At 37.3% G+C, this 749,834-nt stretch carries 697 protein-coding genes, 16 tRNA genes, 3 rRNA genes, 2 other RNA genes, 10 pseudogenes and 2 riboswitches (1 of these 730 cut by a window edge); of the genes and pseudogenes, 560 read left to right on the top strand and 168 right to left on the bottom strand.

The window, feature by feature from the left end:
• The first annotated feature begins 409 nt into the window (after positions 1-409).
• The 5 genes from ACMCNP_RS04405 (at position 410) to ACMCNP_RS04385 (ending at position 6,173) form a co-directional block, all read left to right on the top strand.
• The gene (locus ACMCNP_RS04405; protein ID WP_419314325.1) at positions 410-2,887 is read left to right on the top strand and encodes a TonB-dependent receptor; all 2,478 of its coding nucleotides are present in this window, start codon (positions 410-412) and stop codon (positions 2,885-2,887) included.
• A 162-nt stretch (positions 2,888-3,049) separates the two neighbouring features.
• Positions 3,050-3,742 carry an energy transducer TonB gene (locus tag ACMCNP_RS04400; protein WP_419314322.1) on the top strand — a complete coding sequence of 231 codons (693 nt, stop codon included), beginning with the start codon at positions 3,050-3,052 and terminating at the stop codon, positions 3,740-3,742.
• Positions 3,743-3,807: 65 nt separating this feature from the next.
• A complete protein-coding gene (locus tag ACMCNP_RS04395; protein ID WP_419314319.1) occupies positions 3,808-4,530 on the top strand; it encodes a MotA/TolQ/ExbB proton channel family protein in 723 nt (240 codons plus the stop codon).
• Between the two features lie 61 nt (positions 4,531-4,591).
• Complete coding sequence (locus ACMCNP_RS04390; RefSeq protein WP_419314316.1) at positions 4,592-4,996, top strand: ExbD/TolR family protein; 405 nt, start codon at positions 4,592-4,594, stop codon at positions 4,994-4,996.
• A gap of 19 nt (positions 4,997-5,015) precedes the next feature.
• Entirely contained in the window at positions 5,016-6,173 is a 1,158-nt protein-coding gene (locus ACMCNP_RS04385) for a phospholipase C (protein WP_419314314.1), read from the top strand.
• A gap of 27 nt (positions 6,174-6,200) precedes the next feature.
• On the opposite strand, the gene mnmE is transcribed toward ACMCNP_RS04385, so the two are convergent.
• Genes mnmE through rpmH form a run of 5 tightly spaced genes read right to left on the bottom strand, consistent with a single transcriptional unit; the run spans position 6,201 to position 10,010 of the window.
• Positions 6,201-7,628 carry a tRNA uridine-5-carboxymethylaminomethyl(34) synthesis GTPase MnmE gene (mnmE, locus tag ACMCNP_RS04380; RefSeq protein WP_419314312.1) on the bottom strand — a complete coding sequence of 476 codons (1,428 nt, stop codon included), beginning with the start codon at positions 7,626-7,628 and terminating at the stop codon, positions 6,201-6,203.
• Positions 7,629-7,641: 13 nt separating this feature from the next.
• The gene (yidC, locus tag ACMCNP_RS04375; RefSeq protein WP_419314310.1) at positions 7,642-9,207 is read right to left on the bottom strand and encodes a membrane protein insertase YidC; all 1,566 of its coding nucleotides are present in this window, start codon (positions 9,205-9,207) and stop codon (positions 7,642-7,644) included.
• A gap of 39 nt (positions 9,208-9,246) precedes the next feature.
• Positions 9,247-9,471 (bottom strand): membrane protein insertion efficiency factor YidD, encoded by a 225-nt coding sequence (gene yidD, locus ACMCNP_RS04370; RefSeq protein ID WP_419314307.1) that lies wholly within the window; start codon positions 9,469-9,471, stop codon positions 9,247-9,249.
• Between the two features lies 1 nt (position 9,472).
• Entirely contained in the window at positions 9,473-9,808 is a 336-nt protein-coding gene (rnpA, locus tag ACMCNP_RS04365; protein ID WP_419314305.1) for a ribonuclease P protein component, read from the bottom strand.
• A gap of 52 nt (positions 9,809-9,860) precedes the next feature.
• Positions 9,861-10,010, bottom strand: a complete 150-nt coding sequence (gene rpmH / locus ACMCNP_RS04360; RefSeq protein ID WP_419314303.1) for a 50S ribosomal protein L34 — start codon at positions 10,008-10,010, stop codon at positions 9,861-9,863.
• Between the two features lie 350 nt (positions 10,011-10,360).
• Between rpmH and dnaA the strand changes: the two genes are divergently transcribed.
• The 3 genes from dnaA to gyrB all read left to right on the top strand — a co-directional run bounded on the left by dnaA (position 10,361) and on the right by gyrB (position 15,635).
• Positions 10,361-11,743 (top strand): chromosomal replication initiator protein DnaA, encoded by a 1,383-nt coding sequence (dnaA, locus tag ACMCNP_RS04355; RefSeq protein ID WP_419314300.1) that lies wholly within the window; start codon positions 10,361-10,363, stop codon positions 11,741-11,743.
• Positions 11,744-11,941: 198 nt separating this feature from the next.
• On the top strand, positions 11,942-13,159 hold the full coding sequence (dnaN, locus tag ACMCNP_RS04350) for a DNA polymerase III subunit beta (protein ID WP_419314298.1): 1,218 nt from the start codon (positions 11,942-11,944) through the stop codon (positions 13,157-13,159).
• A 25-nt stretch (positions 13,160-13,184) separates the two neighbouring features.
• Positions 13,185-15,635: a DNA topoisomerase (ATP-hydrolyzing) subunit B gene (gyrB, locus tag ACMCNP_RS04345; RefSeq protein WP_419314295.1), complete on the top strand. Its 2,451-nt coding sequence runs from the start codon at positions 13,185-13,187 to the stop codon at positions 15,633-15,635.
• Between the two features lie 13 nt (positions 15,636-15,648).
• Here the strand turns inward: gyrB and ACMCNP_RS04340 are convergent, their stop codons facing one another.
• Entirely contained in the window at positions 15,649-16,002 is a 354-nt protein-coding gene (locus tag ACMCNP_RS04340; RefSeq protein WP_419314292.1) for a Sec-independent protein translocase subunit TatA/TatB, read from the bottom strand.
• Positions 16,003-16,073: 71 nt separating this feature from the next.
• Between ACMCNP_RS04340 and ACMCNP_RS04335 the strand changes: the two genes are divergently transcribed.
• Entirely contained in the window at positions 16,074-16,706 is a 633-nt protein-coding gene (locus ACMCNP_RS04335; protein WP_419314290.1) for a 7-carboxy-7-deazaguanine synthase QueE, read from the top strand.
• Between the two features lies 1 nt (position 16,707).
• On the opposite strand, the gene ACMCNP_RS04330 is transcribed toward ACMCNP_RS04335, so the two are convergent.
• The 12 genes from ACMCNP_RS04330 to ACMCNP_RS04275 all read right to left on the bottom strand — a co-directional run bounded on the left by ACMCNP_RS04330 (position 16,708) and on the right by ACMCNP_RS04275 (position 25,872).
• Entirely contained in the window at positions 16,708-17,064 is a 357-nt protein-coding gene (locus ACMCNP_RS04330) for a cbb3-type cytochrome c oxidase subunit I (protein WP_419314395.1), read from the bottom strand.
• A 122-nt stretch (positions 17,065-17,186) separates the two neighbouring features.
• Positions 17,187-17,831, bottom strand: coding sequence for an endonuclease III (gene nth, locus ACMCNP_RS04325; RefSeq protein ID WP_419314287.1), 645 nt, complete (start codon positions 17,829-17,831; stop codon positions 17,187-17,189).
• A gap of 8 nt (positions 17,832-17,839) precedes the next feature.
• Positions 17,840-18,253 (bottom strand): nucleoside-diphosphate kinase, encoded by a 414-nt coding sequence (gene ndk, locus ACMCNP_RS04320; RefSeq protein ID WP_419314393.1) that lies wholly within the window; start codon positions 18,251-18,253, stop codon positions 17,840-17,842.
• A gap of 40 nt (positions 18,254-18,293) precedes the next feature.
• Positions 18,294-18,848, bottom strand: a complete 555-nt coding sequence (locus tag ACMCNP_RS04315) for a 2-oxoacid:acceptor oxidoreductase family protein (RefSeq protein ID WP_419314284.1) — start codon at positions 18,846-18,848, stop codon at positions 18,294-18,296.
• A 32-nt stretch (positions 18,849-18,880) separates the two neighbouring features.
• Positions 18,881-19,708 (bottom strand): 2-oxoacid:ferredoxin oxidoreductase subunit beta, encoded by an 828-nt coding sequence (locus tag ACMCNP_RS04310; protein ID WP_419314281.1) that lies wholly within the window; start codon positions 19,706-19,708, stop codon positions 18,881-18,883.
• Between the two features lie 32 nt (positions 19,709-19,740).
• The gene (locus tag ACMCNP_RS04305; RefSeq protein WP_419314280.1) at positions 19,741-20,877 is read right to left on the bottom strand and encodes a 2-oxoacid:acceptor oxidoreductase subunit alpha; all 1,137 of its coding nucleotides are present in this window, start codon (positions 20,875-20,877) and stop codon (positions 19,741-19,743) included.
• 36 nt (positions 20,878-20,913) lie between these two features.
• Positions 20,914-21,240 carry a 4Fe-4S dicluster domain-containing protein gene (locus tag ACMCNP_RS04300; protein ID WP_419314277.1) on the bottom strand — a complete coding sequence of 109 codons (327 nt, stop codon included), beginning with the start codon at positions 21,238-21,240 and terminating at the stop codon, positions 20,914-20,916.
• A gap of 27 nt (positions 21,241-21,267) precedes the next feature.
• Complete coding sequence (gene sucD / locus ACMCNP_RS04295; protein ID WP_419314274.1) at positions 21,268-22,149, bottom strand: succinate--CoA ligase subunit alpha; 882 nt, start codon at positions 22,147-22,149, stop codon at positions 21,268-21,270.
• Complete coding sequence (gene sucC / locus ACMCNP_RS04290; protein ID WP_419314272.1) at positions 22,146-23,324, bottom strand: ADP-forming succinate--CoA ligase subunit beta; 1,179 nt, start codon at positions 23,322-23,324, stop codon at positions 22,146-22,148. Before sucC ends, sucD begins: the two co-directional genes overlap by 4 nt.
• 35 nt (positions 23,325-23,359) lie before the next feature.
• The gene (locus ACMCNP_RS04285; RefSeq protein ID WP_419314270.1) at positions 23,360-23,926 is read right to left on the bottom strand and encodes a Fe-S-containing hydro-lyase; all 567 of its coding nucleotides are present in this window, start codon (positions 23,924-23,926) and stop codon (positions 23,360-23,362) included.
• Positions 23,927-23,942: 16 nt separating this feature from the next.
• Positions 23,943-24,782: a fumarate hydratase gene (locus ACMCNP_RS04280; protein WP_419314268.1), complete on the bottom strand. Its 840-nt coding sequence runs from the start codon at positions 24,780-24,782 to the stop codon at positions 23,943-23,945.
• 91 nt (positions 24,783-24,873) lie between these two features.
• Complete coding sequence (locus ACMCNP_RS04275) at positions 24,874-25,872, bottom strand: cation diffusion facilitator family transporter (RefSeq protein WP_419314265.1); 999 nt, start codon at positions 25,870-25,872, stop codon at positions 24,874-24,876.
• Between the two features lie 117 nt (positions 25,873-25,989).
• Between ACMCNP_RS04275 and ACMCNP_RS04270 the strand changes: the two genes are divergently transcribed.
• From ACMCNP_RS04270 to ACMCNP_RS04260, 3 genes are all read left to right on the top strand, one after another.
• A complete protein-coding gene (locus ACMCNP_RS04270) occupies positions 25,990-26,568 on the top strand; it encodes a Maf family protein (RefSeq protein WP_419314263.1) in 579 nt (192 codons plus the stop codon).
• 57 nt (positions 26,569-26,625) lie between these two features.
• Positions 26,626-27,486, top strand: coding sequence for a pyrroline-5-carboxylate reductase (gene proC / locus ACMCNP_RS04265; protein WP_419314260.1), 861 nt, complete (start codon positions 26,626-26,628; stop codon positions 27,484-27,486).
• Positions 27,487-27,607: 121 nt separating this feature from the next.
• Positions 27,608-28,318, top strand: a complete 711-nt coding sequence (locus ACMCNP_RS04260; RefSeq protein ID WP_419314258.1) for a YggS family pyridoxal phosphate-dependent enzyme — start codon at positions 27,608-27,610, stop codon at positions 28,316-28,318.
• Here the strand turns inward: ACMCNP_RS04260 and ACMCNP_RS04255 are convergent, their stop codons facing one another.
• Positions 28,319-29,062, bottom strand: coding sequence for a HAMP domain-containing protein (locus ACMCNP_RS04255; RefSeq protein WP_419314255.1), 744 nt, complete (start codon positions 29,060-29,062; stop codon positions 28,319-28,321).
• Here ACMCNP_RS04255 and ACMCNP_RS04250 point away from each other — a divergent pair.
• On the top strand, positions 29,047-29,181 hold the full coding sequence (locus ACMCNP_RS04250; RefSeq protein ID WP_419314253.1) for a hypothetical protein: 135 nt from the start codon (positions 29,047-29,049) through the stop codon (positions 29,179-29,181). The genes ACMCNP_RS04255 and ACMCNP_RS04250 overlap by 16 nt on opposite strands.
• 5 nt (positions 29,182-29,186) lie before the next feature.
• Here ACMCNP_RS04250 and topA read toward each other — a convergent pair whose 3' ends face one another.
• On the bottom strand, positions 29,187-31,592 hold the full coding sequence (topA, locus tag ACMCNP_RS04245; protein ID WP_419314251.1) for a type I DNA topoisomerase: 2,406 nt from the start codon (positions 31,590-31,592) through the stop codon (positions 29,187-29,189).
• 463 nt (positions 31,593-32,055) lie between these two features.
• Here topA and ACMCNP_RS04240 point away from each other — a divergent pair, with 463 nt between their 5' ends.
• Positions 32,056-33,399, top strand: coding sequence for a penicillin-binding protein activator (locus tag ACMCNP_RS04240; protein WP_419314248.1), 1,344 nt, complete (start codon positions 32,056-32,058; stop codon positions 33,397-33,399).
• Positions 33,400-33,420: 21 nt separating this feature from the next.
• Here ACMCNP_RS04240 and ACMCNP_RS04235 read toward each other — a convergent pair whose 3' ends face one another.
• Entirely contained in the window at positions 33,421-34,740 is a 1,320-nt protein-coding gene (locus ACMCNP_RS04235) for a replication-associated recombination protein A (protein WP_419314245.1), read from the bottom strand.
• 86 nt (positions 34,741-34,826) lie between these two features.
• Between ACMCNP_RS04235 and ACMCNP_RS04230 the strand changes: the two genes are divergently transcribed.
• Both ACMCNP_RS04230 and ACMCNP_RS04225 read left to right on the top strand, forming a co-directional pair.
• Complete coding sequence (locus ACMCNP_RS04230) at positions 34,827-35,684, top strand: mechanosensitive ion channel family protein (protein ID WP_419314242.1); 858 nt, start codon at positions 34,827-34,829, stop codon at positions 35,682-35,684.
• Positions 35,685-35,739: 55 nt separating this feature from the next.
• Positions 35,740-36,108 (top strand): DUF488 domain-containing protein, encoded by a 369-nt coding sequence (locus tag ACMCNP_RS04225; protein ID WP_419314239.1) that lies wholly within the window; start codon positions 35,740-35,742, stop codon positions 36,106-36,108.
• A 21-nt stretch (positions 36,109-36,129) separates the two neighbouring features.
• Here the strand turns inward: ACMCNP_RS04225 and ACMCNP_RS04220 are convergent, their stop codons facing one another.
• Positions 36,130-36,645, bottom strand: coding sequence for a HEAT repeat domain-containing protein (locus ACMCNP_RS04220; protein ID WP_419314237.1), 516 nt, complete (start codon positions 36,643-36,645; stop codon positions 36,130-36,132).
• A 135-nt stretch (positions 36,646-36,780) separates the two neighbouring features.
• Complete coding sequence (locus ACMCNP_RS04215) at positions 36,781-37,197, bottom strand: hypothetical protein (RefSeq protein WP_419314235.1); 417 nt, start codon at positions 37,195-37,197, stop codon at positions 36,781-36,783.
• Positions 37,198-37,401: 204 nt separating this feature from the next.
• On the opposite strand from ACMCNP_RS04215, the gene ACMCNP_RS04210 reads away from it, so the two are divergent.
• The 16 genes from ACMCNP_RS04210 (at position 37,402) to ACMCNP_RS04135 (ending at position 57,212) form a co-directional block, all read left to right on the top strand.
• Complete coding sequence (locus tag ACMCNP_RS04210) at positions 37,402-39,798, top strand: penicillin-binding protein 1A (protein WP_419314232.1); 2,397 nt, start codon at positions 37,402-37,404, stop codon at positions 39,796-39,798.
• Between the two features lie 17 nt (positions 39,799-39,815).
• Positions 39,816-40,817: a GTP 3',8-cyclase MoaA gene (gene moaA / locus ACMCNP_RS04205; protein ID WP_419314230.1), complete on the top strand. Its 1,002-nt coding sequence runs from the start codon at positions 39,816-39,818 to the stop codon at positions 40,815-40,817.
• 79 nt (positions 40,818-40,896) lie between these two features.
• Complete coding sequence (gene gyrA / locus ACMCNP_RS04200; protein ID WP_419314227.1) at positions 40,897-43,326, top strand: DNA gyrase subunit A; 2,430 nt, start codon at positions 40,897-40,899, stop codon at positions 43,324-43,326.
• Between the two features lie 32 nt (positions 43,327-43,358).
• Positions 43,359-44,387: an NAD(P)H-dependent glycerol-3-phosphate dehydrogenase gene (locus tag ACMCNP_RS04195; RefSeq protein WP_419314225.1), complete on the top strand. Its 1,029-nt coding sequence runs from the start codon at positions 43,359-43,361 to the stop codon at positions 44,385-44,387.
• Between the two features lie 17 nt (positions 44,388-44,404).
• The gene (locus ACMCNP_RS04190) at positions 44,405-44,827 is read left to right on the top strand and encodes an OsmC family protein (protein WP_419314221.1); all 423 of its coding nucleotides are present in this window, start codon (positions 44,405-44,407) and stop codon (positions 44,825-44,827) included.
• A 31-nt stretch (positions 44,828-44,858) separates the two neighbouring features.
• Positions 44,859-45,401 (top strand): AmmeMemoRadiSam system protein A, encoded by a 543-nt coding sequence (gene amrA, locus ACMCNP_RS04185; protein WP_419314218.1) that lies wholly within the window; start codon positions 44,859-44,861, stop codon positions 45,399-45,401.
• 6 nt (positions 45,402-45,407) lie between these two features.
• A complete protein-coding gene (locus ACMCNP_RS04180; RefSeq protein ID WP_419314216.1) occupies positions 45,408-46,052 on the top strand; it encodes a precorrin-2 dehydrogenase/sirohydrochlorin ferrochelatase family protein in 645 nt (214 codons plus the stop codon).
• Between the two features lie 5 nt (positions 46,053-46,057).
• A complete protein-coding gene (gene ccsA / locus ACMCNP_RS04175) occupies positions 46,058-46,900 on the top strand; it encodes a cytochrome c biogenesis protein CcsA (RefSeq protein WP_419314211.1) in 843 nt (280 codons plus the stop codon).
• Positions 46,901-46,928: 28 nt separating this feature from the next.
• Positions 46,929-48,311 (top strand): glutamyl-tRNA reductase, encoded by a 1,383-nt coding sequence (gene hemA, locus ACMCNP_RS04170; RefSeq protein ID WP_419314208.1) that lies wholly within the window; start codon positions 46,929-46,931, stop codon positions 48,309-48,311.
• A gap of 37 nt (positions 48,312-48,348) precedes the next feature.
• On the top strand, positions 48,349-49,317 hold the full coding sequence (gene hemC / locus ACMCNP_RS04165) for a hydroxymethylbilane synthase (RefSeq protein ID WP_419314205.1): 969 nt from the start codon (positions 48,349-48,351) through the stop codon (positions 49,315-49,317).
• A 111-nt stretch (positions 49,318-49,428) separates the two neighbouring features.
• Entirely contained in the window at positions 49,429-51,102 is a 1,674-nt protein-coding gene (gene cobA / locus ACMCNP_RS04160) for a uroporphyrinogen-III C-methyltransferase (protein WP_419314202.1), read from the top strand.
• Complete coding sequence (ahbC, locus tag ACMCNP_RS04155; protein ID WP_419314201.1) at positions 51,086-52,276, top strand: 12,18-didecarboxysiroheme deacetylase; 1,191 nt, start codon at positions 51,086-51,088, stop codon at positions 52,274-52,276. The genes cobA and ahbC overlap by 17 nt, the downstream gene beginning before the upstream one ends.
• Positions 52,266-53,381 carry a radical SAM protein gene (locus tag ACMCNP_RS04150; protein WP_419314198.1) on the top strand — a complete coding sequence of 372 codons (1,116 nt, stop codon included), beginning with the start codon at positions 52,266-52,268 and terminating at the stop codon, positions 53,379-53,381. Before ahbC ends, ACMCNP_RS04150 begins: the two co-directional genes overlap by 11 nt.
• Positions 53,382-53,448: 67 nt before the next feature.
• The gene (locus tag ACMCNP_RS04145) at positions 53,449-53,865 is read left to right on the top strand and encodes an RDD family protein (RefSeq protein ID WP_419314195.1); all 417 of its coding nucleotides are present in this window, start codon (positions 53,449-53,451) and stop codon (positions 53,863-53,865) included.
• Positions 53,866-53,868: 3 nt separating this feature from the next.
• On the top strand, positions 53,869-56,520 hold the full coding sequence (polA, locus tag ACMCNP_RS04140; RefSeq protein WP_419314193.1) for a DNA polymerase I: 2,652 nt from the start codon (positions 53,869-53,871) through the stop codon (positions 56,518-56,520).
• Between the two features lie 83 nt (positions 56,521-56,603).
• Complete coding sequence (locus tag ACMCNP_RS04135; RefSeq protein ID WP_419314190.1) at positions 56,604-57,212, top strand: hypothetical protein; 609 nt, start codon at positions 56,604-56,606, stop codon at positions 57,210-57,212.
• Positions 57,213-57,226: 14 nt separating this feature from the next.
• On the opposite strand, the gene ric is transcribed toward ACMCNP_RS04135, so the two are convergent.
• The gene (ric, locus tag ACMCNP_RS04130) at positions 57,227-58,201 is read right to left on the bottom strand and encodes an iron-sulfur cluster repair di-iron protein (protein ID WP_419314187.1); all 975 of its coding nucleotides are present in this window, start codon (positions 58,199-58,201) and stop codon (positions 57,227-57,229) included.
• A 376-nt stretch (positions 58,202-58,577) separates the two neighbouring features.
• On the opposite strand from ric, the gene ACMCNP_RS04125 reads away from it, so the two are divergent.
• From ACMCNP_RS04125 to ACMCNP_RS04085, 9 genes are all read left to right on the top strand, one after another.
• On the top strand, positions 58,578-59,537 hold the full coding sequence (locus ACMCNP_RS04125) for a respiratory chain complex I subunit 1 family protein (protein WP_419314184.1): 960 nt from the start codon (positions 58,578-58,580) through the stop codon (positions 59,535-59,537).
• A gap of 21 nt (positions 59,538-59,558) precedes the next feature.
• The gene (locus tag ACMCNP_RS04120) at positions 59,559-60,233 is read left to right on the top strand and encodes a hypothetical protein (RefSeq protein WP_419314181.1); all 675 of its coding nucleotides are present in this window, start codon (positions 59,559-59,561) and stop codon (positions 60,231-60,233) included.
• A 29-nt stretch (positions 60,234-60,262) separates the two neighbouring features.
• Entirely contained in the window at positions 60,263-61,747 is a 1,485-nt protein-coding gene (locus tag ACMCNP_RS04115) for a hydrogenase 4 subunit F (RefSeq protein ID WP_419314178.1), read from the top strand.
• A 118-nt stretch (positions 61,748-61,865) separates the two neighbouring features.
• The gene (locus ACMCNP_RS04110; RefSeq protein WP_419314175.1) at positions 61,866-63,023 is read left to right on the top strand and encodes an NADH-quinone oxidoreductase subunit D-related protein; all 1,158 of its coding nucleotides are present in this window, start codon (positions 61,866-61,868) and stop codon (positions 63,021-63,023) included.
• Between the two features lie 39 nt (positions 63,024-63,062).
• A complete protein-coding gene (locus tag ACMCNP_RS04105; RefSeq protein ID WP_419314172.1) occupies positions 63,063-63,896 on the top strand; it encodes an NADH-quinone oxidoreductase subunit B family protein in 834 nt (277 codons plus the stop codon).
• Complete coding sequence (locus ACMCNP_RS04100; RefSeq protein ID WP_419314169.1) at positions 63,893-66,037, top strand: proton-conducting transporter transmembrane domain-containing protein; 2,145 nt, start codon at positions 63,893-63,895, stop codon at positions 66,035-66,037. The genes ACMCNP_RS04105 and ACMCNP_RS04100 overlap by 4 nt, the downstream gene beginning before the upstream one ends.
• 23 nt (positions 66,038-66,060) lie before the next feature.
• Complete coding sequence (locus tag ACMCNP_RS04095; RefSeq protein ID WP_419314166.1) at positions 66,061-67,821, top strand: dynamin family protein; 1,761 nt, start codon at positions 66,061-66,063, stop codon at positions 67,819-67,821.
• Between the two features lie 192 nt (positions 67,822-68,013).
• Positions 68,014-68,607, top strand: coding sequence for a CBS domain-containing protein (locus ACMCNP_RS04090; protein WP_419314163.1), 594 nt, complete (start codon positions 68,014-68,016; stop codon positions 68,605-68,607).
• Positions 68,604-69,143: an HPP family protein gene (locus ACMCNP_RS04085; protein ID WP_419314161.1), complete on the top strand. Its 540-nt coding sequence runs from the start codon at positions 68,604-68,606 to the stop codon at positions 69,141-69,143. Before ACMCNP_RS04090 ends, ACMCNP_RS04085 begins: the two co-directional genes overlap by 4 nt.
• Before the next feature lie 275 nt (positions 69,144-69,418).
• Here ACMCNP_RS04085 and ACMCNP_RS04080 read toward each other — a convergent pair whose 3' ends face one another.
• Complete coding sequence (locus ACMCNP_RS04080; protein ID WP_419314159.1) at positions 69,419-70,558, bottom strand: homocitrate synthase/isopropylmalate synthase family protein; 1,140 nt, start codon at positions 70,556-70,558, stop codon at positions 69,419-69,421.
• A 462-nt stretch (positions 70,559-71,020) separates the two neighbouring features.
• Between ACMCNP_RS04080 and nifH the strand changes: the two genes are divergently transcribed.
• The 12 genes from nifH to ACMCNP_RS04020 are packed head-to-tail and all read left to right on the top strand — an operon-like array spanning position 71,021 to position 81,443.
• Positions 71,021-71,884 (top strand): nitrogenase iron protein, encoded by an 864-nt coding sequence (gene nifH / locus ACMCNP_RS04075; RefSeq protein WP_419314156.1) that lies wholly within the window; start codon positions 71,021-71,023, stop codon positions 71,882-71,884.
• A gap of 48 nt (positions 71,885-71,932) precedes the next feature.
• Complete coding sequence (locus tag ACMCNP_RS04070) at positions 71,933-72,862, top strand: radical SAM protein (protein WP_419314153.1); 930 nt, start codon at positions 71,933-71,935, stop codon at positions 72,860-72,862.
• Positions 72,834-73,601 (top strand): class I SAM-dependent methyltransferase, encoded by a 768-nt coding sequence (locus ACMCNP_RS04065; RefSeq protein ID WP_419314150.1) that lies wholly within the window; start codon positions 72,834-72,836, stop codon positions 73,599-73,601. Before ACMCNP_RS04070 ends, ACMCNP_RS04065 begins: the two co-directional genes overlap by 29 nt.
• A 20-nt stretch (positions 73,602-73,621) precedes the next feature.
• Positions 73,622-73,918: a 4Fe-4S dicluster domain-containing protein gene (locus ACMCNP_RS04060; protein ID WP_419314148.1), complete on the top strand. Its 297-nt coding sequence runs from the start codon at positions 73,622-73,624 to the stop codon at positions 73,916-73,918.
• A 43-nt stretch (positions 73,919-73,961) separates the two neighbouring features.
• Positions 73,962-75,398 (top strand): nitrogenase molybdenum-iron protein alpha chain, encoded by a 1,437-nt coding sequence (gene nifD / locus ACMCNP_RS04055; protein ID WP_419314146.1) that lies wholly within the window; start codon positions 73,962-73,964, stop codon positions 75,396-75,398.
• 31 nt (positions 75,399-75,429) lie between these two features.
• Positions 75,430-76,857, top strand: a complete 1,428-nt coding sequence (gene nifK, locus ACMCNP_RS04050) for a nitrogenase molybdenum-iron protein subunit beta (protein WP_419314143.1) — start codon at positions 75,430-75,432, stop codon at positions 76,855-76,857.
• A 36-nt stretch (positions 76,858-76,893) separates the two neighbouring features.
• A complete protein-coding gene (locus tag ACMCNP_RS04045) occupies positions 76,894-78,261 on the top strand; it encodes a nitrogenase component 1 (RefSeq protein WP_419314140.1) in 1,368 nt (455 codons plus the stop codon).
• Positions 78,258-79,541, top strand: a complete 1,284-nt coding sequence (gene nifN / locus ACMCNP_RS04040) for a nitrogenase iron-molybdenum cofactor biosynthesis protein NifN (protein WP_419314138.1) — start codon at positions 78,258-78,260, stop codon at positions 79,539-79,541. Before ACMCNP_RS04045 ends, nifN begins: the two co-directional genes overlap by 4 nt.
• Before the next feature lie 59 nt (positions 79,542-79,600).
• Positions 79,601-79,990, top strand: a complete 390-nt coding sequence (gene nifX, locus ACMCNP_RS04035; protein WP_419314136.1) for a nitrogen fixation protein NifX — start codon at positions 79,601-79,603, stop codon at positions 79,988-79,990.
• 42 nt (positions 79,991-80,032) lie between these two features.
• Positions 80,033-80,641: an ANTAR domain-containing response regulator gene (locus ACMCNP_RS04030; protein ID WP_419314133.1), complete on the top strand. Its 609-nt coding sequence runs from the start codon at positions 80,033-80,035 to the stop codon at positions 80,639-80,641.
• Positions 80,642-80,681: 40 nt separating this feature from the next.
• Positions 80,682-80,999, top strand: coding sequence for a P-II family nitrogen regulator (locus tag ACMCNP_RS04025; protein WP_419314132.1), 318 nt, complete (start codon positions 80,682-80,684; stop codon positions 80,997-80,999).
• Positions 81,000-81,035: 36 nt separating this feature from the next.
• Positions 81,036-81,443 (top strand): P-II family nitrogen regulator, encoded by a 408-nt coding sequence (locus ACMCNP_RS04020; RefSeq protein ID WP_419314129.1) that lies wholly within the window; start codon positions 81,036-81,038, stop codon positions 81,441-81,443.
• On the opposite strand, the gene ACMCNP_RS04015 is transcribed toward ACMCNP_RS04020, so the two are convergent.
• Both ACMCNP_RS04015 and ACMCNP_RS04010 read right to left on the bottom strand, forming a co-directional pair.
• On the bottom strand, positions 81,440-81,955 hold the full coding sequence (locus ACMCNP_RS04015; protein ID WP_419314126.1) for a methylated-DNA--[protein]-cysteine S-methyltransferase: 516 nt from the start codon (positions 81,953-81,955) through the stop codon (positions 81,440-81,442). The two genes, ACMCNP_RS04020 and ACMCNP_RS04015, sit on opposite strands and share 4 nt — an antisense overlap.
• 37 nt (positions 81,956-81,992) lie before the next feature.
• Complete coding sequence (locus ACMCNP_RS04010; RefSeq protein WP_419314124.1) at positions 81,993-82,292, bottom strand: FmdB family zinc ribbon protein; 300 nt, start codon at positions 82,290-82,292, stop codon at positions 81,993-81,995.
• 131 nt (positions 82,293-82,423) lie between these two features.
• Between ACMCNP_RS04010 and ACMCNP_RS04005 the strand changes: the two genes are divergently transcribed.
• Both ACMCNP_RS04005 and rsmD read left to right on the top strand, forming a co-directional pair.
• On the top strand, positions 82,424-83,056 hold the full coding sequence (locus tag ACMCNP_RS04005; RefSeq protein WP_419314122.1) for a Crp/Fnr family transcriptional regulator: 633 nt from the start codon (positions 82,424-82,426) through the stop codon (positions 83,054-83,056).
• 31 nt (positions 83,057-83,087) lie between these two features.
• Positions 83,088-83,642, top strand: a complete 555-nt coding sequence (rsmD, locus tag ACMCNP_RS04000; protein WP_419314119.1) for a 16S rRNA (guanine(966)-N(2))-methyltransferase RsmD — start codon at positions 83,088-83,090, stop codon at positions 83,640-83,642.
• Here rsmD and ACMCNP_RS03995 read toward each other — a convergent pair.
• The 3 genes from ACMCNP_RS03995 to ACMCNP_RS03985 all read right to left on the bottom strand — a co-directional run bounded on the left by ACMCNP_RS03995 (position 83,637) and on the right by ACMCNP_RS03985 (position 89,361).
• Positions 83,637-86,015 (bottom strand): phosphoketolase family protein, encoded by a 2,379-nt coding sequence (locus ACMCNP_RS03995; protein WP_419314116.1) that lies wholly within the window; start codon positions 86,013-86,015, stop codon positions 83,637-83,639. The two genes, rsmD and ACMCNP_RS03995, sit on opposite strands and share 6 nt — an antisense overlap.
• Before the next feature lie 16 nt (positions 86,016-86,031).
• Positions 86,032-88,863, bottom strand: coding sequence for a heavy metal translocating P-type ATPase (locus ACMCNP_RS03990; protein ID WP_419314114.1), 2,832 nt, complete (start codon positions 88,861-88,863; stop codon positions 86,032-86,034).
• 240 nt (positions 88,864-89,103) lie between these two features.
• Positions 89,104-89,361: a heavy-metal-associated domain-containing protein gene (locus ACMCNP_RS03985; protein WP_419314111.1), complete on the bottom strand. Its 258-nt coding sequence runs from the start codon at positions 89,359-89,361 to the stop codon at positions 89,104-89,106.
• 728 nt (positions 89,362-90,089) lie between these two features.
• Between ACMCNP_RS03985 and coaD the strand changes: the two genes are divergently transcribed.
• The 7 genes from coaD to rpsT all read left to right on the top strand — a co-directional run bounded on the left by coaD (position 90,090) and on the right by rpsT (position 94,916).
• Positions 90,090-90,617, top strand: a complete 528-nt coding sequence (coaD, locus tag ACMCNP_RS03980; RefSeq protein ID WP_419314390.1) for a pantetheine-phosphate adenylyltransferase — start codon at positions 90,090-90,092, stop codon at positions 90,615-90,617.
• Positions 90,601-91,797 (top strand): pyridoxal phosphate-dependent aminotransferase, encoded by a 1,197-nt coding sequence (locus tag ACMCNP_RS03975; protein WP_419314108.1) that lies wholly within the window; start codon positions 90,601-90,603, stop codon positions 91,795-91,797. The genes coaD and ACMCNP_RS03975 overlap by 17 nt, the downstream gene beginning before the upstream one ends.
• A complete protein-coding gene (locus tag ACMCNP_RS03970; RefSeq protein ID WP_419314106.1) occupies positions 91,775-92,182 on the top strand; it encodes a tetraacyldisaccharide 4'-kinase in 408 nt (135 codons plus the stop codon). The genes ACMCNP_RS03975 and ACMCNP_RS03970 overlap by 23 nt, the downstream gene beginning before the upstream one ends.
• Positions 92,183-92,205: 23 nt before the next feature.
• Positions 92,206-93,099, top strand: coding sequence for a tetraacyldisaccharide 4'-kinase (locus ACMCNP_RS03965; protein WP_419314103.1), 894 nt, complete (start codon positions 92,206-92,208; stop codon positions 93,097-93,099).
• Entirely contained in the window at positions 93,086-94,009 is a 924-nt protein-coding gene (locus ACMCNP_RS03960; protein WP_419314101.1) for a lysophospholipid acyltransferase family protein, read from the top strand. Before ACMCNP_RS03965 ends, ACMCNP_RS03960 begins: the two co-directional genes overlap by 14 nt.
• Positions 94,006-94,566: a D-glycero-alpha-D-manno-heptose-1,7-bisphosphate 7-phosphatase gene (locus ACMCNP_RS03955; protein ID WP_419314098.1), complete on the top strand. Its 561-nt coding sequence runs from the start codon at positions 94,006-94,008 to the stop codon at positions 94,564-94,566. Before ACMCNP_RS03960 ends, ACMCNP_RS03955 begins: the two co-directional genes overlap by 4 nt.
• Before the next feature lie 80 nt (positions 94,567-94,646).
• Entirely contained in the window at positions 94,647-94,916 is a 270-nt protein-coding gene (gene rpsT / locus ACMCNP_RS03950) for a 30S ribosomal protein S20 (protein WP_419314095.1), read from the top strand.
• Here the strand turns inward: rpsT and holA are convergent.
• The gene (gene holA, locus ACMCNP_RS03945) at positions 94,900-95,877 is read right to left on the bottom strand and encodes a DNA polymerase III subunit delta (RefSeq protein ID WP_419314093.1); all 978 of its coding nucleotides are present in this window, start codon (positions 95,875-95,877) and stop codon (positions 94,900-94,902) included. The genes rpsT and holA overlap by 17 nt on opposite strands.
• Positions 95,878-95,982: 105 nt before the next feature.
• On the opposite strand from holA, the gene secG reads away from it, so the two are divergent.
• On the top strand, positions 95,983-96,327 hold the full coding sequence (secG, locus tag ACMCNP_RS03940) for a preprotein translocase subunit SecG (RefSeq protein WP_419314091.1): 345 nt from the start codon (positions 95,983-95,985) through the stop codon (positions 96,325-96,327).
• 28 nt (positions 96,328-96,355) lie between these two features.
• Positions 96,356-96,441 (top strand) — tRNA-Leu (locus tag ACMCNP_RS03935).
• 25 nt (positions 96,442-96,466) lie between these two features.
• Here the strand turns inward: ACMCNP_RS03935 and ACMCNP_RS03930 are convergent.
• Positions 96,467-97,417, bottom strand: coding sequence for an HD-GYP domain-containing protein (locus ACMCNP_RS03930; RefSeq protein WP_419314088.1), 951 nt, complete (start codon positions 97,415-97,417; stop codon positions 96,467-96,469).
• A 17-nt stretch (positions 97,418-97,434) separates the two neighbouring features.
• Positions 97,435-98,100 (bottom strand): MBL fold metallo-hydrolase, encoded by a 666-nt coding sequence (locus ACMCNP_RS03925; RefSeq protein WP_419314085.1) that lies wholly within the window; start codon positions 98,098-98,100, stop codon positions 97,435-97,437.
• Between the two features lie 213 nt (positions 98,101-98,313).
• Between ACMCNP_RS03925 and gap the strand changes: the two genes are divergently transcribed.
• The 5 genes from gap to lptE are packed head-to-tail and all read left to right on the top strand — an operon-like array spanning position 98,314 to position 104,191.
• Positions 98,314-99,327: a type I glyceraldehyde-3-phosphate dehydrogenase gene (gene gap / locus ACMCNP_RS03920; protein ID WP_419314083.1), complete on the top strand. Its 1,014-nt coding sequence runs from the start codon at positions 98,314-98,316 to the stop codon at positions 99,325-99,327.
• Between the two features lie 3 nt (positions 99,328-99,330).
• A complete protein-coding gene (locus tag ACMCNP_RS03915; RefSeq protein WP_419314080.1) occupies positions 99,331-100,545 on the top strand; it encodes a phosphoglycerate kinase in 1,215 nt (404 codons plus the stop codon).
• Between the two features lie 37 nt (positions 100,546-100,582).
• Entirely contained in the window at positions 100,583-101,044 is a 462-nt protein-coding gene (gene lspA / locus ACMCNP_RS03910; RefSeq protein WP_419314077.1) for a signal peptidase II, read from the top strand.
• 18 nt (positions 101,045-101,062) lie between these two features.
• A complete protein-coding gene (gene leuS, locus ACMCNP_RS03905) occupies positions 101,063-103,594 on the top strand; it encodes a leucine--tRNA ligase (protein ID WP_419314075.1) in 2,532 nt (843 codons plus the stop codon).
• 42 nt (positions 103,595-103,636) lie between these two features.
• Positions 103,637-104,191 (top strand): LPS assembly lipoprotein LptE, encoded by a 555-nt coding sequence (gene lptE / locus ACMCNP_RS03900; protein WP_419314072.1) that lies wholly within the window; start codon positions 103,637-103,639, stop codon positions 104,189-104,191.
• Between the two features lie 11 nt (positions 104,192-104,202).
• On the opposite strand, the gene ACMCNP_RS03895 is transcribed toward lptE, so the two are convergent.
• Positions 104,203-104,697, bottom strand: a complete 495-nt coding sequence (locus ACMCNP_RS03895; protein ID WP_419314069.1) for a phosphatase PAP2 family protein — start codon at positions 104,695-104,697, stop codon at positions 104,203-104,205.
• 194 nt (positions 104,698-104,891) lie between these two features.
• Between ACMCNP_RS03895 and ACMCNP_RS03890 the strand changes: the two genes are divergently transcribed.
• The 6 genes from ACMCNP_RS03890 to ACMCNP_RS03865 all read left to right on the top strand — a co-directional run bounded on the left by ACMCNP_RS03890 (position 104,892) and on the right by ACMCNP_RS03865 (position 112,117).
• Complete coding sequence (locus ACMCNP_RS03890; RefSeq protein WP_419314065.1) at positions 104,892-107,411, top strand: sugar phosphate nucleotidyltransferase; 2,520 nt, start codon at positions 104,892-104,894, stop codon at positions 107,409-107,411.
• Positions 107,383-108,885 (top strand): phosphohexomutase domain-containing protein, encoded by a 1,503-nt coding sequence (locus ACMCNP_RS03885; RefSeq protein ID WP_419314062.1) that lies wholly within the window; start codon positions 107,383-107,385, stop codon positions 108,883-108,885. Before ACMCNP_RS03890 ends, ACMCNP_RS03885 begins: the two co-directional genes overlap by 29 nt.
• Before the next feature lie 22 nt (positions 108,886-108,907).
• Positions 108,908-109,537, top strand: a complete 630-nt coding sequence (locus ACMCNP_RS03880) for an MBL fold metallo-hydrolase (RefSeq protein ID WP_419314059.1) — start codon at positions 108,908-108,910, stop codon at positions 109,535-109,537.
• Positions 109,538-109,555: 18 nt separating this feature from the next.
• On the top strand, positions 109,556-110,734 hold the full coding sequence (gene coaBC / locus ACMCNP_RS03875; protein ID WP_419314056.1) for a bifunctional phosphopantothenoylcysteine decarboxylase/phosphopantothenate--cysteine ligase CoaBC: 1,179 nt from the start codon (positions 109,556-109,558) through the stop codon (positions 110,732-110,734).
• Between the two features lie 246 nt (positions 110,735-110,980).
• A complete protein-coding gene (locus ACMCNP_RS03870) occupies positions 110,981-111,430 on the top strand; it encodes a hypothetical protein (RefSeq protein ID WP_419314053.1) in 450 nt (149 codons plus the stop codon).
• Positions 111,431-111,796: 366 nt separating this feature from the next.
• Positions 111,797-112,117 (top strand): hypothetical protein, encoded by a 321-nt coding sequence (locus tag ACMCNP_RS03865; protein WP_419314050.1) that lies wholly within the window; start codon positions 111,797-111,799, stop codon positions 112,115-112,117.
• Here ACMCNP_RS03865 and ACMCNP_RS03860 read toward each other — a convergent pair.
• The 7 genes and pseudogenes from ACMCNP_RS03860 to thrC all read right to left on the bottom strand — a co-directional run bounded on the left by ACMCNP_RS03860 (position 112,114) and on the right by thrC (position 116,466).
• On the bottom strand, positions 112,114-112,539 hold the full coding sequence (locus tag ACMCNP_RS03860; protein WP_419314047.1) for a M67 family metallopeptidase: 426 nt from the start codon (positions 112,537-112,539) through the stop codon (positions 112,114-112,116). The genes ACMCNP_RS03865 and ACMCNP_RS03860 overlap by 4 nt on opposite strands.
• 21 nt (positions 112,540-112,560) lie before the next feature.
• On the bottom strand, positions 112,561-113,493 hold the full coding sequence (locus ACMCNP_RS03855) for a PLP-dependent cysteine synthase family protein (RefSeq protein WP_419314045.1): 933 nt from the start codon (positions 113,491-113,493) through the stop codon (positions 112,561-112,563).
• Complete coding sequence (locus ACMCNP_RS03850; protein ID WP_419314042.1) at positions 113,480-113,728, bottom strand: sulfurtransferase TusA family protein; 249 nt, start codon at positions 113,726-113,728, stop codon at positions 113,480-113,482. Before ACMCNP_RS03850 ends, ACMCNP_RS03855 begins: the two co-directional genes overlap by 14 nt.
• Positions 113,729-113,792: 64 nt before the next feature.
• Positions 113,793-114,599, bottom strand: coding sequence for a molybdopterin-synthase adenylyltransferase MoeB (gene moeB / locus ACMCNP_RS03845; RefSeq protein ID WP_419314387.1), 807 nt, complete (start codon positions 114,597-114,599; stop codon positions 113,793-113,795).
• Between the two features lie 73 nt (positions 114,600-114,672).
• A complete protein-coding gene (locus ACMCNP_RS03840; protein ID WP_419314385.1) occupies positions 114,673-114,927 on the bottom strand; it encodes an NIL domain-containing protein in 255 nt (84 codons plus the stop codon).
• Positions 114,916-115,188, bottom strand: a pseudogene (locus tag ACMCNP_RS03835) (MoaD/ThiS family protein); the annotation flags it as partial. The gene ACMCNP_RS03840 and the pseudogene ACMCNP_RS03835, both read right to left, overlap by 12 nt.
• Before the next feature lie 33 nt (positions 115,189-115,221).
• Entirely contained in the window at positions 115,222-116,466 is a 1,245-nt protein-coding gene (thrC, locus tag ACMCNP_RS03830) for a threonine synthase (RefSeq protein WP_419314039.1), read from the bottom strand.
• A gap of 97 nt (positions 116,467-116,563) precedes the next feature.
• Positions 116,564-116,662, bottom strand: a riboswitch (SAM riboswitch).
• 154 nt (positions 116,663-116,816) lie between these two features.
• Between thrC and ACMCNP_RS03825 the strand changes: the two genes are divergently transcribed.
• The 35 genes and pseudogenes from ACMCNP_RS03825 to ACMCNP_RS03655 all read left to right on the top strand — a co-directional run bounded on the left by ACMCNP_RS03825 (position 116,817) and on the right by ACMCNP_RS03655 (position 149,803).
• Entirely contained in the window at positions 116,817-117,572 is a 756-nt protein-coding gene (locus ACMCNP_RS03825) for a septal ring lytic transglycosylase RlpA family protein (RefSeq protein ID WP_419314037.1), read from the top strand.
• Between the two features lie 29 nt (positions 117,573-117,601).
• On the top strand, positions 117,602-118,354 hold the full coding sequence (kdsB, locus tag ACMCNP_RS03820; RefSeq protein ID WP_419314034.1) for a 3-deoxy-manno-octulosonate cytidylyltransferase: 753 nt from the start codon (positions 117,602-117,604) through the stop codon (positions 118,352-118,354).
• 44 nt (positions 118,355-118,398) lie between these two features.
• On the top strand, positions 118,399-118,614 hold the full coding sequence (gene rpmE, locus ACMCNP_RS03815) for a 50S ribosomal protein L31 (protein WP_419314032.1): 216 nt from the start codon (positions 118,399-118,401) through the stop codon (positions 118,612-118,614).
• Positions 118,615-118,659: 45 nt separating this feature from the next.
• Complete coding sequence (gene thyX, locus ACMCNP_RS03810; RefSeq protein WP_419314029.1) at positions 118,660-119,364, top strand: FAD-dependent thymidylate synthase; 705 nt, start codon at positions 118,660-118,662, stop codon at positions 119,362-119,364.
• Between the two features lie 80 nt (positions 119,365-119,444).
• Positions 119,445-120,524 (top strand): peptide chain release factor 1, encoded by a 1,080-nt coding sequence (gene prfA, locus ACMCNP_RS03805; RefSeq protein WP_419314027.1) that lies wholly within the window; start codon positions 119,445-119,447, stop codon positions 120,522-120,524.
• On the top strand, positions 120,517-121,446 hold the full coding sequence (gene prmC / locus ACMCNP_RS03800; protein ID WP_419314025.1) for a peptide chain release factor N(5)-glutamine methyltransferase: 930 nt from the start codon (positions 120,517-120,519) through the stop codon (positions 121,444-121,446). Before prfA ends, prmC begins: the two co-directional genes overlap by 8 nt.
• Positions 121,439-122,701 (top strand): annotated as a pseudogene (murA, locus tag ACMCNP_RS03795) (UDP-N-acetylglucosamine 1-carboxyvinyltransferase); the annotation flags it as partial. The gene prmC and the pseudogene murA, both read left to right, overlap by 8 nt.
• A gap of 91 nt (positions 122,702-122,792) precedes the next feature.
• Positions 122,793-123,575: an ATP phosphoribosyltransferase gene (gene hisG, locus ACMCNP_RS03790; RefSeq protein WP_419314023.1), complete on the top strand. Its 783-nt coding sequence runs from the start codon at positions 122,793-122,795 to the stop codon at positions 123,573-123,575.
• Entirely contained in the window at positions 123,556-124,857 is a 1,302-nt protein-coding gene (hisD, locus tag ACMCNP_RS03785; RefSeq protein WP_419314020.1) for a histidinol dehydrogenase, read from the top strand. The genes hisG and hisD overlap by 20 nt, the downstream gene beginning before the upstream one ends.
• A 12-nt stretch (positions 124,858-124,869) precedes the next feature.
• Positions 124,870-125,967, top strand: a complete 1,098-nt coding sequence (locus tag ACMCNP_RS03780; protein WP_419314017.1) for a pyridoxal phosphate-dependent aminotransferase — start codon at positions 124,870-124,872, stop codon at positions 125,965-125,967.
• A gap of 104 nt (positions 125,968-126,071) precedes the next feature.
• Positions 126,072-126,791: an imidazoleglycerol-phosphate dehydratase gene (locus ACMCNP_RS03775; RefSeq protein WP_419314013.1), complete on the top strand. Its 720-nt coding sequence runs from the start codon at positions 126,072-126,074 to the stop codon at positions 126,789-126,791.
• Positions 126,792-126,812: 21 nt separating this feature from the next.
• Positions 126,813-127,850 carry an N-acetylmuramoyl-L-alanine amidase family protein gene (locus ACMCNP_RS03770; protein WP_419314011.1) on the top strand — a complete coding sequence of 346 codons (1,038 nt, stop codon included), beginning with the start codon at positions 126,813-126,815 and terminating at the stop codon, positions 127,848-127,850.
• Positions 127,847-128,464, top strand: a complete 618-nt coding sequence (hisH, locus tag ACMCNP_RS03765; protein ID WP_419314008.1) for an imidazole glycerol phosphate synthase subunit HisH — start codon at positions 127,847-127,849, stop codon at positions 128,462-128,464. Before ACMCNP_RS03770 ends, hisH begins: the two co-directional genes overlap by 4 nt.
• Positions 128,465-128,525: 61 nt before the next feature.
• Positions 128,526-129,254, top strand: coding sequence for a 1-(5-phosphoribosyl)-5-[(5-phosphoribosylamino)methylideneamino]imidazole-4-carboxamide isomerase (hisA, locus tag ACMCNP_RS03760; protein WP_419314005.1), 729 nt, complete (start codon positions 128,526-128,528; stop codon positions 129,252-129,254).
• 5 nt (positions 129,255-129,259) lie between these two features.
• Complete coding sequence (hisF, locus tag ACMCNP_RS03755; protein ID WP_419314002.1) at positions 129,260-130,015, top strand: imidazole glycerol phosphate synthase subunit HisF; 756 nt, start codon at positions 129,260-129,262, stop codon at positions 130,013-130,015.
• A gap of 35 nt (positions 130,016-130,050) precedes the next feature.
• Positions 130,051-130,764 carry a bifunctional phosphoribosyl-AMP cyclohydrolase/phosphoribosyl-ATP diphosphatase HisIE gene (gene hisIE, locus ACMCNP_RS03750; protein WP_419313999.1) on the top strand — a complete coding sequence of 238 codons (714 nt, stop codon included), beginning with the start codon at positions 130,051-130,053 and terminating at the stop codon, positions 130,762-130,764.
• Between the two features lie 97 nt (positions 130,765-130,861).
• Positions 130,862-131,056, top strand: coding sequence for a 30S ribosomal protein S21 (rpsU, locus tag ACMCNP_RS03745; protein ID WP_419313997.1), 195 nt, complete (start codon positions 130,862-130,864; stop codon positions 131,054-131,056).
• 10 nt (positions 131,057-131,066) lie between these two features.
• Positions 131,067-131,420 (top strand): CvpA family protein, encoded by a 354-nt coding sequence (locus tag ACMCNP_RS03740; RefSeq protein WP_419313994.1) that lies wholly within the window; start codon positions 131,067-131,069, stop codon positions 131,418-131,420.
• A 136-nt stretch (positions 131,421-131,556) separates the two neighbouring features.
• Positions 131,557-133,434 carry a DNA primase gene (gene dnaG, locus ACMCNP_RS03735; RefSeq protein ID WP_419313991.1) on the top strand — a complete coding sequence of 626 codons (1,878 nt, stop codon included), beginning with the start codon at positions 131,557-131,559 and terminating at the stop codon, positions 133,432-133,434.
• Between the two features lie 165 nt (positions 133,435-133,599).
• Positions 133,600-135,372, top strand: a pseudogene (rpoD, locus tag ACMCNP_RS03730) (RNA polymerase sigma factor RpoD); the annotation flags it as partial.
• 7 nt (positions 135,373-135,379) lie between these two features.
• A tRNA-Ile gene (locus tag ACMCNP_RS03725) sits at positions 135,380-135,455 on the top strand.
• Between the two features lie 7 nt (positions 135,456-135,462).
• Positions 135,463-136,575 (top strand): Nif3-like dinuclear metal center hexameric protein, encoded by a 1,113-nt coding sequence (locus tag ACMCNP_RS03720; protein ID WP_419313988.1) that lies wholly within the window; start codon positions 135,463-135,465, stop codon positions 136,573-136,575.
• A 15-nt stretch (positions 136,576-136,590) separates the two neighbouring features.
• Positions 136,591-137,325 carry a zinc ribbon domain-containing protein gene (locus ACMCNP_RS03715; RefSeq protein WP_419313985.1) on the top strand — a complete coding sequence of 245 codons (735 nt, stop codon included), beginning with the start codon at positions 136,591-136,593 and terminating at the stop codon, positions 137,323-137,325.
• Positions 137,326-137,350: 25 nt separating this feature from the next.
• The gene (locus ACMCNP_RS03710; RefSeq protein WP_419313982.1) at positions 137,351-137,803 is read left to right on the top strand and encodes a ribonuclease HI family protein; all 453 of its coding nucleotides are present in this window, start codon (positions 137,351-137,353) and stop codon (positions 137,801-137,803) included.
• Positions 137,804-137,847: 44 nt separating this feature from the next.
• Positions 137,848-138,174, top strand: an RNA gene (gene rnpB, locus ACMCNP_RS03705) — RNase P RNA component class A.
• A 35-nt stretch (positions 138,175-138,209) separates the two neighbouring features.
• Positions 138,210-140,015 carry a translation elongation factor 4 gene (lepA, locus tag ACMCNP_RS03700; RefSeq protein WP_419313979.1) on the top strand — a complete coding sequence of 602 codons (1,806 nt, stop codon included), beginning with the start codon at positions 138,210-138,212 and terminating at the stop codon, positions 140,013-140,015.
• A gap of 111 nt (positions 140,016-140,126) precedes the next feature.
• The gene (gene lepB, locus ACMCNP_RS03695) at positions 140,127-140,768 is read left to right on the top strand and encodes a signal peptidase I (protein WP_419313976.1); all 642 of its coding nucleotides are present in this window, start codon (positions 140,127-140,129) and stop codon (positions 140,766-140,768) included.
• 20 nt (positions 140,769-140,788) lie between these two features.
• Positions 140,789-141,316, top strand: coding sequence for a bifunctional pyr operon transcriptional regulator/uracil phosphoribosyltransferase PyrR (gene pyrR, locus ACMCNP_RS03690; RefSeq protein ID WP_419313974.1), 528 nt, complete (start codon positions 140,789-140,791; stop codon positions 141,314-141,316).
• A gap of 15 nt (positions 141,317-141,331) precedes the next feature.
• Positions 141,332-142,258 carry an aspartate carbamoyltransferase catalytic subunit gene (locus ACMCNP_RS03685; RefSeq protein WP_419314383.1) on the top strand — a complete coding sequence of 309 codons (927 nt, stop codon included), beginning with the start codon at positions 141,332-141,334 and terminating at the stop codon, positions 142,256-142,258.
• A gap of 37 nt (positions 142,259-142,295) precedes the next feature.
• On the top strand, positions 142,296-143,594 hold the full coding sequence (locus tag ACMCNP_RS03680) for a dihydroorotase (RefSeq protein WP_419313971.1): 1,299 nt from the start codon (positions 142,296-142,298) through the stop codon (positions 143,592-143,594).
• 17 nt (positions 143,595-143,611) lie between these two features.
• The gene (gene carA / locus ACMCNP_RS03675; protein WP_419313969.1) at positions 143,612-144,724 is read left to right on the top strand and encodes a glutamine-hydrolyzing carbamoyl-phosphate synthase small subunit; all 1,113 of its coding nucleotides are present in this window, start codon (positions 143,612-143,614) and stop codon (positions 144,722-144,724) included.
• Between the two features lies 1 nt (position 144,725).
• Positions 144,726-145,658 (top strand): radical SAM protein, encoded by a 933-nt coding sequence (locus tag ACMCNP_RS03670; protein WP_419313966.1) that lies wholly within the window; start codon positions 144,726-144,728, stop codon positions 145,656-145,658.
• A 12-nt stretch (positions 145,659-145,670) separates the two neighbouring features.
• Positions 145,671-149,006: a carbamoyl-phosphate synthase large subunit gene (gene carB / locus ACMCNP_RS03665; RefSeq protein WP_419313964.1), complete on the top strand. Its 3,336-nt coding sequence runs from the start codon at positions 145,671-145,673 to the stop codon at positions 149,004-149,006.
• A 25-nt stretch (positions 149,007-149,031) separates the two neighbouring features.
• A complete protein-coding gene (gene greA / locus ACMCNP_RS03660) occupies positions 149,032-149,517 on the top strand; it encodes a transcription elongation factor GreA (RefSeq protein WP_419313961.1) in 486 nt (161 codons plus the stop codon).
• Between the two features lie 55 nt (positions 149,518-149,572).
• On the top strand, positions 149,573-149,803 hold the full coding sequence (locus ACMCNP_RS03655) for a NifU family protein (protein ID WP_419313958.1): 231 nt from the start codon (positions 149,573-149,575) through the stop codon (positions 149,801-149,803).
• Here ACMCNP_RS03655 and alr read toward each other — a convergent pair.
• Positions 149,800-150,933 (bottom strand): alanine racemase, encoded by a 1,134-nt coding sequence (gene alr, locus ACMCNP_RS03650; RefSeq protein ID WP_419313955.1) that lies wholly within the window; start codon positions 150,931-150,933, stop codon positions 149,800-149,802. The two genes, ACMCNP_RS03655 and alr, sit on opposite strands and share 4 nt — an antisense overlap.
• 128 nt (positions 150,934-151,061) lie before the next feature.
• Here alr and ACMCNP_RS03645 point away from each other — a divergent pair, with 128 nt between their 5' ends.
• The 15 genes from ACMCNP_RS03645 to hypF all read left to right on the top strand — a co-directional run bounded on the left by ACMCNP_RS03645 (position 151,062) and on the right by hypF (position 164,847).
• A complete protein-coding gene (locus tag ACMCNP_RS03645; protein WP_419313952.1) occupies positions 151,062-152,471 on the top strand; it encodes a TldD/PmbA family protein in 1,410 nt (469 codons plus the stop codon).
• 12 nt (positions 152,472-152,483) lie between these two features.
• Entirely contained in the window at positions 152,484-152,801 is a 318-nt protein-coding gene (locus ACMCNP_RS03640) for a hypothetical protein (RefSeq protein ID WP_419313950.1), read from the top strand.
• Between the two features lie 99 nt (positions 152,802-152,900).
• Positions 152,901-153,320: a hypothetical protein gene (locus ACMCNP_RS03635; RefSeq protein WP_419313948.1), complete on the top strand. Its 420-nt coding sequence runs from the start codon at positions 152,901-152,903 to the stop codon at positions 153,318-153,320.
• 139 nt (positions 153,321-153,459) lie between these two features.
• On the top strand, positions 153,460-153,615 hold the full coding sequence (locus ACMCNP_RS03630; protein WP_419313945.1) for a hypothetical protein: 156 nt from the start codon (positions 153,460-153,462) through the stop codon (positions 153,613-153,615).
• Between the two features lie 334 nt (positions 153,616-153,949).
• Positions 153,950-154,801: a phosphocholine cytidylyltransferase family protein gene (locus tag ACMCNP_RS03625; RefSeq protein WP_419313942.1), complete on the top strand. Its 852-nt coding sequence runs from the start codon at positions 153,950-153,952 to the stop codon at positions 154,799-154,801.
• Positions 154,802-155,908, top strand: a complete 1,107-nt coding sequence (locus ACMCNP_RS03620) for a pyridoxal phosphate-dependent aminotransferase (protein ID WP_419313940.1) — start codon at positions 154,802-154,804, stop codon at positions 155,906-155,908.
• A 5-nt stretch (positions 155,909-155,913) separates the two neighbouring features.
• Positions 155,914-156,576: a CDP-alcohol phosphatidyltransferase family protein gene (locus ACMCNP_RS03615; protein ID WP_419313938.1), complete on the top strand. Its 663-nt coding sequence runs from the start codon at positions 155,914-155,916 to the stop codon at positions 156,574-156,576.
• 229 nt (positions 156,577-156,805) lie between these two features.
• A complete protein-coding gene (locus tag ACMCNP_RS03610) occupies positions 156,806-157,300 on the top strand; it encodes a hypothetical protein (RefSeq protein WP_419313935.1) in 495 nt (164 codons plus the stop codon).
• 160 nt (positions 157,301-157,460) lie between these two features.
• Positions 157,461-157,928 (top strand): hypothetical protein, encoded by a 468-nt coding sequence (locus ACMCNP_RS03605; RefSeq protein ID WP_419313933.1) that lies wholly within the window; start codon positions 157,461-157,463, stop codon positions 157,926-157,928.
• Between the two features lie 110 nt (positions 157,929-158,038).
• Positions 158,039-158,238, top strand: a riboswitch (cobalamin riboswitch).
• Between the two features lie 24 nt (positions 158,239-158,262).
• A complete protein-coding gene (locus ACMCNP_RS03600) occupies positions 158,263-159,312 on the top strand; it encodes a HoxN/HupN/NixA family nickel/cobalt transporter (protein WP_419313930.1) in 1,050 nt (349 codons plus the stop codon).
• Between the two features lie 2 nt (positions 159,313-159,314).
• Positions 159,315-159,701 carry a sirohydrochlorin chelatase gene (locus ACMCNP_RS03595; RefSeq protein ID WP_419313928.1) on the top strand — a complete coding sequence of 129 codons (387 nt, stop codon included), beginning with the start codon at positions 159,315-159,317 and terminating at the stop codon, positions 159,699-159,701.
• 156 nt (positions 159,702-159,857) lie between these two features.
• Positions 159,858-160,091: a HypC/HybG/HupF family hydrogenase formation chaperone gene (locus ACMCNP_RS03590; protein ID WP_419313925.1), complete on the top strand. Its 234-nt coding sequence runs from the start codon at positions 159,858-159,860 to the stop codon at positions 160,089-160,091.
• A gap of 22 nt (positions 160,092-160,113) precedes the next feature.
• Positions 160,114-161,226 (top strand): hydrogenase formation protein HypD, encoded by a 1,113-nt coding sequence (gene hypD / locus ACMCNP_RS03585; RefSeq protein WP_419313922.1) that lies wholly within the window; start codon positions 160,114-160,116, stop codon positions 161,224-161,226.
• 4 nt (positions 161,227-161,230) lie between these two features.
• Positions 161,231-162,307, top strand: coding sequence for a hydrogenase expression/formation protein HypE (hypE, locus tag ACMCNP_RS03580; protein ID WP_419313919.1), 1,077 nt, complete (start codon positions 161,231-161,233; stop codon positions 162,305-162,307).
• A gap of 29 nt (positions 162,308-162,336) precedes the next feature.
• Positions 162,337-164,847, top strand: a complete 2,511-nt coding sequence (gene hypF / locus ACMCNP_RS03575; RefSeq protein WP_419313916.1) for a carbamoyltransferase HypF — start codon at positions 162,337-162,339, stop codon at positions 164,845-164,847.
• Positions 164,848-164,859: 12 nt separating this feature from the next.
• On the opposite strand, the gene ACMCNP_RS03570 is transcribed toward hypF, so the two are convergent.
• The 4 genes from ACMCNP_RS03570 to ACMCNP_RS03555 all read right to left on the bottom strand — a co-directional run bounded on the left by ACMCNP_RS03570 (position 164,860) and on the right by ACMCNP_RS03555 (position 169,277).
• Positions 164,860-165,366 (bottom strand): HyaD/HybD family hydrogenase maturation endopeptidase, encoded by a 507-nt coding sequence (locus ACMCNP_RS03570; protein WP_419313913.1) that lies wholly within the window; start codon positions 165,364-165,366, stop codon positions 164,860-164,862.
• A gap of 23 nt (positions 165,367-165,389) precedes the next feature.
• Complete coding sequence (locus ACMCNP_RS03565) at positions 165,390-166,154, bottom strand: cytochrome b/b6 domain-containing protein (protein ID WP_419313910.1); 765 nt, start codon at positions 166,152-166,154, stop codon at positions 165,390-165,392.
• A 36-nt stretch (positions 166,155-166,190) separates the two neighbouring features.
• Positions 166,191-167,882: a nickel-dependent hydrogenase large subunit gene (locus ACMCNP_RS03560; RefSeq protein WP_419313907.1), complete on the bottom strand. Its 1,692-nt coding sequence runs from the start codon at positions 167,880-167,882 to the stop codon at positions 166,191-166,193.
• Between the two features lie 66 nt (positions 167,883-167,948).
• Positions 167,949-169,277, bottom strand: coding sequence for a hydrogenase small subunit (locus ACMCNP_RS03555; RefSeq protein WP_419313904.1), 1,329 nt, complete (start codon positions 169,275-169,277; stop codon positions 167,949-167,951).
• A gap of 167 nt (positions 169,278-169,444) precedes the next feature.
• Here ACMCNP_RS03555 and ACMCNP_RS03550 point away from each other — a divergent pair, with 167 nt between their 5' ends.
• The 6 genes from ACMCNP_RS03550 to ACMCNP_RS03525 all read left to right on the top strand — a co-directional run bounded on the left by ACMCNP_RS03550 (position 169,445) and on the right by ACMCNP_RS03525 (position 174,378).
• A complete protein-coding gene (locus ACMCNP_RS03550; protein WP_419313901.1) occupies positions 169,445-169,684 on the top strand; it encodes a hydrogenase/urease maturation nickel metallochaperone HypA in 240 nt (79 codons plus the stop codon).
• Between the two features lie 80 nt (positions 169,685-169,764).
• On the top strand, positions 169,765-170,475 hold the full coding sequence (gene hypB, locus ACMCNP_RS03545) for a hydrogenase nickel incorporation protein HypB (RefSeq protein WP_419313898.1): 711 nt from the start codon (positions 169,765-169,767) through the stop codon (positions 170,473-170,475).
• An 89-nt stretch (positions 170,476-170,564) separates the two neighbouring features.
• Positions 170,565-171,596: a HoxN/HupN/NixA family nickel/cobalt transporter gene (locus ACMCNP_RS03540; protein WP_419313895.1), complete on the top strand. Its 1,032-nt coding sequence runs from the start codon at positions 170,565-170,567 to the stop codon at positions 171,594-171,596.
• Positions 171,597-171,774: 178 nt separating this feature from the next.
• The gene (purM, locus tag ACMCNP_RS03535; RefSeq protein WP_419313893.1) at positions 171,775-172,830 is read left to right on the top strand and encodes a phosphoribosylformylglycinamidine cyclo-ligase; all 1,056 of its coding nucleotides are present in this window, start codon (positions 171,775-171,777) and stop codon (positions 172,828-172,830) included.
• Positions 172,831-172,862: 32 nt separating this feature from the next.
• Positions 172,863-173,465: a phosphoribosylglycinamide formyltransferase gene (gene purN, locus ACMCNP_RS03530; protein WP_419313889.1), complete on the top strand. Its 603-nt coding sequence runs from the start codon at positions 172,863-172,865 to the stop codon at positions 173,463-173,465.
• Positions 173,466-173,502: 37 nt separating this feature from the next.
• Positions 173,503-174,378, top strand: a complete 876-nt coding sequence (locus ACMCNP_RS03525; protein WP_419313885.1) for a cation diffusion facilitator family transporter — start codon at positions 173,503-173,505, stop codon at positions 174,376-174,378.
• Positions 174,379-174,433: 55 nt separating this feature from the next.
• Here the strand turns inward: ACMCNP_RS03525 and ACMCNP_RS03520 are convergent, their stop codons facing one another.
• From ACMCNP_RS03520 to ACMCNP_RS03510, 3 genes are read right to left on the bottom strand one after another with little or no spacing between them, the layout of a single operon-like run.
• The gene (locus ACMCNP_RS03520; protein WP_419313882.1) at positions 174,434-175,900 is read right to left on the bottom strand and encodes a sigma 54-interacting transcriptional regulator; all 1,467 of its coding nucleotides are present in this window, start codon (positions 175,898-175,900) and stop codon (positions 174,434-174,436) included.
• Positions 175,901-175,918: 18 nt separating this feature from the next.
• On the bottom strand, positions 175,919-177,121 hold the full coding sequence (locus ACMCNP_RS03515) for a molybdopterin molybdotransferase MoeA (protein WP_419313880.1): 1,203 nt from the start codon (positions 177,119-177,121) through the stop codon (positions 175,919-175,921).
• 6 nt (positions 177,122-177,127) lie between these two features.
• Positions 177,128-178,879 carry a LysM peptidoglycan-binding domain-containing protein gene (locus ACMCNP_RS03510; RefSeq protein ID WP_419313877.1) on the bottom strand — a complete coding sequence of 584 codons (1,752 nt, stop codon included), beginning with the start codon at positions 178,877-178,879 and terminating at the stop codon, positions 177,128-177,130.
• A 245-nt stretch (positions 178,880-179,124) separates the two neighbouring features.
• Here ACMCNP_RS03510 and ACMCNP_RS03505 point away from each other — a divergent pair, with 245 nt between their 5' ends.
• The 10 genes from ACMCNP_RS03505 to ACMCNP_RS03460 all read left to right on the top strand — a co-directional run bounded on the left by ACMCNP_RS03505 (position 179,125) and on the right by ACMCNP_RS03460 (position 190,456).
• On the top strand, positions 179,125-180,267 hold the full coding sequence (locus tag ACMCNP_RS03505; RefSeq protein WP_419313874.1) for a pyridoxal-phosphate-dependent aminotransferase family protein: 1,143 nt from the start codon (positions 179,125-179,127) through the stop codon (positions 180,265-180,267).
• 33 nt (positions 180,268-180,300) lie between these two features.
• Positions 180,301-181,878 carry a phosphoglycerate dehydrogenase gene (gene serA / locus ACMCNP_RS03500; RefSeq protein ID WP_419313872.1) on the top strand — a complete coding sequence of 526 codons (1,578 nt, stop codon included), beginning with the start codon at positions 180,301-180,303 and terminating at the stop codon, positions 181,876-181,878.
• Positions 181,878-183,140, top strand: coding sequence for an ATP phosphoribosyltransferase regulatory subunit (gene hisZ / locus ACMCNP_RS03495; RefSeq protein WP_419313869.1), 1,263 nt, complete (start codon positions 181,878-181,880; stop codon positions 183,138-183,140). Before serA ends, hisZ begins: the two co-directional genes overlap by 1 nt.
• Positions 183,141-183,162: 22 nt before the next feature.
• Entirely contained in the window at positions 183,163-184,455 is a 1,293-nt protein-coding gene (locus ACMCNP_RS03490) for an adenylosuccinate synthase (protein ID WP_419313866.1), read from the top strand.
• A 72-nt stretch (positions 184,456-184,527) separates the two neighbouring features.
• Positions 184,528-185,304 carry a class I SAM-dependent methyltransferase gene (locus ACMCNP_RS03485; protein WP_419313864.1) on the top strand — a complete coding sequence of 259 codons (777 nt, stop codon included), beginning with the start codon at positions 184,528-184,530 and terminating at the stop codon, positions 185,302-185,304.
• Positions 185,305-185,308: 4 nt separating this feature from the next.
• Positions 185,309-186,082 carry an ABC transporter permease gene (locus ACMCNP_RS03480; RefSeq protein ID WP_419313861.1) on the top strand — a complete coding sequence of 258 codons (774 nt, stop codon included), beginning with the start codon at positions 185,309-185,311 and terminating at the stop codon, positions 186,080-186,082.
• Positions 186,083-186,103: 21 nt separating this feature from the next.
• A complete protein-coding gene (locus ACMCNP_RS03475) occupies positions 186,104-187,792 on the top strand; it encodes an alkaline phosphatase family protein (protein WP_419313858.1) in 1,689 nt (562 codons plus the stop codon).
• 47 nt (positions 187,793-187,839) lie between these two features.
• Positions 187,840-188,928 carry a galactose-1-phosphate uridylyltransferase gene (locus ACMCNP_RS03470; protein WP_419313856.1) on the top strand — a complete coding sequence of 363 codons (1,089 nt, stop codon included), beginning with the start codon at positions 187,840-187,842 and terminating at the stop codon, positions 188,926-188,928.
• Positions 188,925-189,581, top strand: a complete 657-nt coding sequence (locus tag ACMCNP_RS03465; RefSeq protein ID WP_419313853.1) for an HAD family hydrolase — start codon at positions 188,925-188,927, stop codon at positions 189,579-189,581. The genes ACMCNP_RS03470 and ACMCNP_RS03465 overlap by 4 nt, the downstream gene beginning before the upstream one ends.
• Complete coding sequence (locus ACMCNP_RS03460; RefSeq protein ID WP_419313850.1) at positions 189,578-190,456, top strand: menaquinone biosynthetic enzyme MqnA/MqnD family protein; 879 nt, start codon at positions 189,578-189,580, stop codon at positions 190,454-190,456. Before ACMCNP_RS03465 ends, ACMCNP_RS03460 begins: the two co-directional genes overlap by 4 nt.
• 5 nt (positions 190,457-190,461) lie before the next feature.
• Here ACMCNP_RS03460 and ACMCNP_RS03455 read toward each other — a convergent pair whose 3' ends face one another.
• Positions 190,462-191,724 (bottom strand): sensor histidine kinase, encoded by a 1,263-nt coding sequence (locus ACMCNP_RS03455; RefSeq protein WP_419313847.1) that lies wholly within the window; start codon positions 191,722-191,724, stop codon positions 190,462-190,464.
• A 223-nt stretch (positions 191,725-191,947) separates the two neighbouring features.
• On the opposite strand from ACMCNP_RS03455, the gene queD reads away from it, so the two are divergent.
• The 10 genes and pseudogenes from queD (at position 191,948) to ACMCNP_RS03405 (ending at position 200,617) form a co-directional block, all read left to right on the top strand.
• Positions 191,948-192,328, top strand: a complete 381-nt coding sequence (queD, locus tag ACMCNP_RS03450; protein WP_419313845.1) for a 6-carboxytetrahydropterin synthase QueD — start codon at positions 191,948-191,950, stop codon at positions 192,326-192,328.
• A 66-nt stretch (positions 192,329-192,394) separates the two neighbouring features.
• The gene (locus ACMCNP_RS03445; protein WP_419313843.1) at positions 192,395-193,465 is read left to right on the top strand and encodes a tetratricopeptide repeat protein; all 1,071 of its coding nucleotides are present in this window, start codon (positions 192,395-192,397) and stop codon (positions 193,463-193,465) included.
• Positions 193,466-193,518: 53 nt separating this feature from the next.
• Positions 193,519-194,613: a hypothetical protein gene (locus ACMCNP_RS03440; RefSeq protein ID WP_419313840.1), complete on the top strand. Its 1,095-nt coding sequence runs from the start codon at positions 193,519-193,521 to the stop codon at positions 194,611-194,613.
• An 86-nt stretch (positions 194,614-194,699) separates the two neighbouring features.
• Positions 194,700-194,774 (top strand) — tRNA-Cys (locus ACMCNP_RS03435).
• 27 nt (positions 194,775-194,801) lie between these two features.
• Positions 194,802-195,644 (top strand): sulfide/dihydroorotate dehydrogenase-like FAD/NAD-binding protein, encoded by an 843-nt coding sequence (locus tag ACMCNP_RS03430; protein WP_419313837.1) that lies wholly within the window; start codon positions 194,802-194,804, stop codon positions 195,642-195,644.
• Positions 195,644-197,083, top strand: a complete 1,440-nt coding sequence (gltA, locus tag ACMCNP_RS03425; RefSeq protein ID WP_419313834.1) for an NADPH-dependent glutamate synthase — start codon at positions 195,644-195,646, stop codon at positions 197,081-197,083. Before ACMCNP_RS03430 ends, gltA begins: the two co-directional genes overlap by 1 nt.
• 51 nt (positions 197,084-197,134) lie before the next feature.
• A tRNA-Leu gene (locus ACMCNP_RS03420) sits at positions 197,135-197,222 on the top strand.
• Between the two features lie 388 nt (positions 197,223-197,610).
• Positions 197,611-197,967 (top strand): AAA family ATPase, encoded by a 357-nt coding sequence (locus tag ACMCNP_RS03415; protein WP_419314380.1) that lies wholly within the window; start codon positions 197,611-197,613, stop codon positions 197,965-197,967.
• Positions 197,968-198,537: 570 nt separating this feature from the next.
• Positions 198,538-198,969 (top strand): annotated as a pseudogene (locus ACMCNP_RS03410) (N-6 DNA methylase); the annotation flags it as partial.
• 47 nt (positions 198,970-199,016) lie between these two features.
• Positions 199,017-200,617: pseudogene (locus ACMCNP_RS03405) on the top strand (IS1634 family transposase).
• Between the two features lie 29 nt (positions 200,618-200,646).
• On the opposite strand, the pseudogene ACMCNP_RS03400 reads toward ACMCNP_RS03405, so the two are convergent.
• From ACMCNP_RS03400 to ACMCNP_RS03370, 7 genes and pseudogenes are all read right to left on the bottom strand, one after another.
• Positions 200,647-200,796: pseudogene (locus ACMCNP_RS03400) on the bottom strand (cell filamentation protein Fic); the annotation flags it as partial.
• Positions 200,797-201,034: 238 nt separating this feature from the next.
• The gene (locus ACMCNP_RS03395; protein ID WP_419313831.1) at positions 201,035-204,205 is read right to left on the bottom strand and encodes a DEAD/DEAH box helicase; all 3,171 of its coding nucleotides are present in this window, start codon (positions 204,203-204,205) and stop codon (positions 201,035-201,037) included.
• A complete protein-coding gene (locus ACMCNP_RS03390) occupies positions 204,202-205,002 on the bottom strand; it encodes a hypothetical protein (protein ID WP_419313828.1) in 801 nt (266 codons plus the stop codon). Before ACMCNP_RS03390 ends, ACMCNP_RS03395 begins: the two co-directional genes overlap by 4 nt.
• A gap of 105 nt (positions 205,003-205,107) precedes the next feature.
• The gene (locus ACMCNP_RS03385) at positions 205,108-206,058 is read right to left on the bottom strand and encodes a type IA DNA topoisomerase (RefSeq protein ID WP_419313826.1); all 951 of its coding nucleotides are present in this window, start codon (positions 206,056-206,058) and stop codon (positions 205,108-205,110) included.
• Positions 205,941-206,654: pseudogene (locus ACMCNP_RS03380) on the bottom strand (DNA topoisomerase); the annotation flags it as partial. The gene ACMCNP_RS03385 and the pseudogene ACMCNP_RS03380, both read right to left, overlap by 118 nt.
• A gap of 135 nt (positions 206,655-206,789) precedes the next feature.
• A pseudogene (locus ACMCNP_RS03375) lies at positions 206,790-207,805 on the bottom strand (IS256 family transposase).
• Between the two features lie 404 nt (positions 207,806-208,209).
• Positions 208,210-208,416, bottom strand: a complete 207-nt coding sequence (locus ACMCNP_RS03370) for a hypothetical protein (RefSeq protein ID WP_419313824.1) — start codon at positions 208,414-208,416, stop codon at positions 208,210-208,212.
• A 499-nt stretch (positions 208,417-208,915) separates the two neighbouring features.
• Here ACMCNP_RS03370 and ACMCNP_RS03365 point away from each other — a divergent pair, with 499 nt between their 5' ends.
• From ACMCNP_RS03365 to ACMCNP_RS03315, 11 genes and pseudogenes are all read left to right on the top strand, one after another.
• Entirely contained in the window at positions 208,916-209,278 is a 363-nt protein-coding gene (locus ACMCNP_RS03365) for a tyrosine-type recombinase/integrase (RefSeq protein ID WP_419313821.1), read from the top strand.
• Positions 209,279-209,338: 60 nt separating this feature from the next.
• Positions 209,339-209,722 carry a tyrosine-type recombinase/integrase gene (locus ACMCNP_RS03360; protein ID WP_419314377.1) on the top strand — a complete coding sequence of 128 codons (384 nt, stop codon included), beginning with the start codon at positions 209,339-209,341 and terminating at the stop codon, positions 209,720-209,722.
• A 132-nt stretch (positions 209,723-209,854) separates the two neighbouring features.
• A complete protein-coding gene (locus tag ACMCNP_RS03355) occupies positions 209,855-210,844 on the top strand; it encodes a DUF3644 domain-containing protein (protein WP_419313819.1) in 990 nt (329 codons plus the stop codon).
• 177 nt (positions 210,845-211,021) lie between these two features.
• Positions 211,022-211,384: pseudogene (locus ACMCNP_RS03350) on the top strand (hypothetical protein); the annotation flags it as partial.
• A 174-nt stretch (positions 211,385-211,558) separates the two neighbouring features.
• On the top strand, positions 211,559-213,526 hold the full coding sequence (locus ACMCNP_RS03345; protein ID WP_419313816.1) for a DUF2075 domain-containing protein: 1,968 nt from the start codon (positions 211,559-211,561) through the stop codon (positions 213,524-213,526).
• A gap of 227 nt (positions 213,527-213,753) precedes the next feature.
• The gene (locus tag ACMCNP_RS03340; protein WP_419313814.1) at positions 213,754-214,479 is read left to right on the top strand and encodes a TaqI-like C-terminal specificity domain-containing protein; all 726 of its coding nucleotides are present in this window, start codon (positions 213,754-213,756) and stop codon (positions 214,477-214,479) included.
• 137 nt (positions 214,480-214,616) lie between these two features.
• Entirely contained in the window at positions 214,617-215,339 is a 723-nt protein-coding gene (locus tag ACMCNP_RS03335; RefSeq protein ID WP_419313811.1) for a DUF6577 family protein, read from the top strand.
• Positions 215,340-215,353: 14 nt separating this feature from the next.
• A complete protein-coding gene (locus tag ACMCNP_RS03330; protein WP_419313808.1) occupies positions 215,354-216,439 on the top strand; it encodes a nucleotidyl transferase AbiEii/AbiGii toxin family protein in 1,086 nt (361 codons plus the stop codon).
• 55 nt (positions 216,440-216,494) lie between these two features.
• Complete coding sequence (locus ACMCNP_RS03325; protein WP_419313805.1) at positions 216,495-217,616, top strand: virulence RhuM family protein; 1,122 nt, start codon at positions 216,495-216,497, stop codon at positions 217,614-217,616.
• Between the two features lie 750 nt (positions 217,617-218,366).
• The gene (locus tag ACMCNP_RS03320) at positions 218,367-218,765 is read left to right on the top strand and encodes a MerR family transcriptional regulator (RefSeq protein ID WP_419313803.1); all 399 of its coding nucleotides are present in this window, start codon (positions 218,367-218,369) and stop codon (positions 218,763-218,765) included.
• Between the two features lie 56 nt (positions 218,766-218,821).
• Positions 218,822-219,865: a phenylalanine--tRNA ligase subunit alpha gene (locus tag ACMCNP_RS03315; RefSeq protein WP_419313799.1), complete on the top strand. Its 1,044-nt coding sequence runs from the start codon at positions 218,822-218,824 to the stop codon at positions 219,863-219,865.
• A 9-nt stretch (positions 219,866-219,874) separates the two neighbouring features.
• Here ACMCNP_RS03315 and ACMCNP_RS03310 read toward each other — a convergent pair whose 3' ends face one another.
• A complete protein-coding gene (locus tag ACMCNP_RS03310; protein WP_419313796.1) occupies positions 219,875-221,947 on the bottom strand; it encodes a UvrD-helicase domain-containing protein in 2,073 nt (690 codons plus the stop codon).
• Between the two features lie 44 nt (positions 221,948-221,991).
• Here ACMCNP_RS03310 and ACMCNP_RS03305 point away from each other — a divergent pair, with 44 nt between their 5' ends.
• The 34 genes from ACMCNP_RS03305 (at position 221,992) to ACMCNP_RS03140 (ending at position 262,366) form a co-directional block, all read left to right on the top strand.
• Positions 221,992-222,588 (top strand): ComF family protein, encoded by a 597-nt coding sequence (locus ACMCNP_RS03305; protein ID WP_419313794.1) that lies wholly within the window; start codon positions 221,992-221,994, stop codon positions 222,586-222,588.
• Positions 222,588-223,583 carry a DNA-processing protein DprA gene (locus ACMCNP_RS03300; protein WP_419313791.1) on the top strand — a complete coding sequence of 332 codons (996 nt, stop codon included), beginning with the start codon at positions 222,588-222,590 and terminating at the stop codon, positions 223,581-223,583. Before ACMCNP_RS03305 ends, ACMCNP_RS03300 begins: the two co-directional genes overlap by 1 nt.
• Positions 223,584-223,616: 33 nt before the next feature.
• On the top strand, positions 223,617-226,064 hold the full coding sequence (gene pheT, locus ACMCNP_RS03295; protein ID WP_419313788.1) for a phenylalanine--tRNA ligase subunit beta: 2,448 nt from the start codon (positions 223,617-223,619) through the stop codon (positions 226,062-226,064).
• Between the two features lie 82 nt (positions 226,065-226,146).
• Positions 226,147-227,229, top strand: coding sequence for an RIP metalloprotease RseP (gene rseP / locus ACMCNP_RS03290; protein WP_419313785.1), 1,083 nt, complete (start codon positions 226,147-226,149; stop codon positions 227,227-227,229).
• Positions 227,230-227,232: 3 nt separating this feature from the next.
• Positions 227,233-227,922, top strand: coding sequence for a tRNA (adenosine(37)-N6)-threonylcarbamoyltransferase complex dimerization subunit type 1 TsaB (tsaB, locus tag ACMCNP_RS03285; protein ID WP_419313783.1), 690 nt, complete (start codon positions 227,233-227,235; stop codon positions 227,920-227,922).
• A 47-nt stretch (positions 227,923-227,969) separates the two neighbouring features.
• Entirely contained in the window at positions 227,970-228,203 is a 234-nt protein-coding gene (locus ACMCNP_RS03280; protein WP_419313780.1) for a DUF465 domain-containing protein, read from the top strand.
• A 41-nt stretch (positions 228,204-228,244) separates the two neighbouring features.
• Positions 228,245-229,915: a dihydroxy-acid dehydratase gene (ilvD, locus tag ACMCNP_RS03275; protein ID WP_419313776.1), complete on the top strand. Its 1,671-nt coding sequence runs from the start codon at positions 228,245-228,247 to the stop codon at positions 229,913-229,915.
• Positions 229,912-231,630 (top strand): biosynthetic-type acetolactate synthase large subunit, encoded by a 1,719-nt coding sequence (ilvB, locus tag ACMCNP_RS03270; protein WP_419313774.1) that lies wholly within the window; start codon positions 229,912-229,914, stop codon positions 231,628-231,630. The genes ilvD and ilvB overlap by 4 nt, the downstream gene beginning before the upstream one ends.
• A gap of 25 nt (positions 231,631-231,655) precedes the next feature.
• Positions 231,656-232,147: an acetolactate synthase small subunit gene (gene ilvN / locus ACMCNP_RS03265; protein WP_419313771.1), complete on the top strand. Its 492-nt coding sequence runs from the start codon at positions 231,656-231,658 to the stop codon at positions 232,145-232,147.
• Between the two features lie 11 nt (positions 232,148-232,158).
• Positions 232,159-233,190 carry a ketol-acid reductoisomerase gene (gene ilvC, locus ACMCNP_RS03260; protein ID WP_475393016.1) on the top strand — a complete coding sequence of 344 codons (1,032 nt, stop codon included), beginning with the start codon at positions 232,159-232,161 and terminating at the stop codon, positions 233,188-233,190.
• Between the two features lie 100 nt (positions 233,191-233,290).
• Positions 233,291-234,844, top strand: a complete 1,554-nt coding sequence (locus ACMCNP_RS03255; RefSeq protein WP_419313768.1) for a 2-isopropylmalate synthase — start codon at positions 233,291-233,293, stop codon at positions 234,842-234,844.
• A 59-nt stretch (positions 234,845-234,903) separates the two neighbouring features.
• Positions 234,904-236,178: a 3-isopropylmalate dehydratase large subunit gene (gene leuC, locus ACMCNP_RS03250; protein ID WP_419313765.1), complete on the top strand. Its 1,275-nt coding sequence runs from the start codon at positions 234,904-234,906 to the stop codon at positions 236,176-236,178.
• Between the two features lie 41 nt (positions 236,179-236,219).
• Positions 236,220-236,717, top strand: coding sequence for a 3-isopropylmalate dehydratase small subunit (locus ACMCNP_RS03245; protein ID WP_419313762.1), 498 nt, complete (start codon positions 236,220-236,222; stop codon positions 236,715-236,717).
• Entirely contained in the window at positions 236,714-237,805 is a 1,092-nt protein-coding gene (gene leuB, locus ACMCNP_RS03240) for a 3-isopropylmalate dehydrogenase (protein WP_419313759.1), read from the top strand. The genes ACMCNP_RS03245 and leuB overlap by 4 nt, the downstream gene beginning before the upstream one ends.
• Positions 237,806-237,808: 3 nt before the next feature.
• Complete coding sequence (locus ACMCNP_RS03235; RefSeq protein WP_419313756.1) at positions 237,809-238,852, top strand: aspartate-semialdehyde dehydrogenase; 1,044 nt, start codon at positions 237,809-237,811, stop codon at positions 238,850-238,852.
• Positions 238,853-240,394 carry a murein biosynthesis integral membrane protein MurJ gene (gene murJ / locus ACMCNP_RS03230; protein ID WP_419313753.1) on the top strand — a complete coding sequence of 514 codons (1,542 nt, stop codon included), beginning with the start codon at positions 238,853-238,855 and terminating at the stop codon, positions 240,392-240,394.
• Between the two features lie 106 nt (positions 240,395-240,500).
• Positions 240,501-241,526, top strand: a complete 1,026-nt coding sequence (locus tag ACMCNP_RS03225; protein ID WP_419313750.1) for a PhoH family protein — start codon at positions 240,501-240,503, stop codon at positions 241,524-241,526.
• Positions 241,489-243,810 carry an HD family phosphohydrolase gene (locus tag ACMCNP_RS03220; RefSeq protein ID WP_419313747.1) on the top strand — a complete coding sequence of 774 codons (2,322 nt, stop codon included), beginning with the start codon at positions 241,489-241,491 and terminating at the stop codon, positions 243,808-243,810. Before ACMCNP_RS03225 ends, ACMCNP_RS03220 begins: the two co-directional genes overlap by 38 nt.
• Entirely contained in the window at positions 243,722-244,273 is a 552-nt protein-coding gene (ybeY, locus tag ACMCNP_RS03215) for an rRNA maturation RNase YbeY (RefSeq protein WP_419314371.1), read from the top strand. Before ACMCNP_RS03220 ends, ybeY begins: the two co-directional genes overlap by 89 nt.
• Before the next feature lie 243 nt (positions 244,274-244,516).
• Positions 244,517-245,380: a nucleoside triphosphate pyrophosphohydrolase gene (gene mazG, locus ACMCNP_RS03210; RefSeq protein WP_419313744.1), complete on the top strand. Its 864-nt coding sequence runs from the start codon at positions 244,517-244,519 to the stop codon at positions 245,378-245,380.
• Complete coding sequence (gene lnt / locus ACMCNP_RS03205; RefSeq protein ID WP_419313741.1) at positions 245,380-246,951, top strand: apolipoprotein N-acyltransferase; 1,572 nt, start codon at positions 245,380-245,382, stop codon at positions 246,949-246,951. Before mazG ends, lnt begins: the two co-directional genes overlap by 1 nt.
• A gap of 14 nt (positions 246,952-246,965) precedes the next feature.
• A protein-coding gene (gene prfB, locus ACMCNP_RS03200; RefSeq protein ID WP_419313738.1) for a peptide chain release factor 2 occupies positions 246,966-248,100 on the top strand; the annotation gives its coding sequence in 2 pieces (ribosomal slippage) (positions 246,966-247,055 and positions 247,057-248,100; 1,134 coding nt in all).
• A 31-nt stretch (positions 248,101-248,131) separates the two neighbouring features.
• Positions 248,132-249,619: a lysine--tRNA ligase gene (lysS, locus tag ACMCNP_RS03195; RefSeq protein ID WP_419313735.1), complete on the top strand. Its 1,488-nt coding sequence runs from the start codon at positions 248,132-248,134 to the stop codon at positions 249,617-249,619.
• Positions 249,620-249,634: 15 nt separating this feature from the next.
• The gene (locus ACMCNP_RS03190; RefSeq protein WP_419313732.1) at positions 249,635-250,876 is read left to right on the top strand and encodes a lipoprotein-releasing ABC transporter permease subunit; all 1,242 of its coding nucleotides are present in this window, start codon (positions 249,635-249,637) and stop codon (positions 250,874-250,876) included.
• The gene (locus tag ACMCNP_RS03185) at positions 250,869-251,564 is read left to right on the top strand and encodes an ABC transporter ATP-binding protein (RefSeq protein WP_419313729.1); all 696 of its coding nucleotides are present in this window, start codon (positions 250,869-250,871) and stop codon (positions 251,562-251,564) included. Before ACMCNP_RS03190 ends, ACMCNP_RS03185 begins: the two co-directional genes overlap by 8 nt.
• A 31-nt stretch (positions 251,565-251,595) precedes the next feature.
• Positions 251,596-254,343: an outer membrane protein assembly factor BamA gene (gene bamA / locus ACMCNP_RS03180; RefSeq protein WP_419313727.1), complete on the top strand. Its 2,748-nt coding sequence runs from the start codon at positions 251,596-251,598 to the stop codon at positions 254,341-254,343.
• A gap of 35 nt (positions 254,344-254,378) precedes the next feature.
• On the top strand, positions 254,379-254,906 hold the full coding sequence (locus ACMCNP_RS03175) for an OmpH/Skp family outer membrane protein (RefSeq protein ID WP_419313723.1): 528 nt from the start codon (positions 254,379-254,381) through the stop codon (positions 254,904-254,906).
• The gene (gene lpxD / locus ACMCNP_RS03170) at positions 254,906-255,931 is read left to right on the top strand and encodes a UDP-3-O-(3-hydroxymyristoyl)glucosamine N-acyltransferase (RefSeq protein ID WP_419313720.1); all 1,026 of its coding nucleotides are present in this window, start codon (positions 254,906-254,908) and stop codon (positions 255,929-255,931) included. The genes ACMCNP_RS03175 and lpxD overlap by 1 nt, the downstream gene beginning before the upstream one ends.
• Before the next feature lie 39 nt (positions 255,932-255,970).
• The gene (gene fabZ, locus ACMCNP_RS03165) at positions 255,971-256,420 is read left to right on the top strand and encodes a 3-hydroxyacyl-ACP dehydratase FabZ (protein ID WP_419314369.1); all 450 of its coding nucleotides are present in this window, start codon (positions 255,971-255,973) and stop codon (positions 256,418-256,420) included.
• Between the two features lie 39 nt (positions 256,421-256,459).
• The gene (gene lpxA / locus ACMCNP_RS03160) at positions 256,460-257,230 is read left to right on the top strand and encodes an acyl-ACP--UDP-N-acetylglucosamine O-acyltransferase (protein WP_419313717.1); all 771 of its coding nucleotides are present in this window, start codon (positions 256,460-256,462) and stop codon (positions 257,228-257,230) included.
• A gap of 24 nt (positions 257,231-257,254) precedes the next feature.
• The gene (locus ACMCNP_RS03155) at positions 257,255-258,058 is read left to right on the top strand and encodes an LpxI family protein (protein ID WP_419313715.1); all 804 of its coding nucleotides are present in this window, start codon (positions 257,255-257,257) and stop codon (positions 258,056-258,058) included.
• Positions 258,059-258,081: 23 nt separating this feature from the next.
• Positions 258,082-259,230 (top strand): lipid-A-disaccharide synthase, encoded by a 1,149-nt coding sequence (lpxB, locus tag ACMCNP_RS03150; protein WP_419313712.1) that lies wholly within the window; start codon positions 258,082-258,084, stop codon positions 259,228-259,230.
• Between the two features lie 11 nt (positions 259,231-259,241).
• On the top strand, positions 259,242-261,005 hold the full coding sequence (locus tag ACMCNP_RS03145; protein ID WP_419313709.1) for an ABC transporter ATP-binding protein: 1,764 nt from the start codon (positions 259,242-259,244) through the stop codon (positions 261,003-261,005).
• An 11-nt stretch (positions 261,006-261,016) separates the two neighbouring features.
• On the top strand, positions 261,017-262,366 hold the full coding sequence (locus tag ACMCNP_RS03140) for a 3-deoxy-D-manno-octulosonic acid transferase (protein WP_419313706.1): 1,350 nt from the start codon (positions 261,017-261,019) through the stop codon (positions 262,364-262,366).
• A gap of 48 nt (positions 262,367-262,414) precedes the next feature.
• Here the strand turns inward: ACMCNP_RS03140 and rho are convergent, their stop codons facing one another.
• From rho to rplU, 14 genes are all read right to left on the bottom strand, one after another.
• Complete coding sequence (gene rho, locus ACMCNP_RS03135) at positions 262,415-263,680, bottom strand: transcription termination factor Rho (RefSeq protein ID WP_419313703.1); 1,266 nt, start codon at positions 263,678-263,680, stop codon at positions 262,415-262,417.
• 57 nt (positions 263,681-263,737) lie between these two features.
• Entirely contained in the window at positions 263,738-264,742 is a 1,005-nt protein-coding gene (locus ACMCNP_RS03130) for a GGDEF domain-containing protein (RefSeq protein ID WP_419313700.1), read from the bottom strand.
• 34 nt (positions 264,743-264,776) lie between these two features.
• Positions 264,777-265,364 (bottom strand): dephospho-CoA kinase, encoded by a 588-nt coding sequence (coaE, locus tag ACMCNP_RS03125; protein WP_419313697.1) that lies wholly within the window; start codon positions 265,362-265,364, stop codon positions 264,777-264,779.
• A 22-nt stretch (positions 265,365-265,386) separates the two neighbouring features.
• A complete protein-coding gene (gene pgeF, locus ACMCNP_RS03120) occupies positions 265,387-266,109 on the bottom strand; it encodes a peptidoglycan editing factor PgeF (RefSeq protein WP_419313694.1) in 723 nt (240 codons plus the stop codon).
• Entirely contained in the window at positions 266,106-267,041 is a 936-nt protein-coding gene (locus ACMCNP_RS03115; RefSeq protein ID WP_419313691.1) for an RluA family pseudouridine synthase, read from the bottom strand. The genes pgeF and ACMCNP_RS03115 overlap by 4 nt, the downstream gene beginning before the upstream one ends.
• A complete protein-coding gene (gpmI, locus tag ACMCNP_RS03110) occupies positions 267,032-268,576 on the bottom strand; it encodes a 2,3-bisphosphoglycerate-independent phosphoglycerate mutase (protein WP_419313688.1) in 1,545 nt (514 codons plus the stop codon). The genes ACMCNP_RS03115 and gpmI overlap by 10 nt, the downstream gene beginning before the upstream one ends.
• 37 nt (positions 268,577-268,613) lie before the next feature.
• Positions 268,614-269,990, bottom strand: coding sequence for a tetratricopeptide repeat protein (locus tag ACMCNP_RS03105; RefSeq protein WP_419313685.1), 1,377 nt, complete (start codon positions 269,988-269,990; stop codon positions 268,614-268,616).
• Positions 269,991-270,030: 40 nt separating this feature from the next.
• Positions 270,031-270,363: a ribosome silencing factor gene (gene rsfS / locus ACMCNP_RS03100; RefSeq protein ID WP_419314365.1), complete on the bottom strand. Its 333-nt coding sequence runs from the start codon at positions 270,361-270,363 to the stop codon at positions 270,031-270,033.
• Positions 270,364-270,455: 92 nt separating this feature from the next.
• Positions 270,456-271,109 carry a nicotinate-nucleotide adenylyltransferase gene (gene nadD, locus ACMCNP_RS03095; protein ID WP_419313682.1) on the bottom strand — a complete coding sequence of 218 codons (654 nt, stop codon included), beginning with the start codon at positions 271,107-271,109 and terminating at the stop codon, positions 270,456-270,458.
• Complete coding sequence (locus tag ACMCNP_RS03090) at positions 271,106-272,431, bottom strand: glutamate-5-semialdehyde dehydrogenase (RefSeq protein ID WP_419314363.1); 1,326 nt, start codon at positions 272,429-272,431, stop codon at positions 271,106-271,108. The genes nadD and ACMCNP_RS03090 overlap by 4 nt, the downstream gene beginning before the upstream one ends.
• A gap of 2 nt (positions 272,432-272,433) precedes the next feature.
• Entirely contained in the window at positions 272,434-273,282 is an 849-nt protein-coding gene (gene proB, locus ACMCNP_RS03085) for a glutamate 5-kinase (protein WP_419313678.1), read from the bottom strand.
• A gap of 35 nt (positions 273,283-273,317) precedes the next feature.
• Positions 273,318-274,352 (bottom strand): GTPase ObgE, encoded by a 1,035-nt coding sequence (gene obgE, locus ACMCNP_RS03080; RefSeq protein ID WP_419313675.1) that lies wholly within the window; start codon positions 274,350-274,352, stop codon positions 273,318-273,320.
• 96 nt (positions 274,353-274,448) lie between these two features.
• On the bottom strand, positions 274,449-274,709 hold the full coding sequence (gene rpmA, locus ACMCNP_RS03075; protein ID WP_419313672.1) for a 50S ribosomal protein L27: 261 nt from the start codon (positions 274,707-274,709) through the stop codon (positions 274,449-274,451).
• Between the two features lie 31 nt (positions 274,710-274,740).
• Positions 274,741-275,052, bottom strand: coding sequence for a 50S ribosomal protein L21 (gene rplU, locus ACMCNP_RS03070; RefSeq protein WP_419313670.1), 312 nt, complete (start codon positions 275,050-275,052; stop codon positions 274,741-274,743).
• A 459-nt stretch (positions 275,053-275,511) separates the two neighbouring features.
• Between rplU and ACMCNP_RS03065 the strand changes: the two genes are divergently transcribed.
• The 28 genes from ACMCNP_RS03065 to ACMCNP_RS02930 all read left to right on the top strand — a co-directional run bounded on the left by ACMCNP_RS03065 (position 275,512) and on the right by ACMCNP_RS02930 (position 304,391).
• The gene (locus ACMCNP_RS03065; protein WP_419313667.1) at positions 275,512-277,299 is read left to right on the top strand and encodes a methyl-accepting chemotaxis protein; all 1,788 of its coding nucleotides are present in this window, start codon (positions 275,512-275,514) and stop codon (positions 277,297-277,299) included.
• A 31-nt stretch (positions 277,300-277,330) separates the two neighbouring features.
• Positions 277,331-279,244: an acetate--CoA ligase gene (gene acs / locus ACMCNP_RS03060; RefSeq protein ID WP_419313665.1), complete on the top strand. Its 1,914-nt coding sequence runs from the start codon at positions 277,331-277,333 to the stop codon at positions 279,242-279,244.
• A 67-nt stretch (positions 279,245-279,311) separates the two neighbouring features.
• Positions 279,312-280,862 (top strand): leucyl aminopeptidase, encoded by a 1,551-nt coding sequence (locus ACMCNP_RS03055; RefSeq protein WP_419313662.1) that lies wholly within the window; start codon positions 279,312-279,314, stop codon positions 280,860-280,862.
• Positions 280,863-280,973: 111 nt separating this feature from the next.
• A complete protein-coding gene (locus ACMCNP_RS03050) occupies positions 280,974-281,300 on the top strand; it encodes an NADH-quinone oxidoreductase subunit A (RefSeq protein WP_419314360.1) in 327 nt (108 codons plus the stop codon).
• Entirely contained in the window at positions 281,291-281,785 is a 495-nt protein-coding gene (locus ACMCNP_RS03045) for a NuoB/complex I 20 kDa subunit family protein (RefSeq protein ID WP_419313660.1), read from the top strand. The genes ACMCNP_RS03050 and ACMCNP_RS03045 overlap by 10 nt, the downstream gene beginning before the upstream one ends.
• Positions 281,786-281,862: 77 nt before the next feature.
• A complete protein-coding gene (locus tag ACMCNP_RS03040) occupies positions 281,863-282,369 on the top strand; it encodes an NADH-quinone oxidoreductase subunit C (protein ID WP_419313657.1) in 507 nt (168 codons plus the stop codon).
• 46 nt (positions 282,370-282,415) lie between these two features.
• Positions 282,416-283,615, top strand: a complete 1,200-nt coding sequence (nuoD, locus tag ACMCNP_RS03035) for an NADH dehydrogenase (quinone) subunit D (RefSeq protein ID WP_419313654.1) — start codon at positions 282,416-282,418, stop codon at positions 283,613-283,615.
• 12 nt (positions 283,616-283,627) lie between these two features.
• The gene (locus tag ACMCNP_RS03030) at positions 283,628-285,544 is read left to right on the top strand and encodes an FAD-dependent oxidoreductase (RefSeq protein ID WP_419313651.1); all 1,917 of its coding nucleotides are present in this window, start codon (positions 283,628-283,630) and stop codon (positions 285,542-285,544) included.
• Positions 285,545-285,597: 53 nt separating this feature from the next.
• Entirely contained in the window at positions 285,598-287,703 is a 2,106-nt protein-coding gene (locus tag ACMCNP_RS03025; RefSeq protein WP_419313648.1) for a 2Fe-2S iron-sulfur cluster-binding protein, read from the top strand.
• Positions 287,704-287,746: 43 nt separating this feature from the next.
• Complete coding sequence (gene nuoH / locus ACMCNP_RS03020; protein ID WP_419313646.1) at positions 287,747-288,733, top strand: NADH-quinone oxidoreductase subunit NuoH; 987 nt, start codon at positions 287,747-287,749, stop codon at positions 288,731-288,733.
• An 11-nt stretch (positions 288,734-288,744) separates the two neighbouring features.
• Positions 288,745-289,260 (top strand): NuoI/complex I 23 kDa subunit family protein, encoded by a 516-nt coding sequence (locus ACMCNP_RS03015; protein ID WP_419313643.1) that lies wholly within the window; start codon positions 288,745-288,747, stop codon positions 289,258-289,260.
• Positions 289,261-289,301: 41 nt separating this feature from the next.
• Positions 289,302-289,805, top strand: coding sequence for an NADH-quinone oxidoreductase subunit J family protein (locus ACMCNP_RS03010; protein ID WP_419313640.1), 504 nt, complete (start codon positions 289,302-289,304; stop codon positions 289,803-289,805).
• Positions 289,806-289,822: 17 nt separating this feature from the next.
• Positions 289,823-290,116 carry an NADH-quinone oxidoreductase subunit NuoK gene (gene nuoK / locus ACMCNP_RS03005; RefSeq protein WP_419313637.1) on the top strand — a complete coding sequence of 98 codons (294 nt, stop codon included), beginning with the start codon at positions 289,823-289,825 and terminating at the stop codon, positions 290,114-290,116.
• A gap of 20 nt (positions 290,117-290,136) precedes the next feature.
• Positions 290,137-292,020, top strand: coding sequence for an NADH-quinone oxidoreductase subunit L (nuoL, locus tag ACMCNP_RS03000; protein ID WP_419313635.1), 1,884 nt, complete (start codon positions 290,137-290,139; stop codon positions 292,018-292,020).
• A 26-nt stretch (positions 292,021-292,046) separates the two neighbouring features.
• Positions 292,047-293,588, top strand: a complete 1,542-nt coding sequence (locus ACMCNP_RS02995) for a complex I subunit 4 family protein (RefSeq protein WP_419313632.1) — start codon at positions 292,047-292,049, stop codon at positions 293,586-293,588.
• The gene (locus ACMCNP_RS02990) at positions 293,581-295,119 is read left to right on the top strand and encodes an NADH-quinone oxidoreductase subunit N (protein WP_419313629.1); all 1,539 of its coding nucleotides are present in this window, start codon (positions 293,581-293,583) and stop codon (positions 295,117-295,119) included. The genes ACMCNP_RS02995 and ACMCNP_RS02990 overlap by 8 nt, the downstream gene beginning before the upstream one ends.
• On the top strand, positions 295,107-296,015 hold the full coding sequence (ispE, locus tag ACMCNP_RS02985; RefSeq protein ID WP_419313626.1) for a 4-(cytidine 5'-diphospho)-2-C-methyl-D-erythritol kinase: 909 nt from the start codon (positions 295,107-295,109) through the stop codon (positions 296,013-296,015). Before ACMCNP_RS02990 ends, ispE begins: the two co-directional genes overlap by 13 nt.
• 34 nt (positions 296,016-296,049) lie before the next feature.
• Positions 296,050-296,313 carry a septation regulator SpoVG gene (gene spoVG / locus ACMCNP_RS02980; protein ID WP_419313623.1) on the top strand — a complete coding sequence of 88 codons (264 nt, stop codon included), beginning with the start codon at positions 296,050-296,052 and terminating at the stop codon, positions 296,311-296,313.
• A 28-nt stretch (positions 296,314-296,341) separates the two neighbouring features.
• Positions 296,342-296,416 (top strand) — tRNA-Gln (locus ACMCNP_RS02975).
• A 79-nt stretch (positions 296,417-296,495) separates the two neighbouring features.
• Positions 296,496-297,443 carry a ribose-phosphate diphosphokinase gene (locus ACMCNP_RS02970; protein WP_419313620.1) on the top strand — a complete coding sequence of 316 codons (948 nt, stop codon included), beginning with the start codon at positions 296,496-296,498 and terminating at the stop codon, positions 297,441-297,443.
• Between the two features lie 42 nt (positions 297,444-297,485).
• Entirely contained in the window at positions 297,486-298,103 is a 618-nt protein-coding gene (locus ACMCNP_RS02965) for a 50S ribosomal protein L25 (protein WP_419313617.1), read from the top strand.
• Positions 298,104-298,200: 97 nt separating this feature from the next.
• Complete coding sequence (gene pth, locus ACMCNP_RS02960; protein ID WP_419313614.1) at positions 298,201-298,803, top strand: aminoacyl-tRNA hydrolase; 603 nt, start codon at positions 298,201-298,203, stop codon at positions 298,801-298,803.
• 47 nt (positions 298,804-298,850) lie between these two features.
• The gene (ychF, locus tag ACMCNP_RS02955; RefSeq protein ID WP_419313611.1) at positions 298,851-299,951 is read left to right on the top strand and encodes a redox-regulated ATPase YchF; all 1,101 of its coding nucleotides are present in this window, start codon (positions 298,851-298,853) and stop codon (positions 299,949-299,951) included.
• A gap of 28 nt (positions 299,952-299,979) precedes the next feature.
• Positions 299,980-301,125, top strand: a complete 1,146-nt coding sequence (locus tag ACMCNP_RS02950; protein ID WP_419313608.1) for a glycosyltransferase family 4 protein — start codon at positions 299,980-299,982, stop codon at positions 301,123-301,125.
• A gap of 75 nt (positions 301,126-301,200) precedes the next feature.
• On the top strand, positions 301,201-301,911 hold the full coding sequence (locus tag ACMCNP_RS02945; protein ID WP_419313606.1) for a tetratricopeptide repeat protein: 711 nt from the start codon (positions 301,201-301,203) through the stop codon (positions 301,909-301,911).
• Positions 301,908-302,708 (top strand): ABC transporter ATP-binding protein, encoded by an 801-nt coding sequence (locus ACMCNP_RS02940; RefSeq protein WP_419313604.1) that lies wholly within the window; start codon positions 301,908-301,910, stop codon positions 302,706-302,708. Before ACMCNP_RS02945 ends, ACMCNP_RS02940 begins: the two co-directional genes overlap by 4 nt.
• A 43-nt stretch (positions 302,709-302,751) precedes the next feature.
• Complete coding sequence (locus tag ACMCNP_RS02935; protein WP_419313601.1) at positions 302,752-303,642, top strand: ABC transporter permease subunit; 891 nt, start codon at positions 302,752-302,754, stop codon at positions 303,640-303,642.
• 374 nt (positions 303,643-304,016) lie between these two features.
• Positions 304,017-304,391, top strand: a complete 375-nt coding sequence (locus ACMCNP_RS02930; protein ID WP_419313598.1) for a SpoIIAA family protein — start codon at positions 304,017-304,019, stop codon at positions 304,389-304,391.
• A 114-nt stretch (positions 304,392-304,505) separates the two neighbouring features.
• On the opposite strand, the gene ACMCNP_RS02925 is transcribed toward ACMCNP_RS02930, so the two are convergent.
• Both ACMCNP_RS02925 and hemW read right to left on the bottom strand, forming a co-directional pair.
• Positions 304,506-304,592 (bottom strand) — tRNA-Ser (locus ACMCNP_RS02925).
• 61 nt (positions 304,593-304,653) lie between these two features.
• Positions 304,654-305,820, bottom strand: coding sequence for a radical SAM family heme chaperone HemW (gene hemW, locus ACMCNP_RS02920; RefSeq protein ID WP_419313595.1), 1,167 nt, complete (start codon positions 305,818-305,820; stop codon positions 304,654-304,656).
• 141 nt (positions 305,821-305,961) lie between these two features.
• On the opposite strand from hemW, the gene ACMCNP_RS02915 reads away from it, so the two are divergent.
• The 8 genes from ACMCNP_RS02915 (at position 305,962) to ACMCNP_RS02880 (ending at position 313,399) form a co-directional block, all read left to right on the top strand.
• Positions 305,962-307,182 (top strand): FprA family A-type flavoprotein, encoded by a 1,221-nt coding sequence (locus ACMCNP_RS02915; RefSeq protein ID WP_419313593.1) that lies wholly within the window; start codon positions 305,962-305,964, stop codon positions 307,180-307,182.
• Between the two features lie 36 nt (positions 307,183-307,218).
• A complete protein-coding gene (locus tag ACMCNP_RS02910; RefSeq protein WP_419313590.1) occupies positions 307,219-308,313 on the top strand; it encodes a TIGR02757 family protein in 1,095 nt (364 codons plus the stop codon).
• A gap of 38 nt (positions 308,314-308,351) precedes the next feature.
• Complete coding sequence (locus tag ACMCNP_RS02905) at positions 308,352-310,328, top strand: DUF3857 domain-containing protein (protein ID WP_419313587.1); 1,977 nt, start codon at positions 308,352-308,354, stop codon at positions 310,326-310,328.
• Between the two features lie 135 nt (positions 310,329-310,463).
• Entirely contained in the window at positions 310,464-310,766 is a 303-nt protein-coding gene (locus ACMCNP_RS02900; RefSeq protein ID WP_419313584.1) for a hypothetical protein, read from the top strand.
• Positions 310,767-310,782: 16 nt separating this feature from the next.
• Positions 310,783-311,739, top strand: a complete 957-nt coding sequence (locus tag ACMCNP_RS02895) for a bifunctional enoyl-CoA hydratase/phosphate acetyltransferase (protein WP_419313581.1) — start codon at positions 310,783-310,785, stop codon at positions 311,737-311,739.
• A 26-nt stretch (positions 311,740-311,765) separates the two neighbouring features.
• A complete protein-coding gene (gene panB / locus ACMCNP_RS02890) occupies positions 311,766-312,563 on the top strand; it encodes a 3-methyl-2-oxobutanoate hydroxymethyltransferase (RefSeq protein WP_419313578.1) in 798 nt (265 codons plus the stop codon).
• 58 nt (positions 312,564-312,621) lie between these two features.
• A complete protein-coding gene (locus ACMCNP_RS02885) occupies positions 312,622-313,284 on the top strand; it encodes a nitroreductase (RefSeq protein ID WP_419313575.1) in 663 nt (220 codons plus the stop codon).
• Positions 313,277-313,399 (top strand): hypothetical protein, encoded by a 123-nt coding sequence (locus ACMCNP_RS02880; protein ID WP_419313573.1) that lies wholly within the window; start codon positions 313,277-313,279, stop codon positions 313,397-313,399. The genes ACMCNP_RS02885 and ACMCNP_RS02880 overlap by 8 nt, the downstream gene beginning before the upstream one ends.
• A gap of 76 nt (positions 313,400-313,475) precedes the next feature.
• Here ACMCNP_RS02880 and ACMCNP_RS02875 read toward each other — a convergent pair.
• Positions 313,476-313,552 (bottom strand) — tRNA-Arg (locus ACMCNP_RS02875).
• 157 nt (positions 313,553-313,709) lie between these two features.
• On the opposite strand from ACMCNP_RS02875, the gene ACMCNP_RS02870 reads away from it, so the two are divergent.
• Positions 313,710-313,786, top strand: a tRNA-Arg gene (locus ACMCNP_RS02870).
• A 29-nt stretch (positions 313,787-313,815) separates the two neighbouring features.
• Here the strand turns inward: ACMCNP_RS02870 and ACMCNP_RS02865 are convergent.
• Complete coding sequence (locus tag ACMCNP_RS02865) at positions 313,816-314,970, bottom strand: iron-containing alcohol dehydrogenase (protein ID WP_419313570.1); 1,155 nt, start codon at positions 314,968-314,970, stop codon at positions 313,816-313,818.
• 309 nt (positions 314,971-315,279) lie between these two features.
• Between ACMCNP_RS02865 and pstS the strand changes: the two genes are divergently transcribed.
• The 5 genes from pstS (at position 315,280) to phoU (ending at position 319,984) form a co-directional block, all read left to right on the top strand.
• Positions 315,280-316,353, top strand: a complete 1,074-nt coding sequence (gene pstS, locus ACMCNP_RS02860) for a phosphate ABC transporter substrate-binding protein PstS (protein ID WP_419313567.1) — start codon at positions 315,280-315,282, stop codon at positions 316,351-316,353.
• 141 nt (positions 316,354-316,494) lie between these two features.
• A complete protein-coding gene (gene pstC, locus ACMCNP_RS02855; RefSeq protein WP_419313565.1) occupies positions 316,495-317,439 on the top strand; it encodes a phosphate ABC transporter permease subunit PstC in 945 nt (314 codons plus the stop codon).
• A 68-nt stretch (positions 317,440-317,507) separates the two neighbouring features.
• Positions 317,508-318,440: a PstA family ABC transporter permease gene (locus tag ACMCNP_RS02850; protein ID WP_419313562.1), complete on the top strand. Its 933-nt coding sequence runs from the start codon at positions 317,508-317,510 to the stop codon at positions 318,438-318,440.
• A gap of 46 nt (positions 318,441-318,486) precedes the next feature.
• Positions 318,487-319,242, top strand: a complete 756-nt coding sequence (pstB, locus tag ACMCNP_RS02845) for a phosphate ABC transporter ATP-binding protein PstB (RefSeq protein WP_419314357.1) — start codon at positions 318,487-318,489, stop codon at positions 319,240-319,242.
• 58 nt (positions 319,243-319,300) lie between these two features.
• Positions 319,301-319,984, top strand: a complete 684-nt coding sequence (gene phoU / locus ACMCNP_RS02840) for a phosphate signaling complex protein PhoU (RefSeq protein WP_419313559.1) — start codon at positions 319,301-319,303, stop codon at positions 319,982-319,984.
• Between the two features lie 22 nt (positions 319,985-320,006).
• Here the strand turns inward: phoU and ACMCNP_RS02835 are convergent, their stop codons facing one another.
• Positions 320,007-320,843, bottom strand: a complete 837-nt coding sequence (locus ACMCNP_RS02835) for an ABC transporter permease (RefSeq protein WP_419313557.1) — start codon at positions 320,841-320,843, stop codon at positions 320,007-320,009.
• A gap of 96 nt (positions 320,844-320,939) precedes the next feature.
• On the opposite strand from ACMCNP_RS02835, the gene ACMCNP_RS02830 reads away from it, so the two are divergent.
• The 16 genes from ACMCNP_RS02830 to ACMCNP_RS02755 all read left to right on the top strand — a co-directional run bounded on the left by ACMCNP_RS02830 (position 320,940) and on the right by ACMCNP_RS02755 (position 342,451).
• On the top strand, positions 320,940-321,911 hold the full coding sequence (locus ACMCNP_RS02830; protein WP_419313554.1) for an ABC transporter permease: 972 nt from the start codon (positions 320,940-320,942) through the stop codon (positions 321,909-321,911).
• A gap of 76 nt (positions 321,912-321,987) precedes the next feature.
• Entirely contained in the window at positions 321,988-322,398 is a 411-nt protein-coding gene (locus ACMCNP_RS02825) for a hypothetical protein (RefSeq protein WP_419313552.1), read from the top strand.
• Between the two features lie 29 nt (positions 322,399-322,427).
• Complete coding sequence (dapF, locus tag ACMCNP_RS02820; RefSeq protein WP_419313550.1) at positions 322,428-323,327, top strand: diaminopimelate epimerase; 900 nt, start codon at positions 322,428-322,430, stop codon at positions 323,325-323,327.
• 67 nt (positions 323,328-323,394) lie between these two features.
• On the top strand, positions 323,395-325,509 hold the full coding sequence (locus tag ACMCNP_RS02815; RefSeq protein WP_419313548.1) for a lytic transglycosylase domain-containing protein: 2,115 nt from the start codon (positions 323,395-323,397) through the stop codon (positions 325,507-325,509).
• Between the two features lie 69 nt (positions 325,510-325,578).
• Entirely contained in the window at positions 325,579-327,591 is a 2,013-nt protein-coding gene (gene ligA / locus ACMCNP_RS02810; RefSeq protein WP_419313546.1) for an NAD-dependent DNA ligase LigA, read from the top strand.
• Between the two features lie 20 nt (positions 327,592-327,611).
• Positions 327,612-329,036, top strand: coding sequence for a beta-propeller fold lactonase family protein (locus ACMCNP_RS02805; RefSeq protein WP_419313544.1), 1,425 nt, complete (start codon positions 327,612-327,614; stop codon positions 329,034-329,036).
• Complete coding sequence (locus ACMCNP_RS02800) at positions 329,033-330,682, top strand: ABC1 kinase family protein (protein ID WP_419313542.1); 1,650 nt, start codon at positions 329,033-329,035, stop codon at positions 330,680-330,682. The genes ACMCNP_RS02805 and ACMCNP_RS02800 overlap by 4 nt, the downstream gene beginning before the upstream one ends.
• 52 nt (positions 330,683-330,734) lie before the next feature.
• Positions 330,735-332,261 (top strand): bifunctional UDP-N-acetylglucosamine diphosphorylase/glucosamine-1-phosphate N-acetyltransferase GlmU, encoded by a 1,527-nt coding sequence (glmU, locus tag ACMCNP_RS02795; protein WP_419313539.1) that lies wholly within the window; start codon positions 330,735-330,737, stop codon positions 332,259-332,261.
• A 4-nt stretch (positions 332,262-332,265) separates the two neighbouring features.
• Complete coding sequence (glmS, locus tag ACMCNP_RS02790) at positions 332,266-334,188, top strand: glutamine--fructose-6-phosphate transaminase (isomerizing) (RefSeq protein WP_419313537.1); 1,923 nt, start codon at positions 332,266-332,268, stop codon at positions 334,186-334,188.
• 10 nt (positions 334,189-334,198) lie between these two features.
• Positions 334,199-336,274: an ATP-dependent helicase gene (locus tag ACMCNP_RS02785; RefSeq protein WP_419313535.1), complete on the top strand. Its 2,076-nt coding sequence runs from the start codon at positions 334,199-334,201 to the stop codon at positions 336,272-336,274.
• A gap of 64 nt (positions 336,275-336,338) precedes the next feature.
• Positions 336,339-336,737, top strand: coding sequence for an Asp-tRNA(Asn)/Glu-tRNA(Gln) amidotransferase subunit GatC (locus ACMCNP_RS02780; protein ID WP_419313532.1), 399 nt, complete (start codon positions 336,339-336,341; stop codon positions 336,735-336,737).
• 23 nt (positions 336,738-336,760) lie between these two features.
• Positions 336,761-338,296 carry an Asp-tRNA(Asn)/Glu-tRNA(Gln) amidotransferase subunit GatA gene (gatA, locus tag ACMCNP_RS02775; protein ID WP_419313530.1) on the top strand — a complete coding sequence of 512 codons (1,536 nt, stop codon included), beginning with the start codon at positions 336,761-336,763 and terminating at the stop codon, positions 338,294-338,296.
• Entirely contained in the window at positions 338,280-339,776 is a 1,497-nt protein-coding gene (gatB, locus tag ACMCNP_RS02770) for an Asp-tRNA(Asn)/Glu-tRNA(Gln) amidotransferase subunit GatB (protein ID WP_419313528.1), read from the top strand. Before gatA ends, gatB begins: the two co-directional genes overlap by 17 nt.
• A 23-nt stretch (positions 339,777-339,799) precedes the next feature.
• Positions 339,800-340,864 carry an S-methyl-5-thioribose-1-phosphate isomerase gene (gene mtnA, locus ACMCNP_RS02765; protein WP_419313525.1) on the top strand — a complete coding sequence of 355 codons (1,065 nt, stop codon included), beginning with the start codon at positions 339,800-339,802 and terminating at the stop codon, positions 340,862-340,864.
• 107 nt (positions 340,865-340,971) lie between these two features.
• Complete coding sequence (locus ACMCNP_RS02760; protein ID WP_419313523.1) at positions 340,972-341,925, top strand: branched-chain amino acid transaminase; 954 nt, start codon at positions 340,972-340,974, stop codon at positions 341,923-341,925.
• 46 nt (positions 341,926-341,971) lie between these two features.
• The gene (locus tag ACMCNP_RS02755; protein WP_419313521.1) at positions 341,972-342,451 is read left to right on the top strand and encodes a c-type cytochrome; all 480 of its coding nucleotides are present in this window, start codon (positions 341,972-341,974) and stop codon (positions 342,449-342,451) included.
• A 36-nt stretch (positions 342,452-342,487) separates the two neighbouring features.
• On the opposite strand, the gene ACMCNP_RS02750 is transcribed toward ACMCNP_RS02755, so the two are convergent.
• Positions 342,488-343,126 carry a DNA-3-methyladenine glycosylase gene (locus ACMCNP_RS02750; protein ID WP_419313519.1) on the bottom strand — a complete coding sequence of 213 codons (639 nt, stop codon included), beginning with the start codon at positions 343,124-343,126 and terminating at the stop codon, positions 342,488-342,490.
• 23 nt (positions 343,127-343,149) lie between these two features.
• Entirely contained in the window at positions 343,150-343,905 is a 756-nt protein-coding gene (locus ACMCNP_RS02745) for a dolichyl-phosphate beta-glucosyltransferase (protein ID WP_419313517.1), read from the bottom strand.
• A gap of 113 nt (positions 343,906-344,018) precedes the next feature.
• Between ACMCNP_RS02745 and ACMCNP_RS02740 the strand changes: the two genes are divergently transcribed.
• The 12 genes from ACMCNP_RS02740 (at position 344,019) to rpmB (ending at position 355,039) form a co-directional block, all read left to right on the top strand.
• Entirely contained in the window at positions 344,019-344,786 is a 768-nt protein-coding gene (locus tag ACMCNP_RS02740; RefSeq protein WP_419313514.1) for a polysaccharide deacetylase family protein, read from the top strand.
• An 18-nt stretch (positions 344,787-344,804) separates the two neighbouring features.
• Entirely contained in the window at positions 344,805-345,926 is a 1,122-nt protein-coding gene (locus ACMCNP_RS02735; protein ID WP_419313511.1) for a glycosyltransferase family 9 protein, read from the top strand.
• Complete coding sequence (locus ACMCNP_RS02730; protein WP_419313508.1) at positions 345,923-347,062, top strand: GNAT family N-acetyltransferase; 1,140 nt, start codon at positions 345,923-345,925, stop codon at positions 347,060-347,062. The genes ACMCNP_RS02735 and ACMCNP_RS02730 overlap by 4 nt, the downstream gene beginning before the upstream one ends.
• Positions 347,059-348,129 (top strand): glycosyltransferase family 9 protein, encoded by a 1,071-nt coding sequence (locus ACMCNP_RS02725; RefSeq protein WP_419313504.1) that lies wholly within the window; start codon positions 347,059-347,061, stop codon positions 348,127-348,129. The genes ACMCNP_RS02730 and ACMCNP_RS02725 overlap by 4 nt, the downstream gene beginning before the upstream one ends.
• Positions 348,126-349,100, top strand: a complete 975-nt coding sequence (locus tag ACMCNP_RS02720; RefSeq protein ID WP_419313501.1) for a glycosyltransferase family protein — start codon at positions 348,126-348,128, stop codon at positions 349,098-349,100. Before ACMCNP_RS02725 ends, ACMCNP_RS02720 begins: the two co-directional genes overlap by 4 nt.
• Before the next feature lie 25 nt (positions 349,101-349,125).
• Positions 349,126-350,256 (top strand): glycosyltransferase family 4 protein, encoded by a 1,131-nt coding sequence (locus ACMCNP_RS02715; RefSeq protein WP_419313498.1) that lies wholly within the window; start codon positions 349,126-349,128, stop codon positions 350,254-350,256.
• A gap of 30 nt (positions 350,257-350,286) precedes the next feature.
• The gene (rfaE1, locus tag ACMCNP_RS02710) at positions 350,287-351,288 is read left to right on the top strand and encodes a D-glycero-beta-D-manno-heptose-7-phosphate kinase (RefSeq protein ID WP_419313495.1); all 1,002 of its coding nucleotides are present in this window, start codon (positions 350,287-350,289) and stop codon (positions 351,286-351,288) included.
• A 24-nt stretch (positions 351,289-351,312) separates the two neighbouring features.
• Complete coding sequence (locus ACMCNP_RS02705) at positions 351,313-351,573, top strand: extracellular matrix/biofilm biosynthesis regulator RemA family protein (RefSeq protein WP_419313492.1); 261 nt, start codon at positions 351,313-351,315, stop codon at positions 351,571-351,573.
• Positions 351,574-351,600: 27 nt separating this feature from the next.
• Positions 351,601-352,227, top strand: coding sequence for a guanylate kinase (gene gmk / locus ACMCNP_RS02700; protein ID WP_419313489.1), 627 nt, complete (start codon positions 351,601-351,603; stop codon positions 352,225-352,227).
• A gap of 26 nt (positions 352,228-352,253) precedes the next feature.
• Complete coding sequence (rpoZ, locus tag ACMCNP_RS02695) at positions 352,254-352,448, top strand: DNA-directed RNA polymerase subunit omega (protein WP_419313486.1); 195 nt, start codon at positions 352,254-352,256, stop codon at positions 352,446-352,448.
• A 2-nt stretch (positions 352,449-352,450) separates the two neighbouring features.
• Positions 352,451-354,736: a RelA/SpoT family protein gene (locus ACMCNP_RS02690; RefSeq protein ID WP_419313483.1), complete on the top strand. Its 2,286-nt coding sequence runs from the start codon at positions 352,451-352,453 to the stop codon at positions 354,734-354,736.
• A 108-nt stretch (positions 354,737-354,844) separates the two neighbouring features.
• The gene (rpmB, locus tag ACMCNP_RS02685) at positions 354,845-355,039 is read left to right on the top strand and encodes a 50S ribosomal protein L28 (protein ID WP_419313480.1); all 195 of its coding nucleotides are present in this window, start codon (positions 354,845-354,847) and stop codon (positions 355,037-355,039) included.
• 12 nt (positions 355,040-355,051) lie between these two features.
• Here the strand turns inward: rpmB and rlmD are convergent, their stop codons facing one another.
• Positions 355,052-356,338 carry a 23S rRNA (uracil(1939)-C(5))-methyltransferase RlmD gene (rlmD, locus tag ACMCNP_RS02680; RefSeq protein ID WP_419313477.1) on the bottom strand — a complete coding sequence of 429 codons (1,287 nt, stop codon included), beginning with the start codon at positions 356,336-356,338 and terminating at the stop codon, positions 355,052-355,054.
• A 71-nt stretch (positions 356,339-356,409) separates the two neighbouring features.
• Here rlmD and rfbA point away from each other — a divergent pair, with 71 nt between their 5' ends.
• The 6 genes from rfbA to ACMCNP_RS02650 all read left to right on the top strand — a co-directional run bounded on the left by rfbA (position 356,410) and on the right by ACMCNP_RS02650 (position 361,710).
• Complete coding sequence (gene rfbA, locus ACMCNP_RS02675) at positions 356,410-357,297, top strand: glucose-1-phosphate thymidylyltransferase RfbA (protein WP_419313474.1); 888 nt, start codon at positions 356,410-356,412, stop codon at positions 357,295-357,297.
• 20 nt (positions 357,298-357,317) lie between these two features.
• Entirely contained in the window at positions 357,318-357,560 is a 243-nt protein-coding gene (locus ACMCNP_RS02670; RefSeq protein WP_419313472.1) for a hypothetical protein, read from the top strand.
• Positions 357,561-357,620: 60 nt separating this feature from the next.
• Positions 357,621-357,695: transfer RNA gene (locus tag ACMCNP_RS02665), tRNA-Glu, on the top strand.
• A 92-nt stretch (positions 357,696-357,787) separates the two neighbouring features.
• Positions 357,788-359,626: a chloride channel protein gene (locus ACMCNP_RS02660; RefSeq protein WP_419313470.1), complete on the top strand. Its 1,839-nt coding sequence runs from the start codon at positions 357,788-357,790 to the stop codon at positions 359,624-359,626.
• 1 nt (position 359,627) lies between these two features.
• On the top strand, positions 359,628-360,635 hold the full coding sequence (locus ACMCNP_RS02655) for an NAD-dependent epimerase/dehydratase family protein (RefSeq protein ID WP_419313467.1): 1,008 nt from the start codon (positions 359,628-359,630) through the stop codon (positions 360,633-360,635).
• A 28-nt stretch (positions 360,636-360,663) separates the two neighbouring features.
• On the top strand, positions 360,664-361,710 hold the full coding sequence (locus tag ACMCNP_RS02650; protein ID WP_419313463.1) for an alcohol dehydrogenase catalytic domain-containing protein: 1,047 nt from the start codon (positions 360,664-360,666) through the stop codon (positions 361,708-361,710).
• 3 nt (positions 361,711-361,713) lie between these two features.
• Here ACMCNP_RS02650 and glgP read toward each other — a convergent pair whose 3' ends face one another.
• Positions 361,714-363,408: an alpha-glucan family phosphorylase gene (gene glgP, locus ACMCNP_RS02645; RefSeq protein WP_419313460.1), complete on the bottom strand. Its 1,695-nt coding sequence runs from the start codon at positions 363,406-363,408 to the stop codon at positions 361,714-361,716.
• A 74-nt stretch (positions 363,409-363,482) separates the two neighbouring features.
• Positions 363,483-365,063 carry a DHA2 family efflux MFS transporter permease subunit gene (locus ACMCNP_RS02640; RefSeq protein WP_419313457.1) on the bottom strand — a complete coding sequence of 527 codons (1,581 nt, stop codon included), beginning with the start codon at positions 365,061-365,063 and terminating at the stop codon, positions 363,483-363,485.
• Positions 365,064-365,213: 150 nt separating this feature from the next.
• Between ACMCNP_RS02640 and ACMCNP_RS02635 the strand changes: the two genes are divergently transcribed.
• The 29 genes from ACMCNP_RS02635 to ahcY all read left to right on the top strand — a co-directional run bounded on the left by ACMCNP_RS02635 (position 365,214) and on the right by ahcY (position 394,845).
• On the top strand, positions 365,214-366,059 hold the full coding sequence (locus tag ACMCNP_RS02635; RefSeq protein WP_419313454.1) for an undecaprenyl-diphosphate phosphatase: 846 nt from the start codon (positions 365,214-365,216) through the stop codon (positions 366,057-366,059).
• 90 nt (positions 366,060-366,149) lie between these two features.
• Positions 366,150-367,166 carry a tyrosine-type recombinase/integrase gene (locus ACMCNP_RS02630; RefSeq protein ID WP_419313451.1) on the top strand — a complete coding sequence of 339 codons (1,017 nt, stop codon included), beginning with the start codon at positions 366,150-366,152 and terminating at the stop codon, positions 367,164-367,166.
• 93 nt (positions 367,167-367,259) lie between these two features.
• Positions 367,260-367,814: an ATP-dependent protease subunit HslV gene (gene hslV / locus ACMCNP_RS02625; RefSeq protein WP_419313448.1), complete on the top strand. Its 555-nt coding sequence runs from the start codon at positions 367,260-367,262 to the stop codon at positions 367,812-367,814.
• Positions 367,815-367,833: 19 nt separating this feature from the next.
• Positions 367,834-369,216, top strand: coding sequence for an ATP-dependent protease ATPase subunit HslU (hslU, locus tag ACMCNP_RS02620; protein WP_419314354.1), 1,383 nt, complete (start codon positions 367,834-367,836; stop codon positions 369,214-369,216).
• Between the two features lie 93 nt (positions 369,217-369,309).
• On the top strand, positions 369,310-370,158 hold the full coding sequence (argB, locus tag ACMCNP_RS02615) for an acetylglutamate kinase (RefSeq protein ID WP_419313445.1): 849 nt from the start codon (positions 369,310-369,312) through the stop codon (positions 370,156-370,158).
• A gap of 9 nt (positions 370,159-370,167) precedes the next feature.
• Positions 370,168-371,361 (top strand): aspartate aminotransferase family protein, encoded by a 1,194-nt coding sequence (locus ACMCNP_RS02610; RefSeq protein ID WP_419313443.1) that lies wholly within the window; start codon positions 370,168-370,170, stop codon positions 371,359-371,361.
• A gap of 27 nt (positions 371,362-371,388) precedes the next feature.
• Positions 371,389-372,336 (top strand): ornithine carbamoyltransferase, encoded by a 948-nt coding sequence (gene argF, locus ACMCNP_RS02605; protein ID WP_419313440.1) that lies wholly within the window; start codon positions 371,389-371,391, stop codon positions 372,334-372,336.
• Between the two features lie 14 nt (positions 372,337-372,350).
• Positions 372,351-373,559: an argininosuccinate synthase gene (locus ACMCNP_RS02600; RefSeq protein ID WP_419313437.1), complete on the top strand. Its 1,209-nt coding sequence runs from the start codon at positions 372,351-372,353 to the stop codon at positions 373,557-373,559.
• A 16-nt stretch (positions 373,560-373,575) separates the two neighbouring features.
• The gene (gene argH / locus ACMCNP_RS02595) at positions 373,576-374,991 is read left to right on the top strand and encodes an argininosuccinate lyase (protein WP_419313434.1); all 1,416 of its coding nucleotides are present in this window, start codon (positions 373,576-373,578) and stop codon (positions 374,989-374,991) included.
• Positions 374,945-375,457, top strand: a complete 513-nt coding sequence (locus tag ACMCNP_RS02590) for a hypothetical protein (RefSeq protein ID WP_419313431.1) — start codon at positions 374,945-374,947, stop codon at positions 375,455-375,457. The genes argH and ACMCNP_RS02590 overlap by 47 nt, the downstream gene beginning before the upstream one ends.
• Positions 375,458-375,507: 50 nt before the next feature.
• Complete coding sequence (locus tag ACMCNP_RS02585) at positions 375,508-376,587, top strand: NHL repeat-containing protein (protein WP_419313429.1); 1,080 nt, start codon at positions 375,508-375,510, stop codon at positions 376,585-376,587.
• Positions 376,588-376,600: 13 nt separating this feature from the next.
• Positions 376,601-377,665 (top strand): FAD-dependent monooxygenase, encoded by a 1,065-nt coding sequence (locus tag ACMCNP_RS02580; RefSeq protein WP_419313426.1) that lies wholly within the window; start codon positions 376,601-376,603, stop codon positions 377,663-377,665.
• A 167-nt stretch (positions 377,666-377,832) separates the two neighbouring features.
• Complete coding sequence (gene radA, locus ACMCNP_RS02575; RefSeq protein WP_419313423.1) at positions 377,833-379,191, top strand: DNA repair protein RadA; 1,359 nt, start codon at positions 377,833-377,835, stop codon at positions 379,189-379,191.
• 72 nt (positions 379,192-379,263) lie between these two features.
• Positions 379,264-380,232 (top strand): polyprenyl synthetase family protein, encoded by a 969-nt coding sequence (locus ACMCNP_RS02570; protein ID WP_419313421.1) that lies wholly within the window; start codon positions 379,264-379,266, stop codon positions 380,230-380,232.
• A 3-nt stretch (positions 380,233-380,235) separates the two neighbouring features.
• Positions 380,236-381,489 carry a diaminopimelate decarboxylase gene (gene lysA, locus ACMCNP_RS02565; RefSeq protein ID WP_419313418.1) on the top strand — a complete coding sequence of 418 codons (1,254 nt, stop codon included), beginning with the start codon at positions 380,236-380,238 and terminating at the stop codon, positions 381,487-381,489.
• A 60-nt stretch (positions 381,490-381,549) separates the two neighbouring features.
• Positions 381,550-382,422, top strand: a complete 873-nt coding sequence (gene dapA, locus ACMCNP_RS02560; RefSeq protein ID WP_419313415.1) for a 4-hydroxy-tetrahydrodipicolinate synthase — start codon at positions 381,550-381,552, stop codon at positions 382,420-382,422.
• Positions 382,423-382,458: 36 nt separating this feature from the next.
• Positions 382,459-383,256, top strand: coding sequence for a 4-hydroxy-tetrahydrodipicolinate reductase (gene dapB / locus ACMCNP_RS02555; RefSeq protein WP_419313412.1), 798 nt, complete (start codon positions 382,459-382,461; stop codon positions 383,254-383,256).
• Positions 383,249-384,985, top strand: a complete 1,737-nt coding sequence (locus ACMCNP_RS02550; RefSeq protein ID WP_419313409.1) for a CTP synthase — start codon at positions 383,249-383,251, stop codon at positions 384,983-384,985. Before dapB ends, ACMCNP_RS02550 begins: the two co-directional genes overlap by 8 nt.
• Entirely contained in the window at positions 384,951-385,835 is an 885-nt protein-coding gene (gene kdsA / locus ACMCNP_RS02545) for a 3-deoxy-8-phosphooctulonate synthase (RefSeq protein ID WP_419313406.1), read from the top strand. The genes ACMCNP_RS02550 and kdsA overlap by 35 nt, the downstream gene beginning before the upstream one ends.
• On the top strand, positions 385,828-386,799 hold the full coding sequence (locus tag ACMCNP_RS02540) for a KpsF/GutQ family sugar-phosphate isomerase (protein WP_419313404.1): 972 nt from the start codon (positions 385,828-385,830) through the stop codon (positions 386,797-386,799). The genes kdsA and ACMCNP_RS02540 overlap by 8 nt, the downstream gene beginning before the upstream one ends.
• A 66-nt stretch (positions 386,800-386,865) precedes the next feature.
• Complete coding sequence (locus tag ACMCNP_RS02535) at positions 386,866-387,387, top strand: KdsC family phosphatase (RefSeq protein ID WP_419313401.1); 522 nt, start codon at positions 386,866-386,868, stop codon at positions 387,385-387,387.
• Positions 387,388-387,416: 29 nt separating this feature from the next.
• A complete protein-coding gene (gene lptC / locus ACMCNP_RS02530; protein WP_419313398.1) occupies positions 387,417-387,992 on the top strand; it encodes an LPS export ABC transporter periplasmic protein LptC in 576 nt (191 codons plus the stop codon).
• Positions 387,989-388,510 (top strand): LptA/OstA family protein, encoded by a 522-nt coding sequence (locus ACMCNP_RS02525; protein ID WP_419313395.1) that lies wholly within the window; start codon positions 387,989-387,991, stop codon positions 388,508-388,510. Before lptC ends, ACMCNP_RS02525 begins: the two co-directional genes overlap by 4 nt.
• A 4-nt stretch (positions 388,511-388,514) precedes the next feature.
• Complete coding sequence (gene lptB, locus ACMCNP_RS02520; protein ID WP_419313392.1) at positions 388,515-389,237, top strand: LPS export ABC transporter ATP-binding protein; 723 nt, start codon at positions 388,515-388,517, stop codon at positions 389,235-389,237.
• A gap of 76 nt (positions 389,238-389,313) precedes the next feature.
• Entirely contained in the window at positions 389,314-390,768 is a 1,455-nt protein-coding gene (rpoN, locus tag ACMCNP_RS02515) for an RNA polymerase factor sigma-54 (RefSeq protein ID WP_419313390.1), read from the top strand.
• 22 nt (positions 390,769-390,790) lie between these two features.
• Positions 390,791-391,309, top strand: coding sequence for a ribosome hibernation-promoting factor, HPF/YfiA family (hpf, locus tag ACMCNP_RS02510; protein WP_419313387.1), 519 nt, complete (start codon positions 390,791-390,793; stop codon positions 391,307-391,309).
• 32 nt (positions 391,310-391,341) lie between these two features.
• Positions 391,342-392,217 carry an RNase adapter RapZ gene (gene rapZ, locus ACMCNP_RS02505; protein ID WP_419313384.1) on the top strand — a complete coding sequence of 292 codons (876 nt, stop codon included), beginning with the start codon at positions 391,342-391,344 and terminating at the stop codon, positions 392,215-392,217.
• A gap of 113 nt (positions 392,218-392,330) precedes the next feature.
• Positions 392,331-393,524: a methionine adenosyltransferase gene (gene metK / locus ACMCNP_RS02500; protein WP_419313381.1), complete on the top strand. Its 1,194-nt coding sequence runs from the start codon at positions 392,331-392,333 to the stop codon at positions 393,522-393,524.
• Between the two features lie 70 nt (positions 393,525-393,594).
• On the top strand, positions 393,595-394,845 hold the full coding sequence (gene ahcY / locus ACMCNP_RS02495; protein ID WP_419313378.1) for an adenosylhomocysteinase: 1,251 nt from the start codon (positions 393,595-393,597) through the stop codon (positions 394,843-394,845).
• Positions 394,846-394,852: 7 nt separating this feature from the next.
• Here the strand turns inward: ahcY and ACMCNP_RS02490 are convergent, their stop codons facing one another.
• The 4 genes from ACMCNP_RS02490 to ACMCNP_RS02475 all read right to left on the bottom strand — a co-directional run bounded on the left by ACMCNP_RS02490 (position 394,853) and on the right by ACMCNP_RS02475 (position 398,568).
• Entirely contained in the window at positions 394,853-395,638 is a 786-nt protein-coding gene (locus ACMCNP_RS02490; RefSeq protein ID WP_419313376.1) for a type III pantothenate kinase, read from the bottom strand.
• 3 nt (positions 395,639-395,641) lie between these two features.
• Positions 395,642-396,454, bottom strand: coding sequence for a biotin--[acetyl-CoA-carboxylase] ligase (locus tag ACMCNP_RS02485; RefSeq protein ID WP_419313373.1), 813 nt, complete (start codon positions 396,452-396,454; stop codon positions 395,642-395,644).
• Between the two features lie 82 nt (positions 396,455-396,536).
• Positions 396,537-397,388 carry a carboxylating nicotinate-nucleotide diphosphorylase gene (nadC, locus tag ACMCNP_RS02480; RefSeq protein ID WP_419313370.1) on the bottom strand — a complete coding sequence of 284 codons (852 nt, stop codon included), beginning with the start codon at positions 397,386-397,388 and terminating at the stop codon, positions 396,537-396,539.
• 10 nt (positions 397,389-397,398) lie between these two features.
• Positions 397,399-398,568 (bottom strand): PleD family two-component system response regulator, encoded by a 1,170-nt coding sequence (locus ACMCNP_RS02475; RefSeq protein WP_419313367.1) that lies wholly within the window; start codon positions 398,566-398,568, stop codon positions 397,399-397,401.
• 186 nt (positions 398,569-398,754) lie between these two features.
• On the opposite strand from ACMCNP_RS02475, the gene ACMCNP_RS02470 reads away from it, so the two are divergent.
• Positions 398,755-399,846, top strand: a complete 1,092-nt coding sequence (locus ACMCNP_RS02470; RefSeq protein WP_419313364.1) for an LptF/LptG family permease — start codon at positions 398,755-398,757, stop codon at positions 399,844-399,846.
• 49 nt (positions 399,847-399,895) lie between these two features.
• Positions 399,896-401,005, top strand: a complete 1,110-nt coding sequence (locus ACMCNP_RS02465) for an LptF/LptG family permease (protein ID WP_419313361.1) — start codon at positions 399,896-399,898, stop codon at positions 401,003-401,005.
• 24 nt (positions 401,006-401,029) lie between these two features.
• Here the strand turns inward: ACMCNP_RS02465 and ACMCNP_RS02460 are convergent, their stop codons facing one another.
• Positions 401,030-401,797: an MBL fold metallo-hydrolase gene (locus ACMCNP_RS02460; RefSeq protein WP_419313358.1), complete on the bottom strand. Its 768-nt coding sequence runs from the start codon at positions 401,795-401,797 to the stop codon at positions 401,030-401,032.
• 71 nt (positions 401,798-401,868) lie between these two features.
• Here ACMCNP_RS02460 and ACMCNP_RS02455 point away from each other — a divergent pair, with 71 nt between their 5' ends.
• The 5 genes from ACMCNP_RS02455 to ACMCNP_RS02435 all read left to right on the top strand — a co-directional run bounded on the left by ACMCNP_RS02455 (position 401,869) and on the right by ACMCNP_RS02435 (position 408,641).
• A complete protein-coding gene (locus ACMCNP_RS02455; RefSeq protein WP_419313355.1) occupies positions 401,869-403,830 on the top strand; it encodes an ATP-binding protein in 1,962 nt (653 codons plus the stop codon).
• Positions 403,831-403,846: 16 nt separating this feature from the next.
• The gene (locus ACMCNP_RS02450) at positions 403,847-405,217 is read left to right on the top strand and encodes a sigma-54-dependent transcriptional regulator (protein WP_419313352.1); all 1,371 of its coding nucleotides are present in this window, start codon (positions 403,847-403,849) and stop codon (positions 405,215-405,217) included.
• Between the two features lie 282 nt (positions 405,218-405,499).
• Complete coding sequence (locus tag ACMCNP_RS02445; protein WP_419313349.1) at positions 405,500-406,894, top strand: outer membrane beta-barrel protein; 1,395 nt, start codon at positions 405,500-405,502, stop codon at positions 406,892-406,894.
• 16 nt (positions 406,895-406,910) lie between these two features.
• The gene (locus ACMCNP_RS02440) at positions 406,911-407,249 is read left to right on the top strand and encodes a P-II family nitrogen regulator (protein WP_419313346.1); all 339 of its coding nucleotides are present in this window, start codon (positions 406,911-406,913) and stop codon (positions 407,247-407,249) included.
• A gap of 48 nt (positions 407,250-407,297) precedes the next feature.
• Positions 407,298-408,641, top strand: a complete 1,344-nt coding sequence (locus ACMCNP_RS02435; RefSeq protein ID WP_419313343.1) for an ammonium transporter — start codon at positions 407,298-407,300, stop codon at positions 408,639-408,641.
• A 76-nt stretch (positions 408,642-408,717) separates the two neighbouring features.
• On the opposite strand, the gene ACMCNP_RS02430 is transcribed toward ACMCNP_RS02435, so the two are convergent.
• The 3 genes from ACMCNP_RS02430 to ACMCNP_RS02420 are packed head-to-tail and all read right to left on the bottom strand — an operon-like array spanning position 408,718 to position 412,313.
• Entirely contained in the window at positions 408,718-410,013 is a 1,296-nt protein-coding gene (locus ACMCNP_RS02430) for a DUF1015 domain-containing protein (protein WP_419313340.1), read from the bottom strand.
• Positions 410,014-410,046: 33 nt separating this feature from the next.
• The gene (gene ccsB, locus ACMCNP_RS02425; RefSeq protein ID WP_419313338.1) at positions 410,047-410,943 is read right to left on the bottom strand and encodes a c-type cytochrome biogenesis protein CcsB; all 897 of its coding nucleotides are present in this window, start codon (positions 410,941-410,943) and stop codon (positions 410,047-410,049) included.
• Between the two features lie 20 nt (positions 410,944-410,963).
• Positions 410,964-412,313, bottom strand: coding sequence for a cytochrome c biogenesis ResB family protein (locus tag ACMCNP_RS02420; protein ID WP_419313335.1), 1,350 nt, complete (start codon positions 412,311-412,313; stop codon positions 410,964-410,966).
• A 161-nt stretch (positions 412,314-412,474) separates the two neighbouring features.
• Here ACMCNP_RS02420 and hrcA point away from each other — a divergent pair, with 161 nt between their 5' ends.
• From hrcA to dnaJ, 4 genes are all read left to right on the top strand, one after another.
• Positions 412,475-413,527, top strand: coding sequence for a heat-inducible transcriptional repressor HrcA (gene hrcA, locus ACMCNP_RS02415; protein WP_419313332.1), 1,053 nt, complete (start codon positions 412,475-412,477; stop codon positions 413,525-413,527).
• A gap of 37 nt (positions 413,528-413,564) precedes the next feature.
• Positions 413,565-414,233 (top strand): nucleotide exchange factor GrpE, encoded by a 669-nt coding sequence (locus tag ACMCNP_RS02410; RefSeq protein ID WP_419313329.1) that lies wholly within the window; start codon positions 413,565-413,567, stop codon positions 414,231-414,233.
• A gap of 89 nt (positions 414,234-414,322) precedes the next feature.
• Positions 414,323-416,257, top strand: coding sequence for a molecular chaperone DnaK (gene dnaK / locus ACMCNP_RS02405; protein ID WP_419313326.1), 1,935 nt, complete (start codon positions 414,323-414,325; stop codon positions 416,255-416,257).
• Positions 416,258-416,307: 50 nt separating this feature from the next.
• Positions 416,308-417,393 (top strand): molecular chaperone DnaJ, encoded by a 1,086-nt coding sequence (gene dnaJ / locus ACMCNP_RS02400; RefSeq protein WP_419313323.1) that lies wholly within the window; start codon positions 416,308-416,310, stop codon positions 417,391-417,393.
• Positions 417,394-417,407: 14 nt separating this feature from the next.
• On the opposite strand, the gene ACMCNP_RS02395 is transcribed toward dnaJ, so the two are convergent.
• Positions 417,408-417,728 (bottom strand): DciA family protein, encoded by a 321-nt coding sequence (locus tag ACMCNP_RS02395; protein ID WP_419313321.1) that lies wholly within the window; start codon positions 417,726-417,728, stop codon positions 417,408-417,410.
• Positions 417,729-417,928: 200 nt separating this feature from the next.
• Between ACMCNP_RS02395 and ACMCNP_RS02390 the strand changes: the two genes are divergently transcribed.
• A complete protein-coding gene (locus ACMCNP_RS02390) occupies positions 417,929-418,342 on the top strand; it encodes a zinc-ribbon domain-containing protein (protein WP_419313318.1) in 414 nt (137 codons plus the stop codon).
• Positions 418,343-418,361: 19 nt separating this feature from the next.
• Here ACMCNP_RS02390 and ACMCNP_RS02385 read toward each other — a convergent pair whose 3' ends face one another.
• Complete coding sequence (locus ACMCNP_RS02385; protein ID WP_419313315.1) at positions 418,362-419,417, bottom strand: two-component system sensor histidine kinase NtrB; 1,056 nt, start codon at positions 419,415-419,417, stop codon at positions 418,362-418,364.
• Positions 419,418-419,555: 138 nt separating this feature from the next.
• Here ACMCNP_RS02385 and ACMCNP_RS02380 point away from each other — a divergent pair, with 138 nt between their 5' ends.
• The 9 genes from ACMCNP_RS02380 to ACMCNP_RS02340 all read left to right on the top strand — a co-directional run bounded on the left by ACMCNP_RS02380 (position 419,556) and on the right by ACMCNP_RS02340 (position 426,178).
• Positions 419,556-419,909, top strand: coding sequence for an HIT domain-containing protein (locus ACMCNP_RS02380; RefSeq protein WP_419313312.1), 354 nt, complete (start codon positions 419,556-419,558; stop codon positions 419,907-419,909).
• A 54-nt stretch (positions 419,910-419,963) separates the two neighbouring features.
• Positions 419,964-420,824 carry a polyamine aminopropyltransferase gene (gene speE / locus ACMCNP_RS02375; protein ID WP_419313309.1) on the top strand — a complete coding sequence of 287 codons (861 nt, stop codon included), beginning with the start codon at positions 419,964-419,966 and terminating at the stop codon, positions 420,822-420,824.
• Between the two features lie 4 nt (positions 420,825-420,828).
• Positions 420,829-421,713, top strand: a complete 885-nt coding sequence (gene speB / locus ACMCNP_RS02370) for an agmatinase (RefSeq protein WP_419313307.1) — start codon at positions 420,829-420,831, stop codon at positions 421,711-421,713.
• A gap of 44 nt (positions 421,714-421,757) precedes the next feature.
• Positions 421,758-422,231, top strand: a complete 474-nt coding sequence (locus ACMCNP_RS02365; protein WP_419313304.1) for a pyruvoyl-dependent arginine decarboxylase — start codon at positions 421,758-421,760, stop codon at positions 422,229-422,231.
• 216 nt (positions 422,232-422,447) lie between these two features.
• Complete coding sequence (locus ACMCNP_RS02360) at positions 422,448-423,521, top strand: lysylphosphatidylglycerol synthase transmembrane domain-containing protein (RefSeq protein ID WP_419313301.1); 1,074 nt, start codon at positions 422,448-422,450, stop codon at positions 423,519-423,521.
• Positions 423,518-424,588, top strand: coding sequence for a glycosyltransferase family protein (locus ACMCNP_RS02355; protein WP_419313298.1), 1,071 nt, complete (start codon positions 423,518-423,520; stop codon positions 424,586-424,588). Before ACMCNP_RS02360 ends, ACMCNP_RS02355 begins: the two co-directional genes overlap by 4 nt.
• Positions 424,589-424,607: 19 nt before the next feature.
• The gene (locus tag ACMCNP_RS02350; RefSeq protein ID WP_419313295.1) at positions 424,608-425,324 is read left to right on the top strand and encodes a glycosyltransferase; all 717 of its coding nucleotides are present in this window, start codon (positions 424,608-424,610) and stop codon (positions 425,322-425,324) included.
• Between the two features lie 160 nt (positions 425,325-425,484).
• Positions 425,485-425,736: a hypothetical protein gene (locus ACMCNP_RS02345; protein ID WP_419313292.1), complete on the top strand. Its 252-nt coding sequence runs from the start codon at positions 425,485-425,487 to the stop codon at positions 425,734-425,736.
• 58 nt (positions 425,737-425,794) lie between these two features.
• Positions 425,795-426,178: a YccF domain-containing protein gene (locus ACMCNP_RS02340; RefSeq protein WP_419314351.1), complete on the top strand. Its 384-nt coding sequence runs from the start codon at positions 425,795-425,797 to the stop codon at positions 426,176-426,178.
• 23 nt (positions 426,179-426,201) lie between these two features.
• Here ACMCNP_RS02340 and ACMCNP_RS02335 read toward each other — a convergent pair whose 3' ends face one another.
• Together ACMCNP_RS02335 and ACMCNP_RS02330 are read right to left on the bottom strand one after the other, a co-directional pair.
• Entirely contained in the window at positions 426,202-426,420 is a 219-nt protein-coding gene (locus tag ACMCNP_RS02335) for a YgaP family membrane protein (protein ID WP_419313289.1), read from the bottom strand.
• A gap of 107 nt (positions 426,421-426,527) precedes the next feature.
• Positions 426,528-427,166 (bottom strand): prepilin-type N-terminal cleavage/methylation domain-containing protein, encoded by a 639-nt coding sequence (locus tag ACMCNP_RS02330; RefSeq protein ID WP_419313287.1) that lies wholly within the window; start codon positions 427,164-427,166, stop codon positions 426,528-426,530.
• 507 nt (positions 427,167-427,673) lie between these two features.
• Between ACMCNP_RS02330 and ACMCNP_RS02325 the strand changes: the two genes are divergently transcribed.
• From ACMCNP_RS02325 to ACMCNP_RS02225, 21 genes are all read left to right on the top strand, one after another.
• The gene (locus tag ACMCNP_RS02325; protein WP_419313284.1) at positions 427,674-428,042 is read left to right on the top strand and encodes a rhodanese-like domain-containing protein; all 369 of its coding nucleotides are present in this window, start codon (positions 427,674-427,676) and stop codon (positions 428,040-428,042) included.
• 16 nt (positions 428,043-428,058) lie between these two features.
• Positions 428,059-428,883: a pyruvate, water dikinase regulatory protein gene (locus tag ACMCNP_RS02320; RefSeq protein WP_419313282.1), complete on the top strand. Its 825-nt coding sequence runs from the start codon at positions 428,059-428,061 to the stop codon at positions 428,881-428,883.
• A 32-nt stretch (positions 428,884-428,915) separates the two neighbouring features.
• Entirely contained in the window at positions 428,916-430,268 is a 1,353-nt protein-coding gene (locus tag ACMCNP_RS02315) for a TldD/PmbA family protein (protein ID WP_419313279.1), read from the top strand.
• Positions 430,269-430,335: 67 nt separating this feature from the next.
• Positions 430,336-433,014: a preprotein translocase subunit SecA gene (gene secA / locus ACMCNP_RS02310; protein ID WP_419313278.1), complete on the top strand. Its 2,679-nt coding sequence runs from the start codon at positions 430,336-430,338 to the stop codon at positions 433,012-433,014.
• Positions 433,001-434,203 (top strand): bifunctional glutamate N-acetyltransferase/amino-acid acetyltransferase ArgJ, encoded by a 1,203-nt coding sequence (gene argJ, locus ACMCNP_RS02305; protein WP_419313276.1) that lies wholly within the window; start codon positions 433,001-433,003, stop codon positions 434,201-434,203. Before secA ends, argJ begins: the two co-directional genes overlap by 14 nt.
• A 17-nt stretch (positions 434,204-434,220) precedes the next feature.
• Positions 434,221-434,928: a polysaccharide deacetylase family protein gene (locus ACMCNP_RS02300; protein WP_419313274.1), complete on the top strand. Its 708-nt coding sequence runs from the start codon at positions 434,221-434,223 to the stop codon at positions 434,926-434,928.
• 131 nt (positions 434,929-435,059) lie between these two features.
• On the top strand, positions 435,060-435,896 hold the full coding sequence (gene rpsB, locus ACMCNP_RS02295; protein ID WP_419313271.1) for a 30S ribosomal protein S2: 837 nt from the start codon (positions 435,060-435,062) through the stop codon (positions 435,894-435,896).
• A gap of 76 nt (positions 435,897-435,972) precedes the next feature.
• Positions 435,973-436,578, top strand: coding sequence for a translation elongation factor Ts (tsf, locus tag ACMCNP_RS02290; RefSeq protein ID WP_419313268.1), 606 nt, complete (start codon positions 435,973-435,975; stop codon positions 436,576-436,578).
• Between the two features lies 1 nt (position 436,579).
• Positions 436,580-437,299, top strand: a complete 720-nt coding sequence (gene pyrH / locus ACMCNP_RS02285) for a UMP kinase (protein WP_419313266.1) — start codon at positions 436,580-436,582, stop codon at positions 437,297-437,299.
• A gap of 36 nt (positions 437,300-437,335) precedes the next feature.
• On the top strand, positions 437,336-437,896 hold the full coding sequence (frr, locus tag ACMCNP_RS02280; protein WP_419313264.1) for a ribosome recycling factor: 561 nt from the start codon (positions 437,336-437,338) through the stop codon (positions 437,894-437,896).
• A 6-nt stretch (positions 437,897-437,902) separates the two neighbouring features.
• Entirely contained in the window at positions 437,903-438,616 is a 714-nt protein-coding gene (locus tag ACMCNP_RS02275; protein WP_419313262.1) for an isoprenyl transferase, read from the top strand.
• Positions 438,597-439,412, top strand: coding sequence for a phosphatidate cytidylyltransferase (locus ACMCNP_RS02270; RefSeq protein WP_419313259.1), 816 nt, complete (start codon positions 438,597-438,599; stop codon positions 439,410-439,412). The genes ACMCNP_RS02275 and ACMCNP_RS02270 overlap by 20 nt, the downstream gene beginning before the upstream one ends.
• Positions 439,413-439,431: 19 nt before the next feature.
• Entirely contained in the window at positions 439,432-440,583 is a 1,152-nt protein-coding gene (gene dxr / locus ACMCNP_RS02265) for a 1-deoxy-D-xylulose-5-phosphate reductoisomerase (protein WP_419313257.1), read from the top strand.
• 80 nt (positions 440,584-440,663) lie between these two features.
• Positions 440,664-441,176 (top strand): gamma carbonic anhydrase family protein, encoded by a 513-nt coding sequence (locus ACMCNP_RS02260; RefSeq protein ID WP_419313255.1) that lies wholly within the window; start codon positions 440,664-440,666, stop codon positions 441,174-441,176.
• A 13-nt stretch (positions 441,177-441,189) separates the two neighbouring features.
• A complete protein-coding gene (locus ACMCNP_RS02255) occupies positions 441,190-442,119 on the top strand; it encodes a Ppx/GppA phosphatase family protein (protein WP_419313252.1) in 930 nt (309 codons plus the stop codon).
• Between the two features lie 37 nt (positions 442,120-442,156).
• Positions 442,157-443,614: an IMP dehydrogenase gene (guaB, locus tag ACMCNP_RS02250; RefSeq protein WP_419313249.1), complete on the top strand. Its 1,458-nt coding sequence runs from the start codon at positions 442,157-442,159 to the stop codon at positions 443,612-443,614.
• Positions 443,615-443,620: 6 nt separating this feature from the next.
• A complete protein-coding gene (gene guaA, locus ACMCNP_RS02245) occupies positions 443,621-445,165 on the top strand; it encodes a glutamine-hydrolyzing GMP synthase (protein ID WP_419313246.1) in 1,545 nt (514 codons plus the stop codon).
• Between the two features lie 2 nt (positions 445,166-445,167).
• The gene (gene dnaE, locus ACMCNP_RS02240) at positions 445,168-448,866 is read left to right on the top strand and encodes a DNA polymerase III subunit alpha (RefSeq protein ID WP_419313243.1); all 3,699 of its coding nucleotides are present in this window, start codon (positions 445,168-445,170) and stop codon (positions 448,864-448,866) included.
• Between the two features lie 78 nt (positions 448,867-448,944).
• Positions 448,945-449,916 (top strand): acetyl-CoA carboxylase carboxyltransferase subunit alpha, encoded by a 972-nt coding sequence (locus ACMCNP_RS02235; RefSeq protein ID WP_419313240.1) that lies wholly within the window; start codon positions 448,945-448,947, stop codon positions 449,914-449,916.
• Positions 449,917-450,084: 168 nt separating this feature from the next.
• Positions 450,085-451,875, top strand: coding sequence for an HD domain-containing phosphohydrolase (locus ACMCNP_RS02230; protein ID WP_419313237.1), 1,791 nt, complete (start codon positions 450,085-450,087; stop codon positions 451,873-451,875).
• Entirely contained in the window at positions 451,862-453,406 is a 1,545-nt protein-coding gene (locus ACMCNP_RS02225) for a cobyric acid synthase (protein WP_419313234.1), read from the top strand. The genes ACMCNP_RS02230 and ACMCNP_RS02225 overlap by 14 nt, the downstream gene beginning before the upstream one ends.
• 28 nt (positions 453,407-453,434) lie before the next feature.
• Here ACMCNP_RS02225 and ACMCNP_RS02220 read toward each other — a convergent pair whose 3' ends face one another.
• The 3 genes from ACMCNP_RS02220 to thiE form a co-directional block, all read right to left on the bottom strand.
• Complete coding sequence (locus ACMCNP_RS02220) at positions 453,435-454,136, bottom strand: cell division protein FtsX (protein WP_419313231.1); 702 nt, start codon at positions 454,134-454,136, stop codon at positions 453,435-453,437.
• A 169-nt stretch (positions 454,137-454,305) separates the two neighbouring features.
• Complete coding sequence (gene ftsE, locus ACMCNP_RS02215; RefSeq protein WP_419313228.1) at positions 454,306-454,950, bottom strand: cell division ATP-binding protein FtsE; 645 nt, start codon at positions 454,948-454,950, stop codon at positions 454,306-454,308.
• Positions 454,941-455,606, bottom strand: coding sequence for a thiamine phosphate synthase (thiE, locus tag ACMCNP_RS02210; protein WP_419313225.1), 666 nt, complete (start codon positions 455,604-455,606; stop codon positions 454,941-454,943). Before thiE ends, ftsE begins: the two co-directional genes overlap by 10 nt.
• 109 nt (positions 455,607-455,715) lie before the next feature.
• On the opposite strand from thiE, the gene ACMCNP_RS02205 reads away from it, so the two are divergent.
• The 12 genes from ACMCNP_RS02205 to ACMCNP_RS02150 all read left to right on the top strand — a co-directional run bounded on the left by ACMCNP_RS02205 (position 455,716) and on the right by ACMCNP_RS02150 (position 468,165).
• Positions 455,716-455,967, top strand: coding sequence for a hypothetical protein (locus tag ACMCNP_RS02205; RefSeq protein ID WP_419313222.1), 252 nt, complete (start codon positions 455,716-455,718; stop codon positions 455,965-455,967).
• Between the two features lie 87 nt (positions 455,968-456,054).
• Positions 456,055-456,723 (top strand): hypothetical protein, encoded by a 669-nt coding sequence (locus ACMCNP_RS02200; RefSeq protein WP_419313219.1) that lies wholly within the window; start codon positions 456,055-456,057, stop codon positions 456,721-456,723.
• 3 nt (positions 456,724-456,726) lie between these two features.
• Positions 456,727-458,067: a S41 family peptidase gene (locus tag ACMCNP_RS02195; protein WP_419313216.1), complete on the top strand. Its 1,341-nt coding sequence runs from the start codon at positions 456,727-456,729 to the stop codon at positions 458,065-458,067.
• 2 nt (positions 458,068-458,069) lie between these two features.
• Entirely contained in the window at positions 458,070-459,323 is a 1,254-nt protein-coding gene (locus ACMCNP_RS02190) for a divergent polysaccharide deacetylase family protein (protein ID WP_419313214.1), read from the top strand.
• A 6-nt stretch (positions 459,324-459,329) separates the two neighbouring features.
• Complete coding sequence (gene pyrF, locus ACMCNP_RS02185) at positions 459,330-460,124, top strand: orotidine-5'-phosphate decarboxylase (protein ID WP_419313211.1); 795 nt, start codon at positions 459,330-459,332, stop codon at positions 460,122-460,124.
• An 83-nt stretch (positions 460,125-460,207) separates the two neighbouring features.
• Positions 460,208-460,966, top strand: coding sequence for a 23S rRNA (guanosine(2251)-2'-O)-methyltransferase RlmB (gene rlmB / locus ACMCNP_RS02180; protein ID WP_419313208.1), 759 nt, complete (start codon positions 460,208-460,210; stop codon positions 460,964-460,966).
• A gap of 138 nt (positions 460,967-461,104) precedes the next feature.
• A complete protein-coding gene (locus ACMCNP_RS02175) occupies positions 461,105-461,308 on the top strand; it encodes a cold shock domain-containing protein (protein WP_419313205.1) in 204 nt (67 codons plus the stop codon).
• A 238-nt stretch (positions 461,309-461,546) separates the two neighbouring features.
• Positions 461,547-463,388, top strand: a complete 1,842-nt coding sequence (typA, locus tag ACMCNP_RS02170; protein ID WP_419313203.1) for a translational GTPase TypA — start codon at positions 461,547-461,549, stop codon at positions 463,386-463,388.
• A gap of 52 nt (positions 463,389-463,440) precedes the next feature.
• Entirely contained in the window at positions 463,441-464,268 is an 828-nt protein-coding gene (locus ACMCNP_RS02165) for a nitrilase-related carbon-nitrogen hydrolase (RefSeq protein WP_419313200.1), read from the top strand.
• 28 nt (positions 464,269-464,296) lie between these two features.
• Positions 464,297-464,881, top strand: coding sequence for a ribosomal protein S18-alanine N-acetyltransferase (gene rimI / locus ACMCNP_RS02160; RefSeq protein ID WP_419313197.1), 585 nt, complete (start codon positions 464,297-464,299; stop codon positions 464,879-464,881).
• The gene (locus tag ACMCNP_RS02155; protein ID WP_419313194.1) at positions 464,860-466,665 is read left to right on the top strand and encodes a dihydroorotate dehydrogenase; all 1,806 of its coding nucleotides are present in this window, start codon (positions 464,860-464,862) and stop codon (positions 466,663-466,665) included. Before rimI ends, ACMCNP_RS02155 begins: the two co-directional genes overlap by 22 nt.
• Before the next feature lie 21 nt (positions 466,666-466,686).
• The gene (locus ACMCNP_RS02150; protein WP_419313191.1) at positions 466,687-468,165 is read left to right on the top strand and encodes a DNA recombination protein RmuC; all 1,479 of its coding nucleotides are present in this window, start codon (positions 466,687-466,689) and stop codon (positions 468,163-468,165) included.
• Here ACMCNP_RS02150 and purE read toward each other — a convergent pair.
• From purE to purH, 6 genes are read right to left on the bottom strand one after another with little or no spacing between them, the layout of a single operon-like run.
• Positions 468,150-468,650: a 5-(carboxyamino)imidazole ribonucleotide mutase gene (purE, locus tag ACMCNP_RS02145; protein ID WP_419313188.1), complete on the bottom strand. Its 501-nt coding sequence runs from the start codon at positions 468,648-468,650 to the stop codon at positions 468,150-468,152. The two genes, ACMCNP_RS02150 and purE, sit on opposite strands and share 16 nt — an antisense overlap.
• A gap of 37 nt (positions 468,651-468,687) precedes the next feature.
• Positions 468,688-469,596: an S-methyl-5'-thioadenosine phosphorylase gene (gene mtnP, locus ACMCNP_RS02140; protein WP_419313186.1), complete on the bottom strand. Its 909-nt coding sequence runs from the start codon at positions 469,594-469,596 to the stop codon at positions 468,688-468,690.
• Positions 469,568-470,242 (bottom strand): L-threonylcarbamoyladenylate synthase, encoded by a 675-nt coding sequence (locus ACMCNP_RS02135; RefSeq protein WP_419313183.1) that lies wholly within the window; start codon positions 470,240-470,242, stop codon positions 469,568-469,570. The genes mtnP and ACMCNP_RS02135 overlap by 29 nt, the downstream gene beginning before the upstream one ends.
• A gap of 13 nt (positions 470,243-470,255) precedes the next feature.
• Positions 470,256-470,678 carry an SMR family transporter gene (locus tag ACMCNP_RS02130; RefSeq protein ID WP_419313180.1) on the bottom strand — a complete coding sequence of 141 codons (423 nt, stop codon included), beginning with the start codon at positions 470,676-470,678 and terminating at the stop codon, positions 470,256-470,258.
• Entirely contained in the window at positions 470,665-471,945 is a 1,281-nt protein-coding gene (purD, locus tag ACMCNP_RS02125; protein WP_419313177.1) for a phosphoribosylamine--glycine ligase, read from the bottom strand. The genes ACMCNP_RS02130 and purD overlap by 14 nt, the downstream gene beginning before the upstream one ends.
• Before the next feature lie 44 nt (positions 471,946-471,989).
• Positions 471,990-473,561 carry a bifunctional phosphoribosylaminoimidazolecarboxamide formyltransferase/IMP cyclohydrolase gene (purH, locus tag ACMCNP_RS02120; protein ID WP_419313174.1) on the bottom strand — a complete coding sequence of 524 codons (1,572 nt, stop codon included), beginning with the start codon at positions 473,559-473,561 and terminating at the stop codon, positions 471,990-471,992.
• 128 nt (positions 473,562-473,689) lie between these two features.
• Between purH and ACMCNP_RS02115 the strand changes: the two genes are divergently transcribed.
• The 4 genes from ACMCNP_RS02115 to ACMCNP_RS02100 are packed head-to-tail and all read left to right on the top strand — an operon-like array spanning position 473,690 to position 476,422.
• Entirely contained in the window at positions 473,690-473,854 is a 165-nt protein-coding gene (locus ACMCNP_RS02115) for a hypothetical protein (RefSeq protein WP_419313171.1), read from the top strand.
• A 32-nt stretch (positions 473,855-473,886) separates the two neighbouring features.
• On the top strand, positions 473,887-474,810 hold the full coding sequence (locus tag ACMCNP_RS02110; protein ID WP_419313168.1) for a PfkB family carbohydrate kinase: 924 nt from the start codon (positions 473,887-473,889) through the stop codon (positions 474,808-474,810).
• A 41-nt stretch (positions 474,811-474,851) separates the two neighbouring features.
• The gene (locus ACMCNP_RS02105) at positions 474,852-475,658 is read left to right on the top strand and encodes a tetratricopeptide repeat protein (RefSeq protein WP_419313165.1); all 807 of its coding nucleotides are present in this window, start codon (positions 474,852-474,854) and stop codon (positions 475,656-475,658) included.
• 8 nt (positions 475,659-475,666) lie between these two features.
• Positions 475,667-476,422 carry a helix-turn-helix domain-containing protein gene (locus ACMCNP_RS02100; protein ID WP_419313162.1) on the top strand — a complete coding sequence of 252 codons (756 nt, stop codon included), beginning with the start codon at positions 475,667-475,669 and terminating at the stop codon, positions 476,420-476,422.
• Here ACMCNP_RS02100 and ACMCNP_RS02095 read toward each other — a convergent pair.
• Positions 476,419-477,162, bottom strand: coding sequence for a hypothetical protein (locus ACMCNP_RS02095; RefSeq protein ID WP_419313159.1), 744 nt, complete (start codon positions 477,160-477,162; stop codon positions 476,419-476,421). The two genes, ACMCNP_RS02100 and ACMCNP_RS02095, sit on opposite strands and share 4 nt — an antisense overlap.
• 140 nt (positions 477,163-477,302) lie before the next feature.
• On the opposite strand from ACMCNP_RS02095, the gene ACMCNP_RS02090 reads away from it, so the two are divergent.
• The 4 genes from ACMCNP_RS02090 (at position 477,303) to tatC (ending at position 480,232) form a co-directional block, all read left to right on the top strand.
• Entirely contained in the window at positions 477,303-477,536 is a 234-nt protein-coding gene (locus tag ACMCNP_RS02090; protein ID WP_419313156.1) for a sulfurtransferase TusA family protein, read from the top strand.
• Between the two features lie 115 nt (positions 477,537-477,651).
• A complete protein-coding gene (locus ACMCNP_RS02085; RefSeq protein ID WP_419313153.1) occupies positions 477,652-478,011 on the top strand; it encodes a hypothetical protein in 360 nt (119 codons plus the stop codon).
• Positions 478,012-478,018: 7 nt separating this feature from the next.
• Positions 478,019-479,335: a type II secretion system protein GspD gene (locus ACMCNP_RS02080; protein ID WP_419313150.1), complete on the top strand. Its 1,317-nt coding sequence runs from the start codon at positions 478,019-478,021 to the stop codon at positions 479,333-479,335.
• Entirely contained in the window at positions 479,336-480,232 is an 897-nt protein-coding gene (gene tatC / locus ACMCNP_RS02075) for a twin-arginine translocase subunit TatC (protein WP_419313147.1), read from the top strand. It abuts the gene before it with no gap.
• Positions 480,233-480,234: 2 nt separating this feature from the next.
• On the opposite strand, the gene pilO is transcribed toward tatC, so the two are convergent.
• From pilO to queA, 9 genes are all read right to left on the bottom strand, one after another.
• On the bottom strand, positions 480,235-480,828 hold the full coding sequence (gene pilO, locus ACMCNP_RS02070) for a type 4a pilus biogenesis protein PilO (protein ID WP_419313144.1): 594 nt from the start codon (positions 480,826-480,828) through the stop codon (positions 480,235-480,237).
• Between the two features lie 4 nt (positions 480,829-480,832).
• Positions 480,833-481,423 carry a PilN domain-containing protein gene (locus tag ACMCNP_RS02065; RefSeq protein WP_419313142.1) on the bottom strand — a complete coding sequence of 197 codons (591 nt, stop codon included), beginning with the start codon at positions 481,421-481,423 and terminating at the stop codon, positions 480,833-480,835.
• Positions 481,424-481,429: 6 nt separating this feature from the next.
• On the bottom strand, positions 481,430-482,386 hold the full coding sequence (gene pilM, locus ACMCNP_RS02060) for a type IV pilus biogenesis protein PilM (protein WP_419313140.1): 957 nt from the start codon (positions 482,384-482,386) through the stop codon (positions 481,430-481,432).
• 11 nt (positions 482,387-482,397) lie between these two features.
• Complete coding sequence (gene recJ / locus ACMCNP_RS02055) at positions 482,398-484,341, bottom strand: single-stranded-DNA-specific exonuclease RecJ (RefSeq protein ID WP_419313137.1); 1,944 nt, start codon at positions 484,339-484,341, stop codon at positions 482,398-482,400.
• A gap of 43 nt (positions 484,342-484,384) precedes the next feature.
• Positions 484,385-485,299 (bottom strand): protein translocase subunit SecF, encoded by a 915-nt coding sequence (gene secF / locus ACMCNP_RS02050; RefSeq protein ID WP_419313134.1) that lies wholly within the window; start codon positions 485,297-485,299, stop codon positions 484,385-484,387.
• 41 nt (positions 485,300-485,340) lie between these two features.
• The gene (secD, locus tag ACMCNP_RS02045; protein ID WP_419313132.1) at positions 485,341-486,918 is read right to left on the bottom strand and encodes a protein translocase subunit SecD; all 1,578 of its coding nucleotides are present in this window, start codon (positions 486,916-486,918) and stop codon (positions 485,341-485,343) included.
• Between the two features lie 67 nt (positions 486,919-486,985).
• Positions 486,986-487,342 carry a preprotein translocase subunit YajC gene (gene yajC, locus ACMCNP_RS02040; protein WP_419313129.1) on the bottom strand — a complete coding sequence of 119 codons (357 nt, stop codon included), beginning with the start codon at positions 487,340-487,342 and terminating at the stop codon, positions 486,986-486,988.
• A gap of 83 nt (positions 487,343-487,425) precedes the next feature.
• Entirely contained in the window at positions 487,426-488,517 is a 1,092-nt protein-coding gene (tgt, locus tag ACMCNP_RS02035; protein WP_419313127.1) for a tRNA guanosine(34) transglycosylase Tgt, read from the bottom strand.
• Between the two features lie 3 nt (positions 488,518-488,520).
• Entirely contained in the window at positions 488,521-489,612 is a 1,092-nt protein-coding gene (queA, locus tag ACMCNP_RS02030; protein WP_419313124.1) for a tRNA preQ1(34) S-adenosylmethionine ribosyltransferase-isomerase QueA, read from the bottom strand.
• 148 nt (positions 489,613-489,760) lie between these two features.
• Between queA and tmk the strand changes: the two genes are divergently transcribed.
• The 4 genes from tmk to ACMCNP_RS02010 are packed head-to-tail and all read left to right on the top strand — an operon-like array spanning position 489,761 to position 495,303.
• Complete coding sequence (tmk, locus tag ACMCNP_RS02025; protein ID WP_419313121.1) at positions 489,761-490,453, top strand: dTMP kinase; 693 nt, start codon at positions 489,761-489,763, stop codon at positions 490,451-490,453.
• 8 nt (positions 490,454-490,461) lie between these two features.
• On the top strand, positions 490,462-491,592 hold the full coding sequence (locus tag ACMCNP_RS02020; protein ID WP_419313119.1) for a DNA polymerase III subunit: 1,131 nt from the start codon (positions 490,462-490,464) through the stop codon (positions 491,590-491,592).
• A gap of 8 nt (positions 491,593-491,600) precedes the next feature.
• A complete protein-coding gene (gene metG / locus ACMCNP_RS02015) occupies positions 491,601-493,850 on the top strand; it encodes a methionine--tRNA ligase (RefSeq protein WP_419313116.1) in 2,250 nt (749 codons plus the stop codon).
• A 1-nt stretch (position 493,851) separates the two neighbouring features.
• Positions 493,852-495,303, top strand: a complete 1,452-nt coding sequence (locus ACMCNP_RS02010; protein ID WP_419313112.1) for a YchF/TatD family DNA exonuclease — start codon at positions 493,852-493,854, stop codon at positions 495,301-495,303.
• A gap of 55 nt (positions 495,304-495,358) precedes the next feature.
• Here ACMCNP_RS02010 and ACMCNP_RS02005 read toward each other — a convergent pair whose 3' ends face one another.
• Complete coding sequence (locus ACMCNP_RS02005; protein WP_419313109.1) at positions 495,359-496,471, bottom strand: 3'-5' exoribonuclease YhaM family protein; 1,113 nt, start codon at positions 496,469-496,471, stop codon at positions 495,359-495,361.
• Between the two features lie 218 nt (positions 496,472-496,689).
• Here ACMCNP_RS02005 and ACMCNP_RS02000 point away from each other — a divergent pair, with 218 nt between their 5' ends.
• The 43 genes from ACMCNP_RS02000 to ACMCNP_RS01790 all read left to right on the top strand — a co-directional run bounded on the left by ACMCNP_RS02000 (position 496,690) and on the right by ACMCNP_RS01790 (position 539,067).
• Entirely contained in the window at positions 496,690-497,727 is a 1,038-nt protein-coding gene (locus tag ACMCNP_RS02000) for a rod shape-determining protein (protein ID WP_419313107.1), read from the top strand.
• A 15-nt stretch (positions 497,728-497,742) separates the two neighbouring features.
• Complete coding sequence (gene mreC, locus ACMCNP_RS01995; protein WP_419313104.1) at positions 497,743-498,555, top strand: rod shape-determining protein MreC; 813 nt, start codon at positions 497,743-497,745, stop codon at positions 498,553-498,555.
• Positions 498,556-498,721: 166 nt separating this feature from the next.
• A complete protein-coding gene (locus tag ACMCNP_RS01990) occupies positions 498,722-499,078 on the top strand; it encodes a hypothetical protein (protein WP_419313101.1) in 357 nt (118 codons plus the stop codon).
• Between the two features lie 99 nt (positions 499,079-499,177).
• Complete coding sequence (locus ACMCNP_RS01985) at positions 499,178-500,224, top strand: SurA N-terminal domain-containing protein (RefSeq protein ID WP_419313099.1); 1,047 nt, start codon at positions 499,178-499,180, stop codon at positions 500,222-500,224.
• A 12-nt stretch (positions 500,225-500,236) separates the two neighbouring features.
• Complete coding sequence (gene larE / locus ACMCNP_RS01980) at positions 500,237-501,016, top strand: ATP-dependent sacrificial sulfur transferase LarE (RefSeq protein WP_419313096.1); 780 nt, start codon at positions 500,237-500,239, stop codon at positions 501,014-501,016.
• Positions 501,017-501,078: 62 nt separating this feature from the next.
• Complete coding sequence (locus ACMCNP_RS01975; protein WP_419313093.1) at positions 501,079-501,894, top strand: inositol monophosphatase family protein; 816 nt, start codon at positions 501,079-501,081, stop codon at positions 501,892-501,894.
• A complete protein-coding gene (gene mrdA, locus ACMCNP_RS01970) occupies positions 501,894-503,801 on the top strand; it encodes a penicillin-binding protein 2 (protein WP_419314348.1) in 1,908 nt (635 codons plus the stop codon). Before ACMCNP_RS01975 ends, mrdA begins: the two co-directional genes overlap by 1 nt.
• Positions 503,802-503,832: 31 nt before the next feature.
• Positions 503,833-504,945, top strand: a complete 1,113-nt coding sequence (gene rodA / locus ACMCNP_RS01965) for a rod shape-determining protein RodA (protein WP_419313091.1) — start codon at positions 503,833-503,835, stop codon at positions 504,943-504,945.
• 74 nt (positions 504,946-505,019) lie between these two features.
• Positions 505,020-505,505 (top strand): phosphatidylglycerophosphatase A family protein, encoded by a 486-nt coding sequence (locus ACMCNP_RS01960; RefSeq protein WP_419313088.1) that lies wholly within the window; start codon positions 505,020-505,022, stop codon positions 505,503-505,505.
• A gap of 22 nt (positions 505,506-505,527) precedes the next feature.
• Positions 505,528-506,763: a nicotinamide-nucleotide amidohydrolase family protein gene (locus ACMCNP_RS01955; RefSeq protein ID WP_419313085.1), complete on the top strand. Its 1,236-nt coding sequence runs from the start codon at positions 505,528-505,530 to the stop codon at positions 506,761-506,763.
• Positions 506,764-506,904: 141 nt separating this feature from the next.
• Positions 506,905-507,957, top strand: a complete 1,053-nt coding sequence (recA, locus tag ACMCNP_RS01950; protein ID WP_419313082.1) for a recombinase RecA — start codon at positions 506,905-506,907, stop codon at positions 507,955-507,957.
• A 57-nt stretch (positions 507,958-508,014) separates the two neighbouring features.
• The gene (locus ACMCNP_RS01945; protein ID WP_419313079.1) at positions 508,015-509,235 is read left to right on the top strand and encodes a type IV pilus twitching motility protein PilT; all 1,221 of its coding nucleotides are present in this window, start codon (positions 508,015-508,017) and stop codon (positions 509,233-509,235) included.
• Positions 509,195-509,734 (top strand): regulatory protein RecX, encoded by a 540-nt coding sequence (locus ACMCNP_RS01940; RefSeq protein ID WP_419313076.1) that lies wholly within the window; start codon positions 509,195-509,197, stop codon positions 509,732-509,734. The genes ACMCNP_RS01945 and ACMCNP_RS01940 overlap by 41 nt, the downstream gene beginning before the upstream one ends.
• Positions 509,735-509,752: 18 nt before the next feature.
• Positions 509,753-512,395 (top strand): alanine--tRNA ligase, encoded by a 2,643-nt coding sequence (gene alaS / locus ACMCNP_RS01935; RefSeq protein ID WP_419313073.1) that lies wholly within the window; start codon positions 509,753-509,755, stop codon positions 512,393-512,395.
• The gene (locus ACMCNP_RS01930; protein ID WP_419313070.1) at positions 512,382-513,152 is read left to right on the top strand and encodes a hypothetical protein; all 771 of its coding nucleotides are present in this window, start codon (positions 512,382-512,384) and stop codon (positions 513,150-513,152) included. Before alaS ends, ACMCNP_RS01930 begins: the two co-directional genes overlap by 14 nt.
• A 29-nt stretch (positions 513,153-513,181) precedes the next feature.
• Positions 513,182-513,919, top strand: coding sequence for an outer membrane protein assembly factor BamD (gene bamD / locus ACMCNP_RS01925; RefSeq protein WP_419313067.1), 738 nt, complete (start codon positions 513,182-513,184; stop codon positions 513,917-513,919).
• An 81-nt stretch (positions 513,920-514,000) separates the two neighbouring features.
• A complete protein-coding gene (gene infC, locus ACMCNP_RS01920; protein ID WP_419314346.1) occupies positions 514,001-514,585 on the top strand; it encodes a translation initiation factor IF-3 in 585 nt (194 codons plus the stop codon).
• 55 nt (positions 514,586-514,640) lie between these two features.
• On the top strand, positions 514,641-514,844 hold the full coding sequence (gene rpmI / locus ACMCNP_RS01915) for a 50S ribosomal protein L35 (RefSeq protein ID WP_419313065.1): 204 nt from the start codon (positions 514,641-514,643) through the stop codon (positions 514,842-514,844).
• A gap of 55 nt (positions 514,845-514,899) precedes the next feature.
• Positions 514,900-515,283, top strand: coding sequence for a 50S ribosomal protein L20 (gene rplT / locus ACMCNP_RS01910; protein WP_419313062.1), 384 nt, complete (start codon positions 514,900-514,902; stop codon positions 515,281-515,283).
• A 5-nt stretch (positions 515,284-515,288) separates the two neighbouring features.
• On the top strand, positions 515,289-515,588 hold the full coding sequence (locus ACMCNP_RS01905; protein WP_419314343.1) for an HU family DNA-binding protein: 300 nt from the start codon (positions 515,289-515,291) through the stop codon (positions 515,586-515,588).
• Positions 515,572-515,916 (top strand): MerR family transcriptional regulator, encoded by a 345-nt coding sequence (locus tag ACMCNP_RS01900; RefSeq protein WP_419313059.1) that lies wholly within the window; start codon positions 515,572-515,574, stop codon positions 515,914-515,916. Before ACMCNP_RS01905 ends, ACMCNP_RS01900 begins: the two co-directional genes overlap by 17 nt.
• Positions 515,913-516,728 carry a 5'/3'-nucleotidase SurE gene (surE, locus tag ACMCNP_RS01895; protein ID WP_419313056.1) on the top strand — a complete coding sequence of 272 codons (816 nt, stop codon included), beginning with the start codon at positions 515,913-515,915 and terminating at the stop codon, positions 516,726-516,728. Before ACMCNP_RS01900 ends, surE begins: the two co-directional genes overlap by 4 nt.
• The gene (locus tag ACMCNP_RS01890) at positions 516,709-517,350 is read left to right on the top strand and encodes a protein-L-isoaspartate(D-aspartate) O-methyltransferase (protein WP_419313053.1); all 642 of its coding nucleotides are present in this window, start codon (positions 516,709-516,711) and stop codon (positions 517,348-517,350) included. Before surE ends, ACMCNP_RS01890 begins: the two co-directional genes overlap by 20 nt.
• A complete protein-coding gene (locus tag ACMCNP_RS01885) occupies positions 517,331-518,263 on the top strand; it encodes a sigma-70 family RNA polymerase sigma factor (RefSeq protein WP_419313050.1) in 933 nt (310 codons plus the stop codon). The genes ACMCNP_RS01890 and ACMCNP_RS01885 overlap by 20 nt, the downstream gene beginning before the upstream one ends.
• 4 nt (positions 518,264-518,267) lie before the next feature.
• A complete protein-coding gene (locus ACMCNP_RS01880) occupies positions 518,268-519,938 on the top strand; it encodes a bifunctional aminoglycoside phosphotransferase/ATP-binding protein (RefSeq protein WP_419313047.1) in 1,671 nt (556 codons plus the stop codon).
• The gene (locus ACMCNP_RS01875) at positions 519,919-521,655 is read left to right on the top strand and encodes a glycosyltransferase family 39 protein (RefSeq protein WP_419313044.1); all 1,737 of its coding nucleotides are present in this window, start codon (positions 519,919-519,921) and stop codon (positions 521,653-521,655) included. The genes ACMCNP_RS01880 and ACMCNP_RS01875 overlap by 20 nt, the downstream gene beginning before the upstream one ends.
• Positions 521,655-522,437 carry a polyprenol monophosphomannose synthase gene (locus ACMCNP_RS01870; protein WP_419313041.1) on the top strand — a complete coding sequence of 261 codons (783 nt, stop codon included), beginning with the start codon at positions 521,655-521,657 and terminating at the stop codon, positions 522,435-522,437. The genes ACMCNP_RS01875 and ACMCNP_RS01870 overlap by 1 nt, the downstream gene beginning before the upstream one ends.
• A gap of 100 nt (positions 522,438-522,537) precedes the next feature.
• On the top strand, positions 522,538-523,059 hold the full coding sequence (locus ACMCNP_RS01865) for an adenine phosphoribosyltransferase (protein ID WP_419314341.1): 522 nt from the start codon (positions 522,538-522,540) through the stop codon (positions 523,057-523,059).
• A 97-nt stretch (positions 523,060-523,156) separates the two neighbouring features.
• Positions 523,157-523,546 carry a c-type cytochrome gene (locus ACMCNP_RS01860; RefSeq protein ID WP_419313038.1) on the top strand — a complete coding sequence of 130 codons (390 nt, stop codon included), beginning with the start codon at positions 523,157-523,159 and terminating at the stop codon, positions 523,544-523,546.
• Between the two features lie 261 nt (positions 523,547-523,807).
• Positions 523,808-524,986: a cysteine desulfurase family protein gene (locus ACMCNP_RS01855; protein WP_419313035.1), complete on the top strand. Its 1,179-nt coding sequence runs from the start codon at positions 523,808-523,810 to the stop codon at positions 524,984-524,986.
• A gap of 22 nt (positions 524,987-525,008) precedes the next feature.
• Entirely contained in the window at positions 525,009-525,455 is a 447-nt protein-coding gene (gene nifU, locus ACMCNP_RS01850) for a Fe-S cluster assembly scaffold protein NifU (RefSeq protein WP_419313033.1), read from the top strand.
• 55 nt (positions 525,456-525,510) lie between these two features.
• Positions 525,511-525,744, top strand: coding sequence for a sulfurtransferase TusA family protein (locus ACMCNP_RS01845; protein ID WP_419313031.1), 234 nt, complete (start codon positions 525,511-525,513; stop codon positions 525,742-525,744).
• Positions 525,745-526,334: 590 nt separating this feature from the next.
• Positions 526,335-527,732, top strand: coding sequence for a hypothetical protein (locus tag ACMCNP_RS01840; RefSeq protein WP_419313028.1), 1,398 nt, complete (start codon positions 526,335-526,337; stop codon positions 527,730-527,732).
• 566 nt (positions 527,733-528,298) lie between these two features.
• Entirely contained in the window at positions 528,299-529,726 is a 1,428-nt protein-coding gene (locus tag ACMCNP_RS01835; protein WP_419313026.1) for a hypothetical protein, read from the top strand.
• Positions 529,727-529,848: 122 nt separating this feature from the next.
• Positions 529,849-530,049 carry a hypothetical protein gene (locus tag ACMCNP_RS01830; RefSeq protein ID WP_419313023.1) on the top strand — a complete coding sequence of 67 codons (201 nt, stop codon included), beginning with the start codon at positions 529,849-529,851 and terminating at the stop codon, positions 530,047-530,049.
• Positions 530,050-530,255: 206 nt separating this feature from the next.
• A tRNA-Val gene (locus ACMCNP_RS01825) sits at positions 530,256-530,331 on the top strand.
• A 354-nt stretch (positions 530,332-530,685) separates the two neighbouring features.
• Positions 530,686-533,229 (top strand): EAL domain-containing protein, encoded by a 2,544-nt coding sequence (locus ACMCNP_RS01820; protein WP_419313020.1) that lies wholly within the window; start codon positions 530,686-530,688, stop codon positions 533,227-533,229.
• A 39-nt stretch (positions 533,230-533,268) separates the two neighbouring features.
• Positions 533,269-533,973: a bifunctional adenosylcobinamide kinase/adenosylcobinamide-phosphate guanylyltransferase gene (locus tag ACMCNP_RS01815; protein ID WP_419313017.1), complete on the top strand. Its 705-nt coding sequence runs from the start codon at positions 533,269-533,271 to the stop codon at positions 533,971-533,973.
• Positions 533,974-534,055: 82 nt separating this feature from the next.
• Positions 534,056-535,153, top strand: coding sequence for a nicotinate-nucleotide--dimethylbenzimidazole phosphoribosyltransferase (gene cobT, locus ACMCNP_RS01810; protein WP_419313014.1), 1,098 nt, complete (start codon positions 534,056-534,058; stop codon positions 535,151-535,153).
• Positions 535,154-535,159: 6 nt separating this feature from the next.
• On the top strand, positions 535,160-535,945 hold the full coding sequence (gene cobS / locus ACMCNP_RS01805; RefSeq protein WP_419313012.1) for an adenosylcobinamide-GDP ribazoletransferase: 786 nt from the start codon (positions 535,160-535,162) through the stop codon (positions 535,943-535,945).
• A gap of 40 nt (positions 535,946-535,985) precedes the next feature.
• Complete coding sequence (locus ACMCNP_RS01800) at positions 535,986-537,419, top strand: cobyrinic acid a,c-diamide synthase CobB (RefSeq protein ID WP_419313010.1); 1,434 nt, start codon at positions 535,986-535,988, stop codon at positions 537,417-537,419.
• A 39-nt stretch (positions 537,420-537,458) separates the two neighbouring features.
• Complete coding sequence (gene thiC, locus ACMCNP_RS01795; protein ID WP_419313007.1) at positions 537,459-538,757, top strand: phosphomethylpyrimidine synthase ThiC; 1,299 nt, start codon at positions 537,459-537,461, stop codon at positions 538,755-538,757.
• A 10-nt stretch (positions 538,758-538,767) separates the two neighbouring features.
• Positions 538,768-539,067 (top strand): FtsB family cell division protein, encoded by a 300-nt coding sequence (locus ACMCNP_RS01790; RefSeq protein ID WP_419313005.1) that lies wholly within the window; start codon positions 538,768-538,770, stop codon positions 539,065-539,067.
• 28 nt (positions 539,068-539,095) lie between these two features.
• On the opposite strand, the gene ACMCNP_RS01785 is transcribed toward ACMCNP_RS01790, so the two are convergent.
• Positions 539,096-540,652, bottom strand: coding sequence for an Rne/Rng family ribonuclease (locus tag ACMCNP_RS01785; protein WP_419313002.1), 1,557 nt, complete (start codon positions 540,650-540,652; stop codon positions 539,096-539,098).
• A 211-nt stretch (positions 540,653-540,863) separates the two neighbouring features.
• On the opposite strand from ACMCNP_RS01785, the gene ACMCNP_RS01780 reads away from it, so the two are divergent.
• Positions 540,864-541,049, top strand: a complete 186-nt coding sequence (locus ACMCNP_RS01780) for a hypothetical protein (RefSeq protein ID WP_419313000.1) — start codon at positions 540,864-540,866, stop codon at positions 541,047-541,049.
• A gap of 1 nt (position 541,050) precedes the next feature.
• Positions 541,051-541,707 (top strand): SPOR domain-containing protein, encoded by a 657-nt coding sequence (locus ACMCNP_RS01775; protein WP_419312997.1) that lies wholly within the window; start codon positions 541,051-541,053, stop codon positions 541,705-541,707.
• Between the two features lie 9 nt (positions 541,708-541,716).
• Here ACMCNP_RS01775 and ACMCNP_RS01770 read toward each other — a convergent pair whose 3' ends face one another.
• Complete coding sequence (locus ACMCNP_RS01770) at positions 541,717-542,577, bottom strand: energy transducer TonB (protein WP_419312995.1); 861 nt, start codon at positions 542,575-542,577, stop codon at positions 541,717-541,719.
• A 151-nt stretch (positions 542,578-542,728) separates the two neighbouring features.
• Between ACMCNP_RS01770 and purC the strand changes: the two genes are divergently transcribed.
• Complete coding sequence (gene purC / locus ACMCNP_RS01765) at positions 542,729-543,445, top strand: phosphoribosylaminoimidazolesuccinocarboxamide synthase (protein WP_419312991.1); 717 nt, start codon at positions 542,729-542,731, stop codon at positions 543,443-543,445.
• Positions 543,446-543,492: 47 nt separating this feature from the next.
• On the opposite strand, the gene ACMCNP_RS01760 is transcribed toward purC, so the two are convergent.
• Entirely contained in the window at positions 543,493-544,113 is a 621-nt protein-coding gene (locus ACMCNP_RS01760; RefSeq protein WP_419312988.1) for a peroxiredoxin, read from the bottom strand.
• Positions 544,114-544,362: 249 nt separating this feature from the next.
• On the opposite strand from ACMCNP_RS01760, the gene ACMCNP_RS01755 reads away from it, so the two are divergent.
• Both ACMCNP_RS01755 and ACMCNP_RS01750 read left to right on the top strand, forming a co-directional pair.
• Complete coding sequence (locus ACMCNP_RS01755; RefSeq protein ID WP_419312985.1) at positions 544,363-545,679, top strand: UDP-glucose dehydrogenase family protein; 1,317 nt, start codon at positions 544,363-544,365, stop codon at positions 545,677-545,679.
• Positions 545,680-545,694: 15 nt separating this feature from the next.
• Positions 545,695-547,101, top strand: coding sequence for a mannose-1-phosphate guanylyltransferase/mannose-6-phosphate isomerase (locus ACMCNP_RS01750; protein ID WP_419312982.1), 1,407 nt, complete (start codon positions 545,695-545,697; stop codon positions 547,099-547,101).
• Between the two features lie 4 nt (positions 547,102-547,105).
• On the opposite strand, the gene ACMCNP_RS01745 is transcribed toward ACMCNP_RS01750, so the two are convergent.
• Together ACMCNP_RS01745 and ACMCNP_RS01740 are read right to left on the bottom strand one after the other, a co-directional pair.
• Positions 547,106-547,969 (bottom strand): sensor domain-containing diguanylate cyclase, encoded by an 864-nt coding sequence (locus tag ACMCNP_RS01745; RefSeq protein WP_419312979.1) that lies wholly within the window; start codon positions 547,967-547,969, stop codon positions 547,106-547,108.
• Positions 547,962-549,428, bottom strand: a complete 1,467-nt coding sequence (locus ACMCNP_RS01740) for a PAS domain-containing protein (protein WP_419312976.1) — start codon at positions 549,426-549,428, stop codon at positions 547,962-547,964. Before ACMCNP_RS01740 ends, ACMCNP_RS01745 begins: the two co-directional genes overlap by 8 nt.
• Positions 549,429-549,640: 212 nt before the next feature.
• On the opposite strand from ACMCNP_RS01740, the gene ACMCNP_RS01735 reads away from it, so the two are divergent.
• A tRNA-Val gene (locus ACMCNP_RS01735) sits at positions 549,641-549,716 on the top strand.
• A 207-nt stretch (positions 549,717-549,923) separates the two neighbouring features.
• On the opposite strand, the gene ACMCNP_RS01730 is transcribed toward ACMCNP_RS01735, so the two are convergent.
• The 4 genes from ACMCNP_RS01730 to ACMCNP_RS01715 all read right to left on the bottom strand — a co-directional run bounded on the left by ACMCNP_RS01730 (position 549,924) and on the right by ACMCNP_RS01715 (position 552,818).
• Complete coding sequence (locus ACMCNP_RS01730; RefSeq protein WP_419312973.1) at positions 549,924-550,781, bottom strand: helical membrane plugin domain-containing protein; 858 nt, start codon at positions 550,779-550,781, stop codon at positions 549,924-549,926.
• Between the two features lie 26 nt (positions 550,782-550,807).
• On the bottom strand, positions 550,808-551,947 hold the full coding sequence (locus ACMCNP_RS01725) for an NAD(P)/FAD-dependent oxidoreductase (protein ID WP_419312970.1): 1,140 nt from the start codon (positions 551,945-551,947) through the stop codon (positions 550,808-550,810).
• A 95-nt stretch (positions 551,948-552,042) separates the two neighbouring features.
• On the bottom strand, positions 552,043-552,303 hold the full coding sequence (locus ACMCNP_RS01720; protein WP_419312968.1) for a sulfurtransferase TusA family protein: 261 nt from the start codon (positions 552,301-552,303) through the stop codon (positions 552,043-552,045).
• A 116-nt stretch (positions 552,304-552,419) separates the two neighbouring features.
• Complete coding sequence (locus tag ACMCNP_RS01715; RefSeq protein WP_419312965.1) at positions 552,420-552,818, bottom strand: DsrE/DsrF/DrsH-like family protein; 399 nt, start codon at positions 552,816-552,818, stop codon at positions 552,420-552,422.
• A gap of 542 nt (positions 552,819-553,360) precedes the next feature.
• Between ACMCNP_RS01715 and ACMCNP_RS01710 the strand changes: the two genes are divergently transcribed.
• From ACMCNP_RS01710 to lgt, 6 genes are all read left to right on the top strand, one after another.
• Entirely contained in the window at positions 553,361-553,639 is a 279-nt protein-coding gene (locus tag ACMCNP_RS01710; protein ID WP_419312962.1) for a hypothetical protein, read from the top strand.
• 28 nt (positions 553,640-553,667) lie between these two features.
• A complete protein-coding gene (locus tag ACMCNP_RS01705) occupies positions 553,668-553,850 on the top strand; it encodes a hypothetical protein (RefSeq protein WP_419312959.1) in 183 nt (60 codons plus the stop codon).
• Positions 553,851-553,893: 43 nt separating this feature from the next.
• Positions 553,894-554,670: a 3-hydroxy-5-phosphonooxypentane-2,4-dione thiolase gene (gene lsrF / locus ACMCNP_RS01700; RefSeq protein WP_419314339.1), complete on the top strand. Its 777-nt coding sequence runs from the start codon at positions 553,894-553,896 to the stop codon at positions 554,668-554,670.
• A gap of 58 nt (positions 554,671-554,728) precedes the next feature.
• Entirely contained in the window at positions 554,729-556,900 is a 2,172-nt protein-coding gene (locus tag ACMCNP_RS01695; protein WP_419312956.1) for a thioredoxin domain-containing protein, read from the top strand.
• 146 nt (positions 556,901-557,046) lie between these two features.
• Positions 557,047-558,240 carry a C40 family peptidase gene (locus ACMCNP_RS01690; RefSeq protein ID WP_419312953.1) on the top strand — a complete coding sequence of 398 codons (1,194 nt, stop codon included), beginning with the start codon at positions 557,047-557,049 and terminating at the stop codon, positions 558,238-558,240.
• A gap of 28 nt (positions 558,241-558,268) precedes the next feature.
• Positions 558,269-559,126: a prolipoprotein diacylglyceryl transferase gene (lgt, locus tag ACMCNP_RS01685; protein WP_419312951.1), complete on the top strand. Its 858-nt coding sequence runs from the start codon at positions 558,269-558,271 to the stop codon at positions 559,124-559,126.
• Positions 559,127-559,131: 5 nt separating this feature from the next.
• On the opposite strand, the gene ACMCNP_RS01680 is transcribed toward lgt, so the two are convergent.
• Together ACMCNP_RS01680 and ACMCNP_RS01675 are read right to left on the bottom strand one after the other, a co-directional pair.
• Positions 559,132-560,997, bottom strand: a complete 1,866-nt coding sequence (locus ACMCNP_RS01680) for a KUP/HAK/KT family potassium transporter (RefSeq protein WP_419312948.1) — start codon at positions 560,995-560,997, stop codon at positions 559,132-559,134.
• Positions 560,998-561,211: 214 nt separating this feature from the next.
• Entirely contained in the window at positions 561,212-561,604 is a 393-nt protein-coding gene (locus tag ACMCNP_RS01675) for a DUF302 domain-containing protein (RefSeq protein ID WP_419312945.1), read from the bottom strand.
• Between the two features lie 342 nt (positions 561,605-561,946).
• On the opposite strand from ACMCNP_RS01675, the gene ACMCNP_RS01670 reads away from it, so the two are divergent.
• From ACMCNP_RS01670 to ACMCNP_RS01660, 3 genes are all read left to right on the top strand, one after another.
• On the top strand, positions 561,947-563,455 hold the full coding sequence (locus ACMCNP_RS01670; RefSeq protein ID WP_419312943.1) for a hypothetical protein: 1,509 nt from the start codon (positions 561,947-561,949) through the stop codon (positions 563,453-563,455).
• 384 nt (positions 563,456-563,839) lie between these two features.
• The gene (locus ACMCNP_RS01665; protein ID WP_419312940.1) at positions 563,840-564,727 is read left to right on the top strand and encodes a sulfite exporter TauE/SafE family protein; all 888 of its coding nucleotides are present in this window, start codon (positions 563,840-563,842) and stop codon (positions 564,725-564,727) included.
• An 88-nt stretch (positions 564,728-564,815) separates the two neighbouring features.
• The gene (locus ACMCNP_RS01660) at positions 564,816-565,883 is read left to right on the top strand and encodes an NADH:flavin oxidoreductase/NADH oxidase (protein WP_419312938.1); all 1,068 of its coding nucleotides are present in this window, start codon (positions 564,816-564,818) and stop codon (positions 565,881-565,883) included.
• Here ACMCNP_RS01660 and ACMCNP_RS01655 read toward each other — a convergent pair.
• Positions 565,878-567,059 carry a glycosyltransferase family 4 protein gene (locus ACMCNP_RS01655; protein ID WP_419312935.1) on the bottom strand — a complete coding sequence of 394 codons (1,182 nt, stop codon included), beginning with the start codon at positions 567,057-567,059 and terminating at the stop codon, positions 565,878-565,880. The genes ACMCNP_RS01660 and ACMCNP_RS01655 overlap by 6 nt on opposite strands.
• Positions 567,060-567,126: 67 nt before the next feature.
• Positions 567,127-567,213: transfer RNA gene (locus ACMCNP_RS01650), tRNA-Leu, on the bottom strand.
• A 151-nt stretch (positions 567,214-567,364) separates the two neighbouring features.
• Between ACMCNP_RS01650 and ACMCNP_RS01645 the strand changes: the two genes are divergently transcribed.
• A complete protein-coding gene (locus ACMCNP_RS01645) occupies positions 567,365-567,934 on the top strand; it encodes a hypothetical protein (RefSeq protein ID WP_419312932.1) in 570 nt (189 codons plus the stop codon).
• 48 nt (positions 567,935-567,982) lie between these two features.
• Here the strand turns inward: ACMCNP_RS01645 and ACMCNP_RS01640 are convergent, their stop codons facing one another.
• From ACMCNP_RS01640 to ACMCNP_RS01630, 3 genes are all read right to left on the bottom strand, one after another.
• Positions 567,983-568,915, bottom strand: coding sequence for an L-lactate dehydrogenase (locus ACMCNP_RS01640; protein WP_419312929.1), 933 nt, complete (start codon positions 568,913-568,915; stop codon positions 567,983-567,985).
• A 130-nt stretch (positions 568,916-569,045) separates the two neighbouring features.
• Positions 569,046-571,001: a DUF3857 domain-containing transglutaminase family protein gene (locus tag ACMCNP_RS01635; RefSeq protein ID WP_419312926.1), complete on the bottom strand. Its 1,956-nt coding sequence runs from the start codon at positions 570,999-571,001 to the stop codon at positions 569,046-569,048.
• Between the two features lie 45 nt (positions 571,002-571,046).
• Positions 571,047-571,133: transfer RNA gene (locus ACMCNP_RS01630), tRNA-Leu, on the bottom strand.
• Between the two features lie 121 nt (positions 571,134-571,254).
• On the opposite strand from ACMCNP_RS01630, the gene ACMCNP_RS01625 reads away from it, so the two are divergent.
• From ACMCNP_RS01625 to ACMCNP_RS01605, 5 genes are all read left to right on the top strand, one after another.
• Positions 571,255-573,636, top strand: coding sequence for a ribonuclease R family protein (locus tag ACMCNP_RS01625; RefSeq protein ID WP_419312923.1), 2,382 nt, complete (start codon positions 571,255-571,257; stop codon positions 573,634-573,636).
• A gap of 53 nt (positions 573,637-573,689) precedes the next feature.
• Complete coding sequence (locus ACMCNP_RS01620) at positions 573,690-575,375, top strand: ABC1 kinase family protein (RefSeq protein WP_419312921.1); 1,686 nt, start codon at positions 573,690-573,692, stop codon at positions 575,373-575,375.
• Positions 575,376-575,407: 32 nt separating this feature from the next.
• A complete protein-coding gene (locus ACMCNP_RS01615) occupies positions 575,408-576,364 on the top strand; it encodes a bifunctional riboflavin kinase/FAD synthetase (protein WP_419312918.1) in 957 nt (318 codons plus the stop codon).
• A 31-nt stretch (positions 576,365-576,395) separates the two neighbouring features.
• Entirely contained in the window at positions 576,396-577,415 is a 1,020-nt protein-coding gene (locus tag ACMCNP_RS01610) for a sensor histidine kinase (RefSeq protein WP_419312915.1), read from the top strand.
• A gap of 100 nt (positions 577,416-577,515) precedes the next feature.
• Positions 577,516-578,964, top strand: a complete 1,449-nt coding sequence (locus ACMCNP_RS01605) for a sigma-54-dependent transcriptional regulator (RefSeq protein ID WP_419312912.1) — start codon at positions 577,516-577,518, stop codon at positions 578,962-578,964.
• A gap of 1 nt (position 578,965) precedes the next feature.
• Here ACMCNP_RS01605 and ACMCNP_RS01600 read toward each other — a convergent pair whose 3' ends face one another.
• From ACMCNP_RS01600 to xseB, 5 genes are all read right to left on the bottom strand, one after another.
• Positions 578,966-580,666 (bottom strand): tetratricopeptide repeat protein, encoded by a 1,701-nt coding sequence (locus ACMCNP_RS01600; RefSeq protein WP_419312909.1) that lies wholly within the window; start codon positions 580,664-580,666, stop codon positions 578,966-578,968.
• The gene (locus ACMCNP_RS01595; protein WP_419312906.1) at positions 580,606-581,346 is read right to left on the bottom strand and encodes a TlyA family RNA methyltransferase; all 741 of its coding nucleotides are present in this window, start codon (positions 581,344-581,346) and stop codon (positions 580,606-580,608) included. Before ACMCNP_RS01595 ends, ACMCNP_RS01600 begins: the two co-directional genes overlap by 61 nt.
• Positions 581,312-583,246, bottom strand: coding sequence for a 1-deoxy-D-xylulose-5-phosphate synthase (gene dxs, locus ACMCNP_RS01590; protein WP_419312904.1), 1,935 nt, complete (start codon positions 583,244-583,246; stop codon positions 581,312-581,314). The genes ACMCNP_RS01595 and dxs overlap by 35 nt, the downstream gene beginning before the upstream one ends.
• Before the next feature lie 77 nt (positions 583,247-583,323).
• Positions 583,324-584,241: a polyprenyl synthetase family protein gene (locus ACMCNP_RS01585; protein WP_419312901.1), complete on the bottom strand. Its 918-nt coding sequence runs from the start codon at positions 584,239-584,241 to the stop codon at positions 583,324-583,326.
• Positions 584,238-584,504, bottom strand: a complete 267-nt coding sequence (gene xseB / locus ACMCNP_RS01580; RefSeq protein ID WP_419312899.1) for an exodeoxyribonuclease VII small subunit — start codon at positions 584,502-584,504, stop codon at positions 584,238-584,240. Before xseB ends, ACMCNP_RS01585 begins: the two co-directional genes overlap by 4 nt.
• Before the next feature lie 169 nt (positions 584,505-584,673).
• Between xseB and ACMCNP_RS01575 the strand changes: the two genes are divergently transcribed.
• The 24 genes from ACMCNP_RS01575 to xseA all read left to right on the top strand — a co-directional run bounded on the left by ACMCNP_RS01575 (position 584,674) and on the right by xseA (position 614,333).
• Positions 584,674-585,009: a hypothetical protein gene (locus tag ACMCNP_RS01575; RefSeq protein ID WP_419312896.1), complete on the top strand. Its 336-nt coding sequence runs from the start codon at positions 584,674-584,676 to the stop codon at positions 585,007-585,009.
• Between the two features lie 76 nt (positions 585,010-585,085).
• Positions 585,086-586,036, top strand: a complete 951-nt coding sequence (locus ACMCNP_RS01570; RefSeq protein ID WP_419312894.1) for a DUF4388 domain-containing protein — start codon at positions 585,086-585,088, stop codon at positions 586,034-586,036.
• A gap of 1 nt (position 586,037) precedes the next feature.
• Positions 586,038-586,910, top strand: coding sequence for a shikimate dehydrogenase family protein (locus ACMCNP_RS01565; RefSeq protein WP_419312891.1), 873 nt, complete (start codon positions 586,038-586,040; stop codon positions 586,908-586,910).
• Between the two features lie 104 nt (positions 586,911-587,014).
• Positions 587,015-588,865 (top strand): type IV-A pilus assembly ATPase PilB, encoded by a 1,851-nt coding sequence (gene pilB / locus ACMCNP_RS01560; RefSeq protein ID WP_419312888.1) that lies wholly within the window; start codon positions 587,015-587,017, stop codon positions 588,863-588,865.
• Positions 588,866-588,949: 84 nt separating this feature from the next.
• Positions 588,950-590,158: a type IV pilus twitching motility protein PilT gene (locus tag ACMCNP_RS01555; protein ID WP_419312886.1), complete on the top strand. Its 1,209-nt coding sequence runs from the start codon at positions 588,950-588,952 to the stop codon at positions 590,156-590,158.
• Positions 590,159-590,180: 22 nt separating this feature from the next.
• Positions 590,181-591,407: a type II secretion system F family protein gene (locus ACMCNP_RS01550; protein ID WP_419312883.1), complete on the top strand. Its 1,227-nt coding sequence runs from the start codon at positions 590,181-590,183 to the stop codon at positions 591,405-591,407.
• Positions 591,407-593,179 carry an ATP-binding protein gene (locus tag ACMCNP_RS01545; RefSeq protein WP_419312880.1) on the top strand — a complete coding sequence of 591 codons (1,773 nt, stop codon included), beginning with the start codon at positions 591,407-591,409 and terminating at the stop codon, positions 593,177-593,179. Before ACMCNP_RS01550 ends, ACMCNP_RS01545 begins: the two co-directional genes overlap by 1 nt.
• A gap of 24 nt (positions 593,180-593,203) precedes the next feature.
• Positions 593,204-594,712 carry a sigma-54-dependent transcriptional regulator gene (locus ACMCNP_RS01540; RefSeq protein ID WP_419312878.1) on the top strand — a complete coding sequence of 503 codons (1,509 nt, stop codon included), beginning with the start codon at positions 593,204-593,206 and terminating at the stop codon, positions 594,710-594,712.
• 22 nt (positions 594,713-594,734) lie between these two features.
• Positions 594,735-595,505 (top strand): tRNA pseudouridine(38-40) synthase TruA, encoded by a 771-nt coding sequence (gene truA / locus ACMCNP_RS01535; RefSeq protein ID WP_419312875.1) that lies wholly within the window; start codon positions 594,735-594,737, stop codon positions 595,503-595,505.
• 107 nt (positions 595,506-595,612) lie between these two features.
• Complete coding sequence (locus tag ACMCNP_RS01530) at positions 595,613-596,101, top strand: ribosome maturation factor RimP (protein ID WP_419312873.1); 489 nt, start codon at positions 595,613-595,615, stop codon at positions 596,099-596,101.
• A 32-nt stretch (positions 596,102-596,133) separates the two neighbouring features.
• Positions 596,134-597,435, top strand: coding sequence for a transcription termination factor NusA (gene nusA / locus ACMCNP_RS01525; protein ID WP_419312870.1), 1,302 nt, complete (start codon positions 596,134-596,136; stop codon positions 597,433-597,435).
• Between the two features lie 13 nt (positions 597,436-597,448).
• On the top strand, positions 597,449-599,767 hold the full coding sequence (gene infB, locus ACMCNP_RS01520) for a translation initiation factor IF-2 (protein ID WP_419312867.1): 2,319 nt from the start codon (positions 597,449-597,451) through the stop codon (positions 599,765-599,767).
• A 44-nt stretch (positions 599,768-599,811) separates the two neighbouring features.
• Entirely contained in the window at positions 599,812-600,156 is a 345-nt protein-coding gene (rbfA, locus tag ACMCNP_RS01515) for a 30S ribosome-binding factor RbfA (protein WP_419312864.1), read from the top strand.
• A 45-nt stretch (positions 600,157-600,201) separates the two neighbouring features.
• The gene (locus ACMCNP_RS01510; RefSeq protein WP_419312861.1) at positions 600,202-601,326 is read left to right on the top strand and encodes a DHH family phosphoesterase; all 1,125 of its coding nucleotides are present in this window, start codon (positions 600,202-600,204) and stop codon (positions 601,324-601,326) included.
• Between the two features lie 8 nt (positions 601,327-601,334).
• Positions 601,335-602,066, top strand: coding sequence for a tRNA pseudouridine(55) synthase TruB (gene truB, locus ACMCNP_RS01505; RefSeq protein WP_419312858.1), 732 nt, complete (start codon positions 601,335-601,337; stop codon positions 602,064-602,066).
• Between the two features lie 43 nt (positions 602,067-602,109).
• Positions 602,110-602,379, top strand: a complete 270-nt coding sequence (gene rpsO, locus ACMCNP_RS01500; protein ID WP_419312855.1) for a 30S ribosomal protein S15 — start codon at positions 602,110-602,112, stop codon at positions 602,377-602,379.
• A 104-nt stretch (positions 602,380-602,483) separates the two neighbouring features.
• A complete protein-coding gene (gene pnp, locus ACMCNP_RS01495; protein ID WP_419312852.1) occupies positions 602,484-604,553 on the top strand; it encodes a polyribonucleotide nucleotidyltransferase in 2,070 nt (689 codons plus the stop codon).
• Positions 604,550-605,791, top strand: a complete 1,242-nt coding sequence (locus ACMCNP_RS01490; protein WP_419312849.1) for a M16 family metallopeptidase — start codon at positions 604,550-604,552, stop codon at positions 605,789-605,791. The genes pnp and ACMCNP_RS01490 overlap by 4 nt, the downstream gene beginning before the upstream one ends.
• Before the next feature lie 86 nt (positions 605,792-605,877).
• Entirely contained in the window at positions 605,878-606,423 is a 546-nt protein-coding gene (locus tag ACMCNP_RS01485; RefSeq protein ID WP_419312846.1) for a hypothetical protein, read from the top strand.
• Between the two features lie 58 nt (positions 606,424-606,481).
• On the top strand, positions 606,482-607,093 hold the full coding sequence (locus ACMCNP_RS01480; RefSeq protein ID WP_419312843.1) for a TetR/AcrR family transcriptional regulator: 612 nt from the start codon (positions 606,482-606,484) through the stop codon (positions 607,091-607,093).
• A gap of 39 nt (positions 607,094-607,132) precedes the next feature.
• A complete protein-coding gene (locus ACMCNP_RS01475; RefSeq protein WP_419312840.1) occupies positions 607,133-608,242 on the top strand; it encodes an efflux RND transporter periplasmic adaptor subunit in 1,110 nt (369 codons plus the stop codon).
• A gap of 1 nt (position 608,243) precedes the next feature.
• Entirely contained in the window at positions 608,244-611,315 is a 3,072-nt protein-coding gene (locus ACMCNP_RS01470; protein WP_419312837.1) for an efflux RND transporter permease subunit, read from the top strand.
• 43 nt (positions 611,316-611,358) lie between these two features.
• A complete protein-coding gene (locus ACMCNP_RS01465; RefSeq protein ID WP_419312834.1) occupies positions 611,359-612,918 on the top strand; it encodes a DHA2 family efflux MFS transporter permease subunit in 1,560 nt (519 codons plus the stop codon).
• Positions 612,919-612,962: 44 nt separating this feature from the next.
• Complete coding sequence (gene xseA, locus ACMCNP_RS01460) at positions 612,963-614,333, top strand: exodeoxyribonuclease VII large subunit (protein WP_419312831.1); 1,371 nt, start codon at positions 612,963-612,965, stop codon at positions 614,331-614,333.
• Positions 614,334-614,345: 12 nt separating this feature from the next.
• On the opposite strand, the gene ACMCNP_RS01455 is transcribed toward xseA, so the two are convergent.
• The 4 genes from ACMCNP_RS01455 to ACMCNP_RS01440 form a co-directional block, all read right to left on the bottom strand.
• Positions 614,346-615,482 (bottom strand): ABC transporter ATP-binding protein, encoded by a 1,137-nt coding sequence (locus ACMCNP_RS01455; protein ID WP_419312828.1) that lies wholly within the window; start codon positions 615,480-615,482, stop codon positions 614,346-614,348.
• Positions 615,479-616,279 (bottom strand): molybdate ABC transporter permease subunit, encoded by an 801-nt coding sequence (locus ACMCNP_RS01450; protein ID WP_419312825.1) that lies wholly within the window; start codon positions 616,277-616,279, stop codon positions 615,479-615,481. Before ACMCNP_RS01450 ends, ACMCNP_RS01455 begins: the two co-directional genes overlap by 4 nt.
• Positions 616,280-616,358: 79 nt before the next feature.
• Positions 616,359-617,219 carry a molybdate ABC transporter substrate-binding protein gene (modA, locus tag ACMCNP_RS01445; RefSeq protein WP_419312822.1) on the bottom strand — a complete coding sequence of 287 codons (861 nt, stop codon included), beginning with the start codon at positions 617,217-617,219 and terminating at the stop codon, positions 616,359-616,361.
• Between the two features lie 48 nt (positions 617,220-617,267).
• A complete protein-coding gene (locus tag ACMCNP_RS01440) occupies positions 617,268-617,867 on the bottom strand; it encodes a complement resistance protein TraT (protein ID WP_419312819.1) in 600 nt (199 codons plus the stop codon).
• On the opposite strand from ACMCNP_RS01440, the gene ACMCNP_RS01435 reads away from it, so the two are divergent.
• On the top strand, positions 617,854-618,033 hold the full coding sequence (locus tag ACMCNP_RS01435) for a hypothetical protein (protein ID WP_419312817.1): 180 nt from the start codon (positions 617,854-617,856) through the stop codon (positions 618,031-618,033). The genes ACMCNP_RS01440 and ACMCNP_RS01435 overlap by 14 nt on opposite strands.
• Positions 618,034-618,240: 207 nt before the next feature.
• Here ACMCNP_RS01435 and mltG read toward each other — a convergent pair whose 3' ends face one another.
• From mltG to ACMCNP_RS01400, 7 genes are all read right to left on the bottom strand, one after another.
• Positions 618,241-619,284, bottom strand: coding sequence for an endolytic transglycosylase MltG (gene mltG, locus ACMCNP_RS01430; protein ID WP_419312815.1), 1,044 nt, complete (start codon positions 619,282-619,284; stop codon positions 618,241-618,243).
• A 96-nt stretch (positions 619,285-619,380) separates the two neighbouring features.
• On the bottom strand, positions 619,381-619,833 hold the full coding sequence (gene ruvX / locus ACMCNP_RS01425; protein ID WP_419312812.1) for a Holliday junction resolvase RuvX: 453 nt from the start codon (positions 619,831-619,833) through the stop codon (positions 619,381-619,383).
• The gene (gene bioB, locus ACMCNP_RS01420) at positions 619,823-620,821 is read right to left on the bottom strand and encodes a biotin synthase BioB (RefSeq protein WP_419312809.1); all 999 of its coding nucleotides are present in this window, start codon (positions 620,819-620,821) and stop codon (positions 619,823-619,825) included. Before bioB ends, ruvX begins: the two co-directional genes overlap by 11 nt.
• A 46-nt stretch (positions 620,822-620,867) precedes the next feature.
• On the bottom strand, positions 620,868-621,230 hold the full coding sequence (locus tag ACMCNP_RS01415) for a chaperone modulator CbpM (protein WP_419312807.1): 363 nt from the start codon (positions 621,228-621,230) through the stop codon (positions 620,868-620,870).
• Between the two features lie 21 nt (positions 621,231-621,251).
• Positions 621,252-622,121, bottom strand: a complete 870-nt coding sequence (locus tag ACMCNP_RS01410; protein WP_419312804.1) for a DnaJ C-terminal domain-containing protein — start codon at positions 622,119-622,121, stop codon at positions 621,252-621,254.
• 251 nt (positions 622,122-622,372) lie between these two features.
• Positions 622,373-622,636 carry a PqqD family protein gene (locus ACMCNP_RS01405; RefSeq protein WP_419312802.1) on the bottom strand — a complete coding sequence of 88 codons (264 nt, stop codon included), beginning with the start codon at positions 622,634-622,636 and terminating at the stop codon, positions 622,373-622,375.
• 60 nt (positions 622,637-622,696) lie between these two features.
• Positions 622,697-623,719 (bottom strand): radical SAM protein, encoded by a 1,023-nt coding sequence (locus ACMCNP_RS01400; RefSeq protein ID WP_419312800.1) that lies wholly within the window; start codon positions 623,717-623,719, stop codon positions 622,697-622,699.
• Between the two features lie 258 nt (positions 623,720-623,977).
• Between ACMCNP_RS01400 and ACMCNP_RS01395 the strand changes: the two genes are divergently transcribed.
• Entirely contained in the window at positions 623,978-624,541 is a 564-nt protein-coding gene (locus ACMCNP_RS01395) for an OmpA family protein (RefSeq protein WP_419312796.1), read from the top strand.
• Positions 624,542-624,609: 68 nt separating this feature from the next.
• On the opposite strand, the gene ACMCNP_RS01390 is transcribed toward ACMCNP_RS01395, so the two are convergent.
• Positions 624,610-625,449, bottom strand: a complete 840-nt coding sequence (locus ACMCNP_RS01390) for a methyltransferase domain-containing protein (RefSeq protein WP_419312794.1) — start codon at positions 625,447-625,449, stop codon at positions 624,610-624,612.
• Complete coding sequence (locus ACMCNP_RS01385; protein ID WP_419312791.1) at positions 625,433-626,662, bottom strand: aminotransferase class I/II-fold pyridoxal phosphate-dependent enzyme; 1,230 nt, start codon at positions 626,660-626,662, stop codon at positions 625,433-625,435. The genes ACMCNP_RS01390 and ACMCNP_RS01385 overlap by 17 nt, the downstream gene beginning before the upstream one ends.
• A gap of 93 nt (positions 626,663-626,755) precedes the next feature.
• Between ACMCNP_RS01385 and ACMCNP_RS01380 the strand changes: the two genes are divergently transcribed.
• A complete protein-coding gene (locus ACMCNP_RS01380) occupies positions 626,756-627,517 on the top strand; it encodes a type 1 glutamine amidotransferase (protein WP_419312788.1) in 762 nt (253 codons plus the stop codon).
• On the opposite strand, the gene queF is transcribed toward ACMCNP_RS01380, so the two are convergent.
• Positions 627,512-627,934 (bottom strand): preQ(1) synthase, encoded by a 423-nt coding sequence (queF, locus tag ACMCNP_RS01375; protein WP_419312786.1) that lies wholly within the window; start codon positions 627,932-627,934, stop codon positions 627,512-627,514. The two genes, ACMCNP_RS01380 and queF, sit on opposite strands and share 6 nt — an antisense overlap.
• A gap of 109 nt (positions 627,935-628,043) precedes the next feature.
• Here queF and murI point away from each other — a divergent pair, with 109 nt between their 5' ends.
• From murI to ACMCNP_RS01315, 12 genes are all read left to right on the top strand, one after another.
• Positions 628,044-628,910, top strand: a complete 867-nt coding sequence (gene murI / locus ACMCNP_RS01370) for a glutamate racemase (RefSeq protein WP_419312783.1) — start codon at positions 628,044-628,046, stop codon at positions 628,908-628,910.
• Positions 628,910-631,354: a homocysteine S-methyltransferase family protein gene (locus tag ACMCNP_RS01365; RefSeq protein ID WP_419312780.1), complete on the top strand. Its 2,445-nt coding sequence runs from the start codon at positions 628,910-628,912 to the stop codon at positions 631,352-631,354. The genes murI and ACMCNP_RS01365 overlap by 1 nt, the downstream gene beginning before the upstream one ends.
• A 198-nt stretch (positions 631,355-631,552) precedes the next feature.
• Positions 631,553-633,010 carry a MurT ligase domain-containing protein gene (locus ACMCNP_RS01360; protein ID WP_419312777.1) on the top strand — a complete coding sequence of 486 codons (1,458 nt, stop codon included), beginning with the start codon at positions 631,553-631,555 and terminating at the stop codon, positions 633,008-633,010.
• Between the two features lie 83 nt (positions 633,011-633,093).
• Positions 633,094-633,462 carry an EamA family transporter gene (locus ACMCNP_RS01355; RefSeq protein ID WP_419312774.1) on the top strand — a complete coding sequence of 123 codons (369 nt, stop codon included), beginning with the start codon at positions 633,094-633,096 and terminating at the stop codon, positions 633,460-633,462.
• A gap of 15 nt (positions 633,463-633,477) precedes the next feature.
• The gene (gene recO / locus ACMCNP_RS01350; protein WP_419312771.1) at positions 633,478-634,293 is read left to right on the top strand and encodes a DNA repair protein RecO; all 816 of its coding nucleotides are present in this window, start codon (positions 633,478-633,480) and stop codon (positions 634,291-634,293) included.
• Positions 634,294-634,316: 23 nt separating this feature from the next.
• The gene (gene selA / locus ACMCNP_RS01345; RefSeq protein ID WP_419312769.1) at positions 634,317-635,756 is read left to right on the top strand and encodes an L-seryl-tRNA(Sec) selenium transferase; all 1,440 of its coding nucleotides are present in this window, start codon (positions 634,317-634,319) and stop codon (positions 635,754-635,756) included.
• A 97-nt stretch (positions 635,757-635,853) separates the two neighbouring features.
• On the top strand, positions 635,854-636,450 hold the full coding sequence (locus tag ACMCNP_RS01340; RefSeq protein ID WP_419312767.1) for an HNH endonuclease: 597 nt from the start codon (positions 635,854-635,856) through the stop codon (positions 636,448-636,450).
• Between the two features lie 58 nt (positions 636,451-636,508).
• Positions 636,509-637,288: an MlaE family ABC transporter permease gene (locus ACMCNP_RS01335; protein WP_419312764.1), complete on the top strand. Its 780-nt coding sequence runs from the start codon at positions 636,509-636,511 to the stop codon at positions 637,286-637,288.
• Positions 637,289-637,303: 15 nt separating this feature from the next.
• Complete coding sequence (locus ACMCNP_RS01330) at positions 637,304-638,047, top strand: ABC transporter ATP-binding protein (RefSeq protein ID WP_419312761.1); 744 nt, start codon at positions 637,304-637,306, stop codon at positions 638,045-638,047.
• The gene (locus ACMCNP_RS01325) at positions 638,044-639,621 is read left to right on the top strand and encodes an MlaD family protein (RefSeq protein WP_419312758.1); all 1,578 of its coding nucleotides are present in this window, start codon (positions 638,044-638,046) and stop codon (positions 639,619-639,621) included. The genes ACMCNP_RS01330 and ACMCNP_RS01325 overlap by 4 nt, the downstream gene beginning before the upstream one ends.
• 93 nt (positions 639,622-639,714) lie before the next feature.
• The gene (gene selD / locus ACMCNP_RS01320) at positions 639,715-640,710 is read left to right on the top strand and encodes a selenide, water dikinase SelD (RefSeq protein WP_419314336.1); all 996 of its coding nucleotides are present in this window, start codon (positions 639,715-639,717) and stop codon (positions 640,708-640,710) included.
• A gap of 30 nt (positions 640,711-640,740) precedes the next feature.
• A complete protein-coding gene (locus tag ACMCNP_RS01315) occupies positions 640,741-641,991 on the top strand; it encodes an ASKHA domain-containing protein (RefSeq protein WP_419312755.1) in 1,251 nt (416 codons plus the stop codon).
• Here the strand turns inward: ACMCNP_RS01315 and rlmN are convergent.
• Entirely contained in the window at positions 641,963-643,021 is a 1,059-nt protein-coding gene (gene rlmN, locus ACMCNP_RS01310) for a dual-specificity RNA methyltransferase RlmN (protein ID WP_419312751.1), read from the bottom strand. The genes ACMCNP_RS01315 and rlmN overlap by 29 nt on opposite strands.
• A gap of 133 nt (positions 643,022-643,154) precedes the next feature.
• On the opposite strand from rlmN, the gene ACMCNP_RS01305 reads away from it, so the two are divergent.
• Genes ACMCNP_RS01305 through pgsA form a run of 3 tightly spaced genes read left to right on the top strand, consistent with a single transcriptional unit; the run spans position 643,155 to position 644,981 of the window.
• Complete coding sequence (locus ACMCNP_RS01305) at positions 643,155-643,835, top strand: precorrin-8X methylmutase (RefSeq protein ID WP_419312749.1); 681 nt, start codon at positions 643,155-643,157, stop codon at positions 643,833-643,835.
• A complete protein-coding gene (locus ACMCNP_RS01300; protein WP_419312746.1) occupies positions 643,832-644,434 on the top strand; it encodes a lytic transglycosylase domain-containing protein in 603 nt (200 codons plus the stop codon). The genes ACMCNP_RS01305 and ACMCNP_RS01300 overlap by 4 nt, the downstream gene beginning before the upstream one ends.
• Positions 644,424-644,981: a CDP-diacylglycerol--glycerol-3-phosphate 3-phosphatidyltransferase gene (pgsA, locus tag ACMCNP_RS01295; protein WP_419312743.1), complete on the top strand. Its 558-nt coding sequence runs from the start codon at positions 644,424-644,426 to the stop codon at positions 644,979-644,981. The genes ACMCNP_RS01300 and pgsA overlap by 11 nt, the downstream gene beginning before the upstream one ends.
• Here the strand turns inward: pgsA and ACMCNP_RS01290 are convergent, their stop codons facing one another.
• A complete protein-coding gene (locus ACMCNP_RS01290; RefSeq protein WP_419312740.1) occupies positions 644,982-645,854 on the bottom strand; it encodes a diguanylate cyclase domain-containing protein in 873 nt (290 codons plus the stop codon).
• Positions 645,855-645,961: 107 nt separating this feature from the next.
• On the opposite strand from ACMCNP_RS01290, the gene ACMCNP_RS01285 reads away from it, so the two are divergent.
• The 35 genes and pseudogenes from ACMCNP_RS01285 to ACMCNP_RS01115 all read left to right on the top strand — a co-directional run bounded on the left by ACMCNP_RS01285 (position 645,962) and on the right by ACMCNP_RS01115 (position 678,937).
• Positions 645,962-647,287, top strand: a complete 1,326-nt coding sequence (locus tag ACMCNP_RS01285; RefSeq protein WP_419312737.1) for a heterodisulfide reductase-related iron-sulfur binding cluster — start codon at positions 645,962-645,964, stop codon at positions 647,285-647,287.
• 458 nt (positions 647,288-647,745) lie between these two features.
• Positions 647,746-648,879 carry a class II glutamine amidotransferase gene (locus ACMCNP_RS01280; protein WP_419312734.1) on the top strand — a complete coding sequence of 378 codons (1,134 nt, stop codon included), beginning with the start codon at positions 647,746-647,748 and terminating at the stop codon, positions 648,877-648,879.
• Positions 648,876-650,396, top strand: a complete 1,521-nt coding sequence (locus ACMCNP_RS01275) for a glutamate synthase-related protein (RefSeq protein WP_419312731.1) — start codon at positions 648,876-648,878, stop codon at positions 650,394-650,396. The genes ACMCNP_RS01280 and ACMCNP_RS01275 overlap by 4 nt, the downstream gene beginning before the upstream one ends.
• A 68-nt stretch (positions 650,397-650,464) precedes the next feature.
• Entirely contained in the window at positions 650,465-651,208 is a 744-nt protein-coding gene (locus tag ACMCNP_RS01270) for a GltB/FmdC/FwdC-like GXGXG domain-containing protein (RefSeq protein WP_419312728.1), read from the top strand.
• Positions 651,209-651,269: 61 nt separating this feature from the next.
• Entirely contained in the window at positions 651,270-651,494 is a 225-nt protein-coding gene (locus ACMCNP_RS01265) for a hypothetical protein (RefSeq protein ID WP_419312725.1), read from the top strand.
• A complete protein-coding gene (locus ACMCNP_RS01260; RefSeq protein ID WP_419312722.1) occupies positions 651,491-651,769 on the top strand; it encodes a cell division protein ZapA in 279 nt (92 codons plus the stop codon). Before ACMCNP_RS01265 ends, ACMCNP_RS01260 begins: the two co-directional genes overlap by 4 nt.
• 24 nt (positions 651,770-651,793) lie before the next feature.
• Positions 651,794-651,977: non-coding RNA, 6S RNA (gene ssrS, locus ACMCNP_RS01255), on the top strand.
• An 85-nt stretch (positions 651,978-652,062) separates the two neighbouring features.
• Positions 652,063-652,647 carry a 5-formyltetrahydrofolate cyclo-ligase gene (locus tag ACMCNP_RS01250; RefSeq protein WP_419312719.1) on the top strand — a complete coding sequence of 195 codons (585 nt, stop codon included), beginning with the start codon at positions 652,063-652,065 and terminating at the stop codon, positions 652,645-652,647.
• A gap of 27 nt (positions 652,648-652,674) precedes the next feature.
• Positions 652,675-654,237, top strand: a complete 1,563-nt coding sequence (gene rny / locus ACMCNP_RS01245) for a ribonuclease Y (protein WP_419312716.1) — start codon at positions 652,675-652,677, stop codon at positions 654,235-654,237.
• A complete protein-coding gene (locus ACMCNP_RS01240; protein ID WP_419312713.1) occupies positions 654,227-655,027 on the top strand; it encodes a TIGR00282 family metallophosphoesterase in 801 nt (266 codons plus the stop codon). The genes rny and ACMCNP_RS01240 overlap by 11 nt, the downstream gene beginning before the upstream one ends.
• Positions 655,028-655,033: 6 nt before the next feature.
• Complete coding sequence (tyrS, locus tag ACMCNP_RS01235) at positions 655,034-656,380, top strand: tyrosine--tRNA ligase (RefSeq protein ID WP_419312711.1); 1,347 nt, start codon at positions 655,034-655,036, stop codon at positions 656,378-656,380.
• A gap of 121 nt (positions 656,381-656,501) precedes the next feature.
• A 16S ribosomal RNA gene (locus ACMCNP_RS01230) occupies positions 656,502-658,056 on the top strand.
• A 52-nt stretch (positions 658,057-658,108) separates the two neighbouring features.
• Positions 658,109-658,185: transfer RNA gene (locus ACMCNP_RS01225), tRNA-Ile, on the top strand.
• Between the two features lie 24 nt (positions 658,186-658,209).
• Positions 658,210-658,285 (top strand) — tRNA-Ala (locus ACMCNP_RS01220).
• 105 nt (positions 658,286-658,390) lie between these two features.
• Positions 658,391-661,401, top strand: a 23S ribosomal RNA gene (locus ACMCNP_RS01215).
• A 66-nt stretch (positions 661,402-661,467) separates the two neighbouring features.
• Positions 661,468-661,584, top strand: a 5S ribosomal RNA gene (rrf, locus tag ACMCNP_RS01210).
• Together the 16S, 23S and 5S rRNA genes with 2 tRNA genes alongside form the textbook arrangement of a ribosomal RNA operon.
• A 142-nt stretch (positions 661,585-661,726) precedes the next feature.
• Positions 661,727-662,560, top strand: coding sequence for a prepilin peptidase (locus ACMCNP_RS01205; protein ID WP_419312708.1), 834 nt, complete (start codon positions 661,727-661,729; stop codon positions 662,558-662,560).
• A gap of 142 nt (positions 662,561-662,702) precedes the next feature.
• Positions 662,703-664,349 (top strand): hypothetical protein, encoded by a 1,647-nt coding sequence (locus ACMCNP_RS01200; protein ID WP_419312706.1) that lies wholly within the window; start codon positions 662,703-662,705, stop codon positions 664,347-664,349.
• 41 nt (positions 664,350-664,390) lie between these two features.
• Positions 664,391-664,467 (top strand) — tRNA-Met (locus ACMCNP_RS01195).
• A gap of 124 nt (positions 664,468-664,591) precedes the next feature.
• Positions 664,592-664,999 carry an oxygen-binding di-iron domain-containing protein gene (locus ACMCNP_RS01190; protein ID WP_419312704.1) on the top strand — a complete coding sequence of 136 codons (408 nt, stop codon included), beginning with the start codon at positions 664,592-664,594 and terminating at the stop codon, positions 664,997-664,999.
• A 79-nt stretch (positions 665,000-665,078) separates the two neighbouring features.
• Positions 665,079-665,279 carry a hypothetical protein gene (locus ACMCNP_RS01185; protein ID WP_419312702.1) on the top strand — a complete coding sequence of 67 codons (201 nt, stop codon included), beginning with the start codon at positions 665,079-665,081 and terminating at the stop codon, positions 665,277-665,279.
• A complete protein-coding gene (locus tag ACMCNP_RS01180; protein WP_419314396.1) occupies positions 665,280-665,507 on the top strand; it encodes a hypothetical protein in 228 nt (75 codons plus the stop codon). It abuts the gene before it with no gap.
• Positions 665,452-665,763 (top strand): annotated as a pseudogene (gene scpB / locus ACMCNP_RS01175) (SMC-Scp complex subunit ScpB). Before ACMCNP_RS01180 ends, scpB begins: the two are co-directional and overlap by 56 nt.
• A 134-nt stretch (positions 665,764-665,897) precedes the next feature.
• Complete coding sequence (locus ACMCNP_RS01170) at positions 665,898-666,776, top strand: decaprenyl-phosphate phosphoribosyltransferase (RefSeq protein ID WP_419312699.1); 879 nt, start codon at positions 665,898-665,900, stop codon at positions 666,774-666,776.
• Positions 666,769-667,710: an NAD-dependent epimerase/dehydratase family protein gene (locus tag ACMCNP_RS01165; RefSeq protein ID WP_419312696.1), complete on the top strand. Its 942-nt coding sequence runs from the start codon at positions 666,769-666,771 to the stop codon at positions 667,708-667,710. Before ACMCNP_RS01170 ends, ACMCNP_RS01165 begins: the two co-directional genes overlap by 8 nt.
• Entirely contained in the window at positions 667,710-669,005 is a 1,296-nt protein-coding gene (locus ACMCNP_RS01160) for an NAD(P)/FAD-dependent oxidoreductase (RefSeq protein WP_419312693.1), read from the top strand. Before ACMCNP_RS01165 ends, ACMCNP_RS01160 begins: the two co-directional genes overlap by 1 nt.
• A gap of 208 nt (positions 669,006-669,213) precedes the next feature.
• Entirely contained in the window at positions 669,214-670,812 is a 1,599-nt protein-coding gene (locus ACMCNP_RS01155) for a hypothetical protein (RefSeq protein ID WP_419312690.1), read from the top strand.
• Between the two features lie 194 nt (positions 670,813-671,006).
• Positions 671,007-671,543: a hypothetical protein gene (locus ACMCNP_RS01150; protein WP_419312687.1), complete on the top strand. Its 537-nt coding sequence runs from the start codon at positions 671,007-671,009 to the stop codon at positions 671,541-671,543.
• Complete coding sequence (locus ACMCNP_RS01145) at positions 671,540-672,832, top strand: FAD-binding protein (RefSeq protein ID WP_419312684.1); 1,293 nt, start codon at positions 671,540-671,542, stop codon at positions 672,830-672,832. Before ACMCNP_RS01150 ends, ACMCNP_RS01145 begins: the two co-directional genes overlap by 4 nt.
• A 2-nt stretch (positions 672,833-672,834) precedes the next feature.
• Positions 672,835-673,566: an SDR family oxidoreductase gene (locus tag ACMCNP_RS01140; protein ID WP_419312681.1), complete on the top strand. Its 732-nt coding sequence runs from the start codon at positions 672,835-672,837 to the stop codon at positions 673,564-673,566.
• A 3-nt stretch (positions 673,567-673,569) separates the two neighbouring features.
• Positions 673,570-674,157 carry an HAD-IB family hydrolase gene (locus tag ACMCNP_RS01135; RefSeq protein ID WP_419312678.1) on the top strand — a complete coding sequence of 196 codons (588 nt, stop codon included), beginning with the start codon at positions 673,570-673,572 and terminating at the stop codon, positions 674,155-674,157.
• A gap of 339 nt (positions 674,158-674,496) precedes the next feature.
• Complete coding sequence (locus ACMCNP_RS01130) at positions 674,497-676,152, top strand: DUF4209 domain-containing protein (RefSeq protein ID WP_419312675.1); 1,656 nt, start codon at positions 674,497-674,499, stop codon at positions 676,150-676,152.
• A 29-nt stretch (positions 676,153-676,181) separates the two neighbouring features.
• Entirely contained in the window at positions 676,182-677,195 is a 1,014-nt protein-coding gene (locus ACMCNP_RS01125) for a DNA-binding protein (protein ID WP_419314334.1), read from the top strand.
• Entirely contained in the window at positions 677,195-677,632 is a 438-nt protein-coding gene (locus ACMCNP_RS01120) for a type II toxin-antitoxin system death-on-curing family toxin (RefSeq protein ID WP_419314331.1), read from the top strand. The genes ACMCNP_RS01125 and ACMCNP_RS01120 overlap by 1 nt, the downstream gene beginning before the upstream one ends.
• Positions 677,633-678,253: 621 nt before the next feature.
• Positions 678,254-678,937 carry a 3-dehydroquinate synthase family protein gene (locus tag ACMCNP_RS01115; protein ID WP_419312672.1) on the top strand — a complete coding sequence of 228 codons (684 nt, stop codon included), beginning with the start codon at positions 678,254-678,256 and terminating at the stop codon, positions 678,935-678,937.
• Between the two features lie 74 nt (positions 678,938-679,011).
• Here the strand turns inward: ACMCNP_RS01115 and ACMCNP_RS01110 are convergent, their stop codons facing one another.
• Positions 679,012-679,365: a type II secretion system protein GspG gene (locus tag ACMCNP_RS01110; RefSeq protein WP_419312669.1), complete on the bottom strand. Its 354-nt coding sequence runs from the start codon at positions 679,363-679,365 to the stop codon at positions 679,012-679,014.
• A 110-nt stretch (positions 679,366-679,475) separates the two neighbouring features.
• On the opposite strand from ACMCNP_RS01110, the gene ACMCNP_RS01105 reads away from it, so the two are divergent.
• From ACMCNP_RS01105 to ACMCNP_RS01085, 5 genes are all read left to right on the top strand, one after another.
• A complete protein-coding gene (locus ACMCNP_RS01105) occupies positions 679,476-680,231 on the top strand; it encodes a GGDEF domain-containing protein (protein WP_419312666.1) in 756 nt (251 codons plus the stop codon).
• Between the two features lie 83 nt (positions 680,232-680,314).
• Positions 680,315-681,247 (top strand): chemotaxis protein CheV, encoded by a 933-nt coding sequence (locus tag ACMCNP_RS01100; protein WP_419312663.1) that lies wholly within the window; start codon positions 680,315-680,317, stop codon positions 681,245-681,247.
• 134 nt (positions 681,248-681,381) lie between these two features.
• Complete coding sequence (gene bioD, locus ACMCNP_RS01095; RefSeq protein WP_419312661.1) at positions 681,382-682,095, top strand: dethiobiotin synthase; 714 nt, start codon at positions 681,382-681,384, stop codon at positions 682,093-682,095.
• Positions 682,096-682,204: 109 nt separating this feature from the next.
• Complete coding sequence (locus tag ACMCNP_RS01090) at positions 682,205-683,365, top strand: LL-diaminopimelate aminotransferase (RefSeq protein WP_419312658.1); 1,161 nt, start codon at positions 682,205-682,207, stop codon at positions 683,363-683,365.
• A 2-nt stretch (positions 683,366-683,367) separates the two neighbouring features.
• Positions 683,368-683,985 carry a 2-amino-4-hydroxy-6-hydroxymethyldihydropteridine diphosphokinase gene (locus ACMCNP_RS01085; RefSeq protein ID WP_419312656.1) on the top strand — a complete coding sequence of 206 codons (618 nt, stop codon included), beginning with the start codon at positions 683,368-683,370 and terminating at the stop codon, positions 683,983-683,985.
• On the opposite strand, the gene speD is transcribed toward ACMCNP_RS01085, so the two are convergent.
• Positions 683,982-684,389, bottom strand: coding sequence for an adenosylmethionine decarboxylase (speD, locus tag ACMCNP_RS01080; protein WP_419312653.1), 408 nt, complete (start codon positions 684,387-684,389; stop codon positions 683,982-683,984). The two genes, ACMCNP_RS01085 and speD, sit on opposite strands and share 4 nt — an antisense overlap.
• Positions 684,390-684,549: 160 nt before the next feature.
• On the bottom strand, positions 684,550-686,235 hold the full coding sequence (locus tag ACMCNP_RS01075) for a methyl-accepting chemotaxis protein (protein ID WP_419312650.1): 1,686 nt from the start codon (positions 686,233-686,235) through the stop codon (positions 684,550-684,552).
• 232 nt (positions 686,236-686,467) lie between these two features.
• Between ACMCNP_RS01075 and ACMCNP_RS01070 the strand changes: the two genes are divergently transcribed.
• From ACMCNP_RS01070 to nadB, 12 genes are all read left to right on the top strand, one after another.
• Positions 686,468-686,812 carry a c-type cytochrome gene (locus ACMCNP_RS01070; protein WP_419312647.1) on the top strand — a complete coding sequence of 115 codons (345 nt, stop codon included), beginning with the start codon at positions 686,468-686,470 and terminating at the stop codon, positions 686,810-686,812.
• A gap of 172 nt (positions 686,813-686,984) precedes the next feature.
• Positions 686,985-687,971 (top strand): siroheme decarboxylase subunit alpha, encoded by a 987-nt coding sequence (gene ahbA, locus ACMCNP_RS01065; protein ID WP_419312644.1) that lies wholly within the window; start codon positions 686,985-686,987, stop codon positions 687,969-687,971.
• A gap of 58 nt (positions 687,972-688,029) precedes the next feature.
• Entirely contained in the window at positions 688,030-688,566 is a 537-nt protein-coding gene (locus tag ACMCNP_RS01060) for a MotA/TolQ/ExbB proton channel family protein (RefSeq protein WP_419312642.1), read from the top strand.
• A 60-nt stretch (positions 688,567-688,626) separates the two neighbouring features.
• Complete coding sequence (locus ACMCNP_RS01055; protein ID WP_419312639.1) at positions 688,627-689,025, top strand: ExbD/TolR family protein; 399 nt, start codon at positions 688,627-688,629, stop codon at positions 689,023-689,025.
• A gap of 32 nt (positions 689,026-689,057) precedes the next feature.
• A complete protein-coding gene (gene purB / locus ACMCNP_RS01050) occupies positions 689,058-690,350 on the top strand; it encodes an adenylosuccinate lyase (RefSeq protein ID WP_419312637.1) in 1,293 nt (430 codons plus the stop codon).
• A gap of 10 nt (positions 690,351-690,360) precedes the next feature.
• Entirely contained in the window at positions 690,361-690,639 is a 279-nt protein-coding gene (gene purS, locus ACMCNP_RS01045; RefSeq protein ID WP_419312634.1) for a phosphoribosylformylglycinamidine synthase subunit PurS, read from the top strand.
• Positions 690,636-691,352 (top strand): phosphoribosylformylglycinamidine synthase I, encoded by a 717-nt coding sequence (purQ, locus tag ACMCNP_RS01040; protein ID WP_419312631.1) that lies wholly within the window; start codon positions 690,636-690,638, stop codon positions 691,350-691,352. Before purS ends, purQ begins: the two co-directional genes overlap by 4 nt.
• Positions 691,353-691,386: 34 nt before the next feature.
• A complete protein-coding gene (gene purL / locus ACMCNP_RS01035) occupies positions 691,387-693,654 on the top strand; it encodes a phosphoribosylformylglycinamidine synthase subunit PurL (protein ID WP_419312628.1) in 2,268 nt (755 codons plus the stop codon).
• Positions 693,655-693,693: 39 nt separating this feature from the next.
• Positions 693,694-695,100 carry an amidophosphoribosyltransferase gene (purF, locus tag ACMCNP_RS01030; RefSeq protein WP_419312625.1) on the top strand — a complete coding sequence of 469 codons (1,407 nt, stop codon included), beginning with the start codon at positions 693,694-693,696 and terminating at the stop codon, positions 695,098-695,100.
• Between the two features lie 72 nt (positions 695,101-695,172).
• Positions 695,173-695,745 (top strand): orotate phosphoribosyltransferase, encoded by a 573-nt coding sequence (gene pyrE / locus ACMCNP_RS01025; protein WP_419312622.1) that lies wholly within the window; start codon positions 695,173-695,175, stop codon positions 695,743-695,745.
• Positions 695,746-695,777: 32 nt separating this feature from the next.
• Positions 695,778-696,473, top strand: a complete 696-nt coding sequence (locus ACMCNP_RS01020) for a hypothetical protein (protein WP_419312619.1) — start codon at positions 695,778-695,780, stop codon at positions 696,471-696,473.
• Complete coding sequence (gene nadB, locus ACMCNP_RS01015; RefSeq protein ID WP_419312616.1) at positions 696,460-698,115, top strand: L-aspartate oxidase; 1,656 nt, start codon at positions 696,460-696,462, stop codon at positions 698,113-698,115. The genes ACMCNP_RS01020 and nadB overlap by 14 nt, the downstream gene beginning before the upstream one ends.
• Before the next feature lie 181 nt (positions 698,116-698,296).
• Here nadB and ACMCNP_RS01010 read toward each other — a convergent pair whose 3' ends face one another.
• Positions 698,297-699,058, bottom strand: coding sequence for a type II secretion system protein (locus ACMCNP_RS01010; RefSeq protein ID WP_419312613.1), 762 nt, complete (start codon positions 699,056-699,058; stop codon positions 698,297-698,299).
• A 288-nt stretch (positions 699,059-699,346) separates the two neighbouring features.
• Here ACMCNP_RS01010 and ACMCNP_RS01005 point away from each other — a divergent pair, with 288 nt between their 5' ends.
• Complete coding sequence (locus ACMCNP_RS01005; protein ID WP_419312610.1) at positions 699,347-699,718, top strand: pyridoxamine 5'-phosphate oxidase family protein; 372 nt, start codon at positions 699,347-699,349, stop codon at positions 699,716-699,718.
• Positions 699,719-699,733: 15 nt separating this feature from the next.
• Here the strand turns inward: ACMCNP_RS01005 and queC are convergent, their stop codons facing one another.
• The gene (gene queC, locus ACMCNP_RS01000; RefSeq protein ID WP_419312607.1) at positions 699,734-700,519 is read right to left on the bottom strand and encodes a 7-cyano-7-deazaguanine synthase QueC; all 786 of its coding nucleotides are present in this window, start codon (positions 700,517-700,519) and stop codon (positions 699,734-699,736) included.
• Positions 700,520-700,637: 118 nt separating this feature from the next.
• Here queC and hemB point away from each other — a divergent pair, with 118 nt between their 5' ends.
• On the top strand, positions 700,638-701,618 hold the full coding sequence (hemB, locus tag ACMCNP_RS00995) for a porphobilinogen synthase (protein ID WP_419312605.1): 981 nt from the start codon (positions 700,638-700,640) through the stop codon (positions 701,616-701,618).
• Positions 701,619-701,725: 107 nt separating this feature from the next.
• On the top strand, positions 701,726-703,144 hold the full coding sequence (locus ACMCNP_RS00990) for an aldehyde dehydrogenase family protein (RefSeq protein ID WP_419312602.1): 1,419 nt from the start codon (positions 701,726-701,728) through the stop codon (positions 703,142-703,144).
• Here the strand turns inward: ACMCNP_RS00990 and ACMCNP_RS00985 are convergent, their stop codons facing one another.
• Positions 703,145-704,230 (bottom strand): tetratricopeptide repeat protein, encoded by a 1,086-nt coding sequence (locus ACMCNP_RS00985; protein WP_419312599.1) that lies wholly within the window; start codon positions 704,228-704,230, stop codon positions 703,145-703,147.
• 61 nt (positions 704,231-704,291) lie between these two features.
• Entirely contained in the window at positions 704,292-705,623 is a 1,332-nt protein-coding gene (locus ACMCNP_RS00980) for a hypothetical protein (RefSeq protein WP_419312597.1), read from the bottom strand.
• Positions 705,624-705,843: 220 nt separating this feature from the next.
• Between ACMCNP_RS00980 and cysS the strand changes: the two genes are divergently transcribed.
• The 7 genes from cysS (at position 705,844) to ACMCNP_RS00945 (ending at position 714,044) form a co-directional block, all read left to right on the top strand.
• On the top strand, positions 705,844-707,325 hold the full coding sequence (gene cysS, locus ACMCNP_RS00975) for a cysteine--tRNA ligase (RefSeq protein WP_419312594.1): 1,482 nt from the start codon (positions 705,844-705,846) through the stop codon (positions 707,323-707,325).
• A gap of 3 nt (positions 707,326-707,328) precedes the next feature.
• On the top strand, positions 707,329-707,532 hold the full coding sequence (locus ACMCNP_RS00970) for a Trm112 family protein (protein WP_419312591.1): 204 nt from the start codon (positions 707,329-707,331) through the stop codon (positions 707,530-707,532).
• 72 nt (positions 707,533-707,604) lie between these two features.
• Complete coding sequence (locus tag ACMCNP_RS00965; RefSeq protein ID WP_419312589.1) at positions 707,605-708,900, top strand: 3-deoxy-D-manno-octulosonic acid transferase; 1,296 nt, start codon at positions 707,605-707,607, stop codon at positions 708,898-708,900.
• A 22-nt stretch (positions 708,901-708,922) separates the two neighbouring features.
• Positions 708,923-710,227 (top strand): PHP domain-containing protein, encoded by a 1,305-nt coding sequence (locus tag ACMCNP_RS00960; protein WP_419312586.1) that lies wholly within the window; start codon positions 708,923-708,925, stop codon positions 710,225-710,227.
• Positions 710,224-711,579, top strand: a complete 1,356-nt coding sequence (gene bioA, locus ACMCNP_RS00955) for an adenosylmethionine--8-amino-7-oxononanoate transaminase (protein ID WP_419312584.1) — start codon at positions 710,224-710,226, stop codon at positions 711,577-711,579. The genes ACMCNP_RS00960 and bioA overlap by 4 nt, the downstream gene beginning before the upstream one ends.
• A 31-nt stretch (positions 711,580-711,610) precedes the next feature.
• On the top strand, positions 711,611-712,240 hold the full coding sequence (locus tag ACMCNP_RS00950) for a DedA family protein (protein ID WP_419312581.1): 630 nt from the start codon (positions 711,611-711,613) through the stop codon (positions 712,238-712,240).
• Complete coding sequence (locus tag ACMCNP_RS00945) at positions 712,230-714,044, top strand: type IV secretory system conjugative DNA transfer family protein (protein ID WP_419312578.1); 1,815 nt, start codon at positions 712,230-712,232, stop codon at positions 714,042-714,044. The genes ACMCNP_RS00950 and ACMCNP_RS00945 overlap by 11 nt, the downstream gene beginning before the upstream one ends.
• A gap of 94 nt (positions 714,045-714,138) precedes the next feature.
• Here the strand turns inward: ACMCNP_RS00945 and ACMCNP_RS00940 are convergent, their stop codons facing one another.
• The 3 genes from ACMCNP_RS00940 to ACMCNP_RS00930 form a co-directional block, all read right to left on the bottom strand.
• Positions 714,139-714,531, bottom strand: coding sequence for an acetate uptake transporter family protein (locus tag ACMCNP_RS00940; RefSeq protein WP_419312575.1), 393 nt, complete (start codon positions 714,529-714,531; stop codon positions 714,139-714,141).
• Between the two features lie 576 nt (positions 714,532-715,107).
• On the bottom strand, positions 715,108-716,994 hold the full coding sequence (locus ACMCNP_RS00935; protein WP_419312573.1) for a tetratricopeptide repeat protein: 1,887 nt from the start codon (positions 716,992-716,994) through the stop codon (positions 715,108-715,110).
• Positions 716,972-718,312, bottom strand: coding sequence for a sigma-54 interaction domain-containing protein (locus ACMCNP_RS00930; RefSeq protein WP_419312571.1), 1,341 nt, complete (start codon positions 718,310-718,312; stop codon positions 716,972-716,974). Before ACMCNP_RS00930 ends, ACMCNP_RS00935 begins: the two co-directional genes overlap by 23 nt.
• Positions 718,313-718,450: 138 nt before the next feature.
• Between ACMCNP_RS00930 and ACMCNP_RS00925 the strand changes: the two genes are divergently transcribed.
• A complete protein-coding gene (locus tag ACMCNP_RS00925) occupies positions 718,451-718,990 on the top strand; it encodes an NYN domain-containing protein (RefSeq protein ID WP_419312569.1) in 540 nt (179 codons plus the stop codon).
• On the opposite strand, the gene ACMCNP_RS00920 is transcribed toward ACMCNP_RS00925, so the two are convergent.
• From ACMCNP_RS00920 to ACMCNP_RS00890, 7 genes are all read right to left on the bottom strand, one after another.
• Positions 718,991-719,719 carry a FliH/SctL family protein gene (locus ACMCNP_RS00920; RefSeq protein ID WP_419312566.1) on the bottom strand — a complete coding sequence of 243 codons (729 nt, stop codon included), beginning with the start codon at positions 719,717-719,719 and terminating at the stop codon, positions 718,991-718,993. It lies immediately after the preceding gene.
• Positions 719,720-719,741: 22 nt separating this feature from the next.
• Complete coding sequence (fliG, locus tag ACMCNP_RS00915; protein WP_419312563.1) at positions 719,742-720,743, bottom strand: flagellar motor switch protein FliG; 1,002 nt, start codon at positions 720,741-720,743, stop codon at positions 719,742-719,744.
• 3 nt (positions 720,744-720,746) lie between these two features.
• Positions 720,747-722,348, bottom strand: a complete 1,602-nt coding sequence (fliF, locus tag ACMCNP_RS00910) for a flagellar basal-body MS-ring/collar protein FliF (protein ID WP_419312561.1) — start codon at positions 722,346-722,348, stop codon at positions 720,747-720,749.
• Positions 722,349-722,352: 4 nt separating this feature from the next.
• Positions 722,353-722,667 carry a flagellar hook-basal body complex protein FliE gene (fliE, locus tag ACMCNP_RS00905; RefSeq protein WP_419312559.1) on the bottom strand — a complete coding sequence of 105 codons (315 nt, stop codon included), beginning with the start codon at positions 722,665-722,667 and terminating at the stop codon, positions 722,353-722,355.
• 150 nt (positions 722,668-722,817) lie between these two features.
• Entirely contained in the window at positions 722,818-723,210 is a 393-nt protein-coding gene (gene flgC, locus ACMCNP_RS00900) for a flagellar basal body rod protein FlgC (protein WP_419312556.1), read from the bottom strand.
• 56 nt (positions 723,211-723,266) lie between these two features.
• The gene (gene flgB, locus ACMCNP_RS00895) at positions 723,267-723,695 is read right to left on the bottom strand and encodes a flagellar basal body rod protein FlgB (RefSeq protein WP_419312554.1); all 429 of its coding nucleotides are present in this window, start codon (positions 723,693-723,695) and stop codon (positions 723,267-723,269) included.
• Positions 723,696-723,797: 102 nt separating this feature from the next.
• On the bottom strand, positions 723,798-724,967 hold the full coding sequence (locus ACMCNP_RS00890) for a sensor histidine kinase (RefSeq protein WP_419312551.1): 1,170 nt from the start codon (positions 724,965-724,967) through the stop codon (positions 723,798-723,800).
• Positions 724,968-725,030: 63 nt separating this feature from the next.
• Between ACMCNP_RS00890 and ACMCNP_RS00885 the strand changes: the two genes are divergently transcribed.
• The 24 genes from ACMCNP_RS00885 to ACMCNP_RS00770 form a co-directional block, all read left to right on the top strand.
• Positions 725,031-726,560 (top strand): sigma 54-interacting transcriptional regulator, encoded by a 1,530-nt coding sequence (locus tag ACMCNP_RS00885; protein ID WP_419312548.1) that lies wholly within the window; start codon positions 725,031-725,033, stop codon positions 726,558-726,560.
• Between the two features lie 119 nt (positions 726,561-726,679).
• A complete protein-coding gene (locus ACMCNP_RS00880) occupies positions 726,680-727,351 on the top strand; it encodes a flagellar hook assembly protein FlgD (RefSeq protein ID WP_419312545.1) in 672 nt (223 codons plus the stop codon).
• Positions 727,352-727,478: 127 nt separating this feature from the next.
• Complete coding sequence (locus tag ACMCNP_RS00875; protein ID WP_419312542.1) at positions 727,479-729,242, top strand: flagellar hook-basal body complex protein; 1,764 nt, start codon at positions 727,479-727,481, stop codon at positions 729,240-729,242.
• A 97-nt stretch (positions 729,243-729,339) separates the two neighbouring features.
• Positions 729,340-730,794: a flagellar hook-length control protein FliK gene (locus ACMCNP_RS00870; protein WP_419312540.1), complete on the top strand. Its 1,455-nt coding sequence runs from the start codon at positions 729,340-729,342 to the stop codon at positions 730,792-730,794.
• A 37-nt stretch (positions 730,795-730,831) separates the two neighbouring features.
• Positions 730,832-731,260, top strand: coding sequence for a flagellar export protein FliJ (locus ACMCNP_RS00865; RefSeq protein WP_419312537.1), 429 nt, complete (start codon positions 730,832-730,834; stop codon positions 731,258-731,260).
• A gap of 100 nt (positions 731,261-731,360) precedes the next feature.
• Positions 731,361-731,774 (top strand): MotE family protein, encoded by a 414-nt coding sequence (locus ACMCNP_RS00860; protein ID WP_419312534.1) that lies wholly within the window; start codon positions 731,361-731,363, stop codon positions 731,772-731,774.
• Positions 731,775-731,999: 225 nt separating this feature from the next.
• Positions 732,000-732,551, top strand: coding sequence for a flagellar basal body-associated FliL family protein (locus ACMCNP_RS00855; protein ID WP_419312531.1), 552 nt, complete (start codon positions 732,000-732,002; stop codon positions 732,549-732,551).
• Positions 732,552-732,617: 66 nt separating this feature from the next.
• Positions 732,618-733,607 (top strand): flagellar motor switch protein FliM, encoded by a 990-nt coding sequence (gene fliM, locus ACMCNP_RS00850; protein ID WP_419312528.1) that lies wholly within the window; start codon positions 732,618-732,620, stop codon positions 733,605-733,607.
• A complete protein-coding gene (gene fliN / locus ACMCNP_RS00845) occupies positions 733,600-734,271 on the top strand; it encodes a flagellar motor switch protein FliN (protein ID WP_419312525.1) in 672 nt (223 codons plus the stop codon). Before fliM ends, fliN begins: the two co-directional genes overlap by 8 nt.
• Entirely contained in the window at positions 734,268-735,527 is a 1,260-nt protein-coding gene (locus ACMCNP_RS00840) for a FliO/MopB family protein (protein ID WP_419312522.1), read from the top strand. Before fliN ends, ACMCNP_RS00840 begins: the two co-directional genes overlap by 4 nt.
• Positions 735,499-736,212, top strand: a complete 714-nt coding sequence (fliP, locus tag ACMCNP_RS00835; protein WP_419312520.1) for a flagellar type III secretion system pore protein FliP — start codon at positions 735,499-735,501, stop codon at positions 736,210-736,212. The genes ACMCNP_RS00840 and fliP overlap by 29 nt, the downstream gene beginning before the upstream one ends.
• A gap of 8 nt (positions 736,213-736,220) precedes the next feature.
• A complete protein-coding gene (gene fliQ / locus ACMCNP_RS00830) occupies positions 736,221-736,499 on the top strand; it encodes a flagellar biosynthesis protein FliQ (protein ID WP_419312517.1) in 279 nt (92 codons plus the stop codon).
• Positions 736,500-736,506: 7 nt separating this feature from the next.
• Positions 736,507-737,295, top strand: coding sequence for a flagellar biosynthetic protein FliR (fliR, locus tag ACMCNP_RS00825; RefSeq protein ID WP_419312515.1), 789 nt, complete (start codon positions 736,507-736,509; stop codon positions 737,293-737,295).
• Between the two features lie 15 nt (positions 737,296-737,310).
• Positions 737,311-738,396, top strand: a complete 1,086-nt coding sequence (gene flhB, locus ACMCNP_RS00820) for a flagellar biosynthesis protein FlhB (protein ID WP_419312512.1) — start codon at positions 737,311-737,313, stop codon at positions 738,394-738,396.
• Positions 738,396-740,492, top strand: coding sequence for a flagellar biosynthesis protein FlhA (gene flhA, locus ACMCNP_RS00815; RefSeq protein WP_419312509.1), 2,097 nt, complete (start codon positions 738,396-738,398; stop codon positions 740,490-740,492). Before flhB ends, flhA begins: the two co-directional genes overlap by 1 nt.
• Before the next feature lies 1 nt (position 740,493).
• Positions 740,494-741,684, top strand: coding sequence for a flagellar biosynthesis protein FlhF (locus ACMCNP_RS00810; protein WP_419312506.1), 1,191 nt, complete (start codon positions 740,494-740,496; stop codon positions 741,682-741,684).
• A gap of 14 nt (positions 741,685-741,698) precedes the next feature.
• Positions 741,699-742,547: a MinD/ParA family protein gene (locus tag ACMCNP_RS00805; RefSeq protein WP_419312503.1), complete on the top strand. Its 849-nt coding sequence runs from the start codon at positions 741,699-741,701 to the stop codon at positions 742,545-742,547.
• A gap of 11 nt (positions 742,548-742,558) precedes the next feature.
• Positions 742,559-743,278: a sigma-70 family RNA polymerase sigma factor gene (locus ACMCNP_RS00800; RefSeq protein WP_419312501.1), complete on the top strand. Its 720-nt coding sequence runs from the start codon at positions 742,559-742,561 to the stop codon at positions 743,276-743,278.
• The gene (locus ACMCNP_RS00795; protein ID WP_419312498.1) at positions 743,271-745,271 is read left to right on the top strand and encodes a HEAT repeat domain-containing protein; all 2,001 of its coding nucleotides are present in this window, start codon (positions 743,271-743,273) and stop codon (positions 745,269-745,271) included. The genes ACMCNP_RS00800 and ACMCNP_RS00795 overlap by 8 nt, the downstream gene beginning before the upstream one ends.
• A 6-nt stretch (positions 745,272-745,277) precedes the next feature.
• On the top strand, positions 745,278-746,120 hold the full coding sequence (locus tag ACMCNP_RS00790; RefSeq protein ID WP_419312495.1) for a CheR family methyltransferase: 843 nt from the start codon (positions 745,278-745,280) through the stop codon (positions 746,118-746,120).
• A 1-nt stretch (position 746,121) separates the two neighbouring features.
• Positions 746,122-746,490, top strand: a complete 369-nt coding sequence (locus tag ACMCNP_RS00785) for a response regulator (RefSeq protein ID WP_419312493.1) — start codon at positions 746,122-746,124, stop codon at positions 746,488-746,490.
• Between the two features lie 84 nt (positions 746,491-746,574).
• A complete protein-coding gene (locus ACMCNP_RS00780) occupies positions 746,575-746,958 on the top strand; it encodes a chemotaxis response regulator CheY (RefSeq protein ID WP_419312491.1) in 384 nt (127 codons plus the stop codon).
• A gap of 30 nt (positions 746,959-746,988) precedes the next feature.
• Positions 746,989-749,022, top strand: a complete 2,034-nt coding sequence (locus tag ACMCNP_RS00775; RefSeq protein ID WP_419312488.1) for a chemotaxis protein CheA — start codon at positions 746,989-746,991, stop codon at positions 749,020-749,022.
• Between the two features lie 85 nt (positions 749,023-749,107).
• A protein-coding gene (locus tag ACMCNP_RS00770; protein ID WP_419312485.1) for a protein-glutamate methylesterase/protein-glutamine glutaminase crosses the window boundary here: on the top strand, positions 749,108-749,834 show its 5' portion. 338 nt of this gene lie beyond the right edge of the window; only the first 727 of its 1,065 coding nucleotides appear in the window; the start codon lies at positions 749,108-749,110; its stop codon lies beyond the right edge, outside the window.

The following is a 749,834-nucleotide window of genomic DNA, read 5'->3' as shown; positions in this document are numbered from 1 at the left end:
AATATAACTCCCAGGAGGTTTACGACACAGGCGGAGGAGTAGATACTTATGATTATTACAAAGGGGGGTCAATGTTGCAAGCGTGGCCCGGTGCGCCCAGAACGTTCTTCATAAGCACCAGCATGAAGTTTTAAACAGGATTATAAAAAGCCGTAAGCCATAAGATTGGCCTACGGCTTTTTAATCTGAAGATTTTACCACTTTCCTTTATAAGAGATATCCTTTATGTGTCTCACCATTAAACCCACTAATATTCTTTTATTTTTACCAATAAACTTTAATACCACGAAACTGTAACGAAATGTAATAAAACTTAACATAAACGTCATTAAACTGTCATATTAGTTTGCTAAAATTACACAGGCAGTAAAAATTTCATGATTAAAACTTTAAAAATTAGGAGGAAGGAATGGAACCAAAGCCCCAATTTAATCACTTTTTTGTTCGAAGTTTTATCGCATTTTTGATTTTTGCATTATCGGTGTCGACGATGTTTATCGGCATCAGACCTTCTTACGCAGCCGCTTCAAATAGCCCTATTAACTTAGGGGAAGCATCCGCAATTTCAAGCTTGCTGTCGTACGAAAAAGCAGAGCTAAAGAAGACGGATATAAAATTTACCAAGGAAAAGATTTTTAAATCCACTCAGTCTGAATTGGTAGTTAATAAAGACGAGATTGAGACCGCTGGACCCGTAGGCGGAGCAACGCAAATCTTGTCTATAATACCAGGGGTAAGAAGTGAAACCTACGGACCGACGGGATCCACAAGGGGAAGTTTCAGCATCAACGGAATTCAACAAGGATGGGGGGGCTTAAAGGGAGAGACTGACAACGGAAGTGATGCCGTAACCTTCGACGGCGTTCCTATGGGAAACCCGGGTTCAGGTTTATGGTCAACTGCATTAATGCCGGAGAAGTCGTTGATTTCAGGTGTTAATGTTACTTACGGACCGGGAAATCCAGTAAATAGAGGGTATAACGCGCTTGGCGGAACATTAAATTTTATTCCGTTACAACCTTCTGTTAAGCCGAAAGGCTCTTTAAGTTTTACCTTCGGCAGTTTTAATGTTAAACATGTTAATTTCGATATAAAAACAGGGGTAATCAATGGTTATTCCGCAGTCCTTGCGGGAGGCATAACAAGTTCTAACAGCTATATGACCGGCTTCGGTTTTTATAATCCAAGTACAAACTATGCATATTACGGAAAAATCGTTAAGACATTTCAAAACGGAAATATCGGCTTAGGCGCTTATATCGCTCGTTCGCAAGGTTATAAACCGACTCTTATACCGGTAAATCCCGTATATGCCGGCAATGGAAATACCGGCCTTACCGTTAACGGCTATAACCTGCAAACCGGGAAAAGCATTCCGGGGCAATATTTTTCCCAGAAAACTACGGGTTATTATAGTTCCTTACCTTTTGACGTTTGGAACAAACTTGCCAAAAACCATATGTATCTAATTTATGCACCGATTAACCTTAAGGTTTCCAAGCTCGTTTCGCTTCACAACTTAGTGTGGTATAGAGAGGGAGAACGGTTGCATTATATGAATTATAACAATACTTCATTGGAAATCGGGAAATTGGAAGAGGCTAAAAAGATATTTGAATACAACGATCCACAGGATAAGGTTTACGGCGATAAGACATATTTTGACATAAATGCTCCTCATAACTTAATTAAATTCGGCGGATGGTTCCTGAAGAACCATTATATATCAAGAAATGCATTCTCGGACCCCTTTGGCGGATTTTGCAGTAATAAGAGCGTAACGAATGAAGTTACGACGAGGTCCAATCCGTGTATTTACAGATATAGCGACTTTTACCAGACATTCGGTTCTGCATTTATTCAAGATACGCTCCATTTTTTTAAAAGGTTGAGAATAACCCCTGGATTAAACTTCGTCACCTTTAGAACAAACTATATTAATAATGCGGCAGAATATTATCCTAAAGCGGTTTTAGTGAATCCGGCGGGTAACGACTCTACCATTCCGGGGCATTCCGTGAATCAGGCGCCGAACGCATCGACATATTTTGAAAAACTAGAACCTTCTATAGGGGTTAATTATAAGCTTATCAAAGATGTTTCCGTCTATGGAAATTACTCGGACGCATATCAAAACCCGCATTTAGGTGGTGGCGGCGGCCCATTTCAACAAATAGGCGCCAAGGCTTTAGAGCCTGAAAAGAATCAATACTATACGGCAGGGTTTAAGGTTTTAGTTCATCACGATGCTTTATTAAATGATTTCGTCTTGAATGTAAACTATTATCATGAGCATTTTTCGAATATACTGCTGTCTTATACTTTATCCGACGGGACATCGTTTTATGCCTCGGGGAGTTCCAATTATAACGGCGTAAATTTATACGCTGAGGATGATCCCATAAACAATCTTCATCTCTTTACGAATATGAGCTATGAAAAAGCGGTGTATGAAAGTTATGTTACGGGTAAGGTCAACTATAACGGACTCAATGTTCCGTATGTTCCAGAAGAAACATTTGATGCAGGCGCTTATTATAGACTTTTGATCGGCAATATCACTTATTCTTCCAAGATATGGGATATATATACGGGCAAACAGTATATTATGGATGACATTACTAAGGTGCCGTCAAGTCAAACAATCCCAAGCTTTAATGTTTTAAAAGCTTCAATAAGCGCTAAAATTCCGTTCAATAATAAGGAAGCCGGATTACCAAAAGAAGCGATTATCAAGCTTACGGTTTTAAACTTATTAAACCACCAATATAATAAATATGAATACATAACCAAGCGTTCATATCATAGGAAATACACTACGAGTGCAGTCTTAGCCTATCCGGGAATGCCGATAGCGTTTTATGCAACAATAACATTCAAGTTTTAACATCTTAACGTTTAAATCCTCCCGTCCCTGCTTTAAATTAACATTGGGACGGGAGGATTTATCGTAACAAAAATTTAATATAAACGTAATATTACCGTAACATTCATTTGCTATAATAAAAAGTATTAATAAATCTTAAATAGGTAGATACGGCATTGCGTCATGGAAAATATTATAAAAAATTATCCGGATAAAAACACAAGGTTAAAATATTCATTCGTAATTGCTTTAATATTAGAAATAATGTTTTTGCTTCTCATTGCCGAAATTTCCGTTATTGCAAGGAATTTCATAAAGCCTATAAAAAAAGCAAAACCGATGTTAATCTCCGTAGTCAGTATTCCACACAAGAAGAAAGTCATTATTCCGCCTAAAAAAAAGGTAGTCCCGGTTAAAAAGTTAAAGAGGATCGTTAAAAAAGTTTCGATTAAAAAATCGGCTAAACCGGCTCCGTTTAAGGTAAATCATGTTTCTATTCCCATGCCTACGCCGGCGGTCCCTATTGCCCCAATCGTTCGATACGTGCCTATTGTCAGCCATGTACGTCAAAAAATACCCATAAGCGTATTAGACAAATATTTTGGCGAGATAAAGTCAAAAATAGTAAGCAATTTAGTCTATCCCACGATTGCAAAAAAAGAAGGCATGGAGGGATATGTGACCATGTTATTTAGAATTTTAAAAAACGGGGATTTAGTGTTCGAAAAGATTAATAAAACGTCGCAGTATAATATTTTAAACAAATCAGCTATTGAAACCATAAAAATATCAGCTCCATTCATGCCATTCCCAAAAGGCATACCGAGAAATTCATTAACTTTTTTAATAAAAATACACTTTAGATTAGATCATTAACATACATACGAAAAAGTTATTCACTTAAACATTAAAATAAATTTCAAATTACAGGAGGTCTAATAATGAATGCGGTTAAGGTTTTAGGTGTGTTGATCGAAGGAGGACCGCTTATGTATGCCATGCTTGTACTGTTGCTTATCGCTATTGCCGTTATCGTCGAAAGATTTTATTTTCTTCATAGCGTCATTAAAACCGGCTCGTCTTTTTCCGAGGAGATTAAAGACATCCTAAAAAGCGATAACGGGCTTGCAAAAGCAAAGAAATATTGCGATGAACACCCGGGGATTTTTTCATCTCTTATCTCGGTTGGCTTTGATAATATTTGCTTAACGAAAGAGGAAAGAGACGGGGATTTAATGGAAGAAGCAATGAAACATACGAGGGAAATGGAAAGATATATGTGGGTTTTGGATACATTAATCACGATGGCTCCACTCTTAGGGCTTCTCGGAACGATAATAGGGATCATGTTATCTTTTAACGTAATAGGTCAAGCAGGTGGAGTATCATCAAACCCGACGGCCATCACCGGCGGAGTCGCATTAGCTCTTTTGAATACGGCGGCAGGTCTTGTAATAGCTATACTTTGCTTGGGGTTTTTCAATTACTTCCAAAATAAAATTATATCAATAAAAAAACAGATGGAATTTGTAGTCCTGCAATTCGAAAACTTTGTGAAAAGAAATGATTTAAATGACAAGAAGGGTTTTGACTTGAGCAAAAAAAAGGCATTATTTGAAAGTAAGGGCAATAGCACTCTTACCGCGGTAAAAGAACCGGCTTAAATCTTGAATAAGATTTTAAATTAAATATTATTATAATTCGGAGGGGTCAAAGCTATATTATATGAAACTTACTCAGGGACAGGAAATCAAAAAAGCAAGGATAGAATTAGTGCCTATGATAGATATCATGTTTTTTCTTCTGGTATTTTTTATATTTGTAACTCTTTCCATGGTTCATCAGAAGGGGCTAAACGTTCATCTTCCAAAGTCTTCTCAGGGTTCTGCAATAAAAATGCATAATTTCGTAGTAACGCTGAAGAAAAACGGCTCTATTTTCCTTAATAAAGAAAAAACAAATTTTAAAGGTCTTCCTGCTCTATTGAAGCAACGGGTTGTAAATAAGAAAGATCTTATTGTTATAAACGGCGATGAGGGGATTTATCTGAAACGCGTCGTAAAAACAATAAATATAATAAAAAAAGACGGATTTTTGAGGGTTTCTATTGCCGTCAACCCTACAACATAAATATAAAAAGAGGATTATTATGGATATAAAAAGAAGAGATTTTATGAAAATTGCAGCGGCCGGTTTGTTGGGAGGCATGGTATCTGGTAATTTTATTGCGAATGATGCGGTTGCCGATACAAGGTTTAAAAAACCGGAACACGTAGTTTTAATAATGCAGGAAAACAGGAGTTTCGACCATTATTTTGGCATGATGAACAATACCATAAACGGTCAGTCAAAAAGACTCTTGGAACTCGGTATTACGGACGGTATGGGCGGGAGCGTCAAACCGTACGATCTCGGGTTTCAGTATGTAACTCCAAATAATGTAGATCCTCACCATTCATGGAAAGCGCTGCACACTGATTATAATAAAGGAAAAATGAACGGCTATTTCTTAGATGGAATAAATCAACCGGTAAATAGTTACAAAGTGATAATGGGTTATTATAATACGAAAAGGGCTCTTTCTTCCTACTATTATTACGCAAATAAGTATACGCTATGTCAGAACTATTTTCATTCCATTATGGCGCCTACCCTGCCTAACAGGCTTTATCAGATTGCCGGTCAGTCCAACGGTTACATAACAGATGCGACGCCGAAAAAGCCTTATGAATTTCCTACTATCTTTGATAGATTTGAGAAGGCAAAAATATCATGGAAAATATATGTGGAGGGTTGGCCTGACCCTAAAAAATATGTTCACCATTGGGTTCCGGTTATATGGTTTGAAAGATTTATAAAAGATAAAAATATGTGGTCTAAGATAAGACCTGCCGACGAGTATTTCGAAGATGTTAAAAAAGGAACGCTCCCGCAATTTAGCTGGCTCATTCCTAGTTATGAACATTCGGAGCATCCCCCTGCAAACGTTAAAACAGGGATGGCTTACACGGTAAAAAGGATAGAGACACTAAGAAAAAGTCCGCTGTTTTCAAAGTCGGTTATATTTTTGAACTGGGACGAGGGCGGCGGTTTTTACGACCATGTAGTACCGCCCATCATAGATTATTACGGACTTGGAATACGTGTAGGGTGTATAATCATTTCCCCTTTTGTCAAAAAAAATTATGTTTCAAATGTCATGCATGAGCATACTTCCATACTCAAATACGTCGAAAATCTTTGGGGGATTGACCCTTTAACGGATAGAGACAGATATTCAAATGGATTCGAGGATGCTTTTATTTAACGATAAAGCGTAAAAAAACGAGCGAAGTTATTTTCCAATACAAAACTCTTTAAATAGCCTGTCGAGTATATCTTCGTTCGTGACGCCTCCGATCATTTCATCTAAAAAGCCGATAGCCTCTCTTAAATCTATTGATATAAGCTCTATCGGTTTTTTATTCTTGTATCCTGTAATCCCTTCTTGCAATAAACTGTAGGATTTTTCTAAAAGGGTTTTTTGCCTCAAGGTCGTAATACCGACATCGCCTTTGACACTACTTTCTATTTTTAAAATTATATCATAAAGAATATCTTTTAATGAATCTATTCCAACATTATTTTTTGTACTCATAAAAACCGTCTTCGGAGATTCTAACGTATATTTATTGCTAATCATGCGTATAAATTCATCCTTCTTAATCGTTAAATCGTCCCGGGATAACAAATCAACTTTATTTAAAGCAAAAATTACATTTTTATGCTTAAGTATTTCATGCTTAGAACTAAGATCTGCGGGATTATCCCGTACATCGCAAATATAAACCACTATATCTGCCTTTTCGATCTGTCCGTATGTTAACTTTATACCCTCGGCTTCGATCGAATCGCAAGATTCACGCAATCCAGCAGTATCAACGACTTTTATTGGTTTATTAAATAAAAATATACTATCTTCAATATAATCCCTTGTAGTTCCCGGCATATCGGAAACAATAGCCCTGTTTTTTTTCAACAATGCATTTAAGAGACTGGATTTTCCTGCGTTAGGTTTTCCGGCTATAACAACACTTAATCCCTGTCGATTTAAATTATAATTTTCATAAGACCCGATTAGTTCTTTAATTGAACAAGCAAGGTTGTCAGCTGTCTTAAGGAACCTGTTGTCTATATCTTTGAACTCTTCATCTGGAAAATCTATCAGCGCCTCTATAAGGGCTAAAATATATATGTAATCATCGCTAATCTTTCTTATCTTTTTTTCCAAAAGACCGTTTAATTCATTATTGGCAATTAGAAGCGTCTTCACCGAATCGGCTTTTATGATTTCCAAGATTGCTTCTGCCTCAATAAGATTTATCTTATTATTAAGATATGCTCTTTTGGTAAATTCCCCGTTATAAGCAAGCCTCGCTTCTAATTTAAGTATAACCTCTAGTATGTATCTCGTATTAAATATGCCCCCATGCGGATAGAGCTCGAACATGTCCTCTCCGGTATAAGAATGAGGACCTTTTATATAAACACATGCGGTTTCATCTATGAAGGAATCGATAAACGGGTCGTAAGTTCGGCCGGCATAAAAATAACGCGGTTTAAGCGGAGAAGAGTTTTTGTCAAATGGATAAAAAATCTTTTTTAAAATAGTTCTGCAATTGACACCGGAAGCCCTTATAATACTTATAGCGCCCTCGCCGGGCGGAGAAGATATCGCGCAAATCGTGTCTATTTCCCTATTAAACGGAGATTTAACGGTCATAATCGCTCAAAAACTAAGCAAATTTTCTATTAATACTATACTGCTGCGCTATAGTTAATATATTGTTGACGGTCCAGTACAAAAGAAGTCCTGCCGGAAAATGAATAAAAAGAAATGTAAAGGCTATAGGAAGAATCAACATTATTTTAGCCTGAGTAGGATCCCCCATGGTCGGGTTCATCTTTTGAGATATAAACATAGTTATACCCATTATAATCGGTAAAATATAGTAAGGGTCCTGTACGGCAAGATTATTTATCCATAACATAAACGGAGCGTTTCTAAGCTGAATAGCTATTAATAAGGTCGTATATAAGCCGTAAAAAACCGGGATCTGTAATATCATGGGTAGGCAACCGCCGAAGGGGTTGACCTTGTTTTCTTTATAGATCTCCATGATTTTTTTATTTAATTCGGTTTTGTTATTCTTATACTTCTCCCTCAGATCATTTATTTTAGGGGTTAATTTATGCATCTGCTTCATTGATTTGAAGCCTATATATGTAAGGGGGTAGAATACGATTCTTATAGCTAAAACCATCAGTATTATGGCAAAACCGTAATTGTGAACAAAACCGTAGAAAAACTCAAGTATATGCAATAAGATTATGGAAAAGAATCCGAAGAATCCGAAACCGATAGTAGAACTAAGATGATGCCCCAGGGGATCAAGCAGGGATAATTTTTTTGGTCCGCCGTAAATTTTTAAGGAAATATATGCGGTTTTCTTAGGTGACACCAATATCTCTTTGGGAATTATAAAAGAGACCGCTGGACCTATTTTTTTAACAGAAATGATGCTTCCCGGAGATATTGCCGAAAACATAAAATATTTCGAATTAAAACCCACAAAAGATATATTTCCGCTATAATGGGTCGTTCGAGTTATATCCGGTGTTACGGAACCGTTTTTAATGTAAACGATCGGCGAAAATTTTATATGATTAGATTTTTTTAAAACCGGTTTTAAGGCAGCGGAAAGAATATAATGGCCTTTAAATTCTATAGGTTTATTCGTGAGATTTTTAATGGACACTGAGTTAGTTAAAACATACTTACCCTTTAAAAAAGTATAGTCTTTTGTCAGTATCATACTGCTGCCGAGCGTATATATAAATTTAACCGAATCCTTTTTCTTTTCTACGTTTATAAGCTTAATTGCCAATTTGGAATTTTGGGGAACAAAATTGATAATCCGATTAATATGTTTCGCATTGGCTAAATTAATTTTATCCTTAAAATTCTTCTCGGTATATGAATAATTTAAGAGGTTTATCTTAGATACCGCCCCATCCGGCACATTAAATGAAACGTAAATTTTTCTTCCTTTGTAAAATACGTTTTTAACGGACTGAATGGACTTTGATACGACAATATGTTCTTCAGGCTCTGATGCGGTGTGTTTCATAACTGTCGAGCCTTTATGCGCGCCTACCGTTGAGGCGGAACTCAATATATTACGTACATGCTCTGTTTTTTTAACCGCAACACCGGCATGCTTGGTATGTGGCATAAAATAACCCCACCCCAATATTAAAATAACGGATAAAATAGCGGCAATTATAACTCTTTTTTCCAAAAAATCTCCGATTTAAATATTAATATCAGTACTTCAATTTTAGTATTTTGGGACAGGGTCATGACCACATTTAAAAAGAGGATTACATCTTATAACCCTATATACAGAAAGATACAGTGCTCTAAAAAAGCCAAAAGATTTAAAACATTCAATCGCATATTCGGAGCAGGTTGGATAAAACCTACAACTTTGCGGTAACGCGGGAGATAAAAATCTCCTGTAAAAACCTATCATGCCTATAAATACCTTATTTAAAACTTTCATTTTATCGATTTAATAAAAACCCTAATTCTCTAAACAACTGACTACTGGAAGAAGGGAGTCTTATAATCAGGATTGTGCAGTCTATTTTTTTAAGGCAGTATTGATTCAACCTTATGAATTCTTTAATCCGCCTTTTTAGGCTATTTCGTTTTACCGCATTAAAAAGCTTTCTTTTAAAGGATATCAAGAATCTAAACCTTTGAGCATCTACATAAAAAACAATAGAAACCTTTTGAATTTTTTTACTTCCGTTATTAAATATATAGTTAATACGCTTTTTATCTTTTAATTTAATGTTTTCTTTTAATGTAAATCCTGTAGTAGATGAAATAACCATTAAAATGTAACCGAGCGACAAATAAACGATTTACGTTTAGTTATATGGCAAATTATTTAGAGCTTATAACTGGAACCAATATCTTACGCCCTTTTCTTCTGCGTCTTGACAATATTAATCTGCCATTTTTAGTACTCATGCGACTTAAAAAACCGTGAGTTCTTTTTCTTTTTAATTTGCTCGGTTGATATGTACGCTTCATATTCTTGCTCCAAACTAAATTTTAAAATTACAATTAAATTTCAATTTAAGCAAATAACAATGATGATGTCAAGCCTTTTTTATTTTTACATTTAGCTCTCGACTTATGTTATTATAAAAAATTAATTGAAATATATTTTAAAATTTGATAAATTTAAATAGTCTTTAAATCGAATAATTTAAAATTACATTAAAATAATTTAAAATTATTAGATTTAACTTATTAAAATCATTATATTATTTGAGTTACCAACAGTTGTTAATAACTATGTTTAATTTTATTACTTCTATTCTTAATAAATAGCATTTAAACGTATTACAAATAAATTTTCGGTACTCCTAACTTATTTTATGAATAAAGTCGAACCGTTACTCGAAGAATTAAAAAAAGAAATAGGCGTGAGTAATTTTAATATATGGTTTATTCCTACTAACATATATTTAGAAAACAATACCATTACATTTTATGTCCCTAATAAATTTTTTAAAGATATAATTAATGAATCTTATAGGGAAATCATATTAAGCATCTGGAAAAAATTAGACAATGAAGAAGATTTAAATTTTATATATAATATTAACGATACAGGTATCGTCAACATTAATGTCGACGATAATAAAATTAACGTTCCAAGTATAAGCGATAATTATAATATATTCAATAAAAAAATCAATGCCGTAAAAAATACCGAAAATAAGAAAATATTCAAAAAAAATTATGTAAGCTTAAATTCCAGATATACCTTTGAAAATTTTATTATAGGTTCCGGAAATCAGTTTGCTCATGCCGCAAGTTTTGCCGTTGCCAACCTTCCCGGTCAAACATATAACCCTATGTTTATTTATAGCGACGTTGGACTCGGTAAAACACATCTGCTTAATGCTATTGCAAATAAAGTAATTAAGGAAAAAAAATTAAATATATGCCTTGTTTCATCGGAAAAATTTACGAATGAAATGATTACATCCATAAGGGACGACAGAATGATTGAATTTAGGAATAAGTATAGAAATGTCGATATATTATTAATTGACGATATACAATTTATTGCCGGAAAAGAAAGGACTCAGGAAGAATTTTTTTATACTTTTAATACATTATATGAAAATCAAAAGCAGATTGTAGTATCAAGCGATAAGATTCCTAAAGATATAGTTAGCCTTGAAGAGCGGATAAGATCGCGATTTGAATGGGGATTAATTGCCGATATTCAACCTCCCGATTTTGAAACTAGGGTTGCCATTCTTAAAAAAAAAGCTTTTCTTGATAATATTGATTTTCCGGATGATGTTTTAAGTCTTTTGGCTAATAAAATTAATTCTAATATAAGAGAGTTAGAAGGGGCAATGATTAGAGTATCGGCATATTCATCTTTTGCAGGAAAACCTATAACCGTCGATCTCGCAATGGAAGCAACTTCAAATTTATTAAGAGAAAATAAAAAAATTATAACTGCTGAAAATGTTATAAAATTAGTATGTAATTATTTTAATATTAAAATTGCCGATATTAAATCAAATAAAAAATTAAAAGAATTTGTGGAACCGAGACAAATAGCAATGTATTTAATAAGAAATCATACTGAACTATCGTTTCCCGAAATAGGTGATAAATTTGGTGGAAAAGACCATTCTTCTATTATATATGCCGTGAATAAAGTTAAAAAAAATTTGAAAAATAACGAAGAGTTAGAAAGGACATTAAATAACATAATTAAACTGGTTAAAAAATGATTAAAAACTGTTTAATTCTTTTCTTAAGAAAAGAATTAAACAGTTTTTTGGAAATAAGAGGAAAAAATAACACATGTTTTTCAACAAGAATATGATAGTTATCTTAATACGTTATATGCTTATAAACATTTTAAACCGTATTACTACTACTACTGTTTTTAAAATTAATAAAATATAATAATAATAGGGATAACGAATATGTTAAATTTTAAGATTAAGAAGAAGGTTTTTTTGAATTGCCTTGCGACCGTTCAAGGAGCTTCAGAAAAAAAAGGATCTTTATCTATAGTTTCTAATTTGCTGATTGAAAATATAGATAATAATTTTATAAAAATAAGTGCTACCGATTTAGAAATAAGTATTATCACATATTGTAGCGCTGAAATTATATCTAAAGGAAAAATAACGGTTAATTCTAAAAAGATTTATAGTATAATAAAAGAATTTCCTGAAAACAAAATAACCGCGTCCGATAATACTTCTGATAATTTATATATAGATTTTATAGAAAACGAAAGCGGCATGGTTACGATTAATTACAGAAAAACCATCTTTAAATTAACTACAGTTCCTGCTATCGATTATCCCACTATTATAGATTTTAAGTCGGAGGATAATTTCGATATAGACTTGAAGATTCTAAAAACACTTATCAGTAACGTTATCTTTTCTACGGCCTTAAATGAGGATACAAAAAGAAACCTTACCGGCGTGTATTTTGTTTTAGTTAATTCTAATGAAAAAGATTATTTAAGATTAGTGGCTACGGATGGACATAGATTATCGTTAACTCAATTTAAAATCGATTATATGGGTGAAAAAAACGACGGTATCTATAATTTATTAAAAACAGGAATTATAATTCCTAAAAAAATATTAACCGAAATTTTAAAATTAGATAAAGAAGGTGTAGTTAATATTTTGATAAATTTAAATAACGTCATTTTTGAATTTAAAAAACAATCGGATGAAACCAATAAAAATACTAAATTCATATCAAGACTGATAGAGGGAAAATTTCCGGATTATGAAACTATTATCCCTAAAGACGGATATAAGACTTCAATAATAAACACTAAAAAATTTTATAATTCCATTAAGATGGTATCTTTACTTGCAGAGGAAAAGAGTCATTCTATAGAATTAGGCTTTACGGAAAATAATTTATTAGTTAAAGCCGTAAATACCAACATAGGAGAAGCAAGTGATGAAATAGAAATCGACTATAAAGGAGAGCCTATGAATATTAAATTAAATTCTAGATATATTATGGATTTCATTGTGAATATCTCCGAAGATAGCGTAAGTACCAGGTTTAATACTATCTATACGCCTTTTGTTATTGAACCCCATGTAGAAAATAATGATGATAAAATAATGTATACTATAGGCGTATTTATGCCGATGAGATATTGAAAAATTTAAAATAAGGGGTTAATTGATGAGCAAGGAAAAAAATGAATATAAAAGTACGGATATTCAAGTTTTAGAAGGGTTAGAAGCCGTAAGAAAATTACCGGGAATGTATATAGGTTCGACCGGAATAGAAGGGTTGCACCATTTAGTTTATGAAGTTGTGGATAATAGTATTGATGAAGCACTGGCTGGATATTGTAAAAATATATTTATAACTATAAATATTGATGGTAGCATTACCATAGAAGATGACGGGAGAGGCATACCCACGGGTATTCATAAAGAGCAAGGCGTTTCGGCAGCACAGGTTGTTCTTACGGTTTTACATGCGGGCGGTAAGTTTGATAAGAATTCATATAAAGTATCCGGTGGTCTTCACGGGGTAGGTATTTCCGTCGTAAATGCCTTGTCAAAAAAATTAGATATGGAGATTTACAGGGATGGTTATGTTTATAGACAAAGTTACAGTAAAGGTGTCCCTCTTAATAAGCTTGAACGATGCGAAAAAACTAATAAAAGCGGAACGTCTATTTCTTTTTTACCGGATGATGAAATTATGGAATCCAATAATTTCGATTTCGACATTTTATCGAACAAGTTAAGGGAGCTCGCCTTTTTGAATGCCGGTATACATATAAATATTATAGATGAGATTAATAATAAATCGCACGATTTTAAATATGACGGTGGCATTAAATCATTCGTAGAATATATAAATCAGAATAAGAATACCATCATAAAAGAACCTATTTTTATAACGGCTAAAAAGGAAGACGTTATAATGGATATTGCGCTTCAATATAACGACGGTTATTCAGAAACACTATATTCTTACGTAAATAATATAAATACGAAAGAAGGGGGAACTCACTTGGCGGGTTTCAAGTCTGCGCTGACAAGGGTCATAAACAGCTATTACGTGTCTAATATAGGCAATTTCAAGGATAGAGGAAGTAAGCGTAGCGAACCTGTTCAAATCTCGGGAGACGATGCGAGAGAGGGCTTAATCGCAGTTATTAGTATTAAAATGCCGAGTCCGCAGTTTGAGGGACAGACTAAGACTAAACTTGGAAATAGTTTCATTAAAGGCGTCGTTGAATCTTTAATTAATGAAAAGCTATCGGAATTTTTAGATGAAAATCCGCATATTTCAAAAGTAATAATAGAGAAAGCATTAGACGCCGCAAGGGCAAGAGATGCGGCAAGAAGAGCAAAAGAACTTGTAAGAAGAAAAAACTTGTTGGATTTTTCTTCATTACCGGGTAAATTAGCCGACTGTCAAGAAAAAGACCCGTCCCGGTGTGAAATTTACATAGTCGAAGGGGATTCTGCCGGCGGCAGCGCTAAACAGGGAAGAGATAGAAAGTATCAGGCTATACTTCCTTTAAAGGGTAAAATATTAAATGTCGAAAAAGCCAGACTGGAAAAAATGTTAAATTCCGATGAAATAAAAATATTAATTACGGCGCTTGGCGGGGGCATTACATCCGGTGCTTCCAAAAAAGAAGAAAGTTTTTTTAATTTAGAAAAACTTAGATATCACAAGATAATAATCATGACAGATGCCGATATTGATGGATCGCATATTAGAGCGTTACTCCTTACATTTTTTTACAGATACATGAAAGAAGTCATTGAAAACGGTTATTTATATATTGCATTACCACCTCTTTATAGAGTCAAAAGGAGAAATAATGAAATTTATCTTAAGGACGACGAGACATTAGATGAATTTCTTATAGGCGAGTCCCTTAATTCCTTAAGTGTTTACAGAAAGCAGTCCGATTCAACGGAGCATATTTTAGATAAGAAATGGGTTAAAGAAGCCATAAATAAAATAAAAAACTATAAAAACTTAATTAATAAATTAAATAAAATACATATAAATGAAAAAATAATAGAGTATTTAGTAAGTAATGATTTTTCTTCGGAAGATATACTGATGGATCATCAATATTCCGATAGATTAACTAACTTGATTGCTTTTTGTAAAAGCAAAGATTACGATATAAGTCTTACTAAGGATGCAGATTTTGAAGATTATTATACGGCGTCGATTAAATACGATAACTTTAATCAACCCACTTATGTCAATAAGAGGTTTTTAGAATCCATTAACTATAGGACTATTTATAATTTATATAAAGAGATAAAATTGTTTGATTTCTTAAATGTAATTATCGTATCGGAATCCGAAAAACACACGGTAAAAAATATGAATGAATTTTATAATATTATTAAATCAAAAATTCCTCAAAATATGTCTGTTCAGAGGTATAAAGGGCTTGGAGAAATGAACCCTGATCAGTTGTGGCAGACAACCATGAACGAAGAGACTAGAACGTTAAGGAAGGTTAATATAAACGATATTGTAGAGGCTGACGGTATGTTTGATATCCTCATGGGAGACAGAGTAGAGCCGAGGCGTAAATTTATAGAGGATAACGCTCTTAACGTGGTAAATTTAGATGTTTAAATCTACCTTCGTCTCATAGAGACTTAGGAGATGTAGGGTGAGAATTAGATTTTTTGGAGGTTTTGTTTTTAGTAGTTCTTGCCGTTTTTTTGACGGAAACATTTAATTTTTCGGTTGATTTTTTTCTTACGGGTTTTTTGACGGAAACGTTTTTTCCTTTAGTGATGCTTTTTGGTTTTGGTTCCGATTTTGGTTCCTCAATATCGTTTAACGGATTAATCTGGTCCTTAAGATCCGACGAAGCCTTCTTGAACTCTCTTAATCCTTTGCCTATAGTTTTTCCTATTTCAGGAAGTTTTGAGGGTCCAAATACTAATAATGCGATGACCGCTATAATAATTAATTCAGGAGCTCCTACGCCAAACATTTTTACCTCGTATATTATTTTTCGCTTAATTATATAATAATTTTATAAAATATTCAAATTGATTTATATTTATGTTATATATAAATAATATTTTTTACAGCATTCAGGGCGAATCGTCTTTTGCCGGTTATTCGTGTAAGTTTATAAGGCTTGCCGGCTGTAATCTCAAATGTTCTTACTGTGATACGAAAGAGGCTTTAACAGTTAAAAATGCTAAAAAGTTAAGTATAAGCAGTATTATAAAAATTTTATGTAATATCGGCGACGAGAAAGGGCTTGTTGAAATCACCGGGGGCGAACCATTACTTCAGGAATCAGTATATGACCTTTTTAATGAATTGATTAAAGCGGGATATTTGATTTTATTAGAAACCAACGGAACGATAAGCTTAAGAAATGTTCCCGAAAAGATTATTAAAATAGTCGATATAAAATGCCCTTCTAGCGGTTTTTCAGAAGAATTCAATGATGAAAATTTGAATTACGTCAATGAATCAGATGAGATAAAATTTGTCATAGGAACTGAGGAAGACTATGATTTTGCAAAATATTTCCTAACAACCCATAAATTAAAAACAAAAAAGATAATATTTTCTGCAGTCGGAGGGATTACTCCTTCAAGAGATCTGGCATTAAAAATATTAAAAGACGGATTAAACGTCAGGTTGGGAATACAACTACATAAAATCTTACGGCTAAAATAGATTAAATTATTTCATTCTCTGCCATACCGCCCTTACCGGATAACGTCATTATATGATTAAAAACAAAAACGCAAATGCCGGCAAACTCCATAAAAGCAAAAATGCCGAGAAGCAAAACAGGGTAAAACCCGTGAACATCGTCTTTAAAAAAAATCCATGTTAACGTCATGCCTATCAAGCCGATATTTGCAAGATAAAATTGAACGGTCATAAGGGGTTCGCTATATAGTTTAAAGCCGCTAAATCTCGGCAAAACATGATAACTGACCGAGTAAATCATCATGGCGATAAAACCGAGTAAAAGAAAATGGACGTGTGCTAAAAGCAGATAACTTACAGACGCCGGATAGACCGCCATAATTAAACCTAAACCTGCCCCGACAATCAGGTAAATCAATGAAGCTACGGTAAAATATCTTATTATAGGACTCATAGTGCTTTTATTATATCAACTCAACAGTATAATCTTTATGATTATTATCACATATTACCATAATAATCGCAGTAATCTTTTACAAAACATTCAGGGCAATTTGGATTCTTGGCTTTACAATAAATTCTTCCATGGTTAATTAACCACATGTGAAATTTCATCCAGAAATTTTTCGGAATTATTTCGGTGAGTGCCTCCTCCGTTTTTTCGACAGTTTTTGCATGAGCAATCCCTATGCGGTTTGCAACCCTGAATACATGCGTATCCACGGGCATTCTCTCTTCGTTAAAATATGTACCGAGTATGACATTGGCGGATTTTCTTCCTATGCCTGGAAGACCGATAAGAATGTTAAAATCTCTCGGGACAGCATTGTTAAATTTATCCGCAAGTATCTTTGATGTTTCAATTAGGTTTTTCGCCTTATTATGAAACATTCCGCAGGTTTTAATCTCTTTCTCAAAATCCTCAAGGTTTCTTTTTGCAAGGTCGGAAGGCTTAACATAGTGTTTAAATAAATCCGTAGTTATTACGTTAACCCTTTTATCTGTACACTGGGCAGATAAAATAACGGCGATTAAAAGCTGAAAAGCATTGTTAAAGTTTAAAAACGGGGTTAAATTGCCGTAATGTTCTTCAAATAGGCTTATTATTGCTTCTATATCCAGTTTCTTAAATCCCGTCGCAGGCATTTAAATATTTATAATATTTCAAGAATATTAAAGAAAAATGAGATTTCAGACTTAGAGGATTCCGGAGAATCCGATCCATGAACGATATTTCTTTCTATGCTTTCCGCAAACATTTTCCTAATAGTGCCTTCTTTTGCATCTTTTGGGTTAGTGGCACCCATAATTTCTCTGTTTTTTGAGATTGCACTTTCGGCAGACAATACCATAGGAACAATAGCGCCCTCAGTCATGAAGCTGATTAAACTGTCAAAAAACGGTCTGTCCTTATGAACGTAATAAAATTCTTCTGCCTCTTTCTTGGTAAGCTGAACCTTTTTTATCGCCTTAATCTCAAATCCATTTTCCTCGAACATCAATATGATTTTACCGGTTAAGCCTTTTTTAACCCCATCCGGTTTTATAATGGAAAGTGTTTGTTCTATCATTTAAGTAATACCTCTTTTTATTTATTATAGTTGCTTGTTAATTATTATTTTTAAGCTCTTTTCCTAATTTAAAACCTATCTCTATTGCTTTTTTATTGTAATCTTCAAATCCACTTGGAACTCTTTTTATAAGTGCATTTTCAATAGACTCGTGAGAAACTATTTCTGATATCTCGACAAGTACGCCAAGGGCTATAATGTTTAATCCAAGAACCCTTCCGAGTTCTTCCCTCGCCGATTTTACCATATCTATCACGTAAAGCTCACCTCTTGCCTTTGAAAAATCCGTTACAAGCTCTTTATCGGCAATAACTATGCCCGTTTCTTTAACGTCATCTATATATTTATCAAAGGATTCTTGCGTCAGAGCAACCATATAATCTACTTTTGTCGCCTTAGGGTATTCGATAGGGCTATCGGATACGATCACTTCGGATTTGCTGGAACCGCCTCTTGCCTCGGGTCCGTAAGACTGAGTTTGAACTGCATTCTTACCTTCATAAATTGCGGCAGCATCCGCCAATATAATTCCGGCCAATATTAAACCCTGACCACCCGATCCGGAAAACCTGAATTCAATCCTGTCGTTCATATTCGGTGCCCTCTTTTAAATTATAAATTTTACTATTTTGTTTTTAACGTTTCAGCCATTTTACGATACTCGCTTGAAAATTCCGGCTTATCGGTGTCTTCAAGAAAAATTCCGGTTTTGAATCTTCCGACTAATTCCTCATCGGACATATTTTCGGCAGAACGGATGGGAATAGCCTTTTCTTTTTGATATTTGACCATTTCGACTGGAGATTTCATTTTATTTCTTCTTCCGAAGGAAATATGACAGTTCGTAATAACTTCTAAGACTGAAAAACCGGTATGTTTAAGCGCGCTAACCATAAACTTTTCAAGCTGAACAGCATGATAGGAAGTTGATCTGCCTACCCATGTCGCCCCTGCCGCTTGAGCCAAATTGCAGGCATCAAAAGGCTGTTCGAAACTTCCGAAAGATGTTGTCGTAGAATAGGTACCGAGCGGCTGTGTCGGAGAATACTGCCCGCCGGTCATTCCATATGTGTAATTATTAAAAATAATCATAGTTAGATCTATATTTCTTCTTGCGGCGTGTATAAAATGGTTTCCGCCTATCGCCAGGGCATCGCCATCGCCTGATATCGCAATAACCTTAAGCCTTGGCTTGAACATTTTAATTCCAGTTGCAAACGTTAATGCCCTTCCGTGCGTAGTATGAATCGTGTTGAAATCGACATAACCGGGAAGCCTTGAGGCACAGCCGATACCGGATGCTATTACGACGTCATCCTTGGGATATTCGCATTTATCAATAGCCCTTAAAAGAGCCTTGAGAATGATTCCGTCTCCGCAACCGGGGCACCATATATGCGGCAGCGTATTTTTTCGCAAATATTTATCATAATCGAATTTTGTTTTTATCATTTTAAATCTCCTGCATATATAAGTAAGATTAATTACGATTCCGCTATCTCTTTTATCTTTGCGTAAATTTGGTCGGGAGTAATCGGTTCGCCGGTAACTACGTTTAAACCGTAAACCTGACTCCCGCAAGCATTTCTTTGAACCTCTAAAATTATCTGTCCCATATTCATTTCCGGAACCAAAATCTTTTTAATTCTTTTTGAGAGATCTGAAATTTGTTTTTCCGGAAATGGCCATATTGTTATAGGTCTGAACATGCCTGCTTTTATGCCGGCGGTTCTCGCCATCATAACGGCCTGCCTCGCTGAACGTGAAGTAGAGCCGTAAGCAACTACAAGTATGTCTGCATCCTCGGTTTGAAATTCATCAAATTTTTCTATGCCTTCAATATTTTTATAAATTTTATCTATAAGCCAGTTCTGCGCGTTTTTAATAACCTCTGTTTTTTGAGAAGGGAAACCGGTTTCGCCGTGAATAAGCCCTGTAACGTGATAGCGGTATCCTTCACCCATGGGGGCTAACGGCGTTATTGCACCGCTTGTGTAGTTGTATGGATTATACTCTTCAGGAGGCACATCCGGTAATTTGACGTCTATTATATCAACATCGCTTTTATCGGGAACTACAACCTTTTCCCTCATATGTCCGATTATTTCATCGGTTAGGATGAGAACCGGTGTTCTATATTTTATAGATAAATTAAATGCCCTTATGGTTTCATAAAGAGATTCGTTAACGCTTGAAGGTACAATTGCTATGATTGCGTGGTCTCCGTGCGTTCCCCATTTTGCCTGCATAATATCGCTCTGCGCGGGAAGCGTTGGTAAACCAGTAGACGGTCCGCCTCTCATAACGTTTACAATAACGCATGGAATCTCACTCATTGATGCATAGCCTATATGTTCCTGCTTTAAAGAAATACCCGGACCGGAAGATGCGGTAATTGCTTTAGCTCCGCCTAATGCAGCGCCAAGTACCGCTCCCAAAGCGGAAATTTCATCTTCCATCTGAAGAAACACACCGCCGGTCTTTGGAAGTTTACTTGATAAAAGCTCCGCTATCTCGGAAGACGGAGTTATAGGATAGCCCGCAAAAAAATTGCATCCCGCTATAATAGCTCCCTCGGCAATTGCTTCATTTCCCTGCATCAATTTTATATTTTTAGCCATTATTGTATTATTCCCCCGTTATTAACCGTTATTATGCTATTCTACGCTAATCGAAAAATCGGGACATAAATATTCGCACATATTGCATTTGGTACATTTAGATATATCAATGACCTTGACTATCTCTTTGTCCATCTCAAGAATATGCTCGGGACAAAACGCTACGCAAAGTTCACATCCCTTGCAATAGTTGACGATTATATTAATCGTGGTATCGCCCCTTTTCCCTTTTCCAGAAGTCTTCTTCATTGTAAGTCCGTTATTTGTTTTGATTTCGATCTCTCCACCGTCACATGCGTTAAAATTTACAGGTGCAACGATAGCCGCGTCGTCGTTTAGATTTTTATTGTTTTTTTCGGGCACGTTAGCCTCCTACGAAAGTTTTATTGGTTAATGAAGTTTTAGAGCCTTCTTAAGCGTTTCGGCAATTACTGAGGGATTATCGGCAATATATACTCCATTTGTTTCCATAGTTTTAAGTTTTTCGGGGGCGGTTCCTTTGCCACCGGAGATTATTGCGCCGGCATGCCCCATTCTTCTACCCGCAGGAGCAGTTTTACCGGCAATAAATCCCACAACGGGCTTTTTCATATTGTTCTTAATGAACTCCGAAGCCTCTTCTTCAGCGGTCCCCCCTATTTCTCCAATCATGACTACCGCTTCTGTTTCTGGATCTCTTTCAAACAGCTTTAAAAAGTCAGTAAAGGAAGAACCTATTATGGGATCGCCTCCGATGCCTATACAGGTAGTTTCGCCGAACCCTGCTTTAGTAATCTGGTTCACCGCTTCATACGTGAGCGTGCCGCTCCTGGATAAAACACCTATCTTACCTTTTTTATGAATAAATCCGGGCATAATGCCGATTTTACATTCGTCTGCGGTAATAATTCCGGGACAATTCGGCCCTATCATAATAGATTTAGAGCAATTTAATGCGGCTTTGACGTTCAGCATATCCATTACCGGTATGCCCTCCGTTATGCAAACTATGAGCGGAATTTCTGCCTCTATTGCCTCTATTATGCTTGAAGCGGCAAAGCCGGCAGGAACAAAAACCATCGTTGCATCTATCTTTTTGCACTCTTTTTTTGCCTCTTCTATCGTATTATAAACAGGTATGGATTCGTTAAATAATGTTTTGCCCTTAAACGGGGTAACGCCCGCAATAATGTTTGTGCCGTATTCGATACATTTTAAAGTATGAAATGATCCTTCTTTTCCGGTAATTCCCTGAACCAATACGTTGGTATTTTTATTTATCAGTATACTCATAAATTCGTTTTTGTTTTATTAACTATATCCGAAATCTTTTTGGCTCCGTCCGCAAGGCTTTTTCCTACTATAAAGTTCATTTCGGAATTATCGATTAATTTTGCAGCAGTTTCTGCATTAGTGCCTTCCAATCTTATGACGACGGGTAATTTTAATCCGATATTTTTAGCTGCGGCGATAACCCCTTCCGCAACCATATCGCACTTGACGATCCCGCCGAATATATTAATAAATATACCCTTGACGTTTTTGTCGGACAAAAGAATGTTAAATGCCGTCTCTACCCTCTTACTATTGGCCGTTCCGCCTACATCAAGAAAATTGGCCGGCATCGCCCCAAACTCCTTAATGGTGTCCATTGTGGCCATGGCAAGTCCTGCGCCGTTCACCATACATCCAACATTTCCGTCCAATTTTATATAGTTAAGTCCAACGCTTTTTGCTTTAACCTCTAAGGGCTCCTCCTCGTCTTCGTCTATAAAGTCGCTAAAATAAGGGTGTTTTATGGATGCGTTATCATCTAATATTATTTTAGCGTCCAATGGGATAAACAGGTTTGCTTCAGTTAGAATCAACGGATTAATTTCAAGCATCGACATATCTTCTTTAACAAAAGCGTTGTATAAAAGGTTTATAAGATTAGAAAAATCATTGTAAAGATTTTTTTTAATGCCGAGGAACAAAAGCATTTTGAGTATGTGAAAGGATTTTATGCCGTGCATCGGGTCGATTGAAACGGTTAAAATCTTCTCGGGAGCATTCTCAGATACTTCTTCAATCTCCATGCCCCCCTCTGCGCTTACGACAAACACGACAGACGATATCTTTCTGTCTATCGTAACGGACAGATAATACTCTTTTACTATTGCGGCCCCCTCTTCTACGAGGACCTTTTTCACTATTTTTCCTTCTTTTCCTGTTTGTTTAGTAATTAGATTCATGCCTATCATTTTTTCGGCAATAAATTTAGCCTCGTCGGCAGATTTTACTATCTTAACGCCGCCGGCCTTTCCTCTTCCGCCTGCGTGAACTTGAGCCTTTACGGCAACGAGCGAAGACGACAATGTCTGATAAGCTTTGTATACTTCTTCAGGGTTACGACACAAGATAGACTTAAGAGTCTTAATGCCGCAGTTGTTCAAAAGTTCTTTTGCCTGATATTCGTGAATGTCCATAATAACGATAAATATGCGTTAGAGTTTAATTAATTCTATTTAGCAATATATTTGTTTTCGTATTGTTTTTTTCCGTCTTCATATAAGTCTCCGCCGTATGCATCGTTTATGACGACGACGCGGAAGTCTTCGACCAAGAGTTTACGGACGGCTTCAGATAAAAGGTCTTCATATGCAATGACCTTGGCATCTTTTATGGTTTTGGAAATTAATGCCCCCGCCCCTCCAATGGCACCGAAATACACCGCCTTATATTTTTGCATCGCTTCTCTTACTTCGATAGATCTTTTGCCCTTACCTATCATTCCCTTTAATCCGAGTTTAATTAGCGTGGGCGCATATGCATCCATTCTATAGCTTGTAGTAGGTCCAGCCGAGCCTATAACTTCGCCCGGTCTTTCCGGGGTGGGTCCAACATAGTAAATAATTTGTCCCTGAATATCAAAAGGCAGAGGCTTATTTTCCTCTATTAGCTTGACCAACCTAAAATGAGCCTGGTCTCTTGCGGTATAGATCTCTCCACTTATAGATACCTCATCGCCTGTTCTCAGACTCAATATTGTATCATCGGTAAGGGGAGTGCTTAGTTTTTTGATATTCATTTTGTTTATATATAAGTTATATAACGGTTTCGTCGTGTTTGTACGAATGACATCCGAGATTTACGGCAACGGGAAGACTTGCTATATGACACGGCTCTTTAATTATATGTACGCCGAGCGCCGTATAAATTCCTCCGAAACCCATCGGACCTGTTCCGATATTGTTAACTTTTTCAAAGATAATTCTTTCCATTTCGTCTAATTCGTCGTCGTCGTTTCTTGAGCCTAACTCTCTAAAAAGAGATTTTTTTGCAAGAATAGCGGACCTTTCAAAATTTCCGCCAATACCTATTCCTACAATATTGGGGGGACATGGATTCGGTCCCGCCGCCCGCATCGTTTCAACGACGAAATCGATAATCCCGTCTTTTCCATCCGAAGGACGCAACATTTTTATTTTACTCATATTTTCACTTCCGCCGCCCTTGGCAGAATACATTATTTTAAGCCTATCACCATCAGTAACGTCATAATGTATTATAGCCGGAGTATTGTCCCCGATATTTTTTCTTGTCAAGGGATCACACGTAGATTTTCTCAAAAATCCCTCTGAGTACCCTGCCCTTGTACCGTCGTTTATGGCATCGGTTAAATTTTTACCCTTAACGGCAACGTCGGCACCGATTTCTACAAAAAATACGGCAAGACCGGTATCCTGACACAGCGGTTTATTTTCAATTTTTGCAATGTCGGCATTCAGCAATATTTGACTTAAGACGGTCTTTCCGGATTCGGAAATTTCTTTCTCGAGGGCTGACTCTAAACTTTTACGGGTATCTTCCGGCAAATTAATGCTTGAGCTGATTATTAAATTTTTAACGGTGTTCGATATCGACTCGGATGTTATAAACCTCATGCACAAAGTATTCCATTCAGATTTAATGTTAGTAATATTTTACATATTTAAAAAATAATTTCAAGTAAAAAATAAACCGTCTATGATTGTCTTAAACATTTTGATGGATGCAAAAAGTATTTGTCATGTCGCAAATAGTCAGTTCCGGTTGTATTACTACATGGTTTATTTCGAATTTTTCCTTGAGAGTTTTTTGGATATCGTCTATAATGCAGCATATATCCGATGAATTAGATATATTTTCCCCTATGAGAATATGGGCGCTTAATAGCCTAAAAGATTTCGACATACTCCATATGTGAAGGTCGTGAACTTCTTTCACCCCCCGTGCTTTAAGAATCTCGTTTTTGACCTTCAGAAAATCAATTTCCTTAGGGACGCCTTCTAATAGTATGTTTATTGTTTCGTTTATAACGGAAAATGCCCCTATTGCAATAATAGGCGAAACAATCAAGCTCATTATCGGGTCCACATAATCAAATCCGGTAAAGTAAATAATTATTCCGGCGGCTATGATGGCTATGGAAATAAGAGAATCTCCCAGTATGTGGAAAAACGAACCCTTTAGGTTTAAATTGTTATGAATGTCTTTATGAATTTTTAGTCCTATTAAAACATTTATGAACAGGCTTACTATCGGAAATATTATCATAATCTTCGAATTAACTATTTCCGGACGGAGGAGCCTCAGATAGCTTTCGTAAATTAATACTGCGGATATTATTAAAAGCAAAAGCGAGTTTAAAAGAGCCGCTAATATCCCCATTCTATGATAGCCGTAAGTATTTTTTCCGTTAGGTATTTTTCTTATCTGTTTTTGAGCAAACCATGCAAGCAGAAGCGACGACGCATCTACCAGGATATGTCCGGAATTAGAATACAACGCCATACTCTTAGAAATAATAGCGCCGCTAAATTCCACAATGAGTATAAAAATAGTGAGAAAAAATGCTATTTTTAAGTTTTTTTCCGATCTGAAAGATTCGCCGTTTAAACCCAATGAATGGGAATGAACATGTTTCTCGCCATCGGCATGCTTGGTAAATTTAGCAGGTTTTATGTTTGCGGTGTTTTCTACAATTGACAACATACATACAGAATATTATACAATTATTCTAAAATCAAGTTAATTTATTAATTCTGTTGATAAATACACGGAAAAAACTATATAATCGTATAGTATTGAAGTATTAAAATTTGCACATATATGGAAAAAAAAATAATATTAGCTTCGTCTTCGAAAAGAAGGATTTATCTACTTGAGAAATTAGGGCTTAACTTCGTTGGTATGAAGCACAGGCTTTCGGCCGAACCGATGTTTAATGAGAAAACAATATCTATAGAATGTTTTGCTTCCGATTTGGCGCTAAAAAAAGCCGCGAGTTTACAGGATGATTATCCGGATAGCTTCATAATCGGTTCGGATACGGTTATCTACTCTAACGGAAAAGCCTTTGGCAAGCCGAAAGATTTCAACGACGCGGTTAAAACGTTAAGCCGGCTTTCCGGTAAAATTCACTACGTCTATACCGGCGCCTGTTTAATAAATAAAAATACCGGTGTTTGTAAAACGGTTTTTGATAAGACGTCGGTTGCAATAAAGCCGTTAAGCAAGGAAGATATAGTTAAATATTTAAATAAACATTCTCCCATGGATAAAGCCGGAAGTTATGGAATTCAAGATAAAGGTGAAATTATAGAGTCGTATTCCGGTTCTTTCGAAAATGTTTTGGGATTATGTGTTCAGAAACTGATTCCGATTTTAAGGGAATCTCGTCTAATTTAACCGATAGGCGATTTTAAGGATTAGATGTAGCAATAATATCAAAAATATGGAGGGTATATGCTTGCAAAAGAACGAATTGTCGGTTTTATAGGTGCCGGAAATATGGCATATGGGCTAATAAAGGGAATGAGAGACTCGGAATCGAATATAAAGATTCTTTTTTATGATCCCGACGACGAAAGAACCGAATTTGTCAAGAATAACTTGAGAGTAAATGCTTTAAGCAGTATTGGAGAAATCGTAGAAAACTGCGATACGGTTTTTATAGCCGTTAAACCATATTCCGTTGAAAGTGTTCTTGAGGTTTCGGCGCAGACATTAAATAATTTTATTAAGGGTAAAAAACCGCCGGTTTTTGTTTCTATTGCAGGCGGAATTAAGATAGATTTTATTGAAAGAATTTTCGATAAAATGCTGAAGGATCCAAAGCAAAGACCCCCCCTTAAAATATTTAGGGTTATGCCGAATATAAATTCTTTGGTAGGCAAGGGTATGAGCGTAATCTGTCACAACGTTAGCGCCTCTGAGGAGGACGCCTGTTTAATTGTCAAACTGATAGAGACATCCTCAAAGGTTGTTATGGCGGATGAGAAATACTTTGATGCGGTTACGGCCTTAAGCGGCAGTGGTCCGGCCTATATTTTTTTGATAGCAGAGGGATTAATAGAAGCAGGGGTCAAATTAGGTCTTCCAAAGGAAATTGCAAAAACGCTATCCGTGCAGACTATCTTAGGGTCTGCAGAAATTCTTAACAGCAGTGAATTTTCAAAAACATCGACGAAAGAGCTAAAAGATATGGTAACCTCTTCCGGAGGAACGACCGCATACGGACTCGCCAAACTTGAAGAGGGACGAATTAAATACGTTATCGATTCGGCAGTTGATGCCGCATATTTAAGGGCCAAGGGCTTGATTTGAAAATTTATAAGAAAACCCGATTACACTATACAGTCGGATATTTAACGCAGGCTGTATCATAAGAATGTATTATTATGTATAATTATACGATACAAACATTATAAAAACAAAGTAGAGGCATATGCATAAGAGTTCTATATCTGAAGACATAAACGCTGTTCTTATGCGGGCAAAAAGCGCCGCGGCAAGAAGCGGTCGTAATTTTTCCGACATAACGGTTCTTGCCGCATCTAAAACAAGGAATACGCGGGAGATTATAGAGGCGCTTGGCGGCGGGATAACTGTCTTTGGGGAAAATTATATTCAGGAGTTTTTGCCTAAATACGAGGCGTTAACAGGGTTCATGAGTAAGGGGCTAAGCTGGCATATTATAGGGCATGTTCAAAAAAATAAGGTCAAATACATAATAGGCAAGACCGATCTGATTCACTCCATAGACAGCCTTAAACTTGCAACGCGATTAAATGACCGCTCTGCTTCGGAAAATATTGTGGCGAATATATTAATAGAGGTGAATGTTGCGGACGAGAAAACCAAAAACGGGGTTAAAATAGACGGGGTATATGATTTGGTTAAAGATTTAAATTACTTAAGCAATTTAAATCTCAGGGGATTCATGACTATGCCTCCGTTTGGAAAGGGTAGCAGAAAGTGTTTTAAGATGCTTAGAGAAATCCTTGAGGATGTTAATGCCAAGGGCATGTACAGGGAAAAGCTTTCAACTCTGTCTATGGGAACATCCAGCGATTTTGAGGATGCGATAGAAGAGGGCGCTACGATAATAAGGCTCGGGACCGTTATTTTTGGCGAACGCCCTCTAAAAAATATTTAATTATTTTTTATTTTTGCTGTGACTTAAAAGCTCCATTGCTTTTTTTAAGCTTATTTGCATTAGATTAAAAGATTTGGCAAGCGAACCTATTTCATCGTTTCTGGGATGGGCGATTTCTTCCTCAAAGTTGCCTTTCGATATTTTGTCCGCAAGTCTTGACATTTTAGCAATAGGTTTAATTATGGCACTGTTTATAATAAAGTAAAGAAATAATATAATTGCGATGATGGAAATTATTGCAATGATTAAAGTATTTTCGGTGAAAACATTCTGAGAATTTCTAAGCTGCTTTAAGGAATATGTTAATTTTATTCCCCCCAAAATATCCCCGGGGGAGGCTTTTACATGACAGGTCATGCAGTCTATTCCTCTTGAATTTGTTTTTGCCACAAAAGGTACCCCTACCATAAGTGCGGACGGTGCACCGTTTTTATACATAATTTTTGTCTGCGTTTTGTCGAAATTTAGGATTTTATTATCAAAAGGCGAATTTGGTTCTTCTTCCTTTAGTCCCTTGCCGAATTCAGAATTAACAATACTACCCCTAATTACCTTAAACCCCTTTACTCCCCGTATTTTTTTATAAATGGAAAAAAGCTGTTTTCTATCGGTTTTTTTCATTATAGTTCCGTTTAGCATCATTGCATTAAGGCTTGAAAGAGCAGTCTTTGCAGTCACTATGGCGTCATGCTTAGTCAGAGATATTGTAAGCTCTCTCTGAAGGTTGTATGAAGTTGTATGCAATTAACGCTATAGGAATAATGACTAATAAAACGAGTGGAACGATAATTTTAGTTTTGATAGAAATATCTTTAATAAATGTAAGGATGCCGATAGACATAATACCACCTCCTTTATTTTAATTTTATTAATGTTCGCCGGTTTCTTTTTTAGTTTCTGCAGGTAATGTCCATGTTGCATAATCGCATTTGGGATAGTTAGAGCAACCGAAAAATCTCCTGCCCTTTTTTGTTCGTTTTTCCGTTAAATAGCCCCCGCAGTCGGTCGGGCAAGATATTTTAGATTTATTATGCTTAACTGGTACCGGTTTTGTGTTTTTACATTCCGGGTATCCGCTGCATGCTAAAAACTTTCCGAATCTACCCATCTTTATGACCATGGGTTTTCCGCACTTTTCGCATATTTCATCCGTTTCTTCCATCGCCGCACTGTTATCGGTATTTTCTTTTACAATCTCCTTTGTGTTTTTACATTCCGGGTATCCGCTGCATGCTAAAAACTTTCCGAATCTACCCATCTTTATGACCATGGGTTTTCCGCACTTTTCGCATATTATATCGGTGGGCTCCGAAGTTCCTTTTATATTTTTAATATTCTTTTTGGCTGCATTAAAGCTCTTCATAAATTTATCGTAAAAATCGGTAAGCAGGTCATTTTTGCTCATCAACCCCTTTTCGATATTATCTAACTTAACTTCCATGTTTGCAGTAAACTTTAAATTTATTATGTCCGAAAAGCCTGCCTTTAATATATCCGATACGATGATACCAAGCTCGGTAGGCTTAAATTTTAATGTTGAGCCGCCTTTTTTGGGGGCATTGGCAGGCGACGAGGTTGCTTTAGCCTGCTCCGTCGAGCGTCGTAGTGCCGTTTCCGTTGTCGTAGTAACGTAATCCTTGTTTTTTATGTTTGAGATTATGCTCTGATATGTAGAAGGTCTCCCGATGCCGTTTTCATCTAATGCTTTTACCAAGCTTGCTTCGGTGTATCTTGAAGGAGGAAGGGTAAAATGTTGAAATGTATCTACTTTTTTTATAACTGCGGGGTCTCCTTCGGAAAGAAACTCAAATACCTTTAATAATGCCGGCAAGGTATCACCCTCTTTTTTTTCATTCTCTGTATCTTCTGTTTTAGTCCGTATGTTTTCATTTATCACTCTCTGAAATCCGTCGAATTTCAATACGCTTTCGGTCGTTCTAAAGCTATATTCTTTGCTTTTGTCGTTCTGCGAATCCCTGCCGATGCCCTTTAATGTTATGCTATACCGGTCATATATACTTACGCTCATAAAAGATGCGGTAAAATATGTCCATATGAGGTTATAAAGCTTATATTCGTCGGGCGTTAGAAAATCTTTAATTTTTTTCGGTACCAACGATACGTTGGTAGGCCTTATCGCTTCGTGTGCGTCTTGAACCTTTTTAGCGTCTGCGCCGGCTTTACTCTTTTTTTTAACGGTACCTACCGGCAGATAATCGGAACCATAAATGCGGCCTATAAAATCTTTGACATGCCCTTCCGCTTCGGAGGATATTCGCGTAGAATCCGTTCTCATGTAGGTTATAAGACCTATAGGGCCCATAGATTTACCGCTGACGCCTTCTACCTCGCCTACCTCTATCCCTTCGTAAAGTTTCTGGGCTACCGACATAGTTTTTTTAACGGAGAACCTCAGTATTTTTGCCGCCTCTTGCTGAAGAGTGCTTGTTATAAAAGGAGAAGGCGGTTTTCTGACAACCTGTTTTTTTGCTATTTCTTCTACGGAATAATTTTTGCCTATTTCAAGCAACTCGGTTTTTAATTCGGTTGCCGCCCCTTCGTTTTCTATTTTAGGTTCTTTACCGTTTATCTTGACAAGATCCCCTTCTATGTTTAAGGCGAAGGTCGCTTGCTCTTTACCGGTTTTTTTAGTATTTTTATGTTTATTTGTTATGTCAAAAAGAGCTCTTATCGTCCAAAACTCTTCTTCAACGAATTTGTTTACCTCTCTTTCCTTTTCTGCAATCAAATACAATGCCACGGATTGCACCCTTCCCGCCGAAAGCCCCATTCTGATTTTTTCCCACAAAAACGGGCTGAGGTTATAACCGACAAGCCTGTCTAAAATCCTTCTTGCTTTCTGGGATTCATACATCGATTTATTTAGCTCCGTAGGATTTTCTATGGCTTTTATAACCTTATCTTTGGTTATTTCATGAAAAAGAACCCGTTTTATCTCAGGCTTTTTACCCTTTATTTCATCTATGAGTTCTTTTATGTTCCATGCTATCGCTTCGCCCTCTCTGTCTGGATCTGGGGCTAAATAAATAGTGTCGGCGTTTTTTGCTAATTTTTTTATCTCGCCGGTTGTTTTTTCTTTACCTTTTATAATTTCATACTTAGGTTCGAATCCGTTTTCTATATCTACACCAATAGAATTCTTAGGCAAATTTTTTATGTGTCCTACCGTGGCCTTGACTATATAATCTTTTCCCAAGTATTTATTGATGGTATGCGCTTTTGACGGAGATTCTACAAGAACAAGTTTTTTCATATTTTTTTATAATCCCTCCGGGCATCTTTCTATCTCAAGTATAGAAAATGCTTTCATGATTTCCGTATCGTTAACATTAAGTTTAATATTGCTTAGTTTTAGTAAATTGTCAATAGCAATATTGTTTTTTGTAAAGTTTCTACTATGAATTTTTGAGTGTCGTTATGTTTTTTCTCACCGATTTTTATTGGGTTATTGCCGATGAATGGGGTCAGACAAGTGCAATAAAGATTTTCATTAAACTGCTCATATCGTTTTCGTGGTACCCTAAAATACGATGACGTTTTTTTATATCCACCCCAGCTTTAACCGTTAAAAGAATTCCACAGGTATAACTGATAATCATTTATAGTTTAAGTTTTTCCTGATTATTAATATGATTTATTTCAATAATATGATAAAATCAAGCTAATTAAAATGTTTTTACACATTATAAATTTATTCGATTTATATATTTTTAAAAATGTCCGAGTATTCAATCTCGATAGGAAGGATAAAAAAACAAAAAGGCAAGCCGATTATATTTACGCTGATTTTTATAGCGACGGTTTTTCTCATACTCTCCGTTTTATTCGCGCTTTCTTCGGCTTACGGAAAAGAAAGTACTTTAAAAATAGCCGTAGTCATTCCTACAAGAGGGAGATTTGTTTATTTTAGTAAACAATTTATAAACGGTTTACTTCTCAGCCTTGACGATAAAGGCGGTTCTAAGATAAATTACGTAACGGTCAATCTTCCTGTGAATGCCGGTGCTGCCGATATCAACTATATATTTAATTCCCTGTCTAAAAAAGGTGTTAGTGCCGTAATTGGACCGCTATTTGCAACCCAATTAAAATATTTTGCGTCAAATTCCGTTAAATTTAAGATCCCCGTAATTACTCCGTCCCCGTTTGTGACTAAGAAGGATGCTTCGTCTTTTACGTTTAGCTACGGAATGACTTTAAAGCAGGAGATAAGAACGGAGATAGAGTATGCGGCTTCTAACGGTATAGATTACATTTCGGTTATTTATCCGCATAACGGATACGGACCTAAACTTATGGATTATATAAGGCATTTTTCCTCTAAAAACGGCATTGATGTCATAAATAGTACCGAGTATAACGATAAAACGGTTGATTTTTTTTATAATTTCCATTCGATCGTTAAATTTAACAAATTAAAAAAGGGTCATTTATCGAAAGCCGAAGAGGCTCAGCTCGGTGTTACTCCGTTCGACCTTATGCGCGGGATAACGAAAGTGAGGCCGCATATACCGTTTAAGGGGCTTTTTATAATCGGAAACCCGTCTAAATTAGGGTTAATTCTGACCCAACTTATGTATTATAATATTACCGGATTTCCTATATTCGGTTTAAGCCCGTTTGATTCGGAACATTTCATGGAAAAGTATGGTTTTTATATGCAAAACGCAATTTTTACCGACGGATTTTTTAAATACGATAATAATAAAGTAGTTAAAAAATTCGATTCCATATATCAAAATAATTACGGCAAAATGCCCAATATACTCAGTGCAGAGGGTTACGATATCGGAGGTATACTAATTAAAGCAGCCGAAGCATTTTCTCACCGCAAAGCGATAGTCCCAAGCGGTTCGTCAAATAATCCGCCCCCGTTTGAGGTACAATATTTAATGAAAGCAGACCGTGTATATACCTTTTACGACGCTATTCTAAGCGTTAAGTCTTTTAGTGGCGTATGCGGCATCAGTCGTTTAAGCGGCAATAAGTTTAAAAAGGGGCTTTACCTTTTTAAGTACAGAGATAATAAAATTTATGTCCTCAAAAGTCCGTTTCAGTAATTAAAATTAGCCTGATTATGCCTACCGTCGGCCATTAGTGTCCCCCCACAGCAATTTTAAGCGGGCGCTGATTTCTTTTTCTTTACCTATATTCTCGGGGCGGTAATATGTTCGAGACGAAAGCTCGGCAGGGAGGTACTCTTGTTCCGTAAAATGATTTTTATAGTCGTGAGCATATTTATAGCCCTTATGATATCCTGCATTTTTCATGAACTCTGTCGGGGCATTTCTCAAATGAAGAGGAACGGTCGCCGTCGGAAAATCCCTCACATCCCTTAATGCCTCGTCTATTGCAACGTAGCTCGCATTAGATTTAGGGCAACTTGCAAGAAATGCAACCGTTTGCGATAAGATAATTCTCGCTTCCGGCATACCTATAACGTTAACCGCGTTAAAACAACTTACGGATAGAGTCAGTGCCTCCGGTTCTGCATTACCTATATCTTCTGATGCTACAATTATTATTCTTCTTGCGATAAATTTGATATCTTCGCCTGCATCCAGCATCTTCGCAAGCCAAAAAATAGCTCCATCCGGGTCGCTTCCTCTTATGCTCTTAATAAAAGCCGATATAGTATTATAGTGTTCTTCCCCGCTTTTATCGTACTTAGGTTTTCTAAGATATGCCTCTTCTATAATTTTTGCCGTCAATATTTGTTTGTCCCCGTCGCTGCGCTTTATGAGGCTTATCGCAATTTCAAGAGCGTTTAGCAGTATACGGGCGTCTCCTCCGGAATATCGAATCAGGGTACTTTCGGCGTCTTTTTCCAGGGTTATATTCCTTTTGCTCAAAACTTCATCGCTGTTTAACGCCCGCTCCACTATTTTAATCAAATCACTTTTTGACAAAAGATTTAGCGTGAAAACCGACGTTCTTGATAGAATAGGCGGGTTTATTTCGAACGAAGGGTTTTCGGTAGTTGCTCCTATGAGCAGAAGGCTTCCTTTTTCGACGGAATGCAGAAGCAAATCCTGTTGAGATTTGTTAAAACGGTGTATTTCGTCTATAAAAACGATTATCGGATTCTTATAATGTTTAAAGCTTACATTTGCTTTATCGATTATTTCTCTTAATTCCTTAACCCCGGCGGAAACAGCCGAAATAGCATAAAATTCATAACCGGAGGTATTTGATATGATACCCGCAAGGGTAGTTTTACCGCTGCCCGGGGGGCCCCAGAGTATCATTGAGCGTATAAGTTTAGAATCCAGCATATTTCTCAGTGGTTTATTTTCGCCGAGGAGATGCATTTGACCGGTAAATTCGGATATACTTTTCGGCCTGAGCCTTTCGGCAAGCGGGGGTAAAGAATTTCCTTCGTTAGCGTTAAAAAGATCCATAAAAAGAATTAACCTCTGTAATATCTATGATATAATTATAACTTATATGTAATTATATCATTTAATTCGTTTAATATTTAATTCTTATGTTTGATTTTTTAAGAGACAAAATTATATCCATACACGGTTTTAAGATTGATCTTTTATCCGTTATTTTTGCCGTATTGGTAATAGTCGCTTTCTACCTTTTAGTTTTTATCACCAATTTATTTCTTAAAAGGGAGGTTCTTTCCAAGCTTAAGTTGGACAGAGGTATTCAGGATGCGGTTACAAAAATAAATAAGATAGTCTTATTGGCCATCGGATTTTATATAGCATTCCAAGTCTTAGGGATAAATTTATCGGCGCTTACGGTGTTTGCCGGCGTTGTAGGTTTAGGTCTAAGTTTCGGGATGCAGAACATTATAAGTAATTTTATCTCCGGCATTATCATAATATTCGAACGCCCAATAAAGATAGGCGATTATGTTGAGATTGGGGGGCTCGAAGGGATTGTCGGCGAAATAAGAACGAGAAGTACTACGATTACGACGCGCGACAATATACAGGTAATAGTTCCTAATTCCAATTTTATTACACAAAACGTAGTGAACTGGTCGCATAACAACCCCAAAATCAGGGTACGTATGCCTATCGGTATTGAATATGCCCCTTCCAAGATTGACCTTGCGATTGAAATACTAAAAGATATTGCAGGCAATAACGATAAAGTGTTAAAGAAGCCGAAGCCTATCGTATGGTTCACCTCTTTCGGAGATTTTACTTATAATTTGGAGCTTATTATATGGCTTTCGACTCCGATAAACAGGCATGTCGTATTGACGGAGATAAATATAGAAATCGCAAAGAGATTTGATAAGCATAAAATAGATATACCGTTTCCTATCCGCAACCTAATATTTAAAAATAACTTAGATATTTCTAAAACCGATCAAAAAAATTAATTCTGCGGTTTTTGATTATATTCCGAATCGGTCGGGTAGTTCACGAAGAAAAAATATGATAAGTACAAAAAGGGTCTATGAAGGACCGTCGGATAAAGATGGCATAAGAATATTGGTTGACAGGCTATGGCCGAGAGGAATAAGCAAGGAAAAAGTCGAGATAGACTTCTGGTTTAAGGATATCGCTCCCTCTGACGAATTAAGAAAATTATACCATTCGGCGGCAATAGATTTTAATGAATTTAAGAGAAGATATTTCATAGAACTTTCCGAATCTAAATCCGACAATTCATTAATGCAAATATCCGAATTTATTAAAGCGGGCGATAAAAATATAACCCTGCTGTATGGTCTAAAAGATGAAATAAACAACAATGCCGCGGTCCTGAAAGAATTTATTCTTGACAAAATTCACATGAAATAAGCAGTAATTTGTACGTATCGTTTATTTATCAAGTCTTTTCGAGACGATATTCTTAACGCTTTCGCTAACGTCGTTTTGTAACAGGGGAAGGTATTTCGCGGGAATTCTTTTTGCAACCGCTTTTCTAACCAACGCTTCGTCGTCTTTAATCATATCCTTTAAATATTCCCTGCCTATTCTTTCCGCAACCATAATTCTTACTATGGGCTCTTTGTCATCCATAAGCGAGGGTAAAAACGATTCATCGATCCTTTCGGCGGCGGCGTGTCTCACCCAAAACGATTTATCGTTAATCATTTTAGGCAACTCTTTCGCATCAATCCTTTTTGCCGCTATTAAACGGATTTCTTTGTATGGGTCGTTTATAAGAAGCGACAAATTTTCCGCGGGTATTCTTGATGTGACTTTGTATCTTATATTTCTATCTTTATCGCTTGCAGCATGAGTAAGATAAATGGGATTTATCCTACTTACGGCATCAAATCGCTCTTTAAAACTTCCCGTTTTTAAAATATTGACAAACTCGCCTTCGGTCATCTCAACCCTTAATTTATTTAAAACATTTTTATCAGTCGATATAATTTAGTTTTCATCTATTTCTAATTATACCGCATAATTTACGTGATTTTAGTATATGAAGGGTACAACGATTTTATTTTAGCTATCTGGCAATCAGCCGAATATTTTAAATATTCCCTTGTTTTTTTTCGTTTTTTCGATAGGCTTATAAGATTCCAAGTCAGCTATATCTTCAAGTTTTTCGGTGGAAATGATTATCCAGGGCAAGGGGTTGGCCATTGAGCAAAAGCCGCAGGATAAGCTTGGATGATAAACCTTTATTATGGAAGGATTTTCTTTCATATGGACATAAAACCATCCGCAAATTTCGTCTAACTTTCTTATTTCTTCCATTCTTTTTTTGATGAACTCGGCAGCTTTGTCCGAATCCAACTCTCCCCTTTCGTCGCCAAGCTGGGTATAGGCATAATTCCACAATGAGTCGGAATTTCTGACGTGGCCAACCAGGTTTTCGACCTCCTCCCATTTTAAAAGACCGGAAAAGGCAACCGTATCTACTTTATAAGGCATCTTTCCTTCCATATTTATGATTTTTTATATTATATCATATGAAGAATAGAAAAAACGATTGAATCAACCGGTTTCGTACCTTAAACTTTTAAACTTAAAATTAATATTGTATAATGATAAAAGCAGGTAAAAAATTTAAGTGATTATTTATCACTGTTTACTTTAATGATTAATTAAATTTATAAATTAGTTCAGTTTAAACTTATGCCCGTAAGTAAATCCGCTAACAAGAATGGTAAGGGTGGTAAAAATAGAAATAAGCCAAAAAAAAGAAAAAAGACACTGGCTAAAATAGTTTTAACCGTAATTTCCATTTTAATATTAGCCCCAGTAGCAATTTTAGTCATATTGTATCTTCTGCTTGCATCCTCGGTTCCTAATATTACTTCCCTTAAAGACTACCACCCTCGACAGGTTAATTACGTATATTCGGCAAGTGGAAAACTTGTAGGTTATTTGGGTTCGGTAAATAGGGAAGTGGTACCGTCTTCCGATATACCCTTGCAGGTCAAAGAGGCTTTTTTAGCGGCGGAGGATAAGAATTTTTACAATCAAGGTCCGCTTGATTATAGAGCAATCGCAAGGGCTTTCGTGGTTAATCTTGCGGCGGGACGCATCGTCGAGGGCGGTTCTACTATAACCCAGCAGGTGGCAAAAACCCTCCTTGTCCCGTATCAAAGGACGTATGCATGGAAACTCAGGGAGGCTATCTTGGCTTACCGTATAGCAAACCATTTATCGAAGGACGATATTTTAGATATTTATCTTAATCAAATATACTTAGGTGACAATGCATACGGGGTCGAAGCCGCTTCCCTCACATACTTCGGTATTCCAGTCGGGAAACTCAATCTCGCACAGGCCGCCATGCTCGGAGGGTTGCCGCAAGCCCCCTCATTCTTAGACCCGTATGTTCATTTTAAGTATGCAAAGAGAAGGCAGAAATATGTTTTGGAGCAGATGGCAAAGGACGGTTTTATAACTCCGGCTCGGGCTAAAATCGCCTATAACACAAAGATTGTTCTTTATAATTTTTTTAAATATTATGGTGTTGCCCCATACTATCTCGCATATATCAAACAGGATATTATAAATAAATACGGCAAGGCCGTCTATGAAGAAGGAGATTTTAAGATATATGCCGCTTTAAGCGCAAGAGCGCAGAAATATGCGGATGAGGCGGTAAAAAGCGGTCTCACGAAGCTCTCGCACGAATATGGTTATACCGGGCCATTGCAAAAACTAAATTATGCGGAAATGTTAAAAAAAATAGACGATGAAAAGAGTCTCGTAAAATTTTTAAGCAAAGGTAGCATTTATAAGGGTTTTGTCACCGGAATTTCCAAAAACGGTCAGGCCGTGTATGTTGCGGTCGGAAAGTTCAGGGGTATTTTGCCGGTATCCAATATGAGATGGGCGTCTCATTTTAAACGTTATGTTTATTTTGCTTACAGAACTATTAGTAGCGCATACCAGGCTCTTGAGCCCGGATATGAGATATTAGTCAAATTTGATGGTTACAATAGTAACCTTGCGCCGATTTTTTCTTTAGAAGAAAAAGACGTCATAGAAGGGGCATTGGTTTCCATTGATCCTAAAAACGGGTATGTAAGGGCAATGGTCGGGGGTTATGATTTTAGTCATACTCAGTTTAACAGGGCTATTTACGCTAAGAGGCAGACGGGTTCCGCTTTCAAACCTATTTTGTATGCCGAAGCCCTTACCCTTGGCTATACGCCGTCATCTATCATAAATAATACCCCGGTAATATATCCGACCGGCGTCAGGGGTAAATATTACAAACCCCGTAATTTTTCTCGAAAGTTTACCGGCCCTACTACCCTTTTAATAGGTCTTGCTCATTCTATAGACGTTGTTGCCGTGAAGCTTCTTAAGAAAGTCGGAGTAAATAAAGTAGCGAATTTAGCTAATAAAATGGGAATTCATCATGTAGTAAGGAATTTAACTATGGCATTGGGTTCTTCAAGCGTAAGGCTCATAGACCTGACTAACGCTTATACGGCTTTTGCCGATTCCGGAAAAGAATGTAAACCGGTTTTTATTATTAAAATACTAACACCGGGCGGTAAAATCCTTTATAATAACAAACCTGAATGTAAGCAGATTTTATCTCCACAGGTTGCTTATATCCTTACTAATATGTTAGAAAAGGTTATTACTATGGGAACGGGTGTCACGGTTTCTAAAATAAGAGATATCACGCCCTACGTTGCAGGGAAAACGGGTTCGTCAAGCCAGTACAGGGACGGAGTATTTGTCGGATATACGTCTTCTTTGGTAACCGGAGTCTGGACGGGCAGGGATGATTTTCATTCTATGGGAAGATTTATGGTCGGGGCCATTACCGCTGCTCCGATTTGGAAGTCTTACATGTCAAAAACCCTGAGTGTTTACCCTCCAGAAGCATTTGCCATACCTAAGGGAGTGGTATTTGCGGTAATTAATCCGTATACCGGTTTAATTGCCGATTCAAGTTATAAAGACCCCATGCTCATGCCTTACGTTGCGGGGACGGAGCCTACTTCCGTGAAAAGACAAAAAAAGATTAACAATCCGCATTTGTTTTTTGGGTTGTTTTAATTTGAGGATGATAGATTTTGAATGAGTTTAAGCCATTAAAAGATGCTTACGGCAGGAATATCACATATTTAAGAATTAGTGTAACCGATAGGTGTAACTTGAGGTGCGTTTATTGTATGCCGAAAAATGGTATTTCACTGTTGAGTCATAATGAAATAATTTCTTATGAAGTTATTTTAAGGTTAGTTAAGATTCTGTCGAATCATGGAGTTAGCAAGATAAGGATCACCGGCGGAGAACCTTTGGTCAGAAAAGGTTTGACGGGTTTAGTCGAAAGCATCGGCAAGACAGAAGGGGTAGACGATGTTTCCATGACTACGAACGGAACTCTTTTGGAAAAATATGCTTTGGAACTTTATACAGCCGGTCTTAAGCGGATCAACGTCAGTCTCGATTCTTTAAGGGAAGACAGGTTTCGCCGTATTACGAGAACGGGCGAGTTAAAAGATGTTTTAAGCGGTATAAATCTTGCCAAAAAAATCGGTTTTGATCCGATAAAGATAAATGTTGTTTTAATAAAAGGCATAAACGATGATGAAATAATTGATCTTATCTACTTTGCGAGGGAACTTGATCTTAATCTACGATTTATAGAATATATGCCTATAGGCGGAAATATTACAGATACCATAACGTCTAAGGAAATATTAGAGAAAATAAGGTCGGAGTTTGATGATTTTAATCCGATACCGCCTACCGCCGGAAATTCGGTTAGTAAGGAGTTTGGTTTCAAGGACGGCAGGGCGGTTATCGGATTTATAAGCCCTTTATCAGAGCATTTTTGTGGAGACTGCAGTAGATTGAGACTTACGGCGTTAGGCAATCTAAGGCTTTGCCTTTTTTACGACAGTGAATATGGCATAAGGGAAATTCTTACGGAACAGGATGACGAAGCGGCTTTTGAAAAAATTTTAGATATCGTTCAATTAAAGAAATATAAACATAATTTTAAAGAGAAGGCTAAACAACGGAAATCTTTATTGTGGGCTAATAATTTTATGAATCAAATAGGCGGGTAGCAGCATTACACTGCGTTTATCAGAGACATGCTTTATAGAATAGAACGGCGACAGTAATGGTTTAACTAAAGGAGGAGCTTTGGAACAGAAGAGGATTATTAATATTAATATCGAAGACGAGATGAGGCAGTCATACCTCGATTATGCAATGAGCGTAATTATAGGAAGGGCGCTTCCCGAGGTTAAAGACGGGTTAAAGCCCGTTCACAGAAGGATTCTTTTTGCCATGAACGAAATAGGCAATGATTTTAACAAGTCTTATAAAAAATCCGCGAGAATAGTCGGTGACGTTATAGGTAAATACCATCCGCACGGCGACGTGGCGGTATACGATTCTATTGTCAGAATGGCGCAGGATTTTTCATTGAGATATCCTCTCGTAAACGGTCAGGGAAATTTCGGTTCGATAGATGGAGATCCTCCGGCGGCTATGAGATATACCGAAATCAAGATGACAAAACTTACATCGTTTTTATTAGACGATATAGGTTATGAAACGGTAGATTTTACTCCCAATTACGACGGTTCGTTAAAAGAACCGTCTGTTTTGCCGGCCAAGTTTCCAAACCTGCTCATTAACGGTTCATCCGGTATCGCCGTAGGGATGTCTTCCAATATTCCTCCGCATAATCTTGTCGAATCAATAGACGCTACGCTTTATTTTATGGATAATCGGGACTGCGGAATAGATGAATTAAAATCTTTAATCAAGGGTCCAGATTTTCCTACCGGCGGAATAATTTACGGATATTCCGGGATTAATAATTATTTCAATACTGGAAGGGGGCTTGTCAAGGTAAGGGCTAGACATCATTTTGAAAAATCTAAAATAGTCATCACGGAGATACCTTATCAGGTAAATAAGTCAAAAATATTAGAACGGATAGCCGAACTTGTTAAAGAAAAAAAAATAGAAGGAATATCGGATCTCAGGGACGAATCCGATAGAGAAGGATTAAGAGTAGTGATAGAATTAAAAAGGGACGCGAATGAGACGGTCGTAATGAATAACCTTTTTAAGCATACCCAACTTGAAGAGACATTCGGCGTAATTTTTCTTGCTATAGTCAACAATCAGCCCAAAATATTAAATATTAAGGATATGATCTCTCTCTTTGTAGACTTTAGAAAAGAGGTAGTTATAAAGAGGACTATATTTGAATTAAAGAAGGCCGAAGCGCGCCTCCATATATTAGAGGCACTTAAAATAGTAGTACAAAATATTGATGAAGTTATAGATCTCATAAAGGCCTCTAAATCTCCGGCTGCCGCCAAAGAAGGTCTTATGGAAAGGTTTGGTTTTTCCGATATTCAGGCTCGCGCCGTTCTTGATTTAAAATTAGAGAAACTTACCAATTTAGAACGGGATCGTATCGTTAAAGAATATGAGGAAGTGCTTAAAAAAGTCGAAAAACTGAAAGAGCTTTTGGGCAGCGAAAAACTTATAAAAGATGTCATAAAAAAAGAGCTTATGCTTATCAGGGACAAATTCGGCGATAAAAGAAAGACGGAAATAGTAAAAGAGGAGAACGAAGTAACTATTACCGATCTTATCCATAACGAGGCAATGATAGTCATGTTAACGGAAAACGGCTATATAAAAAGAACAAAACTGGCTACGTTTAAGGCTCAAAATAGAGGCGGGAAGGGACAGACCGGTATAAAATCCAAAAAAGAGGATTTTGTCGCAAACTCATTCTGCGCTAATACGCTCGACGCTATTTTATTTATAACAAATTTAGGTAATGCTTATAAATTAAACGTTTACAATATACCGGAAACGCTCAAAACATCTAAAGGAAAGCCGATAATAAATCTTATAGGATTAAAGGAAAACGAGTCGGTTTCGTCGGTATTCCCCATTAGAGATTTTGATAAGAATTATTCCGTTTTTATTGCTACAAAAAAGGGACAGATTATCAAAATTTCTTTAGATAGATTTGCAAATATTAGAAAAAACGGGTTAATAGCTATAAAACTAAAAGCCGACGACGAGGTTATAAGTACTCGTATAACGGATAGCGCCGTACAAAATCAGCTTGCGGTAATAGCAACAAGAACCGGTAAGTCTCTTTGTGCGGATATTGACAGTTTTAGAACGCTCGGCAGGGGAACGATGGGTGTCAGGGGAATAAAACTTTCCGAGGACGACTTCGTCGTTTCCATGGATTTGCTTTCTTCCGAGAATGACTATCTCATTGCTATTACCGAAAAAGGTTACGGCAAAAAGACAAAGATGACGGAGTTCAGAAAGCAGAGCAGGGGTGGAAAGGGCATAATCGCCGTTAAAACCGGACAGAGAAACGGTCATGTGGTTTCCGTCCTTAAAGCATCTGGAGATAATGATATAATACTGATTACGTCTAACGGCAAGATAATTAGAATTAACGAGTCCAGGTTGAGAAGTATCGGAAGGAATACTATGGGCGTAAAATTGGTAGACCTCCATGAAGACGAAAGGGTCGTGAGCGCGATGGTATCCGTAAACGATGTAAATGACGACATGTAGGAATAATAAAACATTAATGTGATTAATATAACATGAAGGAACCAATTGGCATTATAGGCTCGGGTAGTTTTGGAACGGCGCTTTCGGTGAACTTTGCGAAATTTGCCCCGGAGATTTACTTAAAATGCAGAAGCAAAGAGTTTGCGGAAGAATTAAAAGCGAAAAGATATAACGAATATTATTTAAAGGGGGTATTTTTAGACGAAAATATCATAATAACGGACGATTATGAAGCCGTCCTTAAGAACTGTCGAATTATATTCCTCGTAGTTCCTTCAAGTGCACTCAAGAATATCCTGATAGATATTAAAAAGTATGAGAATAAATTTAATCTGAGTGATTATATATTCGTTAATACGGCAAAGGGATTGGGCGATAAATCCATGAACCTGCCGTATAAGGTATTTGAGGGCATATTGGGCACCTCTGTATTAGAAAGGTATGCCGTTTTAAGCGGTCCGAGTTTTGCGGTTGAGGTCTCTAAGAATCTTCCTACGGCTGTTTGTGTAGCTTCTTTTAATGATAAAATTTTAGATGAATTAAAATTTTTTTTTAAAAATATAATAAATTTTAGAATATATACCCTGAACGACGTCAAGGGCGTCGAACTCGGAGGCGCTGTTAAAAATATTATTGCCCTTGCAGCCGGCATCTCCGACGGACTCGGGTTGGGTAATAATGCCAGGGCTGCGCTTATAACGCGGGGAATAGTCGAAATGACAAGATTCGGCGAGGCACTTGGGGCGGATAGGCGAACATTTACCGGACTGTCAGGTCTTGGAGATTTAATGCTTACGTCAACGTCTAATTTAAGCAGAAACATGACCGTGGGAATAAGAATCGGTAAGGGTGAGAAATTATGTTCCATTCTAAGCGGAATGAAAATGGTCGCTGAGGGCGTTGCAACGGCAAAATCCGTCCATAAGATAGCCAAGGAAAGGGATATATATATGCCGATAACGGACGTTGTCTATTCCGTTCTTTTTGAAGGGCTTAAGCCTGCAGATGCAATAGTGAGATTGTTGGAAAGAGATATAAAAGACGAATTTATTGAAAAGTGAAATTAAGGAGGCCGGTTATGGGAATAAAATTAGAATATCTTGAAGATTTACGGTTCCGCGCATATTCGGACGAGAACAATGGTTATTCGATTTTACTTGATACGTCTAAGGAATCAGGCGGTAGCGGAGAGGGAATGAGACCCATGGATTTAATACTTGTAAGTCTTGCCGGGTGTAGCTCCATGGATATAATTTCCATTTTAAAGAAAAAAAGACAGAATGTAGTTGATTATAATGTTAGCGTTACCGGCGAAAAAGCAGATACACACCCCCGCGTATTCACCAAAATTACGATAATTTATACGATTAGGGGTAAGAATATCGAAGAGCAGGCGGTAAAAAGAGCCATAGAATTATCAAAGGATAAATATTGTAGCGTTTGGGCGATGTTGAAGGGCGCAATTGATATAAAATGGTCATATAGAATAGAAAACTGCTAAAATAATAAATAATGATTAGAGGGCGGTTAATATGAAAAATTTTGATTTGACTGAAAATGAAAAATCGCTTTTACTGAAGATAGCAAGAAGAGCTATTGAAGGTGGCGACTTAAAAGAGTTGACGTCTTTACTTACCGATAATCTTAAGATTAAATCGGGGGTTTTTGTTACGTTGAAAACGGGAGGCGAGCAATTAAGGGGATGTATAGGAAATTTTAATTTTAACACGCAGATATATCAAAATGTTTACGATATGGCAAAAGAAGCGGCATTTAACGACCATAGATTTATCCCGTTAAAAGATTCGGAACTTCAAAATATAAAAATAGAGATATCCGTTTTAACCCCGCTTGAAAAGATAGATAATTTTGACGATATAGAAATAGGAAGACACGGTTTATATTTTATTAAAGGACAGTATCGCGGGGTTTTGCTTCCGCAAGTTGCCGTTGAACACAATATGAATAAAAAGGGATTTTTAGAGGCAGTCTCCATGAAAGCCGGACTCCCTTCCGATGCTTATAAAACCGGGGCGGACATATTTACATTTTCCGCTCTTGTTTTTGGAGAATAAAAATTAATGAAATGTTATCCCGTAAATCTTAATATTTATAATAAAAAGGTCCTCGTAGTCGGAGGAGGCGTTATTGCGGCAAGAAAGACGGAAAGGCTTTTAGAAAGGGGCGCGAACGTAACATTAGTTGCTCCGGAAATAACGGAGAAGATAAACGGATTTATCAAAAAATCAAGGATCAAGTGGGTCCAAAGAGAGTATAAGGCAGGGGATGAGAGTGGTGCATTTGCCGTGTTTTGCGCTGTTTCTTCCGAAGAGAAGAATTTGAAGATGGAGGAAAGTTTATCCAAGAGATGCGTAAGAAAAAATATATTGATTAACGTTGCCGATAAGCCGGAACTTTGTACGTTTACCCTTCCGGCACTTGTTTCGAGGGGTGAATTTGATATAGCCATTTTTACGGGCGGATTAAGCCCGAGACTTTCTCGAAAAATAAGAGAGGATTTAGAAAAGATTTATGGCGAGGAATATACTACTTATGTCAAAATTCTTGGACTTATGAGGCGGGAAATCAAGATGAAAAAATATCCGCAGAGCAGAAACCAAAAACTTTTTGACGAATTAGTTAATTCCGATCTTTTTGAACTTGTTAAGGATAAAAAATTTTCCGACATAAGTATTTTTATAAGCAGTTTTCTTAAGAGGTCTTAGCGATAATGTCTAATGAACTATATTTAATTCCGTTTTTTATATATATATTTTCTTATGCACTTATTTTGCCGAGAAAAAAGAAGCTGCACAAGTTTTTTACCATTTTAATTTACGCAGGATTTATCCTTCAGAGTTTAATATTTTTTGTATTTTTAAGTACTAAAGGATTCAATGCCTCCGTTCACATCGGCTGGTTTGTTTTTTTTAACGCCTGGCTCTTGATGACGGTTATAGTATTGTTCAGTCTTTTCTATAGGGCGGAGTACATCCTTTTATACGTTACTCCTTTGGTTGCGGTAAATTTGCTTATAGGTTTTTTTGTCCCCCATATTAAGATAGAACCGGTTATGTTCAGTGTTGATAAAACCATACTTTTAACGCATATAATACTCATATTGATAGGTGATTCGCTTTTTGCTCTTGCTTTTATGGTTTCTTTGATATATATTTTTCAAGAAAGAAAAATTAAGATTAAAAAGAGCTTGAAATTATTCGATAAAAAGGATAATTCGCTCGACGAAGTTTTCTATTCGGGCAGCGGATATAACTTAGAGTTGTTGGATAATATTAATTATCAGTGTCTGAAGATAGGATTTCCGTTTATCACTATAGGAATCGCTCTTGGAATTTATTTGTCGAGTTCTTTGTTTAATGCCGTTATCGTTGCAAAACCTATTGAGATTATATCCCTGATTATATGGCTTATTTATGCGGTTTTATTACACGAAAGGATAGCAAAAGGGGTGAGAGGGAAAAAAGCGGCTGTTTTTAGCGTAATAGGTTTCTTGTTTATACTTTTTAGTTTAAGTTTATCTTTTTATTTATTTCCGACTTTTCACGGATTTTAAGTAAAATTTAAGGTAAGGTTGCTCGGCTATGGACATTTTAATTATAGGGTTAAGCCATAAAACGGCAAAAATAAGCGATAGAGAGGTGGTCTCCAAAAAGCTTATTACCTCCGAATTGAGATACAGCTTTTCAAAAGAATTGCTTGATTTAAAAGGCGAAAACGGTAGAAATTTGGTTAACGGAATTGTCGTACTCACCACATGCAACAGAACGGAGTTCATAATGGATTTACCTTCATGGGCGGCAGAGGGGAAGACTCACTTTATTAGGGGCTTTATTACGGAATATTTTTTCGGAGAAGGTTGTCGCGATTCTCTTCTTTATGTGTATCTCAACAATAATGCGGTAAGGCATTTATTTATGGTGGCTTCAAGTTTAGACTCTATGGTAATAGGCGAGTCTCAGATATTGGGGCAAATTAAAGAAGCATATAACGAGGCATGTGATTCTAAAACAATGGGGCAGTTTTTAAACAAGCTGTTCCATAAGACTTTTAATTGTGCAAAAACGGTTAGAACGGAGACAAAGATAGCGTCGTCTCCGGTATCGGTCAGTTATGCGGCAGTAGAGCTCTCTAAAAAAATTTTTAACAGCTTGAGCGAAAAAAAAGTTTTGCTTCTCGGGTCCGGAGAAATGGGAAAGCTGACCGTTAAGCATTTTCTAAAATGCGGAGTGCAAAACATATATATTGCAAACCGGACTAAAGAAAAGGCACATCGATTTATTGAAGATGCGTTCGGGTTGAACGAAAAAGAATGTTTAAGCGTTATTGATTTTTCCGAATATTATAAATTCTTACCGCAATCGGATATAGTTTTATGTTCGACCGGCGCCAAAGATTATGTGTTGAAGTATAATGATATAATCCCTATTATAAAGATTCGCAAGCAGAGGCCGTTATTTTTAATCGATATTTCCGTGCCGCGGAATATCGATCCGGAAATTAATAAAATATCCAATGTATATCTGTTCGATATAGATGATATAGGAAAAATGATAGAGGATAACATAGAGATAAGAAAGCGGGAGGCCGATGCCGCCCGCGAGCTTATAGAGATTAACGTTAAAGAGTTCATGGATTGGAAGGAATCCTTAAATGCCGTTCCGGTGATAATTTCACTGAGAAATAAGGTTAAAAACATATTAGAAACGGAATTATCCGAGTATATCGGAGAAAAAAAGGAAAAGGATTTAATAATAAATTCCCTTACCAATAAGATTCTTCATGAGCCTACTATGCTGATAAAAAAAGCTTACTTAAACCCCGGCGGACTAAATTTGATAGAAATGATAAAATCGCTTTTCAATCTTGACCTTGAAGACCCTAAAAGCACAAGGGGGCAGGATAACGGCGAATATCGTAATTCGGAAAAACAAGATAGCAGATCAAGAATAAAAATAATAAAATAAAATTACAACTATAAATAATTGAAAAACAGGATAAATTTTGAAGATTAAAATAGGAACACGCGGCAGTAAGCTTGCGCTATATCAAGCTAATCTCGTAAGGGACGAATTGAGCCGGGTATATCATAACCTTGCTGAAGATATAGAGATTGAGATAATAATCCTCAAAACGTCGGGAGATAAAATTTTAAATGCCTCATTAAGCAGTTTCGGCGGAAAGGGTCTATTCGTAAAAGAGATAGAGGAGGCTCTTCTTGACGGCGACGTAGATATTGCCGTACATAGTTTGAAAGACGTTCCTCAAGTGATTCCGGAGGGTTTGACGATAGGCGCGGTTTTAAAAAGAGATGACCCGAGGGATTGTATTATCTTGAAAGATAAATCTGGAGTTTCTAAAGCGGATTCGTTTGAGCATCTCTTGCCGGCGTTAAAAAATCATGCAATAATCGGAACCTCCAGCTTGAGAAGAAGGTCGTTGATTGCAAAACTTAGGGACGACGTCATATTCAAATCCTTAAGGGGCAATGTAGATACAAGGTTGGAGAAATTAAAAAGCGGGCTTTTCGATGCGATAGTCTTATCCTCAAGCGGTCTCATAAGGCTTAATTTCGCATCGCATATAGATATATATTTAGACCCGCTTAAGTTTATACCGCAGTGCGGACAGGGAGTAATCGCTATTGAATATAAAGCCGGTAGGGAAGATATTAAAGAGGCTGTTTTACACTTGAACGATGAGGATACCCTTGTTTGCGTTTTTGCGGAAAGGGCTTGTATCAAGAAGTTGAATTGCGGCTGCGCATCCCCCGTAGGCGCCTATGCTTATTTGAAAGAGGGCAATTTACGTATCAAATGTTTTGTCTCCAACACACATGGAGAATATTTGGAAGACGAACTTGAAGGAGACAAAGGGGATTATGAGAATATAGGAAATAGTCTGGCCATTAGGCTTATAGACAAAGGTGGTTTAGAAATATTAAGTAAAAATATTGTCGACGGTTTGTCTTAGCGAAGTTTCGGGGAGGGGATTTTACGAAATCGCATCGGAGATGCGAGGTTCTATAATTATTCATGCGGGCGAGAAAACGCTTTAGAGAGCATAAAAAGGGGATTGAAACAGATGAATGAAGACATAAAAGAGGGCAAAGTTTATATTGCCGGAGCGGGACCCGGAGATCCGGGACTATTGACGTTAAAGGTAAAACAGATTTTAGGCAAGGCAGACGTCATAGTATACGATAGTTTAATTTCCGAAGATATTTTATCTTATGCAAAGGACGGATGCGAGATAATTTATGCCGGCAAAAGGTCATCAAACCACACCCTTCCGCAGCATTCGATAAATGAGCTTTTAACGGAAAAAGCCGGGAAAAACAAGGTTGTTTTAAGGCTTAAAGGTGGAGATCCGTATTTATTCGGAAGAGGCGGGGAAGAAGCCGAAAAACTTTTTAAAGACAATATTCCTTTTGAGGTAATTCCCGGTATCTCTTCGTCTTTTGCGGTTCCGGCATATGCGGGTATACCCCTGACACATAGGGATTATGCCTCTACGGTTGCAATTGTTACGGGGCATGAGGGAGAGCATAAGAAGAAAAGTACGATAAACTGGAAAGGACTATCCGGAGCCGATACCATCGTGGTTTTAATGGGATATAAAAATTTAGATTCTATTACGGGAAATATAATTAATGCAGGCAAGGATAAAAATACACCCTGCGCCGTCGTCCAGGAAGGGACGACTTTAAACCAAAAGGCGGCGGTCGGAACACTAAGCACGATAGCGGACGAAGTCAAAAAAAAGGGCTTAAAAAGCCCGTTAATACTAATTGTAGGGAATGTGGTAAAATTGAGAGATACGTTGAACTGGTTCGAGGATAGGCCATTAAACGGTTTAAAAGTAATAGTTACCAGGGGAGAGGGTCAGTCCGGTACATTTTCCGAAAAGCTTAATGACCTTGGGGCATTCGCGGTAAGCTTGCCCCTTATTAATATTGTTAAAGACAGCGGAAACATTGATAAGGCTAAAATAGATGCCGCTATAAACGATATTAAAGGGTATGATTATCTCATTTTTACGAGCGCGAATGCCGTTTCGGCATTTTTTGAGCATTTTTTCTCAAAAGGGTTAGATGCCAGGTCTCTCTTCAAAAAGAAAATAATTTCCATAGGTAAAGTTTCGTCGACGGAATTAAAAAAGTATGGCATAGTTCCCGATATTACCCCTGTAGAACATTCCCAGGCAGGGATAATCGATGCCTTAAAAGATACCGAGCTTAAACGTAAAAAAATACTTTTTCCCCAGGCATCGAAAATAAATAGCGAACTTCCGGAATTTCTTGCGCATAAAGGGGCGATTGTCGATAATTTGCTCGTTTACGAAACGGTTTTGCCGGAAAAATCAAAGGAACGAATATATGAAATTTTTAGCCCGCTTATTAAGATAGACGGTGATAACAATGGACATGAACAGGGAACACATAGAAATATCGGGCTTCCGGACGATTTAGATTTAAGCTCTTTTATCGTTAGCTTTACCAGTTATTCTACTGTAGAAAATTTTGTTAATTCAATAGAAGATATTCGGAAGGGGCTTTTAAAATCGGTCACAGACTCCGGCATCAAGTTTGCAAGTATCGGAGAAAAGACTGCTAAATATGCATTGGGATTTGGCATTAAATCTGATATAATAGCCAAAGAGGTCAATATAAATTCATTGATTGACGGAATAGTAAGTTTTTATAAAAAAACAAAGATTAAAATTGAGGAACGTATTGTAAATGATAGGAATATCTAAACTTTATTGCGGCGGGGTTCATGCCTCGGATGCTCTTCGTTACGGACGCATGTCAAGCAAACTGCCTTCGCATCTTTTACAGTTTTCGAAAGACAAAAAACCGGTAATTGTCTGGAATATGATAAGGACGTGCAATTTGAATTGCATTCATTGTTATTCGCAATCCAAAAACGTAAAATACAATGACGAGCTTACGCTTGAAGAGGGAAAGGCATTTATAGACGACGCCTCTGCGTTCGGTTCTCCCGTTATGCTTTTTTCCGGCGGAGAGCCATTAATGCATCCTCATTTTTTAGACCTGTGTTTTTATGCAAAATCAAAAGGGATGAGGGCCGTCATTTCGACCAACGGAACCCTCATTACGAAAGAACTTGCCGCAGAGTTAAAAAAAGTAGGATTGTCGTATGTAGGTATAAGTCTTGACGGACTTGAGACCGTTCACGATAAATTCAGGGGTAAAAAGGGAGCGTTTAGGGATGCAATTAGCGGTATTAATAGTGCCAGAGAGGCGGGAATCAAGGTAGGATTAAGGTTTACGATAAATAAAAGAAATGCCCAAGAAATTCCGGGTATTTTTAAGCTTTTAGAAGAAGAAAATATCCCTAGAGCCTGTTTTTATCATCTTGTTTATGCCGGAAGAGGAACGAAACTTATAGACGAGGATCTATCGTTGGAAGAGACGAGGCGAACGGTCGATATGATATTAGAGCTTACTAAAGAAATCTATTCCAAAGATAATCGTAAAGAAATTCTCACTGTCGATAATCATGCCGACGGGCCATATATTTACTTAAAGCTTTTGAGAGAAGGCAAAAAAGAAGAAGCCGAAAATGTTATGAGTCTCCTTAAGATGAATGGAGGCAACAGTTCCGGCGTCGGGATAGGCTGCGTAAGTTGGGACGGAGAGGTTTATGCCGACCAGTTCTGGAGGTATTATTCTTTCGGTAATGTTAAGGAAAGAAAATTTAGCGATATATGGACGGATACCTCTAATCCGCTTATGAAACAGCTTAAAGATAAAAAGGCATACGTTAAGGGAAGATGCAGGAATTGTAAATGGCTTGATGTTTGTAACGGTAATTTTAGAGTCAGGTCAGAGGCAAAAGAAGGAGATTTATGGTTACCCGACCCTGCCTGCTATTTGACGGATGAGGAGATATACGATGCAAGGTAGTAATTTGATGCAGGGTGGAGGCATGCATATGTCGGAAAAAAACGGACTTAGATTGGTTTTCTGGGAGCTGACCGCAAGATGTAATTTGAAATGTATCCATTGCAGAGCAGAGGCGCAGTCGGAAAGGCAGGGAGATGAACTTTCGACTGAAAAATGTTTTAACGTGATAGACGAGTTGAGTAAATTCAGCCGTCCGATACTTATTTTAACCGGCGGAGAGCCGCTTTATAGGGATGATATTTTTGATATTGCCGGTTATGCTGTTCAAAAAGGTTTTCGGGTAGCTCTTGCGACAAACGGAACGTTAGTAGACAAAAATATTGCAAAGCGCATTAAAGAAAGCGGGATAAAGAGGGTTTCGGTAAGCCTTGACGGAGCTAATTCGAAGACTCACGATACGTTCAGAATGATATCAGGCTCTTTCGAAAGTGCATTTAAAGGTATTAAAAATTTACAGAATGAAGATATTGAGGTTCAGATAAATACTACTATTACGAGACATAACGAGGATGAGGTCGAAGATATATTAAGCTTAGCTTTAAGCAATGATATAAAAGCCTTGCATATATTTATGCTGGTACCCGTCGGATGCGGGGTCCAAATTGTCGATTCGCAAATGTTGGACAAACAAAAATATGAAGATATATTATCATGGTTTTATGATAAAACTATGGAATTAAGGGGTATAATAGAGTTAAAGGCTACATGCGCGCCACATTTTTTTAGGATAATGCATAAAAGGGCTAAAGACGAGGGTATAACTATCAGCCGGGAGACTCACGGCATGGCGGCGGTTACGAAGGGATGCTTAGCGGGAAGCGGAGTCATGTTTATATCAAGAAAAGGCATTGTTCAACCGTGCGGATACTTGCCTGTTCAGGCCGGAGATGTTACGAAGCAGAATGTGGGCGAGATATGGAATAGTTCGGAAATCTTTTTAAATCTGAGAAATACTGGGTTATTAAAGGGTAAATGTGGAATTTGCGAGTATAAAAAGGTATGCGAAGGGTGCAGAGCGCGGGCATATTACGAGGGGGGAGATTATATGGGAGAAGAGCCCTATTGCGTCTATGAACCTATTGTCAAAAACAAGACTATCCGATAAGTAACGAACTGACTGACGGTTGCATATTTATGCTCGTCATAATATATATTAAATATTAGTTTAATTTATGAATGATAAAGCGAATATACTTCATAGGTTTATTGCCAAAGCCATTGATTTACTGATATTTTGTTTTTTAAGCGAGATTTTTTATCCGTTCGGTTTTATAGCGGGGATCATGTATATTTTAATTTCGGACGGCTTATTTGATGGAGAGAGCCTCGGGAAAAAAGTTACCGGGCTGAAGGTCGTCATGACGTTAGGTGAAAAAAGACCTGAGTTTAGAGAATCAATCATCAGAAACTCTTTTCTAGTCATCCCGCTTTTGTTTGCGTTTATACCGTTTATAGGCTATTTTCTGCTTGTGGTAGTCGGCATTTTTATATATTCCGTCGAGATTTACTTTACCGTAAAAAGTCCGGAAGGTGAAAGATTAGGTGATAGATTTGCTTTTACTCACGTTTTAGACGTCAAAAAGCCTTGAATAATGGAAAAAGCCGTTATTAAAGCCGACCTGTTTTTGATAGATTCCAGCTCATATTTTTACCGAGCTTACTATGCAATGCCTCCCCTTACCAACTCCAAAGGCAATCCGACGGGAGCTTCGTTGGGTTATACGAGAATGCTCATGAAACTCATCAAGGAAGCGGATATAAGATATGGAGCATGCCTTTTCGATTCCCGAGAAAGCCTTAGAAAACAATCTTATGAAGCATATAAAGCCAACAGGAAAGGAATGCCGGATGACCTGCTTTCCCAAGTTAATTATTTAACGGATATTTCGTATTTGCTGGGGTTTGAAACATTCAGGCTTAACGGTTACGAGGCGGATGATTTAATTGCGTGCATAGTGGATAACTTTGCAGACGATTTTTCTATTAACATCTGCATAGTAAGCAGTGATAAAGACTTAAAGCAGTTGTTATCCGATAGGGTTTTTATATATGATGCCCTTAAAAATAAGGTTATTACAAAATCGGATTTTGAAAAGGAATACGAGATAAAGCCGGATGAATACCGTTATGTTCTTGCATTGATGGGTGATGCCTCCGATAATATTCCGGGAATTAAAGGTATAGGCAAGAAAACAGCTTTCAGCTTGATAAAAGAATATGGAAGTTTGAACGGTATTTATAACAATATAGATTCACTTAAAAAGCTTAAACTTAAGGAATTGTTGTTAAATCACAAGGAAGAAGCATATAAAAGTTTAGAGCTCGCTTCGTTCTACAAGGATATAAAATTGGTCGATGCCTATTTTACGCCGCATTTGGATAAACTTGCCGTATGGGAAGGGCGTCGAAAGAACTCATTAGACGATTTCGCATTGAGAAAAAAAGATGATGCCGGGCTCTATGAGATTTTTAAAAGGCTCGAGCTTAATTCTTTATTAAAAAATTTTAAAACAGCCTCTGAAGATAAAAAATATGAAAATGACGACGACAAAGGGGATATGGACGTTCTTTCCGTATTTGTCGATTTTAACGATAAAAAAAAAGGATTGTTCGACAATGAATTTAATTTAATATATGTATATTCCAAAGCTATCGGAGCTGTATCGTTTGATTTAAAAAATATCGCCGAAAATACCGAGATAGTGGATTTATTGCAAAATGATTCGGTCTGCAAAATAGGACACGGTCTTAATGCGGTAAGGTCGTTTTTAAGGGATAACGGAATTGAGTTGAATAACCTTTATTTTGATATAAAAATTGCATCCTATCTTTTGAATCCCATAAAACATTCGCACAGCCTTGCCGACATAGAAGATGAATTTAAGGGCGATTTGAATGCTTCAGATATTAATAATAAAGCATTTTTAATCTACGGGTTATATAGGTTTTTAAAGGCGGAAATAGGAAGAGACTCCGGTCTAAAATACCTGTTTTACAATGTAGATATGCCTCTTTCTATGGTCTTGGCGGACATGGAGCATACCGGTTTTATGGTAGATAGGAATATTCTTATGCCTTTGTCGGCGTCTTATGAATCTGATTCTAAAAAGCTTATTAGCATAATTCACAAGATTGCGGGAAGAGAATTTAACGTAAGCTCTCCAAAACAGTTAAGCAAGGTTATGTTCGACGAAATGAAGTTTAACAGGATAAAAAAGAACAGTACCGATATAGAGGTTTTACAAGCCTTAAAATCCCAGTTTGAAATGATCCTTAAGGATAACGGCGATGATACGTTAAAAGATTATCTCTTATTTATAGACAGCATTATATCATATAGAAACAAGGTGAAGCTTAAGACATCATTTGTAGATGTGCTTTTAAGAGAAATAGACAAAGACGGCAGGGTCCATACGTCATTTTCTCAAACCACCACTTCTACCGGCAGGCTTGCCAGCCAGAGACCCAATCTTCAGAATATTCCGGTTTCCGATAGCGAAGGCAGTAAAATAAGACAATCTTTTATAGCAAAATCAGGGTTTTTATTGCTGTCGGTGGACTATTCTCAAATAGATTTGAGGGTTATGGCATCTATTTCGGGAGATGGGGTTTTAATTCAAAGTTTCCTGAATAACGAGGATATTCACGCAAAAACAGCCTCGGAAATATTCAAGACGACGGTCGGCGAAGTGGACCAAACTATGAGAAGAAGGGCGAAGACGATCAACTTCGGAATAATTTACGGAATGAGTTCTTTCGGGTTGTCTAAAGCACTCGGAATATCCGCAGAGGAGGCTAAACTTTATATAGATTTATATTTTAAAAACCATTCCGCTATCAAGGATTATATGGAGCGGACGGTTGCAGAGGCTAAACGCAACGGATTTGTCAAGACGGCTTTCGGGAGAAGGTGTTACGTCGAAAGTATTAATTCTAAGGTAAAAAATATGGCGTTGTTTCCCAAAAGGGCTGCGATTAACGCCCCTATTCAGGGTACTGCCGCCGATATAATAAAAATCGCAATGGTTAATATTCATAACACCCTTAAAAACATACCCGCATTAAAAGAGGACGCTAAAATGATACTTCAGGTGCATGACGAACTGATATTTGAGGTAAGAGAATCTTTAGCGGACGACCTTAAAAATATGGTTTCCAAGATTATGACGGATAAAAATTTACTGAAAAACATTCCCCTTATCGTAAATGTCGGAATCGGTAAAAACTGGGCGGAGGCTCATTGAATAATGACGGCGCTTGACTGCCGTAAAGTTATAAAAATTATATCGATGTTGCAATAAAAGGTTTCGTTATGTATAATTACCTTATGAATGAAACAACTATAACGCATCACGAAAAACCGAAAAAAGGCCAGCAACTTACACAGAAAGAGAGGGTGCTGGAATTAGTTAAAAGCGGAAAAGCGGATAATGTTGCCGAAATAAGCGGGATCTTAAAGATTTCCAAGATGAGCGTTTATAGATATGTCCGCGCTTTGATACGAGATAATGATATTTCTAAAACGTTTAATAAACTTTATCCTTACGCTCATAACGTTCCGGATATTAAACATACCGACTCATATCCAAAATGCGGCGTTTGTCTTAAACATATTGCAGATGAAAGGCTCACTATTACGGTTATTTGGAAGAACGGTAAAAAATTTGAATTTTGCTGTACTCACTGCGCTATTATGGGAATATTACATCTTATCGGTGACTTAGATTCCGTAAGTTCCATAATGGGAAGGGATTTTATTTATGGAAATCCGTTAGATTTAAGGAATGCTTTTCTTTTGTTTAAAACGGATATAATCCCCTGCTGCTCCCCGCCTATCCTTGTTTTTGCGAAACAGGATGATGCCGAAAAGTTCCAAAAAGGATTCGGCGGAGCAATCAAATCATTCGAAGATATAATGTCCCATATGAAATTCTGATAGCAGCATTATATTTAAATTTTTTTAAATAAAATATTGTTTTCTAAATGAATATGAATCATTATGTCGTCGGCAATATCCTTCAATAGTCCGTAAAGATATTTATAAGAAGCGCACGCGTCTTCCGGGACGGCATAACCGGAACTTAAAGAGCTCATCTCTTTAAGAATACGTCCGACATATTCATGGTCGTATTCCGCATCACTTATTTCTTTCTTCATGCTGTCGCCGGTTTCCCTGTTTTTCATGTGCGGAAAAAGCTCTTCTTCTTCCTTATCTAAATGAGGGATTAACGTTTCATTCATTTTAGCGAAGAGTTCCTTTATTTTGACAAGTTCCGGATGATGTTCTCCGTGAACACGGACAACCTTTTCCGTATATTCGGATGCTTCCGGAAGATGAATCCTTAAAAACGTATGATGAATATTAACTATATAATCAATCAAAAAATCTACGTCCCATTCATTTGCCCTTTGATTTAAGGCGTAATTTTTGTTGTTTTCTGTTTTTTCGTCACGTTCCTTGGCGGTGTTTAGTTCGTTAACGATAGCCTTTTCGTCGGTACCGGATTCAGTGCATGCCTCTCCTAATGTTTTATTGCCTCCGCAGCAAAAATCTAAGCCATATTTTTTGAATACCTCAATCTTTTCAGGATTTTCCGATGCGATTTCCCCTACGCTCTTTAATAACAAACTATCTGTTTTACTGTCTCCATTTAGTCTTTTTTTAGTTATTTTGACAACCCATTTAACCGGTCCGTTTTCTAAATATTCCCAGGAGAACATGTTTTTTTTCTCAGCCGAAAGTTGATAGTGCAACGGCTTCGGGTCATGATCATTTTCTATAATAAGGCTATTTCCGTTTTCAAGTTTATCCAATAATTTAAATATTGTAGGATGTTTAAGCTTAGATTCTATGGTGGTTACGTCTAATATCGTTTCCGTAGTATTTTCATCTTTTTCTGCAGCTTTTCTTGTTTCGGTTTTCATTTTTACCCTCCGTTAAGTGTTAAATCTTGTTTTATAGGTTTTATTCTTGCTTACAGTATAATTATCATAGAATTCTTATCTTTAATATATGATTTTTATCACATAAATAAAAATAAATTAGAAGATGCAGGCAGGGTAACTCGCCTATATTTAGGTCAACAATAGGATTAAGCCATATTTTTTTCTTGACAATTTATAGATTATATGGCAAAATTTAAAAAGAGCTACCAAGCAATGGGGTCTGCTTAAGCCGTTTGTGAGCATATATACCGCCAATAACCAAACGATTATTCACGGCTAATGACTTCTACATTACAAAAACGATTTGACTATATTTAAATTTTTAATGTAATGCCGGAGAGGATATTGGTCTGTAATGAATATCTATTTAAATTCAACCATATTTCAAATTTTTCAAGTTATAGTAGTTCTTGCTTTTTCCCCGTTTATTGCAGGGTTTATCAGCAAAATGGAAGAGATTTTTGAAGGCAGGAGAGGACCTTCAGTTTTTCAGCCATATTACGACCTTCATAAACTTTTTCATAAAGAGATATTGGTACCGTCCGGAGCATCGTTTATTTTTGGGTTGACTCCGTTCGTTTCTTTTGTTGCGATGGTACTTATCACCCTTCTTCTTCCGGTTTTGACTATCTATCCGCTTCCGTTGGGATTTATGGGCGATATGCTTGCGGGGGCTTTTCTTTTCTCTCTTTCATCTTTTTTTATAAATTTAGCATCTCTTGATTTGGGTACGAGCTACGGGGGATTGGGTTCTTCACGCGCCACGCTTCTTGCCATTCTTTCCGAACCTACGCTTATACTTGTATTCGTCGGCGTTGCGTTGATAGCTAAATCTACTCTGCCGTATGTAATGTTGCATGTCATAGTATCGTCGATGCCTCTTTACTTTAGTTCCTCCCATTTTTTAATTATAGCTGCTTTTTTTATGTTATTTTTGGCGGATACGGATAGGAGACCGATTAACGCTTCCACGCATGTCGAGATGAGCATGATTGAAGAAGCAAGGATCTTAGAATACTCCGGTCCCTATTTGGCTTTTTTAAAATGGTCGGGATACATGAAGCAATTCTTACTTTTAGTTATTTTTTTGAACGTGTTGGTTTTTCCGTGGGGTTTATCCGTTAATCACAGCCCGATTGGCCTTATTATTGCCGTAGTCAGTCTTATTATAAAGATGCTAATCGTAGGGTTCATAGCAGCGGTTATAGATACGGCTATTTCAAGATTAAGGTTCTTCAGGTACCAAGAATACTTTTCCGCCGCATTCGTTTTGGGCGTTCTTGCTATAATGACGTTTCAATATAAGGGTTTTTAAACTTTTTTAGGGAGTAGGAAGATGCTGGGTTATACAATGCCTATTTATGTTTATGTCATTGAGAGTCTTTTGGTCGCATTGATTCTTTTATCGTCTTTTGCGATGCTGAGTTCAAGATGGGTCTCTTTTTATATCCATTCTTATGCTTTTCAATCATTTTTGATATTTATTTTAACATTAGTCCTGGGAATAGAATCGAAGAATATAAACCTTTATCTCGTTGCATTTTTAACGTTGTTTATCAGGACGATTATAGTGCCATATATGCTTTTAAAAATGATTAAAAAATTCAACATTAAAGAAGAGGTAAAGCTTAGCGTAAAAATTCCGCTTTCCATTATCTCGGGACTTTTATTGACGGTTTTTGCATATTTTTTGATATACAGGTTGATTTCTCCTTTTTCGCCGAAAATAGTCGTTAACGCTTCTTCCATTGCCTTAAGCCTTGTATTTATCGGTTTTTTTATGATTATTTCAAGGTTTACTACGATAACGCATATACTTGGAATACTTATTATAGAAAACGGAATATTTCTTTTATCCGTTGTTGTCGTTCCGACGCTTCCGATAATCGTGGAGTTAGTCGTATTATTCGATATCTTGGTTACCTTGGTAGCAATGTTAATTTTGTCGATGTTCATGAAGATGCAAACGGGGTCTTTTTCTACGGCTATGCTAAAAAGACTTGTTGGGTAATATAATTAATATAACAATATATAAATAATATGGATATGCAAATTTTTATTATTGCATTTTTAACAATTCCGTTGCTTGCGTCATTAGCCCCTTTTATCGTAAGAAATAAAAGGTTTGCCGAATATGCAAGCTTGGTATCGTCTTCTTTGGTTTTAATCGGTTCGTCGATTATTCTTTATCTTTCCGTAAGTCTGAAGACCATTTCTATTTTTAACAAAGCGATAGTCATAGATGAATTCGGCGCTTACATAATACTGTTAGTCGGCATAGTATATTTTTTATCGTCGATGTATGGAATTTCATATATGAGGCTTGCGATAGAAGACGAAAAAATGACGGATAAAGAGCTTGGCAGGTATTACCTTTTCTTAAATCTCTTTGCCTTAACAATGCTTATCGCTCCGATGATTAACAATATGGCAATCTATCTGATAGATATAGAGCTTACTACTATTACAAGTGCTTTTTTAGTTGTTACGGAGATCACGGAAAAGTCGATAGAAGCCGCATGGAAATATATAGTGGTTGTTTCCGTCGGGCTTTCGCTTGCCCTTTTGGGAACAATTTTGTTTTATCTTTCCGGAAATATTCCCGGAAGCGCGCACATAGTTTCCTCTTTAGATTGGACCGTCTTAAGTTCTCATGCCGCTTATCTTAACAAAGACATAGTAAGGTTTGCCTTTGTTTTGATAGTGATAGGTTTTGGTACAAAAGTAGGGTTATCTCCGATGCATACGTGGCTTCCCGATGCCCATTCCGAGGCTCCATCTCCCGTTTCGAGCATGCTTTCCGCATCCCTTTTAAACACAGCGATGTACGGCATAATGAGGTATTTTAGCATTGCGGGAAAGGATGTCGGGTTCGGCTATCCAAAGGCGATAATGATTGTCATAGGTGTTTTCACGATATTTACCGGAGTAATGGGAATTATCAATCAAAAATCAACTAAAAGACTTTTTGCATATTCGAGTATAGAACATATGGGAATAATCAGTTTAGGGTTCGGTTTGGGAGGACTGTTCGGAACTTTCGGTGCCCTTTTACAGATGCTTAGCCATAGTCTTGCAAAACCGATAATGTTTTTCGGTTCCGGAAATTTGCTGCATAAGTATAAAACTAAGGATATTAGAAAAATTAAGGGTGTTTTTTATGTTATGCCGAAGACGGCATTTCTATTTTCCATAGGAGTGCTTGCATTAATAGGAGCCCCGCCTTCCGTAACCTTTATAAGTGAGTTTTTGATTATACTTCAAAGTTTAAAAAACGGCTATTATATAGTAACAATCATACTCGTAAGCCTTTTGGTAGCGGCATTTGTGGGTCTGCTGGCAAAAGTCGGCTCAATCGTTTTCGGAAAAGCCGATGATGATCCGGATATTCAAAAGGGTGATTTTGGACCCTTGTCTATTTTGCCGATGGCTTTGCCGCTTGTAGTATTGATAATTTTAGGGTTTTATATACCGGCAAACCTACATCATTTATTAATAGGGATTACACATGTTATTAGAAAATAAAAAATGCAAACGATATATATATGTCATTTCCGTCTGTGCGAGAATTATGTGCCGCTAAAGCGTCGCTGTGTTTTTATTGGTTTCTATCGGTAATTTTGAGGAATATAAGGAGTCAAAAGTGCAAAAAAGGTTTCTCGGGGATTACGAATTTATTTGGGGTCCCGTAAGAAAGGGCGTTAGTGAATCTATCCTGTATGAATTTTTGTCATCAGGGGAAGAACTTCATGATTTAAATATAACGTTCGGATATAAAAAAAGGAATACCAAAAGCGTTCTTGCCGAAAAAAACAATTTATATGAACAAATCCAGACCGTAGAAAGAATATCGGGGCTTCACGCCTTTAGCGCATCGCTTAGTTACTGCCTCAGTGCCGAAGATTCATTGGGACTTAAGGGTGAAATACATGAAAATCTGCAACTTTTGCGTATGTTTTTTGCCGAAGCGGAGAGGATTAGAAATCATATAGAAAATTTATCCGAAATAACGGAAGCTACCTACATTCAGGTGCCTTCAGCTTTATATGCTTATTATGCCGAGATGCTGAAGCAGTTATTCTTGAAATTTTTAAATTCCCGTTATTTGATGGGTATTAATGCGATAGGCGGGTTTATGAAAAGATTATCCTTGGACGATGTAAAATTTATTTTAGGTTCCATTAAATCTATCGTGTATGACGTTAAAGAGGTTATCAGGAAAAATATAGAGACAAAATCTCATATAGATAGGCTAAAAACCACCGGAAAAATAGATATGAAAGCGGCAAAGCGGTTTTGCTCAAAGGGTGTCGTTGCGAAGAGCGCAGGAATAGACATGGATTTAAGAAAGGTAAAGCCCTATCTCTTATACGGAGATATAAAGTTAAAAAACGTCGAATTGCATGACGGAGATGGTTTTTCAAGATATATGGTAAGGATAGAGGAAATTACCCAGTCGCTTTGCATACTTGAATATTGTACGAAAATGCTTAAAGAAAATAAATTTGATAATACCTCTAATTATCGCATGAATCGGCTGGATTTGGACAAAATTATTATGGATTCTATGAAAAAGGGTAATACGAGAAAACATGGTTTCGGCTATGCGGAATCCTCCGAGGGTTCGATCTTTTGCTATGTGAAGGATTTTGACGGACATATTTTTAAAAAAATAAACTTGAGATATCCGTTTGAAAGTAATTATAAATTATTTACACACGGGGTCAAAAATACGATGATGATGGATTTTAACATTAATGAGGCAACCTATAACTTTTCGGTAGCCGCGGTAGATAAATAAATTTTAATTAAGTATAAATATTATATTTAAGGTGCGGTAATGGCTTTTTTTTGGACATATAACGGATTAAAATTCGGAATAAAATCTGTAAAATTCCCAAAGAAAAATGATTTTTACGACGGTTTTATCTCGTCTATTAACTTTGACGAAAATAAATGTCTTAATTCTAAGGGTTTGGCGAATCTATCGGAAAAAAACGGTGATTTGAAATGCATGGAGTGCGAATCGGTTTGTCCGACCGGGGCGATTAGCTTGCATGATATATATAATAATTCAGGCGGCGAAGGGAAGACGTCAAGGAAGTCGAGCGGCGCGCTTGATGCAAATAGATGTATTTTCTGCGGCTTATGCGTAGATACATGCAGTGATATTGCGAGTGCGATAAATTACGGTAAGGATCTCAATTTTTATGCATCACCCTTTCCCGGTAACGATAGAGGGAATATTTTTAAAAGATCGTTATTCGTAAAGCATATAGATACAGGGTCTTGCGGGGCATGCGAATCGGAAATTAATGCGTTAAGCAATCCTTATTATAATATACACAGGCTTGGCATTTTCATAACGCCGAGTCCTCGGTTTGCCGATGTCTTATTGGTTACCGGGGCTTACACGAAAAAGATGTCCGATATATTTTTTAATGTTTTAGAAAATATTCCGAGGCCGAGATATATAGTTTTAATGGGTTCTTGTTCTCTGTTCGGCGGGATATTTAAAAACGGCTCAAAAGACGGTAATGACGGATTACTATTCAATAATAAAATGAAAAAACTTTTCAAGGAAGACAATGTCGTCGCTTTGCCTCACTGTCCGCCCAATCCGTTTGAAATCTTAAATGTCTTATTACTAATTAAAAAAGGTGATTTTAAATGAATTTAAGTTTGTTTATAGTAAATCCTTTAAATTATTATTATCTGTTCTTAATTTTTTCTATAGCAGGTATATCTATTTCATTTTTAGGATTGCTTTCTAAAAAGATTAAAAACGGCTTCGTCTTTTCGAACATTCTTTATATGGCGGCATCCCTTTCGGTGGTTTCATTTTCTATAACCGCATTTTTTAAAGGCGGAAATTTCTTGAAGCAGACGCTTTATCTCGGCAGTTTTTTTCCTGCCGGCAAGGTAATTTTAAGGTTTGATACCCTTAGCGACTTTTTTTTAATGTTTTTATTCGGGGTATTGTTTTATATCTCTTTATATCAGATAAAATATGTTAAAAGTTTGGGGTCGGAGATAAACAGGGCATTGTTTGCATTTTTGTACGGGATAATGCTCGTAAGCGTTTATTTTGTCATTGCTTCATTTAATGGTTTTGTATTTATGATTTTTTGGGAGATAATGGCTATATCCTCATTTTTCTTAGTAATGACTAAACATTACATAAAAGGAACGACAAGGGCGGCATTCTTAATGGCGGTAATTACCGAAATAGGTGCAATGCTGATAGTGGTCGGGCTGATGATTCTATATTTGTATTCAAATAATTTTGACCTCAACGCATTGAGTAATATAGTGATACCGGGTTATTTAAAGGAAATAGTCTTCATCCTATTCCTATTTGGATTTGGAGCAAAGATGGGGATCGTTCCTCTACATATCTGGCTTCCGGAGGCTCATCCTGCATCTCCTTCCGGGGTATCAGGGGTTTTAAGCGGAGTACTTACATCATGCGGGGTTTACGGAATAATGCGATTTGGACTTTACGTTCTTCACCCGGCGGGCACTGCCTTAATGCTAGGGACTATTACCTTGATCATTGCCGCCTTTACAATGTTTTTAGGGGTGCTGTATATGTCTCAAACTCATGATATAAAAGTATTGCTCTCTTACTCTACCGTCGATAATATGGGTCTTATATTAACCGGCATAGGAGCATCTTTGTATTATAAGTATTACGGGCTATACGGACTTTCTGCCCTTGCATTGATAGCTTCCCTATATGCCCTTATAAACCATGCTTTTTTTAAAAGTTTATTATTTATGGGCGCCGGCAATATCGAACATGAGACCGGAAGTCATGATATGGACGATTTCGGCGGCATTTTGAAAAGAATGCCGATTACCGGGATACTTGTATTTATAGGAATACTTTCGGCGGCAGGAGTTCCGCCTCTTAACGGTTTTGCATCGGAATGGCTTAATCTTGAGATGATTTTTTTAGGTTTTCACATAAGCAGTATTTTACCGAGAATACTTCTTTTCGGCACAGGCTCTATTTTAGCCTTGAGTTCTGCCGTAGCAATATCTAATTATGTAAAATTATACGGATTGACTTTTATAGGTTTGCCGAGGGGCGAGAAAACAAAAAAGGCGAAAGAGGTTCCGTTATCCATGAATATAGCACTATTAATTCCCGCGCTGTTGAGTATTTCTCTTGCCGGCTTCATGTTTTTATATACGCCTATTTTTGCTAAGGTATCGGAATTGATTTATCACATAAACATCGGTAAAAATATTTTGCACAATTATATATTTATACCTTATTACAGTTCATTTTCCGCATCAAGTCCTGTATATATGTTTTTTGTGTCCATAGTGCTTTTGTTTATCCTTTATATTTTATATAGGGTTATAATAAGACCTAAAAAACGTTCCATAGGTTATGCATGGACGGGCGGCAAAAATGTAATTAATCCGCATACTCAGGTTTCAACACTTGGATTTTCTAATGCGTTGAGGATAATGTTTAATCTTGTTTACAGACAGAGACTCAGGCTTCCCCATAGAAAGATCTATCCGCTTTCTTATTATCATGGAGAAGAATATTTAAAACCGGATAAAAAAAATATATCCAACCCGTTTCCTTATTCATCCTATTATCATAATTCAAGCGGCTACGGTTCTTATATATTTCCGCTTATAGAGTATTATTTATATCTTCCGCTTATAAAATTATTTGAAAAGATAAGCACTGTGACGACTGAATTGATGCAGAACGGGTCATTAAATCTATACATCTTTTATATATTTTTTGTTTTTGGGGCATCGTTTTTTATAATTGTTCTAATTCTATAAAACCTAATTTATTTAAGTAAACTATGCTTGATGAATATTTAAAAATTAAATCCGATTTAACGCAAAGTTTAGCGAAGCTGGAAGACACAGCGTCGGCAGAACACGTTAAGGTTGCAGTACGATCACTATGCACAAAGCTGAAAGCCGATGTTTTTTCATTAGTAGTCGCGGGACAATTTAAAAGGGGTAAAACCACATTTATCAATGCTTTGCTTGGCGAGGACCTCTTGCCGACTGCAGTGATTCCGCTTACTTCTATCATAACCATACTTAGATATGGGGATAATCTTCGGATTACGGCATTTTTTCAAAACGGAACTGAAAAAGAAATTCTACGTGAGAATTTATCTCTTTATATAACGGAAAAATACAATCCGAAAAACGAGAAAGGGATGGATCGGGTTGAAATTGCTTATCCATCGCGGTACCTTAAAAACGACGTTCAAATTATCGACACGCCCGGTATCGCTTCGGTGTATGAACATAATACTCAAACCACTTACAAGTATCTGCCTACCGCCGATGCGGCTATATTTATCGTAGGGGTCGAACCGCCGCTTACGCAAGCCGAGCTTCAATTTTTGCATGACGTAAAGAATATGGTCGGCAAAATATTCTTCGTGCAGAGTAAGATTGACGCCGTAAGCGAAACCGATCGAGAAGAGTCGCTCGCATTCAGCAAAAAAATAATTGAAGAAGAGGCATGTTTCGGCGATGTAATAATTTATCCTCTTTCGGGCAAAGAGGCGTTAATCGGCAAAAAGGAAGGTGATTTAAGAAAAGTAGAAAGGAGCGGTTTGCCCGACTTTGAGCGGTCACTTGAGCAGTTCCTCGTTAACGAAAAAGGAAGGGTATTAATTGAATCTACCGCCGAAAAGGCAGACAATCTTGTCGACGAGGAAATGCTCCTTGCCGAAATTGAGGAAAAATCACTTCATTTTCCCCTTAAAAAATTAGAGAATAATATTACAACCTTTAAAAATTTTATTAAAGACAGTAATCAAGAAAAGGCAGACAGCGAAAAGCTTCTCGCCGAAGAAGTCAAGGCACTTCAAAGGGATGTGCTCAAAGAAGATATTGAAAAATTAAAACAAGAAAAGACCAAACTGCTTATGGTACGGCTTGAGGAATTTGCAACCGATCACGTATCGGACGGCAATGTAAAATTTACGGAACTTATCGGTAAATTTATAGATATTCAAATAAGAGAGATATTCAGTACATGGCGAATAAGGGAGGAAAAGATTCTAAGGGAACACCTCAAAGGGATATTAGAACGATTTATACTGCGCATGAATAAAATTATCGAACAAATTGTTAATTCCTCGACTAAGCTTTTTGGAATCTCTTATCGGCAAATTCAGATGCGAGAGGCATTGCCGCCTGAAATTGAATTCAGATTTAAGACAACGGATGACCCCGGCATGTTGAGCATTACCATTGATTTAATGAGGAAGGCATTGCCGAGAGCGTTGGCGCATAAACTAATCCTTAAAGAAGCGAAGGAAAAAGCGGCTATGCTTGTAGACATGCATTGCGGTAAGGCAAGGTATGATTTTTCCCTGCGCATGGAACGGCTTATGCAAGATTATAGCTTAGATGTGATAGAGTCCGTTGATTTAATGCAAAGTAATGTTTTGAAAGCATTGGATGCAGGAATAGCATCTAAGCAAAATACCGCCATTGAGGCGGCGTCTCTTGAAAAGCGTATCCATGATAAAATTAAGATTTTAAAAGAAATCAAAAAATCCTTAAAAGATAAAACAGGAACCCGCCAAGAATAGTTTTATATAAACCGTTTACCGGTTTAAAGGCATCCAAAATACTTCCCGCAGTTTTTAAATTAATTAATTTGTTAAAAAATTTTACGGTTAAAATCATAACGTGACTTTTATCATATTTTAAATTTTTTAAAATTAATATAATAATTACAAGCATTTTTAACTAATAATCACCTATAGGAGGGTAAAAGTTTTATGAGCGATAATCCTGAGTTTTTAGAGATATCGGATGATGACATAAAAGTCGCATTTAAAGAAATTAGGACATACATCGATATTTCACCGGAAGATTTTAAGATAATATATGTTCATGCCCTAAATCACGCAAGGGCCAGATCACTTAATGTTACGGTGGACAAAGTGATGACTAAAAATGTCATATCTATAACCAAAGAGTTGAGTATTAAAGATGCAATTCAATTATTATCCGAAAATGAGATATCTTGCTTGCCGGTTGTAGATAAAAATAATGCGGTAGCAGGCATCGTTACGCATAAAGATGTTATAGCTGCAACCGGTATCGTCAAAAATCATACTTTAAGGGATATAGTGAGGCATCTTACCGGCGTGCCTACTCCCCATCAGAATACCGTTTATGCTAAAACAGTCGAAGACATAATGTCGTCTCCCGCTATCGCCATCCTTTCCGACACTGATATAAAGGATGCGGCACATAAATTAATCGAAATGAGAATCAACAGCCTACCGGTTGTGGATAAAGATAATAAATTAGTGGGCGTTATATCGACCAAAGATATCGTTAATCATACCGGAGGAATGCAATTATGAATAAATATTTTCAAAAAATGAAAGGTGGCGGAACGCGTCCTTCAGGCACGAATGTTCCGGAGGTTTTTTGGTCGGGGGTCGGTTCTTTTTTGGGTATTTTTGCATGCGGATATCTTTCGTTGAGCTATTTTACTCTTCTTGATTTAACTTTGTTAATAGGTTCATTTGGAGCCTCTGCCGTTCTCGTATATGCGGCGATAAAAAGTCCGCTTGCGCAACCAAGGAATCTTATAGGCGGACATGTTATATCCGGGTTGGTCGGCGTAGCAGCTTATCAGCTTTTTAGTTCAAATTTGGTCTTAGCCTCGGCTGTTGCCGTGTCTTTTGCTATTATGGCAATGCTTGCAACCAAAACGTTGCATCCCCCAGGAGGCGCAACAGCACTTATTGCCGTCATAGGAGGTGTCCCCATACATCGTTTGGGATTTCTTTATGCGTTAATTCCGGCAGGTCTCGGAGCGGCGGTTTTATTAGTTGTAGCCCTTTTAGTAAATAATATGTCTGAAAATAGGAAGTATCCGGAATATTGGTTTTAGTGCCGTAAATTTTGATTAACATTTGATAAGCGGTGAACACCAAGCGTTTATTCGGCAATGAGAATGAAATCCGATTAGTATTGTTGAGACAACAACTGAATAGGCAGAATCTGTCCTGCGGAAACAGGTGTTAAGGCGCTTTAAATATGCTCGTATGATTATGGCAAATCTGAATAAGTAGTGCTCGTTAAAACTACAAATTTTCTTTAGAGAATAATGCGTTTATTTGAATCAATGTGTCCTAAAAAAGTAATAGCGCATAATATACCGCCGGATTAAGAGCTGGAGTTTATTTTATAATCGTTATAAATGGTTTTAATCTCTTTATCGGTTAAGCATCTTTTTGTCTTAACCGATAAAGCCCTAATAATAATAAGAATATTTTTAGCATCCTCGTTTGTTACTTGTAATCCCATTTTATTCAATTTATATTTAATCACATTAGAGCCGCTGTGTTTACCTATTAGGAGTTTTCTTTCGGTTCCGACATATTCCGGCGGGAATGCTTCATAATTTATGGGATTTTTCAGTATTCCGTCGGCATGAATTCCGGCTTCGTGGTAAAAAATATTTTTGCCGAAGATTGGTTTAGAATCGGGAATAGGTCTTCTCGTTATTTTTGATATAAATTTTGCTAATTCTTTTGCTTTTATAAAATCAAATTTAATTTTTTTGTTTTCTATAAAATTTAAATATGCGATTACCTCTTCTATAGCGCAATTTCCGACTCTTTCTCCAAGCCCCGAAATGCTGCCGGATAAAGATTCCGCTCCCGCCTCTATGGCCGAAACCGAATTTGCCGAAGCCATTCCGAAGTCGTTATGAGTATGGATTTCAAGTAATATATGTTTAAGCCTGCCGCAATCTTTTATCTTTTTTATATTTTCATACATCTTTATGGGATTTAATATGCCGACCGTATCGGAATATCGGTATTTATATGCCCCTTCGTCTTCGGCAATACTCATAATTTCTATTACAGATTTTATGTTCGCCCTCGAAGAGTCTTCGCCCCCCACGGAATATTTTACCCCTTCTTTGCTTAGTATCCTCAAAATATCTATGAGGCTATTCTTGACATATTCAAAATCTTTCTTTAATTTATATTTTATATGGATTTGCGAAACGGGAACGGATATATGTATAAACTTAAGTCCGATATCTAACGATGCATAGATATCTTCTCGCTTAGCCCTGTTCCAGCCTACTATTTTTGCTTTAAGCCCCTGCTCGTTTATCTTTTGAATCGCTAATTTTTCGGCTCCGCCCATTACCGGAATTCCTGCTTCTATTTCATCTGTGCCTATTTCATCTAATGACCCGGCAATCAATATCTTCTCGTCTGCCGAAAAAACAATCCCCGCCGTTTGTTCGCCGTCCCTCAAAGTTGTGTCGTTGATAATAATTTTTTTCATGTTAAATTATAAGCATATTCTATGCCGTAGACCGGACAGTCTTATCTGGTTGCAGAACGCTCTCTTTCGCTCTGCCTCATATAAATATTTTATGAATGATTTTTAAAGACTTGCATTATTGCCGTTTATTTAATCAAATATGCTTAAAAATTAAGCAAAAAATAAATTAAGCATTGCAAAAAAAAGAAGACAAAGGCCGTAACCCGATATAATTTATAAAATACCATTAAAAAAATACAATGGCATGAAAATTGCTTGTATACATGTTAAATCAAGAATGAAGCAAAAAACAGTTTATTAAACGACCTTTTTAACATTTTAGAATTAAGCGCAATTGGGCGCATATGGCAACGACGCCGTAATCAAAGGGATGTTCACATTTAAACCTCTCTTTGACTGCGGTTTTTTTAGTTATAACGGTGATTTAAATTAAATAAAATTATTTATTTTGGAGGTAAAAAAATGAGACAAGTAGCTATTTACGGTAAAGGAGGAATAGGGAAATCCACTACTACTCAAAATTCTTTGGCCGCGCTTGCAGAACTCGGCAAAAAGGTGATGCTTGTAGGATGTGATCCTAAGTCGGATTCCACGAGACTGCTTCTCGGCGGAAAATGTCAGGAAACCGTATTGAATTCCGTTAGGGAGGTCGGGCAGGAAAATGTTACGGAAGAAGATGTTTTTAGAATAGGATTCGGAGGTATTAGATGCGTTGAATCCGGCGGACCGGAACCGGGCGTAGGATGTGCGGGAAGAGGTATTATTACTTCCATTACTACGCTTGAGCAGTTAGGTTCTTATGAAAGAGAACTTGATTATGTTTTTTACGATGTTCTCGGCGATGTTGTATGCGGCGGTTTCGCAATGCCTATCAGAGAAGGATATGCAAAAGAGATATATATTGTTTGTTCAGGAGAACTTATGGCCCTGTATGCCGCCAATAACATATGCAAAGGCGTTCTTAAATTTGCAAATTCCGGCGGAGTTAGGATAGGTGGACTTATTTGTAATTCAAGAAATGTCGATAACGAAAGAGAAATGGTAGCGGAATTCGCAAAGAAGCTTGGGACACAGATGATACAGTTTATTCCAAGGGATAATATTGTTCAAAGGGCTGAAATAAAAAAACAGACCGTTATCGAGTATGATAAAGATTGTTCTCAGGCAGATGTTTACAGACAACTTGCAAAGAATATCGAAGACAATGATATGTTTATAATACCGAAGCCTATGACGATGCAGGATCTTGAAGATCATATGATGAGATTTGGCTTCATGGAAGAATATGAAAGGACGACTAGCAAGAAAAACCTTGCGACGGCGTGATATTAAAAATAAAATTCTTAATTATTGCAGGTTTATTGGGTAATATATATGAATAGAGATGGGATCGACCTGAAATTAAAATTAGATAAAAATGACGGCTGTTTGCAGATTGAAAAACATCCGTGTTTCAACAAGGAAGCGGCAGAGCTTTACGGCAGGGTTCATTTACCGGTAGCCAAAACATGCAATATTTCATGTAACTATTGCCACAGGGATTATGATTGTCCGAATGAATCTAGACCAGGGGTTACATCAAGCTTGATTACCCCGGAAGAGGCCGTGTGCAGGATATATGACGTTAAAAAAATTTTTAACGATATAAGCGTTGCGGCGGTTGCAGGTCCGGGCGATAGCTTGGCGGAGCCGTATGATACCATGAAGACCTTTGAACTTGTTAGGGCGGAGTTTCCGGAGGTTGCTTTGTGTATGAGCACAAATGGCCTTAATTTAGCCGATAATTTGAACGAACTTGAAGATAGAGGCGTAAAATTTATAACCGTAACCCTTAATGCCGTAGATATATCTATTTCTCGCAAAATTTATAGGTACGTTAACTATAAGGGTGTTGTTTATACGGACAAAGATGCTGCAGGATTATTGTTGGAACGGCAAATAGAAGGTATAGATAAGGCGGTAAAAAGGGGATTTACTATAAAAATAAATTCGGTTCTGATACCGGGCATAAATGATTTTCATATAAAGGATGTTGCCGAAAAGGCAAAAAAACTCGGTGTATATATGTTTAACGTTATGCCCATGATATCTGCCGAAAAATCATATTTTTATAAGATAGGCGTAAAAGGCGCGAACAGAAAAGATGTTATTAATATTACGAAAGGGCTCAGCGGTATCAATGTAATGGAACATTGCAGGCAATGCAGGTCAGATGCCGCCGGACCCTTGAATGAAGATTTGAGTAAAAAACTTTGTGAATCGGAGGTGGATGAGGATGCCGGAGAATGCGGTCTTAGGTTGTAATCTCTCAAAAAATCTTAGCTTTTCGCAGGACGAAGAGCTCTATATAGCGACAAGCGATACTGAAATAAAGATGAAGAACGATTATGCCCCGTTTGTCGATAAAATTTTAACCGATATTTCGTATGTTCCGAATAAGGTGTTGGATCTCGGCTGCGGTCCCGGTTATATCACGAGAAGAATCAATGAGGTTCTGCCGAACTGTTTCGCTTTAGGGGTAGATAAGTCTGCTACTATGATAAATCATGCGAATAAAGTTTTAAGGAGAAGGTTGGAAGACGATTGTGCTTTTCAATCCGGTATCGAAATTAACGGCGCAATGCATGCTAAGCTTAAAGACAAGGCGGCTTATTTAAGTTATTGCGATTTCAGGATCAAATACATAATCGCAGATAGCGCAAATCTTCCGTTCGGTAATTTTAGTTTTGATTTAATTATACTTAAGGGGACGTTTAAATGCTTAGACGATAAATTAAACTCTTTAAAAGAAATATACAGGGTATTAAGTTACGGCGGCGAAGTTTTTATATACGAGTTTAGAAAGGATATTCCGGAGGATGAATTCAATCTGCTTACAAAGGATATGAAGCCTCAAAAGGTAAATTTGCTAAAACGTAAATTAAACTGTTCCTTAGATATACCTGAATATAAAAAATACTTGTTTGAAGCAGGATTAGCCGGGTGTTCAGAAATAAAGACGGACGGATTGGATTTGAAAATAAGAATATCTAAAAATTGTTGATAAAAAAGGAGAAAGCAGCGATGAGTATTATGGAAGGGTTTAAGGGCAATATTGATGATTATATCAATGCGCCGCGCCGCTCCGGCGGTAAATGGGTTCCACACTTTTTAATAGATTTTGATAAGGATAATTGTATATCATGCTGCAGGTGTATCAAGGTTTGTCCCGGAGGAGTTTACGGGCTTGAAGACGAAGGGGATAAGATGATTATTAGGATAGAAAGCATGGATGATTGTATCGGCGATATGTCGTGCGAAAAGGTTTGTCCTAAAAATAAGACTATGCATCTGCACAAATTTGCGCCGCTTACGAAATAGTGCGTTAATTTATTGATTTAATATAAAATAAAGGAGTTTTAAGATGGCTGTTGACTTTAAAGAAAGCGAAGATTTGGTCGAAGAGGTCCTTAGCGTATATTCCGAAAAGGCAAAGAAAAACAGGAAGGTTCATTTCGGCATAAACGATAAAGAAAATTGCGGAAGTTGCGTGACAAAATCTAACATGAAATCTCTTCCTGGTGTTATGACGCCGAGAGGTTGCGCATATGCAGGGTCGAAAGGAGTGGTATGGGGACCGGTTAAAGATGTTATTAATATAAGCCACGGTCCGATTGGATGCGGAATGTATAGCTGGGGTACGAGAAGAAACCTCGCTAACGGAGAGATTGGGGTCGAAAGCTTCGTGCCGTTTCACTTCACTACGGATTTTAGGGAAAGAGATATAGTTTTCGGGGGCGATAAAAAGTTGGAACAGGCGATTAATGAGCTGCATGAGCTTTTTCCCACGGCAAAGGGTATGATCGTAGAATCGGAATGTCCGATAGGTTTGATAGGCGACGATATAGAAGCGGTTGCAAAAAAAACGTCGGATGAGTTAAATATTCCGGTTATTCCGGTAAGGTGTGAGGGTTTTAGAGGGGTAAGCCAGTCCTTGGGTCATCATATAGCAAATGATTCGATAAGGGATTTTGTCGTCGGGAAAGGCGAAGTGGACGACAGTAAAAAAACACCGTATGATGTTGCCATCTTAGGAGACTATAATATAGGCGGTGACGTTTGGGCGTCAATGAAAATTTTTGAAGAGATGGGCCTAAATGTTGTAACTCATTGGTCTGGCGATGGTTCCATAGAGGAAATGAAAATAACTCACAAGGTAAGCTATAATCTTCTGCATTGCTATAGGTCGATGAACTATATCGCGAGGCATTTTGAGGAGGCTTACGGTATTCCATGGGTTGAATACAATTTCTTCGGTCCCACTAAGATAAAAGAAAGTATAAGAAATATTGCAAAATTGTTTGATGAAAATATTCAAGAGAAGTCTGAAAAGGTTATTAAGGCATATGAGCCTAAAATGCAGGAGGTTATAGACAAATATAGACCGAGGTTAGAGGGTAAAAAGGTAATGATTTTGGTTGGTGGCTTGAGGCCTCGTCACATAGTAGGCGCATATGAAGACTTAGGAATGAAGGTCGTATCTACGGCATATGAATTTGCCCATAGCGATGACTATGAGAGAACGACTAAGGAATTAGAAGACGGAACTATCATTACGGACGATCTTAACGAGTACGAATTCGTAGAGCTTGCAAAGAAACTTAAACCGGATTTGGTCGCCTCCGGAATAAAAGAGAAATATATTTTTCAAAAAATGGGGATACCTTTTAGGCAGATGCATTCTTGGGATTATTCAGGACCTTATCATGGTTACGACGGGTTTGAAATATTCGCAAGGGATATGGATCTGGCAGTAAACAGCCCGTCATGGAAATTAGTTAAACCATTATGGAAGAAATAAGAAATATTAAAAATATATCGGAGGTTCGACTATGGAAAAAGAAGAAGTAAAGAAGATAAAAGATTGGATGAATACAGAAGAGTATAAGGAAAAGAATTTTAACAGGAAGGCTATAGTAATAAATCCTGCAAGGGCATGTCAGCCGCTTGGAGCAGTACTTTGCGCCGCTGGCTTTGAGGATACGATGCCGTTTGTTCATGGTTCGCACGGATGTGTAGCATATTATAGAAATAATTTATCCCGTCATTTCAGGGAGCCGCTTGCGGCGGTCTGTACGTCTTTGACGGAGGACGGAGCGGTTTTTGGTGGGCAAGCAAATGCATTTGATGGTTTTAAAAATGCATTGACTTTATATAAACCTAAAATGCTTGCTATATCGACTACATGCATGACCGAGGTCATTGGAGACGATTTGGGTTCGATAGTAGGCGGCGCAAGGGAAAAGGGATATTTACCCGAAGATATATTGGCTCCGTATGCGAATACGCCGAGCTTTGCCGGCTCCCACCTTGAGGGCTACGACAGCATGCTTAACGCAATAATAGAAACCCTGTGCGCAAAATCCGACGTAAATGAAAATAAGTCGGATACTATAAATATAATTCCCGGTTTTGATACGACTACCGGTAATATCAACGAGATTAAGAGGATCTTAAAAATATTTGGGGTAAGCCATCTTGTTTTGGCCGATTATTCCAATACGTTGGATTATCCGTTAAACGGCGAATATAAACTTTATCCTAAAGGGGCTACAAAACTTGAAGACGTCAAGAAATGTATGAACAACAGGGCTACAATAGTGCTTCAAAGATTCTCGGCGAAAAAGACGGCGGCAACATTATCCAAGAAATTTAATCATGAGGTTAGAGTCGTCAAGAGCCCCATAGGAATAAATTATACTGATGAATTTCTCATGGTGGTTTCCGAGCTTTCAGGAAAGGAGATCCCCGGAGAGATTGAGGATGAAAGGGGAAGAGCGATAGACTCCATGACCGATGCGCAGCAATATATACATGGAAAAAAATTTGCTATATTCGGCGATCCAGATATGCTCGTGGGCTTAACAAGCTATCTTTTAGAGATGGGCGGAATTCCCAAATATGTGTTATGTTCCAACGGCACGGAGGAATTTAAAAAAGAAATAGAGGATTTATTCGCCTCCTATTCGGAAGGAGAGGGCGAGGTTTATATAAATAAAGATTTATGGCATTTAAGGTCTTTAATCATGACGGGACCGGTAGATATGCTTATGGGACCGTCTCACGGTAAATTTGCGGCGAGGGATGCTAAAATTCCCCATATTAGAATAGGCTATCCGATATTCGATAGGGTGAATATTCATAGGTATCCCCTATACGGATATAGCGGAGTAATTAATTTAACGACATGGATCGTTAATAAATTTATGGATATTCTCGACGACGAAAGCGATGATGCCCATTTTGAGCTTATGAGGTAAAGCATAATAAAGGACGGATAAAAGGGGGTAAAGTAAATGGGCGCAATAATAGCAAAAGAAGAATATTTTGACGAACCTACTTGCGAACATAACAACGTCGCAAAGGATAAGAAGGCTTGTAAAACCGCAGTACCCGGTTCTTCCACGGGAGGGTGCGCTCTTGACGGAGCATATATAGTTTTAAGCCCTATCAAAGATGCCTTAAATGTGGTTCACGCACCGATAAACTGTCTCGGTAACAGTTATAGCCAGAGGACTTCCGTTGCGGATAAAAGCGAAGATTATTATATGTACGGTTTTACTACGGCAATAAATGAAAACGATCTTATATTCGGTTCGGAAGGTAAATTAAAGCAGGGAATAATTTATGCTTATGACAGGTTTAAGCCAAAAGGTATCTTTATTTACAATACATGCGTACCTGCCTTGACAGGTGAGGATATTGAAGGGGTTTCGAAGGAGTTAACGGCAAGACTTGAAATTCCGGTAGTTCCGGTTCTTTCGCAGGGGTTTTCCGGAAATAAAAATCTTGGAAATAAAATTGCGGGAGATGCTTTATTCACCCATATTATCGGAGAGAGCGAACCCGACGATATAGATTTGCTATCCAATTATAACGTAAATCTAATCGGCGAATATAACATAAGGGGAGAGCTTTTTTTGATAAAAAAAGCCTTAAAATCAGTCGGAGTGAATGTTCTTTCTACTATTACGGGGGATTCTACTATAGGAGAAATAATGTATTCGCATAAGGCAGGGCTCAATGTCGTAGTGTGCTCCAAGGCGTTAGTATATCTGGCAAGAAAAATGAAAGAAAAATTTGGGATTCCCTATATAGAAGGGTCCTTTTTCGGTATGTCTTCTACTAATAAATCTATTATGGATATAGTAACTTCTATTGGGGACCATGAACTGATAGCAAATGCTAAAAAATATGTAAAAGTAAGAACGAAGAATACCGAAGAAAATATTTACGAATATAAAAGATTTTTGGCGGGTAAGAAGGTTCTTCTCTATACCGGCGGCGTAAAAAGCTGGTCATTGATATCCGCATTAAACGACTTGGGATTAAGAGTAATCGCTACCGGAGTTAAAAAGAGTACAGACGAGGATAAATTAAGGATAAAAGAATTTGATGAAAACGGAAATATAATAATGCTTGATAACGGAAATCCGATAAACCTCATTAAAATAGCGAGAGAAAACGAAGCGGACATTATGCTTGCCGGCGGAAGAAATCAATATACCGCAATAAAGTCTCTTATTCCGTTTTTAGACGTAAATCAGGAAAGGTTAAATCCTTACACGTCATATGAGGGTATGGAGTTTTTGGCTAAGAGGATTTATTTTGAGATTAAAAATCCTTTATTTAAGTTATTGAGAAAAACAAATATAAAATTATGATGAATCCGATAAAAAATATTGAAATTAACCCGCTAAACGCAAGTCAGTCTCTGGGCGCCGCAATCTTCTTTTTGGGATTAAAAAATGCTGTAGTCCTTATGCATGGTGCCGTGGGCTGTGCAAGCTTTGACAAGGTAACGCTGACGAAGCATTTTCGGGAGAACATTCCCATAGTTACGACGGCGCTAAATGAATCCGGAGCGATTCTCGGTGGCGATGATTTTCTGATATCCGGAATCAATAATGTCTATGAAAAAATGAAGCCGGATTTTATAGGCGTTGCGTCATCAGGTCTCACGGAGACTAACGGCGAGGATATCGAAAGTATAATCAGCGATTTTAAAGAAAAACAGGCATCAACATTTCCAAGGGTGATTTACGCCGGTACCCCGGATTATAAGGGTGGGTTTGAAGACGGCTATGTACAGGCAATGTTGGCATTGTTGAAAGAGTTTTCGCTTAAAAAATCAAAAAAATATAAGTCTAAAAAAATAAAAAGCGTAAACGTATTTTGCCCACCGTTTTTTACCCCTCAGGATTTTTTGGAATTAAGAGAGGTATTAGACTATTTTGACTTGAAGCCCATTATGATACCGGATTTAGGTTTGTCATTGGACGGTCACCTCGATGAGGGAGGCTACCTGCAAACCACCGGTGGCGGGCTTAGTGTTGAAAATGCCGAGGATATCGGTCGTAGTGAATTTAATATAGTAATAGGTTTGAGCTTAAAAAGTATCGAGGGTATTATTGAAGAGACTACAGGCTTAAAAACATATTATTTTCCGAATATATGCGGTATTGAAAACAGCGATAAATTCTTTCGTTTTTTATCAAATTCGACAGATAAAGAAATCCCGGAAAAATACAAAGAACAGAGAAAACAGCTTATGGACGTATATTTAGATGCCCATTTTTATTTTTCCGGAAAGGATATAGCGGTGGCGCTCGGGATAGATCTTTTGGATTCTTTTTCGACGATTTATTCCGAAATAGGTGCAAATCTGAAGATAGGAATATCTACAAAGTATGACGATGACGTCAAATCGAGGTTTTCTAATTTTTACGAGGGTGATTTAGACTTATTGGGTGCTTTCGGGAAGATCAATCTCGTCGTTTCTAATACGAATGCAAAATTTTATGCCAAAAAATTAGACATACCTTTACTTAGGGCAGGTCTTCCAATAATAGATGAAATAGGGCATAATCTTAAGCATTATATACTTTATAGGGGAGCCATCAATCTTGTTGTCGAAAGTGCAAATTTGCTTAATGAAGAATGATTCATATTTTAGCGATATAAATCCATCAATTTAAACTGTTTTAAGGAGGCGAGGAAAAAATGAGAGTGGGTTTTGCCACGACTGATAATATTTTAATCAATGACCATTTCGGATGGGCTAAAAATTTCGCAATATACGAAATAAATTTTGACGGTTTCAAATTTGTAGAGAATAGATGTTTTGAAGAAAGTGACGAGGAGGAAGAGTTTAATAAGATAGACAAAAAAATAGATAAATTAAAGGATTTAAAGATTATTTTTGTGGGGAACATCGGCGGGGTTGCGGCTGCTCGGGTCGTAAAATCCGGTATTCATCCGATTAAATCAAAACCCAGTGATACGATAGAAGGTGTCATGGAGAGTCTTAAGACGGTCTTATCCAAAAATCCTCCACCTTGGTTAAAAAAGATTATTGTTAAAGAAAATGCAGCCGCCGGACGCTCAGTTTAAATTTTATGGAAGATTGGCACAAACTTTGCAAATTTATAAATTATGAAAGACGAGAAGGGTTTAAATTTGAATATAAAAGTCTTGGTCGTAGATGATTATAAGGAAAGAAGAAAGGAGCTTGGGGTTATTTTAAGTTCCATTACGACTAAGATATACGAAGCGGATAACGGCGCATCCGGGGTCATGGCTGCGGAAGAGTTTAAGCCGGATATTATCTTTATGGATATAAAAATGCCGTCTATGAACGGGATTACCGCCTGTAAAAAGATTATGGAGAAAAATCCGGTGCCGGTTATTTTCTTAACCGCCGGAGTCGGAGATATAAAGGATTACGATAAGTATATGGAAGAGTTAAAGGGTTCCGGTGCATTTTCTTATATTATGAAACCGGCGAGGAAGAGTGAAATTTTAGCTCAAACAATAATTGCCATAGAAAATTTTAAAAGGCTGCAGGATATAAAAAAGGAGAATGAAACCTTAAAACAATATATCGAGGATAGAAAGTTGATCGATAAAGCAAAAAATATGCTGATGGAAAAAGAAAGTATAACCGAAAGGGAAGCCCACGGCAGGTTGCAAAGATTAAGCATGAACAGCGGGCGGCCGCTGGGGGATATTGCAAGAGCTATTATTCTGACGAGTTCCAAGTAAATAAGTTATATAAAAACATAATAAAAAAAGGAGACGGCGTATGGAAATGGTAAGGGCTATAATTAGACCGGAGAAAGAAAAGGATGTCCTTAAAGCACTTGAAGAAAATGGATTTGTTTCGGTTACGAAGATGCACGTTTTCGGAAGGGGCAAGCAAAAAGGGATTAGAGTAGGGGAAGTAGTTTATGATGAACTGCCTAAATTAGAGCTTATGGTTGTCGTAAAAAAAGAAGATGCAAATAAGGTTTGCGATATCATTCAGGAAAATGCCGTTACGGGACATATAGGAGACGGCAAGATATTCGTAATGCCGGTTTCGAAGACATATACCGTGAGGACGGGCGCAGAAGGTCTGTAATACGGTATTTTATTTAATTTATACTATGGGGATTTTATGGAATCAAAATTTGAAGAAAATATCGTAGATATTATCGCTATAATAAGAAGGCATAAAATTCAGGATACAAAAGATGCATTAGATAAAGAAGGTTTTAATCAGGTAACTTTTTATTCTGTTCACGGCAGAGGAAGACAAAAGGGCAGCGGGGGGCTTGCAAACGAGCTTGATCCGGGATTAGATATGATTAATAGCAAAATAGACATTGCCGATAACGATTATAGTTTTTTGCCTAAAAGAATGTTGTCGTTGGTGGTAAAGGATGACGATGTCAATAAAGTAGTAAAAATTATAACGGAGGTCAATCAGACCGGCCATTACGGAGACGGCAAGATATTTGTAATGCCGGTAAAGCTTGCCCTTAGGATAAGAACGGCGGAAGAAGGACTTTACGCTATAAGTTAATAGGCATTTTGCTCTATGGCAAGCAGTCTGATTTTTAAGCTGACGCCGCCGCCGCTTGAATAACCGCCCGGTTTGCCGCCGGAATATATTATTCTATGGCATGGTATGATAATGGGTGTTTTATTTATGGACAAAGCGGTTGCACAGGCTCTGGAATATCTTTTGCCATACCCCGCCATATTAGCGAGTTCTTTGTATGACATAGTTTTACCATATTTAACATTCCGAAGGGCCTTAAGTATCCCTTCGGAGAAATATGAATATGAGGTAAAATTTACCGGTATTTCACAAAAATCGGTACTCTTGTGAGAGAAATAATTATCTAAAAGGTCTATTAGGTTAGACAGATGACGCAAATGGCTGCAATCATTTTCGGATAGTAATCGCATATCGTCCTTGTAATCAAACGGCTTGCTATCCGAGTTTTTTATTCTTATTTCCTCAACGTATTTATCGGAAACGGTTATATCTAAGCTTAAAGTTTTTGTTTTAAATTCGAAAGCATATATCATACCTATTATATATTGATATTGACGATTGTATCGTCAATCAGCGTTTGGATGATGTTCCGGTTCCGTTAGCGCATGAGCAGCATCCGGAAGCCGGTGTTGCCGTTGCGGCGCTTTTGTCCGCAGGCTTATTAGCTTGATTATCTGATGCAGATTTTTTTGAACTGCCGTAGTCGGTTTTATACCATCCGGTACCCTTTAATACGAAGCTTGAGTTTGAAATAAGTTTTTCTAATTTTCCACCGCATTTAGAGCAGTTTTCCAACGGCTTTTCGTTAATGCTCTGAATGACCTCAGTGTAATCGCCGCATTCCTTGCATTTATACTCTCTTATAGGCATTTTAAGAACCTCCAAAATATAATATACAGTTTATTGTCTGATTGTGATATTATATCATAATTAATATTTCTTGAAAATATTTTTAAGATTGTAATATCGTATAAATTTTAATTTACGTAAAATAAACAATCGTGAAAAACGTTGAATCGTTAGAATACTTTAAAACCTTGGACATCGGCGTCTTAGATGACGTAAGGTCTCGCTTTAGAGAAGAAACATATAAGGCGGGGGAGAATATATTTATAGAAGGAGATATATCAAAAGGGATATATTTTGTCGCTTCGGGTACGGTAAAGGTTTATAAGTCTTCAAGGGACGGCAAGGAGCAGATCCTTAAACTTATTTATGAGGGAGATTCTTTTAACGACGTTACGGTGTTTTCAAGCGATATGAGCCCGGCTTCGGCGGATGCCGTTACGGATGTAAAATTATATTTGTTATCCCGCGATAATACGATCGATTTAATATATAAATACCCTGAGATATCCTTGAATATAATAAGAAGTTTTACGGAAAAATTGAGATACCTGACAAGTAGGATAGAGGATCTCTCTTTAAGACATACCCAGGAGCGAATTGCAAACATACTTCTTCTCTTCGACGGGCAGAGGCTGAGTCGAAAAATAATTGCCGATATAGCCGGAACCGCTCGAGAGGTTGTTTCGAGGACGCTGAAGGATTTTGCGTCTAAGGGGATTATAAAGGTGGAAAAAAGAGATATTATTATATTAAACAGGGAAAAGTTAAAAGACTCGGCTGTATAATATAAATTCCGGATTTTTGATCAACAACCAAATGCGTATTATAAGTGGAGCGTTAAGGGGAAGAAAAATCCCAAACGTATATAATGTCAAAAATGTATCGCCGTCATCGGATTTTCTAAAGGGAGTTTTGTTTAACATGCTCGGCGCCGATATAGAGGGCAGGATTTTTTGCGATTTATACGCCGGTTCCGGAAACATCGGATTCGAAGCTATTTCAAGGGGTTCGGCCTCCTGCGTTTTCGTGGAAAAATCACCGGAATTAATATCTATCATTACGAAACTGTCTAAGCAATTTGATATCAGAGAGAGAGCTGAGATTATAGAAAAAGATGTTTTGAGAGCCTTAGACGAAGGGTTTTTAAAAGAATATAAACCTGATTACGTATTTATCGACCCGCCTTACAACTCCGGTCTTTGCGAGAAAACGATCAATAGAATTACATCCGGAGCCGATTTCCATTATGCCGACAACATTATCGTCCAGCACGATAAGCGGGAGATTTTATCGGAAGAGTATATTGGTTATAGACTAATAAAGAAAAAAACACACGGTAAATCTATTTTATCGTTTTATCATGTGTTATGAGATCCACTTCCAGTTTTTAATCTCCGGCATATCGTCGTCATATTCTAATATGTATCTCTTATGGTCCACTAATTTGTCTTCCATCTCTTTTTTTATGTAGGCTGCTTTATACTTGAGAGATTCTATCCTGTCTACGGTATCCATGACAAGGTGAAACCTGTCTAAATCGTTCCTTACCGCCATATCGAACGGCGTTGTAGTGGTTCCCTCTTCTTTGTAGCCGCGTACATGAAGATTTTTGTGGTTTGTTCTTCTGTAGCAGAGCCTGTGAAGCAACCAGGGGTATCCGTGAAATGCAAAAATAATGGGTTTATCTTCCGTAAAAAAAGTGTCGAATTCTTTTTTGGATAATCCATCGGGATGTTCCTCTTTCGGCGTCAAGGTCATCAGGTCTATCACGTTAATCACCCGTATTTTGAGTTCCGGTACGAGATTTTTCAAGATAGATACTGCCGCAAGCATTTCCAATGTTGGAACGTCTCCCGCACATGCCATTATTACATCCGGCTCTTCACCCCTGTCGCTGCTGGCAAAATCCATTATTCCGATCCCCCTTTCGCAGATTTTTATTGCAGAATCGATATCATACCACTGAAGTTCTTTCTGTTTGCCGGCAATTATAAGATTTACCCTGTTTCTGCTCTTAAGACACTTATCTGCTACTACAAGCAAAGTGTTTGTGTCGGATGGCAAGTAAACTCTTATATATTTAGGTTTTTTTGTTATTACATGATTGATAAAGCCCGGGTCCTGATGAGAGAAACCGTTATGGTCCTGCCGCCAGACGTGTGATGTTAAAAGATAATTTAAAGAGGGTATGGGTCTTCTCCATTCCACTTCATCCGCTTCTTTAAGCCACTTTGCATGCTGATTAAACATAGAGTCTATTATATGAATAAAGGCTTCATAGCATGAAAAAAACCCGTGTCTTCCGGTCAACAGATATCCCTCAAGTAAGCCTTCGCACGTGTGTTCGCTAAGCATTTCTATAACTCTTCCCTTATGGGCCAAATGGTCGTCGTAATTAAAAATATCTCCCCACCACTGCCTGTCGGTTGCTTCAAAAACGGCGTTAAGCCTGTTGGAGTTATGTTCATCCGGGCTAAAAATCCTAAAATTATTCGGATTTTTCTTAACCACATCGCGCAGATAATAGCCCAACGTAGTAGTTGCCTTTCCGTAAGTCGCCGCCGGTTTTTTCACTTTTTCCGCATATTCGGAAAAATTCGGAATAATTAAATTTTTTAATAACGACCCCCCGTCGGTGTTGACGTTTGCACTCATTCTTTTTTCTTTTTTAGGCGTAAAATCTCTTATAGAATTTATTAACGTACCGTTTTCATTGAATAGCTTATCGGGTTCATAAGATTTCATCCAGTCTTCCAGTATTTTTATATGTTCAGGTTTTTCTTTAAAATCAGTAATTGGAACCTGATGGGCACGCCAGTATCCCTCAAGTTTAAGCCCGTCTATTTCCTTGGGACAGGTCCATCCCTTGGGGGTTTTTAGTATGACCATGGGGTATGGCGGCCTTTTGAAGCCGTTATTTGCGTTTGCCGCTTCGTTTCTAATAGAATTAATTTGTTCGGAAATCTTATCTAACGTCGAAGCCATTTTATCGTGGGCGATATTTATCTCTTCTTCTTCCACTATGTAGGGCAGGTATCCGTAACCCTTAAATAAATCGGTTAATTCCTCTTCACTTATACGCGCCAGTATCGTTGGATTATTTATTTTATAACCGTTTAGGTGAAGAATCGGAACAACAATACCGTCGGTCAAAGGGTTCAAAAATTTATTTATATGCCATGAAGTAGCCATTGGTCCGGTTTCCGCTTCTCCGTCTCCAACTACGCAAAATATGGTTAAATCGGGATTGTCCAATACCGCTCCGTAAGCATGGCTTAGAGCGTAGCCCAATTCTCCGCCTTCGTGAATTGAACCGGGGGTTGTCGGCGATACATGACTCGGAACCCCGCCCGGGGTGGAAAATTGCTTAAAAAGTAGTCGCAGCCCGTCGTAGTCCTCGGAAATATTGGGATAATGTTCGCTATATGTCCCCTCAATGTACGTATTTGCAATTATAGCAGGTCCGCCATGTCCGGGACCTGCTATAAATAGAGAATCTAAATCATATTTTTTTATGATTCTGTCTAAATGTGCATAAATGAAATTGAGCCCGGGGGATGTGCCCCAGTGCCCCAGTAATCTGGGCTTTATATGTTCAAGTTTCAGCGGCTCCCTGAGCAGCGGATTATCAAACAAATAAATTTGTCCTATGGTCAGATAATTTGCCGCATTAAAATACAGGTTAATCGTTTTAAGTTCATCTTCGGAAAGATAATTTTTAAATTCGACCTCCGCAATTTTCATTATAGCCCCCTTATTTTTATAATGTATCCATCTTGCTTGAATAGCCCCTTAACATAACCGAACTAAAAACTACGAATATATCGGAAACCGCCATTGCTCCGCCTGCCGCTATCGGCGGTAAGAGCCAGCCGGTAAAGTGGTAAAAAACTCCGGCGGCAAACGGAATACCCAACCCGTTGAACAGAAATGCCCAGAAAAGATTTTGCTTAACCTTGTTCAAGGTTTTCTTGCCGAGAGCCACACTTCTATAAACATCCGATATCTTACTCCTAACTAATATTATATCGCCGGTTTCCTTTGCCACGTCGGTTCCGCTGCCTATTGCTATTCCGACATCTGCTAAAGCGAGAGCCGGAGCATCGTTTATGCCGTCCCCGACCATAGCGACCTTTAAGCCTAAGTTTTTTAATTTTTTTACTTCGTTGAGTTTACCTTGCGGTAAAACATCTGCAATAACATTTTTTTCCTCTATTCCCACCTTGGCGGCAACATTTATAGCAGAATTATGATTATCTCCGGTTAAAAGGTATGAAGTAATGTTTTTAGATTTTAACTTTCTTATAGTTTCTTTTGCTTCCTTTTTGATCTTATCTGCGAGTGTAATAATTCCAACTATCTTGGAGTTCACGGAAACGCCTATTACGGTCTTTCCCTCCTTTGCATACTGCTTTTCAGGCTCGTTAAATTTACTTAAATCAATATTTTCGGATTCCAAGAGTCCCCTTTTTCCGATTAATACCGCTTTACCGTCGTAATTCATGCGTATGCCCAGACCGCTAATTTCCTCATAATCTGTAGATTCAACCTTGGTATCGTCGTGGTTGCCGCCTTTTTCCTTTTCTTTAAAATCCTTGTATTTATTAACTATTGCTGTTGCAATAGGGTGAGAAGAGAAACCCTCGCCATAAGCCGAGATTTTTAAAATCTCGTTCGGCGGTAGACCGCCTAACGGAATTATATCGGCGACCTCCGGTTTCCCGTGCGTAATAGTACCGGTTTTATCGAAGACAACGGCGGTTATTCTTGCAATTTCTTCAAGACCGGATGCTTTCTTTATTAATATCCCTTTTTCAAGGCCTATGGAGCTTCCTATCATAAGAGCCATGGGAGTAGCAAGCCCCATTGCGCAGGGGCAGGCTATGACCAATACTGCTATAGCGGCAGATAAGGCGAATAAAAAATTTGCGTGAAAAATAAATCTCCAGGATATGAACGAGATTAAAGATATTGTAACGACGATCGGGACGAAATAATTCGTTACCTGATCGGCAATCCTTTGAATAGGCGCTTTATCCGCCTGAGCATCTTCTACGAGCCTGACTATTTGAGAGAGCATCGTATCCTTGCCTACCCTCAATGCCTTCATTTTTATAACCTGTCCCCTGTTTATTGTTGTACCGCTTATCTCATCGTCAACCTTTCTCTCCACCGGCATGGGTTCGCCGGTTAGCATAGATTCGTCTATCTGGGTTTGTCCCTCTGCGATTACGCCGTCGACAGGGATTTTATCGCCCTTTTTTACTAAAAGAATATCTCCGACTTTTACGTTAGCCGTATCTACTTCTTCTATATCTCCGTCGGCGGTTACAAGATTGGATTTGTTAACCTGAAGTTTGAATAATGCTTTTAATGAAGAAGCGGCCCTTTGTTTGGATATCTTTTCCAATAGCTTTCCGGAGCTTATGAAAAGAATAAGCAAAACGGACGTATCGAAATAAAGATCACCTCTGCCTCTAAGTAGGAATACGTTCGCGACCGAATATAGATATGCCGCCGAAATACCTAGCGAAACTAAAACATCCATATTGGCGGAGAAACTCCTCAGGGAGTAATAAGCCCCTTTGTAAAATTTTAGTCCCGTTGAAAATTGGATTACGGAAGCGAGAATAAATAGGGTAATAACCCTGTCCCAATATGGCATGCCAGCGACGTCTATATATGAAAGGACAACCACCGGTATTGCGATTACAAGGGTGAATATAAGCCAGTAGAGGTCTTTTTTCCAGCTTTCTATCTTGCGAAACCATTTGTCGATAAACGAGATATGCGCGGTTGAGTCCAAAGATTTTTCTCCTGAGGTTGCCGGCTCGTCCATCGGTGTGTATCCGCTATCCTTTACAGCTTTAAATATAGCATCCTTGGACGTTATAGACGGATCAAACGATACAAACCCGTTTTCCCCCGCAAAATTTACGGCTACTTTTTTGATGCCTTTAAGCTTGCCAACGGCTTTCTCTACTGTCCTGACGCAATTTGCGCAGTGCATTCCTTCTATCGCAAACTTAATATTCTCGGTCTCGGGCTTTTTCATGCTGTCCATAGTGTTCTTAGTTGCAGAACCTTGCGGCACGGTTTGGGATGTTTCGTCTATAAGCTCGGCGCCGAATCCGGCAAATTTTACCATTTTAATTATTTCGCCGGACGAAGGCTTGTCCTCGTCAGAATATACATAGAGAGTCTCGGTTACAAAGTTAAGCTTTGCATCCCTAACGCCGTCCATTCTTTTTATGGTATCGACGATAGTCCCGGCGCATGAAGCACAATCCATTTTACTTATGCTGAATTTATATTGTTTTTGCTGCTCGACGGTGCTTGTCGCATCGTTTTTCTCCGCGGCTCCTTTCATTCCGCCGTGTCCGCCCTTTTCGGTATCGTACCCCGATTCTCTTATGGCTTTTTTAATATCGTCTGTTCCTAATGATTTTTCATTGTAGGTTACATCGGCATATTCACCCTTAAGGTTTACGTCGACCGAGATTACCCCCTTGAGTGAAGAGACTGCCTTTGTTACTGTTTTTACACAGTGTTCACAGGTCATTCCGTAAACGCTTATTTTTTCGCTTTTCATAAATTTACCTCCGGTATTATTATTATACCTCAAAAATGCTGATAAAATATTTGCACCTAATTATCGCTCTGCTTCCATGTATTATTGTATCCCCTAAAGCCCCTCTCGGGGCTTATTCTGCTGAAGCAGAGGGGGATTGAGAAATATTCGCAAAGGCGGTATTCAACTTTATCAAGCTTTGAAGCATCTTAACATTTTTATATCGGCAATTTTAGGTGTACATCATTTTCATGCATTTTTTTAGCAGCAGCAACCACCACCGCCGTTATCCTTCATTTCTGCGTGTCCTTTTTTTTCGGTATCGTAACCCGATTCTCTTATGGCTTTTTTAATATCGTCTGTTCCTAATGATGATTCTTCGTACATTACATCGACATATTCGCCCTGAAGGTTTACATTAACCGAGCTTACCCCCTTGAGTGAAGAGACTGCCTTTGTTACTGTTTTTACACAGTGTTCACAGGTCATTCCGTAAACGCTTATTTTTTCGCTTTTCATAAATTTACCTCCGGTATTATTGTCAATATACTATAATATATAATATATTGCGTTATTTTTAATAAAACTATACGTTTTTTAACTACAATTGCCTTAAATGTCATTTAAGTAGCCATTAATTTTAAGATGAACCCGCCTTGAACTATAAATAATAATTTAATTATTATTTATGCGAATATAGATTTGGGAGGATGGAAAATATTGCGGATGATATGGTTGAAATATAAGGGTTGGACAAATGAAATATAAGTAGAAAATTTGTAATTGGTTAGGATATTACTTTTATACGAAACAGGAACATTCCGGCATTCCAAACAAACAAAATAAGATAAGTTTTGACTAACCTGCGCTCGATGCATCAGTCTGTAAAAATGTACCGTATAAACCTTCTTGGTTCTGTTAATAAACCTGCCAGCCGTTCGCATATTTATCGCGGTTTGGACTGGGGTCATTATTAGGGGAGCATTTAATAAATAGCTTGCATCCGTTGCGGAAGTAAGGTAAAAAATCGCGATAAAGGCAATGGGAAGAAACAGAAAAATCTTATACTTATCGTTTGAAAAATACTTTCTCATATTTATTATTATGGAACATTGCGTCTATTATTGCAACTTTTTTTTAGAATCTTGTCGCCGTAAATAAGTTGTACAGACAAAGCCGATTGCAATTTAATCGATTTTATGATAAAAATTAATGGTTAATAATTTAACGATTATACAATGATAGATATGTCTGAGCATAAAACTGCAGTTTACCCCGGTTCCTTCGATCCTATTACGTACGGTCATTTGGACGTTTTGAGGCGAGGTCTCGGTATCTTTAACAAGGTTGTGGTAGCGGTAGCTTGCAACAAGAAAAAGCCTTATCTTTTTAATCAATCTGTGAGAAGCAAGCTTATAAGCCGGGTTTTAAAAGAAGATAAAGAGATTGACGATAGTAGAGTTGAAGTAATAGATCTGAACGGACTCCTTATAAAATACGTCGAAAGCATTAATGCAAGAGTAATTATAAGAGGGTTGAGGGCAGTTTCAGATTTTGAGTATGAAATTCAGCTTGCGACTACCAATAGGATGCTTAATTCCGATATAGAGACGATATTCATGATGACTGCCGAAAAATACTCGTTTTTGAGCTCCACGATAGTTAAGGAGATTTCCCGCCTCGGAGGAGACGTGTCCAGTATGGTTCCACAGGCGATAGCATTAGAATTAGCAAAAATATATTCCAAAGGAGAAAAGAATGAAACTCTCATGTAGGGCGTCCTCAATAAAACCCTCTACAACCCTCGCCATAACCGCCAAGGCTAAAAGACTTAAAGCCGAAGGAAAAGACGTTATAAGCTTCGGTGCCGGGGAACCCGATTTCGACACACCCGATTATATCAAAGATGCCGTTAAGGATGCCCTTGATAAGGGATATACGAAATATACTCCGGTTTCCGGAATAGACGAGCTAAAATCCGCTATAGCGGAAAAGTTTTTGTCGGAATACGGTATAAGATATGAAAACAGTGAAGTAATAGCTTCCTGCGGGGGGAAACATGCCCTTTATAACCTTTTTTCGGCGCTGTTGAACGAAGGCGATGAGGTAATAATCCCTTCGCCCTACTGGGTGTCTTATCCGGAAATGATAAAACTTGCCTACGGTGTTCCGGTAATAGCCGATACGTCTCAAAACGGATTCAAGTTTAACTTGCAGATATTTAAGGGCAGTTTGACAAGCAAGACCAAGGGATTGATTATAAATAGTCCTTCTAATCCAACGGGGGTTTTAATGGACGAAGAGGATGTAACGTCCGTTGCAAATTTTGCCAAAGAACATGGTTTATATATAATAACAGATGATATTTATGAAAAAATAATCTTCGACGATAAAAGATTTTTTAATGCGCTGATGGTCGATAAGTCTATGAAGGAAAATACTATTTCCGTCAATGCGGTTTCTAAAACGTACTCCATGACCGGATTTAGAATAGGTTATGCGGCGGGTCCCAAGGATTTAATATCGGCAATGAATAATATTCAGTCGCAGAGCACATCTAACCCCACGACTTTTGCTCAGTACGGCGCCTTAGCGGCATTGAAAGGGGGCTGTGATTTTACCGTTATGATGCGAAACGAGTTTCAGAAAAGAAGGGATTATATGATGGATTTTTTTGATAAAAATATAAAAAATATCGTACCTGTCAAACCCGACGGGGCGTTCTATATTTTTGCCGATATTTCTAAAGTTTTTGAGGAAAGCGGCAATGAAATAAATTCTTCTGCCGAATTTTGCGATTACCTTTTAGACAAATATCTTGTCGCTGCAGTGCCGGGTATTGAATTCGGCAACGATAATTTTATACGACTCTCTTTTGCAGTCGGGATAGAAACCATAAAGGACGGCTTAAATAGAATGAGGGAGGCAGTCAATGCAATATGCAAAATCGCATAAACATAAGCGTATTCTTAATTTCTTGATAAACGGAAAAGAAGGGTTTGATTTATTTAAATTTTTATTAAAACTGCCCTTAGTCCTTATATCTTTTTTAATATCATTGTTTTCTAAAATAAAAAGGGCGATGTATAGCCGTTCTTTTATTTTTAAATCTAAAGACCCCGGCATATTCGTCGTCAGTATAGGCAATATAAATTTGGGCGGAGCCGGGAAAACCCCTTTTTCCTATACTTTAGCTGAATATCTTTACGGCCGCAATTTAAAACCGTGTATTATAAGCCGCGGTTATAAAGGGCATTTAAAAAAAAAATCTATATTGCAGACTGGGAATACGAACTTCCGGATGCCGTACGAAAATTACCGGATGAGGCAGTTCTTTTAATAGAGAGATTCAGGTCTAAAAAATTGCGTATACCCGTGATAATTTCCAAAAATAGATTATCGGCTGCGAAGGTTTGTTCCGATAACGACGATATATATTATAATCTTGCCGAAGATACCCGTACGTCTTTCGATTCGCTATCTGACGACGATAACACAAAGATAGAAGCAAAAACCGATATCGAAGATATGAATATTTCCGGTAAATGTATGTATAAAGACGTTTACGGTGAGTATGAAAAACATAAAAAAGTTGCAATAATAGACGACGGGTTCAGCGCCTTAAATATAAAAAAGAATCTTAATATAGTTTTAATCGACAATACCGTAGATATTTTTAGACAGAACGTTATCCCCGCAGGCATTTTGAGAGAACCGTTAAGCGTTTTAAAACATGCCGACGTTATCGTCGTCAATAAGTGCGATGAAGGAATATTGAAAAAACCCTTTAGCATAGACAAAAAAATCAGAAAGTATAACGCATCATGCCCGCTGTTTTATTCCCGCTATAAGCCGACCGGCATTTTTAACGATTATAAAAATACCGGTGAAAATATAAACCTTAAGGGCTTGAAAAATAGAAAGATTATAACGGTTTGCGCAATCGGCAATCCGGATTATTTTTACGATAATTTAATGGGCTGCGGTGCCTTGATAGGCCATAAATTAGAGTTCGAGGATCACTGCGATTACTCTAAGAAAGACATGGAAAGCATAAAGGATTTATTCGATAACCATAAAGATTATCTTATAATTACGACCTTGAAAGATTATGTAAAACTAAAAAGATTCAATGAGAGGAAAAGCTATGAGTACATGTTCGACAAAATCTATTACTTGGACTTTGAACTGGCGATAGATAAATCATTTTTTGAGTTTATCTACAACAATTACAGGGGATATAGTGAAAAAAAATAAAATCATATTATATTTGGAATTTATTTTGGTCTATTGTTTTTATGTTTTTATAAACATTCTTCCGTTTGGATTATCTTTAAAGATAGGAAGGGTTTTGGGAATAATATTTTATAAGGTAGACAAGAAACACAGGAAAAGCACTCTCAACAACTTGCTTACAGCCTTTCCTGATAAAAATGAAGAAGAATTAAGAGATATTTCCATAGGGTTTTATAAAAATTTGGGTATGGTTTTTGTGGAAATTTTCAGACTGAACAAGTACAACGGTAATAATATAGATAAGTTTGTGGAATCAAACTTCGATTCTCTAAGGGGTATCTACAAGAAAAAGGGGATACTTCTTTTAACGGCCCATTTCGGAAATTGGGAGCTTCTGGCGAAAACTTTCGGTTTAAAGGGTTATCCCGGAAATGTTCTTGCAAGACCGTTGGATAATCCGTATATTGAAAAGATTTTATATAACCTGAGAAGAAATGCGGGGAGTAAAGTCATATATAATAGAGAAAATGCGGTCAGAAATATAATTTCCGCATTGAATAATAATGAAATAGTCGGATTTTTGCCGGATGAAAATGCATCTAAGCGAATAGGCGTTTTCGTCGATTTTTTCGGAGTTAAAGCCTGTACAATGCCGGGCATGGCAAATATTGCCGCCAAGATGAAAGTGCCGGTAGTCCCCGCTTTTTTGGTCAGGCTTAAGGATGGCAGTGGCAATTATACGAAGCATAAGTTAATAATAGAGCCTCCTCTTAATATAAATTATACCGGAAATAGGAAGTCTGATACTATTAACATACTAAAAATGTTTAACGGAAAAATAGAAGAGATGATAAAGAAATATCCGGAACAGTGGTTTTGGATACACAACAGGTGGAAAACCAGGTCGGATTCGGCGGACCTAATATCATGAAAAATGAAAAAAACAGGTGTATTTTTTTAGATAGGGACGGTGTTTTAATAAAAGACGTGAGCTATTTAAAAAATCCCGACGATATATTTATATTACCAGGCACTATAGATGCATTGAAATATTTTAAAATGAATGGATTTTTACTTATAATAGTTACTAATCAAGCCGGGATAGCGAAGGGTTTTTTTAGCATGGATGATTTGGCCGCTGTTAACGGCAGGTTGCTTGAAATATACGAAAGCGTCGGCATAGCCATAGATGATTTATATTTTTGCCCACATCATGAAAATGGAAGTGTAGAGCCGTATAATATTAAATGCGCCTGCAGAAAGCCGAATACCGAAATGATAATGAATGGGGTAAGGAAATTTGGAATAGACATTAGCAAGTCATTCATGGTAGGTGACAAAGACAGTGATATTGTTCTTGCAAAAAATTCCGGTTTAAGTTCATTTTACGTAAGAAATGCGATGTACGAACATGACGAGAGTATAATTCCGGATTTTTATGTTCGGGATTTAAAAGAAGTTTCACGAATTATCGCGAATTTAATTTGATTTTTTTAAAGAAATCTGGTAAAATTCAAAGTTTAAGATTAAGCTTTGTAATTCAATATTAAATTTTAAGGGGTAAGTTAATGGCAAATCATAAATCAGCGGAAAAAAGGGCAAGGCAGACAAAAAAAAGAACTATGCGTAACACGACAAGTCTTTCTAAGATGAAAACGAATATTAAAAAGTTTAAAGCGGCAGTTTCCGAAAACGACAAGGAGAAGGTATCTACTCTTTTTAAATTAAACGTATCTTATATAATGCAATTGGCTGCAAAAAGAATAATCCATAGGAATAATGCTGCAAGAAAAATTTCGGCGCTTTCAAGGCTCGGTAATACTATAAAAAACAGCTAATCTTAAAAATAAACTCCTCAAAAACCAAGTCTTGAGGTATGGATGCCGTTTTAAGTTTGAAATCGGCATCCTCCAAGAGTTTTGTAATTTTTTTAAGCTCTTGAATCGAAAAGGACGAAAGGTTTTTTATAAATCTTCTTTTTAAAAAAGGACGAATTGAGTTTACGTTCAAGACGGTTTCAAAATCCATGCCTGACCGTTCCTGTATCTTTGCCCTGTGAAGCTTTCTTATCTCGCTATATAACATGGAGATGATTTTTATCGGTTCTTCTCCGTCACTGTAAATTATATTAAATATAGAAAATGCCGCCCTTAAGTTCCTGTCTAGTATTTTGTCGATTAAGTCGAATATATTAAACCTTTTCGAAAGAGCAATTATGGGCTTTACTTCATCTAACGATATTTCCGTCGCACTATTGCCGCAGGCGTTAACTCCGGAGGTTATTTTGTCGAGCTCGGAATTGATATTCAGGGTGCTATTGCCCGTGTACCTTGTTATATAATGTATCGTCTCGTCTGAAAGCTTGATGCCTTTTTCTTTAGAAAGGTTTTTAATATAAGACGGTAATTCGTTATCGTATAAGAACCTGACCTTGTGAAGTTTAAAATAATTTTTATTTTTCAGTTCTTTAAAAAATTTCGAATTTTCATTAATCTTACGACCGTTGAAATAAAATATAACTACCGTAGTTTCAGACGGAGATTTGCAATAAACCTGTAGGCTTTTATTGTTAAGGAACGATTCGTCAAAATCTTCTATCTGTAAAACCCTTCTTTTCGCAAATACCGGGTAGCTGCTCGCAATATTTAAAAATTCTACCGGAATGGGAGATGTCAACTTATCGAAATTGAAATCGATCTCTTCTTTTTTTAATATTCCGGATTTGATTTTTTCGATTTCCTTTATAATCCTGAAAGTATCTTCTCCGTAAAAAAAATGGATTAGAATTTTGTTTTCCATATAATAAATTTTATAATAAAAAAAAGTTTTTTAAAAGTTTTAAAAGTTAATAGTTGACTTTAGGTTTATATTTTATTAACATAGTTTATTATGGTGTTGTTTTTAATGATTATGTTAATAGTTTCCGCTGTTTTTCTGATTATAGTTATACTTATGCAACAGGGTAAGGGTCAGGAAATGGGCGCCGTGTTTGGCGGGAGTTCTCAAACGGTATTTGGAGCATCCGGGGCGGGTAGTTTTTTGACTAAAGCCACGGTTATAATTGCTATAGTTTTTATGGGCTCGGCATTTTTAATATCTTATTTATCCGCAAGACGGCAAAGTCCTATCGCAATTAAGAGCTATATTAAGAAAACCGTAACGCCGTCGACCCTCTTGGTCAAACATGGTAGTTATAAACATAGCTCTAAAACTCTGGGTGGACAAGAAAAAACCGTCGGCAAAAAATAGAGTTGAGATTTGCATAGTTTTATATAATGCCGAAGTGGTGGAATTGGTAGACACGCCATCTTGAGGGGGTGGTGGATAATATCCGTGCCGGTTCAATTCCGGCCTTCGGCACCACACGAGATAAACGGAAAGTACCGGTTTACAATAAAATCTTTTTAGACATAAGGTGGGAGAACTCTCTCAAAAAGGCATTACTGTATAGTCCGCGGTTTTGCTCCATGTGGATTAGTGCATCTTGAGTATTTAGTTTAATCCTGTAGGGTCTATTTCTTGTTAAAGTATCGAATTCATTAACTATTTCTAAAATCTTTCCGTAAGCTGAAATATGTTCCTCTAATTTACCGAAAGGATAGCCTGAGCCGTCTGAGGATTCATGATGTTCTAAGACTCCGTTAATTATACGATTATTATCTACGTTGTTTTTTATTAAAATTTCTTTTGAATGCAAGGGATGTTTTTGAATCTCGTAAAGCTCGTTTTCGGTCACTTCTCTTTTTGACAAAAGTTCTCTTGAGATTTTTAATTTTCCGATATCATGGATAAGCCCCGCAAGTCCGATTTCGTAAAGCGAAATTTTATTGGAAAATCCAAGCCTATTAGCCAAAGCCATGGCATAAATGCTGACGTTTATTCCGTGTCCTATCTCATTGTAATCATAGCCCGAAAGATTTAAAAGATTCATAAAGGCAAATTCACTCATTAGTAAGTATTCTATTGTGGTTTCGATAGATTTCTTAATCTCCTCCCGATTATTCTTGAGATCTCCGGTCGTAATGACGTATTCCGCATAAACCTTGGAATATGTGTATATTTTTACCGTTTTTTCTTCAAAATCTAAGTCTTCTGAATTTATGATAGTTTTAACATGCTCAAGGACGTCGCTGTCGTATCGGTCCTTATCTTCCTCTTTGATATAAAGATATTTGATGCCGTTGTTTTTCAACCTCAACGTGTCGCTCTTGGAAAATATAAGGGCTTTAGACCTGTATAGAATATAATTATCGCCGGATTTCATATAAAGGGGATAAGCGGAATTTTTACCGAAGATGAGACTTTCTATTATTATTGGTACATACTTTATTTTTTCCATATTCGTATGCGGAAATTTTATATAATCTCCGAATGTAGTCCCTTTTTTAAACAACCTTCTTTGAAGATTTCCGCCTGTTTTTTATCGCCGACTATAGTACCGTAGTGCATAGGGATAGATATATCGGCCCCAATTTTTTCTGCCGCTTTCAACGCTTCGGCGGGAGTCATAACATACGTTCCGCTAACGGGAATAAATAATAAATCTATATTTTTTGAGGATAGACCATCCATTTCCGGTATATCGTCGGTATCGCCGGCATAATATATTTTGACTCCATTAAAAGTAATGATGAATCCGAGTTGTTTATCTTCCTTAGGGTGATAAACCTTTCCGGGTTCTTTGAATTTATTTAAGTTATAAGCCGGTACGCCTTCTATGTGTAAGCCGTTAAAGTCAACTGAATCGCCGGGAGAAATAATAATCATTTTATTGTCGAGCAGCGAATCTATCTCTTTGTATGTCATTTTGTTCATAAATAGGACGGTAGAATCTTTAATAATCTTATGAATATCGTCAAAGGAAAAGTGGTCAAAATGTTCGTGCGATATAAAAATATAATCCGCTTTGGGAATATTTTTACTTAATTTAAACGGGTCGAAATACATGCTGATCTCGCCGTTTCTCACTAAAAAACTATCATGGCAGAATTTTTCTATCGTAAGCCCCTTATAATTAAACATAAGAACCTCCTTAATACAAATTTGCTTGTTATAGTTAATTTTACCATAATTATCATAAATTTGCGATTAAACAACATAATAAAGAAATTATTTATTGTAATTGTTTATAGTTATATCATATAATAACATGAATTACCGTAATATCGGATTGTGAGGTTAAAAATCTCAAAAAATTAAAAATTTGGGTAAATATTATATTATAGGGAGGAAATTGTGGCGAATTTAAGAATAGCAATAAACGGATTCGGCAGAATTGGAAGAAACGTTTTTAGGGTACTTCAGGATATGATAAAGAAGGACGGAGATATCGAAGTAGTTGCCGTCAACGATATTACCAATCCTCAGGTGCTTGCGCATCTGCTTAAATACGATTCCGTACACGGCAAGGCCGGCTTTTACGTCGGTTACGACATCGACCATTTAATCGCTGACGACAGGGAGACATTGATTACGGCGATAAAAGACCCGTCGGAGCTTTTATGGAAACACCTCGGGGTAGACATCGTGATAGAATCTACCGGTCTTTTCAGGAAAAGAGACGATGCCGGAAAACACATCAGAGCGGGGGCCAAAAGGGTTTTGATTTCCGCTCCGGCTCATGACCCGGACGTAACGATTGTTCTCGGGGTTAACGATAAAATTTACGATAAAGATAAACATTTTATCGTTTCCATGGCATCATGCACCACAAATTGCCTTGCGCCGGTTGCAAAGGTAATCCATGAAAACTTTACGATAGAAAAAGGAAATATGACGACGGTTCATTCTTATACCAATGACCAGAGGATATTAGATTTGCCGCACAAAGATTTAAGAAGGGCAAGGGCGGCTTCTCTATCTATTATTCCGACTACTACCGGTGCCGCCGTAGCTCTTTGCGACGTATTACCGGAACTAAAGGGCAAACTTGACGGAATGTCTTTAAGGGTACCTACGCCCGATGTTTCTATTAATGATTTAGTTTGTAAGGTTTCCAAAAAAACCTCGATGCTTGAGGTAAATTCAAAGCTGGAAGAGGCTTCAGAAACATATTTAAGAGGCATACTTGGATTCAGCAAGGAACCTTTGGTCTCTATGGATTATCGCGGCGATCCCTATTCTTCCATTATAGATTCGCTAAGCACGAAGGTCATAGGGGATGACCTCGTTAAAATTTTGGCATGGTACGATAATGAATGGGGATATTCGACGAGACTTGCCGAATTAGCCATCAAGATGATGCGGTAAATAATGGAAAATATCGTTTACATAGACGAAATAGATATAAAGGACAAAACCCTGCTTATAAGGGCGGATTTTAACGTTCCCCTTGATCAGAACGGTAATATTACCGATGATACTCGAATCAGGGCGGTTCTTCCTACTATTAATTACTGTTTGGATGAAAATACAAAGATTGTATTGATGTCGCACATGGGGAGGCCGAAGGGTAAAAAGGTGCCTGCACTTTCCTTATTGGTCGTTGCGAAGAGATTAAGCAGACTTTTGGATAAAGAAGTAAAATTTGTTAACGACTGCATAGGGGAATTACCCGAAAATATCGTTAAATATGCTAATTACGGGGATATTATACTGTTAGAGAATTTGAGATTTTACCCCGAAGAAACTACCAATAATGAAGAATTCGGCAAAAAATTAGCCTCGTTGTGCGATATTTATGTCAACGATGCATTTGCTACGGCTCATAGGTCTCATGCCTCCAACGTTGCGGTTACGAGGTTCGTAAAAACGTGTGCCGCCGGTTTTCTCATAAGAAAAGAATTGAATTATTTTACGAGAGCGATAGATAACCCTATGAGACCGTTTGTTGCAATAGTGGGCGGCGCAAAAGTCTCCGGAAAAATAGAGGTATTGTCGAATTTGGCCGACAGGGTAGATAAGCTGATTATAGGCGGCGCAATGTCGAATACATTTTTGAAGGCATTGGGACATGACGTTGGAAGTTCTTTAGTAGAAGACGATATGATAGAGTATGCAAAAAAGACCCTTGAAAAAATAAACGAAAAGAGAATAAAACTTTATCTCCCGGTAGATGCCGTCGTAGCGGATAAATTTGCTCCGGATGCGGAGACAAAAGTAACGACTATCCAAGAAGTGCCCAAGGGATGGTTGGTGTTAGATATCGGTCCCGCTACCGTTACCCTTTTTACGGAAGCATTGCAAAACGCCAAGACGATTGTTTGGAACGGACCTATGGGAGTTTTTGAATTTGATGCTTTCAGCAGGGGGACATCCGCATTGGTTTCCAGTGTTGCAAACGCATATGCGCTGACTATCGTTGGAGGGGGAGATACGGATGTTGCCATACATAGAGCGGGAGAATTTGCAAAAATGTCGTATGTTTCTACCGGCGGCGGAGCGTTTCTCGAGTTGTTGGAAGGCAAGACGCTGCCGGGCATAGAGGCGCTGGTAGATTGTTCCAAGAAAAATAATTTAAAAAAATAGGTGTAAAACCCTCCATACAAGTTAATTTCAGTCGTCAATGAAGAAAAAATTAATAATATTGATATCTGTTTTTATCCCCGTTCTGTTTTTTGACCAACTTTTGAAATATTTTGTAAATACGCAAATATCATTATTTCAAGAGATAACGGTAATAAAACATTATTTTAACATTGTTCATGTCGATAATGCCGGAGTTGCTTTCGGATTTATGAGTAATTATTCATCGCTTCTCATAGTGATATTAACGGCTTTAATAATTTTAGCAATAGTATATTTTTTATTTAAGACGAAGATTAGCTCTAATTTACTCGTCTTCTCGTCTTCCTTGATAATTTCAGGGGCGTTTTCTAATCTTTTAAGTAGGATTTTTCAGGGATACGTGGTTGATTTTCTTGATTTTCACATATACGGATATCATTGGCCGAGTTTCAATTTAGCCGATAGCTCGGTTGTTGTCGGGACTATACTGTTTTTTATATCTATAGTAAAATATATTTAATATATAATATGTAACGATATGGAAGTAAAAACGGATAAAAATTACGATTTTGATGAAATAGAGAGTAAATGGCAAGCCTTTTGGGAGAGGAATAAGACTTTCCGTGCAGGGAGCGCCATTTCAAAAAACAAACCTAAATTTTATTGCATAGAGATGTTTCCGTATCCTTCCGGAAATATACATATGGGGCATGTCAGAAACTATGCAATAGGGGATGCGGTTGCGCGTTTTAAAAGATTAAAGGGCTATTCCGTTCTTCACCCTATCGGATTCGATAGTTTCGGGCTTCCTGCCGAAAATGCCGCCATAAAGAATAAGACCGATCCCGCCGAATGGACTGAGAATAATATATATTCTATGACAACGCAATTAAAGAGGCTCGGTTTTTCCTACGATTGGGATAGGTCGGTCGTAACGTCGGATTCCTCATACTATAAATGGGAACAGCTGTTTTTTTTGCAAATGTTGAAAAAAGGTTTGGTTTATAAAAAAATTTCTAATGTCAATTGGTGCGAGTCATGTCATACAACCCTTGCAAATGAACAGGTTGAAGGCGGAAAATGCTGGAGATGCGGCAATGATGCAACAATAAAGAACATGGAACAATGGTTTTTTAAAATAACCGCTTATGCGGAAGAACTGTTGGAAGATATAGACGGATTAAAGGGTTGGCCGGATAAAGTCAAAACGATGCAGAGGAACTGGATAGGAAGAAGTTCAGGTTTAAGCATATTTTTTAAAATAGCCGAAGATTCCCCGGAAGAAGGAGTCGAACAAAACGATAACGTAATCGAAATCTTTACGACAAGGGCGGATACGATTTTCGGCGCAACCTTTATTGCAATTTCCCCGTCACATCTGCTTGCGAAAAAATTGATTAAAAGTCCGGAAGGTCAAGTAGAGTTAGAAAAAATGATTCATAATTCATTAATTTCAAAAGATATAGCCGAAAAAAAAGGGTTTTTTACCGGCTCTTACGTAATTAATTCGTTTACCGGAAAAAAGATTCCCGTATATGTGGCAAATTTTGTTTTGACGGATTATGGAACCGGTGCAATAATGTCGGTTCCGGCACATGATGGGCGGGATTACGAATTTGCCAAAAAATACGATATCGAGATAATAAAGGTGATTAAACCGGAAAAAGGGCAGGGCGATAATCTTCCTTACACGTCATACGGTGAGCTTATTAATTCCGGAGATTTTAACGGGTTTTCTTCGGGAGAAGCAATAGAAAAGATTTGCGCTTTTGCCGAAGACACTGGAATAGGTAAGAGAGTAATTAATTACAGGCTTAAGGATTGGGGGGTGTCAAGGCAGAGATACTGGGGGTGTCCTATACCGGTAGTTTATTGTGAAAAGTGCGGAACGGTTCCGTTGAACGAAAGCGATTTACCCTTGGTCCTTCCACGCAATGTTATTTTTGACGATGTAGGCATTTCTTCGTTAGAAAAGACAGAATCGTTTATTAATGCCGAATGCCCCGAATGCGGCGGTTGGGCAAGACGGGAAACCGATACTATGGACACCTTTGTGGAATCTTCATGGTATTTTTTAAGATATACCCTTGCGGATAGGACGGAACGGGTTCCGTTTAAACGTGAAGATATTGAGAAATGGCTTCCGGTAGACCGGTATATAGGCGGAGTGGAGCATGCCGTTATGCATCTTCTGTATTCAAGGTTTTTTGTTAAAGCGCTAAGAGATTTAAATTATTTTAAAATGAACGAACCGTTTGAAAATCTTTTAACGCAGGGAATGGTCGTAAAAAACGGCGCTAAGATGTCTAAATCCAAGGGCAACGTTATCGACCCCGACGAGCTTATTAAAAAATTCGGAGCCGATACGGTCAGGCTATTCGTTCTTTTTGCTGCTCCACCCGAAAAGGATCTGGAGTGGAACGATTCGTCAGTAGAAGGGGCATACAGATTTATTAATAAATTTTATAGAACCGTTACCTCATGCGCGGATAGCTTTTGTGATACCGAAAAGGATTTCAAAATAACGGCAGAAGACGAAATAAACCAAAACGTCAAAAAGATTATTTACAAGCTTGGACGGATTATAGAAAAAGCCGAAAAAGAGATGGAAGGGCGTTATCACTTTAATACCATAATAAGTTCGTCGATGGAACTGCTTAACGACTTTAATGATTTTACTGCAGAGAGCATTCGAGATAAAATAGTTTTAAACAAGGCTGATAAATATTTATTAAAATATTTAATTAATTCGATTATTTTAATACTTTACCCGTTTATCCCTCATGTTTGCTCCGAGGCGTTTGAAATCATAAACCGCGAAAATATGAACTTAGAAAAAACCCTGTGGCCGGAGGTCAAAGACACGGGTTATAGCCCGGAAGAATGCAATATTGCCGTGCAGGTAAACGGAAAAATGAGAGACCTCATAACCTCAAGTATAAATTTGGACGATGAGGACCTGCTTAAAATTGCCCTGAATAGCAGTAAGGTCAGAAAATATGTTACCGACGAAAGCATGATTAAAAAAACGATATACGTAAAAAATAAATTACTTAATATAGTAATATGAATATATAACCGATGAGTTACACATAATTAAAAATATATTGATATGAAGAATAAATTTTTGCTGGTATTTTTTATTGTCGCCATTTCCGGTTTAACGTCGGCATGCGGTTTCAGAATGTTAAACGGCAATAGAAATTCTGTCGTCGTTTCGGGAAAACATGGAAGGTTCTACGATATCTCTCAAATATATATAAAACCCTTCAAAAATTTAACATACAAAAGCGGTATAGGGGTTTATTTTTCGAATAATATTGCCTATTTTTTGAATACTGGAACGGTTATGTTTACTGCAAACAAGAGTAATGCCTTGTATTATCTGACCGGAAATATTACTTCTATTCGAAATAGTGTTATATCTTATACCGGTGTGGCTGCGGCGGTGAACTATATGATTACGGTAACCGTAACTGCAAACATGTATAAAACGGACGGGAAGATAATATTTAATAATATTCGATTTTCTTCAAGTACGACCTATTATGATTATATCAATCCCCTTATTGCACATGAGCAGGAAAAAAAGGCCATTATTGCCGTTTCTAAAAGGATTGCAAGAAAAATAGTGATATATATCGAATCTAAGAGGTTAATATCGTAGTAATTTTATAATTACTCAAAGTTATAGCCGTTGATTTTTTTTATTCTTTTGTATAGAACGAGTGTTATTTTTGCAAGCGTATAACCCAAAATTCCTCCGGCTACGACGTCCAACGGATAATGTTCGCCATTGTAAACGCGGGAGAATGCAACTATAAAAGCAAGCGCGTAAAATAGCTTACGGTGTTTCGGAAATATATATGAAAGCGCAACCGATAAAGAAAAGGCCGTAGTGGCATGTCCGGACGGGAACGAATGTTCCGTCAGATGTCTGCCGAGTAAATTAACGTGAACCGTTCCGGCTTCTATGAGGCTATGCAATGCGACTATAGGTCTGGGTCTGCTGACAAGTCTTTTTATCGTTATGTCGAATATGCCGGGTACGATTTGCGTTAAAAATAGCAAAAAAAAGGATTCTTTAAACTTTGAACGATTATAAATATATATGAAAACGAGAATTATCCAGTAAGCAACCCAGCCGTTGCCTAAAAAAGTAACCGCTTTCATATTGTCGTTCAGCAGAGAAAAGTGAAAATTGTTGTTTATCAATAAAAAAAACTTTGTATCTAAGTAAAGAATATAAGAGAGCATAATGAATAATTTTGATTTTAACGTGTATGTAGGATATAATTTTAACTGAATTCATATTTTAATGCAACACGAGTCGGCGAGCCGATTAATTATAGTGGGGTATTTACATTATGCAGGCGGTTATAATGGCGGGCGGTTTTGGGACAAGGCTTAAACCTCTGACTAATAATGCCCCTAAACCAATGATACACGTGGCGAATAAGCCCATGATGGAACATGTCGTTAATTTATTAAAAACGTACGGCATAGATGATTTAATAGTTTTACTGTATGTGCAGCCGGAACTCATTAAAAATTATTTTAAAGACGGAACCGGATTCGGGGTAAAAATAGAGTACGTGCTTGCCGAAGAAGACTACGGAACCGCCGGCGCGGTTAAAAATGTAGAAAATATTATTAAAGACGATAATTTCCTTGTAATCAGTGCCGATATCATTACGGATATAAACCTGAAAAAATCCATAGAATTTCATATCAGCCGGAAAAGTGATGTTACGATCGTTCTTACGAGGGTAGAAAACCCGTTGCCCTTCGGAATCGTAATCACCGACGAAGAGGGCAGAATAACTAAATTTTTAGAAAAGCCTACATGGTCGGAAGTGTTTAGCGATACCGTAAATACCGGAATTTATTTATTAAATAAAGACGTATTAAAAATGATACCCGAAAAAAGCGAATTTGATTTTTCAAAGGATCTTTTTCCCATACTTTTAAAAGAAGGGAATAATATTTACGGGCATATATCCTCGGGTTATTGGAGGGACGTAGGCACGCTCTCCGAATATAGACAAAGCCATTTGGATATAATATCCGGAAAGATAGATTTGAATATTGATGGAGAAGTGATTGCCGGAAAAAACATAAAAATCGGCGCAAAAGGTATTATAGATATAAGCTGTGACATTGAAAATTCAATATTCGGAAGGAACGTGCATATTCTTCGAAATTGTAAAATAAAAAATTGCGTTATAGGCGATAATTGCGTGGTCGGTGAGAGTACTATTTTAAGCGGTTCCGTAGTAGGCAAAAATTCTAAAATAGGTTCGAGTTGTGAGGTTCAAGAGTCCATATTGGGTTATAAATTAGACATAGGAAACAACGTTTTTGTCGGTTCCGGCGCCGTAATATCGGATGTATGCACTATCGGAAATGGTGCTATAATAAATCCCAACGTCAAAATATGGCCGTTTAAAGACGTGGAAGATGGGGCGATATTATCGGAAAGTCTTATCTGGTCTGATAGATGGAGCGCCAAAATATTTAGACAATACGGCATCACGGGTCTTGCCAATTTAGAAATAACGCCGGAATTTGCATCTAAATTGGGCGCCGCATTCGGTGCGACTATCGGCAAGAATAAAACTATCTCCGTTTCAAGAGACAGCCATAAGACATCAAGGCTGTTTTCAAGGGCTATGATGTCCGGAGCCCTTTCCGTCGGGGTTAATATCAATGATTTTAGCGATACTCCAATATCTATCGTGAGGTATCAGGCAAAGCAGTTTAAGAGTTACGGCGGAATACACGTGAGAAAACATCCATTCGATAAAAAACTGTTAAATATAAAGCTTTTCGATTCCAACGGTTTAGATTTATCTTCTTTGGGAGAGCAAAAGGTCGAAAGACTGTTTTTCAGAGAAGATTACTTAAGGGTTGGTTCCGAGGATACGGGTGAAATATTTTATCCTACACACGGAGCGGAATATTATATGAACGGGTTTTTAAATGCAATAGACGTTGATAAAATTATAAAAAGAAAATTTAAAATTGTGATAGATTATTCCTATGGAAGTTCAAGTAAAATTTTTCCTGCCATAGTGGGAAAACTTGGAATAGATTCCGTCCATTTGAATGCCAACTTAGACCAGACTAAAATTACGAAAACGGAAAGAGAATTTAAAAAATCGCTTAAAGATTTATCGGGCATCGTAAAATCTATTAATGCAGATTTAGGTATTCTTATTGATAATGGCGGGGAAAAGATTTTTATTTGTGACGAGAGCGGGGACAATATAGATGGCAATACGGCATTGACCTTAATGTCCCTTTTGGTTATGAAGACGGAAAAAACGAATAAGGTTATCGTGGTCCCCATTAATTCTTCCCTTAACATATCTAAATCGGCAGGTGATTATAACTTCGAAGTCGTTACCGCTAAAAATTCCTCCAACTATCTTATGGAAAAATCCGCGGATTCTAATGTCTATTTTGCCGGAGACAACGAAGGGGGTTATATATACTCTAAATTTATGCCTGCATTCGACGGAATGTATTCGACGATAAAACTTCTTGAGATGCTTGCAAAACTTAATACTACCGTGAAAACGGAATTGAGATTCATAGAACCGACCTATTTTGAATATAAAATAGTACCCTGTCCGACGGAATTGAAGGGATTTATAATGAGAAAATTTGTAGAGAAATACAGCGACGATAATGTTTTACTGATTGACGGGATAAAGCTTATAATGCCCGGCGGATGGGTTCTGGCATATCCTACGTCGGAAGGCGCCCATTTTGAAATATTTTCTGAAAGCAGAAAAAAAGAAGATGCAATATCAATGTCGGATAAATTTATCGGCGATATAGAGAGGTGGAAGAATGAAAGAAACTTCAGCGTTTTATCCTAACCCTGGAAACCCCGAAATAGAATTCGGCACGTCCGGTTATAGAGGTAGGATTGCGGATGATTTTACTTATAATTCGGTTAAGTTGGTTTCTCAGGGTATATGCGATTTTTTGGCGGAAAAATATGGAAGCGCTTTTCCCTCTAAAACGATAATAGTAGGCTATGATACCAGATTTTTATCGAAAGAATTTGCCGAACAAAGCGCCGGGGTTTTTTGCGCTAACGGATTTTCCGTTCTTTTTGCAAAAAGTTTTACCCCTGCTCCGGTTATATCCGTAAAAATATTAAAGGAAAAGGCTCTCGGAGGGATCAACATAACCGCAAGCCATAATCCGTATAATTATAACGGCATAAAGTTTTCTCCTGACTGGGGAGGACCGGCTCTTCCGGAAGACACCAAAATTATAACCAGAAAATCCAACGAACTCCTATCAAGTCCGAGATATAAATTTATGGATTTTCAAGACGCTAAAAACAAAGGGCTGTTAAAAGAAGAAGACTTTATAATTCATTACGTAGACATAATAAAAAATAGGTTGGATTTAAATCTTATAGCCGACAACAGCCGGATTTTATTTCCTTTTATTACGTCTCTGCATGGAACTTCAAGGGAAATTATAGGAAAATTACTATCAGAACTTGGTTTTGAATTCGAAGAGACAGACAAAGAAAGGGATGCCTTTTTTGCGCCGGGTATGGCGCCGGATCCCTCCGCCGAAAATCTAAAAATAATGGGAGGCCTGATAAAAAGTTATAATAAAAATAAGAGCCGAAACGGTTCCGAAAAATTAGCGGTGGGTCTTGCGATGGACGGTGATGCCGACAGATACGGAATATTAGATGAAGACGGGGAATTCGTAGAGCCGAATATAATTTTTCCGCTCCTTTATAATTATTATATAGAGGGTAAAGGGATAAAAGGGGATGTTGCAAGGAGCGTAGCTACGACGGCTTTAGTGGATAGGGTTGCTCGATATTACGGCTTTAAAGCGATAGAAACTCCCGTCGGATTTAAATATTTGGGAAAACTTATATCGGATAACAAGGTCGTAATGGCAGGTGAAGAATCTTCCGGATTAACGGTAACGGGGCATACCCCGGATAAGGACGGAATTTATACGTGCCTTTTAGTCCTTGAAATGTTATCTTATTATAAGAAACCTCTAAGATCGCTTATTAAAAATCTTCTCGAAAAGTTCGGTCCGATCTATACCAAAAGAATAAACGTTCCAGTCGATAAAGAAAAGTTTAAGATAGAGATTGACGAAAAGATGGAAAAATTTCCCGATGTTTTTGGAGGCAAAAAGATTACGGGCAAAAATATGACGGACGGATATAAGATATTTCTTGACGATGGTTCATGGCTTTTAGCAAGACTTTCCGGCACCGAGGATTTAATGAGGATATATGGGGAATCCGATACGGAGGAAAATTTAAGCGCCTTAATAAATGAATTCAGAAAATATTTAATATAATTTCTAAATAAATAAAATAATTATGAAATTTTATACTATTACCGCCGGACCGTTTGAAGTAAACACGTATCTTATATTTGACGATAAGAATAGCAGCAAAGAGGGTTTCTTAATAGATCCCGGGGGTCAGGAAAAAAGAATAGATAAGATAATAAAAGACGACAATATAGATTTGAAATTTATATTGAATACCCACTGTCACATAGACCATGTCGCAATGGATAATTATTTTAAGAAAAAATACGGCATTAAGATTATCGCCAACAAAGAAGAGGAACTTATATTAAAAAACTTGAAAGAACAGGCGGAATACTTGGGTTTTAATTATACAGGCGATGTCGTGATAGACGAATATCTAAAAGAAAATATAGGTATAAGCTTGGGGGAAATTAATATACTGCCTATTTTTACGCCCGGACACTCGCCCGGGAGTATGTCTTTTTTAGTGGACGAAAAATATCTTTTTAGCGGGGATACCCTTTTTAAAAATACTATCGGAAGAACAGATTTCTTAGGCGGCTCATCGGATAAAATTATCGATTCCATTAAAAGCAAACTGCTGATACTCGGCGACGACGTATCGGTCTTGCCGGGTCACGGTGAAGCCACCGTTATAGAAAATGAAAGAAAATATAATGCATATTTAATTTAGTTTTAATATTCGGCATATATGGCACTAAAAGATAAAAATATTCTCTTATGTGTAACCGGTTCCATTGCATGTTATAAGAGCATAGATTTATACAGGAGGCTTGCAAGGGAAGGGGCTAACGTTAAGATAATAGTCAGTGCATCGGCGGCTAAATTTATTTCGCCTTATATTTTTAAGTCCTTCGGGGAAGATGTTTTTGCCGATGATGCCTTTAAGAGTCCGCTTGCGCATATTTTTTTATCTAAATATGCCGATTTGATATTGATAGCGCCCGCCACGTATAATACGATTAATAAACTTGCCTGCGGCATTGCGGATACGCTGATAACCTTGGCCATTTCGGCTTCGCGGGATAAACCTAAGGTTATGGTTCCGGCAATGAACCCCGATATGTTTGCCGGTAAGATATTAAAAGACAACATCGACAAGCTTATGGGGCATAATTTTCGGTTCGTTTCGCCGGAAACGGGAAATACGGCATGCGGGGATTTCGGAGAAGGCAAATTTCCGGATATTAACGATATCGTATTTGAACTTGAATCGGTGTTTAAAGAAAAGACCCTTAAAAACAGGCGGGTCTTAATAACTGCAGGTGCAACGAGGGAATATCTTGACCCTGTAAGGTTTATCTCTAACGCATCGAGCGGTAAAATGGGGATAAGTCTTGCAAACGAAGCCGTTAATCTCGGTGCAGACGTGTCGCTTATTGCCTTAAATATCGACACCTCCTGTAAATATATAAATAAAAAAGTAAAGATTACGGACTGCATCGGTTTTAACGACCTTAAAGAGACTTTGATGGATGAATTTAAACAATGCGATATACTTTTTATGGCGGCTGCCGTTTCGGATTACAGCTTTAAAGAAGAGAGCCCGACCAAGATTAAAAAAACCGGCAAAGGCCTTAATATAGAGCTTATTCAAAACGAGGATTTATTAAAAGCGATATCTCGAATAAAAGAGAAAAAACAGATAGTTTTTGGCTTTGCCGCGGAAACCGACGATATTATCGATAATGGAAGAAAGAAGCTTGTCGAAAAATCATTAGATTATATTTTTATAAACGACGTGTCGCAAGATATCATAGGGAGAGATGAAAACGAGGGTTTTTTAATAGAAAAAACCGGTAAAGTAAAAAGATTTGAAAGAGAGCCCAAGGCTGCTCTCGCACAAAAACTTCTTGCTGAAATAAATTAATATTATATAAGTTCATCGGCTATTCGACCCGTAATCGCCGTTATTTGAATCATAAATTCCACAAAAATAACCTTGTTTTAAATTACGACACGATATGTGGCAGAATTTTATTGATTGACACCGCGATTGTTATGGAGTAATCTAAAAAAAATATTGAAATATTTCTAACGAACCTAATCTAACGGTCTATGGTTAAAAATGATCTTTCAATATAACAAATGTATATTTGATATTAGGTTTGAGCAAATGGTCATATTTTATGCCCTGCCGTCCTTCATCTTCCGCAATAACATCGGATTTCAATTAGGAAAAACAGTATGTGTTTTTAAAAATCACGATTGTTCGATATGTGTTTACTCTTTAACGTTTAGAACGCCTATTGATAAAAATAATAATTTTTTAGAGAGTAGAAATAGAGCGTCCCATCCGTATGCCATAAATTCCGATGCTAAAAAAAAGTTAGATAGTCTTAGTCTTGATATCGTAACAACAGGAGACCGTATAGGCTATTTTCCTTATTTGCTTCTTACCCTTATAAATGCGGGTCGCTCCGGCATATTGGGAGAAAGAATAAACTTTGAAATCGACGATATCGTATCTCAGGACAGGTCGATATTGAATAAAGAAAACGATGCCGTAGAAAACATAATGCCTCTCACATGGAATTTAGACGGAGTCGATAGTATTAAATTCTAAGTCATCGTCGATTTAAAGAATGTTGGAGATGAAATTGGGCCGGCTTATCGGAACCGCCGCGGTAAATTGAAAACCGTCATTGTTATGGCAAAAGGAAGCCCTGTAAGTTGATAAACTTACGAAGAAAGGCATTCCAAACCCTATTTTCTAATATGGGTATAATGTCTGCATGTATTTCGATTACGGCAGGCTCGTAAAAAACAGCGGCGTCCTGCAATTAAATTTTAAAAACTATGAAAACTAATCTCTGATAGATGCGGAAGCGCAAATTATCTTCCCGATTCTGATTTTAACGCTGTTGCCGAACGGAAATATAAATTTATGTTATAATGATTTATCTAATTTATCGATGTTAAGGATATTCTTATGGTTGAAATAGATTTATCTCTGAAAAATACCGCAATATATAGAGGGGTAAAAATTGAAAGCTTTGGCGGAAGAAAATCGTTTGAGGTTAATCAGGAAAATTTAGACATTATAGGAAACAACATCTATAATTATATGCAGGGGCTTAAAGCCGAATTTAAAGCAGAAGGGCGGGATATGACAGAATTTAATAAAGTCATAACGTTAACCGGCGCTACCGCCATACCGGTTTACCTTGTCGCATTCCATATCGTAGTGCATAGTTTTCACGAAATAAGGTATAAGAACGAAATGTACGACATTATTGCGGCAAAACATTAATCGATTATAGTCACTTCTTCCACAACCGGCGTAGAATTCTTATCCGGCATCAGATAGCTTTTGATATCGGTGATATTATTACCCTTAACTGAAAGAATAACGTACGAGTAATAAGGCCAGGAGGCGTTTATATCAAAGCTGGAAGGTATTGCCGGATGGTTGGGGTGAGAATGATAAAACCCTAAAATTTCAAGATCTTCTTTTCTGGAAATTTTGTCCATTTCAAGCATATCTTTGGGTTCAATCTCAAAACTGTCCCACGTTATCTTTCCGAAGCGGTTTTCGGCGGGGTAAACTTTTACGATAATTTTATCGTTCCCTTCTATTTTTCCCAAAAGTCCGCCGCATGCCTCGTATGGGAAAATTTCGGCAGCATGTTTTTTAATTATTTCAAGTTCGTTTTTTTGAATTATTATAGCCATAAAATTGGAATATGTAATTAATTATAACTCGGCAAATACCCTCGTCGAAAGATATCTTGAACCCGTGTCGGGCAATATCGTTGCGTAGTTGCCTCTATATTTATTTGCAAGCATAGATATACCGTATACGTTGGCTCCAGATGAAAATCCGCATAAAAGCCCTTCCTCTTTGATAATTTTTTTAAGCATCGAATAACTGCCTTCAGTATCTACTTTTATAAAATCATCTATAATTTTATAATGGTCAAAACCCTCAAAATTAAACGAGTAATTATATTTCCAGCCCTCTATACCGTGCATTGCATTGTCCGGAACAACGGCTATAATCTTAATTTTATCGTTATATTCTTTAAGTCTTTTTCCCACGCCCAATATCGTTCCGCCCGTGCCGATGCCGGTTACAAAATAGTCAATATTTCCGCCAGTTTGATTAATAAGCTCTATTGCCGTGGTTTCGTAATGTGCCAGCGGATTAAGCGGGTTATTGTACTGGTCAGGCATATAATATAAATCCTCCCCGCCCTTTTTATATTCTTCCATTGACCTTTTTATTGCTCCATCATGGCTTTCTTCCGCCGGCGTAAGAATTAATTCGGTTCCAAAAAGCCGTATTATTTTCTTTCTTTCTTCGCTCATGTTGGCGGGGGCGTAAATTTTAACCTTAATTCCCAAAAATGCGCCTATCATGGCATATGAAATTCCGGTATTTCCGGAAGAAGAATCAATTATAGTCATGCCGTCTTTCTTTAAAAGACCCTTTTCGACGGCATTTTTTATCATATACAATGCAGGTCTATCCTTAACCGATCCGCCAGGGTTAAGTCCCTCTAATTTTGCATATAATTTTGAACCGGTGTCGAGATTAATTACTTTGTTTAACAGAACCGCGCCGGTATTACCGATGTTAGATAGCGGGCTGAATAAACGAGGCAAATAGCTGTTATCTTTTTCCATCTTTTTCTACGATAATTTCATAATCGGTATCATTAATTTTGCCGGTAGACAAGACTCTGTGTCCCTGTTCTTCCATCGAACGCGGAACGTTTCGGATGGCGGGTTCGTAATCGACGATAACCCTAAGAATTTCACCTTTTTTCATTTTTTCTAGTGCAAGTTTTGATTTTACGAACGTAAAGGGGCAAATTTCACCCTTTATGTTTAATTCGGTATTGCTGTTGTAGTTAGGCATTTAATCTATACTCCGGTTTTCATATATTATTATTCATGCGTCGCCGGAACGGCAATTTAATTACTCAGTTCTTAACATCGCAAAAATTTTCGTAATCTATCAAGTCAAAAACGCTTGGATTTTCACCGCATAGCGGACATGTTTTGTCTTTTCTCAGCTTCATTTCTGTAAACCTCATATCAAGTGCATCATATATCAAAAGCCTTCCGTTCAACGTTTTACCGACGCCGAGAATAATTTTTATAGCCTCGTTTGCCTGAATTGCGCCTATAATTCCGGGTAGTACCCCGAGTACCCCGGATTCTTGACAACTTGGAACCAAACCGACGGGTGGAGGAGCAGGAAACAGGCATCTATAACAAGGTCCTTCTCCCGGCAAAAATACCGTCGCCTGCCCGTCGAATCTGAATAGAGAACCATAAACAAGCGGTTTTCTCATAAAATAACAGGCATCGTTTATTAAGTATCTTGTAGGGAAGTTATCGGTTGCATCTATTATTACGTCATAATCCTTTATCAAATCTTTAATATTTTGAGAATCGATTTTTTCTTTATAAGTAATAACGTTGACATCAGGGTTAATTCTTGCGATAGAATCGCTTGCCGAATCTACCTTGTACCTTCCTACGTCAGCGGTTCCGTGCCATATCTGCCTTTGAAGGTTAGATAAATCGACGGTATCAAAGTCTACTATCCCCAGCGTCCCGATTCCTGCCGCTCCCAAGTAGTATCCGCAGGGAGCGCCGAGTCCGCCGGCTCCGATCAATAGAACCTTGGACGACAACAATTTTTCCTGTCCTTTGCCGCCTACTTCCGGCAATATTATATGTCTTGCATATCTCTTAATCTGCTCTTCTGTAAATTCCAAAATTTAATCTCCGTTAATATAACATTGGTTTAAACGGCTAAACAGGCTTAAGCTTTTGCCGTTAAGCCCGCGTAATTTATTCCACGACGTCAAGGACAATCGGTTCTACCGTTATCCCTTTAGATTCCAAAAATTTAACCGCTTTTTCAATCTCCGGTGATTCGCCTTCTAATTCTATTGCAATTATGCCGATATCGTTAGATATACTCGCACTTCTGATATTCGTAATGACGTTATAATTCTTGCCGACAAGATATATCAGGGGTTCCTTGATAACTTCCTGAGGATAGTTAAGATAGAACTTTTTTTTTTCGGCTGTCCCCCCGGCAATTGCGGGAATAATAGAAATAATGTTTCCGTCTTTAACAGTAGAATTTATATTGTCCATAAATCTTATGTCTTCATCGTTAAGATAAACGTTGACGAATCTTCTAATCCGGTTATTTTGTTCGCATATCCTTTCTTTGATGCCCGGAAAATTATTTTCTAAGTTGTCTATTACCTCTATGATGGTAACGCCGTCGGTCTCGACCTCAGCTTTTCCGTCTGTTAAAGACCTTAACGGTGTGGGTATTCTGACTTTTATCGACATTTAATCCTCCTTTTACTATTAGTTCGTTATTAATTATTTTTTTTCTCTGATTTTAGCCAACACTTTTTCAAACTCTTCGAGATTTGGCTCTATCGTTGCAGGTTCTTTTAGTTTTCCGGTCAAAGCCTCCAATGTTTTCAAACCATTTCCGGTTATTGCAAGAACGGTAGTCTCACTTTTATTTATGTAGCCTTTATCTATAAGTTTTTTTGCCACAGCTACGGTTACCCCGCCTGCCGTTTCCGTGAATATTCCTTCCGTGCTGGCTAAAAGTTTCATCCCTTCTACTATTTCTTCGTCCGTTACGTCCTCACCGTATCCCCCTGTTTTATTCATGAGGTCGGATGCGTAATATCCGTCGGCAGGATTCCCTATTGCAAGGGATTTTGCGATAGTATTCGGAGTTCTGACCGGTTTAATGAACTCTCGTTTTTCCTTAACGGCAGCAGTTATCGGATTACATCCCTTAGCCTGTGCACCGAAAATCTTCGTCTTCGGTTTTTCTTTCAGCAGACCGCAATATTCAAATTCGTCTATAGCCTTGCCTACCTTCGTAATTAAAGAACCTCCCGCCATAGGGACTACTATGTTATCGGGGACTTTAAACCCAAGCTGTTCGATCATTTCAAAGGTAAGAGATTTTGATCCTTCGGCATAGTAAGGTCTCAAGTTTATATTAACGAATGCCCAGTCGTGTTTTCCCGCAATTTCGGTGCATAGCCTATTGACCCTGTCGTAGCTTCCGTTAATCTTGATTAAATTGGTATCGTAAATTAAAGTCCCCAACACCTTTCCTATTTCAAGGTTTGAAGGAATAAATACATAGCTTTCGTAGCCAGCAGAAGCCGTCAGCGCCGCAACCGAATTTGCAAGATTTCCAGTAGAGGCGCATGCTACTATTTTAAAGCCGAATTCCTTAGCCTTTGCTACCGCGACGGAAACTACCCTATCCTTAAAAGATAACGTCGGAAAATTTACGGAATCGTTTTTAACATATAATTTTTTAACCCCAAGGGCTTTTGCAAGGTTATCGGCTTTTACCAACGGGGTATAACCGACGTTTTTGCCGATCGTAATTTCTCCTTTTATAGGAAGAAGCTCTTGATAGCGCCACATGTTAGGCTCTCTGGATTTGATTTTATCGATGGTTATCTCTTTTTTAATTTTATCGTAATCGTAATCGACCTCAAGCGGCCCGAAACAATAGTCGCAGACATAAAGTGGGCTATCCGGATATTCTTTTCCGCATTCGCGGCATTTCAAACCTTTAACAAACATTTTTTTTCCTCATAGTTAATATAGTTATCTACAGATATAAATAAAAAAACCTCTTCTTCCTAACGAATTATAGAAGAAGAGGTTTAATAATCCTTTCTTCTTATCTTCCAGGAATAAACCTGCGGGAATTAGCACCTATTTAGCATTGGTTGCTGCGGTTTCAACGGGCCCGTCCCTCTACCGCTCTTGATAAGAATCACGGGCAATAAACCCGTGGAAATATATTTGCTATAAATTATAAAGAACCGTTTGAATTATTTCATACATAAGTTATATTATATAGGATACGTTATTATATTGTCAATTGTTAATATTTAAAAATATTTATCTTATGATAAATAAGCGGTATAATGAAGATAATCAAAATAGATTTATTTCGTGATAAGTTAATATACGAGTTGTTATTTTTGATTTTTTTTATTTTTGCAATCGGGCTTTCGGGTTGCGTTCCGTATATAGTAGGGGGCAGATATTCCGGCGGGTCGTCTCCGTTGCATAAATATTATCCACCGAGGCGAATTTCACATAATGTCGAAGTAGGAATAGCTTCATGGTATGGCCCCGGGTTTCAGGGAAGACCGACCGCAAGCGGGCAAATTTATAATATGTACGATTTAACGGCTGCGTCAAAAACACTTCCGTTGGATAGTTATGCCTATGTTACAAACTTGAAAAATCATAGAAGCGTCGAGGTGTACGTGAACGACAGGGGGCCGTATTATGGGGATAGAATTATGGATTTGTCTTATGCGGCGGCAAGGGCGCTGGATATGATAGGTCCGGGAACTGCATTGGTCAGAATACAATATCTTGGATCTAAACCCGTTTCTAAAAGTTACGTAAACGGATATAATGAAAAATATATTGCGCCTTTCCTTGGCTATACCCTGCAGTTTGCCGCATATACGAAGAAGTCTATGGCGCTCAGGGAAATCAAAAAGATAAAAGAATTTGTCCCCGGGGTCCATTTGGCAACAAAAACGATAAATGGTGTTTTGTATTATAAAGTAATATTTGGTAGTTTTAAAAATATAAAAGATGCATATGGTTTTGCCAAGATTATCTCGAAATACGGATATGACGTGTATATAACAAAAGTAGAATAAAAATATATGATTAACTTCGGTGATTAAATATGAAAATCGTTGCGGTAATACCTGCCAGATATGAATCAAGTCGCTTTAAAGGAAAGCCGCTTGCCGGGATTATGGGCAAGCCTATGATAAAACATGTTTATGAAAACGTAATAAAATCTTCGATGTTATCCGATGTCATAATTGCTACGGAAGATCGGCGTATTTATGATGTTTGCAGGGGATTCGGGGCAAACGTCGTTATGACGAAAGAATCCCATCAAACTGGCACCGATAGAATAATAGAGGTTGTAAGCGGTATTTCCGCCGACGTGATTTTAAATATTCAAGGGGATGAACCGTTGGTAAATGTCGAAGTAATAGAAGCATTGATAAAACCTCTCAAGGAAGACGATGCCGTTTTATACACGAGCGTTAAAACGCCGATTTATTCTTATGAAGAATTTATTGACCCGAATAACGTAAAGGTCGTGGTCGATAAAGACGACTATGGTATTTATTTTTCAAGAAGTCCGGTGCCTTATGACAGAGAGAAGGCTTTGTCCCTCAAGGATTTTAAGGGCGTTTTCGGTTACAAACACCTTGGTTTTTACGGCTATACAAGAGATTTTCTCATGGAATTCGGAAAAATGCCGGCTTCTTATTTAGAAAAGAAAGAAATGCTCGAACAACTTAGGGCGATAGAAAACGGTTATAGGATAAAGGTTGAAACCGTCAGAGTATCTACTATTCCCGTCGATGTCCCCGATGACATAAAAAAGGTTGAAAATTTTATTTTAAAATATTACAATTAAGAATTAAATAATATAAAAAATCTATTTTAAGGAGTACGTAAAAAATGAAAGAAGGGATACATCCTGAAATTTATCAGACAAAGGTAAAATGTGCCTGCGGTGAAGAGTTTATTACGGGCAGTACGGTTAAGGAAATTCATGCCGACATTTGTTCTAAATGCCATCCTTTTTATACCGGTAAACAAAAATTCATTGATAGCGCAGGAAGAATCGAGAAATTTAATAAAAAATATGGAAATCTAAACAAAAATAAAAAGTAATAAGAAATAAAGAAAGTTTTTTATATTCTTTCCTTGATTATTTTAATGGTCAAACTTATTAATTACACTTCTAAACCGGAAGTAACTATCGCGATAGCCGCCAGGCTTTGTTATAGTTCTTACGGTATTGCTAAAATAGAAAGCTATTTCGATGAAGGCGAGAAAGGCTTAGAAAAGGCAAGGAAATTAATCAAAAAAATAAGGTCTTCAGGGCATGAATCGGTGTTGGAGCATTCCAATTTTACTTTCGGAGTAGAAAATCTTTCAAGGAGCGCCTCTCATCAATTAGTCAGGCATCGTATAGCGTCATACTCTCAGAGAAGCCAGAGGTATGTCAAGGAGACAAAACCCAAGTATGTTATACCGGATTCTATTGCCGAAAATAGCGAATTTTTGGAGAGATACGACAAAGCGATAAGCGATATTTTTTCTTTATACGGTTATTTTCTTGAAAATAACGTTCCTGCGGAAGATGCCAGATATATACTTCCAAACGCAACGGAAACCCAGCTTATATTTACAATGAACGCAAGAGAGCTTCTGCATTTTTTTAGATTGAGGGGATGCGAAAGGGCACAATGGGAAATTAGGCGCGTTGCACGGGAGATGTTTAAACTTGTTTCCCCCATTGCGCCGTCAGTTTTTATCGGTGCGGGTCCGGCTTGCGTGACGGGAAACTGTTCGGAGGGCGAGTTCTCTTGCGGAAAACCCTCAGAAATCAGGGCGTCATGGTCGTATGGCGATAATTAACCGTCAATTGTTTATTAATCTAATCTACAGCTAATCTGTAAAAAATCTACATACTTGCTTAATTAAAAGGATATATTTTGATGTTAGACGATATTTTAAGAAAAAAAGCCCAAGGATCACTCAATAAATCAAAAGAGTTATACGACAGAATACAAGAAGAAAGCCCTAAGGGATTTAACGAACAAGTGAAAGAGCTTTTCAAACAATATAATTTAATTAAAAAAACCGCAGAGCAATTTTCTGAATATAATAAAATAGAATCCGATATCGAAGACCTCAAAAAATTACTTAAGAACGAACCCGACGAAGCATTGGCAGCATTAGAGACGGAAGAGATAGATTCTTTAAGTGATAAAGCATCTAAATTATCCGAAGAAATAAAGGATTTTTTTTATCCCAAGGAAGATTTGCAGGATAAGGATATTTTGCTTGAAATAAGGGCGGCTACCGGAGGCGAAGAGGCTGCTCTTTTCGCGTTGGACCTTTTCAAAATGTACAATAAATATGCTTTGAATAAAAAATTTAATTTTGAAACGATTTCGTTAAGTTATTCGTCTTCTGGGGGCTTAAAAGAAGTTATAGCGTCTGTGAAAGGCAAGGGTGCATACCGTTTTTTACGGAATGAAAGCGGAGTTCACAGGGTACAAAGGATTCCTGCTACGGAAACACAGGGCAGGGTTCATACGTCTGCGGCAACGGTTGCCGTTATGCCGGAACCGGAGGAAGTCGATCTTAAAATAAATAGCGAGGATTTAAGGATAGACGTTTACAAGTCCTCGGGGCACGGGGGACAGAGCGTAAACACCACCGATTCTGCAGTCAGGATTACCCATATGCCTACCGGGCTTGTGGTTACGTGCCAGGATGAAAAATCGCAGCACAAAAATAAAGCGAAGGCGTTAAGAATATTAAGGTCACGGTTATTAGGCAAGATAGAAGCAGACAAAAAGAGCTTAGAGGCACAAAGCAGGAAAAGCATGGTAGGAAGCGGTGATAGAAGCGAAAAAATAAGGACGTACAATTTTCCTCAGGGCAGGGTTACAGACCATAGGGCGGGAATAACGATACATAAGTTGGCTTCTTTTATGGACGGCAATATAGATGAACTCTTAGTGCCTTTAGCGGATTATTTTGAATCCCAAAACATAGCGCATGGATGAAGATTTATCGGTTTATGAATTAATTAAAGAGGGCGAGGCTCGTCTTACACGTAGTGATATCGGAAATGCTTTCGATGAGTCGATTGTTTTGATGAAGTATGCTTTAAAAAAATCAATGAGTGAAGTTATTATTTCCTATGGCGATAAGCTTGACAAGAATAAGGTGAATTTGTTTGAAAAGCTGATTAAAAGAAGGGGCAGAAAAGAGCCGTATGCTTATATCACCAATAAAAAAGAGTTTTATTCTTTAGATTTTTTTGTCGACGGGTCCGTTTTAATACCTCGACCGGATACGGAGTGCTTGGTAGATGAAGTGTTAAAAGAAATAGAAAAATTTCAAAATGAATTAAATAGAAAAATTTATATTCTTGATATCGGCACCGGTTCCGGAGCCGTTGCGATTTCTATTGCAAAGAATTCATATAATGTTATAATTTATGCTGCCGATAATAGTATTAAAAGTTTAAACGTCGCAAAAAAAAATATTAAAGCGAACAGAGTCGAAAAGAAAGTTATTCCGGTTTATTTTGACATGTTAAAATCAAAAAAAACAAATTTGTCTTTGCATGGCTTCGATATATACGATTTTGATAATTTTGACATAATAGTTTCCAACCCTCCGTACATAGAAACCGACGAATTGAAAATTTTAGACGACGGAATTAAATTTTATGAACCGCCTGAAGCTTTGGACGGCGGCGAGGATGGACTTAAATTTTACAGAAAGATATTTGATACTGCCATTCTCCACTCCAGAAATAAAAAGAGTATTATATTAGAAATAGATTATAGAAAGAAATCTGCTATTTATTCTTTATTCGAAAAGAAATTCACGAATTATAACGGTATAAAATTTAAACGGTTAGTCTTTGCTAACGATTTAAACAATAAGGAGAGGGTGACTAAAATAACATATGGATAGTATGGTGATAGAGGGAGGCTTTTCGTTGAGAGGAGGAGTTTCGATAAGTGGCTCTAAGAATGCGTCCTTGCCGATAATAGTCTCTTCAATAATGTTCGATAACGTCGATAACGAAATTGACAATGTCCCCGACCTTGAAGACATAAAAACGATTAAAAAACTTTTAATAAGCCTTGGAGCGGAGATTAAAGAGTCCGATAGGGTGGATAAGGTTATTATAAATACTTCCCATATTAATAATTGCGATGCACCTTATGATCTTGTTAAAACCATGAGGGCGTCTATTTTAGTTTTAGGTCCGCTTCTTGCTAAGTATAAGAGAGCGAGGGTGTCTTTGCCGGGCGGCTGCGCTATAGGGGCAAGGCCCATAGATTTTCACCTAAATGCCTTTAGGCTTTTGGGTGCCGATGTAGAAGTCGACCATGGATACATAGAGGTGAGTGCCGATAAACTTAAAGGTGCCGTAATAAATTTTCCGATTCCGTCGGTAACCGGAACCGAAAACGTAATTATGGCGGCAACGCTTGCCGAAGGAACTACGGTAATAAAAAATGCGGCGATGGAACCGGAAATAGACGATTTAATTCTTGCGCTTAACAATGGAGGGGCAGATATAAAGAGAACCGGGCTTGCCGTAATCGTTATAAAAGGCGTTAAAAAATTAAATAAATTAAAACACGGCGTTCTTCCGGATAGGATAGAGGCCGGAACATTTATGGTGGCATCCGCTATTACGAAAGGAGATATTATTCTTAAAGATATCGAGGTGAGGCATCTTAATGCCATCATAGGTAAACTTTCTGAGGCCGGAGCCAAAATCATTATAAATTCCTCGTCTTCCTTAAGGATAAAAGGCTCTAAGGTCATTAAAAGTGTTGACATTTCTACCGCTCCTTATCCAAATTTTCCTACTGATATGCAGGCTCAGATGATGGCCCTGATGACACTTTCAAGTGGACTTTGTGTCATAGCCGAAAATGTTTTTGAGAATAGATTTATGCATGTTGCGGAACTTATGCGTCTTAAGGCGGATATAAAGGTAAGAAATAATTTTGCGATAGTAAAAGGTGTAAAAAAACTTTCAGGTGCGGAGGTTATGGCTACGGATTTAAGGGCGAGTGCTTCGCTTGTTTTGGCCGGTTTGGCATCTTCCGACGGTTGCACTACCGTTTCGCGGATTTATCACTTGGACAGGGGTTATGAAAAAATGGAGAAAAAATTGGCCGGTTTAGGCGCTATGGTTTCTCGAGTGAAGGCGGATGAGTCTGCGTCTATCGTAGAACCTGTTTCTAATAATAAAATTTATGAAAGAGATGCGCGGGTAAAATAACAGCCGTTATAACAAAATGAAAACTACACAAAATAAAAAGAAAAAGCTTAAAATAGCAGTGCCTAAAGGCAGAATTCTTAAAGATGGACTTGAGTTGCTGAGAAAATCCGGATATATTAAGCATCCGGATAGCGATTATAATTCTAGAAGGCTCACGTTTGAGTATGAAGACGATGAAGTTGGTTTACTTATAGTGAAACCCTGGGATGTGCCTACATTTGTAGAATACGGCGCTGCAGACGCCGGTATCGCCGGAAAAGATGTTTTGCTTGAGAAACCTAAAAATGTATATGAGCCGTTAGATTTAAAAATAGGTGAGTGCAAGGTCGTTGTGGCCGTAAGCGGGGATTTAATAGCCGGAAAAGGAAATTTGCATAGCCGCAATAGCAATGATATCAGTTTACATACAGGCGAAAAACCATTTTCCGATATTAAGATTACCGACCGCATTAAGAAGAATATATATTTTTATAAGACCAACATACGTGTCGCAACGAAGTATGTTCATATTACGAAAGGCTTCTTTAATAAAAAGGGTGTTTCCAATATTCAAATCATAAAACTTTACGGCAATGTGGAGCTTGCCCCGATATCCGGACTTTGCGACTTTATCGTCGATCTCGTTTCGACGGGAGAAACCCTGAGGCAAAACAATTTAGTACCCGTCGAAGATATCGCTCACGTGACCTCAAGGTTTATAGTAAACAGGGCAAGCCTTAAAATCAATCCATCAAATATCGCGTCCATGATAGGTAGTTTAAAGGAGCAGGTAGAAAAAAATGCGGATACGGATATCTAATTTTAGTAATAAAGGTAATTTTAAGGAATTTTTGAAAGAAAAAAGGCTCGGACAGCTTGATTTTTCCGATAAAATTCAGCAGGAGCTTAAAATTATCCGTTCAGACGTTATCGCAAAGGGAGACGAGGCGTTATCGTTTTATACGAAAAAATTTGACAAGACAGAACTCAAACCCGAGAATTTCTTGATTGATAGAGAAGAAAAGGCAAATGCCGTAAATTCCTTAAAAAAGAATGAGCGAAAAATTATAGAGGAGACGATAGAGAGGGTTTACGAATATCATTCTAAGCAAAAGTTACAGACCTGGCTTTCTCATAGTGCAGACGGACTAATAACCGGTCAGCTTATAGCTCCGGTTCAACGGGTGGGAATATACGTTCCGGGCGGCAAAGCGAGTTATCCGTCTTCCGTAATAATGAACGCGGTTCCGGCGTCGGCAGCGGGAGTTAAAGAGGTTGTTATGGTTACTCCGCCGTCAGATAAATTAGATAATTTTGTTATAGCGTCAGCAGTTTTGTGCGGCATAGAAAACATATTTAAAATAGGAGGACCCCAAGCGATATTTGCGCTTGCATACGGGACCGAAACGATAATGCGGGTTGACAAAATAGTCGGTCCGGGAAATATTTATGTCGCAACGGCAAAAAAGATGGTTTACGGCGATGTTGATATCGATATGATTGCAGGACCGAGTGAGATTGCAATAATTTGCGATGAATCCGCCGACCCTGAGATTGTTGCAATAGATATGATATCTCAGGCGGAGCATGACGAAATGGCGATTTCTACCCTTATAACCCATTCTTCCGATATAATAGAGAGAGTTGGCGATATCTTGAGACATCTCGTACATAGGGAGCCGAGGAGAGATATAATCGAAAAATCTATAAATTCCAATGCTTCTTCTGTTTTAACGGATTCGATAGAGGAATCTATAGAAGTTGTCAATGAGCTGGCGCCGGAGCACTTAGAACTATGTATTAGAAACCCGTTTGAAAAGCTGTTTCTGATAAAAAATGCAGGGGCGATATTTTTAGGCGGAAGTACCCCTGAAGCGGTCGGAGATTATGTCGCAGGTCCAAGCCATGTCCTGCCCACGGGCGGAACTGCAAGATTTTTTTCACCGTTAGATACATTGTCTTTTCTTAAAAGGACCAGTGTTATTTCGTCAAGCCTGGAATTTTTGACAAAGAAGGCAGAAGACATAGCCTTCTTCTCTAGTATCGAAGGGTTAAACGCCCACGGAGAATCTGCGAGCTATCGCATTAAAAAGATAAAATAATAAATTGTTAATATGCCTTCATTAAAAATAGAAGATTTTATTAAAAACAGCGTTCTTGGGCTTACCGCTTACAAGGTAAACGAACCGCAAGGACAGGGCTCATTCAAGACCGGCGGGGCTTTAAAGCTTGATGCAAATGAATCTAATTATACGCTGAGCAAAAAAATCAAACGAAGCTATGCAAATTTTATAAAGGATACGCTCATAAATCTTTATCCGGATTCAAGCTCCGGCGATCTTATCAAATTACTGGAAATATTTTACGATATACCAGTTAGAAATTTTATTTTTGGTAACGGTTCGGATGAACTTATTGCCATTATTTTACTTAGTCTCAAAAAAAATGTCGTCGTAAACATTCCGACCCCGTCTTTTTCTATGTACGACATCGTGGCAAGATACAATGATTTAAAGATTAACCGTATAAGACTTGAAGAAAAATATTTTGACCTGCCGAAAGATATTGATGCTGATCAAAATTACTTTAATAACATATTCTTTTTTAGTTATCCCAATAATCCTACCGGAAACCATTTCGATCGCAATACCATAAAGAGTCTCTTAAAAAATAAAAATAATATCGTTGTGGTCGATGAAGCTTATATATATTTTTCCGATGTAGAATCTTTTATAAAAGATATACCCGAATACGATAATTTAATCGTTTTGAGGACATTTTCTAAGATCGGGCTTGCAGGATTAAGGTTTGGAATGCTTTTTTCCGGTAATAAACTTATAAACGAATTTAAAAAAATAAAATTACCCTTTAATATCAACTCCTTAACGCTGAGTTCCATCGAGTTCTTTTTAAATAATTTTGACGAATTCGACAAAAATATAAAAAAGACGATTAGTCAAAGAAATAAATTATATTCCGCATTAAAGAAATTTAATTTTATGGAGGTTTATCCGTCCGATGCCAATTTTATCCTGATAAGACTTAGGGATAATAAATTAAAAATCAAATTCAAACAATTTCTTGAAGATAACAAAATAATTATAAGAAGTTTTGACGGTAACATGAAAATGTTTTACAGAATAACCGTAGGCACGCCTGCAGAGAATAAAAAACTAATTGATTATTTCAGGGTTTTTAAAACCGTTCATTGATCATATGGTACCCTATTTTTTAAAAAGCGGGAGAGGGGCAGAAAAAGGCTGTCGGTTTTTTTAAAAAACATGATATAATAATACAAAGATTTGAAAGGTCTGCAATGGAAAAGATGAAAAAATCATCAGAAAATAATGCGAAGTTCTATAGAGACCGCAAGGGTAATTTTTTAAGAAAAACGACCGAAACCTATATAAAATTTTCGTTAAATCTTGACGGGAAGGGCATATATGAAATTGATTCGGGCGTTCCGTTTTTCAATCATATGCTTGAACAGTTTTCGAAACATTCCCGTTTCGATGTAACTCTTGAGGCAAAAGGGGACACAGATACAGACCTTCACCATCTCGTAGAGGATATCGGAATTGTCATGGGCGGTGCATTGAGGGAATTATCCGGTGATAAAAAGGGTATTCAGAGGTTCGGCAGCGCTTTTGTGCCGATGGATGAGTCGATGGTCCACTCTGTTGTCGATTTTTCTGGAAGATCGTTTTTTATATATAAATACAACGGTATGGATATGACTAAACCGATTAATGAATATTCAAGGGTATTCTCAAGGCTTTCCGATAAATATAAGGAGTTTGATAAAGACGGGATGAGAGAAATTCTTGTCGATAAATTTTTTTACGTCTATTCTAATATTTTTTTTGAAGCGTTGTGCAAAAATGCCCTTATAAATCTGCATATTAACGTCTTGTACGGTTCTAACGCCCATCATATGGTCGAGGCTGTGTTTAAATCAACGGGAATTTCCGTATCTAACGCCCTTGAGGTTAAGGATAACCGTAATACGGTGCCGTCTACAAAGGGCAGTATTTGATTATTGATATATTATGTAGCGATGAAAAGTCCATTTGGTTATAAAAGAAAAGTATCTTTTGCCCTGCTTTTTTTGCCGGCGTTTTTATTTATTTTAAATCTAACGGTAATCTTAATGGGTATAAAAACCGCTTATGCCTATAGCGGTAACGTAACTAAAATTACAAGGATTCTTTTTGGCCGCAGTAGCGGAACTATTAATGTTTATACAATCGGCAGCCCTTTTTACAAGGAATATTTATTTAAAAAGGGTTATAAAAGATTTTCCATCTTAGTCTTCGGACATGCCGTTCTTTACGGCAGCAAAAAAAAGATAGTGAGGCCTTTCAAAAATGTATTTTCGGTTTCATATTCGCAATTCAGTACAACCCCCGAGTATGCCGTTCATATAGTTATAAGACAAAAAAATATATCGGCAAAACTCCGAATAAGGACTATAAATCTTGGGAATGACCATTATAAGGTTGTTATTTATGCGGGGATGGTATCAAGCAAGGTCAAGAAAGAACCGGAAGTCAGATTTAATGTTTTCATAGACGCCGGTCATGGCGGGAACGACCCCGGGGGGATTGGGCCCATGGGGCTGCCGGAAAGTTTTGTAAATCTGAGCATTGCGTTAAAATTAAAAAAGATTTTAGAAGCCAGAGGAATAAAAACGGAAATAGATAGAACTTCCAATATAAACGTAAGTTTGCAGCAAAGGGCGGCAGAAGCAAATAGGAGCGGCGCAGATTTATTTATAGGATTGTATAGCAATTCCGCCGTGGTTCCATATATGTACGGAACGACCACTTATTATTATCATTACGGAAACTCACATCGATTCGCAAAGTATTTGGAACATTATATTTCGTCCCGCTTAAATCTTAAATATGACGGGGTAGTGCATGACGATCTTTATGTTTTGCGATTTACAAAAATGCCGGCGGTTATAATAGAATATGCCTATATTTCTAACCCGTATGAAGAGCATCTCTTGGCCTCTTCTACGTTTAGGCAGCTGATTGCAAACGGGATTGCAAATGCGATTTATAAATATTATATAATTAAAAAAAGATGAAAAAAAACATTGTTATTATAGATTATGGAATGGGCAACCTTAAGAACGTTAGGAACGCCATCGGTTCCATAGGATATGAAGCCGATATTTCAGATAACTATAGGGATATTGAGAATGCTTCGCACCTTGTACTTCCCGGCGTAGGCGGATTTCAAGATGCCATGCGTACCCTGAAGCAAAAGGGTTTGGTCGAACCGATTAAGGATGCCGTAAACGGCGGAAAGAATTTCTTAGGAATTTGTCTTGGAATGCAGCTTTTATTTGAGACATCCGAAGAATTCGGATACAGTGAGGGATTGGCTATTTTAAAGGGAAAAGTAGTAAGGTTTGATGAGGACAAAACCCCGTTGATACCGCATATCGGGTGGAATGATATAAAAATATTAAAGCGGACAAACAAATACCCGGCTACCGCAGGCACGGATGATATGTTCTTTTATTTCCTTCACTCTTATTATTGCCTGCCGGAAGAAGATATTACGGTTGCGGTATGCGATTATTACGGAGAATTTGCCGCCTGCGTGCAAAAAGACAATATCTTCGCATGCCAGTTTCACCCGGAGAAGAGTCATAATGCAGGTTTAGCGTTACTTAGGAATTTTATCGCCGGTTAAGTTTAACGATAAAATTCCGTATCTAAATTAAATATAAACGATTACAATATAATAAATGACTATGATTATAATACCGGCCGTAGACCTACTCGGTTCAAGATGTGTAAGATTAACTATGGGGGATTACGACCGAAAGAAGGAGTATAATATCTCTCCACTGGAAGCTGCGCTCAAATGGCAGAAATATGGGGCTAAAAGACTTCATTTGATCGATTTGGACGGAGCAAAGTCCGGATATCCCGATAATTTTGATGTTATAAAAGATATTATAAAATCGGTGAGGATTCCGGTAGAAGTAGGCGGCGGAATAAGGAATAATGAAACCATAGAGGGCTATTTTAATGCGGGTGCATCTTATGTAGTCTTAGGCTCCATATTGTTTAAGGACATAGAATCCATAAGACCGTCCTTGTTAAAGTACGAAGGCAAAATAATAGCCGGAATAGATTTATGCGATGAAAAAATTGCAATTTCGGGATGGAAGGAGCTTATAACTTATCGTTTTACGGATGCGGTAGACGAATTAAAACACAGTTGCGGTATAAAATCATTTATATTTACAGATATTAAAAAAGACGGAATGCTTCAGGGAGTAAATTTGGACTTGATATTAAAGCTATCGAAGTTAGATATTAATTTTATTGCATCCGGTGGAATTTCCGCATCGGAAGACGTCGTAAGACTTAAAAAATTAAATTTTCCCAATCTTGAAGGAGTCATAATAGGAAAGGCGTTATACGACGGAAGATTGGATTTGAAAAAAACGAATGATTTATTAATGCAGGGTTAAATTTTATGCTTGCTAAAAGAATAATACCGTGTCTTGATATCAAAAACGGTGAGGTCGTTAAGGGTACCCGTTTCGAAGGGCTGCGAATTGCCGGAAATCCCATAGAGCTTGCGAAGAGATATAACGACGAACTTGCAGACGAACTCATGTTTTTAGATATTACGGCTTCCCACGAAAAGAGGAAGACTATACTTAAACTCGTCGAAGAGATTTCTAAGAATATTTTTATTCCTTTTAGCGTAGGCGGAGGTATTTCCGACGCAGAAGATATAAGGAATTTGTTGAATAGCGGAGCCGACAAGGTTTCTATAAACACCGCCGCAGTTTTAAAACCGGATTTGATAGATATTGCGGCGAGAAAGTTTGGGTCGTCTACCATAGTAATAGCAATAGATGCGAAAAAGGTCGGAGAAGAATATTTTGTTTTTACTTATGGGGGAAGAAATAATACGGGTATTAATGCGATAGAATGGGCAAAGGAGGTATATAACCGCGGCGCAGGCGAGATACTTTTGACGAGTATGGATAGAGACGGAACCGGGAGCGGTTATGAAATAAATTTGACTTCCTCAGTGGTTAAAAGCGTTAAAATTCCGGTCATAGCTTCCGGAGGGGCTAAAGATGAGGCGGATATAGAAGAGGTTTTTGTAAAAGCCGATGCAGGTGCCGCTTTAGCCGCATCGATATTTCATTATAAGAAAACAGGCATTATTCCGATAAAAAAATATTTGAAATCCAAGGGGATACAAGTAAGGTTATAACGTAACTAAAATAAAGATTAGAACGGTAAAAGATTATGAACGAGGTCGATTCATTTTTAAAACAGATTGATTTCTCCAAGCTTGATGGTCTTATTCCTGCGGTCGCGCAGGATTATTTTTCGGGAGAGGTCCTGATGCTTGCATTTATGAACGAAGAAGCGTTGGAAAAAACCGTCGAAACCGGTGTAGCTCATTATTTTTCAAGGTCAAGGCATAAACTTTGGAAGAAAGGCGAAACTTCCGGCAATATTCAGAGTATAAAGGAGATATTTTTTGACTGCGACAGCGATAGTATTTTGCTCAAGGTAGTTCAAAAAGGCGCTGCATGTCATACCGGTCATAGGACCTGCTTTTATTCTAAAGTAAGTAATAGTTTAATTGCAAAAAATAATAGCCGAAATCAAGATGAACGGAGAATAGGTGATAACGATAAAGAATTATTTTATTCGCTTAAATTATTATATGACATTGTCGCAAGTAGAAAAGGGGCAGATCCGAACAAATCTTACGTTGCAAGGCTTTTAAACGCCGGTGCGGAAAAAATAGGGAAAAAACTTCAAGAGGAATCATTAGAGGTGATCTTGTCGGTGATAGACGGGGATAAAGATAAAATAGTGTACGAATTAGCCGATTTAATATTCTTTTATATAGTAATGTTAGCATATTCGGAAGTAGATTTTTTTGCCATAATAAACGAATTAAAAAGGCGGGAGGGTATTTCCGGATTAGACGAAAAAAAATCGAGATAAGATTTATCGGTTGACAAAGCAGTAAGAAATATATGATACTATAAGTTAGCATATATAATGTAAACATAAAGTTGCAAAAGGAGGCGAAAAAATAGGTTTGTCTATAGTTAAAATTAAGGAAAACGAGTCTTTTGAAAGTGCGTTAAGAAGGTTTAAGAAATCCTGTGAGAGAGCAGGAATTCTTTCAGAAATCAGAAAGAGAGAGCATTACGAAAAACCGAGCGTCAAGAAAAAGAAAAAAGCCGCAGCGTCAAGAAAAAGAAATGCAAAAAAGAAATATTATCATTATTAATCAAGGTTTTATGAGTTACATAAATATATTCTTTTTAATTATATTTGCCGCAGTTATGATAAGGGGTTTTTTTAGAGGACTCATAAAGGAGGCTCTATCCTTAGGCGGACTTTTTATAGCTTTTTTCGGTTCCGGTTATGCTGTATATATCTTAACCGGTACGTCTGGTTATGATTATATTAAAGTATTTCACAACGAAACTATTACTAAAATACTTATTTTTATTGCCTTTTTTGTTGTAATAATGGTTTTTTTTGCCGTAATATCTGCATTATTAACCAAATTTTTGAAATTAATCAATCTCGGCTTGCTTAATCGTATCGGAGGTTTTTTTTTGCCGGGATTAAGACGTTTGTATTCTTAGGTATAATTTTGTATTTTATTTTTTCATTTTCTCCGGCAAAAAGCTATGTTGGTGTTTATAAGTCTCGCAGCCTCGTTCCATACCTGCTTAAAACAGGAAAGATTTTAACCCCGTATATCAATAAATTTTATTAATTATGGATAGGAATATTGAAGCCGTTTTGTCTTATGCAAATATAGTCGATGAAATATCCGGATTTGTTAAGCTCAAAAAATCCGGTAGGAGTTATACCGGATTATGCCCCTTTCACTCTGAAAAAACGCCTTCATTTCACGTTAGTGAGCCAAAGGGGTTTTATTACTGTTTCGGGTGTGGCAAAGGCGGTAACGTTATAAATTTTTTAAGGGATATAAAGGGAGAATCGTTTGGGGAAGTAATGGATTATCTTAAAAAAAAGTATAATGTGCCGATAGAAAACATAAAATTTTATAAATCGGATAAAAACGAAGGAAGCGAAAGCGGGATCAAGAAAATTCTTAATCTTGCTCTAAACTTTTACTATGAAAATCTTTTTGTATATCTCTCCGGAAGTCGGCATATTATTAAATACCTCAAAGAAAGGGGTATAGATGAAAATACGGCAGGGGATTTTAAATTGGGATATGCCGGGTTGGGAAACGGTTTAACGACGCTTTTATTAAATAATAAGGCAGATTTAAACATTGCTGCAGATATAGGGTTGTTATTTAAAAAATCGGGACAGAACGCCGGATATTGCGATAGGTTTACCAATAAACTTATCATTCCCATAATGGATAGAGCCGGAGACCCTATTGCATTTGCCGCCAGAGCAGTCTCGCAGCATGCGGGGGGACCCTCTTCCTATAATGTTCCGAAATATATCAATACCAACAATTCCAAGATTTTCGCAAAAAGTAACACGTTGTACGGTTTGGATAAGGCCATACCTTTTATCAAAAAGGATAATGCTATTTTTGTGGTTGAAGGCTACTTTGACATGATAATGCTTTATTCCAAGGGTATAAAAAACGTAGTGGCAACAATGGGGACCGCGCTATCCAAAAATCATATAAGGAACCTATCAAGATTATGTGATGAAATTATTCTGCTTTATGACGGTGATAAAGCCGGCATTAACGCTATAAACAGGGGTATGGAATTATTTTTAGATTTTATGGACGGTACGGACAAAAACATATATGCCGTATGCTTAAACGACGGCAGCGATCCCGATAGTTTTGTGAGAAAATACGGACGAGACGGTCTTATTAAATTGGTAACGAACGATAAAAAGACCCCCGTGGATTTTGTTCTGGATTATTATATGGAAAAAATTGAAAATAGTGGTATAATTCCTAATGAAGACGGTATAAAGAGACTTAAAAGAAAAATATCTGTCGTAAAGGAAGTCGCTCCCTTTTTAAGGAAGATAGACAATAATATTATACTTTCTCATTATATAAATTTGCTGGCGAATAGGCTTGGGTTGAAAGAGAATGCAATAAGAGATTATATTTATTCTAAAGAATCATTCGAACAGGGCGTTCACTCGGAGAGTCGTTTTACGTCCAATCCCCCGACTGCTTTTCAAAAAAAGGAGCTGAGCATAGAAGATCTAATAGTCGGGAGGGTATTTTGCGAGCCTCTATTGACAGAATATATTAATGATGATATAATGAAAGAATTTTCTGATAAAGATGCCATATATATAATTAAAGAAGTGAAAAAAGGATTAGCGGGCGGCATAGTTAAAGAAAAAACGACTAAATTAGAAGAAGTAGTTTCTAAAATGGAAAATAGCTTGAAATGGGGTAAAATATATTATTCGAGTTTATTGTTAAGCGATGAAAACGATGATAAAAACGGCAGGGAAGACTTTAAAAAGCTTATTATTAAATTAAAAGTAGATAATATTAACAAAACGTGCGGCGGTCTTTCAAACGAAATTAAAAGCGGTTCGTTGGATGAAGTCGGCAGGTTATCGAGGCTTAAAGAGATTAGCAGATTAAAATATATTTCAAGGGATTTTCAAAGAAAAATCTGCGGCTTCTAATGAGTAAAAATTTATAACATGAACAAAAAAAACGCAAACATAAATGATGAGTATAAGGACAATGAAGGGCTATCTGCCAAAGTAGCGGTTTATGATGTCTTAAAGGATAAAAAATTGGAGAATAAAATAATTAAACAAAGCATCGAAAAAGCAAAAGAGCAAGTCGGAAGGTTGACTTATAACGATTTTAACGATATTTTACCTCAAGATATAATATCACCGGATCAAATTGACGACCTTATAAGTATGCTTGGGGAAAAAGATGTTGAGTTGGATAGGAGCTCCTCCACTATTTTTAATAAGAGAAAAAACCCTCATTCTAAGTTTATTCACGACGAAACAACAAGCGAGGAAGTGATAGAGGCGGAAGATCTATCCCTTAAGACAAACGACCCCGTAAGAATGTATTTAAAAGAAATGGGTTCCGTTTCTTTGCTTACCCGTGAAAGGGAGATAGAAATAGCAAAGAGTATCGAAGAGGGAGAAGGAGAGATTTTCTCTTCCGTACTAAATTCCGATGTTTTGATTAAATGGATTATATCCATAGGGGATAGATTAAAGAGTCAGGAGATTAATATTATCGGTGTTATTTCAGATTTCGACGACGTGGATTTTCCAAGCGATAAAGATATTGAGAAATCGATAGACAGGGTCCTTATGATTATTGAAAAAATCAAGAGGGAGATAAGCTATACCGATTTTAAGTTAAAAGTAGTCAGCATTAATAAAAAATTAAAAAAAGACAAAAAATATTCGGAATCCTTCAATAAAATCAGTCCAAGCGATAACACGGCAAACTGTTCTAACGGTAATAATTTTTCCGTCAAGGACGCAGATTCCGAGGGTACGGCAAGGACTATCCCGAGGATAAGCCCTAAAAACTTGTCTATAGATACGAAAAAAAAGATACTTGCTTATATTAAGGAGTTAAGACTTAAAAAAAAGATAACCGATAAAGTTATAGTTAGGCTTAAAAATCAAAATCTAAAAATTATAGAATATGAAGAAAATATAAGAGAGCTTGAATCGACTTTGAGTAATAAGAACGAAAAGAGTCAACAGTCGAAATCACAGAAACATAAGCGGATAGAAAGCATAAACAAGCTTATAAAAGAATATATGTCAAAAATAGTGGCGTCCGAAGAAGATGTAGGCGTCCCTAAGGATGAACTTAAAACAATAGTCGAAGCTATTAAAATCGGAGAAGAAAAGTCTAAGGTTGCAAAAACTGAGCTTGTCGAGGCCAATTTAAGGCTTGTCGTGTCTATCGCAAAAAAATATTCGAATAGGGGTCTTCAATTTTTAGACCTTATTCAGGAAGGCAATATAGGACTCATGAAAGCGGTAGAAAAGTTTCAGTATAAAAGGGGTTATAAATTTTCTACATACGCTACATGGTGGATAAGGCAGGCAATAACCCGGGCAATTGCCGATCAGGCAAGAACCATAAGGATTCCGGTTCATATGATAGAAACTATAAATAAATTAATCAGAACATCAAGGGCTTTAGTGCAGGAGATAGGAAGGGAACCCGTTCCGGAAGAAATCGCCGAGAGAATGGATCTTCCTATAGACAAGGTAAGAAAGGTTTTAAAGATAGCCAAGGAGCCTATTTCATTGGAAACTCCAATAGGCGAGGAAGAAGATACGCATCTTGGAGATTTTATTGAGGATAAAACGACGGTTCTTCCGTTAGAATCCGCAATAAATGCGGATCTTGAAGATCAGACCGGAAAAGTTTTATCAACCCTTACGGAAAGAGAGGAAAAAGTTTTGAGAATGCGATTTGGTATAGGGATAAAGTCCGATCATACGCTTGAGGAAGTAGGTCAGGAGTTCGGGGTTACAAGAGAAAGAATTAGACAGATAGAGGCTAAAGCTCTCAGAAAACTCAGGCATCCGAGCCGCTCCAAAAGGCTTAAAACATTTGCAAAGTAGTAGATTAGGGCCTATAGCTCAGCTGGTAGAGCGGCCGGCTCATAACCGGTTGGTCCCTGGTTCGAACCCGGGTGGGCCCACCATTTTAAAATGCCATTATTTATAAAGGATGCAATAAGTAAGTTAGAGAATCTAATCCCACTTAGTCTTCAGGAGAAGTGGGATAATTCGGGTTTTCAAATAAAACAGGTAGATGCTCTCCTTTCAGGTGTTCTAACGTCATTAGACATTTCCGATAAATGTGTTGATTTAGCGATAAGTCGTTCTTTTAATCTTATCCTGACTCATCATCCGGTTTTTTTTCACCCGCTGCGTTCAATGGATTTAGATTCAAAAAGCGGAAATATTTTAAGTATTCTCATAAAGAATAATATATGCGTTTATTCTATGCATACTAATTTTGATTCATCCGTCTATTCAATGAGCAGGTTTATGATAAATAAGCTTGGAATAAAGGAGTCCTCCCCTTTGATACCCCGCAAGATGAAACTTTATAAGTTGTCGGTTTTTATTCCTAAGGGTTACGTCAAAACCGTAAGAGATGTTCTTTTCGCATACGGTAATCCAAAAATAGGAAATTATGAAAATTGCTCTTTCGAAACAAGGGGCAAGGGTTCATTTAAACCGCTTCCCGGTTCAGATCCATTTATAGGAAGTTGTATGAAAACCTCTTTTGCCGATGAATCTAAATTAGAACTTTTAATAGACGAAAGATTTATAAAAAAAGCCATAAGCGAGATGAAAAAAGTTCATCCGTATGAAGAAATAGCGTACGATTTATATCCTGTTTACGATTTTGGCGGCAGTAGCCCGGAAGGCATGGGTGCCGTCGGAGATTTTGAAAACGGAATGTTCTTTAGCGTTCTTTTAGACAAAATACGGGCATTATTTTCTCCGATTTTTATAAATTATTGCGGAGATATAAATAGAAAAATAAAAAGAGTCGCCGTTGTTTCGGGGAGCGGATTTTCATTTATGGACGAAGCAGTAAAATCTGGTAGTGATGTCATCATATCTTCGGAATTAACCCACGACAAGGCAATTAAGGCGAATGATAGCGGAATATGTGTGATAGAATTATCTCACTTTGATACGGAAAGGTATTTTTCCGGTATCGTCAAAGAGATGCTGTCTGAAGAGTTAGGCGTACCGGTAATCGAAAATGTTTATGAAAATAATCCGTTTTTCAAATATAAAATATAATAAAGGGGGAGAACTTTGAACGAACAGATTTCTTTTATTGTGGATATTCAAAATATCGATTTGGAATTACTGAAGTTAGAGAAGATGCTCAAGGAAAAATTTAAGGAGATAGAGAGGGCGGAACATCTTTTAGGCACGAAAAAAACAGATATGGAAAAGCTTAACGAAGAATTAATGGAGATAAGTAAAAAAGCAGATGCCGCGGAACTTGATATAAAATCATGCGAAGGTAAAATGATTAAAATGAAAGATACGCAGAAGCTCATAAAAACCAATAAAGAGTATAATGCGATTCAGAAGTCCATAAAAGACAACGAAATCCTTAAAAAGCAGTTAGATGATGAATCGCTCGCGTGTATGGAGGACAAAGAGTCGTTAGTCGGCAAAATAACGGCTATACAGAAAGAAATTGCTGAGATAGAAAATGATTTATCGGATAGAAACATAGAATACAAAGAGAAAGAGGAAGAAAGCACCGTGATTGAAAAAGGCTTTATCGATAAAAGAGAATCCGTAAAGAGCAAGATTAAAAATGATTATTTAAATGTATACGAGACGGTAAGAAAAAATAAAGGATTTCCGGCAATAGCCTCGGTAATGGAATCCGGGGCATGCACCGGATGCTATAGGATGCTTCCACCCCAGCAGTTTAACGAACTTATATCCGGAAACGTGTTTATGCAGTGTCCGATTTGTTCCAGGATACTTTATATAGAAGCATCTTTGCCTGAGGCGGCGGGATTAAAATAAAAAAAATAAGACGGAAAATATATATATGGCAATGGCAGTTTATATCGACGGGGCGTCAAGGGGCAATCCGGGTAAATCCGGGGCAGGTATCGTGCTCCTTAACGCATCTTCGCCTGCGGGTAAAAACGCTGCCGTTCCCGTAATCTCTTTAAGGGAATATCTTGGTATTGCAACAAATAACGAAGCGGAATATATGGCTCTGATTATTGCGCTTCGTTATTTGAAGGGTGCGGTAAATATAGATGGTAATTTGCCGTTAGAAATAGCTTTTTTTTCGGATTCGCAGCTGCTTGTCAGGCAGATGAACGGCGCATATTCGGTTAAAAGCGCAAATATATTGCCTCTCTATAAGAAATCAAAAAAGCTGCTTGGAGATATTAAGGCGGATTCGGCTAAATTTACGCATATTCCAAGAGAATTGAACAAAGAAGCGGATAAATTAGCGAATTTAGCGATAGATGAGGCGACACACAAATAGATTGACGAAAAATTTGTAAATTGCTACAATTAACCATTAGTCGTAGGCAAAAGCAGTCGGTCGCAAAAGGCTTATGTCTTTTGAGGAAAGTCCGGGCTCTACAGAGCATGACGCCGTTTTATACCGGTAAAGGTAACTTTAAGGAAAGCGCAACAGAAAATATACCGCCGTATCGCAGTTTAATACGGTAAGGGTGAAATAGTGAGGTAAGAGCTCACTTAGGTGCTATGTAAATAGTGCTTATGGCAAGCCCCGTCAAGAGCAAGAACAAATAGGAAGGTAGGGACTGCTCGCCCCATATGCCTTCGGGTTGTTTGCAAAGAGAAATGACCGACCTTGAGACAGAACTCGGCTTATGATTTTGCTTGCGGCTATAATCTCATCTATCATATAAATCATCTCATCAATGGAAATCAAAAATATTAGAAATTTTTCTATTATAGCCCATATAGATCATGGCAAATCCACACTTGCAGACAGGTTTTTGGATTTTACCGGAGCAATTACCGAGAGAGAAAAGGTATCTCAATTTTTAGACAATATGGATCTTGAGCGCGAAAGGGGAATTACCATAAAGGCGCAGACGGTCAGGCTAAATTATGATTATAACGGCGTATCTTATGTGCTTAATCTAATCGATACCCCCGGACACGTTGATTTTTCTTACGAGGTATCAAAATCTTTAGCCGCATGCGAAGGGGCGCTTCTTGTCGTTGATGCGACGCAAGGCGTGGAGGCTCAGACCCTTGCAAATGTTTATATAGCTTCCGATATGAATTTGACGATTATTCCCGTCATTAATAAAATAGATTTACCCAGCGCGGATCCCGAGAAAACTAGAAGAGAAATCGAGGACGTCGTCGGTATCGAAGCAGGCAACGCTATACTGGCAAGCGCAAAAGAGGGTATAGGAATAAAAGAGATACTAGAGTCGGTTATAGATACCATCCCTCCGCCGCAAGGCGATCTGCGGTTTCCATTTAAGGCTTTGGTCTTCGATTCCTGGTTCGATTCATACAGGGGCATTATAGCGCTCATTAGAGTATTCGACGGTAAGGTTTCTTGCGGGGATATTATACTTTTAATGCACTCCGGTTTTTCTTACGAGGTTCAAAAAGTGGGTGTCTATGATCCGCATATGAAGGAGTTGGACAGTTTGTCCGCCGGAGAAGTCGGGTTTGTAATAGCTAACATAAAAGATGCCGGCAGGTTTAAAATAGGCGATACCGTTACACTAAAAAATAACCCCGCCAAAGAGCATTTGCCCGGTTTTAAAGAACCTAATCTGATGGTATTCGCAGGTATTTATCCAATAGATTCCGAGGACTATATAGAGCTTAAAGACTCGATAGAGAAATTAAAACTTAACGATCCGTCATTTTCTTATGAATTGGAGAATTCACTTGCCCTCGGGTTTGGTTTCAGGTGCGGTTTCTTAGGGCTTTTACACATGGAAATAGTAGTCGAGAGGTTGGAAAGGGAGTATGGTTTAAGCCTTATATCCACGTCTCCTACCGTTCTTTATAATATAATTACTCTAAAAGGTGAAGTAAAGTCGGCGCTTAATCCTATGAAATTCCCCCCTTCAAAAGAGATACCCGCACAGGAAGTAGGGCGCATAGAGGAGCCTTTCATAAGGGCGAATATTTATGTTCCTTCTGAATTTTTGGGGAGAATAATAAGCTTGTGCGTCGACAAAAGGGGTCTGCAGATAGAGCTTAAATATATAACCAAGAACAGAGTCCAGCTTGTTTATGATTTGCCTTTATCGGAAATAGTTCTTAATTTTTACGATCAGCTTAAATCTTTGTCTAAGGGTTATGCTTCGTTTGATTATGAGTTCAAGGGGTATAGACCGGCGGACATGGTAAAGTTAGAGATTTTAGTCAATAAAGATCCGATTGATGCTTTGTCTGTGATTGTTCACAAGGACAAAGCCTATTTCCGCGGGAGAAATATCGTGGAAAAATTAGTAACGTTGATACCCAGACAAATGTTCGAGGTTGTCCTTCAAGCGCAGGTAGGGTCAAAGATTATAGCAAGGGAAGAAATCAAGGCGTTGAGGAAGAACGTCCTTGCTAAGTGTTACGGAGGCGATATTACGAGAAAGAGGAAGCTTTTGGAAAAACAGAAGGAAGGTAAGAAAAAGATGAAAAATATCGGGTCCGTCGAAATACCTCAGGAGGCCTTCCTCTCGATATTAAAAATATAATTTAGGAACAGGGTTTTTTATAGACTTGAAAGGAAAAAATTGGTATAATTTAACAGTTTGCAAATAAAGCTCGCAGGCTTAGGTATTATCTTAAATATTAAAAGTTAAAATATGGACAAACACACGCTGTGGGATTATTTTAAAGCGATAGCGATAGCTATAATCGTTGCTTTAATATTCAGGACATTTGTAGTACAGGCTTTTAAAATACCTTCCGGTTCCATGGAGCCTACTCTTATACCCGGAGATCATATATTAGTAAATAAATTTACCTACGGTATTCATATTCCTTTTGCAAAAATAAACATTCCGGTATCCCGTCCCATGACAGGGCAGGTCATAGTATTTAAGTATCCTTATGCAAAAAAGTATAATCTACAACCCGGAATAGATTTTATTAAAAGGGTAGTTGGAACACCCGGTGATAAAATTAGGATTATCGATAACAGAGTTTATATAAATAATCATATTTTTAAATGCAGATATACGGAGTGGACGTCGAATAAGATGCTCCCTTCTTATGATTCGCCGAGGGATAACTATGGTCCGATCGTGGTTCCCAAGGGTGAGATTTTTGTTATGGGAGACAACAGGGATAATAGTTTCGACTCCAGATACTGGGGCTTTGTTCCGTATAAGGATATTGTGGGTCAAGCGTTTATGATTTATTTTTCGTGGAATCCTAAAAATCATTTTGATATTCGCTATAAGCGTTTTTTAAAGATGATTCCGGACTGTAGTTTTAAAAAATAAAACAGGGTGATTTTTTAGAATTGAAGAAGAAGAAGATATTATTAAACAAAAAAGAAACGGATTTGGTTCTGTATAAATTTTTAGATAGTATTTTAAAGTCTCGGATTAATTTTAGCGATGTCCTTATAGTGGGGATAAAGAGCGGGGGGGTGCCTTTTGCTGCTTTGGTTAGGAATGCTATACTCGAGCGTTTTAATATAGGCTGTGATATGGGATACGTGGATATGACGCTATATCGGGACGATCCGCTTACCGTTAAGAAAACCGTCGATGCTACGGAATTACCGTTCGATATAAATGGCAAAGAGATAATATTGGTAGATGATGTCATAAACAGCGGTAGAACGGTCAGGGCTTCTATTGATGAGATTTTTGATTTTGGAAGGCCGGAGAGGATCAGACTTGCGGTTTTTATAGATAAAGGCGGCAGGGAGTTGCCGATATGTCCGGATTTTACGGGAAAAAAAATCAGGGTAGGAAAAGATGAAACGATACATGTAAATGTTTTAAACGAAGAAATATTTGTAGAAAAAATCACCGAAAAATAATATTTATCTTTGATGATGAGCTTTAATAAAAAAGACTTCATTTCTATTAACGATCTTACTGCCTCTGATATTCATCATTTTATAGAAATAGCCAAGGAGTTTAAAAAAGTATCGTTAAAAGGTATAAAAAAAGTTCCGACCCTGAGAGGAAAAACCGCAATAAATCTTTTTTATGAGCCGTCAACGCGAACGAGATTATCATTTGAGATTGCGCAGAAAAGGCTGAGCGCGGATTCATTAAACATCGCAGTTTCTCAGAGTTCCGTTATTAAAGGTGAAAGTCTCAGGGATACAATACTTAACCTTGAATCAATGAATCCTGACGTTTTTGTGATAAGGCACGGGGAATCGGGGGCGGCATATTTTGTATCCGAGGTGACAAAGGCATCCGTTATAAATGCCGGCGACGGCACCAACGAGCACCCTACTCAGTGTCTTTTGGATATTATGACGGTTATGGAAAAAAAGGGAGATATTAAATCCTTAAAAGTATCCGTTATAGGTGATATTTGCCATTCGAGAGTTGCAAGGTCTGATATATACGGATTTGCTAAGTTGGGAGCAGAAATTTGTCTATACGGACCGCATTCCCTTTTGCCGAAGTTAATCGAACTAAAAAACGTGAGAATTGCAGAGAGTATGGAGGAGGCACTTCGACATGCCGATGTTGTAATAATGCTAAGAATCCAAAAAGAAAGGGCGAGCTATTATTTTATTCCGTCGATAGAAGAATATAGGAATTTTTTTCAGTTAACGCCGTCGCTTTTATCTCTATCAGCGAAGGACGTTATGATTTTACATCCTGGACCGGTAAACCGCGACGTAGAGATAGCGGGAAGCATAATAGACGATAATAAAACGCATATTTTTAAGCAGGTTGAAAACGGCGTAGCAATCAGAATGGCATGTCTTTATATTTTGCTGAGTCGTCAAAAAAATTAAACTCAAATATATCGAATAAATATATTATATTCACTGTATGCAAAGTTTGCTTATAAAAAATGGTATAGTAGTCGACCCCGTTACCAAAACGGAGGTAAAAAGAGATATTTATATCGAAGCGGGGGTAATAAGAGATGTACCTCCGGAGTATAAAACAAGAGATATTAAGGTTATAGACGTAAAAAATTCGGTAATTTTACCCGGTTTAATAGATATGCATGTTCATTTGCGTGAGCCGGGTTTTGAATATAAGGAAACCATAAAATCCGGAATGGAAGCGGCAATAGCGGGCGGTTTTACGTCTATCTGCTGTATGCCTAATACTAATCCGGTAAATGATTCCAAGTCGGTAAATGTATTTTTGAGTGATAAGGTCGGTAGCCTTAATTTAATTAACCTGTTTCCGATAGGGGCTATATCTAAGGGGTTATCCGGCACTTCGTTATCTAACATGGGGGAACTCAAAGAATCCGGTGCGGTTGCGTTAAGCGATGACGGAAATTCCGTAGAAGACAGCGCACTTATGGGCAGGGCGCTATTGTATGCCCGGACTTTTAATTTGCCGGTAATATTTCATAGTGAGGATACAAAGCTTCGCGGTAAAGGAGTAATGAACGAGGGTGTTATATCCGAGCGGCTTGGAGTTGAGGGCATTCCTCATATTGCCGAAGAAATAGGTACGGCAAGGGATGTCATGCTTGCGGGGTATTACGGCGCAAACGCTCATATAGCGCATGTTTCCACGGCGGGTTCGGTCGGTATAATAAGGCGGGCAAAAAAGGACGGCATAAAAATCACGTGTGAGACGTGTCCCCATTATTTTACCCTTACGGAAGATTCGTTATTAATGTATAATACCAATGCTAAGATGAATCCGCCGTTAAGGACAAAGGAGGACGTTGCGGCAATAAAAGAAGCGCTGGCGGACGGAACCATAGACGTCATAGCCTCAGACCATGCTCCGCATAGCGAAAGTGAGAAGAATACTACGTTGGACAGCGCGCCTTTCGGAATTACAGGTCTTCAGACATCATTGCCGCTAACATTGAGGCTTTATCGTGAGAAGAAGCTTTCTTTGTCGGATATAGCCGCGTTAATGTCGCTTAATCCGGCTAAAATTTTAAATTTAGGGAACAGGGGCTCTTTGCAGAACGGATTTTTGGCCGATATTACGATTGTGGATATTCAAAAAAATTGGAAATTTACAAGGGATAAGATTAAATCCTTGAGCAAGAATTCCCCATTTATAGGCGAGAAATTTACGGGCATTCCAACCGGTGTAATAGTCGGGGGAAATTTGATTAATACTAATCTAAAACAGCAAAATTTTATATAGTGTACGGGTTTGATTTTATGACTGATTCCAAAAAAGAAAAAGCTATAATCATGTTGGATAACGGGAATTATTACGAGGGGCTATATGAAGGACGTGTTATCGAATCCGGCGGAGAAGCCGTGTTCAATACGGCCATGAACGGCTACCAGGAATTAATTACCGACCCGTCTTATAGCGGCCAGATTGTTGTCATGACGTATCCCATGATAGGCAACTATGGAATAAACGATATTGATTTTGAATCCGACAGGGTATGGGTTTCCGGTCTCGTTACCAAGAATTATACGAGAGATTTTTCGCATCATAGTGCTTCAAAAAGCTTATCGGAGTTTGTTAACTCTTTCGGATATCCGGTAATTTCCGGCATAGATACAAGATATATGACTATTTTGCTTAGAGACGAAGGACAGCTAAATGTTTATATCGCCCCGAAAGAAGCCGGAATTACTTATATGAGGGGAAGATTAAACTCATTGCCTAAAATGGAGGGACTAAATCTTGTTTCCGGTGTTTCTACCGAAAATGCCTACGAAAGAAGGGTTAATTCTCCGGAATTTAAAGTAACCATCATAGATTACGGGGTGAAATATAACACGATAAGATGTCTCAATGAGTTGAATGCCGATGTTACGGTTGTTCCGCATAATTTCTCTAAAATAGATATACTTTCGACCGAGCCGGATGGTATTCTTTTATCGAATGGACCCGGCGATCCCGAAACGATGCAAGAAGAGATAGAAACCTTAAAAAGTATGTTAGGCGAGAAGCCTATCCTTGGAATTTGTTTAGGACATCAGATACTTGCCCGTTCTCTCGGCTTTGACACTTACAAACTGAAATTTGGACATCACGGAATAAACCATCCGGTTAAGAACCTAAAGACGGAAAAAGTGGAAATTACGTCGCAAAATCATGGTTTTTGTGTTGATTTGCTTAAGACCGGGGGTAATTCAATAAATGTCGAAAATACCAAACTTACGCATATAAGTCTTAACGATAATACCGTGGAAGGCATTAAGAACGAAAATCTCAGTGTGTTTTCAGTGCAATATCACCCGGAGAGTTCTCCCGGCACCAGAGATTCAAGGTACCTCTTCGCGGAATTTAAGGATTTATGTTTAAGAAAATAGAATGAAGGCAGAACATATTCCGTCATATATAAATCTTTCTAATGCGGTATTTCGTTCAAAAATAGACGGGCTTTATGATTTGACGGAGGGCTGCGAGCTATGTCCGCGCAAATGCGGGGCAAAGCGATTTAAGGGGGAGAAGGGGTTATGCGGAGCGGCCGGCATATTGAAGATAGCGAGTATGAATTTGCATTTTGGCGAAGAGCCTTCGATATCGGGTAAAAACGGTTCTGGAACGGTATTCTTTAGCGGTTGTTCTTTAAAGTGCAAGTTTTGTCAAAACTATCCTGTAAGCAGATATTGCACGGGAAAAATTTACGATGCCTCGGGACTTGCCGAAGGCATGCTTAAATTGCAGGAAAAAGGGGCTAACAATATCAATCTTGTTACATCCTTGCATTATATGTTTTTTGTAGCAGAGGCAATTTTTTTAGCTAAAAATAAAGGTTTAAAAATCCCGATCGTTTATAACAGTTCGGGGTATGAAGAAGAAAAGTTACTTTATCTTTTGGACGGTATTATAGATATATATCTTCCGGATATAAAATATTCCGACGATAAATATGCGTTGCAATATTCCGGTGTAGCCGATTATGTCATCGTCAACAGGAGAGCGCTAAAAATTATGTACGATCAGGTTGGAGAACTTAAGGTAAATAACTGCGGCATCGCGGTTTCCGGTCTTTTGGCGAGGCATCTTGTTTTGCCGAACGGTATTAGCGGATACGCGGATTCTTTTAGATTCATTGCGGAAGAGATTGACGGTAAAGTGCCGATAAGCCTTATGAGTCAGTATTTTCCTGCGTATAAAGCGTTTTATGATATTAATATAAATAGAAAGATAACGGAAAGTGAATATTTATGCGCCCTTAAAGAGATAACCGAAGACAATTTAACGGGGTTTTTTCAGAACGACCGTAATTTATATATATAAAAAAATAAAATTATGCCTAAAAGAACGGATATCAAAAAAATCTTGATAATAGGTTCCGGTCCGATAATTATCGGGCAAGCGGCGGAATTTGATTATTCCGGAACCCAGGGTACAAAGGCGTTGGTCGAAGAGGGCTATAAAGTAGTCCTTGTCAATTCTAATCCCGCCACCATTATGACCGATCCGGATTATGCCTATAAAACTTATATAGAACCCCTTACGATGGATTTTATCGTTAAGATTATTGAGAAAGAAAGGCCAGATAGCATACTGCCTGTATTAGGTGGACAGACGGCACTCAATCTCGTACTTGAACTTCACGAAGCGGGGGTTTTGCAAAAATACGGGATAAATATCCTTGGAGCGAATGTAGATGCAATTAAAAAGGCGGAGGATAGGGAATATTTTAAGAGAAGTATGGAAAAAATAGGCATTCCGGTTTTGCAGGGCGGTTTTGCCACCAACATGGAAGAGGCTTATAATGTTCAAAAGGAAATAGGTTTTCCGGTAATTATAAGACCGTCTTTTACGCTTGGAGGGACAGGCGGCGGAATGGCCTATAATACTTACGAGTTTGCCGAATTTGCTCTAAACGGCATAAATGCAAGTCCCATTAATGAAATATTGATAGAAAAATCCGTCATAGGGTTCAAAGAAGTCGAGCTTGAAGTCATGACGGATAAAAATAGAAATACCATAATAGTGTGTTCCATTGAAAATATCGACCCTATGGGTATTCATACCGGGGATTCTATTACGGTTGCTCCGGTACAGACATTAAGCGACAAGGATCTGCAGAAACTTCGCGATTATTCTATAAAAATAATGAAGGAAATCGGCGTAGAAACTGGAGGCTCCAACATTCAATTCGCTTTAGATCCGGATTCCGACGATGCCTATGTTATAGAGATGAATCCGAGGGTTTCAAGGAGTTCGAGCTTAGCTTCAAAGGCGACTGGTTTTGCAATCGCTAAAATAGCGACTAAGCTTGCTGTGGGCTACACCTTGGATGAAATCACTAACGATATTACAAAGAAAACCCTCGCATGCTTTGAGCCGTCCATTGATTACGTGGTAACGAAAATGCCGAGGTTTACCTTTGAGAAGTTTCTGCAGACGGATAGCACTCTGACGGCACATATGAAATCGGTTGGCGAGGTAATGGCGATAGGGAGAACGCTTTGCGAATCCCTTCAAAAAGCGGTGAGGTCTTTAGAAAATGGTTATTATGGGATAGAATCGCTTTACGGGCTTGATTTAACTTATGACGAAATAGGAACTAGACGGGATATTCCGGCAGTAAAAGAGGAAATAAAATCTTTTATAGAAAATAACGATTATAGGAGATTATTTTTAATAGCCGATGCCCTAAGAGTAGGTTTTACCGTCAACGAGATATATGAATTTTCTAAAATAGACAGACTATTTATTAATCAGATTAGACTTATAGTGGAACAGGAGAAAAAACTATTTTTTAGCATAAATCCGGAAAAAGATATAGAACTTTTGAGGGAATCAAAGGAGTTGGGCTTTTCAAACAGAATTATTGCAAAAATAATTACGAGAAAGAGCGACGGTAGGCATATCCCGCCCGAAGAATACTTAAAAAAAGATAAAGATGTTCTATCTTTGATTAAAAACAAGGAAAAAATTATATATGAAGTATGTGATAAAAATAATGTGGTAAGGGTATATAAGAAGGTAGATACGTGCGCCGGCGAATTTGATGCGGCTACGCCCTATATGTATTCGTCTTACGACAAGTTTAACGAAATTAAACCGTTGGAAGGCAAGAAAGTGATAATCTTAGGAAGCGGCCCCAACAGAATAGGACAGGGTGTTGAGTTCGATTATTGTTGTGTCCATTGCTCTTTCGCGTTAAGAGACGGTAATTACTCCTCTATTATGCTTAATTGCAATCCAGAAACTGTTTCTACCGACTATGATACGTCTTCAAGGCTGTATTTTGAACCGTTAACGTTTGAGGATACTATCGCTGTTTGTAATGCAGAGGGTAATCCTCCGGTTATATTGCAATTTGGCGGACAAACGCCGCTTAAGCTTGCCGAGGCATTGGATTCCGACGGCATTAAAATATTAGGGACGCCTTTTAAGTATATAGATATAGCTGAGAACAGAGAAAAGTTTAATAATGTTATAGAAAAAATAAACCTTTTACAGCCGGAAAACGCTATGGCGTTCAGGGAAGAAGAAATTTATGAAAAAGCCGCCGCAATAGGGTTTCCTGTTTTACTCCGTCCATCTTATGTCCTTGGCGGAAGAGCAATGGAGGTTATTTACGGCGAAGCCGGTTTGTTGAACTATATCAAAAAGATATTTAAACAAGATATTTCTTTCCCTATATTGATCGATAAATTTCTTGAAGATGCGATAGAGGTTGACGTAGACGTTTTAAGCGACGGAGAATCGACTTATATTGCCGGAATAATGGAACATATAGAAGAGGCGGGTGTTCATTCCGGGGACAGTGCCTGTTCTTTGCCGGTGTTTTCCTTAAAACCGAGCGCTGTAGAGAAGATAAAAGATATTACGGAAACGCTATGCAGGGAATTCCATGTAAAGGGCCTCGCAAATATGCAGTATGCCGTAAAAAATAACGAAATATACATAATAGAGGTTAACCCTCGGGCTTCAAGGACTATCCCTTTCATAAGCAAGGCTACCGGAGTGCCCGTGGCAAAACTTGCAACAAAGGTGCTTTTAGGGGAAAAAATTAAGACATTCGGGCTTGGAAGGTCGTTTCATATAAACTATTTTTGCGTTAAGGAAGCCGTATTCCCGTTCTCCAAATTTACGAACGTAGATCCTATGCTTGGACCTGAAATGAAGTCTACAGGCGAGGTAATGGGCATAGATTTAAATTTCGGCATGGCATATGCCAAATCGCAGATAGCCTCCGGGCAAAATCTTCCGTTGTCGGGAAACGTTCTTATAAGCGTTAAAGACGAGGATAAAAAATACTTGAACGATTTATGCGGGTCGCTGATAGATATGGGTTTAAATATAATAGCTACGAAAGGAACCTCGGAATATTTAAATAAATCGGGTATTAAAAATAAAAAGATAAATAAGGTTAAAGAGGGCAGACCTCACATAATAGATGCGTTAAAGAACAAAGAGATTTCTATGATTTTTAATACGCCGAGGGGAATGAAGTCTCTTGAGGATTCTTATGCAATAAGAAGAAGCGCAGTAGAGTTTTTACTTCCTTATTATACGACTATAAGGGGAGCGACTGCCGCATGCATGGCAATTAAGGCGCTTAAGGAAAATGATTTGTCCGTAAACGCCTTACAGGACTATTATAAACGTATAAATAACATATAATAATTAGGTGGGGGGGGGTGAGGTTTTGGTACTTGATGAAAAGATTTTTTATATTACAAAAGAAGGCTATAGTAATATGATTAAAGATCTGAAAAGGTTAAAGTCCGTCGAAAGACCGGCAAATATTAAAGCAATAGAAGAAGCTATTGCGCACGGAGATTTATCGGAAAATGCGGAATATCACTCGGCAAAGGAAAAACAGGGTTTTCTACAGGGGAAGATTTTAGAGCTGGAGGATAAAATTGCTCGTGCTCAGGTTATCGACGTGGCTAAGATTTGTGAAGAGAAGGTTGTATTCGGCGCAAAGGTAAGTTTGTTAGATTTAAATAGCGACAAGGAGGTCTCGTATCAAATAGTCGGAGACACGGAATCCAGTATAAAAAACGGTAAAATCTCGATAAGTTCTCCAATCGCCAAGGCGCTTATAGGAAAATGTGTAGGAGACGAAGTAACTATTAAAGTTCCTAACGGGGTTAGAGAGTTCGAAATCCTTGACATTAAATATGCTTAATGGTAAAATGAACGCATACGCACATAATATATTATAAGAAAAAAGGGAGATTATAATGGCTTTAGACAGGGATCAGGTAATGAAGGTTATAGATGAGATTAGGCCCTCGTTGCAGTTTGACGGAGGAGACGTAGAATTAGTCGATATTCTTGAAGACGGAACGATTAACGTTAAGCTTAAAGGGGCATGCGCCGGCTGCATGGGCTCCATGATGACTCTTAAGGGCGGAATAGAACGTTTACTTAAAGAACGTGTGCCGGGAGTTAAAGAAGTAAACGCAGTTTAACGGTAAATTTTTTTATTGGATTTTCCAAAATTAAGGCATATTTCGTAAGGAATGGTTTGAGCAAGTTGCGCTATTTCTTGTGGAGTGATTTCGTTTGAAGCGTCTTTTCCCGCGATTATTACTCTGCTGCCCGGTTTTACTCCTTCTATTTTTGTTACGTCTATCATTGTTGTATTCATTGTTACAATGCCTGTAATTTTTGCAAATTTATCATTTATTAAAAATCTTCCCTTGTTGGATAATAGTCTTGGAATGCCGTTGTCGTAGCCTGCGGGAACAATTGCGATAATCATATCGTTATTTGCTCTGTATGTGTTGTTATAAGAGATAAATGCACCCTTTTTAACTTTTTTAATCTGCATAACGGAAGATTCTACGGTCATAAGCGGATTAAGGTTAATATGAGAATATCCGGTATAGTTTATATTAGGGTTTATTCCGTAGATAGAAATGCCGGGTCTTACCGCATTTGAATAGTCTTCGTCTATTTTATCGTTTAGCAGTGATGAACTGGCGCTTATATGGGCATATAAAGGCTTAATGCCTTCGCTATGGAATAAAGACAGGGTTTTTTTATAGTTGGCTAATTGGAAATTAGTGTATTCCGTGTCATTTCCGGCTGATGACAGATGGCTAAAAAAACCCTCGGTATTAATAAAATCTTTGTTTTTCCTTATGATATTTATTGCGGATTTTATTTCGTCGCCGCTTAAACCTAAGCGATTCATTCCGGAATCGAATTTTATATGAATATTTACGGATTTTTTAAGCATCTTTGCCTTGCTTAAAAGAATATGCAGATATTCCAAGCTTATCGCCGATATGCTTAAATTGAGGTTTATAGCCTCGGTTATATCTGATTCTGCAACTCCGCGGAGGAGCAGGAGCTTAGCTTTCGGAATATTTTTAAGAATGGCCGCTGCTTCTTCCATATAAATAATTCCGAAAAAATTTATTCCGTTATCTGAAAGTGTTTTTGCAACCGGAATCAGCCCATGACCGTATGCGTCAGATTTTATAACAGCAATGACGGTTTTATTCTTGACGGATTTAAGAGATTTTACGGCATCAATGTTTTTTTTTAGGTCCCTCAGATTTATATATAGAGAAGTATCGGGCATAACTTTCATTTTAAGGAAAAAGCCGGTAAAAGTCAATTTTAGGATATTCAGGAGCGTTTATACTTGTCTGAAGCCGGTGTTTTTGATATCATGTACTTTTATTATGATAATTAATTTAGGGGCGATAGGGGATAAAAATGACGATAACCGATTTAAATTTTGAGGGGATTCTTAAAAATGCTTATTTGAATAAAGATGATTTTATAGATATATTTATAGAATCTAAGGTTTCCACCCTATTGTCGAATGAGGGCAAGAGGCTTGAAAAGGCTATTAACGGTGCAGTTCAGGGGGTAGGCCTAAGGCTTATTTCCAATAATAAAACATATTATGCCTATACTAACAATTTAGAAGAAAAAAAATTGATACAAATTGCCGGAGATTTGAGAGAAGCGGCGCGCAACGATGCGGATAAGAGGGGTAACGGCAATACGGTTTTTAAGCCCTTAAATTTTAACGAAAAGAAACCTAAAACGGATTTTAGCATAACAAAAGACGTTGCCGACGTTTCTATCGATGAAAAATTAAGCAAAATAAAGCCCGTTGTCGATTACTCATGGAATTTTGATAAAAGAGTCGTTCAGGTTAATATTACTTACGTCGATTATAAGCAGGATGTCGTAATAGTGAATTCATTGGGCGATTTCGTAAAGGATATCAGGGAAAATATAGTATTTCTCGCTCATGTCGTGGTGTCCAACGGGAATAGAGCGGAGGTTGGTTATGAAGTGGCAGGAGGGTTTACCGGTTTCGAATTTTTTGATAAAAATACTCCGGAAGATATTGCAAAAGAGGCATTAAATAGAGCATTAACTCAGCTTGACGCTCCCTTTGCTCCTTCGGGGACGATGCCCGTCGTGTTATCTAATGAGGCCGGAGGAACGATGATACATGAGGCGATCGGACACGGATTAGAAGCGGATATTGCAGGCAACGGTTTGAGCGTATATTCCGACAAAATAGGAGAACGGATAGCGTCAAAATTGATAACTGTTATAGACGATTCTTCTTTAGTGGGGAAAAGAGGTTTTTACAGATTTGACGACGAAGGAACATGTTCGGATAGAAACGTGCTTGTGGAAAACGGAGTTCTAAAAAGATATATGTCCGATAGATTGTCTCTTATAAAATACGGCTACGGGCTTACCGGTAACGGTAGAAGGCAATCGTATGAGCATCCGCCTATAGTAAGAATGTCGAATACGATGATTGCTAAAGGTGAATCCGACCCCGAAGACATTATAAAAAGCGTAAGTGACGGCATTTTCGTTAGGAAAATGGGTGGGGGTCAAGTAAACACGGTTACCGGAGATTTTGTGTTCGATGTCATGGAGGGTTATACTATAAAGGGGGGTGTTATAGGTGAAGCCGTTAGTGGTGCGACACTTATGGGAAACGGTCCCGAGGTATTAAAAAACATAGATATGGTCGGTAACGATTTAGGATTCGGTATCGGAACATGCGGTAAGGACGGGCAAGGGGTCCCGGTATCCGATGCCCAGCCTACGTTAAGAATTCCTTCAATAATAGTAGGTGGTAAGAATTAAAATAATTTTAGAATGGAAAGAGTAAAAGACTGGAAATCGTATCAGAAGACGTTCAATAGACGCAGAATTAAAAAAAATCGGATCGTTTCTTTTGTAAAATATGCCGTTGTTTTAATATTCGTTATTTTATTTTTGTACGGTTCCATCAAGCTTTATTATTTTGGAGAATCGTTTACATTAATCCGAAACAAACAACTTCAGGGAACCGGAATCAGACCTATCATATTTCCTAAAAAACATAATCTTTCAGGCGTAAAGTCGCTTAATGTTCCCGTAACCGTGAAGACGGCGTCGTCGCTTCCCGCAGCAAAAGACTCGCATAAAAAATAGAGATACGGCAAAAAAGCCTTTCTGCTCATTTCTTTTTTGGAAATGTAGTATAATTGTAAAACAAGTATATATGGTAAAATTAGGCGGGGGTACGAAAAAATGGCTAAAATTATTCCGTTCGAATATTTAGAAACGGTCGTAGAACACTCTATTTCAAATATGAAAAGGATAAAAAAAGAGCTGACTCTTGCCGAAGAGATAGAATCCGTCGATTTTATATCGCTTGCAATTTTAAATATTAATTTAAATACAAAAGAATATGCAGATGATTTTACAAAAACTCTCTGCGGCGTATTGAGGGATTCCGATATCATCTGCGTTAAAAACGGTTTCATATATTTATTTCTGCCCGGGACTAATTTTGAAGGCGTTATGGATATAATAAGCGATTTTAAAGAATTTTACGACGGTATTTTCGATTATGTTGCTGCGGCGCATTTACTGAGCGATATAAAAAATATAGCATGTATCCTGCCTGATTTGCAAAAACTTGCATCAGATAAGGGTTGGAAGGTATGATTTCATCAAATTTTAATAAAAGTTTAACCGTTCATCAACACACCCTCAATAATATTTTTGTAGTGACTTTTATACGAAAGCAGCATCAGCGCGTAGGAAAAATAATTTTGATAGATGTAGAGGTATTGGCATATTCGGGATGATGATCGCAGGACTGCCCGACGTTTTCACTGAAGAGGCCAAGTGCGAGGGTAGTGTTGTGATACAAAACTATGGTTTTGGTTATCTGTTTAAAAAGATAACTATAAATCTTGCCACTGCCGGTATTCTTAACGGTTATATTATTGAGGGATAACTTTTCTTAGACGGTAAAATAAAATGCATTAAGGGCATAATAGCACTTGCTGTACTCAAATTATCTTAATAAGGACGAGATAGGCGCATAAACTATAAGAACAACCATGATACGGGGTACGAAAGAAATAGAATAGTAAAATATATCTGCAACCTTATATACTTTCTAAAGATATTATGATAAAATATATAAATTAATTAAATCATACTATATAGATATACAAAGTAGGCAAGATAACGCCATGTCATAAGACTGCTTATTGTTCGGCACAACCGACAGACATTTGGAATAGGTCATCGAGAGGCATTGCACAATTAGGAAAAGGATATAAATTATGGAACACAATTCTCATCATGAAGAACATGTTACTACAGCATTACTTCTCGCGGCAGGCACAGGCAGTCGTCTTTATCCATTGACGCAAAATGCTCCTAAATGTTTAACCATAGTTAACGGCATGTCAATACTCGAACGACTAATTTCCAATCTTAACCGTCACGGCTTCAAAAGATTAGTCGTGGTTACGGGATACATGGAAAGGCATATCAGGGATTTTCTGGGACATCGAATAGGTAACGTGGAAATTGAGTATATTTTTAGCCCGTTATACAAGACTACTAATAATATTTATTCTCTCTGGATGGCGCGCAAGGTTATCGATGAGCCGTTTCTATTGCTTGAAAGCGATCTCGTTTTTGACGAATCACTCTTAGACGCCATGCGGTATCCCGATAAGATAGCCGTTGCAAAGTTGCAACCCTGGATGAACGGGACATGCATTACGATCAAATCCCAACGGGTTAGAAGATTTTTAGCGTATAATGCAGACTCCTTTGGTGAGGTCAAATACAAGACCGTTAATATTTACAGCATTTCACATACATCATGGCGCTGTATCATAAAAAAATTGGACAAGCATATTTTAGCCGGTGAGGTGAACGGCTATTACGAAACCGTATTTGCGGAAATGATTGCTAACGGCGACCTCTCTTTTAAAATAGTTTTTTTTAACGGTAAGCCATGGTATGAAATAGACACTATTAAAGACTTAGCAGAGGCCGAGAAGCTATTTCCGTTAAATAATTATGTGACTGCAGAAAACGATACCCTTTTGCATCTTGATATTTTTGATATGCAATCGTCTGTTAACGTTGCGATATCTCCAGAAAAAAGACAGGAATCATAGATGTCGCAAAATAATTATGGGGCTCAATCTGAAAAATACAGATTCATTTCTACTCAACACGGTGGTTATTATCGGCATAATTTTATCGATCACGCCTATTTATATAACCTATATTTCCCGCCGGAAGCTATTTTCGCAAGTTTTAAAGAGCAAATTCACAACATTGTTCTAAATTATCCGGTGGCGCAGGATGCCCTTGCCGGGCTTATCGGCAAAATAATTGATCAGCCTGTTGAAAGGATCGTTGTGAGCAACGGGGCTTCCGAATTAATAAAAATAGTATCAGGACAAATATCGGGTAAGTTGATTATTCCGGTACCTTCTTTTAATGAATATGCTAATGCCGCTCCTTCTCGTCGGGTAGTTGAATTTCCGCTTGATTTTCCGTCTTTTCGGTTGTGCGTAGAAAAATTTGCCGATGAAGCGTTTCGGGTAAAGGCCGATATGGCCGTAGTGATAACGCCCAACAATCCGACGTCAATGTTGGTTCCCAAGTCCGACCTCGTTTGGCTTGCAAAAAAACTCGAATCTCACGACTGCATGCTGATTATAGATGAATCATTTTTAGATTTTGCGGAAAATCCCGACAAAATAAGCATAGAACGGGATATTGCAGATTATCCGAATATGGTGATTTTTAAAAGTATGAGTAAGGCCTATGGTATAGGCGGACTTAGGATCGGCTATATGTTAACCGCCGATTTAAAATTTGCCGAAGTCGTGAGGAATAGAATACCTATTTGGAATATTAATGGATTTGCAGAAGAATTTTTACGGCTTTTACCCGATTACAAATACGAATTTCTTGAAAGCTGCAAACAAGTCAGATACGATAGGGATAGTCTGTATGAAAAACTTTGCGGTATAAAAGGGATGACGGTTTTTAAGCCTGATGCAAATTTTGTTTTTTGTCGCTTGCCCGATTATGCACAAAGCGCTCCCGATGTTACGAAAGAGTTGTTTATTAAACATAATATGTATATAAAGGACTGTGTGGGCAAAACCCAACCGGATTCCGATCGTTATATTCGGATTGCCAGCCGTACTGAAGGAGAAAATCGCAAAATGGTCACGGCTTTGATTGACGTAATTGGCTTAAAAAATTAAGAGCTATGAAAATAACGACATGTCCCAAACCAAGACAGCCTCGTCAGCCGACGATGCTTTTTTTTGCCGGAGATTTTCCAAACATTCTATCGCTTATAGGCTTGTTGTGTGCGGTGCTTGGTATTTATTACGCTATTTTAGGCTATTTTTATATTGCGATGATTGGAGTTCTATGGGCAGTTGTATTTGATTGGGTCGACGGAATAGTTGCTCGCCGAATAAAGGGGCGGACGGACTATCATCGAGCCTTTGGGAATCAGCTTGATTCATTAATAGATATCGTGAGTTTCGGAGTGTTTCCCGCTGTTTTTCTCTTAAGCTACGGCAAATTCAATCCATGGTTCTTGCCGGGGGCATTTCTTATAGTTGCCGCCGGTGTTATACGATTGAGTTATTTTAATATTTTCGGTCTGATTAACAATAAGACATATATGGGTCTGGCATTAGACAACAATATTATTATCCTTGCTTTTGTATTTTTGTTTAAAGGTCTTTTTAGCCATCTGGCTTTTTCGGTAATTATTTATGTGTTGTTGATGACATTTATGGTGCTTAATTTGTCCCCTATACAAACGCCTAAATTTTCGGAAAGATGGTTTTATGTTCTCCTGTTCTACTCTTTAGTGTTAACGGTCGCATATAGTTGGATGCAGTATGTCGGGATTTGAAAATTAAATAGGGTCGGTGTGATATCGACCCGAATTGCCGTTTAACGAGATATTTAGCCCCGATAATACAAAAAACTCAAATCAAGTATTCGTTCCCCGTTTTTCATCATAATACCCCTCCACTTCTAAACAGGATAAAAAAGCTTGACCTTATACTAAAGTATAAGGTGTAAAATACCATAATTGAGCAAGGTTATGTATATGATGAATAAATTAACAGGGGGGCTTTATGAACGTAAAAAATTATTTTAAACGTAAAAACGTTAAAAACGTTGTCGACTCTAATGGTGCTGCAGTTTCTAATGTATCCTCCGGTACTGCAGCCCTATTCTCGATTTTGGGCGGAGTTTGTTGTTGGGGACCTCTGACCTTTAGCATACTGGGGATAACTGCAAGCACAGGGGGTTTTCTTGGATCCACGGTATCTTTTTTAAAGGGTATCGTGCCTTATAGAAATTATTTTTTAATCTTGGATATTATCGGTGTCCTTTTATCTTTTTACTTTCTTTATATATCGCCGAAAATATCGTCAAAAAAAGGCGTTTATTCTCTCGGCAAGGGAGATATCGATATGTCCAATGGTGAAACATGCGATTGCAAGGCGGCAAGTCCGTTTAGCGTCAGCAAAATAGTTTTTTACTTGTCCGTGGCGATCACGGTAGGGTTCTTTATATTTTTGTATAAAGATACCGGTACGGTTTTTATGGCATGGCCGAAGATTTAATATAATCTTCCCATAATTAAGACAACCTGTTTTATAAAGATACCGAATACTTTATAATAACGATTAATCCGGTTGCCCGATACTAAAAATGTGTTGACAAAGTTAACGGCTCAGATATAATTAGAGGCATGATTAATAATTTTTGAAACGGGGGTATTAAATGAATAAGTTTAAAAAAGGGATATTTTTCATTGCCTTGGCATTAACTGCGATGTTATCTTTAGCCATATTTCCAAAATATTCTATGGCGGCGAAGACGGTAAAGGCGCCGACTATGGCAACTAAAATGGCTAAAATGGCGAAAAATATGCCGAATATGTCGGCAAAAATGGTGAAGATGTCGATTCGGCTCAATGCCAAAATCGCCGAATTTCAGTATCATAAAGCCCTTGGCGCAATAAAGGGCGGGTATTATTATTTTGCCGTTCGACATTTCGAAAAAGCTATCGTCGTAGAACCGCATTTTGCTATGGCATATGCGCGCATGGGGGTAATTTTATGCAAACTTGGGGATATACATTTAGCCATAGACGTCCTTAGGAAAGGGTTGAAATATAATCCAAATATTAGGTGGGCAAGGACTAAATTAAAAAGATACGCTGCCTCTCCGAAAGTTATAAATTGCTAAAGACTCAGCCCTCGCGGAACCTAACGAGGAAGGGTAATTCAGCAAATGTTTTATCGTTTGACTTTTTATATTTTTAATGATAACCTTGAAAAACTAAGCAAATAGCTTATTTAAATTTTATCTTAAAAGTTTAAGGGAAACGGGTGAGAATCCCGTGCTGTTCCCGCAGCCGTAATAACTTATAACGGTTTTTTTATTATCCGTTATATAGAATATTCCGAATTTGCCACTGGTAAGTCGTATAATTGCCGGGAAGGCGGAATGTTTTACATGTTTAAGCCGGAAGACCTGCTTTTTAAGATACTAATAACTTTAATTAGCGGGAGGTCTAATTATGTTTTCACGCCTTTTTAATTTGTCGAGTTTCAAACGAAGACTCATTCTTCTCTATGCGTTTTTAATCTCTTTCGTTGTAATTTCCATTATTATTTTAATTGATCGGTCAAGGGTTTTTCCTGCCCTGTTGGGCTTAGGTTCGCTTGCCTTTTTTTTCGGTTTAAAGCATGCGATGGATGCAGACCATATTGCCGCGATAGATAATACCACCAGAAAATTGATGAACGACGGCAAAAAACCGGTCGGAGTCGGGTTTTTCTTTTCCCTCGGTCATTCGCTTTCTATTTTCACTTTAACGGTAATAACCGTCATTTTAGGGGAGTTTATAATCAAAAAATATCCCGTGTTGGGTGGCATAGGTGATATGCTTGGGACGGGGGTATCCGCTTTATTTTTATACATAATCGCGTTTATGAACCTGCTTATCCTTATAAGCATAATAAAGGTGGTAAGAAAATACAGGAATGCCGACAACAAGGCGATGGAAGCCGAGCTTTTAAAGAGAGGCTTTATGTTTCGTTTTTTCGGCGGAGTAATGAAGCTTATAACGTCGAGCTGGCATATGTTTTTCGTCGGCATACTATTTGGCATAGGTTTCGATACGGCAACGGAAGTTGCAATACTTTCAATGTCGGCAATATTTGCCGCTAACGGCAGGCCGCTGATAGATGTTTTGATACTACCGATGGTATTTTCATCCGCCATGGTATTATTAGATTCAACGGACGGTGTAGTAATGCAGTTTGCTTATAGCTGGGCATTTTTAAATCCGATAAGGAAGATTTTTTATAATATATCCATCACAAGCATTTCTATTTTCTTAGCGTTTTGTATAGGAACGATAGAATGGCTTCAGGTCGTAGGCATGAAATTTAATTTAACCGGAGAGCCTTGGGATTTCCTTAATCACCTTTCTTTCGCGGTGCTGGGAGGAATGATAGCGGTCATACTTGCGTCGGCATGGCTTTTATCGTTAGGCGTATATAAGTTCGCTAAGGTTGAATCAAGATATGGCGGAAGTGAATTAGACATAGAGGGGGATGAATAAAAATGAGTCGGGAGACTATTATATTGCTCGGTCACGGTTCGAGAAGAATTGAGGCCAACGATATTCTTAGAAGTATCGTAAAGATAATAAAGCCTAAATTTCCTGATGAATATATGGAATGTGCTTTTTTAGAATTTGCCGAACCAAATATAAATGATGCATTAGAAAATGCCGCTAACGGCGGTTCCAATTTAATCTATGTCATACCCTATTTTTTATATTCGGGAAATCATGTATCTCGTGATATTCCGAATATTCTAAAAGAATTTTCGGTTAAATATCCTAATGTCAATATTAAATATGGAGATTACTTAGGAATAGACGAAAAATTAAGCGAACTCGCAATAGAAAGAATAATGGCGGTTAAACGGCCATCATCTCACGGATGATGGTTCTAGGGGGAGGGGATAAATCCTCTCCGTCCGGTCCGCTTCCCTTCCCGTAATAATCCTTGTAGCCATGTAGATCTAATATACATTGAATTTTATAGACGAACAGGATAGAATAGTAGACAAATAACTTAATTTATACTTAGTTAAAACCATATGTGCCTTGCAATCCCGTCTAAAGTCATAGAAATAAAAGACGACAGCACCGTCATAGTCGATACCATGGGTTCCAAAAGGCTTGTTTCTACTATGCTCTTGGAAGAACGGGTCAATGTCGGCGAATATTTACTTATTCATGTAGGCTATGCGATGCAAAAAATAGACGAAAAAGAGGCGATGGAGAGCCTCGGTTTATTTAAAGAAATAGAAAATAAAATGAACATGGGTTAAAAATCGGCTAGAGCGGGTAAGAATGAGCATATATTCCTCTTTTAGGCAAAAAAACGATATAGAACGCCTGGTTTTTTTAATAAACAACGAGGCTAAAGAAACAATAAATATAATGGAGATATGCGGCGGGCATACCCATTCTATCATGAAATATGGATTAAATGCCCTAATCAAAGACAAAGTAAACTTTCTTCACGGTCCGGGTTGCCCCGTTTGTGTTATGCCGATAAAAAGAATAGACGCGGCCATCTGCATTGCTGGTTTGCCCGACGTCATACTTGTAGCTTACGGGGATATGATGAGGGTTCCCGGAACAAATAGTTCCCTCATAAAAGAAAGGGCTAAGGGGAAAGATATTAGAATGATATATTCCCCGCTTGATATTATAAAAATAGCAGGGGATAAGAGCAATAAGAATAAAAAGATTGTTTTTTTCGCAATCGGGTTCGAAACCACGACACCTATGACTGCGGCGCTTCTTGAGGAAGTAATAACAAAAAAAATAGAGAATGTATTTTTTTATATTAACCACGTCCTTGTTCCTCCGCCGATAAACGCTATTTTGGATTCAAATGACAGTTTAATAGACGGATTTATTTGTCCGGGTCATGTAAGCGTTATCACCGGAAGCGGTATTTATAGTGATATTGCGCAAAAATACAAAAAATCGGCGGTTATTTCCGGATTTGAACCATATGACATTTTAAGCGGAACGCTTTTGATAGTCAGGCAGATTAACGACAATAACCCGTCGGTGGAAATTGCATATAAAAGAGTAGTTAAGGAAGAGGGTAATAAAAAGGCTCAAGATTTAGTCAATAAATATTTCAGGGTAAGAGACGAGTTTGAATGGAGGGGTTTTGGCAATATTGCAAAAAGTGGTTTAAGATTAAGGGATAAGTTTGAATATTTTGATGCAGAATATGTTTTTGCTGATAAATTGAAAGCGTTAGAATTAAATGGAGATTTCAAAGAAAATACAGGTTGCAAATGCGGAGAAATACTTAGGGGAAAACTAAAACCGGTTGACTGCCCCCTATTCGGCAAGGTTTGTATTCCTGAAAATCCGGTGGGGGCGTGCATGGTTTCCAGCGAAGGGGCATGCTCAGCGTATTATAAATATCGTAATTTTTAATCCTATGAATTATAAAAAATTGAACGGAGATGAAAAGATTTTGCTTTCCCACGGCGGTGGTGGAAGAGAGACCGCCGCATTGATTAAGGATATATTATTTGCGGAATTTTACGGACCTGATTCGAATATTATAAATTATGATAACGGACAAAATCAAATAAAGTTGTTGGAAGACGCCGCTATTTTGGATTCACCGAAGAAGATAGCCTTTACCACAGATAGTTTCACGGTAAGCCCTATTTTTTTCAAGGGCGGAGATATAGGTAAATTATCTGTTGCGGGAACGGTAAACGACCTCTCGGTTATGGGAGCTAAACCGCTTTTTTTGAGTCTGGGACTCATAATAGAGGAAGGGTTTTTAATAGAAGATTTAAAAAGGATTATAAATTCGGTGGTTCAAGAGGCTAAAAAAAGCGGGGTTAAGATCGTAACCGGAGATACAAAGGTTGTCCCCGTGGGGAAAGCGGACGGTATTTTTATAAATACAAGCGGAATAGGCAAAGTTTTATATGAAAATATTTCTGTTTATAATATAACGGACGGGGACGTCGTTATTGTTTCCGGTGATATCGGGGACCATGGAAGTGCCGTTATGTCGCAAAGAGACGGCATAGATATGGATGTGGCAATAGAAAGCGACTGCGCTTCTCTGTGGGACATGATTGAACTTGTCTTAAGGCAAGGGTGTCGTGTCAATGCTATCAGGGACGCAACAAGGGGCGGGCTTGCCGCGGTTCTTAACGAGTGGGCCTCTGCCGCGGGTATTAACATTCATATAGAAGAAAATGATATTCCGATAAAGGATAGCGTAAAGGGTTTTTGCGAGTTTCTGGGTTTTGAACCCTATCAACTTGCATGTGAGGGAAGGGTAGTTTTTGCGGTCAAGCCCGGGTATGCGAACAGGGTAATAGAGATTCTCAGATCTCATCCGTCCGGTAAAAATGCTAAGGTAATCGGAATAGTGGGAGATAAAAATAGAGGTGACAGCAGATTTAAAGGCAAGGTGATTTTGCGAGGTATTTATGGCGTAGATAGATTGTTGGATTATCCGTCCGGTGAGCTTTTGCCTAGAATTTGCTAAAGAAGAATTTACTGATTTAAGCCGAGTCGATGAAAGATAAAGATAATGAAAATTTCAAAAGGGTCATAATTAATATATCGGGCAGGGTTCAAGGTGTGGGTTTTAGACCATTTGTTTTTAAACTTGCAAAAAAATACTCCATTAGAGGAAATATTTTAAATGACTTAGACGGTGTTACAATCGATGCTCAAGGAACAGAAAATGATTTAATGAATTTTATGAAATCGTTAGATTCCAAAAGGCCGCCCCTTGCCGTTATTGACGTAAAAACCTTCCGTTTCTTAAGGCCGACCTTTTATAGCGATTTTGAAATTAAAAAATCTAATAAAACCGATGACATAAATAATGCGGAAAATTTAAATCTTATAATCCCCCCCGATATTGCAACCTGCGATGAATGCTTAAAAGAACTCTCAGATCCTTCCGACAGGAGGTATTTTTACCCGTTTATAAACTGTACCGATTGCGGTCCGAGATTTACGATTACTAAAAAATTACCTTATGACAGAGTATCGACTGCAATGGATAAGTTTAAAATGTGCCCTGAGTGTGAAATTGAATACAGAGATCCGACAAACAGACGGTTTCATGCAGAGCCCAACGGATGCTTCGCATGCGGGCCGAAGGTCGAGTTTATTAAGCCGCATGGATTGTGCCCGGACTCGTTATGTTCGAAAAAGGATGAGAAAATAAAAGGTTTTAATGCTATTAAAACTACCGTGCAGATTTTAAAAAACGGCGGTATTGTTTGTGTTAAAGGAGTGGGCGGTTTTCATTTGATGACCGATGCCACAAACGACGATGCCGTAAAATTATTAAGGGAACGAAAAAAAAGACTAAAAAAACCGTTTGCCGTCATGTTTAAAGATATATGCGAGGTTTCAAAATATGCCTATACCGATAATATTTCGATACCCTTGTTGTTATCAGGGAGAAGACCTATCGTTTTATTAGAAGATAAGCGAAATCTTTCTTATTTCGTGAATTGCGGAACAAAAAATATAGGCGTTTTTTTGCCTTACGCGCCGATCCATCATATTATTTTTAGCCTTTTTCATAAACCGTTGATAGCAACATCGGCAAATATGGCCGGAGAGCCTATCGTTAAGGACAATGACGAGGCTCTTTTTAAATTAAAATCTATCGCAGACGGTTTTTTAATTCATGATAGAGATATTTATAGAAGATGCGATGATTCCGTCATAAAAATAATTAAGGGTAATGATCAGGTTTTTATTAGACGTTCAAGGGGCTATGTTCCGGATCCCATTAAATTGCCTTTCGGATTGAAAAGAAACGTTCTTGCGGTAGGTTCTTATCTTAAAAACACGTTTGCAATAGCGTATAGCGGCAACATTAACGATAACGACAACAAGGGAGCGGTTATCTTGAGTCAGCATAACGGGGACTTAGACAATATAGATAGCTTTATTAATTTTACCGAAAATGTGGAAGATTTTGAAATATTTTATAATTTTAAGCCGAGCCTTATTGTTTGCGATAGTCATCCGCGTTACGAGAATACAAAATGGGCAGAAGATTTGGCGAAGAAAAGGGGTATAAAGCATGTAACTCTGCAACATCATAGGGCTCACATTATTTCATGTATGGCCGAAAACGGCTTAGGATTGAAAGACGATGTTTTTGGCGTAGCCTTTGACGGAACGGGTTATGGAGACGACGGAAGTATTTGGGGAGGGGAATTTTTTAAGGGAAATTATATGCATTTAAATAGGGTTGGGACTTTTAAAAGATTTAGGCTCATAGGGGGTGATAAAGCCGTTAAGTCGCCTCAAAGGGTTCTTTTAAGTCTCCTATTTACTATTTTTACCGAAAATAGAGGCAGATATGTCGAAAATTACGATTTTATGAGAAAATTAAACGATTGCTCCCCGGACAAAAAAGATTTTAACCCCGATATTTTACTGAAACTAACGGGCATTCCGGCGAAGAATATAAACATATTTTTCAAGATGTGGGATAGAGGGATTAATTCTCCGTATACATCTTCTTGCGGAAGAATTTTTGATGCTGTTTCTTGTTTGTGCGGATTCAGGGGGGATATCTCATGTGAGGGAGAGGCAGCGGTATACTTGGAAGACCTATGCGGCAGAGAGGAGACTGAATTATCTGATGACGAGATAGAAAAATCCGATTGCTTCGGGTACGCCGTAGATTACAACAAAATAGACGACCTGTTTATAGTCGATTACTGTCCGATGCTGATTCAGATTATAGAAATTATTATTAATAACCGCAATCCCGAAGATCCAGAATCACTTATGGCATTATATAAAGATATAGCAGAGAGATTTATAAATACCATCGCCTTAGTTATAAAAGATATCGCTTTAAGAATAGGCTGTAAAAACGTTTGTATGAGCGGCGGAGTATTTCAGAATGCGTTTTTGCCGGAAAAAATCGATAGAATCATGAACAAGAGCGGATTCAGCGTCTTTTTTAACAGAAAAATACCCCCGAATGATGGTGGTATTTCCTTCGGTCAGGCAGTTTACGGCGGGCTAATAGACGACAAATAACTAACTTAAAATTCAAGCGGTTCCGTTTGCGTAATTCTCTTGCATGTTAGTATTTATGCTCCATTTTAGGTCCAATATTTTTATTTCTTCCAATACAAGGGCTTCAAGGCGCGGTATAGCCTTTTTTAAGGGAAGGGAGATATCCATTCCTACGCCTTCTGCATCCTCCGGAGATATTGCAAAAATTATTATTTTAGGGTTATGTCCCTGCAGTTTGCACATGGTTATCACATCAATAAATTCAACATCATGGGCAGTTTTCTTCATTAAATTAACGGGAATGTTTTCGCTGTCGAATTTAAATATCCCCCCCGGTTTTTCGTCTGTTTTTAGAGCATCTATGACGATAACGTTGTCAAAATTAAATATATCGTCCAAAAGTCCGTAACCCAGCGTACTTCCGTCGATTACCCTTATATTTGGGTCAAATGTATATTTTTTTCTAAGATAATCAATAAAGTGAATTCCAAATCCCTCGTCCTTCAATAGCAGATTGCCGATTCCCACAATTCCAGTCATAAGTAAAAAATTCCAATTATGTTTTATTTGTATTCTGTTTTATTTCTCGTATACTTGTAGCCCCCGAACGGTATTGAGATATCACCCTCTTTCCACATCACCGTGCGCCAAATTTCTATATAGACGTGATAAACCATGAATATTATGATTATCCACATTATAAACAAATGAACAAGAGTGACACCGGTCAGCCCGCCGAATGCGACAAGCGTCCAGTCGGTCGTAAAATGCAGAATCCATGGCCACCAACCGCCTATGGCCGAAGTTCCGGTAAACGAAGCCACGTACAGCTGGAATCCCGTTAACATTTGAAATAAAATAAGTAGATGAAAAATAATGAATATTATGGCATTTAACGGGTCTTGATAACGGGTCGTTGCAGGCCTGTCTTTAAGCGTAAAATAATGCTTAATCATTTTTCCCGCTTCCGCCATTTTACCTCCAAAGGGTACGAAACTTTTGTAAATAGGTTCTTTCCATGAAAAAAAAGCTAAATACAACCAGACAAAAAAGGTAACGTCTATTACGATTGCGCCGATAAAATGAAATTCCCTCATCCACGTCATTATAAACGCCCTATATGTCTCTCCCGAACTTAGAACCCCGGTTGAGATAGAATTAAATTGCGCAGGAGTTTTTCCAAATATAAGAAAGGGATATGCTATATAAAAACCGGTAATTATATTATTAATAATGGCAAGAAAAAGCGACCAGTGGATAATTCTTTTTATAAGCGTCATCCTATGAATTAATTGTATCTCGCCGTATCTTCTCTCTTTATCTTCCATAATTAACCCCTTTTTAAAAGCTAATTAAATACAAAATTAACAGATTTTAAATTTTTTTACTTCGTTTGTTTTTGGATCGATTATGTGAACAGCGCAAGCCAAACACGGGTCGAATGAATGCACTGTCCTTAAAATTTCAAGGGGTTCGGAAGCATTTGCAAGTTTAACTCCGACCAAAGAGGCTTCATATGCTCCGGGGTTGTTAAAACCGTCCCTTGGGGAAGCGTTCCATGTCGTTGGGACGACTATTTGATAGTGTGTTATCCGTTTATTTTTTATTCTGACCCAATGTCCCAATGCCCCCCTCGGCGCTTCGTCAAGTCCGATGCCTATAATTTCTTTTGAAGGCATATCGTAATTTGTCCAGCTCGACTGGTCTATTGCCACATTTCTCATTAGCTCTATGGTCCACGGTTCTAATGCATCGGCTAAATATTTTGCCTCTATCCCTCTCGCCGCCGTTCTTCCGAGAGTTGAAAATAGTGCCGTTACGGGCAGCCCGGAGGTTTTCAAGACATAGTCGACCAATGTTTTAATTTTCTCGTTGCCCTTTGCGTAAGCTATAAGAGTTCTCGCAAGGGGTCCTACCTCCACGGCCCTATTTTCATATCTTGGAGATTTAACCCAGCTGTATTTTTCGTCTTCCTTGAGGCTGCCGTTTTTATTCAAACCCGTATAGTTGGGAGCGGTAACACCTACGGATGGATTAAGACCCGCTTTTTCATTTGGATATTTATACCATGAATGAGTAACGAATTCCGTTATCTTTTTCTCGTCTAAGTCCATGACGTTGCCGATGTCCCTGTCAAATATAACGCCCCTTGCCAAGTAGTCGTGCTCAGGATTTTCATCGTCTGTTTGGGGAAATGCGCCGTAAGATAAATAATTCTTAAGGCCCCCGCCGATACCTTGAAGGGCTTCGTCTTTATAAAATTGGGCAGCGGTGAGTAAATCGGGGATATACGCATTATTAACAAAATCCGTGATTTTATTCATTCTAAATAGGATATCATCCATTCTGTGAGGATTGATCATATCTGCGATAGATGAAATTCCTCCGACGACGCAAGTTTGCGGATGCGGGTCTTTAGAGCCTAAAATCGCTATAATTTGCGCAGGTATCCTTAATATATTGAGGTTATCCAAATAGTGCGATGCTATCAAAAGGTTTCCTTCGGGCGGAAGCTTGTAAGACGGGTTTCCCCAATAGCCGCCTGCAAACGGGCCGAGTTGACCAGACTTAACAAAGGCATTTAGCCTTGTTTTCACCTCTTCAAACCTTGCCAAACTTGCATTATAAGGCGTTTTAGTATAGGCATATGCTAAATCCACTGCCTTTTTCGGGTTAGCACTAAGTGCAGAAACTATATCAACCCAGTCTAATCCGGAAAGCTGGTAAAAATGTATTAAGTGGTCTTGAACCATTTGCGTGCCTTTTAATATATTTCGTGCAATTCTTGCGTTTTTCGGAGGGTGTATTCCCAATGCATTTTCAACCGCCCATGTGGCAGCCTCATAATGGGAATAGGTGCAGACCCCGCAAATTCTTTGAGCAAAAAGTCCCGCATCCTCGGGGGCTCTTCCGTTAAGTATGAGCTCTATGCCCCTGAACAAGGTGCTTGACGAATATGCTTCGGTTATTTCATTACCGTTGCCGTTAAGAATCGCCTCTATTCGCAGATGACCCTCTATTCTCGTTATCGGATCAACTATAATCTTTCTTGACATATCCCCTCCGTATATTTCCTAAATTTCTTTATTTTATATTGATTTAATCGGGAAATCTAAATTATTTTATTCTTTATCGTCCTTACTTTTATCTTTTTCTGAATTGTCTTTCTTATCTTTAGACATTTTCTTTTTCTCTCTTTTCTTTTTAACGCCCGTGTATATTGCATGAGCCGCAATGCCTGCGCCGGCAGCTCCAAAAAGTGCCGCGCCGAATTCATCGGCGGTGGCCTCTACTAACGGGAGCGTAATTTTCGCACTTTCGTTAGGTTCTTCGAACGGAGTCATTCTATCCCAAAACGCCGGTTGAGAACACCCTATACAACCGTGTCCGGCTCTCATGGGAAAACTTAAATCCTGATTATATTCGACAACGGTGCAATTATTCCACGTAAAAGGACCCTTGCACCCCATCATGTATAGGCAATATTGTTTTTTTGCTCCGTCATCGCCCCAGTTTTTGACATATTCACCCGCTTCAAAATGCGCCCTTCTGTAACAGGTATCGTGAAGTCTTTCGGAGTACGCCCAAAGGGGTCTCCCGATACTGTCAAGCTGCGGGGGTTTCCCTATTAATACGTATTCAATAAGTGTACCCACTAAATTTACTGCATTTACGGGGCAAGCAGGTATATTTATTACCTGTCTGTCCGTAACGGAGCTAAGACCGACGGCGGAGGTAGGGTTCGGATTTGCGGCGGGGATACCCCCGTAAGAGGCGCAATTTCCCGCTGCAATTATAACCCCGGCATTTTTAGATACTTCTTTGGTAATTTTTAATCCGGATTCTCCCTTTGCCCCTATCGTTAGGTATTTTCCGTTAAGACCCATTGGGATTGCCCCTTCAACTATGAGTATATATTTACCCTTATATTTTTTGACGGTTTCAACCATTCTCGCTTCCGCTTGATAACCGGCGGGAGCCATTATCGATTCCATATAATTGACGCTAACATAGCTGAGAATGATTTCTGCGGGTGTGGGATGAGCGGTTCTAAGAAATGCCTCCGTATTCCCCATGCAATCCGACATCTCGAGCCATATAAGCGGGGTTCTCGTAAGTATATTAGCTGCTCTCGCCACTCTCGGTTTAAATATATACGGGAGCATCAATGTCGATGTCAAAAGAGATGTCCATTTAATGAAGTCTCTTCTTGTCAGTCCGTGTAAACCGAAAATATTTTCTATATTATCGCTTTTGTCTTTTTCATCGTTAAAGTATTCTTTTTCGAGGTTATCCAACCGTTCGTCCGTCTTTCGTAAAACCTCGTCAGGGTCGTCTGCGATGCTTCTCAGGGGGTCCCACTCAAGATCGGATTTATTATCTTTATTGAGTATTGGGGAAGAATTATCATTTTTATTTTTTAAGGGTTGTTTTCCTTTGCCGTTTCCCATATAACCTCCTAAATTTAGGAATGAATCATAAATAAATTAAACTATTATCTTATAATTTTTTATTTAAAGTCATTATATTTAGAAATTAGATGGTGTACAATGCTAATGGTACTATCTTAAAATATAAAATGTCAAGGTAAGATTTATGAATATTTTGTTATTTTTTTATGCATGAATTTTCTATAGCATTGGAAATAGTAGACACGCTTCAAAATAATAAATATTTGGAAGGTGTAAAAAGTGTCGACGAGATAAAATTAAATATCGGCAAATACTCCGGGATCGATAAAAATTATCTGATTTTTGCTTTTCAAAATTTAGACGATGAGAGGTTTAAGGATGTTTTGTTAAATTTTATTTCGAATGAGGGTGATGAAATAACCATTCAGGAAATTCTGGTTGATTAATAATGTCAGTGAAATTAAAATATAGGTTACAGAACTATAAAAAATAAATAAATTTTAACAGGACGTATTTTATGATTACTATGCTAAATTCAAATCGGAGGCGTGTCGGCAGGTCGTTATCGATTCAAAGAAATGCCCTTGAAACAAATGATGCTATTGCAAATAAGAATAAAAGGTTATTCGGTAAGGCCTTTGTTATAAATTTCTTGAGTTCTCCCGGTTCGGGCAAGACGTCGTTATTGGAATCTATAGTACCTGTCCTAAAATCGGACGGTTTTAAGCCGGCTGTTATAGAGGGAGATGTCGAGACGGATTTAGATAAAAAAAGAATAGACGAATTAGACATACCCGCATATCAAATTGTTACAAACGGGACATGCCATCTGGATGCAAAAATGGTAAACGGCGCGCTCAATAATTTAAATAGAAAGGATGCGGATATAATATTTATAGAAAATGTAGGGAATCTTGTTTGTCCCACGTCGTTTAATCTTGGTGAGGATATCAAAGCAGTTGTTCTTTCCGTAACGGAGGGCGACGACAAACCGTTGAAATACCCCGCCGCTTTTTACAAATCTAAAGTTATGATTATAAATAAAATCGATCTTTTGCCTTTTTTAGATTCTAATATTACAAAAATAAAAGAGAATGCATTATCGGTAAATAAAGATTTGGCGATTTTTGAAACATTTTGCAAAAAGAATGCAAAAGCGGGAAATATTGAGAATAGCGGGTTATACGATTTCATCTCTTTTATGGAGAATAATATTAGATCTAAGGTTTCTAAATAAAATAGGGTAAAATTAAGGCGATCAAAAGATAGAATACTGCATGTATCGCCGACTTTACGATATAACTTTAATTAGCGAGAGGTTTTATTATGTTTTCACACCTTTTTAACTCGTTGGGTTTTAAGCAGAGGCTCATTCTTCTTTATGTGTTTTTAATCTCTTTTCTCTTGTTCTCCGTTATTATCCTATTTGAGAGGGCGGGTGTTTTTCCTGTTTTATTCAGTTTAGGTTTGCTTGCCGTTTTCTTCGGTTTAAAGCATGCGCTTGATGCGGACCATATTGCCGCCATAGACAATACCACCAGAAAATTGATTAATGACGGTAAAAAACCGGTCGGAGTCGGTTTTTTCTTTTCGCTCGGACATTCGCTCTCTATTTTTGCTTTAACGATAGTAACTGTTATCTTAGGGGAGTTCGTCGTCAAGGCATATCCGGTATTGGGCGGTATAAGCAATGTGCTTGGAACGGGGATATCGGCTTTATTTTTATATATAATTGCATTTATGAATTTGCTTATCCTTATAAGTATAATAAAGGTGGCAAGGAATTTTAAGAATGTCAGTAATAAGAAAATGGAAGAAGAGCTTTTAAAAAGAGGTTTTATGTTTCGTTTTTTCGGCGGAGTAATGAAGCTTATAACGTCAAGCTGGCAGATGATTTTCGTCGGTATATTATTCGGTCTGGGTTTTGATACGGCTTCGGAAGTTGCGATACTTTCAATGTCGGCGGTATTTGCCTTATCCGGCAGACCGCTCATAGATGTCTTGACGCTGCCCCTGCTATTTGCTTCCGGCATGATGTTGCTTGATTCTACCGATGGCGTAGTAATGCAGTTTGCTTATAGCTGGGCGTTTTTAAATCCGATAAGAAAGATATTTTATAATATATCTATTACGAGCATTTCCGTTTTCTTGGCGTTTTGTATAGGAACGGTGGAAGCATTTCAGGTCGTAGGCTCTACGTTTCATTTAACCGGAGAGCCGTGGGATTTTTTGAATAATCTTTCTTTCGCGATGATGGGCGGAATAATAGTCGGCATACTCCTGACGGCATGGCTTTTATCGTTAGGTGTATATAAGTTTGCCAAGATCGAATCAAGATATGACGAAAAAATATCGTAAAAATAACTAAATTTTCTAACAAAAATACATAATATACATTATGAAATCTTTAATTATATTAAATTCGTATCCGCCGTTTTATTATTATTTCTTTAGTCAAGGATTAGGCGAGGTAAAAATTATAAAAATAATTCTCTCCCTTTACAAATTTTTCAAAAAATTATAAAATCTAACGACTATGGATTATAAAAAAGTCGGCGTAGACATAGAAGCCGGAAAAAAAGCGGTCTTCAACATTATTCCTTTGGTTAAAAGCACTTATACTAAAGGAGCAATAGACAGTCTTGGTTTATTCGGTTCCCTGTTCTCTATCGGGGAATTGAACTATAAAAATCCCGTTTTGGTTTCTGGTACCGACGGTGTCGGAACGAAACTTAAGATTGCTTTTGCGGCGGATAAACATGACACAATAGGCATAGACCTTGTTGCAATGAGCGTAAATGATATTGCTTGTATGGGCGCTAAGCCGCTTTTTTTCTTGGACTATATATCTACCTCCGGTTTAAATCCGAATATTATGAAAAAAATAGTTTCAGGAATAGCCTGCGGATGCAAAACGGCAAAATGTTCCCTTTTAGGCGGAGAAATGGCGGAAATGCCCTCGTTTTATCAAGACGGAGAGTATGACATAGCCGGTTTCGCAGTCGGTATAGTCGAAAAAAACGACATCATTAACGGCTCAGATATCAAGGACGGAGATAAGATAATCGGCGTAGCGTCAAGTGGGCTGCATTCCAACGGTTATTCCCTTGCCCGCAGAATAATTTTTGATGAGATGGGCTTTAATATTGATACTCCTTTATTAAAAACAGGCAAAACCGTTAAAGAAGCGCTCCTCGAGCCTACTATTATTTATTCTGAATTAATACAGAAACTTAAAGGCAATTTTAAAATTAAAGGTATCGCCCATATAACCGGCGGAGGATTACGGGAAAATATCGTAAGGATTCTTCCCGCGGATATTGTCGCGGAAATAGATAAACACTCCTGGAAGATTCCGGAACTTTTCATGCTGTTAAAAGAAAACGGCGGACTGAATGAGGATGAATTTTATAAGGTATTTAATGCCGGGATTGGAATGGCGTTAATAGTGGACGGAAGTATAAAAAATGAGGTCGTTACCTTTATAAACGAGACGAAATATATGGATTTAACCATGTTTAATGCGCAAGAAATAGGTAGTATCATTTGCCCGAAAAAAACCTCTAAAGACGCCGAAGTTATCCTTGTCTGAATTTTAAATTTTATATAATATATATTATAATTATGCAAAAAAACTGCATTATACTGGCATCAGGCAACGGTTCCAATGCCTTAAATCTAATCGGTAAATTTTACGGTCGTAAAAATAACGGCAGTAGCAGTATAAACATAGTTGCCGTTGTTTCGAACGTACCGAATGCGCCAGTCGTGGAAAAGGTGAGAAAAAATGAGCCGGAACTTCCCGTCTTCGTTATACCTTTTACTCATTTGTCTGAGAGGGATAGATTCGAGCGTGAACTTGACGATATTATTGGAAAATATAATATCGATTTTATAATTTTAGCCGGGTTTATGAGAATACTTTCTAAGGAATTTGTTTCAAAATTCTCCCGTAAAATAATAAATATACACCCCTCGCTGCTCCCTGCGTTTAAAGGAAGAGATTCGATAAAAAGGGCATACGGATACGGGGTAAAATATACGGGAGTTACCGTGCATTACGTAACCCCGGAAGTAGACTCCGGAGAAATAATATGTCAGGAAGTCGTCAAGATAGAAGATAACGACGATATTGATTCGTTAGAAGCTAAAGTACATAGTATCGAGCATAAAATTTACCCGATTGCGCTGAAATCCATTATCGGCGATGTGGTTTATAAATCATAAATAATGATCCTTGATATCGGTATTAATTTGAAATAATATGTCAATCGCAAATGATATATTCAAAAAATTAAAATTTGTATCTTACGTAGGTATTTTCGCCAATCTGCTTCTAACCATAGTTAAATTTTACGTAGGAATCGTGGGAAACTCCGAGGCTCTTATTGCGGACGGTTTTAATTCCCTCTCGGATATATTTGCGGGATTAGTTGTTTATATATCGTTTAAAGTGTCGAATAAGCCTCAGGACAAGGATCATCCCTACGGTCATGCAAAAGCAGAGATGATTGCGACTTTTATAGTATCGTTAATATTTTTTCTCTTCGGTTTTTCCGTTATAACGATTTCAGCCTTAAAAATATATTTTCGTCAGTTTCAAAGGCCTGCGTTTGATACCTTAATCGTGGCGTTAGTTACTATAATCATTAAAGAAATTCTTTATAAATGGACATTGAGATGGGGAAAACTTTTAAAATCGACGGGGTTGATTGCAACCGCCTACGACCACCAAAGCGACGTTATAGTGTCGGTCGCAGTGGTTATCGGAATTTTGTTTGCGATAGAGGGGTATCCCTATATGGACCCCGTTGCCGGTATTATTGTCAGTTTTTTTATTTTTCGTTTAGCCGTAAAATTGATAAGAGAATCTATCGGCAATCTCATGGATGAGAGCCCGCCGGGCTCTATCGTCGATAAGATAAACGATACCATTGTGTCCGTCGAGGGCGTGGAAAGGATTACGAATATAAAAGTCAGAGAGTCGGGGCCGTATCTTTATATAGACGTTGAGATAGAGGTTAACCAGAATATGACTGTAAAAATGTCTCATAATATCGCCGAAAACGTCAAAAACAGTCTTATGGCATCTAATCCTTATATAAATAATGTCATGGTACATATAAATCCGTCCAAATAGGAAAATGGCTTGAGGAGACGGATAAAACGGAAGGAAATCTGTATTTGATGCAGGGTCAATTATTTCTAATTTTTTTGAAATTTTTTAAACTGATACCGTATTCATTAATCTTTTTTCGTAAAGTGTTCCTATTAATTCCCAGAAGCTTGGAAACCTTCAGCTGGTTGTAATTGTGTAAGGTAAGTATTTCTTCGATAACTGTCTTTTCGGTCAGGTTCATTATAGATTTATAGATATCATTTGCTTCGGTATCTTTAATCTTTTCTACGTAGTTTTTTATGCGCCGTTTTATTATGTCTTCAAAGGAGTCTGAGTCTGTTTTCTTATCTTTTGCATATTTTTCTTTATTTATTACGGCATTTTCATTATCCAATATTACTCTGAAGTCATCCGAGTTCAATATGAAGGAAGGAGACATGACCATAACTCTTCTTATGGCATTTTCAAGTTCTCTTATGTTTCCCGGAAAATCATATGATTGAAGGAAAGACGAGGCATCTTCGCTTAGCTGTTTTTCCGGAATATTGAACTCTTCGGCGAATTTTTTTATAAAAAAGTTTGCTAAAATTGATATATCGGATTTCCTTTCCCTTAAGGGCGGCAGTGTTATTTCAATAACATTCAGCCGGTAATACAGGTCCTCTCTGAATTTTGCATTTTTAATTAAAGATTTAAGTTTTTTGTTGGTGGCGGCAATGATTCTAATGTCTATTTTAACCGGCTTATTTGAGCCTATATGCTCTACTTCTTTTTCCTGTATTACTCTTAAAAGTTTTGCCTGCAAATTTAAAGGCATATCCCCTATTTCATCTAAAAAAATGGTTCCTCCGTTTGCGGCTATAAATTTACCGTCTTTTTTTTCGTTTGCGCCGGTATATGACCCCTTTTCATGACCGAACAGCTCAGACTCAAGCAATTCCGACGGAACGGATGGAGTGTTTACGATGATAAACGGTTTGTCGCTCCTTGCGCTGTTTAAATGTATCGCTTTTGCGACCAATTCTTTTCCTGTACCCGACTCCCCCAGAATCAATACCGTAAGATTGTTATGAGACAGTTTGCCGATAGTCTTAAACACTTCCTGCATGGTTTTGGATTTACCTACTAACAGCGTGTCTAAAAAATCTTCCGATTTTTCACTTACTTTGTGTATCGGATATTTATTCTTCTTTATCTTTTCGGTTATATCGATGATTTCATCCAGTTCGAACGGTTTCGTTATGTAATCGTATGCGCCCTGTTTCATTGCATCTATCGCATTCACCATAGTATTTTGGGCTGTCATAATTATAACGCTGGGCTCGACGGATAACTTTTTAGTATAGGATAAAACCTCCATGCCGTTAATCTTTGGAATTCTTATGTCCAAAAATACAGCAAGGTATTCATTCTGCTCAATATATGATATGGCTTCTTCTCCGTCGGATGCCGTATCGACGGAGAATTCATTTTCGAGCAGTTTTTTTAATACATATACTAAACTTTGCTCGTCGTCGACGATTAAAATTTTATGTTCTTTCATTTTATAAATTAAATTAAATTAAATTAAATAAGTGTCGAGTAAGTCGTCCGAATGTACTTCGGAAATATTTTCAGGTATAGAAATAATGGAATTCATATAGCCGAGGGAACTTATCATTGCCGACCCATGTTTTTTGTAAATTTCCGAGTAGACAGAACCGTTTTTATAGTAAAAACGGGCGGGGATAAATTCTCTTCTTTTGTTGGTTTTGGTATATTCGAAAGATGACCTCGATTTTATAATATGAGCAGGGTTGTCCGCATTTAGCAGGTTGTCTATAAACTGCCTGACAAACACCACTAAGCATGTATAAAATGCCATCGGATTACCCGGTATTATAAACACCGGTATTTTTTTAATAATGCCGAACGAAAACGGTTTGGCGGGCTTAATTTTTACCTGCCTAAATTTGATTTTGAATCCAAGGCTGCCAAGGGCTTCTTCGATAAAATCTTTATCTCCGAAGGATGCGCCTGCAGATGTTATAATAATTTTACTATTCTCTATCGCAGACAGCAGAGAGTTCTTAATATCCGCCAAGTTATCCTTGCATACCACATTTTTCGTTATAGTGCAGCCATTTTTAGAAAGGAAATTCTCGGCGATTATCCCATTCGAGTTATAAATTTTGCCATATCTGAGTTTTTGGTTAAAACTTAATATTTCGTTTCCGGTGGATATTATAGAAACGGGTATCTTTTCATACACTTCAATCTTTTTAATATTACAGGATACAAGCAATGCAATAGTTTCCGGTGTCAATTTAGTATTTTTGCTTAGAATTACGTCTCCCTTTCTTATATCCTCTCCCTTTCTTCGGACGTTTTTATTCGGATTTATCGGAGATGTTATAACAAGATTATTGTCTACGATATTTGCATCTTCAACGGGTATGACGGCGTCTAATTCTTCCGGCATATACCCCCCGGTCATTATTTTAATTGCAACCCGCTCGTTAACGGATTTTTTTGAAGTGTCGCCGGCATATATAACATTATTATTTATATCTAATTTTAAGCTTTCTGCCGACACTTTCGAGGTAATACCGGAACTTAAGGCATATCCATCCATAGCCGAATTGTTCTCCGTCGGGTAGTCCGATTTTGATATGGAATCATGGTAAGAAATCCTATCCATGGCGTTTAATACGGATACCGCCTCCGACCTTACGCGTATAGATGTCGAGTTTACTATGTTAAAAGCTTCATCGAATGTTATCATTTTTAGTTATTTAGTTATTTTTAGAATTTCTCCGGGATAAATTGAATTAGGATTTTTAATGCTATTATCCGCCATTATATTTTTAGCATTTTCGTGAAATTTCGACGAAATAGCATATAGAGAATCCCCAAATGTTACTCTATAGTAAAAAAATCCACGATTTGCTTTAGAATGTTTATCGGCTATGTAAACATATTTAAAATAGGAATAGCCGCCCTTCAAATATATTTTTTGCCCTGCACGAATATTGTTTCCGTTAATATGATTTATCGTCTTAATAACATTCAGCGGTACGTTATATCTTCGCGATATGCTCCATAACGTCATACCAGGTCTTACCGTAACATAAGACAAATGGGCATTATTATTACCGCTCCTCAAATGTGTCGACGGGATAATAATCTTTTCGCCTATCCTGAGCATAGAACGATTGTTAAGCCCGTTATATCGTTCCAATGTTCCAAGGGATACTCCGTACTTATATGCTATTCCCATAAGAGTGCCCCCCGGTTCCACGGAGTAAGTAATATTATTTTTATATCTTGAGTAAGATGCCTCGACAATTCGGGGTTTTCTGCTTATATATCTGCTGATATGTTTGAAGTTTCTGACAAAAATGTTATAATTTTCCGCGGGTATATTAAGCATAAAATTGTGATCCCTTGGCGGCGTTGCGTTCCTTAAGAGCTCCGGATTCATTTTTCTAAGCCTATATTCGGAAATACCTACGCACTTTGCCAAGGCATATAAGCCGACCGAAAAAGGAATATTCACCTGTTTAAATCTCATCGGTTTCTCGTATTTTAAATTATGAAATCCAAAATTTCCGGGGTCTTTAGCAATAATAGCTGCCGCAATTATCTTCGGAACGTATCTCCTTGTTTGACCGGGCAGCAAATACGGTCTATTTTGAGAAATCGTCCAAAAGGTACTGTCCGGATATGAAGCCAGCGCTCTTTCTATAGTTAATTCTCCGGAGTTGTATGCCGCTACGGCGAGATACCATGACCCGAATTTATTAAATAGATTTTTTAAATATTTGCCTGCGGCATAGGTCGATTCCACCGGATTCCTTCGCTCATCCACCCACCAATTCGTTTTCAAGCCGAACAGTCTGCCGGTCGAAGGCATAAATTGCCACATCCCGCTTGCTCCCGCATAAGAATAAGCCTTTGGCGAAAAGCCGCTCTCAACCATCGCAAGATAAGCCAAATCATTCGGCAATCCTAATTTCTTAAATACCTTCCTAATCATCGGCATATATCTTCTTGATCTGAGAAGGGCATATTTGAAAAATCTCCTGCCGGTAGTTCGATAATAATGTATATAGTATATTATTTCCTTGTTTATGATCATCGGAAATATATGCGATACATTTTCTCGATAATTTTTAAAATTCCCATTCTTTGCTAAAAGCCCCGACATAGATAGATCGGAAGAATCAGGTTGTCTCTTTTTTAAACCTTTTCCCGCCGAATCAGAGTGCGGAACTTCTAATTCTTTCTTGCTAACGGTATTATTATCAAGAGCAACGACTGAAGCCGGTGATACTACCGTTACCTTTGCGGAACCTCCATTGCTTATATCATTTTTATCTTTGTTATAAGTCGTTTTGAATTGTATCCGTATAAAACCTTTATTGGCGGTGGGATTAGACGCATAAGAATCGGAGAATAAAAATAAGGTGCATATTATACATGCCGAAACAACGGTAAGATATAACCGGCTTTTTTTAATATCGGTCGGCGATAAATACATCTGTCATCCTTCTCAATAAGGTAGTTTAATATTAATTTATTAATCTGCCGCTATGAGCAAACTAATACTATTTTATCATTTTAAAGAATTATAATGCGACTTAAAGCAAATGTCAAACTTTATCGACAGCCTTATTGGCGACCTCATAAATTCTTGACAATTTTTAGTAAATTTGTTTTAGTATTAGTTATACGATAGGGATACTATTAATTCTATTTTAAAATATATATAAAAGAGGTTAAAAAATGCAGAAAAAGTATTTATTTGCACCGGGGCCTACCCCTGTGCCTGAACGTGTTTTAGCCGACATGGCGCTTCCGATCGTGCATCACAGAGCGCCGGAATATTCGGTCATACTTCAAGAGGTAAGGGATAATCTAAAATATCTGTTTCAAACGAAACAGGAGGTTTTGATATTTACGTCAAGCGGGACGGGGGCGATGGAGGGTTGCGTATCAAATCTTCTTTCGGCAGGGGATCATGCGCTTGCCGTAAGAGGCGGAAAGTTTGGTGAAAGATGGTTTGATATTTGCAAAGCGTATTCGGTTGATGTCAAGGCTGTCGACGTAGAATGGGGACACGCCGTTTCCCCGGAAGCCGTAGAAAAGGCCCTCAATGAAGACCCTGAAATAAAGGCTGTATATATCCAGGCATCGGAAACATCTACCGGTATTTATCATCCCGTGAAGGAAATTGCGGATATAATTAAAACAAGAGAAAATACTATTCTTATAGTAGATGCCATTACGGCTCTTGGAGTTGTTGATTTACCGCAGGACGAATGGTGTTTAGACGTGGTTTTGACGGGTTCTCAAAAGGCGCTTATGCTTCCTCCCGGGCTTGCTTTTGCTTCGCTTAGCGATAAAGCGTGGGGTTTTGTCGAGAAGTCGACTCTTCCCAAATACTATTTTGACTTTAAGAAAGAAAAAAAATCGTTAGGAAAGAATCAGAATGCTTATACGCCTAATGTTCAACTTATAGTGGGTTTAAGAGAGATATTGAGGGAGATTAAGGAAGAAGGACTCGAAAAAGTTTTCGAAAGACACGGAAGTCTCGCAAACGCCACGAGATTGGCGGTTCAGGCTATGGGATTAAAACTTTACACGGTCGACGAGCCTTCAAATGCCTTAACGGCAGTTTGGGCGCCGGAAGGCATAGATGCCGGAAAAATAACGAAACTTATAAGGGAAAAATATGGTATTACGATAGCCGGCGGTCAAGATGCCGCAAAAGGCAGGATATTTAGAATAGCTCACTTGGGTTATGCCGGATGTTTTGACGTTATAACCGCTATTTCCGCATTGGAAGCGGTATTAAAAGAATTAGGTTATAAATTTGAACTATGCAGCGGGTTAAAGGCAGCCCAAAAAGCGCTTTTCGGCGAATAAGTCAAAAATATTTTTTTACTATAGGAGAGAGAAATGTTCAAGGTCATTGTTAGTGACAAACTTTCAAAAGAAGGAACGGATATATTAACCAAAACGGGTGAGATTGACGTAGACGTTAGAACGGGATTGCGTCCGGAAGAACTAAAGGAAATCATCGGCGAATATGACGGTATAGTTATCAGGAGCACAACTAAACTTACTGAAGAAATAATAGGGGCGGCAAAAAAACTTAAGGTTATCGGAAGGGCCGGCAGCGGATTAGACAACGTCGACAAACCCGCCGCAACGTCCGCGGGTATTGTTGTTATGAATACGCCCGGCGGTAACACCATAACGACGGCGGAACTTACATTCGGGATGCTTTTGGCTATGTCGAGGCATATACCGCAGTCTTTTTTGTCCATTAAAGAGGGGAAGTGGGAAAAAAGCAGATTTCAAGGAACCGAGGTCTACGGCAAGACTATAGGTATTATCGGAATGGGTAATATAGGGCAGGTGCTATATAGTAGAGCCAAGTGTTTTGGGATGAATGCAATGGGGTATGATCCTTTTTTATCTAAAGAAAAGGCCAAGGAACTCGGCATAAATCTTGTAAGTTTAGACGAAATATATGCAAAATCAGACTATATCAGTGTCCATACCCCTTTAGTAAAAGAAACAAAGGGTATGATTAATAAAGAAACCATATCGAAAATGAAAGACGGAGTTAAACTTCTTAATATTGCGAGAGGGGGTATCATCAACGGAGAAGACCTCTATGACGCCTTAAAATCAGGCAAAGTTTCAGCCTGTGCTTTAGATGTTTTTGAAATAGAACCTCCCGTTAATAATCCGCTTTTAACTTTAGACAATCTTATTGCAACTCCTCATCTTGGAGCCTCTACGGAGGAAGCACAGACTAACGTGGCTGTTGCTATTTGTCGTCAAATTGCCGATTTTCTTATACGCGGGACTATAAATAATGCCGTAAACGTTCCATCTATAGCGAAAGAAGAAATAGAGATAATAGGTCCTTATCTGAATTTGGGAGAAAAAATAGGCAGATTGATAGGCAGCATTATAAGCGGCGGTATTAAATCCATTAAAATAGATTATAACGGCACGGTTTCTTCGCATAACGTCGGCGCTATCACGCCTAATATTATAAAAGGCATTCTTTATCCTATTTTGGGCGAAGATATAAATTATGTAAATGCAATGGAAGTAGCAAAGAAAAGGGGTATATCCGTCATAGAATCTAAATCCGGCGAGGTTTTGGACTATACAAGCACAATTTCTATTTTTGTGGCAACAGATATCAGAACGTTTGCTATTTCCGGAGCAATTTTCGGCAAAAAGAATCCGTGGATAGTCAGGATAGACGATTATTCTATTGAGGCCATCCCCGAAGGACATATATTAGTTATATTTAACTTGGATATGCCCGGGGTAATAGCCTCTATAGGGAGGGTCCTTGGTAAAAATAAGATTAATATAGCGAGAATGCATCTTGGAAGGCATACGGATAAGGCTATTTCTATTTTACAATTAGATTCCAGTGTTAATAATGCAGTTATTAACGAGCTTAAAGCTGAGCCAAATATAACCGATGCCAAATATTTAGAATTATAGTGAACAGAAAAAATATTATAATTCCTTCTCAGCCTCCGTCTGGGACAAGGGATTTTTTACCGGGTGAAGCGGAATTAATAGATAGAGTGTCCGGTATATTGCTTGAAGAATTTTCAAAGTGGGGATACAAAAGGGTAATAACCCCGAGCATAGACTTTTTAAACGTGTTTCTTTTGAGTTCGGAAGCTGCCGAATTGTTTAAAGTTGCCGACATAAGCACAGGAGAATTGCTTTCTTTTAGAAGCGACTTTACGCCGCAAATCGGCAGAACTAGTTCTGTTTTGAGAAATACCTCCGTTTTGCCGTATAAATTTTCTTACTGTGGACCTGTTTTGAGAAATTTCGATCCTGTTTTAGGCAAGCCTCGTGAAATATGGCAGGTCGGAGCCGAGCTGATAGGACCCGAAAGCCCGGAAAGTGATGCCGAACTTATAATAATGGGCATAGAGTCGTTAAAACGGCTTAATATCAAAGATTTTAGCGTTGACATAGGGAATGTCGAGTTTTTCAGAGGGATTGTCTCTGACATAGATGAGTCCGTCAGAAAAAAAATAGAAGAATTTATTCTTAGAAAAGATTCTTCCGGCTTAAACGGTTTTCTTGCCGGCGTGTCTTTGCCTTCCGACAAAAAGGAAGTCATTAGCGAGTTGCCGTTTATATTCGGAGAAAAATCCGTTATTAAAAAGGCGTGGAAAATGGCAAGCAACGCAGCGGCAAAAAATGCCATAGAGACATTAGAACGGGTTGTTTCTTATATAAAGTCGTATAAACTCGAAGAATATATTACGATAGATTTGGGAGAAATCAGGGGATTAAACTATTATACCGGAACTATTTTTGAGTGCTTTATACCGCACGTCGGTTATGAAATATTCGGCGGGGGTAGATATAACAATCTTATAGGAATGTTCGGCGAAAATTGTGCCGGAGCTGGATTCGCGATAAATTTGGATATTCTTGGCAGATACGTGGATTCTTATGCGCCTAAAAAAAAGGATTTTCTCGTTTTCAATAAAACATCGGATAAAAAATCGGAAGCCAAGCTTGTCATGTTTTTGCGTAAAGCGGGTTACTGTGTCGAGTCTAATTTTATGGATTACGGTTATTTAGAGGTTATACAATATATGCAGGAAAATAATATGGAGAATATTATATATATAAATGAGGATGCGGTTCTTTTAAAAAATATCAATACCAATAAAGAAGAAAAATTTAAAACCGTGTCCGATATGCAAAAATATATGAAAACGGTTAAAAATTAATTAATTTATAAATAAGGGATTTATGAGAAAGAAAAATATTGTTGTCGTAGGTTTTCAATGGGGAGACGAGGGGAAAGGAAAAATAGTCGATTTATTAGCTAAGGATGCGGACATTGTAGCCCGTTATCAGGGCGGAAATAATGCAGGGCATACCGTCGTCAGTGGAGATTTAAGTCTTGTATTCAGGCTCGTTCCATCCGGAATATTAAACGACAAAAAAATTTGTATTTTGGGTAACGGTGTCGTCATTGACCCGATGGTTTTATTGGAAGAACTGAATACATTACGAGAAATAGGGATAAATATCAAAGATAGGTTTTTTATTTCATACAAATCGCATATAATAATGCCGTATCATAAAAGGTTAGATATAGCAAGGGAAAGGCTTAGGGGAGCCGGCATGATCGGGACGACCGGAAGGGGCATAGGTCCGACGTACGAAGACAAGGTCGCAAGGCTCGGCATACGCGTCGCGGACTTATTTGATAGGGATTTATTGTATGAAAAAATTGCATTAAGTTTAAAAGAAAAAAATTATCTCTTCAAAAACATTTTAGGTGAAGAGGTATTTAATCCGGATGATTTAATAGAAAAATATTTGGAATACGGCACAAAAATAAAAGAGTTTTTAATCGACTCGTCAAGCTATATCAATAAGAAGCTTGAAGATGGGTTAAACATTATGCTTGAAGGGGCACAAGGGACGTTTCTAGATGTAGACCACGGCACATATCCGTATGTTACTTCATCTAATACCGTTGCAGGTTCGGCTCTTTCGGGTGTCGGTCTGGGACCTACGAAAATTGATGAGGTAATAGGTATAACAAAGGCATACACAACGAGGGTGGGAGAGGGTTATTTCCCCACCGAGCTTAAAGGAAAGGCCGGCAGTTTAATAAGAGATAAGGGTGAGGAGTTCGGCTCGGTTACCGGAAGGCCGAGAAGATGCGGCTGGTTTGATATTAATTTGATTAAAGAAGCAAAGCGTTTAAATGGTGCTACCGGAATGGTTATAACTAAATTAGACGTGCTATCCGGGTTAGAGAAAATAAATATATGCACGGGTTATATGTTAAACGGTTCCGTCATAGATCATCTGCCTTATTCCGTAGCAGATTACAAAAAGATAATTCCTGTTTATAAAGAAATGCCGGGATGGGAAGGAGAAATATCTAACATAAAATCCTTTAACGATCTTCCGGTCAATTCTCGGAAATATATTTTAAAAATAGAGGAACTTACCGGTTTGCCTGTCAATATTATATCTGTAGGTAAAGAAAGAACGCAGACCATAACCTTAAAAAGCATCTTTTAGGACGGTTAATTGTATTGCGAGCAATTTTATAATACGACATTATCGCCGGATTATTCTCTCGAAGTACGATTTATGGCTTTTCAGTCATATTTGACCGCCCCTCGTCTTTTTCGCCAGCTGAATGATATGGGATATTCTTTTGCCGATAAAACCGTAGCCGACATCGGAACCGGATTAGGAATATTGCCGTATTTGCTTAAAAATGAAAATGCCTTGAATATTATAGGTATAGATATAGATAAAAATTCCTTAATGGCGGCGCTTTCGACGACGCATGCCGAAAATATCGGCTTTATAAATGCGGACGGACACAATATGCCCGTTAAAGATTGCACTTTTGATATAATTTTTTTAAGATATATTTTTCAGCATGTAAATCTATCCGCTTGTTTTCTTTCCGAGATAAAAAGGACGATGAAAGGTGGAGCGACATTAGTCGCAATAGATGTAGACGACTCCTTAAACGTATTTTACCCCGATTTGCCGGATAGTTCTAAAAAATTATTCAAGGCTTATTTTGAATATCAAAACCTTAAAGGCGGTGACAGGTTTATTTCAAAAAAACTACCGGCTTTTTTATCATCTACCGGCTTTTCAGAAATAAAAGTGAAGCCTTACGCTACGGTATTTTTTAAAGAAAAAGACGATCGTTTCCATTTTCAAGCATTAAAAAATGCCTTCTTATTAGTTCAAAATGAACTGGAGATTATAAAAAATGAACTTTTCAATAGAAAGCTTATCGGCAGATTAGAATTTCATAAAGGTTTAAACGATTATTTTAAATTCTTAAATTCGGAGGATAATCTATTTATCTCTAAAACCGAGTTTTTAATAATGTGTAAAAAATGATTGGATGAAAACGGAATTTTGGGCTTTTATTGCGATAAATCATAGAGAGATTTTGAAATTTACAAGACAGAGGTCAAGGCTTATTACCGATCTTTCCAGACCGGTCATATGGCTCTTGTTCGTCGGTTTCGGGATATCCACGATGGTTACGATCAAGGGCGGCTCTTATATGCAGTTTGTTTTTCCCGGCATACTCGTCATGACCGTTCTTTATAGGTCTATTTTTTCGTCTATCTCTATAATCTGGGACAGGGAGTTCGGAGTTCTTAAAGAGATACTTGTTTCACCCATTTCGAGAAAAACGTTCGTGCTGGCAAAAATTACGTCGGGAGGTATTATCAGTACGATTCAGGCAATAGTGATACTTGCATTTGCACCGTTTTTGGGAATACAGATAACGGTGAATGTTTTTATTCTTACGGTACTGTCGCTTTTCTTAATTGCGTCTTCAGTCACGGCATTTGGAATAGTGATAGCTTCCAGAATGACCTCTTTCGAGGGTTTTAACGCTATAATTAACCTGATAGTTCAACCTATGTTTTTTATCAGCGGAGCCCTTTATCCGATAAAGGGATTTCCTATTTTTTTAAAAATACCCGCTTATATTAATCCGGTCACATATTCGGTAAATTTGCTGAGGTATATTTTTTTTCATAACAAAAAAATATCTTTTTTTACGCCTGGAACATCAATCTTATTAGATTTATCTTTTATTTTTTTCTTTTTAGTTTTAATGGTCGTCCTTTCCGACTATTTTTTTGAAAGAGAAGATAATTAAACGATTCCATAATTTGAAAACATGAGAATTAAATTTTTTAATGTTTTAAAAAAATCGATAAGAAAAATAAAGGTCAAAAAGCCCTTTAAAAAGAACGGCTTTGTTATATTTCAGATTGATGGTCTCTCTTATAAGGCGATAAGAAAGGCATTATCGCTTAAGCTGATGCCCCATTTGCAAAAAATGATCGATTTGGGCGATTATTCTTTTGGAAGGTATTTTACGGGGGTTCCGAGCGACACGCCCTCTTTTCAGGCAGGACTTTTGTACGGCGATAATAATGACGTGCCGGGGTTCAGATGGATAGAGAAAGAAACCGGACGCGAGATAATATTTAAGCAGCCCGATAGCGCCGGCATGGTCGAGGAGTTGCTTGCCGGAAAAAAACCGGGGCTTTTGACCGGCGGCTCAAGTTATGTCAATCTTTTTTCGGGCGGAGCATCGCGCTCCACTTTTACCCTCTCCACATTCTCTATTCGTTATTTGTTCAAAAGAAAGGTTCGTAACTTTGATATTTTTATAGTATTTATTTTTCATATTTTTACCTTTTTAAAAACATTTTTATATGTATTTTTCGAATTTTTGTTAGAAATATGGGAACGAATTATGGATGCCGTAAAAAAAAGAAAAGTCCGCCCGGAAGGTTTTTTCCCGTTTGCAAGGGCAATGTCCAATGTTATATTTAAAGAAATAGAAACATTCGGGGCAATAATGGATATATCGCGGGGTGTCCCTTCTATTTATTTGAATTACATAGGATACGACGAGCTTTCTCATCACAGGGGGCCGTACTCACTCAGTGCTTTAAGAACGTTAAAGGCCATAGATAGAAAGATACATCATATTTACAAGGAAATATCTAATTCGGAAAGGAATTATGATTTTTTTATCATATCCGATCATGGACACACCCCGTCTGTCCCTTTTTCCGAATTGAATAATGGCAAAAAATTAAAGTCAGTGATTGAGGATTGTGTACAGGCGGATAATATTAAGATTTTTGAATTCGATACCGGATATAATATTTTTTTTAAGCAATTGTTTTTATATATAAGCGATTTTTTCAAGAGAGGTACCTGTAATAAAATTTTGAATAAGGTTTTTGGCAGGATAGAATCACGCGAAGCAAACGAACGCGAAAAATATGACGAAAAATTGAGCTGGGAGAGGAGTAAAATAGTGTACATTATGAATTCTGGTCCAATGGCTAATGTATATCTTTCAGGTAAGACGTCGAAAGTGTTTGTCGAAGAAATAGAAAGGAATTTTCCGAAACTAATAGACATATTGGCGAATACACCGGGTATAGGGTTTATTATCGGAATGAACGGTAATGCCGAGGTTGTTGCATATGATAAAAACTTTAAAAAATTTCATAATCTCTCCCGCTTTTTTAGCGACAATGCAAAGTCGTGTGCAACGGTGAGAAACATTATAAATAATTATGAAAACGACAAAGAAAGGAATGATGCGTTTTCATCCGTGGAAAGGTTTTGTAAATTTAAAAACTCAGGGGATATAATATTATTCGGAGAATACGACGGCGACAATGTGGTCAATTTTGAAAATCAAATGGGTGCTCACGGAGGCATAGGCGGCGAACAGAATATTCCGTTTGCCGTTTGGCAGAAGAGTATCTCATTAGATTTCAGAGCCGTTAATAATTCTTGCAAAATTTATGAATTTTTGTATAATAATTACGTAAAGTAATTTTCCATTTTTAAATAAATGTTACCGGTAAAAATAATGTACATCTGATGTCCGAATTAAGACAAGATCCTACTACGAGAGAATGGGTTATAATTTCTACGGAAAGAAGAAGAAGACCGCATGAGTTCGACAGTACTTCTTCTTCTAAAAAAGATGCCGTTTCAAACCTTTCGGAATATTCTTCCGATTGTCCGTTTTGTCTCGGTAATGAATATCTTTCTCCGCATGAACTGGCATCTTATAGGACATTCGGGACAAAACCTAATTCGAAGGGGTGGTGGGTCAGGGTAGTTCCAAATAAATTTGCCGCTCTTTCTCTTGACTATGGGAATAACATTGCTTCTAACGAAAAAACAAGGGGTATCAATACTGACTTTACCGGATATTTTTTCCCGAGGGCAATGGAGGTTTTCAGGGTAAAGCCCGGGATAGGCACCCATGAAGTTATTGTCGATACGCCAAAACACAATGAGCAGATGTCCTTTTTTTCGGATAAACAGGCTCAAGAATTATTTTTAATGTATAGAGAAAGATATTTGAGCTTAAATAGCAATCCCAAGTTCAAATATATCATAATATTCAAAAATCACGGCGTAAATGCCGGAACATCTATTGTCCATTCGCATTCTCAGGTTATTGCCACTCCGATAATCCCTCTATCTTTAAGGAACAATATATCGCAGGCAAGGTTTTATTACGACGAGGTTGGCAGGTGTATCTTTTGCGATATGATACAGTCTGAAATAGTTGACGGAAGGAGGATTATTTTACGGACGGACGATTTTATCGTTTTTCATCCTTTCGCATCGGCAAGCCCATTTGAAACATGGATAGCTCCTTTATCCCATGAGCCGAGTTTTGCAAATGTATCCGTGGAGAAAGCCAAAACCCTCGGTGTTGTCGTGAAAAAAGTTCTTAAGGGTATGTATCAGGCGTTAAACGACCCTGACTATAATTTTGCATTTAATAATTCACCTATTGCAGACGAAAAAGAGGATTATTATCACTGGAGTTTGAGGATTATTCCAAGGTTAACTATGAAAGCCGGTTTCGAGATCGGAACGGGCATGTCTATAAACACGGCTATTCCGGAAGAGACTGCTGAATTTATGCGGGGGTTTATAAAAAATTTATGATCAATATTTTAGAACGGTATGACTCTGTAATTTTTGATTTGGACGGAACTCTGATAGATTCTTTTGAAGCTATTAATGAGGCTTTTAATGAAGTTTTTTCAACATTTAGGGATAGAAAGATATCCTTTAAAGAATCTAATTCTTATGTGGGCGTTCCCCTTGAGGGTCTTCTCGGAGAACTTTTCGGGAAAGAAAATCAGGATGAAGCTATAGATATTTTTAGAAATAAATATAAAGAGGTATGTTTCGAAAAAACATCTCTGATTAAAGGAGTCAAAGAACTACTTGTTTACCTGAAGAAAAAAGGGAAGTCTTTGAGCATTGCGACGAATAAGACGGGGTCCATCTCCAGGGAACTATTGGATTATCTAAAAATAAACGTCTTTTTCGATTATGTTTACGGGGTGTATGACGGGTTTGAGGGAAAACCTTCTCCTGAAATAATACATGAAATAATCAAAAAGACCGGCATTTCTGAAATATCGACCATACTAGTCGGGGATTCTCCCATAGACATAATGACCGCGAAAAATGCCGGTATTCCGATTTTTAGCGTTGCATCCGGAAATCATTCCTATGATGAACTTGAGACCTACAATCCGGATTATTTATCTATTTCTATTTCCGGATTGGCATCCGGTGACGGAAAATGATTCATATCGGAGAAATAGATTATCTGAATACGTATCCGATATATTATTATTTAAAAAAGAATATTTCGGATAATCCGGAAATAAATTTTTTGGAGTTTGTTCCGGGTACGCCTGCTTTTTTGAACAGAGAGCTTCAATGCGGTAACGTAGATATAAGCCCTTCGTCGTCGTTTTATTATATTTTAAATTATGAATCTTCTTATATCTTCAGTGATCTTTCCATAAGTTCTAAGGAAAGGGTGAAGAGTATATATCTGTTTTCGCCTATACCGATAGAGGATTTTAAAGATGATGAGACCATATATATAACCCCCGAGACGCTTACATCTTTAAATCTATTAAAGGTTCTATTGGCGGAAATTTATAAGTTAGATTTAGCTAAACTTAACTTTATTACCTTGCCTCCCAACGACAGGCTCGAATTAGATTTAAAATTTAGCGGTAACGAAATCCATGGGGGGAGTTTTTTGCATATAGGAAATAATGCGCTGAAATTTAAAAGATATATTTCCGAAGACTATTTCGCTTACGATTTAGCGGATTTATGGTATAAGTTTACGGGCTATCCCTTTGCTTTCGCACTTTTTATTATGAGAAAGAATTCTTATAATGCCGATAAAGGTGAATTCGATATTCTTCATAAATATCTTATAGCCTCTAAGGAAAAAGCCGTTTCAGGGTTTAAAGAAGTTGCTGTCTCAATATTGGGACGAGATAAATATAAATTTATATCTTATGAAGAGCTTATGGATTATTGGACGGAATGCCTTAGTTTCGATTTTGGAGAAAAGGAAATTGAAGGCTTTAACATTTACTCCGATTTATTATATAAAAATAAGCTGATACCGTCCATCCCAACTCTCAATTTTGTCTAAAATTTTCAGGAGGGTTCTTTAATCTCCGGCAGTATAAACGAAAAAATAAATCCGTTGCCGAGGCTGCTCTTTATCACCGCGCTGCCATTGAGGAGTATAAGAGTATGCTTGACGATCGCAAGCCCAAGCCCCGTTCCTTTATGCCCGGCGGTATGCGAGCTGTCGACCCTGAAAAATCTTTCTCCAAGCCTTAGAAGATTGGTATAATTAACACCTACCCCCGTATCTTCTATAGAAAAGAAAAGGAATTTTTCGCAACCTTTTTTTGACGAAAGATTGTTCCACAAGATAGAAGCCTCTTCATACTCCGATATAAAGCTGTGTGCCGTTTTTGCATCCATGATATACCCTTCCAATTTTACAATACCCCCTTTTTCCGTATATTTTACAGCATTTTGAATCAGGTTCGTAACAATCTGGTTAAATTTTGAGGAGTCTGAAGTAAACGATACATCTAAGATATTATTATTTATATCTATATACTTCTCTTTTACCTCCTTTTCGAATAGAATCAAGGAGTTTTCCACGCTTGATTTAATATTTATTTTTTCATATTTTACGGGTGATTTCCCTGTTTCCGTGTTGGTAAGGGTTATCAAGTCGTCTACAAGATAATTAAGCTTTTTCGTATGATGTTCTATTATATTTATAAATTTAATACTGGTTGCGCGATTTTCAATTGCGCCGTTTTTTAAAGTTTCCGCAAAACCCATTATAGCGGTAATGGGAGTTTTTATTTCGTGGGATATATTTTGAATAAATGTTGTTCTCGCATTTTCAATTTTTTGAAGGTATGTTGCATCTTTTACTATAACGGCATATTCATCGGATGTGCCGATTTTAAATATCGTGCAGTTGACTGTTTTTTCTTCTGCTCTATCGAAGTATTTAATTTTTTTTTCTATAAAATGAATATCGTTATTTGCGATTATGCTGTCTACCAAAGAATTAAGTTCGAAGCTCCTTATCAAAAAGTCAAATCTTTTAATGTTTGCAGGTGTTACCGCCGACCTGATATTTTTATTAAAGGCGGGGTTTACGAATATAACATTTTTATCCCGGTCAATGACGGCTATACCGTCATTCATATTGTTAAGCACCTCCAAGTATCGGTTTATTTCTTTTTCATGCTCCTTTAACTTATTTTTAGCGAATAAGGTTTTAATCAATATATTTTCATTTATTTTTCTTGATAAAAAAATATATAAAAAAAATATAAATAATGATAATATTGAAATATAAAATATAAACGACAGTGAATAATCCATAGATGAATTTTATATTATATTATTAACATTTTCCACAAAAATTAATGAACAAAAAAATAAAAAATGTAAAAGTCAGTGTTTTCACGGTACTACTTTCATTTTCTATCATTCCGTATTTTGACAATTCTTTCCGATTTTCAACAGAGATTAACAAATTCATGTTTAATATAATAATTAAGTTTAAAGAGATAGCGAAATATCCGGCATATCAGGAGAATATTGCATGTATGAATTAAAGGTTACATCCGGTTTTTCGTCTGCCCATGCCCTGAAGGGATATAATGGTAAATGTGAAAATATCCACGGGCATAACTGGCAGGTCGAACTCATAACGGTATCGGATACGCTTAACGATATAGGTTTAGTTATAGATTTTAAACTGCTTAAAAAATACCTAAATGAAATAATGGAGATGCTGGACCATAAATTTATAAATGAAATAGAGTTCCTTAACGGCCTCAATCCATCCGCAGAGAATATTGCAAGGTTGATATACGAGGAGTTTGAAAAAAAGATTAGGGTCGGCAAATACGCCAATATCGGCGTAAAAAGGATAAATGTTTACGAGACCGCTTCTTCTATGGCATCTTATTATAAAAGCTGATAAAGTTTATTAATGGAGCATTAAAAGGGCAACACGTAAAATAAATTGACTATAGATAATACTATTGTGAAACAGAAAAATAATCTTTATTATTATATTGCAGGTTTAATTTTAATAGCATCCGTTTTTGTATTTTTTTTATTTTATATAACGGTTGCAGGGAAAGAGAGAAAGCTAAATTTAGCGGTAAGCGGTAAGATCAATAAACTTAAAAGCGTGCAGAGAAATATTGCTAAAAATATAGATGAAGTGAAGGATATAAAGATTACGGCTTTAAGATATGGGCATTCTCTAAATGAAAATTTTGAATATTTTGCTTCCGGGATTGCAGGGGCGTCCAAAAAGTATAAAATAAAGTTAAATTATGTTAAATTAATTCGTATAAAAAAAAGTAAGGATATAAATCGTTATTCTTTTAAAATCGCTGGACACGGGAAACCTGTAAATATATATTTATTTATAAAGATATTAGAATTTAACTACAATATCATATTAGAAAAATTTACAATAACTAAAAGCAGGCGGAATACCGATTACGCCTCGTTTAAATCCGATTTATTCGTATATGCTATTAAAAAAGAGGCAGTCTTACAGAGTATAACAAAATTAAAGGGTAATCTTGCACCTCCGCCGGAACGAGGCGGTATGATAAACCCGTTTGTTTACGTAGCTCCCGTCGAAAAACCCGTTAAAAAAATGGGGAAGCATATTGTTATATATAAAAAGAACATCACTGAGAGTGCTCATAAAAAAATATCAAGAATATTGCATGAATCTAAGTCTGAAGAGTCAGACGGTTATAATAAGAAAGGGGTTTTATTATTCTTAAGGGGTGATTTTAACGGGGCAATGGCTTTGTTTAAGCGTGCTATCGTCTTAAATCCACACAATTATAAGGCATTGTCTAATGCCGCTCTTGATAATTACGAAAGAAAAGATTACAATGATTCCATCTTTTACGCAAAAAAGGCATTAAGGCAAAAAGAATTATGGCAAATTAATTTTATACTTGGATTGGCTTATTTACGAAATAAAAATTTTTCCGCAAGCCTGTATTATTTCAAAAAATCGTCAAGGTTAAATCCCTTAAACGATAAAATTAAATATTATTTAAATATTGCAAGAAATAAACGATAAATGTTAATGAAATTATTTTATGAATAATATTATTTTATTGAGGTAATTTAATTATGAATGTTAATATTAAAAAAGTAATAACTTACGGAGCAGTTTTATTTTTATTTTTATTGTTAATTCAGGCAGGCGTTAAGAGCGGTTATGCTTTTACCACTATTACCATTATGCCGGGCAAGCTGAATAACCTTAGAATAAGTGCGCCCAAAAGGGTAGCGGCAGGGAATAAATTTAAGGTAAAAATAGTAGCATTGGACAATTACGGGAATATTATTGCGGATTTTTCTAAAAAATACGAAGGATTAAACATAGGAATAAGCGTAGGTAATAGTTATAACACGGAACGATTGAACATTCCGGCGTCGGAATTTAAAAACGGAATCATTAATTTTAATCTTTCGTATAAAAAAGCGGGGAAGATAACCGTCTCATCTTCTTTTGAAGGGATTCAGGATTCAAGCCTGCCTATACATATAATACCGGGTGCTTTTCATAATTTAAAAGTAATTTCTCCGGAAAAGGCAATAGCCGGAGAGCCTTTCGGCGTAAAGGTGTATGCCGTGGATCAATACGGCAATCCGGTTGATTTTATGCCTAAACCTAAGGGAAGTATAAAAATATACCTTACCGGCGATAATTTTAAAATTCGTCCGAGGGTTGTTCCCACCGGTTATATAAAAAACGGTATGGGGAAATTTAGTTTTATTTCGGACAGGTCGGGTTTAAGCCAACTTAATTTTGAAATGAATTACGATGGGGTGAATCATGTTTTTATCGGTAAAGATATCGATATAATGCCATCTTCTTTTAATAAATTTCTTATATCGACCAATATTTCAGAGGTTCCCGCGGGTAAGCCCTTCATTATTAAAATTATTGCCGTAGATAAATATCGTAATGTCGTCAGCGGTATAAGCGGGGTAAAAGGGAAGGTCAAATTGGTATTAGTTTCCTCAAGGGGCATTGAAAGAAGCAGTTTATTCAGTTTCAAATCTTTCAATAAAGGTATTGCTTTGGTCAAGACCGTATTTAATAAGGTCGGTACATTTTCTATATATGCAAAACCGGCAGGGGTAAGCTTAATAAAACTTAAGAAGCCCGAGTCGGTTAATAATAAAATACCGGCGAAGAGTCTTCTTTTATATAAGTAATCTATGCTATTATTTACAGATTACTTTCCGGTTTAAAAAACAAGAAAAAAGTGTTATACTGGAGAACACACGTGTATTGGCAATTAGGCGGCATAGCCAAGCGGTAAGGCAGAGGTCTGCAAAACCTTTATACCCCGGTTCAAATCCGGGTGCCGCCTCCATATATATATTATGAGGTATCGGTTTGTATGTATGAGATAATAGTAAAAAAAAGTTTAGGGGAGGGGGTAAATTTATACGGCATATATGCTCCTGACATTGCCTCAAAAGTTTTACCGGGGCAGTTTGTGATTTTAAGGGTTAGCGATAAAGGCGAAAGAGTGCCTATTACTGTCGCTAATGCCGATAAAAAAGAAAAAACCATCACCATAATGGTTCAGACGCTCGGAAAAACAACTCACATGCTTAGCGAATTGAACGAGGGGGATAGTCTATCCGACGTAGTCGGTCCACTTGGAGTTCCGACGGAAATCGAGAAATTCGGTACCGTAGTATGTATAGGCGGAGGTTTTGGAATTGCCGCGGTTTATCCTATAGCTAAAGCGTTGAGAGATATTGATAATAATGTTATTTCCATAATCGGAGCAAGAAGTAAAAATCTTCTTTTAATGGAAGACGAAATGAGATCGGCGAGCAGTGAAATCCTCATTGCGACAAATGATGGTAGTTACGGCACGAAAGGAATTGTTACGGATGTTTTGAGGCGGCTTATATATGAAGACAACTTGCCGATTAATAGGGTTGTTGCAATCGGACCGGTGATTATGATGAAGGCAGTAAGTGATTTGACAAGGGAGAGACATATAAAGACCGTGGTTAGTTTAAACCCAATAATGATAGACGGAACCGGCATGTGCGGCGCATGCAGGGTTCTTGTGGATAATAAAATTAAATTTGCCTGTGTGGACGGACCGGATTTTGACGGTCATCTTGTCGATTTTGATAATCTTATGAGTAGGCTTAAATTTTATAAGGAAGAGGAAAAGGCTTCCTACGAGTGCCATATGAAAGAGCACCATAACAAGGTATAATGGATAAAAACGAAAGCAAACCTATTGACGCAAAGGAAAGGCTTAAAATTAAAAGGCACGAGATGTCTTCTCAACCCTCCAAGGAAAGAAGGCGTAATTTCAAGGAAGTTCCGTACGGATATTCCCCGGAAGAAGCAGTAGAAGAGGCAAAAAGATGTATACGGTGTAAAAAACCTTACTGCATCGAAGGGTGTCCGGTTAATATCAACATTCCGGCATTTATAAAGCTTATCGAGGACGGAGATTTTCTTGGGGCGGCAAAAAAAATCAAAGAAACTAATTCTTTGCCGGCGATATGCGGCAGGGTTTGTCCCCAGGAGGATCAGTGCGAAAAGGTTTGTATCGTAGGTAAAAGAAAGGATACACCGTCCGTTGCAATAGGCAATTTAGAACGGTTTGCCGCAGATTACGAGGCTGAGTATGGCAATATCCATATTGAAGTAAAAACCGAAAAAGATAAAAAAATAGCGGTAGTCGGGGGTGGACCCGCAGGTCTGACCGTAGCTGGTGATTTGCGTAAAATGGGGTATTCCGTTTCGATATTCGAAGCGCTTCATCAGATTGGCGGTGTTTTGATGTATGGAATTCCGGAGTTTAGGCTTCCGAAAGATATTCTCATTAGAGAACTGAGTGTCCTTAAGGATATGGGCGTTAAAGTGTTTACGAATGCGGTCATAGGTAAAACGATTACCGTGGATGAACTTCTTGAAGAAAGGGGTTATGATGCCGTTTTCATAGGAACCGGCGCAGGGACACCTAGATTTCTTGATATTCCGGGTGAGGAACTTAACGGGATTTATTCCTCAAACGAGTTTCTTACGAGAGTTAATTTAATGCGCGCATATAATAAATCGGAATACGATACGCCTATTAAAATCGGAAAAATGCTTGTAGTTTTCGGTGCGGGCAACACTGCAATAGATTCGGTAAGGACGGGGTTAAGACTTGGATATGACGATGCAAGGGTTTTTTACAGACGGTCCAGAAAGGAGATGACGGCAAGGCTTGAAGAGGTTCGTCATGCGGAGGAAGAGGGAATTAAGTTTGAATTTTTAATAAACCCTGTTAGATTTATAGGAAACGAGAGTCAGAATGTTACTGCGGTAGAATGTTTAAGGATGGAGCTTGGAGAGCCCGACGAAAGCGGAAGGAGAAGACCCGTTCCGATAAAAGGCTCCGAGTTTACTACAAGCATAGATGCCGCGGTTATAGCTATAGGGACAAATGCAAATCCCATTGTTCCAAACTCTACGCCAGGGATGGATTTAAATAAATGGGGACATATAATTGTGGACGAAAATACGGAAAAAACCACTAAAAAAGGGGTTTTTGCCGGTGGAGATATATCAACAGGGGCGGCAACGGTAATACTTGCTATGGGGGCAGGTAAAAAAGCCGTCGTTGCCATAAATGAATATTTAGAAACGGGTATATGGTAGGTTTTTAGATTATTAATATCGTTATTCGCTGCACATTTTTTGATTAGTTTAGCCGGGGTGGCGGAAGTGGTAGACGCAAGGGACTTAAAATCCCTCGGAACTTAGTTCCGTGCCGGTTCGATTCCGGCCCTCGGCACCATAAAAAACTTATATATACCAACTGATTTAATAAGTTGCCAATCTCTTATTTGATCCATGTTTCTAAATGAAGCTAATGCCTTTTGGTTGCCTGCTATTCTCTTGGATTCTTCAGGCATATAACCTGCTGGTGCTACGTATTATTAAGAGGCCAATTTAATCTTTGCGTAAGCTCGTAAGCTCAATAACTTCGACCCTCGTTAATTTTACTTTTCCAAACAAAATATTAAATAATTTATCTTTACTCATTAATAAAGAAGCATAAAAGTTATCGTTTTTGTTTTACAGGTCATCTTTTAATTTCTCTATGAAGTCGGGATTCATATCTGATGGTATATTTTGTTTATCAGAATCGGATTTGAATATTTCACTTCACCGGTAAATAGCCCATTAGGGTTTATATCGTTAAATTTATTCATAATATTGAAAGAATATTAATTTCGGATGTAGTCAATAATGATCTGCCTGATATAGAATATATAATTCTCGGTTTTATATCCTGCACTGTAGGGTTACGTCTTAGAACAGGAGCCATTGGAAAATCGTTTTTTGCAATGCAACTTGCCATGTGTTTGGCTGATACCACCGGAACAACAAATATGCTCAGTTTGGTTAGTAGTAAGAGATGTAAAGTCGGATATGTAAATGCCGAAGATCCTGAATTGATACTAAAATACAGAATTAAAAATATTGCCACCAAAAACATATTTGCATCCGTTTGTATCACGGATAAATATAATGCATAGGCGGAAAATAAATCTATTCTTAAAGCTTTAGACGAAAATCTTGATATTGTCTCTGTTGCCGGCAAACAATTTAACCTAATGAGTAAAACATTTGGCAGTGTAACACCAAACGATCATTGAATAGACTGGCTTACCCGATTCTCAGAAAACAAACTATTAGTAGTTTTAGATACATTTTTCAGAATACATTAGGTCGATGGCAACGATAACAGCAGGTTTGTTATGCAAATGCAATCACTTACTCCGGAAGAAACTAATTCTTTACCAATTGACATAGCGGAACAGAAACTTTATGTAAACTTAATTATTCAAAACCCGTTGATGAATTGTATATGAAAAAAAACAAATACAGGAATTTGGGGGGGGGAATGATATAATGCATCAGGAAATCGCAAATAATATAAAAAATGGACTTAAAATGAAGCGTGATCAATTTGAAACAAGATGGACGGCAGGCAGGTTAACAAAACATAACGAATAAGGATAAGATCATGAGAGCAAAGCGATCCACGATCTTATCCCGTGGCTGGATGATTGGACAAATCTGTTAGGAATGAGTATAAGCAGTGATATTATACTCCGCAAGAAGTCAGTGAGTTATTGGCAGAAATCACCACCTTGGGTAAAAAATCGGTCAACAAAGTTTATGATCCCGCCTGCGGCTCCGGCTCTCTGCTGCTTAAATTTGACAAGGTTCTTGGCAAAGAAAATGTGCAGATAGGGTTTTTCGGGCAGGAGATCAACCTCACCACCTACAACCTCTGCCGGATCAATATGTTCTTACACGATATCAACTATGATAAGTTTGATATTGCCTACGATGACACCCTCACCGATCCCCATCACTGGGACGATGAACCCTTTGATGTCATTGTCTCCAATCCGCCTTATTCAATCCATTGGGAAGGCGATGCCAATCCTTTATTGATTAATGACCCTCGTTTTTCTCCTGCCGGAGTTTTGGCACCAAAAAGTAAAGCAGATTTAGCTTTTACCATGCACCCTGAATTCCCGAAAAGATGTAACGAGGAATAATGGGGAGATTGTATATGGCAGCTATTGTGTATCAGACCAATAAAAAGTCAGGGGTCACTTATGCGTATGAGTCGATCTCTTATTGGAATAAGGATAAGCAGCAATCCAGAGCAAAACGCAAATGCATTGGACGGGTGGATCCAAAGACACAGAAGATTGTTTCAACCGAAAAAAGAAAAATATCTCGCAAGAAAACCAAACGTGGACCGGTGCCGGTCACATGGACGGCTCGCTGTTTCTACGGGGCTACCTATCTCTTTGACCGGATCGGTGAGGCTACCGGAGTGACGGAGGATCTGAAGAGATGTTTTACCGAGGGTTACAGACAAATCCTCTCCATTGCCTATTACCTGATCCTGGAGGATAAGAATCCCTTGAGTCGTTTTCCCCATTGGGCTCTACTCCACAGACATCCCTATGGTAAGAGTATCTCTTCCCAGAGAAGCAGTGAGCTCTTCGCATCTATCACCGAGGAAGCCAGGCAACGATTTTTCCGGCTTCAGGGAAAACGACGGGTGGAGAATGAATATCTGGCTTATGACAGCACATCTATCTCAAGTTATTCAAAATGCTTCAGACAGGTTCGCTACGGCAAAAACAAAGATCATGAGCATCTGGCACAGATCAATCTAACCCTGCTCTTTGGGCAACAATCCCGCTTACCATTTTATTATCGAAAGCTGGCAGGGAACATTCCCGACGTGAAAACACTAAGAAAACTGTTGGCTGACATGAACAGATTGGGCTATAAGAAGATCAAGGTTGTTATGATCGTGGCTTCTTCAGTGCAGCCAACATCAATGATATGTACAGTCATCATATGAAGTTCCTGATTGCCGCCAAGCTGTCCCTGAAGCTTATAAAGACACATCTTAACACTGTTGGTGACAAGATGCGCAATTGGGCGTATTATAACCGGACATACCAACTCTATTGCTATTCGCTGCCGATAGTATGGAACTATGTACATGATCGCCCCTACAAAGGTGACGCAATCAAAGCGGATCGTCGAATGTATCTTCATCTCTATTATTCACCGGAACGGGCACTTGAGGAGGAAAAAGTCTTTAACGGCAAAATGGCAGATTGGCAGGAAGAATTGAAAAGCGGCCGGCTCAATCCGGATAATGAGAAGCAGCATGCCAAATACTTTGAGGTGAAAAGCACGCCGGTTCGAGGTACGAAGATTGTAGCCAAAGAAGAAGCCGTTGCAGAGATAAAACGCAAATACGGTTATTTTGCCCTTTTAAGCAACGATATAAAAGACTCAGTTGAGGCGCTTACGATCTATCGGAACAAGGATGTTGTGGAAAAAGCCTTCGATAATCTGAAAGAACGACTGAATCTGCGCCGTGCGGCTGTCTCATCGGAACAAAGCCTGGACGGCAAGCTCTTTATGCAGTTTATTGCCCTTATCTTTCTATCCTACATCACAAAAAAGATGCAGGAAAACAATATGTTCAAAGACCATACCTTACAGGAGGTTTCCGATGAGCTTGATGTCATCGAATGTTTTGAATCGCCGGGGTGTCAGCTAAAGGTCGGAGAAACAACAAAACGGCAGATGAATCTCTACACCAAATTGGGTGTCACTCCGCCTGCCTCGTTACAATAACACGGGAATTTAGGTTTAAGGTATTTTCAATAGTTACGGGTTTTGGTGTAGTCATTTTGATCGGTAAGCACGGCTACAATATCCAATACTGAAAACCACCATTTGGCGTTTTCTTCGTCCCAAACAGCACGCACTTCGCGGTCGTCAAAAAAACGTATGGATATTTTTGCATTACTCATAATTTAAATGTTGTTTATTCTGCCACTCTATAATTTTTTGTTCAAATTTACGATAATTTTATCTTGTATTCACTGTCTATTGTATCTTGTTGCAATGACCGCCAACGGACAAGTGTATGAGCAGTGGCGGGGTTTTCCGCACTTCTGTTCATTTTTGTACCGTTTTAACTTTATTCATATTCATTTCATTTTTAGTACTTTACCCGCCATTGCTTATACACAATGTTGTAGCCAGTGTTTATTTTCCATTTAGTTTTTTCCAAATTTTTTTATAATCTTCTCCTGACAATCTGCTATTGTTTGGAACAGAGTTATTCCATATCATTACATCTTGTCTTCTCAACCATTCTGAAATTTGAGATGCTGTAACACTGAAAATATTATCATTACCTATCGATTGTTTATAAAAATAACCTAGTTTGTTAGCTATACTGCGGGGAACATTATTTTTTCTCATCAATACACCTTCGTCAGTATTAACTCCGTAATGTAAATATGCAGGTAAATTAGCCATTTTATTTTTTTCCAATTTGCTTAAATTATCCCAATCAATCCCACTTGTTGGCATCTTCTGTAATGCAGCTAATCCCCAAGTAGCCGCATTTGCAATAACTTTATACAGTGCTTTTGTAGTTTTTTGAATCGCCTGATTATCCCTTGGAAAAATTCTTGCCGAAATATCTGAAATAGTTCTACCATTTACCCAATCAATAATTAATCGAGCAATACTTGAATGCGATATTGATTGACCACTTGTAGTAATATCCTCAATTGACTTTCTTATTTCATAAGTATTCATCATAATACCTACAAGTTCTCTCATACTGTTATTATGTTCTGAGAATAATTGGCCTTTTTGCCAATCTTGTGGTGTTAAATTAGTTTTTGCTAATCTTTTAATCATTTGTTTAATTGAAACTGTTGAAAATCCTGTCTCATCAGATTTATTAGCATCAGAAACAGTAATGTTTCGTGCATATCTACGAATATTTTCTTTCAGAAATTGTTTTTTATCTTCTGATAACTGTCTATAACCAAAGGTGCTTTGTAATTTTTGTTCTAATTGAGATAAAAATTCATCCAATTGTTGGGTTTGTCTTCTTAAATGAGAAATATATTGAAGAATCGCAGACCATCTTTCATCAATAAATAACCATCTTGCAAAGTCTTCATCTGCTCTTTGCAGTGCAGAATCTATTGCACCAACCAATTGAGATAATAAATCATCAGAAGCTTTTTGAACATAATTGGTTATATCAAATAAATCATTATCATTTCGTGCAGCAATTCCAATCCAACCCATATTGTTTTGCCCAGTTCTCCCAACACGTCCGGCTAAATTCCAAAAATCTCTAACTGGCATTGAACCTATAAACGGATAATTATAAGCTCCCATAATAACAGCTGAAACTGGGAAATTAATTCCTTGTGCAATTGTCGTTGTCGAAACCAATGCTTGTAACTTACCTTTATTATTCATTAAATCTTCTATTAAAAATCTAATTTCATCAGGTAATGCTGAACTATGGATTGCTATTCTTCGTTTTAAATATTTTGCCAATGGAAAATCTTCACCCAATTCACTTTCAACAAAACGAATTAACAAATCAATATCCTCGTCATCATCAAAATTATCAATTGAAGCATCATATAAATAATCTGCTATTGAGTAAGTGTCATTTATCCTTGATGCAAGAACAATTATAGGTGAATTTATATCTAAAATTTGGGCAGATAGATGAGATGCAATCTTTAATTTTGAATTAATTTTTGATTTTGTTAATTCCACATCTTCACAGTGAAGTAAAGGAATATTTTCTCCTATTTCATAAGTTCCTTTATTTGTATGCAGGGTCTTTAATACAAAATCATAATTTCTGCCTCGTCCATCAATTTGAATAGCACCAATAACTCGCTCATTAGGTTGCCACCAATCCAAATCCAAGTTGATTACTTTTCCTCTGTCACCTGCCAACCAATTTACTACTTCATTGGAATTAGAAATGTCGGGTGTCATTAAAAGAAAATTAACATCTTCACAATCATTTTTGATGGTTGAGAGTAATAACTCTAATGTTAATCCTCTTGTTTTTTCTTCTAAATTGTGTGCTTCATCTACAATTGTTAAAACAAGTGGTCGTTCTTCCGTTGTTCCCAAACCTTGCCTGACCAAAAGATTCATTTTTTCATAAGTAGTAACTAAAATATCAAAATCTGTTTGATTTCCTTTTTCTTCTACTAAATGTTGTTCAAAGCCATCTAATTCAATGGCACCACTTGCTTTTTCAATTTTTAATCCGATTTTACCAAAATCATTATTTAATTGTAAAAAGATTTGGTTTACCAAGGTCTTTGTTGGCACTAAATAAGCTATCCAAGCTTTTTTATTTTGCTGTCCTCCAAATTGGTTTAATGCTTGTAAAATCCTATATTCTGCAATTAATGTTTTACCACTCGATGTTGGTAAATTTAACACAATTGCTCTATGTGCCGGATTTAGCAATTCACCTCTAACAATTGATTCTTTTTGAGGATAAAGCAATTCAAATATATTATTACTACTTTCTTTGGTAATAAATTCATTAAATTTTGTAACCCAATTATTTATGCCTCTTGTGGAGTGCCATATGGTATTTCTAATTAATTTTAAGGCAAATCCTTCAAAAAATTGAAACAATAATGATAAAGTAATGTTACCTGATTTATTTGCAAACTCTTTTGAAATATTAGTATGGTAGTTTATTTGGGTTTCCGGTTCAATAGGGCGACCTTCAATTAAATATTGCCCAAGAATTTCTATACTTTTAGAAAAATGATACAAAGCAACTAATTCAGCCGCTGCATAAGGACGGCTATTATCTTCAAATCTTAAAAGGTAAATGGCTTCAAATTCTTCCTGTCCTTGCCTTAAACTATTTATATACTCAACAGCTTGATTTATTTCTTCCCACGAATCTTTTTTTATTAAATGATATATTGCCTTAAATGAAATTATTAATAATCGTTTACTCCAATCTGTTTCATTGGATAAAGATTCAAATATTTCTGTATTATTTTTAATATATTGTCTTATAAAATGCCAATTTTCGCCAAGGTATCCGAAAGCAAATAGTTTTATCTGCTCATAAATAAAGTATTCATTATCTATATTAACAGGAAATAATACGGCAATATCAAAATATGTAGAGCACAAACTTTTGAAAGTTTCATTATCTCTTTCCTCCCAATACTCAACAATTTTTAATTCGCATAATTCTTTTGCTTTATTTAACCTAATGATTTCTTCATCTGTTAAATTGATATTATTGAAACGCTTTGATAATTTTCCTTTTTGAATAAGCGTTCCAATATCCTGCAACAAATCAGAATATAAATCTTCTAATATTTTATATTTATTTTGAACGCTCATTCTTCACTTCCATTTATTGTTTTTAACCAGTCACTACTATTGATTGGAGTATACAAAGCTAATAATTGTAAACCTGTTGGTTCCAATATATCTCTTTTTAATCTGTCATAACTTGGCAAAACATCCCGTTTGTTCGGTTCAATATTCCTTACCAAGACCCCTATAAGTTGATATTTATTATTTTCGGAATAATAGCTTTTTATTCCTTCATTCAAATCAATTTTGAATTGATGATTATCAGGAAACAATTTAGCTTTACTTTTTAAATAGGTTATTAGTATTAACCGTTTACTTGGATTGTTGTATAAATCTAACAATTGCTTTTCGATTCCATCAGAATAAGTCATTACTTGCGGTGGTCTTCTATTTTCCGATGATGTTTTTACCTCTCCAAAAAGGAATAGAATTTCTCCATCTATTTCAATAAAACCAACCAAGTCTGCTCCAGGTTTATTTCCTTTTGGATTTCTAGAATCTCTCAATTCATTCCAATGAAACCTGCAAGAAAAATGTTCTTCTAATATTATTCCAGCATAAGCTTCACTAACCCTGAAAATTCTTTCATCAATCTCTTCACTTTCGAGAGTTTGAATATCAATTAAAAGTTGTTCACTTACCTTAAAACCTGTTTCAGATTGTAAAGCCCGTAACTTTTCAAGTGTATCTTCCCTTTCTTCCCTATCAATAAGGTTATCCTTAACAGCTCCTTGTAAGTGTTCACGGCATTCTGTTTCAGTTACAGACACCCCCTTATATCCTCGATTAGTTGTTTCAATATTTTGATATTCAATATTCATATTTCTTCCATTTTCTCACATTGGCTACAACGTCTGTATATATCCTATTGTGTATATCCCACCAATTTGGCGGGGTAACAACAATTGTTGATATTTTTTTTACCATTATACCACTTTCCGCTGATCCTTATCGTATTTCAGATACGCTCCGAACTTCTTGCCGGCTTTGCTGGTGAGTCCATTGACAGGCACCTTCTCTCCCGCAATGATCTTTTTAGCTTGAGCTTCCGTGATAGCCTTTTTGGCTATCGTTTTCCAGATAACGAATCTGCACCCGCCATCTTCACTACGCCAGTTTGAGCATCCGTATGCCTTTTTGCTTTCTACCACATCACCTTTGCATTCCGGACATTTTCCTAAAACATTTGTATCCATATTTCTATCTCCTTTTGTAGCTTTTTTACCTGCTTTTGCCGAGGATCCAGCAGGCAGGCTTAATTTAAGTGTATCTGAAAATTTAACAAGATCGTTCAGATAAGCAACAACATCTTGCATGAATTGTTCTCTTGTTTCTTTGCCTTGTACGATTTCCTCGAGTCTTTGTTCCCATAAAGCTGTATAGTCGGGTTTTGTTATCTTGCTGCCATTTAAGCTGTCTATGAGAAATATGCCTTTTTCTGTCGGAATGAGCATTTTCTTCTTACGGAGAACATATTTTCTTTTTAACAAAACTTCTATAATCTGTGCTCTTGTGGCAGGTGTTCCTATGCCTGCGTTCTCTTTGAGAATATGCTTTAATTGTTTGTCGTTAACAAATTGATTAGCGTTGGTCATTGCATTCAGCAGCTTTGCTTCGTTGTAGTTTGCCGGCGGTTTGGTCTGCTTCATTTCACTTATGATTTTTATCAGCTGCAATAGCTCTCCTTTTGCCACAACAGGCAGAAAATTGTCCTTTTCCTGTTTGAAAAAGTTATAAACCTCTTTCCATCCGCTATCGGTTACGACTTTGCCAACGGCAGTGAGCATTTGACCGTTCGCTTCGGCAAATACTGTTGTCTGCGTATATCTGTATGCAGGATAGAATGCAGCAATGAATCTGCGTGTGATCGGATCCAATATCTTTTGCTCGTTTGCCGATAGATTAGTGTCTGCCTATCGGGCATTTGAGGTATTAAAGCATGATGATCGGTGAGCTTGGATTTGTCGAACACCTTTTTGCCGACATTCAGATTAGTCCGATCAGTCGGATACCTACTACTTATGAAATTGATAATCTTCTTGCAGTTTGCTTTTGTGCCGGATGTCTTATCAAGATATTGGCTTTCGGTGCGCGGATATGAAGTGCAGTGTTTTTCATACAAACTTTGGGCTATGTTAAGTGTTTCCTGTGCCGACAATCCGAATATTCTGTTTGCTTCCTGCTGCAATGTGGTGAGGGAGAACAGCTTAGGAGCATTAATTGCTTTACCTTCATTAGTTATCTTTTGAACAACTGCCGTTTGATCGGTAAGCAGAGAGACTATCTCATCGGCATGGCTTTTGCTTTTGATCTTGTTGTCGCAATTATCATGATCGCAGCTAACCCAATTGAAACGAATGTTTTTATTTGTATCGGCAAATACAAGCCAATAGTCCTGCGGCTTAAACGATGCTATTTCCTTTTGCCGGCTAACTATTAACGCAAGAATGCAGGTTTGCACCCTGCCGAGAGACCGCTTCCTATTTTGTGTAAGCCATTTTTATTAATCTGATTATACACCATTTTACCTTATATATCCATTAAGTCTATCTTTAAAACTAATGGAAAACTGAGAGATAATCTCAGTCCGGTTTGAGGTAGATTTTTCCTATTTCTTTGCAATATCTCTATAAGCTAAAAACACTAACTTAAATAATGAAGTATCATCATTAAACCCTCTTTTGGTTTTAGTTATTTTTCTGATCTGTCTATTGAATCCTTCAACTGTGTTGGTGGTATAGATTATCTTTCTAATAGGTTCACTGTATTCAAAATAAGCTGATAACTCATCCCAGTTATTCTTCCAAGAGTTAATGACCATAGGATATCTCTTTTGCCATTTCTCTTTCAGCTCAGATAGAGCAACTTCAGCGGCAGCCTTTGTCGGAGCTTTATAAACCTTCTTCAAATCAGCCATAAACTCTTTTTGATATTTACTGCCAGCATATTTTAAAGAATATCTGATTTGATGGATTATGCATCTTTGGACTATAGTCTGAGAAAATACCGTGTTTATGGCATCAGAAAAGCCTTTTAATCCATCAACAGAAGCTATGAGTATAATCCCTCTACTCCCCTGTTTTTTAGCTCTGTCGCTATAGATAACCAGAACCTGGCTCCCTCGTTATTTGTAAGCCACATACCGAGCAGTTCTTTCTTTCCATCAAGATTTATACCTATTGCAAAGTGAAGTGCCTTATTTCTATAAAAACCGTTATCATCTTTTACTTTGAATACCATTACATCCATATAGACTATCGGATAAATTGGCTCAAGTGTTCTATTTTGCCATTGGCTAATTTCAGGTGTAATTTTATCCACAATACGGGATATCAGGCTGTCTGACATCTCAACATCATACATCTCCTTAACCTGCTTTTCTATATCCCTTAAGCTCATCCCTCTTGCATACATAGAGATAATTTTATCATCGATACCACTTATTGTATATGTGCCTTTAGGAATTAATTGAGGCTTATAATCACTATTTCTATCTCTTGGTATATCAAGTTCTAATTTGCTTGTATCGCTTCTTATGGACTTTTTGTAATAGCCGTTTTTTGAAAGTTCACTGTTGAGCTCAATATGATCCTCCAATTCTGCCTTTAGAATATTCTCTATCATATTTTTCATAAAATGCTTGGTTAGGCTTGATAAATCATCCTGTGTCCTGCAGTTTTTGCTTAATACTTTGAAGTCTATATTATCTATTGTCAAATCCTTGCTTAAATCTTTTGTGTTCATGCTAAATTCTCCTCTTGTTTCTTTATTCTATATGCTACCAGATTTTAACATTTACACAAAATATGGTGGCAGCATTCCGCTTTCGATGGATATTGGAGTTGTTCTTATGAATACAAGAGTGTCCTTCTCGAAGTGACGTATTGTCATCCTGGGATAAATCACTCTTGCTGTAGTGAATGTTAAAGCTTCCGTAATCCAGTTCCCAACGTATGGCGGGGTAAAGCGGTCACCGTTGGGTGCTGTTATATGTAAGAGGGACTTGTCGGAGCTTTTTTGAAATTTGATTAGTGAGTCATCAAAAACGACCTCACAATGATCTCTCCAAAAGCTTTTTGATATAATCTTCTCGTCATGGAAGTTTTCCACTCTGACGGTTCCTTCAAGTTCGGATCGTTTTCTTCTCTAATTTGTTTCAAATAAGTTAATATCTCTTTATTGACCTTAATCTGATTGTACATTTTGAATGACAGACGGCCAGACTTATCGCCCACTGATGACTCCATGCCCTTTGAAAATGGGAGGTTGGTTGTCTTTGAAGTGATGGACCTCAATGTTGACACAATCTATTTCAAACTGTTTTCCGACATATTTTTCTATATAGAATATAATAGTCTATATTACCCAAATAGCAAACTAACGAATTGCCTCATTTAAAAATATATACGAAAAATAATAAAATGAGGAGACTCAATTATGGCAAAAAGAGTAGATCTTTTGGCAGGCCATGTGGAATATCTCTTCTACCGGGCAGGAGGTAATTTTATCTCTCTCAATACTTAAAGAAAGAAAAGCGGACTGTGAGAGAAGTATCCAAAAGATACAAGAAGTCATTATAAATAGGGCAATTGTTTTAAAGAAATATTATGCATAAAATATAAATAAAACATAACAGCAACAAGTAACGATTGTTTAGATAGCAAAAATAGCACCGTTGTTATTTTTGTGATATATATAGTGTTATGTGAAAATTGATTGAGAGATGGATAGACAATGAATACTGCTTTGGATAGATATGAAAACTTGTTGATTCAAAAAAGGTATAGTCAAAATACTCAGAATATTTATTGCAGTTATTTTAAGGATTTTGTTGATTATTTTAGAGGTTGCGATTTGGAGAGTATTACGAAAGAACAGATAAATGCTTATATATTAAATCTCATTAAAACGAGAAATATCTCAAGCAGTCAGCAAAATCAAAGAATAAATGCAATTAAGTTTTATTACGAAAAGGTCATTGGCAAAACAAAGGAATATTATGATCTTTATAGACCAAATAAAGAAAACAAGTTGCCAAAGGTATTAAGCAAGAACGAAGTAAAAAGTATTTTCGATGCGTGTAGTAATAAAGCATAAGAGTATTCTAATGTTGTTATATTCAGCAGGATTAAGGCGAGGCGAATTACTGAATCTTGAATATCCGATATTGATTCAGAAAGAATGGTTGCAATCATTAGAGGGGTAAAAGGGAAAAAAGATATAATATCACTGCTTTCTGAAAAATTACTACATATTTTGAGAAAATATTACAAAAAATATAATCCTCAAAAGTATTTGTTTGATGGGCGAAACGGAGGCAAATATTCACCGGCAAGTGTTGGAAACATTTTACGAAAAGCTGCTTTAAAAGCCGGAGTTAGAAAAAAAATAACTCCGCATATGCTTAGGCATAGTTTTGCAACTCATTTATTAGAACAAGGAACAGATTTGCGATATATTCAAGAATTATTGAGACACAACAGCTCTAAAACAACGGAGATTTATACTCATGTGTCTAAAAGAGTAATAGATAATATTTAAAATCCTATGGATGATTTTTTTTAGTAGAGGAGCATTAAATGATAAAAGAGAAATATACACAATTGTTCTTATACGCCCAAATTGTCGGGATAAGAACAATAACTATACATATACGTTAGGGTGCATTAAAAGATGGCAGCAAGAAACAGAAAAATAGGGTCAATAAAAACCGAACTTCTCACAAAATCAAGAGAAGCAATGCTAACTGCTGTCCAAATTTTTAACAATCCAAATATCCAATTTAAATCTGAAAGTTTTATTGTTCTGTCAAATATTGCCTGGACTTATTTACTTCACGCATATTATCGGACAAATAAAATTGAGTATAAATATTTTGGACAACACGGAAGTAGAAAAAGATTTGATAAAACAAAAGAAGGTGCATATAAATATTGGGAATTAGAAAGGTGCTTGAACGATAATAATTGTCCTATTGATAAAGTAGTAAAATCTAACTTAAAATTCTTGATTGGATTAAGACACGAAATTGAGCATCAAATGACAATGAAAATAGATGATTATTTAAGTGCAAGATTTCAAGCCTGTTGTTTGAATTACAATAAATATATCAAAGAACTTTTTGACAAAAGAATGGGGATAGATAAACATTTGTCATTTTCATTGCAATTCTCATCAATTGAAGAAGGACACGCCAATCAACTAAGGAAGATTAGCGACTTACCAAAAAATATTGCTTCTTATATTAACGGGTTTGACAAAGATATTCCAGACGATGAATATAATGATGTGCGTTATTCATACAGAGTATTATATGTTCCAAAATTAGCAAATCATAAAGGGCAAGCAGATAAAGTAATTGAATTTCTTCCTGCCAATTCACCAGAAGCAGAAAAACTTAACAAAACTGACAAAGAACGTACTTTAATAAAAGAAGTGGAAAAGTCTAAGTTTCTTCCAGGTAAAGTTGTATTAATAATGAGAGATAAGGGATTTGGGAAATTTAAAATGCACCAGCATACTGGGCTTTGGAAAAAGAAAAATGCAAAAGATAAAAGTAAAGGATTTGGGGTTTGGGTTGCAAAAACTTGGTATTGGTATCAAAACTGGGTAAATGAAGTTGAGAAATATTGTATAAAAAACGGAGATAAATACAGATTATGACATTTTTAGAATTAGCAAAAACAGTGTTGTTAGAGATAAATAGAATACCGAGTTTGCTTCAGTCGGGAAAAGACCAAAAAGGTTTTATCTAAAAAGTCAAAAATCACTATTTGATATTGAAAAAATTGAAACGGAAGAAAATCAAGAAGAAATAACTGAAAAGAAAATAGGATTTTTAGAGAAAGTTTTTTTCAATGCGTTTCAAATTCATCTTGGGCAAATGAAAGTTACTTGGTTGCCGCAGAAATTTCTAAAAATGAAGATTTTATGAATGAATTAACAAGGTTGTCATCTTCATTTGGAATAGGAGTTATTAAACTTGACATTGAAGAACCAATTTCGTCTGAAATAATTCTGCCAGCAAAAACAAGAGACAATTTAGATTGGGAAACAATCAACAAATTGACCTTAAATAAAGACTTCAAAGAGTTCTTAAAAAGAATAAAGAATGACTTGCAAAGCAATGAAATCAGAAAAGAAAAATATGATAAAATATATGAACTAGAAGAATGGGTTAAACGATTGAAAATGAAGAAATAACGACACCCTAACAATGTATATAAGTCATTGGGCGTGTGGTGGTTAAATTGAATGTTATGAATATAAATAAACGGCATAGTAAATTGAAAGTTAATCGTTTCAAAATCCCAAACAACGCATAGTCAAACCGTTGTGTTTCATACAGGAACAACAATCTAAACAAGAGAATTAAATATGAAAAGAGCTTATTACTCAAAATCTATTAAAGAATACATATTAGACCCTGAATCGAGTATTTTAGGCGAATTGACTGCAAATCATAGCAATAGGACTCTTGAAGAATTACAAATTAATGCTTGGAGAAAGCAAATTCTAATTTTAAAGGAGCAACTTAAAGGTTTTAAAGGGCAAATCTATTTTGAATTTGCAATTCCTAGAATGGGAAAACGAGTTGATAATATTGTAATAATCAATGATATGGTTTTTGTAATTGAATTTAAAGTTGGAGATGGTGGATATGAAAAGTATGCAATCGAACAAGTTATTGATTACACTATTGATTTGAAAAATTTTCACGAAGGAAGCCATCACGCTAGACTTATTCCAGTTTTAGTAGCTACAAATGCAGAAAACTGTTTAGAGCCAATCTCAAATGTAATTTGCCATAATAGTGTAGCGAAATCTAATCAATATAATATAGCTGATACACTCAAAACATTCATAAATTACAGTAATAAACCAATTAATATTGAATATTGGGGAAACTCAATTTACAAGCCAACACCTACAATTGTTGAAGCAGCCCAAGCTCTATATAGAGGTCATAATGTAAAAGAAATAACAAGATCTGACTCAGGAACAATAAACCTATCTAAAACAGCAGATTGTATTAATTCAGTAATTGAAAAATCAAAATCTAAAAATTTAAAGTCAATTTGTTTTGTCACAGGCGTTCCTGGAGCAGGCAAAACATTAGCAGGTTTAAATATCGCAGTTGAAAGAATGAAAACTGATGAAGATGAACACGCAGTTTTTTTATCGGGGAATGGCCCTTTAGTTGATGTTTTAAGAGAAGCTTTAACTAGGGATGAAGTATTAACAGCTGAGGTAAATGGCGAAAAATTAACAAAAAAACAAGCAGCAATAAAAGCAAATACATTTATTCAAAATATTCATCATTTCAGAGACGACAATTTATTATCGAATAGAGCGCCTATTGAAAAGGTGGTTGTTTTTGATGAAGCCCAAAGAGCTTGGACTAAGCATCAAGTGAGTTCATTTATGAAAAGAAAAAAAGGAGTTGAAGATTTTGATATGTCTGAACCTGAATTTTTAATTGACGTAATGAATAGACATTCTGATTGGTGTACTATTGTTTGTTTAATTGGTGGGGGACAAGAAATAAATACAGGGGAAGCAGGTTTAGAAGAGTGGATAAATTCTTTAAGAACCCATTTCCCAGGTTGGAACATTCATTATGCAAATTCGATATTAGAAAGTGATAATTATCTAAAATTAGAAGATTCTAAGAATTGGATCACTGAAAATGGTATAAGTGAATTGGAATTACATCTTTCTGTTTCTGTAAGATCATTTAGGTCTGAGAAATTATCTAGATTTATTCACGAATTACTAAACATCAAAACAGAAAATGCAAAAAATATCTATTCTGAAATAAAAGAACTATACCCAATTGTAGTTACACGAAACCTTGACAAAGCGAAAGAATGGTTACGTGAACAGGCAAAAGGAAGTGAAAGAATAGGCTTAATAAGCTCATCAGGTGCAAGACGATTAATGCCACTTGGAATAGATGTAAAAAATCAAATTTTAGCACCAAATTGGTTTTTAAATAATAGTCAAGACATACGTTCCTCATATTTCTTAGAAGAAGTTGCAACTGAATTTGATATACAAGGGCTAGAAATAGACTGGGCTTGTGTTGCATGGGGTGGGAATTTTTATATGAGCAACACTAATTGGAAATATCAAAATTTTAAAGGAACAAAATGGCAAAATATCAATAAAGAAATTGATAAAGAGTATCTCAAGAACACGTGTAGAGTTCTTTTAACCAGAGCAAGACAGGGAATGGTAATGTTTGTTCCAGAAAGTAGTAAATTAGACCATACAAGACCAAGTGAATTTTATGATAAAACATTTAAATATTTAAAGGAAATCGGAATAAAAGAAATAGAATAAAAAAGTACGAAAACACAACAATTATATAGTGCATAGCTTCCTATCGTCAGCTACGACACCATATACTAGACGTTGTAGGGTATAGGCTAATTTGATATTAGAAAAGAAATTGTTTTTATATGTGCCAAGAAAGAAGATAAAATGAAAGAAAAAGAATTATTTTTTAATTGCCCGTTTAAAAGAATCCGCACCATCCGTGGATGCGGAGAAAGAAAAGGATATAAGAATTGAATAACGAACAAAATAATATACCTTCTTCAATAAAAGATAACAGGAAAAGAGGAAGTGTCGGCAATTTTCTAAAAGAAGAGATAGGCAACGGAAACAATTTATCTATTGTATCCGCTTACTTTACCATTTATGCTTATAACAAATTAAGAGACAAACTTGACAATATTGAAAACCTAAATTTTCTCTTCGGTGAACCGGCATTTATTAAAACTGTAGATCCTGAAGGTAAGAATTATAAAGAATTCAAAATTGAAGATGATAAAATTATTTGGATTGAATTAACTAATAAAGCGAAATTTGCATTGTGCAAAGATGAAACATACTTATTAAATAGTGCCTATTTCTTAATTCCTCCCGAGAAAATCGGTATTAAATACTTGTTGTCACTCTTAAACTCGTGTGTTTTAGAATTTTATATTAAAATTATTGCTGTAACAAGTGGCATGGGAACCATTGGATGGATAAATAATTATGTTAAAAAATTTCCCATACCCCAAATTCCTTCTCAACAACAACTTCCTTTTGAAATCATAGTGGACTGTATTTTATTTGCCAAAGAGAACAATATGAAAACTGAGGCAAGCACCTTTGAATCGGTTATTGACGGTATGGTTTTCAACCTCTACTTCCCCGACCACATGAAAGAGCGAAAAATAGATGTATTGCAATTTGCAGAAAAGGATATTGAAGAGGTAATGCAGGCAAAGAGTTTGAAAAACTAAGCGACTCTCAAAAAGAAAGGGTAATAACCGAACTACACACTTCGCTGGAGCGACCCCAACAACGAAGTAGTCAAACGGATGAGTAGTTTTGCCGAGAAATCTCCCAATATATTAAAAGTCATTTTGGAGAGTTAAAAATGAAAACATCCAAAAAAGAAACACTAAAAGGATTATTAGAAAATTTAAAACAGCAAAAAAACTACTTCTCCTATGAAGATATAAAATCTCTGCTTAAAAAGGAAAAGATAGAGATAAACTCTGCATCACTAAAAGTTTATATACATGAACTTGCCCAAAATAAAATTATCTTTGATGCTGGCAAGGGGTGGTACTCTTCCATAGAAAAAATATTTGAGCTAAATATCAAGCCTATTAGAATAATTAGCAATAAGTTAAAAAAACAGTTTCCTTTACTTAAACTTTCATGCTGGAGTACAGAACAGCTTAACTCTTTTACTCATCATTTAATGGCAAAATTTGTTACATTCGTTTATATAGATTCAGATTATATAGGCAATATTGCCAATTTTTTGGAAGAATCGGGGTATAGGGTATATCTAAATCCGGGGAAACAGGAGATTAAAAAACTTTTCAAGATCGGCAAAAAAACCGTGGTTATTTTGCCATCGATTAGCAAGCAACCGGAAAGCATAAATGGCTATGCCCCAATAGAAAAAATTCTTATAGATTTTCTTATGGAGAATAGAAATTTTAAAATTATGGAAAAAGTAGAAGCAGAAAATGTTGCAATAAATGCTATTTGTTCGGGTAGAATAAATATTTCAACAATGAATTCTTATGCCAAAAGACGAAAGTTCAATGAGTCGGCTAAACTAACCAAGGCCAACAATACAAAATAGGCGGAGATAGTTAATTGATAAAACCGTTAATAAAATCAGTTTGCTTTACGGAAAAATGGCTTAAAAATAATGCTAAATTGTTTTCTGCCGATCCGGTATTATTGGAAAAAACCGTTCACGCTTTTGCTTTACTTGGTTATCTTGTTCAAATAGAAGAAAACTTTGTCTTTAAGGGCGGAACAAGTCTTCTTTTATATGTACCACAAATAAAACGACTATCCATTGATATAGATATCATCTTAGATGGAGATATTGATAGTTTTATTCAAAAATTGGCAGATATTTCAAAAAATATACCCTTTATGAATTTTGAAGAAAATAAAAGGGGCAACATAGGACTTCCCAATCGTAGGCATTTTAAGTTTTTTTACAATTCTTCACTTTCGAATAAAGAAGAATCAATCCTGCTCGATATTGTTTCGGAGGATACTGTCTATATCCCATTTACTAAATTCAGACAAATTAAAAGCGATTTATTTGAAATAGAAACAGAATTAGAAGTTAAAATCCCAACTATCGAGGGTTTACTTGGTGATAAATTAACGGCTTTCGCGCCACATACAATTGGAGTGCCTTTTATAACTGCAAAAGGTGACTCAATGACAATGCAGGTAGTCAAACAGCTTTACGATATAGGTGAACTTTTTGATGTTGCAACCGAGTTTGATAAAATAACGACAGCATTTACTGCAACCTTTGAGAAAGAAAATGAGTATCGGGGTAACAAATTTACCAAGGCACAAGTTTTACAAAATGCAATAGATACATGCCTTGCACTGCTTCAAATCCGTCTGAAAGGATTTAAGAGTAACAAAATATCCAATTACCTTGAAGAGGGAATCAGAAAAATTGACAGCCACCTGTTAAATGATAATTTCAAAACAGATGAAAAAGCTAAAATTACAGCTTCTAAAGTATTCTGCATTGCCAATCATATATTTAATAACAAGACATTTGATTTAATTGCAGAACGATATGGTAAATCCAAAATATGGCAGATAAAAAACATCAAAATTTCTGAACCTTATGAAAGATTCAACAGATTAAAACCGGTATTGCCAGAAGCATTTTACTATGTATGGCAGGGAATTAAAAAATAAGTATGTTTAAAGAAAAATCTCCCAATATATTAAAAGTCATTTTGGAGAGTTAAAAATGCCTGAAAACAGTTCAGAAATAATTATCTATACTGCCCCTGACGGCACCGTAAAAATAGACGCAACCTTTCAAGATAAAAGCATCTGGCTTACTAAGGCAAAAATGGCAGAGCTTTTTGATGTAGATAGGAGTGTAATAACAAAACATATCAGTAACATCTATAAAGACAATGAGTTACAAAAAGAGGCAACTAGTGCAAAAATTGCACAAGTTCAAAATGAAGGTGGCAGAAAAGTTTCCCGTAAAGTTGAATTTTATAATCTGGATGTCATTATTGCGGTCGGATACCGAGTCAACTCCAAACGGGCGACTCAATTTAGAATATGGGCAACCAATATCCTTAAAGAGTACATCATCAAAGGCTTTGCCATGGATGATGACCGCTTAAAGCAGGTAGATAAATGGAACTACTTTGACGAGTGGTTGGAACGAATCCGGGATATTCGGGCTTCTGAAAAGCGTTTTTACCAGAAAATCAGAGATATTTACGCCACAGCCATTGATTATGACAAAAATTCCGAACAAGCGCAGATTTTCTTTAAAAAAGTTCAAAATAAAATGCTATGGGCGATCACCGGAAAAACTGCCGCAGAACTTATTGAAGGCCGTAGCAACCCCCCAAAGCCTAATATGGGGCTGACTGCATGGCGCGGTTCCATTGTCCGCAAACAGGATGTTGCCATTGTCAAAAACTATCTGAAAGAAGATGAAATCAAAGACCTCAATGAAATTGTTACCATGTATTTAGACTATGCCGAAAGACAGGCACGCAAAAAACAAACCGTTACCATGGAACAATGGGCAGATAAGCTTGATGGCTTTTTAGAGTTCAATGAGCAGGAAATTTTGACCCATGCGGGTAAAGTTAAAGCAGAAGCTGCTAAAAGAATTACTGAAGATCGCTATGAAGAATTTAATGATAAACGCAAAAAAACTGAAGTTCTGGAAGCAGATGAAGAGGATATTAAGCAACTTGAAGAAATTGAAAAGAGGTTATTGAAAAATGATAATACAACGGAAGAAAAATGCCTGAAAACAAAATCGCAATTTTTCAAAAAAAAAGACTTAGAATGGTTAGCCTTCGCCATTGTAGCTTCGGCTGTAAAAACGAGCAATTAGAAAAGAAGAGAGAAAAGAATTTGGCACATATAAAACAATAGTGAATGAAAGACCGCCACAGTATGACCCTACAATAAAGAAGGCTATGAGCAATAGCACCCTACGGGATGCCGCAGCTCATAGCCAAACCGTTAGCCTGCATAAAAATTTGTTACAGAACCAAAGGCAATTAACAATACTATTTTAACGGATAGATTTGAAGATACAACTTATTCGCAATGCAACCTTACGTATGACATATGCCGGACACACATTTGAAATTGATCCGTATCTATCCCCGATTGATTTTCTAAAAGAATTTTTGTAACGAATATAATAACATTTATCAAACTTATCATTGATTTTTCTTTGAGTACTAATATAATATTGAACACCAGGATATCTTTCTTTTTATACCCTATTTATACTCAATATACAAGATTAACAATAAAAGCAGAAGAATAAAAAAGAGTAAATAAGAAAAAATTACAAGCAATTAGTGAGTTTCTTAATCATAACAATTATATAGAAACAAATAGGAATAAACTTAAAATCCCTCGGAACTTAGTTCCGTGCCGGTTCGATTCCGGCCCTCGGCACCACAACAAACAAGCCCTTAAGCCATCGACATCAAATTCCAAAGATAGAATTCAGATAAAATCAGAGTCAAAATAGAATAGATATTCGAGATAAAATTTGGTATAATTTTGCTAACCGGACATTATACTTAACTATAAAGTTAGCAACGGCATTATAAAGCGGTGGCGAGAAATGACCATTGGGCAATTAGCTAAAGCGGTTAACATCAATGTTCAGACCGTCAGGTATTACGAACGCATAGGACTGATTGACAGACCTGATATCAGTGAATCCGGCTATAGAATGTATCCGGAAAGAGCCATTGATATTTTGCGTTTTATAAAGCATGCAAAGAATGTGGGTTTTTCCCTAAAGCAGATTTCCGAACTTTTTTTATTGGGTAATAAATACAATACTTGTTCAAACGTGAAGAAATTAGCCGAAGAAAAGCTTCATGATATAAATAGAAAAATTGCTTCATTAGATCTGATGCGCAAAGAGATTTTAAGCCTTATATCGTTATGCGAAGAGAAAAGAGATGATTCGGGATGTCCGATTTTAGATGTCTTGGGGTTTGAGGGTCGGCGGTAATAATAAGGAATAATGTTCTTGAAATTTTATTTAAAAAGATTAATAATATATAGAATATGATGGAAAACAAACAATATATTGATGTTTTAAATAAAATAGGCAAAATTTTAGAGGATGCCGACGATTTACTGAATAAGTCTAAAGATTTAAATGAATTAGACATTAGATTTAAGGTTTTTGCCGGTAAAAAGGGGCAACTTACCGAGATTTTGCGCAAAATTCATTCTTATGCGGAAGAAGAGAAAAGAATTATAGGTTCAAAATCAAACGAGATCAAGAAAAAAATTGAAGAAATATATAAGAATAGAAGGAATGAGCTTGCGGATATAAAACAAAAAAAAGATATTAATACATGCAGGGTTGATTTAACCATTCCCGGCAATTACATTGAAAAACCGCATAAACATCCTATTACCGCAGTTCTCGAAGATGTCGTAGATTTTTTTTCATATATGGGTTTTGAAGTCGTTTCCGGTCCGGAAATAGAAACCGCGCATTACAACTTTGATGCGCTGAATATTCCGGCAGACCACCCCGCAAGAGACATGTGGGATACGTTTTATCTGCTAAACGGACTTATTCCGAGAACTCATACTTCAAGCGTTCAGGCAAGAATAATGGAAGAAAAATCTCCCCCATTTAGGGTTATTGCACCCGGCAGATGTTACAGATACGAGGCGGTAGATGCGACGCATTTGTTTATGTTTAATCAGATGGAGGGGCTTTTCGTAGATAAGCACGTAAGATTAACGGATTTAAAGGGGATACTTGAAGAAGCGGTTCGGTATCTCCTCGGCGCAAAAAAAATCAGATTTAGGCCGGCATTTTATCCGTTTGTAGAACCTGGCTTAGATTTAGACATAAGATGCATTTTTTGCGGAGGCAAAGGGTGCAGTGTTTGCAAAGACACCGGCTGGATAGAGGTCATTCCTTGCGGCATGGTTCATCCTAATGTCTTTAAGTATGCAGGAATAGACCCGTCGGAATACAGAGGGTTCGCCTTTGGAATGGGGTTTGACAGAATTGTAATGCTGAAGTATAACATTAATGACCTCAGGCTGCTCTATCAGGGTAATTTAGATGTTTTGAACCAGTTTTGACCCGATTGCCTAAAAATTTCCTCTTAAAAACTCGGATATTTCCCCCGAATAAGAAATAAAAACCGTTTCTTTGGCCCTTGAAGCCGCAACATAAAACAGTTTAACCTCATCGTCATAAAGAGTATTGATTTTAATATTTTTATTTAAAAATTTAAGGAACGGATGCTTTAACGTTTCGGGTTCATGCGCTTTTGCTATAATGCTTTTAAAATGAGGTATATTGCCTTGTATCACGTTTGCTACGAATACTATGTCGAATTCTAACCCCTTGCTCCCGTGTATGGTGCCTATAAACCTCCTATCGTCGTATTTGTTATGATTTAGAAAAGCATCGGGGTAGAGCTCTTTGAATGCCAATTTAAAATGATCTGCCTCTTTTTGAGTTCTGACTAAGATAGAGACCGATTTTCCCAGATCAAAAAATTTGCCGAACTCATTTAATATAAATCGTGCTTCTGAATTTTTATTCTTAAATCTTAAAATTTTAACGGCGTTTTTATAATTATCTCTAACGGTGTTTTTTGGCGGAATCAATTTTTTCGGAAATCTAAAAGCGATATTGTTTAATATAAAATTGCAAAAATTTATAATTTTATAATTAGACCTATAATTATTTTGAAGTACAAAGATTTTTCCATCCGGAAAAAAGAGGTCAAAAAAAAGGATATTAAAATGGTCTCCGCCGTTAAATCTATATATGGACTGGTCGTCATCTCCCGCATACATTATATTGTCTCTGCCGTAATCTATTTTTTTTATAATATAATCGCTTAAAAAATCAAGGTCCTGATATTCATCCACAAGAATATATTTAAATCTTTTTGCCATAGAGTAAACTATGGCATCGTTTTCAAAAAGTTTTACGACGCAAGCGATTATATCGTCGTAAGATATATAGATATTGTTGCTGTCGGTATTATTATAATCAAAATTATTCTCCTTTATTATGGGCATGGAACTAAACCCGAATTCTCTATAAAATTCTCTTATAATGGAGTAAAAAAAACTGTGATACGTGTAAACATTTAAAATTTTTTCTGAAATCGAGCCTTTATCTATCCCGTAGTCTTTTAGTGCGGAAAGAATTCTATTCCTTATTTCTATTACGGCATTATTCGTGAATGTTAAGACTAATATGGAATTAAAAGGGATAAAGTTTAAGAGGTGTAGGAATTTATGAACGATGAGCCTTGTTTTTCCGGAACCCGCCCCGGCAATAGCGAGATGAGCCGAATTTAATTCTTTCAATGCTAATTCCTGCGTTTTACTAAAATCCGCATGGTCCAATTTTTTGATTCGAGGTTTATTATGCCTGTCGATGTTTATATTACCGATACTGCCGGCAATTGCATGAAATATCTTAATTTTTTCGATTATAACACCTGGTGAAAAGTAAATATCGCCTACGGTTATGCTTATCAGTGCCCCGTTATTATATATAAATTCCTTTTCGGGGTTTGTAACGCTTATATCGGGGGTGATTTTGAGGGCTATTTCAAAATTTTTCTCATCGTAAAATTTGATGATCCCCTTATCGTTTAACATGGTTTGATTTATTTCTGCATTGAAGCCTAAAGACACTATCTTTTTTATTAAATTTGATAAGGAAGGGGTATAGCCGTTGTCGTTTATATCATTAATCATTTTTGTGGCGGCTAAAAACCTAAATCTTGTTTTATAAATATCGATTGTCAAACATTCTAAAAAGTTGCCGCTAAAATCATCGTATAAGTGAGAAACATCTTTTTTAATGCATAAAATAATTTTGCCGCTTAGAACAAGGCTGCATAGGGCATTAAAGAGAACCGCATCCTGCAAACTCGTTATGAAAGTGTCTTCTAAGAGGATAATTTTAGACGATAAAAATTTTTCGATATCTTTAAACGGAAAACCGAGCGGAGCAGATATCATGCCGTCTAATTTAAAATAGGACTTAAGATTTAAAAATGAGCATATTTTAAAATTCGCTTTTATTTTTTTGAGTCCGATTGCTAAGTTTTCCTTTTCGTTTTCCGATAAAAGTAATATGCCTATAGAATTAGATAGATTAAAATTGAAATTTTTTAAATAAAGATTTATCATAGTAACACGTGCTATTTATTTTCTTATAAATTTGATAGCTAAAAATGACCTTAAAATATAATATAGACAATATAAATGTAGGGAAGAACGGAGAATATTTCTACGTTAACGATTATATACCCGCAAGCAAAACATCATTGAAGTATGTTGCCGCTCCGGATGCCGTTAAATATTCGAGATTAATATTACGATATAAAAAAGCGGATAATACGGCAATAACATTTTTCACGCGATTGCTAAGTAATATTATACATAATTATTTTTATTTTTACGATTTAATTTTGCCCGTCCCTTCCAGCAGCTCTTATTTAGACTATTACCCTAATAATATCGTCTGTTTATATTTATCAGCATTCGGAATCATAAACACCTTAAGGAGTGCGGTGGTTTGCGACAGGGGACACAAGCCGGGGCATATTGCAGGTATCATAACGAAGAAAAGGGGTTCGAAGTATATTTGTGTGAAAGATAAGTATGATTTTAAGTCTAAAAACATAATTGTCTTCGATGATATAATTACTACAGGGACAACATTTAATTGTATAAGGGAATTGTTATTAAAGAGGGGGGCTAATTCGGTTATCGGGTTATTTCTTGGAAGGACGCGCTGTGATTTTTTATTCCAACAAGAGGATTTTTGATGGATGATTTGATATGCACGCTCGCGTTAAAAAAAATAAAGGGACTCCAGAATCACCATATATTTTTTTTATTAAAAATATTTAAAAACTCTTGTGAAATTTTTAAGGCCAAGAGATCCGATTTCCTTAAAGCCGGTCTAAAAAATGAATATATAAAAATTTTAACGGATACGAGAATTGTCAGAATGGCATTTTTCGATGCGATAGAGGAAATAGAAGAAGCCTCTAAAAACGGAATTAAAATTACGACATACAACTCCGCTTCATATCCCTCTAATTTAAATTTTATAAAGAATAAACCATTAGTTTTATATTACAAGGGTGTACTAAAAGAAAATATGAAGTTTGCTGTGGCAGTCGTGGGGCAGAGAACCCCCCCCGATTATGCCGAAAACATTGCGCAAAATCTTACGGAGCAGTTGTGTTTATCGGGATTTTCTATAATAAGCGGTCTTGCAACCGGCATTGATACCGTTGCTCATAGGGCTGCATTGAAAAAAAACGGCTACACGATGGTATATATAGGTTCCGGCTTGCTTGAGCCTATATATCCCCCTGAAAATATCGGCCTCTATAATGAAATTATACTGCATAACGGTGCAATAGTTTCCGAATTACCTCTGCATGAGAAAATTAGCCCTAAGAATTTAGTTGCAAGAGACAGGTTGCAAAGCGGTTCGAGCCTTGGAATATTTGCATTGTCTTCGCCGGAAGGAGGTGGAACCATGAAAACCTGTCGTTTTTCTTTAAAACAAAAAAGACCGGTTTTTATTCCGGAATACGATAAAGAGATAATGAACTCCAAGGAAAACCTCGGATTAAAATCTATTATCGGTAATGTAGGAGTTTCTATGCTAAAATTAAATAAAGATTTTTCTTTAGATTTGAAAGAAGTTATGGATGAGCTAAGAATCGTTTATGATGATATTTATGAAGAAAAATTAGAAATAGGGAATTCTTTATTGGTACAGCCGGAATTATTCGATTTAAATTGACCGTTTTTAAAAAGCAAGAGGAGGATTATAAAATTGAAGGTTAGCTTAAATTGGCTCAAGGAGTTTGTCAATTTTAGGATGGAGGAGAAGAAGGCAGCAAATCTTTTGAACGGTAAAACGATGGAAGTCAAAAAGATACTGCCATATTATTTACAGAAAAAATCGTTTAAAAATATCATTGTAGGGGAAATTAAGGATATAAGCGTTCATCCCTCGAGTGATAAGTTTGGCATCGCAGAGGTTTATTGCGGTGAAACCGTTGGAATCAAGAGGATAGTCTTTACAAAAGCGGGATTGGATATAAAGATCGGTGAAAAACCGATGATAGCAACAAAGGGGGCTGTATTTGAAAACGGTTTAAAGATCAGGGACAAAGCAATTTTCGGCATAGTTTCGGAAGCTGCCTTTTGTTCCGAAAAGGACTTGGGTTTGCCTTTAAACGTATCGTCCATAGTAAAATTTCCGTTAGAAAAATTAGGTGCGACGGCTTACGATATCTTTGAATTGAACGATACGGTTTTAGAATTTGATTTAGAGCCTAACAGGCCGGATTTGTTTGGCATAATGGGGTTTGCGTACGAATTATCCGCCATATTGGACAAAGATATTATTTTACCGGAATTATATAACGAAATAGAATTTATCCCGGGTAAAAACTATTCCTTAAAAGAAAACGAATTAACCGTAAATGTAGAAAATAAGGGTTTAATCCCTTCCTATATAGCCGTTAAAATTTCAGGTATAGAGATCAAAGAATCAAGTATGGATATTAAAAACAGGCTTATAAAGAGCGGAATAAGACCCGTTAACAATATAGTAGATTTGACCAATATCGTTATGATAGAGACCTCTCAGCCTCTCCACGCATTCGATGCCGGAAAGATAGACGGCGATACAATAAGCGCAAGGAGTGCAGTCGACGGTGAATCTGTCATTACCTTGGACGGCAAGGAAAGAAAGTTGACGAAAGACGATATAGTAATAGCCGATGGGAATAAGATAGTCGCACTCGCCGGAGTTATGGGAGCCGCCGATAGCGAGATAGGTACGAACACAACGACGCTCATCATAGAGTCGGCTAATTTTAATATGTCGAATATAAGGCGAACGTCAAGGAGGCTTTCTATCAGGACGGATGCTTCGACCAGGTTTGAGAAAGGGATTAGTCCATATTTAAGTCTGTTTGGGATAAAGAGGTTTCTTCATCTTTTAAGCAAACATGTCGGAGTTCCGGCTGTGTCCTGTTATGCGTACGATATTGCAGATGTCGGAAAACCTGATGTATATGAGATAGATTTAAAAGATTTGTGCGATTTTCTCGGTGATACGGCAGTAGCGAGCAAGGCATGCGGATTTTTGAAGAGACTCGGATATGAAATTACGGATGATAAGACTAAAAACATCGAAAGTGAAAGCCGGCAATCTATTAAGGTCAGCCCGCCTTATTTTAGGAGCGATATATCGGAAAATGTCAATATTTACGAGGATGTTTTTAGAATTTACGGATACGATAACATAAAATGTTCTATGCCGGTCGGTATCTTAACCCCCCCGCAAAAAAACATCAGTTACGAAACTTCTAAGCATTTTAGAAACTTACTGAGATGTGTAGGATTCACGGAAATAGTTACGCCTTCATTGGTAGGAAAGCGGGATATTGCACTTTCCGGTGTCGGTACGGGGGGCGCAGGGGTTCTTGCGCTTAAAAATCCGGTTTCCGTAGACCATTCGTTTTTCAGAACAAGTTTGGTTCCGGACATGATAAATATATTGTCTCAAAATTCTAAAAAACATAAAAACATTAAAATGTTTGAAATAGGAAAAATTTATTTAGACGAACAGCATAATGATGGTTATCCGGTTTTAGAGAAGGATGTTTTATGCGGTGCAATTTGCAGCGGTATTAAATACGGCAAACAGGATACGGAATTTTATTACGGAAAGGGTATAATAGAGTTTTTATTTAAAGAATCGGGGATTAAGAAAATTACATATTCCAAAATAAGCGACGATTTTATCTTTGATGAGGATGTATCCTTAGAAGTTTCAATAGGTAAAAACAGGGCAGGCATTTTCGGGGAAATAAAAAAGGGTTTTCTTGAAGAATTTAAATTAGATTACAGGGTTTTTGTATTTAATTTGGATATGGATTACATAAAAGATTTTATATCATTTAAAAGGTCGTTTGTGCAGCCAGGCAGATACCCCGAAATAGAACAGGATATTTCGATTATTGTTGATTCAGGTATTGAATATGCAAGCATAGAAAAGTATATAAAAGGGTTTTCCGAATTAATCAAAAACGTAAAATTGGCAGACGTGTATAGGGGCAAACAAATCAAAGAAGGCAAAATATCGTTTCTCATAAGGTATGATGCAATGAGTCCGAATAGGACGTTGACAATGGAGGAGGTAAATCTGTTGAGGGATAATCTGATAAAAGAGCTTAACGGTCGATTTGGAGTCACGTTAAGGGATTAAAAAATAATTGCACTTTTAAGAAAAAAAAAATATAATGAAGCATACGTTAATATATAAAAAATTTAAATATATATAAAAATATATGGTAATTAATGGAATTTTCTACGATATAGCAGCTTTTATTATTGTTATAAGCGTTATTGTTCTTATACACGAGTTTGGGCATTTCATCGTTGCAAAAAAATTAGGGGTTAAGGTCGAGAAATTTTCTCTCGGCTTCGGTCCAAAAATTTTCAGCAAAAAGGTCGGAGAAACGGAATATGTGATTTCCTCTCTTCCGTTAGGCGGGTACGTGAAGCTTATGGGCGAAGACCCGTCCGAAGAGCTATCGCCGGAGGATGCAAAACGTTCTTACAGTAAACTATCTCCGTATAGAAAATTTTTAATCATTTTTGCCGGACCGTTTTTTAATTTTGTTCTGGCAGCAATAATATTCACGATAATATTTATGTCCGGAAGGCCGGTGTTGAAGCCCGTTATAGGCGGTGTTATGAAGGGTTATCCATCGATAAAAGCGGGTCTTAAAAAAGGCGATATTATCACTAGTGTTAACGGAATAAAGGTAAAAACATGGGGTTCGTTGTCGAAATATATTGAAAAATTCGGTGAACATACCTTAACGTTGGGAATTAAAGAAAATAATATAAATAGCGAAATAAGGTTAAAACCTAAATCTATATATGGCTTAAATGTTTACGGACAGAAAACGAAGAGATATATCATAGGGATACGTCCTTCGAGCAAAGCGGTTTTTTATAAGTATGATGGATTGTTGAAATCTTTCTATTCCTCCGTTAAAGAGATTTGGTTTATTATTTACATAACCGTAATAAGCCTTTTTTACCTTATCATAGGTAAACTTCCGGCAAGCGATCTGGGCGGACCGATAATGATAGCACAACTTTCCGGAAGAGCGGCAGGTCTCGGGGTCTCAGATTTCTTTTATTTTATAGCATTCATTAGCGTAAGCATAGGACTCGTGAATCTATTTCCGATTCCTGCCTTAGACGGAGGACACCTGTTGTTCTCTACTATCGAAATGATTAAGAAAAGTCCGCTGAGTGTTAAATTTCAGGAAACGGCTGCTAAGGTCGGTTTTGCACTCTTGATTTTGCTTTTATTATTCGTTTCTTATAATGATATAATTAGAGTCATGAAAACATAATATATGGCTATATTGTCCATAGATAGTTCTAACGGATACTCGAATATCTTAATAACCGACGATAATCTTGATAAGACTTATGGATCTATTTCGGGTTTTCACGAAAAACATTCCGTGTTAATCTTCAAGCAAATAGATGAAATGACGAAAAAGGCAGGCATTAAATTAAATGATTTAACAGAAATAACAGTAATATTAGGGCCTGGTTCTTATACCGGAATCAGGGTTTCTCTTACTATTGCCAAAACTCTGTCTTATTGCTTGGGGATAAATATAATAGGCATAAGCGGTTTATTTATTTGTGCATACTCGCTATTGAAAAGCGAATTGAATTTGAAGGATATTGTTACCGTAAAGGATGCAATGCGAAATGATTACTATGTATCGTCTTATGTTTTGGAAAAGGGATCTATTATCCCGAGTCTCAAAATAAGCCTGTTTGATTTATCCGAACTTGAGTCGTTTATCGATGGCATAGGTGATTCGCCGACAATCGTATACGGTTATAATAAAAAAGATGATTATGAAAGGTTTACGTCAAGACTTGAGAGGAGGGGGGCAATTAGCCCTTTTGATTTAAAAAAAACAACCGGTTTTGCGTCTATGTATGCCATGGAGAGCGGTATAAAAAACGGGTCTAAATATACCGAAGAGATTTCTCCATACTATATATACGGCGATGGGCCGTTCTAAATATAATTATAACGACCCGATTTTTATCGTATGGGGAGGTTTTGTGTATGCAATTTTTAGATGAGGCAGAAAAAAAGGCGGCGGAATCCCTTATTGTCGCAAATGAAGATTTTAAAAAGGTGTATTATGAACATATAGAGATAGAAAAACGGTTAAGCAAATATACTACTAAGCCCTTTTTAACTCCGGAGGAGCAAAAAGTTATAAAAGAGCTTAAATTAAAAAAACTTAACGGGAACGATATTATGAAAAGAATCATAAAAGAAAAGATAGCGAACTGAAAGAATAAAATATAAAATGACTAAATTACGGGGATGATTTTATGAAAAGTGATAATATAAAACAAGGAGTAGATAGGACACCCCACAGGTCGCTGCTCTATGCCACGGGCATAGCAAAGGGCGAGATGAAAAAACCCTTTATAGGCATAGCGTCTAGTTTTACGGATTTGATACCGGGACATGTTGGTATCAGAGACCTGGAAAGGGCTGCGGAAAACGGCGTATATAGCAACGGAGGGCATCCTTTCGTTTTTGGTATTCCGGGAATTTGCGACGGAATAGCCATGGGGCACGTCGGAATGCACTATTCTCTTCCGTCTCGGGAACTCATAGCGGATATCATAGAAACCATAGCCGAAGCGCATTGTCTCGACGGTATAATTTTTTTGACTAATTGCGATAAGATTACCCCCGGTATGCTTATGGCTTCATTGCGTCTCAATATACCTTCCATAGTAGTTACGGCAGGACCGATGCTTTCCGGTCGTTATCACGACTCGAAGCTTTCTTTCGTGAGGGATACGTTTGAAGCCGTTGCAAAATTTAAGATAAACGATATAACGGAAAAGGAATTAAACGACTTAGAAATGTGCGCATGTCCCGGTCAAGGGTCATGTCAGGGTTTATATACCGCAAATACTATGGCATGTTTAACCGAGGCTATGGGAATGTCTCTGCCGGGTGCCGGCACTGCCATTGCCGGTTCGGCGGCAAAGAAACGTATCGCCTTCGAAAGCGGAGCTAAGATCGTCGATCTTGTTAAGGAAAGTATATGCCCTAGGGATATAATAACGATTGATACCTTAAAAAACGCTATAGCGGTAGACATGGCCCTCGGCGGTTCGTCAAATTCGGTTTTACATCTATTAGCTATTGCGAACGAAGCAGGGATAAAATTGAGCCTAAAGCTTTTTGACGATATTTCTAAAAAAACACCTCAGCTTACAAGTTTGAGACCAGTGGGAGAGCATTTTCTTGAAGATTTAGATTTTGCCGGCGGAATACCGTCTCTGTTTTATGAGCTAAGAACCCTTATGAATCTTGAATCCGTGACCGTATCGGGTAAATCTGCCGGAGAAATAATATCCGGCGTTGATTATGTGAATAATGAAGTCATCCGCAAGATAGACAATCCATATAGAAAGGAGGGAGGAATTGCCGTTCTTTTCGGCAATTTAGCCCCTAACGGCGCAATCATCAAGGCAAGCGGCGTCAGTCTGTCTATGATGAAGTTTACCGGAACGGCGGTAGTGTTCGATAGCGAAGAATCTGCGATGGAAAATATATCTATGGGCAGTATTAAGGCGGGAGACGTTGTCGTAATAAGATATGAAGGCCCTAAAGGGGGTCCGGGAATGAGAGAAATGCTTGCGCCTACATCTATGATAGTGGGGATGGGTTTGGGAGATAAAGTTGCGCTTATAACCGACGGACGTTTTTCCGGCGGAACGCGCGGGCCGTGTATCGGGCATGTGTCGCCGGAGGCTCAGGAAGGCGGGCCGATTGCCCTTATTAAAAACGGCGACAAAATAGAAATAGACGTAATTGATAGAAAGCTGAATATACTTGTCTCGGACGAAGAACTCGACGGAAGAAGAGCGGAAATATCGGAAAAACCTAAAAAAATAGATTACGGCTATCTTTCCAGGTATGCCGATGTTGTTTCCTCTGCAGACGAGGGGGCAATCGTCAACAGAAGGATTAGGAAATGAATCATAGTGCAAAAAAAGAGTTAATGACCGGCTCAAAGATAATCATAGAAAGCCTCATAAAGGAGGGCGTGGATACTATATTCGGTTATCCCGGCGGTGCAGTTCTAAATATATATGACGAGCTTTTGAATTACGAGGATAAGCTGAAGCATATTCTTGTCAGACATGAACAGGGAGCGGCTCATGCCGCCGACGGTTATGCGAGGGCGTCTGGCAAGCCGGGGGTTGTCCTTGTAACATCCGGTCCGGGCGCTACCAATACGATAACGGGCATTGCTACCGCTAATATGGATTCGGTACCAATGATTATAATTACAGGGCAGGTGCCGACTAATTTAATAGGCAACGATGCGTTTCAGGAAGCAGATACCGTGGGCATAACAAGACCTTGCACTAAACATAACTACCTGTTGAGGGACATAAAGGATATTGCCAAAACAATTAAAGAGGCGTTTTATATCGCCTCTACGGGCAGGCCAGGACCGGTATTAATAGACATTCCAAAAGATATTACGTCTAACGTTTATGAGTTTGATTATCCCGAAACGGTTGAACTAAAGGGATATAGCCCTACTTACTTTGGCCATCATATTCAGATTTTAAAGCTAGTCGAAGAAATTTTAAAAGCGAAGAAGCCCTTACTTTATATAGGCGGAGGCGTTATCAGCTCCAATGCCGCTGATGAACTTAAAGAATTGGCGGAATTGCTCGATTTACCGATTACATCTACGCTTATGGGGCTTGGCGGCTTCCCCTCGAATCATGCCTTATTTTTCGGCATGCTCGGCATGCATGGTACTTATGCCGCAAATATGGCGATATCCAATGCCGATTTTATAGTAGCCGTAGGTGCTAGATTTGATGATAGGGTTACCGGTAAAGTAGAAGAATTCGGTAAAAACGCAAAATTTGCCCATATAGATATTGACCCTTCTTCCATAGGTAAAAACGTAAAAATAGATATTCCGGTTGTAGGCGATGTTAAGTCGGTTTTAAGCAGTTTGCTTGAAGCTTTAAGTGACAAAACGGAAAAGATTTCATCCGGTCGTTACGATAGGTTGGGATGGCTTGAAAAAATAAACGAATGGAAATATGAGCACCCTCTTTTGTATAAGATGAGTGATACGATCAAACCGCAATATGTTATAGAGAAGATATGCGAGCTTACCGGAGGAGATGCCGTAATAGCTACGGAAGTAGGTCAAAATCAGATGTGGACCGCCCAGTTTTATAAATTCAAACACCCCAGAACGTTGTTGACTTCGGGCGGGCTCGGTACGATGGGTTACGGGTTCCCGGCGGCAATAGGTGCGCAGATCGCATGTCCGGATAAGGTAGTTTTTGATATTGCGGGAGATGGCAGTATCCAGATGAACATTCAGGAATTGGCAACGGCGGTGCAGTACAATCTGCCCGTCAAGATAGCAATAATCAATAATAATTTTTTGGGTATGATAAGACAGTGGCAGGAGTTGTTCTATCATAAAAGATATTCGTCTTCCGAGATGAACGTCAACCCCGATTTTGTAAAACTTGCCGAGGCTTACGGCGCAGTCGGTTTGAGGGCGGAAAATCCCGACGAGGTAGAGCCGGTCATCAAAAAAGCGTTGTCTATAAATAGGCCCGTTATAATGGATTTTGTCGTAGATAAAGAAGAGGGGGTTTATCCCATGGTTGTTCCCGGTGCTCCAATTACGGGAATGCTATTAGTGTAAACAAAAAGGTATTTAATTATCTATTATGGAAAAGACACATATTCTTTCAGTTCTTGTCGAGAATGAATCGGGTGTATTAACAAGGGTTGCGGGGCTTTTTTCGGCAAGGGGGTTCAATATAGACAGCATTTGCGTAGCGAAAACGCTTGAAAAAAATGAATCTAAAATGATAATCGCTACATCCGGAGATGCCCAAATTTTAGAGCAGATAACGAAGCAACTTAACAGGCTTGTAAATGTTATAAAGGTTCAAGAATTAACCGGAGAAGATTCCGTAACGAGAGAAACCGTTTTAATTAAAATTAATGCAGATGAAACCACTAAAGGCGATATATTTAGAATAAAAGATATATTCGGCGGCCGCATTATAGATATGTCAAGAAATTCATACACGCTTGAGGCTACCGGTTCCGAAGGGAAAATAGAATCGCTTATCGATGTTTTGAGGCCGTTAGGTATAAAGGATATAGTTAAGACAGGAATAATTGCAATACAGCGAGCAAAAAAATCAAACTAACGAATAATTTTATAAGGAGGATTTCTATGAATATTTTTTATGAAAAGGATGCCGATTTAAGGTTGATTCAATCTAAAACAGTGGCGATTATAGGGTATGGATCTCAGGGGCATGCCCATGCTTTAAACTTAAAAGATTCCGGAGTGCATGTCATCATAGGTTTAAGACCTACCGGAAATTCTTTTGCAAAGGCCAAGAATGCCGGTTTTGAAGTGTATCCGGTTGCCGAGGCGGCAGATAAGGCCGATATCATCATGATATTACTTCCGGATGAAATTCATGGCAAGATTTATAAACAAGATATCGAACATAGCTTAAAGGCAGGCAAATATCTTGTCTTTGCTCACGGCTTCAGTATTCATTTCGGACAGATAATTCCCCCGAAAGACGTGAACGTTTTTATGGTAGCGCCCAAGGGTCCGGGGCATCTCGTGAGACATGAGTTTGAAAGAGGAGGCGGAGTGCCTGATTTGATCGCCGTTCATAACGATTACTCCGGAAACACGAGGAATGTGGCATTGTCTTATGCTTCTGCAATAGGCGGCGGTAAGGCCGGTATTTTGGAATCTACGTTTAAAGAAGAGACCGAAACGGATCTATTCGGCGAGCAGGCAATCCTTTGCGGCGGGCTTTCCGCTCTTTTAACCGCTGGGTTTGAAACCCTCGTAGAAGCAGGCTATCAGGAGGAGAGTGCTTATTTTGAATGCATTCACGAAATGAAGCTTATAATCGACCTTATATATGAAGGCGGAATAACCAATATGAGATACTCTATAAGTAATACGGCGCAATACGGCGATTTAACGAGGGGTCCGAGAATTATAGATGAGAGAGTTAAGCTTGAGATGAAAAAAGTTCTGGAGGAAATAAGGTCGGGAAGGTTTGCTACCGAGTGGATGCTTGAAAACAATGCCGACAAACCCACATTCAATGCCTTGACTAAAAACGGAGAAGAACACAGGTTGGAAAGGGTTGGTAAAAGGCTGAGATCATTAATGCCTTGGATTACTAAGAATAAAATGGTTGATAAATCCAAAAATTAATAAAGAGGGTCATAGACTCATTATTCTTCACTAATTTTATTTTTTTTAGTATTAAAATAAAAACGGCGGGAAATCCAATAAGCAAAATTTCGGAGGCTTTATGGACGTTGGGCAGTTTAAGAAGATTAAAATATTTGATACGACTCTTAGAGACGGAGAGCAGTCTCCCGGAGCCAGTATGAATATAAGCGAAAAGTTAAATCTTGCACGTCAGTTGGCGAGGCTTGGCGTGGATGCCATAGAAGCCGGTTTTCCTATAGCATCCGAGGGCGATTTCGAGGCGGTAAAGGCGATAGCTCAAGAGATTAAAGGCGTGGATATCGTCGGACTTGCCAGGGCAAACGAAAAAGATATATATAGGGCCTATTCTGCCGTAAAATATGCCGAAAGACCGGCAATTCATACATTTATCGCAACGTCGGATTTGCATCTTAAATATAAACTCAAGATGACTCGGGATGAATTGTATGAAAGAGCTGTCAGTATGGTTAAATATGCCAGGTCGTTTACCGAAAACGTAGAATTTTCTGCCGAAGACGCCTCAAGGAGCAATTTGGATTTTTTGTGTAAGGTGATAGACGGAGTAATAGAAGCGGGGGCGACCACAGTGAATATTCCGGATACGGTCGGATATGCCACTCCTTTTGAATTTTTTAATTTTATAAATAAATTAAAAGAAGGCGTAGCGGGTATTAAAGATGTCATATTGAGCGTTCACTGTCACAACGATTTGGGGCTTGCCGTGGCAAATTCCTTGTCGGCGATTTTAGCAGGGGCGGCACAGGTCGAGTGTACTGTTAACGGCATAGGGGAAAGGGCCGGCAATGCGGCACTGGAAGAAATAGTAATGGCTTTGAATGTGAGAAAAGATATATATCATGCGGTTACGGGTATCAATGCGATGGAAATATACAGGTCTTCCCAACTTTTGACGCATATAACTGGCATATCCGTTCAGCCCAATAAGGCAATAGTAGGCAAAAATGCCTTTGCTCATGAAGCGGGTATTCATCAGGACGGTATCTTAAAGGAGAAGACTACATATGAGATTATGACCCCGGAACACGTCGGGAGGCAATCGAACGAATTAGTTTTGGGAAAACATTCAGGGAAGCATGCCTTTAAGGAAAAAATCGTGTCTTTGGGTTATTTGTTGAGCGACGATGAGATAGAGGATGCCTTTGTTAAATTTAAATCGCTGGCGGATAAGAAAAAGGATATTTATGACGAAGACATAGATTCGCTTGTTGCTAAATCTCATCCTTTAGAAAAATACGAACTTAAATACGTGAATGTGGTTTGCGGCGACACGGTTGCTCCGCTTTCTATGGTTAAAGTAATGATAGGTGATGAATTGAAGCACAGTTCGTCGTGCGGAAACGGTCCCGTCGATGCCACTGTAAACGCGGTGGAGAGAATAGTTGATTCCAAAGCAAAGGTCATAGCCTACGAGGTTAAATCCATAAGAGGGACTACCGAGGCGCAGGGCGATGTTTCCGTTACTGTAGAACAAAACGGAGTCCATATAACGGGAAGAAGCGCCCATACAGATATCGTGGTTGCCAGCGCAAGGGCCTACGTTAATGCTTTAAATAAGCTTTATGTCTATAATAGTGTTAAAAGGCATGTCTGCAGTTTGGAAATTCGTTCATAATATAATTATCGGAAACTAAACTTAAAATAAGAAAACAATTAAGATTGAGGACAACGAAAATGGGAAGACCCTTGACTATAACCGAAAAAATAATTCTTAACCATGTAGATAACGAGGCAGTTTCTCCCGGCGATATAGTAAATGCGAGAGTGGATATTGCACTCGGCAACGATATCACCGCTCCTATTGCCATAAAAGAGTTTGAGTCTATAGGAATAGACAAAGTTTTTGATAGAGAAAAAATAGCACTCGTTCCGGATCATTTTGTTCCCAATAAGGACATTTTGAGTGCTAAGCAGGCTAAAATACTTAGAGAATTTGCAAAAAAGCATGATATTAAATATTATTTCGAATGCGGAGAGGCAGGGATCGAACACGCACTTTTGCCCGAAAAAGGAATCGTTTTGCCCGGAGACCTTGTTATAGGGGCGGATTCCCATACCTGCACATATGGAGCGCTGGGCGGGTTTGCTACAGGGGTGGGTTCTACTGATTTGGCATATACTCTTGCTTTCGGAGAGTTATGGCTTAAGGTCCCGGAGTCTATCAAAGTGGTTTTTGAAGGAAAGCCTAAAAAATGGGTTTCAGGCAAAGATTTAGTGCTGTATTTAATAGGGAAGATAGGCGTAGAAGGGGCAAACTATATGGCATTGGAGTTTTCAGGCAGTACATTTAAACATCTGGGAATGTCTGACAGGTTCACTATATCCAATATGGCGATAGAAGCGGGGGCGAAAAGCGGAATATTTGAGCCGGACGAAATTACGGAAGCCTATGTCAAAGATAGGGCCGGTCGAAATTATACTTTTTATAAAAGTGATGACGGGGCCGAATACTCAAGAGTTTTAAATTTTGATTCCGGTGAAATAAACCCGCAGGTTGCTTTTCCGCATCTTCCGGAGAATAGTATAGATATTGGTGAGGCTTCTGCTAAAAATATCAAAATAGACCAGTCTGTCATAGGTTCTTGTACTAACGGGAGGATAGAAGATTTGAGGATAGCCGCTCAGATTTTAAAAGGGAAAAAGATAGCTAAATACACGAGGCTTATTGTGCTTCCGGCAACTCCGGCAATATATAAAATGGCGGAAAAAGAGGGTTTAATAGACATATTTATGGATGCGGGTGCCGTATTCAGTACGCCGACCTGCGGACCCTGTCTTGGAGGCTATATGGGAATATTGGCCGACGGTGAAAGGGCCATTTCTTCTACGAACAGGAATTTTAAGGGAAGAATGGGAGACGTAACCAGCGAGGTATATCTTGCTAATCCTGCCGTTTGTGCTGCATCGGCAATACTCGGCAAGATTGCCGGTCCGGACGACGTAATATAATTAAATATAAATTTACAATTTTTTAAAGAGGCGGTTATTTTATGGTGTTTAGTGGAAAAGTTTTTAAGTTTGGAGATAATATAGATACGGATGCGATAATACCGGCAAGATACTTAAATGATTCAAACGACGAGAATCTCAGGATACATTGTATGGAGGATGCGGATGGGATGTTTTCTTCAAGGGTATCGACGGGTGATTGTATCGTTGCGGGTAATAATTTCGGATGCGGTTCTTCAAGGGAACATGCCCCGAGGGCGATTAAGGCTTGCGGCGTTTCCGTAGTTATCGCCAAAAGTTTTGCAAGGATTTTTTATAGGAATTCTTTTAATATAGGCTTGTTTATCTTAGAGGCAGATACGGACGGCATAAATAACGGGGATGTTATCGAAATAAATACGGATACCGGAGAAATCAAAAATAAGACCGGAAACAGTATAATAAAATCGAAGCCCATTCCTAAGTTTATGTCCGAGCTTGTCAATGCAGGCGGTTTAATTGCGTATGCCAAAAAAAAGATTAAGGGGGGCAAGGCATGATAAAACTTGCACTTTTCGCAGGTGACGGCATTGGGGTGGAGGTAGCGACCGAGGCCGTTAACGTTTTAAAGTTTTTATTCGATTTAAATTCCATTCGATATGAAATAGAAGAAGATCTAGTCGGCGGGGCTTCTTACGACGAATATAAGAAACCTATAACCGAAAAAGCCCTTAAACTCGCTAAAGATGCGGATGCCGTTATTTTTGGAGCGGTAGGAGGATATAAGTGGGAATCTTTGCCGATTGAACTTAGGCCGGAAAAGGCACTCCTTACGTTAAGATATGATCTTGGGCTTTATGTAAATTTAAGACCCGCAAAGGTTTATAGTGAACTTATAGATGCATCTCCTTTGAAAAAAGACATTGTAAACGGAACCGATATGATAATTATAAGAGAGCTTACCGGCGGAATATATTTTGGACAACCCAGGGGTATTTTTAACCTTGGGGACGGACAAAGAAAGGGTGTTAATACTTTAACATATACGACGAAAGAGATAACGAGAATTGCAAAGACAGCATTCGAAATAGCGGAAAAAAGGAGAAAGAAGGTTTTATCGGTAGATAAGGCGAATGTTTTGGAATCTACGGAATTATGGAGGGAGGTAGTTGCGGACACGGCGAAGAATTATCCCGATGTTGAGCTTTCAAATATGTATGTGGATAACTGTTCGATGCAGCTTATAAGACAGCCTAAATCCTTTGATATCATTCTTGCACCTAATATGTTCGGAGACATATTGAGCGATGAGGCGTCTATGATTGCAGGTTCTATCGGAATGCTGCCGTCGGCAAGTCTTAATGGTAAAAAGGGAATGTACGAGCCGATACACGGCAGTGCGCCAGACATTGCAGGACAGAATAAGGCCAATCCTATTGCCGCAATTCTATCTGCGGCAATGATGCTTCGCTATAGTTTTGATATGGGTAGTCTTGCAGAAAGAATTGAAAATGCGGTAACAGGGGTTATTAGGAAAGGCTATCGAACTCCCGATATATATTCGGATTTAGGCATAGGCGAGACTAAGCTTATCGGCACTAAAGAGATGGGCGCCGCCATAATAGCCGAATTAAAATTAAAGGGTTAACCTATGAAAAAAGAAAGATATAATATAGCCATTGTCGGAGCAACGGGATTAGTAGGCAGGGAATTTATAGATATACTTGAGCAGAGAAAATTTCCTGTCGGTGAGCTTTACCTTTTTGCCTCGTTGAATTCTTTAGGCGATATCATAAAATTTAAGGGCGAAGACTACATGGTAGGTGCGTTAAAGGAAGATTCTTTTAAGGGAAAAAAGATAGATATAGTCTTATCCAGCCCGGGGGCATCCGTGAGCTTGAAGTTTTCACCGCTTGCCGCTATGGAGGGCGCCGTAGTTATAGATAACACCTCCTGTTTTAGGATGGATGAAGATATTCCGTTGGTAGTGCCGGAGGTTAATCAAGATGATATAAAATATTATAGTAAAAAAAATATAATAGCAAATCCGAATTGCTCCACTATCCAGATGGTTGTTCCGCTCAAGCCCATTCATGACAAATACAATATAAAAAGAGTGGTTGTTTCTACGTATCAATCGGTATCAGGTGCAGGTAAAGAGGCCATGGACGAGCTGTTTTATCAGACGACCGATATCGTAAACGCAAAGGGAGATCTATGCCCGAAAAAGTTTCCCGTTCAGATTGCTTTTAACTGTATTCCGCAGATAGATGTTTTCAGTAATGACGGATACACCAAAGAAGAAATTAAAATGATAAGCGAAACGCAGAAAATAATGCACGATAGCAGCATCGGCATATCTGCTACCACGGTGCGGGTACCGGTGTTTTTTTCTCACGGCGAATCGGTCAATATTGAAACCGAAAAAAGTTTCGATATTAAAAATATCAGGGCAATGTTATCCAAAGCTAAAGGGATTAAGGTTACGGATGACATACTTAGCGGTAAGCCGGATGAAAGATATCCATATCAGACTATGGCTTCTGGTAAGGATGAGATCTTTGTGGGCAGAATAAGGAGGGATTTTTCTGTAACGAACGGTTTGAACCTCTGGGTTGCCGCCGATAATATCAGGAAGGGATCGGCATTAAATGCAGTGCAGATAGCGGAAATACTTATTAGAAAGTTTTTATAAATGCGTTCTCAATCTAAAAATCATGAGATAGTCAGGAATCTATCGGTTGTCTCGTTTTTTACTTTAATAAGCAGAATTTTAGGCTTATTAAGGGACATTTTTATCGCATATTTTTTTGGTGCCGGCGCCGTTACCGATGCCTTTTTCGTTGCATTCAGGATACCCAATCTCTTTAGAAGACTTTTTGGAGAAGGCGGAATTTCCGCATCTTTTATCCCAGTTTATTCGGAAAGCCTGTCTAAAGGAAGTGAAAGCGAGGCTTCAGACCTTTTTAAAACGGTTTTTACCGCTTTATTTTTTATTCTCCTGTTTCTTTCGCTCGTAGGTTTTTTATTTTCATTCCTGTTCGTGACCATAACCGCTCCCGGTTTTTTACATATACCGGCACAGTTTCAACTTACCGTATTTCTTACCAAAATTATGTTTCCGTATATTTTCTTAATAGGGCTTACGGCTTTTTTCGCGGGGGTTTTGAATGTCCACGGCTCTTATGCCCCCGGGGCGATGTATCCTATTATTTTAAATATTTTATTTATAGTTTCGGCTGTTTTTTTAAGGCCTTTTTTTCATCCAGGAATTTATGCACTGGCGATAGGCGTGATGATAGGGGGTATTTTACAACTTTTATCTCAGATTTATTATATCAAACGAAAAAAAATCAAGCTTGGTTTTAAATTTAATTTTAGAAACAGTGCCGTAAGAACCGTTTTTAAACTTCTTACCCCTTCGCTTCTAGGGATGGCGGTTATACAACTCAACCTATTGTTTGATACGCTTCTTGCATCATTTTTGTCGCCGGGAAGCATATCCTTTCTTTACTATGGGGATAGGCTCTATCAGTTTCCGCTCGGTGTTTTTGCCATAGCCTTGCAGACGGCTATTTTTCCTACATTATCGGCATCGTTTGCAAGAGGAAACATTAAGGAAATAGATAATGCATTTAATTTTTCGGCATCGCTTATGTTTTTCATAATAATCCCCTCGAGTATCGGGCTGATTCTTTTAAGGAGCAGCCTTGTAAGGTTGATTTATATGCACGGCATTTTTAATTCGGCCGACGTCCAAAAAACGGCTTCGGTTCTTTTGTTTTTTACGATAGGATTATGGGCATCTTCGTTATTAAAGACGGTTATCCCGGTTTTTTATTCAATGAAAGACACAAAAACCCCCGTTAATGCCGCTATATATTCCTTAATACTCAATATTATTTTCGCGGTTATACTTATGCGGTTTATCGGCGTGGACGGTTTGGCACTGGCAGCCAGTATTTCACTAATTTTTAATTATATGTTTCTCCTGAAGAGGCTTCATTTAAAAAAACGGATAGGTCTCGGAAGTGGTTTTTTTAAGTCTTTTGCAAAAACTATGGCCGCGAGCGCATTTATGGGGATAGCCATCGAGATTATAATAATCGAGTTTAAGAGATTAAACTATGATTCGTTAAGCATAGTGGCCGTTTCACTTGTTGTCGGCGTTACTTCGTATCTTTTTGCTTCGTTTATCATTAAAAATAATCTTTTGAGATACATTTTGAGAAAATAATTGCCGCATACTTTAATGTATCGGATTTTGACATTTTTATTTATAATGCTATAATTATTCATGTAAGTTTTATATAATACATGCGATAAGTGAGCTGAATAACAATTTGACAACTATCAGCGGTAAGGAGCGTAAAGCGAAAAATAAGCCCGAGAATACTTACTCCCTCATCGAAAAAATTGAGTTGGAAGATCTTGATCTCTTCAATAGATTTTCCGGTACGTCATCTCATATGCTTAATATTATAGAGACTCAGTTTGACGTAGATATTTCAGTAAGGGGGAATGTTCTGCTGATTAAAGGCAGAAAAGAAGGCGTGGGTAATTGTGCCGGATTTATAACCGATCTCATAAAATTATATGAGGTAAAAGCCGATATTTCCGATAATGAATTGACTCGGTTAGTAAAGGCTAAGATAAAAGATCCGAAAGTTGAAATTAATTCTTATATTTACGACCCCATCCTTATTACTCCGAGAAGAAAAATCGTAGCCCCTAGGACGGTAAATCAAAAAAGATATGTCGATGCTATCTATAAAAACGATATAGTTATAGGCATAGGACCTGCCGGAACCGGTAAGACCTACCTATCTATGGCATGCGCCATATCTTTATTTCAAAAACAATTGTTCGATAGAATAATCTTGACCCGTCCGGCGGTTGAAGCCGGTGAAAAATTGGGCTTTCTCCCCGGGGATATTTCACAGAAGATTAACCCGTATTTAAGGCCCCTATACGACGCTCTTTATGAGATGATAGAGTTCGAAAAGGCTATGAAACTTATAGAAACCGACGTTATAGAGGTTGCCCCCATTGCGTTCATGAGGGGCAGAACGCTTAATAACTCTTTCGTAATACTAGATGAAGCGCAGAACGCGACGAACGAGCAGATGAAGATGATGCTCACGAGAATCGGTTCCGGTTCTAAAATTATCGTAAACGGGGACATAACTCAGACCGACTTGCCTTCGGATAAGGAATTGGGGCTTGTTACAGCAAGTAAGATTTTGGCGGATATAAGCGGCATAAAGGTTGTAAATTTTAACAGGACGGACGTATTAAGACATAAAATTGTTCAAAATATAATAAAAGCTTATGAAACGAACAAAATTTCTCGAATTTCTAAAAAATAATACTTTAGAGATTAAAAATAGACATTACCCGCTTTTAGCATTGCTTTTAATATCCGCCGTATTTTTAACGTTTTTGCTCTACAACGGGTCGGAATTTGTCAAAAACAAATATAAGGCGGGTGAAATAGCGACAAAGACTATAATAGCCAAAAAAAGTTTTAGATATGTTGATTTGAAAGCAACTGATGCTGTGCTGAAAAGAAAAATTAGAAATAGTCCTGATGTTTATTTGTATTATCCGGAAGAAAAAATAGCACTATACAGGAAGGTCAAAAGCGCTTTCGTTCTTGCAAAGTTATATAAGAAGAGCCACCCGTCAGGCAAGGAAAACACGAGTATATCTAAAAGTATATTCTCTGATAAGTTAGGTATCAAGTTAGACGATGCCACTCTTAACGAGTTTTATTATTTGAATTATAATAAAAATATCGAGTCGTATGTCTTGCAAATAATGGCCGATATTTATAAAAGAGGGGTATTGTCCAAGACGCCCTCTGACGATAAAAGTATAGAGATTAAAAACGTCATGACTAATAGACTGAGGCTTATAGGCGATCCTCAGATATTTTTTACGTTAAAAAAGAAAAGCGGTTTCGCGTACTACTATGTCAAAAATAATCTAGGTTTTTTGCCGCTTTATATGCGGAACGATATATACAGATTAGTCTACAACCTCATTAAACCGGATATAGTATATTCCAGGTTTCTTACTCTGAAAAAGATAGAGGATATTAAAAAGGAAAATATGCCCATTTATATCCATATAAAAAGGGGGATTCTTTTAGTTAATTCCGGAGAACTTATCTCTAAAGCAAAAGCGATTGAATTAAATGCCTATAATGCCAAATTCAGCTTAAAAAACAACATCCCCCTGCTCATAGGCTTATTTTTGCTTATAGTTATGCTGTTGTCGCTTTCTTACGTTTTTCCCTATAAATATATAAGAAAATTTAGAACCTCCTTAAATTTTAAGAATATTGTTTTCGTTGCATCTGTTTTGATATCCTCCGTTATTATAATCAAAGCCGGGATTATTTTTTCGGGAGCGCTGTCTTTATATTTTCCTTTTATCAATGAGAACGATATATATTACCTGATCCCTTTCGCGTTCGGTCCCATGCTTATCAGGATTATATTGAATTCAGAGGTTTCGGTTGTTTATATAGCACTGTTCTCTATCTTAACCTCGATGATTTTTAAAAACTCTATTTTTTTTATGATATATGCTTTTGGAGGCAGCTTGATAGCCTCTTATGAGGTTTTTGATTTTTCTTCTTGGGGTCGCATGGTTAAAGCCGGAGTTATCACGGGATTTTTGAATAGCTTCATGGTTTTAACATTTGCGCTGATAGGGCTTAATTTTATAAATGTCCAAAATATTTATAGCGTGATATTAGCATTTTTATCGGGGGTTGTTTCTTCAATAATGGTAATAGGTCTCATACCAGTATTCGAGAGAATATTCGGGTTTACGACCGATTTCAAACTCCTTGAACTTTCCGGTTCGAATCATCCGCTTTTAAGACAATTTTCCGTTGTGGCCCCCGGGACGTATCAGCACTCTATAATGGTAGCCACATTGGCGGAATCGGCCGCCTTATCGGTAGGAGCCAACCCTCTATTGACAAGAGTTGCAAGTCTTTATCACGATATAGGCAAAATATTAAAGCCTAATTATTTTATCGAGAATACGGTAAATTTCAATAATCCCCATAACAAACTTGCCCCGACTATGAGTAGTTTGATTATAGCCTCTCACGTAAAAGAGGGACTGGAGCTTGCAAAAAAACATAAATTAGGCGATAAAATAGAAAATATAATTAACGAGCATCATGGAACATCGATGATAGGGGCGTTTTACGAAAAAGCCTTTAAAGAAAACGGGGGCGCAAACATTTCTAAGGGCGTGTTCAGGTATGACGGCAGGAAGCCTCAAACCAAGGAAGCAGGTATAATCATGCTGGCGGATTCCGTCGAAGCAACATCCAGAACCGTGACTAACATTTCCCCTTCCAGGTTAGAATCGCTGGTTAGAAAGACTATAAGCAGGATATATAACGACGGACAACTTGATGAATGCGAACTTACGCTAAAAGACCTGCATTCCATAGGGGATGCCTTTGTAAAGGTATTGAATTCCATCTTTCATCAGAGAATTCCATATGCAGGTAAATCTATAGAGGAAGATGACGGTGATGGAAAATCAGGAGACGTTCCTAATAAATATAACGAATACCCAAAGAAGGTCGGAAATAAGCCCAAAGTTAGTCTACTGTATCGTTAAAAATTCTCTGAAGCATCTTTTTTGCGGTTCTTACGGTATAGATATAATTTTTTGCTCCCCTTCCCGTATCAAAAAATTGAATAAGGATTATCGGAACAGGAATAACATTACGGATGTTTTATCTTTCGAGATAAAGGAATATGACAATAATATTTTTTATATAGGTGAAATTTATATTGCCCCTGCAGTTGCCGAAAATAATTTTTTGCGATACAGGCATTTTTGGGAAAAAGCCGACTGGATTTCGAGAGAGAGGGGCGAAGGTTCGCCGAATATCGAGAAAGATGATAAAAAGGGGTTTGAAAAAGAGATCGCATTGTTGATAATTCATGGCATTTTGCACCTCTTCGGATATGTTCACGATGAAGAGCATGAGTTGGATTTGGACGATGAAGATTATAATAAAGAGATGAAAGATATGCAGAAACTTATCTATAAGAATTTGGACGGGTTATTGGGATGAAACGTGTCCTTAAAAACCAGGTTAGGAAATGATGCCGGAGATAAAGATATGAAAAAACATAAAGATTCGTTTTGCTTTTACTATTTTTCATGGTATTTAAATTAGCCTTTCTTTATATTTTTATTATGTGATATACTATATTAAACTTAAATCCGGTTGCTTGTTCTTCGCTTTAATTCATGTTTTGTTTATCGCTCTATCCGAAATAAATAGCGACCGCATAAAAATTATAATATAGAGTCTATGGAAGATAAGAAGAACGGTATTGAATACGAGAAATGTTTCGATTTTAAGGGATTAATCGAAATAGTAAAAAAATTACGTTCCGAAAACGGTTGTCCGTGGGATAAGAAACAGACGGAAGAGACATTAAAACCCTACATAATAGAAGAAGCTTATGAGGTCGTAGATGCGATAAGTTCAGGTGATATGGCAGAAATTAAGGAAGAGCTTGGAGATTTGCTCCTTCAAGTCATTTTTTTATCCGTCGTGTTCGAAGAAAAAAAGGAGTTTTCCATAGGTGACGTTATAAATATAGTAAATAAAAAATTAGTAAGAAGGCATCCTCATGTTTTCGATAAAGATTTTTCGCTAAAAGAGGGGGAATGCCTTGAGGACGTCATTCTTAAAAATTGGGAAAGAATCAAGGGAGAGGAAAAGGAAGAGAAGCGGAAAAACACGCATGATTCCGATATAAAACCGTCGGTTCATATATCCGCAAGTATGCCCGCCCTTCATAGGGCATATATGGTGCAGGAAAAAGCCGAGAGATTAGGCTTTGATTTTGAGGACATAAACGGTGTAATAAATAAGGTTTACGAAGAGATTTCGGAACTTAAAAAAGAATTATATACGCAAGATGGCGGTTTAAGGAAAGATGAAGAATTAAATAAGAATAAGATCAAGGAAGAATATGGAGATATCCTATTTTCCATAGTAAACGCGGGAAGATTTTTAGATATACATCCTTGCGGAGCGTTAAACGAATCGTCTAACAAATTCATAAAAAGATTCGGTTACATGGAAAAAAACGCATCATCATCTATTTCCGAACTTGACGCTAAAAGTCTCGATGGTTTGTGGGAGGAATCAAAAAAGGCGCTATAATGACAAAAATTCCAAGAACCGAATTGTTTAATGCAGCGTTAGCTTGTTTGTCCGGTTTATCTATTGCTTTTTTATTTCCTAGTTTCAATCTTGAATTTCTTGCATGGTTTTCCTTAATACCTCTTTTATATGCAATAAATAAATCGAAAAATTTTAAAGAATCTTTACTTTACGGCTTTATAGCCGGTATAGTATCGTACGCGGTTATTCTGTACTGGATAGTTTATACCGTCCATGTATTCGGCAATCTTCCATATTATGTTGCCGTTTTTGCTCTTCTGATCCTTTCTTCTTACTTGGCTGTTTATATTGCTTTATTTGCCGGTTTTACAAAAATTATACTTAACAATTATAAAAGATTAGGCATAATTTTAATCCCGTCATGCTGGATTTTTTTTGAGTTTTTAAAATCACATCTTTTAACCGGGTTCCCCTGGGAAAATTTAGGTTTTTCCCAGTATTTGAATCTACCTTTTATTCAAATTTCCAATATTACAGGGGTATTCGGATTATCTTTTATTATAGTCCTTATAAATTATTCCATATTTCGTTTCATTTTTTTAAAAAATAAAATTTCAAAGCGGCAGGCTTTAATAGAACTGTTTTTTGTTTTGTTTGTTTTTGTTTCGGCAGTATCTTATGGATATTATAACATTTATCGCGTAAATAAATCGTTAAAAGAAAAACCTCCGTTAAGGGTTGCATTGATTCAGGGTAACATAGGGATGTTCAAGAAATGGAAGATTACAAAAAAAAGAACTACTCGCATTTATTTGAATTTGACGAAAAAGTCGTTAAAATATAAGCCCTTTATAGCAATATGGCCGGAAACGGCCCTTCCCTACATTATATCGATTCATCCTCACTATTGGAATAAAGTTATGCACTTTGCGGAAAAAAACGGGATAGATTTAATTTTCGGAGCCATAGGTTTAAGATTTTTTAAGGGGAGTTATCATTATTACAACAGGGATTATATGTTTGACGCTTCCGGCAAATATTACTATTACGACAAGCATCACCTCGTCCCTTTTGGTGAATATATTCCGCTTAGAAATCAGTTACCGTTTTTGGCACATATTTTAAAGGGTGCAGGAATCGGAAATTTTACTCCCGGAAGTAAATTTAGAATTTTAAAAAGCGGAAAATTAAAAATAGGCTCTATGATTTGCTATGAGGCATATTTTGATTCGTTAGTAAGGCATTTTCCCGAAGGCGGCGCCAACCTTCTGATTAGTATTACGGATGATGCATGGTACGGAAAAACGTCGGCGCCTTATCAGGATATGTCTATGACGGTTTTTTCTGCCGTCGAAAACGATAGGTTCGTAGCAAGAGCAGGAAATTCAGGTATTAGCGGGGTAATATCGCCTGTAGGGAAAATTTTGGAAGAAACTAATATCTTTAAAAGGACATTCATTATAGGATATGTAAAATTGATTAATAAAAAGACATTTTTTACTTTATATGGTAATATATTTACTTATGCAATCAGCATAATTTTTCTATTATCCCTAATATATCTGCTCTTTTATCGGTTTTTTCTTGGAAAAACCGATAAAAGAAAATAAGGAGGTCTGTTTTAATGTCTGATTCAAAGAATGATTTGGTTTTAAATTTAAGTCTTTTAGATAGAGGTATCAAGGGTTTAGACGATAAATTAGAAAAAATTCGGAGGAGGCTTTGAAGTTTCTAAATTGGAAACTCGACTTAAAGAAATAGACGAAATTATCGCAAAAGAAGATTTTTATAAAGATATTCCTCTTTCATCTTCCATATTAAAGGAAAAATCTTCCGTAGAGAACAAGTTAAAGCCCTTTTATAATTTTTACGAAGAATTTAAAAATATAAGGGATTTATACGAGATCTCCGTAGAGGATGACGACGAAAAAATGCTCGCCGATATTGCCGACAGCGTTAAATCGCTAGAAAAAAAGGTTTTAAATCTTGAAATGTACCTGACTCTTTCAGGAAAAGACGATAAGCTTAATGCTATAGTTGAAATTCACGCCGGTTCCGGCGGTACCGAGTCGATGGATTTTGCAAATATGCTTTTGAGAATGTATTTGAGATGGGCGGAGAGAAAGGGTTCTAAAACGGCCGTTATGGAGTACAACGCCGGAGAGGAAGCCGGTGTCAAGAGCGTTACCTTCGTCGTTCGCGGAAAATTCGCCTATGGTTATCTTAAAGCCGAAAGCGGAGTTCATCGGCTTGTCAGGATTTCTCCCTTCGATGCCAATAAAAGACGACATACCTCTTTTGCTTCGGTTTTTGTCTATCCGGAAGTAGACGATACCATAGAAATAGTGATAGACGAAAAGGATTTAAAAATAGACACGTATCGTTCGAGCGGAGCCGGCGGGCAGCATGTCAATACCACCGATTCGGCGGTAAGAATAACGCATATTCCGACCGGCATAGTCGTTGCTTGTCAAAACGAGAGGTCGCAGCATAAAAACAGAGATATTGCTTATAAACTTTTAAGGGCAAGGCTTTATAATTTTTATAAAAAGAAAAAGGAAGAAGAAGAAGCGAAGATAAATAAAACAAAAAAAGAGATATCGTGGGGTTCGCAGATAAGGTCTTACACCCTAAATCCTAACCGCGTCATTAAAGACCATAGGACCGGCGTGACGATATATGATGACAAGTCGGTTTTTGACGGGGATATAGATGAGTTTATAGGAGCATATTTACTCGGAGTTACGGCAAAAGGGTGAGAAAGTATGTCAGAATCAAAAGGGGGCTGTTTTGGAACAAGAGTTGAATATTATAGAAAAAAATCGTTTTGATAAGTTACAGAAATTAAAAGAAAAAGGGATTAATCCCTTTGCGGGTAATTTTAAAAAGAAGGAGAATATCGGTGAAATAATAAAAAAATATAATCCTAATGATAAGGAATTTTTTGAAAATAACGCAATTGACGTCGAAACGGCGGGTAGGATTATTATTATAAGAAACTTCGGTAAAGCATCGTTTTTTAGGCTCAGGGATGGGTTTGGAGAAATTCAATGCTATATTCAAAAAGGTAAGGTTACCGAAGACGATTTTAAACTTTTTCACGAATATATCGATGCCGGCGATATATGTATGGTCAAGGGTTATCTTTTCAGGACGGGAACAAATGAATTGACCATAAAGGTCGAGCATATAGGAATTTTGACTAAATCTCTTCTTCCCCTGCCGGAAAAATGGCACGGCTTAAAAGATATAGAGGTCCGTTTCAGAAAAAGATATATAGACTTAATTTCGAATGTCGAGGTTAGGGATATTTTTAAAAAAAGGGCCGATACGATTAGCTTCATTCGTTCTTTTTTAAATTCTTACGATTTTTTAGAGGTAGAAACCCCTATTATGCAAACCAACCCCGGGGGCGCAACGGCAAGACCGTTTAAAACCCACCATAACGCTCTAAATTTAGAACTTTATATGAGGATTGCGCCTGAATTATACTTAAAAAGATTAGTTGTGGGCGGATTCGACAGGGTTTACGAGATAGGAAGAAACTTCAGGAACGAAGGGATTTCTATAAAACATAACCCGGAGTTTACAATGCTTGAGTTTTATATGGCATATGCGGCGTATGATGACACTATGGGTTTTCTTGAAGAGATGCTCTCCGAATTGGTAAAGCATATTTGCGGTTCTTTCGAAATTAATTATGCTTCCGAAATATTAAATTTTAAACCGCCCTTTAAAAAAATAAAGTTAAAGGATAGTTTGCATGAAATCGCCGGATTTAGATCGGAAGAAATAGATTCGGCCACAAAGGTTTATGAGATTTTAAGACATAAAAACATCAACGGCATAAGCGAAAAAGATAGTCTGGGTGAACTATTGACTATTTTATTCGACGAAACGGTCGAATCGAAGCTTATAAATCCGACCTTTGTAACCGATTATCCGGTCGAAAGCTCCCCGCTGGCAAGGAGGAGCGATGCCGATAAAGAAATTGTAGATAGATTCGAATTATTTATAGGCGGCAGAGAAATAGGTAATGCGTTTTCGGAACTTAATGACCCTTTAGACCAAGAAGAGAGGTTCAAATCGCAGGTTGAGGCAAAAATCAAAGAGGGGCTGCCGGCAGAGATGGATAAGGATTATATCGAGGCGCTCAAACAAGGACTGCCTCCCACCGCAGGCTGCGGAATAGGTATAGACAGAATAGTCATGCTCCTTACCGATTCACATTCCATTAGGGATGTAATATTATTTCCGCTGCTTAAACCTTTAAGATAAGTTGAATAAAACGATATGAGTTTTCATACGAAGATAGCCCTCCATTATTTAAGACCCAAGAATAATTCGTTTGTATCTTTATTGAGTTTTATTTCCATCGCGGGTATAGCGATAGGTGTAATGGCTTTGATTGTCGTGATATCCGTTATGAGCGGGTTTAGTCACACGTTGGAAAAAAGGGTTATAGGGATAGAATCGCAGATTATCGTTTTGAACTATAACGGCCTGATAAATAACTATAGGAAGACGGCTAAAAACGTATCCTCCATAGACGGCGTAAAAAATGTTTCTCCGTTTATATATACCGATATAATGATATCCTCTGAATCTACTTCTAACGGTAGTGTTTTAAGGGGTATTGATGTTAAGACGGAAGAAGAGGTGACAAACCTCAAAAAATATCTTATAAAGGGAAATTTATCCGGACTTAACAATAGAAAGAGAAAAGAGATAGTTTTAGGCAAGATTTTAGCGCAAAATCTCGGCGTTACCGTTGGAGACAGGGTAACGATAATCTCCCCAAAAGGGCGGATCACTCCATTCGGAGTCATGCCTAAAACCGAAAGGTTTATTGTTGGCGGAATTATCGACAGCGGCATGTATAGTTACGACTCGACGTTTTCCTTTATTTCGGTCAGGAATGCGCAGGCGTTTCTTGATTTGCCGACTAATGTAGTTACGGGATTGGAGGTTAAACTATACAGATTAAATTTAACCTCCGCTAATGTTTTTGCTAAAAAAATAGAGAACAAATTGAATTACCGTAATGCCTCGCCTTCCTTTTATGCACTAAGTTGGGAGGAGCTTAACAAGAATTTGTTTTCTGCAATAAAATTAGAAAAGCTTACGATGTTCGTAATCTTGTCTTTGATTGTGCTTGTGGCGGCGTTTAATATCATATCGACGTTAATAATGGTCGTTATGGAAAAAAGAAAAGATATAGCCGTATTAAAATCCATAGGCGCAAGTTCCAAGGATATAATGATTATTTTTATCGCGCAGGGTGTTATAATAGGTGCAATAGGTACTTCGCTTGGGCTATTAGCCGGATTTTTAATCGGTTATGCGGAAAAAACGTATCATATAATAAGTCTTCCGTCGTCCGTTTATTACATAACTTCTTTACCGGTAAGAATGACCGTCAACGAATTTATAGTTATCGGAATAAGTGCGCTTTTTTTGAGTTTCGCAGCCACATTATATCCGGCCTATAAAGCCGGTAAAATAGATCCTGCGGAGGGGGTAAGGCATGAGTAAAGGTTTTGGTACCGCGGTATCCTTAAAAAAGATAAGCAAGACCTTTAAAGCGGGCGATGAAAAAGTGAATATTCTCAATAAAGCCGATTTGGAAATAAAAGAGGGAGAAACATTTGCCATAACGGGGGAATCGGGAACGGGCAAGAGTACCCTTCTTCACATAATAGGAACGCTTTTAAAACCTGATTCCGGAAAAGTCGGGTATTTTGAAAACTCAAACATATATGACCTTTCCGATGCAAAACTATCCGAATTCAGAAATTATAATATCGGTTTTGTTTTTCAGTTTCATTATCTTTTGAACGAGTTCAGTTGTTTAGAAAATGTTGCTATGCCGCTGTATATAAGAAACGAGCCTAAAAGTAAGGCATTGAAGACGGCAAAAGATTATTTATGCGAAATGGGGCTTGAGAACAGGCTCTATTTTAAACCGTACATGTTGTCGGGAGGAGAGCAGCAAAGGGCTGCCGTGGCAAGGGCATTGGTATGCTCGCCCAAGGTTATACTGATGGATGAGCCTACCGGGAATTTGGATACCGGTCATGCTGAAAGATTGCACGATATAATTATAAATTTAAACAAGAAATATGGCAAGACTTTAGTCATCGTTACTCATGACAAGGGATTTTCCGATATGATGGATCATAAAATCAGAATTACGTTTGGTATAATTGAATATATAAATTGACATAAAATTTAATATTTGTTAGCTTATTAAAATGAAATTTTTGCGATATACTTTTTTTACGTTTGTTATTATTGTTTTTGCCGTTTTAATTTTAGGCGAAGTTAATGTTTACGCCGCTTTAAATAATGGAAACGTTTTTACCGGATTTTTTCATCAAAACGGCAACCCGACGATTAAAAATTTAAAAGTTTCTTTTGTCGGTGTTTTTGAAAAATATTTGAGTTCCAAAAAACCATACTTCGTTTTTGCGTATACCTCTCTTAAAAAACAGCCCTATTTTAGTTTCGATAAGAAAATAAATCTTGCAAGGATGCGAGAACTCGGTGCCAAGTATCATTCCAACTATATAATTACCGGGAGCGTTTCAAGATTAGGTTCCAATTTCAGCGTTCATGCAATGTTCGTGGACATTAACGATGTTTACAATTCAAAAACATTTGATTATCCAGACGCCGGCAAAAACTCTTTAAAGAGGGATATGAAAATATTATCCGGAAGGGTATCAAAGTTAATTCTCAGCGGTCTTTTAAAAAAAGAGGCCGGGCATAATTTTGCAAAGAGGATATATGCCGTTAGAGTAAAAGGCAATGTAAGAGTCGGAGCCGGATTTATAATGAATCATATTAAAATAAGAAAGGACGGCGCATATTCCATAAAAAAAATAGACGAAAGCGTCAAAGAGCTTTATGGCACCGGATATTTTAAAAATATATCGGTCAACGTATCGTCAGCCGATAATAACGGGCCGGTCGTAACCTTTACGGTTTCCGAAAGACCTTACTTAAAGTTTATTAAGTATTTCGGAAATGGGTCGGTATCGGTAAAAAAAATAAGAGGCGTTATCAACATTAAAGCAGACGAGCCGTTAAGCTCTTATGCGCTATATAAGGCAGTCAAAATTTTAAAATTTATATATTCGGCGGAAGGTTATTATAACGCAGATATAAAAGTAAAAAAAGTTTTCCTTTCGGGAAACTATGTCGGCATACATTTTTTAATAAGCGAGAATTCTCCGATAATGGTAAGCCGTGTTGAATTTAAGGGAAACAGCTCTTTTTCCGCAGGAAAACTTAAGTCGGTTATGGGCATTAAAACGGTAAACCTACTGACATGGATAACCGCCGAAGGCAAATTTAAGAAAGCACAGCTGAACTCTCAAATTATAAAGTTATTAAGTTTTTATTATAACTACGGCTATATAGACGTCAGCGTCAAAAAACCTAAATTCATATTTTCAAAAAATAAAAAATACGTAACGATAGTAATAAGAATCGTTCAAGGCTCTCAGTACAAAATATCTGATGTAAAACTTATCGTAAAGGGATTAAAAAAGAATTCCAAAGGGTATAATGCGGTGGCCAAACTAGTTACGACTAAAGCGGGAGATATTTTTAACAGAAAGAGCGTAGAGAAAGAGATTATAGCCATAACCAAATACTTCACTAATGAGGGTTATGCCTTTGTAAACGTCGACCCGTCGATTAAAATCAGGCGGAAAACAAGCTCGGTCATTGTGAAACTTATCGTGCGCAGAGAGAAAATTGCAAGGTTCGGAAAAATTACGGTAACCGGAAATAATATTACATACAGTTACGTTATATTAAGGGCGCTCGTTTTTTATCCAGGAGAAAAATATAATCCGGAGCTTATAAAAATATCAAGGCAGAATCTAAAAAACTTAATGTATTTTCAGCATGTTGCCATAACTACGGAGAAAGTGCCGGGTAAAAGCATATTAAACGTCATAGTGCATGTTAAGGAGCAAAATACCGGTAAATTCACCGTCGGCGGCGGTTATAGTTCCGCTACGTCTTTTATGATAATATCTTCTATCTCCGAGTCGAACCTTTTTGGAACCGGGATATCGGCATCCCTTAACGTTCAGATTGGAGGTCCGTATCAATCTTACAGCTTTAATGTTTCACAACCGTATCTTACCTATGTTTTTGATAGACCCCTATCCTTTAATTTGTCTATGTATGATACGTTTAATTCTCTTTACTCCGAATTTGCATACCGTTCGGTAGGCGGTTCCGTTACCTTGGGATATCCTATTTACGGAAACGTGCTCACGGAGTACCTGAGATATCTTTTTGAACAGGATACGTCCGTTGTAGTTCCTGGTCTTGCGAATGTTTTGCCGCAGGGTAAACTAATGACCAGTGAAATTTCTTTGACTACGGTTTACGATACGTTAAATAATCCTATTGTCCCGACATCGGGTGATATGGATAGTGTTAGAATGAGCTTTGCCGGTCCCCCGCTCGGCGGTAACGACGATTTTGTAAAATACGTCGTACAGGCCGATCACTATATTCCGTTATGGTGGGGAACGTCTTTTATGCAGGGAATACAGGCAGGATATATAATCGGAACCAATTCCTCCGAACCCCTGCCGATATACAGGAGATTTTTTGTAGGCGGCATAATGAATACCTATCCGCTCTTAGGGTTTATGTACGATTCTGTAGGCCCGACCAAAAACGGTCTTCTTATCGGCGGAACCAAAATGCTTACCGTTCAGGCAAAATATTTTATACCCATAATGAAAAAAATGAAATTTTACGGATTCCTATGGTGGAATGCAGGCAATACGTGGGAACAGAATAGATCAGTATTTCCGCTTGACCTTGTTCAGGCGGTGGGAATAGGTTTTAACTGGCATTCGCCGTTCGGTCCCATAACTATTACCTACGGTAAGATACTCGGAACTGCAATAAACGGGAACAGTCCTACCAGGATTCAATTCAGTCTCGGCACAGGGCTGCCCGGACTCTAAATATAATAAATATATAAAAATCAGGGAGAATTATTATGAAGAGTTTATTTTTAAATTTAAGCTTTTTAGCGGTTTTTATCCTAACTGCTGTTATTTTATCTGGTTCCGGAGCTGCATGGGCTTCCGGTTCGAATATTGCGGTTGTTAATATGCAAAAGATAATATCTACGTCGCATCAAGGGAAAAAAGCCGGTGTGGAGTTAAAGGCGTTAGTCGGTCAATATAGAGCGAAACTGCTGACAATGAGAAAAGAGATAGCTTCCATTCAGGCTAACTTAAAAAATAACGGCTCTATAATGTCGGCAAGTGAAAAGGCAAAGAAAACAAAGGAATTCGAAACGGATATATCTAAGTTTTCATCCGAGGAAAAGCATGTTCAGGGCATTATATCTCAAAAAAGATTTGAGCTTTTAAAGGGTATAGTAAAGAAAGCGGACTCTATCATAGCCGTAATTGCAAAAGAAAACGGTTATACGTTAGTCATAAACAGAGTGAGCGTCGTTTACATGGTCAATTCGATCAATATTACCAATGAGGTTTTAAGGCGGATGAATTTGAAATAATGTTATTGCGAGATATAGTTTCAAAATTATCGTTGAATGCGATAGGCGAGGTTCCGGATAATTTATCTGTTTCCGGTATGGGTTCGTTACAGGCGGCTAATAATAGACAGATTTCTTTTATAGTGGGCCGCAAATATGTTAAATATCTTGCCGAAACTAAAGCCTGTGCTGTGATAATGGACTATGAATCCTTAAAAGACAGGCTGCTTCCGGATGTTAAATTTATTATATTGGATTCAAAGAATCCTTATTTAGCCTTTGCAAAGGCAACCCGTCTTTTTTATAAGGGGCAAGAAGGCATACGTGAACTCAAAACTGAAGGTTTTATAGATAAAACCTCGGTTAAGGGTGTAGATACCGTTTTATTTAAGGGTGTTTTCGTAGGTTCCAATACTGTAATAGGCGACGGTTGTGAGATAATGAACAATGCGGTTATCGGAAGAAACGTGACGATAGGGAATAATGTTATGATTTATCCCAATGTTACCGTTTACGATAATTCTAAAATAGGAAATAACTGTATTGTTCATGCAGGTTCGGTCATAGGAAGCGACGGCTTCGGGTATGCAAGGGATAAAGCGCGTTATGTTAAAATTATTCATTCGGGTTATGCGATACTTGAAGATGACGTAGAGATAGGTGCGAATACGACCATAGACAGGGGAGCGGTAGATTTTACCGAAATAGGCGCAGGCACGAAGATAGATAATTTGGTCCAGATTGCACACAACGTAATAATAGGAAAAAATTGTGCAATAGCGGCGCAGACCGGCATAGCAGGCAGTTCGGTCATCGGAGACAATGTAACTATAGGGGGGCAGGTAGGTATAACGGGGCATATTTTCATAGGAAATAATGTTATAATAGCAGCTCAATCTGGGGTTGTGAATAATATAGAAGACAATGAAATAGTTTCAGGTTTGCCGGCTTTTCCTATAAAGGACTGGCGTAATTCTACGGTACTTTTTAAAAAACTCCCGGAACTTTTCAAAAAGATGAAAGAAATTGCAAAAAAAAGGACTTAAAAAATGAATAAAGAAGAAAAATCTGTAAATAACTGTATAATTGATATTCAGGAGATATTAAGTTTATTACCCCACAGGTATCCGTTTCTTTTAGTGGATAAGGTCATAGCCATGGAGAAGGGAAAATCAATTGTCGCAGTTAAAAATACTACAATTAATGAACCATATTTTCAGGGACATTTCCCTTCTTATCCCGTTATGCCGGGGGTCCTTATCTTAGAGGCGCTTGCTCAGGCGGGCGGTATTTTGGCGTATAAAACCGAAGAGGAAGACGATTTAAAGAATAAGTTAACATATTTTATGGGTATAGATAAGGCAAGATTCAGAAAGCCCATTCTACCCGGAAGCGTCATAATTTTGAACGTAGAGCTTATTAAAAGAAAGCAGTCTGTATGGATATTCCACGGCAGGGCGGAGGTAGAAGGAAAGTTGTGTGCAGAGGCCGACCTCATGGCATCCTTTTTGCCCAAGCAGACAGACAAGGGCTGATATAAGAGTCATAATATATGTTATATAGAGAAAAGCTTCATGATTGATAAAACGGCAATAATTTATCCCGGGGCATCGATAGATGTTTCTACCGATATAGGACCCTACACCGTCGTTAAAAGCGGAGGGAGGATAGGCAAGAATAATAAAATCGCCTCTCACGTTGTTATAGATGGAAATACGGAAATTGGGGATAATAATACGATATTCCAGTTTGCCTCTATCGGTTCCGCACCGCAGGACCTTAAATATAAAGGGGAAAATACAAAGTTAGTAATAGGCAATAATAACATTATAAGGGAATACGTCACCATGAATCCGGGAACGGTTACCGGAAATGGCATTACCGTCGTTGGGAATCACAATCTATTTATGATGCATGTCCATATAGCTCATGACTGCATGATAGGAAACCATGCGGTTCTTGCAAATAATGCGACCCTGGCCGGACATATAGAGATTCAGGATTATGCCATATTAGGCGGTCTATGTGCGATACATCAGTTTGTGAGGATAGGGGAATCGGCGCTGATTGCCGGTGGCTCTATGGTAGTTCAGGATATTCCGCCGTATACTATTGCCTCCGGTGATAGAGCAAGGATTTATGGGATAAATCGGATAGGTCTCAAAAGGAGAGGTTTTACTAAGGAAGAAATAGAAACGATAAAAAATGCCTTTAAGATTCTATATAGATCGAAGGTTACGGTAAAAATAGCCGCAGAGAAGATAGTGCAGGAAATGGGCGGGCAGGATAAAGTAAAAAAGTTTGTCGATTTCGTGCTCAACTCTAAAAGAGGCATTACAAGATAAAATCAAAAAATAAGAATTAAATTTATGGAAAACAATAATATAGGCATAATTGCCGGCTACGGAGACTTTCCGTTAATATATATTGAAGAATTAAAAACCTGCGGTTATTCGGTTAAGGTTTGCGCTATAGAGGAAGAGGCGGCCGATGCCCTCGCCCATCATGCGGATTCTATTCTCTATATAGGTGTGGGTCAGCTCGGCAAGTTAGTAAAATTTTTTAAATCGGAAGGGGTAAGAGAGGTAATCATGGTGGGTAAGGTTCGTAAGACTCTCATGTTTAAAAAGGTCAAACCGGACTTGAAAGCGATAACACTTTTTTTATCTCTTAAAGATAAAAAAGACGATACTATTTTAAATGCTATATGCGATTTTCTCGAGAGGGAAGGCATAGCGGTAGTTTCGCAGACTAAATATATTTCATCGGTATTTTTACCTAAGGGCATTGTTTCAAAAAGAATTCCCACTAGAAAAGAAATGGCAGATATAGAATTTGGTACGGGTGCCGCAAGGCTGATTGCAGGTGCCGATATCGGTCAAACCGTAGTTGTAAAGGATAAATCGGTTATGGCGTTAGAAGCTATAGAGGGAACGGATGATGCCATAATAAGGGGCGGGAAATTGGCATGCGGGGGAGCCGTTGTCGTAAAGGTGAATAAACCGACTCAGGATTTAAGGTTTGACGTTCCGGCGGTAGGATTAGACACTATAGGGGCGATCGTTTCGGTAAATGCTATGTGCTTGGCGTTCGAATCTAATACTATAGTCCTGCATAAGGAAGAATTTATTAAAGCGGCGAATGATGCATCCGTCTCCCTGTATGTTTTTTAATTAAAAATTTTAATTTTTTGAAAGTGGCAAAAATATTAATAATTTCGGGAGAGCCTTCCGGAGATTTCTTTGCTTCCGGTTTGATTAAATCCATTAAAAAATGTAGTAAAAATATAGATTGCTATGCTATAGGGGGGAAACAAACGGAATCTGCCGGGGCAGAATTAATTGCGGACATAGATAAATTATCCGTCATGGGGTTTACGGAGGTTCTGTGCAAACTAAAAACCATTAAAAAGGTTTTAGATAAAGTTTACGGCTGGATAAGGGAAAACAAACCGGATGCAGTGATACTGATAGATTTTCCCTCTTTTAATTTTAAAGTAGCAAAATTATCCTATGGTTTAAAAATTCCGGTAATTTATTTTATTCCTCCTAAAATATGGGCTTCGAGATATGCAAGGATAAAATTCATAAAAAAATACATAAGGTTTGTGATCGTAATATTTCCGTTTGAATACGATATTTATAAAAAAGCGGGCATAGAGGTGTATTATTTTGGCAATCCTTCGTATAGCTTATATAATAAAGAGGTGAAGTCCGGCGGCATTAAAAAAATAGGTTCAGAGGATAAATATCCCGTGATTTCATTTTTACCCGGTTCAAGAAAAGCGGAGATTAAATATCATAGCGGCAGAATAATTGAATCAATGTTGCTTATAAAAAAGGTTTACAAGGATTCTTTTTTTATTTTCCCGTTTAAGAAGGAAATTGATTCGTCTCGCTTTGTATCCGTTTTGAAGAAGAAAAATATTCCGGAAAAGTGGTATGTTATTACCGATTCGGTAAGCGATGCGCTATATTCCTGCGACGTGACAGTCGTGGCCAGCGGAACGGCTTCTTTAGAGGCATGTTTTTACGGTAAGCCGGTAATAATAGTATATTATTTAAATTATTTAACCTATTTAATAGCTAAAGTTTTAGTTAATATCAGATACGTAGGGCTTATAAACATAATGGCAAACGACTGCGTCGTTCCGGAGCTTATAGAATCAAAATTTACCCCGGACAATGTTTTTAAAGAGGTCGATAGATTTTTAAAAGATGATATTTATAAAAAATCGGTTATAGATAAAATCTCCGGTACCGTTTCTACGCTTAGAATAGATGCCTTACCCCTTGAATCATCTGCCAAACTTATATATGATAGAATAATATCAAAAAATAATTAAAGTTATCATTTATGCCTAAGAAAGATAAAAAGAAAAATATAGCCATATTAAAAAGGCTGTTCCCGTATATACTTCCTCATAAAAGAAGACTGATACTGGCGCTGATAAGTATGTCGATAGTTTCGATTCTAACGGGAACGTTGGCCTATATCGTAAAACCGCTCATAAACGATATTTTTATTACAAAAAGTTATTCGGACCTTGTCCTAATCCCTATCCTCATCGTATTCATTTTTTTAGTGAAAAGTATTTTTTATTATGCCGAATTTTACTATATAGGTTCGGTCGGACAGAATATAATCAGGACATTGAGGGACGAGGTTTATTCGGCTATAATGAAATTTCCGGTTTCAAGGTTAAATAAGCTTCCGACGGGTGTTTTAATTGCAAGAATCACGTACGATATAAATATTATTCAGAAAACCGTGTCCGATTCGGTAAGCGCGGTTATGAAGGATGTTCTTACGATATTGGTCCTTGTAGCCGTAATTTTGTATATGGATTTTTATCTTGCAGTTACGGTTTTCGTACTGCTTCCTATAGTCATAATTCCGGTCTCAAAACTTGGCAAGAAGGCAAGGGAAACTAGCGCGGATACTCAAACGGAAATGGGCAGCATCACTAAATTTTTAGACGAAACTATTTCTAACGTAAGGACGGTCAAGGCTTACAATATGGAGGAATCGGAGATAGCCAAGTTTAAAAAATTATCAAATAATCTTTACAAGTTTTTTATGAGAATGACCAAGATAAGGGGCTTGACCGTGCCGTTAGTTGAATTAATAGGCGGTGCATCAGTTGCCGCTATTATATTTGTAGGGGGATTGCAGGTAATAAAATTTGGCTATACTCCCGGCGATTTTTTCTCTTTTTTAACGGCAATTCTTTTACTTTACGAACCGGTCAAAAGCTTATCCCGTCTAAATAACAGTATACAGGAGGGTATTGCAGCCGGAACCAGAATTTTCAGTATATTAGATGAGAAATCCGAAAATGTTGCAGGTACGGCTAAAATACCGAAGGTAATATACAGCCTTGAAATCAACGATCTTTGTTTTAGCTATGCTAAAGACGGCAACTATGATTTAGAACATATAAACATGAAGATTAATAAGTGTGAGATTGTTGCCGTAGTCGGTTATTCTGGAGCCGGTAAAACTACTGTTGCCGCCTTGTTGCCGCGTTTTTACGAACCGGATAGCGGAGAAATAAAATTTAACGGCATAAATATAAGAGATTTTAACCTAAAGGATTTGAGAGATTCCGTTTCGTATGTGTTCCAGGATGTTATCCTGTTTAATGAGTCGATAAGGTTCAATATAGAGTACGGAAGTCATAATAAAAGCTTGGATGATGTAATAAATGCCGCAAAATCGGCTTTTGCCCATAATTTTATAATGAGTCTTCCTGACGGTTACGATACTATAGTAGATGAAGCGGGACTCAGGCTTTCCGGCGGAGAAAAGCAAAGGATTTTAATCGCACGGGCTTTTTTGAAAAATTCGGAGATTTTAGTGCTTGACGAGGCTACGTCGTCTTTAGACGGAGAATCCGAAAAAGAGATTCAAAACGCCTTGTTCGGAACAAACGAAAACCAACACGGTTTATGTAAAGATAAAATAGTGATAATCATAGCCCACAGGCTTTCTACAATAAAAAGAGCCAATAGAATATACGTCATAGAGAAGGGTAAAATAATAGAGAGCGGAAGCCATGAGGAACTTATAAGTTGCGGCGGAATTTATAAAACTCTCCTTTCCAAACAGGCTGTATAGGCCGGTCATTTATGAGAATAATTCTGTTTGTATTTTACAATATTGTTTTATTTTTAATTTCCCCGTTTTTTATTATATTATTGACCCTGCTTGTTTTAATCAAGAACAAGAGGAGTGTTGGATTCCTTGATAAGATTTTTCCTTTTGCTTTTAAGCGCTTGCGCCGGAGCGGTAATGAGACCGGAGGGATATGGATTCATGCGGTCTCATTGGGGGAGCTCAGGGCATCCGTTAATTTTATCAAGTTATTACGGAACAGGGTAAACGAGCCGATATATGTTTCGGTTACGACCAAGACGGGGTTTGATTTTGCCGACAGTTTTTATAAAAACGATAAAAACATTTACGTTTTCTATTTTCCCTACGATTTTCATTTTTCTATCGGTCGTATTTTAAGAGTTATAAAGCCGTCTTTATTTATTTCCGTGGAAACTGAAATATGGCCGAATCTCTTTAATATGTTGGGTAAAAATAACATTCCGGTTATAATTCTAAATGCAAGAATATCCGACGGCTCATATAGAAATTACTTATATTTTCGCTTTTTCTTTAAATACGTCTTCGAGAAAATTGATTTAGTTCTTTGCATATCCGAACAGTATCGCAATAAATTTTTGAACTTAGGAGTAAAAGAAGAAAATATCCATAAAACCGGAAATATGAAATTCGACCTTAATATCATCGATATGGCGGTGGATATGAACGATAAAGCTCGCAGTCTAAAAGGGATATTCAATAAAGGAAAAATAATAGTGGCAGGCAGCACGCATAAAGGGGAAGAAAGCCTGATTCTTAATTCTGTTGCAGAATTAAATGAAAGTAGAAAAGATGAGAATATATTCCTTTTTATTGCCCCCAGGCATCCGGAAAGATTTGGCGAAGTTTATAGCCTTATAAAGAATTATGCGAAAGATCACGATATGAATTATTGCAGGCTTTCGTCTATATATTCATCCGGTTATAACGCGGATATCTTAAAGGATAATAAACCGGGGACAATAGTCATTCTTGTGGATATGTTAGGCGAATTATTAGCGATTTACGGCATATGCGACGTCGCCTTTGTTGGGGGCAGTATAGTCGATGCCGGCGGACACAATATATTAGAACCTTTATTTTTTGGCAAGCCGGTAGTTTTTGGCAGGCACGTAGAGAATTTCTCTGAAATTGCCGGAGAAATTATCGAAATTAAAGCCGGCAAAATAGTAGAAACCCCTAAAGACGTCTATAATGCACTCATCGAATATTTATATAACGAAAATGCCATAAAAGAAGCGAACAAAAGGGGGTTAGATCTTATATCTCAAAATAGAGGTTCATCTTTAAAAAATTTAAATTATATAATGAATTATATTAAATAAACGGCTGTTATTAAGATAAATGCATGCGCATTACGCATGATAATATTACTACTGATTCATCATATTTAAAAAGTCCGCATTAGATTTTGTGTTTTTAATTTTATCTATCAAAAATTCCATTGCTCCGGTAGTATCCATGCTGGATAATACCTTTCTTAATATCCATATCTTTTTTAAATGATCTTTTTCTACGAGAAGTTCTTCTTTTCTCGTACCGGATTTATTAATGTCTATAGCCGGAAATATCCTCTTCTCGGAGAGTTTTCTATCCAAGTTTACTTCTAAATTTCCCGTTCCCTTAAATTCTTCGAAAATCACCTCGTCCATTCTGGAACCGGTATCTATCAATGCGGTTGCTATTATAGTAAGACTTCCACCCTCTTCTATATTTCTCGCCGCACCGAAAAATCTTTTCGGCTTATGCAATGCATTTGAATCTACACCCCCGGATAAAACCTTTCCCGAGGATGGTATAGTGACGTTGTACGCCCTTGCAAGCCTTGTAATTGAATCTAATAAAATAACGACGTCTTTGCCTGTTTCCACTAATCTTTTTGCTTTTTCTATGACTATTTCGGCAATTTGTATGTGTCTTTGAGGGGGCTCGTCGAATGTGGAGCTGATAACTTCTCCGTTAACGGATCTTTGCATATCGGTAACTTCTTCCGGTCTTTCATCTATTAAGAGGACCATAAGAAAAATTTCTTTATGGTTCGTATTTATAGCATGCGCGATGTCCTTTAGAAGCATGGTCTTTCCGGTTCTGGGCGGGGCTACTATCAAACCCCTTTGCCCCTTTCCGATAGGGATAAGCAGGTCCATAAGCCTCGTAGATAGATTTTTAGAGTCGAACTCAAGTTTTATAGCGTCCTGGGGGTATAGCGGGGTTAAATTATCGAATAGAATCTTTTCTTTTGCAGATTCGGGGTCTTCGAAATTTATACCCTCCACCTTAAGCAGGGCATAAAATCTTTCGCTGTCTTTCGGCGGCCTTATGACCCCTCTAACAGTATCCCCCGTTCTCAGTCCGAATTTTCTTATCTGCGACGGTGATACGTAAATGTCATCCGGTCCGTGGAGATAGTTGGCCTCCAGCGACCTCAAAAATCCATATTGGTCCGGCAAAATCTCGAGAACACCTTCTCCAGAAATTAAGCCGTTCTTTTCCAACTGCTGATTCTTTTCCGTTTCTGCTTGAAGCAGGGCGTACATTAAGTCCTGCTTGCGCATCCCGGAAGCGCCGTCTATGCTATAATCTTTTGCTATCTTTAATAATTCGGAAATCTTTTTTACCGATAATTCTTTAATATTCATAAGCACTCCATTAAAATTTTATTTTGGTTAAATCTTTACGCCGCCTATCGGCTATTTTTATAATACTGTCCACTTGCCTTGTCGTCTCGCCTCAATGCGCCTGCCCTCCGCCATATCCAAAACGGTTCGTTCATTGCCGCCGTCCGAGGGAAACATTGATATGCCTGCATTTAACGATAATATGTCCTGCTTTTCTTTTTCAAAACAGGATTCTACCTCTAAAAAAACGGTTTTTAAAATATCCATAGCGGTTGCGCCGTCCATGTTGGGAAATAATATTATGAATTTATTGCCGTATCTCGAGGCTACGTCGAATGCCCTTATATTTTTTTTAATAATATTAGCTATTATTCCGATGCTTTTATCTCCGGCGCCGTGACCGAATACGGAATTCAGCTTGTTTAATTGATTTATTGAAATTAGTGCAACCGACAGCAGTCCCTTTGTGTTATTTACTTTTTGCATTTCCTGAAAAAGTTTCTCATGAAAATATTTAAAATTGTTAAGCCCGGATACGTAATCTATCTGGGAGCAATCCCTCATAATTTGAACGCATTTATTTGAGTTCAGTATGTATGCTATTACCGAGAAAATCGTATCGAATATTTCTATTTTGTTACTTCCGCAATTTTTAAATCCGTGTACGGAATACATTGTAACGTAATATGAATCCGTATAGGCGGTTTTTGGTTCGCAGGCATAGAACTCCGAGACGTTGTCATGCTCGAACAAATAGGCATATTCTGCATATTTCTCTTTATTTTCTTCAAAATTTATATACAATCCTTTCTTTATGGATGCTATGTTTTTTAGTAAAGATAGTGGGGGATTCTCATTGATTTTTTTAACGTATTCATGAGAGAAACCCCTTGAAATCTCCACTTTCTCTTCCAAGCCATATTTTTTATATATGAACATTATCGCCGTTACTCCAAATGTATATTCGAATGCTATATTGACGAAATGCAGCATCTGCTCGGTCGATGTTTTTTGCGAGACGAATTCTGTGAGCTCTTTTATAAACCCGTAACCCAAATCTTCGCATTTTTGATATTCTTCCATAAATATACCCCCCTGTATTTCCTTAATTAGCAAATCATATTAGAGTATTTTTTAAAAAGCTTACAAATAATTCGACCTGAGGCATCAAAAATTTTAATCCATAATTATTGTTTATTATGAAATCGGATTTTATAATTTTTTCCGCCTGACTTAATTGGCTTTTATCCCTTTTTATAAAATCATCAAAATAGAATTTTTTATGCGTTCTTTTAATTCTTCCGGGTAAGTCACAGGTAACGAGAATGGTCTTATCTAATTTCAGATAATATCCGGATTCGATAATAACGGCACCTTCGATTATTGCAGCCGGTTCCTTGCTTATTTTAAGTATACGGTCTATATTAGTCCTTAAAGTCGGATAGATTATATTCTCAAGAGCTTTTTTTTTTAATAAATCGGAAAAAACGATATCGGCAAGAATTTTGCCGTCTATAGCATACTCCTTATTTAAAATGTTTTTACCGAAAAAATCAACAATTTTTTTATATTCCATCGTATTTTTTTTAATTATTTTTTTTGCCTCGAGGTCAAGATCCAGGGTTAAAAATCCATAATTTTTAAATAGATTGAGAACCGTAGATTTTCCCGACCCTATTGAGCCGGTTAAGCCTATTTTTATCATTCTTACGATAATTTTACGTTTTTTATAAATTTACGATAAAAGACACCTGTCTTTTGTTCGTTTTATTCCGCCTATAACTGTAAAAATTATTATCTTCCAAACTGCATTTATTTATATCGTAAATATTTTTTTCGTCGAATCCACTTAAATATAGTTCATTTTTTATGAATTCTTTTAAATCAAAAGTTATTTTGTCATTATCGATATTCTTCGTAAAAAAATCCATGTTTGCAGGGTTTTTTGCCATGAATAAATTTAAAAAATTCTCTTTTACTTCATAACATTTTTTGCATATGGACGGGCCTATCATTACGGCTATTTTGTCTAAATCAGAATTGAATTTATTTATCAAAGTGTCTTTTACATTTTTTATTATATTGCCGTAAGTTCCTTTCCAGCCGCAATGGACGGCACCGATTGTCCTATCCTCAAGGCTCGTAAAAAGCACGGGAACACAATCCGCTGTTCGTATGCATAATATTGCACCGGATTTTTGAGTAAAAATTCCATCGGCACCGGTCAAACTCAATAAATTATCTGAATTTTCATTTAAAATCGCTATATCATTGCCGTGTACCTGCCTTACTTCATATATATGCGCACCTATTTCAGCGCTAAGGGGAATAAGCCCTAAAAGCTTTTTTCTATCGCTTAAGTTTTCCGGACTAAAATTCAACGAGCCGTCGGCAAAGCCATATGCTATGGAATTATCCTCCACATTAAAATCATTGATGCGGTAAATCATAATTCTACTTCCTCGCCCGTTGCCCAAATCATATCTTCCGGGATTTTTGCCTTAAAAATCATTTTTTCCTTTGTTTTAGGATGAATAAACTCAAGCATATAAGCATGAAGCATCTGCCTTTTAACAAAATTTAAGCTTTTATATTTGTTCAGCATGTCTTTTCTTTTATAAGTTTTGTCTCCGACTATAGGATTGCCTGCTTCAAAAAGAGATACTCTTATCTGGTGCGTACGCCCCGTTTGCGGCATTACCTTGAGCAACTCGGCAACCCCGCCGCGTATATCCCTTAAAATCTCGTAATCTGTAAGGCAATATTTTCCGGTTTCCTTGGTTATTTCCATTTTTAGCCTATTCTTGGGATCCCTTTTGATGAACCCCTCGATACGTCCCGTTTTTTGCAAAATATGGCCGTAACATACAGCAAGATACGTCTTTTTAATTTCTTTATTCTTAAAATAAGACATAAGAGCATTGTGAGAAAAATCGTTTTTTGCAATGAGCATGATGCCTGACGTATCCTTGTCGAGCCTGTGAACTATTCCGGGTCTTTCTACGCCGCCTATGCCGGAAAGATTAGATATTTTCCCTATTAAAATATTTACCAAGGTGTTGTCGTAATTTCCTTTTCCGGGATGTGTAGAAATACCCGCGGGTTTATTTATTGCCGCAATATATTCGTCTTCATAGATTATTTCGATATCTGCGTCTAAAGTTTTTAATCCGGTTTTGATTATTTCCAGTTCTTTTACCGTTAACGTGCAGTCCTCTTTCAGCTTGAAAGCGGGTTTTGTTATAATCTGCCCGTTGACTTTTATATTTCCGTTTAGTATGAGTTTTTTAATGTAGGACCTTGTGTTGTCCTGCAGCCGTGTTTTTAAGAATAAATCTAATCTGATATTATCTTGAGTGTATACGAATGAAATTATTCCCATAAAATTCGTCCGGTCATCTCTTCCGGTAAATCCAACCCAAGCAGTTTAAGTACTGTGGGTGCTATATCCGCAAGCCTGCCCGGTTTTAATGCCGGAATTTCTTCTTTGCCGTTAGATACTATAACGAACGGTACGGGATTGAGGGTATGATTGGTCATCGGCATGCCGTTTTCGTCTATCATCGTTTCCGCGTTTCCATGGTCGGCGGTCACTATGCAAACGTAATCCAAATCTAAAATAGCCGGTATTATTTCGGCAAGAATCGAGTTCAAAGTTTTAACCGCACTTATAGCGGCTTCATAGTTTCCAGTATGTCCGACCATATCGCAGTTTGCAAAATTGCAAACAATCAGTTTGTAATTGTCGGATTTTATGTTTTTCATAAGGGCGTCTTTAATCTTCAAGGCGCTCATTTCAGGTATCATGTCGTAGGTTCTATATTCCCTCGGTGACGGTATCAATAGTCTGTCTTCGTTTTTAAAGGGTTCTTCCTTTCCACAGTTAAAAAAATATGTTACGTGCGCATACTTTTCCGTTTCGGCAATTCTAAACTGATTAAATCCGAGGTTGGAAATAATTTCTCCGAAAATGTTATCATAATTTTCCGGATTTATTATATATTCATTTTTAAACGAATCGTCGTATTTAGTCATTGATATAAAATTTTTAACCGGTCTAAAATCGCCCCTCGAAAAGCCATTGAAATCCTCAAACGTAAGCGCCATCGTCAGCTGTTTTGCTCTGTCCGCTCTAAAATTAAAAAACATGACCCCGTCGTCTTCCCGCATATTGCCATCATTTTTTCCGCTTTTATTCATTACTATGGGGGGCATAAATTCATCGGTTATATCGTTAGAATAAAATTTTTTAACGGCTTCTATGGGGTCGTCAAATATTTCGCCTTTTAACTTGGTCAGAAGATTAAATGCCGTCTCCGTTCTATCCCACCGCGTATCCCTGTCCATAGCGTAAAACCTGCCGCATATCGTGGATAAATAAATACCCTCGTTTAAAGATTCGATATGCTCAATTAATTTTTTTAAAAAAGTTACGGCACTTTGCGGAGGGGAGTCCCTGCCGTCTAAAAACGGATGAACGTAAATCTTTTCAACTCCGTTATTGGAAAAGAAATCAATTAAGTATAACAAGTGAGATAATTCTGAATGAACCCCGCTTTCCGACAATAAACCGATTAGGTGGACCCTTGAGCCGTTGTTTTTGATTCTTTCAAGAAATTTACGCAAGACTTTATTGTTTTTCAGCCTATCGTTTCTTATAAGCGGATTTATTTTTGTTAAATCCTGCATTATCACCCGTCCCGCACCTATATTAGAGTGTCCTACTTCGGAATTTCCCATAGTGTTTTCCGGCAAGCCTACATCCGTGCCGTGAGCGGTCAAGGTCGTAAATGGGTAATCTTTAAATAGATGATTTATAAATTCCGGTTTGGCATTTATTATAGCATTGCCGTCCGTTTTACGGGATATCCCGAATCCATCTAAAATAATTAAAATAGCACTCTTAAATTTTTTCATAAATGTTTACTTAATATTTTCTTGTCTTGCCGGATTTTTATTCGGAAACGAAAGACGGTACGTTATTTTTTAATTCGTTCTTTGGTCCTATTTCGTAAAGCGTTCCCGATGTTTTAATGTTAAACGTATTCCAGAAATTGCACGAAGGACATATGGAGGAATAATTTAAAGAAGCAAATCCGCAGTTAGAACACACAAATGGGAGTTTAACGGGGAACCGGTTTTCAAGTGCTTTTCTGAAATTGATGGAAGCATCGTTATATTTTCCTCTTTTATAATAACATTCCGCAAGCAGCATATTTAAGGAGACATCTTTGAATATGGATGCCGGTATCGCGGTAAGATTGGAAAGGGCTTCGTCTATCATCTCCAATCTTATATATAGCTTTCCCAAAAACAGCCTGTATTCCCACCTTTCAGGGTTGTTATAAACAAGTTCCTGATAAAATTTAATTATATTTTCCGGATGATTTGTTTTTATGGAAACATCTTCTATTTTTATAATTAATGCGAGGTTGCCTGTTTTTAAGAATGCTTTTTCCCAGAGGTCAAATGCCTCATGCGGCTTATTTTTTTTAATAAAAACATCCCCAAGCGATATGTATGCGGGCACGAAATTTTTATCCTGACTCAGCACCTGATTAAACCTCTTTGCCGATCTCTCGGTATCGTTTTCCGATTCTAAGAGATATTTCCCGAATTCGTATTTAAGTCCCAACATAACCTGTTCTTCTCTTTTCTTTATTTCTTTATCTTTAGATTCAGAGAGAAATAGTTTCGATAAACGGTAAGCGTTTTTCCATTTTTCCTTTTTTATATATATATTTTTTAGCTGCGTTATGGCATAAAGATTATCCGGAGACGCTTCCAGTGCTCTATCAAAATAAAAAACGGCTTTATCGTAGTTATTGTTTATCTTATAAAGATTTCCAGCCTCGTTAAGGGCGGAGATATTATCTTTTTCTATATTTAAAACCTCATTCAGCGCAGATTCACATTCTTTTATCCTTCCCTTATGTTTGTAAATTTTCGCTAGTAAAAGATGTGCACTTATACTGTTGGGATATTTGAATAAATATTTTTTTATTAAATCGATACTCTTGTCATACTGCCCCTTTATATACGCATCATAAGCCTTATTTATGGAGTTGTCCAATTCGGTCTTTACGTACCTGCCTCTCTTGTGCAGCAACGCCTTTATTTTTTGGAATAAGATCTTTAATATGGTTATTATTAATATAAGTGCAATGCCGATTAAAAATGCTGAAAAAATGTAAATTATCAAATAATTGTTTATTATGTGATAATGTCCCGGGGCATAATGCAGCGGGACCTTTATAGGGTTCAAGGCATAAAGATACTCAAAGAAAGCAATTAGTACGAGTACGGCTATAATTATCGTAATTATATACATAAATTAAGTATATCCGAAATGTTAAAATTATAATAGCCCTTTAGGCGGGTTCTTCATCGGCGCAAGCTTCAACTCTTAATTCTTTTGCTTCCGGCCACAATCCTTCTATGTTATAATATGCACGTAAATCATCATGAATCAGGTGTATCATGATACTGCCGTAATCTATTGCAATCCACATTGAACCGGGAGTAGAGATGCCTTCTTGTCCTATGGGTTGTTTTTTAAATGACTTGATAAGATTACTCGCAATTGCTTTGAGCTGACGATTTGACGAGCCCCCCGCTATAATTATAAAATCAGTCATTTCCGAAACTCTCCTTACATCAAGCACCACTACGGTGTGAGCCTTTTTCTCTAAAAGAGAATCTATGATAAGCCTGATATCTTTATTGGTTCTCTTAAGCGGTTTTCTATCTGTTTTTACTGTTTCGATTATTTATATCACCTGAATATTTAATGAATTTATAAATACAACTTATTATTTATTATATAATTAATAACCTCATTTGGCAACAAAAAGAGATTAGAAACATCATTTTTAAAATTGTTCCTTATATTTGTTGATGAAATATCCAATCCGGTGATTTTTAAAAAGTATATAAGCTTGTTTTTTGAAGTGATAAGCCTGTTTTCGGTATAATCGGAAACTATGCCGTTTCTTAATTCATCGGGCAAAAAGTTCTTAAGCTTTGTTAAATTTTTCAAGTCCGGCTCTTTGCATGCCCTGCTTACTATAATAAAATTAATTATGTCTAATATTTTCTTGCCGTTTTTCCAGTTTTTCATTCCCAAATAGGTATCTACGCCGACGATAAAATATAATTCGTCTTGGGGATATATATGTTTCAGCTGAATAATCGTATCGTAAGAATAGGAAAAGCCCCCCCTTTTTATTTCAATATCCGAAGCTTCAAATCTTTCGTGACTTTTTATTGCGATGTTTATCATTTTAAGCCTTTTTTCCGGTTCAAGCAGGGTCTCTTTTTTGTCGAATGTTATATTTGTGGGAACGAATATGACTTTGTTCAATAAAAGTCTTTCCGCCGTTTCTTCCGCCGCCCTTAGGTGTCCATAGTGAATGGGGTTAAATGTCCCTCCGAAAATCCCGATTTTCATAATCTTTTCTGATAGTTGCCGAAAACGATGAATTTCGTCGTGGTAAGCTCTCTAACCCCCATAGGCCCGAAGGCATGGATTTTTGAAGTAGATATACCTATTTCAGTCCCAAGTCCCAGTTCGAAACCGTCGTTAAATCTGGTTGAGGCATTTATTAAAACACATGATGAATTTACTCTTTTAATGAATTCCAAGGCATTCGTATAATTCTCGGTCAGTATTGCTTCCGTATGATCGGAGCCGTGTCGCTCGATATGTATTATTGCTTCATTCATATTTTCGACTAATTTTACAGACAAAGTAAGGCTTAAATATTCGGTGTCCCAGTCCACATCATCGGCGGCTTCTATAAAGTTAAATTTATTTTTGTAATCACTAAAAATTTTACCGTCCGTTCTTGTATTAATGCCGGCCCTTTCGAGTTCTGCAAACATATACGGGATAAATTTAACTGCTATTCCCGAATGAACCAGAAGCGTTTCCAATGCATTGCAAACGGAAGGTCTTTGGGCTTTCGCGTTAATAACTACATCGATAGATTTTTTAATATCGGCGTCTTTGTCCACGTATATATGGCATATTCCCTTGTCGTGTTTTATTACCGGAATTTTGGAATTTTCAGTAACGAACGAGATAAGCCCTTCGCCCCCCCTCGGTATTATTAAGTCAATATATTTTTTCTGAGAAATTAATTCTTTTACCGCCGACCTGTCGGTATAAGGAACCATTGAAACCGTTTCGGGAGGAAGCCCGTTAATCTTTAAGCTTTCCGATATAATGTAAGCTAATATTCTATTTGAATTAAATGCCTCAGAGCCGCCCCTCAGGATTACGGCATTTCCGGATAACAGACAGAGTATTGACGCATCTACGGTAACATTGGGTCTGGATTCGTAAATTATTCCGATGACGCCGAGCGGTATCCGCATCTTTCCGACCATCAGCCCGTTAGGTCTTGCCGCTATATTTTCTATCTCTCCTATCGGGTCTTTAATTTTCATTACGTCTTCTATAGATGCTATCATGGAGCCGAATGTCTTTTCCGAAATAAAAAGCCTATCGGTAATCGCTTCGCCGAGTCCGCATGATTTTGCATTTTCGATGTCTTTCGTATTTTCTGTAATTATAGCACTTTTATTCTCTATTAAAAGATTTTTGAGGGTCTCCAGTACATTAATTTTTGTTTTAGAATCTGCATTTGCGATAGAGTTGCTTGCTTCATTCGCTTTTTCGGCAATTTCTTCTATAGATATTGCGGATGCCGCTTCTTGTACCCGATTCATAATATCCCCCTTTGTTTTATTGTTATGTTCATTGTTAATGACTAAAGCAAATAAAAGTCGGTATTTTTTGGGTTAATTTTATTAACTGAAGACGGTATAAACGTTCCGGTATATTTTCCGTTAATAAAGGAATTAAGGCTTTTTTTGCTTTTTCCGGAGATAATAATCGTATCTATACCATTGATCGATGCGATAAGAGATGCGTATAGTTTAGACTTCATTCCTCCGGTTCCGTATGAATTTTTAGAAGATTCTTTAAAATTTTTTACGTATGTTTTTATGTTATCGATTATCTTTACGGATTTTGCATTTTTATATATCGCCGGATTTTTATCGTAAACCCCGTTGACGTCGGAGAGAATCACGAACATATCCGCGCATACCAGATTTAAAATAAGCGCCGATAAATGATCGTTATCGGAAAATTTTATCTCTTCATAAGAAACGGTATCGTTTTCGTTTATAATCGGAACGACCCCGTGATTCAGCAATTCATATATAGTGTTTCTTGCGTTGGTAAACCTCTTTCCGACGGATATATCATCCTTTGTCAATAAAATCTGGGCGGTTTTAATGCTGTATTTTTTAAAGCAGGCATCATAATTTCGCATTAAAATCGCTTGTCCGCAAGAGGCGAAAGCCTGTTTTTCAGGTATGCTGAAGGTATCTATCGCCGGATTTATATTTAACAGACTCCTCCCCGCGGCGATTGCCCCGGATGAAACTAATATTACTTTCTTTCCCTGCCGGATCAGGGATGAAGAGAATTCACAAATTCTTTTAAACGCGGATAGAGACGGTTTGCCCTCCCTGTCTAAGAGTATGCGCGTGCCTATTTTTATAACTATTCTCTTTTTTGTATCAAGATATATATTTAAATTTTCTATCATTTAGTTTATCTAAGTCACGGCTCGTTGATTATAGTCTAATTTTTAGATAAATTGCATATTTCGCGCTTTTTCACCGTTGCGTTCAAGGTGTTCTTAAGCTCGCTTATGCCTGCCCCGGTATAAGCGGAGATAAAAAGCAGTACCATATTTTTTTCCGCAAAATATTTATTCATTTCATCCTTTATTTCATCTAATTCTTTTGAATCATATATTAAATCCATTTTGTTTATTGTTGCTATCTGCGTTTTTTTCAATATGTCTTCATTATATTCTGCAATTTCTTTTACGACGGTCTCATACCTGCTTTTAATTTCTTCTATGCTTCCTATCTCTATCAGGTGAAGGAGCATATCCGACCTTTCTATGTGTTTTAAAAACCTTAAGCCTAATCCCGTGCCTTCGGATGCTCCCTTTATTATCCCGGGTATGTCTATTAGAGTGAGTCTCTTATCTGAATTTTTGTCGTAAGAAACACCGAGATGGGGTATTTTTGTGGTAAAGGGATATGACGCTATCTTTGGACGTGAGTCGGTTAATTTAGAAATAAGAGTAGACTTTCCGGCATTCGGAAGCCCTATTATGCCTATATCGCCGAGGCTTTTTAACGTAAGATGAACCTTTCTTGTTTTTCCGAAGGTTCCCGGTTGAGAAAAGCGCGGTTTTCTATTTACGGAGGATTTGAAAAACGTATTGCCTTTGCCTCCAATCCCCCCTCTAAGCAGAATAACTCTTTCTCCGTCTTTTGTGAGGTCGGCCATGACCTCGTTTGAATCATAATCCGTTACCGTCGTCCCTACCGGAACCCTTACGACGGCATCCACTCCTTCTCTTCCTTTTTTATTGTTTTCCCGACCGTTACCCCCGTTTTCGGCGATAAATTTGGGTTTATATCTGAAATCTAGCAGGCTGGATATGTTGTGGGATGCTTCAAATATCAAATCTCCGCCGTCTCCGCCGTCTCCGCCGTCCGGACCCCCCTTGGGAATAAATTTTTCTCTTCTGAAACTTACGGCACCCTTGCCGCCGTTACCGGAAGCCATGATGATTATGGCACTATCAACGAATCTCATAAAAAATGACTTAAAGACTATAATAATTTAAGATAAATGGAAAGAAATTGCATAATAAGCGTAGATAAGGTTTAAATCTAATATTTTGCGAATCTATTATTGTTCTGCCGGAATAACGCTAATGAATTTTCTGTTATTTTTTCCGGTATGAAATTTAACAAAACCTTTTATTATGGAATAAATCGTATAATCTTTTCCTGATTTAACATGTTTTCCGGGATGAAAAGAAGAACCGACCTGCCGGACGATAATTTCTCCGGGTTTTACTAACTGTCCTCCAAATCTTTTTACTCCTCTTCTCTGTCCGCGGCTATCTCTTCCGTTTCTTGAACTGCCGCCCGCTTTTTTATGTGCCATGATATCACTCCGATATTTTTGAAAATTTAAATTAGGAAATAGCCGTTATTCTAACTTCGGTAAAATTTTGTCTGTGACCTCTTTTTTTTCTCTCGTCTTTGCGGCGTTTCATTTTAAAAACTATAATTTTTTTTGCTCTTCCGTTTCTAACGACGGTACCCGTCACGCTTATGTTCTGCAAAGCCTGTTTTTTGATCAGTAAACCGTCGCTATTTTTTAGCATTAACGGCTTAAACGTTATCTCTTCTCCCTTTTCTTTGTCCGTGCTTTCTATCCTTATAGTATCCCCGGCGGAAACGGTATATTGTTTGGAACCGGCGCTTATTATAGCGTAATTGTCCATTGATAATCCTCTTTTGTCCGAATAAAAATTAAATTTAAATTTACGCCTCAAGACGCATATATACTTAAAATATCCAAGATATATTAAGTAGCTTAAAGAGGTTATTTTAATAGCTTTTAATATTCTTGTCAATAATAAATTTAGGTAAACAACGATTGAAAGCATAAATATAGAATATATTATAACTATAAATAATAATTTATGCAAGAAATTTGTTTGATTTTACCAGGATACCAAGGAGGATATTTTGTATTTTAATACGGCAGATTTATTATGTATCGCTGCGTACCTATATGTAGAAATTATTTGATATAAAAATTTTATTGATTATTTGTTTTTATTATTTTAATAGATAATTGTAATATTTTTTTTTTGTTTGATTTAAAATTATATTGATAAATATTTTAATAAGCAGGTTACTTTAACAATATATTTCGTAACTTCAAATATGGAGTGTTTATGAATTTGTCTAAGCTTAAGAAGGTTTCTATCAAGTTCAAACTGCTATCTTCTGTTTTTATTATTTTAATTTTAGCCCTTTCTTTTTTGGCTTATTATTCCGTAGTTTATCAGAGTAAAATGTCCATGAAAATAACATCGTTTGATGCCGAAATTACCGCAAAAACGATGTTGTCCAGTTTAAACGCAATGATGCTTAACGGAAGTATAACGAAAAAAACGAATAGAAGACAGCTATTTGGCATATACAGAAAAATAAAGGGAATTAAGTATTTTAAAATAGTGAGGGGCAGTTCGGTAGACAAAGAATTTGGAGTGGGTTTAAAGCAAGAGGCTTCAGTAACCAAATTTGACAGAGAAATACTTAATTCTAAGAAGGAGATAATGAATGTTTATGAAGAAAACGGTCAAAAATATTTGAGGGTCGGCGTTCCGTTTATTGCGAAAAAGTCGTCAAGAGGTATAGACTGTCTTACGTGCCATACAGTTAAGGCAGGAACTACGCTTGGCGGGGTCGAACTCGTCTATTCTCTCCGAAATACCGTGAATTCTTCCGGTATTTTCATGAGAAACGTGATCATTCTTGCTGTTATCTTTATCATTTTGTCGCTTTTAGCCATATACTTTTTATTAAAGTTTATTTTTATAGATAGCATGAAAGATGTTTATAATAAGCTAAACAATATCGTGAGGGGCGACGGCGATTTAAGCAAGCTTATTCGTATGGACTATTACGATAAGGCGACCGTCATAATGAAAAAAAGCAAGAATTGCATGCTCGAAGACGGCGAATTGGAACAAAGATGCTGGGATAAACAGCAGGATAAGTATGGAGACAAGGGTGCAGCGATATGTGTAAAGTGCGACGTTTACAAAAATTCCATATATGATGAAATTACGTCCATCATTAACGAATTTAATAAATTTATCATAGAGTTAAGGGAAATAGTGAAATCCATTACCGAAGAGGCGATGGTTATCGTCGACGTTAGTACTTCCATAGAAGGGCATGTGGACGAAATAAGCGGTAAGGCTTCCGAACAGGCCGAGCTCGCAACGCATGTAGCGGCGGCTTCGGAAGAAATGTCCCAGACCATAAAAGAAATTGCGAAAAATGCCCAGAATGTGAGTTCTATAGCCAAGGAAGCATCGGACAGTGCGGAAGAAGGCTTTGATATTGTAGAAAAGTCTATCGCAGGGATTAAAAACGTTGCCGTTCTTACGCAGCAACTTGGCGATCTCATAAACGGATTAGAGAAAAGTTCTTTTGAAATCGGAGAAATAATCTCGGTGATAAATGATATAGCCGACCAAACCAACCTGCTTGCCCTTAACGCCGCGATAGAAGCGGCTCGAGCGGGAGAGTCCGGCAGGGGGTTTGCAGTAGTAGCCGACGAAGTGAGGAAGTTAGCTGAAAGAACGGTCAGGGCTACAAAGGAGATAGCGTCTAAGGTTCAAGCTATGCAGCATAGCACTATGAATACCAAGTCGTCTATGGATTCAACTATGCATGAAGTAGATCTATCAGTGAGCTATGCTTCAAAAGCCGGTAAATCTTTAGGCAGTATAGAAAAAAATATAATAAGCCTGACGGATCAAATCGGTTCCATAGCGGCGGCATCGGAAGAACAGACTGCTGCTACAAACGAGATATCTCAAAATATCGAGTCCGTTTCTAATCTTTCGATATCTAATTCCGAAAAATCTTCAAATGCGGCTAAAGAGGCAGTCTCTATTTATGGAGAGCTTGAGAAACTTATCAGTATATTAAAAAAATTTAAATATTAACTATTAGATCTAAGCAATTAATCAAAAGGGGGTGAGCTACTTGGAAACTTTCGACAGCTTGACGTATGAAAAGGAAGTTTATAAGCCATCTAAGGAAACCGTAAAAAACAGCTATGTGGATAATTACGACAGGCTCTATGAATATTCCATAAAAGAAAACGAAAAGTTCTGGGATGAAATAGCAAAACAGCTGAATTGGTTTAGGCATTACGACAAGGTTTTAGATGCATCCGATCCGCCTTTTTATAAGTGGTTTACCGGCGGCAAGACCAATATTGTTTATAATGCATTGGATAGGCACGTAACGACGTTTCGCAAAAATAAGCTTGCGCTAATCTGGGAAGGTGAAGACGGTTGCGAGAGGGTTTATACCTATTTTTCTCTTTACAAAGAGGTGAATAAGTTCGCAAATGTTCTTAAAAGTTTCGGTGTAAAAAAAGGGGATACGGTTACTATATATTTGCCGAATATACCTGAAATTGCCATAAGTATGCTTGCATGTGCAAAGATAGGGGCAATTCATAGCGTAGTATATGCCGGTTTTTCCGCTTTTGCGTTGAGAGACAGAATATCGGATGCTCAGAGCAAACTGCTTATTACTGCCGACGGCGCATATAGGGGGGGTAAGGTTATTGAGCTTAAAAAAATAGCGGATGAAGCCCTTACGAAGACCCCTGTCGTTCAGACCGTCATTGTCGTAAGGAGGACGGGGAAAGAGGTTGCGATAGATACGTCAAGGGATTTTTACTACGACGAACTTATGAAACTGCCTATAGCCAATACTTATCTGAAAACCGAAGAGATGGATTCCGAAGATCCTTTGTTTATACTGTATACTTCGGGAACTACCGGAAAGCCCAAGGGGATCCTGCATGTCCATGGCGGATATTCCGTCGGGACATATATAACGTCAAAATATGTATTCAACATAAATGATAACGATACATATTGGTGCGCCGCAGACCCGGGGTGGATAACGGGTCATTCCTATATCATATACGGGCCGTTAATAAACGGGGCGACGACTGTTATGGTAGAGGGTTCACCATACTATCCTTATCCGGATAGATGGTGGAAAATCGTCGAGAAACACGGCGTCAATATCTTTTACACATCGCCGACGGCAATTAGGGGCATTATGAGATTTGGCGAAAACTGGCCGAATAGACATAACTTAAGTTCCCTTAAAATTCTCGGCAGTGTCGGAGAGCCGATAAATCCGGAGGTTTGGCGTTGGTATCACAAGCATATAGGCAAGGAAAGATGTCCTATAATGGATACATGGTGGCAGACGGAATCCGGCATGTTTTTGATAACCCCGGTTCCATCATTGCCCTTAAAGCCGGGTTCATGCGGAAAACCGTTTTTCGGTATAGATGCCGATATTTTTGACGAGAGCGGTAAAAGCGTAGAGGCGGGCAAAGGGGGATATCTCGTCATTAAGAAGCCTTGGCCTGCAATGATGAGGACTATCTATAAGGATGAGGATAGATATAAAAAAACGTATTTTTCTAAATTTAACGACGTTTATCTGGCGGGAGATGCCGCGAAACGCGATAAAGACGGATATTTTTATGTTATGGGAAGGATAGACGATGTCATCAAGGTTTCAGGATACAGGTTGGGAACAGCGGAAATAGAAAGCGCGATAATTACACATGAAGCGGTTGCGGAGTCTGCCGTTATAGGAAAACCCCACGATATTAAGGGAAATTCTATAAAGGCGTTTGTGGTTTTAAAGCCTAATATAGAGAAGAGTGATACGCTGATGGACGATATTAGGTCTAATGTCGGCAAGACGTTAGGCCCCATAGCTAAGCCGGATGAGATAGAATTTGTCGATTCTTTGCCGAAGACCAGGAGCGGAAAAATTATGAGAAGAGTTTTAAAGGCGCGGGATATAGGCATAGACGAGGGTGATATTTCGACCATAGAAGAAGACTAATCAAAATTTTAGGCGCTTGATTTAGGCACCTATACAAACATAACAAAATAATAAAGGGGGCTTAAAGTTGGAATTTAAAATTTTAGATTCTTTGAAAGATATATTGAAAGAAAAAGGAGATGGCAAATTAGAGAGTATTTTTGCATTTGGAATTTTTGAGGGAGATGAAGGCCGTTTTTTGCAAGACAAAAACCTTAAAGAGTTCGATTTTATATACAAAAGGTTGAAACGGATTAATTTTAAGGCAAAAAAAGGCAAGAGTACGATTATCGAATATCCGGTTTATTCCACTGTCTGCGGGGTAGGTAAAAAAGGTAAGTTTAATTACGATTCCATTAGATATTTCGCTTCAATCTCTTCGAAAATTTCCGAAACCAATAGGACCAAAGAAATAATATTGATAATTCCGGAATTATCCAGAGAATATTATACAAAAAGCGGTTTATTTTATCTGTCAGCGGCTGTTGCGGAGGGTGTCGAACTGGGTCTGTATAAATTTAAAAAATATATGACTAAAGATAACGAAAAAAATAATAATAAAATTACCGATCCGAAGGTCGTAAGGGTGTACTTTAGCGGTCTCAAAATAACCGAAGAATTGGTATATTCCGCCAAAGACGGTTTAGATTTCGGACAGAAAACATCTCTTGCGGCTAATTTTACGAGAGATCTGGCAAATGAACCCGGAAATGTCGTTACGCCCGCATATTTGGCAAATATTGCCGAAGAAATAGCGGAACGGAAAAATATGGAATGTGAAATATTTGACGAAGAAGAGATAATAAAGAAGGGAATGAACGCTTTTTATGGGGTAGGGCAGGGGTCTAAAAATCCTTCGAGGTTTATTCACCTGGTTTATAAGCCTGAAAATAAATCAAAAAATACTAAAATTAAAAGGGTTATACTAGTCGGTAAGGGTGTAACCTTTGATAGCGGCGGTTTATCGCTCAAGCCCTCCGATTTTATGACGACAATGAAATCTGATAAATCAGGGGCATGTGCCGTGCTCGGCATAATGAAATACATTGATGATTTCGACGTAAATTTAGAAATTCACGGCATTATAGCCGCCTGTGAAAACATGCCGGATGGCGGCGCTCAGAGGCCGGACGATATCGTTAAAACCCTCAGCGGGAAGACCGTAGAGATTGAGAATACGGATGCCGAGGGCAGACTGACCTTGGCAGATGCATTGTCCTTTGCTTCAAATATCGGGGCAGATGAAATTATTGACCTTGCGACGCTAACCGGAGCCTGTGTAGTGGCGCTCGGAGAATATACGTCCGGTGTTATGGGCAACGATAAAGAACTTATCGGCAACATCATATCTACAAGCCAAATCTCCGGTGAAAAAATGTGGGAGTTGCCTTTTGACGATGATATGAGAGAAAAACTTTTAAGTTCGGTAGCCGATATAAAAAATTTAGGGGGTAAATATGGTGGAGCTATGACGGCGGGTATGTTCTTGGAAGAATTCGTATCAGATAAAATCAAATGGTGTCATATTGATATAGCGGGTCCGTCTTTCACAAAGGCCGGATTTTCTTATAACCCCAAAGGGGCTACCGGTGTTGGGGTGAGAACGTTATTGTATTATTTGATTCAGCACAAGATTTAATTTTTTCTTTGATTAAATGGGTTTTGTGTGTTACTATAGTCAAAGTAGATATATGTAAAACGTAAGTAATAAAGGAGAGGCCGTTTGAATTCTTTCTTACCCATACTCATAATGCTCGTATTGGTCATATTGTTTGCTGTTTGCACGATTATGATATCTAATTTTATCGGCAAAAAAACATATGAAAAGGGGAAGTTAAAGTCTTATGAGTGCGGAGTGGAACCTACCGGCGAGCCGCATGTGAGGTTTGACGTCAAGTTTTATCTTATAGCCATATTTTTTCTTCTTTTTGATATTGAAGCCGTTTTTTTATTTCCATGGGCGGTCATTTTTATTAAATTAGGTTTTTTCGGTTTTATAGAAATGTTTCTGTTTATCGTGATATTAGTTATGGGTTTACTTTATGTATGGCTTAAGGGTGCACTCAAATGGGAATAGAAGAACATTTAGGCGATAATATTATTACGGCATCCATGGATAAGATTGTTTCATGGGGAAGAAAGTGGTCTATATGGCCGGCTACGTTTGGTCTTGCTTGTTGCGCTATCGAAATGATGGCTACCGCTTCTTCGAGATATGATTTCGATCGGTTGGGGTTAATATTCCGGTCAAGTCCGCGACAGGCGGATTTAATTATAGTATCGGGAAGAGTAGCATACAAGATGGCACCCATGGTAAAAAGAATTTACGACCAGATGCCTAATCCTAAATGGGTAATAGCCATGGGTGATTGTGCCTGTTCCGGCGGACTTTTTAATGTATATAGCATAGTACAAGGCGTCGACAAGATTATTCCGGTCGATATTTATATTCCCGGCTGTCCTCCAAGACCTGAGTCATTAATATATGGTATAGTTAAACTTCAGGAAAAGATTGGAAAGGGAACGATAAAAAAAGAAGCGCCTCCCAATGTTTTAAAATAAAAAAATAATTAATTATATTACAAACGACCTAGCATTAAAAATAATTAGGTAGAATTTTAACCACTAAAATGGATATTATGTTTGCATTAACTGTCATAAAGGAATCAAAATCCGGGCTGATTGTTTCGACTGACGTTCAGTGTGGTGATGTTCATATATTAATCAAAAAGGAAGGTTTACTTGAAATGGCAGACTTTCTAAAAACCGATTCCAGACTATCGTTTGATATGCTGAGCGATTTGTTTGCTGTAGATTATCCAAAAAGATCCGAGAGAATAGAGGTAGATTATAATTTTTATTCCGTAAAAAATAACTTTAGAATTTTTATTAAGGTTAGGAGCGGAATTGACGAAGCGGAATATCCGAGTCTTACTCCGCTTTATAATGCGGCAAACTGGTTTGAAAGAGAAGTTTACGATATGTTCGGGCTAAAATTTAAGGGACACCCCGACCTAAAAAGGATATTGAATCCCGATGACTGGGAGGGACACCCCCTTCTTAAGGATTATCCTTTAAGAAAAAGACCGGAACCAAGAGATATCGAGTTCGATGCGCCGGGATATGTCGAGTTAGAAAGAATATAATAATTTCTAATTAAAACGTTCTAATTTAGAACGTTTTCTAAATGACATGATTGAATATAAAGATTTTTTGATAGATGTAGGTAAATTTCCGCTGAATATAGGACCTTCGCATCCGGCTACTCACGGTGTTTTGAGGGTTTTAGTCCAATTAGACGGTGAAACCGTAGTTCACGCAGAACCCATAATAGGTTATTTACATACAAGCATGGAAAAGTGCGCGGAGTTTAAAACCTATCACCAGGCAGAGACCATTACGGATAGAATGGATTATGTTTCCGCTGCCTCCAATAATCTTGGTTATATCCTTGCGGCTGAAAAACTTTGCGGAGTCAAGGCGCCTAAAAGGGCGGAGTATGTCAGGGTGATTCTGGCGGAGTTTACAAGAATCAGCTCTCATCTCGTGTGGCTTGCTACTCATGCAGTGGATATAGGTGCATTAACGGAGTTTTTATACTGTTTTCGTGAAAGAGAATTAATATTAGATATAATAGAAGCTATTACCGGAGCGAGGATGACGCCTTCATTTTACCGTGTCGGCGGTCTTGCAATGGATATTCACAAGGATCATATAGAAAAGATAAGAGATTTTATTAAAATTTTCCCAGAGAAGGTCGACGAATATGAATCATTGCTTACAAAAAATAAAATCTGGTTGGAAAGAACCAAAAATTTGGGAATAATCTCTGCAGAAGATGCGATAAATTTTGCATTAACCGGGCCGTCTCTCAGGGGCAGCGGAGTGGACTACGACGTAAGGAAGGCGAATCCCTATTCAAGTTATGAAGATTTTGATTTTGACGTTCCCTTAGGTGATAGCGGAGATGTTTACGATAGATACTGGATTAGAGTAGAAGAGATGAGGCAAAGCCTCAAGATAATAAGTCAGGCTGTAGAAAATATTCCGGAAGGAGAGTACTTAAGCTATGACGAATACCCGCAATATGTTATACCCCCTAAAAAAAGAGCGTTGACTACAATGGAAGGCATGATATCGCTTTTCAAATATGGCATGGAAGGAATAAAACCGCCGAAAGGAGAGGCATATCAATCTATAGAAAATCCCAGAGGAGAATTGGGGTTTTATTTGGTGTCTGACGGCACGGCGTTTCCTTACCGCATGAGAGTAAGGCCGCCATCTTTTTGCAACGTAAGCGCCCTGAATGAAATGACTAAAGGGCATTTATTGGCGGATTTGATCGCCATTATGGGTAGTGTCGATATATTATTAGGAGAAGTGGACAGATAATGAGGGGACGACATGAAAATCATAGATAAAATCGGTTCAAAGTTAGACGTTTCGTACTTTAAGAAATCCGGTCATGCCGATATATCTTCTATACTTAATTGGAAAGGCGTGGTTTTGCTTGACGACAGGGATAATAAAGTCGACCTGGCAAGATGCTATATGCAGGAACTTCAAAAACTTTCCTGTGGCGTTTGTACCCCATGTATGATTGGAACTTCGGTTGCTTCGGATATTTTAGAACATATATGCAACGGGCAAGCTATCTTAAAAGATTTAGATAGATTAAGAAATCAATGCGATTGGATTTTGTCCTCCTCTAAATGCACCGTGGGCAATATGGGTCCGCTTGCCGTTACCGAACTGATCGACGATTTCAAACAAGATTTTGAAAACGCAATAATAAGCAAAGAATTCATACCGAGGGGGAATTACATAGCCCATTCGACTGCTCCTTGTATTAACGGTTGCCCGTCTAAGCTTGATATTCCGGATTGGATTGAAAGGGTCAGGGACGGCAGGTTTGAGGACGCCCTTGAATCCGCAAGGAGAAGCACCCCGTTACCCGGAATTTTAGGAAGGACATGTTTTCATCCCTGTCAGGATAATTGTCGCAGGGCAAACGTCGACGGGACCATTCAAATATGTTTAATTAGAAGATTTGCCGCCGATAGCGTATTTTATTCCGATATTAAACCAAAGTTTGCAATCAAAAGTAATGGAATTAAGGTAGCTATTATAGGCTCTGGTCCGGCCGGTTTGAGTTGCGCTTATTATTTACGCTTAATGGGATACAAGCCGGTAATATTTGAGGCATTACCTGTTTTGGGCGGAATGATGACAGTGGGTATTCCAAAGTACAGATTGCCGCAAGAGTTTTTAGACAAGGAGATCGGATATACCCTTTCCACGGGAATAGACTATAAATTGAATCAAAGACTCGGAACGGATTTTACCATACAGGATCTTTTTGAACAGGATTTTAAAACCGTTTTTATTGCGGTAGGCGCTCACAGGGGGCAAAATATAGGTTTACCCGGATCAGACGACGATCTTAAAGGTTTTTATGACGGGGTTAAGTTTTTGCGAGACGTTGCGCTTGGAAATAAAATAGATATCGGAAATAAAGTTATAATAGAAGGCGGAGGTAATGTTGCCGTGGATTGTTGCAGGACGGCAATAAGATTGGGATGCAAAGAAGTTGTAGTCGTGTATAGGAGGTCTAAAGAGCAAATGCCTGCAGCGCTTTACGAAATAGACACCGCTGTCAAGGAGGGGGTAAGATTTGATTTTTTAACTAACCCCGTAAGCATTATTCAAGAGAACGGAGCAGTAAAGGGTGTAGAATGCATAAGAATAAAGCTTGGAAGTATTGATAAAAGCGGTCGTAGAAGCCCGATTGAGATGCCGGGTACAAATTTCGACATGGAATGCGATTCATTTATTATGGCGGTAGGACAAGTCCCCGACCTTGATTTTTTAAAGGATTTACCGCAAATTAAAACGGCAAATAGGGATAGAATTATAGTGGCCGATAAATTTACCCATATGACGGATATGCCGGGGGTATTTGTCGGCGGAGATATTCTTACCGGTCCGCTCAGCATAGTCGATTCGAATCGTGACGGTAAAAATGCCGCAAGAAGGATGGACCAATATATAAGAACGGGTACCTTTGAGCCGACCGACGATTGTCTCTTTGAATACCTATTTGAAGAAATAGGCGTTTATGACAAGAAAGAAGTAATAGATTATACCGATTTTCCAAACGGAAACCCTGCGGCTAAACAGGTGGAAGAGCCGGTTGAAACCCGTATCGACAATTTTAAAGAGGTTGATAAGGGTTTAACGAGCGATGATGTTATTTATGAAGCCACAAGGTGTATGAGGTGTTATTTTCTTATGCTCGTGAAGTTCGAAGAGGAAAGCTGAATTAAAAAAATAAATACAAAAAATTTTTATTATAAATATTAGGGTTTAATTAAGTGGATATTGAAATATCAATAAATGATAAGAAGTTTATGACCAAATCGGGCATTACTATTCTTGAGGCTGCTGCACGGAATGGCATAAGAATACCCGTACTCTGCTATCTCGGAAGGCTCAAGCCGATCGGTTCTTGCAGGATTTGCGTAGTTGAGGTCAAAGGTATTAAAAATCCTCTTCCGTCTTGCGTCGCAAAGGTAAAAGAGGGGTACGAAATCCTAACCGATACCGAAAAAACATGGAATGTCAGGAAGATGGTGATGTCTCACCTTTTGCTCGAACACCCCCTTGATTGTCCCGTTTGCGATAAATCGGGTGAATGCATGCTGCAGGACCTCTCTTTTGAATTTGGCATGACTACTCAGGAGAATGAGAGAGTTTGTCCGGATAGGACGCATATATTCCAGAGTGACCTTATCGAGTATATGGCGACAAGGTGTGTTCTATGTTCCAGGTGTATCAGGGTATGTACTGATATGTACGGGAATCCGTTTTTTCAAATTAAAGATAAAGGATTTAACGGTTATATCGGATTAAAGGGAGACGACAGCTTGCAAACGGGCTCCGTTCCGTCGGAAAACTGTTCATTTACGGAAATTAAGAGTGATATAAATTATTTGGATTGCTATTATTGTGGAAATTGCGTGGAGGTCTGCCCCGTTGGTGCTCTTGTTTCAAAACCGTCGAAATTTAAAGAAAGATACTGGCAGGAATCCCCTTTTTCATCTGTTTGCGATAAATGCTCTGCCGCATGCAGGATGGAGTATTACAGATACGATAAGAATGAATCGTTGGTTAGAACCGTTTCCTTATTCGGCGGATATTTATGCAAAGCCGGGTTCTTTTACGAAGGCATAGGGAAAGACGACGGGTATTATATTCAATCCCCTCTCATTAAAAAGAAATCGATGTTCGAAGAAACGAGCAAAAAAGAGGCCGTAAATGAGTTTGTGTCGAGAATTGAAAGTATCTCTAAAAAAGGCGGAATGGAAAATACCGCCGTTTTGGTATCGCCGGGGATATCGACAAACGACGGTTTCGTAATATCTAATTTTGTAAAAAATGTTTTAAAACCGGCATATTTTGACATAGCCGAACCTGAATTTTATAGAATGAATTTTGACAAATTCAAGTCCATTTTTGAAAATGAGGAAAATTTTGATATTAAAACATTGCTGAATTCAGAAGTTATGCTGTATATAGGCTCCATAGAAGACGAGATACCGTATGTCTCATACAATATAATGAAAGCACACAGGGAACACGGAGGAAAGCTTTTACTCATAAATATTAAAAAATCCGCGAAAACGGGCTTTACGAGATTTGAAGATATTGCTTATATCAGACAGGATATTGAATTATCGTCCCTTCATGATTTTTTAAACGGTTTGCGACTAAATTTATGCGATTGCGACTCTGAAAAAGACGATGAAATGGTCAAAAGTATCCTAAAGGCGGATGTGGTTTCTATTTTAATAGGCGATTATCCAATGTCGGCATGTAATATGGACGATAATCTTGTTGCCATTAAAGAGATATCAGAGTTTTTGAGAAATAAAGAGAAAATTTCATATATTTTTCCGCTTATTAAATCGTTTAATTACAGGGGACTCGTCGACTCCGGACTGAATCCTTCAGGTAACTCCGGTTACGATTCCATATATTCCGGGTTTAATACCGGAAAAATAAAAAATCTTATATATATAGGTGATCCGGTAAATGATTACGTCACGAAAGAATTGATAAAATATGCGGCGGATTTAGAGTATCTGGCCGTTTTCTCTTCTAAAACAGGTATATTGTCTGCTATGGCAGATGTTGTCATACCGATAAAAGACTTTCTTGAGAGTAGGGATTCGTTTTATGAAAATTTTGAGGGTAAAACTATTAATTTAAATAACGATTTTAATCTTGGTCAATATAGATACGATATTATGGATGTTTTAACGGAAATTTCCGATAGACTTGGACGTCCGTTTAATGATATCAAGGGTGAGCTTTTAAATTTCACGAATTCGTTAAAAACCGGTGATGTGGTACGTTATAATAAGATCAAGCATCGAAGCAGGTTCTATTACGATACTAAATCTAATATGCTTTATTAAATTTAACTTTTATTAATAATATATATATCGGCATTATAAAACTATGGTATTTTGGCTTATCGTTGAAGTTATAAAAATATTAATTGTTTTTGTCGGCTTGCTTTTGTCGGCGGCATATTTAACCCTCTTAGAGCGTAAAATAGCCGCGAGAATCCAGAACAGAATGGGGCCCATGGAGGCAGGATTTCATGGTTGGCTTCAACCTATAGCAGATGGAATAAAACTATTTTTTAAAGAGGATATTATTCCGGCCGGGGCTAATAAGTTTTTGTTCCTCCTGGCTCCTATAATAGTAGTTATTCCGGCGTTGACGACTTTTGCCGTTATTCCGTTCGGTGCGCCTATAAAAATCATGGGTCATATAGTGCCCCTGCAGATTACCGACGTAAATGTAGGGATTTTGTTTGTCCTTGCAATGACTTCTCTCGGTATTTATGGCGTGGTTTTAGGGGGATGGGCTTCCAATAGTAAGTATTCTTTGCTCGGCGGCATAAGGACGGCGGCACAAATGATAAGTTATGAAATTCCGTTAGTTCTTTCTATAGTCGGTGTAATAATGATTGCCGGCGACCTAAGTTTGGCGGGAATAGTTTCTGAACAGTCGCATATGTGGTTTGTAGTTTATCAGCCGGTGGGTTTTATGATATATCTTATTGCGTCCACCGCAGAAATGAACAGGGTTCCTTTCGATTTAGGAGAAGCGGAAGGAGAAATCGTAGCAGGTTTTCACACGGAATATTCGAGCATGGAATTTGCGTTTTATTTTATAGGCGAGTATGCCCAAATGGTTGTAAACAGTGCCATAATAGTAACGTTATTCTTGGGCGGATGGCAAGGTCCCTTTCTTCCTTCGGTTTTATGGTTTTTGATAAAGGTGTTTTTCGTCGTACTCGTTTATTTATGGCTTAGATGGACTTATCCGAGACTTAGGTATGATGAGCTTATGGATTTTGGATGGAAGTTTTTGTTACCGTTGGCATTAGCCAATATTATAGTTACCGGTTTTATAATAATATTAATTCATGGATAAATGAAAATCATATGAATACCGAAAAACAGGAAAATTCGATTATAGAAATATCTAAAAATCTTTTAATAGGGTTAAAAACCACTATAAAGACTTTTTTTCGCAAACCGGTAACGTTTCAATATCCGAAAGAAAAACTTACCGTAGCTCCAAGATTTAGGGCTTTTCCCAAGCTTAACGTTTTTGGTGACGATTCTTTGAGGTGCGTAGCATGTTTTTTGTGTCAGACCGTCTGTCCGTCGGAGGCGATTAAGATAGAAGTAGATTATGTAAATTGCGGAGACAGTCACGAGCTTACGAGCAGACAAAAGCATAACCGCAGCTTAGACGGACTTAAACCCGGTACGTTTAATGACGGCAGAAGGCGCCCGTCTTCATTCGAGATAGATTTACTAAGATGTATTTGTTGCGGTTACTGTGAAGAAATTTGTCCCGAGGAAGCCATAAGCATGGGAAGTGACTATGAAGTAGCTTTTTGTAGCAGGGATGACGGAATATATGGAATAGAAAAGTTAGTTAAATCTCGATAGAATTATTTATTAAATTTTTAGATAGAAAACAGAGGTAAATTTTGGAAATACTTTTTTATGTCTTTTCATTTATTGCTATCTTTTCGGCCTTAATGGTTGTAACGATGAAAAACCCGTTAACGTCGGCGTTATATTTGATCTTATGTTTTTTTGCCATAGCCGGTTTTTATATAATATTAGATATGCAATTTCTTGCAGTCATGCAGATACTTGTATATGCCGGGGCAATAATGGTTCTCGTCGTATTAGTCATAATGCTGCTGAATCTTTCTAGTATAAAAAGTTTTAAGTCGAATTTGCATCAAGTTTTTATAGGTATATTGATTTCCATCATTATGTTTGCGGAAATATTTTTCTATATAAGTAAGGGTATTCAAAAAAAACCCGTCGGTATCTTTACACACGCATTGATTAAGAAAATAGGGAATACCCAGGTCATCGGCGAATTTTTATTTACTAAATATATATTTCCGTTTGAAATAGCTTCAATTCTTTTATTTGTCGCTATAATAGGGGCATACTTATTTGCCAAAAAGAAATTTTAATGGATAGGTGATTATTTATGAACGATTACCTGATAGTTGCAAGCGCAATTTTCTGCATAGGAGCCCTCGGAGTTCTTACGCGGAAGAATCTAATAATTATATTTATGAGTTTAGAGCTCATGTTTAATGCGGCGAATTTGGGTTTTGTAGCCGTTTCCAATTATCTTCATCTTATAAACGGGGATATATTCGTTATTTTTGTCATGGTGGTTGCTGCGGCAGAGGCCGCGGTTGCACTTGGTATCGCTATAGCATTTTTTAGAGAGAAGGGTACGATAGACATAGATAAAGCGAATGAATTAAAATATTAAAACTAAAAAGGTAGATTAAGGTGGATTATAAAGTATTAATAACATGGTTGATCCCGTTATTTCCTCTTTCCGGCTGGCTTTTATGGGGATTATTCGGGAAATATTTTAAAGGTTACTCGGGGTATTTTGCCAGCCTTTTCGTAGCTGCATCCTTTATTTTATCGGTAATTCTTTTTATTATCGTATCTTATTCCCACGGGTTCACAAGTACGTTGTATCCATGGATACATGCCGCAAACTTTAGGGTAGGAATATCGGCAGTTATAGACAGGCTTTCCGTCGTTATGCTCGTCATGGTTACCGGTGTCAGCACTATCGTCCATGTATATTCCATCGGTTATATGAAGGGAGATAAAGGTTTTTCGAGGTATTTTTCATTTTTGAATCTCTTCGTATTTTCGATGATTATGCTTGTAATTTCAAATAATTTACTTCTTCTATATGTATTCTGGGAAGCAGTCGGATTCTGTTCATATATTTTAATAGGATTTTGGTATGAGAAAAAATCAGCTTCGGACGCAGGGAAGAAGGCCTTTATAGTCAACAGGGTAGGGGATGTCGGTTTTGCAATAGGTATTTTTCTATTATTTGCGACGACCGGTACTCTGAATTATGAAGCCGTCTTTAAAATGATCCCGATGATCCCCGTCTTTACTACTACGGTTATCGCGCTACTTTTATTTGTCGGAGCCATTGGAAAGTCGGCACAGCTCCCTCTGCATATATGGTTGCCGGATGCGATGGAAGGTCCTACCCCCGTCAGCGCGCTTATACATGCCGCAACCATGGTTACGGCCGGTATCTATATGATTGCAAGGTTTCATATTATTTTTTCTTATTCTCCGGTTGCATCGGAAGTCGTTTTGACAATAGGAACGCTTAGCGCTTTTTTTGCGGCATTTATTGCGTTAACGCAGTTTGATATGAAGAGAATTATAGCATATTCCACTATAAGCCAATTGGGCTATATGTTTATGGCCGTCGGTATCGGTTCTTATACCGCCGGAATTTTTCACCTTATATCGCATGCAATTTTTAAGGGATTGCTTTTTTTGACCGCCGGTAGTGTTATGCATGCACTTGCAGGTGAATTAGATTTGAGAAAGATGGGCGGATTATATTCAAAGATGAAAGTCACGGCTATTACGTTCATTGTCGGTGCTCTCGCTTTATCCGGAATACCGCCTTTCTCTGGATTTTTTAGTAAAGATGCAATATTGGCAGATACTTATAATAAGGGTTTTTACTTCGCATGGGTAATAGGGGAATTAGCTGCATTTATGACGGCTTTTTATATTTTTAGACTGATATTTCTTGCTTTTTTTGGAAAGTCTAATCTTGACTCGAAAGTACATGCGCATGAGTCCTCTAAGATGATGACTATTCCGTTAATAATAATGGCTTCGCTTGCGGTTATAGTGGGTTTTCTCGGTGTTCCGCCGTTCAATACGTCCATATTTTATAATTTCTTACATGTAGACTTTAAGAATGCCTATAACTTTAGCCCGTTTATAAAGAACGCTCCATGGTATCTTTTAAGTCTCGTATCTGTTTTAGCGGGGCTTTCCGGGATATTTGCGGCATACTTATTGTATATTAAAAAGATTGTTATACCGGAATGGCTCAAAAGTACCTTTAAGCCGATATATGCATTATCTTACAATAAGCTATATGTTGACGAGATATATGATTTTTTAATAATCAAACCCTTACTCGCTTTCTTTAATTTTTTGTGGAAGATCGTAGACGTTTCGGTTATAGACGGCGCGGTCAATGGCGTAGCTTCAAGCTTTGCTTTCTTTTCGGTTAAGGTGAAGAAGATTCAAAACGGAATGCTGATGAGTTATATTTTAACGCTGTCAATAGGCGTTGCGGCATTGCTTTTTTATTATTTTATCAGGTAAATTTGAATTAAAAGGGGCAATATCACATGGGATTTTTTATAAAATATCTACTGTCTATATTAATATTTTTTCCTCTTGCTTCTGCTGTTTTATTGCTTTTTATAAATAAAAAAAACGAAGGAATACTAAGGTACCTATCCACATTTTTATCGCTTGTCGAATTTATTTTTTCGATTTATCTTTTTGTTTATTTCAAGCCCGATACCTATAAATTTCAGTTTGTAGAGAAGTTTCACTGGATTCCATCGTTTGGGGCATCATATTATCTTGGAATAGACGGGGTAAGTCTTTTCTTGATATTGCTTACGACGCTTCTGACCTTTGTTTCTTTAATATCCAGCTACAGATATATAAGAGAGCATGTCAAAGAGTTTGTTATTTTAATGCTTCTTTTGGAAACATTTATGGTAGGAACGTTCGTTTCTTTAGACGTATTACTGTTTTACCTGTTCTGGGAGTTTATGCTCGTGCCTATGTACTTTATTATCGGGATGTGGGGAACGGGGAAAAAAGTATATGCGGCAGTCAAGTTTTTTCTTTACACTCTGTCCGGTTCCTTAATGATGCTTTTTGGGTTCATTTATATATATATACTTCATTACGAACAGACCGGTAATTTTACGTTTAATATAGTAAAACTGTACAATACTCATATTCCGATTGGTCTTCAAATTATTTTGTTTATTGCCCTATTTTTAGGATTTGCGGTAAAAATACCTCTTTTTCCTTTTCATACATGGCTGCCGGATGCGCATACCGAGGCCCCTACGGCAGGGAGTGTTATACTTGCCGGAGTTTTATTGAAGTTTGGAATATACGGTTTTTTCAGGTTTGCCATCCCTCTATTGCCTAGCGCAACGTATGTATTGGCTCCGGCGATTATTACTCTCGGTGTCATCGGTATTATTTACGGTGCATTCGTATCGGTAGTTCAAAAAGACCTGAAAAGATTAATCGCATTTTCCAGCGTTTCACATATGGGGTTTATAGTGCTCGGTTTGTTTGCAATGTCGGCAATAAGCGTGGACGGCTCCGTCTTGCAGCTTTTAAATCATGGAATCAGTACCGGGGCGTTGTTCCTATTTGCCGGAATGCTTTACGAAAGGACCCATACGAGACAGATCGCCGATTTTGGCGGTATAGCAAAGAAAGCACCGATACTTACTACGCTTTTTTTGATTTCCGTTCTCGCATCCATAGGGCTTCCGGGTTTAAACGGATTCGTGGGAGAGTTTTTAATTTTAATCGGTTCTTTCCACAATTATACCGTTTTGACCATTATTGCGACGATCGGCATTATTTTTGCCGCTCTTTATCTGTTGCGTATGTTCCAAAAAGTAATGTTTCAGGATATTACCAATCCTGAGATGGAGAATTTCGAGGATATGAATCTAAGGGAGATTATTACGGTCTTGCCTTTAATATTATTGATGTTCTTTATCGGATTTTATCCGATGCCTTTTTTGAGCAGGATAGATCCGACCGTACTCCATTTTATTTCTATGGTGAGTCATCATGATGCTATTTATAATATAATTAAATTAAAAACGGGGTTGTCCAATGTATAACCTGTCTTCAATGTACAGCATGGGTCTTTTGGAAAAGGGTATATTGAGTATTATTCCCGAAATAGTCATTGTAATATTTGCTTTTATAGTACTTTTCCTTACTTTTTTCGAAAAACTTTCTAAAAGCAAAAATCCGTATTATCTTTCCGTTATAGGCATAGGTTTTTCGATTATATATGTCTTGATGCTTTCAGGGAAAACTATCAGCGGATTTTACGGAGAGATAGCATTTAACAGGTTTGATGCTTTTTTCTTCATCGTTATTCTGCTTTCCGGTTTATTTACTGTTTTGATGTCTAAGGATTTCATGGAAAATTTTGAAATGCCCCTGCCTGAATATTATAGCCTCATTCTTTTCGGAATATTGGCAATGATGATTTTAATCGCATCGAATAGTTTAATAATGGTGTTTTTATCCATAGAATTTTTATCGATTACGGCTTACATACTTACGGGCTATATCAAGGGCAATATGAGGAGTACCGAGGCGGCGCTTAAATATTTCGTACTGGGGTCGTTTGCATCGGCATTTTTAGTCTTTGGAGCGGTTTTTATTTATGCGGCTACAGGACACCTCAATTTATATAATATACACCATTTTTTAAGCCTTATTTCGCATGGAGACATAATACGTTATGGCGGAATAAAAACATATCTTGCCATAGGATTAATTTTGTTTTTAGTAGGATTAGCCTTTAAAATGTCTCTGTTTCCGTTTCATTCCTGGACGCCTGATGCTTACGAGGGCGCTTCCACCCCGATAACCAGCTTTATGGCTACCGGGGTTAAAGTAGCCGCATTTGCGATTTTTTTACGTATTTATTTTTTGATCTATAGCTCTAATATAATGAATTTTAACGATGTATTATGGATCATTGCCGTTCTTTCGATGACATTCGGAAATATAGCCGCACTTTTATCTCCAAACATAAAAAGACTTATGGCATATTCCTCTATCGCTCAGGCGGGTTATATACTTATCGGTATTATAGGCGGGGGATACTACGGATATTCCGGAACCCTCTTTTATTTATTGGCATACATTTTTATGACGGCAGGCGCTTTTGCAATAGTTATTATTTTTGAAAATTTGAATTTAATATCTTTGGATATTAAAAGATATTCGGGGTTAGGATATAAGCATCCGTTTGTTGCGGCATCCATGTCTATTTTCCTATTGTCTCTTGCAGGAATTCCAATGACCGCCGGCTTTATGGGAAAGTTTTACGTGCTTTCCTCTGCCGTTAAATCCGGATATAATTTTCTTGTCGTTATAGCGCTTTTGAACAGCGCATTTGCCGCGTTTTATTATATAAGAATAATATCCAATATGTATATGCCGTCTAAAAAATCGGCTGATATTGAATTAAGCAACAAAAACGGCAGTTTTGGAATTATTGGCGGTAAAATTAGCGGTGAATTAATGTTTACGGTTATCGTTTGTTTGATTTTTACGATATTAATGGGGGTATATCCTCAGATATTTATTAATTTTGCCAATAATTCAGTAAACTCGCTATGGAGGATATAATTTATCATGCTCCAGCCAAGGTTAATTTTCTTCTAAGAATCGGCAAAAAAGGACAGAGTAATTTTCACAAAATTCAATCCTTGATGAGAAAGATCGGTATTTTTGATAAAATTTATTTTAAAATTACTGACGGCGCTTATAAAATTAGGGTTGTTTCAGGGGAAGTTATAAAAAAAAGCAGTATGAATGCCGATATTAAGTCTATTTCCAACGAAAATAATATAGTCATAAAAGCGGCAAAGGGGTTCTTTGCCAAGTCGAATATTGCGGATAAGGGAGTAGATGTTTTAATAGAAAAAAATATTCCTTTTAATGCGGGGCTTGGCGGTGGTTCAAGCGATGCCGCCGGATTATTGTCTAAATTGAACGAAGCGTTTGGTAATGTATTGAACAGGCGGAATATGATAGAGTTAGCTCTTGATATCGGTTCCGATGTACCGTTTTTTTTAACGGCAAAAGATGCCGTAGTTTCAGGATTCGGAGAGAATATTATTGAAATAAAAGAAGGCACCCTACCGAAATATTTCATAGTCTTGATTTTGCCGGATTTTGGAATAAATACAAAAGAAGCATATGCGTTTTACGATGATTTTTTATTGACAAATAGCATGAATTATTATAATATTCAATACTCAGACTTTCAATGCTTGGATTTTAAAATTTTGGAGTTTATAAACGATTTTGAATCGGTAATGTTTGAAAAATATCCTATTCTTAGAGAGATTAAAGAATCTTTTATTTCGTATGGAGCAGAAGCTTCTCTTTTGTCTGGGAGCGGTTCTGCTGTATTTGGGGCGTTCAAAGCATTTGATTCGGCAGGGACTTATGTTGATAATTTAAAATCATTTCCTTTTCATAAAAGGGTTGCCTTAAGTTCTTTATCGGCAACTTTATAAACTATTACTCAATTTATTTTGGAGGGATTTTGTCATGCAAGTTACAGAAGTTAATGTGTTTCCGGTTGATGAAGAAAAATTGAAAGCCTATGTTACCATCACGTTTGATAACTGTTTTGTCGTTAGAGATCTTAAAATAATAAACGGAAAAGACGGTTTATTTGTCGCGATGCCTAGCAAAAAGAGGAAAGACGGAACATTTAAAGATACGGCACATCCCTTGAATAATGAAACTAGAGATATGATAGAATCTGCTGTTCTTGCTGCTTATGAAGCTGCTTTAAGTAGTCAGGAATAGTCGTTTTAAGGGAAAAACGAGTATTAATTGGGGCGTAGACAAGTGGCAAGTCACAGGATTTTGATTCCTGCATTCGGAGGTTCGAATCCTCCCGCCCCAGCCAAAATTTAACTTGGGATATCAAACCCCTCTCTTCCATAAGGCAGGGAGGCTAAGTATATATAATCCAAAAAGAGGGACATATGCTTGACAGGCTAAAATTGTTTACAGGAAATTCCAATAAGGAACTGGCAGAAAAAATGGCGGATTATCTCTGCATACCTTTAGGAAATGCAGAGGTTTATAGCTTTAGTGACGGAGAAACCTTTATAAATATAAATGAAAACGTAAGGGGTTCCGATATCTTTCTTGTGCAATCAACGTCGAATCCGGTCGATAAAAATCTTATAGAGTTATTAATAATGATAGATGCTATGAAAAGAGCATCAGCAAAAAGAATAACTGCGGTTATACCCTATTACGGATATGCCAGACAGGATAGAAAAACCGCTTCGAGGGTGCCTATTACCGCAAAATTGGTCGCGGATATTATTACTACTGCCGGTGCAAACAGGGTTTTATCTATGGATTTACATGCCGGGCAAATTCAGGGTTTTTTTAATATCCCGGTTGATCATCTGTATGCGGCACCGGTTCTAGTTGAACATATAAAAGAAAAGGGTTATAATTCTTCGGACATCGTCGTGGTTTCTCCTGACACTGGGGCCGTTGAGAGAGCAAGGGCTTTTGCAAGGCATTTAGGCGCTAATCTTGCTATTATTGATAAAAGGAGAATTAAAGCTAATGTTGCGGAAGTTATGAATGTTATCGGAGACGTCAGGGATAAGACAGCTATACTGTTAGACGATATGATAGATACTGCAGGCACTATTGCTCAAGGGGCGGAGGCGCTTTTAAACAACGGAGCAAAAGATGTAATAGCAATGGTGACGCATGGGGTCTTATCGGGAGAAGCGATGAAAAGAATAGACAATTCTCCCATAAAAGAACTAATAATTACCGATACCATAGATCAGAAGAATAGACCGGAATTGTCTAAAAAAATAAAGATATTAAGCGTTGCTAACCTTTTAGGGGAAGCGGTAAAAAGGATATCGGACGAGGATTCGGTTAGCTCGTTATTTATTTGAATTTATTCACATATAAAAACATTAGAAAAAAGGAGATTTTCATTGGAAGTAGTTAATTTAAACATAGAGACGAGGAAAAAAGAGGATAATGTTAAATCCTTGAGAAACCAAGGTCTTATACCGGCAGTGTTATACGGAAAGCAAGCGGATTCCATTCTTATTTTATTAAGCCGCAAGGAATTCATGAAGATTTTTACTAAGCATTCCGTCTCGTCGTTTGTTAATATCGTTAGCAAGGAAGAGGGCATTAACGGCAAGACCGTCTTAATTAAAGAGATTCAAAAGGACCCGGTTACCGATAAAGTTATTCATATTGATTTTTATGAAATATCTATGGATGAAAAGATAGAGATAGAAGCGGCTATCCACTTTACAGGTAAGGCGGAAGGCGTAAAACTCGGCGGTGTCTTAAGTCCTTTAATGAGGCATTTACCTATTAAGGGTTATCCTAAGGATATAAATGATACTATTGAAATAGACGTATCATTCTTAAAAATAGGGGGAATTATGCATGTCAAGGATTTAAACTTAGGCGACGATATAGAGATAACGGTGGAAGGAGATGCGCCTATCGTTACAGTGATCGAGCCTGCCTTAGAAGATGCTGTTTCCGAAGATGCTAAGGTAGAAGGCGAAAATAACGCTCCGACTCAATCGTAGTAATTAGCTATCTTGATTACGGATAATCTTTGGCTTTATGTGGCATTATCGGATTTCATTCTTTATTAGGAATTATATATAACCTTCATCATATAAAATGTCTGCGGATATATTTATCGTCGGTCTTGGAAATCCCGGGCGGGAGTATTGTTTTTCTAGGCATAATTTTGGCTTTATGACCATCGATGCCTTTTTTAAAAAAAATAATTTTCCGAAATTTATTCGTAAAAAGAATTATTTAGTTTCAAATAAGGCAATATCAGATAAGAATGTTTACTTGGTAAAGCCGCTTACCTTTATGAATTTAAGCGGAAAAGCCGTTAAGGGGGTAATAAACGGAGCAGGTATTTTTAATATATCCGATTATAACGCCGACAACTCAAACCTTATCTTAATACATGACGACCTTGACCTTAATTTTGAGACGTATAAGATTAAATTCGGCGGTAGCGGCGGTTCTCATAATGGCGTAAATTCCGTAATAACTTCGCTTCGGAGTAAAAATTTTATACGCATAAAATTGGGTATTAATTCTTCCGAGAGGGCCGAATTTAGCGTCGGAGCAGACTATGTCTTGTCTAATTTTTCAAAAGATGAAATTAGAAAGATGCCTGATATATTAAATACAATAAATGAAATCCTATTGGTCTTCATAGAAGAGGGTATTATGAAGGCTATGAATAATTTTAACCGCAAATAAAATTACAAATGCCAAAGGTATTTGTATCTTACGGAGGATAATCAAATATGGGACTTAAATGCGGCATAGTAGGCCTTCCCAACGTCGGAAAATCTACTATATTTAACGCTATTACCTCTGGAGGGGTAGAAGCAAGCAATTATCCCTTTTGTACGATTGACCCTAATATCGGCATAAAGCCCATCAACGATAAAAGAATCGACAGGCTTAAAGAGATGGTTGCTCCCGAAAAGGTTACGCCGGCTTATGTCGAATTTGTAGATATTGCCGGGCTCGTAAAGGGCGCCTCATCCGGCGAAGGATTGGGAAATAAATTTCTATCGCATATTAGGAACGTGGATTTAATTATACAGGTAATAAGGGTTTTCGAAGAGAGTTCGGTCGTGCATGTCGAGGGTGATATTGATCCTATGAGGGATATTGATATAATTAGCATGGAGCTTGCCCTGAGTGATATAGAAATTCTCTCCAGACATATGCAGAAACTTGAAAAAATAGCTAAAGGCGGGGATAAAACCGCCGTAATTAACCTTGATTTTTTAAAAAACATTAACGAGCAATTATCCAAAGACGGGAATATTTTAAATAAAGAATTTAGCGAAAGCGAGAGAAATCTTTTGAAATCCTTAGGTATTATATCGGTGAAACCTGTTATATATATCCTTAATGTTGATGAAGGTATGTTGTCCGGAGATATTTCCGATAGCGAGATACGCAATATATATAATATTGCCGAATCTAAAAATATACCGGTGATAAAGTTGTGTGCAAAATTGGAAGCGGAGTTGTCCGTTTTAAATGTTGACGATAGAGATGTTTTTTTAAAAGATTACGGTATTGAATCCTCTGCTTTAGATGCCGTCGCATCTGTCAGTTTCGGGCTTTTAGGTTTGATTTCCTTTTTTACCGCTGGGAAACAGGAGGTAAGGGCATGGGAAATAAAAAACGGATGGAAGGCGCCCCAAGCCGCCGGTACTATTCATACCGATTTTGAAAAGGGTTTTATAAGGGCGGAAGTTATATCTTACGATGATTTTATTAAAGTCGGCTCGGAATCTAATGCCGCAAAAATGGGACTATTAAGGCTTGAGGGTAAGGATTACGTCGTTAAGGACGGCGATATAATGCATTTCAGGTTCAACGTTTAGCCTTTTCAATGCCCCAATCGTATTTATTATGGATAAAAGAGGTAAATTTAACATACTTCATATTGATAGTTTTAGGGAATTTGGCGGGGCGCAAAGCGATATCGTCATGTTGCTTAAATTTATGAAGTTGTTTTATGGCGAAAAGTTTAACATTTACGTGATACATAACGGCAATAAAAAGTTGCGGAATGAATTAGACGGTTTAGGCATTTATAGCTTATCGATTGAAATGAAAAATTTTCTCGATATCAAGGCCGTATTAAAGATAAGGAACTTTCTAAAAAAGTATGATATTGATTTAATAAATTTTCATTCCTCAAGAGACCAATTCCTTGGTGGTATTGCATCTATTCTGGTTTACAAAAAGAAGATCGTCAAAATTTTAACAAGACATGTGGCATATAAAGTAAATTTTTTTAAAGGGGCTTTAATATATCGCTATCTGACCGATAATTTTATTGCCATTTCGGATTTTATTAAAAACGGCTTAATATCTGATTTAAAGATAGATCCTGAAAAAATAGAAACGATTTACAGTCCGAGGGTTTATGATGCGGATGAATTGGAAAGAGATATGCTATTTTATAAATCCGAAACCGAAAGCGTTAGGCACGAGCTTGGAATTAAACCGGATGAAAAAATTATCTCGCTTATCGGCAGATTATCGAAGGAAAAAGGGCACGAGGTTTTTATAAAAGCGGCAGAATTAATAATAAAAACGCGAAAAGATCTAAAATTTGTTATTATAGGAGAGGGCGAACTGCATAGTCTTATAGCAGATTCGATAGATATAAAGGGGCTTAGAGATTATTTCATCATAGTTGGATTTAAAAAAGATATAAAACGGTATATTTTCGCAAGCGATTTAATAATCGTTCCGTCCAGTATCGAAGGAATGGGGAGCATTATCGTAGAGGCATGCGCACTGAAGAAGGCGGTTGTAGCCTCTAATGTCGGCGGAATTCCCGAGGTAATAAAAAACAATGAGACCGGCTTTTTATTTGAGGCGGGAAATTGTAACGAGCTTGCAAACAAAATTATTTTCTGCATAGATAAACGGGAATTAATTAAAAGGATAGGTTTAAACTGTCATAACGAGGTTATCTTAAAGTTTGATGCTAAAGAAATTGCGTCAAGAACTGCTTCGGTTTATTTAAATTTATTAACTAATTAATAAGTAGATGCCTATATGGGTACTTTTGTTCATAGATACCGCAGGTATATTAAGGGTTTAGTTGTATTTATATTTATGATTTTTCTGGTCTATATCATATTTTTTTCCTTTCGCGCGGCAGACGCCTCAAGGCATAACGTCAAATTAGAGCTTACGTCGTTTTTAAGATATTCTTCCATAAAGCCGGAATTTATAAAATTTATAGATTTTAACTTCAATACGCTTTTTTCGGATTATTTCTGGATACTCTTTATTCAGGAATCTTCGTCCCTTAGGCTTGCAAAAATGCACTATCCGTATATGTATAAGATATCGATCATCACCGTTTCGCTTAATCCTAATTTTAATTATATGTATCAAGCCGGAGGAACGCTTATAGGTTTGTCCGGCAAGCCCAAAAAGGCTATTAAATTATTAAAAATGGGGATGAATCATCTTGATGGAAATTGGAACATACCGTTTTTAATAGCATTTAACTATTTTTACAGCCTCGGTAACTTTAAAAAAGCCGCTTATTATCTCAAATATGCAATGGACATGAAGGGCAGTCCGAAGTATCTGGAATTTTTATATATGAAGATTCTTAATAAATCGGGGAGCCTTAAAAAGGCGCTTGTTTTTCTTAGCGATATGTATAGAAACAATAAAAATCCTTATGTGAGACATATAATAAAATATCGCATAAATGCGGTTAAAAACGAGATACTCTTTAAAAAAGAACATAAAAATTATAAAGTACCTTATACATTAAAACTTTTTTTACCGAGAAATAACAGGAAACCGTGATTACATTAAAAAACGTTACAAAATATTTCCGAGTGGGGTTTTTTGGCATTAAAAAAGATGCAGTAAAAAATCTTTCCCTAAATATCAATAAAGGCAAAATTACGGGGTTTTTCGGTCCAAACGGTGCCGGAAAATCCACTACGATCAAAATGATAGTGGGGTTGGTTCATCCCTCAAGCGGCAGTGTCGAGATAAACGGTTATGATTCTCAAGATTACAGGGCACGTCTCAATCTTGGCTATTTACCAGAAAATCCGAGTTTTCCGCGGGGTATTAAGGGGATAGATATTGTTAAGTATTATTCCAGGTTATTAAACAAGAGAATAGATAAAAACTCCATAAATGAAGCGCTGAAATTAGCCGGTATTTTTTACGCAAAGGATATTCACGCACATAAATACTCAAAGGGAATGACTCAGAGATTAGCTCTTGCCGTCTCTATTCTGGGGGATCCGGAGATTTTAATTTTCGACGAACCCTTGTCGGGGCTTGACCCGATAGGAAGAAAAGAATTCAAAGATATAATCTTCAAATTGAAGGAAAAGAAAAAAACTATATTTTTTTCTTCACATGTATTGGCAGACAGTAAGGAGCTGTGCGATAAAATAGCCGTTTTAGTAGGCGGCAGACTTATTAAAGACGAAAGTATCTCTGTTTTGGAAGAAGATGCCTATAATTATTTACAAACAAAGACGAATAATACAGACGTTGCCGAAGACGGAGCGGAAATGTCCGATTATAACACTCCGTTAGAGGTTTATCTTTACGATCTCATGCTTAAAAATAAAAGGAATTGAAATTAAATAAATTGAGGCTATAAGGGAGTCAACGGGTATCTCGATGAAAAATATTTTATATACTGCGATTTATTCTTTTAATGAGATAAAAAATTCCAAGATTTTTTATTCCTTTTTGGTTTTTGCGCTTGTACTTATTTTCGGAAGTTATTTCGTATCGCAGACAAGTTTTATAAGCCAGGGAAGGATTATGGTAGATTTTTCCATTTTCGCCATAACGATATTTAATATTTTTATCGGTATTTTTATAGGCTCCTCTATGGTATACGACGACATAGAAAAGAAAAGCATTTTTTTGAGTATAACAAGACCCGTAAAGAGAACGGAATACTTGACAGGCAGATTTCTGGGGTTGACGGCTGCCATAATATTATCTACGATTATAATGATGTTTATTTTTTATCTTGTTCTTTTGATTATGCATAAATATGTTATACCGCTTCCGATACGTTCCGTCGGCAAATTAGGCGGACAAGCCCCGTTGCATATAAAGACTTATCTTACACTTTATCTGCTTCCGCAGTCTTTATTGATTCAGGCATTGTTTATCATAATAGAATCGGTGTTTATCGCGGTAGTGGCATTGTTTTTTTCCTTAATAACGTCCAAGGCGTTAGCCTCGATATTTACCATATTAGTTTTTTTTATAGGTAATATTTCAAGCAGAATGAACGCCCTTGTAATGCCTGCAAAAAAGATTATAAACGGAAAAGAGATAATCGTCCATCGGGTTAATTACGTGTTGGTGGCAGCCGTTCATCTTATTTACTCCGTTTTACCAAACTTTTCGATATTCAATATAAGCTCTGAAGTCTCATATAAAATATCTATTTCGTCCGACGCTATACTTTACGGAATCATCTACGGTTTAAGCTATATTATTTTACTGTTCGTCATATCGTCGCTATTATTTGCAAGAAGAGATATAAGTTAACTTCTTATTCGCAAGTAACTTTTTTCTATATTTCCATGCTAATATCAAATGTGCTTTTAGATTATGCTTTGTCCCGTTGGCGGCTTGATAACCATATGATTTTCGCTTGTTTTTCCCCATAATCTCTTGATTTTTTATATAAATATGACATAATTATATAAAAAAATAATTAATAAGGAGCCAAGGTGTTAAATATAAATATCGTATATGCCCTACAAAAACACAAATATAACTTATTTAAGAACACTTGGGCCTAAAAAGAATGTTATCTAAAAAACAACGGAAATATGACAGGAGCTGTCAAAATTAAACGAGAAAATCGATCATCTCTATCGGTCGGATAGTCAACTATAATTAAAGAGGGGAGTGTTAAGATGAGTCAAATTAACATTAAAGTGTTGCCGGAAAGCAAGGCTAATATTCTCATACTTAGCGCCGTGGGCAAGTTAACGGATGAGGATTATAAGAACGTATTTATCCCGCGCTTGGAATCTATTATCCGTGAATACGGCAAGGCGCGGCTCTTATTGGATATGGGTGACAAATTTCATGGCTGGGAAGCCGAAGCGTTGTGGGATGACGCCCGTTTTGGGTTCACACACAGAAACGATTTTGAAAAAATGGGCGTAATCGGCGCCCCGAAATGGTTTGAATGGGGGTTAAAAATAGCTGCATCGATAATCGGCGGTGAGATAAAAAATTTCCATTCAAACGAGCGCGAACAGGCATTTCATTGGATTAATGAATGATGCAATAGAAAGAGAAATTTTTTAATAAAATGATTGCTCGCATAGGAGAGAGGGATTCGAACCCCCTTCTTACTATCGTTGTCGACATCCCAAAGTAACCGTTTTATTTTTGAATGGCGGAGAGAGAGGGATTCGAACCCCCGGATGATTTTCATCAACGGTTTTCAAGACCGTCGCCTTAAACCGCTCGGCCATCTCTCCGTAAACATGAGGCCTCATATCATTATAAATATCAATTGATTATATTTCAATATAAAAAGTGTCAAACCATAATTCTGGCAAATATTTCTGATGATAAAAGCATTCCTTCTACGGTTAAAACGATATAATCGTTTAGCCGGCATTTCTTAATTTGCATAAGTCCCGCATTTATGAAGTCGTTGATAATATCAGGTTTAACAAATTCTATCAGTCTTTTTGAGCTTATTCCGCAATTTGTTCTTAACGATAAAAATATTTCTTCATTAATCTTATCTTTTTCGGTCAGTACTTCAGTAAAATCAGTTCCGGTCCCATTTTTAGATTTATCTAAAATATTAAGGGTGTATATACTTAAATCGGACACATTGGTTTTTCTGATTTCTTCCCTGTCTCCTGTTTTAAAAAAAGACGAAGCCGAAGGTCCTAAGCCTAAATATTCCCCCCTTTTCCAGTAATTCATATTGTGTCTGCTCTCATATCCGGGTTTTGAAAAGTTGGATATTTCATAGTGAATATAATCCGCTTTGTCCAAAAATTCACATAATATTTCATAATATCCGGCTATGCGTTCTTCCGACGCGAATGTTATCCCGTTATTTTTATTGTATATTTTATAAAATTCAGTATTATTTTCTACGCTGAGCATGTAGGCGGAGATATGTTCCGGTTCCATGTTTAGTATTTGCCCTATATCGTTATGAAAGACATTTTCGATTTGCATTGGAAGCCCTATTATCAAATCAAGCGATATGTTCTTAAAGCCGGCTTTTTTCGCATTGCTCACTGTATCGTAAATATCTTCTTTATTATGAATCCTGCCTGCCGTTCTCAGTACGTCCGGGTTAAAACTTTGTGCCCCTATAGATAAACGGTTTACACCGAATGATTTTAGAGCCGATAACTTTTCAAAGTCTCCGCTTTCGGGGTTTATCTCTACCGTTATTTCGGCATCGTCCATAATCTTAAAATTGTTTTCTATGTGTCTTAAAAAACCGCTAAAAAAATCTGCGGGCATAATAGACGGAGTACCGCCGCCAAAATATATGCCGTTAACAGGGGAGTCGCGGAGAGAGAACTTTTGAGACATGTTTTTCATCTCTTTTATCAGCAGGTTGAAGTAATATTTAAAATATGCAGGATTATGTTCAGATCTCGATATGGGTATGGAATAAAAACTGCAGTAGTTACATTTACTTTTGCAAAAGGGAATGTGTATATAAATATTCATTTATTTCAATTTTATGTCCGTGTTTTACGCTTATAATAAATTATCGTATATGATATAATAATAAGAGGTACAATTTAATTAATCAAATTATAACATTAAAGATTTGATTTTATAAATTTTTAGGTTTAAGGAGGTTTATGTATGGATGGCGATATTAAAAAAGCCTTGCCGATGAAGGACGGCGTATCCTATGTCGGGGCGTTGGATCCGGATTTAAAAGCATTTGATATAATAGTTCCTACGAAAAATGGAACCACATACAATTCTTATTTTATTCAGGGAAGTCATAAATCCGCGCTTATAGACACGGTAAAAATAGGCATGAAGGACCAATTGATAGATAAACTAAACGGATTAACCGACATATCTAAAATTGATTATATAATAATTAATCATACGGAACCGGACCATTCCGGATCACTTAATGTAATAAGAGAAATAGCAAAAAACGCAACATTAGTTTATTCAAAAAACGCTCATCACTTTGTTAAACATATTGTCAAAGGAGATTATAATAATATTATAGTCGGTGACGGCGATTCGATCGATTTGGGCGGTAAAACGCTGCAGTTCGTCGGTGCTCCGTTTTTGCACTGGCCGGACACTATGTTTACGTACCTTAAAGAGGATAAAATACTTTTTTCGTGTGATTTTTTTGGAACTCATTATTGCGACGTAAATGTTTTTAATGATCTGATTGAAGACAAGGATGCGGCATTTGAAGCCTTTAAGTTTTATTTTGCTTGCATAATGAGACCGTTTAAAAATTATTCCATGAGCGCATTGGAAAAACTTAAAGATTACGATATAAATATGATCGCACCGTCGCACGGTCCGATTTTAAGAAAAGACTTAAAAAAATATATCGATTGGTATACCGAAGCGAGCAAAACCGTCGAATCAAATGGGGCAGTAAAAAAAATAGCCGTTATTTACGCATCGGCTTACGGTAATACCGAAAAGATGGCTAAACACATTGCAAAGGGTGCCGACATCAAGGGTTCAACAGAGATAGAAATGGTGAATTTAGTTAATGCCGATGCCGCAAGCGTTATTGATACGATAGAAAGGTCCGATGCCGTCATTATAGGTTCGCCGACCTTTAACGCAAAACCGCCTAAACCCATATTGGATATGATATCGTCCATGGTTATGCTGAATGTCAAAAACAAAAAAGCCGCTGTTTTCGGTTGTTACGGTTGGAGCGGAGAAGCGGTTAAGATGGTACAGGATATTTTTAAAAGCCTGAAGTTCGTTATAGTCCAAGAGGGTTTAAAGATACAGATAACGCCTTTTGAAGAGGATTTGCTAAAATGCGAGGAATTCGGAAGAGATTTTGCCGATAAAATAACGCAGGATTAGCCGTAATGGTCTTTAGAATATAAAACGGGGATAGACTTGCATTTAAGCGATAACGGTTCAAACGTGAAAAACGCCGGTAAATCCGTGGTTTGGGAAGATAACGATTTTAATTTCTTTACTCTGATAGACGGGAAAGAGGTTTTCATAGGGCGCGGAAAGGAAGTGCCCTATCCGTTAGAAGAGGGCGATTGCTGGTCGCTACCTAACGGCAAGACATTTGCCTATAAAAATGGAGTATTAGAACACGTTAAGCCGTTAGACGAAGAAAAGAGACTAAAAGAGTGCCTCGAGGGTATATATGAGAAGTTTGAAGAATCTTATTTATACTCCGATCCGCTTGGTTTTGTCCGTAAATTTGATGATATTAAGGATATTGAGGTTGCAGGGTTTATAGCGGCAGGATTTGCATTTGGCGGTGTACCTCAAATTCTTAAAATCCTTGATAAGATAGACAAGATTGTCGGTCATAAGTTTTATGAATTTGCGCTTAATTTTAACGCAGCCGACGGTTTTAAAGTGTTTAAAGGTTTTTATTATAGATTCATTAAGGAAAAGGATATTGTTGCCCTTTTTTTAATTTTAAGTGAAATACTTAAAAAATACAATTCTATAGAAAGTTTTTTTCTTGAAGGCTATAATCCGGCAGATATAAACTTAAAAAATGCCATAATAAGCTTTTCTAAAAGGGCAATGGGGCTTGTGGACTTTGCACCTGTTTACGGCAGTGCCGTTTTACCCAAGGATTCTATGGTGCATTTCTTTTTTACGTCTCCCGCCGACGGCAGTCCATGCAAAAGAATAAATTTATACTTGAGATGGATGGTAAGAAATTCCGATAATCTTGATTTTGGTATATGGAGCGGAGGAATTCAGCCGTATCAGTTAATAATCCCCGTCGATACCCACATGGCCAGAATCAGCCGCTACATCGGTTTAACAAAATATGGGAATCCTTCTTTTAAAATGGCGGAGGAGATAACCGAAAACCTTAAAAAACTTGACTGTTTCGATCCGGTGAAGTATGATTTTGCTATTACGAGATTGGGAATATTAGATTTATGTAAAAAAAGCAAGAATATTGAGAATTGCGGGAAGTGTGCTATTTACGATATTTGCAATTTGAACGGCTGAATAAAATTTTAACATTAAACGCAAAAAAGGTTTTATTAATGAAAAAATTACTTTCATCATCCTTAACTTTATTATTTATTTTTTTTGCCGCTTTGGCAATGCTAAGTTTTATAAATCAGGATAATTCTTATGCCGCTAAGATTGGCGATAATAGCGCCAAAGATCATGGGGCGTATATAATCAAAAAGGACGTACTGTTAAAATTAGATAGAGATTACAAGCTTAAAACATATATAACCGAGTCTGTAAGAATATTGTCGCAACGAGGGATAAACAGATATTCCGAAGTGATGGTGCCGTTTTCGACAAAATATCAGAAAGTTAAATTATTATATGCATATACTTTGCTCAGGGGAATGTTTAAGATTCCGGTCGGTAAGCATGCCGTGAATATTGTCTCTCCGGGCTTTGCCGTTAATTATCCGGCTTATTCCAATGTAAAATATTTGACGGTTTCAATGCCTGCGGTGGAGGATGGTTCGGTAATAAATTTCTCTTACGAAATTAATAATTTTAAACCCTTGATTAAGGACGGTGTTTTTTATACAAATTATTTTTCCTATACGATTCCGGTAAAGAAAATAAACTTTACACTGCTGTATCCCGCCGGATTACATATTAATTTATATTTACACAGGATAGATAAATCCGTAGTTTATATGGGTGTTATTCATGTCGGAAAACAAAAATACATAAAACTCAAAATATCCCTTAAGGATATTTCTGCAATAAAAAAAGAATCATATATGCCTCCCTTGGAAAATTATAGAAAATATATTTCCGTTTCCACTTATACTTCATGGAATAAATTGCTTAAAAATATAAGTAAGATGTTTGTGAAGTCCGAAAAATCGTCGGAAAAGATTAAAAATTTCGTTAAGTCTGCCATTAAAAACAGGAAAAACAAGAGCCAAAAACAAAAGATAATTTCTATTTACGATGCTTTCGTAAAATCGTTCAGGTATGCCGGAATAGGTTACGGTATAAACGGGTATAAGCCGGAATCCGCAAAGACGACGTTCGTAAACGGCTACGGCGACTCAAAATCTATGGCTTCGCTTTTAATATCGATGTTAGAGACTGAAGGAATTAACGCTTACCCCGTTCTCGTTTCGTCATTGAATGCCCCGGATCTGAATACAAAGAGTATTTCGCCGAATCAGTTCGATTCTGTTATCGTAGGGGTTACCTTAAAAGAAAGAGGCAATAACGGCAAGGGTAGATACTATTTGTACCCCGATTCTTCTTCATATAAGGCGTTTAAGCTCCCGTTTAACCTATCGGGGAGAAAGGGTGTACTATTACTTAATAATACTTTTAAATTTATCAAGTTACCCTCGGAAAAGCCTAAGCAGAACGAAAAGATATTCTTATTTAAAGGAAAATTGAATAAAAAGGGAGACCTAAAGGGCAATATATCGGTAATATATAAAGGGGTTTACGCAAATCTTGAAAGGTCTTCATTGAAAAACTTAGACGGATATCATAAAAAGATTAGGGCCGTTAATTTTTTATATGATTTTATTCCGGGTGCAAATATTAAAAGTTTCGATTATAAAAATCTTAAGAACATCGGCGGACGCATAAAGCTGGCAATAAGATTTTCCGATAAGGATTATGGAGAATTAAACGGCGATAAATTGATATTCCATCAAATATTGCCGATAGATACGAGTCTTATCGACGCTGTTTTAAAAACTAACAGGATTTACCCCTTAGTTATGGGATATTCCTTTGAACATATTTTTAAAATAGATCTTAAACTCCCGAAAAAAGCGAATATTTATTATCTGCCGGCGCCTTTAAAGCTTGACAATAATGTTGCGGAAGCTTATTCCTCCTGTTCTTATTCAAATTTGAAGGGTAAAAAAATCTTGCACTGTTTTTATAAATTTGAGTCTAAAAACCCGACTATATCGGCAAGGGATTATAAAAAATATAGAAAAACGATAGTAACCTACCTTGAATATTTAAAAAATTATTTTATTGCAGTATCCAGCGTATATTTTTATTGATTTAAGCAAAAAATATTCCGAGAACGCCGATGAGTTAGTCTGCGAGGTTTTAAAATTTGACAATATGTATTTTTATGATACTATACAAACAGTACGTTTATTGTTAGTTAAGATTTTAAGGGGTGATTGTTTATTATGATTCAGGGCTTAAATAGTAATTCTGCGGTTTCACAAGTTTTTCAAAATAATCGGGCTGATGCAGGAAGCGGTCGGTATCAAAGTATTTCAGGCCCTAACGATGTTGTCGATAAAACCGCATCATTAGTCTTAAACACGGCTAAGACAATAAGCAAGGGTTTAATCAATGCTTTAAATTTATCGGTTGCAAATCTTGATCGAAAGCAGGATAATGGAAATGCCGGTTCGCAGTATAACGACAGCGGTAGGCTTACTATCGGCACTAATCAAATCGGCAATATTTTAAGTAAGATAGTCTGATTTATCCATTCCACAGATGTTAAAAAACTTAAGTGATATAGTAAAAAAGGCGGAGATCTTGTCTCAAAAGAGGGCGGCGATTGTCGTTTCTGAGGACGATCTTGTTATAGACGGTGTTTTTAGGGCTTACGAAAATCGTTTAATAATTCCTCAGTTAATAGGTAATAAAAGTAAAATATTATCCTTTCTTGCGGCAAAACCTTTCTATAAAAAATTATTTAATAATAAAAACAATGATATAGAGATATTGAATGCCAAAAACGATGCCGATGCCGCCTATATTGCTGTTAAGTTAGCAGTAGAAAAAAAGATAGATATCATAATAAAGGGACACATTCATACCGATGTTTTTATGCACCAGCTTATCCTGAAGGAAAACGGCTTGAGGACAAACAGGTATATATCTCACATATTTGTAATGGAAATAAAGACTTATAAAAAGTTAATATTGATAACCGATGCCGCCGTAAATATTAATCCTGATATATCCGAAAAGGCGCAAATACTTCAGAATGCGATAGACCTTGCTGTAATGTTAGGTATCAAGCGTCCAAAAGCCGCAATGCTGTCTGCCGTAGAGACCATAAATCCAAAAATAAGTTCTACTTTGGATGCCGCTATAATTTCTAAAATGGCGGAGAGAGGACAGATAGTCGGGGGGATAGTCGACGGGCCGCTCGCATTCGATAACGTTATATCTAAACAGGCTGCCGTTGAAAAAGGGATTAAAAGCAAAGTTGCCGGTGATGCGGATATCATAGTAGTGCCCAATATCGAATCCGGTAATATATTGTTTAAGGATTTGGAATACCTGGCGGGGGCAAAGGTTGCCGGTATAGTAATGGGACTCGCCGTTCCCGTCGTTCTTACTTCCCGGTCCGATAATATAGAGGCGAGATTATACTCGACGGCTCTGGCGTCTATCGTTTCTGAAAATTACGATAAGTTTCTGGAATATAAAGCGTGGATATGATTTTAGGCGCATAAAGCGGGATGGTCATGCCGAAAGGAATGGAAGACTTTATTAAAATGAAATTAGCCAAAGAAAAAATCGTAATGATTACGGCTTACGATTATGTTCAGGCGGGTATAGCCGGAGAAGCGGGCGCGGATATAGTACTTATAGGGGATTCTCTTGCCACTACCGTTCAGGGACGGGACAATACTATAGGCGTAACGTTAGACGAAATGATTTATCATGCCAAAATAGTTAAGAGTGCGTTAAAAGATACATTTGTAGCATGCGATATGCCTTTTATGTCGTATCAGGTGAGTACGGAACAGGCGCTGACCAATGCGGGCAAAATTCTTAAAGAAAGCGGCGTAAATGCCGTTAAAATAGAAGGTGGAGAGGCATTGGCGGGTACCGTTAAAAGGCTTGTCGAAAGTGGAATTCCGGTTATGGGGCATACGGGATTAATGCCGCAATTTATTAACGTACTGGGCAGCTATAAGGTTCAAGGGAAAATAGAATCTCAGGTAAAAAAACTTGTGAACGATGCTGTAGCATTAGAAGATGCCGGTGCATTTATGATAGTTTTGGAAGCCATGCCTGAAGAAGCCACACTAAATGTTTGCAGCAATATAAATATTCCGACTATCGGTATAGGTGCAGGGAGATATACCGACGGACAAGTTTTAGTATTTTATGATGCGGTAGGAATGCTGAGTCAAAAGCCGCCTAAATTTGTTAAAAAATTTGCCGATTCCCGTTCATTGTTGATTAATGCGTTAAAGATATACAGAGATGAGGTAAAAAGCGGAATATTTCCTTCAAAAGAAAATATTTATAAATAATAATACCTATAATGGATATATAGAGCAATAAAGGATAATTTTAAAAAGGAGATAAAAGATGAATTTAGCGGAATGTATTTCAACCCGTTCTTCTAAGAGAGATTTCAAAAATATCCCCGTACCCAAGGATTTAATATTTAAATTAATTGAAATTTCTTCTCATGCACCGTCATGGGCCAACTCACAGCCATGGAAAGTCGCGGCCGCAACCGGAAAAACATCTGAATTTATTAAAGAAAATATATACAAGATGGCTTGTGACGGCAATATGGGAACCCCTGATTTCCCTTTTCCGGAATCCTGGCCGAAGGAGCAGTCTGACAATATTTTTGAAACAGGCAAAAACAGATATGAGTCAATCGGTATTTTGCGGAGTAACGAAGAAAAGAGAAGGGAGATTATGCTTAGCAATTATCTATTTTTCGGCTCTCAAACGGCACTATTTGTATATATAGATGAAACATTAGGGCACTGGTCGGTTTTAGATTGCGGAATATTTATTCAAAACATACTCTTAGTCGCGCACGATATGGGTTTGGGAGCATGCCCTCAGGCATATTTGGTTAGGTATCCGGATGTTTTAAGGGAAGCATTTAACCTTGATAACAGTAAAAAATTCCTTCTCGGTATATCGATAGGTTACGTTAAAAAGGAAAGCCCGGTAAATAACATAAAGACAGCGAAGATGAAGGTAGATGATATATTGAAGTATTATGAGTAAAGCGAAATATGCTGCCGAACGATATATGGAGCCGTATGCAAAGAAAGGTTATTGCGGAGGCTTGTATGAATTGGGCATGAATCTAAATAAATTTCAGATATTATTAAAATCATGAAATCAAGGCAAAGGGTAGTAGGGTTTGCCATCCTTTCTTTTACGTCTTAATGTATTTTGAATAATATAGCTTTGAGTGGTGCGCCCAGAGGGATTCGAACCCCCGGCCTGCAGATTCGTAGTCTGACGCTCTATCCAGCTGAGCTATGGGCGCTTATTTATAGAAACGGTATATTCTTATGCCGAAAAATGATTTTCCAAATATTATTTTATCGACAATTTTGAGTTTAATAATTGATTTTATTTTACTAATTATATATAATAACTCGTCTAAACGCAAATTAAATGTTCAATAAGCATGCTGCCTATTAGCCTCCGTAGCTCAGAAGGATAGAGCAGAGGTTTCCTAAACCTTTGGTCATCGGTTCGATTCCGGTCGGAGGCACCATTTTAACATACTGCTTGGGGTAATGAATCTTAATAGCTTGCCTCTAACAACGCAAGAGCATTTTGCTCGCTAACGGTTACGGGATTGTTTTGAACGGCAAAACCCATAGTGGTAAATGCTTCTTTTGCGATTTTAGGCAACTTGTCTTTTTCGACTCCGAGGTCCTTTAGTCTAATATTTAAATTTACCAACGACAACATCTCTTCCGTTTTCTCTATCAGGGAATAGGCATATTCATCTTCCGACCTCTTCATCCTCTTAATGCCTGAATGATGAGCTATAAGCATAAAATCTCTTCTGCATGCCTTAAGGTTGTATTTCATGGATTCTATAGCAAGTCCTGCAAGTCCTGCGCCGTGGGCTATATTTGGATAATTTCCGGACATGGGATGCTCTAGTGCATGCATTATGCCGACGCCGGACATATCTATTGCAAGTCCTGCAAGAGCCGAAGCTAAAGCCATGTTGCTCCTTGCGTCTAAATCTTGAGGTTCCCTGTATGCCCTGACGAAATTATCTTCTAATAAGCAAAAGGCCTGCATGCAATAAGCCGAAGAAAAAATATTTTTCATCTTACCTGTAAATGCTTCCAATGTATGTACGAATATGTCGAAGCCGGTAGCAGCGGTAACGTGAGGCGGCATGGATACCATAATTTCAGGATCTATTATCGCTTCTTTCGGATACATGCACTCATAGCCAAACCCCGGTTTTTCACCAGTTTTCGGGTTAGTCATTACCGAATATTTATTCACCTCGCTTCCCGTGCCGGACGTCGAAACTATCGTTATAACCGGCAGGGCTTCGGTTGCCGTAGTCTTAAGGTAGTTCCATACCGGAATATTTCCTTTGGCAGCAACCGCAATTGCTTTTGCCGAATCCAAAGGGCTGCCCCCGCCTAATCCGATAATCAAACCAATTCCTTTTTCTCTTGCAATATCGGCGCCTGCGTCAATATCGTCTATGGTCGGGTTGGGGGTAATTTTGTCAAATACCGTCGAATCGATCCCTGCATTCTTTAAAATATTTAGGAGTTTATCGAGTGTACCTGATTTTTGCATAGACGATTTGCCGGTAACTATTAAAACCGAGTTCGCATATTTTTTTGCGACATTGCCGGCTTCGTTAATTACGCCTCTGCCAAAATGCATCTTGATGGGGTTATAAATGTTAAGTATATCCATTTGCGCCTCCGGGTATAATATTTTGAATTTATGTTATTAAATTACCGTGCATCATTTATATACGGCATTATTACTAATACATTAATACCGTTATGCAGCATTTGTCAAGCGGGCATCTAACTATTATAAAATTTCCAAAAAATTGTAACAAAAATTTAACATAATTGTAATAAAATTGTAACATTAATTTGCTAACATATAAGCATAAGTAGAAAAAAGTAAATATCAATGATGGTTCTCGGATTCGTTGAGCCGACCGTTTAACATTGGTCGGAATTTTAATCTAATTTTAATTTATGGAGGAGATTTATGAAGAAAAAAAGCGGTATTAAAAAGATGCTTACCGGATTAACGGTCGCATTGGCTATTTTAGCTTTATCCTTAGTTGCCGCTCTGAACTCAAAGGTTGCGGTTGCCGGAACGATTACAGTTTCCGGTTCATCTATGCTTTATCCGTTAAACAGCGTATGGGCAGTTCATTATGAAAAGACTCATCCTAATGTTACCGTTTCGGTTGCGTCTACGGGTTCCGGTTTCGGAATTTCGAATGCAGCGAACGGCAATATCACGATTGGAGCATCAGATGCTTATCTTACGAAAGCATTTAAAAAAAGATATCCCAATTTGATCAACATCCCCGTCGCCCTTGACGATGCCGAAGTTATCTACAATCTTCCCGGAATACCGGATAGCGTTCATCTTAAGATGACGCCAAAATTGGTTGCCGATATTTATATGGGAAAGATAAAAAATTGGAATAACCCGATATTTAAGAAATTAAATCCGGGGTATACATTTCCCAATATGCCTATATTTGTAATTCACAGGGCAGATGCAAGCGGAACGACCTTCGATTTTACAAGTCTTTTAACGGATACATCTAAAGCATGGGCAGACAACATCGGTATAAGCTTAATGCCGGATTGGCCGGTAGGGAGCGGTTATTTAGGCAATGATGCCGTAGTCGCAGCCGTTAAAAAAATTCCGGGATCTATTGGTTATGCAGGTTTCGGATGGATTTTGGAGTATCATGTTCCTAATGCTGCACTGCTTAACAAAGCAGGTTATTACGTGGTCGGTTCGGTCAAGACCATTGCCGCCGCAGGAAATGCAGCTTTAAGTTTGGGAGATTTTCCGGCGGATTTTGATAAGTCTATAGTATGGAACATTCCGGGAAAGGACTCGTATCCGGATTCCAATTTCGAATTTTGGATGTTAAGAAAAAAACAGCCTAACGCTGCTACCGTAAAATCTATCAAAAAATTGACAAATTGGGTGCTTGGTCCGGGACAATCGTCGAAATACACCGTACCTACAGGTTTCGCCGCACTACCTAAAGCGGTCATGCCGAATGTCAGAAAACTTTTAAATCGTGTGAAATAATTACAGACTAACCTATTAGCCCCTTGTTGTTGAAAAAATGAGCAAAGGAAACCGAGGGGCTAATTTTTTTAGAAAAATTAAAATGAATATGCTATAATTATAAAAATTTTTTAAATTATATATTATACTCGTGATACATTAATGTTTACCTTAAAATATAAAGACGACCTTTTTAGATTTATTCTATCGTTTTTCGTTCTATCCGTAATTTCCATTTTTTTAATCGCTGTTGCAATTATATTGTATTATAGTTACCCGGCGATTATGAGATATGGTATTTCTTTTTTATGGGTTAAAGAATGGAACCCGCCAAGAGAGATTTTCGGCGCCCTTACTTTTATTGCAGGAACGCTTGCCGTTACTCTTATAGCCCTTGTATTCGCCATACCGTTAAGTTTCGGCATAGGAATATTTCTTCAGGAATACTGTCCGCATTTTTTAATGGGAATTTTCACCGTAATAATAGAAATATTAGCGGGTATACCCAGCGTCATTTTTGGTGTATGGGGCGTATTGGTCGTGGTTCCGTGGTTGAGGTCATCAATTGAACCGTTTTTTAACAAGCATTTTTCGTATATTCCGTTTTTGAGGGTTGAAGAAAATATCGGATACGGAATACTTGCCGCAAGTATTGTGGTAATGTTTATGATTTTGCCTATTATAGCGTCTATCACCAAGGATTCTTTGGCTTCCGTTCCAAAAATAGCAAAGGACGGTGCCCTTGCCATGGGCGCCACACGGCTTGACGTAATAAAGGATGTTTCTTTGCCCTATGCTTTGAACGGGATATATGGCGGAATAGTTCTGGGCTTCGGAAGGGCGGTGGGAGAGACTATAGCGGTAGTGCTTTTAATAGGAAATCAGGCTATTATCCCTAAATCTTTATTCAGCGTAGGTTATACTATATCGTCGTTGCTTGCGAACACGTTTACTTTTGCCGTAATAAATCCCATATATGCGTCCGCAGAAGTAGAACTTGCTCTAATACTGTTACTGATAAGCCTTATAGTCAATATAATAGGAAGAAATATATTGGACAGGGTAATAGGGGGCAAGTTTAACAGATCTCATTTCGGCGGCGGTTGAATTTTACCGGCAAAGCTAAATTATCGTACATTATCTTATAATTAAGTTCTATTTCTTGAGAGTAATTTATGGAAAAAACTACCGACATTAGAAATGACGATGGGCATATGACGGCGTTTCCGGTGAATAAGGGATACCTTAAAAGGAAAAAAATTTACAACAACATTGCCGCGTTTTTTGCGGTAATAGCTTTTATAATAGGTTCTTTCCCCGTTTTTCATATTATATATGAAGCCATAGCGGTAGGACATCAATATCTCAACTGGAATTTTGTTTCTACGCTACCGACCGGTTTTCCGATAGGCGCTAAAGGGGGTATGCTGAATGCCATCATAGGAGACGTCTATCTTATCGTAATATCTTCTACTCTTGCTATTCCATTAGGAATCGGAACCGGCTTGTACCTATCTCTTTTCGGCAAAAAGAGGACAAACGGTATTCTAAGGCTTTTAAACGAACTTATGCTTGGAATTCCATCGGTCGTCTGGGGGATCGTCGGTTTTTACATTTTCTCCACAAACGCAGGACCGGGTTTTCATTTAGGATTTTCGGCGCTTGCCGGCGGACTTACGCTCGGTTTTATTATGACTCCTATTATTACGCTTCTTACCGAACAAGCGGTTAATCATATTCCGGCAAGCTATGTAGAGGGTGCCCTTGCCATGGGAGCGACAAAATGGCAGGCTACGGAAGCCGTCATAGTGAAGGCTGCGATGGGCGGTATTTTTATAGGGATTTTATTAGGTGTGATGAATATAATCGGGCAGACTGCCCCGCTTTTGTTCACTAACTATTATAACACCGGTTTACCTACCGGCGTTACCGGTTCCGGCGGAGCGGTGGGAGATATGGCTATGCTCATATTTATATATATTCACGAGCCGTCTAAAATACTACACTATAAAGCTGAAGCCGCATCGGTTGTGCTGCTTTTATTTATTTTAATTATAGATTTGGGGCTGAGGTTAATAAGCTATTTAACTAAGAGATTTATTTTATAGGGGAAATAAAAATAACATGCCTGAAAATAACACAAACGAAAGAGACATGGATAATATTATAGTAGATGTTAAAAACTTAAATTTTTTTTACGGAAGTTATCATCTTTTAAAGAATATTAATCTTTATTTTAAAAAAAATTCCGTATGTACGCTTCTTGGTCCGTCCGGTTGCGGCAAGTCTACATTCCTAAGAACTCTCAATAGAATGAATGACTATACTGAAGGATCTAAATTGACCGGAGAGGTTTTAATAAACGGAAAAAATATATACGATAAGTCCGTGGATGTCGTTGAATTAAGGAGAGATATAGGGATGGTATTTCAAAACCCCAATCCGTTCCCTAAGTCTATTTTCGACAATGTAGCCTTTGGATTAAAAATACACGGCATTAAAGACAAGGATTTTATAGTAGAACGTGTAGAAAAGTGTCTAAAATATTCAGCGCTTTACGATCAGGTAAAGGATAAACTCAATAAGCCGGCACTGTCTCTTTCGGGAGGGCAGCAGCAGAGGCTTTGCATAGCAAGGGCTATTGCAACTAATCCGTCTATACTTTTGATGGACGAGCCGACGGCTTATTTAGACCCGATATCGACGAGCGTTATTTTAGATTTGATAAATTCATTTAAAAAGTATTATACTATAATAGTTGCAAGTCATAATATTCAACAGGCGGGTAGAATTTCTGATTACAGCGGTTTTTTCTTAGACGGAGAACTTATAGAATTTAGCGAGGCGGGAAGTTTTTTTACGAGGCCTAAGGACAAAAGAACCGAGGATTTTATAACAAGCAGGTATTGATTTCATAATTAATTTTTAATATAAAATAATACTTTTATATGAAGAAAGGAGATTACAGTTGAATGTATTAGATGATGAAATTATGAAATTAAAAAAGGACGTTGTAGAGATGAGTACGCTTGTTAACTATCAGCTCAACAGCTCAATAAGGTTTTTGCTTGAAAAGGATAAAAAATTTGCCGAAGACACGATCAAAAACGATCTTAAAGTTAATTCTCTTGAAGTCGGTATAAATGAAAACTGTATAAAACTTCTCGCATTGTATCAACCAAAGGCTAAGGACCTTATGTTCATAACCACGTCTATGAAGATAATAACCGACCTTGAAAGGATGGCGGATTTATGTGCATCGGTGTGTCAAATCGGTCTCAAACTGACCGATAAAGCCTCATCGTCTTCCGGGGAATTTAAATGTATTTATTCTTATCTTGAGGATGCCGCTTCAAGGGGAGATGAAATGTTGAGAATGGTAATAAAAATGTATGCGGACGGCGTCAGAGAAAATTTAGGTTTGAAGGATATTATTATAAAAGACGAAAACGTTATAGACGTGTTATCTCACAAGATAGTAATAGATATCGTAAATACTTCTATTAAAAATTTGGCAGTTCTTGAAAACAATATAACGTATATATTTATTGCGCGAAAATATGAAAGATTTGCCGACCATGCCCAGAAGATTATGGAGCTGTTGTTCTATATGGATTTAGGCAAAGATTTAAGAAATTTACCAGAATTTTAGGATGAGTAAATATCTCATTATTTTACTTTTCCCCTAAGTATCTTGGATCCAATGCATTCCTTACCGCTTCCCCTATTAAATTAAAGCTCAGCACGGTTAATAAAATAGCAATTCCGGGGAAAAGAGTCAGCCACCATGCGACCATTATGTATGTTTTTCCGCCAGACAACATTCCGCCCCAACTCGGGGTAGGAGGCATTGTGCCTATTCCCAGAAAAGCAAGAGATGCCTGCGTCAGTATTGCCATCGCAATGCCGAGAGTTGCCGAAACCAAAATAGGAGTGATGGTATTGGGCATAATTTCGAAAAACATTATGTATCCGTCCGAAGCCCCTGCGGCCCTTGCGGCAAGTACATAGTCTTTTTCTCTATTTTGTATAAACTCCGCCCTGACGATTCTTGCGATTCCCATCCATGAAGTCAGGCCTATTATTATCATTATATTTATTATAGACGGTTTCAGTATGGCGCTTATTGCGAGAATTAAAAAGAACGAAGGGAAGGTCAGCATAATGTCTACGAATCTCATTAAAATTCCGTCGGTTATACCGGCGTAATAGCCTGCACATGCGCCTATCAAAACACCTACGAAAAGCGAGATGGAAACGGCTATGAAGCCGACTTCTATAGAAATTCTACTGCCGTAAATGAGTCTTGACAATGCATCTCTCCCAAGTTGGTCCGTTCCAAGCAGATGGGCGAAGGAGGGCGGCAGCAAGATTGCATTTACATCTATTTTGTCAGGATTATATGGGGTGATATATGGTGCAAGTATGGCTGTCAATATGATGGACAATATGAATATCAGCGAAACCAGAGCGAGCTTATTTTTTTTGAAGGCGTTGATAATTTCGTTCATGTGTTAACCCGGAATAAAAATTAGTTGTTCTATAGTTGTCATGAAATTATATTTAAATTATTGTATAATAAATTTGAACAGAAAATAAATATAAAAATGGGAATATATATAGCCAAAAGAATTTTATTTATGATACCTATTTTAATAGGTATCACGTTGGTATCTTTTTTCGTTATACATCTTGCGCCGGGAAACCCCTTGACGGAGCAGCTGGGTTTGAACCCTAAAGTATCCGCATCTTCAAGGTTAATGCTTGCAAAGTTGTACGGGTTGAATAAGCCGTTATTAACGCAGTATTTTGACTGGCTGAGAAGAATAACAACCCTTAATTTCGGCGTGTCGTTTACCGCAAATCATGAGCCTGTTATAACCGAAATTGAGCGGACGATAGGTATTACTATTCTCATCAATGCGCTGGCGACTATTTTTATATTTGTATTTTCCATACCGTTAGGCGTTATATCGGCGATAAAGCAGAACTCGTTTTTTGATAAGATTTCTACGGTTTTGGTATTTATAGGATTTGCGGCACCCTCTTTCTGGGTAGCGCTTCTTATGATTATTTTTTTTGGAATAGATTTGCATATTTTGCCTATAGGGGGTATAACCTCCGTGAATTACAATTTTCTTACGTGGTGGGGAAAGATTTTCGATATTGCGAAGCATCTTGCGATGCCGGTTTTTGTCGCCGGATTCGGAGGTATTGCCGGACTTTCAAGATACTTAAGAGGAAATATGCTTGAGGTTTACAGACAGGAATATATCATGACTGCAAGGGCTAAAGGGCTGAAGGAACAGGTTGTTATTTATAAACATGCCATGAAAAATGCACTTATACCTTTTATAACGATACTGGGATTAAGTATTCCGGGGCTTATAGGCGGCAGCGTGATAATAGAGACGATATTTGACATAAACGGAATGGGCAGGCTTTTTTATCAGAGCGTTCTCGCCCGCGACTATCCTACTATAATGGGTATATTGGTAATAGGAGCGGTGCTTACTCTTATCGGCAATCTTTTAGCCGACATAACTTATGCCATAGTTGATCCTCGGCTGCGCAATTGAATTTAAAATCATAATTATATGTTGAATCATATCGTCGTTATGCTACAATAACAAATAATATAAAAAGGTGATTAACATGAAAACTATAGTGACAGGCAAGCTTTTCTTATTTTTTTTAGTTGCGGGAATATCCGCCATTGCTTTAACCGGTTGCGCAACGACAAGGAGCATGCAAGGCAAACCCATCGTGCCGAATAAAGTTAATAAAATAATCAACGGAACTACAACCAAATCACAGTTGATTTCTATGTTGGGTTCTCCTTATTCAATAGAAAAAAAACCGCGGACCTCGAATACCGTAGTTTATAAATACAGGTTTTATTACAACGGATATACACATATTGGGAATGAAATACTTACTGCTTCTATGAAAAAATATGAACAGAAGCTCGACGTAGTCATAAAAAACGGGATAGTTATAGCATACAGTTTTACGGCCAAAGGAAATATTTCATTGAAAAACGTGCTGAATAACATTCAAAATTAAAACTAACTTTTAGATGAGCAAGATAAAATATGAATATCAAATTTACTAAACTTCACGGTGCAGGCAACGATTACCTGTATATTGACGCAATGAACGATCTTCCGGATCCTATATCTAACAATGATACCAATTTTTACAAGGAGTTGGCCATAAAGATAAGCGACAGGCATTTTGGAGTCGGGTCCGACGGTATTATAATAATATTGCCGCCGTCGGCAAAGGCAAGGAAGGATAGCGACGTTAAGGCGGATTTTCGCATGCGCGTGTTTAACGTCGACGGCTCGGAAGGAGAGATGTGTGGCAACGGCATAAGGTGCTTTGCAAAATATGTGTACGACTATAATCTTATTAATGAAAAGACTATAAATATAGAAACCCTTGCAGGGATAAAAATCGTGGAGCTTTTCTTGTCCAGCGACGTTGTAATGGATGTCAAGGTGTTTATGGGGTTTCCTGCATTTAAAACTGACAAAATCCCCGCATATTTTAAAAAGTCCGAAATTATTTTAGAGAAACTTACCGTCGGCGGGATGGATTTTGATATATCATGCGTTTCTATGGGTAATCCACACTGCGTTATATTCGTAAACGACGTAAAAGGTTTAGATGTAGGTTTTTACGGTCCCCTTGTCGAAAACGACAAACTTTTTCCGAAAAAGGTAAACGTGGAATTTGTTCAGGTTCAGGACCCTAAAAATGTCCTTGTAAGGACATGGGAAAGAGGGTCAGGGGAAACGCTGGCATGTGGAACCGGCGCATGTGCCGTATATTCAGTTATGAAAAAGATCGGCAAAATAAAGCAGAACGGTCTAAATGTGAACTTATACGGTGGAACCCTTAAGATATCAGGGGAGTTGACGGATGGTATTTATATGACCGGTCCGGCGGAAGAGGTATTTACCGGATATTATAACTTTACCTATAAGTAAAAAAAGGATACGGGCATTTTAATATAATGATATTCTTAATCTATCGTACATGCCGTATATATGACATATGCATAAGTTTTTTACCGCTATAATACTTACCTTTATTGCCTCGGCATTATTTAATTTAAAGCCGTCTTATTCTATTAATTTCGTCAACCTTTTAAAAATAAACAATTATCCCAGTATAAATTATTCAAACGAGATTTACTTTAAGAATGCTTATAAGGATTATAAACACGGCAATTATAAAAGGGCGGCCGGACTATTCTGGCTTTATACCGTAAAGGGAAGATTATTAAGGGGATATGCCCTCTACTATGAGGGGATATGCCTTTTAAAGCTTAAAGAGTACCGAAAGGCAAAATATGTTCTCTCAAAACTTATCGGTTCCGACGGAGGGGCCTTTTTTCATGAAAATGCGGTTTTTTATCTTGCGATTTCCGAGGGGGGAAGCGGTTATCCTTATTCCGAAATATCAAATTTGAAATATGTGACAAGATATTCCCTGAAACAGGGCTTGCGGTCGCGCTCAATGTTTAAAATATATGAGGTTTACCATAAGTTAAAGGAGTATGCCCGGGCAAATAAATATTTGTTAAAAACTTACATAGACTATCCGCTTTTTTCCAAGAAGCATAATATCCGTTTTAAGACGGCGAGCCTTACCGAGCCTCAAAAGATAAGGCGCGGAATCAATCTGTATTACGGTTCTTATTACTCCGAATCTCTTTCCGTTTTAAGGAAAGCGGGAGACCATGGTGAAAACGACATAAACAGGCGTATGAGATTTATAATCCTTAAAGATTTAGCGGGAATTAAAAGTCCTCTGTTTTTGAAGGACGTTAAAAGTTGCCTGAATAGCGATAATGATATAACATGTTATCGATATTACGGAGTAAAACGGTCGGAATTATTAAATCTTGAGGCATATTATTACTATCGCACATTGCACGATTCTCAAAAAGCCATTGATATTTTTAATAATACGGCGAGAAAATATGGTTATTTGAATAAAGATGCGATGAATGCATATAAAACAGTCGTCTGGAGCATGGTATTGAATAATTTAAAAAACGGAAGGCTCGTCAATGCCGCAAAAGTATTAAAGTCGTTTTTTATCGTAGACGATGCCGTAAACGAAAGTACCACAAAATTCCTTTTTTGGTATGGAGTTATTCTTAAAAAATTAGGATTTGTACATGAGGCCTCTTTTTATTTTAATATAATAAGGGGTTCCAAACTGCTCAGATATTCTTATTACGGCGTTATGTCCGTCGTTATGATAGACGGCAGCAGGGAAGGAATACGTTACGACAGGGCATACGGGATATCCGACAGCGGTAACAAGTTTGCGGATATGGCTTTTAAATATATGCCGGCATTAAGGATATATTTAAAAAAAAATCAGGAATTAAATATTAAGTTTAAAAGACTCAAGGCCTTTTTAAATTTGAAGCTTTATCATCTTGCAAACATTTCTACGCGAGGATTTATTTCCGAGCTTAGAAAACAGCGGTTCAGAAAGGTCAAACACGACGCCGCAAAGACGGGCACATATCCCGTCTATTCCGTCGAGAAATTAGCGGTTCCCGTGGTTTATATGCTTTATAAAACGAGAAATTACGAAGCGGCGATTAGCTTAGCCTCCAATTTGATTTATAATTTTAGATACAGATTTTTACTTTTGAATAAGCGATTTTTAACCGTTCTTTATCCGAGGCCGTATTATAATTATGTCCACAGGTATTCCGTCTCTTACGGCGTTCAGGCAAATCTTATTTATGCGATAATGAGGCAAGAAAGTCTTTACGATCCGACAAGCTATTCGAGTGCAGATGCCATCGGACTTATGCAGATAATACCCCCTACGGGCTATTATATTGCGAAACGGGTAGGGCGCTATGATTTTAATCCCGCTATGTTGTATAAAAAAAACGTCAACATAAATTTCGGCTCTTATTACCTGAAAATTTTGCTTAACAGATTTAATAACAGAAAATATTTGGCGATAGCGTCTTATAATGCGGGACCCCTTGCCGTTGCATACTGGAAAAACAATTTGCCGAAAAAATACGACCCTTCTCTATTTATAGAATTGATTCCGGTTAAACAGACGAGGCATTATGTAAAGGCGGTTCTGGCTAATTACTATATCTATAATTTAATATACGGGCATTATTAAATGATGTCAAATTTTCGTTTGAATTTAAAGCATTAAATATTTTAACAAATATTAGGATCCAATATCGCAATGAAAAACGATTTAGAGGCAAAGAAAAGAATAGACGAATTGACCGATGCCGTAAACTACCATAATTACCGTTATTATATGTTGGAAGACCCCGTTATTTCCGATTACGAGTTTGACGGATTAATTAAGGAACTTGCGGAATTGGAAGACGAATACCCGCAATATGCGAGGGAAGATTCACCGTCTAAAAGGATCGGCGGGGCTGTAAGCGAAAAATTCAGTCAGGTTAAGCATGGTACTCACATGCTTTCTTTAAGCAATACCTATTCCAAAGACGACGTCATAGATTTTGACGGCAGGATTAAGAGATTTCTGGGATATGATATCGATGCTGAAATAGAATACGAGTGCGAGCTTAAATTTGACGGTCTTGCGGTGGAGCTTGTCTATGAAAATGCCGTTTTGGTTCAGGGTTCTACGAGGGGTGACGGGATAACAGGCGAAGACGTAACGGTAAATTTGAGGACTATACGCACTGTACCGCTCAGGCTTTACAAGGATATTGGCCATTTAGAAGTACGGGGTGAGGTTATAATGGACAAGAACGGTTTTAAGAAACTTAACAAAGAAAGGATTAAGAACGGCCTCAGCCCTTTTGCCAATCCGCGCAATGCCGCTTCCGGCAGCATAAGACAGCTTGATTCTAAAATTACGTCAAATCGGAATCTCGTTATGTTTGGATATGGCATAGGGGGCTGTTCGAAGGAATTAACCTTTAAGACTCAAATAGAATTGATGGATAAATTAAAATCTCTCGGAATAAACATAGATAAAAACATAAGGGTTGTAATGGGCATAAGGGGTGCCTTGGATTTTTTCGACGATATTGCAAAAATAAGGGATGCATTGCCGTTTGAAATAGACGGTATCGTTATAAAGGTAAACGATATTTTACTTCAGAAGCAATTAGGCGAAATATCCAAAAGCCCAAGATGGGCGGCCGCTTATAAGTTTTCTGCAAAACAGGAGATTTCAAGCATAGTCGATATTGAAATTTCCGTCGGCAGAACGGGAATACTGACGCCTGTTGCAATTTTAGACCCCGTAAATATAGGCGGAGTCGTCGTGAGAAGGGCAACGCTTCATAATCAGGACGAAATAAATAAAAAAAACATCGACATAGGGGACAGGGTCTTAGTGGAGAGATCCGGAGACGTTATTCCGGAAGTAATAAAGGTAATTTCAAAGGGGGAGCGCAGCGGTGCTTTTGAGCTTCCGGATAAATGCCCCTGCTGCCGCGCCGACATCATAATAGACGGAGCGGCATATAGATGCATGAACGAGTTGTCGTGTCCGTGTCAGATTAAAGGGATTATAGTTCATTTTGCTTCCAAGAGAGCAATGGACATAGAAGGTCTCGGCGAAAAAGCAGTAGATAAGTTAGTTGATGCGGGGTTAATAAAAAACGTTTTGGACATTTATTATTTAAAACGGGGTGATATCGGCAGTATGGACGGCTTCGGCAAAAAATCGGAAGAAAATCTCCTTAATGCTATTGAAAAATCCAAGAATATATCATATGATAGATTTATTTACGCACTCGGCATAAGACATGTCGGCGAGCATATCGCAGGCTTGCTCGTAAAATATTTTGGGGACGTAAACGCAATTAAAAACGCAACTATCGAGGACCTTTCTTCTAAGTTCGGCATAGGCGAAGAAATAGGAAAGTCTATATATAGTTTCTTTCGTGAAGAGTCTAATGTCAATATTATAAACGGACTTTTTGAAGTCGGCGTCGCACCTTATATTGCCGATGTTCCGAAGGAGAAGGCAGACGGTGGCGGGGTTTTCGGCAAAAGTTTTATTTTTACCGGTAAATTTGATGATTTTACCAGAGACGAAGCGGAGAGATTGGTCAAAAATATGGGCGGCAACGTAGAAAAGGCAGTTAAGAAGAAATTAGATTACGTCGTGGCTGGTTCTAACCCCGGTTCTAAATATGATAAAGCCCTCAAACTACACCTCAACATAATAAACGAGAATGATTTTAAAGAATTGATTAATAAATAATTTTTTTAACAGGTGAAATTATGATGAAGTTAAAGCATTTTATTGAGAGTAAGGTATCATTTATTTTTTTCGGACTATTTATTTTTTGTTTATTTTCCGTTCTACCTGCCTACGTTAATTCTGCCAGTGCCTTTGTTGCACCGAAACTTACGGGCAATATCTCCGTGGGTAATTTTCCTTACGGAGTAACGTTTTCGCCTAACGGCAATTACGTTCTTGTTGCAAATTCCGACGACAATACGGTTTCGGTCCTGAGTATGGCTACCAAGGGGGTGGTTGCATCCATTAAAGTAGGATCCCGTCCCACAGGGGTTGCGGTTGCACCCTCGCTAACCTTTGCCTATGTGTGTAACACGGCTTCAGGTAATGTCAGTCTGTTGAATATGTCGACTTTTACTAAGGCGCTTAACATAAATACGGGAGGTAGTCCTGTTAATGTCGTATTCACGCCGGATTCAAAGCTGGCTTTTGTTACTAATATTCATAATAACAGGGTTGACGTAATTAATACGATACGCAATATCGTGATTAAAAAGATTTCAGTCGGTAAGAGCCCTCAAGGCATTGCCGTTTCCCCTAACGGAAAAATAGTCGTCGTAACGAATGCCGGCGGTTCCTCGCTTTCCGTTATAAACGTGTCTTCGCTTAGCGTTATCAGGACTATACACACGGGTAAGAATCCCACTTCAGTTGCATTTTCTTCGAAGTTTTCTCCGAAAGATTATCTTTACGTAGCTTCGGGTAAAGAAAATAAGATTTATGTTTATAATGCTAAAGATTTTGCACGGATAACAAGCTTTAAGACATTAGCCGACCCATCTTCTATAGCGTTAACCCCCGACGGAACTATGCTTTTTGCGGTAAATTATCAAGATATGGCGGTTTCCGTATACAATGCAATAAGCTTTAATCACATAGAAACAATAAAACTGCCTGTCGGGCCGATGAACGTAGCCATTTCTCCGGACGGCAGTACTGCACTCGTAACCGTTACCTCCAATTCAAGTGCGGCCTTTATAAAAATCAAAAAGCCGACTGTCGTATATGCCAAAGTTGCGCCCGTTTCTTCCGTAGTAACGGGAATACCCGGGGCGGCCGTTACATCGCATTACTCGCGGTCATCCGTCGTATCCGGGGAGAGGTTGTTTAAATATATGCCGTCTGCAAGCTATATTCCAAAACCGTTTGGAAAACTTGCGACCGTTTATACCGGCAAGGGTCCGACCGCAGAGGCAATAACACCGGACGGCAAGTATCTTTACGTCATAAATACTCAGGATGCCACATTAAGCGTTATAGACGTGGCGAAAGAAGAGGTGGTTAAAACAATTAAAGTCGGAGATTATCCGTCCGCCGTCTCTATTTCTCCCGACGGGCATTACTGTTTTGTGGTAAATTCCGGCACTAATACGGTAACGATAATTTCTACGGGTAATTACTATTGATAAAAAGAAATCTCTATATCTTATTTAAGGCAATACCGTTTATAATATTTATACTTTTTACTCAGAAAAGATTTGTAATTTTAGGCAAAAGACGGAGTTTAAGTGAGAAATATCACCTAAACTCCGCAAGAAGACTGACTAAAATAATAGCATCGTTAGGACCTACTTTTATAAAATTGGCCCAGATTATATCCACGAGGGCGGATTTCATACCGGCAACTTATTTAGAAGCGCTTTCAACGCTGCAGGATAAAGTCCCCCCCGTCTCTTTTTCTAAAGTAAAGCCTGTTATGGAAAAGGGTTTGGGCAGTAAAATAAGCGAAATATTTGAAGAATTCTGCGAAGAACCCTTGGCCGCCGCATCCGTCGCTCAAGTTTATAAGGCGGTATATAACGGCAAAGACGTTATCGTCAAGGTTATACGGCCGGACATAGAGAAGAACGTCAGAATAGATATGGTAACATTGAGAAGCGTTTTGAACCTGCTGAGAATCTTCTTCCCTCAAAATAAATCTATGCAGTCTATTTCCGTCGTGCTAAGGGAATTTAGCGTTACTATATACGAAGAAATGGATTTAATGCATGAAACAAAAAACATGAAGGAATTCAGAAAGATTGCTAAGAGGCTCAATTTTATTATAATACCTAAGACTTATCCCGAACTAAATTCCAAAAATATTTTAGTCATGGATTTCCATAATGGCGTTAAAATAACAAGTTTTGAGAAATTAAGAAAAAACGGACTTGACCCGAAAAAGATTATTGATAGGCTTGTAGAATTCTATCTATATCAATCTTTAGTCAGTGGTATCATACATGCCGACCCTCATCCTGGAAATATTTTAGTGAACGAAGAGGGTAAAATAGTAATGTTAGATTTCGGTCTTGTAGTTCATATATCCGAAGACACGAAACAGAATCTTATAAAAGCCGTCCTTGCAGGCATTAACAAGGATATTTCCGGCATAATAGATGCTTATTATGTCCTCGGTATAATAAACAAAGAGGTTTCCCATCAGTTATTAGAAAAGATGGCGAGGAAACTATATAGTGTTCTCGATCAGAAAGATATCTCCAATAAAAAAATTCAGGATATAATGACCGAAATAATGAGAAGTTTTTATGCTTTTCCTTTTGAACTTCCGCAAAATCTTGTGTATATATTTAAAACGGTAACGCTTCTCGAGGGTATCGGTACGGCCTATGATCCGTCTTATAATCTTGTCAAGGATATGGTTCCGGTTGCAAAAAAATATATAAAGGAGACGCCCTTAGGGGAGAGCATGTCGCCGGTCAATATTATTAAAAATGCTTTTAATCAGGTAAAAGAGCTTGTAAGCGATACCGGAAGATTAATACGCGCCGCATATGCGGAAGAATTCAAGGTAAAAATACATCCGACCAACGTCTCCAACTTAGAGAATTTCTTGATTCACATAATGAAGAGGCTGATTGCTTCAATCGTAGGCTGCTTTATAGGAGCGATATCCGCTCTGGTTTTTATAGAGAATAAAAATGTATATTTATTAATAGCGGGGCTTTCGGTAGCGGCACTTATTATTTTTATTTCTCTCAGCCTGCCCATAAAGACCACGTACGGTTATTCAACTATTTTAGACATATTCAGGCATAAAAACGACGATTAAACAGCCCAAAATAGATAGTTAGCGTTTCGGTTAAATTTTATATAATTATCCTATGAATTCAGACAAAAATAAAAAGGTAAAAAACGTCGGTGCCCTTGTACTTGCGGGGGGACTTGGGACGAGGATGAAATCCGAAGCCCCCAAAGCCCTATTAAATCTGTTAGAGAACCCCCTTATATTTTATTCGATTGAATCACTTATAAACGTCGGGAAGTATTTTAATATCCGCAGGGGTTCCGAATATAGAGTTTTATTGGATGAAATAGGTATTGTAATAGGGCATAAGGGCGATCTCGTAAAAAAATATTTTTTAGAGGAAAAAAGATTCAAAACGAAGAGACTATCGTTTGATTTTGCCTCTCAGAAAAATTATCTTGGAACCGGAGACGCAGTATTAAGGGCATTAGAATCGAATATGTTTTCGGATAAAAGCGATCTCTTGATTCTTCCGTGCGATATGCCGTTAATAGAGATGAAAACTTATATCGGAATGATGAAGTTTCATTTGGATAACGACAATGATTTAACCGTTCTTTCGGTAGAAGCGGAGGATCCCTATTCTTACGGCAGAATTTTGAGGGATAACAAGGGGTTTGCGGAGAAAATCGTCGAAGAAAAGGAATTGTGCGATCATCCGCCGGAGACCGCCGAGGTTAAAGAGATTAACTCCGGTATCTATATAATCAGATTAGATTATTTAGAAAAACTGATAAAGCTGATAAAACCCAACAACCGCAAGAAAGAATTTTATCTCACTGATATCGTAAATATTTTTTATAAGGCAGGTTTAAAGACCCGTTGTTATAAGCATCATGATAGTTTGGAATTTATCGGGGTTAATTCTAAGCCGGATATGATTAAAGCGCAAAAGATATTGCAGGGCAGGGTTATTGGCAATTTGGCGGAAGAGGGCATAAATTTTATATCGACTGATAATATATATATAGGTTATAATGTAAAAATAGGGAAGAACTCAATTATATACCCCGGCGTTTTTATTTCAGGAAAAAGTTTTTTATCTAACGATGTTGTAGTGGAGAACGGATGCGTTATAAAAGATTCCGTTATATTCGAAAAATCAGAGATAAAAAGCTATAGCGTTATAGAAAAAGCCACTATCATGAATGGTGTTCAAATAGGGCCGTTTGCGCGATTAAGGCCGGATTCGTCGATACTTGAGGGTAGTAAAATCGGCAATTTCGTAGAAGTAAAAAAATCGACGATAGGCAAAAACAGCAAGGCATCACACCTGAGTTACATAGGGGATGCGGAGATAGGCGCCGGTGTCAATATAGGCGCCGGTGTTATAACGTGTAATTATGACGGGGCAAAAAAGCATAAGACCGTTATCGGAGACGGCTGTTTCATAGGCTCTGATTCTCAGTTGGTAGCTCCGGTAAAGATAGGCGCCGGTTCATATGTCGGGGCCGGTTCAACTATTATTAAAGATGTACCCGCTGACTCTCTTGCCGTATCTCGGACAGTTCAAAAAAATATACCCGGATGGGTCTCAAAAAGAGTGAAAAAAAAGGCCGAAGCGAAAGATAAACGGATAAAGGATAAAAAGGGAGAGATGTGAAAATATGTGCGGTATAATGGGTTTTTCCGGCGATATCAGGGGAGATAGTTCGGTAGATATCGTATTAAACGGTCTTAAAAATCTTGAATATAGGGGCTACGATTCCTCGGGTATTGCTTATTGCGACAATATTGAAAAGAAAATAAAATGCGTTAAAAAATCAGGAAAGCTTACAAATCTGTCCGCCGCATTCCGATGCGTAAAATCGCCTAAGTCGAATATTGCGATAGGGCATATAAGATGGGCTACACACGGTAAACCGACGGAAGAAAATGCTCATCCCCATATGGATTGTTCTGGCAACATCGCTATCGTTCATAACGGGATAATCGAGAATTACACTGTTTTAAGGGAGAGGCTTATTAAGGAAGGGCATAAAATAGCTACCCCTACCGATTCAGAGGTCATAGCCCATTTAATAGAATATTATATTAACGAAGGCAGGTCTTTTCGTGAAGCCGTGAGGCTTTCTGCCCTTGAGCTTTTCGGTTCTTTTGCTTTTTTGGCGTTAAATGCTTCGGAAAAAAGCATTGCCGCCGTTAAATACGGTCCGCAGTTAGTGTTGGCGCAAAAGGACAACAATATTTATTTCGCTAGCGATGTTTCTCCGCTTATGGAATATTCCGAAGACGTAATATATCTAAAAAATTCAGAAATAGCATATTTTTGCGATGGAAAATTAGAAATTACTACATTTAAGGGGAAAAAGATAAAAAAGACCCCTACAAAAATAGGCTGGAATGCCTCGAAGTCTGCAAAATCCGGTTTTTCTCATTTTATGCAGAAAGAGATATTTGAACAGCCCGCTTGTCTCTTAGATGCTTTTTCGTCGAGAGTCGTGTTCGGGGGAAATAATAATATCGCCGGCAAGAATAAGAAAATAACGAAATTAGACAATATTGACATATTTTCCGATATAAAAATTTCGATAGAAAATATGAAGCTTACTAAAAACGATATAAAAAATGCATCTAAAATTGTTTTTACCGCCTGCGGTTCTTCTTATTATGCCGCTCTTGCAATCAAATATATGATAGAAACCATTTGCAATATTCCGGTAATAACGGAATATGGTTCGGAATTAAGATATGAAAACTTTCCTATTTCAAAGGGAGATATTTTCGTCGGCATTTCTCAGTCCGGCGAGACGGCAGATACCAACAGCGCTTTAGGGATTGCAAAGGCTAAACATGCCGGTATATTGTCCATTACTAATGTACCCGGTTCGCAAATAACCGCGATGTCCAACAAGGGGGTCATATATACGCATGCCGGTCCCGAAATAGGGGTAGCGTCCACAAAGGCTTTTACTGCACAACTTTTATGCGGTTTGCTTTTGGCTTTTTATATAAGGGAAAGGACGGGATTTGTTCCGCATTTAAAAGATATAAACGTTGAAAACATTTTTAGCGATATGGTGGAATTGCCGAAAAAGGTGGAGCAAATTTTGCTTATGGATGAAATGTTTAAAGAAATAGCAAAAAAATATTATAAAAGTTCAAACTTTTTATATATGGGAAGGGGAATACTCTACCCCATAGCCCTTGAGGGGGCATTAAAATTAAAGGAGATTTCTTATATTCACGCCGAGGGTTATCCCGCCGGGGAGATGAAGCATGGACCGATTGCGTTAGTGGACGAGAATATGCCTGTTTTGTTCCTTTTATCGGATAATATGCTTGCCCCTAAAACCATATCGAACATGGAAGAAATAAAAGCGCGGGGCGGTAAGATTATTGCCGTTTCCGACTATGAACCCGATATAGGAGAGCTTTCGGACTTAATAAAAATACCGAAAATTTCAGAGGTGTTAAGCCCCATACTTTATACCGTCCCCCTTCAGCTTTTAGCTTATCATATTGCCGAGCTTAAAGGAACGGACATAGATCAGCCGAGAAATTTAGCAAAAAGCGTAACGGTAGAATAATTAATAAATAATGCTAAACGCCGAAAAAACAGAAGATCGCATGGATTATTTAGACGGATTAAATGATGAGCAGTTTAAAGCCGTAACCTGCGGAGACGGTCCTATTTTGATTCTCGCTGGCGCCGGTTCCGGAAAGACAAAGGTTATAACCTTGAGGGCAGTTCATTTAATAAAAACAGGTAAGGCGAAACCATATAATATACTTGGTTTGACGTTTACCAATAAAGCCGCAAGGGAAATGAAAGAAAGAATACGTAAGGCACTGACGGGTATAAGCTCTGATGACGTCGAATACGGGTTGCCCGATTTTTCTACTTTTCATTCGTTCTGCCTTAAGCTTTTAAGGAGGCATGCCGATTTAATCGGATACAGTAAATCTTTTGCGATTTTTGACGACGACGATAGTGCTAAGATGCTGACTAAAATTATTAAGTCTTTAAATATCGACGTAAAAATAGTAGCACCATCTAAGGCAAAATACTTTATTGAAAAGAGCAAAAATTCATATATTAATTTTGAAGAGGCTCGTGAAACGATTAAACCCTGGGAAAAAAATTATGCTGCTATATATGAGAAATATTCAAAAAGACTTCAGGAAAATAATGCCATGGATTTTGGGGACCTGATATTTAACGTTGTTAAGCTTTTTCAGACCAATCCTTCCGTTCTGGAACATTATTCTAATCTTTATAAATATATAATGGTAGACGAATTTCAGGACACGAATTTTATACAGGATAAACTCGTTAAACTTCTTGCGGACAAGTATAAAAACATATGCGTAGTAGGAGACGACGATCAGTCTATCTATAGTTTTAGGGGTGCCAGTGTGGATAATATATTGAGCTTTGAAAGGGTATATTCCGGTTGTTCGGTAATAAAATTAGAAAGAAACTATAGGTCTACGAGGATTATCCTTAATGCCGCTTCCAGCATTGTTAAGGGTAATAAATTTAGAAAAGACAAGACGCTTAAGACAGATAAATGCGGCGGCGGCAGGATAACGATTTATCAGGCAAATAGCGATTATTCCGAAGGTTATTTCGTTGCGAGAGAAATAAGGCGACTTATAAATGAAGACGGATATTCAAACAAAGATATAGCGGTGTTATACAGGGCAAATTCTCAATCCAGAATTTTAGAAGACAAGCTTATAAAAGCAAGTATAAGATATAGTATTTACGGCGGATTAAAGTTTTATCAGAGAAAAGAAATAAAAAATATCCTTTCGTTTTTAAGGTTTGCCGCAAATCCCAGAGATGTGGTAAGTTTTGAAAGAAGCATTCAGTGCGTGCCTATCGGAGCGGGAGAAAAGACCGTAAGGGCGATCACCGATACTGCAAGCAAAAACGGGACAGACATTTTGGTTGCGTTAAAATCGGGCTTGTTGGGTTTCGTCAGGGGATTGAATACGCCGACTCTTTTAGAAGACAGGACATATCTGAACGATAAAAATAGCGGTAATTACAATAATAAGCCTGGTATGGCTAATTATTTCGATATAATACTAAAACTGAAGGCGGATATAGAGGATAAAGTCGAAGACGGACCCGTAACCGGCATTAAATTGGCGGATATGATAGCTTTTATTTATAAAGCCTCCGGCTATGAGGCTATGCTTAAAAACGGGGCGTTAAGAGCCGATGAATTAGATAGGAATAGAATAGAAAACATAGGGGAATTAATAAATGCATCCCACGAGTTTGAAAGCATCGTGGATTTCTTAGACCAGAGCGCCGTTGATGATTTCAGGGAAAATTCAAACGATAGCAATAAAGATGCTACCAATGTTTCCCTTATGACTATTCATAGTGCCAAGGGTCTTGAATTTCCGGTTGTTTTCATAGTCGGTTTGGAAGAACGGCTTTTTCCGCATGCAAGGTCGTTAGATAACGAATTATCCTTAGAGGAAGAAAGAAGGTTGTGTTACGTAGGAATAACAAGGGCAAAAGAGAAGATATACCTTACATGGTCCAAAAAAAGAAGGTCGGGAAAGGAATATAAATATAATATGCCTTCAAGATTTTTAAGGGAAATACCGGAAAATTTAATAGAAGAAATAATAGATACTTACGAGTACTATTAAAAAGCAGGGGATAAGCAAGCCGATAATATATAAATAATGAAGAAAGCGGAAGGGGGGATGTTTAATGAATAACGGCAATGGTAATGCCGATGCGGCGGATATTATAGATATAGGGCATGTTATAAATCTTGCGAAACTCGATTTAAGCCGGGAAGATTTAGAGCATTTAGGCTCGGAGTTAAACGGAATATTGGGTTATATCGATATAATAAAAGAGGCCGACGTTTCCAAGATTAGCGGCATATTAGACGAGCTTGAGTATGATAAACTTGTCCGAGGCGTTGATTTAAACGACGAATTTTTTAAAGATTGCCGTATCGACGAGTGTAAAACGGATGATAGTTTCGATTTCGGCATAGTCAAGGGCAATGCGCCGAGCTTAAGGGTCCGATCATTTACGGATACCGGATCGGAAACGGAATTGCGGCACGGCTTTTTCGTCGTCCCGCAGATTATAGAGTAAAATAAATATAAGAGGATTGTCATATGGATAATTTATACGATTTAACGATAGGCGAGCTCGGCAAACTTTTGAGACAGGGCGAAATAAAAAGCGTCGATATAGCGGATTCATACATTAAAAGGATTAAGGAAGTAGATACGTTTATCGGCGCTTATCTTCAAACCGACTTCGAAGAGGCTATGAAAAATGCGGAAAACGCCGATAAAATAATTATGTCCGGCGGAGATATTCCTCTACTTACCGGCATTCCTCTTTCTATAAAAGACATTTTCTTAATTAAGGGCAAAAAGACTACCTGCGCTTCTAAAATATTGGATAATTTCATAAGTCCATATGATGCTACGGTTGTTAAGAAACTCAAACAAAATAATTATGTTTTCTTGGGAAAAACTAATCTTGACGAATTTGCGATGGGTTCTTCTACAGAAAATTCCGCATATAAGGTAACTCGAAATCCTTACGATTTCAAGAGGGTTCCGGGTGGTTCAAGCGGGGGTTCCGCTGCATCTGTGAGTGCGGATTTATGTGCAGGGTCGTTCGGAACGGATACGGGAGGGTCGGTAAGGCAGCCCGCCGCTTTTTGCGGGGTTGTCGGATTAAAGCCTACTTACGGTCTAATTTCCAGGTACGGCATCGTTGCTTTCAGCTCGTCGTTAGACCAGGCGGGAGTTCTTGCCAAGGATACGACCGATGCTGCAATTCTATTGGATGCAGTCGCGGGATTTGACGAAAGGGACCAGACTACGAGAAGGTTTGAGGCTAAAGATTATGCAGGTATTATCGGCAGGGCGGATAAGGCTTCAATCAAAGGCTTAAGGGTTGGTATACCTGCGGAATTTTTCTCTGAAGGTTTGGATTCCGATGTTAATTCAAAAATTTTGGAAGTAAGGGAATTATTAAAGGGGCTTGGCGCAAACATAGTTGACATATCTCTTCCGGATACCAAATATTCTGTAGCGGCATATTATATAATCGCTACGAGCGAGGCAAGCTCTAATTTGGAAAGATACGACGGTATAAGGTTCGGTTATAGATATAAACAAGAACAAGGAGCGCGAGGCTTGGGGCTAGACGACCTTTACAGTAAATCAAGGGAGTTCGGATTTGGAGATGAGGTAAAAAGGCGGATAATTTTAGGGACTTTCGCCCTATCTGCGGGCTATTATGATGCCTATTATAAAAAGGCGTCTTTAATCAGGAAGCTGATTATAAAAAATTATAAGGATGCATTTGAAAAAACGGACATTATTATAGGACCAACTTCGCCGGCGCCGGCGTTTTTAATAGGCGAGAAAACGGGTGATCCCTTAAGTATGTATTTGTCGGATATTTACACTATATCCGTTAACCTTTCCTATCTGCCGGCATTAAGCATGCCTGTAGGTTTTGTGGACAATCCCGCAAAACCAGGTGGTGTTCTTCCTATAGGTTTACAGATTATTTCTCCTTGGTTAACGGAAGACAGGCTTCTTTCCGTTGCAAAGATTATAGAGGGAGAAATTAAGTTCAGGGAAAATAATATAAACAAAAAGGATATAAGATATGAACAGCATGCATAGTACAAATGGCAGTCAGTTTGAATCGGTTATAGGGTTGGAGGTTCATTCACAACTTTTGACGAAGACTAAAATGTTTTGTACCTGCCCTAATATTTTCGGAATAGAGCCTAATTCTGCGGTTTGTCCCGTATGTCTCGGGCTTCCCGGAGCGCTTCCGGTGATTAATTTCGAGGGAATAAAACTTGCCGTTAAGGCGGCACTGGCTTTAAATATTGTCATAAACAAGAGAAGCGTATTTGTAAGAAAAAACTATTTTTATCCCGACCTGCCGAAAGGATATCAAATATCGCAATATTTAGAACCTGTATCATCAGGCGGTTATTTGGATATCAAGGTCGAAGGCGTGGAAAAGAGGGTCGAGATAAACAGGCTTCATATCGAAGAGGATGCCGGAAAACTTATCCATATTGGAAACGAATCTTACGTCGATTTGAACAGAGCGGGAACTCCTCTTGTAGAAATAGTTTCCGAACCGAATATAAATTCCTCCGGCGAGGCGGTCGCTTATTTAAAAGAATTGAGAGATATTCTTGTTTATCTCGGTGTTTCCGATGGCAACATGGAGGAGGGCAGCTTTAGATGCGACGCAAATGTTTCCGTCAGAAAGAAAGGCGATCCGGACTTGGGGACAAGGACTGAAGTTAAGAATGTTAATTCCTTCAAGTTCGTAGAAAAGGCAATAAATTATGAGATAGAAAGACAGATAGATGTCATCTTAAACGGCGGAAAGGTTATTCAGGAAACGAGGCTTTACGATTCCAGGGAAAATTTGACGAGGCCAATGAGGGGAAAGGAGGAAGCACATGATTATAGATACTTTGAAGAACCGGACCTGCCGCCGCTAATTTTAACGGATAGATTTATTTCCGAGATCAAGGGCTCCATTACGGAATTGCCTGCGGCAAAAAGGGAAAGATACGCCGCAGAGTACCTTTTGGCCGAATACGACAGCGGAGTATTGACTCAGGATAAAGAAATAGCCCTTTACTTTGAGGACTTGATTGAAATCAACGAAGGCAGGGTTGAAATTAAAAAAATAGCCAATTGGGTCATTAATGATTTATTGTCTGAATTAAAAACAAAAGATAAGATGAGAGAAAAAAGGAAGGAAGAAAGGGTTGTAGATTTAGTTAAAAGTGAGAATTTTCTGGGGCTTATACTTGAGGTAGAGGCCGGAAATATTAACAAAAATACCGGAAAGACAGTATTGACCGAGATGTTGCTATCGGGAAAAAAGGCCGGTGAGATTATAAAAGAAAAAAACTTGGCTCAAGTTTCGGACGAAAAAGGCATAGGGGATATTATCGAGCATGTATTAGAAGAAAATCCAAAAGAATTGGCAGGTTTAATCTCCGGTAAAGACAAACTATTCGGTTTTTTCGTTGGTGCCGTAATGAAGAAAACAAAGGGTAAGGCTAATCCCAAGAAGGTAAACGAGATATTAAAAAGGTCCATAGCGGAAAAAAACAAGGAATGTTAGGAATGAAAGGGAGGGGGGATTAAATGTCTTTTTATACTTTAAAACTAAGAAGCGACGACGTTGTCGAGATGATAGACCAGAGAAAACTTCCGTTGGAAACAATTTATGTGGAGTTAAAAAATTATAAAGAAGTATACAACGCAATAAAGGATATGATAGTAAGGGGCGCTCCGGCAATAGGGGTTTCGGCGGCTTTCGGTTTATATTTGGGGGCAAAGGCATTGTCGGAAGCGGCTGAAATAAGGGACTATGAATCGTTTAAGCGGGATTTTTTCAAGATCTGCGATTTTATGTTTTCCGCAAGACCCACTGCCGTTAATCTCGGATGGGCGGTAAACAGGATTAAAAAGATTGTCGAGAGCGGGAGCGAAGACGTTGCCGGCATAAGAAGCATAGTAAAACGCATAAGAAGCGAAGCGCTTAAGATTTATGACGAGGATATAGAAATAAATAAAAATATGGGGCATTACGGGGCAGGACTCTTAAAGGACGGATATAGGGTTCTTACTCATTGTAATGCAGGGGCGCTTGCGACTGCCGGTTACGGAACGGCACTCGGGGTCATAAGGGCTGCCGTAGAGGAAAATAAAAAAATATCGGTCATATCGGATGAAACAAGGCCCTTTCTTCAGGGTGCCAGGCTTACGGTGTGGGAGCTCATGCAGGACAATATTCCGGTAACCCTTATTGCCGATAATTCCGCCGGGCTTTTAATGAAAAAAGGGAAGGTAGATGCGGTTATAGTAGGGGCAGACAGAATTGCTTCCAATGGAGACGTAGCGAACAAAATAGGTACATATCAGGTTGCGGTTCTCGCAAAAGAAAATAATATCCCATTTTACGTTGCCGCCCCTCTTTCCACTATAGATCTGAATATTGATTCCGGCGATGCAATACCGATAGAGGAAAGGGATCCGGATGAGGTTGTCTGTGTATTCGGTAAAAGAATTGCTCCTGTAAATGCCTTGGCATTAAATTATGCCTTCGATATAACGCCGAATAAATATATTTCCGCAATAATAACCGAAAATGGGGTTTTGTATCCGTCGTACAAAAAATATATCGCAGAGGCTTTTGGCAAACGATAATAATATCGATAGTTTTTACCTGTTATATATGTTATAATAACCGCATGGCAGTTTTATATATGGTCGTAATTAATCAAACTTAAATTTTAGGAAAAAGAGCAGGGGCTATGAAAAATAAAAATAAGAGAGACGCTTGTCCTTTTGAGGGGTCAAAGGTTTGGATGGACGGCGAATTTGTCGATTACGAGGATGCGAAGGTTCCGGTTAACAGCCATTCTCTGCACTATGGTCTCGGGGCATTCGAGGGCATAAGGTGTTATGAAACCAAAAGCGGAATACCTGCTGTTTTTAGACTTGATGAGCATATAGACAGGCTCTTTAATTCATGTCGCATACTTCAGATATCGGTACCGTACGAAAAGAAAGAGATTAAAGATGCTATAACGGAGGTAGTTAAATTAAACAAATTTAATGAATGCTATATAAGACCGATAGTATTTGTAGGCGATAACGGAGGGCTTGGCATTTATATCAAAGATTACGACACGAGGGTTGCCGTTTCCGCATGGTATTGGGGAGCGTATTTGGGTGATGAGGCACTTAGAAGCGGTATAAGGGCGAAGGTATCGTCTTATGCAAGGTTTCATGCGAATACGTTTATGGGTATGTCTAAGTCTACCGGTCAATATATAAATTCTATTCTTGCCAAAAAAGAGGTCGTAGACGTCGGTTATGATGAGGCGATAATGTTGGATACGTCCGGTTTTGTATGTGAAGCAAGTGGAGAAAATATTTTTATTTATTCCGGAGGCTGTATAAAGACTCCGCCTTTGTCTTCCGTTTTACCAGGCATTACAAGGGACAGTATTATAGAGGTGATAGAAAGAGAAACGGATATTGAGGTTAAAGAGGAAGGGATTACGAGAGACGAACTGTATATTGCCGACGAGGTTTTTTTGACCGGAACGGCAGCCGAAGTAACCCCCGTTAGGGAAATTGATGAACGGAAAATAGGCATAGGAAGAGCAGGCGAGATCTCTCTTAAACTTCAAGATATCTTTTTCAACATAGTCAAAGGCGGAAATAAGAAATACGAAAAATGGTTGACTTACGTAAAGTAAACCGTGTGGTCGTATTATTTATTTAATTAAAAAAAAGGGTCTTGCAATGAAAATCAGTATTTCAATATTATTAATACCATTTGTTATCATAGGCATTTATTTGCTTTCGGGAATTGGTTCCAAGAAAGCCTATGCCGTGGAAACCATTGCAAGCAGAGGCGGCAATATTATGATGGGAAGTATGATGAAAAATAAGGGGAGCATGATAAATAACAGGGGTCATGAGATGTTTCCGCAATATAAGGGCGTAGAAACAGGATATGCCTTATTTCGTTATGAGGGGTGCATCGTGTGTCATGCGATAAACGGGCAGGGCGGTATTATGGGGCCTGATTTATCGCATATGGGTTCTATCAAAAATTTTTCATGGATTGCAGTTCAGATAGCCGATCCTTCCGCGCATTTTAGGGAGGGTAGCGTTGTAACTTTCAACGGCATTAAATATCCCGCCATTATGCCTAATTTTAAAGGCATGTCTTCGAAAAATATAGGAATATTATCAAAATATCTTGAGTCCTTAAAATAAGAAAACGGTTCCGATAACTACAAGCATAAATTAAGGTTACTTGCTCACCCATTTATTGCCTCTAATCTTAAATCTCCACGGCAACGATGCATATTCTTCCGCGTAATCGACCCCGACCCTTGAGGCTGCCGTTATATCCTTTCCGAGGATTTCTGTCCCCCTGTCTTCTATCCATATTTCAAGTTTATTACTGTTACATATGGCAGTGCCGTCATGTCTCAAATTAATACCCAATGCAATCGTTAAAAGACCGGGTCCGGAAGCAATTCTATTTATTGCCGCTGCGGAAACAGTACTATGTTTATTTTTCTCCATTTTTCTCTTTAACATTAGGTCTGCGCCCGTTGTCGGCTCTATCGCCCTAATCAATACTGCGTCCGCCGTATTTTCTTTACCCGTTACCGCATTAAATAAATAATAGATACCATAACAAAAATATACGTATGCACCCCCGCCTTCTCTGTATAGGTTCCTGTTTCTTTTGGTCCTGCGCCCGTTGTAACCGTGCGACGCTTTATCTTCCTTTCCGAGGTAAGCTTCGACTTCGACGATTTTTCCGCCTGTGATGCCGGCTCCGTCTATATCGGTCAATAAATATTTGCCTAATAATTCTTTTGCAATTTGTAATGTGTCTTTTCTAAGAAAAAATGATTTTTGAAGTTTTCGGTATTCCACGGTTTAAGCGAAAAATAAATAATTTAGAACTTATATTTATTTTTGTTTAAAAAAATTAGTATAAGTTCTATTAACATGGGCACGGAATCTGTGATTACATTAACGTGCCCCCCGGGCTCATGATGCCAGTCTACACTTACTTCTTTTATTTTCATATTATTCAGGAGCGCTATGTAGAGTATCTCTACATCAAAGGAAAAACCCTTTATCGTTGATTTTGCGAATATTTTTTTTGCAGTTTGGAGCCTGAAGGCTTTAAATCCGCACTGTGAATCATAAAAATTTATATTAAGCAGTTTTGATTTTATAAGGCTGAATGTTCTGCCTACAATACTTCTAAATGATGGCTGTATTGTAACCGAGCCTTCCGGCAGATATCTCGAACCTATTAAAACGTCTGTCTCCGGTTCGGTTTTAAATATTCTTATAAATTTTTCTATTTCTTCGATTCTCGTAGACAGGTCGGCATCCATAAAAAAAACATATTTGTAGTTTGCCGATAAGATGCCCTCTTTTACAGCAGTTCCCTTCCCGCTTTTCGTTACGGTTATAACCCTTAAGTCTGTTGAAAGCAGGTCTTTTAAGATATTTAACGTGCCGTCGGTACTCCCGTCGTCAACGGCTATCATTTCATAAGTATATTTTTTCGATTTTAGATATGACCTGAGGGTAATTATAGTTTGCTTAATCCTTTTTTCTTCGTTGTAGGTAGGAATAACCACCGAGATGGAGGTCTTAGCGGTTTTAGGCTTGTTATTATAATCGGAATTTTCGGACATGTAAATTTGCGTTAAATCTTAAAATTTTTTATTATTTAAATTTTTATAATATATTATAATATTTTACTTCGATATTTAAAAATTTTATTTTTATAGTATAATAATAATATTCTATGGCTAAAAATCCAAAATTAATAATTTTATTATATCACAAAATAGGTAGTTATCCTAAGAACGCAAAGTTTCCCGGTCTTTACGTTGCAGAAAAGGATTTTGACAGACAAATTAAATATTTAAAGGATTTCGGTTACCTGTTTTTAACTCTTTCTGAGTTAAAAGCCCTGTATGATTATTACTTTACGAACGGAAAGGAATCCGGCACAATACCTGATTTAATCAGTGAAAGGGGTAGATACGTATCGCTTACCTTTGATGACGGTTCAAAGTCCGTTTATTCTAACGGATTTAAAATTTTAAAAGAAAACGGTGTAAAGGCGACGGTCTTTATGGTTTCCGGACTCATAGGGGGTGTAAACGAATGGGACTTAAAAAATGGTGAAAATCGGGACAAGATGTTGAATACACACGAACTTAAAGAAATGGCTGAATATGGTATCGAGATAGGCGCCCATACGGATACGCATCCTCATCTTACCCTAATTTCCGCTGAAGAAGCTTATCGAGAGATTTTGGTTTCTAAAAAAAAATTAGAGGATTCGCTGAATACGAATATAAACTTTTTTGCATATCCCTACGGAGATTACAATGAAGAAACGGAAAGGTTAGTCGGGGAGGCCGGTTTTAACGGGGCATGTATAACTAAAACCGGCATAGTAAAAAGGGGAGCGGATTTTTTTGCGTTAAAGCGAGTTGCCATCAGGCATAATACCGATTTTTTTAAATTTAAAAGAAAAATATTTAAAGTAAAACTTTTTTATTAACATACGGTGAATTAAAATATGGTTGAAAAAAGCGTAAAAAATATTTTAATTATAAAATTGAGTTCCATAGGCGACTGCCTTCTTGCAACCCCGGCGATAGAATCCATAAGAAGGGGGTACCCGGATAGCTTTATTACATGGCTCATAGAGGACAAATCAAAAGATATCGCCATCCTTAACCCGTATGTCGATGATGTTATCGTCATAGACAGACAAAGATTTAAAATGCGGGATTGTTTATCTTTGCTTAAAAAATTAAAAAATTGCCGTTTCGACCTATCGATAGATTTGCAGGGTGTGAGCAGGACATCCGTTCTTGCGTTTTTGAGCGGCGCAAAAAGAAGATATGTGGAAGAATATGCAGGTTTAGGTTTTTTGCAGAATAAGAAGATTATAAGAAAAGGAAGGTCGCTTGAGCATGCCTTAAAATTTTATCTGTTTTTGGCGCAAAATTGCGGCGGAGCAAAGATAGAGGAACCTAATCCAATCCTAATTACAACGAAAAGCGATGAGAGGTTTGCCCTTGATTTTTTGGAAAAGAGTCTTAAAATTGCCGATGATATCGGAGCGGTTGATTTAAAGACGGGCGGCAAAAAAGATATATTAGTCGGAATAAATCCAACCGGCACATGGAAGACAAAGAGGTGGCCGGTCAGATATTTCATAAAGCTTTCAAAAGAACTTATAGATTCTTTTAACGCTAATATAGTGATATTCGGGGGTAAGGGGGAGGAATATTTATCCGGAGAGATACTGAATGCCTTAAAAACCGGTAAAGTTGCCGACGCAATCGGAAAAACCACGTTAAAACAGGCTAAAGAACTTCTTAAGAGAATGGACTATTTTATAACGCCTGATTCCGGACTGATGCATATAGCATCGACTATTGATACGCTAAAAGTTATCTCGCTTTTTGGTCCGACCGAGCCAACGTTAACCGGTCCGGTCGGAAAAAATTCTGTCGTTTTGACTGATAGTTTAATCTGCATTCCATGCTTTAAAAAGAAATGTCCCCTCAATAAGATAGAAAGCAATAACCTTAAGGAGTGTGTTTTGTGTATGAAGAGAATAACCCCTGATAAGGTTTTCAATATTATTAACATGGATTTGAACCTAAGCCGTATAAATATTACCGGATGATAAAAATCATACGCGATGAAGGCGGATTCAAAGCAATTAAACATGATTGGGATCGTTTTATAGAAAAGAACGGTTATTTTGCCCTTGTTTTTTTATCGTATGATTGGCTATCCATATGGATTAGATATTTTTTAACCGACGATAGCGGAAAGAAACTCTTTATTATCACGGAATGTGATGATGCGACCGGTGAAATAAAAGCGATTGCACCATTTTATATTGAGCGTTTTTTCTTTTTTTTTAAATGTCTAAGATTTATAAGCGACGACTATTCAGATTATTTAGGGATTTTAAGCACAAATAAAATTAGCAATATTTTGAAGGAAACCTGCGGATATTTAGGCGCCGGATTCTTTGATAAAGGCAGAATAGATTTAATATACTTAAAACAGGTATCCGATTCTCTTAAAGATGAAATAAATTTAAATATCGACGGGCTAAAAAATACAGGTATTTTTATTAAATCCTCGGGAGATTGTTATTATATCGATATGTATGCAAACGGTATTCTAAAAGTAGAAGACTATTTGAAAAAATTTAATTCCAAGCAGCGTTATAACATATTGAAAAGGGTTAAAAATGCCGAAAAAAAAGGGGTTGAATATATTTCCGTCAATGCGGCTAATGAAAAACCGTCAGAAAATTTTAATTTTGAATATTATATAAAAGAGTTTTTTAACTTGCATCAAAAAAGATGGAATAAAAGGGGAAAAGAGGGGGTTTTTAGCAGTAACAAAATTAAGCTTTTTTTTCAAAATTTATTTGAAGTATTATATAAAAAGGGTATTCTTGACCTGTCTTTTTTAAAATACGACGATAAATTGATAGCCGGAGCGGTATGTTTTGATTTTAAACGTAAACGACAGGTTTATCTGCCCGGTTTCGATCCGGAATATTCATATCTTCACCCCGGTATCGTTTTGACGTATAATAATATTAGCGAGGCTATTTTATCGGGTTGTAAGGAATTTGATTTTTTAAAGGGTTCCGAGGATTATAAAAAAAGATTTCTTGCCGTAAAGAGGAGAAATTTTAAGATATATATTTATAAAAAAAGGATTATCTATCTGTTATTTAAATTAAATATTTTCTTAAAGAATGAGATTATTTATAATGTAAAAAGGATTTTTAGATGAGAGATTTTTTAATATTCGGACATAATTATATAGGCGATGTTTTGATGCTTACTCCGGCTATAAGGGCATTAAAACTTAAATTTCCGGAAAGCAGGATTGTCCTCGTCGTATCCCCTGGTGCCTCACCGGTTTTAAAAAGAAATCCCGATATATGGAGAATAGTAGATTCCGGGAAAATAAAGGGGATAATGGGTATATTAGGCGTATTGAATCTCTTTTTAAGGCTAAGAAGGCTAAAATCGAAAGAGTTAGGTATAACAAAATTTTACATATGTATTAATTTTTTGACGTCTTTTAAATTTTCCGTTATCGGCTCTTTACTCTCAAAGAAACAGATTGGGCAGGATAAAGGTATAAATAATATTTTTCTTCACGATAAGATAAAGTTTGAAAAAAACATGCATAACGTCGATAAGTCTTTAAAATTTATAGAACCGTTTTATATTTCCGAAAAATATTTTAGCAGAGATTATGTTTACGAAGTAAGTGAGAAAGACATTAAAAATGCAGAAAATATTTTAAAAAACTCCTTTAACGATTACAGTCGCGTTGAAAACTTTAAATTTGTCTTATTTTCTCCCTGTTCCACAAGAAAATCAAAGGAAGCGAACCCAGAGTTATTTTCGCTTTTTGCCGATTATCTAAATGCGAAAGGTTTTTACGTAGTTATTTCCGGAGCTAAAAAAAACGAAGGAACATCTAAAAAGATATATGAAATGATTGAGAATAAATATATGAGTGTTAATTTGACCGGTTTAACCGATATTTTTATTCTCGGCGGTATCATTAAAAGGGCGGCCATCGTTGTGTCCGTAGATAATGGGGTTATGCATATGTCGTCGGCCATAAAAACGCCATTAATAGCCCTTTTCGGTTCCACGGACCCTACAATTTGCGGTCCGATAACGTCTAACAAAACTTACGTAATAGATAAAAAAAAGGAATGCTATCACTGTTTCCGTAAAAATTGTTCCGGAGACGGGTTTGGTAAAAATGGCATTCCGGACTGCATGGATTTTATAATGCTGGATGATTTAAAAGAGGGGGCGAAAAAACTACTCGAATGAGAATATCCGGTTTTACTTTCATCAGGAACGGAGTTTTGATGGGGTATCCCTTCAGGGAGTCGATAATGTCGGCACTCCCGTTAGTGGACGAATTTGTCGTCGTAGCGTGCGAGGGTCAAGATAATACCCGTCTTGAACTTGAAAGGTTACAAGAGAAAAATCCGAAGATTAAACTGATAGATTCAGACTGGGAGGTTAAAAAAAAGAGCGGCAGCATTATGTCTGAAAAAACTAATATCGCCATCAAAAATATTACCGGCGATTATGGTTTATATGTTCAGTGCGATGAAGGAATTCATGAACGGGATTATGCAAAGATAGCGAAGATTCTTGAAGACAATATGGGCAATAAAGATGTAAAAGGGTTTGTTTTTGATTACATTCATTTTTTCGGCGGGTATTTTTCCTATGCGAAAAAATCAGAGAAAAAATTCTTTTATGATAAGGAGGTTCGCATTATAAGAAATGACGGAACGGTTTATTCATGGGGAGATGCGATGGGATTTAAAGATATAAACGGTGTCAAAATAAATATTGAAAATAAAAATGCCGTATCTATCGGCGCCAATATGTACCATTACGGCAGGGCTAAGAACCCTGCCGATATGTACAAAAAAGATAGGGAGATGGAAAAACTTTATAATTTAAGAATAATAAATAAATTAAAAAATTGGGTTTCCAATTATGACCCGCGTGTCGATAAATATATATATTCCGATTTCGGATGGCTTGAACGCATTGACAAAAAAGATTTAGAATTTCATCCGTTTTCTTTTAGGGGTCTTGCCTCAAAACAGGATTGGGATGTAGACGACTTTAAGACATTTATGCGGGAGAAAAGAGGTATTTCTCAGTTTTTTAGAATGATTATCTATAAATTGGTTAAGGATGCGATTAACGAAACTTCAAATGCGGTAAAAAAGATAAGGGTTTTTTTGAAATTAGATAAAATAAAAAAGACCGGAGATTGACTAATAATTGATAAATTAATAGAAAATGAAAATTCTTGAGATTGTTACTCCGTCAAATATAGGCGGGGCGGAAAATTACGTGCTGAATTTATCTAAAAAGTTTGTTGAAAACGGGCATGAAGTTTTTATTCTGTCCTCTAATGCCGGAATTAATAAAAAATCCGTTTTATCAATATTTGAGTTTTTGAGTAAAAGCGACATACCGTTTAAGATTTTAAACATCAATTTTAAATATAATCCTATTGCAATATTGAAGATTGCATGTTTTATTAAACAAAATAAATTTGATATAATACATACTCATTTGTCTAAGGCAAATATTGCCGGAGCATTAGCCGCAAAAGTTTCCGGAACTAAATCTATTTCAACCGCTCACGGGCTTAATAAAAAATCTCAATATAGGTATGCCGGTCTGGTAATATGTGTATCCGATGCCGTGAGAGAAAATCTTTTATCACAGGGGATGAGCAGTAAAAGCCTTGTAGTTATACATAACGGTATCGATATCGAAAAATTTAGTCCGGACACAGAAGGTCTTTTAAAAAAAGAAAGCGTAATTAATGACGATTTAGGCACGGCTATAGCCGGCGATAATCGTAAAAACAGGTTTAACGTGGGCATTATTGCAAGACTTTCCCGTGAAAAAGGGGTGGGGATATTTTTAGACGCCGCAAGATCCGTTTTAAACGAAATACCGGAAGCCAAGTTTTTTATTGCGGGGACCGGTATTTTAAAAGATAATCTTATAAAAAAGGCTAAGGATTTAGATATTTACGATTCGGTATATTTCTTGGGCTTTGTCGGGGCAAGCCTCGTTCCCTTTTTGAACGAACTTGATGTAGTGGTTTTCCCGTCCTTAAAGGAAGGATTGCCGCTTTCCCTGTTGGAGGCTATGGCCATGGAAAAGACGGTAATAGCGTCCGATGCAGGAGGTATGCCGGAGGTTGTCGAAGACGGAAAGAGCGGTTTTATCGTAAAAAGGGGTGATGCAGCCGCTATTTATCAAAAGTTGATTTCCGTGTATAATAGTGGAGATCATGCCATAGCAATGGGTAAAGAGGCCAGAAAAACAATAGCGGAAAGATTTAACATAAACATTTGCGCGGATAAAACGCTTAAACTGTTTCAATCTTTTACATCCGCATCGTCGCCTTAAAATAATTTAATTATATATTAAAACGCAGATATGACTAACGACAATAACAACTATAGCGGCGGAAATCCATTAAGCATAGTAAAAAGGTTCAATAAAGCAAGAATACTTGTAGTGGGAGACATTTTAGTCGATCATTTTGTTTACGGGAACGTAAGCAGAATATCGCCTGAAGCGCCGGTTCCGGTCGTTAACGTCAAATATGAAAAACTGATGCCGGGCGGGGCGGCAAATGTCGCAAAGAACGTAGCCAAGCTCGGTGCCTCAGTCTATATAGCGGGGGTAGTGGGAGACGATTATAACGGGGATGAGTTAAAACGATTGGTTAATGTAGGTAACATAAATTCATCTTTCATATTGACATTAAATAGTTTTCAAACTATTATAAAAACGAGAGTAATTGCGCACAATCAGCAAATTGTTAGATTTGACAAGGAAGATAATGGAAAGTTTACCGGCAGGGTTTACAAAACGCTATTGACCGGCATTAAGCAAATAATCGACGATATAGACGCCGTCATAATATCCGATTACGGCAAAGGGCTTATAGAAAGTAAATTTTTCTCTTCCTTAGTAAACCTTTTAAGAGATAAAAATAAATTTATAGCGCTTGACCCGAAAATCGAAAATTTTAAGTTTTATAAGAATGTTTCCATATTGACGCCTAATATAAATGAGGCTTCCGGTTGTTCCGGAGTCAAAATAGAAGACGATAGGACTCTCGAAAAGGCAAGCAAAATAATGATCAAAAAAGTGAAGCCGGATTATTTGCTTATAACGAGAGGGGAGGCTGGTATGTCTCTTTTCTCCGGCAGCGATAGTCCTCTTCATTTGAGAGCCCGGGCAAAAGACGTTTACGACGTAACCGGTGCCGGAGATACCGTTATTTCTACCCTTACGGTGGCGCAGAGTGTCGGGGCGGGTATTTTTAATGCCTGTTATATTGCTAACGCAGCCGCAAGCATAGCGGTGTCTCAGCTTGGTACATATGCGGTCGGGGCGGATGAACTTATCGGTCTTTTAGCGTCGGAATAGTCATCGGTAGAGGTTAAGCAAGGGATGAGTAAAAATATGAAAGTACCAATGTTTATTAAGATAGGGTTTGGAAACGTAGTATCGAGAAACAGGGTTGTAGCCGTCGTATCTTCAGGGTCGTCTCCCATTAAACGACTTAGGGAAACTGCAAGAGATGATAACCGTTTAATAGATGCTACCGAGGGCAGGAAGACAAGGTCCGTTATAATCACGGATTCAGGACATATCGTGCTTTCGGCACTAAACTCGGCCACTATTATTACGAGAATGGAAGATAAAGATTAATTGCCGGAATATGAGGAAAAATTATTTATGGATGAGATTTTACATCTTAACGGCAAGCCCAAGGGTTTGGTTTTTGCGGTGTCTGCTCCGTCCGGTACGGGTAAAACCACTCTTTGCAGCATGCTTTCCGTAGAATTCGGCAATATAAAGCCGAGTGTTTCTTATACTACGAGAACTAAAAGGAAGGGGGAAAAAGACGGAGTAAGTTATTATTTTATTAATGACGCGGAATTTGATAAAATGATAAAGGAAGGCGAGTTTATAGAATGGGCAAATATATTCGGAAAAAGATACGGTACGGCGTATAAGTCGGTTGTTGCAGATAATAACTCCTTATTCGATATATTGTTGGAGATAGATGTTCAGGGAGTCGAGAGGCTGATTAAGATTTACAGGGGTATTAAAAATGCAAATAGATTAGTTACCGTATTTATAACCCCTCCGTCATATAGCGACCTGCAGACAAGGCTGCTAAAAAGGGGGGGCATGAGCGAAGAAGAATTGAGCCGCAGGATAAATATTGCCGGCGTGGAGGTTAAAAAGAGCGGCATTTACGATTATATTATTACAAACGATGACTTAGACGAGGCATATTTAAAATTAAAATCTATAGTTATTGCCGAGAGATGCAGGAATAAATTTAAGTTAGATTAAAATCAAATTAGAGGAGAAACTGTTAAATGGCAAGAGTTACCATTGAGGATTGCTTAGTAAACGTAGAAAATAGGTTTGCACTCGTAATAATAGCGGCAAAAAGAGCGAGGCAGATTATGGAGGGTGCAGAGCCTAAAATAGACAGCAAAAATAAACCTATAGTTATTGCCCTAAGGGAGATAGCGAGAGGCTATGTCGGCGTAAAACAAAAAATCAAATAGTTATGGACCCGGATGAAAAGTTTGTTACCGTTATCAACCCCTCCGGCGATTTTCTTTCGCTAAATAGCCTCATAGAACTTTTTAGAAGCAACATAAATAGCATGGACGACGTGGTTATAGAAGAAATACACGGCGAGAGGTTCAAGCTGTTTAAAAAAGCCTATAATTTTTCTAAAAAGGTACATCATGGACAAAAAAGGTTCTCGGGAGAGCCTTATCTAACGCATCCGATAGAGGTTGCGGCTATCGTTGCCGGCTTAAGAATGGACTGTCCCTCGGTTGTTGCGGCACTGCTTCACGACACCGTCGAGGATACCTTGACTACATTGGAAGACATAAAGCGAGAGTTTGGAGAGGAGACCGCGTTTATAGTGGGCGGGTTGACCAAACTCGGCAAGTTGTCTTTTAAGAGTTCCGAAGAGCTTGAGGCGGAAAATATAAGAAAAATGATAGTAGCGATGGCGAAGGATATCAGGGTCATCGTTATAAAGCTTGCCGATAGACTTCATAATTTACGAACCTTGAATTTTTTGCCGAGGGATAAGCAGATTAAAATAGCGCAGGAAACATTGGATATTTATGCCCCGCTTGCCAACAGGCTCGGAATTTTCTTTATCAAAAGCGAATTGGAAGACTTGTCTTTTAAATATTTAAATTCCGAAAGTTATAAGGATTTAACATTTAAGGTAAATAAAAAAAGGATAGAGAGAGAGAAGTATATCGAAAAGGTATCCGATATTCTTATGGCAAATTTAAAAAAACACAAACTTAAAGCCGAGATTTACGGGAGACCCAAGCATTTTTACAGTATTTACAAAAAAATGATAGGACAGCACGTCAGTTTTGAGGATATTTACGACTTATTAGCATTAAGAATCATAGTCAATACCGAAACGGAGTGCTATGAAGCATTAGGTATAGTCCATTCTATATGGAAACCTATTTCGGGCAGAATTAAAGACTATATCGCAATGCCCAAGGCAAATTTATATCGTTCTTTGCATACCACGGTAATCGGACCGGAGGGAATGAGGGTAGAGATTCAGATAAGGACCAAGCAGATGCACTTTATCGATGAATTCGGTATAGCCGCTCACTGGAAGTACAAAGAAGATATGCCCGTAGAAAAACAAGATTTAGACCGGTTCAACTGGTTAAGACAGCTTGTAGAATACCAGAGAGAGCTTAAAGACCCTCATGAGTTTTTAGACAGCGTAAAGATAGACCTTTTTCAGGATGAAGTTTATGTCTTTACGCCAAACGGGAAGGTTATCGCCCTCCCTAAGGATTCTACGCCGGTTGACTTTGCGTATTCCATTCATACCGAGATCGGCGATAAAGCTACTAGTGCGATTGTTAATGGTGTTATCGTTCCGTTGAAGCATAAACTTTCTAATGGAGATATAGTAGAAATTATTACAAAGGAAGGCCATTATCCTTCAAGAGACTGGTTGGGATACGTCAAATCTTCAAAGGCGATATCAAAAATAAGAAGTTACATAAGGCAGACGGAAAGAGACGAGAGTATCGTCTCCGGAAGAGAAAATTTAGAAAGAGAATTTAAGAAGGTTAACAATAAGACAATTAGTTTTAAAGAGCTGGTAAATCAATCATTGCAAAAACTTTCGCTTAAAACCGACGACGATTTGTTTGCCGGAATAGGCTATGGAAAATATGCCCCTTCCTATATATTCTCGATGGTTATACCCGGTTATAAAAAGAGAAATAAATTATCGCTGATTACCAAGACTACCGGCAGCGTAATAAATAAAATAATCAGAAGGATAAAACCCGGCACAGGGAGAGGCACTGCCGGAATTTTCAGCGGAAATGGGGCTATCGTGTCCTCTTTCGACGGGGATTTACTTTACAAATTAGCGGGTTGCTGTCATCCTATCCCGGGGGACAATATACTCGGATTTATTTCAAAGGGACGTGGGGTCATAATTCATAAAACGGATTGTAAAAATATAATTGGCATGGATGAGAGTAGATTCATACAAGTTGATTGGAAAAAGGCTTTAGAACAACCGTCGTCTAATCAGGAGTTTTTTGAAACGAAGATAAAGATTATTACCAGCGATAAGAAAGGGATTTTGGCCGGCATAACCTCTTTGATTTCAGAAAAAGGAGCTAATATTTCCAAAGTACAGGTCAGGACTGTTAAAGACGAAAGGGCTATTCACTTGTTCGATATAGAGGTTAAAAACGACAAGCAGGTAGAATTAATCCTAAACGGAATAAAATCGATTAAGGGCGTGATAAAGGTCAACAGAGTGACGGGATAAGGAAAGTCGTAGGGGTGTTGACAATTTACTAATTAAATAATACAATTAACGGGTCGTTTAAAGTAATAGCATTTTATACTTATTTTTGAACAAGAGGGGAATATTAACATGTCGAGAGTTTGCAGCATTTGCGGAAAGGGTATCCAATACGGTAACAAGGTATCGCATGCCAATAACAAGACTAAAAAGGTGTCGCTTCCTAATTTGCATATCGTTAAAGCTGTTATTTCCAAAGGTGGAAATAAGAAGGTTAAGGTCTGCGCAAAGTGTATTAAGGCGGGTAAAGTTATAAAAGCGGTTTGATTCGGCGGGAATTTATTTGCTTAAAAATGCTATATGTTCCATATGATATGTTCTCGGAAACATATCTATCAAATTTATTTGCTCCAGAGTATACCCCGTTTTCACAAATGCCCTTAAATCTCTTAAAAGTGTAACGGTATCACACGAAACGTATATTACGAAATTCGGATTCAATTTCGCTATTTTAGGTACTAAACCTTTGATTCCGGCTTTTGGCGGATCGAGAACGATAAGGTCAAAACCGGTCATTTTCTTATTGGCCTTTTCTACAAAATTAATGACGTCCGACATTATAAAATTGATATTTTTAATATCGTTTAATTTAAGATTTTTTTCTCCGAGTTTGATCGAAAAGCTATTTGCTTCGACCCCCGTAACCGTTTTTGCGTAAGCTGCCAAAAAAAGGGTAATATTTCCATATCCGCAATATAAATCTAAGATGTTCTTAAAGTTAATCCCCCTGCTTTCAATATATCCGGTGATTATGCTTATTATGTTTCTGTTCTGTTCTTCGTTTACCTGAATGAAGGAGGGGAGGGCATATGCAAATTTTTTATCTTTCAAAATAAAATAATTGCGTGATGATTCTTTATGTCTCGCGATTATTTTGTCGGGAGATTCAAAGAAAATATTATCCGCACCGGTTTTATCCATTATATCCCTTGAGACCTCATCGTAGTTTTTCATGTCATTATTTAAATCCAAGGTTATGTTTTTTACCCCGGCATCCGTCAGTGTTATCTTCGTCGCCTTATTTAGCAGGGTGTTTTTATAATTATCGCTTAAGAGCAGCCCCCTCATATTTTTCAACATCTCATTGAGGCTTTCTTTTGCAAGATAGCAATATTCCGTATCTACGATATGATGGGATGATCTTTGATAAAATCCGATAAAGGGAGGAAAGATTTTTAATCCTATTTTTTGCCTGTATTTAAGACAATTACTGCCTTCAAAATCATGTATCAATTTAATATCTTTAATATTAATTATATTTTTAAAGATTTTTTTAAATTCGGTTCGAAAAATCTCCTCTTTCCATAAAAGCTCCTCTTCGTAGGATATGTTAAGGTAGTTACATCCCCCGCAAATGCCGAAGTATTTACATACCGGGGCAATCCTCTTAGGCGTCGGGGTTATGATTTCTATAATTCTGCCGAATGCATATCTCTTGCGTTCATCGTAAACATCTATCTTAAGGGTATCTCCTGGACACGCATGGCTTACGAATATAACCTTGGAATCAATTCTTCCGACCCCATATCCCCCATATGCTAACGAATCTATATTTATTATTTTCATTGTTTTTTATGTCATTATATTATAATATAAAAACTCGTGTAGTAAAAATAATAATAAACCGTATATAAAATATGAAAGGTATAATTCTTGCGGGTGGCAGCGGGACAAGGCTTTATCCTATAACTTTGAGCGTTTGCAAGCAGCTTTTGCCCGTTTACGATAAGCCCATGATTTATTACCCCCTATCGACTCTTATGCTTGCCGGCATAAGGGATGTTTTAATAATCGCTGTACCGTCAGACATGGATAAATTTGAGGCAATGTTGGGGGATGGAAGCGATATCGGAATTAATATAAATTATAAGGAGCAATTATCGCCGGGCGGGTTAGCGGAGGCATTTATAATTGGAGAAAACTTTATAGGAAAAGACGATGTTTGCCTGATTTTAGGCGATAATATCTTTTACGGACACGGTATTTCTGAAAAGTTTAATTATGCTAAAAACATCGTAAAACAAAAAAGCGGAGGCGTCATATTTGCATATTACGTCGAAGACCCTCAAAGATACGGGGTTATAGAAATAGACGGTGCCGGAGAAATTTTGTCGATAGAAGAAAAACCCGAAAGCCCTAAATCTAATTATGCCGTTACGGGTGTTTATTTTTACGATAAAAGAGCGGTAGATATAGCTAAAACTTTAAAACCGTCGAAAAGAGGGGAACTTGAAATAACCGATATAAACAATACGTACCTAAGAGACGGAAACCTAAAAGTGGTGACTCTCGGCAGGGGGTATGCATGGCTTGATACCGGAACGCCGGAAAGTTTAATGGATGCCTCTAAATTCGTAGAAATGCTGGAAAAGAGGCAAGGGCTCAAAATAGGCTGTATAGAAGAAATCGCATATAAAATGGATTATATTACACTTGACGGTTTGAAAGAATTGTCTAAAAAATATGTTAAAAGCAGTTACGGCAGGTATATTATAAAAATAATGAGCGATTACCTAAATAATTAAATTAAGAGGGTAAGACGTAAATGAAGAAGATTCTTATAGTTATATTTTTGACGGGATTGGGCGGGATTTTGCTTTCGGGTTGCTCAAGCTTAAACAGTTCTTTAGAAAAAGAACATGTTATAAACAACGGTTGCTTTATAACATGCGATAATAACGTCGGCGTCAAGGGCTTGAGTTCAGGCGGCGCAAGGCAGTATGTACATTTTAAAAATAAGATAAAAAATCAGCAATATCACTCCGGTTTTAACGAAACGCTCGGTTAACGCAAATAAATTAAATAATAGGGTTTATTTTATTTTTAAAATGTTGTATAATCAATAAACGGCCCCATAGTCTAGCGGTTAGGACGTTGCCCTCTCACGGCAGTAGCATGGGTTCGAATCCCGTTGGGGCTGCCATTCTTATCCCTTGTTGTATTCGACTGACAAGGGAATAGTCATTAATAATCTGCACTAATATAAAAATTTAAATAAAGGAGGGTGTCAATAGGTTGCCTAATTTGAAAGATAAATTTGTAAGATTTAGGACAAACATCAAAAGAAAAATAGTAATGTGTCATGATAGGTCTATTTTTTATTTTTCCAGATGGCTTTTTTTTGGAGTATTAGTCGGAATTGTCGCCGGAGTAGGCGCAATAATATTTACCTCGCTTATAGCACTTTTTAAATTTATTTTTAGAGAAGATCTTGCTCATTATTACTCTCCCGTAGCTGGATTGATGGGAAAAACCGCCGCCCCTCCGGGAACGGAACCGATACTCTGGATGCTTCCTTTAGTCATAATGATAGGCGGACTTTTGTCCGGTCTGCTTGTTTTTATATTTGCGCCGGAGGCCGAAGGTCACGGAACTGATGCGGCTATTGATTCCTTCCATAATAAAGACGGTATTATAAGGGGAAGAGTCCCTATAATTAAGACTATCGCTTCGGCAATTACTCTTGGTTCGGGAGGTTCCGGCGGTAGAGAAGGTCCTGTAGCGCAGATAGGAGCGGGTTTCGGGTCTGTTCTTGCCAAATATTTGGGTTTGCCGATTCCTGATAGAAGGGCATTGCTCGTGGCCGGAATAGGTGCCGGAATAGGTGCCATTTTTAAGGCTCCTCTTGCAGGGGCGATGTTTGGTGTGGAGGTTTTATATGCCGATGTGGATTTTGAAGGGGGCGCGCTGCTGCTTTCAATAATAGCGGCAATTGTAGGATACTCCATATATGCATATTTTTATGCCGGTTTTAGGCCGGAACTAATGGTACACGTGCCGTTTACCCATACTAAACCGATACTTCTCGTTTTTTATGCCATTTTTGGAATATTTTTAGCATTTGCAGGAAATTTTTATGTAAGAGTTTTTTACTCGGTTAAAAAGCTTTTCGATAAAATGAAAATCAAGCCCCATTTTAAACCGATGATAGGAGGGGCGGTAGTCGGAGTTATAGCATATTTTTTTCCGGAAGTAATGGGCGTAGGTTATGGCTGGCTTCAGCTCGCGGTATTGGGAAAATTAGCATTAGTAACCTTAGTTCTTTTAGGATTTCTTAAAATAGTCGCGACTTCCTTCACTATAGGTTCCGGGGGTTCGGCGGGCGTTTATTCGCCGTCTCTCGTTATCGGGGGTGCCTTTGGGGGTGCCTTTGGAATAATTTTTCATATTCTGTTGCCGCAATTAGTAACTACTACCGACGTTGCAACCTTTGTCTTAATAGGCATGGGCGGTTTCTTCGCGGGCGCCGCAAAGGTTCCGATAACGTCTTTTATCATGGTTTCCGAATTGACCGGAAGCTATGTGCTTTTGCCGCCCTTAATGCTTGTTTCTGCAATAACCTTTTTTGCAAGCGGTAAAAAGAGTATTTACTCTAAGCAGAAAAAGAATAGAATGGAATCCCCGGCGCATTTTAAGGATTATTTGATTAAACCCCTTCAAAGATACTCCGTTAAGGATATCTTAGAAAAAAATAGCATTGCCAAGCCGATAAATCCCGATATGCCTTTATACGAAATGATTAGTATCTTTTTTAATTCCAATTTCTTTATGCATCCGGTTATAGATAAAACCGGTAAGATAGTAGGTGTCGTTAAATACGACAAAATAAAAAATATTATGATGACCTCACCCGACGATTCAAGGGTGGCAAAGGATATTATGGATTCGTCCAGTATACCGAGGATAAGAATAAGCGAAACATTGGATATTGCGGTTCATAGTTTTTTTAGAAAAGATACCGATGAACTCGTAGTTATTAACTCGGAAGGAAATTATGAGGGGATTTTAAGAAAACGAGACGTAGTGTTCGCAATGGAAGAAGACGAGGAATTGGCTAACGCACAAGCAGACTGAGATGGATAAAACAATAAAAGACCGGTTTAAAGGTAAAAAAATAAGGTTTTTGGTTACGGGAGTCGCCGGTTTCGTAGGAACAAATCTAACGCTGGGGCTTTTAGAACTGGGGCAGAGCGTAACCGGCATCGATAACTTTATTACCGGTAGGGTTTCCAATATAGAGTATATCGAAGCTTTTGCAAGGGAAAATAATAAGGCCGCCGATTTTAAATTTATTAAAGGCGATTTAAACGATTTAGAGACGTGTAAAAACGTAACCGAAGGCATAGATTACGTTTTTCATGAGGCGGCAATCGCCTCCGTCCCCTGGTCTCTTAAAGAGCCTGAGCTTTTTCATTCCAATAACGATACGGCCTTTTTTCATATGCTGAACGCTTCGAGGCTTTCGGGTGTCAAGAGGTTCATTTACGCTTCAAGTTCCGCCGTTTACGGTAGTAATTTAAATATACCGTCGGTAGAGGAAAACATGGGTGATCCTCTTTCAATTTACGGGGCGGCAAAGTTTACCAACGAGATTTACGCAAAGGCTTTTTTCAATACTTTCGGTTTCGAGTCTATAGGCTTAAGGTATTTCAATATATACGGCGGGTTTCAGGATCCCTATTCGGCTTATGCCGCCGTTATTCCGACGTGGGTTAAAAAAATTCTGCAAAACGAAAGTTTCGCGGTAAACGGAGACGGTACGACTACAAGGGATTTTTGCTATATAGACGATATAGCAGCATTAAACTTTCTTGCCGTAATGTATACCGGAGAAAAGAAAGCGGCGGTATATAATGCAGGAAGCGGTAAATCCGTCAGCTTGAATGAACTCATTGGGGTATTGAAAGATTTCTTCGGCAGCGATATTAAATATACCTACGGACCCTTTAGAGATGGGGATATAAGGTTTTCCGAATCTGATATAACCAAGGCTAAGTCGGAGCTGGGATTTAATCCGAGGTTTTCATTGAATGAAGGGTTAAGGCTGTCGTTAGATTACTATAAAGGTTTATTTAAAGAATAGATTTTTTAATGTCAAGGTGTGGTTTATTATGTATTCGGCGCTGTATTATGGCAATAAAGATATAAGAATAATCGAAAAAGACATTCCGAAGATAGGCGCGGGTGAAATTTTGATTAAGGTAGAGGCGAGCGGGATTTGCGGCAGCGACGTTATAGAATGGTACAGGAGAGATAAGGTTCCGCTTGTTTTAGGGCACGAAGTTACCGGAGTGATAGCCGATGCCGGAAAAGACGTCACGGGGCATAAAGTTGGAGATAGAGTATGCGTAGCGCATCACGTTCCGTGTAATACCTGCAAATATTGCATAGACGGGCATCAAACCATGTGTGAAACATTGAGGTCTACCAACTTTGATCCGGGTGGATTTTCTGAATTTTTAAGGCTTTCGAAAATAAACGTAAAAAACGGAATATATCTTTTGCCGGATTCCGTCGGTTTTGAAGAAGGAACCTTCGTCGAACCGCTTGCCTGTGTAGTCAGGGGGCAAAGGTTGGCCGGAGTAAAACCGGGAGATACGGTAGTCGTAATCGGAAGCGGACTCGCCGGACTCCTGCATATTTCCCTATTGAAAGCTACCGGCGTAACTCGGATTATAGCAACGGATATAAATGAAAAGAGGCTCGATTATGCAAAGAAGTTTGGCGCAGACTATGTGTTTAATGCCGGAAACAAGGATTTAAATCTGTCCGAAACGGTTAAGGAAATAAGTGATGGTTTTTTAGCCGATGTTGTTATTTTGGCCACCGGCGCCGGCAGTGCTATATTGCAGGGACTTAAATCCGCAAGAAGGGGCGGAATCGTTCTGTTTTTCGGCGCGGCGGACGAAGGGGCCATGCTTCCGCTTTCTATCAATGAAATATTTTGGAGAACGGAGATTACCCTTGTAAGTTCTTATGCCGGTTCCATTCTTGACCATCGTCTTGCTTTAGAGTTTATAAGAACGAATAGGATTAACGTCAAGGATATGATATCGGAAAGACTCCCGATGAGAGATATAGCGAGGGGATTTGAGCTTACGGCCAAGGCACAGGATTCGCTAAAGATTATAATAAAGCCGGATCGTTTAGATGCTTAAATATTACAAATAGCACGTTATTATTCCGGTAAGATACAAGTTGGTTACGTATTCAGATACCATTCTGTGGGTGTTAAAATGAGGCGCTATAGTCGAAACCGCCATTTTCATTATCTTGATGTAGTCGGTAAAGTTTTTATAATATAAATCTAATATATTATATTCCAATTTTCCGTAAATATCGTTTAAATCTTGTACGTCGTCGGAATAGCTAAGGTCAGTCCATGCCGATCTGGGACCTATCGCCCACCCGTTAATTCCCTCCATACAGGCTTCAAGCCACCATCCGTCAAGAACGCTAAAATTAGGAACGCCGTTAAGAGACGTTTTCATACCGCTGGTACCGGAGGCTTCAAGGGGTCTTACCGGATTATTCAGCCATAAATCGACGCCCGATAATATTATGCCGGCCTTATGAATATTGTAATCTTCAAGAAAAGCTATTTTAACGTTTTTAGTTTTAGAGGCAATGTACCGAGATGCATCATGGATAGATTTTATCAAGGCCATACCCGTATCGTCGGCAGGATGGGCCTTCCCTGCGAATACTATCTGTATATTACCTTTTCTTTCCGCTATCTCTATAAGCTTATCCGGATTTGAGAGTATAAGGTTATTTCTCTTATACTGGGTAATCCTCTTTGCTAAGGCAATGGTAAAATCTGTCGGGATGAAAGATGAGTCCGTCTCGGAATTTACCATTTCAATAAGGGTCTCTTTACAAAGAATATGCGCTTGTATAAAATCCGTGTCCGGAATGCATGCGGCTTGTCTCAGCAGGTTAGGGTCTTCTTCCCAGCCCTTAATATATTTTGCGTATAACATTTTATGATGTGACGAAGCCCACTTTACGTGATGAATGCCGTTGGTAACATATTTAATGTTATATCCCTCGAATATTTTTTCCGAGACAAATTTATGTTTTCGCGAAACAGCCACGATGTTTTTAACATTCTTAACGGCAAGCCATGATAGATTAAATTCGTCTTTATCCCTCAATTCTTCACGGTAAATTTTTTTAAATATGTCATTGCCGCAATATCTGCCGAGCATATTTTTTACGTCTTTCATTTCAAACTTATCGAAAGCAGCGGGAATAGGGGTATGGGTGGTAAAGACCACGCGCGATTTGACTTTGTCTAAATCGCCTGTGTCTTTCATAAGACCCGCAATAAGCAAAGCCGAATGGCTTTCGTTTATATGATAGAGAAACGGTTTATAGTTTAAGGCTTTTAGTATTTCATATCCGCCTATGCCCAATATTATTTCTTGTTTAAGGCGGGTCAAGCCCCCTTCGATATACAGCCTGTCGCACATACGCCTAGTTTCGGAGTCGTTTTCAGAGATATCGGGGGTAAGAAAATATACGTCGATTTCGTTGTCGCCGTTTGTGGACTCAACCATATATTTGAATGCGGTAATCGTAACGTCTTTTTCCCCTATGGGGATTTTCACTTTGACGCCGATAGGCTGCATGTATTTTTCGATATTCCATTCCTGAACAGAATCTAACTGCACCCCGTCATTTGAAACCTTTTGTGAAACGAAGCCGTTTTTCCATAATAAAGTTATACAGACGGCAGGTACGTTGAGGTCGGCAAAGCTTTGCAGTGTATCCCCCGCAAGTATTCCGAGCCCGCCGCTATATGTGGGAATACGGCTGTCTACGGCGCACTCCATAACGAAATAGGCTATCATAATGCTTTTTTCCTTGATTGAAATTGGGTTTTTTCATTTCAATAATAATATAATACTCAACTTAAATCAAGGCATCATTTTGTAGTATTTTTTACGAGCAGTGCGGCTATTCCGCCGAATATACATAAATAACCGAGAATAACAAATACGTCCCCGTAAGCCCCTATTAAAGACAACCTGTTGATCATGGCATCGAATATCCTTATTGCGTTTGACGGATGCAAAACCGCTTTGGCAAAGGAGCTGCCGTTTTTTATTATATCGCCGTGTAAAAGGTTTATAACTTTTTTAAATTCGAAAAAATTATAATTTATATTTTTTGAATACTGATTTAAATGGTAAACTTGGCGAATTGCAAGTTCTTCCCCCGACCATGCTATTCCAAAGGATGCCCCTATCTGAAACAAAACATTATATAAAGCGGATGCATCCGGTATTTGTTCGAATTTGGCCGAGTTGATGACTGCTATCATCACCGGCGCATTTACCAGCCCTACCCCTATTCCCCTTAAAATTTGATTATATACAATAAAAGGTATGGAGGTTTGAAGCGATATGCTTCCAAGCGAGAAATTTGATATTGCGAATATGAACATTCCCGCTACAAGCAGGTATTTAGTTCCGTATTTGTCGGAAATTTTTCCCGCTATCGGGGACATAACGGCTACGGCTATAGCAAAGGGTACCATTAAATATCCGGCATTCATGGCGTTATAGTTCAATATGTTTTCGATGAATATAGGCAGCAAAAATAAAGTGCTGAAAATTGCCCCGGCTCTTATCGAATTTACTATATTTCCCGCCAAGAAATTTCTGTTTTTAAACAGCGAGTAATCCATCAGGTGTTTTTTAGTAAATATCTCCACTACAATAAAGAGTAAAAAAGAAGCCCCGCCGATTAATTCGTTTAGTCTGATTATCGGCGAATCCCATTCAAGCGTTTGCCCCTCGTTAAGAACATACAGCAACGTTCCCAGACAAATTGCTATAAGAATAAAACCGACAAAGTCGAATTTTTTTGTAAATCGTTTTAACGGTATATCGTTTTTCAAAAAAATCAAGGTTGCCAGAAGAAGAATTGCGCCGATTGGAACGTTAAAATAGAATATCATTCTCCAATCTACATAATCTACAAAATAGCCTCCGATTACGGGACCCAAAGCCGGAGCCACCATTATCCCGATTGTCCAGATGCCCATGGCGGTTCCCCTTTCGCGTGCTTTAAAATATTTTGCAATTAGACTGATAGAAATAGGAATAAGCCCTGCCCCTCCGACAGACTGAATAATTCTGAAAAAGATAAGTATATTGTAAGAAGGGGCAAATCCGCAAAAGCCGGAGCCTATTGAAAAGAATATGATAGAAATTATAAAAGGTATTTTTAGTCCGTATTTTCTACTGGCAAAGCTTGTAATCAGTATGATGATGGAGTATGTGATGGTATAGGCTATGATGACCCAGTCTATCGTAGTAATGTTGACTCCGAAATAGGACATCATCTTCGGAAGCGCCACTATAACGATATTAATGTCTAATATCGCCATAAAGGAAGCCGTAACCGATATGGCAAGAACTATCCATTTATAATTTTTGCTTTCGGCCGCCGTCTCCATCATTGTATGTTTTTTATAATGCGGGGGGATCCTATCTTCCATTATACCTCTAACTTAGCATAAAAGGTCGATTTCTTCAATGAAATTATTGCACGGCGTTTTTATTGACATTTTATTGGAATTATATTAAATTAGCCGAAAAAAGAACGGGTAGGATAAAAATAAGTTAAATTTTTAAAAATTGGAGGATAGATGATTCATCTTTCTTTTTTTCATGCCGTAACCCTTGCGATTATACAGGGCATCGCGGAGCTGTTCCCGATTTCAAGCTTGGCGCACGGAGTTATAGTGCCGGCTCTTTTGAATTGGCATATTAACAGACAGTCGGAGGGTTTTTTACCGTTTCTTGTTGTACTTCATCTGGGAACCGCCTTTGCCCTGATAATATATTTTTATAAAGACTGGATTAAATTATTTAAGGGTTTTTTCGTCGGTTTAAAAAATAAAAATCTCAATATAAACGAAGACTCTAAAACCCTTTATCTTATTGTCCTTGCCACTATTCCGGCAGGTCTTATAGGGCTTTTATTTGTTCATGAGCTGAAAAGGCTCTTCGGTTATACCGAAGTTGCCGCCGCTTTCCTCATGCTAAACGGAGTAATATTATATTTCGGTGAGAAGAAAAGAAAAAAGCAGGGTATCGCCAAGATATCCGATATGACGATTACTGCCGCGCTGATTATAGGGGTTTTTCAATCTTTTGCTCTAATTCCGGGCATATCGCGCTCCGCGATAACGATGATTGCGGCACTTTATCTGGGCTTTAAACATGAATATGCCGCAAGATTTTCATTCCTTTTGGCTGCACCTATTATTCTTGCCGCCGGACTTCTGGAGGTCCCGAAAATGATAAAACTGCATATGCTTCACTTCGATACGGTTTCCGTAGTCGCAGGCTTAGCCGCTGCTGTTGCCGCATATTTAAGCATTTACGTTCTCATGAAATATTTTAAAAAACATGAAATTAACGCCCTTTATCCCTTTGCGCTTTACTGTATAATACTTGGCGCTTTTGTTTTGACCTACAGGTTTATTTAATTTATTAATTTAAATTTTTAATTATGGTATAATATAAATTTTAAAATTGTTTTATCTCAATAATTAATTTTAACATATAGAAATATCTAAATGGAAGATTTTCTGGAAGATTTTGCAAAAAATATTAAATTAGAAAAAAATTACTCTCCCAATACCGTTTTTGCGTATACATCCGATGTCAGGGCCTTTATCGGTTATCTTAATAAAGAAACATCCGTTAATTCAATTGAAGACATTACAGAATTCGAGATAAAAGGTTATTTGAGCAATATTTATGCAGATATTAAAAAGGTAAGCCTTGCAAGGAAGATTGAGTCCATAAAATCGTTTTTTAATTTTTTAGAAAAAAAACATATATTGAAACAAAACCCCTCTTTTTTAATAAGCCTTCCGAAAGTGGAGAAGAAACTGCCGTTTTTTTTAACGGCGAAAGAAGCGGATTTTTTATTAAATAATTATTTCGATTTAAAATTAAAACGGGATAGATTAAATGGAATAGATTTAAGTTCAATTCAATCTTTATTCAAGGGTTCCAACTATTCCGGTGTAGATATCATTAAATATTTCGGAGCGGTCAGAAACGATCTCATTCTTGAATTTTTATACGGAAGCGGACTTAGAGTCAGCGAATTAATTTTGGTTAAAAAAACCGATTTAGAAATAGGAGGCGGCTATGTCAGGATTTTCGGGAAGGGTTCTAAGCAGAGAATCGTTCCGCTTACCGGATTAACCGCAGATAAGATTAAAACCTGGCTTTATTATTTATCCGTGATAGATTTAACACCGAAAGAAGGGTGTATTATCATTAATAAAAATGGCGATCGCCTTACGAGAAGGACGATACACAGAATAGTCAAAGAATCTATGGTAATAACGGGACAATTTAAGAATATTTCTCCACACAGCCTGAGGCATTCTTTTGCTACGAATCTCTTGGATAACGGAGCCGATTTAAGGTCGATTCAGGATATGCTGGGACATTCTAATTTGGTTACGACGGAAAAATATACTCATTTAAGTATTAAAAAGCTTATAGACGTTTATAATAATGCTCATCCGCTTTCCGGCACAGGAACCGGCATTAATGACTATACAAGGGGTAAGTAAAATATATGGATCGCCTGCGCATGAGATGAGGGAAGCGGAAATAAACTATAATGTTCCTACCTGAACGGGTGGAACGAAAGGAGAAATAAATCAATGGATAGCGGCAATAATGGAGCAATAAGACTTATGGGGACTACGATAATAGGGATCAGACGGAACGGTCACGTCGTCGTTGCAGGCGACGGACAGGTTACCCTCGGAGATACCGTTATGAAACACAAAGCCAGAAAAGTGAGGCGCCTTTACAACGATACTGTGATAGCCGGTTTTGCCGGAGCAACCGCCGATGCCTTTACTCTTTTTGAAAAAATGGAAGAAAAGCTTTCAAAATATAGCGGAAGCGTGAAAAGGGCAAGCGTAGAGCTCGCAAAAGATTGGCGGACGGATAAGATATTGAGGCGGTTAGAGGCTATGATGATTGTAGTTGATAAAACCGATTCTTTTGTAATATCCGGAGCCGGAGACGTCATAGAGCCGGACGAAGATGCATTGTCCATAGGTTCTGGTGCCCCGTACGCATTAGCCTGCGCTCTCGGCTTATTGGAAAAGACGGATTTGGGCGCGAAAGAAATCGCCGAATATTCGATGAAAACAGCCGCACGCATTTGTATTTATACGAACGAAAATATAATTATGGAGGAGATATAATATCAATATGACTAAAAAAATAAATTTTCTGACACCGAGAGAAATAATCAAAGAGCTTAATAAGTATGTAATCGGGCAAGATAATGCTAAAAAATCGGTTGCCATTGCCTTAAGAACGCGTTTTAGAAGAAATAATGTTCCGGACGAGATTAGGGAGGATATAGTTCCTAAAAATATTCTGTTAATAGGACCTACCGGCGTGGGTAAAACCGAAATAGCGAGACGTATCGCCAAGCTTTCGGATTCTCCTTTTATAAAGGTCGAGGCATCCAAATTTACAGAAGTAGGCTATATGGGAAGGGATGTCGAGTCTATGGTTAGGGATCTGGTAGAGACTGCTTATATAAATGAAAGGATAAAAGAAACCGAGCGGGTTATAGATAAAGCGGAACGAAACGCAGAAGAGCTGCTTTTAGATATTCTTGTCTCACCGCCTCCGAAAACACGCAAAAAAAGCGGAAAAAACGGAACGGACGGAACTAACGGCGGAACCGAAAAGAGCAGTTATGCGAATACTAGAGAAAAATTTAGAAAAATGTTTTTAGCGGGAAAATTAGACGACAGGTTTGTCGAAATGGAGATAAAATCTTCCATGAAACCACCTATCCCGGTCATAGAGATATTTTCCCAATCCGGAGTCGACGACATAGGGCAGGATTTTAAAGATATCTTTTCCAATATGTTTCCCAAGCAGAAAAAGTTGGAGAAGATAAGGGTCTCCGAGGCATTTGATATATTGGTGCGTGAGGAAAGCGAGAGGCTCGTCGATAACGATAAGGTTGTTAAAGATGCCGTTTTGAAAGTAGAAAATTCCGGTTTAATTTTTATCGACGAAATAGACAAGATAGCCTCCAGGGAGAAATCTTACGGTCCCGACGTTTCCAGGGAAGGCGTGCAGAGAGACTTGTTACCCGTGATAGAAGGTTCTAACGTTATGACCAAATATGGAGCCGTCAAGACGGAGCACATACTGTTTATAGCCGCCGGAGCTTTTCATATGGCTAAACCGTCGGATTTAATTCCGGAACTTCAAGGAAGGTTTCCGATAAGGGTCGAGATGGATTCTTTATCCAAGAAAGACTTCGTGAGAATATTGACCGAACCTAAGGGTGCTTTGATAAAGCAGTATTACGAGCTTCTTAAAACGGAGAATGTAAATCTTAACTTTACCGAGGACGGGATAGAAAGAATTGCGGGAATTGCAGAAGAGGTCAATATTAAAACCGAGAACATCGGCGCAAGAAGGCTTCATACTATTTTAGAAAAGGTTATGGAAGACGTTTCTTTTGATGCCCCGTTTAAGGGCAAAACTACAAAGAAGATTACAGTGAACAGTGAGTATGTCAACGAAAGATTGGAGGGCATAATAAAAGACGAAGACCTTTCGAGGTATATACTGTAACATCCTTGATTGATCGGCAGATACAATGTATGATTGCGAATATCGAATTTATGATATATATAAAGAGATTATGGGTTATATAAATAATATAGAATGGAAGAATATATAAAAAAGGCAACGATTTTACTTGAGGCGTTGCCTTATATTCAAAAATTTACATCAAAAACCTTTGTAATAAAATTTGGTGGTTCTATCGCTGTCGATAGAGCATTAATGGAAAGTTTTATCAGGGATATCATACTTTTAAAACTTATCGGCATAAACATAATAATAGTTCATGGCGGCGGTAAGGATATAGACGTTCTTTTAAACAAACTTGATATAGGTATCAAGTTTCATAAAGGTTATCGTTTGACCGATAAGGATACCATGGAAGTGGTAGAGATGGTTTTGTCGGGCAAAATAAATAAGAACCTCGTTGCGTTGATAAATAAGTTCGGCGGGCAGGCATGCGGTTTATCCGGCAAAGACGGAAACCTCATATCCGCCGCAAGGGTAAGCGGTGGAAAAGTGGATTTGGGTTTTGTGGGCGAGGTAAAAAGCATTAACAAGAAGATTTTATTGGCGTTAGATCCCTCGTTTATTCCGGTAATTGCTCCGGTGAGCATGGACGAAGAGGGCAATACGCTCAATGTCAATGCAGATTTTGCAGCCTCGGCCATTGCTGCGGAACTTGAGGCGGAAAAGCTTATAATATTATCCGACCGGGACGGTCTTTTGAATGTTGAAAACAATCTAATTCCATCAACGACCGTTGCAGATATAAAAAATATGATAAAGGAAGGCATTATATACGGCGGTATGATACCGAAGACGAATTCTTGCATAGATGCCGTAAAAAAGGGAGTTAAAAAGGTCCATATAATAAACGGTTCCATTCCTCATGCCGTTTTGCTTGAGATATTTACGGAAAAAGGAATAGGTACTCAAATAACCGATTGAACGAAATAAATGAATATAAAAGAACTTACGAATAAATATATAATGAACACTTACGGCAGGTTTGATATTACGCTCGTAAAAGGGGAAGGATGTATTTTATACGATGAAAACGGGAAAAGTTATATAGATTTTGCTTCCGGAATTGCGGTAAATAGCTTGGGTTATAATAACCCGGCTTTGAATGCGGCTGTTATCGATCAGCTCGGTAAATTAATCCACGTATCCAACTATTTTTATACGGAGCCACAGGCGCTTCTTGCCGAAAAACTTTGTAAAAATTCATTTGCAGATAAGGTTTTTTTTTGCAATAGCGGAGCCGAAAGCATAGAAGGGGCAATAAAGCTTGTAAGAATTTATGCGAAGAAATTTTCTAAAAGGGGTTATAAAATAATTTCTATGAAGAATTCTTTTCACGGAAGGACTTTCGGGGCGCTTTCCGCAACGGGACAGGATAAGTATCATAGAGGATTTGAACCGCTTTTGGACGGATTTACGCATGTCGAATTTAATGATTCTAATGCCGTAACCGAGTTAATAAACAGCGGCAGCGAATACTGCGCCGTAATCGTAGAACCGGTTCAGGGTGAGGGTGGCGTAAATATTTCGGATAAGGGTTATATGAGAGCATTAAGGGATTTAACGGCTAAAAACGATGTCGTTTTGATATTTGACGAGGTTCAGGTCGGTCTCGGAAGAACGGGCGCCCTTTTCGCCTACATGAATTTTGGCGTGGAGCCCGACGTTATGACCGTTGCAAAGCCTTTAGCCGGAGGACTCCCCGTTGGTGCGGTATTGGCAAGGGATTATGTAGCAAGGGCTTTCGAGCCGGGTAATCACGCTTCTACTTTCGGAGGTTCTCCGCTTGTTTTATCCGTCGCTAATGCCTTTTTTGACGAGATTCTCAAAGACGGTTTTATGGAGAATGTTTTAAAGAGCGGGGAATATACGATGCATAGACTAACCGAATTAAAGGCGGAGTTCTCCGGACTTATTAAGGATATCAGGACTATCGGACTCATTAGCGCAATTGAGTTTTATGAACTTAAAGCAAAAGATATAGCCATTAAGCTAACGGAAAACGGCTTTTTGACGACGGCGGTGCAGGATAGGGTTTTAAGGCTCACGCCGCCCTTGACTATCAAAAAAAATGAAATAGATCTACTATTTTTATCTATATCCGAAATTCTTAACGATAATAAATAATATTTAATTTTTAATGGACGAGATATTATGAATTCGATTAAAAATCTTTTATCGGTTTATGATTTTACGAAAGACGAGATATACGACATCCTTCTAAGGTCTTTTATTTTAAAGTCGGAAGGAGCCGGAGGCGGCAACGGTTGTCTTAAAGGAAAAAAAATAGGGCTTATATTTGAGAAGTCATCTACAAGGACAAGGGTATCTTTTGAGGTCGGCATCGTAGAGCTCGGCGGACATCCTATCTTTATGTCTTCAAGGGATCTTCAGCTCGGCAGGGGAGAGCCCGTAAAGGATACCGCAAGAGTTCTTAAAAGATATATAGACGGTGCAATAGTGAGAACGTTTGAACAGGAAAGAGTGGAAACGTTCGCGCGGTACTTTGAAAAGCCTACTGTCAACGGTCTTACCGATTTGTATCATCCCTCGCAGATATTAACCGATATTTATACCGCTTATGAAGCCAAAAATGGATCAAAAAACAATACTAAAAAAGATATCGGCGATATAGTCGAAGGACTTAAAATAGTTTATATAGGCGATGCAAACAATATGGCGAATTCATGGGTAAACCTTCAGGCTATGCTCGGTTTTGAGCTTGTACTGGCCATGCCGGACGGATTTGACATATATGAAACCGTTGCAAGCCGGTCTCGGGAAAGAGGCGGCAAATTTAATATTTTGCATGATAAGATTTCTGCCGCAGAAGACGCGGACGTCATTACGACGGATGTCTTTATAAGCATGGGGCAGGACGAGGAAAAAGAAAAAATAGATAAGTTAAGGCCGTTCATCGTGGACGAAAGCGTCATAAAAAGTGCAAAAAAGGACGTAGTTTTTCTTCACTGCCTCCCTGTTCATAGAAATGAAGAGGTTGCCGAAGATGTTTTCGAGAGATTTTCTCCGTTTGTTTTCGAAGAAGCAGAAAACAGGTTGCATGTTCAAAAGGCTATAATAGAGACGGTTTTTAGAAATTAAGGGGGAATATTATTATGAGTGCTGTAAAAGATAAAATTGTTCTTGCGTATTCCGGCGGTCTTGACACCTCCGTAATTTTAAAATGGTTGATAAATACATATAGGGCGGATGTTATTGCCTATTGTTGCGATGTGGGGCAAAAGGAGGACCTGAACGCTGTCAAAGAAAAGGCCTTGAGGACGGGTGCAGTCGAGGCGATAATAGAGGATATGAGGGAAGAGTTTGCAGAAAACTATATTTTTCCGGCATTAAGGGGCAATGCCCTTTATGAAGGAGAATATCTTTTAGGGACTTCTACCGCCAGGCCGTTGATTGCAAAAAGGCAGATAGAGGTTGCGATGGAAAAAGGGGCCAAGTATGTCGCCCACGGTGCTACCGGAAAGGGGAACGACCAGGTTAGATTTGAACTTGCCTACTCCGCCGTCAATCCTAACATTAAGGTAATAGCCCCATGGAGGGAATGGACGATTCATTCGAGGGGAGAACTTATTGAATATGCCAAAGATTTTGGTATTCTCGTACCGGTCACTAAAGAAAAACCTTATTCCAGTGATAGGAATCTCTTTCATATAAGTTATGAGGGTGGTATCTTGGAAGATTTAAAGAATGCCCCCGACGAATCTATGTTTGAAATTACATCGTCTCCGCAGAAAGCCCCGGATATGCCCGAATCCATAGAAATAGGGTATGAGAACGGAAATCCTGTATCTTTAAACGGGGAAAGCATGCCGCCGTTCGAGTTTATAGAAAAGCTAAATTTAATTGCCGGAAAAAACGGCATAGGAAGAGCAGATATCGTGGAGACGAGAATTACAGGAATGAAGTCGAGGGGTGTTTACGAAACCCCTGCCGGAACGGTATTGAATTTTGCACACAGGCTTTTAGAATCTATCACGTTGACCGGAGAGGAGATAGGGCTTAAAGATAGCCTTATACCTCAATACTCCAAACTGTTATATGATGGAAACCGGTTTAGTCCGGAGTTTAAAGCTATTCAGGCTCTTATAGACAGTACCCAGACATCAGTTGTCGGTGCGATAGGACTAAAGTTATATAAGGGAACCATGGAGGTTTTGTATAGAAAATCGGATAAAAGCCTTTATTCTAAAAACATGGTTACCTTTGAAGATGATCAAGGGGCCTATTCGCAAAACGACGCTACAGGGTTTATCAAATTAAAATCCATTAGATATAAATTAATGCAGAAAGCGAATAAAGGGTAATTCGACTTACAAAACTATGAATATAAAAGGCACCGATAATTTTGTCAGGGGACGTTTTCAAGAGGATATATCTGAAATTACGGCAAATTTTACGTCATCTATCGATATAGATAAAAAACTTGCCGCCTTTGATATAGGCGGCAGCATAGCTCATCTTTGCGCATTAGAAAGAGCCGGTATAGTAGATAATAAGGAAAAAAAAGATATCGAGCGGGCTCTTTTAAAAATTAAGGGAGAGATAGAGAGCGGAAAATTCGTGTTTAATAAAAAGTATGAAGATATTCATATGAACATAGAAAAGAGGCTGATAGAGCTTGTCCCCGAATCCGGAGCAAAACTTCATACGGGCAGGTCGAGAAACGACCAGGTTTCGGTTGATTTTAGGCTTTACATAAAAAATGAGATAAAAAATATTGCGGGCGTCTTATTGGATTTAGAAGCCGAGTTGGTAAAAATCGCCAAATCGAATATAGACACAGTAATCCCCGGTTATACCCATTTTCAGCATGCTCAACCGGTATCTCTGTCCCATCACGTTTCGGCATATTACGAAATGTTTTTGAGGGACTTCAAAAGGCTTTTGAACGTTTACGAAACCGTGGACGTTATGACCCTTGGAAGCGGCGCCCTTGCCGGCGTAGATTTTGACATAGACAGGCAGATGGAAGCCGATATACTTGGTTTCGGAAGTATTTCTCGAAACAGTATGGACGCCGTTTCCGATAGAGACTTTGCTATCGAATTTAATTTTGCACTGTCTATGATTGCCATGCATCTTTCAAGATTTTGCGAAGAACTGATAATATGGAACAGTTCTGAATTCAATTTTATAGAATTAAAGGACGAGTTTACCACCGGTTCCAGTATTATGCCGCAGAAGAAAAACCCTGATATCTTAGAGCTTATACGCGGCAAGACCGGCGGTATAATCTCTAATCTCTTGTCGTTGCTTATAATGATGAAGGCATTGCCGTTAACGTATAACAGAGATATGCAAGAGGATAAAAAACCGGTTATGGAAAGCGCCGACACGATTTATGATTCCCTGTCAATTTTTAAAGAAATTATAAAAACCGTGAAATTTAATAAAGAGAATATGGCCAAAGGGCTTGAAGACGACTTTATTTATGCGACCGATTTAGCGACTTATTTGGTAAAAAAAGGTATTCCATTTAGAAAGTCGCATGAAATGACCGGCAGAATCGTAAGCTATGCCGAAAACGCAGGTAAGAAGCTGTCAGAGCTGTCTTTGAAGGAATACAAGGAGACGGCGGATGTCATAGAAGGCGATATATTAGATATTTTTAATCCTAAAACCTCGCTTAGTTCTAAAAAAACAGTAGGAGGAACGGCGTTTAAAGAAGTAGAGAGAGTCGTAAAAAAATATGAAAGAGAAATCGTCGATAATAAAAAATCTGTACGGGCGCTTTAATAAAAAAATAGGCCTATTTAAGCCGTTATTGTTTATCTTTATTCTTGCTGTTTTTTTATCGCCTCTTTTCTTGTCCGGTTGCGCCAAAACCGAATATCCGCTTCCGCCCAAAATTAAACCGCCCCATCCGCCGGTTATATTGTCGGCTAAAAAGATTATAACCGGGATAAGCATTGTTTATAAATATAATTACGATATAAACAATATAGAAGGTTTTTTAATTTATGAAAAATGGTATAAAAATAAAGAAGCAATAAAATATTCGTGTGGTGCATCAAAGCCGATTGCCTTTCAAAGCATCGCATTTAAAAGAAGATTTAGCTTGCAATACGACAAGTTTTTTTATAATGTAAGTAAGTTGAATTTAAAAAACGGCTATTATGTTTTTTGCGCAAAGAGTGTCGGCGCTTATTCTGCAAAATCGGTTTTTTCGAACTATATAATTGCCCATATCGTATTCGGATAAGAGATATTCGTAAGGTTATATAAAAATAAAATCATTTAGAGGATGGTTATATGGCGGCGACCAACGTTAAAGAAAAGCTTAATAAGGTGTTTTTTTTATTAAGTGTAATTATAATAATAATACTTGCATTTTTGTTATTTCAGAAAAGATTCAAGTTTTTTCTGAAAAAGGCTCCCTTTTCATTAAAGTTGGTTCGGATTATCGGCACAAAGTATAATCTCAAGGGTCCCGTCGCCGTTTCTTTCGGTAGAAAAAACGATATTTACGTGGTAGATTCCGGCAATTCGAGGATTATTAAGTTTGATATTAATGGCATATACCTCAGTCAGTGGGGAATAGAAGGGAAAGCGACCGGAGAGTTTATGGTCCCCCTGTACGCCGTAGCTTACGGGAGTCCGAAGAGGATTTACGTGGTAGATTCCGGCAATTCGAGGATACAGATATTTAAACCGAACGGCGAATTCGTTTCCGAATTCGGAGCCTCTAAAAATTCCAAAAGAATACTGATCGAACCTACCTTTATAGGTTTTGCGTATAATAAAATTTATGTCGCTAATTCAGGGGCGGACGATATAATTATATATTTCAAGAATGGTCAATTTTACGAAAGAATAGGGAACGCGACTATTAGAAGTTCAAGCAATAAGGCGAATAGCGGTTTGAAAAGCAAAAAAGGTATAAAACGCAATAATAATAGCGGGCTTTTTTCGCAATCGTCAAGCAAGCCGATTGCCCTAAAAAAACCGGTTAGCATTGCTTTTTCTAAGAAATATATTTATATCTCGGATTACGGCGTTTCCAAAATACTCGTGTTTAACAGGCAGTTTGATTACATAGGCTCTATAGGTATACCCGGAGAAAAGGGTTATCAATTGTATCATCCCGTCGGTATTGTTTATAAAAAAGGCTATCTTTTCGTAGCAAATTATGGGAGAAGCATCCTAACGGTGTTTAAACTCGAAAACGGTTATAACGTCGTTAAGTCTTATAATTTTGGCACACCGGGTTTGGGAGGGAGAAATTTTAATCACGAATCCAATATATCCATTTCCGCAAACGGTAAATATATTGCCGTAGCCGATACTAATAATAACAGGGTCCTGGTATATCGCATATTCGGTTTAAAGTAATCTTTAATTTTATATGAAAACTGAGGTTGCCGTTATAGGTGCCGGTCCCGCCGGATCGTCCGCCGCATTAGCTCTGTCTGAAGAAGGCATTTCCAATGTCTTGATCGATAAAAAGAATACCGTGGGGACCCCCGTTCAGTGTGCCGAGTTTGTCGGTCTCAATATAAATACTTATGTAAATTTAAGCAGCATCCCTTCCGCAATAAGCCGAAGCATTAGATTTACGGATATAGATGTCGGCAGCGATGTTTACAGGTTTGACGGCAGGGGATATATGTTAAATCGGGATGTTTTCGACCGATATATAGCGGACTCCGCCGTTAGAGCCGGAACGAGCCTGTTAACCGCTTCAAGGGTATTTAATATAGACGGACGGAAAAACTCTATCGATGTTTTAGATCTTAAGGAGAATAAGCCGTCGAAAATTTATTATGATTATTTAATAGTCGCGGCGGGTCCGCAAAGTACGTTATCCGTTATTCCGAAAAACCGTTCCTATATTTTTGCCGCGCAGGTCAAGGTTAATCTTTTAAAAGGGCTTGATTCGGTTATTTGTTTTTTCAGACCTTATATTCCCTATGGATACGGATGGATTTTTCCGAAAGGGAGATTCGCCAACGCGGGTATCGGCATTGAAAAGCCGATATCGAGCATGCCCTTGTCGTTTGCCTTGGATAAATTTCTTGAGGAAATGAGAACCGCTGGGTTTATCGGCACAGAAATAGCCGGAAAAACGTCGGGTATCGTTCCTGTTTCCGGATTAAACGATATAAATACCGGCAATATCGTTCTTTGCGGAGATGCCGCTGGTTTGACACATCCTATTACCGGAGCCGGCATTCTAAGCGCCGTGATATCGGGAGAACTGGCGGGTAATTATGCTGCCGAAAGCGTAAAAACGTCTAAGAATTTGCTGAACGATTACAGGGAGGAAATCGAATCCGTCTTTAAAAAGCCTATGCAGATTGCTTTTAAAAAGAGGTCGGTTTTGTATCCGTCCATGACGGATACGCGAGGTATAAACGATAAAATAAAATATTTGTGGCCTTCGTTTGACGAATATTATTGCAAAACGTGAGGTTCGGATAAATTTGGATTAAAAGATTGTTTTATTATCGTTAATGAGGTAAAATGTAAGAAAAGGATATAAAAAAATTAAAGATAAAAACATGTTATATCCGGAAAAAGTTTGATAAGAGAACGGATATGTGGCGGGTATTATCGCAAAAACCTAATACGGATTAAATGTATAAATGCAATAATTGCGGCGCTATTTCTATAAAGTGGGTAGGAAAATGCCCGGAATGCCTGAGTTATAATACCATGGGAGAAGTTGCAGGGGAGAGAGAGTCATCGAACGTCATTAAGTTTAAAAGAAAATCTCCCGATATTTCTCCGGTAACGATAGCGGATAGTGAAAACTTAAACCCGTTAAACAGAATCAAGACCGGAATAAAGGAGTTTGACTTGTCGGTCGGGTCAGGACTCGTAAAGGGGCAAAGTGTTTTGATAGGCGGGGAACCCGGGGTAGGCAAGTCCACTCTTATGCTTCAGATAGCCGATAGGGTCGCTGCCTGCGGGTTAAAAATCCTTTATATTTCTACCGAAGAATCTTTAGTTCAGATTATTTTAAGGGCAAAAAGGCTTAATCTTTCCTCTAAGACATTGTTTTTTCAGTCCTTAAACGAAATAAACGAAATACTTTACTTCATTGAAAACGGTGGATATGATTTTATAATAATAGATTCCATACAAAGAATAACGGTACCCGGCTCCGAATCGGCTTACGGCAGCGTTAACAGGTTGAGGGAAATTGCGCACGAGATAACATCCGCTTGTATAAAGAAGAATTGCGGGGCATTTTTTGTATGTCATGTTAACAAAGAAGGCGGTATTGCCGGTCCGAAAACTTTGGAGCATATAGTTGATACCGTTTTATATTTTGATTCCGGCAAAAGGGATTCGTACCGTGTTCTAAGATGTTATAAAAATAGATTCGGTTCTACCGACGAAATAGGCATTTATGAAATGTCCGAGAATGGATTGAAGGGTGTTAAAAATCCTTCGGCGTATTTTATATCCGAACGACAGACCGATTCCCCGGGTTCCGTAGTTACGGCAAGTTTAGAGGGCACAAGGTCTATGCTTGTCGAAGTGCAGGCATTGGTTGTTCCTTCATATATGCCCGTTCCGAAAAGGGTTTGCCTCGGGATAGACGGTGGAAGGATTTCTATTATTGCCGCTGTTTTGGAAAAAAAAGAGGGTATAAAACTTTCGTCTAAAGAGATTTATGTTAAAATATTCGGAGGGATTAGCATACAAGAGCCTGCAATAGATTTGCCGGTTGCCGTTTCCATTGTTTCAAGTTATATGGAGAAGCCGTTGCCTTACGGTTTTGTTGCGTTTGGAGAAGCCGATTTAACCGGTGAGGTTAGGGGGGTTAAGAATTCTGTCGTTCGAATAAAAGAGGCTGTCAATATGGGGTTTACCGATGTTTTATTCCCGCAGTCTAACTTAAAGGACGTTAAAAACGTAAAGAGTATAAACGGCATAAACCTTCATCCGATTTCCAAGTTAAAAAAAATTATTGAATATTTGACATAACTAAAATAAAATGGTAAAGATGGATTTTTGTAGTAATCGATTAATAAATAAATTTTTTTAAAGAGATTTAATTTGCAAAATATTTCGCAGAGTTATATAGAGGATGAATTACGAGAGGTAGAAAGTCGGTTTGAAGCATATCTTTCAACCGAAACGCCATTAATTCACAAGGTGGCAAAATATGTGATTTCAAGCGGCGGAAAAAGAATAAGGCCTATGCTGCTTATAGCGGCTTCAAGAATGTGTGGATATAAAGACCGCTATCATATTTCCTTGGCCGCCGTGATAGAATTCATTCATACCGCAACGCTTCTTCATGACGATGTTGTGGACAATGCCCCGTTAAGAAGGGGCAAGTCGTCGGCGAATATTATTTTTGGAAACGAAGCGGCGGTTCTCGTGGGGGATTATTTATTTGCCAAATCTTTTAAAATTCTTTCTGCTTTTAATAATTCCGATATCATAAAGGCATATTCCGATGCTACGACGCTTATAGCGGAGGGCGAGGTTAAAGAGCTTGTTAAAACGGCGGATATTAAGACGACCGAAGAGGATTATTTAGATATTATAATAAATAAAACTGCCGTTCTTTTTGCCTGCGCTTCACAGGTGGGTGCTATAATAGCCGGCAAAAGTAACGATTATATCAAAAATCTTTACGATTACGGTTTAAATATCGGCATTGCGTTTCAGCTTATGGATGATGCCCTGGATTACACCTCCGACAAGGAGTTCGGCAAATTTATAGGTAACGATTTAAAGGAAGGCAAGTTCACCCTCCCGTTAATTCATACCATGAGGAAAGCGGACGACAAGGAGAGAGATATTATAACGGAGATAATTTACAAGAAAAAACTAACGCGGCAGGACCTTAAAACGGTTTTGAGTTTCATCAATGATTACGGTTCGATAGATTATACCGCTTCAAAGGCAAAAGACGCCGTTGAAAAAGCAAAAAGAAACATTGATATTTTTCCCGATTCTGAATATAAAACAAGTCTGATTAATATTGCAAATTACGTAATAGAAAGGAAATTATAAATTATGAATGATTTCATTTTTAAAGAAAATGAGCTTTATTGCGAGGATATTCCGGTTAGAGAGATTGCATCCAAGGTCGGAACTCCTTTCTATCTATATTCGCTTGCAACCCTAAAAAGGCATTTTAATGTATTTAACGAAAGTTCTAAGGTTTTAAATTCTATTGTTTGTTATAGCGTAAAGGCTAATTCCAATATAGCTATTCTAAATTTTTTGTTTAAAATGGGTTGGGGGGCGGATATCGTTTCCGGCGGAGAGCTTTTCAGGGCAATTAAGGCCGGAGTAGATACAAAGAAGGTTGTGTATTCTGGTGTGGGAAAAACTGAAGCTGAGATAGAATTTGCTCTAAAATCCGATATATTAATGTTCAACGTAGAATCGTTAGCCGAGGTCTTCCTTATTGATAAAGTTGCCGGAAAAATAGGTAAAAAGGCAAGAATTTCCTTTAGGATTAACCCTAACGTCGATCCCAAAACGCATCCCTATATTTCTACGGGACTTAAGAAAAATAAATTTGGAATCAACATAAAACAAGCGTTAGTCGCGTATGAAAAGGCGGAAGAATTGAGCAATATCGATATTGTAGGGCTTGACTGCCATATAGGGTCGCAACTTACCGAGATATCTCCGTTTAACGATGCAGTGGGAATTATAAACAAACTGCTTTTAAAAATTATTGCAAAAGGCATAAACATTAAATATTTAGATCTGGGCGGGGGTCTCGGTATTACGTATGAAAATGAAATGCCCCCGCACCCTTCTACCTATATGAATTCTATAAAAAAAATATTGGCGGGCTACGACGGGCAGGTTATATTTGAACCGGGAAGGCTTATTGCAGGGAATAGCGGGATATTCGTTACAAAGGTAATACACAACAAGGATGCCGGCAGTAAAAAATTTGTTATAGTGGACGGCGGTATGAACGATTTACTTAGACCGGCACTATACGATGCTTACCATGAAATTATTCCCGTAATTAAAAAAAGCGGCGCTAAGCTTAAGGTTGATATAGTCGGCCCCATATGCGAATCTGCAGATTTTTTGGGTAAGGATAGGGTGATGAACGGAGTTGAAGAGGGTGATTTGCTTGCCGTATTTAGTGCCGGGGCTTACGGTTTTTCTATGTCGTCGAATTACAACTCAAGACCGAGGGTCGCAGAGGTGCTTGTAGATAAAGATAGATTTTCTCTGATAAGGCGTCGGGAGACATATGAAGACCTGATAGATAAAGAGATAATTCCGGATTATGCATAAGTAAACTTGAAACAATAAGCAATGCAATATTATTAATATATTTAGCACAGGAGAGTCGTTATGTTCAAGGGAGTTTTTACGGCTATCGTTACGCCGTTTAAAAATGGCAAGATTGACGAGAAAGCCCTCAAAAAATTGATAGAGTTTCAGATAGAAAATGGCGTGGGCGGAATCGTAGCCTGCGGAAGTACCGGTGAATCTGCAACCTTATCCTTTAAAGAGCATATAGAAGTTATAGAGATAGTATCTGAATCTGCTTACGGTAAAATTAAGGTCATAGCCGGTACGGGTTCAAATAATACTGTAGAGGCGGTCCGTCTAGTAAGAGAGGCGGAAAGGTTCAAGATAGACGGGCATTTACAAATTGCTCCATATTATAACAAGCCTACGCAGGAGGGTCTTTATCTCCACTTTAAAACGATAGCGCAAAACTGTTCCATGCCGGTTATTCTTTACAACGTTCCCTCTAGAACGGCGGTGAATATTCTTCCCGAAACGGTATTAAGGCTTGCGGAAATAGATAAAATAGTCGGAATCAAGGAGGCCAGCGGTTCCATAGATCAGGCTACCGCTATTTTAAGAAAAGCCCCCGAGAGATTTTGCGTGTTGTCTGGCGACGATGCCCTTACGCTTCCCATTATTTCAGTCGGCGGGCACGGTGTTATTTCTACCGTCTCCAACGTAGCGCCGAAAGATATGGTTTTCATGACGAATTATGCCCTCGAGAATGACTTCAAGTCCGCTAAGGAGATTAATTTTAAGATTCTTCCATTAATACATGCGATGTTCGTAGAAACAAATCCTATCCCGGTCAAGAAGGCTCTTAATATTATGGGATTTATAGAAAATGAAATAAGGCTTCCGTTATCGGAACCCCCCGCAGCAATAGTGGAAAAAATCAGGACCGTATTAAAAGAATACGGAATATTATAATAAAAATTTATGAGTACAATCATCGACGGAGTCAAAATGAATGTAATAGTATGCGGTAGTAAGGGCAGGATGGGCAGCGCCATAATATCTCTTATAGCCGGTTATGATAATTTATCGTTTATCGGGGGAGTAGATTCGTCTTATATTGGGGACGAGATAACATCCGAACACTCAGACAGGTTTTTAACGCTAAAAGAGGCGCTTCTTTTGACAAAAAAGATAGAAAATAGAGTAATAATAGATTTTACTTCAAGGAACGCGTCCATGGCTAACGCCGAAGAGGCTGCGTCGCATAACGTTCCGATAGTCGTAGGTTCCACCGGATTTTCCGCAGAGGACGTTAAGATTATAGAGGGATATGGAGAGCGTATCCCCGTGGTTTTATCCGGCAATATGAGTCTTGGGATTAACGTCTTATTAAACGTAGTATATGAAGTTTCTAAATATTTGGGCTCGGATTACGATTGCGAAATAATAGAAATGCATCATAGAAGAAAAAAGGATGCCCCCAGCGGGACCGCCAAGATGCTTGCTGAGTCTGTTGCGAAACAGAGAAATGTCGATTTAAGTGAAAACGTTGTTTTCGGCAGGTGCGGTGATATAGGGGAGAGAAAAAAAGACGAGATAGGTATTTCATCGGTCAGAGCCGGGGATATAATAGGCGAACATAAGGTTATATTTGCCGGTAACGAGGAAACCATAGAGGTGTCGCATAAGGCGATATCAAGAAATAATTTTGCAAGAGGGGCCATAAAGGCTGCCGTTTGGATTGGCGAAAAGAATAAGGGATTTTACGATATGAGGGATGTTCTGGGGTTAAATAAAAATGGATAAGACGAAATATATTTTTATTACCGGCGGCGTCGTTTCAAGCTTGGGGAAGGGTGTAGCCGCTTCTTCCATAGGAACTCTTCTTGAAGCGAGGGGTTTCAATATTACCATACAGAAGTTAGATCCATATATAAACGTAGATCCCGGAACGATGAACCCCTTTCAGCACGGAGAGGTATTCGTTACCGATGACGGAGCGGAGACAGATCTAGATTTAGGACATTATGAGAGATTTACGTCGCTTTCGCTTACAAAAAAGAATAATTTAACAAGCGGTAAGGTTTACGATACCGTTATTAATAATGAAAGAAGGGGTCTATATCTGGGCAAGACCGTTCAGGTTATACCCCATATTACAGACGAAATAAAAAAGAATATAATGGAAGCCGCGGACGGCAAGGATATCGTAATCGTGGAAATAGGCGGAACGGTTGGGGATATAGAGAGTCTTCCGTTTCTTGAGGCGATAAGGCAGTTTAAATTGGATAAGGGCAAAGATAATGTATTATACATTCATCTTACCCTTGTTCCGTTTATTAAAACCGCCGGAGAATTAAAAACAAAACCCACCCAGCATTCGGTAAGAGAACTGAGGGCGATAGGGATAGAACCTTCTATCATAATATGCCGGGCGGATAGGATTTTACCCCAAGATATTAAGGCGAAAATAGCGTTATTCTGTAACGTGGAAGAGGGAGCGGTTATTACCGCTAAGGACGAGGATAGCATTTACGACGTGCCGCTTGCCTTGCGCAGAGAAGGACTCGATTCTAAAATAATAGAATATTTAAATATATGGGCGAGATCCCCGGATTTAAGCGAATGGGAAAATATATCAAATACAATAAAAACACTTAAGAATTCTATAACTATCGGTATTGTCGGTAAGTATGTCAACCTTAAGGAGTCGTATAAAAGCCTTAACGAAAGCCTGATTCACGGAGGGCTCGCTAATAGTATTAATGTGAAAGTAAAATATATAAATTCCGAGGATTTTGAAGGAGATTGCCTTGAGGAAAAGCTTAAAGGGTTAGAGGGCTGTTCCGGTATTTTAGTTCCCGGCGGTTTCGGTCTTCGCGGAATTAACGGCATGTTGCAGACTGTGGAATATGCAAGGATCAACAAAATTCCATATTTGGGAATATGTCTCGGAATGCAACTTTTGACGATAGAGTATGCCAGAAACGTACTCGGGCTTAGAGACGCTAACTCATATGAATTTAACGAAACTACCCCGAACCCGGTAATAAATATAATGGACGACCAGAAGAATATAGGCAATATGGGCGGAACTATGAGGCTTGGCGCATATCCGTGCGTTATATCCAAGAATACCCTTGCATATAATATTTATTTTAGAAACAATAAGGGATATAAGTATATAACCAATGACAAAAACGGTGTCAAATTAAATCTAGACGGCACTATTTCTATAAGCGAAAGACACCGACACCGGTTTGAATTCAATAATAAATACAGAGAGGCGTTTGAGGCTTCCGGTTTTATTTTCTCCGGCGTTTCTCCCGACGGTAAACTTATTGAAATTTGCGAGTTAAAGGACTATCCGTGGTTTATAGGATGTCAATTTCATCCCGAATTTAAGTCTTCGCCCTTGTACCCTCACCCTTTATTTGTAGGATTTGTTGCTGCGGCGGTAAAATATTTCAATGCGTTAAACGGATTGGAGAAATCTTCGCATGCAAAAAATAAGAGGAAAACCCTTGCGTTATAATTTTCCGACCATGAAAACAGCTAATATTTTTGCAAAAGATGATTTAGGGCATTTATTAAACTTCAAATCCAATAATACTTATCCGTTTATCATAGCAGGACCGTGCGTTATAGAAGATGCCGAGACTGCGGATAATATTGCCGGAATCTTAAAGGGCTATTCGGAAGAGCTTAATTTTAATCTTATATTTAAAGCATCTTACGATAAAGCGAATAGAACGTCCATTAATTCCTTCAGGGGTCCCGGAATTGATAAGGGGCTTGAAATACTTGAAGGCATTAAAACAAAATACGGTATTCCGGTTTTAAGCGATGTTCACGATGTTCACGAGATAGAAAAGGCTAAAGCCGTTCTTGATATAATTCAGATACCGGCGTTTTTGTCTCGACAAACGGATATGCTCTTAGAGGCGGCAAAAACGGGGAGAATAGTTAACGTTAAAAAGGGGCAGTTTTTGGCTCCGTGGGATACGAAATATATCGTAGAGAAGATAAAATCAGTTGGAAATAATAAGATAATCTTGACCGAAAGGGGTGTAAGTTTCGGTTATAACAACCTCGTAGTGGATTTCAGGTCGCTGATAGCAATGAAGGAGTTCGGCGCCCTTGTCGTTTTCGACGCTACGCACAGCGTACAGCTTCCGGGCGGTTCCGGTTCCGGTTCTTCCGGAGACAGAAAATATGTTATGCCGCTTGCAAGGGCCGCTTCGGCGGTGGGAGTTGACGGCATATTTTTTGAGGTTCATACCGATCCCCCGCAGGCGTTAAGCGACTCTGCCAATTCGGTTTATTTAAGTTCGTTTAAAGACGAATTAAAAGGTATTTTAGAGATATCAAAGTGGCATGCATGATATATTAGAAACGGCTACGGACGTATTAAAAGTGGAGGCCGATTCGATAATGGCTCTGACGGATAGGCTTGACGAAAATTTTGAAAGAATGATAGATTGTCTCATTGATATAACGGGCAAGGTGATACTTACGGGGATGGGAAAATCCGGCATTATTGCAAGGAAAATATCTTCGACTCTTGCAAGTACCGGCACACCCTCTTTTTTTATGCATCCGGCAGAGGCATCGCATGGGGATTTAGGCGTGATTTCGTCGAACGATGCCGTGATAATACTATCTAACAGCGGCAATACCAGGGAGATAGTCTCCATATTGCCCGCTATAAAGTTTATAGGCGCTAAAGTGATAGGATTTTCCGGAAACAAAAATTCACGGCTTTTTGCGCTGTCGGATTATTTTTTCGATATATCGGTAAAGAAGGAGGCTTGCCCCTATAATCTCGCCCCTACGGCAAGCACTACCGTTCAGCTTGCAATAGGAGACGCTTTGGCGGTTTCTTTGTTGAAAAAACGAAATTTTCTCGAAGAAGATTTTGCCAAGCTTCACCCCGGGGGTTCTATCGGTAAAAAATTTTTGAAGGTAATAGATATAATGCATAGAGGCAATGAAGTTCCGTTGGTAAAAGACTCGGCATTGCTAAAAGACGCAATTATAGAAATGAACTCTAAGAGGTTGGGATTGACCGGCGTTATAGACGATAACCTTTGTCTTTGCGGCATTATCGTGGACGGAGATTTAAGAAGGGCGTTGTTGGGTTCTGCGGAAAATATCATAGGCAGGTCTGTCAGAAATATTATGACTAAAAATCCTAAAACTATTTTGAAAGATACGCTTGCCGTAAATGCCCTGAGAAAAATGGAGGATTTGAAAATTACGTCGCTATTTGCGGTCGAATCTGCGGATGATAATAGGCCGGTGGGTGTTATACATATACACGATATAGTAAAAGCGGGGATAATTTGATCGGAATAAATGTAAATATGCGAGAGAATTATAGGCGCTAACTTAACTTTAAAGGCAAGAATTCATATGAATTACGGAATTGATTCCAGCTTTAAGGACATAAAAATCTTAGTTTTTGATATCGACGGAATTTTGACCGACGGAAGGATATATTTGTCGGAAAACGGGATTGAAATGAAAACATTTTTCGTCCGCGACGGTGCGGGTATAAAATTGGTCAGGGAATCAGGGCTTAAAGTAGGTATGATTTCCGCTAGGATAAGCAACGCCGCTGCTATCAGGGCAAAAGAACTCGGCGTAGATTTTTACATAGAGGGATGCAGAGACAAATATAACGCTTTAGAGCTGATTTTAAAAGACTATAGCATGACCGTTAAAAATTTATTTTATATGGGCGACGATATAGTAGACATTGAGCTTCTAAAATCGGCTGCCGTTTCCGCATCTGTTCCGAATGCGCCGGAATATGTCGGGGCTCATGCCGACATTATAACCGTTAAAGAGGGCGGATACGGGGCTGTAAGAGAGGTTTGCGATATTATATTGGAAAAAAAAGGACTTCTTTCAAATTTTTTAAATAACCTATAAAAAAAATAATGCTTTTAGATCGGCAAATTTTGAGGAAAATAACCCTTATATCGGGTATTGTTTTCCTTCTCATACTTGGATTTTTTTTAATTATTCATTATTTGAACAATAAAAAAGACCTGCTGAATTTTAAAATTTCTAAGGGCTATATAAGTTTAAAGAAGGTCGATTATAAATTTTTTAAAAAGGGCGTTCTCGCCTATGAGATATTTTCTAAGGGCCTAAATTATCGCTCACAAAAAGAGGAGGTTATTAAGCTTAATGGTGTTAATGCATATATTTACGGAAAAAATAAAAAACCTGCATATATTATAACCGGAAAATTCGGGCGCTTAAATACCGTTTCAAAAAATATTATAATTTCAGGAGATGTTATAATAAAATATGCAAGGGGGGTACGGATGAAAACCAATATGATTCGTTTTTTTGTAAAAGAGAATAAAATTATCGCCCCCGGCTATATGGAAATTAGAGGAAAAAACTATTTTATTTCGGGGAAGATGCTTATTATCTATATTAAAAAAGGTATTTTTATATTACGAAAAGACGTTCATTTCATATCTTACAAACATAATAATAAAAATAGCGGGGAAATAACAGGGTGAAAATAAATTCATACTTCTTAATTTTATTTGTTTTTTTAAGTTTTCTTTTTATTTTTCCGGGAGAAGGATTCGGCATTACCAATAAATTGCAACCCGAAACAAATATAACTTCGAACTCATTGAGGGTAAACAATAAAAAAGATACTGCCGTATTTACCGGGCATGTAGTCGTGATCAAGGGGGGTCTTAGAATATTCTCCTCGGTATTAAATGTCGTTTATACGAAGAAACATAAGATTAAAATGCTCGTTGCAACCGGAAATGTGCATATTATAAAAGGAAAAAACAATATTACCGGGGGTAAGGCAGTTTATTACGATAAAAAAGGAATTGTTGTTATAACGAAAAACCCGGTTGCATATGAAGGGAAGAATAAAATTGCCGGAAAAAAAATAATCGTCAATTTTGCTACGGGTATTTCTACCGTTATAGGCGACGCCGAAAGGAGAGTCAGCGCAGTGGTATATTCCAATAAGTCTTTAACCGTTGGCAAATCTTTCGGTAAAAAAAATAGGTAATATAATGATAAAGGTTTTAAATTTAGTAAAAAGATTTAAGAAAAGAGTCGTGGTAAACAATGTTTCGTTAGAGATAATGCCCGGCGAGATAACGGGTCTTTTAGGTCCTAACGGTGCAGGAAAGACTACGACGTTTAACATGATTTCGGGAATGTTGAAGCCCGATAATGGGTCCGTATTTTTGGACGATATGGAGATTACTAAATTACCTATGTATAAAAAGGCCAGGTTGGGCGTAGGGTATCTTCCTCAGGAAACATCGGTTTTTAGAAAACTTACTACCGAGAAAAATTTGATTGCCATTTTTGAATTATTAAAAATATCAAATAAAGAAAAAGATGAAAGGCTTAACGAATTAATAGGCAAGTTCGGTCTTGAAAAGGTCAGAAAATTGCCGGTTATGAGTCTATCGGGGGGGGAAAGGAGGAGGGTCGAGGTTGCAAGGTCGCTTATACTTTCCCCCAAATTCATTTTGTTGGACGAACCGTTTTCCGGAATAGACCCGGTAGCCGTTGAAGATATGCAGGATATTCTTGTGGGTTTGAAAGATGATTCTATAGGAATTTTAATAACCGACCATAATGTAAGGGAGGCACTTAGAATATGCAATAGCGCTTATATAATTAACGACGGTAAAATTATAGAAAACGGTACGCCTGCACATATTATTTCAAGCAGTATAGTAAAGAGATTTTTTCTTGGAGAGAAGTTTAATTTGAGTGTATGAGCTTGATGTTATATAATTATATATTATAACTGCTTATTATAGCTATCGTTTAGTTACCACTTAGGAGTCGTATCGTATGGGCGGTATAGAATTAAGACAAAATTTAAAGTTATCTCAGCAGCTGATTATGACGCCGCGTCTTCAGCTTGCCATTAAAATGCTGGCGTTAAATAATATTGAGCTTTCCGATATGATTAATCAGGAAATATTGGAGAACCCGATAGTAGACGCCGAGGAAGATTACGGTAAAAATAAAGAATCCTCACAGGAGGAGGATGGCAGGGTCGAGAGCGAAGAAGAATTTAAGGAGATCGCGCAATATTTGGTAAACTATAATGAGCAACTTGTCGATTTGTCTAAGTCCGGCGGTAATCATAAAGGCGCCGATAATAATTATATAGAAAATTGTATAGAAAATAGTTTTTGTAGCGGCAAGACCCTGTATGAGCATATAATGGAGCAGGTCAGAACGGGATGTTTCTCGGAGCAGGAAATTTTACTTTCCGAATATATTGCGGGCAATTTGGATTCAAGGGGGTTTCTTGCCGTCTCTATACCGGATATTGAGGAGTTTGTATCGGTTGATATTGCAAACGGCAGCGAAGAAGATATTAGAGAATTCGTAAGCGGTGTTTTAGGCAGAATATACAGGTTAGAACCGGTAGGCCTTGCTTCCGAAGATGTCGCATCAAGCTTGACGATTCAGGCGGAATATTATTTCGGCGGCGATGATTTGCTTAAAACGATAATCAATAATTATTTAAAAGAGGCTGCAAATAAAAATTATCAAAAGATAAGCAAAGAAACCGGGGAACATATTGATGCGATATTAAGTTCTATAGAGAATTTAAAGAAACTAAATCCGCATCCGGGGATGAGCTTCGGCAAGGATGAGCCGAGATATATAACGCCGGATCTGTTTCTTAAAAAAAAAGACGGGAAGTATGTGGTTTTTATGAACGACGGTTATATTCCGGAAATTAGAGTAAGCTCTTATTATAAAAAAATTTTAAGCGGTGAAATCGTTGTCCCGCAGGACATGAAAAATTACGTAGAGGAGAGATTTAGGTCCGCCTTATGGTTGATTAAAAGCATAGATACGAGAAAGGAAACCATTTTAAAAATAGCCCAAAAGATCATAGATAAACAATCTGATTATTTCGATAAAGGGAGCGGAGATCTTAAGCCTTTAATCTTAAAAGATATAGCGTTAGAATTGGATATTCATGAATCGACGGTGTCAAGGGCAACATCTAATAAATATTTAAGTACGCATATCGGGGTTCTTGAGTTGAAGAGCTTTTTTACCGGCGCTTCGTATGGCGATTCTTCTTCCAAAAACGTTATGGCAAGAATAAAAACGATTATAGATTCTGAAGAGTCGGCAGGAAGGGCTTTTAGGGATAATGAAATAACGGATATTCTAAAAAGGCAGGGCATAGTCATTGCCCGCAGGACTATTGCCAAGTACAGGGAGATTATGGATATACCGTCGTCAAGTATCAGAAGCAAGAATATAATCAATAATTAAACTAACAATGGAGACTACTCAGATGAATATTAAGGTTACCTTTAAGCACATCGATTCGACGGAAGCCATAAAACAGTATGCCGAATCGAAGGTTTTAAAGCTTGAAAAGTATTTAAGCAATATTATTGAGGTACATATAACCCTGAGCGTGGAACGCGTCGAACATAAAGAGTCCGGTGTGGCGCAGGTTAAACTGTTGACGAAGAACTTTACGATTAATGCCGAGGAAAAGTCGGCAGATATTTACAGTGCTATTGATCTTTTAATGGGGAAAGTCGAGACTCAGGTTAAAAAATATAAAGACAAGGCAAGAAGGAAAGACCATAATGAAGAAGGTTTTGTCCCTGTCGTTGACAGCGCTCCAAGTATAGAGATTAAAGACGATTACGAAAAGCAGCCCTTAAGTATAGACGAAGCGATACAGAAACTTGAAAAACGAAATAAGAATTTTATAATTTTTAGAGACAAAGAATCTTCCATAATATCTTTTCTTTTTAAAGAAAAGAATGGTCATTTTTCTTTGATCGCTCCTGAATTATAATATTTATTATATAGCGGGGAGGCAGGTTGATATTGAAAGAAAACGCGGAAAAGCCGAATATAGTTTTAATTAGCGGTGTTTCCGGTTCCGGAAAATCATCCGCATTAAAAATTTTTGAAGATAAAGGCTTTTTTTGCGTCGATAATATGCCTATGCTTTTACTGCCTAAATTTTTTGAACTGGGTTTGTCGGCAAGGTTGAAAAATATACTCTTTGTTATAGATATAAGGGAAAAAAGTTTTTTAAACGAATTTGAAAATTATATTAAATTTTTAAGAAACATGCCATCGTTTTTTAAATTTATCTTTTTTGATGCAAGGGATGAAATCCTTATAAGAAGATATTCCGAAACACGCAGAAAACACCCTATTTCGGAGGGAAATATTTTGACTGCGCTCAAAAAAGAACGCCAACTTCTCTTCGACGCCAAGCTTAACGCCGACATTGTCGTCGATACGTCCGATATTAAAATTCATGATTTAGAAGGCATATTGACGACACGCCTCAAGGGGCTTGCCGCATACAGCGCCTCTTTTTCGGTTAAGATTATATCTTTCGGTTTTAAATATGGATTGCCTCTTGAGGCCGATACCGTTTTCGATGCAAGATTTCTACCCAATCCGTTTTTTATCCCCCCTTTAAAAGATTTTACCGGTATGAGTCGGAAAATAGCAAAGTATATGCTTTCTTTTAGCGAAACCGATAAGTTTATAGAATACATAAGAAATTTTTTGATATTTACTCTACCCCTTTATAAGGAGGAAAATAAGTCCTATTTTACCGTCGGGGTGGGCTGTACCGGAGGGGTTCACAGGTCTGTTTTTGTAGTTGAAGAGTTGAAGAAAAGACTAGGAAACGTTAGCGAAGAATATGATATATCATACTTTCACAGAGATATGAAAAAATAAGTTCGGCTGACGGTTAAGAGCCGTTTAGAAATATAAATTGACCCGAAGACTTATTTTATTGTATTATTAACATATATATAAAAAATTCATAATTTTAAGAAAGGTGAACCATCATGAGCAATCAAAAAGGCAGCTTTATTTTTACATCCGAATCGGTGACGGAAGGGCACCCCGATAAAATATGCGACAAAATATCGGACTCCATTCTCGATGATTTTATTGCGCAGGATAAATATTCCAGGGTTGCGTTGGAGACGATGGTAACGACGGGGCTTGTCGCCGTAGCAGGCGAGGTTACATCAAACGGTACCGTAAATTACCAAGATATAATCAGGAATGTAATAAAAGAAATAGGGTATGACGATTCGGCTATCGGTTTTGATTATAAGAGTTGCGGAATAATTACCGCTGTCGGTAAACAGTCTTCCGATATAAGCATGGGAGTCGGAAGGGAAAAAGAAGAAGACCAGGGTGCGGGAGACCAGGGGCTTATGTTCGGGTATGCGACATCGGAAACGGATGACTTTATGCCTGCCCCGATTTATTATGCCCATAAACTCACCAAGAGGCTTGCCGATGTCAGGAAAGCCGGCATTTTAGATTTTATCAGACCGGATGGAAAATCGCAGGTTTCGGTTAGATATATTAACGGCGAACCCGATAAAATTACATCCATCGTTATCTCTACGCAGCATACCGATTCAATATCGCAGGAAAGCCTTAAAGAAGCGGTAATATCTGAGATTATCGATAAAACTATACCCGCCGAACTTATAGATAAAGATACGAAATTTTTCATAAATCCTACTGGACGCTTTGTTATAGGCGGTCCGAACGGTGATACCGGACTTACCGGAAGAAAAATTATAGTCGATACATACGGCGGAATGGGTAGACACGGCGGCGGGGCTTTTTCAGGAAAGGACCCCTCTAAAGTCGATAGAAGCGGTTCTTATATGGCCAGGTTTATCGCTAAGAATATCGTAGGTAGTGGAATTGCAAAAAAATGCGAGGTTCAGATTGCTTATGCGATAGGTATCGCAGAGCCCGTATCCGTCATGACGGATACCTTTGGTACCGGAATTCATTCCGATGATATAATTTCTGCAGCCATAAGCAGGGTTTTTAGTTTAAAGCCTTACAATATGCTTAAAGCCCTTGATCTTTTAAGACCTATTTATGCCAAGACATCCAATTATGGTCATTTCGGTAGGTTCGACGATGATTTTACGTGGGAAAAGCTTGTTAAAATTCAAGAGCTTAAGAAAGCGGCACTCGATTTAAGCAAGGTGAAGACCTTTGTTTAAGGTAAAAATGCCTAAATCTTTATATAAAAAATATATAAGATAGGATAAAAAACAATTTAAAGGAGACGAAATGTCGGATATTAAGGATATTAAGCTTGCAAGTCATGGTAAAGAAAGAATATTATGGGCAGAGCAGGATATGCCGGTTTTGGGTCTGATAAAAGAGCAGTTTGCCGAGAAGAAGCCCTTTAAAGGCCTGAATATGGGCTTATGCCTCCATGTTACGGCAGAAACGGCTAACCTCGCAAGGACATTAAAAGAAGGCGGCGCGGGGGTATATTTATGCGCATCAAATCCCCTGTCCACGCAGGACGATGTTGCCGCATCTCTTACAAAGGATTTTGGGATAGACGTTTATGCTATCAGGGGAGAGGATTCTGATACCTATTACAAACACATAGAAAGCGTTTTAAGTCAGGAACCCAATATTACCCTTGACGACGGGGCGGATATCATATCCGTAATACATAAAAAACATAAAAAATTGATTAAAAACATAAAGGCGTCCATGGAAGAAACCACTACCGGTGTAATAAGGCTGCGTTCTATGGAGTCGGCGGGAGAACTTAAGATACCGGTAATTGCCGTAAACGATGCCGATGCTAAACACCTTTTTGATAATAGATACGGGACTGGACAATCTACGATAGACGGCATAATAAGGGCTACGGACGTGCTTCTTGCCGGCAAAAATTTTGTCGTTATGGGTTATGGCTGGTGCGGAAAAGGGCTTGCATTAAGGGCGAAAGGTATCGGTTCTAACGTTATAGTTACCGAGGTCGATCCGGTTAAGGCGTTAGAGGCGGTGATGGACGGATTCAGGGTCATGAAGGGTACCGAAGCCGCTAAAATAGGTGATATTTTTTGTACGGTAACCGGCGATATAAATATTATAGACGCAGAGCACTTTGAAAATATGAAAGATGGCGCTATAGTTTCTAATTCCGGGCATTTTGACATTGAGATAAATATAAAGAAGTTAAAGAAGATGGCAAAGAAGGTCAAAAAGGTCAAAGATTTTATTGAAGAATATACGCTAAGCAACGGTAACAGAATATATTTGCTTGCGGAAGGCAGATTAATCAACCTTGCAAGCGCTCACGGACACCCGGCAAGCGTTATGGATATGAGTTTTTCCGTACAGGCTCTTTCGGCGGAATTCGTGGTCTTCGGAGAGACGATGCCTCCTAAGGTTTACGACGTTCCCAAGGAAATAGACGAAAGAATCGCATTCTTAAAATTGAAGTCCCTCGGGGTAGAAATAGATGTGCTTACCGAAGAGCAGATAACTTATTTAAAATCATGGCGGGAAGGTACGTAATAAAAAACTATTTATCTCCGATATTTAGATCATATAGATATTTGATTCCCTTAAGCGTCCAGAACTTATCGATTTTGTTTTGATATTTTAAGTTCAAAGCGTCAGTGATTAGATTGCAATTGCCGCCGGTGATTATTATGTTTGCGTCTTCCGGCGTGCAATTGTAATATTTATAGATGTTGTCTATAAAACCCTTGATAGAGTAAATATATCCGAAGTATATTCCTGATAGTATTGAATTCTCCGTATTTGTACCTATTATTCCTATTTTTTTTATATTTTTCTTTGTTGCTTCGACTATCGGGAGTTTTTCCGTAGATTGATAAAGCGAATTCGTTAGCATAGAAAGTCCCGGAAAGATGATCCCTCCGAGAAAATGACCCCTTTTGTCCATTACGTCTATAGTTAAAGCGGTTCCGGAATCTACTATTATATGAAACTTTTGTCCTGTAAAAAAGGCATAACTCACGTTGGCTATCCTGTCTGAACCCAATTTGTTGCTATTTTCTAAGCAAATTCGGATGTTTAACTTTATTTTAGATGAAATATAAAAAGAGTTAATTTTCATTTTATCAAAAAATTCTTTATATATCGGATCTGCCGAGGGTACTACCGAGGAGATGGATGCATTGTTTATCTCTTTTGGCGAAAAGTTTTTGGCGAAAAGCCTCTTTAAATCGTTCAAGGAAGATATCTTTGCCGTATTTACCTTGAAAGTCTTAACTATATTGTTTTTTTCATCGAATATTCCGAAATTTGAGGAGGAATTACCTATATCGCATGCTAATAACATATTTTAAAAATATATTTCGCCGGAGATGACCTTCTCCAATTTATTTTCACCGGTTTTTAAAAGAAGGGCTCCCTTAGAATCAATGCCGACGACTTGTCCCTCGACGTCTTTGTCCTTGATATTTATCCTGATTGCCTTACCCATCATATCGAAGTATTTCTGGTAGTTTTGAAGGATAGACGATAAACCCGTAGATAAAAACATTTCGTAATACTTATCGAACTTGTTTAAAATGGACGCTATAAGTTTATTTCTATCTATGGGGTCGGTTGGGCCATTTATCTTTTTAGACTCTATTAAAAGCGATGTTGCGATATCTCTTATATTATCGTCTATGTCTTCCTCTTCGGTGTTGACGTTCATTCCTATACCGACGATGATATACTCTATGTTCATATTTTGCGTACTCATCTCGGTCAATATGCCGGAAACCTTTTTTGAGCCTATAAGGATATCGTTCGGCCATTTGATCTGAGGCTTTAAGAAGGCGACCTCAGCTATTGCGTCGGCAACGGAAACCGCGGCCAAAATAGTCATTCCTTGCGCTGTTTCAGGGTTGAACTTGGGTCTCAGTATAATGGACATATATATGTTGCATCCACATGGAGACGTCCATATCTTTCCGTTTCTTCCCCTGCCCTTTTCCTGACAATCTGCTATAACTACGCTTCCGTTTTTTGCGCCCTTGGATATTAAATCTCTGGCGATAGTATTTGTGGAGTCAACTTTCTTTTGATAATACAGGTCTTTCTCCATAAAATAACCCTTAAGCCTTTTTTTAATTTTTGAGGTATCAATGCGCTTTATTTCGTCCATTTTCTATAGCCCCTTGAAATTTTATATTTTTATAAACCTATATATTATATTATATCATTTATATAAAAAATTTAAGTAAAATTTAAACAATAAAATTTAATGAGAAATCGGCAGGCGTAACAGAGTTAGTCAGACATCCCATAGAAATATAATCTACGCTTGTCAATTCAGCAATACTTCTTAATTGAGTTGTTTTTATATTTCCGGAAGCCTCGGTAAGGGCATTTCCGTCTATGATGCAGACGGCATCTTTCATTGTATCGGGGTCCATATTATCTAACATTATTATATCCGCTTTTGCGTCTAATGCCTCTTTAACCTCGGCAAGATTTGCCGTTTCTATTTCTATTTTGAAATTTAAACCCGAATGATAGTCTTTAACCATACTTACGGCATTTTTTATTCCGCCCGCGAGCTTAATGTGATTGTCTTTTATAAGTATTCCAGATGAAAGGTCAAATCTGTGATTTTCTCCGCCCCCTGTTTTGACTGCATATTTCTGAAGGGCTCTTAAACCCGGAATGGTCTTTCTGGTATCCAATACTTTAGTTTTAAGTCCCCTAAGTTCATTTGCGGCAATATGGGACGCCGTTGCTATGCCGGATAAATGCTGGAGAAAATTAAGTGCGGTTCTCTCCGCATAAAGTATGACGCTTGCTTTTGCCTCAAACGATATAACGCTGCAGGATTTTAACACCGAGTCGCCTTCGCGAACTAAAAAATCCATTTCATAATTGCCGCTCGAAACCATATCTATAACCATGGAAAACAGGGGCAATCCGCACACTACGGATTGTTCTTTAGCTATAACTTCACATCGTACGATCGGGTCGTCTTTTAATGTGAGCGCATCGGTCGTAATATCGCCGCCTTTTATATCTTCATTTAGAGCCGTGTAGATTAGCGGTTTTACCTGAGATTCAAAAATACGCATATTTTTGCCTTTATTGTTGCTTAATTTTTTCTATTTCTTCCTTAACAAGCTTTTCTATAATATCCGGCATGGTATTTTTTATACTCTCTACTATCCGAGGCTTAACCTCCTCAAGAGTTTTTTCTATCGCATCCCTTAAATAATCGTCTAATTTAACTAAATCTTGCTCATCTAAGATTTTCAAATCTAATTCTCCTTTATGATTATCTGCGTTTATATTATTTTTGTCATCGTTAAAAGGTTGGGTAACGGATTTATCCTCCATAGCCGGCTCTCTCAATGCAGCTGTTTCCTGTTGTTCGAGGGGCATATCCGGTTCGGGATGTTCGTCCGATTTATCGTCGTCCAAGGCATAATTAATGTCTAGAGAATTTTCAGATTCCAAGTTTTTGGCAATATTTTCAGTAAGATTAATCTTTTCCGAAAGGCTCTCGGAGTTAGCGGGCACAATGGATTCGCCCGCTGGTTGCGTTTCCGGCATAATGCCGGCAGACGAAACTTGAGAGGCGGTTTCTTTTTTGTTAAGTTCCTTAAACTCCTTGAATATTGCATCGTCTTTAAAAAGATTCTCGAAAGCCTGGCTCAGTTCCGAAGAATCTGTATTTGTCTGGTCGTTGGTATCATATGAATCTTCCGATGCGGGTTCCGCAGCTTTATCGGTAAAATCGGTCTCCGGGGATGGATTCGCTAAAGCCGCATCGGCAGCAGAAGGCGGTTCGGATGATGTCTCGGTCTCGGGTTTAACCTCGAACGATGAAATGTCGTATATCTTTTCCTCTGTCTTCGCCTCTTTTTTATTACGTATTTTAGCGCTTAGCGTCCTTTTTATTTTAGAGATAAACGAGTTTTTATCAAACGGCCTGTATATGAAGCCGTCTGCTTTAAGCTCTATGAGAGATTCTCTTTCTTTGTCCGATAAATCCGAAGGCACTAATAACAGAAGCGGGGTATCCGAGAAATTATCGCTGCTTTTAATCTCGACAATGCTCTTTTTTAATTCCGTGTTAATCGTGTCGTAATTTAGTATAATTAAGTCCGGCGTAAATTCTTCCGTCTCATTTAAAAGCAACGACGGTTCGCTAATCATGTCTAACTTAAATTCCGGATTACTAAGAAATATGGTGGATACCGCCCTCTGCATCGCTTCGCTGTCATCTATAAAAATTAAATCGTGCACCATAATAAATCGCCCTCCAATGTCTTTAAAGTCCTTAACACCTTTAAAACAATTATAATTTTTGTTATACTATATCATAAATTTTGACCTAATTAATACCCATGAGATACGTACGATATATTAATATTAATATTAATAAATAATATAGTCAATAATTTAAACTAAATATTTAAAAATAAGCAGGCTTTTATGTCGACAGTAGACAGATATATATTTAAACAGATGATTTTCCCATTTGTTTTTGGGCTTTTGATTTTTACTTTCAGCGTTACGATCAATCGTATCCTGCTGCTGACTCAGATGGTCCTTAACGAGGGTATAAGCGTTTTGGCGGTGTTAAAACTTGCAAGCTTGACGATACCGGATTTTATGATAATAACCCTTCCGGTCTCTTTCCTGCTTGCCGTGTTGGCGGTTTTCGGCAAGATGACTCAAGACAACGAGATTGCGGCGTTAACGGCTTCCGGCGTAAGTATATTCAGGCTTACCAAGCCCGTTATTATTTTTGCTTTGATACCGCTATCGATTTCCATTTTTTTTTCTTTTTATATGGCTCCGAGATTTAACTTTTTTTTTAGGGTGCTTGCGGTAAAAGAGGTTAAAAATGCGGCGCTTTCGGCATTAAAGAAAAATGCGTTTACCGATAGATTTGGAAATTTAAAGATTTTTGTCAAGGATGTTAATACAAATAAAAATACCCTTAAGGGTATTTTTATATTGAATAAAGTGGGCAGCGAACCCGAGACGTTAATCGCTAAAAGGGGTATTATAACGTATAATCAAAAACAAAATACCCTGTCTCTTTATTTAAAGAACGGAATTATTCAAAATCAAAATCCATATTCTAAAAATTTCTGGATATTGCATTTTGATGACTATAAGATAAACATCAAATTGAGGGGGCTATCTTTTCCGGGGAAGAACAGCTCGGTTCATTTTTTGACGTTTCCTCAGCTTGCAAGGAGGTATCTCTCCGAACATAACCGTAAATTAAAAAGTATGTATCTTGTGTATATGTATAAAAAGATTGCTATACCGATGGCCGCTTTATTATTCGTATTCATAGGGCTGCCACTCGGTATGCTTATGGAAAAAAGAAGCTTGTTTCTTGCAATTTTCTATACGATAATTATCGTTGTAATTTACTATGTTTTATTTACGTCCGGGTTTTATCTGTCGCTCAGAAATCAGCTTGATCCCTTTATAGGCACATGGGGAGCGGATTTATTCCTCGTCGTTTTGGGAATTATATTATATACAAAGGCATTTCTAAGGCAATAAATATAAATAAACGGTTTTAATCCAAATGTAATATGGCGATAATAAATTTATGAAGATTAAGATACTGCAAAGATATTTATTAAGCGAATTTTTAAAACATTTCATTATAGCTATTATAAGTTTAGCGGCTTTTTACGTAATAGTGGATTTTATTTCCAATATAGGCACTTTTACCGAGCATGCCCCTGAACTTAGGTATGTCATTCTTTATTTCATTTATAAACTGCCGGAAATAACATATCGGATGCTTCCGTTGGCGGTTCTTCTTGCGACACTGCTTTCTATTTCGTTTTTTAACAAGAATAATGAAATAACGGCGGTAAAATCTTCCGGTTTGAGCATGTTTAGGTTTTTTCTACCGCTAATCGTCTTAGGGGCGGTAATATCTGTTTTTGCTTTTTTGCTTTCTAATTTTATAGTAGTAAGGTCTAACATATTGCGAAGCGTTGTTATGCAGAGGTATATCAACAAGAATAAGACTTACAATATCGGTTCCGTATATCAATATAGGACCAAAAATATATTTATTCATTATAAACACAGTATTATTACCGCTAAGACTATGGAGCCGACTTCTAAAACGATAAAAGGGGTCAACATATATATTTTTAACGATAAATTCATACTAAACAAGAGATATATCGCAAAAGTGGGTTATTTCAGTAAAAAAGGCCTTGAGTTAACAGGCGTACGCGAAGTAAGGTTTAATTTTACAAATAAAAATAAAGCTGTTTTTTCCGAAAAGAGTATCAAATCGGTTGAGATTCCAATCTATTTGAATTTAAACTTTTTTAGGTCGTACAAATTAAAGCCGGAATTTTTATCCATAATAAATCTTTCAAGAATGATTGCCGTCGCAAAAAAATCAGGGTCGGGTTTAAACTATATCTTGACCGATTATTACTCCAAACTATCCTATCCCGTTGTCAACTTAATACTTATACTTATCGGAATTTCTATAGGGCTTATACTCGGCAGTAAAGGCAATTCTCCTATTTCCGTGGGCATAAGTTTAGCGTTTGCGTTTGCCTGGTGGATTATAAATTCCATAGCCCTATCGCTTGGGGAGTCGGCGCAACTTAATCCCTTGTTGGCTGCATTTATGGCGAATATTATATTTTTATCCTTTGCCGTGTATCTTATGATGGATATAGACTGACGGCATAACATGTAATCGAACGGCTTATAACTCGATACGCAATCCGTCATATGCCGGCATAAGATTATCGGTACCATATTCCTTAATACGTTCGTAATCTAAGTCATGCCCCATATGCGTGAAGTATGTTTTGGATGGATTTATTTTTTTAGAAACGGCGATTGCTTCTTCTATGCTGAGATGCGTCGGATGCGGCTTATGCCTGAGCGCATCTATCATTAATATATCTAAATTTTTCAATAAGTCCAACGAAGACTCCGGTATCTCAGAAGTATCGGTAATATATGCGAAATCGTTTATTCTATAACCGTTTATCAGGTTTTTTCCGTGATAGACGGGAATCGGCGTTATTTTCAGCCCCGACTTTATTTCTATACTCTTGTTGAGGACGTGGGGGGTCAGGTAGGGCTTGCTGGATTGGGATTTTTCTTTAAAAATGTAGCCGAATTTGGTTTTAATAAAATTTATTGCCGTTTCCGATGCATATATGGGTATAAATCTATTATCTTCGTTTTTCAAATAGTTAAACATCCTTAAATCGTCTATGCCGAAAATATGGTCGGCATGGGTGTGAGTATATAATACCGCATCTATGTTTTCAACCTTAAGACTCAATGCTTGGGTTCTCAAATCCGGCGTGGTATCTATTAAAATATCCAAGTTATTTTCAGATACCATAACAGACGGCCTAAGCCTTTTATTTTTCGGATTGGACGACGTGCAAACTTCGCATTTGCATCCTATTAAAGGAACGCCGGTCGAAGTACCGCATCCTAAAACTAATACTTTCATATTCTTTTATGATACAATAAAATAGGCGCAGGTGCAAATAGTACGGCGATTAATCGTATTGCGGATAGGGGATGCTAAACTTTAAAACGAACAAAAATAAAAAAGATACCGAAGGAGTCAAAATCCGGCGTGAGATTATTTTTGCGGCAGCGGTATTAATTCTCGTTATTTTTTCCACATTCGAAGAACTTCGGATGGTTTATTTTTCCAATGCTTCAATCACATCCAAGGTCATAGTCTATGCTTACATAAATATCACCGTCGTGCTGTTCTTGCTGATGTCGTTTCTTGTGCTTAGAAATGTCGTAAAATTAGTCATAGAACGAAAAAAAGGGATTATAGGTGCAAAGCTTAGAACGAAATTTGTCGGTTTATTCGTCATAGTCAGTATCGTTCCGTCTATTTTTATGTTTATTGTTTTGATTATGACCGGTTTTGCCGCGAATATTATAAATAAATGGTATTCGCCGAGGTTCGAAAGGGCTATGGATTATGCCGCGAGTATCGCCGGCAATAGCGCTTTTAGCAAGAATAATGCAGGCATTAGCCATAAGATTAAATGGCTCAGCCATTTCTATATGGAATATTTACAGATAAGATTTATAAAAAACCCGGTTGAGACGACTTATTTGATATTTTTTTCAATATTTACGCTTATTATCCTATTTGTTTCGTTGTGGGTAGGGTTTTATTTTTCCAAGAAATTAACCAAGCCGATAATAGACCTCGTCGAGGGTACGAAAAAAGCGGCATCCGGAGATTTCAATATAAAAGTGCCTAAAAATTCAGACGATGAAATAGGTATGCTTATCGATTCTTTTAACGTAATGGCAATGGATTTAAAGAAAAACAAAGAAGAGATCGAAAAGACGAATACCGACTTAAAAAAGGTCAATGAAGAAATAGACAGAAAAGGAAAATATATGGAGATAATACTTAAAAACATTCATGCAGGTGTTATCGGAATAGATGCTACGGGTAAAATCAGAAGTTTGAATAATGCGGCGGAGGAGATGTTTGGAATTAATCATAAAGATGTTTCCGGCAGAAATTACAAGGATGTTTTCGATGAAGCCGTATTTTCCGATATAAGGAGTATTATCAATATTTTGACTAAAGAAAACAAAGAAAGTTTGACGAAAGAAATAAAATTTAATATAAGCGGAAATTTAAAAGTTTATATAGTAAACCTTACGGTCCTGAAAGATGAAGCAGGTAATTACGTAGGTTTTATTATCGTTTTAAACGATACTACGGATATGATGAAGGCGCAAAGGGTTGCGGCATGGGAAGAGGTCGCCAAGCGCATGTCCCATGAAATTAAAAATCCCCTGACGCCGATAAGGCTTTCCGCCGAACGGCTTAAAAGAAAATTCGGCAATAAAATAGATGCCGACGATACTATTTTTAACGATTCTATTAATATGATAATCAAGGAGACGGACGATTTAAAAAACCTTGTTGACGAATTTTCACTTTACGCAAGGCTTCCAAAGGCTAATTTTGAGCCGGCAGATTTAAACATTTTAATAGACGAGGCTGTTTTGCTTTACAAGGGTGCGCATAAAAATATAGAATTTATTGAAAGGCTTGCCGAAAAGCTGCCCAAAGTTTTCATAGATAAAAGACAGATGAAAAGGGCGTTCATGAACATTATAGATAATGCATTATTTAGCATAACCTTGAAGTTATTGGGAGAACACGGCGCTGGTTCGGCGGCGGGTTATAAGGGCAATATAACTATAACGACAAGGTCGGTATCCGGCGGGAATAAAAACGAAAACATCGTAAGGGTAGTTTTTTCGGATAACGGAACCGGCATAAAGGGCGAAGTCATGCAGAACATGTATGAACCTTATTTTTCTACCAAACAGGGCGGAACGGGTTTGGGGTTGGCAATTACAAAAAATATCGCCATGGAAAATAACGCAGTTATAACAGCGAAAAACAATAAAAGGGGAGGGGCGGACTTTATAATAGACTTAAAGGCGGAATCGGCAAACAGTTTTAAGAATAACGCAATCAAGGAATAACGAGGGGGGGGCAGGAGTGAAGTTTGTTTTAATAATAGACGATGAGGGCAGTATAAGAGAATCATTGGGAGGGATATTGGGCGACGAGGGTTACGGTGTCTCATCGGAAGGAAACGGCGAGGCGGGGCTTAAGTCTTTCAGGGAAAGCCCGCCCAATGCCGTTTTACTTGACGTATGGCTCCCGGATACGGACGGAGTAAATATCTTGCGCGAAATGGTGAAAATGGATAAAAAAATTCCGGTCATAATGATTTCCGGTCATTCCGATATAGACACGGCTATACAAACTATAAGAATCGGGGCATACGATTTTATCGAAAAACCCCTGTCGTTGGACAGAATTGTAATAACCGTAGAAAATGCCGTCAAATATAACAGTGTCAGCGAAAAGAAAACCATATTGGCGGGAACGCTTTCGGGCGGGTTCGAACTCATAGGTGAATCCGACGGGATTAAGGCTCTAAAAGAAAAAATACTTAAGGTTGCATCTTCGACGGCTCCCGTGCTGATTACGGGGGAAAACGGCACGGGAAAAGAAATGATTGCAAGGGCTATTCATTCCAACAGCATCAAAAGGAGCGAGGAGCCGTTTATCGCTATAAATTGTGCAGCCATACCGGATGAGCTTATAGAGAGTGAAATTTTCGGTCACGAGAGGGGGGCGTTTACCGGGGCTAACGGCAGGAAAAGGGGAAAATTTGAGCTTGCGGACGGGGGGACTATTCTTCTAGATGAAATCGGCGATATGAGCCTGCGAATGCAGTCTAAGATTTTGAGAGTCCTGCAGGAAAACAGGTTTCAAAGGGTTGGTGGAGAAACCGACGTAGATGTAGATGTCAGAGTCGTAGCGGCTACGAACAAGGATCTTGAGTCGGAGATAGCCTCCGGCAGATTTAGGAGTGATTTATTCTATCGGCTTAACGTTATTCCGTTTTTTATTCCCCCGCTCAGAGAAAGGAGGCACGATATTCCTTTATTAATTGATTATTTTATTAATATCTTCGGCGATAACGTCAACAGGCTAAGAATAGACGGCGATGCCGTCGATATTATGAAAAGTTACGACTGGCGCGGGAACGTCAGGGAGTTGAAAAACATCATAGAAAGGTTTTCCATTTTAAATTCTAACAATAAAATAACCAAGGAAGATGTTTTGAGCGAGTTAAAGATCGAGCCGTTAGCGGATAAACATAATGCAGAGATAGTAAACGACCGAGGCTATATGAAAATAAATTCATTCAAGCAGGCAAAAGAAGACTTTGAAAGGGCATTTTTATCCTATAAATTGAAAGAGAACGACAATAATATCACAAAAACGGCAATCACCCTCGGCATGAGCAGGCGTAATCTCCAAAAGAGAATGGACTGCTTAAATATTAATCAATAAATGATTAGTATGGTAAAGTGATTAAAATTATGGCAACCTATTGTTACCGAAATGTTTCCTAAAAAAAATATGTATATATTTTTTTGCACTATTCACTATATTTTCCGTTCCTCAAACCCTCTGAAATTCATTTTTTCTGAAAACTGGCATAACCTTTGCTTATAACATAAATAGAAAAAATAACCTTTAATTTTACCTCCAATTGTAATTCTTAAGGGTTTTTACCTGCGCAGGTAATTTAAACTTAAATTTTAAACTTGAAATTTTTTAAAAGGAGGCTTTATGGAACATAAATTAAAATCCGGGTTCAATATCAAGGTATTTTTATGTTTTGTTTTATTTGCCGTATTTTTATCGGTTACGGGTATCAGGGAGTCTTATGCCGTCGATACCTATGCCAATATCAATACGAATGCAAGTATTAAAAAAATAGAAAAGAAATTAGATAAGGCACTGTCCGATATCAGTTCTTTAAAAACACAAGAGGCCAATAACCAAAGCAACTATTTTTCCAACATAAAATTGCTTGGGACGATAGCAACCTCTTATACCTATAATCTTGCGAAGCCGGACGGTTATAACGGCAATTACGGGGATAACTGGCAGTCCGACGGTTTTACGGTCAACAATGCCGATATAACGCTGAGGCGTTCGCCGGGCAATTCTTTCACCCCTTACGGCGTAGGTTTTCATGTCTCAATCGATTTTGGTCAGAATATACAGTTTTATAAGGCTTATTATGGAAATAAGTCTTATTTTACGCAGTCTTTTCAGGACAGAACCCCTTACGATGTGAGGAAGGCATATATAGACATAAATTTACCGGTAGGAAACGGATTGGATATACACATCGGAAAGGAGAGCGAACTTTTGGGATTTGAAGCCTTTAATCCCATCAGAAGCTGGAACAATACCTATTCATTACTGACTGCGGTAGAGCCGGCAACGTTAACCGGCGTTTTTTTAACGTATAATTTTATTCCTGCATTAACCTCGACCCTCGGGATTGCAAATACTATTAATTCCGTCGTTCCGGTCGATAACCTACCCGTTATCGAACTGAACGAGAGTTATGCAGCGCTTGGCACGCTTACATTCAACGGAGGATTTATTTATGGGGCCAATAGTTATGTCGTAGCTGACAAAACCTTGTATAGAGATAACTTAAACAAAAGTTTTTATAGTTATGTCGATGCCGTGTACAGCCCGACGAACGACTGGTCTTTTGCCGCCGATTACGAGCTTGGTCTCGGTGGCGGAATAAACAATTCTGTTCTTAGCGATAACGGAATAACGCCGGGCAGCGTAACATATCCGACATTGATTAAAACATCCGCATCCACGTACAGCAAGTCCCGTTTTTACGGCATAGCCGGATACGTTCATCATCAGCATAATTATTCTTTCGGTCAGGTTGCAGAAACCTTGAGAGAAGTTTGGGCATACGACCAGAACGGCTTGTGGGAGGCTGCGAGTATTCCCGGGATTGGCAATCACTATACGGATTCTACGTTGACGTTTGCTTATCTGCCATCTTTTAAAGGATTTAAAAATATACAGTTTAGGTTTGAGTTCGAGCATCAGGCGGCAAATCATAACGTTTATTTCAATTCCGAGGGCGTACCTGCGCATTCGCAGCAGAATACGTTGAATTTAATGGTTTTATACAGTTTTTAAGAGGAGGAGGTAAAAAATGAAAAAGATAGAGGCTATTATTAAGCCTTTTAAAATCGACGATGTCAAGGAAGCCCTTAATAAAATCGGAATTCACGGAATAACGGTCACAGAGGTTAAGGGTTTCGGAAGACAGAAGGGACACACCGAGTTATACAGGGGAGCGGAATATAGAGTGGATTTCGTTCCAAAGGCAAAGGTGGAAATTGTCGTTCCAGACGAACAGGCCCCGGATGTGGTGGAAGCGATCGGGAAAAGCGCAAAAACAGGAAATATCGGCGATGGAAAGATATTTATATCCTCGGTAGAAGAAGCGGTGAGGATAAGAACCGGTGAGAAGGGAGAATCGGCTGTTTAGTTCCATATAAAAAATCAATATAAATTTGAAGGAGGGGTAGGGGAAATTATGAAAAATTTTAAGGTACCGATATTTACGGTCATACTGTCTTTAATAGGCGGTATGTCTTTGGTCTTGTTTTCCTGGGCGAGTCCGGTTTTTGCCGCCGCTTCCAAAATTCCTGCGTTTAGCGCAGGCAATACGGCATGGGTATTAACTTCATCGGCTCTTGTTTTGATTATGACGCCCGGACTTGGATTTTATTACGGCGGTATGGTCAGGAGAAAAAATGTCTTAAATACCATATCGCTCAGTTTTATTACCATATGTACCGTAAGTATAATATGGATTTTATGGGGTTATTCTTTGGCTTTTGGTCCGGATGCGGTAGGTGGGATTATAGGGGGTTTTAAATATATAGGTCTGTTTGCGATGGGCGAGGCCCAGCATTCAAGATATGACGGCACTATACCTTCTTATATTTACGTCATGTTTCAGCTTATGTTTGCTATAATAACGGTTGCATTGATAAGCGGTGCATTGGCGGAAAGAATCAAGTTTTCTTCATGGGTGGTGTTTACTATAGTATGGCTCACAGTGGTTTATGCCCCGGTGGCTCAGTCGGTCTGGGGTATAGGCGGAATATTTCAGAAGATGGGGGTTCTTGATTTTGCAGGCGGGACCGTAGTCCATATCAATTCCGGTGTTGCAGGGCTTGCGGGGGCTATTGTTCTTGGAAGAAGAAAGGGTTACATGAAAGAAAATATTGTTCAGCCCAATCAGTTGGGTTACACTATATTAGGCGCATCGCTTTTATGGTTCGGGTGGTTCGGTTTTAATGCCGGCAGCGCCTTAGGGGCCAACTCTCTTGCCGCCTCGGCATTTTTGGTAACCAACACAGCGGCGGCAGCGGCGGCTATCGGTTGGATGATCGCGGAATGGATTCGCAGCGGAAAACCCACGACCTTGGGTATGGTTTCCGGAGCCGTTGCGGGGCTTGTTGCAATAACGCCCGCATCCGGTTTTGTCAATCCGGTAGATTCCATTATAATCGGTTTCATTGCCGGAATCATATGCTATTCCATGGTTGTTTTCGTTAAACCGAAATTGGGCTACGACGATGCCCTTGATGCCTTTAACGTTCACGCTATAGGCGGGGCATGGGGGGCTTTGGCAACCGGTTTATTTGCCGATCCGCTCATTAATTCTGCCGGAAGGGGCTTATTTTACGGCAATCCCGGTCAGATGTGGGTGCAGTTCCTGACCGTAGCTGCCGTAGCGATATATTCGTTCGTAATGAGTTATATAATATTTAAGGTGATTGACAAAGTTATGGGTTTGAGGGTCAATAAAGAAACCGAGGCAATCGGTCTCGATATCACCCAACATGACGAAGCCGGATATAATTTCTAACTGCAAAAGATCTACGGGCGGCAAAAATATGAACCTGCCGCCCGTTTTTGCAGATACATGCGGGGGGTGTTAATGTCTATATCTTCAGTGAATTTATTGTTAAACCGGTGATGATTTTAGGATAAAAATAAGTGGATTTCTGAGGCATCCTCAGGTTTAAGGATGCTATTTTAATTACGTCTTCTATTGAAGCGGGGTTCATAAAAAAAACAGCCTCTAAGCCCCCGTTTTTAACCTTTTCCAATGCCTTTTCCGCATCTTTTTCATACACAAGGTATTTCTGGTTATTTATTTCATTCCGCGTTATATTTAATGCCTTTTTTAAAACGTATGTTTCCAATATGGAAACATCTAATGTTTTGAGGGGATTATCTTCCGATCCCTCGCTGTTTTTCTTGAAGGATAAAATAAATCCGCGTCCGGAATTATGCGCAAAACCAAAGGATACCCCGTTTTTACCTGATTTTTTGTTTTCTTTTAATATATCGGCAAAACTTACCTCTTTGTAGTCAAAATCTTCCTCAATGTTGTCTAAAAAAGCTTTCGGTTCTATACTCTTTCCCGTTATACCCCTGTGGGTAGGCAGTATAACGAGTCCTTCCTGGTTGGAAGGAGCAAAGTACATAAGGCACGAATCCGCGTTAATTCCGGTTAGACCCTGTTCTTTGACGTAATCCCTAAAATTCATGTAGGTTTCAAATCTGTGATGACCATCCGCTATATAAACGGATTTTTCTTTCATCTCGTCCCGGATGAATTTAATGGAGTCCTTGTCGGACAGTCTATATAAAACATTTTTGATATTTTTTTCATCATAAAAATCATAGAGTAACAGGGCAATGCCGTCTCGTATCGATTTTTTTAATATTTTCAATACGGCAGAGTTTTTGTCTTCGAATATCGAAAAAATAGGACTAAAATTGGCATTAGCAGCTTCTACAAGCTTAAACCTGTCTTCTTTCGGCTTAGAAAGCGTTGTCTCGTGACCGTAAATGGACTTATTGTTTCGGGTTTCCGGAAGCAAAAAAAGGGATAAAAACCCGATCCTCTCATATGGAACATTATTTATATAAAACCTTTGAGTATAGATGTAAATGGAATCTTCCGGTTCCAATTCCAAAACCCCTGTATCTATCCAGTCTTTAAAAATACTGTCGGCCCTATAATATTTATTTTCCGTTTTGGTATCGTTTTCAAACTCCTTGCCGAACTCTAACCTCACTATATTAAAATCCGATTTATCGTAAAGCCCGTTCTGCATTTCCTTGGTTATTACGTCGTAAGGGGGAGCGACTGCGTCTTTTATATCCACAATTTTTTTATTATAAACGTAGGGTCTGAAAGGTAAAATGCTAACACCGGTTTTTTCCAAGTTTGTCTATCCTCCCTTAAAAGTTATTTAAAATTATAAAACGGATGTCGAACCGGGCGTAGCATAAGAATGCAACCCCGGGATTATCAAGTCCACCCCGAGATAGCAGAATATTACTATGGCAAATCCTATGATAGCGATCCATGCCATCTTCTTTCCGCCCCAGCCCTTGGTAATCTTTGCGTGAATAAACAAGACGTATGTAAGCCACGTTATAAGCGACCATGTCTCTTTGGGGTCCCAGCTCCAGAATCCGCCCCATGCGCTGTCCGCCCATGCCGCCCCTATGACGACACCCACGGTTAAAAAAAACAGGCCGAATACGACGACCCTGTAAATTGTTTCTTCTATTACGGCCGAAGGGGGCAAAAGACTAAAAAAACGACCCTGCTTTTTTGCTTTGTCGGTTTCCTTCCTGTTTTTAATCAAATATAGGATTCCCAAACCGAATGCCGCCGCGAATGCCCCGTAAGATACGAACAAACTTATGATATGATAAAGCAGCCAATAGCTTTGGAGTGCCGGAATCGTCGGCTCTATAGCGCTTGTGGCAAGCGGAGAGAACGATGCAAACGACAATACGGCAGCAGCAGCCGCCGTTATAATAAAGCCAAGGGCATCGAAATCGTAAAAAATTCTTAATAAAATAAAACCGAATATAATGACATATGCAAAAAATACTAACGAATCGTAAAGATCGACCAATGGAGGAGTATCTATGCCTATTTTATAGGCATAAATCCACCTCACGATAAATGCGAATGTTTGTATTGAAAACGTTAAGATTAAGACAAGAAAAGATATCTTGGAAATCGTTTTGTTTCCCGTGAACAAAAAGATTGAATAGCCCAAAAACGACAATATTAAGAAAAGCAGGGATATCGCAAAATATAACGAACCGTCAAGAATGGACATGTTAGCGGAAATCATAATCGAACCTCATCTTCATTTTAGATTAATGCCTTTTTTATCAAATCCGTTTTTTTATTAAAATTTTTATAAAAGGATTCAAATTTTTTCTTAGGTATGGCCAGTATTTCAACCTTAAATTTTTTCCCGTCTTTTAAGTTTATCAGCCTTACCCATACCTCCCTCTGATTAAAAAAGAACGAGAAAAACAGAGAGATTATCAGGATTACAGACCCTATCCATATGATTCCGACATAAGAATTTTTTGTTATTTCGAATCCGCTGTAATAATAATTTCTTACCCCTTCATAGAGAAATGCCATATCATCATACTTGGTCAATATCAAGGGAGTGCTGTAATTCTTAAGCGATAACGGGATGAAGTTTAATATTCGTTTGTTGCCGAGTTTTATAAAGAAGGGGATTTCACCCCTTTTCGGATTCTTATAGGGAACGAATTTAAATTTTACGTTACCTATTCCGGTATCGTAAAATTTACCGAACTGAGCATATACGACTTTTTTATATTTACTGTTTTTTAAGTTAAGTATCAGAATCTTTGCGGCAGTAGGCTTATAATGACCGTAACTTGCCTGATACAGGGTTATGCCGTCGTATGTCAGCGGATGATTTACCTTGATGTCTTTTGTGAGAACGTTTATATGTTCCCTGTTGATTATGCTGATTGTGCTGACATATGCTTTGGTTATGCCGTCGGGGTAGTATTCGGTTTTGTATTTATCCAATCTTATAACAAAAGGAAGTTTTATCGGTTTATTGTTTTTAAGCAGATATGAAATATTTGTTCTTTCGTTTACTTTTATGTTCGTATAAGACCTAAAGCCGTATTTTGCGTTTAACAGTACGCCTATAATGATTATTATAATGCTAAGATGGGCAATATAGGGAGAAAATCTGAGTATGGAGTTTTTTGAATAATATAACTCCGTTTCCCGAGAGGATTTATCCGTTTTATTGATGACCGGCGCACCCAATCGTCCGTTTAACGCCCCTATTGTTTCTTTTATGCCCTTTCCGGATTCAAAACTTTCATATACGGCCTTCGGATTTTTTTTATCCCTTATTTCTTTGAAAGACGGATATGGTCCGAAAACGGACTTGAGGGTTCGCGGAAAAGTATTTACTGACGCCATTATAAGATTTATAATCAATAACGCGACAAGGAGGATAAAATACCATGAATCATATACGTTTAAAAAACCGAGCCAGTATAAAACCGAAAAAACCTTTGCTCCGTATATAATTTTGTATCGGCTCATCGTGTTGCCCTGATCTATAAACGTTCCGATCATTGACACCGAGCCGATAGTTATGAAAATAAATACAGCTAATTTGACGGAGGAAAAGAAATTGTTTAGTTTTGAAAACATTATCTTAACATTTTATTTGATTGTCTCAAAATTGTAAAGGAAAAAATCGCTGCGGATATTTCATGAATTAGTCTTGACAAAATGTAAAAATATTGTTTAAATTATACTTAGCACTCATAATGTTTAAGTGCTAAAAATAAAAAGAATTGAGATAGTGTAAAATGGAAGGATACCGCCGTAACGATATAAACGAAAGGAAAAGGGAGGTTTTTCTCGGCATAATAGAAGGATATTTTGAAACGGCAAGCCCGGTCGGTTCAAAGTTCGTATCTGAAAGTTGCAATTTAAACTTGAGTCCGGCTTCTATTAGAAATATAATGGTTTCCTTGGAAGAAGAAGGGTATATATATCAGCCGCATCTTTCTGCGGGAAGAGTGCCGACGGCTAAGGGATATGGATTTTACGTCGAAGGCATGATGAAGGCGGAAAAAATTTCGCGCAAGCAAAAAGAAATTATAAAAAAAAGGTTTAATTCGGCAGGCGGAAGTTTGTCGGACACGCTAAACCGAACTTCCAGATCGCTGTCTGATTTGTCTCATTATGCCGGGGTAGTTCTTGCTCCCGACACTGTCGGCGTTTATCTTTTACACATACAATTTTTAAAGATAAAATCGAATAATATACTCGTAATCATCGTATTTAAGAACGGTGTTACCGAAAACAGGTCGATTTACATAGATAAAGACGTAGAGCGAAAGGAATTGAAGAGATATTCCGATAAGCTGAATTGTATTTTAGAGAAAAAAAATTGCAGCATAGATAATCTCAGGGATATTATAGCAGAGGAAATACATGACGACAGGGAGAATTTTTATTCAATAATAAATAGCGCAGTATTTTGTTCCGCGGATGAGGATAATGCGGAGAGTAATTATGATAATTCCTTATACGTGGGACCCGAAGGGTATTTATTGGAAGAGCCGGAATTTTCCGATAACGAACATATAAAATTTCTTATAAAAACTATTTCCGATAAAAAAACGGTAATAAAACTGCTTGGGCTTACTAAAAATTGCAAGACAAAGCGAATATTCATCGGTTCCGATGAAGAGTGGTCCGAAATTACGGGGTTATCTCTCGTATCTGCGCCGTATGTCGGCAAAAATAACATGCTTAAGGGTTCGATAGGGATAATAGGACCCTTGAGAATGAATTATTCTCTCGTCATTCCCGTAATAGATTTTATGGCTGAATTATTGAGCGAAATTATATAGAATATAAGAAATTTTAATAATCAAGGAGATTGAGTAAATGATTGCGGATGAAAAAAATGGCGGTAGGGATAAAAACGAGGCGGATGTTCATGAAGAATTCGGAAAAAAAATAGAGGAATCTGCCGGAGGGCAAGTTTCTAATCAGACCGATCTTGATATCGACGATATTCCCAATCCGGGAAGCCTTATCGAAGCGGAGACCGAGCTTAATTACCTTAGAAATGTGCTTAAAAATATAAAGAAGGAGTATGACGATTTAAATTCAAACTATCTTAAAAGTCTTGCGGATGCCGAAAATTTCAGGAAAAGGATGAATAGAGAGAAGGAAGAATCTTTGAAATATTCCAATGAAAGCCTTTTAAGGGATCTGCTTCCCGTTTTAGATTTTTTAGACTTGGCGATAGAACATTCGGCGCCCTATGTAAAGCAGGATACCTCCGGAAACTTAAAATCTTTTGTAGACGGAGTTAAATTGGCGTATAATGAATTTATCAAAGTTTTAAAGAATTTCGGCATAGAAACGGTGGATACGACATCTAAAGATTTTGACCCTAATTTTCATCAGGTAGTTGAAATGGTCGGAGATTCCGATCAGCCGGATGGAAAAATCATAAAGGAAAAAAGGAAGGGTTATATTTACAAGGAGAGGCTTATCAGGCCGTCCCTGGTGTCTATTTCTAAGCCTGACGGCGATAAAAAAGATTGAATAAAGTATATATAAACAGTACATTTTAAGGTATAATTTATAACAAAAGTTTAAAAATAAATTTTTATATTGTCAAGGAGAAACTGATTATGGGAAAAGTTATAGGTATCGATTTAGGAACTACAAACTCCTGCGTTGCGGTTATGGAGGGGAAGGAACCCGTCGTAATAGCAAATTCGGAGGGAGCCAGGACGACCCCGTCCGCCGTGTCTATAAGCGATAGCGGCGAGAGGCTCGTAGGGCAGGCGGCAAAAAGACAGGCTGTCACAAATCCGGAAAATACTATTTATGCCGTAAAAAGACTTATCGGCAGAAAATTTGATTCCCCGGAGGTTAATGCCTTTAAAAAAATGTGCTCTTATAAAATTGTTTCAAGCGACAACGGGGATGCATGGGTGGAGATAAAAGGCAGAAAGTATTCTCCGGCAGAAATTTCTTCAATGATATTAATGAAAATGAAAAAAACGGCAGAGGATTATCTCGGAGAGACCGTTACCGAGGCGGTTATAACGGTTCCGGCATATTTTAACGATTCCCAGCGGCAGGCGACGAAGGATGCCGGAAAGATTGCGGGTCTTGACGTTTTAAGAATTATTAACGAACCTACGGCATCTTCTCTTTCTTACGGATTGGATAAAAAGAAAGAGGAAAAGATTGCCGTTTACGACCTTGGCGGCGGAACGTTCGATATATCCATACTTGAACTCGGCGAGGGAGTTTTTGAGGTTAAATCTACCAACGGAGACACATTCCTCGGCGGAGAAGATTTTGACCAGAAAGTTATTAATTATATAGCCAATGAATTTAAAAAAGATAACGGCATAGATTTAAGGGGCGACAAGATGGCGCTTCAAAGGTTAAAAGAGGCTGCCGAAAAGGCGAAGATAGAATTATCGTCCTCTTTGGAAACCGATATAAATCTTCCGTTTATTACGGCGGACGCGAGCGGCCCCAAGCATCTCAACATAAAACTTTCGAGGGCAAAATTAGAACAGCTTACCAGCGAATTGGTGGAAAAATCTATGGCTCCGGTTAAGGTTGCCTTAAGGGATGCGGGTTTAACGACGTCTCAGATCGATGAGGTTATTTTAGTGGGCGGACAGACCAGAATGCCCAAGGTTCAGCAGTCCGTTAAGGAATTTTTCGGGAAAGAACCCCACAAGGGCGTTAACCCTGACGAGGTAGTCGCGGTAGGGGCGGCAATTCAGGGTGCCGTTCTTAAAGGGGACGTAAAGGATGTCCTGTTGCTTGATGTTATGCCTTTATCTTTAGGGATAGAAACGCTTGGCGGAGTAACGACAAAGTTAATTGACAAAAACACAACCATACCTACCAGAAAGAGTCAGATATTTTCTACTGCCGCAGATAATCAGCCCGCCGTTACTATTAACGTATTACAGGGTGAGAGAGAAATGTCGATGGACAACAAGAGTCTTGGAAGATTTGAGTTGACGGGAATACCGCCCGCTCCGAGAGGCGTTCCTCAGGTTGAGGTTACTTTTGATATAGACGCCAATGGCATAGTCCATGTTTCGGCGAAAGACCTTGGTACAGGTAAAGAACAGTCCATCAGGATTACGGCTTCAAGCGGATTGTCCAAGGAAGAGATAGAAAAGATGGTTAAAGAAGCCGATTTACATAAGGACGAGGATATCAAAAAGAAGGAGTTGATAGAGGCAAGGAATCATTTGGACGGTTTGGTTTATTCGGTAGAAAAAACGCTGAAAGACTCCGGAGACAAGATTGAATCTTCGGACAAAATGTCTGTTGAAGAAAAAATCTCGGAATCCAAAAAAGCCCTTGAGGGGGATGATGTCGATACTATGAAGCGGATAACCGAAGAATTAGAGAAGTTATCCCATTCTATAGCCGAGTCTATTTATAAGAAGACGGCAGAAGAAACCGGCGCAGGTTCCGGGGGCACTGCGGGACCTTCCGAGACGGGAGAACAAGCGGGGCCGTCCGGCGAAGAAGACGTCGTGGAAGCCGAATATGAGGAAGTTAAAGATAAAAAGGATCAATAAAATTAAACAAATAAAATAATTAAACAAATAAAATACAATATTTATAACTTATGGCAGTTAAAAGGGATTATTATGAAATTCTCGGATTGGACAGAGATGCGACAAACGATGAAATAAAAAAAACTTATAGAAGGTTAGCGTTAAAATATCACCCTGATAAAAATCAGGGTGATGGAGAATCGGAAGAAAAATTCAAGGAAATAAATGAGGCATACAGCGTTCTGTGCGATGAAGAAAAAAGGGCGGCTTATGATAGGTTCGGACATGACGGCGCTAATGCGCAGGACGGAGGTTTCGGTTTTGGCGACATATTTAGCGACTTCTTCGGCGATGTTTTTTCTCAGCCTAATAAAAAAAGCAGGCGAAAAAGAGGCGAAGACCTGAGGTACGGGGTTAAAATAAAATTCGAAGAGGCGTTATCCGGCGTATATAAACAGATAAAATTTAATAGATACGAAGCATGCTCTCCATGTGGGGGGACGGGTGCCAAAAAAGGGACAGACAGGGTTGTCTGTCCTGTATGCAACGGTACCGGAGAAATAAGACAGCAGCAAGGTTTTTTTTCAATATCGAGAACATGCTATAAATGTAACGGAGAGGGGGATGTCATAGAGACCCCGTGCCCTACCTGCAGAGGAAACGGAAGGGTTATAAAAGAGCGTAAATTAGACATAAAAATACCTGCCGGTATAGACAACAACAACAGGCTTAAGGTTGCGGGAGAGGGGGCTTCGGGAGTTTACGGGGGTCCTGCCGGCGACTTGTATGTCGATATTACGGTAGAATCCCATGACGTATTTAAAAGGCGGGGAAACGATATATTCGTTACAATGCCTATAAGTTTTTCTCAGGCGGCATTAGGTTGCGAATTAAACGTGCCCACTACAGAAGGAGAATCCGTGATAAGAATATTGCCCGGAACCCAGAGCGGGGCGCGGTTTACCCTTAGAGGAAAAGGCGCTCCGAGACTTAGCGGCGGTGCGCGGGGAAACGAATATATTGATGTGGTCGTGGAGACGCCGACGAATCTGGGTCAGAAACAAAGAAGACTATTAGAGGAACTTGCCGAAGAGAACAAGGAAGAAACTCATCCGCTGAAGAAGTCTTTTATGGATAAGATTAAATCGTTTATATAACATGCTCTTGTTTTTTATTCGTTGACAAAGCGAATATTTTTAATCGATATTCGCTTGTCTGAGGGCAGTCCTTTATTTTCTGAAGAAAAAAAGTCGTTTATCTTTTTTACGAATTCTCCCTTAATGAATCCCAGCTCGAATATCAGAGCGGGATTCTCTACGCTTATCGTTAAAACATTTCTGTTTAGCGCCTTGGGCCTGGTTTTTTTCCCTATTTTATCTCCGCAGATGATTTCCCAATGTTCATAAAGTATCAATATATAATAATCCGACAAACGAAGTTTACTTTTCAACACCCTTAAAAGAGTATCTCTTAAATCTGATTGTTTAGCCAACCCGTGTCCCCTCTGTTCTTATTTAATGCGTCGCTCTTTCATAGCTTAACAAGTTATATGAAAAAATAAAAGTTATTAATATTTTAAATTTAATTGTTGATTTAAATTCATTATTTTTATATTATTGTTTATAATATAAAAATATCCAATAAGTAATAAATATAAAGTTGTAAATTTAAACTTACAATGAGGCGAGTGGGATGAACAGTATGCATATTTATTGTCCTTTTTGCGGTACTCCTTACGATATAGACGCATCTGCGCTGCCGCACAACGATGTTAAGACAAAGTGCAGGGTATGTTCGAACGTATTTGTTCTTAATAAAAATACGGGAGCGGCAAAAGAAGAGCCTGTTTTGGGAGAAAAAAGCGGCAGAGGAAACGCCGCCGCCGAGGGCGATGATGCTGCGCAATCCGCTACGGCAGAAATAAACGCCGCTGTTGCAAAGGACGAAGCTGTTGCGGCAAAGAACAACAGGGAAAAGAGGAAGATTAATTCATTACAGATAATAACCTTTTTAATTTTGATTATATTATTCTTAATTGCCGTTATTGAAGCCCTTATGCATTTTCATATCATAGATTTATCATTTTTACTCAAAAATTTATCTTAGTCACGGCATCAGCTTCAATTTAATTCAGCTTAGGTTTTTCAATAGGAATGTATATCGAAACCGCGGTACCTCTGCTTTTAACCGAGTCTATATTAATAAAACCGCCGTGTTCGTGTATTATTTTTTGGCTTACGGCAAGCCCTAAGCCGCTCCCCTTTTCTTTGGTGGTAAAAAACGGAACGAATATATTTTTAATATCTTTTTTGCTTATTCCGCATCCGTTATCTATGAATTCTATTTTTATGAATTTGGGATTATTTCTGGTATAATCCAATTTGGTTACTATCTTTATCATTCCCCCTTCATGTTTTTTTATTGCACAGCCGGAATTTTTTATCATATTCAAAAAGACTTGTCTCAATGCGTTTTCCGACGCATAAATCAAGGGAAGACTCGGATCGAATTCTTTTATGATCTCGATATCCTTTTCAGATAACTTAACCTGCTCCATAATGATTATCTCGTTAATCGCTTTGTTTATATTGACGGGAGATGTTTTTATTCTATGTTTTTTGGATAAATCAAGAAGATTTTCTATAAGGTCGTTAATTCTGGTGGATTCCTTTATTATTATTTCTAAAAAATCATTTAAATCCGGCTGATTAAACTTTCTTTTTAAATAAGCGGCGGAAGCCTTAATCCCGCCAAGGGGATTTCTTATTTCATGCGACATTTCGGCTATAAATCTTGATAGGTCCTCTATTCTTTCCTCATCTTTAATATGGTGGTCCATCTCTTTAAACCTCGTTATATCCTTCAGGGATATCAAAATGTAAAATGTCGCTCCGTAAACGATTTTTGATACCTCTAAAATAACGAATTTACTCCGATTTTTATTTATAAATTTATATTCAAAATCTATAAACCCCTCGCCGGTATTTATTGCGGTCCTCACCTTCTCCTCTATATAGGCGTTGCTGCCGAAAAAACGGTCTAAGGTTATAGTATTTAAAAATCTATCGGAATATCCGGTAAGTTCCTGTGCCGGAAGGTTTAAAAACCTCAAAATCAAATTTTCGTCGAATAAGATTAAAGAATAATTCAGATTGTTCAGTATTAAATTGTTCGTATCCATTATGCTTTTAATGATAACATTTATTTTCGTCTTGGGGTTGAATAAAATTTTATTGTTTAAATTTTATAAATCGTTTATAATAAATCGTTTATAATAAATTATTACACTTTTGTAAATAGAATATGGGGTATCAAGGCAATGCATAATGCGAATGATTGTATTTTTTGTAAAATAGTCAACAAAGAAATACCGGCGGATATAGTAAAAGAAACCGCTAATTTTATAGTAATAAAAGATATTAACCCCGTTTCGCCTATTCATCTTTTAATAATTTCTAAAAGGCACTATAATAGCATTCTCGACGTCAAAGGCGAGGGAGAAATATACGGAAACGAGATATTCGGTTTATGCGGAGAACTTGCCGTCGAGTTTAATGCCGTCGATAAAGGCTTTAGGGTTGCAATAAATACAAAGGAAGACGGCGGTCAAACGGTAGATCATATGCATATTCATTTTATGGCGGGCCGCCGGTTCACGTGGCCGCCGGGTTAATAAATAATATTTGACAATAATAACGTAAATAAAATATATATAAGGAGAACTGAATTGATGGAGGCATGGTTTTTAGAGGATCAAACCGATGATTTCGGAATAAGAATACGTATTAAATCTATTTTACATTGTGAATTTTCCGATTATCAGGAAATAGCGGTATATGACACTTTTGAGTTCGGAAAGATGCTTGTGCTGGATAAAGCTACTATGTTTACCGAAAAAAACGAGTTTGTTTATCATGAGATGCTCGGGCTTATCCCTTTATTCGCCCATGAGAAACCGGAAAGGATTCTTGTCATTGGAGGCGGCGACGGTGGCGTGGTCAGGGAGTGCTTGAAAAATCCGTTCGTTAAGCATATCGACCTTGTAGAGATAGATAAAAGGGTTATCGAGGTATCTAAGAAGTTTTTTCCGGAAGTAGCCTTCGGATTAGAAGATAAACGAGTAAAAATCATCCCCGAAGACGGAATAGAGTTTGTAAAAAGGATAAAATTAAACGACCGGGAAGACGAAAAATACGACGTAATACTTGTCGATTCCACCGACCCCATCGGTTTTGCCGAGGGTTTGTTCAGGAGGGATTTTTACGAATCCGTCGCGGGGTCGTTAAAGAACGACGGAATTTTTGCGGCGCAAACCGAGTCTCCTTTTTTTAATGAAGGTTTGATAAAAAACATAGGCAGAATTATAAATGAAATATATGAAAAATCATCCCTTTATTGCGCAACCGTCCCCATTTATCCGGGCGGTTTGTGGAGTTTTACCGTCGGCTCCAAAAAATACGATCCGAAAATTGTCAATGAAAGTTACAGAGGTTTTGATTTCGATAGGCATAATTTTAAATATTATTCTCCGGAAATACATGCTTCGTCGTTTATTTTGCCTAATTTTGCAAGGGATATCCTAAAGTAATTCTATGAAAATAGAAATTGAAAAAGAAAATTTGATGCTCGAGACTTCGTCTTTTTTTAGTTCGTCGGATTCTTATGAAAATTCCGATTTGGTTCTTATCGGTATTCCCATGGATAGTACTGCAAGTAATGTTCCGGGCTCAAGGTTCGCTCCGAAAAGAATACGGGAGCTATCGCATACGCTTGAGAGTTACAGCCCCGTTCTATGCGAATCGACTGACGGTAAATTTTACGATATCGGGGACATCGATATGCCGTGGGGGAATACGGATAAAAGCATAAGATTTATAGATGAAATAGCCGGAGATTTGATAAACGACGGCAAAAAGATTATCGGTATCGGTGGGGACCATTTAATAACGTATCCCATTGTGAAACAATATGCGTCTAAGTTTAAGGATTTGGTAATCGTGCAATTTGATGCGCATTTGGATTTAAGGGACGAGTGGGGCAACGAAAAATATTCTCATGCGACGGTTTTAAGGCGCATTCATGAAATAATAAATGGGGATAATTTATATCAATTCGGCATTCGGTCCGGCTCCGAGGAGGAATTTAGTTTTGCTAAGAAATTCTGCCGTGTTTATGAAAACGGGGTTTATGAACCGTTAAAGCGGGTCATGGGGCAGTTAGCCGGAAGGGACGTCTATCTTACCATAGACATAGATGTTCTTGACCCTGCTTTTGCTCCGGGAACCGGTTACCTTGAACCGGGGGGAATATCGTCCGTAGAGCTTTTAAATGCTGTATCGCTGATATTGCCGAGGGTCAACATCGTAGGTGTGGACTTGGTAGAGGTCTGTCCTCCGGCGGATAATTCCGATATAACCTCAGCTATTGCCGCAAAGCTTATAAGGGAAATTATCATCGGTTTGAGCAAAAATAAATAAGAGACAAGAATATTAAAATATAAATGGAATCGGAGGGAATAACAGTGTTTGAGATACCCGATATATATACTTTGACAAGCGGAACGTCGGAAGGAACTTCAAAATTGGGGGCATTCGACAATGCGATTTTAAATGCGGGGGTCGGTAATACCAATCTTATAAAATTAAGCTCCATACTGCCGCCGAGGGCGTCTTTTCGGAATAGAATAGTTTATCCGCGCGGGGTGCTTGTTCCCATCGCATATGGTTCGATTTCAAGCGACGTAAAAGGCGAAACGATTGCCGCATCCGTTGCTATTGCAATTTCGGCAGATGACGGCTTTGGGGTAATAATGGAGTATTCAGGTATTACGTCGGCGGAAAAAGCGGAAAAAACGGCTAGAAAAATGGCGGAAGACGCAATGAAGCATAGAAATGTTAAAATAAAAGAGTTGAAATCATTAAGCTCGGAACACATCGTGGTAAATTTCGGATGCGCATTTGCCGCCGTTCCTATGTGGTATCTTAATTTGCTGTAATTTTTCCGTCATGAACTTTGGATATATTTTATTAATTTGCGGATGCGCATTTGCCGCCGCAAGAGTGTGATATTCCGGCATGTGCCGTTTCTAAAAAGGAATACATATACTGCTCCGCTATGCGTTTTTCCGGATAACCGGGATAATTAAATAATTAACGATCATAAGGAGACGGACGAAAGGAAATGCGGTATCTGTTTTCGTCCAAAAGTCGATTTGAATAAAGCCTTTATAATTTCAACTTCTATAGGTTTATTATTTGTAATAGTCTTGATTTCATTAGTCGGTCCGGGAAATATATTGCATATGATGGACCACTTAAATCTTTTGGATTTTTTGTTCTTATTTTTTCTTTCCTATCTTGCATTATTTTTTTCCGCTCTTTCCTACAACAATGCCCTTGACGTTTACGATGCCAAAATAGACCTCAAGAACCTTATAAATATTAAACTGATAGGTTACAGCGCAAACTACATTGCTCCCTCCGGAATATTTGCCGGTTTTATAAGCGGAGACGCTATAATGGCATTGATACTGAAAAAGAGAAGCGGTTTTGAATTCAGGAAGGGGTTCTCTGCCGGATTAGCCGCAAAAGTAATAGAATTCGGAACGTTCTTGATTTTTATTTATCTCGGGCTCATACTCGGGTTCAGATATTTTTATCTTCCGCCCGAAATATGGTTTTTTCTGCTGATTGCGGCGATATTCGTAGGCGTTATAACCCTTGTTTTTTTAATCAACCCTATAATAGACAATAGGTTCTTTACTAAAATATTAAAATATTTGACTAGATTTAAAATTTTGAATATAGTAATACTCAAAATTTTAAAACATATAGACGATTTTGAAAAAGAGCTTCATTTATTTTACATGAAAGGGTTCAGATATCTCTTTTTAAGTCTTTTTTTGAGTCTGATAGAAACTGCCGTCTTAATATTTCAAATATGGCTTCTGGTTCACTATCTCGGAGTTAACATGGGGTTTTCCAAGACGCTGTTGATATTTTCGGTTTCCATGCTCGTCTTTGCGCTTCCTTTGGCTCCGGGTTCTGCAGGAACATATGAACTTTCGCAGGTCGGTCTTTTTGATATTTTAGGTTTAGGTTCCAATTTGGGCTTGACTTTCAGCTTAGTGATGAGGGCGGTAAATTTGCTTATGGTCGCCATTTCATTTTTTGTCGTACCCTATTATGGATTTCATTTCTTTAAAAAACATAAAAATGAAGACGGGGACAATAACGGTAATGAAAGTGAAAAAGAGGCCGGTGACGAAGGGGGTCCGCAAGTATGACGATATTGTATTCTCTATGCAGCTGGGGGTTGGGGCATGCCACGAGAGGTCTTCCCATGCTGAGAAGATTTGTAAAAGACGGTCACGATGTTATCATTTATACGTCCGGAAGAGGTCTTGCACTTTTAAAATCGGAGCTTAAGGGTAACGTAAGATTTATTGAGTCGGTTCCTTATCCGTCGCCTTATTCCGATAAAATAGGTTTTGCAGTCAGGTTTATGGTGATGGTTCCTAAGATTATGGGTATAATCAAGGAAGAGGTCAAAGACGTAGGCAAGATAGTTAAAGAAAACAAAGTAAGTCTCATAATTTCGGATTCAAGGTTCGGTTCTTACTGTAAATCCGTCCCTTCATACCTTTTATTCCACCAGCTAAGATTTATTGCCCCGTTAAGACTGCCTCCGGCAGAGATGGTTACGGAGTTTTACAATCATTATTTACAAAATAATTTTGAAAAGATTATTGTTCCGGATTACGAAGAGAATTCGCTTTCGGGGGATTTGTCCCATAAACTGAGGTATTTTGACAAAGAGAAAATAGAATACGTAGGGATTCTTTCGGATTTCGAGAAGATAGATACGGATAAAGATTTAGATTATTTGTTTTCCATTTCCGGACCAGAGCCCACGCGGACGATATTGGAAGAAAAACTATTTTCCCAGATTCATCTTTTAAGGGGCAAGATTGCAGTTGCGCTCGGAAAGCCGGACGGATATACTGAAGAGGTCAGGGGGAATACCACGATATATTCCTATCTTGAAAAAAAGAGGCGTGATGAACTGATGAACAGGGCCAAGATTATAATTTCAAGGTCGGGTTATACTACCATAATGGATGTGGCGGAGATAGGCAAAAAAGCGCTTTTTATCCCGACGCCGGGGCAGACCGAGCAGGTTTATCTTGCACATCATTTAGAAAAAACGGGGTTGTTTCATTCGGTAAAGCAAAGAAAACTTAAACTTGACAGGGACGTCGAAAGGGCATTAATATATAAAGGGTTTACGCCTCCGTGGAGAACGGCGGAAAGCATAGAGAGGTTTCTTAAAGCGATTGGAATTAAAAAATGAATTTACCCATGGAGGTTTGATGGTTTCCATAATTATACCGGCGCATGAAGAAGAAAAATATATAAGTATTTCAATAGAGGATATTTTTGGGCAAACCGGAGTGACATTCATAGGAAAAGATGAAAACCCGGGGGATTTTGCAAAATCCGGCAAGACGCTTTGCGAACTTACGGTAGTTGTTACGCACGGTAACGACGATACCGCAGGGGCGGTAGCAAAATATCCCGAAGTGAACCTTATAGCAGACGATTTCAGCGGGGTTTCAGAGGCAAGAAACGTCGGTGCCGATGTTTCGAGAGGCGATGTTTTTTTATTTTTAGATGCAGATACCATTTTAAAAGACGGATTTCTAAAGAGGCTTGACGAATTTAATAATGCGGCAGATTTTATAGGCACATCCAAGCTTTTACCGGATATTAACACCGCCAAGGCTAATTTTTTTATGTATTGCAACAATATAGCCCATATGATTTCAAAGACATCTATGGCTTTAATATTTTGCCATAGAAATGTTTATGGAGTTGTCGGCGGTTTTGATGAAAGAATGCCTGCAGGGGAGGACCTGAAATTTATAAATATAGCCTTAAAAAATAGGGCAAGGTTCAAATATTTAGGCGATATAAGCGCGGTAACCTCTATGAGGCGGTTTGAAACAAACGGCTATATAAAGACGGCTTTGGAATGGATGGGCGGATATTTCTTCAAACCGGCAGAGCATTACGATGTGGTGAGGTAAAAAAGGGATAGCAACCGTTTAAACACAATATTAATGCATACTGAACAGCTCATCTATCGCCTTATTGCTTTTCCGAGCGGCCTTTAAGTTTCATATTCTCTCTCCTTTTTTTAAAAAATAATCGCTTATCATACGGATTCGTAACGACAAGGAAACAATTATGCTGTATCAAATATTATTTCAGATTTTAAATTATTCGGGCTTGTCGGCCACTCTGCTGGCGGTATGGTTTTTTTCGTCGCATAAGTATAAAATAGGATTTGCGGTATCGATATTAAGCTGTATTTTTTGGATAGCAATAGCCTACATCGATAATGTGCCGAGTCTTTTGATTCTAAACGTGATATTATTATTCTTGGACATAAGGGGCTATTTTAAAAAAGACGTTCAAAAAGACAACTCGGAGATATAATCCATAGATGAATTCTATGGTCATATAACTTAAAAAACGGAACGCAATTATGTCTCTCATGCGTTTATTGGGTAATGTTGTCTGGTTTATATTCGGCGGATTCTTAACGGGTTCAGTCTGGACGCTGGCTGCATTAATTTCTTTCATAACGATAATCGGAATACCGTTCGGCATAGTATCCCTCAGGATCGCTGTTTTTTCTTTTTGGCCGTTCGGAAGAAGGATAGTCGATAAGCCGGATACCGATGCCGGTAAATCAATCAGTTTATTCGGCAATATTGTATGGTTTATATTATGCGGTTGGTGGCTTGCCGCAGGCGAACTTATTGCCGCTTTCATATCGGCTGTTACCGTTATAGGCATTCCATTTGCGTTGCAGCACCTGAAATTGGCAGGACTTGCGCTTATGCCGTTCGGAAAAGAGATCGTAAAAATACGATAGCCAATCGCTCCCGTCGTGTAAACCTAAGATTTATCATTGCATTTGGGACATGTTGATATTCCAAGCACGCTATACAATGTGCAATGCCCGGTAATGCCGGTCAATAAAGCCATAAAACTAACTATAAACAGTATTATGGCAAGATCCTTTAAAGAACCAAGCACAATAAATCCCACTGCCAAAAGAATGATCCCTGTAACGATACGCACTGCCCTATCGGTTGTCCCTTCGTTAATTTTCATAAATATTACCTGCCCATATTTTATTTAAAAATATATACAAAAATCCCCCCGCGATACAATTAAATATCGAGGGGGGCAAGATAGTGAATAATGCTGCGAACTTTATATTAGTACGACGTTCCAGATACAAGCAAAGGCGTACTGCTATAATCGTTTACGGCATATATCTGCATATTGGTACCGGTAAAATTAGTTCCCGCTAAAGCCGTAAAGCCGGCTCCGCATGCTCCATTTTTTGGTGCGATCCATATCAATTTTGAAGGCTTCGGCGCAGCAGCAGCGGCCGTTGTTAAACCACTAACTTGATAGTAGAAATATAGCGTTCCTCTCGGCAGAAAACCTAAATCACCGAAACCGCCTGATGCCTTTGTCGTTGATGTCGTTGATGTCGTTGATCCAACTTTAAAAATACTACCGACACAAGTAAACGGCTGCGCATCAACCTTGACCACCGTGCCAGATGGATAAAAAGGATGCGTAGAAGTAAGCGCCTTTGCAGCAGGCAATGTTCCTGTGTTTGAATTCGCTCCCGCGCTGATATAGAATGAGTTCGTCGCATTGAATGCTATCTCATCCGTAAATATCGCACCCAGGTTCGTTTTGGCCTCACTGTCCTTTGCCCTGTTGACATAGCTTAAATAGGTCGGGATCGCTATTGCCGCCAAGATACCGATAATGGCAATGACGATCAAGAGCTCAATAAGGGTAAAACCTTTCTTACCTTTTTTAAGTCTGTTAATGTTCATTTTGTTGCCTCCTTGAGGTTAATATGTTAATTTCAGTTAATTCAAATTACTGTATGTATCTTTATACTTATACATATGACACATGTAATAAGAAGCATACTTTATGCCAAAACACAAAAAACACCAAATTAATCTCAATCGCAGACTTTACGCCTCTTTTGACAAATTTCACTAAAATTATATTATATATAAACGTATGTTATTTGACAAAAATTGTCAACCTATAATTCAGATTCTATGTTTATGTTCTATAGCGGTTTGATTTTACTATGCTCTACGGGTATAACAAAAATTGTCACTACTTGACAAAAAATGTCATATATTGGGACGGCGGTCATTTTTCTCGGCTTTCGGGCATCTTTTCCAAGAGGTTTTAAACACAGCGAGGCATAATGTTTAAAATTGTAAATTTTATAGACAAAATTTAAACTATGTATTATAATTATTAGAGTACAGGCAAGGTTTGTGATTTATGGTGTTTTATAAAAAAAATGGGGGTATTGCCAAGTGTTTAATATTTTTAGAAGGGAGGGTCTGTCCGGGGATATAAGGCAGATAACTCCCGATGACGCTTTCAAAAAATTATCGGAAAATACAGAGGGAAACACCGTCGTTATAGACGTGAGGGATCCTAATGAATTTAGCGGCAAATTGGGACATATAGAGGATGCGAAATTAGTCCCCATAAAGATTTTACCGCTGAAAATTGAAGAATTGGCACGGTATAAGGATAAAGAAATAATAGTGGTTTGCCACAGCGGCGCCAGAAGCTATTCGGCATGCATAATGTTTAAGCGGCACGGTTTTGATAACGTTTACAATATGAAAGGCGGTATGCTTTTATGGAAAAAAGCCGGATTTGAAACGCATATTTAGTAAATTTGGATAAAGTATGAATAAAAACGATGATAAGGGTAAGGAATTTTATGTTTTCGTCGTGTCCGATTCTACCGGTGAAACCGCTGAAAAGGTTGCGAGGGCGGCGTTATCCCAGTTTTCGATTCCGGACATCCATTTAAAGAGATATCTCTTAATAGATTCGGAATTAAAATTAAGGGAAATGATTATGAATGCGGCGGATAAGGGGGCTTTAGTCGTTTTTACTCTTGTTAAAGACGGACTTAGGAATATTATGCTTCAGGAATCTGCCGAGAGGGGTATCGTCAGCATAGATATCATAGGACCGGTTTTAAATTCCATTTCGCGTATTTTAGACCTGTCTCCTGAAAGAAAGCCCGGTTTGATTCACAGGGTTAACGATGAATATTTCAAAAGGATAGATGCATTGGAGTATGCCGTAAAACACGATGACGGACAGAGGGTGGATGAGATATCTGAATCGGACGCTCTCATACTCGGGGTATCTAGGACTTCCAAAACGCCTTTATGTCTGTTTCTCGCGCAAAGGGGCTTTAAAGCTGCCAATATTCCGATAATAGATAGTCAGGCCATAAATGATGCCGTTTATAACATTCCGAAAGAAAAGATATTCGGCTTGGTCGCCGACTCCGCCAGAATTTCAAACTTGAGGAAAGAGAGATTAAAAAGGATGAGGCTTCCATTCTCGAAGGACTATGCATCCGAAGAATCCATAGAGAAGGAGCTGGTGCATTCCAAAAAGATATATGCCAAATTAAACGCCTATGTCGTAGATATTACCGAGAAATCGATAGAAGAAGTTGCAGCGGACATAATATCCCGAATAAACAATAGGTGAAAGTTAACCATGGAAAAGGGGAATGATTTTAAATGGATTTTGATGCCGCAGTTGCACTGATAGACGATTATTCCAAAAAAAAAGGAGTAAAATTAGAGGCTTATTTATTCAACTCTACGGTATTAAAAATGGAATCGGAAGACGGCTCTATTTCTAATTACGCAGACGCCGAAACAAGAGGACTCAACGTAAGGCTGTACGATAAAAACAGAATAAGTTTTTCTTACTGTCTCGGTTTGGAAAAACAGAAGGTTAAGGATACCATAGATAAGGCCGCTTCGCTTTTAAAGTTTATGGACGAAAACGACTATTCCGGTTTTGCCGAAAAGGAAGGGAATGAGCAAGAGCCGGCTTTAGCGGAGAAGTTAGGTATTTATTCTTCGGATTTCGATGAGATAAGCATGGACAGGAAAAAATCTCTTTTGATGGAGATGGAAGAAACGGCATATTCTTACGATAAAAAAGTATATAAAGTCGATAAACCTACCTATTCGGAAACATTGCTTTCTAAAAGATTTTATAATTCCAACGGGTTAAATCTGTCTTCTAAAAAAACGTTTTATGAAATATTTTTATCCGTGGCAGCCCGTGAAAATGATGATACGGGTTCCGGATTCGATTTCAACTTTACTCACTGCTTCGATGAGCTGACGTTCAAAAAGACGGCTATGAATGCCGCAAAGAAAGGGACGGAGCAGCTTGGAGCCAAGACCGTTTCCAGCGGAAGCTACAACGTAATATTCGACAATTTTACCTCATCGGAGCTTCTCGGCATATTGAAACAATCCTTTTACGCAAATAATGTCTATAAAAAGAAATCTTTATTGGAAGGAAAATTGGGAAAAAAGGTTTTTTCCGACAAACTCGATATTATCGACGACGGACTCCTATTCGGAGGCGCATCGACCGATATGTTCGATAGGGAAGGGGTTAAAATGCAAAAAAAGGTTTTATGTTCGTCGGGTGTCGTCAATACCTTTCTTTATGATGTCGAGTATGCAAAAAGGTTCGGCGTAAGACCTACCGGAAACTCGGTCAGTCGATCCTTTACACTTCCTCCGGACACCGGTTCCGCCAATTTTTTTATAAAAAACGGTGACGTTATGCTTATAGACGTCGTAGGTTCCGTTAAGAACGGGCTATATATAGACGAACTTATGGGACTTCACATGGCAAAGCCTTATACCGGAGAATTTTCACTCGGAGCTTCCGGATTTTATATTAAAAACGGAAAAATAGATTTTCCGGTAAAAGGAATCGTGGTAAGCGGCAATTTAATGCAGTTATTTAAAGATGCAGCAATGATTGCAGGGGATATCAGATTTTTTGGTTCTACCGGTTCGCCCTCTATTTTATTTGAAAACGTACAAGTTTCCGGCAAATAAGTAAACGGATTGCGGCATACTTATGTTTTCTTAATTAACGCACTACAATTAACGGAGTATATTCAAATTGGTCGTTAAATTATTAAAAGGTATTTTCGGGACGAGTAATCAAAGAGAGCTTTCCAAGTTAAAGCCCTTAGTAAATGAAATTAATTCTTTGAATGCTAAATATTCAAAATTTACCGACAACGAACTCAGGGCGGCTACCGCTAAATTCAAGGAAGAGTTTAAAGACGTCACTCCCGCCGAACAGAGCAAAAAGTTAGACAGTATGCTTCCGAATGCGTTTGCGGTTGCGAGAGAGGGTATTAAAAGGGCATTAAATATGTTTCCGTTTGACGTCCAGCTTATCGGCGGAATAGTTTTGCATTCGGGAAAAATTGCCGAAATGGCGACCGGAGAAGGTAAGACCCTTGTAGCCGTTATGGCTGCTTATCTCAACAGTTTAACCGGCAAGGGCGTACATGTTATTACCGTTAACGACTATCTCGCCAAAAGGGATTCGGAGTGGATGGGAAAAGCATATAAACTTTTGGGTCTTTCCGTAGGCGTAATAACCACCGATTTGGACGACAAGGATAGAAAAAAAGCCTATAACTGCGACGTAACGTACGGCACCAATAATGAATTCGGTTTTGACTACCTGAGAGATAATATGAAATTTTCCCTGTCCGATTACGCTCAAAGAGAGTTAAACTACGTAATAATAGATGAAGTCGATTCCGTCCTTATAGACGAGGCAAGGACCCCGCTTATAATTTCAGGGGAATCGGACGAGGCTACCGAACTATATTATAAAGCCAATAATACCGTGAGTTTTTTAAAAAGGGATTCGGATTATACCGTAGATGAAGAATTAAAGACCGCAATATTGACGGAGGAAGGCATAGAGAAGGTCGAGCATGCTTTAAATATAAACAATATTTACGACCCGAGGCATTTGGATATGCTTCACGCTATAAATCAGTCTCTGCGCGCGCATGCATGTTATTTTAAGGATGCGGATTATTTGGTCAAAGATAATCAGGTTCTTATAGTGGACGAATTTACCGGACGGCTTATGACTGGCAGGCGTTACGGGGAAGGACTCCATCAGGCGTTAGAGGCAAAAGAGCACCTGAACGTGGAGGGAGAGAATCAGACTTTAGCCACGGTAACCTTTCAAAATTTCTTCAGAATGTACAAAAAACTTTCGGGAATGACCGGTACGGCGGATACGGAAGCGGAGGAATTTAAAAAGATATACAATCTCGATGTAGTCGTGGTGCCTACCAACAAGCCCTTGGTCAGAAGGGGTCATCCGGACTTAGTTTTCGCAACCGAGGCCGAAAAATTTAACGCCGTATCTGAAGAAATCATAGAAAAATACAAAACGGGACAGCCGGTTTTAGTAGGAACCGTTTCGGTCGAGAAGTCTGAAAGGCTTAGCGCTATTTTAAAGAAAAAGGGAATTCCACACTCTGTTTTGAATGCGAAAAATCATATAAAAGAAGCACATATTATTACAAATGCCGGTCAGCGAAAGTCTGTAACCATATCGACTAATATGGCGGGAAGGGGTACCGATATCGTCCTTGGAGAAGGGGTGGTAGATCTCGGGGGGCTGCATGTTATAGGGACTGAAAGGCATGAATCGAGGCGCGTAGATAATCAGCTGAGGGGAAGGTCGGGCAGGCAGGGGGATGTCGGTTCCTCCAGATTTTACGTTTCGTTGGAGGACGATCTCATGAGGATATTCGGTTCCGACAAGCTTACTCCCTTTCTTGAGAAATTGGGACTAAAAGACGGACAGGCGATAGAACACAGCATGATATCCAAGGCTATAGAGAATGCGCAGAAAAAGGTCGAGGGACACAATTTCGATATAAGAAAAAATCTCATAGATTACGACAACGTCATGAACAAACAGCGGGAATTAATATATTCTTACAGAAAGGTGATCCTTCAAATAGAGAAGCTTTCCGATTTTTACGACGAGATTTTATTTGATATCGAATCCTTAACGGAGTCTTATTTCGAAAGCTACGTTCCGGAGAAAACTCATGGCGAGAACTGGGATATAGAGGGTCTTTTCGAGATAATAAAGGTAAATATGTCCATTGATATACCGTCGCTTCCGGCAAGTTTTTTTAACACGAGTGCAATACCCGGTTTGTACGGCGACGATAAGAATACCGGAGAAAATAAGGATACTGCCCTGAATAGGGATGCATTGATTGCCGCATTGAAGGGGGCGACAAGGGGCGAACTTTTAAAGATTATTGTAGATCTGATTAAAAAGAATATAGAAAATAAAATATCCGAATTTCCCAAAGATGAATTGATAGATATAGTCAAGGCATTATACCTTCAAGCGATGGATAATCTTTGGAAGGATGCCTTAACTTCTTTGGAGACGCTGAAAGAAGGGATAGGATTAAGGGGTTACGCTCAGGTAAATCCTTTAATAGAATACCAGAAAGAGGCTTACGAATTATTTATAAACATGCAGTTCAGGATGAAAGAAGAGGCGTTAAACTCTATTATGACCGTTCAGTTTGAGGAGAGCATGAACACGGACGATATTTTTGCAGGCTCCGGTCTTTATTCAAACGACCTTATTCTAACGCATGACGACATAAATGAGGCAAATTCCGAGGATGGCCGGAAGCAAAAGCCTATAGTAAAACCTAAAAAAATAGGAAGGAACGAACCGTGCCCCTGCGGAAGCGGAAAAAAATATAAGAATTGCCATGGAAAAAATTAACAACCTTTTATTTTCGGCAAAATATTGCGGAATCAAGAAAGAAGCGGAGAAGGGCAGGCGTTTTGATGTAGGATTGGCGGTGTTTAAGATTCCGACAAGGGTAAGCGCCGTTTTTACTAAAAATAAGATAAAGGCCGCTCCCGTCGTTATTTCTAAAAATAACTCAAGAAACTTGATTAATGCGATTATCGTAAATTCCGGAAATGCGAATGCATGTAACGGAGAATATGGTATTTTGGATGCGGTCAGGGTTACGGAAGCGGTTTCAAAAGAAATAGGGGTTGAAAAAGATAATATTTTCGTATGTTCTACCGGCGTTATAGGCGAAAGACTCAAGGCGGAGTTCATAGAAAGCATTATTCCCGAATTGGTCGAATCTGCCGATGAAAGCGGTTTTAACGACTTTGCCGAGTCCATAATGACGACGGACACTTTCACGAAAACGGCATCTGCGGATATTTTGTTGGACGGCAAAAAATATGGAATAATAGGCACCTCGAAAGGATCTGGCATGATAATGCCGAATATGGCAACGATGCTTGCCTTTATTTTTACCGACATTCCCATTGAAAGAAGATTAGCCGATATTATGTTTAAAGAGTGCGTGGACGTTTCCTTCAATTCCGTTACGGTTGACGGAGACACCTCGACTAACGACACCGCGGCATTTTTTTATCCGGATGCGCCGCAAGCCTTGAAATGGCCGTCGATTAAACAATGCGACGCAAATTACGACATCGTAAAAAAAGCGCTTTTATACGTGTGTATGGAATTAGCGAAAATGATTGCAGTCGACGGAGAGGGGGCTACAAAACTCATAAAGATTACGGTTGAAAATGCCTATACGGAAGAAGGCGCAAAAAAGACCGCCCTTATCGTTGCAAATTCGCCTCTCTTTAAGACCATGATTACAGGGGAGGATTTAAATCTGGGCAGGATAATGGCTGCGATAGGAAGGTCTCCCGTTAGAATGAGACCCGACAAAATAGATGTTTATATAGGCGATAAAATAGTGGTCGAAAACTCTGTGATTTCCGGAGAATTAAGCGAAACCGAGGAGAGGGCCCTTTTATCTCCGGTGGAAATAGATTTAAAGATAGACCTGAATTGCGGCAAGAGCAGTCGGACGGTTTTGACATGTAATCTTACTAAGGAATATATAGATATAAACGCATCATACAGGAGTTAATTTTTGTATCTAAATTTATGAAAATTCCTGTTTTATATTATCACAAAATAGATTTTCCTAAGAAAAATGCGGTTTATAAGGGTTTATATGTAACTCCGAAGCAATTTAAGAAACAGATGTTTTTATTAAAGCGCTTAGGTTACAGAACGATAAGACCGGAAGATGTTTTGTCTTTCGTCAAGGGGCATAAGCTGTCCGTAAGAAAACCGTTATTAATTACTTTTGACGACGGGTATGAAAATAATTATATAAATGCCTATCCCGTATTGAAGAAAGTCGGTTTTTCTTCAATGATATTTATAAGCGCCGGCTTTGTCGGAAAAAAGAACGTTGTTTCCGACGAAAGAGAAAGAGTACTTGAGGATTTTTTAAATATAAAAGAGATTAGGTCGATGGCGGACGACGGGTTTTTTATCGGCTCACACGGAATTAACCACTATTTTTTGGATAAATTAGGGGAAGGTGTTTTGATAGATGAATTGACAGCCTCCAAGGCATATTTGGAAAATATACTTAAAAGCAGCGTGGATTTTTTTTCGTACCCGTTTGGTTCTTATAATGCAAACGTTATGAGGGCTGTTAAAAAAGCCGGTTATTCGGGCGCGTTTACGACGACCAAGGGAAGAGTAGGGGTCGGAGATAATTCTTACGAATTAAAAAGGATACCCGTTAACGGATATAATAATATTTTTAATTTCCTTTATAAAATAATTTTCTTGCAATAAATGCATAAAAATGATAAAAAGATAAATTTAGTATATATTAATTAAACCGTACCCGTCTGAACTAATTTGTGCTTGAAGCGTATTGTCGCAGGCGGGGAGAAAAAAGCGCAAAATAATAAGGAGAAGAAGAAATGCCATTTAATCTTACAATTAAGCAGTTATTGGAAGCAGGTGTCCACTTCGGTCATCAAACCAAAAGATGGAATCCAAAGATGAGATCCTATATATATGGGGCAAGAAACGGGGTTCATATAATAGATCTTCAAAAATCAATGCCTTATATAGCATCGGCTTACGCCAAGTTATTTGAAATAGGCGAAAGCGGCAAAACAGTTCTCTTTGTAGGCACAAAAAGACAGGCAAGTCTCATTGTAGCCGAAGAGGCACAAAGGTGCGGTATGCCTTACGTAAACGAAAGATGGCTCGGCGGGATGCTTACCAATTTTGCAACTATCAAGATTTCCATACAGAGACTAAAAGAATTGGAAGCCCTTAGGGAATCGGAGGAATTTTCCAAGTTTACGAAAAAAGAGACGGCTAAGATGGAAAAAAAGATAGATAAGCTTCAAAAGATTTTTAACGGTATCAGGGAGATGTCAAGCATACCGGAAGCCGTTTTTATAGTCGATATTCATCGTGAAATAATTGCGGCTAATGAAGCCAAAAGGCTTTCCATTCCCATAATCGGGATTGCCGATACAAATGCAAATCCGGACTTTGCCGACTATTTAATTCCGGGAAACGATGATGCCATAAGGGCAATAAGGCTGATTCTATCCATTATGGCGGACGCCGTCGCGGAAGGAAAGAAGGCTCGCGACGAAAAAGCCAACACAGGTAAAACAGTGACCGCGGACGCAGAAAACATTACCGAAGAAACATTTTCGGCGGCAGGAGATATTCCGGCAATCGGGCCGGAGATTCAGGCTTCAGGAAAAACCGGAGAGGAAGCCGATATATCCATTTAAATATTTAAAATCATAATCTATAGCCTATTTATTGCAATTGTTACGATTTATAGGTTTGCAAGAGGAGGAACGACAATTGGAAAAAGCACGAAGCATAGGTGCGGAACTTGTTAAAAGCTTGCGTTCTTTAACGGGAGCAGGGTTTGTTGACTGTAAAAACGTTCTTACGGAAACCGACGGCGATTTAGAAAAAGCCGTTGAGTTAATGAGAAAGAAAGGGCTTGCAAGGGCGCAGAAGAAAGCCAATAGGGAAGCAAGAGAAGGGTTGATATATTCTTATATTCATGCCGGCGGAAGAATAGGCGTTTTATTGGAAATTAACTGCGAAACCGATTTTGTCGCCAGAACCTCTGAATTTCAAGAACTTGCAAAAAATATATCTATGCATATAGCAGCATCCAATCCTCTTTACGTCAAAAGGGAAATGCTCCCCCCCGAACTTATAGCAAAGGAAAAGGAAATTTATAGAGAACAGCTTATCTCCATAGATAAACCCCAGGCGGTTAAGGAGAAAATAATATCCGGAAAATTGGAAAAATATTACAAAGACGTTTGTCTATTAGAGCAGCCGTTTATTAAAGACCCGTCAAAGAATATCTCTTCCATAATAGAGGAAGAAGTGCTTAGGCTCGGTGAGAATATAGCCTTAAAAAGATTTGTAAGATATCAGTTAGGGGAATAAAATGGCGGGATATAAGTATAAGAGAATACTGCTCAAGGTTAGCGGCGAGGCATTGGCCGGCAAAAATAAGTGCGGTATCGACCCTGCCGTTATAAATTTCGTCTCAAAAGAGATAAAAACCGTTGTCGAAACGGGGGTGGAGATTGCCATTGTTATAGGCGGCGGTAATATTTTCAGGGGGTTGGGTCCGTCGCATAAAGGATTGGGCATAGAGCGTTCTCAGGGCGACTACATGGGTATGCTTGCAACGGTTATTAATGCCCTTGCGCTTCAGGCAAGTTTGGAGGATAACGGTATTATTTCAAGGGTTCAAACGGCTATCGCAATGCAGCAGGTTGCGGAGCCGTATATAAGGCGCAGGGCTTTGAGACATTTAGAGAAAAAAAGAGTCGTCATATTCGCCGCAGGGACGGGTAATCCTTATTTTACCACCGATACCGCCGCTTCTCTAAGGGCGATAGAAATTCATGCCGACGTAATACTCAAGGCAACGAGAATAGAGGGCGTTTTTAGCGACGACCCGCTTATAAACAAAGATGCGGTAAAGTTCAAAAGTCTTTCCTATATAGAAGTGCTGAATAAAAATTTAAAGGTTATGGACTCCACGTCTATTTCTTTGTGTATGGATAATGAACTGCCTATAGTGGTTTTTAATCTTTTGATTTCAGGCAATCTTATAAAAGCGGTGAAAGGCGAACCCATAGGCACCATAATTAAATAAAGATTTTTAATAAATTTAAGGTGACGCAATAATATTATGGATGAAACGGAATTTATCAACGAAACTAAAGATAAAATGTCTCGGTCGGTTCTCAGTTATCAAGGCGAGCTGTCCAAGGTAAGAACGGGAAGAGCCTCCGCCGGACTTATGGACAGTATAAACGTAGAGTGTTACGGCTCTGTCTCTCCGTTAATCAGGCTTGCCTCTGTTTCTGTGCCAAACAGCAAAACGATAATGATAAACCCGTGGGATGTCAGCTCTCTTTCTGCCATAGAAAAGGCTATTCAAAAATACGACTCGTCTTTAAATCCTTCCAACGACGGAAAAAGTATAAGCATTATCATACCGGTGTTGACCAAGGAAAGACGAAAAGAAATAATCAAACAGATATCCAAATTGTCCGAATCTATTAAACAGGAGGTAAGAAATTGCAGGCGTACGGCTAACGAAAGGCTTAAATCCTCCGAGAAGTCTAAAGAAATATCTTCCGATATTTCTTTTAGAATTCAGAAAAAGATTCAAGAGTTGACTGATGGTTTTGTCAAAGAAATAGATGCACTGACAAAACGTAAAGAGAAAGAAATTATGGAAGTATAAAGAAATATGAATTTTAAGAACATGCCGAATCATCTTGCCATTATTATGGATGGAAACGGAAGATGGGCGAAAAAGAGAGGTTTGGACCGGATACACGGACATATTGAGGGTATTAAATCTTTAAAAACCATCATCAAAGCGGTGATGGAATATAAAATTAAATATCTTACTGTTTATGCTTTTTCTTCCGAAAACTGGCAAAGACCGGAGTCGGAAGTCGATTCGCTCATGACCCTTCTTGATGAATACATTAGGATTGAGCTCTCATATCTTATAGAAAATAAAATAAGACTCGGTTTTATAGGCAATATAGTTAAAATTCCGGAAAAATCGAAGAAAGCCCTCCTTGATGCGGCAGACAGAACGAAAGATTTCGACTCTCTTTTTTTAACCCTTGCTTTGAGTTACGGTTCCAAGGAAGAAATATTGAATGCCGTTTCTAAAACGGCTGAGGATTTAAAACAGGGCAAAATTGCTTCTGCGGATATAAACGACAATCTTTTTTCTTCTTATCTTTACACGTCCGGCATGCCGGATCCGGATATGCTTATCAGGACAAGCGGCGAACGGAGAATATCCAATTTTATGCTTTATCAGATTGCCTATACCGAAATATATTTTACAAAAACGCTATGGCCGGATTTTCGGAAGAAGGATTTAATCAGAGCATTGCAAGATTATGAAAAAAGGATAAGAAGATTTGGAAAAACGGATATTTGATTATAAGAGATTTATATTCGGAATAATTTTCGGCATTACGATAATTATATCTATATTTTTTCTTAATAGATATGAATTTTTCTTTGTTTTAATAGTCTTAATAGCATTATCCGTTTACGAAATATTCGGTTTATTCGATTTGAGCGGATATAAATATTTTATCCTTCCGGAAATACTTTCCATATCGGTCGCCTTTTCCTTTGCTTTTTTAAAAGAGAACCTGTTTATATTTACGATTTTTTTATCTATTTTACTGATTCTTTTTAAAAACATTGTCTTTTTTAAGAAAGATAGCGGAAAGAGTATATTTTTAGATATTTTTTCTATATTTTACGCAGGTTTTTTTATATCTTTTTTATTAAAGATTTTCGAGTTGAGCGGCGGCAGGCTGCTGCTCTTGTTCCTGTTTATACTTGTATGGGCATCCGATATCTTTGCTTATTACGGCGGCAGGCGTTTCGGCAGGCACAAGCTTTTTCTTTCGTTGAGCCCTAAAAAGACGATTGAAGGCTCATTGGCGGGGTTTATATCGGCAATCTTTGTGGCTCTTGTTTTTAGAGCCTTTATAAGCGACTATGAGCAATTTACCTTGGTTTTCTTCATTTTTTTGTCTTCGGTTACTATTATTGCCGGAATGACAGGGGATTTAACCGAATCTTTAATCAAAAGAATCGGAGGAAAAAAAGATTCCGGGTATCTGATTCCGGGTCACGGCGGCATTTTAGACAGGATAGACAGCCTTATACTTGCAGCGCCGGTTTTTTATTATATCATTGTATTTTATTGGAAATTTTAACAAACGGGTTAAACTGACCATGCGTAAAATATTTCTTGCGGGTTCTACCGGTTCCATCGGCAAAAACGCTGTGGAAGTAGCGTTTTCGTATCCGAATAAGTTGAAAATAACAGGTATAGCCGCCGGTCATTTCGGAGCGGAACTTAAAGGGCAGGTTATAAGACTGAAGCCGTCATATTGTGTCCTTTCTTCAAGGGCGGAATCGGATAAGGCAAAAAGCACATTGGAAAATATGGTCGGTATAGAAACAAAATTTTTATTTGGAGAAGAGGGCTTAAGGGAAGCGATTTTTCATGGCGATTTCGATATTGTTTTAAACGCTATAAGCGGTTCTGCCGGTTTAATGCCGTCCTATTGGAGCCTTAAGGCGGGAAAAGATTTGGCGCTTGCTAATAAAGAATCCATGGTAATGGCGGGCGAAATTTTGAATAGAACAGCCGAATCTTCGAAGGCTAAAATAATTCCGGTAGATTCCGAACATTCCGCTCTGTTTCAATGTTTGAACTGCGGTAAAAAATCCGATGTGAATAAACTGATACTTACCGCATCCGGCGGTCCGTTTTACGGCAGGGATAAAGCCTCATTTAAAGAAATTACGCCGGCTATGGCCTTAAATCACCCGAAATGGAAAATGGGAAAAAAAATAACGGTTGACTCTTCGACTTTGGCAAATAAAGGGCTTGAAATAATAGAAGCCTATTTTTTGTTCGGCATAGACGAAAAATATATCGATGTTTTAATACATCCTCAGGCGGTTATTCATTCCATGGTGGAATTTAAAGATGGCTCCATAATCGCTCAAATGGGTCAACCCGACATGAAGGGACCGATAGGTTATGCCCTCTCTTATCCTCGGCGTTTTCATTCCCTCATGAAGCCTCTAATGCTTGCGGATATTGCCTTTATAGAATTTTTTAAGCCGGATGCCGAAAAATTTCCTTTTCTGAGACTTGCAAGGCAGGCCCTAAGAATCGGCAAGAGTATGCCCGCTGTTTTTTGCGAGGCAAACGAGTTTTTCGTAAATTCGTTTTTGAATGAAAGAATATCTTTTAACGGTATAGCGGAAAATGTGGAAAAAGTTATGGAAAAATACAATCCGTCCGAATTGAACGACATAGAAGACGTAATTGCGGCAAAGAGACAGGCCGCAATATTGTCGAGGGCTGTTTAAAATTTTACCAATTTTTTATTTATTTATTATATAATCGTATAACATGGTAAACGGTTGCATAACAGGGGTGTCTACGGCTTATGATAATAGAGTCTTATTTGGGCAAATATCCGAAGATTGATGAAACGGTGTATCTCTGCGAGAACGTAGTTATTACGGGAGATGTCGAGATAGGAAAAGATTCGAGCGTATGGTTCGGAGCCGTAATCAGGGGGGACGTCCATTACATAAGGATAGGCGATAATACTAACGTTCAAGACAATAGCATTCTGCACGTACAGCACGATATCGGGCCGCTTACGATAGGAAACGGGGTTACCATCGGGCACGGCGTAAATCTTCACGGATGCGATATTGGGGATAACTGCCTTATAGGCATCGGCGCTATCATATTGACCGGCGCACGTATAGGCAAAAATTGCATAATAGCTGCGGGAACGGTAATAAAGGAAAATGCCGTTATACCGAACGGCTCTCTGTCTGCGGGGGTTCCGGGTGTTATAAAAAAGAGCCTTACCGATAAGGATATAAGCGCCGTAAGGGAATCCGCAAGCAATTACGTAAAATACGTCAAAAATTATAGAGGATATTAAGGGCGGTTAATAAATGTATGCAGCGATAGATATAGGGACGAATACCATAAGATGTTTAATAACGGATTTAAAAAGCAATGTTTTGAATCCGTTGTATGTTGACATGAAAGTAATCAGGCTCGGCGAAAACTTTAAAAAAAACGGGATAATAACCGGCGCCTCGATTCAAAGGCTAAAAAAGGCATTGAGAATATATGTTAAAAAGATGGAAGAGTACGGAATTAAGCCCGACAAAGCGGTTATAACCGGTACCAGCGTTTTAAGGGAAGCCCCTAACGCATTGGATGTTAAAAATATCGTATACAGGGAATCGGGGTTAAAACTCAATATTATAAGCGGTGAAAAAGAGGCCATGATTACCCTCAAAGGGATTTCTTCCTGCTTTAATGATTTAAACGAATTTTATTCCATAGATATAGGCGGGGGTTCTACCGAGTATGTCTGCGTTAAAAACGGACTGCCTTTATGGAAACACAGTTTAAATATGGGTGTCGTTCACCTGTCGGAGGAGTTAATAAAGTCCGACCCGTTATCCCTGGAGGATATAAGAAGATTAGAGGGGGAGATAGACTTGCAGCTTGCTTTGTTAAAAAAGGAAATACTTAAAAACGGGTATGTATTTGAACCGTTAAATTTGTTTGGTACGGCAGGAACGGCAACAACGCTTGCCATGGTAGATTTAGAGACCGACGATTACGATAGAAACAAGATACATGGGTATTTTTTAAAGAGAGACAATATTGCAAGGATCTATAAAAAGTTTATAGATAATAAGGTCGAAGACAGGCTGGGCATTAAGGGTGTAGAAGAGGGCAGGGAAGACCTCGTTCCGGTTGGCGCGGCTATTATGTTAAAAAGTTTGGATTTTTTCGGTGTTTCCGGACTTACCGTTTCCGAGTGCGGCTTAATAGAGGGTCTTATTACAAACGGAGGGGAAATATAAATATTATTACGATTATTCAAAAAAGAGGAAGGGAGAGATGAAAGAGATTATACGGGAAGCATTGAGTTTTGACGACATTCTTATAATTCCGGATTATTCGGATATACTTCCGAAAGATGTCGATCTAAAAACGAAATTTTCTAAGAATATAGACCTGAACACCCCGTTAGTCAGTGCGGCCATGGATACCGTTACGGAGGCTAGGATAGCTATTTCGTTAGCCCGGGAAGGCGGCATCGGTGTTATACATAAAAATCTGACCGTACAGAAACAAAAATCAGAGGTCGAGAAGGTTAAGAAGTCTGAAAGCGGAATGATCATCGATCCTATAAAGGTTAAGCCGGACGATAAAATATCCTATGCGTTAGAACTTATGAAAAAGTTTATGATTTCAGGCGTTCCCGTCGTTAATGGAGATAAATTGGCAGGGATACTTACCAACAGGGATTTAAGGTTTTCGGTTGATCTCAATGAAAAAGTTGCCGATATTATGACTAAGGAAAATCTCATTACCGTTCCGGTAGGCACGACCTTAGAGGATGCAAAAAAAACCCTGCATGAAAAAAAGATAGAAAAACTCTTAGTGGTGGACGAAAATTTTAACTTAAAAGGATTGATAACCATTAAGGATATAGAGAAAATTAAAAAATACCCTAATTCCTGCAAAGATTCCAAGGGAAGACTTCGGGTTGCGGCTGCAGTCGGAATTTCCGAGGATACGGAGGAGAGGGTCAACGCGCTTGCGGATGCAAAAGCGGACGCAATAGTTATTGATACCGCCCATGGGTATTCCAAGGGCGTTATAGATATGATAAAATATTTAAAGAAACGTTATTCGGTTGATATCGTAGCCGGAAATATTGCCACAGGAGAGGCGGCGGCGGAGTTAATTAAGGCAGGAGTAGATGCCGTAAAAGTCGGTATAGGTCCGGGTTCTATTTGTACTACGAGGGTCGTGGCCGGCGTGGGCGTTCCGCAATTGTCCGCAATAATGGAATGTTCCGCCGCATACGATAAAAGCGGTGTTCCGGTCATTGCCGACGGCGGAATAAAGTTTTCCGGGGATATCGTGAAAGCCCTTGCCGCCGGCGCAAATAGCGTCATGATAGGTAATCTTTTTGCCGGAACGGAAGAGAGTCCCGGCGAAACGATAATCTATCAGGGAAGAAGCTATAAGGTTTATAGGGGCATGGGTTCGCTTGGAGCAATGGTAATAGGCTCTAAGGACAGATATTTTCAATCACATATAAGAGATGAGTCTAAGTTCGTTCCGGAGGGCATAGAGGGGAGAGTCCCCTATAAGGGAATGCTTTCGGATACGGTAAATCAGCTGATAGGCGGTTTACGCGCGGGAATGGGCTATTGCGGCGCTCACGATATAGAAGAGCTGAGAACCAAAACAAAATTTCTTAAGATAACATCGTCCGGATTGAGGGAAAGTCATGTCCACGATGTCATTATAACAAGGGAGGCGCCTAATTACAGGCTTGACTAATGCAGGATGAAAATTCCCCACTCTAAAATACTCATAATAGATTTCGGCTCGCAATATACCCAGCTTATTGCCAGAAAAATAAGGGAAAATAGCGTTTATTGCGAGATATATCCGGTAACTTCCTCTATTAAAAAAATAAAATACTTTGAACCGGATGCGATAATACTTTCAGGGGGTCCCTCTTCCGTTTACGATAACGGCGCTCCTTTTATATCAAAAGAAGTATTGGAAATAAACGTTCCGTTTCTGGGAATTTGCTACGGCATGCAGGTTATGGCATATCTTATGGGAGGCACGGTAAAGCCTGCAAATAATCGCGAATACGGGCATTCCAATCTTGACATACTCAAAAAAACCAAGCTTTTTAAGGGATGTAAAAAATTGAGTCCCATATGGATGAGCCATGGGGATATTATAGTAAAAGCCCCGGATAATTTTATCGTAACCTCTCGAACTGAAAATTGCGATACGGCATCCTTTGAAAACCGCGAGAAAAAAATGTACGGGCTTCAATTTCACCCCGAAGTAGCCCATACGGTTTACGGCAATAAGATATTAAATAATTTTTTATTTGATATCGCAGGCGTTGAAAAAGACTGGAAGTTAGACGACTTTATTTCAGGCAAAGTACTGGATATCGCAGGGCTGACAGCCGGTAAAAAGGCTATATGCGCCCTTTCGGGAGGGGTAGATTCCACCGTTGCCGCGGTTATTGCGAACAAAGCTGTCCGCAAAGGGCTTAAGTGCATATTCGTCGATAACGGTTTATTGAGGGATTCCGAGGCAAAATCGGTTATGAAATATTACAGAGAAAACCTTGATTTGAACGTGAAACTCGTGAAAGCCTCCGGCTTGTTTTTGAAGGCATTGAAGGGAGTTGTCAATCCGGAGAGAAAGAGAAAAATTATAGGCAGGCTCTTTGTGCAAATATTTGAAGAAGAGGCAAAAAAGATGAACGGGGTTGATTTTCTCGTTCAGGGGACGCTTTATCCCGATGTTATCGAGTCGGTCAAGATTTTCGGCTCTTCAAGCGTCATAAAAAGCCATCACAACGTGGGGGGGCTTCCAAAAAAATTAGGTTTAAAATTAATAGAGCCTTTAAGGGAATTATTTAAAGACGAGGTCCGCATAATAGGAAAAAACCTCGGAATTCCGGATGAGATAATCAAGAGGCAGCCGTTTCCGGGTCCCGGATTGGCTATCAGGATAATCGGAGAGATTAATAGAAAGGGGCTTGGAATCCTGAGAAAGGCAGATGCGATAGTAACCGAGGAGATAAAAAACGCCGGATTATACGATAAAATATGGCAGTCCTTTCCTGTTTTGATTCCGATTAAGACGGTAGGGGTTATGGGGGACGAAAGAAGCTATGAATCCCTTATAGCACTCAGGGCGGTAAGTTCCTCCGACGGTATGACTGCGGACTTTGTAGAATTGGACTACAATATATTAAGGACCTGCGCCGCAAGAATAATTTCTGAAATAAAAGGAATTAACAGGGTGGTTTACGATATTACCTCAAAACCGCCCTCTACGATAGAATGGGAGTAAAAATGAACGAGTTCGTCCATCTTCATATGCATTCACATTACAGCCTCTTAGACGGGGCCATTAAAATAGACGATATCGTAAATAAGGCCGTCGAACTCAATATGCCTTCCGTTGCCGTGACCGACCATGGAAATATGTTCGGCGCGGTCGAGTTTTACGAAAAGGCGGTTAAGAAAAATATTAAGCCGGTGATAGGCTGTGAAGTATATGTGGCAAAGTCCGATAGAAAACTTAAAAATGCGAATGAAAAATATTATTATCATCTGATATTGCTTGCGAAAAACGAAGAGGGCTATCGTAATCTATCTAAATTAGTATCTAAATCTTATATAGACGGTTTTTATTACAAGCCCAGGATCGATAAAAATATTCTTACGGAAAACCATAACGGCTTGATAGCCCTGTCTGCCTGTATAAAAGGGGAGATTCCATACAACATAATTCGGGGAAATTACGATCTTGCGGAAGAAAGCCTCAAATATTATTTAAATCTTTTTAAGGACGATTTTTATTTGGAGATGCAGGTTCAGGGTTTGGAGGAACAAAAAACGGCGAACAATGGGCTTCTCGATTTGGCACAAAGATACAGCATACCGCTTGTAGCCACCAATGACTGCCATTACCTCTTGAAAGACGATTATGAGGCGCATGACGTCCTATTGTGTATTCAGACCGGTAAAACCGTGGAAGATAAAAACAGAATGAGGTTTTCGACGAAAGACCTTTATTTTAGGTCTCAAGAAGAGATGAAAGAAATTTTTGCGGAATATCCCCCGGAGGCTATTTCCAATACCAAAATAATAGCCGATAAATGTAATTTTTCATTTAAACTCAAGGGTGGGCATCACTTCCCGCAGTTTAAATCCGACGAAGACGATCTTTCGGTCTCAGAGCGCTTTGAGCAGAAGGTTAGAAAGGGGTTTGAGGAAGTTTTTATAAATAATCCCACCAAAGCGGCCGCGGTGTCCTATTCTGACAAGCCGAAAACCTATGGCGAAAGATTGGATATGGAAATAGAAGTAATCAAAAAATCTAATTTTTCCGGATATTTTTTAATCGTTTCGGATTTTATAAAGTATGCAAAAGAACATGATATTCCGGTAGGTCCGGGCAGGGGTTCGGCAGCGGGCAGCCTTGTGGCATATTGTTTAAAAATTACGGAGATAGACCCGATTAAATACGATTTAATGTTTGAAAGATTTCTCAATCCGGAAAGAATAAGCATGCCGGATATAGACTCCGATTTTTGCATAAACGGCAGGGACGAGGTTATTAAATATGTTTCCGACAAATATGGAGAAGAGCAGGTTTCGCAAATAATAACATTCGGAACCATGCTGGCGAAGGCGGTTATACGCGATACCGGCAGGGCGCTCAATATGCCTTACGCCGAGGTCGATAAAATCGCCAAATTAATTCCCGGTACGCCCGGCATTACGCTTGAGGATGCAATTAAGGAAGAGCCGAAATTTCGCAGTATGATAGATACGAATCCCAAGGTTAGAAAACTGATGGAAATAGCAAAGAGGTTGGAGGGGCTTGCAAGGCATGCCAGCACGCATGCCGCCGGAGTAGTTATATCCAACGAACCTATATATAACTATATGCCGCTATATAAGGGGACAAAAGCTACGGATGTCGTTACCACTCAATATACGGGGCAGGATTTAGAAAAATTGGGATTTATTAAATTTGATTTCCTGGGTTTAAAAACGCTTACGGTAATGAAAGAAGCCATTGCCCTTATAAATGATTCGAAGGCAGGGCTTTCAGAATCCGAATTTAATATATACGATATAAATTTAGACGACAAGCCGGCGTTTAAGCTTTTATCTTCAGGGGATACAACCGGCGTTTTTCAGCTTGAAAGCTCCGGCATGAAAGAACTGATAAAAAAACTTGCCCCGAATTCGTTTGAGGATTTAATACCGCTCGTTGCTCTTTACAGGCCAGGGCCGTTAGGCAGCGGCATGGTGGACGACTTTATTAACGCAAAACACGGCAGGGTTAAAATACGCTATATTCATCCCCTGTTGAAAGATATATTAAAAGATACGTACGGGGTAATATTATATCAGGAACAGATAATGAAAATAGCCACTGCCCTTGCAGGGTTTTCAATGGGAGAGGCGGATGTTTTAAGGAAAGGAGTCGGTAAAAAACAGGCGGAACTTATAGAACAAATGAGGGATAAATTTATTGGCGGCTGTAGTACGAACGGTATAGAAAAGACAAAAGCCGTGAAGATTTTTTCATTGATTACTAAATTTGGAGAATACGGTTTTAATAAGTCGCATTCTACCGCATATGCGTATATTGCGTATATGACGGCATATTTAAAGGCTAATTATAAAGAACATTTTACGGCGGCGCTGTTATCAAGTGAAATGTCCAATACCGATAAGCTGACAAAGATAATAAACGAGGTGAAGTCCGGGTTTAATTCCTGCGAGATATTACCCCCTTCGGTCAGTTATTCGGCGGAAAGGTTTATTATAGTTAAAAACGACGAGGGAAAGTTCGTAATTCGCACCGGTCTGGGGGCGATTAAGAATGTCGGAAAGGCTGCCATAGATTCTATTTTGCAAAACCGCGAGGATGGGGTATTTAAGGATTTACCGGATTTTTGTTCGAGAGTGGATACGCGGAAAGTGAATAAAAGAACGATAGAGAATCTGATTAAAAGCGGGGCATTAGATGTTGGGGGTGAGTCCAGAAAGTGGATGTTGGATAATTTAGAAGGTATAATGGGGGAAGCCAATTTTAAAAGAGAGAAAAGGAATTCCGGGCAGTTTGAGCTTCCGCTTTTTTTCGGAGACGAATTAAACTACGATAACGGGAAAAATGATTCTTTTTTGATAAATGAGGGAGAAAAGGATGACAGAAAGTCTATCCTTGCATTCGAAAAAGAATCGTTAGGATTTTATCTTTCGGGGCACCCATTAGACGGATATGAGGAAAAAATCAAACTTATAGCGACAAAGAGTCTTTCGGATATCGCAGCGGAATACGTTAATTCCGGCGGAAAAGCAGTCAGCGGTGTTTTTAAAATGTGCGGCGTTATAAATCAGCTAAAGATTCATAAGACAAAGAATAATGATAAAATGGCTTCTTTCATACTGAATGATAAAAGTCTCAACGTTCAAGCCATTCTTTTTCCGAAAAATTACTTAAAATGTGAAAATATAATAGACACGAACGAACCGGTTGTTTTGACCGGAAAGATAGATTTTTCGGAGATAAACATAAACGACGTCTCCATGCAGATAAACAAGATAGACGGAGGCGAGCAGACAAAGGATAAAACAAAAGCGGGGCGTTTAGAATATGGAAGTTACGACGATTTAAACTTGGATATCAAGGTTATCGGGGAAAATATCGAGTTGTTAGACAGCCTGAAGATAAGAAAAACCCCCGCATCAGTCAAAATTATTAAGCCCGTTAAACCGGTAGAACCTAAGGTCATCGAACCCGCAGAGGTATGCATCATTGAGATAAATAAAAAGATAACGGAATTCGGCGCTCATGAATTTAATAATTTATTAATAGAATTGAGAAATAATTTATCAGGTTCAAAAGGCGATTCTAAGGTTATATTAAGGATATCGGGATATAACGTGGTGTTTAACGGGAACATCAAAGTGAATAAAATTCTGTTTAAGTCTAAGTCGATATCTCTCGGATGTTTAAATATTTCATAATTCTGATATAATTGTTTTTATAGATTATTTAGTAATACTCAAATTAACATAATAGTAATATTATATACATAATTATTTATGGCAGTACATTCTCTTGAATTCGAAAGACCTATAATTGAATTAGAGCAAAAGATAGAAGAACTTAAGGCTTTTAATCTTGGGGGCTTTGCCAATGTAGCCGACGAAATCGAAAATCTTGAAGCCAAAAAAGAAAAACTTATAAAGGACGTATTTAAAAATATCAACAACTGGCAGATTACTCAGTTGTCGAGGCATCCTCTCAGACCGTACACGTTAGATTATATAGGTTTAATAACGGAAAATTTTATCGAGCTTCACGGAGATAGACTTTTTATGGACGATAAAGCCGTAGTGGGGGGATTTTGTTTTATTAAAGGCGGCGGCGGAAAACTTGATAACCGGCAGAAAGTTCTTATAGTCGGACATCAGAAGGGTCGCAACACGAAGGACAAGATGTGCAGAAATTTCGGCATGCCCAACCCTGAAGGCTATAGAAAAGCTCAGAGGCTTTTTAAGCTTGCCGAAAAATATTCCATCCCCATAGTAACGTTAATAGACACTCCCGGGGCATATCCGGGTCTCGGAGCGGAAGAAAGGGGACAATCCGAGGCTATTGCAAGAACTATATATACCTTGTTAAATATTAATGTCCCCGTTTTATCTATAGTTATAGGGGAGGGGGGGAGCGGCGGAGCACTTGCTTTTGGAACCGGAAACTTAGTTTTAATGATGGAATACTCCATTTATTCCGTAATATCACCCGAAGGCTGCGCGTCTATTCTTTATAAAGACGTGTCTAAAACCGAGGATGCGGCAAATTCCTTAAAGCTTACCGCAAAAGAGCTTAACGAATCGGATATTATCGACGGTATAATACCGGAACCTCTTGGCGGCGCCCATAGAAACGCGCCTCTTGCCGCCGAAGCATTGAGAAAGGCTATTATAAAAAATCTTAAAAAACTTAAAGAATATAGCGGAGAAACCCTAAGGGACGAAAGGATCAAAAAATTTATAAATATAGCTAAATAAAAGAGGTTATGCTTGATCTATTTTGGAAGGCAATATGCTATGCGAAGGGGATAGTCTTATTTTTATTATAACCTTTATGTTTTAGATAGGAAATTGCATGCCGCCGAATCGTATGTGATTTTTTTATGTTTTTTAAAATGTAAACTTAAGAGGATATATTATTATAAAATGGCAGAGTATGTGGATATAGCTTATTTTCTTTCTAAAGACTTGATTTCTAAAAATTCGAGGGATGAGATTTATGAAAAAATTTCCGTTACCGTGGAAACATTCATAGAATGTGACCTGGTAACCGTCTTTATGTTAAATGAAGACACGGAGAAAATAAATTGTGTTAAATATTACGAAAACTCAGAATTTATTAAAAAAGATTTTGAAGTAATGGTTGGGGAGGGACTGATAGGTTCCGTCATAGAGAACGGAGAATCTTTAATCAGTAAAAATATCAAGAACGACCTATCCGATATATATTATGAATTGGAAAAACAATTTTCCGGCATGTTATCCCTGCTGAGCGTCCCGATATATGCGGGTTCTCTTGTTTTAGGTGCTTTAAATATCTATAAACGGGAGACTTACGAATTTTCGGAAGAAGAGGTAAAAATAGCCAAATTTATAGCTATGTTGGGCGGAATATTTATATATAGTCTCACCTTGTACGAGAACGCAAATCTCTTATATTTAAGACAGAAAGAAGAAAGCGGCAAGGTCGCCAACCTGTTGGAGGTCTCCAAGCTTGTTTCTTCTTCGTTGGATATTGCGAGCGTTATGGATTATTCCGTAAAAAGCTTGATGAATTTCACCAAAACGGATACGGCTTTAGTTTATTTTAAGGATAAAAGCAAAAATAAATTTTGCTACGAATTTTTTGATTGTAAAATGACCGGATGTTCCATATTCGGCGGTAATATTAATTGTTATACAATGACTAATTTCGAATGTCAGTTTATAAAATGTTCCGCCGAATCTAAAATATTATATAAATGCGCAGACTGTTCGTTCTTAAAGGATACGCCCTTAGAGTTGTTTAAGGGCTATATGAATCCCCCGTCCGTCGTTCCAGATTCTTTCCGGCTTTCCGATTGCAGCTGTTTAAAAAACCTAATCTCCGATTATCCGAGTATTTATTACTATAGTCAAAGTAATGATAAGGAGGGTACCGAAACGTTTTATTGCATGTTTAAAGATATCAAAAAAGAAACGTTTATAGGGATATCCATAAAAACGGATAAGGATTTTTTGGGCTTCATTTTTTTGTTAAGCGATAAAAAAATGGAGTATTCGTTGGAGGCGGTGGATTTCATGTCCGATATTTCCAGTATTATATCTATTGCGGCATACAATGTGCAGGTGTTGAATTATATAGAAGACGAGCATTTAGAGACCATAAATTCTATATCCGAGGCTATTAAAACCAGGGATACGTATACCGGAGCCCACGGCGGCAGGCTTATAAATTACGGGGCTTTAGTGGCTAAAAAATTAGGTTTAAGCGAAAATGAAATAAAAAATGTGAGGTATGCCGCCGTATTGCATGACGTAGGGAAAATCGGCATAAAGGATTCTATATTAAATAAACGCGAAAAATTGACCGGCGAAGAATATTCGGAGATTAAAAGACATCCGGAGATAGGATACAGCATGCTTAAAAAAATAAAATTTTTAAGCCATATAGCCAACGATGTACTGCACCATCAGGAAAGATACGACGGCAAGGGTTATCCTTGCGGGCTTGTGGGAGACGATATACCGGTCGTCTCCAGGATAATCGCCATTATAGACGCATTCGACGCTATGACGACCGACAGACCGTATAGAAAGGCTTTGCCGGTCAAGGTCGCCTTGGACGAGTTAGAAAAATATTCCGGAACCCAGTTTGACCCAAAAGTAGTCAACGCATTCCTGAATGTGTTAAAAATTATAGAACCCATTGAGCCTCTTGTCTATGATGAATCGTAAAAGTAAATTTGTAATGCTTCAGGGGACGTCGAGTTCTGCAGGCAAAAGCACGCTTACTGCCGGATTCCTGAGGTATTTTTCGGACAGGGGTATCAGCTGCTCGCCTTTTAAGCCGCAAAACATGTCCCTGAACAGTTTTGTCACGGAAGACGGTTTTGAAATTGCGGTTTCGCAGGTCGTTCAGTCTGAAGCGGCTTTTAAAAAGCCGATAAGGCAGATTAACCCCATTCTGATAAAGCCTGCGTCGGATTTAAAAATGCATCTTATAGTCGAAGGAAAATATTACGGCAATATGAATTTTAAAAAATATAACGGAGGAAAAGATTTTTTCCTTAAAAAAGCGATGGAGTCGTTTGAATTTTTAACCTCGGAAAACGAGTTGGTAGTACTTGAAGGAGCCGGAAGCCCCGCCGAAATAAATCTTTTTAAATATGATATAGCCAATATGGGTTTTGCCGGTGTTTACGATATTCCGGTGATTTTAGCGGCAGACATAGAAAGAGGTGGAGTTTTTGCCTCTATTTACGGAACGGTCAAACTTATTCCGCCAAAGTGGAGGAAGTTAATAAAAGGTTTTATTATAAATAAATTTAGGGGTGATGCGTCTATATTGGAACCCGGGATAAAATGTATGGAGCGAAGGCTTAAAATTCCGTGCCTTGGGGTGCTCCCTTATATTGAGAATCTTCATATAGAGGCGGAAGACAGCCTCGATTTAAAAAGTGCGGGCAGTTTCGGTAAAGGCAAAAACGAAGGCAGGCTGAAAATAGGCATAGTTCGCTTAGACCATATTTCAAATTTTAACGAATTTGATTCCCTTTTTTTTGATGATAGAATAGCCGTCAGGTTTTTTGACTGCGTTCCATCCGACGCGGATGAATTCGATATGATAATCATACCGGGATCCAAGTCGACCGTTTCGGATTTATCGAGCATTAAGAGGTCTAAAATTTTCGATTATATCAAAAAAATCGGTAGGCGCGGCGTTATTATGGGCATATGCGGGGGTTTTCAAATGATGGGAGAACGAATAGAAGACCCCATAGGTATAGAATCGGGCATAAGCATGACGGAGGGTTTTGGTTTTTTTAAGACGGTAACGGTATTATCCGAAGAAAAAATATTATTAAATCGGAAATATCGCTTTAATAACCCCGAATCTTCTTTAAGCGGATATGAGATACATAACGGGAGGACGTTTTTTGCCGAAGATTATTCGAGCGGAGATGCCTATACCGATTTATTTAAATCGGAAACGGTTAAAAAGTGCCGCGGTAATATTTTGCCCGAAAATGGAATTTTGTCTAAAGACGGTAAAAAAATAGGAACGTACGTTCATGGCTTATTCGGCAATATGGCATTCAAAAACTTTATAGTCGGCATTGCGGGTAAACATAAGAAGCTTGATCATAACGGAGGCAGGTTTAAAGATTACAATGCCGTTAAAGACGAAAGCTTTAATTTATTATCGAAAAACATAGAAAAATATGTCGATATTAAAACGCTGCGAGATAATATTATTGCTATTTAGAAGTGAACTACCCAACTGACAGGGGTTATTAAAACAGCTTCTTAGACGATAGATACGTTCCCAGAAAGCCGGAAATCAAGGCTATTATAAACACTGAAAGAATTTGCCATAAATCTAAAAAAATTATTTTAATATGAAAATATTCAAGAAAACCGTCAAATCCATAAAACATAAAGACCTTAAATATTAAAAAGAGAAGTAAAAAGGAGACCAAAAAGGATAAAGCCGCCCCTACCCCGCTTTCTATAAACATAGGTGCCCTGATGTAACCGTTCGTGGCTCCTATAAGCCTCAATATTTCTATTTCACCCTGCTTCCTGAGTATAATAAGTTTTATAGCGCTGTATGAAATGAAAATGGATAATATGAATAAGAATATAAAAATAATAAGCCCTATTACCTTCGTAAAAAAGATAAACTGTACGATTTTATTTTCAAGCATCTTATTATAGTAAACCGAATTAACGCTTTTTAAAGCCTTTAGTCGTAAATAAATATTAGATAAAAATATTTTACTCGTGGCGCTTTTTTTAAAATTAATTTTTATGAATGATGGCAGATAATTTGGGTTTATGTCTTTCAAAACAGATTTTATATGTTTTATTCTATTTTCCAAAAATTTCATAGAGGATTCATTGCTGTAATAAACCGCGCTTTTAACCCCTGAAATCTCCCTTATAAAATGCATGACGTTGTTTTTTTTAGAATTGTTCCTTAGAAACACTATCATCGTGTTCCGATTTTGGAAGAGATTCATATAGTTATATATATTGACGTAGCAAAGGAGGAAAAATAGCATTATGAAGAAAGAAAATGCCATTATTGCAAAAGCGAAAATGTTTCCCGCAATATTGGATTTAATGTTTGAAAGCGCTATCTTGAAATAATTTGTAAAATAATTAACTCTTTGTGATATCAATTACGCGCGCCCTTCCCATATTTATAAGATTTTTATTGTGCGTAGCCAGCATTACCGTAGTGCCTTTGTTATTAAAAGATTTTATTATATCCATGATAATTTTTGACGTGTCTTCGTCTAAGTTGCCGGTGGGTTCGTCCGCCAGAAGAACCTGCGGGTTTTGAACAAGCGCCCTTGCAATCGCGACCCGTTGCTGTTCCCCTCCGGACAAGGCAGTCGGAAACTCGTTTTTTTTCGTATAAAGTTCCACCGATTTTAATATTTCAGAGACGTTTTTTGTTATTATGCTGCCGAAAATTCCCGAGACCTCAAGCCCGAGGGCTACGTTTTGAAAGACGGTTTTATCGGGAAGAAGTTTAAAATCCTGAAACACGAAGCCTATCTTTCGTCTCAGAAAGGGTATGTCCTTCGGTTTTAAATCTTGCAGTGCCGCGTCCATGAATCTTATCGCCCCGTGGGTCGGTTTTTCTACGGCGGTTAACATTCTCAAGGTCGTTGTCTTGCCTGCGCCGGAAGGTCCGGTAATAAAGATAAATTCTCCTTTATCGACGGTAAAATTTAAATCCCTCAATATGTAATTTTTATCGTAATTTTTATATACGTGACTAAATTCTATTAAATGCATTTATTTATATTTAAAGATTCGTCTATATTTTTTTTAAGAGCGCAGGCCGTTTTTAACGGGTCTTCAGAGTTAGAAACCGCGCTTATTACAGCTACTCCATTTATGCCGCACGAGTCGAGGTCGGAAATGTTGCCGTCGTTTATACCGCCTATCGCTATGACAGGTATGTTCACGGCATTACATATATTTTTCAGTTCCCTGTGTTTTATTAGGCCTCCGGCATCGGACTTGGACGTCGTGTCGTAAACCGGCCCTACGCCTATATAATCCGCTCCCGCTTTTTCCGCAATAAGCGCCTGATTTAAATCGTCTACGCTGACGCCCAATATCAGACCGGGGAATAGTTTTTTTACTGTACATGCCGGAAAATCGTCCTGTCCCACGTGGACGCCGTCTGCTCCGGCTAAGTATGCTATGTCGGGTCTATCGTTTATTATAAAGAGGGGTTTTTCGGCTCTGCCCGGGTAAGAATTGCTTAAGATATTTTTTATAAAAATGCCGGAGCGATAAATATTGCCGGGCGTCATTTTTTTGTTTCTTAATTGCAATACATCGGCAAAAGAATCCAGGGCTATTTTAACAATATCCCCGAGATACTCCCTCTCTTCCGTCAGATTAAAATCTTTAGTTATTATTTGAAAAATAAATCTCTTCATTTTATTATTCATTATAATATTATATATCATATTTTTTCCAATAAAAATTTCTCTTGACAAAATATACGGCTAAAAATAGAATAAAAAACATTAAAGGAGGTGATAAATTTTGAAAAAGTTTACGGTGTTAGTTTTAGGAGTATTTTTGGCCGTATCGGTAGTAGCATTTTCCGGTTGCGCCAAGAGTAAACCGGCGCCAAAAGCCCCCACGGCTCCGGTCGCGGCAGCTACGAAGGCTCCCGCAGCAAAGAAGGTTACTGCTAAAAAAGCGGCAGCTACGAAGGCTCCCGCAGCAAAGAAGGTTACTGCTAAAAAAGCGGCAGCTACGAAGGCTCCCGCAGCAAAGAAGGTTAAAAGCTAAGGTTTTAAGCGTATAATTTTCTGCCCGTTTTTCTATGCTAACGTAAATTGCATGGAATGCGGGCTAATTTATTAAGTGAAGGGAAAGATGGTATTTTTAGCTGCACATTATCCCCCCGTGCGTATCGCATCATCCTATAAATATAAACAAGTGAACCTTCGAAAAAAGTATCCTCTTGTTGCGGAAAGGCTTGCCTATTATAAAAAAGAAACCTCTTTTTTATCTTCTAAAATTTTAAAAATGAAAAAGGATATTTTGGATTTAAGAGATAAAATAAAGATGGCTTCGCATAGGGTAAGGATAGTAAAAAATAAGATTAAAGAAGACGATACAACTATAAGAAAGCTTATAAGGAGAATATTTTTCTTTCAGAAAGAATACGATTCAGTGAAATTATCGTCTTTTAAAAACAATGCCGATTATTTTGTTTTAAATTATCAAATGAAAGACGTTATCGACAGGGAGGAGGGAATACTGTCGAAATTAGCGGTGCGCAAAAATAAACTGCTAAAAATAAAAGAATACTTAAGTAAAGAGAAAATTATTTTCATATCCGCAAAAAACGGTTTTAAAAGCTCCAGAAAAAAAATAAAGAGTTTAATAGGAGAAATAAATAATTACATAAAAGTTTTAAAAACAAAATATATAACGGAAGATAAAAAGAATAGATTTTTAAAGCATAAAGTTATAAAATTAATCCATAATTTAAATAAAAACTCCAAAAAAGATGATATAACATTCACTATACTGAGGTAAACTATGGGCAAATTTTTAAGCGGTTTAAAATATTTTTCAACATTTTTATTATTGTCTTGTATGCTTGCTGTATTTTTGGGAAACGGAAAAATATCTTTTGCCGAAACGGTAAAGGCTTCGCCGAACGGGGAAATTTTGACAGGAAATTCGCTTAAAAATTTGAGGCTTTTCTCAAGGGTATATACCTTAATAAAAAATAATTACATAAAGAAAGAGAGCTCTAAAAAGCTTATATTTGGCGCAATAGAAGGAATGACAGCGACCCTTGACCCTCATACCTATTTTCTTACGCCGGACGAATTTAGGCAAATGAAGTCGGAAACAACGGGTGAATATGTCGGTTTGGGGATTGAAATTTCCCAAAAAGATAACTATATAGTAATAATTGCACCGATTGACGGGACCCCCGCCGCTAAGGCCGGCATTAAAGCCGGAGATATCGTAGAAAAAATTAACGGTATTTCGACATATAACATGAATATCATGAAAGCAGTCGGTCTTTTGCACGGCAGAGACGGTACGAGCGTAAAACTTTTAATAGGACGAAAAGGGTTTAAGCACCCGAAGGTCTTTAATATCACCAGGGAAAGAATAAAGTTGAAAAGCGTAAAATATATGATTCTTCCCGGACATATAGGCTATATCAGGATTTCAAGCTTTCAGGAACACACTAATATTCAGCTTTTAAGGGCATTAAAGATAATAAGACTAAAAGAGCACGGGATTAAGGGTTTAATAATAGACCTGAGAAACAATCCTGGCGGGTTATTGAACGAAGCCGTCAAGGTCTGTAGTGATTTTATAAAAAGCGGCGTAATAGTTTATACCAAGGGAAGAATAAAATCTCAGGACGTAAAATATTATGCATCGGGAAGGCGCGTCGTCCCGGAGTATCCGATTATAGTAATTGTTAATGCCGGAACGGCAAGTGCCGCCGAAATAACTGCAGGGAGTCTGCAGGCGCATAAGAGGGCTATAGTAGTCGGAACCGAAACGTTTGGAAAGGGATCCGTGCAGACGGTTTATACCCTGCCGGACGGTGCGGGTATGGGGCTTACTACGGCTTTTTATTTTCTCCCTAACGGCGTTTCGGTTCAGGATACGGGTATTACGCCCAATTTTATTGTTCGCAGTTCCAAGGATTTTGTATTTTTAAAACACCTGAAGCGATTGAGAGAGATAGATTTGAGGCATCATTTTAAAAATCCGGAAAGCGGCAGGCTGAAGGTGAAGCCCGCATATAAAACTTTTAAGGTTTATTTTAAAAAAGACAATCAGTTCAGATTTGCCTATGAACTTCTTAGAAGTTGGAATATCCTTAGGAAGGGCATAGGAGTAAAATAAACTTGGCGAATAATAAAGGTAATAAAACAGGATATAGAATTAAGATTTTTTTGACCGTATCGATTTTTTTGCTTCTGCTTTTTCTATCTATTTTTATTTATTACGGGTTTATATTTAAACCGGCAAAGATTCTTTCAAAAAAATATTATTCCGAACGCAAGCAATTTAACGAAACTGCATTAAAAATAAAGGAATATAAAAAATATCCGATAAAAGCCTTTAAAATCTTTTTTAAGAAAACCTTAAAAAACCTTAATATATCGAAGAGCAATATTATAATTCAGAATATTAGTTTGATAGTTAAACCTCCGGTTAATTCCGGCAAAGATTTAAAAGCGCTTCACGTAAATTTTTTGAAATTTAATATTCTTATATCAAAAAAAACAAGATTTGATGTAATAGAAAAAAAATTAGAAAACGAATTCGAGCGGTTCGTAATTCCATCCGAAGCCCCTATAAGCTATTATTTATATGACGTAAAAAATAATTGTTTATGTATCTATGTTTATGATAAGACGAAACTGTTTTTAAAGGTGCTCTTTATAGTGAAAGGGCTTGATAACAGCGGTTTCGAATCTGTGAGAGAGTACGTGAATTCCCCCAAGATTGCCTTGGATATCGACGACATAGGATACGACACGTTATATATAAATAAGCTGATTTCGCTTCATACACCTATAACGTTTGCTATATTTCCATACGCCCCTTATTCTAAAGAGATAGATTTGGAGCTTCATAAAGCGGGATACGAAACAATCCTGCACATACCTATGGAGCCTGTTAATACACTGCTTTTTCCCGGCGACGGAGCCTTGTATATTCATATGAATAAGAAAGAGATAAGAAGAAAAATTTTGACCGATATAGGCATGCTTCCGTTTATAGACGGGGCAAACAATCATGAGGGGTCGATGTTTACGTCCGATAGAAAAAAAATTTGCGATGCTATTTCGGTTTTTAAAGATAAAAAAATGTTTTTCATGGACAGTTTTACGGATATAGACAGTTATGCTTACCGATGTGCCATAGAAAAGGGTCTTCCGTCGGCTCGAAGGGATGTTTTTCTCGACGACAAGCCTTCTGTCGGATATATAAAAAATCAGATTGAGATTGCCACATATCTGGCGGATAAATTTAAAAGGGTTATAGTTATAGGGCATCCGAGACCCGATACGGTTAAGGTCCTAATGCGCGAAATACCGAAGCTTAAAAAAGCCGGGTATATGTTCGTTCCGTTGTGTGAATTTTTGAGGTAGATTTTTATGAAAGATTTTAAAGAAAGGGTTATAATTGCTTTAGATTACGATGATTTGAGTTCAATTAGACGCCTTGTTGAAAGGCTTAAAGGAGAGGCTTATTTCTATAAAATAGGCTCGGAAGCATTTACGTCCTGCGGAATTAACGGGATAGACTTAATAAAGGATTGCGGCGGAAAAATATTTCTCGATCTTAAATTTCATGATATACCCAATACCGTGTACAGGGCCGTCAAGTCTGCAGGAAAATTAGGCGTAGACATAATTAACGTTCATGCCTCCGGGGGCGTTAATATGATGAGAGCGGCAAAAAGGGGCGCCGAAGAAGCGTCGAATATAACCGGTAAAAATATCGACGTCATTGCCGTAACGGTATTAACCAATCTGTCCGATGCAGATATAAATCGGATATTTTACAATTTTGAAGATGAGAATAATGCCTCCGGCGGGCTTGGCAGAAATATCGTCTCCGATTTAGCCCTGCATCTTGCAAAATCGGCTAAGATTTCCGGTTTAGACGGGGTCGTATGTTCCGGGCATGAATCGCTGAGGATAAAAAATATTTTAGGCGGCGACTTTAAGACGATAACCCCCGGAATAAGGCTTAAATCCTTTAATGATAAAAATATAGATGCCGCCAAGACCACCCCGATGGACGATCAGAAAAGGGTGATGACGCCGTCTGCGGCTTTTAATTCGGGAGCGGATTATATCGTCGTGGGAAGAGAAATAACCGCCGCGGCAAATCCGGCGGATGCCTTGCAGAATATCTATTACGATATTGAAAATAACTGTAAATGAGAATCGTCTGCGGTTATTTTAGCGGCAGTCCCCGGCAATTTTCTAAATACGGTAAATAATATAATAAAATGGGGAGTAAAAATATGATTTTAACCGTTTACGGCGTAAATACCCTTAAAGAAGCGATTCTTTCGGGGAATTTGAAGAGGGGCGGTGAAATATGCGTCAGCGAAAAAAAACGGAGAAACGGAAAGATTGATAAAGACCTAATAAAACTCCTCAAGGATAAAAATATCAATATTGTTACGAAAAATGATAATACATTTATAAAATATTTCGGGAAAGAAGCCCTTGTGAAGGGTATTGCCGCAAATATCGAATATACGGAAAAGGTTTACGAAAAATTATTCGACGAGGCAAACGCCGGCAGTTCTTCACAGTCTATGCCCTTATATTTAATTCTTGACGAGATTACCGATCCTCAGAATTTAGGTTCTATAATCAGGACAGCAAACTGTGTCGGTGTTTCGGGGATTATATTGCCGAAGTCCAATTCTGTTTTTATAACGCCCTCGGTAGCATATGTTTCTCAAGGCGCATTATTTTACGTGAACATGACGAGGGTGGTAAATATCTCGCGTACCATTAGGGATTTAAAGGAGCGCGGCATCTTGGTTGTCGGGCTTTCAAACGAATCGGAGGATACTATTTACGAGACGGATTATAACGTGCCGGTCGCTGTCGTAATCGGCTCCGAGGGGAGGGGTCTAAGGAGATTGACCATAGAAAAATGCGAAAAGGTTTTGAAAATTCCAATGGCAGGCAATATAAATTCTTTAAATGCATCCGTCAGTTTTGCCGTTACGGCTTACGAAATTATAAGGCAGAGAAAAACGGATTAAAAATTAACTTGACTTTATTTATGCGGTAGTATAGACTTAGTAAATTAGCTTGTTTGTCTAGCTGTTTAGGCAAAAAGCACAATTTTAATAAATAGCTGCTGTTTTTATGGCAGCTTAAGATGTAAGGAGAAGTTAAGTATGAGGTACCAAGGGAAAGTGAAATGGTTTAACGACAGCAAAGGTTTTGGTTTTATCGAACAGGAAGACGGACCGGATGTTTTTGTCCATTATTCTGCGATTTCGCAGGACGGCTTCAAGACCCTGACAGAGGGACAGAAAGTAGAATTCGAAATTACCAACGGCGCGAAGGGGCCCCAAGCTATCAACGTAACGAAGGGTTAATCTTTAATTTATTGTTTTAAGCGGTGTATAAGATCTACTTGCGTTAAATACCACACTACAAATTCACTATCCTTTGCGGAAAAGTAATGATAGCAAGCGAATAAGAGTATACCGTTTTAAGAGTTTGACCATTTAGAAATCATTTACCCCAGTAAATAAACTAAATTTATTGGGGTTTTTTTGTTTTAAAAGCAAACTTGTTTTGTTAAGTTTTAGCTTTAATAATGGAGGAAAATAATTGAATTTTCAAGATAAAATAAGAAATATAGCGGTGGTTGCCCATGTAGATCACGGAAAAACCACTCTCATTAATAAAATGCTCAAGGAGAACGTAAGCAAAAGGGACTCGGATGCCTTGCCGGATAGGGCAATGGATAGCGATGAGTTAGAGAAGGAGAGGGGAATAACCATTCTCTCCAAATGCACGGGCATAAAATTTAGAGATTATAGAATCAATATAGTGGATACTCCGGGGCACGGAGATTTCGGCAGCGAAGTCGAAAGGATTCTAACTATGGTGGACGGAGTGCTGCTTCTTGTAGATGCTCTCGACGGCCCCATGCCGCAGACCAGATTTATTTTAAAAAAATGTTTCGAATATAAATTACATATAGTGCTCGTGATAAATAAGATAGATAGACCCAGCGCAAGACCGGAGGAAGTTCTTGAGATGGTTTACGATTTATTTCTTGAACTTGGAGGAGAGGACGTAGATTTGGATTTTCCGGTCATTTATTCCTCTGCAAAAGAGGGCTACGCAATAAAAGATTTGAGCATTAAAGAAGACGACAGGCATAAAAGCGGGTTAAATGCACTCTTTGAATCTATAATAGAGTTCATACCGCCCCCCTCCATCTCAAACGGATCTAATCTCGAATTTTTGGTTATAAGCATAGGGCGGGACGATTTTCTCGGAGCAACCGCCATAGGCGTAGTAAAGTCGGGAAAGCTTAGGGTAATGGATCAGGTGTATTTATATAATGTCAAGGATGAATTAATTAAAGCAAAGCCCACCAAGATGTTTTTATTCGACGGGCTTAAGCGATTGGAAACGGAAGAAATTAACGAAGGCGATATTGCGCTTGTGACAGGGCTCGCGGGGGTAAGCGCCGGAGATTATATTGTAAACGGAAAACCGGATCATCCGCTGCAGAGAATAAAGATAGACGAACCTGTCATTCTTATAAATTTTATAGTTAATAAAAGTCCTTTTTGCGGAAAAGAAGGAAAGCTCGTTACTACAAGGCAGCTAAGGGAACGGTTGTATAAAGAGGTATCTAACAACGTAGGGCTAAAGGTTATGGATACGGGAGACGAAACGGTATTCGATGTTTACGGCAGGGGACTCCTGCATCTCTCCATTTTGATAGAAAAAATGAGAAGGGAGGGGTTTGAATTTGCTATTTCTAAGCCTAAAGGCGTAATAAAAGAGATAGGGGGAAAGAAAATGGAGCCCTATGAACTTTTATATATTACCATAAAAAATGATTTCACCGGCTCCGTACTTGAAAGACTTTCTTCCATGAAGGGCAATTTGGTAGATATGACGAAGGACGATAAAGATAATACGTATCTCGAATTTATTATTCCATCACGAAGCATAATGGGGTTCCATAATGAATTTTTGACCATGACTAAGGGTACCGGAACGATGAACCATAATTTTTATAAATTTGACGAATATGCCTTTGACATATCCCCAAGGAAAAATGGAGTAATGGTGTCCATGGGGGGCGGAACGGCTAATTCATATGGTTTATTTAACCTTCAGGAGAGGGGTGTCCTTTTTATCGCTCCCCAAGACGAGGTTTACGAAGGTATGATAATAGGCATTCATTCTAAGCCGGGAGATATCTCCGTGAATCCGTGCAAGAGGAAGCAGCTTACAAATATGAGGTCGAAGGCTTCCGACGAAATGATAGCGTTAACGACTCCGGTAAGGCTTACTATTGAATATGCCATGGAGTTTATAGAGGACGACGAGCTTGTAGAATTTACTCCGAAATCTATTCGTCTGAGAAAAAAAATATCATCCGAAACCGACCGTAAAAAAAAATCCAGAGGGCTTCTTAAGGTATAATATAAATATTATATAGCGTAAATTGCAAACAATAATATAGGATAGGCATAGGATGAGAGTTAAAGTTTGTGCTGTTCAGATGCTGCCCTCAAAGAATAAAGATTCGTCGATTAAAAAAGCCGTAGATTTTTTATTGATGGCATCTAAAAACAATGTTAATATAATCTGTTTTCCGGAACTTTTTTTATTAAGTTGGTTTTTGCAGGATAACGATGAAGATAAAATAAAAAATAATCTTGAAGCGGCAGAGGATTTTAACGGCAGGACCATAAGTATTTTTAAAGAACAGGCTATGAAATTCAATATGGTTATCATAGTCCCTTTTTTTGAAAAATCAGGAAATTATTATTATAACAGCTCCGCCGTTATAAGCGAAAAGGGAGTTCTTTTAGGCATTTATAGAAAAGTTCACATTCCGAACGTTGAATATTATTTTGAAAAATCCTATTTTTCAAACGGAAACGATTTTCCGGTTTTCAAAACAAGTTTCGGGACCATCGGTATTCAAATGTGCTGGGATAATTTTTATCCCGAATCTTCCAGGATATTATCCTTAAAAGGGGCGGAAATTATTTTTGCCCCCACAGCATCTGCATTCAATACTAACGGAAAATGGTTTTTGGCCATTTCCGCAAATGCTTTTTTAAACGGCGTTTACGTCCTTAGGGTAAATAAGGTCGGCAGGGATAAGTCGCTTGATTTTTACGGGAAGTCGTTTTGCATAGCGCCGGACGGCAATATGATAGATGATTTTGCGGGTATAAACGAATGTGCTCTTATTTACAATATAGACACTAAGGAAATAGAAAACGCAAGAAGAAGATGGCCGTTTATTGAAAACCGCTCTAAGGACGCTTATAAAGATATTATTAATTATTAATAAAAAAATAAAATTTAGATATTTTTTTATGGAAGTAAACCTCCTTGATCTGAAAGAATTTATGAAGACCGGGGCTCGAACGTTATCCAAATATATTATCGAAGAAATGTTCGATATGCATTCACGGGTTTCTCAGACTGTCTGGGATAGAAAAATGTTTGACGACGAGTTAAAAAGAGAAGGTTCCGGCTTTATAATATGTTATTCGGGTGGATCAGGAGAAAATACCACAAAATTGGCAGGGGAAGCATGCGCCGGAAGAATCGTTTCGTCCTCCGGGGAATGCTTGGATATCCGTCCGGATATGACATTTGATTTGTGTTCTGCCATTATTGGATTTTTCATATTTTATAACGTCATAGACGAGATGCACATACTTGACATAACGGTATCGGCGGATATGCAATCGAAAGGCATAGGTTCTTTAATGATGGGTTATGTTATAAATAAATACGGAAATATCGGTGTAAAATATTTTTTATTGGAAACAAGGGTTTCTAACACAAGGGCCATAAATCTCTACAAGAAATTTGGTTTTAAGATATTTATGTCGAGAAAGCGTTATTATGATGACAACGGAGAGGACGCTCTATGCATGGTAAAAAAATTATAAGCGAAAGATGTGAAATAACGGTTAACCGGAGGATAAAAGATACTGAAGGAACTTATATCTTAAGGCTTAAAAACCGTTTTATAGCATCGAACTACAAGCCCGGACAGTTTGTTATGATAAAATCCGACCTGAATAATTTTAATCCGCTTCTTGGCAGGCCGTTTTCCGTTTTTAATAAATTTAACGATTATGAATTCGAAGTTTTATATAAGGTCGCAGGGGTTTCCACGGAAGCATTAAGCAAAATGCGTGAAGGAGATTTTTTAGACCTGACGGGTCCGTTAGGGAACGGATTTAATCTTAATTCTGGAAAAACTCATGTGTTAATTGCCGGAGGCATCGGCATTGCACCGCTATATTCCATTTCGGATTATATTTGCGGCAACAAGGACGATCGTAATGATAAGATAGTTTTATACTATGCCGCAGGCAAGGCGGAAGACCTTTACTTCCGGTATAGTATCCATTCAAAATTTGACGAAGTCTATTTTGCGACGGACGATGGGTCGTTCGGATTTAAAGGGAATGTCATTGAACTGCTCAATAAAAATATTGCCGATTATACCGCAGGAGATGTTTCGTTTTACGCCTGCGGACCTAAACCCATGCTTAACGCTCTTATTTCAAAGTTTTCCGTATCCGGTCTATCAAGCAATTTACAAATGTCCATAGAAGAGGGTTTCGGGTGCGGTGTGGGTGTCTGTCTCGGATGCGCGGTAAAGATAAAGGCGGAGCACACGGACGGTTTTGAGTATAAGAGGGTTTGTAAGGACGGGCCTGTTTTTTATGCCGACGAGATTTACGGGGAAAACATAAAAAGAGCGGATGCGGTCAAGCCGGTGAGGATAGATGTTTCCGCTCATCGGGAAATAGATCTTTCCGTAAGACTCGGGGGATTAATTCTTGATTATCCGGTTATGCCGGCATCCGGCACATTCGGATACGGAGAGGAATTTGCTGATATCGTAGATTATACATATTTCGGCGCATTGGTATCTAAGGGCATTTCGCTAAATCCGTCCATGGGGAACACTATGCCGAGGATTTGCGAATCGTCATGCGGTTTAATCAATTCCATAGGGCTTCAAAATGTCGGATTTAAAAGGTTTAGAGACGATAAACTGCCTTTCTTGAAGAAATTTAAAAAACCGGTGATAGTGAATTTTTTCGGAAGCAGTGTCGAAGAGTATATCGAACTGGCGAAAAGGCTGTCGAGACTTCACGGTATCGATGCATTGGAGGTAAATATTTCGTGTCCTAACGTCAAGGAAGGCGGAAGGGCTTTCGGCTCCGATCCCGAGATTGTATATGAATTAGTTTCGTCGGTAAGAGAAGCGGTAGGCGATAAAATGTCGTTAATAGTAAAGCTGACCCCCATGGTAAGCAATATATCTTTGATTGCCGAGGTTTGTGAAAAGGCGGGGGCAGACGTTATATCGCTGATAAACACGATTCCGGCGGCTAAGATTGACATAGAGACAAAGAAATTCAGTTTAGGCAATGGTTTTGGGGGATTATCTGGACCGGCCGTTAAGCCTATTGCAATTAAACTCGTTAGCGACGTATATAACAGTGTCAGGATTCCGGTTATAGGGATGGGCGGGATAAGTTCGTGGGAGGATGCGGCAGAGTTTTTTCTTGCGGGGGCTACCGCTGTTTCGGTAGGGACATATTCCTTTATAAATCATAAAATTATTCCCGAAATAGTAGAGGGATTAAAAAATTATCTAATCCGGAGCGGATTTGACAATATTTACGGATTAATAGGGCTTGCAAACAGATAAAATATTTAATAATATTTAAAGATGATTATATATTTACCGATAGCGTTATCTTCAGCGCTTTTAATAATTTTGATAGTTTCCGTGATATTTTTCTTAAAATACACCGGCATACTCAGGAACCGTTACGAAGACATTATTTCGGCAAGTTCGATTGAGAAAGATGCCATTATTAAAAAGTACATAGTATTTGAAGAGGAGATAAAGGCGTTAAGGGAACGATTTGACAGAACGAATATTGCGTTAAGAGATTCTAATATGCTGGCGGAGAAACTTAGGGGAGAAAATAAGGATCTCTATATTCGCACTTCCGGATTGGTCGCCGATAATAAAAATTTGAAAGAAAAGATAGAAAATCAGAAAAATGATTACGAATTGAGGTTGGCAGAACAAAAGCATGAATTTTTCGACCTTGAAAACAGATTTAAGGATGCTTTCGAGAACCTGTCTTCAAAAATGCTCGATGATAAGAGTAAAAAATTTACGGAGATTAACAGGGAAAGTATTTACGGCATATTAAATCCCCTTTCGGAGAAAATTAATGAATTTCAAAAGAGAGTTGAAGAAACCTACGATAAAGAGTCTAAACAGAGATTTTCGCTGCAAGCGGAAATAGGCAAACTCGTAGAGACCGAGAGTACGATGAAACGTACGGCCGATAATCTGACTACTGCGCTGAAAGGTACAGCTAAGGTTCAGGGCGATTGGGGAGAGATGATATTAGAAAAGCTGTTAGAAGATTCTGGTCTCATTAAGGACACCCACTATGAAATTCAAAAAACGTTAGAAACATCTGATGAAACGGAGGGTACAATTAAACTAAGGCCCGACGTTATAGTCCATTTTCCGCAAAAAAGGGATTTGATAATAGATTCCAAGGTATCTTTAACCGATTACGAAAGATATATCAATTCTGAGAGCCATAACGGATACGGCGGTTCAAACACCGATGTCGGCAAAGATAAAGACAGATTTTTAAAGTCTCATATAAATTCCATCAAAAAACATATAAACGAGTTAAGCGAAAAGAATTATTCGGGATTGTTAGGGGCAAACAGCCTTGATGCCGTTGTTATGTTTATACCGATAGAATTTTCTTATACTGTCGCCATAAACTACGACAGAGATCTTTTAACATATGCTTACAGCAGAAATATTGTCATTGCAACCCCGTCTATTATTATGCTTATTCTGAGAATAGTTTCCAGTCTTTGGATTCACGAGAAGAGCATGAAAAACGCATACGATATAATGAAGATTGCCGGAAACCTTTACGATAAATTTTGTTCCTTCAGCAAAAGCATGGAGGATATAGGAAAGAACCTGGAAAAGACAAGGGATGCTTACGAAGAGTCGAGAAGTCGGCTTTCTACCGGAAGAGGAAATATAATGGGCAGATTTGATAAAATCAAGAAATTAGGAGCAAAAGTTACTAAATCGCTTGACGAAGATAAATTTGACGGCGAAGAGATAGAAACCGATGTAACCTATATAGACGAATAGCCGGCATCAAGTTCGCTGTCCGCCTTAATGACGGATTCTTCCATTTCCTTTCTGTATTTTTTTAGTTTTTGAGTAAGGGAACTATCGCATATCGCAAGAATAGAGACTGCCAGAATGGCGGCATTGGAAGCCCCGCTTTTCCCTATGGCGGTCGTGCCTACGGGAATTCCAGTCGGCATCTGAACTATCGATAAAAGGCTGTCAAGTCCGTTAAGGGCGGAGGCATTCAGCGGTACTCCGATAACCGGAAGAACAGTCAGGGCAGAAACGATACCGGGCAGGTGAGCGCTCATTCCGGCAGCGGCTATTATAACCTTTGTTCCGTTCTTTTCTGCGGATTCGACAATCTCCATAGTTCTTTTCGGTGTCCTATGAGCCGATGTGATGTGCAGTTCGAATGAAACGTCGAATTTTTTTAGGAGTTGGACACACCCCTCTATTTCACTTAAATCATTTTTAGAGCCTATAAGAATTAAAACATCCATTTTTTATTCTTCCTATTTTTTAACGATAATAGTTTTATTAATATAAATTGAATATAGACAGCTTTTTTAATGTATCTTCAGGAACCCTGCTTTTTTCGGTTACCACCGATTTTTGAAGGGAAGAGCCGCAACAGCATGAATCGGTCTCGGTCAATATCGTCTCTTCAAGCGATTTCTTTATGATATTTTTTGCTTTTTCGGCATTATCGTTGAGGATTTTAAGGATCATATCGGCGTTGACGTTGTCTTCCACCTCGTGCCAGCAGTCGTAATCCGTTGCCATAGCAATGGTTGCGTAGCAGAGTTCGGCTTCCCTTGCAAGTTTTGCCTCGGTTGCGTTTGTCATTCCTATTACGCTTGCGCCGATATTTTTATAGAAAAAAGACTCGGCTTTTGTAGAAAATTGAGGACCCTCTATGCAAACGTAAGAACCATTTATGTGATGCGGAATAGCTAACGACTTGCATGAATTTATAACTATTTCGCGAAGATGCGGGCAAACAGGTTCCGCCATGGAAACATGAGCAACTAAGCCGTTGCCGAAAAACGTGCTTTTTCTGATTTTTGTAAAATCTAAAAACTGGTCGATTATTACGATATCGCCCGGCTTTATGTTTCTGTCAAGGCTTCCTACGGCGCTTACGGAAATTACTTGTTTTACGCCCGAAGCCTTCAGCGCATAAATATTGGCTGCATAATTTATTTCGGATGGAAGTATTTTATGTTCTCTTCCGTGCCGGGGAATAAATACTATTTTTTTTCCGGATATTTCACCAAAAACCAATTTATCCGACGGGTCTCCAAACGGAGTATCCATGTATTTCTCTCTTACGTTTTTAAGTCCGTCCATTCGGTATAGTCCGCTGCCTCCTATTACGCCTAATATTCCGTCGTTTTCTTCCATGCCGTCTCCTTTGTTATAATGCGTTATGACAATTTCCGCCATTTTTTATAGAACAAATCAACCTTTCCTTGATGTTGTTGTCACCCTCCCTGATTATTTCTATTTTTTTTCTTGCGACCTTGATTATAGTGGAGGCTCCACCCGGAAGTTTTTTGCCGTTTATGAGTATAACATCTTCTTTATCCGATGATAGAAGGGTAAAAAATCTATTTTCTAACAAGGTATTAAAGTCGGATATACCGCCTTTACCGGATAAGTTGGCGCTCGTTGCCGTTATCGGGAAATCTATTTCTTCGAATAATCTAAGCGCGAACGGATGAGGGGAGATTCTTGCGCCGATAAATTCAGAGCCCGCGTTAAACAGATATTTTTCGGGTATTTTTTTTGACTTGAAAAGGATAGTAAGCACTCCCGGCCAGAATTTAGAAATTATATCCTCCTCTCGCCTGTTGACCGAGGCAAGGCCTATCAGCATATTTAAGTCTTTGACCAGTATGGGAAAAGGTTTGCCGGCATCTCTGTTTTTTAAGCGGAAGACCTTTTGTACGGCGGAATCATTTAACGCATCGGCTCCTACGGCATAAGAGGTTTCGGTAGGATATATAATCAAGCCCGATGATTTTAAATGTTTGGCGATATCCGTATAATCCTCATCGCCAATGGTTTCCATGTCGTAAGTCTTAATCATAGCAGATAATATTTTATTTTTTTAGATTTTCGGATGTTTCTTCGTGGGAGAAAATGATAATATAAACCCCACCCAGCGTAATAAATATACCCGCCCATCGTGAAAACGGAATAGATTCGCCCAGCATTACCGCCGCGAGTATTACGGTTAAAATAACTCCTACGCTAACGAACGGATAGGCAACAGACAGGTCTATTTTGGATAATACTTTTATCCAAAAGAACATTGATATTAAATATAAAACTATGCCCGCTAAAACAAACTTATCGGAAAAAATAACGAATAATATATGGAAAATATCGGTAAAGGTTATCTTGCCGATTGCCTTCTTTAATCCGTTCATGCCGTATTTCATGCATAATTGAGCAAAAACCCCCATAGAAATGCTTATTGCAAGGTTAACGAACAGCATGGGTTTTAATTTAATACCGCGCATAAATTTTTCCGATATCTTTCCTATAATATTTATTTTCGAAATTTATTTTTTTTGCAATATCGTAAGCAATATCGACTATCTCCGGCGTTTTACCGTTTACGCATATATTCATGACTCTGCCGCCATTCGTATAGTATTTCCCGTCTATTTTTTTTGTTCCTGCATGAAAAATATGATATTCGTATTTATATTTGGCGCTTATATTGTTTATTCCGTCAAAAGAGATTTCATACCCTGTTTTATATTTTTTAGGGTATCCCTCGGAAGATAAAACAAGGCATATCGATTTGTTATCGTCAAAAACCAATTCGCAGTCTTTTAAGTTTTCGTTGACAACGCTCATGAATAAATCTATTATATCCGATTTGAGTCTTACGAGGACTGCCTGGGTTTCGGGATCTCCGAACCTGACGTTGAATTCTAAAACATAAATTTCGTCATTTTTTATTATGATGCCCGCATATAATACGCCTTTATAGTCGATACCTTCATTTTTGAAACCCTTAAGCGTAGGCTCTATTATTGTCTCGTTTATTTTATCCGTAAGAGTCTTGGAGATATGAGGATTCGGCGTAATTGCGCCCATGCCGCCGGTATTCTCGCCTGTATCGCCGTCATATATTTTTTTATAGTCCATGCCTGTAATCAAGGGTTTATAAGATATACCATCGGTTATGACCATATAGGAGAGTTCGAATCCATCGATAAAATCTTCTATAATGACGGTTTCCCCGCTTTCTCCGAATATCTTTTCATTAAAAACAGAGCCCAATATGTCTCTTGATTGTTCGAATCCGTTAGAAATAAAAACACCTTTTCCGGCGGCAAGGCCGTCAACTTTAATAACTACCGGATGCGATTTTTGCTTTACAAAATCCGCCGCGTCGGTAAAATTTGTGAAAGACGCATAATCAACGGTCTTAATGGAGTTTCTTTTAAAAAAGTCTTTTGCGTATTTTTTTGACGACTCTAAAAGCGATGCCTTCTTATTCGGTCCGAATATTTTTAATCCCGCCTTATCAAATTCATCGGCAATTCCCATAGCAAGGGGCACTTCCGGACCTACGACCGTTAAATCTATTTTATTTTCCAATGCAAAAGATAAAAGTCCTTCAACGTTATCCTGTTTGATATTAACGTTTTTCGCCGTATCCGCCGTTCCGCCGTTCCCAGGCGCGCAGTAAATCTCTGTAACTTTTTTAGATTTCTTTATAGCGTAAACGATTGCGCTTTCTCTTCCGCCCGAACCTATTACGAGTATTTTCATATGTTTTTCCGGTTATAAAATATAAGCAGCGTATCGGTAATGAATTAATGTTTAAAATGTCTAATGCCGGTGAATACCATAGATATGTTCAACCTGTCAGCCTCGCTCACAACCTCGTCGTCCCTTATGGAGCCGCCCGGTTGTATTATGCTTTTCACGCCTATTTTACCTGCATATTCAATCGAATCTTTAAATGGAAAAAAGCCGTCGGAGGCCATTACGAAATCTTTTATCGTATCACCATAGGCATTTTTCATTTTTTGATAAGCAAAGACGGCACTGTCTATTCTGGACATTTGTCCCGCACCTATTCCGGCGGTGGTGCCGTCTTTTGCATATACTATTGCATTTGATTTCACATGTTTTGCGATTTTCCACGCAAATATGAGATCGTTAAAAACGGTGAGCGGTATTTTTTTATTCGTAACCGTTTCAAATGTGGATATGTCGTCCGGAATATTGTCTTTTTTCTGGACAAGAACTCCGTCTGCAGCCGTTTTGAATGATAAAGATTTTTTTTCGGTCATAAATTCGTTAGAATAGCAAGCTACTATAGTATTTCTTTTTGATTTTAAAATTTTTAGTGCCTCTTCGTCGTATTCAGGGGCTAAAATTATTTCTACGAAAAAGGGTTTGATTTCGGAGGCAGTTTCTTTGTCCACGGGTTTGTTAAAGGCTATAATGGCGCCGTAAGAAGATGTTTCGTCGGTTTTTCTTGCCTTAAGGAAGGCATCTTGCAAGGATATATTGCTTAACGCCGCTCCGCACGGATTAGTATGCTTGACTATTACGGAAAAAAAGTCGTCCGTATCGCGGAAGTCTTTTATAATATCCAAAGTCGAATCTATATCCGACAGGTTGTTGTATGATATATCCTTTCCGAATAGTTTTTTGAATGACTCCAATTCGTCCGAACTTTCGGCAAATTTGTAAAACGATGCCTTTTGATGCGGGTTTTCCCCGTATCTCAGCGGAAATATTTTTTTGAGGCTGATATTTAATTCTTCGGCGTTTTTCTCTAAAATATCGGTATCGTCATTTAGAAAGCCGGCAATTTCTCGATCGTACTCCGCAGTGAGCTTAAAGACTTCATATGCATATATCTTTTTTATTTCTATCGGGATCACCTGTTTATTTTTAAGGAATAAGATTACGTCGTCATAGCCGGAGGGATCAGCCACCACGGTTACGTCCTTAAAATTCTTTGCGGCGGCCCTGAGCAAAGAAACACCCCCTATATCGATAAATTCAAGTTTTTCTTCAAAGGATATCGCCTTATCTTTCATTTCTCTAAACGGATAAAGGTTTACTATGACGAAATCAACAGGCGTTATGCGGTTTTTCATTAAATCGCTTGTGTGACTCTCATCGCCTCTTACGGATAAAATCCCACCAAAAATAGCAGGATGCAAAGTCTTTACCCTTCCACCCAGAATTTCCGGAAAACCGGTTATTTCATCTATTTTTTTAAGATTTACGATACCCGTTGATTTTAAAAAATTGTAAGTATTGCCGGTTGAGATAATGGTATAGCCGGAAATTTCCAAATGTGTCGCCAATTCGATTATTCCTGTCTTGTCGTAAACGGAAATGAGGGCATATCTTGTTTTATTCATAATTGTAAATTTTAATTTGATTTTAAAATATCATCTATAGTAAAATATGCAAAAGGTTTTCATATATTTTACTAATTTTAAATATTTATTTCAATACCTTAATAATCGTAATTGATGGAGATGTCAAATTGAAAAAAATGAGGTCTGCCGTTCTGGCATTATTAATTTTTTTCACAATCAGTTTTTTAACGGGGTGCGCTCTCTTGGTGATAGGCGGTTTAGCCGGAGCTACGGGGTATCTTGCGGCGAAGCAGGGTTACAAAATACAGTCTCCTGTGGTCAAGAAAAAATAAGTATAACATTAATGTCTTAAGCGAGGTGAAATGTGGCTATAACTGTTGTAGGCTCTATTGCAATCGATAATGTAGAAACTCCTTTTAATAAAACCGGCGATATTCTCGGAGGGTCGGCGTCCTTTTTTTCTCTATCTTCTTCATTTTTAACCGATGTTAAAATAATAGGGGTCGTAGGCAGTGATTTCGACCGAGATCATTTAAATATTTTTAAGGATAGACAGATTGATATTACGGGCATAAAGACCGAAGACGGAAAGACTTTTCATTGGGCGGGAAGATATGGTTACGATATGTCCGACCCTGAAACCATTACTACGGAACTTGGCGTATTCGCTTCTTTTAAGCCCGATGTTCAGCGCAGTTGCGAAGGCGATATGTTTTTCCTCGCCAACATAGATCCGGATATTCAGCTTGATGTCCTGAATCAGGCGAACTCTCCCAAGTTGGTTGCTTTGGATACTATGAACTTTTGGATCGACAGCAAGAAGGATAAACTTATTGAAGCGGTTGGACGAACGGATATATTTATTATAAACGAATCCGAAGCAAGGCTTTTGACAGGGGAGTCTTCTATATTTTTATGTGCTAAGGCCATATTTGAATTGGGAGCAAAAATATTAATTTTAAAAAGAGGCGCTTACGGAGCCACGATGTTTTTTGAAAACAATTTCTTTATGGTTCCGGCATATCCGTTAGAGAATGTTATAGATCCCACCGGGGCAGGGGATTCTTTTGCCGGAGGTTTTTTGGGATACATAGACAGTACGGGAGATATGACATTTGAAAATCTTAAAAAAGCGCTTGTTTTCGGTAATATTATGGCATCTTTTGCCGTGGAGGATTTTTCGGTAAATAGATTTGCGGCAATAAAAACTGACGAAATAGAAGACAGGTTCAAAAAATTTAGGGAAATGACCTATTTTGAGGAGTTATTGCTGCCGACACGGCAGTAGTTAATGTTTACGCGGTTGCGTTAATTTAATGGTGTTTCGCTATGTTTAAAAAAATGAGCGGATTAATCAAACGATTTAGATTTTTTTACTTATTTATTATTGCGGTCGGTGTTTTCGCGGCATTATCAGGATGCGGCATAGCACAGGTTTCCAAAAAAGATCAGCTTAAATCCAATCTTTATTACGGACTGGGGGCAGGTTTCTACCGGAACGGAAATTTTGTTAAATCAATGCAGGAATTCATTAGGGCCAAGGCGTTAAATCCAAATTCGGCAAAAAATTACAATGCGATAGGGATGGTCTATATGGAGACTGATAGAGAAAACAAGGCGATACTTAATTTTAAGAAAGCCATAAAGATAAATCCCCGATTTTCCGATTCTTACTATAATTTAGCAATAATTTACATAAAGAAAAAAAATTATAAGCAGGCGAAGATTTATTTAAAAAAGGCATTAAAAAACCCTTTTTATAACCGGCCATTCGAAAGCTATACGGAATTAGGAAAAATTTACATTGCGGAAAAAAAATTTAAAAAGGCAAAAAAAATACTGACTATTTCTAAATTGATGGATAAAAGATATTTTCTTACTTATTATTACTTAGGCAATTATTATCTTGCAAAAGGAAAATTGGATGAAAGCATGAATAACTTTCGAAAAGTTTTGAGCCTTAACGCATTTTTTGTTCCGGCCAGGTATAAGGAAGGAGTTGTATATTTTAAACAAAAAAAATATGATAAGGCGAAGAAAATATTCATCTCTGTCTATAATGAAAATAAATTAGGCAAATATGGGATAAAATCATTCGATTATTTGAAAAAGATAATATTATATCCGAACAAATAGAAGGTTTTATGAAAACGGAAACGACGGTAAAAACTGCGGGAGAATACCTTAAATCCAAGAGAGAGGCCTTGGGATTTACACGCGAGAAAATTTCCGGAGTTACTAAAATCGGACTGCAGCATATAGAGGCTATTGAGAACAATGATTTGTCACTGTTTTCTTCGCCTCAGCTTTTAAAGGGATACGTTAAGTCAATTGCGAAGACCCTTGGGATAGACGACAAGGAGGTGCTTGACTTGCTTGAGCCCGAGATGAAGGAAAGTTTTGACGGAAGATACGTAGAAGATATAGTCGGCTCAAGATTTAAAGAGGGAAGGCGTAGAACCGAAATATTTAAAAAAAGGGTTTTGGCCATTACGCTTGCGGGAATATCCGTAATAGCGTTGTCGTACTTAATTTTTAGGGTTTATGAATTTACCGTTGCGGGGCATATAACGTTTCCGTTTCAATCCGTTAGCCGAACCGTAAAATATTCGTCGGAGCGCAAACTGCATAACGGTACAAAAGCAGTGCATTATGCCATAGTGCTGAAGGGTAAGGTAATCAAAAAAACATGGGTCGCGTTTAAAATAGACGGCGGAAAACCTAAAACTTCCATGTTGTATCCGGGCAGTACGGAAGTCTGGAGGGCTCAAAAAAGATTGAAGATCAAAATAGGCAATGCCGGCGGTATCATTATGAGTTATAACGGAAAAAATCTCGGAAAACCCGGTATCGAAAAACAGGTTGTAACATTGAATTTTCCATATAGACACAAGCCTTAGGCCTTTTTCTTTTTTTTAATTCCGTATCCCATTTTGTCGAAAATCAAGGAAACGATTAATAAAATAAATCCCAACGCCGGAATGATTAAAATTAAATCATCGTCTTTTATGTTAACCTTGAGACCTTGAAGTCCCCAGTATATCCCAAAACTTAGGAGCAAAACGGATGCTGTCGCCTTAATCCAGTGTGACGGAATCTTTTTGAAATATTTTCTTAAATGAATCGATAATATTAAGATTATTATCGAACTTAAGATAAGTGCGGAAATCACCGAAAACCACTGATTTTCGGTAACTGCAAGCGGAACGGCTACCACGGCTACCTCAAAAGCCTCTATTATTACGGCGTTTAAGGCAACGATAAAGGATTTAAAGGAATATTTTCGGTGTGTTACGGTGGCTGTTTCCGCTTTTTTGAAAAGCGGTTTTTCGCCTATTTTCTCGGAAAAAGGGGTGAGATAAAATGCAAAATTGATAAGTTTATAAGAAAAATAAAGCCCTACGGATATCAGTATGGCGGCCATTATCAACTTTACGGTAAATATCGGAACGGTTTTTATAAGAGTCACGCCTCCGATGAACAGGGCCAACAGGGTTCCTATAAATCCGATCGATCCCCCGGCAAGGGCACTCGATAATCCGACGTCTTCCCCTACGACGAAGACTATGGCGGCTACTTCGCTCAACTCTACGATAGCAATTAAAAATACTGTAGTAAATATAAGAATGTTAAAATTCATGTTCGTAATTATATCAGATTCCAATTGTGAAAAACAATAAAAAAAGGGACATAAAGGTATTGACTTTTTGAGTATTAAGTAATAAGCTAAAGTAAATTAAACAATCAAATTTATAGTACTATTCTTAAGGAGGTAACATTATGGCAGTAACCCCTAACAGGACGTTTGATGCAAGCGGATTATCATGTCCGCTACCTATTGTTAAAACTAAAAAGGAAATTGACACTATGAATTCGGAGGAGATTTTAGAAGTGATCTCTACGGATCCGGGCTCTAAAAACGATATGGTAGCATGGTGCAACAGGACCGGCAATAAACTTTTAGATTCTGTCGAAGAGAGTGGGAAGTTTAAATTTTATATTCAAAAATCATGATTTCAGGTAACCGGTAAGCAGAAATCGAGCATCCGGTTCAAGCTTAGATAGAGGGCTTAGAGACAACGGGGATAGGTTTTAATCTGTCCCCGTTATAGAAAATGTCGATTAGAGAATGAAAAAGAAATTTTCCTGTATCATTATTTTTATCGTATTTTTTACTGCTGTTTTGCCCGCAGTATTAGATGTAAACGTATCTTTCGGGCTAAAGAATCCTTTTATATCTCCCTTCAAAGTAAAGCAATATAAAAACATTGAGGAAAACCCGTTAAACGGTCTTAATCTACAGGCAATAGTGAGTAGTTCCGATGCGGATAAAAACGTCGCAATCATTAATGGCAAGCCTTATTACGTCGGTTCTGAGATTAAGGGAAAAACCGTCGTCGATATTGAGCCGGAGGCGGTCATAATAAAACTTAGAAACGGGAAAATAGTAAAACTTATATTATCTAAATTTGAAGGATTTAAAAAATAACAATAGCATGCCTTTTAAGTATAGACGTTTCATTATTGCAGGTATTCTTTTATCGCTCATGTCGGTTTTCGTTCCGATAAGGGCTTACGCAGGCTCCGGTTTTAGCGCCGTAAGCGGGATCAAACTACCTATCGATAAGATTACCGTGGAAGGTAACGATATTCCACTGAGGCCGTTGATAATAGGGATTGCGCGCGAATTTAATCTTAATTACGTTTTAAGCAACTCCGTAAAAGGGCGCGTAACGCTGCATATAAAGCGTGTTCCTTTGCCGAAAGCCCTGTCTATTATTTTAATGGCCGGGGATTTAGGTTATAGCGTCGATAACGGAGTTTTATTTATAGGCACTATGTCTTCGCTTAAAAACGGCTATGTAGATTACAAAATAAATCTGAAATATATTCAAGCGAAGGATATCATTCCGGACATAACGCCTATTTTACCATCGGGAGCAAAGATTTATGCGTCCCCGCACGGAAATTTTATATTGGTTTACGATATTCCTTCGAATATCAAAAAAATAAAACGAATAATAAAAAGCATGGACGTCAAAAGAAGGGTCGTCCTTTTAAGCGCAAAGATTGTTGACGTGTCGGATAGTTTTAGCCGCAATATCGGTATTGCCTGGACTTTTTCTCCGAATACCAATAATACGATTACCGACAATACGGCATTTGCAACCAATTTTACCGGAGTAACTAATTTACAGTCCGGTCAGAATTATCTAAATATAGGAATATTAGCGCCCTGGCAAAACTTCGGAGCCATATCCGCCCAGCTTTCTTTGGGGCAGCAGTTAGGTTGGGATAAGGTGATAGACTCACCGAGCGTTGCCGTTGTCAGCGGGCAGCAGGCAACGATAAACTCGAGCCTTTTAAAATATTATGTGGCATATACCTCGTCCGGTGCAGGTTCCAAGACTGCTTCGTCTTCTTCCGGCGGTACGACGGTGATAGCTCAGGAACCAGTGACGTCTACGCTTCGGACCATAACGATAGGCATTACGCTAAAGGTAACACCTATCGTCGAGAGTAAAAAAAATATATTGCTCAACATAACCCTAATCTATTCTTCGCCTTCAAGCGCTCAGGGTATAAACGGGTTTCCGGCAGTCAACAATAAAAGTGTTACTACCGTAGTTTCTATCAAAAATAATTCTACCTTAGTGATTGGCGGCATCTTATCTATGGAGAAGTCTCACGGTAATAACGGAATTCCGATTTTATCTCGGATACCTATCCTGGGCTATTTGTTTTCTTCAAGGCAGAAGAGTGTTTCAAAAGAACAGTTAATGGTGTTTATATCCCCTAAAATAATAAATTAAATGAAAGATAAAAAAGATAATAATACCGGTGTGAAAAAAGGCGAGAGCAGGATGCCTTTTTTAGATCACTTTTCCGAACTCAGGAAGAGATTCGTATATATATTTCTTGCGCTTATCATTTGTACCGGCTTTTCATGGCATCTTTCCTATACCGCTATAAATTTCATTGAACTTCCGTTAAAAAAACCTACTTACGTTACATATTTTTCCGGATACGCAAAGGCAATGATAAAAAAAGATATTCCGGAAGTTTATTATGCATTAGGTTTGAACAAAGCCCCTAAAAAATTCGTGAGGCATATTTTACACTATTCCAAACCGTTAGAGCCTTTTTTTATTCAGGTAACGGTGTCGCTGATTCTTGGGTTTATGATAGCGCTTCCGTTTATATTGTTTCATATATGGCAATTTTTAAAGCCGGGTCTCTTAAAAAAGGAAAGAATTTACGTGCTGCCGTTTATGTTATTCGGCACGACATTTTTTATTTTGGGAATGTCATTTATGATCTTATATATATGGCCCGCCGTTATTAATTTTTCCCTGAGTTATCAGAGTGCAGACCTATCTCCGCTAATAAACCTGACTTCTTACATAGATTTTGCGCTAAGACTTTCTTTGATATTCGGCGTGATATTCGAACTGCCGTTAGTTTCCGCCCTTCTTTCTTTTGCAGGAATACTGAAGCCTGGATTTTTAAAGAAAAATAGGAAATATGCCCTTGTAATCAGCCTTATCATTGCCGCTTTTCATGCCGACATAGTAACGATGTTTTTCATAGCCGTCCCCCTGTACTCTATGTACGAGCTTAGTATCTTGATATCCTCGGTTATATGGGGGTTTAAAAAGAGAAAGAAGAACCGGATCGACACTGCCAAGCCCTCTGCATCTAAGGCATGACCTTACCTGTTCATAGAGAAAACGAATCCCTTTATGTTAGATTTAATATCCGGAAATAATTTCTTGCTCGCCTTGACCGAAACATAGTCTATTACGAAAATCCTTTTCATAATATCTATATTTTTGATGAATGTTATGGACTTGTTGAAGCCGCCTACTATTGAAATGTTTACCGGCAGTGCCGTTATATTTTTTTTATATTTGGTAGGTTTCCCAAAAATTATTTTTTCTATAATGAAATTATCCGCGGGTCGACTTGCGGATATATTTTTTATAAAATCTGCAATCTCGAATGTTTCAGGAAGCATTGCCTCCTCGTTTTTTAATCGCGATTTTAAATCTGAAATCTGATTTTCAAGGTTTAAGAGGGTATTTTTTTCGTTTGAGAGGGAACCGGTCGTGTTTTTTAATCTATTCATTTCACCCCTTAATTTTAATATTGCGGCATTGTTGAATTTAAGGTTTTTATCTATCTTATTGAAGAATATATCCTGATTTATAAGATATAAAAATACAAACATCATGAGTATGACCGCTACTGTTTTATTTGTTTTTAAGTAGGAGTACATTTTTTTCAAATATTCTATTATTTTCATGATTTCACTTATTTTTAGATAGATCTAAAACGGCCCTTAAATTGAAAGAATAAAATGTATTTCCCTCTACGATTTTTCGGTTTACGGCATTTAAGTTGATTTTTACGAACAATCCGGTTTTTTTAAGCCGGTCTATATAAATGGATATATCGTTCAAAGAAATGCTGTTTCCGTCTATCATTATAGCGTTGTTTTGAAGGAGCAATCCGTCCATCCAGACGCCTTCAGGAGAAGCCTCGACCATATCGCTTATTTTTTCATTCCATGCTGTCCTGAGTTCTTTAAGTCCGTCTATGATTACAATCTTTTTTCGAATAGAGGTCAAAAGCGTTTTTCTTTTGTTTATCGCGGATTCAAGTGTCTCATTTAGCATATTTTTAGTTTTTATTAAGGATAATTGGTTGTTTAGTCGTGATACATAATTTCTTTTGTTGTTATTTTTAATAATGGACGCTATGTCTATCAAGAAGATGAATATTATATATGCAATAATCAAAGAAAGAACCGCAAGCCTCTTCCTGTTTTTTGCAATGCGTTCCTTATCTTTGGTCGGTAATAAATTAATTCTCGTCTTTCCCCGGCTTTTATCTTTCATAAGACATTACCTGTTTATTGTTATGCCGAATGTAGTCCACATTTCCCCCAAGGGCTTAAAAAAATCATAATCGTTTTCGATATCATGTCTTTTTATAAGTTTTTTTGACAAATAAAACGGATATTTTCGGGATTTCAAAAGGTTTATCAGAGAGATGGAGCCGGTTTTTAGATTTACCGCCTTAGATATTTTTGCGTCAAAATCTTTTTTGCCGAAAAAAATGCCCGTAAGGATAGTTTCCTCTATCTGCGGCAGCGATTTTCCCGCAAAATAAAAATCCACAGTTCTTTTTAGTTCTTCGGATAGAAGATTTAAGGAGTCTCCGTACGACATATTTCTAAAATCCATCCCGTCTATCGTTCTCTCCAAATTTATCGTATCGTTAAGAAATATGACGATTTTTACGGCTTTATATCCTACGTCACAGAACAAAAGATGGGTAATATTATTATTGCTTAAATATTTTATGCCGTTGTAAATAGAAACGGTCTTGCACTCAATGGATCTGATTTTTATGTCTGCATCGGTGAATATTTTAGTAAAATTATTTATATCTTCTTCCCTTACGGCAAATACCGTTATATTGAGAACAGTATTGCCGGTTTTATCCGTTTTTCCTGAGTAAACATAATCGAATATGCCTTGAGACAAAGGAAATGGGAGAAGTTTTTTTAATTCGTATTCTATGGCAATCTTAAGGTCGGAAAGCGGCATATCCGGTAAGATAAAATTAAAACTATGAACCATGTTTCCGTCAATGGACGTAAGCACGCTTTTTTTACTTATTCCGTTTTCGCTAATGATTTTCTTGAGGTTAACGGATACCGAACCGGCATTGCGGTAATCCATTTCCGATATAGTCGTATTTATGAAGTTATTTAAAAAATAGCCGTTTCTTTTTTTATAAACCTCTAATATTTTAAACTGATTATAATCTATTTCTATCGCGGTATAAAGTTTCATATTACAGGAAGTTATATAAAATTCAGTATTTTTATATATCCGTTAAAAAATTCAAATATAATACCGTCAACCGCCACCTTATTTGCCGAAATCTTATTGCAGTCATTAAATCCCAAAATATTTTCGGTCGATTTGTGTCTGTTAAACATCATTGCCCTGTGTTTTATGGCGTTATCATTATAAGATTCTTCAATGTTAAGCGTAAAATAGCAATTGGAGAAGTTATTTTTTTTTGATTTTCTGTTTTTAAATTCCCGCCTGTTTATGTCTAAAAGAGTGATGTTTCTAATTAAAAACCGGGGCTGTTCGTTGAGCGGTCCGTAAGGAGACATTGATTTTATTATATATGAGAGTTTATCATCGGAGAGCAGCCGCAAGGTTATTTCTTCGTCGTAATCCGCCTTGGACGGTATGCCGTAGGGTACGCAACTCTTTTTATCGTTTGTATCGTCAAGAATAATTTCAGTGTCGGAAGAATTTGAAGGACGGTCTTTCTTCACGGCGGCGATAAAGCCATGCAGGCTTTCGCCCTTTTCTAAGGTTAATCCGCAAGCCATTTTGTGTCCGCCGAATTTTAAAAAGAAACGCTCGTAATTTTTAAGCAAAGCATAAATATCTATATTTCCGCAGGACCTTGCAGAGCCGATATAAACCGAGTCTTTATATCCGGTAAGAAGCAGAACCGGCCTTTGCAGATATTCGGCTAATTTTGATGAAACTATTCCTATGACCCCCGGGTGCCATGATGTGCCTTCCAGGACAAGAAGCTGTCCGGTTTTTTCCTCTGTCTCTTTTCCGGATAACATCGTCAGTGTTTCATTGAAGCAGTTATCTTCAAACAGGTGTCTTTTTTTATTGAATGACTCTAATTCTTGCGCAAGGCCATAGGCGACTTCTGGGTCTCTTTGAGTTAAAAGCTCGACCGCAACCTCGGGGTTTCCTACCCTTCCGGCGGCATTGATTTTCGGGGTTATTTTCCATGCTACGTCGGATTCATTTATATTGTCGAAATAGATCCCGCAGATTCTTTTCAGTTCTTTTATCCCCGGTCTGTCGCTGCCGTTAAGTATTTTCAGTCCATAATAGGTGAGCGTTCTATTGTCTCCGTACATCGGGACTATGTCAGCTATAATGCCGAGACACACGATATCCAAGTAGTCTTTAAGGTTTGGATAGGAGGTCAATAAACCTTCTTTTACCAAATGCTTTCTTAAAGCAATACCGAGATTAAACGCTATGCCTACTCCGGGTAAAAACTTAAATGGAAATTTATCGCCCTTGCGTTTGGGATTCAGCACTGCGACACCTTCCGGCAAAATTTCTTTTCCCTCACTAACGGGGACCTCATGGTGGTCGCATATTATCACGTCGATATTCTTTGAATTGGCGTAGGAAACCTCCACTGTATCTGTTATTCCTAAATCTACCGTTATTAGTAAGGATAAAGACTTATCGGTGTTTTTTTTTATGGAATCGCAAATTTCGTCTATGGGTTCCGTGCTTAGTCCGTAGCCGTCCTTTATCCTATCCGGCAATTTAAAAAAAATAGAGCGGTCATATTCATCCGGCTTCATGAGCTTTTTTAATTCCCTTAGAAAGGAGACCAGAAAAGATGTGGCGGTTATGCCGTCTACGTCATAATCCCCATAAATACAGACGGCTTCGTCTTCCAAAATTGCCTTGGTTATACGGGCAACCGCCTTATCCATGTCCGTTATGAGGAAGGGGTCGTTTAAAAATTTTAAGGACGGATTTATGTAATTGTCTATAAAACAGGATAAGAAACTGTCTGCATGACCGTAAACCGGATGATTTTTACTAAATATATCCGAGAAGAACGGATCAAAATCCAATTGAGAAACGATTCGTTTAAGAATTAAAGATGCGGCGGTATTATTGTCGAGAGACGAAAATAAACACCCTTTTAAATATTCATAAACATATTCTTTTTCCATATCTTAGAATTCATATTTACCGTGCAGAAAATTTATTATTGCGCTAAGAATAATGCTTTTCATTTAAAATAACCATTACGGGACTTGCAATAAACATTGATGAATAAGTTCCTATCAAAATGCCGCATAACAATATAAAGGCAAAATTATGAAGAACTATGCCTCCGAGAAAAAACAGGGACAAAACCGCAAGCACCACGGTAAGAGATGTAACCACGGTTCTTGTCAAAACTTCGTTTATACTTTCGTTGACGAGATTTGTCAGGTCGATTTCCTTCTTCTTTTCGGGCTCTATTTTTCTTAAGTTTTCTCTGATTCTATCAAAAACAACGACTTTATCGGTAAGAGAATATCCTGCAACGGTTAAAATGGCGGTAATGACTAAAAGTGTTATCTCTTTTTGAAAAATAAAAATAAAACCGAGCAGGACAAGTACATCATGGGCAAGACCTATTGCAGCGGCAAGGCCGAACCTGAATTCGAACCTCCATGTAATATACAATATTATTGCTATAATGGCTATAATGACTGCAACGACGGCATCTTCGGAGAGACTTTTGCCGACGGACGGCCCTATCATTTCGCTATTTATTACCTCTGGTGGATTTTTTTTATAGGCTTCCTTAATAGTCTTTTTGATTCTTGCCGTATATTTATTTAAGTCTTTTGCAACCGCTTTTGTCTGTAATATAATGTTGTTTTTACCCCTTATTTTAACTATTTTCAGGTCTTTAAAACCTGCGGGCAGAAGCGCTTTTCTTACGGAAGCAGTAGATATTTTATGTTTAAAGGCAAGCTCCATGGAGAGCCCGCCCGTAAAATCTATTCCTATTCGGGCCGTACCGATTATCATCGTGATGAGCTCTATTAAGCCGAATATTACGAAAATCGCCGATAAAACGAATGAATACTTTTTTTTTCCAATAAAATCATAATGCGTATCTTTAATAAATTCCACTCGACCGACTCCAGAATATATGAATTTTAATTAATATGCTGTTATATGCTCAATTTATGAAGTTTCTTTTTGTTAGATATAATATCGAAAATTACCTTCGTTCCGACTAAAGATGTAAATAGGTTTATCATAATGCCGAGAGATAAAGTTACGGCAAAACCCTTTATCGGACCTGCTCCGAAATAAAAAAGAACCGCCGCCGTAATAAGCGCCGTGACGTGAGAGTCCAAAATAGTAAAAAATGCTTTATTGTATCCGTTCTCTATAGCGACAACGGTAGGTTTACCCTCCCTGAGCTCTTCCCTTATCCTTTCAAAGATAAGAACATTGGCATCAACCGACATCCCTATGGTCAAAATAATACCTGCAATACCCGGAAGCGTCAAAGTCGCCCCGAAGAGAGAAAGCGCCGCAATAAGAAATAGCACGTTTTCTAACAGGGCAAAATCGGCGATTAAGCCGGACAATCTATAATAAAATACCATAAATCCTATAACAAGTATAGTTCCTATTATGGATGCGAGTATGCCGTCGTGTATCGAATCTGTTCCAAGCGTTGGTCCTACCGTATTATTCTGTATTATTTTTACCGGTGCGGGCAAAGCCCCGGACCTGAGGGCAATTGCAAGATCATTTGCCTGTGCCATGGTAAATCTGCCGGAGATAGAGGCATTTCCGCCCAATATGGGTTCTTCTATTACCGGTGCGGAAATCACGTTACCGTCAAGGATAATGGCAAGCCTTTTACCCGTATATCTGGTCGTGATATCTGCAAATTGCTTTGTCCCTTCGGAGTTGAGGGAAACGCTCACGGTGGGCTGATTATAACGATTGATTTGAACGCTTGCGCTTGAGATATCAGCTCCGCTCATTAAGATCGGCTTCTCTATAAGGTAAGGTCTTCTTGTCGTTTTATGGGTGTATTTGTCGTATGAAACATGATAAAGAATCGCGTCGCCCCCTGGGACTTTCCCTTTAATCGCCTTTAAAATATCGTGTTTATCGTCTACGAGTTTAAAAGTCAGCCTGGCGGTTTTTCCGATAAGTTTTATCGCCTGTTTGACGTCTTTTACCCCGGGCATTTCTATGACTATCAGATTTTTCCCCTGCCTCGCTATTTTTGGAGAAATAAGCCCGAACTGGTCTATCCTGTTTCTCATGACCTCTACTGCCCCGTTGACGGCTTCCTCCTTATATTTTGCGGCTTCAGACGGTATAAAGTTAATCTTATCTCCGGAGAGCCGTAAGTAGGAATGATGATTTTTTATGTAATTTTTAAGGGTACTAACGGCCGGTATATTTTTCAAAAAGTTTTTGCTCAAAACTATATTGTCGTTCTCTAGTTTTAAATATTTTTCGTTTCCTATATTTTTACTTTTCAAGAATGATTTGATATCGGAATAATCGCTGTAAAATTTTTCTTTTATAGCCTTGTTTACTTCAACTCTTTCTACAAGATAAACACCCCCTTGAAGATCCAGTCCGAGGTGCATCTGCGCATTGCCGATGACAGACTTCCACCAGCCTGGTGTGTTTGGATATATCGATGGGATAATCGAAAAAAAAGATATTACTATTAAAGTAAGTATCAATATTACGCGGGTTTTAACGGGTTTCATCAAGTTTTACCATTAAGTTAAAATATTTTTAGAGAATATAACATACCGGTGCCAAAAGTTTCACTATTTATCGCTTTGATGTTTTTGTCGCAATAGTGTTTTTAGTAATCTTGATTTTAACGTCCTTTGCTATTTCTAAGGTGAAAACCTGGTCGGCTATGCCGGTTATAACACCGAACATGCCGCCGTTGGTGAGGACTTCATCGCCTACTTTTAATGTTCCTATCATTTTTTTGTGGTCTTTCGTCCTTTTTTGTTGTGGCAGGATTACCAAAAGGTAAAAGATGACTACGATAGCTATTAACGGCGCAAAACTTATCAGCGTTCCCTCGAATCCTCCGCCGTGTCCGGACGATGATGCGGCAAAAGCGCTTTTGACGGTAAACTGATTAGTAAAATTCAATAATCCCGATAAGATTTTCATACTAACTCCTTTTTATTAATTTTAATTTGTGAATTTTTATTAAATATATTATATTTATAATTGAAATAAAGTCAAAGCAAAGATTAATAATTTTTGTAATAATTTTGCAAAAAATCATGAAAGTTGCCGTCTAATATAGATTGCCTTATCAGTGAAAGAAAGTTTTGATAAAAATGTAAATTGTGGATAGTTAAAAGCCTCTGCGAAAATATTTCTTTCGTCATGAAAGCATGCCTTACGTACGCGGCGCTAAAATTCTTACAGCAAAAACAGTTGCATTTTGGATCTACGGGTAATGTACGGGTTTTATAGGAAGAATTTTTTATATTAACCGTTCCGTCCGATGTAAAAATGAAGCCATTCCTTGCGTTTCTCGTAGGCATTACGCAATCAAACATATCAACGCCCATAGATACTGCGTTTATTATGTCGGCAGGCGTTCCGACGCCCATAAGATACCTCGGTTTGTTTTTAGGCAGGTTAGACACGGAAATGTTTAACATTCTGAACATCGTCTCCTTAGATTCTCCCACCGCTAATCCGCCGACGGCATAGCCGTCCGCATCCAATTCGGACATTATCTCGGCAGATTTTTTCCTTAAATCCTCGAAAAAATTGCCCTGCGATATAAGAAAAAGAAGATTATCCGACTTTTTTGCCGAAATCGACCTTTTTGCCCAGTTTATAGTAGTATTTAAATCCCTTTCCGCCGTTTCTCTAGAGGCATCGTGTCCCGAAAAAACGTCTAATTGCATCATAATATCCGAGTCCAGCGTTTCTTGTATTTCTATCACACGTTCCGGAGTAAAAAAGTGTGTTTCTCCGTCTATGTGAGACATAAATGAAACGCCGTCCCCGTTGATTTTTGCCAGTTTTGCAAGGCTAAAGATTTGAAATCCGCCCGAATCCGTTAAAATGGCGCCTTTATATTTTGTAAAGTTTCTCAAAGAGCCGAATTTTTTTATAACGTCGATGCCCGGTCTTAAAAAAAGGTGATAGGTATTGGACAGCATAATCTTAAACCCCTCGTCGTATATTTCGTACGGAGATAAGGATTTTATCGTGCCTATCGTTCCGACCGGCATAAAAACGGGGGTTTCTATTATTCCGTTTTTAGTAAAAAGCTCGCCGATCCTAGCGCTCGTGCGTTCGTCTCTTTTAATTATTTTAAACATAAGTTATATGTTATGCAGATACATGGCATCGCCGTAGCTAAAAAGCGAGTAGTCATTTCTCATAGCTTCTTCGTAAACGGCTTTTGTTCTTTCTATTCCTATCAAGGCGCAAATCATTATAAAAAGAGATGATTTAGGTTGATGAAAATTTGTAACGAGACTTTTTGTTACTTTAAATTTATAACCCGGATAGATATACAGAGATGTCTCTGCGCCGTTTCTCCCGGTTATCCCGCTCCCGTCGGCAGCTGACGACTCTAAGCACCTGACGGTAGACGTTCCAATGATCATAATATTATTTTTGGTCTTTATTCCTTTATTGATAATATCCGCCGTTTCTTTGGAGACGGAATATGTTTCTTTGTGGATTTCATGTTTCGTTATATCTTCCGTTCTTACAGGAAGAAACGTCCCTAACCCTATATTTAGGGATACGGCGGTGAAAATCCCCCCCTTGGCTTTAATTTTATTTATCGTCTCGTCGGTGAAGTGAAGCCCCGCAGTCGGTGCCGCAACGGAAAAACCGCATGAATCGTCTGCGTAAACAGTTTGATAGTATCCGTCGTCCAAAGCGTCGGGGATGCGCTTAAGGTAGGGCGGAAGAGGTATTTGTGCGCATTTATCAAATATGTAATCGTAATCTTCTCTGCTTTTTATCGCAATTTGATAATTCCCCTTCCCCAAGTTTTGCAGCGCCGTGATCTTAATTCCGGATTTATCTTCGGATATACTGTCGGAATTAAAGCCCGTTTCAAGAATGTCGATCTCTTCGTTTTCCTTAATGGTTTTATGGGATTTCAGAAGGGCGTTCAATTTTAGCGGAAAAGTAACATTTACGGGAAATTCCGTAATGAATACCTCGACCCTGCCGCCCGAAAATCTTTTGCCGAATATCCTTGCTTTTTTAACGAATGAATTATTAACTGCTACAATATCGTTTTTATTGATATAATCTGTTATTTCAAAAAATCTTTTATGCTCTATTTTAAAATTTTTTACATCCAAGACGAGTAGCTTTGCTTCGTCGCGGTTATTTACGGGGTATTTGGCAATCTTTTTGCTGTCGAATCCGTAATCAAATAAATCTATGTTCATATAGGGCTATCATTGTGTTATTATATTTAAGTATGGTACGGCGGTGCTGTGTTACCGCACGCGTATATATTCTAAAAGTATTATTATAACATATTTTGAGAAAAAAATAAATAGATTTATAAATTTTAAATTAATTTGTCAGGTTATTATGGGTATTTTTATAACGCTTGAGGGTATCGACGGTTCCGGTAAGACCACGGCGTCAAAACTGCTTTGCGGCGATTTGGCCAAGGACGGATATAGGGTTCTTCCGGTAAAGGAACCTACCGAAACATTGCTCGGAAACTTTATAAACGATGCGGTTCTCGGTACGGGAGGCGATGCTTCTTTTATGAAATCGATAGATATAAAAACATCTGCGTTAGCCGCATTATTTCTTTTCTCTGCCGATAGAACCGTACACGTAGATGAGATTATCGCAAAGTTGAGCAGTTTTGATATCATAATATGTGACAGGTTTATAGATTCGACGTATGCTTATCAAACTGCCGACATGAATGATGCCGAAGGTATCTGCGATTTAAGGGAGTTCATACTTACGATAAACGAGTTTATTCTCAATCGAAAAAACTTCAATATTGCCAGGACTTATCTTCTGGATTTAGAGCCGAAAGTCGCGCTAAACAGATTGAGCGGAAGGGTTCATGGGTTTGACGGTTTCGACGGCAGGTCCCCTGATTTTTTTAGTGCCGTAAGGGAAGGTTATCGGTATTTATCGACGAGGTATAGAGATAGAATCAAAATTATAGATGCTTCCTGTCCCCCTGAAAATATAGCAATAGAAATCCTGAAGGATTTAAGAGGATTGGTTGACGAAAAAATAACGTCGACGAACGAATAAAAATACGTATGGGTAACGAACATAAAATTTACGATTACAATATTTTAAATATTACGGGGCATGAAAAGTCCGTAGAATTTTTAAAAAATTTGTTTCATGGAGGCAGAATGCCGTCCGGACTTCTATTTCACGGACGGCAGAATATAGGAAAAAGATTTGTTGCTACGGCATTTGCGGCTTCGGTTTTATGTGAAGACTATGCGCTTTATGAACGTCGGCGCAACGCGACATTCCCAAGCTCGGACGACCCTGCGGATGCTGTAGGCGGAGGGCTGAATTTTTGCGGAAAATGTCCGTCGTGCATAGGCGTATTAAACGGTACGAGTCAAAATTTTATGCTCGTAGAGCCGTCCGGAAGCTCGATAAAAATAGATAATATTCATAAAATAGGTTCATTTTTAAGTTTAACGCCGTACTACCAGGGATATAGGTTTATCATTATAGACGAAGCATCGACAATGACCTCCGGCGCCGCCAATGCCCTTTTAAAGATGCTTGAGGAGCCTTCGGCAAAAACCGTATTTATCCTCATCGTTCACAATTTAAGTACACTTTTGCCGACCGTTATTTCAAGATGTTTACTGCTCAAGTTCGGTCCCGTTGGCGATAAGGTTTTGATAGACGTCTTCAGGTCTGAATTTCCGGATATAAAGGAGGATGTTCTGAGACTCTATTCCAAGATTGCAATGGGCAGCTATTCCGATTTTTACGGGCTTGTAAAAGGCGATTACTTAGAAAAAAGAAATTTATTAGTTGATACCGTATTTAAAGAATTGGCCTATAACCCTTCAAGTGTAAATCCATATGATATGTCTAATAATTTTCTTAGCGGTGCGGGAAAAGGCGGAGAAAACGAAAGGAAAGCGGCTAATTTTGAGATGATTTTATTTATTCTGCGCGATGTTTATATTTATTATGTGACAAAAAGTGCAGAATTATTATATAATGAAGACATTGCTGGAGAAATAAGGGAAATAACCGAAGGTTTTGAAAATTTCGGCGTCACCCGAAAAGACCTTGTATATATGATAAATTTGACCGTTAACCATATGGAAAAAATGAAAAGTTATAATTTAAACAAAACGATTGCGCTTGATTCGTATTTTTCCGGTCTTTTATATTTAAAGGGGCGGATATAATATAATAAATGAGAATAGTCGATATAGAAATACGGGAGATGGACTACAGCTTAGAGTGCGACGTAAAGGCGTTGCAGCTTTTGCAGGACGACAGAGTGCTCGTAGAGAAAGATGAAATTATTTATACAGGAATGGTTTTGGGAGATATAAGAGTCGTTCAAGGCGGTACCCTCCCTAATAATGCCAAGGTTATAAGGAAGCTTTTTACTTTTGAAACCGGAGATAAATTTGTACGTTATCCTATAGAAACCGAAAGCTTCGGCTTTTGCAAAAAGAACATCGAAAGCCTTAAGCTGTCGATGAAACTTTTGCGGATTAAATTTTTGCCTGTCGAAAATAAGCTGGTTTTTTATTACAGTGCCGAAGAGAGGGTTGATTTCAGGGAGCTCGTAAAAATACTTGCGTCTAAGTTTCACCTAAGGATAGAAATGCGTCAGATCAATATCCGAGACGAGTGCAGAGTTTTGGGCGGAATAGGCATTTGCGGAAGGATATGCTGTTGCGGCACCGTCGTTTCGGAGATGAATGCCATAACTTCCGCGACTACAAAGATTCAATGCCAAAGCACAAGTAAATACGTAGGGTACTGCGGCAGACTTCTATGCTGCCTTTCTTTTGATTCTATTGGGGTCAGCGAGGATATTTGCGAAAACGAAAATAACACACCCGGGGTATCTCACAAAGACTGTCCTGCTTCGCACAGCGAAGATTATTTTTACGTTACGACGCCTATTTATTATGCCAACGATAAGCCGCATATGGGGCATGCGTATTCTACGGTAATTGCGGATTCTGCGGCAAGATTCAAGAGGCTTTCCGGCTACAAAGTTTTTTTTATGACCGGAACGGATGAACATGGATTAAAAATAGAAAAAGAGGCGGAAGCGAGGGGCATAAGCCCTAAAGAGCTTGCAGATTCCGTACATAAGAAATTTAAAGAACTTTTTGGAAGCCTTGGCATATCATACGACAGGTTTATAAGAACGACCGATGCCGACCATATAAAAACGGTAAAGACCGTATTTAAAAAATTATTAAAAAAGGGCGATATATACTTGTCTGAATATGAAGGTTGGTACTGCACTCCCTGTGAAACCTTTCTGACGGAAAGGTCTCTTGACGGTGGAAACTGCCCGCAATGCGGGAGGCCGGTGTCTAAAGTTAAAGAAGAAAGCTATTTTTTAAAGTTAGATAAATATGAAAAAAGACTCCTGAAATACATAGAAAATAATCCCGGGTTTATTAAGCCCGATTTTAGAAAGAACGAGGTCGTATCGTTTATACGGGAAGGCTTAAAAGATTTAAGCATATCCAGAACGTCTTTCAAGTGCGGCATTTCTGTTCCCGGCAACGATAAACACGTTATATATGTCTGGTTCGATGCGCTCTTAAATTATTTAACGGGCTTAGGGTACGAAGACTTCCTAAACGGCAAAAATCCTGATTTTGATAAATTTTTTAAAACTGCCAATCACATAGTTGGCAAAGATATCATTAAATTTCACGGAGTTTACTGGCCCATCATGCTCTTTGCTTTGGATATCGATCTTCCTAAAACAATACTGGCGCACGGCTGGTGGCTTACGGGCGGCAAAAAGATGTCTAAGTCCTTAGGCAACGCGATAGACCCAGATTTTTTGATAGATAAGTTTGGTGCGGATGCCGTAAGATTTTATCTTTTAAATGAAATAACGCTGGGATTAGACGGCGATTTTAATATGGATAATTTTATCTTAAGATATAACTCCGGACTTGCAAACGACCTTGGAAACTTGGTTTCAAGGGTTATTGCGATGCTGAAAAAATATACGGGCGGCAAGGTTCCTGGTTCTGACGCCGATATAGACGACGGTATTATAAAGAAGGTTTCGGATATATTGGCCGGTTTAAGCGACAGATATGACAACTATGATTTTGTAAAGATTATAGACAATACCTTTAAATTTATAAATACGGTAAATAAATATGTAAACGACGGTACCCCTTGGAAGCTTAATGCCGCCGTCGAAGAGGACAAAAAGAAATTATTTAGAATTCTAAGGACATCGCTCATGTCTATATATTGCGTATCCTACTTGATATATCCCTTCATGCCCGTTACGTCCAAAAAAATTAACGTTATATTAAATACGGAGCCGTTCGATTTGCTTAAATCTCCGCTTACCCCGGATGATTTAGTTAAAAATTGCCGGCAGCGTTTTAAAAATGGGCATAAAATATCCGATAGTGCAGATATTCTATTTCCCAGAATAAAATAGAATGATAGATTCTCATTGCCATCTTGAGATGGCGGAGTTTGAGACTGATTTTTCCGATGTCTTGCTTAGAATGTCTAATAGAGGCATAACTCACGCCATTTCTATAGGCTCTTTAGCTCAAAACGAAAGGATAGAAAAAACCGTAGAAATAATAAACTCTTACGATTTTATTTTTACCGCCCTCGGGGTTCATCCCAAAAGTTTATATAAGGATTTGCCGGATATATTCAAATTATTCGAGCATTATTATTCGGCAAATAAAAAGAAGGTTATTGCGGTGGGAGAAATAGGGTTGGATTATTTTATGCCTAAAAAAAATTTAGGAGAAGTTAAAACAAAACAGAAAGAGCTGTTTAAGTTTCAAATAGGGCTTGCCTCCGCCTATAGGCTTCCGATTATAGTGCATGTAAGAGACGCTTACGAGGATGCGATAGGTATTTTAAAAGATTACGTAAAATCGCCGGACGGTTTTTTCGGCGGTGTTATTCACTGTTTTTCTTCGGATGACCCGGCCATAGCAGAGGAGTTTATAAAAATGGGGTTTTTTATCTCGTTTTCCGGAAATATCACGTATAAAAAGAACGAAGGGCTGAGGGCGGCGGTTAAAAATATTCCGAACGAAAAGATTTTGATAGAGACCGATAGCCCTTATCTTGCCCCCGCGCCATTTAGGGGTAAACGAAACGAACCTTCACGTGTCAGTTTGGTTTTGGATACGATTGCCGAATTAAAAGGGGTGGAGAGGGGTAAATTAGATGCTTTGACCGTTCAGAATACGGTAAACCTGTTTTCTTTGAACGGTATTTCCGGTTTTTATCCCTCTGTAGCATATAAGATCGGAAATTCCGTTTATGTCAATCTTACGAATAGATGCACTAACCGTTGTACATTTTGCCCTAAATATCAAAATGGTAAAAGTAATTTTAACGTACGCGGATATAATCTTAAATTGGACAAAGAGCCTGCTGTCGACGAGGTTGTCTCTTCAGTTTTTAGGTATTACGATTTTAAAGAAGTTGTTTTTTGCGGATTCGGAGAACCGACTTTGAGGATAGAAACCCTTAAGAGCGTTGCAAAAACTTTAAAAAAGATTTATGCGGACATACATGGCTGCAGCGATTTAAAAATAAGGCTTGATACAGACGGACTCGCAAATGCCGTTTATGAAAGGAATACGGTTCCAGAGTTAGGGGAGATTATAGACAGCGTAAGCATAAGCCTTAACGCCCAAAACAGCGAGCATTATGATAGGATTTGCAATCCTCAAATTTTAAAAAAAAGGGCTAAAGCATATGACTCCGTTCTGAATTTTATCGGGGAATCTAAAAAGTATATTAAGGAAGTAACCGTCACGGCGGTAGATTTGCCGGGAACAGACATACCTTATATTGCAAATATTGCAAAAAAATTGGGAGTCGATTTCAGGCATAGAAAATATAACAAGGTAGGTTAATTCAAGTATTTAGAACCGGTGCAGTAGCAGGATGTAACGATGCGGTTTTTCAATTTCATTCAAATAACCCTTCGCTGAACAACCCGTTTTCCATCGCGGAGTCGGGGGAAGTATTGTTGTTCGTATCGGTTTTAGCGGATGCCGTACGGGTTGTATCATGATTTACGTTATCTTGAGGGGTGTCTTGCTCGGTATCGTCTTCTGCAAAAAATGTTTTAGAATTAAGCAGATATCGGTCTAATTGCTTTGAATATTGGCTCCATTGTGTATTGCCGCTATCCATAAAATCTATCAATTGGTTTGCCTTGGAGTCCATGTTGTCGATATAATGAAGCAAAAAGGCTTCAACCGTTTTAGGTCTCTTTGGAGAACCGAATTCTAACTCTCCGTGGTGTGATATTATGGAATGCAGAAGCAGCAGTCTCAATTTTTTTGGAAATCCGGGTATCTTGCCGATTTTTTCATCTATAGCGCAAGTACCTAAAACTATGTGTCCGAGCAGCCTCCCCTCATCGGAATATTCCGTAACGTTATTTTTCAGGTATAATTCTTCCGTCTTTCCGACGTCGTGAAGCAGTATAGATGCGATAAGAACATCTTTTATTACATATTTTCCGTAATGTTCGGAAAGAAATATGCCTATTTTCAACATGCTTAGCGTATGTTCGAGTAATCCGCCTATATAAGCATGATGAATGGATTTTGCGGCAGGCAACGTCTTTAGCTGTTTTGCGTAATTTTCGTCGGATAAAAAATAATCGGTCAGCTTTATGATATATTCATTTGTTAAATTTTTTTTCAATATTGATACAAGCTCTAAGAACATAGCACTTATGTCGTATTTCGTGGATTTAATAAAAAGTCCGAGAAAAGCAACATCCGTCTTATCGTACTCAATTTTTTCCACGTCAAAAATTCCGAGCTGAAGCTCGTTTTGAAACGAGGAGGATTTTGATTTTACCTTGATTAAGTCGCCTATTTCAAACGTGCCGGCAAATTTTTCGACGTTATCCCAGATATATCCTTTAATTTCTCCGGTTTTATCGGACAATTTAAGAAATATGTAAGGCTTTCCGGTTTTCCCAACAGCCTGAGACTTGTTTTTGACAAGAAATATTGACTCGATTTTCCGGCTTTCTTTTATGTCTATAACTAAAATTTTTTCCATCGTTGTATTTATATTAACAAAACCCTTAATAAAAATCAAAGTAAAAAGAAGTGAATTATTGGAAATTTTTTGTTGCTAAAATAAATAATATATTATAACATTTATAAAATAAACAACATAAGTCGTGTAAATAAAGCTATAAAAAATAAAAGTTATGCCGAAAATTACGATATTTAAAATTAAATTAATATTAATACAAGAGAGAGGGTAATTCTATTATGTTTGCGGATAGTCTAATCGGTTTATTCAGTAACGATCTTGCGGTCGATTTAGGAACCGCGAATACTCTTATCTACGTTAAAGACAAGGGTATAGTTTCGAACGAGCCTTCAGTAGTGGCGGTTCATATAGATTCGCGGGGAGATAAAAAAATTCTTGCCGTGGGAAGGGATGCTAAGAAGATGCTCGGAAGAACGCCTGGAAACATATCGGCGATAAGACCCATGAAGGATGGCGTTATTGCCGACTTCGAAGTAGTAGAGGCAATGCTTAAATATTTTATCCGGAAAATCCATAACAGAAAAACCATGATAAGACCGCGTGTTATCATTGCTATCCCTTCCGGTATTACGGCCGTTGAAAGAAGAGCGGTGAGAGAATCCGCCGAAGCCGCCGGGGCAAGAATGGTTTATCTGATAGAAGAGCCGGTTGCCGCCGCCATAGGCGCCGGACTGCCTATTACCGAAGCCGCAGGAAATATGATTGTCGATATAGGCGGCGGGACTACCGAGGTCGCAGTAATTTCCATGTCCGGTATAGTTTTTGCCAAATCGTTGAGGGTCGGTGGCGATAAGATAGACGATGCCATAATTCAGTATATAAAGAAAAAGTATAGTCTGCTTATAGGAGATAGAACGGCGGAGCTTGTTAAAATGACTATCGGAACTATTTACCCGGTGGAAGAAGAATCCAAGATGAATATCAAAGGGAGAGATATCGTAAGCGGTATACCGAAGATTATAGAAATAACTTCGTCCGAAGTTTTAGAAGCGATAACCGAGCCCGCAAACCAGATAATCGATGCAATAAAAACGACATTAGAGAAGATTCCGCCGGAACTTTCGTCGGATATCGTAGATAGCGGGATAGTTCTTGCCGGCGGCGGAGCGCTTTTAAAGAATATGGACGTTTTAATAAGAGAGCATACGGAACTTCCTGTTATCATAGCAGACGATCCTCTTACATGCGTTGTGAGAGGCGCGGGAAAGGCGTTAAACGAAATTAATGCATTGAAAGATATAATGCTTGAGAATTAGTTACGGGTAAATCCATTGAGGAGATTAAATTTTAAAAAGTATAGAGATGCCGTATTCCTTTTTATAATTATAATCATATCTGCATCTATTTACATACTTTCTTTGAATGGAATTAAAATAGGCAGTTTTTTTTCGGATTTTATAAGCGATTCGGTATATGAAATTTATACCGTAGTAGATTATCCGGTTGGTGTTTCCGAAAAGATTTATGGTAATTATATCGATCTTCTGTCGGTTAAGGCAGAAAACAGGGTGCTTAAGTCTAAATTAAAGATGATAAGCTATAAACTGGATAAATATAGAGAATATAAAATAGAAAACAGAAAATTAAAAGCGCTTTTAATTTTAAAAAGTTCCGTAGGGAATAAAACCGTACCGGCTGCCATTATACTGCACGGTATTGAAGGGTGGTTTCACAGTCTTTATATAAATAAAGGAGCAAGGAGCGGGATCAAAGCCGGAGACGGCGTAATTTCTTATGACGGAGTCGTGGGAAGGGTTATTCATGCGGGTGCTCATTATTCGAGGGTTATTCCTATAACCGATCCTAAGTGTGTTTTTTCCGTGATAGATGCGGATACGGGGACTATGGGTATCGCACAGGGGTTTGGCGACGGTTACATAAAAATGAGATTCGTATTTAATTCGCAGCAGGTCCATAAGGGAGATACGATTTTGACATCGGGGCTCGGCGGTGTTTTTTCGCCGGGGATAAATGTAGGCAAGGTAACAACGATAACGAAAAAAAACTACGATATATTTCAAAAGATAACCGTAATTCCATATAAAAACTTATTTAACGGTAGATATGTCCTTGTCGAGAAATGATATTTATAAATACATTTACATAATATGTTCATTTTTGTTTTTGATGGTGATATCCCTCATATTTAATAATTATTCTCATTACGGCTATTTTTTTGTTTTCCCCAACCTCGTTATAGCCGGTATAGTATATATTTCTGCGTATTTAGACATATATTCCGGAGGGATAATGTCTTATATTTTATTTTATATATATGGTTCAATGACGCCTTTAGATCCGACCCTTTTCGGTTTTATAGGGGTTGTTTCCTATGCAGTTTCATATATTCTTTGGCGTAAAATTTCGTCGGATAACTTTTTGAGCGAGATTTTGATTACTTTTTTTTCGTCCTCGGGTTACTACCTCGTACTTTTTCTAATTGTTTACTACCGGCTCGGTATTCATTTTATATATTTGAACTTCATATTTTCTTATGGGTTGCCCGCTTCTGTAGCCACCGCATTAATTTCACCGGCAATATTTTTCTTTTTCAAAAAGATAGGCTATAAAAATTTCTTAAAAAGAAATCAAGCGATTTTAGATTAGCGGAAAATATTTGCATAAAATTGATTTGGCGTATAAAATAGAATCGATAATACGGTAATTAAATATAGATTCTAATTCTCTAAGGGGTATCAAACTATTATGCTTGAATTTTTAAGAAAATTTTACTCTCATACGGCAGGCAAAATTATTACTATAATCATAGGGGCATTATTCATCATAGGATTCAGTTTTCTTCCGTATCTAATGGGTGTGGGGGGAGGTATTCCCTCTAACGACGTAGCTACGGTAAATGGGAAAGGCATATCCCTGAACGATTTGAGTAATTATTACGGAAAACTTAAAAGCGAATATGAACGACTATACGGTAATAAACTAACGAACAGTGAGCTTAAGAAGCTTGATTTGACCGGTTCGGCGTTGTCTTCTTTGATTGCAAACGGTGTTTTGGAATCCAAAAAAGACGTATTCGGGGTTCACGTCTCAAATGGGTTTATAGCGAGAAACATAGCGTCCTTTTCAGTGTTTCAAAAAAACGGGAGTTTCAGCAATAAGTTGTTTATCAGCGTCTTGATAAACAATCATCTGACCCCTGCGAAATTTGAAAAAAACTATAAGTCCGAGATTGCAAGGTCGTACATAAAAAGGATTATATCGGAGTCTTTTACCATGATAAACAGGCAATTTTTAAATGATTATATGATAAAAAATAAATCCGTTTCTTTTGAAATAGCAATTTTTAAATCTAAAAAAGCCGCCGCCGGTTTCCTTAAAAAGATTATTCTGTACGGCGGCAAATTTACCGGGCAGGCAAAGAGTTTCGGTGGAATGACCAAAAAAATTCCTCTTTTCTCAGAGGTTAATCTGGTAAAATCCGATTATTTTAAAAAATATTTGCAGAGCGGAAGCATATTAAAAGCAATATTCTCGGTACCCGCAAATACGGAGGCCGGCAGAGTTTTTTCGGTTAAATCGGGCTTTGCCGTAATTAAAGTTTTAAGGGTTTATTTTCCGAAATATTTTTCGGAATTGGCAAATAAAGATGGCAAGAATTCAGCGGCAAAGCAAAAAGAACTTTACCGTTTAGAAAAGAGGCAGGAGTTTCTTGATCATTATGTCGACTATTTAGAATCTAAAGCCGATGTTAAAGTGAATAAGAGTGTTCTTTCGTCGTTTCGCCCGTATTGACGATATTAATTTATGAAAACGGTAGAGCATAAATTAAATGAACTTGAAAAGACGGTAAAAAACTATAAAAAGGTTGCAATAGCTTTTAACGGTGGGTTAAATTCGGCCTTTTTGCTTTATTTTGCCAAAAAAATACTCGGCGAAGAAAACGTTGTCGCTTTTACCGGCAATTCATTTTCCGTGTATAGAAAAAACCTTGAATTTTGCGGGGCATGGACGAAAAAACTGAACGTAAAGCATATATCGGCTAAAACTAACGAATTTATGGAAGAATCCTATATCGTAAATGATAGGATGAGGTGTTATTTTTGTAAAATTTTGTTATTTAAAACTATGTTGTCATATATTCCGAAATCGTATCTCATACTAACCGGATCTGATGCGGAGAATATTTTTGACAGCGACAGACCGGAATTATTTGCGGAGAAAGAATTTAACGTATATTCACCGTTAAGGGAGTTGTATTTTTCAAAAAAAGATATATCTCAGGCGGCAGGGCTTTACGATGTAAATATCGACGGAAAATTGCATGCCGTTTGCATGTCCGAGAGAATTCCCGCAGGCAGTATAATTACTAGAGACAAGATTAGGATGGTGGAAGATGCGGAGGATTTTTTAGAAAAAATGGGTGTTAAAGACTGCCGCGTTTATCATTACGGAGAGCTTGCAAAAATAGAAGCGGATGAATATTTTGCCATGTCTTTTGCAAACCCCGTTTTCAGAGATGAAATTATTAAAGAAATGAAAAATATAGGTTTTAAGTATGCGGCAGTGGATTTGGTGCAAATTTGAGTTGCTCGTGTTCTGAAATATTGATGCAGAATTAAGTCAACATCAAAATTAATTGACGGCTAATGAACGATAGAGGTTTTGACAATCAGGATTTACAAAATTATCTCGATTTTGCAATAGCTCTCGCTAAAGATTGCGGCAAAATTATGTCTAAATCATTCAGAAAATCTCATTTCGTTAAGTATAAAGGCATTGTCGATATTGTTACGGAGGTAGATGTCGCTTCTCAGGGTTATGCTGTTAACGCCCTTAAAAAGGCGTTTCCCGATCACTCTATTCTTGCGGAGGAAGATGGTCTTAATATCAGTAAAGGGTCTAAGTTCAAATGGATAATAGACCCTTTAGACGGAACGACCAATTATGCCCACGGTATTCCCATTTTTTGTTTTTCGGCAGCGCTTGAGGTAAATTCTGCTATAGTGATGGGTTGCGCATACAATCCCATTTCGGAAGAGTTGTTTTTTGCTACCGAGGGCGGAGGGGCATATTTTAACGGTAAGAGAGTCCATGTTTCTAAGACAACTATATTTGAAAGAAGCTTGCTGGCCACCGGCTTTCCATACGATAAAAAAAGTAATCCGGATGATAATTTCGATCATTTTAGGGATATCTCAATAAATGTAAGGGGCATAAGGCGGTTGGGCTCTGCCGTCTTAGATTTGTGCTATACCGCATCCGGCTTTCTTGACGGATACTGGGAGCTAAATCTAAATTCGTGGGATATGGCCTTCGGAAGCTTGATGATTAAAGAGGCCGGAGGGGAGGTTACCGATTTTTGCAAAATGCCTTTAGACATTTATAACAGAAGAATATTGGCTTCCAATGGTCTTATTCACGACGAGCTATCGAGAATTTTATGCATAGATAGAAATCAGTGATGTCATCTTTATATAATGAAAATAGGATATTGAGGGGACAGCAAAACAGGATTAATTTATTGATGGCAATTGTCGCTATACTGTTTTTTATCCTGATTCTCAGGCTTTTTTATTTACAGATTTTAAGGGGCAATTATTATTATAAATTAGCGAAAGACAATGCTACGCGGATAATATATCTCACGGCGCCGCGCGGAGATATATTATCGAATAGCGGAAAAATATTCTTGGATAACGAATCTTCTTTCAATATCGCCTTTACCGTATCGAGAGTAAAAAATTTACAAACGGAACTCAAATTTCTTGCCGGTTTGATGAATAAAAGTTATAAAAAACTTTTGGCAAAGGCTGAAAAGAAGGAATTTTTACCCCCCTACGAACCTATTATCCTAATGCGAAATATCTCCGTTAAAAAATTATCCGAGTTTGAAGCCAATAAATTGTTTTTAAAAGGGTTTTTTATAGATATTATTCCCATAAGACATTATCCGTACAAAAAAATGGGTGCTCAGATTTTCGGCTATGTTGGTCCGGTCTCCCGAAAGCAGTTTGAAAATAAAAAGTATGGTTACCTTAATTCCTCCGATATCATCGGAGAAACGGGCATAGAATATTACTATCAAAAGTATTTGCACGGAAAGGATGGTGGAAAAAGGGTAATTGTTAATTCCGAAGGCGAACCTATAGGCAATATAGTCGTCAAAAAACCCACGATGGGTGCAAACTTGTATACTACACTGGATTTTTCCTTAGAGAAACTTGCCTATAAGCTTATGAAAAAAAGAGAAGGCGCACTGATTGCCGTTAACCCGCAAAACGGAAGGATTCTTGCTATGGTATCTACTCCGTCTTTTAATCCCTTTTATTTTTCCGAAGGTATCAGCGAAAGGCAATGGTATAAAATTATTCATAACAATGAACATCCGTTAGAAGACAAGGCGATACAAAATGCCTTGGCGCCCGGCTCCACTTTTAAGATCGCAGGCGCTTTAGCGGCGCTATCTTTGCATTTAATCACTCCGAAAGAAAAAATTTATGCCGGACCGGTTTTTAAATTAGGCAACGCCGTTTTTTACAACTGGAATCCCAATCAGCACTCTAAAATAGATTTATATAGGGCTTTAGCGGAATCCGTAGATACGTATTTTTATCCTCTCGGCGTTAAAATAGATATAGATGAACTGGCGGATTATGCGCATAAGCTCGGGTTTGGAGAAAAAACCGGAATAGACCTGCCGGATGAGAATCCCGGTTTTATACCCACAAAAAAGCTTGTTTACGAGAGGTACCACAGGCGCTGGTATAAGGGCTCTACGCTTTCGGCAATTATAGGGCAAAGCTACGTCCTCGTTTCTCCCTTACAACTTGTGATGGCGTACAGCGCTATTGCTAACGGAGGCAGTCTTTACAGACCCTTTATCGTAAGAAAAATCGTATCCTGGAACGGAAAGGTATTAAAAGAAATAATGCCCATGCTCATAAAGCATATAGGCATTAAAAAAAGCTATTTAGATGCGGTTAAAAAAGGTCTTTGCGATGTGGTAAACAAAGATTACGGGACGGCTTTTAACGGCAAAATAAACGGTATAACTTTTTGCGGAAAAACGGGAACGGCTCAGATTACATCTAAAACATACTCTATTTACGATATAAAACATATACTCAGAAAATACAGGGATAATGCATGGTTTGTAGGATTTGCTCCTTTAAAAAATCCAAAGATTGCCGTGGTGGTATTAGATATGCACGCAAAATTACTCGGGGTGAACGCCGCGGTTATAGCTAAAAAAATAGTGGAGAAATATTTAGAACAAAAGGGTTTATGGAAACCGGCGGCTAACGGTAAAACGAAAAACAAGAAAGCAGGTAAAAGCAAACTGCCGAATTTTGTTTATAGTGCTTTTTAGAATATACAGGTGGATTTAAGAAAGGATATATATGAGAATATTAAATAATAAATATGCAAAAAATTTTGATTTCGTAATGTTTTTCACTGTTATTTTGATTTTTGTTATAGGCATCGCAAATCTTTACGGCTCGTTAAGCATAAATCACAAAGATTTTTTTGACCCCTACATCGTAAAACAGATCATATGGTTTTTAATAGCATTTATCGTAATGTTTATTATTATTACCATAGATTACAACATATTTATAGAAATAGCCTATTATATATATGGTTTTATTTTTATACTGATTATAGCCGTACTGTTAGAAGGCAAAATTGCACACGGAGCATCAAGATGGATTTCCTTCGGAATGTTTTCGTTTCAACCTTCAGAATTTATGAAAATAGCGTTGATATTAGCCCTTGTCAGGTATTTCACTTTTCGTAAGGATAAAAACAGCTATTCCATAAAAGAACTATTGATTCCGTTTGTAATGATTATTCTGCCAGTGATTTTGATAGCGAAGGAACCGGATTTGGGAACGGCTTTGATAGTATTTTTTATAGGCATTACGATAGTTTTTATTGCCGGTATTAAAAGAAACGCTATGATGATTTTGACCGGAATCGCCCTGTTTGCGGGGCCGCTCTTGTGGTTTAGGCTGAAGCCTTATCAGAAAAGCAGAATACTTATATTTTTACATCCCGCAAAAGATTATCTCGGAGCGGGTTATAATATGATGCAATCAGAGATTGCAGTTGGAGCGGGCAGGTTTTTCGGAAACGGATTTGGAAAAGGCTCCCAGAGTACCCTTAATTTTTTGCCGGCTAAACATACTGATTTCATCTTCTCTACGTTTATGCAGCAATTTGGCTTTCTGGGCGGGTTGATTCTTATCGGATTATATTTTATACTCATAGTGAGAGGATATAATATCGTTTACAGAACAAAAAAATTACAGGGGTTTCTGCTCGGCGGGGGTGCCCTCAGTATAATCACGTTTCATACGATAGTCAATATGTTTATGACCGTGGGGTTGCTGCCCGTCGTCGGTGTACCGCTTCCTTTTTTCAGTTATGGAGGAACGTCTTTGTTAGTAGATATGTCCGCCGTAGCTATACTGCTTAATATTGCTATGAGAAGGTACAAGTTTCAATCTTAGCGGATAAATATGATAATTATTTAACGCAATAATTACGGAATGCCCGCTCGCGCGGGTTGGGATGAAATCGAAATATGGCAAAGCAAAAGGGTTTTAATATTTCTATATTTATCTCTTCGTTTTTTTATACGGGGTTTTTCCCTTATGCTCCGGGGACGGCAGGTTCAGTAGCGGCTTTTTTGTTATACATATCGATATTGAGATTTTTAAATCCCTATTATTATATTGCATTATGCGTGTTTACATTTATTATGGGGGTTTATTTTTCGTCCGGCGCGGAGAAAATATCCGGAATGAAAGACCCTTCCTTCATAGTAATAGACGAAACAGTAGGATATCTTACGGTCATGATAGGGGTTCTGGGGTTTCCGTTTTCAATTCTTTATGCAGTTTACGGCTTCATATTGTTCAGGTTTTTCGACATATTGAAGCCATTTCCTGTTAGATATATAGACAAAAACGTAGAAGGGGGATTAGGGGTTATGCTTGACGATGTCGTTGCAGCTCTTTTCTCTATCGTTGTTTTAAGATTTATAATTACTTTAACGGCGCATATATAAATATAAAAGGCTTATAAAATTTATGGATATTAAGATACTTGTTATAGCAAAAGGTAATAATTTCGTGGAAGCAGGGAGTGTGATAAGGGATATTTCCGCCGTTCTCTCAAACTATAATCTCGGATTTAAAGAAGCCGTCATTATGCCGAGAGACCAGAAAGACGGGATATATAAGGTCATGTCGTATATGGCGTCTGGGGATTCGTTCGTTATAACGTGCGGCGGTATAAATGAAAGCGGATGCATTACACAGAATATGGCATCGGATATATTCGGGAAAGAGCTTGTCAGAAACAAAGATGCCGCAGATTTAATGAGGCTTGTTCATGAATCCGGCAAGAAAGAATTGACTCCCTATGGCGAAAAAATATGTTATTTTCCAGAAAATTCCTTTATCATTCCGAATCAAAATTCCGGTATTTCCGGTTTTTATTTGACCGAACCCATATTTTTTGCCGCCGTGCCTCTTGAATCCAAAAATGCGGTAAATATGTTTAAAAATCATATACTTGGAAAGGTATTAGGGAAGATGGGGATTAATTATTCCGTAAGATTGAGAAAATACAAGCTGTTCGGCCTAAAAGAAAGAGAATTTGGGAACCTCCTTGAAAAGCTTAAAAAAAATTATGAATGCGGTTTTAATTATAAATTTTCATACGGGGAATTCATATTGTCAACAACGGTCAGTGGAATTTCAACTCAAAAACTCAATGAAAACATTAAATTGGTAGATAACGGAGTCAGCAAAATCTTTAAGGATTACCTTTACGGCTACGACGATGACGAACTCAATATCGTTTGTTCTTATCTCCTCAAGGAGACCGGCGTTAAGATTGCGGTTGCAGAATCGCTTACCGGGGGGTATATTTCCGACAAACTTACCGATCTGCCGGGGGCGTCAGATTATTTTATGTACGGCGACGTAGTATATTCTGATTATGCGAAGACGGATATTCTTGGAATAGATAAGGCTATTATAGAAAAAGACGGAGCCGTTTCCGAAAGATGTGCGTTGTCGATGGCGGAGGCAGTGAAAGAAAAAGCGTCTTGCGATATCGGACTTGCCGTAACCGGTTTTGCGGGACCGGAAACCCCGAGCGATAATTATCCCGTGGGTACGGTTTTTATAGCCCTTTCCGGATCTAAGCTGAAAGAGGTAAGGAAATACGCCTTTTCCGGTACGCGTATGGATATTAAGGCTTATACTGCAAAAATGGCGCTTTTCTGGGTATACAGGCTTCTTAGCGGAATGTTGTAGGTGGGTTATCACATAATAAGCCTTAAAAGACGATTGATAATATTATAATTTAGTTTTAAGGGATTTAACTTGATAATATTTCTTTTTTGAGATATAACTTTTAAATATGCTTAATTAAGCAAATGAATAGGGGTAACGAAAATGTCTTTAAAATCGACTAATAGCAAAGAAAATAAGGAAATTAAAACCAAAGCACCGGTTCAGGAACAAAAGATTAAGGCGTTGGACATCGCCATTGCCCAAATAGAAAAGCAGTTTGGAGTCGGAGCGGTTATGAAGCTAGGCGGAAGACCGGTAATGAAAAACATTCAGGCTATCCCCACAGGTTCGCTCTCGTTAGACATAGCGCTTGGCATAGGCGGTGTACCTATGGGCAGGGTTATAGAAATATTCGGTCCGGAGTCTTCCGGCAAAACCACGCTTACCCTTCAAATTATTGCTCAGGCTCAAAAAAAAGGAGGGATTGCGGCCTTTATCGATGCGGAGCATGCTTTAGATTTAAATTACGCTAAAAAAATAGGCGTGAACGTTGACGAGCTTTTGGTTTCTCAGCCGAGCACCGGCGAAGAAGCCTTAGAGATTACCGACTCTCTTGTGAGGTCTGGTTCTCTTGATGTTTTAGCCATAGATTCGGTTGCGGCTCTCGTTCCGAGGGCGGAAATAGAAGGAGATATGGGAGACACACACATGGGGCTTCAGGCAAGACTTATGTCTCAGGCATTGAGAAAACTTACGTCGGCTATAGATAAGTCAAATACGGCGGTTATATTTATTAATCAGATTAGAATGAAGATAGGCGTCATGTTCGGTTCCCCCGAAACCACTACCGGAGGCAATGCCCTTAAATTTTATTCTTCCGTTAGAATAGATATCAGGAGGGTAGGCTCTATTAAAAAAGGCGATGAAATAATCGGTTCCCGTACCAAGGCCAGGATAGTCAAGAACAAAGTAGCCCCTCCGTTTAAAGGGACCGAGTTTGACATAATTTATGACAGCGGGATATCGTTGGAAGGGGATATAGTCGATCTGGGTACGGATTACGGTATAATAGAGAAATCTGGAACGTGGTTTAGTTGCGGCAAGGAGAGGCTGGGTCAGGGACGCGAAGCGGCTAAGGAAACTCTTAAAAACAATACGGCATTGCGGGACGAGATACACTCTAAAATTTTAGGAAAATTTGATCTTAAGGCATAAAATGCCTCGACGTTTTAGCATCGAATAATATGTAATGGAGAGGAGTAGAATAAGATAATGGCGGGACAACCGGTCGAAAGACCGTCTTTTATAGAAATACTTTTGAAGACTGCCGTGGATATGAATGCATCCGATATTCATCTCAAGGTAAATTCTTATCCTATTTTCAGAATAGACGGGGATATTTATAGGCAGGAAAATTTGAAGATACTTTCGAAAGATATAATCGAAAAGGTTGCCGGAAGCATGATGGATAAGCATCAGCTCAAGGTATTTCAGGAAAATAGAGATGTAGACTTGGCATATAGCCTTGAAGGTGTCGGCAGATTCAGGGTTAATATATTTTCACAGAGAAACTCTATAAGCATAGCGATGAGATATATACCGTTTACAATACCCCCGTTTGATTCACTGAATCTGCCTCAAATTATAAAATCTATATCGCTGCATAAAAGAGGGCTTATTTTAGTGACCGGCGTAACCGGAAGCGGAAAATCTACGACGCTGGCATCTATGATAGATTATATAAATCATACCAGGCCGGTTAACGTTATCACCATCGAAGACCCCATAGAATATTTGCATAAAGATATAAAAGCCGTGATAAACCAGCGTGAATTCGGTATGGACGTTTATTCTTTTTCTCACGGTTTAAGGGAAGCCTTAAGGCAGGATCCGGACGTTATCCTCGTCGGCGAAATGAGAGACTTGGAAACCATAGAGACGGCAATGATAGCGGCGGAAACAGGTCATCTCGTTATGAGTACGCTTCATACCCTTGACGTTCAGGAGACCGTCAACAGAATCATTGCGGTTTTTCCGCCTCACCAACAAAAGCAGATAAGGGTACAACTTTCTTCCGTGATTTCTGCAATAATATCGCAGAGGCTCATAGTTAAAGCGGATAAGACCGGCAGACTGCCTTCCGTAGAAATAATGATAGGGACGGAGATGATAAAGGAATGCATTGCCGACGAGGATAAAACAGCGAGCATAAGGGATTATATTAAAAGCGGCAATATTCAATACGGAATGCAGACGTTTGATCAGTCTCTTTATAATTTTTATAAAGCCGGTTTGATAACTTATAAAGATGCCCTCTCCGAATCCACATCCCCCAACGACCTTGCATTGTTAATATCCGGCGTAAATTCCTCCGATAAGGACTCAAACGTATCTTCATTTGCGGGACTCGAGAACCACCGGTCCCAGGAGAATGATACCCAGGCGAATTCTGATGCCGTCTCTGGCAAATCCGGTTCGTTTTGGAGCAGTTGAGTTGAAGGTATCGCAGAAAGATTTATCCAAAAAAAGATTTAAAGCCCCGGTATCGGTATTGGACTATTCGCTTAAGCTCATTTCCGCCAGGTCTTATTCTGAAAAGCAGATTGCGGAAAAGCTCATTAAAAAAGGATTTTCTACTGAGGATATCGGTAAAGCCGTCAAAAAATTAAAAGAATACGACTATATAAATGACGAGGCGTTTGCTAAACGTTTTATGGAAAACGGTAAAAGAAAACTTATCGGAAGAATAAAATTGAGTTATGAGTTATACAAAAAGGGGCTCAATAGAAGTCTTATAGATAGGGTATTGGAAATGTTTTATACCGAAGACGAAGAACACGATATAGCCATTAAGGCAATGGATAAAAAAAAGGTTTCGTTAATAAAATACAGAGAAAATAAATTAATGTTTAAGAAGAAGTTATATAATTTTTTGCAGGGTAGGGGATTTTCTTCTAACATTATCGAAGATATTTTAAACAGTACATTATAAACATTATATTATATAAACATGAAAAGTTTATTATCCAACGAATTAAGAGAATTGTTTGTCGATTATTTTACGAGAAAAGACCATGATTTTGTTTCCGGTTCTTCTTTGATTCCCGCCGGAGACGACTCCATAATGTTCACTAATGCCGGAATGGTGCAGTTTAAAGATTATTTTACGGGTGCAGCCAAACCGCCTTTTTTAAGAGCGGTAAGCGTTCAAAAATGCATGAGAGCCGGAGGGAAACATAACGATCTTGAGAATGTCGGTAAAACATCCCGTCATCACACATTTTTCGAAATGCTCGGCAATTTTTCGTTCGGCGATTATTTTAAAAAAGATGCTGTTTTATTTGCATACGAGTTCTTAACGGATGTTCTCGGGTTGGATTCGGATAAGTTATATATTACCGTTAACAGCAAGGACGAGGAAGGATATTCTATTTGGAGAGACGTTGCAGGGGTGAATGAAAAAAAGATTTTTAAACTCGGGGACGAAACTAATTTTTGGCAAATGGGAGAAACCGGTCCGTGTGGTTATTCGAGCGAGATTTTTTTCGATACCGAATATTCTGAATTGGGACATAAGGAATGCAGCGTGGACTGTGATTGCGGAAGATATCTTGAAATATGGAATCTTGTTTTTATGGAATTCAATAGGGGTATGGACGGTGCCGTCTCTATGCTTCCGAAACCGTCCATAGATACCGGTATGGGTTTGGAGCGGATTTTGAGGGTTCTGCAGAACGTGAAATCCAATTACGACACTGATGTTTTTAAGCCTTACATAAATGAAATAGACTCCATAACCGGAAAATCTTACGGTAAAAGCGGTGAAAATTATGATGTAGCCGCCAGGGTGATAAGCGACCATGTGAGAACTTCCATTTTTTTATCGGCGGAATCCGTTTTTCCGTCTAATGAAGGCAGGGGGTATGTATTTAGAAGGATATTAAGGAGGCTTATAAGATATTCTTTAAAATTAGGCATAAGCTTGGAAAATCTAATCTACCTGGGAAATACGGTTGTAATAGTTATGGGCGGGTTCTATCCGGAGGCGAGAGACGGGTTCGCTGTTTTTGAGAAAATAATCTCCGAGGAATACAATAAGTTTTCCGATACGATAGGTCAGGGGTTGAAGCTTTTAGAGGAAAAGATATCGGAGTTAAAGGGTGAAAAGAAAAAAATTATACCGGGAGATTTTATTTTTAAGCTTTACGATGCTAAGGGTTTTCCGGTCGATATGACAGCAGATGTAGCCTCTGAAAACGGTTTAACCTTAGACTTAAAAAAATTCGACGAGCTTATGGGCATTCAAAAAAGGGGTTCAAGGCGAAAAAAGGAAAAGCGGGGTATTTTAGACGTCAATCCTGATTTTTCGGTAACCGATTTCTACGGATACGAAACATTAAAGGGCAGCAGCAATATCACAGGGATATTAGATGAAAAAGGCGAGTTTGCAACATCGGTGGAAAGCGGAAATTTTTATTATGTTATTGCCGACTCTACCCCGTTTTATCCGGAAGGCGGCGGACAGTCGGGGGATAAAGGTGTTATCGAATGGACTGGCGGCAGTGTCTCGGTTACGAATACCTATAAAACCAAAAACGGAGTAATACTTCATTACGGCAGGATTTTCAAAGATAACGGTACTGTCCGGAAATGTTTTCCAATAAAGGCAGAATTTTGCGTGGATAAAAAAATAAGGAAGAATGTGGCCTCTAACCACAGTGCGGTTCACCTTCTGCAGGCTTCGTTAAGAAAAATAGTCGGAGAACATGTTTCGCAGCAAGGTTCTTACGTTGATCCGGAGGGATTGAGGTTTGATTTTTCGCACGGCAAACCCCTTACTGACAGTGAAATTCGTCGGATAGAGATGCTTGTGAATGAGTATATCTTTTCGGATGCAGAGGTAAAAACCGAAGAACTTAATACGAGTGTGGCTATGGATTCGGGAGCGCTTCATTTTTTTGACGAAAAATACGAAGGAAAAGTCAGGGTTGTTTCTATGGGGGATTATTCCAAAGAGTTTTGCGGGGGAACTCACGTTTCCAGGGTAGGCGAAATAGGTTTTTTTAAGATTACGGGGGAGTCTTCGGTTGCTTCCGGCATTAGAAGGATTGAAGCGGTAACCGGTTTTAATTATCTTAATTTTTTATATATCGAAGAAGATAACATGAATAACATAATAAAACTGTTAGACTCCTCTAAGTCGGATATATATAACAAAATAATTAAACTGTTTTATAGCCATGAATATTTAGAGAAAAATAATGAAGATCTTAGATCCAAACTAAGCGATTTAGAAGCGGAAAGGCTTATTAAATTATTCAAGAGCGTCGAAAACGTTAAGTATCTGATATACAAATTTAAAAATATTTCCGCAGACGGCATCAAGGATCTTATTAATGCCCTTAAATCGAGGCATGATTTCCCGAAGGGGGATAGCGCGGTTATATTTATATCGTTAATTAACGATGAAAAATTAATATATATAGTTTCTGCTGGAGGTTCGATAGATGCGTCTAAAATAATAAAGCTTATAAATGCCGAGGTTGGCGGAAAGGGCGGCGGTAAAAGGGATTTTTCCCAAGGCGGCTCTTCTTTTGTAGAGAAAATCAATAATATAGAAAATATGGTTGAGGGTTTGTTTGCAAGGGCGTAAAAACAAAATTAAAATTTTATCGCCGTTTATTTTTATTATATTTCTATCGTTTAGTCTAAGCGGTTGCGCATACTATGTAAAAAAGGCGCAGGTACCCTTAAAATCCGGTAAGGTAATATACAAAAGCAGAAACGAGGTTTTGAAAGGTCTTGAAAAAAATTATGGACATTTTAAAGGTATGTCCGGCAGGTTTACTATGACGGCAACAGGTAATGGTTTTTCCTTTGAAGAATCGGGGCTTTATAAATACATAAAAGGAAAATACGTAAAATTTATCGTTTTAAATATATACGGTAACATTCTTTTTTACGTAAAATTATTTCAAGTTGACGATAAGGTCGTTTTTTTGAATTCGAAAAGCAAAAAGCTTGAAATTATAAATCTTAATAAAAAATATCGGGGCAAAATGCTGTTTTACGAACGATTATTTAGGGTACTTGAAATTTTCTTAAATTTAAACAGTCTTGATAAAATCAGAAAAGCCGATGTGTTTTATAATACTTACGGGGGGTTTTTCTTTGAATATCATAGCAATAATAATGAAAAAAATAATACCTATTATATATACGTAAGCAAAAATTATCTTATAAACAGAATAACGGTCGCAAGACATGAAAAAATGATCGAAACCGTATACTTTAAGAATTATATACCGAAGGACGGAAGCATGGTTCCTTTAAAAATATATGTTGACGATTATCTCTATAATGTTAAAATAAAAGTGGGCATTTCAAAGGGAAGCGGTATAATTAGATAAAATTAAAATAGAAGGAATATTAACATATTATGAAAAATAGCAGGTTGTTGGTATTGATTTTACTTTTAACGGCGGCAGTTTCAATGCTTTCGTTTTTTTTAACTGCATGCGGTAAAAACGTTAAGAACAATATATTGCCGCCGGGGTTTTATTATAAAAAGGCGTTAAATGAAGCGCATAATCGCAATTATGTGGGAGCGGCAAAAGATTTTAAGAACTTGATAGAAAATTATCCCGCATATCGCAACACCGTAAAGGCGGAGCTTAAACTTGGAGACGTTTATTATTTAAACGGAAAATATATAGAGGCTCAAGGTGCCTATTCCGATTTTATCACCCTTCACCCGCGTTCAAAGTATGTTCCCCTTGCAATGTTTTACGAGGCTATGTCTTTTTATAAAAGAAAGGAAGCGGTCGGAAGAACGCAAAGTTCTCTGAGGAAAGCAAAAATCGTATTTGAAAAACTTATTTCTAACTATCCATATTTCGAGCACTCGAAAAAGGTGATGGAATATATAAAAAAAATAAATATATATTTATCGGAAAATACTTTCTTTACAGGTCTTTATTATTACAATGCAAGCAGGTGGAAACCGGCTATATACATGTTTAAAATTGTCCTCAAGCAATACCCTGGTCTGCCCGTTATTCCTAAAACGCTGCATTATTTGGCAATATGTTATAAAAACGTTAAGGACAAAAAGGTTGCAAACCATTATTTGAGGCTTCTTAAGGAAAAATATCCGCATAGCAAATATGTTGGATAAGGCTAAATTTTCTTGACAGTAAGCACAAATTATGTAATAATTCTAAAACTAAATTAATTTTTATAGCAAGGAGAAATCAGTATACAGAAAAATAATAAAACGCATTTGAACGAAGGTATCAGGGCAAAAGAAGTAAGAGTTATCGACGGTGAAGGAGGGCAGGTAGGCATAATGCCCCTACATGATGCTCTTGAACTTGCGAAGGAAAGGGTCTTGGATCTCGTAGAGGTCTCTAAAGACGCAAATCCTCCTGTTTGTAAGATAATGGACTACGGGAAGTTTAAATACGAGCAGAATAAAAAAGCGCAGGAGGCAAAGAAAAAGCAGGTTCTGATACGCGTAAAAGAGGTTAAATTTAGACCCAATACCGATAGTCACGACTATGGGTTTAAATTAAAGAACGCAATTTCGTTTCTCAAGGAAGGCAATAAGGTAAAATTAACCGTTACCTTTAAGGGCAGGGAGCTTGCGCATACGCAATTAGGAATTAATGTTATATTAAGGGTTATCGAGGATATCAAAGAATTCGGCATTCCGGAATTTCCGATTAAGCCTGATGTTAGAAGAACATTCAGCACGATAATAGTTCCGATAAAAATAAAAAAACAGATTGAAAAGCCGGAGTTAAAAACGGCAACAATAAAAACAAAAAGCCGTGAGGCTTAAAAAATAAAACAAGTGATATATAGCGTGGGAGTTATATATTGAGGAGCAGATAAAGATGGCGAAGATAAAAATAAAGACAAACAGAGGGGCTAAAAAAAGGTTTAAAATCACCAAAAGCGGATTGGTTATGCATCGCAAGGCAAATAAAAGCCATATATTGACCTCTAAGAACAGGAAGAGAAAAAATAGGCTGAAAAAAGCCGCTGTCGTAAATTCTGTCGATTCTATGAACATAAAAAGGCTTCTGCCGTATTTGTAAACAGATATGGATTAAAAAGGGTTAATTAACAATTTAGATAAAAGGGGTATTTGTAATGCCGAGAGTTAAAAGAGGTGTATTGACAAAAAAAAGACATAAAAGGGTCTTGAAGCAGGCGAAGGGTTATTACGGCGCAAGGAGCAGGCTTTTTAAAACGGCACAGGAAGCCGTAATGAAGGGTTTGAGCTATGCATATAGGGACAGAAAGGTAAAGAAAAGGCAGTTTAGGAGATTATGGATTGTCAGAATTAATGCTGCTTGCCGTGAAAATGGAATTTCCTATTCTAAGTTTATTAATTTACTGAATCAGAAAGATATAGGTCTGAACAGAAAGGTGTTATCGGAAATAGCGCTTTCAGATCCCGCTTCGTTTTCACGCATAGTAAAAGAATTGCTTGTCGTATCCGGCGGCTCGTTAAATGCGGGGGTAGCGGGATAATGGCATTGACTAAGGCAGACTTGGCAAGTAAGATTCGCTCAAAGGTCGGATTATCCGCCACCGGTTCTATGACTTATGCTAATTTATTTTTCGACTTCGTTAAATCGGAGGTTGAGGAAGAAATAACTATAAAGTTTAATGGATTCGGAAGTTTTACGGTCAAAGAAAAGAAGGCTAGAAAGGGAAGGAATCCGCAGACGGGTGAAACAATTATTATAAGCGAGAGAAAGGTGCTGAAATTTAAGCCCTCCGTCGTTTTAAAATCGGAAGTAAATAAGAAATATAAAAATGGACCCAATAGATGAAAGACTTTATTATAAGATTGGGGAAGTTGCAAAGAAGGTAAATATAGAGCCGTATGTTATAAGGTATTGGGAGACTGAATTTTCCTTTTTGAAACCGTATAAGTCTAAGGGTTCTCATAGGCTCTACTCAAAGACTGACATTGAGAAGCTTTTAATAATAAAAGATTATTTATATAATAAAAAATTTACGATAGAAGGGGCAAATAAGGCAATAAGAGCAAAATCGTCCGAAAAAAACAGTAATATTATGCTGTTAAAGAATGTTCAGGCCGAGCTTAATTCCATTAAATCCCTTTTGTTGTCAAGAAAAATAGGAAAGCCAAGGTGAATATCCTTCTTTCGAACGATGACGGTGTTTATGCGACGGGCATAAATATTCTATTTGAAGAGCTCAGTAAGGTTGCCGATGTTGTTATAGTTGCTCCCGACAGAGAAAGAAGTGCGAGTTCTCATTCTTTGACGATAGACAGGCCGTTGAGGGTTAACGAAATTAAGCCGAATATATATTCGGTCGACGGTACTCCGACCGATGCCGTTAATATTGCAGTTCATTCTTTATTAAAAACCAAACCGGATATTGTAATATCCGGAATAAATTACGGCGGCAATATTTGCGACGATGTTATTTATTCCGGTACCGTTTCTGCCGCAATGGAAGGGGCGGTTATGGGGATTAAGTCCTTGGCCGTTTCATTAGTCGTCAATAAGGGCGGAGGCTATCTGCCTAAAGACCAGTCGTTGGAGGAAAATATAGAACTTTCCTTTAGAAAAGCGGCAGAGTTTGTTTCTAACCTTGCTCTCGTTTTCAATAAGAGCGATTTTTCCAAATATACCCTTCTGAATATAAATATACCTCAAACCATAATAGACAAAGAAAATGTTTTTGAATATAAAATCACCAAACAAGGCAAACGTTATTTTGAGGATTTTATCGTCGAGGAGATGGACCCGAGGGGAAGAAAATACTACTGGATATGGGGTAAAAATATCAAATTCGATGATATATCCGGAAGTGATTACGAAGCCATTCATAGCGGAATTATATCTATTACCCCGATACACATGGATATGACAAACTATAACGCCTTAGATAAATTAAAAAATATAGATTTTACTTCTTATGAAAAATCGCGTCGATAAATTAATAGACAGTTTTACTTCTAAGGATGTTAACGACGAAAACGTATTGAGTGCTATAAGAAAAATTCCGAGAGAGAAATTCGTCGAGCAGCCGTTAAGGGAATTGTGTTATGACGATATACCTCTTCCCATAGGTCACGGCCAGACTATTTCAAGTGTTTATATCGTTGCGTTAATGACCCAGGCGCTTAGTTTAGACAAGGAGCATAAGGTTTTGGAAGTAGGAACCGGTTCCGGATATCAGGCGGCGGTTCTTGCCGCTCTTTCCGCATCTGTTTTTACAGTAGAGCGGATAAGGGATTTATCGTCTAAGGCCAGAGTCGTTATTGAATCGTTAAACATACGCAATATAACCTTTATCGTAGGCGATGGAACTATAGGTTTTAGTGAATATGCCCCCTATGACAGGATAATCATAACCGCTTGCTCTCCTAATGTTCCCATGTCGCTGTTCAATCAATTAAAGGAAGGCGGAATAATGGTCATGCCTGTAGAAAAGAGTGGTTTGCAAAATATTTCCGTGATAGAAAAGAGAAACGGAGGAATGCATTCTAAGGATATCGCTCCCGCTAATTTCGTTAAGCTTATAGGTAAAAACGGATATGAAACGCAAAAAATGTGACAGTTCCGAAACGTCTGTTTCTGATTCTATTGGAACATATGTGGGGACAAAGGATACTAACGAATATTTTAAATCCGAAAATAATGCTATTTCAGGTTATTATCTGAAATATATCAAAAAATATCCGCTACTAACTAGAGAACAGGAATATGAACTTGCGCTTAAAATTCAGGAGGGCGATGTCGACGCAAGGGATTTGATGGTTAAATCAAATCTCGGACTCGTAATCAGTGTGGCAAAGAAGTTTCTCGGCAGAGGGCTTTCTTTCGATGACCTGATTATGGAGGGAAACATAGGGTTGATGAAGGCAATAGACAGATTTAAGCCTAAAAAAGGATTCAGATTTTCCACGTATGCAATATGGTGGATAAGGCAGACTATCGAAAGAGGCATATTGAATTCCGGTAGACTTATAAGGCTGCCTATTCATATATCGGAAAATCTTTTTAGATATTCTAAGGCAATAAAAGATGTCACGGGAGAGCTTCAAAGAGAACCCAACGTCGGTGAAATAGCGAAACACATGGGTATTAAGGAAAAAAAATTAGAAAAGATCTTGGGTTTTGTGGGTAGCATTTGCTCGTTAGATTTTCCTTACATACAGAATCAAAACGGAGACGAGCAAAATTTGATACTTTCCAATGTCATTAAGGATGATGAGAAGAATACTTCTGCTTTTGATATACTCGATCGTGTCGAAACGTTAAGGCTTATTAACGGGTGGCTTTTAAATCTTAGCGATATAGAGCGGAAGGTTATAATACTCAGATACGGGCTTAATTACGAAAAACCGAGGACGCTTAACGAGATAGGGATTATTTTCGGTCTCACCAAAGAACGCATTAGGCAGATAGAGGTTAAGTCGTTAAGGAAGCTTAGGGAAATGGCAGAGGAAGCCGGCATGGAGGGATAGACTAATGCATAATAGCCGCTGTGCCTCTCTCCGCCGATCCGGTGAAGACGGGAATATAGGGTCGATAAACGAATATGTTCCGCCGGATACCGTCGGTATAATAGAAACGCATATATCCCGTATTTTTTTAACCTCAAAATTTGTTTACAAACAAAAAAAACCGGTGGATTACGGTTTTGTCGATTATACTTCGCTTGAGAAGAGGATTTTTTACGCAAGAAAGGAGCTTTCCTTAAATAGGAGGGCATGTTCCGGCGTTTATTTAGATTTACAAGAGTTGAGGCAAAAAAAGGGTAAGTTTTTCATTGGTTTTAAGGGTGGAGTATTAAAAGATGTTTTTGTAAGAATGAATCTGGTAAATTCAAAGAATTTTTTAAGTAATATCGTAAAGAATGAAGGTTTGACTGCCGATAAAATAGATGGCATTTTAAAAAGGGTTGCAAAAAGAATATACCTGTTTCATGAAAGCGCGGTAACGTCGAAAAGAATTTCGGGTTTCGGCGGTATAGAGGTTTACAAAGAAAACTGGGGCGATAATTTTCGAGCATTAGAAGGATTCGTTAAAGCCGGCGTCTTTATCCCTAAATTAGACGATATAAAATCTGTTTGTAACGGTTTCTTGCAGAGTAAAATGTTCGGCGAATTTATTAAATCGAGGATAGAAAACGGTTTTATAAAAGACGTTCACGGCGATTTAAGGATGGAGCATGTTGCCGTAATAGATGCCGGAAGAGTCAACGGTATATGCTTAATGGACTGCGTAGAATTTGACGAACGGTACAGGAATCAGGATCTATATTTGGATATTGCCTTTTTGCTTATGGATTTTGAAAATAACGGTTTTTTTTATGAATCTTCGGTTTTTTTAGACTATTATAAAAAATGTTTTAATTATAAGAAGTTTATAGCCGGTTATGAAGTATACGAACCGACGGTTATTCCGTTTTTTAAGACTTACAGGGCCGTAGTCAGGACGAAAATAGCCCTTTTATCCGATAAATCGAGTGATGCCTTAAAGTATTTTAATTTGGCCGGGTTTTATTGCAAGCTTTTAAAAAAACCGACGGTGATACTAAACTGCGGTCTTTCCGGCAGCGGCAAATCTTCGCTCTCGAGCCTTCTCTCTCGCTATTTTTACGCGCAGGTTTTATCGTCCGATGAGATGAGGTGCGATATTTACGGTTTTACAGATAATATATTCAAATATGGTAGGCGCGCGAGCGAACGCGTTTATCGGTCTATGATTGAAGAAGGCTTGAGATGGTTCGAGTCCGGAAAAAGCATTATATTCGATGCAACGTTTTTAAAGCGGGCGCACAGAGAAAAAATAATAAAGAGTTTCGAAAAAAAAGACTGTATTTTTATATTCGTATATTCTAAAATATACAATGACAGAGAGAAAATCATATTGAGTAGACTAACCAATAGGTTTGAGCCGGATAATGCTACGGCGGAAAAAGATTATTCAGAGGCTGACGTCCGTATTTATCTTAATCAAAAAAGGATTTTAGAGGAACCCTTGAATAGCGAGTGTGAAATATATGGGGCTAAAAGTGGGATAGCAGAGTCTGTAAACGATGACCGTCCGTTGTTAATAACAGTAGACGCATCGCTTGAGCTTGGAGAAAGATTTAACGCGGTAATGAAGGGTATAATTGAAGCATATAATAAATAATAATATAACTGACAATATCGGATCTGTTTACGGGAATATATACGACAAATATAAATATGAGATTTATGTTGCCGTATTATCCATACTTGTCTTTATAGTCCACGTTCATCTTGCATCTACTCTTAATTTTGGAAACGACGAGGCACACTATTACGTATGGTCGCTGAAGCAGTCTCTCGGTTATCTTGACGATGCGCCGTTAGTAAGCTACATTATTTATATTTTTACCGGAGTTTTTGGAAAAAGCGAACTTAGCGTCAGACTCGGGGCCGTTGTTATGTCTTTCTTCGACGGTTTTTTGATATATTATCTGTCGCAGGTGCTTTTTAAAAGCAAAAGGGCATCTTTTTTCGCTTTTTTGTTCTTCTTATCGGCATTGATATTCAATTCGGTTTTATCAGTCATGATATTGCCGGATGCCTCCCTCTTATTTTTCTATTTATGTTTTTTAATATCGTTTTATAAAGCGGTCGAATACAAGAATAGGGGGTTGGGATTTAATCTGTTCTGGATACTTTCCGGTCTGTTTCTGGGTCTTGCGTTTTTAAGCAAATATACTGCCGCCTTGATCCCTGTCTCAGTTTTATTATATTTGATCTTTTCTAAAAAACACAGGGGTTTATTAAAAACGTTTTATCCTTATGCGGCTCTCGGCATTGCCCTGCTTGTTTTTTCTCCCGTAATATACTGGAATTTTATGCATAATTTCATATCGTTTAAATTTCAACTTTTTCACGGTTTTTCACATCCTAATCCGGGTTTCCCCCTGTTTATTGATGGGTGGGCGGGGCAGTTTTTAGTAATTACTCCGTTCATATATATATATTTAATAGGGGTATTCGCATATTCGTTAAGGCTTATTCTGGGCAAAAAAAGGCTTAAATTTGATTCCGACTCCTCTTTTTCTGCTAATTTTCAAGATATACGCGAAGGTTTTTTATATTCCGTTTCTTTATCCTTGCCGATTTTATTATTTTTTATCGTAAACGGTTATTCCCATAGGACGCTCGTTCACTGGCCGGATATCGGCTATCTGGCGGCATTTCCTATTATGGGATACACGGCGGATTTACTTATTAAAAAGAAAAACTTTTTACTAAAGTATTACATATATTTTTCGATATTTTTCGGTTTTTTTCTATTTTTCGTTTTATATAATCAGATATATTACAATTCTATACCCGTTGGGAAAATCATAAAATATATAGATAAGGAAAAGCAGCTTAAAAAGGGCGGAGTATTTGCATTGATACCGCATATTCCTGGAAAACCCAAAACTGCGAATATAACGGACGACTTGTTCGGATGGAAAAAGAGCGCCAAATATTTGAACATGGTTTATAAGGGTTATAAAACAACGTATAGTCCGCTCTTTATTTTGACTCATCATTATGCTATTGCCGATGAACTCGTATATTACGGAGATTATAAGCCGGCAGTAAATATTTACAATATATCAGATTTTTTAAATCAGTATGATTTATGGCAGAATTTGAATAAAATCAATGGAGAAAATGCTATTTTCATAATGGATAACAAATATATGATAAATCCGACAGATGTTTACGAAAAAGACTTTAAATCCATAAAAAAAATAGGGAGACTTGATATTTACATTAATCTCAGGTTGATAAGGGTTTATTATCTGTATTTAATGAAAGATTTTAATGCGAAAAAAAGTATTAAACAATTAACGTCTAAAAGTAGAACGTATTGATGAAAATACTCATAGCTATTCCCACATATAATGAAAGAGACAATATCGAAAGAATGATAAAATCGGTCTTACGCTTGAACGATGATGAGGTCGTAAAAGAGTTCGGCATAGGAATAAGCCTTGTCATAACAGATGACAACTCGCCGGACGGGACGCGTGAGATAGTCAGGGAATTTATGAACGGAAAAAACGACGGAATGACCGGCGAAGCATTGCCGTCGGAGTATAAACACAGTCTATTCCTTATTGAACGGGAGGAGAAAATGGGACTCGGAACCGCTTATGTCGCGGCATTCAGGTTTGCCGTATCCAATGGTTTCGATTACGTGATTACAATGGATTGCGACTTTTCTCATGACCCTGCGGAGATTATCGGTTTTATAAGGCTTATGAATACCAAGAAGTGCGGAATGGTAGTAGGTTCGAGGTATAGGGGGGGGATAAGGATAATAAATTGGAGCATGAAGAGGCTTTTAATTTCATATTTTGCAAATATTTATGCCTCGTTTGTTACGGGTGTTAAAGTAGACGATTTAACCGGCGGTTTCAATATGTACGACGTAAACTGTCTTAAAAAGATTAATTTAAGCGGTGTACACTCAAGGGGCTATGCTTTTCAGATAGAAATGAAATATAGAATGATAAGGGGGACAGGTTGCAGCTTTACCGAATACCCCATAATATTTTACGAAAGGACTATGGGCAAATCTAAAATGTCCAACAGTATTATTTTTGAGGCATTTTTCGGAGTGATTAAGCTAAGGCTGGGGCTTTATAAATAGCTTTCCTAAAGATGTATTATTGACATAAAATAACAACTATTTTATAATTTACAATTAAGAAAAAAAATCAAAGCAATATGGAGGCTGCGGCAACATGACAATATCTGACTTAAAAGAGTTTATAAGGGAAATTCCGGATTTTCCGAAAAAGGGAATTAATTTCAAGGATATAACCCCGCTTCTCGCAAATCCGAAGGCTTTCGCGTTTGCAGTGGACGGTTTAGTCAACGGTTATATATGTGAAAATATTAATTATGTCGTTTGCATAGAGGCTAGGGGGTTCGTAATAGGAACTGCACTTGCCTATAGACTCGGCGCCGGAGTGATAATGGTCAGAAAACCAGGGAAGCTCCCTTATGAGTGCAGTTCTTCCAGTTACGACCTTGAATACGGAAGTGCAACCCTCGAAATTCACAAAGATGCACTAAAAAAAGGCGATAGGGTTATAATAGCGGATGATGTTCTTGCAACCGGCGGGACGGCGCTTGCCACTATCAATCTTATAACGGAATTCGGTGCAGAGGTCGTGGACACCGTTTTTTTGGCGGAACTATCATTTTTAAAAGGCAGAGAAAAGTTAAAGCCTTACGGTATTAATTCTTTGCTAAAATTTGATTACTGACATAATTGACCGCATACTGTATGCTTAATTATATTATAAGTTAATGCCTAAACCGATAATTATTAAGTAAATTTAAATTAATTTAAGAGGGGGGATTATGAAAACAGGATTTATAGTTATTTTTATCGTTCTTGTTATAGTTTTAGGTTATATTACCGTTCATGCCGTTACGGCTCCGGTTAAACTGTCCGCAGCGCAACTGGGCAACGAACTCATTTATTCGCATAAAGCGGGCATTGATTGCTTTGCATGTCATGCCATAGGGAAAAAGGGCGGCAATATAGGTCCGAATCTTTCCAAAGAAGGTTTGGCGAATCACTCTATTAAATGGCTTGAAGTTCAGATTGCAACACCTTCAAAGCATTTTAAACCGGGTTCCATAGTAAAGGTTAACGGCAAATCATATATGGCGATTATGCCGGACCACAAAATGCTTTCTAAAAAAGAATTATTATATCTTGCGTCTTATTTGAATTCGTTAAAGTAATAATATTAAAAGAAAAAGAAAAAAATATCCGATTGATTTTCCGCATAGCAATCATGAATAGATTGCCTTATGTTGCAGAAAAAAAATCGGATATTTTTTATATTACACAATTAATTTTCACGTAAATTTTTTTCCAATAATACTTGACTAATTTAGTAAAGTATGTTTTACTTTACTATGTAATACGGCGATGATAATAACAAAATAATAAAAATAAGAAGGGATAATAAGCGTTAGTCTATTTTAGATTGGGAGGCAAGGGTGAAAATAAGAAATTTCGACCATTTTGCAGCAACGAGGATGAGGCCGGAAGTTAAAGAGGCTATGGAGTCGTTTTTTATTGACGAATACGGCAATCCCCAGAGTATTCATGCGCTCGGAGACGAGCCAAGGGAGACGCTCGGCAAGGCGAGAAATCAGTCTGCGGAGCTTTTGAACGCAGCTATTAACGAGGTAATATTTACCGGAAGCGGTTCGGAGTCTAATAATTTAGCGATTAAAGGAACGGCTTTTGCCAGAATGGATAAAGGCAAACATATAATCGTTTCTAAAATAGAGCATTTTAGCGTTTTAAATGCCATTAAATCCCTGTCAAGGCTCGGTTTCGAATTTAGTGAAGTTTCCGTGGATAAATATGGTTCGGTTGATCCGGGGGATGTAAAAAATGCGCTGAGAAAAGATACGATACTTGTCAGTATAACGCACGCCTCAAACGAAATCGGCACCATTCAGGATATTAAAGAAATTTCCAAAATAGTTCACGAAAATTCTGCTGCATACATGCATGCCGATGCCAACACGTCCTGCGGCTTTATAGAAACGGACGTGAAAGACATGGGTGTGGATATGCTTTCCGCTTCACCGCACAGGTTTTACGGACCGAAAGGGACGGGGCTTTTTTACCTCAAAAAAGGCATTCGCATAATGCCCCTAATAGATGGCGGTATTCAGGAGTTTGGAAGAAGAGCGGGTACGGAGAACGTCCCCGCCATAGCCGGAGTAGGCGTTGCATGCGAGCTTGCAAAAAAAGAGCTTAAAGACAGAACGGCACATCTTCTGCCCATTCAAAAAGCAATTAAAGACGGGGTACTCGGTAGTCTTGACGAGGTATATTTAAACGGTCATCCGGAGCATAGGCTTCCGAATAATTTAAACTTCGTAGTCAAATATATCGAGGGAGAGTCCATGCTCATGTGGCTCAATAACAACGGAATTATGACGGCAAGCGGTTCCGCCTGCACGTCTAAGATTTTAAAATCGTCTCACGTGCTAAATGCTATAGGGGTTGACCCGGCGCTTGCGCAAGGTTCGCTGCTCATATCTTTAGGCGAGGACAATACACTTGAAGATGCCGAATATTTTGTTAAGGAGCTGCCTCCGATAGTCAAAAAATTGAGGCAGATGTCACCGTTATATAATACAAATAGAAATAACAAATAAAAGAATCCGGAGGTAAAATATTATGCCAGTATATTCAGAAAAAGTTATGGAGCATTTTCAAAATCCAAGAAATGTGGGAGAGATTGAAGACGCCGACGGTGTAGGAGAGCTGGGAAACCCGACCTGCGGCGACATAATGAAAATATATATAAAGGTTAAAGACGATAAAATAGACGACGTTAAGTTTAAAACATTTGGTTGCGGAGCTGCTATAGCGACTAGCTCTATGGTAACGGAACTTGTCAAGGGAAAGACGCTCGAAGATGCTGAAAGAGTGTCTAATGCGGCTGTAGCAGAGGCTTTAGACGGATTGCCTCCGGTCAAGATGCACTGCTCTAACCTTGCCGCCGATGCACTTCATCTTGCCATAGAGGATTACAGGGCGAGGAAGGAGGGTAAGGGACCCATAGGTAAGGTGGAAACGCCGGAACACGACGAAGATGGGCATGATTTGTCAGAACATGCCTAATGTATTATATTAGCATGAATGGATGGTCAATCATTAAAAAAGGAGGGTTGCATCTATGAATGACATTAAGTATGATTATGAGCTTGACACTTTCGGCCTGTCCTGCCCGATGCCGATTGTAAAAGTTACGGAGGAGTTCAAAAATATACCCGATGCCTCCGTCCTAAAGGTTATATCCTCGGATGAGGGCATTATCGAAGATTTAAAAAGCTACTGCAGAAAAATGGGGCATGAATTCCTGTCTTATGAAGTAAATCCTCCGGAATATATAGTTTACGTGAAAAAATAACGTAAAAATATTATCTTAACATTACATCTTCATCCCGCTTCTTTAATCGCGAGATCCAGAAATACCTTCAACAATCTTCTTGAATCCGCCAATATATCTTCAGCTTTAGGATAATTTTATCATCGCTATATTTAAAGGTTTTAATGCCTTTCGTATCCGCTTGTCCTTGACGTAATAATTTGACATGATTTATCACATTTTCTTGCCGAACAATAGGTAAAATTAAATTTATTTAATAATAGTTATTTTAATAGTTAAAACAATATAAAAAAATATTGACATAGTATATAAACAGGTATTATAATTAGAGCAAGTATTAAGCTTAATCCTAAAGCTGCCGATATTATATTATAGTGATAAAAAATGATAATTGTATTGTAAATTATAACAAAAAATGATTTAAATATATAACGTATTCTCCGCATTGAGCAGTATAAAATTTTAAAATAATATCAAGGAGGTGAAAAAAGGAAGAGGAATCAAAACTTATTTTTCCCGATTCGTTCGACTCGGGGATAGTATTCATTAGTTTTTCAGGTTTATTTTATTAATTTTTAACATTGGTTTTAACTTTAAGAGAGGGGAAAGTTATGAAGAAAAAATTAATAGTAGCTGTAATTGCGTTGTTTATTCTGACGTTTTCTTTCGCGGCAGCACCGAAACAAGCAAACGCAATTCCTGCTTTTGCTCAAAAGTACCATTTTTCATGCGCAGTTTGTCACACGGTATTTCCAAACTTAAATCCGTTCGGCAGGGCATTTTGGAGAAACGGATTCAGGCTTCCGGATACAAACGGAACCCCTGCGGATGCTACGCAGATTACACAAGGACTTAGTCTGCCTAATCCGTGGCCGGTCCCTATAATGATTGAGCCGGCTATTCAATATCAGCACTATACGAATGAGAACGTAAGCCCTCAAACGGACGGGTTTAGCGCAGGCGCCGACATAGTAGCCGCAGGCGCATTTAAGCTCTATACCCCGTTTGCCAATTCTGTTTCGTTTTACGTCCATTATGGAGACAGTCCTCTAGCTCAAAAACAGGTTGTCGCTTCCATTAATGGAATAGGAAGCGGGTTTGGAATTGCCCCTAATCTGCTTAACCTCAAGATCGGGCAGGTAACGACGGCAAGCCCTTATTTTTACAGACAGGCACCCTTCTATCTCGTCGGCGATGGTCCCGTTCAAAACGGACAAGGCCTTGCAGTCGGCAATGACGGCGAGTCGGGTGCATTAATTCATGCTAGAAACGCAGGGTTAGATATTTACGGAACACCCGGGTATCATCTGTGGTATAAAGTAACGGTAACGAACGACGCCGGAGCTTCCGCCGTCAATGCAAACGCTAACGGCGCTTCCAATGCAATGGAGTATTCCTATCAGTTAAGAGAGATAGCCCCGATTTCAGCAGGACAATTAGAATTTGGTTACTATGGCGCAACTATTGCTGAGCCTATGGGCGGAGCGGCAGGTTATACCAACCGCATATTAGTTAACGGCTTTGATGCCGACCTTGCAAACAATATATACGAAGTGGGTGCAATGTATATGACCCAGAACGATAGTCATCCTTATGGGAATCCGTCTGTTGCTTCGACTCCCATTACGCTTAGAGGGGCAGTAGTAGGAAACACTGCTTCAAGCAACGGCTATTCGACATTTGAGTTATACGGCAGATATCTTTTTCCGAAACTTTTTCTCGGCAACGGGGTCATGTTGAGTGTCGATTATGCTCAGTATTCTTGGAATCATAAGGATTTACAAGAAGGTTTTAACGGTAACACCGCCGCGTGTCCGGCGAATGGCAACCTCTATCAATCGGGGGTTTACAATAACAACGCCGGTTGCCTCAATGAAGGCATAAAAGATGCTTTCGATGTTTCCGTATGGCTCAATCTGGCTTATAACGCGCATTTGTATGTTGAATACTTTGCGACCAATAAATCGCAGGATAATTCACTCGGAACCGGTCTCGACTTCGCATTCTAATCTGAACGGGTTGAGTTCATGGCTGAAAGGATTAAGCGATAAACAAAAATAAAAGCGGGCGGGCTCTCCTATCCTCCCCTCCCGCTTTTATTTTTTTCAATAAGAGCGTTGCTTGAGATTAGAAAAATTACTGCAAAAAGAACAGGGCATGAGTCCCCGCTTCATGAAATAAACTCGCCTAAATATATAATTTGCGTAAAAAACAACATAAAAAAATATTGACATAGTATATAAACAGGTATTATAATTGTGTCAAGCGTTAAGCTTAGGCCTAAAACGGTCGGTATTATATATAAAGATAAAGTCGGGTAATTTAAGGGTAAGTTTTAACAAATTTTTTTTAAGTATTGACAAAGAGTAATTTAGATATATAATAATTTATATAATAGAATACTTTGCATTGAGCAGTATAAAATTTTAAAATAATATCAAGGAGGTGAAAAAAGGAAGAGGAATCAAAACTTATTTTTCCCGATTCGTTCGACTCGGGGATAGTATTCATTAGTTTTTCAGGTTTATTTTATTAATTTTTAACATTGGTTTTAACTTTAAGAGAGGGGAAAGTTATGAAGAAAAAATTAATAGTAGCTGTAATTGCGTTGTTTATTCTGACGTTTTCTTTCGCGGCAGCACCGAAACAAGCAAACGCAATTCCTGCTTTTGCTCAAAAGTACCATTTTTCATGCGCAGTTTGTCACACGGTATTTCCAAACTTAAATCCGTTCGGCAGGGCATTTTGGAGAAACGGATTCAGGCTTCCGGATACAAACGGAACCCCTGCGGATGCTACGCAGATTACACAAGGACTTAGTCTGCCTAATCCGTGGCCGGTCCCTATCTCTATTTCTACATGGGTTACCTATCAGCACTATACCAATGAGAACGTAAACTCTGCAACCGATGCATTTTCAAATATGTCGATGATAGATGCAGGCGGGTCGTATAAGCTTTATACGCCGTTCGCCAACTCTTTATCTTTTTTCGATATGAATAACGTCGGACCAGGTATGCCTTTCAGTGTTGCTCAGATATGGGCATCTTTAAACGGAATCGGCTCCGGTTTCGGAGTACCTTCCAATTTGGTAAACTTAAAAATCGGAATGCCTAACACTGCTGCGCCTTATTTCGACAAGCAGTTTGCATTCAATGTCTATGTTCCTGCTATTCAGCCTTTAAATGTAGGCTTTAGCAGTGAAGGGGGCAATTTAATAAACGTGCAGCCGAGTGGATTTGAAGTTTACGGAACACCCGGGTATCATCTGTGGTATAAAGTAACGGTAACGAACGATGCAGGAGCTTCCTCCGTCAATGCAAACGCTAACGGCGCTTCCAATGCAATGGAGTATTCCTATCAGCTTAAGGAATATTACCCGACCTCTATGGGGCAATTAGAATTTGGTTACTACGGCGCAACGATAGCAGAACCGCTTGCCTTAAATAAAGTTAAGGGTAGTATTCCGGCACAGGGTTCATGGACCAACCGCATAACCGACAACGGTTTTGATGTCGACCTTGCAAACGATATATATGAACTTGGAGCGACATACATGGTCCAGAGTGATGGTCATCCTTACGGAAATCCGTCTGCTGTTTCGACTAGTCTTACGAATGCAGCCGGTGGTATTATCGGCAATACAAGCTCCAGTAATGGATATTCTGCGGTGGAGATTTACGGACGTTATTTATTTCCTCAGATTGGACATGGTTTGATGTTTGCAGCCCAGTATGCTCAATATCGTTGGACGCATAAGGATTTACAGGAGGCGTTTTTAAGTGGCGGAAAGATAAGTTCTTCGTGTGCAGACGCAAATTTATATCAGAGCGGAACTTATAAGAAAGTCAGCAACGGTTGTACTAATGAGGGTATAAAAAACGAGGTTGCTCTTCTTGCAGAATATAACCTCGCATACAATGCACATATCTATCTTGAATATTTGTTCACCAACAAATCTCAGGATAATACGTTAGGTACGGGACTTGCATTTGCATTTTAATTTAGTTATTTAATGCTGAATCGGGGAGGTTATCTTAATTCCCGATTCAGCATGTTTTTGTCAAGAATCCTTCCGAATACCGCTGATTAAGCTATAATGCTCATAATAACAGAATGAGGTTTGTGCGACAGAATGCCCTCTTACCCGAACGGAAAGGGTATGTAAAAAGTAATAAAATAGCAAAACTTCAAAGAAGATTATCTGAACAAATGGGTTCCGACAACGAAAATAGAGCTGAATTAGGAGTTGTAAACCGGAGAAAGGGTCGGCCTGTAAACGAGATAACCGATCAGCGCGATATTTATCCGTCCTTAAGTGAATAGGTACGTTAAAAAGCCTCTTAATGCGAGAAAATTTAATTGCTCCGAATGTAAGACCGGAAATACAGAATTACACACCGCCCTTGCCGCATTTATAGACCTGACCGTATGCCTCATTCTTATTGACATTTTTGACATACCCTATTAAACTAAATGGTAAATTAAATTTATTGTCTCTTGCCTATGTAAGTTGATATCAAGAGCATTAAAGGCGCGTAACTCAGGGGTTAGAGTGCCACCTTCACACGGTGGAAGCCGGCGGTTCGAGACCGCCCGCGCCTACCAGTTAAAGTTGTAATAAGTAAACCTTTTTATTTTGACGCCGTTAACGGATGAAAGATTGCTTATATTGTACATTCTATCCATAAATGATTTAAAGAAATGACCCTCAGGCAAGAACTTCTTACCGCAATATCTTGCAAATCATAAGCTTGCTCGTGATACCCGACCGCTGAAGGCTATTGGGATTTCTATGTTATAAAAACAATAGGGCATTTAATAATGGTGTTGCGGCAAATTAAGGGTTGACGACATAAAATAACGCCGTATTTTCGTTTTTTTGATTTATATTTTATTATTTATAGAAATATTGTATAATCCAACGGTGTATATATTCATTCATATATTATTAGGCATAATATGAAAAATACGAAAGGGCTATTGGATGCCCTGATGAATTCAACGATATTCGGGGTTCTTTTATATCAAAACAACGGCAGCATAATACTTTCGAATGAAATATTTAGAAATTTGATAGGGTATTCGGAGGATGAACTAAAGAACATGACCCCCGTCGATATCGTTGCAGATGAATATAAGCCCAAAGTGAAAGAGCTGTTTGAAAAAAGAATGAAGGGAGAGGTTTTTGCTGCAGAACAGCTAAGGCATGCATTAGTAGCGAAAGACGGTACACTGAAACATTCTATTGTTTTTGCCTATACCGTTACTTATATGGGTAAACCTGCAGGTTTCGTCATTATCTTAGATATCTCCAAACAAAAAGAACAAGAGGAAAAGATAAATTCCGTACGTACATTGTATGCGACCCTTTCGGAAGTGAATCAGATTATAGTAAGGGCAAACGACGATGATTCCCTGTTTTTCGATATGTGCAATAAGATAGTAGAAAGGGGGCTGTTTAAGGATTCCCTGATAATTCTTTTCGATTCCGATATGAACTTAAAATCTACATTTTCATACCGCAAAAGCAGTTATATAGATTACCTAAAAATGTATTTGAACACTCCGGAGGGAAGGAGGGGGCAGTTGGCAAGGTCTTTTTTAAATACAAAAATAATGATTGACAACGATACTTTAAAGAATCCGACAACGTTGCCGTGGAGAGATGAGCATACAAAAAGAGGCTATTTTTCGAGTGCCACGATACCTATAATAAAGAAAAATAAAACCATAGGAGTTTTGAACTTATGTTCGGACAAGAGAGGATTTTTTAAAAAGGATACCTATAATTTGTTGAGAGAAATAATGACGGATATTAATTATGCATTAGATAAGATAGATAACGACAAATGGCATTCTATGACGTCGGTTGCATTAAATTCAGGATTCGATTTTATCATTATTACCGATAAATACTTTACTCTGCTATATTCTAATGAAAGCACATACAAAATATTCGGTTATTCCGAAAGCGAACTTATAGGCGAACATTATGCAAAAATTTTAAAAGGAGGATCAGGAAAAAAAGGATTCGAAAAAAAGTTTCTCGGCACACTCTTATCCGGCGAGACTCTAACCGATATTTTTCTATACAAGACTAAGGATAACAGAGATGTTTACGGATATACGACTATAACGCCCTTTAACATAAAGGGTGAAATAGAATACTACATATTAATAGGAAAGGATATTACTTCAGAGATAAAAGTCGAAGAAACGGTAGAGAAATTATTGCATTTTGATGTCCTTACGGGTTTACCCAATAAAAGATTTTTATCGGAAAGCGTAGAGGCATTTATTAAAAATTCTACTTATTCCGGTGCGGCATCTGCTTTTATAATAATAAATCCGGTTAATTTCTCCTTTATAAATTCTGCTTTCGATTTTGAAGTAGGCAATAAAATTATGAAAGAAATGGCCGGCAGAATGAAAAATATTATAAAGAATTACGATATTTTGGCAAAATGGGAAGCCGATAAATTTGCCGTTTTTTTAAAAAATTTAAATTATGAAGAAGACGCCCTGCATATAGTTAACAGAATTCTTGCAATTCTCGGCGAACCATACATATGTCAGGATAAAAAGATAAGTATATCCTTCAATGCCGGAATATCCTTATATCCGAAAGATGCCGAAAAGTCTCAGGATATTTTTAGTAAAGCAGAAGCGGCACTGCTCAATGTCAGAAGAAAAGAAGGGAATACGGTCGGATTTTTCAAAAAAGAATTTGAGGAATATGCTCGAAAGAAAGTCGAATTAAGAAACGGACTCAGGGAAGCTGTGGCAAAAAAAGAGTTTATTCTGCATTACCAGCCTTACTTTGATACGCAAACACACTCCATTAAGGGAGCGGAGGCGCTTCTTAGGTGGAAAAGACCCGACAGAATAGTTCCTCCGATGAAATTCATACCTTTTTTAGAACAGAGCGGGATGATTACGGAGACGGAAAGCTGGATAATAGGCGAATTAGCTTCTAAAATGAAACAATGGACGGATGAGGGTTTAAACGTTGTCCCAATGTCCGTAAATATCTCGCCCGTAAGTTTTAAGAACGCGCATTTTAAGGACAATATTACGGCTATCATGAATAAAAGTAAAATAGATCCCAAGTTTTTGACTTTTGAGATAGTGGAAAGAACATTTATTGAAAATTTCGAGTACTCTATCATGATTTTAAATTTTTTAAAAGAATCCGGATTCAATCTTTCGATAGACGATTTCGGTACGGGATATTCATCTCTTTCGTATCTGGCAGATCTTCCGTTCGACAATTTAAAAATAGATATTTCGTTTGTAAGAAAGATGCTAACGGAAAACCACTCGAGATATATAGTTGAAACTATAATTTATCTTTCAAAAAAGCTCAATATGAAATCCATAGCGGAGGGCGTGGAAACGGAGGACCAGCTGACATTGTTAAAGAGACTCGGCTGTGATTATATTCAGGGTTTTCTGTTTTCTAAGCCTTTAAACGAGAAAGAATTCAAAAAACTTTTGGCTTGATATTTTATCGATATTTAAACGTTAAATGGAATAGATAAAATGAGTAAAACAAAAAATATGCCTAAGATTTTTATAACAGGCGGTATATCTTCCGGAAAGTCGGGTTTTGCCGAAAGGCAAGCGGTTTCTATTTATAAGGGGAATATAATTTCCGTAGGTGGCGGTTTGATAGGCACAGGGCATTCCGAAGATTCTTGCGACTCGGGCAGTTTGGCGGAGTTGTCCTATAATCCCGTTCATTTTGTTGCAACGGCAAAGTTTGTGGCCGGCGATGATAAAAAAGATAATCCCCCGGTTGCTGTCCACACGGAAACGAGAACAGATTTTATAGACGAAGAAATGACGTTGAAAATTAAAAAACACAAAAAAAAGAGGCAGGGTGTTTTTGTCGTTCATGAAAATTTTAATGATTTAAATGAGGAAATTAAGGGCATTTGTCGGTATTTAGCCGACAGAGACGGCATTATTCTCATAGATTCTATGACTCTGTGGCTATCGTCGATCTTTAAAGGTTTATCCGATTATGATGTTGCCGCCGAAAACATCTTAATGCTTTCTAAATATTTTAAAGGAATTAAATGCGCTGTCATTACGGTATCGGATTCACTTGGGTTTAACATGGTACCTGCGGATGCCTATCTCAGAAAATTTATAGAACTGAACGGTTTAATGGAGCAGGAGCTTTCCTCTGTATCCGACGAGGCATACTGTGTCATTGCCGGAAATCCGGTCTCTTTGAAATAAAATTACGACCTTTCTTTTTCTTAAAATCTAATCTATAATAAAAAACAAAAATATCTTTATAAAAAAAAGGGAAGGGGTGCGTATGACCGATAAAGATCGTTTATTTTCTATTACAAACTCGATAAAACCCGTCGATAAAGATAAATTTTATAAGATTGCGGAACATAGGCTTAATAAGCTTATTAAGCCGGTAGGAAGTTTAGGCAGATTAGAGGAATTTACAAAAGATATTATAGCAATCACAGGGAAAGAAAGGCCGCAGTTGCATAATAAATTTATTTGCGTTTTTGCCGGAGATCACGGAGTAGTCGAAGAGGGCGTCAGTCTGTTTAAGCAAGATGTTACCGTTCAAATGGTGAAAAATTTTTTAAGCGGAGGGGCGGCGATTAATGCGATAGCAAATTCCGTAGGTGCTGACGTTATAGTCGTGGATGCCGGAATGTCCACCGATTTAAAGGTATTAGCTTCGGAAGCATTTTTATCCGGTATTTTTATAAACGAAAAGGTCAGGGCGGGAACGAATAATATATTTAAAAGTAGGGCTATGAATTATGACGATGCTTTAATGTCTCTTATTAAAGGCATAGAGATATCCGATATCGTAAAGGGAAAAGGTGCGGATATTTGTGCAACGGGGGATATGGGCATAGGAAATACGACGTCGGCTTCCGCGATAACATGTTTTTACTCTAAAAAGTCCCCTAAACTTGTTTGCGGCAGAGGGACGGGTGTAGATGCAAAAATAATAGACAAAAAAGCAAGAATTATAGAAAAGGCAATCAGAGTAAATATATTAGACGGCGGCGATCCTATTGATGTTTTGGCCGGTGTCGGTGGATTGGAAATAGGAGAAATCGCAGGTTTTATATTGGGATGTGCCGTTAATAGGGTTCCGGTCGTAGTGGATGGGTTTATTTCCACTGCCGCCGCTCTAATTGCTTTAAATATTAACCCGGATGTTCGGCATTATATGTTTTTAGGGCATCTTTCTAAAGAAAAAGGGCATATGGCGGCAGCCAATCTCATCAATAAAACCCCTATATTGGATTTATCAATGAGGCTCGGCGAAGGAACCGGGGCGGCTATTGCAATGAAAATAATAGAGATTGCTTTAGATGTGTATAATAATATGCTTACGTTTGGTGAGGCTGATGTTTTTGCTCCTGAACTTAATAAATAGAAAAATATGTTTATATTAAGCGGTTTATCGGAAGCCGTAAATTTTTTAACTATATTTAAATCTAAAGGAAAGAATAATAATATTTATGGCGATTCCTATTCATATGAGGATAGTCTTAAAAAATCAATCAAATATTTTCCATTAGTCGGATTATTTATAGGTATTGCCTTAGCAGCTGTTTTTTATATTTTCGATAAGTTTTTGCCGGAGGCACCGGCGGTTTTAATATCTATTATTTTTCTTTACGTTATTACGGGCGGACTTCATTTTGACGGTCTATCCGATACGATGGATGGTCTTTTTGCGTTTTTGAAAAGCGGCGATAAAACAAGATTCTATGAGGCAATGAAAGACGTTAACGCCGGAATTGCAGGAAATACGGCGGTAATTTTTTACGTTCTGATAATGTGGTCGTTGATTTCTAACGCCGACGTTAATTTTATATATCTATCCCTGATTACGTTTCCGGTAGTCGGCAGGTATTCTATAGTTACGATGTCTTATTTTTCCGATACCCCCGATAACTTTAACGGCATAGGCGCCGTTTTTACTAAAGCGACGGGCAAGACGTCATTTATTGCGGCCTCTATTTTGACTTTTATAACAATTTACCTTTTTCTGCATATTATCGGTGTTTTTTCTTTATTTATAACGGTTTTTGTTATGCTTTTAATTGCATTTTATTTTGCCGGAAGGTTCGGAGGCGTGAACGGGGATATACTGGGATTTACCGTAAAAATATCAGAGGTTGTTTATTTGATAGCGCTTAGCGGGCTTCACGGAATATTTTAAAAATACTTTAAATATTTGATTATTCACGGAGGGTTTGTTTGTGTTTTCCGTTTACTTTGCGTCGGATAGGTCCTCTTCCGGAAAATCCACGGTAACGCTGGCTTTTTCTAAAATGCTTAGAGATTTAGGTTATTCTTTAAACATATACAAAACCGGTCCGGATTTTATAGACCCTGCCGTGTTGGCGAGAGTCTTAAATTTAGACGTAAAAAATTTGGACCCGTTTCTTATACCGAATAAATACTTAACGGAATGGTTTCTAAGCGAAAATGATGGCAATGAGAATACACGTGAGACGGAAAAAGTGTTTGTGGTAGAAAGCGCCATGGGCCTTTACGACGGAAATTCTTATGAGATAGCGAAAAAGTTTAAACTGCCGGTCGTGTTGGTAATGGATTCTAAAAGAATTTCGTCCACTATGGCTTCGTTAGTTTTCGGGCTTAAAAGATATAAAAAAGGCGTAAATGTTTGCGGAGTAATTTTGAACAATATATCCTCGGAAAGGCATTATGAAATAATATCCGAAGAGATTAAGAAAAATATTTCTGGTGTCGAGGTTTTCGGCTATATTTTGAATAACGAATCCGTTTTTTCCATTAAAGAAAGACACCTTGGCCTAATAATACCCGACGGCAAAAGCGGCAAGATGAGATTAGAAAAAATTGCCGAAGACATTAAAAGAGCCGTTTTTAAAAATATAAAATTAGACCTTTTAATAAAAACCCTTAAAGAAAATTCTAACGGTTTTAACGACTTATTTTCTAATCACAGAAAAAGGATATCTGAATCACGTAGAAATAAAAAAAACGCGCCTATTTATAAAAAAATTAAAATTGCCGTTGCGCAGGACAAAGCCTTCTTTTTTTATTATAACTTTAATATGGAGATATTGAAAAGTTTTGGAGCCGAAATCGTCTTTTTTAGTCCGTGTAGAGACAAGGCTTTGCCAAAGGGGGTAAAAGCTGTTTATATAGGCGGCGGTTATCCGGAGATTTATGCCCGGGATTTAGCCGAGAATAGAGCAATAATTGGGGAAATTTATAAATTTTTTGAAAATAATGGTATAATATATGCTGAATGCGGTGGATTAATGTATTTATGCGAAAAAATTACTTATAAACATAAAAGTTTTGATATGACGGGGGTGTTTCCGTTAGAGGCATCATTGGATAACGCTCGACTTTCCTTGGGATATAGGACGATAAGGTTCAAAGAAAAAACATTCTTCGGTGAATCGGGTTTAATGGCCAACGGTCACGAATTTCATTATTCAAAGCTTATAAATATCGACGGAAGCGATGATAATAAAAGGGATTATAAAAAGGTGTTGGAATATGAGAGACTAAACAGTCCCGGAAGGTTTAAGTCTGAGGGTTATAACATTTTAAATGCCATAGGAAGTTATATTCATTTATCATTTTTTTCTAACAAACTGTTGGCTAAAAATTTTTTGGATAGCGCAAGAAAATCGTAGGATCATGAGGTCTTTTAAAGGAAAAGGAGAAATAATTATATGACGGAAAAGGAATATGCAGTTAGCGGTATTCGTAGTGTGGGGGCAGATTATGTCTCAAATAAAGAGAACATTGGCAAAGAAAATCTCGAAAATAACATCGTCAACGGAAAGGCCGTCATTCTTCATAATAAAGATAGGGATAGATTTGTAGGAATAGGCAAAGATATGACTACAAAGATAAATGCAAGTATCGGGACATCCACTAATCATATAAATCCGGACGAGGAAATTAGGAAGGCGATAATCGCCGAAAATGCCGGAGCCGATACCTTAATGGAATTGAGTGTCGGGGGAGATATAGATATCATACGCAGGGAGATACTGAACAATACTACACTGCCGGTCGGTACGGTTCCTCTCTATCAGGCATTTAGAGAAGCTATAGACAGGTATAAAAATCCTATAAAAATGTCTGAAAATCTTGTTTTTGATATTATTGAAAAACAGTGTGCCGACGGAATTTCCTTTATGGCGATTCATTCCGGTTTGAATTTGATGTCGTTGGAGAGGTTAAAGAAACAGTCATATAGATATGCGGGTCTTGTTTCTAAGGGGGGTGCATACTTAGTAGCATGGATGCTGGAAAACAATAAGGAGAATCCTTTATATGAAAGATTTGAGGATGTCTTGAAGATATTAAAAAAATACGATACGGTATTAAGCCTTGGAAACGGTCTGAGAGCCGGTTCCATCGCCGATTCTTTTGACAGGGCTTACATGCAGGAGCTTATTATTAATTGTGAACTTTGCGATATAGCGAGGGATTATGGGGTGCAGGTCATTGTCGAGGGTCCGGGGCATATTCCTATAGACGAGATAGAAGCCAACGTTAAAATTCAAAAGAAAATGTCTGCTGATGCCCCCTTCTATGTCCTCGGACCGCTCGTTACGGATGTTGCAGCCGGCTACGATCACATATCGTCGGCAATAGGGGGCGCCTTGTCGTCTTCTTACGGAGCCGATTTCTTGTGCTACGTAACCCCCGCAGAGCATTTAGGTCTTCCTTCGGAAAAAGATGTCGAGATAGGTGTTAAATCGGCTAAAATTGCCGCTCATATAGGGGATATGATAAAATTAAAAAAGATCGGAGACGACATAAATATATCGAAGGCGCGAAGGAATGTGGACTGGGAAAATCAATTTAGGTATTCTATAGACCCTGAATATTCAAGGGCGTTATTTAAATCAAAAAATCGGGATGATGCTGCAGGATGTAGTATGTGTGGTGAATTTTGTGCCCCTTTAATGATAGAAAAATATTTTAGATATGAGATTAAACAGGGGAAAAAATCTTAAAGTTAGGTTGATGGCGGGTTTGATCTTCGCCTTTTTATTGGTTTTGTTCGTGGTTTTTAGTCTTAAGGGCATGGTTGAAGTTTACAAATTAAGGCTTGAACGGCAAACGCTGAATAAAGAGATTTCCGTTATTAAAAAAAGCAATAAAAAGATGAGCAAGCGGATATACAAGCTGAGATATAGTAAACAATATATAGCTGATTTGGCCAGAGAGGAGCTTAATATGATAAAAAAGGGAGAAATAGTATTTAAATTTATCGGTCAAAAAGGTAAAAATACCGGTAAAACAAGCGTCAAACATCAACATTAAGCTATTCGGCTTAACTTAAGTTAAGGTTTTATGAAATTTCAAAATATTCAGGGTAAAAATCGTCCTGCATTTTAATGTTTATCGTTTTATGAATCCTTTCTTCTAATTTTTTTAATTCTTTTTCGTTTTCGTACAGTTTATTCATAACGCTTGGGTGGACGGTTACGTTGATTTTTTTTGCTCTTGTTCTTTTTGCGTAGTTGAAAACCGCTCTTAATACTTCGAAGGAAACAGTTTGCATGGATTTTACCATACCGGAGCCTTCACACGCGGGGCATTGATCCAAAAATGTCGATATAAGGCTATTGCCCGTCCTTTTTCTCGTCATTTCGACAAGCCCAAGTTCCGTTATTCTGTTTATGGTGGTTTTGACCCTGTCGTTTTTAAGGGCATTTTCTAATGTCCTGTAAACCTTCTCTTTGTGGTCTTTCACAGCCATATCGATAAAATCTATTACTATGATACCCCCGATGTTTCTAAGCCTCAATTGATAGGCTATTTCTTTTGCAGCCTCTATATTTGTCTTGAATATAGTATCGTCGAAGTTTCTTTTTCCAACAAATTTGCCGGTATTAACGTCTATTGCGGTCAAAGCCTCGGCATGGTCTATTACTATGTGCCCACCAGACTTAAGCCAGACCTTTTTATTCAATGATTTAGAAATTTCTTTTTCTATATTATAGCGGTCAAATATTGGAATACCGCTTTTATCTTTGTATAGTTCGACTATGTCTATGTATTCTGGAGACTGAATAGATAGAAATTCTATTATTTTTTTATATTCTTCCTCGTCGTCCACTAAAATTTTGTCGATTTTTTTGTTCAGAAAATCTCTCAAAGCACGCAAAGATATACTTATGTCTCTAAAAATAAGCTTTGGAGCCTTAGCATTAATCTGCTCGTTATAAATATTATTCCATAAACCCGTAAGATACCTAATGTCTCTTTCGATATCGATCTCGGAAGCATTTTCCGCCGCCGTTCTTACGATAAATCCGGTACCCTCGCTCCTATATTTTAATACGATGTTTTTAAGCTTTTTTTTCTCTTTATCGCTTTTAATCTTTCTTGAAATTCCGATAGATGAGGATGTCGGCATATATACCAAAAATCTTCCGGGCAGGGATATGTGGCTTGTAACGCGTGCACCCTTGGTTTTAATCGGTTCTTTGGCAACTTGAACAAGAATTTCTTGATTTTTTTTAATAAGTTTGTCTATATCCGGAAGCTCCGTTCTCTTTTTTTTAGGTTTTTTCCGTTTAGAATGTGTTTTGTTATCTGCATTTTCGTTTTCCGGTTGTTCACCGGCAACCGGTTCTCCTTCCGCCGGTTCGAAAAAATCGTAATCCAAGGCATCTATTTCGTAAAAATCTCCGGCGTATAAAAATGCCGATTTTTCCCAGCCTATATCGATGAAAGACGCCTGAATCCCCGGAAGAACCTGCATCACCTTTCCCTTGTATATGTTTCCGTGTTTTGGAGTTTCCTCGCCTCGTTCAATGAAAATTTCGGCTAATTTCCCCTCTTCCATCAATATTATGCGTGTTTCGTAATCATTTTTGTTAATAATAAGTTCTGTAGTCATTTGAATTAGATTTAATTTATAGTTAAAGTAATATCGCGACGTTTTTTCATAATAATTATTTTAGCATAATAAGCATTATAAAAGAAATAAGTTAAGCGCTTATAACTAAAATTAATGCATCAGATCTTTTTATTTGGATTTATCAATAATTTATGTGATATAATAAAACTTAAAATATATAAAAAATAAAAATAGGGGATATAAAAAATATATGGACGATAATGTTGTTTTATGTGCCGTATGCGCTTGGAGAGGTGTTTGTAAAAAGAGACATAATATTTCCGGAATAGAGATTTTTGACTGCTCCGATTTCGCGAGGGATGTTTCTCTTGCCGTATCCGGTTTTGACGAACTGCTTTCCATTATAAATAATTTTAAAAATAATAGGGTAAATTGATTTGAAAAAGGATAAATTTACCGCAGTTATCGTATTTTTGGTAATTTTATTTATAGTTTTCGTTTTTGGGTTATTTGTTGGGAGAAAATTATCGCCTAAAAACTCTAAAGAAGGCACAATAAAGGAGTCTGCCTTAAAAAGTGAACTGAAGATTTCCAACCTGCAGAGAAATAATAAAAAACCACCTGTTTCCGTAGGCGGTATAAAATTCGCACCTATTTCAAAATTGGTTTCGCTTAAAAAAGGAAACGTTCCGGTATCCGTTAAAAAGACATCCCCTATCGCTAAGCCCAAGGCTGCCAAAGTGAAAATTAAGATAGTTTACGTTAAAAAGCCCGTCTATATTTATAAATATAAAACTAAAAATAGAAAGGTTTTATTGAAGCGAGGCAGGGTATCGCATGTCGGTTCAAAAATTTATACGATCCAGGTAGCTGCGCTTTCAAAATATTCCGAGGCCAAGGCATTTGCCGATAAACTTGATGCTATGGGTTTTTTTGCCTACGTTCTTCCCGTTAAAATTTCAGGAAAGTCCGGTAAGATAATTTATCAGCAGGTAAGGGTCGGGAAGTTTTCGACCCTTAAAGGTGCTGAATCCATAGAGAGCATAATCTCAAAGAAGTTTAAGGTAAAGCCGTATATCATAACGGTACATTGAATATGATTTTTAATAGGCATAAAAGTTAGAGAACTCGTAAATAAAGGTTCCTATTATATTAAGCCTATTTATCTTCCAGTAGTGCGGAAACGGGTTGTACCTTGCCGCATCGTATATTGCCCGCACGGCTGCCTTGTCAAGCATTTTTTTCCTCGACGATTTTAGAATGCGTACGTTGTGTATAGAGCCGTTTTTATTGATAGAAAACTCTATTACGAGCGTTCCCGATACACCTTCTCTTCTTGCCCTGTAAGGATACTCCCATACGTTTTCTATTTTGTTTTTAACGTGTAGTAGATATGAAGCATATTTTATAGTCGTCGTATTGAGATTGACGGTTGCCGACTTTATGCCGCGGGACGGATTTCTTATTCCGGTACTTTTAACGTTTTTTGTCTTCAAGTTAAAAAATTGCTTTTCCGTAGGAAATAGACTGCGCAGGTGCTGACCGCGTTCGGGCATAACGGCTTTACTGCGGGATATTATATGCGAATTACTCATGATCCTGTGGGATTGTACGACCGTTCCATTTCCTCTATGATTTTGGGCGTATTTTTCATGAAAAGGCGCAGGCGGTGCATAGGGGACATGCCTCTCCTCCTGTACCGGCAACTTACCTGAAGAAGGCGGCGCGTTTAATCTCGTATTCTTTAGGGCGTAATGGGACTTAATACTTGCCGATTTCGGTTTTTTTATTCTGAATTTCTTCAGGTTTTTCATGAATTGATATGGTTCCACAAGAATAGGTTTTGTGTATTCATGAGTTTTTTTTATTTTTTTATTCGCGTAATTTAACAAAAATAAAATCAGTGCGGAATGCACTATGACGGAGATTATCAGTGCATATATTAGTACTTTATCGTTCTTCATTATTATATTTTTTAGGCATAACTTTTTAGCTGTTTTTGATATAATATTTTAACATTATTCGGATTGATTTTAAATCGTATAAAGGTTAAAATTATAGCGTTTGAATTAATTATATATAAAATAAACACAATAAATGTTTACGGAGGGTGCTTTGGAAGAAAGAGGACTTAGAAAGGTTTACGAGGGTAAAGCAAAAATACTTTATGATTATAACGGTAGCGGGGACAAGTTAATAGCCTACTTTAAGGACGATGCCACGGCGTTTAACGGGCAGAAAAAAGGGACCATTATAAATAAGGGCGAATATAATAATGCGATATCCGTTTCTTTATTTAAACTTTTAAAAAATAACGGCATAGAAAGCCATTTCATCGAGAAACTGTCGGATAGAGAAATGCTTGTGCATAATTTAAAGATGTTCCCCGTAGAGTTTGTGGTCAGAAACTATACGGCGGGCAGTCTCGCGAAGAGGATGAGAGTGGAAGAGGGTGTAAAACTATTATCGCCAGTGGTGGAATTGTATTTTAAGAATGACGAACTTGGCGATCCGATGATTAACGAAACTTACGTAGAGGCATTTGATCTTGGTAAGATTGAGGATGTTTTGGAGGCTAAAGATACCGCTATTAAGATAAACGAAATCTTAAAAAATTTCTTTGATAAAAACGGGCTTTTACTTGTGGATTACAAATTGGAATTCGGCGTTTTAAACGGTAAAACCATGCTTGCCGACGAAATTACTCCTGATACTATGAGGCTATGGGATAAAGTAACGTTAGAAAAAGTCGATAAAGACAGATTCAGGAGAGATTTAGACGGCGTAGAAGATGCTTATAAAAGGATTTACAATATCACGTCTAAAATATGAACTCTATCCCTTATCTATCGGAATAGAGTTCATTATAATCTGAAATTTTATTTTAATGCTTCGTAAACCTTGCCAACTGCGTCCGGTCCCGGTTTAATTGTTTTTTCGCCTTCATGCCATTTTGCCGGACAGACTTCGTCCGGGTGTACGGAAACATATATATTTGCTTCTACCTTTCTGACAAGCTCTTCGGCATTTCTGCCTACATTATAAAAATTTATCTCTGATGCGACCAAGATGCCTTCAGGATTTATTATAAACGTACCCCTTAACGCAAGTCCGGTTTGTTCGTCATAAACTCCGAATATATTGGAGACCTCGCCCGTCGGGTCTGAGCCCATAATAAATTTTACTTTTTCCAGAAGTTTTTCATCCCTCTGCCATGCCATATGGACAAAATGCGTATCCGTGCTTATAGAGATGATTTGCGCCCCCATTTTTTCTAATTCGTCCTGTTTTTCCGCAAAATCGGCCAGTTCCGTAGGGCATACAAACGTGTAATCTGCGGGATAGAATACCAAAACTGTCCATTTGTTGTTTGCTTTAGCCTCTTCTATGCTGAATTTTCCGAATCCACCTGTTTTAGGGTCGTAGGTGTTAATTTCTTCGAAAAACGGTACAGGCTCGCCTATAGCCGCAATACTAAACTCTTCGCAATCTTCGCACATAAATACCTCCCTTTGAATTAAAAATAATGATGGATTTTAGTTTCTAAAGTGAAAGAATAAATAGTAATGACTATTAATTAACATATATTATTTTCTTGAGGATGTCAAGCTGTAAAAAAGATATAGCGATAAATCAAAGGCAGGCGGCGGAAGGTCCGAAAGGCAAATTTACAAATATTTATTTGATAAAAACGGAAAAATCGTTTATATTTATATCTATTCTTAATTTTTCAAGGGAGGTCAAACAAGATGAACATATCTATAATAGGTTCCGGTTATGTCGGGCTTGTAACGGGCGTATGCCTTGCAGATTCCGGCAATACCGTTTATTGCGTGGATAACGACCCGGATAAAGTAAATTCTTTAAATAATGGCGTAATTCCTATATACGAGCCGAGGCTTAAAGAGCTGACGGATAAAAATATAAAAAACAAAAAACTATATTTTACCGACGATTTAGATAATGCGGTCAGAAAAACCGATGCTGTATTTATTGCCGTCGGCACGCCCCCTGCAAACGACGGGGGTGCCGATTTGACAAATGTTTTCAAGGTGGCGAAAGATATAGCTGGTGCCGTAGACGGTTTTAAAGTTATCGTAGTAAAGAGCACGGTTCCTGTCGGAACGTGCAGAAAAGTGGAGGAAATTATAGCTAAAACGACGAGAAACTTTTGCGTTGTATCCAATCCCGAGTTTTTAAAAGAAGGTGTCGCGATAGACGATTTTCAAAGACCGGATAGAGTTGTAGTAGGAATAAACTTTAAAGAGGAAAATAAGAAAGAGGCTCAAGCCGCAAAAGAAATAATCGGTGAGATTTACGAACCGTTTGTAAGAACGGGAGCCCCGATATATTTTATGGATACCAACTCTTCCGAAATGACTAAATATGCCGCAAATGCTATGCTTGCACTGAGAATAACATTTATGAACGAGCTTGCAAACCTATGTTCTTTGGTGGATGCCGATGTGGATGCCGTAAGGATAGGGATAGGTTCCGATAAAAGAATAGGAAAGTCCTTTTTGTTTCCCGGCATAGGATACGGCGGCAGCTGTTTTCCGAAGGACGTAAAGGCGCTTTACCGAACCGCTAAACAACGCGGTTATGAATTTAAATTATTAAAAGCCGTAGACGAGGTAAATGCCTTGCAAAAAGAAGTGCTTATAGATTTTATATTAAAACATTTTAAAGGGAATATAGATGATAAGACCTTTGCTCTCTGGGGTTTATCCTTTAAGCCTAAAACCGACGATATCAGGGAAGCACCGTCCGTGGCCATTATATCAAAACTTCTCTCTTACGGAGCCAAGGTAAGGGCGTATGACCCCATCGCGACTATCAATATGAAAAAGGTTTTTCCGGAAATAGAATATGCGGACGATATGTATGGAGCGCTTGAGGGTGCTGACGGATTAATAATAGTTACCGAATGGAATGATTTCAGGGTTCCGGATATTGATAAAGTTAAAAATGCATTAAAGGAAAAAGTAATATTCGACGGAAGGAATATATACAATAAAAAAAGAATGATAGATGACGGTTTTGATTATTATTCGATAGGAAGATAAAAGGGAGATATATTCATGACTAACGTTGTTCTATGCGGTGGCAGTGGTACGAGGTTATGGCCGATTTCAAGAACCTACTTTCCAAAGCAGTTTTATAAGTTGATAGGAAATATATCCCTGTTTCAGACTACCATTTTGAGAAATGCAGGTTTATGCGACGATTTTTTGATTATAACAAGTAAAGACCAGTATTTTATTGCGCTTGACCAGCTTGAAGAAATAGGCGTTAAAAACTTCAGATTTATCCTTGAGCCTGTTCCGAGAAACACCGCGGCAGCGGTTGCCTTGTCCTGTTTTGATGCCTTGGCCAATAATTCTCGCCAGCTTTTTGTCACGCCATCCGACCATCTTATAAAAAATAAGGATGCGTATAAAAACGTAACAGATATTGCTCGTGATGTTTCCGAAGAAGGAAATATCGTTATGTTTGGCATAAAGCCCGCATATCCCGAAACGGGTTACGGATATATAGAGACTGCTCCGGAAGAAGATACTTCGTTTCTTATAGCCCGAGTAACTTCCTTTAAGGAAAAACCGGATAAAGACACGGCATCCTGTTATATTTCCAAGGGTAATTTTTGTTGGAATAGCGGGATGTTATTGTTCAAGCCGGAGGTGTTATTAAAAGAATTGAGCGAACTGTGCCCCGATATTTATGAATCTTCAATGCGCGCTTACGAAAATGCCGTCAAGGAGGATTCTAAGGTATGGGTCGGAGAGAGTGATATGTCTAATATCAGGGAGGATTCCATCGACTTTGCGCTCTTGGAAAAAACGGGAGTCGTCAAGGTTATTTATTCCGACATCGACTGGTCAGACCTCGGAAACTTCGATTCTATTTATAACGAGTTGGAAAAGGACGAAAATAACAATGTCGTAACGGCAACCGAAGATATACTGAGCATTAACTCCAAAAATAATTTAATAATGTCTAACGGCAGAATGGTTGCCACGATAGATGTAGAGGATTTAATAGTTGTCAATACGGACGATGCGCTTTTAATTTCAAAAAAGGGTTCCTCTCAAAACGTTAAAAAAGTCGTAGATGAATTGAAAAAAAGGAATTCGGAGCTTAGAACACATCACTTGACCGTTTGCAGACCGTGGGGTTCATATACGGTCTTACTTGAATCTAATTCGTATAAGATTAAAAAGATTACGGTCAAGCCCTCAGCGAAGTTATCGCTTCAAAAACATTTTCACAGGTCGGAACACTGGATTGTTACAAGTGGAACGGCATTAGTAAGGGTGGATGATAAAGAAATATTTCTCAAGTTGAACGAATCGACCTATATCCCCATCGGCTCCGTCCACAGGCTTGAAAACCCCGGATTAATTCCGTTAATAATTATAGAAGCCCAAGTCGGCGAATATTTGAAAGAAGACGACATTGTAAGGTTGGAAGACGACTACGACAGATAATTGCTCAAGTAAGCGGTTTGAAAGTTCTTACCCTATTCTTGCCTCTCTCTTTTGCCTTGTATAGAGCCATATCTGCTTTGTATATCATATTTTCGTTTGTGTCGCCGGGCTTGCTCTCCGTCACTCCAAAACTGCATGTAACGTTAATTTTTAGCGGAAAATCATGTACCGCTATATTAAATCTCAATTTTTCGGCAAGTTCCACAGCCTTTTCAAGCCGTGTATTTAGGGCTATAATCATAAATTCTTCCCCTCCGAACCGGGCAAAAAAATCATCCTTTCTTATATTTTTTTCGATTAAAGATACAATTTCCGAAAGAACCGTATCCCCGATCTGATGCCCAAATGTATCGTTGATTTTCTTAAATTCGTCTATATCGAACATTATTAAAGAAAATCTAATGCCTTTAAGTGTCGAGATATTTAAACAGTCTGCCAATTTTTTATCGAATGACCTTCTATTGGGTATCTTGGTTAAACCGTCGAGTTCGGCAAGTTTTTTATAAATATTTTTTTCTTTTAATAATTTAGTCTCATTGACAACCCGCTCATTTACATCGGTAACTATAATGACGCCCGTCCATTTATTTTTAAAAAATGCGGTGGTGGCAAAAATTTCTCCCCAGAAGATGTTGCCGTCTTTTTTCTTTACCTTTAATACATATTTCTCGTTAAAATATTCCCCATTGAGCCTTCTTTTCGTATTCTCTAAAATAAAAGCCCTCTCCTCTTCCCTGGTTTCGATTAAATCCAAAACGCTTAATTCGGCGATCTCTTTTTCGGAATAGCCCAATGATTGCAACCCGTAAGGATTTACGTAGATTATTTTTTCTCTATACAAACCTATTATAGACGGAACGCTATCCATAATTATTTTTAGAGTGTCTCTTTCTTTTTCTATATTTTTTTTGAGGTCGTTTAACTCTAGTAATATCTATAAAACTTGCAAGGGCAGTGTATTTACCCTTGTATTTAACAGTCGATGCGTATATTAAAAGCCATTTTTCGCTGTTTTGCTTTGTTATTATTTTAAACGTATAATTAGAGTTAAACATTCCCCCGTTAAGTCTTCTTCTAATTTGGGACTTTAAGAGTTGTTTGACGTTTTCGTCGACATATATATCCCAGACGTATTTTTGGTAAAGCTCTTCTTTTGGATACCCGATAATCCGCTCGCCTTCAGGGTTGACGTAAACATATTTATCATTGTAAAGAACAATTCCTGATACTAAATTTTCGCTTAGTGTCATAAAAAAATCGGCGGATTCCTTCAGGGAATTTTCGTAAATTATTTTTTCTGTCATATCCTGAATAGAACTTATAAAATATTCCTTGCCGTCAATTTCTATTTTGGAAATTGTTACCTCGACCCTTTTAATATCGTTATTTTTAAGCTTGTGATTGAAGATTTTAGTGACTGGAGGATCTATATTTTTATTGTAAAAATCTTTTCCCGATAGAGCGATATCAACAACGTTCATAGCGGTCAGTTCTTTTTTGGAATAGCCGTAAAACCTTTCTGCGGCTTTATTGACAATTATTATGTCTCCGGTTTTTATATCTGTTATTAGGGATGCGATTGGGTTGTTGCTAAACATCATTTTAAATCTTTTTTCGCTTTTCTTGATCGTTTTAAAAAATTTATTTAAATAATATGTAAATAACATGCCTAAGAAGATAGTTATTATTGTTCCTATAATAAATATCAAGGCAGAGAAGTAGGTTAAACTCGTGATTTCAGATGAAATTTTGTGGTTAAATCGCGATGTAGATAAAATAGGCGAATTAAGAATGTATAAAAAAAGGAATTTTTTAGATAGTTTTAAATAGGGAGAATTACGGTGTTTAATGAATCTTTTTATTATCGGTTTAGAAACATATTCCCAGTGATAATAAGATTTTTTTACATATTCGTCGAAATATCCGAAACTGGTGCCCGTCCGCCGTTTTTTCAGGATATATGGAAACAATGCCAATAGTCCATTATAGTCTTTGTCAGTTTTGTTTATTAGAGTTGTTAATCTATCTAAACGTTTTTCCAGATGATATTCGTAATCACGGGGTTTGTAAGTTTTATAAAAAATAATCTTTTTTGCATTAAAATCTATTTCTGTCAGGTCGTTATTTATTGCCGAGGTTCCCGTAAGTATTTTTGAATATTTATGCACATAATTTCGTATTGGAATAAATGTCTTATTGAATATTATGGATGTAACTATTATCCATAGGATTATTAATAATATTCCAACAATTATTATTGCCTTATCCCTTACGATATGTATAAATTTCAGTTTTTGTTTGGGAGATATAAAAGGGAGAGTAAACATATTTAATCATACAAGTTTAATGTTCATTTTTTAAAAACATCCATATCTTTTACATAACCAATTATAGCAGGTCAAGGAAATAATATATATGTTATTTAATAATTTTTCCTTTTTTAAAGGTAAAGAAACTGTTGACAAAATATGCACAGAGGTGGTAATATATAGTCTCTTAACCGTTTTTGTTTATAATTTTCAAGGATTTACCCTTATTTAGGCACGTAGCTCAGGGGTTAGAGTACTACCTCGACACGGTAGGGGTCGGCGGTTCGAGACCGCCCGTGCCTACCATTTAAAACCTGTATTGCATAGTTCTCCGGCACAAAATAGAAACAGTTCCATTCTCCCGAGCCATATCTTGAGGCAACTCTATTCTTGCCGCTTTTATATAATTTAGAAAATATTAAATATCTGTAATCTTTATATGGTAAGTTGTACGAAAAATCCCGCCGTCTTATATTACAAAAATAAAAAGTGACGGCGGAATGAAGGTCGTAGCTATTCTTTTTTATCGGCGGGTGAACCTATAAATATATCATGCTCGTTTTTTCTTAAATTTTTTGTAATATTTTTAGCTAAAAGTAGCATAAATTTAAGTCCAGCCATAATATCCGGATTCTTCGCCAAAGAAATTAGCGAGAAAATACCACCCTTACGGTATTTTTCATCGGTAGATTCCCTTAATGTCTCTTGAGTGGAGCTGTTGATAGCATTGACAAGCTCTTTCATATCTACTTGTGTTAAAAATGCCTCCACCATAGATAAAATCGTCCCGGTAGATCTCTCGATAAGTCTGTCGGTCATCATTTTTTTTGCCGCGGCTAAGCCGTTAGAAAGCTCGACTAAATCATCAAGTGTTCCATTGTCGATAAATGATTCACCGGTATCTAACAGCGGTTTCAAGTTATAACTCAGCATAAGTTCCGTTAATTCAGTTAATTTCCCGGCAGTTTCCGCCATACGCTCTACCATCGAATCGGTTGCCACTTTGCTAAACCCCGCGACAAAATCCCCCATTTCCTTGAGAGACTGAAGGGTTCCGGATTTTTCAAGTTCGGCAATCTTTTCGATACCGGCCTTCAGGCTTTCCGCCTCCTCACCGGCGGTTCTAATCATAGAAAGCTGTTTCTCGCCGGAAAAACTGTCCATTACAGAAAGACCCGTTGCAATATTATCTGCTAATCTCTGGACCATATAATCCGTGGCGCTTTCTTTCTGAAACTGAAGCATTGTACTAAATTCATCTATGGTATCCAGCCTATCTATAATATTCAACAAATGTTCCAAGGCCTGAGGCTTTTCCGCAAGTTTTTTGGCAAGAGCGGCACCTACATCTATTTTTTCGTTTTCAGCCATGATTTACCTCCTCTTAAATCGTTAAATTAAAGAATTCCCATCGGGGTAAGCCAATAAACCTTGTTATATGTCAATTTAAGCCAGTGTATCAAAGCCGACGGCGCGACCGGATTAGGGGGAGTCTCGTAATTAAACATAACATACGTTGCTTTAGTCAAGCCCGTTTCAATAAAACAGAATACCTTCCCGTCATATCTAAAAGGGGTGAGTCCGTCTCTCAGCTCTGAAGCGATATTTTCCACTATGACGTCCGATTCGAAATGTGCCGTCGAACCTGCCTTGCTTATCGGAAGATTTGTGGTATCGCCTACGACATAAATATTTTTAGAATCTTTCATTTTAAGTGTAAACTTATCGGTCGGAATGAAGCCGCCCTGTCCGAGCCCGGAATCTTCGATTACACCAGCGCCTTTGTGCGGCGGAACAGAGATTAACAGGTCATACTTCAATGTTGTTCCTTCTATGCTGGTAACGGTTTTTTTATTCGGGTCGACTTCCTTCATGTTAAAAAATATTTCCGATTTGATTCCTCGTTTTGGAAATGTTTTAGATGCAAACTGAGCGACAGAATCAATTCCATGGAGTTTTGCTATCGGATAAGTATAAGTATAATCCACTTTATCCCTTATGCCTCTCTGTCTGAACCAGTCGTCGAGCATATATGTAACCTCTAACGGAGCAACGGGGCATTTATGCGGCATGCCTATAGTTAAAACGATTTTCCCGCCTTTAAAATTCATTAATTCATTGCGAAGTTTGAGACATGCATCGAGCTCGTAGAACCAGTGTCCGCCTTCTTTTAATCCGGGTATCATTTCCGGTGCCGGTTTTGAACCGGTTGCGATAACCAATATATCGTATTTCATGACTACGCCGTTTTTAAGGCTAACTTCGTTTTTATCCTTATTTATCCCGACTGCTGGATTGAGATGAAGTTCGACCATGGGGTCAAGTAAACCTCTTTCGTCTCTCACGAGTTCTTCATATTGTTTTAATCCGAAGAGCATGTATAAAAGACCCGGTTGGTAAAAATGTTCTGCCTTATCGGAAATAACGTCTATAATCAGTTCGCCTTTTCTAATCTCGGGTCTCATTTTTTTTGCAAGCAGATTCGCGATAATGGTTCCTCCTACTCCTCCCCCTACGATAATCACCCTTTTAGACATAATAACCTCCTTAAATTTAAATGAAAAAATCAAAACATAGCGGAACATTAACGAGTAAATGCCAAAAACCGCTAAGTTAAAAACATATACCGATTTTATATCTCAATAATCTTTTTTGAAAAGATTCTCCAGTAGTCGGACTCGCTTATAACGCCTAAAAATTCTTGATGGACTTTATTCAACCATTCAGGAACGTCCTTTGCGCTTCCTGCATCACCGGACATTAATTCTATTATAGAACCTACCGGTTGCTGTCTCATCTCTTTTATTAATTCCATAAGCGGTCCCGGGCAATAAGCATCCCTCGCGTCAATCGTAATAGTCGGCTCAATCTTTCTCAATTCTGTTTCCGTCATGATAATACTTGTCCTCCCCCATTAAGTTAATTTTGACTGCAATATATTAATTATCTTTGTCTTTGCCGAACGGCATCAGCCACCTGATTAAAAGCGTTAAAGACAAACAACGACCGTTAGAACGTAATAGTTTCCGCACCGTCCATAATATTCAGGAAAGCTGTGAGTCCTAAATTATCGTCTATAATGTCTATCAAGTCATCCTTTTTTATTTCTAAGACGTCCATTACGAAAGAACAGACATAAATCTTAAGCTCCCCAAGCATTTTAGCTTGCTCGAACAGTTCGTAAAACATCTGCGCCTTCTTTTCTTTTATTTTGCGATAAACTCTTCCCCCCGTAAAATTTTTCTTTTCGACGTTTTCTTTTAAATAGTTATCAACCGCATTCATTGTTATAAAAACGGAAACTTTGATTCCGGAAACTGCGGCAACGGATGCGATCATAGAGGCAATATGAGATTTTTCATATCCTTCCGATTCAATAATAATTGCTAGTCTTTGGTTTTCGGTCATAAATCGTTCTCCTTTTTATGTTTTGTTTTTTAATTTTAAATATAAAATAACGTTATTAAAAATATATCACAATAATTCTAAATCGTGTTTATGTATGAAATTATAATATAATCATTGTTATTTTTGCAATCTTTAACTCCAGAAAAGGTTAAACTGATGTTAAAAATTAATAAAATAGAACCGAAAAACTAACAAATATCCCTCTTGCATCGACAAGTCGGGTAAATATATTTTTATTTTGTTCCCTTATGTTGTTTATAAAGTTTATACCGTTTTATGCTAAGAATACATTGTATATTTAAATTACTCTTTGTTAAAACTTGCATAATATACTATATTTTATCATTATACTATAATATCAGTTATTTTAGGCTTAAGCTTAAATCTAACCTAATAATAATACTTGTTTATATGTTATGTCAATATATTTTTATGTTACTTTAACTATTAGAGTATACATGTAAATTTGGATAATTGGCTTGCCATGTTTGTAAAATGCTTTTTTTATGATATAATCTTTTGAATTAAATAAAACTATAACCATGAAAAAGATTGCCATTATTTTAATGGATACAGGCAGGCATTCCGAGGGATTAAGGATGGCGGCAGGCTTGAGTTTGCTTGACGATAAGGTAGATATTTATTTACTCGATAAGGATTTTAATGTCGAAGATTTGTCGGTTATTGAAAACTACGTCAGTATAATAAGAACTATCGGCATCGGGCTTTATTCCAACTTCAGAAAGGATGAATTCGGCTTTATGCATACCGTAGATATAGGAAGAAAATTTGCGGAGTATGATTATATAATTCCGTATTAATTTTATAACATTTGAAAGATATTTTATTATGAAAAATTTATATCTGATAAAGGAAGAGAGCGGTTTTACCGATACGGTAAGAGAACTGATAGAAGCCGCTACGGCCGAGGACAACGACACGCTTGTCGTTAAGCTTTACGAAGGAGAAGATATTGATTACGATATTTTAATAGATAAAATATTCTATTACGATAAAGTGATCTGTTTTTGATCGATAAACTTATAGTCCGGAGTTAAAAAGGAGGGGAGAAAGCATTATGGATTACGGAATGAAAAACAGATTGGCAAGAATTGTAAAACCGGAAGATGGTAGGACTGTTATGCTCGCGATTGATCACGGCTACTTCATGGGACCTACAAGCGGTTTAGAAAATATAGATAAATCTATTGCACCGCTTTTAGGTTACGCAGACTCTCTAATGCTTACTAGGGGAATATTGAGGAGCAAAATAGATGCCGGCGTAGATATACCAATTGTTTTGCGCGTCAGCGGCGGCACGAGTATATTGAAAGACGATTTATCGGATGAAGATATTACGGTTTCCATGGAAGATGCGATTAGGCTAAATGCAAGTGCCGTAGCTTTGTCTATATTTATAGGCTCTAAAAATGAAAAACAGGGAATAATTAATCTCGCTAAGTTAGTTAATAAGGGGTATGAGTATGGTATTCCCGTCCTTGCGGTTACGGCAGTCGGAAGGGAGATGTCGAGAGACGTCCGCTATCTTTCGCTATCCGTCAGGATTGCGGCAGAAACCGGAGCTAATATCGTAAAGACTTACTATTGCGACGGCTTTGAGAGGGTTGTGGAGACATGCCCCGTACCTATAGTTGTTGCGGGAGGGAAAAAGACCGGCGAACGAGATGCACTTGAACTTGCGTATAATGCCGTAAAATATGGAGCGGCAGGCGTCGATATGGGTAGAAACATATTTCAATCGGAGAAACCGGTTAATATGATTAAGGCCGTAAAGGCGGTAGTTCATGGCGGACTTATGCCGGAAGAGGCTTATAGAAAAATATATTTATAGTAAAATATGCCGGAAAATATTTTGCAAAATTAAGGTCAAAGATAGTTTATAAATATTAGTGAATAACTTAAAAAGTGAAAAAGGTTCCTATTTGAAATCGGCGGTTAATCAGCCGGTCTATTGGTATCCATGGTGCACAGAGGCCTTTGAGAAGGCTAAAGAAAGAGACCTGCCGGTGCTTTTGGACATAGGTGCGGTTTGGTGCCATTGGTGTCATGTTATGGACAGGGAGTCTTATAATGACAATGAAGCAGCGGCTATAATAAACGAAAATTTTATAGCCGTTAAGGTCGATAAAGACGAGAGACCGGAGATAGATTCAAGATATCAGAAAGCGGTTAGCGTTTTTTCGGGTAACGGCGGATGGCCGCTTACGGCTTTTCTAACATACGACGGGTATTTTTTTTACGGCGGAACATATTTTCCTAAAGATGCAAATTACGGTATTCCTTCCTACAAATCTGTCTTAACGGAGATTTCAAAATATTATCGCGAGAATAGAGAGGCTGTTTTTGCGCAGAGTGTAGATTTTTACAATAGAATATTTGAAGAATCCGGGAAATTTTCCATATTTAATATAAATATTAAAAGGATAAACGATGCCATTAAAAAAGATGACTCTATAAATGTAGATTATGTAAAAAAATTTTTGAACGAGGGAGCGCTTGAATTCAAGCTTCATTTTGACGAAGATAACGGCGGGATAGACGAATCCCCTAAGTTCTTTTGTTTTTCTGCATTAGAGCTTCTATTATGGGATTATATAATAAATAAAAACAGAGATTCGTTGTCAAAGGGCGTTTTTACCCTAAAGAAGATTGCTTCAGGAGGGGTATTCGACCATGTAGGAGGGGGTTTTCACCGGTATTCTACAGATAAAAAATGGATAATTCCTCATTTCGAAAAACTTACCGAAGTTAATGCGACCGCATTAAGAATTTATTCATATTATTATAGGTTAACCGGCGATGAAATTTTTTTAAACATTATAAATAGAACATTAAATTTTATAACGGGTGATTTATACGATAGACTCGGCGGCGGTTTTTATGCGAGCGTAGATGCAGATTTAGGAAGCGGCGACGACGGGAAGTTTTTTACATGGACTTTTGACGAACTGAGGGATGTTTTTCCAGATAAGGATGAATTTAATAGGGTGATAAAGCTGTTTAGCTTAGGCAAGGATGGCAGGATGCATATCGGAGATGCGGATTCGTCAGATTTTTCTAATGTTTTATACACGGATAATACTACCGAGACGATAAGCAAAAGATTTTACGATAAAGCCATTGTAAGGCTTAAATCTAATAGAGACAAGAGAAAAAAGCCGTTCGTGGATAAAATTAAATACTCCTCGATAAACGGGAACGTTATTTATTCCATTACGGAATTGAGCAAAACATTTAGTCCGTTCGATCCGAATAGAAAACGGCTTAACGATATAGCCGAACAATCTATTAAGCCTTTTTTGGATATTTTTGAAAAAAACGGAGACGTAGGAAGATTTGTCGGGGAGCCGGGAGGGTCGGTTCTCGAAGATAACGTATATATCATCTTGTCGTTGATAGGTTTGTTCGAAGTTGTATCGAAGCCTTTTTACCTTGTTTATGCAAAAAGGATCGCGGATTATGTTATAAAAAACTATTATGACAGCGATAGGGGCGGTTTTTTCGATATCAGACACACTACTAAGGGCTCTATGATAGGTTTTTTAGGCTACAGAGAAAAAAATATAGCAGACTATTCGGGCTATTCTCAAAATGCGACGGCGCTGATAGCCATATCAAAGCTTTACGTGCTGACGGATGAAGTTCGGTTTAAGAACATAATATTAAAATCGTTTAAGTATTTTATTAATGAAGCAAATATTCTAAAATATAACGCTTCAGGCTATTTGATAAGCTTAGTTCATTATGCACTGAGGGCAAATATAAATATCGTTGCCGGTAAATACGGCGATAAAGCGATTTCGGATTATTTCGATAAAATTTATAGTTTTAGCAAGAATAACGATAAAATAAAAATAAATTTTAATTCTTTTAATATTTTTATCGATACTCATAATAGAGATATAGTAGAAAGCTATGCCGGCTTCGGTAGCTATAAAAAAGGTGATTTGCCTATTTTCGGAGAAATAAATAAAATTATAGCCGAATATGACAGGGTTAAAAAATTCTTAGTTTTTCAATGCGGAGATAAGTCATGTAATGTGAATAGAGATATTACTTGACATAAAAAAATATGTTATAGTAATATACTCAAATGTAAACTCCGAAAACCGAAAGTATCCGGTAGAAAGAGAGAATAGGATATGAACGGTGGTTTTAAATAAAATTATAGAATTAAAATCGGCGTAACATAAATTAGGAGGCGGACATGAAGAGGGTATTATTGCTGCCTATTTTTTTTATAATATTTTTTATTTTAATTTCAAATGCCTATTCTTATGTTAGCATAGTTACGGTTCGGCCTGGGGCCACGCTTTCTCGGATCGCATACATCCATGGTACTACTGTCAGGTCTATAATGTCATTGAACGGTCTTCGTAATTACAGGATATATCCGGGCGAAAGGCTCAGGGTTCCGCCGGCCGGACACTCCGGCTATTACCGCCGCGAAGCTTACTATGGTCGTTATACCGTTCGGTTTGGAGATACACTGTCATTGATAGCGCATAAATACGGAACTTCCGTTGCCGAATTAAGAAGATTGAATCATTTATATTCAAACGTGGTAAGGCAGGGTGCGGTTATTAGGGTACCGGAAAGAAATGCGCATAGAGTTTATCACCCGACTGTAGCCTACATTACGGTTCGGCCTGGGGCCACGCTTTCTCGGATCGCATACATCCATGGTACTACTGTCAGGTCTATAATGTCATTGAACGGTCTTCGTAATTACAGGATATATCCGGGCGAAAGGCTCAGGGTTCCGCCGGCCGGACACTCCGGCTATTACCGCCGCGAAGCTTACTATGGTCGTTATACCGTTCGGTTTGGAGATACACTGTCATTGATAGCGCATAAATACGGAACTTCCGTTGCCGAATTAAGAAGATTGAATCATTTATATTCAAACATGATAAAACAGGGTGCGGTTATTAGGGTACCGGAAGGCTATAAAACTTATAGGGTAGCGGAAAACGATCAAAGCTACGCCGGCGGAAGAAGCGAAAGATTTGGAGCAAAAAATAATTTTATTCTGGGCGAAAAGATTGTTAGCGTAGCATATAGATATTTGGGAGTTCCGTATGTTTGGGGAGGGACGTCGCAATATAATGGAATGGATTGTTCGGGACTTACCCAAAAAGTATTTTCTAAATTGGGTATACCTATTCCCAGAACCGCTGCCGAACAGGCAAGATTGGGCAAATATGTCCCTAAAAATAGACTAAAACCGGGGGACCTGTTATTTTTCAGGACATACGCCCCCTATATTTCACATGTAGGCATATACATAGGTCACGATAAATTTATACAGGAGAATTACAGTGCAGGCAAGGCAACGATAACGGACCTATCTAACACATATTTTGAAAGAACTTACGCGTTTGCAAAGGTCATAAGGTAAATAAAATATAAAATAGAGGGAGCAGACAATGTTCAATTTTAACAACTGGTATGCGCCAAACCCTGTAATATTTTTGGGTAACGTTCCGGTACATTGGTACGGCATATTAATAGGTGCCAGTTTCATTATCGGTATCGCTATAGCGTATTTTAGGGCAAAATCATGGGGCGAAGACCCTGAAAATATAATTAATATTATGGTTTTTGCGATACCAGTATCGATCATATTTGCCCGTATTTATTACGTAGTGTTTGCATGGGGGTATTACGCCGATAACCCGATAAGCATTTTTTATATATGGCAGGGAGGAATTGCGATATACGGAGGAGAAATTGGCGGGCTTTTAACCCTTTTTTTGTATACGCGGATAAAAAAGCTAAATATATGGCTTTATATAGACATGCTGGCCCCGAGTCTTCTTCTCGGTCAGGCAATAGGCAGATGGGGAAATTTTATAGACCAACAGGCATTCGGTTACCCCGTTAAATGGGGAATTCCTATTGCGAAGGCGCTGCGTCCGGTCAATGCTTATACCCCGAAACATTTAATAGTTGGTGTGTGGGGATATCTCTTTCAGGCTGCCTACCCTAAAAACTTGACTATGTATTCACACTTTGAACCATCCTTTTTCTTTGAATCCGTTCCTGATTTTTTCGGGTTTATATTTTTGATGTGGCTTTCAAGGAAAAAACCTAAAGTTGCGGGTAAGATACTCATAGGTTATGCAATATGGTACGGGGCGACCAGATTTTTTACGGAGGGAACACGCATAGATAGTTTATGGCTTGGAAACAGCATAAGAATTTCACAGATGCTGAGCATGCTTGCGATAATAGCTTCCGTAACGATTTTAATTTATAGGCATTATAAATATAAAAATGTATAGACAAATTACATCTTTATTCTTACCATTACGCCGTGTACCTTTTCTGCCGGCAATTTGTAAAACCTTACGAACGATGGGGATAATTTTTTGATCAGCGCAAATATTTTCCAGAATACGTTATTGCTGACTATTTCTTCAAAGCCGTAAAATATAACGGTTTCATCGATATTGTATTTATTTAGCATAGCCTCTACGTCTACGACTTCGGAATACCCCGCCCTTATCGTAAGATGACTGAGTCCCACGCCTATGTCGCTTTTGAATAAACTGTCCGTCCCGTAAGGTTTTGCAGTTCTTTCTATCGATACTAAAATATTTTTTTCGTATATTATATTATTATCCATCATTGTTTTGACTATATACGGAGATACCTTATCGGATAGGCTTGCAAAGAACAGAGAAGTGCCTTTTAATTTGGCGGAATTTTTATAGCGGTCATTATATTCTTTTAAAAATATGTTTAAATCCGTCATTTTATATATATTGTGCAGTCTTTTTTGTCCTTCAGTATATATCATTATAGTGACAAACGGCAACGTAGCTATTATTAGCGCGAAATACCCCCCTTGGAATGTTTTGTATAATAGATTTGAAGTTAAAAACATGATATCCGCAAATGTCGTAACGAGCGAGACGAATAGCATAATAAATTTCTTTTTGTGATAAAAATGAATATTTATTAGAATACCGGTGAAAGCCATAGTGCCGCTGACTGCGAGTCCGTAAGCCATAGCGAGATTATTGGATGTTCTGAAAATTATTATTGCTGTCAAAACGCTTAAAAACAGAAACCAATTTGCAAAACTTATGTATATTTGAGATTGTATTTCGCTGGACTTGTAATCTATTCTTAAAAGCGGAACTATCCTGTTATTTATAAGCTGATAAACTACGGAAAATATGCCGCTTATAACGGCCTGTGAGGCTATTATGGTTGCCATAATACTTAAAACAAGAACCGGAATGTAAAAAAAGTGCGATTGTGAGTAAAGCATCTGAAAAAACGTGTTTGTTTCTGTCTTGTGCATAAGCAGAAAAGCGCCTTGTCCCATATAATTTAAAACAAGCATAATAAATACGAATACCCATGCTTTAGTAATGGGTTCTCTGCCTATATGCCCCATATCTGCATATAGGGCTTCACCTCCCGTTGCCGAAAGGATCACGTCTGATAATACGAATAGGGAAATGATGTCGTGTGTCATTAAACGGCTTACAGGGATGTTACTGTCGAATACGAATCTCAAGGCATAGGCGGGATTAATAACCTTTAATAAGATTTCCGGCGCATAAATCAGTGAAAATAAGCCTGAAATGCCTATGGTTATGAACCATAAAAGCATTATCGGACTGAATATTTTTGCTATTTTTTCTGTTCCCTTATGCTGATACCAAAATAAGATTATCGTAATGGCAACCGAAATTAAAATAATCGTATCGGTAGTTACGTTTTGAAAAAAAGGTATAAGGCTAATACCCTCAACGGCACTCAAAATACTTATGGCGGGCGTGATAACGGAGTCACCTATTAAAAGAGAAAGGGCTATATACGATATAATGGTTATAAAGGTAATTTCTCTTGCCGATTTTGCATATTTTTGTATGATATTTTTAAGGATTATAGTGCCGCCCTCATTTCTTTCGCTTATACCCATGGCAAACCAGACATACTGAACGGTAACTAAAAGCGTTATAGTCCATATTATAAGGGATACTACGCCAAGCACGTTTTCGTTTGTAACTTTTAGATATGCAAAAATGACGGCAATCGTATATATGGGGCTTGTCCCTATATCGCCGAACACGATACCGAGTGCTTTTATCGATTTATTTTCGGATAGGTTCTTTTTGACATTGCATAATATATTCATATTGGAAAATTAAGATAATTCATAGCGTTACTATGGTTTGAGTGCGTGCCGTTTACATAATGGTATATGATACGGCACGGAAAAAGACAGATCGAACGGATCCAAGGTATGCATGTTCGCTCGGCATATATAATGTCATAAATATACTTGCAAAATTAACCTTATAATTTATTCATTGTTTTATTTATGAATTTATAAGGCATGGTATTTTAATTTAAATATTATCTATCGATTTTATTATCTTTTCTTTTACGATAGATGCCTTTTCGTTCATTTCTTTAATGTCGACTAATCCTAAAAGAGTCTCTGGGTTTATAGCGCTGACTACGGTTTCTCCATCCTTGTTTTCATAAACGCATACGTTACATGGAAGCAATAATCCTATATCGTCGCTTACGCCTATGGCCTCCATTGCAATTTTGGGGTTACACATTCCCAAAATGGTGTATTTTTTAAAGTCAGCGCCTATTTTTTCCTTAAGAATTTTTTTAACATCCATTTCCGTTACTGCCCCAAATCCGTTTTCCTTAAAGACTTCTTTGACTCTTACTACCGCATCGTCAAAATCTAATTTAACGGTTCTTGAAATGCCTAAATTTAATGTCATAATTGCCTCCAGTTAATTATCAAACTTTAATTTTATATATATGGATACGTCGATTATTATATGTATTAAATAAGTTCGTGTCAATATCTTCTCGTTTGCTTAAGTCTTGCGATGTAATTTAGTTTTATATTATCCCTTAATGACGGGGTTCTCCAAGCATTGGTCCGCTTATTTTCGGCATGCGGAAACAAAATCGAAACAATTTAACAAAAACTTAACATAAATGTAACGAATATGTAATATTTGTTTGTTAAAATTATATGTGTAAGACATAAGAATCGGGTAAAAAGAAAAATTAGAAGAGATAAACTAAATCAATTAAATTTTTAAAAGGAGGAGATTATGAGTATGGGAGGGTTTTTCAGTTCTAAAAAACAAGATTCGGGCATATTGCCGTATGCGCGACAAACAGCCGTCTTTGTTGCGGTAATTACTCTCGTTGTGGCGTCTGTTTTTATCGGCGGCGCGATTAATACGGCTCATGCCGGTTCAAATAACGGAAACAGCCTAAGTCTTTACGAAAACCCTATAACGGGAGAGGTGTTTTTAAAGCCCGGAAGCGGAAGGAGCAAGCTGAGTAAACACATAACCAAGAAGTTATTCGGCATTAAAAAGGCGGTATCAAACGCGGTTCCTGCATGGACAAAGCACGTAAAGCTCGGAACGACGATTTGGATCGGTTATGGATATTATAATAATACCGGCTTTTCGCAGGATTTACAGCTTGAAGAAAATCGTCCCGGACCGGGCAATAACAACTATAATGCTTTTAACGTAAACAGGGGTTATATAAATTTTGTCTTTAGAAAAAACAAGAAATGGTTCTTAAGGGTTACGCCTAATATCCACAGAGGGCAGGACGGCAGTGCGTTTATACGTTTAAAGTATGCCTATCTACAATTTAACAAAATTTATGATGCAAACGGGTTAACCATGAATTTAAAAGTCGGACAGACCACGACCCCGCTGATTGCATGGGAAGATGGCCTTCTCGGCTACCATTTTACGGAAAGAACGCCTTATGGCTTTCTGGGTGTTACTTCTACGCAGCCCGGTATAAGTATTACCGGAAGGTACAAAACGGATGGAAGGGTTTATATGGCATATAATGCCGGATTTTTTAATAGCGGCGGATGGCATAATAATGAGGAAGCGGAACAGAAATCGCCGCAAATAAGATTGGACATTTATCCTTTCGGCGCCGATTCTAAGCTTAATGGTATCGGGATAAGCGGTTATTACGCATGGGCACAACAAAATACGTTTTTCCCGGCAGGAGAAAATCATCCTACGGCGAGAGCGGCGGCAATACTTCATTATAAAACACCCGACTCTGTAATCGTATTACAGTATGATTACGCCATTAACCAATTGGGAGGTTTCGGCAACATCAATAATTCAAAGGGAAGCTGGTGCGGAATAGGAGCAAATACTTCGTCTCCCGGCGTGTACGGGTGTAATCTGTCAGGTGCTTCGCTCCCGTTTAATCCGAGTAAACTCGGTACTTCACCCCATAATACCGAACATGGCTTGGACGCATTCGGTTATTATAATATCCCTAATAGTAAATTCGGTCTTTTTGGTCTTATACAGAGGTATTATTATTCAACTCCGCAGACGGATTCAGCCAATTTCAAATATGGAAATCCTTATGATTTTCAGAGGGTCGTAGCGGGCATAGGATATCATTTTAATAAGCATATAACCTTTGCGATAGACGAACAGAACTACCGGTTCCTCAATGCAAAGGATTACAGGGATCTGCCGTCTACATCCCCTATGTATATAAACTATGGTCAGTGGATGGGAGATACCAATGCAATATTGGTTCAGGTTAGAATAGCATTTTAATTTTGATATAAGGTTTTTATCCATCACCTCCTGAAATGCCCGCTTAAAGGCGGGCATTTTTATGTAATCGGTTGCATTTTATAATTAGATGTCTTATGATAATATAAGGTTTTAGTTCTTAATATAAACATTAGTTGAGGGTTGATATCGCATGGATTGCGGATGAAGATTTTATATAAAAACCCGGGTCGGTTTTTTCCTATCATATTTATTACCTTCTTTATCACTGCTTGTTAATTATTTACATATCCGTATTATTTCATTTTTTTTATTGTTTTCCGTTGATTTTGTTTTTAAATATTCGGTTTTTTCTCCTGAAGTATTTTATTTTTCGTATAAATTTCCATATAACGATAAAAACTTACAAATAGAGGAGGAACGCTTATGCACATAGTAATCTATTATTTAGTGGCCTTTTTGTGGGCGGTATTCACCGGGTTCATATTTTCTTCTATAGGTGCCGCCGGCGGAATACTTGCAAGTTTCGGATTCATAACGGTCTTGAATATTCCGGTCGCAAATTCGGTAAAAGTGATGAGTCAGATTTTGGTCATTATCTCGCCATTGATCGCTCTTCCGGTTTATTTCAGACAGAAAAGGATTCAGAGTTTAAAAAAGGTTTTGTTTTATGTGGGCTTTACGATGGCTTTCGGAGCCATAATGGGGGCTATTTTTGGCTCGTGGCTTTCAAAAAATTATCTTTTCGAACTTAAATCGTTTAAATATCTCTTCGGTTATTTAACGTTCATAGTGACGGCGTTAATGATATATAAGATTGTGAAACAAAGGATTAAAAAATCCAAAAAAGGCAACGTTGAGGGTAGTAAGAATCAGGATATGTCGGATGTCACCTATATAGGCAAATTCTCTTTTAAAAAGATCAATTTTAAATTTATGTCAGAGGAACACTCGTTTAGTCCGCCTATTTTATTTATTGCCGGTTTTTTAATCGCGATAGTATCATCCATTTTCGGTGTAGGCGGGGGGTTTTTAATCGTTCCGTTTTTGACCGATATAAACGGGCTTCCGGCTTTCTTAGCGGCAGGCACAAGCATATTAGTGGTATTGATTGCGTCTATCGTAAGCGTATCTAATTATGTCAGGATGGGAGTTCATATTATAGTCCCGGTTCTTTTGGTGGAGATTGCCGGGATCATATTGGGTTCCGTATTGGGTCCGAAAATTTCCGGTCGTTTAAATGAAAAATGGCTAAAATACACACTGATAGTTTTACTTTTTTTTATCGGTTTATTTTACGTGTTCAAGCCGTAATCATAATATCATGATATAATAATGATATTAGCAAAAGGCTTTTAAATGAGCGAACGGTCGATAAGAAATATAGAAAAGGGGGTTTGGGATGAGAAGACTTTTTGAGCCGTTAGAGGTAGGCGGGGTTAAGATCAAAAACAGAATAATGATGGCCCCGATGTGTATGTATTCGGCCAAGGATGGTGTCGTAGGTGCATTTCATATGGCGCATCTGGGCGCTCGCGCAGTCGGAGGAGTAGGTTTAATTATTGTGGAGGCGACGGGAGTAAGCCCGGAGGGAAGAATAAGCCCTTACGACGCCGGAATGTGGAATGAAAAACATGTTGAGGCATTTAAGCCTATAGTAGAATTTTGCAAATCATGCGGTTCTGCGATGGGTATTCAATTAGCGCACGCGGGAAGGAAGGCTTCCGTCAACCTTCCATGGTTAGGGGAAGAACCATTAAAACGGGAGGAGGGGGCATGGCAGACGCTTGGTCCGAGCCCTATTCCGTTTGATGTCGGTTATCCCGTTCCTAAGGAAATGGATAACGGCGACATTGAAAAGGTGATAAAAGATTTTGCAGTCGGGGCTATAAATGCCGATAAAGCCGGATTTGATGTCATAGAAATACATGCCGCTCACGGGTATCTGATAAACGAATTTTTATCTCCTATTTCTAATAGGAGAAAAGATAAATATGGAGGAACTCTCGAGAACAGGGCAAGGTTTTTGCTTGAAGTAATAGATGCCGTGAAAAGAGGAAACCGGTCGAGAAATAAGCCCATTTTTGTCAGAATTTCGGTGGTTGACTGGATAGAGGGAGGTTTTGACGTTAAATCGGCTGTCATTTTAGCGAAAATACTGAAAGAATCGGGAGTTTCCTTAATAGACTGTTCATCGGGAGGAATTGCACCGGACGCAAAAATGGATGTTTACCCCGGTTATCAGTTGGGTTTTGCAAAAGAGATCAGAGAGAAGGCGGATATAGCGGTTTCCGGTGTCGGGCTTATTGCCGAGCCTGAATTTGCCGATTTTATAATTGGCTCCGGAACAGCGGATATGGTCGTTATGGGTAGGGAGCTAATCAGGGATCCTTACTGGCCATTACATGCCGCACAAAAACTAGGAACGGACATAGAGTGGCCTAAACAATATTTAAGGGCTAAATTATAACGAGGAAACGTCTAATAGTACGTTATAAATATTTTTTGCTAATAATTCGTATGAGTAGCCGTTTAATATTCTGTCTATTTTATCTTTGTCGTGATTTGCGCCGTTATCCCTGAGCGCATTTTTAACGGCAGCGGATATTTCGCCTATGTCGTACGGATTTACGTAATAAGCCATGTCTTTGAATATTTCAGGAAGGACACTGTTGTCGGCAAGGATTAAAGACGGTGCTCCGGATGCGAGTGCTTCAAGCGGAGCAAATCCGAACCCTTCGCTTAGGGAGACGAAGACGAATGCGTTTGAGGCGGAGTAATAAAGGTTTAGCTCATCATCGCTTACATAGTTTAAAGATTCCACGCCTTTAATATTAAATTTTTTAATAAATATATCTATAAAATCGGGCTTGTTGCTTCCGGTAAACCTTTTGCCTATAAGGATGAGTTTAAGGTCGTTAAATTCATTTTCTTTTTTTAGGTCGTTAAAAGCATGAATGAGATTTGTAAGGTTTTTATGTTTTTTTCGATTTCCGCAGTAAAGAATGTAGCGGGATAGATTTTTTTTCCGCTTGAATTTAATGATTTCTTCCCGTGAAGCCGGCTTAAATCTTGCGGAATAGCCCGGATAAATTGGGATAATCTTTTTTCGGAGGTTCGAGGCGTTTAATGCTTTTATTGATTTAATAATCCTGCCGTTTCTTTTTCCGAACATGTCTATAATATCGTTTTCGACGTAGTTTGATATCGTAATGATTTTATTTGCCTTTTTAAGTACGCCCTCTAAAACAATGCGGGCAAAGAATGTCTTGATTCTGCCGAAATATTCTGGAAAATGAAAAAACGTGAGGTCGTGGATAACGGCTACCGAGTTTTTCGGCACATAAAGAAACGGTATGTTGAAATGAGGAAAAAAGAAGACGTTCACCTCGTTTTTAAATTTCTTTATGTTTTTGATCAGCAAAAATTGTTCTTTAAAAGTATATTTTTTTATTGACGTATTTATTATGTAGAAATTCTTTTCGTTAAGCTTAAATTCTTTTATATAGTTTTTAATTATTACCTCATCACCCGTTATATAAAAGACAATCTTGGGATTAAGTTTCAAAAGCCCCGCAATAAGCTCTCTTTCATATCTGCCGACGCCGGCATAATGTATGAGCCTTCCGTCAAAGAATATCTTCATAATAAATTTAATATTTAATTATAAAAAAATTAGGTAGATAGATGCTGCACGTAAAGGCTTGTTTTTATGGTGCCGAGGGGGGGAGTCGAACCCCCACGGGATTGCTCCCGCCGGATTTTGAGTCCGGTGCGTCTACCAGTTCCGCCACTTCGGCAAGTTACAAGAATGATTGATGAATAACCGTGAGTTAAAATTTTACAACATAGCCGTATAAAATTCAAGATATTTAATTCTTTAATTTACAATATTAATTTTTTATGATATAAATTACGTAGTTTGATTTTATCTAAAAAAAGGTAATGTATATGACTGAAATTAAAGGATCGGATTTTCATTCCGATTTGCAGAAAATTTTTGGTTATGACGATAGGAGAAACGGAAACGGGATAAATCCTTTAGTTATGGTTTTGCTTGTATTTTTGATTGTCGCAACATGGTTTTTTATATCACTATACTATTTATCCTACATTAATTATTCGAAAAAATACAATATCGTTTTGGATAACCTAAGTTATAAATTGAAGAACGATATGTCAAGATCAGACAGAATCAAAACCAATCTTACTTTTTTTAAAAGCGTAAATAAAAATCAGGTAAATGTTTCGTATGTACTGTATCTTCTGTCGCTTCATAGATTTGGGAAGTCATATGTAAGGTCGTTAACCGTAAATGACGGACGGATTGATATCTCTATTTTTTCTTTAGAAAATTCTTTTAGAAAGAATCTCGGTATTATGAGAGATTACGCGCTTTATTTAAATATTTACGATTTACGGATGCACACGGGAAGATTCGGTATCGCCTCGCTGATAGAAGAGAAAACCGGAAAAAAAAGCGGCGTCGTAGGTACTATTACGAGCAGCAGGTTTAAATAATAAGCATACGGTCGATAATACACGCGGCATTGTTGTTTCATCCGGCGGTTACTCTATGAAGCCGCTATCTCTCAAGTCCTTTATGGCGTTTTGTATTATGGATGCCGAGTCCTTAAGCCCTTCTATTTCTTTTTTATTTAAAGGCAGTTTTATTACGTCTTCTATTCCGTCTTTTGAAAGAATTGCAGGAACGCCGGTGTAAATTCCGTTAATCCCGTAATAGTCCTCAAGATAAACCGATAGCGGCATTATCTGTCTCCTGTCTTTAACCATAGATTCAACAATCTCTGCCATTACTATTGCGGGAGCAAATATTGTCCCGCCTTTTAAGGCAATTACCTCGGCGGCACACGTTTTATAGTACTCGGCCATTTCCTCAAGCTTTTTCTTGTCGTATCCCGGGATAGAGCTTAAAGGCACACTGTTTATGCTTGCAAGAGAGAAAACCGGGGTCATGCTATCCCCGTGTTCTCCGAGAAACATTATATCGACATCCTTAGGATTCAAATTAAAATAAGAGCCTATGGCAGAGCGAAGCCTTGTCGTATCAAGCATTGTTCCCATACCGAAAACTTTTTTTCTTTCAAAACCGGAAACCTTATATGCCACGTAAGTCATTATGTCCACCGGGTTTGATACAACGAAAAGAATTGCGCTTTTGTTATATTTGACAATATTGCTTACTATATCCTTTAATATGTGGACGTTCTTTTTATTTAAATCTAACCTTGATTCCCCAGGTTTTCTTGGGATTCCTGCGGTTATAACTATAATATCTGCGTTTTTAACGGAGTCATACTCGGCGGTTCTAACTCTCGTATGACCGGTAAGCGATATTCCGTGAGAGATATCAAGCATTTCACCCCTTGATAAATTGCGGTTTATATCTATAAGAGTAACCTCCCTAACGATATCTTTAAGGGTTAAGGTATATGCAAGAGTCGCCCCGAGCCTGCCAGCGCCTATTATGCTCACTTTCATTAAAATGACCTCCGTATTTTATTTTAGTGTTTATTTTTAATAAATAGAATTTATGGATTATATTATATAAGCGTATAAAAAATCAATCGTTTACTTTTAGTAGAAAGATTTTTGCCGTCGGTAGTAGTAATTAACGTTTAGTCGTTAATCTGTCGTCGTGAAATATTAAAACCTGTCGGCTTAACGTTTTTATCGTTTTATTAAACAAACGCTTCACCATAAGATAATTTTTAGGCGGTATTTTGTAACCGTTTGTTGAAAAATATGAATTAAAAACAACAGTATTGTTTTTAACGACGTAATAGGTCTTAAATGACCCGACAATGTTTTTGATGTTTATATCTTTTGGAATAAAAACAGGCTTATAGCTTTTTGGAAATTTTAAATATATTGTATTTTTTTCGGAAAAATTATATCCGAATTTTAACGAATATTTTCTGTGATTGAGGGCAGTTACTTTAGCAAGTGTCGTCATAGTCCTTATCGGGAGTCGTACAAGCATTATGTTTCCTTTTTTACCGGCATATTTTTTTGCGGAGAATGAAATCTTTTCTATGAACGGTTTTGTAAGGCTGTTGCCGTTTTTAAAAGAAAATCCGCTTAGTTTGGCATTGGGGGATATGTTCAAGATTTTTTTTAAAATGCCGTTTTTCTTTTTTTGTGCAGATTCAGATGAGTAAAGATATCTTTTATACATGTCGTATGCTCCGGCATAAACAAAGGTAATTTTAGACTTGATACTGCCGTTATAAGAGAGAGCGGCATATTCTTTCATGTCTATTCTGTTTTTTCTCGGCGGAAAAATCGGAGTTTTTGCTATTATCCCCTTGCTGTTTATTATAATCAAGACGTTTCTGCCCTGATCCATAGGCGGAAGGTCGCCGAACGTCGTGACGTTGGAGGTAGTGTCCGCAAACATAAATTTACCGTTTTTTAGCTTTATAGCCGTTATTTCATGATCAAAAACAAACGGTGTCGGAAGTTTGGGATTCATATCTGGAATTTCCGTCGTGGGGATAAGGACAGGATAAGCCTTAACGCCTATCATGCTTAACATTGATGCAAAAAGCGTTGCATGATCCTTACAGTCTCCAAACCTATTTTTAAAAACAGAATTAACGTTACTGGGTTTATAACCGTCTATCCCGAATTCATATCCGACATACCTTATCTTTTTAGCGACAAAATTATAAATGACCTTCGTTTTTTGTAATTTTGTCTTTTTTGAACGGATTAATTTTTTTATAAAATACTTAAGATTTTTACCCGGTTTTATAATGTCGCTTGTAAGTCCGGCATACCACACAGCCACTTTATCCCAGGATCTGATGGACGATACCGTTATATGGGGAACTATAAAGGATTCACTCGGTCCCATTTGTTCCGGCATAATTTTTTTTCTATTCCATATTTGCCAGATAAGCGTTGTACCTCCGGAGTTTTCGGTGATGCTTGGTTTTTTATCAAATCCGTATTCTACGTATTTGTAATAAACGTCCCTGGGTATAGTCAATCTATAAACGGATTTTTTTAAAGGGGATAATCCGCCGAAATAATCTTCCGTAAAAAAACTATCTTTCATATACGGTTTTACGGTAGTAGTCTTAAATTTATAATTGATGACGGAACCATCTGTGAGTTCCGGAAGTCGGATTGTTTTTAATAATTGATTAGAAAAAATAGGTGCTTCCGTGTTAAAGGGTGCGGTAACCGTTTTTAAGCCGTTTAAGTTTACGTTGTAGACGTTTCCGTCGGGTTGAAATATTTTAATGAAATATATATGAAGTTTCTGGTTTTTTTTAGAAAAGGGAAAACTTAAAGTGGAGTATTTATTGATGCCTTTTTTGTTCAGTATTTTTATTATTTCGTGTTCCGTAATAACGTCTTCGAATTTTTTTTTTATCTTTTCATTTGTGTAATCTAATAATATTTTAGACGAGACGTCCGATTTAATGGATTTATCAATAGTACCCGCCGCATAGGAGGTATTGTAATAATTATTACCGGTAATGTTTACCGAATCTATTAATGCAAATAAGAACAATATAAGGGGAAGCAAGTAAAAATATTTTTTAATCTTTGCCATAATTTTTCCGCCATTTAGATTTTCCGTTAATATCCTTTATTTGTCTGGTGCCGGAAGGGGGAGTCGGACCCCCACAAGATTAATCTTACACGGCCCTGAACCGTGCGCGTCTACCAATTCCGCCATTCCGGCCTAAACCTTTTGAAAAACTATTTTTTATTTTATAATGAAAAAATAATCGCTTAATGTTATCATTATAAAAACTCGGGCTTTTATTCTATCATATTTATTAAACGATTGACATAGAAAATATATGAAAACTGTGACTAAAGAAGATATTATTTATCTATTCTCCCAAAAGTTTGATATCCCCCTATCTTTCATGGATATTAAACACGGCTTAAGTATTGCTTCCCCCGGAGCGCTTCCTGCCGCTAAGAAAATGCTGGATTCTATGGTAAGCAGCGGTGAACTGCTTCTTACTAAAGGTGAAAAATATATATATCCGCAAAAATTAAACTTAATACGCGGGACCGTGTTTACAAAAAAGCGGGGCTATGCATTTATAAGCGACGATACCGGAGGATGTCGGGATATTTTCGTGAGAGATTCCGATTTGGGCGGTGCAATTCCGAATGATGTCGTAATTATACAGCTCATACCGGACAGTTCACGCTATTTGAAAGAAAAGAATAGAAAAAGGGTTAAAACAAACGGCAAGCCTAAGTTATCTGCTAAGTCGCAGAATGGTTCTGCGGGCAGAAGGGGGAGGGTCGTAAGGATAGTAAAAAGAAACCTGAAAAGTTTTAAAGCTGTAGTAAAAGTTGAAAAAAATATAGCCATTTTAACTCCCGTTTCCCCTGAATTTTATGATATTTTTTACTTTGATATGCATAGATTTAAATATAAGGATATGTTAAAAAACGGCGTAATAGTAAATGCCATTTTGCCGAAAACAGGCGATTTATCCTCAAGAGCGGTCTTGATCGACAAGGTTTTAGGCGGTATCGAGTCGCAGGGAACGGAAGAAGAAATAATTTTAAATAAGTATGATATTTATAAATCGTTTGATGAAAAGGTGATGGAAGAACTCTCGGAAATTCCGGAAGATTTGGAGGAAGAAGAAACCGTAGGCGGTAAGAGTGGAAACAGACGCGATTTGACGCGCCTACCCTTTATAACCATAGACGGTGAAGATGCGAAAGATTTTGACGATGCCGTTTGCGTGGAAACGTCGACAAAAGCGGGCTTGGTAAAACTTTACGTTGCAATAGCCGATGTTTCTTATTTCGTAGGATATGGAGGCTATATCGACAAGGAAGCCTTCAAGAGAGGTAATTCTACTTATTTTCCGGGGCATGTTTATCCTATGCTCCCCGAAGGATTATCCAACGATCTTTGCAGTCTTCTTCCCAAGAAAAAGAGATTTGTTATGGTTTGCGAAATGGATGTAGATATCGTATCCGGGAAAATAGAGAGAAAAAAGATATATAGGGGGGCAATAAAGACGTTCGGAAGATTGACATATAACGAGGTATATAATTATTTAACAATGTCGGAGGATAGAACAGAGTCTGAGAATGAAGGAGACAGCGGACTATTTCATGAATTGGATAAAAAGTTATTTCCGATAAAAGATATGCTGTTAAAAATGAGAATACTTGCAGAAATTTTAAGAAAGAAGAGGATTAAAAACGGCAGTCTATATTTCGATCCGATTAAAAGCAAGGTAGAATTAAACGAAAACAACGAGGTTTTAAACGTTATCCCCGAGCCGAGAAATTTTGCCCATGATTTGATTGAGGACTTTATGATAACGGCAAACTGTGCCGTAGCGGAATTTATTGAGGCGAAAAAAGTTTCTTCGATTTATAGGGTACATGAAAGACCGGATGAGGAAAAAGTTAAAGAATTTTTAAAAATATTAAAATATTTTAAGCTGCCTTTTGTATACGGTCCATTAGAAAATTCACTCGACTATCAAGAAATGCTTGATAAATTAAAAGAAAACCCATTATCCTCTTTTTTAGAGCAGGCATTTTTGAGATCTATGCGTATTGCCGTATACTCTCCGGTTAATATTCATCACTTTGGACTTGCGTTGACCTCTTATACTCATTTTACGTCTCCCATCAGGAGGTATGCCGACCTGTTAATTCACAGGATTCTTGCCTTTATGCTTTACGGGGACGACGGCAATAAAAAAACGTTTAAAGCCGAAAGTGGTGGATATGGAGACGCGGGCAAAGGTAAAAATGTTCCGGAATGGTTGAATTTAGACTACTTAAGGGTTGTATCTAATATAATTTCCAGACGGGAAAAACTTTCTTCGGATGCCGAGAGGGAGTACTCCGATTTTAAGAAAATGCAGTTTTTAAAAAAAAATGAACAGGCAGTTTACGACGGGTTCATCACCAACGTAGTAAATTTTGGTTTTTTTGTAGATATTAAGGGATTTTTCATACAGGGCTTCGTGCATGTTTCGACCATAGCCGACGATTATTATGAATATAACGATAATACAAAGATACTTAAAGGTAAACATGGTAGGAAGATATTTAAGATAGGAGATAAAGTTGAAGTCAGCGTTTATTCAATCGACCTGTTAAAGAGAGAGGTAGATCTGAGGTTTATCGAGTTCGATAAACATAAAAAATATAAGACGGGATTTTTGTCTGCAAGAAAGCGGAAATGAAGCAGGAAAGGCATATCTCGGCGTGCAAATAGAGACTGAGGGTTAATTTAGATATGAAAATAGGCGATTTTATTAGATTCGTGAGGGCGATTCAGAGAATAAGGCAGGTTTCGGCGATTCTTGCAAAGCATGGTTTTTATCAAATCATAACTAATTTGGGGCTTTCGAGATTTTTTATATTTAAAAAATATCTTAAGGCAGCCTATCCGGTGGATAATTATCAGAACGTTCCTCCCGAAGTAAGATTGAGATATGCCTTAGAAGAGCTTGGCCCGACCTTTATAAAACTTGGACAAATATTTTCCGAAGAAATAGCCGACCTACCTTTGAAATATATCATCGAACTAAGGAAGCTGCAGGATAGTACACGTATAGATTATAATAAAATAAACGATATCAGAGAAATATTTAAGGCGGAAACCGGTTTAAATATTGAAAAGGTTTTTACGTCCTTTGAAGAAACACCCGTAGCTTCGGCTTCCATAGCGCAGGTGCATAAGGCGGTCTTAAAAGACGGAACCGTAGTTGCCGTTAAGATTAAAAAAAAGGACGTACATAAAATAATCAAAAAGGATATAGGTGTTTTATACTTTATCTCTAGTATCGCCGGAGATGCCGCCAAAGAATTGCTCTATATCGATAACGCGGAGGAATTTCTAGAGGAATTCGTCAAAAATATTACATCGGAACTGGATTTTTTACGTGAAGCCGGAAATACGGAAAAAGTAAGGAAAATTAACCAAGATAAAGATACGGTCGAGATAGCCAAAGTTTATTGGGAATATTCTTCTGCGAACGTATTGGTGGAAGATTTTATAGAAGGAGTCAAAATAAGCGACGTAAATGAATTGTCTAAAAGAGGTTTCGATAAAAACAATATCCTTAAAATATTTTTAAACCATTTTTTAAATCAGATATTTATAGTAGGTTATTTTAATGCCGACCCTCATCCCGGCAATATATTGGTTATCAATGAAAACAAGATAGGGATAATTGATTTTGGCTCCGTAGGGATAATTACGAAAGATTTACGAAAAAAAGTTCTGAGGTATTTTATTGATTTTTTTCACGACGATTATGAAGATGCCGCTTCTCTATTTATTGATATATGCATGGGAAATTTGACCGAAAGGGAGGAACAGGCATTCAAATTTGAACTTATAGAATTCATAGAAAGCGTAGACAATAAACCGTTCAAGGACATATATAGTTCCGAGATTCTTTTAGAAACCTTAAAAATAGGCCATAATCATAAATTAGCGATACCCTCGGAGCTTTCTCTTCTGTTTAAGGCTATGCTTCCCATAGAGTCTGTGGCAAAAATGCTTAATCCAAATTTTTCCTTTGCTGATTCGGGACTTGAGTTTTTTAATTCCATATCGGCGGATAAAAAAGCGAAAGCTAAAGCAAAAGATATTGAGGCGATGCTCATAGATAACTTAAAAAGCTATAAGAATTTTTTTGAGGTACTTCCGAAAAGAGCGGATAAGATACTTAAAAAAATGTCGGAAGATAAATTCTCCATAGATTTTATACATAAGGGATTAGAGGGATTGATAGGCGAAATGGAAAGGTCGAGCAAAAGGCTTACCGGCGGACTTTTACTTGCTTCCGTTATAATTTCTTCGGGGGTTCTCATATTCATAGGGAGTGAATTTTCGCATTTATACATTTCAATAATGGGGATAACAGGATGGATTATGGGATTGTTATATATTTTAATTTTATTGTTTAAATAAAACAGACAAGAACAAGGAGGATAATAAAAACATTGGAAATATTGGAAATTAATGATGCAGGTTGCAGCTTCAAAGACTCGGTAATTACTATAGGCAGTTTTGACGGAATACATCTGGGACACAGAAAATTAATGGAACTCACTAAAGATTCCTCTTTAGAATCGAATTCAGTTTCGGTAGTTTTGACTTTTTATCCTCATCCGCTAAAGGTTCTTCACCCGGAGACTAATGTCCATTTGATTACTACATTCGAAAAAAAGACGGAATTAGTAGAGGAAACGGGTATAGATTATTTAGTTTATATCACGTTTACACCTGAGTTTTCAGGAATGATGCCGGAAGATTTTATCAAAAATATTATAGTAAAAAGATTGAATCCGGTTAAAATTATAGTAGGACATGATTTCGGCTTCGGTGTTAAAAAGTCGGGAAACATACCCCTATTAGAGAAACTATCAGGGGAGCTCGGTTTTGAACTTGTCGTCGTAGAACCCGTTGTAATAGACGGAGAGGTAGTTTCAAGCACGCTCATAAGAAGATTGGTGATATCCGGCAGGGTCTGCGCGGTAAAGAGATTTTTAGGAAGGCATTATTCGGTTCACGGTCGTGTGGTTAAGGGAAGCGGCAGGGGTAAGCATCTTGGATTTCCTACGGCCAATATTATTCCGGAGGAGGAGTTGTTCCCCAGAGACGGGGTGTATGTTACACAGGTGAGAATAGGCGATAAATTTTATGATTCTATAACAAATATAGGTTCTAATCCTACGTTTAATGAAGAAATAAGAAGAATAGAGACATATATATTTGATTTTAACGGCAATATATATGATGTGGAAATAGAGGTTTTCTTTACGGAAAGGTTGAGAGAAGAAATAAAGTTTAATAATATAAAAGAACTTGAAGAAAGGATTAAAAAAGACATAGAGCTCGCAAATCTTATCTTAAGAAGAAGACTGAAATCCAAAAAAGATATTGTTCCTTTGACTTGATTTTTAAATAAAAGTTTAATAAAATATACTTATGATAACGTATAAGACTAAAACTAAAAAATTTAAGGTTTTTTTATTAAGTCTCGTTATTGTCTTGACGGTGCTTACTGCGGGATTTTTCGCGTATACGGCTTATACTTTCGGTTCATTATATTCTAAAGCCTCCGCGCTCTATTCTCTTAAACAGTCTAATATGATTTTTTTTGGCGGCCAAAAGGGGCTAAGGCTTGTTTATCCGTCTATGTCGGGCGGGCTGAACGGTGTTTCCTTTTATTTTGTTTTTACTACGGCGTTGTTATTATTTGCGGGCATTATAATCTTTATGTTCGTCTATTTTTACAGACTGATAGAAAGCCAGGAAAATACCGAATTGGCATTAAGGTCTGTAGAAAAGAACATCCTTGAAGTACCATCCACTATTATTCATGAAATTAAGGGTAACATAAATTCGGTCTTAATTAATTCGAGGGTGTTAATCGAGAAGGTTAAAGACATAGAGTCGAATAAAGACGGTATCGTAAAAACCGGCAGTGTTATAGGAAGCGAAACCGCGAGATTGGCCCAAACAATGGACAACATACTTAAGTTTACCAAGGATTACGATTTAAATTTAGAAAACGTCAACCTTTCGGAACTAATGGAAGAGGCATACAAATTGATTGAAAAAAGGGTTTCCGCAAAGGGAATTATATTTTCCGTTTCAGTAGATAGAGATATTAACATTAAGATGGACAAAGATTTAATGCTTCAGGTTTTTAAAAATTTAATTTTAAATGCCGTCGAATCTTACAAAAGTAAAAAAGGAGAGGTATCGGTCTATTCCTCTTATATTTTAAATAAGATTTCTCTTGTCGTGGAGGATAATGGAGCAGGTATAGATAAAAAATACATGCGAAAGATTTTTGAGCCGTTTTTTACCACTAAAAAAACGGGAGTAGGACTTGGGCTTGCATTGACAAAGAATATTATAGACGCTCATGGATTTAATATAAATGTAGATTCACATAATGGAGTAGGTACAAAGATTTCGGTTATCATGAAGGATTTATAATGCTCTCCTTAAAAGAAAAAACACAACGGGAAGCGAAACCGAGCAAATAAACCGATTATCGTCTTAAAATATAGAGGACGGAGAGTCAAAAAGTTTAAAAATGAGCGATACGCATAAAAAGTCCATAGTAATATTAGTAGTTGAAGACGATGAAGCCTCCCGCATTGGTCTTGCCGATTTTATAAAACTCAGTGGCTATAAAGTTTATGAGGCAGATCGCCTTAAATCCGCTTTTAAGATTTTAGGCTTAAACGCCGGCGATAGAGGCGATAAGGATAAGATAGATATAGTAATTACAGATCTTAAACTTCCGGACGGCACGGGGTTGGATTTATTAAAAGTCATAAAAAAGGACGGCAAGGCTCAAAGTACGGACGTCGTTGTCGTTACGGGGTTCAGCTCGGTAAAAACCGCCGTAGAGGCGATAAAACTTGGGGCATACGATTATATAACTAAACCGGTAAATCTTGACGAACTCAGCTTAATAATTAAACGAATAATATCCAACAAAAGCCTTATAGACGAATTAAATACTTTAAAAACAAGGCTTGATGAAAGATTTAATTTCGGCAATCTAATAACTTCGTCAAAAAAGATGATAGATATCGTCAATACCGCAATTACTGTTTCAAATACCAATTCTACTGTATTAATAGAAGGCGAGTCTGGAACAGGTAAAGAATTGCTCGCAAATATTATAGTCAATAATTCTCGGAGAAAAAATAAGCCTTTTATCAGAGTAAATTGCGCTGCGCTTTCGGAAACTATTTTAGAAAGTGAGCTTTTTGGACACGAAAAAGGGGCTTATACCGGAGCGGACTCACTTTATAAGGGGAGATTCGAGATAGCGGACGGCGGAACCATCTTTCTTGACGAGATAGGTGAAGTTTCCATGAAAACGCAATCTAAAATATTACGTGTTTTGCAGGAGAAGGAATTGGAGAGAGTAGGCGGGAACAAAACGATCAAGGTGGATATAAGGGTAATAGCCGCTTCTCAGGATATAGAAAAAAAAGTTTCGAATGGTGAGTTTAGGCGGGATTTGTATTACCGGCTTAATGTAATAAATTTAAAACTCATACCCCTTAGAGAGAGAAAGGAAGATATACCTGTCCTAATAAAGCGATTTTTAGAGGATTTTTCTAAAGAAAACGACAAAAACATTATGGATATAAATAAAGGGACATTAGATATTTTGTTAAGATACGGTTATCCCGGAAACGTAAGAGAATTAAAAAATATAATTGAATATATGGTTGCCGTGACAGGAGGAGATGCCATAGATGAATCCCTGCTGCCTAATTACCTAAAAGAAAAATATTTAGAAAACGAAGTGGAAGAAACAGGGCATGATTTAAAATCCGAGCGGCTTTTTTCAAAGGATTGTATTAAAATACCCGTAGGTGCAACGCTTGAAGACGCGGAAAATTTGATCATACGAACAACCCTAAAGATGAATAATTACGATAAGGTTAAAACGGCTAAAGATTTAAATGTCGGATTAAAGACGATTTACAGGAAATTAGGTAAAACGGCTACGTCAGGCTGATTTACCTAATTTTATTTATTTTTATCATATACCCTTTCACCTCTTTAGATTTTTTGATTTTATAAGATTTTTTAAGATATTCAAGGGCTTTATTGTATTTTTTTAACATAAAATAGTCCATACCCGTATGTTTCAGAACGGTTGCGGATCTGCCGAGCTTTTTGAGTGATAACTTGAATAATTTTAATGCCTTTACATACTGTTTTTCCCTGTAATATATAAAACCGAGACTATCAAGGATAAACGGTGAGCCCTTATCGTAGAATAAGGCTCTATTTATCAGTATCTTTGCTTTTTTCAGATTCTTATTATTTATTGCAAGATTATACCCTAAATAATTAAGGGCATCTGCATCATATGGATTTATTTTTAATATTTTTTTCATTACTGCGCGAGCCTCTTTTCCTTTTTTTAGATAATGATATACCGAACCCAATTCATATAAAAGGGCGGTATTGTTGTGAAAATTCTTAAGTCCCGCTTTTATAATATCTTCAGATTTTTTATAATCATTTATTTCGGTTAAGGCAATTGCCGAGAAATAATAAAACCTTAAATTCTTTTTTAATTTTATGTTCAAAAGCATTTCGGCTATTATGTTTTCTATAGATTTCTTATATTTTATCTCGCCGCTTTCTCTGTAGCTATTAAGGTATATCGCCATTTCCTGGAGTTTGGCGTCAATGTAATATTTTCCCGGCTTAAGCTTATTTAAAAAGGTAATGCCGCTTTTATAATTTTTTTGTAATATATAAGAAGTGCCGATAAAAAAATATGCGTTGTTTTTTAAACCCGTCATATTTTTTGTAATATTAATAAAATTTAAAAACAGCCTTATAGAAGCCTTGTAATTCTTTATAATATAATAGAGTATTGCCGATTGATAAATTGCCGTCTCAGAGTTAGGGTTTATCTTAAGATATTTACCTAACGTATTTACGGCATCCTGCTCCCTTCCCGAAAGCATGTAGATCGCCGCAAGTCTGAAGTATGCCTTTTTAAAATACGGGTCTATTTTTATAAGGGATAAAAGGTTCTCTTCGGCTTTTTTATTTTGATTTTGAGTCATATATATTTTTGATAACATATAATAAGCATTTATATTGTTTGGGTGATTTAATTTCATAATGTTCAGATAAAATATCGCGGTTTTTAAGTCTCTTTTATACGTATAAAGGTTAGAAAGAAATAAAAGGGTTTTAAGATTATAGGGATTTTTTTTCAGGATATTTTTAAGAATTTCAATGGATTCTTTGAGCCTACCCGTATCGGCGGTTATTTTTGCCTTGAGAATTAAATATTTAATTACTGTATTGCCTTTCTTATTTTTTGTTTTTAAGGCAAGGTCTATGTGATTTAAGGATTTTTTATATTCCCCGTTTTTAAAATATAAAGATGCAAGCACATAATTAAAATAATGATTTTTAAGTAAATCCCCTGGTTCCCTTTTAAAATATTTGATTGCACGGTCGTAATTGCCGCCATAGTAATAGACAAAACCGGTAAGCGTGTTGAATACCGTATCCGATTGTAGGGGTGCAGCTTTTGCGTTAGTTGCGTTAGCCGGTAAAAGTAAAAAAAAGAGTACAAATAAAATAGACGCAAAAGGCGGTATGAAATATTTATAAATTTTTATATGCCCTAAGTATTTTTTGACAGTAATATAAAAAATTCCGTATTCCCCTTTTTTCCTTTTATGCATGATTTCTTTACTCCGACAACAGTGAGGTTTAAGTTTTTTGAAAATTCGATTATCTTGTTTATTACTGTTTCATGGACGGTATCGTCTCTTATTATGCCCTTTTTAAGAGCCCTTTTATCTTCTGTTTCAAATTGAGGCTTTATCAGCGAGAGTATAAGTCCTCCGGTTTTAATAAAATTTTTTATATTAGGAAGAACCTTGGCAAGTGATATAAACGATACATCACATACCGCCATGTCTAATGTTTCTCCGATTTCTTCAAATGATAGATATCTTATGTTAGTATTTTCTAAATTTTTAATTTTTTTATTCTTTCTTAAAGAATAATGAAGCTGTCCGTAACCTACGTCTATACAATAGACAAATTCAGCACCTTCCCTCAGAAGACAATCGGTAAATCCGCCGGTAGAAGCCCCTATATCTATAATTCTCTTACCTTTAACATCAATGCAAAAATCCGTCAGTGTTCCTTTTAATTTTAATCCACCGCGAGATACGTATCCGTCTGTTCTTTTGATTTCTATCAGGCTATCCGGATTGACCGATATTCCGGGTTTTGTACATATCCGTCCATCAACGGATACCATACCCTCCATTATCAGCGAGGATGCCCTCGTTCTAGTTAGATCGTCGATCGATTGAATATTAGCGAGGAGAATATCTAATCTTATTTTTTTCACTGTTTACGTTAAAAAAGTCGTTTATAGATTCAAGTAATTTTTCTTTAGAAAACCCCATAACGGCGAGAAGTTCATTACGAGAGCCGTGTTCAATATAATTATTGCCTAAAGATATAATTTTATATTCTAAATTTGTTAATGGGACGTTTTGACTTAGTACTGTTAAAAGTTTTGCTCCAAATCCGGAAAACTCGACATTTTCCTCTACCGTCATAACCTTCTTTGAACTTTTTATTTTGTCAACCAATTTTAAAGAAATTGGAGATATAAACCTGGCATTAATAAGTCCTATCTCCTGTTCTTTGTTAGCGGCGTTTTTGTTTATATCGTCGAGTAAATTTTTTATTATTTCGGTATGCGGAGCGCCGAGACTTATTATGACATTATCATTCCCATTTAAAAGAACCTCGAATTCACCTTCGTTTATTACGGATATATCTCTTTCTTCCGGAGATACAAAATAGGGTATTTTGGTTTTAGGATATCTAATTACGGTTGGCGCATTGTAGAACACGGAGCTTTTAATCATTTGCATAAGTTCATATTCATTTTTAGGAGACATAAAAATAAGGTTGGGTATATAACCTAAAAATGATACGTCGAATATTCCTTGGTGCGTAGCCCCGTCTTCTCCCGCAATACCTGCCCTGTCTATGCATAATACTACCGGCAAATTTTGAAGACATATATCGTGAATGATTTGGTCTAAAGATCGCTGGAGAAAAGTAGAATATATAAAAACAAAAGGCCGCAGTCCGTTTGCGGCTGCCCCTGCGGCAAAGGTAGAGGCATGTCCCTCTGCTATGCCGGTGTCGAAAAATCTTTCCGGAAAAACCTTTGAAAATTTAGATAAACCGGTACCGTCAGGCATTGCTGCCGTGATTGCTATTATTTTTTTATTATTTTTGGCAATATTTATTAGAAAATTAGAAGCCGCCTCACCGTAGGTTATATCGTCCGTTCTTTTTAGAATTAATCCCGTGCTTTTGTCAAAAGCCGATACGCCGTGAAATATAGAAGGGTTTTTTTCGGACGGTCCGTAGCCTTTACCTTTTTTTGTTATGACATGTAAGAGAATAGGTTTTTTTATTTTTTTTATATTCTCAAATGAATCTAATAAATATGGTATGTTATGTCCGTCTATGGGGCCTATGTATGTAAAGCCCAGTTCTTCGAATAAAATTCCGGGAACTATAAGATTTTTAAAGGACTCTTCGAATTTAGAGACGAGTTTTGCCATCTGATTTCCGAACAGCGGTATGGACTTAAGTAATTTTTCAGCTTCCTTTCTAAGCCCTTGGTAAAAATCTCCACTCATTATTTTGTTCAAATAATTAGAAATGGCTCCGACATTTTTAGAGATAGACATCTCATTGTCGTTTAAAATAACGATAATATCTTTTTTTAAAGAGCCTGCATTATTTAAGCCCTCAAGTGCTAGTCCGTTAGATATTGAGGCATCTCCTATTACAGCTATGATTCTGCCCTGGTTACCCCTGCCCGTCAAATCTTTTGCAACGCTCATGCCGAGAGCGGCGGAGATAGATGTTCCGGCATGTCCCGTGCCGAAGTAATCGTATCTACTTTCATTGATAGAGGGAAAACCCGATATCCCGCCCAATTTTCTAAGCGTAGAAAATCTCTCTCTCCTTCCGGTTAGAAGTTTATACGGATAAGATTGATGCCCGACGTCCCATATTATTTTATCTGAATTTTCTATGTCGAACGATTTTAAAACTGCGATGGTGAGTTCTGTAACTCCGAGGCTTGAGGCAATATGTCCGCCGTTTTTTGAACAAGTGGTGATTATTTCTTCTCTGAGCTCTCCCGCTAAGATTTCAAGTTCTTCCGGTTTCAAGGTCTTGATATCGTTAGGGCTTTTAATCTTGTCTAATATCATGGCGGTTTACTACCAATATTTAAATAATATTTGTTATCTTTAATGTATCTTAATGTTGTGCCGGTCATGCGTTCGGATTAGTTTATCCTTTTGGTAAGGTAATCTATAAATTCGATAAACATATCTGTTTCAGCGCCGGTTTTGCCTAAATAAATTATAGCTTTTTCATTATACTTTTTTATTAATTCCTTGGTTTTTTCTATTCCGATGTTTTCCGCAACCGTAAGTTTATTATTAGCTTTATCTATCCCGACCGTTTTTCCGATAATTTCCTTGTTTCCTGTAATGTCCAGAACGTCGTCGGTCAACTGAAAAGCCAATCCAACGCATGCCCCGAATTTTTTAAAATTATTTATGACGTCGTCATCGTCGGAAGATAATATTGCCCCTGCGGCACAGGCAGCGCTTATAAGGCTTGCAGTTTTTTTTTCGTTTATATATTCGATCTTTTCTATATCTAAAGAAAACTTTCCGAATGAGTTAATATCGTGAAACTGCCCCTCCACAAGCCCACCTGCCCCTGCGGCGCAGGAAAGCTCCCTTATTACCGCGATAATCTTTTTCGGGTCGAACCCTTTAGAGTATTTTCCATCCGATAGAATGACAAAGGTTTCGGCAAGGAGCGCATCTCCGGCAAGTATCGCCGAGGCTTCCCCGAATATTATATGATTTGTGGGCTTTCCCCTCCTTAGGCTGTCGTTGTCCATCGACGGAAGGTCGTCATGTATTAAGGAATAAGAATGTATGAATTCGAGAGAGGAAGCAAAGGGAATCAGTCTTTTTCTTTCGGAAAATCCAAGGCTATCGGCGGTCATTAAAAGCATTATGGGCCTGATTCTTTTTCCTGACATGGTCAGGGTGTAGAGCATCGCGTCAGTAAGCGAAAATTTATTATGGGGAAATTTCTTATCGTACCCTGTTTTATTAAAATAAGATTTTATGAAATCGTTAATCAGGCTTTTATTTGTCTCTATGTATCGGTCTATGCCTTTCATAAATTCAGTTGTTCGGTACTTAATGAGGCTTGAATTCCGTCATTGTTTTTCGCGGTCAACTCTTCTACCTTTTTTTCGGCGGAATTGAGTTTTTTAATGAGATAATCTGAATATTTTATACCTTCTTCGTAAATCCTGATAGAATCTTCAAGTCCGAGGTCTCCTTTTTCGAGACTTAGTACGTTCTCTTCTAATTTTTTGAGGGCTTCCTCAAAAGTTAAAACATTTATATTCTTACCCGTATCTCTATCTTCCGTGTTCATGTCTTAAATTATAAGATAAACAAAAAAAATTTTCAACATAACTTTAAAAAAAATTTAAAAAACATATTGAAAAAAATAAATCTATTTTGTATTATTAAACTATTATTAAATTTTTAAATATTGAAAAAAATAAGCGTAAAAAATAAAAAATTTTGGAGAGGAGGTTAAAATGTCTATAATTACTTCGATCTTGACACTTAAGGGTCTTTTTTATTTACTCGTTGCTGTCGGTGCAATAATAATGTTTGCTAATATGGTTATAGCGGCTTCTCTAAAAAATAAAGTGCCTGGGGGATTTGTCGGCAAATGGCTCACCATAATGTGGATATTTATGTTTTTTTTCTTTTTAGCGGAAGCCGGTGCATTTTTCTTTATTAAATCCCTTAAAAATATGGCTTTATCCTACTTTATTATAGGTTTAGTGCTGTTTTTCGGGTCTATATTCGTAGTAGTGGTCAACAGATTTATGTATCATTTGATTAAAGAATTAGAGATTCACAAATAAAAACGGCATAATTAAATTTATTATGACGCATGTGAAGCGCTTGTTTTTAATTTAAACTTAATAAGGGTTTATCATAATGGACGTAAAAGGTAGCATAACAAATCTGGAGCTTTTTGACGTATTAAAATTTTTAGAAATTTCGAAAAAAACAGGCGTGCTTAACCTGAGATTCGATAATTTTGCGGCAAAGCTCTTCATAGAAGAAGGAATGTTATATTTCCTTTCCATTTCCGATAATAATATTCTAGAAAAATTAGTAGTTAAATTGCTTAATATGAGTAAGCAGGATTATCTTCAAGTGCTGGAAAAATATAGGACGTACTATAAAACAACGGCAGGTTTTGATATCTATTTTCTCAAATCCGAAACTATACCCAAGGCAAAGGAGCATGAGTTTACATCAAATTATATATCCGAGACGCTAAACTATATACTTTTTTTAACCAATGGAGAATTTGCTTTCGACGAAAAACCGTTGCCCGACGTTATAAATTTTGCTCAGCCTATGAATTTATCGCCTATACTGATGGGTTGCAAAAAGAGGCGTGACGAACTCGCCGTAATGGCTAAAGTTATCCCGTCAAAGAATTATGTTCCGGTCATAGTTACAAACAGAAGCGGTAATTTAAGACCGTTATCGCTTACCCCGGCGATATGGAACGTGCTTTCATTGGTGAACGGGAAAGAGAATATCAATCAAATACTTGCTTTATCTGTAGAAAATGATTTCTTTGTGTTTAAAACGCTCTATAATCTCTTGCAAAGCGGTTATATAAAGCTTGAGCCACCGCAGAACGAAACTGCTAAGGTATACGACATAGTGAGCTCTATTAAAAAAATATTAAGAGAGCAACTCGGCAGCAAGGCGGATAAGGTGCCGGTCGATTTTAACGGACTAAATAAAGGAGACAAACAGTCTTTGATAAAGGTTACACAGGATATAGAAAGGTATGTCTATATGTTCATAGACGATAAAAAGGCGGCTAAAATAGACTATCTTTTAAAACAATTATTGATGAGTGTTTAATATGAGAGAGCAAATTTTTTCCGGTATTTTCGGCTACGATATAAAATATTCCCTCTCTCCGGCAATACAAAATACGATGTCGAGACTTGCGGGCGTGAATCTCTGTTATGGCAGATTCGATGTCCCTCCCGAAAAGTTTACGGTAGCATTTAACGGGTTTAAGGCCCTTAAGATAAAAGGCGCAAATATTACTCAGCCGTATAAAATAAATGTTTTAGACCACGTAGATCGTTTGAGCGGAGATGCCGAGCTTATCGGTTCCGTCAATACCGTAAATTTAGAAAAAGACGGCAGCTATAGCGGTTATAATACCGACGTAATCGGTTTTATAAAGGCCGTAAGATATGAATTTAAGGAAGGATTAAAAGATAAAAAAATCACGGTTCTGGGGGCAGGTGGGGCTTCCAGGGCGATAATATATGCCTTAATAAAAGAATCGGCGAAAGATGTATTGATTATTAATCGAAACATAGAAAAAGCTATGATACTTAAGGAGGATGCGGAAATTTGGAAAAGGGTTTTACAATCAGGTTCAACGGTTCTATATTCAGGTTTTAATTTAGATGATGCTTTGAGCAGGGCTACGCTTGAAAATAGTGATATTATTGTTAATACTGTGACCCCTTCAAGCGAAAGCGGTGAATTAATAAAGCAATTTTTTTTAGAAAATTTATCTGACAAGAAATCCTTACCGTTGTTGATGGATATCTCTTATTCTGCTGAAGCGGCTCGACTTTTGAACAGTATGGGAAAGAAAACATTAATGTCCGTTAACGGGCTTTCCATGCTTTTTTTTCAAGCTATAGAAAGTTTTTATATATGGACCGGTAAAAGAATTGATTTTAACGCTCTCAAAGAAGCATTGCCCGTCTGATTGATTTTATGTTTGTAGTTTACATGGTAAAATAAAAATACGGGACATTGCCGTGGAGTGAATGAGGGAATTAAATAAATCATTAAAGGCAAGATAATTTAACTATGAGCAACGATTTCATGCCATCCGTTAATTTACCGAAAGAGAGATTAGGGGAGATCCTATTAAAGCGCGGTATCGTAAAAAAGGATGATATATCTAACGCATTACTGATCCAAGAAAGGGCAAGATTAGGGATAGCAAAGGGCGAAAGGCTTAAGGATTTAAAGCTTGGTGAGATTCTTGTAAAAAACGGCATAATAACAAGCGATGAACTGAGTATAGCGTTGGGAGAACAAAGCTGTGTCGGCGGCAGTATAAGCGGGCAGCTTACGAAACTCGGTTTTATAAAAGATTCGGAGCTTGTCTCTTTTTTATCTAAAGAATTTGGTGCGGCAACGGTTAATTTGCTTGAAGGAGAGATTCCGGAAAGTATAATAAAACTCGTCCCCCCCGATTTAGCCGTTAGATTACAGGTAGTACCGTTTAAAAGGCAGGGGAACACACTGTATCTTGCAATATCCGATCCCACTAAACTTGAGGCTTTAGACGACATAAAGTTTTTAACGGGACTTAATGTAGAAATAGTCGTTGCCTCGGAAAACGAAATTGCCTCGGCATTATCTAAATATTACAATGCATCAAGTATTCTTACTGAAAATAAGGATTATCTCAATTCTATTGCTATTGAAGACACTAATGGAGAATTAGATATTTCGGAACTGCAAAGGTCGTCTTCCGAACAACCCATCATAAAATTCGTCAACAAGGTTCTTTTGGATGCCGTTAAGATAGGAGCCAGTGATGTCCACGTAGAACCATACGAGTCTATAATAAGAATAAGATATCGTATGGACGGAAAATTAGTGGAACAAATGAAAATACCCGGAAATCTCAAAAATCCTATAATTTCAAGATTGAAAATTATGTCTCAGCTTGATATAGCAGAGAGAAGGCTGCCCCAGGATGGACGAATCAAGGCAAAGATAGATAATAGAGAGGTAGATATGAGAGTATCGTGTCTTCCGACGCTTTTCGGAGAAAAAATAGCTATAAGGATTTTAGATAAATCAGCCCTTCAGCTTGATATGAGAAAATTAGGATTTTCGGAAGCACAGCTTAAAGATTTTAAAACGGCTATATATAAGCCATACGGCATAATACTTGTTACCGGACCTACCGGTTCCGGCAAGACAACCACTCTTTATAGCGCACTTTCCGAATTAAATAAGCCGGATGTAAACATTTCTGCGGCAGAAGACCCGGTAGAATATGACATGCAAGGTATTAATCAGGTACTTGTCAACGAAGAGATAGGGCTGACCTTTGCTCAGGCGTTAAGGTCGTTTTTAAGGCAGGATCCGGATATAATTATGGTAGGCGAAATTAGAGACTTAGAGACCGCTGAAATCGCTATTAAGGCTGCGCTTACAGGGCATTTAGTACTTTCTACGATACATACCAACAATGCTTCCGCTACTATATCAAGACTTATCAATATGAATGTAGAACAATTCCTCATCGCTTCCAGTCTAAATTTGATAATAGCACAGAGATTAGTCAGAAAGTTATGCAGCGAATGCAAGGAACCCTATCATCCCGATATTAAGACCTTAACCGGTTTGGGGTTTTTAGATTCGGACATTGCCAATGTTAGGTTTTATAGAGCAAAGGGGTGTTCCGTTTGCAATAAAACCGGTTACAAGGGCAGGATCGCTATATATGAAGTGCTAAACGTAGGCGATGATATTAAGAATAAAATATATAAAAATGCTAATGAATTTGAAATAGAGAAGCTTGCTGTAAAAAATGGAATGAAAACATTAAAAGAATCGGCAAAAGATAAGTTTTTAAATGGAATTACGTCCTTAGAAGAAATTATTCAATATATGGGCGTAATGGATACGAGCGTTTAACATCGACTCATGGTAAGGGCAAATGAGTCGAACTACTGTTAGTAACTTTAGATAACTATGAATACGAATAAAGGAAGGTAGCGTATGCCGTTTATTATTGATTTATTAAAAATTACCGTTAATAAAGGGGCATCAGACCTCCACATAGCGGTGGGTTCGCCTCCCCAAGTAAGGATTAGGGGGTCGTTGGTTCCGTTAGATTTTCCCGTGTTCACGCCTGCAGATACACAAGGGCTTTGTTATAGCGTTATTACGGATATTCAGAAAAAAAAGTTCGAAGAAACACATGAGTTGGATTTTTCGTTCAGTCAGGAGGGCGTTTCAAGGTTTAGGGCTAATTTATATTACGATAGGGGTGCCGTTGCGGGGGCATTCAGGGTTATACCGCATGAAATTCCCACTATCGACGCGCTTGGTCTCCCCCCTATGATTAGGGAAGTTATTAAGGCACCGAGAGGATTTGTTTTGGTAACCGGCCCGACCGGCTCAGGAAAAACAACTACGCTTGCCGCAATGATAGATGCCATAAATCAGAGTAGGCATGAACACATAATAACTATTGAAGACCCCATAGAATACGTTTTTTCTCATAAGGGTTGCCTCGTAAATCAAAGAGAGATAGGGCAGGATTCAAGCAGTTTTTCAGAAGCTTTAAGGCACATATTAAGAGAAGACCCTAACATAGTTCTCGTAGGCGAAATAAGAGATATGGAAACTATGGAAGGAGCCCTCACCATTGCCGAAACCGGACATCTTACATTCGGTACCCTGCACACAAACTCTGCCGTTCAGACGATAAGCAGGGTTATAGACATATTTCCCCCTAATCAACAGCCGGAAGTGAGATCATCGCTTTCGCTTTCGCTTGTGGCGGTTTTATCGCAGGCGCTCATTCCAAGATGTGACACTACCGGCAGGGTGCTTGCGGCAGAATTAATGATACCGAATGCAGCTATCAGAAATCTGATAAGAGAGAATAAAATTCATCAGATTTATTCCCAGCTTCAACTCGGGCAGGAAAAGTATGGAATGCAGACATTAAATCAGGCATTGGCTTCATTAGTGAATAAGGGGATAATAAGCGAGGAAGATGCATATAACAGATCGTCGGATGTAGAAGAATTGAAGCAGACTATAAGCTCTGGACTTATATCGAAAGGGGGTCTGACGGGAGTAGTAAGGGGGAATGGAGTCGGCGATATCAATAACTCCGCTATCGGTGCTATGGGCAATAGGTCTGACGGCGGTAGTAGCAATAAGCCCTTTTCGGGCATAGATTTCGGTAATTTATAAGTTTGCTAATAGGAGTGATAAAATGGCTACTTATCTTTGGAGAGGGAAAAAAACACACACCGGGGAATATTTAAGAGGGACGATTACCGCCCAGAATCCTGAACAAGTAATAGAAGAGATACGGAAAATGGGTATTTATCCTATAAACGTTAAAAAAAAGAATGAGTTTTTCACGTTAAGCATTAAGGGAGTAAAGGAAGTAGGTGCTAAAACTAAAATTAGCGACAGCGATCTTATAATGTTTACAAGGCAATTTTCTTCCCTTATAGATTCCGGCGTTCCAATACTTCAAGGTCTGTTGATAATGATAGAACAACAGAAAAATAAAGAATTAAAGGGCATATTGACAAAAATAAAGGAAGGGATTGAGAGCGGAGCGTCTTTATCGGACAGTCTTAAAAAATTTCCTAGGGTTTTTAATGATTTGTATGTAAATCTTGTAGAATCCGGCGAGAAGGGCGGAGTTTTGGATAAAGTTTTTAAAAGGTTAGCAATATACTTCGAAAAAATACTTAAATTAAAAAGAAAAATAAAAGGGGCGATGATATATCCTATCGCTGTTCTAAGCGTTGCTGTTGCCGTTATTATCATTCTTATGACCTTTGTCATACCGGTATTTGCAAACCTGTTTGCAAGCGTCGGCGCAACATTGCCTGCCCTTACAAGAGAGGTTATAGCCTTCTCGGATTTTATGAGGGCGTATATATTATATATAATAATTGCTGCTGCCATAATTATTTTTGCGTTGAAGGCATATCGGAAAAAGGAAAGTGGCAGAAGAAATATAGACAGAATTATACTTAAAACTCCGCTTGTAGGCGCTTTATTCAAAAAGGTGGCTATAGCGAGATTCGCAAGAACTCTTTCTACTATGGTCGAAAGCGGCGTGCCTATACTTGCCGGATTGGAGATAGTTTCCAAGACGAGCGGCAATAAAATTATCGAAGAATCTCTCATGCAGACGAAAGAGGATGTCTCCTCCGGTTCTCCTTTGAGTATGGCGCTGAATAAAACGAAACTGTTTCCGCCCCTTGTTATTCAAATGGTTATGGTGGGAGAAAAAACCGGAAATCTTGATGCCATGCTTGCTAAGGTTGCCGATTATTACGACGAAGAGGTAGATAATGCCGTTAATAATCTAACCCAGATGTTAGAACCTGCGTTGATAGTGTTTCTCGGAATAGTTGTAGGGACTCTTGTCATAGCGATGTATTTGCCGATATTTAATCTCGGAAAAGCCATCAAATAATGAAAAAAAATAATAAAAGGGGTTATAAGGATTTATATGATAAAATAAAATTTACGATAATCTTTAGACTTTTTGCCTTTCCGATAATAATACTTGCATATGTTTTAATTAATCTTAGATACATAAATCATTATAAGTTTTTTGTTTATTTCCTTATAGCCTTTATAATAATTTTAAGTATCGCTTATTTCCTAGTCCTCCTTTATTTCAAAAAGAAAGAAAATTTATCATACATAGTCTACTTGGGATTTATTCAACTGTTTATCGATTTTATCGTAATATCTATTGTAGTATTGTTTAACGGCGGCTTAGACGGCAAATTTATATTCTTATACTATTTGCTGGTACTTATTTCGGGATTTATTTTTTTGAGAAAGGGAGTAATGATATTCGGAGTAGCATCGGCGGCGGCCATAGGTATATCTGCGGATATGCAGTACTATTTCAATATTGGGCGTCATGCCTATTTTTTATCAAATCCCGATAAGCTTTTATTTTTAACCAGTCTCAATATACTTGGCGTTTTGATATTCAGCTGGCTTTTATATCATTTTTCGGGAGAGTTGAATGTTTTAAGCGTCAGAATAGTAGAGAGAGATGAATTTATAAGGAAATCGCAAAATTTTAATAGAGAATTATTTAACAGTTTTTCTCAGGGGATTATCGTGTTAGGCGAATGTGGCAAAATCATTTTTATGAATAAAGCTGCTATTCAAATGCTTGGACCGGATACCGAAAATAGGGCGTTTCGTGATAAAGCTGGTATTTTATATAATTTTAATATGAAAATAACCGATATTTTTGAAAATTTTCCATTAGGCACTACAAATGAAATATATAAAAACGGAACCATAGCCGAAACGAAAAACGACAGAGGCGAAAATGCATTAAAAAGGTTTGAGTTAAAATATAAAGATATGATTTTAGGATTCTCTAAGACAAAGTTAGAGAACAAGGAGTATAAAACTGGTAAATTTATCTTGTTGTTCAGAGATATAACTTATATAAAACAATTAGAGATGGAATCTAAAATAAATGAGGGGTTGGCTACCGCCGGAAAGCTTGCGGGATGGTTGGCCCATGAGATAAGAAATCCCCTTGCAGCGCTAAATACGTCTGCATACGTTTTAAATACGGAAAATATAGCCTCCAACGGTAGTGATTATAGAAAATTAACGGGCATAATAAAAACCGAAGCGCAGAGGTTGGATAACTTAGTAAACGATTTTTTAGGGTTCGTTAAAGTAAAATCAAAAAACGTAAGCGGCAATGCTAATTTTGAAAATTTTAACCTATTTTTATTGGCGGAGGATTTGATACGAGGGTTCATAGATTCTATTGCAAATTGTTGCAGCGAAAAGGCGGAAATAAAAATACATAACAGCATTAGCAAAAAAATAAACCTATTTTCCGAAAAAAGTAGGGTCAGGCACGTATTGTTGAATGTTATGCAAAATGCCGTACAATCAACCAAAAAAACTATGCTGTCAGGCAATAAGGAATTTAGGACAGGTATTATCAGATTAGGTTCAAAGGTAGTCAAAAAAACGGGAAATAAAAGATATGTTTCTATAAGTGTTTCCGACAACGGCGAAGGTATGGACGATTTTACGCTAAAAAATGCTTTTAAACCTCTTTTTACCACCAAAAAAGACGGATTTGGGCTTGGCTTATCGCTTGTTTATTCAATAACGGAGAGCCTTAACGGAGAGATAGAGGCTATAAGCAGGGTTAACAGGGGAACATTGATAAGGATAACCATTCCTTGTTAAACCGTTAATCTATTTTTTTTTGAAATGAACGATAAAAGAAAAATATTAATAATAGACGACGAAAAATCTATTCTTGAATCCGTTAAGATACTTCTTGGATTCGAGGGGTACGATATTTTTACCGCCGAAAGTGTGAATGTTGCGAAAAAACTCCTTGATGCGACTGATTTTAGCCTCATCATTTCTGATGTTAAAATGCCTGAAGTTTCAGGTATAGATTTCATAAAATACTTTAAGAGTGAAAGAATAGATCTAAGCGTAAAATACAATAATAAACTTCCGGTTATTTTTATGACGGCATATTCCGATGTAAAAACCGGCGTAGAGGCCATAAAATTAGGCGCCTACGATTATATAGCTAAACCGTTCGACAACGAGGAGTTTAAGATAATAGTAAGGAGGGCGATAGACTATTTCTCTGTTTATGAAGAATTAAATAGTATCAAAACGGTTCAACTTGCTTTAGGTACGATAAAGGGTAAATCCATAGCGATAAAAAATGTTTTAAAAGACATATCTTGTGTTTCCTCCAATTTTAGCAATATTATTATTACAGGGGAATCCGGAACGGGAAAGGAATTGGCGGCAAGATTGATTTATGAGATTTATTCCAAAAATTTAGGCAGTGTTAAAAACGTTCCGTTTGTTCCCGTTAATTTGGCCGCAATTCCGGAAAACCTAGTAGAAAGTGAGTTATTCGGTTATGTAAAGGGTGCATTTACCGGTGCCGAAACCGGAAAGATGGGCTTAATAAAATATGCCGACGGCGGAGTCCTTTTCTTAGATGAAATAGGTGATTTGTCCTTACAAGTTCAGGTAAAACTTTTGAGGATTTTGCAGGAAAAGGTATATAGAAAATTAGGTTCTAATGTAGAAGAGCCTATGAAAGTAAAGTTCATTGCAGCTACCAATAAGGATCTAAACGAATTGATAGCGGCCGGAAAATTTAGGGATGATTTATATTACAGGTTAAATACGATAAACATTAAAATGCCGCCGCTGAGGGAGCATAAGGAAGATATTCCGATACTGATATCCTATTTTTTGAAAAGGTTCTCTAAGCATGTAAATTCTATCTCACCTAAGGCCTTGTCGGCTCTTATGGAGTATGATTATCCCGGAAATACGAGAGAACTTGAAAATATTATCGAAAGGGCATGTATCTATTGTGGCGGGGAGAGCATAACAAATGAGCCTAAAGAAATTGATGCCGAGTGTTTTCCGGATTATATTTTCGACCGCAAAAAAACGGAAAAATATCGGCATCAAGAAAGGGTTCAAAGTGATACATCGAACGAAGTAAGCGGAGAAGTGGCTAAAAGAGGCGATTATGTGTATAATATGTCTAAAATAGTCGAGATATTCGATCGCGTTAATGAAGAAGAAGGCTTATCGCTTAACGATTTTATAAAAGATATAGAGAAAGACATAACGACAGACAGAACCGCAAAGAAGAATTCTAAATATGAAGCGGCAAAAAGTTTAGGTTTATCCTTAAGGTCATTAAGGTACATATTGTCTAAGAAGAGATAATAATTTTAAAATATAGTTCAAAATGAATTATTTGATAGTTCTTGAGTATGATGGCACAAATTATAACGGCTGGCAGATTCAAAATGTTATTAAAAAAACATATGAAAATAAAACGATAGAAAACGAGATTTTAAAAGCAATAGGCATCGTTACGAAATTTAATACAAAATTATTTGTTTCCGGAAGAACCGACGCCGGCGTTCACGCGATGAACCAAGTTGCCAATTTTAAACTTCCGTTTTATTATGATGTGAATAAGTTTAAGATTTCGTTAAATGGCATTCTTCCTTCAGAAATATCTGTAAAAAACATGGAGATAGTTCACGATTCGTTCCACGCTACTCACGATACCGTTGATAAAACTTATCTTTATAAAATAAATTCAGTATCAAGAAGCCCACTGTTATCCGGTCATTCATGGTTTGTCAAAGAAGAATTGAACTTTGGCCTTATGAGTGAATCTGCAAGGGTTTTTACGGGTAGGAATAATTTTTTTAACTTTGCAAAAAGAGAAAAAAAAAGGCGTATCACAAGTTATTGCAGAGTCATTTTTGAGATAAAAATTTTTCGTAAAAATTACGGGTTCGACATTTTAGTGAATGGAGAAGGATTTCTGAGGCATATGGTTAGAAGGATAATCGGAGCTATCGTTTCATGCGGAACCGGTAAAACGGAATCGGCACACTTAGTAGACATGTTGGAGGGAAAGAATTTGCCGTATAATGTTCCGTGCGCACCTCCTTGTGGGCTATTTTTGCATTCGGTCAGATATGGACATAAAATTTATTGTTGATATTTTATTAAATTTTATATATAATTTCATAGTTAAGTATATAAGAGAATATTTCAAGAACCGGGGGTTTTTTATAAAAAGTGGGTTACGCCCGCTTTTTTTGTTTTATGCATGAAAATTTAATAAAAGACGTAGAGAATATTATTGAGGAGATACTGCTTTATTACGGGTGTTATCTTGTAGGAGCCGTGTTTCTTCCTGCAATAGAGGATAGCGGCGTCATCTTGAGAGTGTATATCGATTCAGACGGCGGAATTAAGGTATCCCAGCTATCTGACGTATCGAAGAAATTAAGTATGATTTTGGATATTGAGGATATGATAAAATTTAAATATATCCTTGAGGTTTCATCTCCCGGTATAAATAGGGTTCTTTTGAAATTTAAAGATTATGAAAAATACAAAGGGGAAAGAGTCAAAATATTGTTGAAAAATAAAATAGACGGCAGATTAGATTTAGTCGGAAGAATAATGGACACCGAAGACATAGATATAGATTCCGGCGGCGCTAAAATAAAAATTTTAGATGAAGTAGAAAACAAAGACAGAATCATTTCGTTTTTTAAAATTGTAAAAGGAAATCTGTTAGTCGTATAATATAATTTTATAACATTAAGGAGAGTCATAAAGTGTCTCAAATCGTCATAAACGACCTTAATCCGGTGATAGATCAGGTATCTAAGGATAAAAACATAGAAAGGCATTTAGTCGTAGAAGCGCTGGAACAGGCAATACTTGCCATTGCCAGAAAGAATCTAGGCATCAGTTATGATTTAGAAGCGCATTTTATCGAAGAGAGTGGAGAGATAGAGGTATTTATGTTTAAACAGGTAGTAGAAGCGGATGATATTAAAAATCCCAAAACGGAAATATCTTTTGAAGAAGCGCTTGAAAACGATCCTGATGCAATTTTAGGAGACAGTCTTGGGCTTAAGGTTGAAAAAAATATATATGGCAGGATAGAAGCTCAGGTAGCCAAACAGGTTATATTTCAAAAAATAAAGGAAATAGAGTATAAAAATATTTTTAACGAGTTTAACGAACGAAAAGGCGATATAGTTAGCGGACTCGTCAGAAAGGTGGAAAGGTCGGTGATAATCGTAGATTTGGGAAAAACAGAGGCAATTTTACCTAAGCAGGAGCAGATTTACAGTGAAATATACAAACCCCATGATAGAATAAGATCGGTATTATCAAATATTAAAATGGAAAAATGGGGGCCAAAGCTTATTCTTTCCCGTGCTTCCGATGAATTTTTGACTAAACTTTTCGAAGCGGAGGTTCCGGAAATTTATGACGGAGTGGTTAAAATAGTAAAGGTAGCAAGGGTTCCGGGGTTTAGGTCTAAAGTTGCCGTCGCTACGACAAACAGGGACGTTGATCCGGTCGGGGCATGTGTGGGGATGAGAGGAATTAGAATTCAGAGTATAACAAATGAACTTAGAGGGGAAAAGATAGACATTATACCTTATTCAGACAGTCAGGCAAAATTTGTTGTCTCTGCTTTGAGCTCGGTAGATGCGTCCAGTGTTATAATCAATGAAGATGCAATGTCGATTACGGTTATAGTTCCGGATGATCAGCTTGCTCTCGCTATCGGCAAGCAGGGGCAGAACGTAAGACTCGCTACAAAAATTGTCGGTTATAAGATAGATATAGTCAGTGAATCTAAAATTACCGCAAAGGATAAGGCTGCATATAAAGAACTTATGGATATACCCGGAGTCGGAGACATTACCGCAAAGCTTTTATATCAAAACGGTTATACAAAGGTTGACGATATCGTAAATGCAGATGTGACCGAATTAGCCGGAGACATTGCAGTGGATGCAAAAAAAGCAGAAAAGATAATTGGCTCTGCAAACGAATATTTAGATAGAGTAAAAGCAGATACCTTGCTTAAAGAAAAAATAGACGACGATATTAACTAAAATCGGAAAAAAAATGACGGATAAGCAGGATTTTATTAAAAAGGAAGATGAAAAGATGGAAGAAAGAAGGGTCTCTAGAGGTGTTATAAGGAGAAGGGTAACTAAGACTGAAGTAAAAGAAACTAAGGTAAATTCGACCGAAACGGTCTCTGAAAGCAAGATAGAGTCTCCATTGGAATCTACCGATGTTTTAGCGAAGGAAGATAGCTCTAAATCGAAAATCGCTGAAGTCGAAAAAGCCGGTCCTGTTACTCAAGCATCGCCAAAAGAAAATATTACCGTATCTAAAAACGGCAGTAAAAAACCGGTTCGCGGAAATACCGATGCGTTAAGCACAACAAAGACTTCAGTGCCGCCAAAAGCAAAGAATACAGGTGGGGAGAAAGGTCGCGTTGCCGCTTTGCATAAAAAACCTATTAAGAAAGAGGAAGCTAAAAAGGGGCATAAAAAATTTGTAGATGCCTCGAGAGAGGGGGAATCTTTTGTTTATAGAAAGCATAGAAGAAAATTCGGAAGCGGCAAATCATTTAAACAAGCTGTTCGAACCAAGCAGATAATACCGGAAAGAAAAGCTTCGAAAAAAGTAATTAAAATAAGCAACGGCATAACCGTAAACGATTTATCTCAGACGATAGGTGTTAAGGCATCCGAGGTTATAAAAAAATTAATGGATGTAGGAATCATAGCTACCATTAATCATGTAATAGATATAGATGCCGCCTCGCTTATTTCCTCCGAATACGGATATACCGTAGATAATGTCGGATTTAACGAAACTATTGCCTTAGAAGAATCTGTAGATGCCCCGGAAACGCTTGTGTCTCGTGCGCCGGTAGTTACGGTTATGGGGCATGTCGATCACGGCAAGACCTCTTTGCTTGATGCTATAAGGAAAACAAACGTAATGTCGAATGAAACAGGGGGGATAACGCAACATATAGGCGCTTACAGCGTCAAGGTTGCCGACTCTATGATTACTTTTTTGGATACGCCGGGTCATGAAGCATTTACGCAAATGAGGGCAAGGGGTGCTGGCATAACGGACATAGTGGTCCTGGTGGTTGCAGCTGACGACGGTGTCATGCCTCAAACTATAGAGGCGATAAACCATGCCAAAGCAGCCGATGTTCCTATAATAGTAGCGATAAATAAAATAGATAAGCCCGGTGCAAATCCCGATAAAATTAAAAGTAGTCTTATGGAATACGATCTCGTTCCGGAGGAGTCTGGCGGAACTACATTGTATGTAAATGTCTCTGCTAAACTTGGTAACGGAGTAAAAGATCTTCTCGATACGATCATGCTTCAAGCCGAAATTTTAGAATTAAAGGCAAACCCAGATAAACCTGCAAGAGGGACGGTTATTGAAGCCAAGCTAGATAGAGGAAGGGGTCCTGCGGCTACGATATTAATACAGAGCGGAACATTGAGAGTCAATGATAGTGCCGTATGCGGTTTATATTACGTTAAAGTTAGAGCCATGCTGGATTACAGAGGCAATAAAATAAGCGAAGCTGCCCCATCCACTCCTATAGAGATATTCGGGTTAGAGGGAGTTTCGTCCCCTGGCGACAATTTTATCGTACTGAAAAACGAAAGGGATGCAAAAAGGATAAGCTTAGAAAGGCAACTAAAACATAGAGAGTCGGAGCTGACTTCCAATGCGAGACTAACACTTGAAGGATTATACGCAAAGATAAAGTCGGGCGATGTAAAAGAGCTAAAATTAATAGTCAAAGCAGATGTTTACGGCTCTATGGAAGCACTAATACAGTCCTTTAAGAAACTTTCCAATGCAAAAGTAAAAGTCAATATTATACATAGCGGGGCATCGGCGATTACGGAAAGCGATGTCATGCTTGCAAGAGCTACTAATTCTATAATTATTGCTTTTAATGTTCGCCCGGAACCGAAAGCTCTGGTTTTGAGCGAAAACGAAGGGATAGAGATAAGATATTATGGTATTATTTATGATGCGGTTAAGGACATCAGGGATGCAATGGAAGGACTATTGTCTCCCATAGAGGAAGAGAGAATAACGGGTAAGGCAGAGGTCAGAGACGTATTCGTAGTTCCGAGGTCCGGAACGGTTGCGGGGTCATTTGTGATAGACGGGTTTATTAAAAGATCGTCTAAGATCAGACTCTTAAGGGATAGTGTCGTAATCCATACCGGACACGTAGATTCGCTAAAAAGATTCAAAGAAGACGTCAAAGAGGTTCAAATAAATTTTGAATGTGGAATACTTCTTGAAAATTTCAACGATATAAAAGTAGGCGACATAATAGAAGCCTACGATATAGAATATATAAAACAAACCCTTGAATCGTAGTGGCCGTAAGTTTTTGCGGGAAGCTTCGGGAGGTAATACAAGAATTGATTAAACGAAACAAAAGAGTTTCAAATCTTATTGCAAGAGAGGTTTCTTTGTGTCTGGAATTTAAGGTGAACGACAATAGGCTTAAAAACGTTACCGTTATAAATGCCGAGGTTTCTAAAGACTTAAAGTTTTGCAAAATATTTTTTAGCGTAATAGGCCCCGAAAAGGAGATAAAAAAGGCGCTGAGCGGTTTTGAGAGTTCCAAAAATTTTATTAAAAGGGAGGTGTTCTCTAAAGTGTTATTAAGAGTCGTGCCGGATATAAGATTTGAATATTATGGCGGATTACATGAGGCATACAAGATAAATATGATTATAAATGAGTATAACTCCGGCAAATAGCGAATAATAATAACAATAATAATAAATTTAGAGCATGCTGTTATTATGATATCTATAAAAAAAGAATATTCCGTTTCGGATTTAAAGGCATTAAATAATTTTACGGACGATATATTTCGCGTCATAGAAACATCTAAAAAAGTTCTTATAGCCACTCATGAAAATCCGGAGGGCGATGCTATAAGCTCTGTAATTGCCGTAGGGCTTTTTTTGCAGGCGTTAGATAAAGACGTTTATTTCTATGATAAAGACCAAATTCCGAATAACTTAAAATTTTTGCCGCAGACGGACAAATTTATAAATGAGTTTCCGGAAGAACCTATAGATTTGCTTGTAGTTGTAGATTGCGGTGAATTTTCCAGAATAGGCCTAGGTTATGAGCAGCTTTTTGGTATCAATAGGATAATAAACATAGATCATCATTTTACGAATACTTATTTTGGACATCTAAACCTCGTATTGCCAGATGCAAGTTCAACTGGAGAGATTCTTTTTTATCTTTTATTGGCATATGGCGCTCGTACGTGCGGAATTAATTTTTCTCCATACGATAATTTTTTAGGCGATGCCTTAAGAGAACCTCTTCCGCATGATTTGGAGGCAAGAAAGGGCGTATTATCCTTTATAAACGATGATATTGCATTGTCCTTATATACATCTATCTTGACCGATACCGGCTCTTTTCATTATTCTTCTGCTAACAAAAGATCTTTTTATATCTGTTCCGTTTTAAGCGGGTATAATTTGGATTTGTCTAAAATTGCTACCGAGCTTTTTGAAACAAAACCGGCTGAGATGTATTTTTTGTTGGGGAAAAGTTTAAATACCTTAGAGTTCGCTTTAAACGGAAGGGTTGCATCAATGGTTGGGACTAAAAAGATGATAGAAGATGTCTTGAAAGAGTCGGATGGAAATAGGGTTAACGGTTTATATGAAAATTTCGTAAATTATCCGAGGTCAATACAGGATGTTGAAATAGCGATATTTTTTAGAGAGGCGGGCTTTAATCATTATAGGTTAAATTTTAGATCCAAAAGTTATGCTAATGTTGCTTATGTCGCCGAAAAATTCGGCGGAGGCGGACATAAGTTTGCTGCAGGCTGCAAGGCAAATGGTGATTTGAACGACATTAAAAAGGAAGTATATAAATATTGCAACGAGGTTATATAATTTAAACTATGAAGTTGCGTAAAAATGACGGCATAAGCGGGATTATTGTTGTAGACAAGCCGGTAGGTATGACATCTTTCAGGGTAGATTCATTGATCAAGAAGGAGCTTAATTGCTCTAAAGTGGGACATGCCGGAACATTAGATCCCTTCGCAACGGGAGTGTTGCCGATTCTTTTAAATAAAGCGACTAAACTTCAAGACAACCTCATAAATATTCCAAAGTCTTACGAAGGGACTTTTAAACTGGGTATGAGTACCGATACCTTAGATATTTTAGGTGCTTCTAACGGTAATAAAGAGGTTACGAGTTTCGAATTAAAGAATATAGTCGATTACTTAAGTAAATTAAAAGGGGATTTTGTTCAAAAGATACCTGCTTTTAGTGCAAAGAAGTACAAAGGAGTGCCGTTGTATAAATATGCGAGGAAGCATGTAGACATAATACCGGATAACCCGACTTCGGTGGTTAAAATATATGAGTTTGAAGTTAAATCATATGATAATCCGTATATAAATTTTAAATGCACAGTCTCTAAGGGGACGTATGTGAGGGCGATGGCGCAGGACATAATGGATAAATTTGATATGCCGGCTCATTTATACAGTCTTAAAAGAACAAATGCTGGAGGTTTCGATATTTCCGAAGCTCTGCCATTAGAATCTTTAGAGAAGGGTGTCGACTTTATAACTAAAAACATTATTCCGATGAACAGCCTCAAAATTGATATAGCGGAGTAAATAATAAAACAAAATATTATATTTAAGGAGGGGGTTAATTTATATGTCCATTTCAAAAGAAGAAAAAGATGTAATAATTCAGAAGTTTAAAACGCATGAGAATGATTCCGGTTCGGTAGAGGTGCAGGTTGCATTGACTACTTACCGTATCAATCTACTGTCTGAACATTTTAAAAAGTTTGTTAAGGACCATCATTCAAGGAGAGGGCTTTTGAAAATGGTATCAAAAAGAAGGCATCTCTTGGATTATTTAAAGGGTAAAGACGAAGTCAGATATAAATCTTTAATTAAAGCGCTTGAACTGCGCAAATAAAACGACAATAAAAGATATGTTTATAAACAAACATATCTTTTATTGTCAGGTTAATAGATTTGATAATAGTGTCAAATCTTAATAGAATTTTAACGGGAGATAAAATGATAAGCAATACTTTAATGCTTAACGGTAAAAAAATAACTATCGAGACGGGAAGGCTCGCAAAACAGGCATCGGGCAGCGCTTTTGTCACTATAGGCGATACGAAGGTTCTTGTTACGGCATGTTTAAATAAACGTATAAAAGAAGGTATCGACTTTTTACCCCTTACGGTAAATTATGTAGAAAAATATTATTCAGCGGGAAAGATACCGGGGGGATTTTTCAAAAGAGAAGCAAGACCGTCGGAAAAAGAGGTTTTAACGTCAAGGTTTTTAGATAGACCCATAAGGCCGCTTTTTCCCGATAATTATTTTTTTGATACTCAAGTGATAGCCACCGTCGTCTCTATGGATGACGAAAACGATCCGGACATGGCTGCCATGATAGGTGTTTCGTTTTCATTAATGATTTCGGAGGCGCCGTTTGACGGTCCTACTGCCGGGGTCAGAATTGCTCGAGTAAACGATGATTTTATCATAAATCCCACATATAAAGAGATTGAAAGCAGTGATATGTTCCTCGTAGTCGCAGGCTCTAAAGATGCCATAACGATGGTAGAAGGCAGTTTTAACGAATTAGACGAAGAGGAGATTCTTTCGGCAATAGAATTCGGTCACGGTAAGATAAAGGAATTAGTAGAATTTCAGAATAATATTTTATCCGAAATAAATATTAACAAAGTAGTAGTAGAAGAGCTTGAAGTGCCGAAAGGGTTGCCTGAGAAAGTTAAGGAGATTGCCTATGACGATTTGTCTGAGGCCTTACAAATACCGGCAAAGTTGGAAAGGAATGAAAAGATAGCAAATTTGAACTCTAAAATTATAGAACTCCTTAAGGAATCTTATCCCGATCAGGATAGATCAATAGACCAAATATTAGAATCGCTTCAGAAGGATTTATTGAGAAGCAGGATCATCAATGAAGGATCAAGGATTGACGGAAGGGGTCTCAGAGATATAAGGCCTATTAGTTGTTCGGTAGGTGAATTGCCCATGGCTCACGGAAGTGCAATTTTTACACGTGGTGAAACGCAGGCTCTTGTTGCCGCTACCCTCGGCACCAAATTTGACGAGCAGATAGTAGATGCCCCGGAAAAGGAATCTACTAAAAGATTTATGCTGCATTATAATTTTCCGCCGTTTTCGGTAGGCGAAGTTGCGCCGTTAAGGTCTCCCGGCAGGAGAGAAATAGGTCACGGGTCGCTCGGTGAAAAGGCTCTTAGATATGTTATTCCAACGGCGGAGGAGTTTCCTTATACCATAAGATTGGTTTCGGAGATACTTGAATCTAATGGTTCTTCTTCGCAAGCTACGATTTGTGGAGGAACATTATCTTTAATGGATGCCGGTGTCCCGATAAAGGCCCCCGTTGCCGGAATTGCGATGGGACTCATAAAAGAGGGAGATAAAATCGCAATTCTTTCCGATATCTTAGGAGACGAAGACCATCTTGGAGATATGGATTTTAAGGTTGCGGGTACCGCACAGGGCGTAACGGCCTTACAGATGGATATTAAAATTTCAGGGGTTACGAGAGAGACTTTAAGAAATGCTCTTTCTCAGGCAAAGGAAGGTCGCTTGCATATACTTAATATTATGCTTCAGTCGATATCCGAACCAAGAGCAGAAATGGCTAATAATGCCCCGAGAATAATTACGATATCGGTCAAACCCGAAAAGGTAAGGGATGTTATCGGTTCCGGTGGAAAGGTCATTAGGGGAATAATAGAAAAAACCGGAGCAAAAGTTGATATCGAGGACTCGGGAAAGGTTACCGTCTCTTCTTCTAACGGAGAGTCTTTAAATCTTGCCGTAGCTATGATAAACGATATAACCCAGGAGGCAGAAATAGGCAAGATTTATTATGGTAAGGTTAGAAAGATAATGGATTTCGGGGCATTCGTAGAGATATTTCCAGGAACCGACGGGCTTGTCCATATTTCTCAGATAGATAATAAAAGGGTAGAAAAGGTTTCCGATGTTTTGAAGGAAGGAGACGAGATAAAAGTTAAGGTCATAGACGTAGATAAAGCGGGTAAAATAAAACTTTCCAGAAAAGAAACTTTATGAAAAATTTTAAAAAGGAAATATTACAGTCCGGCATCACGCTTATAACCGAAAAAAAATCACATTTTAATTCCGTAAGTATAGGATTATGGGTTAAAACCGGCAGCGCTCATGAGTCTGCCGGTTTTAACGGTATATCTCATTTTATAGAGCACTTGCTCTTTAAAGGAACTAAAAATAGAACATATAGGGATATAAATATAGAAATAGATTTTATGGGCGGCGCATTAAACGCCTTTACGGGAACAGAACTTACCTGCCTTTACACTAAGGCCTTATATAAAAACTATGATAGTGCCATAGATCTTTTAATAGACATGATGTTCAATTCGGTTTTTCCGGCAGGCGAAATAGAAAAAGAAAAAGGCGTAATTTTGCAGGAAATATCAGGAGTTCAGGATGACCCTTCCGATTATTCCATGGAACTTTTTCATAAAGACTTTTACGGAAATTCTACGTATGCATATCCGATACTTGGGACGGCAGATACTATAAAAAATTTTAGCAGAGAAAAAATATTAAGCTATTACCGAACTCATTATAATCCTCGAAACATGGTGATTTCAGCTGCAGGGAACCTTGAGCATGATAAAATAGCCGACTCTATAAATCGGCATATGAGTAAAACGGTACATGATGCAAGTGATAAGGCAGTAGAAAAAACGATAGAAGCATCTAAGGTATACGGCAATTTTTTTCATGATAAAGATTTAGAGCAAACGCATTTTTTTATAGGTCTCGATGGCATATGCAGGACTGATGAAGATTTTTTTACATTAGAGGTTTTAAATACGATATTAGGCGGTTCGGTCAGTTCCAAACTTTTTCAAGAAGTAAGAGAGAATAAAGGGCTCGCATACTCCATCTATTCTAATGTTGTTTTTCATAAATTTGACGGTTATTTATATATATACGCAGGCGTTTCTCCAAATAAATTTGAACTTTCAAGAAAACTGATTTTTAGCATAATAGACGATATAGTAGAAAATAATATTAAAGACGAAGATATTAGGAATGCAAAAAAACACATATATGACGGATTTCTTCTAAGTATAGAATCTACAGGGCATATAATGAATCGCAATGCTATAAATGAAATATATGAAGGCGGATATGTTTCTGAGGCTCATGTTCTAAAAAAAATAGATGAAGTTGACGAAACAGCGGTAAAAAGAGTTTATCGGCGGTTATTTGAGAATAAAGAGGGCAGAAATCTTACTGTTCTCGGCAAGATTGGATAATAATATTGTATATATTTTTTATCGTACACATTACGATTAACCCGTAAGCGACGCCATAAGTTGCTATAAAGAAAAAAGTAAAGGATATGAAAACTGATATTTATTATCCGAAAATTTATGACATAATATATAGGTCAGGTTATGCAATAGGCTATGTCGGTATAGTTTTATTTGTTTTTTCTTATCTCTTTTACGATTTACCGGTTTTTTCTGCAGGAATTTTAATCTTTTATCTTGGTTCTCTTACTTCCGGAATATTTCTCTTAGTTTGGAAAAGAGAGATAAAAATATTCATTCTTTCATGTATAATATTAGGAATTCTTATAGGTGTCGGTGATATATTCCTTAAAAACCCGGAGGTTTTAATCATATCTATCGGATTAGTACTTACGGGTGTTGCGGGACTATACGGAAAAGAGGCTCATTGCTTTCACTTTATAGAAGGCTGGATTTTAATGTGGTTGTTTCCGATTTTGATTTTTGCAAATTTATTAATTTATGGATTGGGCTTGCAAAGCAACGGTATAATTCATTTTATTTTTTTCGTAATTTATGCAATATTAATGCTCCTGGCATTATCTTTTCTGATAAAAAAAACGAGACAACCTTCAATGCAGTTTTGTCAGGATTAGGATTAGAATATTTTTTTATTGCATAATGACTTTAAAGTCATTATAATAAAATTAAGATATGATGGAAAATGTAGATAAATATGAATTGATTATGTCATCGTCAAGAAAATTGATTGAGGAAATAGGTTTTTCTGCTCTCACTATGGATAAAGTAGCGCAAAAAGCCGGTATTGCTAAGGGAACGGTCTATCTTTATTTTAAAGACAAGAACGAACTTATGGAAAAGGTTTTATCCTTCGGATTTAAAAGGATGTTTGAAAGAATTAAGGGTAAAGTGGAAGGAGAAAAAGGCGGTATAGAAAAATTAAAAACATTAATCTCCGAGAATTTAAATTATATTTATGAAAATAGATATTTTTTTAAAACAATCTTCTTAGATGAGGTTAATATTGTTTTCTTGAAAAAAAAATCTAAGGAGTCTTTGAATCTGAGAAGAAGAAGATATACGAATTTCATAGGCGAAATTATTAAATCTGAAATGCAATCAGGTAAGTTTAGGAGCGATTTAGATCCCCTGAAGGTTGGATATATGCTTGTCTCTTTAATTAAAACAAATGCCATATATAATTTTATTAACGATAAATACGAGCTTACGGAAGAAATGATTAAAAAAGATTCGGAAGACATATTTGACCTGCTGATACACGGAATAGTCATGCCCCATACATAGACCGGGTCTTAATTCTTAAGAATATTCGGAGGATATAGAATGCATACCCTGAAAAGTAAAATAGACAAAATAAAAATATTGCTGCCCGTTCTTATCGTGCTTGTTTTGATTTCAGCCCTGTCACTTACCGCTTGCGGAAAAAAGAATACTCTGGTAAAGGCGGTAACCCCGGTAAGTATTGCTAAAGTTAAGGTCTTAAGCGTAAAGATTTACTTAAAGGAACCGGGGTACTTCTTGCCGTATAATGTCGCAAACGTATCATCAAGGTCGCCCGGGCAGATTACGAAGGTTATTGCCCGAGACGGTGATTCTGTAAAGGCGGGGCAGGTATTAGCCATAGTAGATAGGAAAAAAGTCTACTTTACAATGAGATCTCAGGAGGCCGCCGTTAGGCAGAAAAAAGCCGTTTATGTCCTTGCAGAATCAATATTGAAAAGGGATACAATGCTGTTTAAAAAACAGTTATTGACGGACATTAGTTACGATCGTGCGGTTTCGAGTTTAAAACAGGCGTTATCTTCTTATGATGCATCGTTGTCGCTTTTAAAATTAGACAAAAAAAAATACAAGGATACCTTAATAGTTTCGCCGATTAGCGGCATCGTCTATAAAAGACGTATTAATCTTGGGGATTATGTTAACGTGGGTACGTTATCATACGGTATTGTCGCATTGAAGCCGTTAGAGCTGGAATTTCACGTTCCGCAGAGTTATGTGCCGTTTATAAAAAACGGAGAAACCTGCCTTGCAATCGTTAAAGGTTACCCTCGGAAGATTTTTTCAGGGCGTATTTATTTCATAAGTCCTTCGTTAGATCCGGATACCAGGACGGTAAAAATCAAGGCTATTTTTGGCAATAATAGGGAATTCATAAAACCGCAGGATTTTGCGAACGTCAGGTTTTCGATAGGATTCGTGAAAAATGGTCTTTTTGTGCCGGAATCATCTGTCATAATTGCATTAAAGAGGGACTATTTGTTTGTATATAAAAACGGCATCGTTAAACGAAGAAACATATCCGTAGGAATTTCTAAGAACGGATACCTGCAGATTACGAAGGGTATAAGCAAAAATGATACTGTAGTTGTTAAGGGTTCAAGCTTAGTGCATAGCAATGAACGCGTTTTCATAGCAAAGAGGGTCAGGTAAAATGAAAATATCAGATATTTCAATTAAACGGCCTGTTTTTGCGGTAATGATGGTCAGTATTTTCGTTGTTTTCGGTATATTCGGTTATTTCGCCCTTGCAGTAAATCTTTATCCAAGCATTCAGTTTCCCATAGTAACTATCACGACTACAATGCCCGGCGCCAGTCCGAGAGAAATGGAACTTGACGTTACGAAAAAAATAGAGGATGCCGTGAATTCGGTTTCGGGTATAAAACATATAATGTCCTCAAGCAGCGTTGGGATGAGCAATGTCATTATAGAGTTTCATTTAAATAGAAACATTGCCCATCGTTATCAATCCGTTACTGCGGATGTTGACGCAATATTGGATACGCTACCTAAAAATATAAATACGCCGATCATTAAAAAGCTTAACATTAACTCTTCTCCCGTTATGTGGATTGCTTTGTCCGGCGACAGGTCTAGAAGATTTTTGTCTTTTTATGCGCAAAAGGTCCTAGAAAGAAAGTTCGAAAGGCTTCCCGGAGTCGGTCGGATTATCATAGGCGGGATAAGAAGCAGGAGGATGATTTTTTATGTAAACAATAATGAGATGACGGCCCACGGCATTAGTATTAATCGGGTTATTAGTGCTATTAAGTCTCAAAGCATTTCTGCACCCACCGGAAATCTAAAGACCGACACTAAAACATATTTTACCTATCTTAAGGGAAGGCTTCATACGGCAAAAGGGTTTGATAGGATGATTATCGGTAATTATAAAGGAATACCTATTAGATTTTCGCAGATAGGGCGTGCCGTAAATTCGGAAGCCCCAGAAGCGTCCATTACAACCTTTGACGGAAAGCCTGCCGTCGGACTTGGAATTACTATAAAGACGCACGCTAATACCGTCAAGGTTGTCGCCGAAGCGAAACATCTTTTAACCTTGATAAGACCGTCTTTACCTCCCGGAATTAATGCGCAAATCGCCTATAATAGTGCAACCTTTATAAAAAAGTCGATATCGGACGTAGAATTCGATATAATATGGGGAACCATTCTTACGATATTTGTCGTTTTTTTCTTCTTAAAAAATTTAAGAACTACCTTGATTGCGGCAACGGCATTACCCGCCGCAATAATATCCGCTTTTGGTTTTTTACGTCTTATGAATTTTTCCCTCAACAATATGACCATGCTGGGGCTATCACTGTCGGTAGGTCTTTTGATAGACGATGCCATAGTCGTTTTAGAGAATATCTATAGGCATGTCGAAAACGGAGAAGATAGGATGTATGCATCGTCCAAATCCATGAAAGAAATCGGTATAGCGGTGATGGCTACAACCTTCTCTATTGTAGCGGTCTTTGTTCCGGTTGCATTTATGCCGGGTATGATAGGCAGGTTTTTTTATGAGTTTGGTTTAACCGTCGCTTTTGCCGTCTTAATTTCATTGTTCGTTTCTTTTACCCTTACGCCGATGCTATCGTCACGCTTTATCGTTTATAAAAAGGAGCATGGTTTTTTATTCATATTTTTTGAAAATATTATGAAGCAGACGACGAATATTTATAAAAAGGTGATAGGCTGGAGTCTGAATCATAGGTCGGTGATTATAATATCGGCGATTATTATATTTGCTTTTTCGCTGTATTTAACGAAATATATCGGAAAAGAGATGATGCCTCCGTCAAATTCCGGTAATTTCCTTATTTATTTTAAGGCTCCCGAAGGTACGAGCGTAAAGGTCATGAAGAAATATTCGCATGTTTTATATAAAATAGTAAAGAAAACCCCGTTCGAAAAATCTATTTTTATGGCTACGGCGTCCGGCATTAACGGTTCAAGGTATAAAGGGCTATTTTTCGTCTCTTTAAAAAACTCCAGAAATCTCAATCAACAGCAAGTAATGAATATAGTGAGAAAAAATTTATCCGCAACCCCCGGTGTTTTTACTCAGGTAATGGATATGCCGGTTGTCGGAGGTGCTTCTTCAAATGTTTCTCCGCTACAAGTTATTATAATGGGTCCAGGCATTAAAAAGACAATAATCTATTCGAAAAAACTCATAAAAGACTTAAGGAAGGTGCCCGGATTAGTAGACGTGACGTCTAATATGCAATTTCGCCAGCCGGAGCTTTTGATTCACGTAAATAGAAATCTTGCCGGCAGTCTCGGCGTAAGCGTGTCTTCCATAGCCGAGACGATAGATGCCCTCATAGGTGGTGATATAAATATATTTAAAGATTATAACTTTATATACAAAGGACGCACATATAACCAGCAGATAAGGCTTTTTGGGAATGAAAGAAATAATATAAAAGATATAAAAAATCTTTATGTCGCCAATAATGTGGGCAAGCTTGTTTCTCTATCGGATTTAATATCCGTTAAAAATACGATAGGACCCCAGGTCATAAACAGGAGAGATCTTGAAAATGCCGTTACTATTTATGCCAATATGTCTAATCACGTTCCGTTAAGTTACGGAATCACAAAGGTAAGGCAGTATGCGTCCCGCATAATACCTAAAAAATCTTTATATTCTTATCAGTTCGGAGGGATGGCTTCAAAACTGAATCGATCGTTTGATGCTATGGGTTCAACGCTACTTTTGGCGCTGATTATAGTATATATGATCCTTGCTTCCCTCTATGACAGCTTTATAGACCCGTTAGTTATCATGGTTTCTGTTCCTTTTGCTCTTATAGGGGCGATAGGGGGGTTGCTTTTAATGCACAAATCCTTAAGTATAATCGCGTTAATAGGTATAATTTTACTGATAGGGCTTGTTGTGAAAAATGCCATACTTTTAGTTGATTTTATAATATTATCTAGAGAAAAGGGATTAAATAAGTATGATTCTATTATTGAAGCCGGCAGCATAAGATTTCGCCCTATTTTAATGACAACACTCGCAATGGTTTTCGGTATGCTTCCTATAGCTACCGGTTTTGGGGTCGGTTCTTCTTCTAGGGCACCTATGGCAATTGACGTTATAGGTGGACTTTTAACGTCAATGTTTCTTACGTTGGTGGTCGTTCCGGTTCTATACTCGTATGTTGATAACCTTAAGGGATTTTTAAATAAGGTATTTCTGAAGAGATAGAGGATGTTTTCCTTAAGAGATTTGATTTGAATGAATAAAATAAATGATTGAAAAATCGCATATATATTACAAATGGATAGTTCTTTCCCTTGTGGTTGTTTCTTCATTTATGGCAATATTGGATGTAAATATAGTTACGGTCGGCCTTCCAAAGATGATGTCTCATTTCGGCATTAACGTCACAGACGTCGAATGGGTGATGATTGCTTACACCATTGCTTATTCCATAGTAATACTTCCGATGGCTCATTTTAAGAGAAAATATGGGATAAAGTATCCCTTTATAGTGTCTCTCGCTATATTTGTCATCGGATCGGCCTTAAGCGGGCTTGCCCCCTCTTACACATATCTCATTATGTTTCGCATTTTACAAGCCATTGGAGGTGCCGGACTTACTCCGACCGGTTTAATTTTACTTGCGGAGGTTTTCCCTCCCAATGAAAGAGGAGAGGCAATGGGTATCTGGTCGATAGGCGCAATGGTGGCTCCGGCTATAGGACCTACCCTCGGAGGCTATCTTGTAGATTATGCAAACTGGAGATGGATATTTTACGTAAACGTTCCGATAGGAATCATTTCAATATTAGGGGCGGCCATGATTTTGCCGTACGACATTCCCGTAAAAAAATATTTAAAGAAATTCGATATACTCGGCTTTTTATTTATGGCTTTATTTATGGGTTCGCTTTTATATGCTTTAAATGAAGGACAGGCTTTTGGGTGGGATGCACCTATTATAATCCAATCCGAAGTTTTAAGCGGATTTTCGTTTGTTTTTTTTATAATTACCGAATTATTTGTTGACGTACCCCTTCTTAATCTTGCTATATTCAAAAATTATAATTTTGTTGTATCAATTATGGTTAATATGGTAAGAGCGGTGGGGATTTTTGGCTCAATGTTTTTATTGCCTCTTTTTATGGAAAACGTCTTAAACTACAACGCAATGCATGCCGGGATATTAATGGCCCCGACTGCCGTTGCCGTGGCGGTTGTTTCCCCTTTTTCAGGTAAGGTATCCGATAAAATAGGGCCGAGGTATCCACTGTTTGTAGGGTTACTGATTGTTGCGGCGTCTATGTTTATGTTCGATAACATCTCCCTAAATACAAGTGCTTACGATATAATAGTAAACCAGCTAATAAGAGGCGTAGGTATAGGATTATTGAATGCTCCAGTTATGAGCGCCGCTTTAAATTCCGTAAAGAAAAAATTGATACCCGAGGTTTCCGGTTTAATCCCAGTGACTATTCAAATAGGGGCCTCGTTTGGAATAGCTTTTATAGGCAATGAGCTTATTATTAGGCAGATTTATCACCTAAATCAGTATGCGAGAGATATTAAATACAATTTTTATACATATCACAACATGATGAAGTCCATTAACGGTAGTTTGGTGAATAAGGCACCGGCCTACTTTAGACCGGGAACGATATTTCCGAACTCGGCACTGAGCTTTTTTGATTATATCATACATATGCTTGCCTCCGTTGCCTCTTATGGAGATTTGTTTGCGATTTTGGGGTATATTACGATAGCAGGGGCAGTTATTGCTTTTTTCATTAAAAATAAAAGACCGATAGATATAGATAGTAAATTGTGACGATAAAAGTTTATCGTATCATATAAATATGATAATATTAAGGCATGGATAATAATATTACGAGTAACAATCTGATTTTTAGCGTATCGGAACTCTCTCGTCTTTTGAAAGAAACGATAGAAGGGAGCTTTTATAACATAAAAGTAAAAGGTGAGATATCAGGCTTGAAAACGAATTATTCTTCAGGGTATTATTTTGATCTTAAAGACGAATATGCGAAATTAAAATGTATAATTTTTAAAAGCGATATTCGAAAAATACGATGCGAAATTGAAGACGGATTATCGGTGACCGCTTATGGAAGAATAGGTTTATACGAACCTAGGGGGGAATATAGCTTTATAATATCAGAATTAAAACCTTCCGGATACGGAGAACTTTATATATTATTCGAACGATTAAAAGACAAGCTTAAGAAAGAGGGATTATTCGATGATTCGCATAAAAGAAAAATTCCTTTTATGCCTGAAACTATAGGGATAGTTACGTCAAAAAATGGTGCAGTTTTGCATGATATAGTCAAGGTCATAGAATCGAGATTTGAGAATGTATCGATAATATTAGCTAATGCGAGCGTTCAGGGCAAGAACAGCTCTACCGAAATAGTTGCCGCAATTGAGCTTTTGAATCTATATGGTAAGACGCAAAGAAAAATAGATGTTATTATAGTCGGTAGGGGTGGGGGAAGCATTGAGGATTTATGGGCTTTCAATGAAGAAACGACGGCAAGGGCTATATATAATTCGGCTATTCCCGTAATCAGTGCGATAGGTCATGAAACCGATTTTACCATTGCTGATTTTACCGCAGATAGACGAGCTTCTACGCCTTCAAATGCTGCCGAGATGGTTGTTCCCGTAAAATTCGAACTTATAAAACAATTAAAAACATTGAGAGGCAGGATAGAACAGGGGATTTTTAATATCGTTTCTACTAAAAAGGGTAGTTTATTTAATTTAATAGAAAACAGGGAGCGGGTTTCTCCAAAAAGATTGATTCAGGATAAAATGCTTCGGGTCTACGATATATCGGAGAGGATACATAAGGTTGTGAGCGGGCGTATTGATTTGTTAAAAGTCAATGTTTCCCATTTAAATAAAAGGCTTTCGCTGAAGAATCCTTCAACGGTCTTCAATGAAAGCAGAGTTTACGTTACAGGTTTATCGGAGAGGTTTAAAAATGCGGCGGGATTTACGATATTGAATTGCAGGAATAGGCTTCAAACCGAAAGCAAGGCATTGAATTATTTAAGCCCCTATAATGTTTTGAGAAGGGGATACGGTATAGTTTTTACCGATAAAAATGAAGTCGTTTCTTCGGTTTTAAACGTCGAAGATAACGAAAATATAAAAATAGTCTTAAGCGACGGCAGTCTGAACGCCACGGTCAATGGAAAAGAATTTAATAAAAAATAGGTTCCTTTATTTTTACCGTTTTTTCTTTTCAATAATATGTATAGCAGATTTTTTTAATGAAATGTTGATGGTTTTTCCTTCGAAAAGATGCATCACTTCGTATGCATGAAACGGTATCAGAGCCTTAAATTCTAAACCGCTCTCAGATTTAATTAGTATTTCCATCATGCGTAGCGTGAAAACCGATGAAATAATTTTTCCGGTAAAGTGGTTCTCTCTTACAGACCTTGAAGCCCCCCGATCTTCCCTCAGTATCATCACTTCCTCCGGTCTTATTGCGAATACAATTCGTTCGTTTATCTTGAACGTTCCGTAATAATCTGCTTCTATATAAATATCTTCCAGTTTTTCATTTTTAAGTCTAATTTTGACTATATTATTTTTTTTGTCTATTTCTGATATGATACCGTCGAATATGTTCTCCGTTCCTATAAGAAAAGCCGTTTCTATAGAGGACGGTTTTTTCAAAACATCCTTTGGTCGTCCTGAATCTCGAATTTCACCCTTATTTAAAATAAACATTTTATTTGATAGATTTATAACGTCTTCTATGTCATGCGTTACGAGCAGTATGGAAATTTTGAGCTCGCAGTTTATTTCTTTAATCAGCTTTCTAACCTTAGTTTTAGAAATGATATCTAGGTTTGAAAACGGTTCGTCCATAAGTATTATTTCCGGGTTAACGATTAACGCCCTCGCCAAAGAAACCCTTTGAGATTGCCCCATGCTTATTTCATTCGGATACCGTTTTTCGAGACCAGTTATTCCGAGGAGCCCCATTATTTCTTTCGGCGATTTTAACGCCTTTTTGTTGTTTGTCGTATATCTCTTCTTGTTAGTTCTTAATTTTGAACCGAAGGCTATATTTTCCAGTACGTTCATATGCGGAAACAAAAGCGGTTCGTCCATTACAAGGGCGGTACACCTTTCATACGGTTCAAGATTATTAATATTTTTTTCATTAAGTACAATATCCCCGCTATCCTGTTTAATAATTCCGCAAATTATTTTTAAAAGCGTACTTTTGCCCTCGCCGGAATACCCGAAAATGGATGAAATTTCGCCACTTTCTATGTCCAAATTTATACCATTCAGGACCTTCTTATTGGAAAAATTTTTATAGATGTTTTTAATTTCTAATAGTTTCATTTCGGTTTCATTTTGTAGCTAAAGTACTTAAAAACCCCGAGAGAAAACATAGAGACGAGCATCAAAATACCGGCAATTGCAATGGCGGCAGGGTAGTTGCCGTAGCTTGTCTTAACGAAAACCTCTATAGGGGCGGTTTCGGTTACATTAGGAATGACACCGGATATCATTTGTGTTGCCGCATACTCACCCATAGATCTTGACCAGCTTATAGCAAGTCCTGCCATAATGCCGTTATAAGAAAGCGGGAGTATAATTTTGGAAAGGATATCAAACGAATCGGCGCCGAGTGTTTTGCTCAAGTCTATTATGTTTCTATTTATAGAATCGAAAGATGTTTTAACTATATTTACAAAAAAAGGAAACGATATAATTAATTGCACCAAAACAATACCTTGGGGTGTAAATACAAATTTTATTCCGTTGTCTATGAACAACTTTCCTACAGGGTTAAGGGGTCCCATAGTGATCAAGACGGCAAAACCAATCACGAGTGGTGACGTAGTAAGCGGAAGATTCGAGATAGAATCGAGAATAAAAGATATTTTGCTGTTATTAAACGACAGTATATATGCAATCGGAATACCTATGATTAAGTTTATTAAAATAACTATAAATGAAATTTTAAAACTTAAAAAGATAGAATTCCAAAGATTAACGTTTTCTAATTCTTTTATAAAAAGACCGGGGGATGTTTGAAAAAATATTCCTGAAAGGAGCAGTATCAGCGCAATAAAAAATAAAAACGAGATAATATAGACTATTATGTTAAATATCTTATTTTTATTAAAACGCATTTATTAATTTTATCATTTTAGCATTTAATATAAAGTATAATTTTTCGTTTTTAAATAATTACGATTAATTTTATGATGGCTATCTTACTGGAGAAAATCCCCAGTATTTCAATATCTTTTTTCCTTTTTTTGAAAAAAGAAGTTGCATAAAATTTTTATCAAGGGTTTTATATCTTGACTGATTTAAAATAGAGGCAGTAAATTCTGCTTTGGTGTTATATTTTTTTGGGATGGGTATTATATTAATCTTAGCTCCGCTTCTTTTAAGTTCAAAAAGTTGAGATTCGTAGAGTATGCCTAAATCGGCATTTCCGCTTTCTAAAACAGGCATGATCATAGCGGCATCTATCAAATGATTGGTATGGTTTGTAATTTTTTTGAAAGCACCCGGAAACCTTTGATTAATTATTCTAAACATTGCCCATGTGTAATCTCCGGCAGGATCGGCGTGAGGGCTTGAGGTAGCAAGGGTAACATTCGCATCCATTAATTTTTGTATCAGATTAGATTTCGTAACGCGGGCAGGATTATTGTAGGGTGTGGCTGCGGCTAAATAATCGTATGCAAAAACTTTGTAGGAATTTAAAAATCCCTTTCTCTCGAGCTGCCTTTGGAATTTTTTGTTTGCGGATAAAAAAATATCACAGGGTGCTCCCTCTTCTATGTCACCCTTAAGAACGCCGGCACCTAAAAAATCATAATCTATTTTAACGCCGGGGTGTTCTTTTTTGAAAATATTGCCTATTTCGGTAATAGGCTTAGGGAGAGCGTCGGCTGCCATTATTTTTAAGGTTACGGCATTTGCGGAGAAAATGTTAGTAATAACGGCAAAACCCGTGAAAGTTAAAAACAAACCGATATAAAAAATTAAAGCTTTATAGTGAACAAATTTAAACATAGCTGATGATATAGCAGGCACAATTTTCGTATTAGCTTTCATTTCTACCTTATATTATTTAGAACTTCAATCATACCTATGTCGTAGATGTTAGGGCATCAGATTTGCAATAGAATGAGCAATCTGCTTTTTTAATAGAGGTTCTGCAGTGCTGAATACTAAGTTCATCGCTTTTGCCTGAGAAACTATTCTATCCCTGTATATTGCCCAATTCCTTACTCCAGCATTATACGTTGTAGTGGAATTCCCCAGTCCTTCACTCGTAGAAGTCCTGTTTGTCATATATGAGCCTTTTCGCCTTTGTTCTAATTGAATATCGACTACCATAATGTATGCTTTGCTTCTAAAAGCAGAGCCGATAGCAGCGCCTATTAGTCCACCTACCAATCCGCCTGCGATAACTCCGGTAGCAGAATTATATCTTGAGCCGATCAATGCACCGCCAAACCCCCCTGCGAGAGCGCCTGTCATTGTGTATGATTTTGTCTTTTTTCCTATGTAAAGAACGTTAGACATAAGCATAAAGTTTGCCTTTCTGGGATCATTAGTGATAGTATAACCTTCATTGATTAAATAGGAGATGAGTTCCTGTTTAAAGTTAAGTCTGGTAGCCGTGGAAGTGTTCCTTGCGCTTACGTATATGATTTTGTCATTAGGGGCGACAGGTTGCAAGAATATGCTAGAACTCATTTTTGTGCTCAATGTCACTCCGTTTGAAGACAAACCGCTGGCAGACGTTGTAGAACCGGCGGTCGTAGCGCATCCGGAAAAAATAAAAATAGGTAACGACAAAAACAAAAGAAGAGCAATAATTTTAAGCCTAATTTTTGAAAATTTCGAAGAGACGCCATTGTGACCTTGAAAAAGTCCAAAAACAAAGCTATGATTTTTGTAATACATCTTAACAACCCTCCTTTAATTTTATTTTTTAATATTATATTAGATATTTGAGATATTATCATTATAAATAAAAAAAATCAAGAACTAAGAATATAGCAGAATGTTTAAAAATAAATAACAATTAATTAAATTTTAACGCCGGATAGATTTCAATATTAAATCATTATTTTAGATATTCGTTAATATTTTTTACTTGTTCGGTAAGGTTGTTCGCGAATATCGTCTTTCCGTGTTTCGTGGAGATATAATATAAATATCGAGTCTTAGCAGGATTAGCGGCAGCCTTAATAGCGGAAATATTCGGGTTTGCAATAGGCGTGGGCGGAAGACCGTAATTTGAGTATGTATTGTAAGGGGATTTTATTTTGAGATAAGCACTATTCATATTTAAAGCCGGATTAAAGTTTCCGTTTCTTTTCGTTTTTATATATTTTTTGTACGCAAACAGGTTTATGGCATAAATAGAGGTTGAGTCGATATCAAGGGGCATATTAATTTTAAGCCTATTGTGAATTACGGATGAAACTAATCGCATATTTTTCTTAGAGTTTTCATTTACTTCTTTAGTTATTATAGACGCTATTATCAGATTTTTATAGCCGAGTTTTAAATTTTTAGTTTTTATGTCAAACTCCATTACCATTTCTTTAATGATTTTTGCCGGATTAGAATCAATCTTAAAAATATACGTATTCGGATATAAAAAGCCCTCAACGTCTTTTTCATCTATCCCTATGCTTAAAAGAAGTTTTCTATCAAAGCATTCTTTTAAGAATAATTTTTTGCCGGTTATTCTATTTTTCGCCAGAATTTCAGCTATTTGGAAGATATTCAAACCTGGCGGAACGGTTACTTTAACCGAGGCAACCCTGCCGTTTACGAATTCATGATATATAGAGGCAGGGGGCTGGTTGACAGAAACATAGTACGTGCCTGCCTCTATATATTCAGAATAACCGCTGATAAAGCCGATAAAATAAAATAAATATGGATTGGTTATGAGTTTTTTCTGATAAAGTCTGTATGTTATCTCTCTTAGAGAATTCCCTTGTTTTATGGTAATAAGTTCAGGTTTTTTATGGATATATGATCGCGGGGTAAATGTGAATAAAAAAAGATAACCGACAACGGTTATGGGAATAATAATTTTTAGAATAAATGCTATCTTTTTGGTTCGCTTATAAAGTATGTGATCGAAATAGCACATTACATAACATTTAATATTTTTTTAAGTTAAAGATAAATATGAATCAAAAACGTTATAGTATTATAATCATACGATATAAATAAATTATAAAGTTATTTAATTCTTGTTCCTATCTAGATATGATTGTAAAATAAGCGCCGAAGCAACCGAATCTATTATTTCCTTCCTTTTTTTTCTTTTAACGTTTTGACTTATGAGGCTTTTTTGCGCCTGAAGAGTGGAAAATCTCTCGTCATAAATTGTTATGGTAATTTTTTCATCGTCGGTTTCGTTGCCCAATCCATTGATTGCATTTTTCAATTCTTTAATAAATTTATCGATATTAATGGATATTTTCGTTTGTTTTCCTTTTAGGCCGATAGGCATCCCGACAACTATTAACCCGATATTTTCAAGGTCTATAATCTCTTTCAGTTTATAAATGGCTCCTTTTAATGAGTCATTATGTATATATTTAAATGGAAACGCAATAGTTTGAGTATCATCGCTCAAAGAAAGACCTATCTTCTTTAAACCGAAGTCAACGCCCAGCGCTTTTTTATTCTGCATATTCGGCATGTTCTAATCCTAAATCATTTGTTAATTCTATGTCAAGTTCCGGATTTCTTCCGGAGGTAAGCAGATAATTGCCGAGGAGTAGTCCGTTTGCTCCAGCCATTAAGGCGAGGGGTTGAAGTTGGCGGAGATTGTGTTCTCTGCCTCCCTGTGCGAGGATGTTCTTCTTCGGATTGACAAGCCTAAATATTGCAAGGGTCTTAAGGCATTCCATTGGTGTTAATGCATCGGTATTTTCAAGCAGAGTACCTTTTATCGGATTTAGGAAATTTACCGGAATGTTGTCTGCATCTAATTCCTTTATTTCCTTAGCCATATTTATCCTATCATGTTTAGATTCACCCATTCCTATTATTACTCCGGAACATATCTTGAGTCCGGCTCGTTTTGCAGATTTAACGGTCTCCACATTGTCGGCAAAAGAGTGAGTAGAACAAATTTTAGGAAAATAATTGCTGCTTGTCTCAATGTTATGATGAAATATTGCAAGGCCGCAGTTCTTTAAAAATAATAAATGTTCATACTTCATGAGTCCGAGGGATGCACAAGGGACGATCCCTACCTCTTCCTTTATATGTTTAACCGCATCGGCAATTATTTCAAGTTCGTTTTTGTCATTTATGGAAGTTCCGCTCGTTACAATAGAAAATTCATTTGCGCCGTTATTCTTGGCTATTTTTGCAGCTTTGACTATTTCTGAAACCGATAGAAGTCTATTTATTTTTGTTTTCTTCTCCTCTTTACCGGCAATTATTGATTGACCACAAAATGCACAATCTTCGGAACATATTCCGGTTTTTGCACTAACAATGGAACAAAAATTGACCCTTTTTCCAGTATATTTTTCTTTAAGTTCGAGGGCTAAAGAAAAAAGTTCTAAAACGGGGGATCCAGAGAGTTCATAAATAGACAAAAGAATATCATCTGGGAGTTCTACTCCGTTATCGATTAAATTTTTTATACGGACCGTCAGTGAGGACATTATATAGTTATATTAATTTGTTTAATTTTTAATATTTGTTAAATCATTAGATACTGCCGTTGTCATTGTCTTCGGTTTCGTTGAAAGCTTTGTTATTTTTAAGCATAGAAATAAGCTCATCAATACTTTTAGAATTATCGATTATATCAAACATAATTTTAATTTTATTCTGATAATCTATAATTCTTTTTCTCAAGCCTATTATCACGGATACCCCTTCGTCATTGACCCCAAGATCATTTTTAATCTCGGAAATAAACCTGAGTATATCTGCGGTTTTATCGTCAATATAAAACTCGTTTTCCTGCCGTTCTACGGTAATCACACCTTCGTAAACGAAAAACATTACGGATTCATTATCCAAGTTAATTTTATTGCAAAAACTTGCAAGGTTAATACAACAATCCATGATAAATAATAAACCCCTCTTTTAAAATCCTTCTTTAGAAAGTTCCATAAATATTTTTTTAGTTTTATCCGAAACGTTAGAAGGAATATCAACTTGTACCGTAACTATCAAGTCACCCCGTCTTTTTCCGGAAACGTCTGTTGCACCCTTCTTAGAGATACGGAATTTAGTTCCGTTTTGAGTTCCGGGGGGGATTTTAAGCATAAACTTTCCCTCTATTGCGGAAACTTCTACTTTTGCCCCAAGAATGGCTTCGGTTAATTTTATTTTTTTATTTATATAAATATCATTACCTTTTCTTTCCAATATGTTATCGCCTAAGATAGTTATGGTTATATATAAATTGCCGTTAGCGCCGCCGTTTATGCCGGGAGAACCTTTTCCCGAAACTTTTATTTTTCCGCCATCGGAAATACCGGACGGTATTTTTATTTTTATCCTTTCTCCATTTATATCTATGATTCTTTCGGTTCCTTTAACGCTTTCAATGACAGATATCTTAATAGAAGCGATCAGGTCGTTTCCTTTCATTTGTCCCTGTTTTTTTTCCGACCTGTTAAAAAGATCCGAAAATATATCTTCAAAGTTAAAGTTCGCGCCCCCACCGGAATAGCCTTGGTAATATCCACCCTGCGAACGACTTCCTCCGGCCCCGGAATTTTTAAAGTTAGAATAGTTGGTTCCTAATTCATCGTATTCTCTGCGTTTCTTTTTATCCTTAAGGACGTCGTACGCTTCCTGTAGCTCTTTAAATTTGGATTCTGCTGTTTTATTGTTAGGATTAACGTCGGGGTGATACTTTCTTGCCAGTTTTCTATATGACTTCTTTATTGTATCTCCGGAAGCATTTTTATCTACGCCAAGTATCTTGTAATAATCTTTGTATTCCATATATGTATATTTATATCAGAAAATATAAATAATTTCAATAAAATCCATAACCCCTTTTCCATCAAGATATACGAAAGAAGGGCTATGGATAATATGTGATAGTATTTAACTGTGTCTACTTGCAACCCTTACAAGAATAGCAAGAACCTTTTGCATTATTGTCATTTGTTAACATATTGTAAAATTCTTCTGCCGAAATTTCTTGAATTGACGGTGTCTTGTAAATCTTTTTCATAGATTTCACCTCCTTTTTAATTATCGTTATCATAAATATATTGTTTATTCAAGAGTATTTTTATTAGGTCGTTAAAATCTTTTTTTACATCTGCCCTTGCAACGTCAAATTCATTTGTTAAACTTAGGATGATATCTTCATTTGAGTTTTCTCCGTCACATAACAATAATATTTTATGTGATACCTCATTTATCTTATAAATATTTCCATTAGAATTATCGAAAAGCATGTAATTTTCTTCTTCATGTTTTATACTTACCGTATTTGAAAGCATCAGCATTATATATTCTCCTTGTTTACGATTTCGGTTACGGCTTACGTATCAAACAGTTGCGTAATATTATATCCAGCATTGCGGATCTTTAGAACTTAAATCTTGATTATTGTGATAATAGCTTATAGCTTTACATCCGCCGCATCTTTCACTGTGAGAACAAGCGAAGCATTCATTTTTATCGTTTTTCTTTCTCATTTGCCATAAAATATCGGAATTATACCAAACTTTAAAGAGACCGTCAGTCAGAATGTTGCCGATTGGCAAGTAGAGTCTGCGGCAGGGAAGTAAGGTTCCGTCGTGTAATATACATATTGAAGAGAGCCCAACAGGACAATAACCGCCTAAGTTTTCGTCTATTAAATTCCATAAGGGTCTTGAAGTAGAAAGTTTAGTGTCTTTATCGGAAAACTCTTTCTTTGCTTCATTATATACATTTGAATAAATTGCTTTTAATTCCGATGCCTCAATAAAAAAATCTTGCTCTTCAGTTTTTGTCATGGTTGTCATTCGTTCTACCGTCAGCATATCTATATTTAATGAAGCGGCAAGTTTCGGCATATTTGCGGCAGAATCTTTATTTTTATCATGTAGCGTAAACATAATTGATGTTTTTATCCCTGCATTTTTTAGCCTTTTGATAGATTTAATCGCTTTCAAAAATGTTCCGGCACCCCTTATTTTATCATGTGTTTCTTCATTGTGACCGTCTAATGACACCTGGATCTCAGATATCTTTTTGTGTTTTTTTAGTTTAATAATCGTATCGTCATCGATTAATGTGCCGTTCGTAAGTATAGCGATGTTTTTAAAATTATCTGATTGTTCTATCATGTCTATGAGATAAAAAAGACCCTCCGGTTTCAAAAATGGTTCTCCGCCTGAAAGCGAAATAAAACATTTCATTTTCCATTTAGACATAGCGGCATCTAATTTGAAAAATATAGAGTTAAGGATGTTAAAATCTATATTTTTATAGGCATAGTCATCCTGATAGCAGTGGATGCATCGCAGGTTGCAAGAATCTATAAAATGCCATTGTGCGTAAAAATAGTTATTTATGTGTTTTTTATTATTATAGGAATCCATATTGTATAAACCCATAATCTTGATCGGGTCTATTCTATCTTTATGTGTTTTTATAGGTCAAAATCTTATTTGCATAAAACTATCCTTTTTTAAACTATATCATATGATTATCTAATTTTCAAATTTGACTGACCTCATGAAAAAATATATTGATTTTTTTTTTAATAATGATATATATATTAACTAACAATGAAGTAGACCTTATGATACTATTTTAAAAGTTTAATTAAATTAATTTAATTAAGGAGAGAGTTTACGATGAACAAAAAAGCGAAGATCGGGCTGTCTATTCTCGGTGTGGTTTTTGGCATTTCTGCAGTTCTTTCCGGTTGTGCCCCCACTATTGTCAAAAAAACTTCGAGTGCCTTGCCGCCCGTAAAAAAACCGGTAGTAGTCATGAAGCAAGCCGTGAAACCCATGCCTAAGGTTTCAAAGCAGGTACCTTCCTATGTAAAGGAATATCCGTGGCTTGCGAATTATGACATCCAGGATAACCTTAACAATATCCATTTTGCTTTCAACAAGTCTATTCTTACGCCGTTAGATAAGATTGTTCTTAAAAAAGATGCAGTTTATCTTCGGTATAACCCCAATGTAATTATTCAGATTCAAGGAAATTGCGACAGAAGGGGTTCTGAGGCTTACAATCTTGCGCTCGGGTGGAGAAGAGCGAATGCAGCAAAGGCATATCTTGAGGATTTAGGCGTTGCGAATGTCAGACTCAAAACAATTAGCTACGGAAAAGAAAAACCATTATGCGGAACGCATGGCAGGGTGTGTTATGCAAGAAACAGAAGAGATCATTTTGTTTTGGTTAAATAAATAGAAGAGACAAGATGTAGTGTAGTCAAATTGAAATTTACGGTTTTAAATTTAACCCTGGATAGTGGTTAGTCTTGTTCTTTATTCAGGGTTTTCGTATTTTTTTTAAGTACTATGTATGCAATTTTATATGTACAGTATGCCTTCCCGTTATTATAACGATAATGCTTATCGTAATGTAGAAGCATCCGTCTTAATGATCGCGTGTCGGGTGTTTTTTTATTAACAGTGTTTTTTGCGCCGAGCATGCTCATTCTTTTTAATAGTCGTATCGGGGATTCTGCAGTTTCGACATATTCGAATGTTTTAGAATATTCTATTTTTAATTCCGTCCCATTAATTTTTTCGTTAATAAATTTCAATTCCGGAAACACATGAAGTTTTATGGAATTGTTTGCCGTATTTTTAAGGCATTCTGCTAATTCTCTCAATGTTCCAGATATTAAAAAAGATAAAATAATAATGCCGTCGTCTCTTAGGGATGCCTTGCATTGATTTAAGAAGTCTTCTATATTGTGCTGGTTCAGCCAGTGCAACGCCATATTGGAAAATATTACATCGAACTTTTTGCATTTTAAAGGCAAAGACTCTGCATCGCCGCAGATCAAGTATGCGTTGTTTGTATCATTCTTACTATTAAACTTTCTTTTTGCCTCATTCAATAACCCCGTAGCGAAATCCAGCCCAAAATAATTAAAACAGTCGTTCGACATGACACGTTCAAGAGCGAAATATCCCTGTGCCGTTCCGCAGCCTATATCCAATATGTTCTTCATATATTTTTGGGTATCAAAAAAACTTCTTATCGTTTGAGATATCATTTTAAGAGTAAGATTGTGATACGATGTAAAATTATCATAATCTTTAGCATTAGAAAAATTTGTTTTAACTCTATGTTTGTTTATCATATGTATTTACTAAAATTTTTAAGGCATTTTCAAGATCGGTAATATTTATACTTGTGTTTATTCCAAGCCTCAATCTTGCTTTCTTTTTTGGAACTGCAGGGTATCTTATCGCCTTAAGATATATCCCCGCTTCCAATAGCTCTTTTTCGATTAAGATAGCCTTGTTTTCGTCTCCTATTAGCACAGGTATTATATGAGTCGAAGAATTCAGTATGTTTAATCCGCACTGCCTTAGATAATTACGCGCAAATCTGGAATTATCTTGCAGGGTTTTAATTATTTCTGGATTTTTTTTTATGATATCTATCGCTTCTACACTTGCTGCTGCCGATGTAGGAGGCATGCCGGTAGAGAATATGAACGCCCTGCTAAAATTAATAAGATATTCTATTATTAACCGCTTTGAAAGGACAAAAGCGCCGCTAGAGGCCAACGCCTTGCCAAGTGTACCTATGAGGATGTCGGGTTTTACCGCATGAAAATCGACGCTGCCGCCGCCCTTATTCCCTATAGTTCCGGTTGCATGTGCATCGTCGACTATGCTGACTGCATCATATTCTTCAGCTATATTTAAAATACCTCGTAAATCAGATATATCCCCGTCCATACTGAAAACACCTTCGGTTATTACTATCTTTATCTCATAATCCCTATGCTTGTATAGGATATTTGACAGATAATTTAAATCATTATGTTTAAAGCTCTTAAATTTAGCGCCGGATGTTAAGATTCCATCTATAATAGAGGCATGCGAAAGTTCGTCGAATACTATGAATGTTTTTAAAGGCGATATATCCGACAGTGCCTTTATAACTCCGATATTAGCCTGATAACCGGATGGATATAAAATACAATTTTCATAATTTCCTTTAAATTCGCAAAGTTTTTTTTCAAGTTTCGCGTGTATATCGGAATGTCCATATATTAAAAAAGATGACGATGTTGATGTTCCATAAGTATTAACGGCTTTTTTTATAGCATTTTTTATCCTTTCGTCGGAAGAAAGCCCGAGATAATCGTTTGTTGCAAGATTAATAAATTCGGTGTTATAATTTAAATTATATTTGTAGTGTTTAGATTTAAATATGATATTTTTATTCGAGTGCGGTTTAAAGTCATGCCTCGCAGGGTTTATTTTAGGGATTTCCCTATAAAGACCGATTTTTTTGTTCGCTTCAATCTTATTCGAGATTAAATCAGATATTAAAGACATAGATAAAAATTATGATAACATATTTACGCATTAATGTTAAATGTTGTAAATCGGCTAAAATTATTCAACTTAACGTTATAGTAAGGCAAAATAGTGAAAAAAATCTTTGAATTAATCGCGATAGATTTATATCCGGAAATTATGAATATATACGGAGACAGGGGAAACCCCTTCTATTTCAGATATAGGTGCTCTGTTTATGGGATAAATCTAAGAGTTTTTGATGTTTCTTTTGAAGCGGAAAAAAGAATAGACATGGATATGGCGGATATATTCTTCATAGGCGGAGGGCAGGATGCGGAGCAGGCTTTAATTTATGAAGATTTTATAAAATATAAAAAAAGCGTATTAATGAAAGCCTTGGAAAATGATAAAATAATGCTGGCAATATGCGGCGGTTATCAATTATTGTGTGATTATTATAAATCCTTAGATAATAAAATGATTAAGGGAATTTCGGTATTTAGGGGTTATACTGAATCTAAAACGCTTAGATTAATTGGAAATATTGCCGTTAAAGCGGAGAATACGGTTCTTGTCGGATTCGAAAATCATGGGGGAAGAACTTACCTGGAAAGGGGACAGAAAGCGTTAGGGACGGTGCTCAAGGGGTATGGAAATAACGGAAAGAATAAAACGGAAGGGGCAGTGACAGGCAATTTTTTCGGTACATATATGCATGGAAGTTTTTTGCCGAAGAATTATATCTTTTGCGATTATCTCATTAATATCGCGCTAAAAAAAAAATATAATGTTTCGCTTGACGAAATTATAAGAGCAAATGGAATAGAAATTGATAATGATTTTGAAATGAGAGCAAGAAAAGACATAGCCGATCTAAAAAGATTTTTATAAAATATTTTTAGATTTTCCAACTTCATACTTGGTTTTGACTATAGTATCCAATCCGCCGCGTGATTCAAATCTTGCCTCTATTTCCATAAATTTAGGTTTAAGTATTTTACGTAGGTCTTCAATAATTCTGTTTACGGCATGTTCTTGAAGTATTCCTACGTTTCTGAAGGATAGCAGGTAATATTTTAGAGACTTCATTTCTAATAATTTTTTTGCGGGTAGATACGTGATTAGAAGTTCCGCCATGTCGGGAAGTCCTGTCCACGGGCAAACAGAAGTAAATTCCTTGGTTTTTATCGTTACGAGTGTGCCACTTTCCGGATATTGAAAATCAATAATTTCTAAAGCGTCTATATCTATATTTTTTTCAGATAGAACGTCAAATCTTTTATTAATATATTTATTTTCTGTCGTCATCTCGTTTTTATTTTTATTTTTATGATTTTTACTTTATAATAACCTAATAGATTTAACAAATCTACTGTGATTATTTTATCATAATTATTCAGGTAGTTCTATAAAAATAATGAAATTTAATAATTTCCCTATAGGAATATTCGATTCAGGTCTTGGAGGCTTAACTGTTTTTAAAGAAATAAGGAAAATTTTGCCATATGAAGACTTGATTTATTTCGGTGATACTGCAAGGGTTCCGTATGGAAATAAATCAAAAAATACCATTATGAGGTATTCTAATGAAATTTTTGAATTTTTGATTAACAAGAGAGTCAAGATAGTAATAGTTGCTTGTAATACCTCGTCAAGTTTGGCATTAGACAGTTTACGGGAGAGGGCGATTGTTCCGGTGTTCGGCGTTATAGGGCCGGGAGCCAAGAAAGCCGTTCGGGTATTTTCGGGAAAGAATATCGCTGTAATAGGAACATCGGCTACGATTAAAAGTAAGGCGTATTCAAATGCTATAAATCGAGAAATAGAGCATTTAAACGGAGATAAGGGATATATCAATCATACATTTAAAATTATAGAACAAGCCTGCCCCCTTTTTGTCCCTTTAGTCGAAGAAGATTTTTCCAATGAAGAAATAATAAGAAACATAATAAGCTATTATTTAAATCCGATAGTTAGTAAAAAGCCTTCATGTATAGTTTTGGGCTGCACGCATTATCCTATCCTTAAAAATTTTATATCAGAGGCAATGGGAATGAACGTAGAGATAATTGATTCCGGTATAGAAACTGCAAAGGTAGTTAAATGCTATTTGGGAGAAAATGGGATGTTAAAAGATAGGAAAGAGATGGGAAGCGAATCATTCTTTGTCAGCGATGGGACGAGACGACTTAAGGATCTGGGCGAAAAGTTTTTGGGCATAGATATACGGATAGAGGACATACACGTTGTAGAAGATGTCAGCTTGCAGGAGGTGCAAATATAATGATAAACGATTTTAGAACCGAATTGAAAAATAGACTGATACTTTCCGACGGTGCTATGGGGACGATGCTTCAGCTCAAGAATCTCATTCCTAAAGGTCTGCTTCCGGAAAGTTTTAATATTTCCGAAAAAATAAGATATATAAAGGATATACATAGGGATTATGTTAATGCGGGTAGTGAAATAATAGTCGCTAATACGTTTGGAGCCAATAAAATAAAATTAGCCGAATATGGTCTTGCCGACAAATTATATGAGGTAAATTTTAATGCTGTTAAGTCTGTTAAGGAAATTTCCGGAGGTGCCGTACTTGTTGCTATGTCTATAGGACCTACTGGAAAATTTATTTATCCGGTAGGAGACATGACCTTCAAGGAAAGTATAGAGATATACAAAGAACAAATAAGAGCAGGGATAGACGCCGGTGCCGATATTTTTCAACTCGAGACTATGATAGACTTGCAGGAGATAAGGAGTGCTGTTATTGCGGTTAAAGAATTATGCGATAAGCCGATTATCGCGATGATGACGTTTGATGATACTTTCAGAACTATCCTCGGAACTACGCCGGAAGTTTTTGCTATAACGGCAGATAGCCTCGGGGCGGACGTAATAGGGGCGAACTGTTCCGTAGGTCCTGCAGGAATTTATGAAGTTTTGAAGAAAATGGCTTCGGTGACGGAGGTACCGCTGATTTCTAAGCCGAATGCGGGGATACCGAAATTAGTAGGAGGGAACACCGTCTTTCCCGGAAAGCCGGAAGATTTCGTTTCGTCGGTTTCCGAGCTTGCGTTAATAGGGGTAAGGGTAATTTCCGCATGTTGCGGGAGTGACAAATCTTTCATAAAAGCGCTTAGAAGCGAAATAGATAAGATAAATAAAAACGGTTTGCCGGAGAAGGGCATAAAGAGGGAGAACGGGCTATTTTTAACGTCAAGAACGGATTTCGTGCCATGCGGTTATAATCATCCTCCCGTTATTATAGGCGAAAGAATCAATCCTACTGGCAAAAAAGCATTTATAGAGGAACTTAAGAACGGAAAAACTAATTATATAAGAAAAACTGCATTAAGACAGGTTGAGGCTGGTGCTAACGTATTAGATATAAACGTAGGGGTCCCGGGTACCGATGAAATAAATTCTATGAAAAAGGGAATAGTTGCAATAACAAGCGTTGCTCATATACCCGTTTCTATTGATTCTTCCGATCCATCCGTTCTGGAAGAGGCCCTTATGTTGTATTCAGGCAAGCCGCTCGTAAACTCTATAAGCGGTGAAGAGAAAAAACTTATGAAGGTTATGCCTCTTATTAAAAAATATGGAGCGGGTGTATTAATTTTGGCTTTAGATGACGAAGGTATTCCGGAGACCGCGGAAAAAAGGCTTAAAACAGCTTACAGGGTATATCAAAAGCTTGTGGATTTTGGCGTAAAACCTTATGACATAATGATTGATTTTCTTACGCTACCTATAAGTGCAGGACAGGAAAAATCCTTAATAACCATCGAGGCACTTGCTAAAAATAAAACATCTTTAAATCTTCCAACCGTTTTGGGAGTTAGCAACGTATCATTTGGTCTTCCAAAAAGGTCGTATATTAATTCATCTTTCCTATCTTTGTGTCTGAAAGAGGGGCTAAGCGTATCTATAATAAATCCCGAGGACGATTATTTGATGGCAAATCTTTATGCAATGAGTGCACTTTTGGGGAAGGATTATCTTTGCAAGAATTACATAAACAGATATTCTAATGAAGCCAAGGACTATGCCGAAAATAAAAATAAAGAAAAAGGGCTTGATTCCGCCTCCGATAAATCTGTTGGTGAACTCTTATACGATGCTGTAGTTCACGGTGAAAATGAGTATGTAGAACAATATGCGGAAAAACTTTTAGCAGACGGGGAATTGCCGTTAAATATAGGAAGTAAATATTTAATCCCCGCGTTGGAAGAAGTCGGTAAGCTTTTTGATAAAAATATATATTTTCTTCCACAGGTTATGGAAAGCGCCGAGGCTATGAAAAAGGCATTTAATAGAATTAAACGCGAACTGCCTAAAACCGATGCTCTTGCGGGACCAAAGATACTAATGGCTACGGTAGAAGGAGATGTGCATGATATAGGGAAAAATATAGTGACTATGCTTTTGGAGAATAACGGCTATCAAGTTATAGACCTAGGCAGGAATGTGAAAACCGAAAGAATAATTGATGAGGCCGTAAAAAATAAAGTGGATTTTGTAGGACTTTCAGCTTTAATGACTACCACGGTTATAGAGATGGAACGCGTTATAATTGAATTAAAGAAACATGACCTAAGAGTATTTTCAATGGTCGGCGGAGCTGTTGTAACGGAAGATTATGCGAGATCTATAAATGCCGATATTTATGCCAAAAATGCAATGGAAGCTGTTGAAAAGATAAGACAATTTATTGCCGTTTCATAGAGAAATGTTACAATTGCATTGCGTTTTTGTTACGTTTCTATGACAATTTCACAATCGTTGTGAATTTCTCTTGTAAAAGTCTTGTTAATGTAAAAATTTTTTATAAAAAAATTAGGTAGTTAATCAAAATGATTAATTTTTAATCAATATTAACCTATTGATATTTAAAGGAAAACATCATAACTCATTTAATTTATTATGATTTTAAGATTAAAAATTAAAGCGGAAATTATATTATATTTTTTTTTAAAATACATATTGAACAATGTTTTTAATAGGGAAGGGGATGTTCTGCCCGTTCATATTCTAAAAAAGATAGATAAAGATATCTTTGACAACTTTGCTTCATATATCCATTCTTACGACATTCCCGTTATTTTTGTGACCGGAACCAATGGAAAAACAACCACGGCAAATCTTATTACGGATACCTTAATGGCAGCGGGTAAAAATGTATGCGCCAATTCAAATGGAGCCAACATGTCTAACGGTGTGTTCGGAGCTATTATTGGCTCATACGGATTATCGACGATAAATAGGTTATTAGGATTGGATTTTCAATTTAATGCCGATTTTATCGTTATTGAGGCAGATGAAAAGGTTTTCCCTTATCTATCGTCAAAACTAATACCTAACGTCGTAGTCATTACAAATTTTTATAGAGACCAATTGGATAGATACGGGGAAATCAATACAACGGTTTTTGAGATAAAAAGGGCCATAAAAAACCTATCCGGCAATACGATACTTATTTTACCTTCCTTTGAGCCGCTTGCGATGTCGACCGGTTACGGCATCAATAATCCCAAAATATATTACGGCTTTAAAAGGGAATTTTTTAAAGAGAAACAATGTCCGGAGAGAGCTGTCTCATCGGATGCTTTAACTTGTCCCTATTGTAAAAAGATTCTTTTTAGCGGAAATGATTTTAATCAAAATGTATTTTTACTGAAGTTTAAATGTGAAAACTGCGGTTTTACAAGTATAGAACCGGATATATATATTTCGGGATATAAGGGGGAAAAAATAATAATAAAATCGAATAAAATTGGTGCTGAATATGACAGAAAAACGGATGGGGCACCTGATTCTGATTTTAAACCTACATTGTCCGGCGATTACAACATGGCAAATTATTTGGCTGCTTATTCGGTTTTAAAGAATTATAAAATTAAAAATGATATCATAATACCTTCATTTGAAAATTTTCAGACAAAATTTGGCAGGTCGTTTAAGAAATATATAGGAGATTTAGAGATAAACGTTGACCTCGTTAAAAATCCTACCGGACTAAGCAGGGTTTTGGAGAAAATAACAGACGTGTACAATAAAGATTTGCCTTTTATAGATATTTTATTTGCATTTTCCGATAGGGATGCTGATGGAAGAGATGTTTCATGGATTTGGGATGTAGAGTTTGAAAAATATATCAAAGACATAGGAAAGATTGTTATTACAGGGCTTCGCCCGTTTGATATGGCAATAAGGTTAAAAACGGCAGGCGTAGACAAGAGCCTTATTTCAATAGAGCATAATTTGAAGAAATCATTAAAAAAAATCATTAAAATAGGGAGGTCGCAAGGCTCTTCCAATAAAAAAGTTTTTATTTTATCTACTTATACAGAGCTTTCAAGAATCAAAAAGCACATAATGTAATATAAAAATACGACTACATATTACATATTTAACAGACTGAATATAATTTATTTAGTATTGTCGTATTGCATAGGGATATTATCATGGATATGATTTCTTACGTATTTATGGGTTTAGCCGTCATATTTAACTCGATAGGTCAAATTTTACAAAAAGTTGGTTCCGGCCGAATAAAAAAGGAACATTTAAAAATAGGCGTTAAGTCTATTTTTGTATTTTTTAATCCTTTTATATTTAGTGCACTCGTAATGCTTCTTTTTGCAACCATTTTTTATCTGTTTGCTTTATCTATGCTTCCGCTTTCGATTGCCTATCCGATGTTATCGAGCGGTTACATCATAGTAGTTCTTTTATCTAAAATATTTTTGAACGAGAAGGTAAACTTAAAGAGATGGGTCGGTGTTTTTGTTATAATAATAGGAATCTTTATAATATTTAACTCAGGTAAATAAAGGTTTTATTCTTTTATGAAATTGCTTTCTTCAAATGCGTTTGTCGTATATGCAAAAAAAATAAACGAAGCGGATATGCTTTTAAGTTATATTACCGAGGATTATGGAAAGATCACCTGTTTTGCCAATAATGCGAGAAAGAGCAGAAAAAGGTTTCTTGGTAAGTTAGAACCCGCAATGCTAACCAAGATAAAATTTTATGAAAAGCCGGGAATGACTTTGGATATTTTGTATGAAGTAGACTTAGTGGAAGACTATAAGAATTTGAGAAAAAATATAAATATCTATTTATTTTTAACTAAACTTATTGAAATTCCAAGGATTTTATGTCAGGAAAGAGATGATAATAAAAATATTTTTTATTTGATAAAGAATATTTTTAAGAGCCTTAATAATTTAAATATCGAAGATATAAATAATGAAGGTAAATTTACAGGATATGGGCATATTTCCATAAATGCCATACTAATTAAATACGACATTTTTTTTCTTTCAAACCTGTTGCGATATATGGGCATATTTCCAAATTTTTATAACTGCATTATTTGTTCGGAAAAAAATCTTAGCAATAGTTTCGGTTTTAGTTTAAATAAAGGCGGAGTTGTCTGCAATTCGTGTATTAAAGATAAAAGTAATGAATTTAAATACTTGGAAGTTAAAAAGTTACCGGTTAATTTTGTAAATTTATCGAATTTAATGGCTGAGTCAAACTTATCAATAATAAATAAGTTGGCGGTAAAAGAGGAAATTTTAGTAGAGTGTTCGATATTTTTAAGGGATTTTTTGTCTTTTCATACTGGTAAAAGATTAAGATCTTTTGAGACAATTTGATTAATTAAATAAATAATTTAAAGATGCGAAATAATAAAAATAATATACTCAGGCAGTTTCCAAGTATGCAGACTATACTTAAAAATCCTGAGGTCGTTCGACTTACGGAATCGTTTTCGTATGAGTTTATAAAAGAAAGGTTAGGCGACTTAATTAAACTAAAAAAAAATGAAATTCTTAACACTATCGATTCGAATGATGAATCCGGGATACCGTACGATTATTATATTACCGTCGAATTTTTTACGGCAAAACTTAAAGAAGATCTAAGTGATTTTTCTTTCAGTCTTAAAAGAGTCATTAACGGAACCGGCGTTGTTGTCCATACAAATTTAGGTCGTTCAATACTGTCTAAGGGCGCGGTTGATAACATCAGTAAAATTTCATCGTCGTATTCTAACTTAGAATTTAATTTGGCCGAAGGCGAAAGAGGGAAAAGGTATTCCCATATAGAGTATCTTTTGAAAAAAATCATAAAATGTGAGAAAGCTATAGTCGTAAATAATAATGCGGCTGCCGTATTTATGGCATTATCGTCATTCTGTTCCGGGCGAAAGAAAGAGGTCATAGTTTCAAGAGGAGAACTTGTAGAAATAGGAGGTTCTTTTAGGATACCGGATATAATGAGAGCATCCGGAGCTGTTTTAGTCGAAGTAGGAGCAACTAACAAGACCAGGCCGGAAGATTATGAATCTAATATAAATGAAAATACCGCTTTGTTACTGAAAGTGCATCAAAGCAATTTTAGAATGATCGGTTTTGTACATGAATTATCGAGTAAGGATATTGTTTCTATCGGAAAAAAATATAGGATACCAGTTATGGAGGATCTAGGTTCCGGCAGTTTTATAAATTTAAGTCGCTTTGGTCTTCCTTGCGAACCCACTGCTCAGGAGGTTGTAAACGCAGGAATGGATGTTGTTACTTTTAGCGGAGATAAATTGCTGGGCGGACCCCAAGCCGGAATAATAGCCGGGAAGAAGAAATATATTGACATGCTTGCGACAAACCCTTTAAATAGGGCTTTTAGGATAGATAAGATGACCATAGCTTCATTAGAAGCGACTCTCTTCGAGTATTTAGATATGGAAAATGCGGTCAAAAAGATACCTACGCTTTCCCTTATCGCTCAGTCCGAACAGGATATTAAGAAAAAGGCAAAGAAATTTTTAAATAAACTTAAAAAATTTGAATGGAAAAATAAAAATTTATATAATTTTAAGATATTAGAGGATCTGAGTATTGTAGGCGGAGGTGCTCTACCGGATTACGGGCTTAAGACCTATGCTTTAAGTATCACGCATAAAACGATGAGCGCTGATAATCTTAGCAAAATTTTCCGCGGTTTGAATATTCCGATTATCGGAAAAATAAAAAACGCAGAATTCTTGCTTGACATGAGAACCGTATTAGATATAGATTTTAAAGATATTTTGTATGGATTGTCGATAATTGATATATAGGAACTTTTAGTTTTATATTTTTTCATTTGCTGGTATAATAATATTAATATTTAAATGGATTTAGCTTTATATCATTATTTTATTGTCGTAAATAATTATGATATCTTCAAGTGTTCTTGTTTTAAATAAATCCTTTTTACCTGTACACGTAACCTCCCTGAAAAGAGCATTTATTCTTTTTTATCAGGGTATCGCCAAAGCCGTGGATGAAAATTATAGAACATTTAGTTTTGATTCATGGGCAGGTCTTTCCGTTATTGATGGATGTAATTCAATTGGACTCGTGAATAGGATAATAAGGGTGCCAAGTGTGATAATTCTTACTAATTACGATAAGCTACCGAGAAGATATGTTAAATTTTCAAGAGCCAACATATTTTTAAGAGATAAAAATAAATGCCAATATTGCGGTAAGGAATTTAAAAAAAATGATTTAAATTTAGATCATGTTATTCCGAGGATGCGCGGCGGCGTTTCGTCTTGGGAAAACGTGGTATGCAGTTGTATCCCGTGTAATCGCGATAAGGGTGGCAGAACACCGGAGGCGGCGGGAATGAAGCTTATAAGAAAGCCCAGAAAACCAGGGTGGTCTCCGTATTATCATATATCGCTTACTAATATCATGTATAAAGAGTGGATGCCCTTCTTGAGCATAGTAGATAATGCATACTGGCATGTGGAATTAGATAAGTAGAGAATAATATAAATATTTATTAGATTATAGGCAAATTTACCGGTAGTGATAAATTAAAATGGACGCAATACTTAACCCTTTTGAAAGTATCGGAAAATTTATACTGAAAACAATCAATGGTTTAGGTTCTATTGTGATTTATATGGGGGAATCTCTTCTTTCCATACCTCGATATCGCATAAATTTCAATAACTTAATAGAACAAATGATTTTTATCGGTATGGATTCGTTTTACGTAGTCGGGTTGACGGGTTTTTTTACCGGCATGGTTTTATCGCTTCAGGCGTATTATGCGGCTAAAATTGTAGGTGTTACCTACATGATAGGTCCTACAGTCACATTAGCTATGACGAGGGAGCTTGGTCCCGTTTTAACGGCCCTCATGATTACCGCAAGATGTGGTTCTTCCATGGCTTCTGAGATAGGCACGATGAAAGTTACCGAGCAGATAGATGCCCTTGAAGTTATGGCGGTAGACCCATATTATTATCTTGCTGTTCCGCGTATTCTTGCCGCAATAATAATGCTTCCGATAATGGCTGTTTTATGTTCTTTAATTGGCATAATCGGAGGCTATGTCGTTTATGCTTATTTTCTCGGACTTAATCATGTTACCTATATAGAAAAAATATATCAATATATTAATCTCAGCGATATATACGGCGGTCTTTTGAAATCTGTTTTTTTTGGAGCTATACTTGCTACTATTAGTACGTTTAAAGGGTTCGAGACAACAGGCGGCGCCAAAGGTATCGGTAAATTTACTACTCAGGCTGTAGTGTTGAGTTCTATTTGTATTCTTTTGGCAGATTATTTATTTACTTCTATTCTCTTTTAATTATTATTTTTATCAATGATTACATTGTATCAATTATCAAAATCTTTTAATGGCAAAAAGGTGCTTGATAATCTTAATATGAGATTCAAAGAAAAAAGAATAACCGTCATCATAGGTAGAAGCGGTGGCGGGAAGAGCGTTATGCTTAAGCATATAATAGGTTTAATAAAGCCTGATTCTGGAAGAGTTTTAATAGATGGCATAGATATGAATACTCTAAAAAAAAAGGAACTTAACGAAATAAGAAAAAAGTTCGGAATGGTTTTCCAGGATGGGGCACTTTTTGATTCCCTTAGCGTGTTTGAAAATGTAGCGTTTCCTCTGAGGCAGCACCTTAATCTTTCGGAGGAAGATATACTCCATAAAGTGTATTCTATTCTTAACGATGTGGGTTTAAACGGACATGAGTCGAAAATGCCCTCTGAAATCTCCGGAGGAATGAGGAAGAGAGTGGCCGTTGCAAGGGCACTAATACTTAATCCGGAGATAATGCTTTTTGATGAGCCTACTACCGGGCTTGATCCGATTATGTCTGATGTTATAAATAGTTTAGTTGTATCAATGCATAACAAATTTAAATTTACCGGAATAATAATAAGTCATGATATAAAAGGGGCTTATAAAACCGGCGATGAGATAGCGATGCTTTATAATGGAAAAATTATAGAGGTCGGAACGCCAGAAGAGTTCAAGGATTCAAAGAATCCTATAGTAAGCCAGTTTTTATCCGGTAGCATGAATGGTCCTATTATACTATGAATATCAATAAAGAAACCAAAGTAGGTATTTTCACGGTAGTTGTTTTACTTATACTTGCTTATTTTTCTGTTAAAGTGGGAAAAATTCGTATATTTAAGCCAGAGACGTATACTATTTCAGCTTATTTTAAATCGGCAGATGGAATAGGCAAGGGAACTTCTGTTACTATGGCGGGGATAAAAATCGGAAGTGTTAGAAATATCAAGTTAGAAAACAATTTGGCAAGGGTCTACATGACGATACTTTCTAAATATAAGGTTTATCCCGTATACGTTGCATCTATCAAGTCAATGAATTTACTGGGGGAGAGCTATATTTCTATTTCACCCGCAAGCAGTAAAATAGGGTATCATCCGCAGAAACATTTAGATAGTGAAGTTATTAGAAGCGAAATGACCCCACAGAACATATCTACACTTATAATGAAATTTGCCAAAACGGCAAATAATTTAGAGAAGGTCACTATGTCGCTAAAAAATTCTATAGGAACAAAGGCTGGGGAGAAGAATATAAAAACTATACTTTATAATATCGCTATACTTTCAAGGAATTTGAATAGGCTTGTTTACCTGAATCAGCGAAATGTTAATATTATTATGTCTAATTTTGCTTCTATTTCAAAACATATTAACAGATTAACAATACGGAACAATGCTGCTATAACAAGAACCATACATAATTTTAACTTGATATCTCATAATCTAAAAAAAGAGATTCCGGATATTACTAAGAATATAAAAGGTCTTTCGGAAAATTTGAATTACATAGTAGCTAAAAATAAAAATAATATAAACAGCAGTTTGAATAATATTAATGCCGGTACTAAAAAATTAAGGCTTACCTTAAATCAGTTATACGATATTTCTTCCAAGGTAAATAACGGTCAGGGTACCATAGGGAAACTTATAAATAGAAGCTCTGTGTATGATAACTTAAACGGTTCTTTGAAAGGTATTAATAAATTAATGGGCGGTTATAGCCAATTTCAAATTAAAGTCAATATGGATTCGCGGTATATTATCAAGAGTAAGGAGTCTATCTCTCAGATAAACGTTAAATTGCAGCCGTCTCCGGGACACTATTACGAGTTAGGGGTAGCATCGGTACCGATGGGTTACGGTAACACTTACGGTGAGACTCAAACAACCACACAAATAACCAATAGCCCCCCCTCCGGGCAATTTTATCCATCGAGCGTAACCACTGATACGACACGATATACTTATTCCAGCAACGTTAAATTTAATGCTTTAATAGCTAAAAACTTTTATAATTTTACTTTTCTTGCCGGTTTATTATATTCTACCGGTGGGGCAGGAATAGATTACTATGTTCCGGATATGAGAAAGGACCTCAAGCTTTATGTGAGAGCATTTGGATTAAATGCGGACAATAACGGTATTAACGAGTATGTTAATGCGGGTATATCTTATTCATTTTATCGACATTTATTTTTAGATGCTGGATACGATGATATTTTTAATAATAGCGACAGGTCTCTTTATATCGGCGGGGGCATTAAATTTACCGATAAGGATCTTAAATATCTTATTGTCGGCAGTAAGATTCCTTAATCTAAAAATACAAGTCCAAAATAGAATAGTTATATGACGTCTAAAAAATATAAGCTTACCAGTTTAACAAGTGCGCATGGCTGAGGATGCAAAATAGGTCCGGAGGACCTTTCAAAGATTATAGGTAAATTACCAGTCCCGAAATGTGATAATGTTATAGTCGGATTCGGATATAAGGATGATGCCGGCGTTTATAAAATCAGTGATGATACTTGTCTTATTCAAACCGTTGATTTTTTTACTCCGGTAGTAGATGATCCTTATGTTTTTGGACAAATTGCCGCGGCGAATGCCCTTTCTGATGTCTATGCGATGGGAGGAAAACCTATAACGGCATTGAATATTGCTTGTTTCCCTATAAATGTTATAGAAAAAGAAGTTTTTAGCAAGATACTTCTCGGTGGATTGCATAAAATGACGGAAGCGGGCGTTGCACTCTTGGGCGGGCATTCGATAGATGATAAAGAAATAAAATATGGATTAAGCGTTACTGGTATTTGTGATATAAATAAAATTTATTCTAATCAGGGTGCGAAGCCGGGGGATATTTTATACTTAACCAAAAAATTAGGGACGGGATTTGTCGTAAGTGCCATATGTAAGGATTTTCTTAAACAAGATACTCTGAATGAGGCTGAACTTTCTATGTCTAAACTTAATAAGTATGCTTCAGAATTGGCCGTTTCTTCAAAATTTCCAAATGCTATGACCGATATTACGGGATTTGGGCTTGCGGGTCATTTAAGCGAAATGATGATTGCAAGTGACACATGTTGTGAAATAAACTTGCCGTCCCTTCCGGTTATAAGCGGAACGATGGAACTAATAAATAAAGGCATTAACCCCGCTGGAACTAAACGTAATAGAGAATATTTTAGCAAATATGTGTCAGTTACGGGCGAATTTGATAAAATATTATTACAGCTCGCTTTTGGGGCAGAAACATCCGGCGGATTAATATTTGCTGTACCGGAGGTCAAGATGAATGATTTGAAAAACTTATTTAGCGATGAAAATGAGCCGCTTTACGAAATAGGAAGAATTTTAGATAAAAATACGGATAATAGTATTTATATAAATTTTTTATGATAAACTGTAAATCATACAAGCTATAACTTTATGAATTATTCGATAGGGGTTGATCTCGGCACGACAACTGTGGCAGCGTTTATAATTGATGAAAGAGGTCACTCTTATCCTATCAAAACCGTCCTTAATTTTCAATATCCCGAATTTGGATTAGATTCGATAAAACGAATCCAGAATGGTTTAGATGAAAATTCCGTTAGAAAACTGCAGCAAAAAGCCATATCAACGATAAACGCCTTGATAGATGAAAATAAAAATGAGATAGGATTTGATTACGACGATATAAAGGAGATAATCATAGCAGGCAATACTGTTATGGAGATGGCGTTATGCGGTTATCCACTACTTTCTCTATCAAAGCCTCCATATAGATCGCAGTCTGATGTTTCTTTTTATAATAATACTAATTATTTTAAAGATTTTTATCTGAAAAATAGGAAATTATTTATCTTTCCAGTTTTAGATGGCTTTGTTGGAGGGGATACCGTTGCATCAATCTATTATTTGGATATGTTAAAAAGAGATAAACCGGTTTTTTTTGCAGACTTCGGGACCAACGTAGAAATAGTTATAGGTTATAAAAATAGAATATATACTACCTCGGCTCCTGCAGGACCGACTTTCGAGGGTGGGAATATAAAGTTTGGAGTTACAGCAAAGAGCGGTGCAATCTCGGAAGTCACGCTTAAAGGCAGTATTTTTAAAGTTAAAACTATAGAAGATTCTATTCCTATCGGAATCTGCGGAAGCGGAATAATGAGTCTAATATATGAACTTTTAAAAGGAGGCATTATAGATAAAAACGGTAGAATTTTGCCGCCAGAGCTAATAGATTCGGAAAGTTTTTCCGTTGTGGAAAGAGGGCACAATGAAAACGAGGTTGTTTTATATTTTGACGGTAAAAACAATATAAGGTTTTTTCAGGAAGACATAAGACAGTTTCAGTTTGCAAAGTCGGCTATCAAATCTGCATCGGAAATACTTATGAAAAAATTTAAGATTTCAAACAATGACGATTTTGACGTATACATTTCCGGAACGTTTGGTAGTCATATCAAGCCTGATATTATAGACTTGATCGATATCTTTCCTTTTAACGGAAAAAAAATAAATTTTATTAACGACTCAGTCATTCTCGGTTGCCAAAAATATATAGTATCGGAATCACTTGAAAGGGATAATGAGTTAAGAAATATAATTGATATTTCAAAAAATTTTCCTCTCTCAGGGAGCAAACTTTTTGAGAGCCGTTTTATTGAGAATATATCTTTTCAGCTTTAAGCTGTCCGCATCCTCCGTTCACAGATTGAGCCTTGGAGAATCTTATAGTTACTGTAAATCCGGCTTTAAATAATTTAGATTTAAAATCTGTTATAGTGTCACTGTCGGATGTTTCGAGGTCTTTTAAATAAATAGATTTTTTTTCTTTATTTAACGGTATTAAATTAAATTTAACTTTTGAAGGAGAAAACATTTTAATTAATTTCTTCGTATTTTCTATGTGGTCGTTTATATCCTTTATTAGTACATATTCTATCGTTATTTTATTATGTATAGACGGTTTCCTGTTATTTATCAGTCTGACTATATTTTCAATTGGAAATTTTTTATTTATAGGCATAATTTTACTTCTTGTAATATTATCCGCTGCATTTAAAGATATAGCAATTTTATATTTATGATTTTCTATATTCGGCAATGTACTCAGTATACCGCAGGTAGAAATCGTTATCTTTCTCGGCGCCACGGCAATAAAATTAGCGTCAGATATAATATCAAGCGATTTTTCTACTTCGACTATGTTATCTAACGGTTCGCCCATACCCATAAAAACAATATTTGTAATTTTATTTTCTATATCATTTTCAATAACCAAAATTTGTGATATTATTTCTCCTGAGGTTAAATTCCTGATAAATCCTAATCCTGAAGTTTCGCAGTAGACACATCCCATTCTGCATCCTATTTGAGATGAGACACACAGAGTTTTTCTATTTCTGTAATTTATCAATACGGATTCGATAGTTTCGCCATCTAAAAGTTTTATTAAATATTTTTTAGAATATCCATCAGAATCCTCTTCGTATTTAGTATCTACTATTTTAGGGGTTTCGGCGCAAAAATTATTAGCTAATTTTTTTCGTAAAGATTTGGAAAGATCGGTCATTTCGGCAAAATCGAATATTTTGCGGCGATAGATCCATTTCATGACTTGAGTAGCCCCGTATTTTTTAAATCCGCTTATGATGCAGTATTTTTCCAGTTCTTTTTGGGATTTGTCGAATATCCAATATTTTCTTTTATTTTCCATTGTTATCGATTACAAACTTGTTTTAATCAGTAAAATATGATAAATTTTATCGTATATGTGTTTTTCTATGATAATTATAACACTTGCATGTATTTAATGGAATTATACAAAATTTATCGGATATAATAAAATAATGAATTTTAACGATTCAACAAGCAATAATATAGGTAAGGGCGAAGAAATTTATAAAAAGAGTATTGCAATAATAGATTCTCTTCTAAAAGATAATCGTTATTTTAGCAAGACTTATTCTAAAGCCGAGAAATCTGTTGTAAAAAGGGTCATCCATGCCACAAGTGATATGCGTTATGCAGAAACTATTTTCTTCACCAACGATTCGGCTGAAAAAGGGATTGAACTCATTAGGGAAAAGGCTTTCAGGAAAGAACCTTTAAAAATAGTATGCGATTCGGAAATGACAAAAGCCGGTATTAGCAAGAATGTTAATAAAAATATACTATTAGACTTAAACTGTTATATTGGCGCAAATTATAAAACAGACGATAGCGATGCGACAAAGTCGGCTCTTTCTATAAGAGCAGCTATTTCGCAAATATTACCGAATGTAATCGTGATAGGCAATGCACCTACTGCCCTGATAGAAACGATGGATCTATGCAAGCGTCTTTATAAGACTGTAAACTATAAGCCTTCCTTGATCATAGCCATGCCGGTTGGTCTTGTAGGTGCGGCAGAATCAAAAATAATATTACATGAGGATAGTTTTTATAGCTCTATAGGTAATTTTGGAAATATCGGCGGAAGTTCCTCTGCTGCGTCGGCAATTAATGCTTTGTTGCGTGAAGGACTATGAGATTAAATTTATTTATTTTTTTATTAGCGGTTTTTATTAGTGGTTTTACGATAAACCTAAGCGACATAAAGACTGTCTCCGCCGATATTTATATGCGCGTGGGCGAAAACGGAACTATTTATTTTTCGAATATTCCGGTCTCAAGTGGATACAAGCTTTATATGCGGACTAGACGCAAGAAAAATAATATTAAAAATTATAGTAGTGTTGCGTATGATAAAATAATACTTAAGGCTTCAAAAAAATATAAAGTAAGTCAAAATTTGATAGAGGCGGTTATTAAGGCAGAATCTGGGTTTAATATTCATGCAGTTTCGGATAAAGGCGCAGAAGGTCTTATGCAACTTATGCCTAAAACACAAAAGTTATTTAATGTATTAAAACCGTTTAATCCATATCAAAACATTTACGGAGGTACGGAATATTTAAAAAGTCTTATTGTAAAGTATGGAGGAAATATACCGTTAGCTCTTGCCGCTTATAATGCCGGCAGTAAAGCTGTAACTAAATACAATGGAATACCTCCGTATAATGAGACTCATAATTATATTGACGAAGTAATGCATTATTATAAGAGATATAGCAAAAGTGCAAAATAAAAAACAAATATACAATACCCCTAACATCTTAACTATTTCAAGAATTTTAATCATACCAGTAATATTTTTTTTACTTTTTTTTAAAGAAGAATTTTATGGCATATATGCTTCTATTTTTTTTGTAATTGCGGTTTTAACAGATTTTATAGACGGTTATATAGCGAGAAAAAAGAATATAGTGACTAATTTTGGTATTTTTTTGGATCCTCTAGCCGATAAACTTCTTGTTATAACCATTCTTATAATGCTTATACCATTAAAAAGAATTCCTGCATGGATAGTAGTCATAATTGTATTCAGGGAGGTATTTATCATGGGTTTAAGGGCCATTGCAAGCGAAGAAGGAGTTGTTCTTTCGGCGGGAAGAGAAGGTAAATGGAAAACTGCGTTTCAAATGTTCGGGATATTTTTCCTTCTTGTTTACTATGATAATTTTTACCTTAATTTTGAAGATATAGGGCTTGTTCTTATTTTTATCAGCATAATATTTTCTATAATTTCTTTATATAAATATTTGAAAAGTGTGTCCGGTATATTTATTGGATAGTTAGTTTTTCCTGCTTTTTAGGTCTATTTTTGCTTCCTCTATTAACAAATCATAGTTTTTATAATGTTTTTTTAAATTTAACTCCGAAATGCCGTATTTTAAAACCGGTTTTATGCTGTCTTGGAATCTCAATAGTTCTGCAAAGTCGCTTTTCATTTTCTTAAATTTATTATAGGCATTCTCATAATATGTATGAGGAAAAATACTCATAAAATTATTAAAATCCATTCTAAAAAAAATATCGGTTTTTCTAAACTTTTGCTTAAAATAAATACCTATAAATTTAAGCACCTGATTTAATTTTTCATCCCCAAACGTTTGTCCGAAAAAAAGTAGATTTTCAAAGTAAAATACAGAGACGGTCAGCGTAGAACCGTACCTCGTAGCCCTCTCGGTCTCTCTTGAAAATATGTCCGTAAACTGGTTTTTTAAAAACATCCCCGTTATTTCATCGTAAACCCTATTGTTTGAATTGAATTTGTTGTTTATGATAAAATTAACCAAGGAAGTCAAATCTTGAAAGATGAATAAGGTTCCGTAGAAAAGTCCGAATTTATTTAAAAGGGTTATGCTTTCTATATGAAAAAATCTTTCTTCTATAGTGCCGTTTTCTGTTCTTAATTCTATTTTTTTATCTACGGATATAAATCCAAGTTCGTTTATTTTGATTACATCATCGGATGATTCTTCATTATATGAAACAAATATCGAATTATTAGAATTTTTAGAAAGTATTTTTGCATATTCGTTCATATAAATTACTTCGCCTCTCACCCCTTTTATTGCAACCGGTATATGAGAAGAAGAGAACGATTTATCATAATCTAAATCTATTAATGAATCTATCGGCGGAATTTGTTTTGAAATATTCATGATGTAAAATAAAGCACACTTTAAAATTGAATTTTTTTTAAATATATTTTATACTATGAAGGATAGTTTTCTGTTATATATATAATATACAATAAAAAAATATAAATATGAATAAACAATATGCTTTTTTTTGGGGTTGCACTATACAAGCCAAGTTTCCTTTTATGGAAAAAGCAACGAGATTGGTGCTTGACAAATTAAAGGTAAAATATAGGGATATCGATTCATTCACTTGCTGTCCTGAAAAATCGTTGGTGAAGAATATAGACGAAACACTTTTCTATTTAACCGGAATCAGAAATATTGCGCTTGCTGAAAATGAAAATACCGATATAATGTCGGTATGTACAGGTTGCTATTCTAATCTGAAACAAATAAAGGCAAAGGTTATTTCCAATCCTGTGTATCAAAAAAGGCTGAATCAAACTTTAGAGAGGGTTGGTCTAAATTTTTCCGGCAAATCTTCAATATATCATTTTATAGAATTTCTTCATGATGATATCGGACTCGACAAAATCAAGGCAAACGTTAAATATCCCCTTAAGAATTTAAATATCGCAATACACTACGGATGTCATTTAGTTAGACCTTCTCATGCAATAAATTTTGATTCTCCTTTTGAGCCGCGCAAATATGACAATGTTTTAAAAGCACTCGGTGCCACCGTAGTAAATTATAAAGATAAAATGATGTGTTGCGGGCAGGCATTGGATAGAGTTGACGAACATGATAAGGCATTGGTCATGACCGAGATAAAGTTGAATTCTATTAAAGAGAGTGATGCTGATGCAATATCTACGGTTTGCCCTTCATGTTTTACGCAGTTCGATACAAATCAATTTATGCTCTTAAAAAAAAGGCTTGATCGTCAAATCCCGGTTATTACGCTGGAAGAGCTCATGTGTTTGGCTTTCGGCATAGACGGTGCGGAAGAACTCATATCTCAGCATAAAATAAAAGCAGGGAAGTTTATAAAGAAGTTTAAAGGTATTAAGGCTATAGCTGATTATTCTGTTGTTTTGGATAGAGATTCTTTAGTCAGATGTTATAATTGTTGCGCATGCAAGAATGATTGTCCGATGAGTTTATCCTTTGAATCCTACAATCCTCCTTTGGTCATAAAAATGGTTTTAGATAATGACGTCGAAAGGGCGATGTCTTCAAAGATTGTGTGGGAATGCTTGGAATGCCATACATGCTCTGAGTTATGTCCTCAAAGTTATAGCTGGGAGACCGTCCTTACGACACTTAAAAATCTTGCAATAAAAAATGATGTTGGTCCGCCTACGGTTAAGAAGGCAGAAGAACTTTTCTTTAAAACTTTAAAATTCGGTGCCCCTCAGGAGAGGATGCGTAAAAAATTAGGTCTTCCACCTATAAAAAAAGGTGTTGATACTGAATTTAAAAGAATAATAGATGAAAATATTCTATAAATTCATAATTTGTTGATAGAAACTTAACCAAAACGGCAAAATCTTTTTAGTTACATATTTTTCAGTGATATAATTATCGCTAATTATATTCATCTATCAGGTGAGTAATAAATAAAAAAAGGGATAAAATAAATATATCAAAATAAATAAGTCTGAGTCTAAAGCTTGGAATTACGAACAAAAAAATAACTTCGAGATCTAATGCTATAATTTATGCCGAAGTTTTAAAGGAACTAAATATAAACTTCCTTTGTAGGCGAATATATTTTTACTCCTATTTTTTACGGAGGTTATAAATTTTCTTTAATACCCATTGACGACATAGGCATGGGTGTAGTATATATAAGGTTCAAGAGAATCAATAAACGACAAATATTGTTTAAAAAATGCGTATATGTTATATTTAAATTAATGATTGATAATGTAAAATCTGTTAAACAAAAGACATAGGGGTTAACGTGCTTAAGTTAAAAAATGAGTTTAGTCTTGAAAGGGATATTTCAGGATGCGGATTGTGCGGTATCATAAATTCTAAAAAAATTAAAACGAATGGCAGCGATATTAAAAAGGCTATATCTATAGAGCATGATAGAGGGAACGGGCTAGGGGGAGGATTTGCCGTTTACGGAAATTATCCCGATTATGCCGAATTATATGCATTTCATATAATGTACGATAATTTATCGGCAAAAAAAGATGTAGAAGAATATCTTAAGAATAACTTTATTATCGAAAAAGAAGAACCTATACCGACTTTTAAGACTTCTAAAATTTACGATCACCCATATTTGCATCGTTATTTTATAAAACCCAAGTCCGATAGACAAGATAAACTGTTTCATGAACTCGGTGATGATGATTTTGTCGTTAACAGCGTTATGTTGATTAACCAGAATTATAACGGGGCATATGTTTTTTCAAGCGGGAAAAACATGGGTGCCTTTAAGGGGGTTGGTTATCCGGAAGATATTGCGGATTTTTATAGGTTAGAAGAGATAGAGGGTTATATGTGGACGGCTCACAATCGTTTTCCTACAAATACTCCGGGATGGTGGGGCGGAGCACACCCGTTTACATTGCTGGATTGGTCGGTTGTGCATAATGGAGAGATATCTTCTTACGGTATAAACAAAAGATATCTTGAAATGTATAAATATAACCTCTCGCTTAAGACTGACACTGAGGTTATTACGTATATTCTTGATCTTCTTATAAGAAAACATGGTATTCCGGTCCGGTTAGCCGTTATGGTATTAGCCTCTCCTTTCTATCATAATATCGATAAAATGGATAAAAATAAAAAAGAACTATTAACTGCTTTGCGACAGATTTACGGCAGCGCACTCTTAAACGGTCCGTTTGCTATCGTATTTTGTTATTCTAACGGTATGATTGCAATGAATGACAGGATAAAGCTCAGGCCTCTTATCGCCGCTACTATGGGTTATTTTACTTATGTGGCATCAGAGGAGGCCGCAATAAGAGCGGTGTGTCCTTCCCCTGATTCGGTATGGTCACCTAAAGCTGGAGAGCCGGTTATGGTTGAATTCGAAGAACCAATATTGCAAAAAGGAGGGTTGGTTAGTTTATGACAAAATCTTCATTTTCCAATATACAATCCGAATATTTAGCCCTGATAGACCACAATAAATGCGTTAGATGTAAGAGGTGTATTCAAAATTGCGGATGGGGGACATATAGTTTTGGCGGCGATAAAATTATCTCCGAACATAATAAGTGCGTAGCTTGCGGAAGATGCTACACATATTGTCCGGAGGGAGCCATTTCGATTATTAAAAATCCTACTGTTGTTCGAGAAAATGCAAACTGGAAAGACGGTCTCATGAAGGATATATGGAGGCAATCGGAAACCGGCGGCATTCTTATCTCAGGGATGGGAACGACTTTTAAATATAAAAAATATTTTGACCATATACTTTTAGATGCTTGCCAGGTCACAAATCCTTCTATAGACCCATTAAGAGAGCCTATGGAGCTGAGGACTTATCTAGGTAAGAAACCTTCTAAATTAGATATTGAGTTTGACGAAAATGACGAACCGATTTTAAAAACTAAAATGCCTCCGCAAATAGAATTACAGACTCCGTTTGTTTTTGGCGCGATGTCTTACGGCTCTATCTCGCTAAATGCGCAAAAGGCTATGGCTTTGGCCGCTAGGGCGTTAGGTATAATTATGAATACGGGCGAAGGAGGATTGCACAATGATTTAGTCCCATTTGGCAAAAATATTATAGTTCAAGTGGCTTCCGGAAGATTTGGCGTACATAGGGATTATTTGAATAGTGGAATTGCTGTGGAAATAAAAATAGGACAGGGTGCTAAGCCAGGGATAGGAGGTCATTTACCCGGTGAAAAAATAGGGGTGGATATATCAAGAACGCGAATGATTCCTGTCGGAACTGATGCTATTTCACCTGCTCCCCATCATGATGTATATTCTATAGAAGATTTACGGCAACTTATTTTCGCTATAAAAGAAGCTACCGATTATGAAAAACCAATTTCTGTTAAAGTAGCAGCCGTGCATAATATAGCGGCCATAGTAAGCGGAATTGTTAGAGCGGGAGCAGATATTGTTTATATTGACGGTTATAGCGGCGGCACCGGGGCGGCACCTAATATAATAAAAAATCATGTGGGAATACCCATTGAACTTGCTCTTGCTCAAGTAGATGAAAGACTTAGAAATGAAGGGATTAGAAATGAGGCGTCGATAATTGCGGCAGGGAGTATTAGATCTAGTGCCGATGCGATAAAGGCTATAGCTCTGGGAGCAGACGCTATCGCAATAGGAACGGCCGCTCTTGTAGTAATGGGATGTCATGTTTGCGGTAAGTGTAATACCGGAAATTGCAGCTGGGGGATCACGACGCAGAGGCCGGAGCTTGTCAGAAGGCTTGATCCTGAAGTTTATGGGGAAAAATTATACAATCTTATTTCAGCATGGAGTCATGAAATCCAAGAGGTTTTGGGTGCTATGGGGGTGAATTCCATTGAGAGTCTGAGGGGATCTAGAGAAAGACTGAGGGGCGTTGAACTAACCGATACAGAGTTAAAAGTTCTTGGAATTAAACATGCAGGGTTTTAATCTTGATATATATAATAATGAATACAACTTGTATTAAATTAAAATATAGAGGGAGGATTAAGTAGCATATGATAACGATAGACGCTGCCGGTATGCATTATAAGGAACTCAACATACTAATAAAAGAAGGGATAAAAAGGGGTATAAAGAAATTTTTTCTTGAAAACGTTAATGGACAGTATTATATCGGCGATGGAATTAAAGGGGATGATGTCGTTATTACCATAAACGGCGTTCCTGGTAATGATCTGGGGGCTTTTATGGATGGACCGACGTTAATTGTTAATAATAATGTTCAAGATAATATAGGTAATACTATGAATGCTGGTAAAATATTAGTTAAGGGTGATGCCGGAGATGTTGTAGGCTACGGTATGAGAGGGGGAAGAATTTATATCTTAGGTGATGCCGGATATAGAATAGGAATACATATGAAGGGATATGATGAGCAACTTCCCATTATAATCATTGGAGGAAAGGTTGGAAGTTTTTTTGCAGAGTACATGGCGGGAGGGATTATAGTTCTATTAGGGCTTAACGATAACAACTCAGATGAATTTTACGGCGAATACTTTGCTACTGGTATGCATGGGGGTACAATATATCTTAGAAAAAAGATAGATTTTTCTAAATACTCAAAGGAAGTTGAACTCTATGAAGCCGACAAAGATGACATGGCTTTTTTAAAAAAATATTTAATTGAGTATTCTGATAGTTTTAATATTCCCCGAGGACAAATTACAGACAAGCCTTTTTATAAAATTGTACCTTCGAGCGCAAGGCCGTATGCTCATCTTTATACCTCGGCATAATATAAATAAACAATGTATTTATTTTAAATTTATGAATGAATTATTTTTGGAGTCTCAAAAGATGGATATTGACAATCTCAATGCTATAGAAGAAAGGATTATTTTAATCAAAGAGTCATTTGAAAGAATAAAGATGGAACGAGATAAACTTTTAACGGAGGTTAAAACTAAAGATGATGAGATCAACGAGTTAAAAGATAAAATATTGCAAAATGAAGCCGGAAACGATATCGTAATAAAAAAGATCGATAGTATATTAAATGATTTAGAGACGATACAGTTATGAGTGATCTTGTTGAACTTATGATAATGAATCATAAGTTTGTTATAAGTAGCGACAAAGATAAAAGATACTTAGAACGACTTGCATCGTATGTGAATGCCAAAGCAGACGAGGTGAGGGAAGGAACTAAGTCGGTAGATTCTTTTAATGTTGCCGTTTTGACTGCACTTAATATAGCAGACGACTTTATGTCCGATAAAATAGAAGTTAATAATGAAAGTAAAAGGGTTTTGGATAAGGTTAACAATGTCTATAATTATATAGCTAAATCTTCATAGATACAATTATGGTTTGGTTTACGGAATACCCTGCGGTGTTCGATGTCGGGTTTTTAAAATTGACCCAACAGTTGGATAGAAAGGGATTGTCACTGTCCTTTTGGTAAAGAAGCATAGAAACTTTGATTTTTTATCAATAGGATACACGATTACCACCTATTTTTAATAGGTCTAATTTTAAAACTTCTTCGGCACAAGCGGGGTTTTCTGTGCAACGTGGTGGTATCTTTCGCTGCATTTACTCCCTTTTATCCCCTTATTTTTATTATTTGTATAGAATAATGTGTTGAAAGATGATTAAAAAAAATGCCATAAGGAATACGATGAAAGATAAGCGGAATAGATTAAGCGAGCCGTCAATTATGACTTGCAGCTTGAATATTACCAAAATTGCTTATGATTATATAGCAATCAATTCATTTAAAAATGCTGCGATTTATATGAGCATTAAGAATGAAGTAAGGATTGAGTATATGGTAGCTCTTAATAATGTTAGGGCTATTGATATCTTTCTGCCGGTATGTAAAAACTACGATGATGTTTACTTTAATAAAATAGATGATATTAATTGTATGCAGAAAGATTATTTTGGCATATCGTGTCCTAAAAGCGATTTTGCTACCGATGTGAAAGAAATTGAAGTCTTTTTTATACCTGGGTTAGCATTTGATATGTCGGGAAACAGGGTAGGTTACGGTAAGGGCTGTTATGACGGAATATTGGCAAAAGCCGAGGAATCTTTATTTATAGGCGTGTGTTATGAATTTCAGCTAATTTTCAGTGACGTTATAGAGCAGAATAGTCATGATATAAAGATGGATTATATACTTACGGAAAAAGGAATGCATAAGGTAAATAATTTACCGAGATTTAGGTAATATTGTAATAATTAAGGAGAGATATAGATGGCTGAATATTTTTTAACCGGTATAGTAATTATTTTTTCGGTCGTGTTTTTTATTGGGGGGGTTTTTGTTAAATATATTATTGATAAAAAATCATCGAATAATGCATTATCAAAGGCTAATTCTATAATAAATGAAGCAGAAAAAAAAGCGGGAGAAATTAAGAAGGAAGCAATATTAAGTGTCAAAACCGAGGTAATAAGACTAAAGGAGATTGCGGACGAAGAAATTCGTGCGCATAAACAAGAATTAAACCAATTAGGAAAAAGATTGTCGATAAAAGAAGATAATATAGAAAAGAGGATATCCTTAATAGAAAGAAAAGAAAATGATTTTATGAGGAGAGAGAGGATATTAGCTCAATCGGAAAAGGCAGTTGTAGAAAAAGAGAAAATTGCCGATGAAAAACTTAAGGAAAGGATCTTAGAATTAGAGAAAGTATCCGGCATGACATCTTTAGAAGCAAAGAACACATTAATAAATTCGATAACTGAAGAGGCAAAGCATGAGTCTGCAAAAGCAATTAAAAGGATAGAAGATGATACAAAAGAAACGGCAGATAGGAAGGCAAAAGAAATTATAGCAATGGCCATTCAGCGTTATGCGGGCGATTATGTAGCCGAAAAATCCATATCATTAGTTCAACTTCCCAGCGATGACATGAAGGGCAGAATAATAGGGAGAGAGGGTAGAAATATTAGAGCATTGGAATCGGCAACCGGTGTTGATTTAATAATTGATGAAACTCCGGAGGCAGTAATTTTATCATCTTTTAATCCTATCAAAAGGGAAATAGCTCGACTTTCTTTGGAAAGATTGATAGTAGATGGTAGAATTCATCCAGCTAGAATCGAAGAAGTAGTCGGCAAGGTAGAGGAAGAACTCAATAGGACAATGAAGGAGGCTGGTGAACAGGCTACATTCGATATAGGGATTCATGGTATTCATCCGGAGCTCCTTAAGCTTTTAGGGAGATTAAAATATAGAACGAGTTATTCCCAGAATGTTTATAACCATTCCGTGGAAGTTGCTTTTCTTTGTGGGATAATGGCATCGGAGCTCAATATCAATGTTAAACAGGCTAAAAGATCAGGTCTTTTGCACGATATTGGCAAAGCTGTCGATCATGAGGTTGAAGGATCCCACGCTATTATAGGTGCCGACTTGGCGAAAAAATTTGGCGAATCCCCAAAAGTGGTACATGCTATAGCGGCGCATCATTTCGATGAGGAACCCAATAGCGTTCTGGCTGTTTTAGTTTCCGCAGCCGACGCTTTGAGTGCTGCAAGGCCCGGTGCTAGGAAAGAAATGTTTGAAACCTACGTGAAGAGATTAGAGGGTCTTGAATCAATAGCTAATTCATTTAGCGGTGTTGCTAAGAGCTATGTTATCCAGGCAGGGAGAGAAATTAGGGTAATAGTTCAAAGTCAGAAAATAACGGATGAAGATTCCGTCATGCTGTCGAAGGATATTGCTAAAAAGGTGGAGTCTACGCTTCAATATCCGGGACAGATAAAAGTGACGGTCATCAGGGAAACGAGGGCAACTGAATTTGCTAGATGATGATATAAAAATCCTTTTTATAGGAGACATCATAGGAAAACCGGGTAGATTAACCGTTAAGATGCTCATAAATAGGTTGATTGATAAATTTAAACCGGAATTTATAATAGCGAACGGAGAGAACGCAGCTCATGGGATGGGGATCACACCGGATATTGCAGAGTTTTTATTTGATTTAGGCATAGATGTTCTTACTACCGGTAATCATATATGGGACCAAAAATCTATAATTCCGTATATTAATGTTCATTCAAAACTTTTGCGACCCGCAAACTATTCTCTTTTGACTCCCGGAAAAGGATACGGTGTTTTCGATTCCAAATTAAAAAGAAAGATAGGTGTTATAAATCTCGAAGGGAGAGTCTTCATGAAGGGATTTACCGAGTCTCCATTTAAGATTGCTAAAGATATAATCGAGGAAATTCATGATGAGGTGGATGTGATAGTTGTAGATTTTCATGCAGAGGCAACATCCGAAAAAGAAGCTCTTGCATTATACTTAGATGGCGAGATATCGGCGCTATTGGGGACACACACGCATGTTCAGACCAACGACAACACAATACTACCTAAAGGTACTGCTTATATAACGGATGTAGGAATGGTAGGTTCAAAGTATTCCGTTATTGGAACCAACAAGGATGTTGCGATAAGAAAATATCTTACCGGAATGCCCGAAAAATTTGTTCCAGAAGAAAAAAATATTATTTTAAATGCTGTTTGCGTAACCGTAGATAAAAAAATAAAATCGAATAGTAGTATTGAAAAAATTTATGTTAATACAGATTAGATCTATATGGACAATATAAAGCACGGAATAGAAAGCGCGATTAAAGAACAGATGGATGCTATAAGAAGAGGGAGTGTCGAGATTATAAAAGAAGACGAGCTCTATAAAAAATTGTCGTATTCGTTAAACAATAATATTCCGTTAAAAATTAAGGCAGGTTTTGATCCTACGTCTCCAGTCATTCATTTGGGACATGCCGTTCTACTAAATAAGCTTAGGGTTTTTCAAGAATACGGGCATATCGTATTTTTTATTATCGGAGATTTTACCGCAATGATAGGCGATCCTACCGGAAAGTCCGAAACGAGGAAATCTTTATCAAAAGAAAATGTCTTAAAAAACTCTATAGATTATAAGCGTCAGGCATTTAAAATATTAAAACCGGAAAAAACTGCGATTCTTTTTAACAGTTGGTGGTTGTCCAATATAAAATTGGACGAGTTTATTATGGTTTCCTCAAATTATACGGTTAGAAGAATGCTTGAAAAAGATGATTTTGAAAAGAGATATAAAGATAATAGGCCGATCGCTATACATGAGTTTATCTATCCATTACTTCAAGGCTTTGATTCTTTATTTCTTAAGTCAGATATCGAAATAGGCGGGAATGACCAAAAATTTAATCTTATCGTAGGCAGAGAGCTAATGAAAAGCTTTGGGTTAACCCCTCAAGTTATCATGACTATGCCTTTGCTTGAAGGACTTGATGGAAAAAATAAGATGAGTAAATCCTTGGGCAATCATATAGGGATGTCAGATGAACCGAATGAAATGTTCGGCAAAATAATGTCGATATCGGATGAAATGATGATCAAATATTATGAGCTTTTAAGTTTGGTTTCTAATAAAGTGCTGGCAGAATTAAAAAGAGATATAAATGAAGGTTTGAATCCAATAACGGCAAAGAAAATGCTCGCATTAGAAATCGTTGAAAGATATTGGGGTAAATCTTCTGCCGATAAAGCTCAAAAATATTTTGTGGACAAATATCAAAAAAAAGTTAATCCTGAAGATATAAACACTATAGAACTTAATAGTAAAGATTACGAGAAATTTATAACCGGTAGCAAATGGCTACTTAATGACATTCCATCCTTATTGGTTCCAACGGAAGTTATTATCTCATTTTTAAATAGCATAAATGCCGTTTCAAGTAATAGTGAAGCGAAAAGATTAATTAAACAGGGAGCGGTTAAAATATATTTCGAAACTAAGGATAAAGATATTAGAGAATCTAAAGTTGATATCAATACCTATGCAATTCCAAAAAACATCAATGAATTCGTGCTAAAAGTAGGTAAGAAAAAAATATATAAAATTATTAAAAAAAAGCTTGACAATGATGTTGCATAGTAATATACTACTTAAACACTTCGAGTTAAGGTATTAAGAAAGCCTGCTACAGAAGATCGGTCTTTGAGAACTAAACAGCACGCATTAAAAAAAAAATAGTTAATTTCTAACATATTTTATTGTTATAGAGAGTTTGATTCTGGCTCAGAACAAACGCTGGCGGCGTGCCTAACACATGCAAGTCGTACGTGAAAGTTCAGCAATGGACGAGTAAAGTGGCGAACGGGTGAGTAATACATAGGTAATCTACTTATAAGATCGGAATAACAGTTCGAAAGGACTGCTAATGCCGGATAATATACTCTATCAAAAGATAGAGTATCAAAGGTGGCCTCTTCACAATGCTATCACTTATAAATGAGCCTATGGACCATTAGTTAGTTGGTAAGGTAATGGCCTACCAAGACAAAGATGGTTAGCTGGTCTGAGAGGATGATCAGCCACACTGGAACTGAAACACGGTCCAGACTCCTACGGGAGGCAGCAGTGGGGAATATTGCGCAATGGGGGAAACCCTGACGCAGCAACGCCGCGTGAGTGATGAAGGTCTTCGGGTTGTAAAGCTCTGTTAAATAAGAAGAAATTCCCATATTCTAATACAATGTGGGATTGACGGTATTATTAGAGAAAGCACCGGCTAACTCCGTGCCAGCAGCCGCGGTAAGACGGGGGGTGCAAGCGTTGTTCGGAATTACTGGGCGTAAAGGGCGTGTAGGCGGCATAACAAGTTAGGTGTGAAATCTTCAGGCTCAACCTGAAAAGTGCACTTAAAACTGTTAAGCTAGAGAGTGGTAGGGGAAAGCGGAATTCCTAGTGTAGAGGTGAAATTCGTAGATATTAGGAAGAACACCGGTGGCGAAGGCGACTTTCTGGGCCATTTCTGACGCTGAGGCGCGAAAGCGTGGGGAGCAAACAGGATTAGATACCCTGGTAGTCCACGCTGTAAACGATGAACACTAAGTATAGGGGGATTTTTTCTTTCTGTGCTCAAGCTAACGCATTAAGTGTTCCGCCTGGGGAGTACGGTCGCAAGATTAAAACTCAAAGAAATTGACGGGGGCCCGCACAAGCGGTGGAGCATGTGGTTTAATTCGACGCAACGCGAAGAACCTTACCTGGGTTTGACATCCTCTGACAATTAAAGAAATTTAGCTTTTTCCGTAAGGAAACAGAGAGACAGGTGCTGCATGGCTGTCGTCAGCTCGTGTCGTGAGATGTTGGGTTAAGTCCCGCAACGAGCGCAACCCTTACTTTTAGTTGCCATCATTTAGTTGGGCACTCTAAAGGAACTGTCGGTGATAAACCGAAGGAAGGTGGGGATGACGTCAAGTCCTCATGGCCTTTATATCCAGGGCTACACACGTGCTACAATGGTCTATACAAAGGGAAGCAAGTTTGCGAAAACAAGCAAATCCCAAAAAGTAGATCTCAGTTCGGATTGAAGTCTGCAACTCGACTTCATGAAGTCGGAATCGCTAGTAATCGCAGATCAGCATGCTGCGGTGAATACGTTCCCGGGCCTTGTACACACCGCCCGTCACACCACGAAAGTCTGCAATACTAGAAATCGTGACGCTAACTCGAAAGAGAGGCTAATGCTTAAGGTGTTGCCGGTAATTGGGGTGAAGTCGTAACAAGGTAGCCGTAGGGGAACCTGTGGCTGGATCACCTCCTTTTAAAGGAGTAAAATGTGCTGTTTAGTTTTGAAATACCGGTTATTAGGCTTATGGGCCTATAGCTCAGGTGGTTAGAGCACACGCCTGATAAGCGTGGGGTCTCTGGTTCGAATCCAGATAGGCCCACCAATAAATATGTGGTTTGTGAATAGAGGGGGTGTAGCTCAGATGGTAGAGCGCCTGCTTTGCACGCAGGAGGTCATCGGTTCGATTCCGTTCACCTCCACCATTAAGTTTATGAGAATAGTACCGGTTAGGTTTTTATTTGCTCTTTGAAAATTGAATGTGAATTAAGCAATTAGTAATTAGGATCAAGGCGAATGTTTTAAGTATAGATTAAGTTACTAAGGGCGTATGGTGGATGCCTTGGTATCCGGAAGCGATGAAAGACGTGGTTAGCTGCGATAAGCATTGGGGAGCTGCCTAACAAGCTATGAGCCAGTGATTTCTGAATGGGGAAACCCGCCGAGATAAAATTTCGGCATTTATTATTGAATACATAGATAATAAAGGTGAACGAGGGGAACTGAAACATCTAAGTACCCTCAGGAAGAGAAAACAATAGTGATTTCCTTAGTAGCGGCGAGCGAAATGGAAAATAGTCTAAACCTTATATAATTATAGCCTGCAAGCGTTTTATATAGGGGGTCGTGAGATACTTTTATGGGTTTTGCAGAGACCTAAAGGAGTTACAAAATTAATTTATAGCTGAACAATCTGGAAAGGTTGATCATAGTGGGTGATAATCCCGTAAGCGAAATGAGTTAATCTCCTTAGAGTATTCTCGAGTACCGCGGAACACGTGAAATTTTGCGGGAATTACGGAGGACCATCTTCGAAGACTAAATATTACCGGATGACCGATAGTGAACTAGTACCGTGAGGGAAAGGTGAAAAGCACCCCGAGAGGGGAATGAAATAGTACCTGAAACCATATGTCTACAACCAGTAGAAGCTCTATGTTTATTAGTAATAATGGACAGAGCGACTGCGTGCCTTTTGTATAATGAGTCAGCGAGTTATTATGTATAGCAAGGTTAAGCCGTTAATGGTGGAGCCGTAGCGAAAGCGAGTCTTAATAGGGCGATTTAGTTATATGTAATAGACCCGAAGCCAAGTGATCTATCCATGGCCAGGATGAAGCAGGAGTAAGATCCTGTGAAGGTCCGAACACACTAACGTTGAAAAGTTAGGTGATGAGCTGTGGATGGGGGTGAAAGGCCAATCAAACTTGGAGATAGCTGGTTCTCCTCGAAATATATTTAGGTATAGCCTCGTAAGTTAGTAATTGGGGGTAGAGCACTGGATGAGCTAGGGGTCTTACCGGACTACCAAACTCAATCAAACTCCGAATACCAATTATGTAATTACGGGAGTCAGACTGCGGGAGATAACTTCCGTGGTCGAAAGGGAAACAACCCAGATCGCCAGCTAAGGTCCCAAAATTCATGCTAAGTGGAAAAGGATGTGGAAGCGCATTGACAACCAGGAGGTTGGCTTAGAAGCAGCCATCCTTAAAAGAAAGCGTAATAGCTCACTGGTCAAGTGAATCTGCGCCGAAAATGTATCGGGGCTAAGCATGATACCGAAGCTGCGACTATGTATGTGAATACATGGGGTAGAGGAGCATTCCGACAACCGCTGAAGACAGATCGAAAGGACTGTTGGAGGAATCGGAAGTGAGTATGCTGACATAAGTAGCGAGAAAATATGTGAAAAACATATTCGCCGTAAGTCTAAGGTTTCCTGAGCAAGGTTAATCCTCTCAGGGTTAGTCGATCCCTAAGTCGAGGCCGAAAGGCGTAGATAATGGAAAACGGGTTAATATTCCCGTACTGCAATATTAGCGTTATTAGCGAAGGGGGGACGCAGAAGGATAGGTTGTCCTGCTGACGGAATAGCAGGTTTAAGCATGTAGAATTATACTTTGGAAAATCCGGGTATTTTAAGTTCAAGGTGCGAATAGGAGAGGCGAAAGTCTCATAAACCAATCAATTCCATACTGTCAAGAAAATCCTCGTAGCGAGTTAATATTGTAATCGTACCGCAAACCGACACAGGTAGACTGGGAGAGCATCCTAAGGCGCTTGAGATAACTCTGGTTAAGGAACTCGGCAAATTGACACCGTAACTTAGGGATAAGGTGTGCCTATATTAGTGAATGATTTACTCAGTAAGCTTTTATAGGCTTCAATAAAATGGCGGTAGCGACTGTTTACTAAAAACACAGGTCTCTGCAAAGTCGCAAGACGAAGTATAGGGACTGACGCCTGCCCGGTGCCGGAAGGTTAAAGGGAGAGGTTAATGCTTTGGCATGAAGCTTTGAACTGAAGCCCCGGTAAACGGCGGCCGTAACTATAACGGTCCTAAGGTAGCGAAATTCCTTGTCGGGTAAGTTCCGACCTGCACGAATGGCGTAACGACTTCCGCGCTGTCTCAACCAGAGGCTCAGCGAAATTGAAATACCGGTGAAGATGCCGGTTACCCGCAACTAGACGGAAAGACCCCATGCACCTTTACTATAGCTTGGCATTGAAATTCGGGGCGATATGTGTAGGATAGGTGGGAGACTAAGAAACCGTGGCGCTAGCTTCGGTGGAGTCAACCTTGAAATACCACCCTTATCTTTCTGTGTTTCTAACTATAATCCGTAATCCGGATTTAGGACAATGCCTGGTGGGTAGTTTGACTGGGGCGGTCGCCTCCTAAAGAGTAACGGAGGCGCGCTAAGGTTCCCTCAAGCTGATTGGAAATCAGCTGTAGAGTGCAAAGGCATAAGGGAGCTTGACTGCGAGACTGACGGGTCGAGCAGGTACGAAAGTAGGTCTTAGTGATCCGGTGGTTCCTCATGGGAGGGCCATCGCTCAACGAATAAAAGGTACGCTGGGGATAACAGGCTTATCTCCTCCAAGAGCTCATATCGACGAGGAGGTTTGGCACCTCGATGTCGGCTCATCACATCCTGGGGCTGTAGCAGGTCCCAAGGGTTTGGCTGTTCGCCAATTAAAGTGGTACGCGAGCTGGGTTTAGAACGTCGTGAGACAGTTCGGTCCCTATCTGTTGTGGGCGTAGGATATTTGAAGGGAGCTGTCCCTAGTACGAGAGGACCGGGATGGACGAACCTCTGGTGTTCCAGTTATCACGCCAGTGGTAATGGCTGGGTAGCTATGTTCGGAAGGGATAACCGCTGAAAGCATCTAAGTGGGAAGCCCCCCCTAAGAAAAGATATCCCCTGTGGTAACACAGCTAAAGATCCCTCATAGACTATGAGGTTGATAGGTCAGGTGTGTAAGCATAGCAATATGTTTAGCTTACTGATACTAATAGATCGTGAGACTTAATCATTACATATAAGCCATTGATACTTAGACTAATTTGCTTAGTTTGCATTCGATTATTTATAGACAAGTTTTCGGTAACTATAGCATAGGAGAAATACCCGTTCCCATTCCGAACACGGAAGTTAAGCCCTATTGCGCCGATGGTATTGCGCGGGTAGCTGCGTGAGAGAGTAGGTCGTTACCGGATTTATTTACCCCAAACATGTTATACATGTTGTTTGGGGTATTTTTTTAATATCTATTTAGCCATTATGGACTATAAAAATATAGTTTTAATTCAGACTCTATTTTCCTATCGTTTTTTTCTTTTCTTTTCTGTATTTGTATTTTTGTTTGGATTATCTATAGGTAGTTTTATAAATGTTATTATATATAGATTACCAAGAAGCCTTTCGATAATATATCCGTCTTCAACTTGTCCGAGTTGCGGGGCAAGAATTAAATTTTACGATAATATTCCGATTTTAAGTTATGTAATTTTAGTAGGTAAATGTAGAGAATGCGGAAGTAGAATTTCGCCATTATACCCTATAGTGGAATTTTTAACTGGTGTATTGCTATATTTGCTGTTTTTGAAATATTTTTATTATTCGTATTTTCTTTTACATATTAATGAATTTAACATAGGCTATTTTAGGGATTATATATGGGGACAGTTAAATTATTTTTTTACTTTTGCCTTTTTTATAATAATTATCATTTCCATAGCTTTTATAGACTTATTCCATAGAATTATTCCGGATATTCTAAATATTTTATTAATAGTTTCTGGGTTTGTCGCAAATATTTTTTTATTGCATAAACCCATAATGTTTTCTTTATATGGGTTTATAATACCTGGATTATTTTTTTACTTTATAGCTTTTTTTTATGAAACCGTTAAAAAAAAAGAAGGACTTGGAGGGGGGGATATAAAGCTAATTGCTGGAATAGGCTCTTATTTGGGACTGATCGGGGCAATATTTACAATTTTCGTCGGTTCTATTTTCGCGTTAGTCGGATTTATGTTATTCTTTGTATTTCAAAAATTGACGAACGCTAAAACCGTGAGTTACGATTTTAAAATACCGTTTGGACCCTTTCTTTCACTCGCCGCTGTTTATTATATATTTTACGGTCATTCCTTAATAAAAATTTATATTAATTTTATAAAATTATATTGATATTGAAGTAATATAGTGATTAAAGGTGGCATACTGATTTGACAATTTTTTTTTATTATGTTAAGAATAAACATAATAAAAAAAAATATGATTTTTTTTTAAAAATGAAAGAAGTTTAAATGATTTTATATGGAGAATATATTTGTTTAAAATAATAAAAAATAAGAGTTTTTTTATCTTTATATTTATCTTTCTATCTTTGATTTTTATATTTAAAAAAAATGCTTTTGCGTATGTGAATATCGGAATAATGCCTTATAAAATTGTTTCTACGCATAATAAAAAATATTCATATATTGCACGCAGTATTCCTTTGCTTCTGTCTTCAAGTTTAGCCTCTAACGATATTCGAATAGTGAGATATCCCGATCTCGTTTCATACATCAAGGGCAATAATATAAATTTTTCATCAAAAGATTTTTTAAAATTATCTAAGCATTTTAAAATCAATTACTTAATTTTTGGAAGGATCATTAAGATAGGGGATACCTTTATCCTGCAATCTAACATATTTAGTGTCGTTAGGGATAAAATAATTTATAGAAATAGTATTCAAGCACTTGGAAGTAAATTTATCGTCAATGATATAAATAGGCTCTCTAACATTTTAAAAAAGAAAATTGTTTCCATGCATCCGCCGAAGATTTTTTTGCTTAAAAATAAGACGACAGTCAGTGTGCCTGAGGTTGTTGGCGGAAGTATGTTTATAAAGCAGTTTGCCAAGGGTGACGATGGACTCGTTAGGACAGCAGTTAAAGAATATATAATACAAGCTATAAGCACAGGTAAATTTTTATCTAAGGGGATTCAGACCGTTATAGCAACGAGACATAGAATTATTTTATATAATTTATCTATTAGCGGAAAACTGACCAAATTGGCGCAGCATGAATTATCTCCAAGGAGTAATGTCATATATGTTGGATTTTATAGGATTTCCAAAGATCATCGGGCATTAATCATTACCAAGGCGAAACTTGGTATGATAATATCTTATATGTTGGTTTATAAGAACGATAGTCTTGTAAAATTAACTAAAAACTATAATATATTTTTAAGGGTCATGGATTTACCCGGTTTAGGAAATGTTATTGTAGGCCAAAACCCCATTTCAGTAAGTCCGTCAGGCAGGTATTTCAATGATTACGTTATAGGACAGAATGGTTATCCCATAGGTCAATTTGGCGGTAAAACTTATGTATATCGGTTTAATAACAGTACGGATACATTGATAAAAACACGACGGCTTACTTTTTATAATAACATAACGCTCTACGGAACGGTTTACGGAAATATTAAAGGAAACGGTAAGAATTATCTTTTGGCATTATCTAATTCAGGAAACTTAATGATTATAGATAACAAAGGGAAAACGATTTATACCGGTCAGAAGACGTACGGAGGGTCTCCCTTGCAGGTTAGTGTCTCGTCTTTTGGAGGAGATTTGAGTTCGACATATGCCGATGGGTTGATATATAATATTCCTGCGCAAATTGATGGATTATATCATAATGGTAAATTAGAAATTATTGTTTTAAAGAATTATAAGCAGGCAGCTTCTCTGCATAACCTTAATTATTATATCAAAAACTCTATATTTAGTCTTACTTGGAATAAAGTGGGGTTTTATCCTCGTTGGGAGATAAAGCCGGTAACCGGTTACAGTGCCGGATTTTCTATTTTTAAGGAAGGTAATGGCCTTTATCTATCTGACGGAATAGTCGAAACCCCTGGCTCTATGTTTACTAAACCCAAAAGCTACATAGCAATTTATAAGATTGAAAATTAGAATTTTATCTATTACAATAATATGTTATATATTATATAGTCGGCGGTGTAGCTCAGTCGGTTAGAGCATACGGCTCATATCCGTAGTGTCCGGGGTTCGATTCCCTGCACCGCCACCATTCCTATCAGGACTGATGTGGTTTCGACATTAGCGTTATGGCTTTCTATTACGGATACCAAGATCTTGATTGATAGGATTTGGAGTACGTTTATATCCCATTATAGGGGGCAAGGCCGGAAAATATGATAATGATTGAGGATGCAGGCATGAAATTCAATATGACGGATGATTATGCCTTTGACATAATCCCTGCGCATTATTTGCATTCCCCGGGACAGTTAAACCTATACGATCCTGTTTCTAAGATACTTTTTTCCGGCGATATCGGAGCCGCACTTGTTCCAAGAGAAGACCCGAAAGGCAAAAGAAGCCGGATGTATTCGTCAGGGATTTTGACGCACACACTAAGTATATGGAGTATTTCCGCAAGAGATGGATGCCTTCGAACGAGCCCAAGGTTTGGATTGATCTCCAAGCTTGATGTTGAGGTTATAATGCCGCAACATGGTCTTATTTTTAAGGGTAAGGATATGGTTAATAAGTTTTTGAACTGGTTTGATGCGTTAAATGTCGGGCTTTATTATAGATAATTGTTAAATAATCGTTGCAGATTTTGGTTACGGTAGGTGCTCTGCGCGGTTTTCTTGTGTTTCTCGCATCCTTTTTATCATGGTTTTATTAAACTCGTTATGTAATTATTTTGAAGATATCAATGCTCTTGCTCCAGCGGTAGAGGCCGTTATATTTGTATCGGATGAGCCGATTTCAATGGATAGGATCTGCGAAATTTTTAGCGTGACCGTTAAAAAAAGGAACAGAAAAAAAGATAAAGAATACGGCAATGTAGCACACAAGATGAATCCTGTCTAATTGAATAGTTATAAACAAAAGAAGATAATGATATTAAAGGCTACGGAGTTTATAAAGAGTAGATTTAACGGGGACATAGGTTACGGGATATATTTATCGGTTAATAATGACAATTATAGTTTCAAGACAAAACCTGAGTGTTATGGGGTAATTTCTGAATTTTTAAAGGTAAATGCCCCAAATATTTACGAAACCGCAGTTGGAAACGTTATCTATAATGGCGTATAAACAACCTGTTATCAAGAGTAAAATAGATATGATAAGAGGAGTAGATTCTTGAGGTATAAAAAAATTTTTGATAGAAAAGAATCTTGTTAGGGTAACTGGCAGAAAGGATATCATCGAAAGGCCGTTAATTTATAAGACAACCAACCATTTTTTGGAGGTTTTTAATCTTAAAGGGTTGGGCGATCTACCATCCGTTAAAGAAGTCGAAGATATCATAAAAACAGAAGAAAGGGTAACAGAGCCGGCGGATAAATAGTTTTTCGTGCCATTTAGTCGGCACCTCTATTTTTTTTACAAATTATTAAAATTTTGGTATACTATAAAAATATTTTCATGAACGGTGATTTCTACTTGTAGTATGAATTTGACATCATACGCAGGAGGTTTTAATTGAAGATAAAAAATATAATTATACTTTTGAGGCCGCATCAATATATAAAAAATATTTTTGTGTTTGCGCCGTTGCTGTTTTCTTTTAATTTCCAATATCAAAATTTCCTTGATGTCTCTATCGCATTTATTTTATTCTCCATGATCGCAAGTAGTATATATATTTTTAATGATCTTGCAGACATAGAATTGGACAAAGAACACCCAAAAAAAAGATATAGACCGCTTGCCAGTGGCAATATAAGCAAAGCATTGGCCAAATACTTGATTGTAATTTTATCTGCCGTTTCCTTAATAATTGCATTTTTGATAAATATAAACTTATTCACTGTGCTAATATCCTATTTTATACTGAATATTGCATATTCATTAAAGCTAAAACATGTGGCGCTTGTGGATATATTTATTATTGCCACTGGATTTGTCTTGAGACTTTTTGCAGGTGCAAGTGTGATTAGCAATACTTTATCTATGTGGATTATAATTATGACATTTTTATTGGCACTATTTTTAGCAATTGCAAAACGAAGAGATGATGTTATTTTTGCATTGAAAGGAAAAGAGACAAGAAAAAATATTAGTGGGTACAATTTAGAGTTTGTCAATGCTGTTATGGTACTGATGTCAGCCGTAATTATAGTCTCTTATATATTGTATACCGTTTCTAGTAGTGTTCTTAATAAGTTGCACACTCATTATCTTTATTTCACAACTTTTTTTGTCATACTTGGGATTATGAGATATATGCAAATAACCTTTGTATATGAGAATAGCGGTAGTCCGACTAAATTGGTTTTAAAAGATAAATTCTTGCAAATTACGATATTAATGTGGTTTGTTAGCTTTTTAATTATAGTGAGAGGAGTTAATTTTGGATAAGAATAGTAAGATAATAATACCCGGCGCAGCCGGTTTGGTTGGTCAGAACTTAATAATTCAATTAAAATCAAGAGGATATTCAAACTTGGTTGCAATTGATAAACATACCGAAAATTTGATGGTTCTTCGAGAGTTACATCCTGATATTACAGCCATTGAAGCAGATTTAGCAGAATATGGTGAATGGGAAAAGTCTTTTGAAAGCGCGAATGTTGTTTTGATGCTCCAAGCACAAATTGGTGCACCTACTATTGAGCCGTTTATAAGAAATAACATAACATCAACAAAGAATATTTTAGAGGTTATGAAAAAATATGATATATCTTATTTAGTTCATATAAGTTCCTCAGTTATCAATTCAAAAGCTGATGATTTTTATACAAATACAAAAAAAGAGCAGGAGAAATTGGTAATTGAGTCAAAAATTCCTCAATGTATTTTAAGGCCTACCCTTATGTATGGATGGTTTGACAGAAAACATTTAGGGTGGCTAAGTAGATTTATGGAAAAAGTTCCATTCTTTCCTATCCCCGGTCACGGTAGATATATGAGGCAGCCACTTTATGAAAAAGACTTTTGTAATATTATAATTAGTGCTATGGAGAAACAACCTCAAAATGAGACATATAATATAACAGGTTGTGACGAAGTAGATTACATAGACATTATAAGAACTATCAAAAAAGTAAAAGGCTTAAGGACGCCTATTATAACAATACCCTATAGTCTATTTTATTTTTTAGTGTGGGGTTACGCGCTCTTTAGCAAAAATCCGCCATTTACAATACAGCAACTTGAGGCATTAGTCACTGATGACCATTTTGAGCTGATACCTTGGTGGGATATTTTTGAGGTAGAATCGACCTCGTTTGAAAAAGCAATAAATGAGACCTTTAATAGCCCTGTTTACAGTAAGTATATATTGGAGTTTTGATGGATCATAAAAATATTGCGGTAATCGGCGCTGGACCGATGGGATTAGCAGTGGCATATCAACTAGTGAAAGAAGGTTATGAGCCTATTGTTTTTGAAGCAGATGATAGGATAGGTGGGATGAGTGCTACTTTTGATTTTGGTGGCATAAATATAGAGCGATATTATCATTTTCATTGCACAAGTGATGATGCTTTTTTTGAAGTTTTGGATGAATTAAATCTAACAAATAAATTAAATTGGGTCAGTACAAAAATGGGATATTGGTTTGATGGCAAATTACAACCTTGGGGAAATCCCATAGCTCTTTTAAAATTTAAAGGACTTAGTTTTATTGCAAAATTCAGGTACGGACTTCACGCATTTTTATCTACAAAAAGGAATAATTGGAGGCCTCTCGAAAAATATGATGCAGCCACTTGGATAAAAAAATGGGTAGGCAATGAGGCATTTAAAAAACTCTGGTCAAGACTTTTTGCTTTAAAGTTTTATGAATACTCAAATAATCTATCTGCACCTTGGATATGGAGCAGAATAAGAAGGATTGGCAGATCAAGACATAGTGTATTTAAAGAGAAACTTGGTTATTTAAGTGGTGGTTCTAAAACGTTACTAAATGAAATGAAAAACTATATTGAATTAAATGGCGGTGAATTTCGTCTTAGTTCTCCTGTTGATAAAATAGTTATGGATAACAAAAAAGTTAGGGGCGTAGAAGTTAAAAATGAATTTATAGAATTTGATAGAGTAATATGTTCCGTACCTTTGCCAATAGTGGCCAAAATAGCCCCTAACTTACCAAGTAATGTAATGAATCAATACTTATCCAAGATAAATATTGGTTGTATTTGCGTCATAGCCAAATTAAGCAAACCTCTTACGGAGAATTTTTGGCTAAATACAAATGACGATGAAATGGATATTCCTGGAATTATAGAATACGGCAATCTTAATCCGGAAGTTGGAAATATTGTCTATGTTCCGTACTATATGCCTCAAACTAATGAGAAATTTAAAGATTCTGACGAAGTCTTTAAAGTAAAGGTATCTAAATGCTTCCAAAAAATCAATGCATCGTTAAAAGAGGATGATATCGAAGATATGAGAGTGCATAGGTACTACTTTTCTCAACCTATTTGTGAACCAAACTTTTTAGATAATCTTCCAAGTGCAAAAATACCTGTTAATGGGCTTTGGATAGCTGATACGTCATATTATTATCCGGAGGATAGAGGAATAAGCGAGTCAATTGGTTATGGGAGAAATCTTGCAAAAATAGCAATAAATGGTAGATAATTTTAAATCTAAGCAATTTATATCTTTTTCATTTATAGACGGATTTGTTACATTAGTAAACCCTTTGAAGTATATTTTTTTATAGTCGATATATGTCATTTGGCAATGTGGTTATTTTGGCATAAATAGGTATGATAACTAAAATTTGTTTTGTCCGAATTATTCATATTTGATAAAGGTATCTACCTAACTCAAAAAGAGTTAAAAAATGGTTAAATTAAAATTAAATAGCTCTTATGTATTTTTGTTCGGAATCATAATTACGGTATTATTCTTTAGACTTGGAAATATTAATTTCTTTGATGGTAGATATTTATGGGCTGAAGATGGCAATATATTTATTAACCAAGCATTATCAATCGGAATTGTCTCAATTTTAACCCCGTATGCGGGTTATCTTCATCTTTATCCGCGACTTATAACACTCTTCGCAGTAAATTTAAATTTAGTATATCTTCCAATTTTATTATTTTTAGGCTGGATAACTGGTGTTATCTTTTCAATGTATATTATTTTTAAGTGGTTAATAGCCCAAAAAATTAATACTTTTATCGCTTTTTTTATCATCTCTTTAATTTTATTGCAACCTAGCAAAGGTGAAGTCTTTTTTACGATTACTAATATTCAATGGTTTTTGGCTATTGGCTTAATCATAATTATTATAGATCAAAGCTATAAAATGAATATACGGAATACTCTTATCTTGATAGTGTTAGGGTTAACCGGTCCTTTTTCAGCTTTATTTTTACCTGTTTTATTTCTTAATTCATTAATAAAAAAAGATTTGAGAGATAATCACTTAAAATACATATTAATAGTTTTAACATCTTTAGTGCAAATTTATTTCATGTATGAATCTAAAAGAATTAGTGGCAAAATCGATACGAATATTTTTGACTGGTTAAAAAGTTTTTATATTTTTTTTACATCAGGAGGAAAAGGATTGATTGCAATTCTCTCAATATTAATTTCGTCAGTGGTTTTCATGTACATCGTCAAATCATTATATAACTTATACAAAAATAATTTAGATAACAATCAAATCACGGGTTTACTTTTAATTTTTACATCGGGAATAGTTTATTTTGCGGGACTTTGGCAAAGTAAGTTTCCATTAACTTTAAGCCCAATGGGGGGCGGTAATAGATATTTTTTTGTACCATATGCATTACTTGTGATTGTATTACCATTCCTGATAAAGAATAAAAAAATATTATTCATATTATTTGTATTTATCATCATAATTGATGTAGGGCAATTTACTAAAGTGGATAGACGTTCATTAAATTTTGAGAGTTATATTTGGATGTCTAAGTATGTACCTAAACTTATCATACCTATCAATCCTCAATGGAGCACATATCCTGGTTGGTACATACATGTTAATAATTTAAATAGGACGGATGCACAACAAGCAGTACTAAAAATAAAACTCAATTTAAATATCGTACGAATACTAAACGCTTCTAAGAATAATAATAAATTTATATCTGCGAATAATGATACACAGATAATATTTGATTTGCCAAAAGAATGTAGATCAAGCAAAAATATTGGAATTGAGATTGGGTTAGATAGAGAACAAAAAGGTTGGAGTGAAATATTTTTTAGAAAGCAAAAAAATCACTTTTCTATAAACAATAGTTTGAGAAGATTTTATCCTGCAGGCAATGTAACGATGCAATATGCATTTGAGAATAAAGATACATATCAGGTTAGAATTGACCCAGCGGGAAAACAAGAAACAATAAAAATGAAAAGTATTCTATTATATTGTGAGATAAAAAAAGGCCGTAATATCCTTTAAGGAGGAGATTTGAAAGAAAGTAACTTTTTGAAGTACTATTTATCCTAAATGAATCAAAATACTATAGGGTAAGAGGTTGGCTATATAATAAAGAAAAACAAACAATACCAAAAGATGCTTTTATTATAAATAAACAAGGGAAAGTTTTAGGATATATAATTACCGGTTTTAAACGTGATGATGTTGCTAAAAAAATGGGTCCAAAAGCAAAATATAGTGGCTTTTATGGATATATAGTGAGAAATGCTAATAAACAAAACATTTATATAGTTAATAAAACTTTTAGCAAAAAATTAAAAGTAACTATTCCAAGCGCTCCGCCTTATTGGATTAAGAACAAAACAAATTTATCTAATAAGTTGCTCTTATCAACTAAAGATATACTTAATTCAAATTATGTAGAAAATAAAACTTTTGATAACAAGAAGATAAAAGGTGTCAAAATTTTTGGAAGTTTCATTAATGGGGATAAAAGCAAAGCTCACATCAAACTAAAGATATCAAATAATTCAAGATTATTATATAAAACAGGACCAAGGACTAAAGGTCAGCAAATAAAAATATATAGTAATGGAAAAGAAATATTTAACGGTAATTTAGTTAGTCAGACAAATTGGGGTGTAATTGTCTTTGATATCAGCCAAAAATATACTAATTTAACTATTGAAATGATAGATAATAGTTCCAAATGGGGAGAATGGAGTTCAGTTGGCCTCGAGGAGAAAAAATGAGTCTAAATAGTTGGGGCATGTATCCAAAAAGACAAAACACAAGTTTTATCTTAAATGATAAAAATGGTTTAAAAGAACAGATAGCAAAAGATAAAGAGTTTATCTCATTTGGAAATGGACGAAGCTATGGAGATAGCGCTTTAAATGATAATATAATCTACTGTAAACCGTATAACTATTTTTTAGGCTTTGATGAAGAAAATGGAATATTGCATTGTCAAAGCGGGGTGCTTCTTAGTGAGATCATAGAAATTTTTGCCCCTAAAGGTTGGTTTTTAAAAGTTACCCCCGGAACTAAGCTTATTACAGTTGGTGGGGCGATTGCTAGTGATATTCACGGTAAAAATCACCACGTAGAGGGTTGTTTTAGTAGTTGTGTCCAAGAGTTTAGCCTGATGTTACCAAATGGAGAGATTAAAACCTGCACGAAAGATGATGAGCTATTTCTTGCTACTTGCGGAGGCATGGGGCTAACCGGAGTAATACTTTACGCAAAAATTGGTTTAAAAAAAATTAATTCAAAATATATAGAACAAACTACAATAAAAACAAAAAATCTAGCGGAAACATTTGAAGTTTTTGAAAAATATAGCGATCAACCATATTCAGTAGCTTGGATAGATTGTCTTGCAAGTGGTGATGATATAGGGAAGTGCTTACTGATGATTGGTAATTTTGCCCATGATGGTAAGCTTGATTTTAAAGAGAAAAAGAAATTGAATATCCCTTTTAATTTTCCATCATTTGCTTTAAACAATCTTAGCGTAAGGGCTTTTAATTGGTTATACTACAAAAAAGCACCAAATGGCGTAAGTAAACAAAAGATTGATATTGATACATTTTTTTATCCGCTTGATGCTATAAATAATTGGAATAGAATATACGGAAAAGATGGATTTACGCAGTATCAATTTGTCTTACCGAAAGATGTTAGCTATGATGGATTAAAGGAGATTTTAACTAAGATATCCAATAGCGGCAAAGGCTCATTCTTGGCAGTCCTAAAACTTTGCGGAAAAGCTAATGAAAACTATCTTTCATTTCCAATGGAGGGTTATAGTTTGGCACTTGATTTCAAAATAAAGCCCGGACTTTTTGAGTTTTTGAATGTACTTGATGATATAGTATTAAAATATGGCGGACGAATCTATCTGGCAAAAGACACAAGAGTATCAAAAGAGACTTTTGAAAAAGGGTATCCGCAAATTAATAAATTCAGGCAAATAAGGAAAAAATACGATATGTACAAAAAATTCAATTCACTTCAAAGTAAAAGAGTGGGGATATAGTCATGAGTTATGTTTTAATAATTGGAGCAAAAAGTGATATAGCAAAAGAGGTTGCTAGAGTTTATGCAAAAAATGCTTACGATCTGTATCTTGCAGCCAGAAATGCGGAGACACTTAATGAGTTAGCTCAAGATATAAAATTAAGATATGGTAAAGACGTACAACTAAGAGAATTAGACTTAGTAGCATTTGATACACACCGAGATTTTTATGACAGCTTAGAACCAAAACCTTCAGGAATTATTATAATTGCCGGATATATGGGCCGGCAAGAGAAGTGCCAAAATGATTGGAGTGAAACTTTAAACACTATCAACGTAAATTATACAGGAATAGCGAGTCTTTTAAATATCGTAGCAAATGATTATGAAAAAAATGGAAGTGGTTTTATTGTCGGTGTCAGCTCGGTTGCGGGGGATAGAGGACGAAAGGCAAACTATATCTACGGAAGTAGCAAGGCTGCATTTAGCGCATATTTAAGTGGACTCAGAAATAGATTGTTTAAAAGTGGAGTTAGAGTTTTGACAGTTAAACCGGGATTTGTATACACAAAGATGACACAGGGGCTCGACTTACCGGCAAAACTAACTGCTAAACCCGAAGATGTGGCAAATGATATATTTAATGCTCAGCAAAAGGGTGTTGATGTTTTATATACAAAAGCGATATGGCGGTTTGTGATGCTTATCATCAAACATATTCCAGAATTTATATTTAAGAAAATGAGTATATAATATATGAAAATTGCTTTTTTTGATTTCGATGGAACGATAACGACAGGTGATAGTTTATTAAGGTTTATCCGATTTGTTGTTGCGGATAGAAGGTTTTTAACAGGATTAGTAGCTTTGTCTCCTGTGCTTATTTTGTATAAACTCAAACTTATTCCAAATTATAAAGCAAAACAAAAAATGCTTTCTTGGTTTTTTAAAGATATTGCAAAAGATATATTCTTGAAAGCATCAATGGAGTACTCATTAAAGCATATAGACAGCATTGTAAGACCAAAAGCAATAGATAAAATAAAATGGCATAAAGATCAGGGTCATAAAGTTGTAATTGTCTCTGCTTCCATGGAGTGTTTGTTGAAGCCGTGGTGTGAACGTAATAGTATAGAATTGCTTGCAACAAAATTGAAGATTACAGATATGGTAACAGGTGACTTATTGACAAAAAATTGTTATGGTGTTGAAAAGGTAAATCGTATTAAAGAAGAATATAGCTTAAATGAGTATGAGTATATTTATGCCTATGGTGACAGTATTGGTGACAAACATATGTTGGAATTGGCAAATGAAAGATATTATAAACCTTTTAGAGGCTGATGAATCAGAAATAATCTTTAAAAGTCTGGAAATAATAAAACCAACCAAGAATCTAATGAGCCAATTTAATGATACAATCAGGTATGATTTGAAAAAATAGAGGCTCTTGAGAATATGGGAGATATGCTTTTTATAATTGGGGAAGTGAGGGTTAAGGTTTGACAGGGTCAATATATAACGATGGGATTCAAATTACTGCTGAAGATTTTAAAGCATCCAATTGCATAGAAATTATCAATGGATCGAGTCGAGATAGTTATTTAGACTATTTTAATATCCTTTCAGGACGTGCAAAAAAAAAGAAATTGAAGCGGACAATAAACGGGCAAGTAAAGTATTATGGCTTTATCCTGTGTTTTCTCGATGATGCTAAAGCCGGAAAATCTAAATGAACCATTTATTCCGAGGTTCACAATTAATAGAGAAAGGACAACACTTCCGGAAGATTTTTCAGAAGAAAATATCATCTTTTTTGAAAGCATAGTTGAAATATGCGAAAATATTAAACTCAAAGCCAGAATAGCTGATATATTGTGGTTATTAAGAGAAAAAGATAGGTTTAATTATTTAAAAATAGCCTTAAGTGCATATGGCAAATTCTGTTTAGCCCATGATGAAATATCGCTTGATTCAGCAGGAGGATTTGAAAGAGCTATTCGATTATCTCTTGCTACAAAACAACCACTTGAAGATTTACGCGCAATATTGCTAAATAATTTTGATGTAGCTAAGGTTGAAAATAAGTATCATTGCATTCGGCTAAATTATTTATTATCAATTTCGAAGATAGATAAAGGTGAATATGCGAATATCATTAAGAAGTTAGATAATTTTGCTAAAGAATTTTTATCAAAAGATGACTGGTACGTTGCAAGAGAATATTTTCAAGCTATTCACGAATGGTACAAAAAGTCTGATGACAAAGAAAATGCAAACAAGACTACGATTGAAATCGCAGAAACTTTTGCTAATAAAGCACAAGGCGGAAAAGATAGCCAAATAGCTACTGGAAGTCTTTATGAAAATGCGCTACAAGAATATAGATCTATTTCTGCGTACCACAAAGACAAATTACAAATAGATAAAAGAATTAACGAACTTTATCAAAAGATGTCATATGTAAATAAACTATCACTTGGAGACATGTATCTTGTTCAAACGGAAGGCGTGGATGGATCTGAAGATGCCAATAAAAGTATTAAGGCTATAAAAGGCAAAGAACTCGACAAGGCAATAGTAATTTTATCAAAGATCTCGCCAGATCTAATCCTTGCTAAAATAGAAGAGAAAGCTGAAGGTATTTTAAAATTTCATCCGTTCACTAGTATGCTTAGCACTTCTTATTTATCATCGGATGGTAGAGTTGTATATAAGAGGTGCGCTTTAGATGTCAGTGGTGGAGAATCTGATGTATATATGCAGGCACTGGAGGCTCAAACCATCCAGCAGTACAGTATTCATGTTTCGTTTGCAACCCAGGTTAATATTATCCCCGCTTGCCAGCAATTAATTGCTGAACATAGGATAAGCAAGCAATATATGATTGCTCTTTGCTCGAACTCTTTCTTGGTACCTATAGATAGAATAAGCGCGTGGTCTGAAGGTTTATATTTTGGTTTTGAACAAAATTTTCTTGTATCAACTCACATACTGATACCTCAGGTAGAAAATATTATTAGAATTCTTTTAAAACAAATACAGGTCAAAACAACGATTCTTGATTCCAACGGCATTGAAACGGAAAAAGGTTTGGGTATGTTATTAAAGGAAGAAAGGTTGCTTGATGTGTTGGGAGATAATCTAATATTTGAATTCAACATCCTTTTATCAAATCAAATTGGGTATAATATAAGAAATAACATTGCTCACGGATTAAGAGCCGATAATTTTAGGTCAGTTGAAACTATATATTTTTGGTGGCTTTGTTTAAAACTGATTGTAAAGACTAATGTGCTAATTAGTAATGAAGCAGTGCCCGGAGATATTGGCGGATAGAATGGCATAAATTTGAATAAAGGGTATATATTATGAAAGATTTAACATCATCAGATATCACAAGGCAAAATATTTTAAATAATGACTATGCCTTAGATAGAATAGAATTTTATCTTGCCCTTGGTGGTACGCACTGGGAAGGTAAAAGGGTTTTTACAAAAACACAAGTTGCAAATCTTTTACAAATAGACGAGAGAACGGTAGACAGGTATCTAGAAAGCAATAAAGAAGAGATTTCTAAGAATGGATACGCTATTTTAAAAGGCGAAGAGCTAAAAAAGTTTAAAGAGTATGTCGGCGGCATTGATGCCGCCGACATATCTAAGGCTCCATCATTAGGAGTATTTTCTTTTAGGGCGGTATTGAATATTGCTATGATTGTTACCGAAAGTCAAAGAGCAAAAGACATAAGAGGTAAAATACTAGATATTGTCATGGATGTTGTGGCTCAAAGATCAGGTGGACATACAAAATATATAAATCAAAGAGATGAAGGTTACTTGCCATCAGTTTATGAAGAATATAGCTATATGGAAGAGTTTGTCAGTGCATTAGATGAGTATTTACAAGCGGATAACTGGAAATACGGAAAGTACACAAATGCAATATATAAAGCTATATTTTTAGAAAATATGGCGGAGTATAAAAAAATATTGAGCCTTCCAAAAAAAGACAAAGCAAGAGATACTATGTATGCTGAAGTTTTAAATGCTATAGCAAGTTTTGAACATGAGTTAGCAACAGAGATGAGCAATAGTTATAAAAAGTTAGGACGGAAGCTAAAACCACCCGAACTAGATAAAATCATGGAAGAAGCATTAAAAAATCCATTTTTAACGCCACATATAGAGGATGCAAGAGCAAAAATGGCAAGCCACGAAATGTGTTTTAGAGATGCATTGCATGAAAAATTAGAGCGCTATATTCAGTCTGTGCCTAAAAGTGATTTTGATAAGTTTTTAGGTGAAACAAGCAAATCTCTCGAAGAGCGATTATCGGATCCGGAAACATTAGCAGTTTTAAAAAGACTAAAAGATAGATGATGAAATTTGAACTATTTTATTTTAATATTGAGTATGCCGTGAAAATACACGATTGGATAATAGAAAATAGTGGCGGTTTGAACGGTCAAAGAGAGATAGTATTATTAGAAAGCGCATTGGAACATATACAAAATGATACGTATTATCCTACTTTTGAAAAAAAGTTGAGACACTTGGCTTATGCAGTCAATAAATTTCATCCATTTAATGATGGCAACAAACGTTCAAGTTTGGTTTTAGGGGCATACTTCTTAGAACTTAATGGATACGGATATTGTATCGATAAGTTTATTCAAGAGATGGAAAATATTGTTGTATGGCTATCAGAAGGTAAAATCGATGATGAGTTACTCTTAGAAATTATAATATCTATTATCAATGAAGATGAATTTAATGAGTTTATTAAATTAAGGATTATTGAAGTAGTGGGATTATAAATGACCAACATAAGAGAAAATAAAATATAACTGTTAAAAAACGAGGTATAGTTCTGAATTTTTTACTTGATTTTAAATGAACTGCTCAATAAGGTAAGAGCTGGAAATACATGGAAAAATTTGATTCTATCATCTTACTATGTCTCCACCTTATTGCCGTCATCCTTCTTAAAATAACCTTTTATATCTAAAATTAGCAATATCACATTTAAAAGCAGAAGGCTCAGTACATTGTCGATATATGCTATTGCTATCCATAGAATACAACTCAACATAGATACTGCAAATCCTACCTTATATTTATGAGAGGAAAAGAACCATACGGCTAACAATGTAGTTAGTAAGCCTGAATAATTTAAAACTTGAAATAATATTTGATGTAGCATAATATTCTATCCTTACAAGGTTTTTTATTGAAAAAGAGATGTTTCCGGATTGGATCTGCTTGATTATAAAGAAACGCCTTATTGTTTATAAAACAGGCTCATCTTTTTGTCAATACAATTTTTATATAGCTTTCATTTGTTTAATCATAAGGCTTTTCGGCAGTGCATTTGAGAAAAGGTTAATGGCTAAAATACAAATATGATATAATGTCAAATAAATTAGCAGTCAAACAGTTTGGAAAAGGACGTGATTTTGAAGATAAGGGTAGATTTAAGTGGTCAGATGAGTGACGCCAGTTACGATATATTGATAGGTTCACATATAACGTGCGGATGCGAAAGCATACCTGATGATAAAAATACGTTGGATGCCCACGCTGGTGACGGGATAGAGGAGGCCATTAAGACAATCAGCATTAACGGCTGGGTATGCACTGTGACTACGGAAATGGTGAGCGGTTTATACGGGAGCCTTTTAAATAACTCTCTAAAGCGTGTAAGCGTCGAATCTTTTATAATAGTACTGCCCGATGGCGAGGGCACTAAAAGCATGAAATACCTTTCTTACCTTTATGATAAACTCGTTGAAAATAGGTTTGAAAGGGGGCAGGCCATAATCGCCTTTGGCGGCGTTATTGGTGATTTTACCGGATTTGCTGCGGTTACCTATTTAAGAGAGGTGAATTTTATCCAGATTCCGACTACATTACTCTCTGACGTAGATTCTATCGTAGGCGGAAAGACAGGCATAGATCATCCCGGAGACAAAAATCTTATCAGAGCGTTTTACCGGCCCAAATGCGTAATTATTGATGTTGATTTGCTTGGCACCCTTGAATATCGAGAGTTGAAAAACGGTTTCGCCGAGGTTATTAAATATGGAGCGGCGATAGATAGAGAGTTCTTTGAGTACCTATAAAATAATTATAGAGCAATCCTTTCCCGCGATTTTGTATGTTTTCTTTAATTTATTGCAGGTAATGATGATATTATCTACCATTTCCCGCGTGTTAGGTTGTTGCTATTCAAAATTACCGCGCCGATTTTTCTTTTATAAACAAATCTTTTACCGAAAGGTGTAACGGGGTATCCTTTTTTGTTTACTTTAATATTTTTAACAAAGTTTTTTTTTACTAAGACGGAAAGATTGTCGGGAAATTTACCGTATTTTACCTTATAAATAACTATAGCTATATCTATTTTATTGATATCTTTTTTATAAGTTGACATTTCGGCATATTTTATTACTGTTAAATATCGATGTATAAAAATGACAGAGAGAACGAAAATAAAGATTAGTACGATAATATTTTCGAATGATGTTTCAGAATTTTTATTTAATTTCATAATGTTTGTTGAGAAATCAATTGAAAAAATGGATTGTAATAAATTTTTAAAAAGTATAGAATTTGTTATAAAATAGTCTTAACAATCGTCAAAATGTGCCTTTAAATTTTATGAACAAGAAAAAATATTACTATATAATTTTTTCAATAATAATTATTCAGCTTTCAATAGAATTTATTTTTTTGTTTATTAATTTTATAAATATATTCGACTTAACTTCAAGCATTATTTTTTATAACAATTTAATTATATTTATTTTTACTCTATTTATAGCTTTACTTTTTATAAGATTTAGAAAAGAGATATTTAATAGTGATCTCGAAAACATGGCATTAAAGGATAGCCTAACTGATCTTTATAATAGAAGATATTTTGACATTTTTTATGAAAATATATTTGCTCAAAGCTCGAGGTACAATATCCCTCTTTCCTTAATAATGTGTGATATAGATTATTTCAAAAAGATTAACGATACTTACGGACACGAAAAAGGAGATGCCGTTTTAAAAGAAGTTGCAGGTGTACTAAAGGATAACATAAGGAAGTCCGATATCGCTGTAAGATTCGGAGGGGAAGAATTTATTTTATGCCTACCGTCTACCCACATTGCCGATGCCATCGATGTTGCCAGAAAAATAAAACAGATGATTCTAAAAATTAAAATTAAAGATATAAAAAAGATTACAATTAGTATGGGAATTACATTTTATAGGAAGGAGTTTGAAAATAAACCCCGTGATTTATTTAAGCGTATGGATGATCTGCTTTATGAGGCTAAAAATAGAGGCAGAAACAGAATAATTTCAGAAGACTGCTTGGGCGGTATCATAGAGGTTGAAGAAAATCCGTGGGTTGACGACCAATAAATAATGAAAATATCATCAGTATACTGCTATTTTTTGATTGGCGTTTATCTAAAATTATAATTTTTCGATAAAGGGAGAAGATTATGCAGAACCAAGTGAACCCGGGACACGATATCTTGGAAGTCGGGCAAAACAGGATGGAACTGGTTGATTTTAGATTATTTAGGATAGATGAAGAAGGAGAAAAAAAAGAAGGTATTTACGGAATAAACGTTGCTAAGGTTATCGAAATAATTAAAATGCCTGAAGATATATCGGAAACTCCTAACACGTCGGAATTTGTTGACGGCATGTTCAATCTGAGAGGTTTTGTAGTTCCATTAGTTAATCTTCCAAAATGGATGGATATACTCGAACCAGAAGAATTGGATAGAAAGAATTTTAAAGTAATTATAACCGAATTCAATAAAATTAAAGTCGGCTTTGTTGTCCATGAGACTACTAAAATAAGGCGTGTTTCATGGAACGATATAAGCGCTCCGGAACTTTCGTCCGTAAGTTCCGTTGATTCCAAAGTGACAGGTATTATTAAGGTAGAAAACGATGAGCTTTTACTTTTGCTGGATTTTGAGTCTATTGTTGATGAGCTTGGATTCTATAATAAAGAAAATAAGGAAATAAGCGTAGAGGAGCGAGAATTCAACGGAGATAGGACCATACTTATTATTGATGATTCGTCTTCCGCAAGAAAAATAATCAATAATGCTCTAATCAAGGAGGGGTTTAAAACTATACTGTCAGAAAACGGTAAGGCGGCATTAGATATAGTATATGAAGGTAAATACGAATTAGATGTAATTATATGTGATGTGGAAATGCCCGTTATGGATGGTTATACCTTTACAAAAACATTAAAATCCAACGACAAATATAAAAATATTCCGGTAATAATGCATTCTTCTTTGAGTGGAGCCGAAAATTCGAGCAAAGGAATGAGTGCCGGCGCAGATTTCTACGTTATAAAATTTGATCCGGCAGAATTCGTGAATACAATTAAAAAAGCCTTTAAAAAATAAGCATATAAAGACAGAATCTACAAAATGATTGAACATATGATTCTTGAAATATCGGATATGAAATGTTTTTTAATTTATCTCTTTAATTAAAATAATCAGACGGATTCCTTTCTCGTATACCATAATTTATTATTATGTCAGATAAAATATTTTTTATAACCGGCACGGATACAAATATTGGCAAAACATTAGTCAGCCTGCTTTTATTACTCGCATTTAAACAACATGGCTTAAATACTGGATTTATGAAACCTGTTGAAACCGGAGTTAAAGTTGATGAAGCCGGTTCTAAGAACTATACGGATGGCAGATATTTAAAAAATATTGGTGGTCTAACCGAAGATCTTGACGTTATAACTCCGTTTACTTTTGAAAACCCGTTATCTCCTTACGCTGCGTCGAAATATGAAGGTAAAACATTATGTATCAAAGAGATACTTTTAAGGTTTTACGAGCTAAGCAATAATTATGATTATATGATTGTCGAAGGGGCAGGGGGCATGCTTGTTCCTTTAAAACAAAAGCATTTTATGATAGATATTGCAAAATATATCGATGCCGGTGTTATTTTAGTTACAAAAGCAGGATTAGGAATGATAAATCAAACATTGTTAAACATAGAATATGTAAAAATACATGATATAAAAATATCAGGCATAATTATAAATAATGTCCTGAATGAGACCGATGAGAGCATATTTTCCAATAAAGAAGTACTTAGCGAGTATATCGATATTCCAATTTTAGGAGAGATACCTTATTTAAATACCAAGAAACAGTTGGAAGATATAGTTGTACTTAAAAAAATGGCCTTAAAATATATAGACATTAAAAAGATTTTAATATAAAATGTAGTAAAATATTTTTGTTAAAAATATGTTGTACTTTTGATAAAGTATCTATTAATTTAAATCGTTAAATATATTAAACAGGCACATGAGGAGGAGAATGGGCGATATGAAATTTAATTTTTCTGAGAGGTTAAATAAACTTCCGGCATATCTTTTTGCCGAAATAGACAAAATGAAAGCGCAAGTAAAAGCAGGCGGAGTAGACATAATAAGTTTCGGCATAGGAGATCCCGATCTGCCGACTCCCAAGGAAATAGTTAATGTATTAAAAAAAGAAAGCGAGATAGACATTAATCAGAAATATCCTTCATACGAAGGACTTCTAGAGTTTAGAGAGTCCGTTTCCGGCTGGTACGATAAAAGATTCGGTGTTTCATTGGATCCCGGAACCGAGGTTTTATCATTAATAGGCTCTAAAGAAGGCATAGGGCATCTTCCTCTGGCTTTTATAAATCCTGGAGATGTAGTGTTGATACCGGATCCTGGTTATCCGGTGTACAGGGCAGGTACTGTTTTTGCGGGTGGAATTCCATATCTTATGCCGTTATTAGAAGATAACGATTTTTTGCCGGATTTTTCTTGTATACCTGCGAATATCTTAGAAAAGGCTAAAATAATGTTTTTAAATTATCCGAATAATCCGACTTCGGCAACAGCGGATAAACATTTTTTTAACGAAGTAGTGAAATTTGCAAAGAAGAATGGCATTATAGTCGCTCATGATTTTGCATATTCCGAAATTTATACCGGTGAGAAGGAAAACGATTCTTTTCTATCGGTTAACGGGGCGAAGGATATCGGAATTGAGTTTAATTCGCTCTCCAAGACTTTTAACATGACAGGGTTCAGGATTGGATTCGCAGTAGGAAACGAAGATGTAATAAAAGGACTTGGGGCCGTTAAAACCAATTTGGATTCCGGTGTATTTCAAGCAATACAGCTATCGGCGGCTTACGGATTAGATAATGAATTTCATGTCGTGAAAGATAATAACTCTATATATAAAAAAAGAAGGAGTCTATTGGTAGGAGGATTGGAAAAATTAGGATATAAGGTTTATAAATCTGATGCTACCTTTTATGTATGGGCGCATGTCCCTGAAATGAATATGACGTCGAAAGATTTTGCGATATCATTATTGAATGAAACCGGCATAATAGTAACTCCAGGTTCCGGATTCGGCGGTTACGGAGAAGGATACGTGAGGTTTTCTTTGACCATAAGTGAAAACCGTATTGAAGAGGCTTTAATGCGTATGGGTGCATAGAATTGGAATCAGATAGCATTTTTTACGATATTTGTATAGGATTAGGGAGTAATGTTGGAAGATTAGAGGACAACCTAATAGAGGCTATAGATCTAGTAAAAAAAGAAATGACCGATATTGCGGTTATGGTTGCTTCTAACATTTATTTGTCTTCGCCGGTAGGAAATGCAAACCAGCCTGATTTTCTAAATTGCGTCATTTTATTTAGATTATTAAGAAAAACAGGAAGAATGCAAGGCTTTATTGGGACAGGCAGGATTTTTGCAGAACGACTTCTTTTGATTTTGAAAAATATAGAAAAAAACATGGGGAGAAAAAATGAAACCGAAAGATATATGCCGAGAGATATAGATATAGATATTCTTTTTATTTATGACAATTTTTTAAGAAATTTTGTAAATTTAGAACTACCGAAACTTAAATTACCGCACCCAGAAGTGTTTAATCGCAAATTTGTGCTTTATCCAATTTTAGATTTATCATGCTCTTTTAAAAAACCGTTTGACAAAGAAAGTATAAAAAAAGCTCTTACAATATTGGAAAATTTAGATATAGGAGTTTCCCAAAAAATATTTTGTTACGGTAAATTTGACAAAAAATTTACTAAAATTTTACGCTAACGGGCGACAAACTTTTCTTCGCACAGTACCTTATGAGGAAGTTCTTCGTCGTAAATAGATATAAGTCCTCTCTTTATCTCCATAATTTGCGGCTCCAAAGACTTGAATCTTTTTATCAAAAATTCTGCTGCTTCTTGAGGTTTTATTAAATTTCCGCAGGTGAAAATATCCACTGCCGCATAATCATATTCCGGCCATGTGTGTATAGAAAGATGAGATTCTGCTATTATTACCATTCCGCTAATTCCAAAAGGGTTAAATTCGTGAAATTTATACTCCACTATAGTTGCTTTTGCTTCCACCGCCGCATCTAATAAAGCGGTTTCGACAAAATTAAGATCTCCCAAAATATTTTTTCTACATTTTTTTAATTCTAAAAGCAAATGCGTCCCTAAAGAATTCATTTTGTCTTACCTCCTTTCTTAAAATTAAGATAAAAACACAATCTTTTATTATATTTTATACAGATAAAATTGCAAGAAAAATTTTAGTAATTGCATTCTGAAAAAATATTTTTCTCCATATTCTTAACAATACCTCCAACTAAAATCTTTATATTGTTATTTATATTTCAAAAACAGCTATATTTTTAGATAGTATAGATGCAAGTTTTGATAATTCCAAAGCGCTAGATTGGATTTGTTCTGCACTTGCAGATGTAGATTCTTGTGCTTTTAAGATTAAATCAGACGAAACGGAAATCTCTTCGGTAACTATCGACTGTTCTTCCGTAGCCGCTGCTATTTGAGTAATCATATCCTTCAGTTTATTTGCCAGTTCTCTTATGGTTTCGATCCTCTTCCCTGCTTTTTTTGCAACATTGACACCATTTTTTACCTCCTCTTTTCCGCTATTCATTGATTCTATAGCCTTTACGGAATCGCCTTGAATGGAAGTTATCATTGAGGTGATTTCTTTCGTCGCTTTTGTAGTTCTTTCGGCTAGTTTTCTGACTTCATCCGCTACCACGGCAAAACCTCTTCCTTGCTCACCTGCTCTTGCGGCCTCTATGGCTGCGTTTAGGGCTAATAAATTAGTTTGATCGGCTATTTCATCAATTACCGCTATAATCTCCCCTATTTTTTGCGATGAAACACCTAATTCTTCCATTACGGATGATGCTTTATCGACTGCTTTTTCAATTGAGTTTATCTCTTCGATAACGCCCTGAACTGCATTGTATCCTTCTTCAGTCGCTTCTTGGGTGTGGTCCGCCTCTTTAGCACCTGAACTTGAATTTTTAGCTACATCTAAGATGGCCATAGTTATTTGCTTTATCGATTCTACTATTGAAGAACTGCTTTGCTTCATATTTTTCATATTATCCTTAAGCTCTCTTGAAGAGTTATTGAGTTCTTCTCCCTGGCTGGAAATGGAATTGACTGCGTTATTTATAGATTTGACATTAGAGGATAAAGATTCTATCAGAGTATTGACGTGCCCTATGAGCCTTCCTATCTCATTTTTTGGATTTATGCTGATTTCTATTTTAGTCCTTATATCTCCGCGGGCAACGCATTCTATCCTTTTAATCGCGATTTCAAGTTTATCTATCAGTGCCCTCTTAAAATAGAAACTCACCAAAAGTAAACCTATCAGTACTAAAAACGGAGTAATTACAAATATATCAAATAAGGAAGTCATCTTTTTACTGGAACCGTTAGATATATTTTTTTCGACGATAGTAAGCGATTTAATAATCGTATGTACTCCATCCCTATAGTAATCAATACTCGCCGTCGGACCAAAGGTGAAAGGATTTTTTACGAGTTTCACAATCATCGGTCTATATTGCGCTAAAAATATTTTTAATTTATTCATTGCCGCAACAGATTTCGGATTAGTAGGTCTTTTTAAATATTTCTTATTTACGCCGAAAACCGTCTCAAATTTTTCATGCTTAAAACCGGAATAAAAACCATTAATGGCTATAATCTGCCCTTTCCTCCTCAGATGCAGTTTTTTTATTAGTACGGCTATTTTATTATCTATTTTAGAGGGATTGAAATCCTTTTTTTCTAATTTTGCAATTAACATTTTATCTTTTCTTATTTTTGAAAGGTATATTATACTTAAAATGTCACGGTTAGCCATTGATAGGGATGTGATCGTGGAGCTGATAACGGACTGCTTGAGTGATGAATATCTGAAACTGCTGATATAACCGACAATCATTAAATCAATAAAAAGAAAAAGTAAAAACATAACAACCGCTGAAATGTAAAGCCTTGACTTGAAAGTTGAAAACATAGATCCTCCGAGAGATAATAGTATTTATTACTTGTTTATTTTTTTGTGTTCGGTTATTTTAATTCTTATTAGGGATAAAGGTCAATAAAAAAAACAACAGCGGTTCATCCTTTATAAACGGTTTAAAAAGTCATTGACATTAAATTTATTTTATTATATAAACATAATAAGTATCAAAGGTATTGTTTTGAGTATTAATTCAATTTTTTTAAAGGAGGTGAAAAATTCTATTATGCAAAAGATTATTACATTTCTATTAATTGCCGCGGCTTTAACGTTTAGCGCTTCCACGGTTTTTGCCGCATCAGGGGCATCTATTTTTAGTTCCGAAGGTTGCATTGCTTGCCATACTATTAACGGCGCAGGCGGTTCAATCGGCCCTGACCTTTCGCATGTCGGGAGCAAAAGGAGTCTTTCATGGCTTAAGACTCAGATAACTGATCCATCCGCCCATTTTGCGTCGGGAACTTCCGTCACTATTAATGGTAAGTCCTATATGGTGATTATGCCCGGACACAGAAATATTCAAGCGTCAAAGCTTAATGCCTTGGCAGGTTATCTTGAATCTTTAAAATAATGATAGGCATTTTAAGGTAATTTTAAATATTATATTAAAACCTTCGGCTTATATTTTGTATTAATGTCGGAGGTTTTTTTATGTTTGTTTAAAATCCTTGACGGTTATTTTAATAAATTGATATAATTTGAAGATGCCGTTAAACCTTAATTGCTCATTCAACTGTAAAAAAATGGAACTAGAATTTACGGATAGAAAGATATTAAATGCGCTTCAGACTAATTTTCCTATTTCTATTCGTCCGTTTCTAGAAATTGCTAATTATATAGGTATTTCAGAGCAAGAGGTCATAAATAGAATATTAGAATTAAAAGAAAATAAAATTATAAGGCAGATTAGTGCTATATTCGATTCTCATAATATCGGATATAAAAGTACGCTTGCAGCGTTTAAGGTAAGCGATGATATGACGGATTTTGTCGCAAACATTATTAATTCCCATAATGGTGTCAGTCATAATTATCTAAGAAATAACGAATATAATATATGGTTTACTATAACCCTGCCTTCTGAACAAAAACTTGAAGACGAGATTGAAACCCTGAGTATACAATCTAACGCCTTGGATTATTTAATTCTTCCTACATTAAGGTTATTTAAAATAGGCGTCAATTTTGATATGACGGGCGGGGAAACATCATCTTTTAAGTTCTTTTCTCATGATGATTTTAAAAATGATTCCGATATTAAAATTACCGATTTCGAAAAGGCGTGTATAAGAGAGCTTCAAAAGGACATTGAAATTAAGCCGGAGCCATTTGAGGATTTGTCGACTAATTTAGGAATTACTCAGGAAAAACTATTAGATACTATAAAAGATTTTATATCAGATAAAAAAATGCGCAGATTTGCTTGCGTCTTATATCATCAAAAAGCTGGGTTTAGCTATAATGCAATGGGTATATGGAAGTCGCCACAGGAAGAAGTAGAAAAAAACGGGAAAATAATGTCTTCATTAAAAGAGGTTTCCCATTGCTATTTAAGGCCGGTGTATCCGAGAAAATGGGAATACAATATATTTACCATGGTACATTCAAAATCTAAAGAGGAAGCATGTATAGTAATGAATAAAATATCATTGCTTACCGGCATAAAAGATTTTGATACCCTTGAAAGCACTAAGGAATTCAAAAAGGTTAGAGTAAAATATTATGTTTAATCAGGCAAATCTCCTTACGGAGTTTTTTCTATATCCTTTAATATTATGTTCTGTTATTATGTTTGCTATTGTAATAGAAAGGTTTTACAGTCTTAGAAAGTCAAAGATATTTCCGGAAAAGTTTCTGCTTAACATAGAAAAATATTTAAAGGACGGTGATATTGATAGGGCTAAAGACATGTGTGTAATGGCGAAGACTCCAATAGCCAAAATTTACCTTACCATTATAGATAATTATAAAAATTCTATTGATACGATTAAACTTGAGGTTCAGGAATCAGGTAAAAGGGCATATTTAGACCTTGAAAAAAATTTGGAAGGATTGAGTGCCATAGCTACAATAGCTCCGCTCTTAGGTCTTTTAGGAACAGTCGTAGGTATGATTAAAGCATTGAGTGCCGTTTCATATCGAAACGGAATTGCTAATCCCCATCTTTTGGCTCTTGGTATTTCCGAAGCGTTGTACTCTACTGCAATAGGGCTTATAATCGCTATAATATCATTTTTATTTTTTAAATATTTTGCTTCAAAGGCTTTTAATTTTGGCATTACAATGGAGGATATTGCATCAAAAGTTATATCATTTATAAAATAAATTTGAATTATTATTTTTTTTAGATTAAATCTTAAATAGCTTTGCTAAGGCAAGATTAGTATGAAGTTTGTTGCGAAAAGAAAATCCGAGCCAATCATAAACGTTATTAATATGGTAGATGTTTTTTTAACCTTATTAATATTTTTTATGATAACGACTACGTTTGCTTCAAACCATGGTATAAAGGTGCATCTGCCTAAGTCCGGCGTAAAGTCGTTTGCTTCGTCTAAAAAGCCGGTGACAATTTATATAGCTAAGTCCGGAAAAATATTTTATAAGAATAAACAACTTTCGAAAAAGCAGTTATCATTACTTTTGAAAAATATCAAGGCGGTAAACAGTAATTCTACAATAATAATTAAAGCCGATAAGAAATCTACAGTCGCAAGTATCGTCGATGTCATGAGCTTGAGTGTTGAACATGGTCTTTATAAAATAGCTATTGCAACTAAAAAATAAATATCTGACAGTACCTACATGGAGGTTAAAATTTGATAGAAAGATATTCTCTTCCCGAAATTTCAAAAATATGGTCGCAGGAAAATAAATACAGGATATGGTTAGAGGTTGAGCTTGCCGTATGTACTGCTTATCATGAGGTCGGTAAAATTCCAGACACATCTTTTGAAGAAATTATTCGAAATGCTAAATTTAACGTTAACGAGATTGAAAAGATAGAGCAACTTACGAGACATGATGTTATAGCATTTTTAACAAACGTTGCCGAATATGTCGGAGAAAATTCAAGATATATACATCTTGGCCTTACGTCCTCTGATATTGTCGATACATCATTTTCGCTTATACTACGACAGGCGCTTAATCTTATTCTTAAAAAAACCGAGATTCTCAAGGAGTCTCTAAGAAAACAAGCATTAAGGTATAAATTTACCCCTATGATGGGAAGAACACATGGGATGCATGCAGAACCCATTACTTTAGGTTTTAAATTTCTTATATTTTATGAAGAAATTAAAAGGGCAGAGGAGAGGATTAAAAAGGCCGTGGCATCGGCTTCGCTCGGCAAACTGTCGGGAGCGGTAGGGACATATGCTAATATACCTCCTGAGATCGAAAAAATAGCATTAGATAGACTTGATTTGAGAGCTATTTTGTCTAATCAGATAATACAGAGAGACGTTTACGCAGATGCCTTTTATTCCCTTGCGTCGCTTGGAGCATCTTGTGAAAAAATAGCCCTTGAGATAAGGCATCTTATGAGAACCGAGGTTTCGGAGTTAGAAGAGCCGTTTGCTCCCGGACAAAAAGGATCATCCGCTATGCCGCATAAAAAAAATCCGATTGTTTCGGAAAATATTTGCGGTCTTTCAAGAATTTTAAGGTCTAATCTTATTGCGTCTATCGAAAATATTCCGCTTTGGCACGAAAGGGATATTTCGCACTCTTCGGTGGAAAGAATTATTGGCCCTGACTCTACTATTTTGGCATATTATATTCTTGATCGGTTGACTTACTTGATAGAAAATATAGTTGTCAATAAAAATAAGATGATCAGTAACATTGGCTTGACAAACGGGGTAATTTTTTCTCAAAAAGTTTTATTGGCGCTCGTAAATAAAGGGATATTAAGAGAAGATGCTTATAAAATAGTACAGAAATTGGCTCACGAAAGTATTCAAACGGGAGTTAACTTTGAAAGCCTTTTAAAGAAAGACGCAATAGTATTAAAGAGTTTAACATTAGATGAGATAGAAAATACTTTTGATATAAATTACTACTATAAATATATAAATTATATATTTGACAGAAGCGATGTCGTATGAAGGGGAGAAAATGATAAAAAAAGCCTTTGTTAAAGTAATGTTGAAAGAAGAAGTACTTGATTCTCAAGGCAAAGCTGTCTTGTCGGTCCTTAAATCTTCAGGTTATAATAATGTTAAAGACGTGAGGATCGGAAAATACATAGAGCTTACGATAGATTTGGACACATTGAACAAATCCACCGAAAGCAAAACATACACAATGGAAGAGGAAATAGAAGAAATTTCAGGAAAAGTTCTTTCTAATCCGTTGATAGAAGAATTTAATATAGAAATAAAAAATAAAAAATGAATAATAATCGTATAAAAGCCGGTATTACCGTTTTTCCGGGCTCCAATTGTGACTTTGATGTTTATCATGTCTTAAACGATATATTTGGGCTTAATACCTCATATATATGGCATAAAGACAAAATTAATGATATGGGTTCTTATGATTTTATCGTAATCCCCGGGGGTTTTTCATATGGAGATTATTTGCGGCCAGGTGCCCTCGCGGCAAGAGGTCTGATTGTGGAGTCTTTAAAGGATTATGCCGCTAATGGAGGAATAATACTTGGTATCTGTAACGGTTTTCAAATACTTTTGGAAGCTGGGCTTTTAGCCGGTGCTATGTTAACCAACGATTCTTTGAGATTCGAATGCAAGGATGTTTACCTGAATGTACTGAAAGACGATACGCCTTTTACGTGCGACATAAAGAAAGGTTCGATTCTTAGAATGCCGATAGCTCATCATGATGGAAATTATTTTGCCGCACATGATATAATTCAAGATTTTAATAAAAACGATAATATCATATTTAAATACTGTAATTCGGCAGGGGAACCTACTGAGGATTCTAATCCTAACGGTTCACTTCTGAATATAGCCGGTATTATCGGTGAAAACTTTAATATAATGGGGCTTATGCCTCATCCGGAAAGATCTTCGGAAAAACTAATGGGTAGTGAAGACGGCGGTTATATTTTTAAGTCCATAATAAAATATATAAAGGGAAAGTAGTTAAAATAAGGTAAACGGTGAAATGTGTGTATACATGAAAAAACAAGATAATAAACATAAAAAAGCTGAAAATAAAAATTATAAATTATTCGGTTTGTCGCAGGATGAATATAAAGAAATAGGCAAATTATTAAAACACGAACCGGACGATTTTGAGCTTGGCATATTTTCGGCGATGTGGTCGGAACATTGTTCTTATAAAAGTTCTAAGATTTATCTTCAGACGCTTCCTTCAAAAGGTGATAAGGTTTTGATAGGCCCGGGAGAGAATGCCGGAGTAGTCGATTTTGGCGATGGAGATGTACTTGTTTTTAAAATGGAGAGTCATAATCATCCGTCTTTTATAGAACCGTTTCAGGGTTCCGCCACAGGAGTCGGTGGAATTATGAGAGACATTTTTACTATGGGCGCAAGACCGCTTGCCAATCTCAATTCGTTAAGATTTGGAAGCCATTTGCACCCTAAAACACCATATTATCTTTCCGAAGTCGTAAAAGGAGTAGGGTTTTACGGAAATTGCATGGGTGTGCCGACTGTAGGCGGGGAAGTCGTTTTTGACGAATGTTATAATGATAATATACTCGTAAACGCTTTTACCATCGGCATAGCGAAACAGGAGGGGATTTTTTTGTCCTCTAAATGCGAGGTAGAAAATATAGTAGTTTATGTTGGTTCGGCAACCGGAATGGACGGAATACATGGTGCCACCATGGCTTCGGAAGAGTTTGATTCAAAGAAGAATAAAAAGAGAAGCACCGTTCAAGTAGGCGATCCGTTTACAGAAAAATTATTATTAGAAGCGTGCATTGAGGCAATGGATAGGAAATTGATAGTATCTATCCAGGACATGGGAGCAGCAGGTTTGACAAGTTCGTCTTTTGAAATGGCAGATAAAAGCGGACATGGTATGATGATCGATCTTGATGCTATCCCTCTTAGAACGCCAGGTATGACCCCCGTAGAGATAATGCTTTCTGAATCTCAAGAAAGAATGCTCCTATCGTGTAGAGGGGAAAATCTTGATGTTTTGAGTTCTGTTTTTGATAAGTGGGGATTAAGTTGCGTAAAAGTAGGAGAGGTTATAGATGAGAAAAATATAAAATTTTATTATCGATCTAAACTTTATAAAATATTTGATGTTGATATGGTAGTTAACTGTCCGGTCTATGAGAGACCAAAAAGAAAGCCAGATTACTTGAAGAAAATTTTACCGATAAAAATAAATGATTATGAAATCCCTAAAAATATTAATGATATTGCGGCAAGGTTAATAATGCACCCTAATATAGCATCAAAACGACCCGTTTTTACTCAATATGATTATACAATAGGGACAAATACTATAGTACCGCCTGGTTTTTCCGCTGCAGTTCTCAGAATTAAGAATGAAGGTAATGGCAATAAATTAACAAAAGGATTTTTGCTTGATATAAACGGTAATTCTAAATATACTTATTTAGATCCTTACGTCGGCGGTGCTTTGGCGGTTGTCGAGTGCGCCCGTAATATTTCTGCTTGCGGCGGGACCCCGGTTGCCGTTACGGATTGCCTTAATTTCGCAAGCCCGGAAGATCCTGAAACCATGTGGCAGTTTAGCGAAGCCGTAAAAGGCATAAAAGAGGCGGCGATAAAACTTAAAACACCTGTTATAAGCGGCAATGTCAGTTTTTACAATGAAACCGCAAGGAAAGAAGGGGGTAGGGCTTCTAAAATTTATCCTACGCCCGTAATTGGAATGGTAGGATTCATAGAAAATATTGATAGAGTCGTAACTCCATATTTTAAGGATGATGGTGACGAAATTTTTTTACTAGGAAGGCTAAAGGGAGATCTGGGAGGTAGTTTGTATATGGAATACTTTCATAAAGATTTTCGTCAAAAACCGATGGATATTGATTTGGATTATGAAATCAATCTTCATAACTGTTTGAGGTCAATGATAAGTGGTGGTTATATTAAAAGCGCAGTCGATATCAGCGAAGGAGGAATATTTACGGCATTGACCGAGAGTTCTATTACCAACCCGGATAAGACGTTAGGATTTGTTGTAGAGCATAAAGATAAAGAAACAAGGTTAGACGCTTTTCTCTTTGCAGAGTTAGAACAAGCTTTTGTATTGACATTAAATAATAAAGTTAAGCCGAAAGAATTTTTTGAAAAAGCTTCATTTTATGATATACCCATAGAAATGATAGGTATAGTAAAAGAAGGTGTAATAAAAATTAATAGCGCTATAGAACTAAAAAGTGATAAAATAAAGAAAGAATATTATTCGGTTATAAAAAATATTCTTAGCAAATAAAATTAAAATTTAAAAAACTAAGTTTAACTAAATTTAAAAATGGGCGAGATTAAAGACGAATGTGGTGTATTCGGTGTATACAACAATGAGGAGGCTCCTAACATCACATATCTGGGGCTTTATGCTCTTCAGCATAGGGGGCAGGAATCATGCGGTATTGCTTCTTCCGACACTAACAATATCTATTTTCATAAAAGCCTCGGCATAGTAAACGACGTATTTAAAGAAAATACGATATCTCAACTGAAAGGCAGGAATGCCATAGGACATGTCAGATATTCTACGGAAGGGGAAACGCTTGTTAAAAATGCTCAGCCCCTTGTTGCCGATTATTATTACGGTTCTATTTCCGTGGTTCATAATGGAAATATCACAAATTCTCGTATGTTGAAAGAAGAGCTGGAGGAAAACGGTTCAATATTTTCCTCGACGTCAGATACCGAGGTAGTAATACACTTAATTGCATCTTCAACCGAAAATCTTCTCATAGGCAGGGTTATAGATTCCTTAAGAAAACTTAGCGGCGCCTATTCATTTCTTTTTCTTTCCGAAAAAGAAATGATTGCGGCAAGGGATCCCTTTGGTTTTAGACCGCTTGTTATGGGAAAACTTAATAATTCTATTGTTTTTGCTTCTGAAACCTGTGCTCTTGATTTAATAAATGCCGAATATATAAGGGATGTTAAACCTGGCGAGGTTATATTGGTAAGCGACGATGGAATAAAGAGTTTTTATCCTTTTAGGATCGAAAAAAATTCCAGTTGTCTATTTGAGCTGATCTATTTTTCGAGGCCGGATAGCCTATTCAATGGAAAATCCATATATAAACTTCGTATTCAAATGGGAAAAGAACTTGCGAAAGAATCGGCGGTAAATGCCGATATAGTAATACCTGTGCCTGATTCCGGTGTTCCAGCCGCATTAGGTTTTTCAAAGGAGTCCGGAATAGATTTTGAAATAGGTTTTACGAGAAACCACTATATCGGTAGGACATTTATAGAACCTAAAAGGTCGATAAGGCATTTTGGCGTTAAGATAAAGCTTAATCCGGTTCTTGATGTAATTAAGGGCAAGAGGGTTATCGTCGTTGACGACTCCGTGGTTAGGGGTACGACGTCAAAAAAGATCGTAGATATGCTTAAGATTGCAGGGGCAAAAGAAACTCACCTGCGGTTAAGCTCCCCGATGGTTATAGCTCCTTGTTTTTATGGAATAGATACGCCGGTTAAAGATGAACTTATAGCTTCGAAATATAGCGAAGAAGAGATAAATGCTGTACTTGGAGCCAATACTACTAAGTTTCTTTCATTAGAAGGATTAAGAAGAGCAGTAGGGGGTAAAGCTAATTTCTGCGAAGCCTGTTTTTCAAATATTTATCCTCAAGAAATATACAATGAGGTTCAGTACGACAATCAGTTAAAGCTATTTAGCAAGGAAATTTTTTAACCGGACGGCATTATTACCTGAAATAATACTGCGAGATATAAAAAAAATAAATTTAAATTGGATTTATGGTATATGGGAAGAGGAAAAGAGCACAAATCGAGAGCGGAAGTACTTAATGCTATAACGACTCTTTGTTATGAAAAAAAAGAATTTACCTTAGTTTCAGGCAAAAAAAGCGATTTTTATATAGATTTACGCCGTATTTCCTTCGATGGAGGCTATTTATACCTAATAGGCAGATTGTTATATGATGAGATTGTGTCTAATGAATATTTAAATTTTTCAGTGATTGCAGGGGTGCCGATAGGCGGCATACCTTTAATATCTGCAATTCTGATTGTAGGTTTTTTAGACGATAACCCGTTAAAGTCTGTTATTATAAGGAAAGAAAAAAAGGGATATGGAAAAGGTAATCTCATTGAGCCGGCACAATTTTTATCTAAAGGTTCAAATATTATCATAGTGGAAGATGTCGTTACGACTGGCGGTTCTATTCTGAATACCGTAAAAAATGCCAGGAATGAAGGCTATGAAGTTACTGATGCCGTTTGTATAGTCGATAGGCAAGAGGGGGGAAACGAATTTCTCATGCAAAACGGTGTCAGACTCCACTCTATTTTTTGTAGAGAAGACATAGTGATATAAAAATAAATTTTAAATTTATTGTAAAAATTAAAATGAAAAAATATATTTATTTAATTATTTTATCCTTCTTTATGCTCGGTACGTCTTTTTATTTTTCGGGATGTTCGACATTAAGTTCGACAGGAATTTCTTCTGCTGCCAAATTAGAAAGTTCATACGCGGCGATTTCTTCGTCGGATAGATATAGAAGCATATATCTTCAATCTTTAAAAAAATATACCAGAAAAGCCGATATTTACGATAAATTTAATACTGTAATGTATATAGGGGCTACATATTTTACCAAACCGTTTATATATGTTCATACAAAAGAATATACAGAATATTATCCTCTAAACAAGAATGTATTTATAAAAAAACTTAAAAAGTCATACGTCAAATTCGGCAAAAATATTACATTCTTTGTTTCAGTCTATACGCCCGAAAAATCTTATAACGATTTGAATTCAAACCGTTCTATATGGATGGTTTATTTAGTAAATAATTTAGGAGAGAGTGTACTGCCGGTTAGCATAAAACTTCCAAAACAAAAGAAAGTATTTTTGAAAAAATTTTTTCCATACATTACTGATTGGTCAAAACAATATATAATAAAATTCCCTATATATTATGATAAAGAAAATAATAAATTATTTATGAATAATGCCGCTAAATGGATAAAACTTGTAATTACGGGTGTAAATGGAAAAGCGGTTCTGAAGTGGAACTTAAAACATGGCACGCTTTAATGTTATCATTATAGGTTCGGGAATAGCGGGTCTTTCTCTCGCGAATAGATTTGACGAAACTATTTCTGTCGGTATATTTACAAAAAAAGAAGAAGCGGAATCAAATACCAATTATGCACAGGGTGGGCTTGCTGCTGTAACGAACCTGACAAAGGACTCCTATAGAAAACACATAAACGATACTTTGACTGCCGGTGACGGTCTTTGTGATGAGAATATAGTAAGAATGGTAGTGAGGGAAGGACCTGGTGTAGTAAACGATCTTTTAAACTGGGGCGTAAACTTTGCAAAATATAAGGAAAATATTAAAGAGTTTGACCTTGGAAGGGAAGGCGGGCACTCGGAGAGAAGGGTTCTACATGCAGGGGATATCACAGGGAGAGAGATAGAGAGGGCATTAGTAGATGTCTCAAGAAAAAAGTCAAATATAAAAATATTTGAAAACCATATAGGCATAGATTTAATAACTACTCGTAAGCTAAAAGTAGAAATAAAAAAAAGGAATAGAGTCCTTGGAGCATATTTTTTAAATAAAAACAATAACAAGGTAATAACGGTTAGTGCGGATGTTGTTGTTATTGCTACCGGAGGCGCCGGAAAGGTATTTCTATATACATCCAATCCAAACATATCAACCGGTGACGGCATCGCTATGGCACATAGGGCGGGTACCAAGGTTGCGAATATGGAATTTTATCAGTTTCACCCGACTATTTTATATCATCCTCGGGCGAAATCTTTTTTGATTTCGGAGGCATTAAGGGGGGAAGGAGGCACGCTGAGGTTAAAAGACGGAACGCCTTTTATGGATAAAGTTCATCCGTTGAAGAGTCTTGCTCCTAGAGATATAGTGGCAAGAACGATAGATTTAGAATTAAAAAAGACGGGTGATGAATGTGTATATTTAGATATGACGCACAAAAGTAGAGAATTTTTAAAAAAAAGATTTCCTGATATTTTTGAAACGGTTTTAAGTTTCGGTATTGATATATCAAAAGAATATATCCCTGTAGTTCCTGCCGCTCACTATCTTTGCGGAGGTATTTTGACTGACGAAAACGGTTTAACTTCGATGGATAATCTTTACGCAATCGGTGAAGTAGCTTGTACAGGGCTTCATGGTGCGAATAGGCTTGCAAGCAATTCCTTACTGGAAGGGTGTGTTTTTGCTAAAAGGGCTTACGAAGCAACCATCCCAATGCTTAAAAGGATAAATAAATTAAAGAAAAATGTACTCGATTTAAAACCGGATGTATTTGTAGAAACCGAACAATCGGGCGGAATGCCTTACTCCCTTCCCAAATGGAAAGATTCTGGTTTTAGCGATAGCGATGAGACGATTGTTACTACCCATAACTGGGATGAATTGAGACGTGCAATGTGGAATTATGTCGGTATAGTTCGTTCGGATAAGAGGCTTGAAAGGGCGGAAAGGAGAATAGATAATCTAATCTTTGAAATTAAGGAGTATTATTGGAATTTTAAGATTACGCCGGATCTATTAGAACTGAGAAATATAGCTGAAGTGGCAAGTTTGATAATAACATCTGCTATTTTAAGGAAAGAATCCCGCGGTACGCACTATACCATTGACTATCCAAGCAAAGACGACAAGAATTTCAAGCATCCTACTGTTCTGTGACGATTTATCTATTTCATTAAAAGTGGTTATGCGATACCGTAACGGTTAAATGTTTAAGAATTTATCATAGAGGTTAAAGGCGGAGCAAGTTTTATTGTGTTAACATGTTGCATAATAAAGATAAGAAAGATATCCGATTTAAAATCGGATATCTTAAAATAGAACAAATAGGATGATGCGGTTAGGACTGACAAGGGACAAAGTAAAACCCGTCGATGTTGTTGTTTATCGAATATGCCATATAATAAGCATAACTGTCGACCGTAGAGCCGTTCGAATAAACATAGTCAATATTGCCTAAAGGCAGAATGTATTCATTGTTCGGAACGTCAAAACTCGGTGGCGCATAATTACTGTTAGTAGTGGTAGAGTTATCACAAGTGGCAGTGTATGTTATAGGTGCCGATACGCTGCCGGGACCAACTGCAGTACCTTCTGCAAAATCAAGCCACCATGAATCCGAAGGTATTACCGTTAAACCTATAGTTATAGGGTTTCCAATGTTATAAGCCGTACCCGAGCCGTATCCGGATGATGGCGTTAAATAGTTCGGCAATACTAAAAACGGGTTTTTATAATAGTTATCTCCTGCAGCATTGAGTGTTGGAGATGTTCCTAAAAATGCCACAGTACCTGCACTTTTACCGTTTGCTCCGGTAACTGTTACGTAAGTGGATAAATCGTTATTGACCAGATTTTTAGAAAGCTGCGTTGTTACACCTTCTCCCAATGAACCGATTATGCCCTGTGAAGCCGCCTTGTTAGCCTGCCCCGTTAAGTTGACAAACTTCGGTAATACGACGGCCGCCAGAATGCCGATTAGCAGAATGACCATAACAAGTTCAATAAGGGTAAACCCTATGCTATTGACGATATACCCTCTAAAGATGTCTGTAGTAGTACCCGTTTCGTTATCACGATGAGTTAATAATTTTCTTTTCATAGACTTACCTCCATAAAAAATTTAAAACCTCTCTTTCATATTTCAGAATAATAATTCATTTATACATCAAAATAAAATTTGAATCAAGCAAAATATCATTTTTATTAATAACTTTTATTTTTTTAATCAAAGAACAATAATATAATTATATTATTATGAATAAAGGAGTAAGGGGAAGATATTCTGAAAAATATAAACGCTAGCTAAGAAAAAAAATTCTAATTATGATATACTATAACTAGTAAATCAAATATCTAAAAATTAAATAATTAAATTGGAGAGCAATTGATGCTTGACGAAAAAGTGATCGAAATCTTAAAACATGAAGGACCGGCAACTTTTGCAACACACGGAACCGATGGAATTCATATGGCCGCAACATGGAACAGTTATGTCGAAGTTGTAGATGATAGCTATCTACTGATTCCCGCGGGGCATCTAAACAAAACTCAGAGAAACGTAGAAGAAGGCAGTGATGTTCAGATGATAGTAGCTTCAAAAGACGTTAAGGGACTTCAGGGCAAAGGCGCTGGTTTTTTACTAAAAGGCAATGCTAGATTCGAAGAGAGTGGAGCAGTTTTCGATAAAATGAAATCTCGTTTTAGTTGGACAAGGTCGGTTATGGTGTTTAACATAAAAGAGGTTACCGAATTAACATAACGCGATTTATTTGTTTTATCCATGCTTATAATATTTAGTCGGGTCTATAACGCCGGCTTGACTAAACCCTTTTTGTCTTATAATGCAAGAATCGCACACCCCGCACGCCAGCCCTTCTATTGGATCGTAGCAGCTGTAAGTTAGTTCGATGGGAACACCTATTTCAAGTGCTCTTTTAATTATATCTTTCTTAGTCAACTTAAGGAGGGGAGCATTTATTTTAAAACTGATCTCACCAGTAACCGATACCTTTGTAGCCAGATTGGCCATTTTTTCAAAAGTCCTTAAATAATCCGGCCTACAATCCGGATAACCGCTATAGTCTATATAGTTGGCTCCGATAAAAATATTACTTGCCATATTAACTTCCGCAACGGCTATAGCGTAAGACAAAAAAATAGTATTCCTCGCAGGAACGTAAGTTATCGGAATATCGTCAGGTTTTATGCTCCGTGCATTGCCGGCGCCTTCCGTTTCTCCTGTTTCCGCTATATTATTCCGTTGGGTTTTATTTTTAGCAGTGTCGTTTTTAATTCTGTTCTTCGGTACGCCTATTGATAGATCTACTAAGGCGGAGCCTTTAATTTCACTAAAGTCTAAATTAATTATAATATGATTTTTTATATTAAAAAATTCTACTATCTTTTTTGCATGTTCTATTTCTATCTTATGCCTTTGATTGTAAAAAAATGTAAGCGGAATAACATCTAATCCCTCGTCTATAGCTATTTTAAGTGTAGTAGAGGAATCTAGTCCGCCGCTAAAAAGAACAACCGCTTTATCCCTTTTGATATCAATCATACTTTAAATATATCATAACTGAGAATTGTTGTAAAAGATTAATTTGTGCTATAATATTTTTTTAGATATAGGCAATTGCCATATTCAAATAATTAATTAATATTAGGATAAATCTAAAATGAATTCCGGTTATCCGATAGTCAGACCCAGAAGGATGCGTTCGTCTTTAAAATTATCCGGCCTCATAAAAGAGACGACGCTTGATCCGTCAAAGTTTATTATGCCATATTTTGTGATCCACGGGAATTCGTTAAAGGAACCTATAATGACGATGCCGGATCAATTTCGCTATTCTATAGACAAACTCTTAGAAGAACTTAAAAGTGTTATCGATATGGGCATAGGAGGAATTCTTCTTTTCGGCATTCCAAAACACAAAGATGAATTAGGTTCGGAGAGCTATTCCCCCGACGGCATAATTCAACAAACATTAAGGGCAATAAAAGATGTTTATTCGGATCTTTTAGTCGTTACGGATGTTTGTTTATGCGATTATACGTCTCACGGACACTGCGGAATAGTTGATGAAAACGGCTACGTGAAAAATGACGAAACGCTGGAATATCTTGCAAAAATAGCTGTTTCATATGCAAAAGCCGGTGCAGATATAATAGCCCCGTCCGATATGATGGACGGTAGGGTTAAAAAAATAAGAGAGTCGTTAGACGATGAAGGTCTCGTTAATACTCCTATAATGGCATATTCCTCTAAATATGCATCCTGTTTTTACGAGCCATTCAGAGATGCCGCTGATTGCTTGCCAAAATTTGGCAATAGAAAATCATACCAAATGGATTTCTCTAATTCCGACGAAGCAATCCTTGAAGTCGGACTCGACTTGGATGAGGGTGCTGATATTGTTATGGTAAAACCTGCCTTAAGCTATCTTGATATAATATACAAGTTAAAACAGACCTTCAAGAGACCCCTTGCGGTTTATAACGTATCTGGTGAGTATTCTATGATAAAAGCCGCATCTAAGCTCGGATATTTAAAAGAAGATGCCGCGGTTATAGAAATGTTTACGTCGTTTAAAAGGGCTGGCGCAGACATTATAATAAGCTATTATTCTCTTCATGCCGCTAAGATCTTAGGATGATTCCGCCTGTATAATTTTGTTTTCTGTTCTTTAATTGACATTTTTGCCCCCCTGATTTATAATCTAATAGCTGATACGTATAATATAATTAAATCAAAGGATTTTCTATGCCGAAAAATTATCCTCTATATATCAACGGAAAATGGATTGAAAAAAAAGATTTTTATGAAGTAATAAATCCATTCAATGATAATGTAATCGGGTTTTTAAGCAAGCCTGACGAAAATGACATTAAGTCGGCAGTTGCTTCTGCCGAAAAAGGTTTTTTAAAAATGAAAGACCTGCATACATATGAAAGATTTGAAATATTAGAAAAGACAGGAGAAATACTTAAGAAAAATTCCAAAGAATTGGCGCGTTTCATTTCTCTCGAAGCAGGAAAGGCTTACAAGTATTCCTTAATCGAAACGCAAAGAGTAGTCGATTTATTCAAATATGCAGCAGAGGAAGCCAAGAGAATACATGGTGAAACCGTCCCCATGGATATTATTAAGGGGTTCGAGAATAGGATTGCATTTTATTTGAGGGTTCCGGTAGGAGTAATAGCCGCGATCACACCTTTTAATTTTCCCGCTAATCTACCTGCTCATAAAATTGCTCCTGCGATTGCAGCTGGAAACAGTATCGTATTTAAACCGTCCGTGAACGGTTCTATTACCGCATATTTTCTCGTACAGGCGTTACTTGAGGCAGGTTTACCGAAGGACGCCATAAATCTCCTTTACGGTGACGAAGATACCGGAGAATCTCTTGTTTCTAATGAAAAAGTGCGGATGATTAGCTTTACTGGAAGCCCCAAGGTCGGAAAGAAAATAATGTCCAAAGGCGGGCTTAAGAAATATGCAATGGAGCTTGGAAGTAATTCCGCCCTTATCATTGATAAGTCTGCCGATATCGTTGAAGCGGCAAGGAAAGCCGTGATAGGCGCCTTTTATAACTCCGGACAGGTCTGCATCTCTCTCCAAAGAATATATATTCATCAGGATGTCGAGAAAGAATTTATAGGGTATTTTATTAAAGAAACCAAAAAGTTGAAAATAGGCGATCCGATCAATGAGGAGACCGATATCGGCCCTCTCATCAACCCGGAGTCTAAGCATAGAATAACCGCGTGGGTAGATGAGGCAGTTAAAGAGGGCGCAAAGGTTGAGCTTGGCGGAGATTTTAACGGAAACATTATGGAGCCGACTATATTTTCTAATGTTAAACAGGATATGAAAATATCATGCCTTGAGATATTTGCTCCAGTAGTTTCTCTAGTCGCTTTTAAACATATTTCTGAAGCAGTTCATTATGTTAATGACTCCATATACGGTCTTCAGGCGGGTATATATACCAACGACTTCAAAAATGCACTATACTGTATCAAACGTATAGATACCGGCGGTGTTCTAATAAACGATATTCCTACCACAAGGGCAGATCATCAACCTTACGGCGGTGTAAAAGAATCCGGCATAGGAAGAGAAGGCATAAAATACGCTGTTGAAGAAATGACCGAGCTTAAGTTTATTAGTTTTGGTTGACTATAATTCTGACTTTAAATCGAATGCTTTTCTAAAAAATTTTTCCGCTTCATCGGATTTTCCAGAATTTTTTAAACATCTGGCGCATTCGTAATAGTATCTTGAATTATTAGGGTTATAGTTTATAGCTCTTTTGAAATATCTTAATGCTTTGTTGTTGTATCCGGATATTGCTTCATTCACTTCATTACCGTAAACCTGTTTATATACGTTTTCGCCCTCTTTTTGTTTCTTGAATCTTCTTGAGGTCTTCGCTTCGTCGTCTCCCTTATCGGCTGTTTTATAATCTAACGAATTATTCGTTTCGCGCATTTTGCTTTTAGTAGGATTGACATCAAGCATGTTTTTGTTTATATCTTTATTTACGTCCTTATTATTTTCCCATAGATTAATAATATCAGTTAGCTCGTCCAGTATAAATAGACCATTCATGAAAAATATTTCATCTTTAGTATAGTATCCATCCGTTCTATTCTTCCATCCTGTGAGTAAGCGAAAGAATCTTTCATATGCTTCTTCGAAGAGCCGTTCATCAAAGTTATTTAAAATTCTTTCCTTTCTATCTTTTCTAAACTCTTCAAATGGATCATTCTCTCCCTTTTTAGAATGTAAACCTATCAAATAGTTTTCACGTTTCTCACCGAACGATACAAAGGGAATTCCTCTACTATAAATTAGAAGATTATAAAAAAAAGTTAATTTAGCAGTTTCTTCTATTTCATACAAAAATTTGCATAAATCAAGTAAATATGACGTAATATAATCTTTATCTTTGAGTTTTGGAGCGGCTTTCCAAAGTTCTTCGTATGTCGTAATTAAAACGTCTATATATTCTTTATCGTGCTTTGTTATTTTTTTTAGAGCATGAATTACGGTTTGATAGTAATTAAAAGCCAGCTCGTCGAAAAGCAGGATTTTTGAATCGCCGTCAATCGCCGTCATATCGTTATTTTCCCGCTCGTTAATGTTTTCGTCTATCAATTTAGAATAATTAATATAAACGTCGAATGCCTTTTTAAATATTTCGATATGTGAAGCTAAAAGTTTATATCTTTTTAATTGATCGTTTTTTGCGTCTTTTTCCATGATATTTTAATTAATCTCTTTATTAATATTATTTTGATTTATTATATCGGATAAACAAAGTTTATCCGATACTTGTAGGCAAATCCTTAACGAAGTTTAGCAATGCTGTTCTTACGATATCCTTATCCACTTCGTCATTGGATTTTGAGATGTAAAGCCTCAATTCTTCTCCCGTTTTTCCATCTATAAATAATAATCGCATATCTTCCGGATTATCCATAAGTATATCGAGCCTCATTGCGGAGCCGGATTCAACTTCTAATTTTATACCGTTAAGAAATATCTTATCGCTTAGATCTAAATCGCCTGTATTGTTCAAAAGTTTGTCCGAATATTTTTCTATCGGCGAGATTTTATTATTACGATCGTTATAAACATCGTTGTTAAAAAAATATTCTCTATAGTACCCGGCATTTTTATCTATAAGTATTTTATGGGAATCAGCAAGCCCATGCATATTTTTGCTTATTGCAATAAGGTTTTTAACATTGTCTTTTCCGTCATCTTGAAGCTGATTAATATGATGGACCTCTATTCCGTCTAATATTTTACCTTTCTTATCCATTCTTAAGTCCTTTAAAAATTGCATATCCCTATTCTTAACGTAATCCATAATTTTTTGCCAGTTATAAATAGATTCCATTTCTATTACTTTTTTGTCATCTATATACACGTTTACATTTTTGAATCCATCCCTTGTCTCTTTATAATCTTTAAATATTCCCAACGCGGGTTTTTTACCTTCGCGATCCTCTGATTTCTCCCTATTATATTTAAACTTATAAACCGAAGGCACTTCGTTAATACTGTATTTTATCCGTTTTAAATCTGGATGATGACCTATATCTATAATTCCCGGAGAAACATTTCTTACGTCCGTTTTTATTTTCACATTATTATTATCGTTTTGTTTGAGCATGAAATAATTTTTTAGGGTGAATTCGCAAAGCTTGTATTCGTTATTAAATTTTTCATCATATTTATAGTTATTCGCATATTTTGCCGAATTGATTTCATTAAATTTTTCCGAAGACATAACGATATTTTTCACTGTAATATTTCTTCCGTAAGGCGACATTTGTCTAAAAGACGCTCCTTGAACCTCAATAAAATTATTTTTTAAGAATAAATTGTTAAAATTATTTCTAACGTCTCCGTCAATAAAGCCATAAGTATTGCACAGAAATTCCTCATCGCTCTTAACGATAAAGCCTGAATTTAACAGAGATTTTATTTCCATTTCTCCCTTAGAAATATTTTTATATTTGCTTGACCGTAAGTCTGTTTCTTCAGTCAATATCGCTTCTTTCGCCCCGTTTTCTATTTTCAACTTGCAATTCGCGTGAGTCTTACCTTCGAAAGAGCCCTCGCTGTCCCAAATATTTATATTCATGCGCCGTTTCCTCTTTTTATTTAGACGAAAATATTTAATATTGCTTTTCGGTTACTTTCTGTTAAGTAATAATATATCAGATCAATATTACGATATTATGAAAGTTATGTTTCATTTGTATTAAATTATTATCAAAAAATGGTTAAAAAAAAATCCGGATATGTTAACATATAGTATTATATGGTGTGTGACGGTATAAATTATAAAAAATAAAAAAAATATGAATCTCTATATCTACAATACTCTTTCTCTGTCGAAGGAACTTTTTAAACCTTTAAATAAAAACTCGGTTTTAATGTATGTATGCGGAATTACCGCATATGACTTCTCTCACATAGGGCATGCCAGGGCGTATATTACATTTGATATAATTTATAGGTATTTAATGCATTTAGGCTATAAAGTGGTATATGTTAGAAATTTTACCGATATAGACGATAAAATCATAAAAAGGGCAAATTCAGACAACAGCTCGGTTGAAGAAGTATCTTCAAAATATATAGAAAAGTTTCGCGAAGACATGAAGAGGTTGTCGGTTCTGAATCCGTCTTATGAACCGAGAGCTATGGAAACCATCGGTGAAATGATAAATTTGATTAAAGATTTAATAAAAGGGAAGCATGCATATGAGATAAACGGAGATGTTTTTTTCAGGGTAGGCTCGTTTAAGAATTATGGGAAACTTTCCCATAAAAATATTGATGAGCTTATCGCGGGGGCAAGGATTCCATTGAATGAGGAAAAAGAAAATCTTTTGGATTTTGCCCTATGGAAAAGGTCAAAGGAGGGCGAACCGTCGTGGGATAGCCCCTGGGGCAAAGGAAGACCCGGATGGCATATAGAATGTTCGGCAATGAGCATGAAATTTCTTGGTGAGAGTATAGATATTCACGGAGGGGGATCCGACCTTGTATTTCCTCATCATGAAAACGAGATAGCACAGTCTGAAAGTTTTACCGGGAAAAAGTTCGTAAATTATTGGATTCATAATGGATTTGTTAACGTAAATAATGAAAAGATGTCTAAGTCTCTCAAAAATTTTGTTACGGTAAGAGATGTGTTGGATAAACATAATCCCGAAGCAATGCGCCTTTTCTTTATGTTTACGCATTACAGGTCATATATAGATTTTTCCTTAGACGGTATAGAGAGTGCAAACCGAAGTCTCATGAGGCTTTATCAGTCCATAAATTTATATGATGATTTTAAAAGCAGACAGAACGGCGGCTTCAATCTTGTCCTATCCGCCTCCGACAAAAGCGGAGAGAATATCGAACATTATAAAAACGAGTTTTATGAAGCAATGAACGACGATTTTAATACGGCGCAGGCAATATCCGTTATATTCAACCTTGTAAGGAAAACCAACAAAATTATTAACGATTCCTTGAGCCAAAAGGTTATAATGCGTGGAGATTCAAATTTTTTAGATGAAGCCATGCTGTTCATTAAAAAAACTCTTTCGGAGATATTCGGAATATTGAACGAAAACGTAAAACGACTTATAGAATCAAATGTAAAGGATATTCCTAAGGTTTCTTTAAGCGAAGAAGAAATAAAAAGGTTGATAAAAAAACGTAATACTTTAAGGGAAAATAAAGAATATAAATTTGCCGATGAAATAAGAAATAAACTTTTAGAAAAAGGCGTTGTATTGGAAGATACAGGGTTAGGCACGACTTATAAGACAGGAGGTAAATAAATCATGAATATTGAAGAAATGGCGGAAGAGTTTCTTGTATGCCCAAAATGTCATAATAATCTTATTTACAAAATTTTTAAAGGGAAAGAGATTCTTATTTGTAAAACTTGCAGGGCATATTATCCGGTAGAAGATGAAATTCCGATGCTTTTAATAGACGATGCGATAAATATAGACGATTCGATAAATATAGACGATTCGGATTAAATTTAAACGATTCGGATTAAACTAAAGGAAGTTCTATTTTGCATATATACTAACTTATTTTATGAACAATTAATGAAAACACTCGCAAAACTAAAACGATATCTGTCTTTCAATAGAATTTTTTTTTCACAGTTAACAGAATTAAAAGGCCGGGGTGTTAATAGCGACGGTTTTTCAGGCGTTTCAGTCGGCGCCAAAAGATTCTGGATGTATGCAGAGTCTATAGGCGAGTTTAAGTCGGCTTTATATATAATGGACACCATAAGATCACTGCCTAACAACAACGAAAAAGAAAGTAAGAAATTTTTTTTCATAAGTTTTAAAACGAGTTCGACCCTATATTTTGCTAGAAAAAAGATAAATTTGTCTGAATATTCTAAATCAATGCTTTATTTTTTTCATCCCGTTGCGGCGTTTAAATTTATTTTGAAGAGATATGTATCTGCCGTTGATCCGGGTTATTTTATATCCATTCAGCACCATATTTCTAAAAATTTGCTCAATATGCTTTTAGATGCCGGCGTAAAAGTGTTTTTTATCGATATTAAGTCTACTGCTTTAAAAAAAATGGGCATAAATCTTATAGGTCCGCTTTCAAGAACTAAAGGTTTATCGGTAACCATTCTTCGGACTTCCGGCGTGAATTCTCTAAAATTAGACGTTTTACCTGTATCTTTGAAATTTAATTTCCGTTTCGGACGTGCCGGTAACAGGGGTGTGACTAATGTGATAGACATGCTTCAATGCGGGGGAGTCAGCAATAACACGTTTATATCCTTTGTCTCTATTCACGAGAAAGAATCCATATTCATTTTAAATCTTGTAAAAAAGATAGTAAGTGAATGTTCGACTAAAAATTTGACCGGAAATTTAAAATTTATTTTTGCTCCCAGAAATATAAAGATTTCATCGGAATTATTTGAAGAGGCCCGTAAAATTGATTTAAATCCGACTTATTATAAAAATATCCGAAACTTTTTAAAAAACGACGGGATTAAATCTCTTATTGTAGACGAATATGGTGTTTTAGACGATATATATCTAATTTCCGATATAGTCTATGTAGGAAAAAGTTTATTTAAAAAGGAGGGTGGCGGGCATAATGTGATAGAGCCTGCTTCGTACGGTAGGGCGGTTGTTACCGGAAGTTATGCGATCAATTTTAAAGATATAGTATCGGATATGCATAAAAATAATGCAATAACCGTAGTAGACGAGAATAATTTTAAAGATTGCTTGATAGAACTAATAAAAGATAAAGAATTTAGGCGTAAGATGGGTGAAAACGGGTCGGATTTTTGCCTGAGAAAAAAGGATGAAATTGAAAACTATTTAAAACAATATTTTGCCGAAAATATAATCACGTAAATAAAATTAGAGCAGAAACAAAATGCAAAATATCGGCTATATAAATTTTTTACTTAAATTAATCGCATTCCATAGATTTTTATTAATCTTAGCGGCGTTAATTATATTTGTACTGCTATTTTATATAAGAATAAAATTTTTTAAATTAAAAATAGATTTTTTGAATACCGAGACCTTCGATTTGCGCAATAAACTGTTCGAGCTAAATGGAATTATTCACTTTCATTCCACATATTCCGACGGTTCCGGCAGCATAGAATCCCTCATAGATATCGCAAAAGAATTGAAGGCCGATTTCCTTATATCTTCAGATCATAACACGCTAAAACCGAAATTAGACGGCCTTGAAGGCTATTACGGCAACGTTTTATACTTTGCGGGAGAAGAAATAAATACGGAATTCGGGCATTTTCTTGCCGTCGGAATAGAAAAGGAAATAAAGAGAGGAAGTTACGAGAAAGTACTCTCTGATATCAAAAAACAGGGTGGGGTTGCCGTTATATGTCATCCGCATAACTGGTGGACGCCATGGAAAAATTTTAACGTCGAGGGCTATAACGGGATAGAGATTATAAATTTAGATTCCCAGTGGAGAGGAATGAGCCCGGTTTATATATTGCTCGTAATTTTGACATATAAAATTAATCCATTTTACGCAATGCATTTTTTATCTCATAAACCTAAAAAAACAATAATATTCTGGGATAAAGCTCAGAAACATAAGGATTTAAAAGTAGGTATAGCCTCTATAGATGCTCATTCAAACGTAAAGATAACAAAAAAAAATAGAATTAAATTTCCAAAATATTCTGAGCTTTTTTCAGTAGCAAGAACGCATGCTTTGCTTACCGCCAAACCGTCCGGAAATTATATAGAAGATAAAAAGGCTATAATAAAAGCGTTAAAAAATGGAAAATGTTATTTTTCCTACGATATGTTTGGTATTCCGAAAGGATTTTATTACGAGATTTCCTACGGTAATAAACTTTATACCAGCGGAGATTCAGTTCGTTTTAGTGTTTCGGATTTGCATGAGATGGATATAAATAAAATGGATAGAAATGTTATAATATATGCAGGAGTAAATATCAATCCGAAAAAAAACGTATTTGTCATAAATCTGTTTCATAATGGCAAAATGATATTTTCTTCGAAGAATAACAATTTGGTTTATAAGGTAAAGCATTCCGATTTAAAATCTATTTGTAAATCCGGCTCCGTTGCCGATGTATCCTGTTCGTCTTTTTATAGAGTGGAAATAGACGTCTATTTCGGGAGAAAGAGCATAACGTATCTTTATTCTAATAATATAGAGATTTATTCATGACCGATTTATACCGTATCGAAAAGTTAGATAAAAAATTTGTCTGGCATCCTTTTACTCAAATGATAGACTGGGAGAAGGATCAAAATATAGTTATAGAAAGAGGAGAGGGTGTTTACCTTTACGACATTTACGGCAAGGCATATATAGATGGGATATCGTCTTTATGGGTAAATGTTCACGGGCACAATAACAGCGAATTAAATGAAGCCCTCAGAGAGCAAATAGATAAAGTTTCCCATAGCACGCTTCTCGGGCTCGCAAACGTTCCGTCGGCAATTCTTGCCGAAAAACTTATAGAAATTGCCCCCAAAAGCCTTAAAAAAGTTTTCTATTCCGATTCGGGTTCGACGTCGGTAGAAATAGCTATTAAGGTTGCGTTTCAATATTTTAAACAAAAAGGGCGTGCATATAAAAATAAGAAAAAAATTATAGCCGCAACGTCGGCATATCACGGAGATACTATCGGGAGCGTTTCCGTCGGCGGAATGGGGCTTTTTCATTCTATTTATAAGCCTTTGCTGTTTGAAACCATCAGGATAACATATCCGTATTGTTATAGATGTCCGTTTGGCCTTAAGCATCCAGATTGTGGGCTGTATTGCGCCGAAGAAGCCGAAAAAATCATAAGGTTTCACGCTGAAGAAACCTGCGCGCTTATAATAGAGCCTATGATACAGGGCGCATCGGGAATGATAACGATGCCGACGGGATATATGAAAAAGATAGAAAGAGTATGTAAGGAGAATGATGTTCTGTTGATACTCGATGAAGTTGCGACCGGTTTTGGTAGGACGGGTAAAATGTTTGCTTCATTTCACGAAGATATATTGCCGGACGCTATGTGCATGGCTAAGGGCATTACAGGGGGTTATCTTCCTATGGCGGCGACACTTTTTACGCAGGAGATATATGATGGCTTTTTAGGAAACTATGAAGATAATATGACATTTTTTCATGGGCATACATATACAGGGAACCAGCTTGCATCTGCATGCGCTATTAAATCGTTAGAGTTATTCGAAAAAAACAACCTTTTAAACAGAATACAACCCTTAATAATACATTTCAACAAACTGCTTAAGGACTTAACCTCGTTAGAAACGGTCGGCGATATAAGAAATATAGGCCTTATGGCAGGCATAGAATTAGTAAAAGATAGGGATACTAAAGAATCGTTCGAAGTAAAGAGAAGAATAGGGCATAAGGTTATTATTGAGGCTCGAAATAGAGGAGTAATCATTAGACCCTTAGGGGACGTCATCGTTATCATGCCACCTCTCGTCATAGACAGTTGCACCATGGATATCCTCATGTCCGTTATTTACGATTCCGTAAAAGCCGTTACACTATAATTACCGCTTTTATAATAAAAAAATAAACCATATGATTTTAAGTATTAAAAATTTTAGCGAAGGTTATATAGGTATATTTCTGACTTGGGCTATTTCGTTAGGATATCCCGGAATTATTTTTTTAATGATCTTAGAATCATGTGCCCTCCCTGTTCCGTCAGAAGCGGTATTAGGTGTTTCCGGTTTTTTGTCTGGAGAAGGTAAATTAAACTTCTATCTTGTCGTTTTGAGTGCTACCATTGGAACATATATTGGTTCGTCACTGCTTTATTTGATAGGGAAAAAAGGCGGAAGGCCACTCATAGAGAAATACGGACGGTATTTTCTCATTAATAAAAAAGATATGGATAAAGCAACGGTATGGTTTAAAAAATACGGCGGACTTGCCGTGTTTATAGGCGTATGTCTGCCTGTCGTAAAAACTTACATAGGTTTTCCTCCCGGTGCATCTTTTATGAACTATAAAAAATTTAGCCTTTACGTTATCTCAGGTTCATTGCTTTATAACACGTTAATAGTATATTTAGGATTAGAGACCGGAAAAAATATCGGCATAGTATCGGAATATCTACACAAATTTGGCATTATTGCCGCATTGATTTTTGTAGCGCTTGGCGTAATCTATTTTTATAAGCATATAAGGGTGCTGTTTGAAAAATAAATCTGAAAAATCTCATCCTGCTGCCACAGGACGTTTTGCCGATTACGGTGAAATAGCGTCAAATTTTAGTTATCGTATTTACGATCCAAGGTCTTCCTCGAAGTTGATAGGTTTTATAAACAGAATCACTCCCGATTCAATGTGTTCCCTTTTTTCAATATTAGTCATATCAATCATATTCGCCGTGATTATAATCTCGATATTCGGTGGAGTAATTCTATACTTTTCCGCATATGTTCACTTTATTATTTTTGCCGGGTACTTAGGGCTATGGGTTGTTCTCTTTTTTCTCTTAGTTATCGTTAAAAATAAAATCGGTAGTATTAATGATATTAAAGTTAAAGGATTAAAACTATCCGGATATATAGACACGAAAGATATACAGAAAATTGAGGAGACATATGAGGAAAACAAATCATTCGACCTTGGTATTTTAGAGAGTTTAGACAGTAAAAAGGATCCGAGTCTTTTGATCGGATTAAATAGTAAAAAAAGATTTGAGCATACGCTTATTATTTCACCGACCGGCGGAGGTAAAACATCCCGCTATATCATTCCGGGCATTTGTAGGGACGCGTCATATTCGAATGTCAGCGTATTCGCGATAGATATAGACAGTCCTAATTTATATGCATCGGTAAAAAAAGATTGGCTCAAATCAGGTAAAGCTATAATATTTTTCGATCCTTATAGGCCTGAATCTCGCGAAGCAAGCGGGATCGATTTGCAAATTCGGTTTAACCCTTTGCTAAATGAGGATAAAGAGCCGTTATCCGACGAAAAGCTTTTTAATCTTTCATCCATGCTTTTTCATTTGGACAAACGGGAGATGAAGAGCGGCGATATTCATGCACATAAATATTATGCTAAAAGATCCATAGACCTTTTTTATTGGTGTCTTTTATATTTTAAGTACAGATACGGTGTCAAATATTTTGACCTTGTTACCGTAAAGAGTTTTTTTGAAAGAGGAGTTAAATTCATTGAAGAAGAAATAATAAATTTTAGAGGAGAAAACGATAAAAAGATAAAAATTTTATTCCGTAATTTTTTGGAGCTTCCAGTTTATGAGAGGGCTAAAATAGTCACGGATATTCTCAATAATTTAGATTTTTTAAACGATGAAAATGCCGCAAAACGGTTTAGATGTAAAGATAAAGATAATTCAAGGTGCTTTTCTGTCTACGATTTTTTTAATAAAGACACCCTTTTTATAGTCGGTATACCTAAGGAAAAAATGAATTCCGGAGGAGATAATCTTATGTTTTTTATAACATCTATCTTTATTAATGCTATCTATGAGAATAGAAGGAGGAGATTGACATTAACGGTCGAAAACAAGAATAACGACGATGACGATAGACTTACAGATGAATGTTCTATTTTTATGTATCTTGACGAGTTTCCGGCATTAAGTATTAACAATTTTGATATAGAACTCGCAAATCTTAGAAAGACGAATACGGGCGTATGCTTAACGGTTCAGGATATTTCATTTTTGAAGGACCGTTACGGCGATATTCCTCTAATAACTTTCAATATAGGAACGCATATAGTCATGGGACACGCTGGCTATGAAACATGCAAATATTATTCTGAAATATCCGGCAAACGATATATATTTCATAAAGAATCCGTAAGAAGAAATTTAAGTTTGCCGCTATCGGCAGATTTTAATGAAACCCCCGTTGCTTCAGGTATATTTCCGTTAATTTCCCCGGACGAATTAAAAAACATGAGTGGAAGCTCTGTTTTTATATATACTAAATACTTGAATCCCTTTATACTAAACTCAAAACCATAATGCACTTCTTTATAAAAGTAAGATAGAAGTCGTAAAAAAAACGACTCCTATCTTATAAACTCCTCAATAACTACAATGTATTATGCCGTAGCAATTACGCCGGAAGAATGGTCTTTTTTGCAATTCCATTCATATATGCGGCAAATGCCGTATAACCCATACACGCGGCGGCAGCTAATCCTACTATGCCTGCAATCAGCATAAGCCCGGGATTTGCCCCTGAAACTCCTATCCAATGAGCTATTGCCGCAAGTATTAACATAATAGTAGTCAGACCTAAGCCGATTTGCATCATTATCCATTTTTTAGCCACAATAGACCCTATAAAGGTCAAGAACGCAAAAACTGCCCAGAATATAAAATACCACCCTAAAAATGATAAGGTAGGACCGGCGTGAAGCATAGCGGTTTTTAAGGTAGAACCCATGTAGAGTTGCGCAAATGCGCCGAAAAATACGCCCCATCCTAAAAACATAACCCCAGGCATACTTAAGTTCCTCCATTTTAAAAGTTAACAAAGATTTGTTTTAAAAAGCATAAAAATCTCTTCGACAAAACAAGTTGATCTTTACATCTCCGCATTTCATACTATTATAATACTCTAAATTAACATTTTTTAGAAAATTTTTATTTTAATATCTTGTATGCTTATACATATTTATATATCATATTTTAATATTTTGTCAAGTGTAATTTTTGAGACCGTCAAGCCGATTATTGTTAATGCCGGACAAAAACCCGAAGCAATACTCTTTGATAATCACCAAGATTTACGGTTCAAGCCTTGCATTAACGTTGGTATTAAGGAATTGCTATTACAAGAAGCTGTTGACGATTTTAATATCGCTTATGTTTTTTAGCTTCAGCTCCTTGACCAACCTGTGCCGATCTATTTTCCCTATGACCCCGCCGCTTAATTCTACATTGCGGTATTCGGAAGTTTCAGTAAAACGGCGTCGGACCGAAATCCGAATGCTTTTATACAGCGATATAAAATGATTGCAGGGGTGATATTATTATTTTGGCAAAACAGCGTAATTTTTAAAACGGAAGGATATATTTGCTATTTCTGTAGATTAGCGGCGAAAATCATAGAAGAGGCAATGTTCTTATATGTAATAGAAACTGCATTGGTTAATAAAATATTATAATATTTTATTGATAGAGTTTTGTTGCGCAGATATTTTAAATATATAAATGCTATTTGAGATAATTCGTATTGAAAGTATTTGCCGGTTTTATTTATGTCGTATCCTTTCTTAAAGTATGAGAGTGATAGGTTGTAATCGTTAAATCTGTAATTTATGAGTCCGAGGTAATAATATGTGTCATATAAAATATTTTTATTGTTTTTAACTATTCTGATTAGCCGGTTAAAATATGCCGCTGCCGTTTTTAAATCATTTTCATTAAACTCGTTGCGGCCTAAAAAATAAAGGCTATTTATATTATCTATCGGCGGAAGCAGGTTAAGGCTTCTCTTCAATAAACTTATATAATTATTATAATAATTCAATTGTTTATATAATTTGAGTTTTAAATCGATAATCTTATTTCTTAGTTTGATGTTTTTAACGTTTTTTGAATTAATTCTATTCATTAATGAAATTGATTTCGGATATTTTTTGAGAGCGTAGTAGATATTCGAAATATAATACTCGGAAACGGCGTTTTTAACCAAACTGTTATATTTTTCGGCATAAGGCAGAGCGTCTTTGTATTTTTTTTCCTTAGCTTTTATTTTAAATAAGTAAAGATAAATTTTTGGGTTAATATATATATTAGGAATTAAAAATTTCATCCGTTTAAATATGCTAAAACATGCTTTAAAATTGTTATTTTCGTAATCCTTTTTAATAATTCTATAGAGCAAGCCTGCCGTTTCTTTTTCATACAAACTTCTTTCTTTTTTGCTCATGACGTTGTTATCAAATAGTATTCTTTTCAAATAGCCGAGGCTTATTTCGGGTTTATCATGTTTTTTGTAAAAATTAGCCAAAAATTTTAAGGCCATAAGCTTAATATTTAAAAAATCCTCTGCGGAAAGTCTGCTTTTTATGTATTCAATGCCGCTAAAATCTTTCTGTTTGACGAGTGATATGCCGTAATGTATAAGGCTGCTTTTGCGATAGTATCCCGTGCAATAGTTTGAAGATTCCGCGAAATAATTTTGAGCAGTCCGATATTCATTTTTCTTTAACGCTATAATGCCACTGTAATACGGTTTATAGCATATATATTTTTTTTTCGGAGAGAATAAATTTTTATTATTTAATATTAAAAGCGCGGTTGATAAATCATCCTTACGGTTTATCAAATAGTTTAAATAGATTAGCTTGAAATAATTATTTCTTTTTTCGAGGTATATTATTTTTTTTAAAATATTTTTAACGTCGTCTTTTTCGTAAAATTTGTTCGCTTCTTTTATATTTCCGAAAGAAGCGTAAGAAAGGGTCAGATATACGAGTGATTTATTATAAAGATTGCTGCCTTTTTTATTTTTATTTAAAAGAAAATTAAAATCTCTTATAGACCTTTTATAGTTTTTCATATTAAAATCGCATCGAGCCATATAAAAAATAGCCCCATAAATTTTTTTGTAATTAGGGTCATTAACGATAATTCTTTGAAAATAGGGTTTTGCCATAAAGAAATCTTTATATTTATAAAGTATTTTTCCGTATAGGTAATTAATATCCGAGGACAATATCTTTCCGGTATAATAATTATTGAGTATAAATTTTACGGTTTTATAGGCGGCCGACAGGTTGCCTGAGGCATATTCTTTAGAAGCCTTTTTATACAATATTGTAACCTTCGGCGATACTTGTCGTGTATTTCCGTAAACTATAGCGGGGGAGAATATCTTGATTGCAACCGTTATCGCTATCATTATTGCGACGGTAAGTAGAATAAGTGCCTTATCCCTATTTATTCCGGTGTTTTTCATATCTTTTTAATTTTTCTATTAAAGTTGTTCTATTAAGACCGAGCATTTTGGCAGCCCTCACTTTAACCCCGCCGGAAATTTTAATTGCCTTATTTATGATATTCATCTCTATTTTCTCCATATTGTTTTTTAAATTTATAGTATCCCCTTTGTTCAATAAAATCTCTAAATTTTCCGTAACTGTTTTTGCGGTCTCGATACGTTTATTCTTAAAATATTTTTCAGGTATATCCTTTATGGTAATCAGTCCGCTTTCGTTCAGAACGACCAACATCTCCATGAGATTTTCCAGTTCCCTTACGTTTCCGTTCCAGTCGTAATTTAAAAGTATATTAAAAGCATCTTCGGAAATACCGTAAACTTTATTATCTTGAAAATATTCAAATTTTTTCATAAAATAATAAATCAAAACGATAATGTCGGTCTTTCTTTCTCTCAAAGGCGACAGGTGAATCGGTATTACGTTAATCCTGTAATAAAAATCCTCTCTAAAGAGATTTTTTGAAATCATGTCTTCCAAATTTTTGTTTGTAGCGGAGATGATCCTTGCGTCTATCTTTTTTATTTTTAAAGATCCTATGGGTTCTATTTCACGTTCCTGAATAACTCTCAGAAGTTTTACCTGAAGTGAAATGCTCATATCTCCTATTTCGTCTAAAAATATAGTAGATTTATCCGCAAGGTCGAATCTGCCTAATTTGTCGGTAAAGGCTCCGGTAAAAGCCCCCTTCTTGTATCCGAACAGTTCACTTTCAAGAAGTCCCTCCGGAAAAGCTCCGCAATTTATAGACACCATAGGATTGGCATTTCTTTTGGATTGATTATGTATCAATTTTGCAATAAGTTCCTTCCCTGTTCCGGATTCTCCGGTTATCAGGATATTACTGCCACCTTGTGCCACCTTATGAGTTTTTTCTATAACCGTTTTGATATGATTTGAGATTCCGTAAATATTGATTCCGTTTGCTTCTGCAATATCGTCATTATTATGACATAAATCATCCAGCAGAGTGGAAGCTTTGTCGATAAAGGTATTATGGTGCTTTTTTTTAAAAATTTTTGCATCGGCAAATCTTTCGTATTTCAAATCTTTAATATTTTTTGAATTAATTATACGGTCGATATTATGTTTTATTAAAAAAATAATATTCTGCTCGTCCAGTTCATGTATATTATCTATATAAACGAACAGTTTCACATTTATTTTTGGAGTTATTTTGGATATCTCCAAAATAAAAGCCCTGTTATTTTCGGTGATTATATATGTATCGTTGTTGAATGTGGCGGGGAGGTCATTTGTAGTTTTTAACGTAATCATTTTTTTTTCGTCAACTGTTTTTTTAAGAACATGCCTGATTTTATAGCATATGTCTTTTTGTCTAATTATGATATAAACAATAATTTCATTTTTTTTTGTTTGACTAACATTATTCATATTATTTATAATTTATATATTATGATAACGATAATAATAGACGGATACAACTTTATTTTCAATTCTTATTTTAAGTTAAGGTTTAAATCCGACGAACTTCAAAAATTAAGAGAGTTGACGATAAATTTTTTATCAAAATATTATAATGTAAAAAGAAACAAAGTGATAGTGGTTTTTGACGGTTATAACACCGACGAGCCTTACGAGTCTGCGTACAACCGTCAAAATATTGAAATAATATATTCTAAGAAAGATGAAAAAGCAGACGACGTCATAGTAAGATTGGCGAAAAGCATAGGCAATTCGATAGTCGTTACTAACGATAATGAAATTAGGCGCCACGTATCAGGTGTAAACTGTTCTTGTATGAGTATAGGAGAATTCGAAAAAATAATTGAAAACATCATAAACAGTGACAATAACGGCAGTCTTTCCCAGAATTACGAAGATGAAGAAGACGAAACGGCCCGCCGCCACGGGATGAGTTCCGAAAAAAAGGGCAATCCACACAAACTTTCAAAAAAAGATAGGCTTAAAATGAAAAAAATCAGGAAAATATGATTAACCCGGAGCTACTTTTGTAAATATTTTCTTTATTTGTTCTATCTGTGTTTCGATTCTTGCATCTATTTCACCAAAATCGGTTTTTATTATCACGTCCCCTTGAGAAATGTTTCTATCGGGCAGAAATTCTATATTAGATTCCTTTGCCGTAAAGTTTTTTATTGCATCCGGATTCTTGTTTAAAGTGCCGTAATCTGCAGAGTTTAAATATATTGTAAAATTTACCGTATCCCCAGCCTTATCTATAGCATCCGCTATTATTCGCATGATTAAGTCTCTATTTGTTTCCACTTCCGACTTTATTATCGCTTTTGCGATGTTTAAAGACAAATCTATTACATCCCGTTTTACGTCTCTGTATAATTCGTTTTTAAATTTTTCTATGGAACCGGCGGCTTTTAGAATGTTTTTAATCCCTTCTTCCGTCAGTCTGTCCGCCTCTTTTTTGCCTTCGCTAAACCCCCGAGAATAGCCTCTTTTTTCGGCATTTTCTAAAATATTCTGCTCTTTTTTTTCTAATGTTTTTTCAGTTTTATGTTTATGGTTTTCTAAATATGAAATTATAAATTTCTGCAATGTAGCGGGAACCGATCCTAAAGTGCTTACCAACTCTTCGTCGTCTTGTTTGGATTCTGTTTTAAGAATATTGACTAAAAGCGTTTTCTTCCCGTCATATATGGTGTTTCCTTCAATATTGAATTCATTATCTTTTAAAATTTTATTCACGCCGTCCCCGGTCTTAAACAGGTTAAACTAGTTTTTCGCTTTCACTTTTTACGGCAAGACTAATCTTACCCTCATCCTCAAGTCTTCTAACAATTTTTAATATTTCATGTTGGATTTTTTCCACTTCCGAAAGTTTCTTCGGTCCCAATGCCTCTAAATCATCATTAATCATCTCCTGAGCTCTTTTAGATACGTTGGCAAGTATTTTGTTTTTAAGGTCCTCAGAAGCGGTTTTTAACGCCAGGACAATCTGGTCGTGCGATATCTCTCTAAGTATAAGTTGCATGGATTTATCATCCACCATCGCAAGGTCGTCGAATGTAAACATAAGCTCCCTAATCTTTTCCGCCTCTTCCTTATCTAATTTCTCTATATCTGCAAGTATAGGTTCTTCTATGGATTTGTCCATATTGTTTAAAATATCTGCTACTATTCTGACACCCCCTACGAGTTTGCTTTGCGTCGAACCCGTCGATTTTAACTGCTCTTGAAGCACTTCGTCAAGGTCATTTATAACGCCTGGAGGGACCCTTTCCAACTTTGACAATCTAAATACGACCTGTGACCTTATTGAGGACGGCAAAAGACCTACGACCATGGCTGCAGACATCGGCTCTAAATGCCCGAGTATAAGTGCTATAGTCTGGGGATGCTCATTTTTCACGAAATCGGCGATAATATGGGGGTCAAGCCATTTTAGTGTTTGCAATCCTTCTTCTTCTATCGGTCCGTGCAGATTATCTAAGATTTTTTTTGCTTTGTCGGGGTCTAAGGATTTAGCTATAATATTTTTAATGTAGTCGTCCCCCTTGACTACTAAACCAATTTTTGAAAAATTAGAATTAAAATCTTTAAGTATAGAATCGGAATCTTCCTTTTCTATCGTAGGGAGCTGGTCCATATATTTGGTAATCTTTTGGATTTCCATTAATTCTAACCTTTTTATTATTTCGGAAGCAGCTTCTTCGCCTACCGAAACAAGGAATACGGCTGCTTTCTCGGGTCCTGAAAATTTTTTAGGCATATCTTATGTCTCTCTACCCGTTTCTTTTAATAAATTTTTTACGTAATTTGTCGCGGCTTCCGGATCCGACCTAACGATATTAGTTGCAATATCTTTCATGCTCGGTTCCGGTTTAGAAGGGGATTCCCGTTTCATTTGATCTAACGCCTCAAGCCTTTCTTCTTCAGACGATCCTGCAGGAGATTTGGATTCATATGCCATAATATATTTTATGAGTGGCCTTAAAATAAGTAATATTATTAATATAACTCCTAATAAGATGACCCCGTATCTGACTATTTCGCCGAAGTTTGATTCTATTATAGACTCTATCGTTTTTTTAGGTTGTACCGGTATAGTATAAAGTATTTTTTTAAAAGGAATATTGGCTATCACGACTTCGTCTTTCGAAGCCTTTGAATATCCGATTGCGGTCTTGATTATATTTTTAAATAAGCTCATTTCGGATGAACTTCTTGGGACATATTTCATTAAAAACTTGCCCTTTGAAGATTTTATTTTTTTATATACTCCGTTAACGAGTACTGAAGCATATATTCTTTTTATAGTTCCGGTTGGATAAGAAATCTTTTCTATTTTTTTAGATACGTCGTAATTTATCGTTTCTTTTTTTACGGTATGAATGCTCGGTTTTACAGCTCGAGTCGGTATCTTTCCGGGCGGAAGGTTTGATTTTGTTCCAGGAATCCCATATGGTCTTACCGCCCCGGTAGAAGATGATTTATATGTTTGCTGTGAGACTATAGCCGTAGTATTCGGGTTGTAAATCAGCTGAGATTCAGTTTTTCTCGCAAAATTGACTTTTACGTAAACCTTAGAAACGATGTTTCCGATTCCGACGACCGGTATTAACATAGAGTTTATCTTGCCTTCGAGATTTTTTTCTATTTCATGGACGTAGCCCAACTGACTTGCCGTATACTTAAAGGAGTTTCCTATCGGAATGGATAAAATCTTTCCGTTAGTGTCAATTATAGTAATGTTTTTAGGTTTTAAGCCGTCAACCGCGCTTGCAACCAAATGTATAATCCCGTTCACCTGCATTCTACTTAAATGCATGCCGGATTTAAGCTTAACTATAATGGATGCCTTTGCGGACTCTTTTCTTGAAACAAAGACGGAACGTCTCGGCAAAACAATGAGGACACTAGAATGTTTAATTTGATTAATCTGGTTTATCGTTCTTTCCAACTCGCCCTGTAACGCTCTCTGATAATCTACGTGTTGTATAAAGTCGGTCATGCCTATTGGAACGTGATTAAATATAGAGAACCCGACTCCTTCTTGATGGGGCAGTCCTATAGATGCCAGTTTAATCCTAATCTTATAAACGCTTCCTTTAGGAATCAATAATGTTTTCCCTCTATCTGCAAGTTTGTAAGGGATGCCGTACGAGTGAAGTTTAGTTATTATAGATGAAGCGCTAGACGGGTTTAAATTTGAGTAAAGAACGCCGTAATTCGGTGTCGTGACATATATAGCAGTAAAATATATAGCTACGCCGACCGCCATAACGACTAAAAAAAATGCGAGTTTTCGCTCTATTGAAAGCTCGCTAAAAAAGGTTTTTAGTTGAGAAGAGAAATTTTTTAGAGTAGCTGTCATTTATTTATACTTGCATATTCATGATTTGATTGTAAGCGGTTATAATTTTATTTCTAACCTGCATCATTAGCTCAAAAGAATCGTTTGCTTTTTCTATATTTATCATTGCCTGATGTATATTAGACGATTTTCCGATAGCAATATCTTCTGCCGAGTTATCGGCGGATATTTGAAGGTCATTCACCTTATTTATGGAATTTAAAAGAGTATCGCCAAAAGATCCATTGCCTTTTTGAGCGCCGGTAATATTTTCGCCGCTTTTGAGAATATTGTTTGGATTAAGGTTTTTTATGCTGTCCGGATTTATAACTACAGACATCGTAAGCCCCTCCTTTTCTCATTTTTAGTAATTTTTTTATTAGGTTTAATATCTCCGATATTATGTATATTACTCATTTCATTATATCACATATTTTATTTTAATTTGAATTTTAACCGAAATAGTTATCGGTCATTGGATATAACTGCGTCAAATTTTTAACGATGCACGAGCCATGGCTTTTGATTCTGCGATAACTTCTGCATCTGCCTTATATGCCTTTGTTGCCGATATCATATCTACAAGCTCCTTTATAGAGGATATGTTGGGAATTTTGACATATCCTGCTTTATTCGCTAAAGGATTACCGGGGTCATATTTTTCTGAAAACGGATTTTTTACATTTTCTATCTTTGATACCTCTACTCCGAAATAATTTTTAAATTTAACCGTTTCGAAAACAGGTTCTTTTTTCACGTAGGGCAGTCCGTTTCCGGCGTTATCGGTATTAATATTAGCCAGATTGGAAGCGATGACGTTCATTCTTATTCTTTCTGCATTAAGACCTTCCGCCGCAATCTTTAAAGAATCGTTAAAACTCATAATACACCTTCGTTCTTGTTCATTTCTGTTAACTTTTTAATATATCTTAATCCGTGTTATGGATTAGCCTGAGTTATAGCATATGTCAGTGTCGCAAATTTCTTCGACAACAAACCCGCTACAGCTTGAAACCTTATCGCATTAGAGGTCATATTACTCATTTCTCTGCCTATTTCGACGGTATTTCCATCTAATGCCGGTACCGATTCGTCTTTCTGATTTTTAATGAAAGATTTAATGAACCCCGAACCGTCACGTTCCGCAGCATTATAAATATTTTCATAAGATAAATCCTTACGTGATGTTGCCTCCATCGGAAGGGAAGAGGGCGAAGGAACAAGATTTTTCATAACATCTTTAAAATTCAATTCTTTGGACTTGTACCCGGGCGTATTCGCATTGGCAACATTGGATGCTATGATATTTTGCCTGTCGCTAAGTACATTCAGGCTTTCGCCTAAAATATCATATATTTTGCTAAACATTTCTTAACCTCTCTGATTTAAAATTTACATCTTAAACCTCAATATTGGAATATCTGTGTTAATGATCTGTATAATATTACCTGTTTGTAATTACTGCAATATCTATGCCAAATATGGCAGGAAAACGCTAATTTTTGCACCACCGAGTTTTTCCGAATTATCGGCATTTATGTATCCTCCGTGAATCATAACGTTGTTTAGGGCGATAGAGAGTCCTAAGCCCGTACCGCCGCTTTTTTTAGTAGAGAAAAAAGGATTAAATATATCTTTGATTATATCCTTAGAAAATCCGGGTCCGTTGTCCTCGAAATTAATACATATATAGCTACTCTCGTTGTCTAAAAGTAGGATAGATGATTTAATGTCGATAATTCCGTAATTGCTTGGAGCCGCATGCGCTGCGTTAGCTAATATATTAATAAAGGCTTGTTCGATAAGATTTTCGTCTATTTCTGCTGAAATATTCTTATCTATTTCTCTTATTATTTTTATATTTTTTTGCTTAATTATATATGATGCATAAATAATGGATTTATTAATTGATTCGAGTAAATTGCACTTTGACGGTGCAGGTTTAACTACTTTAGAAAATTCAAGCACGTTGTTTATCGTCGTGTTCATATTTTTGACGGCAGATATTATGTGCGAAATAATTTCAAGATGTTCTTTGTTTTTATCTTTTAGCTCTTTCTGCAAAATAGAAGCGAACAATTCTATAGAACCTAACGGGTTTCTTATCTCATGTGCTATTTTAGCCGACATTTCTCCTAATTCTGCTAATCGTTTAAATTTTTTTATCTCTTCAATATTCTGTATTATAAAAATTCTTCCGGAATTTTTTTTACTGCCGGTATTTATATTTTTTACATATAAAAATACTGGAATAACTCTTTCGCCGCCTACTTTCATTATTTTTTCTATCGGGTTGAAAATCGGCTTTATAAAGTGATTTAATGCACCATCGTTAAAGAAAAAATTTAAGAAATCGTCTATACTTCTGTCCAAATAATTTACAAGATCATATTCGGGAATAAGTTCCGATAATGATTTATTTATGAATTTAACGATATTGTTGCCGTCCGTTATTATTACGCCTAACGGCAAGCTTTCCAAGACAGTGTTAAGGTTTTCCTTTAAATCTTTAATCTCGTCTTCAAGATTTTTATAATATTCCGAAAGCTTCTGAGATGCGATTTCAAAGGATTCGAATGCCCTTTTAAGCTCGTTACCGGTTATAATTTCCGTTATCGGTTGTATATGTCCTTTTGTCATATGGAAAATTTTACCATAAAATTAACCTTTTTTGTTATTTTATATTATAATGTATTTAAATATATGTCTAATAATAAAGCATTGAATTTAAATATGCGGGACAGAGTGCTGATAGTGGACGACGACCGGCACATGCGTTCTGCATTAAGCATAAGCTTGAAAAAAACCGGCAGGGAAGGGGAGATATTTGCGTCCGCCGAAGATGCCTTGCAATCTATCGACAATACCGCCTGCAACTATTTTCTTATAATTAGCGATTTAAGTCTTCCGGGAATGGACGGCGTTTCCTTTTTGCACGAAATAAGAAAGCGGAACGGCTATGAAAATATCCCTTTCGTAATTATTACGGCATATGGAACAGTGGAAAGTGCCGTTACAGCTATGAAATCTGGTGCAACCGATTATCTCTTGAAGCCTTTTGATATTACCGATTTTGAAAGGGTAGTTGTAAATGCGGAAAAAATTTCCGCATTTATTTCTTTATCCTCTGCGTTGAATACCGGTAAGAATAACGACGGTGTCTCCGATAAATCAGATTTTATATACGAATCGGAAAAAATGAAAGAAATAGATTCTTTTATAGGCATTGCTGCGGCGACAGATGCGACGGTTCTGATAACGGGTGAATCTGGAACCGGAAAAGAGGTCGTGGCAAAAAGGATACACGGTCTCAGTAAAAGAGAGGGTAGGTTTATAGCCATTAACTGCTCTGCCATAGTTCCTACGCTTTTAGAGAGTGAACTTTTCGGCTATGAAAAGGGATCCTTTACAGGGGCGGTTTCGTCAAAAAAAGGAAAATTTGAGCAAGCAGACAATGGTACCATTTTACTCGACGAGATAGCCGATATGGATAAAAATCTTCAGGCTAAGATTTTGCGTGTCCTTCAGGAAAAAGCCATCGATAGGGTAGGGGGATATGAACCGGTAGATATCAATGCCAGAGTCATAGCTGCTACCAATAAAGACATAGAAAAAATTATATCGGAAGGGACTTTCAGGGAAGACCTTTTTTATAGACTTAACGTAATTCGTTTACATATCCCGCCGTTAAGAGAAAGAAAGGAGGACATTCTGCCCCTTGCAAAATATTTTATGAGGCGGTATGTAAAAAAATATTTCCGAGACTGTAAAAGAATAACTCCTGAGGCACTGAAGTATCTAATTTCGCTAAGTTATCCCGGAAACATAAGGGAGCTTGAAAATATAATAGAAAGAGCGGTAATCATTGCTCAGAAAGATGAAGCAATAGACATCGTTCATTTTAGGAGATTTAATCTCTCCTTTACCGCAGCGGAAAGTGATGTAGATATAAGTTCGGTTGCCACTGTTTCAGATGGAGCGACAAAGCCTCAAAGAACATCGATTGCATTATCCGATATGTCGTGTGCCGCAGGGTTTCCGGCGGAGAAAACCGCATCTGATTCCGATTCGGTGTCCGGCGCCGCTTTCATGTCCCTTAGCATTAAGGAAATGGAAGAAAGACTTATTATCGCCGCTCTTAAAAAAACGAATGGAAACAGGACAAAAGCCGCAGAAAGACTTGGAATAACCGCAAGGACGCTAAGGAATAAGATTAAAGAGTTGGGATTATAATATTAAGTTATGAATAATTTCTCAATTTTGGCATAGTATTTGCTGTTAATGTGTAAAGTAAAATTATTCTTATGGTTTTATAGGAAAAATTTTCCTTTTTAAAAACATAGGAGGAAAAAATGTTTGTAAATTCATTACTTAACGTTGCTACCGCAGCAGCGCCTAATTTGAACAATTCTGCGGGTTCCAACAAACTTGTAAGCGAAAATACTTTTATGAATCTAATGGTCAAGGAGCTTCAAAATCAAAATCCATTAGAACCTATGTCGAATACTAATTTTATTTCCGAACTTGCTCAATTTAACTCTATGAATCAGCTTACATCCATGAATTCAACACTTAAGAGTTTAGTATCCTCGCAAAATCAGGCAGCTCTCGGTAGCACTGTAAGCCTGATAGGCAAGACGGTTCAGGCAAAAGGTAATTCCTTTGGATTTACGAGCGGTGTAGGCATGCCATTGAAGTATTCCTTACCTCAAAATACTAATTCCGTGTCGTTAGATATTTATAACGGTTCGGGAAATCTCGTTTATAACACAAAATTGGGTCCGCGAAATTTAGGTCCTCAATCGTTTAATTGGAACGGGCTCGAAAATAACGGTTCATCGGCGCCGAGTGGAGACTACTCGTTTTCGGTTAACGCAACAGATGCAGCGGGTAATCCGTTAACCGTGACCGCTTATTCAAATGCTACGGTTACCGGACTAACTACATCGAGTAAAGGTGCAGTCGAACTAAAACTGAGTAACGGTTCCATCGTTCCGCTATCGAGCGTTACGAGTGTAGGTTGATACAAAAAATTATGCGGGCATTCTCGCACAGTGGAAAAACTCTTTGGATTATTTAATATAATAAAATAAAAGAAATAGTCAATTAATTGGCATACTAATGTTGTTATAAATTTAAGGAGGAATGAATATGAGTGTCAATGCCCTTTTTACCGCAGTATCGGGTTTAAATGCTAATCAGACATACTTAGGCATTATCGGGAACAATATAGCCAACTCTAATACGATCGGTTTTAAAAGTTCCAACCCTATATTTCAAAATCTTGTTAGTCAGACATTAAGCGGCGTTTCAAGTTCTCAAGAAGGACTCGGAACGTCGGTTTATTCTATTCAACAGCAATTCGGGCAGGGGGCAATGGAGACTACTTCAAATCCCTTAGACATGGCGGTTGACGGAAACGGTTTTTTTATAGTGCGGTCACCGAACGGTTCGAGCTACTATACGAGAAACGGTCAGTTTAGCGAAAATGCGCAGGGGCAGATAGTCGATTCTACCGGTCAGAATGTCGTTCAGGGTTATTCTTTAAATGCTCAGGGGGTTTCTACATCGGGTACCCCGCAACCTATAAGTCTTACGACATCGGCAATACCGCCCAAGGCTACTACGACTGCCGTGCTTACCGCTAATCTTGATTCGAATATATCTACGCAGACGGCGCCTACGACAACGGCGGGAAATTTTATGGGAGGATATTTGACGTCGAGTGCCGCCGTCGGTTCATCAGCCCTTAACGTTACGATGACTTATAATGGTACTACTGGAAATGCTCCGACTTCTTTGCTTATAGGCAACGGCAACGGAACCGATAATTTATACACAGTCGATTCTTATGTTAGCGGAGGTACGACATATACCCCTGCGACACTGCCGTCCGGTTCGGTGGTTACTTCCGTCACATTATCCTCTCCGCTTACGTCTTCCGTTCTTGAAAATACTGCTATTTCGCAGAATACCCTTGGTCTCACGAGTGTATCCGGTATTTTGGCAGGGTCGAATATACAGATAAACACAAATGGGACCGCGACTTCATCTACGAACGATCCTTATCAATTTTTTAATAACGTCGCAAGCGTAAATTCCAACAGTACTGTAAATTTATCAAATGCAATGCCTATTCCCTCCGTCGGTTCGTTTACGGCAGGCGGAGGCGTTATAACCGGTCCGGCAAACGATTATTATTCCACAACTATTAATGCTTACGATTCGTTGGGAGACTCGCTTCCGATGACCGTTACTTTTGCTCCGTCATCCTCAACGGCGGGAAATTGGAACGTTTATTATAAGATTAATGGAACTGCCGCTCAAAGACAAGCGTTAAACTCTACCACTCCAGATATCACTTTCAATTCCGAGGGTCAAATTACATCCGGAATATCTCAAACATTGACGGACGTCCCGGCTTATGTTAACCCGGCACCGGGGACGCTTCCGGATGGCGCATCTGAGCCGTTAAGTGTAGCTTTAAATCTTAACAATGTTACTCAGTATGCGGCGACTTCCGCCGCGACAGCGTTTACCCAGAACGGATATTCTACGGGAACTCTTACGAGTTTCACGGTTGATAAGGGCGGAAGGATTTCAGGGCTCTTTTCGAACGGTCAGACGAAGTATCTTTACCAGGTTGCGCTTGCAAATTTCATTTCACCCACGGGGCTTGTCTCTGAAGGTAATAGTCTCTATTCACAGAGCTATTCATCCGGTCAGCCGGCAGTCGGCGTAGCAAATTCCGGAAATTTTGGTTATATTACTGATTCGGCATTGGAACAGTCTAATGTTAATATTTCGTCGGAATTTACAAATATGATAATTGCGCAGAATGCTTACGTCGCAAATTCCAAGGTCCTGACGACAGAGAATTCCGTATTGAGGGCTCTCGAAACCGCTATTCCCTAATGAAACAAGGATTTTACGCTTATATTAAAATTTATTTTTAAAGCTTTTCTATAATTCGGGATTGGTGATTTTACATTAAAATGACGACATATAACTTATGTTAAATAATCTTACATCTAATTTATCTGTTGATGCATCGCTCTCTCCCGCTAATTTCGGCGGAGGCGTTTCTTCGTTGAAAGGATACGTTTCCTTATCTGGTTCGGAGTCCTATTCCGGCAGAAATACCGGATTTGGAGAAGCACTCAATGATTCGATTAAGAATAATAATTCCGGTGACGATTCTGCCGTCGATACCGTTTCGCAGAAAATTGCCTCTTCTACGAATAATAATTCGACTGATTTGTCCGGTTTGCATGATGCCGATGCAAAAGATAGGCACAAAAAAAGCGGTGTAAAAATAAGAAATAATAATAACAAGGGAGTTGGACATGTGCCGTATTTTATCGGGAATACAAATACTACCATGTCTGTTTCCGTAAAAAAAAAGAACAATAGCGAAGAAAGTGGCAGAACAAACGTAAAATCCGAACATGGATACGTTGATAGCAACGTATATTCTAACGGTATTGGTAAAAGCATAAATAAATCCAAGAATTTGGAACAAAAAATAAATGATATTGGCGGAAAAGACTCAAAAGACATTAAAAAGGATAAGGCCGGTTTATCCGACGCGACCGGAGATAAAGATAAAAAGATTGCGGATAGTGCTTCAGATAAAAATAATAAAGATGCATCCGGCAAAACAAAAGCAACACATGCAAATTCCAAGAAATCGATATTTAACGGAATTACCGAAAGAGCACATTCGAATTCCATAAACTCGGAGATTGCAAATGCTTTCGATTTGGCCGCTTTAAACGGCGAAGCAAAGTCTGTTCTTTCGGGGATGGACGGCAAAAATTCCGAAAGTAAAAATGGGAATGCTGATATTGGTAATAATAACAATAAAATTCTCGACTTTATTGATGCAGGTTTTGTCCAAGGTTCCGGGACGAGGGTTAATAACTCTACCCCTAACGGAAATTTTCCCGGACTTAATTTATCAAGTGGGCATATTAATGACGTCAATGAATCCGGTGGCGAAACCTACGGCTCTGCCGCTGTAAATTCCGTTGTGTTTATGCTCAAAAATAGCGTTCAATCGACTACTATCACTCTTACCCCGCCATCTCTCGGTACCGTTAAAATAGACATATCTATCAATAATGCTAATGCTACCGCAAATTCTTTAAATTCTTCGGCTTCCAACGGTTCTATAGCGATAAGTATGCTTGCCCAGAATGAGGCCGCCAAAAATATGCTTCAGTCTGCATTTGGTTCATTGCAGAATACCCTAAAAAATCAGGGATTTTCTTCTATCAATTTAAACGTAAGTTCCGGTTCCGATTATAATAATAACCGGGCGAGGGATAAGGGAGGCAAAGCATTTAGGAATACATTAGGCAATAATTTTTATAACGTCGGCACATCGACTCTTGGCATCGCTTCTTCGGCTTCTGACGGTTTTGCGTATCGAAACCCGGATGCTTTAATCGATTATTTTGTTTAATATTAAGCTCTTAACTTTAATCGCTTAAACTTATTTTATGGCTTTTAAATTTCAAAATATATTAAATTATCGAAAAACTATTTTAGATAAGAAATATTTAGAACTTTCTAATGTGCGACAAGAAATAGCTTTGCTTAATTTGAAAATTTTCGATGTCCAAAGTTCCGTAAATTCTTATAAAAAATCTTATCCCGCCCGCTTTCTTAATATTTCTAATATTTGCGATTATAACCTTATTGAATTGCGTTTTAAATCATTAGATTTTAAATTAAATGAATTACTGAAAACAAAAAAATTAGTCGAATTGGAGCTTGAAGATAAAAAAACCCTGCTTATAAAAGCAAAAATAGAATATGAGAAAATTAATAAACTTAAGCAAAAATATCTTGCGATAGACAAAATTTCCGAATTAAAACACGAAGAGGCCGTCATTTCCGATTTTACCTCCAACCGTTTTCTCCGATAAATATATCCTGTTACGAATCAAAATGCACTCGGCAATTTTAGGATAATGTAATTACTTTGAGCTATTGACAAGTCTTGCCTTTTTGTGTAAATATTTAAATATGCTTAAAATTTTGCACACGCCCATAGCATTTATAATGTTCGCCATTCTATCGATGTTTTTATTTAATGCTTTCTTTGCCGGTGTTGCTAACGTCTACGGTGCCTCGGCAAAAAAAGAAGAGGTTAAAGTTCTCAAAATACAAATAAAATCGGAATTAGAAGAACTTAAGAAAATAGAAGTCAAAATTCATCAAATAAAATTGGCGCAACAAGCAAGGGTCAACAACTTAGTTATGTTATATTCTTCTATGGACCCCGGGAAGGCGGCAGGTATTCTTCCTCTTATAGATAAAAACATAGCCGTATATATTCTTTCTCATATGTCTCCAAGGGTTGCATCGGCGATTATATCGAGAATGCCGACTAAAGAGGCGGTATTTTTTACGGATAGCATTGCCGGAAGGTCAAACTGATTCAATCATGTCAAAATAATGACGATACATACTTGCCGGTGTATCAATATATCCCGCATATATTATATTGATTTTGTTATTAATTTGTGAGGATCGGTCTGCCGTAATTATTATATAATTGATGGCATAATTATTGCGTTTTCAACCTTTTAATTATCGTTAATATTATATACGTGTATTTAAAATTTATAATAATTAAAATTTTATTGGGCGGAGGGTATGTAAGTGGCTGATAGACCGGGTGTAGAAAAACCGCATAAGGGAACGGGCGGTATTGACGAGGATGAAATGTCTGCCGTTTCACAAATCAATTCGACCAAAAAGAAAGGCGGAGCAAAAAAAATTATTTTCATTTTAATTTTAGTTATATTTATTTTGGGCGGAGGTTTTGCGGCATATCATTTTTTATTTGCAAAGAACGATAAAAATAGTAAAACCTCCGGTAAACCTGCTACTTTTTTTCCACAGAGAACACCCGGACCAATGATGAGCCTTAAACCTTTTTTGACGAATCTTGCCGATAGGGGTGCTACGTCTTACATAAAGGTTTCTATTTCCATTGAGTTGAAGCATGGTACAAATGCCGGTCTTTTTAAAAAGCTTATTCCCGAAATCAGAAATAACATAATTATGATTTTAAATTCCAAAACAAGTAGGGATGTCAAGAATCCAGAAGGGATAATTTCTTTGAGGCATCAGATAGCAAGGAGTCTTAATCGGATTCTGGGCAGCGGTACCGTAATCGGCGTTTATTTTAATAATTATTTGGTTCAGTAATCGATTATCCATAAAGTTACCGTAATTCAACTGACAGGATTGAGCAATAATAGGTAAAATAATAAAATGACGGATATACTATCTCAGGAAGAAGTAAACGCATTGCTTAAGGGAATATCGTCCGGTACCGTCGAGGCGGAAAAGCATGAAGAAACCAATGGCATAAGACCGTACGACTTGGCATCACAGGATAGAATAGTCAGGGGCAGGATGCCTACCCTTGAGATAATGAACGAAAGGTTTGCCCGTTTATTCAGGAACGAATTGACTTCTGCTTTGAGAAAGGTTGCGGAGATAACGGCTACCTCAGTAGATATGCAAAAGTTCGGAGAATTTTTAAAAAATATTCCACTTCCGACGAGCCTTACGATATTCAAAATGCCGCCCCTTCGCGGTTATGGAATTTTTGTTTTAGACGCAAGGCTTGTTTATAATCTTATAGACATATTTTTTGGCGGAACCACAGACTTGCACGTTAAAATAGAAGGCAGGGATTTTTCCCCCATTGAAAATAAACTAATTAGAAAAATAATAGATATGGCGTTTAATGCCATGAAACAGGCGTGGACGCCGGTTACTTCCGTAGATATCGATTTTCAAAGAAGCGAAATAAATCCTCAGTTTGCTACTATCGTAACGCCGACTGAGGTTGTTATCATAAACAGGTTTGAGGTTGATATAGAAGGAGCGGTGTCAAGATTTATGATTTGCATCCCGTATTCAATGATAGAACCGGTTAAGGAAAAACTTTACAGCGGATTTCAGAGTGAACAGTTGGAAATAGACCAAAGGTGGATAGAGAGGTTCAAGGATAGATTAAAGGAATCCGAACTCAATATAAAAGTAAACATCGGAACAACTAATGTTACCGCTAAAGATTTCATAAAGATAAAAAAAGGCGACATAATAGTGTTGGATAAAAAAATAGAAGAACCTTTAATCGTGGAGATAGAAAATGTTCCAAAATTCATTGCATATCCGGGCAAAATTAATAATCAGGTTGCGGTAAAATTGATATCCGATATACCTGTGGGAAAAGAGGGTTATTATGAGTGAAACTAAAAAAGATTTAGACTTAAGGAAACAAAAAAATGACGGAGAGGCGGAGTCATTGGTACGGCAGAAATCAGGTCCTGAAGATTCCAACGATGACGTTAGTTGGGATGATGCTTTTAAAGAAGAATCCGAGGCAGCGCTAAAAAAAGAAGCCGGTACGCACAAAGAGAGCGAGAAAACGGATGCCTCAAATAATAATAATGGCGGTAGTACTGATACGGTGCAGGATATAGATTTAAATCCGGACGCTATAGAGACCGAACGTAAAGCGGAGGCTACTGCACAGAGCGGAGGTGCTGACGAAAATAACATTGACTCTGATTCTTATATCGGTGAAACCGTCAGAAAACCCATAAAAAAACTTGAATTTGCATCATTTGACGAATCTGATAAAACAACTGAACCGCCGAAAAATTTAGACTTCATCTTGGATATACCGCTTACTATTTCCGTCGAACTCGGAAGAGCTAAGATGATTATAAACGATATGCTTCAATTAGGACAGGGGTCGGTATTAGAACTCACAAAACTTGCAGGGGAGCCGTTAGATATATATGTTAACGGGAAACTTATGGCGAGAGGCGAGGTTGTTTTGGTCAACGATAAATTTGGCGTCAGATTAACCGATATCATTAGCCCGGTAGAAAGGGTTAAAAAATTATGAACAAATTTAAAATGCCCGCATTATTTGTTATAGCCGTGGCACTTGCACTTTCCGGTTATATCTGCGCTTTTCCGGGTATTAGTTATGCCGGTTTGAAAAGTAATTCTTTATATTTAAAACGAATATATACTTCTAATAACAAAGGTTCAAGTCTTATCTGGTTCAAGTTCAACCGAAAACCCGACAGCGTTGTCAAAAAATTAAATTTAAACAATTACAGCATACGGCTTAGTTTTAAGAATACTGAATCGGATATGAAATCTAAATTCATTAAATTTAAAAATAGATTATTCAAAGCCGTAGAGGTAATACCCAATAAAAATTTAGGATTAGACGTAGTAATTTATTTTGATAAAAATATTAAAATAAGTAAAAAAGATATGTATGGAACATTTTATGGAAGTTATTTCATAATAAAAGTTAATCATGTCTTTGCCTACGGTATATTTAAAAATATAGGAAAGGGTTCCGCATTTGTCAAACCCGGCGTTATTAAGTCCGTCAAAGCAAAAATTAAAAATACAAAGTTCCACATTAACGGCGGCAAATTAAAGCTGGCGGCGTTTCCGTTATCGTCATTCAAGGCTACATCTAAACGTGCACCTATATTTAACATCAGTTTTGAAATAGTAAAAACGGCGGTATATTTAGCCCTTATTATAGGCTTAATTTATTTAGTGTATTTTTTGATGAACAAATTTAAAGGTAGAATCTCACAAAAGGAAAAAACAAATAATTTGAAAATAATATCTTCCATTAATTTGGGAAATAAGAAGTCAATACTCCTTATAGATGTAAATAGAGAACTTTTCCTCGTAGGTTTATCTCAATCTAATATTCAAGTGATAGGGCATATTAAAAGTAAAAGTAACGGTTCGGGCGATAACCTCGGCGATAATGGCAACGCAGATATTAACGGTAGGGCAATAGCGGACGAGTCTGACAACGTCATGGGTTATTCTTCCGAAGATGCTACCCCTGATACATCTCCTTTTATCAAGTCTTACGGCAAGTTTGCGGATATATTGCGAAATCAGGTCAAAACCGGAAATAAAGATAGATTTTCCCAAAAAACAAATACGGAAAAATATCAAGATGTTAATAGTAACGATAAATCTAATGCTTTTAAGGTGGAAAATATATCGAATGCGAGATTCAAGAACAAAGCCGACAACGTATTCTTCGATATAGAAGAAAGATTAAAGGGATTAATGGAAAATAATAATAATGAAAACGGGAATATTAAAAAATTTTAGAAATTCCGCGCTTATAACTTTGCCCGGCATAACTTTTGCGGGACACGCACATCATGGCGAAGTCTCTACGCTTATTCAGATACTTCTTATTTTCACGGTGATTTCCATTGCGCCTTCTATTTTAATAATGATGACGTCATTCGTTAGAATAGTCGTAGTCCTGTCTTTCCTAAGAACGTCGCTTGGTCTTACCACTGAACCGCCGAATCAGGTAATTATAGGATTAAGCCTCTTTCTCACCTTTTTTATTATGGCTCCGGTTATAGGTAAAACATATAAAAATGCCTATATTCCTTACACGAAAGGCAAGATAGGAATACAAAAAGCCTACAAAGAAGGTATAAAACCGTTCAGGGGATTCATGCTGAAACAGACAAGGCTTAAGGACCTTGAGCTTTTTGTAAAAATGGCTAAAATCAAAAGTGTAACGTCACCTCGGGATGTGCCTACTTACGTTCTTATTCCGGCTTTTATGGTAAGTGAGCTTACTACCGCGTTCGAGATAAGTTTTCTTATATATTTGCCTTTTTTAATAATCGACCTTGTAGTTTCGAGTCTCTTAATGTCTATGGGGATGCTTATGTTGCCTCCCACTATGATTTCCCTTCCGTTTAAGCTTATGCTCTTTGTGATGGTTGACGGTTGGTATTTGATAATAGGTTCTTTAGTTCAAAGCTTTAAATAGGGGGCAATATGTCTATATCATTCATTAATTTTATCATACAAAAGGTAATAATGACCGTTCTCTATTTGAGTGCCCCTCCGCTCATAGCGAGCCTTGCTATAGGAATATTAATAAGTATGTTTCAAGCGGTAACGCAGCTCCAGGATCAGACGCTTACGTTTGTTCCCAAGATTATAGTAGTAATCGTAGTTTTGTTGGTCTTTGGTCCGTGGATGCTAAGTATATTGGCCGATTTTACTATAGTACTTTTTACACACTTCCCGCAATATATAAGAGGAGGTAGCTGATTCCGATATGATGATAGTTATCCATGAGTATCTGTTAATAGAATTTATACTGATTTTTTTTAGAGTAATCTCAATGATTGTGATTATGCCTTTTATCGGGAGTTCCGCCGTCCCCGCATGGGGGAAAATAGGCCTGGCATTTTTTATGTCACTTATAATATATCCTTTAGTAATCAAAACGCAGGTGATTCCTCATGTGGCTTTGTCTATGTTGGCCCTATATATTATTTCGCAGATTTTAATAGGGTTTATTTTCGGTTTTTTAGTCCTGATTATATTTACGGGGGTAGAGATTGCGGGGCAACTTATCAGTATTCAGATAGGTTTTGGAATGATAAATCTTTTAAATCCACTCGTGTCTAATCAGCGTGTTTCTCTTATATCTAATATGCAGAATTTTTTAGCTTTAATGATTTTAATAGAAACATCCGCTTTTTTCTTTATTATTGAGGGATTATATAGAAGTTTTCAGACTATTCCGTTGACGTTTGTAAGTTTTTCACCCTTTATTTTCCAGTATTTAGTGCAAAAAGGAGGGGAGATGTTTTTAATAGGCTTCGATTTAAGTATTCCGATAATTATAGTTACCGTTTTATTGAATGTGATTATTGCGCTTATGGGGAGACTTGCCCCTCAATTCAATATTTTTGCGGTAGGTTTTCCTATCACTATAGCGGTTGGATTATTAATACTTTATATCTCTACGCCTTATTTTACGAATTATGTAATAAATTCTTTTTCAAATTTAAAAATAGAATTTATTCATTTAATAAATTCTTTATCGTTAATAAGTTAATATTATTGCAATATTATGGCGGAAGATCGATTTGACAGGACGGAGTCTGCGACTCCTAAAAGAAAACAGGAAGCAAGAGATAAAGGGCAGGTAATGAAATCGAGAGAGGTAAGCACCACTTTCGTATTCATAGTTATGCTGATATACCTATATTTCAATGTTTCCCATATGGGTAAGATTATATCGGCAGAGTTAATTTATTTTTTATCGAATTTTTCTAGTCCTAATTTAAATTACGTCGAATGCGTTAAAATTGTTGACGGGCTTATTTATGCTGTTATTTACGCCATTCTTCCGTTTATAATTATAGTTTTTTTTGCTTCTATAGTTTCTAATTTAGCTCAAGTAGGCTTATTGCTTACTTTTGAGCCGTTAATTCCTGATTTTACCAGAATAAACCCTATTTCCGGCGCCAAAAGATTTTTTTCATTTCAATCTCTCAATGAACTTTTCAAATCCGTGTTTAAATTTTTTGTTTTAAGTACTGTAGTCTATTTTACGCTTGCGCCTTATTTAAAAAAAATACTTGTTTTACAATATATGAGTCCGTCATATGATGCAATGTTTATGTTTAAACTTCTTTATAAGCTTTTCTTTAATATAATATTGGTTATGGTTATTCTTTCGATCGCCGATTTCTTTTTTCAGAGGTATCAGTACAATAAAGATCTGAAGATGACCAGACAGGAGGTGAAGGATGAAGCCAAACAATTCGAAGGCGATCCTAAAACAAAGAGTAGAATCAGAAAAATGCAAAAAGAAATAGCCAGAAGAAAAATTTTAAAAAATGTGAAAACCGCTCACGTAGTTATTACTAATCCAACGCACTTTGCCGTAGCGCTTAGATATGACGGTAAAAAACATAACGCCCCGGTTCTTCTTGTAAAAGGGGCAGATAATTTGGCTTTTCTTATAAAAAAGATTGCCGTAGAAAACGATATCCCCATGATAGAAAATAAGTATGTGGCGAGAATGCTTTATAAAACGTGCGAGCCGGGGCAAGCTATTCCTGAAAGTTTATATAAAGCCGTGGCTGAAATACTTGCCCATTTGTATACGGTTAATAAAAAATTTAAAGAAATATGGGGTTTTGTTAAATAATGATTGAACAGGTTAAGAGAAGCACATTTTCCGGTAACGTAATTCTTAAAAATTCCGACGTAATACTTGCGCTCCTTTTTATGGTGATTATCGGGCTTATGATCATTCCGATAACCACATGGATGTTAGATATATTTTTAACTTTTTCTATTTCTTTTAGTATAATAATTTTACTAATCTCTGTTTATATATTAAGACCGTTAGATTTTTCTATATTTCCTACTATTCTTTTAGTAGCTACCATATTCAGGCTTTCGCTTGAAGTAGCAGCTACGAGGCTTATACTGTTATACGGATATACGGGACCGGACGCCGCCGGGGTAGTCATAAAATCATTTGGAAAATTTGCCGTAGGAGGAGATTATGCCGTAGGAATAGTTATTTTCATAATTTTTATAGTGATTAACTTTTTAGTTATAACGAAGGGCGCTACCAGGGTTGCAGAGGTATCGGCAAGATTTACGCTTGATGCTTTACCTGGGAAGCAAATGTCCATCGATGCAGAGCTAAATTCAGGTTTTATAACCGAAGAGGAGGCGAGAGAAAAAAGGTCGGATTTAACAAGAGAAATCGACTTTTACGGTTCTATGGACGGAGCCAGCAAATTTGTAAGGGGAGATGTTATAGCCGCTATAATAATTATAATAGTAAATATTATAGGGGGTCTTTTGATAGGAATATTTCAGCATCATATGACTATTATTCGTGCTGCATCGGATTATACACTGCTTACCGTGGGAGAAGGCCTCGTTTCTCAAATTCCGGCCTTAATAGTTTCGATGTCAAGCGGTATTATAATGACGAGGGCCACCCGTGCGAGTGACCTTTCAAAAGACTTTTCATATCAATTTCTATCAAATCCGAGGGTATTGTATACTGCAAGTGGCATTATTTTCTTTTTCGGTATTATTCCGGGGCTTCCTCATTGGCCGTTTATTCTATTTGCCGTTATCATAGGGTTTATATCTTATTTTGTCTCTAAAACGGCGGCCGAGAGAAAGATTGAATCCGGCAAAAAGGCTCTTGCCGATAAAAAGGAGATTCCCGAATCTCAAATTATCGAAAATGCAATGCAGATAGACATTCTTGAATTGGAGGTCGGATACAATCTTATACCTTACGTAGATGCATCTAAAAATGGAGAACTTTTGGAGAGGATAAAGGGAATAAGAAAGCAACTGGCGACGGATATGGGAATTATCGTGTCGCCTATACATATAAAAGACAATCTCAATTTAAAGCCGAACGAATATATCTTTTTAATTAAAGGAGTGGAAGTCGTGCGTTATGAAGTAATGTCCGGTAAGCTTCTCGCCATGAATCCGGGAAACGTTGCTGAAAATATCCCGGGTATAGTTACAAAAGAGCCCGCTTTCAACTTACCCGCTTTGTGGATAGACGAAGACTTAAAACAAAAGGCTCAGGCAGCAGGGTGGACGATAGTGGAGATACCGGCGGTCATAGCGACGCACATAGTCGAAATAATCAGGAACAATGCGTCCGAGCTACTTACGAGGCAGGATGTTCAACGACTTCTTGATATATTGTCGGCCAAATATCCAGGGATCGTGGACGATCTTATTCCGAGTGTTATCTCTATCAGCATAGCTCAGAATGTCTTGGGAAATCTGCTTTCCGAAGGGGTTCCCATTAAAGATATGCTTACGATAGTAGAGGCTCTTCATAATTACGGTCCAAATACTAAAGACCCGGTTATTTTAACCGAGTTAACGAGGAGCGCACTGAAAAGAACTATAACCAAAACGGTAATAGGGCAGGATAACGTCGTGAGACTTCTTACACTCGGAAAGAATTTAGAGTCGGTTATGCTTAGTGAATACGCTAAGACTAAAGAGGCTGGACCGGAGTATTCAGGACTTGACCAATCCTATTACGATAAAATCATCTTAGCGGTTAAGGATGGGGTAAAAAAATCCTTTGATGCCGGTTTATCACCTGTAATATTGACGTCCCCGAGGATAAGACTCTACTTAAAAAACATTTTGAACGAAATAGCTCCCGGTATAACGGTTATTTCTACCGGAGAACTGTCCCGAAACGTAACTATTAAGCCGATAGGGGTCATAGAGATATAATATGCAGATTAAAAGATATGAAGTGCTAGACATCCATGATGCCATAGAACTTATAAAAAAAGACCTCGGTGAGGATGCCGTCATAATTTCGACGAGGCAGGTAAGCGGTCCCAATGATCTGGGGTTTTTTGGGAAACCTTTCGTAGAGGTGGTCGCCGCAGTGGATTATGGGGATAATGATATGGTTCCGCCCAAAGAGAATCTGCGGGTTAATCAGGATCTGCTAACTCCGCTATACGACGACATAAAGTTTTTAAAGGATAACTTCGACAGTATCGTGGAAGAAAAGGTTATATATACCGTGGATTCTAAATTTAAAGATATAAAAGCATTAATGAATGAGATTAAGTTTGATTTAAATGTCTTAATGGATGAAAAAACGAAAACAGTGACAAAAGATAATAAATTACTTATTTATTTAGATAATCTTTCATTTGAGAGAAAGATATCGGTCAAATTAATAGAAATATTCTTTAAAAACATAAAACTAACTAATTTTAAGCAAGAGGAAAAAATAGGATATTTTAAAAAATTTTTAAAAAAAATAATCGAAAAAAAGGTAGAGGGAAAAAAACTGAGGAATACGTTTAACGACAAAATTATTATTGCCGTCGTGGGGAACGGAGGAACCGGAAAAACGACAACGGTGGCTAAACTTATAAATAAATTCATATTCGAAAAAAATATGCATGTTTCCGTCTGTTCAATAGATGTTTCAAGAATAGGGGGATGCGAGACTCTAAAAAAATATGCCGGCAGGCTTAAGATAGATTTTGCTTCGATCAAAGACGAAGCCGGATTAAACGCTTTCATTTCTAACTCCCGGTCGGACGTCATAATAATCGATACCTTTGCCGTTAATCATAACAATCTGTTTCAACTAAACAATCTTGCAAAATTTTTCTATAAATTTAAAGGAAAAATAAACGTTGAACTTTTATTACCTGCGAACCTCAAACAACAGGAAGCGGTTAGGGCTTACGAATCATTTAGGAACAAAGCCTTTGTTACCGGCATCATTATCGCTAAAACGGATGAGTCCAAAAACATCGGTAATCTTGCAGGCCTATTTTTACTTCCGGATTCAGTTGTTGATTTTATCACGACAGGGGAAAACGTTCCCGAAGATATTGAGGAAGCGAATTCCGAAAATATTTATAACTTATTTTTTCCAAAATCTGTACAATTTTAAGGGGCAATTAAAAAATGAAAAGACAAAAAAAACAGAATACTTATACAAAAATAATTTCTGTAACAAGTGGCAAAGGTGGTGTAGGCAAGACCAATATAGTCTGCAATCTCGCATACTGTTTTGCTTCCATGGGCAAAAGAGTTATGATAATGGATGCGGATCTAAGTTTGGGCAATGTTTCCGTTGTAATGGGGCTTTTTCCTAAATATAATATATCACAGGTAATATACGGCGATAAACAGCTCAAGGATGTAATAATGACCGACCCTAACGGCATAATGGTTCTTCCCGCTTCTTCGGGTGTATCTGAATTATCTAACCTTTCCGAATCCCAAAAAATCACGTTAATGTCAAGGTTTGACGAATTTGCCGGTGTTCTTGACGGTTCGGGGCAATCGGTAGATATTCTTTTGATAGACACCGGCGCAGGTATATCTTCTAATGTTTTGTATTTTAATATCGCCGCAAGTGAAATATTTGTCGTAGTTACTCCGGAACCCACGTCTATTACCGATGCATATGCGCTTATAAAGGTTTTAAGCATGAGATACAGTGAAAAATATTTTTATATCATAATAAATAACGTCAGGAGCGAGAGAGAAGCAAAGGAAGTCTATAAACATTTAAGTCTTGTCTCGGATAAATTTCTTAAAGTAACGTTAAATTATCTAGGGCATATTTTGAGCGACGATAATATTTCTCGTTCGGTTATAATGCAAAAACCGGCGTTAAGTATTTTTCCGGATTCGAAGGCATCGGAATGTATCAAAAAAATAGCTTACGGCATATTGTCCAGAAAAGACAGTAAGATATCCAACGGCAATGTCCAATTTTTTCTAAACAAATTACTGATGTCGTTTTAGGGTTTTTTGCTATGAATAATATGGAAAAAATAAATCAGAGATCTAAAAAATTAATAGAAGAGAATTACAATCTCATTAATAAAGTCGCTAATTTTATGATGATAAAATTTAACGGTATGGTCAACAGAGACGACCTTATAGATATGGGGATAGGGGGTCTGATAGACGCGGCGGTAAAGTTCGATCCGTCCAAAAACGAAAACTTTAAGTTTTACGCCATAACAAGAATAAAAGGTTCGATATTGGATGGTGTAAGAAAGTTAGATTATATGCCGAGAAATGTTCGCGAACTATCCGGCAGAATAGAGAAGGCTTATTCAAAATTAGAGCAGAAATTAGGGAGAATGCCCGCAGATGACGAAGTAGCGATAGAATTAGACGCGACTATCTCCGAATTTAACGATATGCTTTATAAGATAAGAGGGGCATCGTTTTTATCGGATAAGGATTTTATGTTTTTAGATAAGACACGCCTTGAATCTTTAGATTCGTTAGAAAGCAAAGACCCTTCCGTAATAGACAATCTTTTGATCGACGAGAAAAAAAATATTCTACAAAAATGCATAGATATATTGGGAGAGATTGAAAGAAATGTCTTAATGATGTATTATCATGATGAACTGACATTAAAAGAAATAGGAGATATATTAAGTTTAACGGAATCCAGAATCTGTCAGATTCATTCTAAAGCTATTATAAAATTAAGGTTAAAACTGAAATCTTATGAATAAAATGGTAATGGATTTAGAAGCAACCATAGAGGAAATAAAGAATATTGCCGAAACCGGGACGGCTGACGACAAAAAAAGGCTTGTTGATTTGTTAAATTCAGACAGCCCCAGCATAGTCGAGTTTGCCCAGAACGCTATCGTCGGTACGAAAGCAAACTCAGGGAAAAAGGGATTGATTAAAAAACTCATGGATGTTTCTGTTTCTGTTTCATTTAGTATAAAATTAAGGTCAAATTCCTTCGATACGTTAAAACGGATATCAACGCAAAACGGTAATTTTTTGCTTGATTATGTAGGTAAAAACAGCGGAAAATATGACAGAATAGCTGCCGAGCTTATAAGACACGGCAATTTTAAGCCGCGAAAACTACCCGAAAAAACCTTAATCGTACTTGCGGGTAGCAGCGATGAAATTACCAGAGCCAACGCGATAGAATCTATAGGAATATTAAAACTTAATCCGGGGAAACTTCTTGTCGGAGCGCTTAACGACAATTTTTTCGTTTTATCCGCAGCTGTTTTTTCTATAGGAGAATTAAAATTAAAGAGTATGTTTCCTAAATTAAAAGAGATGTTTTTGGCGACTCAAGACAGGGTTGTTAGAAATATAATAATCGAATCGTTGTCTAAAATGGGCGGGGATGAAGTAGCAGATTTTTTTTTATATCTTTCGAATAATAATGTTAGATTTAAATTGGATAAAATTTATATACTCAAAAGTTTTTATAAAATATGCTTTATAGGGGATTGCGATAAAAATACATCCGTAGCCAAAAAGAAATTGTGCTATAGGTTATCCGAAATTAATTTAAAAATAAGTATATTTTCTTTGTTGGATTATGAAGAAAGAGATACTATAGATTCCATTTTGTGTTATTTTTCCTTATTTAATCATAAAAAATCAAGAAAAATATTTAAGTTTATGTTTGATTATTATCAAAAAACAGATATGGACGAACTTGAATACGTTTATGTGAAAAATATATTAAAAAAGATTACCAGGCCTAAGTATATAATGGAACATATAAAATCATTAAGTCAATCGTCGGATTTGGATAAGATAGATATACTTATTGATGTTTTATCTGAGATTATGCCCGGTGACATAATAAATCTTTTAGATTTCTATAAAGATAGAAAGTTTTTTATTGAAATAAAACTTCCCCTTTTAAAATATGCTAAACGCTTGTCATCCACTCATTACGAGCTTTTATTGTCCAATATCGTTGCTAACGATTACATGAAAGACGTCGACGGAGACGTCAGAAGGTCTTCCGTTGCCTTATTGGGGCACATTACTAAAGATGCTTCTTATATAGAAAAATTTTTTACCAATCTTCTTATGGAAAAATATTCCGACGTAATAGATGCTTACATAGAAACTTTATCCAATTTTTTGAATGTCGGGCGGAATAAAAAATATATTTATTTTTTCATAGATAACCTTTCTTTGAAAAATATCAAAGCGACTGAATATTCGCTGACTATTCTCGGCAATAAGAAGCGTGGTCTAAACGACAAAGAAATTTTAGATTTATATGCAAAATTTTTACCACTTAAACATTGTAAGTCTGTGCCGTTAAAAAGGCTTTTGGCAAAAGTGCTTAAAAAATTCGATTTAATTAACCATAAAGGCGAGATGTCTTTTTTGCTCGAAGACGACGACGAGGAGGTCAGGTTAAATTATTTAGAATCGCTTCTTGAATCGGGAGAAAAGGATTCACATGTGTTTTTTGATTTTCTCAGTTCAGTTAGGTCTTCCGATATATTCAGATACAAAATAATTGAGTTAATTCAAAAATTGGGCAACGAGGATAGTTTTAAGAAACTTGTTTCTATTTTGTGTAAAGAAAAAAACAAAATGGTCAAAATTGCATTATTGCGGGCATTGAGAGGTATAGATAAAGAAAAGTCCGATCCTATTATTAAGGAATATAGTTTATCTATAGATAAAGACCTGAGAGATTTTTCATTAGAACTCATAAAAAATTAGAAATTAATGGATTATATAAATGTGGACTTATCCAATGATACCTTTAATAAATTAAAGGTTTTTATCTATGAAATATCCGGCATATATTTTAGTGAACAGAAAAAGTATCTATTAGAGACAAGGCTTTCTAAAAGACTTTCTGTATTAAATCTGCTTAATTTCGAGGATTATTATAACTATTTAAAATATTCGTCAGAGAAAGAAATAGAGATGAAAGAGCTGTTAAACAGCGTTACGACAAACGAAACCAGTTTTTTCAGGGATATGCCTCAGCTTAAAATATTTGTAGATATTTTGAAACAGATTATATCGGCAAACAGTTTTAGCGCTTATAAAAAAATAAGAATATGGAGTGCGGGGTGTTCTACCGGCGAAGAGCTTTATACTATCGCCATTTTAATAAAAGAAAATATCTTTTTATCCAATGTTGAATTTGAAATAGTCGGAACGGACATCAGTGAAAAAGTCTTATCGTCGGCAAAAAACGGTATTTATAACGGTTACACTCTACGCAATGCCTCCGAGGCTGTTTTACGTAAATATTTTAACAAAATCGACGACGATACTTACAATGTAAAAGATGAAATTAAAAACATTACGGTTTTTCGAAATATAAACCTTATGGATGTAAAAGAAATAAAATTGCTTAATCTCTTTGACGTCGTTTTATGCAGAAACGTTATAATATATTTTGATGCAGAATCGAAAAAAAAAGCCGTCGTGAATATATATACAGGCTTAAAAACCGGTGGTTACCTGTTCTTAGGGCATTCGGAATCGCTTCATTCCGTATCGGCCTTGTTTAAGTTAGTCGGCATAGGTAAAACGCCGTTATATAGGAAGGAATGATATGAAAAATTACACGGTGTTAATAGTGGAAGATTCCTTAGTTGTTATAAAATTTATGGCCATTGCTTTTAGAAGTGCGGGGTTTAAAATAAAAACCGCTTCCGACGGATATGAAGCATTAGAAAAAGTCATAAAGGGAGATATAAACCTTATAGTGACCGATCTGAATATGCCGGAGATGGACGGCATAACATTATTAAAAAATCTTAAAGAAAACGAAGATACTAAAAAAATACCGGTAATACTCGTGTCTTCGAATATACCCGACAAAAAAGAATTGTCTGAAAGTTATGCATTTTTGCAGAAGCCTTTTAAATGGAATGCGATAATAGAAATAGCCAAAAAGGCGGTTAAAAATATTTACGAGTGATTAAGACGTATAATAATCATAATAGTAATTGATAAAAATATAAATTTTTATTATAATTTTAAATATTTTAAAGGGATACTACATATGGCGATAGATCTTTCTATGAAAATTCTCATAGTAGACGATTTTTCCACTATGAGAAGAATTATTAAAAATATTTTGAAGCAGATAGGTTTTTCAAGTATAGATGAAGCTGAAAACGGCGAAATAGCCCTGTCGAAAATTATCGACGGAGATTACGATTTTGTTATTTCGGACTGGAATATGCCGGAAATGAGCGGCATAGAGCTGTTAAAAAAGGTCAGAATGAGCGAAACCGTAAAAGACTTGCCATTTTTAATGGTTACGGCTGAATCAAAAAAAGAAAATGTTATAGAAGCCGTTAAAGCGGGGGTTAATAATTACATAGTAAAGCCATTCACCGCCGAAGTTCTTCAGGAGAAAATATCTAAGATATTCCCGGATTAGTTTAAACTAACGTTTTACTATCGGAGCAGAATGATGGACGATTCGATGCAGGAGATTGTTGACGATTTTATTCAGGAAGCGCTTGAACTCCTTGAAAGTCTTAACGAAAACTTCATAGAATTAGAGAAGCAACCGGATAATAAAGATATACTGAATACGATATTCAGGGCGGCGCATACCATAAAGGGTTCCGCCGGTTTCCTTGGTTTTCAGAATATAATAGAACTTGCACACAGCGCCGAAAATATTCTTAATAAGTTAAGGCAGGGAGAGATGGTTCTTACCGCCGAAATGACGGATTATCTGCTGAAAGCTATGGATACGTTGAAAGCCATGATAATTACTATTTCCGAAACCGGTACGGAAGGTAATCCCCCCATAGATAATACCGAACTTATTAAAAAGCTTAACGAAATGTCCGAAGGATTGAACATCGAGACTCCTTCTCCTAAAGAAGAATCGTCCTTATCCGAGGGCGAAGGTGTGAAAATAGATCCTGCCTGTTCCGAAGGACAACATGCCCGGTTAGCCGATGATTCGGGTTCCGGTAAAAAAAAGACTAAAAATTTAGGCGATATTCTTTTAGAAGATAACCTGATTTCCAAAGAAGAACTTGAGCAGATTTATAGGGAGAAGGAGGAGGAGGAACGCGGGATAAAAGGGCCGGAAGAAAAACCGAAAGCGGAATCCGTAGATGTAGAGCCGCCTCCCGTAGCTGATGCGTCATTTTTATCGGTAAAATCCGATAGTCCTTCAGCAGAGGCTACTGCGGAGGAATGTCGGAATAAACCGTCGCCCGTATCGAAGCCCCTTCCCGTTATTCCGCAAAAACCCGTTCCGGTTCATATGTCCGAAATAAAAGAAACTACAGTCAGGGTGGGCATCGAAAGACTCGATAACGTAATGAACCTGGTGGGAGAATTAGTTCTTGCAAGAAACAGATTGTTCAATATTTCATCAAAATTAGAATCTAAATATGCAGACGATGACCTCTCTTCGGTATTGGCACAGGTGGTAGCTAACCTAAATTTAGTGACTACGGATCTTCAGCTTGCGGTTATGAAAACAAGGATGCAGCCGGTCAAAAAGGTATTCAGTAAATTTCCCAGAATGGTTAGAGATCTTTCCCGCGAATTAGGCAAGGATATAGACCTGCAAATATTCGGCGAAGAAACGGAACTCGATAAATCAGTAATAGAAGAAATAGGAGACCCCCTCGTTCATCTAATAAGAAATAGTGTGGACCATGGTATAGAAGATAAAGAGGGTAGAATCAAAAACGGAAAGCCGGAAAGGGGAACTATAAAATTAGTTGCCGAACATGAAGGGAACTACATTATTATATCGGTTACGGACGACGGCGGTGGTATTGATGCTAACATTATTAAACAAAAAGCTGTAGAAAAGGGAGTAATAGATGAAAAAACAGCAATAAATCTCTCGGATAAAGATGCGTTAAACCTTATTTTTACACCGGGATTCAGCACTAAAGACAAGGCCACCGAAATTTCAGGAAGAGGCGTGGGGATGGACGTCGTAAAGACCAATATACAGAAACTTAACGGAATTATCGAAATAGATTCTAAACCGGGACGGGGTTCCGATATTATATTAAAACTTCCTCTGACCGTAGCTATAATTCAAACCCTAATTGTCGGAGTAGAGGGTCAAGTTTTTGCCATTCCGCTTAATTCTATAGTCGAAACGCTTAGAATAAAAGAATCGACTATTCAGACGATAGATAAACATGAAGTTATAAACCTTAGAGAATCTGTTTTGTCTCTACTCAGGCTCGGAAATGAATTCGAGATTTACGAAAATACCGATAAAGATTTTTCAAGTTATACGGATAAGGAAATATACATCGTGGTTGTCGCTCTTGCAGAAAAAAAGGTTGGTATAGCGGTAGATAACCTTTATGGCCAGGAGGAGGTTGTTATTAAGTCTTTAGGCGACTATGAATTAGGATATAAGGGGATTTCCGGCGCGACTATAACGGGCGACGGTAAAGTGGTTTTAATAATAGACGTGGCATCAATGATAGATGCGGTTAAAATTAGATAATGCAGATTATGATAAACCGGACTGTTGTGAATAATAAAATTATGTTAATATTATCAGGGATTAACAAAAGGGGGTTTGAAATCTTATGGCAGGGCATATCAGGATTTTAATAGTCGATGATTCGCCGTTTATGAGGAGGGCCATAAATTCTCTTCTTGAGGGAGAAAAAGATATTACGGTAGTGGGGTTTGCAAAGGACGGACAGGATGCAATTCGCCAAGTTCAAGACCTGAAACCGGACATAGTAACGATGGATATCGAAATGCCCGTCATGGACGGGCTGAAGGCTCTTAAAATTATTATGGAAAAATTTCCCTTACCCGTGATAATGTTAAGTTCGCTTACCGAGGATGGAGCCGAAGGGACATTAGACGCTCTCGATATAGGAGCTGTTGATTATATCCCTAAAAATCTTTCCAATGTATCGCTTAATATCTTAAAAATAAAAGACGACTTGCTTTCAAAGATAAGGGCCATTACGGTAAAAAAGTATGTTTTCAGGCAGTACGGGGACATCACTGCCGTAGAATACGCGGAGCAGACGTCGCTTGAAGAAAATACCGACGGTAAAAATAAAATAGATATCGTTGCAATAGGTTCTTCAACCGGAGGACCGAGAGCCCTTCAGGATGTCATACCTAAAATTCCGGAAAATTTTCCGGTTCCCATAATTATGGTCCAACATATGCCTAAGGCATTCACAGGGTCTTTTGCCGAGAGATTATCTTCAATGTCCCATATTAATGTTATAGAGGCATCCGGAGACGAAATAATTAAGCCGGGGACAGCATATCTATCGCCTGGAGATAAAC

Source organism: Candidatus Acidulodesulfobacterium sp. H_13 (assembly GCF_048541835.1).
GTDB lineage: Bacteria > SZUA-79 > SZUA-79 > Acidulodesulfobacterales > Acidulodesulfobacteraceae > QIJE01.
This window is presented reverse-complemented; position numbering and strand designations above follow the sequence as displayed.

What these genes read in the sequence shown, in the direction of transcription:
- ACMCNP_RS03155 (WP_419313715.1), top strand. Translation starts at nt 257,255, where the DNA reads ATGGAAAACAATAATATAGGCATAATTGCCGGCTACGGAGACTTTCCG.
- ACMCNP_RS03315 (WP_419313799.1), top strand. Translation starts at nt 218,822, where the DNA reads ATGATGGAAAACAAACAATATATTGATGTTTTAAATAAAATAGGCAAA.
- pgeF (WP_419313694.1), bottom strand. Translation starts at nt 266,109, where the DNA reads ATGATTTACCGCATCAATGATTTTAATGTGGAGGATAATTCCATAGCA.
- rpoZ (WP_419313486.1), top strand. Translation starts at nt 352,254, where the DNA reads ATGGCAAGAGTTACCATTGAGGATTGCTTAGTAAACGTAGAAAATAGG.
- nuoH (WP_419313646.1), top strand. Translation starts at nt 287,747, where the DNA reads ATGGTATTTTGGCTTATCGTTGAAGTTATAAAAATATTAATTGTTTTT.
- ACMCNP_RS02865 (WP_419313570.1), bottom strand. Translation starts at nt 314,970, where the DNA reads ATGGATATACTTAACATTTATAACCCCATCAAGATGCATTTTGGCAGA.
- ACMCNP_RS01265 (WP_419312725.1), top strand. Translation starts at nt 651,270, where the DNA reads ATGGATATTGACAATCTCAATGCTATAGAAGAAAGGATTATTTTAATC.
- dnaG (WP_419313991.1), top strand. Translation starts at nt 131,557, where the DNA reads ATGGATAGGAATATTGAAGCCGTTTTGTCTTATGCAAATATAGTCGAT.
- rimI (WP_419313197.1), top strand. Translation starts at nt 464,297, where the DNA reads ATGGAAGTAAACCTCCTTGATCTGAAAGAATTTATGAAGACCGGGGCT.
- ACMCNP_RS02010 (WP_419313112.1), top strand. Translation starts at nt 493,852, where the DNA reads ATGATAGATTCTCATTGCCATCTTGAGATGGCGGAGTTTGAGACTGAT.
- ACMCNP_RS03245 (WP_419313762.1), top strand. Translation starts at nt 236,220, where the DNA reads ATGGTGTTTAGTGGAAAAGTTTTTAAGTTTGGAGATAATATAGATACG.
- ACMCNP_RS04080 (WP_419314159.1), bottom strand. Translation starts at nt 70,558, where the DNA reads ATGAAAAAAATTATTATCAACGACACAACTTTGAGGGACGGCGAACAA.
- mnmE (WP_419314312.1), bottom strand. Translation starts at nt 7,628, where the DNA reads ATGACCGTTAAATCTCCGTTTAATAGGGAAATAGACACGATTTGCGCG.
- ACMCNP_RS02130 (WP_419313180.1), bottom strand. Translation starts at nt 470,678, where the DNA reads ATGCGCGGTATTAAATTAAAACCCATGCTGTTCGTTAACCTTGCAATA.
- ACMCNP_RS02540 (WP_419313404.1), top strand. Translation starts at nt 385,828, where the DNA reads ATGCATGATATATTAGAAACGGCTACGGACGTATTAAAAGTGGAGGCC.
- ACMCNP_RS03600 (WP_419313930.1), top strand. Translation starts at nt 158,263, where the DNA reads ATGTTTTCACGCCTTTTTAATTTGTCGAGTTTCAAACGAAGACTCATT.
- ric (WP_419314187.1), bottom strand. Translation starts at nt 58,201, where the DNA reads ATGAAAACCGAAACAAGAAAAGCTGCAGAAAAAGATGAAAATACTACG.
- ACMCNP_RS02935 (WP_419313601.1), top strand. Translation starts at nt 302,752, where the DNA reads ATGAAAAATATTTTATATACTGCGATTTATTCTTTTAATGAGATAAAA.
- mtnA (WP_419313525.1), top strand. Translation starts at nt 339,800, where the DNA reads ATGTCTTTTTATACTTTAAAACTAAGAAGCGACGACGTTGTCGAGATG.
- hypF (WP_419313916.1), top strand. Translation starts at nt 162,337, where the DNA reads ATGAAAGATAAAGATAATGAAAATTTCAAAAGGGTCATAATTAATATA.
- ACMCNP_RS01600 (WP_419312909.1), bottom strand. Translation starts at nt 580,666, where the DNA reads ATGCATAAAAGGAAAAAAGGGGAATACGGAATTTTTTATATTACTGTC.
- fliP (WP_419312520.1), top strand. Translation starts at nt 735,499, where the DNA reads ATGAAAACGGGAATATTAAAAAATTTTAGAAATTCCGCGCTTATAACT.
- ilvB (WP_419313774.1), top strand. Translation starts at nt 229,912, where the DNA reads ATGAATCATAGTGCAAAAAAAGAGTTAATGACCGGCTCAAAGATAATC.
- ACMCNP_RS01190 (WP_419312704.1), top strand. Translation starts at nt 664,592, where the DNA reads ATGATAATGATTGAGGATGCAGGCATGAAATTCAATATGACGGATGAT.
- coaD (WP_419314390.1), top strand. Translation starts at nt 90,090, where the DNA reads ATGTCTGAGCATAAAACTGCAGTTTACCCCGGTTCCTTCGATCCTATT.
- ACMCNP_RS01890 (WP_419313053.1), top strand. Translation starts at nt 516,709, where the DNA reads ATGAAAAATCGCGTCGATAAATTAATAGACAGTTTTACTTCTAAGGAT.
- ACMCNP_RS02850 (WP_419313562.1), top strand. Translation starts at nt 317,508, where the DNA reads ATGGAAAAAACTACCGACATTAGAAATGACGATGGGCATATGACGGCG.
- ACMCNP_RS02095 (WP_419313159.1), bottom strand. Translation starts at nt 477,162, where the DNA reads ATGAATTTTAACATTCTTATATTTACTACAGTATTTTTAATTGCTATC.
- ACMCNP_RS01575 (WP_419312896.1), top strand. Translation starts at nt 584,674, where the DNA reads ATGTCTATAATTACTTCGATCTTGACACTTAAGGGTCTTTTTTATTTA.
- pth (WP_419313614.1), top strand. Translation starts at nt 298,201, where the DNA reads ATGTCTGCGGATATATTTATCGTCGGTCTTGGAAATCCCGGGCGGGAG.
- ACMCNP_RS01340 (WP_419312767.1), top strand. Translation starts at nt 635,854, where the DNA reads ATGATATCTTCAAGTGTTCTTGTTTTAAATAAATCCTTTTTACCTGTA.
- ACMCNP_RS04315 (WP_419314284.1), bottom strand. Translation starts at nt 18,848, where the DNA reads ATGAACGACAGGATTGAATTCAGGTTTTCCGGATCGGGTGGTCAGGGT.
- holA (WP_419314093.1), bottom strand. Translation starts at nt 95,877, where the DNA reads ATGGAAAACAAAATTCTAATCCATTTTTTTTACGGAGAAGATACTTTC.
- ACMCNP_RS02705 (WP_419313492.1), top strand. Translation starts at nt 351,313, where the DNA reads ATGAGTAAAAATATGAAAGTACCAATGTTTATTAAGATAGGGTTTGGA.
- ACMCNP_RS04060 (WP_419314148.1), top strand. Translation starts at nt 73,622, where the DNA reads ATGAGTATTATGGAAGGGTTTAAGGGCAATATTGATGATTATATCAAT.
- ACMCNP_RS04215 (WP_419314235.1), bottom strand. Translation starts at nt 37,197, where the DNA reads ATGCCTTATAAAGTAGATACGGTTGCCTTTTCCGGTCTTTTAAAATGG.
- glmU (WP_419313539.1), top strand. Translation starts at nt 330,735, where the DNA reads ATGAATTCAGACAAAAATAAAAAGGTAAAAAACGTCGGTGCCCTTGTA.
- ACMCNP_RS03655 (WP_419313958.1), top strand. Translation starts at nt 149,573, where the DNA reads ATGGCTTTAGACAGGGATCAGGTAATGAAGGTTATAGATGAGATTAGG.
- ACMCNP_RS04015 (WP_419314126.1), bottom strand. Translation starts at nt 81,955, where the DNA reads ATGATATATGCTTTCGAATTTAAAACAAAAACTTTAAGCTTAGATATA.
- ACMCNP_RS02390 (WP_419313318.1), top strand. Translation starts at nt 417,929, where the DNA reads ATGAACAGTATGCATATTTATTGTCCTTTTTGCGGTACTCCTTACGAT.
- ACMCNP_RS02445 (WP_419313349.1), top strand. Translation starts at nt 405,500, where the DNA reads ATGGAACATAAATTAAAATCCGGGTTCAATATCAAGGTATTTTTATGT.
- ACMCNP_RS03520 (WP_419313882.1), bottom strand. Translation starts at nt 175,900, where the DNA reads ATGAAAGAACATAAAATTTTAATCGTCGACGACGAGCAAAGTTTAGTA.
- ACMCNP_RS04330 (WP_419314395.1), bottom strand. Translation starts at nt 17,064, where the DNA reads ATGGCGGTCTATCCGGCGTCTGTAAGTTATCTGCTTTTAGCACACGTC.
- ACMCNP_RS01755 (WP_419312985.1), top strand. Translation starts at nt 544,363, where the DNA reads ATGAACATATCTATAATAGGTTCCGGTTATGTCGGGCTTGTAACGGGC.
- dnaJ (WP_419313323.1), top strand. Translation starts at nt 416,308, where the DNA reads ATGGCAGTTAAAAGGGATTATTATGAAATTCTCGGATTGGACAGAGAT.
- ACMCNP_RS03390 (WP_419313828.1), bottom strand. Translation starts at nt 205,002, where the DNA reads ATGAATATTGAATATCAAAATATTGAAACAACTAATCGAGGATATAAG.
- ACMCNP_RS00985 (WP_419312599.1), bottom strand. Translation starts at nt 704,230, where the DNA reads ATGGAAAAAGACGCAAAAAACGATCAATTAAAAAGATATAAACTTTTA.
- ACMCNP_RS02385 (WP_419313315.1), bottom strand. Translation starts at nt 419,417, where the DNA reads ATGGATACGAACAATTTAATACTGAACAATCTGAATTATTCTTTAATC.
- selA (WP_419312769.1), top strand. Translation starts at nt 634,317, where the DNA reads ATGCGAAATAATAAAAATAATATACTCAGGCAGTTTCCAAGTATGCAG.
- rpmB (WP_419313480.1), top strand. Translation starts at nt 354,845, where the DNA reads ATGTCGAGAGTTTGCAGCATTTGCGGAAAGGGTATCCAATACGGTAAC.
- purS (WP_419312634.1), top strand. Translation starts at nt 690,361, where the DNA reads ATGATAAAAAAAGCCTTTGTTAAAGTAATGTTGAAAGAAGAAGTACTT.
- ACMCNP_RS02080 (WP_419313150.1), top strand. Translation starts at nt 478,019, where the DNA reads ATGCCTTTTAAGTATAGACGTTTCATTATTGCAGGTATTCTTTTATCG.
- ACMCNP_RS01010 (WP_419312613.1), bottom strand. Translation starts at nt 699,058, where the DNA reads ATGAAAAGAAAATTATTAACTCATCGTGATAACGAAACGGGTACTACT.
- ACMCNP_RS04305 (WP_419314280.1), bottom strand. Translation starts at nt 20,877, where the DNA reads ATGGCTAAAAATATAAAATTGATGCAGGGAAATGAAGCAATTGCCGAG.
- ACMCNP_RS03335 (WP_419313811.1), top strand. Translation starts at nt 214,617, where the DNA reads ATGAAAACATCCAAAAAAGAAACACTAAAAGGATTATTAGAAAATTTA.
- queA (WP_419313124.1), bottom strand. Translation starts at nt 489,612, where the DNA reads ATGAACATAGATTTATTTGATTACGGATTCGACAGCAAAAAGATTGCC.
- rpsB (WP_419313271.1), top strand. Translation starts at nt 435,060, where the DNA reads ATGCCATTTAATCTTACAATTAAGCAGTTATTGGAAGCAGGTGTCCAC.
- frr (WP_419313264.1), top strand. Translation starts at nt 437,336, where the DNA reads ATGGATGAAACGGAATTTATCAACGAAACTAAAGATAAAATGTCTCGG.
- thyX (WP_419314029.1), top strand. Translation starts at nt 118,660, where the DNA reads ATGGTCAAACTTATTAATTACACTTCTAAACCGGAAGTAACTATCGCG.
- ACMCNP_RS01440 (WP_419312819.1), bottom strand. Translation starts at nt 617,867, where the DNA reads ATGAGTTCTAGCATATTCTTGCAACCTGTCGCCCCTAATGACAAAATC.
- ACMCNP_RS04220 (WP_419314237.1), bottom strand. Translation starts at nt 36,645, where the DNA reads ATGACCGAAGGCGAGTTTGTCAATATTTTAAAAACGGGAAGTTTTAAA.
- lptE (WP_419314072.1), top strand. Translation starts at nt 103,637, where the DNA reads ATGAAGAATAAATTTTTGCTGGTATTTTTTATTGTCGCCATTTCCGGT.
- rplT (WP_419313062.1), top strand. Translation starts at nt 514,900, where the DNA reads ATGCCGAGAGTTAAAAGAGGTGTATTGACAAAAAAAAGACATAAAAGG.
- ACMCNP_RS00930 (WP_419312571.1), bottom strand. Translation starts at nt 718,312, where the DNA reads ATGATTACGTTAAAAACTACAAATGACCTCCCCGCCACATTCAACAAC.
- ACMCNP_RS03305 (WP_419313794.1), top strand. Translation starts at nt 221,992, where the DNA reads ATGACCTTAAAATATAATATAGACAATATAAATGTAGGGAAGAACGGA.
- ACMCNP_RS02335 (WP_419313289.1), bottom strand. Translation starts at nt 426,420, where the DNA reads ATGAAAATTAACGAAGGGACAACCGATAGGGCAGTGCGTATCGTTACA.
- ACMCNP_RS03620 (WP_419313940.1), top strand. Translation starts at nt 154,802, where the DNA reads ATGTCGCAAAATAATTATGGGGCTCAATCTGAAAAATACAGATTCATT.
- ACMCNP_RS03570 (WP_419313913.1), bottom strand. Translation starts at nt 165,366, where the DNA reads ATGACTGGAATTGTGGGAATCGGCAATCTGCTATTGAAGGACGAGGGA.
- ACMCNP_RS03345 (WP_419313816.1), top strand. Translation starts at nt 211,559, where the DNA reads ATGAAAAGAGCTTATTACTCAAAATCTATTAAAGAATACATATTAGAC.
- ACMCNP_RS01530 (WP_419312873.1), top strand. Translation starts at nt 595,613, where the DNA reads ATGCATGAAAATTTAATAAAAGACGTAGAGAATATTATTGAGGAGATA.
- ACMCNP_RS01550 (WP_419312883.1), top strand. Translation starts at nt 590,181, where the DNA reads ATGGCTACTTATCTTTGGAGAGGGAAAAAAACACACACCGGGGAATAT.
- metG (WP_419313116.1), top strand. Translation starts at nt 491,601, where the DNA reads ATGAGAATAGTCGATATAGAAATACGGGAGATGGACTACAGCTTAGAG.
- infB (WP_419312867.1), top strand. Translation starts at nt 597,449, where the DNA reads ATGACGGATAAGCAGGATTTTATTAAAAAGGAAGATGAAAAGATGGAA.
- ACMCNP_RS02200 (WP_419313219.1), top strand. Translation starts at nt 456,055, where the DNA reads ATGGTATTTTTAGCTGCACATTATCCCCCCGTGCGTATCGCATCATCC.
- ACMCNP_RS03930 (WP_419314088.1), bottom strand. Translation starts at nt 97,417, where the DNA reads ATGGAAAAAATAAAGTATGTACCAATAATAATAGAAAGTCTCATCTTC.
- ACMCNP_RS03465 (WP_419313853.1), top strand. Translation starts at nt 188,925, where the DNA reads ATGATCAATATTTTAGAACGGTATGACTCTGTAATTTTTGATTTGGAC.
- ACMCNP_RS03850 (WP_419314042.1), bottom strand. Translation starts at nt 113,728, where the DNA reads ATGCCTAACTACAACAGCAATACCGAATTAAACATAAAGGGTGAAATT.
- ACMCNP_RS02320 (WP_419313282.1), top strand. Translation starts at nt 428,059, where the DNA reads ATGAATAAAAACGATGATAAGGGTAAGGAATTTTATGTTTTCGTCGTG.
- ACMCNP_RS03635 (WP_419313948.1), top strand. Translation starts at nt 152,901, where the DNA reads ATGGCTAAAATTATTCCGTTCGAATATTTAGAAACGGTCGTAGAACAC.
- hemB (WP_419312605.1), top strand. Translation starts at nt 700,638, where the DNA reads ATGAATTCCGGTTATCCGATAGTCAGACCCAGAAGGATGCGTTCGTCT.
- ACMCNP_RS01480 (WP_419312843.1), top strand. Translation starts at nt 606,482, where the DNA reads ATGATGGAAAATGTAGATAAATATGAATTGATTATGTCATCGTCAAGA.
- ACMCNP_RS01745 (WP_419312979.1), bottom strand. Translation starts at nt 547,969, where the DNA reads ATGGATAGCGTTCCGTCTATAATAGGTTTGTATAGAGAAAAAATAATC.
- ACMCNP_RS01555 (WP_419312886.1), top strand. Translation starts at nt 588,950, where the DNA reads ATGCCGTTTATTATTGATTTATTAAAAATTACCGTTAATAAAGGGGCA.
- ACMCNP_RS04020 (WP_419314129.1), top strand. Translation starts at nt 81,036, where the DNA reads ATGGAATCAAAATTTGAAGAAAATATCGTAGATATTATCGCTATAATA.
- pstC (WP_419313565.1), top strand. Translation starts at nt 316,495, where the DNA reads ATGTTTACCTTAAAATATAAAGACGACCTTTTTAGATTTATTCTATCG.
- ACMCNP_RS03355 (WP_419313819.1), top strand. Translation starts at nt 209,855, where the DNA reads ATGGCAGCAAGAAACAGAAAAATAGGGTCAATAAAAACCGAACTTCTC.
- ACMCNP_RS04025 (WP_419314132.1), top strand. Translation starts at nt 80,682, where the DNA reads ATGGAAATGGTAAGGGCTATAATTAGACCGGAGAAAGAAAAGGATGTC.
- guaA (WP_419313246.1), top strand. Translation starts at nt 443,621, where the DNA reads ATGAAAATTCCCCACTCTAAAATACTCATAATAGATTTCGGCTCGCAA.
- prmC (WP_419314025.1), top strand. Translation starts at nt 120,517, where the DNA reads ATGGATGAAGATTTATCGGTTTATGAATTAATTAAAGAGGGCGAGGCT.
- gyrB (WP_419314295.1), top strand. Translation starts at nt 13,185, where the DNA reads ATGAGCAAGGAAAAAAATGAATATAAAAGTACGGATATTCAAGTTTTA.
- ACMCNP_RS01770 (WP_419312995.1), bottom strand. Translation starts at nt 542,577, where the DNA reads ATGAAGAACGATAAAGTACTAATATATGCACTGATAATCTCCGTCATA.
- ACMCNP_RS01750 (WP_419312982.1), top strand. Translation starts at nt 545,695, where the DNA reads ATGACTAACGTTGTTCTATGCGGTGGCAGTGGTACGAGGTTATGGCCG.
- lspA (WP_419314077.1), top strand. Translation starts at nt 100,583, where the DNA reads ATGAAGAAAAAATTAATAATATTGATATCTGTTTTTATCCCCGTTCTG.
- ACMCNP_RS04235 (WP_419314245.1), bottom strand. Translation starts at nt 34,740, where the DNA reads ATGGATCTTTTTAACGCTAACGAAGGAAATTCTTTACCCCCGCTTGCC.
- ACMCNP_RS02195 (WP_419313216.1), top strand. Translation starts at nt 456,727, where the DNA reads ATGGGCAAATTTTTAAGCGGTTTAAAATATTTTTCAACATTTTTATTA.
- ACMCNP_RS03105 (WP_419313685.1), bottom strand. Translation starts at nt 269,990, where the DNA reads ATGTATATAATTACGATAATTATAGCCGTACTCGTACTAATTGCTTTC.
- ACMCNP_RS03995 (WP_419314116.1), bottom strand. Translation starts at nt 86,015, where the DNA reads ATGAAAATTGCGGAGGTCGAATTTAAAAATTATCTTTCCGAAGATGAA.
- ACMCNP_RS03625 (WP_419313942.1), top strand. Translation starts at nt 153,950, where the DNA reads ATGGAACACAATTCTCATCATGAAGAACATGTTACTACAGCATTACTT.
- ACMCNP_RS01675 (WP_419312945.1), bottom strand. Translation starts at nt 561,604, where the DNA reads ATGACATTAAATTTAGGCATTTCAAGAACCGTTAAATTAGATTTTGAC.
- ACMCNP_RS01880 (WP_419313047.1), top strand. Translation starts at nt 518,268, where the DNA reads ATGCATAATAGCCGCTGTGCCTCTCTCCGCCGATCCGGTGAAGACGGG.
- nifD (WP_419314146.1), top strand. Translation starts at nt 73,962, where the DNA reads ATGGCTGTTGACTTTAAAGAAAGCGAAGATTTGGTCGAAGAGGTCCTT.
- ACMCNP_RS01760 (WP_419312988.1), bottom strand. Translation starts at nt 544,113, where the DNA reads ATGTGCGAAGATTGCGAAGAGTTTAGTATTGCGGCTATAGGCGAGCCT.
- ACMCNP_RS01835 (WP_419313026.1), top strand. Translation starts at nt 528,299, where the DNA reads ATGAAGAAAAAATTAATAGTAGCTGTAATTGCGTTGTTTATTCTGACG.
- ACMCNP_RS03565 (WP_419313910.1), bottom strand. Translation starts at nt 166,154, where the DNA reads ATGGAAGATAAAGAGAGAAGATACGGCGAGATACAATTAATTCATAGG.
- ACMCNP_RS01260 (WP_419312722.1), top strand. Translation starts at nt 651,491, where the DNA reads ATGAGTGATCTTGTTGAACTTATGATAATGAATCATAAGTTTGTTATA.
- leuC (WP_419313765.1), top strand. Translation starts at nt 234,904, where the DNA reads ATGGGAAGACCCTTGACTATAACCGAAAAAATAATTCTTAACCATGTA.
- ACMCNP_RS01435 (WP_419312817.1), top strand. Translation starts at nt 617,854, where the DNA reads ATGCTAGAACTCATTTTTGTGCTCAATGTCACTCCGTTTGAAGACAAA.
- rpmE (WP_419314032.1), top strand. Translation starts at nt 118,399, where the DNA reads ATGAAAGAAGGGATACATCCTGAAATTTATCAGACAAAGGTAAAATGT.
- ACMCNP_RS03915 (WP_419314080.1), top strand. Translation starts at nt 99,331, where the DNA reads ATGGAAAATATCGTTTACATAGACGAAATAGATATAAAGGACAAAACC.
- recA (WP_419313082.1), top strand. Translation starts at nt 506,905, where the DNA reads ATGTCTTTAAAATCGACTAATAGCAAAGAAAATAAGGAAATTAAAACC.
- lptB (WP_419313392.1), top strand. Translation starts at nt 388,515, where the DNA reads ATGATAAAGGTTTTAAATTTAGTAAAAAGATTTAAGAAAAGAGTCGTG.
- ACMCNP_RS02470 (WP_419313364.1), top strand. Translation starts at nt 398,755, where the DNA reads ATGTCGACAGTAGACAGATATATATTTAAACAGATGATTTTCCCATTT.
- ACMCNP_RS03610 (WP_419313935.1), top strand. Translation starts at nt 156,806, where the DNA reads ATGAACGTAAAAAATTATTTTAAACGTAAAAACGTTAAAAACGTTGTC.
- ACMCNP_RS01070 (WP_419312647.1), top strand. Translation starts at nt 686,468, where the DNA reads ATGCAAAAGATTATTACATTTCTATTAATTGCCGCGGCTTTAACGTTT.
- tsaB (WP_419313783.1), top strand. Translation starts at nt 227,233, where the DNA reads ATGGCTATATTGTCCATAGATAGTTCTAACGGATACTCGAATATCTTA.
- alr (WP_419313955.1), bottom strand. Translation starts at nt 150,933, where the DNA reads ATGAAAGTTATGCCCGATACTTCTCTATATATAAATCTGAGGGACCTA.
- prfA (WP_419314027.1), top strand. Translation starts at nt 119,445, where the DNA reads ATGTTAGACGATATTTTAAGAAAAAAAGCCCAAGGATCACTCAATAAA.
- ACMCNP_RS04405 (WP_419314325.1), top strand. Translation starts at nt 410, where the DNA reads ATGGAACCAAAGCCCCAATTTAATCACTTTTTTGTTCGAAGTTTTATC.
- ACMCNP_RS03310 (WP_419313796.1), bottom strand. Translation starts at nt 221,947, where the DNA reads ATGATAAATCTTTATTTAAAAAATTTCAATTTTAATCTATCTAATTCT.
- ACMCNP_RS03220 (WP_419313747.1), top strand. Translation starts at nt 241,489, where the DNA reads ATGAAACGAACAAAATTTCTCGAATTTCTAAAAAATAATACTTTAGAG.
- ACMCNP_RS04125 (WP_419314184.1), top strand. Translation starts at nt 58,578, where the DNA reads ATGAATATCTATTTAAATTCAACCATATTTCAAATTTTTCAAGTTATA.
- ACMCNP_RS02945 (WP_419313606.1), top strand. Translation starts at nt 301,201, where the DNA reads ATGATTTTTCTGGTCTATATCATATTTTTTTCCTTTCGCGCGGCAGAC.
- carA (WP_419313969.1), top strand. Translation starts at nt 143,612, where the DNA reads ATGACTGATTCCAAAAAAGAAAAAGCTATAATCATGTTGGATAACGGG.
- ACMCNP_RS01840 (WP_419313028.1), top strand. Translation starts at nt 526,335, where the DNA reads ATGAAGAAAAAATTAATAGTAGCTGTAATTGCGTTGTTTATTCTGACG.
- purL (WP_419312628.1), top strand. Translation starts at nt 691,387, where the DNA reads ATGAAAAAACAAGATAATAAACATAAAAAAGCTGAAAATAAAAATTAT.
- ychF (WP_419313611.1), top strand. Translation starts at nt 298,851, where the DNA reads ATGGGACTTAAATGCGGCATAGTAGGCCTTCCCAACGTCGGAAAATCT.
- hisF (WP_419314002.1), top strand. Translation starts at nt 129,260, where the DNA reads ATGCTTGCTAAAAGAATAATACCGTGTCTTGATATCAAAAACGGTGAG.
- rpoN (WP_419313390.1), top strand. Translation starts at nt 389,314, where the DNA reads ATGGGCGGTATAGAATTAAGACAAAATTTAAAGTTATCTCAGCAGCTG.
- xseA (WP_419312831.1), top strand. Translation starts at nt 612,963, where the DNA reads ATGGATAATAATATTACGAGTAACAATCTGATTTTTAGCGTATCGGAA.
- ACMCNP_RS00810 (WP_419312506.1), top strand. Translation starts at nt 740,494, where the DNA reads ATGCAGATTAAAAGATATGAAGTGCTAGACATCCATGATGCCATAGAA.
- ACMCNP_RS01300 (WP_419312746.1), top strand. Translation starts at nt 643,832, where the DNA reads ATGAGATTAAATTTATTTATTTTTTTATTAGCGGTTTTTATTAGTGGT.
- ACMCNP_RS03890 (WP_419314065.1), top strand. Translation starts at nt 104,892, where the DNA reads ATGCAGGCGGTTATAATGGCGGGCGGTTTTGGGACAAGGCTTAAACCT.
- purN (WP_419313889.1), top strand. Translation starts at nt 172,863, where the DNA reads ATGCAAAAAAACTGCATTATACTGGCATCAGGCAACGGTTCCAATGCC.
- ACMCNP_RS01945 (WP_419313079.1), top strand. Translation starts at nt 508,015, where the DNA reads ATGGCGGGACAACCGGTCGAAAGACCGTCTTTTATAGAAATACTTTTG.
- ACMCNP_RS02785 (WP_419313535.1), top strand. Translation starts at nt 334,199, where the DNA reads ATGCTAAACGCCGAAAAAACAGAAGATCGCATGGATTATTTAGACGGA.
- ACMCNP_RS01870 (WP_419313041.1), top strand. Translation starts at nt 521,655, where the DNA reads ATGAAAATACTCATAGCTATTCCCACATATAATGAAAGAGACAATATC.
- ACMCNP_RS02900 (WP_419313584.1), top strand. Translation starts at nt 310,464, where the DNA reads ATGATTCAGGGCTTAAATAGTAATTCTGCGGTTTCACAAGTTTTTCAA.
- ACMCNP_RS01465 (WP_419312834.1), top strand. Translation starts at nt 611,359, where the DNA reads ATGATTGAAAAATCGCATATATATTACAAATGGATAGTTCTTTCCCTT.
- ACMCNP_RS03615 (WP_419313938.1), top strand. Translation starts at nt 155,914, where the DNA reads ATGAAAATAACGACATGTCCCAAACCAAGACAGCCTCGTCAGCCGACG.
- ACMCNP_RS03490 (WP_419313866.1), top strand. Translation starts at nt 183,163, where the DNA reads ATGAGAAAGAAAAATATTGTTGTCGTAGGTTTTCAATGGGGAGACGAG.
- ACMCNP_RS04105 (WP_419314172.1), top strand. Translation starts at nt 63,063, where the DNA reads ATGGCTTTTTTTTGGACATATAACGGATTAAAATTCGGAATAAAATCT.
- gpmI (WP_419313688.1), bottom strand. Translation starts at nt 268,576, where the DNA reads ATGAAAAAATTTAAGAGTGCTATTTTAATTATTTTAGATGGATTCGGG.
- ACMCNP_RS02915 (WP_419313593.1), top strand. Translation starts at nt 305,962, where the DNA reads ATGGATGGCGATATTAAAAAAGCCTTGCCGATGAAGGACGGCGTATCC.
- ACMCNP_RS02165 (WP_419313200.1), top strand. Translation starts at nt 463,441, where the DNA reads ATGAGAGTTAAAGTTTGTGCTGTTCAGATGCTGCCCTCAAAGAATAAA.
- ACMCNP_RS02330 (WP_419313287.1), bottom strand. Translation starts at nt 427,166, where the DNA reads ATGAACATTAACAGACTTAAAAAAGGTAAGAAAGGTTTTACCCTTATT.
- ACMCNP_RS02895 (WP_419313581.1), top strand. Translation starts at nt 310,783, where the DNA reads ATGTTAAAAAACTTAAGTGATATAGTAAAAAAGGCGGAGATCTTGTCT.
- argH (WP_419313434.1), top strand. Translation starts at nt 373,576, where the DNA reads ATGAATATAAAAGGCACCGATAATTTTGTCAGGGGACGTTTTCAAGAG.
- rpmA (WP_419313672.1), bottom strand. Translation starts at nt 274,709, where the DNA reads ATGGCACATAAAAAAGCGGGCGGCAGTTCAAGAAACGGAAGAGATAGC.
- ispE (WP_419313626.1), top strand. Translation starts at nt 295,107, where the DNA reads ATGGAGGATATAATTTATCATGCTCCAGCCAAGGTTAATTTTCTTCTA.
- ACMCNP_RS03015 (WP_419313643.1), top strand. Translation starts at nt 288,745, where the DNA reads ATGAATACCGAAAAACAGGAAAATTCGATTATAGAAATATCTAAAAAT.
- pstS (WP_419313567.1), top strand. Translation starts at nt 315,280, where the DNA reads ATGAAGAAAAAAAGCGGTATTAAAAAGATGCTTACCGGATTAACGGTC.
- ACMCNP_RS00990 (WP_419312602.1), top strand. Translation starts at nt 701,726, where the DNA reads ATGCCGAAAAATTATCCTCTATATATCAACGGAAAATGGATTGAAAAA.
- ACMCNP_RS04180 (WP_419314216.1), top strand. Translation starts at nt 45,408, where the DNA reads ATGAAATGTTATCCCGTAAATCTTAATATTTATAATAAAAAGGTCCTC.
- ACMCNP_RS01330 (WP_419312761.1), top strand. Translation starts at nt 637,304, where the DNA reads ATGATTACATTGTATCAATTATCAAAATCTTTTAATGGCAAAAAGGTG.
- ACMCNP_RS01485 (WP_419312846.1), top strand. Translation starts at nt 605,878, where the DNA reads ATGAAAACTGATATTTATTATCCGAAAATTTATGACATAATATATAGG.
- ACMCNP_RS01940 (WP_419313076.1), top strand. Translation starts at nt 509,195, where the DNA reads ATGCCGTCTCTGGCAAATCCGGTTCGTTTTGGAGCAGTTGAGTTGAAG.
- spoVG (WP_419313623.1), top strand. Translation starts at nt 296,050, where the DNA reads ATGCAAGTTACAGAAGTTAATGTGTTTCCGGTTGATGAAGAAAAATTG.
- hisD (WP_419314020.1), top strand. Translation starts at nt 123,556, where the DNA reads ATGCGGATACGGATATCTAATTTTAGTAATAAAGGTAATTTTAAGGAA.
- hisA (WP_419314005.1), top strand. Translation starts at nt 128,526, where the DNA reads ATGATTATAATACCGGCCGTAGACCTACTCGGTTCAAGATGTGTAAGA.
- ACMCNP_RS04230 (WP_419314242.1), top strand. Translation starts at nt 34,827, where the DNA reads ATGTTTGATTTTTTAAGAGACAAAATTATATCCATACACGGTTTTAAG.
- ACMCNP_RS01395 (WP_419312796.1), top strand. Translation starts at nt 623,978, where the DNA reads ATGAACAAAAAAGCGAAGATCGGGCTGTCTATTCTCGGTGTGGTTTTT.
- lpxD (WP_419313720.1), top strand. Translation starts at nt 254,906, where the DNA reads ATGTTATTGCGAGATATAGTTTCAAAATTATCGTTGAATGCGATAGGC.
- nifU (WP_419313033.1), top strand. Translation starts at nt 525,009, where the DNA reads ATGCCAGTATATTCAGAAAAAGTTATGGAGCATTTTCAAAATCCAAGA.
- ACMCNP_RS01715 (WP_419312965.1), bottom strand. Translation starts at nt 552,818, where the DNA reads ATGACCGAAAACCAAAGACTAGCAATTATTATTGAATCGGAAGGATAT.
- ACMCNP_RS00965 (WP_419312589.1), top strand. Translation starts at nt 707,605, where the DNA reads ATGAAAACACTCGCAAAACTAAAACGATATCTGTCTTTCAATAGAATT.
- nifN (WP_419314138.1), top strand. Translation starts at nt 78,258, where the DNA reads ATGATGAATCCGATAAAAAATATTGAAATTAACCCGCTAAACGCAAGT.
- ACMCNP_RS04285 (WP_419314270.1), bottom strand. Translation starts at nt 23,926, where the DNA reads ATGAATATCAAAAAACTAAGCACTCCCCTTACCGATGATACAATATTG.
- ACMCNP_RS03235 (WP_419313756.1), top strand. Translation starts at nt 237,809, where the DNA reads ATGAAAAAAGAAAGATATAATATAGCCATTGTCGGAGCAACGGGATTA.
- ACMCNP_RS01540 (WP_419312878.1), top strand. Translation starts at nt 593,204, where the DNA reads ATGAACGATAAAAGAAAAATATTAATAATAGACGACGAAAAATCTATT.
- ACMCNP_RS01635 (WP_419312926.1), bottom strand. Translation starts at nt 571,001, where the DNA reads ATGGCAAAGATTAAAAAATATTTTTACTTGCTTCCCCTTATATTGTTC.
- rsmD (WP_419314119.1), top strand. Translation starts at nt 83,088, where the DNA reads ATGCGTATTATAAGTGGAGCGTTAAGGGGAAGAAAAATCCCAAACGTA.
- ACMCNP_RS02880 (WP_419313573.1), top strand. Translation starts at nt 313,277, where the DNA reads ATGAGTAAAGCGAAATATGCTGCCGAACGATATATGGAGCCGTATGCA.
- ACMCNP_RS01145 (WP_419312684.1), top strand. Translation starts at nt 671,540, where the DNA reads ATGAGTCTAAATAGTTGGGGCATGTATCCAAAAAGACAAAACACAAGT.
- ACMCNP_RS02475 (WP_419313367.1), bottom strand. Translation starts at nt 398,568, where the DNA reads ATGGTGCACGATTTAATTTTTATAGATGACAGCGAAGCGATGCAGAGG.
- ACMCNP_RS01120 (WP_419314331.1), top strand. Translation starts at nt 677,195, where the DNA reads ATGAAATTTGAACTATTTTATTTTAATATTGAGTATGCCGTGAAAATA.
- hemA (WP_419314208.1), top strand. Translation starts at nt 46,929, where the DNA reads ATGGACATTTTAATTATAGGGTTAAGCCATAAAACGGCAAAAATAAGC.
- ACMCNP_RS01105 (WP_419312666.1), top strand. Translation starts at nt 679,476, where the DNA reads ATGAACAAGAAAAAATATTACTATATAATTTTTTCAATAATAATTATT.
- dxr (WP_419313257.1), top strand. Translation starts at nt 439,432, where the DNA reads ATGCGTAAAATATTTCTTGCGGGTTCTACCGGTTCCATCGGCAAAAAC.
- ACMCNP_RS01325 (WP_419312758.1), top strand. Translation starts at nt 638,044, where the DNA reads ATGAATATCAATAAAGAAACCAAAGTAGGTATTTTCACGGTAGTTGTT.
- ligA (WP_419313546.1), top strand. Translation starts at nt 325,579, where the DNA reads ATGAAAAACGATTTAGAGGCAAAGAAAAGAATAGACGAATTGACCGAT.
- rlmD (WP_419313477.1), bottom strand. Translation starts at nt 356,338, where the DNA reads ATGAAAATAATAAATATAGATTCGTTAGCATATGGGGGATATGGGGTC.
- ACMCNP_RS01570 (WP_419312894.1), top strand. Translation starts at nt 585,086, where the DNA reads ATGGACGTAAAAGGTAGCATAACAAATCTGGAGCTTTTTGACGTATTA.
- ahcY (WP_419313378.1), top strand. Translation starts at nt 393,595, where the DNA reads ATGTCGGATATTAAGGATATTAAGCTTGCAAGTCATGGTAAAGAAAGA.
- dnaA (WP_419314300.1), top strand. Translation starts at nt 10,361, where the DNA reads ATGAATAAAGTCGAACCGTTACTCGAAGAATTAAAAAAAGAAATAGGC.
- ACMCNP_RS01975 (WP_419313093.1), top strand. Translation starts at nt 501,079, where the DNA reads ATGAACGATAGAGGTTTTGACAATCAGGATTTACAAAATTATCTCGAT.
- ACMCNP_RS02815 (WP_419313548.1), top strand. Translation starts at nt 323,395, where the DNA reads ATGCATAAGTTTTTTACCGCTATAATACTTACCTTTATTGCCTCGGCA.
- ACMCNP_RS02655 (WP_419313467.1), top strand. Translation starts at nt 359,628, where the DNA reads ATGGATAAAACAATAAAAGACCGGTTTAAAGGTAAAAAAATAAGGTTT.
- tatC (WP_419313147.1), top strand. Translation starts at nt 479,336, where the DNA reads ATGAAAGATAAAAAAGATAATAATACCGGTGTGAAAAAAGGCGAGAGC.
- ACMCNP_RS01410 (WP_419312804.1), bottom strand. Translation starts at nt 622,121, where the DNA reads ATGGAATACAAAGATTATTACAAGATACTTGGCGTAGATAAAAATGCT.
- ACMCNP_RS03640 (WP_419313950.1), top strand. Translation starts at nt 152,484, where the DNA reads ATGGAAAGAGTAAAAGACTGGAAATCGTATCAGAAGACGTTCAATAGA.
- ACMCNP_RS01360 (WP_419312777.1), top strand. Translation starts at nt 631,553, where the DNA reads ATGATTTTAAGATTAAAAATTAAAGCGGAAATTATATTATATTTTTTT.
- ACMCNP_RS01645 (WP_419312932.1), top strand. Translation starts at nt 567,365, where the DNA reads ATGACTGAAATTAAAGGATCGGATTTTCATTCCGATTTGCAGAAAATT.
- ACMCNP_RS03480 (WP_419313861.1), top strand. Translation starts at nt 185,309, where the DNA reads ATGAAAACGGAATTTTGGGCTTTTATTGCGATAAATCATAGAGAGATT.
- ACMCNP_RS03880 (WP_419314059.1), top strand. Translation starts at nt 108,908, where the DNA reads ATGAAATTTTATACTATTACCGCCGGACCGTTTGAAGTAAACACGTAT.
- ACMCNP_RS02440 (WP_419313346.1), top strand. Translation starts at nt 406,911, where the DNA reads ATGAAAAAGATAGAGGCTATTATTAAGCCTTTTAAAATCGACGATGTC.
- ACMCNP_RS02590 (WP_419313431.1), top strand. Translation starts at nt 374,945, where the DNA reads ATGAAAGAGAAATCGTCGATAATAAAAAATCTGTACGGGCGCTTTAAT.
- argJ (WP_419313276.1), top strand. Translation starts at nt 433,001, where the DNA reads ATGGAAAAAATTAACAACCTTTTATTTTCGGCAAAATATTGCGGAATC.
- lepB (WP_419313976.1), top strand. Translation starts at nt 140,127, where the DNA reads ATGGACAAACACACGCTGTGGGATTATTTTAAAGCGATAGCGATAGCT.
- ACMCNP_RS01720 (WP_419312968.1), bottom strand. Translation starts at nt 552,303, where the DNA reads ATGACGGAAACAGAATTGAGAAAGATTGAGCCGACTATTACGATTGAC.
- fliG (WP_419312563.1), bottom strand. Translation starts at nt 720,743, where the DNA reads ATGCCTAAAAAATTTTCAGGACCCGAGAAAGCAGCCGTATTCCTTGTT.
- ACMCNP_RS03985 (WP_419314111.1), bottom strand. Translation starts at nt 89,361, where the DNA reads ATGAAAAGCGAAAAAATAAGCGTTTACGGAATGACCTGTGAACACTGT.
- ACMCNP_RS02970 (WP_419313620.1), top strand. Translation starts at nt 296,496, where the DNA reads ATGCTTGACAGGCTAAAATTGTTTACAGGAAATTCCAATAAGGAACTG.
- ACMCNP_RS01140 (WP_419312681.1), top strand. Translation starts at nt 672,835, where the DNA reads ATGAGTTATGTTTTAATAATTGGAGCAAAAAGTGATATAGCAAAAGAG.
- ACMCNP_RS02585 (WP_419313429.1), top strand. Translation starts at nt 375,508, where the DNA reads ATGGCGGCGACCAACGTTAAAGAAAAGCTTAATAAGGTGTTTTTTTTA.
- ACMCNP_RS01885 (WP_419313050.1), top strand. Translation starts at nt 517,331, where the DNA reads ATGAAACGCAAAAAATGTGACAGTTCCGAAACGTCTGTTTCTGATTCT.
- ACMCNP_RS04065 (WP_419314150.1), top strand. Translation starts at nt 72,834, where the DNA reads ATGCCGGAGAATGCGGTCTTAGGTTGTAATCTCTCAAAAAATCTTAGC.
- ACMCNP_RS02230 (WP_419313237.1), top strand. Translation starts at nt 450,085, where the DNA reads ATGGCAGAGTATGTGGATATAGCTTATTTTCTTTCTAAAGACTTGATT.
- pilM (WP_419313140.1), bottom strand. Translation starts at nt 482,386, where the DNA reads ATGAAACTTTATACCGCGATAGAAATAGATTATAATCAGTTTAAAATA.
- ACMCNP_RS03470 (WP_419313856.1), top strand. Translation starts at nt 187,840, where the DNA reads ATGTCCGAATTAAGACAAGATCCTACTACGAGAGAATGGGTTATAATT.
- ACMCNP_RS03280 (WP_419313780.1), top strand. Translation starts at nt 227,970, where the DNA reads ATGCAATTTTTAGATGAGGCAGAAAAAAAGGCGGCGGAATCCCTTATT.
- ccsA (WP_419314211.1), top strand. Translation starts at nt 46,058, where the DNA reads ATGTCTAATGAACTATATTTAATTCCGTTTTTTATATATATATTTTCT.
- ACMCNP_RS01290 (WP_419312740.1), bottom strand. Translation starts at nt 645,854, where the DNA reads ATGAATATTTCAAAACAAATTCCGCCGATAGATTCATTAATAGATTTA.
- queF (WP_419312786.1), bottom strand. Translation starts at nt 627,934, where the DNA reads ATGACGACAGAAAATAAATATATTAATAAAAGATTTGACGTTCTATCT.
- ACMCNP_RS01510 (WP_419312861.1), top strand. Translation starts at nt 600,202, where the DNA reads ATGATATCTATAAAAAAAGAATATTCCGTTTCGGATTTAAAGGCATTA.
- ACMCNP_RS00880 (WP_419312545.1), top strand. Translation starts at nt 726,680, where the DNA reads ATGTTTGTAAATTCATTACTTAACGTTGCTACCGCAGCAGCGCCTAAT.
- bioA (WP_419312584.1), top strand. Translation starts at nt 710,224, where the DNA reads ATGACCGATTTATACCGTATCGAAAAGTTAGATAAAAAATTTGTCTGG.
- nth (WP_419314287.1), bottom strand. Translation starts at nt 17,831, where the DNA reads ATGCCTGCGACGGGATTTAAGAAACTGGATATAGAAGCAATAATAAGC.
- ACMCNP_RS03870 (WP_419314053.1), top strand. Translation starts at nt 110,981, where the DNA reads ATGGTCATATTTTATGCCCTGCCGTCCTTCATCTTCCGCAATAACATC.
- rlmB (WP_419313208.1), top strand. Translation starts at nt 460,208, where the DNA reads ATGATTTTAACCGTTTACGGCGTAAATACCCTTAAAGAAGCGATTCTT.
- ACMCNP_RS01285 (WP_419312737.1), top strand. Translation starts at nt 645,962, where the DNA reads ATGAATAAACAATATGCTTTTTTTTGGGGTTGCACTATACAAGCCAAG.
- gatA (WP_419313530.1), top strand. Translation starts at nt 336,761, where the DNA reads ATGGATAATTTATACGATTTAACGATAGGCGAGCTCGGCAAACTTTTG.
- purD (WP_419313177.1), bottom strand. Translation starts at nt 471,945, where the DNA reads ATGAAAATACTCGTAATAGGTTCGGGCGGAAGAGAAAGCGCAATCGTT.
- yajC (WP_419313129.1), bottom strand. Translation starts at nt 487,342, where the DNA reads ATGAAAATCTTATCGGGATTATTGAATTTTACTAATCAGTTTACCGTC.
- murI (WP_419312783.1), top strand. Translation starts at nt 628,044, where the DNA reads ATGAAATTTAATAATTTCCCTATAGGAATATTCGATTCAGGTCTTGGA.
- ACMCNP_RS04100 (WP_419314169.1), top strand. Translation starts at nt 63,893, where the DNA reads ATGAATTTAAGTTTGTTTATAGTAAATCCTTTAAATTATTATTATCTG.
- secG (WP_419314091.1), top strand. Translation starts at nt 95,983, where the DNA reads ATGATTATGTTAATAGTTTCCGCTGTTTTTCTGATTATAGTTATACTT.
- ACMCNP_RS02580 (WP_419313426.1), top strand. Translation starts at nt 376,601, where the DNA reads ATGAAAACTGAGGTTGCCGTTATAGGTGCCGGTCCCGCCGGATCGTCC.
- pilO (WP_419313144.1), bottom strand. Translation starts at nt 480,828, where the DNA reads ATGAAAATAATAGAATATTTGAAAAAAATGTACTCCTACTTAAAAACA.
- pilB (WP_419312888.1), top strand. Translation starts at nt 587,015, where the DNA reads ATGAGCAACGATTTCATGCCATCCGTTAATTTACCGAAAGAGAGATTA.
- tmk (WP_419313121.1), top strand. Translation starts at nt 489,761, where the DNA reads ATGGGTATTTTTATAACGCTTGAGGGTATCGACGGTTCCGGTAAGACC.
- ACMCNP_RS03300 (WP_419313791.1), top strand. Translation starts at nt 222,588, where the DNA reads ATGGATGATTTGATATGCACGCTCGCGTTAAAAAAAATAAAGGGACTC.
- ACMCNP_RS02600 (WP_419313437.1), top strand. Translation starts at nt 372,351, where the DNA reads ATGAGTGCTGTAAAAGATAAAATTGTTCTTGCGTATTCCGGCGGTCTT.
- ACMCNP_RS03505 (WP_419313874.1), top strand. Translation starts at nt 179,125, where the DNA reads ATGCAGAAAAAGTATTTATTTGCACCGGGGCCTACCCCTGTGCCTGAA.
- ACMCNP_RS02455 (WP_419313355.1), top strand. Translation starts at nt 401,869, where the DNA reads ATGCTAAACTTTAAAACGAACAAAAATAAAAAAGATACCGAAGGAGTC.
- ACMCNP_RS01640 (WP_419312929.1), bottom strand. Translation starts at nt 568,915, where the DNA reads ATGAAAGTGAGCATAATAGGCGCTGGCAGGCTCGGGGCGACTCTTGCA.
- ACMCNP_RS02635 (WP_419313454.1), top strand. Translation starts at nt 365,214, where the DNA reads ATGATTCATCTTTCTTTTTTTCATGCCGTAACCCTTGCGATTATACAG.
- ACMCNP_RS02950 (WP_419313608.1), top strand. Translation starts at nt 299,980, where the DNA reads ATGGATAAAAGAGGTAAATTTAACATACTTCATATTGATAGTTTTAGG.
- ACMCNP_RS03990 (WP_419314114.1), bottom strand. Translation starts at nt 88,863, where the DNA reads ATGAAAAGCGAAAAAATAAGCGTTTACGGAATGACCTGTGAACACTGT.
- cobT (WP_419313014.1), top strand. Translation starts at nt 534,056, where the DNA reads ATGACCGATAAAGATCGTTTATTTTCTATTACAAACTCGATAAAACCC.
- ACMCNP_RS03040 (WP_419313657.1), top strand. Translation starts at nt 281,863, where the DNA reads ATGTTTGCATTAACTGTCATAAAGGAATCAAAATCCGGGCTGATTGTT.
- ACMCNP_RS02485 (WP_419313373.1), bottom strand. Translation starts at nt 396,454, where the DNA reads ATGGACGAAATAAAGCGCATTGATACCTCAAAAATTAAAAAAAGGCTT.
- ahbC (WP_419314201.1), top strand. Translation starts at nt 51,086, where the DNA reads ATGATAGGAATATCTAAACTTTATTGCGGCGGGGTTCATGCCTCGGAT.
- ACMCNP_RS03555 (WP_419313904.1), bottom strand. Translation starts at nt 169,277, where the DNA reads ATGGGAAACGGCAAAGGAAAACAACCCTTAAAAAATAAAAATGATAAT.
- pyrH (WP_419313266.1), top strand. Translation starts at nt 436,580, where the DNA reads ATGGCGGGATATAAGTATAAGAGAATACTGCTCAAGGTTAGCGGCGAG.
- ACMCNP_RS00875 (WP_419312542.1), top strand. Translation starts at nt 727,479, where the DNA reads ATGAGTGTCAATGCCCTTTTTACCGCAGTATCGGGTTTAAATGCTAAT.
- ACMCNP_RS02610 (WP_419313443.1), top strand. Translation starts at nt 370,168, where the DNA reads ATGAATATAAAAGAACTTACGAATAAATATATAATGAACACTTACGGC.
- sucD (WP_419314274.1), bottom strand. Translation starts at nt 22,149, where the DNA reads ATGAGTATACTGATAAATAAAAATACCAACGTATTGGTTCAGGGAATT.
- flgB (WP_419312554.1), bottom strand. Translation starts at nt 723,695, where the DNA reads ATGTTTAGCAAAATATATGATATTTTAGGCGAAAGCCTGAATGTACTT.
- ACMCNP_RS03860 (WP_419314047.1), bottom strand. Translation starts at nt 112,539, where the DNA reads ATGGCTATAATAATTCAAAAAAACGAACTTGAAATAATTAAAAAACAT.
- ACMCNP_RS03190 (WP_419313732.1), top strand. Translation starts at nt 249,635, where the DNA reads ATGAGTTTTCATACGAAGATAGCCCTCCATTATTTAAGACCCAAGAAT.
- ACMCNP_RS02490 (WP_419313376.1), bottom strand. Translation starts at nt 395,638, where the DNA reads ATGTTATTAGCATGCGATATAGGTAATTCCTCCTCAAATTTCGGAATA.
- amrA (WP_419314218.1), top strand. Translation starts at nt 44,859, where the DNA reads ATGAAAAATTTTGATTTGACTGAAAATGAAAAATCGCTTTTACTGAAG.
- ACMCNP_RS00865 (WP_419312537.1), top strand. Translation starts at nt 730,832, where the DNA reads ATGGCTTTTAAATTTCAAAATATATTAAATTATCGAAAAACTATTTTA.
- ACMCNP_RS02885 (WP_419313575.1), top strand. Translation starts at nt 312,622, where the DNA reads ATGAATTTAGCGGAATGTATTTCAACCCGTTCTTCTAAGAGAGATTTC.
- ACMCNP_RS02355 (WP_419313298.1), top strand. Translation starts at nt 423,518, where the DNA reads ATGACGATATTGTATTCTCTATGCAGCTGGGGGTTGGGGCATGCCACG.
- ACMCNP_RS02550 (WP_419313409.1), top strand. Translation starts at nt 383,249, where the DNA reads ATGGATAAGACGAAATATATTTTTATTACCGGCGGCGTCGTTTCAAGC.
- dapF (WP_419313550.1), top strand. Translation starts at nt 322,428, where the DNA reads ATGAATATCAAATTTACTAAACTTCACGGTGCAGGCAACGATTACCTG.
- ACMCNP_RS01545 (WP_419312880.1), top strand. Translation starts at nt 591,407, where the DNA reads ATGAAAAAAAATAATAAAAGGGGTTATAAGGATTTATATGATAAAATA.
- recO (WP_419312771.1), top strand. Translation starts at nt 633,478, where the DNA reads ATGAAATTGCTTTCTTCAAATGCGTTTGTCGTATATGCAAAAAAAATA.
- ACMCNP_RS00885 (WP_419312548.1), top strand. Translation starts at nt 725,031, where the DNA reads ATGTCTAATAATAAAGCATTGAATTTAAATATGCGGGACAGAGTGCTG.
- ACMCNP_RS00935 (WP_419312573.1), bottom strand. Translation starts at nt 716,994, where the DNA reads ATGAAAAACACCGGAATAAATAGGGATAAGGCACTTATTCTACTTACC.
- ACMCNP_RS04085 (WP_419314161.1), top strand. Translation starts at nt 68,604, where the DNA reads ATGAATAAATATTTTCAAAAAATGAAAGGTGGCGGAACGCGTCCTTCA.
- ACMCNP_RS04115 (WP_419314178.1), top strand. Translation starts at nt 60,263, where the DNA reads ATGGATATGCAAATTTTTATTATTGCATTTTTAACAATTCCGTTGCTT.
- gatB (WP_419313528.1), top strand. Translation starts at nt 338,280, where the DNA reads ATGAACAGCATGCATAGTACAAATGGCAGTCAGTTTGAATCGGTTATA.
- ACMCNP_RS01335 (WP_419312764.1), top strand. Translation starts at nt 636,509, where the DNA reads ATGGACGCAATACTTAACCCTTTTGAAAGTATCGGAAAATTTATACTG.
- ACMCNP_RS04195 (WP_419314225.1), top strand. Translation starts at nt 43,359, where the DNA reads ATGAAGGAACCAATTGGCATTATAGGCTCGGGTAGTTTTGGAACGGCG.
- ACMCNP_RS01730 (WP_419312973.1), bottom strand. Translation starts at nt 550,781, where the DNA reads ATGGCTGAAAACGAAAAAATAGATGTAGGTGCCGCTCTTGCCAAAAAA.
- ACMCNP_RS01475 (WP_419312840.1), top strand. Translation starts at nt 607,133, where the DNA reads ATGCATACCCTGAAAAGTAAAATAGACAAAATAAAAATATTGCTGCCC.
- ACMCNP_RS01790 (WP_419313005.1), top strand. Translation starts at nt 538,768, where the DNA reads ATGGCGGGTTTGATCTTCGCCTTTTTATTGGTTTTGTTCGTGGTTTTT.
- ACMCNP_RS01060 (WP_419312642.1), top strand. Translation starts at nt 688,030, where the DNA reads ATGTTTGCTATTGTAATAGAAAGGTTTTACAGTCTTAGAAAGTCAAAG.
- ACMCNP_RS02740 (WP_419313514.1), top strand. Translation starts at nt 344,019, where the DNA reads ATGGCTAAAAATCCAAAATTAATAATTTTATTATATCACAAAATAGGT.
- ACMCNP_RS02905 (WP_419313587.1), top strand. Translation starts at nt 308,352, where the DNA reads ATGAAAAAATTACTTTCATCATCCTTAACTTTATTATTTATTTTTTTT.
- ACMCNP_RS02780 (WP_419313532.1), top strand. Translation starts at nt 336,339, where the DNA reads ATGAATAACGGCAATGGTAATGCCGATGCGGCGGATATTATAGATATA.
- ACMCNP_RS01860 (WP_419313038.1), top strand. Translation starts at nt 523,157, where the DNA reads ATGAAAACAGGATTTATAGTTATTTTTATCGTTCTTGTTATAGTTTTA.
- ACMCNP_RS01150 (WP_419312687.1), top strand. Translation starts at nt 671,007, where the DNA reads ATGGGTCCAAAAGCAAAATATAGTGGCTTTTATGGATATATAGTGAGA.
- argF (WP_419313440.1), top strand. Translation starts at nt 371,389, where the DNA reads ATGAATTCGATTAAAAATCTTTTATCGGTTTATGATTTTACGAAAGAC.
- hemW (WP_419313595.1), bottom strand. Translation starts at nt 305,820, where the DNA reads ATGAATATTTATATACACATTCCCTTTTGCAAAAGTAAATGTAACTAC.
- speB (WP_419313307.1), top strand. Translation starts at nt 420,829, where the DNA reads ATGAAAATAGAAATTGAAAAAGAAAATTTGATGCTCGAGACTTCGTCT.
- rho (WP_419313703.1), bottom strand. Translation starts at nt 263,680, where the DNA reads ATGAATATTAAAGAATTATCGGTAAAAAAGATTTCCGAATTATTAAAG.
- ACMCNP_RS02755 (WP_419313521.1), top strand. Translation starts at nt 341,972, where the DNA reads ATGAAAATCAGTATTTCAATATTATTAATACCATTTGTTATCATAGGC.
- ACMCNP_RS01090 (WP_419312658.1), top strand. Translation starts at nt 682,205, where the DNA reads ATGAAATTTAATTTTTCTGAGAGGTTAAATAAACTTCCGGCATATCTT.
- ACMCNP_RS02085 (WP_419313153.1), top strand. Translation starts at nt 477,652, where the DNA reads ATGAAAAAGAAATTTTCCTGTATCATTATTTTTATCGTATTTTTTACT.
- murJ (WP_419313753.1), top strand. Translation starts at nt 238,853, where the DNA reads ATGCGTTCTCAATCTAAAAATCATGAGATAGTCAGGAATCTATCGGTT.
- flgC (WP_419312556.1), bottom strand. Translation starts at nt 723,210, where the DNA reads ATGAGTTTTAACGATTCTTTAAAGATTGCGGCGGAAGGTCTTAATGCA.
- ACMCNP_RS03050 (WP_419314360.1), top strand. Translation starts at nt 280,974, where the DNA reads ATGCTCGTATTGGTCATATTGTTTGCTGTTTGCACGATTATGATATCT.
- rodA (WP_419313091.1), top strand. Translation starts at nt 503,833, where the DNA reads ATGAGAATATTAAATAATAAATATGCAAAAAATTTTGATTTCGTAATG.
- ACMCNP_RS02630 (WP_419313451.1), top strand. Translation starts at nt 366,150, where the DNA reads ATGGAAGATTTTCTGGAAGATTTTGCAAAAAATATTAAATTAGAAAAA.
- ACMCNP_RS03130 (WP_419313700.1), bottom strand. Translation starts at nt 264,742, where the DNA reads ATGGAAGAATATCAAAAATGCGAAGATTTGGGTTACGGGTTTATAAAA.
- ACMCNP_RS02350 (WP_419313295.1), top strand. Translation starts at nt 424,608, where the DNA reads ATGGTTTCCATAATTATACCGGCGCATGAAGAAGAAAAATATATAAGT.
- ACMCNP_RS04310 (WP_419314281.1), bottom strand. Translation starts at nt 19,708, where the DNA reads ATGATAAAAACAAAATTCGATTATGATAAATATTTGCGAAAAAATACG.
- ACMCNP_RS03395 (WP_419313831.1), bottom strand. Translation starts at nt 204,205, where the DNA reads ATGAGCGTTCAAAATAAATATAAAATATTAGAAGATTTATATTCTGAT.
- cobA (WP_419314202.1), top strand. Translation starts at nt 49,429, where the DNA reads ATGAATGAAGACATAAAAGAGGGCAAAGTTTATATTGCCGGAGCGGGA.
- ACMCNP_RS01820 (WP_419313020.1), top strand. Translation starts at nt 530,686, where the DNA reads ATGAAAAATACGAAAGGGCTATTGGATGCCCTGATGAATTCAACGATA.
- ACMCNP_RS04280 (WP_419314268.1), bottom strand. Translation starts at nt 24,782, where the DNA reads ATGAGGTTTATAACATCCGAGTCGATATCGAACACCGTTAAAAATTTA.
- ACMCNP_RS02380 (WP_419313312.1), top strand. Translation starts at nt 419,556, where the DNA reads ATGCATAATGCGAATGATTGTATTTTTTGTAAAATAGTCAACAAAGAA.
- ACMCNP_RS03140 (WP_419313706.1), top strand. Translation starts at nt 261,017, where the DNA reads ATGAGAATAATTCTGTTTGTATTTTACAATATTGTTTTATTTTTAATT.
- ACMCNP_RS03925 (WP_419314085.1), bottom strand. Translation starts at nt 98,100, where the DNA reads ATGTTTAATTATAAGGGGCTTACGATAGAAAAATTCTGCCATGATAGT.
- topA (WP_419314251.1), bottom strand. Translation starts at nt 31,592, where the DNA reads ATGAAAAAACTTGTTCTTGTAGAATCTCCGTCAAAAGCGCATACCATC.
- ilvD (WP_419313776.1), top strand. Translation starts at nt 228,245, where the DNA reads ATGAAAAGTGATAATATAAAACAAGGAGTAGATAGGACACCCCACAGG.
- ACMCNP_RS04045 (WP_419314140.1), top strand. Translation starts at nt 76,894, where the DNA reads ATGGGCGCAATAATAGCAAAAGAAGAATATTTTGACGAACCTACTTGC.
- carB (WP_419313964.1), top strand. Translation starts at nt 145,671, where the DNA reads ATGCCTAAAAGAACGGATATCAAAAAAATCTTGATAATAGGTTCCGGT.
- ACMCNP_RS03955 (WP_419314098.1), top strand. Translation starts at nt 94,006, where the DNA reads ATGAAAAATGAAAAAAACAGGTGTATTTTTTTAGATAGGGACGGTGTT.
- ACMCNP_RS04395 (WP_419314319.1), top strand. Translation starts at nt 3,808, where the DNA reads ATGAATGCGGTTAAGGTTTTAGGTGTGTTGATCGAAGGAGGACCGCTT.
- ACMCNP_RS03185 (WP_419313729.1), top strand. Translation starts at nt 250,869, where the DNA reads ATGAGTAAAGGTTTTGGTACCGCGGTATCCTTAAAAAAGATAAGCAAG.
- ACMCNP_RS02175 (WP_419313205.1), top strand. Translation starts at nt 461,105, where the DNA reads ATGAGGTACCAAGGGAAAGTGAAATGGTTTAACGACAGCAAAGGTTTT.
- larE (WP_419313096.1), top strand. Translation starts at nt 500,237, where the DNA reads ATGAAAACGGTAGAGCATAAATTAAATGAACTTGAAAAGACGGTAAAA.
- sucC (WP_419314272.1), bottom strand. Translation starts at nt 23,324, where the DNA reads ATGGACATTCACGAATATCAGGCAAAAGAACTTTTGAACAACTGCGGC.
- ACMCNP_RS02805 (WP_419313544.1), top strand. Translation starts at nt 327,612, where the DNA reads ATGATGAAGTTAAAGCATTTTATTGAGAGTAAGGTATCATTTATTTTT.
- ACMCNP_RS01020 (WP_419312619.1), top strand. Translation starts at nt 695,778, where the DNA reads ATGAAAAAATATATTTATTTAATTATTTTATCCTTCTTTATGCTCGGT.
- ACMCNP_RS00870 (WP_419312540.1), top strand. Translation starts at nt 729,340, where the DNA reads ATGTTAAATAATCTTACATCTAATTTATCTGTTGATGCATCGCTCTCT.
- ACMCNP_RS01620 (WP_419312921.1), top strand. Translation starts at nt 573,690, where the DNA reads ATGAAAATAGGCGATTTTATTAGATTCGTGAGGGCGATTCAGAGAATA.
- coaBC (WP_419314056.1), top strand. Translation starts at nt 109,556, where the DNA reads ATGGCACTAAAAGATAAAAATATTCTCTTATGTGTAACCGGTTCCATT.
- rnpA (WP_419314305.1), bottom strand. Translation starts at nt 9,808, where the DNA reads ATGGTTATTTCATCTACTACAGGATTTACATTAAAAGAAAACATTAAA.
- thiC (WP_419313007.1), top strand. Translation starts at nt 537,459, where the DNA reads ATGACGGAAAAGGAATATGCAGTTAGCGGTATTCGTAGTGTGGGGGCA.
- ACMCNP_RS04190 (WP_419314221.1), top strand. Translation starts at nt 44,405, where the DNA reads ATGGGAATAAAATTAGAATATCTTGAAGATTTACGGTTCCGCGCATAT.
- ACMCNP_RS01670 (WP_419312943.1), top strand. Translation starts at nt 561,947, where the DNA reads ATGAGTATGGGAGGGTTTTTCAGTTCTAAAAAACAAGATTCGGGCATA.
- ACMCNP_RS04240 (WP_419314248.1), top strand. Translation starts at nt 32,056, where the DNA reads ATGTCCGAGTATTCAATCTCGATAGGAAGGATAAAAAAACAAAAAGGC.
- ACMCNP_RS02005 (WP_419313109.1), bottom strand. Translation starts at nt 496,471, where the DNA reads ATGGAAAAAATTTTAGTTATAGACATAAAAGAAAGCCGGAAAATCGAG.
- ACMCNP_RS02835 (WP_419313557.1), bottom strand. Translation starts at nt 320,843, where the DNA reads ATGAACGAAATTATCAACGCCTTCAAAAAAAATAAGCTCGCTCTGGTT.
- ACMCNP_RS03365 (WP_419313821.1), top strand. Translation starts at nt 208,916, where the DNA reads ATGAATACTGCTTTGGATAGATATGAAAACTTGTTGATTCAAAAAAGG.
- ACMCNP_RS03645 (WP_419313952.1), top strand. Translation starts at nt 151,062, where the DNA reads ATGACGATAACCGATTTAAATTTTGAGGGGATTCTTAAAAATGCTTAT.
- ACMCNP_RS04070 (WP_419314153.1), top strand. Translation starts at nt 71,933, where the DNA reads ATGAATAGAGATGGGATCGACCTGAAATTAAAATTAGATAAAAATGAC.
- ACMCNP_RS02340 (WP_419314351.1), top strand. Translation starts at nt 425,795, where the DNA reads ATGCGTTTATTGGGTAATGTTGTCTGGTTTATATTCGGCGGATTCTTA.
- bamD (WP_419313067.1), top strand. Translation starts at nt 513,182, where the DNA reads ATGAAAAATAGCAGGTTGTTGGTATTGATTTTACTTTTAACGGCGGCA.
- ACMCNP_RS02155 (WP_419313194.1), top strand. Translation starts at nt 464,860, where the DNA reads ATGCATGGTAAAAAAATTATAAGCGAAAGATGTGAAATAACGGTTAAC.
- ACMCNP_RS02735 (WP_419313511.1), top strand. Translation starts at nt 344,805, where the DNA reads ATGGTTGAAAAAAGCGTAAAAAATATTTTAATTATAAAATTGAGTTCC.
- ACMCNP_RS00970 (WP_419312591.1), top strand. Translation starts at nt 707,329, where the DNA reads ATGAATATTGAAGAAATGGCGGAAGAGTTTCTTGTATGCCCAAAATGT.
- ACMCNP_RS01455 (WP_419312828.1), bottom strand. Translation starts at nt 615,482, where the DNA reads ATGAAACTATTAGAAATTAAAAACATCTATAAAAATTTTTCCAATAAG.
- ACMCNP_RS03440 (WP_419313840.1), top strand. Translation starts at nt 193,519, where the DNA reads ATGAATGTTAATATTAAAAAAGTAATAACTTACGGAGCAGTTTTATTT.
- glmS (WP_419313537.1), top strand. Translation starts at nt 332,266, where the DNA reads ATGTGCGGTATAATGGGTTTTTCCGGCGATATCAGGGGAGATAGTTCG.
- ACMCNP_RS04120 (WP_419314181.1), top strand. Translation starts at nt 59,559, where the DNA reads ATGCTGGGTTATACAATGCCTATTTATGTTTATGTCATTGAGAGTCTT.
- ACMCNP_RS03855 (WP_419314045.1), bottom strand. Translation starts at nt 113,493, where the DNA reads ATGGAAAAAGATAACAGCTATTTGCCTCGTTTATTCAGCCCGCTATCT.
- ACMCNP_RS02995 (WP_419313632.1), top strand. Translation starts at nt 292,047, where the DNA reads ATGGGATTTTTTATAAAATATCTACTGTCTATATTAATATTTTTTCCT.
- ACMCNP_RS01960 (WP_419313088.1), top strand. Translation starts at nt 505,020, where the DNA reads ATGGCAAAGCAAAAGGGTTTTAATATTTCTATATTTATCTCTTCGTTT.
- guaB (WP_419313249.1), top strand. Translation starts at nt 442,157, where the DNA reads ATGAAAGAGATTATACGGGAAGCATTGAGTTTTGACGACATTCTTATA.
- ACMCNP_RS04095 (WP_419314166.1), top strand. Translation starts at nt 66,061, where the DNA reads ATGCTTGATGAATATTTAAAAATTAAATCCGATTTAACGCAAAGTTTA.
- ACMCNP_RS02100 (WP_419313162.1), top strand. Translation starts at nt 475,667, where the DNA reads ATGAAAACGGAAACGACGGTAAAAACTGCGGGAGAATACCTTAAATCC.
- dnaK (WP_419313326.1), top strand. Translation starts at nt 414,323, where the DNA reads ATGGGAAAAGTTATAGGTATCGATTTAGGAACTACAAACTCCTGCGTT.
- ACMCNP_RS01470 (WP_419312837.1), top strand. Translation starts at nt 608,244, where the DNA reads ATGAAAATATCAGATATTTCAATTAAACGGCCTGTTTTTGCGGTAATG.
- thrC (WP_419314039.1), bottom strand. Translation starts at nt 116,466, where the DNA reads ATGTTTGTTAAAGGTTTGAAATGCCGCGAATGCGGAAAAGAATATCCG.
- ACMCNP_RS01270 (WP_419312728.1), top strand. Translation starts at nt 650,465, where the DNA reads ATGATAACGATAGACGCTGCCGGTATGCATTATAAGGAACTCAACATA.
- cysS (WP_419312594.1), top strand. Translation starts at nt 705,844, where the DNA reads ATGAATCTCTATATCTACAATACTCTTTCTCTGTCGAAGGAACTTTTT.
- bioB (WP_419312809.1), bottom strand. Translation starts at nt 620,821, where the DNA reads ATGTCCTCACTGACGGTCCGTATAAAAAATTTAATCGATAACGGAGTA.
- ACMCNP_RS01275 (WP_419312731.1), top strand. Translation starts at nt 648,876, where the DNA reads ATGACAAAATCTTCATTTTCCAATATACAATCCGAATATTTAGCCCTG.
- ACMCNP_RS02650 (WP_419313463.1), top strand. Translation starts at nt 360,664, where the DNA reads ATGTATTCGGCGCTGTATTATGGCAATAAAGATATAAGAATAATCGAA.
- lnt (WP_419313741.1), top strand. Translation starts at nt 245,380, where the DNA reads ATGACAAAAATTCCAAGAACCGAATTGTTTAATGCAGCGTTAGCTTGT.
- rny (WP_419312716.1), top strand. Translation starts at nt 652,675, where the DNA reads ATGGCTGAATATTTTTTAACCGGTATAGTAATTATTTTTTCGGTCGTG.
- ACMCNP_RS04010 (WP_419314124.1), bottom strand. Translation starts at nt 82,292, where the DNA reads ATGCCTATAAGAGAGTATAAATGCAAGGAATGCGGCGATTACACTGAG.
- ACMCNP_RS01130 (WP_419312675.1), top strand. Translation starts at nt 674,497, where the DNA reads ATGGCTTTATCCTGTGTTTTCTCGATGATGCTAAAGCCGGAAAATCTA.
- ACMCNP_RS03320 (WP_419313803.1), top strand. Translation starts at nt 218,367, where the DNA reads ATGACCATTGGGCAATTAGCTAAAGCGGTTAACATCAATGTTCAGACC.
- ACMCNP_RS02255 (WP_419313252.1), top strand. Translation starts at nt 441,190, where the DNA reads ATGTATGCAGCGATAGATATAGGGACGAATACCATAAGATGTTTAATA.
- ACMCNP_RS01250 (WP_419312719.1), top strand. Translation starts at nt 652,063, where the DNA reads ATGATTAAAAAAAATGCCATAAGGAATACGATGAAAGATAAGCGGAAT.
- ACMCNP_RS00795 (WP_419312498.1), top strand. Translation starts at nt 743,271, where the DNA reads ATGAATAAAATGGTAATGGATTTAGAAGCAACCATAGAGGAAATAAAG.
- ACMCNP_RS04385 (WP_419314314.1), top strand. Translation starts at nt 5,016, where the DNA reads ATGGATATAAAAAGAAGAGATTTTATGAAAATTGCAGCGGCCGGTTTG.
- ACMCNP_RS03590 (WP_419313925.1), top strand. Translation starts at nt 159,858, where the DNA reads ATGTGCCTTGCAATCCCGTCTAAAGTCATAGAAATAAAAGACGACAGC.
- rlmN (WP_419312751.1), bottom strand. Translation starts at nt 643,021, where the DNA reads ATGGAAAATAAAAGAAAATATTGGATATTCGACAAATCCCAAAAAGAA.
- dnaE (WP_419313243.1), top strand. Translation starts at nt 445,168, where the DNA reads ATGAACGAGTTCGTCCATCTTCATATGCATTCACATTACAGCCTCTTA.
- fliF (WP_419312561.1), bottom strand. Translation starts at nt 722,348, where the DNA reads ATGACAGCTACTCTAAAAAATTTCTCTTCTCAACTAAAAACCTTTTTT.
- ACMCNP_RS04145 (WP_419314195.1), top strand. Translation starts at nt 53,449, where the DNA reads ATGAATGATAAAGCGAATATACTTCATAGGTTTATTGCCAAAGCCATT.
- alaS (WP_419313073.1), top strand. Translation starts at nt 509,753, where the DNA reads ATGAAAAGTTTATTATCCAACGAATTAAGAGAATTGTTTGTCGATTAT.
- ACMCNP_RS04270 (WP_419314263.1), top strand. Translation starts at nt 25,990, where the DNA reads ATGGAAAAAAAAATAATATTAGCTTCGTCTTCGAAAAGAAGGATTTAT.
- ACMCNP_RS02345 (WP_419313292.1), top strand. Translation starts at nt 425,485, where the DNA reads ATGCTGTATCAAATATTATTTCAGATTTTAAATTATTCGGGCTTGTCG.
- xseB (WP_419312899.1), bottom strand. Translation starts at nt 584,504, where the DNA reads ATGAACACGGAAGATAGAGATACGGGTAAGAATATAAATGTTTTAACT.
- ACMCNP_RS02420 (WP_419313335.1), bottom strand. Translation starts at nt 412,313, where the DNA reads ATGTTTTCAAAACTAAACAATTTCTTTTCCTCCGTCAAATTAGCTGTA.
- ccsB (WP_419313338.1), bottom strand. Translation starts at nt 410,943, where the DNA reads ATGATTTCCGCTAACATGTCCATTCTTGACGGTTCGTTATATTTTGCG.
- ACMCNP_RS01585 (WP_419312901.1), bottom strand. Translation starts at nt 584,241, where the DNA reads ATGAAAGGCATAGACCGATACATAGAGACAAATAAAAGCCTGATTAAC.
- ACMCNP_RS04250 (WP_419314253.1), top strand. Translation starts at nt 29,047, where the DNA reads ATGAAGTTGTATGCAATTAACGCTATAGGAATAATGACTAATAAAACG.
- ACMCNP_RS01450 (WP_419312825.1), bottom strand. Translation starts at nt 616,279, where the DNA reads ATGCGTTTTAATAAAAATAAGATATTTAACATAATAGTCTATATTATC.
- ACMCNP_RS01185 (WP_419312702.1), top strand. Translation starts at nt 665,079, where the DNA reads ATGGTTTTATTAAACTCGTTATGTAATTATTTTGAAGATATCAATGCT.
- ACMCNP_RS00840 (WP_419312522.1), top strand. Translation starts at nt 734,268, where the DNA reads ATGAACAAATTTAAAATGCCCGCATTATTTGTTATAGCCGTGGCACTT.
- ACMCNP_RS03865 (WP_419314050.1), top strand. Translation starts at nt 111,797, where the DNA reads ATGGTTGAAATAGATTTATCTCTGAAAAATACCGCAATATATAGAGGG.
- ACMCNP_RS03780 (WP_419314017.1), top strand. Translation starts at nt 124,870, where the DNA reads ATGCCTTCATTAAAAATAGAAGATTTTATTAAAAACAGCGTTCTTGGG.
- ACMCNP_RS03770 (WP_419314011.1), top strand. Translation starts at nt 126,813, where the DNA reads ATGAAAAGTCCATTTGGTTATAAAAGAAAAGTATCTTTTGCCCTGCTT.
- purQ (WP_419312631.1), top strand. Translation starts at nt 690,636, where the DNA reads ATGAATAATAATCGTATAAAAGCCGGTATTACCGTTTTTCCGGGCTCC.
- truA (WP_419312875.1), top strand. Translation starts at nt 594,735, where the DNA reads ATGAATTATTTGATAGTTCTTGAGTATGATGGCACAAATTATAACGGC.
- ACMCNP_RS01815 (WP_419313017.1), top strand. Translation starts at nt 533,269, where the DNA reads ATGAGTAAAACAAAAAATATGCCTAAGATTTTTATAACAGGCGGTATA.
- ACMCNP_RS03670 (WP_419313966.1), top strand. Translation starts at nt 144,726, where the DNA reads ATGAAGGCAGAACATATTCCGTCATATATAAATCTTTCTAATGCGGTA.
- ACMCNP_RS03115 (WP_419313691.1), bottom strand. Translation starts at nt 267,041, where the DNA reads ATGGGAATAATTTCATTCGTATACACTCAAGATAATATCAGATTAGAT.
- ACMCNP_RS01710 (WP_419312962.1), top strand. Translation starts at nt 553,361, where the DNA reads ATGAAAAAGATTGCCATTATTTTAATGGATACAGGCAGGCATTCCGAG.
- ACMCNP_RS01305 (WP_419312749.1), top strand. Translation starts at nt 643,155, where the DNA reads ATGAATTTTAACGATTCAACAAGCAATAATATAGGTAAGGGCGAAGAA.
- ACMCNP_RS04390 (WP_419314316.1), top strand. Translation starts at nt 4,592, where the DNA reads ATGAAACTTACTCAGGGACAGGAAATCAAAAAAGCAAGGATAGAATTA.
- ACMCNP_RS04225 (WP_419314239.1), top strand. Translation starts at nt 35,740, where the DNA reads ATGATAAGTACAAAAAGGGTCTATGAAGGACCGTCGGATAAAGATGGC.
- tgt (WP_419313127.1), bottom strand. Translation starts at nt 488,517, where the DNA reads ATGTTTAAAATAATTAAAAGAGACGAACGCACGAGCGCTAGGATCGGC.
- ACMCNP_RS01400 (WP_419312800.1), bottom strand. Translation starts at nt 623,719, where the DNA reads ATGGATTCCTATAATAATAAAAAACACATAAATAACTATTTTTACGCA.
- ACMCNP_RS03475 (WP_419313858.1), top strand. Translation starts at nt 186,104, where the DNA reads ATGAGAATTAAATTTTTTAATGTTTTAAAAAAATCGATAAGAAAAATA.
- serA (WP_419313872.1), top strand. Translation starts at nt 180,301, where the DNA reads ATGTTCAAGGTCATTGTTAGTGACAAACTTTCAAAAGAAGGAACGGAT.
- ACMCNP_RS01740 (WP_419312976.1), bottom strand. Translation starts at nt 549,428, where the DNA reads ATGTTTACTCTCCCTTTTATATCTCCCAAACAAAAACTGAAATTTATA.
- ACMCNP_RS03560 (WP_419313907.1), bottom strand. Translation starts at nt 167,882, where the DNA reads ATGTCAAGAAAGATTATAGTTGATCCGATAACGAGAATAGAGGGTCAT.
- purE (WP_419313188.1), bottom strand. Translation starts at nt 468,650, where the DNA reads ATGGATGTTTTAATTCTTATAGGCTCTAAAAATGATTTAAGTGAAATA.
- ACMCNP_RS03430 (WP_419313837.1), top strand. Translation starts at nt 194,802, where the DNA reads ATGTATGAGATAATAGTAAAAAAAAGTTTAGGGGAGGGGGTAAATTTA.
- ACMCNP_RS01610 (WP_419312915.1), top strand. Translation starts at nt 576,396, where the DNA reads ATGATAACGTATAAGACTAAAACTAAAAAATTTAAGGTTTTTTTATTA.
- proB (WP_419313678.1), bottom strand. Translation starts at nt 273,282, where the DNA reads ATGATAGAAAATTTAAATATATATCTTGATACAAAAAAGAGAATAGTT.
- ACMCNP_RS01385 (WP_419312791.1), bottom strand. Translation starts at nt 626,662, where the DNA reads ATGTCTTTAATATCTGATTTAATCTCGAATAAGATTGAAGCGAACAAA.
- mrdA (WP_419314348.1), top strand. Translation starts at nt 501,894, where the DNA reads ATGTCATCTTTATATAATGAAAATAGGATATTGAGGGGACAGCAAAAC.
- pyrE (WP_419312622.1), top strand. Translation starts at nt 695,173, where the DNA reads ATGGGAAGAGGAAAAGAGCACAAATCGAGAGCGGAAGTACTTAATGCT.
- mazG (WP_419313744.1), top strand. Translation starts at nt 244,517, where the DNA reads ATGGAAGATAAGAAGAACGGTATTGAATACGAGAAATGTTTCGATTTT.
- ACMCNP_RS00785 (WP_419312493.1), top strand. Translation starts at nt 746,122, where the DNA reads ATGAAAAATTACACGGTGTTAATAGTGGAAGATTCCTTAGTTGTTATA.
- coaE (WP_419313697.1), bottom strand. Translation starts at nt 265,364, where the DNA reads ATGATAAAAATAGGCTTAACCGGCTCAATAGGGTCGGGAAAATCTACG.
- ACMCNP_RS03525 (WP_419313885.1), top strand. Translation starts at nt 173,503, where the DNA reads ATGTCAATCGCAAATGATATATTCAAAAAATTAAAATTTGTATCTTAC.
- ACMCNP_RS03065 (WP_419313667.1), top strand. Translation starts at nt 275,512, where the DNA reads ATGAATTTGTCTAAGCTTAAGAAGGTTTCTATCAAGTTCAAACTGCTA.
- ACMCNP_RS01990 (WP_419313101.1), top strand. Translation starts at nt 498,722, where the DNA reads ATGTCTTATATTTTATTTTATATATATGGTTCAATGACGCCTTTAGAT.
- ACMCNP_RS01315 (WP_419312755.1), top strand. Translation starts at nt 640,741, where the DNA reads ATGAATTATTCGATAGGGGTTGATCTCGGCACGACAACTGTGGCAGCG.
- fliQ (WP_419312517.1), top strand. Translation starts at nt 736,221, where the DNA reads ATGTCTATATCATTCATTAATTTTATCATACAAAAGGTAATAATGACC.
- nuoD (WP_419313654.1), top strand. Translation starts at nt 282,416, where the DNA reads ATGATTGAATATAAAGATTTTTTGATAGATGTAGGTAAATTTCCGCTG.
- ACMCNP_RS02690 (WP_419313483.1), top strand. Translation starts at nt 352,451, where the DNA reads ATGGACCCGGATGAAAAGTTTGTTACCGTTATCAACCCCTCCGGCGAT.
- ACMCNP_RS03255 (WP_419313768.1), top strand. Translation starts at nt 233,291, where the DNA reads ATGGACGTTGGGCAGTTTAAGAAGATTAAAATATTTGATACGACTCTT.
- ACMCNP_RS01665 (WP_419312940.1), top strand. Translation starts at nt 563,840, where the DNA reads ATGCACATAGTAATCTATTATTTAGTGGCCTTTTTGTGGGCGGTATTC.
- ACMCNP_RS04210 (WP_419314232.1), top strand. Translation starts at nt 37,402, where the DNA reads ATGCCCGTAAGTAAATCCGCTAACAAGAATGGTAAGGGTGGTAAAAAT.
- dxs (WP_419312904.1), bottom strand. Translation starts at nt 583,246, where the DNA reads ATGATATTAGACAAGATTAAAAGCCCTAACGATATCAAGACCTTGAAA.
- ACMCNP_RS01075 (WP_419312650.1), bottom strand. Translation starts at nt 686,235, where the DNA reads ATGTTTTCAACTTTCAAGTCAAGGCTTTACATTTCAGCGGTTGTTATG.
- hypE (WP_419313919.1), top strand. Translation starts at nt 161,231, where the DNA reads ATGAATTATAAAAAATTGAACGGAGATGAAAAGATTTTGCTTTCCCAC.
- ACMCNP_RS00960 (WP_419312586.1), top strand. Translation starts at nt 708,923, where the DNA reads ATGCAAAATATCGGCTATATAAATTTTTTACTTAAATTAATCGCATTC.
- lysA (WP_419313418.1), top strand. Translation starts at nt 380,236, where the DNA reads ATGAATGATTTCATTTTTAAAGAAAATGAGCTTTATTGCGAGGATATT.
- polA (WP_419314193.1), top strand. Translation starts at nt 53,869, where the DNA reads ATGGAAAAAGCCGTTATTAAAGCCGACCTGTTTTTGATAGATTCCAGC.
- gmk (WP_419313489.1), top strand. Translation starts at nt 351,601, where the DNA reads ATGGATGAGATTTTACATCTTAACGGCAAGCCCAAGGGTTTGGTTTTT.
- ACMCNP_RS03510 (WP_419313877.1), bottom strand. Translation starts at nt 178,879, where the DNA reads ATGTATTTATCGCCGACCGATATTAAAAAAAGCCGGTTATATCTTACC.
- ACMCNP_RS01655 (WP_419312935.1), bottom strand. Translation starts at nt 567,059, where the DNA reads ATGAAGATATTCTTTGACGGAAGGCTCATACATTATGCCGGCGTCGGC.
- ACMCNP_RS02435 (WP_419313343.1), top strand. Translation starts at nt 407,298, where the DNA reads ATGAAAAATTTTAAGGTACCGATATTTACGGTCATACTGTCTTTAATA.
- ACMCNP_RS04260 (WP_419314258.1), top strand. Translation starts at nt 27,608, where the DNA reads ATGCATAAGAGTTCTATATCTGAAGACATAAACGCTGTTCTTATGCGG.
- rpmI (WP_419313065.1), top strand. Translation starts at nt 514,641, where the DNA reads ATGGCGAAGATAAAAATAAAGACAAACAGAGGGGCTAAAAAAAGGTTT.
- ACMCNP_RS00950 (WP_419312581.1), top strand. Translation starts at nt 711,611, where the DNA reads ATGATTTTAAGTATTAAAAATTTTAGCGAAGGTTATATAGGTATATTT.
- ACMCNP_RS03710 (WP_419313982.1), top strand. Translation starts at nt 137,351, where the DNA reads ATGGCAATGGCAGTTTATATCGACGGGGCGTCAAGGGGCAATCCGGGT.
- ACMCNP_RS01845 (WP_419313031.1), top strand. Translation starts at nt 525,511, where the DNA reads ATGAATGACATTAAGTATGATTATGAGCTTGACACTTTCGGCCTGTCC.
- ACMCNP_RS02760 (WP_419313523.1), top strand. Translation starts at nt 340,972, where the DNA reads ATGAAAAATAAAAATAAGAGAGACGCTTGTCCTTTTGAGGGGTCAAAG.
- hisIE (WP_419313999.1), top strand. Translation starts at nt 130,051, where the DNA reads ATGAACGAGGTCGATTCATTTTTAAAACAGATTGATTTCTCCAAGCTT.
- radA (WP_419313423.1), top strand. Translation starts at nt 377,833, where the DNA reads ATGTATAAATGCAATAATTGCGGCGCTATTTCTATAAAGTGGGTAGGA.
- ACMCNP_RS03825 (WP_419314037.1), top strand. Translation starts at nt 116,817, where the DNA reads ATGAAGATAATCAAAATAGATTTATTTCGTGATAAGTTAATATACGAG.
- nifH (WP_419314156.1), top strand. Translation starts at nt 71,021, where the DNA reads ATGAGACAAGTAGCTATTTACGGTAAAGGAGGAATAGGGAAATCCACT.
- ACMCNP_RS01690 (WP_419312953.1), top strand. Translation starts at nt 557,047, where the DNA reads ATGAAGAGGGTATTATTGCTGCCTATTTTTTTTATAATATTTTTTATT.
- ACMCNP_RS04030 (WP_419314133.1), top strand. Translation starts at nt 80,033, where the DNA reads ATGAAAGACGAGAAGGGTTTAAATTTGAATATAAAAGTCTTGGTCGTA.
- recJ (WP_419313137.1), bottom strand. Translation starts at nt 484,341, where the DNA reads ATGGAAAAAGAATATGTTTATGAATATTTAAAAGGGTGTTTATTTTCG.
- ACMCNP_RS03540 (WP_419313895.1), top strand. Translation starts at nt 170,565, where the DNA reads ATGTTTTCACACCTTTTTAACTCGTTGGGTTTTAAGCAGAGGCTCATT.
- ACMCNP_RS02670 (WP_419313472.1), top strand. Translation starts at nt 357,318, where the DNA reads ATGAAGAAGATTCTTATAGTTATATTTTTGACGGGATTGGGCGGGATT.
- ACMCNP_RS01005 (WP_419312610.1), top strand. Translation starts at nt 699,347, where the DNA reads ATGCTTGACGAAAAAGTGATCGAAATCTTAAAACATGAAGGACCGGCA.
- ACMCNP_RS01660 (WP_419312938.1), top strand. Translation starts at nt 564,816, where the DNA reads ATGAGAAGACTTTTTGAGCCGTTAGAGGTAGGCGGGGTTAAGATCAAA.
- pnp (WP_419312852.1), top strand. Translation starts at nt 602,484, where the DNA reads ATGATAAGCAATACTTTAATGCTTAACGGTAAAAAAATAACTATCGAG.
- ACMCNP_RS03460 (WP_419313850.1), top strand. Translation starts at nt 189,578, where the DNA reads ATGATTCATATCGGAGAAATAGATTATCTGAATACGTATCCGATATAT.
- ACMCNP_RS04275 (WP_419314265.1), bottom strand. Translation starts at nt 25,872, where the DNA reads ATGTTGTCAATTGTAGAAAACACCGCAAACATAAAACCTGCTAAATTT.
- ACMCNP_RS02715 (WP_419313498.1), top strand. Translation starts at nt 349,126, where the DNA reads ATGAAAATTCTTGAGATTGTTACTCCGTCAAATATAGGCGGGGCGGAA.
- ACMCNP_RS01900 (WP_419313059.1), top strand. Translation starts at nt 515,572, where the DNA reads ATGGACCCAATAGATGAAAGACTTTATTATAAGATTGGGGAAGTTGCA.
- rpsO (WP_419312855.1), top strand. Translation starts at nt 602,110, where the DNA reads ATGTCCATTTCAAAAGAAGAAAAAGATGTAATAATTCAGAAGTTTAAA.
- fliE (WP_419312559.1), bottom strand. Translation starts at nt 722,667, where the DNA reads ATGTCTGTAGTTATAAATCCGGACAGCATAAAAAACCTTAATCCAAAC.
- ACMCNP_RS04135 (WP_419314190.1), top strand. Translation starts at nt 56,604, where the DNA reads ATGAATGAAACAACTATAACGCATCACGAAAAACCGAAAAAAGGCCAG.
- hypB (WP_419313898.1), top strand. Translation starts at nt 169,765, where the DNA reads ATGCTAAATTCAAATCGGAGGCGTGTCGGCAGGTCGTTATCGATTCAA.
- hypD (WP_419313922.1), top strand. Translation starts at nt 160,114, where the DNA reads ATGAGCATATATTCCTCTTTTAGGCAAAAAAACGATATAGAACGCCTG.
- ACMCNP_RS03680 (WP_419313971.1), top strand. Translation starts at nt 142,296, where the DNA reads ATGCAAAGTTTGCTTATAAAAAATGGTATAGTAGTCGACCCCGTTACC.
- rfbA (WP_419313474.1), top strand. Translation starts at nt 356,410, where the DNA reads ATGAAAGGTATAATTCTTGCGGGTGGCAGCGGGACAAGGCTTTATCCT.
- ACMCNP_RS02220 (WP_419313231.1), bottom strand. Translation starts at nt 454,136, where the DNA reads ATGATAGTGTTTCTAAGGAACAATTCTAAAAAAAACAACGTCATGCAT.
- ACMCNP_RS01705 (WP_419312959.1), top strand. Translation starts at nt 553,668, where the DNA reads ATGAAAAATTTATATCTGATAAAGGAAGAGAGCGGTTTTACCGATACG.
- ACMCNP_RS01565 (WP_419312891.1), top strand. Translation starts at nt 586,038, where the DNA reads ATGAGAGAGCAAATTTTTTCCGGTATTTTCGGCTACGATATAAAATAT.
- lpxA (WP_419313717.1), top strand. Translation starts at nt 256,460, where the DNA reads ATGATTGATAAAACGGCAATAATTTATCCCGGGGCATCGATAGATGTT.
- ACMCNP_RS04090 (WP_419314163.1), top strand. Translation starts at nt 68,014, where the DNA reads ATGAGCGATAATCCTGAGTTTTTAGAGATATCGGATGATGACATAAAA.
- rplU (WP_419313670.1), bottom strand. Translation starts at nt 275,052, where the DNA reads ATGGACAATTACGCTATAATAAGCGCCGGTTCCAAACAATATACCGTT.
- rfaE1 (WP_419313495.1), top strand. Translation starts at nt 350,287, where the DNA reads ATGACTAACGACAATAACAACTATAGCGGCGGAAATCCATTAAGCATA.
- ACMCNP_RS04335 (WP_419314290.1), top strand. Translation starts at nt 16,074, where the DNA reads ATGTTATATATAAATAATATTTTTTACAGCATTCAGGGCGAATCGTCT.
- ACMCNP_RS03325 (WP_419313805.1), top strand. Translation starts at nt 216,495, where the DNA reads ATGCCTGAAAACAGTTCAGAAATAATTATCTATACTGCCCCTGACGGC.
- ACMCNP_RS02990 (WP_419313629.1), top strand. Translation starts at nt 293,581, where the DNA reads ATGTATAACCTGTCTTCAATGTACAGCATGGGTCTTTTGGAAAAGGGT.
- ACMCNP_RS01405 (WP_419312802.1), bottom strand. Translation starts at nt 622,636, where the DNA reads ATGCTGATGCTTTCAAATACGGTAAGTATAAAACATGAAGAAGAAAAT.
- glgP (WP_419313460.1), bottom strand. Translation starts at nt 363,408, where the DNA reads ATGATAGCCTATTTCGTTATGGAGTGCGCCGTAGACAGCCGTATTCCC.
- ACMCNP_RS03975 (WP_419314108.1), top strand. Translation starts at nt 90,601, where the DNA reads ATGAAACTCTCATGTAGGGCGTCCTCAATAAAACCCTCTACAACCCTC.
- ACMCNP_RS02020 (WP_419313119.1), top strand. Translation starts at nt 490,462, where the DNA reads ATGGGTAACGAACATAAAATTTACGATTACAATATTTTAAATATTACG.
- ACMCNP_RS03485 (WP_419313864.1), top strand. Translation starts at nt 184,528, where the DNA reads ATGGCTTTTCAGTCATATTTGACCGCCCCTCGTCTTTTTCGCCAGCTG.
- ACMCNP_RS01780 (WP_419313000.1), top strand. Translation starts at nt 540,864, where the DNA reads ATGGACGATAATGTTGTTTTATGTGCCGTATGCGCTTGGAGAGGTGTT.
- bioD (WP_419312661.1), top strand. Translation starts at nt 681,382, where the DNA reads ATGTCAGATAAAATATTTTTTATAACCGGCACGGATACAAATATTGGC.
- kdsB (WP_419314034.1), top strand. Translation starts at nt 117,602, where the DNA reads ATGAAAATCGTTGCGGTAATACCTGCCAGATATGAATCAAGTCGCTTT.
- ACMCNP_RS02535 (WP_419313401.1), top strand. Translation starts at nt 386,866, where the DNA reads ATGAATTACGGAATTGATTCCAGCTTTAAGGACATAAAAATCTTAGTT.
- ACMCNP_RS01415 (WP_419312807.1), bottom strand. Translation starts at nt 621,230, where the DNA reads ATGGATTGTTGTATTAACCTTGCAAGTTTTTGCAATAAAATTAACTTG.
- ACMCNP_RS00800 (WP_419312501.1), top strand. Translation starts at nt 742,559, where the DNA reads ATGAATAATATGGAAAAAATAAATCAGAGATCTAAAAAATTAATAGAA.
- bamA (WP_419313727.1), top strand. Translation starts at nt 251,596, where the DNA reads ATGAAATTTTTGCGATATACTTTTTTTACGTTTGTTATTATTGTTTTT.
- ACMCNP_RS02745 (WP_419313517.1), bottom strand. Translation starts at nt 343,905, where the DNA reads ATGTCCGAAAATTCCGATTATAATAACAAGCCTAAAACCGCTAAGACC.
- ACMCNP_RS01135 (WP_419312678.1), top strand. Translation starts at nt 673,570, where the DNA reads ATGAAAATTGCTTTTTTTGATTTCGATGGAACGATAACGACAGGTGAT.
- ACMCNP_RS02730 (WP_419313508.1), top strand. Translation starts at nt 345,923, where the DNA reads ATGATAAAAATCATACGCGATGAAGGCGGATTCAAAGCAATTAAACAT.
- queC (WP_419312607.1), bottom strand. Translation starts at nt 700,519, where the DNA reads ATGATTGATATCAAAAGGGATAAAGCGGTTGTTCTTTTTAGCGGCGGA.
- ACMCNP_RS00780 (WP_419312491.1), top strand. Translation starts at nt 746,575, where the DNA reads ATGGCGATAGATCTTTCTATGAAAATTCTCATAGTAGACGATTTTTCC.
- ACMCNP_RS02725 (WP_419313504.1), top strand. Translation starts at nt 347,059, where the DNA reads ATGAGAGATTTTTTAATATTCGGACATAATTATATAGGCGATGTTTTG.
- ahbA (WP_419312644.1), top strand. Translation starts at nt 686,985, where the DNA reads ATGGAACTAGAATTTACGGATAGAAAGATATTAAATGCGCTTCAGACT.
- thiE (WP_419313225.1), bottom strand. Translation starts at nt 455,606, where the DNA reads ATGAAGAGATTTATTTTTCAAATAATAACTAAAGATTTTAATCTGACG.
- lepA (WP_419313979.1), top strand. Translation starts at nt 138,210, where the DNA reads ATGGAAATCAAAAATATTAGAAATTTTTCTATTATAGCCCATATAGAT.
- ACMCNP_RS03595 (WP_419313928.1), top strand. Translation starts at nt 159,315, where the DNA reads ATGAGTCGGGAGACTATTATATTGCTCGGTCACGGTTCGAGAAGAATT.
- ACMCNP_RS02640 (WP_419313457.1), bottom strand. Translation starts at nt 365,063, where the DNA reads ATGGAAGATAGGATCCCCCCGCATTATAAAAAACATACAATGATGGAG.
- nadD (WP_419313682.1), bottom strand. Translation starts at nt 271,109, where the DNA reads ATGAAAATCGGGATTTTCGGAGGGACATTTAACCCCATTCACTATGGA.
- gltA (WP_419313834.1), top strand. Translation starts at nt 195,644, where the DNA reads ATGGATAAAAACGAAAGCAAACCTATTGACGCAAAGGAAAGGCTTAAA.
- ACMCNP_RS01155 (WP_419312690.1), top strand. Translation starts at nt 669,214, where the DNA reads ATGGTTAAATTAAAATTAAATAGCTCTTATGTATTTTTGTTCGGAATC.
- ACMCNP_RS03515 (WP_419313880.1), bottom strand. Translation starts at nt 177,121, where the DNA reads ATGATAACATTCGATGAAGCTTTTAACATAGTAAACTCGACATCTATA.
- rpsT (WP_419314095.1), top strand. Translation starts at nt 94,647, where the DNA reads ATGGCAAATCATAAATCAGCGGAAAAAAGGGCAAGGCAGACAAAAAAA.
- ACMCNP_RS01605 (WP_419312912.1), top strand. Translation starts at nt 577,516, where the DNA reads ATGAGCGATACGCATAAAAAGTCCATAGTAATATTAGTAGTTGAAGAC.
- proC (WP_419314260.1), top strand. Translation starts at nt 26,626, where the DNA reads ATGCTTGCAAAAGAACGAATTGTCGGTTTTATAGGTGCCGGAAATATG.
- hisG (WP_419314023.1), top strand. Translation starts at nt 122,793, where the DNA reads ATGAAAACTACACAAAATAAAAAGAAAAAGCTTAAAATAGCAGTGCCT.
- ACMCNP_RS00775 (WP_419312488.1), top strand. Translation starts at nt 746,989, where the DNA reads ATGATGGACGATTCGATGCAGGAGATTGTTGACGATTTTATTCAGGAA.
- ACMCNP_RS01625 (WP_419312923.1), top strand. Translation starts at nt 571,255, where the DNA reads ATGAAAACTGTGACTAAAGAAGATATTATTTATCTATTCTCCCAAAAG.
- ACMCNP_RS01725 (WP_419312970.1), bottom strand. Translation starts at nt 551,947, where the DNA reads ATGTCTAAAAGGGTGATTATCGTAGGGGGAGGAGTAGGAGGAACCATT.
- kdsA (WP_419313406.1), top strand. Translation starts at nt 384,951, where the DNA reads ATGCAAAAAATAAGAGGAAAACCCTTGCGTTATAATTTTCCGACCATG.
- truB (WP_419312858.1), top strand. Translation starts at nt 601,335, where the DNA reads ATGAAGTTGCGTAAAAATGACGGCATAAGCGGGATTATTGTTGTAGAC.
- hslV (WP_419313448.1), top strand. Translation starts at nt 367,260, where the DNA reads ATGGATAGCGGCAATAATGGAGCAATAAGACTTATGGGGACTACGATA.
- ACMCNP_RS01055 (WP_419312639.1), top strand. Translation starts at nt 688,627, where the DNA reads ATGAAGTTTGTTGCGAAAAGAAAATCCGAGCCAATCATAAACGTTATT.
- flhA (WP_419312509.1), top strand. Translation starts at nt 738,396, where the DNA reads ATGATTGAACAGGTTAAGAGAAGCACATTTTCCGGTAACGTAATTCTT.
- ilvN (WP_419313771.1), top strand. Translation starts at nt 231,656, where the DNA reads ATGGAAAAGACACATATTCTTTCAGTTCTTGTCGAGAATGAATCGGGT.
- nadC (WP_419313370.1), bottom strand. Translation starts at nt 397,388, where the DNA reads ATGCGTATTTTTGAATCTCAGGTAAAACCGCTAATCTACACGGCTCTA.
- ACMCNP_RS01100 (WP_419312663.1), top strand. Translation starts at nt 680,315, where the DNA reads ATGCAGAACCAAGTGAACCCGGGACACGATATCTTGGAAGTCGGGCAA.
- ACMCNP_RS03720 (WP_419313988.1), top strand. Translation starts at nt 135,463, where the DNA reads ATGCCATTATTTATAAAGGATGCAATAAGTAAGTTAGAGAATCTAATC.
- ACMCNP_RS03045 (WP_419313660.1), top strand. Translation starts at nt 281,291, where the DNA reads ATGGGAATAGAAGAACATTTAGGCGATAATATTATTACGGCATCCATG.
- ACMCNP_RS03885 (WP_419314062.1), top strand. Translation starts at nt 107,383, where the DNA reads ATGAAAGAAACTTCAGCGTTTTATCCTAACCCTGGAAACCCCGAAATA.
- ACMCNP_RS02105 (WP_419313165.1), top strand. Translation starts at nt 474,852, where the DNA reads ATGTTTAAAAAAATGAGCGGATTAATCAAACGATTTAGATTTTTTTAC.
- modA (WP_419312822.1), bottom strand. Translation starts at nt 617,219, where the DNA reads ATGAAAGCTAATACGAAAATTGTGCCTGCTATATCATCAGCTATGTTT.
- leuS (WP_419314075.1), top strand. Translation starts at nt 101,063, where the DNA reads ATGGAAGTAAAAACGGATAAAAATTACGATTTTGATGAAATAGAGAGT.
- ACMCNP_RS03030 (WP_419313651.1), top strand. Translation starts at nt 283,628, where the DNA reads ATGAAAATCATAGATAAAATCGGTTCAAAGTTAGACGTTTCGTACTTT.
- metK (WP_419313381.1), top strand. Translation starts at nt 392,331, where the DNA reads ATGAGCAATCAAAAAGGCAGCTTTATTTTTACATCCGAATCGGTGACG.
- ACMCNP_RS01490 (WP_419312849.1), top strand. Translation starts at nt 604,550, where the DNA reads ATGAAAAATTTTAAAAAGGAAATATTACAGTCCGGCATCACGCTTATA.
- purM (WP_419313893.1), top strand. Translation starts at nt 171,775, where the DNA reads ATGGATTATAAAAAAGTCGGCGTAGACATAGAAGCCGGAAAAAAAGCG.
- ACMCNP_RS00940 (WP_419312575.1), bottom strand. Translation starts at nt 714,531, where the DNA reads ATGCCTGGGGTTATGTTTTTAGGATGGGGCGTATTTTTCGGCGCATTT.
- ACMCNP_RS02930 (WP_419313598.1), top strand. Translation starts at nt 304,017, where the DNA reads ATGAGTCAAATTAACATTAAAGTGTTGCCGGAAAGCAAGGCTAATATT.
- hrcA (WP_419313332.1), top strand. Translation starts at nt 412,475, where the DNA reads ATGGAAGGATACCGCCGTAACGATATAAACGAAAGGAAAAGGGAGGTT.
- ybeY (WP_419314371.1), top strand. Translation starts at nt 243,722, where the DNA reads ATGGAAAATCAGGAGACGTTCCTAATAAATATAACGAATACCCAAAGA.
- ACMCNP_RS00890 (WP_419312551.1), bottom strand. Translation starts at nt 724,967, where the DNA reads ATGACAAAAGGACATATACAACCGATAACGGAAATTATAACCGGTAAC.
- ACMCNP_RS01110 (WP_419312669.1), bottom strand. Translation starts at nt 679,365, where the DNA reads ATGAAATTAAATAAAAATTCTGAAACATCATTCGAAAATATTATCGTA.
- ACMCNP_RS01955 (WP_419313085.1), top strand. Translation starts at nt 505,528, where the DNA reads ATGGATATTAAGATACTTGTTATAGCAAAAGGTAATAATTTCGTGGAA.
- hpf (WP_419313387.1), top strand. Translation starts at nt 390,791, where the DNA reads ATGAATATTAAGGTTACCTTTAAGCACATCGATTCGACGGAAGCCATA.
- ACMCNP_RS04340 (WP_419314292.1), bottom strand. Translation starts at nt 16,002, where the DNA reads ATGTTTGGCGTAGGAGCTCCTGAATTAATTATTATAGCGGTCATCGCA.
- nifK (WP_419314143.1), top strand. Translation starts at nt 75,430, where the DNA reads ATGGAAAAAGAAGAAGTAAAGAAGATAAAAGATTGGATGAATACAGAA.
- ACMCNP_RS02135 (WP_419313183.1), bottom strand. Translation starts at nt 470,242, where the DNA reads ATGATTAAGACTTACGACATGGAAACCATTGGCGATGAGGATTATACG.
- ACMCNP_RS02235 (WP_419313240.1), top strand. Translation starts at nt 448,945, where the DNA reads ATGGCAGTACATTCTCTTGAATTCGAAAGACCTATAATTGAATTAGAG.
- flhB (WP_419312512.1), top strand. Translation starts at nt 737,311, where the DNA reads ATGGCGGAAGATCGATTTGACAGGACGGAGTCTGCGACTCCTAAAAGA.
- mltG (WP_419312815.1), bottom strand. Translation starts at nt 619,284, where the DNA reads ATGTGCTATTTCGATCACATACTTTATAAGCGAACCAAAAAGATAGCA.
- ACMCNP_RS00925 (WP_419312569.1), top strand. Translation starts at nt 718,451, where the DNA reads ATGATAACGATAATAATAGACGGATACAACTTTATTTTCAATTCTTAT.
- ACMCNP_RS03455 (WP_419313847.1), bottom strand. Translation starts at nt 191,724, where the DNA reads ATGGATTATTCACTGTCGTTTATATTTTATATTTCAATATTATCATTA.
- speD (WP_419312653.1), bottom strand. Translation starts at nt 684,389, where the DNA reads ATGAATTCTTTAGGGACGCATTTGCTTTTAGAATTAAAAAAATGTAGA.
- ACMCNP_RS03630 (WP_419313945.1), top strand. Translation starts at nt 153,460, where the DNA reads ATGATGATCGCAGGACTGCCCGACGTTTTCACTGAAGAGGCCAAGTGC.
- ACMCNP_RS02150 (WP_419313191.1), top strand. Translation starts at nt 466,687, where the DNA reads ATGATTATATATTTACCGATAGCGTTATCTTCAGCGCTTTTAATAATT.
- ACMCNP_RS02315 (WP_419313279.1), top strand. Translation starts at nt 428,916, where the DNA reads ATGGATTTTGATGCCGCAGTTGCACTGATAGACGATTATTCCAAAAAA.
- ACMCNP_RS04150 (WP_419314198.1), top strand. Translation starts at nt 52,266, where the DNA reads ATGCAAGGTAGTAATTTGATGCAGGGTGGAGGCATGCATATGTCGGAA.
- ACMCNP_RS03685 (WP_419314383.1), top strand. Translation starts at nt 141,332, where the DNA reads ATGAGCTTTAATAAAAAAGACTTCATTTCTATTAACGATCTTACTGCC.
- ACMCNP_RS02260 (WP_419313255.1), top strand. Translation starts at nt 440,664, where the DNA reads ATGATAATAGAGTCTTATTTGGGCAAATATCCGAAGATTGATGAAACG.
- dapA (WP_419313415.1), top strand. Translation starts at nt 381,550, where the DNA reads ATGTTCAAGGGAGTTTTTACGGCTATCGTTACGCCGTTTAAAAATGGC.
- ACMCNP_RS01985 (WP_419313099.1), top strand. Translation starts at nt 499,178, where the DNA reads ATGCTTGAATTTTTAAGAAAATTTTACTCTCATACGGCAGGCAAAATT.
- panB (WP_419313578.1), top strand. Translation starts at nt 311,766, where the DNA reads ATGCCGAAAGGAATGGAAGACTTTATTAAAATGAAATTAGCCAAAGAA.
- ACMCNP_RS02410 (WP_419313329.1), top strand. Translation starts at nt 413,565, where the DNA reads ATGATTGCGGATGAAAAAAATGGCGGTAGGGATAAAAACGAGGCGGAT.
- ACMCNP_RS01680 (WP_419312948.1), bottom strand. Translation starts at nt 560,997, where the DNA reads ATGAATATATTATGCAATGTCAAAAAGAACCTATCCGAAAATAAATCG.
- leuB (WP_419313759.1), top strand. Translation starts at nt 236,714, where the DNA reads ATGATAAAACTTGCACTTTTCGCAGGTGACGGCATTGGGGTGGAGGTA.
- ACMCNP_RS01160 (WP_419312693.1), top strand. Translation starts at nt 667,710, where the DNA reads ATGGATCATAAAAATATTGCGGTAATCGGCGCTGGACCGATGGGATTA.
- nifX (WP_419314136.1), top strand. Translation starts at nt 79,601, where the DNA reads ATGAGAGTGGGTTTTGCCACGACTGATAATATTTTAATCAATGACCAT.
- ACMCNP_RS03740 (WP_419313994.1), top strand. Translation starts at nt 131,067, where the DNA reads ATGAGTTACATAAATATATTCTTTTTAATTATATTTGCCGCAGTTATG.
- hisH (WP_419314008.1), top strand. Translation starts at nt 127,847, where the DNA reads ATGAAAAAAAACATTGTTATTATAGATTATGGAATGGGCAACCTTAAG.
- queD (WP_419313845.1), top strand. Translation starts at nt 191,948, where the DNA reads ATGTATGAATTAAAGGTTACATCCGGTTTTTCGTCTGCCCATGCCCTG.
- ACMCNP_RS03895 (WP_419314069.1), bottom strand. Translation starts at nt 104,697, where the DNA reads ATGAAAGCGGTTACTTTTTTAGGCAACGGCTGGGTTGCTTACTGGATA.
- ACMCNP_RS01355 (WP_419312774.1), top strand. Translation starts at nt 633,094, where the DNA reads ATGGATATGATTTCTTACGTATTTATGGGTTTAGCCGTCATATTTAAC.
- ACMCNP_RS00805 (WP_419312503.1), top strand. Translation starts at nt 741,699, where the DNA reads ATGAAAAGACAAAAAAAACAGAATACTTATACAAAAATAATTTCTGTA.
- cobS (WP_419313012.1), top strand. Translation starts at nt 535,160, where the DNA reads ATGTTTATATTAAGCGGTTTATCGGAAGCCGTAAATTTTTTAACTATA.
- ACMCNP_RS03775 (WP_419314013.1), top strand. Translation starts at nt 126,072, where the DNA reads ATGGAAAAGATGAAAAAATCATCAGAAAATAATGCGAAGTTCTATAGA.
- ACMCNP_RS02225 (WP_419313234.1), top strand. Translation starts at nt 451,862, where the DNA reads ATGATGAATCGTAAAAGTAAATTTGTAATGCTTCAGGGGACGTCGAGT.
- mtnP (WP_419313186.1), bottom strand. Translation starts at nt 469,596, where the DNA reads ATGGCGGAAATTGTCATAACGCATTATAACAAAGGAGACGGCATGGAA.
- ACMCNP_RS03605 (WP_419313933.1), top strand. Translation starts at nt 157,461, where the DNA reads ATGAATAAGTTTAAAAAAGGGATATTTTTCATTGCCTTGGCATTAACT.
- ACMCNP_RS00860 (WP_419312534.1), top strand. Translation starts at nt 731,361, where the DNA reads ATGCTTAAAATTTTGCACACGCCCATAGCATTTATAATGTTCGCCATT.
- dnaN (WP_419314298.1), top strand. Translation starts at nt 11,942, where the DNA reads ATGTTAAATTTTAAGATTAAGAAGAAGGTTTTTTTGAATTGCCTTGCG.
- dapB (WP_419313412.1), top strand. Translation starts at nt 382,459, where the DNA reads ATGAATGTAATAGTATGCGGTAGTAAGGGCAGGATGGGCAGCGCCATA.
- nuoK (WP_419313637.1), top strand. Translation starts at nt 289,823, where the DNA reads ATGAACGATTACCTGATAGTTGCAAGCGCAATTTTCTGCATAGGAGCC.
- pstB (WP_419314357.1), top strand. Translation starts at nt 318,487, where the DNA reads ATGGATAATATTATAGTAGATGTTAAAAACTTAAATTTTTTTTACGGA.
- ACMCNP_RS01785 (WP_419313002.1), bottom strand. Translation starts at nt 540,652, where the DNA reads ATGACTACAGAACTTATTATTAACAAAAATGATTACGAAACACGCATA.
- pyrF (WP_419313211.1), top strand. Translation starts at nt 459,330, where the DNA reads ATGAAAGATTTTAAAGAAAGGGTTATAATTGCTTTAGATTACGATGAT.
- lgt (WP_419312951.1), top strand. Translation starts at nt 558,269, where the DNA reads ATGTTCAATTTTAACAACTGGTATGCGCCAAACCCTGTAATATTTTTG.
- ACMCNP_RS03175 (WP_419313723.1), top strand. Translation starts at nt 254,379, where the DNA reads ATGAAGAGTTTATTTTTAAATTTAAGCTTTTTAGCGGTTTTTATCCTA.
- yidD (WP_419314307.1), bottom strand. Translation starts at nt 9,471, where the DNA reads ATGAAAGTTTTAAATAAGGTATTTATAGGCATGATAGGTTTTTACAGG.
- ACMCNP_RS01390 (WP_419312794.1), bottom strand. Translation starts at nt 625,449, where the DNA reads ATGATAAACAAACATAGAGTTAAAACAAATTTTTCTAATGCTAAAGAT.
- ACMCNP_RS02720 (WP_419313501.1), top strand. Translation starts at nt 348,126, where the DNA reads ATGAGAATATCCGGTTTTACTTTCATCAGGAACGGAGTTTTGATGGGG.
- ACMCNP_RS03970 (WP_419314106.1), top strand. Translation starts at nt 91,775, where the DNA reads ATGCAATATGCAAAATCGCATAAACATAAGCGTATTCTTAATTTCTTG.
- argB (WP_419313445.1), top strand. Translation starts at nt 369,310, where the DNA reads ATGGAAGAATATATAAAAAAGGCAACGATTTTACTTGAGGCGTTGCCT.
- ACMCNP_RS02275 (WP_419313262.1), top strand. Translation starts at nt 437,903, where the DNA reads ATGAATTTTAAGAACATGCCGAATCATCTTGCCATTATTATGGATGGA.
- obgE (WP_419313675.1), bottom strand. Translation starts at nt 274,352, where the DNA reads ATGAGATTCGTTGATAGTGCCATAATCATCATGGCTTCCGGTAACGGC.
- rpmH (WP_419314303.1), bottom strand. Translation starts at nt 10,010, where the DNA reads ATGAAGCGTACATATCAACCGAGCAAATTAAAAAGAAAAAGAACTCAC.
- ACMCNP_RS02300 (WP_419313274.1), top strand. Translation starts at nt 434,221, where the DNA reads ATGAAAATTCCTGTTTTATATTATCACAAAATAGATTTTCCTAAGAAA.
- ruvX (WP_419312812.1), bottom strand. Translation starts at nt 619,833, where the DNA reads ATGCAGAATAAAAAAGCGCTGGGCGTTGACTTCGGTTTAAAGAAGATA.
- purH (WP_419313174.1), bottom strand. Translation starts at nt 473,561, where the DNA reads ATGAATAAAACAAGATATGCCCTCATTTCCGTTTACGACAAGACAGGA.
- ftsE (WP_419313228.1), bottom strand. Translation starts at nt 454,950, where the DNA reads ATGCATTTAATAGAATTTAGTCACGTATATAAAAATTACGATAAAAAT.
- rseP (WP_419313785.1), top strand. Translation starts at nt 226,147, where the DNA reads ATGGTAATTAATGGAATTTTCTACGATATAGCAGCTTTTATTATTGTT.
- ACMCNP_RS02465 (WP_419313361.1), top strand. Translation starts at nt 399,896, where the DNA reads ATGAAGATTAAGATACTGCAAAGATATTTATTAAGCGAATTTTTAAAA.
- tyrS (WP_419312711.1), top strand. Translation starts at nt 655,034, where the DNA reads ATGGACAATATAAAGCACGGAATAGAAAGCGCGATTAAAGAACAGATG.
- ACMCNP_RS04400 (WP_419314322.1), top strand. Translation starts at nt 3,050, where the DNA reads ATGGAAAATATTATAAAAAATTATCCGGATAAAAACACAAGGTTAAAA.
- ACMCNP_RS02090 (WP_419313156.1), top strand. Translation starts at nt 477,303, where the DNA reads ATGGCAGTAACCCCTAACAGGACGTTTGATGCAAGCGGATTATCATGT.
- ACMCNP_RS02065 (WP_419313142.1), bottom strand. Translation starts at nt 481,423, where the DNA reads ATGAAAGATAAAAGCCGGGGAAAGACGAGAATTAATTTATTACCGACC.
- ACMCNP_RS02830 (WP_419313554.1), top strand. Translation starts at nt 320,940, where the DNA reads ATGGGAATATATATAGCCAAAAGAATTTTATTTATGATACCTATTTTA.
- purF (WP_419312625.1), top strand. Translation starts at nt 693,694, where the DNA reads ATGGGCGAGATTAAAGACGAATGTGGTGTATTCGGTGTATACAACAAT.
- ACMCNP_RS03145 (WP_419313709.1), top strand. Translation starts at nt 259,242, where the DNA reads ATGCCTAAGAAAGATAAAAAGAAAAATATAGCCATATTAAAAAGGCTG.
- fliN (WP_419312525.1), top strand. Translation starts at nt 733,600, where the DNA reads ATGAGTGAAACTAAAAAAGATTTAGACTTAAGGAAACAAAAAAATGAC.
- fliR (WP_419312515.1), top strand. Translation starts at nt 736,507, where the DNA reads ATGATGATAGTTATCCATGAGTATCTGTTAATAGAATTTATACTGATT.
- ACMCNP_RS00980 (WP_419312597.1), bottom strand. Translation starts at nt 705,623, where the DNA reads ATGAATATAAATATTTGGGACAGCGAGGGCTCTTTCGAAGGTAAGACT.
- nadB (WP_419312616.1), top strand. Translation starts at nt 696,460, where the DNA reads ATGGCACGCTTTAATGTTATCATTATAGGTTCGGGAATAGCGGGTCTT.
- fliM (WP_419312528.1), top strand. Translation starts at nt 732,618, where the DNA reads ATGACGGATATACTATCTCAGGAAGAAGTAAACGCATTGCTTAAGGGA.
- ACMCNP_RS02460 (WP_419313358.1), bottom strand. Translation starts at nt 401,797, where the DNA reads ATGAAAGTATTAGTTTTAGGATGCGGTACTTCGACCGGCGTTCCTTTA.
- ACMCNP_RS03550 (WP_419313901.1), top strand. Translation starts at nt 169,445, where the DNA reads ATGCATGAATTTTCTATAGCATTGGAAATAGTAGACACGCTTCAAAAT.
- ACMCNP_RS01365 (WP_419312780.1), top strand. Translation starts at nt 628,910, where the DNA reads ATGATAAACGATTTTAGAACCGAATTGAAAAATAGACTGATACTTTCC.
- secD (WP_419313132.1), bottom strand. Translation starts at nt 486,918, where the DNA reads ATGAAACCCGTTAAAACCCGCGTAATATTGATACTTACTTTAATAGTA.
- ACMCNP_RS02000 (WP_419313107.1), top strand. Translation starts at nt 496,690, where the DNA reads ATGTTTGCGGATAGTCTAATCGGTTTATTCAGTAACGATCTTGCGGTC.
- ACMCNP_RS00790 (WP_419312495.1), top strand. Translation starts at nt 745,278, where the DNA reads ATGGATTATATAAATGTGGACTTATCCAATGATACCTTTAATAAATTA.
- ACMCNP_RS02825 (WP_419313552.1), top strand. Translation starts at nt 321,988, where the DNA reads ATGAAAACTATAGTGACAGGCAAGCTTTTCTTATTTTTTTTAGTTGCG.